Source organism: Streptomyces sp. SudanB182_2057 (assembly GCF_964272715.1).
Lineage (GTDB): Bacteria > Actinomycetota > Actinomycetes > Streptomycetales > Streptomycetaceae > Streptomyces > Streptomyces rubradiris.
Genome location: NZ_OZ186798.1, coordinates 345554 through 1268299, shown reverse-complemented (window position 1 = coordinate 1268299; position 922746 = coordinate 345554). Strand labels below are relative to the sequence as shown.

The following is a 922746-nucleotide window of genomic DNA, read 5'->3' as shown; positions in this document are numbered from 1 at the left end:
CGGGGCGTTCCTGCTCGCGCACACCGGCGACCGGCCCCGGCGCGGCGCGTCCGGCCTGGTCTCCTGCGTGGCCTGGCGGCTCGCCGGGGAAACCGGCTACTGCCTGGACGGCCAGGTCTACACGGCCGCCTCCGCCGTCCGCTGGCTCACCGGCCTCGGCGTGATCTCCTCCGCCGCCGACCTCGACCCCGTCGGCGGCGGCGTCCCCGACAGCGGCGGGGTCACCTTCGTCCCCGCCCTCGCCGGGCTCGCCGCCCCCTGGTGGCGCGGCGACCTGCGCGGCTCGCTCACCGGCCTCGGCCTCGACACCACCGCCGGGCACCTGGTGCGCGCCCTGTGCGAGGGCATCGCCGCCCAGGTCGCCGAGCTGGCCGAGGCCGCCGCCGGCGAACTGGGCGCCCCGCTGGACACGCTCCGCGTCGACGGCGGCCTCACCCGCTCCGCGCTGCTCATGCAGACCCAGGCCGACCTGCTGCAACGCCCGGTCGAGGTGTCCGCGCTGCCCGACGCCACCGCGCTCGGCGCCGCCGCCCTCGCCCGCCTCGGCGCGGACCCCGGGCTGAGCGTCGCGGACGCCCTGCCCGACGGGAGACCCGCCGCCGTGTACGAACCCCGCATCCCGGCCGATCAGGCCGCCGAACGCCGCGACCGGTTCCGCGCCGCCGTCGCCGCCCTCCTCGGCCCGTGACCGTCACCGCGACCGGACCGCTCCCGCGGACGCCGTACGACGTGGCGATCGTCGGCGCCGGGGTGGTCGGCTGCGCCATCGCCCGCGAACTCGCCCGCCACCCCCGGCTGCGCGTCGCCCTCGTCGAGGCCCAGGACGACGTCGGCCAGGGCACCTCCAAGGCCAACACCGCCATCCTGCACACCGGTTTCGACGCCACCCCGGGCACCCTGGAGGCCCGGCTGGTCCGCGAGGGCCACACCCTGCTCGGCGCCTACGCCGCCCGGACCGGCATCCCCGTCGAACGGGTCGGCGCCCTGCTGGTGGCCTGGGACGGGGAACAGCTCGCCGCCCTGCCCCGGCTGGCCCGCAAGGCCGAGGACAACGGCTGCCACGACACCGCCCTGCTCGGCCCCGGGGAGCTGTACACCCGCGAACCGCACCTCGGCCCCGGCGCGCTCGGCGCCCTGCACGTCCCCGGCGAGAGCGTCATCTGCCCCTGGACGACCACCCTTGCCTACGCCACCCAGGCGGTCCGCGCCGGCACCGACCTGCACCTGAACACCGCCGTACGGGACGTGGGCTGGGACGGCGGACACCGGCTGACCACCAGCCGGGGCACCCTGTACGCCCGCCACCTGGTCAACGCGGCCGGACTGCACGCCGACACCCTGGACCGCGCCCTCGGCCACGACGACTTCACCGTCACCCCGCGCCGCGGCCAGCTCCTGGTCTACGACACGTTCGCCCGCCCCCTGGTGCGGCACATCCTGCTGCCCGTGCCGACCGCCCTCGGCAAGGGCGTCCTGGTCGCGCCCACCGTCCACGGCAACGTCCTGCTCGGCCCCACCGCCGAGGACCTGCACGACAAGCACGCCACCGAATCCACCGCCGAAGGGCTCGCGGCCCTGCGGGAGAAGGGCCGGCGCGTCCTGCCCGCCCTGGTGGAGGAGGAGGTCACCGCCGTCTACGCCGGGCTGCGCGCGGCCACCGGACACGAGGACTACCGCATCACCGCGCACCCCGGGCAGGCGTACGTCACCGTCGGCGGCATCCGCTCCACCGGCCTGACCGCCTCGATGGCCATCGCCGCCCACGTCACCGGGCTGCTCGCCGGCACCGGCCTCGACCCCGGCCCGGTCCGCGAACCCGAACCGGTGACCCTGCCCGGCCTCGGCGCGAACTCCCCCCGCCCCTGCGAGCGGGCCGACCTGGTCGCCGCCGACCCCGAGTACGGCGTCCTGGTCTGTCACTGCGAACGGGTCTCCCGGGGCGAGATCCGCGACGCCCTCGCCAGTACGATCCCGCCGCGCGGCCTGGAGGGCCTGCGCCGCCGCACCCGCGCCCGGGCCGGCCGCTGCCAGGGCTTCTTCTGCGGGGCGGCGGTCCGCGAACTGTTCGAACGGGGAACGCGGTCATGACCGCCGTACGGCACGTGGACGTCCTCGTCGTCGGCGCCGGTCCCGCCGGGCTGACCGCCGCCGCACGGCTGGCCGCCGCCGGCGCCGGGCGGGTGGAGGTGCTGGAACGCGAGCCCGAACCCGGCGGAGTGCCCCGGCACAGCGCCCACGGCGGCTTCGGCACCCGGACCCGCCCGCTCACCGGCCCCCGCTACGCCCGGCTGCTCACCGAGACCGCCGAACGGGCCGGCGCCACCCTGCGCACCGGGGTGACGGCACTGGACTGGGCGCCCGCGGGACCCGCGCTCACCACCGTGGGCCCCGGCGGCCCGGAGACCGTCCGGGCCCGCGCGGTCGTCCTCGCCACCGGCGCCCGCGAACGCCCCCGCGCCGCCCGCCTGGTGCCCGGCACCCGCCCCGCCGGCGTCTACACCACCGGCGAACTCCAGCGGGCCGTCCACCTGTTCGGACAGCACATCGGCACCCGCGCGGTCGTCGTCGGCGCCGAGGACGTCTCCTACGCGGCGGCCGGCACCCTGCGCGCGGCCGGCACCGAGGTCGTCGCCCTGGTCACGGAAGACCCGCGGGCCCGGACCGGCGGCGCCCGCGCCCAGGCGGCCCGGCTGCGCCACGGCATCCCCTTGCTGACCTCCACCGCGGTCACCGAACTGCTCGGCCACGGACGGCTCTCCGGCGTCCGGGTCCGCCACCGCGACGGCCGTACGGCGGTCCTGCCCTGCGACACCGTGGTGTTCACCGGCGACTTCGTGCCCGAGCACGAACTGGCCCGGCGCGGCGGCCTCGTCCTCGACCCCGGAACCCGCGGCCCCGCGACCGACGGCACCTGGCACACCTCGCGCCCCGGTGTCTTCGCCGCCGGCGACCTGCTGCACGCCGTGGAGCCCGCCCGCACCGCGGCCCGAGAGGGCGGCCGGGCGGCCCGCGCGGTCCTGGACCACCTGGCGGGCGCCCCCTGGCCGGACCCCGGGGTGCCCGTCCTGGTGTCCGCGCCGCTGCGCTGGATCACCCCGAACCGCGTCACCCCCGGCGCCCGGCCCGACCGCCACCTGCTGCGCACCGGCGCCCCGCCGCCCGGCCCGGTCCTGTACGTCCACCAGGACGGCCGCCTCCTGCACCGCGCCCGGCCCGTCCCCCGAGCCGCCCCGACGCACCGCACCCTGACCCTCACCGCCCGCTGGCACGACCGCGTCGACCCCGGGGGCGGACCGGTACGGGTGAGCACCGGCTGAGCGGGGCGCGGCGGGCCGCCGGAGCCTCAGATGACCTTCAGCCGCACCAGCGCCCCCAGCGTCACCGCCCCCGGCAGCAGCGGCAGCCACACGGTGATGATCCGGTAGGCCAGGACCACCGCCGTGGCCACCGCGGCCGGGCCGCCCACCGCGACCAGGGCCACGATCAGCGCCGCCTCCACGGAACCCAGCCCGCCGGGCGTGGGCACCAGGGCCACCGCGACCGTCGCCGCGAGATAGGCGAGCGCCATGTGGGCGGGCGGCACCGGCAGCCCCAGCGCCCGGCCGACCGCGGTCAGCCCGGCCGCCTGGAGCGCGGGGAAGGCCAGCGAGCCGCCCCACAGCGCCAGCGCCCGGGCGGGCCGGGCGTGCACCGACCGCGCCGCGCCCAGGGCCTCCCGGACGAAGGAGCGGACCCGCGCGCGCAGCGGCCGTACCAGGGCCAGGCCGGCGGCCGCCAGGAGCAGCAGGCCCGCCGCGCCCAGCAGCGGCAGCGCCGCATCGTCCGGCAGCAGCGCCCCGGGCCGCAGCGCGCCCGGGAAGGCGATCAGCAGCGCCGCCAGCAGACCGAGCCGGCCCACGGACTCGGCCAGCAGATACAGGGCGAGCGCGGCCGAGGAACGGGCGAGCGGCACCCCGCACACGGTCATGAAACGCAGGTTCACGGCGCCCGCGCCGAGCCCCGTGGGCAGCAGGTGGTTGGCGGACGCCGCCGCGAACTGGGCGGCGAGCAGCCGGCCCTTCGGCAGCGGCTGCACCACCGCGCCCTGCCGGGTGACGGCCGCGGCCACCCAGGTCAGACAGGTGGCGCCGGCCGCGACGAGCAGCCACGGCCAGGACGCGGTGCGCAACTGGCCGAAGCCCTCGGCGAGCATGGCGCGGTGCCGTACGGCGGCCACGGCGACCAGCGCGAGCGGCACCAGGCACAGCGCCCGGCGGACGGGGACGCGGCGGAAGATCGTCACGGCACGCCAGGATGGCCGCGCCCGCCGAACCCCGGGTGAAGAACCGCCGACCTTGACCTCAACGAAGCTTGAGGTCCTACTGTCGTCGGCATGAGCATGGAGACCACCGCCTGGACGCAGCTGCACAGCGTGATGAACGCGCAGTCCCAGCGCCGCCCGTTCGCCCGCGCCACGCTGCGCCGGATCGCCGCCTTCGCCCGCCCGCACCGCGCCGGCATCGCCCGGTTCGTACTGATCGGGGTGGTGACCGCGCTGCTCGCCGTCGCCACCCCCGTGCTCGCCGGACGCGTCGTCGACGCGATCGTGGCGGGACACGACTCCGCCGGAGTCATCCGGCTCGCCCTGCTCATCGCGCTCGTCGCGGTCGCCGAGGCGGGGCTCGGCATCCTCGGCCGGCGCCTGTCGGCGACGCTCGGGGAGGGACTCATCCTCGACCTCAGAACGGCTGTGTTCGATCATGTGCAGCGCATGCCCGTCGCGTTCTTCACCCGTACCCGTACGGGAGCGCTGGTCAGCCGGCTCAACAACGACGTGATCGGCGCCCAGCGGGCCTTCGCCAACACCCTGTCCGGCGTCGTCAGCAACCTCGTCACGCTGCTGCTCACGCTCGCCGTCATGCTCACCCTGTCCTGGCAGATCACCCTGCTCGCGCTGGTGCTGCTGCCGGTGTTCGTGCTGCCCGCCCGCCGCATGGGCAGCCGGATGGCCCGGATGCAGCGGGAGGCGGCGGCCCTGAACGCGGCCATGGGCACCCGGATGACCGAGCGGTTCTCCGCCCCCGGCGCCACCCTGGTCAAGCTGTTCGGCCGCCCGGAGGAGGAATCCGCGGAGTTCGCCGCCCGCGCCGCCCGGGTCCGGGACATCGGCGTACGCACCGCCACCGCCCAGTCCGTCTTCATCACCTCCCTCACCCTGGTCTCCGCCCTCGCCCTGGCCCTCGTCTACGGCCTCGGCGGCTGGTTCGCCCTGCACGGCACCCTGGAGCCCGGCGCGGTCGTCTCCCTCGCCCTGCTGCTGACCCGGCTGTACGCCCCGCTGACCGCGCTCGCCGGGGCCCGGGTCGAGGTGATGAGCGCGCTCGTCAGCTTCGAGCGGGTCTTCGAGGTGCTGGACCTGAAGCCCCTCATCGAGGAGAAGCCGGACGCCCGCGAGGTCCCCGACGGCCCCGTCGCCGTCGAGTTCGACGACGTCCGCTTCGCCTACCCGGCCGCCGACCAGGTCTCCCTCGCCTCCCTGGAGGAGGTCGCCGCGCTCGACACCCGCGGCGGCACCGAGGTGCTGCACGGCATCTCCTTCCGCGCCGAACCCGGCCAGACCGTCGCCCTCGTCGGCTCCTCCGGCGCCGGCAAGTCCACCATCGCCCAGCTGCTGCCGCGCCTGTACGACGTCGACGCCGGCGCGGTCCGCATCGGCGGGCTCGACGTCCGCGACCTCACTTCCGCCTCCCTGCGCGCCACCCTCGGCATGGTCACCCAGGACGGCCACCTCTTCCACGACACCGTCCGCGCCAACCTGCTGCTCGCCCGCCCCGGCGCCACCGACGAGGAGCTGTGGGACGCCCTCGGCCGGGCCCGCCTCACCGAGGTCGTGCGCTCCCTGCCCGACGGCCTGGACACGGTCGTCGGCGAGCGCGGCTACCGGCTCTCCGGCGGCGAACGCCAGCGCATGACCATCGCCCGGCTGCTGCTGGCCCGCCAGCGCGTGGTCATCCTGGACGAGGCCACCGCCCACCTGGACAACACCTCCGAGGCGGCCGTCCAGGAGGCGCTCGCCGAGGCACTCCAGGACCGCACCGCCGTCGTCATCGCCCACCGCCTGTCCACCGTCCGCGCCGCCGACCAGATTCTGGTCGTGGAGTCCGGCCGGATCGTGGAACGCGGCACCCACGACGAGCTGCTGGCGGCCCGGGGACGCTACGCCGAGCTGCACCGGACCCAGTTCGCGACCCGCGCCGAACCGGCGGCGGCGCTGGCACCGCCGGCCGGCTGAGCGGCACCCGGCCCCGCGCCGGACGGGCGACGGGACGCGCGGGGCGGGGGCGACCGGATCGGCGGCGGAACGTCCGGGGCGGGAACCACCGGATACGCGGCGGGACGTGTGAGGCGGGGGCGACTGGATACGCGGTGGGAACGGCAGCATCGTCCGTCCGGAAGGTCATCCCCGCCCATGACCAGCGCACCCCACCACTCCGAGGTCACCCTCCGGGTCAACGGCAAACCCCACACCCTGCGCGTCGACCACCGGCGCGTCCTGCTCGACCTGCTGCGTGAGGACCTGGACCTCACCGGCTCCAAGAAGGGCTGCGACCACGGCCAGTGCGGCGCCTGCACCGTGCTGGCCGACGGCCGCCGCGTCAACAGCTGTCTGCTGCTCGCGGTCACCCTCGACGGCAGCGACATCACCACCGTCGAGGGCCTCGGCGGCGACGGCGAGGAACCGCACCCCCTCCAGCGGGCGTTCCTGGACCGCGACGCCTTCCAGTGCGGCTACTGCACCCCCGGCCAGCTCTGCTCCGCCGTGGGCCTCCTCGCCGAGGCCGCGGCCGGCCACCCCTCCCACGTCACCGACCCCGCCGCCCCCTCCGGCCGGCCCGTCCCGCTGGACCGGGCCGAGATCCGCGAACGGATGAGCGGCAACCTCTGCCGCTGCGGCGCCTACCCCCGCATCGTCGAGGCGATCGAGGACGTGATCGAGTGAACGGCTTCGAATATCTGCGCCCCACCACCCTCCAGGAGGCCGCCGAGGCCTACGCGGCCCACCCCGGCGCCCGCTACCTGGCCGGCGGCACCAACCTGGTCGACCTGGTCAAACTCGGCGTGGAACGGCCCACCGTCCTCATCGACGTGGGCGGGCTGCCGCTCGACACCATCGAGGAACTGCCCGACGGCTCGCTGCGCGCCGGCGCCACCGTCCGCAACAGCGACCTCGCCGCCGACCCGCGCGTGCGCGACCGCTGGCCCGCCCTGTCCCAGGCCCTCCTCGCGGGCGCCTCCGCCCAGCTGCGCAACGCCGCCACCACCGGCGGCAACCTCCTCCAGCGCACCCGCTGCCCCTACTTCCAGGACCTCGGCAAGCCCTGCAACAAGCGGGAACCGGGCAGCGGCTGCGGCGCCCGCGACGGCGTCCACCGCGACCACGCCGTCCTCGGCCACTCCGCGCGGTGCATCGCCACCCACCCCTCCGACATGGCCGTCGCCCTCGCCGCCCTGGACGCCCAGGTGGAGCTGTACGGCCCCGAGGGCACCCGGCGGCTGCCGGTGGCCGACTTCCACCGGCTGCCCGGCGAACACCCCGAACGGGACACCTGGATCCGCCCCGGCGAACTGATCACCGCCGTGCTGCTCCCGGCCGCCACCGCCGGTGTGCCCTCCGCCTACCGCAAGGCCCGCGACCGGGCGTCGTACGCCTTCGCCCTCGCCTCCGTCGCCGTCACGCTGCGCGTCGCGGACGGCATCGTCGACCAGGTGGGCATCGCCTTCGGCGGGCTCGCCCACCGTCCCTGGCGGGCCCGGCACACCGAACTCGCCCTGCTCGGCGCCCCCGCCACACCGGACGCCTTCGAAGGAGCCGTCGCCCTCGAACTCGCGCACGCCGAGCCCCTGCGGGACAACGCCTACAAGGTGTCCCTCGCCCGCAACCTCGCCCTGGACGTCCTGAACCGTCTCGCCCCGGCCACCGCGACGGCCTGAGCCGCCCCAGGAGGACCCCCATGACCGGTACGACCGGTACCACCGGCACCGCCCTGGGTGCCCCCGCCGAGCGCCGCGAAGGACGCCAGAAGGTCACCGGCGCCGCCCGCTACGCCGCCGAGTACACCCTGCCCGGCCGCGCCCACGCCTGGCCCGTGCCCGCCGCGATCGCCCACGGCCGGGTCACGTCCGTCGACACCTCCGAGGCCCTCGCCCTGCCCGGCGTCCTCGCCGTCCTCACCCCCGGCGACGCCCCCCGGCTCGCCGAACCCGAGGACCACACGCTCGCCCTGCTGCAGAACCCGCGGGTGCCGCACCGCGGCTGGTGCGTGGCCCTGGCGGTCGCCGACACCCTGGAGACGGCACGCGCCGCCGCCCGCGCGGTCCGCGTCCACTACGCCCCCGAACCCCACGACGTCACCCTCGTCCCCGGCCACCCGGACGCCTACGAACCCGAGGAGGTCGGCGGCGGCTACCCCGGCCGGCTCGAACAGGGCGACCCCGAGGCCGCCTACGCCGCCGCCGAGGTCCGCCTCGACGTCACCTACCGGGTGCCGCCGCTGCACAACCACCCCATGGAACCGCACGCCAGCACCGCCCACTGGGACGGGGACCGGCTCACCGTGTACACCTCCAGCCAGGGCGGCAGCACCGTACGGTCCGTCCTCGCCGGGCTGTTCGAGCTGCCCGAGGACCACGTCACCGCCGTCACCGAACACGTCGGCGGCGGCTTCGGCTCCAAGGGCACCCCACGCCCCGACGTCGTCCTCGCCGCCCTGGCCGCCCGCCACACCGGCCGCCCCGTCACCGTCGCCTACCCCCGCCGCCACCTGCCCACCACCGTCGGCCACCGCGCCCCCACCGTGCAGCGGCTGCGGCTCGGCGCACACCCCGACGGCCGGCTCACCGCCCTGCTGCACGAGGTCGCCACCCACACCTCCCGGGTGCGCGAGTTCGTGGAACACGCCGCGGTGCCCTCCCGCGTCATGTACGCCACCCCGGCCCTGCTCAGCACCCACCGGGCGACCGCGCTCGACGTCCCCAGCCCGTCCTGGATGCGCGCCCCCGGCGAGGCACCCGGCATGTACGCCCTGGAGTCGGCCGTCGACGAACTCGCCGACGCCCTCGGCATCGACCCCGTGGAGCTGCGGGTACGCAACGAACCCGACCGCGAGCCGGGCAGCGGCAAGCCGTTCAGCAGCCGGAGCCTCGTCGCGTGCCTGCGCGAGGGCGCCCGCCGCTTCGACTGGGCCGGACGCGACCCGCGCCCCCGGACACGCCGCGAAGGCCCGTGGCTGACCGGCACCGGAGTGGCCGCGGCCACCTACCCGGCCGCCGCCCAGCCGTCCGCCGCGGCGGCCCGCGCGCTGCCCGACGGCACCTTCACGATCCGGATCAACGCCACCGACATCGGCACCGGGGCCCGTACCGTCCTCGCCCAGATCGCCGCCGACAGGCTCGGCGCACCCCTGGACCGGATCCGCGTCGAGATCGGCCACAGCGACCTGCCGCCCGCCTGGCTGGCCGGCGGCTCCATGGGCACCGCCTCCTGGGGCTGGCCCGTCCACGACGCCTGCGCCGAACTGGCCTCCCGGCTGGCCGCGCACCCCGGGCCGCTGCCCCCCGAGGGCATCGAGACCCGCGCGGACACCACCGGGAAGGCCGACGCCGACAGCCCCTACGCCAAGCACGCGTTCGGCGCCCACTTCGCCGAGGTCGCCGTCGACACCGTCACCGGCGAGGTCCGGGTCCGCCGGCTGCTCGGCGTCTACGCCGCCGGCCGCATCCTCAACTCCCGCACCGCGCGCTCCCAGTTCACCGGCGGCATGGTCATGGGCCTCGGCATGGCCCTGACCGAACACAGCACCCTGGACCCGGCGTTCGGCGACTTCCCCGAGGCCGACCTCGCCTCCTACCACGTGCCCGTGCACGCCGACGTGCCCGCCATCGAGGCCCACTGGATCGAGGAGGACGACCCCCACCTCAACCCCATGGGCAGCAAGGGCATCGGCGAGATCGGCATCGTCGGCACCGCCGCCGCCGTCGGCAACGCCGTCCACCACGCCACCGGCATCCGCTTCCGCGAACTCCCCCTCACCCCCGACCGGATCCTGTCCGGCCTGCTGTCCGAGGGATGACGGTGACCGGGCCCACCTGGGAGTACGACGGCTACCGGCCCGGCGAGGAACGCCTGCGGGAGTCCCTGTGCACCCTGGGCAACGGCTACTTCGCCACCCGCGGCGCGCTGCCCGAGTGCACCGCCGACGACGTCCACTACCCCGGCACCTACGCGGCCGGCTGCTACAACCGGCTCACCTCCGAGGTCGCCGGACGCCGGGTCGAGAACGAGGACATGGTCAACCTCCCCAACTGGCTGCCCCTGCGCTTCCGCCCGGCCGGCGGCGACTGGCTCACCCCGGACACCACGCCCGTCACCGAGCACCACCAGGTCCTCCACCTCGACCCCGGGGTACTGGAGCGCCGCACCCGCTACCCGCTCGGCGCCGGCGCGAGCCTGCTCGTCCGGCAGGTCCGCCTGGTCCACCTGGCCGACCCCCATCTCGCCGCGCTGCGCACCGACTTCACCGCCGAGGGCGCCCCCCTCGACCTGGACGTGGAGGCCGCGCTCGACGGGCGCGTCACCAACTCCGGCGTCGCCCGCTACCGGGAACTGGACGGCCGGCACCTCACCCGGGTCGAAGCCGGCGCCGCCGCCCCCGGCACGGTCTGGCTGCGCTGCCACACCCGCACCTCCGACATCGGCTTCGGCCTGGCCGCCCGGCTCACCGCCGAGGCACCGGTCCACCACGCCACCGAGGACCGCCGCGCCGTGCACCGGCTGAGGCTGCGCCTGCCGCCCGGCCGGACCGTCACCGTGGACAAGACCGTCGCCCTGCACACCTCCCGCGACCCGGCCATCAGCGACCCGCTGCGCGCGGCCCTCGACCGGACCGCCGGCGCGCCCCCGTTCGAGACGCTGCTGGACGCCCACCGCACCGCCTGGCAGCAGCTGTGGCGGCGCACCGCGCTCGACGTGCCCGGCGAGGCGGGCAGCATCCTGCGCCTGCACCTGTTCCACGTGCTGCAGACCCTCTCCCCGCACACCGCCGACCTGGACGTGGGCGTGCCCGCGCGGGGACTGCACGGCGAGGCCTACCGGGGCCACGTCTTCTGGGACGAACTCTTCGTCCTGCCCTACCTGAACCTGCACCTGCCCGAGGTCTCCCGGGCCCTGCTGCGCTACCGTCACCGCCGGCTGGACGCCGCCTGCCACGCCGCCGCCGCGCTCGGCCGGCGCGGCGCGCTCTACCCCTGGCAGAGCGGCAGCGACGGCCGTGAGGAGACCCAGCAACTCCACCTCAACCCGCGCTCCGGCCGCTGGCTGCCGGACCACTCCCGGCTCCAGCACCACGTCGGCTCCGCCGTGGCCTACAACATCTGGCACTACTGCGAAGCGACCGGCGACACCGGCTTCCGGCACGGCGAGGGCGCCGAGATGCTCCTCCAGATCGCCCGCTTCTGGGCGGACTCGGCCGTCTGGGACGACCACCTCGGCCGCTACCGCATCCGCGGCGTGGTCGGCCCCGACGAGTACCACGACGCCTACCCGGGCGCCACCCGCCCCGGCCTGGACGACAACGCCTACACCAACGTCACCGCCGCCTGGGTGCTGGGCCGCGCCCTGGAACTCCTGGCCGGCCTGCCCGAACCGCGCCGCCGCGAACTGACCGAGTACTCGGGCCTCGCCGAGGACGAGCCCGCCCGCTGGGAGCAGGTCTCCCGCCGACTGCACATCCCCTTCCACGACGGTGTGATCAGCCAGTTCGACGGCTACGCCGACCTGGCCGAACTGGACTGGGACGACTACCGCAAGCGGTACGACGACATCCGGCGCCTGGACCGGATCCTGGAGGCCGAGGGCGACACCGTCAACCGCTACAAGGCGTCCAAGCAGGCCGACGTCCTGATGCTCGGCTACCTCTTCCCGCCCGGCGAACTGCGCGGCCTGTTCCAGCGCCTGGGGCACCGGCTGGACGAGCACACCTGGACCGCGACCGTCGACCACTACCTGCACCGCACCAGCCACGGCTCCACCCTCAGCGGCCTGGTCCACGGCTGGATCCTGGCCCGCGCCCGCCGCGCCGACGCCTGGCGGTTCGTGCAGGAGGCACTGCGCGGCGACATCGCCGACCTCCAGGGCGGCACCACCGGCGAGGGCGTCCACCTCGGCGCGATGGCCGGCACCCTCGACCTCGTCCAGCGCGGACTGACCGGCCTGGAGACCCGCGGCGGCCTGTGCCTGGACCCCGTCCCGCTGCCCGAGCTGTCCTCCTACGGCTTCTCCCTGCGCTACCACGGCCACTGGGGCGTACGGCTGCGGCTGCGCAGCGGCCTGCTGGAGATCGCCGTACCGGCCTCCGACCGCTCGCCCATCGGCATCCGGCTGCGCGACCGGGTGGTGCCGGTCGGCCCCGGGGAGACGGCCCGCCTGGTACTGCCCGACTGAGCCGCTCCGGGCGCGTCCGGCTCGACATTCCCGGACGGACCAGTAGATTTCCAGCCACCGTTTCGACAGGCCGCCCGGCAGCCGGGGGCACAGGACGAGCCAGACGGGGGCACAGGATGAGCCAGCACGACGGGGCCGTGCTCCGCGGCTTCCGCACGGGTGACGGACCGGGCGTGGTGGAGGCGTGGCGCCGCAGCGCGCCGGCCGACCCCCTCACCCCCGGCCGGTTCCGCTCCCTGGTCCTGCTGGACGCCAACTTCGACCCGGAAGGGCTCCGGGTAGCCGTGACCGGCGGCCGGATCGCCGGCGCCGCCTACGCGGTGCGCCGGCTGGTCCCGCAGGCCGGCACCGACCTGGAGCCGGAGCAGGGCTGGATCCCGTTCTTCTTCGTCGACCCCGCCGCCCGCGGCCGCGGCCTCGGCCGGCGGCTGCTGACCGACGCCCTCGACTGGCTGCGCGGCCACGGCCGCACCCGGGTCGACTTCGCGTCGTACACCCCGAACTACCTCCTGCCCGGCCTGGACACCGGCACCTACCCGGAAGCGGCCGGGCTCCTCGCCTCGCTCGGCTTCCGCACGCTGTACGAGGCGGCGGCCATGGACCGCGGCCTGGTCGGCTACCGCCTCCCGGACGAGGTCGCCCGCCGCCGGGACGAGCTGACGGCCCGCGGCTACCGGTTCGCCACCCCGGCCGACGACGACCTGGTGGACCTGATCGCGCTCGTCGGGGCCCACTTCCACGCCGACTGGGCCCGCGCGATCCGCGAGTGCTGCGCCGCGGGCGCCCCGCTGGACCGGATCGTCGTCGCCCGCGACCCCTCGGGTCGGCCGGCCGGCTGGGCGATGCACGGGGCGTACGAGGGGGCCGTCGAGCGGTTCGGCCCCTTCGGGGTGCGCGAGGACCTGCGCGGCACGGGCGTCGGCAAGGTCCTCCTCCACCTGGTCCTGGAGCGGATGCGGGCGCACGGCGCGCACGGCGCCTGGTTCCTGTGGACCGGCGAGGACTCCCCGGCGGGCCACCTGTACCGCGCGGCCGGCTTCACCACCACCCGGGTGTTCCGCGTACTGCGCCGCGAGGCCGCCCGGTGACGCCGAGCCGCCGCCACTTCGCGCTCGCCCTCCCCTCGGCGCTGCTCGCCGCCGGCTGCGCCGCCCCGCACCGGGGCACCGGGCGGCCCGGCGACCCCGTCGTCCTCACCCTGCTGTCCCACTACGCGAGCGGCACGCTCCGCCGGGCCCTCCAGGGCCCGGTCGACGAGTGGAACGCCACCCACGACCGGGTCAAGGTCCGCACCAAGGCCGTCGAGTTCACCGACCTGCTGACCACGTTCATGGTCCGGCAGGCGGCGGGCCAGGGCGCCGACATCCTCCACCCGTACTGCCTGTGGAACGGCCAGCTGGTGCGCGCCGGAGTGCTGCGGCCCGCGCCGCCCGAGCACGCCGAGCGGATCCGGCGCGACTACGGCGCCGCCGCCGTCGGCGCCGTGACGGTGGACGGCACGGTCTACGGCTATCCCACCGAGGCCCAGACGTATGCCCTCTACTACAACCGGCGGCTGCTGCGCGAGGCCGGCGCCGACGGCCCGCCGGCCACCTGGCCGGAGCTGGAGGAGGCCGCCTACCGCACCACCCGGCGCGACCGGTACGGCAACCCCCTCGTCCAGGGGTTCGGGCTGTCGGCGAACGACGACGCCACCACCGTCGGCCAGACCCTCGCCCTGCTGCACGCCGCCGGCGGACGCTTCGTCACCCCCGACGGCAGGTCCACCGCCATCGACTCGCCGGCCGGCCGCGCCGCGCTCGCCCTGGAGCACCGGCTCGTCACCCGCGGGGCGAGCGCCCCCGCCGTCAACGTCTACCAGGCCTTCCCGTCCGGGCGGGTGGCCATGGTGGTCGGCGCCGGCTGGTGGACCGGCAGCCTGAGGCCCCTGATGGGCGGCGACTACCGGGACGTCGGCGTCGCCCCCGTGCCCGTCCCCGCGCCGGGCGCCCGGCCCGCCACCCTCGCCACCGGCTTCATGCTCGGCGTCAACACGGCCAGCCGGCACCCGCGCGAGGCATGGGAGTTCCTGCGCTGGCTCAACGCCGACCGGGTGCCCGCGCGCAAGGGCGCCGCGGCCACCCGGATGAGCGCCCTCCAGGTGTCCGTCGGCACGCTCACCGCCCGCGCCGACGACATGCGCGCGCTCCTCGGCACGGGCGGCGACCCGAACCTGCGCCCGTTCCTGGACGCGCTGGACTACGCCGTACCGGAGCCGAACGGGCCGGGCGCGGCCCGGGCCAAGACGCTGCTGCGCAAGAACATCGAGGCGCTGTGGACCGGCCGGCAGTCGGTCGAGGAGACGCTGCGCACCACCCGCCGCCAGGTCGACCAGGAGGTGTCCCGGCCATGGTGAACGTCCTGACCCCGCGGACGCCCGAGCGGGCTCCGGACCCGCCACCCGGCACGCCCGCCGGTCACGGCCGCCGCCGGGGCCGGCACCGCGAGACGGCCGTCGCCTACCTCTTCCTGGCCCCGGCGCTGCTGTTCTTCGCGGTCTTCCTGCTCCTGCCGCTCGGCTTCGCGGTGCTGCTGTCGCTCTCCCGCTGGACCGGCTTCGACCTCGGCGCCATCGAACCGGTGGGCCCGGCCAACTTCGCCGCCCTCTTCGCCGGCGGGTCGACGTTCCTGGTGCCGGTCCTCACCAACACGCTGCTGTTCGCGGTGGGCACCGTGGCGCTGGCCCTGACCGGCTCGGTGACCGTCGCCACGTGCGTCGACCGGCTGCGCTTCCAGGGGCTGTGGCGCACCCTGTACTTCCTGCCGATCGTCACGACCGTCGTCGCCGTCGGCAACGTCTGGAAGTACATGTACGAGCCGGGCGGCCTGGCCAACGGCGTCCTCAACGCGCTCGGGCTCGGCTCGGTGGCGTTCCTCCAGGACCCGGACACCGCGCTGCCCTCGGTCGTGGTCGTGCAGGCATGGGCCTCGCTCGGTTCGGCGATCCTCGTGCTGACCGCCGGGCTGAAGTCCATCCCCGCCTCCTACCACGAGGCCGCCGCGCTGGACGGCGCCGGGCCCGGCACCGTCTTCTGGCGGATCACCCTGCCGCTGCTGCGGCCGTCCCTGCTGTTCGTGTGCGTCACCCAGTTCCTCACCGGCCTGCAGTCCTTCGCGCTGATCACCGTGATGACCAGGGGCGGCCCGGGCGACGCCACCGACGTGGCCGCGCTGGAGATGTACCGGCGGGCCTTCGAGCACGGCGACTGGGGCACGGCGAGCGCCGCCGCGTTCGTGCTGTTCGCCGTGGTCCTCGTGGTCACCCTGGCCCAGTTGTGGGTCTTCCGCCGGGCGGGGGAGGACGCGTGAGGCGGCGCTTCCCGTGGCTGTCGTACCTGGTCGTGGTGGCCGGCGCCCTGCTCACGGTGGTGCCCTTCCTGGACATGGTGATGACGTCCTTCAAGGGGCCCGGCGAGGCGGGCACGCTGCCGTACCGGTTCCTGCCGAAGGCGTTCGCGCTGTCCAACTACCGTGCCGCGATGGATCAGCTGAACCTGCCGGTGCTCTTCCGCAACAGCGTCGTCGTCACCACCGTGATCACCGCTTCGGTGCTGCTCACCTCGTCGCTCGCGGGCTACGCGCTGGCCAGACTCCGCTTCCCCGGGCGGGACCTCGTCTTCCGGCTGGTGCTGGCCACCATGATGTTCCCGCCGTTCCTCTTCCTCATCCCGCGCTTCCTGATCCTGGTGCACTGGCCGCTGGCGGGCGGCAACGACCTGCTCGGGCGCGGCGGCGCGGGCCTGACCGTCAGCATCGCGGCCCTCGCCGTGCCGTTCCTGGTCAACGGCTTCGGGATCTTCCTGACCCGCCAGTTCATGCTGTCCCTGCCCGACGAGGTGCTGGAGGCCGCCCGCATCGACGGGGCCGGCGAGTTCACGGTGTGGTGGCGGATCGTGGTGCCGCAGACCAAGCCGGTGCTGGTCACTCTCGGGCTGCTGACCTTCGTCGACGCCTGGAACGAGTACATCTGGGCGCTGCTCGTCTCGACCGCCAACCCGGACCTGATGACCCTGCCGGTCGGCGTCCAGCTGCTGCGGGACCACGTCGACCCGGCCCGTACGATGCCCGTCGTCATGGCCGGACTCGTGCTGAGCGTCCTGCCGGTGCTGGTGCTGTTCCTGCTGCTGCAGAAGCACTACATCCGCGGCGTCATGCTCAGCGGCCTCAAGTAACGATTCGCGTCCCCCGGGCATCACGGCCCGGACACACCACGGTGCGCGATCTCGACGCCGGTGAACGGCTGGACCACCATGGGGGAGCGGTCGAGGACGAGAGGAGCTGTGCGCACATGGGGGTGAGCGACGCGCCCTTGCGCGTCCTGGCCGTGGACGACGAACGACCCGCGCTCGACGAACTGCTGTACCTGCTGGGCGAGGATCCCCGGGTCGGCACGGCCGTGCCCGCGCGGGACGCCACCCAGGCGCTGCGCCGGCTGGACGACGCCCGCACCCGGGACCCGGACGGCCCGGAGGGCTTCGACGTCGTCTTCCTCGACATCGGCATGCCCGGCCTGAGCGGTCTCGAACTGGCCCGTACCCTCGGCGGGTTCACCGCGCCGCCGCTGATCGTCTTCGTCACCGCCTACGAGGACTTCGCCGTGCGCGCCTTCGACCTCAAGGCGGTCGACTACCTGCTCAAACCGCTGCGCAAGGAGCGCTTCGCCGAGGCCGTACGGCGCGTCGCCGAACTGGTCCGGGCCGGTCAGGGCCCCCGCCCGGCCGGACCCCCGGCTCCCGCGCCCACCGCACCCGGCACCGGCGGCCACGTGCCCGTGGAACTCGGCGGAGTGACCCGGTTCGTGCCCCTCGCCGACATCACCCACGTCGAGGCGCAGGGCGACTACGCGCGGCTGCACACCGGCGAGGGCAGCCATCTGGTGCGGATCCCGCTGTCCACCCTGGAGGAACAGTGGCGCGCGCACGGCTTCGTACGGATCCACCGCAGCCGGCTGGTCGCCCTCGGCCGGATCGAGGAACTCCGCGTGGAGGGCGGCAACCTGACGGTCCGCATCGGTGACCGGACGCTCGCCGTGAGCCGCCGCAACGCCCGCGACCTGCGCGACCTGCTGACCGGCCGGGCGACCGGCCGGGCCCGCTGAGGCCGGCCCGGACCCGGCTCACCCGACTCCGCGGCGGCCCCCGCGGCGGGCCGGGGCGCGGCCGGTGCCCGAGGGGACGCTCTTCAGCAGGTCACCGTCACGGAGCACGGTGATGCATCCGCAGGCCGACAGGCAGTACTCGATGTAGCCGGCGGACGTCCGGTGCCGTGACAGCAGGACCCACTCCGCGCCCTCCGTGGCCGGCGACAAGCAGACGGGACAGCGATCGATGCCGGAGTCATCCATATCGCCACCCTGAGGCAATGGCCTAAGTGCGTTCAACCATTACATGGCCGGTGGGCGCCTACCCCTGTGCCCGGCCGGACGGCAGCCGGCTCAGCCGGTCGGACACATCGTGCAACGGGCGGCGGCGCCTGGACGCGTCCGACCGGGCCGTGCCGATGTACAGCCAGCCCAGGCAGCGCTCCGCTTCCCCCAGCCCCAGCAACCGCCGCACGGCGGGCGCCTGTACGCCGGCCCCGGTTCTCCAGATGCTGCCGTAGCCCCGGGAGTGCAGCAGGAGCATCAGGGAGTGGGTCATGGCGCTGGTGGCGGCGAGCTGCTCCCACTCCGGCACCTTGTGTGCCCGGGCCGGGGCGAACACGAGCGAGGCCAGCAGAGGGGCGCGCCGGGTCTTGGCCGCCGCCTGTGAGCGGCGTTCCTCGGGCGCCGCCGCTGCGAAGCAGGCTCCGAGCTCCTCGCGGTCCGCGCCGCGCAGGAGTATCCAGCGCCACGGACGCAGCAGACCGTGGTCCGGAGCGGTGGCGGCCACCTTCAGCAAGTAGGCGAACTCCTCGTCCCCGGGAGCGGGATCGACGAGATGGTGCTCACTGCGCCGGGTCAGCAGTGCTGTGAAGACATCCATGGACTCGCTTCCTCTCGGTTCGAGCGGCTGGCGGCCCGTCGCCGGATCCTTCGGGAACGTCAGGACCGCAGCGTTCCTGATCCCGACTTCGTGGCGGATTCCGCCGGACCGCGGTCGGCGCGGCCCGGGGCGGACCTGACCGACCACGCTCCGGCGACGACGACCAGCGCGATGGCCGCGCACTGACGCACGGTGACGTGCTCACCGAGCACCACGAAACCCACACAGGCGCCGACGGCGGGGCTCATGGCCAGCAGAACGCCGAACGCCCGTACGTCGATGCGTCGCAGTGCCGTCATGTCCAGGGAGTACGGGATCAAGGAGGAGAGAACGGCCACCAGAAGGCCGATCAGCAGAAGGTGCGGATGCCGGGCGACGGTGGCTCCGTGGGTCACGGCTGCCACCGGGGTCAGCAGGCAGGCACCGACGGCCAGGGCGACGGCCAGGCCGCTCCAGTCGTCGAAGAGCAGTCCCACCCGCCGGTTGAGCACGACGTAGGCCGCACGGCACGCGGCGGCCAGAGCCCCCGTCAGCAGTCCGGCCAAGGGGAGATCGGCGCCGGGAGAGGCCAGCAGCACCACGCCCGTCAACGCCATCAGGGCGCCCGCCATGTCACGCCAGTGCCTCGACATGGCGACGGACACGACCACGGGGCCCAACAGCTCTATGGTCGAGGCGACGCCGATCGGCAGGTAGGTGATCGCCTGGAAGTAGGCGACGTTCATGGTGGCGAAGACCACCCCCAGCGCGATGGCCGCCCGCCACTGGCGGGGCGCCATCGCGCTGGGGCGGGGGCGGACGAGCACGCATACGATGACCGCGGAGAACAACAACCGCATGCCGGCAAGCGCTATGGCGCCCACTTCGTCGTATGCGCCCTTGGCGACGGCCGATCCGAGCTGCAGGCTGCTGATCTGCGCCAGCACCAGCAGCGGAGGGACCCATCGGCCGCGGTGGGCGTGTCGTGCGTTCACAGCGGCTCAGCGCTCTCCCGTCCTCGCCCGTCGGTCAGGCCGCCGCGGCCCGGCGGGTCATCTCCGAGGCGACACCGCGCCAGTACTCGGCGGTGAGCTCCACGAAGCGCGTGAAGCCCTGGGTCACCACCGCCAGATCGCTCTCGTCGCGGCAGACGGCGGCCGCGGACTTCACGGCCTGGACCTTGTGGTCCTTCTCGGCCTCTCCGATGTGCACGTAGAAGTACTCGCAGGCCTCGTGGAAGTCGTCGTCCGTCTCGTAGACGCTCTTGTAGTTGCGCACCCCCTCGTAGAGGCGCGTGAGCATCGAGTAGGCCAGGTGCTCCTGAGCCAGCAGGGCTCCCTGCACCACGCGCTGGTCCTCCGACTCGAACAGCGCGCGCTGTCCCGTGCTGAACGCCCGCGTGGTGTCCAGCGCGGGCGCCTCGCGGATCTCCCGGGCCGGGACCGGCGCCCCCTTCATCCGCGTCAGCAGGTCACTGAGGAAGCCCTCCAGCAGCACCAGGTGGGCCTTCGACGCATCGCCGTTGCCGTACTCGGAGTACAGGTTCTTCACGCACTCGACCCGTGCCTCCAGGTCGCTGGTGTTCAGCACCGACAGGGCCACCATGACGCTCGTGTTGACGGTACGAGCCAGGTACTGCTCGGCGAAGACGCGCACTTCCGGGTAAGTCAGGGGCCCACCCATCCAACGGGAGTAGAACTCGTTGTTCAGGGCCTCGCTCGAGCGAACGGAGGCAGCCAGTTTCTCCACTGACTGCTCGATGACCACGGGCATGCTTTCCTGGCTGAGAACGGACATGTGCTGCGTTGACACCTACTTCGGTCGGTTGTCTTCTGCACGTGCCATACCAGCGGCCATACCCGAAAAGAAATAGCCGCTGGCACGTGACAAAGCATGCTCTAATGATGCTATGCAATTCAACCCTTACGGCGGAGAAGCCGCCCGGCTCGCAGCGGATCTGGCCAACTGCACGGACCCCGTCGGGCCCCGGGAGCTGGAACCGATCCTCGCGGCGCACGGCGTCGAACACCGGACTCTCACACCGCGGCAGGCAGTCGATATAGGGGAGTGGAGCCGACGGCTCGCCCACTGTTTCGGCGACCAACCGCTGGAGCAACGATGCGAAAGGATCAACGAGTTATTGGCAAGCGCCGCCGGCACCCCCCACATTTCGCTCCACGACGGTACCCCGCACATGCACTACAGCGCTCCGGGATCGGATCCGGCCGCCCACATCAAGGCGATCACCGCCGCCGGTCTGTCCTATGTCGTCTGTTCCGCCGCGCCGTCCAGGCTCGGCCGTTGCGCACGCCGCGTCTGCCGACTGGCGTTCGTGGACACGTCCCGCAATGGCCGCCGTGCCTACTGCTCCGTGCGGTGCGCCAACAACGACGCGGTGGCCCGGCACCGGGCCAATGGTAACGCCGATACCGGCTCGGCCGGTACACACCGTCGAGGACTTTACGCGCGTTGATGACGCACTTTTATGGCGCGCGGTGAACGCGAAATGCGGCAGTCGGCCGAAAAAGACCCCTCCATCAGCGCGATGTGCGACGCGGTCGACCGGCGCCCGCGACCCGGCCGCCGCACCCGGTCACGGGCGCCGGCGGCCACGTCACGCCAGGCGGAGCGCGGTGTCCCGGGTGCCGGAGCCCGGACGGGCCCCGCCGCGCGCGTCGGCGTACGACAGCAACGTCGGAGCCACGCCGCCGGCGCCTTGCAGCAGCCCCGGTTCGTCGAGTTCGGGACCCTTTCCGTGCGAGGACAGCGGGTAGCGGCAGCCGAACGCAGTGGCGGGGCCGAAGCCGCCGGCGAGATCGGCCGCCAGGCGGTCGGCGCCCTGCCACGGCTCCGGACGACCGGTGTCCTCCGCCATCCGTACCGTCACCAGCAGAACCCCCGCCCGGCCGTGGCAGAACGTGGGATCCGGCATCGCGGCACGGCCGTGGGCCCGGCGGAAGACGGACCGCATCGCCTCGACGCCCGCCTCGGACAGCTCCCGGTCGCCCAGTGCCCGGCCCGCCAGGTACAGCGCGCGTGCCACCGGCGGCTCCGTAACACCAGTCCGACCGCGGTGCGACCGGCGCGGGGGCGCGGGACCCGGTCTCCTCCTCGAAGGAGACCCGGCCGGGCCGGTACACGCCTTCCTCGCCGACCACGCGTTTGCCCATCACCCAGTCGCCCATGGTGCGCATCGCGTCCAGCATGGCGGGCCGGACGTGTCCGTTCTCGTACGCCATGGCGAGCAACGACAGGGGGCCGCAGATGCCGTGCGACACACCGACGTTGAAGTCGCCGAGCGGATAGGCCGCCTTGTCCGCTTCCGGCACCCACTCCAGCCGTGGGTTGGTCCACCAGCCGGGTACCTGTCTCCCGTGGGCCCGCAGGGGGCGCGCCATCCGGATCAGCACGTCCAGTACGTCCCGCAGGGCGTCCAAGGACGCCGCGTCTCCCCGCGCGGCCCCGGGCACGGGGCAGGCCGAGCCCGCGCACGTCGTCGAGGACTTCCAGGACCGGCACGGTCCGGTCCGTGCCGGACCGTTCCATGAAGCGTTCGTGGTAGGCGCGCAAAGGAAGCGGAACGGGCTTCCGGCTTGGCGGCGTCGAACGTTCTCAAGGCCTTCCGCACCCCGCGCAGCTTCGCGACGACGGGATGGTCGAGTCCGTCGAGCCGGTCCAGGAGATGGGTGAGGGGGCAACCGCAGTCGGTCGGCGGCTCCACGTCGGTGAGCAGGAAACGGCCGCCCACGAGCTGCTCCAGGCACCGCTCGATCGCCTCGTCGTCGACCTGCGGGAACCGGTCGCGTACCGCTCGGGTCAGGGCGTACCAGCTCACCGGCTCCCGCGCCGCCCGTAAGACCGTACGGACGACGGAGGTGTGGCGGACCGAGGGCGCCAGCTTGTCGCCGGAAGCGCTGTGGAAGTCGACGAGCGTGAGCCTTCCGTCGCGCACCGTGTGCAAGTTGTTCGTCACCAGGCGGGCGAGTTCGACCGCCGCCATGAACGCGGGTACCGACGCCAGTTCTGTCACCTGCCGGCGCATTTCCGCGTCGCCGTACTCATCGGCCCGGGAGAGCGGTGCGCCGTCATCTCCCGGGCGCGCGGCGCTTTCCCGCGGAGTCGGCAGAGCGGAGGCGCGCAGTAAAACCGGTCCCGCACACTCGAACCGTGGACTACCGGTCTCCTGCACGATCCGCTCCCCTCCATGCGTCTTTCGTCCGCCGGGAATTCCCCGGCCTGACGGATCCGACGGGCCCGGCGGGCGGGGCACTGAGCCCCGCCCGCCGAGTCGTCACTCTTCGGTGAAACAGAACCCGCCGCAGGACACCCAGCAGAAGGTGGTGCAGGTGCCGGTCGCGCGCGACACCAGCTCCGTCTCCTCCAGCGTTTCGACCTCCAAGTCGAATTCATGACCGCTGCGAAGAACGCGAGAACGCTTCGAAAAAGACGACATGAAAAGACGCCTCCTGGCTCGGTCTACTCCATATCGCGACGGTGACAGAAAGCCCGCGATATGCGTACTGTCTCAGGAGGGAAGAAGAACCGCGCGACCGCTCTCGAGCGGAGGCGCGCAGAGCGGACAGCGGTTCGGTGCCGGGTACGCCGATTCGTTGACCATGGGGCCAGCCTGATGCAACGGTCTGTTGCACGACAACCCTTACAGCGGGGAGATCCCTCGACCGCACCACGACAAGGAGTGCCGCATGTCCCGCCAGGACTTACCGGGTTCGTCCGCCGTGGACACCGATGGCCGGCCCGAACTGAAACGGGCGATGGGCCCGGGCCTGTTGCTGCTGTTCGTCATCGGTGACATCCTCGGGACCGGGATCTACGCGCTGACCGGGCAGGTCGCGGGGGAGGTCGGGGGCGCGGCATGGCTGCCGTTCCTCATCGCCTTCGCCGTCGCGCTGGTCTCCGCCTGTTCCTACCTGGAGTTGGTCACCAAGTACCCGCAGGCTGCGGGCGCCGCGCTGTACGTGCACAAGGCGTTCGGCAAGCACTTCCTGTCCTTCCTGGTGTGCTTCACCGTGATGTGCTCCGGGATCACCTCGGCGTCCGCCGCCTCGCGGGCGTTCGCGGCGAACCTGGTGACGGGCTTTGGATTCGACGCGGGGAACGTTCTCGTGATGCTGATCGCCCTCGGTTTCATGGGCTTGGTGCTGCTCGTCAACCTCCGGGGTGTCGCCGAGAGCCTCAAGATCAACGTCGTGCTGACCGCGGTGGAGCTGTCCGGCCTGCTCCTCGTCGTCCTGATCAGCGGGTACTTCATCGCGGGCGGGAACGCTGACTTCTCCCGTGCCGTCGCCTTCGAAACCGCCTCGGACAAGGGCGTGTTCCTGGCGGTGAGCACCGCGACGTCGCTGGCCTTCTTCGCGATGGTCGGCTTCGAGGACTCGGTCAACATGGCGGAGGAGACCAAGAACCCGGAACGGGTCTTCCCCCGCGTGATGTTCACCGGTCTGGGCATCGTCGGACTGGTCTACGTCCTGGTGTCCGTCTGCGCCGTCGCCGTCGTCCCCGTCGGCCGGCTGGCCTCGAGCGAGACGCCGTTGGCGACGGTGGTGCAGACGGCCGCTCCCGACTTCCCCATCGCCGACCTGCTGCCGTTCATCTCCATGTTCGCGGTGGGCAACTCCGCCCTGATCAATATGCTGATGGCCAGCCGCCTGCTGTACGGCATGAGCAAACAGGGAGTGCTGCCGCCGTTCCTGTCCAGGGTGCACGCCGTACGGCGCACACCTCAGGCGGCGATCCTGTTCACCACCGCCATCGCCTTCGGCCTGATCGCCTTCGTCTCGCTGAACCCCGACAGCTCGGTCGTCGCCCTGCTGGGCGGGACGACGTCACTGCTCCTGCTCACGGTGTTCGCCAGCGTCAACCTCTCGGTCCTCGTCCTGCGCCGGGACAGGGCCGCCGGGTGGCACTTCAAGGCAGGCCGCCTGCTGCCCGTAGTGGGCATGGTCACCTGCGTCTACCTGGTCCTTCCCTGGTCCTCGGGACGCCCCGCCGACCAGTACCGCGTCGCCGGGGTCCTGCTGCTGGTCGGTGTGGCCCTCTGGGCGATCACCTGGCTCACCCGGCGCGGCGCCCCCGTCCCCGACGGGCGGGACGAGGCCGAGGCGCACTGAACGGTGGGGCGGCTCCGCGGTCACGTCCATGAGCCGGCCGTGGCTTCACCGGCGAACGCGCGGGCGGCGGGGGCCGCGCTGCGTGGCGCTCCGCCGGCCGCTCAGTCGGCGCCCGGCTGGACCAGCTTGAACGCGAGCCGGGCACCGGCCCGGTGCACCGACTGGCGCAGCCGCGCGCTCAGGGGCCGGGCCGGCGCCGCGGGCGGCCTGGCGGCCAGGCGGGGGAAGAGCGCCTCGGCGTTGGTGCGGCTGACGGCGGTCAGGGTGCCCGGGTCCACGTGGGTGTCCAGACCGGCGGTGAAGTACTGCCCGGCGGCGGTGGGCGCGAACGGCCAGTCGCTGCCGAACAGGACGTGCCCGGGCCGGGCGAAGCCCAGCAGGGTGGGCAGGGCCGCCGGGCTGGAGGAGAGCGCGGTGTCGAAGTAGAAGGACCGGAAGTCGTCCAGCACGTCCAGCGGGCAGCGCCCGGTGTCGTTCGCGATGGTGACGGCCATGCGGTGGGAGGCGTACGGCACGAAGCCGCCGCCGTGGCTCAGCACGAACCGGATGTTCGGGTGGTCGCGCACGATGCCGCCCCGCACCAGGAGGTAGGCGGCGCGGGTGGTGTCGAGCAGGAAGTCGGCGGCGAACGGCGGGATGTCCTTGATCGCGGGCGCCGGCAGCTCGGCCGGGTGGACGAACACCACCGCGCCGTGCTCGTCCAGGCACCGCCACAGCGCGTCCTGGCCGGGCGCGCCCAGGTAGACGCCCTGGGTGTTGGCGAGCAGGGTGACCCCGTCCGCCCCCAGCGAGAGCAGGGACCGGCGGGCCTCGTTCACGGCGGCTTCGGCGTCCGGCATGGGCAGGGTGGCGAACCAGCCGAAGCGGCCGGGGTGGTCGGCGGCCAGGGCGGCGGAGAAGTCGTTGAGCCGGCGGGCCAGGCCGGCGGCCTCGGCCGGGTCGGTGAGGAAGCCGGTGCCGGGCGTCGAGACGGACACCATCGCGGTGGCGGTGCCCAGCAGGTCCATCGCCTCCAGCGCGGCCCCGGGGTTCCAGTCGGGCAGGGCGCGGCCACCCGCCTCGGCGATGCCCGCCTGGGCGAGCAGGGCACCGTAGAAGGGCGGTGTGACGTGCTGATGGACGTCGATCCGGCGAAGTGCGGCGGGCATGCGGTGACCTGCTGACTCTCTCTCGGGGATGGATTTCCGGACGGCGCGGGCGGGCGGCGGTGGTCCGCCGGACGTCACCGGCACCGGGCCGAGACGGCCGGGGCGCGCCTCGACCGGCCCGGCCGGCGACGGCGCCGGGCGCGGCGGTCGAGACGCCGGGTGAGGTCCGCGGACCGGGGTCCGGGGTGCCGCCGTAACCGGTGGGGACGTCCGGCCGGCACCGGGACGCAGGCCCGGACCGCCCCTCCGCCCCGGAGCCGGAGGCGCCCGGGGCGTCCGCACCGCGACCGGCCGGCGCACGCGGGTCCGGTGGCCCCGCTCGGTCGCGGGGCGGACTCCGCGCGCCGCCGGCCGGCCGGGGTCATCGCGCGCTCTCCGCTGCCATGCGCAGGCCCGTCTCGTACACCAGCCGGGCGTGGAACTGGAACATCTCCACCAGGTCGATGCTGTCGCCGTTGAACTCCCGCTGGACGAACAGCCCGTCGGCCCCGGCGATGGCATAGGTGGTGAGGACGCGCACCGCGTCGTCGTCCAACTGCGGCAGCACGAACCGGACGACTTCCTCGATCCGCTGCCGGGCGATGTGCCGGACCTGGAAGAACACCGTCCGGCTGCGGGGCTCCTCGGGCCGCCGCTCCAGGGCGAGCATGAGGCCGAGACGCAGGAAGTCCGGCTCGTTCACCAGCGACTTGGCCACGTTCGCCGCCATGATCACGGCCCGGTCCAGGGGAGTTCCGGCTTCCTCGCCGGGCAGCTCGACGGCCGCGAGCCAGGTCTCGAAGCTGCGCTCGATGACCGCGGCGATCAGGTCGTCCTTGTCCCTGAAGTGCCAGTAGATCGAGCTGGCCGGCAATCCGCACCGGGCACTGACCGCCGCGATCGACGTGCCGTCGTACCCGCGTTCGCCCGCGATGGCCACCGCCGCGTCGAGGATGCGCTGCCGCGACTCCACGCCGTTGGCGCGTTTCTTGCCACTCGTCCGCGGCCCGGTCATGCAGAAGACCCTTCCGTCGCCCCGCTCTTGACCCTGTCGAGCGCCGATCTTACCGTAATGCCTGCTCCAATTGGAGCAGGCATTACAGCAAGTCGCGGACCGAAACCGGGCCGACGGCCCCGCACGGGACGGCCGCGTCAGTGCCGGATCAGTACTCGACCCAGCCGTGGCTCTCGCCGAACTTCACCAGGGCGGCGCGGATGCCGAGGATCTGCTCCGCGGTCAGCAGCGGACTCGCGTTCAGCAGCAGCTCCGTCACCTCCCGCCGGTACTCGGCGGCGCTGAGCACGTCGCACATCGGCTGGCCGGACTCGTCCAGCACCACCGGCCGCGACGCCGCGCCCGGCCGCCGCGGCACGCCGGGCTCGACGCCCTCGGCGAGCCGGATGTTCGACGCCTTCGGCCCCCGCTCGCCGTTCTCCACGTCGAATTCCACGACCAGGCCCGGGCGCACGTACTCCTCGGGGATCAGCAGATCGTTCACGTGCAGGAAGACATCCTCTCCGCCGCCTTCCGGCGCGACGAACCCGTAACCGCGCGAACTGTCGAAACGGACGACACGACCCGCGACCATGCGGAACCCCCAACTCCTCGACACCACACACCATCCGGGACCTGGCCCGGAAACCGTGTACGGATGGTAGCCGCGCACCGCCGCCGCCCGGCGGCCCTCCAGTCGGGCATGATCGGGGCCATGGAGCACGCACACCTGCCGACCACCGAGGCAGCGGTCACCGCGATACGCGCGCTGGCGGAGGAGTTCCGGCTGTCGCTGTCGGTCACCGACGACATCGGGGCGGACCGCACGTCACGCCGCACCTCGGCCCCGCTGTTCACCGCCACCGACCCCGACGGCTCGCTGCCGCACGAGGCGTTCGTGGAGCTCGCGGGCCCGCCGTCGGTGAGCGTCCGTCTCTTCCCCGAGGACGACGCGAAGATCACCGTCGAGGGCGTGGAGTTCCACGACGTCCCCCGCGACACCGTCCCCGCCTTCCTCCGCTCCGTCTACGGCGGACTGGCCTTCACCAAGGGCCGGCTGTTCCCGCCCGGCCAGTGGCTCGTCGTCCCGCTGCCCGGCGACGAGACGTACAAGGAACCGGTCCCGTTCTCCCTCCTGACCCCCTGGCTCGCCCGGGACCCCCGTCGCTAGCGAGTCCTCGCTTCCGGGCCGTTCCGTACCGGCGGCCCCGCCGCTGTGATGGGGTGGGACCCGAAGAGGGGGTACGGAGACATGGACGGTCAGCGGCGCGTTCTCATCGTGGCCTATGACAACGCGCAGATCCTCGACATCGCCTGTCCCAGCAGTGCCTTGGACATCGCCAACCGCTACGGCGCGGCGCCGCCGTACGCCATCGAGCTGGCCACCCTCGGCCGCCGGGCCGCCCGCAGCTCGGCGGGGATCCTGGTGGGCGCCGGGCAGGACCTGAAGACGGTGACGGGCCCGCTGGACACACTGATCGTCGTGGGCGGCGTCGGCTGCGAGGACGCGGCGGCGGACGAACCGCTCCTGCGCCAGGTGCGCCGGCTGGCCGCCCGCAGCCGGCGGGTGGCGTCCGTCTGCACCGGCGCCTATGTGCTGGCCGCGGCCGGCCTGCTGGACCACAGACGGGTGACGACGCACTGGGGCTGGGGCGAACGGCTCGCCGAACGGCACCCCGCCGTGGCCGTGGACGTGAGCCCCCTGTGCATCCGCGACGGCAACGTCTACACCTCGGCCGGCGTCACCAGCGCGCTCGACCTGACCCTGTCGCTGATCGAGGACGACCACGGGCCGACGCTGGCCCGCGCCGTCGCCCGGGAACTCGTCACCCCGCTGCACCGCGCCGCCGACCAGGCGCAGATATCGGTGTTCCTGGCCGCCCCGCCACCCCAGGACCGGCTGGTCCGGGACCTGATGGGCTATGTCTCCGGCCATCTGTCCGAGGACCTCGCGCCCGCCGCCCTGGCCCGCCGGGCGGGGATCAGCACCCGCCATCTGACCCGCCTGTTCACCGCCCACCTCGGTACCACCCCGGCCCGGGCGGTGCGCGTGGCCCGCATCGAGGCGGCGGCGCAACTCGCGCGGTCCAGCGGGCTTCCGCTCGCGGCCATCGCCCGCCGCTGCGGGTTCGGGTCGGCACAGACCCTGCGGCAGGCGTTCCTCGACCACTACGGGGTCACGGGGGACACGATGCGCAGGATGCCGGACATGCCGCCGCCCCTCGCCGTGCCCGGGCGGCAGACTCCGGGACATGACCGACAGCACGCGCACAGCGCACAGCACGCGGCACTCGACGACCCGTAGGAACGTCCTGCGCGGCACTGTGGCCACCGCCGCCCTCGCGGCCACGACGACGGCCCCGGCCGGACCGGCCCACGCCGCGCCGCCGGCCGGCGACGGCCCGCGGATCGGCATCCTCCTCTACGACGGCTTCAGCCTGCTGGACCCCACCGGCCCCGCGGAGGTCCTGTCCCGGCTGCCCGGCGCCACCGTGACCATGATCGCCGAGCGGCGCGGCGCGGTCCGCACGGACACCGGGGACGTGGCCCTGGTCGCCGAGCGCTCCCTCGACGAGGTGGACCGCCTCGATGTCCTGCTCGTCCCGGGGGCGGGCAACCGCGGCACCGTGGCGGCGATGAACAACCCGGCCCTGCTGGACTGGATCCGCCGGATCCACCGGCACACCCGGTGGACGACCTCGGTGTGCACCGGAAGCCTCGTCCTGGCCGCCGCGGGACTGCTGGACGGGCGGCGGGCGACGACCTACTGGGCCTCCGCCGAGTACCTGGAGTCCACGTTCGACGTCACCTACCTGCCCCGCCGCTACGTACACTCCGGGAAGATCATCACCGCGGCCGGGGTGTCGGCGGGCATCGACATGGCCCTGTACCTGGCGTCCCTGCTCGCCGGCACCGACACCGCGAAGGCGGCCCAGCTCGCCATCGAGTACGACCCGCGGCCCCCCTACGACGCGGGCGACGCCACCCGGGCCGACGCCCGCCTGAAGGAGCGGGCCCTGAGACTGCTGGAGGAATCGCAGGGGTAGACCGAGGACGAGACGCGAGCCGCCGCCCACCCCCGCGAACGGCAGGCGGCCCCGCTCACATCCGGGCGTACGGCTGGGGTGACAGCGTCTCGAAGGGGAGACGGGCGGTGGTGGCCGTCCCGGTGTCGGCGTTGGACGTGCGCAGGGCGGTCAGCTCCGGCTCCGTCAGTGCGCGCCGCACCAGGCGGAACTCGTCCAGCGAGCCCTTGAACCGGTCGTAGCCGTCCGGGCTGGTCCCCAGATGAAGGCCGAGCACGGCGAAGCCGTCGTCGTACGTCACCGAGCCGGCCGGGGCCGCGGCCTCGCCGGGCGGTCCGCCGTCCACCGACAGGCTCAGCTTTCCGCCCGCGCGCTGGAGTACCACGTGGTGCCAGGCGCCGTCGCCGAAGGCGTAGGCCGCGCTCGGATCGGTGGCATGGACGAGGGTGGTGGCCGTCTCCGTCTGCAGCAGGGCGGTGAGCCGGTCCTGGCCGGGCTGGGCCCGCAGCCACAGCTGCCGTTCCGCGCCGCCGATCCCGTAGGCCCAGAAGACGACCTGGTTGGCGCCGGACTGACCGGCCGTGTAGCGCACCCAGGTCGCCACGGTGAAGTCACGGGAACCGAGGGCCTCGTCCGCGCCGTACGGCAGCTCGACGGAGTCGTCCGTGCCGTCCAGGGCCAGTCCGGCGCCGAACCGGCCACCGCCCGCGGAGGCCACGGGCCGGGCCCCGCCGCGTACGAAGGCGTGGTTGCAGTGTGCCGAGGAGTCGGGAGTCGCCGGGCCCGCGGCCGGCCGGGCCACCAGGTGAGCCTCGGTGTGGCCGTTCTCCATGGTCCATGACAGGGCGGACCGGTCGGCCGGGTAGCCGCCCGTGGAACCGACGACGGACTGCGCGGCCCTCGTCAGCTCGTCCGTCGTCAACGCCCGCTTGTACAGCCGGACTTCGTCAAGGGAGCCGGTGAACGGGATGAAGTTGCCCGGCTTGGAGCCGACCCGCAGCCCCTCCGGTGTCGCCGTCGAGGTGAGGGCACCGGACAGCCCGGTCGCCTCGGCGGCCGTCGTTCCGTCCACGCTCAGCCGCAGCGTGCCACCGCTCCGGCTGACCGCGAGCAGGTGCCAGGCGCCGTCCCCGAAGGCGGCCGACGGGCCGGGGTCGCTCAGCGCCACCTGCCGCGCCCCCGCGGGTGTCTCCGCCCACGCGAGCAGCCGCCGCTCGGACGGCTGCGCGCGCACCCACAGCGAGGGTTCACCGGAGACCGAGCCGTAGGCCCACAGCAGCGCGGCGTTCGGGTCGGTCTCGGTCAGGGTGTGCCGGAACCACAGGGTGTAGGTGAAGTCGCCGGCGCCCACGTCGAGGGCCGGCAGATAGGGCACCTCGACCCCGGGCCGGGACGCCGAGACGGAGATCGCGCCTTTGCCGACCCGGCCGGCCACCTCACCGGGCGGCCCGCCGAGGAGGGTGCCGTCGGCGCAGTGCCCCGAGACGTCGTCCTCGATCCCGACCGAGGTCAGTGCCGGCACATCGGCCGTGTCGATCACCTGGAACGGAAGCCGCGCACCGAGCAGGCCCTCCGCGGCAGGGGCCGAGTTCGCCGTGCGCAACTCCGCGAGCTGGGCATCGGTCAGCGCGCCGCGGTACACCCGGAACTCGTCCAGGCCGCCGCCGAAGGGGTCACCGGCCGTGCTGTCGGGCTTGGCCCCGAGCCGGATCCCGTCGACCCCGTCGGCGCGGTCGGCGCTCACCGACCCGGCCACGCCGGTGGCCTGCGCCGAGGACGTGCCGTCCACCGAGAGCGTGATCCGGTCGCCGTCGCGCACCAGCGTCAGATGGTGCCAGGCGTCGTCGCCGAAGGCGGCCGGGGTGCCGGAGCCGGTCAGCGCGACGGAGGCGCCGCCGCCGGTGCCCTGCACCCACGCGTACAGCCGGTTCAGGCCGGGCTGGGCGCGCACCCACACCTGCGGCTTCGTCGCGCCGTACCCGTAGGCCCACATCAGCACCCGCTGCTGGGTGTCGCCGGGCTGCGCCCTGTACTTGAAGAACATCGAGTAGGTGAAGTCGCCGTCGCCCGGGTCGATTCCCGGCGCGTACGGCACGTCGGCGTACTCACCCGCGCCGTCGAGAGCCAGACCCTGCTCCCAGCGGCCCGCGCCGAGCGCGGAACCCCCCGCGAGATAGGCGTCGTTGGCGTCCGAGGTGGTGTCCGGGGTGGTGCGGCCCGCCGCCCGGGACGGCTGCGGGTGGACCGCGCCGGTGAAGGTGCCCGGCACGCCGGCCGCCGCCGGGGTGAAGCGGTTGAAGTAGATGTTGGCCGCGGAGAAGCCGTCACCGCCCTCGTAGACCAGGCCGATCTCGCCGTCGGTCAGCTCGACGAGGTCCGAGTAGCCGGCCCGCTTGGCGTTGACCTGCGCGGCGTCCTGCCAGGTGGTGCCGCGGTCCGTGGAGTAGCGGATCCGCATGTTCTGCCGGTCCGTCGGGTGCGAGGGCGCCGAGAGGACGAGCGTGTCTCCGGGAGTGGCCTGATAGGTCCGCTCCAGCGCCAGGACCGACGCCTGCGCCTCGGGCGCGGTCAGCGAGGGGACGACCTGCTGCACGGGCACGCTCGCGCCGGCGTCGGTGCTGACGGCATGCGTACGGTGCCCGGACGACGTGCCGTTGTTGTTGCGGGCGTTGATGTACACATGGCCGTTGTCGAGTTCGGCGACGGTGGGTTCGCCCGGCGCGATTCCGGGCCCGGAGGAGTCGGGCGTGGCGCTCGCGAACCACTCCTCGCCGTCGTCGCTGTAGAGTACACCGACGTACTCGCCGTCCCTGCCCGACCGGGGCTGGGACTCGTACGCCCCCACCACCAGCCGCCCCGCCTTGTCGCCGTGCCTGAGCTGGATGCCGTGCGCGGGGCCGGTGCCGAACCAGCCGTCCCGCGGGTTCACCAGTCGCGGCAGGGGCTTCGGGGCGCCGAAGGTCAGCCCGTCGTCCGTGCTGCGCTGGACGTAGGGCAGCCGTTTGCCGCCCGGCTCGGCCGGTTCCGCCGTGGAGAGCAGGTGGACGACGCCGGTGCGCAGGTCGGCGACGGGAGAGGGATTGCCGCGCGTGTAAGGAGTCTCCGGGTCGGTGTCGCTGCCGGTGAGCGCCACGCGGACGGGGCCCCAGGTGCGGCCGCCGTTGGTGGAGCGGCGGACGACGATGTCGATGGCGCCCCGGTCGGCGCAGGAGGGCGAGCGCCGGGCCTCCGCGAAGGCGAGCAGCGTGCCCGTCTTCGTGCGGACGATCGTGGGTATGCGGAAACATCCGTATCCGGCGGTCCCGGAGCGGAAGAGGATCTGTTCGGTGCCGATGAGGCCGTCGGCCGACGGCTGTGTGCCGCCGGCGACGGCGGGCGGCGCGAGCGCTCCGAGGAGGAGCAGGAGCAGGGGTATGAGGACGCGTATGCGTGAGCGGGACACGGCGGCGCGGACCTTTCTGGAGCGGTGCGGGCCCGTGGCGGGCCCCGGCCGTGAACAGACCGCCGCCCGGTCCGCCCCGTCCCCGTGCCGACGGGACGGAAGGAAAGCGGGGCGGAGCGGGCGGCTGCGGAGGAGGGGCGGCCGACGGGCCGCCGGAGCCTTCGCTACGGCTTCTGCGGCGTGATCACTCGGCCGGCGGGGCGGGCAGCTCGTAGCCCCGGAAGTCCGGCGCGTCGGCGGCGGCGCGCATCGCGCTGAGCGAAGAGGTCCCGTCGACCGCGAACATAAGAGTCCGGTTGTCGGCGGTGCGGAAGGTGAAGGCCCAGGCCACACGGTCGGAGACGGTGTAGGAGTAGGCGGTCGGCTCGGTGGCCGCCGCGTCGTCCTGGTGGGTCCTCGCCGTCCAGGTGCGCCACTCGGGGCTGCCCTGAGTGATCTCACCGGTGTTGTACACGAGGTTGTCGGTGCCCCGGACGACGATCTCGGTGAGACCGGTCAGCGGGGAGAGCACCGCGCTGGGGGACCCCTGCGCGGTCATGCCGGGGATGGTGTCCCACGTGCCGTAGGCGCCGCCTGCGACGGATTGGCCGGAGGTGATCACGTTGCCGTTGGTGTCGGTGGCGAAGAGGCGGATGCGGTAGCCGGGGTAGACGACGACGGACGGGGCGCCCGTGACCGCCGGGCTGCCGAGGGAGGTCCACGCGGAGAGGGTGCCGTCCTCCTTGAAGAGGGCGGTGCTCAGCGTTCCGGAGCCGTTCTGGGCGAAGAGCTGGATGCCGTCGCGCATGGTGACGGCGCGGAGGGAGCCGGTGAAGCCGGTGCCGGAGAGCCGCATCCAGCCCATGAAGTCGACGTTGGCGCGCTGCTGGACGCGGTACCAGGGCGTGCCGTTGGCGTCGAGGGCGAACTGCGTCATCAGCCCGCTCGGCGTCTTGCCGGTGACGGGGTGCTGGGCCATGGCGCCGCCCAGGTCTATCCAGTCGCTCCAGTCGACTGCGCCCTGGGCGGACTGGTTGCGCTGCCAGACCCTGCCGGAGATGTTGTGGGCGGTGACGACGACACGGCCGTCGGTGTGTGTGGAGAGCGACGGAGTTCCGGCGAAGGCCTCCTGGCCGGAGATCACCGACCACTGGGCGCCGTGGATGTCGACCGGATCGACGCGGGCATGCATCAGGCGTCCGACGTTGTCGGTGTAGACGAACTGCAGTTTGCCGTCGGGGCCCTGCATCACGGTGTTGGGGGTGTACGACTCCAATGGCACCGAGATCGCCGCAGGGGTATGGTTGTTGAGGATCCGGCAGGCGTCCGGGGCGCCCGCGACATTGGTGTAGTCGTCCCAGCCGGCGGTGCCGGCGGTGGTCTTGTAGACGGGGAAGTCGCGGATGTTCTCGTCGAACCGGTAGTAGTGGGCCTGGCCGGCGGCGTTGACGCCGAGCAGGGTGTCCCCGCCGATCGACGTGATGCCCTTGGTGTACAGGTTCCAGTCCGCGAGGCTCTCCACGACATGGCGCTCGATCCAGCGCTGGCTGGCGAAGTCGTAGCGGGAGCGGTAGAGCTTGCCGTCGGTGGCCGAGCGCCCGTAGAGCACGCCGGCGTCCGCCGCGACGATCAGGTTGTAGCGGTCCCAGTCCTGGTCGAGGATCTTGCCGCTGCCGGCGACCCAGGCGCCGTCCGCCACGTCGTACTTGTACGCGCGCAGTGCCCCGGCGTTGTCGAGCACCCATATCCAGCCACCGCGGTCGATGGTCACCTGGTTGCGGTCCTCGGCCTTGGTCAGCCAGCCGAAGTTGTCGCTGATCTTCTTGTGGTGGATGTCCCAGGTGGCGGTGGAGCTGATCCGGTGGCTGAGATAGAGCCCGTCGGACTTGATGCCGTAGAACTGCGCCGACGGCCCGGCCAGCATGCGGCCGTATCCGGACCAGCCCGTGTCGATCTGCGTGGGGGTGCTCAGGCTGCCGCCCGCGAGCGGTGTCGGCATGTCGTAACGGAACAGCTTGCCCGCGGAGTCGAGCGCGTAGGCGGGGCCCGTGGTGGTGCAGGACGCGGACTCGGCGGCGTGCGCGGTACCGGGCGCCGCGACGAGCAGCGGCATCGTGGCGGCGATCGCGGTCGCCAGGACGGACCAGCGTGTTGTTCGAGGCGATGAGTCGAGAGTCATGCCGACGGACATTAGGCAGCTTTTGGTAAACGCTGCGGTGGCGGATAGATGAACTTCATGATCTTGGAGCTTTCGATTCCATGAACATGAAGATTCCGTGGGGAAGTCCGGGAATCCGCCCCCTCCTGGACAACTCGCTTCACGGATGGCCGGATTCGCTCCGGGTTGTGATGGTCACGGAAAGATCACGCCCAGATGAATGGTCTGGGCAACGGGTCGACAAAGAGGCCGACGAGCCGTCAGGCTCCCCTCAATTCTTTGTATTTCCCGTGGGGGGACTGTGCCGGTGTATCGAATACGCGCGCGCAAATTCCTGCCGGCCAGGATGCTGCGCAGCCGGTGGGGCAGAGCCGTCGCGCTCGCCATGGTGGCGGTCATGGCCATGGGAGCGCTCGCCGTCGCCGACGGGGGGCTCCTGCTCTTCCCGGCGGACCCGGCCCCGGCCAAGGGCCCCGCCCAGCGGTGGGGCAGCGCCGAGGGGCTCGGTCACCTCGTGGGCGGCAGGACCAACGACGACGCGCCGCGGTCCCTGCGGGCCAAGTACCCCTTGAAGGGCTCATCCGCCGCCCGGCCCGTGGTGCGGAAGAACAAGGCCGAGGTGACCACGCCGCCGCCCGCACGGGTCAAGGGCTTCGACCGCGGGACGAGCAAGGAGATCGTCGAGCGGCGGGACGCCCACAGCCGGACGTTCGCCAACAGCGACGGCACCCGTACCACCGAGATCTCCACCAGCGCCCTCAACTACCGCGACCGGCAGGGCGACTGGCGAGGCATCGACAGTTCCCTCACCGAGACCGGCGACGGCGGTGGCTGGGCCAACACCGCCGACTCGGTGGCCGTCCGCTTCGCGGGCCGGGCCGACGCCGAGGTGCTGGCCTCCGTCACCCTGCCGTCCGGCGAGTCCTTCGGGTACGGGCTGAGCGGCGCCGCACCGGTGGCGGGACACGCGGACGGTACCCGCGCCGCCTACGCGCAGGTGCTTCCCGGGACCGACCTCTGGCTGGACGCACAGGCCGGCGGGGCCAAGGAGACCCTCGTCCTGAAGTCCGACACCGCCCCGAACAGCTTCGTCTTCCCGCTCCACCTGAAGGGCCTGACCGCCCAAGCCCGTGGCGAATCGATTCTTCTGACCGACGCCGAGGGCCGCACCCGCGCCGTCGTCCCGGCCGGCTTCATGGAGGACGCCGCCCGGTCCGTCTCCCACGCCGTCTCCTACGAACTCATCGAAGGGCAGGACGGCGGCCAGGCACTGAAGGTGACCGCCGACCGGGAGTGGCTCGCCGACCCGGCCCGGGCCTACCCCGTCCGCATCGACCCCTCCATCGACACCACGTCCGCCTCCACCGCCATGACGGCCGGCGGCTCCGTCACCGGCGCCAAGGAACTCCAGGTCGGCAAGGGACCGAACGGTGCCACGGCCGCTTACCTCGGCTTCCCCGGACTCGACGAGGAGCTCAAGTACCACCAGATCTTCGGGGTGCAGCTCCAGGTCGTGAACTACGACTCGGCCTCCTGCAAGCCCCGTTCCGTCTCCGTCCACCCCGTGACCGAGTCCTGGACCTCGGGCACCACCACCGCCTACCCCGGCCCCGCAGTCGGCGGCGCCCTCGCCTCGAAGTCCTTCGCCTACGGCCACATCGGCCTGGGCCAGTCGGCGTCCGCCTGCCCCACCGCCGGTGAGCTGTTCGACCTCGGCAAGGGCGGCCGGGACCTGGTGCAGCGCTGGGTCAACGGCACCCAGGCCAACCACGGCCTGTCCCTGCGCGCCTCGGCCACCGACCCGCTCGCGTTCAAGAAGTTCACCGGCCCCGGCACGGCCAACCCGCCCAAGCTGTACGTCACGCACTCCCCGTACAACGCGTCCTACAGCTTCCCCAAGCCCGTCCCCGACCCGCCGGTGCTGCAGAACCAGGCCGGCCGGGTCAAGGTGGCCGTCACCAACAAGGGCGCCGAGACCTGGACGCCCGCCACCTACTACCTCGCCTACCGCGCCTACGACAAGAAGGGCAAGCTGGTCACGCAGCAGCGTGCGGGCGGCCTCACCGGCAATGTGGCCCACGGCGCCAAGGCGACGGTCGACGCCACCATCAAGGCCCTGCCGCCGGGCGTCTACATGCTCGACTTCACGATGGTGCGCCAGGGCGGCAAGGTCTTCACCGACGAGCAGGTGCCGCCGGGCCGGCTGACCATCCAGGTCTTCGACATCGCGCCGGTGGTCAAGGAGCAGTTCCCGCCCAACGGCTACCAGGCCCAGACGCTGACCCCGCAGCTGTGGGCGGCCGGCGTCGACATCGACGCGCCCGCCGGGTCCTCGCTCCAGTACAAGTTCGAGATCTGCGAGGCGGACAAGGACGGCAAACCGATCGCCTGCACGACCTCCGCCTACCAGACCGGATCGGCCTACCCGGTGCCCTCCGGCCGGCTGAAGTGGGGCAAAACCTATCTGTGGCGCGGCTTCGTCAAGGACGCGTCCAACGAGGTCCCCACCCAGCAGGTGGCCCTGGTCGCCACCGTTCCGCAGCCCGAGATCACCTCGCGGCTCTCCCGGGCGCAGGGCAAGGAGTACGACCCGAACGTCGGCAACTACACCGCGAGCGCCACCGGCGCCTCCCTTGCCGGCGTCGGTCCCGACCTGACCCTCATCCGCACGTACAACAGCCTCGACCCGAGGCGCGACCTCGCCTTCGGCGCCGGCTGGACCACCCGCTTCGACATGCGGCTCACCCCGGACGACGACGGCAGCGGCAACGTCGTCATCCGCTACCCCGACGGCCAGGACGTCCGCTTCGGCAAGAACGCGGACGGCACCTACGCCCCGCCGCCCGGGCGTTTCGCCAAGCTGACCTTCGACTCCACGGCCGGCACCTACAAGCTCCAGGACAAGTCCGGCACGACGTACGACTTCAGCACGAGCGGTCTGCTCGCCAGGATCACCGACGCCTACTCCAACCCGGTCACCTACACCTACAGCGCCGGCAAGCTCGTCACCGCGACGAACACCCGCACCGCGCGCTCGCTGACCTTCACCTGGACCGGCGCGCACGTCACCAGGGTCCAGACCACCGCGGTCGACGGCGCCCCGCTCACCTGGACGTACAGCTACACCGGCGACCTGCTGGACAAGGTCTGCGACCCGCTGAACGGCTGCACCCAGTACACCTACGGCACCGGCAGCCACTACGCCACCACCGTGCTCGACTCCCGCCCCGAGTCCTACTGGCGCCTGGGCGAGGAGGAGGGCGCCGCGGCGAACAGCGCCAACGAGGCCAACCTCGGCAAGGACCGCGGCACCTATCAGAACGTCACCCTGAAGGCCGTCGGCGCGATCGGCGGCGACCCCGGCACCGCCGCGTCCTTCAACGGCAACACCTCACGCGTCGACCTGCCCGCCGGCACGCTGAAGAAGAGCCGTGACGCGGCGGTGGAGGTGTGGTTCAAGACCATCTCCAGCGGCATCGGCGGTCCGCTCGTCGGCTACCAGGACAAGGCCTGGGGCACCACCCCCGGCACCGGAGCCCCCCTGCTGTACGTCGGCACCGACGGCAAGCTCCGCGGCCAGTTCTGGACCGGCACGGCCGGGCCGGTCACCGACATCACCAAGAACGTCAACGACGGCCTGTGGCACCACGCCGTGCTGTCGCTGTCCGGCTCCACCCAGAGCCTCTACCTGGACGGCAAGCTCTCCGGGACCCTCACCGGCAAGCAGCCGCTGCAGAACAACCTCACCCACAACCAGATCGGCGCCGCCCACGCCACCACCCCCGCCTCCTGGCCGGGCTGGGGCTCCACCGCCGCCAAGTCCTTCGCGGGCACCATCGACGACGTCGCCGTCTACCACCACCCGCTGGGCACGGCGGCCGTCACCGCCCACTACCGCGAGGGCAGCCGCACCGCCGACGTCCTGACGAAGACGACGCTGCCGAGCGGCCGCACCGCCTCCGAGGTCCAGTACGACACCGCCCGCGACCGCGTCCGGGAGTACACCGACCGCAACGGCGGCACCTGGCGGATCGGGACGCCCGCGGTCTTCGGTAACAACAAGGACCTGCGCCGCACCGTCGAGGTGCGCGACCCGATGGACGCCCCGTACTTCTACGAGTACGACGGGCTGTCGTCGCGGCTGCTGCGCTACGGCGAGCCGATGGCGCTCGGCGCCCGGGAGCCCGTCACCGACGCCCCGTCCCCGTCACCGACCGACCCCGGCCAGGTCTGCACCCAGCCCGACCCGAACGACCCCGACTTCTGCACGACTCCGCCCGGCCAGGGCGGCGACGGACCGGACTTCATCCGCTACCCCGTCGACGGCGTCGCCATCCGCTCCTTCACCTACGACGACAACGGCTTCCAGACCGGGATCACCAGCGAGAACGGCGACAAGGTCACCCTCGGCTACGACGACCGGGGCAACGTCACCAGCCGGACGACCTGCCGCGCGGCCGGCGACTGCCAGACCTCGTACACCACCTACCCGACGACGACCGGCGACCTCGACCTGCGGGCCGACCAGCCCGCCGAGACCCGCGACGGCCGCTCCACCGGCCCCACCGACAACCGCTACCTCACCAAGTACACGTACAACACCAGCGGTGCGCTGCTCACCCAGACGGCGCCCGACGGCGGCACGGCCAGGAACACATACACGACCGGCGCCGAGGCGGCCATAGGCGGCGGCAACACGCCCACCGGCCTGCCGCTCACCACCGCCGATCCGCGAGGGAAGATCACCCGCTACCAGTACTACAAGAACGGCGACCTGGCCTGGGTCACCGAGCCGTCCGGCCGCGTCACCAAGTACACCTACGACGCGCTGGGCCGCAAGCTCACCGAGACCGTCGTCACGGACGCCCAGCCGGACGGCACGACGTCCGCCTTCACCTATGACAAGCTCTCCCGGGTCCGCACCCTGACCGACCCCCCGGCGACCAACGCCGTCACCTCGGGCAGGCACCAGCAGCGGACCACCACGGACTACGACGCCGACGGCAACGTGGTGCGCACCGAGATCAGCGACCTGCTGGGCGGTGACGCCACCCGCGTGATGACCTTCGGCCTCGACGACCACGGCCGCCCGGAACTGATCACCGACGCGGAGGGCAACGAGACCGCGTACACCTACGACGTCTTCGGCAACAAGACCTCGACGGTGGACGCGAACGGCAACCACTTCGACTACCTCTACACCGCGCGCAACATGCTGGCCGAGACCCGGCTGCGCGACTGGGACGACGACGGCGGTGACGACGACTACACCGTCCTGCAGTCGTACGCCTACGACATGGCCGGCCGGCTCGTCCGGCACACGGACTCGATGGGCCGCTCGCTGGTCTACCAGTACTACGGCGACGACCTGGTCAAGTCGATCACGCTCAAGGACTTCCACGACCCCGACGGCACCAAGCGCGACATCCTCGTGGAATCCGACACCTACGACGGCGCCGGCAACGTCCTGACCGAGACCACCGCCAACGGCACGCTCGTCACCGCCTACACCTACGACCTGGTCGGCCGGGTGAAGTCCGAGGTCATGGACCCCAGCGGGCTGGCCCGCCGCACGACGTACACCTACGACCTCGCCGGCAACGTGCTGACGACGGCCTCCAGCGGCTCCCCGTCCAACGTGCCCTGGCCGGTGAGCGTCAGCGGTGACTCGGTGCGCTACCAGTACGACGACGCGGGCAACGTCGTGCACGAGACGGTCGAGAACGGCACCGACTCGCGTACCACCGACTACTCCTACGACCAGCGCGGGCTCGCCACCTCCAAGACGGACCCGGCGGGCAACAGGACCGAGTACGGCTACGACGAACTGGGCCGGCCGGTCTCCGTCACCGCGCCCTCCGTCCTGACCGAGTCCGGCGGCGCCGCGCCCACCACCAACCGGCCCACCACCTTCACCGGTTACGACACCTTCGGCGCGGTCACCGAGTCGGTCGACGCCCTCGGGAATCTCAACCGCACCGCCTACGACCGGCTGGGCCGCCCGGTCACCCAGACCGCGCCCGCCTACACCGCGCCGGGCTCCACCGAGACCGTCGCCCCGACCGTCACCCACACCTACGACGCGCTCGGCAACGTCACCGAGAGCACCGACCCGCTCGGCCGTGTGACCCGGTTCCGCTACGACCGCCAGAACCGGCTCACCGTGAAGGACGTCCCCGTCGGCACGGGCGACGAGCGCGGCCAGTGGACGTACACCTACACCCGCACCGGCGAGATCCTGTCGGTCACCGACCCCGGCGGCGCCCGCGCCGAGACGACCTACGACGACCTGGACCGCCCGGTCACCACCACGCGGATCGAACGCAGGCCCCGGCCCGGCGCCTTCACCACCCGTAACGAGTACGACGACGCGGGCAACGTGGTGCGGCAGATCGCACCGAGCGGCGCCGACAGCCGGTTCACCTACGACCGCCTCGGCCAGCTGACCCGGATGGAGGAGCCCGGCGGCATCGTCACCCGGCTCGGCTACGACGCCGATGGCCGCGAGGTCCGCCGCACCGACGGCATGGGCCGCACCTCGGCGAAGATCTACGACCAGCTCGGGCAGCTCGTCCAGGACCAGGACCTGGACCCGGCGGGCAACCTGCTGCGCAAGGTCGGCTACAGCTACGACAAGGCGGGCAACCTGGTCGCGTCGACCAACCCGCTGAACCGGACGACGACTTACACCTACGACGCCCTCAACCGGCTGACCGGCCAGACCGAGCCGGTCTCCGACACCAAGTCCATCACCACGTCCTTCGGTTACGACGCCCTCGGCAACCGCACCCGCTACACGGACGGCCGCGGCAACTCCACGGTCTACACGTTCAATTCGCTCGGTCTCGCCGAATCGGTGATCGAACCGGCCACCGACCGCGACCCGGCACCGGGGGCCCGCACCTGGACCACCGCCTACGACGCCGTCGGCAAGCCCGTGAAGGCCACCGCCCCGGGCGGTGTGGTCCGCGAGCGCGCCTACGACAAGGCGGGGCAGCTCGTCCGCGAGACCGGCACGGGCGCCGAAGCGGCCACCGCCGAACGGCAGTTCCAGTACGACGCGGCGGGCCGGCTGACCAAGGCGTCCTCCCCGAAGGGCGACAACACCTACGAGTACGACGACCGGGGCGCGCTGCTGAAGGCGACCGGCCCGCTCGGCGACGCCACGTACGAGTACGACAGCGACGGCCGGCTCATCAGCCGCACCGACGCGGCCGGAACCGCGCTCTTCGGCTACGCCGGCCGGCAGCTGGCCTCGGCGACCGACCCGCTCACCGGTGTGCGGCAGACCTACACCTACGACGGCGCCGGCGCGCTCGAGAAGGTCGACTACGGCGCGGGCCAGTCCCGTGGGTTCACCTACGACGACCTGGGCCGCCTCGACACCGACACACTCAAGAACAGCGCCGGGCAGACGATGGCGTCGGCCGACTACGGCTATGACGACGACGACCGGCTGACGTCCAAGACCACGGCCGGCACCGCGAAGGCCGGGACCAGCACCTACGGCTACGACCAGGCAGGGCGCCTCACCTCCTGGACGGACGGCGGCACGACGACGGCGTACGGCTGGGACGACAGCGGCAACCGCGTGAAGAACGGCGACAGGACCGCCGCCTTCGACGAGCGCAACCGGCTGCTGTCCGACGGCGACTACACCTACGACTACACGGCACGCGGCACCCTCGCGTCGCGCACCAGCTCCGGACTGAAGGAGGACTTCACCTTCGACGCCTTCGACCGGCTGGTGAAGGCGGGCGAGTCCGGCACGGAGTACACCTACGACTCGCTGGACCGGATCGCGTCCCGCAACGGTGTGGACTTCTCCTACGCGGGCTTCGCACCCGACCCGGTCAAGGACCAGACCGCCACGTACGGCCGTGGCGCGGCGGACGAACTCCTCTCGGTCGCCGAGGGCGGCGGCCCGGCCCGGCTGACGCTGGAGGACAAGCACGGCGACGTCGTCGGCAGCATGTCCGCCGCGGACGGCGCGGCCGCCACCCTGGACGAGTCCACCGCCTTCGACCCGTTCGGCCAGGTGCTCGGCACGACCGGCACCGGCGGTACGGCCGGCAACATGGGGTACCAGGGTGACTGGACCGACCCGGACACCGACCAGGTCAACATGCAGTCCCGCTGGTACGACCCGGGCACCGGCACCTTCGACTCCCGGGACTCCTATCTCTACGCCTCCGGCGCCTCCATCCTGGCCAACCGCTACACCTACGGCGCCGGCGCCCCGCTGGACCACACGGACCCGGACGGCCACTGGCCGAGCTGCGACTGGTGCAGCAAGGCCGTGTCCTGGACGGGCAAGAAGATCCGCCAGGGCGCGAGCTGGACGGGCAAGAAGATCCGGCAGGGGAAGAATTACGTCGTCAAGACGGCCAAGTCCGTCTGGCACGGCGTGCAGTGGGCGTGGAACAACCCGCGAGCGGCGTTCAAGCGGGCCCTGAACTACGTCGGCAAGGCCGCCAGTTGGGTGTACCGCAAGTCGGGCCTGAAGACGGTCGTCGACGCCACGGTCAACACGGTCAAGTGGGTCGGGCAGAAGACCGGCGTCACCCAGTGGGCCCGTGAGAAGGCGAGACAGGCCATCAGGGTCGCCTACCAGGCCAAGGTCTACGTCACCCAGAAGGCCAGGCAGGCGGCCTCCTTCGCGGCCCGGCACAATCCGATCCCGGCGATCGTCGCGGCCACCAAGCCGCTGATCGCCGTCGGCAAGGCGATCGTCACGGCCGACCCGAACCTGCCGGCGATCATCGTCGGCGCGGCCGTCCAGGTGGTCGCCGACGCGGCCAAGGCCGCGGACGCCATCCGCGACGAGGTCGTCAGACAGGTCGGCAGCGTCGTGGAGACCGTCTCGGACGCGGTCGACTGGGGCGAGGTCTGGGACGACGTCAAGACGGTCGGCAACTTCGTCGGCGACGTCACCGGCTTCAACGACATCAAGGACTGTGTCACCACGGGCGACATGGAGTCCTGCGCCTGGGCGGCGGCGACCGTGGGCGGCATCGTCCTCGGCGGCGCCGGCGCGGCGGCGGTCCGGGCGGCGAAGGCCGGACGGATGACGACGAAGGCGGCGAAGTACGCGGACCAGATCGCGAAGGCGGCGGACAAGGGCAAGAAGGTCCTCGACGAGGCCGAGTCGATCGGCGAGTGCGTCTCCACCGCCCGGGACGTCGCCTCTCTCGCCAGCGGCAACAGCTTCGTACCCGGTACGGAAGTCGTGATGGCCGACGGCAGCCGGAAACCGATCGAGGAGGTGAAGGAGGGCGACGAGGTCCTCGCCACCGACCCGACGACCGGGAGGACCTCCAAGGAGAAGGTCACCGACACGATCGTGGGCGAGGGTGCGAAGAACCTCGTCAAGGTCACGATCGACACGGACGGCGACCGGGGCCGGGCGACGGACACCATCACGGCCACCGAGGGCCACCCCTTCTGGGTCCCGGACCTGAAGAAGTGGCTGAAGGCCGGAGACCTGCGCCCCGGCGAGTGGCTCCGCACCGGCTCGGGCACCCAGGTCAAAATAGAAGCGGTCACGGCCTGGACCCAGCAAGCAGCGGTCTACAACCTGACGGTCGACAGGGCCCACACGTACTATGTGCTGGCGGGGGCTACGCCGGTCCTGGTGCACAACTGTGACCTCGGGGACTACGCCGACAGTGTTCGCAACGAACCTGGGGTGAAGTTTGCCTCCGAGTACACATCGCCTTCAGGCGCGAAGTACTACGGCCGCAATAAGCACGGCCAGCAGGCAGAAGGGTCGTTGGCGGATGCACTGGAACGGACAGGTCACCATGGAGGGTGCGCGGAGGTGCACTGTCTAATTCAGGCGCAGGCGGCGGAGGGGCCCGAGGCCATCAGGGGTGGAACCATGCAAACGGTAAGGACACGGAATAACTCCATGCCGACATCTAATACGGATGGGCATGGTGAACCGGCTCACCCCTGCGGCCGTTGTGGCAGACTGCTGGAAGACCTGGAGATCAACTGATGTCCCTGATTCGCTTCGACTCGCTCAGCGAGAACTTGCTTGGGACGCTTGTTGCGTCCGGATGGAGCTCAGGCAGGAAGGTTGACACAGGTCAATGGGTGGAGCCGCTGGAGAGTGAAGGGTACCGGTCTCACCCATTGGCAGAGGAAATCCTCGCGGCGATGGGAGGGCTCTCAATCGAGCCGGTCAATCGAGTCGGCCCGAACTTCAGTAATGACGAGCCTTACACGTTCGATCCCATCGCCGCTGGATCAGGACAGCGTGATCTAGCAACAGAGGTGGAGAGTGTTCTCGGTGGTGATTATTTCCCCATCGGTGAATGGCTCAGTTATTCAAGCGTGTTCGTCGAAGCTGGGGGAAGGGTGGTCGCTGCTGGCATGGGTTGGATTTGGGAGCTTGGTTCCACCTTTGAAAACTCCCTGGAGTTGGCAGTCTGCGCGAATCGCCCACTGATCTGTCTGCACTCCGATACGGGACTCGATCCTTGGCCGAGACCTGATTCTCGTTAGTGAATTTCGGCCGCGTAGAGCTTCGTCTGACGGGGCTTCTGGCACGGTTGACGGCAGTAGTTGACGGCAACGGCGGCGGACACCTGGGTGTCCGCCGCCGTTGCCGTACGTATGTCGGGGCGGTCGAGGGCGCGGCCAAGGGGTCGATGACATCGCGCTGGAGGCGGAGTCGGACGTGGGCGTAGACGGTGGCGGTGACGCCGATGTGGCCGTGGAGTGTCTGAGGTTGTGGAAGCGGATGCGGCGGAGGCCGGCCTCGCGCAGGAGCGTGGTGAAGGCGCGGGTGAGGTTGGTCGGGTCGATCGCTCTGCCCTGCGCGGTGGCGAACACGTGGCCGCTATTCTGCCATTTGGTGCCTGCGGCTTCCCGTTCGCGCTGCTGCTGCTCGTGGTGGTGCTTCAGCGAGTGGAGGCAGCGGGTGGAAAGGGCGATGCGGCGTTCGGAGGCACGGGTCTTGGTGGGCAACGTGGTGAGTCCGCCGGTGCTGGTGCGCTGCAATGTGCGGCGGACGGCAGCGGTGCCCCGATCAAGGTCGAGATCTTCCCAGCGCGGGCCGAGGAGTTCGCCCTTACGGAGTCCGGTGTGAAGGGCTAGTTCGAACAGGGCATGGAGCCGGTGACCCTGGGCCGTGGTGAGGAGTCGGCGGGCTTCATCGGTGGTGAGGGGTTCGAAGCGTCGGAGCCGTAGGGTGCCGGTGCGGACGTTGCGGGCGACGTTGCGCGGGATTTTCTCTTCGCGGACGGCGTGCTCCAGGGCGGACTTGAGTACGGAGTGGATGTAGGTCAGGGTTAGTGGAGAGAGCCGCTTGGAGCAGCATGATCCGGTGGCGCAGCAACGGGGCTCATCACGCCGGGCATCGATGCCGCGATGCGCTGCATTGGCAGGTGGTGCGGAGCTGGTTGAGCCAGGTTTGGACGTCCTTGGCGGTGAGCTTGGTGAGCTTCTTCTTGCCCAGGCCGGGGATCAGGGCGGTCGACGCAGGCGGCGTAGCGCGTGTGGGTGTTCTCCCGGAGGTGGTAAACGGCGACGTTCTCCAGCCAGTACGTCAGGTACGCGGCCACGCCGCCCTGCGCGGAGGGCGAGGGGAGGCCGCGGTTGCTGGCGGCGATCTTCTCCGTGAGCTTGGCCAGGGCGTTTTTGCGGGTAGTGCCTTAGACGCGGACGCGGCGGCGGGTGTTGCCCTGTGCGAGGACGCATCCGGCGGCTTCCCATCGGCCATCCTTTCGCTGGTAGATGGTTCCGTTGCCGTTGGCGCGCACACGGCGGGAGGCGGGAGTGTCTCGGGGAGTGGTCATCAGGCGGCGGCTTCCTGTTCGAGGCGGGTGCGGATGCAGTCGGTGAAGGCGTGGGCGGGGATGCGGAGGGCGCGGCCGAGGGTGATCGAGGCGAGCTGGCGGGTTCGGAGCAGGTCGTAGACGGCGAAGCGGCCGAGCTGGAGGCGGGCCATGACCTGGGGCCCGGTCAGCAGCTCTTCCGGCGTACTCAGTCCCTGCCGGGTCAGGGCGGGTTCCTGTGCGTTCATCCGCAGCCCCCTTCGGCGATGAACCGGCGTTCCAGCTCTCTGCGGTGCCAGACGGCGGCTGCCAGGAGCGCGGCGCCGGGGCTATAGCCCGAGCCGAGGTAGGCCCAATGGCCGACGACGAGGGTGGTGTCCAGGTCGGGCTCGGGCAGGCCGGCGTGGGAGCGGGCCTGTTCGGTGCGCCAGGCGCGGCGTGCGGCGCGTAGCGCGCCGAGGGTGGTGGAATAGCGGCGGGACTTGGTGGAGAAGTGGCCGCGGAAGCCGAGCATGTGTGCCCTCTTCCAGAGCTTGAGGTGGGCGAATTCGGGTAGCCTGCCGAGTTCCCAGCAGGTGCGGATCATCTGCCGCACGTGCTGCGCGACGGCGAGCTGGGGCAGTAGGCGGGCCTGTCCGGTGCCGTCGCATGCGGTGCAGGGGAGCGGGGCGCCGTTGGGCAGGAGGGTGGCGCCGCGTCCCTGGCAGGGGCGGCAGAACAGGGCGCGGTCGAGGGTGCCGGAGGCGTCGACGGACTTGGTGGCGTACTTGGTCACGTAGCCGGGAGCAGGCCGGGCAGCGGGAGGCGCGGCGGTTGCCGCACGTGGTGAGCAGGCTGCCGGTGGGCTCGGCGGAGGAGGTGTAGGAGCGCAGTACCTCACCGGTCGTGGTGTCGACGGTGGCGGCGCGGCCGGTCAGGTGGACGGGTTTGGTGCAGCCGCTGAGGTGTTCAAGCTGCTGCCGTGCGCGGTCGAAGTCGCGGTGGTTGACGAGCTGGAGCAGGTCCCGCACGGCGGGGCTTGCCACGTGACGCAGGTCAAGGATGACCATCCGGGGCGTGTCCCTTCTGTTCGGGCAGGTGATCCCGAGCAGCAACCAGCCGGATCTGGAGGCGTGTTGGTGCTACTCGAGGCATGCCGGACCAGGCCCAGAGGCGGGCGTGGGTTCTGCGAGGGGATGTGGACGGTGGGGGCCGGTGCTCAGAGCTGAGCGAGTGCGGTGGTGGCCACCGGCAGGGCGATGCCCATGCGTGTGCCCAGGTGGGCGGCGGTGATCGGTGTTCCGTGCTCGGCGCGGTGGGTGTCCGCGATGCGCCGGGCCGCGTCCAGCAGGGCGGCCGGAAGGGCAGGGCCGGAAGCGGGTCGGCCCGTCGTGGTGACGGCGACCGGCGGAGCGGCAGCCGGAGCGGGCTCCAGCTCCTCGGTCATGGCGGCGGCGATCTGCGGGGCGGGAGTCGGGGGTGCCGACTCGGGCGATGGAGCGATGTCGGGCACCGGATCGGCGGCAAGAGCGGCGGCGGTGGCCTCCAGGCGCGGGTTGGGGCGGGTGAGGGCGTGGAACTGGGCGAGGAAGGCGGCGCCGAGGTGGCCCCAGCCGAGGAGCAGGAGCGGGGCGACGGTGTCCAGGCAGGCCCGTCCGTAGCGTCCGGCCAACAGCGGTTCGGCGGTGTGCAGCGCGAGGTGAGCAGGCCGCACAGGTGCAGCAGCCGGGCGTCGGCCTTCAGCTCCGCCTTGGAGACGCCGCGCAGAGCGAGGGAGCGCAGGGCGACCAGGAGCCCGACGACGGACAGGTCGACCATGGGGGCGATCAGCGGCGCGATCGGGTGGGGGACGCCTAGTAGTGCTTCGTTACGTTGAGTGATCACGGCTGATGGTGGGCAGCTTCCTGGAGTGAGGTTGGGGGAAGTGGAACGGCTCCGGGGCGAGTTGGCGGAGTTCGTTGCCGATGTGTTCGGGTCGTTTCCGCGGCGGGATCAGCGGCGGTGGGGCGAGTGCTATCTGCGAGGCTTGATGCTCGATGGCCGGCGCAAGTCCATCCAGCCGATGGCCGAGCGTCTGCCGGACGGGAACATGCAGGCCCTGCAGCAGTTCGTGAACCAGTCGCCGTGGGATCCCTTACCGGTGAGGCGGCGGATCGCCGAGCGGTTGTGCGAGGCCATCCGCCCTGAGGTGTGGGTGATCGACGACGTGTCGTTCCCCAAGTGCGGCACCGCGTCGGTGGGTGTGGCCCGCCAGTACTGCGGAGCGGTCGGCAAACGGGCGAACTGCCAGGTCGCGGTCAGTGTCCATGCCGCCACCGACACCGCCTCATGCCCGCTGCAGTGGCAGTTGTATCTGCCGCGTGAGTGGACGGACGAGCCGGACCGGTGCCGCAGGGCAGGAGTCCCCGACGACGTGGTGCACCGGGAGAAGTGGCGTCTGGCGCTCGGCCTTTTGGACACGCTCGCCCAGTGGCAGTTGAAGGCGCCGGTCGTGGTCGCCGACGCCGGCTACGGCGTCAGTACCCCGTTCCGGCTCGGCCTCCAGGCGCGAGGGCTGTCCTATGTCCTGGCCCTGAACGGGAAGGAAGTCGCTCACTTGGAGGATGCCGAGCCGCACCAGCCTGCTTATGGCGGGCTCGGACCACCCACCCTTCCCCGCTACCGCACCCCACCGCGAGCCGTCTGCGTCCTCGCCGCGCAGGCGGGTGCCAAGCAGTTCACCGAGGTGACCTGGAGGCAGGGCAGCAAAGGCGCGATGACCTCACGGTTCGCGGTGCTGACCGTGCGGCCCGCGGGCAAGCAGTCCCTGGCCGCAGCTCAGGAGGCCGGCGGCGGCCGCAACCAGTGGGACGGCGTCCTGCCCGTCCAGACACTCCTCATCGAATGGCCGGACGGCCAGGACACCCCGACGGACTACTGGATATCGAACCTGCCCGCCACCACACCAGTCGCTGACCTGGTGCGGTGGGCCAAGATGCGCTGGCGGATCGAGCACGATTACCGCGAGCTCAAGCACGGCCTCGGACTGGACCATTTCGAGGGCCGCACCTGGCGCGGCTGGCACCATCACGTCACCCTCGTCACCGCCGCACAAGCCTTCCTCACCCTCAGGCGGCACGACCCAAAAGCCCGCATACCGGCCTGACCCTCTACCAGGTCCTCGACGCTCTTCAGGACCTGCTGAGGTGCTGGACCGGTACCTGCGCCACCTGCGGACGACCCCTGCCCAGCCCTCGGAGAAGCCGCAGACAGCCCAGAACCTAACGAAGCACTACTAGGACTTGTCCGGGCGATCAAGTTCGCAGCCAGATGATCAGGGCTGCCGCTGTGGCGGTGCCGAGGAAGACGTACCCGCGTTTGTCGTAGCGGGTGGCGACTGCCCGGGACTGCTTCAGCCGGTTGATCGCCCGCTCGACCGTGTTGCGTTTCTTGTAGCGGTCTTCGTCGAAGCCGGGTGGCCGTCCGCCACGCGAGCCCTTTCGCAGGCGGGCGGCCTGGCTGTCGGTCTTCTCGGGGATCGTGTGGCGGATGCCCCGCCGTCGCAGGTACTCGCGGCAGGGTCCGTTGCTGTAAGCCTTGTCGGCCGCCAGGCTGTCGGGTTTCTTGCGCGGCCTGCCCGGTCCGGTCCGGGGGACGCGGATCTTTTCAAGGACCGGCTTGAACTGGGTGCAGTCCGCCCTCTGCCCGCCGGTGACCACCACAGACAACGGGCGGCAGCGACCGTCCGCGCTCAGGTGGAGCTTGCTGGTGAACCCGCCCCGCGAGCGCCCCAGGCCCTCACCTCCAGCACCACCTCCACCAGGCGGGCGAGCAGGCTCTGCCACGGCGTTTCGCCCTGGTGTTCCATCTCTTCGGCCCCCTTTGACGCCGGCGGCGGCTCGGTCCGGGCGCCGGCCGCGTGCTGATGAGCACGCACGATGGTGGAGTCCACCGCGATGTCCCAGTCGATCTCACCCGCCGCGTCGGCCGCGGCCTGGACCTGCTGGAGCAGACGCTCCCAGGTGCCGTCGGCCGACCACAGCCGGTGGCGTTCGTAGACGGTCTTCCACGGCCCGAACCGTTCGGGCAGGTCACGCCACTGCACCCCGGTCCGCACCCGATGCAGAATCCCGTCGATCACCTGCCGGTGGTCCCGCCACCTGCCACAACGCCTGTTACTGACCGGCAGGAACGGCCGCAGCCGTTCCCACTCGGCATCCGTCAGATCACCCCGCCCCATGTCCACATCAACGACCCGAGCGCAAAGTAGTCACATGATCGGCCGGACAAGTCCTAGTAGTGCTTCGTTACGTTGAGTGATCACGGCTGATGGTGGGCAGCTTCCTGGAGTGAGGTTGGGGGAAGTGGAACGGCTCCGGGGCGAGTTGGCGGAGTTCGTTGCCGATGTGTTCGGGTCGTTTCCGCGGCGGGATCAGCGGCGGTGGGGCGAGTGCTATCTGCGAGGCTTGATGCTCGATGGCCGGCGCAAGTCCATCCAGCCGATGGCCGAGCGTCTGCCGGACGGGAACATGCAGGCCCTGCAGCAGTTCGTGAACCAGTCGCCGTGGGATCCCTTACCGGTGAGGCGGCGGATCGCCGAGCGGTTGTGCGAGGCCATCCGCCCTGAGGTGTGGGTGATCGACGACGTGTCGTTCCCCAAGTGCGGCACCGCGTCGGTGGGTGTGGCCCGCCAGTACTGCGGAGCGGTCGGCAAACGGGCGAACTGCCAGGTCGCGGTCAGTGTCCATGCCGCCACCGACACCGCCTCATGCCCGCTGCAGTGGCAGTTGTATCTGCCGCGTGAGTGGACGGACGAGCCGGACCGGTGCCGCAGGGCAGGAGTCCCCGACGACGTGGTGCACCGGGAGAAGTGGCGTCTGGCGCTCGGCCTTTTGGACACGCTCGCCCAGTGGCAGTTGAAGGCGCCGGTCGTGGTCGCCGACGCCGGCTACGGCGTCAGTACCCCGTTCCGGCTCGGCCTCCAGGCGCGAGGGCTGTCCTATGTCCTGGCCCTGAACGGGAAGGAAGTCGCTCACTTGGAGGATGCCGAGCCGCACCAGCCTGCTTATGGCGGGCTCGGACCACCCACCCTTCCCCGCTACCGCACCCCACCGCGAGCCGTCTGCGTCCTCGCCGCGCAGGCGGGTGCCAAGCAGTTCACCGAGGTGACCTGGAGGCAGGGCAGCAAAGGCGCGATGACCTCACGGTTCGCGGTGCTGACCGTGCGGCCCGCGGGCAAGCAGTCCCTGGCCGCAGCTCAGGAGGCCGGCGGCGGCCGCAACCAGTGGGACGGCGTCCTGCCCGTCCAGACACTCCTCATCGAATGGCCGGACGGCCAGGACACCCCGACGGACTACTGGATATCGAACCTGCCCGCCACCACACCAGTCGCTGACCTGGTGCGGTGGGCCAAGATGCGCTGGCGGATCGAGCACGATTACCGCGAGCTCAAGCACGGCCTCGGACTGGACCATTTCGAGGGCCGCACCTGGCGCGGCTGGCACCATCACGTCACCCTCGTCACCGCCGCACAAGCCTTCCTCACCCTCAGGCGGCACGACCCAAAAGCCCGCATACCGGCCTGACCCTCTACCAGGTCCTCGACGCTCTTCAGGACCTGCTGAGGTGCTGGACCGGTACCTGCGCCACCTGCGGACGACCCCTGCCCAGCCCTCGGAGAAGCCGCAGACAGCCCAGAACCTAACGAAGCACTACTAGTCGCAGGGCGAGTGCCCAGACGTTGCCGAAGGAGAAGACGAAGGCCAGGGCCGTGATGACCGCCATGACCACGGTCACGGTGCGCCGGGTGAACCGTTCCTCCGCTATGTCCTCAACCTCCTTTCCGGTGTGGGCTTTCGGGGCTACTTGACGAGCGACGGCCGGGGTGCCGTGGTACGGCCGGTCGAGGAGAGGAGGGCGTCCAGGCACAGGTCCGGATCGGCGGTCAGGTGCGAGGTGGCTTCGGCGACGCGGGCGGCGTCGGCGCGTCGACGGCCTGACGCTGGAGGAGGAGTCGCGCGTGGGCGGAGACGCCGGCGGTGACGCCGATGCGGGCGTGGAGGAGACTAGGCTCGCTGTCGTCTTTTTGGGGCAGTGCACCGCCCGGATCATCCCTCGGACCTGCCGGGCGGCACGGGCTGCGGCTGTCGACAGGCGTGGTGCCACCGGGTCACCTATGGTGGGAGGCGGTGAGCCGATGGGGGCTCTCCCGATCGGGGGCACTCGGTGCGCAGTTGCGAGGGCGCCCCGCCCCGTGGGGCCGTGAGTACACCGGCCACCTCACCCGTCCCCGGCGCATTCCGCCGACCACTCCTCCCGACCGGCACCTCGGTGGAATCGATCGCGCCGTCCAGGACGGCTCGCGGGAGTGCGTAGGCGCATCGACGAACGGAGGGACCATGGCAGCAATCCGCCTGACCCTGACCCTGAAGGCCCTGTTGTGTACGGCCGTCGCCCTGTTGGTGGCCGCCGTCTGGACGCAGCCGGCGAGCGCGTGGACCTGGGCCAAAGGGGTGACCGTGTACAACGGGCCCGGCCTGTGCGTCCGCGGTGACGCGGGGATCGACCACAAGCGGCCCGGGGTGATGTCCAACAACCTCGCGTACTCCCAGACCTACGCGCTCACCCAAGGGTGCGGCACCGGTCTGTCCCGGCCCGACGGCTGGGCCGCCACGCGGGCCACCGTCTACCACTGGAACGGCTCCGCCTGGACGGTGTGCCGTGCCAGCAACTGGAAGTACGGCGCGACGGGCCAGACGGGGGGTCAGTTCCCCGGACCCTGGGGGCCTGGGCTGGTGTTCGACTGGGGCGGGTGGCAGTCCTGCGGTCAGGGCTACTACGGCACGCTCGCCGCGGCCTACGTCTGGGACGGCTCCGCATGGCGTGGCGGCGGCGTCTGGTCGGGCTACGAGTACGCCTCGCCCACCAGCTTCCACGGCGCCCGGGAGAAGGCGCCCGAGCTCGCTCCCTCCCAGCGCATCGCGCCGCCCACCGTCCACCCGAAGAAGCGCGAGCGGGCTCGCTGACACCAGGAGCACACCGCGTCTCCCACGTGCCCGGCGGATCCATGAGGACCGCCGGGCACTGCCGCTGCCCGCCCCGTTGGTTGACCAGGTGACTTTTGAAACGGTGACCATCCGCCCGTGACCCCCGTACGAGAAGAAATCACCGGTGACCGGTGGACACAATGGGGGAGGGGAGCGGAGCGAGGGAGACCTTCGATGATCACCGTGGAACACGTTCCCCAGGCGGAAACGGATTACCTGGCCCAGCTGGAGAAGGCCGCGAAACGCTTCGGCGCCCGGTCCCCGCAGCGGGAGGAGACTCTCCAGACCCTCGCGACCCGGGGCGTGCTGTACGCCGACGACCCCGGTCGGGTCCAGAAGCGGCTGGCGCGGCTGAACGCCGACTGGTCGCTCGCCAAGACGATCGAACAGATACCGACGCAACCCGCCACGACGACCGGCAGCACGTTGTCGCTGTCACCGGACGCGTTCGGCGCCGACCTCCTCGGCCTGGAACGCCTCATGGGACGCAACAACCTCACCGGAGTGGCCTTCCTGGAGGGAGGGTACCTGGCCGCCCGGTCGATCGGCCGGGTCTCCGTCCGCACACCGGAGGGCGGACATCACGGCACCGGTTTCCTGGTGTCGCCGTCCCTCCTCCTCACCAACAACCACGTACTGCGCGGCCCGGAGGAAGCGGGTCACGCCGTCGTCGCGTTCGATTTCCAGGCGGGCGTGGACGGGCGCCCCCTGGTCCCGGTGACCTTCCGCATCGACCCCCACGGTTTCTTCGCCACCGACCGCGAGCTGGACTTCACCGTCGTCGCGGTGGCCGAACGCGACCAGGAGGGCGCGCGGCTCGCCGACTTCGGCTGGCTGCCGCTGGACGGCGCCCAAGGGAAGGTCATCCTCGGGGAGTTCGTCAACATCGTCCAGCACCCCAACGGCGAACCCAAGCAACTCGCCCTGCGCGAGAACCAGATCGTCGACCTGCTGGACCGGTTCGTCCACTACGTGACCGACACCGCGCCGGGCTCCTCCGGGTCCCCCGTCTTCAACGACCAGTGGGAAGTCGTCGCGCTGCACCACTCGGCCGTACCGGAGACCGGTCCCGACGGCCTGCCCCTGGCCACCGACGGAACCCCCTGGCGGCCGGGGATGGGCGAGCACCGGCTCGCGTGGAAGGCCAACGAAGGAGTGCGCGTCAGCAGCGTGCTGCAAGCGCTGAGCCGGCTCACGCTGACCGGGAACGCGGCCCGGCTGCGCGACGAGCTGTTCCGGCCGCCGGACCGGCCGCGCCCCGAGGGCGTGACGCCGACGCCGGCGCAGCCGGGGCCGGGCGGACTCCCGCCGGACGGTTCCGCACCGTCCGCCTCCGGTACCACCGTCGGCATCACCGTGCCGCTCCGGATCACCGTGGGCGTCGACGCGCCGGCGCCCGGACAGCGCGGCCCCGACCGGCTCGCCGGTCCCCGGGTGACCGCGGTGACCGCCGACGGCACCGCTCCCGCCCGGCCGGGGCGGGCGGCGGGAAGCTCCGCCGTCGCCGACGCCGTCGCGCGGGACCTGGACGCGGCCCTGCTCAACCTCCGGCTCGGGGAGGCGCGCGCCTACTACGACCGCGACGACGACCTCGCCGCCCGGGACGCCTACTACGCGCACGTCGACGCCGACTCGTACGGGGAGCCGCTGCGCCAGGCGCTGACCGCCCTGCTGGAGGACACCCACGGGCCGCGCCCCTCCTACAGACCGGCGCGCATGCTCTACCCGTGGGTCGACCTCCACCCCGACCGCCTCCTGCGCAGCGTCTACTCGGGGAAGACCTTCACCGCGGAGGAACTCATCCGTGCCGACGCCGCCGCCGAGGCGTCCCGGCTGCGGAGCATGCAGGAGTTCCTGCTGCGGGAGAGCACGGCGAGCGCGGACGAGTTCGCCGCGGAACTGGACGCCCTGGAGGCGTCGTTGCCGTTCAACTGCGAGCACGTCGTCCCGCAGTCCTGGTTCGCCAAGCGCGAGCCCATGCGCGGTGACCTGCACCATCTGTTCGCGTGCGAGCCGGCGTGCAACAGCTTCCGCGGCAACTACCCCTACATGGACTTCCCCGGCTTCGAGGAGGCCGTGCGGGACGACTGCGGCATGCGCGAGAAGAGCGGGTTCGAACCGGAGCACAGCAAGGGAGCCGTCGCCAGAGCCACCCTGTACTTCCTGCTGCGGTACCCCGGCCTCGTCGGGGACAGGGCGCGGGAGTTCCCCGAGGAGCGGCTGTCCATCCTCCTGGACTGGCACGAGAACGAACCCGTGACCGAGTACGAGTCGCACCGCAACGCGGCCATCGCCGGGATACAGGGGAACCGCAACCCCCTGATAGACCACCCCGAGTGGGCCCGGAGCATCGACTTCTCCGGCGTCTGGCCCTGAAAGATCGGATGAAGGACCGGAAGAAGGACCGGAAGGCCCTCAGCGGCCTTCCGGTCCGGGTCGTCATCGGTCACGGCGGTCCCGGTCGTCACCGGTCCGGCGGCTCGGGCGGTGGCAGGCGGATCGCGCGGGCCCGTTCGACGGCGTCCACGCCCTCCACCGCCCGCAGCAGCGGAATCCGGTCCTCCGCGATGGTGCCGGCGGCCGTGCCGAGGAGCGGCTGCTCACTCGTCACGCTGAGTCCGACGGCCCGCGCCGCACCGATCGTCTCGGCGAACCGTCCGGGATCGTCGACGGACAGGATGACGTCCACCCGCGGGGATTCGGTCACGGAGTCTGTCCCAGACCCGCACCGACGCTCGCGGGGGGCTGCGCCAGCCGGTACGCGCCGGAGAGCAGGCGCTTCTTCAGGTCGGCCGCCGTGGCCTCCGGTGCCCCTTGCGCGAGCAGCGCGACGATACCCGCGATGTGCGGGGTGGCCATGCTGGTCCCGCTGATCGTGTTGTAGACCTGGGGCATCGGCCAGGCGGACCGCACATCGACCCCGGGGGCCGCGATGTTGATCTCGGCACCGACGAGACCTTGGCCCCGGCAGGAGAACGGCGCCACGTCCAGCGCCTTGCCCAGAGCCGCGACGGCCAGGATCGAGGGGCAGTTGGCCGGGTGGTTGACCGGCCCGCCGTCGTTGCCCGCCGCCGCGACGATCAGCGTGCCCGCGGTGATGACCCGCTTGGCGAGGCTCTCGAAGACCGGTGAGAACAACTGCCCCAGGCTGACCGGGGCGCCGAGTGACATGGAGATCACCTTCGCACCCTGGGAGAGCGCCCAGGCGATCCCCGCGAGGATCTGACCGTCGCTCCCGCTGCCCTGGTTGCTGAGCACCTTGCCCGCCAGGATCTGCGCCTCGGGGGCGACGCCGTAGCGCGGCCCGTGCTGCGGCTCCGCCGGCCCCGCCGCCGTGCCGACGCAGTGGGTGCCGTGGCCGTTGCCGTCCTGCACGGACTGCCCCGGCACGAAGGAGGCGGTTCCGGTGATGTGCGCGGCGAGATCGGGGTGTCCGGTGTCCACTCCGGTGTCGAGCACCGCCACCCTGACGCCCTGCCCCGTCAAGGCGGAGTGGTTGGCCCGTACCGCTTGCAGGCCCCACGTGTGCTCGGTCTCGTCCCAGGCCGGGCCCAGCGAGACGGCCATCGCCGCCGTGGTGTGCCGCTCCAGGACGTCCTCGTCGCTGCGGTACGTGGGGTAGTACCCCTTCACCTCCCGTATTCGGTCCGTGATCGTGGAGATGTAGACCAGCCGCTCGGGCTCCGCGGCGATGACCGCCGGTTCCTCCTGAGCCGCCGTCACCAGCGCCTCGCGCTGGTCCGGTGCCACGTCGACGACGGCGACGCCCAGCTCCGGGAAGAGCGCGTTCACATCCGGCGCCTCGAAGACGCGCACGGCGTTCTCCGCCTCGGCACCGCGCACCGGTTCCGCGCTCGTGATGCCGGCCTGGGAGCGCAGCGCCGCCATGCCGCGCTCCTCTTCCTCGCAGTCGAGAAGTACGAGGTACTTCCCCGTGTAGGCGTTCTCACGCTTGAGGACGCCCTGGTCGTAGAGTCCGAACTGCCCGTCGCCCCCACGGCGGTCGAATGATTCGTTCGTCATGGTGTCTCCGCTCCGACTCCCCCCGCGCATACGGTGACCGCCCCGCCGCACGCCCGAGACACCTTCGGCGAGCGGATGCCGCGCGTTCGGCCGTACGGTGAGTCGGCGCGTCCGAGCCTGGCTGTGTCGCCTTTCTTCCACCCTCGTGCCGGCCACGGCCGCACGCAACTCGTCCGGAGCGTTCCCGTGCCCAGCTCCGGGCAGGGCGGCCCGGTTGCGGGGCATTCCGGGCGTAGTAGCCTGAAATCGCCCGGCACTGCCCGACCTGGAGGTAGGCCATGCTTCTCCGACTTCTGCGGCGCCGCCTGCCGTGCGGACTCGTCCTTCTGGGCAACGGCAGCCTGATCCGGGGCTTCAGCGGCAGCATGTACGACGGTCACGGCTACCTGTCCTGACCTGGTCGACGCGGCGGCCCCGACCCTGGAGGACGACTGGTGGCGGAGGATACCGACGCGTTGCTGGCCGTGAGCCGGCTGCTCTCACCGCATTGCAGGGTCACCAGGCTGTCCGACGGAGTCCTGATCGCCGACTGGAAGCGGACCCGTTTCCTCGGGATGACGACGGCGGACCTGCGGGAATTCACCGACGCGGGCTCCGGGAAACGCGGCGAACTCGTCACCGGCCTGGTCCGTGCGGGCTGTGTGCGAAGCCGCGGGAAACGATGTCCGGACGCCTCGGTCGGGCGGTGGCTGCGCGGCGTCCACCTGCTGATCAAGGTCTTCGGGTTCGGACGGGTCCTGCGGCTCCTCCCCGTGGTCGCCCCCGCGTACGCCCGCGCGGACCCCGCCCCGGCCGAAGAGGTCGCCCGGCTGAAGCGGGCCGTGCGGTCGTACGGCCGCGGCAGCTGGCTCGTCGACGACGACTGCAAGACCGAGGCCGTGACCGCCTTCGTCCTGCTGCGCCGGCAGGGCCTGGAGGCGGTGCTCCACGTCGGCGTGCGCGAGCGCCCGTTCGCCCTGCACACCTGGACGGCCGCGGCCGGGGTGTGCATCCCCGACGCGGCCCCGCGCGGCCACGCGTTCGCCCCGGTGCTCACCATCGACGGCGGAGGGCGGTGACGTGCGGGCCCTCCTCCTTCAGTGGGCCGATGGCGCACCGAGGCTGTCGGTGTCCGAGGCCCTGGCCGGGCGGGGACTGGTGACGACGGTGGCCTCCCCGGCCGGCACCGCGGCGGTCGTCGGCTGGACCGGTTCCCTCCGGGACCGTACGGCGGGCGCGCGCCGCCTGCTCGACGCCTTCGCCCGGCCGGGGCCCCGGCCGCGGCTGCCGCCCGGCGACTACGCGGCCGTCCTGGTGTGCCGCGACCGCGTCCTGCTGATCAGGGACGGGCAGGCACGCGTCCCCCTGTTCTTCCGGGAGCACGGCGGCCGGGTGGACGCGGTCAGCACCTCGGCGCGCCGCCTGGGCGAGGGGGCGGAGCTGGAACGCCGCTACTTCTGCCGGTACCTGACCGGTGCCGCCGCGCAACCGCACTGGGGAACCACCCCGTTCCACGGGGTGCGCCGGGTCCTCGGCGGCGAGGTGGTGGAGCTCTCGCCCACCGGCCGGATACGCGGCCGCGCACCGCGAGGCGCCCGCCGGGCGGACGATCCGCCGGCACCGGAAGCGGACCCCCTCGACCTCGGCGCCGCCGCGCGGGACCTGCGCCGCGCGCTGGAACACGCCGTCGCGCGCCGGCTGGGCGGGGTCACGGCCTGCCACGTCTCCGGCGGCACCGACTCCACCAGCGTCGCCCTGCTCGCCGCCCGTCTGCTGGCCGCCGCACCGGACGACCCCGGAGACCTCGTCCTGCTCGCCGGGCGCTTCGCCGCCGGGGAACTGGCCGGCGAGCGGCCGTACGTGGACGAGGCGGTGGAAGGGGTCCGTCTGCACGCGCCCGGCGTCCGCCTGGTGGGCGTCGACGCCGACGACGTGTCCGACTTCGACGACTTCGAGCACCACGCCGGGGACGCCGACGAGCCGTATGCCCACGCCTTCCGGGCGCCGTTCTGGAGCAGGCTGCACGGCGCCGCGGCGGGACTCGGCTGTGACGTGCTCCTGACCGGCTGCGGGGCCGACCCGGTCGCGGACGCCAACCCGCTGCACCTGCACAGGCTGGCCCGCACGGGACGGCTGCGGCAGCTGACGCGGCAGGCGCGGGCCTGGGCCGCGGGCGGTGAGCGGGGCCTGCGGGACGTCGTGATCGCCAACGTCGTACGGCCGGCCCTGCCGCTGGCGACCGAACGGGCCGCCCTGGCCCTGAGCGGCCGGGCGACCGTACTCGGCGGCGTAGGCGGCTTCTCCCGCCCCCCATGGCTGCGGCGCGGCTTCGCGCGGGCGCACGGTTACCGTGAGGCCGGCGCCGCCGAGGCCCGTTTCGTGTACGGGCGCCGGCCGGAGGAGTCCCTCTACGACGCCGCCAACTACCTGGCCGCGCCCGACCCGCTGTCCTGGAGCCGCGCGCGGCAGGACGGTTTCCTCCTCTCGCACCCCTTCCTCGACCCGGAGGTCATCACCGCGATGCGCCGCCTGCCCGCCGGGGCGGCGTTTCGCCCGGGCCGTCCGAAAGCGGTACTGCGCGAGGCGATGGCGGATCTGCTCCCGGAGCGGATCCGCGGCCGGACCGCCAAGATCCCCTTCGACCAGTTGTACGCGCGCGGGCTGCGGACACACGGCGACGACCTCGTCGGCCTCTGCCGCTCCGCGCGGCATCCGCTGGTCACGGAGATGTTCGACGTGGAGACGCTCTGCCGGGCCGTGCGGGAGGCCCGCCTCGGCCTGGGCGACGCCCACGCCTGCGACCGGTTGAACAGCGCCCTCGCCCTCGTGGTGTGGCTGGAAGGACTCGGCCGGCGCGACCCCACGGACGACGCGACCGTGCCGGTCACCGCTTCTTGATGTCCCACAGCGTCTGCTCGTACGGCCCCGTCGCCGCCCTCCCGATCCCGTACCGCGCCACCAGCTCGCGGCTCTCCGCCGCGGACAGGACACGGGCCTCGTCGCCCTGGCGCGCGATGTTCTCCATCAGGTCCACGCCGTGCGTGCCGAAGCGCCAGTAGACGGTGACCCAGCGGGGATCGCGGGTGTGTTCGTCGAGCGCGTTGTTCTCGTACACCCTGCCGCGGTAGACGACGGCGTCGAGCCCCCCTTGCGTCACCCAGCCCGGCACGTCGACACCGGTCCAGGAGTAGCCCATCCGCTGCAGCGTGTCGAGGCCGAGCCGGTCCTTGCGCGCGAAGCTCGCGGTGGCGTAGAAGGTCAGCTGGTCGTACGGGGTGTCCATGGGCAGTTGTACGACGGTCTGGGTGACGATCTTCTCGCCCGGCTCGATCCACTGCCCGGTGGACAGCCACGGCTGTGCCGCCAGCAACTGGCCGCGCTGGTGGATCTCCCGCCGGGAGAGCGGGTGCAGCTCCTGGTCGGCCTTGCTCCACTGCTCGGCGTCGTCGCGCCACTGCTCGTGCAGCCGGTCCTTCGCGCTCAGCGGCACCTTCTCGCCCATGGTGTGGAACTCGGTGCCGAGCATGTAGAAACCCACGTCGGCGTGGTTCTCCAGCTTGATGTCGACCGGCACGGCGAACGCCTTCCGGTCCGGGCGGACCACGGCCTTCCCCACCGACATGGCGATGAGCGGCTTGGCCCCGCGCTGGGACGGCTGGAAGAGGTGCTCGTAGCCGAAGTTGGCCGCCGCGAGCGCCGCGGAGGCGATCACCGCCGCCGCCAGCCGCCGGGGGCCGGGGATGGAGATCCTCGACCGGTACACCAGGACGACCGCGCACACGGAACCGGCGGCGAGCAGGCTCCACAACGCCAGATAGAGAGTGCTGTCGCCGTCCTTCCACGTCTCGACCAGCAGCATGAGGTTGGCCACGAGCGCCGCGAACGCGCCGAGCAGCGCGACCGAGCCGGAGTAGGGGAAGCTGTTGTGGAACCAGTAGTCCACCACGGCCCCGGCGCCCAGAAACGTGATGACTCCGAGGAGGGCGAGGGCGGCGCCGGTGATGCGGCCCGGGTAGGTCAGCGCCTCGCTGACGTCCTGGAAGCCGAAGAAGCCCAGCAGCGCCGCCGTCGGGACGAGCACCGCCAGGATCAGGAGCATGACCAGCGGCGAGCGTCCGGTGCTGGTCGGCGTGCGGAGCGCCCTCAGCCATGAGCGGAGGCCGAACCCGTGCGGGGCCATCACACGATCACCTCCGCGGGCAGGCGGTTCGCGACCCGCCGACGGTGACCACGGCCGGGCACACACCCGAGCCGACCCGCGAGGGTCCGCCGGCCGGCCACCCGTCCGCGCCCACCGGACCCGCGGGGCGTCTCCTTCGGCCGTCGTCGGGGCACGCCGGTGACCTCTCGCCGTCTCGGGGCTGGAGCACCATTGTCCGCGGCGCCCGGTCCGCTCACCATCGGGCTGACTCCGGACGGATGAGCCGGTGGCGACGGGCCGCAGGCGGCATCACCGCGTCGTCGGTGGCGCCGCCTTCCCGCGCTCTGCCCGGGCTAAGCGATGTAGATGGTGTTGCCCGAGCTGACCAGCGTGCTCCCGCTGTAGGTGCGGGCCTGGAAGTTCAGGGGCACCCTCCACGGCAGGCCGATCTCCGCGCTGCACGAGTTGTAGCCGGGGTACTCGTGGTACACGGTCGCGGCCCCGCCCTCGTACACCCTGGCGGCCGGGTGGTTGCCGGAGGCCGTGTCGCAGATCTTGATGGTCCACGTGTCACTGTAGAAGCAGACCCGTGAGCCGGACGTCGAAGAGACGTACGCCTCCGATCCGTTGCACGTGTGGGCGGCGGCCGAGGCGGGCTGCGACACGGCGAGCGTCCCGCCGAGCACCAGCGCCGCGGCGCCGAGGGTCTGGACTGCGTGGCGTGCGATTCCTGCCATCCTGGCTCCTTGAGTGGCAGCCGGGCGAGTACGGCGCGGTCCGGGGACCGCCCGGGGTCTTCCGTGCCCCGGATGCTCGCGCGGCCTGTCCGAGCCATCCTGCGGCGCCGGCTTTGCGAGGAACCTTCGGCGTTCCTTGGACGGGCCCGGCCGGGCCGGTTTCGAAGCCGCGTGTCATCACGCGTCGAGCCGGCCGTGAGCGGGTCACGCGGGATCCGTGACGGTGGGGGAGCCGGGGCGGGGGACGGTGTTCGAGGGGGCGTACTGGGCGGCTTGCGCGTCGAACATCGCGGCGTAGCGTCCCCGGGCGGCCATGAGTTCGTCGTGGCTGCCGTGCTCGACGAGCCGCCCGTGGTGCAGGACATGGATGCGGTCGGCATGGCGGACGCCGGACATGCGGTGGGTGACCAGGACGACGGCCCGGTTCGGGGCGGCGAGCCGGCGGATGCTGTCGAAGGCCGCGATCTCCGCTTCCGGGTCGAGGGCGGAGGTGGGCTCGTCCACGATGAGCACGCCGTCGGCATCGCACGTGGAGTCGCGCCAGTGGGTCCGGGCGAGGCCGATCTTCTGCCACTCGCCGCCGGACAGTTCGCTCGCGCCCCGGAACATCCGGGCCAGCAGGCTGCGCAGACCGTCGGGAAGCCTGGCGACGACCGGTCCGGCACCCGCGTAGTCGACGGACGGCCGCAGGTCCTCGGGACCGGCCTCCCGGGCGGGCCGGCCGATCCGGATGTTCAACGCCGCCGTCACCGGCCAGCGCTGGAAGTCCTGGGTGAGCAGCGCCACGCGGTCGAAGACCCCGGAGCGGTCCAGGGAGGCGAGGTCGGCCTCGCCCCACAGCACCCTCCCGGTCTGCGGCAGCAACAGGCCCGACAACACCTTCATCAGGGTGCTCTTGCCGGAGCCGTTCTCGCCGACCACGGCGGTCACCGAGCCCATGGGCAGGGTGAGGGACACCTCGTCCAGGGCGGGGGTCTCCCGGTCCGGGTAGCGGTAGCTCACCGCGTCCAGGACGACCTGCCGCACCCGTGCCGGGACGGGATCGCCCCCGCCGGGAATGGTGCGCCGTGCCGCCTCCTCCAGGAACCGGGCGTGGTCGCGGACGTAGAGGGACTCCTCGTGCAACTGGTTCACGTTCATCACCAGCCCGCCCAGGCTCGCCGAGCCGGACCGGACGGCGACGACGGCGGTCCCGGCCACGGCCAGACCCATGTGCCCGCTCGTGATCAGCCAGAACATGGCCCCGTACGTCGCCGCCATGGCGAGGCCGGACAGCGCGGCGGCCACCCACTCGGTGACGGCCTTGCCGGCGGCCAGCCGCTCCTGTTCCGCCTCGGCGCTCTCCGCCATCCGCTCGTAGCGGCTGAGCAGGAACGGCCCGACGGCGTGGATGCGCACCTCCTGCGCCGCGGTGCGCTCCGTGAGCAGGTTGCCGATGAGACGGCCGGCCCGCACATGCTCGATCCAGCTCATCACCGACACATACCGCTCCTGCGCCACCCGCATCGCGCCCCAGCCGCGCGGTGCCGCGATCAGGATCAGCATCGGCAGCAGCACCGGGTGGAGGACGGTGAGCACACCGGCCGTGGAGATCAGCGAGATGGTCCCGTTCAAGGCGGCCACGCAGGCGCTGATCATGCGCCGGGCGGAACCGGTGCCGTACTGGGCGACATCGATCAGCCGCCGGAACTCCGGGTCCTCGATGGCCTCCAGCTCCACGGACGCGGCGGCGGCCAGGTACCGCGTGGTGGCGATCCTCTCCACCAGCGGTTCCAGCCGCCCCGCCCGCGAGGTGGACCAGGCGGCCAGGCCCGAGTTGACCACGGCGGCCGCGGCGGCGGCGAGCACTCCGGGCAGGATCGCGTGCAGCCGCTGGCCGGGGGTGCCGGAGCCGAGCAGGGCGTGCATCACGGAGTTCACCGCGAGCAGCCCGACCGCCGCGGCGAGCCCCTGCCCGACCTCGCTGACGGCGACCGTGAGCAGAGCGCGGCGGTCCGCCTGCCACGCCATCCGCAAGGTCGTCCCGACCAGCCCCGGCATGGAGCGCAGAGCCGACGTCATCGTCAGGTCGAGCCAGGCACGCTCGTGCTCCGACCAGCCCATGTCGTAGCGCAGAGGACCGCCGAAGAGCTCCCGCTCGGCGTCGGAGACCTCCGGCTCGGCCATCCGGACGCGTCCGAAGAACCTCCTCACAGCGCACCTCCCTGCCCGGACCGGCGCGGCACCCGGAGAACCGGCGTGCGCGGCCACCGCGCCGTATTTCGGGGAGTCGCGGGTGCTGGTGTACCGGCCGAGGTCGACATGGTCCCCCTTGACGGTTGGGTGACTGCTCACGCGGCTCAACGAGCCGACGGGGGCTTCGAACACACGTGTTTCGGTCGTGTGCGGAAACCTGGGGCGGAGCGCGCGTGAGCGAACTTCAGGGGGTGCCACGCAGGCCCGGCGCACCACCTGCCGCAAGGGTGTCGCGTCCGCCGGCCACGTGGCCGGTCGCACAGGCGGGGTGTCTGGATGCGACTCCGGTCGTACGGACGGCACGCTTCGGTTGCGACTCCGGACGTATGCGATGGCGACCGGCGGCCGATGCGGCGGCGCGTGCCTGCCTCAAGGATGGCCGGGTGACCGAGATCATCGCGGGACTGTACGTGTCCCCTCTCGAATTCCTCGCCGTGCTGGGGGCCGTCGCCCTGGTGACGGCGCGCTGGCTTCCCGCAACCGCCCGTCCACGCGTCACGATCGCGGCCGGGGCGGTGCTCGTGCTGTCGGCGAGCGTGCTGAGCGCGGTGGGGTTCCGCTGGCAGATGATGCCGGTGATGGCAGGCGCTGCCCTGGCGCTGCCGTTCGCGCTCTCCCCTCTGCTGCGACGCCGAACCGGCCGGCGGGCGCGGTGGTGGCTGGCGTTGCCCGGGACGGTGGCCTGCGCCGGCCTGATCGCCGCGGGTCCGGTGGCCGCCTGGGCCTTCCCGGTCCCGGTGTTCCCCGAGCCGTCGGGCCGTTTTCCGGTAGGCACCCGTGTGGTGGAGTGGACCGACCCGCACCGCCCCGAGAGCTTCACCGCCGATCCCCACGACCGGCGCACGGTCGTGGTCCAGCTCTGGTATCCCGCGCAGGAAAGTCCCGAAGGCGTGCGGCGGGCCCGGTACCTGGGACGTACGGAGCACGAGGCGCGGACCGTTTCGGACGCCCTCGCCGACGGGGCCGGCCTGCCCGGCTTCCTGGTCGACGGCGTCCCGCGTGCCCGCACTCATGCGGTCTTCAACGCTCCCGTGGCCGGTGGGGGCGGACGGTTCCCGGTCGTGCTGTTCTCTCCCGGCTCGGGCGGAGTGCGTACCCAGAACACCGCCTGGGCGGAGGAACTGGCCAGCCACGGCTATGCGGTCGCCGCCCTGGACCATCCGTACGACTCCGCCGCGGTCGTCCTAGCCGACGGCCGGACGATCCGGTCCAGGACGTCCTCCACAGGAGACCGGGGCAAGGACGACGACCTGGCCGTCGGCTGGACGGCTGTCCGGGCCGCCGACCTCAGCTTCGTCCTCACCCAACTCGACCGCCTGGAACGAGGAGAGATCACCGGGCCGCTGACCGGACGCCTGGACACCGGCCGGGTCGCGGTCACCGGACACTCCATGGGCGGTGCCGCAGCACTGCGGGCAGCCCGGCAGGACCACCGGTTCGACGCCATCATCGATCTGGACGGCTACCCGCACGGGCCCACCTCCCCAGCTCTGCGCCGGCCGGTGCTCGCGCTCACCGCGGCCATCACCCCGGAAACCGACCCGCGTTACCTCCCCCGCCTCACCGAGGCCCTCGAGGCCGGCACCGCGACGAGCTACCGGCTCACCGTCCCCGGCGCCGCACACCTCACCTTCATGGACGGCCCCCTGTACCTGCCGCCCGTGCCGTCGATAACCGGTTCCCTGGGCCGCGCCCGGGGCCCGCGCGTCGTCGCCGCGACCACTCTCGCCTTCCTGGAGGCCACCCTGCGGCACGAAGGCGACCCGACCGGCGTTCTGTCGGCCTACGGCGACCTCAGCGTCCTCCACCCGGAAGACAGTCGCTGATCAGCCGTCGCGACCGACGGCACGGCGGTTCCCTCCACGTGGCCAGGACGTCGTCGGACCGGCTTGCGGGTTCCACCGGGTATCCGCCGAGAACGCGGTCCCGGTGGGGCCCGCTTCACATGACGGCACGGCGACGGCGATGCCGGACAGGGCGGCGAAGTCCGTGCCACGGGCACGGATGGGGAAGTGCGGGCAGGGTGACCCGGACAGGCTTCCGGTCACCAGGGCAGTTCGTCAGCCGTTCATGTGCCGTCCTTCTCGGTCGGGGCGGCTTGTTCGGACTGGCTCGCGACTGTCAGTGCGCCTTGCCCATGACAACGTCAGGACCCGATCCGTGACCGTTTCGGCCGCTTTCCGGCACGCTCGTGCTCTTACTCGCCTTCTCGTCGCCGCCCCCCTCGTGGCCGCGGGTGCCCTGACCGGCGTACCGGCGGCGCACGCGGCCGTCACGGACGACGTCCGCATCAACGAGGTGGTGACTACCGGCGGCGTCGACGACTCGATCGAGCTGTACAACAAGGGCACCGCCACGGTCGACGTGTCGGGCTGGGTCCTGAAGGACAACGACGAGGACCACGCCTACAAGATCCCCTCCGGGACTCTCCTGGGGCCGGGCGTGTACAAGGCGTTCGACGTGAGCGGCGAGTTCGGCCTGGGCTCGGACGACGAGGCCGGCCTCTACCTCGCGGACGGCACGACCCAGGTGGACGGCTTCTCCTGGACCGTGCACTCCGGCCCCTCCTGGTCACGCTGCCCTGACGGTACCGGAGCCTTCGGGCAGGCGGCCACGGTGACCCTCGGCGGCCCGAACAACTGCGGCACCGGCGGCTCCACGACTCCGGCCGTGTGGCCGGGAAGCAGTGGTGTGGCCACCGCCGACGGTTCGGACGTGTTCGGCCAGGACCTCAGCGGCCTGTACCAGGAGGGCGGCGTGCTGTGGGGTGCGCAGAACAGCGGCAGGCTGTGGCGTCTGGTGCGTGACGGCTCCGGCGGCTGGAAGCCGGATGCCGCCGGCGGCTGGTCCTCCGGCAGGGCCCTGCGCTTCCCCGGCGGCTCCGGCACCCCCGACAGCGAGGGCGTCACCCTGACCGGTGCCGGTTCGGCCGCGGGCGCGTTCGTGGCCGGCGAGCGCAACGGGGACGCGTCGGGCACCAGCCGCCTGTCGGTGCTGAAGTACGACGTGAGCGGATCAGGCTCGTCGCTGACCGCGGTCAAGGAGTGGAACCTCACGTCCGACCTGCCCTCGACCGGCTCCAATCTCGGTCTCGAAGGGATCACCTGGATCCCGGACACAGCGCTGACCGGCGCCGGGTTCAAAGACGCATCGACCGGCGCGGTCTACGACCCGGCCCGCTACGGCAGCCACGGCGGCGGAGTGTTCTTCGTGGGCGTCGAAGGCACCGGCATGATCCACGGTTACGTGCTGGCCGACTCCGGCTCCTACACCCGTGTCGCGTCCTTCAGCAGCGGCATGTCCGGGGTGATGGAACTGCAGTGGGAGCCGCAGGCGTCGCGCCTGTGGGCGGTCTGCGACGACACCTGTGACGGTCAGCACCGCACGGCGAAGATCGGCACGACCGGCGTGTTCACCACCACCGGCGTCTTCAACCGCCCGTCGGGCATGCCCGATTACAACAACGAGGGCTTCTCCCTGGCCGGCGCGGACGAATGCGTGGCGGGTTCCAAGCCGGTCTACTGGGCGGACGACTCCAACGACGGCGGGCACGCCCTGCGCAGGGGCACCATCACCTGCTGAACGGACTCGAGCAGTGGGCGGCAGCCCTTGCTGCCTCGCCGCCTGGGCCGTCGCCCTGCTGGTGTGGAGGGCCGGCCGCGTCGAGGAGAGGCGGGCCGCGGGCCTCGCCCGGCCCGCCGCCGGACCCGCCGCCGAGCAGCCCGGGCGCCCGTGACGGACGGGCGTGTTGTCGTGGGGCCGTGTCTTCGTCGGCTTCACGGCGGACGCGCCGCTGTATAGGCTGCCTCGTGCAGCTGGTTCGCCCTGCCCGCCAGGCAGGCGCGTCGCAAGAGGGAACCCGGTGGGAATCCGGGACTGCCCCGCAGCGGTGAGCGGGAACGACCGCCGTCATACGCACTGGGCCCGGCAAGCGGGTCTGGGAAGCGACGGCCAGTAGGTGCCTCGTACACGTCGTACGGCACGAGGCGTGCTCGCGAGTCCGAAGACCTGCCACTGCCCGTGCGCGGCCGACGCGTACGGCATCTCGGTGACCTCGAGGGCGGGTCGGCGGCAGGGCGAGCACCCATGGTGTCTCGCCGCTTTCCGTCATCCCTTCGCGCCCTCGTCCCGTCCCGGGAACCCCATGACGAGTGCTCGCGAAGGAGAGTTCCGTGACAGCCGAGTCCGCAGCCGCGCCCGTACGGGCCACCGTGTACGGCTACCCCCGCCAGGGACCGAACCGGGAACTGAAGAAGGCGATCGAGGGCTACTGGAAGGGCCGGGTCACCGCCGACGCCCTCCGGCGCACGGCCGCCGACCTGCGCCGCTCCACCTGGCGGCAACTGGCCGACGCCGGTCTGGGCGAGGTGCCGACCGGTGACTTCTCGTACTACGACCACGTCCTGGACACCACCGTCATGGTCGGCGCGATCCCCGACCGCCACCGCGCCGCCGTCGAGGAGGACGCCCTGCGCGGCTACTTCGCCATGGCCCGCGGCACCCAGGAGGTGGCGCCGCTGGAGATGACCAAGTGGTTCGACACCAACTACCACTATTTGGTGCCCGAGTTGAGTCCGGACACTGTCTTCGCGGCCGACTCCGGCAAGCAGACCGCCGAACTGCGCGAGGCCCTCGCCCTCGGCCACACCCCGCGGCCCGTCCTGGTCGGCCCGGTCACCTACCTGCTGCTGGCCAAGCCCGCCCCCGGCGTCGCGGTGGACTTCCAGCCGCTCACCCTGCTGGACCGGCTGCTGCCCGTGTACGCCGAGGTGCTGGCCGACCTGCGGGCCGCCGGCGCGGAGTGGGTGCAGCTGGACGAGCCCGCCCTGGTCCAGGACCGCACCCCGGCCGAGCTGAACGCCGCCGCCCGCGCCTACCGCGACCTCGGCCGCCTCGCCGACCGCCCGAAGCTGCTGGTGGCCTCGTACTTCGACCGGCTCGGCGAGGCGCTGCCCGTGCTGGCGAAGGCCCCGGTGGACGGGCTCGCCCTGGACTTCACCGGCCCGGCCGCCGCCAACCTCGACGATCTCGCCGCAGCCGGCGGTCTGCCCGGCAAGCGGCTGGTCGCCGGTGTCGTGGACGGGCGCAACGTCTGGATCAACGACCTCAAGACATCGCTGACCACGCTGGCCACCCTGCTCGGCCTCGCCGACCGGGTCGACGTGGCCGCCTCCTGCTCCCTGCTGCACGTCCCGCTCGACGCCGCGGTCGAGCGGGACATCGAGCCGCAGATCCTGCGCTGGCTGGCGTTCGCCCGGCAGAAGACCGCGGAGATCGTCACGCTCGCCCGCGCCCTGGCGCAGGGCGCGGACACGATCGCGGCGGAGCTGGCCGCGAACCGCGCCGATCTGGCCTCCCGCGCGGCTTCACCCATCACGCACGACCCGGCGGTACGGGCCCGGGCGTCCGCCGTCACCGACGCCGACACCCGCCGCTCCCAGCCGTACGCGCGACGCTCGGCCGCCCAGCGTGCCTGCCTGCGCCTGCCGCTGCTGCCGACGACCACCATCGGCTCCTTCCCCCAGACCGGAGAACTGCGCGCCGCCCGCGCGGACGTACGGGCCGGAAGGACCGACGAGGAGACGTACGAGCGGCGCATCGAGGCCGAGATCCGCGAGGTGATCGCCTTCCAGGAGAAGGCCGGCCTCGACGTGCTCGTGCACGGGGAGCCCGAACGCGACGACATGGTCCAGTACTTCGCCGAACAGCTCACCGGCTGCCTCGCCACCCGGCACGGCTGGGTCCAGTCCTACGGCACCCGCTGCGTCCGCCCGCCGATCCTGGCCGGCGACATCTCACGGCCGGAGCCGATGACGGTGCGCTGGACGACGTACGCCCAGTCCCTCACCGGCCGGCCGGTCAAGGGCATGCTCACCGGCCCGGTCACCATGCTCGCGTGGTCCTTCGTCCGCGACGACCAGCCCCTCGCCGAGACCGCCCGCCAGGTCGCCCTCGCCCTGCGCGACGAGGTGAACGACCTGGAGGCGGCGGGCACTTCGGTCATCCAGGTGGACGAGCCCGCCCTGCGCGAGACGCTTCCGCTGCGCGCCGCCGACCGGCCCGCCTACCTGGCCTGGGCCACCGAGGCGTTCCGGCTGACCACGGCCGGGGTGCGACCGGACACGCAGATCCACACCCACATGTGCTACGCCGAGTTCGGGGACATCGTCCAGGCCATCGACGACCTCGACGCCGACGTCATCAGCCTGGAAGCGGCCCGCTCCCATATGCGGGTGGCCCGCGAACTGGCCCTGCACGGGTATCCGCGGGAGGCGGGACCGGGGGTGTACGACATCCACTCCCCGCGCATCCCGGCCGTCGCCGAGGCGGTGGCTCTCCTGCGCGCGGGTCTTGAGGCCCTTCCGGCCGGACGGCTGTGGGTGAACCCCGACTGCGGCCTGAAGACCCGCACGTGGCCCGAGGTGCGCGCCTCGCTCGAGAACCTGGTGGCGGCGGCCCGCGAGGTGCGCGGCGCCTTGCCCTCCGAGACGCCCTGAGACACCGGGTGACCGGGGCGGACACCTCGCGGGGTGTCCGCCCCGGGCAGCGGCCGGCGCGGGTGAACGGGCCGCGGACCTCCGGCTGTTGCCCGTCCGTGACACGGCGAAAGTCCTAGGTCCAACGCCTGATCCGCAAGGTACCTCTTCTGCTGTTAGCGTGCAGCTGCATATTGCTGGCAATAACGTCGGAGGATGTTGGACATGGCGGTTTACACGCTCCCGGAGCTTCCGTACGACTACGCGGCGCTCGCCCCGGTCATCAGCCCGGAGATCATCGAGCTGCACCACGACAAGCACCACGCGGCCTATGTGAAGGGCGCCAACGACACGCTGGAGCAGCTGGCCGAGGCGCGGGACAAGGAGACGTGGGGCTCGATCAACGGCCTGGAGAAGAACCTGGCCTTCCACCTCTCCGGGCACATCCTGCACTCGATCTACTGGCAGAACATGACCGGCCCGAAGGACGGCGGCGGCGAGCCGCTGGCCCAGGACGGCGTCGGCGAGCTGGCCGAGGCCATCAAGGAGTCCTTCGGTTCCTTCGCCGGCTTCAAGGCCCAGCTGTCCAAGGCCGCGGCCACCACCCAGGGCTCGGGCTGGGGCGTGCTCGCCTACGAGCCGCTGAGCGGGCGCCTGGTCGTGGAGCAGGTCTACGACCACCAGGGCAACGTCGGCCAGGGCTCCACCCCGGTCCTGGTCTTCGACGCCTGGGAGCACGCCTTCTACCTCCAGTACAAGAACCAGAAGGTCGACTTCATCGAGGCCATGTGGCAGGTGGTCAACTGGCAGGACGTGGCCAAGCGCTACGCCGCCGCCAAGGAGCGCGGCGACAGCCTGCTGCTCGCGCCGTGACGGCGTAGCGCACCCCGAGCGTCCTGCCTCGTGATCGTCTTCTCACCCTTCACCGGCAGGCGGCACGACGCGGGGCTCCCGCAGGCACGTCGCCTGCGGGAGCCCCGCCGCTGTCGCGCGGTGTGACGTGGACCGATGGACGAGCAGCCCTCAGTTGCACTTAATATGCAACAACGATCTCGATGCAACAGGGGGGCTCATGACGACCCGATGGATACGCGGCGCCGCCGTCGCCACGGCACTGGCCAGTGGGGCAGCCGCGTGCTCGACGCCCGGTGGCGATGAAGGAGGCGGCGGGTCCGCCGACTCGGTCGTGATCGGGGTGGCCTCGGAGCCGGACACCCTCAGCCCGCTGCTCGGCTACGGCAAGGACGGCAACTCGAAGATCTTCGACGGCCTCCTCGCCCGCGACGCCGGCCTGAAACTGAGACCCGCGCTGGCCAAGGCACTGCCCGAGGTCGGCGACGGCGGCCTCACCTACACCTACACCCTGCGCGACGGTGTCGAGTTCAGCGACGGCGAGCCGCTCACCTCCGCCGACGTGGTCTTCACCTACCGGACCATCCTCGACGCCAAGACCAACAACACCGCCCGCAGCGAACTGGACGCCATCAAGGAGGTACGGGCGGACGGCGACGACAAGGTCGTCTTCACGCTCAAGTACCCCTACGCGCCCTTCGCCGGCCGTACGGTCCTGCCGATCGTCCCCGAGCACATCGCAGGCAAGCAGGACCCCAACACCGGCGCCTTCAACACCAAGCCCATCGGCACCGGCCCGTACGTCCTGGCCGACTGGCGCAAGGGCGAGAAGCTCACCTTCAAGGCCAACCCCGCCTACTGGGGCGGCGCGCCGAAGGTGAAGACGGTCACCATGGCGATCGTCCAGGACGACGACGTACGCGCCACCCGCCTGCGCTCCGGCGACCTCGACGGCGCGATCCTCCCGCCCAACCTCGCCGCCACCTTCCGCGACGACGACAACAAGAAGACCTACGAAGCGAAGTCCTACGACATCCGCACCGTCACCCTCCCCACGGCCGGCAAGGTCACCGGCGACCGCGCGATCCGCCGGGCCCTGGACGCCGCCGTCGACCGCGAGGCCATGGTCGACAAGATCCTCGACGGCGCCGGCCGCCCGGCCTACGGGCCGCTCCCCGTCGACGACCCCTGGTTCGCCAAGGAGATCGAACGGAAGCGGGATCTCGCCAAGGCCAAGCGCATCCTGGACGAAGGGGGCTGGAAGCCGGGAGCGGACGGCATCCGCGCCAAGGGCGGCCAGAAGGCGGCCTTCACCCTGCTCTACCCCTCGGGCGACAAGGTCCGCCAGGACCACGCTCTCGCGTACGCCTCCGACGCCAAGAAGGCCGGCATCGACGTGCGGGTCGAGAGCGCCACCTGGGAGGTCATCGAGCCGCGGATGAAGAACACCGCGGTCCTCGCGGCCGGCGGCAGCACCGGCGACCCCGACTTCGGCCTCTACACCATGCTGCACTCCTCCCTCGCCGGGAACGGCTTCAACAACATGGGCCACTACGACAACCCGGCCGTCGACCACGCCCTCGACACCGGCCGCCGCGGCCAGGACGAGACCACGCGCGAAACGGCGTACCAGACCCTCCAGCGCGAACTCGTGAAGGACCCCGGCTACACCTTCCTCACCCACATCGACCACATCTACGTCCTCGCCGACCGCTGGCAGGGGCTGACCACGCAGCTGGAGCCGCACGAGCACGGCTTCGCCAGCGGCCCCTGGTGGAACCTCGAGGACTGGCAGCCCAAGAAGTGAGCCCGCTGCCCTGGGGAGCGATGGCCCGCCTGGCGGGGCGGCGGACGCTGTTCGCCGCCCCGGTCCTCCTCGTCGTCACCTTCGGCGTCTTCGCGATCGCCGCCGCCTCCCCCTTCGACCCGGTCAAGGCGTACGCCGGCACCGCCGCCCTCGGCGCCGACCAGGAGACGCTGGACCGGCTGCGGGCCAACCTCGGTGCGGACCAGCCCTTCGCCGAGCGCTGGTGGCGGTGGCTGACCTCCGCCCTCACCGGCGACTTCGGCCAGTCCAGCGTGATGCGCCAACCGGTGGCCCAGGTCATCGGCGAACGCCTGGTGTGGTCGGCCTTGTTGTGCGCGGTCGCGTTCGCCGTCGCCGTCCTGGCCGGCACGCTGCTCGGCGTCCTCGCGGCCCGCCGCCCCGGATCCTGGCTCGACCGCGCCGTCACCTCGCTCGCCTACGCCCTGGAGGCCGCACCGGTCTTCTGGATCGCCCTGCTCGCCATCTGGCTGTTCGCGCTCCAACTGGACGTACTGCCGGCGGGCGGCCTGACCGACACCGCCAGCGAACAGGTCGGCGCGGGCCAGGTCGCGAGCCACATCGTGCTGCCCGCCTGCGTGCTCGCCGTCTCACAACTTCCCTGGTTCACCCTCTACGTCCGCCAGGGTGTCGGCGACGCCCTGGCGGAGGACCCGGTACGCGGCGCCCGCGCGAGGGGCCTGGACGAACGCACCGTGCTGCTCGGCCACGCCCTGCGTTCGGGACTGCTGCCGGTGCTCACGCTGATCGGCTCCCGCGTCCCCGAACTCATCACCGGTGCCCTGCTGGTGGAGAGCGTCTTCAGCTGGCCGGGCATCGCGGCGGCCACGGTGCAGGCGGCCACCGCCGTCGACTTCCCGCTGCTGGCCGCCCTCACCACGCTGGCCACCGCCGCCGTCCTGGCCGGCAACCTGCTCGCGGACCTGCTCTACGGACTCTTCGACCCGAGGGTGAAGCTCAGTGAAATGTGACTCCCATGGCTGAGGCCGCAGTCGAGGGGAAGTGGCGGTCGTACGGCACCAACCGCCGCTCCACCCGCACCCTCCGGGTGCGCACCTCCGTCACGCTGGCCGCCCTGACGGTCCTCGCGGTGCTGCTCGTACCGCCGCTGGTCCAGCTCGACCAGCAGGCCGTGGACCTGGCCGCGAAGCTGCTACCGCCGTCCTGGGCCCACCCGTTCGGCACCGACGACGTCGGGCGCGACCTGCTGTTGCGCTGCGTCTACGGCCTGCGGGTGTCCCTGCTCGTCGGGGTGGTGGCGGCTCTGACGGCGACCGTGATCGGGACGGCCGTCGGGGCCACGGCCGCGGCGCTCGGCGGCTGGGCCGACCGCGGCATCATGCGGCTGGTCGACACGGCCTCCTCCGTACCCCACCTGCTGCTCGGCATCTTCATCGTCGCCCTGTTCCGCCCGGGCGTCTGGCCGGTGGTCGTCTCGGTCGCGCTCACGCACTGGCTGTCGACCGCCCGGATCGTCCGCGCCGAGGTCCTCTCGCTGCGCTCGCGCCCGTACATCGACGCCGCCGTCTCCGGAGGAGCGTCCCGGTGGCGGGTGGCGGTACGGCACCTGCTGCCCGCCGTGCTGCCCCAGGCCGCCCTCTCCGCGGTGCTGATGGTCCCGCACGCCATGTGGCACGAGTCGGCCCTGTCCTTCCTCGGACTCGGCCTGCCCACCCACACCGCGAGTCTCGGCACCCTCATCCAGACCGCCCGGGGCTCGCTCCTCGCCGGCCAGTGGTGGCCGACCCTCTTCCCCGGGCTGTTCATCATCGTCCCGACCCTCGCCATCGCCGGTCTCGCCGGGGCCTGGCGGGAACGGATCAACCCCCGCCGCCGATCGGAGCTGATGCTGTGACCGAGCGAGAACCCGTGCTGTCGGTGCGCGGCCTGTCGGTGCGCTTCCTCATGCCCGGCGGGCGCCGCGTCGCCGCCGTCACCGACGCGCACTTCGACGTGGCGGCGGGGGAGTGCCTGGCCCTGATCGGTGAGAGCGGCTGCGGCAAGTCCGTCCTCGCCTCCGCCCTCCTCGGCCTGCTCCCCGCCAACGCGCAGACCACCGGCGAGGCCCTCCTCGGCGACCTCGACCTGATCACGGCCGACGAGCGCACCCTCGCCCGCACGGTACGGGGCCGCAGGATCGGCCTGATCCCGCAGAGCCCGGCCGCGCACCTGACCCCCGTACGCACCATCCGCTCCCAACTGGAGGAGACACTCACCGCGTTGACGGGGATCCGGGGCCGTGCCGCCCTGCGCGACGCCGCCGAGGAGGCCGCCGGACGTGCCGCGTTCCCGCCCGGCCATCTCGACCGCCACCCGCACGAACTGTCCGGCGGCCTCGCCCAGCGCGCCGCCACCGCCCTCGCCCTGGTCGGCGGAGCCCCTCTCCTGCTGGCCGACGAACCGACCACCGGACTCGACCGCGACCTGGTGAACCACACGGCCGACGAACTGCGCCGCCACGTCGACGAGGCCGACCGGGCCCTGCTGATGATCACCCACGACCTGTCCGCGGCCGAACGCATCGCCGACCGGATCGCCGTCATGTACGCGGGCCGCATCGTCGAACTGTCCGACGCCACCACCTTCTTCGGCCCCACCGGGCCTCGCCACCCCTACAGCCGCGGCCTCCTCCAGGCCCTCCCCGAACGGGCCTTCACCCCCATCCCCGGCATGCCCCCCGAACTCGGTGACCTCCCCGACGGCTGCGCCTTCGCCGCCCGCTGCGACCGGGCCACCTCCACCTGCGCCGCCCAGCCGCGGATGACGGAAACGGCCGCCTGCCACCACCCGCACGTCCCGGAGGAAGCCCGTGCTTGAACTGCGCGCCATCACCGCCGGCTACGACCGACGCGCCCCCGTGGTACGGGACTTCTCCCTGACCCTCGCACCCGGTGAGGCCGTCGGCCTGCTCGGCCCCAGCGGCTGCGGCAAATCCACCCTCGCCCGCGTCACGGCCCTGCTGCACCGCCCCTACTCCGGAACCCTGCTCCTCGACGGCACCCCCGTACGCCACTGGCGCCACCGCGCCCCCCGCGAACAGCGCACCGCCTTCGGCGTCGTCTTCCAGCAACCCAGACTCTCCGCCGACCCCCGGCTGCGCCTCAGCGACCTGATCGCCGAGCCTCTCCGGGCCACTGGCCGTCGCGAGGAGATACCCGAACGCGTCCCCGAGCTGGCCACGACCGTCGGCCTCACCCCCGACCTGCTGACCAGACGCCCGCACGAGGTCAGCGACGGCCAGCTGCAACGCGCCTGCCTCGCCCGCGCCCTCGTCCTCCGCCCCCGCTGGCTGATCTGCGACGAGATGACCGCCATGCTCGACGCCTCCACCACCGCCGCGCTGGTCGCGGTCGTCGAGCACTACCGAACAACGACCGGCGCCGGCCTGCTCGCGGTCGGCCACGACCACACCCTCCTGAAACGCTGGTGCGACCACACCCTCGACTGGCAAGCTCTGACCTCGGACGCCTGAACCCCGGTTTCACCCGGGATGTGACAGGGCCGGGCCACCACGGATGCGGCAGCGACACAGGTCGGCGAAGTTTTACCAGTCGTTGCCGATGTCGAAATTCGCGTCGATCGGCATGCCGTCGTCGGCGAACACCACCACCAGGTAGCTCCCGATCGCAACGAGGCGGTCGTAGAGTTTCTCCGCCAGCTGCCAGGTTTCGACGGACTCGGACCGGGAGCGGGCGGTCAGCATCGCCGGAACCTTCTCGAACACCCAGCCCGGCTCTCCGTCGTCGACATACAAGGAAACGCTCATCGAGTCGTTCTCGAACCAATACCGGTGGCTCCCGGCATCCCCCGGCTCACCGGGGCTGTCCGCGAAGGACACCTCCAGGATTCGTGCGACGTCAGCCCACAGCCGGTCGCCGAACCGCTTGGCGTCCCAATCACCCACCGCCAGACCGACATTGAAGTCGAAATCCCTCTTGGCGCCACCGTGCGCCTCGAATCTTCCCATGTGATCATCCGCGTTCTTCTGTCGCTCTAGCCATTTGAAGACTTCGGCCCTCTTGTTGCTAAACCTTGGCGTTTCGACCTCGACCGAGCGGCGACCTGAGATGTGCCAGTGGGGTGTCGCGCAGGCTTGTGCCACCGTGGTGGCGAGGTCCAGGACGACGGGCCAGACCCTCCTCCGGCCACCTGATGGTACGTAGGGTAAGTCGCCAAGCGGTCGGCGTGAGTCCTGGAGAACCCGGGGAAACCCACCCGGACGTGCGACTCGTTGTAGGCTATGGAAACAGCCCTTGACCTGCACGAACGCAGGCAGGGAGCCTACTTCTGGGAGTGCCCCGATGTTGCGTACCATGTTCAAGTCCAAGATCTGACTATTTGGCGTCGCCGCAGGTCAGGGGCATCATGTGCCCCCCTCAGGTCAGCAAACGGTCAGCATGCGTCCGCATGGTGTCCGTGCTTGCTGACCATCGACCTGCAGTGCGGTGCCTGAGCACGATTTTTGGGCTGGAGCGGATGGTGCGTCACATGGCCCGACAGCTCGCCCGCGGCATGGGGTCCTTCTTCAAGGACTGCGGCTGCCCCAGGCCCGCCCGCTGCCCCCACCCCTACTCGATCCGATTCCGGGACGCCCTCGGCAAGCAGCGCGAGGAATCCGGATACGCCACGCAGGATGACGCGATCGAACGCCTCACGCAGCTGTATGCGGAAAAGAAGACCACAGCGCCGTCCGTGGCGGCGGCCCGCCGCGAACTGGGTCAGATGACGGTCGAGGAGTACGCCAAGCAGTGGCGGCCGAGGCAGCGCAGGATGACGGACTACTCCACGGGCGAGCACGTCGACAGTTCGATCAACGTCCACATCGTCCCCCGTCTGGGAGCGCGGAAGCTGAACTCGGTCACCCCGATGGTGGTCGAGCGCTTCCTGGACGAGATGGAGAACGACGGGGTCGGCCGGGGCAACCAGGTGAACATCTTCCGGGTCCTGAAGACGATCCTGCGGGACGCCTACGCCAAGGGGGCGATGGCGGACGACCCGGTGCAGAGAGTCCAGGAACCGGAATATGTGCGGGGAACGGTCGCCATTCCCTCTCTCGCCTACGTGAAAAGGGCACTGGTCGTCGCCGACGAGGACCTCGCACTGGAGATCGTCATGATGACGGGGTGCGGCCTGCGCAACGGCGAGGCGCGGGCGGTGAACGTCCACAACGTGGTGGCGCAGGACGTGTACCGGGTGCGGGAGCAGATCCATTCCAACACGCTGAGGCCGGCGAAGCTGAAGCACCGCAAGGCGGGGGAGTTCCGCGAGGTTCCCCTGCCCCGGTCTGTCCGTGAGGCGATCGAGCAGTACGCGGAGAAGCACGGCACCACGCAGGACGGCTACCTGCTGCGCGGCCCGGGCGGCTACTTCACCGAAGGCATGGAGCGACGCCGGGTGAAGAGGCTCTTCACGGATCTTCCGCCGGAGGAGGGCGTCGGGATGTACGGCTTCCGGCACTACTTCGCCTCGAACGCCCTCGGGAACGGGATCCCGATTACCGATGTGGCGGAGTGGATGGGGCACAAGTCGATCGAGGAGACGTACCGGACCTACCGGCACTTGATGCCGGGCAGCATCACCAAGGCTGCCCGGGTCCTGGACGCCGGCCTGTGGGAAGCCGCCTGATTTCCGGATTCGAGGGAACAGCTAGGAGGCGCTTTTCGAACCATCAATAAGTGAAGGCGAAATCAGTCCCAGAAGAAATTTCGGTTTACAGCTAGTACGCGGCTTTCGCTTCCTGAGCTCTCCAGCGGGCCATGCTGGGCTCTGCCGCAGGTCAGGTCAACACCTCGCGCCGCGTTCCACTGAGCGGAACGCAAGCGTCGCGCGCCTGCCGAACGAGTCACATGATGACTCCCTCGTCGCTCCGGCCTCACGGGAAATTCAGCGCGTTCCGCTGTCCGGCAGCGCATTTCCGCCTGACGAACCGCCTTGTTCCAGAGCCGCCCGTTTCAGCTGTTCCCGCGTCAGCCGCTCCCGCATCAGCTGTTCCCGCCCGAGCGCCGGGCGGACGAGGTCGACCCTTCCGCAACTCGACGGTGGCCGCGCCCGGTTTAGGGCACAGGCCGTGATGAAGCCTTCGCACCCCTTGAGGAGTTCGCATGGCAACACATATGAGCCGCCGCACCATCCTGGCCGCCGGCGCCGGAGCCGGCGTGCTGTCCCTACCCGGCGTGTCCGCGTACGCCGCCGGCCGTGCGCCCGCCGACGTGAGATTCACCCTGAACGCCGAGGTGCTCAACGGTGGCGAGCAAGTCACCTCGATCACCCTCGAGACCGCCCGGCTCGGCCCGATCGACCCGGCCGCTCTGACCGCCGGCACCTTCGGCGTGCACGCCAAGGCCACCCGCCCGTTCGCCGTCAGCCCCGCCGACACCAGGCTGGAGTACGACCTCGACCGCACGGTGACCGCGGTGCGGCTCGACGGCCACGGCAACATCGTGATCGAACTGGCCCATGGCGAGGGCTGGCCGGGGGCGAGCACGCTCGGCTATGTCTCGAGCGTGGGCACCGGCCGCAACGTGGTGCTCGACCTCGACTACACCGTCACGCAGCGGGCCCCGATCGTCCTGCGCAACCACCGGTCGGTCACCATCGACACCTTCGTGCAGAACCCCCGGCTCTCGGACCCCGAGGTGGACGCGTTCAGCTCCCACATATCCGGCTCGGGGATGAAGTACCGGCTGTACTCACCCGAGTCCCGCTACGCGCGGGGGAGCAAGCGCCCGCTGATCGTCTGGTTGCACGGCGGGGGTGAGGGCGCCGCGCTGCCCTACGGCTACTACGACAACGAGACCACGCTGCGGGCCAACCGCGGCGCCCTGGGGTTCACCACCCCCGAGGCGCAGGACATCTTCGACGGCGCCTACGTTGTCGCCCCGCAGAGCACGTCCTACTGGATGGAGGACGGACCCCGCTTCGCCCCGCTGATCCACGAGACAGTCCACGAGGTCGCGCGCCGGAAGGACATCGACTACGAGCGGATTTACGTCGCCGGCTGCAGCAACGGCGGCTACATGAGCATGAAGATGACCGCCGTCTATCCCGACCTGTTCGCCGCCTCCGTGCCGATCTGCGGCATCGTCGGTGTGCTCCCGCCCGTGACCACACCGATGATCCCCGACAGCGAGCTGGCGAAGATCACCACGCCGAGCTGGCTCGTCGCCTCCAAGGACGACCCGATCATCAACGCGCAGGCCAACACCGTCCACGCGCACGAGGTGATCCCCGGCTCGCTGATGACGCTGTACGACCACGTCATCTGGAACGACCACCAGTACCTCGGCCACTTCTCGTGGATCTACATCGCCCGCAACGACCCCTGCTCCAACGGAACGCACATCTGGCAGTGGATGGCCGCCCGGGAGCGGGACTGAGAGGTCGGGTCTTTCCCGGCCCGATCCCCTCGCACCACCGCCGACCGGCATCATCCATGCAGGTATTGATGAGCGAAGCAGATGAATGGGGTATGTTCCAGGCGTCATTGTCGCGGCGATCTTTGCTCTCCGCGGGTGTTGCCGGATCGGCGTTGCTGATCACTCCGGAACTGCTCGCGACGCCCGCCGCCGCGGCCACGGAACTCGCGCACCTGCCCTCGCAGCGCGAGATCTGGCGTGGCGTCGTGGCGATGAACCAGCTCGGCCCGCGCTCCGCGCGCTCGCGGACCGCGGCGCTTCGGTGACGCGCACGATCCGGGCGAGGTCACCGAGAATGTGCCGACGGCGACGACGATCGCCACTTTGCCCGGCGAGAGCGGCGACGTGATCCTGCTCTGGACCCACACCGATGGCATAAACGCCGTCGAGGAGAACGGTGCCGTGGCGATGCTCAACCTCATGCGCCACTTCGCGAAGGTACCGCCCGCTGAACGGAACCGCACGATCGTCTGCGTGCTGACCGAAGGCCATTTCGGCGGCTCGGCCATGGCGGACAACTGGTGGATCGACGCACGGCCCGACATCGCCGAAAAGGCGGTCGTCGCTCTCGCGATGGAACACCTCGGCTGCCGTGAATGGCTCAGCGATTCGGCGCGGAACATCGTGCGGCCGCGAACCGGCCCGACATCGCCTGGGCGTACACGCTGGGCCCGGAGGACGCGCCCAACGGCCTCGTCCCGGTGATGCTGGAGGCGCTGCGCGGATCGCGCGTCGCGCGCACGGCGGTCGTCGACCGTGCCGCCGCCTCGATCACCCCGGCCACCTGTCTGTGGAACAAGGGGAAGATACCGACCATCGGCTACATCAGTTTCAACACCTAATTCCTCGCCGAGGCGCGCAACGGCCATATCGACAAGCTCGACCCCGCTCAGCTGTATGACCAGGTGCGCACACTCGGCCGGGCGATCGAGGTGATCGACCGCACCCCGCGGGCCGAGCTGCGGCCGTGAGCCGCCACGTCCCGGCCCCGGCGGGGGAGCGGTTCAGGGCGCGATGACGAGGCGTCCGCGCAGGCCGCCCTCCGCCAGGCGCGCGTGGGCCGCGGCGGCGTCCGCGAGCGGGAACGTCGCGGACACGCGAGCCAACAGGACGCCCCGGTCGGCGAGTTGAGACAGCTCGCCGAGCTGGGCGCCGTCGGCGCGTACGTCCAGTGCGTCGACGCGGATGCCGCGCTCCGGGGCCGGCTCCTGCCCGGGCCAGACACCGATGTAGGTGCCGCCGTCGCTCACCGCGGCGAGGGCCGTGTCCCCGAGCAGCGCGGTGTCGATGACACCGTCGAAGGCGGCCGCGGGGAGGGGCTCGTCGCGGGGCAGGAAGTGGTCCGCGCCCCGGGTGGTCAGGAACTCCTCGTCGCGCGCGGAGGCGAGCGCGGTGACCTTCAGGCCGCGGTGGTGGGCCAGTTCCACGGTGTGCGCCCCGACGCCGCCCGCCGCGCCGGTGACCAGCAGGCTCTGCCCGGCCTCGAGGCCGGCCATGTCCAGGGCCTGCGCCGCGGAGAGCGCGTTGAGGGGGAGGGCCGCGGCGTGCGTGTCGTCCAGCGTTGCCGGGGCCGCCGCGATGGCGTTCGCGTCGAGGACGACGTACTCGGCGTGGGTGCCCAGCGGGGTGCGGTGGCCGGTGCACAGGCCGATGACCCGGTCACCCGCGGCCCAGCGCACCCCGCCGCCCGCGCTCTCGACGGTGCCGGCGACGTCCCAGCCCAGGCCGATGCGCTCGCCCTCACCGCCGAAGGCGCCGGCCCGCATGGCCGCGTCCACCGGGTTCAGCGCGCCCGCCGCCACCTTGATCCGGACCTGTCCCGGGCCCGGGGCGGGCACCGGAACCTCGGTGATCTCGACGGCCTCGGGGCCGCCGAAGCGGGACACGGTAGCGGCACGCATGATCATGCTGTTCCTCCTGCGATGGGGGTGTGCGGGTGCGCGGGACGGGACACCGGGCAGCCGTTTCTTACTTTTGGTGCGCAACCCGACTCTGCGACAGAATGGAAGTCCGTACAAAAGGCACACGCGTGTAAGAGACGCGGAGAGCAGGCGCACGATGGCATCCGGCGTTCAGGGGGATCAGCCGCTGGGCCGGACCGGGCCCTGTGCCCGCTGGCCGGCCGAGCAGGGGGAGACGATCCGGCAGATCGTCGACCGGGCCGGCGACAAATGGTCCGTCCTCGTGATCGGCACCCTGGAGAACGGCCCCCTGCGTTACACCGACCTTCAGCGCTCCATTCCCGGCATCTCCCAGCGCATGCTCACCCACACCCTGCGCCAGCTGCGCCGAGACGGGCTGGTCACGCGCACCGCCTACCCCGAGGTGCCGCCGCGCGTCGAGTACGCGCTGACCGGTCTCGGCGCGACGCTGCTCGTCGCGGTCACCGCCCTGATCGACTGGGCGGGCACCCACCACGACGAGATCACGCGCAACCGGGCTCAGTACGACGACGAGGCGCTCGGCGACTGAGCCGCGGGCTGCCGCAGACCGCCGCGGAGTCCGGTGAACGGACCGATGGCGTTGGTTCCGCACGGGGCCGGTGATCCACTGCCCCGCGCACCTGCTTCTCCCGCGTACCTCTCACGAATGGGATGACATGCTGGGTTTCCTCAGAGGCGGAATCGCGCAAAGACGCACACGACTGCGTCGGGGGCTGGTGGCGTTGGCCGCCGCGTGCCTTACCGCAACCGTGAGTCTGCCGGCCACCGCCGCGACAGCGAACAGTGACGGCCTCATCGTCTCGACCGATACAGGCAAGCTCCAGGGCAAGGACGCCAGGTCCGCCCACCAGTACCTCGGTGTCCCCTACGCGGCCGCACCCGTCGGCGCGCTGCGCTGGCAGCCGCCGCACCGGGCCGCCTCGTGGTCCGGCGTGCGGAAGGCCACCGAGAACGGCGCCGAGTGCGCGCAGGCGGGCGGCTACGGCGGCACGACCACGACTACCGGCAGCGAGGACTGTCTGTACCTCAACGTCTACACCCCGAAGGACGCGCAAGTCCGTCACAAGCGGCTGCCGGTGCTCTTCTGGATCCACGGCGGCTCGCTCAAGAACGGCTCGGGCAACGGCCACGACGGCTCGCAGATCGCCGAGAGCCAGAACGCCGTGGTCGTCTCCATCAACTACCGGCTCGGCGTGTTGGGCTTCCTCAACGTGCCCGGTCTGAGCTCCGGCGGCGCCGGTAACTACGGTCTGCTCGACCAGATCGCGGCCCTGGAGTGGACCCAGCGCAACATCGCCTCGTTCGGCGGCGACCCCGGCCGGGTCACCATCTCCGGCGAGTCCGCCGGCGCCATCTCGGTGTGTGCGCTGCTCGCCTCCCCCGAGGCCGGCGGCCTGTTCAGCAAGGCGATCATGCAAAGCGGCGTCTGCGAGAGCATCACGCCGACCGTGGCGACCACCCGGAGCACGGCCTACGCGAAGGCGGTCGGCTGCACCGACACCGCGGCGCTCGCCACCTGCCTGCGCGCGCGATCGGGCAGCGACCTCCTGGCGGCGTCGCGAAGCCTCGCCGACAGCGCGGGCACGCTCCTGCCGACCTCGGGAACACCGGAACTCCCGCGCTACCCGAAGACCGCACTCGGCTCCGGACGCTTCAACAACGTCCCCCTGCTGATCGGCTTCAACCATGACGAGGCGCGCCTGTTCGCCCTCGCCTACACCGGGGCGACCAAGGCCACGTACGAGCAGACCGTCCGCGACGAATACGACGCGCACGCCGACGCGGTGCTCGCCCGCTATCCCTACGACTCCTACCCGAGCCCCTACACCGGCACCTACGCGGTCGGCCACGTTTGGACCGACAGCGGCTACATGATCGGCCTCGGAGGTTGCCCGGCACAGCAGTTGGCCCAGGACTTCACCGGCAAGCAGGCGCGCACGTACTTCTACGAGTTCGACGATCAGGACGCCCCTTCGTCGCTGTCCGCCGCGCTGCCCGGCTTCGACGCCGGTGCCACGCACGCGGCGGAGATCCCCTACATCTGGGCCTACTCCGGCGGTGACGAGCCCCTGTCGGCGCAGTTCACGGCAGCGCAGCGGAAGCTCGCGAAGGAGATGACGACCTACTGGGGGTCCTTCATCCGCACCGGATCGCCGAACGCGCACGCCACCGACCAGGCCACCTGGCCGTCGTACCGCAGCGGCCGGCTGATGTCCCTGCGGCCCGGCGGCAGCACGGCGATCGCGACCGCCACCTACAAAGCCGACCATCAGTGCGGCTTCTGGAACAGCATCGCCTGAGCCCCTGGCCGTTGTCCGGCAGCGGGTCGGCGGACGCCGATCTCCCGGTACATCGGAGTCATGACGCGCCTGCCGAGGCGGCCGCGCCCCGCCACGGGGCGCGGCCGCCTGCATCAGTGCCTCGCTCGTGCCACGTCCGCGGCGAAGTCGCCCCCAGTCGTCCGCACACCGGAAGTCGCTCGCTTCCGAGGTCGGCCCGAACCCGTCATGGCGAGTCACCTGCGGGTAAGGGCACAGGGGCCGCGTCATGGTGACTTCGTTCTCAGGACGGTCCGCCACGTACTCGGTGGCGACCATCTCCTTCGGTGCATTCCCCTGTTCGGCCCAGCTCCTCACAGCGGCCGACGCGTCGAACGGATGGGGACCCGGGCCTCCCGACACATGCCCGCCGCCCGGAACCATGAACAGCCGGTAGAACTTCGGGACATCCCGGAGAGCCGAGCGGACATGGGGGCCGCCCTTGTCGAGCAGGACCCGGCTGTAGTACTCGACGGGCAGGGCTCGCTCCGGCGGGGACGTCGACGAGCGCCTGCGCTGTCCCGCTGCACCGGATGCCGCAGCGGCACGATCCCCGTCGCGCGTCCCGCGCCCTGCCGGGTCAGCCGCGGCCGGCCCACTCCAGGACGGTCTCGGCGAACTCCTGCGGCACCTGCTCCGGCGCCGCCGCGTGTCCGGCGGACAGCACTCGCGTCGGGCAGCCGAGCGCCGCCGCGAACTTCGGAAGGGACGGCCTGGAGAACCGGTCGTCGGGGGCGCACACCGCGAGCGTGCGCGCGGTGATCTTCGGCAGGCGGGGTTCCATGACGTAGCGGCGTACCGCCTGGTGGCCCTCCTCGACGCGGTCGAGGACAGTCAGTGCGTCGATGACGTACCGGCCCAGGGCCGCTTCCTCGCCCGGCTGGTAGAAGCCGCGCCGGTTGTCCCACAGCTGCTGCAGGTGCGTACCGTCGGGCTTGGGGTCGACATGGTCGACGCGGCCGTGGGATGCCCGCTTCTCGTCGTCGACGAACGACGTCGCCGAAAGCAGCAGGCTCGCCACGCGGTCCTGGAAGCGGGCCGCCACCTCGACGGCGACCACCCCGCCGGTGTGGTGCCCGACCAGGTGGAAGCGGTCCAGGCCGAGCGCCTCGATCAGGTCGGCGACGCCGTCCGCGAAGCGCTCGATGGTGTGCGGCCCCTCGGGCTTCGCCGACGCTCCGTAGCCGACGGTGTCCATGGCGATCGCCCGGTACCGGGTACCGACCAGGGGGAGCACGTCGAGGTACTCCGTCCAGGAGCGCGGCGTTTGGTGGAGCAGCAGCACGGGCTGGCCGTCGCCGGTCTCCACGTAGTGCAACTGGCCGAAGCGGCTGGGCACATAGCCCTTCCGCAGTGTGTTCGCGTCCGTCGTCTCGGTCATGCGGGGGTCGCTTTCGTCACAGGGCCGGCAGCACCGAGGCGCCGACGGATTCGATGAGGCCGGTGGGAGGGGCGTACGAGCCGACGTGCTGGAGGAAGACCCCGTCGACGCCGTCGGCGTGCAGGGCGCGCAGCCGCCGGGCGATGTCGTCGGCGGTGCCGAACAGGCAGAACCCCTCGGCGAAGCGCAGCGCCGCCGCGTCGTCGACCCAGGGGGTGACGGCCTTCACGGCGGCGTCCCAGTCCTCGGCGTGCGCCAGGTCCGGATAGACGCTGTCGATGACATCGGGGGGCAGCGGACACGTCGACGTGGATCCCCGCGAGGGGCGAGGAACGGGGTGCCGCCGTTGCGGGCGATCGCCGTGCAGATGGGCTTGATCCGGCGGGCGGCGACCACGATGTCGTCGGTCACCTCGCAGTACGCGGACACGGTGAGCGGCACCGTCCGCGCCGCGCGCCCTGCCGCGTCCGCACCCTCCCGCACCCCGGCGGTGGCACTTGCCAGGGTGCGGGGTGAATCGCCGCTGAACAGGATCACGCCGTCGGCCGCCTCGCCGGCGAGGCGGAGGTTGCGGGGCCCGCTCGGCGCCACGATCCGGTCGGCGCGGTCGCAGGGCGGGACTTGGATACCGACCTTCAACCGGGCCCCCGGATCGCTCACTTGGCGTTCCGCGCCGTGAGGTCGAGGGCGATGTCCGTGATCATGTCCTCCTGGCCGCCCACCATGCCGCGGCGGCCGACCTCGACGAGGATGGTGCGGGTGTCCAGGCCGTAGCGGGCGGCGGCGGCCTCCGCGTGGCGCAGGAAGCTGGAGTAGACGCCCGCGTAGCCCAGGCTCAACGTCTCGCGGTCCACGCGCACTTCGCGGTCCTGGAGGGGGCGGACGAGGTCGTCGGCGGCGTCCATCAGCGGAAACAGGTCGCAGTGGTGCTTCCAGCCCAGCAGGTCGGCGACCGCGACGAACGCTTCGAGGGGACAGTTGCCCGCGCCCGCGCCCTGGCCGGCGAGGGAGGCGTCGACGCGGGTGACGCCCTCCTCCACGGCGACGACGGTGTTGGCGACACCGAGCGCGAGGTTGTGGTGGGCGTGGATGCCCAACCCGGTGCCGGGGTCCAGGACGTCGCGGTAGGCGCGGAACCGGTCGCGGACGCCGTCCATCGTGAGACGGCCGCCGGAGTCGGTGACGTAGACGCAGTGCGCGCCGTAGGACTCCATCAGCTTGGCCTGGCGGGCCAGTTCGGCGGGCTCGGCCATGTGGGACATCATCAGGAACCCGGCGACGTCCATGCCCAGCTCCCGCGCGGCGGCGATGTGCTGGGCGGCGATGTCGGCCTCGGTGCAGTGCGTGGCGACGCGCACCGACCGGATGCCGAGCGCGTGGGCCTGCTTGAGGTCGTGGATGGTGCCGATGCCGGGAAGGAGGAGCGTGGTGGGGATCGCGGTGGTCGTGGCGTCGACGACGGCCTCGATCCACTCCCAGTCGGTGTGCGCGCCGACCCCGTAGTTGACGCTGGAGCCGGCCAGGCCGTCGCCGTGCGCGATCTCGATGGCGGCGACCCCGGCGGCGTCAAGGGCGGCGGCGATGGTGCGGGCCTGCTCGGTGGTGTAGCGGTGCCGGACGGCGTGCATGCCGTCCCGCAGGGTCACGTCCTGGACGTAGAGACTGGTCACTTGGCGGCCTCCGTCGCGTGGTGCGCGGCCATGCGCTCAGCGGTGCGCAGTGCGGCCGACGTCATGATGTCGAGGTTCCCGGCGTAAGCCGGCAGGTAGTGGGCGGCGCCCTCGACTTCGAGGAAGACCGACACCTTCAGCGCTTCACCCGTCCCGGCGGGCGCGAGGGTGTGCAGCGGGTCGCCGGGGTTCACCGTCTCGTACTGCACCTTCTGCTTGAGGCGGTATCCGGGCACGTACGCCTGGACGCGGCCGGCCATCTCCTCCACGGAAGCCGTGACGGTCTCCTCGGCGCAGGCGGAGACGACGCAGTGCACGGTGTCCCGCATGATCAGCGGCGGCTCGGCCGGGTTGAGGACGATGATCGCCTTGCCGCGCGCGGCGCCGCCGACCTGCTCGATGGCGGACGAGGTCGTCTCCGTGAACTCGTCGATGTTGGCGCGGGTGCCGGGACCGGCCGAGCGCGAGGAGATCGAGGCGACGATCTCGCCGTAATGGACCGGGGTGACCGCGTTGACGGCGGCGACGATCGGGATGGTGGCCTGGCCGCCGCAGGTGACCATGTTGACGTTCGGCGCGCCCAGGTGAGCGTCGCCGTTCACCGGCGGCACGACGTACGGGCCGATCGCGGCCGGGGTCAGGTCGATCAGGGTGCGGCCCAGGGGGCGCAGGACGTCCTCGTGGTGGCGGTGGGCGCCAGCGGAGGTCGCGTCGAAGACGTACTCCACGTCCGCGAACTCGTCCATCTTCACCAGACCCCCGACCCCCGCGTGGGTGGTGGCGACCTTGAGGCGGCGGGCGCGGGCGAGGCCGTCGGAGTCCGGGTCGATACCGGCCATCGCGGCGATCTCCAGCGACTCGGACAGCCGGAGAATCTTGATCATCAGGTCGGTGCCGATGTTGCCGGAACCGATCACGGCGACCTTCGTACGGCCACTCATGCGGTGTCTCCCGTCTGTGCGAACTGCACGCTGATACGGCCCAGTTGACTGATGCGCGCCTCGAAGCGGTCGCCGGGCGCGGCGACGGCCATCGGGCCGAGCGCCCCGGTGAGCACGACGTCCCCGGCCTTGAGCGGGTCACCCGCGGCAGCTAGCGTCGAGGCGAGCCAGGCGGCGGCGTTGAGCGGGGAGCCGAGGCAGTCGGCGCCGGTGCCCGTGGAGACCGGTTGCCCGGCGCCCTCGCGCGTCATCGTCATCCGTACGGCGCGCAGGTCAAGGCCGGTCAGGGGCACGGGCGTACCGCCGAGGACGTACAGACCGCTGGAGGCGTTGTCGGCGACGGTGTCGACGATGGTGATGTCCCAGTCCGCGTTGCGGCTGTCCACGATCTCCAGGGCGGGGAGCGCGAAGTCGGTCGCCCGGATCACGTCCGCCACCGTTGTCGCCCGGTGCGGCAGGTCTGCCTTGAGGATGAGGGCGACCTCCGCCTCGACCTTCGGCTGGATGAGCCGCCCGGCCGCGACGGTGCCGCCGTCGGGGACGGCCATGTCGGCGAACAGGGCGCCGAAATCAGGCTGATCCACGCCGAGTTGGGACTGCACGGCGGGGGACGTCAGCCCGATCTTCCGGCCGACGAGACGCCGCCCCGCGGCCAGGCCGCGCTCGACGTTGACCCGTTGTACGGCGTACGCGGTGTCGATGTCGCCCTCGGCGAGCAGGGACCGTACGGGCGGACAGGGCTCGCCCGAACGCTCCGCGGAGAGCAGCGCGTCGGCCGCCTTCGTCACCTCGGCGGCGCTCATCGGGCGCTCACCAGCGGGGTGTCGACGCCGACCGGGCCGAGCGGGGTCGCCCCGCCGGGGGAGCCGAGCGCGCTGTCGCGGCCGGGCAGGACCTCCACGAAGAAGTTCCGGTTGTCCTCACGGAAGTCGGGGTCCGCCTTGCGGTCCACCGTGATCGCCTGCTCGGGGCAGGCGACCTCGCAGGCGCCGCAGTCGATGCACTCCATGGGGTTGATGTAGAGCTTGCGCTCGCCCTCGTAGATGCAGTCGACCGGGCACTCCTCCATGCAGGACCGGTCCATGATGTCGACGCAGGACGCGCCGATGACGTACGCCATGGTGTGTTCAGTGCTCCTTCTCGGTGGAGTGCCCGGGGAACAGGGCGGCCTCCGGGTCGATGACGGTGGCCGCGTTGTTGACGGCGGTGGCGGCCTCGCCGAAGCCGACCGAGATGAGGCGGACCTTGCCGGGGTAGTCGGTGATGTCGCCCGCGGCGAAGACCCGGGGCAGGTTGGTCGCCATGTGGGTGTCGACGGTGATCTTCCGGGCGTTGAGGTCAAGGCCCCAGTGCTGAAGGGGGCCGAGGTCGGCGAGGAAGCCGAGCGCGGCGACCACGGTGCCGGCCGGGACGAGGCGGGTCTCCTTGCTGACGCGGTGCCGGATCTCCGCCTGCTCCACCCGGTCGCCGCCGATGAGCCGGATCACCTCGCAGTCGGTGACTGTCTCCACGCCGAGGTCGCGGACCTTCTCGACGGACGCCGCGTGGGCGCGGAAGCGGGCCGTGCGGTGCACGAGGGTGACGGAGCGGGCGATCGGGGCTAGGAGGGCCGCCCAGTCGAAGGCGCTGTCGCCGCCACCGACGACCACGACGTCGCGGTCCGCGTGCACGGACGGGTCCGGCACGAAGTACTCCAGGCCACGCCCGAGGAACTCGTCCCCGGCGGGCAGCGGGCGGGGCGTGAAGGTCCCGACGCCGCCCGTGATGACGACGGCCCTGGCCCGCACCGTCGCACCCTGGTCGCTGCGGACGACCGGCAGGCCGTCGGCGTCGTGGGTCAGCTCAGCGGCCCGGTGGCCGAGGAGATAGCGCGGGGAGTAGGGCTCTGCCTGGGCGACGAGGCCGTCCACCAGATCGCGGCCGCGCACGGACAGGAACCCGGCGATGTCGAAGATCGGCTTCTCGGGGTACATCGCGCTGATCTGTCCGCCGAGCTGCGGCAGGACGTCCATCACGGTCACGGTCAGGCCGCGGAACCCGGCGTAGTACGCGCCGTACAGGCCCGCCGGACCCGCGCCGATGATCAGGACGTCGGTGGTCAGGACGTCGGTGGCGCCGGTGAGTTGGCTCATGCGGTGAGCGTAGGAACGGGGTGCGGTTCTCCCTACGGAGTTGTTCCGGTGAGCAGGACACGACTGGTCAAGAGGGTGCGACGGGGGCGTCGCGGACCGGAACGCGGCGAGGGACCCGCCGTCCGGCGGGCCCCTTCGTGCTCGTGCGAGGTGGTGCGGTCTTCATGCTCGTGGGAGATGGCGCGGCTAGGCGAGCGATCTGCCGATGCCCAGCGCGGCGGTCCGCAGCGCCGTCGCGTACCCCGTCGCGTCCATCCGGTAGGTGGGCGCCGTGATGGACAGCGCCCCCACCAGCGTGGTGCCCCCGGCGAACACCGGAACGGCCAGGCTCGCGTACCCGAGCCGGATCTCCTCGGACTCCAGGACGATGCCCTCCTCCCGGATCCGGTCGAGCTGGGCGCGCAGGCGGCCCGGCGAGACCACCGTGTGCCGGGTGATCGGCTTGAGGCCGCCCCGGACCACGTCGACGAAGAGCGACGGCGGCGAGTACGCGAGGATCGCCTTGCCGGTACCCGTGCAGTAGAGCGGGAGCCGGCCCGCCACCCGGGACTCCGCGTTCAGCCCGCGGTGCGGGAAGATCTTGTCGAGGTAGACGACGTCCAGGCTGTCGTGGATGGCGAAGTGGATGGTCTCCCGGGTGATCAGGAGAAGGTCCTCCATGTACGGCTGTACCGCCTCGCGCAGGATGCGCTGCCGGTGTACCCGCTGGCCGAGTTCGAACAGGCGCAGGCCGAGCCGGTAGTCGCACCCCTCGCGCTCCAGCAGCCCCCAGGTGACCAGCTCTTGGGCAAGCCGGTGCACCGTGGCCTTGGCCGCTCCCGACCGCCGCACCAGCTCGGCGAGCGAGAGTGCGGCGTCGTCGGAGGTGAAGGCCTCCAGGATCGGACGGACCTTCCCCAGAACGGAGTTCATGGAGTCGGCGCCGCCCGCATCCTCGCTGTCGGGATGTCGCTCGGCGCGGCGTGCGGAGAGGACGAGGCCCTGCGGCGCCGGGGCGGCGAGGGCGTGGTGACCGGCCAGTGCTGCGTCGGCCGGCGCCTTCATGCCGACTGCCCCGCGTCCGCGGCGGCCGGGTCGATGACCGCGACGCCCATTCCGGTGAGCCACTCGGGCATCGGCTCGTACGCCAGACGCCGGGCCGGCGCGTTATCGAGGGCGGCGGCCATCAGCAGCCACGTGCGCAGCTCCTGCGCGCCGTTGCCCGCGGCCTTCTCCAGTTCCTCGGACGTGAACTCGGTGAGGCGGTGTGCCTCACCCCGCTCGAGGAGGCCGAGGAACTCGTTGTCGAACCCCGGGGTGAGGGACGCCTCGGCGGCCCGGATGATCTCGCGGCGGCGCTTGTCGTAGTCCTGCCAGTTCTCGCGCCCGTTCAGCCAGGCGCCGACCATGAACTCCTCGTCGTCGCCGTGCGGTTCGCGCCAGTCGGGCCAGGGCAGCCGGTGCGAAAGACCGCCCGAGCCGACCACCGCGACCCGCCGGTCGCCGGGGAAGGAGAGCACGGCCTCACGGATGGCGTACCCCAGTTCCTCGCACCGCTGCAGGGTCGGCAGCGGATGCGCGAAGACGTTCACGACGAGCGGCACGATCTCCACGTCGAGCCCGTCCAGCAGGTACTGGATGGCGTGGGACTGCCCGTGGTCGATCTGGAGCCGTGCGGAGAATGCAGGGTCGAACCGGCCGCTCTCCACCAGCGAGTCCGCGATGTGCTGCGCGAGCGGCACGTCCACCGGCTGCGGGCCCTTCGGGGTCCCGGACTCGCCGCTGGCGATACACTCCCCGACGCCCAGCGTGAACGGCGGGATCAGATCGAGCCAGAACCCGCGGAAGTGGTTAGAGCCGATCAGGACGACGGTGTCGGGGCGGACCCGGGCCAGTTCGGCGCGGGCCGCGCCGAGCGCGTCCCGGAACCGTTCGGCCCGGTCCTTGTGGATCGTCTCCTCCCAGTGCGTGTTCATCAGGGTGCTGTGGGAGGCCCCCACGCCGAGCACGATCTCGCTCATGCCGATGCTCCTTCCGGCTGCGCGGGTGCCTCGCACTCCGCGCGGGAACGGGTGACGGTGTCGACCGCCGTGCGGATCAGGTGGCGGGTCAGTCGCTGCATCTCCTGGACGGAGACGGTGTTCATGCCGCGGGCGAAGTCGATGCCGAAGGGCGCCTTGGTCACCTTCGGCATGCCGACGCGGACGGTCGGGATGCCGCGCCCGCGCAGGATGTTGGCGTCGGTCGCGCCACTGTTGCCGTTCACGATTTCGTGCGGCCGTCCTTCGAGCGCCTCCCATCCGGCGACCGCGCTGCGGAAGACCCAGCTCTCCCGGCTGGTGGTGGTTCCCGGGATGGCGAGGATCATCTCGACCGTGGCGTCGAGCCCCGGCAGCGTGCGCTTCAACTCCGCGATCGCCGCGGCGAATTCACGCTTCGCCTGCATGGGCTTGGTCTCCGGCGCGATCCGCAGGTCGACGCGGAGGGTGCAGGCCGCCGTGGTCACGGCCGCCATCCGCGGCCAGCCGCCGCGCACCGACGACACGACGCCCTGCGGTGCGACCGTGCCGCCGGTGTGCCGCTTGGCGTACTCGGCGAACCACTCCTCCAGGTGCCGCACGACGTCGCCGGCGCGGCTGATCGCGTTGTCGTACGGGAGCCGGTGCCGCGATCCCACGTACGTGTGGGTGCCATGCACCGTCACCTCGAACCAGACGAGGCCGACCTCGTCCCACGACACGGTCCACCCCGGCTTGGCGATGACCGCGTAGTCGGTCCACACGCCCTGCTCCAGGAGGAACGAACAGCCAGCGCCCTGACCGGTGTTGAGCCGGTCGCTGCCGGGACGGGCGTTGGTCGGCATGCCGCCGGCCCCGAACGCCGCCACCAGATCCCCGGTCAGCGGCACACCGGCAAGCGCGACCGCCTCGGCGGCCATCATCACGCAGGCCGCGTGCCCTTTGGGGTTGGAGGCGCCGAGGCCGGTCACCAGGTCGTCGTAGACGGTGGCCTCGGGCCGCATGTCCTCGCGCAGCTTCGGTCCGATCCACGGCACGTCCTCGCTCTCGTCCCCCACGGTGAGCGTGTCGATGGGCGCGTACAGCATGAGATCGGGGCCGGTGCCGTCGCCCTCCAGGCGGGCCCAGGCGTTGGCCTGCCGTGCGTCGATCGGCTGAGCGGCCGCGCGCAGGCCGACCGAGGCGAGGGTCTGGGCGATGTGTTCGGCGAGCGGCCGCTCGTCACCGGTCGGACTGGGGATGCCGACGAGCCCCACGATCAGCTCGCGCAACCGCTCGTCGGTGACGTGTCGCCACGCCTCCGACACCCAGGCGCGACGCTGCTCGTCGAGCCCCGAGAGCCCGTCGAGACCGTCGAGTTCGGCGGCGCCCGTCACTGGTTGATCCGGTGGACCTGGGTCATGGTCTTCTCCGCGAACAACTGCTTCGCGCGGGGCAGTGCCACCGCGACGGCGGCACCGAGCAGGATCTTGCAGAGGGTGCGGGCCATGATCAGGCCTCCTTTTCGATGATGCCGGTGGTGTTCGAGGTGTCCGAGGTGTCTGTGGCGGGTCCGGTGAAGCCGGCGGCGGCGAGCTTCTTGGCGTAGTCCTCCTCGACGAGGTTGCGCCAGGAGGTCAGCGACACGTCGGGGCGGTAGAGCTTCTCCGGCGGCGCGTCGGTGATGTCGACCATCCAGGCGTCCTGGCCGGAGAACTGGCCGTGGAACAGCCAGCGGATGGCGCCGAGGTACTTGCCGTAGAAGCGCAGGGTGTCCCAGCCCTGCTTGAAGTTGACCATCACGCCGACGTACATGTGGTGGTCGTCGTCGATCGGCACGTAGAACTCGTAGTGCATGAAGGTGGGGTAGGCGATCCGCAGCATGCCCGGCATCGTCAGGGACGCGAAGCCGGGGAAGTTCTGGGACTCGATCACCGGGTCGACCTTGTCGGACGCGCCGGTGTTGCCGAGGTTGAACGTCCCCTCCGGCGGCTGCTTCATCCACCACCGCTTGTTGGTCCAGCGGCCCACGCCCGGGAAGTCGGCCTCCCAGTAGACCTCGTCCTGCACGCGGTAGATCCAGCGGCCCTTCGGCACGATCCGCGTGATGTTCCACGTCGGCATCGGCTTGAGCAGACGCCAAAGAGCCGTGCGGTGCAGGTACTTGGCATGTCCCTCGTCGAAGCCGTTCTCACAGGCGAAGCGCCAGTTGCCGCCGCGCGGATCGAAACGGCCGCCCATCACGAAGGCGTTCGACACCAGCTCCTCGGGGAGCTGCTCGTCGATCGGGTGCGGCTCCTCGTCGGCGATCGGCATGTACACCCAGACCATGCCGATCCGCTCCTCGACGGCGTACGTGCGCACGCCCAGCTTGCCCGTGAGGCGGCAGCCGGGGCCGTCGGTGATGACCGCGGACAGATTGCCGGTGGGCAGGTCGAAGGTCCAGCCGTGGTAGGGGCAGCTGACGGTGCCGGGGAACTGCTGGTTGCCCTCGGACAGGGGGACGCCGCGGTGCGGGCAGCGGTTGTGCAGCGCGTACACCTTGCCGCTGTCGCGGATCAGCGTGATCTTCTCGCCGCAGAGCGTGAAAGGCTTGGGGTCGTTGGTGATGTGGCTCGCCCAGGTGACCGGGTACCAGTAGCCGCGGAAACCGGACGCCGCGTTGTCGTAGTGGGGCCAGGACGACCAGTCCTGCCGGCCAATCTTGTCGGGGGTCGCGCGGGGCGGCTGGTCGGCCTTGGCGGGTGCCTTCGCTGCGGTCTTCCGCGCGGCGGGGGGGCGTTCGCTCGTCGTCATCTCGTCATGGCCTCCTGCTCCGGTGGGGTGTGCGGCACGAGCATCCGGCGCGGTGCGACGCCTGCCTATGAACCTGTTCCGGTGAACGGACCGTGACCGACGGGGGACCGGTCAGCGAACCGTCTCCCTTGATCGCTCACGGAGGCGGCGGACAGCATCCGTCCATGAACCGGATGACGATTCCCGGCCTGGTCGTCGCGGCGGTGGCGGACCACGGCGACCGGGCCTTCCTGACCGTCGACGGAACCCGGCGCTCCTACGCGCAGACGCGTACGGACGCCGCCACGATGGCCGGCGCGCTGGCGGCCCGAGGCTGCCGCCCGGGCGACCGCGTGGCGGCGCTCCTGTCCAACCGCGTCGAACTGATCGACCTGGTCCTCGGCTGCGCCTGGCTCGGGGCGGTCGTGGTCCCGCTCAACACGGCGCTGCACGGGCGGCTGCTCCGGCACGCCCTGGACGAGGCGCAGCCTCAATTCCTGTACGTGGAGCAGGCGTTCGCCGACCGGGTCGCCGAAGCGGGGTTCTCGGGAGAGGTATGGGTGACGGGTTCGCCGCAGGCGCCCGGCCCCGGGATCGAGCAGGCGCTGGACCCCTACCCGTCCCGCCCCGGTGACACGGCCGCGATCCTGTTCACCTCCGGCACCACGGGCCCGTCCCGGGGCGTGCGCTGCCCGCACGCCCAGTTCGCCTGGTGGGGCCGGAACGTGGCAGGCCAGCTGCGCCTGACCGCCGCCGACACCCTCTACACGTGCCTCCCGCTGTTCCACACCAACGCCCTCAACACCCTGGCCCAGGCGATGACCGTCGGCGCCTCGATGGTGGTGGACCGCAGGTTCTCCGCGTCGCGGCACTGGCAGCGGGCCACCGAGACAGGAGCCACGTGCGTGTACGTGCTCGGCGCCATGGTGCCGATGCTGCTCGCCCAGCCGCCGGGCCCGGGCGACCGTGCGCATCGGGCCTGGCGCGGCCTCGGCCCGGGGACGCCCGGCCCGCTGTGGGAGGTGTTCCGCGAGCGGTTCGGTGTGGCGCTGGTCGACGGCTTCGGCTCCACGGAGACCAACGCGGTCATCGGCTCGGTGCCGGAGGACTGCCGCCCCGGATACATGGGCACGGTGCGCGACGGCTTCGAGGCGAGGGTCGTCGACACGGAGCTCTCCGACGTGCCGGACGGAACCCCCGGCGAACTCGTGGTCCGCACCGACCAGGAACACGCCTTCTCCAGCGGCTACTTGGGCGAGCAGGCTCTGGACCCGGGTTCCTGGCGGCGCACGGGCGACCGCGTGGTGCGCGAGCCCGACGGCTGGTTCCGCTTCGTCGACCGCGTCAAGGACTGCATCCGGCGACGCGGCGAGAACATCTCCTCGTACGAGGTCGAGACCGCCCTGCGCAGCCACCCCGGCATCGCGGAGGCCGCGGCCTTCCCGGTCCCGTCCGACCTCGCCGAGGACGAGGTGATGGTGGCGGTGGTCCCGCGCACCGGGTACGCGCTCGACCCGGCGGAGGTGGTGCGGCACTGCACGACGGAACTGCCCGCGTTCGCGGTCCCGCGGTATGTGGACGTGACCCGGGAGCTGCCGCTCACGGAGACCGGGAAGGTACGGAAGTCCGTGTTGCGGGAGCGGGGGGTGACCGGGGGGACGTGGGACCGGTGCGGCTAGGGGCTGTCAGTCGGCTCCACGTGCGCGTCACGCGTGGGGGTGCCCCGTCGCTTCGTAGGGAGCCAGGAACGGCCGCAGGGCCGACAGCATCTCCTCGGGTGATTCCTCGGCGGGGTAGTGGCCGCACCCGGGCTCGCCTTCAACCGCCTGGCAGGGGTCAACGAGGAGCTGGTCCGCGGACGGGAGGCGCTCTACTTCGGCCACCAGTTCGCCACGAAGGCGGGCAAGCCGCTGCCCGAGCGTGCCGTGCAGTACTACATCGACGTACTGGCCTCCGACCCGGAAGCACTGCGCTGCAGTTTCGAGTTCCACCGCGCGCTGGACGCGCCCATCGAGTGCCAGAGCCGGTCGTTCGTCTCGTGGCTGCCGAGGAGGGGAGCGGAGGGGGAGAGGCGGTCCTGGCGGAGTCGTCGGGGGAGGCTTCGGCGGAGTCCTCGGCCGGCTCCCCGTCCCTGGACGAACTCGCCACGTTCGTGGTGGCCGTCAACCAGTCGCTCGCCGTGCTGAGCCGCGCCGGGACCCCGGACTCCGAGCTGCGATCCGTGGCCCGCCTCGCGTGCTCCACCGTCGCGAACGCCCTCACGCCCAGCTGACTTCCGGCCCGCGGCACGTGCGGGCCCCAACGACGCGTGGCCGGGCGCGGATGCACGGGGCGCCGACCCGCCCCATGCACCCGCGCCCGGCCGCCGCCGCGCGCAGTCCCGCCTGCTCACCCGGGCAGCAGAACCGCCCGCCCCCGGACGCGTCCGCCGCGCAGCGCGTCGAGCGCCGCAGAAGCCTCGGCCAGGTCGAACTCCTCGACCGCCAGGGAGAGTTCGCCCTCGGAGAGCCTGCGTGCCAGGTCGCTGGAGACCTCGCGGGCCCGGCGCTCCTGGCGGATCATGTTCACCGGGAGCAGCGCCACCTCGTCGAGCAGCCAGCTCGGCAGGTCGAGCTCGACGTGCGGGCCGGCCACGTAGCCGATGACGACCGCGCGTCCGCCCCGGCGCACCCACCGGCTGCGGCCGACCAGGCCCGAGCCGCCCAGCGTGTCGACGAGCAGCGAGGCCGCGCGATCCTGGGCGAGACCCTCCGCGTCGTCCAGCGTCACGGCCTCCACGCCCTTCGGCACGTCGGCCAGCTGGTCCGCCCGGCCGACCACGCCGGTGACCCGGGCGCCCGCGGCCAGTGCCTGCTGGGCGACCATCGCGCCGACCGCACCCGCGGCGCCCACGACGACGACGTTCTCGTCCTGACCGATCCGGGCGACATCGTGCAGCGCCACGTACGCGGTTGTCGCGGGGACGAAGAAGCTCGCCGCCACCGCGGGGGGGAGCGGAGCGTCCAGCGGCGTGACGGCCTTGCGCTTCACGCTGACCCGCTCGGTCCACGTGCCGTCACGCAGCAGGCCGAGACCGCCGCCGCGCAGCACGACCTGGGTGCCGGGGACGAGGTCCGAGTCGGCGTCCGCCTCCAGGACCGTGCCCGCGCCCTCGACGCCACCGATGTACGGGAGCGAGGGCTTGAGATCGAAGTCGCCGGACGCCACGGTGACATCGAGGTGCGAGACACCGCCGGCCGTCACCTGGACGAGGACCTCGCCCGGTGCGCGGACGGGCTCGGGCACCTCGTCGAGGACCGGGGCGGCGCCCCAGTCGTGGAACCGGACCGCCCGCATCAGCCGGCGGCCTTGCCGATGAACTCGAGGCTGAGCGCGTTGTAGCGCTGGGCCTGCTCGTGCTGCGGCCAGTGCCCGCAGTTCTCGAAGAGTTCGAGGCGCGAGCCGGGGATGCCCTCGTGCAGGGCCGTCGCCTCGGGGGTGTCGCCGAACGGGTTCTGGCGTCCCCACACGACCAGCGTCGGCTGGGTGATCTGCGCCAGGTGCTCGGGGCGCAGCAGGTTGCGCCGGCGGCGCTCCATGTCCTGGAGGGAGAGGAGGTTGTCGACGCCGGCGACGAACTCGGGTGTGTGATAGATCGCGTGCCGGACCTCGACCAGTTCCTCGGTGGCGGAGGCGTCGTCGGCCATGAGGAGGCGCATCCGCTTGCGGGTGAGCTCGATGTCGTCGGAGGTGACGGCCTGCTTGGTGCTGGTCCGGATGCGGTCCATCACCTCGGGGTTGGCCACCGTGCCCCCGGAGCAGAGGAATTGGAGGCTGCGCACCCGGTCGGGGTGGTCGATGGCGGCGCGGGCGCCGACCCAGCCGCCCAGCGACTCGCCGACGATGTGGACGCTGTCGACCCCGACAGCATCCAGGTAGTCGAGCAGGTGGGCGACGTAGTCGGCGATCTCGTACGGCTTGTCGGGCTTGCCGGTGTAGCCGTGGCCGAGCATGTCGATGGCGTGCAGGTCGTAGGCGGCGTGCGCGGTGATGTTGCGCGCGAAAGCCTCCAGATGACCGCTGGTGCCGTGCAGGAAGACGACGGCCTGGCCGTTCGGGTCACCGGCGCGCAGGGTGCGGGTGGGGACACCGGCGGCGTCGACGTACTCGACGCGGAAGGGGGTGGGGCTGATCTCCGTCCAGATGGACATGGGGCGTTCTCCGTAGGGCAGTCGGGGAGGGGATGAGGACTCAGCTCAAGGAGTCTCAGCTTAGGGAGTTGAGGAAGCCGCTGACCACCGAGTGGTACGCCTCGGGGCGCTCCTCCTCAAGGTGGTGGGAGCTGTGGTCCATCACGTGGAGGTTCCCGTTCGGCACCATGCGGGCCAGCATCAGCGGGTAGTCCGGGGTGAGGAACGCGTCCTGCATGCCCCACATGAACAGCGTGGGGGCCTGGATCTGCCCCAGTTCCTCGGTGAGGTCCTGCCACTCGCCGCGCGGCGAGTCGGACATGGCCGCCAGCGCGCGCTCCTCCTCGTCGAGGCTCTGCTCGTAGCGCATGGTCAGCGTCTCCTCGGGAAGCTTCGAGCCGTCGTACCACTCCAGCTTCGTGATGAGGTCACGCAGCTTCTCGCGGGTCGGGCCCTCGCCGCCGTAGTAGATGTCGCGGGCCGTGCGACCGCGGTGCCCGTTCTCGGGGAGCGGGGCGAGCGGACCGTAGAAGACGGGCATGCTGCCGGTGATCACGAGGGACCGGACGCGCTCCGGGTACTTCGCGGCGAGGTTGAGGGCGATGGTGCCGCCCCACGAGCTGCAGATGAAGTCGGCGCGCTCGACGCCGAGCGTGTCGAGGAGGCCGACGGTCTTCGCCGCGTGGTGGTCCCACATCGGGCCCTCGATCGGGGACTTCTCCGACTTGCCGTACTGCTGGATGTCGACGAGCAGACAGCGCCGGTCGGCGGCGAAGAGGTGCGCTACGGGCCCGAAGTCGCTCCACGCGGTGCAGCCGGGGCCGCCACCGTGCAGGAACACGGTGTCGGGCCCCGAGCCGAGGTCGTGGTAGTGGTAGCGGATGCCCGCGCCGTCCGCGTAGTGGCTCTCCGGTGCAGGTGACATGTGCGTCCTTCCTCACGAAACCGGGGGGTGCGGTGTCGACCTCATCACCGCGCCGGGCGCGGGCCCAGCGTCGCGGTCCGTTCAGCGAACCGCTCCCGCTGGGCGGCGTGGGCCGCGCTCACTGCGCGGTGTATCCGCCGTCCACGTGCAGCAACGCACCGGTGGTGTAGGACGAGCCGGCGTCGAGCAGCGGGAGCACCGCGTGCGCGATGTCGTCGGGCGTGCCCCAGCGGCCCAGCGGCACCTTCGCGGTGAAGGCGGCCTGGGCTGCGGCGTCGGTGGCGGCGTCGTTCTCGTTCATGGGGGTGCGCACGGGGCCGGGCGCGACGCAGTTCACGGTGACGCCGGTGCCGGCGACCTCCAGGGCCGTCGACCTGGTCAGTGCGGCGACCGCGCCCTTGGTGGCGGCGTAGCCACCCCGTTCGGGGGCGCCCGTCGAGCCGAGCACGGAGCCGATCGTGACGATGCGGCCGTGACCGGCGTCGAGCATGCCGGGCAGGACGGCGCGGATCGCCAGCCAGGTTCCGATGACGTTGCTCTCGAAGGCGGCGCGGAAGTCGTCCGGCGTGAGGTCGAGCACCGAACCGCGGGCCAGCTGGCCGGCCGCTGTCACCAGGCCGGTGACGGGGCCCCACAGTTCGGTGGCCCGGCTCACGACGGCGGCCAGCGCGTCGGCGTCGGTGGTGTCGGCGACCAGCGCCAGCCCGCGGTCTCCCGCGATGCTCTGGAGCTGCTTCTCCGCGGCGCGGCAGCGGTCCTCGGACCGGCCGGTGACCACCACGGGGCGCCCGGCGCGGGCCACCGCCTCCGCGACGGCCAGGCCGATGCCGCTGGTGCCGCCGGTGACGAGCACGGGGCCGTTGTGCGTGGCTTCTTCGGTGTGCTGGGTCTGCTGTTGGGAACTCATTCGCCGAGCATGCGGAACGTAAGCGAACACGCCAACGCGGACGGTCCGGTCACCGGAACCGGACCACCCGCGTCGGCTCAGCCCTACCGTCCGGTGAACACCGGCGGCCGCTTCTCCAGGAACGCCTGGAGCCCCTCGGCCGCGTCGGCGGTCCCGGTCACTTCGTCCACGCCCTTGGCCTCGCGCTCCAGGGCCTGTTCGACGGGCAGCCCGTATCCCTCGTCGACGACGCGCTTGAGCAGGCCGATCGTGGCCGTCGGCTTCTCGGCCAGGCGCTGGGCCCGCTCGGCGACCACCGCGTCGAACTCGGCCTGCGCCACCACCACGTCGACGAGGCCGAGCTCCAGGGCTCGCTGCGGCGTCAGCCGTTCGGCCTCGATCATCAGGCGCTTCGCCAGGTGGGGGCCGACGAGCCGGGGGAGCCGCTGACTGCCGCCGGCTCCCGGGAACAGGCCGAGGCTCATCTCCGGGAACCCGAACGTGGCCGCCTCCGAGAGGATCCGCAGGTCGCAGGCGAGCGACAACTCCGCGCCGCCGCCCAGGGCATGGCCGTTCATCGCCGCGACGACCGGCTTGGACGCCTGCTCGATCAGCCGCTGGACCTCGATCCACCGGCGCATCTTCGCCTGGTTGCCCGCCGACAGGTCCCGCATGACGGCGATGTCGGCGCCGGCGATGAAGAACCGTCCCGTGCCGGTGATGACGATGCAGCGCACCTCCGGATCGGCGGCCAGCGGCGTGAGGACCGCGAGGAACTCCTCGATCATCGCCGGGTTCACGGCGTTCGCCTTGGGCCGGTCCACGCGGACCGTGGCCACGGCGCCGTCGTGCGTCACGTGCAGTACTTGGTCGACCTGGTTCGTCTTCGTCCCGCTCATTCGGTCACTCCCTCGGCGGTCAGCGCCGCCAGCTGTTCGTCGGTCAGGTCAAGGAGCTCGCGCAGCACCTCATTCGTGTGCTGGCCGAGGAGCGGTGCGGGCCGGTCGAGCCCGCCGGGCGTCGCGGCCAGCCGCGCGACGATTCCCTCGTGCGGGACCGGCCCGGTGAGCGGATGGTCGAGCACGGTGTAGAAGCCGCGGGCGGCGAGCTGCTCGTCGGCCTCGATGAGGTCCTGTCCGGTCGCCACGACCGCCGCCGCCACGCCCTCGGCCTGGAGCAGTTCGGCGAGCTTGTGGCCGTCCTGGGCGCGTGTCCAGGCGGCGAGGGCGGCGTCGATCTCGTCCTCGTGCGCCCGCCGCGTCGCCAAGTCGCCCTCGGGCGCCGGGAGTTCGACGAGGCGTGTCAGGGCGTGCCACTGCGCTTCGTCCGTCACCGACACCGCCAGCCACCGGTCGTCGCCGGTCACCGGGTACACACCGTGGGGCACGGCGTGCGGCGACCGGTTCGGATGCTCCGCCGTGCGGGGGTCGGGGGCGCCTGCGCCGAGGACGGGCTCCAGAGCCGCCGGGCCCATCGTCGAGGCCATCGCCTCCAGCTGGGACAGATCCACGTGACCGCCACGGCCCTGGGCCAGCAGGTCGAGCGTGGCGAGGACCGCGGAGTTGGCGGCGATCATGTCGCCGAGCCCGAAGGTCAGTCCCTGCGGCGGGCCGTCCGGGTCGCGGGTCTCGTAGGCCAGCCCGGACATCGCGGCGAGCGTGTCGGCGAAGGTCACGGCCTTGCGCCAGGGCCCGGTCTGGCCCACCCCCGCCATCGACACCAGGATGATGTCCGGGTTCAGCTCGCGCAGCGAAGCGTAGTCCATGCCCCACTTGGCCAGCACACCCGGGCTGAAGTTCTCCACGACGACGTCGCAGTGCGGGACCAGCTCGCGCAGCAGCCGCTGGCCCTCGTCGGTGCGCAGGTTGAGGGCGACGCTGCGCTTGTTGCGGTTGAAGTTGATGAAGTAGCCGCTGTCGTCGGGATCGGAGCCCGGCCGCAGATGCATAGAGGGCGCGAAGCGCGTGGGGTCCTTGCGGTGCCGGGACTCGACCTTGACGATGTCCGCGCCGTGCTCCCCGAACTGCTTGGTCACGTACGGGCCGGCGAGCACCCACGTCAGATCGAGGACCCGAAAGCCTTCCATGGCCCGGGACTTGGGCTGCTCCTGCTCCTGGCGCGCCCGACCGGTGTGGCGCCACGGAGAGTCGCCCTCCGCCTCCCGGATCGCGGGCAGGGTGACCGGGCGGGGGAGCGCCGCCCACGGGAAGCCGACGTCCTCGACGCCGCCGTCGGGCAGCCCTTCGCCGGTGACGGTGACCAGGGAGGCGCGGTCGCGCAGCTGCGGATGCTCGGTCAGCCGCTCGGGCGGTACGACCTCGGCCCACGGCAGGGCGCGCCGCCGTGCCTCCTCGGCGATCTCGGCGGTGGGCAGCCCCTTCGCGAACTGCCGGACGATCTCGTCGACATGGGGGCGCTCGCGCCACCGGAACGCGGCGTCCTGCCACCGCTCGTCGAGCAGCTCACCGGCCGCGCCGCGCTCCGCCATCCACGTCAGCAGATCCGTCCACATCCGGGGGCTGCCGGAGTAGCCGCCGGCCACATATCCGTCCGCCGTCTCGAAGATCTGGTGCGCGACGTGCTCGTACACCCCTGCGCTGCGTACGGGGAAACGTCCGGCGTGGACCCAGGCGATGGCGGCGGTCTCCAGCGTGGCGGCGACGGCCTCCTGCGCGGAGATGTCGACGAGCTGAGGAGTGCCCGACACGACGGCGAGCAGCGCGCCGATCGCCGCGTGGGCCCCGGCGATCTGGAACGCCTGCTCGCGCGGCGGCGGCTTGGGCTGTCCGTCGGGGCGCCCGCCGAGCCAGGTCATGCCGCCCGCCGATGCCAGGACCAGATCGTCGACGACCCAGTCGCGGCGCGGTCCGGTCAGACCGAACGGCGTCACCACCACGTGCACGGCGTGCGGCCAGCGGGACGAGCCGTCCGCACGCAGGCCGCGCAAGTCTGCGTACGGGCCGCTCTCCAGTACGACATCGGCGCCCGCCGCGAGCGCGTCGAGCTCCGCCGCGTCGCGCACCGTTGTCCAGCGCTTGCCCGCGTGCCAGTGCGCCCGGGCCGCGGGGCCGAGACCGGCACCCGACTCGGTCCGTACCACATCGGCGCCGATCCCCACGAGCAACCGGGCGCCCTGGAAGGCGAGTTCATCGGTCAGGTCGAGCACGCGCAGCGGCGTCTGGTCCGGATCTGTTCGCACCACGGCTCCTCCCCTCACATGTCCGCAGCCTTTGCGGCATCTCACGATCACGGTGGGAGGGGAGGCGGGCCACCGGTGTGTTCTGCTGGCCGGACCGGGACCGTCGCCGCGAGCGCTCAGCCCGTGACGATGCGCACGGCGGTCGGCTTCGGTTTCGGTGTGCGCACCGTGCGAGCCGGGTCGTACGACCTCTTGCGCGCCACACCCCGCGCGATGCGCTCCGCCGTGTCCTGCAACATCGCGAGGTGCCGCTCCACCGACACCTGCGTGACCGGTCCGGTGATCGACAGCGCCGCGTACTCCGACCCGGCCAGCACCACCGGTACGGCGAGGCTGGCGTCCCCGATCCTGACCCCCTCGAGCTCCAGCGCGTACCCCTCCCGCGCGGCCCTGGCCAGCCGCTGGGCCAGGACCTGCGGGTCCGTGACGGAGCGAGGGGTCATGGCGGGCAGCCCCTTGGCGACGAGCTCCGCGACCCGCTCGGGTCCGTCCGGAGCCAGGGCGAGCAGCACCCGACCGGTCGCCGTGCAGGAGGCGGGCAGCCGGCCGCCGACATAGGAGTGGGTGAGGACGTTGGCCTCACCTGCGATCTTCTCCAGGAACAGGACGTGGGTCCCGTCGAGGACCGAGAGGTGCACGGCCGTGCGGGTCCGCGTGAACAGGTCGGTCATCAGCGGCCGGGCCACGGTGCGCAGCACGGAGGAAGCGGGCACCCGCTGCCCGAGCTGGAAGAGCCGGATGCCGAGCTCGTACCGCTCGCCGTGCCGGTCGAGCAGCCCCCACTGCACCAGTTCCTGGGCGAGCCGGTACGCCGACGCCTTGGGCACGCCCGACCTGCGGCTCAGCTCGCTCAGCCGCAGCCGGTCCGCGCCCGACTCGAACGCGGCGAGCAGCAGCTGCGCCTTGCCCAGTACGGAATTGGGCAGCAGGACATCCTCTTGCACGTACGACCCCATTGGCGTCCCCTCACTTCGTCTCGTGGCGACACAGGCCATTCGAAGTGCAACAACGCCATGTTGCATAGAGGGGCGGGGACGTAAACATCAGGCAACAGGTGCGCCGATGTGCTCCTTCCGTGCCTGGTCGGCGGGGATTTCGAGGCCGCGCGGCACCTGTGCGAAGAAGACCAGCGCCACCAGCGTGACGAGCGCCATCCCCATGGTCAGCAGGGCGACCGGCAGGAAATGGCCCGTGGCGGCGAGCAGCGCCGCCGCCGCGAGCGGGGACAGCCCGCCGGCGATCGCCGACGACAGCTCGTGGCCGAGCGCCATCCCGGAGTACCGGGTGCTGGTGCTGAACAGCTCGGAGAAGTACGAGGGCTGGACCCCGATCATCGCCGCCATGGCGACGTGCCCGACGACGAACGCCACGCACACCCCGGCGGTCGTCCCCGTGTCCATGAGCAGGAAGAAGGGCGCGGCCCACACCAGCATGCCGATGGCCCCGCCGATGTAGACCGGCCGCCTGCCCACCTTGTCGGAGAGCCGGCCGAAGACGACCATCATCGCCGAGTCCACCAGCATCGCGACGATCCCGGCCCACAGCAGCACGTCCGAGGAGATCCCCACGTACGCCCCGTATACGAGGGAGAAGGACATGAAGATGTAGCTGGCGCCGCTGTCGGCGAAGCGCAGGGACATGGCGAACAGCAGCTGGCGCGGATGGCGGCGCAGCACTTCCCGCAGCGGCGAGCGCGCCGGGGCATCGGCCTCCGCGGAGTCCGCCTCGAAGCTCTCCGTCTCGCCGAGGTTGCGGCGGATGTAGAGGCCCACCATGAAGATGACCGCGCTGGCCAGGAACGGGAGCCGCCAGCCCCAGGCGAGGAAGCCGTCGCCGGACACCCGCTCGGCCAGCCACAGCGCCAGCGCGGAGAGCACGAAGCCCAGGCCCATGCCGCACGAGCTGAACGAGGCGAAGAAGCCGCGCCGCTCGGCCGGGACGTTCTCGGTGATGATGAGCACGCCGCCACCCCATTCGCCGCCGGCCGCCGCGCCCTGAAGAACCCGGAGCAGCACCAGGAGCAGCGGCGAGAGCAGACCGGCCGTGGAGTACGAGGGCAGCAGCCCCATACAGAAGGTGGCGGCGCCCATCAGGGAGAGCGTCCCCATGAGGGCGACCTTGCGCCCTCGCCGGTCACCGATGTGGCCGAAGAGCACGCCGCCGATGGGCCGGGCGGCGAACCCCACGGCGTGTCCGGCCAGCGCGGCGATCGTGCCGAGCAGCGGATTCTCGCCGGAGGGGAAGAAGACCTGGCCGAGAACCAGTGCGGCGGCGGTGGTGTAAAGGAAGAAGTCGTACCACTCCATCATGTTGCCGGCGACGGACGCGATGATCACGCGCCGCGCCGTCGAGGCGCCCTCGGTCGTGGTCGTGCGGGGCATAGGTGCTCCTTGCCATTAGAGCCTCGGATCGATGGAGCGTACGAACGGCCGCAAGGCGCCTCAATCGTGCCGGTCCGTCAGGCGAGACACCGCGCTGTCCGCGGACCTCCCGGAGTGCCAGGTTGCCGCCACCTCGACAGCACTCCGACTCGGAGGTCGTATCCGATGTTCCGCCACCTCAGGCCGGGCGTGCGCCCGGCCGCCGCTGTGTGCACCCTGTTCGCTCTCCTCCTCGCCACCGCCTGCGGGGCGGGCACCACCGACTCGGCGGGTTCCGCGGACGGCAAGAACCCGACCGTGCGGCTCGCGCTCGGCGTCGACGCCGCGTACGCGCCGATGTATCTCGCCATCGAGCGCGGCATGTTCATGAAGGAAGGCGTCGATGTCCAGCTGATGAAGGTGGAGGGCGGCCCGGCCGCCGCGCAGGCGGTCACGGCCGGCACCGCGCAGATGTCCGCCAACGCCGACTCCACCGCCCTCCCGCAGATGGTGAGCAACCCGCAGCTGCGGGCCCTCGGCGTCTTCCAGTCCTCGGGCCGCCTCCTCAAGGTCGTCCTGCGCAAGGGCATCACCTCGCCGAAACAGATCAAGACGATGGGCTCGATCCAGGGCATCGGCCTGTACGCCACGCACCAGTACCTGGAGCACAACGGCATCGACCCGGACTCCGTGAAGATCCAGCAAAGTTCACCGCAGGAGATCCCCACCATGCTCCAGCGCGGCGACATCGACGGCTACATCCTCTTCGACCCCTGGGTGACCAAGGGCGTCGAGGCGGGCGGCCACATCGCCGGAGCCACCGGCGACTTCGGTGTCACGTACCGGCAGTGGCTGCTCGCGGACCAGAAGTGGCTGAAGGACCACCAGGACGTCGCCGGGAAGGTGTTCAAGGTGGTCGCCGAGGCCGACCGGCTGGTGACGAAGGACCCGCACGCGGCCGCCCTCGCCTCCCATGAGCAGGCCCAGCTGCCGGTGGCCGGGACGGAGAAGGCCATCGGCGAGATCTCCTTCACGTCCCGCGCTCTGACCTCGGCCGATGTCACGTCCTCGCGCAAGATCGTGGACTTCCTGCTCGTGGAGAAGCTCGTCAAGAGCGCACCCGACTACGACACCGTGCTGCTGAGTGGCTGGTACGGCCAGCACGCCAAGTGACCGGCTCCGACGAGCCGCGTCGCGACCGTCCCACTGAGCGGACCGCCGCGCATGCGCCTGCCCTCCGAGCGGCAGTACCGTTCGCCAACTCGCGGCCCCGCACCCCGATTTCCCGCCGAGAAGCGCCCCCTTCCGAGGTGACCATGCAAACAGTGTCCCGCTCGACATCCCGCCCGATTCGTCGCATCGCCGGAACTCTTCTCTGCACCGCCGCACTGACCTTCGTGACCGCCTGCGGTGCCGGCACCACCGACTCCGGGGCCGACGCGGGCTCGGGCGGGGCGGGTGATCCCCACATCCGGATCGCCGTCGGAGTCGACGCCGGGTACGCGCCGTTCTTCGGGGCCGACGCCGAGGGGCTGTGGGCCAAGCACGGGGTCGACGTCGACCTCGTCCAGTTCGCCAAGGGCGGTGAAGGAGTCGACGCGCTCAACGCCGGGCAGGTCCAGATGGCGGGAAACTCCGACGTCACGACCATCGGCCTGCTCGCCCAGAACCCGAAGCTGCGCTCCCTCCTCGTGTACGAGCAGTCCGGTCGCTACCTCAAGGTCGTCCTGAGGTCCGGGGTGAAGTCCCCCGACAAGATCCGCAAGATGGCCGTCGTGCCGGGCCTGTCCGAGCTGGCGACCACGCGGTTCCTGGAGTCGAAGGGCATCAAGACCGACTCGGTCAAGTTCGTCACGGCCGACCCCGCCGAGATCCCGGCCCTCACCAACAAGGGCGACGTCGACGCGTACGTCCTGTGGGAGCCGTGGCCGTCCAAGGGCAAGGAGCTGGGCGAGCGGATCCTGGAGTCCACGGGCGACTACGGCTTCAGCTACCAGCACTGGCTCCTGTCGACGTCGCCCTGGCTCAAGGACCACAAGAGCACCGTCGTCAAGGTGGCCGAGGCCCTCGAGGAAGCGGCCAAGAAGACCGAGAGCGACCCGCAGGCCGCGGCGAAGGCCACCAAGGACGCCGCGAAGATCCCCACCGACCAGACGGTGAAGGCGGTGAAGGAGATCGACTTCGGCGTCCGCGACTTCACCGACGAGGACCTGAAGGGGTACCACGACACGGCCGACTTCTACGTGAGCACCGGCAAGGTCAAGGCGCGTCCCGACGTTGCCGGCACCGTTCAGCGCGGCTGGCTTCCCGAGAACACGAAGGGGTCCTGATGACCAAGGGGATGGAGAAGGAGACGGTGGCGCAGACCCGGGCCGCGGCAGCGGTCACGGTTGCGGCCCCCCGCGCCGCGGCGCAGGCGGCGGCCGGCCGCGGTGCGGCCCTGCGGGTCGAGGGCGCGGGCATCTCGTTCGGGGAGTTCCAGGCCGTCCAGGGCATCGACCTGGACATCGCGGCCGGGGAGTTCCTCTGTCTGCTCGGGCCGAGCGGCTGCGGCAAGTCCACCCTGCTGTCGGCGATGGCGGGATTCATCCAGGTCAGCGAGGGGTCCCTCACCGCGGACGGCGTCGCCGTCCGCGGCCCCGACCCCGAACTCGGCATGGTCTTCCAGAGCAGCGAGGCCCTCTTCGACTGGATGACGGTGCAGCAGAACGTCACCTTCGGGCCCCGTATGCGCGGCCGTTCCCGCGCCGAGCAGAACCGGGTGGCCGACGAGTTCCTCGGCCTGGTCGGGCTGCGCCACTGCGCGGACCGCTACCCCGGTCAGCTCAGCGGCGGCATGCGCCAGCGCGTCCAGATCGCCCGGGTCCTGGCCAACGAACCGGGCGTCGTCCTCATGGACGAGCCCTTCGGCGCGCTCGACGCCCAGACCCGGCAGGTGCTCCAGCAGGAGACGGCCCGCATCTGGAGCGCGTCCGGCTGCACCGTCGTCTTCGTCACGCACGACATCGACGAGGCGATCCTGCTCGCCGACCGGGTCGCCGTGATGACGGCCGGCCCCGCCGCGTCGATCAAGTCCCTGTACACGGTGGACCTGCCGCGCCCCCGCGACGAGTCCGACCCCGCAGCCCTGCGCCTGCGCAGCCGGCTGCGTGAGGACATCGGAGAAGAGGTGCGCAAGGCCATGCGCGACCAAGGACTCGACGACCGGCCCGACCGAGAGGCGAAGGGCGCATGACGATCACCACCACCGAGACCCCGGCCCCGACCCGCACCCGCGCCCGCCCGCGGCGCACCAGCGGGGCCGGCGCCCAGGGGCTTCGCACCCTCGGCCTGTACGTCGTCGCCATCCTCGTCGGCCTGGGCGTCTGGCAGCTCGTGGCCATGAAGTACGGCCCCTCCCTCGTGGCCTCCCCGAGCCAGACCCTGTCGGCCGCCCGAGAACTGGCGTCCGACGGCACCCTGGGCAACTCGGTCATCGCCTCCAGCCGCCGCATCCTGATCGGCTGGGGCCTCGGCGTCGTCGTGGGCGCCCCGGTCGGCCTGCTCATCGGGCAGATCAGGCTCGTGCGCCAGCTCCTGGAGCCGTACATCGAGTTCTTCCGCTTCATCCCGCCGGTCGCCTTCGTGACCCTGGCGGTGGTGTGGCTGGGCATCGGCGAGACGCCGAAGGTCGTCCTGATCTTCTACACGGCCGTCTTCATCGTCACGCTCAACACCAGCGCGGGCGTGATGTCCGTCAACGAGTCCAAGCTGCGGGCCGCCGCCAGCCTCGGAGCCAGCCGCCGCCAGATCCTTCAGCGCGTCGTGCTGCCCTCCACCGTCCCGTACATCCTCACCGGCGCCCGGCTCGCCATGGGCAACAGCTTCCTGACGATCGTCTCCGCCGAGATCGTCGCCGCCCAGGTGGGCCTCGGCTCCCTGATCTGGACCTCCCGCAACTACGGCCGCATCGACTGGGTCTTCGTCGGCATCATCACGCTCGGCATCCTGGGCCTGGTCTACGACCGGATCCTGCGCCTGATCGCGATGCGTGTACTGCACAAGTATGGAGCTAAGGTGTAAACGAGGTCGCAGGGATCAACGGGAGTCGGGGCACAGTCCAACGGGGGAAGAATGGAGACCACAGCACGTGAGCACCACCTCGTCCACATCGCGGGCCCTCTTTCTTGAGGAGTTCGGCACGCTGCCGCGTCTCGGCGAGCGGCCCGTGCCCGAGCCGCGCCCCGGACACACCCTCGTCCGGGTGGCGGCGGCCACCGCCGCCCATCTGGACCTGAACATCCTCGACGGACAGTTCGGCATCCTGCCCGAGCTGCCGTTCATCCCCGGCACCCAGGGCAGCGGCTATGTCGTCGCCTCGGACATCCACCCCGAGGGTGCCCTGGTCCGCCTGCGCGGCGAAGGTCTCGGCCTCAGCCGCGACGGAGCCTGGGCCGAGTACGCGCTCGTCCCGGACACCGCCGCGGAGGTCATGCCCGAGGACACCGACCCCGCCCTCGCCTGCATCTACTTCTCCCCGGTCGGCACGGCCTGGGCGACCGTCCACGCGATCGCCCAGGTCGAGCCGGGGGAGCGGGTCCTGGTCACCGGTGCCTCCGGCGCGGTCGGCGCCGTGGCCGTACAGCTTGCGGCGCGGGCCGGCGCGGAGGTCATCGGCGCCGTCGGCCGCCCGGCGAAGCTGCCGCACGTGCCCGACGCCGCCAAGGCCCTGCTCGCCTCCGACCTCTCCGAGGAGGCGATCGGCGGCAAGGTCGACGTCCTCATCGACACGGTCGGCGGCCAGATCCTCCGCAACGCCCTCACCCTGGTCCGCCCGCGCGGCCGCGCCGCGCTCCTCGGCTACACGGCCGGCCGCGAACTCACCCTGGACCTCGCGGACTTCTTCCTCGCGGACGTCACCCTCCTGCCCGTGAACATGATGAGCCGCGGCCCGGAGGTCGCCTCCGAGGTGCTGCGCCTGCTGCCGGACCTGTCCTCGGGTGCGCTGACGCTGCCGTACGAGCGGTACGGGATGGACGCGCTCGGCGAGGCCGTGGAGCGGCTGCGCTCGGGCACGGCGGTCGGCAAGATCGTGCTCGACATGGAGCACACCGGCAACTGAGCCGAACGCCCATCGCACGCAAACCCAAAGGGCCCCCTCCCGCCGGAGGGGACCCTTCGTGCGTGCCGGATCAGGACTGCGAAACGCCTGCCTGCGCGGCGAGCTTGTCCGCGTCGAGGGGGAGCCAGTCGTAGTCGATCGAGTTCCAGAAGGCGCACTGGCGGCGCGCCTCGTACACGCCGGTCTTCAGCGCCCGGCTCTCACCGCCCGGCAGCAGGGACATGAACCTCCCGGCCCGGTACGAGGGCCAGGCGGCGATTCCCGGGGTGGCGGGCTTCCCGTGCTTCACGAACGAGCCCCAGTAGCGCACCATCTCTCCGGACAGCTGCTGCTGTGCGGGAGTCAGCAGCGCCGAGGTCGCCGAGGGCATCAGGTACTGCTTCTCGCTGCCGTGCGATGCGCCCGCGTCGAAGCCGGTCGAGGACCCACCGGTGGGTGGGTGCGGATCGTTGAACTCGTAGAAAAACGTGCGCGGTTGACGCTTCGAGTACTGCGCCGTGAGGGACAGGTACTGGCAGCCCCCAAGACCGAAGAAGACGCTGCTGTCGCCCCACAGGGCGCCGAAGGCGTAGGCCCCGGTGTACGCGTCGCCGTAGGCGCTGAACGGATAGTGCGCGAGGACGGCGTCGGCCTCGTCCCCGAACTCGATGCGGACCGCCTTCTCGTACTGGTCCTTCGTCGCGTTCGCGAACGGCCTCGCCCAGCTGCGTACTTCGTCGCGCGTGTGGCCGATGAGGAGGGGGACGTTCGCGGTCCGGCCGGTGCGTACGGCATGGAGCGGCGCGACGGGCAGTTCGGGAGTCCCGGACGTGGGCAGCGGGCCGCTCACAAGACCGCCGATGAAGCCCTTTGCCGCGGACTGGAGTTCACCGGCCGGCTTGTTGCGCAGGCAGTCCAGATCGGGCGCGGTGGTGGAGCAGCCGGCGGCCGTCGCGTACTTCTCCCCGCGGGCGACGGCCTGCTTGACCGTATAGCTCGGGCATCCGCCGCTCTGGATGATCGCGCCCGAGAAGAGGCCACGGGCCGGGGGCGACGCGAGGAGTGCGCAGACGGAGTGACCGCCGGCCGACAGGCCGCCGATGGTGACCCGGCTCGCGTCGCCGCCGAACGCGCCGATGTTGCGCTGCGTCCAGCGCAGCGCCGCCTCCTGGTCGAGCAGGCCGTAGTTGCCCGCGCCCTGCATGCTCAGCCCGGGCAGGTCGAGGAAGCCGAACACGCCGAGGCGGTAGTTGATCGTGACGACCACGACGTTGTTGGTCCGGGCGATGAGCGAACCGTCCTCCGCGTTCCCGGAACCGGTGGAGAAGCCGCCGCCGTGGATCCAGAACATCACCGGCAGCGGCCGGTCGGTCCGGTGGGCCGGAGTGTAGACGTTCAGGTAGAGGCAGTCCTCGCTCATGACCGAGCTCGTGCTGCCGCCGTTCTGGAGGCAGCGAGGGCCGGTGGTCGTGGCCGGCCGGGTGCCCGTCCACGCGGCGGCCGGCGCGGGCGGCTGCCAGCGTCCGGTGCCGACGGGCGGAGCCGCGTACGGGATGCCGTAGAAGCGGTCGACGTCGTCGGCCGTGGCTCCGGCGACCAGGCCCTTGTCGGTGGCGACCGTCAAGGACCGTGCGCCGGCCGACGCCGGCACGGCCGATATGAGGGTGAGCAGGAAGAGCAAGCTCGCCAGACAGGCGAGTCTCTGTCGGACAGTGGATCCCACTGGGTCTCCTGAGAGGTAGGAGCGACGAAAGCAGCCATGCTGCGCCCTGCGTGGCGCGCGCACGACGTTTGCGGTCCGCTCCCCGGACCCCTTGGCGTCCAACTAGTTATGCGCGTCACGTAGTTGGGCGTTTCAGCGCTTGCGCACGGCTTCCAGCTGCGGGCGGTCCAGACCGGGATCGGTGAAGCCGCGCGCGACCGCGTGCAGCACGCGGGCCATCGCCTGGGCTGCGGGCGTGGCGGCCCGTTGAGCCGGTGCGGCCAGGAGAATGCGACGGACCGGCGGGGCGAAGTCCGAACCCCGCTCGCGGGCGAGGGAGAGCAGGCGTACGTCACTGCGCCGGTTGGTCAGGGCGAGGCGGGGCGCGAGCGCCAGGCCGATGCCGGCGGCGACCATGGCCTGTGCCTCCTGGTAGTCGTGGGAGGCGTACGCGATGCGTGGCGCGAAACCCGCCTGACGACAGGCGCGCCGGAGCACGCCCGCGACCGGGTGATTCCCGGCGCGGATGATCCATTCCTGCTCCGCCAGGTCGGACAGCCGTACGTGGTCGGAGTCGACCAGCGGAGAACCGGCCGGCACGACCAGGACCGTGGGATCCTCCAGGAGGGGGGAGGACCAGCTGGGCGTCACCGGCAAGTGCCGGCTCTTCCCGCAGGTGTACATGCCCACCGACCGCGACAGGATCGAGCGCATCCTCGTCGATGCCCACGGCGCGGCCGACCCCGTTCAACTCGACTGGGCCATCGACAACGGCAAGCATGAGACGCTGAACGCGCTAGGTGTGCTGTCTGGGACGTTGGTGACACGCGTGCTGGGTGCTTGAACAGGTGAGGGCGCTCAGGAGGCCCTCGTGTCCCGCCGTAACGCTGGGCGAGGCCGGGATGCGACCAGAGCGGACCGCCGTCGGCGCAGTTCGAGTTGTCGGTCGGTGAGCGGAAGATCCTTCAGTTCGAGAGGAAACCCCAGATCGAAGCTGTCGCTGAACTGGTGTGGAACGCTCTGGAAGCCATGCCACCGAGGTCGACGTCGAACTGCGCCGATCCAGCATGAAGGCAATCACCGACGTTGTGGTGACCGACAAGGGTCATGGCGTGACACCCGAGCGAGCCCGCACCGCCTTCCATGCCTACGGCACCACCTGGAAGCGCAGGGCACACACCGAGGGCGGACAGCGGATCCTGCACGGTCGCAACGGTGCAGGCCGCCTCTTCGCCTTTGCCTTGAGACCAACTGACCTGGGAGTCGGCGGCCGTGGTCGATCGATCGGTCACATCAGGGAGCTTGGCGTGGTTTGACCCACGAGGCTGCCAGGATCGAGTGCTCCACAGACGACGTTGGGGCAGCCCGTGGCGGGTCCACTCGACCGCCTGAAGCTATGGCACCGGAAGAAGCCCCAGGCTGCCGGATTCGTTGAACGGCTTCCAGGTCGAGGCAGAGGATGGCTCCGTGCTCAACGACGTGCCTACCTGGCGCATCGTCGGGTAAGTCAGCATTTGGTCAGCATGGGTCCGCGCAAACTCCGAGGAAGGTGCTCGAGCGGGTCCTCGGACGGCGATGGCATAACAGCCGGATTCTACGCGAAGCGCAGGTGGGGAACCTTCTTGCCTAAGAGGGATCGATGTTCCTCAGCACCTTCGACTGTAAGGAGTGTCGGTGTACAGTGAAAGATGCCCCTGACCTGCAGAAAGCCGGCGGGGAGCCGTCTTCTAGGAGTCCATAGTGCTGCGCACCATGTTCAAGTCCAAGATTCACCGCGCCACCGTCACCCAGGCCGACCTGCACTACGTGGGATCGGTGACCATCGACGCCGATCTTCTCGACGCCGCCGATCTGCTGCCCGGGGAACTGGTGCACATCGTGGACGTCACCAACGGCGCCCGGCTGGAGACGTACGTCATCGAGGGGGAGCGCGGCTCCGGGGTCGTCGGGATCAACGGCGCGGCGGCCCATCTTGTCCACCCCGGTGACCTGGTGATCATCATCAGCTACGCGCAGGTCACCGACGCGGAGGCCCGTGAGCTGCGGCCCAAGGTCGTCCATGTCGACGCTGGCAACCGGATCGTTTCCCTCGGCGCCGACCCGTCCGAGCCGGTGCCCGGTTCGGACCAGCGGCGCAGCCCGCAGGCCGTAGGAGCCTGACCGGCGGAGCGGTGAACCAGGGGCGCGCGGAGCCCTGATCGAGCCCGCGCACGCCCCTGGCCGCCGTCCCGGCGGGCCCACGGACGCATCGGGCTGAGCTGAGGCCGGCCGGTGGGCCGGGGGAACGGGTGGGAGGGTTTCGGTTGGCTCAACGGGTTGCTCGTGGGGGAGTTTCCCAGGCGGTGGTGATGTCGTGGGCCACATCGCGTAGGAGGTCGATGAGCAGGTCCGCGAGTGGGGTGAGGACGGCGTCGGCTCCGGTCACGGCGTAGAGCTGGCGGTAGGGCCTGGGGCGGGCCAGGGCGCGATGGGTGGTGCCGGGCGCGTGGGTCAGGGCCAGGCGGGAGACGAGGGCCACCGCGATGCCCGTGCCGACCAGGGCCTGGGCGACGTCGTAGGACTCGGTCTCGAACCGCACGGTGGGCGTGAACCCGGCCTCGCGGGCCGCGTCGTGGAACTGTTCGCGGGCGGCATGACCGGCCAGGATGGAGACCCACGACTCGTCGCGCAGCTGCTCCAGGCGGAGCTCGGTGTCCACGGGCTGCCCGGTGGCCAGTGGATGGTCATCGGGGAGCACCACGACCATCGGGTCCAGCAGGAGCGGGTGGGCCCGTACGTGCGGGGGCGGCGCGAGCGGCGTGCCCCAGGACGCGACTATGGCCACGTCCAGGCGCCCCGCGCCGATCTCGTCCGCCCCGCGTCCGGACACCACGTCCACGACCGAGACGTCGGCGTCCGGATGGCGGTGGCGCAGTGCCGTCAGGGCCGGTGGCAGCAGGTGCAGGGCGGCCGCCTGGAACGTGCCGATGCGCAGCCGCAGCGAGAGATGACCGAGCAGTGCGGCCAGTTCGGTCTCGGCCCGGTCCGCCGCCTCCTCCACGGTCCGGCCGTGGGAGGCCAGCAGCGCGCCGGCCGCGGTGAGCGTGGCCCCGCGAGGCCCCCGGACGACCAGCGGCACCTGCCAGTCCCGCTCGGCCTTCACCACCTGCTGGGTGACCGCGGCGGGCGTGAGGTGGAGTGCGCGAGCCGCCGCCGTCAAGGAGCCGTGCCGCTCGATCAACGCGAGAAGCCGCAGCTGACCCGGATCCACCACCATTCAGAAATCCTCCACCATTCAGAAAACCTGACGCTGCACCTTGCTCCTTTAACTTCTCTTACGAGCGCCGGGAGAGGAAGGGTGGGGGTACTCCCATCGGCCGCGGCCCCCGGAAGGGGTTCTCTCCCATGCCCACGCATGTGCCCGCCTTCCTCGTCACCACCCTGCTGCTGGCGATGCTGCCAGGCGCGAGCCAAGCTCTGATGATCCGGCAGGCTCTGGAGGGCGGTCGGCGCACGCTCCAGGGCACGCTCGCGGGCAACGCCAGCGGCTTCCTGCTGTGGTCCACGGCCGCCGCGGCCGGGCTGTCCGCCGTCCTGCTGGCCAGCCCCACCGCGTACGCCGCGCTCCGGATCGCGGGCGGCGTCGTGCTGATGATCCTCGGGGTGAAGACGCTGCGGACCGCGCTCACCGCCGCCGCCCCCCGCCCGCCCCGCGACGGCGAGGGCCGCAGCGGCTTCGTGGGCGGATACCTCACCGGCCTGAGCACCAACCTCGGCAACCCCAAGGCGGGTGTGTTCGCCGTCTCGGTGCTGCCCCAGTTCGTGACCCCCGACGGCCCGGTGTTCCTGTCGACCGTCGCCCTGGGAGCCCTGTGGGCGCTCGTCAGCGCCTCCTGGTACACGCTGCTCACCTGGGCCGTCGGCCGGGGGCGCGCCCTGGTGTCGCGGCCGGCCGTCCTGCGGGGGCTCAGCGTGACCACCGGCGTCGTCCTGCTGGGGCTCGGCGCCGCGGTGGCGGCGGGTGTCTGAGGGCCGGACGCGAGTACGCCGACCGACCGCACGGGAGACGAGGAAACCGATGACGTACGCCATGACACCGGACGGAATCCGCATCGCCTACCAGCTCCGGGGCGATGGGGCGCCGCTGGTCCTGCTGGCGGGCCAGGCCAACGACCACCACTGGTGGGACACCGTACGCGCCGACTTCCATCCCGCCCGCAGCACCCTCACGCTCGACTACCGAGGCACCGGCGCCAGCGACAAGCCCGACGCCCCCTACAGCACCGAACTGTTCGCCCGGGACGTCATCGCCGTACTCGACGAACTCGGCATCGACCGGGCCGACGTCTACGGCACGTCCATGGGCGGACGGGTGGCCCAGCAGCTCGCGGCCCGCCACCCCCAACGGGTGGGTGCCCTGGTCCTCGGCTGCACCTCGCCCGGCGGCCCGCACGGCGTCGAACGCGGCGCCGACGTCCGCCGAGCCCTGACGCGACCGCGGCCCGGAGCCGCGCCACAGGCCCTGCTGGAGCTGATGTACACCTCTGGATGGCTGGCCTCCCACCCGGTCCCGCACCACACCCTCGGAGACCCCGGCATGCCCGCCCACGCCCGGCGCCACCACCTCGCGGCCAGCGACCGGCATGACGCCTGGGACATCCTGCCGGACATCAGCGCACCCACCCTGGTCGTCCACGGGAGCGACGACCTGCTCAATCCCGCCGCCAACGCGCCCCTGCTCGCCGACCGCGTCCCCGGCGCCCGGCTGCACCTGATCCCCCGTGCCCGGCACGCCTACTTCGAGGAGTGCCGGGCCCACGCCAGTCCTCTCGTCCTGGACTTCCTCACCACCGCGCACAGGCGGTGAGAGGTGAAGGGAGCGCAGCCGGTGCGCTCAGGCCGTGAGGAAAGCGGTAGCCAGTGCGCTCAGGCCGTGCGGAGAGCGCGGCCGCGGGGCCGGGGCCGGCCGGTGCCGCCGTGGGGTGAGTGGTCGCGCGGGCATCGGGTAGGCGGGGGAGTAGTCCAGAGGCGACGTCCCGTGACAGCCCGGAGGACACGATGACCAACCCGCATCCCGACCCCGTCCCGCCCGGCCCGGCACCGGGCCCCGGCCCGACCCCGACTCCGCCGGATCCCTATCCCAGCCCGGTCCCGCCGCCCGAGCCGGCCCCGCAGCCGACCCCGCCCGCGCCGGGCCCCAGCCCCACTCCGCCCCCGCCGGGCCCCGACCCCGCACCGCCTCCGCCGGGCCCGGATCCCACACCGCCTCCGGCGCCGCCCCACCCGGGCCCGCCGGAGCCGTCACCGTCCCCCGTCCCCCCGGGCCCGGAACCGGTGCCGAACCCCGAACCGGGCCCTCCCCTCACCTGAGACCCCCGGTGGGGCGGGGCATGGGGAGCCGCCCGCCTACGCCGTGACCTCGCCGCGGTCCCCGCCCCACAGCGTGTGGAACGCCCCCTCGCGGTCCACCCTGCGGTAGGTGTGCGCGCCGAAGAAGTCCCGCTGGCCCTGGGTCAGGGCCGCGGGCAGGCGCGGGGAGCGCAGGCCGTCGTAGTACGCCAGGGCCGCCGCGAACCCGGGCGTCGCCACGCCCTGCCGTACCGCCGCGATCTGCACCTCGCGCCAGTCGTCCTGCGCGTCGGCGATCTCGCGGGCGAACGTCTCGTCCGAGAGCAGGCTCGGCAGGTCGGGCCGGGCGTCGTAGGCCGCGCGGATGCGGTCCAGGAACGCGGCGCGGATGATGCAGCCGCCCCGCCAGATGGAGGCCACCGCGCCGAGGTCGATGTCCCAGCCGTATTCCTCGCTGCCCGCCGCGATCTCGTGGAAGCCCTGGGTGTACGACACGATCTTGGACGCGTACAGCGCCTGTTCCACCCGGTCGGCGAAGGCGGCGGCCTCCGACTCGCTCAGCGCGGACGGCTTCGGTCCGGCCAGGTCCCGCGAGGCGGCCCGCAGCGCCGCGTGCCCGGACAGGGACCGGGCGAACACCGCCTCGGCGATGCCGGACACCGGAACGCCCAGGTCCAGCGCGATCTGCACGGTCCAGCGGCCGGTGCCCTTCTGCTCGGCCTGGTCCACCACCACGTCCACGAACGGCTTGCCGGTGGCCTCGTCCACGTGGGACAGCACCTCGGCGGTGATCTCGATCAGGTAGGAGTCCAGCCGGCCCGTGTTCCAGGTGCGGAAGATGTCCGCGATCTGCGCGGGGGAGTACCCGGCGACATCGCGCAGCAGCTGGTACGCCTCCCCGATCAGCTGCATGTCGGCGTACTCGATGCCGTTGTGGACCATCTTCACGAAGTGTCCGGCGCCGTCGGGGCCCACGTGCGTCACGCACGGCGCGCCGTCCGCGGCCTTCGCCGAGATCTTCTCCAGCATCGGGCCCAGCGACCGGTACGACTCCACCGACCCGCCGGGCATGATGCTCGGTCCGTGCAGCGCGCCCTCCTCGCCGCCGGAGATGCCCGCGCCGACGAAGTGGATGCCCCGCTCGCGCAGCTCCCGCTCCCGCCGCCGGGTGTCCGCGAAATGCGCGTTGCCCCCGTCGATGATCATGTCACCGGGCTCCAGCAGCGGGGCGAACTCCTGGATCACCGCGTCCGTCGGCTCGCCCGCCTTGACCATGACGACCAGCCGGCGCGGGCGCTCCAGCGCGGCCACGAATTCCTCGGCGGTCTCGGCCGCGACGAAGTCGCCCTCCTGCCCGAACTCCTCCACCAGCGCCTTCGTACGCGACACCGTACGGTTGTGCACGGCGACCGTGTAGCCGTTGCGCGCGAAGTTCCGTGCGAGGTTGCGTCCCATCACCGCGAGGCCCGTGACACCGATCTGCGCTGAAGTGCTCATGCCGCCTGCTCCCTGGTTGCCTTATGTCTACGGTTCCGTCAGTACGGGGCTCTGCTCATCCTGACGTGCTGTAACGGCGAACGCGTTTGCGACCCGCCACATTCCGGTACGCGTCGCGAACGTCCTGCCTCGGCCACCGGTCGCGACCCGGCTCAACAAGAGCGCGTTCCCGGCCACTTGGCCCGTGCGGCAGGCTGATTCCCTGCCTTGTCATGGCCAGTTCGCGGTGCTTACCTTTGCCCCTCCTGACGCATGCCGAGGGGAATTCGGACATGGCCGCACGCGGCCGGCACCGCCGGTACCAGCCGAACAGGATCAACCGCGCCTCGCTCACCGTCACGGCGAGCGGCGCCGGCCTCGCCATCCCGCTGGTCGCCGCCGGCACCGCGCACGCCGCCGACGCGGCCACCTGGAACAAGGTCGCCGCCTGCGAGTCCAGCGGCGACTGGAGCGTCAACACCGGCAACGGCTACTACGGCGGGCTGCAATTCACCCGGTCCACCTGGGAGGCGTACGGCGGCACCCGCTACGCGCCGCGCGCCGACCTGGCCGGCCGGGACGAGCAGATCGCCGTCGCCGAGAAGGTGCTGGACGGACAGGGCCCCGGCGCCTGGCCGGTGTGCGCGCCCCGCGCCGGACTGACCCGGGGCGGCGGCACGGCCGACGCCCACACCGGCTCCGCGACCACCCACTCGGCGCACACCGGCTCCGCGACCACCCATCCGGCGCACACCGACTCCGCGACCACCCACCCGGCGCGGACCGGAGCGCACCCGGCCTCCTCCGTCAGGGACGTCCGGCCGCAGACCACCCCGCAGTCCCGCGCGGGCCGGGCCGAGATGTACACCGTGGTGCGCGGTGACACCCTCTCCGGCATCGCCGGCGAGCAGCGCGTGCCCGGCGGCTGGCGGGCCCTGTACGCGGGCAACCGCGCCACGATCGGCTCCGATCCCGACCTGATCATGCCGGGCCAGCGGCTCGGCCTGAACGGCACCCGGGCCAGGAGCGCGTCCCCCAAGACTGCCGAGCCTCCCAAGACCCGGAAGCGCCAGGCCCCTTCGGAGCGTTCCGGCACTCACCGCACCCCGCCTCCGGCCCGCCACGCGCGCGTCGCCCCGGTGTCCGCGTCCGTCGGCACCGGTTACCACGTGGCCGGCTCGCACTGGTCGAAGGGCTACCACACCGGCATCGACTTCCCCGTGCCGACCGGGACTTCCGTGCGGGCGGTGGCGGCCGGCCGGGTGGTGGCGGCGGGCTGGGGCGGTTCGTACGGCTACCAGGTCGTGCTGCGGCACGCCGACGGCCGCTACACGCAGTACGCCCATCTGTCCGCCATCTCCGTGCGGGCCGGCCAGGACGTCACCGCGGGCCGGCGCATCGGCCGCTCCGGCTCCACGGGCAACGTCACGGGACCGCACCTGCACTTCGAGGTGCGGACGGGACCCGATTTCGGGTCGGACGTCGACCCGCTCGCCTACCTCCGGGCCGGCGGCGTCGCCATCTGACGCGGGCACGGTGCCGACAGCGGGACCGGCACCGGAAACGACAGCGCGACCGGCACATGGAAGCGTACGGACAGCGGGACGCACGGCGCCGGGGCCACGTCGTCGTTCGGCGGCCCGGTACCGGCCTCCGGTCCGGTTCCGCTTTCCGTCGTGTCCCTGATCCTCGTCGTGCCCTCGGCCTCCGCCCGGTTCCCGCCCCCCGTGCCGTTTCCGGCTTCCGCTCCGCTTCCTGTCCCCGTCCGGTTCCCGGTCCCCATTCCGCTTCCGGCTTCCGCTGCGCTCCCGGCCGGGCCCGGCTCGCGCGGCACCGGGCTCCCGGGCCGGCGCGCGTCGGTGTCCGCCGCCCCGCGCTGCCGCGGCACCACGGGACACGGCTCCCGGGCGACGAGATCCGGCTCGGCGGCGTCCCGCGGCGGGTGTACGGCGGTCCGCTCGGCCGGGGACACCGCGGCAGCGGCCGGGGACGCCGCCGGGGCAGGAGGGGAGGCCGGGGCGTTCGCCGGGGCGGTTCCCGGGGACTCCGGAGCCTCCGGGTGCTCCAGCCGTTCCGTCGTCAGCATGATCAGGCCGCCCGCCGCCACCACCCCGCAGCCCAGCGCGAGTACCGTGCCCGCGGTGCCGTGGCGGAAGGTCTCGCCGAACATGAGGACGCCGACCGCCGCGGCCAGCACCGGATTGACCACGGTCAGCGTGGCCAGCGGGGCGGCGAGCCCGCCGTGCCGGTAGGACAGCTGGGACAGCAGGACACCGGCGACCGAGAACGCGCCGATCACCCCGAGCGAGGGCAGCGCGCCCAGGCCGATGCCGTGCGTCCAGTCCACGGCCACGGTCTTGGTGAACACCGACGACATGCCGAAGGCGACACCGGAGGCGGTGGCGAGCAGCACGCTGCGCACCGCCGGATGCCGGTGCACGGCCAGCCCGGCGACGGCCAGGGCCGCCACCGCCGCGCCGGTGGCCGGCGCGACGGCCAGCCGCTGGGCGGAGGTCAGGGAGTGCGTGGCGGAGGAGCCGACCAGCGACAGCAGACCGGCGAGGCCGGCCGTGGCCATGAGCGCGCCGCGCCAGGCGGTCGCCCCCGCCCGGCGGCCCACGCACAGCGCCGCCATGGGCAGGGCGAAGACGATGGTCAGCGCGCCGAGCGGCTGGACCAGGCTGAGCGGCCCGTAGGCCAGCGCCACGACGTGCAGCACACCGCCGAGGCCGTTGAGCGCGAGCGCGCCCCACCAGCCCGGGCGGCGCACCGGTGCGCTGCCGGCGGAGGACACCGCCACCCGCTCCTGAGTGATCGCTCCGCCCGCGTAGGCGAGGGCGGAGACGACCGACAGGAGCACGGACAACGCCAGGGCGGTCATCGGCGTCTCCTCTGCGGGCGGTGGGTGTCCCGGGCCCGTATGCGATCGGCTTCCATGGTCGACACTCTGCCCTTTCGTGATCTTCCCGTCGTCGTCCCTGAGCGCAATGCCGTCTACTTCTTTCGCAGTACGCCGGGGCGCCGCGCCTCCCTTGGCGGTCTGACGCCGGGCGGGCACCCGCCGTGCCGCTTCGACGACACGCCTGGTAGGAGTGCTGTCGTGGATGTCGATCGCGATCTCGCCGCACTGCGCCCGCTCGGCGGCTTCTTCGAGCTGCGCACCCTTTCCGGCCCGTCCGGCGCTGCGGACCCGCGGCGGCTGCCGGCCCTCGCGGACGGCTACGCGCGGGTGCCGCCGGCCGACCGCGACCCGGTCGCCGCGCGGATCGCCGTGGTGGCGGAGCGGCTGCGCACCGCCGAGCCCCGGGTGGCCGCCTCCCTCGCCCAGCAGGGGCTGGCCGCCCGGCTGTGGTCGGCGGCCCTGGGCTGCGCCGTGCTGTACGGCCGGCTGCCCGACCTGGACCCGCGCCTGCTGCGCTGGGACGTGACCGCCACCGCCCCCGACGACCTGTGGCTCACCGAGGTGCGCGCCCTGCCCGGGGACGCGGCCATGCTGGCCGCCACCGTGCTGCACGGCCATCTGGAGCCGCTGACGGCGGTGCTGCGGGCTCGCTACGGCGTCGCGGCCGGGCTGCTGTGGGGCAACGCGGGCTCCGCGCTGGCCGCGACCGCCCGGGAACTGGGCCGCTGGGCCCGCGCCCACGGCCGTGCCGACGTGGCGGCCCGCACCCGTGTCCTCACCGGCGAACTGTTCGCCCATCCGCTGCTCGACGCCACCGGAGTGCGCACCGGCGCGTTCTTCCGGCGCCGCAGCTGCTGCTTGTACTACCGGGTGCCCGGCGGCGGACTCTGCGGCGACTGCTGCCACACCCGCCCGCCGGGCTGACCGCCCGGACGGGCCCCCGCACCCGGCGCTTCCTCCTCCACAGGAGCCTCCTCGACGCGACGCGTTTCACGCCAATCACCCGGAATGCCCGGGTTGGCGCCCCGCGGCCTTCAGGATGCAGGCAACGATGTCCAACCCGCGGAGGTCACCGATATGAGAGGGACCCGGCGCACGCGCTGGTGCATGGCCGGGGTGCTGGCAGCGTCGGCGCTGATCGCCACCCCCGCCGCACAGGCCGGGGAGCCGCCCGGCGGCCGCCTCACCGAGCTGGTCAACCCGTTCATCGGCAGCCGGAACGAGGGCAACACCTTCCCCGGCGCGGCCGTGCCCTTCGGCATGGTGCAGCTCTCCCCGGACACCGGGCACACCACCGGCTACGACTACGCGCAGAACCGTATCCGCGGCTTCTCCCTGGTCCACCTCTCGGGCGTCGGCTGCCGCATCGGCGGCGACCTCCCCGTGCTGCCCACCACCGGCGACGTCACCCAGACGGATTACGCCCGGTACGCGGCGGCCTTCTCGCACGACGACGAGGAGGCGAGCCCCGGCTACTACCGGGTCGGCCTAGCCTCCGGTATCCGCGCCGAGCTGACCGCCACCGCCCGCACCGGCGTGCAGCGCTACACCTTCCCGGCCACCGGGAAGGCCAACGTCCTGCTGAACGCGGCCCAGGCGCTGCACAAGACGGTGCGCGGCGCGGTGGAGATCCTGGACGACCGCACCGTGCGCACCGAGATCACCGGCCGCGGCTTCTGCCGGGACACCGGCCCCTACACCGTCCACACGATCACCCGCTTCAGCCGGCCCTTCACCGCCTACGGCACCTGGGACGGCCGCACCGTCACCCCCGGCGCCCGCACCGGAGCCGGCGGCGCCTACGTCCGCTTCGACACCACCGGCGACCGCGTGGTCGAGGCGACCACCGCGCTGTCCTACGTGGACGCGCGCGGCGCCGCGACCAACCTGCGCGCCGAGGGCGGCCACACCTTCGACACCGTGCGCCGCCGCGCCCGCGAGGAGTGGGAGCGGCGGCTGACCGCCGTCCGGGTGCGGGGCGGCACACCCGCGCTGCGCCGGACCTTCTACTCCTCGCTCTACCGGTCGTACCTCGCGCCCAACCTCGGCGGCGACGCCGACGGCCGCTACTTCGGCTGGGACCGCCGCGTCCACCGCGCCCGGGGGTTCGCCTACTACCAGAACTGGTCGCTGTGGGACACCTACCGCACCCAGGCCCAGCTGCTCGCCCTGCTCGCGCCGCGCGAGGCCCGGGACATGGCCCGGTCGGTGGTCGCGGTCGCCGAGGACGGCGGCTGGCTGCCCAAGTGGGGCTACGGCCCGGTCGAGACCAACATCATGACCGGCGACCCGGTCACCCCCTTCCTGACCACCGCCTACCACTCGGGCCTGCTGAAGGGCTTCGAGGAACGGGCCTACCGGGCGCTGCGCGAGAACGCCGACGGCGTGCCGCCCGCCGCCCACCCGGGCGTCGGCCGGGAGGCGAACGCCGAGTACATCGCGCGCGGCTTCGCGCCCTGGGTCAAGGACCGCCCGTACGCCAAGATGGGCGACTCCGACTACCACTACGGCGCCTCGGTCACCCTGGAGTACGCGCTCGCCGACGCGATGCTGGCGCAGATGGCCCGCGGTCTCGGGCACCACGAGGACGCCGCCCGCTACGCCGCCCGTTCGCGCGGCTACCGCGACATCTTCGACCCCGACACCGGCTTCTTCCGCGCCCGGGACGCCTCCGGCGCCTTCGCCGGCCCGCCCGACCCGGCCCGCGGCACCGGCTTCCACGAGGGCACGGCCTGGCAGTACCAGTGGCTCGTCCCGCAGGACGTGCCCGGCCTGGTCCGGCTGATCGGCGGCAGGAGCGCGGCCGACGCCCGCCTCGACGCCTTCTTCGCCTACGACCGGCTGCTCGCCGACCCGGAGCGGACCGCGCGCGAGGTGTGGGTGCACGGCGACCCGTACGCCTACTACAACGCCGCCGTCTACAACCCGATGAACGAGCCGGACCTCATCGCGCCCTACACCTACCTCTCCACCGGCCGGCCCTGGAAGACCACGGACGTGGTGCACGCGGCGCTGACCCTGTTCACCGACAGCCCCGAGGGCCTCACCGGCAACGACGACCTGGGCACCATGTCCGCCTGGCACGTGCTGTCGGCCATCGGGCTCTACCCGGTCCAGCCCGGCTACGGCACCTGGGGCCTGACCACCCCCGTGTTCGACCGGGTCGACCTGGCCCTGGACCGCCGTCACTGGCCGAGCGGCCGGCTGACCGTGACGGCGCCCGGCACCTCGGCCACCGACCGCTACGTCCAGGCCGTACGCGCCGATGGCACCCCGCACGGCCGCACCTATCTGACGACCGGCGCCCTGCGCTCTCTGCGCTCCCTCGCCTTCACGGTCGGCCCGCGCCCGTCGGCGTGGGGCACCGCACCCGACGCGGCGCCGCCCGTCCTGAAATGACCGCCGACGCGTGAGGCAAGCCCGTGACTTCCGACCTGCTCGCCCCCTTGGACCTGGCCTTCTGGAACATGGAGTCCGACCGGCACCCGATGCACCTCGGCGCGCTCGGGATCTTCGGCGCGCACTCGCCGACCGCCGGGGCGCACGCCGCCGACCTGCTCGCCGCCCGCGCCGCCGCCGTCCCCGGGCTGCGCCTGCGCATCCGCGACCTGTGGCAGCCGCTCGCCTTCGGCGGTGCCGCCCGCGAGACCGACCCGCGCTTCGACCCCCTCGACCACGTCCGGCTGCACGCCCCCGTCCACGACTTCCACGCCGCCGCCGGCCGGCTGATGGAGCGCCCGCTGGAGCGCGGCCGGCCACCGTGGGAGGCGCATGTGCTGCCCGGCGCCGACGGGGTCTCCTTCGCGGTGCTCTTCAAGTTCCACCACGCCCTCGCCGACGGGCTGCGCGCCCTGAAGCTCGCCGCCGGCATCCTGGACCCCGTCGGCCTGCCCGAGCGCGCGCCCCGCGTCATCGAGCCGCCGCGCGGCCCGCTGCCCGATGTGCGCCGGCTGCCCGAGCGAGTCCCCGGGCTGGTCCGGGGGGTGCTCACCGACATGGGCCGGGCGCTGGACATCGGCGCCTCGCTGGCCCGGTCCACCCTCGGCATGCGCCCGTGCGCCGCGCTCACCGCCGCGCCCAGCGGCACCCGCCGCGTCGCCGGGGTCGTCCTCGACATCGACGAGGTGCACCGGGTGCGCAAGAGCGCCGGCGGCACCGTCAACGATGTCCTCATCGCCGTCGTCGCCGGGGCCCTGCGCCGCTGGCTGGACGAGCGCGGCGACGGCAGCGAGGGCGTGGCACCCCGCGCCCTGATCCCGGTCTCCCGGCGCCGGCCGCACGCCTCCCAGCAGCAGGGCAACCGGCTCTCCGGTTATCTGACACGGCTCCCGGTGCACGAGAGCGACCCGCTCGGCCGGCTGCGCACCGTGCGCACCGCGATGGTCCGCAACAAGGACGCGGGGCCCGACCGGGGCGCCGGCGCGGTGGCCCTGCTCGCCGACCACGTCCCGGCCCTCGGCCACCGGCTCGGCGGGCCGCTGGTCGGCCAAGCGGCCCGGCTGTGGTTCGACATCCTGGTCACCAGCGTGCCGCTGCCCGGCCCCGGGCTACGGCTCGGCGGCCAGGAGCTGACCGAGGTGTACCCGCTGGCCCCGCTCGCCCCCGGCCAGGCCCTCGCGATCGCGATCTCCACGTACCGCGGGCGCGTGCACTACGGGCTGGTCGCCGACGCGCGGGCCGTCCCGGACCTGGACCGGCTCGCGCGGGCGGTGTCGGCGGAGGTGGCGGCCCTGCTGTCCGTCTGCGACCGCTGAGGACCGGACCCCGGCGGCCCCGCGTCCGGCACGTGCCGCTCTTCGCGCGGGCCGCCCCGGGGTCCGGCTGTCCCCGCTCACCGAGGACCCGGCCCCGGGGTCGCTCGGCGAGGACCGGTCCCGGGGCCGGCTCGCGTCCCTTGGCGGGAGCGGGAGCGGGGGCGGGAGGCGGCTCGGAGGTGCCGGCCGCGTCCTCCGCGCGCCCTGCGTCGGGCGCGCACGGACCCGGCGGCGGGACGGGACGCCGGTGATCCACGGGGAGCGGAACGGCGGCGGTTTGGCCCAGCGGCCCGGCGCTCCGTAAAATTCGCTGTTCGAAAGCGGGCGCGAGTCGGAGCGCCGCTCGGGTGACCAGGGGAACGGCAGCGCGATGACGGTGACAGAGGACGGCTCGGCGTCCATGGACGAGATGGTCTACGGGCCCGGTATCGACCCCGAGCGGCTCGCCGTCTGCCTGAGCGTGCTGGAGGAACTGGACCGGCTCGACGTCGACCACCCCGACGCGATCAAGGTGCGCCGGGCCACCTCGCACATCTACCGCACGGTCAAGCAGCGCCGCCGCCAGGAGCGTCGGGCTGCCAAGACCGCCCACGACCGCGCGGTCACCGAGGCCACCGCCACCGGCTCGGCCGAGCGCATCGACGACGAGACCGAGGGCATCCTGCCCTCCTCCAAGGTCGAGGAGGGCAGGATCGCGGGGATACTCCAGCGCCCGCGCTCCTGCTACACCTGCAAGACGCGGTACGTGGAAGTCGACTACTTCTACCACCAGCTCTGTCCCGACTGCGCCGGCGTCAACCGCGCCAAGCGGGACGCCCGCGCCGACCTCACCGGCAAGCGCGCCCTGCTCACCGGAGGCCGGGCCAAGATCGGCATGTACATCGCGCTGCGGCTGCTGCGCGACGGCGCGCACACGACCGTCACGACCCGCTTCCCGAAGGACGCCATCCGCCGCTTCAAGGCCATGGAGGACTCGGCGGACTGGCTGCACCGGCTGGAGGTCGTCGGCATCGACCTGCGCGACCCGGCCCAGGCCGTCGCGCTGGCCGACCGGGTCGCCGAGGCCGGCCCGCTGGACATCCTGATCAACAACGCCACGCAGACCGTGCGCCGCCTGCCCTCCGCCTACGCCGCCCTGGTCGACGGCGAGAGCGCCCCGCTGCCCGCCGGTGAGCTGCCCGCCCACCACGTCATCGGCGCCTTCAACTCCGGCGCGGTCGACGGCCTGGCCGCGCTGCCCGTCGGCACCAGCGGGCTGGACGCGCAGAAGGTGGCCGACCTCGCCCTGGTCGCGGGCAACGCCAGCGTCGCCCGGCACCTCGACGGCACCGCCATCGACGCGGGCGGTCTGCTCCCCGACGTCGTCGACACCAACACCTGGGTGCAGACCATCGACCAGATCTCCCCGGTGGAACTGCTGGAGACCCAGCTCTGCAACTACACCGCGCCGTTCATCCTGATCAGCAAGCTCCGCCCGGCCATGGCCGAGGCCGCGCGCAAGGCGGCGAGCGGACGGGCGTACATCGTGAACGTCTCGGCCATGGAGGGCGTCTTCAGCCGCGGCTACAAGGGTGCGGGCCACCCGAACACCAACGCCGCCAAGGCCGCGATGAACATGGTGACGCGGACCAGCGCGCAGGAGATGTTCGAGGCCGACCGGATCCTGATGACCTCGGTCGACACCGGCTGGATCACCGACGAGCGCCCCCACTACGAGAAGCTGCGCCTCGCCGAGGCCGGCTTCCACGCCCCGCTCGACCTGGTCGACGGCGCCGCCCGCGTCTACGACCCGGTCGTGCGCGGCGAGGCGGGCGAGGACCTGTACGGCGTCTTCCTGAAGGACTACGCACCCGGCAAGTGGTGAGCGGCGGGCGGGTGTTGGCCGGGATCACCCCGGCCCACCGCGCCCGAGCGCGACCGCGACCCGGCAGGCACCGCGCCCCGGCCGGCCGTGGCTCAGTCGACCGCGCCGAGCCGGCACCGGCCGGCCGCCACCAGCTCCAGCACGGTGCGCCAGTCCTCCAGCACGCCCGCGTCGAAAGCGGCCGTGCGGCCCTCCTCCTCGGCCTGGCGCAGCCGCTGCACGTCGTCGTCGGCCGGGTCCGCGTCCGCGCGGACCAACCGGGACACCCGCTCCCCGAGCAGGGAACGCACCGCCTCCGCGGCGCTGCCGGCCCGGGCCGCCTCGTCGCCCGGGCACAGCACCGGTCCGATGCCCCGCACCAGGCCCGCCACTTGGAGCTCCTTGTCGGCGGGGCGGCCGCGGCGCAGCAGCGCGGCGGTCCGCAGCGCGTGCCGGTGCCGACCGGCGTACAGCAGATCCATCAGCTCCTCGACGCTGCGCAGCTCCATGCGTCAGTCCTTCCGCGAGACAGCCGTTGCCGCGACAGCAGACCATGGCCGGTTTGCCGCGCGGCCAACGGCACTTGAACTGCGCCGGGTCGGTCAACCGTTCCCCAACTTATTTCGAAGAGGCGTTCGTTCATATCCGCCGTACGGGTGATTCCGGACGTCGCACGAGTGAGCATCTTATGGGAAAAGGCCCCATATTGGGGGCTATTGGGAGGCCGCGCGAAGCACAGTGGTTACACCTTGTTTGCATTCCCTATCGAGCGGATGCCCGCTCATTTGGTTAATCTGGGAGTCGACGGACAACAGTACGGGGTCTCACCCACACCCACCGTCCGTCCTGGGGCACGCCGGTCCACAACGGCCCGCTCCGGCAGCGGAGACCGGCGCCACCGCGTCCGTGAGCGGCCTTCCCAGCAGACCCGAGCGGGCGTCCGGCACCGTGGCACGGACCGTCCGGTATGCCCCGAGGGTGACCCGACACATAAGGAGTGCGCGGTGACACCGGAGAAGACGAATCGCGAACAGGGCCCCGAGGAACGCGCGGAGCGCGGGCGCCGCCGGCCCGGAGAACTCGGCAGCCTCGAGGTGTGGGCCCGCTCCGCCCCGATCCGCCTCGCCGGATACGAGGACGACCTGGCCGAGCCGCACATCCTGCCGAGCGTGGACTGACCCTCCCGCCCCGGCCCGCCGCGACCGCCGTCCGCGTGGGCGTGACAGACTCACGTTCCATGCTGATCAGAGAAGCCACGGCCGGGGACTGGCCGCGGATCTGGCCTTTCTGGCACCGGATCGTCGCCGCCGCCGAGACCTACGCCTGGGACCCCCGCACCGGCGAGGAAGCGGCCCGCGAGCTGTGGATGAGCCCGGCCAAGCGGGTCTACGTCGCCGAGGACACCGGCGGAGCCGTGGTCGGGTCGGCCTACCTCACCCCCAACTACGGTGGCCCCGCCGCCCGGGTCGCCAACGCCGGCTTCATGGTCGACCCCGAGCACGCCGGCCACGGCACCGGCCGTGCCCTCGCCACCCACGTACTGGCCGAGGCCCGGGCGCACGGCTACCGCGCGATGGTCTTCAACGCCGTGGTCGAGACCAACCCCGCCGTCGCCCTGTGGACGTCCCTCGGCTTCACGATCCTCGGCACGGTCCCGAAGGCGTTCGAGCACCCGCGGCACGGCAGGGTGGGGCTGCACATCATGTACCGGTCGCTGGAGTAGGCCCTGTCCTCACGCTCCCGCCGTCCGCCGCCAGGGGATCAGCTCCGCCAACTCCTCGGCCACGCCCAGCAGCAGGGACTCCGTGCCCGGCCGGCCCACCAGCTGTACGGCACAGGGCGCGCCCGAGGGCAGGGTGCCCACCGGCACGGACATCGCCGGCCAGCCGGTCAGGTTCCACGGCGGAGTGAACGGTGAATAGGCGGAGTTGGCGAGAATGTTGCGCAGCCAGCCGCGCTCGTGCCACGGTCCGGCCTGCGGGGAGCGGCGGGCCAGGGCCGGGGTGAGCAGCACGTCGTGCTCGGTGAAGAACGGCGTCAGCCGGTCGCGCAGCCGGTCCCGGGCGGCCCCGGTGCGCACCGCGCGGGTGAAGCGGCGGCCCACGGCCGCGTGCACCCGGGTCCGGCGGGCCAGCCGCGCCGGGTCCAGGCCCTCCGCGTCCACCGCCGTCCCGGCCGTCCAGTACCGGAGCGCGGTCACACCGAGGGAGGGCGGATACGGCGGTTCCGCCCGCCGCACCCGGTGCCCGGACCGGGCCAGCGCCCCGGCCGCCTGCCGCACCGCGTCCGTATACGGCCGGCTCACCGGCACCCCGGCGAGCGGGCTGCGCAGCGCGACGGCGATCCGCAACGGGCCGCGCTGCTCCCGCCGTACGAACTCCGCGTCGGCGAGGACGCCCAGCATCAGCCGCAGGTCCTCCACCGTCGTGGCCAGCGGCCCGTTCTCCGCCATGCCGAACCAGTCGCCGTGGCCGATCCCGGCCGGCACCACCGCGTGCCCCGGCTTCAGCGTGACCAGCCCGCAGTTCGCGGCCGGGATGCGCAACGAGCCCATCCCGTCGTTGCCGAGCGCCAGCGGCACCAGCCCGGCGGCCACCGCCGCCGCGCTGCCGCCGGAGGAGCCGCCCGCCGTTCGGGACGGATCCCAGGGGTTGCGGGCGATGCCGTACGGGCCCTCCGTGGTGCCGAAGACACACAGCTCGGGCACGTTCGTCAGGCCGACCACCACCGCCCCCGCCGCGCGCAGCCGGGCCACCGTCACATGGTCCTCGGCGGCCGGGGTGTCCGGGGTGGCGGCGGAGCCGTTGCGGCACGACTCGCCGCGCACCGCCAGGTTGTCCTTGACCGCCACCGGCACGCCCGCGAGCGGCAGTCCGGCCGGCTCCGCCCGGGCGGCCACCTCGTCGGCCTCGGCGAGCGCCGCCCGCGCCCGGACCTTCCGGAACGCCCCGATCCGGCCGTCCAGCCGCTCGATCCGCGTGAGGTGTTCGGCCACCACCTCCCGGGGGGTGACCCGCTTCTCGCGGACGGCGGCGGCGATCTCGGCGGCACTCCGGCCGGCCCAGCTGCTCAAGGACGCTCCTCGGGTGGTCGTCGGCTGCGCGCCCCATCGGTTACCCGTCGGTATGAAGGCGCGTAGAGAGAACTGTGCACCGCCGGGCCCGGTACGTCGAGAGGCCGACGGCCCGGACCCGGCGCGGTTCCGTGCCCGGGGCTCGGCGGGCTCCAGGGCCATGCGCGTGTCCCAGGCGCCGGTGCGGTCACGTGTCCGTGGCTCGGCGGGCTCCACGCCCACGCGCGTCCCAGGCGTCGGTTCGTCTCCGGGCCCGGGGCTCGGCCGGCTCTGGGGCCGCGCCCGCGACCCGGCCGACGGGCCGTCCCCGGGCCTGTGGCCGGGCGCCGGCGCGGTTCCGGTGCCCGGGGCTCGGCGGGCTCCAGGGCCATGCGCGTGTCCCAGGCGCCGGTGCGGTCACGTGTCCATGGCTCGGCGGGCTCCACGCCCACGCGCGTCCCAGGCGTCGGTTCGTCTCCGGGCCCGGGGCTCGGCCGGCTCCGGGGCCGCGCCCGCGACCCGGTCGGGGATTCGGCCCGCCGCTCGCGGCCCGGACGGCGGTTCACGCGCCGGTGTCCGGATCATCGGCGCCCGTAAGGCCGTTCCCGGTGCGGAGGCGGGGCCGCCGGGCCGTTCGTGCCGGGCCCGTGCTGTCCCGCTCGATCAGCCGGGGGACCGGTACCCGTACCGTCCGGGCCGGGCCGCCGTCCAGCAGGGCCAGCAGCTCCCGGGCCGCCGTCGACCCGAACTCCACGCTGTCCCGGGACAGCGCCGACAGCCACGGCGTGACCATGCGGCACAGGGCCGAGTCCTCCCAGGCCACCACCGACAGATCGGCCGGCACCGAGAAGCCCAGCTCCGCGGCGGCGGCGAGACCGGCGACCGCCATCACATCGGTGTCGTACACCAGGGCCGTCGGGGGAGCGGGTCCGCGCAGGACCCGGCGGGTGACGGCGGCGGCCTCGGCGCCGGAGTAGTCGGTCGTCACCGACTCCACCTCGGCGAGCCCCCGCCGCTCCGCCTCGGCGCGCAGCGTGCGGATGCGGCGCTGGGTGTGCGCGAGGCCCGGCAGACCGGCGATGTGCACGATCCGGCGATGGCCCAGAGCGGTCAACTCGCCCACCACCGAGGCCATCGCGCCCGCGTCGTCCGCCCAGACCGTGGACAGCCCCGGATGCCGCTCGTCCGGGGCGCCGCCGATCACCACGGCGGGCAGGGACAGTTCGTCCAGCAGACCGGGACGCGGATCGTCGGCGCGCGGATCGACCACCAGCACGCCGTCCACCCGGTGCTCGGCCCACCAGCGCCGGTACACCGCGCACTCGCCGGCCACGTCCTCCACCACCTGGAACAGCAGGCCCAAGTGGCGTTCGGCCAGCACCCCTTGGATCCCGGAGACGAGCTGGAGGAAGAAGGAGTCGACGCCCAGCGTGGCCGCCGGGCGGGCCAGCACGAAGCCGACCGTGGCCGCGCCCTCCCCGGACAGCGCGCGGGCCGCCGTACTCGGCCGCCAGCCCAGCTGCTCGGCGACCCGGCGCACCCGGGCCCGGGTGGCCTCCGAGACACCGGGGCGGTCGTTGAGCGCGAAGGACACGGCGCTCTCGGACACCCCGGCACGCCGGGCGATGTCCTTCATCGTGGGCCGGCGGGCGGGGGACCGTCTGGTCGGCACGTTTCCTCCCCTGCGGCAGAGAACCGCTAAAGCGCTTGAGTGTCAAGACCCTAAAGCGCATTAGTCAACTGCCGCAAGGTCCCGGCCAGGCGACGCCGACCTGGGCAAATGCCGGACGGAATGCCGTGGCGGCGACGAATCCATTGACTTTCCCGGAACGCCCTGTGCAAGGTCTTTCGCGCCACCCACAGCCCCGACACAGCAAGGGAGCCGTGTCCGTGCCCATCTCCCGCAGAGCCCTCACCGCCGTCGCCGTCGCCCTCGTCCTGCCGCTGAGCGCCTGCGGCCCGGGCGGCGGTGACGGCGGCACGAGCGACGCCTCCGGCAAGGTGGAGGGCGACATCACCTTCCAGACCTGGAACCTGCGCGCCAACTTCAAGGACTACTTCGAGGACCTGATCGCGGCCTTCGAGGAGAAGTACCCGGACACCCACGTCAAGTGGATCGACCAGCCCGCCGAGGGATACGCCGACAAGATCAGCGCGGACGCGGGCGGCGGCACCCTGCCCGACGTCGTCAACGTCTCCCCGGACCTCGTCGCCCCGCTCGCCCGGGCGGGCCTCGCGCTGGACCTCGACAAGGCCGCCGCCCGCTACCGGAAGGAGTACCTGCCCGGCGCCTGGGCCGGACACCGGATCCCCGGCACGACCGGCACCTACGCCTTCCCCTGGTACCTCAACACCGGCCCGCTCTTCTACAACAAAGCCCTCTTCGAAAAGGCCGGACTCGACCCGGAGAAGCCCCCGAGGACATACGACGAACTCTTCGCCGTCGCCCTGGAACTGGCCGAGAAGAGCGGCGGAAAGGTCGCCACCCTCGCCAACGTGCCCACCATCGAGGACTTCGGCCGCTACGGCGTCCCGCTCATGAACGAACAGGGCACCGCATTCACCTTCAACGACCCCAAGGGCGTCGAACTGCTCACCAAGTACAAGCGGTTGTACGACGCCAAGGCCCTCGACCCGCAGGCCCTGACCGCCACCGGCGAGTCGGCCGGAAAGAAATTCCTCACCGGCGCCGTCGCCATGAACCCCGGCAGCGCCCTGGACCTCGGCAACTTCAAGAAGAACGCCCCGAGCCTGTACCGGAACATCGGCATCACCGACCAGATCACCAGCACCGGGCACGTCAACATGTACGTGATGGGCGTGATGGTCAACTCCCGCACGCGGCACACCCCGGCCGCCGTCGCCTTCGCCCACTTCGTCACCGACGCCAGGAACCAGATGGTCTTCGCCAAGCGGGTCGCCGTCTTCCCGAGCACCGCCGGCTCGCTCGACGACCCGTACTTCACCAGGGAGGACGGCACCGACGAGACCCGGGTACGCGTCGCCGCCGCCAAGTCACTGAAAGGCGCGGTCAATTACACGCCCGTGCTGTTCAGCGAGCAGATGAAGACCGCGCTGCGCAACGAGGTCGCCAAGGCGCTCCAGGGCAAGGAGAGCCCCGAGGAAGCCCTCGACAACGCTGTCAAGGCCGCCGACCGGCTGCTCCGGGGCTGACCCGCCATGGCCGCGCCCCTGCGCGTACGGCGGCAACTGCCCACCAGCCCCTGGCTGTTCGCCGCACCGGGACTGCTGATCGCCGGCGCCTTCGTGCTGTACCCCTTCGTCTCCACCCTGGTGAACTCCTTCACCGACCGCCGCACCCTGCTCCCCGGCCGCTTCGTCGGGCTCGCCAACTTCCGCGAACTGCTCCACGACGACATGTTCTGGACGGGCCTGCGCAACAGCGTCCTCTACGTCCTCGTCGTCGTCCCCGCACTCGTCGTCCTGCCGCTGCTGCTCGCCCTGCTGGTGCGCCGGAACATCCCCGGGATCACCTTCTTCCGCTCCGCCTTCTACACCCCCGTCGTCGCCTCGATCGTCGTGGTGGGCCTGATCTGGGTGTGGCTGCTGGACGAACGCGGCCTGGTCAACTCGGTGCTGGAGACGGTGGGCATCGGCCGGATCGGGTTCCTCAGCGACCAGTGGCTGCTGCTGCTCAGTGCCATGGCGGTCACCGTGTGGAAGGGCCTCGGCTACTACATGGTCATCTACCTGGCCGCGCTGGCGAACGTGCCACGCGAACTGCACGAGGCCGCCGCCGTCGACGGGGCCGGACCGGTGCGCCGCTTCCTGTCCGTCACCGTGCCCGCCGTACGGTCCACCATGGTGCTGGTCGCCGCGCTCTCCTCGGTCGCCGCCTTCAAGGTGTTCTCCGAGGTGTACCTGATGGCGGGCCCGAGCGGCGGCCCGGCCGGCGAGGACACCACCCTGGTCATGCTCGTCCAGCGCACCGGCACCGGCCTGACCGGCCGGGTCGGCTACGCCTCCGCCCTCTCCGTCGTCGTGTTCGCCGTCACCGTCGTCCTGATGCTGCTCGTCCTGCGCGCCGACCGGAGGGAGGAAGCGTGAGCGTCCTGGAGAAGGCCCGCCCCGAGCGGCCCGCCGCCACGGCCCGGGAACCCCGCGTCACCGACCACGACGGCCGCCGCGCGCGGCCCGGCGAACTCCTCTGGCGGTACCTGCTGCTCCTCGCCGTCCTCGCCCTGACCACCGGCCCGTTCCTCTGGCAGCTCGCCACCTCCCTCAAGGGCCCCACCGAGGACATCTACAGCTCCCCGCCCCGCCTGCTGCCCGCCCACCCCACCCTGCACAACTACGCCCGGGTCGCCGACACCATCCCGGTCTGGGACTACGCCCTGAACTCCCTGAAGGTCGCCACCGCCAACGTCGTGACCAACTGCGTCGGTTCGGCCCTCGCCGGATACGCCCTGGCCCGGCTGCGCTACCGCGGCCGGCGCGCGACCACGCTCGTCTTCGTGCTGGCGATGCTCGTACCCGTCGAGGGCATCGTCATCGCCCAGTTCACCACCATGCGCGAACTCGGCCTGAACAACACGCTCATCGGCGTCGTCCTGCCCGGGGCCGTCGGCGCGATGAACGTCCTGCTGATGCGGGGCGCCTTCCGCGCCCTGCCCTACGAGATCGAGGAGGCCGCCTACGTCGACGGCGCCAACGTCTGGCAGCGGTTCCTGCGGGTCGCCCTGCCCTCGGTCAAGGGCACCCTCGCCGTCGTGGCGATCTTCGCCTTCATGGGCGCCTGGGACGACTTCCTGTGGCCGCTGATCGTGCTCAGCGACCCCTCCAAGTTCACCCTGACCATCGGCCTCAACTATCTGCACGGCACCTTCGCCAACGACGAACGCCTGGTCGCCGCCGGCACGGTCATCGCCGTGGCGCCGCTCATCGCCCTGTTCGCCTGCCTCCAGCGGTACTTCTTCCGAGGCGTCGGCGAGGGCGCCGTCAAGGGCTGAACCTCCCCCGAGCGCAAGGGACACCGCATGCCTCCCGCCGTACGCTTCGGCGTCAACTACACGCCCAGTCAAGGGTGGTTCCACCACTGGCTCGACTTCGACCTCGACTCCGTCCGCGCCGACCTCGACGCCATCGCCGCGCTCGGCCTGGACCACATCCGCGTCTTCCCGCTGTGGCCGTACTTCCAGCCCAACCGCACCCTGATCCGCCCCCGCGCCGTCGAGCAGCTCGTGGCCCTCGCCGACGCCGCCGCCGAACGCGGCCTCGACACCGCCGTGGACGGACTGCAGGGCCACCTGTCCAGCTTCGACTTCCTGCCCGCCTGGACCCGTACCTGGCACCGCCGCAACCTCTTCACCGACCCGGACGTCACCGCCGGACAGGCCGCCTACCTGCGCACCCTCGCCGCAGCCCTCGCCGACCGGCCGCACTTCCTCGGCATGACCGTCGGCAACGAGGTCAACCAGTTCGCCGCCGGCCCCCACCCCGACCCCGACCCGGTGACCGCCGACGAGGCCGGACGCTGGCTCACCCGGATGCTGGACGCCTGCGCCGAGGGCGCCCCCGGCCGCCCCCATCTGCACGCCTCCTACGACGCCACCTGGTACCAGGACGACCAGCCCTTCACCCCCGCCCACTCCGCCCGGCTCGGCGCCGTCACCGCCGTGCACTCCTGGGTGTTCAACGGAACCGCCCAGCGCCACGGCCGCACCTCCGTGCCCACCCGGCACCACGCCGCCTACCTGGTCGAACTCGCCAAGGCATGGGCGGACGACCCGCACCGGCCGGTCTGGCTCCAGGAGGTCGGCGCCCCCGCGCCGCTGGTGCCCGCCGAGCACGCCGCCGCCTTCGCCGAGGCCACGATCGGCAACGTCCTGGACTGCCCCGACCTGTGGGGCATCACCTGGTGGTGCTCCCACGACGTGTCGCGCACGCTCGCCGACTTTCCCGAACTCGAATACTCCCTGGGGCTGCTCACCGGCGAACAGCGGCCCAAGGACATCGCCCGCGTGCTGGCCGGCGCCGCCCGCGCAGGCCACCGCGCCCCGGTCGCGCGCCGTACGGCCCTCGTCGTCCCCGCCGCGCCGGACCGCCGCTCCCGCTGCGCGCCCGGCGGCGACGTCTTCGACGCCTACTTCCGGCTCGTCGCCGACGGCGCCCGCCCCACCACCGTGCTCGACACCCGCGCCGACGACCGGGACCACCTCGCCGCGCGCGGCATCACCGACGTCGTCACGCCCGGCCAGGTACTCCCCGTCCCCCAAGGAGGCACCCGCTCGTGAACCCCAGCAGACGCACCGTCCTGATCGCCGCCGGTGCCACGGCCCTCACCCCCGTACCGCCCGCCACGGCCGCCCCGCGCGCCCCCACCGCCACCGCGCCGTACGCCGCCTACTGGTACCCGGACTCGCTGCCCGCCGGCAGCCCCGGCCCCGGCATCACCTGGCGCAGCCTCAAGGACTGGCGCGCCGCGGACGACCCCGATCTCGCCTTCAACGCCGCGACCGTACCCCTCGCCACGCGCTTCACCCCGACCCCGGCGAACCCCACCGCCCGCACGGGGCAGGCCCGCGTCCAGGCGCTGGTCTCCTTCGGGCCGACGTCGGCCAACCCCTCCCAGGGATCGGCCACCGCCGACTACTACGCCCTCACCCACTGGGCGTACATCGACGAGCTGGTGTTCTGGGGCGGTTCGGCCGGCGAGGGCCTGATCCTCGCTCCGAACGCCCCGGTCGTCGACGCGGCCCACCGGCACGGCGTCCCCGTCCTCGGGAGCGTCTTCCTGCCGCCGGCGGCCTACGGCGGACAACTCCAGTGGACCCGGGACCTGGTGCAGCGGGATGCCACCGGCCACTACCCGCTCGCCGAGCGACTCGTCGCGGTGGCGGCGGCGTACGGCTTCGACGGCTGGTTCCTTAACGCCGAGACGGGCGGCGGGAACACCGCGCTGGGCACGGCCATGCTGGGTTTCGTCAAGGAGCTGAGGGCGCTGGCGGCGGCCAAGGGACAGCGGGTGACCTGGTACGACGCGCTGACCGTGAACGGCACGGTCAGCTGGCAGGGCGCGCTGACCAGCCAGAACCAGGCGTTCTTCCAGGCCGCCGACGGCATGTTCGTGGACTTCCGGTGGAGCGCGGCCTCGCTGGCGTCCTCCGGGACGAAGGCGGACCGGCTGGGGCGCGGCCGCTACGAACTGTGGGCCGGCGTCGACGTCGAGTCGAACGGGTCCGGCACGTATGTGAACTGGGACGCGATCGTGCCCGCCGGGAAGCCGCACGTCACCTCGATCGGGTTCTACCGGCCCGAGTGGACCCGGAACCACCTGCCCGCCGACCGCCGCGCCCCCGGTGACTTCCACGCGGCCGACGACCGGTTCTGGACCGGTCGGTCCGCGGACCCGTCGCGGCCCGACCCGGGCGATCCGTGGCGGGCGCCGGCGGTGTCCGTGGCGGACCGGTCGACGGTGACCGCGGTGCCGTTCGCGACCGTGTTCAACACGGGCCACGGCCTGCGGTGGTACGAGGAGGGGGCCGTCGTCTCGGAGAGCCCCTGGAACCATCTCGGCCTCCAGGACCGGCTGCCGTCACGGCGGTGGGTGGTCCGGACGGCGGGGACACGGCCGGCGGTCGCTTTCGACTTCGCCGACGCCTGGCGGGGCGGGAGCAGCGTGCTGGTGGCGGGTGAACTCGATCAACCAGTGGTGCTGGACCTGTACGCGACCCGGTTGCCGATCGCTGTGAACGCGGTTGTCGACCTGACGTTCCGGGGCGAGTCTGGGGATGTGAACGTGGAACTGGCGGTGGCAACGGCGCCACCGAGCGGACCGGGGGAGACACCGCCGTACAGGTATCTGCCTGTGAACTCGGTCAACACGCGGGCTGTGGGGCAGGCGACGGTCGGCGGGACGGGTGTGAACTCCGGTCAGACGCAAGGTGGTGTGAACTCGGCTCACCCAGAAGCGCGCGGAGACTCCGCCAGCGCCCACGCCCGTGTGAATTCGGTCAACAGCTGGCAGACCGTCACCATCTCGCTCACCGGCCTCTCCGGCACCGTGCACGCTCTCGGCATCCGGCTCACCCCCACCGACGGCGCCACCCCGGTGCGCTGGCGGCTCGGCGGCCTCGCCGTCCGCCCCGACGGCACCCCGCCGACCCCCGCCGCCCCTTCCGCCGCCCGCGTCACCGCAGCGAGCGGCGGCGACCTCCGGCTCGCCTGGAACCCCGCCCCCGGCCCCGTCCGCCACTACACCCTCCATCGCCTCCTGGCCGACGGCACCCGCCGCTTCCTCGGCGCCACCGGCCAGCGCGCCTGGTTCGCCGCCGGTCTGCGGCCCGAGCAGGGCGAGCCGGCCGCACGGTTCGAAGTGCGCGCCGTGGGGGAGCTCTACAACGCCTCGGCCCCCGTCACCGTCACCCACCCCTGGTAATCACCCGGAACCCGCAGGGAGCACCCCGCATGCATGACGACCGCACGCTGGTGGAAGCCCGCCTCAAGCGCGTGCTCGACGAACGTATCCGCCCCGCCGTGTACCCCGAGTCCGTGCCGCTCCGGGTCGCGGTGTGGCACGCGCCCGGCGAACCGGTGCCGGTCGCCGAGGGGCTGGCCGCCGAGCCCGAGCCGATCGCGGTGGGCGCCCGCTGGGGTGCTCCCTGGGGCACCAGCTGGTTCCGGGTGACCGGGACCGTCCCCGAGGCGTGGGCCGGCCGGACCGTGGAGGCCCTGCTCGACCTGGGCTTCGACGAGAACATGCCCGGCTTCCAGTGCGAGGGCCTGGTCTACCGGCCCGACGGCACCCCCGTTAAGGGCCTCAACCCGCGCAACCAGTGGGTGCGGATCGGCGCGCCCGTCGCGGGCGGCGAAGAGGTGCGCCTGCACATCGAGGCCGCCTCCAACCCGGTCATCCTCGACTACCACCCCTTCCGGCCCACCTGGCTCGGCGACAAGGACACCGCCGGCACCGAACCCCAGTACACCCTGGCCCGCATGGACCTCGCCGTGTTCGACGAGACCGTGTGGCAGCTGGTCATGGACCTGGAGGTGCTCGGCGAGCTGATGGCCGAGCTGCCCGTGGACTCCCCGCGCCGCTGGGACATCCTGCGCGCGGTCGAACGGGCCCTGGACGCCGTCGACCTCCAGGACGTGAACGCCACCGCCGGCCGGGCCCGGGAACGGCTCACCGGAGTGCTGTCGGCCCCCGCCGTCCCCTCCGCGCACCGGATCGGCGCCGTCGGGCACGCCCACATCGACTCCGCCTGGCTGTGGCCGCTGCGCGAGACCGTGCGCAAGGTGGCCCGGACGGTGTCCAACATGACCGCGCTGCTGGACGACGAGCCGGACTTCGTCTTCGCCATGTCCCAGGCCCAGCAGTGGGCGTGGGTGAAGGAGCACCGTCCCGAGGTGTGGGCGCGGGTGAAGAAGGCCGTCGCGGAGGGGCGGTTCGTGCCGGCCGGCGGGATGTGGGTGGAGTCGGACACCAACATGCCCGGCTCGGAGGCGATGGCCCGGCAGTTCACGCACGGCAAGCGGTTCTTCCTCGACGAGTTCGGCATCGAGAACGAGGAGGCGTGGCTGCCGGACACCTTCGGGTTCGCCGCGGGGCTGCCGCAGATCATCAAGGCGGCCGGCTCCAAGTGGCTGCTGACCCAGAAGATCTCCTGGTCGCAGACCAACAAGTTCCCGCACCACACCTTCCACTGGGAGGGCATCGACGGCACCCGGATCTTCACGCACTTCCCGCCGGCCGACACCTACAACTGCTCGATGAAGGGCAGCGAACTCGCCCACGCGGTGCGCAACTTCCGGGACAAGGGCAGAGCCCGGCACTCCCTCGCCCCCACCGGCTGGGGCGACGGAGGCGGCGGCACCACCCGGGAGATGGTCGCCAAGGCGGCCCGGCTGCGTGACCTGGAGGGCTCGGCCACCGTCCGCTGGCAGACCCCGCGCGCCTTCTTCGAGCAGGCCGAGGCCGAGTATCCCGAACCACCGGTATGGGTCGGGGAGTTGTACCTCGAACTGCACCGCGCCACCCTCACCAGCCAGGCCCGGACCAAGCAGGGCAACCGGCGCGCCGAACACCTGCTGCGCGAGGCCGAACTCTGGGCGGCCACCGCCGCCGTGCGCACCGGCTTCCCTTACCCGTACGAGGACTTGGACCGCATCTGGAAGACGGTGCTGCTGCACCAGTTCCACGACATCCTGCCCGGCTCGTCCATCGCCTGGGTGCACCGGGAGGCCCGGGCGACCTACGAGCGGCTGACCACGGAACTGACCGCGGTCATCGACGCGGCCCGGCGCGCCCTGGCGGGCGAGGGGACGACCCCGCTGCTGTTCAACTCCGCCCCGCACGCCCGGCACGGCGTCCCGGCGGGCGCCGCCGCCACCCCGGACGCGCCCGGCACCAGCACCCTCACACCCCACGAGGACGGCGGGTTCACGCTGGACAACGGCCTGCTGCGGATCACCGTGGACGCCCGGGGCCTGGTCGTCTCCGTCTACGACCCCGCCGCCGACCGCGAGACGATCGCCCCCGGCACCGCCGCCAACCTCCTCCAACTCCACCCGGACTTCCCGAACATGTGGGACGCCTGGGACGTCGACTCCTTCTACCGCAACACCGTCACCGACCTCACCGCCGCCGAGTCGGTCACGGCCGGCGAGGACGGCGCCTGCGTGCGGGTCGTCCGGTCCTTCGGCTCCTCCCGGGTCACCCAGCTGCTGTCCCTGCCGCCGGGAGAACGCCGGCTGGTCGTCGACACCGAGGTGGACTGGCACGAGACGGAGAAGTTCCTGAAGCTGGCCTTCCCGCTCGACCTGCACGCCGAACGGTACGCCTCCGAGACCCAGTTCGGGCACGCCTTCCGCCCCACCCACACCAACACCTCCTGGGAAGCGGCCAAGTTCGAGGCGTGCAACCACCGCTTCGTGCACCTGGAGGAGCCCGGCTGGGGCGTGGCGGTCGTCAACGACTCGACGTACGGCCACGATGTGACCCGCACGGTCCGCGCCGACGGTGACCGCGGTACGACCACCACGGTCCGGGTGTCCCTGCTGCGCGCCCCGCGCTTCCCCGACCCGGAGACCGACCAGGGCCTCCACCGCTTCCGGCACGCCCTGGTCGTCGGCGCCTCGGTCGGCGACGCGGTCCGCGAGGGCTGGCGGATCAACCTGCCGGAGCGGCACACGACCGGCGCCCGCGCGGTGGCCCCGCTGGTGACAGTGGACGACGACGCGGTGGTGGTGACGGCGGTGAAACTCGCCGACGACGGCAGCGGGGACGTGGTCGTCCGCTTCCACGAGGCCCACGGCGGCCGGGCCCGGGCGACCCTGACGACCGGCTTCCCGTTCACCGGGGGTGACCGTCACCGACCTGCTGGAACGCCCGCTGCCGGACGCGGAGCCGCCGTCCCGCGAGGACGAGCGGATCACCGTACGCCTGCGTCCGTTCGAACTGGTCACGCTCAGGTTCGGCCGACCCTGACCGGCGCGGCCGCTCTCGCCCGACCGTGATCCGAGGTCGCGGCTTCCTCGACTGGATCCCGAGCTCCTGGCGGGCTGTCATGGGTGCGGGTCCACCACGGTTGGACCGCGCCCATGACCGTCAGCGCGCGGACCGCCTCCCGCGTCGAACCACGGGACGTGCGTGAGGCGGGCAGCCGTCGGCCCGGTGCCAGCCGGCCCCCGGCGATCATCGCCTTGTGCGTGAGGCTGTCGTAGCGGCTCGGTGGTCTGATAAGTATGCGGCGTTACCCGGCACCCTCGCGCCCCCCGGACCCCCGTCCCTCGCACTCCGTCCCTCGCACCCCGTCACCCCGTACCCTGCACTCCCGCTCGGCTGGCCGTACTCGAACACCGCCCGGACCGAAAGGCCCCCCGTGTCCCCGACGCCCGCTCGCATCACCGCGGTCGACACCTACGACATCCGGTTCCCCACCTCCCGCGGTCTCGACGGCTCCGACGCGATGAACCCGGACCCCGACTACTCGGCCGCCTACCTCGTGCTGCGCACCGGCGCCGAGGACGGACCGGAGGGACACGGCTTCGCGTTCACCATCGGACGCGGCAACGAGGTCCAGGTCGCCGCGATCCACGCGCTGCGCCACCATGTCGTCGGCCGGTCCGTCGAGGAGCTGTGCGCCGACCCGGGCACGCTGTACCGGGACCTGACCGGCGACAGCCAACTGCGCTGGCTCGGCCCCGAGAAGGGCGTGCTGCACATGGCGATCGGCGCCGTCGTCAACGCCGTCTGGGACCTCGCCGCCAAGCGCGCGGGCAAGCCCCTGTGGCGGCTGCTCGCCGAGGCCGAGCCCGAGTGGCTGGTGCGCCAGATCGACTTCCGCTACCTGACGGACGCGCTCACCCCGCAGGAGGCGCTGACGCTGCTGCGCCGGGGCAGGGAGGGCGCCGGCCGGCGCACGGCCCGTCTGCTGGAGGCCGGTTACCCCGCCTACACCACCTCGCCCGGCTGGCTCGGCTACGACGACGACAAGCTCGCCCGGCTCGCCCGCCAGGCGGTGGCCGACGGCTTCCGGCAGATCAAGCTGAAGGTCGGCGCCGACCTCGCGGACGACATGCGCCGCTGCCGGGTGGCCCGCGCGGCCGTCGGACCGGGCATCCGCCTGGCCCTCGACGCCAACCAGCGCTGGAACGTGGACGAGGCGATCTCCTGGACCGAGGCGCTCGCCGGGTTCGACCCGTACTGGATCGAGGAGCCCACCAGCCCCGACGACATCCTCGGCCACGCGGCGATCCGCCGGGCCGTGGCACCGGTCAAGGTCGCCACCGGCGAACACGCTCACAACCGGATCGTCTTCAAACAACTCCTCCAGGCCGGCGCCCTCGACATCGTGCAGCTCGACGCGGCCCGCGTCGGCGGCGTCAACGAGAACCTCGCCATCCTGCTGCTCGCCGCCAAGTCCGGCGTCCTCGTCTGCCCGCACGCCGGCGGCGTCGGCCTGTGCGAACTCGTCCAGCACCTTGCGATGTTCGACTACGTGGCCGTCTCCGGCAGCACCGAGGACCGGGTCATCGAATACGTCGACCACCTGCACGAGCACTTCGTCGACCCGGTGGTGATCCGCGCGGGCCACTACACGGCACCCACCGCGCCCGGCTTCTCCGCGGCCCTGCGCCCGGAAGCCCTCGCGCACTACACCTTCCCCGGCGGCACCTACTGGTCCGCCGGTCCCGACGGCCGGGAGGGACAAGCATGAGCGACTTCACGGGCCTCAAGGCCCTGGTCACCGGAGGCGCGTCCGGCATCGGCCGGGCCACCGCCGATCTCCTCGCCGAGCGCGGCGCCCAGGTCGCCGTACTCGACCTGGACCCCACCCACGTACCCGAACCGTTGCGGGCGTGGCGCGCCGACGTCACCGACGACACCTCCGTGCGCGCCGCCGTACAGGAGGCCGCCGACGCGCTGGGCGGCCTGGACATCCTCGTCAACAACGCGGGCGTCGGCGCGCAGGGCACCGTCGAGGACAACACCGACGACGAGTGGCGGCACGTCTTCGACGTCAACGTCCTCGGCATGGTCCGCACCGCCCGCGCCTGCCTGCCGCACCTGCGCCGCTCCGCCCACGCCGCGATCGTCAACACCTGCTCCATCGCGGCCACCGCGGGCCTGCCGCAACGCGCCCTGTACAGCGCGACCAAGGGCGCCGTGTACTCCCTGACCCTCGCCATGGCCGCCGACCACGTCCGCGAGGGCATCCGCGTCAACTGCGTCAACCCCGGTACGGTGGACACCCCGTGGGTCGGACGGCTGCTGGGCGCGGTCCCCGACCCGGCCGCCGAACGCGCCGCGCTGGAGGCCCGCCAGCCCACCGGACGGCTCGTCTCCGCCGCCGAAGTGGCCGCCGCCATCGCCTACTTGGCCAGCCCGCTGGCCGGGGCCACCACCGGCACCGCGCTCCCCGTCGACGGCGGCATGCAGGGCCTCAGGCCGCGGCCGACGGCGCACCGGTGACCGTCCTCGGCCGCACCGGCGTCCAGGTCACCCCGCTCGGCCTCGGCGCCGCCGCCCTCGGCAACCTCTACACCCCGGTGAGCGAGGACAGGCGCACGCGGCGGTCCGGGCCGCCTGGGAGCGCGGCATCCGCTACTTCGACACCGCCCCGCACTACGGCCTCGGACTGTCCGAACGGCGCCTGGGCGCGGCCCTGCGTGCCTACGACCGTGCGAGCTACACCCTCTCCACCAAGGTCGGCCGCCGCCTGGAGCCGGCCGACGGCACCGGCGACGACCGCGCCCACGGCTACGCCGTGCCCGCGACCCACCGGCGGGTCTGGGACTTCAGCGCCGACGGCGTCCGCCGCACCCTGGAGGCGAGCCTGGACCGCCTCGGTGTGGACCGGGTCGACGTCGTCTACCTCCACGACCCCGACGACCACGCCGAACAGGCCTTCCGCGAGGGCTATCCGGCGCTGGAACGGCTGCGCGCGGAAGGCGTGGTGGGCGCGATCGGCGCCGGCATGAACCAGGCCGGGATGCTCACCCGGTTCGTCCGCGACACCGACGTGGACGTGGTGCTGTGCGCCGGCCGGTACACCCTGCTCGACCAGAGCGCGGCCGACGCGCTGCTCCCCGAGGCGCTGCGGCGCGGGGTGTCGGTGGTCGTCGGCGGTGCCTTCAACTCCGGCCTGCTGGCCGCGCCGGCGCCCGGGGCGACGTACGACTACACCCGCGCGCCGAGGGAGTTGCTGGACCGCGCCCTGCGGCTGAAGGCGGCGGCCGGGCGGCACGGCACCACCCTGCGCGCCGCGGCCCTGGCCTTCTGCGCCGCGCACCCGGCCGTGGCGAGCGTCCTGGCCGGCGCCCGCTCGGCGGCCGAAGTCCACGACTGCGCCGAGCAGTTCGGCACGCCGGTACCGGACGCCTTCTGGCAGGAGCTGCGCGACGACGGCCTGCTGCCCCCGGTGGGGGAGGAGCCACTGTGACCCGCGTCCACGAACCCTGAGCTGACCGCCGCCTTCGCGTCGGCTACGCCAGCCGCGTCGGCGGCAGATACTCCCGCACGTATGTCCGCTCCCAGCACGCCCCCGTCTCCCGCAGCTCCCGCCAGCCGGTGTACCGGTAGCGGAACAGCCGGGCCCGGACATAGCGGGGCGGGGTGTCCGGCGGGAACGGGGAGCGGCGCAGCAGCCTGAGGGTGTCCCGGTCGTTCTCCAGCAGGCGTTCCACCAGGCCGCCGAACCACTCACCGGCGTACGCGGGCGACAGCGCGGCGAACCACATCAGCCAGTCCAGGCGCAGATGGTAGGGGGCGAACTGGCGCGGCCAGCGCCGGGGATCACCGGGCTTGCCCTTGAAGTCGTACTCCCGCCATTCCGAGTCCGCGCGCGGCCGCTCGTCCAGCGTGCCCTCGACCACCACCTCGTAGCGGACCCGGCTGACGCTGCCGAACGCGCCGTAGGTGTTCACCAGGTGCAGCGGGTCGAAGGAGCGGTTCATCACCTGACGGCGGGAGATCATGTTCAGCACGGGGTGGTAGCTGAGGAACACCAGCAGCGCGCCGACCGCGAGCACCAGCACCTCGTACCACAGCGGCGCCGCGGGCACCGACGGCGCCGTCGTGGGCAGCCGCAGCGCGGACAGGGCCAGCACGATGGTGATCCAGTTCAGCCAGGAGAAGTTCCCGGAGAGCACCAGCCACAACTGGGTGACGATCATCAGGGCGGCGGCGGCCGAGGCGATGGGCTGCGGGGCGAACAGCAGGAACGGCACGACCAGCTGGGTGACGTGGTTGGCGGCCACCTCGACCCGGTGCAGCGGCCGGGGCAGATGGTGGAAGAACCAGCTCAGCGGGCCCGGCATCGGCTGGGTCTCGTGGTGGTAGTCCAGACAGGTCAGCTTCCGCCAGCAGGCGTCGCCGCGCAGCTTGATCAGCCCCGCGCCGAACTCCACCCGGAACAGGATCCAGCGCAGCAGGAACAGCACGACGACCGGCGGCGCCACCTCGTCGTTGCCGAGGAACGCGGCCAGGAAACCGGTTTCCAGCAGCAGCGACTCCCAGCCGAACGCGTACCACGTCTGGCCCACGTTCACGATCGACAGATACAGCGCCCACGGCACCAGCCACAGCACGATCCCCGCCCACAGCGGCAGCGCCGAGTCCGCCCCGGCCAGCAGCGCCGCCGACACCGCGCAGCCCGCCCAGGCGCACCCCGCGAAGAAGCGGTCGGAGTAGTGCAGCTGGAACAGGCTGGGGGCGCGCCGGAAGGGCACCCGGGCCGTGAACCGGGGGACGGGCAGCATGCCGCGCTCGCCCAGCAGGGCCCGGAACTGCAGGGCCGCCGTCAGGAACGCGACCAGGTACACGGCGGCCAGAGCCCGCTGGAGCACCAGCCGGCTCAGCCAGTAGTCGGGTGCGGTGAACCAGTCCACGGCTGTGCGCGCCCTTCCGTAAGGCGACGCCGTCGCCACTCCCGGCGCGGCGTTCCCCGAGTTGCCAGCCAAACCTGTGCGATGCCAACAATAGGGCGTAATCACCCATAGTGATGTGGAGTGTGCGGTGCGGATACCCACCCGAACCCTGGTCACGGCCTGCGCGCTGTCGGTGGCGCTGCTGGCCGCCGGCTGCGCGGGTGCGGGCGTGAAGCAGACCCGGGTGGGCGACCTCGTCTTCCTGCAGGCCGCCGGGGAGCGGGGGCCCGGGCCCTTCACCGATTCGGCGGCGACCGGCCCCACCCCCTCCGAGGCCCCCCGCATCGGCGCCAAGGTCTCCGCCGGCGAGCTGTCGGCGCCCCTGCGCGCGGCCCGCACCGTGTCCGGGGCGACGCCCGGCCTGTACCGGGGCACCCCGCGCGTCGCCCGCTGCGACGCGGAGCGGCACATCCGCCACCTGGCCGCGGACCCGGCCAGGGCCGACGCCTTCGCCGGGGTCGTCGGGGTGCGGCGGGCGGCGCTCCCCGCCTATCTGCGCGGCCTCACCCCGGTCGTGCTCGGCGCCGACACCCGCGTCACCAACCACGCCTACCAGAGCCACCGGGCGGACGACTACCAGGCCGTGCTCCAGGCGGGCACGGCCGTGCTGGTGGACGACCGGGGCCTGCCGCGGGTGCGGTGCGTCTGCGGCAACCCGCTCGCACCGCCCGCGCCGACCCGCGGCGGGGCCAGCGCGCGGGGCACACCGTGGCCCGGGTACCGGCCGAACAAGGTGATCGTGGTCAGCCCGGCGCCCCGGGCCGTCACCAGCCTCACCCTCGTCGACGCCGGGCACCGCACCTGGACCGAGCGCCGGGTCGGCAACGACGTCCGCCGGGACCGCGTCGTCCCCCCGCCCGCCCGGACCACCACCAGCCCGTCCCCGACGGCCCGCGCCACGCCGGCCCCGACGGCCCCGACCACTCCGGCGGACAGGGCACCGAGCCGTACGGCTCCGACCACCCGGACGCCCGGCGCGGCGCCCGGCGCGCCCAGGGTGTCCGGCGTGCCCGGAACCCCGGACCTGCCCCCGGCGGACGGCGTCTGAGCGTGGGCCCCTCGCGGCCGCGGCCCGGCCGGCAAGTCGAAGAATCGTCCGGATCCTGGCAAGGTGGCCCCATGGCCGATCGGGGTGCGAGCGCCCTGTCACTCCCGGGGGACCGGCCCGTCCGCCCGGACCCGGTCCTCGCGCTCAACGGCATGGGCAGCTTCGACTGGGACCTGGACGCCGGTCTGTTCCACCTGGACGCCCAGGCCCTGAAGGTGCTCGACCTGCCGCCCGAGGAGTACGACGGGCGCCTGGACACCCTGAACGCCCTCCGGGTGCCCCCGCCGGAGGCCGCCCGGCTCGACGCGACCGTCGCCCGGGCGATCAAGGACGGCAGCGACCACTACAGCGCCTACTTCCGCATCCGCTGCCGCGACGGCACCATGCGCTGGACCCACACCCGGGGCCGCCTGCGCCGCGACGACTCCGGCCGCCCGCACCGCGTGGTCGGCATCCTCCGCGACGCCACCGAGGAACTCGCCGACAGCACGGCACGCAGCCTCCGGTCCGCGCAGGACGCGGCGTTCCGGCAGCAGACCGGCGTCGTCCAGGTCATCTCCGCCGCCCTCGCCCACGCCCGCAGCGTCCAGGACGTCATCGACGTGCTCAAGGACACCCACGGCGTCCGCCACCTGGGCGCGACCAGCCTGGTGATGGGCCTGGTGGAGGCCGGCCGGATCCGGCTGGTGGCCGAGGGCCCCGCGGGCAGCTTCGTCCCCGGCACCCGGGTCACCCGGATCGACGAGCCGTACCCGATGAGCGAGGTCGTACGCACCCTCAGCCCCCGGTTCATCGAGTCACCGGAGGAGTTCGCCGCGCACTACCCCGTCCTGTGGCCGCACCTCACCGGCCTGCGCATCACCTCGGCCGCCTACCTCCCGCTGATCGCCCAGGCCCGCCCGATCGGCGCGATGGGCCTGCTCTACGACGACCGGCGCGGCTTCTCCGCCGAGGAACGCGCCGTCCTCGTCGCGCTCGGCAGCAGCATCGCGCAGAGCCTGATGCGCGCCATGCTCTTCGAGCAGGAGAAGGACCTCGCCCAGGGCCTCCAGCAGGCCATGCTGCCCCGCTCCATCCCCAGCGTGCGCGGCGCCGACATCGCGGTGCGCTACCGCTCGGCCGCCCTGGGCCGGGACATCGGCGGCGACTGGTACGACCTGATCCCGCTGCCCGGGGACACCCCCTCGGGGGGAGGCCGGGTCGGCGCGGTCATCGGGGACGTCCAGGGCCACGACACGCACGCCGCCGCCGTCATGGGCCAGCTGCGGATCGTGCTGCGCGCCTACGCCACCGAGGGCCACACCCCGGCCACCGTGATGGCCCGGGCCTCCGTCTTCCTGCACGAACTCGACACCGACCGGTTCGCCACCTGCCTGTACGCCGAGACCGACCTGGCCACCGGGGTCGTGCAGATGGTCCGCGCCGGGCACATCGACCCGCTGCTGCGCCACCGCGACGGCCGCTGCTCCCGCGTCTTCGTCGAGGGCGGGCTGCCGCTCGGCCTGTCCGCCGAGTTCGGGCGGCTGGAGTACCCCGTCGCCACCCTGGAGCTCGACCCCGGCAGCACGCTGCTGCTGTGCACCGACGGACTGGTGGAGCTGCCCGGCACCGATCTGGACGACGGCATGTCCGGCCTCATGGGGCTCGTGTGCGAGGGGCCCGCCGAGGTGGAGGCCCTCGCCGACCGGCTGATCCAGGCGGCCGAGGAGCGCGGCGGCGAGGACGACGTGGCGCTGCTCCTGCTGCGCCGCCGCGCCCCGCGGGCCGCCCGGCCCGGCCGCCGGCTCCGGCAGCACGTGGCGGCCGGCGATCCGGAGGCCCTCGCCCAGGCCCGGCACCTGGTCCGCGCCGCCGCCCGGGCCTGGGGCACCCGCGCACCGGCCGACGAGATCGAGCTGGTGGCCGGCGAGCTGATCACCAACGCCCTGCTGCACACCGAGGGCTCCGCGATCGTCACCGTCCGGGTGCTGGAGGACTCCGGGCGGCGGCTGCGCATCGAGGTCGAGGACTGCTCCAGCGCCCTGCCGCGGCGCCGCGACGCGGGCGAGAGCGGTGTGTTCGGCCGCGGCCTGCTCCTGGTGGAGCGGCTCGCCGACGCCTGGGGCGTCCAGGCGCGCGGCTCCGGCAAGGCGGTGTGGTGCGAGTTCCGGCTGCCGTAGCGTGACCTTCTCCCCGCGCGGCAGGGGCGTGGCGTTGTCGGTGCCGGATGGCACCCTGTACGTATGCCCGAATTGCCCGAGGTGGAAGCGCTGACGGACTTCCTGACCGAGCACCTGGTGGGCCGCCGGGTGGCGCGGCTGCTGCCGGTCGCCGTCAGCGTGCTGAAGACGTACGACCCTCCGCCCGGCGCCGTCGAGGGCGCCGGGGTGACGGCCGTGCGCCGGCACGGCAAGTTCCTGGACGTCGAGACGGACGGCGGACTGCACCTGGTCGTCCACTTGGCCAGGGCGGGCTGGCTCCAGTGGCGGGACCGGCTGCCGGACGGCCCGCCGAGGCCCGGCAAGGGCCCGCTGGCACTGCGCGTGGCGCTGGAGACCGGCGAGGGCTTCGACCTGACCGAGGCCGGTACCCAGAAACGCCTCGCCGTGTACGTGGTCCGCGACCCCGCCGAGGTGCCGGGCATCGCCCGCCTCGGCCCGGACCCGCTCGCCGAGGACTTCACCGAGGACCGCTTCGCCGCCCTGCTCCAGGGCGAACGGCGGCAGCTGAAGGGCGCCCTGCGCGACCAGTCGCTGATCGCGGGCGTCGGCAACGCCTACAGCGACGAGATTCTGCACGCCGCGCGGATGTCCCCGTTCAAGCTGGCGGCCTCCCTCACCCCGGAGGAGACCCACCGGCTGTACGCGGCGCTGCGCGGCACGCTCGGCGAGGCGGTCGAGCGGGCCCGGGGCCTGGCGGCGGGCCGGCTGAAGGCGGAGAAGAAGGGCGGTCTGCGCGTCCACGGCCGCACCGGTGAACCCTGCCCGGTGTGCGGCGACACCGTCCGCGAGGTCTCCTTCAGCGACTCCTCGCTCCAGTACTGCCCGACCTGCCAGACGGGCGGCAAGCCGCTGGCCGACCGCAGGCTGTCCCGGCTGCTGAAGTGAGGCCGTCACCGCCCCCGGACCGTGAGCAGCACCTTTCCCTCCGCCGTGCGGACCTCGTAACGGGCGATCCGGTCCGGGCGGAGCGCCGTGGCCCCGAGCGCGGTGGCCGCCCGCCCGCCCGCGCCGGTCCAGCCGGCGACGACCTGTTCGGTGCCGTCCCGGCCGACCGCGACCAGCCGGCAGGCGCGCGGCGGCCCGCCGCCGTTCCCCACCTCCACGCGCAGCTCGCCGCCCCACTCCTCGTCCGCCGCGGTGACCCGCGCCCACACCCCGGTACGCGGATCGATGGCCGAGACGACCCGGATGGCCCGTGGGTCCGCCGGCTCCGGGTGCCCGGCGAAGGCCACGACCCCCGGACCGGCCACGGCCAGCACCACCGAGGCGGCCAGCCCGTACCCGAGCCGGCGGCGGCGCACCCGGCGGAGGCGCGCCGGCTCGCCGAGCAACCGCTCCAGCAACCGGGGCCCGGGCTCGGCCAGGGGGTGCACGAACGGCGGAGTGGCCCGGCGGTAGAGCGCCAGCTGCCGGGTGGCCGGTCCGAACCCGGTCACGTGGGCCGCGCACCGGGGGCACGCCAGGAGGTGGTCCTCGAAGCGGAAGGACTCCGCCGCGTCCAGCACACCGAGCGCGTACGCGCCGGCGTCGCGATGCCGTTCCAGGGACCTCATGCCGAATCCTCGTGCCGATGGGTGCGGGCGGGGGTGCTCCGTGCCCCCACCCGTACGCGGCGGACCACCGGTTCGCTCAAGGCACGCGCACAATCGTGACCGAGGCGGTCGGAGCGGCCCGGCCCGTGGACCGGTGCGCGTCGCGGAAGACGCGGACGACGACTCAGAACAGGTGGATCGCGAGGTGCCCCAGCGGCAGCCCCAGCCGCCAGGCCGGTGTCCACACCTTCGGGCCGTCGTCCTCCCCGAACACCGGGCCGCCGCCCGGCACCGCGTCCAGGTCCGGCGCGAGCAGCTCGGTCTCCTCCAGCCAGCGCCAGGCGTCGTCGGCCAGCGCCAGATCCGGGCAGGGCGCGCCGGAGCCGGCCGCCCGCTCGGTCCGCTCGGCCATGCGCGCCCGCACCCAGTCCCGCCACGGCTGGTCGTAGGCGGTCAGCGCCAGCCAGTTCTCCAGCTGGGAGATCACCCGGATGCCGGACAGGTCCCCGTCGGTGTCGGACAGGAAGACGGTGAGCGCCAGCGCGTCCCGGCCGGCCCGGAACTCGAAGGACGTCGGCGGCATCAGATCGCCGGTGCGCAGCAACTCGTCGGCGATGTACTCGGCGTACAACCAGGCCATCGGCACGGCCAGTTCACCGCCGCCGGTACCGTCCGTGCTCTCGTGACCTCTGTGCAGCATCCCTTCCTGCCCTTCCTCCGGTGCGTACGCGTCGCCCGCACCTGCGGGCCCGGACCCCCGTCCGGAACGCGGATGAGGACAGCCCATGCCCGAACGGGGGCCACAGCAAGGCGCTTTGCCGAGGTTTGACCAGCCTTCCGGTTTCACCGCAGGTCGGCCGCGTAACCCGGAAGGACCCGGCGCAGGGCGCGCAGCGCGTAATACGCGCGGGACTTCACGGTACCCGGTGGAATGCCCAGGGCCTCGGCCGCTTCCGCCACACTGGCCCCACGGAAGTACACGAGCACGAGCACGTCACGGTGGGCGGGAGTGAGTGTCTTCACAGCCTCCCGGACATCGAGCATCGCCGCGGCCCGCTCGGCGTGATCGGCGGTCACCCGCGCGTTCTCGGGGACCTCGTCACCGGTCTCGGGCGGCCGGGCCCGCCGCGCCCGGCGGGCGTCGATCGCCAGGCGCCGGGCCACGGTCAGCAGCCAGGGCCGCACCGAGTCGAAGTCGTCGGCGTGCAGCGCCTCCGGATGCTGCCAGGCGCGCACCAGCGTCTCCTGGACGAGGTCCTCGGCGCGCTGGCGGTCCCCGTCGCACAGCCTGAGCAGCAGGGCGAACAGCGGACCGCCGTGCTCGCGCTGGAGCGCGGCCAGCTCGTGCTCGGCGGTCGTCGTCCCGTTCGTGAGTGAGGTTCCGGCCGTCATGGCCGTATGGCAGCGCAGGCCGCGCCCGGCGGACAGGGGGCGGAACCGGTCGTGCGACGGACGGTCGATCGCGTCGGTGAACGGTCGGCCGTGCGGTGCCCGGGCCACCGGACGGGCTAACGACGCCACCCGGGCTGTTTATCCGACGCATCAGCTTCATACCCATATGCCCGTCACGGCTTCGTCTGTCCACACGACGACTCTGGGGTGAGTTGATGATCGGACGCACCAAGCAGGTGGCGCTGGTCCTGACCGCCGTCCTCGCGGCCGGGGCGGCCTGCCGGAACCAGTACCAGAACCCCGGCACACCGGGACACGCGGCACCCCCGGCGTCCCCGGCGCCCGCCGCGGCCGGCCCCTTCACCCTGGTCGCCTCCGGGGACATCCTGGCGCACGCCACCGTCGTGGAACGGGCCGCCTACGACGCCGGGGGCGACGGCCACGACTTCCGCCCCATGCTCTCCGCCGTCCAACCGGTCGTCTCCGGAGCCGACCTGGCGCTGTGTCACCTCGCCACCGGCTACGGCCCCGAGGGCGACCCCACCGGCGGGCCCCCGCTCACCGCCCCGCCGCGGCTCGCCGAGGACCTCGCCGCCACCGGCTACGACGGCTGCTCCACCGCCTCCGCCCACGCCCTGGACGACGGCGCCGCCGGTGTCGCGCGCACCCTGGACGCCCTGGACCGGGCCGGGCTGCGGCACACCGGGACCGCCCGCAGCGAGACCGAGGCCCGCTCGGTCGTGCTCCACCGGGCCGGCGGCGCCCGGGTCGCCCACCTGTCGTACACCTCCGCCACCGGCTACCCGCCGCCCGACGGCCGGCCCTGGGCGGTCAACCTGCTCGACCCCGACCGGATCATCGCCGACGCCCGCGCCGCCCGGCGGGGCGGCGCCGACGTGGTCGTGGTCTCCGTGGACTGGGGCACCGAGGGCCAGGACGAACCCGACCGGCTCCAGCTCACCCTCGCCGGCCGCCTCACCGCCTCGGCCACCGACGGCCGCCCGGACATCGACCTGATCCTCGGCACCTCCGCCCACGTCCCCCAGGCGTACGAGAAGGTCAACGGGACGTGGGTGGTCTACGGGCTGGGCGACCAGATCGCCGGGCCGCTCCGCGACCGGCGAGGCGTCCAGGACCCGCGCGGCAACGAGTCCACGCTCGGCCGCTTCACCTTCGCCCCGCCCGACCGGCCGGGCGGGCCCTGGCGGGTGGTGCGGGCCGAGTTCGTCCCCCAGCTGTACGACCTCGACGCCGGCCGGGTGGTCGACCTGGGCCGGGCCATCGCCCAGGGCGCCGAGCTGGAGGGGGCCCGCGACCGGATCCGGGAGGTGGTCCTCAGCCGCGGGGCGGGCCAGGACGGCCTGGTCATGGCCGAGTGATCAGCCGCCGGTCCGCCCGGTGGCCAGGACCGAACGCCGGTAGGAGTAGCCGAAGTAGATGACACAGCCGAGCGCGAACCAGATCGCGAACCGCACCCAGGTCTGCCACTGCAGGAACGTGATCAGCCAGACGGAGAAGAGCATCCCCAGCGCGGGCACGACCGGCATCCCCGGCGTGCGGAAGGTACGCGGCAGGTCCGGCTGCCGGTAGCGCAGCACGATCACCGCCGCGCACACCACCACGAACGCCAGCAGGATACCGATGTTGGTCAGCTCGGCCGCCTCGGCGATCGGGACGAAGCCGGCGATGGCCGCGGACGCCACCCCCACGATCCAGGTCACCCGGGTCGGCACGTGCCGCGTCGGGTGCGTCTTGGCGAACCAGGTGGGCAGCAGACCGTCCCGGGACATCGCGTACCACACCCGGGTCACGCCCAGCATGAACGTGAACATCACCGTGAGGATGCCGATGATCGCCCCGACCGCGATCACGTCCGCCAGCGCGCCGAGGCCCACCGACTTGAACGCCGTGGAGAAGCCGCTCTCCTTGTCGATCTCCTTGTAGTTCTGCATGCCCGTCAGCACCAGGCAGGCCGCCACGTACAGCACCATCGAGATGACCAGCGAGTAGACGATCGCCTTCGGCATGTGCCGCTGGGCGTCCTTGGACTCCTCGGCCGCCGTCGACATCGCGTCGTAGCCGAACACCGCGAAGAACACCGTGGCCGCGCCGGTGAACGCCCCGCCGATCCCGTACGGGAAGAACGGCTGGTAGTTCCCGGTGTCGATGTGGAACACGCCCACCCCGATCACCAGCAGCACCACCAGCACCTTCAGGGCGACCACGAACGTCTCGAACCGGGCCGCGCTGCGGATGCCCAGGTTCAGCAGCCAGGCGATGAGCAGACACAGCACGGCCGCGAACAGGTCGACCCGGTGCCCGCCGCCGGTGCCGGGCGCGCCCAGCATCCACTGCGGCAGATCGGCGCCCATCTCCCTGACCAGGAAGCCGAAGTAGCCGGAGATGCCGATGGCCACCACCGACACGATCGCCGTGTACTCCAGCAGCAGGTCCCAGCCGATGAACCAGCCCGCGAACTCGCCGAGCACCGCGTACCCGTAGGTGTAGGCCGACCCCGCCTTCGGGATCATCCCGGCGAACTCGGCGTACGACAGCGCCGCGCAGGCGCTCGCCGCACCGGCGATGAGGAAGGACACCAGCACCGCGGGCCCGGCCGTGCCGTTGGCCACCGTGCCGGCCAGCGTGAACACGCCCGCGCCGATGATGCCGCCCACCCCGATCGCGGTGAGCTGCCACAGCCCCAGCGACCTCTCCAGCCGGGTGCCCTCGCCGACCTCCGTCTCCTCGATGTGCTCGATGGGTTTGCGGCGGAGAATTCCCTGGCCCGCGCGGAGCCTGCCCATGCGTCTCACCCTTTTGCCCACGGAAACGGCTGACGGCGGATCATGATGTCTCAGCACCGCCGCCCAGGGAAGGCGCCACGCACGGCCCGGGGCGCCATCCGGGTACCGGCCGGGCACGCCCCTCGCGCCCGCCGGTCCCGGCCGGAGCGCCGCCGCCGGCCGCCTACGGCACGACCGTCACCGGCCAGCGGCCCGCCTTCACCAGGCGGACCGCCACGGAACCGATGATCCGGTGGCCCGCCTGCTCCGAGGCGCCCACCACCACCGCGTCCGCCTTCAGTTCGTCCGCCGCCTTCACCAGCCCGCCGTAGGGGTCGCCGCGGAAGGTGTGGAACTCCCAGCGCACCTCGAATATGCCCTTGACCCGCTCGGCCGCCTCCCGGATCTGCGTGATCAGGTCCTCGGCGATCTCGTCGGTCGTGTCGGCCACCGGCGCCCCGAGCGCCGCGCCCGCCGCGAGCACCGGCTGCACGTACACCACGGCCAGCAGCGCGTGCTGGCGCCGGGCCAGCCCTCCCGCGTACGCGGCGGCGCGCAAGGAGGAGTCCGAGCCGTCCACGCCGACGACGATGACCTTCGGGCCGTCCGTGCCCCGCTCGAACGTGTGCGCGGGCTGTTCGTGCTGTTCCGTCACGCCCCGAGGCTAGCGGAACCCGCGGTTCCCGCGCAGGGCCGGGGCCCGCCGCCGGGCGCGGAGCCGCGGGCACGGCAGGCGGTCGCCGCGGACGCGGGCGAGGAGGCTGCTGCGGAAGCGTCCGTCCGCTCCGCTGTCCGGGTGCATTACCGCGCCGCACCGACGGCGGTGCGGTGCGGCGGAGTCCGGCCGGGCGACTGATGGGTCATGCAGAAGGATCAGTTGTTCACGCGGCGCCGGATGCTCCTCGCCGGCGTCGCCGCGCTCGGTTCGGCGGGCACCGCGGGAGCCGTCCTGGCGAGCGACGGCGAGGAGACCGTCCGGGCCGCCGCGGCCCCCGCCCCCGCGCCCGGTCCGCAGGCCCGCCCGGCCCTGGGACCCTCCGCCTTCCGGCTCCAGCCGCTCACCGGATACGGGCCGCCGCGCACCCCGCCCCGCAAGCTCAAGGTGCGCGACGAACCCATCCTGCGGATCTCCGGACGCGGCCGGCGCATGGTGCTGACCTTCGACGACGGCCCCCACCCGGACTACACCCCGCACATCCTCGACACCCTCGCCCGGCACCGGGTCCGGGCGATGTTCTTCGTCTGCGGGGAGTGCGTCGTGGACAACAGGGAACTGCTGGCCCGGATGGCCGAGGAGGGCCATGTAGTCGGCAACCACACGTGGACCCACCCGCTGCTGACGACCCTCGGCCGCAAGGAGATCCGCTCCGAGATGGAGCGCACCAGCGACATCATCGAGGACACCTACGGCGACCGGCCCCAGTGGTTCCGCGCGCCCTACGGTGCCTGGAACCGGGCCACGTTCCAGCTCGGCGCGGAGATGGGCATGGAGCCGATGGCCTGGACGGTGGACACCACCGACTGGATGGAGCCCGGCACCGCCACCATCGTCGACCAGGTGGAGAGCGGCGCCGCCCCCGGCGTCGTGGTGCTCTCCCACGACGCCGGGGGCGACCGTTCGCAGACCGTCCGCGCGATCCGCGAATGGCTGCCCCGTCTGCTCGACTCCGGCTATCACCTCACCGTGCCGCGCCGGCGGGTGTGAGGGCTCCCCCCGATCAGAGGACCGCGGCCAGGCGGGCGAAGACGACGACGTTGCCGTCGTAGCCGTTCTGCTTCGAGAAGCCGCCCCCGCAGGTGATGACCCGCAGTTCCGGGGTGCCCTTGGAGCCGTAGACCCGGTCGCCGGGGAAGGCGTTCTTCGCGAAGACCTCGACGCCGTAGACCTCGAACACGGCGGTCTTGCCGTCCTGGCGCAAAACCTCGACCTGGCTGCCCTTCCGCAGCGCCCCGAGGCCGTAGAACACGGCGGGGCCCTGCTGGTTGTCGACATGGCCGACGATGACCGCGGTGCCCTTCTCGCCGGGGGACACCGCGCCGGTGAACCAGCCGGCCTGGCCCGGGTTCTCCGGCGGCGGCGCGGCGACCCAGCCCTCCGGGTCCAGCCCGACCTGCACGACGGGGGCGTCCACCCGGATCGCCGGGATCCGCACCCGGCGCACGGGCGAGAACGGCAGCGCGGCGGGCGCGGGCGCGAGGGCGCCGAGGGTGGCGTGGGCGTCCGGGGCCGCCGCCGAGGCGGGCTGCGGCGGTCCGACGTCGAACTCCCCGGAGCCGTTGCGGATGAGGGCCAGACCGGTCAGCAGCACCAGCGCTATCACGCCCCACGGGGCGCGCCTCTTCCGCCGCTCCTCCTCTTCGGCAAGCAAGGCCAGCTTGGACGCAGACATTCGCCATCCCCTCTCGACGCGGTCGCGCCACGTCCATCGCGCATGGGAAAACGCTAAGTCCCGCGCGGGCGGCGGGCGACGGGGCGATCGGCGAACGGGTGGCCGGCCGCACGCCCGGTGAGCCATCCGAGTTGCCGTTCCCAGGAATTTTCTGACGGTCCGTGACCTGCGGCAATATCCGATTGTGTGGTGATACGCCGGTGTGTCGGCTCACCAGGACGGACCATTCTCGACATGCGGGCGTGTTCCGCGCGCCCGAGGGTCGTCCCGGGAGGTGCTTCTCGCCGATCCACCGGGGACGGGCCCCGGTGACCTCCCGCGGAGGAACACATGCGCAACCAACGCGCCCTGGCGGCGGCGTGCACCACGGTCGCCGTCCTCGGGCTCGCCGCCCCCGTGGCCGTCGCGGACGGCATGGGCAACGGGGGCGGGCCGAGCGGCACCGACACCACAGTCATCGTCCCCGGCACCGGCAACATCGGCACCTTCAGCGGAAACGGTGTCTTCCCCGGGAACGGCAACGTCAACGGCAATGGCCACTTCAACGGGAACGGCAACGGGAACGGCAACTTCAACGGCAACGGCAACGGAAACGGGAACTTCAACGGCAACGGCCGTGGCGGGGAGGGCAACGGCCGCGGGGGCGAGGGCAATGGCCGCGGAGGCGAGGGCAACGGGCGCGGGGGCGAGGAGAACGGCCACGGCGGCGAGGGCGGGGGCAACGGGCGTGGAGGCGAGGGCAACGGGCGCGGAGGGGAAGGAAACGGGCGGGGCGGAGAGGGCTTCGGCAACGGCCGTGGCGGGGGCGGCGGGGGCAACGGCCACGGCGGCGAGGGCGGGGGCAACGGCCGCGGGGGCGAGGGCTTCGGCGACCGGGGAGGCGACTTCGGGCACGGGAACGGCGGCGAGGGCCGTGACGACGGCTTCGGCAACTCGCGCGACATCTTCGTCACGCCCGATGTGCTCCCGGCCGGGGGACGCCTCACCATCATCGTGAACGGCTGCCGGGGCGGCACCGCGAGCTCGGACGCCTTCGGCACCATCCGGCTGGAATCGTTCCGCGACGACACCGCGCGGGGCGTCGCCTTCGTCGACCGCGACGCCCGCCGGGGCCGGTACAGCGTCACCGTCCGCTGCGACGGCCGGACCCTGACCCGCCGGGACGCCTTCACCGTGCTCGGCGGTGTCAACGGCGGCCTCGGCGGCAGCCGGACCAGCGGCGCGACGCCCACCGACATGGCCATCGGCGGCGGTCTGGTGGCCACGGCCCTGGTCGGCGGCGGTGCCTTCTGGCTGCGCCGCCGGCACGCGAAGGGGGCCTGAGCCCACGGTGCGCCACGGAGGTCAGCGGGACCGGCGCGACCGTCCCCGCGCCGGGTACCCACATGACGACAGGCCTCCGCCCCCGCTTCCGCGCGCGACGCGGAACCGGGGGCGGAGGCCCGTCGTGGCGGGAGGTCAGCCGCCGGCGCCCGGGAACATGGTGAGGAACGGCTCCGGGGTCACCGCGATGCCCCGGCTGTACGGCGCGTCGAAGTCCCAGATGAGGAACAGCATGAAGGCGATGGTCGCGGAGAACAGCCCGGCCAGGACCAGTTCCCGGCCGGTGCGCCGGATCTGGAGCGCGAACACCATGCCGATGGTGATCAGCCCGCCGGTGATCAGGCCCCACCACACGACCGGCGGCATGGTGACCCCGGTGGAGTCGGCGCGCGCGTTGCGCGCCTGGTCGGCGGCGGCCATCTGGTCCAGCAGCGGCTGGTAGGCCTGGGCCTCGAAGTCGTTCCCCGGCCGGTAGTCGGTGACGTCCGCCCGGACCCGGCCGAGCAGTTCGCCGCCGCGCTCGGTGACCTGCTGCTCGTCCGCCATCCGCCGCCACTCGGTGTGGACGACGTATCCGACGTAGGCGTCCACGTCCGCGCGGACCCGGTCCCGGACCTCCGGCGGGTACACGCGCACCCGCTCCGAGATCTCGTGCAGGGCCTGCGCCTCCGCCTGCACATGGTCCTGCGCGGCGCTGCGGGCCTCCCACACGCCCGCGATGGCCAGCCCCAGGACGATGGCGTAGATGACGCCGATCCACATCGTCATGTACTCGATGACGTCGGGGGTCTCGCTGGGATCCTCGTCCTCGGAGGCCGTCCGCTGCCGCACCAGTGTGATGACGACCACCACGGCACAGGCCCCCGCCATCGCGAGGACGAGAACAAGCCAATCCGACAACTGGTGCCTCCAGGAGTGAGGGGCCGCGCGTCAGCGCGGGCGCAGGGCGGCGACGGCCACGATCGCCGGGATGGTGATGAGCAGGACATAGGTGACGGGGGTGGTGTGCCGGCGCGCCGGACGGCGGACGGTGTGCGGGTGGTACACCGGGTAGCTCACGGGTGACGCGGAGGGCCGCGGGGTGGGCGTGGGGGCGGGCTTCGGCGGAGGTTCGGGGGCCGGAGTGGGTGTGGGGGTGCGGACGACGGGGGTGGGTGTCGGCCGGGGTGCCGGGGGCGCCGGGGCCGGCCGGGTGGGTGGCCGAGGCGTGGGGGTGGGTGCCGGAGTGGGTGTGGGTGTGGGGGTGGGCGTCGGTTCGGGTGGTGGTGGGGTCGGTGTCGGCTTCGGGGGCGGCGTGGGCTTCGGCGGGGGAGTGGGCGTGGGCGTCGGCTCGGGCGGACACGGGGGCGGGGGCGGCGGTTCGGGGCAGGGCGGGTCGGGCCAGTGAGGGCCGCCGGGTGGGCGGGGCCAGTGGTGGTGGCCGGGCAGGTCGGGCCGGTGGTGGTGGCCTGGCGGGTGGAGGCGGTGGTGACCGCCGGGCCGGTGAGGCCGGTCGGACCCGCCGGCGTGGGCCACTACCACTGTGCCGCCCGGGCCCGTCGAGACGTACAGGCAGGCGTCGGCCGACGCGGTACCGGCCGGCCAGCCCACCAGGGCCCAGGTCAGTGTCAGCAGGGCCAGCACCCGTGCGGTGGGTGCGCATCGGGTCACTTCGGGTCCATGCACGAGGCAGATCATGAGGTGCGGCGGGACGGCCTTACCCCACAGTGGCCCGAGGTTGCTCCGAAAGAGGGAGTTTGGCTTACCGGAGGTTTGACGGACGGAACGGCCGCATATGCCGACCGCACCGCCCGTCGGTGACCCCATGGAGGAAATTCCCGCCCGCCGGTGAACACGGCGGGCCCCTCTCCCCGTACCCATGGCCGTGCGGCGGCGCGGCAGGCGCCGCGGTATCCAGGTGACGATGGGGAGTTGACGATGAGGACCTCCTGGCGGACCGCCTCACTGGTGGCCACGGCCGCCGCGGTGCTGGCGCTGACGACGGCATGCGGTCAGGACGACGGCACCCCTCCCGCGTCGGCGGCGCGCGACGCCGGGGCGACGGTCGCGGCGGGCGACGACGCGGCCCCGGGCGGCGGCACCGCGATCGGCGCGGGCAACGGCTACGGCGCCGACGCCACCGAGGACTCCACGGCCCCGCCCACCCCCGCGGGCGAGCTCACCGTGGCGAGTGACCCCGGACTCGGCAAGGTGCTGACCGACGGCTCCGGCCTCACCCTCTACCGGTTCGACAAGGACACCGCCGACCCGCCGAGGTCCAACTGCTCCGGAGACTGCGCCACCACCTGGCCGCCGGTCCCCGCCGACGACGCCACCGCGGGCGCCGGCATCGACCGGGCGCTGCTCGGCGAGGTCACCCGCGCCGACGGCTCCAAGCAGCTCACCATCGGCGGCCGGCCCGCGTACCGCTACGCCAAGGACGTCAACGCCGGTGACGTGAACGGCCAGGGAGTGGTCGGCACTTGGTTCGCGCTCACCCCGACCGGCGAGAAGGCCGAGCCGTCCGCACGGCCCGGGCTGTCCGTTCGCAAGGACCCGGAACTCGGGGAGATCGTCGTGGACCGCGAGGGCAAGACCGTCTACCGCTTCCTGAAGGACAAGGCCTGGCCCGAGTCCGTCTCGAACTGCGCCGGGGCCTGCCTGGAGAAGTGGCCCGCCGTCGCCCCGGTCGCCGCCGACGACACCGAGGGCGTGCGGGTGAAGGGCCTCATGCCCTTCACCCGTGCCGACGGGACCAGGCAGATGACCGTCGACTGCTGGCCCGTCTACACCTTCTCCGGGGACAAGGCGCCGGGCGACACGAACGGTCAGGGCGTGGGCGGCACCTGGTACGCCGTCTCGCCCGACGGCAAGCCGGTGGGCGAGACGGGCACGTAGACCACCTCCCCGGGCCGATCACCCGCCCCGGCCCGGCGTACGGCCGACGATCCGCCCCCTCCGCACCGAGCGGAGGGGGCGGATCGTCGTGTGCGCGCCGGAATCCGTCAGGGGCGGCCGCGTCGTCACGGACCGGGGTCGTACGGGCACTTGCCGCAGGCAGTGACCGGGAACGGATGGTCAATTTCCGTTTCGGGTCGCTCCTTTGGCGGGCGATCAGTAGCCTCTGCTCGAACACCGGATCGCCTACACCTGTCCACGCTTTGGAGACATATATGGAGCGTCCTGCCTGGGCCCCACGCAGCATCGACATCTCGGTGCCGAGCGTCTCGCGGATCTACGACTACTACCTGGGCGGTTCGCACAACTTCGAGGTGGACCGGGAGGCGGCCCGCCGGGCCATGGAGTTCATGCCGGGCCTGCCGAAGGTCATGCAGGCCAACCGTGCGTTCATGCGCCGAGCGGTGCGGTTCGCGGCCGGCGAGGGCATCACCCAGTTCCTCGACATCGGCTCCGGCATCCCGACGTTCGGCAACGTCCACGAGGTGGCCCAGGCCGCCGTACCGGGCGCCCGGGTGGTCTACGTCGACCACGACCCGGTGGCCGTCGCGCACAGCGAGGCCGTGCTCGCGGACAACGACGACGCGGACGTGCTCGCCGCCGACCTCCTCAAGCCCCGGGAGATCCTGACCAGCCCCCGGCTGGAACGGCTCATCGACCTGAAGCGTCCGGTGGCGCTGCTGCTCGTTGCCATACTGCACTTCGTGGACGACGCGGACGACCCGTACGGTGCGGTGGCCGAGCTGCGCGAGGCGCTCGCGCCCGGCAGCCTGCTGATCCTCACCCATGCCTCGTACGAGGGAATCCCGCTGCCCGCCCAGCGGGCCGAGGGAGCGGTGGACGTATACAAGGACATTCGCAACCCGCTGATCATGCGCTCGCGCGACGAGGTCGCGCGGTTCTTCGAGGGGTACGACATGGTGGAACCCGGACTGGTGCAGATGCCGCACTGGCGCCCGGACTCGGCACCGGAGGACGAGGATCCGTATGCCTTTGCCGGATTCGCCGGCGTGGGGCGTTCGGCGTGAGCGCGGAACCGGACGGGCCGGAGGACAGACTGCGCCGCCTGACGACCATCTGGAGCCGTGCGGTCTACCCGGTGACCTCGACCTCGCTGACCCGCGCCGAGTTCGCTGAGGAACTCCTGCCGCTCGCGCGCCGGTTGAGCGAACTGCTGCACGCCCGCCTCTTCGACGCGGACGCCGCGAAGGCCGTCGGGGCCGCCCTGGTCGACGCGCACTGCACCGATCCCGAGGCGCTGGTCCGCACCCTGGACTGCGTCGACGCCTACCTGGTCCTGTACTGCGGCGAGGACGGCCCCCAGGACGAACTGCGGCTGCGTTCCTCGCGGTTGCAGCACGCGATGGCCGCCGGCTACGCCCAGGCGCTGCGCGAGCGCACCCGTGCCGAGCAGGAGGCCATCGCCCAGGCCGCGTTGCGGGCGCAGGGCGTGGTCGCCCAGGCGCTGCACGCCAGCGAGGCCCGCTTCCGCGCGGTCTTCGAGGGCGCCGCCATAGGGATCGGCATCGCCGACCTGCGCGGCAACGTCCTCCAGGTCAACGAGGCGCTACTGCGCATGTTCGGCCTCTCCGAGCAGACCCTGCGCGGCCGGCGCGTCCAGGACTGGGCGCACCCCGAGGACGCCCCGCACATCCGGCGGCTGTACGAGGAGCTGGTGCGCGGCGAACGCGAGCACTACCACGTGGAGAAGGCGTTCAACCGGCCCGACGGAACGGTCCTGTGGACCAACCTGACCGTCTCGCTGCTGCGGGACGCCGACGGCAGCCCGCAGTACCAGCTCGCCCTCATGGAGGACACCACCGAGCGCCGGCTGCTCAATCTGCGGCTGCGCTACGAGGCCACCCACGACGCCCTGACCGGCCTGCCCAACCGCACGCTGTTCTTCGAGCGGCTGGAGAAGGCCCTGAACGCGGGCGAGGGCCAGCGGTTCGGCCTGTGCTACCTGGACCTGGACGGCTTCAAGACCATCAACGACAGCCTCGGTCACGCGGCCGGCGACCGGTTGCTGGTGGAGGTCGCCGACCGGCTCCAGTCCTGCGCGACCGCGCCCGGCGAGATGGTCGCCCGGCTCGGCGGCGACGAGTTCGTGGCCCTGACCACCGGCCCCGGCACCGAGCGCGGGGTCGACGAACTCGCCGAGCGCATCATGAGCGCGCTCGTGACCCCGATCAGCATCGACGGCCGCGATCTGCTGGTCCGGGGCAGCCTGGGCATCGTGGAGGGGCCGGCCGGCGAGCGTACCGCCGCCGAGGTGCTGCGCAGCGCCGACATCACCATGTACCGGGCGAAGTCGGCGGGCGGCAACCGCGCGGAACTCGCCGACCCCGAGGCGGACGCCCGCGCCATCACCCGGCACGGCCTGACCACGGCCCTGCCGACCGCCCTGGAACGCGGCGAGTTCTTCATCGAGTACCAGCCCCTGGTGCACCTCGGGGACGGCAGCGTGCGCGGCGCCGAGGCCCTGGTGCGGTGGCTGCATCCGCAGCACGGGGTGCTCGGCCCGGACCGGTTCATCCCGCTCGCCGAGCACACCGGCCTGATCGTGCCGCTCGGCCGCTGGGTGCTGGAGGAGTCGATCCGACAGGCCCGCGCCTGGCGCGAACGCCACGGCGGGCAGGCCGGCCCGCTGCGGATCAACGTCAACCTCTCGCCCTGCCAGCTCGGTCACCCGGGGCTGGTGCAGGACACCGTGGAAATCCTCGAACGCGCGGGCGTCACCCCGGACGCGCTGTGCCTGGAGGTCACCGAGTCCGCGCTCATCGGCGCCGACGACGACCTCCTCAAGCCGCTGCGCCGGCTCGCCGAGATGGGTGTCGACATCGCCCTGGACGACTTCGGCACCGGCTACTCCAACCTCGCCAACCTGCGCCGGCTGCCGGTCAGCATCCTCAAGCTCGACCGCTCCTTCACCCAGGGCATGCAGCGGTTCCCCGCCGACCCCGTCGACCTGAAGATCGTGGAGGGCATCGTCTCCCTCGCCCACAGCCTCGACCTGGCGGTCACCGTCGAGGGCGTGGAGACCGGCGCGCAGGCCGAGCAACTGCGCATACTGGGCTGCGACACGGCCCAGGGCTGGTACTACGCCCGCCCGGGCCCGCCGGAGCGGCTCCACGACCTGACCCTGGTGGACGCGACGGGCTGACCGACGCCGGGAGTCCCGCGACCCGCCGGCCATGTCCCCGTTTCGCGCCCCGCCCGGGCCGGTGGGGCGCTCCTGGCGTCCCGGGCGCGATGACGGAGGCAGGCCGTATGACCGCGGCGGGCTCCCGCGTGCCTCGCGTGGGCGGCCGGGTCGGTCGGCTACGCGTGGGCGCCCGGCTCGCCGGAGGCCGTCGCGTCGGCCCCCGTGGGCGGGAGGGCTTCGGCGGGCGTGTTCGCGGGGGCAGGAGCGCCCGCCCCCGCGCCGCCCGCCCCCGCGCCGTCGCGGCCACGGTGGCGGCCGACCGTACCAGCGCCGCCGTGGCCAGGGAACGGGACTGCTGCGGCCAGGCGATCGCCAGGACCGAGGGCGGTGCGTCCGTGACAGGTCGGTAGGCGACCCCGGGGCGCGGGTAGCGGCCGGCGACGGAGGCCGGCAGCACGGCCACCGCGTCGCCCAGCGCGACGAGCGTGAGCAACTGGGCGAGGTCCCGGCCCGCGCCGCGGGTCTCCTCGAGGAACCGGTGCAGCCCGCCGGGCCGCAGGCCCAGGTCGGCGAGGGCGAGCCGGTCGCGGCCGGCCAGCGGGTGGGCCGAGCCGAGGGCGGCGACCCGGCCCTCTTCGAGCAGGGTCTCGCTGTCCAGGCCGGTCCGGTCGAACGGCTCGTGCAGCAGCGCCGCGTCCGCCTCCCCGCGCCGCAGCAGCCGGGGCTGCTCCTGCCACGCGCACAGCCGGACCGTCACCGGCAGGGCGCCGGACCGGGCGGCGTAGTGCTCCAGGAGGGGCTCCAGCAGCCCCGCGTCGCCGTCGGCCTTGACCGCCAGCACCAGTTTCCGGTCCGGCCCGGCCGCGCGCCGCGCCCGCCGCCCGGCCGCCTGGAGGGCGTCCAGCGCGAACCGCGCCTCCGGCAGCAGCACCTCACCCGCCTCGGTCAGCGCGACGCGGTGCGTGGTCCGGTCGAACAGGGGCACCCCCAGCTCGCCCTCCAGCCGGCGGATCGCCCGGGACAGCGGCGGCGGGGAGATGCCCAGCCGCTCGGCGGCGCGGGCGAAGTTGAGTTCCTCGGCCACGGCGACGAAGTAGTGCAACAGGCGGGAGTCCACCCCGCGCCCCCTCCGCTCGGTATTGCCCTGAGGGTAACAACCCTGAGCCGGCCGGACCTTCGGTTCCCGGGATCCGGCGGGCAGGCTCGGACACGTCTTCTTCCGCTCATCTTCTTCCGCTCGTCGAGCAGACCCCTTCCGGAGCCCTCATGATCCTCGTCACCACCCCCACCGGCCAGATCGGCGGCCAGGTCCTCGCCACCCTCCTCGACGCAGGGGACGCGGCGGGACCGGTGCGCGTCGTCGTCCGCGACCCCGCCCGCCTGCCCGCGCGGGTACGCGACCGGGTGGAGGCCGTCACCGGCTCGCACGCCGACCCCGACGTCATGGCCGAGGCGTGCGCGGGCGCCGACCGGGTGTTCTGGCTGGTGCCGCCGTCGCTCACCGCCGACAGCGTCGAGGGCCACTTCCGCGCCTTCACCCGGCCGCTCGTGGACGCGATCGCGAAGCAGGGAGTCGAGCGGGTCGTCGCCGTCTCCACCCTGGGCCGCGGGGTGGCCGGGCGCGCCGGGCAGATCTCGGCCTCGCTGGCCGCCGACGACGAGGTACGGGCCACCGGCGTGCACCACCGGGCGCTGTGCCCGCCGTACCTGATGGAGAACCTGCTCGCCCAGACCGCCGCCCTCCGCGACGGCGGTGAACTGGCCATGGCGGTGCCCGGCGACCGGGTGCTGCGCACCTGCGCCACCCGGGACATCGGCGCCACGGCGGCGCGGCTGCTGCTCGACGGCACCTGGACCGGCCAGGCCGACGTGCCGCTGGCGGGCCCCGACGACCTGACGCCCGAGGGCATGGCCCAGGTGGTGTCCGAGGTGCTGGACCGGCCGGTCCGCTTCCGCCGGGTCGGCGCCGGGGAGCAGAAGGCGGCGCTCCTGCGGCACGGCGCCGGCGAGGCCGCGGCCCAGGGCCTGGCCGACATGATGCGCGCCCTGGACGAGCAGGACTTCTACGGCGCCGGCGTGCCCGTCACCCCCGACACCGCGCCGACCGGTTTCCGTCAGTGGTGCGAAGAGGTGCTCAGGCCCGCCGTCCTCGGCTGAGCCCGCGGCTCACCGCTCCAGCAGCATCCGCTGCAACTCGCGCGCCGCCCGCGGCGGGGCCACGTCGCTGCGGTGGGCGAGCGCGATCGTACGGTGCAGTCCGGGCCGGTCCAGCGGGGTCACCCGCAGCCCGCGCCCGGCCCGGGTGGCGACCATGCGCGGCACCACCGCCACCCCCAGCCCGGCCCGGACGAATCCCAGCACCGCGTCCATCTCGCCGCCCTCCACCGCGAAGTCCGGCTCGAAGCCCTCCGCCCGGCACGCGGCCACGGTCAGCTCCCGCAGGTCGTACCCGTGCCGGAACATCACCAGCCGCTCGCCCTCCAGATCGGCGATGCGGATCACCCGCCCGCCCCGGCCGGGCGCCGGCGCCTCCGGCGAGGACACCACCACCAGGTCCTCGCGCAGCAGTTCCACCGTGGTCAGCGCGGGCGCCGGCGTCGGCAGCGGCAGGACGACCAGCGCCAGGTCGAGCGCACCGCGCGCCAGCTCGCGCACCAGGTCGTGCGAGCCGCCCTCCTCGATCAGCAGCCGGATGCCCGGGTAGCGGTCGTGGAAGGCGCGCAGCACATCCGGCAGCAGTCCGGTGCACAGACTCGGGGTCGCCCCCAGCCGCACCCGCCCCCGCCGCAGCTGCACCAGCTCCTGCACCTCGTGCCGGGCGGTGTCCGCGTCGGCCAGGATCCGCCGGGCCAGCGGCAGCAGCGCCTCGCCCGCGTCGGTGAGCGTGATGTTGCCCCGCGCGCGCAGGAACAGATCCGCGCCCAGCTCCCGCTCCAGCGCCTTGATCTGCTGGGACAGCGACGGCTGGGCCACGTGGACCCGTTCGGCGGCCCGGGTGAAGTGCCGCGTCTCGGCGACGGCCACGAAGTACTGGAGCTGCTGGAACTGCACCCGACCAGCATAGTCTCCGGCTATGGAAACAAGCTGCACCATGTCTTGGACCGATCGGGACCTTCGGCCCTAGCGTTCTGTGCCATGGCTCTGGCAACGCGGACGGACCGACGGCCGTCCATGGCGCGTACCGTGTGGGACAGCTCCGTCGGCAAGAAGACGGTCATGGCCGTCAGCGGCGTGATCATGCTGCTGTACCTGGTCGCCCACGTCATCGGCAACCTGAAGATCTTCTTCGGTCCGGACGAGTTCAACCACTACGGGCACTGGCTGCGCACCGTCGGCGAACCGTTCATGCACTACGAGTGGACGCTCTGGCTGGTCCGGGTCGTGCTCGTCGTCGCCGTGGTCGCCCACGCCACCTCCGCCTACCAGCTCAGCCGTCGCGACCTCAAGGCCCGCCCCACCAAGTACGTCCACAGCAAGCCGCGGGCGAGCTACGCGACGCGCACCATGCGCTGGGGCGGTGTCATCCTCGGGCTGTTCATCGTCTGGCACGTCCTCGACCTGACCACCGGCACCGTGCACTCCGGCGGCTTCCAGGAGGGCCACCCGTACCAGAACGTCGTGGACACCTTCTCCACCTGGTACGGCAATGTCATCTACATCGTCGCGATGCTCGCGCTCGGCCTGCACATCCGGCACGGCTTCTGGAGCGCCGCCCAGACCCTCGGCGTCGGCAGCCGCGCCCGCGACCGCGCCCTGAAGACCGTCGCCAACGTTCTCGCGCTGCTGCTCACGGCCGGCTTCATCGCCGTACCCGTGGGCGTCATGACCGGAGTGGTGAGCTGACCATGACGTACACCGACTACGCGACCGGCGCCCCGGTCACCGACACCAAGGCCCCGTCCGGCCCGGTCCACGAGCGCTGGGACACGCGCCGGTTCGAGGCCAAGCTGGTCAACCCGGCCAACCGGCGCAAGCACACGGTGATCGTGGTGGGCACCGGCCTCGCGGGCGGCTCCGCCGGCGCCACCCTCGCCGAACAGGGCTACCACGTCGTCCAGTTCTGCTACCAGGACTCCCCGCGCCGCGCCCACTCCATCGCCGCGCAGGGCGGCATCAACGCGGCGAAGAACTACCGCAACGACGGCGACTCCATCCACCGGCTGTTCTACGACACCGTCAAGGGCGGCGACTTCCGCGCCCGCGAGTCCAACGTGCACCGGCTCGCCCAGATCTCCGTGGAGATCATCGACCAGTGCGTGGCCCAGGGCGTGCCGTTCGCCCGCGAGTACGGCGGCCTGCTCGACACCCGCTCCTTCGGCGGCGTCCAGGTCTCCCGCACCTTCTACGCCCGCGGCCAGACGGGCCAGCAGCTCCTCCTCGGCGCCTACCAGGCGCTGTCCCGGCAGATCGCCGCCGGGAACGTGGAGATGCACCCGCGCACCGAGATGCTGGACCTGATCGTCATCGACGGCCGGGCACGCGGCATCGTCGCCCGGGACCTGATCACCGGAAAGATCGACACGTACTTCGCGGACGCCGTCGTCCTCGCCTCCGGCGGCTACGGCAACGTCTTCTACCTGTCGACCAACGCCATGAACTCCAACGCGACCGCGATCTGGCGGGCGCACCGGCGCGGCGCCTACTTCGCCAACCCCTGCTTCACCCAGATCCACCCGACCTGCATCCCGCGCACCGGCGACCACCAGTCCAAGCTGACCCTGATGAGCGAGTCGCTGCGCAACGACGGCCGGATCTGGGTGCCCAAGGCCAAGGGCGACACCCGCCCGCCGCACCAGATCCCCGAGGACGAGCGCGACTACTACCTCGAACGCATCTACCCGTCCTTCGGCAACCTGGTGCCCCGGGACATCGCCTCCCGCGCCGCGAAGAACGTCTGCGACGAGGGCAGGGGAGTGGGCCCCGGCGGCCAGGGCGTCTACCTGGACTTCGCCGACGCCATCAAGCGCATGGGCCGGAAGGCCGTCGAGGCCAAGTACGGCAACCTCTTCGACATGTACCAGCGGATCACCGACGAGGATCCGTACGAGGTGCCGATGCGCATCTACCCGGCCGTGCACTACACGATGGGCGGCCTGTGGGTCGACTACGACCTGCAGACCACCATCCCCGGCCTGTTCGCCATCGGCGAGGCCAACTTCTCCGACCACGGCGCCAACCGGCTCGGCGCCTCCGCCCTGATGCAGGGCCTGGCCGACGGCTACTTCGTGCTGCCGGCCACCATCAACGACTACCTCGCCCGCAACCCCCACCAGGACCCGGTCACAGGCGCGCACCCCGCCGTCCAGGAGGTGCTGGCCGAGACCGAGGACCGGATCAACCTGCTGCTGGCGGTGGACGGCGACCGCACCCCGGACTCCTTCCACCGCGAACTCGGCGAGCTGATGTGGGAGTTCTGCGGCATGGCGCGCTCCGACGCCGGGCTGCGCAAGGCCCTGGAACGCATCCCGCAGATCCGCGAGGAGTTCTGGCGCCGCATCAAGGTCCCCGGCACCGGCGAGGAGTTCAACCAGTCGCTGGAGAAGGCCAACCGGGTCGTCGACTACCTGGAGCTCGCCGAGCTGATGTGCCTCGACGCGCTGCACCGCACCGAGTCCTGCGGCGGCCACTTCCGCGAGGAGTCCCAGACCCCCGACGGCGAGGCGGCCCGCAAGGACGAGGAGTTCTCCTACGCCGCCGCCTGGGAGTTCACCGGCACCGGCGAGGCCCCCGTCCTGCACAAGGAAGACCTGGTCTTCGAGTACGTCCACCCCACCCAGCGGAGCTACGCATGAAGCTCACCCTGCGCGTCTGGCGGCAGAAGAACGCCGGCGCCGAAGGAGCGATGTCCACCTACGAGGTGGACGACATCTCGCCCGACATGTCCTTCCTGGAGATGCTGGACGTCCTCAACGAACAGCTCATCCTGTCCGGTGAGGAGCCCGTCGCCTTCGACCACGACTGCCGCGAGGGCATCTGCGGCGCGTGCAGCCTCGTCATCAACGGCGACGCGCACGGGCCGGAGCGCACCACCACCTGCCAGCTGCACATGCGGTCCTTCAAGGACGGCGACACCATCGACATCGAGCCGTGGCGGGCGTCCGCCTTCCCGGTGATCAAGGACCTGGTGGTGGACCGGTCGGCGTTCGACCGGATCATCCAGGCCGGCGGCTACATCACCGCCCCCACCGGAGCCGCGCCGGAGGCCCACGCCACCCCGGTGCCCAAGGCCGACGCCGACTTCGCGTTCGAGCACGCCGAGTGCATCGGCTGCGGGGCGTGCGTGGCCGCGTGCCCCAACGGCGCGGCGATGCTGTTCACTTCCGCCAAGGTCAACCACCTCAACGTGCTGCCCCAGGGCGCGCCCGAGCGGGAGACCCGGGTGCTGGACATGGTGGCCCAGATGGACGCCGAGGGCTTCGGCGGCTGCACGCTCACCGGGGAGTGCGCCACGGCCTGCCCCAAGGGCATTCCGCTGATGTCCATCACCAGCATGAACAAGGAGTGGCTGCGGGCCACCCGGAAGGCCGGCAAGAGGTAGCCGCAGACTGAAGACGTTCGCCGACCACAGGCGGGCGGGCGGGGCCGGGGAGGTGCTCCCCCGGCCCCGTCTGGTGTTCCGGCCCCGGTAGCCTGCCGCCGTGATCTCCGGGAACGAGCGGAGACCGGCTGCCCGGGGCGTTCACCAGCCCCACATCCGCGCTCCCGGCACCGGTCACGCGCACGCCAACCGGCCTCGGAAGAACAGGAGCGGAGGGCCGCGCACACCGGGCCCGCCGCCCCCTGCCGACCCGGCCCGTGCCCAGGAGTAAGCCATGACCGGCGTTCCCACTCTCGACCGTCCCCCGCAGCCCGCGGCCCCCGCCCGCTACACCGTCACCCTCGCCCGCGACGAGGACGACGTGCGTGCCGCGCAGCGGCTGCGGCACGACGTCTTCGCCGGGGAGATGGGGGCCCTGCTGGCCACCCCGGAACCGGGGCACGACATCGACGCCTTCGACGCCTACTGCGACCACCTCCTCGTCCGCGAGGAGACGACCGGGCAGATCGTCGGCACCTACCGGCTGCTGCCGCCGGAGCGGGCCGCCGTCGCCGGACGGCTCTACTCCGACGGCGAGTTCGACCTCACCGCGCTCGACGCGATCCGGCCGCGACTGGTCGAGGTCGGCCGCTCCTGCGTCCACCCCGACCACCGCGACGGCGCCGTCATCGGCCTGATCTGGGCCGGCATCGCCCGCTACATGACCGAGCGGGGCCACGAGTGGCTGGCCGGCTGCTGCTCCGTACCGCTCGCCGACGGCGGCGCCCTCGCCGCCGGCACCTGGCAGCGGGTGAGCGAACGGCACCTGGCGCCCGAGGAGTTCCGGGTCCGGCCGCTGCTGCCGTGGACGGCGCCCGCGACCGCCCCCGCCGCCCGCACCGAGCTGCCCGCCCTGCTGCGCGGCTACCTCCGGCTCGGCGCCTGGGTGTGCGGCGCGCCCGCGCACGACCCCGGCTTCGGCGTCGCCGACCTGTACGTCCTGCTGTCCATGCGCCGGGTCGACCCGCGCTACCTGCGCCACTTCCTCTCCCTCGTCCCGGCCTGATGAGCGGCTGGCTGCCCACCGCGCCCTGCACCCCGGCCGCCTGCGTGGAGTCCGTCCGGGCCACCGCGTCCGTCCCCCGGGCCGTGCTGCGGCTGACCGCGCTCGTGGCCCTGGTGCTGGCCGGGATCGCGCTGTCCCCGTTCGGCGGTCGGGTCCCCGCCGCGTGGGTCCGGCGGTGGTGCGGGCTGATCGTGCGGGCCGCCGGGGTCCGGGTCCGGGTCACCGGCACCGCCCCGCCGGACGGCGGGCTGCTGCTCGTCGCCAACCACGTCTCCTGGCTGGACATACCGCTGCTCGCCGCCGTACGCCCGGCCCGGATGCTCGCCAAGGCCGAGGTGCGGCGGTGGCCCCTGGCGGGCGCGCTCGCCGCGCGCGGCGGGGCCCTGTTCCTCGAACGGGACCGGCTGCGCGCCCTGCCCGGCACGGTGGCCCGGATCGCCGGCACCCTGCGCGCGGGCGGGGCCGTGACCGCCTTCCCGGAGGGCAGCACCTGGTGCGGACGCGCCCAGGGCCGGTTCCGCCGGGCCGTCTTCCAGGCCGCGCTCGACGCGGACGTACCGGTCCAGCCGGTCGGCCTGCGCTACCGGCGGCGGGACGGCGGCCCCGGCACCGCGGCGGCCTTCGTCGGCGAGGACACCCTGCTGGCCTCGCTGTGGCGGGTGGCCCGTACCCGCGGCCTGGTCGCCGAGGTGGAGCTGCGTCCGCTGATCCGGCCGGGCACCCACCCCGACCGCCGCACCCTGGCCCGCGCCGCCCAGCCGCCCGCCCCCGAGCCCGCCTGGACCCACGTGGCCCTGGTCGCCGGCGCCCAGGCGCGCCCGCTCGGCCACGACACCCGCGCGAGCCGCCCCGTCCTCAGGGCATGACCGGGGCCGGGACCGTGCCGGCCCGGGCGCTCACGGCAGGACCCGCGCCAGATAGGGCGCCGTCGCGCTGCCCCCGGCCCGGGACACCTCGTCCGGCCGGCCCTGCGCCACGACACGGCCGCCGCGGTCGCCGCCGCCCGGGCCGAGGTCGATCACCCAGTCGGCGCCCGCGACCACCGTCATGTCGTGCTCGACCACGACGACCGTGTGCCCGGCGTCGACCAGCCCGTGCAACCGGTCCGTCAGCACCTCCACATCGGCCGGGTGCAGCCCGGTCGTCGGCTCGTCCAGCAGATACAGGGTGTGGCCCCGGCGCCCCCGCTGGAGTTCGCTCGCCAGCTTGATCCGCTGCGCCTCCCCGCCGGACAGCTCGGTCGCGGGCTGCCCGAGCCGCAGATAGCCCAGGCCCACGTCCAGCAGGGTGCGCAGACTCCGGGCGGCGGCCGGGGTGTCCGCGAAGAACTCCGCGGCCGCCTCCACCGTCAGGTCCAGCACCTCGGCGATGGTCCGCCCCCGGTACCGCACCTGAAGCGTCCCGGGGTTGTAGCGGGCGCCCGCGCAGTCCGGGCAGGGCGCGTAGGTGCTCGGCAGGAACAGCAGCTCCACGCTGACGAACCCCTCTCCCTGGCAGGTCTCGCAGCGCCCCCCGGGCACGTTGAAGGAGAACCGGCCGACCCCGTACCCGCGCGCCCGCGCCTCCTCGGTGCCGGCGAACACCTTCCGTACGACGTCGAACAGGCCCGTGTAGGTGGCCAGGTTGGAGCGCGGGGTGCGCCCGATGGGCCGCTGGTCGACCCGGACCAGCCGTCCCACCCCCGGCAGTTCCTCCGTCAACTCCCCGACCAGCGTGGACTTCCCGGAACCGGAGACACCGGTGACCGCCGTGAACGCGCCGAGCGGGAACCGGGCCGTGACCGCGCGCAGATTGTGCCGGGTCACCGGCCCCACCGTCAGCCAGCCGCGCGGCTCGCGGACCTCGCGCGCCGGACCGGGCGACTCGTCGAAGAGGTAGGCGGCCGTCGCCGACCCGGCCACCGAGGCCAGTTCGGCCGGCGGCCCGCTGTACAGCACCCGGCCGCCGTGCTCGCCCGCGCCCGGACCCACGTCGACCACCCAGTCGGCGCCGCGCACCACGTCCAGGTGGTGTTCCACCACGAACACCGAGTTGCCGGCCGCCTTGAGCCGCTCCAGCACGGTGAGCAGCGCCTCGGTGTCCGCCGGGTGCAGCCCGGCGGACGGCTCGTCCAGCACGTACACCACGCCGAACAGCCCGGAGCGCAACTGGGTGGCCAGCCGCAGCCGTTGCAGCTCGCCGGGGGACAGCGTGGGGGCGGCCCGGTCCAGGCTGAGGTAGCCGAGGCCCAGCTCGACCACCGGCGCGATCCGGGACTTCAGGTCCGCCGTGAGGACGCGCGCCGTCTCGTCGCCGCCGTCGGGCAGCCCCGCGAGGTCGGTCAACGGCAGCGCGGCGAGTTCGGCGATGGTCCGGCCGCCGTAGGTCACCGCGAGCGCCTCCGGCCGCAGCCCGCTGCCGCCGCAGGCCGGGCAGGGGGTGCTGGTCAGGAACCGCTCCGCCTTCGCCCGCAGGGTGGCCGACCTGGTGTCGGAGAACGTCTTGAGCACATACCGGCGCGCGCTCGTGTAGGTGCCCTGGTACGGCCGTTGGATGCGGTCGGCGTCGCGCACCGGGTGGACGGTGACGACCGGCTGCTCGTCGGTGAACAGGATCCAGCGGCGCTCTTCGGCGGGCAGCTCGCGCCAGGGCCGGTCCACGTCGTGGCCGAGCGTGTCCAGGATGTCCCGCAGGTTCTTGCCCTGCCAGGCGCCCGGCCAGGCCGCGATCGCCCCCTCGCGGATGGACAGCGAGGGGTCCGGGACCAGCAACTCCTCGGTGGTGTCGTGGACTTCCCCGAGACCGTGGCAGCCCGGGCAGGCCCCGGCGGCCGTGTTCGGCGAGAACGCGTCCGAATCCAGCCGCTCCGCGCCCGGCGGGTAGCTGCCGGCCCGGGAGAACAGCATCCGCAGCGAGTTGGAGAGATGGGTGACCGTGCCCACCGAGGAGCGGGAGGTGGGGGCCGAACGGCGCTGCTGGAGCGAGACCGCGGGCGGCAGCCCGGTGATCTCGCCGACCTTCGGGGCCCCGACCTGGTGGATCAGCCGGCGCGCGTACGGCGCGACCGACTCGAAGTACCGCCGCTGCGCCTCGGCGTAGACGGTGCCGAACGCCAGCGAGGACTTGCCCGAGCCGGAGACCCCGGTGAACACGGCCAGCACGTCCCGGGGGATGTCCACGTCCACGCCCTTGAGGTTGTGCTCGCGGGCGCCGCGGACGCGGACGTAAGGGTCGTAAGGGGTGTGCATCGGGGGAACTCTATCCGCCCCCGTGCGCCGCTACCGCGGAGGGTTGCCCGGGTCCTGCGGCCGGGTGCCGAACTCGTCCCTCAGCTTGTCCTGCCCGGTGTCGACCTGCGACCGGTACTTGCCGCCGGTGCGCTGGTCGATGTAGTCGCCGCCCCTGTCGATGCCCTTGTCGGCCGTGCTCTCGTGGCCCTTGATCATCTGCTTGAGCTTGTCCAGCATGGACATGGCAGCCTCCTCGTCGCTGACAGGCTTGCCCTCCCAGGGTCACCGGCCCGCGCCGGAACCGCATCTCGGGGGCGGGGGCTCACCGGCCCGGCGCGAACAGCGCGGCCAGCCGCCGGAAGGAGTCCAGCAGCCCCGTACGGTCGTAGGCGCTGGTCGTCACGAGCACCTCGTCGGCGCCCGTCTCCTTCAGCACCGTCTCCAACTCGTGCGCGACCTGGTCCGGGGTGCCCGCGATGTGCCCGGCGAGCGCTGACTCGTAGAACTCCCGTTCCTTCGCGGTCATCGTCCGCGCCTCCACGGACTCGGCGGGGGCGAGCGGCGGGAAGGTGCCGTGGGTGCGGGAGTACGCCAGCGACCATGCCTCGGAGACCAGCAGCCGGCGCGCCTCGGCCTCGGTGCCGGCCACCGCGACCGTGCCGGAGATCACCACGTACGGCTCGGCCGCCCAGCGGGACGGGCGGAACAGGGAGCGGTACTGGTCGATGCCGCGCAGCATCTTCTGCCGGCCCCGCAGATCGCCGATGACCATGGGCAGGCCCGCGCGGGCCGCGATCCGCGCGCCCTCGCCCAGGGCCAGCACGAACGGCGGCACGGTCAGGCCCTCCGCGGGCCGGGCCCGCACCCCGGTCGGCGAGCCGCCCGTGAACCAGTCCAGCAGTTCCCCGAGCTGGGCCGCGAAGTCCTCGGCGTCGTCCTTGTCCCGGCCCAGCGCCTTGCGCACCCCGTCCGTGAAGCCGACCGAGCGGCCCAGCCCCATGTCGACACGCCCCGGGAACAGCGACTCCAGCACGCCGAACTGCTCGGCGACGACCAGCGGCCGGTGGTTGGGCAGCATGACCCCGCCGGTGCCCACCCGGATGCTGCGGGTGGCGGCGGCGACCGCGGCGGCGAGCACGGTCGGCGCGGACCCGGCGACCCCGGGCACGCCGTGGTGCTCGGACACCCAGAACCGGTGGTACCCGAGCGCCTCCGCCTCCCGGGCCAGCGCGACGGTGTCCCGCAGCGCCTCGCCGGGCGGACGGCCCTCGCGGGTGCGCGAGCGGTCGAGGACGGAGAACCGGGTGCGGCTGATCACTGTGCTGCTCACGCAGTGTTCAACGCCGGGACGCGCCCAGGATTCCCGGACGGCCGTGCGGGCGCGCGGCGAACGGCGGCTGGCTAGGGTGACGGTGTGACCGACCGCGACAGGCCGCCGATCGCCGTGTTCGACCTCGACAACACGCTGGCCGACACCGCCCACCGCCAGCACTTCCTGGAGCGCCGGCCGCGGGACTGGACCGCGTTCTTCGCCGCCGCGCCCGCGGATCCGCCGCTCGCCGAGGGCGTGGCGCTGGCCGTGGAGAGCGCCCGCGCCGGCGAGGTCGTCTATCTCACCGGCCGTCCCGAGCGGTACCGCCGGGACACCCTGGACTGGCTCGCGGCGCACGGACTGCCCGAGGGGCGGGTGTTCATGCGGCGCGACGCCGACCGCAGACCGGCCCGCCGCACCAAACTGGAGATCCTGCGCCGGCTCGCCCGGGACCACGAGGTCCGCATCCTCGTGGACGACGACGAGCTGGTGTGCGACGACGCCGAACGCGCCGGGTTCACCGTCGTACGGGCGCGCTGGGCGGAGAAGTCGGCCGCGGTCGAGGAGGCGCAGGAGCGGGAGGGCCGCACCTGACGCGCGCCGGGACGGCTCAGGAGTCCTCGATGCGGAAGCCGACCTTCAGACCCACCTGGTAGTGCTCGATCCGGCCGTTCTCGATCTGGCCGCGGACCTGGGTCACCTCGAACCAGTCCAGGTTGCGCAGCGTCCGGTCCGCGCGGGCGATGCCGTTGCGGATGGCCTGGTCCACGCCCTCGTGCGAGGTGCCGACGATCTCGGTGACCCGGTAGGTGTGGTTCGTCATGCGGGGGCTCCTTACGTGTCACGCCGTACTCCACCGTGCACTATCCGCGCCCGCTCCGCATGGCGTCGCGGGCGTACCGCCGGGTAGCGCTTGACCTTCGCATTGGTACATACCAAAATCCAGCTCACCCGTACGAGCCCATGCGCTCGTCCCCCCACGTCGGGCCCTCCACCCTGTCCCAGCACCCCGCGGCACCACCTGCCCGACAGAACAGGACCCTTCGTGAGACGTCGTCTGCTCGCCCTCGTCTGTGTCACCGGCTCCCTCGTCAGCGCCTGCGGGATGCTCCCCGGCGACCACCAGGAGCGGAAGACCGTCACCGTGTGGCTGATGAAGGACAGCGCCTCCAAGGAGTTCCTGCGGCGGTTCACCGAGGACTTCGAACGCACCCACGACGACCTGCGCCTCGACATCCGCATCCAGTCATGGACCGGCATCGTGGAGAAGGTCCGCGGCGCGCTCAAGGAGCCCTCCGGCGACGGACCGGACGTCATCGAGGTCGGCAACACCCAGGTGCCGCTGTACGCCGACGGCGGCCGGCTCGCGGACCTCACACTGGAGTCGATGCGGGACTGGGGCAAGGACACCTGGCTGCCCGGCCTCGCCCAGCCCGGCAAGGACGGCAACAAGCAGTACGGCATCCCCTGGTACGCGGCCAACCGGGTCGTCATCTACCGCAAGGACCTGTTCCGGCAGGCCGGCATCGCCCGCCCGCCGCAGACCCGCGACGAATGGCTCACCGCCACCGAGAAGCTCAACACCGGCGGCAACCAGGGAATTTACCTCGCGGGCCAGGACTGGTACACGCTCTCCGGGTTCATCTGGGACGAGGGCGGCGAACTCGCCGAGGAGAAGGACCACGAGTGGCGGGGCACCCTGGACAGCCCGGCCGCGCTGCGCGGCATGGACTTCTACCGCCGGCTCCAGGCGCTCGGCGCGGGCCCCGTGGACGCCGACGAGGAACACCCGCCCCAGGCCGGGGTGTTCGCCGGCGGCAAGGTCGCGCAGATCATCGCCGTACCCGGGCTCACCCAGTCGATCGTCCGGCAGAACCCGGACCTGAAGGACCAGCTCGGCTTCTTCCCCGTGCCCGGCCCCACCGCCGGCCGGCCCGGCGCCGTCTTCACCGGCGGTTCCGACCTGGTCGTCCCGCGCAACACCGACGACCAGTTCGCCGCGACCACCGTCGTCGGCGCGCTCACCGGCGACAAGTGGGACACCGAGCTGGCCCGCACCATGAACTACGTGCCCAACAAGACCACGCTGGCCGACGCGGTCGCCGGTGCGGAGGGGGTCGCCGCCATGGCCGCGGGCGCGGCGCACGGCCGGGCGACCCCCACCACCCCTCAGTGGGCCGACGTCGAGGCGGACAACCCGATCAAGGAGTACATGACCCGGGTGCTCCAGGGCGGGGACCCGGCGACCGAGGCCCGCCGCGCCTCCCGGAGGATCACCGAGGCGCTCGCCCCCGACGTGGGCTGAGCCGCCACACTCGGCTCACGGCCGCCCGCGCCGCGCTCACCGCACCACGCTCAGCGACAGCGCGAAGCGGCCCCGCGCGTCCGTCCACCAGTGCGTCAGCTCCAGTCCCGCGGCGGCGAGTTCGGCCGCGACCCCCTCCTTGCGGAACTTGGCCGACACCTCGGTGCGCAGCTCCTCGCCCGCCGCGAAGTCCACGGCGAGGTTCAGCGCGGGCACCTTCACGGTCTGGGCGGTACGGGAGCGCAGCCGCATCTCGATCCACTCCCGCGCGGCGTCCCACAGGGCCACGTGCTCGAACGCCTCCGGATCGAAGTCGGCACCCAGTTCGCGGTTGATCACGGCGAGCACATTGCGGTTGAACGCGGCCGTCACCCCGGCCGCGTCGTCGTACGCCCGGACCAGCACCCGCTCGTCCTTGACCAGGTCCGTGCCGAGCAGCAGCCCGTCGCCCGGGGCGAGCAGCGCGCGGACGGAGGCCAGGAACCGGGAGCGTTCACCGGGCAGCAGATTGCCGATCGTGCCGCCGAGGAAGGCAACGAGCCGGGGCCCGGGCGTCGCGGGCAGGGTCAGCGGTGCGGTGAAGTCGGCGATCAGCGCGTGCACGCCGAGACCGGGACGCTCCTCGACGAGCGCCCGCCCGGCCTGCGTGAGCGCGCTCTCGCTGACGTCGACCGGGACGTACGCGGCCAGCGCGGGCAGCGCGTCGATGAGGTGGCGGGTCTTCTCCGAGGAGCCCGAGCCCAGTTCGACCAGGGTGCGGGCACCGCTCGCGGCGGCGATCTCCCCGGACCGGGTGGCGAGGATCTCCCGTTCGGCGCGCGTCGGGTAGTACTCGGGCAGTTCGGTGATCCGCTCGAACAGCTCGCTGCCGCGGGCGTCGTAGAACCACTTGGGCGGCAGCCGCTTGGGGTCGGTGGTGAGGCCGCTGAGGACGTCGGCGCGCAGCGCGGCCTCCGTCGCGTCCTCGGGGAGGGTGCGGGTGACGTGCAGGGGGCTCAACGGCAGGGCTCCTTCGAGGGTACGGCCGCCGGATCCTCCAGCGGGGCGAACCGCACGCCGGCGCGGTTCGCGGTGAGCACGGTGCGGTCGGGGACCTCCCGCCAGAGCGGATCGTCGTCGTACGGCTCGGAGGCGACGACCGTGCTCCGGCCGGGCTCCGCGCGGTACCACAGCGAGTCGCCCCAGGCGGTCGCGGTGATCGTGTCCCCGTCGGTCAGCAGCAGGTTCAGCCGGGACGCCGGGGCCGCCCGGGCCAGTTCGCGCACCGGTTCGCCGAGCGCCCGCCGGGGCGGCTGTCCGGCCTTCAGCCGGTGCAGGACCAGCGCCCAGACGAACGCGGAGTCGGTGCGGGCCTGGAGCGACAGCAGCTCGACCGGGGGCAGCGTGGACACCAGCGGTGCCGCCGCGTCCGGCCAGCCCGCGATCAGCCCGTTGTGGCTGAACAGCCACCGCCCGGCCGCGAACGGCGCCGCCGCGGCCTCGGCGTCCGCCCCCGCCAGCGTCGCGTCCCGGACCGCGGCGAGGACGGCGCCCGAGCGCACCACCCGGGCCAGGTCGGCGAAGGACAGGTCGGCCCAGATCGGCCCGGCCCGCCGGTAACGGGCCGGCGCCGGATCCCCGGGCGCGTACCAGCCGACCCCGAACCCGTCGGCGTTGACCGTCCCGTACCGCTGCCGGCGCGGCGCCCACGACTGCCGGTACAGGCCGTGCGGGGGCTCCACGAGCAGCCGACCGAGCGGCTCCTCGGGCCCCAGATAAGCGAGGTGACGGCACATCAGACGACCTCCGAACGGGCGGTGCGGAACCCGGAGAAGATCTGCCGGCGCACGGGGTAGTCCCAGTTGCGGAACGTGCCCCGGCAGGCCACCGGGTCCACGGCGAACGAGCCGCCGCGCAGCACCTTGTGGTCGGAGCCGAAGAACACCTCGGAGTACTCCTTGTACGGGAACGCCCGGAACCCCGGGTACGGCAGGAAGTCGCTCGCCGTCCACTCCCACACGTCACCGATCAACTGCCTCACCCCCAGCGGCGACTGGCCGGCCGGATAGCTGCCGGCGGGGGCGGGCCGCAGATGCCGCTGGCCGAGGTTGGCGTGCTCGGGCGCGGGGTCGGCGTCGCCCCACGGATAGCGCCGGGAGCGGCCGGTGACCGGGTCGTGGCGGGCCGCCTTCTCCCACTCCGCCTCGGTGGGCAGCCGGCGCCCGGCCCAGCGGGCGTAGGCGTCCGCCTCGTACCAGCACACGTGCACCACCGGCTCGTCCGGCGGCACCGGTTCCGTGATCCCGAACCGGCGCCGCAGCCACCGGTCGCCGTCCCGCCGCCAGAACAGCGGCGCGGTGATGCCGTGCCGCCGGACGTGCGCCCAGCCCTCCGGCGTCCACCAGCGTTCGGTGCTGTAGCCGCCGTCCTCGATGAACGCCTGGTAGGCGGCGTTGGTCACCGGGACGGTGTCGATCCAGAACGGCGCGACTTCCCGTGGGTGCGCCGGGCGTTCGTTGTCCAGCGCCCAGGGCTCGCCGGAGGTGCCCATGGTGAACGGGCCGCCGGGCACGAGGACTTCGGACGGCCCGGTGAACGGCGGTGCCGGGTCGGGGTCGGGCGCGGTCAGCGCCTGCGGGCCCGTGCGGAGCTGATGGGTGATCAGCATGGTCTCGTCGTGCTGCTGTTCGTGCTGCGCGATCATGCCGAAGGCGAAGCCGGCCTCGGTCAGCCGGGTGCCGTGGAAGTCCGCCGACGCCAGCAGGTCCAGCGCCCGGCCGCGCACCTCGGCCGCGTACCGGCGGGCCTCGGCGGGCGGCAGCAACGGCAGCGAGGGGCGCTCGGCGCGCGGGTGCTCGAAGGCGTCGTACAGGCTGTCTATCTCCGGCCGCATCGCCTCCCGGCCGCCGACCGCCCGCAGCAGCCACAGCTCCTCCTGGTTGCCGATGTGCGCGAGGTCCCACACCAGCGGGGACATCAGCGGGGAGTGCTGGGCGGTGAGGTCGGGTCCGTCGACACAGGTGGTCAGCAGCGTGGTGCGGGCACGGGCGGTGGTGAGGCAGGCCAGCGCCCGCTGGCGCAGCGCCTCGGTGTCCGTCTCGGTGGTCGTGGTGCCGGTCTCCGGGGCGGTCATGTGCGGATGTCCTTCCTCCCGTGGGCGCGGGTGCCCCCGGGTGGTCCTTCGTCCAGCAGGTCGTCGGCCGGGCAGCGGCCCCGGGCGACATGGCGGTCGCGGAACCCGGCCACGGCGTCGACGACCCGCGTCGTGGCGCCGAGCCGGGGCAGCGCGTCCAGGGCCGCCGCGAAGCAGCCGTCGGCGGCCTCGCGCAGCTCCGGGTCGGCGAGGGCGTGCCGGGCCGCGTCCGCCCACAGCGCGTTGTGCGGGGCGGGCCGGTCCAGGGCCCGTTCGGCGAGTGGCTTCACGGTCCGGTAGGCGGTCTCGGCGGCCTGCGGGTCGTCGAACAGCGCGGCTGTCACCGCGAGCGGCACGAGCCAGCCGTCCGTGCCGGGCTGCGCGTCGATCATCCGCAGTTCCAGGTGGCCGCGCGGCCTGACCGGCGGGAACAGGGTGCTCAGGTGGTAGTCGAGGTCCGCCCGGGTGGGGGGCCGGGGCGACCGGGAACGGGTCCACTCCCGGAAGGTGAGTCCCTCGGGCACCTCCCAGGGACCGTCGTCCCGGCGGACGCACATCACCGGCGCGTCCAGCGCGTGCCGGGCCCAGGCGGCCCGCGGCTCGCCGTCCAGCGGGGGAGCGCCGGCCCGGCCGGGCCCTATCCCCATCCACATCAGCTGGCGGGTGGACCGCCAGCCGGTGCGCCGCAGGCCCACCAGCGGGGAGTTGGCGAACGCGGCCACCAGGACCGCGCCCAACTGGTGGGCCAGCCACCAGCGCCGGGTGTGTCCCAGGGGGCCCGGCTCCTCTTGTCCCGCGTCCACGCACACCTGGACGGAGGCGGAGGAGCACATCATGTGCCGGCCGGCCGGACCGGTGCGGTCCAGGCAGGTCTCCATGGCGTCGTAGCGGGGTGCGCGCAGGAACCTGCGGGGCGGGTGCCGGGGATCGTGACCGAGGCCGGTGAGACCGAGGCCGTGCCCGGCCAGAGCGGCCCGTACGGCGTCCAGGTCGGCGGATACGGTGTCGACGCACTCCATCAGGGAGGGGGCGGGCGGCGAGCTCAGCTCCAGCTGGCCGCCGGGTTCCACGGTGAGCGCCGAGGCCAGGGGCAGGGTCCGCACCGTGGCGTAGGCCGCTTCGAGTCGTTCGGGTGTGACCGGGAGCTGTGGCAGCTCCAGGGAGTGGACGAGCCACTCCAGCTCGACACCGAGGGCGCGAGGCGGTCCGGTCTTGAAGCAGATGCCCCGGATCAGGGCCTCCGCCTCGTCCTCGGTGACGGCGGCGCGGTGCTCCGTACAATCGCCGCCATCGCTCTGTATGTCGGACATGTCGGGATCCTCCTGAGGCTCCAGCATGCCATCGGCCCATGGCGCGGGCCGAGCGGGTACGCGTCCCAGCCAAGACCCTTCGGCGGGCGCGCACAAGAGTGCCGACCCGGACATTCCGGGCTCGTCCTCAATTCCGTTGCGCCGCGTACCAGCATCACCCAGGATGCGTGCATGAGCACGACGGGGGAGACCGCGCGGGGCGCGGTCGCGGCGTCCGCGGGGGTGGCGCCGTGAGCGCGCGCCTGCGCGGGATCGCCGCGGAGACGGAGCGGATCGTGGCCGCGGGCCGGTACCGGGCGCCGGACGGCCGGGAGGTGCCGATCGCGGAGGCGGTGGAGGCCGCGCGGGCGGGCACCCGGATCTTCGGCCCCGACCCGGTGCCTTTCGCGTCGGATCGTTCGGCGCCGGGGCCTGCGGAAGTGGGGCCTTGGGACGCGGGGCTTCCAGGAGCGGGGCCTGCGGGGGCGGCGCCGGAGGGCGGCACGCGGTTCGAGGTCACCGGGGAGAGCAGCCTGGAGGCGGCCCGCCGGCTGGCCGACGGCCCCGTGGCCGTACTGAACTTCGCCTCGGCCCGCAACCCGGGCGGCGGCTACCTCAACGGCGCGCAGGCCCAGGAGGAGGCCCTGTGCCGTGCCTCCGCGCTGCACGCCTGCCTGCTGAGGGCCCGCGGCTTCTACGACCACCACCGCGCCGACCGCGACCCGTTCTACACCGACCGGGTGATCCACTCGCCGGGTGTCCCCGTCTTCCGCGACGACCGGGGCCGGCTGCTCACCGAGCCGTATCGCGCGGGCTTCCTGACGGCCGCCGCCCCCAACGCGGGGGTGATCCGGCGTACGGCGCCGGAGCGGGCCGCCGCACTGCCGGGCGCGCTGGCGGTCCGGGCGGAACGCGTACTGGAGACGGCCGCGACCCATGGCTACCGCCGGCTGGTGCTCGGCGCGTGGGGCTGCGGTGTCTTCCAGAACGACCCGGCGCGGGTCGCGGGCGCCTTCCGAGCGGCCCTGGGCCCCGGCGGCCGGTTCGCGCGCACGTTCGACCATGTGGTGTTCGGCGTGCTGGACCGGACTCCGGGGGCGCTGGTGCGGGAGGCGTTCGTACGGGCGTTTCCCGAGGGGCGGGCAGCGTGAAGGGGCGGCGGTCCCGCCGTCACGTCCACCCGTAGCGCTCGTGCAGTCGCCGCCGGACCAGGTCGAAGCGCATCCGGTCCAGCGCGCAGGCCTCCCGGCGCATGCCGTGCTCGTGCAGCCGTAGCACCCGCTCGACGTCCACCCAGGAGTCGCGGCCGGAGCGGTCCCACGGGCCGCCGCCGATGGCCACCCACTCCCGGTCCCCGTCGTGCCGCTTGCTGGACAGCCGCAACGCGAGGAACGTGCCCGCCGCCTCCCGGGCCACGACCAGTACCGGGCGGTCCTTGCCCCGGCCGTCGTTCTCCTCGTACGGCACCCAGGTCCACACGATCTCCCCGGGATCGGGGTCGCCGTCGTGGGCCGGGGAGTACTCGGTGCGCACCCGGCCGACCTCGCGCGGGTCGGCCTCGGTGGTGGCGTACGGGCCGTGGCGGCCGGGGGCGCTCTCATCGGTGTGCGTACTCACGCGGGCACCCTAACGGTCCGCGCGACCGGCCCCGCCACCCCGGGTGCTACGCCGTCGCCGCATCGGGGCGCGAGCCGATCCGCATGCCGGGGCGCCGGTTGTGCACGGTCAGGTACGTCAGCCCGGCCGGGCCGGCGGTGATGCCGCGCGCGGAGCCGTGCGGCAGCCAGACCAGGGCGCCCTCGGCGAGCGGCTGCGCCGGGTCCGGGGAGCCGTCGCCGAGCAGGCCGTCCCCGGCGACGACCAGGACCAGCACGTCCAGTTGTGTCTCGGTGTGGGCCGGGACCCGGCCGCCCGGGGCCAGCCGGACCACGTTCGCGTCGAGTTGGCGCCCGCTCTCGGCCAGCTTCCACAGCACCCCGGCGGGCACCGGCGGCGCCTCGGCCAGCGCGCGGGTCCCGCACAGGACGCGCGGCCGGTCCGCCGGGCGGGCGGCCGGTCCGGTGTCGGTCGCGGACGGCGATGTCATCTGATGTTCCCCTCGGCTCTCGCGTTCCCCCGCTCGCACATCCCGGCCACTCTACAATTGATCCATGTACGATTCGTGAAAACCGGGCGAGGTGGAGAGGGGTGTCCGGACGTGAGCACGCGGGAGAGTCCGCGCCGCCGAGCGCTGCTGGACGTGCTGCGCGCGGCGCCCGTGCCGCTCGGGGTCGCGCAGGCCGCCGAGCGGATGGGGCTGCACCCCAACACCGTGCGGTTCCACCTGGACGCCTTGGTCGCCGACGGACGCGTGGAGCGCCGGACCGAGGAGCCCTCCGGGCCCGGCCGGCCCCGTACCGTCTACACCGCGCGCCCCGGCATGGACCGTGGCGGCCCGCGCGACTACCGGCTGCTGGCCCGCATGCTGCTCAGCCGGTGGACCGCCGCCGACCCCGCCGAGGCGCGCGCGGAGGCCCGGGAGACGGGCCGGACCTGGGGCCGCTATCTGGCGGACCCGCCCGCGCCGGACGAGACACCGACGCCCGGACGGTCGACGGCCCGGCTGCTCGCCCTGCTGGACGGCCTGGGCTTCGCACCGCGGGCCGAAGGCGCCGACGAGCCCGGCCGGCCGCCGGAACGGATCCGGCTGCGGCACTGCCCCTTCCTGGAACTCGCCGAGGAACAGGGCGGGTTGGTGTGCTCGCTCCACCTGGGGCTGATCCAGGGGGCGTTGGCGCGGATGGAGGCGCCGCTGACGGCCACGGCGCTGGAGCCGTTCGCCGAACCGGACTCCTGCGTCGCCCACTTGGCCGGCCCGTCGGCGGCCTGACCCTCCTGATCCCCGCGCGGAACCACCGCCCCGGCGGAGAAAGGCCCGTGACCCCATGAACGACACCTCCGCCGCCGTCGCCGGCGCGGTCACCTTCGTCTGGCTCGGGATGGTGCTGGCGATCTCCTTCCTGGAGGCGCCGCTGAAGTTCCGCGCCCCGGGTGTCACGATCCCCGTCGGGCTGGGCATCGGCCGGCTGGTGTTCCGGGCGCTGAACGCCGTGGAAATCGTCCTGGCGGCCGTCGTGGTCGGCACGGTCGCGGCGGGCGGCGCCCCGGCCGGGATCATCGCGCCGACCGCGGTGGCGGCGGTGCTCCTCGCCGTGCAGCTCGCCGTCGTCCGCCCCGTCCTCAACCGCAGGTCGGACCGGGTGCTCGCGGGCGAGGACCTGCCCCGCTCGCGCAGCCACCTGTGGTACGTGGCGCTGGAGGCCCTGAAGACCGCCACCCTGATCACCCTGGGCATCGCCCTGTCGGCGACCTGACCGGCGGGCGCACCCGCCCCGCCACCAGCCGCCGCCGGTCCGGAAAACGCGGGCCGGGCCGGCGCGGCACAGCCTCACGCGGCTCCGGAAGCCGCCCAGTCCTCGGTCCACCGGTGCCGGCCCAGTCCCACGGCGTCGAACTCGTCCCCGCCGAGCCCCCCGCGCGCGCCGAGCCGCCGCAGAGCCAGCGAGACCGGGCCGACCGGCCGCGAGAACCACCTCTTCACCGGCACGTCCAACGGCCCCAGCACCAAGCCCCCGCCCGCCCACACGGCGGCACGCTCCTCAGTCGCACCCCCGAAGGACTCGACCTCGACATACGCGAGGGACCCCGCGACGGACCACCCGGCGAGCATCCTCTCGAAGCCCGCCGACAGCCGCTGGAACCCCAGCACCCCCGCACCACCGGCGCCCGCGACGGCGTCCACCAGATCGTCCGTCATCGGCATCAACGACAGCCCCTGCCGAAGAGCCACCACCCGAGCCCCTGCGACGTCCCGTGCCACCCCGCGCAGCAGCCCGTCCGCAGCGATCACCGCCCGCAACTCGTAAGCCACTCAAGCCCCCTCCGGCCTCGTCGCACCGTGTCCGGCCTCGGTGCTGACGGCCGGAGGTTACCGACTTCGCCTGTAACCCCTGGACCGGCAAGCTCACCCCACGACCAGGACCAGGGGCACGCCCCGGCACGGGATCAGGCGGAGGCCGTCGTGGGTGCCGGGGCGGGCGGTGTCGAGCAGTGCGCCGAAGTCCGGGCCCCGGGTGAGGGAACCGGCCAGGTGGGCGGTGTCGGCGGAGGCGGCGACCCGGCCGTGGGCGTTCACCAGGTGCGCCGGGCCGGGCAGGCCGCGCAGCAGCGGGAGCACGGCCGCCTCGAAGTGCCGCAGATACACGTCGGCCGCCGCCACGCCCGCGAACCGCCCCCGTACCCACACCGGTTCGGACACGGTGAGGCTGTACTCGGCGGAGCAGAGGTAGTCCACGTACGGTCCGGTCACGGCCCGGCGCCCGGTGTCGCGGGGCAGCGCGAACCAGTCCCAGTGCGTGTAGTCGGAGTAGGCCGACCGGCCGGGGTCGAGATCGAGCAGGAGCGGCCGTACGACACCGTCCGCGCCGGACTGCCACCACTCCAGCCAGGCCGGCGCGTCGGCCAGCAGCCCGGGGGCCGCGACGAAACCGGCACCGGAGACGATCGCGTCCCGGGCCAGCCGCGGATGCAGCCCGGGGCGCAGGGCGGCGAGGTCGCGGCTGACCGGCCGCCGCCCCTCGGCGGCCACCCGGCGCAGCAGGGCCGCCGTGTCGGCGCGGGTGGCGGCGACCGTCTCGAACGCGGGCTCCAGCGCGCCGCCCACCTGCGCGGCGACCCGTCTCTCCGGTTCCGTGGCGACGGCGGCGAGCCGGGACCTGGTGCCCATGGTGTCCTCCAGCCGACGGGACCGTCACACGGCGCGGTCAGAGGGTGAGGCGTACGGCGACGAGCCGTGCCGTCGACTCCCTGACGCACCGCTCGGCCAGCGCGCCGGCCGTGTCGTCGGCCCCATCCTGCACCGCGGCGACGACCCGGCGGTGCCGGTCCGCGACTTCTTCACGATATGCGTCCTCGGCGAGGACCAGACAGGGTAGCGCGCCCACCTCGCCCTGCAGGGCGACCTGTTCGCGGGTGAGCCGCGCGGACTGCGCGGCGGCGGCGAGTTCGACGTGGAAGCGGCCGTACAGCCGGCCGCGCGCCGCCGCGTCCCCGGCCCGCGCCAACTCCCGTGCCGTACGGCGCGGCGGCTCCAGGCCCGCGGGATCGGCGCGCTCGGCGGCGAGCCGGGCGGCGGCGCCGGACAGCGCGGCCCAGTGGTCTCCGAGGTCGCGCAGTTCCGCGGTGCTCCAGTCGCGCAGCCGCTCCTTGAGCCGGTCGTCGGCGGGGACTTCGGGCAGCGCGACGAAGCTGCCGCCGCCCCGGCCCCGCCGGGTGGTGACCAGCCCCCGCTGCCGCAGGGCCATGAGCGCCTCGCGCAAGGTGACCGTGGAGACGCCCAGTTGCCCGGCCAGTGCGCTCTCGCCGGGGAGTTGCTCGCCGTCGGCGAGGAGGCCCAGCTCTATGGCGTCGCCTATGCGGCGGACGACCGCGTCGACGCGGGCCCGGGTGTCCACCGGGCTGAAGACGGCCCGGCGGGCGCCGCCGTCTGTCTCGGGCCGGTTCACGGCCACCTCCTCGCTCGTCGGCTGAAGATTTACCCTGACGCCCTCTTGAGACGTGACCTATGAGTTCATAGGTTTGAGGTCAACGCTGAGCGCGCCAGAAAGGTTCCCGTGTGGAGGAACTCGCGATCCGGTTGCAGGGACTTCGGAAGTCGTTCGGCGAGACGCCCGCCGTGGCCGGCGTCGACCTGGAGATACGCGACGGCGAGTTCTTCTCGATGCTCGGCCCGTCCGGCTCCGGGAAGACGACCCTCCTGAGGCTGATCGCCGGGTTCGAGACGCCCGACCGGGGCCGGATCGAACTCGCGGGACAGGAGGTCACCGGCCTCGCCCCGTACGAGAGGGACGTGCACACCGTCTTCCAGGACTACGCGCTCTTCCCGCACATGACGGTCGAGCAGAACGTCGCCTACGGGCTGCGGGTGCGCAAGGTGCCGAAGGCCGAACGGCTGGCCCGCGCCCGCGAGGCGCTCGCCGAGGTCCGCCTCGAAGGCTACGGACGGCGGCGGCCCGACCGGCTCTCCGGCGGACAGCGGCAGCGCGTCGCGCTGGCCCGCGCGCTCGTCGGCCGCCCCCGCGTGCTCCTGCTCGACGAACCGCTCGGCGCCCTCGACCTGACGCTGCGCCGGCAGATGCAGGTCGAACTCAAGGCGCTCCAGCGGGACGTGGGCATCACCTTCGTCCTCGTCACCCACGACCAGGAGGAGGCCCTCACCATGAGCGACCGGATCGCCGTCGTGGACCGGGGCCGGATCGCCCAGACCGGCACGCCCGCGGAGATCTACGAACGTCCGGCGACCGCGTTCGTCGCCTCCTTCGTCGGCGTCTCCAACCTCCTCGACGGCGAGACGGCCCACCGCATCACCGGCTCCCCGGGAACCTACAGCATCCGCCCGGAGAAGATCCGTGTCCTGAAGGAGTCCGCCGGACCGGACGAGCCGGAACACGCCACCGCCACCGGCACCGTGGCCGAGGTCGTCTACCTCGGGGACGCCACCCGCTTCGTGGTCGACCTGGACGGCGGCGGCCGGCTCACCGCGCTCCAGCAGAACCTGGAGAACTCCTCGGCGGACGTCGCCGCCTACCGCGGCACCCGGGTCCGCCTCCGCTGGCACCGCCGGCACGCCGTCCGGCTCCCTTCCTGATCCCCCCACCCCTGGAGAGCGCCGTGCGTCTCATCCGTACCCCGCGCGCCGCGGCCTTCTGCGCCGCCGCGCTGCTGCTCACCGCCGCCTGCGGCTCCTCCGGATCCGGCGGCTCGTCCGCCCCCGGCGTCCACCCGCCCGCCCTGAAGGCCCCGGCGGAGCTGGGCCGCACCGAAGGACAGGTCAACCTGATCGCGTGGGCCGGCTATGTGGAGGACGGCTCCAACGATCCGCGCGCCGACTGGGTCGGCGGCTTCGAGAAGCGGACGGGCTGCCAGGTCCGGTCCAAGGTCGCCGCCAGCTCGGACGAGATGGTCAAGCTGATGAAGACCGGCGCGTACGACGCCGTCTCCGCCTCCGGCGACGCCTCCCTGCGCCTGATCGCCTCCGGAGACGCGGCCCCCGTCAACACCGGCCTGGTCCCGAACTACAAGGACGTCTTCGACGGGCTGAAGAACGGCGCCTGGAACTCCGTGGACGGCCGGATGTACGGGATCCCGCACGGCCGGGGCGCCAACCTGCTGATGTACAACACCGCGAAGGTGACACCGGCGCCCACCTCCTGGTCGGCCGTCTTCGACGACGCCGCCCGGTACAAGGGGCACGTCACCGCCTACGACTCGCCGATCTACATCGCCGACGCGGCCCTGTATCTCAAGGCCCACCGGCCGGAGTTGGGGATCAGGAACCCGTACGCGCTCGACCGGAAGCAGTTCGACGCGGCCGTGGCGCTGCTGAAGCGGCAGAACGAGTACGTGGGCGAGTACTGGAGCGACTACCTGAAGGAGGTCTCGGCCTTCAAGAGCGGTGACTCGGTGGTCGGCACCACCTGGCAGGTGATCGCCAACCTCACCGCCTCCGAGGGCGCCGAGGTCAAGGCGCTCGTGCCTGAGGAGGGTTCGACCGGCTGGTCGGACACCTGGATGGTCTCCAGCAAGGCCAAGCACCCCAACTGCGCCTACAAATGGCTGGACTGGATCATCTCACCCAAGGTCAACGCCCAGGTCGCCGAGTACTTCGGCGAGGCACCGGCCAACTCCCGGGCCTGCGCCGAGACCACCGACAAGAACTTCTGCGCCACGTACCACGCGGCCGACGAGGGCTACTGGAAGAAGATCGCCTTCTGGAACACGCCCAGCGAACAGTGCCTGGACGGCCGCCGGGACGTGACCTGCGTACCGTACGCCGAGTGGGTCCGCGCCTGGACCGGGATCAAGGGCTGAGCCGTGCGGCCCGAAGCCGGGCGCTACCCGGCGCGGCGGCTCGCCGCGGTCCTGCGCCGCCGGCCCCGGCTGCGGCTGACCCTCCTGCTCACCGCCCCGCTGCTCTGGCTCACCGTCCTGTACCTCGGCTCGCTGGCGGTGCTGTTCGTCTCCGCGTTCTGGACGACGGACTCCTTCACCTCCCAGGTGGTGAAGGTCTGGTCGACGGACAACTTCCACGCCCTGCTGACCACACCCGTCTACCGCCAAGTGGTGCTGCGCAGCGTCGCCGTGGCCCTCGCGGTGACCGCGCTGTGCGCGCTGCTCGCCCTCCCGGTCGCCTTCTACACCGCCCGGGTGGCCCCGCCGCGCCGGCGACCGCTGCTGGTGGCGGCGATCCTCACGCCGCTGTGGGCGAGTTACCTCGTCAAGGTGTACGCCTGGCGGCTGATCCTGTCCCAGGGCGGGCTCGCCGACTGGATGCTCGCCCCGTTCGGACTGAGCGGTCCCGGCTACGGGCTGCCCGCCACGGTGCTCACCCTGACGTACCTGTGGCTGCCGTACATGATCCTGCCGCTGCACACCGCGCTCGCACAGGTCCCGGACGGGCTGCTCGACGCGTCCGCCGACCTCGGGGCGCGGCCCGGCCGCACCTTCCGCTCGATCGTGCTGCCCCTGGTGCTGCCGTCCGCCGCCGCGGGTTCCGTCTTCACGTTCTCGCTCAGCCTCGGCGACTACATCACCGTGCAGATCGTGGGCGGCAAGACCCAGCTCATCGGCAACCTCGTGTACTCCCACATCGACCTCGACCTGCCCATGGCCGCCGCGCTCGGCACCGTACCCGTGGCCGTGATCGTCCTGTACCTGCTGGCGATCCGCCGGACCGGCGCCCTCGACAACCTGTAGGAAGGAGCGCCATGCGTCTCGGCCGCACCGCGCGGATCGCCCTGCGGACCGCCGCCGGGCTCGGCTTCGCGGTGATCTACGTCCCGCTGGTGCTGGTCCTGCTCAACTCCCTGAACCCCGACCGCAGCGCGGGCTGGCCGCCGCCGGGACTGACCGGGCACTGGTGGTCGGTGGCCGCGCACAACCCCGGTGTCCGGCAGGCGCTGTGGGTCTCGGTGAAGGCGGGGCTCGGGGCCACCGCCATCGCCCTGGTGCTCGGCACGCTCCTGGCCTTCGCGGTGGCCCGGTACCGCTTCTTCGGCCGGGACACGGTGTCGTTCCTGGTGGTGCTGCCGATCGCGCTGCCCGGCATCGTCACGGGCATCGCGCTGAACTCGGCCTTCGGCACGGTGCTGGAGCCGCTCGGGGTGGGCCTCGGGCTGTTCACCGTGATCGTCGGGCACGCCACGTTCTGTGTGGTCGTGGTCTTCAACAACGTGGTGGCCCGGCTGCGCCGTACTGCCGGTTCGTACGAGGAGGCGGCCCAGGACCTCGGCGCGAGCGGCCTGCGGGCCTTCGTGGACGTCACGTTCCCGCTCACGCGCTCCGCGCTGCTGGCGGGCGCCCTGCTCGCCTTCGCGCTGTCCTTCGACGAGATCGTGGTCACCACGTTCACCGCGGGTCCGGGTGTCCAGACCCTCCCGCTGTGGATCTTCGACAACATGGCCCGGCCACGGCAGGCACCGGTGGTGAACGTCGTGGCCGCGGTACTGGTCCTGCTGTCGGTGATCCCGGTCTACCTCGCCCAGCGGCTGTCCGCGGACACGGCGACGTCGAGCCGCGTCTAGGCCCGGACGAACCAGGCCGGGGCCGGAACGGGCCGGCTACAAGGTGGGGGCCGAAGCCGCGCCGGCTTCGGCCCCCGGTGCGCGGACGGCTCAGGCGGCGGAGCCCACGTTGCCGTGCAGACGGGCCACGACCTCGGTCAGCTGGGCGGCGACCTCGGCGTCGTCGGACGGGTGGGTCTCGGCGAAGCGGGTGACGGAACCCGGGATGGACAGCTTGATGTCCTCTATCACCTTGCCGCCGGCGATGCCCACGGCCTTGCGGGTGTCGTCCTGCGCCCACACGCCGCCGTACTGGCCGAAGGCGGTGCCGACCACGGCGACGGGCTTGCCGCCGAAGGCGCCGGCGCCGTACGGACGGGACAGCCAGTCGATGGCGTTCTTCAGCACGGCCGGGATGGTGCCGTTGTACTCGGGGGAGAAGAACAGGAAGGCGTCGGCGGCCTGGGCGGCCTCGCGCAGCTTGACGGCGGCGGCCGGCACGCTGCCCTCCACGTCGATGTCCTCGTTGTAGAACGGGACCTCGGCCAGGCCCTCGAAGAGCTCGACCTCGGCGCCCTCCGGCGCGAGCTTGACGGCCGCCTCGGCGAGCTGGCGGTTGTGCGAACCGGCGCGGAGGCTGCCGACGAGCGCGAGGATGCGAACAGACATGGGAACTCCAAGGGGCTGAAACATCGCTGTGACGATCCGGACCGAAGTCCGTTTAAGTATCTATCACCTCAAACGGACCGCGGTCCAGTTCTGTTCCCGATGCTTTACGCTGTCGTCATGTCCAGCGCTCTGCCGCCCTTCCCCAAGCCTCAAGAGCCCTTCGACACCCCCTCCCTGCTGGAGGTCGGCGCGGCTCCCGGCGAGCCGGGCCTGCGCGCCGACGCGGCCCGCAACCGGGCGCGGCTCCTGGAGGCCGCCGCCCGGCTGATCGCGGAGCACGGGGTGGCCGGGGTCACCATGGAGGCGGTCGCCGCGGCGGCCGACGTGGGCAAGGGCACCGTCTTCCGCCGCTTCGGCGACCGCACCGGGCTGCTGATGGCCCTCCTCGACCACTCGGCCCGCCGGCTCCAGGCCGACTTCATGGGCGGGCCCCCGCCGCTGGGGCCCGGCGCGCCGCCCCTGGAGCGGCTGCGGGCGTTCGGCGTGGCGGTGCTGTACCGCACGGCCGAACAACTGGATCTGCAACTGGCCGCCCAGCCCGAGCCGACCCGCCGGTTCGTGCACCCGGCGGCCGGGGCGCTGCGCGCGCACCTCACGATGCTGCTCCGGCAGACCGTGCCCGACGGCGACTGCGACCTGCTCGCCCACACGCTGTTCGCCTCGCTGGACCCCGCGCTGATCCATCACCTCACCCGGCAGTGCGAGATGCCCATGGAGCGCCTGGAGGCCGCCTGGCTCGACCTGGTCGCCCGGGTGACGCGTACGGACCCGCGGGACTGACGACCCGGCCCCGGCCGTCCCGCGGAGCCCGCCGGGAGCGTCGCAGCACCGCTGTGCGCCCCCGCCGGGAACCGGGCCGACCGGACGCCGAACAGTCCCCCCGGCCGAGACCGGGCCGGTCGATCCCCTTGGCTGAAACGGTCCGCCGGTCAGTCCCCGTGGCCGGTGAACATCTCCACCAGCCCCCTCGGGGCGTCGGCGGCGAACAGCAGTTCCTGACCGCGCGCGGACTCCGCCGCCGACGCCTCGGCACGGGGGAACATCCGGGCCTCGTACGCGGCCAGCGCGGTCTCCGTGTCGTCGGGCGCCGCGGCCAGCGCCAGGCCCAGTTCGGCGCCGTCGAGCAGGGCCAGGTTCGCGCCCTCGCCCGCGAACGGGGACATCAGGTGGGCGGCGTCCCCGAGCAGGGTCACCCCGGGCACCCGGTCCCAGCGGTGCCCCACCGGCAGCGCGTGGATGCGGCGGGGCACCAGCGCCCCGTCCGCGTCGCCGACCAGCGCCCGCAGCCGCTCGTCCCAGCCGTCGAACTCCTTGAGCACGGCCGCCTTCGCCGCCTCGGTGTCGGTGAAGTCGATGCCGTCCAGCCAGTCCTCCGGCGCGACCACGGCCGTGTACACGTGCAGGCCGCCGTCGGGTTCGCGGTGCGCGAGGAAGCCGCGGCCGGAGCCGAGCGCGAAGAGCATGCCGCCGCCGACCACCTCCGCGCTCACCGGGTGACGCCGGTCCGCCTCCCGCAGATCCGCCTCCACGAACGACACGCCCGTGTACGCGGGCCGGGCGGCGGAGACCAGGGACCGGACCCGGGACCAGGCGCCGTCCGCGCCGACCAGCACGTCGGTGGTGAACTCGGAGCCGTCCGCGAGCGTCACCCGGTGCCGTCCGCCGTCCAGCGGGCGGGCGCCGACGACCTTGGCACCCCACCGGACGGAGCCCGCGGGCAGCGAACCGAGCAGCAGCTCGCGCAGGTCGCCCCGGTCTATCTCGGGGCGCCCGCCCGTGCCGTCGTCGGGCTGCGCGAGCAGGACGGTGCCGTCCTGCCCGAGGACGCGGGTGGCCTGGCCGCCCGGGTGGACACGGGCCAGGAACTCCTCGTACAGGCCGGCGGCCCGCAGCGCCTCCTGGCCGGTGTCGTCGTGGATGTCGAGCATGCCGCCCTGGGCGCGCGCGTCCGGCGACGCGTCCAGGTCGAACAGCGCGGCCTCGATGCCGTGCACGTGCAGCACGCGGGCGAGGGCGAGCCCGCCGAGGCCCGCGCCGACGACGGCGACGGGGTGGTGGGGGAGGGGCGCGGTGGTCATGGGGCCTCCTGGCCTTCGGTCGGTACGGCGGTCCGCTCGATGCCGGTGATCAGGGCCTGGAAGGCCCACGACAGGCGGGCCTCGGGCGTGCCGGACAGCAGCGCCCCGGCGTCGGCGGCGAGGTGCGGATGGGTGGCGGCGGGCGCCTCGCGCAGGGCCCGGGCCGCCGCCTCCCAGGCGGCCGGGGACTCCTCCCCGGCGTGCTCGGCGGCGGTCGCGGTGGCGTGCTGGAGCAGCAGGTCCACGCCCCACGCGGCCTGCGCCTGAGGGACCCCGCCCTCCCGCAGCAGGCCGAGCAGGGTCTCGATCAGGCGCAGGTAGTGCGGGCCGCTCGGCCGCGCGGTCAGCGCCGACCGGGCCAGGGACGGGTGTGCCAGGAGCATCGCGGTGTAGCGGGTGAGCACCCGCTCCAGCCGTTCCCGCCAGCCGCCCTCGGCCGGCGCCGGGCCGACCGTGCCGAGCAGCTCGTCCAGGACGGCCGCGTGCAGCTCGTCGGTGTTGCGGACGTACACGTACAGCGAGGCGGGGCCGGTGTCGAGTTCCTGAGCCAGCCGGCGCATCGTCACCTTGCGCAGCCCCTCGGCGCGCAGGATCGCGACGGCGGCGGCGACGATGCCCTCCCGGGTGAGGGCGGGCTTGGCGGGACGCTCCCGGCGGGAGCGGGGGGCAGCGGTCATGGCACCAGTGTAACGAACGCGTTCGTCACGAACGTGTTCGCGGAACAGCGGCACCGTGCGGCTTCGCCTCGGAAGGGGAGGAGAGGTATGCGCGATGAACGCATGCGGTGCGTGACCCCGGCGGCTGGCCCGGGGCGCACACCGTACCGGCGGCCTTTGTGGTGCGGCGCGAGCCCGGACGACCCGTGCCGCACCGGGGACCTACTGCTGGGCCTGCCCCTGCTGGGCGGCGGCGACGCTCTTGCGGACCTCGTCCATGTCCAGCGCGCGGGCCTGCTTGATCAGATCCTCGAGGGCCGGCGCGGGCAGGGCGCCAGGCTGTGCGTAGACCGCGACCTGGTCACGGACGATCATCAGCGTCGGGATCGACCGGATCTCGAAGGCCGCGGCCAGCTCCGGCTGCGCCTCGGTGTCCACCTTGCCGAACACCAGGTCCGGGTTCTCCTCCGCCGCCTTCTCGTAGACGGGTGCGAACGACCGGCACGGCCCGCACCAGGACGCCCAGAAGTCGATCAGAACGAACTCGTTCCCGGAGACCGTCTCGTCGAAGTTCTCCTTGGTCAGTTCCACGGTGCTGGTCATGGCGTGATTCCCTCTTCCTGGTGTGGGGTGTGCCGACGGCGCAAACACGGCCGCCGGGCCGCCTATTCCAGCCGTGCACACCGGTGTTCCGCGCGCGTACCCCATGTGGCCGCGGCACACACCACCCACCAGACTGACCCCATGACGGAAACGGAATCGAACACATACGACGTCGTGGTGATCGGGGCGGGGCCGGTGGGCGAGAACGTCGCCGACCGGACCCGGGCGGCCGGGCTGACCACCGCCGTCGTGGAGAGCGAACTGCTCGGCGGCGAGTGCTCGTACTGGGCCTGCATGCCCAGCAAGGCTCTGCTCAGGCCGGTCATCGCCCAGGCCGACGCCCGCCGCCTGCCCGGCCTCGCCCAGGACGTGCGGGGCCCGCTCGACACCCCGGCCGTGCTGGCCCGCCGGGACGAGTACACCTCCCACTGGCAGGACGACGGGCAGGCCGACTGGCTCGCGGGCACCGGCGCCGACCTGTACCGGGGCCACGGCCGGCTCGCCGGTCCGCGCACGGTCACCGTCACCGGTCCCGACGGCACCCTGACCACGCTCACCGCCCGGCACGCCGTCGCCGTCGCCACCGGCACCCGCGCCCAACTGCCCGACCTGCCCGGACTCGCCGACATCGGGCCCTGGACCAGCCGCGAGGCCACCAGTGCCAAGACGGCCCCCGGGCGGCTGATCGTCGTCGGCGGCGGGGTCGTCGCCACCGAGATGGCCACCGCCTGGCAGGCCCTCGGCTCCCGGGTCACCCTGCTGGTCCGCGGCAAGGGCCTGCTGAACCGGATGGAGCCGTTCGCCGGGGAACTGGTCGCCGAGGCCCTCACCGAGGCGGGCGCCGACATCCGCACCGGCACCTCCGTGGAGTCCGTCCGCCGCGAGAACGGCACCGTCGTGGCGGTCACCTCCGCCGGCGACCGGATCGAGGCCGACGAGATCCTCTTCGCCACCGGACGCGCCCCGCGCACCGACGACCTCGGCCTGGACACCGTCGGCCTGGAACCCGGCTCCTGGCTGGACACCGACGACAGCCTCCGCGTCACCGGCACCGACTGGCTGTACGCGGTCGGCGACGTCAACCATCGGGCCCTCCTCACCCACCAGGGCAAGTACCAGGCCCGCATCGCCGGCGCCGCGATCGCCGCCCGCGCCGCCGGTGACCTCCTCCTGGAGGAGCCCTGGGGCGCCCACGCGGCGACGGCAGACCACCACGCCGTACCGCAGGTCGTCTTCACCGACCCCGAGGCCGCCGCCGTCGGCCTCTCCCTCGCCGAGGCCGAGCAGGCCGGACACCGGGTGCGCGCCGTGGACGTCGAGTTCTCCTCCGTGGCGGGCGCCGGCCTGTACGGCGACGGCTACCGGGGCCGCGCCCGCATGGTCGTCGACCTGGAGGACGAGATCCTGCGCGGCGTCACCTTCGTCGGCCCCGGCGTCGGCGAACTGATCCACTCGGCCACCATCGCGATCACCGGCCGCGTCCCGGTCGGCCGCCTGTGGCACGCGGTCCCGTCCTACCCGACCCTGAGCGAGGTGTGGCTGCGACTGCTGGAGGCGTACCGGGACAACTGACCGCGCCGCTACGGCAGCCGGAACCCCAGGGCCTCGGCTGCCGGATGTGGGGTCGGGTGGGGCCACAGGGCCGCCACCGCCTCGTTCGTCGACAGCGAGCGCGGCTCCGCGCGGTCCAGGTACAGCGTGCCGTCGAGGTGGTCCGTCTCGTGCTGGACGATCCGGGCCGGCCAGCCGCTGAACACCTCGTCCAGCGGGCGGCCCCGCTCGTCCTCGCCGCGCAGCCGCACCTCGGCGTGCCGGGCCACCACCGCCTGCCAGCCCGGCACGCTCAGGCAGCCCTCGAAGAACGCGGCCCGGGCGGTGCCCACCGGCTCGTACACCGGGTTGACCAGCACCCGGAACGGCTGGGGGACCCGGCCCCGGGCCGCGGCCACCTCCGGCGGCACCGGCGCCGGGTCCTCGATGACCGCGATCCGGAGCGGGATGCCGACCTGCGGGGCGGCCAGGCCCACACCGGGCGCCGCGTGCATGGTGGCGCGCAGCGCCTCGACGAACCGGGACAGCAGCGCGGGGCCGAGCTGACCGTCGTACGGCTCGGTGCCGCGCCGCAGCACCGGCCGGCCGGCCGCGACGATGGGCAAGGGACCGCCGGCGGCGAGGAGTTCCTCGACCCGCTCGGCGAGCGGTGTGTCATCACGGGGTGCCATCGCGTCAGCATGCCACGTCCGTCCCGCACCCGGCGGCACCCCCCGGGCGTCGGCGCGCACCCGGCGCGGGCCGCGCGGCCAGGGCACTGTCAGTGGCGTGAAGTAGCGTGGGACGGGTCGGTGAGAGAGCGGTGGGAGACGGGGGAGGGGACCGGAGATGACAGGGCAGGACGGCCGGGCCCGGCGGCGCGGCCAGGGCGAGCTGGAAGGCCAGGTGCTCGGCGCGCTGCGTGAGGCGGACGGGCCGGTCAGCGCCGCCTGGGTGCAGCAGCGCCTCGGCGGCGACCTCGCCTACACCACGGTCGTCACCATCCTCACCCGGCTGCTCGCCAAGGACGTCGTCTCCCGCGAACGGCACGGCCGGTCCTTCGTGTGGACGCCGACGGCCGACGTCGCCCGGCTCGCCGCCCTGCGCATGCGCCGCCTGCTGGACGGCGAACGGGACCGCGAGGCGGTCCTGGCCAGCTTCGTCACCGCCCTGCCGCCCGGCGACGAACAGGTGCTGCGGGCCCTGCTCGACATCCCGGCCCCGGACGCCGGCCGCCCGGAGGACTGAGCGCCGATGGGGGTCTTCGTCTTCCTGCCGCTGGTGCTGCCGCTGTCCGCGTGGCCGGTCGCCCGGCTCGCCGAGAACCGGCTGCATCCGCGCACCGCCACCCGGCTGCTGACCGCGGTCGCCGTGGTCATGGCCGTGTGCAGCACGCTGTGCCTGGCCCTGCTCATGGTGGTCGGCACCGCGCAACTGCCCGGCAACCCGCTGCCCGACGGCTGGTCCGACCCCGAGGTGCGGGCCGCCGTCCCGCACGACGAGGTGGCCGGCCGGGCCGCGATACCGGCGCTCGCCGTGGTCGCCGCCGCCTGCGCCCGCACCCTGTGGCGGCACCGCCGGGTCACCCGCCGCGCCCGCCGGGCCCTGGCCGGAGTGCCGGGCCCCACGGTGGCCGTCCTGCCCGACAGCGCGCCGTACGCGTACGCGCTGCCCGGCGGGCGGGGCCGGATCGTGGTCAGCACCGCCCTGCTGGACGGACTCGCCCCGGCCGAGCGGCGCGCCCTGTTCGCGCACGAACGCGCCCACCTGACCGCCCGCCACCACCGTCACCTGCTCGCCGCGCACCTGGCCGCCCGCGCCAACCCGTTCCTGCGCCCGCTGCGCACCGCCGTCGTCTACACGGCCGAGCGGTGGGCGGACGAGGAGGCGGCCCGCGCGGTGGGCGACCGGCGCACGGTCGCGCGCGCCATCGGCAAGGCGGCCCTGCTGTCCCCGCGCACCCCGGCGCCCACCCTGGCCGCGCTCGCCGCGACCGGGCCCGTGCCGCGCCGGGTGGCCGCGCTGCTGGCGCCCGCACCGGCGGCCCGCACCTGGCCGTCGGCGTTCACCGCGGTCGGCCTGGCCGCCTGGGGCGCCGCCGCCGGGGCGCTGGCCTCCGCGATGTCGTCGGCGAACTCGGCCGTCACCCTGGTCCTGATCCTGCGCGCGGCCACCCCTTTGTGAACCGGAGGCATCCACGGCCCGCACGGCATGGACCGAGACCGAGGGCCGGGGCCTGCCCGGCGGCCGGGCAGGAGCCGCCGGGCGGTCACCCGGACGGCCGCGCCCGGGGCCTGAGCGGGGCGAGCCGCGCGGACGGGCGGCGCCCGGGGCGCCAGGTGGCGACCAGCGCCGCCGCCAGCAGCAGTTCGGCGATGTCACCGCCGTAGTACATGATCTCCGCCCCGCCCCGGACCTCCGGCGCGGGAGCGTGCACGGCCACCCCGAAGCCGCCGTACATCAGTTGCGCGGCGACCGCGTGCACGGCGATCGCGCAGCCCAGCCAGACCAGCCGGGCGGGCACGCCGGGCCGGGCCGGAGCGGGATCGGGACCGGCGACGGCGTGCGCGAACAGGCACCCCGACAGCAGGAAGTGCGCGTGCGTCAGCCAGTGCCCGGCCGGGTGGGCCATGGCGGTGTCGTACAGCGGGGTGAAGTACAGCACCGGGAGGCTGCCGGCCGACAGCAGCATGGCCACCGGCGGACGGGTCAGCAGACGCGCCGGGGCGCTGTGCAGCACCGCGGTCAGCCGGCGCGCGCGGGGCGCGGACACGGCGCGCAGCACCAGGGTGACCGGGGCGCCGAGCACCAGGGCGAGCGGGGCGTACATCCCGATCAGCAGGTGCTGGACCATATGACCGCGGAAGTCCCGGTGTGCGAAGGGCGCCACCGGCGGCAGCAGCGCCACCGCCAGCAGCACCACGCCGGCGCAGAACGCGACGGTGCGCCAGGGACTCCAGGCCCGCACCGGATTCCGCCGGCGCGCCCGGAGGACCAGCAGCAGATAGCCGCCCGCGCACACCAGCAGGGCTACGACCGGCAGGACGGCACCCGGCGCGCCACCGCCCGCCGGGTCGGAGGTGTGGTGGTGGCCCATCAGCCGAGGCGTCCCGCACGGACGGCGCCCGGAGCCGCCGGGTCGAAGGACCGGCCGCCCCGCTGGAGCAGCAGCCCGCCCGCCACCAGCAGCGCCCCGAGGACCAGGAAGGCCACGTCCCACCACACCTGGTACGACCCGCCGCGCACATGGTGGATGCCCAGGATCTGGTGGTCCAGCAGCCCTTCCACCAGGTTGAACAGGCCCCAGCCGGCCAGGACCCAGCCCCACAGCACCCGCGAGGTCCACACCCGCCGCCGGCCGGTGGTCACCCGCGCGTACAGCACGGCGAGCCCGGACAGGACGGCCAGCCAGCACACGGTGTGGAAGACGCCGTCCCACAGGGTGTTCATCTCCAGCCCGGAGACGCTCTTCGGGTCGTAGTACTTCACCCCGACGCGGTCGTGGTCGGTGCTGGTCAGCATGTGGTGCCACTGAAGGAGCTGGTGCAGCAGGATCCCGTCGACGAATCCGCCGAGCCCCACGCCCAGCAGGATGCCGGGCAGGCGCAGACTGGCGGGCGCGGTGTCACTCCTGGTGTCGCGTACGGTCGTTGCCATCGCTCCTCGTCTCGGTCGATTCCGGATAGATCGGTTCCGGCTGAGGTGCCCTCACGACAGCTATCAGTTCCCGGACGCCACCGCTGCCGCAGGCTCGGCCATCTGCGGGGCCCGGCGGGACGGCCGACTTCCGACGGCCCGGGGACGCCCGCCGGGCGCGCGCGTTCGTACCCGGTACCCGGCGAAAGATTGATAAGCCATAACTTGCGCGCTTTCACCCGCGTTTCACCGGGTGCGGGCAAGCGCCCGCGACCGTATCTGGAAGGACAGGGAACCGATGAAACGGGTTACCCGAAACAGTGTCATCGCCGTCGCCGCCGCCTCGGGCGCGATGGCAGTGGCCGGGCCGGCGCACGCCGACTCCGCCGCGGGCGGTCACGTGGCCGGCTCGCCCGGGGTGGTCTCCGGCAACGGCATCCAGTTGCCGGTACACGTACCGGTGAACGCGTGCGGGAACACCGTGAACGTGGTGGGGCTGCTCAACCCCGCCATGGGCAACCGCTGCGCCAACCAGGGTGACCGGACAGGGGGCAAGGAAGGCGCCGCGACCTCGGGCGGGGCCACCGCCGTGGGCAAGGAGCAGGGCTCGCCCGGGGTGATCTCCGGCAACGGCGTCCAGCTCCCGGTCGATCTGCCGGTGAACGTCAGCGGCAACACCGTGGACGTGGTGGGGATCGGCAACCCGGTCTTCGGGAACCAGTCCGTGAACACCTCCGGCACCCGTCCCCACACCCCCGAGCGGCCCACACCGCCCGTGCGGCACACCCCGCCGCCGCGCCACGAGCCGCACGAGCCGTCGCGCCCCGCGACCCCCGTCCGCCCGGCGCCGCACCCGTCGTCCAGCGTCGTACAACAGCGCACGCCCGGCACCCTGGCCCGCACCGGAACCGACGGCACCTGGACGGCCGCCGCCGCGGGCCTGGCGTCGCTGGCGGGCGGAACCGTGCTCTACCGGCGCTTCCGGCCGCGGTCCGAGCGCTGACTCCCGGCCGCCCCCTCCGGTGCCGGGAGGGGGCGGCCTCCCGCCCCGGCCACGCCGGATCCGCCCCGGCGGGGCCGGCCGCACGACCGTGTACGCCCGTACGACCGCGGCCGGGACGGGCCGGCTGCCTCAGCGGCGCAGGACGACCTCCCGGTCCATACGGGACAGCTTCCCGGGGTTGCGCACGGCGTACAGGCCGGTGACGCGGCCGTCGGCGACGCGCGGGGCGAGCACGGTGTCCACCTTGCCGTCGAGCCGGAGCACCAGTGCCGGCCAGCCGTTGACCAGGGCCGGCCGCAGTGCCGCCGCGCCGAACCTGCGCAGCCCGGCGGCCAGCGGGGCGACCCGCTCGGCGCCCACGACCGGCTCCGGCGCGGCCCGCGCGATTCCCCCGCCGTCGCCCAGGAAGACGACGTCCGGGGCCAGGACGTCGAGCAGCCCCCGCAGGTCGCCGGTGTCGACGGCCTGCCGGAACGCCTCCAGCACGGCGCGCGTCTCGGCGGCGGAGACCGTGCCGCGCGGCCGGCGGGCGGCGACATGGGCACGGGCCCGGTGGACGATCTGACGGACCGCGGCCGGGCTCTTGCCGACGGTCTCGGCTATCTCGCCGTACTCCACCGCGAACACCTCGCGGAGCACGAACACCGCCCGTTCGGTGGGGGTGAGCGTCTCCAGCACCAGCAGCATCGCCATCGAGACGCTGTCGGCCAGTTCGGCGTCCTCCGCCACGTCGGGCGCGGTCAGCAGCGGTTCGGGCAGCCAGGGGCCGATGTAGGACTCCTTGCGCCGGGCGAGCGTCCGCAGCCGGGCCAGCGCCTGGCGGGTGGTGATCCGGACCAGGTACGCCCGCGGGTTGCGCACGGTCCCCGGGTCGACGCCCGCCCAGCGCAGCCAGGTCTCCTGGAGGACGTCCTCGGCGTCGGCGGCCGAGCCGAGCAGCTGGTAAGCGACGGTGAACAGCAGGTCGCGGTGGGCGACGAACGCCCCGGTGGCCGAGTCCACGCGCGCCACCCGGGGTTCCGCCGTACCCGTACCCGCGCCCGTGTCGCGCCCGCTCATGTCCGCTCCCGCCTGTTCGCCCTCGGCCCCGTCACACCCACGTGACGCCGGCGGGCGCCGCCGTGTGACGACCACGGCCGGTGACGTGCCTCACAGGGGCCGGCTCCCCAGGGGCGAGCGGGGCCTCACCAGGTGACCGGCAGCCGCACCGGGAAGCGGCGGATGGTGCCGGTGTCCCACTCGATCTCCTCGGGGGCCACGGCGAGCCGCAGCGTGGGGAAGCGGGTCAGCAGGCCGCTGACCGCGCTGTCCAGCTCCGCCCGGGCGAGCGGGGCCGCCAGGCAGTGGTGTCCGCCCCAGCCGAACGTCATGTGCGGGCGCACCGGCCGCTCGAGGTCCAGCCGGTGCGGGTCGGGGAAGACGACTGGGTCCCGGTTGGCCGCCAGGTACGACACGTGGACGTAGTCGCCGGCGCTGATGAGGGTGCCCTCGATCTCCGCGTCCTCCAGGGCGATCCGGGGGATGCCCACGCCCTTGCGGAACGGGATGAACCGCAGCAGCTCCTCCAGCGCGCCGGGGAACCGGCCGGGGTCGCGGGCGAGCGCGGCATGCTGCTCGGGATGGGTCAGCAGCACATAGGCGATGTCGCTGATCTGGCAGGTCGCGGTGTCGTTGCCGCTGAGGATGAGCGTCACGGCCAGCACCGCCAGCTCGTCGTCGCTCAGCGGCTCCTCGCCCTCCGGCACCGGGGCCGTGGCCAGCGTGCTGAGCAGGTCCTCGCCCGGCGCCCGCCGCCGCTCCGGGACCAGCCCGGCGAAGTACGCCCGCAGGGACGCCTTGGCCTCGGCCGCGGTCTGCCGGGCGTCGGCGGAGGTGGCCAGCAGCCGCATCGTGCGGTCCCGCAGCTCGTCACGGTCGGCCTCGGGCACGGCGAGCAGCTCGCAGATCGTCAGATGCGGCAGCGGCACCGACAGATGGGTCACCAGGTCGGCGGGCGGGCCCGCCTCGGCCATCGCCGTGAGCAGGCCGTCCACCACCCGGTCCACCGCCGGCCGCATGGCCGCCACCCGGTCGCGGGTGAACGCCTGGGCCGCCACGTGCCGCAGCCGGGTGGCGTGCGGCGGGTCCGTCACGTTGATGGACTCCGGGGACACGATGGGCTCGGGCGTCATCCTCGGGTAGTCGCGCCCGACGATCGCCGCCCGGCTGAACCGGGGGTCGCACGTCACCTGACGCACGCCGGCGAAGCTGGTCACGAGCCATGCCTCGGCCTCGCCGTAGGGGAGCCGGATCCGGCTGACCGGGCCGCGCCGTGCCAGCGCGTCCAGCTCCGGGTCGAACTCCAGCGCCTCAGCGAAGTCGAAGGGGCATTCGAGCACTGTCGGTTCCTGGAACGCCATCACAGCCTCCTTTGTGCGCCGCCGGGCGCGCTCCTCGCATGCGGCCGGGCGCGTCCGCCGGTGGGGGCGCCGCCGACCGGAGTACGGCCGGCGGGCGTACGGCCGACCGGGCCTTCGTGGCTCGTGCGGCTCCGAGGCGTCGCCTCGTCCCTGAGAGAGTCACTTCCCCAATATGCGGGAGGTCGACGGGCTTCGCACGACAGACGAGGGCGGCGCGGGCGGGTCGCGGGGCGTCGGCCTCGCGGGCCGGCGCCGGTGCGCGGGTCCCGGCCCGGCGGGCTCAGGCGTCGACCCGGTTCCTCCGGCGCCGGAGAAGGGCGGAGCGGCCGGGCGCGGCGGTGCCGCCGCGGGCGGCGGCGCGGGCGGCGCCGTCGGGCATCGTGAAGGTGAAGACCGCCGTGGCCGCGGCGATCGCGGCGAGGGCGAGGAAGGCGTGCTGGTACGCGGCGACGGGCGGGGCCGCGGCGGCGCCCGACGGGGTGCCGAGGACCAGGGCCGTGGTCACCGCCGCCGGGGCGAGCGCGCCACCGGTCTGGCGCACCACGGTGTTCAGCATGGTGGCCTGGGCCAGGTCGGCCCGGTCGATCGTGGCCAGCGAGGCGACCGTCGTGGGGACGAAGAAGCAGCCGATGGCGGCGCCGAACAGGAACATGTAGGCCCGGACCGTCCACAGGCCGGTGCCGGCGTCGCAGCCGGCGAGCAGTACGAGGGTCGCGCTGACCCCGACCAGTCCGAGGCCGACGATCAGGCGCGGACCGACCCGGGCGTACAGCGCGCCGCTGATCTGCACGGTCAGCAGGACGCCGAACGCCTCGGGGAAGGTGGTCAGGCCCGACTCCAGCGCCGTACGGCCCTGCGCCTGCTGGAGGAAGAGGGGCCCCAGGTACAGGGCGCCCATGATGGGTATCAGGCCGACCAGGTTGATCAGGTTGGTGTCGCGGAAGAGCCGGTCGGTGAACAGGCGCAGCCGCAGCAGAGGGTGGGCGGTGCGCAGCTCGACGGCGACGGCGGCGGCGAGCAGCACGGCGCCCAGGACCAGGCAGACGACGACGGCGGGGGAGGACCAGCCGCGGTTGGGTCCCTCGCAGACGCCGAACATCATAGTGCCCAGGGCGCCCGCGCTCAGCAGCAGGCCGGGCAGGTCGAACCGGCCGGGCCGGCCGCCGCGGTCGCCGGCCAGGAACAGCGCGCCGAACAGCACCGCCGGGAGCCCCACGGGCAGGTTGACGTAGAACACCCACCGCCAGGACAGATGGTCCACCAGCAGCCCGCCCAGGACGGGGGCCGCGGCCGGGGCGATCTGCTGCGGGATGATCATGTAGCGGGAGACGCGCACTTGTTCGGCGGGGGTGAAGGTGCCGAACAGCAGCGCGGCGGAGGCGGGGAAGAGCACGCCGGCCGACAGCCCCTGCACCGCGCGGTAGGCGACGAGCTGACCGAGCCCGGCCGCCGCCCCGCACAGCAGCGAGGAGCCGAGGAAGCCGGCCAGGGCGGCCAGCAGCACGCGTTTGCCGCCGAACCGCTCGACCAGCCAGGCGGAGGCCGGGATGGCCATGGCCAGGCAGACCGGGTAGGCGATGACCACGCCGTCCAGCGCGGCGGTCGTCAGGTGGAACTGACGGGCGATCGAGGGCAGGGCCACGGTGGTGATCGCTCCGTCGACGATCGCGATGAAGGTCACGCTGACGCAGACGACGGGGACGACCAGCCGCTGACTGAGCGACGGCAGGGCGAACGGCACGGAGGGACGACGGCGCATATGCTGAGCATACGCACTATGTTGTTGATCAGTACATGGCTTTCGGCGTGCGCGGTGCGGGACGGTGCCTGACGGGCGGTCAGCGGTCCGGGCCGGCCGGGCCGACGGCCGGGCTCGATGGTCCCGGCCGTGCGGGACAGGAGAGACTGGGCACCATGGCAGTGCACGGCAGCAGTGACATCCTCATCGACGAGCTGTACGAGACGACCAACCGGCTACGGCAGTTCGTGGAGGTCCGGCTGCGGGAGAAGGGGGCCTCGGTGGCCCGGCTGCGTGCCCTGCGCATGCTGGCCAGGGCGCCGGAACCGCTGCGGATGCGGGACCTCGGCGAGATGGCCGGGATCGCCGCCCGCACCACCACCACGATCGTGGACAGCCTGGAACGCGACGGCCTGGTGGAGCGGGTACGCCACCCCACGGACCGGCGCGCTTTCCTGCTGCGCCTCACCGAGGACGGGCTGCGCTGCCACCGCGAGGCGGAGGAGACCGACCGCCTCGCCCTCGCCGAGGCCACGGCGACGCTGGACGCGGCCGACCGCGAGCACCTGCGGGCCCTGCTGGCCCGCATCCGGGAGAACACGGGGTGAGTGCCCTCCCGGATGAGCCGGTCCGCCGTCAGCCGGCCACCAGTGCCGGACGCAGCATCAGCGTGCGCAGCTGGTCGCGGGTCAGCGGCGGGCTGCTCAGCAGGGGACCGAGCCGGCCCGCACCGTCGTAGCCGGTGCTGTCCCGCACCAGCAGGGCCCGCCCGTCGGGCAGCAGCAGGCGGCCGGTGAGTTCCTCCCCCCACACCGGGGTGCCCTCGTCGTGCCGGGCCGGCTGCCGCCAGATCGTCAGCACCCGGCCGTCGGACAACTCCTCCCGTACGCAGTCGGCGCGGCGGTCGCCGGTGTCGGCGTCCGGTGCGCACAGGTCGGCCGCCTTGCCCCCGCCGAGGTCCTTCCCGGCGACCTCCTTCGCGCCGCGGACACCGATGTGCAGGAAGCCGACGCCGCCGTCCCGTCGCACGGCGTACTCCCCGTCCAGCGGGCCTTCCGTCCCGGTATCGGTGCCGGCCGCCGGGTCGGCGCCCTTGATCAGCACCGGCCAGGAGACCTCCTCCAGCTTCCCGACCCCGGACGGCAGCAGCGCGGCGAGCTTCTCCTGCCGGCCGGTGCCCGCGGTCAGCTGTGTGGGTGCGGTGGCCGTCACCGACCGCTCCGTCCCGCCGGAGGCCAGGCCGGGCCCGGCGATCACGGCGGCGGCGACCAGGGCCAGCCCCGTCCCCCCGACCACCGCCCGGCGCCGACGGCGGATCCGGGTCGCCGCGCCGAAGACCGCGGCCGGGTCGGCCGAGGGACCGGTGACCCCCTCGACGGCCCGCCCCAGCAGCTCCCGCACCTCGTGCGTGCCGTCGTTCATACGTGTTCCCCTTCCCTTTCCCTCTCGGTCTCCCGCTCCATGCGGGCGCGCAGCACGGCCAGGCCGCGAGCGGTGTGACTCTTCACGGTGTTCTCCCGCATGCCGAGCACCGCGGCCGTCGCCTCGACGCTCTGGTCCTCCCAGAACCGCAGGACCAGCACGGCGCGTTGCTTCGGCGTGAGCCCGGCCAGGGCGGCCCGGACGACCACCCCGGTCTCCGTGTCCGCCTCCGGTACGGCCCGGTCGGGCAGCTCCCCGTACGCGTGCTCGCGCCGCCAGAACCGTCGCCGCCCGGCGATGAAGGTGTGGTACAGCGTCTTGCGGGCATACGCCTCGATGTTGTCCAGCCGCTGCCACCGCCGCCAGCCGAGGACCACCTTGACCAGCGTCGTCTGGACGAGGTCCTCCGCGTCGTCGTGGTTGCCGCAGATCAGATACGCGCTCCTGAAGAGCGCCAGGCGTCTGTCCCGGACGAAATCGTGCAGCGCGTCCTCACCGCGCTTCATCCCGTCCCCCTTCCCGGCCCGCGGACGCGGACCGTCTCACCCTTCAAGTGCGCTGGGCCGGACGGTGGGTTGCGGCACGGGCAGGCGGACACGGGCGCGCCCCGGCCGCTCCTCCCGCCGCACGGGGCAGCGTGCCGGGTCGCGCCCCGCTCAGGGGTGTGCCGCCCTCGGGGTGGGCGTCGTGGTGACCGGACTCGGGGTCGCCGGGCTCGGCGCCGGGGACGGGGTTCCGGTCCGCGGGTGCGGTGAGCGGGCCGGAGGGGCCGGGGCCGGGTGCCCGTCGCGCGTCGTGGAGAGCACCAGCGTGAGGAACACCAGCGCGGCGACGGCGGCCAGGGCCATCCCGCCCACCACCATCCGGCGCGCCCGAACGCGCCGCGACCGTACCGGCGCGGCGGGCGGTGACAGGGGCCGCAGGTCGGCCGGGCCGACGGCGTGCGCCCGCGCGGCCAGGGCGGCCCGCAGCCGCTCCTCGACGGGCGCCGTCCCGCTCCTCGTACCGTACTCGTTCATCGCAGCCCCTCCAGACGCCGGCCCAGAGCGTCCAGCGCCCTGCTGGCCGTGGACTTGACGGCACCGCGCGACAGGCCGAGCGTCGCCGCGATCTCGGCCTCGGTCAGATGCGACCAGTACCGCAGCACCAGCACCTCCCGCTGCCGCCGGGTCAGCGTGCGCAGCGCCGCCAGCACCTCCCGGTGGTCCTCGTGCAGCAGCACGTCCTCCTCCGGGGCGGGCGCGTGCTCCTCGGGCGCGGGAATGTGCGCCCGTACGGTCCTGCGGCGGCGCAGCACCGAGCGGGCCCCGTTGACGACGCTGGTCCGCAGATACGCCTCCGGGTCGTCCAGCGCGGCGAGCCGGTGGCCGTGCCGCCGGAACAGCGCGGTGAACGCGTCCTGTACGACGTCCTCGGCCGTGGGCAGATCGTCCACCAGCAGCACCGCGAGGCGCACCAGGGACAGCCTGCGGTGGTGGTACAACTCCTCGATGCCCGGCGGGGTTCCGGCCGCGACGGCGCCGGCCGGGTCGCCGGTGCGGGGCGCGGCCGGTGTCGTACCCGCGTGGGTCCGGGCGAGGACGCGGGCGCGGAGCACGTGGGTGAGCCGCCGCGGCCAGGACGCGGAGGGCTTCGGGGCACCGGCGCGTTCCCAGGGCAGGGCCGTGGCCGGTGGTGTCGCTGTCGTCATGGGTCTCCCGGTGCCGGGTCCCGGTGCGGGGAGCCGCCGCGCGACGGCTCCCCGCACCGGACCTGCCTCAGTGCTGCTGCGGAACCGGAACCGGCGCCGGTGCGGCGTGGCGGTGGTGGTGCGGGACGGGCGCCGGGCGGGCCGCCTCCGGGGCCGGCGCCGGGGTCGCCGTGGCCGGGGCGGGGACGGGGGAGGGAACGGCCGTGGCCGGTGCCGGCGCGGGGGCCGCCGTACCCGTCGGCGGCGGTACCGGGGCGGGGGTTCCCGTACGGACCGGCGAAGGCACCGGGGACGGGACGGCGGTGTGGGTCGGCGGGACCGGGGCCGGGGACGGGGTCGCGGTGTGGGTCGGCGGGGCCGGGACCGGGGACGGGGTCGCGGTGTGGGTCGGCGGTACCGGAGCCGGGGTGGACGCCTGGTCGTCCGCCGGGGCCGGCGTCGGGGCGGTGGCCCGGTGGGTCTGGGCGGGGGCCGCGGACGAGCGGTCGGCCTTGGCGGGCGCGCTGTCCTGGGCCGCCTGCGCGGTCATGGCGCCGGCGACGGTCAGGGCGGCGCCTACGGCGGAGACCCCCAGGGCGGCGCGCAGCCGGTGCGTACGGTGCTGACGTGGGGCACGGTGTGCGGACATGTGTTCCTTCGGTCGCTCGGGTCGGACATCTGGTCGAAGTGGAGGCCTCCACCCCGACAGACGTCCGACCCCGGGCGAGGTTGCGGGTCCCGGCCGACGAATTTTCTCCGTCGCGTTCCCGCGCCGGGAGCCGCCGGAGTCCGGCGCGCTCAGCGCGCCGCCGGCCCCCGGACGTGACCCGCGTCCGGCGGACCGCCGTCAGGCCGCGTCGGCCGCCGGGCCGGCCGTCCACTCGGGGGCCAGCACCGCCCAGATCTCCTCGTCGTGCCGCTCGCCCCGGTGGAGGTGACTCTGCCGCAGGACCGCCTCCTTGCGCATGCCGAGCCGACGGGCGACGGCGATGCTGGGCGCGTTGCCGGCCGACACCCACCACTCCACCCGGTGCACGCCCCGCTCCCGGATCGCCCAGTCGATGAGGTGCCGCGCCGCCCGGGTCACCAGGCCCCGGCCCACCGCGTCCGGTTCCAGCCAGCAGCCCGCCTCCGCCGTGCCCTGCGGGACGTCCAGCCGGCGCAGGATCACCGCGCCCACCAGGGTGCCGTCGAGGCGGATCGCCCGGATCAGTCCCGCGTCGGCCGCCTCCTTGCGGGCGTACGCCTCCAGGAACGCGCGGCTGGACTGCGGGTCCGTGACCACGTCCGGCAGTCCGTTGAACCGGCCGATGAACTCCCGGCCCCGGTCCACATGGGCGAGGAACTCCTCGGCCTGCCAGGGCTGGAGCGGGCACAGCTCGGCGCCGTCGTCACCGAGAGAGAGCGCGATCATGGGACACCTTCGGGTCGCGGGAGGACAGGGGGCATGCGGTGGGCATGCGGTGGGCCAGCCTATGGCCGGCGCCCGGCCCGGCGTTCAGAAGGGCTGCGACCACGGCCAGTGCGGCGCCTGCACCGTGCTGGCCGACGGGGACTCCGGCCACCGCCCTTCACCTGTTGGCGGTCACGCGCCGAAGGAGGCCACGCCTTCCTCCGCGAAGGTCACCGCCGCCGGATGGCCGAAGAGCCCCGGCAGGCCGCCTGTGTGCAGGAAGACCGTCTTCTCGCCCGGGCGGATGTCACCGTCCCGGACGGCCGCGCGGAGTCCGGCCAGGGCCCGGCCCGTGTAGGTCGGGTCCAGGACCAGGCCCTCGGTCCGGGCGGCGAGCCGGAGTGCCTCCGTCACCGGGCCGGTCAGGTCCGCGTACCCGGCGCCCACCTGGTCCCGGCGCACCCGCAGCCCCTCCGGTGCGACCTCCGCGTCCGTGAGCGGCGCGGCGAACTCCGCCACCGCGGCGGCCGGTTCGGCCAGCGCGCCCACGTCGACACCGAGCACCGAGTCGCTGCCCAGGGCCGCGACCAGCCCCGCCATGGTGCCGCCCGAGCCGAGCGCGACCACCACCGTGCGCAGCCGGGGCACCTGCTCGCGCAGTTCCGCCCCGCAGTCCGCGTAGCCCCTGGCCGACAGGGTGCTGGAGCCGCCGAACGGGATCAGCGCCGGACGGGCGCCGACGGCCCGCAGCCGCGCGCGGACCTCGTCGGCCGCCGCGTCCAGCCCAGCCCGGTCCACCTCGCCGGCCCAGACGATCCGCGCCCCGAACAGCCCGTCCAGGGCGAGGTTGCCGGAGTGCGAGCCGCCGGGGGAGCCGCGCAGGACGAGGACCACGTCCAGCCCCAGCCGGGCGCCCGCGGCGGCGGTCAGCCGGGCGTGGTTGCTCTGCGGGGCACCGGTCGTCACCAGGGTGTCCGCGCCCTCGGCGACGGCCGCGCCGACCGTCCACTCCAGTTTGCGGACCTTGTTCCCGCCGCCGCCGAGCCCGGTCAGGTCGTCCCGCTTCACCCACAGGTCGTCCGGCTCCAGCCCGAGCGCGGCGGCCAGCCGGGGCGCCGGTTCGACGGGGGTGGGGAAGGTGCCCAGCGGCACGGGCGGGTGCTGGCTCATCGCGGTGTCCTCGGGTCGGCGTTCGGCGGACGGGGGCGCCGCCGCGCCCAGTCGATCACGGTGGGCGGCCCGCCGTCACCCACACCGGCGGGCGCGCCCCGGGACCGCCTCACACCGGCAGCAACCGGGCGATCAGCGCGCCGAGTTGCCGGGCCGTGCGGCACTCGTGCATCTCCACCAGGCCGGCGTACGCGGGCGCCGCCGAGTCGCCGGTGCCCCAGCGGTCGCGCGGCTCGGGGTTCAGCCAGTGGACGCGCCGGGCCCGCCGGGCGATGTCCCGTACGGCGGCGAGGTTCGGGTCGCTCATGTTCGTCCGGGCGTCACCGAGGACGAACACCGTCGTGCGCGGGCCGACCGCACCGCCGTACCGTTCGGCGAACTCGCCCAGCGCCATGCCGTAGTCGCTGCCGCCGTGCCAGCCGGTGAGCGTGGCCTCGGCGCGGATGCGGGCGCCGAGCCCGTCCGGGTCGGCGCGGCCGTGGCCGAGCAGTGCGGTGACCTCGTCCAGCCGGTTGACGAAGGCGAACACGCGCACCTTGGTGAACTCCTCGTGCAGCGCCTGGACGAGGAGCATGGTGAAGTCGGAGAACCCGGACACCGAGCCGGACACATCGCACAGCAGCACCAGTTCGGGGCGGACCGGGCGGCGCCGGCGCAGCACCGGCCGCATCGGCACCCCGCCCGTGGACAGCGAGGTGCGCAGGGTGCGGCGCAGGTCGATCGTGCCGCGCGCGGCCCGGCGGCGGCGCGCGGCCAGCCGGGTGGCCAGCTTGCGGGCCAGCGGCTGGACGGTCCGGCGCAGTTCGGCGAGCTGGTCCCGGCCGGCGTACAGGAAGTCGACCCGGTCGGCGGTCGGGCGGACGCCCCGCCGGGCGATCTCGTCGCGCCCGCGCCGCTCCGCCACCCGGCGCCGCGCCTCCGCCCCGACCATCCGCCGGAACTCCTCGATGCGGCGCCGGATCTCGTCGTCCAGCAGCCGGTCCGCGAAGTCCGCCCCGCCCGCGCCGCTCCCGCCCGTGCCGCTTCCGCCCGCACCCCGGATGCCGGCCCGTACCCGGGCCAACAGGGTCTGCGGGCGCAGCCGTTCCAGGGTCTGGTACGCGGACCAGCCGTCCGAGCCGGGTGAACTCCCGTACCCGCCCAGCCCGTCGACCGCCTCGGCCGCCAACCGGGCGAGCAGCGCCCGGTCGTCGGCGGCCAGCGCCCGGGCGAGCCGGTCGCGCAGGTCGTCGCGGTCCCCGGAGGCGCTCCGCGGGCCGCCGACACCGCGCGGGAAGTACAGGTCGAAGACCGAGTCGAACAGGGCCCGTTGGCCCGGACCGTGCAGCAGCGTCGCGGCCAGGCCCTCGCGCAGCAGCTCCCGGTCCGCGAGGCCCAGCGCCGCCACCGCCCGCGCCGCGTCCACGGTCTCCCCGGTGCCGATCCGCACCCCGTGCGCGCGCAGCGCCCCGACCAGGCCGGTGATCCGGTCGGCCACGGCGGTCACAGCGCGTCCAGGTCCAGCTTGGCCGCCGCCTTCTGGATGTCGTCCTGGTGCTTGAGGATCACCCCGAGGGTGTCCCGTACGACGCCCTCGTCCAGGGTGCCGGCGCCCAGGGCCAGCAGGGTGCGCGCCCAGTCGACGGTCTCGGCGACGGACGGCGCCTTGCGCAGGTCCATCGCGCGCAGCGCCCCGGCCACCCGCACCACCGACTCGGTCAGCGCGGCACCGAGGCCCGGCACCTTCAGCCGTACGATCCGCCGCTCCAGTTCCTCCTCCGGGAACCCGATGTGCAGGAACAGGCAGCGGCGGCGCAGCGCCTCGGACAGTTCCCGGCCGGCGTTGGAGGTGAGGACGACGAACGGGCGGCGGGTGGCGGTGACCGTGCCCAGTTCGGGGACCGTGATCTGGAAGTCGCTGAGCACCTCCAGCAGCAGTCCCTCCATCTCGACGTCGGCCTTGTCGGTCTCGTCGATGAGCAGCACCGTCGGCTCGTCACCGCGGATGGCGGTCAGCAGCGGGCGGGGGAGCAGGAACTCCTCGCTGAAGATGTCGGTACGGGTCTCGTCCCAGCTCTCGTCGCGGCCCGCGCTGATGCGCAGCAGCTGCTTGGCGTGGTTCCACTCGTACAGCGCCCGGGACTCGTCCACGCCCTCGTAGCACTGCAGACGCACCAGCCGGGCTCCGGCCACCTGGGCGACGGCCTTGGCCAGCTCGGTCTTGCCGACCCCGGCGGGGCCCTCCACCAGCAGCGGCTTGCCCAGCCGGGCGGCGAGGAACACGGTGGTGGCGACGGCGGGCGAGGCGAGGTAACCGGCCTCGGCGAGGCGGGCGGAGACGTCGTCGACGGACGTGAACAACGGGGGCCTCCGGCGGGTCGGGAGCAGCGCGGTCCTGGGAGCGGGTCCCGGGGAAACGTTCCGGCCTCCTATCTAAGCGCTTGTTCAGCTCACGCGCCACGGTCCTGCCCGACCGGCCGCGCCCGGCGAGGGCCACGGACCGCGCCGACCGGCCGCGCCCGGCGAGCGCGACCGTCTGCCCCGACCAGCCGCGCCCGGCGAGCGCCGCGACGAACCCCTTCCGGTACCGGGCCCGTACCCCGGCCCGCCCCGTAAGGGCCCACCCCCCATCCAGCCCACCCCAACGCGCCCCCGCCCGCCCCCGCCCGCTGCAATGGACCCGTGACACCGCTCCCCGACGACTGCCTGACGCGCAACGAGTGGATCTGCGGGGTCTATCTGAGCACCCGTCGGCAGCTCCTGCTCGACGCGGTCGTCCAGCACCTCCAGCTGACTTTCCTGTCGGTGCTGATCGGCCTGGTCGTCGCGGTGCCGCTCGCGGTGCTGGCGCGGCGCTGGGGCCGGGCGGCCGGCCCGGTCCTGGCCGTGACGACGATCCTGTACACCGTCCCTTCGCTGGCCATGTACTCCCTCCTGCTGCCCCTGTACGGCCTGTCCGCCGCCCTCGTCGTCGCCGGGCTGGCGCTGTACTCGCTCACCGTGCTCGTACGCAACGTCCTCGCGGGCCTGCGCGCCGTCCCGGAGGAGACCCGGCAGGCCGCGCGCGGCCTCGGCTACGGCCCCGTCCGCCTGCTCCTCGCCGTGGAGCTGCCGCTCGCCCTGCCCGCCGCGATGGCGGGCCTGCGCATTGCCACCGTCTCGGCGGTCTCCCTGGCCACGGTCGGCGCGATCGTCGGCTACGGCGGCCTCGGCAACCTCATCTACGCGGGCATGAACAGCTACTTCAAGGCGCAGGTGTTCACCGCGTCCGTGCTGTGCGTGCTGATCGCCGTCGCCGCGGACCTGCTCCTGCTGGGCGTGCAGCGGCTGATCACCCCCTGGACCAGGGCGGCCCGCGCATGAGCACCCTCGCCGCCGCCTGGGACTGGCTCGCCGACCCCGCGCACTGGCCGGGCGAGGACGGCATCCGGCACCGGCTGCTCCAGCACCTGCTGCTCACCGCCGTCTGCCTCCTGCTGAGCTGTGCGCTCGCCCTGCCCGTCGCGCTGGTCCTCGGCCACCTCGGCAAGGGCGGCGCGCTCGCCGTGAACCTCTCCAACGCCGGGCGGGCCGTGCCCACCTTCGCCGTCCTGGTCCTGCTGCTGCTCACCCCCGTCGGCCGCTGGGACGACGGCCCCACCGTGGTCGCCCTGGTGCTGTTCGCCGTACCGCCGCTGCTCACCAACGCCTACGTCGGCATGCGCGAGGTCGACCGCGGTGTCGTACAGGCCGCCCGGGGCATGGGGATGACCGGCCGCCAGCTGCTGTTCCACGTGGAACTGCCCCTTGCGCTCCCCCTCCTGCTGAACGGGGTCCGGATCGCCGCGGTCCAGCTCGTGGCCACCGCCACCATCGCCGCGCTCGCGGGCGGCGGCGGCCTCGGACGGATCATCACGGCCGGGTTCAACCTGGCCAGCACGCCCCAGGTGGTCGCGGGCGCGTTCCTCGTCGCCGCCTTCGCCCTCGCGGTGGAGGCCGTCTTCGAACTCGCCGAGCGGCTCGCGCCGGCCCGGGCGAGGGGCGGCCGGCCATGAGAAACCCCAGGCCACCTGCCCTGGCCCTGCTCGCCCTGTTCCTCCTCGTCGCCTGTGCCGCCGGTCCCGCCCTGGAGGACCGCGGCCAGGTCACCGCCGCGCCCGGTGACAGCCGCCACCTGACCATCGGCTCGGCCGGTTTCACCGAGAGCGACCTGCTCGCCCAGCTGTACGCCCGGCTGCTGGGCGACGCCGGGTACCGGACCTCCATCCTCACGGTCGCCAACCGGGAACTGTACGAACCGGCCCTGGAATCCGGCCGGATCGACGTCGTACCCGAGTACGCGGCCACCTTCGCCGACTGGCTGAACGCCAAGACGCACGGCCCCGACGCGGAACCCGTCGGCTCGCCCGACCTCGGCGCCACGATGAAGGCCCTGCGCGCCCTCGCCACGCCCCGGGGCCTGACCGTCCTCGCGCCGGGCCGGGCCGTCGACCAGAACGCCTTCGCGGTGAGTGCCGCCTACGCCCGCCGGCACCGCCTGAAGACCCTCAGCGACCTCGGCGCCAGGAAACTGCCGGTACGGCTCGCGGCGGGCGACGAGTGCGTACGGCGGCCGTACTGCGCCCCGGGCCTGCGGAAGGTCTACGGCATCGACATCACCGGGATCGACCCCAAGGGCGTCGGCACCACCCAGGCCAAACGGGCCGTACAGCAGGGCCGGGACCAGATGGTGCTGACCACCACCACCGACGCCACCCTCGACTCCTTCGGCCTGGTCCTGCTCGCCGACGACAAGCGGCTGCAGAACGCCGACCACGTCGTCCCGGTCGTCAACCGCGCCCGCGCCGGCGGCCCCCGGGTGGCGAAGGCCCTGGGGCGGCTGGGCGACGTGCTCACCACCGCCGACCTCGCCGCCATGAACCGGCAGGTCGACTCCGCGCGCCGGCTGCCCGCCGACGTGGCCCGCGCCTACCTGGAGGACAAGGGGCTGACCGGATAGGCCGCCTCAGGCGTCCGCCACCGAGTCGAACGGCACCTGCCCCCGCGTCACCCCGCGCGCGTCCGCGTCCACCGAACGGCGCAGCGCCTCGTGCAGCTTCGCCGGGGTCAGCACGCCGAGGAACCGCGCCCCGTCCAGCACGGCCACCCACCCGGCGTCGTGCTGGAGCATCACCCCGAACGCCTGCTTCAGCGGCGCCCCGACCGGCACCCAGGCGGTCATCCGGTGGGCCCGCTCCCCGACCGTGCCGCCCGCCGCCAGTTCCCCGATGCCGACCCAGCCGTGCAGATCACCGTCCGCGTCCAGGACCACCGCCCACCGGGCGCCCTCCCCGAGCAGCCGCTGCCGGGCCCGCGCGGCCGGCTCGTCCGGGCGGGCCACCGGCGGCTGCTCCAGGTCGTCCGGCTCGATCGCGGTGACCGACAGCCGCTTCAGTCCCCGGTCGGCGCCCACGAAGGAGGCGACGTACGGCGTGGCGGGCGCCCCGAGGACCGCGCCGGGCGTGTCGAACTGCTCGATGCGGCCCTGCCCGTACACGGCGATGCGGTCACCGAGCCGGACGGCCTCCTCGATGTCGTGCGTGACCAGCAGCACCGTCTTGCGCACCTCGGCCTGCATGCGCAGGAACTCGTCCTGCAACTGCTCGCGCACCACCGGGTCGACCGCGCCGAACGGCTCGTCCATCAGCAGCACCGGCGGATCGGCGGCCAGCGCGCGGGCCACCCCGACCCGCTGCCGCTGCCCGCCGGACAGCTGGTGGGGATAGCGCGGCCCGTACGTCTTCGGGTCCAGGCCCACCAGGTCCAGCAGCTCGGCCGCCCGGGCCCGGGCCCGCGCCCGCTTCCACCCGAGCAGCGCGGGCACGGTCGCGGTGTTGTCCAGGACGGTGCGGTGCGGGAAGAGGCCCACCTGCTGGATGACGTACCCGATGCGGCGGCGCAGCCGCACCGGGTCGACGGCGGCGATGTCCCGGCCGTCGACGAGGATCCGGCCGGAGGTGGGCTCGATGAGCCGGTTCACCATCATCATGGTCGTCGTCTTGCCGCACCCGGACGGCCCGACGAGCGTCACCAGTTCGCCCTCGGCGACCTCGAAGGAGAGGCCGTCCACGGCCGTCGTACCGTCCGGATACCGCTTGGTGACCTGCTCGAACCGGATCATTCCCCCACGCTACGGCAGCCGGCCCGCCCCCTCATCCCGCCGTGCCCCGACCGGCGGACCCCGCCTGCCGAGGGGTCATCCGAGCAGGATCACCTCCAGCGTGCGGGGGCCGTGCACGCCCTCCACCCGGTCCAGTTCGATGTCGCTGGTGGCCGACGGACCCGAGATCCAGGTCAAGGGGCGTACCGGGTCCAGGCGTTCGAGGGCCTGCGGGACGGAGGAGACGACCTGGTCCGGGACGCGGACGACACAGATGTGGTGGTCCGGGATCAGCGAGACGCGGCGCCGGCCCTGGTCCGGGGAGCCGTCCAGCACGAGGGTGCCGGTCTCCGCGATCGCCACGGCACAGCCGGTCACCACGCTGTCCACCCGGTCCAGCCGCGCGGGAGTGAGCGCCGCCCGGTCGGGGACCCGCACGGCATCGGCCGCGGCCAGCCACCCGGGCGGCAGGCCCGGCGGCACCAGCACCTCCTGGGAGCCGTGCTCGGCGAGCAGCCGCGCGACGAGCGCCGGCAGCTCCTCGGCGGCGGCGCGGTGCACGATCGCCCGGTAGTCCGCCAGGTTCTCCGCCAGCAGCTCCACCGTCTCCTCGGCGGTCCGCTCCCCGTGCGCACGCAGATAGTCACGGGGCACGGCCGCCTCGTACGGCCGCTCGTCCGGGGTGACGTCCGCCAGGGCCCGCCGCACCCGGCCCAGGATCCGCTCCCTGCTGTTCACCTGTCGCCGTCCTTTCCGCCGCGGGTGCGCTGCCACCAGTCCCGGAAGGGCTCCGGGGGCACGGCCGGCAGATCCCGCGCGCCGCTCCACGCCCGGCCCGGGCCCGGCAGGGTGCGCGGGTGCAGCCGGCGCGTCCGGGAGGCCAGCCGCTGGCCCGCGCGCAGGGCGCCGGGGTGGGCGAGCGCCCAGCGCGCAGCCCGCATCGCCGCCCGCTCGGCCGCGTGCCCCTTCGCCGGCTTCAGCAGCACCTTGTTGCCCCGGCGCACGGCCGGGCCGCCTTCCACCACCCGCTCCCGCAGGTGCACCAGCACTTCGGGGATGTCGATGGCGACCGGGCACACCTCGTAGCAGGCCCCGCACAGCGACGAGGCGTACGGCAGGGAGGCGTCGATCTCGCTGCCCGTGCCCCGCAGCTGGGGACTGAGGATGGCGCCGATGGGGCCCGGGTAGACCGAGCCGTAGGCGTGCCCGCCCGCCCGCTCGTACACCGGGCACACGTTCAGGCAGGCCGAGCAGCGGATGCAGCGCAGCGCCTGGCGGCCCACGGTGTCGGCGAGGGTGTCGGTGCGGCCGTTGTCGAGCAGCACCAGGTGGAAGGCGCGCGGGCCGTCCTCGTCCGTGGTGCCGGTCCACATGCTGGTGTACGGGTTCATGCGCTCGGCGGTCGAGGAGCGGGGCAGGGTCTGCAGGAAGACCTCCAGGTCCCGCCAGGTCGGCACGATCTTCTCGATGCCGACGACCGAGATCAGCGTCTCCGGCAGGGTCAGGCACATCCGGCCGTTGCCCTCGGACTCGACGACCACGAGCGTGCCGGTCTCGGCGACCATGAAGTTGGCGCCGGAGACGCCGACCTTCGCCCGCAGGAACTTCTCCCGCAGGTGCAGCCGGGCCGCCTCGGCCAGGTCGGCGGGCGTGTCCGTCAGGTCCTCGGGCGCCGGCCGGCCCCACGCGCGCATCTCGTGCGCGAAGATGTCCCGGATCTCGCCCCGGTTGCGGTGGATGGCGGGGACGAGGATGTGCGAGGGGCGGTCCTTGCCCAACTGCACGATCAGCTCGGCGAGATCGGTCTCGTAGGCGCGGATGCCCGCCGTCGCGAGGGCCTCGTTCAGCTCGATCTCCTGGGTGGCCATCGACTTGACCTTGACGACCTCCGACTCGCCGGTGGCCCGGACCAGTTCGGTGACGATCCGGTTGGCCTCCTCGGCGTCGGCCGCCCAGTGCACCGTACCGCCGGCCGCGGTGACCGACTCCTCCAGCTGTTCCAGGTACCGGTCGAGATGGCGCAGGGTGTGGTCCTTGATCCGGCGGCCCGCCTCGCGCAGCCCGGCCCAGTCGGACAACTCGCCGACGGCACGCTCCCGTTTGGCGCGGATGGTGTGGGTGGCGTGGCGCAGGTTGCCGCGCAGGGTGGGGTTGCGGACGGCCTCCCGCGCGGCCTCCGGAAACGCGGGCATGCCGACGAACGTGCCGCTCATACCGCCGATTCCTCCTCCGTGCTCGCCAGGATCTCCGCGAGGTGCACCGGCCGCATGCCGCTGCCCAGCCGGCTCATCGTGCCGCCGATGTGCATGAGGCAGGAGTTGTCGGCCGCGCACAGCACCTCGGCGCCGGTCGACTCCGCGTCGCGCACCTTGTCCACGCCCATCGCCGCCGACACCGCGGCGTTCTTCACCGCGAACGTGCCGCCGAACCCGCAGCACTCCGCGGCCCCCGGCAGCTCGGCCAGCTCCAGCCCCTTCACCGCCTCCAGCAGCCGGCGCGGCCGGTCCCCGAGGCCGAGTCCGCGCAGCCCGTGACAGGTCGGGTGGTAGGTGACCCTGTGCGGGTAGTAGGCGCCCACGTCCGTCACCCCGAGCACATCCACCAGGAACTCCGTCAGCTCGTACGTCTTCGGCACCACCGGCGCCAGCGCCCGGGCGAGCCCGTCCCCGCGCCCCTCGGCCCGGGCCCGCTCGCCCAGTCGCGGATACAGCTCCCGGACCATCGCCCCGCACGACCCGGACGGGGTCACGATCGCCTCGTAGTCGCGGAAGACATCGGAGAAATGCCGGGCCAGCGGCTCGGCCTCGTGCCGGTAGCCGGTGTTGTAGTGCGCCTGCCCGCAGCAGGTCTGGTCCATCGGGAAGTCGACGTCGACACCCAGTCTGGTCAGCAGCTTCACCACGGCCCGGCCGGTGTCCGGATACAGCGTGTCGTTGACACAGGTCAGGAACAGGGCGACACGCATCGCGCTCCTCGGTGTCGGTCTCGGACGGGTTGAACGGATCATCGGACGATCGCAGGGTAGTCGGCGGGGTCCGGCCGTGGGGAGAGCGCGGCTCACCGCGCGGCGAGCCGCGCCTCGGCCGCCCGCCACCGGCCGGTGTCCCCCCGGGGCGTGTACCGGGTGAGCGGCTGGGTACGGGTGAGCAGCCGGCGCAGCGCGGGCAGATCGCCGGGGAGTCCGTGCGCGCGGGCCTGCACCAGCACATTGCCCAGGGCCGCCGCCTCGGTCGCGCCCGCGACGACCGGCAGCCCGCAGGCGTCGGCCGTCAGCTGGCACAGCAGCGCGTTGCGGGTGCCGCCGCCGACGAGGTACACCACGTCCACCGGATGGTCGGCCAGCCGGGCCGCGTCCAGCACGGCCCGCCGGTGGGCGAGGGCCAGCGAGTCCAGGATGCACCGGGTCACCTCGGCCGGGGACACCGGCACCGGCTGCCCCGACGCCCGGCACGCCCCGGCGATCCGCTCCGGCATCCGGCCCGGCGCGAGGAACGCCGCGTCCCCGGCGTCCACCACCGAACGCAGCGTCGGCACGGCCGCCGCCTGCCGCAGCAGCAGCCCCAGGTCCGGCTCCCCCCAGGCCCGTACGCACTCCTGGAGCAGCCACAGCCCCATGATGTTGCGCAGATAGCGGACCGTGCCGTCCAGCCCCAGCTCGTTGGTGAAGTTCGCCGCCCGGCTCTCCTCGGTCAGCACCGGCGCGGTCAGCTCCAGGCCGGCCAGGGACCAGGTGCCGGTGCAGATGTAGGCGAACCGCTCCGCCGTCGCCGGGACCGCCACCACCGCCGACGCGGTGTCGTGCGAGCCGACCGCCGTCACCGGCACCGGGCCGCGCAGCCCGGTCTCCGCCAGCACCTCGGGCCGCAGCGACCCGGCCGGATCGCCCGGCTGCCGCAGCGGCGCGAACAGGGCGAGGTCGATGCCCAGCCGGCCGGCGACCCCGTGCGCCCAGGTCCGGGTCCGGGGGTCGACGAGCTGGGTGGTGGAGGCGTTGGTCAGCTCGGTGCCCTGCTCGCCGGTGAGCCAGTACGTCAGCAGGTCCGGGACGAGCAACACCCGTGCCGCGAGCGCGAACCGGGCGGTCGAGCGGTCCGCCGTGAGCTGGTACAGCGTGTTGAACGGCGCGTACTGGATGCCGGTCGCCGCGTACAGCTCCGCCGCCGGCACGGTCGCCCACACCTTCTCCGCGACCCCCTCGGTGCGCGCGTCGCGATAGTGGACCGGGTTGCCGAGCAGCGCCCCCGCGCCGTCCAGCAGGCCGTAGTCGACCGCCCAGCTGTCGATGCCGACCGAGGCGAGCCGGCCACCGCCGCGAACGCCCGCCGCCCGCAGCCCGTCCAGGACACCGCCGTAGAGCGCGAGAATGTCCCAGCGCAGCCCCTCCGGGAGCCGCAGGGGCCGGTTCGGGAACCGGTGTGCCTCGGTCAGCTCCACCGAGTCCGGGCCCACCCGGCCCACCATGACCCGCCCGCTGGACGCGCCCAGGTCGACGGCCGCGTACGCCTTCACGCCCGCGCTCATCGCAGGAACGCGGCCGCCACACCCGCGTCGACCGGGATGTGCAGCCCGGTGGTGTGCGTGAGGTCCCCGCCGGTCAGCGCGAACACCGCGTTCGCCACGTGCTCGGGCAGCACCTCGCGCTTGAGCAGGGTGCGCCGCGCGTAGAACTCGCCCAGCTTCTCCTCCGGCACCCCGTACACCGCGGCCCGCTGAGCCCCCCAGCCCCCGGCGAAGATGCCGGAGCCGCGCACCACACCGTCCGGGTTGACCCCGTTCACCCGGATGCCGTGCTCACCCAACTCGGCCGCCAGCAGCCGCACTTGGTGGGCCTGGTCGGCCTTGGTGGCGGAGTAGGCGATGTTGTTCGGCCCGGCGAAGACGCCGTTCTTCGACACGATGTACACGAGGTCGCCGCCCAGCCCCTGCGCCGTCATCACCCGGGCCGCCTCCCGGGACACCAGGAACGAGCCGCGGGCCATGATGTCGTGCTGGAGGTCCCAGTCCCGGGCGGTGGTCTCCAGCAGCGGCTTGGACACGGAGATCCCGGCGTTGTTGACGACCAGGTCGACCCCGCCGAAGGCGAGCACCGCCGACCGGAACGCGGCGGTGATCTGCTCCTCGGAGGTGACGTCCACGGTGACGGCGACGGCCTTGTCCGGCCCGCCCAGCTCCTCGGCGACCCGCGCCGCGCCCTCGGCGTTCAGGTCGGCGACGACGACACACGCCCCCTCCGCGACCAGCCGGTGCGCGACGGCCCTGCCGATCCCGCTGCCCGCCCCCGTCACCAGCGCGACACGCGTGGCGAGCGGCTTGGGCGCGGGCATCCGCCGGAGCTTGGCCTCCTCCAGCGCCCAGTACTCGATGCGGAACTTCTCCGCCTCCTCGATCGGCGCGTACGACGAGACCGCCTCGGCGCCCCGCATCACGTTGATCGCGTTGACGTAGAACTCGCCGGCCACCCGGGCGGTCTGCTTGTCCTTGCCGAAGCTGAACATGCCGACACCCGGGATCAGCACGATGGCCGGGTCGGCGCCGCGCATGGCGGGGGAGTCGGGCCGGGCGTGCCGCCGGTAGTAGGCGGCGTACTCCTCCCGGTAGGCCGCGTGCAGCTCCTTCAGCCGGGCGACGGCGTCCCCGAGCGGGGCGGCCGGCGGCAGGTCCAGCACGAGCGGCCGTACCTTGGTGCGCAGGAAGTGGTCCGGGCAGGAGGTGCCGAGGGCGGCCAGCCGGGGGTGCCCGGCGCGGGCCAGGAAGTCCAGGACCACGTCGGAGTCGTCGAAGTGCCCCACCTGCGGCCGGTCCTGTGACGCCAGGCCCCGGACGTACGGTGCGAGCGCGGCGGCCCGCTCCCGCCGCTCCGCCCCGGGCAGCGCCTCGTACCCGGCGACGACCGGCCCGAACGGCTCCGCCCTGCCCCGCTCGGCGAGGAACGCCTCGGCGGTGCGGATGATGTACAGCGAGTTGCGCTCGCACTCCTCGGACGTCTCGCCCCAGGCGGTGATGCCGTGCCCGCCGAGGACGCAGCCGACGGCCCGCGGGTTGTCCCGCTTGATCGCGGCGATGTCCAGCCCGAGTTGGAACCCGGGCCGCCGCCACGGCACCCACACCACGCGGTCCCCGAAGCACTCGGCGGTCAGCTTCTCCCCGTCGGCCGCGCAGGCGAGCGCGATACCGGAGTCCGGGTGCAGATGGTCCACGTGCGGGGCGTCGACCAGGGCGTGCATGGCGGTGTCGATGGAGGGTGCGGCCCCGCCCTTGCCGTGCAGGCAGTAGTCGAAGGCTTCGACCATCTCGTCCTCGCGCTCCACCCCGGGGTACACCCCGGTCAGGGCCCGCACCCGGTCCAGCCGCAGCACGGCCAGCCCGGCCTCGGTGAGCGTGCCGAGGTCGCCCCCGGACCCCTTGACCCACATCAGCTCCACATCACCCCCGGTCACGGGGTCGGTGGCGGTGCCCTTCGCGGAGGCGTTCCCGCCGGCGTAGTTGGTGTTGCGGGGGTCGGAGCCGAGGCGGTGGGAGCGGGAGAGAAGAGCGGCGACTGAGGGGTGGGTGGTCATGAGTACGGGTTCCTTTCCTAAGGAGGGGAGGGTTCGAAGGGGCGCGGGGAACTGTGCGACAAGCCACGACGGACCCGCACCCCGCGACGGCGCTCCAGGGGCAGACGCTCACGCTCCCCAGCCCGCCTGCTCCCCGCCGATCCGCTCGGCGACGATCTTCTCGGCCCACCCGGACCGGGCGTACGCGGCCATCGGATCGGGGTCCACCCCCATCTCCTCCCGGACCTCACGGAGCAACGGCCGCACATCCGTGTCGTAGGCGTCCATCAGCACGGCGTTGGCCCCCAGCACGTCCCCCGCGGCCTGCGCCTTCGCCAACGCGTCCCTGTCGACCAACAGCGCCTTGGCCGTGGCCTCCTGGACGTTCATCACGGAGCGGATGATCGCCGGGATCTTCGGCTCGATGTTGTGGCACTGGTCGAGCATGAACGCGACCTCGGAGGTGAACCCGCCGCCGCGCACCACCTCGTACATGATCCGGAACAACTGGAAGGGATCCGCCGCCCCCGCCATCAGGTCGTCGTCGGCGTAGAACCGCGAGTTGAAGTCGAACCCGCCGAGCTTGTCCGCCCGCAGCAGCGTGGCGACGATGAACTCGATGTTGGTGCCCGGCGCGTGGTGCCCGGTGTCCACCACCACCCGCGCCCGGTCGCCGAGTCCGAGGCAGTGGGCGTAGGCGGTTCCCCAGTCCGGCACGTCCGTGGTGTAGAACGCCGGCTCGAAGAGCTTGTACTCCAGCAGCATCCGCTGTTCGCCGCCGAGCCGCGCGTACACCTCGGCCAGGCCCTCGGCCAGCCGGTCCTGGCGGGCGCGCACATCGTCCTGCCCGGGGTAGTTGGTGCCGTCCGCGAACCACAGCTTCAGGTCGCGGGACCCGGTGGCGTCCATGATGTCGACGCAGCGCAGCAGGTGGTCCACGGCCTTGCGCCGTACCGCCGCGTCCGGATGACAGATGCTGCCCAGCTTGTAGGCGTCGTCCTGGAAGGTGTTGGAGTTGACCGTGCCCAGCCGCACCCCCCGCTCCTCGGCGTACTTCGCGAGCGCCGCGTAGTCCTCCACGGTGTCCCAGGGGATGTGCAGGGCGACCGACGGCGCGACCCCGGTGAACGCGTGCACCCGCGCCGCGTCCTGGAGCTTCTCCCACGGCGAGCGCGGCACCCCGGCCTGCGTGAACACCTTGAACCGGGTGCCCGAGTTCCCGTACGCCCACGACGGCGTCTCGACGGCCTGGGTCTTGAGCGCGGCCTTCACCGCGGCGAGGTCGGTCACTTCAGGGCTCCTGTGGATGTCGGGCGGACGACGGACCGAGCGTATGAAACGATTCAGAACGGCAAGCTAGGGGCCGCCACCAGGGGTGTCAAGCGCTCCGGCCGCGCCGACCGCCCCGACTGTGCCACATCCCTCGGTGCTCGAAAGTTTTTCGATCCGGGCCCATTGACGTGACGCGGTCACGGTGCCTACGGTCCCGGCAATCCACTTGAAACCTTTCATGGCATCGTGGGCGTCCCAGCGGCCCCGCGCCGGTGTCGTAGAGGAGCCCCCATGACCCACCCGCCCGGCCCGGGGCCGGTCCCGGTGCTCGCGCTGAAGGGCGTCTCCAAGTCCTTCGGCGCCGTACGCGCCCTGCGGGACGTCTCCCTGGAGCTGCTGCCCGGTGAGGCGCACGCCCTGGCCGGCGAGAACGGCGCGGGCAAGTCGACGCTGATCAAGACCCTCGCCGGGGTGCACCGCCCGGACGCCGGACACGTACTGCTGGACGGCGAACCCGTCGTCCTCCACGGCCCCGGCGACGCCCGTGCCGCCGGTATCGCCGTCATCCACCAGGAACCCACCCTGTTCCCGGACCTGTCGGTCGCCGAGAACATCTTCCTGGGCCGCGGACCCACCCGCGCCCTCGGCCGGATCGACCACAGGGCCACCCGCGAGGCGACGGCCGCGCTGATGCGGCGGCTCGGCGTCGGTCTCGCCCCCGAGCGGCCCGCCCGCGGACTGTCCATCGCCGACCAGCAGTTGGTGGAGATCGCCAAGGCGCTCTCCTTCGACGCCCGGGTCCTGATCATGGACGAGCCGACCGCCGCCCTCACCGGCAGCGAGGCCGCCCGGCTCTTCGGCATCGTGCGCGGCCTGCGCGAGCAGGGCGCCGCGGTGCTGTTCGTCTCCCACCGGCTTCAGGAGATCCTCGAGATCTGCCAGAAGGTGACCACCCTGCGCGACGGCGCCCGGATCGCCACCGAACCCCTCGCGGGAATGACCGAGGACGACCTGATCCGCCGCATGGTCGGCCGTGACCTGGCCGAGCTGTACCCGAAGCGGCACGTCCCCGTCGGCGACGTCGCCCTCAGCGTGCGCCGGCTGACCCGCGAGGGCGTCTTCACCGACGTCTCCTTCGACGTGCGGCGCGGCGAGATCGTCGGCCTCGCCGGGCTGGTGGGGGCCGGCCGCACCGAGGTCGCCCGGGCCGTGTTCGGCGTCGACCGCCGGGACGCGGGCGAGGTCGAGGTCGCCGGCCGGCCGCTTCCCAACGGCGCGCCGTCGGCCGCGATGGCCGCCGGACTGGCCCTCGTCCCCGAGGACCGGCGGGCCCAGGGCCTGGTGATGGACCTGTCCGTCGAACGGAACATCGGCCTGACCGGCCTGCGCACGACCGCCCGGGCCGGACTGGTGCACCGGCGCGCCGAACGCCGCCGGTCCCTGGACTGGGCGGTGCGGCTCCAGGTGAAGTACGCCCGGATCGCGGACGCCGTCTCCACCCTGTCCGGCGGCAACCAGCAGAAGGTCGTCCTCGCCAAGTGGCTCGCCACCGCCCCGAGGGTACTCGTCGTGGACGAGCCGACCCGGGGCATCGACGTCGGCACCAAGGCCGAAGTGCACCGGATCCTGGGGGAGTTGGCCGCCGACGGGGTGGCCGTCCTGATGATCTCCTCCGATCTGCCGGAGATCCTCGGCATGGCCGACCGGGTCCTGGTGATGCACGAGGGCCGGATCACCGCCGACCTCCCGCGCGCCGCCGCCACCGAGGAGACCGTGCTGGCCGCCGCCACCGGGAAGGCCGCCGCATGACGGTGACCACCACGGACGAGCCCTCCGCCGCCGGGACACCCCCCTCCGGCGGCGCCCGGCTCCTGGAGCGCGTCCTCAGGATGCGCGAACTCGCCGTCCTCGCCGTCTTCCTGGTGATGATCGCGGTCACCCAGGCGGGCAACAGCCGGTTCCTGTCCGAGCAGGGCGTGAAGGACCTGCTGCTGAACGCGGCCGTCCTGGTGCTGGTGGCCACCGGACAGTCGCTGGTCGTCCTCACCCGCAACGTCGACCTGTCCGTCGGCTCCACGCTCGGGATCAGCGCCTTCGCCGCCGGCACCTGGCTGCACGGGGGCGGGAACGCGGTCGTCGCGGTGCTCCTCGCGGTCCTGCTCGGCGTCGGCTGCGGGCTGCTCAACGGCCTGCTCGTCAGCCTCGGCCAGGTCCCGGCCCTCGTCGTCACCCTCGGCACCCTCTACATCGTGCGGGGCGCCGACTCCCTCTGGGTGGGCGCCCGCCAGATCACCGCCGCCGATCTGCCCGCCGGCTTCGCCGACTTCGGATCCGGCGGCATCCTCGCGGTGCCCTGGCTCGCGCTGATCGCGCTGGCGGTGCTCGTGGCGACGGCGTACTACCTCAAGCACTACACCGGCGGCCGGGAACTGTACGCGCTCGGCTCCGGCCCCGAGGCGGCCCGGCTGGCCGGCATCCCCGTGCGCCGCCGCATCCTGGCCGCCTACACGTGCTGCGGCGCCCTCGCCGGACTGGCCGGAGCGCTGTACCTGGCGCGGTTCGGCAACGTCGACTCCGGCACCGGCAGCGGCTACGAACTCACCGTGGTCAGCGCGGTGGTGGTCGGCGGCGTCGCCTTCACCGGCGGGTCCGGCAGCGTGTACGGCGCCGCGCTCGGCGCCCTGCTGCTCACCTCCGTCAACAGCGTGCTGCCCGCGCTCGGCGTCAGCTCCGTGTGGGTGCTCGCCATCGACGGCGTCCTGCTGCTGCTCGCCATCGCCGTGGACCGGGTCGTCGCGCTGCGGGTGGCCGCCGCCCTGAAGAAGGGTCCGGGCCCGAGGAGGACCGCCATGGCGAAGGGGAACGCCGGTGCGTGAGTCACGGAGGGCGACGCCGGCCCTCGAGCCGCGGAGGGCGACGCCGGTGCGTGGGCCACGAACGGGAACGCCGGTGCGCAGGTCACGAACGGGAACGCCGGTGCGCAGGTCACGGAAGGGAACGCCGGTGCGTAGGTCACGGAAGGGAGCGCCGGTGCCCGGGCCGCGCGAAGGAACGCGGATGCCCGAAGCCGCGAAGGAGGTCACCCGTGCCTGAGCCGCTCACCCGCGCGATCCGCTGGGACACGGTCGTCGGCGCGCTGCTGATCGTGCTGTCGCTGCTGTCGTTCGGCACCGTCGACGGCTTCGGCAACGCGCTCAACCTGTCGTTCCTGCTCGGCAACACGCTCCCCATCGCGCTGATCGCCCTGCCGATGACGCTCCTGGTGGTCTCCGGTGACGTCGACCTGTCCGTGGCGTCCACCGCGGGCCTGTCCGGCGCGGTGCTGGGCCGGCTGTGGAACGAGGGCCTGGCCATCGAGACGATCATCCCGCTGTGCCTGCTGCTGGGCGTGGTGTGCGGGCTGGTCAACGGCCTGCTGGTGACCCGGCTCGGGCTGCCCTCGCTCGCGGTCACCATCGGCACGCTCGCCGCGTACCGGGGGATCGCGCAGATCGTGCTGGGCTCCGACACGGTGACCGACTTCCCGCCGGAATACCTGGACTTCGCGGCCGGCCGCATCGGCGACTCCTTCCTGCCGCGCGCCTTCCCCCTCTTCCTGGCGCTGCTCGTCCTCGCCGCGGTGGTGCTGCACGCCACCCCGTTCGGCCGCTCGCTGTACGCGATCGGGGCCGGGGAGGAGGCGGCGCGGTTCGCCGGCATCCGGGTCGGGCGGACCAAGCTCGCGCTGTTCGTCGCCACCGGGTTCATGTCCGCGCTCACCGGGGTGTTCTGGGTCCTGCACTACGCCAGCGCCCGCTACGACAACGCCACCGGCCTCGAACTGTCCGTCGTGGCCGCCGTGTTGCTCGGCGGGATCGACTTCGCCGGGGGCCGGGGCACGATCGGCGGCGCCCTCGCCGGGGTCTTCCTGCTGGGCGCGCTGCAGAACGTGCTGAGCCTGCTGAACGTCTCGGCCCAGTCGCAGACCGTGGTGACCGGTGTGCTGCTCGTGGTGTCCGTGCTCGGGCCCCGGGCGGCCCGGCAGGTCGCCGTGGCGCGACGGTCTGCCTAGATCCTCCCTCCGGACGAAGGACACCTACGATGCCGCACCCCTCCCCGCGCCGCGCCCGCGTGCTGCTCGCCGCCGGCACCGGTCTCGCCCTCGCCCTCACCGCCTGCGGCGGCACCACCAAGGACGACGTCAAGGCGGACTACGCCGCCCCCGCCCCCGCCGGCCCGGCCGACCCGGACGCCGCGACCAAGAAGGATCTGACCGTCGGCTTCCTGCCCAAGCAGGTCAACAACCCCTACTTCAGTACCGCCGGCAAGGGCGGCGAGCGGGCCCTCGCCGAACTCGGCTCGCACTACAAGGAGGCGGGTCCGGGCAGCGCCACCGACACCTCCGGGCAGGTGAGTTACGTCAACACCCTCACCCAGCAGCGGGTGGACGCCATCGCCGTGTCCGCGCAGGACCCCGGCGCCCTGTGCACCGCGCTGCGGCAGGCCATGCGGGGCGGCATCAAGGTCGTCACCTACGACTCCGACACCACCCCCGGCTGCCGCAACGCCTTCGTGTCACCGGCCGGTGCCGAGGACCTGGGCCGTACCCAAGTGCGGCTGCTCGCCCGGCAGATCGGCTACAAGGGCGAGATCGCGATCCTGTCCGCCGCGCAGACCGCGACCAACCAGAACACCTGGATCGGCCATATGAAGGACGAGCTGAAGGACCCGAAGTACAAGGACATCCGGCTCGTCGGCATCGCCTACGGCAACGACGACGCCCAGCAGTCCTTCCAGCAGACCCAGGGCCTGCTCCAGGAACACCCGGACCTGAAGGGGATCATCTCCCCGACCACCGTCGGCATCAAGGCCGCCGCCCAGTACCTGTCCGGGTCCAAGTACAAGGGCAAGGTCCGGCTGACCGGCCTCGGCACCCCGGACGACCTGCGCCGGTACGTCAAGAACGGCACCGTCGAGGCCTTCGCGCTGTGGGACCCGGCCAGGCTCGGCGCGCTCGCGGCCCGCACCGCCGTCGCGCTGGCCTCCGGGCAGATCAGCGGCAGGCGGGGCGAGACCTTCCGGTCCGGCGGGACGACGTACACCCTCGGCGAGAACGGCGTGATCGACCTCGGCGAGCCGACCGTGTTCGACGCCCGCACCATCGACCGGTACCACTTCTGAGAGAACGGGGACTGTTCATGCGGCGCGTGTGCTTCCTGCTGAAGGTCAGGGCGGACCGGCTCGCGGAGTACCGGGCGCGGCACGCGGCCGTCTGGCCGGAGATGCTCGACGCCCTGAAGGCGACCGGCTGGCACAACTACTCGCTGTTCCTGCGCGAGGACGGCCTGCTCGTCGGCTACCTGGAGACCGAGGACTTCGCCGCCGCCCAGGCCGCCATGGCCGCCACCGAGGTCAACGCCCGCTGGCAGCGGGAGATGGCACCCTTCTTCGAATCCCTGGACGACGCCCGGCCCGACGAGGCCATGCGACCGCTCACCGAAGTGTTCCACCTCGACTGAACCCGGGAGCCACGCGGATGAGACCCCTGCCGACCGGGCCGGCCCGCACCCGACTGGACGCCCGCGCCCTGTACTTCGTCTCCTACGACGGCCTGGTCAACACCAACTCCTTCCAGAAACACGGCCTGCTGACCCACGGCGGTCACCAGTACGCCGTCTGGTACACGGCGAGCCGCGAGGCGGTCGTGGCCCGCCGCGCGCTCGGCACCGCCGCCTGGTCGGCCGTCGTCCTGCCCCACCGGCTGAAGGCCGACGACTCCCACAACGTCATCTGCATGGGCGTCTCCCCGGTGGACGGCCGCCTGCACCTGAACCTCGACTCCCACAGCGACGGCTTCCACTACGTCAAGTCCGTCGCCGGACTCCTGGACGACCCCTCCGGCACCGCCTGGGGCCCGTCCGCCTTCGGGCCCGTACAGACCACCCTGGACGGCCTGCCGCTCACCGAACGGTTCACCTACCCGCAGTTCCTCACCACCCCCGAGGGCCGGCTCCAGCTGTCCTACCGGGCCGGCGTCTCCGGCGACGGCCGCAACGCCCTCGCGGAGTACGACGGTTCCCGGTGGACCGCGCTGGGGGAGTGGTCCGGCGCCACCGGCACGTACACCAGCGCGCACGGCTCCAGCACCGCCCGCAGCATGTACCTGCACGGCCTCGACTACGACCGGCGCGGCCGGCTGCACGCCCTGTTCACCTGGCGGGAGCGGGACCCGGCCGTCCTCGCCGACGGCGGCGGACTGACCAACCACGACACCGGCTACGTCACGTCCGACGACCGCGGCCGGACCTGGCGCGACGACGCGGGCGAGGTGGTGGGCACCACCGGCGGGCCGGACCGGGTCCGCGTCACCGACGCCGGCCTGGTCGTCGACCCGCTGGGCCCAAACCACTGCCTGATGAACCAGGAGAGCCAGTGCACCGACTCGGCCGGCCGGCCGCACGGGGTCGTCAGCCACCTCCCCGTCCGCCTCGGCCCGCGGCCCGGCGGCTACGCCTCGGCCCGCACCGCCCACGCCCGCGCCCACCATCTGCGCAAGACGGCCGCCGGCACCTGGCGGAAGACCGAGATCCCCGTCCCGCTCCGCTCCAGCCAGCGCACCAGGCTGGTCCTGGACCGCCACGACAACGCCTACGCCGTGCTGCCCCGCGGCCGGATCGCCGCCGCGTCGGCGGCCAGTGGGCACACCGACTGGACGCTGCTGTTCGACGGCGCCGGGCTGAACGCGTTCGGCGAGGTGGTGGTGGACGAGACCCGGATCGCGGCGGACGGCGTCCTGTCGTTCATGTACCAGGAGAAGTCCGCCGGTACGACGCCCTCACCGCTGTACGTGGCCGACTTCGTCCTGCCGGCGTGACGGTAATGTGAGGCTCGTCCCGCCGCATCCCGTCCTCTGGAGGTCCGAAACCCGATGGCCCAGTCGGTGGGTATCAAGGATGTCGCCCGCGCCGCCGGAGTGTCGGTGGGCACGGTGTCCAACGTCATCAACCGCCCGGACACCGTGGCGAGCGAGACCCGGGCCCGGGTGCTGTCCGCGATCGACCGGCTCGGTTACGTCCGCAGCGAGTCCGCGCGCCAGCTACGGGCGGGCCGCAGCCGGATCATGGGGCTGCTCGTGCTCGACATGGGCAACCCGTTCTTCGTGGACGTCGCCCGCGGCGCCGAACGGGCCGCCCGGGCCGCCGGGTTGGGCGTGATGGTGTGCAACAGCGCCCAGGACGCGGCCGAGGAGGCCGAGTACCTCTCGCTCTTCGCCGAACAGCGGGTGCGGGGCGTGCTGCTCACCCCGGCCGACGCCACCGGCCGCAACATCGCCGCCTTCCGCCGGCACGGCATCCCGTTCGTGCTGGTCGACCGGGTCGCCGAGGGCACCACCGAGTGCTCGGTGTCGGTGGACGACGTCGCGGGCGGCGCGCTCGCGGTGCGCCACCTGGTGGACGCCGGGCACCGCTCCCTCGCCTACGTCAGCGGCCCGCCCGGCCTCAACCAGGTCCGCGACCGGCGCACCGGCGCGCTGTCCGCGCTGGCCGAGGCCGGGCTCGGGCCCGAGGCGCTGCGCGAACTGCCCACCGAACGCCTCGACGTGGCCGCGGGCCGGGACGCGGGCGCCCGGCTGCTCGGCCTCGCCGACCGCCCCACCGCCGTCTTCTGCGCCAACGACCTGCTCGCCCTCGGGTTGCTCCAGGCCATGTACGCGGCGGGCGTCACCGTCCCCGACGACCTGGCGATCGTCGGCTACGACGACATCGAGTTCGCCGCCGCGGCGGCCGTCCCGCTCACCTCCGTACGCCAGCCCGCCGTCACCCTGGGCGCCCTCGCCGCCGAACTGCTGCTGGAGGAGACCGAGCGGGGCGAGCGGGCCCACGAGCACCGCCGGGTGGTGCTCCAGCCGGAGCTGGTGGTGCGCCGCTCCAGCCTGGTCGCGCGCTGACCTCCGGTCCGGCGCCGCACCGCGGTCCCGGGGTGCGGCCCGCGCGCGCCGATGTGCTGAACTGGGAGGCGTCCGTACCGCCCGTCCCGGGAGACCCGTTGAGCCACAGCTACCGCCAGCCCGGCGTCGTCCTCACCGACCACCGCTTCACCGTGCCCCTCGACCACGCCGACCCCGGGGGCGAGACCATCGAGCTGTACGCCCGCGAGGCGGTGGCGAGCGGCAAGGCCGGGCAGGACCTGCCCTGGCTGGTGTACCTCACGGGTGGGCCCGGCTTCGGGGCGAATCGTTTCGTCGGACGTCAGTCCTGGCTCGACCGGGCCCTGGAGGAGTACCGCGTCCTGCTGCTCGACCAGCGCGGCACCGGCCGCTCCACCCCCGCCACGCGGCAGACGCTCCCGCTGCGCGGCGGCCCTGCCGCCCAGACCGACTACCTCACCCACTTCCGCGCCGACTCCATCGTCCGCGACTGCGAGGCCATCCGCCCCCGCCTCACCGGCGGCGCCCCGTGGACCGTGCTCGGCCAGAGCTACGGCGGCTTCTGCACGGTGTCGTACCTCTCCCTCGCCCCCGAGGGCGTGCACACCGCGCTGATCACCGGCGGCCTGCCCTCCCTGCACGCCCACGCCGACGACGTCTACCGGGCCGCCTACCCGCGCATCGAGCGCAAGGTCGCCGCCCACTACGACCGCTACCCCGAGGACGTGCGGCGGGCCCGCCGGATCGCCGACCACCTCCTCACCCACGACGTGGTCCTGCCGAACGGCTACCGCTTCACCGTGGAGGCCTTCCAGTCCCTCGGCCTGATGCTCGGCACGAGCGACGGCAGCCACCGGCTGCACCTCCTGCTGGAGGACGCCTTCGTGCGCACCCCCGCCGGCCACGAGCTGTCCGACGCCTTCCAGGAACAGGCGCAGGCCCTGCTGTCGTACGCCGGCCACCCGCTCTACGCCCTCGTCCACGAGTCGATCTACGGCCAGGACGCCCGCCCCACGGCCTGGGCCGCCGAACGCGTCCGCGCCGAGTTCCCGCGGTTCGACGCGGCCAAGGCCCTCGCCGGGGACGGCCCGGTGCTCTTCACCGGCGAGACCGTCCACCCCTGGATGTTCGAGACCGACCCCGCCCTGCGGCCCCTGCGCGAGACCGCCGAACTGCTCGCCGCCCGCACCGACTGGCGCCCGCTGTACGACCCGGCCCGCCTCGCCGCCAACGAGGTGCCCGTCGCCGCGGCCGTCTACCACGACGACATGTTCGTGGACGCCACCCACTCCCTTCAGACCGCCGCCGCCATCCGCGGCCTGCGCCCCTGGGTCACCAACGAGTACGAGCACGACGGCCTGCGCACGGCACCCCGGGTCCTGGACCGGCTGCTGTCCCTGGTCCGCGACGAGGCATGACGGACGGCCCGCCCCGGCTTGACCCTCCCCCTACGTCAGGCCGCAGCCTGTGACCGGACGAAAGGGCGGGCACATGGGCTACTCGGTGGGCCAGGTCGCGGCGTTCGCCGGGGTGACCGTGCGGACGCTGCACCACTACGACAGGACGGGGCTGCTCTCGCCCGGCGAGCGCAGCCCCGCCGGCTACCGCCGCTACGGCGACGCCGACCTGGCCCGGCTCCAGCAGATCCTCTTCTACCGGGAACTGGGCTTCCCGCTCGACGAGATCGCCGTCATCCTGCGCGACCCGCACGCCGACGCGCTCGGTCATCTGAGGGAACGCCAGCGCCGACTGCGCGAGGAGATCGCCCGGCTCGAACGCCTCGCGGAGGTGGCCGAACAGGCCATCGAAGTGCAGCGCACCGGGGTAGCGCTCAGCCCCGAGGAGCGCTTCGAGGTCTTCGGCGAGATCTCCTTCGACCTCAGCTACGCCACCGAGGCACAGCTGAAGTGGCGGGACTCGGCCGCCTACCGGGAGGCGATGGCACGGGCGGCCGGCCACGGCAAGGAGGACTGGCGGCGGCTGATGGCCGAGGCCGCCGCCTGGCGGACCGGCCTGCTCGCCGCCTTCGACGCCGGCGAACCCGCCGACGGCGAGCGGGCCATGGACCTCGCCGAGGAACACCGCCGCCATCTGACCCGATGGTTCACCCCCTGCCCGCCGGACACCCACCGGCGCGTCGCCGACGACCTGGCCGCCGACCCGCGCGCCTTCGCCCTCCTCGTCCCGCCGTCACAGCAACGGCCCGGCCTCGCCGCGTACGTGAGCAAGGCGATCCACGCCAACGCCGCCCGCCGCGAAGCCGCGGGGCCGGATCCCGAGGAGCAGCCATGAGAATCCTGATCGCCACGGCCGGATCGCGCGGGGACGTCGCCCCCTACACCGGCGTGGGCGCCGCGCTGGCCCGCGCCGGGCACCAGGTGACGCTGGCCGCCACCGACGGCTTCGCCGGCCTCGCCCGCGGTGCCGGGCTGGGATTCCGGCCGCTGACCGCCGACCCGCGCGCGCACGGCGGGGCCGGGAGCCGGCGGGACCTCATGCGCACGGCCGCCGCCTTCGTCACGGAACTCGGCCGGGGGTTCGCCGACGCGGTCACCGACGACACCGAGCTGCTCCTGCTGTCGGCCACCACCGCCCCGCTCGGCTGGCATCTCGCCGAGGCCACCGGCCTGCCCAGCCTCGGCCTGTATCTCCAGCCGACCGCGCCCACCGGTGACTTCCCGCCCGTGGTCACGGGCGCCCGGTCGCTGGGCCGGGCCGGCAACCGGGCGGCCGGCCGGTTCGCGCTGCGCATGACCGACCGGATCTACGCACCGGCGGTCGCCGAGCTGCGCCGCCGGCTCGGGCTGCCCCCGCTCACCGCCACCGCGATGCGCCGCCGCCGGGAACGGGCGCACTGGCCGGTGCTGCACGGCTTCAGCACGGCCCTCGTCCCCCGGCCCGCCGACTGGCGGCCCGGGCTGGAGGTCGCCGGCACCTTCTGGCCCCACGTGGACCCCGGCGAACGGCTGCCCGCCGCGCTGGAGGACTTCCTGCGGGCCGGACCCCGGCCGGTCCTCGTCGGCTTCGGCAGCATGGCCGCCGGGCAGGGCGAGCGGCTGAGCGAGATCGCCGTGGCGGCGCTGCGCCGGGCGGGGCTGCGCGGCATCCTGCAGTCGGGCGCGGCCGGGCTCGCCGCCGACGGGGACGACCTGCTCACCGTCGGTGAGGTGCCGCACGCCCTGCTGTTCCCGAGGCTGGCCGCCGTCGTCCACCACGCCGGGGCGGGCACCACCGCCGCCGCGCTGCGCGCCGCCGTCCCCTCGGTCGCCGTACCCGCCGCGGCTGACCAGCCGTTCTGGGCCGCCAGGCTCGCCGCGCTCGGCGCCGCCGCGGCCCCGGTCCCGCTGCGCGGCCTCACCGCGGAACGGCTCGCCGCGGCGCTCACCGAGGTGACGGGCCGGCGGACGTACGCGGCCGCCGCCGCACGGGCCGCCCGGCAGATGGCCCTTGAGGACGGCGCGGACCGGGTGCGGGCGGCCGTCGGGCGGGTGGCCGGGCGGTGCGACGGACCGGGAGCTTTCGCAGGTCAGTAGGCTGGTCCCCATGCCGGAGAAGACGACCGACCCCGCCGACCTGCGGGGCGACTGCGCACAGTGCTTCGGACTGTGCTGCGTCGCCCTGCCCTTCGCCCGCTCCGCCGACTTCGCGGTGAACAAGCCCGCGGGCACCCCCTGCTCGAACCTCCGGGACGACCACCGCTGCGGCATCCACGCCCGCCTGCGGCAGCGGGGCTTCACCGGCTGCACGGTCTACGACTGCTTCGGCGCCGGGCAGAAGGTGTCCCAGGTCACCTTCGGCGGACGGGACTGGCGCGGCGGACCGAAGGAGCACGCGCGCCGCGTGTTCGACGTGTTCCCGGTCGTCCGGCAGCTGCACGAGCTGCTGTGGTACCTGACGGAGGCGCTGGGACTGCCCGCCGCCGCGCCCGTCCACCCCGAGCTGCGCACGGCCCTGGAGCACACCGAGCGGCTCTCCCGGCAGGGCCCCGAGGAGCTGGCCGCGCTGGACGTGGCCGCGCACCGGCAGGAGGTCAACGTGCTCCTGCTGCGCACCAGCGAGCTGGTCCGGGCCGGGGCCACAGGCAAGGGCAAGGGGAAGGCGAAGGGCAAGGACCGGCGGGGCGCGGACCTGATCGGCGCCCGGCTCAGGGGCGCCGATCTGCGCGGGGCGAGCCTGCGCGGTGCCTACCTCATCGCCGCCGACCTCACCGGGGCCGACCTGCGCGAGGCGGACCTGATCGGCGCGGACCTGCGGGACGCCGATCTCACCGACGCGGACCTGACCGGGGCCTTCTTCCTCACCCAGCCGCAGGTGAACGCCGCGCGGGGCGGCGCCGGTACGCGGCTGCCGGCGTCAGTCACCCGCCCCGCGCACTGGACAGCGGCTCGCTGAACGGGGCGCCGCCGGTTCCTGCCGCCGGGCGGCGGCGGGTTCGCCCTGGTCCAACGGGGCCGTGGGCCGCGCCTCTTCGGGGTGCCGGCGTCGTCGTTCCAGGCGTAGCCGCAGCCCCTCCGGCATGAGGGTCAGGCGTTCGGTGACGGTCAGGCGGTAGCCGGGGTCGGTGCGCAGCTCGTAGCGGCGCAGCAGCAGGCCGAGGACCAGGACCGCCTCGTGCAGGGCGAACTGCCGGCCGATGCAGGCCCGGGCCCCGGTGCCGAACGGCTTGAAGGTGTGCGGCGGACGGGCGCGTACGGCGGCCGGGGTGAAGCGGTCCGGGTCGAACCGCTCGGGGTCCGGGCCCCACACCTCCGGCGCGCGGTGCAGCATCGGCGTCAGCACCAGGGCCCACGCGCCCCGGCGCATCGGATGCTCCCCGGCCAGGACCGTGTCCTGGCGGGCCTCGCGGGCGAAGGCGGGCGCGGTCGGCCACAGCCTGAGCGACTCGTCCAGCACCCGGCGTACGTAGCGCAGCCGGGCGACCTGGTCGTAGCGGGGCCGCGGGGTGTCGCCCCAGACGCGGTCCACCTCGGCCCGGGCCCGGGCGGCGATCTCCGGGTGCCGGGCGAGGTAGTACAGGGCGAAGGAGAGCGCGCCCGAGGTGGTCTCGTGGCCCGCCACCAGGAACGTGATGACCTGCTTGCGGACGTTCTGCGGGGACAGCCGCTCCCCGGTCTCCGGGTGCGCGGTGGCCAGCATGCGGTCCAGCAGGTCCCCCTCGCCGTCCCCGGACCGGCGCCGGGCCGCCACGAGTTCGTCCACCGTGCGGTTCAGGTAGGCCATGTCGGCCGCGTTGCGCCGGGCCGCGGTGCGCAGCAGCAGCGGGGCCAGCTGAACGGGGACGGTGTTGAGGCGCTGGGCGTAGCCGAGGGTGCCGACCATCGCGGTGACGAACGGGTGCGGCCGGTCGCGTTCGAAGGAGCCGAAGTCGTGCCCGAAGCCGGTCCGCGCGATGGTCTCCAGGGTCAGCCGGGTCATGTCGCCGGGCACGTCCACCGTGTGCCCGGCCGCCAGCCGCCGGTCCCAGTGGTCGGTGAGCCGGCCCGCCACGGACAGCATCATGCCGTGGTAGCCCTCCATGGCCTCCCGGCTGAACCCGGGCGCCAGGACGTCGTGCGCCAGTTGCCAGTTGGGCTCGTGGTTGTAGGCGGTGAACAGGCCGTCCCCGGCCACCGGCCGCAGGTTGGCGACGCCCAGCCCGACGTGTTTGGCGAACCGTGACTCGTCGGCGAGGTCGGCGACCAGCCGTGACCCCCACACCAGCACGAACTCGTTGCCGAAGGCCCGGCGCCGGAAGATCGGGCCCAGCTCCCGGGCGTGGCGCAGGGAGTCCTGGAGCGGGCGCTGCCGGTCCACGCCGAGCACATCGCCGAGCAGCGGCAGCCGGTGCCGCGGGTGCGGTATGCGATGCAGTTCCGGCCAGCCCCGCTCAGCGCTCCGGAAGCCCTTCGGCGGCCGGTTCCCCTTGGTCTTCGTCGTCTCCGCCATGCGTGATCCCCCTTGATCCAGCGGATGGTTGACGCCGCCCCCGCGTGTTGGACGTGGGTTCAATAACGCGTTTCAGTGTGGTGCCGTATTAGATTCGGCGTCAAGTAGAGTGACGGCATGCCCGCGAACGAGGGGGAGCGCGCCCGGCGCCGGCTCAGTACCGAAGAGCGCCGTGAGCAGTTGCTGTCGGTCGGCGCGAAGCTGTTCTCCGAAAGCGCCTACGACAACGTGTGGGTGGAGCGGGTCGCCGAGATCGCCGGGGTGTCGCGGGGGCTGCTGTATCACTACTTCCCCACCAAGCGGGAGTTCTTCGCCGCGGTCGTGGAGCGCGAGAGCGAGCGGATGCTGCGGATGACGGCGGCCGTGCCCGGGGTGCCGGTGCGCGAGCAGCTGACCGCCGGGCTCGACGCCTACCTCGGCTATGTCGAGGCCCACGCGCACGGCTTCCGCGCCTTCCATCGCGCCGCCGCGGCCGGTGACCCCGCCGTGCGCCGCGTCTACCGGCGGGCGCTGGCCGCGCAGGAGCGGCAGATCCTGGCCGCGTTCGCCGCCGACCCCGAGTTCGGGCCGGTCGTCGGGAGCGCTCCCGAGGTGTGCCTGGCGGTGCGCGGCTGGCTCGCCTTCACCACCGCCGTGTGTCTGGAATGGCTCGGCGGGGCGGGGGAGTTGGGTCGCGAGCGGGTGCGCGACCTGTGTGCCCGCGCGCTGCTGGGTGTCCTCGCGTAACCCGGAACGACTCCGTCCGCCGGTGCGGCGCGGTTGGCGCGCGCCTCGAACTCCGATAGGTTAGGCAAGGCTTACCTAAGGAGGTCTCGGATGGGTGACACGCAGGACTGGACGGCCGCCCCCGGCGCGGCGGAACGGGCACGCACGGTGCTGTCCGTCGCGTGGTCGTGCGCGGTGACCGCGGACGGCGTGCGCGAGGAGTACGCCGGAGCGCACACCGTGACCGAGGACGGCCGGGTGCGGCTGACCGTGCCCGACGACAGCGGCCTGTTCGCCGCGTCCCTGTGCGCCCCGCGCCAGGAACCCTCCGCCCTGCTGGAGTTCGCCGACGTCGCCCCCGTACCGGTGCGCAACCGCGTCCGGGCCCGGCTCTACCTCTCCGGCCGGCTGGAGCCGTCCGAGGGCGCCCTGCTCTTCCGCCCCACCCGCGTGGTACTCCGGCAGGCCTCCGGGCCCGTCGTCGTCGACCTCGACGAGTTCACCGCCGCCCGGCCCGACCCCCTCGCCGAGGCCGAGGCCCGCCTGCTCACCCATCTCGCCGACGCCCACCCGGACGCCGTCGAGCGGCTCAGCCGTCTGGTGCGGCCGGAGAGCCTGCACGCCGCGACCCGGGTGGTGCCGCTCGCCGTCGACCGGCACGGACTGACCCTGCGCATCGAACGCACCCGCGCCCACGGTGACGTACGGCTGCCCTTCCACGCGCCCGCCGACGACCTGCCCCAGCTCACCGAGCGGGTGCACGCCCTGCTGGCCCAGGCCGCCGCCGCGGGCTGCCCCCGGGCGCTACAGCGGCAGCGCGCAGACGGCGACGGGTGACGCGAACGGCTCGCCGGCCGGGCTCAGCCGCCCGCTGCCCGCGTCGACGTGGAAGACGGTGACCGTGCCGGAGCGCTGGTTCGCCGCGAACAGCAGCCGGCCGTCCGGGGAGAACGCGATCTGCCGCGGGAAGTCCCCGCCCACCGGCACCGTCCCCAGCAGCCGCAGCCGGGCCCCGGCGGACTCCACGGCGTACCGGGCGATGCTGTCGTGGCCCCGGTTGGCCAGGAACGCGAACCGGCCGTTCGCCGTCACCAGGAGCTGCGCCGGATAGTTGGTGCCACCGTCCGAGCCCGTCGGCTGCGGCGCGCCGACGCTCAGCCGCCCGGAGCGCGGGTCGTAGGCGCACACGGCCACCGTGTCGTCCACCTCGTTGGCCAGATAGGCGTACCGGCCGCCGGGATGGAAGGTCAGATGGCGCGGGCCCGCGCCGGGCCGGGTGTGCGCCCGGGCCGTCTCCGCGAGCGTGCCCCGCACCGGATCCAGGCGGTAGGTGTAGACGGTGTCGGTGCCCAGGTCCACGGCGAGCACGTGCCGTCCGTCGGGACTGGTGACGAACTGGTGCGCGTGCGGCCCCTGTTGACCGGGCCCGGGCGGCGGCGAGGTGTGCGTGACCCGGCCGGTGCGCTCGCCCAGGGCCCCGGAGGCGTCGATCGGGTGCACCGAGACGCTCCCCGAGCCGTAGTCGGCGCTCAGCAGCCAGCGGCCGGTGGGATGCACCGACAGGTGGCAGGGACCCGCGCCGCCGGTGCTCCGGGTGCCGAGGACCCGTCGGTCGGCCAGGCGTACGGCCGTCACCGCGCCGTCCTGCCGCTCGGCCACCGCGTACAGCGTCCGCCCGTCCGGGTGCACGGCCAGATACGACGGGTCGGCCACCCCGGTGAGTGTGCCCTCCCCGGTGATCCGGCCCGACCGGGGGTCGTACGACGCGATGCCGATGCCGGTGCCGCCGCCCGCCACCGAGGTGTAGGTGCCCACGTACAGCGGGCGCGGCCGCGACGCTCCCCGGGGCGGCGCGGCCGGTTCCGGCGCCCCGCGCGTCGCCGCCCCGTCCGCCGACGGGGCCACCCGGGCCGTGCACGCGGTGACCGTCGCCGTGCCGGCCACCGCCCCGACGAACCGGCGCCTGGTCCACCCGCCGCCGCGCTCCCGGCTGCGCGCGGAAGTCCCTGACTGCGTCTCCATGCCCCACCTCAGGTCGTCGGCCGGCCCGCTCCTGACAGGACACCTTGGCCCGCACCCGCCGCCAGGGGCAACCCGTGCCGCGCCCGGGCGGCCCCGGCGCACCTCACCGGGAACGGTTGCCGAAACCCGCGCGATTGCGCCACAGCTCCTCCTGGACGCCGAGCCAGTCGCGCAGCCGGGCCAGCCGGGGCAGCTTGGTCCGGTGCTCGCGGGAGACCCGGTCCAGCTCCTCCAGCAGCCGTCGGGTGCGGTGCTCGGTGTTCAGCTCGTCGATGATCCTGGTCGTCTCGGTCAGCACCGCGCCCAGCAGCTGCCAGTCCGTCCAGTTCTCGGCGATCTCCTCCCGGAGCTGCTCCGCCAGCCGGTCCCGGGTGCCGGCCGCCGTGTGCAGCTCGGCCGACAGCCGGGCCTCGGCCGACTCGGCGTCCTGGCTCAGGTCCGTGGTCACCAGCACCGCGAAGCTGACCACCGCGTCGGCGATCTCCGACAGCAGCTGCTCCACGGTCGCCCCCACCCGGGCCGGGAACAGGTCCTGCGAGCCGCGGGCCTTCGCCAGGTCGGTGAAGGAGCGGGCCAGCACCCGCAGCACCACCGTGCAGATCTCCAGCGTGTCCAGGCCGGTGCGCAGCACCACCCGGTGCAGCAGCCCCTCCTTCACCCGCGGATTGAGTCGCAGGCTGTCCTCCGCCTGCCGCAGCGCCGCGTCCACCCCCGTGATGTCGTGGTCCAGCCGGCGCGCCTCGTGCAGCCGCTCGGCCGCCCGCTGCCAGGGGACCCGGCCCGCGGCCTCCTCGCCCATCCGCAGCATCAGCTGCCGCACCCGCCGGGCCAGGCCCTCGATGGACCGGCCCGCCTCGTCCACCCACACGGGCGGTGGCAGCAGCAGGTTGCAGGCGGTGCCGACGGCCGCGCCGATCAGCGTCTCCACGATCCGGGCCCACGCGGTGTACCCGACCGTGGCGCCGAGCACCAGCATGGCGCTGATCGCCACCTCGGCCGTGTACTCGTCCACCCGTACCAGCCGGCCCACGGCCAGCGCGGCGACGATGAGCAGCGCCAGGCTCCACCAGGTCAGGCCCACCAGCACACTGAACGCGATGGCGACCAGCACACCGGCGACCACCGAGTTCACCCGGCGGATGCCGTTGGTCAGCGTGGCGTAGAACGTCACCTGGACGACCAGCAGCGCGGTCAGCGGCGCGGTGAGCGGGGCCGGCTCCGGGCTCAGCCGGAGCGCGATGACATAGGCGACCGACGCGGCCCCGGCCGACCGCAGCGTCTGGACGACCGCCGGCTCCCGGCGACGCCTCAGCACCCGCCGCAGTCCCGAGGTCCACTTCCGTACGTTGATCATCCTTTGGCCTGTTCCCGTTCCTCGGGCAGGTCGAACCTGGCCGTTCGCGGGCTGTTTCCGGCCACGCCCGCCACGGCGCGGGCCGGGCGGCTCTCAGGTGTACAGCTTGTCCAGGAAGGCGAAGAGATTGTCCCTGGTCCGGGCGATCTGTTCCTCCAGGGTCAGGCTCTCCTCGAACCGCACCCCGGACTCCGGCGCCTTCCTGCCCCGCACGTACAGCGAACACGCCAGGTCGGTGCACATGTACAGCCCGACCGAGTTCCCCTCCCGGCCGGCCGTGCCCGCCTTCCGCGCGGTCATCAGCGACACCCCGCCGCCGGGGTGCGTGGTCAGGCACACCGAGCACAGGCTGCGGTGCAGGAAGCCGCGCTGCGAGGCCGGATAGCGCAGGGTCACACCGGTGAGGCGGCCGTCGCGCTCGGTGACCAGATAGCTGCGGTCGGGCGCGCCGGGATCGCGCCAGCCGAGGAAGTCCAGATCCTCCCAAGGGCGGTCCCCGAGATCACGCGGCACGGCCAGACGCTTGGCCTCGCCCTTGGAGCAGTTGACGAAGGAGGCGCGGATGTCCTGCTCGGTGAGCGGCTTCATGGGGGGGTCCTTCCGGATACGACGGCACGCTGCCTATGGTTCCTAGGCGTGCAACTATTGTATTTAGCCCCCGAGGAGTGGGCCAACGGTTTTCCGGCAGGGCTAATCGGACTCCTCGGGCCGCGCCCTCGGGGGCCAGACCCCGGGCAGCAGCACGCCCAAGGCGTAGGCGCGGGCGACCAGTTCGGTACGGTTGGCGGCACCCCAGCGCGCCGACAGCCGCCGCAGGTGATAGGTGACGCCGTCCCTGCTGAGCCCCAGCTCACGGGCGGCGCGGGCGGTGGTGGCCCCGCCGGCCAGCAGCGCCAGCACCTGCCGCTCCACCTCCGTGGTGGGCGCCGGTCCGGGCCCGGGCGCGGCGCGCTCGCCCAGCACCCGCAACATCACCAGCAGCGCCGGAGTCTCCTGCGCGCTGTCGCTCACCGGATCCGCGGTCAGCTCCCCGTACCGCTCCGCCCCGCCGGGCGCCCGCCAGCACACCGACACCTGGTAGCGGGAGCGGTGCCGCAGCCGCAGCGCCTCGGCGATCCGCTCCACCTGGCCGGCCTCCTGCGGCCGGAACAGCTCCAGCACCTGCCGGCCGCGCAGCCGCCCCGGGGTGGTGCCGCACTCCGTGGCCATCGCCGGATTCGCCAGCACCACCTGGCCGTACACATCGCACACCGCCACCGGCACCGACACCCGGTCGAACACCAGCAGCGCGCGGTTGCGCCAGGTCACCGCGTCGGCCCGTCCCGCCTCCATCGCACCTCCCGGTCCGCCGGCCGCCCGCCCATCAAAGAGGAAAAGGCAGGTCAGCGGCAACTCGGGGGCGACGGGCACGGCCCTCAACCGGCCGCGCCCGCGGCTGACCGGACACCGGGTGGCGCTGCCCGGTCCCGCGCGGGCACGCAAGGGCCGCCGCGGACTTTCCCCTACACGATTGTGTAGTGCCGTGGCGCCGGTCCGGCCCGCCCGTCGACCACCCTGGAGCGCAGGAGTCCGTTTCCGCGAAAGGCAGTTGTCGCGCATGCCCCCCACCACACTGCACCCCGAGCCCGCCGCCACCCTGCCCGGCGTCCCCCTCGTCGACATCACCGCCACCGGCCCCGGCCGGACCCCCATCCAGCAGGTGATGGGGCTGATGCGGGAGCACGGCCCGGCGCTGGTGCGCCGGCTGCACGGCCGGGACGCGCTGTTCGTCGCCGACGCGGACCTGGTCGCCGACCTCGCCGACGAGGAGCGGTTCGCCAAGCACGTCGGACCCGCCCTGGAGAACGTCCGCGAATTCGCCGCCGACGGCCTGTTCACCGCGTACAACGACGAGCCGAACTGGGCCAAGGCGCACGACATCCTGATGCCCGCCTTCGCGCTCGGCTCGATGCGCACCTACCACCCGGTGATGCTGAAGGTGGCCCGCCGCCTCATCGACTCCTGGGACCGGGCGGCCCGGGACGGCCGGCCCGTCGACGTGCCCGACGACATGACCCGCATGACCCTCGACACCATCGGGCTGGCCGGATTCGACTACGACTTCGGCTCCTTCGAACGCGCCGAACCGCACCCCTTCGTGGAGTCGATGGTCCGCTGCCTGGAATGGAGCATGACCCGCCTGGCCCGCACCCCCGACGGGGACCACACGGCCGCCGACGCCGCCTTCCGGGCCGACGCCGACTACCTCGCCCGGGTCGTGGACGACGTCATCGCCGCCCGCACCGGCACCGACCAGAGCGGCGCCGAGGACCTGCTCGGGCTGATGCTCAGCGCCCCGCACCCCGCCGACGGCACCACCCTGGACCCGGCCAACATCCGCAACCAGGTCATCACCTTCCTGATCGCCGGCCACGAGACCACCTCCGGCGCCATGTCCTTCGCCCTGTACTACCTCGCCAAGCACCCCGCCGTGCTCCGGCTCGTCCAGCGCGAGGCCGACGCGCTGTGGGGCAGCGCCCCCGACCCCGAGCCGACGTACGACGACATCGGCCGGCTCACCTACACCCGCCAGGTCCTCAACGAGGCGCTGCGGCTGTGGCCGACGGCCGCCGCGTTCAGCCGGCACGCCCGCGAGGACACCCTGCTCGGCGGCCGCATCCCGCTGCGCGCCGGCCAGGCCGTCACCGTGCTCGCGCCGATGCTGCACCGCCAGGCCGTGTGGGGCGACAACCCGGAGCTGTTCGACCCCGAGCGGTTCACCCCCGAGGCCGAGGCGGCCCGCCCGGTGCACGCCTACAAGCCGTTCGGCACCGGCGAACGCGCCTGCATCGGACGGCAGTTCGCGCTGCACGAGGCGACGATGCTGCTCGCCCTGCTGGTCCACCGCTACCGGCTGCACGACCACACCGGCTACCGGCTCACCGTGAAGGAGACCCTCACCCTCAAGCCCGAGGGCTTCACCCTCACGCTCACCCCGCGCACCGCCGCCGACCGCGCGCACGCCCCGCTGCCCGGCACCGCCCCCGCGCCCGCCCAGGACACCCCGGCCCCGGACACCCTCCCGGCGCGGGTCCGCCCCGGCACCCGCGCCCTGTTCCTGCACGGCAGCAACTACGGCACCTGCCGCGACTTCGCCGCCCGGCTCGCCGACGAGGCCGCCGCCGTCGGCTGCGCCACCGAGGTCGCCGCGCTGGACGCCTACGCGGACGGCCTGCCCGCCGACCGGCCCGTGATCATCACCGCCGCCTCCTACAACGGCCGCCCCACCGACGACGCCACCGCTTTCACCGCCTGGCTCGACGGCACCCCCGACCTGACCGGCGTGACCTACGCAGTCCTCGGCGTCGGCGACCGCAACTGGGCCGCCACCTACCAGCAGGTCCCCACCCGGATCGACGCCCGCCTCGCCGAACTCGGCGCCACCCGGCTCACGGGGCGCGCCGCCGCCGACGCCTCCGGCGATCTCGCCGGCACCGTACGGGAGTTCACGGACCGCCTGCGCACCGCGCTGCTCGCGCGGTACGGCGACCCCGACGCTGGGCCCGGCACCCCGGAGGAGGAGCCCGCCCACGCCTACGAGGTACGCACCCTGACCGGCGGCCCGCTGGACGCCCTCGCCGCACGGCACGGACTGGTCCCGATGACCGTCACCGAGGCCCACGACCTCACCGCGCCCGGCCACCCCCGCACCAAGCGGTTCCTGCGCGTCGCCCTGCCCGACGGCGTCACCTACCGCACCGCCGACCACCTGACCGTGCTGCCCGCCAACGCCCCGGAGCTGGTGGACCGGGCGGTCGCCGCGTTCGGTCTGGACGCCGACGCCGTCCTGGACATCCGGGCCACCCGCCCGCGCCGCGACAGCCTTGCCGTCGACCGGCCGCTGACGGTACGCGAACTCCTCACCCACCACGTGGAACTGCAGGAACGCCCGACCGACCGGCAGCGGGCCCAGCTCGCCGCGGCCAACCCCTGCCCGCCCGAGCGCGCCGCCCTCGCCGCCCTGCCCGGCGACGACCCGCGCACCCTGGTGGAGCTGGCCGAGGACCACCCGGCGCTGCGCGGCGCCCTCGACTGGCCGGTACTGCTCGACCTGCTCACCCCGCTGCGCCCCCGCCACTACTCCATCTCCTCCGCGCCCGCGGCCGACGCCCGCCACGCCGACCTCATGGTCTCCGTGCTCGACGCCCCGGCACGCTCCGGCAAGGGCCGCTACCGGGGCACCGGCTCCGGCCACCTCGCCTCGCTGCGGCCCGGCGACACCGTGTACGCCCGGGTCCAGCCCTGCCGTGAGGCGTTCCGCGTCGACGGCTCGGCACCGGTGGTCATGGTCGCCGCCGGCACCGGACTCGCGCCGTTCCGGGGCGCCGTCGCCGACCGGCTGGCCGCCCTCCGCGCGGGCGCCGAACTCCCGCCCGCCCTGCTGTACTTCGGCTGCGACGCACCCGACGCCGACTATCTGCACGCCGACGAGCTGCGGGCCGCCGAGCGGGCCGGCGCCGTCGCGCTGCGCCCGGCCTTCAGCGCCGCCCCCGTGAACGGCGCCGCCTTCGTCCAGCACCGCATCGCCGCCGAGGCCGACGAGGTGTGGCGGCTGCTGAGCGCCGGGGCACGGGTGTACGTGTGCGGCGACGGCGCCCGCATGGCACCCGGCGTCCGCGAGGCGTTCCGTACCCTGTACCGGGAACACACCCCGGACGCCGACGCCGCGCAGGCCGAGCGGTGGCTCGACTCGCTGGTGGCGGACGGACGTTACGTGGAGGACGTGTACGCGGCCGGGTGAGCCGGGGCGTGGGGGAGGGGCACGGTGGGCGAATCCGGCGGGTGCCGGAAGGGGCGGGGGCCCGCCCGCCCGTCCCTCCGGGCCTGCTGGACGACATCACACGTTCCGCTTAGCTCACAGCGTGAACTAAGGCGTGGGGTAATGTCGCGCCCCGCTGCCCGAAGGAGTATGTTGCAGGTCGGGCACGGTTCGTGAAGGGAGCCATATGGCGGGGCGCAACGGTCGCACGGTACGCGACCTGAGACGAGGCAACCGCACGGCGGTGCTCCAGCGACTGTACTTCGACGGCCCGCTCAGCCGCTTCGAGCTGGGCCCGGCCACCGGACTCAGCTCCGGCTCGGTCAGCAACGTGGTCGCGGACCTGATCGCGGACGGCCTGGTCGAGGAGGCCGGCAGCGTCGACTCCGACGGCGGCCGGCCCCGCACCCTGCTGCGCGTCGCCCCGCACAGCGGACAGATGATCGGCGTCGACGTCGGGGAAACCCGCGTCCGCGTCGAGCTGTTCGACCTGGCCCTGACCGAACTGGCCCGGGTGGAACGACCGTTGACCCCGCAAGGCTATGACGTCGACGTCATCGCCGGTCACATCCGCGACGGCGTCGCCGAGGTCCTCACCGCCGAACGGGCCGCCCCCGACCGGCTGCTGGGCGTCGGCGTCGGCGTCCCGGGCATCGTCGAACACACCCCGGACCAGGGCGCCGTCGTCCACGGGCAGACCATCGGCTGGGACGCCGTCCCGCTGGAGCGGCTGCTGCGCTCCGCCTCCCCGCTCCCCGACGGGGTGCCGTACCTCATCGACAACGGCGCCAAGACCCTCGGCCAGGCCGAGATGTGGTTCGGCGCCGGGCGCGGCGCCCGCAACGCCGTGGTCGTGCTGTTCGGCTCCGGCGTCGGCGCCTGCCTGGTCACGCCCGAGGTGGAGCACGGGCGGGCCGTGGAGTGGGGGCACCTGACCGTACGGGTGCGCGGCCGGCGCTGCCGCTGCGGCGCCCCCGGCTGCCTGGAGGCGTACGCCGGTGCCGAGTCGCTGCTCGCCCGCTGGCGCGAGGAGGGCGGCCGGCCGCCCGAGGACACGGACGAGGAGACCGCGCTCACCGCGATGCTCGCCGCCGCGTACCCGCCCGAGGGCACCGCCCCGGACCCGGTCGCGCTGGCCGTCCTGGAGGAGACCGCCGAGTACCTCGGCGCCGGCCTGTCCGACCTGATCAACCTCTTCCAGCCCGAGCGCATCCTCATCGGCGGCTGGGCGGGCCTCCAGCTCGGCACCCGCTTCCTGCCCGCCGTCCGCCGGCACGCGGCGACGTACGCCCTGCGCCATCCGGGCGACCAGGTGACCATCGACCTCGGCCGGCTCGGCCCGGACGCGGTGACCGTCGGCGCCGCGATCCTCCCCCTGGCCGACTTCTTCGCCGCCGGCGGCCGCCGCCCGGAACCGGCCGGCGAGACTCCGCTCCCCACCTGGCACACGGCCCTCCGGGAGAGGGCGCCGCACTGACCCCGGCCGCGCCCCGCCGACCCGTCGGCGGGGCGCGGCCCGGTACGGATCCGGCAGGCGCCCCGCACGCGGATCTACGCCGGTGACTCCTCCGGGCCCGGGTGCTCCGGGTGCACCGTGCCCGTCCGGGGCGCGCCGCGCGGGCCGGTGCCGGCCTCGTCCGTGTCCGGCGCGGTCTCCTCGCCGTCCTCGCCCCGCCCGTCCTGGGCGGGCCGCCCCGGGGCGGTGACGTCCCACCGGTCCTCCCCGGCACCGACCTGCTGGTCGGGCATGTCCCTGGGCACCGGCCGCTCCTCGCCGCCGGACTCCGGTTCCCGCACTGCCATGACGTGTCTCCACTCCTCCTCGGGCCTCGGGGCCCGCTCAGCCGACCTTCCGTCCCCGCATCGGCTCGGTCTCCATCCCGCCGCCCTGCCGCAGGCCCTCCAGGAACTCCTGGATCACCTCGGTCGCCGTACGCCGGGGCCGCCAGCCCAGCTCGGTGTGGGCCCGCGCGCAGTCCATCAGCGGCAGCCGCAGTACGGCGTCGAACAGGTGCGGGGACGCGGGCAGCAGGTGCAGCCCCCAGGCGGCGGCGATCGCCGAGCGGGCCGCCGTACGCGGCAGCCGGACGGGCCGGGAGCCCAGCAGCTCGGCCAGGACGGCGGCGTCCAGCGGGGGATCGGCGGCCAGATTGAAGGGGCCCCGGGCGTTGTCCGAGCGCACCGCGAGCCGGTAGGCCTCGGCCGCGTCGTCGGTGTGCAGCGCCTGCACCCGCAGCCCCGGGATGTCCGGCAGGAACCGCAGCAGCTCCGGCCGGGCCAGCGGACCGGGCAGGAACCGCCCGCCGAAGATCCGCCGCTGCTCGCTCGCCGACTGCCACTTGAACAGGAACGCCGGGCGCATGCGTACCACCCGCACCTCGGGGTGGTCGCGCTCGAACACGTCCAGCGTGCGCTCCAGATAGGCCTTCTCCCGGCAGTACGCCGCGTCCGGCCAGCCGTGTGTCGGCCAGGACTCGTCCACCGCGCGGTCCTTCGGCCCGGGTGAGTACGCGCCGACGGAGGAGGCGTGCACCAGCACCGGCACCCGGGCCGCCGCGACCGCCTCGAACACCCGGATGCTTCCCAGCACATTGGTCCGCCAGGTCCGGGCCGGGTCGTGCGTCGGCTGGAACGCCCAGGCAAGGTGGATCACGGCGTCCGCGCCCTCGAACCGCTCGGCGAGGTCCGCCTGGTCCGAACCCAGGTCCACGGCGGACCACTCGGTCTTCGGCGGCGCCCACCGCGGCGTCCGCCGGGCCAGCCCGCGCACCTCGGCGACCTCGGGGTCCTCGGAGAGCAGGCGCACCACACTGGTCCCGACATTGCCGGTGGCGCCGGTCACGACCACCCTGCTGCCCGCTGAGCTGCTCACCTTCGGCTCCTCTCGTCGGCACGGCCGGGCTGTGACGAGCGCCCGGGTACCCGGACACCCGGCGCGCACACGCGGCACGACGGCGGCCCCACCGGCGCGGGGGAGCGCGGACACAAGGCCACCGGCATGTCTGTACGTCTTCGTCTGCGCCAGGCACTGCCGTGAGCGATGCGTGCGCGTGACAAGGCCGCCGTGAGCGCCCTGCGCGTGAACGGCGAACGACTGGAGGCCGCCGCGCGGTTGACCGCACCGGCCCACGCGGACCGGGCCGCCCGCCTCCGCGCGGAGGCCGGCGTCCTGCTCGGATTCCTCGTCGGCCCGGAACCCGCGTAGGACACGAGTCGGCGTGGGATCCGGCGGCCCGACCGGCCCCGTAGGCGTCAGCCCGCCCGTCGCTCCGGCGAACGACGGCGGAAGCACCTCCGGAAGGACGCGAACCGGGTGGCGTGGAGCAGCCGGGTGCGCGCGGAGCGCCGTGGCGGGGGCAACGGCAGCCGCGTCCGTCGGACGTGGACCTTCCAATCCTCGTACACGCCGGGCGCGAGCACGACGGCGAGCAGTATCGCGGGGATCACGACGGCGGACAGCACTGCGGCAACTCCTTCCGCACGGCAGGCGGCTCACATCCGGACGGGTTCCGCCACCTCCACCTGGGCCGGCCGCAGGAGCTGCTCGCCGACCCGGTAGCCGGGGCGGAGGACGACGGCACAGGTGGGCTGCCGGACGCCGGCGGTGAACGCGCAGGAGACCGCCTCGTGCACGGCCGGGTCGAACAGGTCGCCCGCCGTGCCGAACGACCGCAGCCCCAGGGCCGCGAGCTCGCTCTCCAGGACCTCCGTCACCCGCCGGAAGCCGCCCGTGACCTCGCCCTGCCCGCGGGCCTGGTCGATGGCGTCGAGGACGGGGAGGAGGCCGGTGAGCACATTGGCCACCGCTATCTCGCGGACCGCCAGACGGTCGCGGCCGACCCGCCCGCGGTAGGCGTCGTACTCGGCCCGCACGCGCCGCAGGTCCGCCGTGCACTCGCGCAGCCGCGCACGAAGCACCGCGGCCTCGTCCGTGCCGGCGGCGGTGCGGACCGGCTGCCGGGCAGGCTCGACATCGCCACGGCGGCGGGGCTCCAGGCTGTTTCCCGGCTCCCGCCGCCGGGTGTCCCCGACGACCGACAGCGCGGGCCTGCCACGGCGGCCGGTACCGCTCGGACCGGTCATCCGGCACCGTCCTGCCGCTTGTCCTCGTCGACGATCTCGGCGTCCACCACGTCCTCGTCCGGCCCGCCCGCGCCGGACGCGGCATCGCCCGTACCGCCCGCGCCACCGCCGGCCGCCTGCGCGCCCTGTGCCTGCTGCGCCTGGGCGTACATGGCGGTGCCCACCTTCTGGGCGGCGGCGGTGACCTTGTCCGTGGCCTGCCGCAGGACCGCGGTGTCCGCCGGCTCCGCCTTCAGCGCCTGCTTCAGCTCGCCGAGCGCCGTGTCGACCTCGCCCCTGATGTCGGCGGGGATCTTGTCGGCGTTGTCGCTCAGGAGCCTCTCGGTCTGGTAGGCGACCTGCTCGGCACGGTTGCGGGTCTCGGCGGTCTCGCGCCGGTTCCGGTCCTCCTCGGCGTGCTGTTCCGCCTCCCGCATCATGCGGTCGATGTCGTCCTTGGCGAGCGAGGAGCCGCCGGTGACGGTCATCTTCTGTTCCCTGCCGGTGCCGAGGTCCTTCGCCGTGACGTGCATGATGCCGTTGGCGTCGATGTCGAAGGAGACCTCGATCTGCGGGACGCCGCGCGGCGCCGGCGGCAGACCGGTCAGCTCGAACATGCCGAGCCTCTTGTTGTACGCCGCGATCTCGCGCTCGCCCTGGAAGACCTGGATCTGCACCGACGGCTGGTTGTCCTCGGCCGTGGTGAAGATCTCCGAGCGCTTGGTCGGGATCGTGGTGTTGCGCTCGATGAGCTTGGTCATGATGCCGCCCTTGGTCTCGATGCCGAGGGACAGCGGGGTGACGTCGAGCAGCAGGACGTCCTTGACCTCGCCCTTGAGGACACCGGCCTGCAGGGCCGCGCCGACCGCCACGACCTCGTCCGGGTTGACGCCCTTGTGCGGGTCCTTGCCGGTCATCTCCCGCACCAGACCGGTCACCGCCGGCATCCGCGTCGAGCCGCCGACCAGGATGACGTGGTCGATGCCGGACACCTTGATCCCGGCGTCCTTGACCGCGTTGTGGAACGGGCCCTTGCACCGCTCCAGGAGATCACTGGTCAGCTGCTCGAACTGGGCGCGGGTGAGCTTCTCGTCCAGGTGCAGCGGGCCCTCGGCGGACGCCGTGATGTAGGGCAGGTTGATGGTGGTCTCCGAGGACGACGACAGCTCGATCTTCGCCCGCTCCGCCGCCTCCCGCAGCCGCTGCACGGCCATCTTGTCCTTGGCCAGGTCGACGCCGTAGTGGCTCTTGAACTGCTGGACCAGGTGGTCGACGATCCGCTGGTCCCAGTCGTCGCCGCCCAGAAGGGTGTCGCCGTTGGTGGCCTTCACCTCGACCACGCCGTCGCCGATCTCCAGGAGGGACACGTCGAAGGTGCCGCCGCCGAGGTCGAAGACGAGGACCGTCTGGTCGTTCTCCTTGTCCAGCCCGTAGGCCAGGGCGGCGGACGTCGGCTCGTTGATGATCCGCAGCACCTTCAGCCCCGCGATCTCCCCGGCCTCCTTGGTCGCGGTGCGCTGCGAGTCGTTGAAGTACGCCGGTACGGTGATCACCGCGTCCGTGACGTCCTCGCCGAGGTACGCCTCCGCGTCCCGCTTCAGCTTCTGGAGCACCCGCGCGGAGATCTCCTGCGCCGTGTACCGCTTGCCGTCGACGCTCCCGGACTCCGGGAACCTCCACTGCGCGTCACCCATGTGCCGCTTGACCGAGCGCACGGTGCGCTCCACGTTGGTGACGGCCTGCCGTTTGGCGACCTCGCCGACGAGCACCTCGCCGTTCTTGGCGAAGGCCACGACCGACGGGGTGGTGCGGGCGCCCTCCGTGTTGGTGATGACGGTGGGCTCGCCGCCCTCCAGGACCGAGACCACCGAGTTCGTCGTGCCGAGGTCGATTCCAACCGCGCGTGCCATGGCCCTTTCCTCCCTCCGTGTCCCAGACCCCGGAGCGGACACACGTCACTGAGCCTGGATGAAGTCCCCACGCCAGCTTGTCAAGAAATCCAGGTTTCCACCTCTTCACAAGCTTCTGCGGAGGGTGGCAGGGGCCGTCGGCCTACCGCTGTCGCTCAGCCGGCGGCCCGGCCGCCGCGACCACGGTGAACCGGGCGCCGTCGGGGTCGCGCAGCACGGCCTCGTGCTCGCCCTCCTCCAGGACGCTCCCGCCGTGCCGCCGCGCGGCCCGCGCGCACCCCGGCACGTCGTCCACCAGGAAGGTGACCTGCCAGTGCGGCCGTACCGAGGGGTCGGGGGCCGTGTCCGACTCTCCCGACTCCAGGCGCGCGACGACGAGGCCCTGGCTGCGCAGCAGCACCTCGTCGGCCTCGTACTCGACCTCGCAGCTGCCGGGGCGGTCCGAGGCCCAGTCGAGGACGCCGCCGTAGAACATGGCGGCGTCGAAGGCGTCGCGGGTGTGCAGGGTGATGAAGGCCGGTGCCGCGCGCCGCCAGGGCTCCCAGCGGCCGAACGACTCCCCCTCCCAGATGCCGAAGGTCGCCCCGTGCCGGTCGGACAGGAGTGCCACGCGTCCCGGCGGCAGTCGCAGCGGGCCGACGCCCGCCGTGCCGCCCCGCTCCCGGGCCCGTGCTGCGGCTTTGTCGGCATCCGGGACGGCGAAGTACGGCGTCCAGGCCACCCCCGTCTGCCGCAGGGCGGGCAGCACGGCGATCCCGGCGACCGGCGCCGAGTCCGCCAGCGCGATACGGAAGTGATCGCCCGCTCCGGCCGGGCGCCACTGCCAGCCGAGCACGGCCCCGTAGAACCGCTGTGACGCCTCGAGATCGTGACTGGTGAGGCTGACCCAGCACGGTGCGCCGCTCCCGGAGCCCGCGGAGCCGGCGTCCGTGGCCCCGGAGGATTGAGTCTTGCCGTGATTCATGGCCATCGCGCCCGGCCTCCTGTGTCCCAACCGCCAGCGCTGTGAGACCGATGTCCGACGGGAATGCGAAACCTGAAACGTCAGCGTACCCACAGCGCCCCCGGGGAAACGGCTCCTGCCGCGTGTCGCTAGCGCCTGGTGAGGCGGGTGAGGGTGACGCCGTTGGGGAAGGCGGTGCGCTCGGCGACATCGAACGCGGTGGGGTCGAACGAGCCGTCGAAGACCGGGATCCCGGCGCCGGCCACCACCGGGTAGTTCTTGATCACCAGTTCGTCGATCTCGGGCAGCAGCGCCCCCGCGAGCTTCCCGCCGCCGCACAGCCAGATGTCCAGCCCGGTGCCCTCCTCCCGCTTGAGCGCGCGGACCAGGCCGACCGGGTCGCCCGGGACGACGGTGACGGCTGGGTCGACGTCCGGCGTGAGGGTGCCGGAGACCACGTACTGGCGCAGGTGCGCGTACGGGCTGGTGATCCCCGCGTCGAGCCCGGGGCGGTAGGCGCCGAGACCCATGACGACCGTGTCGAAGCGACGGTTGGGCGCGTCGCCCAGGCCGACGGCGGCGCGGTGGGCCGTCGGGACCGTCTCGGGATACAGGGCGCCGGTCCAGGCGGAATAGGCGGCGGCCTGCCGTTCGTCGCCGGCCGGGAAGAAGTCGTACTCGCCGCCGGGGCCGGCGATGCGGCCGTCGAGCGAGACGGCGACGTAGTACACGAGCTTGCGCAAGCTGGTAACTCCTCACGTAGTACTCTGTCTGAAGTGGTTTGAACGTAGTACTACAACTGGAGTGGTGTCAATCGTGAGACGGAACGACCAGCGGCGGGCCGCCCTCGTGGACGCGGCGATCGAGGTGCTGGCCAGGGAGGGCGCGCGGGGCCTGACGTTCCGGGCGGTGGACACGGAGGCCGCCGTGCCCGTCGGCACCGCGTCCAACTACTTCGCCGACCGCGACGACCTGCTCACCCAGGCCGGCGCCCGGGTCTACGAGCGGCTCCGGCCCGACGAGGCCACGCTCAGCCGTCAGCGGGCGGCCGGCCGCGACCGGGAGACCTACGCGGAACTGATGCGCGAACTCGTCGGCCGCGTGGCCGCATTCCGCACCGGCTACCTCGCGCTGCTCGAACTGCGCCTCGAGGCCACCCGCCGCCCCGGACTCCGCGAGGTCCTCACCGAGCGGGTCCGGGCCGACATGGACGCCAACGTCGCCTACCACGAGGCGTCCGGCCTCCCCGGCGACGCCACGGCGGTCAAGCTCCTGGTGCTGACGCTCAACTGGCTGATCGTCGAGCAGCTCACCCTGCCGGACGTCTTCACGGAGGCGGAGCGCGACCAACTGGTGGCGGCGGCGGTCGAACGCATCGTGACCGAGGGATAGGCGGCCGGGGCCGTCCGTACCCGCCGTCCCGGAACGCCGGGGCTCAGCGCCGTAGCGCCGCCCGTCCCGGCAGCGTCACCGCCAGCAGGCCGAGCCCCACCGCGCCCCCGGCGAAGGCCGCGTACACCAGCGGCGGCACGTACGGGTTCGCGCCGGTCAGGCCGCGCGTCATCGGGATCAGGGTGGCCGCGGCGATGGCCGTGCCCAGGACCACGCCGGCCCCCGCCACCAGCAGGCCCTCCCAGCGCAGCATGCGCATCACCTGGCGCCGGGTGGCGCCGACGAGCCGGAGCGCGCCGAGTTCCCGGCGGCGGTCGAGGACGGTCATCACCAGGGTGTTGACGGCGGCCACGGCGGCGAAACCGCCCAGGACCGCGGCCATCGTGTAGTTCGCCCAGGCGTTCAGCTCGCGGCCGGCGCTCTGCCCGAGCGCGTAACCGGACCCGTCGGCGACCGCGCCCAGCGGGGCGAGGTCCCGCGCGTCACCGCCGCGTACCAGCAGCGTGCCGGCGAAGCCCGAGGAGACGTGGGCGGCCAGCGACGCGCGGTCCATGGTGACGGCCGGCAGGCCGAGCCCGCGGCCGTAGACAGCGACGACCTCGGGGCGGGCCCGGGCGCCGTCCGGCAGATACAGCGGCAGCCTGTCGCCGACCGTGACCCCGGCCGACGCGGCCAGCGTGGTGTCGACCGCGATACGGTCCCGGCCGAGCCGGTCCAGGCTCCCGTCGCGCACATCGAGGTCCTGCACCTCGGCGAGCCGGGCGCCGGAGCCGGAGACACCCTGGGCCGCCGCGTCCTGCAACCAGCGGCCGTCGCCCGACCCCACGGGCACCAGCACCTCGGTGTCCAGCAGGCCCACGGCCGCCCGGACGCCGGGAGCGCGGGCGGCACGCTCGACGGCACCGGCGGACAGTCCGGCGGGGTGGGTGACCACGTGGTCCGCGGTGATGCCGGCGCGCAACTGCCCGGCGGCGACGTGGCTTTCGCTCGTGTGCAGGAAGGTCAGCGTCGAGGCGAAGGCCATGGCCAGCACGATCGGGGTGAGCGCGGAGGCCAGCCGGCGGGCATTCGTACGGGAGTTGGCGGCGGCGAGCGAGGCCGCAGCGCCCAGACCGCGCAGCAACAGCCCGGACAGGGCCGCGCACAGCCGTGCCACCAGCGGGCCGAGCAACGCGACCGCCAGCATGAACAGCATCACGACGCCGAGGGCGGCGTTGGCCGCGTCATCCCCGGCCGAGCGGGCGGCGAGCACGGTGAGGAACCCGCCGCCGACCAGCGCGCCCACACCGAGCGCGGTACGGATCACGCCCGGACGCCGCCGTTCCAGCGAGGCCTCGGCGAGCGCCTGCCCCGGCTTGATCCGCGCGGGCCGGCGCCCGGCCGCCCAGCCGGCGGCGAGCGCGGTCAGCAGCCCCGCGCCGACGGCGACGACGAGCGGGAGCCAGGAGACGTACAGGCGCACGGGTTCCGCGACGGCCCCGCGGTCCTTCAACTGCCCGAACCACCAGTGCGCGAGCCCCACCCCGGGCAGGCAGCCGGCGAGCCCGGCGACGGGCGCGACGAGCAGCCCCTCGGCGGCGACCGCGCGGCGGATCTGCCGCGGTGTGGCGCCGATGGCGCGCAGCAGCGCGAACTCCCGGGCGCGCTGGGTCACGGACAGGGCCACCGTGCCGGCGGCGGTGAAGACGGCGACCATGGCGGCGATCCCGCCGAAGGAACCACCGAGCCCGGTGAGCGTCTCCTTCGCGTGCCCGAGCCAGTGGTTCTCCACGGCGCCGCGGTCGTCACCGGTGTGCACCCTGGCACCGGACCCGGCGAGCGCCGCGCGCACACCGGCGGCGAGGGCATCGGTGTCCGTCCCGGCGTCGGCCAGTACGGCGATGGCGTCGGCCTTGCCGGGATGCCCGGCGAGCGCGGGGGACCGGGCGTCGGCGAACCAGCCCACGGGACCCCCGGCCGGATCGCCGGGTCCGGCCTGCGCCAGCCCGGAGACGCGGAAACCGGCGCGTCCGGCGGCGGTTTCCAGCACGACGGTGTCACCCACGCCGGCCCGCGCCGCCCGCGCGGCGGCGGCGTCCAGGACGACCTCCCCGGCACGGGGCGCGGTCCCGGAGCGGAGCGCGGCTCCGGTGAAGGCGTGCGACCCCCAACCGTGGCCCGTGAACGCGTGGTCGCCCTGGCGCACGGGGAACGTGAAGTCCGGTACGGCCGCCCGGACGCCGGGCACGCGGGCCGCCCGGCCGGCCAGCGCGGTGTCCACGCGGGCGGTGTCCGGCAGCGGGATCGCCTCCTCGGAGCGGCTGTCCCCGCTGCCCGTCACGAAGCGGGCGTACTGGTCGGCCGCCGCGACGACCGGCGCCTTCGCGTACCGCGCGGGCGGGACCGAGGCGCGCAGGCCGGTCTCCAGGAGGATGCCGCAGGCGGAGACGATGAGCGACGCCATCATCAGTGCCACGAAGGTGCCGGCGAACGAGGCGGGCTTGAAGCGTACGGCCGCGCGGGCGAGGCCGTTGGGGGCGAGGCTCTTCACGCGGCGGCCACCGCCGCGGCGCCCGTACGGGAGGTGAGGGCGGCCATGCGCGCCGCGATCTGGTCCGCCGTGCCGCGGTCGAGGCCGCCGGCGAAGACGCCGTCGGCGAGGAACAGCACGCGGTCGGCCCACGCGGCGGCGGCCGGATCGTGGGTGACCATGACGACGGTCGCCCCGAGGGTGTCGACCGCCTGCCGGAGCAGGCCGAGGACCTCGGTGGCGGTCCCGGTGTCCAGGGCGCCGGTGGGCTCGTCGGCGAACACCACGTCCGGGTCGGTGATCAGGGCGCGGGCGACGGCCACGCGCTGCTGCTGGCCGCCGGACAACTCGCCGGGCCGGCGCCCGGCCTTGTCGGCGAGACCGACCCGCGCGAGCATCGCCTCCGCCCGCCGGCGGTCCCGGCGCTGCCCGGCCAGCCGCATCGGGAGCAGCACGTTCTGCTCCACGGTGAGGGAGGGCAGCAGGTTGAAGGCCTGGAAGACGAATCCGAGACGGCTGCGCCGCAACTCGGTGAGCTGATTCTCGCGCATGCCCGTGATCTCCGTACCGCCCAGACGCACGGACCCGGCCGTCGGCCGGTCCAGACCGGCCGCGCACTGCAGGAAGGTGGACTTGCCGGACCCGGACGGGCCCATGACGGCGGTGAACGTGCCGCGCGGCAGGGCGAGATCGATGCCGGCGAGGGCGTGCACGGTACGGGTGCCGCGGCCGTACTCCCGCCGTACCCCGCGCAGTTCGACGGCGAGACCGGGTGTGCCCTGGGGCTCCAGCCGGTCGTCCGCCTTCCGCCGCTTGCCGCCGCGCAGTCTCATGGTCCGTCCTCTCACGATCTTTCCCAGCCGATGACTCGACGCTACGGAGCGCGGCCGTCGCGGGACATGGAGGCTCCCGGCGGATCGGGGGTGGGGATATCCCGAACGCGCCGATCAGGACAGCTCGACCTGCGGGACGGGCGTGGTCCGTGAGCGCGTGGGGGTCCGGGGCGTGCACGGTCTGTGAGTACGGGGGCGGCCAGGGGCGTGCACGGTCTGTGAGTACGGGGGCGGCCAGGGGCGTGCACAGTCTGCGAGCACGGGGGCGGCCCGGGCCTGCCCGGCCCGTGAGCACACGGGCGGCCCGGCGCGTGCTTGGTCCATAAGCGCACGGGTGGCTCGGGGCCTGCCTGGTTTGTGAGCACATGGGCGGCCCGGCGTTTGCTCGGTCCGTGAGTGCACGGGCGGCCCGGGACCTGCCCGGCCCGGTCTCAACGGTGGATGGGCGGCTGCGCTCGGCGTGCCCCTCCCGCCCGGCCAGGGACGGCCGCCCGGCTTCCACGCTGGAGCGGGCGAGGGCGCGGACAGACCACGCAGGACGCGACGCCGCTCATGGCGGGGTCGCGTCGCGGCCGGCCTCCCCGGCCCCGGCCCCGGCCACGCTCACAGAACCGCCCGGGCGGTAGGGGCCTGGCCGTCGCATGCCTGTCGGACCCGGTCGACGAGCATGCGTGTCAGGGTCTCGAGATGATCGCCGCCGAAGGTCTCCGTCCAGTCCACCGCCTCGATGCGGTAGGCGACGCCGACCACGACACTCCCGAACCTGACCACGGAGGTCACCGTCTTGCCGGAGGAGCTCCCGCCCCCGCCGAAGGCGTGGCTCTCGTCCCCGAGAGCCGGCAGCGCCACCGAGGGCGGGCTGTCCTTCCTCATCGACTGGTAGGCCGATTTCGCGGCGCTGACACTGGAGTGCGCGAACACGGCGAACTCGGTGATGTTGTTCGTCGCCGGATCCTGGTACTTGACCGTGCCACAGAACAACACGCCCGTCGGATCGGCCAGGCACCGCGATGTGTCGCCGTCGAGCACCTTCGGGCCGGATTCCTGGGCCCAGCCGCCGGGCACCGCGTCCAGCCCGGGAAGGACCGACTCCACCACGTCACGGCTCCGGAGCACCGGGCGGAGCCGACCGCCGGCGAGCGAGCCGTCCGCGGATGCGCCCGCGCCGCCTCCTTCTCGGACGGTGTCCTGCCCTGACGACGTGCCGCCTCCCCGGCCGGGCGAGTCGTCCCCTCCGACGACGCGCACGCCGCCGTACACGGCGAGCGCCACGATCGCCAGTATTAGCGCGCCCAAGGCCACGAGGGTGCCCGGACCGCCGCGGGTGGTCGAAATCGTCAGCGGGCCGAGGGCGATGTGGCTGCCGCGCAACCGGTTGCCGTCCCCGATGACCACGCTCCCGGGAGGCGCCGGCGGCTGCTGGGGAGGCGGCGGCGCCTCGCACAGGGAAAGCAGCCGTCCGGCGAACGCCGGGTCCGCGTCGAGAGCCTCCCGCAGCGCGGCGTGGAGCCGATCGGCCGCTGTCGAGTCGTCGGGGGCCCGGTCCAGACCCGTCAGCGCCGCCCGGCCCTGCTCCGAGTTCCCCAGTCGCTCCCTGACCAGGCCGGACACCATCTGCACCGTTTCCGTACCGATCGCGGTCCCCGCACCGGTGACCGCGGCCACGACAAGAGGTACCACCGCCGACGCCAAGCCCGCTGTATCCATGCCTGCTCCCCCGGTAAGTAGGGCAAGTATGGGGAGACTCCACCGGGAAATGAAGGGTCTGTTCGCCCCCACCAGGTGGAGCCGGCCCGCCCCACCTGTCGCAGGGAGTGTCAACGGGCAGCGCGATGCTGACGCCGACGACTCCGCTCACGATGATCATCGGGGTGCCGACGCGGAGCGCACCCCTGATGTCGAGTGGCTGAGCGCTGGGGTCTCCGCGTACCAGGCGTGGACGGACCATCGCGGAATCGTTCGCCGACCGGAGCTGGGACTGTGTCGTGCCCGCGGCAACGCGGGCGGCGCTCGCGCGCCGATCGCCGGGATCGGCGCGACCCCGCGCTTCCGTAGCCGGGAACGCGGGTCGCTGGGGTTGGGCTCGGCGGGGTGTTGGGGGCTGTCGGGTGTCAGACCCGCTGGTAGCGGAGCGAGGTGCGGCCGGCGCCGTCCGAGAAGATGTCGGCGCGGTAGGTCTGGCCGACGCTGTTGACCCGTCGTACCTGGAGCCGGATCACGGTCTCCCGGTTCACCGTGATGCGCTCGCTGATCGGTGCCGTCGCCTGCCTGGCGACGGGCCCGCTCAGCGGGGGCATGTTCATGTGCGTGACCAGGCGCTCGCTCCGGGGCACGAGGGTGCCGTTGGTGATGTTCCAGAGCCTGGCCTGGACGGACGCGAGGAGGCGTGCGTTGCCGTCGCCGGCGACGCGGCCGCGGACGTCCGCGTCGAGGAGGTAGGTGCCGGGCCGGGGCAGCGTGACCACGACCGTGGTGTTCACCCACCGTCCCGAGGGGGTCCCTTGTAGGTTCAGGCTGCCTGGCCGCATGTGCTGTACGCCCCCGTCGGGGCCCTGGGCGGAGGCGGTGGTGGTGCTCTGCAGGCTGATCGCGGCGCCGGCCAGACAGAGCAGGACGACCGCGATGACGGCGGAGAGGCGGTGTCGGACGGAGTGCATGTTTCCTCCCGGATGCAGGCCCGATGAGCGGGCGCTGGCGTCAGAGTAGGAAACGCGTATGGAGGGCGTAGTCCCTCGAATGGGTGAAGAGAGCGCTTATCGGATAAGACTTCATATCGGGCGCACAACCGGCGTGTTGGAGACACGGCCCGCCACCGTCCTGGGCACCCCGCGCCCGGGGCCGCACCCTCCGCGCCGGCCGTAATCCCGGCAGGAGCACGTCTTTGACGCCGGGCGTCTCGGAAACCGTCGTCCTCCGGGGCGGCCGCCCCGCACCGCTGTCGCCGCTCGCCCCGCGACGATGCCCCCGCCCAAGGGCCGCGGTCCCTCCCCTTACGCCTGGCCGGAGCGGTCGCCGACCGCGTGGCGGAGGGCGTCGCGGCAGGCGAGGACGGCGGGGTGCCGGCTGCCGCCCCGGCGTACGACGGTGGAGATGCGGCGCGTGCGCCGGCCGCGGGGGAGCGGGCGCAGGGGGACGGTCGGGGGCCGTCCGTTCCAGACGAGGTCGGGCAGGAAGGCCGCGGCGTGCTTCTGTTCGACCAGACGCTGGTGGAGCAGGAGGTCGGCGGTCTCGAACCGTACGTCTGGTTCGAAGCCGGCGTCGCGGCACAGGGTCACGGCCCAGTGCCGGGCCGCCGTGCCTTCCGGCTCCATCACCCAGGGGTGGCCGGCGAGCGAACGCAGTGCCGCCGTGGGGCCGTCGGCGTCCGAGGTGCCGGCCGGTGTCGGCAGGGCGAGGTGCAGAGGGTCGTCGAGCAGCTGCTCCTGTTCGAGTTCGGCGGGCCGCGGGTGGGGGTTGCCGGGGTATTCCTCGGCGAGGACGAGGTCGAAGTCCCGGGCCTGGAGGGCGGGCAGCGCCGCTTCCGGCTCCATGTGTGTGACGTGGACGCGCAGGTGCGGATGCCGGTCACGCAGCAGGCCGAGCGCGGCCGGAACCAGGGCCAGGGCGGCCGTCTGGAACGAGGCGACGCGCAGCGTGCCGGTCAGGTCGTTCAGGGAGGCGGCGATGTCCGCCTCCGCGCGTTCCAGGCGTTCGAGGACCGCCTCGGTGTGGGCGACGAGGATCTCGGCCTGCGCGGTCAGCCGCACCCGCCGCCCCACCGGCTCGAGGAGCCGGACACCGACCTCGGCCTCCAACTGGGAGAGCTGCTGCGAGACGGACGACGGGGCGTAGGAGAGGGCGGCGGCGACGGCCGCCAGGGTGCCCCGGTGCTTGAGCTCCCGCAGCAGACGCAGGCGGTGCAGGTCGAACATGGGAAGCGTGCCTCTCCTGGCCGTCGCGGACCGCGCGTGAACGTTCGGTTCTGCCGATGAATATAGGTCGGAAACATTCGCTGGACCGATCGTAGGAGTGCGTCGGACCCTGATCATGTGTCTGACAACGCTTCCCCTTCCCCCGCGCTGCCGTGGTTCGTACGACCCGAAGCCCGCGCCTGGCGATGTGAACCCGCGCCCGCGAAGGCGCGGGCCTTCCACTCCTCGCTGCCCGACTACGCCCCCACTCCACTGACCGAAATCCCTTCGCTGGCTGTCGAGTTGGGCGTCGGGCGGGTCTTCGTCAAGGACGAGTCGTGCCGACTGGGCCTGCCCGCGTTCAAGGCGCTGGGCGCTTCCTGGGCGATCCACCGGGTCCTCGCCGAGCGGGCCGCCGAAGGCGCGGGGCAGGGCCCCGTCACCCTGGTGACCGCCACCGACGGCAACCACGGCCGGGTGGTGGCCCGCATGGCACGCCGCCTCGGCCAGGACGCCCATGTCTTCGTCCCGCAGGGGGTGCATCCGCGGGCCGTGGCCGCCATCGTCGCCGAACGGGCGAAGGTCACCGAGGTCGCGGGGCCGTACGACGAGGCCGTACGCCTGGCGGCCGAGGAGGCCACCGCGCCGGACGCGGTCCTCGTCCAGGACACCGCCTGGCCGGGCTACGAGCGGATCCCCGGGTGGATCGTCGAGGGCTACTCCACACTCTGTGCCGAGGTGGACGAGCAGTTGGCGGCCGGGGGAGTCCCGGGCGGTCCCGACCTCGTCTCCGTACCGGTGGGGGTGGGGTCCCTGGCCCAGGCCGTGGTCACCCACTACCGCAGCTGCCCCGGCGGGCAGGCCCCGGCACTGCTGTCCGTGGAACCGGAGGCCGCGCCCTGTGTCCTGGCGAGCCTCACCGCCGGCGAACCCGTCGGCGTCACCACGAGGCCGACCATCATGGCCGGGCTGAACTGCGGCGTTCCGTCCGGCATCGCCTGGCCCCGTCTGCGCGACGGACTGGACGCCGCCGTCGCCGTCGCGGACCACGACAGCGCCCGCGCGGCCGGTGATCTGGCCGCCGCCGGTGTTTCCTCGGGCCCCTGCGGAGCCGCGGCGCTCGCCGGCCTGCGGGCGGTGCTCACCGGCGCGGGCGCCGGGGAACGCCGTACCGCGCTCGGACTCGGGCCGGCCTCGGTCGTCGTACTGCTGAGCACCGAGGGCACCGCGGCCAACCCGCACTCCGGGCCCGGTCACGCACCGCCCGGCACCGCCACACGCCATGGATCCACCACACACCATGGATCCGCCGCACGCCGCGGATCCGCAGTGCGCTCGGACGCGCCACGGGCGTCGCGCTGAGCGGCTTCGGTCTCGAACACCGTGGGGCTGCCGTCATTAAATATGACCTACTTGGGCGGAATCCTTTCTCCTTCGCCGCGACTGTTGGGAGAAATCGGCGAGGGTACATCACAGGAGACCGAATTCGCGGCAGACACGCAGGGGGGAAACATGACCAATCCGGAAGGGGACGGCCCGGGCCAGGACCTCGCCGTCGCCGATCGGCCGGTGGCCGCGGCGTGCAACGGCGGTGGCGAAGGGTATTGCGTGGGGCCGACGCTGAGCCGCGCCGAGCTCTTCACGCTCACCGGTGACGACGACAACAAGGATCACGACACCGGTATCTACATCACCGTCAAGACGAGTGACGAGAAGTCGCTGCTGGCCTCGATCAACAACGCGGACAGCTCCGGCAAGGACATGACCACGTACAACGACGACTCCCATCACATCGTCCCGCTCGTCGTCGAGGCGCCGGGCGCGGGGAAGTCGGACTGCTCGGGCTTCCGGGTCCGCATGTGGATCAAGACGAACGGCAACGACAACTGGACCATCGACGTCGCCCGCGTCACGCTCTACTTCAGCGACGGCACCACACTGGTCGCCGAGAAATTCGGCTTCAATCTGGACGGGGACGGCGCCACGGCCGAGTTCGCTTCGCTGTAGGCGGCGGTTGTCGCCAATTGTCGCCAATTGTCGCCGGTTGCCACGGGAGCCCCTCGCCGGTGAGTGCTTCCGGAATGCGTTCCGTGGTTGGCCGAGCGGAACGCATTCCGGAATGCGACACCGGTCAGACGCTGATGTGGGGGTCTACGGGGCTGAGGTAATGCACCGCCGTCCCGTCGCTGTGAGGGGCGAGCAGGTCCTGGAGTTCGTCCGCCGCGGTCTTGAGGAGGTGGCCGTCGCGGGTGGCGTGGAGCGTTTCCAGGACGAAGGCGACGCGCGTGGAGTCCTCGGTGACGCGGGTGCGGTGGGCGTCGCGGTGGTTCCAGTGGCGGGTCAGCACGCCGGTGGTGTCGGCGTAGATGATCTCGCCGGGCTTCGGGGTCTCGACCGTGTCGGGTTCGCCGAGCGGGGTGAACTCCTCGGCCCCTTCGGCGTGGCGGATGTCGACGTCACCGGTGACGTGGTCGAGGTCGAAGGCGCCGGCGGGCAGGCCGTGCCGGACGGAGACGGCGTTGTAGGAGTCGACGGCCGGGTTGATCCGCGGAAGGCTGCCCTTCTTGGCCATGCGCCGGCCGAGCGCGTCGACGCTGGGGCGGATGCGACGGGGGTTGGTGCCGAAGGAGCGGTAGGCGGCGTGCCACGCCTCGATGCGGGGGTCCGTCTCGTCGGCCGGCTGCCAGGTGCCGGCGGCGAGTTGCCGCTCCAGGTCCCCGACGGCCGTGACGGTGGCGGGCCAGGGCTCGTGGCCGCGCAGGCCGGTGGCGGTGACCAGGGCGATGAGCGTGTCGGGGAACGCGTCAGCGACGGCGGGGCTGATGCGGAAGGCGGTCATGGCGAGATCCTGTTTCGTGCGAGTGCGAGTGCGAGTGCGAGTGCGGGCGCGGGGTGGGGCGGCCAGGGCCCGGGTCAGGGGGACCACGTGCCTACGCGGTCCAGTCGGTGCAACTGCTGTCGGGCGGTGGGTATGTCGAGGCCCTGGCCGCGGCGGGTGAGGCGGTCGGCGACGGCGGTGCGGTGTTCGACGGGCTTGTGGTCGTCGTACTTGAACTTGGCCCGTACGTCGATGACGTCCAGGCGCAGGCCGCGGATGCCGGGGAGCATCCGGCCGTACGGGGGCCCGTCGGGGTCGATGGGGGCGTGGTCGCCGTCGGGCTGGAAGTGTGCCATCTGGCGGCGCAGCAGGTCGGCCTTGGTCCCGGGGTCGTCGACGATGTGGGCCCGGCAGGTGAACTGGACGGCGGCGTAGTAGCTGGTGGGGACGCCGTCCGTGGGTGCGATGTCCGGCTTGGCGCGCCAGGGGCCGGGGATGAAGGCGTAGTCGCCGATGACGGTGAAGGTGACGTTCGGGTCGTGCTCGATCGCCTTCCAGACCGGGTTGGGGCGGGCCAGGTGGATCAGTAGGCGGCCGTCGTCGGGAGCGAAGTGGGTGGGGACGACGACGGGCGGCCGGCCTGAGGGGCCGTTGACACAGAGCTGGCCGAAGTCGTGGCCGTCGGCGAGCCAGTTCTGCCATTCGGCGTCGTCCAGGGCGGCGTCCCAGGGCTGGATGAACATGCGCTTCTCCCTGCGGGAAGGGGGGCGGTCGAGGTGAGGGGTGAGCGGGTCAGGCGGGGAGCAGGGAGAGGGGGCCCTACGGTGGCCCGGGACCGTACGGCGACGGCAGCCGGGGCGGCACCGTCACGCGGCAGAGCGTCCACGAGATCCCTTACCATCAATGGAACGACTGAACCGTACAACGTACCGACCGCAGCGTGTCAACCGAACGACTGAGCGGTGCAGTGCGGTGCACCATTGAGGAAGTGATCGGATGGCAGAGACCGAGGCGGCCCTGCGGACGCTCGCGCGCAACGTCCGGGCGGCCCGTACCCGCGCGGGTCTGTCGCTGGACGAACTCGGCCGGCGGGCCCAGGTCAGCAAGGGCGCCCTGGTCGCGCTGGAGAAGGCCCAGGGGAATCCGAACTTCGCCACCCTGGTACGGCTGGCCGACACCCTCGGCGTCTCCGTCTCCGCCCTGCTTGAGGGCCGTGCCGAAGGCCGCGTACGCGTCGTGGCCGCCGGTGAGCTGACCCCGCTGTGGACCGGACCGCGGGGGAGTGAGGCCCGGCTGATGCTGACCACCCAGGGGCCGGCCCCCGTCGAGGTCTGGCGCTGGACACTGGAACCGGGCGAGGAGTACCCGAGCCACCCCCACCAGGCCGGTGTCGTGGAGACCGTCAGCGTCACGTCCGGCCGGATGACGCTGATCGTGGACGGTGTCGAGCACCCCGTGGAGGCCGGCCAGACCGCCGCCTTCGACGGGGACGTCCCCCACACCTACCGAGGTGCGGGCACCGGGACCTGTCACCTGATCATGACCGTCCACCTGCCGCCCGGCCCCGGTTCCCCGGCCTGACCCGCGCCCCCGACTCCCGTCGACGGGAGCCTGGAACGGCCGCCGTCATGGAAACGCCCCGGCCGTGACGGGGGAATCACGGCCGGGGCGGTCGGTGGTGGGCGCGGACGGCGGTCGCCTCGCGGCGAAAGGCTCCACAGGGCTTCAGCCGAACGATCGTCCCTGTGGGCGAATGGTGAGGCCCGGGGACACTGTCCCGTCCACACCCACGGCTTGTTCAACGGGCAACCACACTGGGGTGTTCCGTTCACCCACGTGACCTGCGTCACGGATCACGCCAGCGGACTCCCGGCCAGCCGTGCCAGCAGGTCGGCGGGGTCGGCGTACACCGCCTCCGCCCCGGCCTCCTCCAGGTCCGCGCGGGGAATCCCGCCGCACAGCACCCCCACACAGCGCACCCCGGCCTTGCTGCCCGCCCGCATGTCCCACACCGTGTCCCCGACGAACACCGCCCGGGAGGCCGGGACCCCGGCCAGCTCCAGGGCGTGTTCCACCGGCTCGGGGGCCGGCTTGCCCTCCTGGACGTCGTCGGAACTGGCCGTGGCCGTGATGGCGTCGTCCGCGTCGATCGCCCGGCGCAGCGCGCCGAGCTCGGCGCCGCTCGCCGACGTGGCCAGGACCACCGCCCAGCCGTCCCCGCGCAGCCGCCGCAGCAGCTCTTCGGCGCCCGGCAGGGCGGGCAGCCGGTCGAAGTACTGGCCGTACAGCGCCGTGTGCGCGGCGCTCAGCTCGCCGTCCCGGTCCCGGTCGCGGCCGTCGCCGAGCAGGTGGGCTATCAGGTCCGTGGAGCCCAGACCGATGGCCCGGTGCACGGCGTGCATGGGCACCTCGTGGCCCGCCTGGCGGAACGCCTCCCACCAGGTGACGACGTGGAGGTGGTTGGTGTCGACGAGGGTTCCGTCCACGTCGAAGACGGCGGCTCGTTCCATGCGGGGTTCCTTTCCTGGCGCTCGCTCCGGGAACGGACGGGTACCACGCGGAGGCGGGTCGGGAACCCGCTACCCGGGCCCGGAACCTGCCGTTTGGGCCGGGAACCCGTCGTGCGGGCCCGAAGGGGCGCCACGCCGGACGGCCGGACGGACTGGGGGCGCCATGTTGGACGGGCCGGGAAGGGCCCCCACGCCGGACGGGCCGGCGGTGGCGCCACGCCGGACGGGGCGGATGCCTGCCGCGCGGGCCTGTAGGGGTGCCGCACCGGACCGGGCGGATGCCTGCCGCGCGGGCCGGCGCGGGACGATGCCGAGAGCGAGCGAGAGGGGCGGGAACCCCGCGCCGACCAGGGCGGACACCATGCTGGCCGGGTCAGGAACCCGTCGCCCGGGTCGGCAGGCGGCCCTCGTGGGTCCAGGCCAGCAGGTCCTCGGCCGGCCAGGTGGTCACCACCCGCCCGGGCGGCACGCCGCACTCCTCGGCCCGGGCGCAGCCGAGGATCTGCCAGTCCAGCTGGCCGGGGGCGTGCGCGTCGGTGTCGATGGCGAACAGCGCCCCCGCCTCGACCGCCCGGCGCAGCAGCCGCCGCGGCGGATCCAGCCGCTCCGGGCGGCTGTTGATCTCCACCGCCGTCCCCGACTCGGCGCACGCGGCGAACACCTCGTCCGCGTCGAACCGCGACTCCGGGCGCCCCCGCCCGGTCACCAGGCGCCCGGTGCAGTGCCCGAGGACGTCGGCGTGCGGATCACGTACGGCGGTCACCATGCGGCGGGTCATGGACCGGGCGTCCATCCGCAGCTTGGAGTGCACCGAGACCACGACCACGTCGAGCCGCTCCAGCAGTTCGGGGTCCTGGTCCAGCGAGCCGTCCTCCAGGATGTCGCACTCGATGCCGGTGAGCAGCCGGAACGGCGCCCAGCGCGCGTTCAGCTCCGCCACCACCGCAAGTTGCTCCCGCAGCCGCTCGGCCGACAGGCCCCGGGCCACGGTGAGCCGGGGCGAGTGGTCGGTGAGCGCCGCCCACTCGTGCCCCAGTTCGGCGGCCGTCCGTCCCATCTCCTCGATCGGGCTGCCCCCGTCGGACCAGTCCGAGTGGGTATGGCAGTCCCCGCGGATCAGCGCCCGCAGTCCGGCCCCCGGCCCCTCGGGCGGCGCACCGGCCTCCTCCTCGAGACGGCGCAGGTAACCGGGCACCTCGCCGGCCAGCGCCTCCCGCACCACCTGCGCGGTCTTCGGCCCGACCCCCTTCAGCGACTCCAGCGTCCCGGCGGCGGCCCGCTCGGCCACCTCGTCCCCCGGCAGCGCGGCCAGCGCCCGGGCGGCGGTACGGAAGGCCCGTACCCGGTAGGTGGGCGCGAGCGCCCGTTCCAGCAGAAACGCGATCCGGTCGAGAGCGGCGACGGGTTCCATCCCACCAGGTTCACACCAGGGGGCGGGGGACCGCACGGGCACCCGCGCGCCCCACCGCGATCCCTCACCCCCGCAACGGCCCCGTTTGTCCGCCCCGCCCCCGGGTACTGCCATGCCCACACTCACCGAGAGGAGGCCGGTCATGCCCCGAGCGGCCATCGTCACCGGCGCGGACTCCGGCATCGGCCGCGCCACCGCCGTACGCCTGGCCGAGGCGGGCCTGGACGTCGGGATCACCTGGCACACCGACGACAAGGGCGCCGAGGAGACGGCCGAGCAGGTCCGCGCGCACGGCCGCCGCGCCGCCGTGACCCGGCTGGACCTGACCCGGCTGCCCGAGGCCGCCGACATCGTGGACGAGCTGTGCGCGGAGCTGGGCCGGGTCGACGTCCTGGTCAACAACGCCGGTACGGGCACCATGACGCCGTACCTGGACCTCACCCTGGAGGACGTGCGCCGGGTCCTGGACGTCGACCTCGTCGGCCCCTTCCTGCTGGGCCAGCGGGCCGCGCGCCGGATGATCGAGCAGGGCGACGGCGGCCGGATCGTGAACGTGACCTCGGTGCACGAGCACCAGCCCCGGGTCGGCGCGGCCCCGTACTGCGCGGCCAAGGGCGGGCTCGGCCTGCTCACCCAGGTGATGGCCCTGGAGCTGGCCGAGCACGGCATCACGGTGAACGCGGTCGCGCCCGGTGAGATCGCCACCCCGATGACCGGCCAGGAGGACACCGACGTGCACACCGTGCGCCGGCCCGGCGTACCGCTCGGCCGGCCCGGGGACGCCCGTGAGGTCGCCGCCGTGATCGCGTTCCTGGCGAGCCCCGACGCCTCGTACGTCACCGGCGCCTCCTGGAGCGTCGACGGCGGCATGCTGCGCATGGGCCCGCAGGCCGGATCCCATCTGACCAGTGACGACTGGCGCCGCCCGTGACCGATCGTCCCGGCCGCAGCCGCGGGCGGCCGGTCACGGGCGAGTGGCCGGCCGCCGTGGACCGCCCGTCGGTCGGCCGAGCGTTCTAGGCTCTATGCCATGACCGAACAAGCAGCTCCCCACATCTCCCACCCGCGGATCCTGGTCCTCGGCGTGTGCCCGGGCAAGCCGGGTGAGCCGCCGTTCCGGATCATGGAGATCGACGGTCGGGTGGTCGGTGAGACCAGGAACGTCACCGACGTCCTGGAGGCGGCGGCCTCCCACGGCATCACCATTCATGATCTCGACGATCCGGACGTGATCCGGTTCGTGGGCGGGGACAAGTACACCTGGCGGCCGCGCTGAGCGGACCGTTCAGCCGACCGTCCACTTCTGGTTGGCGCCGCCGGTGCAGGTCCAGATCTGCAGCCGCGTGCCGTTGGCCGAGTTGTTCCCGGTGACATCGAGGCACTTGTTCGCCTGCGGGTTGACGATGTCGCGGGCCGCCGGGAGGGCCCACTTCTGGGCGGGGCTGCCGTTGCAGTCCCACAGCTGGACGGGTGTGCCGTCGGCGGTGCCGCCGCCGCTGACGTCCAGGCACTTGCCGAGCGCCCGCAGCGTCCCGTCCGAGCCGACGGTCCACGCCTGCGCGTTCGTGCCGTTGCAGTCGTAGAGCTGGACCGGGGTGCCGTTCGCGGGGTTCGCGCCGGCCACGTCCACGCACTTGCCCGCCAGGCCCCGGATCGGCACCCCGGCGGCGCTGTCGCTCGTCGTCACCGACACCGAGTCCACCAGCAGCGTCTGCGGGAACTGGGTGGAGCCGTCCGGGTCGCCGGGCCAGTAGCCGCCGACCGCGAGGTTCAGGATCAGGAAGAACGGCTTGTTGAACACCCAGGTCCGGCCGCCCAGATCGGCGGGCGTGCGGCGCTGGTAGACGTTCCCGTCCACCGACCAGGTGATCGAGTCGGGCGCCCAGTCGACGGCGAAGGTGTGGAAGGCGTCCGCGAAGGCCTGGCCGTTCGGGAGGGTGTAGCCCGCGCCTATGCCGCCCGAGCCGGAGTAGCCGGGGCCGTGGAGGGTGCCGTGCACGGTCGACGGTTCGAAGCCGACGTTCTCCATCACGTCGATCTCGCCCGAGTCCGGCCAGTTGACCGGGGTGCCGAGCATCCAGAACGCCGGCCACATGCCCTGCCCGCGCGGGATCTTCATGCGGGCCTCGACATGCCCGTACTGGGCGGTCAACTTGCCCGCGGTGTTCAGCCGGGCGGAGGTGTACTGGCAACTGCCGTACCAGCACTGGTAGCCGGCCGGGTTCTCCTTGCGGGCCGTGATCACCAGATGGCCCTGGCCGTCCAGCGCCGCGTTCTTCGTGCCCGAGGTGTAGTACTGCCGCTCGTGGTTGTTGACGTTGTCGCCGGTCTCCAGCGTCCACTTGGAGCCGTCGACGGCCGCGCCCGCGGGCCCGTCGAAGGTGTCGGAGAAGGTGGTGACGGCCGCTGCCGCCGGGGCGGCGCTCTCGGCGCGCGCCGGACCGACGGCGGCGGAACCGATCAGTGCCGCGGACAGCGCGGCGAGGAGACATCTGCGGAGCAGGCGTGGGGAGGCCATGGCTCTCCGTTTCTCGTGGGGGCGGTCGTGGGGGATCCCGTGGGGATGCGTGTCTTGATTTAAGGGGTGAGATAAGGGGCCGTCAATACTCTGGTACGGACCAGGTGTCAGCGTCGGGCCCTTCCGGCCTCCCGGCTGTCCCGGCGGCAACTCCCCGGTCGGGCGCGCCGGTTGCCCGGTCGGGGCCGTCCGGGTTTCCGTTCACGCCTCCGGGGCACTCCGGGTGCGGACCCGCGCGCCGTCGCTCCCGCGCGGGTCCCGCGATGCTTGGATGCCCCCAGCGGCATTCCGGGCACATCGCCGCGAATCCCTGCGCGACGCACCGAGGGGGTGCCGCATGAACCGCCGTACGGCCCCGCGCGCGGTCCTCCTGGCCGCCGGCGAACTCCTGGCCTGGTGGGCGGCGCTGGCACTGCTGTGGCTGGTGCTGATCACGACCGTCGACACCCTGGAGCGGATCGTCGGGGCGAGCTGCGCCGCCGTGGGCGCGGTGCTGGCCCGGGCCGGCCGGCGGGCGGTGACCTGGCGGTGAACGGCTGGAACCTCGCGGCGGCCGTCCTGCTCGGGGCGGGCGGGGCCGCCGCGCTGTGGGGCGTGACCACCGGCCCGCCGGCCCGCCGGGTGATCGCCCAGAACATGACCACCTCCGCCGTCTGCCCGGCCCTGCTGCTCCTCGCCCAGGGCTACGGCCGCCCCTCCTACGTCGACCTCGCCCTGCTGCTCTCCCTGCTCGGCCCGGTCGGCACGCTGGTCTTCGCCCGGCTGCTCTCCGACGACCTGTCCGAAGGGTGCCCGGGCGCCTGGGGGCTGACCTGGACGGCGGCGGGAGCCGGCGCGGTCGTCGTGATCGCGCTGTGTGTGGCCGCCGGCCCCGGCCGCGCCCTGGCCAAACTGCTGCTGACCGGCGCCTTGTTGATCGGCGGCAACATCATCGCCTCCCGGGCGCTGGCCGGCGGATTCCGGGGGGTGCGGGGTGGCTGACGCGCTGATCGTCGTCGCCCTGCTGCTCGTCGCCGCCTCCGCCACCGCGGCCGTGGCCCAGCGCGACCCCGCCCGCCAGGCGCTGGTGCTGTCCTTCATGGGCGTGCTGCTGGCCGCGCTGTTCACCGTGCTCCAGGCGCCGGACGTCGGCCTGTCCCAGCTCGCCGTCGGCTCGGCCCTCACCCCGCTGCTGATCATGCTGTCGGTCCGCAAGGTCAGACGGCGGGGCCGCGCGAGGAAGGAGCCGAAGTGAACCGGCGGCGGGGCGCGAAGGAGGGGCCCAAGTGAACCGGCTGCGGCTGTGGTTGCTGGCCGTCGGCGGCGCCGGACTCGGCGTCCTGCTCGTCGCCGCCTGCCTCGAACTGCCCGACTTCGGCGGCGACCGCCACCCGTACGGCGACCGGGCCGTCCACGCCTCCCTCCTGCGGCACACCGCCAACACCGTGGCCTCCGTCAACTTCGACCAGCGCGCCTACGACACCCTCGGCGAGATGAGCATCCTGTTCGCCGCCGTCCTCGGCTGCGTGGTGCTGCTGCGCCAGGCCCGCGACGAGCGCCGCGCCCCGCCCGAACCCGCCGAGGTGGCCCGCCCGGTCCGCCGCTACGCCCTGCTCGTGCTCCCCGTCGCCCTGGTCACCGGCCTCTACGTCATCGCCCACGGCCAGCTCAGCCCCGGCGGCGGCTTCCAGGGCGGGGTCGTCGCCGCGACCGCCCTGCACCTGCTCTACCTCGGCGCCGACTACGGCGCACTGGAACGCGTCCGCCCGCTCGGCGTCTACCAGACCACCGACGCGCTCGCCGTCGGCGCCTACCTCGTCCTGGGCCTCGCCCCGATCCTGGCCGGCACCGCCTTCCTGGCCAACACGCTGCTGCCGTACGGCACGTTCGGCACGCTGTCCTCCGGCGGCACCGTCCCGCTGCTGAACGCGGCCATCGGCATGGAGGTGGCGAGCGCGGCCGTCGTGCTGCTCGCCCACTTCCTGGACCAGGCCGTCGAGATCGAGGAGGAGCACGGCAGTTGAACACCGCGGACGAACCCGAAAGGCGCACACCGTGATGCACGTCCTGCCGTACCTGGTGGCCGTACACCTCTTCCTGACCGGCTGCTACGGCCTGGCCACCAGCCGCGACCTCATCCACGCCGTGGGCTGTCTCGCGGTGTGCCAGTCCGCCACCTACGTCCTGCTGCTCGCGGTCGGCTACCGCGACGGCGGCACCGCCCCCGTCTTCTCCGACGTCCGGCCCGGCTCCCGCCCGGTGGTCGACCCGGTGGTGCAGGCCCTCACCCTCACCGACATCGTCGTGGGCGCCACCGTCACCGCGCTGCTGCTCGCCCTCGTGCTGCAGATCGCCAAGCGGCACGGCACGGTCGACCCCGACGAACTGCGGGAGCTGCGCGGCTGATGCGCCATCTGCTCCCGCTGCTCGTGGCCCTCCCGCTGCTCGGCGCCGCCCTGCTGGCGGCCACCGGCCGCCGGCTGCCCCGGATCGCCGTCGAGATCACCGGGTTCGTGGTCTCCGGAGGCACCGCCGCCCTCGCCCTCGTCCTGCTGCTGAACTCCGCCCCGCCGATGACCGAATGGGTCGGCGCCTGGCCGCCCGCCGGCCGGGAGAGCGTCGGCATCCTCGTCGTCGGGGACGGCCCGGCCCTCGGCATGGCCACGCTGGCCTCGCTGCTCACCCTCTCCGCGCTCGCCTACTCCTGGCGCTACTTCGACGCGCCCCCGCACGGCCTCACCGGCGCGTTCACCGCGCTGATGCTGGTCTTCCAGGGCGCCATGTGCGGATTCGCCCTCGCCGGCGACCTGTTCAACGCCTTCGTGTTCTTCGAGCTGATGAGCGTGGTGGCGTACGCCCTGACCGGCTACCGCATCGACGAGGCCAAGGCCGTCCAGGGCGCCCTCACCTTCGGCATCGTCAACTCCCTCGGCGCGTACGCCTTGTTGATGGGCATCGCCCTGCTGTACGCCCGTACCGGCGAGCTGGCCATGGCGAGGATCGGCCACGGCCTCGACGCGGCCGGGCCCGGCGGACCGGACGCACTGGTCCTGGCCTCCTTCGTGCTGGTGCTCACCGGACTGCTGGTCAAGGCGGCGGCCGTGCCCTTCCACTTCTGGCTGCCCGACGCGCACGCCGTCGCCCCCACCCCGGTCTGCATGCTGCTGTCCGGTGTCATGGTCGAACTCGGCGCCTACGGCGTGTGGCGGGTGTACGGCACTGTCTTCGCCGGACCCGGCGGCATCCCCGCCGCCGACCTGACCCGGGCGCTGGTGACCCTCGGCGCCCTCACCGCCGTGACCGGCGCCGTCATGTGCTGGTACCAGCGGCACATCAAACGGCTCCTCGCCTACTCCACCGTCGCCCACACCGGACTGTTCCTCGTCGGCCTCGGCGTGCTCACCCCCGAGGCGGACGGCGGCGTCGCCCTGTACCTCCTCGGGCACGCCGGGGTGAAGGCCGCGCTGTTCGCCTGCGCGGGCGCCCTGCTGGACCGGTTCGGCAGCGTCGACGAACACTCCCTGCACGGCCGGGGCCGGCCGCTGCGCGCGACCGGAGTGATGTGCGCCGTCGGCGCCCTGGGCCTGGCCGGGCTGCCGCCGTTCGGCACCGCGCTCGGCAAGGCGGTCACCGAGGAGGCGGTCGGCGGCCCGCTCACGGTGGTGTACGTGGCCGCCTCCGCGATCACCGCGGGCGCGGTGCTGCGGGTCACCGCCCGGGTCTTCCTCGGCCTCGGGCCGCGCCCCCGGGACGCGGAGTACGAGACCAGCGGCTCGGACGAGGAACCCGAGACCACCGGCCTGCTGAGCCGGATCCCGGACACCATGACGACCGTGCCCGCCGTGCTGCTCGCCGCCGCCCTCGCGGTGGGCGCGGTCCCCGGCTTCGGCACGCTGGTGGCCCGCTCCGTCGGCCGGGCCGGCCCGGGCGGCGCGCACGCCGCCGCGCACTGGACCGCGCACGGCGTGCTGCTGGGCGTGGCCTCCACCGTGCTGGCCGTGGCGCTGGCCGGCCTCGCCGTCACCCGCCCGGACTGGACCGCCGCGCCCGGCTGGGCCGCGCCCGCCAGGCGCCTGCAGTCCGGGCACGTCGGCGACTACGTGGCCTGGCTGCTGGTGGGCACCACCGTGCTGGGGGCGCTGGCCCTGCCGGGAGTCCTGGGGCCCTGAGCGCCCGCGGGCCCGTCCGCCGGGGACGCGCCGTGCCCCGCGCCCCGGCTCACGGCGACCCGGCCGGGGGCGATCCGGCCGGGCCGTCCAGCGCGGCGTCCAGGCCCGGCTGCGGCGGCAGCAGCCGGGCCAGACCGGTGACCCGGATGACCCGCAGCGTCAGCGGGTGCGTGCACACCAGGTGCAGCTGCCCGCCGCGCTCCAGCACCCGGGACCGCGCCCGGTACAGCAGCCGCAGCCCCGAGCAGTCGAAGAACTCCACCGGCCGCAGATCGAGCACGGCCCGCACACCGGCCCGGCCGGTGACCCGGTCGAGGAACGGGCCGATCTCCTCCGCGGCGACGAGGTCGATCTCGCCCCGGAACTCCAGCACCGTGTGCCCGCGGTAGGCGTACACGCCGAGCTGCCGGGTGAGGGGCACAGGTTCGGGTCGCACCTCGGCACCACCTCCCACCCGCACACCGACGTCGCTTGCCGACCGTCAAGTTACCGTTACCGGAAGGAATTTGAGCATGTTCGATTGACATATGTCTGCGACTTCGCGGCGTGTCGCGGGGGACCGCCCGGACCGACGCCGTGCGGGCGGCCCGCGCTCATGACCACACTGGACGGGACGACCGGTGAGAAGAGGAGGCCGTACGCCATGACTCCGCCCCCCGCCCGTTCCGACGAGCAGTGCACGAAGGACGTCCTCCACCGGCTGGAGAACGATGTGGACGCGTGGGTCGCCACCGCCGCTCCCGACGGTGCGGCGCCCCATCTCGTGCCGCTGTCCTTCGTGTGGGACGGCACCTCGCTGCTGATCGCCACCGCGGCCGACAGCCCCGCCGGCCGCGGCCTCGCGGCCACCGGCAGGGCCCGGCTCGGTGTCGGATCCGCCCGGGACGTCGTCCTGATCGAGGGCATCGCCCAGGCGGTGACCCCGGAGGACCTCCCCGAGGAGGACGCCGAGGTGTTCGCCGGCAAGACCGGCTTCGACCCGCGTCTGCTGGCCGACCGTTATCTGTACTTCCGGGTCGTCCCGCGGCGGGTCCAGGCCCGGCGGGAGGAGGACGGACCGCACGGCCGCGAGCTGATGCGCGACGGGCGGTGGCTGGCCGCGGGCTGAACCCGGGCGCGGCGGCCGGGCGCCGTCGGCCCCGGCCGCCCCATGCCGACGGCGACCGGCCCCTGCCGTCTCATGCCGGGGCGCCGGTCAGCCTCGGCCGTCTCACGCCTGCGCCGGTCGGTCCCGGCCGCCGCCTGTCGGTGCCGGTCAGTCCCGGCCGCCCTTGTCCGTCGTCGGCCACACGCCCGTCGAGCGGGCGATGGCCTTCGCGCCGGTGCGGTCCACGGCGCTGCGTACCACCGCGAAGATCGCCCCCTGGACCGCCGCCGCCAGCAGGATCTCGCCCCAGCCGCGGTCCGGGTCCAGGGCGTCGGGCGCGTCGTCCTCGTGCCGGAGCACCTTCCATGCCTTGCGGAACGCCATCCCGGCCACCGCGCCGCCCGCCCAGCTGAGCGCGAAGCCGAACGGCTGGTAGACGAGCGGAAGCTTCTTCTTGTGCTTGTCCTTCTTGGCCATGTGTCACTCCTTCCTCGTCGGGCGGCCCTCATGCGGGCTGTCCCCGGGGGGCCACCCGTTCGCCCGGCGGCACCGGCCCCGGCGGCGTTCCGTCACCGAACGGCCGGCCGCCCAGCTCCTCGCGGTGGTGCTCGGTCAGCCAGCCGCCGAGATCCGGGCCGAGCGGCACGATCCCGGTGGGGTTGATGCCGGTGTGCACCTGGTAGTAGTGCCGCTTGATGTGGTCGAAGTCGACCGTGTCCCCGAAACCCGGCGTCTGGAACAGGTCACGGGCGTACGCCCACAGCACCGGGTGCTCCGCCAGCTTCCAGCGGTTGCACTTGAAGTGGCCGTGGTAGACGGCGTCGAACCGGACGAGGGTGGTGAACAGCCGGATGTCCGCTTCCGTGAGGGTGTCACCGACCAGATAACGCTGCCCGGCCAGTCGTTCGCCGAGCGCCTCCAGCCGCCGGAAGACGGCCGCGCACGCCTCCTCGTACTCCCGCTGCCGGGTGGCGAACCCGGCCCGGTAGACCCCGTTGTTCACGTCCTCGTACACCTCGGCCATCACCTCGTCGATCTCCGCGCGCCGGGCGGCCGGGTACAGGTCCGGCGCGCCGGGGCGGTGCAGGGCGGTCCACTCGGTGGCCAGGTCCAGGGTGATGCGCTGGTAGTCGTTGGTGACCAGCCGCCCGCTGGGTACGTCCACGATCGCGGGCACGCTGACGCCACCCGGACAGCCGGTCTCCCGCCGGTCGTACGCCTCGCTCAGGAACCGGATGCCGAGCACCGGGTCCCGGCCGTCCGGGTCGAGGGTGAACCGCCAGCTGCGGTCGTCCTGGACCGGATCGGCGACCGCCAGCGACAGCGCGTCCTCCAGCCCCAGCAGCCGGCGTGAGATCACCGCGCGGCTCGCCCACGGACAGGCACGGGAGACCACCAGCCGGTAGCGGCCGGCCCGTACCGGCCAGCCGTCCCGGCCGTCGGCGGTGATCCGGTCGTCGAAGTGGCTCCGGGACCTGGTGAACGTCCGGTGTCCGTAGGCGCTGTTTCCGTCGCCGCCCATGTCTCCTCCTCGCCGGCCGGTTGCTCCTGGACCACGCGTTCCCCGTTTGGCGCGGACCGCACGGTGTGAGGCGCGCGGTCGGGGGCAGTCGGCGAGGGGTGAGCGGAACATCCTCGAACCGGGAGACGGCCGCGCGTGCGGACGGGAGCGACGGTCACCGGCCGGCCCGCGGCGCCCCTCCGGGCGCGCCACGGGCGCACGCCGGACGCGGCGGCCCACCGCACCACCGCGACGGAACCGGCGGCCCCGTCGGACACGCCGCCTCGGACACCGGCGGCCACGCCGACACCGGCGCCGGTACCGAACCCGGCGCCCCGGACACCGGCGCCCGTACCGACACCGGCGCCCCGGACACCGGCGGTCACACCGACTCCGGCAGCCTTCCCGAACCCGCCGTCGGCCCGGACACCGGTCGCGGCTCCGGCTCCCCGGGCGGTGCCAAGGGCGACCGGTCCACCCGGATCACCGTCCTCGTCGCGCTCGCGGCCAATCTGGTGATCGCCGTCGCCAAGGCGGTCGGCGGGGTGCTGGCCGGGTCGCCCGCGCTGCTGTCGGAGGCCGCGCACTCGGTCGCCGACAGCCTCAACGAGGTCTTCCTGCTGGCCGCCCTGAGCCGCAGCCGCCGTCCGGCCGACAGCCGGCACCCGTTCGGCTACGGCAAGGAACGCTTCTTCTGGTCCCTGCTGGCCGCCGTGGGCATCTTCGTCATGGGCGGCTGCTTCTCCTTCTTCCAGGGCTTCGAGGCCCTGCGCGACGGCACCGAGGAGAAGCTCGGCGGCTATGTGGCGGGCCTGATCGTGCTGGGCGTGGCGCTGGTCGCCGAGGCCGGCTCGCTGCTGCGGGCCCTGCACCAGGTGCGCCGGGAGGGCGGCGGGCTGCGCGACCCCGCGCTGCGCACGGTGGTCGCCGAGGACGGCACGGCGGTCCTCGGTGTGACCCTCGCCCTGGTGGGCATGGCCCTGCACATGGTGACCGGGCAGGCCGTCTGGGAGGCGTCCGCCTCGCTGGCCATCGGGGCGCTGCTGGTCTACGTCGCCTACCGGCTCGGCCGCGACGCCCGGGACCAGCTGATCGGGGAGGCCGCCGATCCGGAGCTGAGCGGCAGGATCGGGGCGCTGCTGCGGGCGCAGCCGGAGATCGACAGCGTGGAGGCGCTGTTCACCATGAAGCTGGGCCTTGACTCCACCCTGGTCGCCGCCCGCATCGACCTGGTGCCGGGCCTGGACAGCGAGCGCGTCGAGGAGGTCGCCGACCGCATCAAGCGGTCCCTCGCCCGGACGTTCCCGGACGCCGGTCAGATCTTTCTCGACGTCACCGACCGGTCCGCGGACGGGGCAGCGGAAAGCCCCGCCGCGACGGGGGAACGCGGCGGGGCCTGACGGACGAGTGCCCGGCGCCGGGCCGCTTCACACGCGCCCAGAACAGATTTTTCTGAAACGCAGCGGTCGGCGGCCGGAAATCAGCTCTCGCCGGGGGAGCCCTCGTCGAGGGGTTCCAGCACGAAGACGGGGATCTCCCGGGAGGTCTTCCGCTGGTAGTCGGCGTAGGGCGGGTACGCGGCCACGGCCCGCTCCCACCAGTCCGCCTTCTCCGCCCCGGTGATCTCACGGGCCCGCATGTCCCGCTTCACCGGGCCGTCCTGCAATTCGACGTGCGGGTCGGCCTTGACGTTGAAGTACCAGACCGGGTGCTTGGGCGCACCGCCGACGGAGGCGACCACCGCGTACCGGCCGTCGTGCTCCACCCGCATCAGCGGCGTCTTGCGGATCTTCCCGCTCTTCGCGCCCCGGGTGGTCAGCACGATCACCGGCAACCCGGTGTCCCGCAGCGTCGTCCCCTTCGTGCCGCCCGAACTCTCGTACAACTCGACCTGCTCGCGCACCCACCGTTCCGGGCTGGGTTCGTACTCGCCCTCAAGAGGCATGGGATCCGATTCCTTTCCTGCGTCCGGCGGTCATCCGCCACGGCCCTCAACAACCGTGGCCGCCGGAAACATCCGTACCGCGCGGGGCGGTTGCCCATGTCCGCCGGTCGCGTCGCCGGGAGACGCGCAGGTCCGGCCGGTCCGGTGGCCGGTTCTCGCCCCCTGGTCCGGGGTACTTCGGCCAGATGACGAAGGCCGCCGAAGTGGCCGAACTTCCCGTCGACCCATAGATGCCTGGGGCATCTAATGAAGATCGGCACGACGCACTCATTCGTCTGCGAGGTCTTTCCATGACGGAACTGACGGACATCACCGGCCCGGCTGCCCAGGCCGAACCCGTCGCATTCCCCCAGGACCGCACCTGTCCCTACCACCCGCCCACCGGATACGACCCGCTGCGCGACGGGCGACCCCTGTCCCGCGTCACCCTCTACGACGGCCGCGAGGTCTGGCTCGTCACCGCGCAGGCCACCGCCCGCGCCCTGCTCGCCGACCCCCGGCTGTCCACCGACCGCCGCCGCGACGGCTTCCCGGTGCCCACCCCCCGCTTCGAGGCGGGCCGCGACCGCAAGCTGGCCCTGCTCGGCCTGGACGACCCCGAGCACCACCAGCAGCGCCGGATGCTGATCCCGTCGTTCACCGTCAAACGTGCCACCGCGCAACGCCCCTGGATCCAGCGGATCGTCGACGAACTGCTCGACGCCATGATCGCCCGGGGGCCGGTCGCCGACCTCGTGTCCGCCTTCGCGCTGCCCGTGCCGTCCATGGTCATCTGCGAACTGCTCGGCGTGCCCTACGCCGACCACGAGTTCTTCGAGGAACAGTCCCGCCGGCTGCTGCGCGGTGCGACCGGCGCGGAGACGACGGAGGCCCGGGACCGGCTGGAGGCCTACCTCGGCGACCTGATCGACGCCAAGGCGAAGGAGGCCGAGCCCGGCGACGGCATTCTGGACGACCTGGTGCACAACCGGCTCCGCGCGGGCGAGCTGGACCGGGAGGACCTGACGTCGCTCGCCCTCATCCTGCTGGTCGCCGGGCACGAGACGACCGCCAACATGATCTCCCTGGGCACTTACACCCTGCTCCAGCACCCCGAGCGGCTGGCCGAGCTGCGCGCCGACCCCGCGGTGCTGCCCGCCGTCGTCGAGGAACTGCTGCGGATGCTGTCCATCGCCGAGGGGCTGCAACGGGTGGCGCTGGAGGACATCGAGATCGACGGGACCACCATCCGGGCCGGTGACGGCGTCCTCTTCTCCACCTCGGTCATCAACCGGGACACGGCCGTCTACGACGGCCCCGACGAACTGGACTTCCACCGCGCCGACCGGCACCACGTGGCGTTCGGCTTCGGCATCCACCAGTGCCTGGGCCAGAACCTGGCCCGGGCGGAACTGGAGATCGCCCTCGGCACCCTGTTCACCCGGCTGCCCGGGCTGCGTCTCGCCGCCCCGGCCGAGGAGATCCCCTTCAAACCGGGCGACACGATCCAGGGGATGCTGGAACTCCCCGTGACCTGGTAAGAGGCTTCGCTCATGAACATGGACATCGACATCGACCAGGACGTCTGTATCGGCGCCGGGCAGTGCGCGCTGGCGGCACCGGGCGTCTTCACCCAGGACGACGACGGCTACAGCACCCTGCTGCCCGGCCAGGAGAAAGGGGTCACCGACCCGATGGTCCGGGAGGCCGCCCGCGCCTGCCCGGTCAGCGCCATCACCGTACGGGAGCGCACCGCCTGACGGGTACGGCGGTACGGCGCGGCCCCGGCCCCGCCGTACCGCCGTGGCGGTGCCCCTACCGCACGGCGCGGACGTAGGCCGCGCTGGCCGGGGTGGACACGTCCCGGTCCCGGCGGACGATGCTCAGCCGGCCGCCCCAGCGGGCGCGGGCCGCCGCCAGCCCGCGGTCGGTGTACTCGATGTCCACCACCCGGTCGTCGAACGCCTCGGCGTACACCCCGCACTCGTCGTACTGGCCGCACTCCTCCGTCACCGCGAAGTCCAGTCCGGCCCGCTCGCGCCGCGCGGCCAGTTCGGCGGTGTTCTTCTGCGCGATGGCCAGGTGCCGGGCGTGCGCGTGCCGGGACAACAGGGCCATGAACGCGGTCGCGTCGGCCGTGGTCAGCAGCCCGTCGGAGCGGGTGTAGCTGTCGTAGTTGTCGGGTTCGACGGCGTCGAAGCCCTTGTCCGCGCAGCCGTCGATCCAGCCGTTCACCCGCTTCGCGACCCGCTCCCGCTTGGCCGGGGTGCCGATGTCCAGCAACGGCTCGTCCCAGTCCTCGTCGATGACGAGCCCGCCGCGCCCGTCGCGCAGCAGCAGATCGGCCGGCCAGGAGGACCGCTCGGCCGGCTGGGCCTGGAACGCGTTGACGTAGCAGATGTTGTACAGGCCCGGGGCGGGGGAGTCGGACCGGTCGCGGCTGACCACGCGCACGCCCTTGGGCGGCGGGTAGGCGCCGCCGATCTGGTAGTCGAAGCCGGCGCCCTTCGGGGGCAGCCGCACCGCGGCGGGTTCGCCGGACCCGTCCTCGTCCCCGTCGCCGGAGGCGCAGCCGGCCAGCGCCGACACCGCGACGACCAGGGTCACTGCCAAGGCGCCCAGGACCGTACGCGGCCTCCGGACGCGGGGATCACCCATGGGGGGCAAGTCCGCTCCATCCTGCCCACGCCGGGCGGCGCGGCACGTCCAGGATCAAATCGTCCGTACGCTCCCGTCGTCAAGTCGCTTCCCGGGCCACGTCGTAGGCTCGCCGGTGATCATCGTCTCGACGGCAGGAGCAGTAACGATGCAGTACGTGAAGCTCGGTTCGACGGGCCTGGACGTGTCGCGGATCTGTCTGGGTTGCATGACGTACGGGGTGCCGGACCGCGGCACGCACGCATGGACGCTCGACGAGGAGGCGTCCCGGCCGCTGATCCGGCAGGCGCTGGAGGCGGGCGTGAACTTCTTCGACACCGCGAACGTCTACTCCGACGGCACCAGCGAGGAGATCGTCGGCAAGGCCCTGCGGGACTTCGCCCGCCGTGACGACATCGTGCTGGCCACGAAGGTGCACGGCCGGATGCGGCCGGGTCCCAACGGCGCCGGGCTGTCCCGCAAGGCCATCATGACCGAGATCGACCACAGCCTGCGCCGCCTCGGCACCGACTACGTCGACCTCTACCAGATCCACCGCTACGACCACGCCACCCCCGTCGAGGAGACGATGGAGGCGCTGCACGACCTGGTCAAGGCGGGCAAGGTCCGCTACATCGGCGCGAGTTCGATGTACGCGTGGGAGTTCGCCAAGGCGCAGTACACCGCCGAGCGGCACGGCTGGACCAAGTTCGTCTCCATGCAGAACCACTACAACCTGCTCTACCGCGAGGAGGAGCGGGAGATGCTGCCCCTGTGCGCGGACCAGGGCGTCGGCGTGCTGCCGTGGAGCCCGCTCGCCCGGGGCCGGCTCACCCGCGACTGGGGCACCGTCACCGGGCGCAGCGCCACCGACGACTTCGGCAGCCGGCTGTACCTGGAGAGTGACCGCGCGATCGTCGAGGCGGTCACCCGGATCGCGGCCGACCGGGGCGTGCCGCGCGCCCAGGTGGCCCTCGCCTGGCTGCTGCACCAGGACACCGTGACGGCTCCGATCGTCGGTGCCGCCAAGCCGCGCCACCTCGAGGACGCGGTGGCCGCGGTCGAACTGGAGCTGACCGCCGAGGAGATCGAGGAGCTCCAGCGGCCGTACACCCCGCGCGCGGTCAGCGGCCACTGACCGCCGCGCGGGGCCGGGCCGGCGGGCGCGACGGCCCTGACCGGCACCGTGGCGCGAGTTCCGGGCGGAGTGACCGCGCGGCACCGACCGTTCGGGCGGCTGCCCGATATGAACTCGTCCTCCCGTGACGGACGTTCATATCGGGCCGCGGGGTCACGGCTGGTGGTGCGGTGGCGGTGGCGGGATCGTGGCCAGGCCGGGGGCCGGTTCCGGCCACACCAGCAGGACCGGGCAGGGCGCGTGGTCGACGGCGAACCGGACGGCGGGGCCGAGGCTCTTCGGCCCGAGCCGGGACCGGTCCCCGTCCCGCGCCAGCACCAGCAGCCCCGCCCCCTCGGCGGCGGCCACCACCTCCCGCTCGGCCCGGCCCGACCGCTCCTCGCGCGCACAGGGCCGGTCCAGCCGCCGGGCCGCCGCGTCCAGCAGCGCGGCCGCCGAGGTGCCGCCGAGCGCCTCCAGCCGGTCCCCCGGATCGCGCTCCCAGCCCTCGGCCGGGCGGTGCCCCGTCCGGTGTGCGCGCCCGAGCAGCCCGTCGAAGGCCCCGTGCGCCACCGCGGGCACCTCGGGCCCGCTCACATGGAGCAGCACCACCTCGGCGGACCGCGGCGCGTGCGCGCGCACCGCGTCCACACAGGCCGGCCAGGTGCCCTCCACCAGCCAGGCGATCACCCGCATCCGCCGAACCTCCCGCCGTCGTGTGCGCCACGAGGGCGAAACACGCCCACCGCTTACAGAACCAGCAACGATCCCCACAGTGCCACCACCGCGACCGCGAGGGACGACGGCACGGCGAGCAGGCCGAGCCGGGTGAACTCCCCGAGGTTCACGTCGTGCTCGTGCTGGTGCACGATCCGCCGCCACAGCAGCGTGGCCAGCGAACCGGCGTAGGTGAGGTTCGGGCCGATGTTCACCCCGAGCAGCACCGCGAGCACCGCCCCCGGGCCGGCCGGGGCCGCCAGCGGCAGCAGGACCAGCACCGCGGGCAGGTTGTTGATCAGGTTGGCCAGCAGCGCGGCCAGCCCGGCGGTGGCCAGCAGCGCGACGAGCCCGGTGCCGTCCGGCACGACATGCCCCAGCACGTCCGCGAGCCCGTTGTCGACCACCGCCCGCACCACGACGCCCAGTGCCAGGACGAACGCCAGGAAGGCCGGGGACGCCGCCCGCACGACCGTCAGCGGGGTCGCCCGGCGCCGCGCCAGCGCCCGCCCGGCCAGCACCAGCGCGCCCCCGGCCGCCACCCAGGCCGGCTCGACGCCGAACAGCGACGCCACCACGAACCCGGCCAGCGTGCAGGCCACGGTCACCAGCGCGAACAGCGGCAGTCGCGGCGGGGTGCCGGCGGCCCGGTCCGCCGGGGCCGCCGCGGCGAGGTCGCGGGCGAAGTACCGCCGGAACACCAGGTACTCGACGCCGATCGCGGCGAGCCACGGCAGGGCCATCAGCGCCGCGAACCGGGTGAAGCTCAGCCCGCTCGCCGCGAACGCCAGCAGGTTCGTCAGATTGGACACCGGCAGCAGCAGCGAGGCGGTGTTCGACAGGTGCGTGCAGGCGTACACATGCGGTTTGGGCCGTACGCCGGTGCGCGCGGCCGTGGCGAACACCACCGGGGTGAGCAGCACGATCGTCGCGTCCAGGCTGAGTACGGCGGTGATCGCCGACGCCAGCGCGAACACGGCGGACAGCAGCCGCACCGGACGGCCGGCCGCCCATCGGGCCATCCAGGCCCCGCACGCCTGGAACAGCCCTTCCACGTCGCAGAAGTGGGCGATGACCAGCACCGCCGCCAGGAATCCGACCACCGGGCCGAGCCGTTCGGCCTCGGCCCGGGCGTGGTCGAGGGAGAGGGCGCCGGTGGCCACCGCGACCCCGGCGGCGGGTACGGCCATGACCGCCTCCGGCCACCCGAAGGGCCGTACGACGGCCCAGGCCAGCACGGCGACCAGCAAAGCGGCGGACAGGGCCGCGGCGAGCGGGGTGTTCAGGGCGGTTCCTTCCGGAAATGATCACGGGGTTGCCCGCCCATGAAAACAGACCGGAGGCCGAAGGGCCGGTCAGGGGCTCGGCCGGGGGTGCGGTCAGGGGCCCGTGCCCGGGCTCAGCACTGTCAGCCGGACGGACGCGGCGGTGCCGGAGACCGGGACCGGGCCGCCGGACCAGGCCACCCGCAGCGCGTCCCGCTCGTCCGGCGGGGTGACCAGCAGCCCGGCCGGCGTGGCCGACCGCGCCCCGCTGACCTGCGGGTTGGAGAAGGTCAGCCCGGCCCAGGCGCTCTGCCCCGGCCGGACCGTGACGGTGACCGGGGTGCCCGGGGTCCGCCTGGGATCGGCGCCCAGCTGACCACCGGAGGCGTTGACGAAGGCCGCGCCCGGATAGCCGCGCAGGGTGCAGGTGCGGCCGGAGGCGTTGGTGAGCACCAGCGGGAAGTTCTCCTGGCCGGCGCCCGGGTCGTTGCGGCCCACCGAGGCCCGCAACTCGGAGGTGTGGCAGCGGGAGCCGCCCGCGGGCGCGGCCGTCGTGCCGCCCGAGGGCGCCGTCGTCCTCGGCGGGGCCGGCGAGGCGGTGCGGGCGGGGGCGGAGGAGGCGGCCGGGGCGGACGCCGAAGGGCTCGGGGTCTCCCGCGCGGGGGCGGCCGTACCGGCGGAACTGGCCGGCGGATCGCTGCGGACGTCCTCGCCGCTGCCGCTGCCGCTGCCGTTGCCGCAGCCGGCCAGCAGGCCCAGCACGGCGGCCGTGCTCACGAGCAGGGCCCCGCGCCGCGCGGACCGGGGGGTGTGCACCATGTCGCTCAACACTCCTGAAGGGTCGTGGCACGCGACCGGGGTGCGTGCCTGGGGCGCCGGGTGCGCCGTTTCTCCCCGTCCGATGCGCGGACCGCCGGAAAAGTTCGGGGCACGCGGGTTCTTTTCCCCGATTCGCCCCTCGCCAGGCGCCGTTCAGGCCACCCGCAGCGAACGCGGTACGCCGTCGGCGGCGTCGCCGTCACCCCGTTGACGTATCCGCACGTACACCTGCGGCCGGGCGGCACCGCCCGCCGGGGCCGGGACCGGGCCCTACCGGTCCTGCTCGAACAGCGGTAGTTCGGCCCAGATCGTCTTGCCCTCCGCCGTGTGCCGACTGCCCCAGCGCTGGGTGAGCTGGGCGACCAGCAGCAGGCCCCGGCCGCCCTCGTCGAACACCTTGGCCCGGCGCAGATGCGGGGCCGTGTGGCTGGCGTCGGAGACCTCGCAGGTCAGCGTGTTCGCGTCGTGGATCAGCCGGAGCCGGATGGGGTGGGAGCCGTACCGGATGGCGTTGGTGACCAGCTCGCTGACCACCAGCTCGGTCGTGAACGTCGCCTCGCTCAGCGCCCAGTCGGACAGCTGCTCCACGACCTGCTTCCGGATCGGCGCGACCAGCGCCGGGTCGGCGGGGATGTCCCAGGTCGCCACCTGCGAGGCGGGCAGGCCCCGGGTACGGGCGAGCAGCAGGGCCACGTCGTCGGGCGCGCCGCCGTAGGGGAGCAGGGTGTGCAGGACCCGGTCGCAGGTCTCGTCGAGGGAGCCGGCGTACGCCCCGAGCGCCGCGTGGAGCATCTCCCGGCTGGTCTCCGGGTCCCGCTCCCGGGACCACACGAGCCCGTCCGTGTACAGCGCGAGGACCGTGCCCTCGGGCAGCTCCACCTCGGCGGACTCGAACGGCAGCCCGCCCAGGCCCAGCGGGGGACCGGCGGGCAGGTCCAGTGCGCGGGGCGCGCCGCCCGGCTCCAGCACCACGGGCGGCGGGTGCCCGGCGCGGGCCAGGGCGCAGCGCCGGGACACCGGGTCGTAGACCGCGTACAGACAGGTGGCGCCGAGCTCGCCGGGGCTGCCCGCCTCACCGGCGCTCGCCGTCCCGGACTCGTCCGAGAGCCGCAGCACCAGGTCGTCCAGGTGGGTGAGCAGCTCGTCCGGGGCCAGGTCGATGTCCGCCAGGGTGCGCACGGCGGTGCGCAGCCGGCCCATGGTGGCCGAGGCCCGGATGCCGTGCCCGACCACGTCCCCGACGACCATCGCGACCCGCATCCCGGACAGCGGGATCACGTCGAACCAGTCCCCGCCCACCCCGGCGCGCGCGGCCGGCAGATACCGGGAGCAGGCCTCCAGCGCGGCCGTGCGCGGCAGCGAGCGGGGCAGCAGGCTGCGCTGGAGCGCGAGCGCCGTCTCCCGTTCGCGCGAGTAACGGCGGGCGTTGTCGATGCAGACGGCGGCCCGCGCGGTGATCTCCTCGGCCAGCAGCACGTCGTCCGGGGTGAACGCCTCCGGGCGCCGGTGCCGGCACAGCACCGCGACCCCGAGGGTCAGCCCGCGCGCCTGGATCGGCACCGACATCGCGCAGTGGACGCCGAACTCGCGCACCGGCGTGCCGCCCGCGCCGTGCCGGGCCGGCCCCCGGCCCGCGGCGCCGGGGGCCGCCGCCGGGACGGCGACGGTACGGCCCGTGGTCAGCGCGTCGGCCTGTGGGGATGCCTCCGGGTACTGCTCCGTCTGCCCCGGGCCGATGCCCGTCTCCGGTACGCCGGGCAGCACCGACCGCTGGGCGATCCGGCGCAGCCGCACCGGCGTGGTGATGCGGGCCGGGGCCTCGGCGCCGCCGTCCTGCGGATCGAGCAGGTCGATGGTGACGAAGTCGGCGAGCGCGGGCACGCACACGTCCGCCAGCTCCTGGGCGGTACGGGTGACGTCCAGCGTGGTCCCGATGCGCACGCTGGCCTCGTTGACCAGCTGGAGCCGCTGCCGGGCGCGGTGGTTGTCGGTGATGTCGTGCGCGGCCATGGACACGCCCCGCACCCGGCCCGCCCGGTCCCGCACCGGTGCCATCCGGGCCAGCCAGGCGTGCGCCCGGTCCTCGCCGCCGGTGCGCAGGAAGGTCTGCACGTCCAGCGGCCGGCCCGAGGTCAGCACCCTGAACAGGTCCCGTTCCAGCTCCTCGCTCTGCGGCTTGCCGCCGATCTCCGCGATCCGCAGCCCCCGTACCCGCTCCTCGGGCAGCCCGACGACGGCGGCCATCGCCTCGTTCATCCGGCGCAGCCGCAGCCGGTCGTCGTACACGGCGATCGCGCAGGGCGACTGGATCAGGCCCGCCTCGGCGAGCGGGTCGTCGGCGGCGGGGGGCTCGGTGCCGGCCAGCGGGGTGACCACGAGCCAGTCGCCCGGCCCGCCGTCGTGCGGCGGGCGGTGGTGGGCGAGCAGCCACACGGAGACGGTACGGCCGTCACGGTGGCGCAGGCCGAGCGTGCCCTCCCAGCGCGGGCCGGGGGGCGCGGCCGGGGCGGGGGCGCCGCCGGCCAGCAGCTTCGCGGCGGGGCGGCCCAGGACGGCGTCCGCCGGGTGGCCGAGCAGGCGGACGGCTCCCTCGTTCCACTCCACCAGCGTGCCGTCGTCGCCGATGACAGCCCGTGCCGTGCCCGCGTCGTCGAACGGATAGACCCGGCTCATCGTCGCCGCTCCCAAGCGCACACACTCTCAGTGATCAGGTGGCACCACTCGTGTTCCAGCGTAGTGCGTGACGTCCCACGGCGAGCGGCGGCGCCGGGGCCGGTCGGCCGACCGGCCGAACACGGCCGGGGGCCGGTGAGGGGCAAATCCGGACTGTTCCCGGCCGGAGGCGGCCGGGTACGTCCGCCCTCTTGACGATCGTGTGGAGCAGGCCGTCAGAATCTGTTTGGTCGCGATCAATTCTGAGTAGTTCTGAGTCCTGATGAGCCCTGAGCCATGACGGGATTCCCTCCCGCCATGACGAGTCCCGATGGGGGAGAGCCGCCTATGACGGTCACGCGCAGGTCGGTCCTGGTAGTGGCCACGGCAGCACCCGCGGCCGGTACGCTCCCGGCCCTCGCGGCGGCCCCGGCCGCCCTCGCCGCCGAGGCGTCCGGCGCCGGACGCCTCACCGTGCCGCTGCGGGACGGCTGGCGGTTCCTCCTGGCCGACCCGGTCGGCGCCACCGACCCGGCCGGTGACCCGGCCCGGACCGCCGACCCGGGCCACGACGACTCGGCCTGGCGCGAGGTCGCCGTCCCGCACGACTGGAGCATCGAGCAGACCCCCACCACCGAGCACAACACCACCGGCGGCACCGGCTTCCTCCCGGGCGGTCTCGGCTGGTACCGGCTCGCCTTCACCCTCCCGCGCGCGTACACCGGCCGGCGCATCTCGGTGGAGTTCGACGGCGTCTACATGGACGCCCACGTCTACTGCAACGGCACCGAGGCGGGCCGCCACCCCTACGGCTACACCGGTTTCGCCCTCGACCTCACCGATCTCGTGCACACCGACGGCAGCACGCCCAACGTGCTCGCGGTCCAGGTGCGCAACCAACTGCCCAGCAGCCGCTGGTACTCCGGCAGCGGCATCTACCGCGAGGCACGCCTGGTGATCACCGAGCCGGTGCACGTCGCCCGCTGGGGGACGTACGTCACCACCCCGGAGGTCTCGCCCGGCCGGGCGCTGGTCCGGGTGCGCACGACGGCGCGCAACGACTCGGGCGCCACCGCGGAGGTGGAGATCAGGTCCCGGATCACCGCCCCCGACGGCCGGACCGTGGCCCGTACGGACAGCACGGTCGCCGTCGCCGCCGCGGGGGAGGCCGCCGCGACCCACGAACTCACGGTCCCGGACCCCGTGTTGTGGGACTTCGCGACCCCGCGGCACCGCTACACCCTGCACACCGAGCTGCGCGTGGCCGGCCGCACCACCGACACCCACCGCACCCCCTTCGGCATCCGCACCTTCCGCTTCGACCCCGACGAGGGCTTCTCCCTCAACGGCACCCCCGTCAAGATCAAGGGCGTCGACCTCCACCATGACCAGGGCGCCCTCGGTGCCGCGATCAGTACCGACGCCGTCCGCAGGCAGCTGCGGATCATGAAGTCGATGGGCGTCAACGCCCTGCGCACCTCGCACAACCCGCCGGCGCCGGAGCTGATCCGGGTCTGCGAGGAACTGGGCATCGTGATGCTGGTGGAGGCCTTCGACTGCTGGCGCACCGGCAAGACGCGGTACGACTACGGCCGGTTCTTCGACGAGTGGTGCGAGAAGGACGCCACCGAGATGGTCTTGGCCGCCCGCAACTCACCGGCCGTGCTGCTGTGGTCCATCGGCAACGAGATCCCCGACTCCACCTCCACCGCGGGCCTGGCCATGGCGGACCGGATCATCGGCGCGATCAAGGCGGCCGACGACACCCGGCCGCTCGTCATCGGCTCCGACAAGTACCGGCGGCCGCCCGCCAAGGGCTCGGCGGCCGACCTGATGCTCGCCAAGCTCGACGGCCTCGGCCTCAACTACAACACGGCCAAGTCGGTGGACGCCCTGCACGCCGCCTACCCGCACCTGTTCCTCTTCGAGTCCGAGTCCTCCTCGGAGACCTCCACCCGGGGCACCTACCAGGAACCGGAGCACCTCAACACCGGCGAGAACCACACCCCCGGCAGGCGGGAGGTCTCCTCCTACGACAACAACCTCGCCTCCTGGACGATGAGCGGCGAGTACGGGCACAAGAAGGACCGGGACCGGAAGTGGTTCGCGGGCCAGTTCCTGTGGTCCGGCATCGACTACATCGGCGAACCGACCCCGTACGACGTGTTCCCGGTGAAGGCGTCCTTCTTCGGCGCCGTCGACACGGCCGGTTTCCCCAAGGACATGTACCACCTGTTCAAAAGCCAGTGGACGACCGAGCCGATGGTCCACCTGCTGCCGATGACCTGGAACCACGAGGAGGGCGACACCGTCGAGGTGTGGGCGTACGCCAACGTGCCCGAGGTCGAACTGTTCCTCGACGGAAGGTCCCTCGGCGTACGGGAGTTCGACGTCAAGAAGACCACCGACGGCCGCGCCTACCTGGAGACCACCGAGGCCACCGGCGACGACAAGACCTTCACCGACGGCCCCTACCCGGGCAGTTACACCAGCCCCAACGGCAGCGCCGGCAAACTCCACCTGACCTGGAAGGTGCCGTACCGGCCGGGCGAGCTCAGGGCGGTGGCCCGGCGGGACGGCAAGGTCGTCGCCAGCGACGTCCTGCGCACGGCCGGCGCCCCGCACGCCGTACGCCTCACCGCCGACCGCACCTCCCTCACCGCCGACGGCCGTTCGCTCGCCTTCGTCACCGCCGAGATCATTGACGCGCACGGGGTCGTCGTGCCCGACGCCGCACACCTCCTCGCCTTCGACGTCTCGGGCGGCTCCCTGGCCGGCGTCGACAACGGCCGCCAGGAGAGCGCCGAGCGCTACCAGGCGAGCACCCGCACCGCCTTCCACGGAAAGGCGCTCGCCATCGTCCGGTGCGGCGCCGAGCCCGGCACCCTCCAGGTCACCGCCCGGGCGGCCGGCCTGCGCCCGGGCTCCGTCCGTCTGCGCACCACCGAGGCCGGCCACGCCTCGACCACCGCACCCGCGGTGTTCCGCCCCGACCACCCCGCGCCGCCCGCCCACCCGTACGCGGACGCGAGCTACTCCGGCCGCCCGGACACCCCGCCCGCCGCGATGCTGGACGGCGATCCGGCCACCGGCTGGTCCAACGCCTTCGTCAAGCAGGCCACCGCGCTGCTGCCCGCGTTCGACGGGGCCCGGGCGGAGGACTGGGTCTCGGTGGACTTCGGGCGCCCGCGCACCTTCGACCGGGTGGCCGTCTCCTTCACGGCCGACGCGGGCCACACCCCGCCCGCCCGGGCCGAGGTGGCGGTGTGGAACGGGCGTGCCTACGTCCCGGTGACCGGGGCGCGGGTGGAGTGGGCCACCGCCTCCGACAGCCCCACGGTCATCACCTTCGACCCGGTCCGCGGCTCCCGGCTGCGCCTGACCCTCACCAGCGCCCGCCCGGGTCGCCCGGACGGTGCGGTGCGCATCAGCAGGCTGGACGTGTGAGGGGGCGGGATCGGAGCCTGCGGTACCGCGATGCAAGGGGTCCCACCTGGGCGTATTTACGCGTGAGTACCCGCGCGGTACCGTGAGGGCATGCCAGCTCTCAACGTGGAGTTCAGCGAACGGGAACTAGAGGACCTGCGCCAGATCGCCAAGGAGCGCGGTACGTCGATGAAGGCCCTCGTGCGCGAGGCCGCCGCCGCCGACATCGCCCGGCACCGCGCTCTCCAGGAGGGCGCGGAGGCGTTCCGCCGCTTCTTCGCCGGCCACGCCGAGGAGTTCGCGGCGGCCTTCCCCGACGACGAGCGCCCCGGCCGGGGCGAGGCCGCCTGACCGATGCCCTCCGTCATCCACATCGACGTTCCCTGGCTGCTCCAGCGGCACGAAGAGGTCCTGCCCGACCAGCCCGCCGTGGACGACTTCTCGGCGCTGGTCGCCGCCGTCGCCCGGCACCGGGTGGACCCGCCCCGGCTCGGCGTCGACTCCGACGCCGCCTGGCGGGCCGCCGCCCTGCTGCACACCCTCGCCGTGCTCAAGCCGCTGCCCGCGGCCAACGCACGCTTCGCCTGCGCCACCGCCGTCGCCTACATGTTCGTCAGCGGCGCCGGCATCGACCCGCCCTACGGCGCGCTCGTCGACCTCGCGCGGGATCTCATCTCCGGCAAGACCGACGTCTACGGCGCCGCCGACCGGCTCCGCTCCTGGCAGATCTGACCCCGCTCCGGCCGGTGGGGGAAGCACCGGAGCCGCCGGCCGGAGCGGGGCCTCTCGGGGAGGACGGGCCCCAGTCCACTACCGGAGCGTGCCCTTCGGGAGCGTGCGCGTCCGGCCGGTGCGTGCGCCCGCTTCACACGGGGCGCGCGGGGCCGTGCGGTCCGTGCGTCCCGCGCCCCCGGCCGGACGGGAACCGTCCACGCGATGATCACTTCATGAACACGCGGAGTCATGAAGGGTCTCCGGGCGGGCGGGATCGGAATGTTTCAGGACGATTAACGACGCGCTGATTTCCGGCCATCCAACCCGTCCCGGGACCGGGAAACCGCTCTGTTACGGGGTCCCGCCGTTCGAATTCCGTGACTTCACGCCACTGATTCAACACGAAAGGTTACTGAAACCCATGGGTTCGATGTGAGTTTCGGCGGTGGACTCGGCAGAGTGGCGCACGCCGCCTCCGGCACCCGACCGGGCCGGAGCCGGCAACCCGTCTGTTCGAGCGGAAGGATGCACACAATGCGGAACACCGCGCGCTGGGCAGCGGCCCTCGGCCTCACGGCCGCCGCCGTATGCGGACCCCTGACCGGGGCCGCCGTCGCCGCACCGGGCGCCGCCCCGTCGTCGCTCTACGCCCCCTCGGCCCTGGTGCTCACCACCGGCCACGGCAACGACGCGGCCACGGCCACTCCGGAGCGCGCCGTCACCCTGAGCTGCGCGCCGACGGCCTCCGGCACCCATCCCGCCCCGGCCGAGGCCTGCGCCGAGCTGCGCGGCCTCGATGGCGACCTCGACGCCCTCAGGCCCGCCGACGGCGTGATGTGCACCAAGGAGTACAACCCGGTCGTGGTGACGCTCCAGGGCGTCTGGCAGGGCCAGCGCCTCTCCTACGAGCACACGTTCGACAACGCGTGCATGAGGGATGCCGTGGGCGGCAGCCTCTTCGCGTTCTAGGACCGGGATCGCACGGAACCCCGTGAACGCCGGATCAGGCCCGCAACTGGGGAGTGCGGCCCCTGGGGACGGGGAACCGGCGATCTCGCAACCGGGGCAGGCGGGCGGAGTGGGGCCGCCCGCCGGCTCCGGGCAACACAGCCGCTCCCCGGCCGGTCCGTGGGGGGCCGTCCGGGGAGCGGCGAAAAACGTACGGTTTCAGCGCGACGGGTCCGCCCTGCGGCGGTGACTCGTATCGCACCAGGGGTAGCGGCGGCTGCGCCGACAGGTACACAGAGCGACGCGGAACCGGTCCGAGCGGACCGTGGTCCCGTCCTCCAGTTCGACTTCCACGGGCCCTTCCATCAGGAGGGGCCCGCGCCGTCGCACGGTGACCCGCCGGGCGGGTGCGGCGGGGGCGCCGGGTTCGTCCGGCGCGCTGTCAGCGGGGTCGTTCGGCACGGATGACCACCAGCTCTTCCTTGTCGTCGGCCGGCGCGAGCAGCCCGCGCCGGCGCAGCCAGTCCTCCCGGGAGCGCAGCACCGGGCCGAACGGGACCCGGCGGCGCCGGATCACCTCCGCCTTCAGGCCCGCCGCCCGCAGCAGCTCCAGGGTGCGGTCGGGGCCGCTCAGCGCCGAGTGCACGAGCAGCAGCAGCCCGCCGGGGCGCAGCAGCACCGGGGCGTCCCGGCAGATCCGGTCCAGCAGCAGCCGGCCGTCGCTCCCCGCGTCCCAGGCCCGGGCCCGGCCGCGCGGCCCGCGCCCGTCCTCCGGTGCCGGCACATAGGGCGGGTTCGCCAGGATCAGGTCGTAGGCGCGGCCCCGGACCGGGGCGAAGAGGTTGCCCCGCCGGATGCGCACCGGCAGCCGGCTCAGCCAGGCGTTCAGCCGGGCCGTCCACACCGCCTGCCGGGACACGTCCACCGCGGTCACCTCGGCGCCCTGCCGGGCCGCCTCCAGCGCCAGGGCCCCGCTCCCGGTGCCCACGTCCAGCACGCGTGCGCCCGGTGGCGGGGCCTCCTCGCGCAGGGCCTCCGCCAGCATCTCCGTGTCGTCCTGCGGGGCGTACACGCCCGGAAGCAGCAAAAGGTTCACGTAACCCGAATGCCCTTCGTTTCAGGATGTATGGGAAATCCGCCGCTCCGGTTCCCGCTGTCCCGTCGTCCCCAGAGGCATCCGCAGGCACGAGCGGCCCGCCCGCCAGTCGGTCAGCAGCCGCCGGGCGAGCCGGTCCTCCAGGTACTCGGTCGCGTCGATGCCGAAGGCGATGTCCGGCGCCAGCTCCGGCTCCTCGGCGAGCAGCCCGCCGATCACCTCGTGCCGGACCACCTGCTCGTGCACCGCGTCGGCCTCCACGTGCTCGTCGTAGAAGAACTCCGCGGCCGGGCCGGCCCCGGTGCGGCGCATCGCCTCGGCGAGCCGGCGGGAGGCGGGCGAGGAGGTGATCTCCACCTCGGCGAAATGGCCCACCAGCGCGCCGCGCAGCTCCCGGTGCAGGCCGAACAGGGACATCAGGTTGACCAGGGCCAGCATCTCGGCCGGGGCCGCGTCCAGATGGCGGCCGTAGGCGGTGTCCAGGCCCAGGTCCGTCATCAGGTCGGCGAACAGCCGCGCGTGCACCCGGTCGGCCCGGCCGCCGCCGAACTCGTCGAACTCCACCGCGGCCATCGCCGCCTTCGCCCGGCCCCACAGCCGCGGCAGCACCCAGGCGTGCGGGTCGGCCTCCTTCAGGTGGTACAGCGAGCGCAGCGCCGCGTACTCGCGCACCTGCCACAGCTCGCCCTCCTTGTGCAGGAAACCGGCGACCCCCGTGCCCTCGGCCGGCTCGACCAGCAGGGCGCCGAGCGCGTCGTCCAGGCTGTCGTGGACGGGGGTGTCGGCGCGCAGCGCGTCCAGGAAGCGGGCCTCCAGCGCGGCCCGCACCCGCAGCAGCTCCGGGTCCCACTCGCGTTCCGCGGGCACCCCGGCGAAACCGCGGTAGTGCAGCTCGTAGCACACGTACAGGGCGAGCTGGAGGTCGTCCCCGTACGGGTCCGCCGCCCCGGCGTCGGCGGGCCGGGGGAGCGGACCCGCACCGTGCAGGCACGCGGTCAGCGCGGCGGACAGGGGACCTCGGGGGCGGGGCAGCAGGGGTTCTCGCGGGTGGTGATTCATGGACCCCGGGTACCCGGCCCGGCGTCGATCAACGGCCCGGCCCGGCTCCGTACCCGGTCCGCCGGTCGGCGGCACGGCTCGCCGGCCGGTCCGTGGCCGACGGGCCACGGCCGAGGGTGCCGGCGGCCCGCCCCTGAGCGTCCCGGGGTGCCCCGCCCGGTCGGCTCACTCCCCGTCCGCCTGCTCCTGGGCCCCGGTGTTCGGGGTGATGGCGTCGCCGGCCTGGCCCGAGGCCTTGTCCTCGTCGCGCTTCTCGGCCTGTTCGACCTCCCGGAGCACCTCCTCCAGGGCCGACTCCTGCCGGTCCTCATGGTCGTCGTGGCCGTTCCCGCCCGGCATGACCTCTCCTTTCCGCCGATGGGGTGATCTCCCCTGCGAGTTACCCGACGGCGCCGTCCCAAGCGTCCTGCGGCCCGGCGCGACGGCCGCTTCCGGGGCGTGGGGAGCCGGGAGGCGGCCTGCTCCGGGCACCGGTCCGCGGCCCGAAGGGCCTCCGCGCGGGCGGCCGGGACGGTGCTCGCCGTGCGCGGTGTTTCAGGGTGTGGCGCCCTGGATACACCCCGAGGGTTCGGCCCCCACAGTTCGCGAGCCCGTACGCCGTCGCAGTGAGGTCGTCACATGTCCCATGCCCCGTCTCCCGCAGGACCGTCGAACGGCACCCGGCCGGCTCCGGCCCCGGCCCACGAGCAGCGCCCGGCCCCGCCGCCCGGCGGCCGGCCCGGCCGGGGCGGTGCCGCCCTGGTGACGGGCGCCTCCTCCGGCATCGGCGCGGCCGTGGCCCGCCGGCTGGCCGCCCAGGGCGGCTGGCGGCTGGCGCTGAACGGCCGCGACGTCACCCGACTGGAGCAGGTGGCCGCCCAGTCCGGCGCGGTCGCGCTGCCCGGGGACCTCTCCCGGCCCGGCGCCGACCGCAGACTCGCCGACCTCGCCGTGGACCGCCTCGGACGGCTCGACCTGCTGGTGGCGGGCGCCGGCGTCGGCTGGGCCGGCGACTTCACCGGCATGCCCGCCGCCCGCATCGACGAGATCGTGGGCGTCGACCTGCTGGCCACCGTCCGCCTGGTGCGCGCCCTGCTGCCCCCCATGGTCGCCGCCGGATCGGGCCGCGTCGTGCTCATCGGGTCCCTGGCCGGCAGCGTGGGCGTGCGCGGGGAGGCCGTCTACTCCGCGGCGAAGGCCGCCCTCGGCACCTTCGCCGACTCCCTGCGCTACGAACTGCGCGGCACCGGGGTCGGCGTCAGCCACGTCATCCCCGGCGTGGTCGACACCCCCTTCTTCGACCGGCGGGGCATCCCCTACACCCGGTCCTGGCCCCGGCCGGTGCCCGCCGAGCGGGTCGCGGACGCGGTCTGCGCCGCCGTACGGCACGGCAGGGACGAGGTGTACGTCCCCGGGTGGCTCCGGCTGCCCGTCCTGGTGCGCGGCGCCGCGCCCGGACTCTACCGGCGGCTCGCCGCCCGCTTCGGGTGAGCGGCCATGACCGCGGTCACGGTGCTGCTCGCCCTGCTCGCGGCCCTGGCCAACGCGTCCGCCTCGGTGCTCCAGCGCCGGGCCGCCGTACAGGAGACGGACCAGGGCGGCGGGCCCGGGATGTCCATCCTGCGCCGGATCCCCCAGCTGCTGCGGCGCCGCAGCTGGCTGGCCGGGGCCGGCATGCTCCTGCTGTCCAGCCTGCTCCAGGCCGGGGCGCTGGCCACGGGCAGCCTGTCCCTGGTGCAGCCCCTGCTCGCCGCCGAACTGCTGTTCACCCTGGCCGTCGGCAGCGTCGTCTTCCGGCGCCGCCCCGACGCCCGGACCTGGCTGGCGTTCGTCGCCCTGGCCGGCGGGCTGGCCCTGTTCCTGCTGGCCGCCGCGCCGACCGCCGGACGGGACATCGCCCGGCCCGGGGCCTGGCTGCTGGGCGGCGGCGGAGTGCTCGGCGCCGTCGTGCTGCTCTGGCTGGCCGCCCGCCCGGCCCCGGGCGCCTCCCGGGCCACCCTGCTCGGCCTGGCCTCGGCGCTGTGCTTCGCCACCACGGCCGCGCTGCTGAAGGAGGCCGTGGGCCGGCTGGCGGACGGGCCCGCGGCGATGTTCGGGCACTGGTCGCTGTACGCCACGGGGGCCGCCGGACTGGTCGCCTTCGTGCTCCTCCAGGGCGCGCTCGCCACCGGACCGCTGACGGCCTCCCAGCCCGCCCTCACCCTCGGCGACGCGCTCGGCAGCGTCATCCTCGGCTGGGTGCTGTTCGCCGAGACGATCCACCTGGGGCTGCGCATGCTGCCGGAGGCGGTCGGCGTCGCCCTGATCGGCGCCGGCAGCATCGGCCTCGCCCGCGCCCCGTCCGTCGGCGGGGAGTGGGACACCGGCGGCCCGGCGTCGTCCCCCGGCTCCACCACCGCTGTTCCCCGCACCCCGAGGAGGTAGGTCCACCGATGTTCCCCGTGTCCGGACGCTCCTGGCGGACGGCCGCCGCCCTGCTGCCGGCCGGCGCCGCCGCGGCCCACATCGTCCCGGCGGCGAGCTGGCTGCCGGGCCTGCGGCCGCTGCTCTTCCCCGGTCTCGCCGGCACCGGCCACGTCCGGCACATCGCGCTCACCTTCGACGACGGGCCCGATCCGGAGTCGACCCCGCGTTTCCTCGACGCGCTGGACCGGCTCGGGGCGCGGGCCACCTTCTTCGTGGTCGGCGAGCACGCGGTGCGCCATCCCGGGCTGGTCCGCGAGACCGTGCGGCGCGGGCACGAGCTGGGGGTGCACGGCTGGCGCCACGACCGGCCCTGGCGGCCCGCGTTCGCCCGCGACGCCGAGGAGGTGGCCCGGACCGTCCGCGTCGTCCACGACCTCACCGGGCGGCGCCCGTGCTGGTACCGCCCGCCCTACGGCATCCTCACCACCGGCCGCTGGCTGGCCGCCCGCCGGGCCGGGCTGCGTACGGTGCTGTGGTCGGCGTGGGGCAGGGACTGGACGGCCGACGCCACACCGGGGTCCGTGCGGGCCAGGGTCGCCGCGGACCTGCGCGGCGGCGGCACCGTGCTGCTGCACGACGCCGACCGGTACTCGGCCCCCGGCTGCTGGCACGCCACGCTCGGCGCCCTCCCGGCCATCGTGCGGGACTGCCGGGAGGCGGGCCTGACGGTGGGCCCTCTCCGCGAACACGACACGGCTCCGGCCCCGGCCGCACCCCGATCGGCCGTACCGGAGCACGTGGCCGGGGGGTGACCGTGGCGGTGGGGCGGCGCGGGCCCTGTCGTACGTCGTGGCGGCGCCCGCGACGTGCCGGGGCGCGGGGCCGGCGGGTCCTGCGGGGCGCCGTGTCACAGGTCCCGCAGGCTCTCCAGCATGTCCCCCCGGAACAGCGCGTGCCCCCGGGCCACCCGGGCGGCGCGTCCCGGGGAGTCCTCCCCGAGGCCGTCCAGGGCCTTCAGGAGCGCGGGGCCGTCGGGGGCGAGGGCGCACAGGCCGAGCTCCGCCATCCGGCGGACGCCCTCCGCGCCGTGGCCGGGCAGCGGGCGGTGGGCGACCACCGGCAGGCCCGCCGCGAGCGCCTGTACGGCCGTCTGGCCGGCCGCGTTGTCCACCAGGGCGTGCCCCGCCGCCAGCAGCCCCGGCATGTCGTCGACCCAGCCGAGGGCCAGCGCGGCCGGCTCCCGGGACATCCGGGCGTACAGCCGCTCGTTGCGGCCGCACAGCACCACCGGCAGCCAGCCGGCCCGGGCGAGCAGCCGGGCGGTGGCGGCCGGCCGCGACGCCGCGCCCCACGCGCCGGCGGACAGCAGCACCGGGGGCCGGCCGGGCGCCCGCGCGGCGAACCGCTCCCGCCACCGGGCCGCGCCGGGGGCCGGACCGCGGAAGGCGGGCGCGACCACCGGGCCGGTGGTGACCACCGGCGTGCCGAGCGCCCGGCGCACCCGCACCGCCACCGTGTCCGTCAGGCACAGATACCGGTCGTTGCCCGGGTGCAGCCACTGCCGGTGCACCGCGAAGTCCAGCAGGAACACGGCGCTGGGCACCCGCAGCGCGCCCCGGGCCCGCAGGTGCCCGGTGAGCTGCGCGGCCAGATGGAAGACGGACACCACCACGTCGGCGCGCAACCGGTCCACCAGATCCGTCAGCCGGTCCCCGGCGAGCCGGGCCAGCGGCACCCCGCTGGGCCTGGGGCCGCGCCCCTCGCGCAGGAACGCGTCGTAGATCCCGGCGTACGCCCAGGGCAGGTGGCGCACCGACGCCTGGTAGCCGCGGCGCAGCCCGGTGCCCAGGCCGTACGGCAGCAGCCGCAGCACGTCGACCACCTCGGCCCGCTCGCCCCGGGCCCCGGCCCGGCGCGCGAGTTCGGCGGCCACGGTGTCGTGGCCGGCTCCCATGCTCGCGCTGAGGATCAGGATCCGCCGCCGGCCGTCCGGCGGGTCGTGGTCGGTGCTCCGCACGGATTGACGTTTCTCCGTCGTGGCGGCGCCCAAACCGCCCGCCGGTGGGCCGGGTCACCCGTGCGCGGCACCCCGCCGTGCCGGTGTCCGCGCCGCGGCTGCGGGCCGCCCGGCACGTGCCGGGCTGGAGACATCGGTACGACGGCGGGGCGGCGGCGAGCACGGGAGGAGCGGTGAGGCGGTTGCGGCGCGGCCTGCACCGCGCGTGGCGGTGGCTGCGGATCCGGGCCCTGTTCGAGCACGGGCGGGAACTGGAGCTGATGCACCGGGCGATGGGGTTCGCCACCCTGGCCCTGGTGACGCTGGCGCCGCTGCTGATCGTGGTCGCCGCGGCCGACCCCCTGGTGCGCGGCGGCTTCGCCTCCTGGCTCACCGACGGCATGGGCCTGTCCGGCCGGTCCGCGCACGCGGTCACCGACGTCATCAGCCCGCCCCGCAAGGTCATCGGCACCACCAGCGTCCTCAGCGGCGTCCTGCTCGCCGTGTTCGGCGTGGCCTTCGGCGGCAGCGTGCAGAACGCCTACGAACGGATCTGGGGCCTGGCGTCCGGCCCGTGGCACCGGGTGTGGCGGCAGGCGACCTGGCTGGTGGTGCTGACCGCGTACCTCTACCAGGAGGCGGCGACGAAGACGACGCTGCACGGCGGGCAGCGGATCACCCTGTCCACGGTGAGCGGCGCGCTGTTCTTCTGGTGGGGGCAGCGCTTCCTGCTGGGCGGCCAGGTCCGCTGGCGGGCGCTGCTGCCGGGCGCGGTGGCCACCGTCATCGGCCTGATCGGCCTGCGGGCCTTCTCCTACCTGGTGTTCACCCCGCTGATCGTCACCAACGCCCTCAGCTACGGCGCCGTCGGCACCGTCCTCGTCGTGGAGTCCTGGCTGATCGGCGTCGGCTTCGTCATCTACGGCGGCGCCCTGTTCGGCCGCTGGTTCACCGAACACCACTGGATGCCCTCCCACCATCAGCCGGAGTGGACGGACGAGCGGGAGCCCGACGACCGGGCCTAGGCGAGCTGTCGGCGTACCAGTTCGTGCAGGCGGCCGGTGGTGTCCGCGAGGAGGGCGGACGGGGGGCCCTGCTGGACTATTCTGCCCTCCTCCATGACGATCACCCGGTCGGCGTCCAGGACGGTCGACAGCCGGTGGGCGATCACGATCCGGGTGGCGTTCAGCTTGCGGGTGCTGTCGATGACGACGCGCTGGGTGTCGTTGTCCAGGGCGCTGGTCGCCTCGTCGAGGAACAGGATCCGCGGGCGCCGGATCAGGGCCTGGGCGATCATCAGGCGCTGCCGCTGCCCGCCGGAGATCGCGCCGCCCGCCGCGACGATGGTGTGCAGCCCCATCGGCATCCGCTGGATGTCCTCCGCGAGGCCCGCCAGCTCGGCCGCCGCCATCACCTCCTCCGGCGTGTACGGTTCCGCGCCGCAGATGACGTCCATGATCGAGCCGGAGAACGGCTGCGCGTGCTGGAGGACGACCCCGCACTGGCGGCGCACCGCGGACTGGTCCAGCGCCGCCAGGTCCTGGCCGTCGTACAGGACGCTGCCGGAGACCGGCCGGTCGAAGCCGATGAGCAGCCGTAGCAGCGTGGACTTGCCGCAGCCGCTGGGGCCGACGACCGCCACGAACTCGCCCGGCCGTACGGCGAAGGACACGTCGTCCAGGACCAGCGGGCCGTCGTCGGCGTACCGGAAGGACAGCCGGCGGGCCTCCAGCGCGCCCGACAGCGGTCCCGGACGGGTGCTCGCCGCCCGGACCTCGGGCCGGGCCTGGAGCACCGGCTTGATCTCCTCGAACAGCGGCAGCGCCGCCACCGACGACACGAACGCGCCGGTCAGCTGGGTGACCGAGGTCAGCAGCATGGTCACCGACGTGTTGAAGGTCAGGAAGTCCGCCGCTGACATCGCGCCCTTGGCCGGGCCCGCCAGCAGCATGAACATCAGCAGGGTGCAGACGGGGAGGTAGACCGCGCCCAGGACGGTGGTCAGGTTCTTGATCCGGCCGACCTTCTGCTGGAGCTCCCGGCCGCGCGCGAACTCGCGGGCCCAGGCCGCGTAGGCGTAGTTCTCGGCCGCCGCCACCCGCAGCTTGGGCAGCCCGCGCAGGGTCTGGAACGCCTGGTTGTTGAGCTTGTTGCCGAGCACCACCAGCCGCCGCTGCCAGCGCACCTGCCACAGCCCGAGCCCCGCGAACACCGCCGCGACCACGAGCAGCATGCCGACCGCCGCGAGCGCCATCGGCACGCTGTACCACAGCAGCAGCCCCAGGTTCATCGCGCCGACCGTCACCGACTGGGCGACGACCGGGCCGACGCCCGCCAGCAGCCGGCGGATCGCGCTGATGCCCATCGCCGCACTGGCCAGCTCGCCGGTCGAACGCCGGGTGAAGAACCGGGTGGGCAGCCGCAGCAGCCTGTCCCACACGGCCGGCTGCAGCGCCGCCTCGATACGGCCCTCCAGACGCAGGATGGACAGGTTCTCCAGCAGCGTGAACGCCGCCGCGACCACCCCGCTCACCATCACCGCCAGGCACACCCGGACGATCAGGCCCTCCTCGGCCCGCGGCACGTACTCGCCGAGCACCTTGCCGGTCGCGATGGGCACCAGCGCGCCGATGGCCACCGTCACCAGCCCCGCGAGCAGCAGGTTCAGCAGGTCGCCGCGGGTGCCGCGGAGGCTGAACCGCAGCAGCCCGAGCGGGGAGAGCGGCTTGTCGGGCAGCGGCCGGTAGAACATCACCGCCCGCGGCTCGAACTCCCCGGCGTTGTCCTTCCCGACCCGGGTCTCGCGACCGGTGCCCGGATGCACGGCGACATAGCCGCCGCGCCGCCACAGCAGCGCCACCGGGGCCCCGGACAGCGCCCGGTGGCCGACCAGCGGGCCCGTGTTCTCCCGCCACCAGCGCCCCTCCAGGCGCACCGCGCGGGTACGCACCCGGGAGGCCAGCGCCACCCGCTCCACCGGGTCCAGCCGCTCGCTCGTGGTGCCGCTCCGCCCGGGCTCGGCGAGCGCGATCCCGGCCGCCCGGGCGACCAGCTCGCAGGCCGCGTAGGTGGCGTCCGCGTCGGCGGCCGTCGGCTGGCGGGACGAGCGCTTGCCGATCGCGGCCAGCAGCGTCCGGTCGGCCTGCGCGCGCACCGCCTCACCGGCCTTGATCCCGGCGGCCGTACGCGTCTCGTGGGCCTGCTCCAGCTGCTCGATCCACCGGTCCAGCGCGGTCAGCAGCCGGTACTGCTGGTCCACCATGCTCTGCCACAGCGCCGGGTCCATCAGCAGATCGGCCGCGGCCTCGGCGCCGTACAGCGAGCCGTACTGCACACTGCCCGGCGGCACCTGCATCCAGAACACGTCGTCGTCGGCGGGCGCGGCGGCGCGTTCGTCCGCCAGCGGCGCCTGGAACAGCACGGACAGGCCCCGGCCGACGCCCAGCGCGACCGCGTACTCCAGCGGGCTGGAGGCCGGCGGCACGTACTGCGGGGTGCCGTACTCGTCGTAGGACCAGGTCTGGGTGCCGGCCGGCTGGTACAGCTCGCGCAGGGCGACGCGGTGCACCACACAGTCCCGGACCGGGCGGGCCACCAGCGTGTGCCGGGGCCCGGTGACCGGGCCGAGCAGCAGCGTGCCCGCCTCCAGCCGGCCCAGGTGGTGCCAGTGGCCCTGCTCGGCGGCGTCCACCGCGAACAGGTCCAGCGCACCGGCCGCGACCAGCCACAGCACCTGCGGGCCCGCCAGGTCCAGCCGGCCGAGGCCGGCGCAGTCCAGCCGGGTGCCCAGCGAACCCAGCGCCCCGAGGACGAGGTCGCCTTCCCGCACGGATGTCATCTCACCGCTCCCTGACCAGCGCCGCGTACGCGCCGCCGCGCGCCACCAGTTCCTCGTGCCGCCCGCGCTCCACGACCGTGCCGTGCTCCAGGACGACGATCTCGTCGCTGTCGCGGACCGTGCTCAGCCGGTGCGCGATCACCACACAGGCGCAGCCGCGCCGGCGCAGGTTGTCCATCACCACCAGCTCGGTCTCCGCGTCCAGCGCGCTGGTCACCTCGTCCAGCACCAGGATGCTCGGCCGGCGCACCAGCGCCCGCGCGATCTCCAGGCGCTGGCGCTGCCCGCCGGAGAAGTTCCGGCCGTCCTGCTCGACCCGGCTGTGGATGCCGCCGGGCCGGCGCATCACCACGTCGTACAGCGCCGCGTCCGTCAGCGCCTCCACCACCGCCTCGTCGGGGATCGACGGGTCCCACAGGGCCACGTTGTCGCGGACCGAACCCTCGAACAGGAAGACGTCCTGGTCCACGAAGGACACGGAGGCGGCGAGCGCGCCGCGCGGGATGTCCTCCAGCCGGCGGCCGTCGATGCGGATCACCCCGTCCCACGGCGTGTACAGGCCCGAGATCAGCCGGGAGACCGTGGACTTGCCGCTGCCCGAGCCGCCGACCAGCGCCACCTGCTGCCCGGGGCCCACGGTCAGGTCGAAACCGGTCAGCAGCGGCTTGTCGAGCGGGCTGTAGCCGAAGGTGATGTTCTCCAGCTCCACATGGCCGTGCAGCCGCCGGGCGGAGTCGCCGCCGGGGCGGGCGTAGAGCGGGTCGGTCCGGAAGTTCTCCACGTCCTTCAGCCGGGCCACGTCGGCCGCGAAGTCCTGGATGCGGCCCGCCACGCCGTTGAGCCGGGTCAGCGGCGCGGTGAAGCGGGCGACCAGCGCCTGGAAGGCGACCAGCAGCCCGACCGAGATGTGCCCCTCCACCGCGCGCAGCCCGCCGATCCACAGGATGAGCGCGCTGTTGACGGTGGCGAGGGTCGGCGCGACCACGCCCAGCCAGGCGCTCGGCACACCGAGCCGCTGCTGCTCCTCCAGCGTGGTGGCGTGCTGCCCGGCCCACTTGCGGAAGTAGCCGTCCTCGCCGCCGGTCGCCTTCAGCGTCTCGATCAGCTGAAGACCGGTGTACGAGGTGGTGGTGAGCCGTGCGGTGTCCGCGCGCAGCTTCGCCGTACGGGTCGCGCGCAGCCGTACGACGAGCCGCATGGCCACCACGTTCAGCAGCGCCACCGCGATGCCGACGAAGGTCAGCTGCGGGTCGTAGGTGTACAGCAGGACCGCGTACAGCACGACCACGATCGCGTCCACGCCGGCCGCCGCGAGGTCACGGGCCAGGGTCTCGGCGACCTGGTCGTTGGACTGCAGGCGCTGCACCAGGTCGGCGGGGGAGCGCTGGGCGAAGAAGGTCACCGGCAGCCGCAGCAGATGGCGCAGGAACCGGGCGCTGGAGAGGGTGGAGGAGATGATCCGGCCGTGCAGCAGGTTGGCCTGCTGGAGCCAGGTCAGCACCAGCGTGAGCAGCACACAGGCGGCCATCGAGGTGAACAGCACGCCCAGCAGCGAGGTCTGCCCGCCGATGAGGAAGGTGTCGATGTAGGTGCGGCTGAGCGCGGGCACGGCCGCGCCGACCGCGACCAGCAGCAGGCTGGCCAGCACCGCCGCCGGGAGGGTGCCGGCGGTGCCGCGCAGCCGGGCCGGCATCGCGCCGAGCACCCCGGAGCGGCGCCCGCCCCGGGTGAAGCCCTCGCCGGGCTCCAGCACCAGCACGACCCCGGTGAAGCTGCCGTCGAACTCCTCGATGGGCACGAAACGGCGGCCCTTGGCGGGGTCGTTGACGTACACCCCGCGCCGGCCGAGGCGGCGGCCCATGCCGTCGTAGACGACGTAGTGGTTGAACTCCCAGAAGAGGATGGCCGGGGCCCGCACCTCGGCGAGGGCGGCCAGGTCCATCTGCATGCCCTTGGCGGTCAGCCCGTAACTACGGGCCGCCTTCAGCAGGCTGGAGGCGCGGGAGCCGTCGCGGGAGACACCGCAGGCGATGCGCAGCTCCTCCAGCGGGACGTGCCGGCCGTAGTGGGCGAGGACCATCGCGAGGGAGGCGGCGCCGCACTCGACGGCCTCCATCTGCAACACGGTGGGCGTACGGGCCCTGCCGGTACGGGACTTGGGGGCCGGCCGCTTGGCGGGGGCCGCCCGTCTGCGGCCACGGGTTTCCTGGGCGGTGGTCACGGGAGCAGCCAATCGACGGGACGCTGGTCGGCGAGGTGGACGGAGCCGGTGGCGAGGGTCATGGACTCCAGCCGGAACGGCGGTCCGCCGGCGCTGGACCAGCGGTAACCGCTCTTGGTGGCGGGCGACTCGGCGAGCTCCACCAGGACGGCGACCGGGCGGCCCTCGCGGCTGAACTGCTCGCCGAGCTGGCTGTCGCCGAGGTACGCGGCGATCGACCGGGCGGACTGCGCGCCGCGGTCCACCGACTTCACGGTGCCGCGCAGCACGCCGTACCGCTGTGCCGGGACCGAGGAGACGGTCAGGTCGACGGAGGCGTGCGCCGGGATGGCGGCGGCCTTCTCGGCGGGTACGTACACGGTCGCGTACAGCGGGTCGGCGGCGTGCGCGACCTTCTCGACGGCGGCGACGTCGGTGCCCGTCCGGATGATCTGCCCGAGGGACGCGGCGAGCGTGGTGACGCGGCCGGCGGCGACCGTCCGCACCACGGTCTCGCCGTGTTCCGTACGGACCTTGAGGACGGGCGCGTTCGCGGGGAGCCGTTCGCCCTGCCGGGCGAGGACGGCCGTCACCTGTCCGGCCACCGGGCTCTGGAGCAGATAACTGCCCTGTCCGTGGGTGAGGATGGCGGGCGCGCTCACCGTGGAGGCGACCGAGCCGGTCACCGCCCACACGGAGGCGGCGGCCATGACGACGACGGTGACACCGAGCGCGAGCCAGCCCTGCGGACGGGCCAGCCGCACCGGAAGGTCCAGCTCCTCCGGTGACTGGAGCTTGGCGAGGGCCTGTTGGCGGAACTGCACGGAACTTCCCTCACCTGTGGGGGAGACGCATGAGGTGACGCATGGGTGACGCGTCCGGTGCCCAACGTCCGAGAGTCCCGGAGCCGAGGAACGGCTCCGGGACTTCGGGTGACACCGGGGTGTGCGATCAGAGGCCGGCGACCAGGCCGTTGATCGGGGCGGTGTTCAGGCCGGTGACACCCTCGACGGTGCCGACGACCGTGTTGACCAGACCGGTCACGCCGGGGGCGATCTCGTTCACGGTGCCCAGGGTGCTGTTGAGGGTGTTCACGGACAGACCGCCGGAGACGTTGTCCAGCTCGGCGTCCGAGATCTCGACGGTCTCGACCTGGGGGGTGGAGTTCATGATGGAACTTCCCTTCATATGGATGACTTCACAAGGGGGGAGCGGCCCCCTCTGGGGACAGACGGACGGCCGCGACCGCGGGCGCCGGGCACCCGGTTCCGGGGGCCCGCCGGACCCCGGCGGTGCGATGGATCAAAGCACGCACGCGGGGCGCGCTTCCAATCAATCAGGGCTCTCACCTGGGGACTTGGCTCCCGACGGGGTTCATCCGTGCAGGCGCGCGCACGTCGTGTCGGCTACTCCTTCACATGCCGCACGGCATCGTCGCGACGGGCGCCTTGCGGACCGGAACGCGAATCCGGCACTCCTCGCCAAAGGCGTGCCGCGGGGTGCGCGGTTGTGCAGAAGCCCGGGGGCCGGTGAGGCGCCTGGGTAATGGATGTGCAGATTCCCTGAAGGGGGGATTCCACTTGATGTCGACAGCCGACCGTTACTGATCGGTAGCTGACAGTGATCGATCGTGGGCTGGCGGGTGGTGGCCGGTTCGCCGCCCCACCACGTCCGTACGGAACCGGAATTGAACACACCGCGCCGTCGGCGCGTACCTACGGCCATCCAGGCGCCGCGATACCCACCCCGGTCCGTACGGCCCGCGAACGGCGGGCTCCCCGTCCCAGGAGGTCGACAAGGTTGAGTCACCAGCGAAAACCCCGGCGCAAGGCAGTGATGGCGGTGGGCGGTGTCGCGGCACTCGGCGCGGCGGCGCTTGTGCTGCCCCACGCGAGCGCCTCGCAGGACGCGACAGGCGACGGCCGGGCGCCGCGCACCACCGGCACCGGCACCGGCACCGCGAGGACCCTGCGGGCCTCGGACGCACCGGACCTCGACGCCCGGTTGCGCAGGCTCCTCGGCGACGCCTTCGCCGGCTCCTACTACGACAGCGGCCGGCAACGGCTCGTCGTCAACGTGGCCGGCGGCGACGGCGACGTCATCGGCCGGGCGAAGAAGTCGGGCGCGGTGGTCCGGCGGGTGGCCAACAGCGCCGCCGAACTCGGGGCCGCCACCCGGACGCTGAAGGCCGAGGCGGCCGTCCCGGGCACCTCCTGGGCCGTCGACCCGCGCACCGGCAAGGTCCTCGTCACCGCCGACTCCACGGTGACGGGCGCCCGGTGGGACAGGATCCGGTCGGCCGTGCGCGGGCTCGGCCCCGGCACGGCGACCCTGAAGAGGTCCCCCGGCACCTTCAGGACGCTCGCCTCGGGCGGCGACGCCGTCTTCTCCCAGACCCGGGGCGGCAGCGTGCGCTGCTCCCTCGGCTTCAACGTCACCGCCGCCGACGGCGGCCCCGCCTTCCTCACGGCCGGTCACTGCGGGGTCGCCGCCGAGAAGTGGTCCGACACGGAGACCGGCGGGCCGACGGCCACCGTCGACCGGGCGACCTTCCCCGGCGAGGGCGACTTCTCCCTCGTCACGTACGACGACCCGGGCACCCGGGCGCCCAGCGAGGTCGACACCGGCGACGGCCGGACCGTGCCCATCGGCCGGGCCGCCGAGGCCACCGTCGGCCAGGCCGTGTTCCGGATGGGCTCCACCACCGGGCTGCACGACGGCCGGGTGACCGGGCTGGACGCCACCGTCAACTTCCCCAGCGAGACCGACCCCGGCGGTGTCGACACCGTCACCGGCCTGATCCGGACGGACGTGTGCGCCGAGCCGGGCGACAGCGGCGGGCCCCTGTTCACCCGGGACGGCGGCGCCCTCGGCCTCACCTCCGGCGGCAGCGGCGACTGCGCCGGTGGCGGCGAGACCTTCTTCCAGCCGGTCACCACCGCCCTCCGGGCCACCGGGGCGACCCTCGGCGGGGGAGCGGGCGGAGGGGAGGGCGGCCAGACGGGCGCGGACGATCAGTCCGGTGCCGGTGCCGGTGCCGGTGCCGGTGTCGGTGTCGGTGTCGGTTCCGGTTCCGCTGACGAGACCGGTCCGGGTGCCGGTGCCCACCGTCCCGGCGCGGCGGACGACGGAACGCCGGCCCCCACCGGTACCCGCTGAGCGGACCGGCGCCCCTGGAGACTCCCCGGCCGGCCCCCCTCGGTTCCAGCCGGCGGGGAGCGGTCCGGCCCTCCCGCGGGAGGGCCGGACCCGGACCGCCGGACCTCGTCCTGCGCTGCCGGTCTCCCCGGCGGGCGGCCGGGCGCCGGCCGGGCGGTCACCCGTCGTCGCGGGCCCGGAGCAGCAGGACCGCCACGTCGTCCACCCGTTCCCGCGCCGCCACGCCGTGCCGGACCACCGCGTCCGCCAGGCTCTCCAGCGGCTGGTCGCCGACGTCCGCGAGCAGTCCGCCGAGGTCCGCCAGCGCGTCCTCGATGTCGACGCCCCGGGACTCCACCAGCCCGTCGGTGTACAGGACGAGGACCGAACCCGGGGCCAGGGACACCTCGGTCGTGGGATACACCGCCGAGGCGTCGATGCCCAGCAGCGGACCCCCGGCCAGGTCCAGCACCTTCACCTTCCCGTCCGGCCGGCGCAGCAGCGGCGGCGGATGGCCCGCCCGCGCCATCACGGCCCGCCCGTGGGCCGGGTCCAGCCGCAGATACAGACAGCTGGCGAACAGCTCGGCGCCCAGATCGATCAGCAGCCGGTTGGTGCTGCTGATCACCTCGTGCGGCGCCTGTCCCACCGTGGTGTACGCCCGTACGCCGGTGCGGATCTGCCCCATCAGGCCCGCCGCGGTCACGTTGTGCCCCTGGACGTCGCCGATCACCGCCGCCGCCAGCGGCCGGGCCGGCACCAGGTCGTAGAAGTCGCCGCCGATCTCCATGCCGTGGGTGGCGGGCAGATAGCGGGCCGCCGCCTCGATGCCGGGCAGCGGCGCCAGCGAGTGCGGCAGCAGTGCCTGCTGGAGACCGTGCGCCAGGCTGTGCTTCGCGTCGTAGAGCCGGGCCCGCTCCAGGGCCTGCGCGATCAGCCCGCCGAGCGAGGTCAGCACCGCCCGCTCGTCGGCGGGGAACGCATGCGGCTCGGCGTACGCCAGCACACACGTGCCCACCGGCCGGCCGGACGCGATCAGCGGCAGATACGCCCAGGCCGCGAAGCCGTCCGGGGTCTCGTGCCGGCTCGGGTACAGCCGCTCCAGGTGCGCCCGGGAGTCGAAGAACGCCGGCACGCCGGTGCTGAGCGCCTGTGTGCCCGGGGTGCGCTCGGCCAGCGGCAGCCCGTCGAACCGCTCCACGATGTGCGGGTCCCGGTAGCCGCGGTGCCCGAGCACGTGCAGCCGCCCGCCCTGCGAACCGAGGATCGCCATCGCCTGGCTGCCGACGGCGGGGGCCACCTCGTCCCAGACCAGCTGCACCACGTCCCGTACCCCCACCGCCTCGGTCAGCGCGCCCGCCAGGCTCAGCACCTGGGAGATCGTCATCAGCCGGGACGGGCCCGGGCCGGCCTGCCGGGGCCCGTGCGGGGGCTCCGTCACCGAGTGGGCCCGGCCGACGCGCACGCTCAGCCCGGTCGTGCTCGGGTACAGCCGGAACCACAGCCAGTTCCCGGGCGGGCGCAGCGCCACGAACGACGCCGTCTGCTGGCTGATCAGCGCCGCCCGGTAGCGGTCCTCGTACATCGGGTCGTTCAGCCAGGGCACCGACGCCCACAGCGGCGTGCCCAGCAGCTCCCCGGCCGGGCGGCCGAGCAGTTCGGCGGCGGCCGGGTTCACGAAGCCGATCCGGCCGTGCAGATCCAGCGACATCAGCCCGTACGGCAGCCGGGACACCAGCCGGACCGCCTCGACCGAGCCCAGTGTCTCCGCCACCGTCGCGGCCCCGGCCACCGAGGACGCCCGCACGTCCTCCCCCTGGCCGGGCGCCCGGGACCACGGCGCCGACCGTTCCAGGCGCAGCGCCAGCCGCTCGCAGGCCGCCCACAGACCGTCGCGTTCGGCGTCGGCCAGCTCCGGCGGACGTCCGCCGGGCCAGGTCACGAACACCGCCCCGTACACCCGCCGCTCCGTCGCCACGGGCAGCGCGGCCAGCGCGAACGGATACGGCAGCACCACCGCGATGCGCGGGTAGCTCCGGGCCATCTCCTCCTCGCCGCCCACCCACACCAGGCGCCGTTCGCACACCGCGTCCACCACCGGCAGCGGGGCGCTCAGCCCCACCCGCTCCCACGGCGCCGCGAACGCCCGGGGCATGCCCGCGTGCACCGCCATCTCCAGGACCGGTTCGTCGGGGCGCAGCAGATACACCGCGCCGGAGTGCGCGTGGACCTCGTGCATCATCGACACCAGGGCGAGCGACAGCACCGGCTGGGCGGCCGTCTCCCCGCCGTCCGCCGACGCCGGTTCCGGCCCCGGCCCGTCGGACACGCCGACCACCTCCTCCGGCCGCGTGCCGTGTCCAGGCCACAAGACTCCCTCGGGGCGGCGCCCGGCGCACGGCGAACGGTCCGGCGCGGTCCGGCGTGAGGGGTGCGCGACGAAGGGGCCTCGGTGGTCCGGCGCGAGCGGTGCGTGGTGAACGCTCCCGGTGCGCCCGGTGCGCGGCGCGGTACTCCGTATCGCTCGGCCGGCCGCTGCCCCGCGCGGGGGAGTGGGGGGCGTGGGTGTGGCCGGTTGGTGTCCAGGGGGTCGGCCCGGCCGGGGCCTGGCTCGGCGTGGCGCGTGCGGGGGGCGGGGTGCACGGCGCTGGTCGGCGGGCGGGGCGCACGCATTGGTCTGTCCTGGCCGGGGGGGGGCACGGTTGGCGTCTTGGCGCGTAGGGCGCACGGTCGGGCGCGCGGGGCGCTTGTGGTGTACGGGATAGCTTCTGTACGCCCCTCGGTCACGCCACATGGCCGAAAACGTAGGTATGCGCGAGGGGCCGGTGGATTCCGGATACCGAAGCGGTCCGGCTTTGGGTGAGGGGGTGCGGGGCGGACCGGATGTGTGGGTGGCGGGGCCAAGTCGCCCACGGCGTGTCGCGTCGTCGGCCGGGCGGCGGGCCCAGCGCGGCCGGTGGCCGAATCGTCACCACAGATCAGGCGAGGTTCGGCCAACCCGTCGTACCGGGTGGTAGGGCATCGGACCGGGCACTCCGGGAGCGGGTGGCGGCTTCCCAGGCGTCCCTCGGGCATCTTTTTTCCCGCGCCCGGTTTGCCGGTGAGCCGCCGGGGCACACGCGGGGGCGACGATCAGGTCGCCGCCTCCACGGGCGCGAGGGGCTCCGACAAGTGGCCCGACGATGACGCAAAAGCACCTGCACAGTACTCTCCGTTCAACTTCAGGGGGTTGCTTGCGCGTGACGCACCGTGAAGACTGTGGCCGAGTTCCCTCGAAACGAAGGTGTCCCGGGGTGTGCACCATGCCCATCACGGGGTGGCATCCGCGCAATACGGGAGGGCGGGCGCCCAGAACGCGTCATCTCGCACCTCGTTTCGAACGGCCGGGGCTGGGGGCCCGCTGTCGTACAGGAGCCGGGAGGGTCCCGCGTGATCGCTGCGCGGGAGGTATCGCCGAGGGGATGGGTTATGTCGGGTTGGCGCGCCGCACGATCGGGCTCGCCGCGGGGCCGTGGCCGGCCGCGCGGTCGCCGCTTCCTGTGCCGCACGTGTTGAGGGCCATGGGCCCGCTCCGGCGTCGGACGGACGCCGGCTGACCGTCCCGCCGCGCACCGCCAAGGCCGCGCGGGCCGCGCGCTGCCTCCGGTCCGATGTCCGGAAAGCGTCGGCACAGCCGTGTCCGGAACCGCTCGCGCCCCGGGGCTCCGACAGCCTCGGTGTGTGACTCCCGCGTGCCCGCACGCGCCACCCGCTAGCGAGGAGACAAGGTGATCAGCAAGCAACCGACGGGCGAGCGCCTTCTGTCGGAGGAGTTACCCGACCGCTGGCGGGGCTTACGCGAGGCCGGGCCGGTGCGGTACGACGAGACACAGGGCGTCTGGCAGGTGCTGGACCACGCATCGGTCGCCACCGTGCTCGCCGACCCGGCGACCTACTCCTCGGACCTGTCCGCCCTCACCCCCACCCAGCCCGACTTCGAGACCTTCCGGCAGGGCAACTTCGTCGGGATGGACCCGCCGGCACACCGCAGACTGCGCGCCCTGGTCAGCCAGGCGTTCACCCCCCGGGTCGTCCAGGGACTCGGGCCCCGCATCGAGGCCGTCTGCGCCCGGCTGCTGGACGACGTGGCCGACCGCGACCGGTTCGACCTGGTCGACACGCTGGCCTACCCGCTGCCGATCATCGTCATCGCCGAGCTGCTCGGCGTCCCGGCCGGGGAACACCGGCTCTTCCAGGAGTGGGCGGGCGTGCTGTTCGGCGGCGACCAGCTCGGCGAGGCGCCCGACATGGCCGACCTGGAGCGGGCGCTGGAGGCCATCGCCCCCACGGTGCGCGAGATGAACGGCTACATGCTGGAGCACATCCGCGCCCGCCGCGCCGACCCCGGCGACGACCTCACCAGCAGACTCATCGCCGCCGAGGTGGACGGCGTGCGCCTGCGGGACGAGGAGATGGTCGGCTTCGTGGCGCTGCTGCTGGTCGCCGGACACATCACCACCACCGCACTGCTCGGCAACGCCGTCGTCGCCTTCGACCGCCACCCCGGCACGGACGCCGCGCTGCGCGCCGACCCCGCGCGCATCCCGGCCGCCGTCGAGGAGGTGCTGCGTTGGCTGCCGCCCTTCCCGGAGCTGGGCCGCCGGGTCACCCGGCCCGTGGTCCTCGGCGGCCGTGAACTCCCGGCCGACACCCTGCTGATGGCCCATCTGGGCGCCGCCAACCGGGACCCCGCCCGGTTTGCCGCGCCCGACGTCTTCGACGTGACCCGGAGCCCCAATCCCCATCTCACCTTCGGGCACGGCATCCACTTCTGTTTCGGCGCACCCCTGGCCCGGCTGGAGGCACGGATCGCCCTGCGTATGTTGCATGAACGATTCCGCATGCTGGCGATCCCCTCCTACGAGGACATCGTCCACCAGAACCCGGCCGTCATCGTCGGCGTACGACAGCTGCCCGTCGAGGTCGGCAGACCCTAGCCCCGGCGCGTGCAGCGCCCTCCGGACGGCCCCCGCACCGCTCGTCACGGGCCGGACCGGCACGCCCGCACCACAGACTTATCCAACGGAGTCCCCTTCTCATGCCGTACACCATCCCCGCCGCTCCGGCCGCCTCCCGGACACCGTCCCCCTCGCCCCGGGAGTCGCGGGAACCGCACCGGGAGTTGCAGGACCGTCTCGACTCCCTCGCCCGGACCCACCGGGTGCCCGGAGCCCAACTGGCCCTGGACACCGGCACGGACGTGATCGCCGTACACACCGGCACGGCCGACGTCACGACCGGCAGCTCCTTCACCGCGGACACCGCCGTCCCGCTGGGCTCGCTCACCAAGCCCTTCACCGCCGCGCTCGTCCTGCTCCTCGCCGACGACGGCGACCTCGACCTGGACGAACCCGCCGCCGGCCAGCTCCCCGAACTGGCCGGGATACCCGAGGTGACGATACGTCACCTCCTCGCCCACACCGGCGGGTTGCCCACCGGGCCCGATTCGGACACCGCCGCCACGACCACCGCCGCCCGCTATCTCGCCGCCGTCTGCACCGACCGCGACCTGCTGTTCGCGCCCGGCACCGACTTCTCCTACTCCAACGCCGGCTACGTCGCCGCCGGACGGCTGGTGGAGACGGTCACCGGCATGCCGTGGCCCGAGGCGGTCCGGGCGCTGCTCCTCGAACCCCTCGGCATCCGGCCCGCGTTCACCGGCGACACCGCGCCCGCCCGCCCCGTGGCCGCCGGACACGCCGTCAACACCGCGACCGGGCAGGCCCGTCCGGCCCGGCAGAACCTGGCACCGCTGGAGGCACCGGCCGGCGCGCTGCTCGCGAGCGCCCTGGACCTGGTCGCGTTCGGCAACGCGCTCACCGGCCGCTCGGACCTGCTGCCGCCCGCCGTCGCCAAGGAGATGCGCCGGCCCGAGAACGCCGCCCGCCCCGGCGCGCTGGCCGACGGCTGGGGTCCCGGACTGGCCCTGTACCGGCGGGACGACCGGATCTGGTGCGGCCACGACGGCAACGCCCAGGGCACGTCCTGCCATCTGCGGGCGGACCCGGAGAGCGGGGTCGTGGTCGCCTTCACCGGCAACTCCGGGTCCGCGACCGCGCTGTGGCGCGACCTCGCCGAGGAGGTGACCCGGCTCACCGGCATCCCGGTGCCGGCCGGCCCGCACACCGCGGACCCGGGGCACACCGCTGACCGAGGGCGGCCCGTCGACCTGCCCGGCTGCGCGGGCACGTACCGCAACGGCACCACGACCTACCGCGTCGCCCCCGGTCCCGACGGCGGGATGGCCCTCTCCGTCGACGGGGACCTGCCCCTGCCGCTGGTCTGTCACGCCGACCTGTCCTGCGATCTGCGCGATCCGGCCACCGGGCGGCTCGAACCCGGCGGACGATTCCACCGCGATCCGGCCACCGGCCGGATCGACCGGGTACAGATCTCCGGACGCACGGCACGCCGGACCGACGACGGCTGAGGCGGGGCGCCGCCGGTACCGGTCGGGTGCCGGTGTCGACCGGTGCCGGTGCCGGTGCCGGTGCCGTGCCGGTCCGCGTCCGGCTCCGGGGCTGTCGCTGTCCTGGTCGCGGTTTCGAGTCCTGGTTCCGGTTCCGGTTCGCTCCTCGCCCCGGTCGCGCTGGTGTGGCCGGTTTCGCGGGTACGGCCGGTGGGGAGGCGGTGGCCGCCGTGGCCCGGGGGTTCGGCTCCGGTCGTGGTCTTGGCCGTGGCCGTGGCCGTGGCCGTAGTCGTGGTCGTGGTCTTGGCCGCTGGTCCCGCGCGGTCCCGGTGCGACGGGGTCGTTCGTCGCCGGAGACCGGGCATCGCCTCAGGCCACCGCTCCTGGACAACGGTCACTGCTCCCGGACACCGGACACCGGACACCGTTCGCCGCTCCCGGACACCGGACACCGCCGCCCGCCCCGCACCACCGCCCCGTCACGCACCGCCGGTGACCCGCGCCCAGTCCCCCGCCCCGGGGTCCACCGGGGCCGCCCCGCGCCGTATCGCCCCGCTCTCCGAAGGACTTCACCCATGACGGACCTGCACGACAAGCCCGCTCCGGCGTCCTCCCTGTCACAGACCAGCCCCGCCGCCGGCCTGCCGGTGAGCGGCGCGGCACCGGCGCACCCGACGCTCGGCGAGCTGTTCACCGCCTGGGTGGCCCGCACCCCGGACGCACCTGCCCTCACCGACGGGCGGCGGACCTGGACCTACCGCGAACTGGCCGCCCGTGCCGATCGGTTGGCCGCGCACCTGGTACGGCGGGGAGCCGGGCCGGACCGGGTGGTGGCCCTGGTCCTGCCGCGCTCCATGGAGCTGATCGCGGCCGAGCTGGCCGTCGCGCGGGCGGGCGCCGCCTTCCTGCCGGTGGACCCGGCCTATCCCGCCGAGCGCCGGGCGCTGATGCTCGCCGACGCCGGGCCCGCCGTCACCCTCGACGATCCGCGCCGGATCGGCGAACTGCTGGAGACGGGCGAGCCGTCGGCCGCCGACGAGGACACCGACCGGGGGGCCGACGCCGACGCCGACCACGCGGCGTACGTCATCTACACCTCCGGCTCCACCGGCACCCCCAAGGGCGTCACGGTCACCCATCGCGGCCTGGGCGGCTTCACCTCGGCCGCCGCCGAACGGTACGCGGTGGGCCCCGGGGACCGGGTGCTCCAGTTCTCCTCGCCGAGCTTCGACGCCTCCGTGCTGGAACTGTGCGTGTCCGTCCTGTGCGGCGCCACGCTGGTGGTACCGCCGCACGGGCCGTGGCTCGGCGACGAACTCGCGGCGGTCCTGGACGAGTACCGCGTCACCCACGCCCTGATCCCGCCCGCCGCGCTGGCCACCCTGCCCGACCCCGCGCAGGGCACCGCGCGCCATCTGCGCACGCTGATCGTGGGCGCCGAGGCCTGCCCGGCGGGGCTCGTGGACCGCTGGGCGCCCGGCCGCCGCATGATCAACTCCTATGGTCCGACCGAGACCACCATCGTCGCCACCTGGACCGGGCCGCTCACCGCCGGCCGGGGCACCCCGACGATCGGCGGCGCCCTGCCGCACACGCGGGTGTACGTCCTGGACGCCGCGATGCGGCCCGTGCCGCCCGGCGTGGACGGGGAGCTGTTCGTCGGCGGGGACGCGGTGGCCCGGGGGTACCTGGGCCGGCCGGGCCTGACCGCCGCCCGCTTCGTCGCCGACCCCTTCGGCACGCCCGGCGCCCGGCTGTACCGCACCGGGGACCGGGCGCGCCGGACCGCCGACGGGGAACTGGAGTTTCTGGGCCGGCTGGACCGGCAGGTGAAGATCCGCGGCTTCCGCATCGAGCCCGGCGAGATCGAGGCGGCCCTGCGGCGCGCGGGCGGCGGGGCGGTCGGCGAGGCGGTGGTCGTGGTCCGCGAGGACACCCCGGGCCACCAGCGCCTCGTCGCCTACGTCACCCCGGCGGGTCGGCCGACACCCACCGCTCCGACCGACAGCGCGAAGCGGGCCGACCCGGCCGCCTTGACGGACTCGGCCGATCCGACGGACTCCGCCGATCCGACGGACTCCGTTGAGCCGGGTGGTGCCGCCGCCTCGGCCGGCGCTGCCGAGCCGGTCGGCTCGGCCACCCCGTCCGACTCCGCCGAGCCCCGCGATCCCGCCGGGCAGATCAACTCCGTCGCCCCGACCGACGGCGCGGAGTCGGCCGCCTCCGTCCAGTCGGCTGCCTCCGCCGCTCCGGTCAACTCCGCCGCGCCCCGTAACCCCGCCACCCAGCCCCACCTCGCCCAACCGGCGCTTCCCTCCGAGGCGTTGGACCCCGGATCGCTCCGTGCCGCCGTGGCCGGGCTGTTGCCCGCGCACATGGTGCCCGCCGTCGTCGTGGTGCTGGAGCGGATGCCGCTCACCCCGCAGCACAAGATCGACCGGCGGGCGCTGCCCGTGCCGGAACGGGCGGTCGTGGTCGGGCGGGTGGCGCCCCGGTCGGAGCGGGAGCGGGTGCTCGCCGGGATCTGGGCCGAGGTGCTGGGTGTCGACGAGGTCGGGGTGACCGACGACTTCTTCGACCTCGGCGGCGAGTCCCTCCTCGCCGCCCGGGTGCTCGCCCGGGTCCGGGACGAGCTGGGGGTCCGGCTGACCCTGCGGGACGTGTTCACCGCGCGGACCGTCGCCGCCCTCGCCCCGCTGCTCGCCGACCCGTCGGCCGCCGCGGCCCCGGAGCCGATCCCGCCGGCCCCGGCCGAGGGCGCCCTGCCGCTGTCCAGCGCGCAGCGGCGGCTGTGGTACCTGGACGACCTCTCCGGCGGCGGCACCGAGTACAACACCGGCGTGGCCCTGCGGCTGCGCGGCGCCCTGGACCCGGACGCGCTGCGCCGCTCCCTGCACCGGCTCGCGGCCCGCCACGCCTCCCTGCGCACCACCTTCGCCACCGCCGACGGCCAGGGCGTCCAGCGGGTCGCGCCGGAACCGGAGCTGCCACTGCGGACGGCCGACCTCTCCGGCGCGCCGGACGCGGAGGAGGCCGTCGAGGCGCTGCTCACCGAGGAGCTGGAGCTGCCCTTCGACCTGGCGGCCGGCCCGCTCACCCGGGCCCTGCTCGTCCGGCTGGGCGCCGAGGAGCACGTACTCCTCCTGGCCCAGCACCACATCGTCACCGACGGCTGGTCGGTCGGCGTCCTCACCCGCGAACTCGCCGCCCTGTACCAGGCCGAGACCACCGGCGAGCCCGCCGGGCTGCCCGAACCCGCCGTGCAGTACCCGGACTTCGCGCTGTGGGAGCGGCGGCAGCGGACCGGCGACGCGGACACCGCCGATCTCGCCTACTGGAAGCGGCACTTGGCGGGCCTTCAGCAGCTGGAGCTGCCCACGGACCGGCCGCGTCCCGCCGTGCGCACCACCGCCGGCGCGGCCCACCGGCACGCCCTGCCCGCCGAGTTGGTGACCCGGCTGCGGCACCTGGCCGCCGGTCGCGGCACCACGCTGTTCACCCTGTTCGCGGGCGCCGCCGCGCTGCTGTTCTCCCGCTACTCCGGACAGCGGGACATCGCGTTCGGCACCGTCACCACCGGACGCGGCCGACGGGACCTGGAGGACGTGCCCGGGTTCTTCGCCAACACGGTGGTGGTGCGCGGCGAGGTGGACGAGCGGGCCACCGTGGACCGGTTCGTGGAGAGCGTGCGGGCGGCCGTGCTGGACGCCTTCGCCCACGACGGCGTGCCCTTCGACCGGGTGGTGGAGGAACTCGCCCCGCCCCGCGACCCCAGCCGCACCCCGCTGGTCCAGGCGCTCGTCGTCCAGCAGAGCCCGCTGCCCGTGCCGCCGCTCGCCGGGGGACTGCGCCTGGCCGAGCACCCGCTGCCCCGCCCGGCCGCCCGCTTCGACCTGGTCCTGGAGTTCACCCCGGACCCGGACGGCGGCTCGGTGCTGACCGCCGAGTTCAACACGGACCTGTTCGACGCGGCGACCGTGGCCCGGATGACCGACCATCTGCACCGCCTGCTGGAGGGCATGGCGGACGGCCCGGGCCGCACCCTGGCCGAACTGCCCATGCTCTCCGCCGCGGAGCGGCACACGCTGGTGGACGGCTTCAACCCGCCCGCCGGACGGCCCCGGGAGACCGGGCCCGCCACGCTGCCCGGCCTGCTCCACGCCCAGGCGGCCCGCACCCCCGGCCGTACGGCGGTGATCTGCGGACCGGACCGGCTGGCGTACGCCGAGGTGGCCCGGCGCGCCAATCGGCTGGCCCGGCGGCTCGTCGCACGCGGCGCGGGCCCGGAGACCCTGGTCGCGCTGTGCCTGCCGCGCACCGCCGACCTCGTGCCCGTGCTGTGGGCGGTGCTCGCCTCGGGCGCCGCCTACCTCCCCGTCGACCCCGGCTACCCCGCCGAACGGGTCCGGTTCATGCTCGCCGACGCCCGGCCCGCCCTCGTCGTCGCCACCCGGGAGACCGCCGCCGCCCTGCCCCCGGACTGCGAGCCGCTGTTCCTGGAGGACGCCACCGACCCGGCGGTGCCCGACACGGACCTCACCGACGCCGACCGGCTCCGTCCGCTGCTGCCGGACCACCCCGCGTACGTCATCTACACCTCCGGCTCCACCGGCCGCCCCAAGGGAGTGGTGGTCACCCACCGCACGGTCGCCGCGCTGGCCCGGTGGACGGGAGAGCGGTTCGGCGCCGAGGGGCTGGACCACGTGATCGCCGCGACCTCCCTCAACTTCGACGTCTCCGTCTTCGAACTGCTCTGCCCGCTCACGGCCGGCGGCACCGTCGAGGTGGTCGCCGACCTGCCGGCCCTCGCCGACGGCACCGGACCACGCCGGGCCGGGCTGCTCAGCGGGGTGCCGTCCGTCGTCTCCCGGCTGATCGCGGGCGGCACAGCGCCCGTGACCGCCGACACCGTCGTCCTCGCAGGCGAGGCCCTGCCCGCCCAGACACTGCACGAACTGCGCGCCGCCCTGCCCGGCTGCCGCGTCGCCAACGTCTACGGCCCCACCGAGGCCACCGTGTACGCGACCGCCTGGTTCGCCGGGGACCGGCTGCCCGAGCAGGCCCCGCCCATCGGCGCCCCGGTGGCGCTCACCCGGGCCTATGTGCTGGACGGCGCCCTGCGGCCCCAACCCGTCGGCGTCACCGGCGAGTTGTACCTTGGGGGCGGCGGCCTGGCCCGCGGCTACCTGAACCGACCCGGACTGACCGCCACCCGGTTCGTCGCCGACCCGTTCGGCGCGCCGGGGCAGCGCATGTACCGCACCGGCGACCTGGTGCGCCGCCGCGCCGACGGCACGCTGGAGTACGTCGGCCGGACCGACCAGCAGGTCAAGGTGCGCGGCTTCCGCATCGAACTGGGCGAGGTGGAGGAGGCGCTGCGCGGCTGCGCCGGCGTGGCCGAGGCCGCGGCCGGCGCCGTCACCGACCACGACGGCCACCGGCGCCTGGTCGGCTACGTCGTCCCGGCCGCCGGACACCGGGCCGAACCCGAGGCCGTACGCCGGGAACTGGGCCGTACGCTGCCCGACTACATGGTCCCGTCGGCCGTCGTCGTGCTGGACGCCCTGCCGCTCAGCCCGAACGGCAAGGTCGACCGCGGCCGGCTCCCCGACCCCGGGCCCGCCGTGCGCGCGGTACGGCACGTCGCGCCCCGCACGCCCACCGAGCGCGCGCTCGCCACGATCTGGGCCGAGGTGCTGCGGGTGGAGCGGATCGGCGTCGACGACAACTTCTTCGAGCTCGGCGGCGACTCGATCCTGAGCATCCAGGTGGTGGCCCGCGCCCGGCAGGAGGGCCTGCCGCTGACCTCCCGGGACGTCTACCAGCACCAGACGGTGGCCGCCCTGGCCCGCCGCGCGGACGCCGCCGGCGGCCCGCGCGAGGCCGCCCCCGCACCGGAGGCGGCCACCGGCGCCGCCCCCCTCACCCCCATCCAGCACTGGCTGTTCGACTCCGCCGCCGCACGCGCCGGCCACTTCGCCCAGGCGCTGTCCGTCCGGCTGCCCGACGACCTGGACCCGGCGGCGCTCGAGGACGCGCTGAACGACCTGGTCGCCCACCACGACGCCCTGCGCTCCCGCTTCACCGCCGACGACGGCACGGACGCCCGGACCGCCTGGGCGGTGGCGGAGGCGGCGCCCCGCCTCCCCCTGGCCCGCCACACCGGGCCGGAGACCGACACCCCCCACTTCGGCCCCTTCGACCTCGCCCGGGGACCGCTGCTGCGGGCCGTGCTGCACGACACCGGCGCCGGCCGCCCCCCGGTGCTGCACCTCGCCGTCCACCACCTGGTGGTCGACGGCGTCTCCTGGCGGCTGCTGCTGGAGGACCTGGACCGCGCCTACCGGGCCCGCCGCACCGGCCGCGACGGCGCCGCCGCGCTGCCCGCCAAGTCCTCGCCGCTGCGCCAGTGGGCCCACCGGCTCGCCGCCCACGCGGCGGACGGCGGCTTCGACGACGAACGCGCGTACTGGGCCCGGGCCCTCCCCGAGGCCGGCCCCGCGCTGCCGACGGGGCCCGCCGGAACCTATGCCCAACAGCGCGCCCACACCGTACGGTTGGGCCCCGAGGTCACCTCGGCCCTGCTGCGTACCCTGCCCGACACCTACCGCACCCGGGCCAACGACGTCCTGCTCGGCGCCCTCGGCCGGGCCCTGTGCGGCTGGAGCGGCCAGGACCGGGTGCTGGTCGACGTCGAGGGACACGGCCGCGAGGACCTCTTCCCCGAGCTGGACATCAGCCGCACGGTCGGCTGGTTCACCACCCGGTACCCCGTCGCGCTCGCCGTCCCCGAGGACGCCGGCTGGGACACCGTGCTGAAGCGGGTCAAGGAGCAGCTGCGCGCCGTACCCCGGCACGGCCTGGGCTACGACGCCCTGCGCCGGCTCGCCGGTCCCGGGGCGGCGCCGCCCGCCCCCGGCGCGCGGATCAACTTCAACTACCTGGGCCGGATGGAGCTGCCGCGCGACCCCGACGGCCTCTACCGGGGCACCGTACGCCCGCTGGAACTGGACGCCGACCCGGCCGCCGCCCGCCCGCACGCCCTGGAGGTCGTCGGGCGACTCGTGGACGACGCCTTGGAGTTCACCTGGTTCTACGCCGACGGGCCGCAGCGCGAGGAGGAGGTCGCGGACCTCGCCGGGCGGTTCGCCGCCGCGCTCGCCGACCTGGCCCGGTACGCCGCCCGCCCGGGCGCGGCGGGCCGCACCCCGTCCGACTTCCCGCTGGCCCGGCTCGACCAGGCCGCCGTCGACCGGATCACCGCCCCGGACCCGGCGGCGGTGGCGGACGCCTACCCCCTCACCCCCACCCAGACGGGCATGCTCTTCCACGGCCTGTCCCAGGACGACCGCGGTGTCTACCTCCAGCAGCTGACGTTCGTCCTGGACGGTGTGCCCGACCCGGGCGCCCTCGCCGCCGCCTGGCAGCACGTGACCGACCGCACCGAGACGCTGCGCTCCCGGGTCGTCTGGCAGGACGTGCCCGAGCCGCTGCTGGTGGTGGCGCGCCGCGCGGAGCTGCCGGTCACCCACCTGGACTGGCGCGACCTGACCGAGGACGAGCGCCGCGCCCGCCTGGACGACGTACTCGCCCGGGACCGCGCCGAGGGCATCGACCTCGGGCGGGCCCCGCTCCAGCGCCTGCTCCTGGCCCGCCTGTCCGGGACCGCCGTGCGCGTGGTGTGGACCTTCCACCACCTGCTGCTGGACGGCTGGAGCATGTTCCAGGTCCTCTCGGACGTCTTCGCCCACCACGCCGGGGCCGCCCCCGACGCCCTCCCGCACCGCCCGCCGCACCGCGACTACGTGGCCTGGCTGCGGCGACGCGACCCCGCCCCGGCCGAACGGCACTGGCACCGCCGCCTGTCCGGGCTGACCGAGGCCACCCCGCTGCCCTACGACCGCGAGCCGCGCGAGGCCCACCGCGCCGAGTCCACCCACGCCGTGCGCCGCACGCTGCCCCCGGCCGCCACCCGGGAGCTCCAGGAACTGGCCCGGACCTCCGGCCTCACCCTCAACACCCTGGTCCAGGGCGCCTGGGCGCTGCTGCTGGCCCGGCAGGCGGGCCGGGACGAGGCGGTGTTCGGCACCACCGTCGCCGGACGGCCGCCCGAGCTGCCCGGCGCCGACACCATGACCGGCCTGTTCATCACCACCCTGCCCACCCGGGTCACCGTCCCCGGCCACAGCACCCTGCTCGACTGGCTGCGCGCCCTCCAGCACGACCAGAGCGAGGACCGCCGCTTCGACCACCTGCCGCTCACCCGGCTGAAGGCGTTCACCGGACTCCCCGAGCGGGCCGGGCTGTTCGACAGCATCGTGGTCTTCGAGAACTACCCCGTCGACGACGGCCTCGCCGCCGCCCACGGGCTGCGCCTCAGCGGCCTGGAAGGCGTCGAGACCACCAACTACCCGCTGAGCCTGACCGCCTACCCGGGCCCGGAGCTGACCCTGCGGCTCGGCTACGACCCCGGGCTGTTCGACGCCGCGACGGCCGAGCGCATGGCCGAGTACCTGACCGTCCTGCTCACCCACCTGCCCGCCGGCGCCCACCGCCCGCCCGCCCGGCTGCCGCTGCTCGCCCCGGACCGCCGCGCGCAGGTGCTGCGCGCCTGGAACGACACCGCCACCGACCTGCCCGACACCACCGTCGCCGCCCTCTTCGCCGCGCAGGTGCGCCGCACCCCCGGCGCCGTGGCCCTGGACACCGGGGACACCCGCCTCACCTACCGCGAACTCGACGTCCTCGCTGATGACTTGGCGACCCGTCTGGCCGGGCTCGGGGTACGGCCGGAACGCCCGGTCGGCGTGCTCATGGACCGCTCCGCGGGGCTGATCGTCGCCCAGCTCGCCCTCGTACGCACCGGTGGCGTGTACGTGCCGCTGGACGGCAGGGCCCCGGCCGAACGGCTGCGCCGGATGCTCGCCGAGGCGGGCGCCGACCTGCTGCTCACCGACGCCGGCCGGGAACGGACGGCCCGCGAACTGCTGCCCGCGGGCGGAGTGCTGCGGGTGGACGACACCCCCGGCGCACCCGCCGCGACGGCACCCGTCCCCCCGCCGGTGACCGCCGCCGGGGCCGCGCCCACGCACACCGTCCACCCCGACAACGTCCAGTACCTGATGTTCACTTCCGGCTCCACCGGCACCCCCAAGGGAGTCGCGGTGCGGCAGCGGGACGTCGTCGCGCTCGCCCTGGACCGGGCCTTCGCCGGGCACGACCGGGTCCTCGTGCACTCGCCGCACGCCTTCGACGCCGCCACCTACGAGGTGTGGGTGCCGCTGCTGCGCGGCGGCACGGCCGTCCTCGCCCCGCCCGCCGGCCTCGACGCCGCCCAGGTCCGCCGCGCCATCACCGAGCGGGGCGTGACCTGCCTGTGGCTGACCGCCGGCCTGTTCCGGCTGCTCGCCCAGGAGGACCCCGGCTGCCTGCGCGGCGCCCGCGAGGTGTGGACCGGCGGCGAGGCCGTGCCCGGCGCGGTGGTCCGCCGGGTCCTCGACGCCTGCCCCGGGCTGACCGTCGTGGACGGCTACGGCCCCACCGAGACCACCACCTTCGCCACCCGCCGCGTCTTCCGCTCCGGCGACCCGCTGCCCGCCGTCCTGCCCATCGGCCGCCCCCTGGACAACACCCGCGTCTACGTCCTGGACACCTCGCTCCAGCCCCAACCACCGGGCATTCCGGGAGAGTTGTACATCGCGGGCGCGGGACTGGCCCGGGGCTACGCGAGCCGCCCGGGCGCGACCGCCGCCCGCTACCTCGCCGACCCCTACGGCCCGCCCGGCACCCGGATGTACCGCACCGGCGACCTCGTGCGCTGGAGCGCCGACGGCGAACTGCACTTCGTCGGCCGCGCGGACGACCAGATCAAGATCCGCGGCTTCCGCGTCGAACCCGCCGAGATCGAGGCCCGCCTCACCGCCCACCCCGCCGTCGCCGAGGCCGTCGTCTCCCTGTACGAGGACGCCGGACGCAAACGGCTCGCCGCCCACCTCGTACCGGCCGCAGGCGCCGACGTGCCCCCCGCCGCCGGGCTGCGCGCCCACCTGGCGGCCGGACTGCCCGACTACATGCTGCCCGCCGCGTTCGTCACCGTGCCCGAGCTGCCGCTGACGGCCAACGGCAAGGTCGACCGGCGGCGGCTGCCCGCCCCCGATTGGGCGGCGGGCGCCGAACGGACCCACCGCGACCCGCGCACCGACACCGAACGGACCCTCGCCGCGATCTGGGCCGAACTGCTCGGCGTCGAACGCGTCGGCGTGGACGACAACTTCTTCATGCTGGGCGGCGACTCCATCCTCAGCATCCAGGTGGTCTCCCGGGCCCGCGCCGCCGGACTCACCCTCACCCCCCGCGACTTGTTCCGGCACCCCACGGTGGCCGAACTGGCCGCCGCGGGCGGCGGCGCCGCGCCCGCCGTCACCGGCACCGCACCGGTCGCCGGACCGGCCGGTCTCACCCCGATCCAGCACTGGTTCCTGGACGCCCGGCCCGCGCACCCCGCCTTCTTCAACCAGTCCGTCGTGGTCGAGACGCCCGGCCCGGTGGACGAGGACGCCCTGCGTCGCGCCCTCACCGCGCTGTGGACCCAGCACGACGCCCTGCGCGCCCGGTTCCGCCACGACCGCGACGGCGCCTGGCACCAGGACATCACCGCCCACGACGGCCCCGCCCCCGAACTCCTCGAAGTCCACGACCGGCGGGACGAGGAGGGCGTCACGGCGGCGACCCACGCGCGACTCGACCTGGAGACGGGCCCGTTGTTCGTCGCCCGCCTGTTCACCGCCGACGGCACCTGGCCCGCCCGGCTACTGCTCGTCGCCCACCACCTGGTGGTCGACGGCGTCTCCTGGCGGATTCTGCTGGAGGACCTGGAGACCGCCTACCGGCAGGCCGCCAGCGGCGAGCCCGTACGGCTGCCCGCCCGCACCACGTCCGCGGCCGAGTGGGTCCGCCGGCTGCGCGAGAGGGACCTCACCGGCCAGCTGCCCCACTGGGAGCGGACCGCCCGAGCGTGCGCCGAACCCCTGCCCGTGGACGCGGCCGGCGGCAACACCACGGCCGACCTCCGCGAGGTGACCGTACGGCTCGACCGCGAGCGCACCGACGCCCTGCTGCGCCGGGTGCCCGGCGTCTACCGCACCCGCGTGGACGACGTCCTGCTCACCGCGCTCGGCCGGGTCCTCGCCGACTGGACCGGACGCGCCACCGTAGCCGTCGGCCTGGAGGGACACGGCCGCGAGGACCGGTGGGCCGAGGACGTCGACCTGTCCCGCACGGTCGGCTGGTTCACCGCGCTCCACCCGGTCGCCCTGACCGTCCCGGCGGGGGACTGGGGCACCGCCCTGAAATCCGTGAAGGAACAACTGCGGGCCGTACCCGACCGGGGACTCGGCTACGGCGTGCTGCGCCACCTCGCCCGCGACCCGCGGCTGACCAACGCCCCCGAACCCGGCATCAGCTTCAACTACCTGGGCCGCTTCGACTGGTCCGCCGACGACGCCGCCCTGGTCCGTGCGGTGCCCGGCGGCCTGGGCGGCGCGCAGGCACCGGACACCGAGCGGCCGCACCTGCTGGACGTCGTGGCCCGCGTCGAGGACGACCGGCTGGAGATCACCTGGCACTACAGCGGCGGACGCCACCGCGAGGAGACCGTCACCGCCCTCGCCGAGGGCATGCTGGACGCGCTCGGCGGCATCGTCGCCCACTGCGCCCGCCCCGACGCGGGCGGCCGCACCCCGTCGGACTTCCCGCTGGCCCGGCTCGACCAGACCGCCGTGGACCGCGTCGCCGGCGACGGCCGGGACGTCCAGGACGTCTACCCGCTCACGCCGATGCAGGAGGGCATGCTCTTCCACAGCCTGCTCGACCCCGCCGGCCGCACCTACGTCAACCAGGTCCAGCTCGTGCTGGGCGGCGTCACCGACCCGCACGCGCTCGCCACGGCCTGGCAGCACACCGCCGACGCCAACCCCGTGCTGCGCACCGGCCTGGTCTGGCAGGAGACCCCCGAACCGCTCCAGGTCGTACGGCACCGGGCCACCGTGCCCGTCACCCACCACGACTGGTCCGCGTGGCCCGAGGAGCGCCGCGCCCGCGCACTGGACCGGCTGCTCGCCGAGGACCGCGAGCGGGGCGTCGACCTCGCCACCGCGCCCCTCATGCGGCTGACCCTGATCCGGCTGGCCCCGGACCGGGTCCGCCTGGTGTGGACCTTCCACCACGTCCTGCTCGACGGCTGGAGCGCCGCCCAGGTCTTCGAGGAGGTGTGCGAGCGCTACGCCGCCCTGACCTCCGGGCGCCGCCCGCACACCCCCGAGCGCAAACCCTTCGCCGACTACCTGCGCTGGCTCGCCGGGCGCGACACCGGCCAGGCCGAGCGGTACTGGCGCACCACCCTGGCGGGCTTCCAGGCCCCCACCGAACTGCCCCGCGACCGGCGGCCCGACGGGGCCCACCGCACCTCTTCCTCCGGAACCGTGCGCATGACCCTCGGCCCGGACCTCTCCGCCCGGCTGCGGGAGACCGCCCAGCGTCACGGGCTCACCCTCAACACCGTGCTCCAGGGCGCCTGGGCGCTGCTGCTGTCCCGGTACGGCGGCGGCACCGACGTGGTGTTCGGCACCACCGTCTCCGGCCGGCCCGCCGAACTGCCCGGCGTCACCTCGATGGTGGGCCTGTTCATCAACACCCTGCCCACCCGGGTCCGCGTCGACGGCTCCCGCCCGCTGCCCGAGTGGCTGCGCGAGATCCAGACCGCCCAGTCCGAGGCCCGCCGCCACGACTTCGTCTCGCTGGCCCAGATCCAGTCCTGGAGCGAACTGCCCGGCGGCACCAGCCTGTTCGACTCCCTCGTGGTCTTCGAGAACTACCCCTTCGACCCGGACGGGCCGGCCCGGAACGGCCTCACCATGGAACCGGAACGGGACCTGGAGCCGACCAACTACCCGCTCAGCGTGGTCGTCGCGCCCGGCGACACCCTCACCGTGAACCTGGACCACGACCCGGCCGCCTTCGACACCACCACGGTCACCGCGCTCGGCGAGAGCCTGCGCACCCTGCTCACCGGCATGGCCACCGGCCTCGACCGCCGCCTGGCCGACCTGCCGCTGCTGGACCCGGCCGAGGAGCGCGCGCTCGTGGCCCGGTTCGGCGGCCGGACGGCCGAGGCACCCCGGGGCACCCTGCCCGACGCGTTCCGCCGGCAGGCCGAGCGCACCCCCGGTGCCCCGGCCGTCCGCCACGGCGACCGCGTCCTCACCTACCGCGAACTCGACGCCCGCTCCAACCGGCTGGCCCGGCGGCTCATCGCCGCGGGCGCCGGACCCGAACGCTTCGTCGCGCTCTGCCTGCCCCGGACCGCCGACCTGGTCACCGCGCTCCTCGCCGTACTCAAGAGCGGCGCCGGCTACCTGCCCGTCGACCCCCAGTACCCGGCCGAGCGCGTCGCGTTCCTCTTCGACGACGTACGGCCCGACGCCGTGATCACCGCCGCCGAGACCGCCGACCGGCTCCCCGAGGGCCCCTTCACCCGGATCCCGCTCGATGACGCGGAAGCCGGGGCACCGGACACCCCGGTGGGCGACGACGAGCGGCACACCACCCTGCTGCCCGGCCACCCGGCCTACGTCATCCACACCTCCGGCTCCACCGGCCGCCCCAAGGGCGTCGTCGTCAGCCACGCCTCCGTGCTCGCCCTCACCGACTGGGCGAAGGCCGAGTTCGCCGGGCGGGGCCTGGACCACGTGGTGGCCTCCACCTCGCTCAACTTCGACGTGTCGGTCTTCGAGATCTTCGCGCCGCTGCTGTCCGGCGGCTGCGTGGAGATCGTCCGCGACCTGCTGGCTCTCGCCGAGCGCCCCGGCCCCTGGCGGGCCGGACTGCTCAGCGCGGTCCCCTCGGCCCTGGACCGGCTGCTCGCCGAGGACGCCGTACGGATCACCGCCGACACCGTCGTCCTCGCGGGGGAGGGGCTGCCCGCCCGGACCGTACGCCGGGTCCGCGACGCCATACCCGGCAGCGAGGTGCGCAACATCTACGGCCCCACCGAGGCCACCGTCTACGCCACCGCCTTCACCTGCGACCCGGCCGACCCCGACCGGGACCCGCCGATCGGCCGGCCGCTCGGCGGTGCCCGCGCCCACGTCCTGGACGAACGGATGCGCCCGGTGCCCGTCGGCGTGCCCGGCGAGCTGTTCCTCGCCGGGACCGGTGTCGCCCGCGGCTACCTCGGCCGCCCCGGCCTGACCGCCGCCCGCTTCCTGCCCGACCCGTTCGGCCCGCCGGGCAGCCGCATGTACCGCACCGGCGACCTGGTCCGCCGGACGGCCGACGGCGACCTCGTCTACCTCGGCCGCGGCGACGACCAGGTCAAGGTGCGCGGCTTCCGCATCGAACTCGGCGAGGTCGAGGCCGCGCTGGCCCGCCACCCGGCCGTGGCCGCGGCGGCGGCCCGGGTGATCGAACACGCCGGGCACCGCCGTCTCGTGGGCTACGTGGTGCCCCACCCGCACGTCTCGGCGGACGACGCCGGGGCGCCAGGTACGGCCACCGCGTCGGACTCTGCCGGTTCCGGGGCGTCGGGTGCGGCCACCGCGTCGGGTTCTGCCGGTTCCGGGGCGCCCGGCACGCCGGCGCCGGTGATCTCCGGCGGCTCGGAGCGGACCGGCGCGGGCAGCCTGCCGGAGGCCCGTGCGGGCGTTCCCGACCCCGCCGAGCTGCGTGCGTTCCTCGCCCGCAGTCTGCCCGACCACCTCGTCCCCGCCCTCGTCGTCCCGCTGGAGCGACTGCCGCTGGGGGCCACCGGCAAGCTCGACCGGCGGGCGCTGCCCGAGCCCGAGTGGGCCACGCCGGCCACCGGCACGGCCGGACGGCCGCCGCGCACCGAGGCCGAGCGGATCCTCGCCGCGATCTGGACCGAGGTGCTCGGCGTGCCCGAAGTCGGCGCGGACGACAACTACTTCACGCTCGGCGGCGACTCCGTCCTCGGTATCCGCATCGTGTCCGCCGCCCGCCGGGCCGGTCTCGCGCTGACCCCCCGGCACCTGTTCACCCACCAGACCCTCGCCGAACTGGCCGCCGCGGCCGAACGGCTGCCGGTCTCCGCCGTCGTCGCCGAGCAGGGTCCGGTGACCGGAGACACCCCGCTCACCCCCGTACAGCACTGGCTGCTGTCCACCCTCACCGGCGACCCGGCCCACTTCAGCCAGACGGTCGCCCACGAGCTGGCCGCCGACCCCGACGAGACGCTGCTGCGGGCCGCCCTGGCCGTCGTACTGGACCACCACGACGCGCTGCGGATGCGCTACGAGCGTCGGGCGGACGGGAGCTGGCGGCAGTACGGCACCCCGCCCGGCGACCGGGACCCGCATCTGGAGGTGCACCACGGGGCGGACCCGGCAGCGGTGGCCGAGACCCTCGGCACCGGGTTCGACCTGGCCGGCGGACCGCTGCTGCGGGCCGCGCTGTGCCTCCCGGCCGACGGAGCACGCCCGGCCGACGGAGCAGACCCGGCCGACGGAGCAGACACGGCCGACGGCGTACGCCCGGCCGACGGTGCGCGCCCGGTGCTGCTGCTGGCCGCCCACCACCTGGTCGTGGACGCCGTCTCCTGGCGGCTGATCCTGGAGGACCTGGACACCGCCTACCGCGCGCTGCGCGACGGCGGACGGCCCGCCCTCGCCCCGAAGAGCACCGCGTTCCGGGACTGGGCGCGACGGCTCGCCGCACACACCGAGGCGGGCGGCTTCGACGGCGAACTCCCATACTGGCAGGGGACGGACACCGGCACCACGCTGCCCGTCGACCACCCCGGCGGCCCGAACACCGTCGCCGACGAGGACACCGTGACCGTCGGGCTCGACGCCGAGGAGACCCGCCGGCTGCTCCAGGACGTGCCCGAGGCGTACCGCACCCGCGTCAACGACGTGCTGCTCACCGCGCTGGGCCGGGTCCTGGCCCGGTGGACCGGCCGGGACCGGGTGGCGGTGACCCTGGAGGGCCACGGCCGCGAGGAGCTGTTCGAGGACACCGACCTGGCCCGCACCACCGGCTGGTTCACCGCGATGTACCCGGTCGCCCTGGACGTGCCCCGGGACACCGGCCCCGGCACCGTACTGAAGTCCGTCAAGGAGAGCCTGCGGGCCGTACCGCACGGCGGACTCGGCTACGGCGCGCTGCGCCACCTGCGCCCCACCGCCGGCCGTGACCTGCCCGCCCTGCCGCCGGTCTGCTTCAACTACCTGGGCCGGCCGGACGCGGCCCCCGCCCCCGGCGGCCTGCTGCACGCGCCCCACGGCGGCCTCACCGGCGGCATGGACCGCTCCGCCGACCGGCCGCACCTCCTCGACATCCTCGGCCAAGTCACCGACGAGCGACTGGAGTTCTCCTGGTCGTACTCGCGCGGGCGGCACCGGCGGGAGACCGTCGCCCGGCTGGCGACCGAGCTGGCGGCGGAACTCCGCGCGCTCATCCGGCACTGCGCCGAACCCGGCGCGGGCGGCCGCACCCCGTCCGACTTCCCGCTCGCCCCGCTGGACCAGGCGGCCGTGGACCGGCTCGTCGGCGACGGGTCCGGCGTCACGGACGTCTACCCGCTCACCCCCACCCAGGCCGGCATGGTGATGCACGGCCTGGACGAGGCCGAACACGGCCTCTACGTCGAGCAGATCACCTTCGTGGCCGACGGCGCCCACGACCCCGCGACACTGGCCGCGGCCTGGCGGCACGTGGTCGACCGCACCCCCGTCCTGCGCACCTCCGTCGCCCTGCACGGCGTACCGGTGCCCCTCCAGATCGTCCACCGGCACGTGACCTTGCCGGTCACCGAGCACGACTGGAGCGTGCTGCCGGCCGAACGGCACGCGGCGGAGCTGGAGCGGCTGCTCGCCGACGAGCGGGCCCGGGGCCTCGCCCTGGACCGGGCCCCGCTGCTGCGGCTCGCCCTGGTCCGGCTCGGCCCGGACGCGGTCCGGGTGGTGTGGACCTTCCACCACGTCCTGCTGGACGGCTGGAGCGTCTTCCACGTCCTGTCCGACGTCATGGCCGCGCACGCCGCCCTGACCCGGGGCGAGCGGCCCGAACTGCCCGAGCGCCGGCCGTTCGCGGACTACGCCGCCTGGCTCGCCGCCCGCGGCACCGCCGCCGCCGAGGAGCACTGGCGCCACGCCCTGGCCGGGCTCGGCGCCCCGGCCCCGCTGCCGTACGACCGGCGGCCCGCCCCCGGCACCACCCCCCGCTCCGACACCTGGCTGTCCCGGCGGCTCGACCCCGGACGGACGCGCGGCCTGCACGAGTTCGCCCGCCGGCACCGCCTCACCCTCAACACCCTGGTACAGGGCGCGTGGGCGCTGCTGCTGGCGAGGTGGAGCGGCCGGCGGGAGGTCTGCTTCGGCACCACCGTCTCCGGGCGGCCCGCCCAACTGCCCGGCGCCGACACCATCACCGGCCTGTTCATCACCACGCTGCCCGCCCGCACCGAGGTCGACGGCGTCGCCCGCCCCGACACCTGGCTGCGTGCCCTCCAGGAGGCGCGGGCCGAGGACCGCCGCCACGACCACCTGCCCCTGAGCGAGCTGCACTCCTACACCGAACTCCCGCCGGGATCAGCTCTGTTCGACACCCTGGTGGTGTTCGAGAACTATCCGGTCGGGGACACGACCGCGGGCGCGCACGGGCTCGCGCTGCGCGACCTGGACGCCCGGGAGGCCACCAACTACCCGCTCACCGTGGTCGTCTCGCCCGGCGACCGGCTCACCGTCGAACTCGGCTACGACCCCCGGTGCTTCGAGAAGTCGACCGCCGAGTCGATGGCCGGACAGCTGCTGCACACCCTGCACGCCCTGGCCGCCCCGGACGACATCGCCCGCCTCGACGACCTCGATGTGCTCCCGCCCGAGCACCGCGAACGGCTGCTGCGCGGCCCGTCCCGGCCCGCACCCGTCCCGGTGCCCGCCGCCACCCTGCCCGCGCTCGTGGAAGCCGCCGTCGACCGGTGGCCCACCGCACCCGCGCTCGACGCCCCCGGCACGCTCCTCACCTTCGCCGAGGCCGAGGCCCGGGCCGACCGGCTGGCGCACCGGCTCATCGCCCGCGGCGCCGGGCCCGGCGACCTCGTCGCGCTGCTGCTGCCCCGCTCGGCGGACATGGTGCTGGCCCAGCTCGCGGTGGCCAAGTCCGGCGCCGCGTTCCTGCCGGTGGACCCCGCCTACCCCGAGGAGCGGATCGCCCTGATGCTGCGCGACGCCGCCCCCGCCCTCACCCTGGACGCCAAGGAGATCGCCGCCCTGCTCGCCGCACCCCCGGACGACACCCCCGGACACCGGCCCACCGACGCCGACCGGAGGCGCCCGCTCGACCCGGACGACCCGGCCTACGTCATCTACACCTCCGGCTCCACCGGCACCCCCAAGGGCGTCGTCGTCACCCACCGGGGCCTCGCCGCGTTCAGCGCCGCCGAGGCCGCCCACTACCAAGTCGCCGCCGGAGACCGGGTGCTGGCCTTCGCCACGCCCAGCTTCGACGCCTCCGTGCTGGAGCTGTGCATGTCCCTGCCGCACGGCGCCCGGCTCGTCGTCCCCCGGCCCGGCCCGCTGCTCGGCGCCGAACTCGCCGGCGTACTGCGCGCCGAACGCGTCACGCACACCCTGCTGCCGCCGGCCGCGCTCGCCACCCTGCCCGCCGACACCCCCGGCACCCTGCCGGACCTGAAGACCCTGATCGTCGGCGCCGACGCGTGCGGCGCGGAACTCGTCGCCCGCTGGGCCCCGCACCACCGCATGGTCAACTCCTACGGCCCCACCGAGGCCACCGTCGTCGCCACCTGGTCCGCCCCGCTGGAGCCGGACGGCAGCGCGCCGCCCATCGGCCGCCCGCTGCCCGCCACCGGCGCCTACGTCCTCGACGCCCGGCTGCGGCCGGTCCCCGACGGCGTACCTGGCGAACTGTGGCTGAGCGGACCGTCGTTGGCCCGCGGCTACCTCGGCCGCCCCGGCCTGACCGCCGCCCGCTTCCGTGCCGACCCGTTCGGGCCGCCCGGCACCCGCATGTACCGCACCGGCGACCTGGTGCGCCGGGACGGCGCGGGCGAACTGCACTACCTCGGCCGCGTCGACCACCAGCTGAAACTGCGCGGCCACCGCATCGAGGCGGGCGAGGTCGAGGCGGCCCTCGTACGCCATCCGGGCGTGCTGGACGCCGTGGTGACCGTACGCGAGGACGAACCGGGCCTGCCGCGCCTGGTCGCCCACCTGCTCACGGCACCCGGCGCCGAACCGCCCACCGCCACCGCGCTGCGCGAGCTGGCCGCCCGCTCGCTGCCGGGATACATGGTGCCGTCGGCGTTCGTGGTGCTGGACAGTTTCCCGCTGACCGAGAACGGCAAGACCGACCGGGCCGCGCTGCCCGCCCCGGCACCGGCCGAGCAGGAGCGGGAGCGGCCGGAGTACGTGGCGCCCCGCACGCCCACCGAGGAGGCGGTGGCCGCCCTCTGGGAGGAGGCCCTCCAGACGGCCGTGGGCGCCGAGGACGACTACTTCCTGCTCGGCGGCGACTCGCTGCGCGCCCTGCTCATCGCCTCCCGCGCCAACGACGCGTTCGGCGTCACGCTCACCCCCCGCGACGTCCTGGTCTCCCGCACGGTCGCCGCCCTGGCGGAACTCGTGGAGGAACAGGTGCTGAGCGAACTCGAAGCCGCCGCGTACGGCGGCGACGGACCGGACCCCGCCCACGGCGGACCCGACGACGAAGACGCCGCGTACGGCGGCCCCGACCACGACGAACGGTGAGGATCCGACGACCATGACGTCTTCGACCCCTTCCAACCCCTCCGGCTCCTCCGCAGGTGCCGCCCGTCCCTCCGGCCCGTCCCGGCGGGACCGCGCCGAGGCGCTGCCCGAGGAGATGCGGGAGGCGCTGCGGCGGCGCCTGGGCGGCCGGGCCGCCGACGGCGCCCCGGCCGCCCGGCGGGGCATCCCGCGCGCCGACCGGGACCGCCCGCTGCCGCTGTCGTCCGCCCAGCGGCGCCTGTGGTTCCTGGACCGGCTGCGGCCCGGCGACGCCCGCTACAACAGCGCGGTCGCGGTCCGCCTCACCGGCGCGGTGGACCACGAGGCGCTGCGCGCCGCCCTCGCCGCCGTCGTGGCCCGGCACGAGGCCCTGCGCACCACCTTCGAGGAGACCGACGGCCGCCCGGCGCAGCGCGTCCACCCGGCGGGCCCGGTGCCGCTCCCGGTACGGGACACCGGCGACCTGGAGGCGGACCTGCTGGCGGAGTACTCCCGTCCCTTCGACCTGCGGCACGGACCGCTGCTGCGCGCCCTGCTGCTGCGCGAGTCGGCGACCGCGCACGTCCTGCTGCTGACGGCACATCACATCGTGACGGACGGCTGGTCGATGGGCGTGGTGCTGGACGAACTGTGCGCCGCCTACGACGCCTTGGCGCGCGGCGTCACCCCCGAGCTGCCCCCGGTGCCGACGCAGTACCCGGACTTCGCGGTCTGGCAGCGCGCACAGCTCTCCGGCCCCCGCCTGGAACGCGAACTCGCCCACTGGAAGGAGAAGCTGGCCGGGACGGTGGCGCCCGAGCTGCCCCTGGACCGGCCGCGGCGCGGCGAGGAGGCGGGCGAGGGCGCCGTGCACACCTTCACCGTCCCGGCCCCCCTGACCGCGCGCCTGCGCGACCTCGCGGCCGAGCGGCACAGCACCCTGCACACCGCGCTGGTAGCCGCCGTGCAGGCGCTGCTGGCCCGCTGGTCCGGGCAGGACGACATCGCCGTGGGCTCCCTCACCCCCGGCCGACCCCGCACCGACCTCGAACGGACCGTCGGGTTCTTCGTGAACACCGTCGTGCTGCGGACCCCGGTGGACGCCTCCGGATCCTTCCGCGACCTGCTGACGAAGGCCGCCGACACGGTCAGCGACGCCTTCGCCCACGGCGACACGCCGTTCGAGCGGATCGTGGAGGCGGTGGGCGCGCCCCGCGAGGCGGGCCGCAACCCGCTGTTCGACGTGATGGTGCTGCTGCACCCCGCCCCGCCCGCCGCGACCGCCCCGCGCGGTCTCGCCACCACCCCCGTGGCCGTGCCCCGGCGGGCGGCCACCTTCGACCTGAGCATCGAGTTCGTGCCGGACGGCGCGGGCCTGACCGGACTGCTGGAGTACCGCACCGACCTGTTCGACGCCGGCACCGCCGAGCGGCTGGCCGGACAACTGCTGCGCCTGCTCCAGGGCGCGGCCGAGGCACCGGACCGCCCGCTGGACAGCCTGCCGCTGCTGTCCGGGGAGGAGCTGCGGCAGGTCCTGCACGACTGGAGCGCCGGCCCCCGGCAACCCCTGCCCGAGGCCACCCACCCGGAGATCTTCCAGCGTCGCGCGGCCCGCACCCCGGGTGCCCTCGCCCTCGTCGCGGGCGGCGAACGGCTGGACTACGGCACGCTCAACGCCCGCGCCAACCGGCTCGCCCACCACCTCATCGCGCTCGGCGCCGGACCGGAACGGCTCGTCGCGCTGCGGCTGCCGCGCACCGCCGACATGATCACCGCGATCCTCGCCGTGTGGAAGGCGGGCGCCGGCTACCTGCCGCTGGACCCGGCGCTGCCCGAGGAACGCGTCCGGTTCCTGCTGGACGACGTCCGCCCGGCCCTGGTCCTGGACGAGGCCGCGCTGCGCGCCGTACCCGCGACCGGCCCGGACACCGACCCCACCGACGCCGACCGGCGCGCCCCGCTGGACGCGGAGCACACCGCGTACGTCATCCACACCTCCGGCTCCACCGGCCGCCCCAAGGGCGTCGCCGTGCCCCACCGCGCGGCGGCCCACCTGCTGGCCGCACACCGGTCCGGCTTCGTCGTCGAGGCGGGCGGCGGCCCGCTGCGGGTCGCGCTCACCGCGTCCTTCTCCTTCGACACCTCCCTGGAAGGCGTGCTGCTGCTGGCCGACGGCCACCCGCTGCACCTGGTGGACGAGGACACCCGGATGGACCCGGCCGCCCTGGTCGGGTACGTGGTCGAGCACCGCATCGACTTCCTCGACCTCACCCCCTCCTACCTGCGGCAACTGCTGCCCGCCGGGCTGCTCACCGACCCCCGGCACCGTCCCCGCGTCCTCATGCTCGGCGGCGAGCCGGTCGGGCCCGCGCTGTGGCGGGAACTGGCCGCCCACCCGGACGTGACCGCGTACAACTTCTACGGCCCGACCGAGAGCACGGTCGACGCGCTGTCCTGCCGGATCGACGGCCGCGACCGCCCGCTGGTGGGCCGCCCGCTGCCCGGACTGCGGGCGTATGTGCTGGACGCCCGGCTCCGGCCGGTGCCGCCCGGCGTCGGCGGCGAGCTGTACCTGGCGGGCCCGCAGCTCGCCCGGGGCTACACCGGCCGGCCGGGGCTGACCGCGGCCCGCTTCCTCGCCGACCCGTACGGGGCGCCGGGCGAGCGCATGTACCGCACCGGTGACCTCGCCCGCTGGACCGCCGACGGCCGCCTCGACTACCTCGGGCGCGCCGACGACCAGGTCAAGGTGCGCGGCCACCGCATCGAGCCCGGCGAGATCGAGGCCGCCCTGCTCGCCCTGGACGGCATCGCCGCCGCCGCGGTCGTCGCCGTGCCCGACCCGCACGGCCACACCCGCCTGGCCGCCTATGTCGTCCCCGCGCCCGGCGCGCCCCGGCCCGCCCCCGCCGACCTGCGGGCGGCCCTGCGCCGGGTGCTGCCCGAGGCGCTGGTGCCCTCCTCCTTCACCCCGCTTCAGGCGCTGCCGCTGACCACCAGCGGCAAGCTGGACCGCCGCGCCCTCCCGGCCCCCGAACACAGCGTGGAGGAACGGAAGTTCACCGCACCACGCACCCCGGAGGAGGAACTCCTCGCCGGCATCTGGGCCGAGGTGCTCGGGGTGGACCGGGTGGGCGTCACCGACAACTTCTTCGAGCTGGGCGGCGACTCCATCCTCGGCATCCAGGCCGTCTCCCGGGCCCGCGCCGCCGGGCTCGACATCGGCTCACGGGACGTCTTCCGCCACCAGACGGTCGCCGACCTGGCCGCCGCCGCGCCCCGCCGCACCGCCGCCGTCCCCGCGCCCCGGCGCCCGCGGGAGGACGGGCCCGCCCCGCTCACCCCGGTCCAGGAATGGTTCTTCGCCACGCACGGGCCGCTGCGCCACTTCGGCATGTCGATGCTGCTCGACCTGCCCCACGACCTCGACGAACGGGCACTGGAACGGGCGCTGGACGCGGTGGTCGCCCGCCACCCCGCCCTGCGCACCCGCTTCACCCGCACCGAGGACACCTGGTACCAGCACCCCGGCACCGGCCCGGCCGACGGGCTGCTGACCCGCTGCGCCCCCGGCACCCCGCCCGCCGAGGCGGCCCGAGCCGCCCGCGCCGCGCTGGACCCGGCCACCGGCACCCTGCTGCGCGCCGCCCTGCTCACCGGCCCGGACCGCCCGCGACTCTTCGTCACCGCCCACCACTTGGCCGTCGACAGCGTCTCCTGGCGGATCCTGCTCGCCGACCTGGAGACCGCCTACCGGCAGGCCGCGGCGGGCCGGGATCCCCGACTGGAGCCCGAACACACCCCGTTCACCACCTGGGCGCGCGCCCTCGCGGAACGGGTCCGGTCCGGCGGCCTGGACGACGACCTGCCCTACTGGACACGGGAGACCGCCGAGCCGCCCGCCCCGCTCCCCGTCGACCTGCCCGGCACCCCGCTCGCCGGATCCGTGCGCACGCTCCGCACCCGGGTGGACCGGGCCACCACCGAGGCCCTGCTGCGCAAGGTGCCCGGCGTCTACCGCACCCAGGTCAACGACGTGCTGCTGAGCGCGCTGGGCCGGGTGCTGGCCGACTGGACCGGCACCGACCGGGTGACCGTCGCCCTGGAGGGCCACGGCCGCGAGGAGGACCTGGCCGCGGGCGCCGACCTGGCCCGCACGGTCGGCTGGTTCACCACCCAGTATCCGGTCACCCTCACCCCGGCGGGCCCCGACGACTGGGGGGCCACCCTCAAGGCCGTCAAGGAACGGCTGCGGGCCGTACCCCGGCGCGGCCTCGGCTACCAGGCCCTCGGCCACCTCGGCTCACCCCGGCCCGAGGCCCGGGCACTCGGTGAACTCCCGCTGCCGCAGGTGTGCTTCACCTACCACGGCCAGTGGGAGGCGCCCGCCGGAGGCGACTTCGCGCCCGCCGCCGACGTACCCGGCCCCGACATGGACCCCGGCGCGCCCCTGGACCACCTCCTGGACGTGTCCGCCCTGGTCGCCGACGGCGAGCTGGAGATCACCTGGCACTACAGCGATCAGGTGCACCACACCGGCACCGTACGCCGGCTGGCCGACGCCATGGTGGCCGCGCTCGCATCCATCGCCGAGCACTGCGCCCGGCCCGGCGCGGGCGGCCGTACCCCCTCCGACTTCCCGCTGGCCCGCCTGGACCAGGCCGCGGTGGACCGCCTGGTGGGCGACGGACGGGACGTGGAGGACCTGCTGCCGCTCACCCCGCTCCAGGAGGGCATGCTCTTCCACCGGCTGGTCGGCGGACCGGACGACGTGTACGTGGACCAGGCCGCCCTCCTGCTGGACGGCGTCACCGACCCCGACGCCCTCGCCCTGGCCTGGCAGCGGGTGACCGACCGCACCCCGGCCCTGCGCACCTCGGTGGTGTGGGAGGGCGTCCCCGTGCCGCTCCAGGTCGTCCACCGGCAAGTCGCCGTACCCATAGAGCAGGTGGACTGGCGGGAGCTGGACGAGCGGGAGCGGGACGCGCGGCTGGAGCGGCTGCGCGCCGACGACCTCGCGCGCGGCCTGGACCTCGGCACGGCACCGCTGACGCGGCTCACCCTGATCCGGCTGCCGGACGCCCGGCTGCACCTGCTGTGGACCTCCCACCACCTGATCCTGGACGGCTGGAGCCTCGCCCAGGTGCTCACCGACGTGTTCGAGGAGTACGCGGCCCTCACCGCCGGCACCGCGCCACGGCCCCCGGCGCGGCGGCCGTTCGGCGACTACGTGCGCTGGCTGGCCGGCCGGGACACCGAGGCCGCCCGCGCGCACTGGCGGACCGTCCTCGCCGGGTTCGCCACCCCCACCCCGCTGCCCGCCGACCGCGTCCGCCGCCCCGGCCACGAGACCCGCTCCGGCCGCGTGCACACCGCCGCCCTGTCCGACGAGGTCTCCGCACGCCTCGCCCGCACCGCCCGCGCGGCCGGACTCACCCTCGGCACCGTGGTCCAGGGCGCCTGGGCGCTGCTACTGTCCCGCTACGCCGCCGAGCCGGACGTGCTGTTCGGCACCACCGTCTCCGGCCGCCCCGACGACCTGCCCGGCGCCGAGTCCATGGTGGGCATGTTCATCAACACCCTGCCCACCCGCGTCCGCGTGGACGACGCGGGCACCGCGGCCGACTGGCTCCGGCGCCTCCAGGAAGAGCAGGCCGAGGCGCGGCGGTTCGCCGACGTGTCCCTCGCCGAACTGACCGCGCTGAGCGACGTACCCGCCGGCAGCCCGCTGTTCGACAGCATGGTCGCCTTCGAGAACTACCCCTTCGACCAGGCGCGTTCCGCCGCCACCGGCATCCGCCTGGCCGACGTCTCGGCCCGCGACGCCACCAACTACCCGCTGGTGCTGCGCGCCTGGCAGGGCGAGCGGTTCGGCTTCGACCTCGGCTACGACCCCGAGCTGTTCGACGCCCCGACCGTACGCGCCCTCGCCGGCCGGCTGTGCCTGCTGCTCACCGAGCTGGCCGACGACCCGGACCGGCCCGTGCGCGCCCTCGCCTGGACCACGGCCGAGGAGCGGCACCGGATGCTGACGGACTGGAACGGCACCGCCGAGGGCCGGCCCGCCGGCACCCTGGACGCCCTGTTCACCGCCCAGGCCGCCCGCACCCCCGACGCCGAGGCCGTCAGCTACGGCAGTGAACGGCTCGACTACGCCACCCTGGACGCGCGTTCGGGACGGCTCGCGCACCGGCTCGCCGAACTCGGCGCCGGGCCCGAGACGTTCGTCGCCCTCGCCCTGCCCCGCTCCACCGACCTCGTCGTGGCCGTCCTCGCCGTCCTCAAGACCGGCGCCGCCTACCTGCCCATCGACCCCGCCCTGCCCGCCGAGCGCGTCCGGCACCTGCTGGACGACGCCCGGCCGGTGGCGCTCGTCACCACCGGGCGGACCCTGGCGGACACCGGCGCGGCCCGGGTGGCGCTGGACGACCCGGAGGTGCGCGCCGACCTGGCCCGCCGCCCGGCCGCCGGCCCGCCCCGCCGCGCGCTGCCCGAGAGCCCGGCCTACGCCATCTACACCTCCGGCTCCACCGGCCGCCCCAAGGGCGTCGTCGTCCCGCACGCGAACGTCGTCCGGCTGTTCACCCGCACCCGGGACTGGTTCGGCTTCGGCCCCGACGACGTGTGGACGCTGTTCCACTCCTACGCCTTCGACTTCTCGGTGTGGGAGCTGTGGGGCCCGCTGCTGCACGGCGGCCGGCTGGTGATCGTCCCCGAGGACACCGCCCGCTCCCCGGAGGACTTCCTGCGCCTGCTCGCCGATGAACGGGTCACCGTCCTCAACCAGACCCCGTCCGCCTTCTACCCGCTGATCCGCGCCGACGCCGAACTGCCCGAGGTGAGCCGGGAGCTGGCGCTGCGCACGGTGGTGTTCGGCGGCGAGGCGCTGGACGTCACCCGGCTCACCGACTGGTACGCCCGCCACCCGGACACCGCGCCCCGCTTGGTGAACATGTACGGCATCACCGAGACCACCGTGCACGTCACCTACGCCCCGCTGGACGCCCGGGCGGCCCGCGCCGGCACCGCGAGCCCCATCGGCACCGGCATCCCCGACCTCAGGCTCTACGTCCTCGACGGCCGCCTGGAGCCGGTGCCGCCCGGCGCCGTCGGCGAACTCTACGTAGCCGGCGAGGGCCTGGCCCGCGGCTACCTGGGCCGCCCCGGACTCACCGCCACCCGCTTCCCCGCCGACCCGTTCGGCCGCCCCGGCACCCGCATGTACCGCACCGGCGACCGCGCCCGCTGGCGGGCCGACGGCACCCTGGAGTACCTGGGCCGCGCCGACCAGCAGGTGAAGATCCGCGGCTACCGCATCGAGCCCGGCGAGATCGAGGCCGCCCTGCACCGCCACCCGGGCGTCGGCGCGGCCACCGTCGGCGTGTACGAGGACGCCGCCGGCACCCGCCGGCTCGTCGCCCACGTCGTCGGCACCGGCACCGGCGACCGCGCCGTACCGCCCCCCTCCGCCACCGAACTCCGCGCCCACCTGGCGGGGTCGCTGCCCGCGCACATGGTGCCGGCCGCCTATGTGCCGCTGGCCGCGCTGCCGCTCACCGCCAACGGCAAGCTCGACCGGCGCGCCCTGCCCGCGCCCGGCCCCGACGGCTTCGCCGCCGACGCCGGCCGGACCCCGCCGCGCACCCCCGCCGAACGGCTGGTCGCCGCCGCCTGGACGGACGTCCTGGACACCGACGAGGTCGGCGCCGACGACGACTTCTTCGCCCTCGGCGGCGACTCCATCCTCGCCGTGCGCGTCACCTCCCGGCTGCGCGCCGCCTTCGGCACGGACGTCTCGCCCCGGCTGCTGTTCACCCACTCCACGCTGTCCGGCCTCGCCGCCGAACTGGGCGAGCCCCGCACCGGGAGCACCACCGCCGACGCCATCCCGGCCACCGGCCCGGACACCCCGGCCCCCCTGTCGTACGCCCAGCAACGCCTGTGGTTCCTCGACCGGTTCGAGCCGGGCGGCACCGCGTACACGACCCTGTCCGTGCTGCGCCTGCGCGGCGCCCTGGACACCGGCGCGCTCGGCACCGCGCTGGACGGCCTGGTCGCCCGGCACGAGGCGCTGCGCACCACCTTCGCCGAACACGACGGGCAGGCACGGCAGTCCGTGCACCCGCCACGGCCCGTGGACCTCCCGGTGGACGACCTCGCGGACAGCGCCGCGCTGGACGCCCTGCTGGACCGCGAGGCCGCCACCCCCTTCGACCTGGCCGCCGGGCCGCTGCTGCGGGCCCGCCTGGCCCGGCTCGCCGCCGACGAGCACGTCCTCGTGCTGGCCGTCCACCACATCGTCACCGACGGCTGGTCCGGCGGTGTGCTGGCCCGGGACCTCGGCGAGCTGTACACGGCGGCCCTGGAAGGCCGCCGCCCCGACCTGCCCGGCCTGTCCGTCCGCTACGCCGACTACGCCGCCTGGCAGCGTGCCCGGACCGAGCGGGCGGACGCCGACCTCGCCTACTGGCGCGAGGCCCTGGACGGCGTGGTCCCGCTGGAACTGCCCACCGACCGGCCGCGCCCCGCCGTCCGCACCCGTGAGGGCGCCCTGCTGACGTTCACCCTGCCCGCCGCCCTCACCGAGCGGCTGCGTGAGCGCGGCCGGGAAGCCGACGCCACCCTCTACATGACCCTGGTGACGGCATGTCAGGTGCTGCTCGCCCGCTGGGCGGGCCAGGAGGACGTCACCGTCGGCACCGTCACCGCCGGCCGGGAGCGGCCCGAACTGCACGACGTGGTCGGCATGTTCGTCAACACGCTCGTACTGCGCGCCCAGGTCCGCCCCGACCTGTCCTTCCGGGAGCTGCTGGCCGAGGTGCGCACCACCGTCCTGGAGGCGTCCGCCCACCAGGAAGTGCCCTTCGAACGCGTCGTGGACGCCGTCCAGCCCGAGCGGGACACCAGCCGTACGCCGCTGTTCCAGGTCATGGTCGCCCTGCACAACCTCGACGCCGAGCCGCCCCGGCTGCCCGGCCTGACGGTGGAACCGGTCACCCCGCCGGTCCGCACCGCCGGCTTCGACCTCGCCTTCGACTTCGTGGAGACCGACGACGGCCTCACCGGCCATCTGGAGTACAGCACCGGCCTGTTCGACGCCGACACCGCCGAACGCCTCGCCGCCCGGCTGCGCGTCCTGCTGGAGGCCGCCGCCGACGACCCCGGGCTGCGAGTGGGCCGGCTGCCGCTGATGACTGGTGACGAACGGCACCAGGTGCTCCGCCACGGCCGGGGCGCCCCGCTGCCCACGCCGGACACCACCTTCCCCGCCCTCTTCGAGGCCCAGGCCGCCCGCACCCCCCACCACACCGCTCTGGCCGCCCGCGACACCATCCTCGACTTCGCCGCGCTCAACCGGCGCGCCAACCGGCTCGCCCACCACCTCATCGCCCGGGGCGCGGGCCCCGAGGACGTGATCGCCGTACGCCTGCCGCGCACCACCGACCTGATGGTCGCCCTGCTCGCGGTCCTCAAGGCGGGCGCCACCCTGCTCTGCCTGGACCCCCAACTGCCCCGGCAGCGGCAGGACCTCCTGCTCGCCGACGCCCGCCCGCACACCCTGCTGACCGGCCTCGACGAGGTGCTCTGGGACCGGCTGCCCGACCGCGACCCGACCGACGCCGACCGCGTCCGGCCCCTGCTGCCCCGGCACACCGCCTACCTCGTCTACACCTCTGGCTCCACCGGCCGCCCCAAGGGCGTCGCCGTCGAACACCGGCAGCTGGTCAACCTCTGCCACGACCACCGCGAGGGCCTGCTCGCCCCGCACACCGCGGACGGACGCAGGCTGCGCGCCGCGCTCAGCGCCTCCTTCTCCTTCGACACCTCCTGGGAGGGGCCCCTGCTCCTCGCCCTCGGCCACGAGGTGCACCTCATAGACGAGGACGTCCGCCTCGATCCGCGCGCGTTCTGCGCCCAGGTCGCCGAACACCGCCTGGACCTGGTCAACGTCACCCCGACGTTCCTGCGCGAACTCACCGCCGCCGGACTGCTCGCCCCCGGCCGCCACCACCCGCGCCTGCTGCTCGTCGGCGGCGAGGCCGTCACCCCGGCGGACTGGCGCGAACTCGCCCGCGCCCAACGGGAGCTGGGCGTGGCCGTGTACAACATGTACGGGCCCACCGAATGCACCGTCGACGCCGTCTACGGCCGTACCGCGGACCGCCCCGACCGCCCGGTCATCGGCCGCCCCGGCGGCGGCCTGCGCGCCTACGTCCTCGACGGCGCCCTCGGCCCGGTGCCGCCCGGTGTGCCCGGCGAGCTGTACCTGGCCGGGGCGCAGGTCGCCCGCGGCTATCTGAACCGGCCCGGCCTCACCGCCGCCCGCTTCCTCGCCGACCCGTTCGGCGCGCCGGGGGAGCGGATGTACCGCACCGGGGACCGGGCCCGCTGGGGCCGGGACGGGCTGCTGGAGTTCCTCGGCCGGGCGGACGAACAGGTCAAGATCCGCGGATTCCGCATCGAGCCCGGCGAGGTGGAGGCCGCCCTGCTGGATCACCCCGACGTCGCCGACGCCGCGGTGGCCGCCCGGGAACACGCCGGCCGGCTCATGCTCGTCGGCTATGTGGTGCCCGCCGCCGGCCGCGTCCCGTCCGCCGACGCCCTGCGCCTCGCGCTGCGCCGCACCCTGCCCGACCACATGGTGCCCGCCGCGTTCGTCCCGCTCACCCGCGTCCCGCGCACCACCAGCGGCAAGACCGACCGGCGCGCCCTGCCCGCCCCGCCCGAGCGGCCCGACGGCGCCACCCCCTACGTCGCCCCCCGGCCCGGCACCGAGGAACGCCTGGCCGCGATCTGGGCCGAGGTGCTCGGCGTCGAACGCGTCGGCGCCCGCGACAACTTCTTCGCCCTCGGCGGCGACTCCATCCTGAGCATCCAGATCGTCTCCCGTGCCCGGCAGGCCGGACTCGCGCTCACCGCCAAGGACGTCTTCCGGCACCAGACCGTCGCCGAACTCGCCCTGAGCGCCAAGGAATCCGCGCCGCACACGGTCGTCGAGGAGACCGGCGAGGCGCCGCTCACCCCCATCCAGCACTGGTACCTGGACGGCCGCGACCCCGCCCGGCCGCTGCGGTTCACCATGACCCAGCGCCTGGAACTCGCCGCCGGCACCCGCTCCCCGGCGCTGGAGCGGGCCACCGACGCGGTCGTCCGCCGCCACGCCGCCCTGCGCACCCGGTTCCGCCACACCGCCGACGGCTGGCGCCAGGAGGCGCTGCCCGAGGCACCGGACGGCGTGTTCACCCGGCACGACGTGGCAGCGCTGGACGACCCGGCGCTGGAGCGCGAGGCCGACCGGCTCACCCGGCAGGCACAGGCGGCCCTCGACCCCACGGCCGGGCGGGTCGTCCGGGTCCTGTTCCTCGACCGGGGTCCGCGGCGGCCGAGCCAACTGGTGATCACCGCACACCACTTGGTGATCGACGGAGTGTCCTGGCGCATCCTGCTCGCCGACCTGGAGGCCGCCCACCGGGCGGCGGCGGCCGGCCGGCCCGCCGACCCGCCCGCCACCGGCACCCCCTACGGCCACTGGGCCGCCCGCCTTGAGCGGCACACCCGCTCCGGCGCCCTGGACGCCGACCTGCCGTACTGGACCCGCACCGGCGAGGCCCCCGCCGAGCTGCCCGCCGGACGCCCGGGACCGAACACCCACGGCACCGCCGCCACCCTCACCGTCACCCTGGACCAGCCCACCACCGACGCCCTGCTGCGCCGGGTCCCGCAGACCTACCGGACCCAGGTCAACGACGTCCTGCTCGGCGCCCTCGGCCGCACCCTGGCCCGCTGGTGCGGACGCGACACCGTGCTGCTGGGCGTCGAGGGCCACGGCCGGGAGGAACTGTTCGAGGACGTGGACCTGTCCCGGACCGTCGGCTGGTTCACCGCCGAGTACCCCCTGGCGCTGCGCGTCGCCCCGGACGCCGGCTGGCACGACACCCTCCGCTCGGTCAAGGAACAACTGCGCGCGGTCCCGCTGCACGGCCTGAGCCACGGCGCCCTGCGCCACCTGCTGCCCGGCAGCCCCCTCGCCGGCGCCCCGGCCCCGCGGGTCGGCTTCAACTACCACGGCCAGTGGGACGCCGACGGCACCGACGGCCTGTTCCGCGCCGCGCTGCCCCCGACGGGAGGCGACACCGACCCGGACGAACCCCGCCCCTACCTGCTGGACATCACCGGCGTCGTCCAGTACGGCCGCCTCGAACTCGGCTGGACCTACCCGGCGGCCGTCTACGACGAGGCCACCGTCCGCCGGCTCGCCGAGGACACCCTCACCGCCCTGCGCGAGATCGTGGCGCACTGCGCGGACCCCGCGGCCGGCGGCCGCACCCCCTCCGACTTCCCCCTCGCCGGCCTCGGCCAGGACCAGCTGGACCGGCTCGTCGGCACCGGCCGGCACACCGAGGACGTGCTGCCGCTCACCCCGCTCCAGTCCGGCATGCTCTTCCACGGCCTCGTCGACACCGCGCACGCCTACTTCGACCGCACCGCCGTACGGCTGTCCGGGGTGGCCGACCCGCGCGCGTTCGCCGCCGCCTGGCAGCAGGTCGCCGACCGCACCCCGGCGCTGCGCACCAGCGTCCACTGGCACGGCCTGCCCCACCCCGTCCAGGTCGTCCACCGCCACGCCGAACTGCCCGTCACCCACCTCGACTGGCGCACCCTGACACCCGCCGAGCGCGCCGAGGCCACCGAGCGGCTGCTCGCCGAGGACCGCGCGGCCGGCCTGGACCTCACCCGCGCGCCGCTCACCCGGCTCACCCTGGCCGCCCTGCCCGGCGACGAGGTGCTGCTGCTGTGGTCCACCCACCACATCGTCCTCGACGGCTGGAGCACCGGACAGCTGCTCACCGAGGTCTGCGCACGCTACGCGGCCCTCACCGGCGGCCCCGAGGAGGCGCCCCCGGCCCGGCGGCCCTTCGCGGACTTCCTGCACTGGCTGCGCGCGCAGGACGAGACGGCCGCCGAACGGCACTGGGCGGACGCGCTCGCCGGGTTCACCGCCCGCACCCCGCTGCCGTACGACCGCACGCCCGCCGAGGCCCACCGGACCCGCTCCGCCGCCGCCGTCCACCGCGAGCTGGACCCCGAGGTCTCCCGGCGGCTGCGGGACGGCGCCGCCCGCGCCGGACTCACCGTCAACACCGTGGTGGAGGGCGCCTGGGCGCTGCTGCTGGCCCGCACCGGCGGCCGGGACGACGTGGTGTTCGGCACCACCGTCTCCGGCCGCCCGGCCGAATTGCCCGGCGTGGAGGGCATGATCGGCATGTTCGTCAACACCGTGCCGACCCGGGTCCGGGTCCCCGCCGGGCCGGTGCTGCCCTGGCTGCGCGGCCTCCAGGAACGGCAGAGCGACGCCCGCCGCTTCGACTTCCTCGCCCTGCCCCGTATCCAGGCCGTCGGCGAAGTCCCGCCCGGCGAACCGCTGTTCGACAGCATGGTGGTGTTCGAGAACTACCCCGTGGACGAGGCGGCGACCGCCCGCACCGGCGTCCGGGTCGAGGAGGTGCGCGCCGACGACGCCACCACCTTCGCCTGGTGCCTGCGCGCCCACCTGGACGAACGGCTCGGCTTCGAGCTGGCCTACGACCCCGCCCTGTTCGACGCCGGCACCGCCGAGCGCGCCGCCGGCCGGCTGGCCGCACTGCTCACCACCCTCGCCGACGGCTTCGACACCGACCTGGCCGCCCTCGACCTGCTCACCCCGGCCGACCGCGAGCTGCTGGCCGCCTGGAACACCACCGCCCGCCCGGCCGACCCGCGCAGTCCCGTGGACCTGTTCGCCGAGCAGGCCCGCCGCACCCCGGACGCGGTCGCGGTCCACGACGGCGACCGCGAGCTGACCTACCGCGAACTGCACGAGTGGGCGAGCGCGTTGGCCGGACGGTTGCTGGCCGGCGGGCTGGCGCCCGAGGACCGGGTGGCCCTGCTGATGGACCGCTGCGCCGAACTCGTCGTCGCCCAGCTCGCGGTCCTGCTGGCCGGCGGCGCCTACGTCCCCGTCGACACCCGCGCCCCCGAGGAACGCCGCCGCACCCTGCTCGCCCAGGCGGGCGCGACCACCCACCTCACGACAGCGGACGTGACCGCCACCCGCCCCGGAACGGCGGGGCACCGCCTGCCGCCCGCCGACCCCGACCGGCTGGCCTACGTCATGTTCACCTCCGGCTCCACCGGGCTGCCCAAGGCCGTCGCGGTACGGCACCGGGACGTGGCGGCGCTGGGCACCGACAGCAGGTTCGGCGGCGGGGTGTGCGACCGGGTGCTGCTGCACTCGCCGGTGGCGTTCGACGCGGCCACCTTCGAGGTGTGGGCGCCCCTCCTCAACGGCGGCCGGGTGGTCGTGGCGCCCGGCGAGAGCGTGGACGCGGCCCTGCTGCGCCGGCTCGCCGACGGCGGCGGGCTCACCGCGCTGTGGCTGACCGCCGGACTGTTCCGGCTGCTCGCCCAGGACGCCCCCGACTGCTTCCGGGGCCTGACCCAGGTGTGGACCGGCGGTGACGTCGTCCCCGCCCCCGCCGTGCGCCGGGTGCTGGCCGCCTGCCCCGGACTGACCGTCGTGGACGGCTACGGCCCCACCGAGACCACCACCTTCGCGACCTCCTTCGCCCTCACCGACCCGGCGGACGTACCCGGCACCGTCCCCATCGGCCGGCCGCTGGACGACATGCGGGCACACCTCCTCGACGCCCGGCTGCGCCCCGTACCGCCGGGCTGCCCGGGCGAGCTGTACCTGGCCGGCGAGGGCGTCGCCCGCGGCTACCTGGGCCGGCCCGGCGACACCGCCGCCCGCTTCCTCGCCGACCCCTTCGGCCCGCCCGGCACCCGCATGTACCGCACGGGCGACCTGGCCCGGCGGCGCCCGGACGGCACCGTGGAGTTCCTGGGCCGGGCCGACGACCAGGTCAAGATCCGCGGCTTCCGGGTCGAGCCGGGCGAGGCCGAGGCCGCGCTCGCCGCCCACCCGGGCGTGACGGACGTCGCCGTCCTGGCCCGCGAGGACCGGCCGGGCGCCAAACGGCTCGTGGCCTACGTCGTCGGAGAGGCCGGCCGGGACGCCGAGGAGCTGCGGGCCTTCGCCGCCCGCACCCTGCCCGACTACCTCGTGCCCGCCGCCGTGGTCCCACTGGCCGCCCTCCCGCTCAGCCGCAACGGCAAGGTCGACCGGGCCGCCCTGCCCGCGCCCGAGGCCCTGCCGGGGCGCGCCCGGACCGAGCCCCGCACCGAGGCCGAGCGGCGCACGGCGGCCGTCTTCGCGGAGGTGCTGGGCAGCGAACCGCCCGGTGTGGAGGACGACTTCTTCCAGCTCGGCGGCGACTCGATCCTGAGCATCCGGCTCGCCTCCCGCCTCGCCGAGGACTTCGGCACCGACATCACCCCGCGCGCGGTGTTCACCCACCCCACCCCGGCCGCCCTGGCCCGCCTCCTCTCCACCCGGCGCGGATCCGGCCGCCCGGCGCCGGCCCGGGCCGACCGCGGCGCCGTCGCCCCGATGTCCCACGCCCAGCAACGCCTGTGGTTCCTCCAGGAGTTCGAGCCCGGCGGCACGGAGTACGTCACCGCGCTCGCCCTCCGGCTGCGCGGCACCCTGGACACCGGAGCGCTCCGCGCGGCCCTCGACGCCGTGGTGGCCCGGCACGAGTCCCTGCGCACCACCTTCGACAGCGTCGACGGGCGCGGCGTCCAGATCGTCCACCCGCCCCGGGAGGTGCCGCTGCCCGTCCGCGACCTCTCGCAAGTCGCCGACGCCATCAGGGAGCCGGAGGTGCGGCGGCTGCTCGCCGAGGACCGCGCCCGCCCCTTCGACCTGCGCGAGGGACCGCTGCTCAGGACCGGCCTGATCCGGCTCGGCGAGCAGGACCACGTCCTGTCCCTCGCCCTGCACCACATCGTCACCGACGGCTGGTCCACCGCCGTCCTGCTCGGCGACCTCGCCCACCACTACCGAGCCGAACTCGGCGCGGCCGAAGCGGAGCTGCCGCCGCTGCCGGTGCAGTACGCCGACTACGCGCACTGGCAGCACACCACCGGGGACGGCGACGCCGACGAGCACCTCGCCTACTGGAAGGAGCGGCTGGCCGGCACGACGCCGCTGGAACTGCCCACCGACCGGCCCCGCCCGCCGGTGCGCACCAGTTCGGGCGCGAGCACCCGGCTGACCGTGCCCGCCCCGGCCGTCGCCCGGCTCACCCGGCTCGCCCGGGACCACGGCACCACCCTGTTCACCACGCTGGTCGCCGCCGCCCAGGCCTATCTCGCCCGGCTCTCGGGCGCCGAGGACATCACCGTGGGCACCGTCACCTCCGGCCGCGACCGGCCCGAGACCCAGAACCTGGTCGGGTTCTTCGTCAACACCCTGGTGCTGCGCTCCCGTGCCGAGGCGGCACGGCCGTTCTCCGCGTTCCTCACCGACGTACGGCAGACCGTCCGCGACGCCTTCGCCCACCAGGACGTGCCGTTCGAACGGGTCGTGGACGCCGTCCAGCCCGAGCGGGACACCAGCCGCAGCCCGCTCTTCCAGGTCATGGTCGTCCTCCAGAACACCCCGGCCGCCGCCCTCGACCTGCCCGGCCTGGACGTCACCGACGTCGAACCGGAGTCGGAGCAGGCCGCGTTCGACCTCACCGTGGAGTTCGCCGAGACCGGCACCGGCGCCCTGCACGGCCTGCTCACCTACAACACCGACCTGTTCGACGCGGCCACCGCCGAACGGATGGCCGCCCAGCTCGGCACCCTGCTGCGCGCCGTCGCGGAGGACCCCGGCCGCCCGCTCGGCGCCCTGCCGCTGGCCTCCGACGACCAGCTGAACGCCCTGGCGGCGCACGGCCGGGGCACCTTCCGCCCGGTGCCCGAGGCCACCCTGCCCGCCCTGTTCGAACGGCAGGCGGCCCGTACCCCGGACGCCGTGGCGCTGATCGACGGCGACCGCGAACTGACCTACGCCGAGGTCGACCGGGCGGCCAACCGGCTGGCCCACCGGCTCCTCGCGGACGGCGTCGGACCGGAGCGCGTGGTGGCCCTGGCGCTGCCCCGCTCGGCGTCGACCGTGGTGGCCCAGCTCGCCGTCGCCAAGGCCGGCGGCGCCTTCCTCCCCGTGGACCCCGACTACCCCGCCCCCAGAAGGGAGTTCATGATCCGGGACGCGGGCGCCCACCTGGTCCTCGCCGACCCCGCCGAGGTGTGGACCGCCGCCGGACCGGACACGGCGCCCACCGACGCCGACCGCGCCACCGCGCTCACCCCCGCCCACCCCGTCTACGTCATCTACACCTCCGGCTCCACCGGCACCCCCAAGGGCGTCGTGGTCACCCACCGGGGCCTGGCCTCCTTCGCCGCGGCGGCCGCCGACCAGTACGCGGCGGGCCCCGGCGACCGGGTCCTGCAGTTCGCCTCCCCGAGCTTCGACGCCTCCGTGCTGGAACTATGCGTCTCCCTGCTCGGCGGGGCCGCGCTGGTCACCGGCGAGGAAGGGCCACTGGTCGGGGAGCGGCTCGCCGAGGTGCTCGCCGCACGGGAGATCACCCACACCCTGATCCCGCCGGCCGCGCTGGCCACCGTACCGCCCCAGGCCGCCGCCGCCCTGCCCCGGCTGCGCACCCTCATCGTGGGCGCCGAGGCATGCCCCGCCGACCTGGTCGACACCTGGGCCCCCGGCCGCCGGATGATCAACTCCTACGGCCCCACCGAGGCCACCGTGGTCGCCACCTGGACCGGCCCGCTGACCCCGGGCACCGGCACCCCCTCCATCGGCCGCCCCGCCGGCACCACCCGCGTCCAGGTGCTCGACGCCGCCCTGCGCCCCGTACCGCCCGGCGTGACCGGCGAGCTGTACGTCTCCGGGCCCGGCCTGGCCCGCGGCTATCTGGGCCGGCCGGGACTGACCGCCCAGCGGTTCCTGCCCGACCCGTCCGGGGCGCCGGGGGAGCGGATGTACCGCACCGGGGACCTCGTGCGGTGGACCGCCGACGGCCGGCTCCGGTTCGCCGGACGCGCCGACGACCAGGTCAAGCTGCGCGGCTACCGCATCGAACCCGGCGAGATCGAGAGCGCGCTGCGCCGCAGCCCCCTGGTCCGGGACGCGGCCGTCGTCGTCCGCGCGGACCGGCCCGGCGCACCGGCCCGGCTCGTCGCCTACGTCGTCCCGGCGGAACCGGACGGCACCGCCCTGCCCGTCGGCGAACTGAGGCTGCACCTGGCCGGGTCGCTGCCCCCGCACATGGTCCCCTCCGTCTTCGTCCCGCTGGAGCGGCTGCCGCTCACCCCGAACGGCAAGACCGACCGCCGCGCGCTGCCCGCGCCCGGCCCCGCCCAGGCCGCGGACGGACCGCGCACCGCGCCGCGCACCGACACCGAACGCCGGATCGCCCGGATCTGGGCCGATGTGCTGGGCATCGAAGAGGTCGGCGCCGACGACAACTTCTTCGCGCTCGGCGGGGACTCCATCCTGAGCATGCAGGTCGTCTCCCGGCTGCGCCGCGACGGACTGCACGTGGCCACCCGGGACCTGTTCACCCACCAGACCGTCGCCGACCTCGCCACCGTCGTCCGCGCCGCGCCCCGGCGGTCCGCCGACGGCCCGGTCACCGGCGAGGTGCCGCTCACCCCGATCCAGCACTGGTTCCTCACCACCCCGCGCGCCGCCCACCACCACTTCAACCAGTCGGCACTGCTGGAACTCGACGGCACCCCCGACCCGCGCGCCCTGGGCGCCGCACTCGACGCGCTGCTGGAACACCACGACGCCCTGCGCATGACGTTCACCCAGGAGCCCGACGGCTGGCGGCAGTTCAACCCGCCGCCCGCCACCGGTCAGGACATCCTGACCCGGCACGACCTGACGGGCCTGTCCGCCGACGACGCCGACGCCGCCATGGCCAAGGCCGCCGACGAACTCCACGCGAGCTTCGACCTGGCCCGCGGCCCGCACCTGCGGGCGGCCCTGTTCACCGGCGCGGCCGACCGGCCGGTCTTCCTCCTCCTCGTCGCCCACCACCTGGTCGTGGACGCCGTCTCCTGGCGCATCCTGCGCGACGACCTGGAGACCGCCTACCGGCAGGCCCGCCACGGCGGCCCGGTCACCCTGGGGGAGCGGAGCACCAGTTTCCGGGAGTGGTCCCGGCGGCTCGCCGCACACGTCGCCGAGGGCGGACTCGACCACGAACTGCCCTACTGGGAACAGGCGGTGGACACCGAGGAGTCCCCGATGCCGGCCACCGGCGCCGGACCGGCCGCCACGGTGGACGTGGAACTCGACGAGGAGGACACCACGGCCCTGCTGCGCTCCGCCCCCACCGCCTACCGCACCCGCGTCAACGACGTCCTGCTCGCCGCCCTCGCCCTGGCCCTGGCCCGCTGGACGGGACGCGACCGGGTCCGCCTGGACCTGGAGGGACACGGCCGCGAGGACCTGCTCGACGGCGTCGACCTGACCCGCACCGTCGGCTGGTTCACCACCGTCCACCCCGTGGCCCTCCAGGTGCCCGACCCCGGCGCCCTCGGCCCGGACCGGGACTGGCGGTCGCTGGTGAAGTCGGTGCGCCGCCAGCTGCGCGCCGTACCCGGGAACGGCATCGGCTTCGGCGCGCTGCGCACCTTCGGCCCGCCCGAGGTCCGCGAACGCCTCGGCGGCACCGCGCACAGCCAGGTGGTGTTCAACTACCTCGGCCAGTGGGACGCCCGGCCCGACACGGCGGACGGCGGCCTGGTCCGCGCCGAACACGGCTCCTTCGGACAGGACCACGACCCCCGGGACCCCGGCTCCCACCCACTGGAGGTGGTCGGCGCCGTCCAGCACGGCCGGCTCGCCTTCACCTGGCACCACCGGCCCGGCGTCCACGACACCGCGACCGTGCGCCGGGTGGCCGAGGAGTTCGCCACCGCCCTGCGCCACCTCGCCCGGCACGCCAGGGGAGGCCGGTGACGACCCCCCGCCCCCGCGCCCCTCACGGCCCCCGCTCACCACCCACCCGCCCGCGACCCCCCACATGCCCACCCGCACACCGGACGACGAAGGAAGACGACATGGACGAGAACACCCGCTACCAGGTCCTGCGCAACGACGAGGAGCAGTACTCCCTCTGGCCCGTCGACATCGAGGTGCCCGCCGGCTGGCAGCCCGTCGGCAAGGAGGGCACCGAGGCCGAGTGCTCCGCCTACGTCGACGAGGTCTGGACCGACATGCGGCCCAAGAGCCTGCGCGAGCGCATGGAGAACGCCGGCGCCTGACCGCCGCACCACCACGGACCCGCCGGGCCGGCCACACGCCGGCCCGGCGCGCCCTCCCCCCCCACACACACAAGCCGCAGCACCGGCGCCCCACCGCCCTCGGCCCGCCGCACCGCATCACTCCCGAGGAGCCCGCCATGACACCCGAGACCCCCGTCCTGCGCACCGAACGCCTGGACTTCCTCCCCTACCGGCCCGAACACGAGGACGTCTTCGTCGCCCTGCTGCGCGACGAGGAGGTGTGCCGCTGGATGGGGCAGGACCTCGTGCCCGAACCGCGGCTCCGCGAACTGTTCCGGGCCATCCTCACCGACGTCTACCCCGGGCGCCGGTTCGACGTGTGGGGCCTGTGGCTGGAGGGCCGCTACGTCGGCCACGCCGAGGTCAAGCCGACCGGCAACGTCGACGGCCACGAACTCGTCACCGCGCTCCTTCCCGCGTACTGGGGGCGCGGCCTGGGCGGCGAGGTGGTCCGCGGCCTGCTCCGGCACGCCGCCGACGACCTGGGGCTCACCGAGGCGTACGGCATGGTGGGCGCCGAGAACACCGCCAGCCTGGCCATGTGCCGCCGCCTGGGCTTCCGCCACGTCCGGGACGTCGTCGGCGACGACGGCTCGGTCACCAAGCTGCTCGTCATCCCGACCAGGGAGCCGGAGTGAGCGGGGCCGCCGTTTGTCCGGTTTTCTAGTTTCATCGCCCCGGTTCCCGTCTCGTATAGTGACGTCGACCTGTTCCCGGAATCCGGGAACAATGCAGCGGAGTATTCGTTCTGCGAATCCCAGGAAAAGGGGAATCCCGCGATGGGGCTCATCAAGGCCACCGGCACGTTCACGGGGACCAGCGTAAACCTTCCGGGTCTCACGGGTGTGAACACCAGCGAGATCAGATGGGGTCAGCCCGCCACTCCCGGTGGCGAATTGAGCGGCTATGACTTCGTGGAGTACGAAATGGAGGCGAATCTCGGCGGCCGGGAGATCCCGATAGGCGAATTCACCCACCACAACCACCCGATCTTCCTTTCCGGGCAGTCGCAGTTCTGGGTGTACCTCACGATCAAGGTGTATTTCGAGAACGGAGACTTCTACCACGACATCAACGTGCGTTTACGTCACGATGAGACACCCAACCAGGGTTCGCACCCGAATGACGTGGTCAAGTGGGAAGTGATCCACGAGCCCGAAAAGGTGTACATCGACGGAAACGAGTACGACGTGGAGATCACCGGCTTCAGAAAGCCGGGGGAGAAGCAGTCGAAGCCCAACTTCGACGTTCCCGAGGGCGCCAAGGACACCGCCTACCTCTACGCGAGGTTCCAGCGGGCGGCCCCGCAGGCGTCCTGATCCCCCGCGGTGACCGGTGGCCGACCCGCCACTCGGGTGCGGGTGCGGCCACTTCCGGCAGGTCGCTCTGGGCGGCAGTGCCGAAGCTGCCTAAGGTCGGTTGGCGTGTCGCACACCTTCGAAGAACTGGTCGCGAAGCAACGCGCGGCCGACGCCGCCCAGGCCCAGGTACAGGAACTGCGGGAGGCCTACGGCCCGCCGGCCGAGCAGCGGCTGACCGGCGTCCAGGCGGGCACCTACGAGACCGCCCTGCGCGCCTGGCGCGACCTCGCCCGCGATGTGCAGACGGCGGTGAGCGAGTACGCCCGGGACACGGGCCGGCCCCGGGCCGAGGTCGAGGCGGAGGTGGAACGCGCGGCGACCGGCGAACAGGACGGAGCCCCGTAGGGCCGCCGGACCAGGCATCCGCCGCCCGCCTCCGGGTACCCGGCGCCCATGAACACTGCCATGTACCAAGCGGCCACGGGCGCGCAGGCTTTCGGATACGTCCTGATCCTGATCGCCGGAGTGGCCCTCGTCGCGGGAATCATCTGGGCCTTCCGGCTGGGTGCCAAGGTGCGTGAGCGGGAGCCCGCGCCGCCGCGTCCGGAGGAGCAGCCCAAGATGCCGCCGGGCGGACCGGTGCACGAGACCCGCGAGGTCCGGGAGCCCGACGAGGTGCCCCGGGCCGCCGACGAGAGCGAGCGCCTCACCCCGCACCAGCTCGGCAACGTCGGCACCAAGCGCGCCGCCGACCAGAGCCGTCCGCGCTGGACGCCGGGGTCGAGCGGGTCCTTCGGCGGTGGCGGGGGCGGCCGGACCTGAGCGGCCGGGCCCTCCCGGGCAGGACCAGTCAGGCGTCCGGGCTGCCCGGGGACTCCCGGGCGGGCAGGCGGGCTGCCTGGTTCGTGCCCGGCCCGGAGGGGCCGCTGCCCACGTCCGCGCTGCGGGCGTCCCGGGCCACGGCGGCCGGACACGGATCACTCCGCCGGGCCCGAGGCGGCCCCGGCGACGGTTCCCGCCCCGCGCGGGACAGGAAAGGACGAGGAACGGCATGACCGCGCACGCGGACACGGAACCGGCCACACCCTACGCGGAGACCGGCTGGGCGCAGGCCCGCCGGCGTCGGGACCGGGGGGTGCGCACCTGCCTCCCCGCGGTCCTGGACCGCACCACCGGGCGGCGGCCGGGCCCGGACACCGAGGACACCATCGTGCGCGGCTCGGACTGACGGCCGCTGAGCGTGCCCCCGTAAGCGACCGCGGGAAGGGAAGCGGCCGGACGTCAGTCGCGGGTCTCGGCCAGCAGTTCCACGATCTCGGCGGTCGTGCCGGTCTCGCCGAGCCGGGGGAAGATCCGTCGCACGCTGTTGGCGTGCGCCTCGCCGTCGGCGTCGGCCATGGCGTCCGTGGCGAGGGTGACGTGGTAGCCGTGCGCGTAGGCGTCGCGCGCGGTGGACTCCACGCCGATGCTGGTCGCGATGCCGGTCAGCACGATCTGCGTGATGCCCCGGCGGCGCAGCTGGACGTCCAGGTCGGTGCCGTGGAAGGCGCTCCAGTTGTGCTTGGTGACAAGGATGTCGCCGGGGTGGCCGGACAGCTCGTCCACGATGACGTCCCAGCCCTCCGGGAAGGCGAGCCCGCGCGCCTGGCTCTCGGTGCGGCCGGGCACGGCGTCCGCCCCGTCGGCGGCGAAGGAGACCCGGACCAGGACCACGGGCAGTCCGTGCGAGCGGAAGGCGTCGGCGAGTTCCGCGGTGCGGGTGACGACCTCCGAGCCCGGGCAGGGCTGCGTGGGCATGGCCACGATGCCGTTCTGCAGGTCGATCGCGACGAGTGCGGTACGGGGGTCGAGCGTGGTGAGCGACATGGGTCGGTCAGGCCTTTCGGGTGTTTCTGGGGCTCGGGGGCTCGGGGGCTCGGGGGTGAGCCGGACGAGGGCGAGGTCGATGGGGGAGGAGGCAGGGCGTCGCGGCCGGAGCGGCGCGTGACCGCACGGCATCCCGGACCGCGCCGTACGCCGCGCGGTCACGGCGCGGACAGCCGCTCCAGCAGTTCCAGCGCCGCGAGGACGGTCCGCCGCTCCTCCTCGGTGTAGCGGTCCTCGAAGGCACGGGCCAGCCACTCCTCGCGCGCCTGCCGGTTGCCCTCGACGCGGGCCCGGCCGCTGTCGGTGAGGGTGACCAACTGGCGGCGGCCGTCGTCGGGGTCGGGGGCCCGGCGGATCAGCCCGTGCCGCTCCAGCGCGGCCAGCGTGACGGCCATGGACTGCGGGCGCACCCCCTCGGCGGCGGCGAGCGCGCTGGCCGTGGCCGCGCCGTGCTTGCCGACCAGGGTGAGCGCCGACTCCTGCGAGGGACTGAGGTCGGTGTCCTGCGCTACCTCGCGGATGCGGCGCCGCAGCCTGCTGAAGACCACGCGCAGATCACGCGCGGCGCGCGCGGCGGAGTCGGAGATGTCGGCCATGCGCGCCAGGCTATGACCGACAGTCGTAGCTGTCCAGTTCGGACTGTTCAGTTTTGGCTGTCTGTTTGCCGGGGTACTCGCCGGGCCTCGGACAGGCCAGCACGGCGGTGAACCCAAGGAGCGCTGATGACCCCTGCGGACAGGTCCGGCCTGGAGGCGGCCCTCCACGCCGAGGTGGACGGCGAAGTCCGCTTCGACGCGGGCAGCCGCGGCGCCTACGCCACGGACGGTTCCAACTACCGGCAGATCCCGATCGGCGTCGTCGTGCCCCGCACCGTGGAGGCGGGCGCCCGCGCGGTGTCGGTGTGCGCGCGCTTCGGCGCCCCCGTCCTCTCCCGGGGCGGCGGCACCAGCCTCGCCGGACAGTCGACCAACACCGCCGTGGTGATCGACTGGAGCAAGTACTGCACCGGCGTGCTGACCGTCGACCCCGAGCGGCGTACCTGCGTGGTGGAACCCGGCATCGTCCTGGACGAACTCAACCGCCGACTCGCCCGCCACAAGCTCCAGTTCGGACCCAAGCCGTCCACCCACAGCCACTGCGCGCTCGGCGGCATGATCGGCAACAACTCCTGCGGCGCCTCCGCCCAGGCCTACGGCAAGACCGTCGACAACGTCCGCCGGCTGGAGATCCTCACCTACGACGGGCAGCGCGCCTGGGTCGGCCCCACCCCGCCCGACGAGCGGGAGCGGATCATCGCCGGCGGCGGCCGGCTCGCCGAGGTCTACGCCGGCCTGGACCGCATCGCCACCGAGTACCTGGCCGACATCCGCCGCGGCTACCCGAAGATCCCGCGCCGCGTCTCCGGCTACAACCTGGACTCCCTGCTGCCCGAGAACGGCTTCGACGTGGCCAAGGCGCTCGTCGGCAGCGAGGGCACCCTGGTGACCGTCCTGCGCGCCGAACTCGACCTCGTACCCGTGCCTGCGTACCAGTCCCTGCTCGTCCTCGGCTACGACGACATCTGCGCCGCCGCCGACGACGTACCCCGCCTGCTGGAGCACTGCCACCCCACCCAACTGGAGGCCCTGGACGACCGGATGGCCCAGCTGATGCGCGAGGAGGGCCCTACCTGGACTCGCTCGCCGTGCTGCCCGAGGGCGACAGCTGGCTGATGGTGCAGTACAGCGGCGACAGCCAGGGGGACGTCGACGAACAGGCGCACGCGCTGCTGCACGCCCTCGGCCGCGAGGAGAAGGACCGGAACGTCGCCTTCTCCGACGACCCCGAACGCGAACAGAAGATGCTCAAGGCCCGCGAGGCCGGGCTCGGCGTGACCGCCCGCCCGCCGGACGACCGGGAGACCTGGGAGGGCTGGGAGGACTCCGCCGTACCGCCCGAACGGCTCGGTGACTATCTCCGCGACCTGAAGGGCCTGTTCGCCGAGTTCGACTACGGCCGCCCGTCCCTGTACGGCCACTTCGGACAGGGTTGCGTGCACACCCGCATCCCCTTCGACCTGCGCACCGCCGAAGGCGTGGCCGTCTTCCGGCGGTTCACCGAGCGCGCCGCCGACCTCGTCGCCTCCTACGGCGGCTCCCTGTCCGGCGAACACGGGGACGGCCAGGCCCGGGGCGAACTGCTCACCCGGATGTTCGGCGAGCGGCTCGTGACCGCGTTCGGCGAACTGAAGGCGCTCTTCGACCCCGGCAACCGGATGAACCCCGGCAAGGTCGTCCACCCCAACCCGGTCGACGGACAACTGCGGCTCGGCCCCGCCTGGCGGCCCGCCACCCCGGCCACCCACTTCGGCTACCCCGAGGACGAGCACTCCTTCAAGCGCGCGGTGATGCGCTGCGTCGGCATCGGCAACTGCCGCGGCCACACCGGCGGCGTCATGTGCCCCTCCTACCGGGCCACCATGGAGGAGGAGCACTCCACCCGCGGCCGGGCCCGGCTGCTGTTCGAGATGCTCGGCGGGCACCCGGACTCCGTGATCGAGGACGGCTGGCGCTCCACCGCCGTCCACGACGCGCTCGATCTCTGCCTGGCCTGCAAGGGCTGCAAGTCGGACTGCCCGACCGGAGTCGACATGGCCACCCTCAAGGCCGAGTTCCTCTCCCACCACTACGCGGGCCGGAAACGCCCCATGGCCCACTACTCCATGGGCTGGCTCCCGCTGTGGGCCCGGCTCAGCCGCACCGCGCCCCGGCTGGTGAACTCCGCGCTGCACGCGCCCGGTCTGGCCGGCCTCGGCAAGCGGCTCGCCGGTGTCGACCCGGCCCGCGAGGCACCGGTGTTCGCCGAGGAGTCCTTCGTCCAGTGGTGGCGGTCCCGCGACATGCCGGAACCGGACCCGGCCGACCCGCGCACGGTCGTGCTGTGGCCGGACACCTTCAGCACCTACTTCCACCCCGCCATCGCCCGGTCCGCCGTCCGCGTCCTGGAGGACGCCGGCTTCCGCGTCGCCGTCCCCACCGAACCGGTGTGCTGCGGACTGACCTGGATCTCCACCGGTCAACTCGCCACCGCCAAAAAGGTGTTGCGACGGACCCTCGGTGTGCTGCGGCCCTACCTGGAGGCCGGTACGCCCGTCATCGGCCTGGAACCCTCCTGCACGGCGGTCTTCCGCGCCGACGCCCCGGAGCTGATGCCCGACGACCAGGACGTACAACGGCTGGCCGGACAGACGCGCACCTTCGCCGAACACCTCGTCCAGCACGCCCCCGACGACTGGCAGCCGCCGCGACTGGCCCGGCGGGCCACCGTGCAGACCCACTGCCACCAGCACGCCGTCATGAAGTTCGACGCCGACCGCGAACTGATGCGCCGCGCCCACCTCGACACCGAGGTGCTCGACGAGGGCTGCTGCGGCCTGGCCGGCAACTTCGGCTTCGAACGCGGCCACCACGAGGTGTCGATGGCCGTCGGCGAACTGGGCGTCCTGCCCGCCGTACGGGCCGCCGCCCCGGACAGCCTGGTCATCGCCGACGGCTTCAGCTGCCGCACCCAGATCGAACAGGGCGCGACCGGCCGCCGCGCGCTGCACCTCGCCGAGGCCCTCGCGTTCGCCCTCGACGGCAACCTGCCCAGCGACCGGCCCGAACGGCTGGCCGTCCGCCCCGCCGAGCCGTCCCGTACGGCCGGCTGGGCGACCGCCGCCCTGGTGGCCGCCCTGGCCGCGGGCACCGCCGCCGCGGTGGGCGGGCTGCGCCGGCCCGGGAGGTGAGCATGAGCGACCAGCCGGCCGTCGACGCGTTCGACACCGCCGTCTACACCGTGCCCACCGACGCCCCCGAGGCGGACGGCACCCTCGCCTGGGACAAGACCACCCTCGTCCTGGTCACCGCCCGCTCCGGCACCACCACCGGGCTCGGCTACACCTACGCGCCCGCCGCCACCGCCCACCTCGTCCGCGAACTGCTCGCCGGCACCGTCACCGGCCTGTCCGCGTACGACGTGCCGCGCGCCAACGAGCGGATGTGCCGGGCCGTGCGCAACGCCGGACTGCCCGGCCTCGCCGCCCAGGCGGTCGCCGCCGCCGACATCGCCCTGTGGGACCTCAAGGCCCGCCTGCTCGGCCTGCCCCTCGTCCACCTGCTGGGCGCCGCCCGCACCGACGTGCCGGTCTACGGCAGCGGCGGCTTCACCACCTACGACGCCGACCGGCAGGAACGCCAGCTGCGCGGCTGGACCGAGGACCAGGGCATCCCCCGCGTCAAGATCAAGATCGGGGAGTCGTGGGGCGCCCGGCAGGACCGCGACCTGGAACGCGTCGCCCGCGCGCGGGCGACCGTCGGCGACACGGCCGAGCTGTACGTGGACGCCAACGGCGGCTACACCGGCGGCCAGGCGGTACGGGTCGCGGGGGCGCTCGCCGACCAGGGCGTCACCTGGTTCGAGGAGCCCGTCTCCTCCGACCACCTCACCGTCCTCGCCGGCATCCGCGACCGGACCCCGCTCGACGTCGCCGCCGGGGAATACGGTTACACCCTGCCGTACTTCGAGCACATGCTGGCCGCCGGTGCCGTCGACTGCCTCCAGGCCGACGTCACCCGGTGCGGCGGCATCACCGTCTGGCTGCGCGTTGCCGCGCTCGCCCAGGCGCGCGGGATCGACATCTCCGGACACTGCGCACCGCACGCCCACGCCCACGCTGCCGCCGCCGTGCCCAACCTCCGCCATCTGGAGTGGTTCCACGACCACGTCCGCATCGAGCACCTGCTGTTCGACGGCGTCCTCGACCCCGGCGGCGGCAGCGTCACCCCGGGCGCCGACGGAGCACCCGGGCTCGGCCTCGCGCTCGCCGAGGAGAGGGCGGCGCCCTACCGGACGGAGTGAGACGGAGGGCGCGACACCGCGCCGTACGCCATGCCGTACACCGTGTCGGACATCGTGCTGCAAGAGGAGAAAGATCATGCCCCCCACCGTCGTCATCACCGGCGCCAGCGCCGGCATCGGCCGCGCCACCGCCCGCCTGTACGCCCGGCGCGGCGCCGACGTCGTCCTGGTCGCGCGCGGCGAGGGCGGCCTCCAGGCGGCGGCCGACGAGGTCGCGGCGCTCGGCGGACGGCCCCTGGTCCACGTCGCCGACGCGGCCGACCCGGCGCAGCTGGAGGCGGCGGCCGAGGCCGCGGAGCAGGCGTTCGGACCGGTCGACGTATGGGTCAACTGCGCCTTCGCCACGGTGTTCGCGCCGTTCGAGGAGATCACCGCCGAGGAGTTCAAACGGGTCACCGAGGTCACCTACCTCGGCTTCGTCAACGGCACCCGCACCGCCCTGAAGCGCATGCTGCCCCGCGACCGGGGCACGATCGTGCAGGTCGGCTCCGCGCTCGGGGAACGGTCCATCCCGCTCCAGTCGGCGTACTGCGGCGCCAAGCACGCCATCAACGGCTTCACCTCCTCCGTGCGCACCGAACTGCTGCACCGCGGCAGCGGCGTGCGCATCACCGTCGCCCAGATGCCTGCCGTCAACACCCCGCAGTTCGAATGGGTCCGCTCCCGGCTGGCCAAGCACCCCATGCCGGTCCCGCCGATCTACCAGCCCGAGGTGGCCGCCCGGGGCGTGCTGTACGCGGCCGACCACCCGCGCCGCAAGCAGTACTACGTCGGCGCCTCCACCGTCGGCACCATCTGGGCCAACCGGCTCTTCCCGGCGCTGCTCGACCGCTATCTGGCCCGCACCGGCTTCGACTCCCAGCAGACCGACAGCGTCCCGCCGGCCCACCTGGACAACCTCTTCGAACCGGTCGACCGCACCCCGGCCGACGACCAGGGCGCGCACGGCGCCTTCGACGACAGCGCACACGGCCGCTCCTGGCAGGAGACCCTGCTCCGGCACCCCGCGGCCACCGCCCTCGGCGCCGGCGCCGCCCTCCTGGGCACCACACGCGGCCTGCGCCGCCTGACGGGACGAGCGGTCTAGATGACTGAGCCGGACGTTCTGAGTGAGCGTTTGGTTCGCTGGTGTCCGTTCGGCTTGGGTTAGGTGTCGCGCCAGTTGGGGTGCTTTCCTGGGTGACTCGGCGGCTCATGAGATCGGCGGCTGTTCCCATCGCGCGTCGGACAGGTCGCTGGGGTGGCGTGGGCGGGGAGAGTGTGTGGGCCGCCGGTGGAAGCTTCGAGGCAAGCCGGGGCACTGCTGAAAACATGCGCCGTTCAGACACTCCAACTGGGGCATTCAGCCCGACGTCCTTGCGGGCGATGCGGTGGCGGATGCCGCAGCCGCGGAGCCATCGGCGCAAGTAGTCGACCGCCTTGGGGCCCTGGGTGTTGCCGCCCGGGGGGCTCGACATGGCGAGCCGCGGTGACGAACCGAGTACCTGGTTGACCCTGAAGGCTGTCCCCCGCGAGGGCGGCCTTGCGGCAACTATGGCCGAAAGCGTTCTCCACGAACGGTCGCAAGCCGTTGATCCTCGGGTACGAGGAGGCCGAGCGAGCCTCTCGCACGCCTTCGAGACAAGGTGCGAACAAGGGCCATGGAGTTCGACAGCGCAGCGCCGGGGGACGCCACTGTCGTCCGTATCCTCGATGGATCGGGCCGCCCGTGGGGGGCAGGCTTCCTCATCGGACCACGAGACATTCTGACCTCGACCCACGTGGTCGCGAAAGTGCTCGGCGTCACGCCGGACGAGCCGGAACTACCCGAGAGCCGATTGGATGTCGATTTCCCTCTCGCCCGGCCCGGTCACCGGATCGAGGCCCGCGTGGTCGCCTGGACTCCACTCGGCGGTGACGGTTCCGGTGACGTCGCCGTTCTGCGGTTGTCCGCCGAACCACCGGCCAACGCACCGATAGCCCGCCTAGTGGACGACGGGGCGAGCCCCGACCGTCGGGTGCGCACTTTCGGCTTCCCGGCCGGCTATGACGACGGCGTGTGGAGCGTCGGCTGGCTGCGCGGCATGCAGGGCGCCGACTGGTTCCAGTACGACACCGACCCCGCCGCCCAGCACGCGATCCGACAAGGCTTCTCGGGCGCACCGGTGTGGGACACCGAGAGCGGTGGCGTGGTCGGCATGGTCGTGGCCGCGGACCAGGACGCGGGCATCCGCACGGCCTACGCCATCCCCACCCGCACACTGCGCGCGAGCTGGCCGATGCTCGGTGACGCCTCGCTGGCTGTCAGCCCGTTCCGCGCTCTCGAACCATTCCAGGAGCGGGACGCCGCGCTCTTCCACGGCCGGGAGGAGCCTGCCCGCCGGATCGTCGACCGCCTCGGCTACGCGCCCGCGACCTGTCTGGTCGGGCCGTCCGGAAGCGGTAAGAGCTCGCTGCTGTTCGCCGGCGTCCTACCGTTGTTGCGGGCGGCCGGCGGGCACGGACGGGAGACGGTGGTCCTGCGTCCCGGACGGCCGGGGCCGAACCCACTCGCCACCCTCGCGCTGGCGCTGCTGCCCCTTCTCGAACCCGACCTGGCCGAGACGGCCCGGCTGGAGGCCCGCCCGCGGCTGGAACGCCTGCTGCGGGAGGGAGAGATGCCGGCCGTAGTGGAACGTCTGCTCGCGCGGCAGGGCAAAGACCAGCTGCTGCTGGTCGTCGACCAACTCGAGGAGGCGCTGGTCGGTCCGGCGCAGACCGACCTCGCACCGTTCGCCGCCGCCTTGCGGTACTGCCTGGAGCCCGGCTCCAGGCTCCAGGTCCTGCTCGGCCTGCGCGCCGATTTCCTCACCACCGCGCTGGGGCACCCGGGGCTCGCCCCGCTGTTGTCCGGCGACCGTATGTTCACGCTCGTCGCAATGGACGACGAGGAACTGCGCGCCGCCGTGGAACGTCCCCTGGACCGGACCGGTGTGACCTACGAACCCGGGCTTGTCGACCGCATCCTGGCCGACATCGGCCGTGATCCCGGACGCCTGCCGTTGCTCCAGTTCACCCTCACCCGACTGTGGGAGCGGCAGGAGCGCGGCGTCATCGGGCACGCGGCGTACGAGTCCCTGGGACGGGTGGACGATGCCCTGGCCAATTACGCCGAGCGGGTGTGGATGGTCTGGCTGACCGAGGACGAACAGCGGGAGGCCAGGGCGCTGCTCACCCAGCTGGTGCATCCCGCCGAGGGCCGAGCCGCCCCCGCCCGCCGTACGGTACGCCGTTCGGAGCTGCCGTCGGCGAGATGGCGGATCGCCCAGCGGCTGATGTCCACCCGCCTGGTCGTGCCCGGCGAGGATCACCTGCCCGACGACGGGCCACCGGAGGAGACAGTCGAGCTGGCACACGAGACACTGCTCACTCAGTGGTCCAGGCTGCGGGACATCGTCGCCGACGACCACGAGTTCCGCTCCTGGCAGGAAGACCTGCGCCGGCGGGCCGCGCACTGGGAACGTTCCGGTCGCTCTCGGCACCGCCTGCTGCGCGGTGCGGATCTGCGCGACGCCCGTCGCTGGCAACGTCGACGTGCCGATGAACTCAGCGCCGTCGACGTACAGTTCATCGACGTGAGCGCTCGGAGCACACGCCGCCGCAGGCTCGCGGCGGCGTCCGCCGGGGTCGCCGCCGTCGTCGTCACCGCCTCCGCGCTCGCCGCCACGCTGGACCAGGGCGGCGCGAGCGGCCCCGGACAGGCGGAGGCGGCGTCACGCGAACTGTGGCAGAGGTCGGTCGCGGCATCACAAGGCAACGGCGACAAGTATGCCGCCCTGTTGCTCGCCCTGCGGGCGTACCGCACTCATGACTCAGCGCGGACGCGTGCCCTTCTGGGTGGGATGCACGACCGGTACCGCGACGCGGACCTGCTGATCCCCTTGTACAGCCCCGACTCCGACTGGGACTCCCGCGCTGCCTACGGCGTGAGCCGTCGGGGAGAAGTCGTCACCTCCCGGAGTGCCGACGGCAAGGGTGTGGTCTGGCAGCGCGACGGCTCTGGCTTCCAGCGATCGACCATCGGCGAGGACATCTCCGTTCGGGCGCTCAGCCCGGACGGATCCCTGGTGGTGTACGCCAAGGGAGAGGGAAAGCGCCAAGGTTTCCTGTACGACGTACGTACCCACAAAAAGACAAAGCTGGAGACACCCGCTGGTACTTCCCGCGCTTTCTTCAGCCCGGAATACGGCGATTACTTCTTCGGGCTCGGGATGAATACGCTCCTTTGGAGCAACCTTGGCCAGGTCTTGATCTGGGACACCGCCGACGGCAGTTTGTCACGACAACTGACCCTTCGGGGCGGCGCCGAGGTGATCGGCGTGAGCCAGGACAGGGTAGTGACGCTGTCCGAGGAGAAAACACCCGTCAAGGGGTACGCCTCGGTTCGGAGGAGGACGTACACCTTGTCCTTGTGGAACTTACGTGGATCGCCCCCGGACCGGCGGAAAACCCACAAGTTCGAGCAGGTCGAGGAGGATTACACTTCGGGTTTGCATCACGCCCTGAGCCCTGACCTGACCCGGCTCGCCATCTCCCGGTACAGGAGGACCGCCTCCGACCTGTGGAGCACCGACGTCACCGTGTACGACATGACGACCGGCAGGACCGAGTGGCGGGAAACGGTTACGCGCACCGACCAGCCGTACGCCGTTGCCGTCCCCGACCAGGGGCCGCCGACACTCCTTTACAGTAATAGCGTCGTCACCCTGTCAACGAGAGCCGTCATGTCCTCTCGGCCGGACGGTTGGGAGGTGGCTCCCTTCGCCCCGGAAGGCACTGCGGTGCAGAAAGACAGGCATATAGTCGCTTTGGTCGTCACCGGCACCGGGCGGACAGACCCACCCGCTCTTCACGAGGCCGAACCGCTCGATGCGTCATTGCCGCCTTCTCCCGACGCCACCGGGGGCGAGGAAGACCGTCTGCGCGCGAAGGAATGGGCCGAAGATCTGTGCCGCGTCCTCGGCGACGAGCAGCTGCCCAAGGAGACCGAAGCCGACCTGCCGACGGGCACGTACCGAGGAAAGCTGTGTCCTTGAGCCCGTCGTGCCGCGGATCTTGGATCGCCGCGACCTACCTCGCCGCCGTCTTCGTCCGGCCGGCCGGGCCGACCGGATGATCCAGGAAACTGCCTGGGCAGGAGGCCGTCTTCCGGGTCCTGCTTCCCGGTCCGTGGCGCAGTCGGACGGCGCGGTCGGAAAGGGCGGATACCGGCGGGCTTGTCAGGTACGGCACGTCAGTGCCCGGCGCGGGCCCGCTGCCTCTCGCGCAGGACTGTGATGGTGCGCTCGCACCAGTCACGGTTGCCCTGTTCGAAGGCGAGGCCGCGCAGGCACGTGAGATAGGGGCCGACGCGCTCGCCGTGGCGGAGGTACTCCTCCTCCGTACGGTCACCGCGCATGCCGCGCAGCAGCTTGCCGAAGAGGTCGGCCTTGGCCTGGGCGAAGGCGGCACGTTCGGCGAGTTGCGCGATCAGGGCGGCGGGGTCGACATGGTCGGCTGCCTGCACCTTGACGAGCAGGTCGTCGCGGATGAAGGACGGCTTCGCCGAGGCGGCCGTGAACTCTCCCAGCTCCGCCAGCCCGGCGTCGGTCACCCGGAACAGGCGCTTGTTGGGCCGGGATCGCTGGAGCACCTCGCGGCCCGTGACCAGCCCGTCCTTCTCCAGCCGGGCCAGCTCGGCGTAGAGCTGCTGCGGCTGGGCGTACCAGAAGTTCGCCACGCCGAGGTCGAACGCCTTGGCCAGTTGGTAGCCGCTGAGCTCCCCGTCGAGCAGTGCCGCCAGCACGGCGTGCCGTAGTGCCATCGGGCCGTCTCCTTGCCTGCCTCTGTCGCGGATGCCCAGGCCATGATAGTCATGAAAATGACTAGTCACATTCATGACTATGAGGGTGAGGAAGCCGTGACCACTGCCGACCGTTTCCGTACCGCCGTGAACAGCCGTGACCTCGGAGCGCTGGACGACCTGTTCGCCGAGAACATCCGCTTCTACAGCCCGGTCAAGTTCACCCCCTTCGAGGGCAAGCCGATGGTGCGGGGCCTCTTCAAGGTCCTGCTGCGCACGTTTGAGGACTTCCGCTACCTCGGCCACTACACCGGCACCGCGCGAACCAGCGCCGACGACACGTCCGCCGCCTCCGCGGTGCTGCTCTTCCGCGCCAGGGCGGGCGGCAAGGAGATCCACGGCGTCGACCTGCTGCACTTCGACGACGACGGCCGGATCAAGGAGTTCACCGTCATGGTCCGCCCCCAGTCCGCCGTCCGCGCCCTCGGCGAAGCGGTCCTCGCCGGGCTGGTCGCGGACGGTCTCGTACCGGCGCCCGCCGGGCAGTAGCCGTGCACCCCGGCCGCCCCTGGGACGGAGCGGTGCGGCGGCCGGGGAGCGGGCGGACGCCGGTGCGCGGCCCTACCCGGCGTACGTCTCGAACTCGGCGACCTGCGGGGTGCCGCTCGCGCCGGTGATCTGGAAGGTGACCTTGGAGAGCGTCGTCTGGGGAAGGGAGATGACGCCCGCGCCGCTGCCGGAGGTGAGCTGTGCCCCGGTGTCGCCGTTGAGGACGCGCCAGGAGACGACGCGGCCCGCGGCCCCCGTCGTCTCCCGGATGTGGATGGAGGAGACGGTGGTGGGCGAGCCCCACTTGATGGAGATCGAGCCGGTCGTGCCCACCGGCGACCAGTAGGTGTTCAGGTCACCGTCGCGCACGTTGCCGTAGCTCGTGCCGTCGGCCTTGCTGGAGCCGTCGGAACCCGCTCCGATGCTGAGGTTGGCCCCACCGGGCTGCGTCGGCGTGGACGTCGGGGTCAGTGTGGGTGTCGGCGTGGGTGTGGGGGTCGGTGTCGGTGTCGGCGTCTGGGGTGCGCAGTTGCCGTCGGAGACGCGCAGCCCCTTGCCGGCGCCCGCCGTCTGGCTCACGACGCCGGGCACGCAACCGGCGGCGTCTAGCGTGTAGGCGTACGGAATGGCGACGGTGGTGTTGGACTGCGGGTTCGGGCCGGCCGGGTGGTTGTCGGTGCCGGGGCTGGTCCAGGTCACGTTGTCGAAGGTGTTGCCGGCGACCTGCCAGGAGCCCAACTCGTCGGTGTAGAAGGTGCCCAGGACGTCCTTGGAGTCCTCGAAGTAGTTGTTGTCCACCTTGGCGCGGGCGCCGGCCCGGGAGTTGATCCCGGACTCGTTCAGGCGCACGTAGTGGTTGTTGTACATGTGGGCCGTGCCGCCGCGCAGCAGCGGAGCGCGGGAGTCGATGTTCTCGTACAGGTTGTGGTGGAACGTGATGTAGCTGTTCGACAAGTCGCTTTCGCTCGACCCGATGAGACCGCCCCGGCCCGAGTTGCGCAGGACGCTGTACGACAGGGTGACGTACTGGGTGCCGTCCTTCATGTCGAAGAGCCCGTCGAAGCCCTCGTCCTCCCCGCCGGAGGCCTCCAGTGTCGCGTGGTCGACCCAGACGTTGCGGACGTCGCTCTCCATGCCGATGGCGTCACCGCCGTTGGACGTGGGGGATCCGGATTTCTTGACGTTCTTCACCGTCACGTTCTGGAGGACGATGTTGCGGGACTCGCGGATGTGGATGCCCAGTTGGTCGAAGACGGCCCCGCTGCCGACCCCGACGATGGTCACGTTGCTGATCTGCTTCAGCTCGATGACGCCGTCGGCGGTGTTGCAACTGCTGCCGGACACCTTGCTGGTGTTGGCGTGGTTGATGGTGCCCTCGACCTGGATGGTGATCGGGGTGCTGCTGCTGGCCCGGGAGCACAGGGCCGCGTGGATCGCGGTACCGGTGGTGGCCCGCACGGTCTGCCCGCCCGCGCCGCCGGTGGTCCCGCCGTTCTGTGTCGCGTATCCCGTGGCGCCTCCGACGGCGGCCGACGCCTGCTCGGGCATCGCCACGACCATCCCGGTCGCGGCGGCCACGCCCAGCGTGGCCAGGGCCGCGTACAGTCGCATCGCGACTGGTCGTCTCATCGTCGTCTCCCACTCGGTCGTTCGCCGCCGGACGCGGCTCGGATTCAGGGTGGTGCTCCTCGTGCGGTGTGTGGGGGGTGCGTCGTGCTCGGCCAACGCGGGAAAGCGCTTTCCGCGCCGCGAGAATAGGGTGGCCTCCGGATGACGGCAAGGTTTCGGACAGTTACGGAACCTGTCCCTCCGAATGGGGGCGCCGCAGGGGAGGGCACGGAAGAAAACGCTCACTACCGGGTCTGGTGGCCGAGGCGGCCTGTTCGCCGACCCGGCACTCGGGCCGGTGCGGTGACGCGTACGGTGCCGCCGACCTCCCGGAGCAGGCACCGCCGCGGTACTACGCTGACGGTGTGCGCCTCCTGCTGATGTCGGACACCCACCTTCCCAAGCGGGCCAAGCGGCTCCCGGAGCAACTGCTCGACGAACTCCCGCACGCCGATGTCGTGTTCCACGCCGGGGACTGGGTCGACACCGCCACCCTGGACCTGCTGGAGAGCCGCAGCCGCCGGCTGATCGGTGTGTACGGCAACAACGACGGCCCCGAGCTGCGCGCCCGGCTGCCCGAGGTGGCCCGTGCGGAACTGGGCGGCCTGCGCTTCGGCGTGGTCCACGAGACCGGCCCGGCCCAGGGCCGCGAGGCCCGGTGCGCGGCCCGCTTCCCGGACCTGGACGTCCTGGTCTTCGGGCACAGCCACATCCCCTGGGACACCACCGCCCCCGGCGGCCTGCGCCTGCTCAACCCCGGCTCCCCGACCGACCGCCGCCGCCAGCCCCACTGCACCTACCTCACCGCGACGGCGGCCGACGGAGCGCTCACGGACGTGACCCTGCACCGACTGCCGAGGCGCTAGGTGCGCTGTCAAGGGGCGTTGACGGCACGCGTGCCGGGTGCCTGAACAGGTGAGGGTCTTCCGGGCCTCGGTGTGGATCACGACATCTACGACCGGTGCTCAGGAGGCTCCCGGCCCCACCGTCCTGCCCCGCTGACGCCGGTCGGCAGGCTGCGGCCGGCCCGGTGTCGCGGACGACGACCGGTCGCCACGGCGGGCCGCGCTACCTCTCACCGCGGCCCTCATACCTCGCCGACCCCGGCACGGCCCTTTTGCGCCGGGCCACCGCCGACTGAGCCGAGTCTCCGGTGCGCCCGTCGGCGGCCTGTCTGATCCGCATCCTCGCGGGATTCCGTACCGGCATCGCGGCAGGTGACCTCGTACTGGCCGGATCCTGGACTGGCGCGGTCGACCTGCTGCCGGACCAGGAGGTGCACGCCGCGTTCGGCGTCCTGGGCTCGGTGTCCCTCAGCACATAGGGCCGCAGGTCCCCCGCACCGGCCGACGGGCCCCCGGCACGCGGTCGGCGTGAGCGCGCCCGGTGTCACACCGCCCCGCTCCGCCCGGGATCGGGGGAGTGGTGGCGGGCCACGGCGTGGCCCGCGCCGCGGCCGGTGGCCCGGGCCGTGATCAGTCCGTCGCGCACCCGGACCGCGATTTCGGTGAGGTCGTCGGCCGAGGGGTGGCCGAGGGCCGCCGGGACCGTGCCGGCGTCGTCGAGCACGACGCGTACCCGGGGCAGCCGGTCGGCCGTGAACACCCGGCGCAGACAGCCGACGAGATCCACGATCCGGAGCCGGGCCAGTCGGCCGGTCTCGGCGGGGTCGCTCGTGACGACGACGATCGTGGCCTCGTCGTCCGGCCGTGCCGAGCGCATCGCGTCCTCGGCCGCGGTCAGGCGCCCCACCCCCAGTACGACGACCACCCCGTCGTCGCCGAGGCCGACCGGCCCGCCGGTGATCTCGTCGCGCAGACCGCTCGGCGGCGCCCACGGGGTCTCGGCCGGGCGCGCCGGGGCGACATAGGGCAGATGCGGTGGCTCCGGGGCGTCGCCGAGGGCGATACCGGCGAGATGCTCGGCCGCGCGCGCCAGATCGAAGGGGTCGCCGACGCCGGGGGCGTTCTCCGCGAGGCCGGCCGCGCCGTGGAGCAGGGTCAGGGCCAGCCCGGCGGGCCGCACGGTCCCGGCGCGCACGGCGGTACGCGGTTCCAGCGCCAGCGCGAGCAACAGCGCCTCGAACCGGACGAGTTCCGCGAGCGCGGTCCGCGCCGCCTCGGTGCCCAGCACCCCGGACAGCGAGCGCAACTGCAAATGGCCGCTGCCCGGGGTGTCACCGAGGAAGGGCAGCCGTTCGAGCCACACCCGGGCGAACGAGCCGAGTGCCTGTCCGACGGAGCCGGGGGACTCGGCCGGAGGCTCGGCGGCGTCCCGCGCCCGCTCGGCGGCGTCGACCAGTACCGCCAGGTAGAGCGCGCGCTTGCCGGTGAAGTTGGAGTAGACCGCCCCCCTGGTCAGTTCGGCCCGCTCGGCGATCCGGTCGATCTTCGCCTCGACGTAGCCGAACTCGGCGAACTCCTGCCGGGCCGCGACCAGCACCGCCGCACGGGTCCGTTCCTGCTGTTGTGCGCGGGTCAGTCTCGCCATTGTGTCCCCTTCGGCTCCTCGTGTGTCAGGATACAAGCCACATCCAGATGATGGTGGTATCCAGATGGTGCAAACATCGAAGATGGTCGTCGGTGGCAACGGGTTCGAGGCCGATGGACTGATCAAGACAGTCGGCCGGACGACGGCCGTCGACGGAGTGAGCCTCTCCGCTCCTGGCGGGCAGGTGCTGGGACTGTCGGGGCCCAACGGCGCCTGCAAGACGACCGTCACGGGCGGGTGATCGCCTCCGGCACACTCACCGACCTCAGGCGCCGGCTCGGCGGACACACGGTCGTCCTCCGCCCGGCCGCCGCCGACCCCGCCGCCGTCATCGCCCGGGTCACGGGCCGGGAGCCCGACCGCTCAGGCCGTCACCCATGTCATGGACGCCTGCCGTGCGTTGCGCGGCGGCGGGCGAGGCCGGTCACGTTCGTGCGGCGCCCCGCGAGCCGGCGACGACCCACGAATCTCCCGCAGCAGAACCACAAGCCCGGAAGGACCACCCATGACCTGGCCCGAAGCCCGCGCGACAAACACCGGCCTGCTCGTGCTGCACGCCCTGCGCTGCGCCGGCACCATCACCCTCGCCCGGCTCCACGCGATCACGGGGCTCGACGCATCCGATGCCGAGTCCGAGCTCATCGATCTGGGGGCCGACGGTCTGGTCACCCGTCTGTCCGGCGACATACCGGGGTGGAGCCTCACGGACGCCGGCCGCGCGGCGGATGCCGAGCGGATCACCCGGGAACTGGAGTCGGCCGGGGCCCGCGAGCGGGTGACGGCGGCGTACGAGCGGTTCCTCGTCCTCAACCCCGAGTTGCTCGACCTCTGTACGGCCTGGCAACTCCGCGCCGTCGACGGCGTCATGAGCGTCAACGACCACGGCGATCCCGACTACGACTCCCGGGTGCTCGCCCGCTTCGCCGACCTGGACCGACGCGCCGCCGTGGTCTGCGCCGAACTGTCCGCGGCCCTGCCCCGGTTCGGCCGCTACCGTATCCGCCTCACCGAAGCCCTCGAACGCGCCCACGCCGGCCAGTTGGAGTACGTGGCCGACAACACCGCGTCGTACCACATCGTCTGGGCGGAGCTGCACGAAGACCTGCTGGCCACCCTGGGGTTGCGGCGATGAGGTGGATCCGCGCGCTCTCCGCCCAGGCCGAGGGGACGGTGAAGTCCCTGGGCGGCAAGGCATTCGGCCTGGTCGTACTGCACCGTCTCGGCCTGCCGGTGCCGGCCGGGTTCGTCATCACCACGGAGGCCTGCCGCGCCTTCCTGCGGGACGGGCGCCTTCCCGAAGATCTCGAGGACGAACTCGCGACGGCCATGACCGACCTCGAACGCTCCACCGGGCGCACCTTCGGGGGGCCGCACAAGCCGCTGGCGGTGTCGGTCCGCTCCGGGGCCAGCGTGTCCATGCCCGGCATGATGAACACGATCCTCAACCTCGGCCTCACGACCGAAGCCACCGAGGGCCTCGCCGCCGAAACCGGCGACCGGGCGTTCGCACTCGACTCACGGCTGAGCTTCCTGACGAGCTTCGCCTCCGCGACCACGAACGCGGACGCCGCCCCGGCCGCCCCCGCGGGGCAACCGGGGCGGCGGGCCGAGGAAGCGTCGCTGACGAAGTCGATCCAAGCAGTCGAGGACCTCGTACGGCGTCGAAGCGGTCGCCCCGTCCCGGACGACGCCACCCACCAGCTCAAACAGGCGGTCGAAGCCGTCTTCTCGTCCTGGGACGCACCCCGCGCGCGCACCTACCGCGAGTTGAACAACATCCCGCACGACCTGGGCACAGCTGTGATCGTCCAACGGATGGTCTTCGGCAACCGCGACGGCGACAGCGGCACCGGAGTCGCCTTCAGCCGCGACCCCAACACCGGCGAGAACGTCCCCTTCGGTGAAGTCCTGTTCGGACACCAGGGAGAAGAGGTCGTCTCCGGGAGATCGACGACACGGCCCCTGCGCGAACTCGCCGAGCGACAGCCGGACGTGTGGACCGGGCTGCTCGACGCCCTGCGCCGGATCGAAGGGCACTACCGCGACGCCTGCTACGTCGAGTTCACCTTCCAGTCCGGGAAGCTGTGGCTCCTTCAGGCCCGGCCCGGCCGGTTCGTGGGCGGTGCCGCGGTCCGCCTGGCCACCGAACTCGTCGACGAGCGACTCATCGGACGGGAGGAGGCACTGCTCAGGGTCTCGCCGGTCCACCTCCGGCACGTGCGCACACCGCGCATCGCGTCCGCCGCGGCGGCCGACGTCCTCGCCCGGGGAATCGGCGCCTGCCCGGGTGTCGCCACCGGCAGGATCGCGACCACCGCGGACGGCGCGGTACGCATGGCCCGAACCGGTCCGGTCGTCCTGGTACGCCCGGAGACCTCCCCGAACGACATGCACGGCCTCGCCGCCGCCACCGGGATCGTCACCGCGCGCGGCGGTCCCGCCAGCCACGCCGCGGTCGTCGCACGCGCCATGGGAAAGCCCGCCGTCGTGGGTGTCGCCGGTCTCGTCGTCGACCCCGACGGCGCCGGCGTGACGGCCGCGGGCCGCACCATTCCGGAGGGCACGCTCGTCACCATCGACGGGACCAGCGGCGACGTGGCCCTCGGCAGGCCCCGCGTCGTCACCGACGCCGCCGACGCACACGTCCACCGGCTGCTCGCCTGGGCCGACGACGCCTCGGGCGACACTTCCGCCCGCGACGAGATCCAACGCCTCGACGCGGCCCACAGGGCCCTGCGCGACCGCTGAACCGACCCTTCCTGACAGGAGAATCCACCATGGCGACCCGGCATGTGTACCTGGTACGACATGGGGCGGCCGACCCCTTCGGCACCCTGACCGACGTCGGGCGGCGGCAGTCGGAGCTGGTCGGGAAGCGCCTGGCCGGCCTTCCGATCGACACGGTCTGGCACTCGCCGCTGCCCAGGGCGGTGCACTCCGCACGCATCATGGGCGCGGCCCTGCCGGGTGCCGTCGTGCGGGAGGCACCGGAGTTGATCGATCACATCCCGCACGTACCGGTCGACGTGCCGCCGTCGTGGGCGGCGTTCTTCGACGGCTACGGCGCCGAGGAAGCCGAGGACGCGCGCCGCCGCGCCGACGCCCTGACCGGCAGGTTCGCGTGCCCCGCCGCGACCGAGACACATGAGGTCCTGGTCACCCACGCCTACCAGGTGGCCTGGCTGGTCCGGGACGCCCTGGACGCGCCGCCGGTGCGATGGCTCGGCCTGAACTGCGGGAACGCGGCGCTCACCGTGATCGAGTACCGCGACGGCACGGCCCCGACGGTCCTGCTGTACAACGACATGGGCCACCTCCCGGCCGAGCTGCGCTGGACGGGATTCGGATCCGGCACCCGCCCCTGAGCGACAGTGCGCACGGACCGCGTCCGACGCGGGAAAACGCCGCTGCCGGGCGATACCGGAGGACGGCCGTGCGACCGTGTCCACGACCTGGTGCGCCGGCCGGACCCGTCCCGGCGGCGCCTGTGCGAGGATGCCGGGATGATCTCCAGCGCCGGTATACCCGACGTCGTACCCGCGGGCCGCATGGCCGGTCACGCGCAGCCCGTGCTCGGCCTGCCGGACGGCCTCCGGCTGCGGCCCTGGCGGTCCGAGGACGCCGAGGCGCTGCTCGCCGCCGGGCAGGACCCCGACATCCGGCGGTGGAACCTGTTCACCGTGACCGACGCCGCGCAGGCCCGCGCCCGGATCGCCCGTATGCACGAACGGTGGCGGGACGAGACCGGCGCGGTGTGGGCGCTGGCCCGGCCGGACGGCCCGGCGACCGGACTCGCCGGGCTCAACGACGTGGACCTGGCGGGCGGTGGCGCCGAACTCGTCTACTGGCTGCTGCCCCGAGCCCGCGGCGCCGGGCTCGCCCTCGCGGCGGTCCGCCGGCTCGCCCGGTGGGCCCTGGACGACCTGGGCCTGCACCGCCTGCGCCTGTGCCACTCCACGGCCAACCCCGCGTCCTGCCGGGTCGCGGAGCGCGCCGGTTTCCGCTACGAGGGCACCCAGCGCAGCGCCCTCCTGCACGCCGACGGCTGGCACGACCAGCACCTGCACGCGAGGGTGGCCGGGGACCCCGAGTAGCGGCCGCCGCAGGGGCGTCAGCCCGCCGCCCGCGGATGGATGGTCCCGCTCGTGCGGCTGAGGGGCGTGCCGGTGCCGCCCCAGCGCAGCGCCACGATCTCCGCCGCCACCGACACCGCCACCTCCTGCGGGGTGCGGGCGCCGAGGTCCAGCCCGATGGGGGAGCGCAGGCGGGCCAGTTCCGCGTCGGAGAGGCCGGACTCGACCAGGCGGCGCAGCCGGTCGTCGTGGGTGCGCCGACTGCCCATCGCCCCGATGTACGCGGCCGGGCGCCGCAGCGCCTCCCGCAGCACCGGCACGTCGAACTTGGGGTCGTGGGTCAGGACGCAGATCACCGTCCGCGCGTCGGTGGGCGTGCCGCGCAGATACCGGTGCGGCCAGTCCACGACCACCTCCACGCCCTCCGGGAACCGGCGGGGCGTGGCGAACACCGGACGGGCGTCGCACACGGTCACCCGGTAGCCGAGGAAGTCCCCGATCCGGGCCACGGCGGCGGCGTGGTCGATGGCGCCGAACACCAGCATGCGCGGCGGCGGCGCGAAGGACTGCACGAACACGGTCACGGTGTCCTCGCGCCGCTCCCCGTGCGGCCCGTAGTGCCTGAGGCCGGTCGCTCCCAGGGCGAGTTCGCCGCGCGCGTCGGCGGCGACGGCCGCGTCCAGCCCCCGGGTGCCGAGGCCGCCCGCGGCCGTCCGCGGCCACACGGCGAGGGTGGCCCCGCGCGGCGCCGGCCCGTCGACCACGGCGGCCACGGTGACCGGCTCACCGGCGGCGACGGACGCGGCGACCGCGCCGAACGACGGATCCCGGGCCGGGGTCACCTGCCGGACCAGCACGGTGATCTCACCGCCGCAGGTCAGCCCGACCGCGAACGCGTCCTCGTCGCTGTACCCGAACGTCTCCAGCCGGGCCGTACCGCTCTCGGCGGCCTCCTGCGCCAGCTCGAACACGGCGCCCTCCACACAGCCGCCGGACACGCTGCCGACGACCTCGCCGTCCGGGCCGACCGCCATGGCGGCGCCGGGGCCGCGCGGCGCGCTGCGGCTGACCTCGACCACCGTGGCCAGCCCGAACGGCAACCGGGCGGCGTACCACCGGTCCAGCGTCGTGAGGATCTCACGCATCGCCCGCTCCGTTCTCGTTGAACGTTCACCCGTCGAAGGTGCCTCGCGGCCGTGCCGTCGTACGGCACCGTCTCAAGGACATGACACCTGGTGCCCAGGCGCGATCCGGGCATCCCTCCGCACCGGCACGGACCGGCCGCCCCGAACGTGGCGAAGCTGGTCGGAGCGGGTCGCCACGGGCTGCTCGTGCGGCGCTCCGGAGACGGCACCGCGCCCACCGGACAGCACCCGCCGGCGTCCTTCCCGCCCGCCCTGAGCCGGGCGGCACCGGCAGCCGTCGGCTGCTGCTCACCGACGCGGACTCCGGTGCCCCGCACTTCGCCCAGTCGGCGGTGTGGCCTCCGGGGTGAGTGGGGCACCCCGGAGACCACGGCTTGAGGGTGTGTCAACTACCGCCGGGGCCGGTCCAGTCGGCCCGCACATGGCCCAGCCGGACGCGCTGCGGGTGGTCGTCGACGGCGATCGACGCCACCTTCCGCCCGGTGGCGAAGTCGATGGCCGTCACCTGGTCGGCGCCGCTCTCGGAGACGACGCAGTCCTTGCCGTCCCCGCTGACCGTCGCCCAGTACGGCTTGGCCGCCGGGACCAGCGGACCTTCCTGGAGCGAGGCGCGGTCCACCACGGCCGCGTAGTCGTCCATGGTGCCCGCCACGCACAGCTTGGTGCCCGCCGGATTCATCGAAATGCCGTGGTGGCGCGAGTCGTTGACCCAGGTGGTGCGGTCCTCGCTGGTCGCCGGGTTCTTCGGCAGCGTCTTCGTCCGGGTGATCCTGTCGGTGGCGACGTCGTACTCGAGGAAGCCGTTGAAGAACGACACCTGGAAGTAGAGCTTGGACTCGTCGGGGGAGAACACGGCCGGGCGGACCGCGTCGGAGAAGTCCTTCAACCCGAAGGCGTCCAGCCGCTGCCGCATGTCGATGACCTTGACCTGCCGGAACGTCGTGGCGTCCACGACCGTGAGGTGCCGGTCGCCCTTGGTCCAGTCCCAGCCGGGGCCGTCCAGGGCGGTGTTGACGTCGCCGATGGACATGTTCCAGAGGTACTTGCCGTCCTTGCTGAACACGTTCTCGTGCGGCTTGTCGCCGGTCTTGAACGACCCCAGCTGCCGGCCGGTGGCGATGTCCAGCACGTGCACGGTGTTGGCGGTGGACGCGGACACCGCCACCCGGGTGCCGTCCGGCGAGACCGCCATGTGGTCGGCGCGGTAACCGGCCACCGGGAAGCGCCAGTCGACCGTCCCGTCGGCCAGGTCGATGGAGACCACGTCCGCGAAGCTCGGCCGGGACACCACCACCGACCGGCCGTCCGGCGTGGAGTACATGTCGTCGGCGAACTGGTCGTGCCCCTCGCCGACGCTGTCGCGGATCGCCTGGAAGTAGATCCACTTGATCGGGTCCGCGTTGATCTCCGCCATCCGCGCGTCCTTGTCCGGGACGACGCTGATCCTTCCGATCCTCGCGTAGTCGCCGGAGGACCGGATGACATCGGCGGTGCCGTCCCAGTTGTTGCCGACGAACAGCACCTCGCGCAGGCCGTCGGGGGCGGCGGAACGCGCGGAGGCCGCGGTCGCCGGCCCGGCGACGACCAGGGCGAGGGCGACGGCCACGGAGCACAGGTGCCTGGTCCTGGAGGCAGCCATGACGGCTCTCTTTCCTCGGGGAAGACGGGGGAGCTGAGGGAAGTCACAGGGAGTCCGGGGCTCCGAACACGGCCGCGTTCGCAGTGAACTTACTGAAAAGTAAGGAGAGGGCGGCCTTCTCGACAAGATGCGTGCACGACACGATTGGACGACCACAGACGATCACGGACGGCCACGGACGTCCACGGACGATGGCGAACGATGGCGAGCCGGCTGGGCGGACGCCACGCTGGACGAGGTGGTGGGTGAACCCGGCGTCGGTCGGCGGGCCGGCGCCCCGACCCCGCTGAGACGGGACCCGCGCGGGTCGGCGGGGGGTGCGGTCCGGCTCGGCGCGCGTGATCGGGCCGGAGCTGGTCTGCTGGTGATGAAGGCTGTCGCCCCGATGCCCGGAGAGCGCCATGAGTACCTACCGCGTAGCCCAGGTGACCGAACCCGACGGCACCTTCGAACTCGCCGAGCGGGAGCTCCGGCCGCCGGGGCCCGGGCAGGTGCGGATCGCCGTGGAGGCGTGCGGGGTCTGCCACAGCGACGCGCTGTTCGTCGGCGCCGGACTGCCGGGCGTGACCTTCCCGGAGGTCCCCGGGCACGAGATCGCCGGGCGGATCGAGGAACTGGGCGAGGGCACCGGGGAGCGCGGCTGGAGCGTCGGCGACCGGGTGGTCGTCGGCTGGTTCGGCGGCGCGTGCGGCCACTGCCCGGCCTGCCGCCGGGGCGACTTCATCGTGTGCGCCGACCTGAAGGTCCCCGGCTGGGCCTACGACGGCGGCTTCGGCGAGCGGACGACCGTACCCGTCGACGCCCTGGCCAGGATCCCCGACGCGCTCTCGGCGGCCGACGCCGGGCCCCTGGCCTGCGCGGGCGTGACCGCGTACAACGGGCTGCGGCGCGGTCCGGCCGAGCCGGGCGACCTGGTCGCGGTGCTCGGCCTCGGGGGCCTCGGCCACCTCGGCGTGCGGTACGCGGTGGCGATGGGCTTCGAGACCGTGGCGATCGCCCGGGGCGCCGAGAAGGCCGACTTCGCCGAGCGGCTCGGCGCCCACCACTACATCGACAGCACGGCATCCACCCCGGTCGCCGAGGCGCTGGCCGCCCTCGGCGGGGCGAAGGCCGTCCTGGCCACCGCCGGCAACTCCGAGGCCATCACCGCGACCGTGGACGGCCTGGCCCCGCGCGGCGAACTGACCGTCATCGGCGCCACGCCCGAACCGCTGGGCATCAGCCCGGTACAGCTGATCATGAGCGGCCGGGCGGTCCGCGGACATCCCTCCGGCACCGCGCAGGACATCGAGGACACCATGGCCTTCAGCGCCCTGCACGGCATCCGCCCGATGACCGAGACGCTGCCGCTGGAACGGGCCGGGGAAGCGTACGACAAGATGCTGGCCGGCGCGGCACGCTTCCGCATGGTGCTGACCACCGGCTGACGCCCGGGGGCTCGCGCCCAGGTGTGGGCGGCTGGGCCGGGTCGGTGGGCGAGCCGGTCCGGGGCGGCGAGCAGCGGCATGGCACGGTGCCCGGCCGTGATCCGAAATCCCCCGGGGTGCCGATGTGCCATGGGGCACGGCCGGGTGCGGGGGCGCGGGCGGCAGGTCCGGCTCGATCGGTCAGCGGGTCGGGAGCGGCGAGCACGGGGGTGGCGCCATGCATGTCCGGGGGCGGGGATGCCCAGGTGCCGGTGTGCCGTCGAAGGCGGCCGGAGGCGAGGGCGGCAGGCCCGGGCTCAGCCGGCGAGCCGGGCCACGGCGGTCAGTACCGGCGCGGTGCCGTCCTCGCCGCGGATCCGGGCGCCCAGGGCCTCGGCGCGCCGTCGGTACGCCGGGTCCCGGGCGGCCCGTGCCAGTGCCGCGGCCAGCGCGTCCACGGTCAGCCGGCGCAGCGGTACGACGGCCGGGGCGACCCCCAGCGCGACCAGCCGGGCGGACCAGAAACCCGCGTCGAACTGCACCGGCACCGGCACCGCCGGCACACCGGCGCGCAGCCCCGCCGCCGTGGTGCCCGCGCCCGCGTGATGGACCACGGCGGCCATCCTCGGAAAGAGCGGCGCGTGCGGCACCTCGCCGATGGTCAGCATGTCGTCCCCGTCGGCCGCGAGCCCGCCCCAGCCGCGCTGGATCACCCCGCGCAGCCCGGCCCGCCGCAGTGCCGCCACCACCCGCGCACTCAGCCGCCCGGCGTCCGGCACGGTGGCGCTGCCCAGCCCGACGAAGACCGGCGGCGGCCCCGCGGCGATGAACTCCTCCACCTCGACGGGAAGCCGGCGCTCGACGTCGTACGGCCACCAGTAGCCGCCCACCTCGAGTCCCGCCCGCCAGTCGGCGGGCCGGGGCACCACCAGGGGGCTGAAACCGTGGTGCACCGGCCAGCGCCGCCGCTCCCGGGCCCGCCGGGCCGCGGTGGCGCCCAGCGGGGGCAGGCCGAGCCGCTCGCGCAGCGCCGGCACGGCACCGGAGAAGACGTGCTCCACGGCCAGGCTCACCCCCTGCCCGGCGAGCCGGTTCACCGGCCCGCCCCAGGCGCCGCCGCCGAGCACCGGCGGGGCGAACTCCCGGGTGGCGGCGAGGGGTTGCAGGTATACGCCCAGGCTCGGCAGCCGCAGCCCCTCGGCGATCGTGTGCCCGAGCGGGGCCAGCGAGGCGGACAGCAGCAGCACCTCGCTGTCCCGCGCGGCGTCCAGCAGGTCCTCGGTCATCCGTCCCACCAGGCGCCGCGCCAGATCCACCACGCGCGCCAGCTTTCCGGCCCCGCTGGCGCTGCGGTGCAGACCCCGGCCGCGCGGCGACCGGAGTTCGGCCAGCGGATCCACCGGCAGCGCGTGGAACCGTACCCCCGACCCTTCCACCAGCGGTTCGAAGCGGCCGTGGGTGACCAGCGTGACCTCGTGCCCGGCCAGCGCCAGCCGGTGTCCGAGCCCGGTGTAGGGCGCGGCGTCGCCCCGGGAACCCGCCGTCATGATCGCAACGCGCACAACGGCCAGTATGGCCGCTCCCGTGGCCACGGCGCCCGCCCGTCGGCGCGAATGTCCCATACGTACATGCCGAGGGCGAGACCGCCGCCGAACACCGCGAGGGTCGGCGGGCCCGGCCGATTCACCGGCAGCGAGCTGCCGAGTACGGCCCTGGGTTCCGGCTCCGGCCGGACACCCCGGGCCCTCGCACCCGTACCGCCGCCCCTACGCGCCGAGTTGCCGCCCGGCCGCCGTCACCGTCTGCTCCAGCAGCGTGGCGATCGTCATCGGACCCACCCCGCCCGGCACCGGCGTGATCAGCGAGGCACGCTCCACGGCCGAGTCGAAGTCGACGTCGCCGACGTTCCCCGGGTTGTAGCCCGCGTCGATCACGACCGCGCCCGGCTTGATGTCCTGCCCGCGGATCAGCCGCGGCCGGCCCACCGCGGCCACGACGATGTCGGCCTCGCGGACCGCCGCCGACAGATCCCGGGTGCGCGAGTGGCAGTACGTCACGGTCGCGTCCCGCGCCAGCAGCAGCATGCCCACCGGCTTGCCGAGGATCGCGCTGCGGCCCACCACCACGGCCCGCTTCCCGGCCGGGTCGACGCCGTACTCGTCCAGCAGCCGCACGATGCCGCCCGGCGTGCAGGAGACGAAGCCCGGCAGCCCGAAGCTCATCGTGGCGAACGAGGCGAAGGTGACACCGTCCACGTCCTTCTCCGGCGCGATCGCCTCGAACGCGGCCCGCTCGTCGACGTGGTCGCCCACCGGGTGCTGGAGCAGGATGCCGTGCACCCCCGGGTCGTCCGACAACTCCCGCAGGGTAGCGACGAGTCCGTCCGTCGTGGTGGTGGCCGGGAGGGCGACGTGCCGGGAGGTGATGCCGGCCTCGCGGCAGCGGTTCCGCTTCATGCGGACGTAGGTCACCGAGGCCGGGTCCTCGCCGACCAGCACGGTCGCGAGACACGGTGCGGTGCCGGTGCGCTCGGTGAGGGCGGCGGCCTGCCGCGCGGTGTCCTCCACGATGCGGCGGGCGAGCGCGGTGCCGTCCATCAGACGGGCGGCCTGGGTCTGGGTCATGCTGCACACTCCTGGGACCGGATCGAGTCTTCTCGCCCAGGCGCGCGGCTGACCTCACGGGCCGCTCCCCGGTGGTACTCCACCTCAGCGCCAGTCACGGCCCGCGTACAGCGTAACCGAGCGTGTGTACGACCTCGGGACCACCTTCCTTCCGCCGCCGGGCCGGGCTACTCGTCCCAGACCTGGATGATCAGCTGATCGGTGATCCTGCCGTCCCGCAGCGTGAGCATCGACTCGGCCAGGACCCGGGTGCCGTCCGCGTACTCGCAGGACTCGCTGTAGGCGGCGTGGTCGCCCTGGATGACGCACTGCTCCAGCTTGTGCGTCATGTCGCGGCGGTAGACGTCGTCCAGCAACTCGGCGATCTGTACCCGGCCGTGCAACTCCGTGGGGTGACTGGGCTGGTGGACACGGTCGACGATGCGGATCCGCGCGTCGTCCGCGTAGAGCGACAGAAGGGTGTTGCCGGTATCGCCCTCTATGCCCCGGCGCAGTGTCTCGCCGTCGAAAGCGGAGCCCGTCGCGCTGCCCATGGTGACCTCCTTCAGGCGCCCGCGGCCCGCCGTGAGCGGACCGCCACGGCCCCCCTGACGAGACTCCTCCGCCCCGGCGGCCCCGGCAAGCCCGGCCGCCGCGGTCCGCCTCACGAGTGAGCCCGCCGGGCCACCCGTGTCCGGCCGGAGGACCGGGCCGTTGCTGAGGGCATGATCTCAACACGTCGCATCGCCGCCGCCGTCGGTCTGGCCGCCGGGATCGCCGGCATCGCCGCACCCCAGGCGGACGCGGCGGGCACCGGCGCCCCCGTCGTCGGAAAGCTCGCCGCCCTCTCCACGCTGGACTCGCTCACCGCCGGTGACATCCCGGCCCCGTACCGCGACCGGGTGCCGAAGGTCAGCGAGCAGGTGGGGGAGCTGAAGCACCTGCGGGAACTGAACCAGCTGCGCCAGGTGGAGCAGGTCATCGCCCCCGTGGCGCCCCTGCTCGGCCTGGTGAACGCCGTCCCCGTCCGCCTGCGCTGACCCCCGCCCCGCGCCGCGGCCGACGGCGGCCGGAAAGATCCGCGATCATGTACGTGATCCTTCCCGCTGCCGACCGGTCGCGTCGTAGGGTCGTCGGCGAAGGCATTCGATGAAGGGACAGGCCATGGCGCAGGAAGTACGCGGCGTGATCGCACCGGGCAGGAACGAGCCCGTGCGGGTCGAGACGATCGTGGTGCCGGACCCGGGGCCCGGCGAAGCCGTCGTACGCGTCCAGGCCTGCGGGGTCTGCCACACCGATCTGCACTACAAGCAGGGCGGCATCTCCGACGACTTCCCCTTCCTGCTCGGCCACGAGGCCGCCGGCGTCGTGGAGTCGGTCGGCGAGGGCGTCACCGACGTCGCCCCCGGGGACTTCGTCATCCTCAACTGGCGCGCGGTGTGCGGACAGTGCCGGGCCTGCCTGCGCGGCCGGCCCTGGTACTGCTTCGACACCCACAACGCCCGGCAGAAGATGACCCTCGCCGCCACCGGCCAGGAGCTGTCCCCGGCCCTCGGCATCGGCGCCTTCGCCGAGAAGACGCTCGTCGCGGCCGGCCAGTGCACCAAGGTCGATCCGGCCGTCTCCCCGGCGGTCGCGGGCCTCCTCGGCTGCGGGGTGATGGCCGGCATCGGCGCCGCGATCAACACCGGTGGCGTCGGCCGCGGTGACTCGGTCGCCGTCATCGGCTGCGGCGGTGTCGGCGGCGCGGCCATCGCCGGGGCGAACCTGGCCGGCGCGGCCCGCGTCATCGCCGTGGACATCGACGACCGCAAGCTGGCCAAGGCCCGCACCCTGGGCGCCACCCACACCGTCAACTCCAAGGAGACCGACCCGGTCGAGGCGATCCGCGAGCTCACCGGCGGCTTCGGCGCCGACGTCGTCATCGAGGCCGTCGGCCGCCCCGAGACCTACCGGCAGGCCTTCTACGCCCGCGACCTGGCCGGCACCGTCGTCCTCGTCGGTGTCCCCACCCCCGACATGAAACTCGAACTGCCCCTGCTGGACGTCTTCGGCCGCGGCGGCGCCCTGAAGTCGAGCTGGTACGGCGACTGCCTGCCCAGCCGTGACTTCCCGATGCTGATCGACCTGCACCTGCAAGGCCGCCTGCCGCTCGACGCGTTCGTCACCGAGACCGTCGGACTCGACGAGGTGGAGCAGGCGTTCGAGCGGATGCACCACGGCGACGTGCTGCGCTCGGTGGTGGTGCTGTGATGACCGCGCGGATCGAACGCCTCGTCACCAGCGGCCAGTTCACCCTGGACGGCGGCACCTGGGACGTGGAGAACAACGTGTGGCTCGTCGGCGACGACCGCGAGGTGATCGTCATCGACGCCGCCCACGACGCCGAGGCCATCGCCCGCGCCGTCGGCGACCGCCGGCTGACCGCCATCGTGTGCACGCACGCCCACAACGACCACGTCAACGCGGCCCCGGCACTCGCCGACCTGACCGGCGCCACGATCTGGCTGCACCCCGACGACCTGCCGCTGTGGCAGCAGACCCACCCGGACCGCGCACCCGACCAACACCTCCTCGACGGCCAGGTCATCGAGGCCGCCGGCGCCGACCTCACCGTCCTGCACACCCCCGGACACGCCCCGGGCGCCGTCTGCCTGTACGACCCCGGTCTCGGCACCGTGTTCACCGGCGACACCCTCTTCCAGGGCGGCCCGGGCGCCACCGGGCGCTCCTTCTCCCACTTCCCGACCATCATCGACTCCGTCCGCGACCGCCTCCTCACCCTGCCGGCCGAGACCAAGGTCCTCACCGGGCACGGCGACGCCACCACCATCGGCGCGGAGGCCCCGCACCTTCAGGAGTGGATCGACCGCGGGCACTGATTCCGGGCGCCGCCGAAACACCGACAGAAGATGTCCGGTATTCCCGTGAGAGTGGCAGGGCACAGCACGCACGGCACACGGGAGGCAGGACATGACAGGACCGCTGGACGGCAAGGTGGCGCTGGTCGCCGGGGCGACACGGGGCGCGGGCCGGGGCATCGCCGTGGAACTCGGCGCGGCCGGCGCCACCGTGTACGTCACCGGCCGCAGCACCCGCGCCCGCCGCTCGGAGTACGACCGCCCCGAGACCATCGAGGACACCGCCGACCTCGTCACCGAGGCCGGCGGCCGGGGCATCGCCGTACCGGCCGACCATCTCGACCACTCGGCCGTACGGCACCTGGTGGACCGGATCGCCGCGGAACGGGGCCGCCTGGACGTCCTCGTCAACGACATCTGGGGCGGGGAGAACCTCTTCGAGTGGGACACCCCCCTGTGGGAGCACGACCTCGCGAGCGGGCTGCGGCTGCTCCGCCTCGCCGTCGAGACCCACGCCGTCACCAGCCACTACGCCCTGCCGCTGCTGCTGCGCCGGCCCGGCGGCCTGGTCGTGGAGGTCACCGACGGCACCGCCGAGTACAACCGCGACACCTACCGCGTCAACTTCTTCTACGACCTCGCCAAGGCGTCCGTCCTGCGCATGGCCTTCGCCCTCGGACACGAACTCGGGCCGCGCGGCGCGACGGCCGTGGCCCTGACACCGGGCTGGATGCGCTCGGAGATCATGCTCGACACGTACGGCGTGCGCGAGGAGAACTGGCGGGACGCCCTGGCACGCGAACCGCACTTCGCCATCTCCGAGACCCCGCGCTTCACCGGCCGCGCCGTGGCAGCCCTGGCCGCCGACCCGGACGTGGCCCGGTTCAACGGGCAGTCCCTCTCCAGCGGCGGCCTGGCGCGGGTCTACGGCTTCACCGACCTCGACGGCAGCCGCCCGGACGCCTGGCGGTACCTGACCGAGGTACAGGACGCCGGCAAACCGGCCGATGTCACCGGGTACCGGTGAACTCCCGCGCGGCACAGGTGAATCCGCGTCCACTCAGACGTACCGTCGGCCCGTGACGGACCCGAGTACGGTTGCCCGGGCCGGCCGTGCCACTCGTTCCTCGGGCGGGTCCGCGACGAGGGTGAAGCAGACGACGTCGAAGCGCACCGGGGCCGGCGGGCGCAGACCCGGCAGCCCTTCGACGCCCGCGCCGAGCCGCCGGGCCGGCGCCGCATCGCGCTCCACGATCACCAGCCCGCCCGGCAGCGACGGCACCCGCCGCAGCCGGTCCCGGCCCGGGTCCAGCACCGACATCGCCTTCGCGACGCCGGTGTGCGGGCTGCCCGAGAGCACGTCCAGCGGACCCGGCGCCGCCGCTCCCTGCCGGGAGACGTCCACGGCCAGCCGTTCGCCCGCCCCCTCGCGGCCGATGGCCGGCCCCACCGTGTTCGACATGGTCGCGCCCGTCACGAAGGCCCCGCTGTGCTCCGCGCCCAGTCCGAACAGCTCGCGCGGCCACGCCACCGTCTCCCGCTCCTGGGCCCAGGACCGACCCCGACAGGTTCCGGTCAGATGCGGACGTCAGCCGGTCCCCGGCGCCCGCCCCGGCATCGGGCCGGACGCGGCGACCGGCCGGACCCGCCACCTCCCGGGCGGCGACAGCACGGGCGGCCTGCGGCACCTCGGGAGGCCGGGCCGGATCACCGGCGAGCGTACGGTCCACGCGCCGCGCCCGAGGTCGCGCCGGACGCCCCGCGCCCGGCCCCCTTCACGACGAGCGGACCGGTGAAACCGGACACCCACCCGGCGGCCCCCGGGCCCCGACCCGGGCGGCGGGGCTGTCCGGGGTGTGCGATACGGTCTGGACTTCACCGTTTCGTCACAGCCTGACCGGAACCACAACCATGCCCTCCCCGGCCGCGTCTAGTAGTCCGAGACCGCGGGAATCGAGCTGGGGAGCACCCGGGAGGACCGGGCGAGCAGACCAGGAACCGGAAGGAGAGAGGCCGCCATGGGGGGCATACGCAGACGAGGCGTCGTAGGGCTGGGCGTGACGGGACTGGTGGCGCCGCTCGCGCTCGCCTTCACCGCGGCACCGGCCCAGGCCGCGAGCTGCTCCACGAGCACCGGGCCGTACCAGAAGAAGGTGGAGAAGTTCCTGGGCCGGCCGGTCGACGGCAGGCAGTCCGCCGCCGACTGCACGGCGATCCGGGCATTCCAGTCCAAGCACGGCATCACCCCCACCATCGGCTACGCCGGTCCGGTCACCTGGGGCGTGATGGACCTCATGAACAAGCAGAAGGCCGTCGGCAACAAGCCGAACAAGGACGGCAAGTGCCCGGTGAACAAGGGCCGGATCGCCTGTGTGAACCTCACGCTCCAGCTGAGCTGGATCCAGGACGGCAAGAAGCTGGTCTACGGCCCCGTGCCGGTGCGCACCGGCCGTGACCGCGCCGAGACCCGCACCGGCCTGAAGAAGGTCTACTGGCGGGACATCGACCACGTCTCCAACCTCTACGACGTGCCGATGCCCTACAGCCAGTTCTTCGACGGCGGCCAGGCCTTCCACTCGGTGGGCATCAGCGTGTGGAATCCGCCGGGCTCGCACGGCTGCGTCAACATGACGAAGAAGGACGCCAAGAAGTACTGGTCACTGCTGAGGAACGGCGACGACGTCTTCGTCTACGGCCGCAAGCCGGGCACCTGAGCCAGGACCGGTCCCGTCAGACCGCGGGGGCGTCCCCGAAGTCCGGGATCTCCAGCCGTACACCGCCCTGCCGTGCCGACTCGTGCGCGACGATGCCCGGCAGGGTGTAGCGGGCGGCCACCCACGCGTTCACCGGCGGCAGGGTGCGCCGGGTCACGGCGGTGACGAAGTCGTCCGCCAGGAAGTGGTGGCTGCCCTCGTGCCCGTTGGGCAGGTGGTCGAACTCACGGGGCAGCCGGGACCGGTCGTGCACCGGCGCCGAGCCCGAGGTGAAGGCCGCGCGCAGCTCGGGCGCGACAGCGGCGAGGGACAGGTCGTCGGGCGCGACGGCCCGCTTCGGTTCCAGCAGCTCGGTGATGTCCTCCACACCGCCGCGGTCCTGCCACAGGGCCACCGTGGCGAGCTGCTCCATGCTGGCCTCGGTCCCGAAGAACCGGAACCGGGACTCGCGCAGATACGCGGGGTAGCCGACCCGCCGGAACTCGTTCGTGCGGAACGATCCGCCGCCCGCCACCTCGAACAGCGCGGTGGCGTTGGACACGTCGTTGTCGAACATGCTGACCGAGCGGTCGAAGACACCGTCGGCGCCCTCGTCGCGGACGCCGATCGCCGACACGCTCACCGCGTGCGTCCGCCAGGCCCCGAGCACCCCGCCCACCGAGTGCGTCGGATACAGCAGCGGGGGATAGCTGGCCGTCGCCCGCCAGTTCTCGCCGCCGCTGTACCGGTAGGCGTCGTAGAAGCCCAGGTCCATGTCGTGGACGTAGTCGCCCTCGGCGTAGAACACCCGGCCGAAGGCGCCCTCGGCGATCCGGGTGCGGGCTAGCACGGTCGCCGGGTGGTAGTGGCTGGTCTCGCCCATCATGTACGTCAGCCCGGTGGACCGGACGGTGGCGACGATCGCGGCGACCTCCTCGGCGGTGATCGCCATCGGAACGGCCGAGAACACGTGCTTGCCCGCGTTCAGCGCCTGCATGACCAGCGGGCCGTGGGTCCAGCGCTGGGTGAAGACCGCGACCGCGTCGACGGCCGGCGACTCCAGCATCGCCGCGTACGACGGGAAGGTGCCCGCGAGGCCGTGCGCGGCGACGAGGCGCTCGGCACGCTCGGGCAGGAGGTCGGTGACATGTACGTCCCGTACGCCGGGATGAGCGTGGAAGAGCGCGGCGAACCGGCCGGAGAACTGCCCTGCGCCGACGATGCCGAGGGAGAAAGTCATATGGATCACTTTCGCGACGGGGGATTTTTCGCGTCAAGAGCGCGGCCGGTCACCCCCGGACGCGCGCGGGACCGCCGTTCTCCACGGATTCCCGCTGGGGCTTGACACATTGACGTGATGAGTAACACGGTCCGGAATGTCCGTATCGCTCGCACTTACTCACAGCGCCTTCACCTCGGTCGGCATATGCTTCACAGCATGTCCACCACTGTTGCAGCCGCCTCCGAGCGATCGGCCGCGGAGGTCAACGAGGAGATCCGGGCCCTGTGGCGCCGGTCGGGCGGGACACTGACCACCGAGCAGCGCGCGGAGTACCAGCGCCTCGTGATGGAGTGGGCCGCCGCGGCTCCGCGGTCGCACCGGGCCGCCTGACCGTCCCCGCGCCCACCGCACCGTACCGCCTGACCCACCCGCGCGCACCGCGCCGTACCACCCAGGGCACCCGTCACGACACGGGTGCCCTTTTTCCGTCCGCCTCCGCCTCCCGGTCAGTTCCAGGTCGCCGAGTAGCGCCGCCGGTACGCCCTGCGGTCCCGCTCGGCCCGCAGGTACCGGGTCGCCGCCAGCGCGAGCAGACTGCCCGCGATGACCAGCAGGCCCGGCCCGGCGTTCCGGACGTCCGTCAATAGGGACGGCAGGGCACGGGCCGTGCCCTGGGCCGCCGCGCCCGAGGAGGCCGTGGGGGAGGAGGCGCCCGCCCGGGCGCCGCCGCCCGTGTCACCCGCCGCCGCGACCAGCCGGACACCCAGCGCCGACAGCGCCCCGGTCACCGGCTGGAAGAACGTCGTCCCGCCCGTCGTGCAGTCGCCGTCGCCGCCCGAGGTGACACCGAGCGCGACGCCCTCCGCGAACAGCGGGCCGCCGCTGTCGCCCGGTTCGGCGCACACCGTGGTCTCGACGAGTCCGGTGACCGTCCCCTCCGGGTAGTTGACGGTCGCGTCGAGCGCGGTGACCCGGCCGTCGCGCAGCCCGCTGGTGCTGCCGCTGCGGAACACCCGCTGCCCCACCGCCGGATCGGCCGCCCCGGTGATCCGCACGCCCTTGCCGCCGCCGACCGCCACCACGTCGGCGCCCGCCCCCGCCGTGCCGCCGGAGTACCGCACGAGCGAGAAGTCACTGCCCGGGAAGGCGCTGTCGACCGTGGTGCCGAGCGGCCGGCCGCCCTGGCCGCCGCCGAACCAGGCGGCCCCGGCGGGCCCGCAGTGACCGGCCGTGAGGATGAAGTCGGACCGCCCGTCGGTGACGTTGAACCCCGCCGAGCAGCGCCCGCCGGCCGACAGGATCGGCCGGCCGCCGTTCAGCCGCGTGGTGAAGACGCCCTTCGTCCGTTCCATGTGCACGAAACCGCCGGCCCGGTGGGCGACTCGGCCCAGCCGGGACCAGTCACCGGCGGATACCGTGCGGTCGGCCCGTACCACGACCCGGTTGGCCCGGTAGTCCACCGCCCACGCCGTGCCCGGCACCCGCGGCGCCGAACGCAGCGCCGCCGTCGCCGACTTCAGCTCGTCCATGCTGTGCGCGACGGTCTTCGCCCCGGCCCCGGCCCGGCGCACCGCCCGGGCCGCGGCGCCGTCGGTCACCGCCACCACCGCACGCCCGTCGGCACCGATCCAACTGCCCGCCGTACGGGCGGTGCCGAGCCGCGCCACCAGCGCCGCACCGATGTCACCGGGCCGTCCCGGCACGGCGGCCGGGGCCTCGACCGCCCCGGCGGCCCGGGCCACCATCGCGCCTCCCAGGAGGAGTCCACAGGCCGCCGCCAGACGTGTCACCCGTCGGACGGCCCGTCGTCGTGCGTGCCGCATGCGAGGCTCCCGAAGCCGGATCCGCGACGCCCGTGCGGGCCCGCGGGGCCCCGCCCGGCCGGGGGCCCGCTCCTCCGTACGGCGCCCGCCGCGCGGGTGTTCAGCGGCGGCCGGGCTCAGTCCTTGCGGGCCACCCCGCCGAACATGGCGACCTCCGCCGGCTCCGGCCCGTCCGCGGGCTCCGGCCGCCACCGCGAGCAGGACACCACTCCCGGCTCCAGCAACTGAAGGCCGTCGAAGAACCGGGTGACATCGGCGGGCGTGCGCTGGGTGAGCTTCGGGGTGCCGTGCTCGTTCCAGAACCGCACCGCCTCGTCCACGTCCGGCATCGACGGGCTGGTGATGGTGTGCGACAGCACCAGGTGGCTGCCCGACGGCAGCCGGTCCGTCAACTGCCGTACCAGGCCGTACGGATCCTCGTCGTCGCCGATGAAGATGACCACGCCGAGCAGGATCAGCGCCACCGGCCGGCTGAAGTCCAGTGTCCGCGACGCGTGTTCGTAGATCGCGTCGACGTTGCGCAGGTCCTCGTCCAGATAGTCGGTACGGCCCTCGGGCGTGCTGGTCAGCAGGGCCCGCGCGTGCGCGAGGACCAGCGGGTCGTTGTCCACGTACACGATCCGCGACTCCGGCGCGATGCGCTGCGCCACCTCGTGCGTGTTGTCGGCCGTGGGCAGCCCGGTGCCGATGTCCAGGAACTGCCGGATGCCCAGCTCGCCGGCCAGGTGGCGCACCGCGCGGCCCAGGAAGAGCCGGTCGGCGAGCGCGTACTGCCCGATGCCCGGGTGCAGTTGGCGGATCCGGTCGCCGGCCTCCCGGTCGACCTCGTAGTTGTCCTTGCCGCCGAGCCAGTAGTTCCAGATCCGGGCGGTGTGCGGCTGGTCGGTGTTGATGCGGGCGCGCAGCGAGGCGGCCACGCCGTTGGCGGCTGCCGGGATGTCGGTCACGTGGGTCAGCTCCTGGATGACTGGGGCCTGCGACGGGGGGATGCACCGTGCGGGACGCAATCTAGCGCCCCGGCCGATCTTCGCCGTCTGGACCCCGGGCCCGGCGGGCGGGAGACTGCGCACATGGATCCCACACGGCTCGCCCGGCTCGGTGCCGGCCCCTACCTGCTGCTGACCACCTTCCGCCGGAACGGCACCCCCGTCGCCACCCCGGTCTGGGTGGTCCGGGACGGGGACACCCTCGGCGTATGGACCGCCGACGACAGCGGGAAGGTCAAGCGGATCCGGCGCCGCCGGGATGTCCTCGTCGGCCCCTGCGACCGGCGCGGCAACCCCACCGGCCCCCAGAAGCCCGCCACCGCCGAGATCACCGGCGCCGACACCACCGCCCGCTACCGGTACCTCATAGCCCGCAAGTACGGCGTCGTCGGCCGCCTCACCCTGCTGGGCAGCCGGCTGCGGCGCGGCCTGCGCGGCACGGTCGGCATCCGGGTGACCCTCGGCGACTGAGGGCCACCCGGACGACGGCCACATGGGCCGTTCCCGCAGGCCCTACGACGCGTCGAGCACCGATCCCGTCGCCTCCAGGCCGCCGGTGCGCGGCTTGCCGGTCTCCGGGTCGAGCTGCCGGAACCGCACCGACTCCGTGGACTCCCGCACCGAGTCCTTGACCGTGGGCACGGTGAGGTCCGCGCTCGTGCGGCCCGCCGGGATGTCCGCCCACAGCCAGAGCCAGGCCACCTTGGACAGCGGTCGCTCGGGGTCGGGGCTCTCCCCGGTCTGGTCCCGCAGCCAGGTCGCCGGGACGTCCTTGGTGGACAGCTCCGGAGCGGTGGCCGGCGCGACCCCGAACCAGGCGGCCATGTCCACGTCCACCGGCTCCGACAGCGTCACCCGCCACTTCAGCGACTGCCCCTCGGTCACCTTCGTGGCGACCGGCGTCAGGGTCATCGTGGGCGCCGGGTCGTCGTCGCGCACGGTGAGACCGCCCCGGTAGGAGCCGACGACCGCGCCGCGGACCGCCTTGACCAGCACATCGTGGGACACGTCGCCGCCGTAGCGGGTGTTGCCCCGCACCTCGACCGGCACATCCGCTTCATGGCCGCCCGGACGCACCGTCACCAGCCGGTCCGTCGCCCGCCCGGTGACCGGGTCGATGACGTACACCCGGACCTGGCCGCTGCCGCCCCGGCCCGACACCCGCACCGGAACCCAGTAGGTGCGCGTGCCCGAGTCCCCCTCGGCCACGGTCGTCCGGCCGACGTCCACGCGCGGCAGCGCTTCCGCGCGCACCGCGGGGGTACCGGCCCGCCAGCCCCACGCGTCCATCAGCCAGGCCCGCCCGGAGGCCGAACGGGACGTCAGCTCAAGGGACTTGACCGAGCCCAGCTTCAGTCCGGCACGGCCGGCCGCCGCCAGGGGCACCCGGACCTCCCGCGCCCAGTAGGAGGCGGTCCGGTCGCTGCCGGGCAGCCCGTCCAGGGTGACCCGGCCGAGATGCGCCTTCTTGCCGGAGGTGTCGGTCAGCGACACGTCCAGCCGAGTTCCCCGGGTGTTCGGCGGTACGAACACCCGCAGGGCCAGCGCCGTCGAACCCGACAGCGACACCGGCTTCTTGAGCGTCACCCGGGCGGGGCTGCCGGCGCGCGTCCAGCGCAGCGCGACCGCCTGCCGGCCGGTCTCCCGGTCGGTCTCCCACTGGGCGAAGTGCGGCGAGGCCCCCTTGGTGTTCGCGTCCAGGCAGCTGCGGGCCGGGCTCGGGTCCACCGCGGCGCACAGCCTGCCGCCGGTCACCGACACCCCGCCGTCCGGCAGGAACCCGCCGCCCCGGCGGGCGCCCACCGCGTGGCTCAGCACCCGCGCCGGGTCCGCCGACGGCGCCCGCTTCCCGGAGCCGTCCAGCAGCGGCCGCACCCGGTCGTCCCCGGCGAGGAACAGCCGTGCGGCGGCGGCGATGTACGTGCTGCCGGCCCGGTGCTGCCGGTCGGCGGACAGCCGGGTCGCGGCCCGCTTGCCGCACACCGGGTCCGGGTGGCCCGGCTCGTCGAAGAAGTCGTCCTCGGCCGGCGCCGCGGCCTGGCCCGGCGTCCACTCCGAGTTGAAGAAGTTGTGGTTGGCGCCGATCACGTACACGGCGCTGTGCAGCGCGCTCCCGTTGCCGACCGCGCGCGTGCCGTCGACGTACACCTCGCCCTGGAGGTCGGAGACGTCGCCGTCGCAGCCCGGCAGGATGGTCACCGAGGGCACGTCCGGCACCGGGTTCTGCCCGAAGACGGTCGGGCCGATGAGGACGGTGCCCCGGACGGTCCAGCGCACCCGCCCGTGGTAGCCGTCCTGGCCGGCGGGCGGCGGGGCCAGGCTGTCCAGCGCGGCCCGGTTGACGCCCTCGCCGCCCCGGGAGTGCCCGACCAGCAGTACCTTCGACAGATCGGTGCGGGGCGCCTCACGGACCGCCTGCGGCGCCGTCCGGGGGTGTGCGGCCCAGTCGGCCCACCGGGCCAGGTGCAGCCGCACCAGCGACGACCGGGCCTGCGCGCCGCCGTCCTCGGCCGCGAAGTCCTGCCCGTTGATGCCGTTGGCGGCGATGGACACGGTCACATAGCCCTGGGAGGCGAGCAGTTTCTGGTCGCGCAGATAGCCGCGGTGGCTCGGTATCGGCTTGGTGCCCGCCTTGCAGGGCCAGTCGCCGGTGACCTCGCCGCGGCCCTTGTAGCACGTGGCGTGCCGGCCGTGCAGGAACAGCGCGACGGGCCGCTTGCCGGATGCGCCGACCGGCGCGACGACCACCGCGCGCATCTCCACCGGCTCCGCAAGGCCGGGCAGCCGGACCGAGTTCAGCGCGTACTCGCCGGTCCTGGTGCGGTAGCCGCCGGGCTTGCCCGGATCCACGGCGTTCGCCGGCAGCGGGGCGGGCGGCTGGACCGCCGGCGCGGCGCCCCGGGCTCCCCGCGTGTCCAGCCGCCGTCCGCCGGACCAGACCTCCAGCCCGCCCGGCCGCGCGGCGGGCAGGATTCCGCGCAGTTCCGTCAACCGCCGTTCGCCGAGCGGCAGTCGGAAGGTGTGGCCGTCCGCCGCCGGCCGTGGGACGCCCAACAGGCGCCCACCGGCCCGGAATTCGACCCGCGCGTCACCCATCGGCACCGGCCGGTCGGACCGCCACACCAGCTGCGGCGCCGAGCCGCCGCCGGTCAGCCGCCATCCCGGCGGCAGCGGCGTGCCGTCCCTGGCCGCCAACACCCCATCAGCACCGCTTGGTTGGGAGTCGGCGAGCGCCACCCCCGGGGATGCCCCGGCCACCGCGAGCAACGCGGCGGCCATCACCCCTATGTGCCGGGCACGGACCACTGTTCCTCCTTGAACCCCGACCTCGGACGTCCGGGCGGCCCCGGACGTCCCTTCGCCCCCGGAGGATGGAAGGCGGAGGCTGTGGGTTGCCTGTGCGCGGCGGGTGATGGATCACATCACGGGTCCGCACGGCCGGGGTCCCGCGCCGGACGGCTCGGGTCCGGCGCCGGACACTCCGCCCGTACGGCGGTCAGGTCCAGGCCCGGTACGGTTCGTCCACCAGTTGGAAGACCGGTTCGCCGCGCACCGGGTCCTGCGCGGTGGACAGCCGGACCCGGTCGCCGCTGTGGATGCCGATCGGCGGGCCCATGACCCGGCCGCGGACGACGAACCCCTCCGCCATCTCCACCAGCGACACATTGCGCGCCGCGGGGGTGTTGCGGTGCACCACGGTGGAGTGGCGGACCGTGCCGACGCCCTCGCTGCGTTCGGTGCGCAGCTCACTGCCCTGGCACACCGGACACAGCAGCCGGTGGTACATCGCGGTGCCGCACCAGGTGCAGCGCTGGAAGAGGAGGGCGTCCCGGGCGTCGGCGGCGGGGTCGAGAACACCCGTCGCGGAACCGGCCGCCGGCCCCGAGGTGCTTGCTGAGTGGTGGTACACGCTGGTCACTCCCTGCGCTCGGCCGGAAACCCGCGTGCCCGGGGCGGACCGGGCACACGTGTACACGGTCGGCGTGCCACCGTGCACGCCGTCAGGGTATGGCACTGAGTGTCAGGCGTAAAGGCACTGCGTACCCCTAAAATCAGCCGATCCGAGCCCCTAGGGGTGGGCCAGGGGGGGCAGGTCAGGGGCGGTCGAGGACCGTCTCCAGTTCCTGCACCACCCGCCACAGCGGGGCGTCCCGGCGGGAGACCAGCACCACCACGTCCCCGGCCGGTTCCGGCCCGGCGCCGGCCGGGCCGCTCCAGACGGCCGGGGCGTCCGCCGGCCGCGCGTACGTCATCTGCACATACGCCAGCGCGTGGTCCACGGCCGCGCCCGCGTCGCCCGCGCCGTCGGACCGCAGCCAGGAGCGCAGGGCGTTGTTGTGCGCGGCGACCACCGCCGCCGCGATCACATCGGCGCGCAGCGTCCCGTCGGGCCGCCCGGCGAACCGCCCGCGCAGGTACTCGGCCAGCGCCCGCTCGTAGCGCCACACCACCGACAGCTCATAGGCGCGCAGCCCCGGTACCTGGCGGGTGAGGCGGTAGCGCTGCACGGAGAAGGCCGGGTTCTCGGCGTACATCCGCAGCACCAGCCGGGCCGCGTCGCACACCCGCCGCACCGGCTCGTGCTCGGGGCCGCTCGCCGCGAGGAAGGCGGTCATGTCGGCCAGGCAGCCCTCGTGGTCGGGGAAGACCACGTCCTCCTTGGAGGGAAAGTAACGGAAGAACGAACGCCGGCCGACCCCGGCCAGGGCCACGATGTCGTCGACGGTGGTCTGTTCGAATCCGCGCTCGAGGAAGAGCCGGAAGGCCGCCGCCACCAGGGCGTCCCGGATCGGCGGCTTCGCGGCCGGCACCGCGCTGCTGGAGCTCATGGACGGGAACGTAGCACCCGGACCGCTCTCCTGGCACTCAGTGCAGCCTGTGTGCCCGCTGAGGGTACTGAGTGTCGCGCTTCCCGTGTCCGGGGGTGAGACGAAGGAGGCCGCACCCTGCGGCGTAACCTTTCTCCCGCACCCGCCGGCCCCGCACCCGCACCCCCAGGAGACCTCCCATGCCCGCCGCACGACCCCGCCTGCTGTACGTCACCGACCTGGCGTACCAGGCCCGCGGGCGCCGCTACTGCGACGAGGACATCCACCTGACCGCACGGCTGCGCGCCCACTTCGACCTGGCGCTGTGTCATCCGCTGGACGCGGTGGCCCTGATGGACGGCTTCGACGCCGTCGTGGTCCGCAACAGCGGGCCCGTCCTCGGCCACCAGCGGGAGTACGACGCCTTCCGCGCCCGGGCGCTCGCCGCCGGCACCCGGGTCTACAACCCGCTCACCGGGAAGGCGGACATGGCCGGCAAGCAGTACCTGCTCGACCTGACCGCCGCCGGGTTCCCCGTGATCCCGACCGTCGACCGCGCCGCGGACCTGCATGTGCTGCCGGCCGCCGAACGGTACGTGGTCAAGCCGAAGCTGGGCGCCGACTCCCTCGGCCTGCGGATCGTGCCCGCCGCGGAACTGGACGCGCTCGCCACCGGTGACGTCCTCATCCAGCCCTGCGTCGACTTCGCCTACGAGGTGTCCTTCTACTTCGTGGACGACGACTTCCAGTACGCCCTGTACGCCCCCGACCCCGCGCGCCGCTGGGAGCTGGAGCCGTACCCGGCCACCGCCGCCGACCTGGAGTTCGCGCGCCGGTTCATCGACTGGAACGCCCTGGGCTGCGGCATCCAGCGCGTCGACGCCTGCCGCGCGCCCGACGGCGGTCTGCTGCTGGTCGAACTGGAGGACCTCAACCCCTACTTGTCCCTCGACGTGCTGCCGGAGCGGGACCGGGACGGCTTCGTCGCCGCGTTCACGGCGTCGCTGAGCCGGTTCGCGCGCGGGGAGGCCGGCCCAGCCCGACCGTGACCCGCTGCCCGGCTCCCGCCGTGCCGGACAGGTCCCCGAACGTCAGCGTCAACTCGGCCCCGGCGGCCGAGGAGAGGAGGGTGGCCGGCGCGGACATCACCGCGGTGACCGCCCGCCGCCAGGTCACCGTCAGGCCGGTGCGCATGCGCATCGGGTCGCTCACCACGATCACCGCCGTGCCGTCGGCCCGCTCGTGGACCACCACGCAGCACGGATCGCTCGCGGTGAGCGCTCCGGCCGTGCCGCCGGACCAGAAGTTCACCCCGGTGAACCCGGCCGACGGTACCGAAACGCCCTGCTGGCGGCGGGAGTTGACGAGCACATTCAGCCACCCGGAGTCCGCCGCCCGCGCCCGGGTGGCCTCCGCCGTCGCGCCCGGCAGCAGCACATAGGCGTACGTGGCGTCCGTCGGATCGGTGCCGTGGTCGACGTAGAGGGTCTGATAGGTACGGGTCAGGACGTCCGTGGAGCCGCCCTTGTCGATCAGGCTCCAACTGCCGTCGCGGGCCTCGCGCAGCGCCCGGACCGTCGTCCCGCCGGGGAACACGTAACCACCGTGCCCGCCGAGGTGCGCCCACTTCGCCCCGGTCAGCGTCCGGTGCCACGGGGCGCCGGCGGACTCCACCGTGCCGTCCGAGGTGAACGGGGCGTCGCCCGCGGCACCGAGGTTGCGGTTGTCCACCGTCGTCTGCACGGTGGTGCCGTCGGCGCAGGTGATGCCCGCGCCGAGACACACCACCGCGTCGTCCAGGAAGAACCACGACTTCTTGGCCCGCAGCGACGACTGGAAACCCTTCAGGTACTGGCCCACCGCCGCCCGCTGCCCGTCGGTCGCCCCGCCCACCCAGCGCACGTCCGGCCTGACCGCGCCCCAGTCGCCACCCGCCCCGTCCGCCAGCACCTTCCGGGAGACCGTCGTACCCGGCAGCCGGTAGGGGTCGACGGTCGGCCAGAAGGCGTCGCCGTACTGGTCGTTGGCGAACGTGGCGCCCCACCAGTACAGCATCCCGGAGCCGGTGTGCCAGCCGCGCAGGTTCTCCCCGTCGCCCGTCTCGTAGTGACTGATCCTGTGGTCGGCCATGCTCAGCGACGCCGCCCAGCCGGGCCGGCGGTGGGTGGCCCGGGCCATGCACGGGAACAGCCGGTGCTCCGTCGGCTCGGGCACCGCCGGCACCGACGCGTCGTCCCGGACGTCCTTCAGCCGGGCCAGGTGCGGCACGGTCAGCGTCGGGTCGGCGAGCGGCGGGCTGGAGCGGTCGCGCTCCATCCAGCCCTTCACCAGCCCCCGCCAGCGGGCGTTCTCGGCTGCGCCCGCACCCTGCCCGAGCAGCGCGATCGAGGCGAGGAGCGCGTGTCCGCGCGTGTGGTCGTCGTGCTGGAGACGGGCACCGGCCGCGCGCCCCCGGCTGATCGCCCGGCCCGAGACGCCGTCCATGGCCAGCCCGTTGTACACGAACGGCGCCCAGGCCCGCTCCACCGCGTCGAACACATGCCGGCGTCCGGGATCCGTCACCTCCCAGCCGGAGCCCGCCAGCAGCGCGAACAGCAGTCCCAGCCCGCCGAGCAGCACCGAGCCGTAGGAGCCGGCGTACGGCACCGACCGGTGCTGGATGAAGGAACCGTCGGCGTAGAGACCGTCGCCGGAGGTGACGTACCGGAAGACGGGGGAGAGGGCGTCCCGGGCGAGGGCCACCTTGCCGGCGTCCGCCCCGACCACCCCGCGCAGTGCCAGCACCCGGCACAGGTCCACCCGGTTGGCGCCGGTGCTGTTCCCCGTGTAGCCGGCCACGACCGAGTCGGGCACGAAGTGGTCCACCGCGGAGAGGAAGCCGGTGCGCCGCGTGTCCGGCAGCGCGTCGTACAGCAGCACGCACAGGTCCAGCAGCGCCTGTGGGACGCCGATCTGCCAGGTGTACCAGTTGCCGTACGGGACCTGGCCGGCGTGGTAGACGTCGTCGTGGAGGTGGCCGAGCCCGGTGAGGAGCGCGTCGCGCACCCGCACGGCGCCGGTCAGGCCGGTGCCCGGCTGGCAGTAGGCCTGCGCGAGCGTGCCCAGCCGGGTGTAACTGCTGTTCAGACGGGAGGAGGCGGTGTTCGACCCGTCGTCGGTGCCCGGCTCCGGGTCCGCGTACACCAGGTCGGGCCAGAGGGAGCCGGCGGCTGGGGCCATGGTGGCGAGGTACCGGTCGGCCGTGCCGCCCAGGGCGGCGAGCCGGGACCGGAAGGGTTCGGCGGCGGGGTCGAAGCCCTCGCCGAGGATCAGGGTGCGCCACCTCGCCCGGAGCGCCGAGAACTCGTCCGACGCGGTGAACGCCCAGGTGGTGCCGAGGCCCAGCACGGCGGCGGCACCGGAACCGGCGGCCAGGAAGGAACGGCGTGACCAGCGAGACGTCATGATGGCGCTTTTAACACGCGGGTGGCCCCCTCCGGGGGCGACACGCGTCGCCCGCCGCGCCCGCGCACCGGCTCCGGTTCCGGCTCCGGCGACGATTCGGGAACGGCACGCGGGGCACACCGCCAGCAGGAACCACACCCCACCGGCCGAGCGGGCCGGAGCGGGCGGCGACGGACGGGAGCGGAGCACATGGGCGACGAGAGCGGCACGGAGTACGCGGACGGCGCGCCGGCCGGCGGTGGGCGGGTGGCGGACGCGGGGGACCTCGACGGCTTCTTCGACCGGATGGACCCCGACATGTGCGTGGTCACCGCCGTGGCGGACGGCGAGCGGGCCGGGTGCCTGGTGGGCTTCGCCTCGCAGTGCTCCATCCGGCCGCCCCGGTTCGTCGTGTGGCTGTCCAAGGCCAACCACACCTACCGCGTCGCCCGCGCCGCGCGGCACCTCGCCGTCCACCTGCTGACCCGCGACCAGCAGGACCTCGCCGAACGCTTCGGCGGCCGGACCGGCGACGAGGCGGACAAGTTCGCGGGGCTCGCCTGGCGGGAGGGGCCGGCCGGCGCCGCCGTGCTGGACGCGGTGGCGGCCTGGTTCGTCGGCACCGTCGTACACCGCGTCGACGGCGGCGACCACGTCGGCCATGTGCTCGACCCCGTCCAGTGGGGCGAGGGCCGGCCGGGACAACTGCTGCGGCTCTCCGACGCCGCCACCATCGAGGCGGGCCACCCCGCCTGAACCGGCGGCTAGGCGTCCGCCTCCGCGGGCGCCGCCGCGTCATGCAGCTCTTCCAGCGGCATCCGGATGTCCAGCACGCACACGTCGTCCCGCCGTGCGTCCGCGAGCATCGCCGCGAGCAGCGCGTCCAGCGAGCCGGACTCGCCGCAGCCGTGCGCCCGCACCGCCTCGGCCAGCCGGGCGAAGCCCGCGCCGAGGCCCTCACCGGGGCGCTCCACCAGACCGTCGGTGTACAGCAGCAGCCGGTCACCGGGTTCCAGCCGCAGCTCCAGCGATTCGTAGACGGGGGCGCCCGTCGCGCCGAGCAGTATGCCCACGGGGCGGTCGAGGAAACGCACCTCGCCCCGGCGCACCAGCAGCGGCGGCGGGTGCCCGGCCTGGGCCCAGGCCAGCACGTGCCGGTCGGGGTCGTAGCGGGCCAGGACCATGGTGGCGGTGATCTGGCCGTCACGGGAGTTCAGCAGCAGCTGGTTGAGCCGCTCCAGCGCCCCGGTGAGCGAGGAGCCGGTGCTGACCATGCCCTTCGCGGTGAACCGGAGCTGGGCCATGGTGGCCACGGAGTCGATGCCGTGGCCCGCCACGTCGCCGACCACGAACAGCGCGTCGCAGTCGGGCAGTTCGACGGCGCTGAACCAGTCACCGCCCACGTGGATGCCGGCCTGCGCGGGCAGATAGGCGACCTCGACGCGCAGCCCGGCCAGCCGCACCGGCTTGCTGGGCAGCGGCAGCAGGGCGTGCTGGAGCCGGGCCGCCAGGGCGCGCTCGGCCTGCAGGGTGCCGCGCTGGAGCAGCATCGCGCGCTCGCTCTCCACCAGCGCCAGCTCCGCGCTGCGCTGCGCGGTCAGGTCCTGGACGAAGCCGTGTACCTCGACGGGGGTGCCGTCGGGCGCCGTGACCGCCTCCGCGACCATCCGCAGATGCCGCACGCCCGCGGCCGTCTCGGTCCGGAACGGCACGTCGAGGGGGTCCCCGCGCGAGACGAGGCCGGCGATCGCCCGGGCCAGCTGCCGGGTGTCCTCCGGCCGGGCCAGGTCGGGCAGCCGCTCCAGCGGCAGCGGCGGCTGGTCGGCGCGCCGGCCGAGCACGGTGTAGGTCTGCGCGGCCCAGGCGATCTCGCCGGTGAGCAGGTTCCAGTTCGCCCAGCCGAGGTTGCCCAGCCGCTGCACATCGGCCAGCCGCTGCTCCTGCCGGTCCTCCGGGTCGTAGCGCAGCCAGGTCACCACCAGGCCCTCGTCCAGCGGCGCCGCCCGCACCGTGTAGGTGGCGGTCACCGGCGCCGGGACGGCCGCGTCCTGGTAGGCGAACGGCTCGCTCTCGTACGGCACCCCTGTCTCCAGCGCCCGCAGACATCCCTGCCACAGGGGAGCGCCCGCGACCGCCGGGTAGTTGTCCAGGAGGTGCTTGCCGACGAGGTCCCGGCCGGTCCGGCCGAACACGTCGGTCGCCTCCGGGGTGGCGGCGGCGATCCGGTAGTCCGTCACCTCGCCGGAGGCCGCGCGCAGCGGGGTCAGCAGCACCGCTTGGCCCGGCAGCGCGTCGAACACCGTCTGCGCGGTCCGCGAGACGTCCCCGGCCCCGGTGTCGCGCGGGCCGTCGAAGGCGCGCAGCCGGCCCGCGCACAGCCGCGCCACGGCCCGCAGCAGCTCCCGCTCGCGCGGCGTGAACGGCGCGTCGCGCCGGCGCAGCACCCCGAGGGCGACGCGCGCGGTGCCGCCCTCGGGCACGGGCAGCCAGGCCCGGGTCGGCCACCGTTCCGGCGGCCCGATGAGCAGGTGGCGCGTGCGGTCCTCGGCGGGACGTTCCAGCCAGCGCGGCCGCCCGGACCGCAGCACCTCCAGCGCGGGCAGGCCGGGCAGCGGCGGGACGTGCCGCCACTGGGCGGCGAGGGCCGCCCCGACACCGGCGTGGCCGATCAGGGCGAGCCCGTCCTCGGGCAGCCGTTCGTACAGCAGCACCGCGTCGGCGGCCACCTCGGGCGCCAGCCGGTCCAGCAGACAGCCGGCCAGCTCGTGCGGCGAACCGACCCGGACCAGGGCCCGGCCGAGGACTTCCAGCACCTCCGCGGCATCCCCGGTACTCCCGGGCACGCTCTCCCCGGCACCGGCACCGGCACCGGCGGACGCGGGCGGGGGTGGGGGCGCCGGGCGGTCGGGCCGCTCATGGGGCGGCGGCAGCGCGCCGAGGGTGAGCCAGCACTGTTCGACGAGCGAGCGGTGGCCTTCCTCGGCCCGCCGGAGGAGTTCCTCGTGCGCTGCGTCCGGCGCGCAGCCGGTGACGGCCATCAGCACGCCCTTGGCCCGCTCCAGGACGGCCGTGGTGGCGGCCAGGTCCCGCAGCCGTTCCAGCTCGGCGCGCAGCCGGGTCACGACCTCGGCCGGTGCCGCCGGCTCCGGACCGGTGGCGGGGTCGCCCGGAAGCAGAGGCTCGCTCGTCACGCGATGAGCATCGCACACCCGGACCGGTCGGATCACTCGTCTGCCGGGCCCCGGTTCCGGCGACTGTCGTATGAGCCGTTCGCGAGGCCGGGGTCAGCGGGCGGCCAGGGCCGCGCTGACCGCGCGGACGCCGCGCGCGATGTGCTGGAGCTGGAGTACCTCGGCGGCGTACAGCTTGATCGTGTGTTCGATTACCGATTCGGGCAGTCCGAGCACCGGCAGCTCCGTCCGTGCCGTCTGCAGCGCGGTCCGGGCGACCCGGATCTCCTGCCCCACCTGGATCTGCGCGTGCCGGGCGAGCAGGACCGGGTGCCGGATGAGTGCCGGGTAGCCGGCGTAGCGCGCCGGGACCAGTTCGCGCAGCCACTTGACCGCCGAGCGCTCCCAGTCGTAGCTGCCCGGCGTCTTGACCTGGCAGGGCCAGTCTGGGCTGATGCGCGTGCTGGTCAGGGGCATGATCATCGCTTCCGGTGGGCGGCGTCCGGAGGGCAGTATTTATATATGCCAAGTGCTTTGCAAGCCGTATGAAAACATTCATGCGGCTTATGCGGTGGATCGTCCTCGTCCCGGAGGTCGATGACCGCGAGATCTTCACGACTGCCCGGCCCGGGCGGAAGGAACGGCCGTTCGCCCGCCGGTCAGTCCCTGAGGAAGAACTGATGCTGCTCCGACAACTGCTCGTACGTCTCCAGCCGGGCCTGGGTGCGCTCCGGATCGGCGTCCGTCATGGCCTGGAGCAGCGCCGCCGCCAGCACCCCGGGCGCCGCATAGGAGTCGAACACCAGCCGCGAACCGGTGCCGGTGGCGAAGGTGACGTCCGCCTCGTCGGCCAGCGGCCCCAGCGCCAGGTCCGTGACCAGGGCTACCTTCAGGCCGGCGGCCCGCGCCACCCGGACGGCTTGCAGCGTCTCCTGGGAGTGCCGGGGCATCGCGAAGGCCAGCACCCAGTCGCCGCCCGCCTCACGGGCCTGCGACAGCGCGTCGAAGGCCACGCTGCCGCCGCGGGTCACCAGCCGCACGTCCGGGTGGATTCGGCGGGCGGCGTAGCCGAAGTACTCGGCGAGGGATGCCGAGATGCGCAGCCCCAGCACGGTCAGCGGGGTGGAGCGGGACAGTTCGCGGCCGACCCGGATGACCCGGTCGGGGTCGGCGAGGTCGCGCCGCAGGTTCTCCAGGTTCGTGATCTCGGCGTCCACGGCCGCCTGGAGTTCATTGGCCCGGTCCTCCTCGCCGGGCCCGCCCGCGAGGCCGCTCAGCGCGATCGACTGGAGCCGTTCCCGCAGCGCGGGATAGCCGCTGAAGCCGACGGCGGCGGCGAAGCGGGTGACGGAGGGCTGGCTGACCCCGACCCGGTCGGCCAGTTCGGTGATCGACAGGAAGGCGGCCTCGGTGAGGTGCTCGATCAGGTACTGGGCGATCCGCCGCTGCCCCGGCGACAGGCGCGGCCCGTCGAACAGTTCCCGCAGCCGGGAGGTCGGGGCGGCCTCGGCGCCGGGGGCGATCCGGCCCGACGTGATCGCTGACGCCTGCGCGCGTGCCTGCTGCGGGGAGGGCATGGGGTCGGCCTCCTTTGTCTGCCCGATCACTCAACATAGCTCACCGGGCCTGGTGACCAGGGGCTGAGGCGGGGCAGCACGGGGGAGGGGGGAACCTCCGGCGGCGGCGCGCATCGACACTCCACCACCGCCGAGGCGCCTCGTGTTACGGACTCCAGCACGAAACGACACCACCACAGCGCCACCTGGCGCCAGGGTGACTCCAAGGTGCGGCAGGGCCGACGGATCCAAAGACGCCACCGCACGTCGGACAGGCTTCGATGGGCACGGCAACATGAATGAGCCACGAGCTGCAGTGGCGGGAAAGGCCAATGAAGTACGCCACGGCCGTCTGGGGCGACGGCGGGTCCGTGGACCACAGTGTCTACCTGGCCGAGTTGTCATGACTGCGCGCCCGCCTGCCCCTGGGTGCCCGGCCATTCGCCACCGACCCGGGCCACTACGACATCGCGGGTGCCTCCCGTTGCGTGAAGGGCCTCGAACTGGCCGGGGGCTCACCTCGCCACTGAGGTTCCCTCGCAGTGCGGGAGTGGCTTACTAGCTGGTCGGAGCGGGTTGACATGGTTTCAGCTTCACTGGTTTCGCCAATGCGTGGTTGGCGTAGTGCTTCTCCTCGTACTCGATCGGGCTGAGGCGGCCGAGCCGTTTCCGGATGCGGCGGGGGTTGTGGAAGCCGTCGATGTACTCGAAGACCGTGAGGTTCGCTTCGGCCCTGGTGGCGAAGACACGGCCGCGGATGCACCCGGTCTCGACGACCATCCACAGGTTCTCCGCAAGGGCATACCCCAGCGAGGTGAGGACCAGGTCCGCGTCCGCGCGGGCGGAGGTCTCTCCCAGGCCACGACGCCGTTCGCACGGATCGGTCTCCGCCCGGCGTAGGAGGTAGCAGGTGGAGAGGGGATGGAAAGGTCCCGGAGTACGGGCTCGACTCCCAGACGCGGGTGCTCCTGGACGAGCGCCGTCACCTGGGCCGGGTCGGGTCGAGCTGGGCGGCGAAAAAGGCCGAGGCCGTCCGCAGGACTTCATTCACGCGCTTGAGCTGGGCGTTCTCTTTGCGAAGGGTGGCAAGCTCCTCGCGCTCGGCGGTGCTGAGGATGTCGCCTCGCTCGCCGGCATCGACCTCGGCCTGACGGGTCCGGTTACGCAGGGCCTAGTGGTGCACGCCGAGTTCCTTGGCCATGGAGAACGGTCTCCTGACTGGCCGGATGCCGAAGACTGCACCGACGTTACGAGCGAAAGGCCGAGCACTTCCTGGCCTTCGTCGGCATCGCCGCGGCCCTCATCAGCTACCGCAAACTCACCAACTGAAGCGACGTCTAAGGCTTCGGCGGATGCTGTTCGGCGTGGAGTCCGGCGTCGACTCGATTCTCGCCCGCTTCAACAAGGAGACCAGCGCCGAGCAGAACGCCGTGGCGAGGTTTCATGTGCGCGAACGACTACATCGCGGGTGACATCGGCTGGAACATTCTGTTTGGCCCGGGACCGCCACGGTGCCCCCACGTATTGTCAGCGGGCACGGCAGCCACCCGGACCTCCAGTCCGGCGGATCCGGGCGGCCTCGTGGTCCCGGCGCTCGTGATTCATGGGCCACGGCCAAGCATGAGTACCTCCCTGGGTCAAACCCCATACGCTCCACGGCAATTTTCCCTCGACGGCTGACCTTAGAGTCACAGCTGACCTTATACGGACACAGTCACTTGGGAACACCATGGAAAACCTTTCTGGTGCCATCGTGTGTGCCATGACGGCACATGTAAGCTCCTTGGATAGCATGCCTTTGCCCTTGCCGGTGAAGCTGCGCTACGGAGTCGACGACCCTTATGCCGTCACTTTGTACATAGGTCCATCGTCAGGACCGCCCGTTACCTGGTCCTTCGCCCGCGAACTGCTCACCGAGGGTCTCAGGGGCCCTGTCGGCGTTGGCGATGTACTGGTCCTTCCCAGGTGCAGCCACCACCCGCACTCCATACGCATCGTTCTGAGCAACAGACACGGCGCGGCTCTTATACAGCTTGCTGCTTCGGAAGTGGCTGCATTTATTCGGCAGACGCTCAGTCTGGTGCCTGCCGGAGCTGAGACAGATTTCCTGGACATCGACGGCACCCTCACCGCACTCATGGAGGCGTGACCATCATCTCTGAGCCGTCCTGCCACTCCCCTACACCGACGTGCACGACCGCGATAATTCCAGTGCCTCAGGAATACACAGCGCCGAATACCCAGTTCGGGATCTTCAGCGTCGGGGACGTGACCACCGACCCGACGACAGAGCGAACCCCTTCGGAGGGCGAGCGGATCAAGGCGATGGTCGCCATCGCGCTGAAGGCGGAGGAGGTCGGGCTGGACGTCTTCGCCACCGGTGAGCACCACAACCCGCCGTTCGTGCCGTCGTCCCCGACCACGATGCTCGGCTACATAGCCGCCCGCACCGAGAAGCTGGTCCTGTCCACCTCCACCACCCTGATCACCACCAACGACCCGGTGAAGATCGCCGAGGACTTCGCGATGCTCCAGCACCTGGCCGACGGCCGGGTGGACCTGATGATGGGGCGCGGTAACACCGGGCCGGTGTACCCGTGGTTCGGCAAGGACATCCGGCAGGGCATCAACCTCGCCATCGAGAACTACGCCCTGCTGCGCCGGCTGTGGCGCGAGGACGTCGTGGACTGGGAGGGGAAGTTCCGCACTCCGCTGCAGGGCTTCACCTCCACGCCCCGCCCGCTGGACGGGGTCGCGCCGTTCGTCTGGCACGGCTCCATCCGCTCCCCGGAGATCGCCGAGCAGGCCGCGTACTACGGCGACGGCTTCTTCCACAACAACATCTTCTGGCCCGCCGACCACACCAAGCGGATGATCGAGCTGTACCGCAAGCGCTACGCCCACCACGGGCACGGCACCCCGGAGCAGGCGATCGTCGGCCTGGGCGGCCAGGTGTTCATGCGGAAGAACTCCCAGGACGCCGTACGGGAGTTCCGTCCGTACTTCGACAACGCCCCGGTCTACGGCCACGGGCCCTCGCTGGAGGACTTCACCGAGCAGACACCGCTCACCGTGGGCTCCCCGCAGCAGGTGATCGAGAAGACGCTCTCCTTCCGCGAGTACGCCGGCGACTACCAGCGGCAGCTGTTCCTGATGGACCACGCGGGGCTGCCGCTGAAGACCGTCCTGGAACAGCTCGACATGCTCGGCGAGGAGGTCGTGCCCGTGCTGCGCGAGGAGTTCGCCAAGGACCGTCCGGTGGACGTGCCGGACGCGCCCACCCACCAGTCGCTGACCGCCGCCGCGCGGAAGGAGGCCGTCGCATGAAGCTCGTCGTCATCTCGGCGGGACTGAGCGTCCCGTCCTCCACCCGGCTGCTGGCCGACCGGCTGGCCGCCGCCGTCCACGGGCACACGCCGGTGGACGTCCGGGTGGTCGAGGTGCGCGACCTCGCCGTCGAGATCGCGCACCGGTTCACCAACGGCTTCCCGGGCAAGGCCCTCGCCGCCGCGCAGGACGCGGTGGCGGAGGCCGACGGGCTGATCGTGGTCACGCCGGTGTTCAGCGCGTCGTACAGCGGGCTGTTCAAGTCCTTCTTCGACGCACTGAGCGTCACCGACGAGCAGGCCCTCGCGGGAAAACCGGTGCTCATCGGCGCGACCGGCGGGACAGCCCGGCACTCCTTGGCCCTCGACCACGCCCTGCGCCCCCTCTTCGCCTGAGCACCCGCTCCAGGAGCTCGGGCCCGGAGCTGGCGCCGATGGCTGCGAGGTCCTCGGCCGGGTCCTTGAGTGTAACGTCGTCCCAGTCGAGTCTCCGGAGAGGCGCGGCAGACCGTGCGTCTACTCCCATAGAACATTTTCGGCACCGAGGTCGCCATGGACCACTGCATGGGTGAGGTGCGGAAGGCCGTCGAGTGCAGTGAGTTCCCGCTCGACCCGTAGGCGTCCGCTGTCGGACATGAGCGGGAACAGCTCCGCGCGTACGCTCTCCGCGAAGCGCCGCCACTGGCCTTCTGGTGTCTGAGGAAGAACCGCTCGTACCGTCTGATCGAACGGATCTGCTCAGGAGACCGAGTCCGGCTCCAAGAGCGTACGGATCCGCAGTCCGAGGTGCAGAACCAGCCGGTCACCGCCGTTGTCCAAGTCCAGCCCGGTGACCTCCTGGACCTGCCGGAGGCGGTAGTAGAGGGAGGTGCGGTGGATACCCAATGCCTCCGCGGTGCGAGGGATGGAGCCGGCGTTCTCCAGGAAGCACCGCAGAGTCTCCTCAAGCCGCTGGCCCACCGGGCTCTCCAGCAGTGTGCGCACGGGCTTGGGCAGCAGCGAGGCGTTGAGCGCCTCATCGGGAAGCCGCAGTAGTACGGCGAGTTCGCCCAGCGTCTCGTAGCTGGCCGTGTTCTTCAGGTGGGGCATCCTGCGCGCGGCGCGGGCAGCGACGAGTGCCTCGTCGTATGAGCTCCGCGCTTCAGCCAGGCTGTCCTGGACACCGCCCACCCCGACCACGGGAGCGGTGGACGCGTCAAGGTACGTACACAGCGTCTCAAGGATGCTGGAAGCCTGGTCCGCGAGTTCGCTCTCGTCGACCGGCCGGGTATAGCACTGCAGGAGGACCGCGCTTTCCGGGGTGACGGCCATGATCCCGGTCGCTGAGCGCGAACGGCAGAAGCGCTCGAGCGAGCCGCGCAGCGCCATCTCCAATTGTCCTGGTGGCTCCGGAGACGGACTCAACTGCACGACGCTGACCACGACGTGCGAGGTGTCGGGAAGCAGCCCCTCGGTGAGAATCCGCTGGCGCGCGGAGGCGCGGGCGACCCGACTCTCACCGAACAGCGCCAGCAGTACCTCCTGGACGTCAGTGCTCTCGGCCCCGGCGGCCAGTTGGTCCGCGTACATCTGCGCCGCGATCGCGGGTACCGCCTGGCCGATCGTCGCCGTCTCCTCCGGTGTGAGGACCCCGTCGGGGGCGACGACCATCAGCAGTCCGACGAGGTGGCCTCGCTCGCGCAGCGGTACGCAGTAACGGGTGAGCAAGCCGATGTCGTCACGTCCGTCGATGAACCCGGGCTTCTGCCACTGGGTCACGCCCTGGTCGAGGACGTACCGGATGATCTCGTCGGCTGCCCGGCCCTGAAGCAAGCTGTGGATCCGTACCGGGTCGGCGTCTCCGAAGTGCTGGCTCGAACAGATGAGCCTGACGAGCGGATCGTCGACAACCACCGCGCGGCCCAACTGCGCCGCGAGTGCCTCCACCAGTCGTTGCAGCGCATCGCTGCCGACCCGAACCCGCTGCTGCTCAGCCATGAGAATCCTCTCGTGAGCTGCCTTTCTACAATCCGCGCAACCAAGAAGACAAATTTTCAACAAGATGAGGTCAGGGCCGTCAGGCAGTTGCCCAGGGGCAGGTGGGAGGCAGGGGGGAGCAGAAAGGGGCCTCTGCCACCGCCGAACTGTCAGGCGCAAAGCCGCCTTCTTTCGTCCGGACCACGGTCGGCGCGGGACGCGCGAAGCGCGCTCCAGCTCGTTCGTGACGTGATCAACAGCCTGGCCGTCGCGCGGTCCGGGGCGCGGCGCAACAGGGAGCCTGCTGGTTCCTGGGGCGGCCGCAGTCTGCTCGAGCACTGCCGCCAGTGCCCCAGGCACACCACGACCAGGTACCCGGTACACGCGGCCCCGGCGGTGCGTCGGCGCGCTTCGATGCCGTCTCGTCAACGGCTGGTCGGGTATCAGGAGCGGCTCTGCCCAGCCCTTGGAAGCCACAGCGCCGCGCGGCGTCGGCTGTGACGAATGCGACAGAGCGCGGCGTACGGGCCGGCGGAGCACGGCCGCGTCAGAAACCGGCCTCGCCGATCGCGGTCTGGGCGAGGTGCCCGCCGGTTGTGGGGTGAACGATTGCCCGGCCAGAGGTAGGCCCACGGGGGCTGGACCCGGTGGCGGGTGCGGGGACCGCGGCGATGAACTGCACGCCGCTGTGCGCAGAGCGCAGCCGACGTCGGCCGGGAGTTCATCGAACGCCTCCGCCATGGCCTCGGTGCCGGCGCCGCCTTCAGTGCCCAGCCGTAAGTCACCGAGGTCTTCCAGCTCTGCCGCTCCCGAGTGTGAACAGCTACGGAGACCGACGACACGCGAATCGAGCCGCATCGGATCGGCGGAAGACGCGAGCGGGGCTTCAAGCATGCGACGCCACGCTCGACCGGTGCCCGTGCCGCGGAAAGCGCGCGGTTGACGGTGTGCCGGGCCGGCAGGAGATCACGGACTGGCGGGCGCCTGAGGGGTGTCGTCACTCACGGGCCGGCTCTCGTGCAGGCGCGGTCGGAGAGAAGGGGATCGCCCTGGTGCTCGCGGATCCGGATGATCCGGTGGGCGCGGGCCGCAGTGAGAGCGTGCGCGCGGCCGGGCATCGGCAGCGAGCTCCACAACAGCCGCCCGGCCAGGTCGGTCACCACCCGCGCGTTCACCCCGTGCCGGCGATGTTCGTGCGGAGAAGCCCACCCGGCTGTCGCCGACCCGGTTGAACTCCGCCAGGATGCCGTCGGTCAGGACGTCTCCGCTTCCGCCCCGCGCAGGGCGCGCAGCAGGCCGGGTACGCGCCCGGCGAGCAGGTCGATGCGGCTGTCATGCAGGCATAAGTGCGGTGCCCACGGAGATGCCGAACCCGGCAGCAAGCCGGGTGAGGGGGGCGAGCCGACACAGGTGCACCAGGCCGACCGGAGCACGCTGGTCCGGTGGAAGCTAGCAGCGGCGGTCACCCTCGCGGGTGACGATGAGCATCGTGACCGACTCGGCCAAGGCATGAGGCAGTTCGAGTACGGCAGGACACGCGACCAACGCGGCTCCCATGCTTATGGGCCCTTTCTGCCCGGCCGCGCTTCTTTTTGAACGTGGTTATTGGTCGGGTGGTTATCTGCCCGGCCGGACCACTCAGCTGAAGGATCGGACGGCGTCAAGGATGACGCGGGTGACAGCTTTCGGCTGCGAAAGCACGACGGCATGTGAAGCCCCGTCGATCTCCACTGTGGTTGCGGTGGCACGCTCGGCGCCGAAACGCTCAGCCTCGGGATTGATCGCCAGATCCGCGCCGGCGATCAGAACCCATGACGGCTTGGACTTCCAAGCCGCGACGGCGGCCGTCTCTCCGAACGCACCCGTGCATAGCGGTCGCTGAGTCGAGGCCAAGACGTGAGCCAGGTCAGCGGCGATGTCGGCGGCGAAGACGCGGGGAAACGCCTTTTCCAGGATGGTGACCTCTGTGGCGACGCCGCCATCCAGGGTGGGATACGTCCACTGCTGGAGGTTGTTGACCAGTTCCGAGGCCGGGAACCGCCCCTGCAGGTCACCGATACTCTCCTCCTCATCCAGCATGTAGGCCGCGATGTAGACGAGACCGATCACGTTCTCCGTGGCTCCTGCCACAGTAATCAGCGCGCCACCATAGGAATGGCCGACGAGGACGACTGGACCGTCAATCTGAGAGGCGATGGAAGCAATGTATGCGGCGTCCGATGCCAACCCGCGCAGGGGATTCGACGGGGCGATGACGGAAATACCGTTCTTCTTCAGCTCGTGAATGACTCCAAGCCAACTGGCAGCATCGGTGAACGCACCGTGAACGAGTACAACAGTGGGAGTGGGCATGGTTGAGGCTCTCTCAAAGGCTAGGGGAAGTACAGACTGGTCGACTTGCTCGACACGGCCGGGTCAACAGCAATCTCATTTTGCTGAACGATGCATGGCATGGCATCTCCTGAGAGACAGGGAACAGCGACAGAATGGAATGAAGGTGTGCCTCACGCGTCGTTCAGTGAAGATTCCTGCCATTCTTTGGGAGTGATTCCATAGGTCTGCCGGAACACCCTGCTGAAGTGAGAGGGGCTTGTGAAACCCCAGTGCTGCGCCACGGCAGCCACCGTGCGGCGTCTGCGGCGAAGATCCATGCGGCAGGCGTCCAGTCGTCGCTGACGAATCCACGAACCGACCGTGGTGCCATCTGCCTGGAACAGTTTGTGCAGGTACCGCACCGAGATGTGATGTGCACGCGCGATGACCTCCGGAGACATATCGGCATTGGCCAGATTGTCCTGGATGTACTTCCGAATGCGCTGCAGCAACTCCGACTCCGGGGGCGCGGTGCGGCGCCGGTCGTCACACACATCATTGACCAGCAACGCCACGAGGTCGGCGGTGTTCAGCGCGAGCCGACTATTGACGGCTACGTGTTGCGAACTCGACGTTCTGGCCACAGAGGTAAGGAACTGTGAGACCAACGCCGGCAGGCCGCTGCTCCCGCTGATGCGGGTGGCCCGACCTTCGCGCAACGCCTTCGCGGAAGCATCGAGCAGGTACAAGGGCACACGGAAGAAGGCCATCTCCTGAGCCTGGTGGGCATCCGGCCGCAAAGCACCGGCGAGAATAAGATCGCCCGGCTCGAGTACGTACTCAGAATCCGCGTGCACATGCACCTCCCCACCGGAAACATTGATTCCTAGATACAGGTAGGAATCCCCTCTCCCGGCAGGCCACGGCAAGGTTATGAAGGGGCCGGAAAAGTTACCGGCACTCGTCACGGATGTGCCGTGATGGGCGATTTTTGGCATGGATGTAGTGATTGAGTTAATCATGTCCGCATTTCCGTCGTAACGGTGTACGTGATGTAAAGCGATCCGAGTGAACTGCTAGGTGCCCGAAGCGGGCAATCCGTTATTCATTCCTTGGAAAGAAACGCATCCACCGCCGAGTTGAACGCTTCCGGGTTCTCGAGGAACGGGAAGTGTGAGTTCGCCACGGTGCTCGGGAAGACGTACAGCTGCGCGTCTGGAATTTGCCGGGCGATGAACTGCTGGGAACGCGGATGGACGTGGCTGCCGTCACATCCGAGGACGAGTGTGGGGACGTCGATGCGCGGCAGCACATCGCGCCAGTCCTGGGCACAGTGATCGAACAGCAGCGGCACCGCGGCGTGAGCCGGCGTCGCCTTGATCTCCTCGGCGACGAACGAAAGAATCTCCGGGTCGGGTTCGCCGGAGAACATGCCGCGGACGAAGTCGTAGCGGGCCTGTTCCCCGTCCGGACCGGCGAGAGCAGCTCCGAGGGTGAGGAGCGTCGCCACATCGAAGATCGCGCCGGACGCCTGCTGCTCCTCGATCGTCATCCAAGGCACAGCGGCCACCGCAGCCGGCTGGTCGACCACGACGAAGCGACGGAGCCGACCGGTGCCGTACTGGTCGATGAAGCTCCACCACACCGAAGCCCCCATCGACCAGCCGAGAGCGTCGAAACGGTCGAGCTCCAGGTGATCGACGAGGTTCGCGACGTCCGCGGCGAGACGGGCGATGCGGTAGCCGTGGTGTGGCGCGTCGGAGACTCCGTGGCCCCTCAGATCGAGAGTGACGACGCGACGGCCGGGTGCCAGACCGGCCAGCTGGTGCCGGAACATCTCCTGGGTCTGTCCCCAGCCATGCAGCATGACGAGCGCAGGGCCGTCGCCTCCGGTGTCCCGGTACACCAGACGTACGCCGTCGCTCGTTGTCAGTTCGCCCACGACTGTTCCTCGGTTCTCGTGCCACACATCCATGTGTGCGGTCTCCGCAGTACTCGATCGGTCGGAGCTGATGACAGGATCAGCTCCGGTGTACTGCATTCTCCGTCGTCGCGGCAGGCGGGCACCACCACACTCCGTAGAGATCGATGGGCGAGATTCTCGTCAGTCTGTAGGGACAGGGTTCGCTGTCCGTTCTTAGCGTGCGCAACGCCGGGCACAGGGGGTAAGACCGGTCACCTCACACGTACTCCGGTCACCGGCCCACTGCGACGAGGCGCACACACACGTGAAGGCCGCGCGGTCCCAGGGGACCCCGCGGCCTTCACACAGATCACCGGCTTACGGCACATCAGGCGGTCGCGCGCGTCGCGTCGCGGATCGGGTCGGTGACTTCCTCGGGCCGGGTGACGGCGACGGCGTGCGAGGCGCCGTCGATCTCGACGACCGTTGCTTCGGCCCAGTTCACGCCGGAGCGTTCCGCTGCGGGGTTGATCGCCTCGGCGGCACCGGCCGCGAACGCCCACGAGGTAGCCGAGTCCCGGGCGTATGACCTCCATCGGCAGGACCACCCGCCTGAACAGCGCCACAGAAGCGGCGTCTTGGCACTCCCGTGGCCGTCCGGGCGGATGCGGCAACGGCGAGCTCGGTCGGCCTGGGTGCGCGAGAGGTGACCAGCCGGCCGGTTGGACTACGAGCCGGCTGCGAGCGAGATCGCGGCCGTCCGTCGCGCGGAGCGCGCCGCCGGAGGCGTGCACGGTCAGCACGGCGCTGGCGTAGTCCCACGGGATGGCTATGTCGTGGCCTGCGGGCAGGTGGGCGGCGGCCCGAGTGTGGCGGAGCGCGGTGAGGGTCGTCATGAGGCTGGCGGTGGACGCCGCCTCGGCGGGGCGGCCGGCAACTCCGCAGCAGCAGGGCGACGGGGACCCCGAAGGCGCCGTACACGCTCTTCGCGACCACGCCCTGCTCCGACGGGCGCGACCGGCATCGTCTGGTCTGGTCAGTACCGTGTTCTCATCGAACATGGGGAACAGGTCGACGCTTACGGTCGCGTCCTCTCGGCCCGTCAGGCACTCACGCGGTCGTGGTGGGCGGGCAGGTGCACGATGCCGTGGACGGGGAGTACTTCGCGGATGCGGCAGACGGTGACCGCGCAGTGCGGACTGCCGGCCTCTACCGAGTTACCCACGAACTGTTGTTGCTTCCCCCGCTCCAGACCGGCACCTGCCCCGCCTGTCGCACAAGGCCGGCATCGCCGCAGTGGCGCAGACCTGATGGTCACTCACCGGGGCCACCACGCCAACAGTCCCTCCGACGCCCCTTCGCAAATCCGGCACACGCCGGCCGGTCCTACGACGTCATTTCAGTTGCCGTGATCTTGCGGCAGTCCGGTGCGGTGATCAGCTTGCCGAACCGCCGCGGGCTCAACCCGGTGAACGGGGCTGTCCGGGACGGCTCCGACACCGTGGTCGCACCAGCCACCGCAAGATCATCTGCTCACGCTCAGCAGTTCAGGACATTGCTCAGCGGGGCACCTTGGCGTGCAGCTCCATATAGCCCACATACGCGAGCCAGGCCGCCAAGGTCTGGAAGGTGATGTTGTTGATGGCGTATGGCTCGTTGCTGCCGCCCAGCCGCCTGTATACCCAGCTGGAAAGGTTGTCCCAAGCCTGCTGCAGGGCGACGTTCTGGGCGGTCATGGGGTGGGACGTGTAATCGCGGATATTACCCCTGATGTTGTCGAAGATACGGCCGAAGCGCGCCGCCTCGGAGGTTGCTTGAATGAGGAGCACAAGCTGCCGTCCGAAAGCGTTCGAGTCTTGGGCGAGGCGGTCGGGTGCGCGCCGTATGGCCTCCAGGGCGTCGGCGATATTGTTGTGAGTGATGACCCGTGCGGCCCGTGCGTCGGTGCTTCCGCCCGGCAGGTTGGCGTAGTTGCCGTTCCACGGAAGCCGGGTGACCGATGAAACGCCCAGGACCTGCTGGAACTCGGTCGGCCAGACGTCCGGGAAGGCATAGTGCCTGCCCGGGTGGGTGACCCCGTTCGCGGAGTAGCCGGGCTGGTAGAAGCCTGCGAGGTACAGGTTGTCCGCCCAGAAGTACAGCGATCCCCAGTACTCCCCGTCCTCGACTACACGGGCTTCGAGCAGCCGGGTCGGCAGCAGGGTGGTCTCATCGAGAGTGCTGGCGACTTCGGGGTGGTTCGGGATGTCGTGGCCACTGGTCTGGTGGAGGCGGTCGATGAAGGCCCAGTACTCATCATGGGCATCAGCGCCACCATAGACCAGGGAGCCGATCTCCCAGTCGAACTTCGTGAGTGGCCCGCTCGGGTCGGCGTGTGCCGACGTCGATGCGGCTTGTACCAGACCGAGGGCTATGGCAAGTGCCAGGAAGAGGCTGGTGAGGCGGAGGCCCACCACACCCCGTGAATGCTGTCGATACACTGGCTTCATCTCCTGTTTGAAGCTGACATGGCAATGGCGACTCTGTCTGTTCGAGGGCATCAAAGTTGATCATTGCTGCATGATTCCTGTTCCCGTAGTGCACGAGTCAGGTTCCAGGGCTTAGTACTGCAACGGTGCTTGCCGTGACTGATGGCCAGCTCAGTCGTGGATGTGGTCATGGGTGGGGACCTTGCTGATGTCAGGCTGTGGGCCGGTGAACTGGAGACGGTGCATGAGCGGTTCGTGCACCGGTTCAACCGGGAAGAACCGCGCCAGTCGGCGCTTGCTTACATGCGAGGCCTGGTCGCACCGCTGGAGCGGAAGAACGGCTGGACGCTGGCGGAGGAGGCCGGGCACGCGGGTCCCGATCGCATCCACCGGTTGCTGAACCGGATCGAGTGGGATGCCAACGAGGTCCTGGACGACGTACGCGACTACGTCGTCGAACACCTCGCAGACCCAGAGGCCGTTCTGATCGTCGATGACACCGGGTTCCTGAAGAAGGGCGTCCGCTCGGCCGGGGTGCAAAGGCAGTACTCCGGTACCGCCGGACGCACCGAGAACTGCCAGATCGGAGTGTTCCTCGCCTACGCCACGAACCGCGGACGCACGCTGATCGACCGACGGCTCTACCTGCCCACCTCCTGGACGGAGGACCGGGAACGCTGCCGCCGGGCCGGCATCGGCGACGAGGTCGCCTTCGAGACGAAGGTGACCATGGCCAAGACGATGGTCCGCCGGGCCATCGCCGACAAGGTCCCGTTCCGGTGGGTGACGGCGGACGCCGCCTACGGCTTCAGCAAGGGCTGGCGGTTCACTGGCCTGCCGCGGCAGAAGTGGAAACGCCGCTCCTACGGTGAGGGAGCCCACGGCAGGCGGATCTACGACTGGGCCCGCGTCGAGGTTCGGCCCTGGCACCGCGAGGACCGCCGGCACTGGGTGATCGCCCGCCGCAGCGACAGCCGCCCGCAGGAGATCTCCTACTACATCGCCTACTGCCCCGCCGAGACCACACTGGACGAGCTGATCCGCATCGCGGGCAGCCGCTGGGCTGTTGAGGAATGCTTCCAGACCGCCAAGCAGGAATGAGGCCTGGACGACTACCAGGTCCGCCGCTACCCCGGCTGGCACCGCCACATGACCCTCGCCATGGCCGCCCACGCATGCCTCACCGTCCTGCGGGCCCGCCAGCTGGACGCGGACAAAGCAGAAACGGATCCTCCCAGCTCATCCACCTCAGCCTCGCCGAGATCAGACGCCTGGTCACCCGCCTCACCGACCGCCGGCCCACACCCGTCGGGCACATCCTGCACTGGTCGCCATGGCGCCGACGACGACACCACCAGGCCCGCGTCAGTCACTACAAACGACGCGGACACAGTCCCTGAAAACTGGCCAGCACTCAGCACAAACACCGTTGCAGTACTAAGCGCAGCGCCGCCGCCTTGCGGTCGCGAGGGCTGAGGCTGTCGGCCAGCGAGGCGATCGTGGCGAAGCCGGGGGTGAGGTAGTGCCGGTCGATGCAGATGCCGAATGCGTACTCGGCGGGTCCACCTTCCGGGCGTGTCTGGGGGAGTGCTTTGGCGATGAGTGGTGAGTCGTGGGCGCGCATGCTTTGTTGCTGGCCCGGTGGTGCCGTCTCCGCCGTGGGCCTCATGGCGGCAGGGCATCAAGCGGTGCTCTCTCGGTGCACGCGTTCCTCGCGCGTCTCGATCACGTGGAGGCTGTCGGGCTCGTCCGTCTCCCACTGATTCGTCGTACCGCCCGACACCGGACGCAGGACCCACACAGCGCCCTGCTTGATGTCGGTGACGATGGCGTGGCGTCCGGCGGTGTCCTCGACCAGATCACCGACCCCTGCCCGTGCCCGGGTCACGAGGCGGCTCCCGGAGCGAGGTCTTTCCACAGCCACCAGCCCGAGGAGGCTTCGAGCAGAACGCGCCGGCGTTCCTGTCGCCCGGCGGTCTGGCAGGGTGGCGGGGACGTCGCCTCGGCGAGGAAACCACCTCGGTCACGGATTAGCACACCGAGCGCGGCGAACTGCGCGGCAGCGTCCGCGAGGTGGGAGATCCCGGCGATGATGATGCCGCGGACCAGGCCGGAGGACAGTGTGCTCGTGACGGCCGCCCAAGCCGGGCGGCAGTCCAAGCCGGGCGGACGTCCAACGGCACACACGGGTTGTCGTCGGATCAGGCGCCGGCCACGTGCCAGTGCCGGGCGTCGGCGTAGCGGCGTGCGCGGCGTTCGGCCTCGCGGACAGCGGCCGACTCGAACGCGCAGGAGTAGATGGCGACCGGCACGTGTCCGATGCCGCCGGGTGAGGATTTCGGCATGCGATCAGCGTGCTGCCCGCCCTGTCCGCGGGACAGGCACGGTCCATGGCGGTGCCAGGAACTCGTGACTCGATGGCCTGACACGACCCGTGTTGCTGCGCTCTCGTCCTCCGGCAGAACTGCAACGGGACGTGATAGTCGGACTGGTGGCGGCCGTGGGAGCTGCTACGGCACGTGGTGGTGGCCGGTCAGCGGACGGCGAGGGGCACACCGGCCGCGCGGGCGAGCCCGCGGAGCCGCGCGACGGACACACCGGCGAGGCGGGAGATGATCACTCCGGGCAGCATCTGGTGCCGCACCCACGCCGGTGCCATGCCGCAGACTTTTTCCAAGGTGTCCGCAGCCTGGTCCCATCGGCGGCACTCCACGTGCGTCAAGGCGACGTCGAGACCGTACCGGGCCCGAGTGGCGAGGGGCACCGTGTCGTCCAGCCGGACCGTGTCCATGAGTCGCAGCGCACCGCCTGTGTCACCGAGGGCGACGGCGATGCTCATGGCCTGCGTGCCGGCGTACAGGGGCCCGAAGGGCTGGGCATGCCGGCCACGGGCATGTTCCACACCGAGGCGGGCGCCGACCGCGTGGGCCTGGGAGAGGTACTCCCGTGCGGCGTCCGGCGAGGAGCCACCCCGGGACGCGGCCACAGCCGCGTTCGTGACGAGCTGCCCGTACACCGACAACCGGTCCGGGTCGTGCTCGGACATAGGGCCGGTGTCCTCGTGCCGGGCTTGGCGGGAGCACCGGGTGTGCGCACCGGATGCTGTTTGCTCCCCCTTCGCCCGCCCCCGGCGGTATCAGCCGTACGACGGCAGGTGGGCACGGGCCGCAGCGCTCCTCTCGCCCTCACCGCCGCACAAGTGCGCGACCGGGTGCCAGAGTCCGTCACGGCGCGGCGGTGCAGCGGTGTCGGGTCACGGCGTGGCAGTACGGCGGCGTAGGTCCCCGCGAGGCAGCGCGTCCGGCGGTACCACCAGATCCGCCCGTTCCCGGGTCGACGCGACCAGGTCGGCGTTGCGCTGGTCGGGACCCCGTACCCAGGCCACCGCCGCCGCGTGCTCCTTGCCGAACTCCTCGTGCCGGGCGACCAGTCGGCGGATCCGCTCCGCCTCGTCGATCTCGCAGAACCACACCTCGTCCAGGCACGGCCGCACCCGCGCCCACGAACCCTCGGTCAGCAGCAGGTAGTTGCCCTCGGTCACGACCAGGCGGGCCTCGGGCGGCACCGGGATCGCGCCCGCCAGCGGCTGCTCCAGCACCCGCTCGAACCCCGGCGCGTACACCACCTCGCCGCTCTCCTCGCGCAGCCGCCGCAGCAGCGCCGCGTACCCGCCCGCGTCGAAGGTGTCCGGGGCGCCCTTGCGGTCCCGGCGGCCCAGCCGGTCCAGTTCGGCGTCGGCGAGGTGGAACCCGTCCATCGGCACCCGCGCGGCCCACCGCGGTCCGTCGCCGTTCAGGGCGTCCACCAACCGCTCGGCGAGGGTCGTCTTGCCCGCGCCGGGGCTGCCCGCGATGCCGAGCAGGGCGCGCCGGCCGTCCCGGGGCAGGGCGCGGGCACGGGCGAGGAGGTCGTCGAAGGTCCGCGGTGCGCGGCCGGTGGTCACAGGCACACCGGACAGTGTGTCACCACCCGTGGGGAGCACATGTGGTGTGCGCCACCCACTGGAGTGCCCCGGACGGGGAACAGTCCTCGGTATGACTCAGCTCGGTCTGCCCGACACCATCCAGGCCTGCCTCTTCGACCTCGACGGGGTCGTCACCAGGACGGCCGTCGTGCACGCGGCGGCCTGGAAGGAGACGTTCGACGCGTTCCTGCGCGGCTACGACGGCGAGCGGGGACGGCCGTTCGACGCCCACGCCGACTACGACGAGTACGTGGACGGCCGCCCCCGCGCCGACGGCGTCCGCGCCTTCCTCACCTCGCGCGGCATTCACCTGCCCGAGGGCGAGCCCGGCGACCCGCCCGACGCCGCCACCGTGCACGGCCTCGGCAACCGCAAGAACGAGCTGCTGCTGGAGAAGATCCGCACCGGCGGCGTCGAGGCGTACGAGGGCACCCTGCGCTATCTGGAGGCCGTGCGCGCCGCGGGCCTGCGCACCGCGATCGTCTCGTCCAGCGCCAACTGCCGGGACGTGCTGCGCTCGGTGGGCGCCGAGCACTTCTTCGACGTGCGGATCGACGGCGTGGTGGCGGCCGAGCGGCACCTGCCGGGCAAGCCCCGCCCCGACACCTTCCTCGCCGCGGCCCGGGACCTGGGCGTCGAGGCGCCCCACGCGGCGGTGTTCGAGGACGCGCTGGCCGGCATGGACGCGGGCCGCTCCGGCGGCTTCGGCTATGTGGTCGGCGTGGACCGGGTGGGGCAGACCGACGCCCTGTACGCGCACGGCGCCGACACCGTCGTCAAGGACCTGGCCGAACTGGGAGGCAAGCGGTGATCACCGGCCGCTCGTACGCCGTGGAACCCTGGACCGTCCGGGAGACCACCCTCGACCTCGGCGTGCTCGCCCAGAGCGAGTCCGTCTTCGCGCTGTCCAACGGGCACGTCGGCTGGCGCGGCAACCTCGACGAGGGCGAGCCGCACGGCCTGCCCGGCAGCTACCTCAACGGCGTCCACGAGGTGCACCCGCTGCCGTACGCGGAGGCCGGCTACGGCTACCCGGAGTCCGGGCAGACCGTCATCAACGTCACCAACGGCAAGATCATCCGGCTGCTGGTGGACGACGAGCCGTTCGACCTGCGCTACGGCCGGCTCGTCGCCCACGAACGCGTCCTGGACCTGCGCCGGGGCGTGCTGGAGCGCACCTGCGAATGGACCTCCCCGGCCGGCTCCACGGTCCGGGTCCGCTCCACCCGGCTGGTGTCGCTGGCCCAGCGGGCGGTGGCCGCCGTCGCCTACGAGGTGGAGGCCGTCGGCGACCGCAGCCGGGTGGTGATCCAGTCCGAGCTGGTCGCCAACGAGAGCCTGCCCGAACCCGACGGCGACCCGCGCGCGGCCCGCGCCCTGAAGTCACCGCTGGAACAGGAGGACGACTTCGCCTCCGGCAACCGGCTGCGGCTGGTGCACCGCACCCGGCGCAGCGGCCTCAGGGTCGCCGTGGCCGCCGACCACGTCGTCACCGGCCCCGAACGCACCACCACCCGCAGCGAGAGCGGCATCGACGTGGCCCGGCTGACCGTCACCTCCGTGCTGGAGCCCGGTCAGACACTGCGGGTGGAGAAGCTGGTCGCGCACGGCTGGTCCGGCGCCCGGTCGCTGCCCGCGATGGCCGACCAGGTCGATGCCGCGCTCGCCGCCGCCGCGCACGACGGCTGGGAAGGGCTGCTGGCCGGGCAGCGGGCCTGCCTGGACGACTTCTGGGCCGGCGCCGACGTCGAGGTGGAGGGCGACGAGGAAATCCAGCAGGCCGTCCGGTTCGCGCTGTTCCACGTGCTCCAGGCCGGGGCCCGCGCCGAGCAGCGGGCGATACCGGCGAAGGGACTGACCGGCTCCGGCTACGACGGGCACGCCTTCTGGGACACCGAGATGTTCGTGCTGCCCGTGCTCACCCACACCGCGCCCCAGGCCGTCGCCGAGGCGCTGCGCTGGCGGTACAACACCCTGGACGAGGCCCGCGAACGGGCGGCCCAACTCGGGCTCGCCGGGGCCGCGTTCCCCTGGCGGACCATCGCCGGGCCGGAGGGCTCCGCCTACTGGCCGGCCGGCACCGCCGCCTTCCACGTCAACGCCGGCATAGCCGACGCCGCCACCCGGTACGTCGAGGCCACCGGCGACACCGGCTTCGAACGGGAGACCGGCCTGGAACTGCTGGTGGAGACCGCCCGGCTGTGGCGGTCGCTCGGCCACCACGACACCCACGGCGTCTTCCACCTCGACGGCGTCACCGGCCCCGACGAGTACAGCGCGGTCGCCGACGACAACACCTACACCAACCTGATGGCCCGGCAGAACCTGCGCGCCGCCGCCGACACGGCTGAACGCCACCCCGACCGGGCCCGGCAGCTCGGCGTGGACGAGGAGGAGAGCGCGGCCTGGCGGGACGCCGCCGACGCCATGCACATCCCCTACAACGACGAACTCGGCGTCCACGAACAGCACGCCGGGTTCACCCGCTACCAGCGCTGGGACTTCGACGCCACCCGCCCCGACCAGTACCCGCTGCTGCTGCACTTCCCCTACTTCGACCTCTACCGCAAACAGGTCGTCAAACAGGCCGACCTGGTGCTGGCCATGTACACCTGCGGTGACTGGTTCGAGCAGGAGCACGACGAGGAGCAGATCGCCCGGAACTTCGCCTACTACGAGCCGCTGACCGTCCGCGACTCCTCCCTGTCCGCCTGCTGCCAGGCCGTCGTCGCCGCCCAGACCGGCCACCTGGACCTCGCCTACGCCTACACCGCCGAGGCCGCGCTGATGGACCTCGCGGACCTGGAGCACAACACCCGGGACGGGCTGCACATCGCCTCGCTCGCCGGCACCTGGATGGCACTGGTCGCCGGGTTCGGCGGCATGCGCCGCGACGGCGACCGGCTGCGGTTCGCGCCCCGCCTGCCCGAACGGCTGCGCCGCCTCGCCTTCCACGTCGCCTTCCGCGGCCGCCGGCTGCGCGTGGACATCGGTCCCGACAAGGTGACGTACGCGCTGCTGGACGGCGAGCCGCTGACCCTGCGTCACCACGGCGAGCCGCTGACGGTCGGTACCGACGAGCCGGCGGTCCGCCCCGTACCCCCGGTGGTACGCCGGCCCACCCCCGCCCAGCCGCGGCACCGGGCGCCGAACGCGGGCGGCGGGCGGTGAATCGGGCATCGCCGTAGGGGGTGCGGGTCCGGTGCCGGCCACGCCCTCCACCCCACGGAGCGTGAGGGCGTCGGCCGGATGGCCCTGCCCGTCGGGCACGGCCGGGTGATCCGGGCCGGTCCGGCCGTGTTCCCGCCGCTCGCCTCCCGGCGGTCGGGGGGCGGCGCGGGACAGTGGACCCTACGACCTGTGGGGACGCGAGGGGTGGTCATGGCCGGCAGCGCGCACGCGACACTCGACACGGCGAGCCGCGCGCGCTCCGCCCCCACCCGCACCACCTGGCCGCTCGCCGCCGTCGGCGCGGCCTTCACACTGGCCCAACTCCTCCTCGTACCGCCCGGCATGGGACTCGGCTGGGACGAGACGGTGTACGTCAGCCAGGTCGGCCACCACGCCCCCGCCGCCTTCTTCAGCGCTCCCCGCGCCCGGGGCGTCTCGCTGCTGGTCGCACCCGTGGCGGCCTGGTCGTCGTCCACCGCGCTGCTGCGGCTCTACCTCGCCCTGCTGTCCGGCCTCGCCCTGTTCTGGGCGCTGCGCGCCTGGCGCGGCCTGTTCCCCGTCCGCGTCCTCGCCCTGGCCGGCTGCCTGTTCGCCTCCCTGTGGGTGACCCTCTTCTACGGCCCCCAGGCCATGCCCAACCTCTGGGTCGCCCTCGGCGCCCTGGCCGCCGTCGGCTGCTTCCTGCGCGCCCGCACCGGCCGTACGGCCCTGTGGGGGCTGGCGGGCTGCGCGGCGCTGATGGCGTGGATGCGGCCGGTGGACGCGGTCTGGGCGGTCCTGCCGCTGGCCGCCGCGGGCCTGGCACGCCGTCGGTGGCGGGCCCTGCTCGCCCTGTCGGCGGGGCTCGCGGCCGGCGCCGCCGAGTGGGTCGTCGAGGCGTACACGAGCTACGGCGGCCTGGCCCGCCGGCTGTCCGACGGCTCGGCGATCCAGGGCGGTCTCGGCTGGCACCTCGCCGTCGTGGACCAACTGCGCGGCCTGGGCGGCCGGACGCTGTGCCGGCCGTGCTCCGGCGCCCTGCCGCACCCCCTGCTCACCCTGTGGTGGTTCGCCCTGCCCCTGCTCGCCGCGCTCGCCGTGACCGTCGCCCTGCGCGCCCGGCGTCCGGCGGCCACCCTGCTCCCGCTCGGCTGCGCGGCGACGGCCGCCTTCCCGTACCTGTTCCTGATCGGCTACGCGGCCCCCCGCTTCCTGCTGCCCGCCTACGCCCTGCTGGCCGTTCCGCTCGCCGACGCCCTCGCCCGCCTGCTGACCGCCCGGCGCCCGCCGGTGCGGGCGCTGGTGTGCGCCGGACTCGCCGCGCACCTCGCGGCGCAGCTCGCCGTGGCCGTGCGGACGACGGACAACACCGTCCGAGCGCGCGAGGCATGGGCCCGTACCGTGGCGGCACTGCATCACCGCGGCGTCCGCCCGCCCTGCCTGCTCACCGGCCACGAGGCGATCCCGGTCGCCTACGCCGCCGGCTGCGCCTCGGCCGCGACCGCCGGGCCCAACGCCAACACCACGCGGGACGCCATCACCCGGGCCGCCCGGCGGATGCCGGTCGCCGCCCTGGTACCGGCCGGAGCCGCGCCGCCCGGTTACGCCCGCGACTGGTCCTCCACGGCCGTCGGCACGGTCCGGCTGTACTACGTCGTCCCGGGCGCAGGCTCATGACCTCGCCGGCCGGTCTCACCGCCTCCCTCGGCCGCCGGCGCGCCTACTGGCACGCCGCCGGCTGCCTCGCCGTGCTGTGCGGCGCGCTGTACGTGGTCCGCCGGCACTGGCCCGCGGTGGAGAGCGGGGCCGGGCGGCTGGCGGTCGCCGACCACGGCTGGCTGCTGACCGGCGCGGTGGCTGCCATGGGCACGTGGGCGGCGTCCGCGCTCGCCCAGCAGGGCGCCGTCGTGACGCGGCTGCCCGGACCCCGGCTGCTCGCCGCCCAGTTCGCCGCCTCCGCCGCCAACCACCTGCTGCCCGCGGGGATCGGCGCGGGCGCGGTGAACCTGCGCTTCCTGATGCGCTGCGGACTGCCCGCCGGGCGCGCGGCCGGCGCGCTCGCCGTCAAGACCGCCACGAGCGCCGCCGTCCGCCTGGTGCTGATCGCGCTGCTCGCCCCGGCCTGCCCCGGGCTGCTGCGCCTGCCGCAGGTGCCCCCGGTGGCCGTCGCCGCCGCCACGGGCCTGGCCCTGCTGCTCATCCTGCCGCTGTTCACGCCCTGGTGGGCGCGGTGCCGACGGGCGCTCGCCGCCGTGCTGGCCGACATCCGGGCGCTGCACGCCCGTCCGGCCCGCGCGGCCGCCCTGTGGGGCGGCTCGCTGGCCTTCGCCGCGCTGCACGCCCTGGTCCTGATCGCCGTCACCCAGGCCGTTGGGCTGCCGCTCGCCCCGCTCCAGGTGGCGCTGCTCTACCTCGCCGCGAGCAGCGCCGCCGCCCTGCTGCCCACCCCGGGCGGGCTGGGCTCGCTGGACGCCGCGCTGGCCCTCGCCCTCGGCGCCGCCGGCACCCCCGGCGCGGGCGCCGCGTCCGCGGTGCTCGGCTACCGGCTGCTGACCGTCTGGCTGCCGCTGCTGCCCGGCCTGCTGGTGCTCGGGGTGCTGGTGCGACGCAAGGCGCTGTGACGCCCGGGAGTTTCCCGCGCGCAGAAGTCGTACCGGCCGGGCCTGACCCGCCGCGAGGCGCCCTCGCCGCGCTCCCTCGCCCGCGACATGATCCGGCAGCACGCCGCCCGCCCCACCGGACCGAGCGAGGCGGGGCGGCTTTCCCTGCCCATGGGACAGGTCTGCCACGGTCTTTACTGCACAGGGGTTGCAGGTACTGAGAAATGGCATAAGGGTGGGGCGGGTGCAGTACCGGGGGAAAGCCCCTCCCCGACGGCCGTCCCTGATCCCGCTCCGCCCCCTCCCCGCTCGGTCCGGGCCCACCCGCCCGCACCCGGCACCGCGTCCGCGGCTCCGACGCGGCAGGAGCGGATCAGGGGCGGCGACGTCGGGGCCGCCGCGCTCACGACCGGGGGATTAAGGCGCCGACCGGGGGAAACGCGGACCAGGACGGTCCGTGAACCCTCAGGAGGCGACCATGAGCGACCAGCAGTCCGAGCAGACCCCCATGGCGGACGACACCTACCAGCCGACCGGCGGCAACGAGGAACAGGAGGACGCCGGACCGCTGGACCTGCAGGACGCGGTCGGCGAACGCACCTACGACGACATGCTCGACGAGGGCTACTCCCCGCCCGAGCGTCCGCTGGGCGTCACCAAGCACGGCACCACCGCCGCCGAGCAGCACGAGGGCGAGACCCTGGACGAACGGCTCGGCCAGGAGGTCCCGGACGTCTCCGCGCCGCCCGGCGACGAGATCGGCGACCTGCCCGGCGGCGAGGGCGAACCCCTCGACCCCGAGGCCGGCACCGCCCGTGCGGGCCGCCTGGTCGCCCCCGACGAGGGCAGCCACACCGACACCACCAAGGAGGAGGTGGCCCGGGACGTCGGCATCGACGGGGGAGCGGCGGGCGCCGAGGAGGCGGCGGTCCACGTGGTGGAGGAGGAGCCCTGAACCCGCCCGGCGCGCTCGTCGCCGGCCGGCGACGGAAGGGACCGTACCGGCGGGCGGTGCGCCGGCACCGGTAGCCGTGGAACATGCCGTCGCCGTGTGCCGCGACGGTGCCGGGCCGGACAGCGCGGGCCGGGCGCCACTCGCGCCCGGCCCGTCGGCCTGTTCCTCCCGTCCTCTCGCGCCGGGACCCCGAACGCCCTACGGCAGCAGCTTCTCGATGGCCGCCTGGCCCTCCGACTCCAGCTTGCGGCGCGCCCAGTCGAGGGTCCTGGGCGTGACGTCCCGGCCCGCCGCCATCACCAGGTCCTCGGGGCTGACGTTCCCCGCGGGCGCGGAGTGGAGCAGGGCGTCCGGGGTGCGGACGTCGTCCGACGCGCGGGACTCTTCGGGTGTGGATGCCGACATGTTGCCTCCTCCTCGGTCCGGATGAGCGCATCCGTGCCGGTGCCTCCGAACGGGGCACCTTCTCACCATTGCCCGCCCCGGCGCACCCTGCATCCGGAAGGCGCCGGGGGCGGGTGCCGAGCGCGTTCCCGCGCCACGGCGAACCACTCCCTCCTAAGCTGGAAAACATCCCGTACGCGGAAAGACCCCCCGCGCCCGGGAGACACCCGCGAACGGAGAGAACGCCCGCAGCCGGCCGGCCTCCGCACGCGGACAGAACGCCCCGCACCGCTCACCGGGAGGCCGCCGATGGCCGCGACGCCGTTCGCCGAGGACGCCCCCAGCCCCCGCCCCCGCTACCTGCCCATCGCCGACCACGGCCTCATCGGCGACCTGCGCAGCGTGGCCCTGGTCGGCACCGACGGCACGATCGACTGGTACTGCTGCCCCTCCTTCGACTCCCCGAGCGTCTTCGCGGCCATCCTCGACGCCGAGCGCGGCGGACGCTACGAGCTGGCCGCCGCCGTCCCCGCGCGCACCAAACAGTTCTACTTCCCGGACACCAACGTGCTGATCACCCGGTTCTTCACCGACGAGGGCGTCGGCGAGGTGCAGGACTTCATGCCCGTCGGCTGCGAGGAGTCGCTCGAGGTGAGCCGGCACCGGCTGATCCGGCGCGTGGTGTGCGTCCGCGGCACCGTCCCCTTCCGGGCCCTGATCGCGCCGCGCTTCGACTACGGCGCCGCCCCGCACGCCCTGCGTACCGCGGACGGCATGGTCTTCTTCGAGTCCCCGGCCCTGTCCCTGGCGCTCACCTCGACCGTCGCCGTGGAGACCGACGGCCGGGACGCGCGGGCCGAGTTCAAGCTGACCGAGGGCGAGACGGCGGTCTTCGCCCTCGACCAGCTCGGCACGCGGGTGCCGCCCCGCGCCTGCGCCCACGCCGAGGCGGAACACGAGTTCAACGCCACCGTCGCCTACTGGCGCCGGTGGCTGCACCAGTCCCGCTACCGGGGCCGCTGGCGCGAGATGGTGCACCGCTCGGCCCTCACCCTGAAGCTGCTCACCTACGCCCCCACCGGAGCCATCGTCGCCGCGCCCACCACCAGCCTGCCCGAGCAGCTCGGCGGCGAGCGCAACTGGGACTACCGCTATGTGTGGGTCCGCGACGCCGCGTTCGCCGTGTACGCGCTGCTCAGGCTCGGCTTCAGCGGCGAGGCCGAGGCCTTCATGAAGTTCCTGACCACGCACATCAGCCCCGGCGACGGCGCCGCCTCGGGACCGCTGCAGATCATGTACGGCATCGACGGCCGCGCCGACCTGCCCGAACGCGAGCTGCCCCACCTGGAGGGACACCTCGGCTCCGCGCCGGTCCGGGTCGGCAACGCCGCCGCCGGCCAGCTCCAGCTGGACATCTACGGCGCGCTGATCGACTCGGTCTACCTCTACGACAAGTGGGCGCAGCCCATCTCCAGCGGGCAGTGGGACGACCTGTGCCACCTGGTCGACTGGCTGTGCGACCACTGGGACCAGCCCGACGAGGGCGTCTGGGAGACCCGCGGCGGACGCAAGAACTTCCTGTACTCGCGGCTGATGTGCTGGGTCGCCATCGAGCGGGCCATCCGGCTGGCCAACCACCGCGGGCTGCCCGCCGACCACCGCCGCTGGCGCCAGGCCCGCGACGCCGTCTACCGGCGGATCATGGACCGCGGCTGGTCGCCACGGCGCGGCGCGTTCGTCCAGTACGAGGGCGCCGACGTCCTCGACGCCTCGGTGCTGATGATGCCCCTCGCCAAGTTCATCGCCCCCACCGACCCCAAGTGGCTGTCCACCCTGGACGCCCTCACCGAGGACCTCGTCTCCGACTCCCTCGTCTACCGCTACGACCCGAAGGTCAGCCCCGACGGCCTCCGCGGCGACGAGGGCACCTTCTCCATCTGCTCGTTCTGGTACGTCGAGGCGCTGGTGCGGGCCGGCCGGCTCGACGAGGCGCGGCTGGCCTTCGAGAAGATGCTCACCTACGCCAACCACCTCGGCCTGTACGCCGAGGAGATCGGCCGCACCGGCGAGCAACAGGGCAACTTCCCGCAGGCGTTCACCCACCTGTCCCTGATCAGCGCCGCCTTCAACCTCGACCGCGCCCTCGGCTGAGCGCCCCCGCCCTGATCGGCCGGTGTGTCCGCAGATCGCCCGGGTACCCGGGGTCTCCCACAGCGGAATCGACCCAAGTCTCGACAGAAGGAGGAGACCCCGGATGACCAGCACCAGCGAGACCGGCGGCGTCACCGGCACCCGCGACAAGGACTACAACCTCATCTGGTACGTCGAGGCGTGCCTGAGCAACGCCCTGCGGCTGGAGCAGTACGTCCAGGACGCCGAGCGGGACGGGGACAAGGAAGTCGTGGAACTGTTCCGCAAGGCCCAGGCCGACAGCCGCAAGGGCGCGGAACTGGGCAAGCAGCTGCTCCGCTCCCGCCTCAACGGCGGCTGACCGCCGCTCCCGCCCAGGGCGGACGGAAACCGGAACGGCCCGGCGGCCGCGCCTCGCGCACCCGCCGGGCCGTCCGACCGCCAGCCGCGGCCGTGCTCACGGCAGCGGCTGTTCCGCCCAGATGACCTTGCCGTGCGGGGTGTAGCGGGTCCCCCAGCGCTCGGCGAGCTGGGCCACCAGGAACAGGCCCCGGCCGCCCTCGTCGGTGCTCGCCGCGTACCGCAGGTGCGGTGAGGTGGTGCTGCGGTCGGAGACCTCGCAGATCAGCGTGCGGTCCCGCAGCAGCCGTACCCCGATCGGGCCGCGCCCGTAGCGGATGGCGTTGGTCACCAGCTCGCTCAGGATCAGCTCCGTGGTGAACGCGAGCTCCTCCAGGCCCCAGTCGGCCAGCCGCCGGGTCACCGAGGACCGCACCTTGGCCACCGCCGCCGGATCGGACGGCACCTGCCACTGCGCGACCCGGTCACCGCCCAGCACCCGGGTGCGGGCCACGATCAGCGCCACGTCGTCGCTCGGCCGGGCCGGCAGCCGGTCCAGCACCGCTCGGCACGTCTCCTCCGGCGAGGCGTCCGGGCCGCGCCGCAGGGCGTCGCCCAGCAGGGCGAGCCCCTCGTCGATGTCCCGTTCCCGGTCCTCCACCAGACCGTCGGTGTACAGCACCAGCCGGCTGCCCTCCGCCAGCTCCAGCTCCGCCGTCTCGAACGGCAGCCCGCCCAGGCCCAGCGGGGGCCCCACGGGCACGTCCGGGAACTCCACCGCGCCGTCCGGTCGCACCAGCGCGGGCGGCGGATGGCCGGCCCGGGCCACGGTGCACCGCCGGGACACCGGATCGTAGATCGCGTACAGACAGGTCGCGCCCGTCACCACGGCACCGCCCGCCGCCCCGCCCGCCGCCCCGGTCTCGTCCTGGTCGAGCCGCCCCACCAGCTCGTCCAGCAGGCCGAGCAGTTCGTCCGGCGGCAGGTCGAGCGCCGAGAAGTTGTGCACGGCCGTCCGCAGCCGCCCCATCGTCGCCGCCGCGTGCAGCCCGTGCCCCACCACGTCCCCGACCACGAGCGCCACCCGGGCCCCCGACAGCGGCAGCACGTCGAACCAGTCGCCGCCGACCCCCGCCTGGGCCGGCAGATAGCGGTAGGCGATCTCCAGGGCGCCCTGCTCCGGCAGGGAACGCGGCAGCAGGCTGCGCTGGAGGGTGACGGCCATGCTGTGCTCGCGGGTGTACCGGCGGGCGTTGTCGATGGACACCGCCGCCCGCGTCACCAGCTCCTCCGCCAGGGACACCTCCTCGGCGTCGAACGGCTGCGGCTTCTCCGCCCGCCAGAAGTTCACCAGCCCCAGCACCAGGCTGCCCGCGCGCAGCGGCACGGTGATCAGCGAGTGGATGCCGTAGTCCAGCACCTGGTCGGTGCGCTCCAGGTCCTGCGCCCGCCAGCCGGGCGCCTCGCGCAGCCGCTCCACCACCACCGACTGCCCGGTGGTCAGCGCGCGGGCCTGCGGCGAGGTGGGCACGAACCGGATCCGCGCGCCGGCCGGATACAGCGGGGCGTCCTCGCGCACCCCCGCGCAGGCCGTGCGGCGCAGCGCCGTGCCCGGGCGGGGCTCCTCCCCGCCGAGCACCGCGTCGAACAGGTCCACGGTGGCGAAGTCCGCGAACCGGGGCACCGCCAGAGAGGCCAGCTCCTCGGCGGTGCGGGTCACGTCCAGGCTGGTACCGATGCCCACCCCGGCGTCGTACAGCATGTCCAGCCGCTCCCGGGCCACCTCCGCCCGGCCCGACAGGGCGCGCAGCTCCGTGGAGTCGCGCAGCGTGGTGACGCTGCCGGCCGGGCCGCCGCGCAGATCGGTGGGCCGCTGGTTGATCGCCAGCAGGCGGTCCTTGACCAGGTGCACCTCGTCCGTGGCGACCCGCCCCGAGGCCAGCAGGCCCGCCGTCTCGTCGTCCAGGCCCAGCTCCAGCACGTGCCGCCGCTCGGCGTCCGCGGGCAGGTCCAGCAGCCGCTGGGCCTCGTCGTTGGCGAGCAGCAGCCGGCCGTCACCGCCGACGATCAGGACACCCTCGCGGACCGCGTGCAGCACCGCGTCGTGGTGCTCGTACATCCGGGTCATCTCGTACGGCCCGAGGCCGTGCGTCTGACGCAGCAGCCGCCTGCTGACCAGGGCCGTGCCCGCGGTGGCCAGCGCCAGCGCGGCGGCGGCCGCCGCGAGCAGCAGCGGCAACTGCTGGTCGGCGGTGCCGCCCACGTGCGCGGTGGTGATCCCGGCGGACACCAGCCCCACCACCTTGCCCGCCGGGTCCCGCACCGGCACCACGACCTGCACCAGCGGGCCGATGGTGCCGGTGATGTGCTCGGTGACCGTGCGGCCGGCCAGCGCCGGGGCGATGGTGCCGACGAACTTCTTGCCGATGCGGTCGGTCTTGGGGTGGGTGTAGCGGACGCCCCGGGTGTCCATCACCACCACGAAGTCCACGCCGGTCGCGACGCGCACGGCCTCCGCGCGCGGCTGGAGCACGGCCGTGGGATCGGGGGAGCGCAGGGCCTCGGCCGTGCCCGGCGCGTTGGCGAAGGTCTGCGCCACGGCCAGGGAGCGGTTGCCGGCCTCCACATCGGTGTCGTGCCGTACCTGGAGCACCTGGGCGACCACCGCCGAGACGACCAGCAGCAGCACGATCACCACTTGCAGGAGGAACACCTGGCCGGCCACGCTGCGCCCGGTCACCGCCGACCGGAGCACCCCGGACCGGCTGCCGCCCGGGTCATGTGCCCGGCGCCGCGGGCTGTGCGGTGCGCGCGGGTGCCCGGACGTTCGGGGCGGCCGGGGAGCGGACCGGCCGGGCAGTCGCACCATGTGCCCATGTCTACACTGCCCGGCGCCGTGAGGCGAGAGCGTCACCCGAGGCGCCGACGGCCGACCGGAGGGCACCCGACCGGCCCCGGGAGCGCCCACGGGCCGTACGGGAGGCCGGGGCGTCGGCGGGGTGGGCTCACGGGCCGGGGGCGGGCGCCGGGTGGCGGCCGTGGTGTCCCGGCGCCGGGGGCGGCGGATGGCGGGCGGCCAGCAGGAGGGCCACGTCGTCCGGGCGGTCGGCGGCCAGCCGGGCGGCTTCGGTGAGCCGGTCGGCGACCGCGGCCAGGGAACGCGCGCCCGTCCCGCCACGCCGGCGCACGGCGGCACCGGCCTTGGCCAGCGCCAGCCGCAGCTCCGCGATGCCCTCGTCGATGTCGGCGCCGGGCCGCTCCACCAGACCGTCGGTGTACAGGGCCAGGATCGCGTCCGGCACCAGCACCAGCTCCGTCACCGGGTACCGGGCGTGCGGATCCACCCCGAGGACGACACCGCCCGGAACGTCCAGCACCCGGGTCCGGCCGTCCGGGCAGCGCAGCAGGGGCGGCAGATGACCAGCCCGGGCGATCCGGGTCCGGCCGGTGGCGGGGTCCAGCCGCAGACAGCAGCAACTGGCGAACTGGCCCGGGTCCAGGCCGATCAGCAGGTGATTGGTGCCGCTGAGCACCTCGTCCGGCGGCCGGTCGCCCAGCGCGAACGCCCGCACGGCGCTGCGCAACTGGCCCATGGTGGCCGCCGCCTGCACCCCGTGCCCCTGCACATCGCCGATGACCAGCGCCAGCCCGTCCCCGGACTCCACCACGTCGTACCAGTCCCCGCCCACGTCCATGCCCTGCGTCCCCGGCAGATAGCGGCCCGCGGTCTCCACCCCGGGGTGCGCCGACAGCCGGCGCGGCAGCAGCGCCTCCTGGAGCCCGCGGGCGAGGGCAGCCTCGCTGTCGTAGCGGCGGGCCCGCTCCATCGCGTGCGCGATCAGCCCCGCGAGCGCGGTGAGCACCGTACGCTCCTGCGCGCTGAACCCGCGCGGCCGGTCGAAGCCGAGGATGCAGGAACCCACCGGCCGCCCCGAGGCGATCAGCGGCAAGAAGGCGCGCGCCCCCACGGCCGCGTCGAGGGCGAGCCCCGGATAGGCCGCCCCGAGCTGCGCCATGGACTCGAAGAACAGCGGCCGGCCGGTGGTCAGGGTCTCCACCCCCGGGATCCGCGCGTCCAGGCCGACGCCCTCGAACGAGTCGAGGAACCCCCGCGGGAACCCGGTTTCCCAGGCCAGGTGGAGCCGCCGCTCCTGGAGCAGATAGATGGCCAGCCGCCGGCCGCCGAACGCGGGCAGCAGCTCCCGTACGACCACCGCCGACACCTGCCGGGCGGTCACCGCGTCGGTCAGCGCGATGGCCAGCGCGATCGGCCGGTACAGCGGTGCCATCGAGCGGTCGTCCGGCTCCACCCCCTCGTCCGGGTGCGCCCGGGGCGCCGGGCCGGCCGCCGGGTCCATCCGGCTGGCCGGGACGAGCGTGCAGGTCAGCAGGTCCGCCCCCGGATGCACCGACACGGCCAGCCAGTCATCCCCGCCGGGTCCGTCCCGGTCGCCGGCCGGCCGCCGCGCGTGGAAGCACACGGACTCCGGCGCGAGCAGGGCGCCGCGCAGGTGGTCGTCGTACGGCGGCCCGGACAGCCAGGGCAGCGCGTCCCACAGCGCACGCCCGAGCAGCCGCTCCCGGCACCGGCCCACGAGCCGGGCCGCCGCCGGGTTGGCGTACACGATCACCCCCAGTCGGTCCAGGCAGAGCACGCCCTGCGGCAGCGGGTCGGCCGCGCCCTCGGCGAAGGCGGCCGCACCGGCGTGGAACACCACCCCGGTGACGGCGGGCCCGGCGCCGGGGGTGTCCGCCGGCCACAGGTCCAGCAGTCGCGGTGTGCCGTCCCGGGCCCGCAGGCTCAGCGGCGCGCCCGGCGGCCTCCCGGCCGCGGTGTCGCGCAGCGCGGCCAGGATCCGGTGCGCGTCGGCCGGTGCCAGGGCGGCGGCGAGCGCGTCGGCCGTCCCCGCGAACGCGCCGGGGCCCCGGCCGAGCAGGGTGTGCAGCCGGTCGTCCGCGCGGACCAGGGAGGTCGCCGGGTCCCAGGTGAAGCGCCCCACGGCGGGGCGCGCGGGCCGGGCCGGTGGCGGCCGTACGCAGAGCGGGGACTCGTCCCAGCGGACCGCGCCCTCGTCCCCGCCGGCCAGGCCGAGCAGCTCGGCGCCCAGGCCCTCGGCCAGTCGCACCAGCAGCCCTTGGTCGAGGAGTTCGTCCCCGGTGTCCGTCACCGCCGGGCACAGCACCGTCAGCACCCCGAGCGGCCGTGTCCCGCCCGGCACCGGCACATGCGCCGACCCGAACGGGAAGGGCAGGCCGGCGGCGAACTGCGGGTACCGGCGCATGGTCTCCGTGGCGTTCGGCAGGATCACCGGGCCGCCCCGCCGGTAGGCGTCGGCGACCGGGAAGGGACGGTCGGCGTGCAGCCGCCACCAGGGCCGGAACAGCGGGCCGGGCAGTCCCGCCAGCACCGCCAGGCGCAGCACGTCCGGGGTGTCCGACCGCAGGTACACGCCCGCCGCCCGGCCGCCGGCCGTGCCGAGGACGGCCGCCGAGGCATCGGCCAGCAGCGCGGCCAGCCGGTCCCGCGCACGCACCGCCCGCTCGCCGCTTCCAGCCATCGGTCCCACCTCGTCCCGTGTGCCCGCGCTGGATGACACAGCAAGAATGCGCCACGAGGGGCGGGGGACGCACCTGGGCGGCCCCGTACGTTCTCCGGTCTCACCCCTCGGTACCGTCCTTCGGTACCGCCGGAGGTCGGCCGACGGAGGCCGTCAGCTCTCGGGCGTCCGGCGCGGCAGCGGCAGGCTGCGCAGGGCGAGGAGCAGGACGCCGATGTCGTCCAGGTAGACCGGGTCGGGCAGCAGGTCGGTGGGCAGCAGCAGATAGGCGACCGCGCCCCAGAACACCCAGCGCGGGCCCGTGGGCAGCCCCGCCCGGCGCAGCGTGCGCCGGGTCCGCACCAGCCGCACCAGCAGGGCCACGGCGGCGGCGAGCAGCGCCGCCGCCACGCAGGCCGCGATCAGCAGCAGGGTGGTGGTCGTGTCCATCAGGGCTCCTTGTCCTGGCCGTCCGGGAGGGTCAGGACGGCTTTCCGTCCCCCGGCGCCGCCGTATCGGACGGTGCGGCGGTCCCGGTCGGTGCGGCGGTGTCGTCGGCCGCGCCGGACGGGGCGTCCTGGACGGGTTCCGGCTGCTGGCGTCCCCACACGGGCAGTTTGAGCCGCTCGAACGTCCGCGTCAGCTGGTGCAGCGCACCCGGTGGCCGGGAGCCGGGCCGCTGCTGCGGCAGGGCGGGCGACGGCACGTCCCGGTAGGCGGACAGCGCCTCCAATGCCTGCTCGGCGGCCTGCTTGTACAGGTCCCGGGACTTCGTCATGGCCTCCAGCGCGTCGGCGTACATCGCGACCAGCCGCCGCTCGCGCTCCAGCTGCTCCTGGAGGGTCATCAGGGTCCAGTTCTCGCGCAGATCCGTCAGCGCGTCGGCGGCGTCCTGGGACAGGGGGCGCGGCTGGGCGACGAAGTGCCTTAGCGCCGCGACGAGTTCGGCCGGCTCCGAGCCGTCCAGGAAGACGTTGCGCACGCTGTGCTCCCGGCCGTCGTAGTCCTTCGGCGCCGGGTCCGGCGGCAGCAGGACGGCGCCGCCGCGCGGCACCTCGACGCCCAGGTCCTTCAGTGCCCAGTTGACCCCGCGGAACTGCTGCGGCGTGGCCCGGTGCTCGATCACGCGGTGCCGCAGACCGGGCGGTAGCAGTGCCGTCAGCGGCAGCCGGCCCCGCTCGTCCGGTGTCATCGCCTCGTGCACGACGACGTGGACGCACCACGCCTCCCGGGCCGCGTCCCGCAGCCGGCGGCGCATCTCCTTGTCGTCCTCGGGCAGCGGGTTGACGTGCCGGAAGCGCAGGCCGGGGACCGAGGGGTGGTGGTCCCAGGAGCCTTCGTCGTCGGCGGAGCCGCCGTCGGGCCAGAACAGGGTCGCGGGCGAGGGCCAGGCGTCGTCCCACGGCTGCTCCGCCTCCGCGACCAGCCGCCACTCCTGCCCCTGCGGCCGGCCCTGCGGAGGCAGGAGGGTCAGCCGGGCCCGCACGGTCACCGCGCCGCCGGCCCGCCAGCGGGCCTCGAAGACCCGGCGGCCGGTGTCCCCGGCCGCGGGCGGTTCGGCGAAGTCGTCGATGTCCCCGCTCTCCTTGTGCCGGCGCAGGGTGCGGCGGACGACGTCCTCGGGGGCGGGACCGGTGTGGCGGCCCCGCACCGCCCAGAGGGTCTGCGGGACGGTGGCGTGGTCGGTGGCGGAGTTCGACATGAGCCAATCTGCTGATGGGGGCGGGTGCGCCTCCCAGTATCACCGCTCGGCGGCGCGACGGGGGCGCGGGGGCCGAACCCCGCGCGTCGCCCGGGGGTACGCCCGGCGCACCGGCACGCGACCGCGAGCCCGCGCGGGGCACGGCGTACGCCCGGTCACCCGGGCCGCGACCTCGTCCGCCGCTGCCCCGTCACCCGGGGCCGCGACCTGATCCGCCCACTGAGCGGGGCCGCCGCGGGGGCTGCTCGGTGCGGGGGAGGTTTGGTGCGGGGGCCGCTCGGTATCGAACGCGCCCCGCACCGGCCCCGCGGGCAGTTTCCCCGGCGTGGCCGGGACCTCAGGCCCCGCTCTCCCGCAGCATGTCCTCCCGCTCCACGATCTTCACCCGCTCGCGGCCCTGCGGCTCGCCCAGGGCGCGCTCGGCGGCGTCCAGCTTGTACCAGCCGTCCCAGGTGGTGAAGCGGACGTTCCGCTCGGCGAGGAAGGCGTCCACGGCCTCCGGCTCGGGCGCGGACGGGGCGTGCAGCCGGCCGTTCGCGAAGTCGTCCAGCAGGTTGGCCACGGTCTCGTTGGCGTCGCCCTTGGTGTGGCCGATGAGGCCGACCGGGCCGCGCCGGATCCAGCCGGTGACGTAGGTGGACCGAAGGTGGGTGCCGCCGTCCTCGATGACCCGGCCGCCCTCGTCCGGCACGGTCCCGGAGTCCTCGTCCCAGGGCAGCTTGGGCAGCTTCTCGGAGAGGTAGCCGACCGCGCGGTAGACCGCCGTGACGTCCCAGTCCTTGAAGGCGCCGGTGCCCTTGACGTTGCCGGTGCCGTCCAGGGCGGTGCGCTCGGTGCGCAGGCCGACGACCTTGCCGTCCTCGCCGAGGATCTCCGCCGGGGACTCGAAGAAGTGCAGGTAGAGCTTGTGCGGGCGGTCGCCGACGTCCCGGATCGCCCAGTTCTCCAGCGTCTTGGCGACCATGTCGGCCTGCTTGTTGCCGCGCCGGGTCTCGATCGAGCCCTCGTCGTAGTCGATGTCCTCGGGGTCGACGATGACCTCGATGTTCGGGGAGTGGTCCAGCTCGCGCAGCTCCATCGGGCTGAACTTCGCCTGCGCCGGGCCACGGCGGCCGAAGACGTGGATCTCCACGGCCTTGTTGGCCTTCAGGCCGTCGTAGACGTTCGGCGGGATCTCGGTCGGCAGCAGCTCGTCGGCGGTCTTGGCCAGGATGCGGGCCACGTCCAGGGCCACGTTGCCGACGCCGAGCACGGCGACCTTCTCCGCCTGGAGCGGCCAGGTGCGCGGCACGTCCGGGTGGCCGTCGTACCAGGACACGAAGTCGGCGGCGCCGTAGGAGCCGTCCAGGTCGATGCCGGGTATGGACAGCGCGCGGTCGGCCATCGCGCCGGTGGAGAAGATCACCGCGTCGTAGAAGGCGCGGAGGTCGTCCAGGTTCAGGTCCGCCGGGTAGTCGACGTTGCCGAAGAGACGGATCTGCGGCTTGTCGAGCACCTGGTGCAGGGCGGTGATGATGCCCTTGATGCGCGGGTGGTCGGGCGCGACGCCGTACCGGATCAGGCCGAACGGGGCGGGCATCCGCTCGAAGAGGTCGATGGACACACCGGGGTCGGCGGCCACCTCGGATTTGAGCAGGGCGTCGGCGGCGTAGATCCCGGCGGGGCCGGCTCCGACGATGGCTACCCGCAGGGGGCGCGGCATGATCAGGTTCCCTTCGAACGCGAACGGCGACTTGATCAGGAAGCCTAAACTAAGGCAGACCTTACCTGGTACGGGGGTCTCCTCTATGACCTCATAAGCCGCCCTTATGACTTATCCAGGGTCGCCTTATGTGCGTTGCCGGAGGGCGCCTGCCCGTCCGGCGTGCGGGAGCGCGACCTCGATGCTCGGTCCGATCTCTTGTGGGAGCGCTCCCAAAGGATCAGGATGGGGGTCATGTCCTTCCCTGACGCGGCCCCCGTGATCCGGCCCTACCGTCCCGCCGACCGGGACGCCGTCGCCGACGTCTGCGTCCGTACCGCGCACCTCGGCGGCGACTCCCGGGCGATCTACCCCGACCCGGACCTCATGCCGTCCCTCTTCGCCGAGCCGTACTGCCACTTCGACCCGGACCTCGCCTTCGTGCTCGACGACGGCACGGGCCGGGCCGTGGGGTACATCCTCGGCACCGCGGACACCGAGCGCTTCGTCGCGGACTTCCGGCGCGCCTGGCTGCCCCGGCTGGCCGGCCGCTACCCCGAGCCCGCCGGGCCGCCGCGCACGCCCGCCGAGGAGATCGTCCGGCTGCTGCACCGCCCGGAGCGGATGCTGCTGCCCGAACTCGCCGCCTACCCCGCCCACCTGCACATCGACCTGCTGCCGCGCTGGCAGGGGCGAGGGTATGGCCGACGGCTGCTGCACACCTTCCTGGACGCCCTGCGCGGACAGGGCGTCCAGGCGGTCCACCTGGGCATGGTCACCGCCAACACCGCCGCCCGCGCGTTCTACGACCGGGTCGGCTTCCACCCGATCCCCGTACCGGACGCCGGGCCCCTCACCTATCTGGGCCGGAGCACGGCCAGGGACTGAGCACGGCCAGGGACCGAGCGGGGCCCGGTGGCGGCGGCCCTCAGGAGAGCGCGAGCGTGCTCTTGGCGAGCTCGTACGCGGGCAGCATCTCCTCGTGTTCCGAGGTGTCCATGCCGCCGAGGTGCAGGACGACCGGGCCGTCGGGCGTGCCGACCGCGAAGGCGCACTCCTTCTTGGTCTCCTCCAGGAGCTTGTTGGTCGACACGTACTCCACCTCCACGGCCGGGACACCGCCGCCGGTCTTGAAGGAGTGGTACTTCGCCTCACCCACGCCCTTCTGGGCGGTGACGAACGCGCGCAGCACGCCGCCCGCGTCGGCGTCGCCGGGCTTGCCCTTCCACACGCGCAGGAAGCCGATGTTGCCGGCCGGCTTGGCGTCTATCTCGCAGGCCGCGGTGACCGGCCCCTGCCGCAGCATGGCCGCGGCCAGCTCCCCGGCCAGGTCGCCGTCCCCGCCCTTCGAGACCTGGGCCAGCTCCTTCTCGGCGTCGATGGCCTCGGGCTTCCAGTCCTTGGCCACGCCGAAGCTGACGGGCAGTTCACAGGCCGAACCGGCCGGGCCGAGGGTGCCGCCGCGGGCCGCCGTGGTCTTCTTCCCCGTGTCCCCGGCCGCCGCCCCCTCGGCGCCCGCCGACGCGCTCGTGGACGCGCCCGCCGATGTCTTCCCGTCGTCGTCCGCCGCCCCCGCGCAGCCGCCCAGCAGCATCGCGACCGCCGCCGCGACGGCCACCCGACCGCCGACCGTCCCCACCCTGACCCGCACTGTCGTCTCCCGTTCGATTCGGAGCCGCAACTCTAGCCGAGGGCACCGACAACGCCGGGTGAGTACGGCTCACCGCCCCTCGGGCGGCTGCTCCGGGCGCCGGGCGTGCACGAACAGCTGCGGTTCGGGCGTGGCCCCGGGCAGGTCCGGGGTGAACCGGGAGCACTCCTCGGCCAGCACCGTCAGGCCGGCGCCGGCCACCAGGCCGGTGAACGCCTCCGCGCCGAAACTGGTCACCCGGATCGACTGCCCCATGAACTCGCCCTCGGCGTCCTCCACGTCGAGGGGGACGGTGGCCAGCGCGACCAGGCCGCCGGGCCGCACCACCCGCGCCAGCTTCGCCACGACGGCCGCCTGTTCGGCGCGTGACAGCTGGAGCAGCGAGAAGTACGCGCACACCGCGTCGAAGGAGGCTTGCGCGAACGGCGCGTCACGGATGTCGGCGAGCCGGAACTCCGCCCCGGGCACCTGCCGGGCGGCCAGCTCCACCATGACCGGCGAGACGTCGATGCCCAGCACCCGGTGCCCGGCCCCGGCCAGCGCGTGCGCGGTCGGCCGTCCCGTCCCGCTGCCCACGTCCAGCACCCTGCTGCCCGGCGCCAGCCGCTCCAGCAGCCAGTCCAGGGAGGCCCGGCGCGCCGCGGAATCGGCGAACGCCCGCTCGTAGTCCAGGCCCAGCGCGTCGAACACCACGGCGGCCGGCGACCGGCCGCTCTCCTCGGTCATGACGACTCCTCTCGCGACCCCGGCGGCGCGTCCCTCGCGCCGCCCGGCGCCGCCGGCCGTTTGCGCCCGCGGCGGACGCACGGCAGGGTGCCGGGTGTGCCTACCCTGCTGATCGTCCATCACACCCCGTCCCCGAACTGCCAGGCGCTGTTCGAAGCCGCCGTGTCGGGCGCCACCGCACCGGAGATCGAGGGCGTCCGCGTCGTACGCCGGGCGGCCCTGTCGGCCACCGCCTCCGACGTGCTGGAGGCCGACGGGTACCTGCTCGGCACGCCCGCCAACCTCGGCTACATGTCCGGCGCGCTCAAGCATTTCTTCGACCAGGTGTACTACCCCTGCCTGGACGGGACCAGGGGCCGGCCCTTCGGCTACTACGTCCACGGCGGCAACGACGTCACCGGTGCCGTGCGTGCCGTCGAGACCGTCACCACCGGCCTCGGCTGGCGCCGGGCGGCCGACCCGGTGACCGTCACCGGCGAGCCGGGCAAGGCCGACACCGAGGCGTGCTGGGAACTGGGCGCCACGGTCGCGGCGGGACTGATGCCCGACGCCTGAGCGGCGGCCCCGGCCCGCGCCGGGCGGCGGCCCGGGAAGCATCCGCTCCCTCGGCGCGGCCACCGGAGTGATCCTCGTGCGATTACCTCCGGTGACCGGCGTGGGCCCGAACTCGCCCCGAACCCCTCTGTTAGTCATATTTATGTGTTTATCGGATCATTGGTCGGGTGTGGACGGGCCGTCGGGACACGGCTTCCCGCGGTGCTGCCCCTGATCATGGCCGTGTCGGCCGGAGCGGTGGACCGCGCCGTCGCCGACGGCGCGGGCTCCCACGGGCTCGCCCTGGAGGTCACCGTCAACACCAGGCCCGGCACGGCGGCGACCCGGTTCGGCATCCGCGTCGGACACCCGCTCGTGAAGACGTACCGCCTGATCAACCGGACCGGGGCCGACCTCTACGACGTCCGGGTGAGCGACCCGGGCCTGCCCGACGCCGTCATCCGCTGCCCCGGCGGCGGCGATCACGTCCGCATGCTCCGCGGCCTCTCCTCGGCGACCTGCACCGCGCGGTCCACCGCGCGCCCGGGCACCTGGATCGCGGACGTCACGGCCGTCGGCCGGGTGCCCTCCCTCGGCTACCAGTCCCGGGCGTCGGCCCGCTCCGGATACGCGGGTGTCGGCGGGCGGCTGTCGCTGACCGAGACCGTGACGACCGGCGGCGAAGTCCCCGACGGCGCCCTCCTCCTCGGCCGGGCCACCGTCTTCTACGACGTGACCAACACCGGCAACCGCACGGTGTACGACCTGCGGCTCATCGACCCGGTCCTCCAGCCCCCCGCCATCGTCTGCGCGACGGGCGACCACACCGTCCCGAGCCTCGGACCGGGCCTCACGGCGCGGTGCGTGGCGACCGTCGAGCGGCCCCCGGGGGAGTACCTCAGCGAGGGACACGTCAAGGGCACCGACCGGCTCACCACGCTCCGGCCCGACGGCTGCCCGGAGAAGCCCCCGAAGCTCAAGGCGTGGGCCACCGGCGGGTTCACGCTGTACCCGCCCCCGCCCCTGCCGCCCCCGCCACCCCCACTGCCCCCGCCACCACCGGTACCGCCGACGCCCGTACCGCCTGCCCCGACCTTCGTCCCCGTACCTCCACCGGCCCCGGCTCCACCCGTCCCCGCCCCGCCGCCTCCGGCTCCGCTGCCACCGCCTCCTGCGCCGGCTCCGCCTCCCGGGCCGGTGCCGCCCGCCGGGCCCCCGGTGCTGCCCCTTCCGCCCGGTGCCGTCTTCCCGCCGCCCCCGCCGCTGCCGCTGCCGGGCGCGCCCGCTCCGGGGGTGGCCGCTCCGGGGGTGGTCGTGCCTGCCCCCGGGGTGGGCGCGCCCGGCGCGGTCGCGGGGGCGGCGGGTGCTGTGGCGGGTGCCGGTGCCGCCGCTGGTGCCGGGGGTGCGGGAGCGGGGGTCGGTGCTGCTGCCGGGGCCGGTGCCGGTGCGGGCGTGGCTGCTGGTGCCGGTGCAGCCGCCGGAGCGGCAGCCGCAGGTGCCGGCGCGGGAGTTGGGGCGGGAGCCGGTGCGGCGGCGGGTGCGGGTGTGGCCGCGGGTGCCGGCGTTGCGGCGGGAGCGGGTGCTGCGGCGGGCGCCGGGGTGGCTGCCGGTGCCGGTGTGGCTGCGGGCGTGGGCGCGGGCGCTGCGGCGGGTGTGGGTGCGGCCGCGGGTGCCGGTGCTGGGGGAGCGGGGGCGGGAGTCGGTGCGGCTGCGGGTGCTGCTGCCGGGGGCGCGGGTGCGGGGGTTGGTGCCGCCGCGGGTGTGGGCGCGGCCGCGGGTGCTGTGGCCGGTGCCGGTGCTGCCGCCGGGGCAGCGGCCGCTGGCGCCGGTGCCGCCGCCGGTGCCGGGGCAGTCGCCGGTGCGGCGGCGGGTGTGGCTGCGGGTGCCGGTGCGGCAGCCGGTGCGGTCGCGGGCGCTGGTGCTGCCGCCGGTGCCGGCGCTGCCGCAGGCGCTGCGGCTGGAGGGGCCGCGGCTGTCGGCGGTGCCGGTGCGGCGGCGGCCGGGGGAGCGGCGGCGGCCGGAGGAGCAGCGGCGGCGGCAGGCGGTGGTGGCGGGGCCGCTGCCGGTGGCGCGGGTGCGGCTGCCGGGGGAGGAACCGCGGGAGCGGCGGCGGGTGCCACGGCCGGTCAAGGCGGAGCCACCACCGGTCAGGGCCAGACCGCCGGAGGCCGGGCCACGGGCGGTCAGGCGACCGGAGGTCAAGCCACCGGAGGCCAAGCCACCGGAGGCCAAGCCACCGGAGGCCAAGCCACCGGGGGACAGGCCACCGGCGGCCGGACGACGGGCGGCCAGGCCACTGGCGGCCAGGCGACCGGAGGCGAAGCGGTCGGTGGCCAGGTGACCGGTGGCCAGGCGACCGGTGGTCAGGCCACGGGCGGTCAGGCGACCGGGGGTCAAGCCACCGGAGGCGAAGCGGTCGGGGGCCAAGCAACCGGCGGTCAGGCGACCGGGGGCCAGGCGACCGGGGGCCAAGCCACCGGAGGCGAAGCAGTCGGCGGCCAAGTCACCGGCGGCCGATCCACCGGTGGTCAAGCCACCGGCGGTCAGGCGACCGGAGGTCGGTCCACCACCCCCACCACCCCCTTCACCGCAACCCCCCGCACTCCCTCCCCCTCGCCCTCCGCCCCCTCCATCATGTCCCGGTTCATGCGGCCCGGAGGCAGGCCGACCGGGCTCGGCCTGCTCGCCGTGCTGTTCCTGCTGCTGATCCCCGCCGCCCTCGCCGCCGCGCTGCTCGGCTCGCGGCGCATCGGCAAGTAACGCCCAGCCCTCAGCCCTCAGCCCTCAGCAATCTCCAGCCCCCGCCCCCGGCCGGGACATCGAATCGAGACGACAGGAGACCGCGCCGATGATCGAGACCTTCGCCGTCGTTCTGGGGATCGCCGTGGTCGCCGCGGGCGCCGTGCTGCTCCAGCACCGCTTCTGGCCGCCCGCCCCGGACGAGGAACCCCGCGAGGACGTCGCCGAGTACATCGCCATGATGGTCAGCGTGCTATACGCCCTCGTGCTCGGTCTGTCGATGGTGGCCGTGTGGGAGACCCGGTCCGCGGCGGAGGACCATGTGCAGGCGGAGGCGAGCGCCGCGCACCAGATCCGGCTGCTCTCCGCCGGGCTGCCCGCGCCGGCGGGCGAACGGACCAGGGAAGCCGTCGACGCGTACGTGCACCACGTGGTGTCCGAGGAGTGGCCCGTCATGGCCGCCGGGGAGCCGCCGGACCGGCGCGGCTGGGACCTGCTGAACGACCTGCGGGCGGCGGGCCAGATCCCGGCCGGTGCCAGTCCCGCCCAGCAGGCCACTCTCCAGGAGACCCTGGCCCAGCTCAGCGTGCTGGACGACGCCCGGCGCGGCCGGGAGGCGGACGTCGGCGACACCCTGTCACCCGTCCTGTGGTTCGGGCTGATCGTCGGCGGCCTGCTGACCGTGGCCTTCATGTTCATGTTCGGCGTACGGCGCAGCGTCACCCATGTGGTGATGGTGATGGGCCTGACCGCGCTCATCACCTTCACCGTGCTGCTGGTCTACGGTCTGAACGAGCCCTTCAACGGCATGTTCGCCGTCGACTCGTCCTCGTTCTCCCGCTATTTCCCGGGCAGTTGACGGTGCGGCGCCCGGTGGCCGGCCGCTTCCTCGTGCAGCCGGGCGGCGATCCGCCGCTGGTCGGGCCAGCGCACGTCGTACGCCCAGCCCCACCGCTCGAACCGGGCGATCAGCCACGCGGTGAGGTCGGGCTGGCCGCGCAGCCCGCCGTGCCGGGCGCTGTTGGGGTCGGCGTGGTGGAGGTTGTGCCAGCCCTCGCCGAAGGTCAGCAGGGCCACCCAGGTTACGTCCCGGGACTGGTCGCGGGTGCGGTAGTGGCGCGGACCGAAGGCGTGGGCCACGGAGTTGACCGACCAGGTGACGTGGTGCACGACCGCGTACCGCACCAGGCTCGCCCAGAAGAGGGTGACCAGCGCGGACCGCGCGTCCTGGGTGACCGCCAGGACCAGGACCGGCGGCAGCGCGAGCGAGACCGCGATGGCCAGCGGATAGCAGCGGTCCAGGCGGCGCACGTCCGGGTCGGCGAGCAGGTCGGGGGCGTAGCGGGGGTAGTGGGAGCGGACCGGTGAGGAGGCGAACCAGCCGACCTGGGCGTGCCACAGCCCCTTCAGCAGCGCCCGCCGGGTGGTGCCGTACTTCCACGGCGAGTGCGGGTCGCCCGCCCGGTCCGCGTACTGGTGGTGGCGCCGGTGCTCGGCGACCCACATCGTCACCGGGCCCTCCATGGCGAGGCTGCCCGCGACCCCGAGGGCGATCCGCAGCGGGCGTCTCGCCTTGAACGACAGATGGGTGAAGTGCCGGTGGAAGCCGGCGGTGATGCCCATGATGGACAGCGCGTACATGCCGGCGCCGAGGACCGCGTCGTACCAGCGCGGCCCCCAGCCGCCGGCCAGGGCGACCGGCAGCACCAGCGCCAGCACGGCCAGCGGGCCTACCACGAGGGTGAGCAGATAGCCGGTGCGCAGCGGCAGACCGACCGGAACGGTATCGGGGAGCGGGGCGGGCGGGCCCTTCGGGTGTTCGGGGGTCACGGTCACGGTGTGTCTCCCGCGCGGCGGGACGGGGTGGTGCAGGGGGTCATGGGCGGCGATTATGCGCCGACCCGGCGGCCCCGGCGCACCAGGCTCGGCGCGCGGCGCGGCCCGCGCGGGCATCCTCTACCTGGATGGATGAAGGTGCGGGCGCGGTCCCGCTGGCCGACCATGGGAGCCGGGGCCGCGCCCGCGGGCGCGGCCCCGGCTCCGCCCCATGTCACCGAGCCGAGGGAGCGTCGGATGCGAGCGGACGGCACCGCACCCGGACGGCCCGCGCCGGACGGCCGGGACACCAGGGAACTGCTGCGCCGGTGCGCGCGGGAGGTGGTGGACGTCGCCGAGGGCGTCCGCGCGGTCTCCGCGCGCACCAGCACCGCGCTGTTCGCCCCGGCCCTGACCGCCTCCGCGCGCCGCCGCCCGCGCACCGGCCTGCCCGCCCAGTGGGCCCTGCTGCGCGCCCTGACCAACAAACACGGCCTCGGCGGCTCGGCGATCACCGCGCCGAAGGGCGTGGGCCACGCCCTCGGCACCGCCGGCGAGGTGCTGGGCCGGGAGAGCCTGGCCGCGCTGGTGGCGGTCACCTCGCTGCGGCTGCGGATCGCCGCCGTGCTGGTCGACCACCCGGAGTTCGTGCGCGACCCCGGCATGCGCCGGCTGACCGAGGCCGTCACCACCGACAAGGACCTGGCGGCCGTACGGTCCCTGCGCGCCCTGTTCCGCGACCAGGGGGCCCAGCGCGCGCTGTCCGGGCTGGCCCCGCTGATGGCCGAACTCCTCGCGATCCGCGCCCTGCTGGACGAGGACCCGTACAACGACGAGACCGGCTGGGCGCTGGCCACCGGCCGCGAACTGTCCGCCGACCCGCTGCACGGCGTCAGCGCCGCCCACCTCGCGGGCCTGGACCGGGGCGAGGGCGCCGCCGAGGCCGTCGGCCTCACCGACCAGGAACGGCAGGTCATCGCCACCAAGGGGTCGTTCCTCGGCTTCCTGCGCAACATCGAGATGCTCTCCACGAACGGGCGGATCCTGCTGCAGAACGTGCGCGGTCCGGACGGCGTGGTCCGCTACGTCCTCCAGGCGCCCGGCATGGCACCGGGCCGCCCCCGCACCGACTCCCCGCAGGACTTCGTCGGCGCCTGGCGCAACCTGTTCATGCCCGACTCGCCGTACACCCGCGCGATCCTGCTCGCCCTGCGGGACTACGGCATCCCCCGCGGCGCCGACCTCGCGCTGATCGGGCACAGCGAGGGCGGGATCGCCGTGATGAACCTCGCCCAGAGCGAGGAGTTCTGCCGCACCTACCGGGTCACCCACGTCGTCGCCGTCGGCTCCCCGGTCGACAACAAGAAGCCCGCCGATCCGCGCACCTGGGTCGCCAGCATCACCAACCAGCACGACATCGTGCCCGTCCTCGACGGCCGCGGCGCGGGCTCCGCGTTCGACCCGCACCCGAACTGGTACGAGGTCGACTACACCGGGCCCACCCACGAGTTCCCGCTGTGCCACATGCTCCACGAGTACATCGAGCACCTGCGCACGGTCGTCCCCGAGGCCCGGGAACGCGTCGACGAGGCCCTGACCCCCTATCGCGGCCCGGTCGTGCGCACCCAGGCATACCAGCTCAAGGACCGCGCCAACCCGCCCGAGGGCTACCCCTTCCTCACCCTGCCCACCACCTCGCTGCCCACCACGGCCGGCCCGGTCGACGTGCCCGTGCGCTACTACGACTCCTCCGCCGCCCACCTGTGCTTCCCCGTCGACGCGGACGCCGCCCGCGGACTGCTGCCCGGCGTCACCTGGATGACGCCGAGCCGGCTGGGCCGACGGGCGCTGGCGGTGCTGTCGCTGTACGAGCACCGCTGCACCACCATCGGCCCGTACACCGAGATCTCCCTCTCCGTGCTGGTGGACGACCTGTGGCGGCCCCGCCCCTACGACGTGGCCCTGGACCTGCTGCGCCGGGTCGACCTGCGCCGCACCGGCCGGTACGTGGTCTCCCTGGCCGTCACCAGTGAGGAGGCGCGGGCCGTCGCCCGGGAGGTCTGGGGCCAGCCCGCGGTCCGGGCGAGCGCCGAGGCCAGGCTGACCGGCCGGGACCTCGCCGTCCGCGCCCCGGAGCTCGGCCTCGCCGTCGACGGCCGCCTCGGGCCCGGCGCGCGCTGCCCCGAGGCCGACTGGATCCTCTACGGCCGCCGCGGCGAGAGCACCATCCGCACCCAGGTCCGGGCCCACGGCCGACTGCGGCTGCACAGCGGCGGCGGCATCCGGCTGCGGCTGGACACCGGGGCCGCCGAACCCCTGGCCGGCCACCTGCGCCGGCTCGGCATCGCCACGGCCCGTCCCCGACTGGTCCTCACCTGCCCCCAGTTCATGCTCCACCGCAGCGCCGGCGCCGTCCTGCCGCGCTGACGCCCCCACCCCCACGGGAGCCCGCCATGGTGACCGAGTCCCCCGACGTCACGTCGTACGATGCCGAACTCCTCGACCGCGCCGAGGCGTTGCGGTCGGACGCCGAGCTGATGGACGAGTACGCCCGGCGGCTGCGGGCCACCGCCGACACGCTCGCCGGCTGCCCGGCGGCCCCGGAGTGGAGCCGCCCCACGTTGGAGCGGCAGGCCGCCGCCTGCGCCACGGCGGCGGAGCAACTGCGCACCGCCGCCGAGGCGTTGCGCACGCACGCGGCGGCCGGTGACTGATCGCGGCCGGACGGCGGGCCCGCTCAGGCCGCCGCGGCCCGGGCGTCCGCCGCGCTCCGGCCGAGCGAGACGACGTAACGCCCCTTGTCCTCGGGCAGGTTGCGGTGCACCAGGTCGGAGAAGCTGCGGGTGTGCCGGATGATCTCCCAGCCCTCGGGGGAGAAGGTGGCGGGCCCGAACAGGCGGGGCGCCAGCAGCGGGTTGTTGAGCGCCTCGGAGAACGCGTCGACGGAGATGATCCGTTCGAGCAGCCGGCCGAAGATCGCCCCGGGCTCCGGCTCCTCCGCGAACAGCCCCACGTGCAGATCGATCGCGTCCACGTCGCCGTACACGTCCATGAGCGCCTGCCGGACCCGCGGGTCGCCGGAGATCTGCCCCGGCTCGGTGACCCGCGGGAAGCCGTAGTAGGCCCGGTAGTCGTTGTACGAGGCCAGCCGCAGCTCCCGGCCGACGGCGACGCTGCGCTCCTCGATGGGCAGCAGCAGCGGGTCGGTGTTGAACAGGCCGGACAGACCGGCCGGCTGCCGGGACAGGTCCTGGAACAGCGGGCCGAGGCCCCGGTCCAGGACTAGCCGCCCGTTGGCGATGGTGTGCGCGAGCGGCACCGGCCGGCCCGCGATGGTGTACGTCGACGGGATCAGGCTGTGCCAGCGGTAGACGAGGCTGAACTCGATCGTCGCCCGGTTCTCCCGGTGCCACACCCCTCGGTCGGTGCGCACCGGATCGAGCACGAAACCGAAGTGGTACGGCGTGATGTGGTTGATGTACTCCTCCAGCATCACCCGGATCATCAGCACGATCAGCGTGTTGCGGGTGGTCTGGAAGAGCCGTTCGTCGTCCCAGTCCGGGTGCGCGGCGGCGAGCAGGCCGGCGACCCGGTTGTGCTCGCGCAGGAACAGGACGTTCAGCGCCATCGGCCCGATGTGCGCGTGCGCCCGCTCCCCGCCCCACGCGAACAGCGTGTCCACGAACTCCTCGGGGACCTCGTCGAACCGCACCGGCCGGATCGCCCGGAACTCCTCCCTGATCCGCCCGCCCTCGCACAGCGCGGGCGGGAACTCGCCGCCGTCGACGATCCGGCTCTTCAGTCGGCCGCCCCGGAAGGCGCGCAGACAGGCGGTGACCTCCTGCCGGTCGCCGTAGAGCTGGCACATGTCCAGGGTGTGCGGCGAGTCGGTGCGCCGCGGGTCGCCGGTGGCCGCGTGCCCGCGCAGGAAGCCGTCGGTGAACCACTGCGCGAACGCCGGCAGCAGCGCGGTGGACCGGGTGCAACAGCGTCCCTCGCCCTCGCGCCGGAACAGCTCGGCCACCCGCTCCGGGGCGGGCAGGTCCCTCCGCGCCCCGGTCACCGGCGGCAGCTGCCGGCCCACCCAGGACCGGTCGGTCAGCGAGTCCCAGGAGGTGTACGGGGCTTTGGTGCTCAGCGGGTTGGGGCGCGGCGGCGCCTTGAGCACGGCCAGGTCGATCAGCCGGGAGTTGAGCCTGCGGTGCAGCCACCGGTTGCGCTGGGCTCTCTGCCAGGCCGGGCCGAAGTGGGTCAGCAGATGTGTCTCGAAGCGGTTGCGCAGCCCGTCCCGGGACCTGTCCCTGGCCCCGGTCCAGGGCGGCGTCCCCTCCTGGGGCGGTCGGGACGTGACGGTCATCGGTCCTCCGGTCGGTTCACGGATCGGTCGCTTCAGGGATCGGTCGACGCAGGGATCGGTCGACGCAGGGGGCGGCCGGTCCGCGGACCGGCCGGGCCCCGGGTCAGGGCGCGGGCACGGCGTCGCGGCCGGACCGCACGGTGTAGTGCTGCGGGAACGGGGTGCCCGCGTAGTCCAGGGCGCGTTCGGCTCCGGGCAGCGGGCGCACGCCGGGGCGCAGCAGCACCCGCCGCACCAGCTCGGGCACGATGACCCGGGCCGCGTACCGGCCGACGCAGTCGTGGGCGCCGTAGCCGAGGACGAGGTCGTGCGCGGGCGGCCGTCCGGGCCGGAACTCGTCCGGCGCGTCGAGCACCTCCTCGTCGAACATGGCCGACGCGAAGCAGGCCAGCACCACGCTGCCGGCCGGGACGAGCGTCTGCCGCCCGGTGCCCGCGGCCAGCAGGTGGTCGCGCACGCACAGCCGGGGCGTGACCGGCACGAACGGGTGGAAGCGCAGCGCCTCCCACACGTAGGCGTCGAAGCGGGACGGGTCGCTCTCGCCCGCCGCGCGCTCCGCCTCCGCCAGCACCTCGGGACGTACGGCCAGTTCCTTCAGCGCGGTGGCCGTGCACTGGGTGGCGTTCTGCTGATAGCCCGTCAGATAGCCGACCAGGTTGGCGTTGACCCGCTCGTCGTCGAAGCCGTACTCGGCGGGCAGCCGGGTGCTCAGCATCCGGCCCAGCACGTCGTCCGGGCCGTCGTCGCGGGGCGCGTCCCGGCGGCGGGCGATCACCTCGGCGACCCGGTCGCGCAGTTCCCGGCCGGCGGCCACGCCCGCCGCGTGGATCTCCGGGTCACGCCCGGGGTTGATGGCGAACGCCCACTGCATCCGGCGCGTGCAGGAGTGCAGCGTCTCCTCGTCGATGCCGGTGAAGCCCAGATAGGCGACCGCGACCCGGGCGGCGGCCAGCCGGGCGTAGTCCTGGACGAGGTCGAAGGTGTCCGCGCCCCGGCCGATCGCCTCGTCCAGCACCTCGTCGGCGATCCGCGCGGTGAGTTCCCGCACCCGGGGCGCGTCCTCGGCGGCGAGCATCAGCTGCCCGTACCCGCGCTCCCGCCAGTGCAGGTCAGCGCCGTCCCGGGCGAGGATGAACGGCCCGCCGAGCACGTCCTCCAGCGCCGGGCCGAACACCCCCACGGTGAACGTCTCGGGCGCCGACAGCACCTCCAGGACATCGGGGTGCCGGGTGACGAACACCCCGATGGGCGTGCCGAACACCGGCCGGCGGGCGCGCAGCTCGGCGAACAGCTCTGCCCTGCCGGTCGTCATGGCCCGCCGCAGCAGGGCCACCCGCTGCGGGACGTCGTCCTGGGGGATCGCGTCATAGGCGGCGAGGAAGTCCATGCCGGTCATTCAGCCACCGGCCCAGGGCCACCGCACGCCGGACGGGCATTCGGGGCAGAGGGGTGCGGGCGGGCGGCGTACGGGCGACGATGGGCGTCCGGGGGACGCGGCGGAGAGGAGCGCCCGATGCTGTCGGCGTGGGCCGGGGCGCTGGTCCCCGTATTCAGCGACACGAGCGTGACCGGCACCGGCCATCTGGCGCGGCCGCCCGGCACCGGCCGCCTCCTCGCCGCCAACCACACCTCGTTCTTCGACCCGGTCCTGCTCCTCGGCACCCTGCACCGGCTCGGCCTGCGCCCCGCCGTGCTGGCCACGGCCGGACTGTGGCGGGTGCCGCTGCTCGGCCGGGCCCTCACCCGCGAGGGCCACGTTCCTGTGCACCGGGGCAGCCGCCGCGCCCCGGACGCCCTCCGGCACGCCGCCGACGCGCTGGCCGCCGGGCGGGACGTGCTCATCTACCCCGAGGGCGGCCTGCCCGGCTACCGCGCCTCCCACGACCGTCCGCCCGGCCGTCTGAAGTCCGGGGCGGTCCGGCTCGCGCTGTCCACCGGCGCGCCGGTGATCCCGCTCGGACACGCCGGCGCCCGCCGGGTCGCCTCGGGCAGCCGCGCCAAGCAGCTCGCCGGCTGGGCCACCGCGCCGCTGCGCCGCCCCCGCGTCCACGTCCACATCGGCCCCGCCCTCCGCCTGGACACCTGTGACCACCCCGTGACCACCCTGGAAACCGCCCTCGCCGAGGCATGGTCGACCGCGGTCCGGGCTCTGACGGAGAGAGCGGACGATCCCGGCGGAACCGGCTGATCCGGGAGGGCCCGGGGAGGCGGGCACCGCCCCGTACCGGCCGGCCGCGCCCGGAAGGGCACCGCACCGCCCGCACCAGCACCCCGTCGGGTGAGCGGATCCGCTCGCTTCGTTCGCGCATCCGGGTGGTAGCGCGTCGCATCCCCGGCCGAACGAGCTGTCGTGGCGCGGGGCCGGGCCGTCCGGTCCGGATAATCACGGCTCATGCAACAGGTGCAGACAGGCGTGCCCCGGGCCCCGGTCGCCGTCACCGGACTGGGTCTGGTCACCCCGGCGGGCATCGGCCGGGACGCGGCCTGGGCGGGACTGTGCGCCGGGCAGTCCACCGCCGCCGCCGACCCCGCCCTGGCCGGGCTGCCCGTGGCCTTCTCCTGCCAGGTCCCCGGCCTGGACGCGACCGCCCTGCTCGGGCACCGGCTGGCCCGCCGGCTCGACCGGTTCACCACCTTCGCGCTGCTCGCCGCCCGCGAGGCCGTCACCGACGCCGGGCTCGCCCCGGCCGACTGGGACGGCGCCCGGGTCGGCGTGGTGATGGGCGTCGGCACCGGCTCCATGCAGGGCTGGCAGGCCGAGTTCGACCGGCTCGCCGACGCCGTCCCCGAGCGCGTCTCCCCGCTGGCGCTGCCGCGCAGCGTGCCCAACATGGCCGCCGCGGAGATCGCCCTGGACCTCGGCGCGCTCGGCCCCAACATGGTGGTCAGCACCGCCTGCGCCTCCGGCACCAGCGCGCTGGGCCTCGCCCGGGACTGGCTGCTGTCCGGCCGCTGCGACCTGGTCCTGGCCGGCGGCAGCGAGTCGGCCCGGCTGCGGATGACCGCCGCCTGCTTCGCCCAGATGCGCGCCCTGTCCCGCCGCGCGGACAGCCCCGACGCCGCCTCCCGCCCCTTCGACCGGGACCGGGACGGCTTCGTCCTCGGCGAGGGCGCCGCCGTCCTCGTCCTGGAACGCACCGCGGACGCCCGCACCCGGCGCGTACGCCCCCAGGCGCTGCTCGCCGGGTTCGGCGCCTCCTGCGACGCCCACCACTTCACCGCCCCGCACCCCGACGGCGACGGCGCCGCCCGCGCCCTCGGCGCCGCCCTCGCCGACGCCGGGCTGGCCCCGGAGGACATCGACCACGTCAACGCGCACGGAACCGCCACCCCCCAGGGGGACGCCGCCGAACACAAGGCGCTGCACCGCGTCTTCCGCCGCCCCCCGCCCGTCACCGCCCTCAAGGGCACGATCGGGCACGCCATCGGCGGCGCCGGAGCCATCGAGGCGGCCTGCACCGTGCTCGCCCTGCGCCACCAGCTGATCCCGCCCACCGCCAACCTGGACACGCTCGATCCGTCGATGGACCTGGACATCGTCACCAAGGTGCCCCGGCCGCACCGGATGGCGGCCGCCGTCAGCAACTCCTTCGGCTTCGGCGGCCAGAACGCCGTACTCGCCTTCACCGCCGCCGACTAGCCCGCCCGGGCGGAGAAAGGGCCGACATGTCCTCCGAGATCTCCGACGCCACCCCGCCGGCGGCGGCCGGCGGCCGGTCCCGGCCCACCGGCGAGCAGCTGATGATCGGCGTCTTCGTCGCCGTACCGTTCCTCGCCCTGCTCGCCGCCGTGCCGCTGGCCTGGCGGCACGGGCTGAGCCCCGTCGACCTCACGCTCGCCGTCGCCTTCTACCTGGTCAGCGGGCTCGGCATCACGGTCGGCTTCCACCGGCACTTCACCCACGGCTCGTTCAAGGCCCGCCGGCCGCTGCGCATCGCGCTCGCGCTGGCCGGCAGCCTCGCCGTGCAGGGCCCGCTCGTCACCTGGGTGGCCGACCACCGCAAGCACCACAGGTACTCCGACCGGGACGGCGACCCGCACTCGCCCTGGCGGTACGGCCACTCGCCGCGCGCCCTCGCCAAGGGCATGCTCTACGCGCATCTGGGCTGGCTGTTCGAAACCGAGCACGCCTCGGCCCGCGCCTACGCGCCCGACCTGGTCCGCGACCGCGCCCTGATGCTGATCTCCCGGCGCTTCGGCCTGCTGGTGCTCGCCTCCCTCGCCCTGCCCGCCCTGCTCGGCGGGGCGCTGACCCGGTCCTGGCCGGGCGCCCTCACCGCGCTGTTCTGGGCCGGGCCGGTCCGGATCTGCCTGGTCCACCACGTCACCTGGTCCATCAACTCCATCTGCCACGCGACCGGTGCCCGCCCGTTCCGCAGCCGGGACCGCTCGGGCAACGTGTGGTGGCTGGCCCCGCTGTCCTTCGGCGAGTCCTGGCACAACCTGCACCACGCCGACCCCACCAGCGCCCGGCACGGCGTGCTCACCGGGCAGCTCGACGCGAGCGCCCGGCTGATCCGCTGGTTCGAACGCCTCGGCTGGGCCTACGACGTGCGCTGGCCGGACCACCGCCGCCGCGCCGTCCCGCGCGCGCCGGACGCCGACGGCCCGGCCGGGGCGGACCGGGGCCGGGCAGGGGGGACCGGGGCGGACCGGGCCGGCGTCAGCGCACCCGTTCGGCCGCCGCGCGGGTGAGATGACGGCGTGGCCCGGAGCCGCCCCGGGCCCGGCCCGTGCCGGTCGCGGGCGCGTCGGTGAGCGGCCGGACGAAGAGGCTGACGCTGGCCTCCTCCGCGAAGCCGTTGCGGCGCATCAGCTCGGCGGAGGCGGTGTTGCGCCGCTCCACGTCCGTGACCACGCACACCGCGCCGGCCTCGGCCAGTCGCGCACAGCACTCCCGTACCAGCCGGGAGGCCGCACCGCGCCCCTGGTAGTCGGGGTCGACGGCGATCCACTCCAGGTAACCCCAGTCGGCGCGCTGCTCGAAGGACAGCGAACCGAGCACGAACCCGGCGACCCGGTCCCCGTCGAGCAGCACGAGACAGGCCGGGTCCGGCGCGTCCAGGTGTCCGGCGACGGCCGACAGCGACCAGCCGGTGTAGGGCATCGCCTCGGTGTCGTACACCCGGTGACCGAGGTCGAGCACGGCGGCCAGGTGCTCGAAACCCAGCGGGCGCAGCGTCAGCTCGCCGGCGGGGGAGCCGGGCGGGGACGCCGACGGGTCCTGTGACGGTGGTACGGCGGTGGGGTCGGTGGGCGTGTCGGCCATGAGCAGCACTCCCTTCGGGCGGCATTTCGCAGCATATGTCCGCTCCGTCGGTCGGGCACGGCCGGTTCCGCCCGGCCTCCCGGACTCGGGCCGGGCCGGATGCCGTGGGGGAGGCGTGGGTCAGGGGCGTGCGGTGAGCCCCGGAGGCGAGCCGGTCGGGGCCGCAGAGCCCAGGGAGTCGACCAGGACACTCGCCTCCGGGTGGTTCACAGGGCGGGGCACCGCGCCCGCTCCGCCCGGTACCGCCGGCTGCCGGCAGGGCCGGCGCCGGGTGCGACCCCCGCCGCGCGGGAGCGGTCCGCGGCGGCGGGTGGCCGGCGGCGGGGCGGGGGAGCCGTCGGGGGGAAGGACGGAGTCATCGCCGTACGCCTTTCGTCCGGCCTCGTGAGCGAAGTCGCGGTCGGCGGACCGGCCGTCCGGGCGGCGCACACTCGCGCCGCCTGCCGAAAGGCCCTGCCCGCGGCCTGTCTTCCCCTGGCCGGACGTGCCGCCTGCTCCGTGGGTCGGGCGGAGCAGCGGGACCACTCTGGCACCTGCCAACCAGGCACCGCAACCGGCAAGTTGAAATTTGCAAGTGGCAAAGTGCATGCTGCATCCGACGGAACGTGATCGAATGGGCGGGTGGCCGATCCGCCTGCGCGGACGGCCGAAGCCGACGAGGGGGGTGGGCGTGACCGTGGAGACCGAGTGGGGCGGCGCGCCCTCCGTGCTGCGCATGATCCTCGGCAGACGGCTGGAGGAGCTGCGCACCCGGGCCGGCCTCAGCTTCGCCGAGGCGGGCGCGGCCATCGGCGTCAGCCACTCCACGATCCGCCGCATGGAGGCCGCCAAGGTGGCCCGGCTGCGGCTCGCGGACGCCGAGAAACTCCTCCAGGTCTACGGCGTCACGGACCGGGAGGAGGTCGACACCTTCCTGCAGTCCGTGCGCGAGGCCAACAAGCGCGGCTGGTGGCACACGTACCGCGACGTCGTGCCCCACTGGCTGCCCGCCTACCTCAGCCTGGAGCAGGCGGCCCTGCAACTGCGCGGCTACGAGAACCAGTTCGTGCACGGCCTGCTGCAGACCGAGGACTACGCCCGCGCCCTGCTCACCGCGTCCTACCCGCACGCCCCCGCCGAGACCACCGAACGCCGGGTCGCGCTGCGCACGCGCCGCCAGAAGCTGCTGACCGGGGCCCGGCCGCCGCGGCTGTGGGTGGTGATGGACGAGACCGTGCTGCGCCGCCCGGTCGGCGGCCCGCGGGTGATGCGCGCGCAGATCGACCACCTCATCGAGCTGGGCCGGCTGCCCCACGTCACCGTGCAGGTCATGCCGTTCGCGGGCGGACCGCATCCCGCGCTGTGGGCCGGCGCCTTCCACCTCTTCCGGTTCCGCGCCCGCGAACTGCCCGACATCGCCTACCTCAGCGGCCTGGCCAGGGCCGAGTACCTGGACAAGCCCGACGAGGTGGTGGTCTACCGGGAGGCTCTGGACCGGCTGAGCGCCCAGGCGCCGTCCGCCCGGAAGACCGAGTCCCTGCTCGCCGAGTTGCGCGAGGAGTGGTGAGCCGCCGACCGTACCCGCCCGTCGCACCACCCCGCGCGTGCCGACGCGGGGGCCCGACCCCGACCCGAATGGGAGACACGGCGTTGCCCGACAACGGATGGCCGGCCGACCGGATCGACACCGAGAACGCCCACTCCGCCCGCATCTACGACTACATACTCGGCGGCAAGGACTACTACCCCGCCGACAAGGAGGCGGGCGAGGCGATGACGCGGGAGTGGCCCGCGCTCCCGGTGCACATGCGCGCCAACCGCGACTTCATGAACCGCGCGGTGCGCTGGCTGGCCGAGGACGCGGGCGTCCGGCAGTTCCTGGACATCGGCACCGGCATCCCGACCTCGCCCAACCTGCACGAGATCGCCCAGGCCGTGGCCCCCGGGTCCCGGGTCGTCTACGTCGACAACGACCCGATCGTGCTCACCCTCTCCCAGGGCCTGCTGGCCAGCGCGCCCGAGGGCCGGACCGCGTACGTGGAGGCCGACTTCCGCGACCCGGCGGCCATCCTGGACGCCCCCGAACTGCGCGAGACGCTGGACCTGAGCCGGCCCGTCGCCCTCACCGTCATCGCGATCGTGCACTTCATGCTGGACGCGGACGACGCGGTCGGCGTGGTGCGCCGGCTGCTGGAGCCGCTGCCCTCCGGCAGTTACCTCGCGATGTCCATCGGCACCGCCGAGTTCGCCCCCGACGAGGTGGGCCGGGTCGCCCGCGAGTACGCCGCACGGGACATGCCGATGCGGCTGCGCACCCTGGCCGAGGCCCACGAGTTCTTCGACGGCCTGGACCTGGTCGCGCCCGGCATCGTCCAGGTGCACAAGTGGCATCCCGACGGCGGCGCGCGAGGCGTCCGGGACGAGGACATCGCCATGTACGGCGCGGTGGCCCGCAAGCCGTGACAGACCCGGGGCCGGGGTCCGACCCACCTCCCGGACCCCGGCCCCGCCCCTCGTCGTACGACACGTACGACGGGCCGTACGGCGGGCCGGGCGGTCGCCGCAGCCGCGACGACCGGAAGACAGCCCCCTGGAACGAGCCCCGGCCGGACCGGAGGCGACCCGCCTCGGCCGGGATCGGAGCTGCCCGCCCTCGCCAGGGCCACAGGAAACGGCCCCGCGACCACGGAACCGGAGTGCCCGGGAAGCGGTCTTAGGGACCGCCGAAGGCCGGAATCGGCGCGGTCGCGAAGCATCCGGCGGAACGCACGTCGGGGTCGGCCGGATCGGCGTCCGGTCCGGCCCGGAGAGTCCGAAGACCGCCGGCCTTCAGCCGGCCGCCTGACCCGGGCGTGGGCCCCGCCCCGCCCCATTCGGGGCGGGGTCCGCGCTCCGCGCTCCCCGGGCGCCGGTCAGGCGTGGCCGTGCGGGTGGTACGGGCGCGGCAGCCGCATGCCCCGGTCGGCCATGATCCGCCGCACCCGGTCGGGATAGTCGGTGATGATCCCGTCGACGCCCAGGTCCATCAGCGCCTCCACGGTCGCCGGGTCGTCACAGGTCCACGGCACCACCTTCAGCCCCCGGGCGTGCGCCTCGGCGACCATGGCCGCGTCGGAGTAGAACCGGAAGCCCGGGTCGCCGACCTTGCCGGTCTGCGGGAAGCCGTAGTTGGGGGAGAGGGTGGTGACGCCGGGCAGTGTGGCCGCCGCCCGGACGAAGTCACCGCCGTAGTCGTCGGCGTCGATCCCGCCCAGCCACGGGGACGCGCCGGGCCGGCCGACCTGGAGGAAGTCGTAGTTCGTCAGCGCCACCAGCGGCCACCTCGGCGCGAGCCGGTGCATCGCCTTCAGCGCACCCCAGTCGAACGACTGGATGGTGACCTGCCGCTCGATGCCCGAGCGGTGGATCTCCTCGTACACCCGGCGCACGAACACCTCGCGCGGCGCGGTCTGTTCGGGCGCGCCCGCCTCCACCTTGGTCTCGATGTTCAGCTTCACGCCCCGGGCACGGTAGTTCCTGACCAGGCCGAGGACGTCCTTCAGCTCCACCATCCGGAACCCCTCGACGACCTCCTGCTCGGGGAAGCCGGGCAATTGCCGGTACCCGCAGTCCAGCGTCCTGAGCTGAGCGAGCGTCAGGTCCTTGATGTACTTGCCGGCATAGGGGTACATCGGGTCACCGGGCGTGAGCGGGCCGGTGTCCCGGCACTTGACGGCGCTGATCTGCCGGTCGTGGTTGACGACGACCTTCAGGTCCCGGGTGATCTGGGTGTCCAGCTCCAGCGTGGACACCCCGAGCCGCAGCGCCTTGCCGAAGCCCTCCAGCGACTCCTCGGTGGTCAGGCCGAGGCCGCCGCGGTGGGCCTGGAGGTCGAAGCGGGCCGGCGCGGGTCCGCCCGGCGCCGCGTGCGCGGCCACCGGGGACAGCGACGCGGACAGCACAGCCAGGCCGGCGGCCAGGGGCAGCGAAAGGCGACGCGCGAACGGGCTGCGCGCGAACGGGCGTCGCGGGGAGGGGCGTGGCGGGGACGTGCGTCGTGGGGGCAGGGGCCGTAGGGACGGGTGTCGTACGGACATCGGGAACCTCACTCGGGTCTGAGCGGGCGGGGGAGTCCGCCGCCGGGCGCGTGGCGGATTCTCGCAACGCCCCGCGGGCCCGGCCACCCTCCGGGCTGAACATCACGGCACGGACGGGTGAACGTCCCGGCCCGTTCGGTCCGGGGAGGCGCCCCGGACGCTCACCCGTGGTGGCGGCGGCGTTCGGCGGTGGTGCGGTGTACGGCGGTGGTGCGGTGTACGGCGATGAGCGCGGCGTCGTCGCCGAGCCGGCCCCCGGCGTGGGCGAGCAGATCGCGCCGCAGATGGTGCGTCAGCGCCTCCGGGCTGTCCCCGGTCCACCGCGCCACCCGGTCGGCGAGCGGATAGAACCGCCCCCGCTCGTCCCGGGCCTCCACCACCCCGTCGGTGTACAGCAGCAGCGTGTCGCCCGGCGCGAAGGAGAACACGTCCAGCGTGTGCCCGACGCCGTACTGCACCCCGAGCGGCGGCGAGGGGTGCAGGCTCGGGGCCGTGACGACGTGGCCGGGGCCCAGCAGCAGCGGCGGCGGATGGCCGCAGCTGGTCATCCGGGTCACCGCGTCGTGGTCCGGGATCTCCACGAGCAGCGCGGTGGCGAACCGTTCGCCCTCCTCCTCCGGGCGGTCCAGCTCGGCGGCGTAGCGGGTGATGCTCTGGTCCAGCGTGGCGGCGAGTTCCGTCAGCGGGACGCGCCGGTGCGCGCTCTCCCGGAAGGCGCCGAGCAGCAGCGCCGCCTCCCCGATGGCGGGCAGCCCCTTGCCGCGGACGTCCCCGATCAGCACGCGTACGCCGTCGTCGCAGCGGGCCGCCGCGTACAGGTCGCCGCCGATCTGCGCCTCGTCCTCGGCGGCCAGGTACAGGGAGGCGATGCGCACCGCGCCGATCCGCTCGGGCAGCGGCCACATCAGCACCTGCTGCGCGGCCTCGGCGACCGTGCGGACCCGGGCCAGCTGGGCCTGCCGGCGCATCCGCAGGGCGCTGTAGAGGACGGTGAGCACGACCAGGACGGTCAGGGTGATGATCTGGACGATGTGGTTCGTGGTGCCGAGCCCGCCGTGGGTGACGCCGAGGAAGACCTGGGCGGCCACCGCGAGGGCGCCGACCGCCGCGGTGGTGCGGGGGCCGGCGAAGGAGGGGGTGAGCGCGGGGGCGATCACCAGGGCCGGTCCGAGGTGCACGTCGTGGGGGGCGTGCAGGTCCACGACGGTGATCACCACGATGAGCGCGACGGGCAGTACCAGCAGCGCGCGGGCCGACTGCCACGGCTGCCGCGGTCGCGCGCGACCGAGCCGGGATGCCATGCCTCCCAGCGTGCGCCCGGGGTGCCTGAGACGCACGTCACACCGGCGGATTTGGAATCGGACATTCCGGGTGGCTCTTCGGTTCCCGAATAGTGGACGCCGATCGCTTTGCCTTCATGAAGCGGATCGGCTAGCGTCATTCCCCGTTCAAATACCGGCTGGTTTGCCGATTTGGCCTGGGAAATAAAGGTGCTTGACGGGTGATCTGAACCACCCTCAACCGAAATCGCAGCATTTAGCGTCCTGTGTCATGACACAGACGGCGATGAGGCCGGACGCCCACGACACGGCACCCGGCGACGGAGTACGGGGCAAGGGCCTCGGCGGAAATTCCATCGGCCTGCTGGGCAGCGCGGTCATCGGCCTGTCCACCGTGGCACCGGTCTACTGCCTCACCTCCACGCTCGGCTCCACCGCCGGCGAGGTCGGCCTGCACATGCCGGCCGTCTTCCTCGCCGGCTTCCTGCCGATGCTGCTGGTGGCCTTCGCCTACCGGGAGCTGAACAAGGCGGTGCCCGACTGCGGCACCTCCTTCACCTGGACCGTCAAGGCGTTCGGCCCGCACGTCGGCTGGATGTGCGGCTGGGGACTGGTCATCGCGACCGTGATCGTGCTGTCCAACCTCGCCGGCGTCGCCACCACCTACTTCTGGCTGCTGGCCGGAGAGGTCACCGGCAGCGACGCGGTGGCGGACCTCGACGGCGACAAGGCCGTGCACATCATCACGTGTCTGGCCCTGATCGCCGCCGCCACCGCGGTCAGCTACCGGGGCATGACCACCACGAAGGGCGTGCAGTACGCGCTGGTAGGACTCCAGCTCGTGGTGCTCGCCCTTTTCGTCGTCCTGGCCCTGGACAAGGCCCGCACCGGCGCCTTCCCCGGACACACCGACTTCTCCTGGTCCTGGCTCAACCCCTTCGCGGTGGACTCCTTCGCCTCCTTCAGCGCCGGACTGTCCCTGTCGATCTTCATGTACTGGGGCTGGGACACCTGCCTGACCGCCAACGAGGAGACCGTCGGCAGCGAGAAGACACCGGGCCGGGCCGCCCTGATCGCCATGGTCGTGCTGGTCGGCTCCTACCTCGTCACCGGAGTCGCCGCCCAGATGGCCGTCGGCTCCGGCACCCACGGCCTGGGCCTGGCCAACCCGGACACCTCCGACAACGTCTTCGCCGCCCTGGCCGGCCCGGTCATGGGCCGCCTCTGCGGCATCCTGCTCTTCGCCGCCGTCCTCGCCTCGGCCGTCGCCAGCCTCCAGACCACCTTCATCCCGGTCGCCCGCACGGTGCTCGCCATGTCGACGTACCAGGCCCTGCCCCCGTCCTACGCCCGCGTCCACGAGCGGTTCCGCACCCCCGGCCGGGCCACCGTCACCGCCGGCGTGGCCACCGGCGTCTTCTACGCGGTGATGTCGCTGCTCAGCGAGCACGTCCTGGTCGACACCATCTACGCCCTCGGCCTGATGATCTGCTTCTACTACGCGCTCACCGCGTTCGCCTGCGCCTGGTACTTCCGCCGCGACCTCACCCGCTCCGCCCGCGACGCCCTCTTCAAGGGCTTCTTCCCGGTCCTCGGCGGCATCCTGCTCACCGCCGTGTTCGGCAAGACGCTGTACGACATGTGGGACCCGGCCTACGGCAGCGGCTCCGCCGTCCTCGGCGTCGGCTCCGTCTTCGTCATCGGGGTCGGCCTGCTGCTCCTCGGCGCGGTGATCATGCTGGTGATGCGGCGCCGCGACCCGGCCTTCTTCCGCGGCCGGGTCCTCACCGCCGGCACCCCGGCGCTCGTCGTGGAGGACTGAACCACTCCTTCGGGTGCCGTGTCGGAGGCGGCGCCCCGGGTACCCGTACGACCCCCGGGCCGATCCGGCCGCTCGGGGTGCAAGGGTGCCGAATGGAGAGGTCATGACGCACGACGGGGAGGACACCGCGCCCCTGCGGCGAGCGGAGGTCACCGAACTCCGGCTCGCCACCGGCGGGCCGCGACCGACGCCCGCTTCCGGGCCTTCGGAGCCGCGGGAGACCCCGGTTCCGGGGCCGACGGGGTCGGGAGCCGCTCTCGCCTCCGAGTCGATGGACTCGACGGGGCCGAGGAGCCCGATGGAGTCGATGGAGCCGATGGAGCCAACGGGAACGGTGGGGCCAGGGTTCGCCTACGCTTCCGAGCCGACGGATCCGACGGGTTCGACAGGACCGGTGCGGCCGAAGCTCGCTTCCGCTTCCGATCCCACCGAACCGAGGGCCGCATCGGCCACGGATCCCACGGAACTGCCGTCCGCGCCGCCTCCGAGCCGCAACGGGCCCCGGCCCGCGCCGGCCTCGGATCCCGCGGCGCCGCAGCCCGGGGCGACCCCCGGCCGGTCGGAGCCGCGGCCCGAGCCCGTTCCGGAGGCGGCCGAGCCGCCGCCCGTGTCCGGCCCGGATCCGGCGGAGCTGCCGCAGGACCGCAGCCAGGCGATCCTGGAGGCCGCCAAGCAGATCGGCGCCCTCCTCAAACGCGCCGGCCATCCCTTCGCGCTCGCCGGAAGCGTGGCGGTCTACGCCCACGGCGGCAGCCGCTACCTCCAGCACGACGCCGACTTCGCCATCCGCCCGGAGGACGCCGAGGCGGTGGCCGCCACCCTGCGGGAGGCCGGACTCGGCGTACGGGTCCCGCCGGAGGACTGGCTGATCAAGACCACCTGCCACGGGCAGAACGTCGACATCATCTTCTCGCTGGCCCACCAGCCCGTCACCCGCGAGATGCTCGACCGGGCCCACACCCTGCCGGTGGACTCGGTGCTCATGCCCGTCCTCAGCCCGACCGACCTGATCCAGAGCCTGATCAGCGCCTTCTCCGAGCACTACTGCGACTTCGGCTCCGTCCTGCCGGTGGCCCGCGCCGTGCGCGAGAAGGTCGACTGGGAAGCGGTCCGCGCGGCCTGCGGTGCCGAGCCCATGCCCGCCGCCTTCCTCTTCCTCCTCGAACGGCTGAACGTGATCGACGCCCAGGAGGGCCGGCCATGACCGACACGAGCCCGCCGCCCCCGTCGGCGCCCGGGAACCTGGACTACCGCGTCGCCCACCTCGCCGAACACCTCGCCTCGGGAGAGCTGGGGGAACTCGGGGTACGACTCGAACTGCGCGGCGACGTCGTCCTGCTCACCGGCACCGTGCCGTCCACCCAGTGCCGGGACGACATCCTGCGCATGGCCCGCGAGGAACTGGCGGGGCATCCCGTCCACAGCGACCTGCTCATCGCCGGGACCTCCTCGCCCGACCACGGAGAGGACCTGACATGATCCGCGTCGCGGCCGTCGGGGACATTCACATGGGCCCCGAGAGCCAGGGCACGCTGCGCTCCGCCTTCGAGACCCTGCCCGGGTGCGCCGACGTGCTGCTGCTCGCCGGCGACCTCACCCGGCACGGCACCCCGGAGGAGGCCGCGGTCGTGGCCCGCGAGATCAAGGACCTCGGGGTGCCCGTCGTCGCCGTGCTCGGCAACCACGACCACCACGACGAACGGCCCGAGGAGGTCACCGAGATCCTCCGGGACGCCGGCGCCCACGTCCTCGAAGGAGAGGCCGCCGTCGTCACCGCCGACGGCGCCCGGATCGGGGTCGCCGGGACCAAGGGCTTCGGCGGCGGCTTCGTCGGCCGCTGCGCCGGGGAGTTCGGCGAACCCCTCATGAAGGAGTTCGTCCGCTACTCCCGCCGGTGCGCCGACGGCCTGCACGGCGCCCTGAAGGAGCTGGAGGAGCAGGACTGCGACGTACGGATCGCGCTGACCCACTTCTCCCCGGTGCCGGACACCCTGGCCGGGGAGCCGCTGGAGATCTACCCGTTCCTCGGCAGCTATCTGCTCGCCGAGGCGATCGACACGGCGGGCGCCGACCTCGCGGTGCACGGCCACGCCCACGCCGGCACCGAGCACGGCATGACCACCGGCGGGGTACGCGTGCGCAATGTGGCCCAGCCGGTGATCGGGCAGGCGTTCCACGTGTACCACCTGCCGGGTACGGGGGCCTGACGCGGGGCGGCCGCCGGGGCGCGGCGGCCCATGTGGGGCGCGGCTGCCCGCTCCGGCGGCCGGTCCGTCCCGGACCGGGCCCGTCAGGCCGCCGTGCCCAGGGCCTCGCGGCCGGTCACGTCGCCGTCCTTGGCGGCCAGCGGCACCGGCACCGGCCCGCCCCGGCGGCGCACCAGCAGGCCCGCGCCGATCGATCCGGCGATCAGCAGACCGCCCGCCACCAGGGCGCCGCGCGCCCCGGCCCACTCCATCAGCAGACCCAGCAGCGGCGGTCCGCCGAGGCTCCACACCGTGCCGATGCTGCTCCACACCCCGAGCACCCGGCCGCGCAGACGCGGCGGCGGGTCGGTCTGGAGCACGGCGGTACCCGCGGTGTCGGAGACGGACTCCACGACCGCCATCGGCAGCACCAGCACCAGCAGCACCGCGAGCGACGGCGACAGACCGGCCACCACCTGGAGCAGCGCGCCGGCCGCCGCGAGCAGGCCCACGGTCCGCACGGACGGCTTGCGCAGCCGGGCGCCGAGGACCGCGCCGATGATGCCGCCGACGGCCAGCACGGTGGACACGGTGCCGAACGCCCCGGCGCCGCCCGCGAGCGGCCCGGTGACCAGGACGGCGAGGGTCAGACCGTAGTTGCGGCCGAAGACGGAGCTGAGACCCGTGATGCCCGCGAGGGCGACCAGCCGGGGGCTGCGCACGAAGAAGGCCAGGCCCTCGCGCACCCCCATCTCCGTACGGGCCGGTGCCTCCCGCGACCCGGCCGCCGCCGGCTCGGCGGCCCCGGCGGCCGGCCGCAGGAACGGCACCACCGAGGCCACGAACAGGAACGACAGCCCGTTGGCGGCGTACGCGGAGGCCGTACCGAGGAAGCCGACGGCGACCCCGGCCAGGGCGGTTCCGACCAGCCGGCCCGCGCTGTGGACCAGTGCGCCCACCCCGATCGCCGACGGCACGTCCGCCACGGGCACGAGATCGTTGCCGAGCAGGGCACAGGCCGGCCCGTCGACGGTGGCGATGACGCCGGTGACGGCGGCCAGCACCAGCAGCGCCGTCATGTCGATCCGGTCCAGCGCCACGAGCAGCGCCGTGGTGAAGGCGACCGCGCCGAGCAGCGTCTGACTGACGGCGACCGTCACCTTGCGGGGCCAGCGGTCCACGGCCGCGCCGCCGAGCAGGCTCACCAGCAGCGCGGGGGCCGCCTGGACGGACATCGACAGACCGGTCGCGGCGGCCGAGCCCGTGATGTGCAGCACGAGCAGGTTCTGCACGGTGAGCTGCATCCACGTACCGGCGTTGGAGACGAAGTTGGCCACCGACCACCAGCGCATGCCGCGGTGGCGCAGGGAGCGCCACGGGGAACGGGAGGCCGGGGCGGGGGCGGGAGTGGACACGGCAGAGGCAGAGGGCACGGCGGGGTACTCGACAACCAGGGGTCGGGAGAGACCGGCGGGGTCCGTCGGGCCGGCTGCGTCGCTCGGCCGGGCCGCCTGGTCAGGGCGCCGACCATGGTGGCAGACGGGACGCCCCAGTCGTCGCCACACCGGGCGCGCAACGGGCCCGCGGAACCGGGAAAACGCCCTCCTAGCAGGCCCGTCACCAGCCGCGTGGGGTTCCTCACAGGCACATCCACACGTTGCCCGCCCATCAGGGCGCCCGCCTACAGATTGATGGCGCGCATCCCCGCCTCGTCGTACCGCTCGCCCGCCGGCTCGGGCAGCTCGGCGTCGATCCGGGCCAGGTCCCGCGCGGTCAGCTCGACAGCGGTCGCGGCGACGTTCTGCTCCAGGTAGGTGCGGCGCTTGGTGCCCGGGATCGGCACCAGGTCCTCGCCCTGGGCCAGCACCCAGGCGATGGCCAGCTGGGCCGGGGTCACGCCCTTCTCGGCGGCGATCTCCTTGACCTTCTCCGCGAGCCGCAGGTTCGCCGCCAGATTGGCGTCCGTGAAGCGCGGGCTCGTACGGCGGTAGTCGTTCTGGTCCAGCTCCTCGGGCGAGGCGAAGCGGCCCGCGAGGAAGCCCCGGCCGAGCGGCGAATACGGCACGAAACCGATGCCCAGTTCCCGGCACGCGGGCAGCACCTCGGCCTCCACGTCCCGCGACCACAGCGAGTACTCGCTCTGCACGGCGGTGACCGGGTGCACGGCGTGGGCGCGCCGGATGGTCTCCGCGCTCGCCTCGCTCAGCCCGATGTACCGCACCTTGCCCTCGGCGACCAGCTCGCCGAGCGCGCCGGCCGTCTCCTCGATGGGCACGTTCGGGTCGACGCGGTGCTGGTAGTACAGGTCGATGTGGTCGGTGCCCAGGCGGCGCAACGAGCCCTCCACCGAGCTGCGGACATGCTCGGCCGAGCCGTCCTGCGCGCCGATGGTGCTCATGTCGCCGGGCACGGCGCCGTCCATCCGGTAGCTGAACTTCGTGGCGATCACATACTCGTCCCGGCGTCCCTTGACCGCCTCGCCGACCAGCGACTCGTTGGTGAGCGGGCCGTACAGCTGCGCGGTGTCCAGGAAGTCGATCCCGAGGTCCAGGGCCCGCCGGATGGTCGCGATCCCCTCCGCGCGGTCGGCGGAGCCGTAGAAGACGGACATCCCCATGCATCCGAGCCCGACGGCCGACACCTGAAGATCCCGCAGACTGCGCTTGCGCATGGGAGTCCCTTTCGTACGGTGGGTTGTCATCTCACCGGCGACGCTACGAGCTGAAGCGCACTCGAAGTCAAGACGGACCCGGCATGCGGGTGGCGGGGGGCACGGCTCGCGGGTCAGCTCCCGGGGAAGTCGGGCAGCCGGTCCCTGATCTCCAGCGCCTGCTGCCTGATCCGCTCCGCCTGGTCTTCGAGTTCCCGTGCCTGGTCGGCCAGCTCCTGGGTGATGGGCTCACCGGCGCCGTTGGCGACGGAGGGGAGCAAACCGGGGGACCGGGCGAGGCCGACGGGCTCCCCGGGGCCGAGGAGTCCGCCGAGGAGGCCGCTGGAACCGTCGGGTCCGAGGAGGCCGCTGAGGAGACTGGCGACGTCGCTACCGGGAGGAGTACTCATGTGTCTCTCCGATGTCTCGCTGCCGTGCCGCCGTTCGGCGCGGCTTCTACTTGCCCCATGCGCCGTCCGGGCGAACGACATGCGTACGGCTGCCGGAATTCACTCCAGAGGTTGACCTTCGGAGAGTCGCCCTTCCCGAGTGACCGAGCCCGTCTCCGCGATCCGGCGGTCCTGGCCGTGCGCAACCGTGTCAAGCGGTGACCGCGCGCACGGCAGGGCCCCGGTGCCGTTCGGGACGGTTCCGGGGCCCTGCCGGTGTGCTTCACGCGGTGTCGGTCGTCACTCGCGCGCCCCGCACGGGGCGCAGCAGGACGGGGCCGGTTCGACGCAGATGGTGACGGAGTCGGTGTTGTCGGAGGTGTCCGGCTCGGTCTCGTTGCCGGTCACGGTGGCGGTGTTGGTGAGCGGTCCCGCCTCCGTGGCCTTGGCGCGCAGGACGAGGGTCGCGGTGGCGCCGTCGGGTACCTCGCCGACCGCCCATTCGCCGGTCGCCGGGTCGTACGTTCCGGACGCGCTGTCGGCGGACAGGAAGGCGAGGCCGTAGGGGAGTTCGTCGGTGACGACGACGCCGGTGGCCTGGTTCGGGCCGGAGTTGCGGACGGTGATGCGGTACGTCACGGTCTGGCCGACGGTCACCGTGGTCGCGTCGGCCGCCTTCGTCACGTTCAGGTCGGCCGCCGGAAGGACCTCGGTGATCTCCTCATTGGATGTGGCGGTCAGCGGCTCCGGGGTGTCGCCCAGCCGGTTCTCGTAGGCGGCGGTGGCGGCGTTGCTGATCCGCGTGCCGCCGGCGGACCGGTCGATGACCACCCGGTACTCCACCGTGGTGCCCGCCGGGAGCGTCTCGGTATTGGGCAGGCTGCCGCCCTGCCCGGCGGACGCGCCGGTGCCCAGGTGGAAGACGACCCTGTTCGTCTCCTCGTCGAAGTACGCCTCGTCATCACCCTGTTCGTCGGTCTTGGGGCCCGCGTTCGGGCCGTCGACGATGCGCAGGGACCCGGGGACGTACGTCGTGCCCTCCGGGATGTCGTCGCTCAGCACCAGGTTCTCCGCCGCGCCGCCGCCCTCGTTCTTCGCGGTGACGCGGTAGGTGATGACGTCACCCACCTCCAACGGCCCTGCCGGGATGGCGGACTTGGTCAGCTCCACGAACGGAGCGGTGCCGAAGAAGATGCCGTCGAGGAAGTTGCCGACGCTGCGGTTGCCGCCGGCCGCGGAGACGGACCGGAACGAGAAGCGCGTCGTGGTCTGTCCCGCCGGGACGGTGTAGGTGCCGGTGTAGTGACCCCAGGCGGTGGTGCCGTCGGTGAAGCGTTGCTGTTCCACCGGTGAGCCCGGCGCGCCGATGTCCAGGGCCATGGTGTCCTGCCCCAGCCGGCCACGGTGGTAGAGCCGCCAGTAGAGGGTGGACCCGGGCGTGGTCGGCAGGTCCTGGTAGAGCGTGGAGACCTCGTTGGCGTTCAGCTCGGCGAACTGGGAACCGTCGGCCGACGGCACGCCGTTGAAGCCCGACCGCCAGATCTCGATCATGTGGTCGGACGCGGTGGTGAGCCAGCCCGGGACCCGTGTGGGTGCCTGGGTCTGCGAGGCGTCCGGCAGGATCGCCATATCGGCGACGGGAGGCTGCTCGAAGCTGCCGTTGACGAGCACGACCCGGAGCGGAGCGGTGGGAGGTGTGGTCATGGGTCTTCCCCTTGCGTCGGCGTTGCTGGAGTGCGTCCCGACCGGCCGCGTACGCGCCGGCGGCGACGCCCGAATGCCCAGTCAGGGCAGCGCATCCGCGTGACCTCGGGAAGAGACGGCCGAACGGCTCTCGCCAACCTGGTGCAGTGGGTTTCAACCGCCGTCCATCGACGCCGCTTTCACCCGGACACCCGTCGCCGCCGGGACCGTGCCACTTCAGCCACCCACGTATACGTGACACCAAACGCCAGCTCAGCCGTGGCCGAAAACGCCCGCACACCTCCATGCCGCTCACCCTTTCCCAGGATGAATCGGGGGGCGTGAAGTTGACGCCCTCGGCGCACGGCACCACTGCCGTGCGCCGAGGGCGCTGAGCCGGTGCGCTAGGGGTTGAGTCGTACAGGCAGTTCGAAGAGGTCGTTCTGGGTGACCACCGGCTTGTTGCGCAGCTCGCTCGCCGGCACCGCCAGGTCCAGGCCCGGGAACCGGGCGTAGAGCGCGGGCAGGGCGATGCCCGCCTCCAGCCGGGACAGCGCGGCGCCGGGGCAGACGTGCGGGCCGTGACCGAAGGAGATGTGCCGGTTGCGCGTCTCACGGGTGATGTCGAAGCTGCCCGCGGTCGGGCCGTGCGCGTTCTCGTCGCGCCCGATCGCGCCGTACGACACGATCAGCGCGTCCCCGGCCGGGATCACCTGGTCGCCGACCGGCACGTCCTCGGTCGCGAACCGGATCAGGACGTGCGAGGTCGGCGTGGAGTAGCGCAGCGTCTCCTCGATCACCGCCGACCAGTCGGCCCGCCCGGACAGCACCAGGGCGCGCTGCTCGGGGTGGGTGGAGAGGTTGACGACGGCGTTGACGATCAGCGAGATCGTCGTCTCGTGGCCCGCCGCCACCATCAGCTGGAGCGTGGAGACGATCTCCTCGTCCGTGAGCCGGTCGCCGTCCTCCGCCGCGAGGATCAGCGCGCTGGTCAGATCGTCGCCCGGTTCGGCCCGCTTCGCCGCCACCGTCTCGGCCATGATCCCCGCCAGCTCGGCGAGGGTCGCGCCGACCTCCTCCGGCGGGGTCTGGGTGGAGAAGAACTTCTCGAACAGCACCTTCAGCCGGGGCAGCCGCGCCTCCTCGATCCCCATCAGGTCGGCGATCACGTACATGGGCAGCGGATAGGCGAAGGCCGACTTCAGGTCGACGGCCCGGCCGTCCGCGGGCAGCGCGTCCAGCAGGTCCTGGGTGAGCTTCGCTATCCGCTCCCGCATCCGCTCCACCCGGCGCGGGGTGAGCGCCTGCGCGACCAGCGTGCGCAGCCGGCGGTGTTCGGCGCCGTCGGCTGTGAGCATGGAGCGGCCCGGATTCGCCAGGCCGATCAGCGGCCAGTCCGCGGGGATCTCACCGCGCTGCCAGGCCCCCCACACCTCGATGTCCTTCACCAGCCGCGGATCGGTGAGCAGCGCCTTGGCCTCGGCATGACGGGTGACGGCCCATACCGGGACACCGCCGGGGAGTTCGACCGCGGCGAGCGGACCGGCCGCGCGCAGGGCCGCGCTCTCGGCGTCCAGATCGGTGACGAAGGGATCCAGGGCGATACGGGGTGCAGCGGTACCGGTCGTCATCTGACGTGCCTCCCAGGGCAGGGTCGTTAGTGCGCGGGTACGGCGCCGGTCCGGGGAGGACACCCCCCGGACCCCCGGCCGCACGACGCACCGGCCGGGGCGACGCGGGATCAGCGGGCTGGGACGGGGCTGAACCGGACGGGCAGTCTGGACAGCCCTCTCAGCCAGGGCGAGGGCCGCCGGGTGAGGGAGTCGGCGGGCACCGCCAGGTCGATGTCCGGCAGCCGGTCCAGCACCACCTCGATGCCGGTCCGCGCGATCACCTCGGCGACCTCCTGCGCGGGGAACGGGCAGCGGTGCTCGCCGTGGCCGAAGGAGAAGTGCGCGTTGTTGCCGCCGGTCAGCTCCGAGGCGTCGGTGCGCACCTGCGGATCGGAGTTGGCGCCCTGCAGACCGAGCAGCAGCAGGTCGCCGGCCCGGACGGCCCGGCCGCCGAGGCGGGTGTCGCGGGCGGCCCAGCGGCCCGCCACGTTCTGCGTGGGCGTGTCCTCCCACAGCACCTCGTTCATCGCCTCGGCGACGCTGTTGCGCCCGCCGAACAGGGAGGCGGCGAACCGGTCGTCGGTCAGCATCAGCCGGAGCGAGTTGCCGATCCAGTCCGCGGTCGGCTGGTGCCCGGCCGCCATCATCACCATCAGGTCCTGGACGATCTCCTCGTCGCTGAACCCGCTGTCGTCGGCGAGCATCCGGGAGACCACGTCGTCCGCGGGCTCCTTCCTCCGCTCCGCGACCAGCCGGGCCATGGAACCGGCCAGATGCGCCTGCCCGGCCAGCGCCCGCTCCCGGCCGTCGATCATGTCGTTCAGGGCGGTGACCAGCCCGGGGCCGTCCTCGTCGGAGAACCCGTACAGCCGGGCCAGGACCCGCACCGGCAGCAGCATGGCGTACTGCGCGATCAGATCGGCCTCGCCCGCGGCGCACAGCGCGTCGATCAGCTCGTCCGCGAACCGCTCGGCGTGCCCGCGCATCTCGAACGGGTCCACCGCCTCCAGCGCGTTGCTCACCATCGCCGCGCGCTGCCGGTGCCGTTCGCCGACGGTGTAGAGGATCGACGGCTGCTTGCGCCCGATCATCGGCAGCAGCGGCCAGTCCGCGGGGATGTTCTCCCACTGGTTCCACAGGTCCGAGTCCCGGCTGAACAGCACGGGATCGCCGGTGACCTGGTGCAGTTCCCGGTAGCCGAGCACCAGCCAGGCCGGGATGTCACCGTCGAGCAGCACCGGCACCACGGAGCCGTGGTCGCGCCGCATCTCCCGGTACAGGCGCGCGGGTTCGGTCTGGAACCGGGGTCCGCTGAGCGGGACGGCGTCGGGGGTGGTCACACGAACTCCTGTCGGGGCTGGCCCGCCCGCGCGGACGGGTCGGCGTACCGGTTCTTCACATGCTGCACCAGGGTGATCAGCACCTGCTTGCCCGACTCCCGGGAGCGGGCGTCGCAGTCGACCAGCGGCACATGCGGATCCAGGTCGAGGGCCTCGCGGACGTCCGCCCCGGCCCGCACCGGACCGCCGAAGTCGTTGCAGGCCACGATGAACGGCGTGCCGTGGTGCTCCAGCCGGTCGATGGCGTACCAGGAGTCGTCGATCCGCCGGGTGTCGACCAGGACGACCGCGCCGAGCGTGCCGGTGAACAGCCGGTCCCACAGGAACCAGAACCGCTCCTGGCCCGGCGCGCCGAACAGGTACAGCACATTGCGCGCGTCCAGGGTGATCCGGCCGAAGTCGAAGGCCACCGTGGTCGCGGACTTGCCGCGCACCTGCGCGATGTCGTCGATCGCCTCGCCGGCCTGGGTCATCGTCTCCTCGGTGTTGAGGGGACGGATCTCGCTGACCGAGCGGACCAGCGTGGTCTTGCCGACGCCGAAGCCGCCCACGACCACGATCTTGAAGCCTTGGTCGGCGGAGGCACCCAACGGGGCGCTCCCCCGCTCTCGGCTCCGCTCGAGCGGGGGGACCCCCATGTCAGAGGTTGCGAAGTCCAACGAGCACCTGCTCCAGGATGTCGGGATCGGTGATGGCCGGCCGGCGCGGGTGCCGGGCGCTGACCCGGCCCGCCGCCAGCAGATCGGAGAGCAGGACCTTGGTGATGCCCACGGGCAGCCGCAGCTCGGCCGCGATCTCCACCACCGAGGTGGGGGACTGGGCCAGCTTCAGGATCGCCACGTGCTCCGACTGCATGCCGGCCGTCGGCTCCGACTCGGCGACCACGAGGGTGACCAGGTCGAAGGGGTTGTCGGGGTCGGACCGGCTGCGTCCCTGGGTGAGGGTGTACAGCCGGTCGGGAGCGTCGTCGCGGCCCGGGCGGTGCCTGCCGGGTCCGCTCATGACGTACGGGGCAGAGCGGTCAGGTACGTGCCGAGCTGCTCCACCAGCTCGCTCATGTTGTGCCCGACGACACCGGCGTCCGCGTCCTCGGTGGTGATCACCGCCAGATGGGCACCGGAGCCCGCCTCCACGATGAACAGCACACCGCCGTAGAACTCGGTCATCGCCGAGCGCACCCCGCCGCTGCCGTCGCCGAACTCCACGGACGCGCCGTGCGACAGCGACTGGATGCCGGCGGCGATCGCCGCCAGCTGGTCGGCCTGGTCGACGCTCAGCTCCGGCGTCCGGCACAGCTTCAGCCCGTCCCGGGACAGCACGAGCGCGTGCCGGGCACCCGGGGTCCTCTCCAGCAGGCCCTCCAGGAGCCAGGTGAGCTTGTCGTCGGCGGTGGTCGGGCCGGTCATGAAGTGGTGTCGCCTTCCGGGTGCGTGTGCGAGTGGGGGTGCGTGTCGGTGGGGTCGTCCGGCGCCGGTGCGTGAGGCGCGTCGGGCGTGCGGGAGGCCGGGGGTGTCTCCTCCGGCGGGCCGGCCGCGGGCGCCGGGCTCGGCGCTGCCGACGGGCGGACGGCCTGGCGGAAGCTGCTGAAGCGGGCGGCGCGGGCCTTGCCCTCGTCCGCCGTCGGCGTACTGCGCGGTCCGCCGCCGGACGCGGAGCGGCCGCGCTCGGCCTCGGCGAGCGTCCGGCCCCGGCGCCGCTTGGGCAGCCCGGCCGGGCCCGGCTCCGGCGGCGCGGCCGGCTCGTGGATGGGGGCGGCCTCCAGCGCGGGCGGCGCCGGTACGGGCGGCACGCTCTGCGCGGGGGTCACGCTCTGCGCGGGCGGGGCCGCGGCGGGCGGCTCGGCCGGGGCGGAGCCGGTCAGGATGGCCTGCGGGATGAGCATCAGTACGCCCGTGCCGCCGCGCGCGGAGGGCCGGAACGACACCTTGAGCCCGTGCTTGCGGGAGAGGCGGCCGACCACGGCGAGCCCGAGCCGGGTGCCGGTCAGACCGCCCAGCCCGGAGACGTCCCCGGCGACGGCCCGCTCGGCGCGGCGCAGCTGCACATCGCCCATCACCAGCCCGCTGTCCTCCACCGACACGATGACCCCGGCCGGCACCTCCTCCACGTACACGTGGACCTCGGCCGTGGGCGGCGAGAAGTTCGCGGCGTTGTCGAGGAGTTCGGCGAGGGCGTGCATCACGCCCTCGGCGGCGTGCCCGGCGACGGCGGCCTCGCTCGTCGAGTGCACCCGCACCCGCCGGTACCCGGCGATCCGGCCCATCGCACCGCGCAGGATCGACTCCATGCTGATCGGCCGCGCCCACCGGCGCCCCGAACGCGCCCCGGTGAGCACGGCGATGGAGTCCGCGAGCCGGCCGGCCTGGGCGGTGCGGTGGTCGAGGTGGAGCAGATCGTGCAGCACGTCCTCGTCGGTGTGCCGCTCCTCCATCGCCCGCAGGTCGGCGAGCGTGGCGGTGGCCAGGGCCTGCATCCGGGCGGCGGTGTTGGAGGTCGCGGAGATCGCGGCCGCCCGCTCGCGCCGGGCCTGCTCCAGCTCGTCCGCCAGCCGGGCCGTCTCCTGCCGGAGCCGGTCCAGCTCACGGGCGCCCTCGGCGACCAGGCGGTCCCGTTCGGCGGTGAACGAGTCCGTCAGCTCCGCGCGCTGCCGGGCCAGTTCGTCCACGAGCCGCTGCCGCTCCTGGTGTGCCTCTTCGGTCGTACGGGCCTGCTGCTGGAGCAGCCGTCCGACGTCCTGGGTGACGCCCTCCAGTCGCTGCCGGGTGTCGCGCGCGGTGCGCCGCGCGTGCGCGGCCGTGGCCACCGCCACGCTGAGGACGACCGCCGCCACGGCCCCGCCGCCGGCGAGCGGGGTGCGTGCCGCGCCCGGTGCCACCGCCACGGCCGCGCAGACCGCGAGCGCCGACAGCACACCGGTGACGGCGAGGGCGGAGACGAACGTACGGAGGGAGGGTCGGTCGCCGGGGTGCGTGGGCGCGGTCATCGGTCCGGTCTGGTCCTCGTGCGACTAGGAGACATGGCACAGGTGGTGAATTCGCGGTCACTATACGAGAGTTCGTGATCAGAAAAGAACAGAACCCCTGGGATCCGGGTTTCCGGCGGTCATCCGGGCCGAGATGCCGGTAATGGGGGACGGATCAATGGGGGCGAAGGTTGCCTCTCGGTACCTGATTCACAAGGTGGTACTTGCCACCCCTTAAGGATCTTGACGGCCCTGTCCCGGATCGCTGGACTGTCACCAGTGATCGATGAAGGACCCACCCGGCGGCCCCGCACCACGTTCGCCCGGCTCGTCCGGTGCGCCGGGCGCACGCTGGGCACCGAGTGGCACGGCATCGTCGTCGACCCGGTACGGCGGCTCGCGCGGCGCGGACTGTCCGGGCTGCTGCTCGCGTTCGTCGCCGCGTCCGGTGTCGTCCTCTTCCACGACATCGCCCAGTACCCCGCCGGAGCGGTGTGGGTACGACGGCTCGGCGGCGTCCAGGCCGACCTGCCGCTGTGGCTGTCCCTGCTGCGCACCCCCGTGTCCCTGTACGTCCCGGCGCTCGACCTGCCGGTGTGGGCGGGCATCACCCAGCTGTTCCTCGCCTTCGCCCTCGCCGAACTGACCCTGGGCCGGGCCCGGACCCTGTTCATCGCCTACACCACCACCCTGGCCGGCACCCTCACCGCCCGGCTGATGATCGCCCTGGGTCCCGGCTGGTGGGGCCTCGGGCTGCCGCCCGAGGCCGGGCAGGTGCTCGACACCGGCCCCTCCGCGGCCGTGGTGGGCCTGTTCACCTATCTCGCGGTGGTCCGGCGCGCCCCCGTGGTGTTCACACTGACCGGCGGCTCGATGGTGTGGGAGTCCGTCGCCGCACCCAACCTGGCGGGCCGCGAACACCTGATCGCCGTGGCCGCGGCCGTCGTCCTCGGGTTCCTGCACGGCCGGGGCGAGCGGCTGCGCACGGCCGTACGCTCCCGGCTCGGGCGCCGGTCCGGTCCGGCCGGACCGCCGCTTTCGGACACCGGCGGCCCCGGCGCGCCCTTGTGGCCCCGGCCACCCCGCCGGTGTGATGGTTTTCGCACCTCGACCCGTACAGGCAGCCCCTAGGGTTTCCGGCGAGTGGCGGCAGGGCGGGCCGAGGCCAGGGTGTTCGTCGCCGACAGGCAGCTGAAGGGAATCCAGGATGTTCCGCAAGGTGCTGGTCGCCAACCGTGGAGAGATCGCGATCCGCGCGTTCCGGGCGGGCTACGAACTCGGCGCGCGTACCGTCGCCGTCTTCCCGCACGAGGACCGCAACTCGCTGCACCGACTCAAGGCCGACGAGGCGTACGAGATCGGGGAGCCGGGGCATCCGGTGCGGGCCTACCTCTCCGTCGAGGAGATCGTGGCCGCCGCCCGCCGGGCGGGCGCCGACGCCGTCTACCCGGGCTACGGCTTCCTGTCCGAGAACCCCGAACTCGCCCGCGCCTGCGCGGAGGCGGGCATCACCTTCGTCGGGCCCGGCGCGGACATCCTGGAGCTGACCGGCAACAAGGCGCGCGCGGTCGCCGCCGCCCGCGCCGCCGGCGTGCCGGTCCTCGGCTCCTGCCCGCCCTCCACCGACGTGGACGAACTGGTGCGCGCCGCCGAGGACATCGGCTTCCCCGTCTTCGTCAAGGCGGTCGCGGGCGGCGGCGGGCGCGGCATGCGCCGCGTCGAGGACCCGGACCGGCTGCGCGAGTCCATCGAGGCCGCCTCCCGCGAGGCCGCCTCCGCCTTCGGCGACCCGACGGTCTTCCTGGAGAAGGCCGTCGTAGAGCCCCGCCACATCGAGGTGCAGATCCTCGCCGACGGCGAGGGCGACGTCATCCACCTCTTCGAACGCGACTGCTCGGTCCAGCGCCGCCACCAGAAGGTCATCGAGCTGGCCCCCGCGCCCGACCTGGACCCGGATCTGCGCGACCGGATCTGCGCCGACGCCGTCCGCTTCGCCCGCGAGATCGGCTACCGCAACGCCGGCACGGTGGAGTTCCTGCTCGACCGCGACGGCAACCACGTCTTCATCGAGATGAACCCGCGCATCCAGGTCGAGCACACCGTGACCGAGGAGGTCACCGACGTCGACCTGGTCCAGGCCCAGCTGCGCATCGCCGCCGGCGAGACCCTCGCCGACCTGGGGCTCTCCCAGGACACCGTCACCCTGCGCGGCGCCGCCCTGCAGTGCCGGATCACCACTGAGGACCCCGCCAACGGCTTCCGCCCGGACACCGGCCGGATCAGCGCCTACCGCTCCCCGGGCGGCTCCGGCATCCGGCTCGACGGCGGCACCACCCACGCCGGTACGGAGATCAGCGCGCACTTCGACTCGATGCTGGTCAAACTCACCTGCCGGGGCCGCGACTTCCAGGCCGCCATCGGCCGGGCCCGGCGCGCGGTCGCCGAGTTCCGCATCCGCGGCGTGGCCACCAACATCCCCTTCCTCCAGGCGGTCCTGGACGACCCCGACTTCCAGGCGGGCCGGGTCACCACCTCCTTCATCGAGCGGCGCCCGCACCTGCTGACCGCCCGGCACTCCGCCGACCGCGGCACCAAGCTGCTCACCTACCTCGCCGACGTCACCGTCAACAAGCCGCACGGCGAACGGCCCGAGCTGCCCGACCCGCTCACCAAGCTGCCGCCGCTGCCCGCCGGCGAGCCGCCCGCCGGCTCCCGGCAGCTCCTCGTGGACCTCGGCCCCGAGGGCTTCGCCCGGCACCTGCGCGAGTCGCCGGCCCTCGGCGTCACGGACACCACCTTTCGCGACGCCCACCAGTCCCTGCTGGCCACCCGGGTCCGCACCAAGGACCTCCTCGCCGTCGCCCCGGTCGTCGCCCGCACCCTGCCCGGGCTGCTCTCCCTGGAGTGCTGGGGCGGCGCCACCTACGACGTGGCGCTGCGCTTCCTCGCCGAGGACCCCTGGGAGCGGCTGGCCGCCCTGCGCGAGGCCGTCCCCAACATCTGCCTCCAGATGCTGCTGCGCGGCCGCAACACCGTCGGCTACACGCCGTACCCGACCGAGGTCACCGACGCCTTCGTGCAGGAGGCCGCTGCCACCGGCATCGACATCTTCCGCATCTTCGACGCCCTCAACGACGTCGGCCAGATGCGCCCCGCCATCGACGCCGTACGGGAGACGGGCACCGCGATCGCCGAGGTGGCCCTCTGCTACACCGGCGACCTCAACGACCCGGCGGAGCGGCTCTACACCCTGGACTACTACCTGCGCCTGGCCGAACGGATCGTCGAGGCCGGCGCCCACGTCCTCGCGGTCAAGGACATGGCGGGCCTGCTGCGCGCCCCGGCCGCCGCCAAGCTGGTCTCCGCGCTGCGCCGCGAGTTCGGCCTGCCCGTGCACCTGCACACCCACGACACCGCGGGCGGCCAGCTCGCCACCTACCTCGCCGCGGTCCAGGCGGGCGCGGACGCGGTCGACGGCGCGGTGGCCTCCATGGCCGGGACCACCTCCCAGCCGTCGCTGTCCGCGATCGTCGCCGCCACCGACCACTCCGAGCGGCCCACCGGCCTCGACCTCCAGGCGGTCGGCGACCTGGAGCCGTACTGGGAGGGCGTCCGCCGGATCTACGCCCCGTTCGAGGCGGGCCTCGCCTCGCCGACCGGCCGGGTCTACCACCACGAGATCCCCGGCGGCCAGCTGTCCAACCTGCGCACCCAGGCCGTCGCCCTCGGCCTCGGGGACCGCTTCGAGGACATCGAGGCGATGTACGCCGCCGCCGACCGCATCCTCGGCCGCCTGGTCAAGGTCACCCCGTCCTCCAAGGTGGTCGGCGACCTCGCCCTGCACCTGGTGGGCGCCGGGGTCGCCCCGGAGGCATTCGAGGCGGACCCCGGCACGTACGACATCCCGGACTCGGTGATCGGCTTCCTGCGCGGCGAGCTGGGCACCCCGCCCGGCGGCTGGCCGGAGCCGTTCCGCACCAAGGCGCTCCAGGGCCGTGCCGCGCCCAAGCCCGCGCCCGAACTGTCCGCCGAGGACCGCGAGGGGCTGGCCAAGGACCGCAGGCCGACCCTCAACCGGCTGCTGTTCCCCGGCCCGGCCCGCGCGTTCGAGACCCACCGCCAGTCCTTCGGCGACACCGGCGTCCTGGACAGCAAGGCGTTCTTCTACGGCCTGCGCCCGGGCAAGGAGTACGCCGTCGACCTGGAGCCCGGTGTCCGGCTGCTGATCGAGCTCCAGGCGATCGGCGAGGCCGACGAGCGCGGCATGCGCACCGTGATGTCCACGCTCAACGGCCAGCTGCGGCCCATCCAGGTCCGGGACCGGGCCGCCGCCTCCGACGTCCCGGTGACGGAGAAGGCCGACCGGAACAACCCGGGCCACGTCGCCGCGCCCTTCGCCGGTGTGGTGACCCTGGCCGTCGCCGAGGGCGACGCGGTCGAGGCCGGTGCCACGGTCGCCACCATCGAGGCGATGAAGATGGAGGCCGCGATCACCGCCCCGAGGGCGGGCCGGGTCTCCCGGCCGGCCATCAACCGCGTGCAGCAGGTGGAGGGCGGCGACCTGCTGGTGGAGATCGTCTGACCCGCCCGCGCCCGCGCGACCGGACCGCCGCCCGCCGCCACACCGGACCGCCCGCCAGGGCACCCGGCGGGCCGTCTGCCGCCCCCGCGTCCGCGCCGCAGGCCCGCCGTGGCCGGGTCCGTCCCGGCCGCGACGGCCGCGACGGCTGCGACGGCCGCGTCGGGCGCGACGGCCGCGTCGGGCGCGGGGCCCGCCCCGGCCCGCTACAGGCGGCCGAAGTGGTACCGCAGCCGGGCCAGCAGCAGGTTCGGGTCGCGCTCGGTCCGGTAGGCGGCGCCGGGCACGTACACCGTACGGCCGCGTACGGCGACGGCGGTCGGGCCGGCCAGCCCGTCCGCCGCGGTGAGGACCACGGTGTGGCCGCCGTCGCGCCGGACCAGCACCACCTGGTCGCCGCCGTTCAGCGCGGCCAGGACGGTGCGGCCGGCGCCGGGGAAGGCGAAGTCGTCGATGCCGCCGAGCCCGCGCGCCCGGGTCTCCGGCGCCCCGGCGGAGCCGTCCTCGCCCACCGGGATGCGCAGCAGCGTCCCCCGGTCGGTGTTCGACACCCACACGGAACCGCGGTGCACCTTGATGCCGTTGGCGCCGAAGCCCCCGGCGCGCGACGGCCGCAGCTCCGTCCGCCGCGCCCAGGCGGTGGCCGGTCCGCCCGCCGCGGGGACGCGCCAGACCGTGCCGCGCACCGAGTCGGCGGCGTAGAGCACGCCCCGGCGCCCGTCGAGGGCCAGGCCGTTGGGGAACCCGTCGGGCGGCAGCGCGGCGATCTGCACCGGGGCGCCGCCGGGGGAGATCCGCCAGACGCCGGTCGCCCGGGTACCGGTGGCGTAGTTGACGTACAGGGTGCCGTCGTGGGCGCGGACGATCCCGGTGACGGCGGCGCCGCCCACGAGTGGGGTGTGCGGGTCGGCGACCGCGGGCAGCTCGGCACGGGTGGTGCGGGTCCCGTCGGGGTCCACCCGGACCACCGTACGGGCGAAGGCGAAGGTGAGGTCGGCGGAGCCGTCCGGTTCCAGCGCGATGTTCTCGGGTCGCTGCCCGGCGGCCGGGTCGAAGCGGGCGACGACACGCGCGTCGCCGACGGGCGGCTCGGTCTCGGTGGCGGGCGCGGCGGCGACCAGGCCGAGTGCGAGCGCGGCCGTGGCGGCACCGGTCAGGCGGGGGCGTCGGGGCATGTGACCTCTTTTCGGTCGGCGCGCGGGGCGCCGGCGTGCGGGGCCACACCAACATGACGGTGGACGGGACGCCGCCCGCGGGAGCCGGGGCCGCGGGTTCGCCCGCGCGGACCACCCGGGCGCGCCGTACGAGGCACACCCGGGCGGCATCCGGCCGCGGCGGCCCGGGGAGGCGCGGGTGCGTCGCCCCCGGGCCGGCGGTCAGTCCCAGAGGGGGTAGGTCATGACCCGCTGGTAGCCCTCCGGGCGGTCGCCCGGGTAGGTGAGGCTGATCCGGGTGTAGTGCCGCTCGCCCGGGTGGTCCTTCCAGGGCTGCGCGCCGTCGAGCCGGACGGTCACCGGGTAGGTGTGGAAGGTGCCGGCCGCGCAGTACGGCTCGCAGTCGTTGACGACGTTCACGCCCACGGCGGTCGCCCCGCCCGGGCTCCACTCGGACCAGCGCAGCCCGGCGAGGCGGCTGTTCCCGTCGCCGCAGGCCAGGATGAAGTCGATGGGGCGTACGGTGCGCTGCCACAGGCAGTCGACCAGGACGGGCCGGTCCGCCCGGGAGCGGTGCGGCGGCGCGGAGTCCGGCGGACCGGCCGAGGCCGTCGTCATGGCAGCCGTCAGCAGGGCTCCCGCCGCCAGGGTGACCGTCGTTCCCGCCACTGATGCGCGCATCGCCGCTCCCGCCCGTCGTGCTTGGTCCGAACGCGTGACCCCGACGCTACGACCGTCCCGCCGTTCGCACCAGTCGCGCAGGTCGGACCGTATGCCGGGAATGTCCGGGAGGGCGGGACCCCGGAGCGGGGCCCGCCCTCCGGGGGGTGCGGGCACGTCACCCCCTGTCGGCCGGGTGTGTCACCGCGTGTCCGCCAGGCGCAGGGAGAAGCCGCGGTCGAGCGGCAGGCGGGCCGTGGTGACCGTCGTGACCCGGGTGGCGGGGTCGTAGGACCAGGCGGAGCGCGGGAGCGGGCGGCCGTCCAGCAGGACCCGCGCGGGCGCGGTGCCGCCGTGCACCGTGAACCGGTACGCCCGGGCGTCCACCTTGCCGGCGTAGTCGCCCCGGCTCGCGCCGACGCCCACGGTCGTGCCCCGGCCGTCGGCGCGCACCGACACCTGCTGCGTGGCCGCGGCGCCCCGGGCGAAGTCCCGGGTCACGCCGTCGTCCTCGTACAGCGTGTAGTGGCTGGTGCGGTGCGCGGCCGGGTACAGGTCCCAGTCCAGCTCGTGCCGGTCGCGGGTCTGCCAACTGGTCGTCCCCTTCGGCCACATGGGGACGATCGCGCCCTCGCGCACGAACAGCGGCAGGGTGTCCAGCGGGGCGTGGTAGCCGTCGAGCGTGACCGGCCCCCGGTAGGTGCGCCCGGTCCAGTAGTCGGTCCAGGTGCCCTTCGGCAGATAGATGCCGTCGCGGGTGTCGGAGTCCTCGTAGACCGGCGCGACCAGGAAGTCGGGGCCGGACAGGAACTCGTACTTCGCCCGCTCGCCCAGGGCGGCCGGGTCGTCGGGGTACTCCAGCCACAGCGGGCGCACCGCCCCCACGCCGGTCTTCGCCGCCTCGGCGGACAGCGTGTACATGTACGGCAGCAGCCGCTCCTTGAGCTGGAGGTAGGTGCGGTTGACCGAGGTGTACGGCTCGCCGTCCCGCCAGGGCTGCTGGTCGGCGGGCTTGCCGGTGGTGAGGTCGGTCGCCCAGCCGTCCATCGTCATGATGGCCGGCAGGAACGCCTTCCACTGCAGGTCGCGGGTGTACATCTCGGCGTCGTGGCGGTAGATGCTGCCGACGTCACCGGTGTTGTAGGCGATGCCCGACATCGTCGCGCCGGCGTAGGTGGGGATCTGCCAGCGGATGTAGTCCCAGGACAGCTTCTGGTCGCCGCTCCACAGCACCCCGCAGCGCTGGGCGCCCGCCCAGGACACCGGCAGCCAGACGAAGCCGCGGGCGTCGCTGTTGTCCTCGATGCCCTTCTTGGCGGCGTCACAGGCGTCCAGCGCGAACTTGTAGCCGTTGCCGACCCAGGCCACGTCCAGCTTGGCCACCCGCTGGCCGGCCTTCACCTGCTCGGCGAGCTTGTCGATGCCGTCCTCGGTCCACAGGCCGAGCTGGGCGTGGTGGTCCTGAAGGCCCTTGGCGGTCTGCTCCAGATTCTCGTACCCGCAGCCGTACCCGTCGTTGACCAGCATCCAGCCGAGCGGCATCCGGTGCTCGGTGTAGCCGTCGGCGATCTTCAGCGCGTCCAGGGTGTGCCGCTCGCCCCGGTTGGCGTTGTGCAGGTAGCAGTCGGAGTCGCCCGGTTCCAGGCCGTACACCGGCGGCATGAAGGGGCGGCCCACCAACGCCGTGTACTCGCCGATGACTTGCTTGGCGTCGCCGAGGAAGTAGTAGGCGTCGAACCGGCGTTCCTGCTGACCGGTCGTCACCGGCGAGCCGAAGGTGTACACGCCCGGGGCGAAGGTGTTGCGGAAGACGCCGTAGCCCGCGCTGGAGAGGTAGAACGGCTGGGAGTTGTTGTAGCCGCCCTCGTCCCAGTCGAAGCTGTTGGCCACGTGCATCGTCCGGTCGCGGTGCGAGAAGCTGCCGTTCTGCTCGCCGCCGCCGAAGAACTGCTCGTCCGCGCCGCGCGTGAGGCTCTGCCGCATCCCGCCGGTCGACCAGCGCAGCGGCTTGTCCTCCTGCCAGATCCGGGTGCGGTTGTCGGGCCGGTACAGCCCGAACCGCAGCGGCTTCTTGTACACGCGCAGCACGGCCCGGGGGGAGCGGATGCCGTAGTAGCCGCCCGCGTCGAAGGACGAGGTGCCGCGCTGGAGCGCGGGCCGTTCCCGCACGATGGCGGTGCCGGCCGGATCGCTCAGCGCGCCGGACGGGTCGGCCTGGAGCCGTAACCGACCGTCTTTCAGGAAGTCGGCGCGCGCCGTCAGCCGGCCGGCGGCGATGGTGTAGCTGCCGTCGCGGCCGGAGAAGGAGGTGAGGTCGCCGGCGTCCGTGGTCGCGGGCAGATAGGCGGTGCCGGTGAAGGAGTTGTCGTGCACGTCGTACGGCACCACGAGCACGTGGTACGTCCCCGACGCGCGCGGGATCACCGTGGCCTCGGGGTCGGCGGTGCCCGCGCCGGAGGCCACCTGCTTGCCGTGGTCGTCGTAGACGTACAGGTCGAAGTCGTCCGAGGGGCGCTCCCAGCTGATGGACAGCGGGACGCCGCCCTCGGGGTTGTCGTTCCAGTAGCCGTCCGGCACCGACACGGTGAGGTCGAAGCGGTGGCAGACCGTGCCGTCGGGGTCGGCGGCCTCGGTGGGGCACTTCTCGGGGCCGGTGCCCGTGCCCTTGGCGTAGACCGGGCTGCGCCAGCCGACCTGGGCGTGGGCGGGGTCCAGTACGGCGCCGGTGGCGGCGGGGGCGGCCTCGGCGGGTGCCGGGCCGGACAGCACGGTCGCGGCCAGGGCGGTCGCCAGTCCCAGCGGAACCCAGGCCGGCCATGGCACACGATGTCGGAGTCTTCGCACGGCGGAACAGCTCCCCTCGCACCTTCGCGGATTGACTGTCCTGAACTGGAGCTGCTCGGAAGCGCTTGAAACAAGCGTCAATCGAGCAACTTCACGCACGAAGCCTCGGGGTAGACGCAGGTACATGTCAATACCGGGGTGGATGCCGGGTGGCGCAGTGCCGTACCGGGCCGCCGCCTGCTGCATTGGCGGGACGCGGATCACCGGGTCGGGGGAGTGGGCAGGCGGCCGACGGGCCGGACCCGCGGGCCGGTGTGACGATCACAGCAAGGTGACACAGCGATTCCGGCCGTCACCGCGGCCGGTGGGAGGACCACACGATGAACTCCGCTCTCAAGCGCCTGCTCGGCGCCGGCGCGGCGGTGGCCACGGGCGCCACCGCCCTGCTCGGCACCGGCGCCGGCACCGCCGAGGCCGCCGGCCGCGCCCACTGCGACCGCGCCGAGCGCCCCATATGGAGTGAGGGGCCCAGCCGTAACGTGACCGCCCGCCACTGCGACGTGCCGGACCAGGACCACCCCTGGTACACCGTCGAGTTCGACACCCTCGTACAGCCGCACCAGAAGGACGACTACGTGGACGGAGGCGTCGAGCGGACCGGCACCCTGCACGACAGAAGCATCAGGTGCATGGGCTACACCACCGACAAGGACACGGTGAACTGGTTCGGCTGCCTGCCCCGCCTGAAGCACACCTCCTGACCACGGGCTCCCGGGTCCGGCCGGTCAGGCCGGGGGACCCGCGACGCGCAGCACCGCCGTCGTGGCCGGCGCGCCGGCACCGGCGGTGGTGGTGATGGCACCGACGGCGGTGGGTCCAGTGCCGGTGGTGGGAGTGACGGGGCCGGCGGTGGAGGTGGCGTCCGTCCACCAGTCGGCGCCGTCCTCGGCGTACCTCAGCAGCACACCCTCGCGGATCGCCCAGGGGCAGACCACCGCCCGGGACAGGCCCATCAGCTTCAGCGCGGTGTGCCCCACCACCGCCCCCGCGAGGCTCTGCTCGGCGCGCGGCGCGGAGATCCCCGGCAGCCCGGCCCGCTCGGCGGCGGGCAGCGCGGCCAGCGCACGCACCGCCTCGCGCAGGTCCCGGCAGGCCAACTCCCGCTCCACGAACGGGCCGTAACGCCCCGGCGGCGCCCCGCACAGCCGGGCCAGCTGCTGGAACGTGCGGGAGGTGACGGCGACGGTACGCGGCCGCTCCCAGCGGATCCGCGCGGCCACGTCCCGCAGTTCATGGCGCACCCGGCGGCGCAGCTCCTTCAGCTCCTTCGGCCCGGGCGGATCCTGGAGAGTCAGATACTCCCTGGTCAGCCGGCCCGCGCCGAGCGGCAGGGATGCCACGAAGCCGGGCATCCGGCCCCGTCCGAAGGCCACCTCCAGCGAGCCGCCGCCGATGTCGAGCAGCGCCAGCGGGCCCGCCTTCCAGCCCAGCCAGCGGCGGGCCGCCAGGAAGGTCAGCTCGGCCTCCGTCTCCCCGGGCAGCGTGCACATGCGCACCCCGGTTCCGGCCGCCACCCGGTGCAGCACCTCGTGGCGGTTCGGGGCGGTGCGGACCACCGTGGTCGCGAAGGCCAGCGGGCCCGCCGCCTGCCATCTGCGGGCCGTGGCGCTCGCCGCGCCCACCGCCTCGACCAGCCGCCGCACCGCCTCGTCCGCGATCGTGCCGTCCGGGCCCAGGTGTTCGGACAGGCGCAACTTCCACTTGACCGTGTGCACCGGCAGCGGCACGCCCCCCTCGACGTCCGCGATCACCAGCCGCACCGTGTTCGACCCCGCGTCCACCACACTCACCCGCATGGCCGGGACGTACCCGTTCCACCGGTGCGATCACCCTTCGCACGAGGGGCGTTCCGGAGCACGGGCCCGCCGGGCCGCGCCTCGGGAGCGGCTCGCGCGGCAGTCCGACGCGGGCCGGGAGCGCGCAGCGCACGGGCCGGGGGCGAGCGGGCGCCCGTCCGGCGGCAGGGCGTGCGCACCGGCCGCACACCACGCCCGCCCCGGCCCGGACGGAGGTCCCGGACGGTGCGCGGACCGGCCCGTCGGCGCGCGAAAGTGCAAGAGGCGGGGGACGGGAGTCCATTGCCGCGGCGCGGCCGGAGCCGGATCGTTCCGTGCGACCGGCCCTTGAGGCAACTAGGAGCTACCGTGCGACTGTCGATCCGAGCGGGCGGCGCCGTGGCCGCCGCCGTCGCCCTGGTCCTGGGCAGCGGCACCGCGTCCCCCGCCGACACCCGCTACACCGTGACCGTGGGCACCCCGGTACCGTTCCCGCACCCCACCGACACCCCCGCCACCGCGTTCACCGACCGCGACGGCACCTTCCACTACCAGCAGTCCGCCGCGCTGTACGGCGCCGACGACCCCCGGGTCTGGGACTTCTACACCGGCGAGGACTTCGACACCGCCGTCTTCGACCGGACCCTCAGCGAGGCGGCCGACCCGGCCAACCCCGCCGACCGCAACGACGACACCACCTGGCGCTGCGACAACAGCCCCACCGGACGGGAGGCCACGTACGCGCCGGCCGGCTCCGGATACGCGCGGAAGAACTACTGCGACCTGTCCGGGGTGTGGATCGACCCCGACACCGGCGACTGGTACGGCCTGGTGCACAACGAGTTCACCCCGCGCCCCTTCGGCGACGGACTGCACTACGACGCCATCGACTACGCCGTCTCCACCGACCGGGGCCGCACCTGGACCATCGAGGACCACGTGCTCACCTCGCCGTACAGCACCAGGCGCGGGGACACCACGGCCTTCCCGCACGAGACGTACTCCTACGGCGACGGCGACCAGCGCCTGTTCGTCGACACCGCCTCCGGCTACTTCTACGTCTTCTACGGCTCGCGGATCGTCGACAAGAGCGGCGGCTGGAAAGCCTTCTACGCCCATGTGGCCCGCGCCCCGATCGCCGCGAAGATGGCCCCCGGCTCCTGGCGCAAGTGGTACGACGGCGCCTGGTCCCAGCCCGGCACCGGCGGCCGGGAGAGCAACATCGTCCCCGTCGACGCCGCGCACCCCACCGGCCACACCCCCGTCGAGTCCGAGTACGACCCGTCCTCCACCGGCACCGCGGCCGAGCAGATCGCGGCCGGGAAGATGCCCCCGACCTCACCGCTGTTCGTGATGAACATCGCCTACGACGCCCACCTCGGCCGGTACATCGGCACCCCGCAGGCCGTCGACCAGAGCGGCGGCGCACCCCAGCAGCTGTACGCCACCGACGACCTGGCCACCCAGAAGTGGCAGCTCATCGGCGACACCGGCGACTACACCACCGCCTCCTGGTACCGGTGGTTCCTGGATCCCGTGAGCCGCACCGGCTCCGCCGTGCTCGGCCGGACCTTCCGCGCGTACTGCTCCTTCGGCTGCTCCCACGGCTCCTCGGGCGAGTACGCCGACGTCACCGTGGACTCCGCCACGCCCCCCGCCCCGCCGGTGGACGCCGGCCGCCGCTACCGCATCGCCGCCGGCACCGGCCGGATCCTCGCCCAGGAGTCCGGCGGCCCGGCCGTCACCTCCCGCGCCCGGCCCACCGGCTCCGCCCGCGAGTCGTGGTCCTTCATCCCGACGGGAGACGGCGCCTTCACCGTCGCCAACGCGGCGACCGGCCGCCTGCTGGGCGTGGACTCCGCGCGGACGGCGGGCCGGGCCTGGGGAGCGCGGCCCACGGTGACCCCCGCCCCGGCCGGCGGACCGGCCGTCGGACAGCAGTGGTTCCTGATCGCGAACTCCTCCGCCCCCGGCACCCACCGCCTGGTCAACCGCTACAGCGGGCTCGTCCTCGGCCTGTCCGCGACCCCCGGCCGGCTCGCCGAGACCACTCCGCAGCGCACCTGGACGGCCCCCGCGGGATCCCTGGGCGACGGCCGCACCGCGGCCGAGCAGACCCTGTCGTTCACACCGTCCCGGGCCTGACGCACGGCGGCCCGGGAGCCCCGGCTCACGAAGGAGGTGCTGTCCGAAGGCTTGTGGTCGGCTTGGTTCATCCCTTAAATCAAAACCTGAACTAAGCCGTGGGGCCGGTGGGTCGGTCCCGCCACGTCTGGAGCCGCCGTATGAGATGGAGACCCCTGGGTGTCGCGCTGGCCGCAACGGCCGCGCTGACCGCCCTGCCCGCCACCCACCCCTCGGCCGGCGCGGCCGAGATCCCCCTGTCCCAGGGGAAGACGGCCACCGCGTCGTCCGTGGAGAACGCCGGCACCGCGGCCGGCAAGGCCGTCGACGGCGACACCGGCACCCGGTGGTCCTCGGCCGCCGGCGACGACGAGTGGCTCCAGGTCGACCTGGGCGCCACCGCCTCGGTCAGCCGGGTGGAACTCGACTGGGAGGCCGCCTACGGCAAGGACTACAAGGTCCAGATCTCCGGGGACGGCACGACCTGGACCGACCTGAGGTCCGTCACCGGCTCCGACGGAGGCGCCGACGTCCTCGACGTCTCCGGCCGGGGCCGCTACGTCCGCATGCTCGGCGTGCACCGGGCCACCCCGTACGGCTACTCCCTGTGGGAGTTCCGGGTGTTCGGCGGCACGGACACCGGCCAGGCGGGCTGCGACAGCGGCAACGCGGCCAAGGGCAGGCCCGCCACCGCCTCCTCCACCGAGAACGCCGGCACCCCCGCCTCCGCCGCCTTCGACGGCGACACCGCCACCCGCTGGTCCAGCCGGGCCGCCGACCCGCAGTGGCTCCAGGTCGACCTCGGCGCCGTCAAGGACATATGCAAGGTCGACCTGAACTGGGAGGCCGCCTACGCCAAGGACTTCCAGATCCAGGCCTCCGCCGACGGGCAGAACTGGAACACCCTCAAGTCCGTCACCGGTGCGACCGGCGGCACCGCGTCCTACGACGTCAGCGGCTCCGGCCGGTACGTACGGATCAACGGCACCGCGCGCGGCACCGGCTACGGCTACTCCCTGTGGGAGGTCGGCGTGCACACCGGCACCAGCGGTCTGCCGCCGGTCCAGGGCGGCGGCGACCTCGGCCCGAACGTCATCGTCGTCGACCCCTCCACGCCGAACCTCCAGCAGAAGTTCGACGACGTCTTCGCCCGGCAGGAGTCCGCCCAGTTCGGCACCGGCCGCTACCAGTTCCTGCTCAAGCCCGGCACGTACAACGGCATCAACGCCCAACTCGGCTTCTACACCTCGATCTCCGGCCTCGGGCTGAACCCCGACGACACGCAGATCAACGGCGATGTCACGGTCGACGCCGGCTGGTTCAACGGCAACGCCACGCAGAACTTCTGGCGTTCGGCGGAGAACCTCGCCCTCAGCCCGGTCAACGGCACCGACCGCTGGGCGGTCGCCCAGGCAGCGCCCTTCCGCCGCATCCACGTCAAGGGCGGCCTCAACCTCGCGCCCAACGGCTACGGCTGGGCCTCCGGCGGCTACATCGCCGACTCCAGGATCGACGGCACCGTGGGCCCGTACTCCCAGCAGCAGTGGTACACCCGGGACAGCTCCGTCGGCGGCTGGACCAACGGCGTGTGGAACATGACCTTCTCCGGCGTCCAGGGCGCCCCCGCCACCAACTTCGACAACGGCCCGTACACCACCCTGGACACCACCCCCGTCTCCCGCGAGAAGCCCTTCCTCTACCTGGACGGCTCCGCCTACAAGGTGTTCGTCCCGGCCAAGCGCACGAACGCCCGGGGCGTCTCCTGGCCCGCGAACGCCGGCACCTCGCTCCCGCTCGACCGGTTCTACGTGGTCAAGCCCGGCGCCACCGCCGCCACCATCAACGCGGCCCTCGCCCAGGGACTCAACCTCCTGTTCACCCCGGGCGTCTACCACCTCGACCAGACCATCGACGTCACCCGCCCCGACACCGTCGTCCTCGGCCTCGGGCTGGCCACCCTCATCCCGGACAACGGCATCGACGCGATGCACGTCGCCGACGTCGACGGCGTACGGCTCGCCGGATTCCTCATCGACGCGGGCCCGGTCAACTCCGACACCCTGCTGCGCATCGGCACCCCCGGCGCGACCGCCGACCACTCCGCGAACCCCACCACCATGCAGGACGTGTTCATCCGCATCGGCGGCGCCGGACCCGGACTCGCCACCAACTCCGTCGTGGTCGACAGCGACGACGTCGTCATCGACCACACCTGGATCTGGCGCGCCGACCACGGCAGCGGCGTCGGCTGGGACACCAACCGCGCCGACTACGGACTGCGCGTGAACGGCGACGACGTCCTGGCCACCGGCCTGTTCGTGGAGCACTTCAACAAGTACGACGTCCACTGGAGCGGGGAACGCGGCCGCACGATCTTCTTCCAGAACGAGAAGGCGTACGACGTCCCGAACGCCGCCGCCGTCACCCATGACGGCATCGTCGGCTACGCGGCCTACAAGGTCGCCGACTCCGTCACCACCCACGAGGCCTGGGGCCTGGGCAGCTACTGCAACTTCACGGCCGATCCGTCGATCGTCCAGACCCACGGCTTCCAGGTGCCCGTCGCCCCGGGCATCAAGATGCACGACCTGCTGGTGATCTCCCTCGGCGGCAAGGGCCAGTACGCCCACGTCGTCAACAACACCGGCGCCCCCACCTCGGGCAGCGACACCATCCCCTCCAAGGTGACGTCCTTCCCGTAGGACCCGTACGGCACCGCCCGCGGGACGCGCCAGGCCTCACCCCTCGGCCTGGCGCAACTCCTCCCACGCCCGGCCGCGCAGCCCCGCGTCGCCCAGTACGTCCGCCGCCGTGCAGGCCAGCGCCTCCACCACGGCGAGGAGCACCCGGCGCGCCCGCTGCGAGGCCGCGGCCTCGGCGAACTCCGGCGTGTGGTCCGAGCCCCCGGAGCCCATGATCGCGACGAAGGGATGGATGGCGGGCACCCGGCCGCTGACGTTGCCGATGTCGGAGGAGCCCAGATAGACGCCGGGAGCGGGCGCGGTGAGGGCGATCCCGGCCCGGTCCAGATGCCCGGCGAACCGCTCCGACAGCGCGGAGCTGTCCCGGAAGTGCTCATAGCGCACGCTCGCCCGCTCCACGGTCACCGTCGTGCCGGTCGCCCGGGCCACCCCCTCGGCGGCCGTGTGCAACTGCCCGGCCAGCTCGTCCAGGGCGGCCGTCGTCAGCGCCCGCAGCCCGAACCGCCCTTCCGCGTACTCCGGGACGATGTTCGTGGCCGTGCCGCCCCGCGTGATGATGCCCTGCACATGGGAGCCCTCCGGCAGCCGCCGGCCGAGCGAGGACAACACGTTGAACAGCTCGATCAGCGCCGCCAGCGCGTCGATGCCCTCGGTCGGATTGCCCGTCGGATGCGCGGCCCGGCCCCGGAAGGCGACCCGGTACTGCTCCTGCGCCGTGAGCGGGGCCCGCACCCAGTCGTACACCCCCGGATGGAACATCAGGGCCGCGTCCACCCCGTCGAAGACGCCCGCCTCCACCTCCAGGGCCTTGCCCCCGCCGCCCTCCTCGGCCGGCGTGCCCACCGCGAGGACCGTGCCCTCCCCGCCGTCCCGCACGGCGTCCAGCACCAGCGCCGCCCCGAGGCCGGCCGCCGCGATCAGATTGTGCCCGCAGGCGTGGCCCAGCCCGGGCAGCGCGTCGTACTCCAGCGGGAACGCCACCACCGGCCGCCCCCGCCCCGAGCGGGCCGTGAACGCCGTCGGCAGCCCCGCCACCTCGCGCCGCACCTCGAACCCCGCTCCCTCCAGCTCCCCGGAGAGCAGCGCCGCCGCCCGGTGCTCGTCGAACGCGGTCTCCGGGTCCGCGTGCAGCGCCGACGCCACGGACCACAGCGCGTCGGCGCGCCGCGCGACCTCCTCCCCGATCCGGCGGTACAGCGACACGGGACCTCCTCGGTGCGGCGGGTGTGCTCCGTGCCGGGCCGGGTTCCACCCGGACGGCGCCTGACACCGGGCCACCGGGTTTGGGGCGCCCCGCCCGTGCAACACGGTGGGTGCGCGACCGAACAGCTCAGGAGGCAGCCATGGACCACTCCCGCGTACCCGTGCTGGAGGCTCTGCAGGAGTTCCGGCGACGAGGGGACGTGGTGTTCGGGCCGCCCGGGCACAAACAGGGCCGGGGAACCGATCCGCGAGTGGCCGACGTCCTCGGGCTGGACGTGTTCCGCTCGGACGTGCTCACCCTCAACGGGCTGGACGACCGCCGCCAGTCCCAGGGCGTGCTGGAGCAGGCCCAGGAACTGATGGCCGACGCGGTCGGCGCCGACCACGCGTTCTTCTCCACCTGCGGCAGCTCCCTGTCCGTGAAGACCGCCATGCTCGCGGTCGCCGGACCGGGGGAGAAGCTGCTGCTGTCCCGCAACGCCCACAAGTCGGTCATCGCCGCCGTGATCATCAACGGCGTGGAGCCCATCTGGGTGCACCCCAAGTTCGACGGCGAACGGCACATGGCCCATCCGCCGGAGGCCGACGACGTCCGCGACCGGCTGCGCGAGCACCCCGACGCCAAGGGCATGCTGCTGATCACCCCCACCGACTGGGGCACCTGCGCCGACGTGCGCGCGGTCGCCGACGTCTGTCACGCCGCCGACGTCCCCCTCATCGTGGACGAGGCATGGGGCGCCCATCTGCCCTTCCACCGCGGCCTGCCCGTGTGGGGCATGGACGCGGGCGCCGACCTGGTCGTCACCAGCGTGCACAAGATGGGCGGCGCCATCGAGCAGAGCTCGGTCTTCCACCTCCAGGGCGACCGGGTCTCGCCCACCGTGCTCAAACAGCGCGAGGACCTGCTCGGCACCACCAGCGCCTCCTGCCTGGTCTACGCCGCCCTCGACGGCTGGCGGCGGCAGATGGTCGAGCAGGGGCACGACCTGCTGGACGCGGCCCTGCACCGCGCCGAACGCGTCCGGGCCCAGCTGCGGGAACTGCCCGGACTGCGGGTGATGGGCGGCGAGATCATCGACGAGGGGCTGGCCGCCGAGTTCGACCCGCTGAAGATCGTCGTCGACGTACGCGGCCTCGGCATCAGCGGCATGCAGGCCACCGAGTGGCTGCGCACCAACTGCCACATCGACATGGGCGGCTCGGACACCTGCCGGATCAGCGCCTCCATCACCCACTCCGACGACGAGCAGACCGAGAAGCTGCTGGTGGAGTCCGTGCGTTCGCTGGTGGAGCGGGCCGACGACATCGAGCGGCGCCCGGCCGTGCACCTGCCCGAGCCGCGCGCCCTGGAACTGGAGCAGGCGGTCCTGCCCCGGGACGCCTTCTTCGGCCCCGCCGAACAGGTGCCCGCCGAACGGGCCGTGGGCCGGATCGCCGCCGAGACGCTCAGCCCTTACCCGCCGGGCGTGCCGGTCGTGGCACCCGGCGAGGTCATCACCGCGGAGATCGTGGACTATCTGCGCAGCGGAATCGCCCACGGTTTCCTCGTGCCGGACGCGGCGGACTCCTCCCTGGACACCTTCCGCGTCCTCGCCCGCCCCTGACCGGCCGGGCTCCCCCCACCGTTCGAACTGCGCCGCGCCGGGGCAGCGCCTAGGGTGGCCGTGCGGGCGGCCGGGCACCGGCGGCCTGCCCCGGGTCAAGAAGCCGGCCCTGCTGACGGACACGTCCGCGGCAGGGGGCTGTGGCCCTGCCGACGGTCTCCGGGCCGGACCAGCGCGTCCGGCGGGCCCGCCGTCCCGGCAACTCGATACGAGACGGCCCGACTTCACCCCGACCGGGATCTCCTTGAGGTTCCCGGTTTCGGACGCCCCGGCCCGGGGACCTCGGTACGAGGCCACCACCGTTCCCCTCCGCCCGGGACCCGCCCGACGCGAGCCGTGGTGCCGGCCGCCCGCCCCGGCGGGCCACCGTGCGGCGGACACCCGCTCGTCCGAGCCGGGTCCGCCCCCCGTGACCAGCGAAGGAATTGCCACTGATGAGCGAGACGAACCCTCTGAAGCGAGCCGCGGACAAGGTGGCGGACGCCCTCCAAGGAGGACCCCAGGGTCCCGAGGACGGCATCCCGGGCAAGCCGGGCCCCAGGACGCCGCCGGTCGCCGAGCCGACCGACCCCCACGAGCCCTTCCCGCCCAAGCCGGACCAGACCGGCCCCGACACCGTCTCCCCGACCGGGCAGCCCACCGGCGCCGACCAGGCCCGGATGGCGCAGAGCGGAAGCTACCTGACCAACGCCCAGGGCACCCGGCTGTACGACACCGACCACTCCCTCAAGGCCGGGCCCCGCGGCCCGGTGCTCCTGCAGGACCACCACCTGCGGGAGAAGGTCATGCACTTCGACCACGAGCGCATCCCCGAGCGCGTGGTCCACGCCCGCGGCGCCGGGGCGCACGGCGTGTTCCGCAGCTACGGCACCGCGGCCAACGTGACGAAGGCGGCCTTCCTCGCCGAGGACGTCGAGACACCGGTGTTCGTCCGCTTCTCCACCGTGCTCGGCTCCCGGGGCTCCTCCGACACCGTCCGCGACACCCGCGGTTTCGCGACCAAGTTCTACACCAGCGAGGGCGTCTTCGACCTGGTCGGCAACAACATCCCGGTGTTCTTCATCCAGGACGCCATCAAGTTCCCCGACGTCATCCACGCCGGCAAACCGCACCCCGACCGGGAGATCCCGCAGGCACAGAGCGCCCACGACACCTTCTGGGACTTCGTCACCCTGCACACCGAGGCCGCCCACCACACCCTGTGGAACATGTCCGACCGGGGCATCCCGCGCTCCTACCGCACCATGGAGGGCTTCGGCGTCCACACCTTCCGCCTGGTCAACGCCGCCGGCGAGACCACGCTGGTGAAGTTCCACTGGAAGCCGAAGCTGGGCGTGCACTCCCTGGTGTGGGAGGAGGCGCAGATCATCAACGGCGTCGACCCCGACTTCCACCGCCGGGACCTCGCCGACGCCATCGAGGCGGGCGCCTACCCCCAGTGGGAGTTCGGCATCCAGACCTTCCCCGACACCCCCGACCAGACCTTCGAGGGCATCGACCTGCTGGACCCGACCAACATCGTCCCCGAGGAACTGGCCCCCGTGCAGCCGATCGGGCTGCTCACCCTCGACCGCAACCCGTCCAACTTCTTCGCGGAGACCGAGCAGGTCGCCTTCCACGTGGGCCACCTCGTCCCCGGCATCGACATCACCGACGACCCGCTGCTGGCCGGCCGGCTCTTCTCCTACCTGGACACCCAGATCACCCGCCTGGCCGGTCCCAACTTCCCGCAGATCCCGATCAACCGGCCGCACGCCCCGGTCAACGACATGCTCCGCGACGGCTTCCACCAGACGGCCGTCCACCGGGGCACGGCCCCCTACCGGCCCAACTCCCTCGACGGCGGCTGCCCGTTCACCGCCGGCGCGGACCTGGGGGCGTACGTGGAGACGCCCGTGCGCGTCCCCGAGGCGACCAAGGTCCGCGAGGCGCCCGAGTCCTTCAGCGACCACTTCAGCCAGCCGCGCCGGTTCTGGCTGAGCATGAGCCCGCCCGAGCGCGAGCACATCATCGGCGCCTACACCTTCGAGCTCGGCAAGTGCTACGAAGTGGCCATCCGGGAAAGGGCGTTGCAGGTCCTCGCCAACATCGACCCGGAGCTGTGCGCGGGCGTCGCGGCCGGCCTCGGCCTGCCCGCGCCCGAACCCACCGTGCCCCTCGCCGACGTCCAGCCCAGCCCCGCCCTCTCCCAGGTCGGGCACACCTGGCCCACCGACGGCCGGATCATCGGCATCCTCACCGGGCCCGACGGCGACCTCGACGGCGTACGGGCCGTCCGGCAGGCGGTCCTCGACGGCGGCATGGTCCCGCTGATCGTGGCACCGGTCGGCGGCACCCTCGGCGACGGCGCCGACGCCCTGACCGTCCAACGGACCTACGCCACCGCGCGGTCCGTGGAGTTCGACGCGGTGCTGGTGGCGGGCACCCCCGGGGTGGGCGCCGACGCCTTCGGGGCCCGGGACGCCAAGGCCGGCCAGCCCACCGCCGGAGTGGCCACCCCCGACCCGCGGGTGGGGCTGCTGCTGGGCGAGGCGTTCCGGCACGGCAAGGCCATCGGCGCGGCCAAGGGCGGCGAGGCGGCCCTGGAGGCGGCCGGCATCCCGCTGGACGCGCCCGGTGTGATCGCCGGGGACACCGCCACCGGAGTGCTGTCGGAGCTCACCCGGCTGCTCGGCGCACACCGGGTCTGGGAACGCTTCCCGTCCGCCGCCTGACCGGCCGGACGGGGGAACGGCCCGGCGGGGGCGCCCGGACGGCGTAGCAGCGGAGGCGAACGGCGCGCCCCCCGGGTGTGATGGAGGCGACCCGACGTCAACCAGTGAGGCAGAACATGCGTCTTCGCTCCTTGGCCACCACGACCGTCATCACCGCAGCCCTCGCCCTGGCCGGTACGGCCAGCGCCGTCGCCTCCGACGGCGGCGGCGCGTCCGCAGTCGGCGTCGCCGCCAACAGCCCCGGTGTCCTGTCCGGCAACGTCGTCCAGGTGCCGATCAACCTCCAGGCCAACGTCTGCGGCAACTCCATCAACATCATCGGGCTGCTGAACCCGGCCTTCGGCAACGCCTGCGCCAACAAGTGACCCCCGCCGTGCGCCGGCCCCCGCGACGGGGAGCCGGCGCACGGCCGTTCAGCCACAGGTGGTGCGGCACAGCAACAGGCAGATGTCGTCGTCGTGTTCGGAATCGTGCAGCATCGGCTTGAGCAGCGCGTCGGCCGCCGTGTCCAGCTCCGCCAGCTCCTTCGCGCCCAGCACCTGCACGGCCCGGGAGAGCCGGTCGATGCCCGCATCGATCCCGGCGGCCCGCCGCTCCACCAGACCATCCGTGTACAGCGCCAGGACGGAACCGGGCGGCAGCTCCACGGTGTGCTCCTCGTACTCGTACGGCAGCGGCACCCCGAGCATGATCCCCGGCTTCGCGTCCAGCACCCGTACCTCCCCCCGGGGGCCGCGGGCGACGGCCGGCGGATGCCCCGCGGCGGCCCACACCACCTCCCGCTCCCCGGGCGTGAACCGGGCGATGGCACAGGTCGCGTACAGCTCCGGCTGCTGGTGGCGGAGCATGCGGTGCAACAGGGTGAGGATCCGCGCCGGGCCGTTGCCCTCCACGGCGTAGGCGCGCAGCGCGGTGCGCAACTGGCCCATGATGACCGCCGCGCGCAGCCCGTGCCCGGTGACGTCACCTATCACCGCCAGCACACTGCCGTCCGGCTGGGAGAAGGCGTCGTACCAGTCGCCGCCGATGTTCAGACCGCGGGTCGCGGGCAGATACCGCGCGGCCAGGTCCAGACCCGGCACGGTGGGCAGCTTCGTCAGCTGCGCCCGTTGCAGCGCCTCGGCCACATCCCGGTGCTGCTCGTACTGCCGGGCGTTCTCCAGCGCGATGCCCGCCCGCCGGGCCAGCTCCACCAGCATCACGGTGGTGTCCGGGTCGAAGCGGTCGCCCGGCGCGGACAGCGTCAGCACCCCCTGCACGGTGCGCCCGCCCAGCGGCAGGCACAGCAGCGGCCGGTCGGGGGAGAGCGCCGAGGCCGGCTGGTCGTCCACGCCGGGCAGCCCCCCGGGATGCGGGCCCGCGTGCTGGGGACGGCCGGTGCGCGCCGCCGTCACCGTGGCCGCCGCCCGCTCGCCCGGCGGGGTCCGCTCGTCGTCCACCAGCCACACGTCCACGTGCCGCGCGTACTCCGGGACCAGCAGCTCGGGCAGCCGGCGCAGGATGTCCTCGTGGTCCAGCGAGGCGTGCAGCACCGCGCTGGCGTTGGCCAGGAAGGTCAGCATCCGACGGGCGCTCTCCGCCTCGGCGCGGGCCGCCCGCTCGGCGTCCAGCAGGTCGCGCTGGGCCAGCGCCGCCGCCTCCAGCTCGGCGTGCAGCGCCAGCACGCCCTGGTTGGTCTGGTGCAGCTCCTCCCGGTGCAGGCGCAGCAGCTCCTCCGTCTCGGCGAGGCCCGCCAGCACGGCGGCGGTGTCCTCGTCGGCGCCCAGCAGCGCCTCGGCGAGCGGGGCGTCCCGCGGCCCGGGCAGCGGGCCGGGGCAGACGAGCGTGTGCCGCCAGGGCTCCGGCCCGTCCAGGGCGATCGCCAGCCGGCCGTCCGGCTCGGCGGTCACGGCCAGTTCGGCACCGCCCGCGTCCAGGGCGCGCCGCAGCCGCACCCCGAGCGCGCTGAGGACACGGGCGCGGTCCAGTGCGGGCACCTGGGCGTCCGCGAGGAGCCGCGCCAGCCGGGCACGGGCGCGGGCCGCGTCGGCGGCGGAGGCGATGGTGCGGGTGTCGTGGGCGGCTGTCATGGGGCGGAGGTCCGGCGGTCGGGGGCCAGTACGGCCACGCTGGTGTCGTCACGAACGGGGCGGGCGGGGCTGCCCGCGTCGCGCAGGATCGCCGCGGCCACCACCGACGGGTCGTGGGCGAGCAGCCCGGCGTCGTCCGGCGGGGTCCACCGGCTGGGCAGCCCGTCGCTGTGCACGACGAGCAGGCTGTCCTGGCGCCACGGCAGCCGGCGCACCGGGACCTGCGCCGGGAAGTACGCCCCGACGATCCCCGGATGGGACAGCAGGGACGTCCAGGACTCCCCGCCGCGCATCCGGGCGCTCACATTGCCGACCCCGGCGAAGCTGAGCTCCGCCCGGTCGGTGTCCACCTGTGCCACCGCGACCGCCGCGCCCCGGGTGGGCCGCAGCGCCGAGTGCAGCCGGCGCAGGAGGTCCGCGGGCGGCAGGTGCCCGGCCCGGCGCAGCTCCGCGACCGCCGCGGTGGAGGCGTGCGCGGCCTTCGGCCCGTGCCCGAGACCGTCCGCGAGCAGCAGCGTCAGCAACTGCCCGGAGCGCACCCAGCCCCAGGCGTCACCGCACTGCGCGTCCTGGCCGAGGGAGACCGTGATCCCGCCTGCGGGCAGCCGCGCCGGGGGCGCCCCGCGCCCGCCGGGTCCGGGGTCGATCCGGGCCGCCGCGACCGTCCCCCGGCCGGGCCGGCTGTACAGGTGGAAGGCGTTGGCGCTGCGCCGGCAGCTGCCCAGTCCCGCGCCGAGCGAGCCGTCGGCGGTGGAGTAGCCGTCGCGCAGGGCGGCGGCCACGTCGGCGATGCCCGGCCCGTGGTCCAGCGAGTACACCTGGACCGACGCGCCCGTGCCGCCGTCCGGCGGCTCCACCAGGTTCACCACCATCAGGCCGCCGCCGGCGTGCTTGAGCAGATTGGTGGCCAGCTCGGTGGCGACCAGCTCCGCCGCCGCCGTACGCGCGGGGGCCAGGCCCGAGTCGTCGCACGCCTCCCGGGCCGCCATCCGGGCGTCCCGCACCCGGGTGGAGTCGTGTACCGGGATCTCCCACACCCGGCTCATCACACCCCCGGGCGGGTCGCGGGCACCTGGGCCACCCAGGCCACGGCCGTGACGGTCGTGCCCCGGCCGGGCTCGGTGTCGACACTGAACTCGTGCACCAGCCGCTTCGCTCCGCTCAGTCCCAGCCCGAGGCCGCCGCCGGTGGTGTACCCGTCGGTCATGGCCAGTTCCAGATCGCGGATGCCCGGACCGTCGTCGATGAAACTCATCCGCAGTCCGCGGCTGCGCCCGTTGTCCAGCGAGGTGATCTCCACCCGCCCGCCACCGCCGTGCACCAGCGTGTTACGGGCCAGCTCGCTCGCCGCCGTGACCAGCTTGGTCTGCTGCACGAGGCCGAAGCCGAGCTCCGCCGCGCACTGCCGCACGTGCTGCCGCACCCAGGCCAGGTCCGCGTCCGAGCCGATGGGCAGGCTCGTCGTGGACACCTGGCCGGACGGCTGCATCAGCTCCCCCTCTGGTTCAGCAGTTCCATGGCACGGTCGACGTCCAGGGCGGTGACCAGGCCGGGCAGCGTGAGCCCCAGCTCGACCAGGGTGATCGCCACGGCGGGCCGCATTCCGGCCAGGACCGTGCGCGCCGCCAGCAGCCCGGCCGTGGAGGCGATCTCCGCGAGCACCCGGCCGAGGAAGGAGTCGACCATGTCGACCCCGGAGATGTCGATCACCACTCCGGTCACCCGGTCCGTGGAGATGCGCTGGGTGATGTCCTGCTGCAACTGCTCGGCCATGCCGTCGTGCAGCTCGCCCTGCAGGGAGACCAGCAGTACGTCGCCGAGGGCGAGCACCGGCACCTGGGCCGGTTGGCCTGAAAGGGGCTGGTTCACCGGACCCTCTCATTCGCGTGTGCCCGGGACACCTCGATGCCCTGTTTGCCGAGCGCGTAGGCCAGCGCGTCGGCCAGCGAGGACCGGGTGAGCACCGAGCCCAGGTCGATGCCGAGCTGGACGATGGTCTGCGCGATGGCCGGGCGGATGCCGGAGACGATGCACTCGGCGCCCATCAGCCGGGCCGCGGCGACCGTCTTCATCAGGTGCTGGGCCACGAGCGAGTCGACGGTCGGCACGCCGGTGATGTCGAGGATGGCGTACCGGGCCCGCTGGTCCACGATCGCCTCCAGCAGCGACTCCATCACCACCTGGCTGCGCGCGCTGTCCAGGGTGCCGATCAGCGGTACGGCGACCGTGCCCTCCCACAGCTTGATGACGGGGGTGGCCACCTCCAGCAGCTGCTGCCGCTGCCGCTCGATGAGTTCCGCGTTCGCGTCCAGCGCCGTCTCCATCACCACCAGCCGCAGCGTGCCCAGCAGCAGGGTCAGCGCCAGCACGGCCTCCTGGGCCCGCGGGGCCGTGGCGTCGGCGAACTCCTCGCGCAGCAGATCCATCACGGGCACGCGCAGCCCGGCCACTTCGTCGGCGATCTGCGACGCGGTGGACCCGGTGCGGGCCCGGGTCTGCGTCATCCGCCCCAACTGGTCGCGCACCGGAGCGAAGCCGGGCGATCCCACGTCCTCCAGCCGTCCGCTGACGGCCACCTCGGACAGCGCTTCCACCACGGCCTTGCACGCCTCCACCGCCTCGTCGCGGGAAACGGTGAAGACCGAGCGGAACAAGGGCGTGTCGGCCCAGCGCTGCGCGATCTGCTCTTTGCGCTGTTCCAGGAAGGAACTCACCACCTGAGGTGCCGATACCGCCGTGTCCTGCTCGGGCACTGTCATCCTCTCCTCTCGCACAGCCAGGTGCGCCGGGGGGCCGGCTCGCCGAAGCCGATCATTGCCGACCGCCCACCGTAGCGACCGGCGTCCGGCCGGGCCAAACCCGCTCCCGGCTTCGTGACCAGGGCAACTGCTGCCGAGGCCGGGGACGGGCGGCCCGGCGGGGCGGGCGGGCGAGCGGGCGGGACCCCGGTGGGTGTCCGCTGATGGTCCGGGTACGACGGCTCGGCTCCCTCTGTGCGTGCGGCTGTCGCCGGCCCGGCGGTGCGCGTCCGCCGGGCCGGCGCCGGTCAGCCGCCTACCCCCTAAACCCGCGGACTCTCCTCGGTCCCGCCGACGTCACCCGCGCGTGCGACACAGGCCGGCACGGGCGGGGCGGACCGTGCGGGAACGGGCGGCCGGGGACAGGGGGAACAGACGGCCGAATGAAGCCGGAAGAATCGGCTGGAAAGCGAGGGCCGGTCAGTCGCGTGCCGCAGCCGGTGCCGGTGCCGGTGCCGGGGCCTTCCGGCGGGCCGGTACCGGGTCCGGCCGCACGGCCGGACGGCGGCGGCGCAGCAGCAGGCGCCGGGCCGGGCGCTCCACCGCCTCGTACAGCACCCAGGACAGGCCGAGCGAGACGGCGAACGCGGACGCGCTGACCGCCAGCCCCGCGCAGGCGCCGAAGCGCGGCTTCGTGCCCAGCACGGTCGTCGCGGCGCGCAGCACCAGCAGATGAACCATGTAGAAGGCGAACGACAGCTCCCCGAGCCGCACCATCCGCCCGCTCCGCCACAGGGACGGCAGCCCGCGCAGGTCGGCGACCGCCGCCGCCGGGATGAGCAGCGCGAACCCGGCGAGGGTGCACACCGTGGCCGAATAGCCGGGCGTGACCTGCGGGACCAGGAAGTAGCCGATGACGGCCAGCGCGAGCGACGCCTCCAGCCCCGGCCCGCGCCAGCGGCCCAGCAGCACCAGCCGCGCGGTGACCGCGCCGAGCACGAACTCGGGCAGCCGGGCGGCGGGGAACGAGTAGACCGAGTGCGTCCACCAGTGGTGGGCGTCCGTCCAGGCCAGCAGCACCACCGCGGCCGCCGACAGCCCGCCCAGCGCGGTCGTGCCGCGCGCCCCGAGCCGGCGCAGCAGCCCGATCAGCAGGGGGAACGCGGCGTAGAAGAACGCCTCGCAGGCCAGGGACCAGCTCACCGGGTTCAGCGTCTGCCACCACGGCTGCCACCAGGAGTGCACCAGCAGCGCGTTGGCCAGGGCCTGGTCCGGCGCCGGCGGCGGCCGGTGCGTCAGCGTCACCGCCATGACCAGGGCCATGACGAGGGTGACCAGGTGCACCGGGTAGACCCGGGCGACCCGCCGCCACCAGAAGGCCGCCGCGCGGTCACCGGGCCGCGCCGACCAGGTCAGCACGAATCCCGACAGGACGAAGAAGAACGACACTCCGGTGGCGCCGGCGCCGAAGCCCCAGGACACCAGGCGGCCACCGGCGCCGCCGAACCAGCCGAAGTTGTGCACGTGCAGTCCGAACACCAGCAGCGCCGCCATCCAGCGCAGTCCGGTGAGCGACGGCAGGGCGGGCGGGGCGGTCGGTGCGGGGGACCCGGCGGCCGCCCGGCCGGTCCGGGCGGGCGGCGTCCGGAACGCCCGGGTCGTCGCCGTGGTCATCACATCACCTGCCGCAGGAGGAACGCGTGGGGCATGAAGGGGTTCGTTGCCCGTCCGCCCCCGGTCCATCACGTAGCCCGGGAAACTTCACACTGCTGCCGGACGACGCGTCGCCAGGGACGCCACGGACGGCGGGACGGTGTGCACCCGCACGAGTGATGCCACCGTCCGGCGGCCCGCCCACGACGGTTCCTCCGGGTGGCCGCCCCCGGCCCGCCGTGGCACCCCGCTCGGCGGCCCGGCGCGCCGATCTCCTTGGCGGGCCCGCTCACCGGCCTGTTCGCGGTGATGCGTCCATGCGGTCGGTCCGGGTTCCGGTTCCCCCGTTCCGGTGGGCCGCCCGGCTCGCCGCGCCGCTGCCGCCGGTCGGGGACCCCATGATGCGGGCATGCGCGTGACCCCGCCCCGCCGCCCCCGCCCGACCGGTGTGGGCGGGGCCCCGAAGACGGCCGGAGGTCGCCCGGACGCGACCAGAATTGCATCCTTCGTTTTCTTGAACCCCTCGTGTTTATGACGATAGGTTCGGCCCATGTCCGCCTCCCCGAGACCGTCCACCGCCGACGAACTGCGCGGTGCCGGGCTGCGCGTGACGGCCGCCCGCGTCGCGCTGCTGGAGACCGTCCGGGACGGCGACCATCTCGGCGCCGAGGCGATCGCCTCCGGTGTCCGCGATCGCGTAGGCCACATCTCCCTGCAAGCGGTCTACGAGGCCCTGCACGCGCTGACCGCGGCGGGTCTGGTGCGCCGTATCGAGCCGGCCGGCCACCCGGCCCGGTACGAGGGACGCGTGGGCGACAACCACCACCACATCGTGTGCCGGTCCTGCGGGGCCGTCGCGGACGTCGACTGTGCCGTCGGCGACGCGCCCTGCCTGGCCGCCTCCGACGACCACGGCTTCGCCATCGACGAGGCCGAGGTCGTGTATTGGGGCCTGTGCCCCGGCTGTTCCACCGGCCGCAGTTCCTGAGCACCGAGTTCCGCACAGTTCGGAAGGATTGCCATGACTGAGAACCACGACGCGATCGTCACAGACGCCAAGTCGGAGGAGGGGAGCGGCGGTTGCCCCGTCGCGCACGACCGGGCCCTGCACCCGACCCAGGGCGGCGGCAACCGTCAGTGGTGGCCGGAGCGGCTCAATGTGAAGATCCTCGCCAAGAACCCCGACGTGGCCAACCCGCTCGACGAGGACTTCGACTACGCGGCGGCCTTCCAGGCCCTGGACCTCGCCGCCGTGAAGCGTGACATCGCCGAGGTGCTCACCACGTCGCAGGACTGGTGGCCCGCCGACTTCGGCAACTACGGCCCGCTGATGATCCGCATGGCCTGGCACAGCGCGGGCACCTACCGCATCAGCGACGGCCGCGGTGGCGCCGGCGCCGGCCAGCAGCGCTTCGCCCCGCTCAACAGCTGGCCGGACAACGGCAACCTGGACAAGGCCCGCCGCCTGCTGTGGCCGGTCAAGAAGAAGTACGGCCAGAGCATCTCCTGGGCCGACCTGCTGATCCTCACCGGCAACGTCGCCCTGGAGACGATGGGCCTGAAGACCTTCGGCTTCGGCGGCGGCCGCGAGGACGTCTGGGAGCCGGAGGAGGACGTCTACTGGGGTCCCGAGACCACCTGGCTGGACGACAAGCGCTACACCGGCGACCGCGAGCTGGAGAACCCGCTCGGCGCCGTCCAGATGGGCCTGATCTACGTCAACCCCGAGGGCCCGAACGGCAACCCGGACCCGGTCGCCGCGGCCCGCGACATCCGTGAGACGTTCCGCCGCATGGCGATGAACGACGAGGAGACCGTCGCGCTGATCGCCGGCGGCCACACCTTCGGCAAGACCCACGGCGCCGGCCCCGCCGACAACGTCGGCCCGGACCCGGAGGCCGCCGGCCTGGAGGAGCAGGGCCTCGGCTGGCGCAACACCTACGGCACCGGCAAGGGCGGGGACGCCATCACCTCCGGTCTGGAGGTCACCTGGACGGCCACGCCGACCCAGTGGAGCAACGGGTTCTTCAAGAACCTGTTCGAGTACGAGTACGAGCTGGAGCAGAGCCCGGCCGGCGCCCACCAGTGGGTGGCCAAGAACGCCCCGGAGATCATCCCCGACGCGCACGACCCGGAGAAGAAGCACCGCCCGCGGATGCTCACCACCGACCTGGCGCTGCGCTTCGACCCGATCTACGAGCCCATCTCCCGCCGGTTCCACGAGAACCCGGAGGAATTCGCGGACGCCTTCGCCCGCGCCTGGTACAAGCTCACCCACCGCGACATGGGCCCGAAGTCGCTGTACCTCGGCCCCGAGGTCCCCGAGGAGACGCTGCTCTGGCAGGACCCGCTGCCCGGGCGCGAGGGCGAGCTGATCGACGACGCCGACATCGCCGCCCTGAAGACCAAGCTGCTCGACTCGGGCCTGTCCGTGTCCCAGCTGGTCACCACCGCGTGGGCGTCCGCCTCCACGTTCCGCGCCAGCGACAAGCGCGGCGGTGCCAACGGCGCCCGCATCCGCCTCGCCCCGCAGCGCGGCTGGGAGGTCAACGAGCCCGACCAGCTCGCCCAGGTGCTGCGCACCCTCGAGGGCGTCCAGCAGGAGTTCAACGCCTCCTCCGGCGCCAAGAAGGTCTCCCTGGCCGACCTCATCGTCCTCGGCGGTGTGGCCGCCGTGGAGAAGGCCGCCAAGGAGGGCGGCTTCGAGATCGAGGTGCCCTTCACCCCGGGCCGGGTGGACGCCGGCGAGGAGCACACCGACGCCGAGTCCTTCGAGGCGCTGGAGCCGACCGCGGACGGCTTCCGCAACTACCACGGCAAGGGCAACCGCCTGCCCGCCGAGTACCTGCTGCTCGACCGGGCCAACCTGCTGAGCCTGAGCGCGCCCGAGCTGACCGTGCTCGTCGGCGGTCTGCGCGTCCTCGGCGCCACCTACCAGCAGTCGCAGCTCGGCGTGCTCACCAAGACGCCCGGCGTCCTCACCAACGACTTCTTCGTCAACCTGCTCGACATGGGCACGCAGTGGAAGGCGACCTCGGAGGACCAGACCACCTTCGAGGGCCGGGACGCGAGCACCGGCGAGGTGAAGTGGGCCGGCAGCCGGGCCGACCTGGTCTTCGGCTCCAACTCCGAGCTGCGCGCCCTCGCCGAGGTGTACGCGAGCGACGACGCCAAGGAGAAGTTCGTGAAGGACTTCGTCGCCGCGTGGAACAAGGTCATGAACGCGGACCGCTTCGACCTGGTCTGACCGGTCTGACCGGTCCGGCCGCTCCCGGGTGACCGGTCCGGCCGCTCCGGCCCGCTGAACGGCGCGTCCGGGCCCGCCCCCTCAGGGGCGGACCCGGACGTTCTGCTGTGTGCCGCAGTGCGCCCTGTGCCGGGCGGCGTCAGCGGCCGAGGGCCGCCGCGCCCGCCTGCGCGTACCGCTCGTCCAGGTCGCCCGACGGCGCGCCCGCGACGCCGATGCCCGCGATCGGGGCGCCCTTGGCGGTCACCGGCGCGCCGCCCGCGAGGAACAGCGTGCCCGGGATGTCCTTCAGGTTCGGCGCCTGCGCCAGCCGCTTGGCCAGCTCCGAGGTCGGCGCGTTCCAGGAGACGGCGGTGTACGCCTTGCGCTCGGCGGACTCGTAGGACTGCGGGCCCGCGCCGTCCCCGCGCAGGGTGACCACGGTGTTGCCGTTGCGGTCGACGACGGCCACGGATACCTGCCGGCCGTCCTTCTCGGCCGCGTCCAGCGCGGCGCGCGCCGCCTTGGTGGCCGCGTCCACGGACAGGTGCGTGCTCTGCGTCAGCTCGCCGCCGCGGGCCGCCACCGGTGCGGCGGCGGGCACGGCGTCGGCGGAGTCGGCGGCGTTCGCGGCGACCGTGCCGACGACACCGGCCCCGACGACGGCCAGGGCGGCACCGCCCACCAGGACGCGGGTGCGGCCGGACGTCTTCTTGCGACTGGGCATGCTGAGGAACCTCTCGGTAGAGCCTGTCAGGGAGGCGGAACCGCTTCCCGGAACCGATCCTGCCGCCGGACCGGGCCGCGCCCCGTCGGTGGACCGGTCGCCCCGGGGGTCATCCGATCGGATGACCCCCGGGCCTCCGCACCTGGGCACAATGGAAGGTGTTTGCCCAGTTCAGCGCGGAGTCCAGGGAGGTGTCAGGGGTGGCCGCACCCGAGCGCGACGACACCCGTGCCCTCACGGTCGTCATGCACACGGCGTTCTTCGTGCTGCTGTCCGCGTCCGTCGCCCGCTACCTGGCCCGGCACGCGGGGGGACCGCACACCCCCTGGGTGATAGCCCTGTCCGTGCTGCTGGCGGTGCTCTACGTCCTCGGCCCCGCCCTCGGCACCCGTCCCACGCCGCGCCGGCTGGCCTGGCTCGGCCTGGTCGTGACGGCCTGGGCGCTGCTCGTCGTCCTGGCCCCGAGCTTCGCCTGGTGCGCGGTCCCGCTCTTCTACACCGGTCTGCGCACGCTTCCGCCGCGCGCCGCCATCCTCCTGGTCGCCCTGTTGACCGCGCTCGCGGTGGCCGCCCAGCTCAGCCTGGCGGGCTGGCCCGACCCGAACGTGCTGCTGGCCCCGCCCGCGGTGGCCGCCGTGGCCACCACCGTCTTCGTCGTCATGCAGCGCCAGGCGGCGCGCCGCGACGCCCTGATCGCCGACCTGGTCCGCACCCGGCGCGAACTGGCCGCCACCGAGCGCCGCGAGGGCACCCTCGCCGAACGCGAACGGCTCGCCCGGGAGATCCACGACACCCTCGCCCAGGGCCTGTCCAGCCAGCGCATGCTGCTCCAGGCGGCCGACCGCCTGTGGGACAGCGCCCCCGGCACGGCCCGCGACCACGTCCGCACGGCGGCGGCCATCGCCGAGCGCAGCCTCGCCGAAGCCCGCCGCTTCGTGCACGACCTGACCCCGGCCGACCTCGCCGAGGGCGGGGGCCTGCTCCGGGCCCTGCACGCCGTCGCCGAGCGCGAGACGACACCGGACCTCACCGTCCGCGTGCACACCGAGGGCAGCCCGCCCGACCCGCTGCCCGCGCCCGTGGAGTCCGCCCTGCTGCGCATCGCCCAGGGCGCCCTCGCCAACGTCCGCGAACACGCGGCGGCCACCACCGCCATCCTCACCCTGACCTGCCTGGACGACCAGATCGTGCTGGACGTGACCGACGACGGCCGCGGCTTCGACCCGCGCACCCCCGCCGTCGCCGGGGCCGCGTCCGCCGCCGGGCGGCGCGGCCACGGCCTGCCCGCCATCCGTGCCCGCCTGCGCCAGCTGGGCGGCACCCTCACCATCGAGTCGGCACCGGGCGAGGGTACGGCCCTGTCGGCGGCGATCCCGTTGGAGCCGAGATGACCCACACCCCCGCGACGGACGCCCGGACCCCGGTGCGCATCCTCGTCTGCGACGACCACGCCGTCGTCCGCGCCGGACTGCTGGCGCTGCTGCACAGCGCGCCGGACATCGAGGTCGTCGGGGAGGCGGGCAGCGGCGAGGAGGCGCTCGCCCTGGCCCGCAAGACCGCCCCCGACGTCGTCCTGATGGACCTGCAACTGGGCGAGGGCATCGACGGCGTCGAGACCACCCGGCGGCTGCGCGCCGAACCGGCCGCCCCGCACGTCCTGGTCCTCACCACGTACGACACCGACGCCGATGTCACCCGTGCCGTCGAGGCCGGTGCCACCGGCTATCTGCTGAAGGCCGAGCGCGCGGAGGACCTGTTCACGGCCATCCACGCGGCGGCCCAGGGCCGCCCGGCGCTATCGCCGCCGGTCGCCGACCGCGTGATGTCCCGCCTGCGCAACCCGCGCCCCGCCCTCACGCCCCGGGAACGGGACATCCTCGCCCACCTCTCCCGGGGCCTGTCCAACCACGCCATCGCCCGCGCCCTCTACATCAGCGAGGCCACCGTCAAGACCCATCTGCGGCGCGTCTACGACAAGCTCGGCGTGGACACCCGGGCGGGCGCGGTGGCGGTGGCGAAGGAACAACGCCTGCTGTCCTGAGCGCGGGGACCGCCGCGGACGCGGTCCGTGACAGGTACGGCCGTCCGGCCTTCCCGGCCGGAGCCCCGGCTAGCTCCGCAGGGCCTCGAACGCGTCCCGGCCCGCCGCTCCGATCGCCAGGTCGACGTCCGGTGCCAGTCCCGCGCGGCGGGTCGCGCGGGTGAGCGCCGCCATGGCCACCCGGTCACCGGAGTCCGCCTCGACGACCCCGATCTCGTGCCGCAGGTGCAGGAACGTGCCGGTCTTGCCGCTCCACCGCAGCGTGTCCGCGCGCAGTTCGGCCGCCAGCCGCTGGGTGAAGACCTGGTGCCCCATCAGCCGGCGCAGCTCGGCCGTCGCGGCGGGCGCGGCGATCTCGTCGCGCCACACCCGCTGGAGCAGGCCGACCAGCGCCGCGGCCGTGCCCGCGTTGGCGTGCGCCGGGTCCAGGGTCTCGATGGTGTGCCGGCCCGTCCCCTCGTCCCGGACGGCCAGCTCCAGGGCGAGGGAGAAGTCGTTCCCGGCGGCGCCGGCCGCGCACTCGTACAGGTGGTTCATCCGGTGCCGCACCCGGATCCCGTCGCACCCCCAGGCGTGCAGCCGCGCGTCGGTCTCCGCCACCGGCACCAGGTCGAACAGGGCGTCCGCGGCGGCGTTGTCGCTCACCGACAGCATCAGCAGGAGCAGGTCGCCGACGGCCACCGTGGCCGGGTGCCGGAAGGCGGCGAGCCCGGTGGGGCCGACGCTGCTGGTACCGGGATCCACCGTCACCGGACGGGCCGGGTCCAGCTCCCCGGCCGCGATCCGGTCCAGTACGACCAGGGCGAGCGGGACCTTGGCCACCGACGCCAGCGGCACCGGCTCGTCCGTGTCGAAACCGAGCTGTTCCCCGGTGTCGAGGTTGCGGGCGAGGAAGGAGCCGCGGACGCCCAGCGCCGCCCAGTCCGCGGCGATGGCCTCGGCGACGGCCGACAGCCCCGCGTCGCCACCGGTGTACACCGGGTGGTGCGCCGCCGCGCTCATCCGCGTGCCGCCAGCCGGGCGGGGGCGTCCTCGCGCCCGGCCGCCGGCTCCGGCCCGCCCCGGTGGGCCACGGCGCCCACCGCCGAGGCGAGCAGCGCGGCCAGCCAGTGCGGTGCCGCCGCCGCGCCGTCCCGGCCCGGGGCGGCGCGCACGTCGTAGCCCCGGTGCAGGGCCTGGTCGGCCAGCGGTGTCCAGTGGGCGCCGTGCTGCCGGGCGAACGGTTCGGCGCACAGCAGCAGCGCGTGCCCGGCGAGGGTCTCGGCGAGCGCGGTGGCCGCCCGCCCGGCCGGCCGGATCCGCTCCTCGGGCAGCCCCGCGCGCGCGGCGGCCCGCGCCAAACGGTCTTCGAAATAAGGCACTTGATCCTCCGTCAGCAGCAACAGGGGCGGGGGAACGGCACGTCCGGCACCACGGCCGCGGCGGGGCCGCAACTCCTCCAGGTGCAGCGTGCGCCGCGCGGCCGCGCCGTCCGGCACCGGTGCGGACGCCAGGCCCAACGGCACCTGGAACGCGGCCTGTTCCGGCGCGGTGCGCACCAGCGCGTACCCGAGCGAACCGTCCGCCAGCCCCGACTCCCGCTCCAGCGGCGGCAGTTCCCGGATGCCGAGGGTGACCCCGTGCTCGTTGCCGGCGCGCAGGGCCCGGGCCAGCCCGGCCGGGGCACAGTCCGCGGGGACGCCGACGGCGCGCACCCGCGAGCGCCGGGCCGAGCGGGCCACCTGCCGCAGCCGCTGCGCCCGGTCCAGCACGTCCCGCGCGTAGGGGAGCAGCAGCACCCCCAGTTCCGTGGTCTCGATCTGCCGCCGGGACCGGTCGAACAGCGGGCCGCCGAAGTACTCCTCCAGCGTCTTGACGCGGCGGCTGAGCAGCGGCTGGGCGATGCCGAGCCGGTCGGCGGCCCGGGAGAAGCCCGCCTCCTCGGCCGTCGCCACGTACGCCTCCAAATGTGCCAGTAGATCCACCCGGCACTCATATCAATAAGGCATGGGAACTTCAAAGTTTCCTCTTGGACATGGGTGCCCCCGTCCTGTTTCGCTGTCCCCGTCGAAGATCGGCACCGACGACGTACGTCCCGGGAGGAGTACGCCCATGTCCAGCACGCCCATGTCCAGTGCCCCCACGCCCAGTACACCCTTGACCAGTACGGCCGCATCCGGCGGGTTCGCGCCCGCCGCCGACGGCCCCGCCCCGCTGCCGCGCCGCCGCCTGCTGCGGACCGGCCTCGGCCTCACCGGCGCCGCGATGGCCGCGACGGCGCTCGCCGCGCCCGCCGCGTCCGCCGCCCCCGCGCGTGACGGCCGGTCCGAGCCGACCGAACCGGCCGAACTGGCCGAGCTGGAGCGGCGCTACGGCGCCCGGCTCGGCGTGTACGCGCGCAACGTCCGTACCGGGCGGAGCGTGGCCCACCGGGCGGGGGAGCGGTTCGCGATGTGCTCGACGTTCAAGGCGTTCGCCGCGGCGGCGGTGCTGCGCGACCACGGCGACCGGGCTCCGCTGGACCGGGTGGTGCACTACCCGCCGCGGGACATCCTGCCCAACTCTCCGCGCACCGAGGAGAACCTGGCGACCGGCATGACCGTGGCGGGCCTGTGCGCGGCGGCGATCCAGTACAGCGACAACGCGGCCGGCAATCTGCTGCTCCGGGAACTGGGCGGCCCGGCCGGGCTCACCCGTTTCCTCCGCTCGCTCGGCGACACGGTGAGCCGCCTCGACCGGTGGGAGCCGGAGCTGAACACCGCGATCCCCGGGGACGTGCGGGACACCACGACCCCCGAGGCGATCGCCGGGAGCCTGGAGCGCCTCGCCCTGGGCCGGGCCCTGCGCAGGGCCGACCGGGAGCGGTTCACCGGCTGGCTGAAGGGCAACACCACCAGCGGGGAGCGGTTCCGCAAGGGGCTGCCGCCCGCCTGGGTCGTGGCGGACAAGACCGGCACCGGGGACTACGCCACCGCCAACGACATCGGGGTGGCCTGGACGGCCCGGGGGACCCCCCTGGTGCTGGCCGTGCTGTCGGACAAGAGTGCCCCGGACGCGCCGGTGGACCAGGCACTGATCGCCGAGGCGGCGGCCGTGGTCGCCCGCACCCTCGCCCCGGGCGAGTAGTCGGCCCCCTGCGATTCATCAGCCTGAATAGAAATCATGTACGCGACTGTTGACGCGTACATGTCGTCTCCCTACCGTCGGGAAGGTCCAGAGAGAAAGCGCTTTCCGGTCACGACTCACCATGCCACGACCGGACACCGTATTCACCCCTCTGGACCGCTCGCACCCGCACAGCCGAGTCGACCCGCAGGGAGAAGAACCGATGCACATGAGACCAGCCATCGCGTGCGCCGGGCTGCTGACCGGTGCGCTCGTCGCGCTGACCGGCACCACGGCCCAGGCCGTGACCACCCGGTACGAGGCCGAGAGCGCACCCGCGGTCTGCACCGGGACCATCGACTCCGACTGGACCGGCTACTCCGGCAGCGGATTCTGCAACGCCACCAACGCCTCAGGGGCCTACGCCCAGTTCACCGTGAACGCGGCGAGCGCCGGCACCGCTACCGTGCGCATCCGCTTCGCCAACGGCTCGGCCACCGCCCGGCCCGCGACCGTCGCCGTCAACGGCACCACGGCCACCACCGCCGGCTTCGAGACCACCGGCGCCTGGGACAGCTGGGCGACCAAGACGCTCACGGTCCCGGTCAAGGCGGGTGCCAACACCGTACGCCTCACCCCGACCGCCGCCGACGGCCTGCCCAACCTGGACTACCTCGAAGCCGATGTGGCCGGGGCGGCGACCGGCAGCGTGCTCTACGTGTCACCGACCGGCACCGACGGCGCGGCGGGCACCGAGTCGGCCCCGACCACGCTCACCTCGGCCATCAGCCGGATCACCCCCGGCGGCACGATCTACCTGCGCGGCGGGACCTACCGCCAGTCCGCCACGGTCACCATCCCGGCCGGCAGCGACGGCACCTCCGCCGCCCGCACCACCCTGTCCGCCTACCCGGGCGAGAAGCCGGTCCTGGACTTCTCGGCGCAGTCGGAGAGCTCGTCCAACCGGGGCATCCAGCTGTTCGCCAACCACTGGCGGCTGTACGGCCTCACAGTCCAGCACGCGGGTGACAACGGGATCTACGTCGGCGGCAGCGACAATGTCGTCGAGCGGGTGGTGACCGCCTACAACCGGGACACCGGTCTCCAGCTCGGCCGGATCTCCTCCAGCACCCCCAGCTCCCAGTGGCCGGCGAACAACCTGATCGTCAGCTCCGAGTCGCACGACAACGCCGACTCCGACGGCGAGGACGCCGACGGCTTCGCCGCCAAGCTGACCACCGGCACCGGGAACGTCTTCCGCTACGACGTCTCCCACCACAACATCGACGACGGCTGGGACCTGTACACCAAGCCGGACACCGGCGCCATCGGCCCGGTGACCATCGAGTACTCCCTCTCCTACGGCAACGGCACGCTGAGCGACGGCACCGTCAACACCAACGGCGACCGCAACGGCTACAAGCTCGGCGGCGACGACATCCCCGTCGACCACGTCGTGCGGCACAGCATCGCCTACAAGAACGGCCACCACGGGTTCACCTACAACAGCAACCCGGGCTCCATGGCGATCTCCGGCAACGTCGGCGTCGACAACGCCGAGCGCAACTTCTCGTTCGACACGGGCACGTCGGTGTTCCGCGACAACACCTCCTGCCGCTTCGCCGGCGGCGGCTCCAATGACAAGACGGTCGGCAGCGCCGACGGCACCAACCAGTTCTGGACCGGCTCCAACGGCTCCCGCTGCTCCTCGTACGCGGGCGCCCTCGGCTGGTCCTTCACCTCCGACGGCCGCCTCTCGGTGACCTTCGGCGGCAGTGTCGTCAACCCGTAACCGGAGTACGGAGGTTCAGGAAAGGCGGGACGCCGTCCGGTACGGCGTCCCGCTTCCAGCCGTTTCAGCAGTGGGACTTGGTCTGGGTGAGCAGGCCGAGCCGCCACGGCAGGCTGTTGTAGTCACCGCTCGCGCTCGGATCCATGCCCTGGTACAGGTACTGGAGCTTGCACGCGGGGATGGTCAGCGTCTGGTCGTAACCGGCGCGGATCATCTCGCCGTGACTGATGTCCTTCGTCCAGGCGCCCGACGGGAACGTCACGTTGTTCGCCCGGGCGAACGGATTGCTCTCGGAATCGGCCAGCGGGGACCAGGACCCGGCCAGGCTGGAGGAGGTCCAGGAGCGGAAGTAGCGCCGACCGTCGGAGCCGATCGCCTCAACCAGCATCAGATACTGGTCGCCGCCCTTCACCTTGTAGATGTTGCTCGCCTCGAACAGCGCGTACCTGTCGGAGTCCTGGGCGGCGATGACGGTGTTGGTGAACCCGTTCGGGAACTGGCCGACGGTGGTCTGCGAGCGGTAGAGGTGCCCGTTGTCGTCGGAGGAGAACAGGTAGCAGTTGGCGCTGTCGCAGATCACCCACATGTCGACCCAGTAGCCGTTGCCGATGTTCTGCTTGATGATGTCGGGCATGTCGGGGTAGAAGTCGCGCGGCGCGCTCCAGCCGTCGGGGTCGGAGATGTCCTTGTTGGTGGAGTAGGACGCGTTGCCCGTCTGGTAGACCAGGTACCACAGCTTCTGCGGCGCGTAGTAGAACACCTGGGGCGCCGCCCGGTAGCCGCTGCCGATGGCCGTGCGGTCCAGGTAGTGGTGGGTGGCCGAGCCCGCCTGTGACCAGTCCTTGAAGCTCAGGTAGACGAGGTTGTAGCCGGAGGCGCTGGCCACGCTCGCGAACACGTGGTACTTGCCCTTGTAGCGGACGACGGACGGGTCCTTGATCCCGGCGATGTCGTGCGTCGCGTCGGACTTGGGCGCGATCAGTTGCTTGCTGGAGGACCAGCTGAAGCTCGACGGCAGCCCCTTGTGCGGGGCGGGGGCCGGGGCCGCGACCGTGCCGCCGAGTGCGGACAGCACCGCGCCGTACGCGGCCTTCTTGTCGCCGGCTCCGTCGAACAGCAGCGGGCTCTCGCCGCTGCGCCAGGAGTCGCTGTCGCGGATGCCCCACACGGTGATGCCGGTACAGCGGGCGACGCTCTTGCACGCCTGGACCGTGTTCGCGTAAGCGGTGGCCGGTGCCTGCGCGATGTCCAGCTCGGTGATCTGCACGTCCACGCCGAGGGCGGCGAAGTTCGCCAGCGTGTTCCGGAAACTGGCCGGCGGGCCGGAAGCGCCGAAGTGGCTCTGGAAGCCGACGCAGTCGACGGGCACGCCACGGGACTTGAAGTCGCGCACCATGCGGTAGACGGCCTGGGTCTTGGCGTCCGACCAGTTCTCGATGTTGTAGTCGTTGTAGCAGAGCTTGGCCGCGGGGTCGCCCGCGCGGGCGGTGCGGAAGGCGTCCTCGATGTAGCCGTCACCCAGGACGTTCTGGAAGACGGAGGCCCGGCGCGCCCCGCTGCCGCCGTCGGCGAACGCCTCGTTCACCACGTCCCAGGCGTAGATCCTGCCCTTGAAGTGGGTCGCCTCGGTGGTGATGTGATGGCGCATCACGGCGCGCAGCGTGGTGGCGTCGGTGATCGAGCCGACCCAGCCCGGCAGTTGGGAGTGCCAGACCAGGGTGTGGCCCCGCACCCGCTGCCGGTGCGCGACGGCATGGTCGACGATCCGGTCGGCGGCGGTGAAGGTGAAGGAGCCCCGGGTGCGTTCGGTGGCGTCCCACTTCATCTCGTTCTCGGGGGTGACCGCGTTGAACTCCCGGTCCAGGATCGTGCTGTAGGTGCCGTCGTCGAGCCTTCCGGCGGCCACCGCGGCGCCGAAGTACCGCCCGGACTGGGCGGCCTGGGCGCCGAGGGTGTCTGCCTGCACGGGGGCGGGCCGGGCGTCGGCCGTTCCGGTCACCGCGAGGGTGGCGGCGGCGAACGCGCCCACCAGGGCGACCAGGCGCCTGCCTGACCACGGGGGACGTTTCATGATTCTCCTCGTACGGACGATCGTGCGGGTTGTCATGTCATGCGCCTGTCACTCCAAGGAGCGCCCATCGGTTCGATATCACGAACAATGATCGGAACTCCGGATGTCCGTGATGATAAGAGGGGTTACGGTGCCGTCAACACCCCTCGCATGATTCGGAGTTGACAACGAAATGTTTCGAAGGGGGATCAGCCCACCGGATCGCCCGAGGAGACGGGAAGCGTCTCCAGGTCCGGCGCGGCCAGCAACTCCGCGATCAGTTCCGCCGAGCCGCCGACGTAGGTGCTGACCAGGTCCACGTCACCGCCCAGCACCCAGGACCGGTCCCGCGGCCACCACAGGTCGGGCAGTTCGGCGAACTCGTCCAGCGTCACCGGGGAGACGACGTCGGCCAGCCGGCCGGCCAGCAGGACCTCCTCCCGGCCCGGCGTCCCGAACGTCGGGAACCGGTCCCAGTCCCAGCGGCCGTACCCGTGCCACAGCCCGAACCAGCACCGCTCGGGCGTGCCGGTGTGCCGGGCCAGCACGGGCAGCAGCGCCTCGGCGACCTCGGGCGGGGTCGGCCCCTCGGCGGGGGGCTCGTCCCACACGCCGGGCCGGCCGTGGTCGGTCGAGTCGAGGCAGTCCTGGTCCGCCCCGATGACCTCGTGCCAGCGGCTGCCCGGCGTCACCCGCGTCCCGTGGGCGGCGGCCACCGTCGACCAGCGAACCGGCCGCTCGTCGAGCCGGGCCGGGTGCAGGATCCGCGCGTAGGCCGCGAAGCCGGGCGCGGCGATGGCCGCCACCGTGCCGAACTCCCCCTGTCCTGGCCCGTGTTCGGTGAGCCAGTCGGCGGGGGAGAGGTCGGCGGTCCGTACCCGCAGCCGCCCGTACCACTCGGGGGCGGGGGCCTGGTCGACCAGGGGGAAGTCGTTCACCTTCCCAGTGTGCCGCAGGCGGGCCGGGGGCCTGAGCCCCGGCCCACCTCAGGGCACGTCGGCTACGCGGCGCCGCCGTACGGGCGCGTGATGATCTCCAAGGCGTGCCCGGCGGGGTCCTTGAAGTACACGCCCCGGCCGCCGTCGTGCCGGTTGATCTCGCCCGGCTGCTTGCCGTGCGGATCGGCCCAGTAGGTGATCCCGGCCGCCCGGATGCGGGCGAAGGCCGCGTCGAACTCCTCCTCGGAGATCAGGAAGGCGTAGTGCTGCATGACGATCGACTCCGCCGGGATCGCGGCGAAGTCCAGGGTCACCCCGTTGCCGGTGGCGACGGGGACGAACGGGCCCGACTCGGTGCCGATCTCCAGATCCAGGATGTGGGCCAGGAACTCGGCGGACTCCCGGTTGTCCCGGGCGTGGACGATGATGTGGTTCAACTCGACTGACATGAGTGGAATGCCTCCGAGGGCAATCTCACGGGCACCTCCATGCCTCACCCGGACGGTGACCGACACGCGATGCCGTACGGCGATCCTAGCCGACCGCCTCCCCCGGCCCCCGGTGCGTCACATGCCCGCCGGTCACCGTCAACACCACGGGAGCGTCTGTGAGTTCGCTGTCGGGTGCGTGTACGGGGTCGACGGCCAGTGCGGTCAGGTCGGCCCGGAAGCCGGGCGCGATGCGGCCGGCCACGGCGGACTCCCCGGCGGCCGCCGCGGCGTGAGAGGTGCAGCCCTCCAGCGCCTGCATCGCGGTCAGCCCCGGCCGGTGCGCCGCGGCGCCCTTGGGGCGGCGGGCCGTCGTCAGCACCGCCCGCACGTCGTAGTGCGCGATTGGCCAGTCCGAGCCGAGGGCGACCGTCGCCCCGGCCTCCCGCAGATCCCGCAGCCGCCAGGCGCGGGCGGCCCGGTCGCCGCCCAGCCGGCGCGACCACTCGTCGGTGCCGTCGTCGCGGGTGTAGCCGGTGTGCGGCGGTTGCAGAGAGGCGGCGACGCCCAACTCGGCGAAGCGGGGCAGCAGTTCGTCGGGCGCGGTCTCGATGTGCTCGATCCGGTGCGCACCGTGCCCGCCCGGCCCCAGCGAGGCCACCGTGTCCAGGACGTGCCGGACGGCGGCGTCCCCGATGGCGTGCGTGGCGGTCCGCACCCCGGCCGCGTGCAGGGTGCGGACGGCCTCGGCGTACGCGCGCGGGTCCGGCCAGAACGCGTCGGTGCCCTGCCCGTGGCAGTCGGGGTGCTCCAGCCAGGCCGTGCCGCCCTCGACGGTGCCGTCCATGAAGAACTTGACCCCGCCGACCACCCAGTGCCGGCCGCCCCGGCCCTGCGCCTCGATCAGCTCGCGCAGGGCGTCGGCGTCCGCGCCCGGCATGCACCAGGGCGCGAACCGCAGCCGCACCGGCAGCACCGTCTCCCGCGCCACCGACTCCACCAGCTCCAGGTCCCCGCCGTCCATCACATGGGCGCCGGTCAGCCCGGTCGCGGCCATGGCGGACAGCAACTCCAGCAGCCGCGCTCGCCGTTCACCGTACGAGGGCCGGGGAACGACGGCGCTGACCAGGTCCATCGCCGCGTGCTCGACCAGATGCCCGGTGGGCCGCCCCGAGGCGTCGCACACCACCTGGGCGCGCTGGTCGAAGACGCGCGGCCCGGTCACCCCGGCGGCGGCCAGCGCGGGCCCGTTGACGAGGGCGGAATGGCCGTCGTAGAGGCGCAGGAAGGCCGGGGTGCCGCCCAGCACGTCCGCCACCAGCTCGTGGTGGACCGGGCGGCCCTGGAACGCGTTGTGGTCCAGCCCGTAGCCGACCACCCAGCCCTCGGTCCGCTCGGCGCGGGCCAGCGCCGCGCGCAGCCCGGCCAGGTCCGTCACACCGGACAGGTCGGTGCCGGTCGCCATGTCGAGCCCCCACACCGGGTGGCTGTGCGCGTCGGTCAGGCCCGGCACCAGGTGCGCGCCGCGCAGATCGACGGTCTCGGTGCCGGGGCCGCGCCAGTCCCGTACGTCGTCCGCCGTGCCGACGGCGGTGATCAGCCCGTCGCGCAGGGCGACGGCCGTGGCGGTGGGGCAGGCGGGATCCAGGGTGCGGATCCGGGCGCCGGTGAGGACGAGATCGGCAGCGGGCATGCCGTGAACTCCTAGCGTGAAGAGGGTCATTCGGTGGGTTCGGTACCGAACGTGGCGTAGACGCCCGGGCGGTCGCGGCGCAGCCACCACGCGAGCGGCAGGCCGAGGAGGAAGACGGCGGGCGCGGCGACGACGAGCACGACGTTCACGGCGCGTGGCGCACCGGTGAACAGGTCGATGTGGGAGACCACCAGCACGATCGCGGTCGCCAGCAGGACGGTGGCGAGGGCGGGTGCCAGCACCGTGCGCACCCGGCCCTCGGTGTGCCGTACCCGCCGGAAGTAGCGGAACACGGCGAGCGCGGCCAGCAGCTGGAGCAGCAACAGGCCGATCATGCCCGGGGTGTTCACCCACAGCAGCAACTGCTGGTACGGGTCGGCGTCGGCGGCCCAGAAGGCGAGGACGACCACGCCGCCGAGGGCGGTCTGGGCCAGGCCCGCGAGGTAAGGGGAGCGGTGCCGGGGGTGGACGCGGCCCAGCCGGCGCGGCAGCACGCCCTCCTCGGCCAGCGCCAGCGCGTAGCGGTTGATGGCGTTGTGGAAGGCGAGCAGCGAGGCGATGACGCTGGTGACGATGAAGACGTGCATCAAGTCGGCGGCCCAGCCGCCCACATAGGTGGTGATCGCGGTGAAGAAGAGCCCGGCCGGGTCCTCCCCGGCGGCCCGGACGACCCGGTCGTCGCCGAACGCCTGGACGGCGATCCAGACGGTGAACGCGTAGAAAAGGCCGAGGAAGCCGACGGCCGCGTAGGTGGCGCGCGGGACCGTGCGCGCGGGGTCGCGGGCCTCGCGGCGGTAGATGACGGTCGACTCGAAGCCGGTGAACGCGGCGAACGCGAAGGCGAGGACGGCCGCCGTCCCGGGCACGAACACATGGGCCGGGGCGAGCGAGGACAGGGAGAGGCCGTGCGCGCCGCCCCGCACCAGCACTCCGCCCGCCAGCAGCACGAGTATCCCGGTCTCGGCGACCAGCAGGACCCCGAGGACCTTGGCGCCGAAGTCGATCGAGCGGTAGCCGCCGTAGCCGATCAGCACCAGGCCGGCCAGTGCCACCGGCAGCCAGGGCACGTCGGCGCCGAAGAGGGCGTGCGCGGTGTCGCGGGTGGTGGTGGCGAGGAGGCCGTAGACACCGATCTCCATGCCGTTGTAGCCGATCAGGGCGAGCAGGGCGGCGCCGATCCCGGCCGGTCGGCCGAGGCCCCGGGTGATGTACGCGTAGAACGCGCCGCCGCTGGTGACATGGCGGCTCATGGGGGTGAAGCCGACGGCGAAGACGGCGAGGGTCAGCCCGGCCAGCAGATAGCCGACGGGCGCGCCGACGCCGCCCAGCAGCAGGGCGAGCGGGGCGACCCCGGCCATGACGGTCAGCGGCGCGGCGGCGGAGACGACGAAGAAGGCGATGTCGGCGGTGCCGAGGGTGCCGGACCGGAGGCCGGGCGCGTCGGACGGCGCGTCCTCCTCCGGGAGTCCGGCGGTGGTCACGGACATGCGGGGGCCCTTCTGACGGGGGAGGGGGTCCCGGTGGTGGGGCAGCGGGGTTGACGGGGGACCGGCGGGCGCGGCCGGGGTGGGCCGTCCGAACCGGCGTCTTGCGGGCGCGCGACGGGGTGGCGGGCGCCCGGGAGACGTAAACCTAAAGACTTTCGGTTTCCGCAATGTAACCTGCCGTTGGGCATCCGGGAAGACCTCAGGGGGACGCTGACCATGGGACGGCCGCGCACACCGCTCCTCGACCGCGAACGCATCACCACCGCCGCGCTCGAACTCATCGACGAGACAGGTGACTTCACCGTGCCGCGGATCGCCCGCGGGCTCGGCGTGCAGACCGGCTCGGTGTATCACCACGTGGACGGCCGGGACGGCATCGTGGAGCTGCTGCGCGAGCGCGTCTGCGCCGCCATCGACCCGGCCACCCTGGACCTGACCCCGTGGGACGCGGCCATGGAGGCGTGGGCGCGGTCGTACCGGGCCGCGTTCGCCGCCCATCCCCGGGTGATCCCGCTGCTGATGACCTCGCCCGTTCGCGCGCCCCGGGTCCTCGCCCAGTACGAACGCGCGGTGGGCGTGCTGCTGGCGGCCGGATTCGAGCCGCCCGGGATCATGCCGCTGATCGTCGCCCTGGAGAACCTGGTGCTGGGCTCGGCCCTCGACCTGGCCGCCCCGGAGGCGATGTGGGAGCTGGCGGACGGCACCCCGACCCCGCGCCTGGCCGAGGCCCTCGCGGCGGCGGGCGACGGCCGCGCCGACCGCGCCTTCGAGGTGGGGCTGATGGCCTTCCTCAACCACGCGCGGGCCCTGCGCGAGGGGCGGTAGCCGCTCAGCGGCCCCCTCACCGGTGCGAGGGCGGCGCGGGACGGGGCCCGTCCCGCGGGTTCCCGCCCGCCGTGTCCGTTCAGCGGGCCGGGATCAGGTCCCCGGTCAGCGGTACCTCCGGCCGGCCGGTGTTGTTCACCACGGCCAGGCGGGGGCCGTCCGGTTCCGGGTGCCACTGGCCGCCGACCAGGGGCAGCAGCGCGATGTTCGGGGTGGGGCCGGCCGTCCAGTCCAGCGGGCCCGCGATGGTGTCGAGCCGGGTACGGGCGACGGCGTCGGCGACCGAGGCGCGGTCGGCCGGGTCGTCGGCCGTGGCCAGGGCGTGGTGCGCGATCTCCAGCAGGGCGTGCGCGAGCCCCAGCGGCTGGAGCCAGGACGCGCCGGTGTCCTCCTCGTAGGCGCGGGCCAGCTCGGCGCACGTGCCGCCGTCCAGGCTGGAGCGGTAGGGGTGGCCGGGGCTCCAGTAGACGAGCGTGGCCACCCGCGCGTCACCGAGTTCCGCGTGCACGTCGGGGGCGGGGGTGGTGTGGGTGTGCGGATAGGTCAGCCAGCGTGAGCAGGTGATCAGCCGGGGCCGCGGCCCCGCCTGCCGGGCCTGACGGTGGAAGAGGGCCAGGTCGGTGGCGGTGGAGGCGCTGGTGACCAGGTCGGCGCCGTGCTCGCGCAGGCGGGCGGCCTGGTCCCGCAGGTCGGTGGCCGGCTCGTGGTAGGCGCCGAGGTCGGTCAGCGTGTGGCCGCGCCCGGACAGCGCCGCCTCGAAGCCGTACCGCTCGTGCCGCAGCAGCCGCCCCTGGAGGTCGTCGTTCCACAGGCAGCCGACGGCGGCCCGGGGCGTGAGCTGCTCCCACATCCCGGCGAAGACCCGGGCGATGTCGTCCAGGCCCCAGGCGAAGTGGTACGTCCACCGGAACCGGTGCCCGGGACCGGCGCCCCGCGCGTGCACGTACGCCTGCCAGGGGAACGTCGTCGACACGCACGGCACCCCCCTCTCCTCGCAGGCGTCCGCGACGGCGGGCAGCACCCGGGTTCCGGCCATGGTCAGCACGACCTGGGCGCCGTCCTCGTCCGCCAGGTCCCGCACGGCCTGCCGGGCGGCCCCGGGCTCCGAGCGGCTGTCCCGGACGGCGACGGTCACCTCGCGGCGCCGGCCGCCGTTGCGGACGTGCGCGAGGTGCGGTGCCAGGGCGCGCCGTACGTAGGAGAGCGGCGCGCCGAGCGGGGCCAGCCGCCCCGTCAGAGGAGCGACGACGCCGATGCACAGGGGGGCTGGAGCCATGGTGCCTGTCCTTCGCGGGGTTGTCTGCCGTGCGGTACGGGATCACTGGGGACAACGAGGAAGCGGAACGTCGGCTTCGGTCCGACGGGGTGAAAGGTCCCAGGCGGGAAGGGCGGCGGCTGTACGAGTTTCCCAGTACCGGCAGTAACATGATCACCTTGTTCCGGGTGTACCAGTCAGTCAACTAGGTGCCGTCCCCGACGGCGCCCTGCCCGGAGAAGTCCATGTCATCTGTCAATGACGCGTTGGAAAACGCGCGCTCCACCTACGAGCAGCACATGAACACGTGCCGCCAGTGCCATGCCGACGCCGCGCCCTGCGCCGTGGCCAAGCATCTGCTGCGTCTGTACAACCTCGCCCGCCGGGACGCGATGCGGGCCGCCGGTCCGGACGCGCCGACCGCCTGACCGGCACAAAGCGCTTTTCACCCGCCGCGAGGCGGGAACCCGGCCGCCTGTCCCGTTCTCGAGAGACACAGGAGGCCACTGTGACGGACCAGCACGGTGACCGGCCCGATCCGGTCACCCAGCACGCCCGCCCCGACTTCCCCTCCCAGGACCAGCCCCACCCGGGCTGGACCGGCCCCATGGACCCGCCGCCCGACCACGGCGAGGAGTCCTACCGCGGCGCCGGCCGGCTCGACGGGCTCCGGACCGTGATCACGGGAGGGGACTCCGGCATCGGACGGGCGGTGGCGCTCGCCTTCGCCCGCGAGGGCGCCGACGTGCTGTTCACCTACCTCGCCGAGGAGGCGGACGAGGCGCGCGAGACCGCCCGCCTGGTGGAGGACGCGGGCCGCAAGGCGGTCGCCGTGTCTTGCGACATCAGGGACGAGGACAACTGCCGCGCCCTGATCGCGCGGGCGGTCGACGAGTTCGGCCGCATCGACGTCCTCGTCAACAACGCCGCCTACCAGATGGCCCAGCCGGACGGCATCGAGGCCATCAGCACCGAGCAGTTCGACCGGGTGCTGCGGACGAACCTGTACGGCATGTTCTGGCTGACCAAGTTCGCCCTGCCGCACATCCCGGCCGGCGGCTGTGTCCTCAACACCACGTCCGTGCAGGCATACCAGCCCAGCCCGCACCTGCTCGACTACGCGATGACCAAGGGCGCCATCGTCACGTTCACCCACGGGCTGGCCCAGATGGTCGCCGAGCGGGGCATCCGGGTCAACGCGGTCGCGCCGGGCCCGGTGTGGACCCCGCTGATCCCCGCGACCCTGCCCGACACCGCTGAGTTCGGCAAGCAGAGCCCGCTCGGCCGCCCGGCCCAGCCCGCCGAGCTGGCGCCGGCCTACGTCTACCTCGCCTCGCCGCAGGCGAGCTACATCACCGGCGAGATCCTCAACGCGACCGGCGGCACCCCGCTGCCCTGACCGCCGGGCGGCTCGGCCCGGGAAGCGCGGCTCGACCACTCACCCCGGCGAGGACGGCTCGGCCGCTCAGCCCGGGAACGGCGGTTCGGCCAGGAGCTCCCGCAGCCACTCGGCGCTCTCCCGGGCTCCCGGCGCGGTGCCGGGGGCAGCGGGGAACATCCGGCCCCAGGAGGCGGCCCGGCCCAGCGCGCTCAGCCGCCAGGCCAGCTCCGCCGCACGCCGTAGCCCGGCCGGCGTGTGGCCGCCGCCGGTCCACGGCTCCAGATAGGCGTCGAGCAGCCGGGGCAGCACCCCGGGCCCGTAGCGGTCGCGGGCCGACTCGGCGGGGACGCGCAGGCTGCAGAACGGGTGGGTGACGGCGGCGTCGCCCCAGTCGAAGAAGGTGAACCGGCCGGGCGCCTGCCGCAGCAGCTGGCCGTCGTGCAGATCGGCGTGGTCCAGCGTGTCCGGTATGCCGACGGCGGCCAGCTCGGCACACCAGTCGGCGAGCCGGGGCCGCAGGGCCTCGAGCCGGGCGCGTTCGCCGGGTTCGAGCGCGGTGTTCGCGTCGAGCAGCCGGTCGAACAGTCCGGGCAGGGCGGCGGTGCGCTCGGAGGGCACCCCGAGCCGTTCCATCTCGGCGGCGCGCGCCACCAAGTCGCGCTGCATCCCGGCGTACTGTCCGAGCAGCGACTCCCACTCGCGCGGCTCGACCGGCTCCCGGTCGAGCACGGCCCGGAACAGCTGCCCGCCGTCGGGGAGCAGCGACCAGCCGCGCCCGGCGTCGACGGCCAGCGGGCTGAGCACGTGGTCCGGCACCCAGCGGGCCAGGGCGGCGGTCAGCGGGCCCTCGAACGCGGCGCTGCGCGGATTGGCCTTGAACCAGACGGCCCCCTGTCCGGTGACGGGCACCCGGACGAGCACCGACCAGGGCCGCAGCCGCACCCGCAGCGGGCCGTCCACGCGCAGTCCCCGCTCGGCGAGGTGCCCGCCCACCCAGTCCAGCACCGCCGCCCGCCAGGACCCGGACTCCCATGGAGTCACGGCGTCCGGATACGTTCCCCGGTCCACCATCGCTGTGCGTTCCTCTTGCATCGCCCCATCCCAGCAGCGCGTACGAGGGCGTGGCCAGCGATTTTTCCCGGGCGGCGCGCGGGCGCGTCAGTCCTTCACCGCCCCGCCCAGGCCCGAGACCAGGCGCCGCTGGACCAGCACGAAGAAGACCAGCACCGGCACCGTCATCACCGTGGACGCCGCCATGACACCGCCCCAGTCCGGTTCGTCGGGCTTGTAGAAGACCAGCAGGGCCATCGGCAGCGTCGACTGCGAAGTGTCGCTGATGATGAAGGACTTGGCGAACAGGAAGTCGTTCCAGGTGGAGATGAAGGAGAACACGCTCGTGGCCACCAGGCCCGGCAGGACCAGCGGGAACAGGATCTGCCACAGGAACCGCGCGCGGCTCGCGCCGTCGAGGTACGCGGCCTCCTCCAGCGACTCCGGAACGGCCCGTACGAACCCGCGCAGCATCCAGATCGCGAACGGCAGCGAGAAGGCGATGTGCGGCAGGATCAGCGAACCCAGCGTGTTCAGCAGGCCGAAGTCCCGCATCAGGAAGAACAACGGGATGGTGAGCGCCTCCACCGGCACCATCTGGGCCACCAGGAACATGATGAGCAGGGTGGTCCGGAAGCGGAACCGGAAGCGCGTGACGGCGGTCGCGGCGAGGAACGCGATCAGCGCGGAGGCGAGGACGACGCTCCCCGCGACCAGGAGGCTGTTGACGAAGTACCGGCCGAACTCGTGCTGTTCGAACACGCGCCGGAAGGAGTCCAGGGTGGGGGAGGCCGTCCAGGGCCGTGGCTCGGTGGACTCGATCTCCCCGGCCGGCCGGAAGGCACCGAGCAGCATCCAGTACAGCGGGAAGGCGACTACCGCGGCGACCAGCAGCGCGGTCGCCTCGGCGGCCAGCCGCCAGGGGCGCCGTACCGGAAGGCGTACGCGACTCACAGTTCCTCCCCTTGGCGGCGCAGCAGCCGCAGATACCCGAGCGTGACGGCCAGCAGGAGCAGCAGCATCACGACGCCGATCGCCGAACCGAGGCTGTACTGCGAGGACGCGAACGCCTTCTGGTAGGCGTACACGTTCAGCACCAGGTTCTGCCCGGCGATGCCGCCACCGCCCGTCATCACGTAGATCTGGGTGAACACCTTGAAGTCCCAGATCACCGACTGGACGGTGACGATGCCGAGGATCGGCCGCAGCATCGGCGCGAGCACCGAGCGCCAGATCCGCCACTGCGAGGCACCGTCCAGCGCGGCGGCCTCCAGCACCTCGCCGGGTATGGCGCGGATCCCGGCGTAGACCGTGATCATCACGAACGGGAAGGAGCACCACACCACTTCGAGCAGCACCAGCAGGAACGCGCTGTAACGGCCGTACGTCCAGGAGAAGTCGCCGAGCCCGAGGAGGCGGTTCACCGGGCCGAAGTCGGGGTCGAAGAGGAACAGCCAGACGGTGGAGCCGGTGATCGTCGGTGTCGCCCAGGCGCCCAGCGCGGCCAGCAGCAGCGCGAGCCGGGGGAGCGCGCGGACCCGGGTGAGCAGGACGGCGAGCGCGCAGCCCACCGCCAGCGTGCCGACCACACAGGCCGCCGCGAAGCCGACCGTCGCGAACAGCACCTGCCAGAACTGGTCGTCGGCGAGCAGGTCGGTGTAGTTGGCCAGCCCCCGGAAGCGGGTCGGCTCGCCGCCGCTGACCTGGGCCTGGGTGTACTCCAGGAACGAGATCAGCCCGAGCTGGTAGACCGGGTAGACCAGCAGGGCGCCCAGGACGGCGAGGGCGGGGGCGAGATAGAGCCAGGGGGTCCAGCCGCCGCGCGGGCGCGGGCCCTTGCGGCGGGAGGGCGTCGTCGCGGGGGCCGGCCGGGCGGGGGCCGCCGGGGCGCCCCGCTTCACCGGGGGCGCCACGTCCGTCGTCCGCCTCATCCGGCGGACCCGAACGCGTCGTCCATCTTCTTCGCCGCGGCGGCCGAGGCGTCCGCCACGTCCTTCCGGCCGCTGACGATCTCCTGGAACATGGTCGGCAGCACCAGTGAGGAGTCGATCTGCGCCCAGGCGGGCGTGACCGGCACGAACTTGGTGCCGGCGGCGAGGGTGTCGACGAACGGCTTGGCGAACGGCTCCTTGGCGGCGGCCTGTTCCCGCACGTCCGTGAAGGTGGGCAGGAAGCCCATCGCGTCGAACAGCCTGCCCTGTGCCTGCTTCGAGGCGAGCCGCTTCATCAGGTCCACGGCGAGCGTGCGGTGCGAGGTGCTCTTCAGCACCCCGATGTTGTTGCCGCCCGCGAAGGCCGGCGCGATCGAGCCGGCCTTCGCCCCGGGCAGCGGGACCACCGCGTACTTCCCCTTGGCCTTCCCGGCGTCCACGGCGGCGTGGCTGAAGTTCCCGCCGATCGCCATGGCGGCCTTGCCCGCGGTGAACGCGGTCACCGTGTCGTTGCCGGTCCAGCTCGCGCACTTGGCGGCGGGGCAGTTGTCGTCGCCGAAGAGGGAGGTGTACGCCTCGATGCCCTTGCGGGCGGCGGGAGTGCCGAGGGCGGCGGCGTACCCGCCGCCCTTCTCGGTGGCCAGGTCACCGCCGTTGGCCCACAGGAACGGCAGCGCGCCGTAGGTGTAGGCGCCCCCGACGGCCAGGCCGTACAGATCGGGACGCTCGGCGCGGATCCGCTTCGCGGTGGAGATCAGCTCGGCCTGCGTCTGCGGTACCCGCAGCCCGAGTTGGCGGAAGACGTCCGTGCGGTAGTACAGGGCCCGGATGCCGACGAAGTACGGCGCCCCGTAGACCTTGCCGTCCACGGTGACCGAGCGCCGGGCGGTGGGGTCGGTGTCCCGGGCCTCGCTCCAGGCGTCGAACTCCCGGGTGACGTCGGCGAGTCCGCCGTCCTTCACATAGCCGGCGGTGTCGGTGTTGCCGTACTCGATGACGTCGGGCGCGGACTTGGGGTCGTTGAAGGCGGCCTTGACCCGCTGGGCGCGGGTCTCCACCGGGATGTACTCCACGGTGACCTCGGCGCCCCGGTGCGCCTTCTCGAAGTCGGCGAGGACCGCGTCGACGACGCGTTGCTTGGGCTGGTTGTCGACCTCCTGGAAGAGCCAGACGCGCAGGGTACCGGTCTTCTCGTCCTTGCCGGAGGAGGAGGTGCCGGAGGTCTGGGGCGCGCAGGCGGTGGCCAGGACGGCGGCGAGCGCGGTGAACCCGGCAAGACGGACGGACAGCTTCATTGACTGTGCTCCTCCGATGAGGCGTTGCAACGTGCGCAATGCTGGTTTCGCTGTGCACAACGCCTCGGAGGCTAAAGGCTGCGTTCACATGCCCACAAGAGGTCTCCACCACTCTGTGACCACCCGACGCACACCGTGCAACGCCCAAGCGGACAAAGCGCCCGGAAGGTGCGTCAGCGCACCGGGAAACCGAAGGAGTACCCCTGCTCCTTCAGCCACGGCAGCAGGGTGCGCAGCGCCGCCACGGTCTGTGAGCGGTCACCGCCCGCGTCGTGGAAGAGGATCGTCGGGCCGTTGGCCAGCTCGCGCTTGACCGTGGCGACGATCGCCTCGCTGCCCGGCCGCTCGAAGTCCTTGGAGTCGACGTTCCAGCCCAGGGGCCGCATCCCGTGCGAGGCCGCCAGCTTCCGGCTGTAGGGGGTGAAGGCGCCGCCCGGGGCCCGGTAGTACATCGGCCGTACCCCGCCCGACGCCTTGGTGATCTGCCGCTCCGCGTCGAGGATCTGCCGCGCCTGGTAGGACTCGGACGCGTGGTCCATGCCGGTGTCGTGCGCGACCGTGTGGTCGCACAGCCGGTGACCGGCGGCCACCACCTGCCGGACCAGATCGGGGTGGGCCTCAGCCTGCGGGCCGACCATGCAGAACGTCGCCTTCACGCCGTTGTCCCGCAGCAGCGCCAGCACCTGCGGGGTCCAGACCGGGTCCGGGCCGTCGTCGATGGTGATGTTGACCGCGTGCGCGCCCCCGTCGGAGGCGTGGACTATCGACGGGGACACGGGCGCGGCCTTCGGCGCGGCAGGCCGGGCGGACACACCCGGCGTGGCCGGCCCGCCGCCGCTCTGGCCGGCCTGCGCCGACCACACCGACGTGACGGCGGCCACCGCCGTCACCCCGACCGCCGCCGCGATCACCCGGCCGTACCAGCCCCGTCCGCCATGCCGTGCCATGTCCGCCCCGCCCCTTGATGTGTCCGTCGTGCCGTTCGGTCTCCGTGCACCTGGCAGGACGGGCGGAAAAGATCACGGGATCCGGCTGTTACGGATCACGGACAATTCCGAGGCGCTTTGGCGACAGTGGCCGCCGGCCGGGGCCGGAAATCGCCCGTCGACGCGTCGCGACTGTTGATGCGCGGGCGGACCACCGCGTCCAATGGCCGTCACCGGCGGCGGACCGGCCGCCGGTGACGGACGTACGCATGTGGGGGGTTGGGGAGACAGTGCGTCATTCCAGAACACGCGCCGGGCGACCGGTGACAGGGCCGGGAACCCGGCCGAACGGATGGTCCGGTGCGGCGGCGCTCGTGGGCGCCGCCGCACTCGTCGTCTCGGCGGCCGCCGCCGCACCGGCGGCACCCGCGACGGCCACGGCACCCGCGACGGCCTCGAACGGGAGGTCCGCGACGACCGGACCCGGGGCGGACCCGGCGCCGCCCGCGCTGCTGGACGGCATCCGGGAACAGGCCCCGGCGGCCCGTACGGCGGCGGACGCCGCCCGCGCCCACCTCGCCGCCCGCAAGGACCGTTACCGGATCGCCGACCCCGGACGCGACCTCAGGCCCGCCGGCACCCTCGCCTCCGGCGGCCGGGAGACCGTACGCCTCCAGCAGACCCACCACGGCGTCCCGGTGCTGGGCGGGCAGTACCTCGTCCGCATGGAGCGGCACGAGGGCCGCCGGATCGTCACCGGCACCTCCGGCCGGTACTTCACCGGGCTGCGCACCGGCACGACCGCCGGCATCGACGACACCCTGGCCGTGGAGCGGGCGGTCGACGCCGTACGACGCGACCTGGCCGCCCGGGACTTCACCGCGGGCCCGGACGGCGAGGACGCGGACACCGCGCTCACCGGAACCGCCCACGGCCTGGTCGTCGTGCCCCACGGCACCGGCGTCCTGACCCGGCACATCACCGTGCGCGGCACCGGCCCGGCCGGCGGCGATCCGGTGCTGCGCGAGGTGTACATCGACGCCCGGGCCGGCTACCCCGTCCTCCAGTACAGCGGGATCCGCACCTTCGCCGCGCCCGCCGCGGCCCCGGGGCACGCGGCCCCCGCCGCCCTCGCCGCCGAGCCCGAACCGGACGGCACCACCGGCAGCGGCGCCCGGCTGGACGGCACCACCGTCCCGCTCGCCGTCACCCGCGACGACACCCGCGACGCCTACGTGCTGCGCGACCGCACCCGCATCCAGAGCGACCCCGGGCAGGTGCTCGCCACCTGGGACGCGGGCGGCCACTGGGCGAGCGACCTGTCCGGCGCCTGGCCCGACGACCTGCGGGAAGTCGCCTCACCCACACCGGAGTTCGGCGCCGAGGCAACCCGGTCCGGCGCGGTCGACGCGCACTGGGCCGCCGGGCAGGTCTACGACTACTACCGCGCCGGGTTCGGCCGGGACAGCCTGGACGGGCACGGCATGACCGTCAACTCCGTGGTCGGCGCCACCGATTACGGGCAGCCGTACGTCAACGCCTTCTGGGACGGCCAGAAGATGGTCTACGGCTCCGGCGACGAGGAGTACCGGCCGCTGTCCGCCGCCCTGGACGTGGTCGGGCACGAGATGGCCCACGCGGTCGTCTCGGCCTCCGCCGACCTGGTGTACGCGGGCCAGTCCGGCGCCATGAACGAGGCCATCGCCGACTACTTCGGCAACGCCATCGAGACCGACGCCCGCGGGCTGCCCATGGACGACCCCGACTCCGGGCTCGTGGGCGAGACCCTGTGCCGCACCAAGGACCCGCGCGGCTGCGCCTTCCGCGACCTCAACGACGGGCGTACGACGGCCGGTTCCTTCCTCGGCGTCGGCTTCGGCACCGACAACGGCGGCGTGCACCTGAACTCCACCATCTTCGCCGGCGCGCTCTGGGACATCCGCGAGGAGATCGGCCCCGAGCTCGCCGACGCGGTCGTCTACAAGGCGCTCACCGAATACCTCACCCCGCTCGACGGCTTCACCCGGGGCCGGGACGCGGTCCTCGCCGCCGCCAAGCAGCTGGGAGCCGGCGGGCGCGCCCTGACGGCCGTCCGGAAGGCGTTCACCGCGCACGGCATCGTCCCGCACTGGGAGAAGGCCCTCGGCATCGACTCCGACGTGCTGCTCTCCGGCGTCAACACCTACGACTCCCACCTCGGCGCGGGCGGCGGCTGGTGGGCCGCCGCCCGGTCGGACGAGTCCGGCTCGGAACCGTACTCGGTGTGGGCGGGCCGCACCGACGGCAAGGGGCAGCTCAAGCTCATGAGCCCCAACGACGGCCGCTACCACGTCAATCCGGCCACCGACGGCACGACGGTGGTCTGGCAGGCCCACGGGCCCACCGGCGTGGACATCCTCGCCCGGCCGCTCGCGGGCGGACCGGTGCGCACCCTGTGGCACGGCCGCGGCACCGGCTCGGCCCTCGGGGTCGACGGCGACACCGTGACCTTCGCCTACTACAACCACGGCGGCCGGGCCGGCGTGGCCTACCTGAGTCTGAAGGACCCGGCGAACCTCGTCACCATCGGCGGCGGCACCTACCACCGGGCGACCTCCCCGGCCGTCAGCCACGGAAGGATCGTCTACCAGGACCGGCAGCGCGTCCGCGCCGTGTACGAGTCCAGTACCCGGCTGATCGACGTGGCCACCGGCGCCCAGACGGTGCTCCAGAAGGCGGGGCCGGAGGTCTCGCTGGGCCCGACGGCCATCACCGCCGAGCACGTCTACTGGCTGCTCGACGCCGTCGGCCAGAACGGCACCACCACCCTGCGCCGTGCCGCACTCGACGGCTCGGACGTCACCGACCTCAGCCCGGAGACCGGACCCGACGCCCTGAACATCTCGGAGGTGACGGCCGGTGCGGACGCGGTGACGATGGTCGCCCGCACGCCCTCGGCCGAGATCTCCAACGCGGCGCTGTCCAAGCTCTGGCAGTTCACCCCGGACCGCGCGGGTGACGGCACCCGCCGCGCCCGCGTCTCGTGCGACCGGGGCGAGCAGCTCTCCGCCGCGGCGGCCGGCGGCACCCGGGTGGTCTGGCTGGACGCGACCACCGGCACCGGCAACGTGGTGACCCGGGCCCGCCCCAGCGGCACCTGCGCCTGACCGTCCTCACTCCGGTGCCCCCGCCGAGGGGGCGGGGGCACCGGAGTGAGGCGACCGCGGCTACCAGAAGTGACGACGGCCGGCGACCGCGTGGCCCATGGACCCCATGATCCACAGGATGGCTCCCACCACCAGCAGGATGATGCCGATAGTCCACAGGATCGAAATGCCCGTGACGAAGCCGATGATGAGCAGGATGATGCCGAGGGCGATCATGGCGTGCCTCCAGCGGGTAGTGGTGCTCCTGCCCGCCGGGTGCCCCGAACGCGGCGGAAATCGCATCCCGCGCGGTAAAAAATTCGCGTAACGGGACGATCGGCGCCTGACTGGCGTGGCCGCAACCGGACCCAGATCGTCCATGTTTCAAAAGTTCGTTCCGCAATGTTGATTTCTTGTTGCGGCAGCCTCACATTACCTACCAGTAGAACTCCTCGGTAATCCCTCCCGGCGCGCCCGTGGCACCGGCATGCCCGTGCGTCCCGTGACCTTCCCGGAAGGGAGCATGTCATGCCCCTGCCAAGCATGCGTCGTGTGCTCGCCGCGGCGTCCGCGGCCCTCGGCACCCTGGCCCTCGGCCTCGGCGCGGCCCCCGCCCAGGCCGCCACGTCCCTGGACTACGCGGCCCTCGGCGACAGCTACAGCGCCGCGTCCGGTGTGCTGCCCGTCGACCTCAGCAGCCCGCTCTGCCTGCGGTCCACCGCGAACTACCCCCACGTCATCGCCGACCGCACCGGCGCCCGGCTGACGGACGTCACCTGCGGCGCCGCCCAGACCAAGCACTTCACCGTCTCCCAGTACCCCGGCGTCGCCCCGCAGGCCGACGCGGTCACCGCCGAGACCGATCTGGTGACGCTGACCATCGGCGGCAACGACAACGGCACCTTCATCAACGCCGTGACCGCCTGCGGCACCGCCGGCATCCTCAGCGGCGGCCAGGGCAGCCCGTGCAAGGACAAGTACGGCACGTCCTTCGACGACCAGATCGACGCCTCCACCTACCCGGCGCTGAAGGCCGCGCTCGGCGCCGTCCGGGCCAAGGCGCCGCACGCCAAGGTGGCCGTGCTCGGCTACCCGTGGATCACCCCCGCCAAGGCCGACCCGTCCTGCTTCGTCAAGCTGCCCCTCGCCGCGGGTGACGTGTCCTATCTGCACTCCCTCCAGACCCACCTCAACACCGTGGTGCGGCGCGCCGCGGAGGAGACCGGGGCCGTGTACGTGGACTTCGCCGAGGCATCCGCCGGACATGACGCCTGCCGGCCGGCCGGCACCCGGTGGATCGAGCCGCTGTTGTTCGGGCGGAGCGTCGTCCCCGTCCACCCCAATGCCCTGGGCGAGCGGCGCATGGCCGAGCACACCCTGAGCGTCCTCGGCCTCGGCTGACCCGGCGCCGCCCGGCGGCCCCCCGTCCGGGGCCGTGGGTCAGGCGTCCGCGAGCAGCGGGTCGTACGGGGTGGAGCGGGCCCGGCCCGACATGAAGGACAGGAAGTCCCGGACGAACGCGCCACGCGGATAGGCGTCCTCACCGCCGGTCAGGTCGCGGTGGAAGCCCCGGCGGAACAGCGCCCGGTACTCGGCCGCGTCGATGCGCTGGTCGCCGTTGGCGTCGGTGACGTCGAAGAGGACCTCGGCGACCCGGATCAGGGCGGGACCGGCCAGCGACGGCACGGCCTCGGTGTACTCCTGGCAGCTGACGCGGCCGTCGCCGTCGGTGTCCAGGGCCGTCTGCAACTCCCGCCACCAGTCGGCGAAGGCGTCGTACAGCCGGGTCTCCGCCGGCTCGTCCAGGTCGAGGCGGCCGGCGAGTTCCCGGGCCATCGCGGCGAGGTCCGGCCAGTCCACGTAGCCGTCCCCGGTCTGGTCCAGCACCGTGGCGAAGAACTCCTCCGCGCCGCGCCGAAGACCGGTGTCCGTGCCGGGGTCCGGCTCCGGCGGCAGCGGGGTGATCAGCCGGACCAGGGCCCCGGCCCGCCGCATCCGGTCCCGCAGCGCCCGCAGCGTCCGGGCCCGGGGGTCGTCGCTGTCGGGGGAGAGGGCGAGCAGGTCCAGCACGGTCTCGGTGCGCAGCCAGCCCTCGGGGAGGAACCGGGCGAGACCGGCGCCCAGATAGGCGCTCTGCATCAGCGTCTGCGCGCCGGGCAGTTCGGGCAGTCCCGCCCGGCGGCGGAACGGCTCCGGGAGGGACGCCACCGTGAGCACGCCGATGACCGGTCCGACGAGCGCGCGGCCGGCCGCCCAGAGGGTGGGCAGACCGTGCAGCAGCGGCGGTGCGGGCAGATGGTCGAAGAGCCGGTAGAGGATGATGCGCATCGCCTCCGTGTGCTCCAGCTCCTCCTCCACCACCCGCTCGTAGTACGGCCAGAACTCGTGGACCGTGGGCGGGAGATGCCGGGCGTCACCGTCCAAGGCGGCCAGATAGCCCCGGAATTCGCCGTACAGCTCCTCGATGGCGTCCTGTTCCAGCGGCTGTCCGCTGAACCGGCACATCGCGACGCTGCTCTCGAAGAGGGTGGCCACCACCCAGGCGCGCACCGCCGGGTCCATCGCGTCGTAGGGCCGCTCACGCGCGTCGGTGCCGCTGATCCGGGTGTGCAGCCGGTTGAGCCGTGCCGCCTCCCTCAGCCGCACCTCCTCGTCGGGGCCGGACATGCGCTGGAGGCTCGTGACGGTGTTGCGCAGCCGTCGCCACGGGTGGGTCACGAAGGACGAGTTGTCGGCGAGGGCCGCACCGATCTGCGGGTGCGCCGCCTCCAGTACGGTCGCCCGGATGATGGCCAGGGCCCAGCGCGGATCGTTGAAGAAGCCTCGGAACCGGCTGCCCAGGCCGAAGAGTCGGCCGTCGCCGGTGGTGTGCTGGGGCTCGTCGGCGCCCGTCTCGGTCACGGTCGTCGTTCTCCGTTCTCGTTCGGCCGTACGCCGCCGAAACGGCGCTCGCGCCGCTGATAGGTGTGCAGGCACTCCAGGAAGTGCGGTGCGCGGAAGTCGGGCCACAGGACCGGGGAGAAGATCAGCTCCGCGTACGCGACCTGCCAGAGCATGAAGTTGGAGATGCGCTGCTCTCCCGAGGTCCGGATGACGAGGTCCACGTCAGGGGTGTCGGGGAAGGGCAGATGGGCGGCGAAGCACCGTTCGTCCACGGCCTCGGCCGGCACGCCGCAGCGGATCAGCGACCGTGCCGCCGCCACGATGTCCCGGCGCCCGCCGTGATCGAACGCCACGGTCAGCGTCATGCCCCGGTTCCCGGCGGTCAGGGTGGTCAGATCGGCGAAGTCCCGGGCCAGCGGCGGCGGGATGCGCGGATCGGTCACCCCGAGGAACCGGCAGCGGATCCCGCGCGCGTGCAGCAACGGGGCGTGCTTGCGCACCACGCGGCGGACCAGCCGCATCAGGAAGTCGATCTCGGTGCCGGGCCGTTGCCAGTTCTCGGTGGAGAACGCGTACAGGCTCAGCCACTCCACCCCGGCCGACCGGGCCGCCTCGATGACGTCGATCACCGTCGTCTCGGCCGCCCGGTGTCCCGACGTACGGGGCAGGGACCGCCGTGCCGCCCAGCGGCCGTTGCCGTCCATCACGCAGGCCACGTGCCGCGGCACTCCCCGGCGTCCCCGCTCCGGGGCCGGGCCGGAGGCGGCACCGCCCACGACTTCCTCCACCGTCACTCCTGCCCCCTGCGGCACCGAGCGGACCCGTGCCGCTGCCCGGCCCCGTCGGACCGCGGGCCGGATCGTCCCCCGCAGACTGCCAGCCGCCCGCCACGGAAGGCGGGGCAACGGTCACGGTTCACCCTTCGCACCGCTGTCCGAGGCCCGCGCGCTCGCCGAGCACCGCTGTCCGAGGCCCGGCGCGCTCGTCGAGTCGCCCGGCACGACCCGGGCGGACCGGGGGTTGTCCTCCGGTCCCGTGCTGGGGGCGGCCCCCCGGCGGATCCGCCTGCCTGCCGGAATGAGAACGCGGCGGGCCTTGCCTAGCGTGCGTCACATGGTGATTTCCTTACCGCGCCGCGTGGTTCGCCGGCGCACCGGCCTGGTGGCCCTGGCCGTGACCTGTCTGCTGACCGCCGCCCCCGCCGCCGTGGCGCACCCGGCCCGGGACGCGCCCCGCGGGTGCGGCCCGCACCCGGAGCTGAGCCGGTCTGTCGGCCACCTGGTGGCGCACGACCGGATCGCCGGCGCCGCCGTCCTGGTCACCGACCCCGGCCCGGCCGCGCCCTGCGCCCGCTGGACGGTGACCGGCGGCACGGCCGACCTGCGCACCGGCCGCCCGATGAACACCACCGACCGGCTGCGCGCCGGCAGCGTCACCAAGACCTTCACCGCGACCGTCGTGCTGCGACTCGCCGCCGAGGGACGGCTCTCCCTGGACGCGCCCGTCGAGCGCTATCTGCCCGGCCTGATCCGCGCGGGCGGCCACGACGGCCGCCGGATCACCGTACGACAGCTGCTGCGGCACACCAGCGGACTGCCCGACTACCTCGACGCACCCGAGTGGCAGCACCTCGAGCGGATGCGCCACCGCCACTTCGAGCCCCGCGAGCTGGTCTCCCGCGCCCTGCGGCTGCCGCCGCCGGAGCAGCCCTGGCACTACGCGACCACCAACTACCTCGTCGCCGGGCTGATCATCCGCGAGATCACCGGCCACAGCCCGGAGACGGAGATCACCCGCCGGATCATCGCGCCGCTGGGCCTGCGCGACACCTACTGGCCCGGCGACGACCCCCGCATCCGGGGCCCGCACTCGCACAGCTACTTCACCGCCGCCGACGGCCGCCGGGTGGACGGCACCGCCTGGAACACGACCTTCGGCGGTGTCGGCGGCGCCCTGGTCTCCACCCCGGCCGACCTGACCCGGTTCGCCACCGCGCTCTTCACCGGCCGGCTGCTGCCCGCGCCCCAACTCGCCGAGATGCGGCGGACGGTGGCCGCCGACCCCGACCGGCTGTGGCCCGGCGCCCGCTACGGGCTCGGCCTGATCTCCTCACCGCTGTCCTGCGGCTCCACCTGGTGGGGCCACGCCGGCACGGTGCCCGGCGGCCACCGGGCACTGGTCGCCGCGGGCCCGAACGGCCGCACCGTCGCCGTCGCCCTGAACGAGGTGCCCGCCACGCTCCAGGCCGAACAGGACTTCCTCGACATCGTCGACAAGGCCCTCTGCGAGGGCACGCCCACCGAAAGGACCCCGGCATGACCGGCACCACCTCCCCGGGCCGCCGCCGCCCACGCCATCGCGCCGCGCGGGCCGCGGCCGCCGCCGCCCTGGCCGTGGCGGGCGCGCTGTCCCTGGGCGCCGCCCCCGCCCCGGCCTCCGCCGCCCCGGCCCGCCCCGCCGCCGACCCCCTCGCCCGCTACCACCACCAGGACCTGTACTGGAAGAGCTGCCTGCTCGGCCCCGACGACGCCACCGGCAGGGAACTCGAACAGGCCAGCGCCCAATGCGCCGACGTCACCGTCCCGTTGGACTACGACCGGCCCGACGGCCGCACCCTCACCGTCGCCATCTCCCGCATCCGGGGCACCGACACCGCGCACCGCGTCGGCGCCCTGCTGCTCAACAGCGGCGGCCCCGGCGGCCCGACCCTCGGCGACCCGCCCTTCGTGCGCCGCGCGATGCGTCAGGTAGCCGCCCGCTACGACGTGGTGGGCGTCGACCCCCGCTTCGTCGGCCGCAGCACCCCGCTGGACTGCCGCTGGCCCACCGGCAGCATGATCCGCGGCGCCGGCACCGACCGCGCCGGCTTCGACCGCGAGGTCCGCTTCGCCGCCGACCTGGCCCGCCGCTGCCGCACCCACGCCGGTGACCTGCTGCCGTACTCCAGCACCCGGAACACCGCGCGCGACATGGACGTGATACGGGCCGCGCTGGGCGAGCGGCGGATCTCCTACCTGGGCTACTCCTACGGCAGTTACCTCGGCCAGGTCTACGCCACGATGTTCCCGGGGCGCACCGACCGGGTCGTCCTGGACGGCGTGATCGACCCCGCCCGCTACGGCCCCCGGCTGCTGCGCGACGTCGAGGACGCCAACCGGCACGCCCTGCACGGCTGGGCCGACTGGGCCGCCGCCCACCACGCGGCCTACGGACTGGGACGCACCCGCGCCGCCGTGCTGGCGACCGTGGAAGCGACCCGGTCGGCCGCCGCCCGCACCCCCTTGCGCATAGGCGGCTACCGGGTGGACGACCACGACCTGCCCGTCATCGTCTTCAACGGCCTTTCGCAGGACAACGCCACGGCCTACGGCGACTTCGCCGCGGGCGTGCGGGACCTGCGGCGCGCCGCCGAGGGCCGGACCGTCACCCCGTCCCCGTGGCTGGCCTCGACGCTGGAGTTCGCGCTGACCGGGCAGGGGTCCGCCTACGGCAGCGCGCAGGCGTCCATCCTGTGCGGGGACGTGCCCGGGCCCCGCGACCCGGAGACGTACTGGCGCGACCTGCGCCGCGCCGGGACCGCGGACCGGCTCTTCGCGCCGGTCACCCGCAACATCAACACCTGCGCGTTCTGGGACCCGCCGCGCGAGCGCCCCACCACCATCCGCGCCGACCTGCCCGCCCTCCTCGTCAACGCCACCGGCGACCCCCGCACCATCTACACCGGCGCCCGGACGGTGCGCCGGAACTGGCCCGGTTCCCGCCTGGTCACCCTGCGCGACGCCGACCAGCACGCGGTCTACGGCGTCTACGGCAGCACATGCGTCGACGCCACGGTCAACGCCTACCTCGCCACCGGCCGCCTGCCCGCGACGGACGTCGGCTGCCCCCGGCCCACCTCGTGAAACAGCGGTTGGGTCCGGCCGGGTGATCATCTAGCCTTCCGCGCATGACGCGACGACGTGCGATTCTCAGCGGATCCACCTTCGAGGAGCAGATCGGTTACGCCCGTGCCGTGGTCGACGGGGACCGGGTCCATGTGTCCGGAACCACCGGGTTCGACTACACCACCATGACGATCTCCGACGACGTGGTGGAGCAGGCCGAGCAGTGTCTGCGCAACATCGGCGCCGCGCTGGCCGAGGCGGGGTGCGGCTTCGCCGACGTGGTCCGGGTGCGCTACCTGCTCCCGGACCGCGCCGACTTCGAGCCCTGCTGGCCGGTGCTGCGCCGCCGCTTCGGGGACGTCCGGCCGGCCGCCACCATGCTGGAGTGCGGCCTCGCCGACCCCCGCATGAAGATAGAGATCGAGGTCGATGCCCGCCTCCCGGCCGCGAGTTGAGCACGGCGGAGCGACCGGGTCCGGGACCGCCGCAGGCCCCGTCGGGCCCGCGCGACTCGGCCCACCAGGGTCACCTGGCGCCGTCCCGGGCGTAGGTATCCGGCCAACCTCCGGACGCCGGACCGCCCGGCCCGGGCCACACCCGGCGTCCGCTCCCGGCGACCTGCCGTCCGGCATCCGGGCACACGCACGGCCGCCCACCAGCGCGCGGGCGAGGGAGAGGGGCGGACGCCGGGCGCCGGTGCGGCGGGGGAAGCCGGAGCGCCGGTGATCGGCGAAAGTCTGAAAAGAACCTGCTGGGCGGGGTTTTGACCGCCCTCGTGATTAGTCCGTGAACGATCTCGGGAAGGTCCCGGGAGCCGTCGACACGTGATCTTCACCGGTCCGCCCGGGGGACGTCACGTGTCACTCGTCCACCCCCGAGGGGAGGTGCAGTGATGAAGCTTCTTTTCGCCATCCGCAACCGGGTCGCCGCCGCCAAGAGCCTCAAGGCCAACGCCTGGTACATCTGGTACTGATCCGCTCCGCGCACATGAGGGCGTCGCTGCCCGGTCGTACCGCCGCGCGGTCCGGCCGGGCGGCGACGCCTCCCCCTTCTCCTCGCCGCCGTCCCGGATCGGAGCAGCCATGCCGCCGTCATCCACCGCGCGGGCGCGCACCACGGTGTTCGCCCCGCGGCTCGCCGCCCTCCTCGGCGACCACCTGGGCCGGGACGTCTTCCGGCTCGAACCGGACACCGTCGGGGTCGCGGGGCCCGAGATCGCCGACCGCATCCTGGCCGCGCGCCGGGCCACCGAGACCGAGCGGCCCACCTTCAAACCCCTGCACGGCCGCTCCATCAGCCGCGCCGAGGCCTCCGCCGTCACCCGCACCTTCGGCAACGACGTGCGCGAGGCCCTGGCCGGGCCCCTGCCGAGGGACGTGGACCTCACCGGCCCCTGGCCGCTGACCGGGCACAACTTCCTGCGCGACCTCATCCTCGGCCAGGACCCGCGCCGGCTGCGCACACTGATGAGCCGCACCCTCGAACTCACCCCGAAACTCACCTGGTCGGTGATCACCGTCGGCGCCGCCCTGCCCGGCTGGCCCCGGCCGCACGCCCGGCTCACCGGCCTCGCGAACCGCGCCGCGCGGGCCCGCGGCTACCAGGAGCGGCGCTACGCCATGGGGATGTACCGCAGGGCCGCGGCCCCCGTGTGCTTCACCGTCTCCACCCTCGTCGCCAACGCCCTCTGGCTCGGCGCCCCGTTCGACGACGGCACGTCCAACCGGAACATCATCCTGGAGTCCCTGCGGCTGCTGCCGCCCTCGTGGAACATCCTGCGCAACGCCTCCCCCGAGTACCCGGCCGTCGACGCCCGGATAGGGGAGCGGGACGACGTCCTGCTGCTGCCGCTGCTCTCCCACCGCGACCCCGCCCTCTGGGACGACCCGGACGCCTTCCGCCCCGAGCGCTGGGACCGCCTCGACCCCGACACCACCCCCGGCTACCTGCCCTTCGGGCACGTCTCGGAGCGCTGCTGGGGCCGCCACATGGTCATGCCCCTGGCCGAACTGCTGCTGGACCTGGTCCGCGGTTCCGGACTGGTGGTCGACCCCGGCCAGCGGGTCGGCCGGGTCCCGCTGCTCGGGCTGCTGGGCGTGGAGGAGGTGCGGCTGACCCGGCCGCGCTGACGGCCGCCGCGCCGGTCGGCGCGGGTGACGCACCGGAAACCGAGGCCCGGCGCATCGAGAACCGGGCCCCGGGTCATTGGCCACGGCTTCAATGTCAGGTAACCTGACATAGCAAGCGTACGAACCGGAGGCTTCGCATGACCATCGAATACGCCACCCGCTACCGGTCCCGCTCCCTCATCCCCCCGGAGCCGGGCAAGCCCTACTTCATCGAGAAGGGCCTGGGCGACCGCGCACACCTGTTCGGCGACCTGATCACGATCTACGCGGGCGGCGAGCAGACCGAGAACACCTTCAACTTCTTCACCTGCGAGGGGCCCAAGGGCGAGGTGATACCCGCCCACTCGCACGCGGACACGTACGAGGTCTTCTACATCACCCAGGGCGCCGTACGGCTCTTCGTCGAGGACCTCGAGGGCGAGCAGCAGGAGAAGCTGCTCACGCCCGGCGATTTCGGCTTCGTACCGAAGAACTGCGTGCACGCCTACCGCATGGAACGCCACCACTCGCAGGTCGTCGGCGTGGCCGCCGGACCGGGCGGTACCTTCGAGCGGTTCTTCGAGTCCCTCGGCACCCCGGCGGAGGAACTGGGCCTGCCCGCCCGGCCGTTCGTGCCCGAGCCGGAGAAGTTCCGGACCGTGCCGGAACAGTACGACGTCCGGTTCCGCCCCGACCACCAGTGGCGCACCGGCAGTTGACGGCCGGGGCGCCGAGCGAGGAGCGCCCCGGTGCCTTGTGTGGAGCGCGCCGGGTACCGACTGGCGCTCCCTGACCGCCGCCGACGCCCGGACCCTGTTCCCCCGCCTCGCCCACTGAGGAAACCCATGCCATCCGAGGACCCCATGCAGGAAGAAGTCGTGTCCCAGGACGCCCCGTCCTTCCCCGCGCAGCTGCCGGCTCCCCCGGACCCCGCCCGGCTGCCGCTGCCGCCGCCCGCCCGGCCCGAGCCCGGCGTACGGCTGCTGCGCGGCGCCGTCTACGCCGTGCCCGACGGCAGCCGGCCGCTGGAGACCGACCTGTGGCTGCCCGAACCGGCGGACGGCCCGCTGCCCGTGGTCGTCTTCGTGCACGGCGGCGGCTGGCGCACCGGACTGCGCGACGACCCCGGGCCGCGGTTCCGGCACTGGCGGCCGGGTCCGTTCGCCCGGCTGGCCGGGTCCGGGGTGGCCGTGGTCTGCCCCGACTACCGGCTCAGCGGCGAGGCCCGGCACCCCGCCCAGCTCGACGACCTGCGCGCGCTGCTGGTCTGGCTGCGCGACCGGGCCGGCGAGCTGGGCCTGGACCCGGACCGGGTGGTCCTGTGGGGCGAGTCCGCGGGCGGTCACCTGGCCGCGCTGACCGCGCTCACCCGCGCGGCGGCCGGTACCGGCGGGCCGGCGGTGACCGTGCGCGGCTGCGTCACCTGGTACGCGCCCACCGACCTCACCCGCCTCGCCGAGGACCACCCGCCGGGCCGCTTCGACCCGTGGGACGCGGCCTCGCGCGAGGCGCTGCTGCTCGGGGCCGCCCCGGCCGCCGCCCCCGGCCCGGCCCGGGACGCCAGCCCCGCCCTGCGGGTGACGCCGGCGGCACCGCCGTTCCTGCTGCTGCACGGCACCGAGGACGAACTGGTCCCCTGCGCGCAGAGCGACCGCCTCGCGGCGGCGCTGCGGGCGGCGGGGGTGCCGGTCGAGCAGGTGCGGGTGCCCGGCGCGAACCACCTGTGGCTGGGGCTCGCGGAGGAGGAGGTCGAGCGGGTCTTCGCGCGGACGGCCGGGTTCGTCGCCCGGCACTGCGCCCGGGAAACCGAAGGACAGGAGGATAATCCGCTGGGTATCCGATCATCCGAGGAGCCATGAGTCATCGCGCCGCCAACCTGCCCCAGCTTCTGTCCGAGGCCCGCCGCTGGTTCGAGGACGCCCTGTTCGCCAGCATGGAGGCGGCCGGTGAGCAGCCGGTGACCACGGCGCAGGCGTCCGTCTTCGCGATGCTCGACGCCGAGGGCACCACCGTCTCCGAACTCGCCCGCCGGATGGGCGTCACCCGGCAGACGGCCCATCAGGCGGTGCACGGACTCATCGGCATGGGCCTGCTGGAGCAGGTGCCCGACCCCGGTTCCGCCCGGCGGCGGCTGATCCGGATGACCGCCGAGGGCCTGCGCGTGCACGAGCGCGCGCAGGCCACGATCGGGGTGATCGAGTCGGTGCTGGTGGAGCGCGTCGGGCAGGACGCGGCGCGCGCCCTGGAGGGCGCCCTGCGCTCCGACTGGGGCGCGCCCCCGCTGGTCGCGGCTCCCTGAGCGGTCCTACGAGGCCGGGTTCCGCTCGGCGGCGCGGGCCGGGACCACCTCGATGCGCTGCACGGCCCGGCTGAGCACCAGCACGCCCACGACGATCAGCAGCGCCCCGCACAGCTCGGGCACCAGCCACCACCCGGTGCGGACGTGTTCGCCGAAGAGGGTGATGCCGAGGGTCAGGCTCACCACCGCGTCGCCGATGGTCAGCGCGGGCTGCGCCGCGGCCAGCGGACCGGCCTGCAACGCGTTCTCCAGCAGCAGTACGGCGGCGACACCGGCGAGCGCGAAGCCGTACGTCTGCCAGGACCGCAGGAACGCGGTGAGGCCGTGGTCGGCGAAGGTGCCGCTCGCCGACTTCAGCAGGGCGGCGGTCAGGGCGTTGCCCGTCGCGGAGGCGGCCGCCAGCAGCGCGGCGCGCCGGGCCGGCGGCCGGCCCCGGCCGGCCAGTGCCACCAGCACGGCCATCACGCCGGCGCACAGCAGCAGGGCCGGCAGCCACCGCCCCAGTGGCGCCTGGTCGGTGGCCCCGTGCGGGGCCGCCGCGAGCAGCAGGACGGCGAGGCCCGCGACACAGCCGCCGACCCCCCACCAGCCCGCGCGCGGCAGCCGCCGGTGCATCAGCGGGGCGGCGATGAGCAGCGCGAACGGCAGTTCCAGGATGAACAGCGGCTGCACCAGGGCCAGCGGCCCGTTGACCAGGGCGAGGCTCTGGAACAGCGCGGCGCAGACCACGCCGGCCATGCCGATCACCCAGATGGGCCGGTGCACCAGCTCCGCGAGCAGCCGCAGCCCGCCGCGGGTGCTGGCCGAGGCCGCCTTGCGCTGGAACGCGGTGCCCACGGCGTTGCTCGCCGCGCCCGCGACGGCGAACGCCGCGGCGAGTTCGATCACGGCTCTCTCCCGCCTGCGGCAGACCTCCCGGAATCGGACGCCTTCAGCCTACGGAAGGCGGCGCGGGCACGCCGTGCGGGCCGGGCGTCCGGCACGCTCCGCGGGGCACGTGCCGGCGGGGGTGTGCTCAGGCGGCGAGGCGCTTGGCCAGGTCCCGGGCCTTGGTGGCGGCGTCCTCCAGGGCACGGTCACGGGACGCCTCGTACAGCGGGACCAGTTCGGCCATCGCCGGGTTCACGGTCGCCATGGTCAGCTCCGGGACGATGAAGTCCACCTCCAGGCCGAGGCCGGCGCCGAGCGCGGCGGTGAGGTAGTTCTGCACGTACTCGAATGCCTCGCGCGGGGTGCCCGGCGCGTAGGAGCCGCCCCGGCTGGCGACGACGGTCACCGGGGTGCCCTTGGCGGACTGGGTCTCACCCGCCGTGCGGCCCATCAGGATCACGTTGTCCAGCCACGCCTTGAGGGTGGAGGGGATCGTGTAGTTGTACATCGGCGCGCCGATCAGCACCGCGTCGGCCTGCTCCAGCTCCTCGATCAGCTTGACGCGCTCGGCGAACGCGGCGGCCTGCTCGGGGGTGTGGCCGGCCGGGTCGGTGAAGCCGGCGAGGTGGGTGTCGGCGGTGATGTGCGGAACGGGGCGCGCCGCCAGGTCGCGGTAGACGACCGTGCCCTGCGGGTGCTCCTCCTGCCAGTGCTTGCGGAAGGCCTCCGTCACGGCACGCGAGGCCGACGCCTCGGCCGGGAACACGGACGAATCTATGTGGAGCAGGGTGGCCATGGATGTCTCCAGAAAACGGCGGGAACAGCCGGACGCCGGAAGCGCGGGCTGAAGTTTCGTACTGGACTACTTTTAGCACATGAACTTACTTTTCTTCAGTAGCCTACGGTGGAGTAGTACGCTGACGTCATGGACGACAACCACGACAGCGCGGCCTGCAAGCGGGTGGACCAGGGCATCACCCGCGTCTTCCAGCTCCTCGGCAAGCGCTGGAGCGGGCCGATCGTGGCCGTCCTGGTGGGACAGCCCGCCTACTTCACCGACCTGCGGCGGGCCGTCCCCGGCATCAGCGAACGCATGCTCTCCGACCGGCTCGCCGAACTCGGCGCCGCCGGCCTCGTCCTGCGCGAGGTCGACGAGGGCCCCCCGCTGCGCGTCTCCTACCGGCTGACCGAGGCCGGCGCCGCCCTGGAACCCGCCCTCCGTGAACTGGCCCAGTGGGCGAAGGACCACCTCCCGGACGTCCCGGACTGCGCCGAGACCGCCCCGGACCGCCCCCGGCGCGCATCGGCCTGACGCCCCTGGGCCACCGCTGAGCGGAGGCCGGCCGGTGTCATCGGCACAGCGCGTCCGGATCGGCCCCGCTCAGTCGACCGGCCAGGTGTGCACCGGGGCGTTGAGGTGCATGTAGTCGATGTACACCTCGGTCATCCTGCGCAGCGCCTCGTGCCGGCCGGCGTGCGCGGTGGCGTCGACGTGGTGGAACATCTCCCTCTGCCACACCGCTCCGTTGCGCCCCGTCACACACCGCTGCTCGATCACCCCGAGCAGCGGCTCCCGCCAGGCCGCGTCCATGCCGGAGTGCTCCAGGCCCCGGTGCGCGAGCGGCAGCAGCCGGCGCAGCACCAGCTCCGGCGCCGGCACCTCACCCATCCCGGGCCAGTACAGCGGCGCGTCGATGCCCAGCCGGGCGGCGGTGTGCAGATTGTCCTCGGCGGCGGCGAAGGACATCCGCGACCACACCGGCCGGTCCTCCTCCACCAGCGCCCGGGTCAGGCCGTAGTAGAACGCCCCGTTGGCGAGGGTGTCGGCGACGGTCGGACCGGCGGGCAGCACCCGGTTCTCCACCCGGACGTGCGGCCGGTCGTGGGTGACGGCGTACACCGGCCGGTTCCAGCGGTAGATCGTGCCGTTGTGCAGGGTGAGTTCGGCCAGTTCGGGAACGTCGCCCCGGTCCAGTGTCTCCACCGGGTCCTGCGCGTCGCACAGCGGAAGGAGGGCCGGGAAGTAGCGCAGGTTCTCCTCGAACAGGTCGAAGACGCTGTTGATCCACCGCTCCCCGAACCACACCCGGGGCCGCACCCCCTGCACCTTGATCTCCTCCGGGCGGGTGTCGGTGGCCTGCTCGAACAGCGGGATACGGGTCTCGTGCCACAGCTCCTTGCCGAACAGGAACGGCGAGTTGGCCGCGAGCGCGACCTGCACCCCCGCGATCGCCTGCGCCGCGTTCCAGTAGCCGGCGAACTCCTCCGGCGAGACCTGGAGATGGAACTGCGTGCTGGTGCACGCGGCCTCCGGGGTGATCGTGTCGGCGTAGGTCCGCAGCCGGTCCGTCCCGTCGATCTCTATGCGCAGATCCTCGCCGCGGGCCGCGAAGACCTGGTCGTTGAGCAGCCGGTAGCGGGGGTTCTCCGACAACGCCTCCTCGCCGATCTCCTCCTGCCGCAGGGTGGGCAGGATCCCGATCATGATCAGCCGGGCGCCGGCCGACCGGGCCCGCTCGTCGGCGTGGTTCAGCGCGGCCCGGATCTGCGCCTCCCAGTCGTCCGGACCGCCCGCGGTCAGCCGCCGGGGCGGCACGTTGATCTCCAGGTTGAACCGGCCCAGTTCGGTGGACCACGCGGGGTCGGAGATCGCCGCCAGCACATCGGTGTTCCGCATCGCCGGCTCGCCGCCGTCGTCCACCAGGTTCAGCTCTATCTCCAGGCCGACCTGAGGACGCTCCGCCTCGAAACGCGCGTCGCGCAGCATCTGCGCGAACGCGTCCAGGCACGCCTGCATCTTGATCCGGTACCGGCGGCGGTCCTCGCGGGTGAAGACGAGCGCCGGAACGTCCCGTCCCATCGGCCCTCCCGGGTCCCCTCGTCGGACACCTTCTCCTCCAGCGTCGCACCGGGGGGACCCGGGCACCATGCAGGCCGGGGGAGGGGGCGGTGCCCGGCCGCCCGAACATGGCGAGGCGGACGTCCCGGGCGGGCCAGGACGTCCGCCTCGGTCGGTACGCCTCGCAGCGGTCAGGACCTCTTGCGGGCCACACCGCCGTAGAAACCTATCTCCCCGGACCGGGGCGGCGGCGGGGCGTCCGGGCGCCAGAACGGGACCTGGGCCAGGCCCGGCTCCACCAGCTCGAAACCGTCGAAGAACCGCTCCACCTCGGCCCGGCCGCGCAGGTTCAGGGACGCGGTGGCGTTGGTGTAGACGGCCTGGGCGTCGGTGCGGTCGGCGAAGTCGCCCGTGGCGTGCGACAGCACCAGGAAACTCCCGGCGGGCAGCGCGTCGCGCAGCGTGGCGACGACCTCGGCGGGCCGGTCCGCGTCGGCCAGGAAGTGCAGGATGGCGACGAGGAGCAGAGCCACCGGCTGATCGAAGTCGATGAGCCGGCGGACGTCGGGGTGGTCCAGCACGGCGCGCGGGTCGCGCAGGTCGCCGAGGACGATACGGGTCGTACCGGACCGGCTGAGCAGGGCGTTGCCGTGCGCGGCGACGATCGGGTCGTTGTCGACGTAGGCCACGCGGACGTCGGGCGCCACCGTCTGGGCGACCTCGTGCACGTTCGGCGACGTGGGCAGCCCGGTGCCGATGTCCAGGACCTGCCGGATCCCGCTGCCCACCACGTACCGGACGGCACGCTCCATGAAGGCGCGGTTCGCCCGGACGCCGATGCGGGCCTCGGGGGCCGCGGCGGCCAGGGCGTCGCCCGCCCGCTGGTCCACCTCGTAGTTGTCCTTGCCGCCCAGCAGGTAGTCGTAGATCCGCGCGGGGTGCGGCTTGCTGGTGTCGATGGTGACGGCCTCGTAGCCGTTCTCTGTCACGCTGTGCTCCTCTCGGCGGCCGGCCCGGCCTCGGTCCGCGACGGCCGGGCCCAGCCTCCCACAGGAACTTCCCGGAGGATCACGGGAGTTCCCGCAGGCCGCGGGGTGGGAGGGCGGCCGGGGGCGCCGCCCTAAGGTCACCCCGCCGCCCTCCGGCCACGCTCTGTCCTCCGGCCACGCTCTGTCCTTCGGTCGTCGGCCGACGGCGTCGGCGTCGGTGGGTGCCCGAGGGGCTCACCCGCCCGGCGCCCGTCAGGTGGCACAGGCACCACCGGGGGCGGAGAGTCGGACCAGGACCGGCGGTGCGGGGAACGGTGAATCCATTGCGCTCGGGCCGTTCCCCGCCCCGTCGGTCGCCGGGCCGCCGCCCGCCCCGCGAACAGCATGTGCTGAAGAAGCACACGACAGAAGCAGGGCTTGCAGAGAAGCGGCGCTCGCCGAAAACCATGTGCGCCGGTGCGGGCGCCCGCGTTACCGTGACCGCATGTCCACGCCCCGAATCTCCTAGCCGAGGACCCGCTTCCACGCCAGAAGTGTGTCCTCTCGCTTTTTCGGAGCGTTACCCCATGATCACCGCTCGTGATGTCGAGCTGCGCGCCGGTGCCCGCCTCCTGCTGACCGGCGTCTCCTTCACCGTCTCGCCCGGCGACCGGATCGGCCTCGTCGGCCGCAACGGCGCCGGAAAGACCACCCTGATGACCGTCCTCGCCGGACAGTCCCTGCCGACCGCCGGGGACATCGTCCGCACCGGACCGGTCGGCTTCCTGGCGCAGGACTCGCGCGCCGCCGACCCGGCCGTGACCGTCACCGACCGCATCCTGTCCGCCCGCGGCCTCGACACCGCCCTGCGCGCCCTGCGCGCGGCCGAGGCGGCGCTGACCGCCGCCACCGGCGCGCCGGAACTGGACCGGGCGATGCGCGCCTACGCCCGCGCCGAGGCCGCCTTCCAGGCCGGCGGGGGCTACGCCGCCGAGGCCGAGGCGGCCCGGATCGCGGCCGGACTCGGCCTGCCCGAACGCGTGCTGGGCGAGCCGGTCGGCGCCCTGTCCGGCGGGCAGAAACGCCGCGTGGAACTCGCCCGCATCCTGTTCGCCGGGACCGACCGCACCCTGCTGCTGGACGAGCCGACCAACCACCTCGACGCCGACTCGCTCGCCTGGCTGCGCGCCTTCCTCCGGGCCCACCAGGGCGGTCTGGTGGTGATCAGCCACGACACGGCCCTGCTCACCGACGTCGTCAACCGCGTCTTCCATCTGGACCCGGCCCGGGCGGCGATCGACATCCACAACACGGGGTGGCGGACGTACCTCACCCGGCGCGAGGCGGAGGAGCGGCGCCGCACCCGGGAGCGGGCGAACGCCGAACGCAAGGCCGCCGCGCTGCACGCGCGGGCCGACCGGATGAAGGCCCGCTCCGCCACCGCCACGACGGCCCGGAGCATGGCCCGGCGCGCGGACCGGATGCTGGCCGGGCTGGAGCCGCGGCGGCGCGCCGAGAAGACCGCGCGGATCCGGCTGCCCGAACCGGCTCCCTGCGGGCGGACGCCGCTCGGCGCCATCAGCCTCGCCAAGTCCTACGGCGGCCACCGCGTCCTCGCCGGCGTGGACCTCGCCGTGGACCGGGGCGGCCGGCTGGTGGTGCTCGGCCTGAACGGCGCCGGCAAGACCACCCTGCTGCGGATCCTGGCCGGCGCCGAGCGCCCCGACAGCGGGCGGGTGGTGCACGGGCACGGGCTGCGGCTGGGCTACTTCGCCCAGGAGCACGACACGCTCGACCCCCGGCGCACGGTCCTGGAGAACCTGGCCCTGGCCGCACCGCACCTGACCCCGGGCGAGGCCCGGCACGTCCTGGGCGCCTTCCTGTTCACCGGGGACGACGCCGACAAGCCCGCCGGAGTGCTGTCGGGCGGGGAGAAGACCCGGCTGGCACTGGCCGGCCTGGTCCACTCCGGGGCGAACGTGCTGCTGCTGGACGAGCCGACCAACCACCTCGACCCGGCCTCCCGTGCCGAGGTGCTGGACGCGGTCGGCTCGTACCCCGGCGCGATCGTGATGGTCACCCACGACGAGGGCGCCCTCGACGCCCTGCGCCCCGACCGGGTCCTGCTGCTGCCGGACGCGGACGAGGACCTGTGGAGCGAGGACTACCGCGCCCTGGTCGCCCTCGCCTGACCCGGGGCGTGTGCCGGGCGTTCGGAGGGAGGCAGGTCCGTACGGCGGTCGGAAAACGGTGGTCGGGAAACGGTGGTCGGGAAACGGCGGTCAGAAATGCGTGCCGCCGTCGACGCGGATCTCGGTCCCGGTGATGAACGCTCCGTCCCGCGAGCCGAGCATCGCCACGACGGAGGCCACCGTCTCCGGGCCGGCGAACCCCTGGCCGAGCGCCGGAGAGAGCTTGGCGAACAGGCTCATGTCGGCGTCGGCGGGCAGCCCGGGCCCCTTGCTCTGCCCGCTGGCGCCGCTGCCGTCGGTCATCCCGCTGGATATGGAACCGGGCTGCACGGCGGTGAAGCGGATGCCCCGGCTCGCGTACTCGGAGGCGAGCGCGTGCGTCATCGACTGGATGCCGCCCTTGCTCGCCGCGTACGCCGCCATGTAGGGGTGCGCGAAGACGGCCGAGGTGGAGCTGAAGTTGACGACCGCCGCGTCCTGGCCCGCCAGCAGGGCCGGGATCGCCTCGCGGATCACGAGGAACGTGCCGACGAGGTTCACCTGGAGGACGCGGGTGAACTCCTCGAGGCTCGTCTGGTGCGAGTGCGAGGAGCGCAGGATGCCGGCGGCGTTGACCAGCACGTCCAGGCCGCCGAGCGCGGCCGTCGCGGCGGCGACCCCGGCGCGTACGGAGTTCTCGTCGGAGACGTCGACGACGAGGGTGGTGAGCCGGTCCGCGTGCCCGGCCGCCTTCTCCGCGGTGTCCCGAAGGCCCTGCTCGCTCACGTCCGCCGCCACCACGCTGCCGCCCTCGGCGAGGACGCGCAGCACGGTGGCCTGGCCGATGCCGGAGCCGCCCCCGGTGATCAGCACGCGGCGGCCTTCGTAGCGGTTCATGTGTTCTCCTGCCCGGCCCGCCGGGGTGCGGCGGGCCCTGTGCGACGCCGGTTCTCTTGCCGTCCGACGCCCCGATGAACTTCACGTTACGCCTAGGTGGCACGTTTTGCCACCTAGGCATCTCATGCCATCAGGTGTCCGGGGGTCCTACTCTTCTGGGATGAGCACCAAGCCGCCCACCTCCCTCACCGACCGCCGCAAGGCCGCGACCCAGCTGGACATCGCCCACGCGGCGGCGGAGCTGTTCGCCGTGCGGGGGCCGCACGCGACCACCGCCGAGGACATCGCCCGGGATGCCGGCGTAGCGCTGCGCACCTTCTACCGCTACTTCCGCTCCAAGCAGGACGCGGTGAGTCCGCTGCTCGCGGCCGGGGCCGACCGGTGGCGGGCGCTGCTGGAGGCGGCCGAGCCCGGGGCCGGTCTGCTCCGGGTGCTGGGGGCGGCGGTGGAGGAGTCGCTGGCGGCGCCCGACGAGGAGGCCGCCGCGGCGCTGGAGCGGACCCGGGGGCTGCTGCGGGCCGCCGCGGACGATCCCGCGCTGCGCGCGGTGTGGTACAGGGTGAACCAGGAGTCGGAGGAACGGCTCGTCCCGGTCGTCGCCCGGCTGGCGGACGGTCGCCTGGAGCCCTTGCAGGTGCGCCTGGTCGCGGCGGCGGCCACGGACGCGATCCGCATCGCGCTGGAGACCTGGGCCGCCACGGAGGCGGGCGTCACGGGTGAGGGCTCACCGGCCGCGCTCGCACTCCGGTGCCTGCGGCAACTCCTGGGCGGAATGGAGGAGTTGCCGCCAGGCCGCGACCGTTAGTACGTCCCGGTCGGCCGGGCGGACCGGGCCCCGGTCCGGGGCCGTTGTCAGTGGGTGCCCCTACCGTGAACAGCAGTCGGGGGCCCGCCGGAACGGCCGCGGGTCCGTCTTGGGGAGGGGTCTGCCATGTCCACGGGGTCCGCGGTGTCGACGACGTACCTGGAGCTGTCGCAGGAGGGCGGCGGCGCCCACAAGTTCTACGAGGTGACCGTCGACGGCCGGGTGGTGACGGTGCGCTACGGCAGGATCGGCGCCGCCGGGCAGACGCAGACGACGACGTTCCCGACCGAGGAGAAGGCGCGGGCCGCCGCCGCGAAGAAGGCCGGCGAGAAGATCCGCAAGGGCTATGCTCCGGCCGTCCAAGGGCAGCGCGCCCCGCGTGCGGTGACCCGCCGTCAGGTCAGCTCGGCACCCTCCACGGCACGGGCCGTGGCACCGGTGCTGTGGCGGTTCCGCACCGGCTCGGCAGCGTTCGGCATCCACGTGGACGACGAGCGCTGCTGGGTGGGCAACCAGGCCGGCGACGTCTACACCCTGGACCACGAGGGCGCCGTGCTGGCCCGCTTCAGCCTGCCGGACGGCGTGAAGTGCCTGGTGGCCGACGACTTCTGGATCTACGCCGGCTGCGACGACGGCACGGTGTACGACCTGTCCTCCAAACTGCCCTTCGCCGCCTACGACATAGCCGCCGACGTCGACATCTTCTGGCTGGACATCCACGAGGGCGTCCTGGACGTCTCGGACCGCGACGGCAGGCTCACCGTCATCGACCACGAGGACGAGCACCAGTGGTCCCGCCGCAGCCGAGGCGAGCACGCCTGGATGGTCCGCGCCGACGACCGGGCCGTCTACCACGGCCACCAGAGCGGCGTCACCGCCTACGCGCCGGACGGCGGCGGCGAGTTGTGGCACACCCCCACCAACGGCGGCGTCCTGTTCGGCTGGCAGGAGCGGGAGGCGGTGTACGCGGGCACCGCGCACCGGGTGGTCCAGCGGCTGTCGAAGTCCACCGGCGCGATCGAGGCGACGTACGCCTGTGACAGCGCGGTGTACTCGTGCGCCACCTCGCCCGGCGGGCGGTTCGTCTTCGCCGGTGACGCGGCCTCCTCCGTCTACTGCTTCGACCGGCACGGCAGGCGGCTGTGGAAGCTGGGCACCGGCGGCGGCTCGGCGCTGTCGATGCAGTACCGCGACGAGCGGCTGTACCTGGTCACCACCGACGGCTCCCTGGTCTGCGTCGACGCGAGCGAGGCGGCGATCGCCGCGGCCCAGCAGGGCACGGTCCCGGTGGTGCGGGACGTCAAGCTCGCCGCCGCCACGCCGACGTACGCCCCGGCCACGGCCGCGACCGCGGTTTCCACGGTCGAGCGGGCACCCGCCGGAGCGATCGTGGTCGAATGCGTCCAGGAGGCCGGCCGGGTCCGGGTGCACGTCGTCTCCGACGGCTACGACCCCTCCTGGAACGTCCAGTTCCCCCGCGCGATACGCGAACCCGGCGCCCGCTACGTCGTTGACGCCCTCCACCCCGCGTCGGGCGGCTTCTACCGAGTCCGCGGCGACATCCACCGCCTCCTCTGACCCGGCTCCGCCGAACGCCGTTCCCCAGGCCGGCGGGAGGCCGGGCGGACACCTGAACCTCCCCGCCGGGCGCGGTACGAGCGGGGTGCCCGGCGGGCTGGTGACCGGCCGTCCGGCTCAGGGTCGGCCGCTCCTGGTCAGGGGCGGACGGCTCGCGCCCGCTCCAGCACCTCCCGTACGGCGGGCAGTGCCTCGGCGCGGTCCCGGGGGACCAGGCCGATGCGGGTACGGCGGTCCAGGAGGTCGGAGTCGTCCAGGGCGCCCTCGTGGCGGATCGCCCAGAGGAGTTCGGCGCGGGTGACGGGGTGGCCGGGGAGCACGGGCTCGGCCAGGCCGGGGTCCTCGGTGACGAGGGCGTGCACGGCCATGGCCTCGGTGCCGTAGCGGTGGACCAGGCGGCGCGGCGCGGGCAGTGCGCGCAGACGGCCGGGGGCGGCGGCGCCGATCAGCGGCAGGGCGGCGGTGGGGGAGGGGACCGCGCGCAGGCCCCTCGCCTCGGCGGCGGCGTCCACGGCGTCCTGCGCCATCCGCCGGTAGGTGGTCAGCTTGCCGCCGACCACGGTGGTGACACCGTCGGGCGAGGTGAGCACCGCGTGCCGGCGGGAGATGTCCGAGGTGCGGGCCGGGGCGTCGGCCCCGGCGCCGGGCGAGGTGTCGAGCAGGGGGCGCAGCCCGGCGAAGGCGCCGGCCACCTCCTCCCGGGCCACCGGGACGTCCAGGACCGAGCCGAGCACGTCCAGCAGGAAACCGATGTCGGTCTCGGGCACTTCGGGCACGTCCGGGACCCCGTCGTCCACCGGTTCGTCCGTCAGGCCGACGTAGACCCGGCCGTCCCCCTGCGGCAGCACCAGCACGAAGCGGTTGGTCTCTCCGGGGATCGGGACGTGCAGCCCGGCCGGCAGGGCGCCGAGCCGCTCGGAGCGCAGTACCAGATGGGTGCCGCGCGACGGGCGGATCCGGATGCCCTCGGCGAGGGCGCCCGCCCACACCCCGGCCGCGTTGATCACGGCCCGCGCCCTGATCTCGCCCTCCTCGCCGGTGAGTTCGTCCCGGATCCGGGCGCCCGTCCCGGTCAGCTCCAGCGCCCGTACCCGGGTCAGCACCCGGGCGCCGTGCGCGGCGGCCGTCCGGGCCAGGGCGGTCACCAGGCGGGCGTCGTCGGTCACCCGGCCGTCCCAGGACAGCAGCCCGCCGCGCAGCCCGGCCGCGCGGACCGAGGGCGCCAGATGCCGTGCCTCGGTCGCCGGCAGCCGGCGCGGCGCGGGCAGCACCCGCCGCGGCGTACGGGCGGCCACCCGCAGCATGTCCCCGGCCCGGAGCCCGGCCCACGCCAGCGCGGCCTGGGCCCGGGACACCAGCGGGGTCAGCGGCAGCACGAACGGCTGGGCGGCCACCAGGTGCGGCGCCGTACGGGTCATCAGCACCCCGCGCTCCACCGCGCTCTCGTGGGCGACGTCGAACTGCGCCGAGGCCAGATAGCGCAGCCCCCCGTGGATCAGCTTCGAGCTCCAGCGGGAGGTGCCGAAGGCCAGGTCGTGCGCGTCCACCGCGACGACGTCCAGCCCGCGGGCCGCCGCGTCCAGGGCCGCCCCGGCGCCCGTCGCGCCGAGCCCGACCACCAGGACGTCGGCCACCCGGCCGTCGGCGGCCTCGGCCAGTTCCCGGCCGCGCCGGTGTGCGCTCAGGGACGAGCCGGGCGCGGCCTCGGTGTGGCTCATGGCGTCAGGGTCCTCTCCAGAAGGGTGCGCAGCTCACCGAGGAACGCGGCGGAGTCCAGCTCCGGATCGTCCTCGTCGGTCATCGTGCGCAGGGACAGGGTGAAGGACTGCACGGTCAACAGCACGGCGCGGGCCTGCCGTTCGGTGTGCCCGGGCCGTACGGAGCCGTCCGCGTGGCCCTCGCGCAGCGCGTCGCCCAGCAGCGTCAGCAACGCCTCCTGGCTCGCGCCGCGCCGGTCGAGGACGTACGGCAGCAGCAGTTCCGGATCGACGTCGACGATCTTGCGGAAGAGCGGATGCGCCCGGAACGCCTCGACGCCGGCCACCAGCCCGTCCACGATCCGGGTGCGGGTCGCGACGCCGGGCGCGGGCCGCGGGATCGCCCGGGTGGCCACCTCGATCCACTCCCGGGTCATCAGGTCGCCCACCAGCGTCCGCAGGTCAGGCCAGCGCCGATAGAGCGTCATCCGGGAGACCCCGGCGCGGCGGGCGACGTCGGCGAGCGTGGTGCGCCGCACCCCGACGGCCAGCACACAGTCGCGTACCGCGTCGAGCACGGGATCGCCGTCCGAACTGTTGTGACGAATAGGCGTCATGTGTCACAGTGTAACGCCCCGCGGCGGGACGGAAGTGGAAGCCTTCCCGCACACGGCGCCCGAGCCGCACGAGGACCAGCTCACCGACCCTGTGAGGACGACCGTTCAATGGACATGCTGTGGAACGGCTGGGGCGACCCGGCCAAGGCGGCACCGCTGCCCGACACGGTGACCGGGCTGCTGCGCGACCTGCTCGGTGTCAAGCCGCGCGGCACGCCCGCCCCCGGCCTGTCGGACCTCCGCCCGCCCGCCGTCACGGCCCGGCCCGCCGCCCTGAAGGCCCTCGCAGAGGCCGTCGGCGGCGAGGAGCACGTCCGCACGGACCCCGAGAGCCGAATCCGGCACACCCGCGGCAAGTCCACCCCCGACCTGCTGCGCATCCGCGCCGGAGACGTCGCCGCCATCCCCCAGGCCGTCGTCCTGCCCGCCGGTCACGACGAGGTCCTCGCCGTGCTGCGCGCCTGCGCCGCGCACGGCCTGGCCGTCGTCCCCTTCGGCGGCGGCACCTCCGTGGTGGGCGGACTCGCCCCGGACCGCGGCACGTTCGTCGCCCTCGACCTGCGCCGCATGAACGGCCTGCTCGACCTGGACCCCGTCTCGCGCACCGCCGTCCTCCAGCCCGGCCTGCGCGCCCCCGAGGCCGAACGGCGGCTCAACGCACACGGCTACACCCTCGGCCACTTCCCGCAGTCCTTCGAGTGGGCCACCATCGGCGGTTTCGCCGCCGCCCGCTCCAGCGGACAGGCGTCCGCCGGATACGGCCGCTTCGACGAGATGGTGCTCGCCCTCACCCTCGCCACCCCCGAGGGCACCCTGGACACCGGCCGCGCCCCGCGCTCCGCCGCCGGACCCGACCTGCGCCAGCTGATCCTCGGCTCGGAGGGCGCCTTCGGCGTCATCACCTCCGTCACCGTACGCGTCCGCCCGCTGCCCGAGACCCGGGTGTACGAGGGCTGGCGGTTCGGCACCTTCCAGGAGGGCACCGCCGCGCTGCGCCGGCTCGCCCAGGACGGGCCCCGGCCGACCGTGCTGCGCCTGTCCGACGAGACCGAGACGCTCATCGGACTCGCCCAGCCCGACGCGATCGGCGCCGGGGCGGAACAGGGCGGCGCCGGATGCCTCGCGATCACCGGCTACGAAGGCACGGCGGAGGACACCGCGCACCGGCGCGCCCGAGCCGCGGACGTCCTGACGGCCTGCGGCGGCACCCTGATCGGCGCCGAACCCGGCGAACGCTGGGCGCACGGCCGCTACTCCGCGCCCTATCTGCGCGACGCCCTGCTCGACGCGGGCGCCTTCGCCGAGACCCTGGAGACCGCCGCGTTCTGGTCCCGGGTCCCCGCGCTGTACACGGCCGTCCGCACCGCCCTGACCGACACCCTCACCCAGGCCGGCACCCCGCCCCTGGTGATGTGCCACATCTCCCACGTGTACGAGAACGGCGCCTCGCTGTACTTCACCGTCGTCAGCGCCCAGGGCGAGGACCCGGTGGCCCACTGGACACCCGCCAAGCACGCCGCCAACGAAGCCGTGCTCGCCGCCGGCGGCACCATCTCCCACCACCACGGGGTGGGCACCGACCACCGCGACTGGTACGTCCGCGAGGCCGGCCCGCTCGGCGTCTCGGCGCTGCGCGCCGTCAAGCGCCGCCTGGACCCCGACGGCCTGCTCAACCCCGGCGTCCTGCTGCCCACCGACTGACCCCGCCCGATCCGACCGCTGCCTCGGAGGCCCACCGATGCGCCAGTTCACCGCCGTCGTCAACCCCACCGCGGGCGGCTCCACCGGGGCGGCGACCCTGCTCCGGCTGGCCCGGCTGCTCCGCGAGGCCGGGGCCGGGCTGGAGACGGAGTACAGCCACAGCCTCGCCCACGCCCAGGACATCGCCCGTACGGCCGGCGGGCGCGGCCGGATCGTGCTGGCCGTGGGCGGCGACGGCATCGCCGGCGGCATCGGCGGCGCGCTCAGCGGCACCGGCACCGTCCTGGGCCTCGTACCCGCCGGTCGCGGCAACGACTTCGCCCGCGCGCTGCGTCTGCCGGCCGAGCCCGAGGCACTGGCGGACATCCTGCTGCACGCCGAGCCCCGGCCCGTCGACACCATCGAGGTGGAGTCGGCCGTCCACCCGCGCACGGTGGTGCTGGGCAGCGTGTACGCCGGTGTCGACGCGGAGGCCAACCGGCACGCCAACAACGCCCGGCTGCTGCGCGGCGCCGCCTCCTACTACGCGGGCGGGCTGCGCGCCGTCACCTCCTGGCGGCCCGCCGACTACCGGATCACCGTCGACGGCGCGGAGCACACCCACCGCGGCTACACCGTCGTGGCCGCCAACTCCCCTTATTACGGTTCGGGCCGGCTCATCGCCCCCGGCGCTCGGGTGGACGACGGGCTGCTCGACATCGTGCTGATCCGCGAGGCCCCGCGCCGGCTGTTCTTCGCCCTGATGAACGAACTGCGCACCGGTGCCCACGTCCGCCGACCCGAGGTACGGGTGCTGCAAGGCCGGGAGCTGCGCATCGAGGCCGGCCGGTCCGTCCCCTACGGCGCCGACGGCGAGGTGGAGGCCACTCTGCCGGTCACCCTGCGGATCCGCCCCGCCGACCTGCCGGTCCTGTACTGACCCGCATCCGCCAACTTGCGCGTGTCTTCCGGGGGTTGGTGGGCATCACCCGCTTGTACCCGGGTAGGCGACAAGGTCTAGGTGCCTGGGGAGGGGCGGTGGACCGATGACAGCGGAGCGGGCCGAGGGTGTGGTGCGGGCGGTCGTCGTGCACGACGGGCGGCTGCTGCTGGTCGCGGAGAGAGGCGGCTGGGGGCTGCCCTCGGGCACCCCGCAGCCGGCTGAGACACCTCAGGCCACCGCCGCACGGGCCGTCTACGAGCTCACCGGCTACCTGGTCGACGGCACCGAGGCGCTGGAACCGGGGGATGCCGACGGCGGGACGGCCGTCCTGTGCCGGCTGCTGACCGAGTCGCCGTCCGACGGCGGCCGGCTCACCCCGGACCACCTGCGCTGGTCATCGGCGGAGGAGACCACCGGCATACCCCTGCCACCCCCCGTACGCCACTACCTCCAGGGCCACACACCCCCCATCTGAATCCCCGGCCCAACGTCCCTTCGGCCGCGGGTGCATGGCCCCTGGGCCGCGGCGGCCGGGCTCGTCGGAATCGTCTCCGGCGGCCGGTGCACTCCCGTGGTCACGGGTGCCCCGGCAGTCGGCCCCGGCAGTCATGAGTGGGGGGGCTCCGCGCCCCGGGCTCACGTCCCTCCGGCCGCGGGTGCCTGGCTCTCAGGCCGTGGTGGCCGGGCTCGTCGGAATCGTCCCTGGCGGCCGGTCCGCCCCCGCTGCCACGAGGCACCGGCAGCCGCCCCCCCCCGGCAGTCACGAGCGCGGGGCCCTCCGACCCTGCGGCCCAACGTCCCTTCGACGACGGCCCCATGGCTCTCCGACCACGCCCGTCCGGGCCGTCGGGCCGTCCCCGGCGGCCGGGCCGCCCCTGCGGTCACGGGCGCTTCCAGCGGCCGAGCCCACCGGCGGTCACGAGCGCCCGGCGGCCATGACTATCCCGGCGGTGACAACCACCCCGGCGGTGACACCTCCCCGCCCCCGGCAGGCGCGCGACGGCACGGCCGCCCGGCAGACCGGCCGGTGACGGCACGGCCGTGCCCGTCGTCCGGCGGCGGGCGGGAACGCCTTGCGGTCATGCCCGACCGCTGCACCCCCTCCCTCCGCTTGCGGTGCCGTCCGGCCGGGGTTTCAGTGATGTAGGGACCCCTCGTGGGTCCCTCGCGTTGCCGACAGCGCGGATTCCCTCGCGGACGCCGCTCGCGGAGATGCGCCGCGGACGGGCCGGCCCCCCACGCGCGCCAGGAGCTGTCATGTCGATGTCGTTCGGTGCACCGTTCGGTTCGTCGGACCCCTTCAGCGAGCTGCTGAACCGGTTCTTCGGTATGTCGCCGGCGTCATCGCCCCCGGCGGTGCAGCGCGTACCGATCGGGCGGCTGCTCACCGAGTCCGCGCAGGAACTGCTCAACCTGGCCGCGCAGCGGGCCGCCGACGACGGCACCCCCGACCTGGACACCGAACACCTGCTGTGGGCGGCCACCCGGGTCGAACCGTCGCGCCGGCTGCTCTCCCAGGCGGGCGTGGAGCCCGACGCGCTCGCCGCCGAGCTGGCCAAGGTGCTGCCCCGCGAGTCCGGCACGCCCTCCGCGCAACCGGGCCTGACGCCCGCGGCCAAGCGCACGCTGCGCGCCGCCTACGCCCGGTCGCAGGCCGTCGGCGTGTCCTACATCGGCCCCGAGCACATCCTCGGCGCCCTGATCGGCGACAGCGACACCGGTGCCGCCCGGCTGCTGCGGGCGGAGGGCCTGGATCAGGGGCGGCTGGCCGGCCTCACCGAACAGACGGCACCGCGCCCCGAGGCGGGCGCCGCCGAGCGCGGCCGGCCGGCCACCACCCTGGACGAGTTCGGCCGCGACCTGACCGAGGAGGCCAAGGCCGGCAAGCTGGACCCGGTCGTCGGGCGGGCCGAGGAGATCGAGCAGACGGTGGAGATCCTCTCGCGGCGCTCCAAGAACAACCCCGTGCTGATCGGCGAGCCGGGCGTCGGCAAGACCGCGATCGTGGAGGGGCTCGCCCAGCGCATCGTCGCAGGCGAGGTCCCGGACACCCTGAAGGACAAGCGGGTCGTCGTACTGGACCTGTCGGGCATGGTCGCGGGTGCCCAGTACCGGGGGCAGTTCGAGGAGCGGTTGAAGAAGGTCATCGAGGACGTCCAGGCGGCCGGCGGCGACATCATCCTGTTCATCGACGAACTGCACACGGTGGTCGGCGCCGGGGCCACCGGCGAGGGCGCCATGGACGCGGGCAACATGCTCAAGCCCGCCCTCGCCCGGGGTGAACTGCACGTCGTGGGCGCCACGACCATCGACGAGTACCGCAGGTACATCGAGAAGGACGCCGCACTGGAACGCCGCTTCCAGCCGGTGCTGGTCCCCGAACCCACCGTCGAGGAGACGGTGCAGATCCTCGAAGGACTGCGCGACGCCTACGAGGCGCACCACCAAGTCCGTTTCGAGGACGGCGCGCTGACCGCCGCGGCCGAACTCTCCGACCGGTACGTCAGCGACCGCTTCCTGCCCGACAAGGCCATCGACGTGATGGACCAGGCCGGCGCCCGGGTACGGCTGCGCGGCACCGGGCGCTCCACCGAGATCGTCAGCCGCGAGGACCACATCGCCAAGCTGCGCCGGGAACTCGACCAGGCCGTCTCCGCCGAGGACTTCGAGAAGGCGTCGGAGATCAAGCGGCAGATCGCCGAGGTGGAGGGCGAACTCGCCGGCATCGAGGAGCGCCGCGAGGGCGTCGTCTCCGTCACGGCCTCCGACATCGCCGACGTCGTCTCCCGCCGCACCGGCATCCCGGTCTCCCAGCTCACCGCCGGGGAGAAGGAGAGACTGCTGCGGCTCGAAGAGGAGATGCACGAGCGGATCGTCGGCCAGGACGAGGCCGTCACCGCCGTCTCCCAGGCCGTACGCCGCAACCGCGCCGGGATGGGCGACCCGAACCGCCCCGTGGGTTCGTTCCTCTTCCTCGGCCCGACCGGTGTCGGCAAGACCGAACTCGCCAAGACCCTCGCCACCCTGCTGTTCGGCAACGCCGACCGCATGATCCGTTTCGACATGAGCGAGTTCCAGGAGAAGCACACCGTCGCCCGGCTGGTCGGCGCGCCCCCCGGGTACGTCGGCTACGAGGAGGCGGGCCAGCTCACCGAGAAGATCCGCCGCCAGCCCTACAGCGTGGTCCTCTTCGACGAGGTGGAGAAGGCCCACCCCGACATCTTCAACACCCTGCTGCAGATCCTGGACGACGGGCGGCTGACCGACGCCCAGGGCCGCACCGTCGACTTCCGGCACTGCGTCGTCATCATGACGTCCAACATCGGCGCGCACCGCATCCTGGAGCACAAGGGCGATGTGTCCGACCTCAGGGACGAGTTGATGGACGACCTGCGCGTCCGGTTCCTGCCGGAGTTCCTCAACCGGATCGACGACATCATCATCTTCCACGGCCTCACCGAGGACGACCTGGGCCGGATCGTGGACCATCTGCTCGACCAGAGCAAGCACAAGGTGCGCGCCCAGGGCCTGGACCTGGAGGTCACCGAGAGCGCCAAGAAACTGCTCATCGCCCACGGCCACCAGCCGGAGTTCGGGGCCCGCCCGCTGCGCCGCACCATCCAGGCCGAGCTGGACAACCGCATCGCCACCCTCCTGCTCGGCGGCGAGGCCGAACCCGGGGACACCATCGTCGCCGACGTGCGGGACGACTCGCTGCACTGCTCGGTGCGCCGCGGCACCCCCCAGGCACCCGCCGGCTCCGCCCCCGCACCGGCCGGGTGACGGCCGGGGGCCCGTCAGGAGGGCGCGGGCTCGCCGATCGAGACCAGGACCGCCGTCGCCGGCCCGTCCGGGGTGTCGTAGCGCACGGTGTCCCCGGGCCGGCGGCCGAGCAGGGCCCGGCCGAGCGGGCTGTCGACGGTCACCAGCGTCTGGTCCAGCGCCTCGGCCACCTCGCCGATCCGCAGCGTCTCCGTCTCGCCGTCCGGGAAGCGGACGGTCACCGTGCTGCCCACGCCCACCACGTCGGTCGGGGCGGGACCGGCCGACGCGGCCTCGCGCAGCCGCTCGGTGATGTCCTCGATACGGCGGTCCAGGCGCCCCAGTTGGTCGGCACGCCGCAACTGGTCGGCCTGGTCGGCCTGGTCGCCGGCCGACGCGGAGGGCTCCCGGAGCGTTCCGGCGACCAGCCGGCGTTCGTCCCGCAGGTCGGCCAGCTCCTGCTCCAGCGCACGGCGGGCCTGTGCGCCGATCGGCTCCGGATCACCGGTCATGACGTCTGCTCCTCTGCGGGACGGGTAACCGGAAGGAATAGTCCGGCATTCCGCATCATAAGCGGAGCAATAACGCGCAGGGTGTACGAAGGGACATACCGGGATAGTGTGCTGCTGTTCCGGTCCCCGGGCCGACGCAGGCCCCTGGACGGCGCGGAGGGAGGTGCCTCATGTCCTCGAAGCGACGCCGCAAGAAGAAGTCGCGCCGCAACCACCCCGCCAACCACGGGCGGCGCCCGCAGTCCTGACGCCCCCGGCGGCCCCTCAGCCCTCCTCCAGGGCGTCACGGACGCTCGGGTAGCAGGCGATCAGCGGGGTGAGGCCGACGATCTCCAGGGTGCGCAGCACGGACCCGCGGACGCCCGCCAGCCGTAGCCAGCCCGTCGGCTGATGGGCCTGGTGCCCGGCGATGAGGACGTTGATGCCGCTGGAGTCCATGAACGGCACACCGCTGAGATCCGCGACCGTCCGGGCCCCCGGTGCGAGGCCCGCCGGGGTGAGGGCGTCCCGGAGCACCCCCGAGGTGTGGTGGTCGATCTCGCCGGTCACCGTGACGACGGTGACCCCGTCGACGGTGGACCGGAAGACGGACAGCCGCTCCGGTCCCGCCTGTTCGTTCATCTCCGCCGTGTCCGCCACGCGTTTCCTCGTCTCCGCTCGCCGATCCGGGGCCCGGGCCCGGGCAGACCCCGCCGGGGTCCGCCGCCGGCCTTTCCTACCGGCCTTTCCGGGCCGTGCCCCGCGCATTCCTCAGCGGGCGGCTGCCCCGGATCGCGCGGAAGATGCCGCCCGATCGTGCCGCGCTCCGGCGCGTATCAGCGCATCGGTTCCGCCCCGGTAGGACATCTCGACAAGTCGATACCGTATGTCGGAAGATGCATACCGAACTACGGAATTTTGGGAGCGTCGGTGAGGGGGCGGAACGTGCGGCGGTCGGACGGTGTCCGGTGGGGGCGTCGGAGGCGGGGCGAGGGCTTCGGACGATGGCTGCCGCGCGGTCCGGCCCAGGTGATGTTCCTCGCCGACGCGCGGACCGGCGCCGTCTTCTGCCTCGCCCTGGCCACGGTCGACTGGCGCTACGGCGGCTACGCCCTCGGCGGCGCCGCCCTGGGCACCGGCACGGCACGGCTGCTGCACGTCGCCCGGGACCGGGTGGAGCAGGGGCTGGAGGGATACAACTCCTGCCTCGTCGCCCTGTGGTGCGCGGTGTTCCTGGGCGCGGGCCGGCCGGCCACGGCGCTGCTCGCCGCCGCGGCCTGCGTGGTGACCGCGGTCGCCACCGCCGCCGTGGTCCGGCTGCTGGACGCGTGGCGACTGCCGCCGCTCACCCTGCCGTACTGCCTGCTGGCGAGCGCGGTCACCATCGCCGCGCCCGCCTTCCAGCGCGTCCGGCCGCACGGCGCCGGCCTCGCCGCCCTGCCCGGCCCGGCCACCGGCCCGACCGGGCTCCACTGGGCAGACCTGTGGCGGGCCTTCTTCCGCGACATCTCCCAGGTCTTCTTCCTGGACCAGTGGTACGCCGGGGCGCTGCTCCTCGTAGGACTGTTCCTGGCCGACCGGATGGTGGGCCTGCTGGCCTGCGCCGGCAGTGTCACGGGCATCCTGACCGCGTGGGCGCTCGGCGCGCCCGCGGCGGGCATCGCCGACGGCACGATGGGCTGCAACGCGGTGCTCGTCGCCGTCGCCCTGTGCGGCGTGTTCCTCGCGGCGACCCCGGCCACCCTGCTGTACGCGCTGCTCGGCGCCGCGACGGCGACCGCCGTGACCCCGGCCGTCGCCCATCTGCTCGCCCCCTCCGGAGGCCGGGCGTTCACCTGGCCGTTCGTGCTGACGACCCTCTGCTTCCTGGCCGCCGCCCGCTCCTTCCCCCGGCTGACCGGCCGGCCCCCCGCCCCGGACGAGGTACGCTCGCGGCTGCCCGGCGCGACGGCGCGAGCCGTGTAGACCGCCGGGCGCCCGGCCAGTCCCCGTGGACTCCCCGCAGCCCGGTGGGAGCAGGCGCCGGGGTGTGCCGCCCGAGCGGTGCGCCGCGTACGGCCCGCACCGCCCCGGACGTGGGTTTGCTACATTGCGCAACCACGCAATCAAGATCGCGCAGACCCGACCGTTCGGGGGAGTGGAAGATGACCGACCCGTGGGACGGACCGGCCGGCCGGGGCACCCGCGGCCGGGACGCCCGGGTGCCCCGCCCGCGCACGGCCGGGCCGGACCGGACGGGTTCCCCGGACGGCCGGGGCCCCGTGGGCGCACCCGCCGGCGGGCGGCCCCGCGCGGCGCGGACGGCCGGACGCGGCAGGCGGCTGCTGCGGACCGCAGCGATCACCCTGTCCCTCGTCGTCGTGATCACCGCCGGCGCGGGCCGGCTGTTCTACCGCCATCTGGACGGCAACCTGCACAGCGTCTCGCTGGACGGCAAGGGCGGCACCGAGAAGGCCGACGCCTTCGGCCGCACCCCCCTCAACATCCTCGTCATGGGCTCCGACGGGCGGACCAGCACCACGGACTGCCGGCTCGGCGGCGGCTGCTCGCGAACCGGGGTGCAGACCGGCGCCAACGCCGACGTGCAGATGGTGCTGCACATCTCCGCCGACCGCTCCGACGCCACCGTGCTGAGCATCCCCCGCGACACCATGACCCGGGTGCCGGCCTGCCGGGACGGCGCGACCGGCCGGTCCACGACCGGCTACTACGGCCAGGTCAACAGCGCCCTGCGGTACGGGCCCGCCTGCCAGGTGGCCACCGTCCACCGGCTCACCGGCATCCCCGTCGACCACTTCGTCAAGCTCGACTTCTCCGGCGTGGTCAAGATGTCCGACGCCATCGGCGGCGTCCCCGTGTGCGTCAGCGACGACGTCTACGACACCTACTCCCAGCTGAAGCTGTCCCGGGGCACCCACACCCTCAAGGGAGTCGCCGCCCTGGAGTTCGTGCGCTCCCGGCACGGCTTCGGCGACGGCAGCGACCTCGGCCGCACCGTCTCCCAGCACATCTTCCTCAGCGCGATGATCCGGCAGTTCAAGAGCGCGGGCACGCTCACCGACCCCACCGCGGTCTACCGGCTCGCCGACGCCGCCACCAAGGCGCTGACCGTGGACGACGGCCTGGGCAGCGTCCAGAAGCTGATCGGGCTCGCGGCCGACGTGAACAAGGTGCCCGCCCGGCGGATCACCTTCGCGACCATGCAGACCGCCCCCGACCCGGCCGACCCCGACCGGGTGGTCGCCGGTCCCGGGGCCGCTTCCCTCTTCGCCGCCATCGCCGGCGACCGGCCGCTGACCACCGGCTCCGCCGCGAAACCCAGGACCCCCGAGCGGACCGCCGCGAGCACCGAGCCCGCCGCGCGGATCGCGGTGACCGTACGGAACGGCACCGGCATCACCGGCCGCGCCCGGGCCCTCGCCGACGCCCTCACCGGCCAGGGCTTCCGCTCCGCGACCACCGCCAACGCGCCCGGCCCCGCGACCACCACCACCCTCGCCTACGGCCCCGGCCGAGAGGCCGCCGCCCGGACCGTCGCCCGCGCGCTCGGCCTGCCGTCCACCCGCCTGAAGCAGGGCGGCGGAACCGGCCTGACCCTGGTCGTCGGCGGCGACTGGCCCAGCGGGAACCGCTACCCGGGCACGGCCACCGCCTCCCCGGCTCCCGCCGGCACTGGGGACGCCGTGGGCGGCGCCCACGCCTCCACCGCCGACCAGGGCAAGACCTGCGCCAAGGTGAGCCCCTACAAGACGGTCACGCTCGACGGCGTCGCCATGACCCCGTCCCAGGCGTACGCCACGGCCAGTGCCAGGCCCGACTCCGACGACTGACCCGGTCGGCGGGGCGGCCGCCGTGCCCGACCCGGCGCCAGCGGGCCTCGCACCAGCAGAAGAGGCCGAACGCGGCAAGACCCAGCGCTACCAGCGCGAGCAGCCACGGCCCGGCCGGCAGGTCCCGGAACGCGCGCAGCGTGTCGTCGATGCCCTTGGCCTGCCCCGGCTGATGCCGCGCGGCCGCGACGACGGCGAACACGCCGGCCGCCGCGAACACCACCCCGCGGGCCGCGCCCCCGATCACCCCCAGGGCCTCGACCACCGGCCGGGCCCGCCCGGACAGCGCCCCGGCCCGCAGGTCCTTCAGGAACTTCCGGCGCACGGCCCGCACCGAGATCCACCCCCCGGCGACCACCACGCCGATCCCGGCCAGGCCGAGGATCCACTGCCCGCCGGGCCACTCCAGCACCCGGGCGGTCACATCGTCGGTCTGCCGGTCGGACGAGCCGCTGCCGCTGCCCCGGTCCCCGGCCGCGTAGGCGAGCACCGAGTAGGAGACGAAACCGTAGAACAGGCAGCGGAACAGGGCCGCCGCCCGCCGGGAGACCTTGGCCCCGTCGGGGCCCGACGCGCCGAACACCGCCTCCGACAGCTGCCACAGGGCCAGCCCGGCCAGTGCGATGCCCACGATCCACAGCAGTGCCACCCCGAACGGCCGCCCGGCCAGCTCACCGAGCGCGCCGCCCCGGTCGGCCTGCCGCTCACCGCCGGCACCCCCCAGGGCGATCCGCAGCGCGATCACCGCGACCAGTACGTAGAGCAGGCCACGGGCCGCGAAGCCGGCCCGGGCCGCCACGGCCATGGGTCTGCTGTCCGCGGCCCGGGCCGAAGAGCGTAGTACGTCCATACACCGCCGGTGCCCCCGCGTCCCGCCCCGACACCTGCCCGGCCGGGCCGCTCAGCGCGGCCCGGCGCCGGCCCGCCCGGCGGGACGCCGTCGCCGGCCCGGCAGGTCCGAGCCCAACAGCACCACACCGGCACCCGCGGTCAGCAGCCCCCCGGCGAGGAAGACGCCCCGAGGGCCGGCGTGCGGCAGGATCAGCGCTCCCAGCGCGGCGCCCGCCGCGATCCCGGCGTTGTAGCAGCCGGAGTTCGCCGCGAGCGCGAGGTCCGTACGGCCCGGGGCGCAGTGCAGCATCGCGTTCTGCGCGGCCATGAACACCGGACCGAGCGCCCCGCCGGTCAGCACCAGGAACAGCACCGCCGCCGCGGGCCGGTCACCGGCCGCCCACAGGCCGAGCATGCCCACCGCCTGCACGGTCACGGCGCCGGTGAGCGCCGGGCGCGGGAAGCGGTCCAGGACCACGGCGGTGCCGCTCACCCCGGCCAGGCACGCGGCACCGAAGACCGAGAGCAGCACACCGACCGTAGCCGGGGCGAAACCGCTCACCCGGTCCAGGAAGGCCACGATGTACGTGTATCCCGCGAACGCGCCGGTGGCGGAGAGGAACCCCGCCGCCAGCACGGCCTTGAACCGGCGGGGGTCGGGCCCGGCCGCGTACGCGGCGGGCTCCTCGTCCGGGCGGGAGGTCGGCAGCAGGGCGGCGATCGTCACCAGGCAGACCAGCCCCGGCACGGCCGGCAGCGCGAACGGCAGCCGCCAGTCGCTCAGCCGGCCCAGCCAGGTCGCGGCCGGAACGCCGAGCACCAGGGCGAGCGAGCCGGCCACGGACAGCGCCCCGACCACCCGCCCGCGCACCTCCGCCGGGAACAGGCCCACCGCCACGGGCCCCGTCACGGCCCAGAACAGTGCCTGCGCGAGGGCGGCCGGCAGCCGCGCGGCGAGCAGGACGCCGTAGGAGCCGGCCAGCGCCGACACCACGCTGGAGACCACCAGCGCGGCCAGCAGCCCGGCGAGCACATGGCGCCGGGGCACCGCCCGCAGGACATGGGCGAGCGGCACGGAGGCCACGGCCACCGTCAGGCCGTACACGGTGACCAGGAGACCGGCCACCGGTACGGACACCCGCAGGCTCGCGGCGACGGGTTCCAGCAGGCCGACCGGCAGGCTCTCCACCGTGTTGAGGGTGAAGGCGGCCAGCATCAGGGCCGCGAGCACGGCCGCCCGGCGCCAGGCGGCCGGCCGCGCCGCGACCTCCCGCGCCGCGGCCCGTCGCACCTCTCGCGTGGCACCGTCCATGGCAGTACCCCACCCGGCCGGCCCGCCCCGCCGCAACCGAATTCACCTGCCGCCGGGCGTCCCCAACGGCCTTCGGCCGCCCGGACGTTGACCCACCGTGCGGTACAGTACGTACTGTTTGGTTTGGTTTCCGGCCGGGGAGGATGTGTGGCTCAGCAGGACCGGGCTGTTCGGACCCGGCGTGCCGTGCTGCGGGCCGCGGCAGCGGTCTTCGCCGAGCGCGGATACGCGGCCGCCACCATCTCCGAGATCCTCAAGCGGGCCGGTGTCACCAAGGGTGCCCTGTACTTCCACTTCGACTCCAAGGCGGCCCTCGCCCAGGGGGTGTTACAGGAGCAGCTGACGCCCCAGTACCACCTGCCCCGCGAGCTGAAGTTACAGGAGTGGGTGGACGCGGGCATGACCTTGGCCCGGCGGCTGCCCCGGGAACCCTTCCTGCTCGCCGGCGTCCGGATCTCCGCCGACCACCCCGGCCGTGACGTGCTCGGCAGCGCCTGGCCGGCCTGGGCACGACTGACCTCGCACGCGCTCACCGAGGCCAAGAAACGGGGCGAGGTACTGCCGCACGTGGTGCCCGAGGAGACGGCCCAGGTGTTCCTCGGCGCCTGGGTGGGCGCGCAGTTCGTCTCGCAGACCCAGGCCGGCTGGTCGGACCTGGACGACCGCACGGCGGCTCTGTACAGCCACCTCCTCGCCGCGATCGCGGCCCCGCCCGTCCTCACCCGGCTGGACACCGCGCCGGACCGCGGCACCCGGGTGATCGCCGAGGCCCGGCAGCGGACCGGCGACCTGTCGGGCGTCGCCGCCGGCTGACCCGGCGGTGCGTCCCGCCCGTTCGCTCCGGGCCCCGGCGCGGCGCATCCGTCAGACGGATGCGGCGAGAAATCCCTCCACCAACTCGTGCAGGACATCGGGCCGTTCCATGTGCAGATCGTGCCCGGTGCCGGGGACGCTCACCGCCACGGCCGGCGGCCGCCCCGCGAGCATCGCGTCGATGTCCGGCCCGGGGATCAGGCTCGACCGGGCGAACACGGCCAGGGCGGGACAGCCGACCCGCCGCCACGCGGGCAGGGAGGAACGCCGGGCGGTCTCCGCCAGCGCGGCGACCATCACGTCCCGGTCGAACCGCGGGCGCCAGCCGTCCTCGTGACGCTCCAGCCCCGCCGCCCAGCCCTCGCCCACCGGGCCGCCGCCGAAGAAGGAGACCGCCGCCGCGCGGGAGGGGAACGGCACCGGCCACGAGTCCAGCCACCCGCCGACGGTCACCGGAGCGCGGGGATCGGGGGCGCGGGGCGCCGCCTCGACCAGGACGAGCGCGCGGACCAGCGCGGGGTGGGCGGCGGCGGTCAGCAGTGCCGTGTGACCGCCCAGCGACTGCCCCACCAGCACGGGCCGCTCCAGCCCCAGCCGCGCGGCGACCGCCACCACATCCGCCACGAAGGCCGCGCGCGAGACATCACCGGGGTGCCGCTCGCTCGCGCCGTGCCCGCGCTGGTCGACCGCGACCACCCGGTGACGCCCCGAGAGCCTCTCCGCCAGGGCGTCCCACTCACCGGAGTGGCCGGCCAGCCCGTGCAACAGCACCACGGCGGGCCCCGGACCACCCCCGTCACGGCAGACCAGCCGGACCCCGCCCCGCACCACCACCCGCTCCGCCCACTCCACAACCGGCCCCCTCACCACCGCCGTTCGCCGGTCCCGGCCGGGCGACCCCATGCCCCACCCGGTCCCTCACCGGACGCCGCACGGCTCACGGCTGTCCGCCGCGTTCCAGGGGGATGCGCTCGCCGGCCTCCACCGCCACCGGCAGCCGGTTCTCGGCGGGCGGGAGCGGGCAGGTCGCCAGGTCGGTGTAGGCGCACGGCAGGTTCCCGGCGCGGTTGAAGTCGAGCGTGACCGTGCCGTCGGGGCCGGGCGCGTCGATGTAGAGCGAGCGGTTCGCCGCGTACGTCGTCACGCCCGAGGTGGCGTCCGTGAACAGCGCCATGAGACCGCCGGGGCCGCGGCCGTCGAACGCGGTGAGCCGGTGCCGCGCGCCGCCCAGCTCGAACTCGACCTCGCCGGGGGAGTCGTAGACGTGCTCCAGGCCCTCGACGGCGGCGCCGACGGTGACCGGCCGCGGCTCGTCGTAGGGCAGGAAACGGCCGGTGACGACCCAGCGCGGGTCCGGGGCGTAGACGGGGGTGTGGCGGAACGCGACGCGCAGCGGATTGCCGGGGTGGCGGGGCCGCAGGATGTCGTGGCCGCCGCGCCGGGCGACCTCGAGCCGGGCCTCGCCCCATTCGGCGTACCGGCTCTCCCGCTCCGGGACGGTCCCGAACGCGTACCGGCCGCGCACCACCGTGCCGTTCACGGTCAGCTCCTCGCCCTCGGCCAGTTCGACCACCACCCCGTCCGCGGTCGCCGACCACGCGCCGGGGGCGTCCTCGAACCGGGCAGGTTCCGGACCCAGCCAGTGCAGACCGGTGATGGCGAGGAAGCCGTGCGGTCCGGCCAGCGTCTCCTCCTTGGCCCGGTGCCACTCCTCCCACTCCTTGACGAAGGCCAACCGGTCGATGTCCTGGACGGTCATGTCCACTCCCTCAGGTCGGTGTTGCCGGTCGAGTCCCGCGTCCGCTTCAACGACCGCGCCCCGGCGGTTCATCCCGGCCACGGCACCGCATGTCAGGGGCATATACCGGTGATTCGACCGTTCTGCCGCGCGACAGGGCCTGCCGATGAGGGGACATGGGGAGCCTGTCACTAGGATGTGATGCCAAGACAACCATGCGACCGGCCCGTTCCATGCGTGCCGGTCGGGGTCGCCGATGCCAGGGTCCGCTCCCCGGGCTGCGGTGATCTTCCTGCCCAGGAGGACCCTCCGCATGTTCCGACGAATAGGCAACGCCGTCGTCCGTCATCCCATTTGGACGATCGTGGCGTGGCTGATAGCCGCGGTGGCGATAGTCGCCACCGCCCCGAGCCTGCCCTCGAACAGTGACGAGAGCAGTTTCCTACCCAGTAGTTACGAGTCCATCAAAGCGGCGGATCTCCAGCAGAAGGCGTTCCCCAGCGCCTTCACCCCGTCCGCGATCGCGCTCTACCAGCGCACCGACGGCGGCAAGCTCACCGCCGCCGACCAGAAGGATGTCGCCCGGATCACCACCGAGCTGGGCAAGAAGCACATCGACCAGGTGCAGAAGGTCGTCCCCGGCCCGCCGTCCAAGGACGGCAAGTACTCCATGACCCTGGTGCAGATGGACAGCAAGAACGCCGGTCAGCCCAAACAGGCGGACGCGGCGAAGGAGTTGCGTGAACAGGCCAAGGAACTGGCCAAGGGCACACAACTCGACGTCAAGCTCGGCGGTTCTGCGGCGCAGGCACTCGACCAGCAGGACTCGTCCAAGCGCGGCGAGGCGCTGATCGGTATCGGCACCTTCGTCATCATCCTGGTGACCCTGCTGATCATCTTCCGGGCACCGATCCTCGCCGTACTGCCCCTGGTGCTGATCGGTCTGGTGTCCGCCGTCGCCAACGGCCTGATCGCCTACGCCACCAAGCTGTTCGGCCTCGAGGCCAACAGCTCGATCTCCTCGATCCTCATCGTCGTACTCTTCGGTGTCGGCACCGACTACTTCCTGTTCCTGATATTCCGCTACCGCGAGAGTCTGCGCGCCGGGGACGAACCCAAGCAGGCCATGATCAACGCGGTGGACCGGGTCGGCGAGGCCATCGCCTCGGCGGCCGGAGCGGTCATCATCGCCTTCCTCGCCCTGGTGCTGTCCACGCTGGGCTTCCTGAAGCAGATGGGCCCGGCGCTCGCCATCGCGGTCGGCGCCACCCTGGTCGCCGGCCTGACCCTGATCCCCGCCGTGGTCTCGCTGATCGGGCCGAAGGTCTTCTGGCCGTCGAAGTCCTGGCAGAAGGAGCCGCAGAACGCCCGCTTCGCCGCCCTCGGCCGCGGTGTCCAGCGCCGCCCGGCGCTGACCGCCATCGTCTCCGGCCTGGTCCTGCTGGTGCTGTCCCTCGGCTCCCTCGGCTACAAGGCCACCTTCGACCTGGCCTCGGGCTCCATGCCCAAGACCAAGGAGTCCATGGTCGTCCAGGACGAGATGCAGAAGGCGTACTCGGCGGGTGCGGCGGCCCCCACCGACGTCTATCTGTCCAGCACCGACGGCAAGCAGCTGGACGGGTCCCGGTTCAAGGAGTACGCGCGCAAGCTGGGTGAGGTGGACGGCGTCGCGAGCGCCCGCATGACCCAGCTCAACAAGGAAGGCACCACCGCCGACTTCACCGTCACACTGAAGTACGAGGCGTCGACGGACAAGGCGATCGACGCCGTCGGCCGGGTCCGCGACGTCGCGCACTCGGAGGCGCCCGACGGCACCGAGGCGTTCGTCGGCGGCATGTCCTCGATCTACAAGGACATCGACGAGGCGGTCAACCACGACTACCGGACGGTCTTCCCGGTCGCCGCGATCCTCATCATGATCATCCTGGGGCTGCTGCTGCGCAGTGTGGTCGCACCCTGGTACCTGATCGCGTCCGTGGGCCTCGGCTTCGGCGCCACCCTCGGCGCCACCGTGTGGATCTTCCAGGACTGGCAGGGCCACTCGGGTCTGATGTTCATGCTGCCGGTGATCATGTATCTCTTCGTGGTCGCGATCGGCACCGACTACAACATCCTCATGATCGCCCGGCTGCGTGAGGAGGCCCGCGAGGGCCGGGAACCGCGCGAGGCGGCCGGCATGGCCCTGCGGCACGCCGGGCCGACCGTGGCCGCGGCGGGCTTCATCCTGGCGGCGACCTTCGCCACGATGATGCTGGCGGGCAACTCGCTGCTGTCGGAGATGGGCTTCGCGGTCTCCTTCGGCATCGTGGTGGCCGCGTTCGTCATGGCGATGTTCTTCACCCCGAGCCTCACGGCCCTGATCGGCCACGCCGCCTGGTGGCCGGGCCACGGGGACCGGGCCGAGACGCCGGGCGCCGGGGCCGCCGGTTCCGGTACGGTCCGGCACGACGAGGACCGGGACACCACCGCCCACGATCCGGCGGGCCGCCGCGGCTAGCGGCAACCACGACGGAGAGACGAGTCCTGCCGGGCCACTTGGCCCGGCAGGGCTTTTTCATGCCGCTTCCCGGCCGATTGCCGGCAGCCGTTTCCCGGCGGTCGCGCTTCCCGGTGGTTGCGCTTCCCGGCCGGGGGTGCTTGCCGGGGTACGACGGTCCCGGTGGGCCGCGACGGTTCCGGTGGGCCGTGCCCTGACGTCCCGTACGAAGGGGCCCGGACCCGGGTGGCCTCGTACGCATCGGTGCCGGACGCCGTTCGCGGGGTAGCCGTCGGCCACGCGTCGTACCGTAGGCCGCCACCCGGCGTCGGCCGGTGCGGGACCGGCGCTCGGGGCCTACGGCGCGAGCGGGACGGAGTGACGCGGGCGGGTGCCCGTCACGCCTCCGGCGCGGCCGGGCGGACGGCGATCGCGTCGACCTCGAACAGCATGCCGGGCAGTGCGAGGGACGCCACGCCGCTCAGCGTCTGGGCCGGCAGCCGGTCCCCGAAGCGCGCGAGCAGGGCCTTGCCGAGGACCTCCAGCTTCGCGGCGTCGTGGTCGACGACGAACGTGCCGAGCCGGACGACGTGTTCGTACCCGAGCCCCTCCGCCTCCAGGGCCAGCCGCAACCGGTCGAAGGCCAGCTCGACCTGCGCGGCGAAGTCACCGGGCACCGGGGCGCCGGTGGCGTCGGAGGCGTACTGGCCCGCGATGAAGACGAGCGCGCCGGGCGCCGAGACGGCGTGGCTGTAGCCGAACGCGGTCGGGTCGTGCAGGGTGGCCGGGTTGGTGATCGTGCGCACGTCGCGGGCCATGGATGGTGCTTCCTTCCGTCGGGCACGGCCGCCCCGGAACGGGGTACGCCGCATGCGGTACGAGGGCGACAGCCGCCTCCCGCCTCTCCAACACCCGCCGGGCACCGCCCATTCCGCTTGCCCGAGGGGTGCGTGCCCCCTCCGTTCCGGTGGCCGGCCGGCGCGGCGTGAGCGCGCGCCGCATGCTCGCGTGAGCCCTGTACGCGCCCCCCGTCGCGCGAGAAGACTGCGCGTCGGCGGGCGGGTGGCCGCCGGCCGTCCGCCCGGTGCCCCGAGCCCGCCGACACCCCGCGTCCAGAGCCCAGAAAGGCAGGTCGGCCGCTGTGCTGTTGCGTCTGCCCACGTCCGTACCGGAAGCCCAGCAGTGCCTCGCCGACGGGGCCGTGCCGATCGGCGGGGCGACGCTCGTCTGGGCGACCTGGCAGCGCGACGGATTCCCCGAGACCGCGGTGTCGCTGCGGCAGGTGCCGGAGGCGAACGTCGTCGGGCCGGAGACCCTGGGCGGCGCCGTGCTGCTGCACCGGATCGACGCGACCGTGCCGGACGTCCTGCGGCTGGCCGCCGCCACCATCGGCACCGGCGCCGTGCGGCGGACCGCCACGGTCGGCGGCAACATCGTCGGCAGCACGCTGCGCTGTCTGCTGCCGCCCGCCCTCGCCCTGGACGCCCGGGCCACGGTCCTGGAACCCGACGGGGTGCGCGAGGCGGACCTGGCCGAGGTGGTCGCCAAACGTCCCGTACTGCTCGGTCTGCGCTGGCGCACGCCCCTCGCCTCGGCCTACCGCAAGCTGCCCGCCGAGCCGGGCGGGGAGCCGCCCCTCGTCGTGGCCTCGGCCCTGTACGCCGAGGACGGTGAGCGGCGCCGCCTGCGCGTCGCCGTACGGGACGGCTACGACGTGCTCACCGGCACCACCCGGTGCGACACCGGCACCGGCGCCGGGGACGCCCTCGGCGCCCTGCGTGACACGGCCCTCGGCGACCTGCCGGCCACCGCCTGGGAGACAGTCCGCCCGCAGGTCACCGGCCTGCTGGAGGACAGCGGGCAGAACTGAGGGCCACCTCCGGGAGGCCCGGCGCCGGCCGTCGGCGTGCCACAGTGGCGGTATGGCGGCACAGGCGGACCTGGCGGTACTGGTCGGACTCCAGGCCTCCGGGAAGTCCACGTTCTACGCGCGGTGCCTGTCCGGCCGGTACGAGCTGGTCGGCAAGGACCTGTTCCCGCGCGGGGCGAGGAACAAGCAGGCCCGGCAGATGCGGCTGGTCACCGAGCACCTGGCGGCGGGCCGGTCCGTGGCCGTGGACAACACCAACCCGTCGCCGCGGGAGTGGGCACCGCTCGTGGCGGCGGCCCGGGCGCACGGGGCCACCGTCACGGCCTACTGGTTCCCGCCCGACGTGCCCGGCTCCCTGCGCCGCAACGCCGTCCGCGAGGGCCGCGGCCGGGTCCCCGACGTCGGCGTCCTGGCCACCCTCAAGCGGCTGCGCAGACCCTCGGTGGCGGACGGGTTCGACGCGGTGTACGAGGTGCGGTTCGACGGCCGGGGCGGCTTCGGAGTACGTCCCTGAGCCGGCCGGGAGATCATCCGCCCCGGCCGTGCCGGGCCCGGCCGCCCAGAGCGCCCGGGCCCGGAAAGCACAAGATCGGCACGGGCTTCCGGTTCCGGCGGCCGACGGGTACTCCTGGAACCGGAAGGGGCCGGCCTCGGGCGGAGGCCGCCCCGCGAGGAAGGAGCCCAGCCGTGGACGGATGGTATGTGGACGACCGCTGCACGAACTGCGATGTGGCCCGGCAGTTCGCGCCCGAGCTGATCGACGAGGCCGACGGGAGGTCCCGGATCCTGCGCGCGCCCGCCGACGAGGCGGAGAACCGGCGCCTGCACGCGGCGGTCTTCGCCTGCCACACCCGCTCGATCCGGCCGGCGACCGGCCGCGTGGACCCGTCGCTGGACCCGTTCCCGCTGGCCCTGGACGACGGCGTGCTGATCTGCGGCCACAACTCGACCCACACCGCCGGCGCCAACTCGTACCTGCTGCTCCGGCCGTCCGGCACCCGGATGATGATCGACACCCCGCGCTGGAGCCGTGCGCTCGCCGAACGCTGGACGGCCGGCGGCCCCGTCACCGACGTGCTGCTCACCCATCGCGACCACGCCGCGCACGGCCGCCGCTACGCCGACCACTTCGGCGCCCGGCTGTGGATCCACGAAGGCGACCTGGACGCGGCGCCGGACGCGGACCAGGTGATCCGCGGACTGGAACCACGGGAGATCGCCGAAGGCGTCACCGTCCACCCCCTGCCCGGACACACGCGGGGCAGCGTCCTCTATCTCGCCGACGACCGGTACTGCTTCAGCGGCGACAGCTTCTACTGGTCGAGGACCACCGGGGACCTGGAGGTCGCCGACAGCGTGACCTGGTACTCCATCGAGGAACTGGCCGCGTCCCTGGCCCGGACGGCGCCTCGGCTGCGGTTCGAATGGGTCCTGCCGGGCCACGGAGACCGCCGCCGCCTGCCGGCCGACGAGATGTCCCACCGCCTGCGTGCCCTGACGACCCGCACCCGCAGGCTGCGGCCCCGCCCGGTCGACTTCGGGGCGCTGCGCTGGTGAGCGGTGCCGGTCAGCGCCATTCGGCCGGAAGAGCGTTCAGCTGCTCCAGGACGTCCCACTGCGCCGGCCTCGCCTCGGGCACGGTCCACGGTGCTCCGATGCCCACCCAGTAGCCGCGCAGGGTCCGGATCCACCGAAGCCTCAGGTGATCTCCGGGCGTGCCGAGGTCGCCGATCCCCGACTCGGTGCCGCAGCAAGGACAGACGGCCTCGGTCGGCTCGCCGTCGCTCCAGAAGGTCAGCCCTTCGAACCCGCAGATCCGGCACACGGTCTCGGTGCCCAGTGAAACGTGGTCCGGCCTGCTGCCGAACCGCTGCGCACGGTCGATGGGCGGCGGCGCCGGCGTGCGCCACTTGGGAGGGATGTTCCCGACTTGCCCGAGCAGGTCCCAGTCCCGGGGCCTGCTCCATGGCGCGTACCACTGGGCGCCGGTTCCGAGCCATAGGCCGCGCGAGTCATGGAGTCCTCTGACCCCTGTCCACGAGCCCGGCTCCGCACCGAAGTCGGCGATACCTGATTCGTTCCCGCAACTGTCGCAGATGGCGGCCGTGGGCCAGCCGTCCTCCCAGAACCGGTCCTCGTCGAACCCGCAGATCCGGCAGAAGTCCTCGACGGCCTCGCCGTAGACCTTGGTCTGTGGTCGCGTCCCCATCCTCACTCCTGTGCCTGGCCTCTGTCGGACTCCCATCCTGCCGTGCCCCGCCTGCCGCACGCCCTGGTCGGCTGGGCCCGCGGAGTTCGGGTCGGTCTGTCCGTTTCTGAGGTGCGGGCGTGCCGTTGCGTCGCCGCCGGAGGTAAGGCCGCGGTTACGCCGCGGTGTCGGGCAGGGTCCTGCTGACCGGTAGAGGACAGTCCGCTTTCGGTCATTGCACGGGCCATGCATCGTACATATGGTCTTGGGCGGCACCGGAAATTCGGTTCATGCCAAGAAGTCTCCTGTCAGCGGGCACTTGCTTCGGACGGACTCGGAGGACAAGCGGCGTGGTCAGCGTTCTGATAGATCAGAATGACCGTTTCCTGGATATTCTGGAGCGGCTGAGCTCGAAGTCGGTCGAGGATTACTACAATCCGTACAAACTGTTCGAGTGGCCGGACGAACTTCCCGAGAACATGTGGTGGATGAGCCCCGAGCTCACCACCACGCACGGAACGGCCGCCGCCGAAAAGCTGACGCAGGAACAGCTCTACGCGCTGTCCCGCTACGAAAGCATCAACTTCTACAGCCTCAACGTCCACGGAATCCGGGAACTTCTCATCGAAGTGACCAAGAGGATCCACACCTCGGGGTTCGAGACCCCGTCCGAGTTCTTCCACCACTTCATCGGTGAGGAGAACGAGCACATGTGGTTCTTCGCCGAGTTCTGCCTGCGCTACGGCAAGAAGATCTACCGCCAGCCCGTCGGCGCGAGCGTCGAGATCCCCCGCTCGGACGTGGAGAGCCTGCTGGTGTTCGCCCGCATCCTCATCTTCGAGGAGCTGGTCGACCACTTCAACTCCAAGATGGCCCAGGACACCCGCCTGCACGAGACGATCCGGGCCATCAACCGGATCCACCACCAGGACGAGTCCCGGCACATCGCCTTCGGCCGCGAACTGGTCTCGGCCCTCTTCACCGAGGTGAAGAAGAACTCGACCGAGCAGGAACTGGCCGACGTGGCGGCCTACATCAAGCGGTACATGACGTACAGCTTCGAGTCGCTCTTCAACCCGCAGGTCTACCGCGACGCGGGCGTGGAGAAGCCGCAGGAACTCCGCCGGGAACTGCTCCAGGCACCGACCCGGGCGGAGTTCGAGCGGAACGTCTTCCGCAAGACCACCAAGTTCCTGGAGAAGGCGGGAATCATCTGATGCCGGCCACCACGCGGTTCGACCTGGGCACCGGCGACGCGCTGGTCATCCTCTCGCCGGACGAGACCGACCTCCTGAGGGAACTGGACGCCGTCTTCTCCGGCTGGGGACGCGCGCAGGGCGCCCGCGAGATCCTCCCGCCGCCGGTCTACCCGGTCGGGGACCTGGAGAAGTTCGACGTCTACACGAACTTCCCCCACCTCGCCCTGGTGGGAACCGGACTCGACCTCGACACGGGCTCCGCGAAGCCCTCGGAGGGCCGGTTCGCCCCCGAGAGCCTGCTGGAGGCGCGCCTGGGGCTCCCGCACGCCACCTGCTACGGGGCCTACCTCTACCACGAGAACGCCCGCGTCCCCGACGAGACCCTGATCACCCTGGTCAACCGGTGCTTCCGCAACGAGGAGCACTACGGCGGCCTGCGCCGGCTGCTGAGCTTCCAGATGCGCGAGATCGTCGCGCTGGGCTCGTACGAGCACACCCAGGACACCCTCGCCCGGTTCACCGAACGGATCCTGGAGTTCTCCCGGGCCCTGTCCCTCGGCCTGGAGAAGGTGGCCGCGACGGACCCGTTCTTCGAGAACGACGGGGCGCGCGCCCTGCTGTCGAGGCTCAGCCCCGTGAAGTACGAATTCCAGGCGGGCGACCTGGCCATCGCCTCGGTCAACACGCACCGGAACTTCTTCGGGGAACGGTGCAACATCCGCCGCGGAGACAGCGACGAACACGCCTACACCAGCTGCGTCGCCTTCGGTCTCGAACGCTGGCTGGCGGTCCTGCTGGACAAGCACGACGGCGACGCGCGAAAGGCGCTGGAAGCCGTCCGGGCGGCGACCGATCGGGTCTCCTGACATGCTCCCGGGGCGAGTCGGGATCGATCTGGTCCCCTTCGCCCGGGTGAGCCGGCTCCTGACGCCGGAGGCGGAGCCCGTCCTCCCCCGCATGCTCTCGGAGGAGGAACTCGGGCTCTGCGTCACGGAGACCGGGCCGGACATTCCGGGAATCGCCGGACGGCTGGCCGCCAAGGAGGCCGTCTTCAAACTGTTCCACGCGGCCGGGCAGCCCATGCCGTGGCTCGGCATCGAAATCCTGAAGGAACACGGGGGGCGGCCCGTGGTGAGGCTGAGCGGCCGCGCCGCACGACTGGCACGGGACGCCCGTGTCGGGCACATCGAAGTGAGCATCGCGCACGACGATCCCTTCGCCGTGGCGGTCGCATTCTGCGACACGGCCACGGAAAGGGAAGCACACCAACTCGAATCGGCTTGAACGACTGAGGAGTTGAAATGGCTTCCGCAGGCATCGAGGAAATACGTTCGTGGATCCTGAGCCGGCACCCGGAGCGGGACGACGTCGCGCCGGACGAGAACCTCATCGAGAGCCGCCTGGTCGACTCGCTGTCCTTCGTCGAACTCGTCTACGCCATCGAGGGCGCCAGTGGCGTCGAGATCGACTTCGACAACATCGACATCAGCGATTTCCAGACCCTCTCCTCCATCGAGAAGGCATTTTTCGCGGCGGTCTGACTTCTTACGGAGGTAAGGGACGTGGAAGCTGTTTCGTATACGGCCCAGTGGACGGCGGCCGCTCGCGCCCTGGAGTCGGAGCGCACCGGGGACGCCATGTTCGAGGACCCGTTCGCCCGCGCACTCGCGGCGCCGCGCGGCTTCGAACTGCTCGACAAGTACGGCGGTGGCGGCCTGATCCCGTTCATCGCGATCCGCACCAGGTACTTCGACGACAGCGTCGACACCGTGCTGCGGGACGCCGGCATCAGGCAGGTGGTCCTCGTGGCCGCCGGAATGGACACCCGGGCGTTCCGCCTGACGTGGCCGGCGGGCACGACGGTGTACGAGATCGACCACCAGGCCCTGATGGAGGAGAAGCGCGCCCGCCTCGCCCGGCTGGGCGCCGAGGCCGCCGTCGAGCGCGTGGAGGTGAAGGCCGACCTCGCCCGGGACTGGCTGCCCGCGCTGAAGCAGGCCGGCTTCGACCCGGCCAAGCCGACGCTGTGGATCGCCGAGGGACTGATGTTCTTCCTCACCGAGGAACAGGTCGTCCACCTGCTGCGCACCCTGGGCTCGGCCTCCGCCCCCGGCAGCTGGCTGGCCGTGGACTTCGTCAGCAAGGCGCTGCTGCGCAGCCCGTTCTCCCAGTCGTTCCTGAAGGGGCTGAAGGAGGACGGCACACCGTGGTTGTTCGGGACCGACGAACCGGAGGACTTCCTGGCCGCCTCGGGCTGGAAGGTACGGGATCTGCGTGAGCCCGGCGACCCCGGCGCCGGCGAGGGCCGCTGGCCGTACGAGGTGCAGCCGCGCGACCGCCGCGGCGTGGCCCGCAGCTGGCTCGTCCGGGCCGAGTACGCGGGCAGCTGAGGAGGCCGGGTGAGCACCGCGACGACGCTGGAGAGGATCGAGTCGTTCCTCCCCGAACGCAGCGTCCGGATCGACGACGTGGCCGAGAGCCTCGGGCTCAGACGCGCCGAGGTGGGCGTCTTCCGCAAGATCTACGGGCTGGACCGGCTCCGCTTCGACCCGGACACCGGCCTGTTCGACCTGGTGCTCCCGGCGGCGCGGCGCGCGCTGGCGGCACTTCCCGAGGGGCGCAGGGTCGAGTACGTCATCTACGCGCACACCGTGCAGGCCGTCGCCCCGCCGGACGTCGACACCGCCGCGACGATCCGCGAGGGCCTGGGGCTGCACGACGCGGAGGCCTTCGCGCTGACCCACCAGGCGTGCGTCAGCAGCCTGGGCGCCATCGACCTGGCGGGCGAACTGCTGCGCGCCGAGGCCCCCGAGGGTGCGTACGCGCTGATGGTCACCGGCGAGCGGGCGTACTCGCCGAAGGTGCAGCTCATCCCCAACAGCGCCATCATGGCCGACGCGGCGGCCGCCTGCCTGGTGACCGTGGGCGGCCCCGGCGACGAGGTGCTGTCCTTCGTGACCCGCACGCTCGGCGAGTACGCCGCCGGCCTGGAGATGACGAAGGAGGAGACACAGGGGTTCGGGCAGGTCTACGGCACCGTGCTCGGCGAGGTGATCAACGAGGCCGTGGACGCGGCGGGACTCTCCTTCGACGACGTCGACCTGGTGGTCCCGCACAACGTGAACATGGTCTCCTGGCGCCAGACCATCAAGGAGATGGGAGCCGATCCGGAGCGGTTCTTCCTGGACAACGTCCCGCACTACAGCCACACCTACGCCTCCGACGTCTTCGTGAACTACACGACGCTGCGCGACCAGGACCGCCTGGCCGACGGCCGGTACTACGTGCTGGTCTCCGTCGGCCTCGGCGCCACCTTCGGCGCCATGGTGATCAGGCACAGGAAGCGGTGAACGCCATGTCCTTCGACGACGGTTACACCGCGGGCCTGAAAGAGGCGCTCACCGGTGACCGGGACGCCCGGTTCGTATGGCTGTGCAACTTCGAGGTGGAGAACCAGTGGGCGCGCTCCTACACCGGCCTCCCGGCGGCGCGGGGCTCGGCCACGGCCGCCACCGTGCAGCGCATGGAGGAACTGGGCGCCCTCCTGGCCGAGCCCACCGACTACCTGCTCCTGGACCGCCCGCTGGACGACGGCTACCGGAGCTACGCCGAGAAGACGGGCCTGGGAGCCCCCACCGAGCTGGTCACCGCCGCGCCCGCGGCGGCCGGCGGCACCGGCGCGGCCGTGCTGGACTCCCCGGAACTCCTGGAGCGGCTGCGCCGGATCGCCCGGGACGGCGCCTACCTGATGCCCATGGGCAACTCCGTGCAGGAGGAGCGCATCGGCGAGCTGACCGGGCTGCGCCCCGCGGTGCCCGACGCCGCCACCTACGAACGCGTCAACAGCAAGATCTACAGCCGGCGCGTGGCCGAGGAGCTGGGGCTGCGCACCATCCCCGGCCACTGCTGCGAGACGGTGGGGCAGCTGCGGCACGCCCTCGACCGGCAACTCGGCGACGACCGGCCGGTGATCGTCAAGGACGCCTACGGGGTCTCGGGCAAGGGCCTGCTGGTCCTGGACAGCCGCAGGAAGGCCGACCGGCTGCTGCGCATGGTCGAGCGCAGGGCCGCGAGCCGCGGTGACGACGCGCTGCACGTCGTCGTGGAGGCGTTCCTGCCCAAACGCTTCGACCTCAACTACCAGTTCACCGTCGACCGGCGCGGGCGGGTCCGCCTGGACTTCGTCAAGCAGGCCCTCACGTCCGGTGGTGTGCACCTCGGCCACGTCATGCCCGCCGACCTCACCCCGGCCCAGCAGGACGAACTGGCGACCGCCGCCGTGGCACTGGGCCGGCGCCTGTACGCGGACGGTTTCTTCGGCGTCGTCGGCGTGGACGCCCTGCTGGGGGCAGACGACCTGGTCTACCCGGTCCTGGAGATCAACGCCCGGCTGAACATGTCCAGTTACCAGGGACGGGTCACCGAGCGCTTCGGCCGCCCCGGGGGAGCCGCACTGGCCAGGCACTACCCGCTGCGGCTCGCCGGGCCTCTGCCGTTCGAGGCGGTCACCGACGCGCTCGGCCCCCTCGCCGAACCGCCGCACGACGGGGACGGACTCGTCATCACCTGCTTCGGGACGGTCAACGCCCAGGCCGGCGACGCGCTCGCCGGCGAACCGACCACGCCGGCGCCCCAGTTCAACGGCCGGCTCTACACCATGCTGTTCGCCGGGGACCGCGAGGGACTCGACGCGCTGGACCGCCGGGTCGAGGCCGCGCTCGACCGACTGAACACAGCCGGGAGGACGCCATGAGCAGTCGGGAACTCCACGTACAGGGCATACCGGTGTCACGGATCGCGGAGGAGTTCGGCACCCCGCTGTTCCTCTACGACGCCGACGTACTGCACTCCGTCTACACCTCGCTGAGGGAGCGGCTGCACCCCGCCGTCGACATCTTCTACTCCCTCAAGGCCAACCCGAACGTCAGCGTGTGCGGCTACCTCGCCTCGCTGGGCGCCGGGGCCGAGATCTCCTCGATGGTCGAGCTGATGACGGTGCGGCGGGCCGGCATCGCACCTGAGAACGTCATCTTCCTGGGACCGGGCAAGACCCGCGCCGAACTGGAGGCGTGCGTCACCGCCGGCATCCACGCGGTGGTGTGCGAGTCACTGGAGGAGGTCACGCTCCTGGAGGAGATCGCCGGCGAGCTGGGGCGCGACGACGTCACGGTGCTGCTGCGCATCAACCCCGACTTCCACACCAAGGGGTCCGGCCTGGCCATGGGCGGCAAGCCGCGGCAGTTCGGCATCGACGCCGACACGCTGCGCCGTTCCCGGGAGCTGATCTCCGCACTGCGCCGGGTGCGGGTGCGCGGCTTCCACGCGTACATGGGGACGCGCTTCCTGAACGCCGACGACCTCGTGCACAACACCCGCGAGATCCTCGCCCTGGCGGCCGAGCTGTCGGACCGGCTGGGCATCGTCCCCGAGACCGTGGACTTCGGCGGCGGATTCGGCGTCGCCTACTTCGACAACGAGAAGAGCCTCGACATCGAGACCACGGTCGCCGGCATCAACGAGGCCGTCGCCTCCTTCACGGCCAAGTACCCCCGCTGCCGCCTGATCAACGAGCTGGGGCGCTACCTCGTCGCGGCCTGCGGCACCTACGTGGTGCGCGCGCTGTACGTCAAGGAGTCCATGGGCGAGCAGTTCGTCATCGCCGACGGAGGCACCAACCACCACATGGCCGCCGTGGGCATCGGCAGCTTCGTCAAGCGCAACTTCCCGATCCGGTCGCTGAGCCGCCACGGCGACGAGGCCGCGGGCACCTACACGGTCACCGGGCCGCTGTGCACCCCCAACGACGTCATCGGCAAGAAGGTCCAGCTGCCGCGGGTCGAGCCCGGCGACCTGATCGGCGTCGAACTCTCCGGCGCCTACGGACCGACCGCCTCACCCGGGCTCTTCCTCAGCCACGGGTTCCCCGCGGAGGTCCTGGTGCACGACGGGCGAGCCCACCTCGTCCGCGAACGGGACCGCAAGGAGGACCTGCTCGACAAGCAGCGCATCGTGGACTTCACCCGCCACTGAAGGAACCCGGCACCCGAAGGAGAACATCGGCAATGGAACGTCACGACGTGGTCGTAGCCGTGGAGAAGGCGCTCAGCGAGGTTCTGGAGCAGCCCGTCACCGGCCTGACCGAGGACGTCCGGCTCTTCGACGACCTGCACCTGGACTCCACCTCGGTCCTGGAGATGCTGATGGCGCTGGAGGACGCCATCGACGTGTCCGTGGACCCGGAGAACCTCGACATGGACGACTTCAAATCGGTCGGCACCCTCACCGACTACGTGCTGTCCCAGCAGACCACCAGCGGAGTATGAGGCGGATCGCGCATGCCGGCCCTCCTTGCGGCCTGCGGGGTGGTGGCACCGCCCCGCAGGTCCCCCGAACCGACCCTGTCGAACCTCTCCTACTACCGTGACCTGGTCGAGCCCTTCGGCCTGGAAGTGGACGAGACGCTGCTGCGCTCCGCGCCCCACGTCAGCCACAGCGACCTGGTCGACCGGCTGATGGCCGCCTCCGGCCTCCGCGACAGCGAGCCCGACCTGGTGATCGTGGCCCACGCCCTGCCGGACATCACCCCGTTCACCGCCATGGCTCCCTACCTGGACAGGCTGCTGGGCGGCCGGGCCGTCAACTTCGGCATCCACCAGCAGGGACTGGCCGCGCCGTTCACCGCGCTGCGCGCCGTCTCCGCCTTCCAGCGGGCGGGCCGCTCCCGGCGGGCCGTGCTCGCAGTCCTGGAACAGACCACCCTGCCCACCCGGTTCCCCCTGGTCCACGACAACCACCTGGTCGACTCCGGGGTCCTGCTGGTCCTCGGCACCGAAGGCGGGCCGCGGATCGCCCGGGTGGAGTCCGTCGCGGCGGCCGAGCCCGCCGCCACCCGGCTCGGCGAGCTGACCGCGAAAGACCCCGAGGGCACGCTGCTGGTCACCGGCCCCTGGCTGGACCGCGACGCGGTCGGCCGGGACGTCCCCTCCTTCCACTGCAACCCGGGCACGTACTGCACCAGCGTCTGGCTGGCGCTGGCCCGGCACTGGACCGACTGGCGGGAGCGCTACGGCACGGTGCTGCTGTGCGACACCGACCCCGTCTCCGGCGGCACCCACATCGCGGTACTGCACTCGGATCCGGCCCGGGACGCGGCGCGGGAGGAGCGATGACGACGACGGACACCACGCTCCCCGCCCCGGTCACACGGTGGCTGGAGGCGTTCGCCGGGGAACTGGACGACTGCCACGAACAGGCCGCGCCGGGCGGCACGGTGCCCTCCCCGGCCGGCTGGACCATCGCCTCCGCACAGCGCCTGCCCGCGGGCACCGCAGTCCCCGGCACTTCGGGCACCCTCGCCGCCGTACGCGACGAACCGCCGGCCGACGACCGGGCGGCGGAGGTCTTCCGCGACGCGCTGGTGCGGCTGCACTGGCGGCTGCTGCGCGACGTCCTCGACGGCGCCGTCAGCCGCCTCGACGGGCGCACCTCGGAAGGCGCCCCGCTGCTCGGCCGGCAGCTCGTACGGGGCACGATCGCCGACGTGGCCCTGGCCCTGTCCGAGACCCGGGACCTCCTCGACCTGCCCCGGCCCACCGCCGAGCGCCGCCGCCGCATCCACCGGGAGCTGGTCGCCGCCGGCCGCACCGCGCTCGGGCTGTACGGCGCGAGCAGCTTCGCGGCCGAGGGGCCGGGCCGGCTCCTCCTCGCGGCCGAACTGCTCGGCAACACCTACCTGCACCCAGGAGAGCCCGAGGAGGGAGCCGGCCGTGACTGAGCCCCCGCTGCCCCGCCGGACGGAAGTGCTGCGCTCCCACGTCAGGGACGCGGCCGCGGAACTGCGGGACGCCGGCATGGAGATCGACCGCGACCCCACGGCCATCGACCGGTGGCTCCACCTCCCCGCGGCCGGCCTCATGCGCCTGTCCACCATCCCCGTGGAGTACCTGGACGCTCCGCTGCGCATCGGCGAGCACACCTACGACATGCGCTCCTGCCTGGAGCACACCGTCACCATCGAGGAACTGAGCTACGGCGACGCCGGCTTCATGCTCGCCTGCCCCGGCCCCCTGATGTCCGGGGTCGCGGTGGACGCGCTCGGCGACGACAAACAGCGGCACGCCTACTACGAGCGGCTCAGCCGCCCCGAGGCCACCTGGACGTTCTTCGGCCTCACCGAACCCGCGAAGGGGTCCGCGGCCACCGAGCTGGAGACCGCCCTCACCCCCGACGGGGACGGCTTCCGGCTCAGCGGAGCCAAGCGCTATGTGGGCAACGCCGCCTTCGCCGGGCTGGGCGTGGTGTTCTGCCGCCGGGCGCCCGGACCGCTGGGCATCGAGGCCGTGCTCGTCGACACCCGGGACCCCGGCTTCCGGGCCGAGCTGATCCCGACCGTCGGGATGCGCGGCGCGCGCATCTCCGCCATCACGCTCGACGGCGTACGGATCGAACGGGAGCAGGTCCTCGGCTACGACACGCTCAGGCCCAGCCGCCGCGGACTGGTGGGCGCCATCCGCACCCTCCAGCGCTTCCGCCCGGTCCTCGCCGGCACCGCCCTGGGCCTGACCCGCGCCGTCCTGGACCACGTCCGCCGCGAACGGCCGGCCCTCGCCGGAACGGCCCGCGACCGGCTGGAGGACCTGCGGGACCGGCTGGAGGCCACCCGGCGGCAGAACTACGACATCGCGTCCGCGATCGACGCGGGGAAGGTGCGCTCCGACCGCATCGCGGGCGTCAAGACACGCGCCGCCGAACTGGCCGAACGCGCCACACTCGCCGCCGCCGACCTCCTCGGCCCCGCCTCCCTCCTGGAGGACCCGTGGCTCGGCAAGCTGTACCGCGACGCGCGGGCCTTCGAGTTCATGGAGGGCACCGGCCACATCCAGCGGCTGGCGGTCTTCCAGGGCGTGGCCAAGCACACTTTCCTCGCATGACCCCGGCCCCCGCACCGGGGCCGGGGAGGGAGACAGGGAGCGAGCCATGTGGATCGGCATCGACGTCATGACCGAGGACGAACTCGGCGACCTGCTCGGCCGGCCCTGGTTCCGCCGTTATGTCTACGACGCCGACGAACTGGCCCTCGCGGACTCCTTCGGCGCCGAGCGCGCCCGGGAGTTCCTCACCGGCCGCTTCGCCGGCAAGGAGGCCGCGCTCAAGGTCATCGGCACCGGCGTCGGGGCGGGCGTGACCCCCCGTCAGGTGGCCATCCTGCGCGCGGAGGACGGGGCCCCCGTGGTACGGCTGTCGGGGACCGCCGCCCGCCGCGCGCGGGAACGGGGCATCGGCGCCCTCAACCTGTCCATCACGCACAAGAAGGGCTTCGTCGTCGCCGCGGCGATCGGGGTGCCCGCCGGGTGCGGGCACGACCGCGACCGCCCGGACGACTGACCCCGCCCCGTCTCCTCCCGCCCGCCGTGCCCGTATCCGCCGCCGGTGCGCCCCGCACACCGGCCCACCCCTCACAGGGAGCGATGTGTCCCGCCGTCTGTTCACCTCCGAGTCCGTGACCGAGGGCCATCCCGACAAGATCGCCGACCAGATCAGTGACACCATTCTCGACGCGCTGCTGGAGCAGGACCCCTCCTCCCGGGTCGCGGTGGAGACGCTGATCACCACCGGCCTGGTGCACGTGGCCGGGGAGGTCACCACCGCCGCGTACGCGGACATCCCCGCGCTGGTGCGGGGCAGGATCCTCGACATCGGCTACGACTCCTCCAAGAAGGGCTTCGACGGCGCCTCGTGCGGGGTGTCGGTGTCCATCGGCGCGCAGTCCGCCGACATCGCCCAGGGAGTGGACACCGCCTACGAGCGGCGGGTGGAGGGGGACGCCGACGAACTGGACCGGCAGGGCGCCGGTGACCAGGGGCTGATGTTCGGCTACGCCTGCGACGAGACCCCCGAGCTGATGCCGCTGCCGATCCATCTGGCCCACCGGCTGTCACGGCGGCTGAGCGAGGTGCGCAAGAACGGGACCATCCCCTATCTGCGCCCGGACGGCAAGACCCAGGTCACCATCGAGTACCAGGGCGACAAGGCCGTCCGGCTGGACACGGTGGTGGTCTCCTCCCAGCACGCCTCGGACATCGACCTGGACGCGCTGCTGACACCCGACATCCGCGAGTTCGTGGTGGAACGGGTGCTGGGCGAGCTGCCGGCCGACGGCATCAAGCTGGACACCGAGGGCTACCGGCTGCTGGTCAACCCGACGGGGCGGTTCGAGACCGGTGGTCCCATGGGGGACGCCGGCCTGACCGGCCGGAAGATCATCATCGACACCTACGGCGGGATGGCCCGGCACGGCGGCGGCGCGTTCTCGGGCAAGGACCCGTCCAAGGTGGACCGGTCGGCGGCGTACGCGATGCGGTGGGTGGCCAAGAACGTGGTGGCCGCCGGGCTGGCGACCCGGTGCGAGGTGCAGGTGGCGTACGCGATCGGCAAGGCCGAGCCGGTGGGCCTGTTCGTGGAGACCTTCGGCACCCACACCGTGGACACGGGACGGATCGAGCGGGCCATCGGCGAGGTCTTCGACCTGCGGCCCGCCGCCATCATCCGCGACCTGGACCTGCTGCGCCCGATCTACGCCCAGACCGCCGCCTACGGTCACTTCGGCCGGGAACTGCCCGGCTTCACCTGGGAACGCACCGACCGCACCGACGCCCTCCGCGCCGCCGCCGGCCTGGACTGACCCCCGACGGACCGTCCGAGGACCGCCGCGCGGACGGTCCGAACCGCCCCCCGGCGCGCATGCGCCCGGGCGGGCCGAAGGAGGAAGCACCGTGCGTATCGCCGTGACCGGATCCATCGCCACCGACCATCTGATGGTCTACCCGGGCCGGTTCGCCGACCAGCTCGTCGACGGCCACCTGGAACGGGTCTCGCTCTCCTTCCTGGCGGACACCCTGGAGATCAGACGCGGGGGAGTGGCCGCGAACATCGCCCTGGCGCTGGGGCGCCTGGGCCTGCGCCCGCTGCTCGCGGGGGCCGTGGGCACCGACTTCGCCGAGTACCGCCGGTGGCTGGAGGACAACGGCGTGGACACCCGGCTCGTCCACGTGAGCGACACCCTGCACACCGCCCGCTTCGTGTGCACGACGGACACCGACCAGAACCAGATCGCCACCTTCTACGCGGGAGCCATGGCGCAGGCCCGCGTGATCCGGCTGGAGCCGGCCGCCCGGCACCCCGGCGGGCTGGACCTGGTGGTGGTGGGACCCAACGACCCCGAGGCGATGCTCCGCCACACCGACGAGTGCCGCGCGCTCGGCGTCCCGTTCGCCGCCGACCCCTCCCAGCAACTCGCCCGCGTCGGCGCCGAGGAGGCCAGGCGGCTGATCGACGGCGCCCGCTACCTGTTCACCAACGAGTACGAGGCCGCCCTGCTCCGGCAGCGGACCGGCTGGACGCACGAGGAGATCCTGGACCGCGTGGGGACCTGGATCGTCACGGCAGGCGCCGACGGCGTGACCGTCGCCGGGAAGGGAGGGCAGCGGCTCGCGGTCCGGGCCGTGCCGACGGACCGCGCCCAGGATCCCACCGGTGTCGGCGACGCCTTCCGGGCCGGCTTCCTGGCCGGTGTGGCCTGGGACTGGCCGCCGGAGCGCTCGGCCCAGCTCGGCTGCGCGCTGGCCACCGTCGTCCTGGAGTCGGTCGGCACGCAGGAGTACAAGCTCTCCGCGGCCGACCTGGCGATCAGGATCGAGGAGGCCTACGGCAGGACCGCGGCGGCCCGGATCCGTACGCGCCTGTCGGAGGTGCTCTGACGGCCCGGGGCCCGGTGCGGGGTGACGCCCCGCACCGGGCCCCGTCCGGGACGCGCCACGGCCCGCGGGCCGCCGTCAGCCGCCGCCGAGGGTGCCGATCAGGCCGGCGCTCGCGGCCGCCGCGCCGGCCTGGAAGCGGCTCTCCGCCCCCAAATCCTCCATGATCGCCGCGATATGGCGCCGCAGGGTGCGCGAGGAGATGCCCACCCGGCGGGCGATGACATCGTCCTTGAGACCGCAGGCGAGCATCTTCAGGATGGCGTTGCGGACGTTGTTGAGCGAGGTGCCGTTGGAGGCGCTGCCGTCGAAGACGCAGGCCGGCTGCCAGGTGTTCCGGTAGATGCCGGACAGCACCTTCACGATCGTCGGTTCGTAGACGACGGTGACCGCGGAGGTTCCCCCGTCGGAGGAGTCGGTGGGCAGGAACGCCGTCTCCTGGTCGACGATGATGACGAAGTGCTGGACCTCGTCCGACGTGCGCACCTCCGCCCCCGAGTCCAGGTTCTGCTGGAGGGTCGCCCGGAAACTGGGGTGGGACCTGGCCGAGTGGGGGTAGAGCGTGCGCAGCCGCACCCCGCGCCGTACCGCTTCGTAGGACAGCCGGAGGGTGTCCTTCAGGATCTGCGTCTCGTAGCTGCACACGGGCCACATCGTGAGGATCTCCCCCGTGGACTGGCGGATCGCGTCCGTCAGCCTCGGGGAGATCTCGCGCTGGTTCTCCAGCGTCGCCACCAGCCGGCTCGTCCGCTGGGTGCGCTGGTGCCGCTTGAACGACTTGGAGAAACGTTCCAGCTGGTGGTGGATGGCGACCAGTTCGCGCCGTTTCTCGTGTATGGCGGACTCGAGGGGCAGGACGAGTTCCGTCTCGGCGGCGTCGGGGTCGGCCGCCAGGAAGGTGTCCTGCTCCTTGCAGTGCCTGACGAGTCTGAGGCGCAGCAGTTCGCGCATCGCCCGGTCGACGGCGGCGCCCGGTACCCCGAGCGCCGTGGCGATCTCCGTCGTGGTCGCCGCGTGGTACGACAGGACGTGGTCGTACACCCCGAGGAGCAGGTCCTCGCCGACGTCCTGGCCGCGCGCCGTCGGCTCGTGACGGGTTCTCTCGTTGTCCTCGGCCGACAGCTCGGATAATTCCGCGTACGCGAGCATGTTCTCCACTGCGCTCACCATCCCGAGTCAGACGGTCAAAGAGGTTCGTTGCGGAGGATCCCGGTGATCTCCTCGGCGACCTCCGCTACCTTTTCGTTCAGGAAGAAATGGCCACCGGAGAAGCGCTTGATCCGGAAACCCGCGGAGGTGTGCCGCGCCCATCCCTGTTCCCCGCCGCCGGTCAGATACGGATCCGCGTCGGCATACAGGAAGGATATGGGGCAGCCGACCGACGAATTTTCGGGGGCGAGGTAGGTCGAATTGGCGTGATAGTCGTTCTTCACGACCGTCAGAATCGGCTCCAGGAACTTCTCTTTCTCGAAGAACCTGGGCGGAATGCCGCCCAGCTCCTTGAGTTCGGCGATGATCTCCTGGTCGTCGCTCGGCGTGTGGCTGCCGAGCCCGTCCGAGGGCGAGCGGCGCCCGGACACGATGAGCTGCCGGGGGGCGGCACCGGCGGCCTCCAGGCGCCGGGTGACCTCGTAGGCCACGACCGAGCCGAAACTGTGGCCGAAGACGGCCACCGGCCTGTCGAGCCAGGGGCGGACCTCGTCGGCTATGCGGTCGGCGAGTGCGCCGACGTCCTTGACCGGCGGCTCGCCGCGGTTGCCCGGGCGGCCCGGGTACTGGACGGAGAGTGCCTCCACGTCTTCGGGCAGGGCCGCGGACAGCGCGTTGTAGGCACTGGCCGAAGCGCCGGCGTAGGGACAGCACACCAGGCGGATCCGGGGGTCTGCCCGGGGCACCGCACTCCGGATCCACTCGCTTCTCTTGTCGAGGGGTTGGACGGCCATGTCACCTTCCGTGTGTCCCCGGTCGGGGGGATCGTACCGGATCGGGCGCAGGAATTGCCTGAGAGTGGCGCACCGCTGGCGGGTTACATTTCATGACACCGTGCCGGTCACGCTACTGACGGCCGCGTCATATGTCAACGGTGTTTCCTGCGGGTATGGGCGATTAGCATGTGGCCGGGCGAAGTTTTTTTGTTGAAACAGAGGAATTCACTGGGAGGCTCTTTCCGATGGCCCACTCCATTCCAGGGAGAGCAACCTCTTTTGAGGAGTGCGGGGCCGCGGGCAAGCCGGTTCGGAATTATCCGTATTCATTCGGAGGCCGGAGGACGGAGGCCGGAGACCGGCGGGAGCGGCACCGGCCGGCCGCGGACGGCGGGCCCGGCCGCTCAGCCGTGCGGCGACGACGGGCGCCGCGGGCAGGGCGGGACCGGGGACGGCCGACATCGTCGACCACCGGCCCGGGCCGACGGCGGGGGCGCGCCGCCGCGCCCCGGTGACGGTCTCGGTGCGGCCCTCGGCGAGGGCGGCGCGGCGCGCCACGGCCACCGCGAGGCCGGTGCCGCCACGGCCGAGGGCGGGCCCGGCCACGGCACTTCGGTGGTCCGCACGGTTTCCGTCATGAGCGCACCCGCACCTCCCGCGATCCCGACCGCCGTAGCGGCTGTCGTCATCCTCCTTCGATGAGCATCGTCACTTTCGATGCTTATCAAACTCAGAAGTATGTGACGGACAGTCAGATCGATGCCGGCGGGTCCACCGGGGCCGCGGCCCGTGCGTGTGCGGTCGGCGCGGTACGGCGGTCAGGACAGCAGCCGCTCCGCCATCTGCCGCGCCCGCCGGAAGGGCTCCACGCTGCGCTCGCTCATCGCGGTGACCACGGCACCGTCCATGAGCAGCGTGAACTGTTCCGCCAGCTCCGGCGCCCCGGAGTGGCCGGCGTCCTCGATCAGCGCGCGCACGTAATCGGCCACCTTGCGCTTGTGCTCGACCGCGAGCAGGTGCACCGTGCTGCCGGGCTCCTTCGCCTTCTCCGCCATGGCGTTGATGAAGGCGCAGCCGCGGAACTCGCTGCTCTCCGCCCCCTCGGCCAGGGCGTCGAAGACGGCCAGGGGGGCGCCGCCGCGGGCCTCCACCCGCTCCCGCAGCCACTGCCTCCAGTGCTCGTCCCGGCGCTGCAGGACCGCGGACACCAGGTCGTCCTTGCCGTCGAAGTGCCGGTAGAGAGAGGCGCGGCCGACGCCGGAGTGGCTCAGGAGGCGCTCCAGGCCCACTCCGTTGATGCCCTCCTCGTAGAAGAGCTCATCGGCTGCCTGCAGGAGGCGGTCACGTGCGCGAGTCGGCATGTGGCCAGCGTAGTCGCCCTTGACGCTAAACGGTACCGACCGATACCGTCCGCCGAGATGGTACCGATCGGTACCGAAATCGAGGAGGGTTCATCGTGAGTAAGTCCGTCCCGGACCGGAAGAGCGGGACGCCTGAGGGGAAGACCGACGAGGGAGGGTCCGCCGCACCCTGGCGGGGAGTCCTCGTCCTGGCATTCGGTGCCTTCGCCATCGGTACGGACGAGTTCGTGCTCGCCGGTGTTCTGCCGGAGTTAAGCGACTCCCTGTCGGTGAGTATCACCACCGCCGGACAGGTGGTCACCGTGTTCGCGCTGACCTGCGCGGTGATGGCGCCGATCCTGGGCACGCTCACCGCCGCCTGGCCGCGCCACAAGGTGCTCAAGCTGTCCGTGCTGGTCTATCTGCTGGGCGTCGTGGCGACCGGTTTCGCACCGTCGTTCCCCGTGGTCCTGGCGGCCCAGGTGGTCGCCGCCGTCGGTGCCGGCCTCTACATCCCGGCGGCCAGCGTCACCGCCTCCGCGCTCATGGGACCCGAACGCCGCGGGCGGGCCATCGCCGCCGTCACCACCGGACTCACCGCCGCCACCGCGCTGGGCGCTCCGATCGGGACCGTGGTGGGCAGCGTCTTCGACTGGCGGGCCACCATGTGGTTCATCGCCCTCCTCACCGTGCTGAGCCTGTTCGGCGTGTTCACCCTCGTGCCGGCGGTGGTCGTAGGGGCGCCGGGCGGCCTGCGCCAGCGCCTCGCGCCGCTCGGCGACCGCCGCGCGGTCGCCGTGCTCGCCGCGACGCTCGTCGCCTTCACCGCGGCGTACATCGTCTACACCTACATGGCCGAGGTGTTCGACCCCGCCACCGGCGGCGACGGCCGGAAACTGGCCATCCTGATGTTCGCCTTCGGCCTGACGGGCATGGTCGGCAACTACTACGCCGGGACGCTGGCCGACCGCTTCGGGGCCCGTGTGGTGGTGGGCGGCTCGATCGTCCTGCTGGCGGTCAGCCTCCTCGTGGTGCCGCTCGCCACCGGCTCGTTCGCCGCGGCGGCCGTCGTCATCGTGGTGTACGGCATGGCGGCCTGGGGCATCACCGCGCCGCAGCAGTCGCGCCTGATCTCCCTCAACCCGGAGTCGGCCCCCCTCCTGATCTCCCTCAACGCCGCGTTCCTCTACCTCGCCATCGCCCTGTCCGGCGTCATCGGCGCGGTGGGCATCAACACCATCGGGGCCCGGAACATCAGCCTGATCGGCGCCGCGGTGGCCGTGCTCGCGCTGGGCTGCTCCGAACTGGGGCACCGGCTCGCCAAGAGCTCGCCGGAGCGCACGGCCAAGGTCGCCGCGTAGCCGACCGACGTGTCATTCAACCCGTAGTGAAGGGCGTTCCTATGTGCGGAATCGCTGGATGGGTGGACTTCGAACGCGACCTCGTCAGAGAGGTCGCCGCGGCACAGACCATGACCAGGACGATGGCCTGCCGCGGTCCCGACGACGAGGGGATCTGGAGCTCCGGGCACGTGACGCTCGGACACCGCCGGCTCGCGGTGATCGACATCGAGGGCGGCCGGCAGCCGATGCGCACCCCGGAGACCGGTCCGGACGGCGAGCCGCTCGCCGTCGTCAGCTACAGCGGCGAGGTGTACAACTTCAAGGAGATCCGCGAGGAACTGGTCCTCCTGGGACACCGCTTCCGCACCAGGAGCGACACCGAGGTCGTACTCCGCGCCTACCTCCAGTGGGGCAGCGATTTCGTCGACCGCTTCAACGGGATGTACGCCTTCGCCCTGTGGGACACCCGGACCGAGGAACTGCTCCTGGTCCGGGACCGTCTCGGGATCAAGCCGCTCTTCTACTACCCCACCCCCTCCGGAGTGCTCTTCGGCTCGGAGCCCAAGGCGATCCTGGCGAACCCGCTCAGCAGCGCGGTCATGGACCTCGACGGCCTGCGCGACGCGCTCGCGCTGGCCCGGGTGCCGGGACGGACCCCGCTGCGCAACCTGTACGAGGTGCGGCCGGGCCACGTCGTCCGCGTCGGCCGCGAGGGCTTGCGCCAGGAGGCGTACTGGAGACTCGAGACCCGCCCGCACACCGACGACGTCCCCGGCAGTGTCGCGAGGGTGCGGGAGATCCTGGAGGACGCGGTCGCCCGGCAGATGGTGTCCGACGTGCCGCTGTGCACGCTGCTGTCGGGCGGCCTGGACTCCAGCGCACTGACCGCGCTCGCCCAGCGTTCGCTGGACGCCGACGGCGGGGGACGGGTCCGTACGTTCTCCGTCGACTTCGCCGGCCTCGCCGAGAACTTCCAGCCCGAGCCGTTCCGGGAGGCGCCGGACGCGCCGTTCGTCACCGAACTCGTCCGGCACGTGGGCACCGACCACCGGGAGATCCTGCTCGACACCGCCCGGCTGGTCGAGCCCGGCGTGCGCGACGCCGTCCTGCGGGCCTGGGACCTCCCCTACGGGATCGGGGACCACGACCCCTCCCTGTACCTGTTGTTCAAGGCCGTCCGCGAGAACTCGACCGTGGCCCTGTCGGGGGAGTCCGCCGACGAGGTCTTCGGGGGCTACCTGTGGTTCCACGACCCGGTCGCCTCGCGGGCGGACACCTACCCCTGGCACGCGATCAACAAGGTGCCGGTGAGCGAGCAGGCCACGAGCTTCCTGGACCCCGCCCTGGTCAAGGAGTTGAACCTCGCCGAGTACATCGCCGACCAGTACCACAGCGCCGCGAACGAGGTCACCCACCTGCCCGGTGACAGCCCGGTCGAACGGCGGATGAGGCTGGCGAGCTACCTGAACATCACCCGCTTCCTGCAGATGATGCTGGACCGCAAGGACCGGATGAGCATGGCGACCGGCCTGGAGGTCAGGGTCCCGCTGTGCGACCACCGACTCGTCGAGTACGTCTACAACGCGCCCTGGTCGGTGAAGACGTTCGACGGGCGGGAGAAGAGCCTCCTGCGGCACGCGGCCAAGCATCTGCTGCCGGAGTCGATAGTCCAGCGCCGCAAGGCGCCCTACCCCTCGACCCAGGACCCCGGGTACGACGAGGCGATCAACCGGGAACTGAGCCGGATCGTCGCCGACCCCAACGCGCCGGCGCTGCCGCTGCTGAACCTCGAGGCGATCCGTACCCACCTCGCCAAACCGGTCGACACCCCGTACTCGATGATGCAGCGTTCCGTCTACACGGAGACTCCCGTGCGGCTGAACGCCTGGATGGCACTGCACGACGTCGACACGCGCGGCCTGGCGGTCTGAGGTCCGGCGACCGCCACGCCACGAGGGCGGGAGGGCGTCCGCCCGGACACCCTCCCGCCGCACGCCCGGCGGATCAGAACTCCCCGTCGCCGAACCCTTCGTCGCCGAACTCCTCCTCGCTCATGCCGGGCGCGGAGAACAGGCCCTGCATGATCTGCTTCATGTCCAGCACCTTGGCGCCGGCCGGCGCGGTGGGGCTGATGCCGTCGCTCATCCGCAGGACCAGGCCCAGCTTCTTGACCTTGGCGGTCTCGGCCAGCTTGGCGAGGTCCACGTTCACCTCGGACAGCTCACCGTTCTTCAGCGTGAAGTCCGCCGTCACCTTGGCGTTGGGGGCTTTCTTCAGATCCTTCTCCGTCGGCAGGTCCATGCCCGGCGGCAGGTCCTTCGCCAGCGGGCGGATCCCGCCGATCATCTTGGTCATCAGCGTGCGGAACGGGGCCGTGGCGGTGATGTGCTCGGTGTCACCGTCCCCCTCGGCCGTCTTCAGCTTGACCTCGCGGGCGACGACGTCGCGCAGGGTCTTCATGAGCTTCTGCTGCGTCTTGGCGTCCAGGGACGGGGCGGGCGAGGGGCTCTCCTCGTCCTCCCCGCCGCCGAGGCCGGCCTTCTCCAAGTCCTTGACGCTGAACTTCACCCACCTGCCCTGCAGCACGTCCTTGAGGGCCCCGGCCTCCGGCGGCAGTTCGTCGGCGGACGGGACAGGGCTGCCCGACAGCTCGCCGAGGGTGTCGATGTCGGCGCGGAGGTAGATGAAGTCACCGATCATCCGGTACTCGGCGAGGTCGCCGTCCGGGCTGCTGACCTTCATGGCCATGCCGACGAGGTCCTTCTCACCGGACTCGGCGAGCGGCTTCTTCGACTCCACGGTGAGCGTGATCTTCGCGTCGCTGAGCAGCTTCGCGGCCTCGTCGGGCATCTCGTCGCCGGGCTCCGGCTCGGACTTGGCGTCCAGCGCCTTGAGGGTCGCGGCGTCGGTGTCCAGGTCCAGCTCGAAGGAGAGCGTCTTCTTCTCGCCGAGCTTGTCGAAGGCCCGGTCGAGCTTCTGGCCGGCGGAGAGCTGCTCCACCGTTCCGCAGGCGGCGGAGCCCGCGAGGACGGCACCGACGACGGCGGTGGCTGTGAGGGTCTTGCGTATGGCGCTGATGATGGTCTCCTTGTAGACGCGACCACGGTGTGATCGATCAGAAGACTCACAGCCTCCGTACAAGGTTGCATCACATTTTTTAGCTGTTCTTGGTGATCAGATCGGACCGCCCGAGGAACCGGAAGGCGTTCCCTTCCGTCTGGTAGAGGAAGTACCCCTCGTCCCGCGACCGGTCGATGCTCCGGGGAACGCCGGCGGTGAACCGGAGGGGCTTGGCGAGTCCCTGGTAGGTGAGGTCCGACAGCCGCTCGGCGACCGCCCCGGCGGTGATCCCGGCCCGGCCGCCCAGCGACTCCAGGGCCCGGGCGACCAGCCCCACCGCGTCGTACGCCTCCGGGGCCCAGCGGCCGGGCGCGGCGCCGTAGGCCGCGCGGTAGGCGGCCCGGAAGGCGCCGGACACGCTGCCGGGATCGGTGAACGGCGCGCCGAACACCCATCCCTGTGCCGCCGCCCCGCCCTCCCGGAGGAAGTCCGGCCGCATGATGTGCCAGGTGCCGAGGCGCGGCCCCGTGAAGCCTGCCTCCGCGAGGGCACGGGCGCAGCGCGCGGCGCGGTCCGCCGACGTCCCGGTGAAGACGACCGCCTGGGCCCGGTCGGCGAGCGCGGCGCGGACGGCGGGGGAGAAGTCGCCGCTTCCGGCCGGCACGGGGTACACGCGGGTCGTGCCCTCGTTCGGCGGTCGCCGGGTGAGCGAGCCGGCCAGGTCGGAGCCCACGCGGCCCGCCGCCCGGTCGTCGATCACGGCGGTACGGTCGACCGGCCGTACGGAGGTCAGGTACGCGGCCAGCGGAACCGCCAGGAACTCCTCCGGGGCGCGGGTGACGCGCAGGGTCCGCAGGGTGTCGTCCTCCTCCAGCCGGGGATCGTCCAGGGAGACCAGGATCATGGCGGTACGCGCGGCCCGGTAGCGCGGCGCGGCGGCGCGTGCCGCGGCCGGTGTGTTCGGCCCGAGGACCGCGCGCACGGCGGCCTCGCCGAAGCGTTCGGCGGCCTGCCGGGCCCGGGTGGCGTCGCCCCGGTCGTCGAAGGTGTCGAGGGCGAGCCGGAAGGCGATGCCCCCGCGCACGTTGTGGTGCGCCACGGCGAGACGCGCGCCGCGCTCCTGGGCCACGCCGTCCGCCTGGTCCGCACCGCTCAGGTCGGCCTGGAAGCCCAGGGTGTGCACGGGCAGTTCCCCGCCGGCCTCTCGACCGAGCGTCAGATACGCGGCGGTCCCGCCGCCGAGCGCCAGCACCGATGCCGCCGCGAGCACCCGCCGCCGGGCCGGTGCGCGCTTCCCGGCCGGGGCCGTCGGCGCCGGGCCGGTGACGGTCTCCTCGGGCGCGGGCCGGACCGGGGCGCGCCGGGGCGCGGGTATGTCCAGCGCGCGGGCGGAACGTTCGGCGACCAGGCGCAGCACGGCGGGCGGCAGCCAGTCCCCGGTCCCGCCGACGGCGGGACCGATGTCCCGCCCCAGCCGCGTCCGGGGGTCCTGGAGCGCCGCCCGGACCCGCGCGGCCGTCGGACGGCGCGCGGGGTCCTTGGCCAGGCAGCTCTCGATCAGCGGACGCAGTCCGGCGGGCACGCCCGTGAGGTCGGGGTCCTCGTGCACCGTGCGGAACATCACCGCCGCCGCGTGCCCGGTGCCGAACGGGCGCCGGGCCGAGGCCGCGTACGCCAGCACGCACCCGAGGGAGAAGACGTCGCTCGGGGGGCCGACCTCCTCGGCGCGGGCGCGGGCGCGGGCCTGTTCCGGTGACAGGAAGCCCGGTGTGCCCACGACGGCGTCGGGCGCGGTCAGCGCCGTGGCCCCGGCGTCGAGGGCGATGCCGAAGTCGATGAGCCGGGGACCGTCGAGGCCCAACAGCACGTTGCCCGGCTTCACATCGCGGTGCACCAGACCCGCCGCGTGCACGGCGTTCAGTGCCTCGGCCAGCCGGGAGCCCAGCACCCGCACCGCGGCCACGGGCAGCGCTCCCTGCCCGTCGACCGCTTCCACCAGGGCCGGGCCCGGCACGAACTCCGTGGCCAGCCAGGGCGAACGGGCCTCCGGGTCGGCCGCCACGACCGGCACCAGCCACCGCCCGGCCAGCCCGCGCACGACCGTCACCTCGCGCCGGAACCGGGCCCGGAAGGCGGGGTCCGCCGCGTGCTCGGCGCGGATCACCTTCAGCGCGACCAGTGCCCCGCCCGCGCCGCGGGCGAGATAGACGACGCCCATGCCACCGGCGCCGAGCCGGGCCAGCAGCCGGTGCCCGCCGATGTCCTCCGGGTCGTCCGCCGCGAGCGGGCGCATCACAAGGTCGCCTCGCCCGCGTAGGCGTACCGGCCGCCCTTCACCTCGTAGCGGAACATGTCGTACCCCTTGAGCTGCTGGTTCTCGTCGAACGCGTACGTGCGCACCAGCCCCTCGTACGTGCCCTTCGCCAGCAGGCCGTACAGCCCGCTCCGGGAGGGCCGGCCGCCCGCCCGGGCCAGCCGGGCGATGACCATGCGGGCCACGTCGTAGGCCTCCGCCGCCCAGTACGGGGGAGCGGAGCCGTAGCGCCCGCGGTAGGCGTCGGCGAAGTCGCGCACCCGTGCGGCCGACGGGTCGATGTACGGCGCGAAGACCTGCCAGCCCTCGGCGGCCGGGCCCGCGGCGGTCAGGAACTCCTGGCCGGCGGCCGGGTAGCCGAGGACCCGCACGCCGGTGAAGCGCCGCTCGGCGAGCGCGCGGGCGACGGCCGCCGCGCGCGCCGGGGTACCCGTGTAGACGAACCCGTCCGGCTCGCGCGCGAGCATCCGCGCGACCACCGGGGCGAGATCCCCGGCCAGCCGGGGTACGACCCGTGGCTCGACCGGGATCTCGAGGGTGCCGAGGGCCTGGAACGCTGTGTGGCCGATCTGCCAGGACGGGATGCCGCCGTCGCGGTCGATCAGGATGCCCACCCGCCGGGCCCGCGCCGTGGCGAGCCGAAGGGCGATCAGCGCGGGCGACACCATGTACCCGGGCACGGCCTGGAGGAAGTGGCGCGGCTCCGACACGCCGTACACCGCCTGCGCGGAGGAGGCCGTCAGCTGGGGAACGAGCTGTGCGTCGTAGGCGTCCAGGCTGGCTCCGGTGGTCCGGTCGCCGGTCGAGCCTATGACGGCGAGCAGGCCGGGGTCGGCGGCCAGGGACCGGGCGGCCCGCACCGCGCGGGCCTCGTCGCCGCCGTCGTCGGCGACCGTGAGGGCCAGCGTGAACTGCTTGTCCTTCCGCGCGTTGAACTGCTCGACAGCCAGCCGCACACCGCGTTCCTGCGCCTGCCCCACGGCTTTCTGCGGCCCCGTCAGATCGGCCTGGACGCCCAGCAGCACGCGGCGCGCGGCGGGGGCGGGCACGTCGTCGCGGCGGCTCGCCCAGAAGGCGGCGCCGCCGCCCGCCGCGAGCAGGGCCGCGCCGCCGAGGAGCAGGAAGCGGCGGCGGCCGCCGGGGCCCGGCGCCGGGGCCGCGTCCCCGGGAACCTCCGCCGGCGGCTCGTCGGCCCCCGCGTCGAGGGCCGTCGCCTCGATGCCCGGCAGGGCGAGCAGCGCGGCGGACCGCTCCGCCACGAGCCGTACGACGTCGTCGGGCAGCCAGTCGGCGCCGGAGGGCGTGTCCCCGCCGAGCGCCTCGGCCACCTCACGGGCGGTGGGCCGGGCGGCCGGGTCCTTGGCGAGACAGCGCTCCAGCGGCGCGCGCAGACCGTCGGGGAGCCCTTCCAGGTCGGGCTCGTCGTGGACGGTGCGGTACAGCAGGGCGTCCGCGGCCCCGGTGCCGAAGGGCGGGCGCCCGGTGGCGGCGTAGGAGAGGAGGCAGCCGAGGGCGAAGACATCACTGGCGGGGGTGGCGGGACGGGCCCGTGCCTGTTCCGGCGCGAGGAAGCCGGGGGTGCCGACGACCATGCCGTCCGCGGTGAGGGCCGTCTCCTCGGCGGCGCGGGCGATGCCGAAGTCGATCAGGCGGGGGCCGTCCAGGGCGAGCAGGACGTTGCCGGGCTTGACGTCGCGGTGCACCAGCCCCGCGTCGTGCACGGCGGTCAGCGCCCGGGCCAGCGTCCGGCCGAGCGCACGCACCGCGTCCGGCGGCAGCGGCCCGCGGGCGGCGACCGCCTCGGCGAGCGAGGGGCCCGGTACGAAGGCGGTGGCCAGCCAGGGCGCGGGCGCGTCCGGGTCGGCGCCGGTCACCGCCACGGCCCAGGGGCTGTCCACCCGGCGGGCCGCGGCGACCTCGCGGCGGAACCGGGCGCGGAACTCGGGCTGGTCGGCGTACTCCGGCAGGATCACCTTGACGGCGGCCAGCTCCCCGGACCGCGCCCGGCCGAGGTACACGACCCCCATGCCGCCGGCGCCGAGCCGCGCGAGCAGCCGGTGACCGCCGAGGTGGGAGGGGTCGGAGGGCTTGAGCTTTCCGGTCATCGGCGACCGCCCTCCGGACCGGTGGAGCCGGTCGTCTTCGGGGCGTTGGACGCTGTCGCGGGAGGCGGCGGCGATCCGGTCGGGGTGCGTCGTTCGATCGCGCCGCGGAGGCTGGCGCGCATCGTGGCGTGCGGCTCGCGCAGCAGGTCCAGCAGGCCGCGCTTGGTCCAGCCCTTGGCGCCCCGGGCGGAGACCGCGACGGTGAACTGGCCGATGCGGGTCTGCTCCCAGACGTACGGGTGGGGGCCGCCGACATCGTCGCCGGTGTAGGTGCCGGACTCGGCCAGGACGTCGTCGGCGAAACCGTTGCCCGAGTCGCCGAGGGCGTTCGGCACGTCGGTCAGGTCCCGGAGCACCTCGCCGGGGCGCAGCAATTGGGAGGGACAGCGCATCATCTCCTCCAGCACCTCGGCGTTCTCCCAGTCGGCCCGCTCGGCGGAGCGGTGCACCGTGACGACGGCAGTCAGGCGCAGCGGCCCCCTGCCACCGCGCGCCGGGATCTCGTAGTGGCGGGTGAGACTGGCGAGGACGTCCTCCGGGAGCGCCCGCTGCTCCCAGACGCAGGAATCCCCGAGCACCGCCCACCGCCGCGGGTCGCTCTCGTACGGCTCACGGCGGACGGTGCCGGGGCCGAACGCGGAGGGCTCCGGCATGATGTCGCGGACCAGGGCGGCGGCCCGGGGCCGGGTGCGGGGGAGTCTGGCCGGGTCGGCGTCGACCGCGGCGGTCGGCGACGGGCCGGTGCCGGCGGCGCCGCCGTTCTCCGTCCCGGCCGCCGGCCGGCCGGGGCCGTCCCCGCCGGAGGTGCAGCCGGCCAGCAGTACGCCGCACATCGCGACGGCGCAGCCGAGGCGCGCCGCCGACCCTCCCAGCTCCACGAAGTCCCCCAGCGGGTCGCCCGGTTGTCATGCGTCGGACCTCATGCTAGGCGGCAACGACCAAGGGCGGGGCGGCAGTTGACGATCGCGTGGCCCGGCTGTGCCACGGCTGTCACACAGTCCGGACCGTGTCACCGCCCGCGCTCAACGGCTGTGACCGGAGTGCTCGCCGGACTCCGGGGCGGGCGTCGCCGGGGTGTCCGGCAGCTCTGCGGGCCGGCCCGCCCGGACGGTGAACGCGGCGGTGTGGACCCGGCCGGCGTGCTTGAAGTCCAGGAACAGCCGGTAGGTGCCGGTGCTGGGCGCCGTCGTGGTGAAGGAGATGTCCGGCCCCGGCCGCGTCCTGCCGTCCCCGGGCTCGCCGCCCGGGTGTACGTGCAGATAGCCGAGGTCTCCGGAGCGCAGTGCCACCAGGTGGCCGTAGGCGCCGAGGTAGGGCTGGAGGTCGCGTACCGGCTTGCCGTCGCGGGTCACGCCGAGCGTCAGCTCGCTGTCCCGGCCGGGGGAGAGCCGGCCGCGGAGGCTGACCTGATACCCGTCGACCTCGGCCGTGGTGGCGGGGGCCGGGAGGGGCGCGGGCGCGTAGGCGCCGGAGGCGGTGAGGTCGGCGCCGAGGGTCAGCCCCTCGCCGCCGTCCGGCGTGAAGTCGGCGAAGACCCGGTAGACCCCGGCCCTGGGCAGGGTCAGGGGCGCGGACCAGGTGCCGTCGGCGGCGCGCGTCGGGTGCAGGTGCTGGAAGTGGGTCAGGTCCCGGGAGGCGATGATCAGGTGCAGTTCCTTGGTGTGTTCCTCCTGGTAGGCGGTGAGCGGGCGCCCGGTGGCGTCCCGTACGACCGCGAACCGCAGGCCGGTCTTCCGGCCCGCCGTGACGACCGGGGTCATCAGGTCGAGGGTGTAGCCCCGCTCCGAGGTCTGCAGCCCGCCGGGCGCCGCCGCGGGGCCGGTGCCCGGCGCGGGCTTCCCGCCCGGTGTGGCGCCCGGGTGCCCGTCGTGTGCCGCGCTCTCGGTCCGGAGGGAGATCTCGCCCACCCCGCCGCCGACGCCGTAGGCGATGCCGAACGCGGCGGCGAGCGCGGCGGCGTAGGCGGTGATCCGCAGCCCGGTGTTCATGGTGACTCCTCGTCTGTTCGCTGCCCACAGGCGGCTCGATGACCTTCAACATACCCCAGGGGGGTACGTAGTCAAGTCGGCGGACGCCTTGCCCGTCGATACGGGCCGGGGGTATGTCTGGAGTCGTTTCGGCGTCAGTACGCGACGAGAGGACCCGAGGATGACCTCCAGGCCGCACACCCCCGGACGGCGAGGCCCGGAGAGCGGCGGACCGGCCGCGTGGGCCGTGCTCCGCAAGGGAGCCGGGCACCCCGTGACCCGCATGGCGGCGATCGCCCTCCTCCAGGCCCTGGCTGCCCACCTCGGGCACGCGGACCCCGGCCGGGCCTGCGGCTGCCGGGGGAACGGCGCGCACACGGCGATGTGACAGCACGTCACTCCACCGCTACCCTGCGCATGTGATCGGAACGTGGGGCGGCGGCGACGGGAGCGCGGGGCGCTCGCGCCGCGCCGCCCTGCTGATCGGGCTGGTCCTGGTGATCGCCGCCCATCTCACCGGCTCGGTGCACGCCTGCTCCTTCGCCGGAGTTGGCCCGAGTCCCGTGGCGGCACTGGAGGTTGTGCACCCGGCGGACACCGCCGACGGCACGGCTCCGACCGGCCCTCCCCGCCACCGGCACACCGCGGACGGCCATCTGGACCACACGGCGGACCGGCCGCGCGCCGCCCTGGACGACACCGGACCCGACGGCGGGCACCACCCGCCGGTGCTGCCGGCCGTGCCACGCGGACGCGCGGCGCACCCCGGATGGCGCAGACCCCCCGGGGCCTCCCGTGACCGCGTTGACGGCCCCTCGCTCGCGGCTCTTGGCGTGCTGCGGCAGTAGGCGGCGCCCGCACCCCCGGTCCCGTCAGGCGGGCCGGGGAGTGCCCGCGCGCCATGCCCGCCACTCGCACAGCGCCCGCCCTGCCGAGGCCGGGCGCGAAGGAGCCGTACCCGCATGCCCTTCTCCCCGCTCGCGCCGCGCCGCCCGCGCACATCCCGCCCGCCGGCCGCCCGGCACCCCGCCCAACTCGTCGGCGGCACACCGGTCCTGTGGGTGGACGAACCCTTCGCCCCGCCCGGCCGGGGCTTCCACGCCAAGCTGGAAGGCGCCAACCCGGGCGGCCTCAAGGACCGGCCCGCCCTGCACATGGTCCGCGAGGCCCGGCGCCGGGGCGACCTCGCGCCGGGCGCGCCGGTCATCGAGTCCTCCAGCGGCACCCTCGGTCTCGGCCTCGCCCTGGCCGGGCTGACCTACGGCCATCCCGTCACCGTCGTCACCGACCCCGGCCTGGAACCTCCCGTCGACCGCCTGCTCACCGCGCTCGGCGCACGGGTCGTCCGGGTCACCGCGCCGCACCCCGAGGGCGGCTGGCAGGAGGCCCGCCGCGCGCGCGTCGCCGAGCTGCTCGCCCGTACCCCGGGCGCGTACTGCCCGGACCAGTACCACAACCCCGACAACGCCGCCGCCTACCGGCCCCTCGCCGCCGAACTGATCGCCCAACTCGGCGGCGTGGACGTGCTGGTGGCGGCGGTCGGCACGGGCGGGCACTCCGCCGGGATCTCCGCCGCGCTGCGCGAGAGCCGCCCCGGGCTGACGCTCATCGGAGTGGACGCGGTCGGCTCGGCGATCTTCGGCCAGCCGGCCGGCCCACGGCTGATGCGCGGGCTCGGTTCCAGCATCCACCCCGACAACGTCGACTACGCGGCCTTCTCGGAGGTCCACTGGGTGGGCCCGGCCGAGGCCGTCCGGGCCTGCCGGTGCCTCGCCCGCCGGTACGGCGTCTCCGGAGGCTGGAGCGTCGGGGCGGTGGCGCTGGTGGCGGGCTGGGCGGCCCGGAACCACCCGGCCGGGACCCGGATCGCGGCCGTCTTCCCCGACGGCCCGCACCGCTACCTCCAGACCGTCTACGACGACGACTGGTGCCGCGACCACGGACTCCTCGGGTCGGCCCCGCCGACGGAACCCGACGAGATCGCCGAGCCCGGCGCGCGCGTGGTGACGCGGTGGACCCGGTGTGCCCGGGTCCGCGATCCGCTCGCCCGTGCCCTGACGAAGGCCGACGCTCCGGCGAAGGCCGGTGCCCGGTGAGGGGGCCGTGGGCCCGGACGGCCGGCTTCGGCCGGCCGGCCCGGCTGCTGATGGTGAACCAGTTCGGCATCAACCTCGGCTTCTACATGCTCATGCCCTACCTGGCCGACCATCTGGCCCACGGCCTCGGCCTGGCCGCCTGGGCCGTCGGGCTGGTGCTGGGCGTGCGCAACGTCTCCCAGCAGGGCATGTTCCTCCTCGGCGGCACCCTCGCCGACCGCTACGGCTGCAAGCCGATGATCCTCGCCGGATGCGCCCTGCGCGCGGTCGCGTTCGCCCTGCTGGCGGTGGCGGAATCGCTGCCTGTCCTGGTGGCGGCCTCGGCGCTGACCGGCCTGGCGGGCGCGCTGTTCAACCCGGCCGTGCGCGCCTATCTCGCGGCCGACGCCGGCGAGGAACGCAGAGTGGCGGCGTTCGCCGCCTTCAACGTCTTCTACCAGGCGGGCATCCTGATCGGCCCGCTCGCCGGACTGGCCCTGCTGGCCTGGGACTTCGGCGCCGTGTGCACGGTCGCGGCGGTCGTCTTCGGCGCCCTGGCCGTGCTCCAGGCCCGGGCCCTGCCCGCCCGGCCCCCGGCCGGCCGGAGCGCCGGGCCCGCCTGGCGGGCGGTCGCCGCCGACTGGCGCACCGTGGCCGCCAACCGGCCCTTCCTGCTGTTCGCCGCCGCCATGAGCGGTTCCTATGTGCTGGCCTTCCAGGTGTATCTCGCCCTGCCGCTGCACGCCCGGGACCTGTTCGGCGCCCGGACCGGCGTGGTGACGGGCGCGGTCTTCGCCGTCTCCGCCCTCGCCGCGCTGGCGGCGCAGACCAAGCTGACCGCGTGGGCGCAGCGCAGTCTGTCCGGTCCGCGGGCCGTCGTCCACGGCCTGACGGTCATGGGCGCCGCCTTCCTGCCCCTGCTGCCCGGGACGCACGGCACCGTGTCCGGGGTGGCCGCCCTGACGGTGTGCGCGGTGCTGCTGGCCTGCGGCGGCGCCCTGCTCTACCCGTTCGAGATGGACACCGTGGTCCGGCTCTCCGGCGACCGGCTCGTCGCCACCTACTACGGCGCCTACAACACCGCCTCCGGCGTCGCGGTCTCGCTCGGCAATCTGGCCGTCGGGGCGCTGTTCGACACCGGGCCGCGCTGGCTGCCGTGGGCGGTGCTGGCCGCGACCGGCCTCGGCTGCGCCGCCCTGGTCGCGCGGCTGCACCGGGCCGGGCACCTGGCCGCGCGGCCCGTTCCGGCGGCCGGACGACTTGCCGCTGGATAGGGGGAGGGGGTATACCTTTGCTTCATCAGCGCTCGCGATACCCCCACCCTCTATGGGTATCGGACGCGCTCTGTCGCATCACCACCCTCAGGAGGAAGCCCATGTCGTCCTGCTGCAGCCCCGACGGCAGCTGCCACTCCGGCTCGGCCACCACCCAGATCACCACCGATGCCACCAGGACGGTCTACGCCGTGACGGGTATGACCTGCGGCCACTGCGAGGCGGCGGTCACCAAGGCCGTCAGCGGTGTCGACGGCGTGCTGTCGGTCGAGGTGGACGTGAAGACGGGCCGGGTCACCGTGGTCGCCCAGCAGAACCCCGACGACGCCCTGATCGCCCGGGCCGTCGACGAGGCCGGCTACGCGCTGGCCGGCCGCGCCGCCTGAGGCCGGTCCTCAAGACGCTCCTCGCCGCGGTGCGGGGAGCGATCCGGCCGGGCTCGCCTCACCCCCGTCGGCGAGCCCGGCCGGATTGGTCACCCTTCGCTCAGGGGGACACCGCGTGCACGCGCGCGTGGGCGGACAGCCGGGCCTGAGTGCCGGTGTCCAGGGGCAGTTCGATCCGGCGGTCGATCCGGTCCTCCTCCCAGTGCCGGGTGTCGATCAGCCACCAGCGCTCGACGTCGACCCGGTACAGGCGGTGCGGCGCGGCCCCGAGCAGCTCCTCCGGCGGCAGCTGCCACCTGGCACGCTGCCCGTCGTCGGGGAACACCGTCTCGTAGAAGGGCGCGTGGTACGCCTCCAGTTCCTTGGGGCCGAGCTCCGTGCAGCGGCCGGTGAACTGGGCGCCGTCGACCGACGCGATGGCCACCCCGGCGGCCCCCTCGGTCACGAACAGCGAACCGCTCACCCGGGGGTCCGCGCGGAGGTCCCCGCTGTGCCGGGCGCCGGTGGACGAACCGAAGACGAAGCGCAACGGACCGGCGAACCAGGCGTATTCCAGGGTGGCCACCCACGGTGCTCCGTCCAGCGCGGTGGCCAGGTTCAGATAGCGGGCCCGGTTCAGCAGGTGCGCCGTCCGCTCGATCAGGCTCTCGTCGACCGTCATACGGGACCTCCCGGTGTCGTGGGGCGTGCTCACTCGTGCCGCAGGAAGACCGGCAGGGACGAGACGTCGTTGCCGATGAAGGTCCGCCCGGGCGGCACGTCCTCCGGGTCGACGGCCAGGGCCAGTCGCGGGAACCGGTCGAACAGGGCGGGCAGCGCTATACGGGCCTCCAGCCGGGCCAGGTGCGAGCCCGGGCAGAAGTGCGCGCCGAGACCGAAGGCGATGTGGTCCTTGTCCTCCCGGTCGATGTCGAACGTCTCCGGGTCGCGGTGCACCCCGGGGTCCCGGCCGTGGGCGCCGTAGCAGATCAGGATGGCGTCCCCGGCACGGATCACCACGCCCTCGCCGAGGTCGATGTCCTCCTTCGCCCAGCGCATCGGCAGGTGCATCACCGGACAGTGCACGCGCAGCGACTCCTCGACGGCGTCGTCCCAGCGCGCCGGGTCCGCCCGGAGGACGCTCAACTGGTCGGGCCGGGCCAGGAGTTCGCGGATGGTGTGGTCCAGGAGGTTGATGGTGGTCTGGCTGCCGCCGCCGATCATCAGCAGCAGCGTCGACACCAGTTCGTGCTCGTTCAGCGACTCCTCGCCCTCCTCGCGCGCGGCGAGCAGGAAGCTGGTGAGGTCGTCCGCCGGGGCGCTCCGCTTGGTGGTGATCAGCAAGTGCATCGCGGCCACCAGGTCGTTGTACAGCGCGACCGACTCCTCCTCGGACAGGCCGGTCCGGGCGACCTCCCGGAACACCCGCAGCACCTCGGGCCGCTGGTCGTCCGGGATGCCGAAGAGGTCGCAGATCACCTGGGTCGGCACGTTGTAGGAGAACTCCTGGTGCAAGTCCACCGGTTCGTCGCCGGGCCGCGTGGCCAGCTGGTCCAGCAGCATGGTGACGTCCGCCTCGATGTGCGCGCGCAGCCGCTCCACCCGGCGCGGGGTGAAGGCCGGGGTGATCAGCTTGCGCAGCCGCGCGTGCTCCCGCCCGTCCGCCGTGGCCATCGAGTCCAGGTCGACCCACGGGGACAGCCACGGCACGGAACCGGGCTGATAGGCCGGCACGGTCTTCTTCAGGTCCCGGGACACACCGGGGTGGGTCAGGAGCATCCGTACGACGTCCCCCCGGGACACCGACCAGGCCGCCACCCCTTCCGGCAGCCGCACGGGAACGGCGGGCCCCAGCGACCGCAGGTGTTCGACCTGCGCGTACATGCACCGGCCGCCCCTGTTGTCGAGCGTCTCGGTGGGAGTCGCGCTGAAGGGAATCACTGACATCGTGTGCCTCCTGACGAGGGGGCCGGACGCGGCGGCCGGCGCGGGTGTCGGACCGCTCCGGCCGCCTCGTCCGGCGGTGTTCACTGGAAATCGCTGTAGGTAAGGGTCTGTTGGTGCCGTTCCGTCGTTGCGGCCGGTTCGGTCGGGCGCCGCCGGTCAGTCGGAATCGGCCGCGGGGACCGACGGGGCGGGGCTCGCCTCGGCGGACCCGGCGTCGGGCACCGCCGAGCCGGTCGGCGGTACGTGACGCAGCGAGAGCGCCGCGACGACGGCCCCCGCCGCCGCGATCACCGCGGCCGTTCCGGCGGCGATGTTGAGCCCGCTGGTGAAGGCGTCCCGGGCCACGACCAGCAATTCGTCCCCGACCCGGCCGGGCAGTTCCCGGGCGGCGGCCACGGCGCCGTCGAGGTTCTCCCGGGCGGCGGAGGCCGCCGGGGCCGACAGACCGTCGGGCAGCTTGCCGTCGACGCCGTCGCGGTAGACGGCGGTGCCGATGCTGCCGATGACGGCGACACCCAGCGAGATGCCGAGGTCGTTGACGGTGGACGCGAGGCCGCCGGCCGCGCCCGCCTTCTCCGGCGGCACCGAGCCGACCACGAGGTCCGTGGTCAGCGCCATGGACGGGGAGACCGCCGGGTAGAGCACGATGAAGCCGACGATCACCCAGGGCAGCGCTGTGGTGCTGTCGACGAGGGTGAACAGGATGTAGCCGACGACCTGGACGGCCAGGCCGGTGGCGATGACGTATCCCGGCCGGACGCGCCGGGCGAGGACCGGGGAGCGCATCGCGACCACGATCAGGACCAGGGCGGCGGGGAGGATCGCGAACCCGGTCTTCAGCGGCGAGAGGGCCTTCACCAGCTGGAGGTACTGGGTGAACATCAGATACACGCCGCCCAGGCCCATGGCCGACAGGACGAACACGCTCAGCGCCCCGCTGACCGTCCGGTTCTTGAACAGCCGGACGTCCAGCAGCGGTTCGGCGGAGCGCAGCTGGCGGACGACGAACAGGACACCGAAGAGCAGGCCCACCACGACGGCCAGGGCCGGCACCAGCGGTGAGTCGCTGGTGGTGAACGACTTCACGCCGTAGATCAGCGGCAGCAGCGTCAGCAGCATGAGCAGCGCGCTGACCAGGTCCAGCCGGCCCGCGCTCGGGCCCTGCCGGCCCGGCAGCAGCAGGGGCGCGCCGATCACCACGACCGCCATCACCGGTACGGCGACGAAGAACGTCGCCCGCCACGAGAACGCCTCCAGCAGCAAACCACTGAGCAGCGGGCCGAGCGCGACACCGGCCGAGATGGCCGCCGCCCAGGTGCCGATGGCGACGCCCCGCTGCTTCGGGTCCTGGAACATCGTGAAGATCAGGCCGAGCGTGGTCGGCATCTGCATGGCCGCCGCCACGCCGAGCAGCGCGCGCCAGACGATCATCAGCTCGGCCGAGTCCGTGAAGGCCGCCGCCGCCGACACCACCCCGAACAGCAGTGCCCCGGTGATCAGGAGGTTCCGGTGGCCGAAGCGGTCGGCCACCGTGCCCATCAGCACCAGCAGGCTGGCCATCAGGAAGCCGTAGATGTCCAGGATCCACAGTGTCTGCGTGCTGCTGGGCCGCAGATCCGCCGCGAGATAGGGGATGGCCAGGAACAGGATGGTCAGCATCATGAACAGCAGGAGCGCGGGAAGGACCAGCAGGCCCAACGCGGCCCACTGCTTGCCCCCTGCTCGTAACTGCGGACTCCCTGCCGAAGACATCGGCACTCCTCTCCTCGTCGAGACCTGCGGCAAGACCGCGCCGCGCCGTGGCACGGCCACCGGGCACACAGGCATACCCCTACCGGGTATTGCAGTGAAAATACGGGTGGGGGGTATGGGTGTCAAGCCGGGCGGAGGGCCTGCGGACGGGTGTGCTCAGCCCGTGCCGAGGCCGCGTGCCAGGCAGTTCCAGAACGCGGCCTCCAGCGCGTGCACGGTCCACGCGCAGCGCACGGCGGCCACCGGGTCGTCCCCGCCGGCCAGCCCCTCCGCCAGGGTCGCCGTCGCCTGGTCCAGCAGGGCCTGCGGGGTGTCGGCGAAGTAGCGGAAGTGCTCCAGCGCGCGTTCCTCGAGGCCGTACCGCGCCACCAGGGCGTCGGCCACCCGGGCATAGGTCGCGGTGGACTCCGCCACGTTCGCCAGCAGCGCCAGCGCCGTGTCGCTCGCCGTGCCGAACAGCGCCGCACGCGCCAGATAGGCCGGGTAGGCCTGGGCGAGCGGCCGCGGTTCGTGGGCCCGCAGCTCCTTTGCCGTGAGGCCGAGCGCCGTCGCGAAGCCCCCGAGCAGTTCCAGGGCCTCGGCCTCGCCCTGCGCCATGGCCAGGAACAGGTCTCCGGCCGGGGCGCCGGGGAAGCGGGACGCGAGCAGCGCGAAGCTGCGGCGGTCGCTGCTCACCAGGTGGTACAGCTCCCCGGCGAGCCACCTGAGCCGTTCCCCGGGCATCCGGCCCTGTTCCAGCACGTCCAGGAAGCGGTTGGGTTCGGCGTCCTCGGCGATCCGCAGCCGCGCCGCCTCCAGGACGTCCGTCACGGTGTTCACCGGGTCCTCCTCGTGGTGTCGTGGGACGGCCGGGCGGCCTTCGGTGCTTCCGCCGACCGGATGACGCGCCGCAGATCGGGGCCCGTCGCCGGGCCCGGCCGCTGCTCGGCGATCCAGGGCCCGTCGACGGAGACGTCCACCACTCCTTCCTCCAGCCAGGCGTAGCGGCCGTCCAGGACATGTCCCGTCACCGCGCGGTCCGCGGCGTCGGTGTTGTCGCCGAGCCGGGCCAGCGACTCGGCCACCCGCAGCCGGGCCTGGCGGCAGAAGGCGTCGGCGAGTTCGGCCGGGGGGCCGTCGGCGCCGCCGAGCGTCCGGGCGTAGGCACAGCTCGCGCTCATCGCGTACAGCTCGGCACCGATGTCGACGATCCGCCCGAGGAACCGCTGCCGACCGTCGAGACCCTCGCCCCCGGACGTGGACTCGGCGGCGACCGCCGCGAGTTCACCGGCGATCCGCCGACCGGTCCGCGCGACGAACTCCAGGTGCTCGTCCAGGACCCCGCCGCATCGACCCGCCGAAGGCTCCGCGCCGACCGACACCCCGCCACGGGCGCCCTGCCCCGCCGCTGCCGTGTCTCCGGTTCGGGCGCTGGCTTCGGTTCGGGTGGTGTCTTCGGCTGGTGATGTGTCCCTGGCCGCCGCGGCCCGGTGTGCCTCGATCAAGTCGTGGGCCAGGAAAGCCCGGAGGGCCTCGCTGGAGCCGTCGAAGATGCGGCCGACCCGGACATCGCGCAGCAACTGCTCGACCGGGACGCCGCGTTCGCCGCGGGCGATGGCCGACTCGGCAGTCTCGTAGCCGCGGCCGCCCCGCAGCTGCACCAGTTCGTCCGCGACGACCCACGTCTGTTCCGACGCGAACAGCTTGGCCAGTTCCGCGTCCAGCCGGGTGTCGGTGTCACCGGCCGCCGCGCGCCGGGCGATGACCTCGACCAGCGCCTCCAGCGCGAAGGCGGTCGCGGCGATGAAGGACACCTTCCCGGCGATCGCGTCGTGCCGGGCGAGGGGCCGCCCGAACTGCACCCGGGCCGCGCTCCACTGCCGGGCGACCTTGAGGCTCCACTTGGCCGCGGCGGCGCTCACGGCCGGCAGCGACAGCCGCCCGGTGTCCTGCGCCGCGAGGGCGACCGCGAGTCCCTCGCCCTCCGCGCCGATCCGGTTGCCCGCCGGGACGGCCACCCGGTGCAGCCGGACGCAGCCGTTCTCCAGTCCGCGCAGCCCGAGGAAGGAGTTGCGCCGCTCCACCGTGACCCCGGGCGCGTCCGCCTCCACGACGAACGCCGTCATCCCTCCCGCGCCGCGCTCCCCGGCGGGTACGACGGCCATGACCACGAGCAGGTCCGCGATCACCCCGTTGGTGGTCCACGTCTTCACCCCGTCGAGCACATAGCGGTCCGCGGCCGGGTCGTACACGGCCGTGGTGTGCATGCGGAACGGGTCGTTGCCGATGTCGGCCTCGGTGAGGGCGAAGGCGGAGATCTCCCGCACGCACCGCGGCAGGAACGCGCGTTTCTGCTCGTCGGTCCCGAACAGCAGCAGCGGCTGGATCAGCCCGATCGCCTGGTGCGCCGCGAGCAGTTCGCTCAGCGCCGGATGCGTCGTACTGGTGAGCATCAGGGCGCGCAGGTAGCAGTGGGTGGACAGCCCCAGCCCTCCGTACCGGCGCGGGAGCCGGATGGCGAGCGCGCCGATGTCCTTCAGCCCCTCGACGACCTCGTCCGGGACACGGTCCGCGCGCTCGATCGCGGCGCTGTCGACTTCCTTCTCACAGAAGTCGCGCAGCCGCGCGAGGAAGCGCTCCTCCGCCGGGTCCGGCCGCCGCGGACCGCCCGCGGGACCGGCGAGCGGGTCCGTCTCCGGCCGGCCGAGGAACAGCCCGGTGGCGAACCCCGGCCGCGGTGCGCCGACCGGGGCGCCCTGCTCCGGCATCTCCCGCGCCGTCATGCCGCGGCAGCCGGGACGGCCTCGATGACCGACAGCGGTCCGGCCTGCCCCACCCCGACCGACCGCACGGTGAACCCGGTCTCCTCCAGCAGGGCCCGGAACTCCCCTTCGGTGCGTTCCTGGCCGCCGGTCGTGACCATCATGTTGACGTCGGTGAAGTACGCGACGGGGGCGGAGGTGTCGGCGGTCTCGGGCAGGACGGTGCCGACGATCAGCAAGGTGGCGGAGGCGGGTATGTGGGCCCGTACCGTGCGCAGGATCGCGCGCGCCTCGTCGTCGCCCCAGTCCTGGAACACGCTCTTGATGATGTACAGGTCACCGTCGTCCGGCACGGACTGGAAGAAGTCCCCGGAGCGGACCTCGCACCGGTCGGCGAGTCCGGCCTTGCCCAGGGTGGCGGGGGCCTCGGCGACACCGCTCGGGCTGTCGAAGACGATGCCCCGCAGCCCGGGCCGGGCCTGGAGGATCGCGGTGAGCAGGGTGCCGTCACCGCCGCCGAGGTCCACCACCGTGCCGGTGGCCGGGAAGTCGTAACCCGCGGCGAGCTGCGCGGCCGAGAGCCGGGACTCCTCGCTCATCGCCTCGTTGAACAGCGTGCTGGTCTCGCCGTGCCGGGCCAGCCAGTCGTAGATGCCCGTCTCATGGACGTGGTCGAAGGCGCGTTCGCCGGTGGTGACGGTGTGGCGCAGGCTCTGCCAGGACGTGAAGAAGATGGGGTGGCAGAACATCTTGGCGAACTTGTGCAGCGAGTCGGGGGAGTCGGAGCGCAGTTGGGAGCCGACGTCGGTCAGCGCGAAGCGGCCCGGCTCGGGCTCCTCGGCGATGCCGACGGCGACCAGCATGCGCAGCAGCCGCCGCAGCGAGGGCTCGTGCGTGGCGGTCGCGTCGGCCAGCTCCCGGCTGGTGCGCGAACCGGTGCCGATCAGGTCCGCGAGACCCAGTTCCGCTGCAACACCGATGCCGTGCGCCGTCATGTAGCCGCCGATCCGCTCGATCAGGGCGGCACGCAGATCCAGTGTGCCGGTGGCGAGGACGTCCTGGGGAGTCGTGCTCATGGTCGTACTCCTTGTCGTGGGTGTCGCTCGGGTGGGGTCGGCCGGTTCCTCCCAGGGGTACGGGAGGCCGGCGGGTGTGCGCGGGATCGTCAGGGGCGCCCGCCGGTGAGGCGGTGCCGGACCCAGACGTTCGGCTCGACGTACACGGCGTGGTCGTGGACGGTGTTCACGGTGAGCGGGGTCAGGGCGCCGGGCAGCTCCACCGGGCCGTCGGTGTCCAGGGGGAGGCCGGTCCACTCCCGCCACTGGGCCAGGCTCCCCGAGATCGTCATGGACGCCGGGCACACCCGCAGCACCTCGCCGCCCGCCCGCACGTGCACGCGCAGCCAGGGGTCCTCGGGCAGCCCGTCGGGCCGGCGCAGCGCTATGTACTCGGCCAGCGGCAGCCACGGGTGGCGGTGCTTGCCGCTGGGCCGGAGCGGCACGACCACGTCGTGGAACCCCTGGGCGCGGGCGTGGCCGAGCAGGGCGCGCAGCGTGTACCCGGAGAGGTTGCGCGCGTGGCGGTCCGGGACGACGGCGACCTCCAGCGCGCACAGCGTGGTGAGTTCGCGGCCGGCGACGGTGTCGGACAGGCACTGGCGCAGCGCCTCGTCCCAGCCGGTGTCGGGCAGCCCGTCCGGGTCGCCGTCCCAGGCGAAGGGCACGCCGGCCGCCCGGGCGACGACGCGGTCCTCCTCGTCGAGTACGACGAACTGGTGCCCGGCGTGACGGCGCAGCGCCCAGTCCACGAGGAGCGGATCGGGGCGGATGTAGGCGGGCCACGACGACTCCATGGTGAGCATCGCCTCCTCCAGATCGGGTCTCTCGGCGAGGCTGACCGCGCGCAGGCCGGTGCTGGTGGTGCTCATGGCGTCTCTCCCGTCGGTGAGTGCGGGCAGGGTGGTCGGCGTGGTCCTCAGTCGGCGAGTCGGCGGGCGGGCATCCGCTCGGTGGGCAGCGGCCGGGCCGTGTGCCGGCCGGCGAGCAGCGCGAGATAGCGCGCCCGGGGGATCGGCCGCGCGCCCAGGAGCCGGACGTGGTCGCCGTCGCGCTGGACGTCGACGGCCAGCCCGCCGGCCGCGGCGAAGCGCCGGGTCAGGTCGGCGACCGCCGTCTTGCCCGCGCCGCTGCGCAGGGTGAACTGGGAGTCGGCGCTGAAGACGCGGCCGATCCGGACGCCGAAGGTGCCGCCGATCAGTTCGTCGCCCTCCCACACCTCGACGCTGTGCGCGTGGCCGAGTTCGTGCAGCACGCACAGGCCCCGCAGCAGGTCGTCGGTGAGCCACTGCTCGGTGCGCCCGGCGCGGCACTGGCGGACCACCCGCTCGAAGCACACGTCCGCCGTCGTGGTCCAGTCCGGGGCGTTACGCAGATGCCGGCGCAGGCTGCGCTGGAGGCGGGCCTCGGCCACGTGGATGACGGGCCGCGGGTCGGGGGAACACCAGGCGATGGAGAAGGGCTCGTCGCGGCCGGGCAGCACCTTCACCGCGCCGGCCTCGACGTCGGCCTCGTACATCAGCTCGTTGACGATCCGCTGTTCGGCCGTCGCCGCCGGGAACGGGTACAGGCCCCGCCGGTAGGCGGCGAGCAGGGACTGGGGGCCGAGGTCGCCCCCGAAGGCCACGGGCCCGTCCGCCGGGCCGCCGAGGATGTCCAGCGACTCCCATGAGCCGCCGGTACGCGCCAGCGTTCGGATGAACACGTCCGCCTCACAGGAAGTCGATGGAGGTCAGGTACCGGATGTAGCGGTCGAGCATGGCCGCGTCCACGGGCGGGATCTCGATGCCGCTGCCGCGCAGCGCGTTGTCGACGTTGTCCCGGGTGAACACCGGGAACGTCGTCTCCAGGTACATCTCGGCCACGCTCATCTCGCCGGTGGAGCAGCGGTCGATGAACAGCGGGGCGAACGGGGTCATGGGGTGGTCGGGCCGCTCGATGGCCATCCTGACGATCCCGTCGACCCATTCCTCCCAGGGGATCTCGCGGATGGTGTGCCCGTGCGCCCGCAGCCGGTCGGCCAGCACGGAGACGTTCACCTTCCCTGGATTGGTCAGGTGGTAGATCTCGCCCGCCGGCAGCCTGTCGGCCGCGATGTGCAGCAGCGCGGCGGAGTAGCGGTCCACCGGCGTGTAGTCCAGGGGGAGTTCGGCGATGGGCGAGGTCCCGGTGTCCACGATGAACTTCTTCATCGCGCACATCTCGGTGGCCGTGTTCCAGGCGCCGGTCACGAGGTCGCCGGAGATGTCGGCGGCCCGGTAGACGGCGACCGGCAGACCCTGCCGGGCCGCGTTCAGCAGCAGTCCCTCGGCGACCCACTTGCTCTCGACGTACCCCACCGACAGCCGGTCCGGATGGTCGAGCGGTGTCTCCTCGGTGACGTGCCGGACCCCGGCGGTGCCGAAGCCGGAGACCACGGCCATGGTGGAGACGTAGTGCACGGGGATGTTCCGGTACCGTCCGGCCATCCGGATGATCTCCCGGGTGCCCTCGACGTTGGTCGGGCGCATGTGGGAGTAGGGGTAGATGAAGTTGACCAGCCCGCCCGGGTGGTGGATGACGTCGACGGTCCTGGCGAAGTGGTCGAACTCCGCCTCCGTCAGCCCGAGGAGCGGCTGGGCCAGGTCGCCCGGCACCACCGAGATCCGCCCGGACGCCACGTACTCGGCCAGATCCTCGCCGAGATAGCGCCGCGCGGTGCCCTGGAGGCGCTCGACGGCATGCCGGGCGTCGCGGGCCCGCACCAGGCAGTGCACGGTGGCGCCGGTGCTCCGCAGCAGGTCGCGCAGCAGGTAGACGCCCAGGAAGCCGGTGGCCCCGGTGAGCAGCACATGGGCCGGGTCCGCCCACGCGGTCTCGGTGGGCCGTGCCTGGACCGGCACGCCGACGGCGGTGTCCGCCCGCAGATCGGCCGGGGCCGCGCCGTCCGCGCTGAGCGTGCCGGCCCGGGCCGACTCCACCGCCGTGGCGAAACCGCGCAGGGTGGCGTCGTCGAGCAGCAGCCGGATCAGGGGGCGCACCTGGGTGATCAGGACGCCGAGCGAGGCCCGCACCTTCGCCATCAGCTCGGCCGCGAGGATCGAATTCCCGCCCAGGTCGAAGAAGTTGTCGCCCGGCTCCACCGACTCCACCCCGAGCACCTGGCACCACAGGCCGGCGACGGCGCGCTCCACCCGGCTCGCCGGGGACGCCCCGTCACCGGCCGCCGGCCGGTCCGCGGGCAGCTCGGACGGGTCGGGCAGCGCGGCGAAATCGGTCTTGCCGTGCGCGGTCGTCGGCATCGCGTCGAGCTGGACGAACCGGGCCGGGACCATATAGGCGGGCAGCCGGCGGGCGGTGAAGGCGCGCAGTTCCCCGGGGTCGAGGGCGCCCGGGGCGCGCCGGGCGGTGAAGTAGGCGACGAGCTGGTCCTCGCCCCGGTGGGTGAAGGACGTGACCGCGGCGTCGTCGACGAGGTCGTGCGCCGACAAGGTCGCCTCGATCTCGGCCGGTTCGATGCGGAAGCCGCGGATCTTGATCTGCCGGTCGGCCCGCCCCACGATCTCGAGATGGCCGTCGGCCGTCCAGCCGCCCAGGTCGCCGGTGCGGTACACGGTCCCCGTGCCGCCCGCCGCGCCCGGCAGGGTCACGAACCGCTTCCGGCTCTGCGCCTCGTCACCGAGGTAGCCCTGCGCGACGCCGGGACCGCCGAGGTAGATCTCGCCGTGCCGTCCGGGCGGGACCGGGGCCAGCCGCTCGTCCAGCACCTGTACGACGGTCCCCGGCAGCGGCCGTCCGACGGGCGCGGGGCCCTGGGCCGGCAGCGCCTCGGGGGTGATCTCCATCGTGCAGGAGGTGATCGTCGTCTCGGTCAGCCCATAGGCGTTGACGAGGCGGGAGCCGGGCATCAGCCGCAGGGCGGTCCGGCAGTCCTCGGCGTGCACGGCGCTGCCGCCGACGATGGTGAGCCGCACCGGCAGGTCCACGGGTTCCCGGGCCAGTTCGGCGAGGAAGGCACGCCAGTACGGCGGGGTCAGGTCCATGACCGTGACGCCGAGCGACCTCAGCCGGCCGGGCAGTTCGCTCGGTGCCCACGCGTACTCGGGCAGGACGAGGGTCGCGCCGTTGAGCAGGGTGTTGAGGATCTGCTCGATGGAGGTGTCGAAGGAGAGCGCGGCGAACTGCAGCACCCGGTCCTGCGGTGTGACGCCGTACCGCTCGTTGATGTGGTGGCACAGATGGGCGAGGGAGGCGTGGGACACCCGTACGGCCTTGGGGGAGCCGGTGGAGCCCGAGGTGTAGATGATGTAGGCGGTGTCCGTCGGCTCCACGGCGGCGGCCGTACCGGCGCCGTGGGAGTGCTCGGCCCCGGCGGCCCGCGGGTCCAGTGCCGTCACCGGCAGCCCGGTGAACCGGTCGGCGTGCTCGGGGCGGGTGACGGCGACCGCGCAGCCCGTCTCCTTGACGTAGGCGGCGATCCGGTCGTCCGGGACGCCCGGCTCCACCGGAAGATAGGCGGCCCCCGCCTTGAGTGTCGCGAGGAACGCCACGACGAGGTCGATCGAGCGCTCCAGGTGGACCAGGACCACCGATCCACGCCCCACTCCGCAGGAGTGTAACCGGTGGGCCAACCGGTCCGCGTCCGCGTCGAGTTCGGCGTAGCTGATCCGGTGGCCGTCGTGTTCCACCGCTGTCGCCTCGCCACGAGCCGCCGCCACCGCGGCGAAGCGCTCGTGTGCGTACGGCTTCCCGATGATGTCCATGAGTCCTCTCGTCCAGTGCGGGTATGAGAACGCTGACCGTCCGCCGACGTGCGTGAGCGCACGGCGGACTCGTGCCTGGGATTGCGCCGGCCCTGGGTGAACGGGTGGCAGGCGCGGGGTGCCGGTGTGCGGTGAATCCGTTGGCTGCGGGCGGGAATCAGAAGGAAGAAGTCACCGTGCCCGGCGGGCGCGCGGGTGCGGCTCGGCGGTCCCGCGCGAGGGGATCGGCCGGCTGGGGGACATCGGGTGGGCGAGTCGATCGGCCGCGGAGGTGTCAGTGTGCCCCGGCGCCGTCACAGACAGCGGTGTGCGGTCGCGCTCGGTTCCTGCGTCGTCGATGTCTCCATCGTTGCCGTCCCCCATCTTCAACCGAACGTCAGTTTCTGTGCCTTGGTACTCGACCTGGCGCCGACTGTGCTCTGTTGCGACCGTGCCGAGGAAACCCTACGGGGGTAGCCGTTGTCAACGGGGGAAGATTCTTTTTCCGGAGGGCGGAACGAGGGGCGGAGAGGGGGTGCGGGAGGAAAAGAGAAGAGTGAAGCCGCTCACACCCGCACCGGACGCGGAAGGTCGGGGAGCGGTTATCGAGCGGTAATCCGATGCGCCGCCGTGGGCGGGTCGGGTGCTTTTTCGTGCTCAAACACCTTGCTTCCCCTAGGGGGTATGGGTATAAGTGGGTGCGGAACGGAACTCCGATCCGCAGGCGGGAGCGGCATTTGCGCAACTTCTCCGGACCGGCTCGGGGCGGCCGCGTCCCGCTACGATTTCCGAAATACCAGGACGAGGCAGTCGTCGCCGTCGCCCGGGTATTGACAGTCCGTTAACCCGGCGATTATCCGCGACATTCCGGGCGTTGGCCGCGATATCCATGGGCCGGCCGGTTCTCCGGCCCCGCGTCCCTCGCGCCGCTCCCACCGCCATCCCACCGACGCCGACGGGCGGCCGTACGGTGAGCCCGGCCTCCGCCACGAAGACGTCCGACGTGGCCGGGGCGTGCTGTGCCGCCGCCGGTGTCGGCGTGACCGGGGCGGCCCGGCCGTGGCAGGTCCTCGCCCGCGACGCCGCGCCGGTGCGCGACGGGCTCCCCGCGGGGTATTCCGCAGGCGGTGTTCGCCATCTGGCGGACCACCACGAACCGGGGCCGGATGCCCGGCCCGTACACGTTCCCGACGGGACGACCCGGGTCCTGCCCGACGACGTCCGCGCCTTCGGACCGGGCGGCTGGGGGGGCGTACGCCTCGGATCCGCCGCCTCCCGGAACACCCTGGAGGACATCCTGTGCCGCATCCGGGCGTCCCTGACCTGACACACTCCCGGCCTCGCACACATACGACGGCGGCGGGCGGACCACATGGTCCGCCCGCCGCCGTACCGTGATTCAGGAGGCGGCGGCCCGGAACCGGCGCAGCCGCAGGCTGTTGCTGACGACGAACACCGACGAGAACGCCATCGCGGCGCCGGCGATCATGGGGTTGAGCAGTCCGGTCGCGGCGAGCGGCAGGGCCGCGACGTTGTAGGCGAACGCCCAGAACAGATTCCCCTTGATGGTGCCGAGGGTGCGCCGGGCGAGCCGGATGGCGTCCGCGGCGACCCGCAGGTCCCCCCGGACCAGGGTGAGGTCGCCCGCCTCGATGGCCGCGTCCGTGCCGGTGCCCATGGCCAGGCCCAGGTCGGCCTGGGCCAGCGCCGCCGCGTCGTTGACCCCGTCCCCGACCATCGCGACGGCGTGTCCCTCGCCCTGGAGGCGCTTGACGACGTCCACCTTGTCCTCGGGCATGACCTCCGCTATCACCTGGTCGATGCCCGCCTCGGCGGCCACGGACCGGGCGACGGTCTCGTTGTCCCCGGTGAGCAGGATCGGGGTCAGCCCGAGCGCCCGCAGCCGCCGAACGGCCTCGGCGCTGGTCTCCTTGATGGCGTCGGCGACCTCCAGCACGGCACGCGGCTCACCGTCCCAGGCCACCGTGATGACCGTGCGGCCCGCGGCCTCGGCGTCGGCGCCGGCCCGTGCCAGCCCGGCGGGCAGCTCCATCGACCGCTCGGCGAGCAGCTTCTGCCGGCCGACGAGGACGCGGTGCCCGTCGACCACGCCCTCCACACCGAGCCCCGGCAGGTTCCGGAAGTCCCGCGGGGCCGGCAGCGTGCCCACCCGGTCGGCGGCACCGGCGGCGACGGCCTGAGCGATGGGGTGTTCGGAGGCGTGCTCCAGCGCGCCCGCCAGCCGCAGCACCTCCCGCTCGTCCACGCCCTCGGCCGGGTGCACGGCCAGCAGGCTCATCCGGCCGGTGGTCACGGTGCCGGTCTTGTCCAGCACGATGGTGTCGACCTTCCGGGTGGTCTCCAGCACCTCCGGCCCCTTGATGAGGATGCCGAGCTGGGCACCGCGGCCGGTGCCGACCAGCAGGGCCGTCGGGGTGGCCAGGCCCAGGGCGCAGGGGCAGGCGATGATGAGCACCGCGACGGCCGCGGTGAACGCGGCCGTGGCACCCGCGCCGTTGCCGAGCCAGAAGCCGAGGGTGGCCACGGCCAGGCCGATCACGATGGGCACGAAGACGGCGGAGATCCGGTCGGCGAGCCGCTGCGCGGCGGCCTTGCCGTTCTGCGCGTCCTCCACCATCTGGGCCATCCGGGCCAGTTGGGTGTCGGAGCCGACCCGGGTGGCCCGGACGACGAGCCGGCCGCCGGCGTTCAGGGTCGCGCCGGTGACGGCGTCGCCCTCGCCGACCTCCACGGGCACGGACTCGCCGGTCAGCATGGAGGCGTCGATCGCCGAACTGCCCTCGACCACGGTGCCGTCGGTCGCGATCTTCTCGCCCGGCCGGACGATGAACCGGTCGCCCACGGCCAGGTCCTCGACCCGGATCCGCTCCTCGCGGCCCCCGCGCAGTACGGTGACCTCCTTGGCGCCCAGCTCCATCAGGGCCCGCAGGGCGGCGCCGGCCATGCGCTTGGAGCGCGCCTCGAAGTACCGGCCCGCCAGGAGGAAGGCCGTCACCCCGGCCGCGGTCTCCAGATAGAGGTTCCCGCCGCCGTCCGAGGGGGAGATGGTCAGCTCGAAGCCGTGGGTCATCCCCGGGGTGCCGGCCGAGCCGAAGAACAGCGCCCACAGGGACCACAGGAACGCGGCGGCGGTGCCGACCGAGATCAGGGTGTCCATGGTGACGGCGCCGTGCCGCAGGTTGGTGAAGGCCGCGCGGTGGAAGGGCCAGGCGGCGTAGGTGACCACCGGTGCCGTCAGGGTGAGGGAGAGCCATTGCCAGTAGTCGAACTGCCAGGCGGGCACCATGGCCAGGACGATGACCGGCACGGCCAGCGCCACCGCGGTGATCAGGCGCTCGCGCAGCGGGCGCAGCTCGTCGTCCGCCCGGCCGCCGCTCCCGCCCGTCTCGCCGCCCTCCGGTACGGCGGGCGCCGGCGGCGCCGCGGTGTAGCCGACGGCCTCGACGGTGGCGATCAGGTCCGCCACCTGGAGGACGGGGGAGTAGGTGATCTTGGCCTTCTCGGTGGCGTAGTTGACGGTGGCCTCGACTCCCTCCATGCGGTTGAGCTTCTTCTCGATACGGGCGGCACACGAGGCGCACGTCATCCCGCCGATGGTCAGCTCGACTTGGGCCAGGTCCGGGGTGGTTGTTGCCATCATGCTCCTCGGCAGGGGACTGCGGAGCCGGCGGGCCAGGGGGCGGCCCGCGGCCGGTTGCATACCCCTACGGGGTATCCGTGAAGCTATGTATACCCCCGCGTCCACACAGAATCAAGGCGGGGAAAGATCGCCGGCCGCATACAGGCGGGGGGTATGCCCGCCGTGGGGTCCGCCCGCGCGCTCACGCCCGCCCAAGGCGCCCCCGTGCTCCCGGACTTCGCATGTCGCGCCGGGTATGGCCGGTCGGTCGCGGGTGCTTTATACGGGGCGAGGGTATCTTTCAGGAGGGAGCTCGCCGCGGTGCGGGGCATCCCTCGGGAGAGGGAAGGGAAGCGGAGTCATGGCGGGGCAGAAGAAGCACAAGGACGACGTGATGATGCGGCTCCGGCGCATCGAGGGCCAGGTCCGCGGCCTGCAGCGCATGGTGGCGGAGGACACCTACTGCATCGACGTCCTCACCCAGGTGTCGGCGGTGACCCGCGCGCTGCAGTCGTTCGCGCTGCAGATGCTCGACGAACACATGGCCACCTGCGTGAGCAACGCGGTCGCCGAGGGCGGCGAGGAGCGCGAGCAGAAGCTGAAGGAGGCGTCCGACGCGATCGCACGCCTGGTGCGTTCCTGACGCCGGCCGGCTCCTCCTCCATGCGTCCAGCCTTCGTGCGGCGCGCAAGACGCCCCGGCCGCACGCCCGTTCCCTGAAGGGTGCGGCGCGCGGCCGCCGACCGTAACCCCGGAGGGCAAGGCGCGGCGTCGGCGTCAAGGCGCCCGAACGCCGCGCGTACGGCTTCTCCGTACGGGGCTTGTCCTGACCACTCCTCGCCCCTAGGGTCGTCCTCGTACGGTAGCAAGCGCTTTCCATGGTTGCCCGCGTCCTGCCGATCCCTCCGAGGAGCGCCGCATGCCCCTGCCCGCACCCCGCCGCCGCGTCGCCGTGATCGGCACCGGCGCCATCGTCACCGGCGGCCATCTGCCCGCGCTCGGAGCCCACGCCGAGCGGGTCGAACTGGTCGCCGCCGTCGACCTGGACGAGGGCAGACTGGACGCGTTCCGGCAGCTCGCGGGCGCGCGGGTCGCCGGGTTCACCTCGACGGAGGCCATGCTGGACGAGGCCCGGCCGGACCTGGTGCTGATCGGCACCCCGCCCGCGCTCCACCGGGAGCAGATCGTGGCCGCGCTCAAAGCGGGCGCCTGGGTGCTGTGCGAGAAGCCGCTCTGCCTCTCGCAGGCCGAACTGGACGACATCGCCGCCGCCGAGGAGGCGTCCGGCGCCTACGCGGCGGTCGTCTTCCAGCACCGCTACGGCTCGGGCGCCGTACACGCCCGCGACCTCATCGCGCGCGGCGAGCTGGGCGCCCCGCTGGTGGCGCACTGCCAGACCACCTGGCACCGGGACGCCGCGTACTACGCCGAGCCGTGGCGCGGCCGGTGGGCCACCGAGGGCGGCGGGCCCACCATGGGGCACGGCATCCACCAGTACGACCTGCTGCTGCACCTGCTCGGCGAGTGGGAGGAGATCCGGGCCATGGCGGCCCGCCTGGTCCACGACATCGAGAGCGAGGACGTCTCCACCGCCTTGGTCCGCTTCCGCAACGGCGCGCTCGCCACCGTCGTCAACAGCGTGCTGTCCCCCCAGGAGGTGAGCCGCGTCCGCGTCGACTGCGCCGACGCCACCGTGGAGCTGACCCACCTGTACGGACACGGCAACGACGACTGGGTCTACACCCCGGCCCCGCACGTTGCCCCCGAGCGCGTCGACGCCTGGCGCGCCCCCGCGCACAACGTGCCCAGCTCGCACACCGCACAACTCGGCGCCTTCCTCGACGCGTACGACCGGGGGGTACGGCCGCCAGGCAGCGGCCGGGACGCGCGCGCCGCCGTGGAGTTCGCCGCCGCCCTGTACAAGGCGGCGTTCACCGGGCGGCCCGTGCGCGCCGGCGAGATCGGCCCCGGCGATCCCTACTACACGGCCATGCACGGCGGCCACCCCGACTGGGCACCCGAGGGGCGCGCGTGAGCATCCGCGTCAGCCACGTCCACGGCGAGCACCTCGCGGTCCGGGCGCCGAACGGCACCGAGATCCTCCGCTACGTCTACCGCCCCGACCCGGACCCCTTCGAGTCCCCCAAGCCCTATGCCCATCCGGTCCGCACCCTGTCCGGGCGCACGGTCACCGGGTACCGCCCGCACGACCACCGCTGGCACAAGGGCGTACAGATGACGGCCAGTCACCTCTCCGGCCAGAACTTCTGGGGCGGCAACAGCTATGTGCCGGGCCGGGGTTACCTGGCGCTGCCCGACCGGGTCGGCTCCATGCGCCACGACGGCTTCACCGCCCTCACCGCCGAGGCCGAACGGCTCACCTTCACCGAGGAGTTGACCTGGGTCGCGAACGGCGGGCAGGAGTGGGCCCGCGAGGAGCGCGGCATCGGGGTGCACTCGCTCGACGAGGAGGCCGGCGCCTGGGTGCTGGACTGGTCGATCCGGCTCACCAACATCCGTACGGAAGCCCTGGTGTTCGGCTCGCCGACCACCGCGGGCCGTGAACTGGCCGGGTACACCGGGCTCCAGTGGCGCGGGCCGCGCGACTTCACCGGCGGCCGGGTCCTCGCCCCCGGCTCCGGAGACGCCGACGCGAGCGAGCTGATGGGCAGTCAGGGCCCCTGGCTCGCCTTCACCGGAGAGCACGACGAGACCGACGGGCACTCCACGCTGGTCTTCGCGCACGCGCCGGAGAACCTCGACGAGGCGTCGGCGATCCACGAGTCCCACTGGTTCGTCCGGGCCGAACCCGTCCCGACGGTCGCGGTCTCCTGGGCGTTCTTCGAGGAGTTCGCGCTGGAGCCGGGGGAGTCCTTCGGCTACCGCTACCGGCTGCTGATCGCCGACGGCGCCTGGGACCGGCACCGGATCAGCGCCCACCTGGCGGCCCTGCCGTGGTGACCAGGCCGGCCCACGGCCGCTCCGCCCGCTGCCCGGGGCGGTCGGCCTGTCCCGCCTCAGCGCCTACGACTGGGAGGCCGCCGACGGCGTGTGCGGCGGCAGCCCGCACCCGCACCTGGTGTGCACCGAGGCGTACGTCGTCACCGGTGGCCGGGGAGCGGTGCGGACCCTCAGTCCCGACGGCTACCGGGACATCCCCCTGAGGGCGGGCGCGGTCGCCTGGCTCACCCCGGGCACCGTGCACCGCATGGTGCGGGGCGGCGGGCCGCGCGTCACCGTGCTGATGCGGAACAGCGGCCTGCCCGAGGCCGGGGAGGCGGTGTTCACCTTCCCTCCCGAGGTGCTCGCCGACCCCGAGCGCTACGCGGCGGCGGCCACGCTGCCGCCGGGCACCGGCCCCCGGACGGAAGCGGCGGCCCGGCGGCGCGGGGACCTCGCGGTCGAGGGCTTCCTCGCGCTGCCCGAGGCCCTCGCCGCCGGGGACGCGGCGCCCTACCGGGGCTTCCAGCGCGCCGCCGCCCGCCTGGTCCGCGCCGAGGTGCCCCGCTGGCGCGAGCTGTGGCGCGCGGGCGCCCTGGCCGCCGCCGAGCGCACCGGCGCCCGGCTCGACGCGCTGGAGAGCGGCGAGCCCGCCTGCCTCGGCGATGTCACCGCGTACCGGGCCGCGCCCACCCGGCTCGCCGCTTTCGGCATGTGCGGGCGCCGCGACGAGTACGCGCCGCCCGGCACGACCTTGCCGTACGACGACCCCGGGGAACCCCGGCACAGCGGTCATGAACGGGAGCCGGCCGACTCGTGAGGCGCGGTCCCGCCCGCGAGGGCGGGGATCAGGAGAGGTTCTTCTCCAGCGCGGCGAGGTAGCTGTGCATGAAGTGGTCGCGCACACCGTCGCAGGCGGGCGCCAGCGGATCGGCGGTCAGCCCGGCCGCGTGGTCGAACAGCCCGCCGACCACCGGCATGGCGTCGCGGACCCTGCCGCGGGAGTCGATGTAGCGCAGCGCGTCGACGTGCGAGTAAGGGGGTGCGGGCGGCATCTGGGGGACGACGTCGTTGTTGTTCACGAACCGGAACATCCGGTCCTTGTAACCCTTGTTGTAGGCCCTGGCCAGGGTGGCGTCGCAGGTGCGGGGCTGGCCGTAGGTGTAGACGCCGTCGGCGGCCAGGCGCGGGTCCTCCAGGTACATGCGGGCGCCGGCGAGCATGGCGAGGGCCCCGCCCAGGCTGTGTCCGGTGAACCAGACGGTCTGGCCGTCGGTGCGCAGTTCGGCGTGGGTGTTCTTCACGTCCGGCCAGATCGACTCCAGCGCCTCGCCGAATCCGTCGTGGACGTGTCCGGTGTCCGCCGGTCCCCGCCGGGGCGGGGTCGTGGCGTCGGAGAGCCAGTCCTTGATCTGCTGCGGTTCGGTGCCGCGGAACGCGGTCACGATCATGCCGTCGCCGGCCATGGTGTAGGCCTGGGTGTCCTGGAGCGGGAACGGCGGGGTGAAGCGGGTCTCGTGGTGCCGGACGGTGTCGAACCCCCACTGCCTCGCCTGCGCCTCGATGGTGGCCTTGTCCTTGTACGCGAGGTCCGAGGCCAGCGCTAGCCAGTAGGCGCGTTCGAGGCTGTAGCCCGTCGAACGCCGATCGATCTCCACGGGAACAGGCACGGCAGGATCCTCCTTGTCGGACCGGGCACGGGGACCGGCGGGCCGTTCACGCTCCAGGCCCGCCCCTGCCATCTATGCCTCCACCGCCGTCCGCGCCGGACCCGGCACGCCTGCCTCCACCCTTACGGCCCAGCGTACGGTCGGCGACACCCCTTGACGGGTCGTTGGTCCGTACCTATCGTCTCGGCAACTCGGCCGTTCAGGAAGCCGTATGACGTTCACATACGAGGACGGATCAGATGCAGGACAAGGACATACCCGCCCCACGCCGCCGTAAGTCCCCCCGTTCCGCTCTCGCGCTCGGCGCGGTGACGACCCTGCTCGCCACCGGGCTGCTCGCCTGGCCCGGCACCCAGCGGGCGCAGGCCGCACCCGCCGCCTTCGCGCACCCCGGTGTCACCGTCTCCCAAGCCCAACTCGACTTCGCCCGGGGCAAGGTGCTGGCCGGCGTCCAGCCCTGGAAGGGCGCCTACGACCAGATGGCGGCGAGCAAGTACGCGAGCCTCAGCCGCACCCCGAAGCCCCGTGCCGTCGTCGAGTGCGGTTCGTACTCCAACCCGAACTACGGCTGCACCGACGAGCGCGAGGACGCGATCGCGGCCTACACCGACGCGCTCGCCTGGTACATCACCCGTGACGAGCGCTATGCGAAGAAGGCCATCGAGCTGATGGACGCCTGGTCCGCGGTGCTCCGGGACCACACCAACAGCAACGCGCCGCTCCAGACGGGCTGGGCGGGCTCCTCCTGGCCGAAGGCCGCCGAGATCATCAAGTACACCTACCCCGGCACGTGGGGCAACTCGGGCCGGTTCGCGACCATGTTGCGCGACGTCTATCTGCCCGAGGTCATCAACGGATCGAACTCCAACGGCAATTGGGAGCTGTCGATGATGGAGGCGGCCGTGGGCATCTCCGTCTTCCTGGAGGACAGGACGGCGTACGACACCGCCATGGCCAGGTTCCGCACCCGCACCGCCGCGTATGTGTACCTCGCCTCCGACGGCGACCTGCCGAAGACCGTCCCGAGCCAGAACCTGAACACCCGTGACAAGATCGTCTCGTACTGGCAGGGCCAGTCGACCTTCGTCACCGGGCTCACCCAGGAGACCTGCCGCGACTTCACCCACACCGGATACGGCGTCTCCGCCATCTCGCACGTGGCCGAGACCAGCCGGATCCAGGGCCAGGACCTGTACGGCACCGATGTCGGCGAGCGGCTGCGGCAGGCGCTGGGCTTCCAGTCCAAGTACGAACTCGGCGCGGCCGTCCCGAGCTGGCTGTGCGGCGGCAGCGTCAACCGCGGGCTCGGCCCGGTCACCGAGGTCGGCTACAACGCCCTGCACAACCGCCTGGGCATCGCCATGACCAACACCGGGACCCTGACCGGACAGAACCGCCCGGCGGGCAGCAACAACCTCTTCGTCGCCTGGGAGACCCTGACCCACGGCGACAACCCGAACTGACGTCCGGGTGGGGGCCGACCGGCGGTCCCCTCCGGGAGTCGCCCGGGAAGCGGGGGAACGCGGTGCCGGGCCGCGGAGCCATGTCCGCGGCCCGGCCCGGTCACGCACACGTGACCTGCTGTTCCCTGAGGCGCCTCCCGCTGACCGGGGAAGCCCGCCGGGTCTCACCGGCGGCCCCGCGCCGGCGTACCGGCTCTCACAGAGCCGGGCCGCCCGTGTCGCCCGGCTTGATCCGGCCGCGCCAGGCGCCGGACTCGGCGCCGCGTTCCTCGATGTACTCCTTGAACCGCTTCATGTCGCCCTTGACCCGGCGGTCGATGGTGCCGATCAGGTCCCCGACCTTCTCCACCGGCCCGCTGGTCTCGACGTCCATCACCAGCTCCACCCTGGTGTGGGTGTCGTCCACCCGCTCGAAGCGGACGCTGCCCTTCTGGCTGGTGTCGCCGCCGACCGTGCGCCACGTGATCCGCTCGTCCGGCAGCTGGTCGACGATCTCGGTGTCGAACTCCCGCCGTACCCCGCCGATCTTCGTGGTCCAGTGATTGTGCCGGTCGTCCAGCTGGGTGACCTCCTCGACGCCTTCCATGAAGTTCGGGAAGCTCTCGAACTGCGTCCACTGGTTGTAGGCGGTGTGCACCGGAACGCCGACTTCCACCGCTTCCTTGACCGTGCTCATCTCCAGGTCTCCGTTCTCACTGGTGGGGTGTCCCGGGCGGGCCGTCCGTGCGGCGCGCCCGGGCCGGGAGAGCCGGGTACCCGGGGAGCCGACGGTCATGGCCACCGGTTTCGATCATCCCCGCCGGCCCGTCGGCACCCCCGCGACCGCGCCCGGCCCCCGCCGCCCCCGCCCAGGCCGGAAGGGTGCGGATCCGGCCACCGCCACCGTCTTCGGGCCACGGCCCTGACGTGGTGTTTTACAGTGTTTGCCACCAGTTCAGGGCAACAGGACCTGTGAGGTATTCGCGAACATGCCGACCGAGACGTTTGAGTTTCAGGTAGAGGCCCGTCAGCTGCTCCAGCTGATGATCCACTCGGTGTACTCGAACAAAGATGTCTTCCTGCGGGAACTCGTCTCCAACGCCTCCGACGCGCTGGACAAGCTGCGTCTGGAGAAGCTCTGGGACGACTCGCTCGACGCCGACGTGTCCGATCCGCACATCGAGATCGACATCGACAAGGACGCCCGCACCCTGACCGTGCGCGACAACGGCATCGGAATGTCGTACGACGAGGTCGGGGGGCTCATCGGCACGATCGCCAACTCGGGCACCGCGAAGTTCCTCCAGGAACTGCGCGAGGCCCAGGACAAGGCCGGCGAGGACGGGCTGATCGGCCAGTTCGGCGTCGGCTTCTACTCCGGCTTCATGGTGGCGGACGAGGTCACCCTGCTGACCCGGCGGGCCGGCGAGAGCCAGGGCACCCGGTGGTCCTCGCGCGGCGAGGGCACGTACACGCTGGAGAAGGTCGACGACGCGCCGCAGGGCACCTCGGTCACGCTGCACCTCAAGCCCGCCGACCCGGAGAACCAGCTCCACGACTACACCTCCCCGTGGAAGATCCGGGAGATCATCAAGCGGTACTCGGACTTCATCACCTGGCCGATCCGGATGGTGCCCGAGAAGTCCGGTGACGACGACTCGACGCCCGAGCCCGAGACGCTCAACTCGATGAAGGCGCTGTGGGCGCGGCCCCGCGACGAGGTGTCCGACGACGAGTACCACGAGCTGTACAAGCACATCGGCCACGACTGGCGCGACCCGCTGGAGACGATCCGGCTCCAGGCGGAGGGCACCTTCGAGTACCAGGCCCTGCTGTTCCTCCCGGCACACGCGCCCCACGACCTGTTCACCCGCGACTTCAAGCGCGGCGTGCAGCTCTACGTCAAGCGCGTGTTCATCATGGACGACTGCGAGGCGCTGCTGCCGCCGTACCTGCGCTTCGTCAAGGGCGTCGTGGACGCCGCCGACCTGTCGCTGAACGTGTCCCGCGAGATCCTCCAGCAGGACCGCCACATCGAGATGATGCGGCGCCGGCTGACCAAGAAGGTCCTGTCCACGGTCAAGGAGATGATGACCAAGGACCAGGAGCGCTACGGCACCTTCTGGCGGGAGTTCGGCACGGTCCTGAAGGAGGGGCTGGTCACCGACGCGGAGAACCGTGACGCCATCCTCGCCGTCGCCTCCTTCGCCAGCACCCACCACGACACCGAGCCGACCACGCTGAAGCAGTACGTGGAGCGGATGAAGGACGGCCAGGAGGACATCTACTACCTGACCGGCGACTCCCGGCAGAGCATCGAGAACTCCCCGCACATGGAGGCATTCCGGGAGCGAGGCATCGAGGTGCTGCTGCTCACCGACCCGGTGGACGAGGTGTGGGCCGACGCCGTCGGCGAGTACGAGGGCAAGAAGCTGCGCTCCGTCGCCAAGGGGCAGATCGACCTCGACGCCGAGGACGAGGACGGCGCCGACGAGGACCGGGAGAAGCAGACCGAGGAGTACGCCGGGCTGCTCGGCTGGATGAAGGAGCGGCTGGACGAGGACATCAAGGACGTACGGCTGTCCTCCCGCCTCACCGTCTCCCCGGCCTGTGTCGTCTCCGACGCGCACGACCTCACCCCGGCGCTGGAGAACATGTACCGCGCGATGGGCCAGGAGGTGCCCCGCGCCAAGCGGATCCTGGAGCTGAACCCGGACCACCAGCTGGTGAAGGGCCTCAACCAGGCGTACAAGGAGCGCGAGGACCGCACGGAGCTGGCCGAGACCGCCGAGCTGCTGTACAGCCTGGCGGTGCTCGCCGAGGGCGGCCAGCCCAAGGAGCCGGCCCGCTTCGTCAAGCTGATGGCGGACCGCCTGGAACGCGCGCTGTGACCCACCCGCGCGGGGCGCCGACGGCACGGCACGCCGTGCGCGGCCCCCGCGCTCCCGCCGGTGGGCTCAGAAGGCTCCGAGGTCGGCGGCCACCCAGTGCTCGGGCCGCATGGTGACGATGAAGTGCTCGCCGAGCCGGCTCCGGTCGTACTCCACGAAGGCGGCGACCTTGTCCTCGGGGAGGTACCGCGCCGCCATCTCCCGGGACAGCTCGGGACTGTCCGGGGCCGTCGCGACGACCGGGCCCTCTACGGACACGTAGCGCACGGTCGGTTCGGTGCGCTGCACCATCAGGCTGAAGCGCCCCGCCGCGCGGATCGCCCGTCCCTTGCGGGAGTCGGACCCGGTACGCACCCACAGGTCGCCGCCCGGCGTGTACTGGTACCAGACGGGAACCGTCAGCGGGGCGCGGTCCGGGTGTTCGACGACCGACAGCGCGCCGATGTGCGGCTCCGCCAGGAACAGCTCGCGTTCTCGCTTGGAGAGTGCCATCGGCCGACCCTAACGCCGCCGCGGCGGCACGGACAACAGACCGACGAGGCCCGGTCGGGGGCGGGTCAGCCGGCGCCGCGCTCCAGAACCCGGCGGGCCGCCTCGGCCTCCGCCGCCGGCGGGGACAGCTCGTCCAGGGTGTCCAGTTCGTCGTCCGCTTCCAGCTCCCGCGTCCAGGCCGCCGCGAGCCGCTCCTGCTCCTCGCGCGGCCGTGCGCCGACGTCCTCCCGGTGGCCGGGATCCAGTGCCGCCAGGAATCGTTCGACCGGGTCCGTCGGCATGCCGTGCTCCTTGTCGCCGCGAGGGGTGCCGCTCCCGGCCAGCATGGCCAACGGTGCGCGCGCCCGCCGCCCGACACGGGCCCGGACCACCCTGATGGCCCTGCCGTCGGCCCCGGTATCCGATGGCGCTCGTCAGGTCTGCCGGGCGTGCACGGGGGCGTTGGCGACCTCGTCCGGGCACTTCCGGCGCGGTTTCCGCCGCCGGTCGCGCCGCCAGTCGAACACCGCGAGGGCCAGGGAGGCCGCCATGCCGGCCAGTGCGGCGCCCAGCGCGGTGACGAGAGCGCCGCGGTAGTCGCCGCTGCGGCCCAGCACCAGGTAGAACAGGCCGGGCAGCGCGGCGGTGCCCAGCGCCGCGCCCAGCCGCTGCCCGGTCTGGAGCGCGCCGCCCGCCGCGCCCGCCATGCGCACGGGCACGTCCCGCAGGGTCATGGTGATGTTGGGGGAGACCACGAAGCCGCCGCCGACGCCGCCGAGGAAGAGCACCGGCGCGGCGACCCAGGGCGCGAGGTCCAGGGGCGCGAACCGCAGCAGCAGCGCGGTGCCGCCCAGGCCGGCGATCACCCCCGCCAGGCCGCAGACGGTGAGCAGGCGGCCGTACCGCTCCACCAGCCGGCCGGAGACCACGGCCGCGCTCGCCGAGCCGAGCGCGAAGGGAGTGACGGCGAGCCCGGACCGGAGCGGGGAGAAGTCCAGCCCCCGCTGGTAGAAGAGGGCGAACACCAGCCACACACCGCTGAACCCGACGAAGTACAGCGTGCCGATGCCGGCGCCGATGGCATAGCCGCGCACGGTGGTGAACAGGCGCGGGTCCAGCAGCGGCTGCGCGTTCCGGGCGACGAGACGGCGCTGCCACCAGGAGAAGACGGTGAGGAGCGCGGCACCAACGAGGAACAGCCACCACAGGCGCTCGATGCCGCCGGACTCCGCCAGCACCAGCGGACACATCAGCGCGAGCACGCCGAGCCCGAGGAGCAGCACGCCGGGCAGGTCCACCCGGCCCCGCCCGGAGCGCCGGGTGCGCGGCAGCAGACGGCGGCCGAGCAGGACGGCGAGGACGCCGATGGGCACGTTGACGTAGAAGATCCACCGCCAGCCCTGCTCTCCGGAGGCCAGGGCGAGGATGGCGCCGCCGGTGATCGGACCGGCGGCGGAGGATATGCCCACGGTGGCGCCGAAGAAGCCGAAGGCCCGGCCGCGCTCGGCGCCGCGGAACATCTGCTGGATGAGCGCGGAGTTCTGCGGAGCCATGAAGCCGGCCGCCAGCCCCTGCGCGAGCCGGGCCGCCACCAGCAGCGTGATGTCGGGGGCCGCGCCGCAGGCCGCGCTGAAGACCACGAAGCCGCCGAGGGCCAGCAGGAAGATGCGGCGCCGGTCCAGGGCGTCACCGAGCCGGCCGGCGGTGACCAGGGCGAGGGCGAAGGTCAGGGCGTAGCCGGAGACCACCCACTGCACCTGCGCCGGGGAGGCGTGCAGGTCGTGCTGGATGGTGGGCAGGGCCACCGCCACGATCGTGACGTCGAGCAGGCTCATGAACCCGGCCACCAACGTGACCCACAGGGCGCGCCACCGCTGCGGATCCGGCTCGTACCCGTCCCCGCGGGTGTCCGGTTCCCGGCCGCCCGCGGCCGACGTCGACGCTGTCACGCGGACTCCTCTCCACCGAGGCCACCGGGCGGATCCACCGGGGCCACCGGTCGGACCAAGTTCCCCCGCCCCTACCGGGCACACCTACCCGGCCGGTGCCCCCGGCCCGCCACCGCGTCCGGCCGTCGGCCGCCGACGAGGCACCGGGCGGACATCTCGCCTAAACTGACTGCATGGACACAAAGAGTGACGAAATACTTCCGCACCGCGACCGTCCGCCGCTCGCCCGCGGCACCGCCCTGATCTGCGTGGCCGCCGCGGCCGGAGCGCTGCTCGCGGGCTGCGGCACCGACAGCGGCGGCGAGGCCGCGCGCGGCGGCGCCGCCGAGGCCGCCCAGGTCGCCGCGACCTCGCCCACGCCGACGGCGGACGGCGACCTCACCGAGGACCAGCGGGAGCGCAAGGCGCTCGTCCCCAAGGCCAAGACCGGCTACGAGCAGGCGCTCAGCGCGGCGGTGGGGGCCGTACCGGACTCCAAGCCGGTCTCCGTCGAACTCAAGGGTTCGCCCGACAGCCCCCGGTGGGAGGCCGAGGTCGCCACGGACGACGGCGCCGCCCACACCGTCTCCGTCGACGCGGTCGGCGGGAAGGCCGGCAAGGCGCGGGCCAAGGACGACGACGGCGACGACAAGCGCGAACTGGCGGACCTGCTGAAGAAGGCCACCGTCACCCCGCAGCAGGCCGCGCAGACCGCCACGGACAAGACCAAGGGCACCGTCACCGCCGTCGAGCTCGACGACGCCGACGGCGGTGCCCCGAGGTGGTCCGTCGACGTCGTCACCGACGACTGGAACAAGACGACCTTCGACATCGACGCGACCAACCGCAAGATCCTCCGGGAGCACGTCGACCGCGACTGACGGCCGCACCCGGCCCAGGAAAGCGAACCCCCGCGGCTCCGCACCGCCTCCGACGCGGTGCGGAGCCGTCTCCGACGCTCGCGCCCGTTTTCCCGCCCGGCACGGGGGAACTCGAGCGTGCCGAGGAGTGGAGCGGAGGACGCCATGAGCGGACACACCGGCGAGCCCGCCGACCGGTACGGGCGGGCCCGTGACGAGAAGGAGCCCGGAGCGCATTCGGGCGCCGAGAGCCAGGCCCGTGAGCGCACCGTCCCGGGCACGGCCAGTGCCAAGGAGGGCTACCAGCCCGACAGCGGCACCACGGCCGGCGAGCCGCTGCGTGGCGTGGAGGCCGAGGACCGGCGGCGGGAGGACGACCGGCCGCGGGGCGGCGAGGAGGACCGGTCCGACGGCTGACGCGGGCTACGCGTCGTCCCCGGCCGGGCGCCGTACCATCAGGCTGCTCACCTCGAAGGTCATCTCGGTCGTGTCCGGGTCGGGCGGCGGGTGGTAGCGCCCCGCGCACACCGAGAGGTTGACGATGAGGAAGGCGTGCCAGCGGCGTCCCACCCCGCGCCGGTCCGCGAAGACCCGCTCGCCGTTCAGCCACCAGTCCACCGAGTGGCGCCCGAAATCGGTGCGCAGGTCGATCCAGGCGCCCGGCCGGACCGCGTCGTGGCGCACGTACCGCTGGGACCGGCGCACATGGTTGGTGAACTCCAGCAGGTCCGGGTGGTCGGGGTGGTATTCGAAGACGTCGACCTCCTGGTTGCCGTCCCGCCAGGTCCAGATGGCCGGCCAGGCGCCGGTCTCCGTGGGCAGCCGGACCCGGGCCTGGAGTATGTCTCCCGCGAGGAGGACGAACTCCTCCTCGCTGTCCTCGGTGGTCAGCAGTCCGGTGTCCCACCTGCCGTCCGGCCGTCGGCGGGCCCGGAACACGCCCGAGCGGCTGTGGTCGGCGTCGTCCACCAGATGGTCCAGCTTGTCGTCGTCCGGATTGACCGGGCCGTTCCCCGGATAGGCCGAGGAACGGCCCGCCGTCCACTGCGTGGTGGAGGCGAAGTCCGCCGTGAACACCACGTCGGACCGGTGCGGATGCCGGGGGGCCGGCGGGGAGGCGCCCATCGTCGGTTCGCTCATGTCCGATGTCTCACCGGCGGCGCTCCGGACATGCATATGGGCTGATCAACGCCTCGTATTTCCTTCGTGTGGGTGAAGAAGACGCACCGGGAGCGTCAGGGCAGGCTGGCGCCCTGGGCCCGGAGTTCCCGCTGGACCGCGCTCACCGGAACGTCCCGCGGCCGCCGCCCCCGGGTCGCCGCGAGGGCCGCGCACACGCCCGCCGCCTGCCCGGTGGCCATGGAGATCGGCATCACGCGGTAGGAGGAGTGGGCCACGTGGTCCCCGGAGATGCAGCGGCCCGCGACCAGCACCCGGTCCAGGCCCCGGGGCAGCAGACAGCGCAGCGGGATGTCGTAGGACTCGCCGCGCGGCAGCCGTTGGAGCCTGGTGCCGCGTCCGCTCGGGTTGTGGATGTCGACGGGGTAGGCGCCGCGCGCCACGGCGTCGTCGAACTTGCGGGCCGACAGTACGTCCTCGCCGGTCAGCAGGTACTCGCCGGTGATCCGCCGGGTCTCCCGGACCCCGACCTGGACGCCGCTCTGCACCACGTAGGAGTCGGCGAAGCCCGGCACGCGGCCGCGCAGGAACCGGGAGATCTGCGCCATCTGCCGGTGCGCGGCGAGTTCCGCGCGGGTCAGGTCCCACACGCTGGTGCCGAGCACCTCGGTGACCCGCGTGGAGTTGACCGCCACCTCGCCCGCGTTCGGGGTGGCGAAGAAGAGGATGTCCTCGCGCGGCAGGTCCAGCTCACCGGCGTCCGTGGCCGCGCGGACCAGGTCCCACAGCCCGTGCACGCCCTTCCACTGGTCCGGCCGGGCCCGGGTGTAGGCGGCGAACTCCTCGTGGTCGAAGCGGACCATGCGGAACATCAGCGTCATCGGCTGCGTCCAGCCGTCCTCCGGCCGGCCGGTGTCGTACCCGGCCCCCGCCGCCGCGGCGATGTCGCCGTCCCCGGTGCAGTCGACGATCACGTCCGCGTCCAGCACGAGCGGCCCCGACTTGGTCTCGAACACCGCCCGGGCCCGGTCGGGCAGGCTGACGACGCCGGAGGCGAAGGCGTGCAGCAGCATCCGGACCTCGTGGTTCGCCAGCAGCTCGTAGGCCGCCAGCTTGAACAGCTCCGCGTCGAACGGCACGGTGTAGCCGGTCTCCAGCGACGGCCGGATCGCGGCCCCGGTGCGCACCAACTGCTCCAGCAGCACCCACAGCACCCCGCCGACGACCGGCTCGCCCTCGCCGTGGTCGGGCGGCAGCAATCGCGTGGTGTCGCCGGGCACGGCCTGTTTGACCTCGTTGTGGAAGCTCATCAGCGGCATGACCAGGGCGGCGGTGGCGTTGCCGCCGAGGAAGCCGTAGCGCTCCACGAGGACCACCTCGGCGCCCGCGTTGGCCGCCCCGACGGCCGCGCCGAGACCGGCCGGACCGCCGCCGACCACCAGCACCTGGGTGGACCCCGCGTGCAGGGCCCGGCGCGGCGGCAGCTCCACCGTGGTGGGGACCCGGGGCGGCATCAGATGGGACACGTTCACTCCCTCGGGGATGGCAGCCGTCGGTGTCAGCGGGCAGTAGAAGCGGGCACCGGCGTGCCGGCGTGGCCGACGCCGGGCGCGGCACCGTCCAGATAGGCCAGGAGGCGCTCCCCGGTCCGGGCCGCCCGCAGCCGCATCGCGGCCGTGCGCACCGCCGCGTCCGCCGCGCGGGCGTGCCGCTCGTCCCACAGCCGGTCCACCTCCGCCAGCAGCAGCCCGGCCGTCTCCCGGACCACACCGCGCAGCGCGGGCGCGCCGATCCGCTGGGCGAAGTCGAAGACCTTCCCGGCGTACGGCAGCGGCAGCAGGGGGATGCCGGCGAGCGCGGCGAAGACCAGGAAGTGCAGCCGCATGCCGACGGCCAAGTCCAGCTGCGCGACGATGTCCAGGACCTCCTGGGGCCCGTGGTCGCGGCGCAGCACGGTGCAGTGGTCGGCCGCCGCCATCCGGGACGCCACCGCATGGGCGTGCCGGATGTCGCCGCGCTCCATGGAGATGAAGACGATGTGCGCGTCCAGCCGCTGCACCAGGAAGTCGCCCATGCTGGCGAGCAGTTGGTGGTACTCCTCCTCGTCCAGGTGTTCCGCGGCGTGCCCGGGCTCCCGGACGCTCATCCCCACCAGCCGCACCCGGCGGGGCACCGCCTCCGCCCGCAGCAGGGCCCGGCCGCGGTCGCCGGGCGCCAGCAGCAGCGCCGGGTCGGCGGTGACGCAGACGGGCCGGGTGACCCCGGCCTCCTCCAGGACGAGCTTCGACTCCTCGTCGCGGACCGTCACCTCGACCGCGTCCGACAGCACCGCGCGCACATACGCGCAGTCCGTCTCGTCGGTGAGCGGACCGGCGCCCACCGCGTAGGTGAAGACGGGGACGCCGAGGCTCTGCGCGGTGCCGGCCAGCCGGAGATACCGGCGCGCCTCGGTGTCGTAGAGGATCCCGCCCCCGCCGACCACCAGGACGTTCAGTCGGCGCAGCGGCTCGGAGATGCCCTCCCGGCAGACCCCCTCCCAGCCGACGACCTCGACGTCCGGATGGACCGAGCGGGTGTGCGCCGGATTGCGGGAGAAGACCACGAACCGGGTGTCCGGACGGCCGGCCCGGACCTGGCCCAGCAGGGCGGTGAGAATCGCCTCGTCGCCGACGTTGCGGCCCCCGTAGGAGCCCAGTACGCCTACGGTCACGCCGTCCGCGCCATCCATGACCGCTCCCTTACGGCTCACAGCAGAAGCTGTACCAGCTTGCCGCCTTCCGGTGGGAACACGCGACCCGGGCCGCGTCCGGCCCCGGGCCTCAGCGGGCGACGCGGTGCCTGCGCCCGCCCCGGCGGAAACGCACGGCCGCGTAGACCAGGGCCAGGACGAGGACCACGGCGCCGATGACCAGGAGATAGAACAGACCTTCGACGACGAAACCGATGATCCCCAGGACGACGGCCACGAGGATCAGCAACAGGAACAGGCTCATCGGATCTCCCGGATCTCCGGCGGGTTCGGTGGATCAGCGGCGGGCCAGGCGTCGCTCGCCGCCGGCTCCCGGTGCGTAGGGCAGCTCGTAGTGGGCGAAGACCCCCGGCTCGTCGGCGGCGGTCAGTTCGCCGTCGGTCTCGATGGACGGGGCCTTCTTCACCCGGTCCTTGCTCTGGGCGACCTTCAGGTAGCCCGGGCCGACCGTCGCGCCCGTGAGGGGGACGAACGCCAGCCGGCGGCGGGTGGGCAGACCCACGGTCACCGTGGCGAAGAAGGGCTGGTCCGTCGCGGTGTCCACGTAGACCGACTCCAGAACGCCGATCTTGTGACCGCCCGTGTCGACCACGTCGTGACCCCGCCACTCGCGGATATCGGATGCCTCGAACATCGGTACCTCCCGTCCACGGGGTACCCATTCGCGGGCCGGCGATGTGACACCGGTGGGGTCGATGCCCTCGGACGGCGTACCGGCCCGGGGCCGGATGCCGGGCCGGTACGCCGGGTGATCAGTTCACGGGCACGAGGTCAGGAACTCGATCAGCGCCGCGTTCACCTCGTCCGGCCGTTCCTGCTGGGTCCAGTGGCCGCAGCCGGCCAGCCTCAGCGGCTCCCGCCACAGGTTCGGCATCAGCGAGGGCAGCCGCTCGATGAGTTCCGGGGTGCCGGGGAAGGCGGGGACCACGTCACGGTCGCCGTAGACGTACAGGGCCGGCGGGGTGACGACGGCGCCGTGCCAGGGGGCGGTCAGCTCCCAGTTCCGGTCGAGGTTGCGGTACCAGTTCAGGGCCCCGGTGAAGCCCTGGGAGAAGCTCTCCGTGAGCGCGTCGAGGTCCTCCTCGGTGAACCACTCCGGCAGCACTTCCGGGTCGGCCATGTCCGCGAGCCAGCCGCGCTCGGGGTCGACCAGCGGCTGCTTCTGCCCGGCGCCGGGAGCGTCCCCGGAACCCCAGTAGAAGAACTTGCGCAGCGCGGTGCGGGTGTCCTCGGCGAACTCGGCGTCCGCGACCCCGGGACGGTTGAAGTAGTTCCAGTAGAAGCGGCCGCCGAACATCTGGTCCATGGCGGGCAGCGGAGGCCGCGACCCCCGGAAGGGCGGCGGCACGCTCAGACCGGCCACCCCGCGCACCAGGTCCGGCCGCAGCAGCGCGGTGTGCCAGGCGACCGGCGCGCCCCAGTCGTGCCCGACGACGTACGCCTTCTCCTCGCCCAGCTCCCGGATCAGCCCGACGACATCGCCGACCAGATGCAGGATGGTGTACGCGTCGACGGCCTCGGGGTGGTCGCTGCGGCCGTATCCGCGCTGGTCGGGAGCCACCACGCGGAAGCCCGCGGCGGCCAGCGGGCCGAACTGGCGGTGCCAGGAGTGCCACGACTCCGGGAAGCCGTGCAGCAGCACGACCAAGGGGCCCTCGCCCTCCTCGGCGATGTGCAGCCGGATTCCGTTCACGTCGACCATGCGATGTTCAACCATGGCCCCGAGACTACTCGCGTGATCATCGGGCGGACGGTGACCCGCGCGACCGCCCACGGAGGGCCGGGGCCCGCGCCGTTGCTCCGGTACGCCGACGGGGGGGGGTGGCCGAGGAGCGGGGGACCGGGGCGTGAGGCGTCGGGCCCGGACGCGCGTCGGGCCCGGACGCCCCGTCGCCGGCGCCCGGGCCCCCGCTGGTCCCGCGGATCAGCGGCTCACTGCCGCTGCCACAGCGCCGGGGCGTTCGGCGGCTCCCACCCCGCCTGCGCCTGGTGGCCCTGGAGGCAGCGGTAGGAGGCCCCGCCGTACGTCACCGTGTCGCCCGCCTGGTAGACGGTGCCGGCCGCCCAGGTGCCGCCCGGCTCACCGGGGTCCTCCGGGTCCTCCGGGCCGCTCCCGGTCGTCTTGAGGGTGAGGCCGTAGGACTGCAGGATCGGGTTGATCGGCTGGAAGTACGTCGTACCGCCGCTGGAGCAGTTGCCCGAGCCGCCCGAGGTGACCCCCTGCGCCTGGCTGCCGGAGATGAACGAGCCGCCGGAGTCGCCCGGTTCGGCGCACACCGACGTACGGGTGACACCGCTGACGGTGCCCTCCTGGTACGTCACGCTGGTGTTGAGCTGCTGCACCGTGCCGCAGTGCCAGCCCGTCGTGGAACCGGAGCGGCACACCGAGGAGCCCACCGGGGCCTGCGTGGAGCCCGCGACCTGGACGCTGGAACCGGTCACGTACGGCGTCGCCGTCCAGTTGGAGTTGGTCGCCACCCACGCCATGTCGTTGCCCGGGAAGACCGACGCCTGGAAGGTGCCCTGCGCGACCCGGTTGGAGCCGGTGGTGGTGCTGCCGGCCCGTCCGCAGTGCCCGGCCGTGGCGAAGCCCTGCTGGGTGCCCCGGGTCACCGGGAACCCGATCGAGCAGCGGCTGCCGCTGCCGATGTAGTACGCGTCGCCGCCCCGCAGGTCGTACAGCGGACGGGGGTGTTCGGCGGACTTCACGATCCGGGTGAGGGAGGCGTCGACGTGGGCGGCGGCCAGCAGGGAGCGCGCCGCCTCCGGCCGTATCGCCTCCACCACCAGCGTGTTGGTGGGCACGTCGACGTACCAGACCGGGGCGTCGGTGGTGGCGCGGTGCGCCGCGGCGCGGTCCACCCGGGCCTTGGCGGCGTCCAGCGCGGCCAGCGAGTGCTCCACGACGACCGCGCGGGCGCCGTGCGCCCGGATCGCCGGCACGTCGGCCGGGTCGGTCGTGGCCACGGCCAGCGTGTCCGACTCCGCGCCGCGCACCCACGCGCCGGCGAAGCCCGTGCCGAGCGCGGCCCCGAGCCGGCCGGCGGTCGTGCCCGCCTCGGCCTCGTTGGCCAGCCGGCGCTCCGCCTGTCCGCGGTCCAGTCCCAGGTCCCGCTGGAGTGCGCCGAGGAGAGCGGGCGGTGCCGCGTCGGTACGGAGCGTCTGGGCCGCCGTCGGCTGGGCGGGGGAGGCGGACGACTGGGCGCTCGCGGTGCCGCTGAGCCCGGCCACGAGCAGGGCACCCGCTGCCGCGGCGGCGGCACACGCGGCTCTGAGGTGTCGTTGGAGCATGGGGAGGTCTCCTCGGATTCGGTGGGAGTGCCGAAACCGTAGGGAGATCCCGCCCCGCCCCATAAGACATCAGCCGACCCCCTGCCCCCGCGTTATACCCGGCGACGTGAAGGGGCGCGGCCGGCCCGGGAGATGAGGCGCGCTCAGGACGCGAGGCCGGTGCGGTGCTGCCGGGCCGCGGCGTCCCGGTCCTCGCGCCGCGCCAGCCAGTGCGCGTAGCTGTCGCTGCGGGCGGCCACACCGGCGTGCGCCGCGCGGGCCTGCGCCAGCACCGTGGCCACCGTGTCCGGGCGTTGCCCGGCCCGGTGCCAGCCCAGCAGATGCCGCCACACCAGCGGGGTCCCGGCCAGCGGCCGGGTGGTGATCCCGGGCGTCGGCGGGAAGGTGGCCCGGCACAGGCCCACCGCGCGGCCCACCTGCACCAGATGGACGCAGGACGCGGTGTCCGTCTCGTACATGCGGCGGGGCGTGAAACCGGCCCGCGCGCAGGCCGCGGTGAAACAGTCGCCGAAACAGCCGTCGCCCGGGACGCACGCCCACTCCTCGCCGGCGAGCGCGGCCAGGTCGGCCTCCCGGCCGCGGGCGAGCGGATGGCCGTCGGGGAGCATCACGAACACCGGGTCGACGGCGACCTCCTCCCAGGTCAGGTGTGGTGCGTCCGGTGGGGGAGCGGAGCCGCAGGCGCCGGCCAGCGCGAAGTCCAGGCGCCCCTCGGCCAGCAGCTCCGCCAGTTCCCGCTCCGACCAGGACGCGCAGGTGGTCACGGTGGTGCCGGGGGCGGCGTCGGCGAGCCGGTCCACCAGCGCGCCCAGTAGCGGACCGTGGGTGCCGCCGAGCCGCAGCCGCTCCCCGTCCCGCCGGGTGCGCGCGAACCGGGCCGCCTCCCGCTGGAGTTCGCTGACCGCGGGCAGCACGATCCGGGTGCGCTCCAGGACCAGTTCGCCGAGGGCGGTGGCCCGTACGCCGTACCGTCCGCGTTCGAAGAGCGTGCCGCCCAAGGCCCGCTCGATGCGCCTGAGCTGCGCGCTGAGCGCCGGCTGGGCGAGTCCGAGGGCCGTCGCCGCCTTGGTCAGACTGCCCGCTTCCGCGATGGCCCGAATGGTCTTCAAATGCCGCAACTCCAGCTCCATGAGGGGAGCTTGCGGGGTGGGAAGGCCCAGGGCAAGAGGCTGGTACAGACCAGAGGGGCGGGTTTCGCTGTTTCCCGGTGTCCGGGTCCGTGGCATGGTCACAGCGACGCGATTGGTCTGTACCTGCTGGGCGTCCCGTGCGGTGCCCGAAAGGTCCTGGAGAAAGGGGAGCATGGCCGATGCGCAGCACCACCGTGTTACCGGGAACCCCCGGCTCGCCGCCCGCGGCCGGGGACGTGCCCCTGCACCGGCTGGAGGTGGCCGGGCCGGGCGCGCCGCCCTTCGCCGCCGGTTCCTTTGAGGCCGTGGGGCCGCTGTCCCGGTGGGACCGGCCGCACCGGCACACCTTCTACGAGATCGTCCACGTCAGCGCCGGTTCCGGTACCCACGTCGTCGACCTCGCGCGCTGGCCGCTGCGCCCCCCGCACCTGGCGGTGATCCTGCCCGGCCAGGTGCACCACTGGGAGGGCGGCCGGGGACCGGAGGGAACGCTCGCGCTGTTCACCGACGACTTCCTGGTCGACCATCCCCACGACCGCGAGGTGTTGCGGGAACTCGGTGAGCGGTGCTGGTTCGCCCTCGATCCCGAACAGGACCGGTCCGTACGGCGGCTGATGGCCGAGCTCGTCGCGGAGCACCGGGAGCGGGCCCCCGGACACGAGAGCGTCCTGCGCTCCCTGCTGCACGTGCTCGTCGTGCGCGCCTCCCGGCTGCCGGGCACCGCCGGCGCGGGCCGGGACCCGCGTGCCCAGGGCCGGCCGGCCGCCGTCGCCGACGAGTTCGCCCGGCTGATCACCCGCCCGGAGGCGGCGACCTGGTCCGTCCGGGAGTGCGCCGACCGGCTCGGGGTGACCCCCCACTACCTCACCCAGGCGGTCCGGGCCGCCACCGGCCGCCCACCCGGGCGGCTGCTCATCGAGGCCCGGGCCTATCAGGCACAACGGCTGCTGGCCCACACCCAGTTGTCGGTACGGCAGGTCGCCGCCCGCACCGGATTCGCCGACCCCGCCTACTTCAGCCGCTTCTTCCGGCGGGAGACCGGCAGCAGCCCCGGCGACTTCCGAAAACACCACAGCCGCCCTCATCAGTCCCTCGAAGCCCCGTCGACGCACGCCTAGGTTCGTTGCCGACCGGCCCCAGGGCGCCCGCCCCCGCAGGACGACCACACAGGTCCAGCCCCACTGGGCCAGCCCACAGGTCCAGCCCCATAGGCCCGTACGGGTCCAGTCCCACCGGCTCGTACGGGTCCGGCCCCACCGGCTCGTACGGGTCCGGCCCCACAGCAGGGCCGCGCAGGTCCGCCCCCGCGGACGGAGGCACGGGTCCGCCCCCACAGGAGGAGGAGACATGGACGGAGCAGGTACGCACGACACCGACCGGAACGGCATCGGCGACACCGTCGGCAACGGCGCGGACGCGCCGGACGCACCGGGGGGCGCCCGGCTCGTCGGCCGCAAGACCGTGCTGCGCGCGGCACTCGCGGCCACCGCCGCGATCCCCCTGGCCTTCGCCGGCGGCCCCGCCCTCGCCCGCACCCTGGCCGCGAGCGGCGAGGAACCCCAGCTCACGCCGCCGTGCGACGACGGCGACGACCCCACCCCGGAGCAGACCGAGGGCCCCTACTTCAAGCCCAACTCACCGCAGCGGACGAGCCTCCTGGAGCCCGGACTGCCCGGCACCCGGCTCACCGTGAGCGGTTATGTGTTCGGCCGGGCCTGCCGTCCCCTGTCCGGCGTCCTGCTGGACTTCTGGCAGGCCGACAACAACGGCGCCTACGACAACACCGGATTCCGGTTCCGGGGCCACCAGTTCACCGACTCGCGCGGCGCCTTCGCGCTCACCACGATCGTGCCGGGCCTGTACCCGGGGCGCACCCGGCACATCCACGTCAAGCTGCAGGCCCCCAACCGGCCCGTGCTCACCACGCAGTTGTACTTCCCGAACGAGCCGCGCAACAACACGGACACGATCTTCGACCCGCGGCTGCTGATGACCGTGCGCGACGGCAGCGGCGGCCGGGAGGCGGCGTTCGACTTCGTCCTCGACGTGGCGCAGGACCCCGGCCCCGGCCCCACGCCGCCCGGTGGCACCTGGGCCGTCGGCACCGCGTACCGGACGGGGGACCAGGTCACCTACGGTGGCCGCGGCTACGCCTGCCTCCAGCCGCACACCGCCCAGCCGGGCTGGGAACCCCCGGCCGTACCGGCCCTGTGGCGCGCGGTCTGAGAACATGGCGTGCGACGGTCCTGAAACGGCGGGCACCGGCCTTCCGGCCACGGCCGGTGCCGCCCCGCAGAGCCCACCGGGGCCGGGTTCCCCCGGGGTGGGGCCGCCCGCTCCGGGTGGGGCCGGGGCGGGCGGCCGCAGGAGTCGGCGCGCCGGGACCGGGTACCTGCCGCACCTGCTCGGCGTAGGAGGGGACGGCGAGCGGGTTCTCGTACGAGGCGCACCGCCCGGGGCGTCGACGGACAGGCGCAGGACGTCCGTCGTCGTCCCAGGGCGGCCGGCGCGCGTGAACCGTGACGGCGTGCCCGCGACGGCTCAGGATTCCGCCGACGGGGTGTCGGCGTGCGCCGTCCGGGAGGACGCGGGACCGACGGCGGAGGCATCGCTCGTGGCCCGGCGCGGCGCACGCAGGACGGTCACGGCGATCACCAGCGCGCCCAGGACGAAGACCGCGCCGGCCTGGAAGGCGAGTCGGTAGCCGCCGGTCAGCGCCTCGTCGCGGGCCGCGCCGTCGTGCGGCAGGGCGCCGGTGTGCGAGGCGGCGAGGGTGCTCAGCACGGCGAGACCGAGGGAGGCACCCACCTGCTGCACGGTGTTGAACATCCCGGAGGCCAGGCCCGAGTCCTGCGGGGTCGCGCCTGACATGGCCAGTCCGGCCAGCGCCGGCATCGCCAGGCCGAACCCGATCCCGAGCGGCACGGTCGCCGGGAACACATCGGTGAGATAGGCGCCGTCCGCCGTGACGCGCCCGAGAAAGCCCAGGCCGCCGCCGATCAGCACGAGGCCGGCTGGAAGGACGGTCCGGGCCCCGAACCTGCCGATGAGGCGGGGAGCGAGGAACAGCGACATGACGCCGATCAGCAGCGAGACGGGCAGGACAGCGACACCGGTCTCCACCTCGTCGAACCCCAGCACCTTCTGCAGGTACAGCACGGCCAGGAACTGGAAGCCGAACATGCCCGAGATCATGAGGGCATGGGTGCCCAGCGCGCCGGAGACAGCGCGGTAGCGGAACATCCGGGGCGGCAGCAGCGGGTTCTCGGCCCTGGCCTGCCGTACGACGAACGCGGCGAGCAGGACGAGGGCGGCCAGTCCGGAGCCGAGTGTGCGAGCGGATCCGAAACCGTGGTCGGCCGCGGCGACGACGGCGTAGACGGCCGGCATGAGCGCGGACGTGATCAGTATGCCCCCGAGCACGTCGGTGCCCTTGCCCCGTCCCGTGCCCCGCTCGGCGGCCAGCACCCGCTGTGCCAGAGCGGCGGCGGCGATCCCGATGGGCACGTTGACGAAGAAGATCCAGTGCCAGCCGGCGGCCCGGGTCAGTACGCCACCCAGCAGCAGGCCGAGGGTGCCGCCCGCGGACTGGACGAAGCTGTAGACACCGATCGCCCTGGCGCGTTCGCCCGGCCCCGGGAACATGGTGACGACCATGGCGAGGGTGACCGACGATGTCACCGCGCCGCCGACGCCCTGGACGAACCGGGCGACGAGCAGCATGCTCGCGTTCTGCGCCAGGCCGCACAGCAGGGACGCCACGGTGAAGACGACCAGGCCGGTGACGAAGACCCGCTTGCGGCCGAAGAGGTCGCTGAACCTGCCCGCGAGCAGCAACAGGCCCCCGAACGGGATCAGATAGGCGTTCACGACCCAGCCCAGGGACGAGGAGGAGAAGCCCAGGCTCTCCTGGATCGCCGGCAGCGCCACGTTCACGACGGTGCCGTCGAGGATCACCATCAACTGGCCGGCGCAGAGGATCGCCAGCGCGAACCAGCGGGACATCGGGAGTGCCGGTGCGGGCACGGCCTGAGCGGACATGCGGGTGCCTTCCATGGGAGCCGTTTTGTTACGGGCTCCATCCTGGGTAACCGTCCCCGACCGGGGAAGAAGGCACTTTTTTGTCTCGCAGTCACAGCCATGTCCCGCTGTTACAGCGATGTGACGGGCCAGTCGGCCGGGAACCGGCCGCGTCGGTGGCGCGGGTGCGGCCGGGGCGCGGTGTTCAGGGGCAGGTGACCACCTGGCCGGCCCAGGACAGGCCGCCGCCGAAGGCGAGCAGCAGGACTGGAGCGCCGCTGGGGAGTTCGCCGCGCTCGGTGAGCTTGGACAGGGCCAGCGGGACGGACGCGGCGGAGGTGTTGCCGGACTCCACGACGTCCTGGGCGATCACCGTGCTCTCCGGCAGGTCGAGTTGCCGTACGACCGCGTCGATGATCCGCAGATTGGCCTGGTGGGTGACCACGCCCGCCAGATCGGCCGGCGTCAGGCCGGCCCGCGCGCAGGCATCGCGGACGATGGCGGGCAACTCGCCGGTGGCCCAGCGGAACACGGTCTGTCCCTCCTGGGCGAAGCGCGGGTGCCAGTCGTCGACGAGCCGGACCGCGTCACCGCGGGTGGGGTCCGAGCCCCAGCACACCGGGCCGATTCCCTCCTCCGCGGAGGCGCTCAGCACGGCGGCGCCCGCCCCGTCGCCGAGCAGGACGCAGGTGCGGCGGTCGGTCCAGTCGGTGACGTCGGACATCTTCTCGGCGCCGATGACCAGGGCGTGCCGGGCGGCGCCCGCGCGCAGCGAGTGGTCGGCGCAGGCCAGCGCGGTGCAGAAGCCGGCGCAGCCGTTGTTGAGGTCGAAGGCCACCGGCGCGGGCAGACCGAGGCGCCCGGCGACCTGGGCGGCGATGGAGGGACAGCGGTCGACGGCCGAGCAGGTCGCCACGGTGATCAGGCCGATGTCGGCGGGCTCCAGCCCCGACGCGGCCAGCGCCTTGCTCGCGGCGGCCGCCGCCATGTCGGTGACCGACTCCTCGGGGGCGGCGATGCGGCGGGTGGCGATGCCGGTGCGGCGCCGGATCCACTCGTCGCTGGTGTCGACCATGGTGGCCAGGTCGTCGTTGGTCAGGACGCGCGTCGGCTGGTAGTGGCCCAGGGCGGCGATACGGCTTCCCGGCACGGCGTGATCTCCTCGGCTCGGCATCAGATGCCCCGGAATATAGCAACCGATCGGTCGGAAGCTGAAGCGGTCACTCCTCGCCTACGATGGTGGGCATGAGCCCTCGCAATTCCGTGGCCGAAGCCCGCAGGACGCGGCAGCGCATCGTGGAGCGCGGTATCGCCCTGGCCTCGCGGGACGGCCTCGAAGGGCTCACGATCGGGCGGCTGGCCGCCGATCTGCGGATGAGCAAGGCCGGTGTGCTCGGGCACTTCGGCACCAAGGAGGCCCTTCAGCTGGCCACTCTGGAGGGCGCGGCGACGGCGTTCTCCCGCCTGGTGTGGGAGCCCGCGGCGGACGTGGAACCGGGCCTGCCCCGGCTGCGGGCCGTCTGCGAGGCGTGGATCGCCTACCTGGACCTGGACGCCGGGCGCGCCGTCTTCCCCGGCGGGTGCTTCTTCACCACGGCTTCCGTCGAGTTCGACGCCCGCGGCGGACCCGTCCGCGAGGCCGTCGCCCGGATGTCCCGGGTGTGGCGGCGCCGGCTGGCCGCCGAGGCGCGTACGGCGGTGGCGGCGGGCGACCTGCCGGCGGACACCGACCCGGACCAGGTCGTGTTCGAGCTGATCGGCCTCTTCATGGCCCTGAACCAGGAGATCCAGCTCTTCGCGGCACCCAACGCCACCGACCGCGTCCGGCGCGCACTGGACCGCCTGCTGGGCCCGCACCCGGAGCGGTCGGCCACCTAGCCGCGACGACTTGGGGCGCGCTGTCTCGCGGATCGACGTGCCGTGACACAGGTCGCCGTGCCGTGTCACGGATCGCCGTGCCGTGTCACGGATCGGCGTGTCGTGTCACGGACCGCGGGTGTCGTGTCACGGACCGCGGGTGTCGTGCCACGGACCGCGGGTGTTGTGCCGCGGCCCGTGGTGTTTCCTCGTGCTCAGCCCGCCTTGTTCACCTGCGCGAGAGCCTTGCTGAGGCCGTAGGCCCACAGCTGGTTGACCCGGGAGCGCTCGGTGGCGTTCGGGTAGCGGTTGGTGCAGGAGGGGCCGGGGCCGCCGCCCGACATCAGCTCGCTGCACGGCCCGCTGTAGTGGTCGGGCAGGCCCAGCACATGGCCGGTCTCGTGGGCGGTGACGCGGATGGAGTCGTACTGCCGGTTCTGCGCGTAGTCCAGGAAGATGTAGCCGCGGCCGTGACCGTCGGTGGAGGCGTAGGACCCGCGCGAGTCGTTGCCCTCGTAGTAGGTGAAGTCGCCGCCGCTGGTGGTCGCCTGGAGCTTGACGTTCGACACGGAGCTGTTCCAGATCGAGGCGGAGCTCGATATCTGGCTGCGGAAGCTCGGGGCCTGCGAGGCGTTGTAGTAGACGGTCACCGCCTGCAGGGAGGGCTGCTCGGCCTGCCGCTTGGCGACCGACTTCAGCACGGCGTCGAAGAACGCCTTGGTGCCGGCGTCCTCGGCGCTGCCCACGTAGCCGGCGGCCACGGTGCGGGCGGGTGCCGCGGCGGTGTCCTGCGCGCTGACCGGGCTCGCGGTGCCGAGCGCGGCCGTGGCCAGCCCGAGACCGAGGGCCAGGCCCAGAAGTCTCCTGGTGCTCTTCGATCCGGTGCTGTTCCGGAACGACGTCATGTGGGGGCTCCTTGTCGTCCTGTGGGGTTGAACGATCGGTTGCCAGTGAGTCTCCGGCAGCCCAACACGACGGGGGATGATGGCACTTAGGGATAGCACCGGACTATCGCCGACCGACTCGTCCGCTTTCCTTGTAACTTGAACATCTGGTGTCGTGTTCCGTGCCGCCCTACGCTCCCTCCATGGACTTGGAGGTGAGACATCTGCGTGTGCTCTGCGCCATCGCCGACACCGGCAGTCTGCACAAAGCGGCCCGGGAACTCGGCCTGGCACAGCCTTCGTTGAGCACCCAGCTACGGCGGATCGAGCGCGCGCTCGGCGCTCAGCTCTTCGTGCGCGCCCGCACCGGCTGCCGGCCCACCCCGCTGGGGCTGGCGGTGCTCAGCCGGGCCAGGCCGCTGGTGGCGGAGTTCGCGGCCATCGTCACCGAGACCAGGGCGGCGGCGGCCCGTGCCGCCGGCGGGTTCCAGCCGCGCCTCGGGGCCACGGCGAGCAGGGCCATCCCGGGCTGGCTGCGGCTGCTGCGGGCCCGCCGCCCGGGCATCGAGCCGGCGCTGCAGATGAGCGTGTCCGCCAACGCGCTGCTGGGCATGGTCGCGGCCGGCCGGCTCGACATGGCCTTCGTGCACGAGGTCGAGGGCAGTCCGCTGCGCGTGCCGCCCGGACTGTGCCTGCGGGTGCTGGTCGAGCGGGAACCGCAGTTCGTCACGCTCGCCGCGGACCATCCGGCGGCGTCGCGGCCGCAGGTGCGCCTCGCCGACCTGGCCGGTGACCGCTGGATGGTCGACTCCACGGTGGACGGCGAGTGGGACGCCCTGTGCCGGGTGCTGCGCGCGGCGGGTCTCGACTCCGAGATGCTGCACGGCGACTACCTCACCGCGTACTCGCTGGCCGCCACCGGCGAGGTGGTCACGGTCAGCCAGCCGACCGCCCCGCCGCGTCCCGATCTCGCGATCCGTCCCCTGGAGGGCGACCCGATCGGGGTACGGCTGCTGCTGGCGGCCCGTACCGAACGCGAACTGGACGCCGTGTACCCGGAGTTGGAGGAGGCCTACTGGACGGTGGCGTGGGAGGCACCGGCGTACCGCGAATGGCTCGGGCGCGCGCACGCGGCGGCCGACGGATCGGCAACTCCCGGTGTGCCGGACTGCCCGCCCACGCACCACCCGCCCACGCACCACCCGTCCACGTACCGCCCGCCCACGCATCGTCCGGCCCCGGACACACCACCGGCACGCCGGCCCCGCCCACTGGCGGCCGATGCGCAGGCGGGAGTGTGACGCGGGGTCTACGTCAGGGGTCGGCCCGCGCGGCAGTGTGGTCGTGTCCGTACGGGCTCGCGGGCCGTGGACGCCTCGCGCAGGTACGGGCTGATGTGCCGCGGGTCCTGCGTGCAGGGGACGACGGCGTGGAGCACCTCCACGGTGCGCTCGATGATGTCGGTCCGGTCGTCGGCCATCCAGGACAGCAGCTGGGCGCCGAAGAACGCCGAGACCAGGACGCGGGCCAGCGGCTCGGGAGGCGTCGAGTGCTCCAGGTCGCCCGCGGCAAGCGCGCCCCGCAGCCAGGTGGCTATCAGCGCGGTGTAGTCCTCGAAGGGCAGGGGGAGTTCGGCGTCGATCAGGCTCCGCTCGAGCTGGAGGCGCGCCCCGGCCTTCATCAGCGGCTCGTCGCGCAGTGCGGCGGCGGTGCGCAACAGCAGTTCCGTCACCGAGGCCACCGGCGGCAGGGCCAGTCGGGCGACGGCGTCGGAGAGGGCGGGCAGCCGTCCGGCGAACTCCGCGCTGACGGCGACGGCCAGACTTTCCTTGCTGGTGTAGTGGAAGTAGACGGCCCCTTTCGTCATTCCCGAAAGGCCGGCCACGTCATGCATGGTTACGGCCTGGTAACCCCGTTCGGCGAACGCACGGCCGGCGGCCAGCAGGATATTGTGCCGCGACCTGATGGCGCGTTCCTGTTTGAGTTCCTTGGAGCGTGTGGCGGTGGTGGGGCCCGTGGGGGGATTGCGGGGAAGTTTCACGAAGGCCTCCCTTGTCTGACGTGATCAATGACGCGGCAGGTCCACGCGCGCGGGGTCCCGGCGCGGAAACGGAAGGGTGCCGATCGTCGGTGCGGGCCATTCGGCGTGGCATCGGCGCACGCGGTAAGCGGTTTCGCCGGGCGCGAGGGGAGAGCGGGCCCCTTGGTTGGACGCGGGCGCGGGGAGCGCGGGCGTAGAGGTGAGCGGCGGCGGAACAGCCATGTGTGTGAACCGTGTACTCCCATGTGGCGGAAAACCGTTCCATGCATACCGGACCGGTCCTGCGGACGTCATGTCGGCGCCGCGAACGATGTCTTACTTATCGAAGTGCGCAGGGGAACGCGAGAACCCGCCCGACCGCGTGCGGAACGGCGTCGTCCGGCCCGGCGCGGTCCGGCCGCCGGGAGCGCGCGCGACGGGTCTCGCCGGCCGCCGCCCCTGGGGCCGCCCGCGGGTGGCCGCCTTCCGGAAGCCGCGCGGGCGACCACGTAGCGCACCGTGCCGCGCGGCTCCCGGCGACCCACGGCTCCCGTGGCCTGTGGCCTGCGACCTGCGGCCTGCGGCTCGTGGTCTGCGGCCCCCGCTGTGCCGCTATGCCTGATGGCAGTGCTCGGGCGCGTCCTGGTTCCGGCCGTGCAGGGCCGGCTGACCGTCGTTCAACGCTTGCCACCACGCCGTGCACAGAAGTTCGCTGAAGCGGTCCATCCGGCACTCGGGCGTCGAGTAGTAGACGCCGAACATCAGAGCCAGCAGCAACTTCCCCATGCGCTCCGGATCCTGATGCTCCATCAGCTCACCTTGCCGACGGGCCTGTGCCATGAGGGTAGCGACCGTGCCGCTCAGGTCCTGGGCTACCCGCGGCAGCCGGCCGTGGGCGCGGGCGGCCTCGCTGCACAAGTGGAATCCGGCGCGGAAACGCAGATCCGTCTGGAGTCGTTCGGCCAGCCTGACGGCGAGGAGGCGCAGTTTGTCCATCGGTGCGGCAGGGCCCTGTTCGATCTGCGTCAGCAGTTCCTGCCATGCCTGCTCGAAGGGTCCGGTCAGTGCCTTGGCCAGGAGCCCCTTCGACGCGAAGTGCGCGTACAAGGCGCCCTTTGTCATATGGGCTTCCTGCGCCACACGTTGCAGATTCGCGCCCATGTACCCATGCCGGGCGAACTCTCCCGCCGCCGCGTCGAGCAGTAACTCATGAGTCCTGCGTGCCCTGTCTTGCTTGATCACGGTGCCCCTTCGTGCTCCGGAATGGATCGACAAATCACCCCCAAGAAATCCTTTCTTAACGCTGCGGGGCCCACAAGCGGAGTGAGATGAGCTGTCCGAAACCGACACCGCTTGCTGTCTTCCCTATAGGAAGGTGGCCGGGTCGTGCGGAGAGGTGCGGCCGGCTGGCCGGATCACTCCTGTCCCGCACGGCTCAACGGACACGGTGTGCGCGCCCGGTCGGGTGGCGGTACCCGTCACCCGGCCCGGCCGGACGGCGCGGGCCGGCGGCCGCCGGTGTGTTCCCGCAGGTGGCGGGGAGAGGTTGGAAAGTCGTCAACCGCTCCCCAGAAATTGACGTTTGAGAAGGTATTTTGTCTCGGGGTTGATTGCGCATATGCACCGAGCACCGCACCGCACATCGGTGCGGCCGATGCCAGGGGGGAAGGTTTCAACATGCCGGCAGGCACCTTAGGCGCAACTTCGGTCGACACTCATGAGCTCCGGACCTTCGCCGAGGAGGTCTTCGAACCACTCCAGCGCGCGGACCAGCGTCGCTGGGCTCATGCGTATCTCGGCGCCCTGCTGAGTGTGCCGGGCAAGAAGACGCTGCAACGGCTGGCCAAGGCGGTCTCACCCGCTCCCGCCGCCGCCCACGGACTGCAGCAGTTCATCAACGCCAGTCCCTGGGACTGGGGTCCGGTCCGGCGCAGTCTGGCACGGGCCGTGGCCGCCCAGGGACTGCCACGGGCCTGGACCGTGGCCGAACTGACGATTCCCAAGCGCGGTGTGCACTCCGTGGGCGTGCACCGCCGCTTCGACACCGACCTGGGCCGGACGGTCAACTGCCAGCTCGCGATGGGGCTCTTCCTGGCCGCCGAGGTCGGCTGTGTGCCCGTGAGCTGGAGTCTGCTGCTGGAGGAGTCCTGGTGCGCGGACGAGGAGCGCCGGGTACGGGCCCGCATACCGGCGTCCGTCACCGCTCGCCCGGCCTGGAGACACATCCTGGACTTCGCGACAGATGTGTCCGCCACCCCCTCGCTGCCGGGCATCCCGTGGGCGCTCGACCTGCGCCGCACCGCCGACGCGGGCGCCGTGATGGAGGGCCTGGCGCGGCGCGGGCTGGACTTCGTCTGCGAGGTGAACGCGGCGGAGCCCGTGCTGCCCGCGTACGGCGTGGCCCCGGCGGCGGGCCTGGGCGAACTGATGGCGCGCAGCCATCTGCGCCAGCCGCAGGTGGTGGTGCGCCAGGCCGTCACCGGCCGGCTCGAACGGCTGGCCGTCCACTGCGGGGAGGTGCGGCTGCCCGGAAGGACGGGAGAACCGTCCGGCGGGCCACGCGTCTACCGCGCCCTGGCCCGCCCGGGAGGCATCGGCAGACCGGGCGCACGGTACTGGATCACCAGCCTGGCCGACTGGCGGGCCGAGGAGGTGCTCGCCCTGGCCCGGCACGCCGCCGCCGGTGAGGCGGCCGTCCGGGACCTCGGCGACTTCGGCGTACAGGACTTCGAGGGCCGGTCCTACCCTGGCTGGCACCATCACATGACCATGGCCTCCGCCGCGCACGCCTTCACCCGGCTGGCCGCGCGGGGCCGCGCCATGGCCCTCACCGCACCCGACAGCGTCTGCGCCTGACCGGCGCTCGGGCGGTCGCCGATCCGTCCTGCGACTTCCGCAAGTCGAGGTTGCCCCAGCCGAGGGCCAGCCCCAAGAATCACCGTGAATCCGCGTGATACGGCCCCGCGTTCCCGGATCACATCCCCACCTTCGAACTCACCGTCCACCCACTTGCGTACCCATTGGTACGTAAGTTGTAGTACTTACGAATGGAGACTGCCGTGAGCTCAGCCGGCGCCGCAGGCGACATACTCCGCCCGCCACCTTCGGAGCAGACCCAGGACTGGCTGGCGCGCGTGGAGAAGATCGCGCCCGTCATCGAGGAGAACCGCGAGCGAGCCGAGCGGGACCGGGTCACGCCCCGCCCCGTCTTCGAGGCGCTGCGCGACGCGGGCATCCCGCGCATGTGGGTCTCCAAGGAGTTCGGCGGCGAGCAGCTGCCCATCGCGACCGGCTCGGCCGTCATCCAGGCGCTCGCCCGGCTCGATGCCTCCATCGCCTGGCAGATGGGCGTCCAGGGCGCCATCGGACGGCTGTCGGACTACCTGCCGGACAGCACCTCGCGCACCCTGTTCCGGGACAGCGACGGCCTGGTGGTCGGCGGCGTCAACCCCTCCGGCCGGGCCGAGGCGGTGGACGGCGGCTATCTGCTGACCGGCGAGTGGGCCTTCGCCAGCGGCTCGGCCCACGCGGACTGGCTCGTGTGCGCCGCCCCCGTCGCCGACGGCGGCGAGGTCCGCCGGACCCCCGCCGGGCCGGCCGTGCGCATGCTGTTCATCCCGCGCGCCGAGGCGGAGATCCGCGACACCTGGTACACCGTCGGCCTGCGCGGCACCGGCAGCAACCACTACCGCGTCGACCAGGTGTACGTACCGGAGGAGTTCACCGTGGACGGAGCGGCCATGCACCGCCCGCCCGCCGACCGCCCCTCCCGGGCCTACCCGATCAGCTACTACGACTTCGGTCCCTTCACCTCCGCCTCCACCGCCCTCGGTGTGGCCCAGGACGCCCTCGCCGACTTCAAGGCACTGGCCGCCCGCAAGACCGCGACCGGCGCGTCCAGCAGCCTGGCCACCAGCCACACGGTCCAGGAGAAGCTGGCCCGCGCCCAGGCGGAGGTGCACACCGCGGAGACCCTGCTCGCCCACGCCGCCGCGCAGGTGACCGCACACGGGACCGACGGCGGCGAGGCGCTCACCGCCCTGGTGCGACTGACCGCCGCGACCGTCGCCGAGAAGACCGTGGCCGCGGTGGACTCGCTGTTCACCCTGGCCGGGGCCACCTCCGTGTACGCCGCCAGCCGGCTGGAGCGCTGCTTCCGCGACATCCACTCGGCCACGAAGCACATCACGCTCTCCTCGACGCACTTCGAGACCGTCGGCCAGTTCCTGCTCGGCGGAGAGCTCGTGATGCGGCGCTGACCGCGCCACCCCGCACCACCCCCCACCGGCCCGGCTCCGGCGCCCCACCGCCCGGCGGGCCCCCAGGGCCCCGCACGCCCGACCGACACCACGCCCCACCACATGACGAGGACCCACTCATGCAGACGATGAAGGCCGTGCAACTCCTCGCCCCGCGCAAGACGGTGCTGGCCGACCTGCCCATCCCCGCCACCCCGGCGGACGGACTGCTGATGAAGACGCGCTGTGTGTCGATCTGCTCGACCGACATCTCCTTCTTCGAAGGCCACCTCTTCCCCTCCGAGTACCCGGTGATCCTCGGGCACGAGTACCTCGGCGAGATCGTCGACATAGGCCCGGACTTCGACCGCAGCGGCACCGACATCCGGATCGGCGACCGGATCGTGTACTGGGGCCAGACGGACTTCGGCGGCTTCGCCGAGTACCGCACCGTCCGGCCGATCTTCTCCGGCCAGGTCAAGGAGGACGTCTTCGCCGCCGACCGCGACTTCTACGACGACCGCCGTGCCGCGGCCGTGAAGATCCCCGAGGACATGAGCGACCTGGAGGCATCCTTCATCGAGCCGGTCACCGGCGCGCTGCGCTCGGTGCTGTCCAACCCGCCGCGCATCGGCGACCGGGTGCTCATCATGGGCACCGGACCCATCGGCGTCATCGCCGGCAGCATCATCCGGCGCCTGCTGGCCCCCAACTCCGTGGTCTCGGTGGACAACAACCCGGCCCGCAACGCCTTCGCCGAGGAGCAGTTCTCGCAGCGGGCGTACCTGCCCGACGAGCTGATCGAGACCGTCGAGGACGGCACCTTCGACTACGTCTTCGACGCCCTGCCCACCGTCAAGGTCGACGACGAGAACAAGGACCCGCGCCGCGTCGCCATGCGCAAGCTCAAGGCCGGCGGACGCTACATCCTCTACGGCGCCTCCCAGGAGATGCAGAAGTTCGACACCTGGCTGATGCTCGCCAAGGGCATCACCATCCGCTCCGCACCCTTCGACGTGACCAGCTTCCCGATGCACAAGAGCGCGAACGTCATCGCCTCCGCCATGCAGATGCTGCGGTCCGGCGTCGTGGACGGCAAGGCGCTGCTGTCGACCGTGCACCGGTTCGACGACTACGACGGCCTGGTGGACATCTTCGAGAACTACCGCTCCACCACCGACCTCAAGACCATCGTCGACTTCCGGCGATGAAACCGCTGCCCATCGACGCGGCGGCGGAGACGCCCGCTCCACGGGACACCGCGCCGCCCGCGGCCGGTGCCGGGCTCGTCGTGGTGGCCAACCGGCTGCCCGTGAGCCTGGAGGAAGACGGCACCGACGGCGGTCGCCGGCGCTGGCGGCGCAGCCCCGGCGGCCTGGTGAACGCGCTGGAACCGTTCCTGCGTACCCAGCGGGGCGCCTGGGTCGGCTGGCCCGGCACCGCGGAGGCGAGCGGCACCCCGGCCCATGCCTGGCGGCACGACGGACTGCTCCTGTACCCGGTCGCGTTGACCGCCGAGGAGGTCGACGGCTTCTACGAGGGCTTCTCCAACGCGACCCTGTGGCCGCTGTACCACGACGTGATCATGCCGCCCCGCTACCGCCGTAGCTGGTGGGACGCCTACGTCCACGTCAACCGCAAGTTCGCCCAGGCCACCGCCGACATCAGCGGACGCGGGGCCACCGTCTGGGTGCAGGACTACCAGTTGCAACTGGTGCCGGCGATGCTCCGGGAGATGCGCCCGGACCTGCGGATCGGCTTCTTCCTGCACATCCCGTTTCCCCCCGTCGAGCTGTTCATGCAGGTGCCCTGGCGCACCCAGCTGATCCAGGGGCTGCTGGGCGCGGACCTGATCGGCTTCCACCGGCCGGGCGGGGCCCGCAACTTCCAGTGGCTCGCCCGGCGGCTGGCCGGAGTGCGCGAGGAGCGCGCCGTGTCGGACGTCGGGGACGAGCCCGGACTCCTCGGCGTCGCGGAGTCCCCCGCCGGGCGGCGGACCGTGAAGGTGGGCGCGTTCCCCATCTCCATCGACGCCGCCGACCTCGACCGGCTGGCCCGGCGCGCCGACGTCCAGCAGCGGGCGGAGCGGATCCGCGCGCAACTGGGCCATCCCCGCCGGATCGTCCTGGGCGTCGACCGGCTCGACTACACCAAGGGCATCGACATCCGGCTGCGCGCGCTGCACGAACTGCTGGCCGAGGGCCGGGTCACCGCCGAGACGACCACGATGGTGCAGATCGCCACGCCCAGCCGGGAACGTGTCGAGCACTACCTGCGCATGCGGGAGGACATCGAACGCACCGTCGGCCGGATCAACGGCGAGTTCGGCCGGGTCGGCCGTCCGGCCGTGCACTACCTGCACACCTCGGTGGGCCGCGAGGAACTCGCCGCCCTGTACCGCGCGGCCGACGTCATGCTCGTCACCCCGCTGCGGGACGGGATGAACCTGGTCGCCAAGGAGTACGTCGCCTGCCGGCCCGATCTGCAAGGCGCCCTGGTGCTGAGCGAGTTCGCCGGTGCCGCGGCCGAACTCACCAGCGCCTTCCAGGTCAATCCCTACCATTTGGAGGAGGTGAAGTCGGGCCTGGAGAAGGCCCTGACCATCAGCCGGGCCGAGGCCGGCCGCCGGATGAGCGCGCTGCGCGCCCAGGTACTCACCCACGACGTGGGGCACTGGGCACAGTCCTTCCTGAGCACGCTCGAAGACCGGACGCCGGCCGACGAGCCGGTCCGGCAGACCGCCTGACAGCAGGGCGCCACCCCGGCGCGGCGGCCGTGCCGCACCCCATGCCGCCGGGCGGCGAGTGCACTGGGCGCGTGCCGTGGCGACGCGGCGACGGGGCCGCGCCACCACGGCCGGCGAGGCACCGGCCGTGCGGGCCGTGGGGGCGGACGATCCCGCCCCGTCCCGGCCCGCCCCTCGCCGGGCGGCAGAGCCGCCGAACACACCCGACGTGTACACCCGGTGTGCGCACCCGTCGTACACACCCGACGCGCACGCCCGGCGGCTCGGCCCTCGGACGGCCCACGGACGCCTGCGGACGGGGCCGGCGGGAGGGCCCGGTGGCAGCCCGCCCACCCCATCTACGCCCGCTCAGCCAGACACACGAACGGATGACCGTATGCCAGTCGACCGCCTCGCCTTCACCCGGACCATGTCCCGCGTACCCGCCCCCGTCACGGTGGCCACCACGGCCGACGCGTCCGGGCGGCGGTGGGGCTTCACCGGAAGTTCCTTCTCCTCGCTGTCCCTTGACCCGCCGCTCGTGCTCATCTGCCTGGACAAGGGCGCGAGCACACACGGCGCCTTCACCTCGGCCCGGCACTTCCTCATCAACGTACTCGCCCACGACCAGAGCGATGTCGCCCTGCGCTTCGCGACCTCGGGCGTGGACCGGTTCGCGGCCGACGACATGACACCCTGCGAACTCGGCCTGCCCGGGCTGCCGGAGGCGGCGGCGCGCATCGCCTGCACCACCCACGAGATCCTGGACGGAGGCGATCACAGCATCCTCGTCGGCCGGGTCGAGGCGACCCACGCGGGGGAGAGGGCGCCCCTCGTCTACAGCGACCGCACGTTCGGCCGGCCTGTCCCCAACGACCAGCTGGCCGCGGCCGGATGACCCGTGCCACGGCCCCGCTCCGGCTCGCGGTGCTGGGCACGGACCATGTGCACCTCCCGGACTACCTGGAGGTGGTCGCCCGCGACCCGCTGGCCGCGCTGGCCGCCGTCTACAGCGACCGCCCGGCACCGGTGGCGGGCATCCGGCCCGCACGGGACGCGGCCGAGGCACTGGCCGGGGCCGACGCGGCCGTGATCGTCTCCACCACGGCGCAGCACGGCACCCTGCTGCGCCAGGCCGTGCGGGCCCGCGTCCCCACGCTGATCGAGAAGCCCCTGGCGGCCTCCGCCGAGGAGACCGGCCGGCTCGCGGTGCTGCTCGCGGCGGCCGAACGGCCGGTCACCACCGCGATGTTCCTGCGCTGCGCGCCCGAACTGAGAGAGGTGCGCGCCAAGCTGGCCGACCGTGCCCTGGGCGAACTGGCGGGCGTGCACCTCCGCTTCACCCATCCGGGGCTGCTGGACGACGTGTTCACCGGCCCCGCCGCCTGGATGCTGGCCGAACGGCACGGCGCCGCGGGCGCCTTCGCCGACCTCGCGGTGCACCTGGTCGACCTGCTGGAGTGGCTGGACCCCTCGGCGGGCCTGCGGGTGTGCGGCGCCTCCTACCTCAGCCGCTCCGGCGCCGACCTGAACGTGGGCGGGGCCGCCGTGCTGTCGTGGGACGGCGTGCCGGTGACCCTCCAGGCGGGCTGGACGTCCCGGCCCGGCGGCATGCTCCTGCACATCGAGGGGACGCACGCCAGCGTGACCGTCGAGCCGCGGCTGCGGGCCGGAGCCGCGCTGGAGGCATTCCTCGGCCAGGTGAGAGGAGACCTGCGGTGGGAACCGCCCACCGCCCGGGAGATCGTACGCACCGCCCGGGTCCTGGACGCCGTCGACCGGGCGGCGCGCACGGAGCCGGAGTGAGCACCACGGCCCTACCTCTCAAAGTCGTCGTGAGACGCCCCGCGACCACTGGAGAGTGTTCGTCAATACTCGTACTGTCGAAGTGAGTCGAGCCTCACGCCATCGACGAGCAACGGAGGACTTACATGACTTCGCCCCTCACCCCGACCCCTCTGATGGACCTGACCCTCGGCGTCTACGCGTTCAAGGCGCTCGGACTGGCCACGGAGCTGGAGCTGTTCACCGAGCTCGCCGGGGGCGGCAGCACGACCCTCGCCGGTTTCGCCGAGCGGCACGGGATCGACGAGCGCCCCGCGGAGCTGCTGCTCACCGCGCTCGTCTCGCTCGACCTGCTCCGGCTGGACGACGACGGCACCTACCACAACACCCCGCTGTCCGAGGAGTTCCTCGTCAAGGGCAAGCCGCGGTACTTCGGCGGCTGGGTCACGCTGGTCGACAAGCACGAGTACCCCGCGTACGTGAAGATGCTCGACTCGCTGCGCGGCAACCGCCCCTACACCTGGGACGTGGAGAACCAGGGCTCGCTGTTCCAGCCGGACGACCCGGTGGTCAAGGAGCACTTCTGGGACGCGATGCACTCGCTGTCCGCGTACACCGCCGGTCAGCTCGCCGAGCACTTCGACTTCACCTCGGTCAAGCGGCTGCTCGATGTGGGCGGCGGCGGCGCGGCGTACGACATCGAGCTGTGCAACCGCTACCCGCACCTGAAGGCCACCGTCTTCGACCTGCCGTTCGTGTGCGACCTGACCAGGCCCCGGGTGGAGAAGGCCGGCCTGGCGGACCGCATCTCCTTCGCCAGCGGTGACTTCTTCAAGGTCGGCGGCGTGCCGACCGGCTACGACGCGATCCTGCTCTCCAACATCCTGCACGACTGGGGCGTCGAGGACGCGCGCAAGATCCTGCGGTCCTGTGCCGAGGCGCTGTCCTCCGGCGGCGTCCTGCTGATCACGGAGTCGTTCGTCTCCGACGACAAGCGCGGCCCGGCGCCCGCGGCGCTGATGAGCCTGAACATGCTCATCGAGACGTGGGGCCGCAACTACACCGCGGCCGAGTACTCCGCCTGGATGGAGGAGTTCGGCCTGAAGCCGGAGGGCGTCACCCCGTTCGAGGGCCAGGGGGCCAACGGCGTGCTGGTCGCCCGCAAGCCCTGACGCCCGCTCCCCACCGCCGCGCCGCTCGTCCCGGCCCGCGCGGCGACGGCCCCCAGGACCGGCCAGGTCCTGGGGGCCGTCTGCTTGGGCCGCGGTGCCCCGCCCTGACGCACCGACGGGCCGGCGGCCGGCCCCCGGAGCGCGGGGACCGGCCGCCGGCCCGCTCGGGCGGCCGGTTCGCCGGCTAGCCGGCCGCGGGCTCGCGCCGGCGGGCCGCGACGGCCGGGTGCAGCGGCGGCTCGGCGACACCAGCGGGCCGCTGGTTCGCGAACTCCTTGCGCAGCACCTGAACCACCTCGCCCAGCATGTCGAGTTGCTCCAGCACGGTCTTCAACGGCAGCCCGGCGTGGTCCATGTTGTACATCTGCCGCTGGTAGTCGCCGAAGTACTCACGGAACCGCAGGGTCTTCTCGATCACCTGCTGCGGACTGCCCACGGACAGCGGGGTGATCTCCATGAAGTCCTCCAGGGACGGACCGTGCCCGTACACCGGCGCGTTGTCGAAGTACGGCCGGAACTCCCTGATGGCGTCCTGCGAGTTCTTGCGCATGAAGGCCTGCCCGCCGAGCCCGACGACGGCCTGCTCGGGCCGGCCGTGCCCGCTCTCCGCGTAGTGGTGCCGGTAGAGCGCGATGAGGTCCTGGAAGTGCTCCTTGGGCCACAGGATGTTGCTGGCGAAGAACCCGTCGCCGTAATGGCCGGCCTGCACCGCGATCTCCGGGCTGCGGATCGAGCCGTGCCAGACGAACGGGGGCACGCCGTCCAGCGGCCGGGGCGTGGCGGTGAAGTGGCTCAGCGGAGTACGGAACTTGCCGTGCCAGTTCACCTCCTCCTCCCGCCACAGCCGGTGCAGCAGCGCGTAGTTCTCCAGCGCGAGGGGGATGCCCAGCCGGATGTCCTTGCCGAACCACGGGTAGACCGGGGCGGTGTTGCCCCGGCCGAGCACCAGGTCCACGCGCCCGTCGGCCAGGTGCTGTAAGAACGCGTAGTCCTCGGCGATCTTCACGGGGTCGTTCGTGGTGATCAGGGTGACCGCGGTGGACAGGATGATCCGCTCGGTGCGCGCGGCCAGGTAACCGAGCAGCGTCGTCGGGGACGAGGGCACATGGGGCGGGTTGTGGTGCTCGCCGGTGGCGAAGACGTCGAGACCCACCTCCTCCGCCTTGAGCGCGATCCGGACCATCGACTTGATCCGCTCGTGCTCGGTCGGGACACGGCCCGTGGTCGGATCGGGAGTGACGTCTCCGACGCTGTAGATGCCGAATTGCATGGGGCAGCTCCTCACAGGGGTCGCAGTGACGACAGGTCGCGATGCCGCGCACCCGCTGTGGGGGAGGCGTGGGCCGTGCCGGTCCCGGATGCGCAGGTCAGGTTTCGGATCGGTCCCGGCCGCCGACGGACATCAGGCGCCTGGCCTTCTCCAGCGCCTCGTCGTCCCCGGCCCCCGCCAGGATGGCGTCCAGGAGCCCCGGGTAGCGCGCGTCGAGGTCGTCGCGGCGCAGGGACAGCAGGTTCTCCCGGCCGGAGGGGTGCTGCCAGATGACCCCGCTCTCGCGCAGTACGCGCCAGTGATGCGTCATCGTGGACTTGGCGGTGATCCCCAGCAGTCCCAGGACGCTGCCGCAATTGTGTTCCCCGCCCGCGTCGAGGACACGGACGACGGCGAGTCGTACAGGGCTGCCCAGCGCGGACAGCACGCTTTCGATCCTGATCTGGTCGCGGTCTGGATGGCGGCTCATATTCCCACAGTACCGCGATATTCAAACTTTCCATCACCTGGGCGCTTACGGATCGTTGGCGCCTTTCCCGGGTGCCGGGCCGCCGGTCCGGCATCGCCGCCGGCTCCCCTCGGGGGCTGATCGACCGCATGGATCTCCTCTCGGCGCGCCCGCCCGACCGGGGCGGTCGGCGGGCCGCGATGGTTCGACTGTACTAAGGTTGCCGAACGGAGCAACGTACGTAAGAATACGAACAGTAGTAATGATGCGGCGCCGTCCGGGCTGCCGGGCGCGTCGCCCGGGCTTCCGAGCCATGAGAGAGCGCACGCTCCACAGCTCCAAGAACCACGCCATCAGATCCATCCAGAAGGGGCCCTTCTGTCATGTCCTCTGCATCAGCGCTGAACCAAGGAAGCTCGGGCGGCGCCCCACGCCACTTGGGCTGGATCCTGACGCTGCTGGCCCTCGCGCAGCTGCTCTACGGCCTCGACCTGAACATCGTCTTCGTGGCACTGCCCGAGATCGGTCAGGAGCTGGGCTTCCCCGGCCAGACCCAGCAGCTGGTGGTCAGCGCCTACGTCGTCTTCGCGGGCGGCTTCCTGCTGTTCGGCGGGCGCGCGGCGGACCTGCTCGGCCGGCGCAGGATGTTCGTCCTCGCCCTCTCGCTGTACGCCGTCTCGTCGCTGGCCGGCGGTCTCGCGACCGGCCCCGAGATCATCGTCGTGGCCCGCGCCGTCCAGGGCATCGCCGGTGCCCTGCTGCTGCCGTCCACCCTGTCGCTGATCAACACCCTCTTCGAGGAGGGCCCCAAGCGGAACCGGGCCCTCGCGGTCTGGGGCGGCGCCGGGGCCAGCGGCCTGACCATCGGTGCCCTCCTCGGCGGTGTGCTGACGGAGAACTTCGGCTGGCCGTCGGTCTTCTTCGTCAACGTTCCCTTCGGCGGCCTGGTCGCCCTGTGCGCCCTGTTCGTCATCCCGCGTGACCCGGCCCGCACCGAGCGCCGCAAGTTCGACTTCCCCGGCTCCCTCACCGTCACCGGCGGTGCCACGCTGCTGGTGTTCGCCCTGGTCCAGGGTCCCGAGCGAGGCTGGGGCGACGGCCTGGTGGTCGGCGCGTTCGTTCTCGCCGTCGTGCTGCTCGCGCTCTTCGCCGTGGTCGAGTCGCGCAGCTCCGACCCCCTGATGCCGTTCCGCCTGTTCAAGAACCGCAACCTCACCGTGGGGATGCTCGTCACCTTCCTCTACATGGCGACCTTCGGTGTCCTGCCGTACTTCCTCACCGTCCTGATGCAGAGCGTGCACGGCTACAGCGCCCTCCAGACCGGACTCGGCTTCCTGATCCCGTCGCTCGCGATCGCCACGGGCACCCAGCTCGGCGAGCGGTTCGCCAGCAGGATCGGCACCCGCACCACGTTGATCATCGGCTTCGTCGTCGGTGTCGTCGGCACGGCCGGCCTCGCCTTCGGCTTCGACTCCGACGCGAGCTACGCCATGCTGGTGCCCGGCCTGATCGTGTCCGGCGTCGGCCAGGGCATCGTCTGGACCGCGATGTGGATCGCCGCCGCCACCGGCACCGCGCCGCAGGAGCAGGGCGTGGCGAACGGCATCGCCTCGACCGCGCTGAACATCGGCAACGCCATCGGCCTGGCGATCTTCACCGTCATCGCCGAGATCGGCACGGACGGCAAGGCGGGCCAGGCGCTGAAGGCGGCCCAGGCGGACGGCGAGTTCCTGGTCGTCATGCTCACCGCGGCCGGCATGGTCGTCGGTCTGCTCGTCACGTTCGCCCTGAAGCGGCAGCCGGCGCCCCCCGCCGTGCCGGCGCCCGGCAGCGAGGAAGAAGGGGCCCTCGCGGCCCGCTGAACCCCCGGACGGCGGGCGCCAGGGGAGCTGTCGTCCCCGCTCGGCTCCCCGCCCGCCGTCCGGTACCCCCTTCGAGCCGGAAGGCGACGGTTTCCTCCCCCGAACCGGGCGGCGGCCCGGCGCGCCCGGGCCACGGCAGGCACCCGACCTGCGGTCGCCCGGCCCGCGCCGGGCCGCCGCCGGACTTCCCAAAGTCTCCCCGGGCTGGGTCCGCCACGTTCTGCCCGTACGAGATTTTCCGTACGGTCATAGGTGTCGAGGAATCCCTGAACCCTGTCCTTTGGAGAGTCATGTCCCGTCGTCTGTTCACTTCCGAATCGGTGACCGAGGGCCACCCGGACAAGATCGCGGACCAGATCAGTGACACGATCCTGGACGCGTTGCTGCGCGAGGACCCCGCCTCCCGGGTCGCCGTCGAGACCCTGATCACCACCGGTCAGGTGCACGTCGCCGGCGAAGTGACGACGGGGGCCTACGCGCCCATCGCCCAGCTGGTGCGCCAGAAGATCCTCGACATCGGCTACGACTCCTCGGCCAAGGGCTTCGACGGCGCCTCCTGCGGTGTCTCCGTGTCCATCGGCGCCCAGTCGCCCGACATCGCCCAAGGCGTCGACACCGCCTACGAGGCACGGGTCGGGGGCGACGACGACGAACTCGACCGGCAGGGCGCCGGCGACCAGGGCATCATGTTCGGCTACGCCACCAACGAGACACCCAACCTGATGCCGCTGCCCATCGAGCTGGCCCACCGGCTCGCCCGGCGGCTGACGGACGTCCGCAAGAGCGGCACCGTGCCCTACCTGCGCCCCGACGGCAAGACGCAGGTGACCATCGAATACCAGGGCTCCAAACCGGTACGCCTGGACACCGTGGTCGTCTCCACCCAGCACGCCGCCGACATCGACCTGGACACCCTGCTCACCCCCGACATCCGCGAACACGTCGTCGAGCACACGCTGGAACGGCTCGCCGAGGACGGCATCAAACTCGACACCGACGGCTACCGGCTGCTGGTGAACCCGACCGGCCGGTTCGAGATCGGCGGCCCCATGGGCGACGCGGGCCTGACCGGCCGCAAGATCATCATCGACACCTACGGCGGCTACGCCCGCCACGGCGGCGGCGCCTTCTCCGGCAAGGACCCCTCCAAGGTCGACCGCTCCGCCGCCTACGCGATGCGCTGGGTCGCCAAGAACGTCGTCGCCGCCGGCCTGGCGGACCGCTGCGAGGTCCAGGTCGCCTACGCCATCGGCAAGGCGGCGCCGGTCGGCCTGTTCGTCGAGACCTTCGGCACCGCCACGGTGGCCCAGGAGAAGATCGAGCAGGCGATCAACGAGGTCTTCGACCTGCGCCCGGCCGCGATCATCCGGGACCTCGACCTGCTGCGCCCGGTCTACGCCCAGACGGCCGCCTACGGCCACTTCGGCCGCGAACTGCCCGAGTTCACCTGGGAACGCACCGACCGCGCCCAGCGGCTCAAGGACATCGCGAGCGCCTGAGGAGACACCGCAGGCCGAGAAGTTCGCACCCAGAGGAGCAATCGATGCGCATCGCTGTCACGGGGTCCATCGCCACCGACCACCTGATGACCTTCCCGGGCCGCTTCGCCGACCAGCTCATCCCGGACCAACTCGCCCACGTCTCCCTCTCCTTCCTCGCCGACGCCCTGCGGATCCGCACCGGAGGGGTCGCCGCCAACATCGCCTTCGGACTCGGCAGGCTCGGCCTGAACCCCGTACTGGTCGGTGCGGCGGGCATCGACTTCGCCGACTACGACGCGCGTCTGCGCGCGGCCGGCGTGGACACCTCCGCCGTGCGGATCAGCGGGGAACACCACACCGCGCGCTTCGTCTGCACCACCGACACCGACCAGAACCAGATCGCCACCTTCTACCCGGGCGCCATGAGCGAGGCCCGGCACATCGACCTGGACGCCGTACGCCAGTCCGTCGGCGGACTCGACCTCGTCCTGGTCGGCGCCGACGACCCGCAGGCGATGCTGCGGCACACCAGAACGGCACACGACCTCGACCTCGACGTGGCCGCCGACCCCTCCCAGCAACTCGCCCGCCTCGACACCGAGGAGACCAAGCGGCTGGTGCACGGCGCCCGTTGGCTGTTCACCAACGAGTACGAGGCCGCCCTGCTCCAGGAGCGCACCGGCTGGAGCGAACGCGAGGTGCAGAACCGGGTCGGTACCTGGATCATCACCCGCGGTGCCGACGGGGTCACCTTGCTGTCCGGACACATCGAACGGGTGGACGTGCCCGCGGTGCCCACCGAACGCATCGCCGACCCGACCGGCGTCGGGGACGCCTTCCGCGCCGGCTTCCTGGCTGGCCTCGCCTGGGAACTGCCCCACCGGCGCGCGGCCGAACTCGGCTGCGCCCTCGCCGCCGTCGTCCTCGAATCGGTCGGCACACAGGAGTACAAGCTCGCGGCGGGGGACCTGGCCGCCCGCATCGACCAGACCTACGGCCGGGCCGCCGCCGCCCAACTGGAGCCGCTGCTGGCGGGCGTGGCATGAGCCGGCTGCTGCCGGACGGCGAGCCGTCCTTCTCCTTCGAGTTCTTCCCGCCCAAGACCGACGCCGGCATGCGGCGGCTGTGGCGGACGGTGCGCCGGATCGAGGCGCTGTCCCCGACGTTCGTGTCCGTCACCTACGGCGCCGGCGGGTCGTCCCGGCAGCGCACCGTGGAGGTCACCAAGCGGATCGCGGGCGAGACCACGCTGCGGCCGGTCGCCCACCTGACGGCGGTCGGGCACTCGGTGGCCGAACTGCGCCGGATCATCGGCCAGTACGCGGACGTCGGCATCCGGGACGTCCTGGCCCTGCGCGGCGACCCGCCCGGCGACCCCCGCGGGCCCTGGACCGCGCACCCCGAAGGCTTCACCCACGCACACGAACTGGTCAGCCTGGTCCGCGAGCTGGGCGACTTCAGCGTGGGAGTCGCCGCGTTCCCGGAGCGTCATCCGCGCTCACCGGACTGGGAGAGCGACATCCGGCACTTCGTCGCCAAGTGCCGGGCCGGCGCGGACTACGCCATCACCCAGATGTTCTTCCACGTGGAGGACTATCTGCGGCTGCGGGACCGGGTGGCCGCCGCGGGGTGCGAGACGCCGATCATCCCGGAGATCATGCCCGCCACGGACGTGCGGCAGATCCGCCGGTTCGCCGAACTGTCCGACGCGGCCTTCCCCGAAGACCTCGCCCATCGTCTCGAAGCCGCCCGGGAGGACCCGGACGCCTCCCGCCGCATCGGCGTCGAGTACGCGACGCGGATGGCCTGCCGACTGCTCGCGGAGGGCGCTCCCGGCCTGCACTACATCACGCTCAACCAGTCCGACGCGGCCATCGAGATCCACCGCGATGTCATGGCGGAGCGCGGCGCGACACCGGCTCTGCGCGGCTGACTCGCCGAGCCTCCGGCCACGGCCGCCGTTCAGACGGCGTCCGCCGTCCGCTCCTCCACCGCGTCGTAGACGGCGCGGGCCCGGGCGATGGCGGAGCGGTGGCGTTCGGCCCAGTCCACCAGCCCGGTCAGCGAGGTGTACAGCTCGCGGGCCATGGGCGTGAGGTCGTACTCCACCCTGGGCGGGACGGTCGGGTACACGGTGCGGACGAGGAGCCCGTCCCGTTCCAGCCGGCGCAGGTTGAGGGTGAGCATGCGCCGGCTGATGCCATTGACGGCGCGCTCGATCTCGGTGAAGCGGAGGGGGCCGTGGGCGGCGGCGATCAGGATGCCGATGCTCCACTTGCCGGCCACGTGGTCGAGCACCTCGGTGACCGGGCAGGCCTCGACCTGCATGGCCTCGGCAAGACGGGGCGTACTCCGTGACATTGACGTGCCTCCTTCCACGGAGGGCCAACGTTACCGAAGCCGGGCGTCGCCCCACATCGTGCGTCCGGGGGAGGAGACGGTCGTCGATGTGTTCGGTCGTCTCCCTTGACACCCTCCCGCCGCCGCCCCAACACTCCAGCGGTGGGAGAGCGCTCTCCCACCGCCTCCGTACGACCTCTCCTTCCCCGCGTCGAGGAGCCCCCCATGTCACGGAGATCGCAGTTCCTCCCGGGTGCGCTGGTCACCTCCGCCGTGGCGCTGGCCGTGCTCGGCGTCACCACGGCCGCCGCGTCGCCCGCCCCGCACGGCGCCGCCGGCACCGGCCACGCCCTGGCGGTGCCGACGGACGCCTCACCCGAGGACCCCGACGGCGACGGCTACATCCCCGCCGTCCCGCCGGTCACCGGCGTCACCCCGTCCACCGGCAACCCGCCGCACCGCTACTTCCACGAGTTCCAGGCCAACTGCGCGGTCAGCCACACCAAGGCGGACGATCCGATCGCCCGCCCGCGGCAGCCGGGCACGTCCCACGACCACACGTTCATGGGCAGCACCACCACCGACGCGTACAGTACGACCGCCTCGCTGAGCGCTGGCGGCACCACCTGCAAGGCCCCCGGGGACCTGTCCGGCTACTGGATGCCGACCCTGTACGACGGGGACCGGCCCGTCCTGCCCGTCGGCCCGCAGACCATCTACTACAAGGCCGGCGTCACCGACTACACCAGCGTGCGGCCCTTCCCCAAGGGCCTCAGGTTCGTTGTCGGCGACCCGATGCAGAGCGCCGACGCCTTCCGCCACCACCCCGGGTTCGTCGAGGGCTGGGAGTGCGGTGACAGCTACTTCAACACCGAGTTCCCTGCCACCTGCCCGAACCGCGCCGACGTCCAGCTCAACATCCGTTTCCAGGCGCCCAGTTGCTGGGACGGCACGTACCTGGACACCCCCGACCACCGCGGCCACATGGCCTACCCCGTGGTCAGACCCGGCACGAACGACGACGTCTGCCCAGCCGGCCATCCGGTGGCCCTGCCGATGATCGAGTTCAAGATGGCGTTCCCCGTCAACGGCGACCTGTCCCGGGTACGGCTGTCCAGCGGCACCGGCCACAGCTTCCACTACGACTTCTTCAACGCCTGGGACGAGCGGACGCTCAAGGCACTGGTGGACCACTGCGTGGCCGGCGGACTCCAGTGCGACGCCCGCGGCTACGACCAGACCCACCCCGAGGCCGGTGCCGCCCTGAACGCCGACTACCGCCTGCCCTGACGTACCCCCACACCCACCGCACGCCACCCCCACGCCGCCGACACCCCCGGAGACACGACCCCGCCATGAGACCCCCACCCCGCACCCGCGCCCGCCGTCTCGCCGCGCCCCTCACCGCGGGAGCGCTGGCCGCCTGCACCCTCACCGCCCTGCCGGCCGCCCAGGCGCACGCGGCCGGCAGCGTCGTCAAGGTCACCGGCACGCAGGGCGCCTGGCAGCTCACCGTGGACGGGCAGCCGTACCGGATCAAGGGCCTCACGTGGGGCCCGTCCCCGGCCGACGCCGACCGCTACCTGGCCGATCTGAGGTCCATGGGCGTCAACACCATCCGCACCTGGGGCACCGACGCCGGCAGCAAGCCGCTGTTCGACTCCGCCGCCGCGCACGGCATCAAGGTCATCGCCGGCTTCTGGCTCCAGCCCGGCGGCGGACCCGGCAGCGGCGGCTGCGTCGACTACGTGACCGACACCGCCTACAAGAACCGCATGCTCGACGAGTTCCCCGCGTGGGTGCGCACCTACAAGGACAACCCCGGCGTACTGATGTGGGACGTCGGCAACGAATCGGTCCTCGGCCTGCAGAACTGCTACAGCGGAACCGAACTGGAACGCCAGCGCGACGCCTACACCACCTTCGTCAACGACATCACCAAGAAGATCCACGCCATCGACCCCAGCCACCCGGTCACCTCCACCGACGCCTGGGCCGGCGCCTGGCCCTACTTCAAGAGGAACGCCCCCGACCTCGACCTGTACGCCGTCAACGCCTATGACGCCGTTTGCGGCCTCAAGTCCGCCTGGGAACAGGGCGGTTACACCAAGCCCTACATCGTCACCGAGACCGGACCGGCCGGCGAGTGGGAGGTGCCCGACGACGCCAACGGAGTGCCGCTGGAACCCTCCGACCGGGCCAAGGCCGACGGATACACCCGCGCCTGGGGCTGCGTCACCGGACACCAGGGCGTCGCGCTCGGCGCCACGATGTTCCACTACGGCACCGAGTACGACTTCGGCGGCATCTGGTTCAACCTGCTGCCCGCGGGCGAGAGACGGCTCTCGTACTACGCGGTCAAACGCGCCTACGGCGGGGACACCACGCACGACAACACCCCGCCCGTGATCACGGACCTGACCGTCGAGGGCGACGCGGGCGCGGTCCCGGCCGGCCGCGACCTCATCCTGTCGGTCCGCGCCGCAGATCCCGACGGCGACCCGGTCGGCTACGAGGTCCTGGACAGCAGCGCGTACATCGATCAGAACAGGAACCTCACCTCGCTGCCCTTCACCGACCTCGGCGGCGGCCGGCTGAAGGTGACCGCGCCCGACCGGACCGGCGTGTGGAAGCTCTATGTGAAGGCGAAGGACGGCCACGGCAACGTCGGCGTCGAGACCCGGTCCGTCCGGGTCGTCCCGCCCCCGGTGAACGGCACCGACCTCGCCCGGGGCAAGCCCGCCACGGCCTCCTCCTTCCAGCCGGGCTACGGCGACTGCCCCTGCCCCGCCGCCAACGCCGTCGACGGAGACCCGGGCACCCGCTGGGCGAGCGACTGGAGCGACCCCCAGTGGATCCGCGTCGACCTCGGCACCCGCACCGCCTTCCGCCATGTGCGACTGCTGTGGGAGGCCTCCTACGCCAAGGCGTACAGCGTGCAGACCTCCGACGACGGCCAGACCTGGCAGACCGTGCGGACCGTGACGGACGGAAACGGCGGCATCGACGACCTCGACGTCAGCGGCACCGGCCGGTACGTCCGCATCAACGGCACCACGCGCGGCACGGGTTGGGGCTACTCGCTGTACGAGCTCGGCGTCTACGGCTGACCGCCCTCGGCGCACGACGGGCCGGGCCGGAACCCGGGAGAGCGCTCTACCGGCCCCGCCCGACAGGCCGTTAGGGTGCGGGACATGAGCAGACGGGCCCCGACCCTGGAGGACGTCGCCCGGGAGGCCGGCGTCTCCCGGGCCACCGTCTCCCGGGTCGTCAACGGCGTACGCAATGTCGACCCGGCGATCCAGGAACTGGTCCGCCGGGCCATCCGGCGCACCGGGTACGCACCCAACCGGGCCGCACGCTCCCTGGTGACCCGGCGGGCCGAGGCCGTGGCCCTGGTGGTCTCCGGCGCCGGCGACCCCTCCGAGGAGGCCCAAGCCGCCTTCGCCGCCGGCGTGTTCGCCGACCCCTTCTTCGGGCGGGTGGTCGCGGGCATCGTCGGCTACCTCCGCCCGCGCTCGGTCCACCCGGTGCTGATGTTCGCCGAGTCCGCCGCCGCCCGCGCGGAGGTGCTCGCCTATCTCGGACAGGGCCGGGCCGACGGCGCTCTGGTGGTCTCCAGCCACGCCGACGACCCGCTGCCCGCGCTGCTCGCCGAAGCGTCGCTGCCCGCCGTCCTGTTCGCCCGTCCCGCCCGCCCCGTCCCGCTCAGCCACGTCGATCTGGCCCACCGGGACGGCGGCCGGCTCGCCGCCGAACACCTGCTTGCCCGGGGCTGCCGCCGGCCGGCCACCATCTCCGGTCCGCTCGCGGTCCCCGCCGGCCGGGAGCGGCTGGCCGGCTTCCGGGACGCCCTCGCCCGGCGGGGCCATGCCCGCGTCCCCGTCGCCGAGGGCGGCTTCACCCACGCCAGCGGCCGCGCCGCCATGGTCGGGCTCCTCGCAGAACACCCGGACGTGGACGGGGTGTTCGCGGCCAACGACCTCATGGCCCGCGGCGCCTGCCAGGTGCTGCGGGAACACGGCCGACGGGTGCCGGAGGACGTCGCGGTCGTCGGCTTCGACGACTCCGCGGCCGCCGTCGACGGGCACCCCCGTCTGACCACCGTGCGCCAGCCCGTGGAGGACATGGCCGCCGAGATGGCCCGCCTGCTGGACGAACACATCCACGGCACCCGCACCGAGCCCGCGTCGGTCGTGTTCGACCCGGAACTGGTCGTACGGGAATCGGCCTGACACCACCCGCCGACGCGCGCGGCCCCGCACCGGGAGCCGGTCAGGTCACGCGTGCGTCGCCAGGATCATGTACGGCGTGGTCCGGGTCTCCGCCGGGTCCGCCGAGGACCCCGGGCCGTCGGCGGGGAGCGTGGGCAACTCGACGGCGGGGGAGGGGAAACCGGCCTCGGTCAGGAAGCGCCGGTAGCGGTCGAGGGAGCGGTAGTGCGTGGTGCTCCCCATCATCGTGCCGTCGCGCAGCCGCAGCAGCGTGGGCACGGTGTCGCCGTCGCCGTAGACCGCCCCCGGCTCGCCGTGGCGCAGCGTGGAGAAGGCCACGCCGGTCGCCGCCGGATTGAGGTCGGCCAGCAGATACGGCGCACCGGGGCGCAGCACCCGGCGGATCTCGGCGGTGAGGGCGGCCAGCCGCCCGTCGTCCGGGTCGGTGCAGTACACCAGGCAGCACACGGCCGCGTCGACGCTGTCGTCGGCGAGCCAGTCGAGGGTACGGCCGTCGAACGACCGGTAGGAGACACGGGGGTGGGGGCGGTCCGCGCGGGCGATGGCGAGCATGTCGGCCGAGGGGTCGAGACCCTGGACCTCCCACTCCCCGGCGGTCACGAGCCGTGCCGCGACCGCGCCGGTGCCGCACCCGATGTCCAGGGCCAGCCGGCCGGGCCCGGCCCGTTCCGCGAGCCCGCGCAGCACGGCGGGGAAGATCAGCCGTTCGGCGAGCCGCATGTCGCGGTCCCGGTAGGCCTCGGCCACGGTCGTGGTGTCCCAGCCAAGCGGCTCTTCATCGGCGGTCAAGGGCGGTGCCTCCTGCGGTCGAACGGCCCGGACGGGTGAGCGGCACGTGCGGTGGCAGCCTGGCACACGACGCCGCCACGGGTCCCTACGGTGGCCTGAAATCCCCCGACAGCGCGTCCGGCGGGCGGTTGTTGACGGCGGCCGCGGCTCGTGCCGTACGGCGGCCGATGAGTTTTCACGGGCTCCCCGGTCAAAGATCATGAACTGTACGACGCGGCTGTCATCATGATCGTCCGCGACCGCCGATGACGAGATACCGAGGAACCCCAGATGCGCACCCTGATCAGCACCGCCTTCGTCTCGCTCGACGGTGTGGTGGAGGCCCCGGGCGGCGAGCCCGGCTACCGGAACTCCGGATGGACCTTCAAGGACGTCGAGTTCCTGCCCGAGGCCTTCGAGATAAAGGGCCGGGAGCAGCGGGAGGCCGGCGCGATGCTGCTGGGCCGGGCCAGCTACCAGGCGTTCAGCCCGGTGTGGCCCGGCATGGCGGAGTTCGCGGAGTACAAGGAGATGCCGAAGTACGTCGTGTCCACCACCCTCACCGAGGCCGACCTGGTGCCGGACTGGGGCGGCACGACGATCCTGCGCTCGCTCGACGAGGTCGCCGCGCTGAAGGCCACCGAGGGCGGCCCGATCATCGTCCACGGCAGTGCCGCCCTGAACCGGAGCCTTTCCGACGCCGGTCTCATCGACCGTTACCACCTGCTCGTCTTCCCGCTCCTGCTCGGCGCGGGCAAGCGGCTGTTCAGCGCCACGGACAAGGACGCCCAGAAGCTGGAGCTGGTCGAGCACGAGGCCTACGCCAACGGCGTCCAGAAGAACGTCTTCGACGTCGTACGCTGACCCGCGCCCCCGCGCCCCCGCGAGCCCCGGCCCGGCGCGGCCCGCCCGGGCCCCCGGCGGGTCACCCGGACGGCCGCGTGGCGGGGGAGCGGGCCGCCATGCCGGTGGACGGCGTGGCGCCGGGGCGCCGCGCCCGTCCTGTGGTGCCTCCGGCGTACCACTCGCGGGTGCATGCGGGCAAAAGTGTCGATACCGTCGGTTTCACGGACCAGCAGGCCCCAGAGGCCGCCTGGCGGTCGGCGATGGCCCGTTCGACGGCGGACGGCACGGCCCGGCTGCCGGGCCAGTCAGGGAGACAGGCATGAGCCGAGCCAAGCGCAGGCCCAGCAGCACCTTCCACGGACGGACGGCACCCGGGCAGGACGGCGGCTCCGGCCCCTCCGCGAGGACCGCGCCGACCGGACCCCGGCGCGCGGTGCCGCCCGGCGGGGCCGACGGGACCGACGGGGGGCCGATACCCGACGGGGAGCCCATACCCGCGGAGCGGCCCGGCCTCCCCCGGGATACGAGCACGGTACCGGAGCGACCTGACCCTGCCGGCCCCTCCCGTGTCTCCGGTGCCGGGCGGATCGGGCCGGTCCCCGGCCGCTGGAGCCGGCGGGTGCCCGGCGGTGGGGCGCCCGGGGCGGGCCGGCGGCCGATACGGCTGCGTCTGGCGGAGGCCGACCCCTGGTCGGTGATGGTGATGAGCTTCCTCCTGCTGGCCGGGCTCGGTGTGCTCGTGGTCGCCATGGCGGGCGTCTCCTGGATCATGGTGAACGCCGTGGCGCCGGATGTCCTGCCCGCGTTCAGCACCTTCCTGGCCGTCGCGGTCGGAGTCGTCACCGTGGAAGTCGTCCTCGGCACCGGCCTGGTGACGCTGGGTGCCTTCCTCTACAACCTGTCGGCGCAGTACAGCGGCGGCGTCGAGATAGCCGTGACCGAGGCCCTGACCGCGCCGCCCCAGGCCAACGTACGGGCCGTGCTGCTCATGGCCAGGGCCCGCCGCCTGGTGCGGACACACGTCCCGGCTCGGACCCAGCGGGACCGGGACACGGACTGACTGTCCTACGGGCAGGCCCCCGTGGCTGTCCGGTCGTCGTGGTGGCGGCCGGCCCGGCGCGGGCGCGTTCAGGCGCGGAGCAGGCGCAGGACCTCCCTCAGATTGTGCTCGGCGATGTCCGCCATCGCCGCCCGGCCGGGGAAGTCCCCGTCGAGCAGGCGCAGCGGTCCCGCCGTCAGGGAGAGCCGCTGGGCCAGCAGGTACAGCGCGAGCCGGTCCTCGTCCAGGCCGTCCACCGCCAGCGGTCCGTACGCCTCACGCAGACGGATGCGCAGGAAGACGTGCTCCCACTCGACGTCGAAGTACATCGTGCCCTCGATGTCGATCAGCACGGGGTTCCCGTCGGCGTCCACCAGGACGTGATCGGGGCCCAGTTCGCCGTGCACGACGGCGTACTCCGCGCGGGGCCGCACCGCGCCCGCCAGGCGCAGCAGCCGCTCGGCCAGCCGGTCGCGGGCCGCCGCGATCCGCGGGTCGCGCGACGCCGCCTCGGCGAGGTCCCGCAGCGCGCGGGCCAGGACGACCTCCTCGCACGACGACCCCCGCGACATGCCGCCCTGGTCGACCACGGCCACCTTGCCGTACGCCGGTGCGCGGTACCGGCGCATCGCCTCCAGCGCCTCGGCGAGCCGGCCCACGACCGGGGCCGCCGCGCGCGGGTCCCGGGCGAGCAGCCGCTCCAGCTTCTCGCCCGGCAGGTCCTCGACGACGGCCAGGCCGGCCGAACCGCCGCCGACGGCGCGGTCGACGAGGCGGATCGCCGGAACACGGACGCCCAGCGCGGTCAGCCGTGCGTGCGCGGCCTCGAACAGGTCGAGCCCGGGCCCCGGCGACAACGGGTCGGTGGGGTCGTCGTCGCCCTCGGCCGCCGGCCAGTGCTTCTCGGCGTCGTCCCACAGGTAGGCGATGGCGGTCGTCGCGTCGTCCATCACCAGACGGTAGACGCCCTTCTTGCTGCCGCCCGCGACCCGCTCGACCCCCGCCAGCCGCCGTCCGCCGCCCAGCGCGGCCCGTGCCGCCTCCGCCAACCGCTTCCGCGCGTCCGCCGTTAATGCCACGTCCCGACCGCCTCTCCTCCACCACGATCCGCGCACCTTACGCGGCCGCGGCCACCGGCGGCCAGAGCTTCCCCGGGCGGCCCGGGGCCAGTGGGTAGAGTCGGCGCATGCATCCGGTCGACCGCTCCAGCGCCCGTCTGGCCCTCCGGGAACTGAGCACCGAGGACGTGAACGCGGTGCTGGCCATCTACGGCAGCCCGGAGGCGACGGAACACCTGTCGTTCGAGCCGCGCAGCCGGGAGCAGGTCGATCGGATCGTGGCGCGCTCCATCGCCGGCGCCGGTGAGACGCCGCGCGGGGAATACGCGCTCGCCGTCATCGAGCGGGCGACGTTCGAGCTCGTCGGCTTCGGACGGCTGGCCCTCGATCCCCATCAACAGCGGGGGGCCACCATGGGCTTCGCGCTGCGCCCACGGTCCTGGGGTGCCGGTTACGGCCTCGAGATGGTGCGGCTGCTGCTCGGCCTCGGCTTCGACGACCTGGGCCTGCACCGCATTTGGGGCGCGCGGTCCCCGTGGAACGAGGCATCCGCCCGGACCATGGCGGCCGCCCGCATGGTCGAAGAGGGTGTCATCCGGGAGCACGTCCTGAAGGGCGGCGTGTGGCGGGACTCCGTGGTGCACGCCATCCTCGACCGCGAATGGCACGCGGCGACGGAGGGCCGCGCCGCCGGAGGCTGATGTCCGGGTCCCCGCCCGCAGGGCGCCAGTACGGCGGTAGGGTGAAGATCCGTGACAGAACACACAGCTGCGCACCGCCTCCAGCCGCTCCCGTCGCGTCCGCTCCGCATAGCCGCCGCCCAGGCGCAGGCCGAGGCCGGTGATGTCGAGGCCAACGCGGCCACCGTGGCGGCCATGGTCCAGGACGCCGCCCGGGCCGGGGCCCGGCTCGTGGTCTTCCCGGAGAAGTTCCTCAGCGGTTACGAGCCCGACCTCATCCGGGCCGACCCTCGGCGATGCGCCGTGCGGCCCGGCGACCCGCGACTGGAGCCCATCGCCGCCGCCTGCCGGGAGACCGGCACGGTCGCCGTCGTCGGCGCCGCGTTCCACGATCAGGGTGACCTGTATGTGTCGGCACTGGTCATCGACACGAACGGGGAACTCGTCGCCCGCTACGACAAACAGCACCTGTTCAAGTCGGAACGCGAGCTCTATCGCGCGGGTGCGGCCGGCTGCACCCTCGAACTGGATGGCTGGCGCCTGGGGCTGGGCATCTGCTACGACTCCGGCTTCCCCGAGCACGCGCGCGCGGCGGCGCTGGACGGCTGCCACGCCTACGTCGTCGGCGCCCTGTTCAGCGTCGGCAACGGGTATCACGAGTCACGCACCTGGTTCCCGGCACGGGCCCTGGACAACACCTGCTACGCCGTGCTCGCCAATCACATCGGCACTACGGGAGGCTGGAACACCTGTGGATCCAGCGCCATTTGGGGCCCGGACGGACGGCCGCTCGCCGAGGCCGCCGTGGACCGGCCCGAACTGGTCACCGCCGAACTCGACCCGAAGGCCCTGCGTGCCACCCGCGACGCGGAACCCATGCTGAGCGACCTGCGCGACACGACCACGCACACCCGGGCTTGGCACCGGCTCGACTGATCAGCCCTCACCCGGGACGGCACCGAGGAGGCGCGCCCAGGACACGGCCCCGGAACCCCGCCGCCAACCGCGATCCCCGGTAGGCCGGTACCGCCGGCCCCGGCTCGGCGCGTGTTGAGTTCACCTATAGGCGAATGCCTAGCGTCGGCGCCATGACAGAAGAAGCGCTCGACAACAGGCTCCGGATCGCGGTGGTGATCGGGAGTGTGCGCAGGCCCAGAATGGCCGAACCCCTCGCCGCGTGGCTGGAGCGCGAGCTCGGTGCGGCGCACTGGCTCGACCTCGACATGATCGACCTCGCCTCGGTCTCCCTGCCGATGCACGGGCTGCGGGTGGGCGGGGCGGCGGCGTCCCCGGTCTCCGGCCGGCTCGCGGGCGCCGACGGGTTCGTGTTCCTCGTACCGGAGTACAACCACAGCTTCCCGGCGCCGGTGAAGAACGTGATCGACTGGCACGTGGCCGAGTGGGCGTACAAACCGGTCGCGTTCGTCGGATACGGCGGTTCTGGCGGCATCAGGGCGATCGAGCAGTTGCGGGCCGTCTTCCCGGAACTGCGCGCCACCACGGTCCGGGAGTCGGTGCTGCTGTCGATGCCGTGGGAGCACCTGGACGCCGACGGACGCTTCGTTCCGCCGCCGGGTGCGGAGCGGGCACTGCACACGACGATGCGTGAGTTGCGGGTATGGGCGGAGGCGTTGCGCTCCCTCCGGGCCGGGGCTCCGGCCGGTCGGAAATGAACGGGCTGACCATGGCGGCAGCGCCCGCGGCGAACAAGGCGAACAGGCTGACGAGGGCGGAAGTGCGCGCCGCGCTCGTGCTGGCGTCCGGCGGACTGATGGCGGTGCTGGACGCGACGATCGTCGCGGTCGCGCTGCCCCGGCTGATGGCGACGTTCGGCACGTCGTTGGCCGCCGCCCAGTGGATCATCACCGCGTACACGCTCGCCATGGTCGCGACGATGCCGCTGGCAGCCAATCTCGCCGCACGCTGGGGCGCCCGTCGGGTGTACCTGGCGGCGCTGCTCGGATTCGCGGTCGCCTCCGTCGCCGCCGGGGCGTCCGGCGGCCTGGGCTGGCTGATCGCCGCCCGAGCGGGACAGGGTCTCGCCGGTGGTCTGATGGCGCCCCTCGGGATGACGATCGGGCTCGGCGCTGTCGCGCCCGCGCGCCGCGGCCGGATGATGGCGATCACCGGGCTGCCGATGCTGATCGGACCGATCCTGGGCCCGGTACTCGGCGCGGTGCTGCTGGGCACCGGGTCATGGCGGCCGCTGTTCCTCGTCACCGTGCCGTCGGCACTGCTGGGCGCGGTCGGCACGCTCGCGTGGCTGCCGGCCGACGCGGCACGCGGACGGCGGAGCCGGCTCGACCTGCTCGGGGCGGCGCTGCTGGTTCCGGGCCTCGTCGCGGTGGCCTACGGCATCGGCGCGCAGGACGGCCCGGCTTGGGTTCGGATCCTCACGGCCGTCCTCGGTACGGCGTCGGTCACGGTGTTCGCGGTGCGGGCGCTGAGGCACCCGGAACCGCTGCTGCGGATCGGCCTGCTGCGCGATCCGACGTTCGGCCGGGGCGCCGCGGTCCTCGCCCTGTACGCGGCCCCCTACTTCGGCACCGTGGTGCTGATGCCCGCCTACGTGCAGATCCTGCGGGCGGACAGCGCGTCGGTCACGGCGGCGCTGATGGTCCCCGGAACGATCGGCATGGGAATCAGCGTGCAGTTCGCCGCCCGCTGCCTCGAACGGTTCGGTCCCCGGCTCGTCGTCGGCAGCGGTCTGGGCCTCGCGATCGGATCCGGCCTGGCCCAGGTGATCGTCGGCCGGCCGGACACCCCTTACGCGCTGCTCGGGCTGCTCGGGTTCTTCCAGGGGGCGGGGACCGGCGCGGTCATGATGCCGACGATCTCCAGTGCCAGCCGCGATCTCCACGGTCCCGACCTGGCGTCGGCCTCCGCGCTGCTGTCGCTGGTGAGCACCATCGCGAACGGCCTGGGCACCGCGGCGGTCAGCGCGCTCTTCACGGTGCTGACGGCCACGATGACCGGCGGCGCCTCGCTGTCGGCGGTGACCGACGGGGGAGCGGCGGCCAGAACCGCGTACGCGGCCACCGTCGTCGATGCCCAGCGGCTGACCCAAGCGGCGGCCCTCGTCGTGATGTCGCTCGCCTTGGTCGTGCGGCTGCGCTCCCCGCGCCGCACCCCCGCGATACTGGACCGGCAGGAATCACCAGCGAACCCGGGACGTGCCTCATGACCGACACCCTGTCCTCCGGCCGCGCAGCGGGCCCTGCCGCACTGACGGTCGGGCAGGTGGCCGACGCCGCGGGGGTGACTGCCAACGCCGTCCGCTTCTACGAGGGTTACGGTGTGGTCAGCGCCCACCGGAACGGCGGCAACGCCCGTCGCTTCACCGTCGACGCGATCTGCCGGATCAGGCTCGCCCGTGCCGCGCAACGCGTGGGGATCACCCTGAAGGAGAGCGCCGACATTCTCTCCGGCATCCCGCCCTTGTGCCCCGACCCGGACCGATGGGCCGCCGCGGGGGAGGAACTCGTCCGGATGGGCCGGGAGCGCATCAGCCGGCTTCAGGAGACCGTGAACGAACTGTCCACGCTCGGATTCCTGCTGGCGGACCAGTCGGCGGCCCGGCGCCCGCACTGATGTACGCGATGTACCCGTGCGTCAACGGCCGCCCCCACGCAGGCCGTTGACGCATTGGTCCAGACCTTCTACGTTGAAAACGCTCGGTCGAGCAACGCGCACGCACGGTTCACCCCACCCCTGTACCACCCCCACCACCACAGGGAGAGCCATGTCCCACCGGCGCAGACCACCGCTCGTACCCTCTCGCCGCGCCCCGTCCGGAGGCGGCCCCGGACCCGGTGCCCCGCGGCACGGAGCCCGGTTCCGGCGGTGGACCGCCGCCCTGGGCGCCATGCTGCTCCTGCCGCTCGCGCTGCTCGCCGGACTCGCCGCGCCCGCCCACGCGGCCGGAGCGCTGACGGCGACGTTCACCAGCCAGGACAACGGCTCCTGGTGGAAGGGCAGTTACACGGTCCGCAACAGCGGCGCGGCCGCCGTCAACGGCTGGACCCTGGAGTTCGACCTGCCGGCCGGGGTCTCGGTCACCGGTCACTACAACGGCGACGCCACCGTCTCCGGCCGGCACGTGACCGTCAAGAACGCCTTCTACAACGCCGGCGTCCCGGCCGGCGGCAGCACCGAACCGTACAGCTACTGGTTCATCGCCAACGGGCCGATCGCCGCCCCGGCGGGCTGCACCGTCAACGGCGACAAGTGCGACGGCACCCCCGACGTCCCGCCGACCGCGCCCGGCACACCGGAGGCGACCGCCGTCACGGCCCACTCGGTCGCGCTGACCTGGGCCCCGGCGCAGGGCGGCGACCACCCCGTGGTCTCCTACGAGGTGCTCGGCGGTCCGGACACCGTGGCCACCACGGGCACCTCGGCCACCGTCACCGGCCTCACCCCGGCCACGAGTCACACGTTCACCGTGCGCGCCAAGGACAGGCGCGGCAACGTCGGACCGGCGAGCGCCCCGGTCACCGTCAAGACCGTCGACCCGGCGACCGACCCGGCACCGCCGACCGCGCCCGGCCGTCTGCGCGCCACCGGCAAGACCTCCTCCAGCGTCGGCCTGGCCTGGGACAAGTCCACCGACAACGTGGCCGTGGCCGCCTACGACGTGTACCGCGGCGGCACGCTGGCGAAGTCCGTCGGCGCGGACGCCACGACGGCCACGGTCGACGGGCTCTCCCCGGCCACCGCCTACACCTTCACCGTCAAGGCACGCGACACCGCCGACAACTCCTCACCGGCGTCCGACACGCTGACCGTCACCACCGACGACGTGGCCGGGCCGGGCAAGCAGCTCAAGGTGGGCTACTTCGCACAGTGGGGCATCTACGGCCGCCAGTACTTCGTGAAGAACCTGGACACCTCGGGCGCCGCGGCCAAGCTCGACGTCGTCAACTACGCCTTCGAGAACCTCGACCCGGTGAACCTCACCTGCCAGGCGGGGGTCACCAAGGGCGTCTCCGCCAACCCCCAGGACCCCGACGAGGGCACCGGCGCGGGCGACGCGGACGCCGACTACGCGCGTCCCATGTCGGCCGCCCAGTCGGTGGACGGCGTCGCCGACGACGGCTGGGCCAAACTCCGGGGCAACCTCAACCAGTTGAAGAAGCTCAAGGCCAAGTACCCGAAGCTGAAGGTGGTGGTGTCGCTCGGCGGCTGGACGTACTCGAAGTTCTTCTCGGACGCGGCCGCCACCCAGGCCTCCCGGGAGAAGTTCGTCAAGTCCTGCGTCGACGTGTGGATCAAGGGCGATCTGCCCGTCTACAACGGCGCGGGCGGCCCGGGCACGGCCGCCGGGATCTTCGACGGCATCGACATCGACTGGGAGTGGCCCGGCTCCGAAGGACATCCGGGCAACCACTACGGCACCCAGGACAAGGCCAACCTCACCGCGCTGCTCGCCGAGTTCCGCAAGCAACTCGACGCGCTCGGCGGCGAGCACCGGCTGCTGACCGCGTTCACCCCGGCCGACCCCGCGAAGATCTCCGCGGGCTGGGACCTGACCCGGATCTTCGACTCGCTCGACTACGCCAATGTCCAGGGATACGACTTCCACGGCGCCGGCAGCGACAACTCCTGGGAGCCCGGGCGCGCCGGCCACGCCTCCAACCTGTACGCCGACGCCCAGGACCCGTACCCCTTCCACTTCAGCGTCGAGGACGCGGTCAAGGTCTATCTGGACGCCGGGGTCAGTCCCCGCAAGCTGACGGTGGGCTTCCCGTTCTACGGGCGCGGCTGGCAGGGCGTGACCGACGGCGGGGCCGCCGGTGAGTGGCAGGACGCGGGCGGTGCCGCGCCCGGCCAGTTCGACACCGAGGCCGGGGTGCGCGGCTACCACAACCTGATCACCAGCTTCCCCGCGATGACCGTACGCCACGACGAGCAGTCCGTCTCGACGTACGGCTACACCGGTCCGGGCGGCCAGTGGTGGTCGTTCGACGACGCCTGGTCGATCGGGAAGAAGACGGCCTGGATCAAGTCCAAGGGCCTGCTGGGCGGGTTCGTCTGGGAGATGTCCGGCGACACACCGGACGGCCGGCTGATGACCGCGCTGGACGACGGACTGAGGTAGCCGGACCGCGGCAGCCCCGCGCCGCGTACGGCTCCCGGGCGGGCGGGCGGCGGACCGCCCGCCCGGGCCCCACACGTCCGCGGGCGCCTACTGCCGCTGGAAGGAGCGGATCTGGTAGGTGCCCATGAGGTTCCCTCCGTGGCCGGCGGCGGTCGATCCGACGCGGCTGTTGAAGTTGGTCTGCGTGTAGTACTGCACGCGGTGGCCGGTCCCGTTCCACACGGACAGCACGTTCCTGCCGTTGCGGATGAAGGAACACAGGTCGGCGGTGTTCGCGACCCTCTCCTGCGACCACTGGCAGCGGGTGCCGCCGCCGTCCCAGCCGCTGTAGATGCAGAAGCGTCCCGGGTCGCAGCGGAAAGCCGCGGCGGAGCTCGGGCCGACCGGGGCCGGGGCGGTGGCGGACGCGGCCGGGGCCGTGCCGAGCGCGGCGACGACGGCGAGGGAGGCGATGGCGAGCGAAGTGACACGGTACATGGGGGTGGTTTCCTTTCCGCGGGTTCTGCCGTCGGTGTCACCGGACGACGGCTGTCAGTGTCACGGCCCGCTCAGGACGGCCGACAGAGCGTGTGCGAGGGCGCGTGAGGCGTCCTGGGCGGTCGCCCGCCGAGCGGGGCGAGCCGGGTCCTCCGGCGGAGCCAGGGGAGCGTGCGGGTGCCCGGTGCGCCGGTCCCGGGGCCGGTGGCAAGGCGGTGGCCCAGGGAGCCGCCCGGTCACAGGACGGCGGCCAGGAGCTCCTTCGTATAGGGCGCACTCGGTGTGTCGAAGACCGTGTCCCGGGGGCCCGCTTCCACCAGCGCGCCGTCCTTCAGCACCGCGATCCGGTCGCAGAAGTGCCGTACCACCGCGAGGTCGTGGGAGATGAAGAGCAGCGACAGGCCCAGCTCCTCGCGCAGGTCCATGAGGAGGTTGAGGACCTGCGCCTGGACGGAGACGTCCAGCGCGGAGACCGGTTCGTCGGCGATGACCAGGCGCGGCCGCACGGCCAGCGCGCGGGCGATGCCGATGCGCTGGCGCTGGCCGCCGGAGAACTCGTGCGGGTGGCGGGAGAGGTGCGACGCGGACAGGCCCACCTGCTCCAGGAGTTCCGCCGCCCTGTCCCTGCGCCGTGCCGCGTCCAGGTCCGTGTGGATACGCAGCGGTGTCGTGACGATCTGCTCCACCGTGTGGCGCGGGTTCAGCGACGCGTACGGGTCCTGGTGGACCAACTGCACGTCCCGGCTCAGCTCGCGGCGCAGGCGCGTGTCGGTCGCCGCCCCGGAGATGTCCCGGCCGTCGAAGCGGACCTCGCCGCTGGTGGGGCGGCGCAGGCCGGCCAGGACCCGCGCGATCGTGGACTTGCCCGAGCCGGATTCGCCGACCAGGCCCAGGGTCTCGCCGCGGCTCACGTGCAGGCTCACGCCGTCGACCGCGGTGTGCGGGCGGGAGCGGCGCCGGCCCGGGTACTCCACGCGCACATCGCGCAGCTCGGCCAGCACACCGGCGGGGGCCGGCGCCGTACGCGGCCGGGCCGGCACACGGGGCTCGGGCTCCGGATCCCCGACCGTGGGCAGCCGGCTGCCGGGCGGGGTGCGCAAGGTGGGGGCGGCCCGGACCAGGGCCCGGGTGTAGGGGTGCGCGGCGGAGGTCAGCAGGCGCGTCGTGGGACCCTCCTCCAGGGCCTCGCCGGCGCGCAGCACCAGCATGCGGTGGCACGTCGCCGCCACCACGCCCACGTCGTGGGTGATGAGGACCATGGCCGTACCGGTCTCCGCCTGGAGTTCGCGGATCAGGTCGAGGACCTGCCGCTGGACCCTGGCGTCGAGCGCCGTGGTCGGCTCGTCGGCGATCAGCACGTCCGGATCGTTGACCAACGCCATGGCGATGACCACCCGTTGGCGCATGCCGCCGGAGAGGTGGTGGGGGTGGTCCGAGGCCCGGGCGGCCGGGATGCCCACCCGCTCCAGCATCGCCGTCGCCCGCTGAAGTGCCGCCTTGCGGCCCGCCTTCGGGTGGTGGACGCGGTAGGCCTCGGCGATCTGCGCGCCGATGGTGTGGTAGGGCGACAGCGCGTCGAGGGCGTCCTGGAAGACCATCGCGGCCTTGGCACCCCGGACCCGCCTCAGGACCGATTCCGGCGCACCCACCAACTCCGGTCCGTCACCGCCCAGTCGGATGCTCCCCTCGACACGGGTGCGCGCGGGGTCGTGCAGGCCCAGGGCGGCCAGACCGATCGTCGACTTGCCCGAGCCGGACTCGCCGACGAGCCCCAGGACCTCGCCCGGCGCCACGTCGAAGGAGATGTCCCGGACCGCCGGCACCGGGCCGCGTGCCGTACCGAAGGTGACCGTCAGGTCACGGACGCGCAAAGCGGGTTGTCTGCTCATGCGAGCCTCACTCGGGGATCGAGCCAGGCCACCGCCACATCGGCGACGGCCACGAAAACGACGACGAAGAACGCGGCCAGGAGCACGGTGCCGACCACCGTGGGCAGGTCGTTGCCGTGCACCGCGTCCACGGCCAGCTTGCCGACGCCGCCGAGACCGAACACGGACTCCGTGATGAACGCGCCCCCGAACAGCGCCCCGACCTCCAGGCCGAGCAACTGCACCAGCGGGCCGGCCGCGCCGCGCGCGGTGTACTTCAGATGGGCGCGCAGGGTGCCCAGCCCCTTCGCGCGGGCCGTGCGCACGTAGCCGTGGTGCATGGTCTCCAGCAGTTGCGAGCGGGTGAGGCGGGCGAAGACGGCCGCGTTGACGAAGCCGAGGACCAGCCACGGCAGGAGCAGGCCCAGGGCCCACTGGGCGGGGTGGGCGGCGAAGGGGACGTAGCGGGGGAGCGGGAACAGGCCCGTGGAATAGACGAGCAGGAACTGGAGCACGTAGCCGAGGAAGTAGATCTGGACGCTCGCGCCCAGCAGGCTGAAGCCGGACAGCAGGCGGTCCGTCGCCCGGCCCCGGCGCAGTGCCGCCGCCAGGCCCGAGCCGACGCCGAGGACGAGGATCACCGTCAGGGCGCCGGCCGCGAGGGAGACGGTCACCGGCAGGCGGTCGGCGATGGCGGCGAGCACGGGCTGGTGGAGGGTGTAGGAGTAGCCGAGGCAGGGTGCCGGGCAGGGGATCGGGGTGCCGTCGACGTCCGCGATGGTGCGGCCGGTCACGATGCCGCCGACGTAGTCGAGGAACTGCGACAGGAGTGGCTGGTCGAGTCCCATGCTCGCGCGGACCGCCTCGACCTGCGCGGTGTCGCACTTGGGGCCGCAGGCGATCAGCGCCGGATCGGAGGGGGCGGCGTAGAAGAGCGCGAAGGCCAGGGCGGTGATCGCGAGGAGCACCGCCACGGCCTGCGCGGCCCTCCTGAGGAGGTATCGGGTCATGGTCGCGGGGATCAGGCGTTCTTGAGGTACAGGTCGACCGCGGCCGTGGCGCCGTAGATCGGGTGGATGGCGGCGCCGCCGACGTCCTTGCCGCGGAACTGGGAGACGCTGGTGTAGAGGAAGGGCACCACGGGGACGTCCTTCATGATGGTCTGCTCCAGGTCGATGAGTTCCGCGGCCTTCTTCCGCGCGTCACCGATCTTCGCGATGCGGGCCAGCTCCGCGTCCACCCGCGGGTTGGCGTAGCGGATGGAGTTGGACAGCGGGTCGAGGTGGCTCTCGAAGCTGTCGGGGAGCAGGGTCGAGGGAGTGGGCCAGTCCACGGAGTTGGTGGACAGCCACAGGTCGTACGGGGCTTCGTTGCGGAACACCTGGGCGTTGAACGCGGCCGGCTGAAGGCCCTTGACCACCAGCTCGATGCCGATCTTGGCGAAGGCGTCGGCGAGGATCTGCGCGACCTGGTCGTCCTGCGGGCTGTAGACGGGGTACGCGTACGTCAGCTTGGTGACCTTCGTCTTCGCCCTGGCCAGGTGTTCCCTGGCCTTGGCGATGTCCCCGGTGGGGGCGACGGGGTAGAGGTCGTACTTCTTCCAGCCCACGACGGCCGGTGACGACAGGGTGGTCGCGAAGTCGCCGGCGTACTGGCCGCCGAGGACCTGGCGGGCCTGCTGTCGGGGGAAGACGTAGTGGATGGCCTTGCGGACCTCGGGGTCGGTGACCCGGTCGTTCTTGATGTACAGGTCCGAGGTGTAGGCGCCCTGGCTGCCGGAGACGACCAACGTCCGCTTGGCGGGGTCGCGTTCGACCGTCGAGATCAGTGCCGGCGGCAGCGTGTTCTTGGTGGTCACGGTGGTCGGGCCCGAGCCCTGGCCGTTGAGCACCTCCTGGGCGGTGTTGAGGGCGGCCTTGCCGAAGGTGAACTCGAAGCGGTCCGGGTAGGCGTGCCGGATCGGGTCGGTGGCCGGCTTCCAGTGCGGATTGCGCTCCAGGGTGAGGCTCTTGTTCTGCTTGTGCTCGACGATCCGGTACGGGCCGGTGGCGAAGGGCTTCACGTCGTAGCCGGTGCCCGTGTCCTTGTCCTCGCGGACCGGCGAGGAGGAGGACTGGGCGGCCATGTAGGGCACGTCGGACTGCGGCTCGGGGAAGTGGAAGACGATGGTCTTGTCGTCGGGCGTCTCGATGGCCTTCAGGTCGCCGTCCTTCTTGGGCCCGCCGTACTTCTTCACCGCCTCGGTGCGGTCCTTGGAGCCGGTGAGCCACTCGGGCCAGTAGGTGGGGCCGGCCTCGAAGCCGGGGGCGAAGGTGCGCTCGATGCCGTACTTGACCTGCTGTGCGGTGACGGGTTTGCCGTCTTCCCAGGTGATGCCGTCCTTCAGGCGGTACGTCCAGGTCCGGCCGCCGTCGGAGGACGTGCCGGTGTCGGTGGCGAGGTCACCGACCAGTCTGGGCCTGCCGTCGATCACCTGGTACTGCGTCAGCTGCCTGCCCCACAGCAGCGAGGTGCTGTACGCCTCGCCGGCGTAGATCTTCTGCGGGTCCAGGTGGGTGTAGTCGGCCGTGTTGGCGACGGTGAGGGTGCCGCCCTCGCGGGCGCCGGGGATCTTCGGGGCGGGGCCCTTGCTGTCCTCGGCGGTGCCGAGGGTCGCGGTCAGCCGCCGGCCGCTCTTGGCGGCGGTGCTGTTCTCGTGTGTGTCCGTGCCCGCCCCCGCGGAGCAGGAGCACAGCAGCAGGGCGGCGGCGGTGGCGAGAGCCGGTACGGCCGCGGTGCGCGGGGTGACGGTGGGCATGACGAACTCCGATGCGTGGTACGGGTGTTGCTGATGACAGGTGAGAGAGAGGCGCCGGGGCTCAGCGGACGGTGTGCGGGTCGAGCGCGTCCCGCACGGCGTCGCCGAGGAGGTTGAAGGCGAGGACGAAGACGAGGAGCGAGACGCCGGGGAACACCATGTAGGTGGGGTCGTCGTAGAAGACCTCCGAGCCCCGGGAGATCATGCGGCCCCAGTCGGGGACGGGCTCGTTGATGCCGACGCCCAGGAAGGACAGCGCGGCCTCGGTGGTGACGATCGCGGGCACGGCGAGGGTGATGTGCACCAGCACCGGCGCCCAGACGTTCGGCAGCAGTTCCCGGAAGACGATGTGCCGTCGGCTCGCGCCGAGGGCCCGTGCCGCCTCGATGAACTCCCGCTCGCGCAGGGACCGTACGACCGTGCGCAGCACCATCGCGAGCGGCACCCAGCCGAAGGCGGAGAACACGAGGATGAGGACGGTGAACTGCATCCAGGCGGGTTCGCTCTCGTCCGGTCCCACGAAGCGGGTCTGGACGACCGGGCCCAGGGTGAGCAGGAACAGCAGGGCCGGGAAGGCGAGCAGGACGTTGCAGACGAAGGTGAACGCCCGGTCGACCAGGCCGCTGAGGTAGCCCGCGGTCACGCCGACCACCACGCCGACGACGGCGATGACGGCGGCCGAGGCGAAGGCGATCAGCAGGGAGGTGCGGATGCCGTGGAGGAGTTGGGCGAGGACGTCGCGGCCGAGTCCGGGCTCGATGCCGAACCAGTGCTCGGAGGAGATCCCGCCGTTGGGCAGCACGGGCAGGCCCTCCGGACTGAGCAGGCCGGCCTCGTTCTGCCCGTAGTGCTCGGTGGGGTTCTTGCCGTAGAGGGCGGTGATCAGCGGCGCGGTGACGGCGAGGAGCACGAAGAACGCGACGACCGCGAGCGAGACGAGGCCGACTCGGTCCCGCCGGAACACATGTGTCATCGATACCGCTGCCATGCTGTCGTACTCCCGACTTGCCTCGGCCGCTCCGGTGGTGGGGGAGAGCCCTGGATCACACCGGAGGCGAGGTTCTCGCTCCGGACAGCGGACATTAGATCGGAAGATCAAGATGGCTGCAATGCCTGTGATTGCAAGGTTGCATCGCTAAATGACGTTAGATTGCAAGAATGTTTCGTGTTCATGCAGACGTCATGGAAATACTCCCTATTTGCCGCGAATCGCCCTGTCGCGGGAGACGAGGGTCACACCAGGCGGGTTTCGCGCCGGGGACCTACCGTGGTCGCAGTGGCGCCGACGCCCCGGACGGCCGTAGCGGAGGAGAACGCGATGGAGGAGCACTTCGTGTGGGTGACGACCCGCCGCATCCAGCCGGGCAGCCTGGAGGACTTCGAACGGTCCTGGCGGCCCGCGGACCGGCCGCAGGGAATGCGCCGTGCCTTCGCCTACTGGTCCGAAGACGGGCAGGAGGTCACCGGGGTGTCGTTCTGGGACTCCGAGGAGGCGTGCGACTCCTGGCGGACGTCCGAGCCCGAGAAACAGCGGCGCGCCGCCATGGCCCCGTACGTCGTGGAGGAGCGAGAAGGCTTCTACCGGGGCCGCGAACTCGCCATCCCCGGCGGCACACCCGACTGAGCGGACCGCCGCGAGCGGGCCGGCCTCGGACCGGCAACTCGCGGACGAGCGCCGCCACTTGTCCGGTCTAGATCGGCAACCCTCTCTCGTCCGCTTGGCTCCGCCCACGCCAGCCGTTCATTCGGCGGTGGAAGTGCTCAGCGCGGCCAGCGTCGTCAGTTGCCCTGCCACGGTGTCGGCGATCAGCCGGGAGTCACCGGGGCGGAGGTGGCTGACGACGGTGAGCATGTAGGTCTCCGCGGTCTGGACGAGGTCGAGGTTGACGGTGCCGGGCGGAGGGAGGGGAGGCAGGGCGGTGATGCCGGTCAGACGGCGGCCGTACAGGTGACTCGGGCCGCCCCGCCACTTGAACGCCGTGCACACCGCTGTGCTCACATCGGGCTGGAGCATGCGCCTGGTCAGCGCCGTGGTCAGCCAGGGTGCCGTTCGGGAGATGCCTTCCAGGACGGGCAGGGCCGCACGGTGGGCCTGGCATCGCCGGTCCACGGCCGACAGCAGATGCTGGCAGGCCCGCAGGCGGTCGGCCGGGGCATCGGTGTCCACGGGCAGCGGGACGCGGATGGCGGTGCTGAGGTTGCCGAGCGTTTGCGCCTCGGACGGGCCGCGCAGGTCCACGGGCACTCTCGCGTACAGGGGCGCGGCGCCGCAGGACCGGGTCGAGAGGGTGTCGTAGCAGGTGGGGAGGGCACCGGCCAGGGCGCTGAGGAGGAGCTCGTTCAACGTCGCGCCCCGTCCGGACGCGGGCTGGCACCGCGCCGAGCGCATCACGGCGGCATCGAGCCGGGCGACGGTGACCGAGGGGCGGCATTCGCCGGGTGCCGGCGGCAGGGGCTGCCCCCGGCCGCTGCTGGCCTGCCACTCCCCGAGCAGGTCGGTGACCGGGACGCGGGGCCGCGGCAGCAGCGGGGCGGCCTTCGGGGCGCGGACGCGGATGTCGGCCTCGTCCATGAGGAGGCGGAGGAGGATGGCGAGGGAGCCGCCGTCGAGGAGCGCGTGGTGGGCCAGCAGCACCAGGGACGGCTCGCCGGTCGGTGCGGGTTCGGGCATCAGCAGCTGCCAGGGGGGCCGGTCGGCGGGCAGCCGCCGCACTGCCGCCGCGGCCAGGAGCGAGGGCAGGTCCTGTGCGCAGGCGGTGACGTGTGCGGCCGGATCGAACGGCCCCGCGAACGCCCAGCGGTGGCCGGACAGCACCGCCGCCCGGGAAGGCGGCCGCAGGATCTGGTGCATCCGCTCCAGCCCACCCCACCGCTCACCGACACGGGAGCGGAGTTCGGCCAGGCCGAACGGCTTGCCCGTGTACAGCGTGGCCGTGCCCATCGTTCCGGGCAGCCCCGGGCGCAGGAAGCTCGCCTCTTTCCCTGACAGCCGCATGCGGATCCCTCTGTGCTCGTGACGGGTACGGTCGTCGTCGGTGCGGTCGGCGGGTCAGACCGGGGTGTCGAAGACGAGGCAGGCGTTGTGGCCTCCGAAGGCGAAGCTGGTGCTGAGGGCCGGTCCGGCGGGCAGCTCGCGGGGCCGGGCGGTCACGAGGTCCACGTCGCACCGCGGATCGACGCGCACGGTGTTCGCGGTCGGTGGCACGAGCTCCTCGTGCAGTGACAGGCAGGTGATCACGGCTTCCAGGGCTCCCGCCGCCCCGAGGGAGTGCCCGGTGACCGCCTTGCTGGCGGTCACCGGGACGGCGGCGGGCCCGAACAGGGCGGTCAGGGCGCGTGCTTCGGCCACGTCGTTCAACGCGGTGCCGGTGCCGTGCGCGTTGACGTGCGTGACGGCGTCGGCGGGGGTGCCGGCGTCGGCGAGCGCCTGTTCCATGCACGCTCGCGCGCCGGTGCCTTCGGGGTGCGGCGCCGTGAGGTGATGGGCGTCGGAGGTGCTGCCGTATCCGGTGAGGGTGGCGTAGATCCGGGCGCCGCGGTCGCGGGCGTGATCCAGCCGCTCCAGCACCAGGAAGGCCGCGGCCTCGGCGAGCAGGAATCCCTGCCGGCCTGTGTCGAAGGGCCTCAAGGCACTGGCGGGGTCGTCACATTCGCTGATCATGGCACCGGATCGTCCGAAGGCGAGCGCGGTCGTCGCGGTCATCGGGCTTTCGTGGCCGCCCGCGATGACGACGTCGGCGCGCCCGGCCCGGATCATCAGCATCGCCTCGCCCACCGCGTGGCTGCCGGAGGCGCAGGCCGTGGAGAGAGTCAGTGTGGGGCCGGTGGCGCCGTGCTTGGCGCTGATCCAGTGGGCGCCGGCGTTGGACATCATCCGGGGCACGTACGGCACGTCGGGCCCTCCGATCCCGGCCTCCTGGGCGATCACTCCGCCGTAGGCGGTGCCGGTCACGACCGCCCTGCGGCCTGCGGGGGCCTGGATGCCTCCGGCGTCCGCGACGGCGTCCGCGGCGGCGCACACCGCCAGCTGCACGGACCGGTCCGTTCGCCGCGCCTCTTTGTAGGTGAGGTAGCCCTCCGGCGTGAACTCGGGCATCGGGCACGCGGGGCGTACGACGGTGCCTTCGGCATCGAAGGCGTGCATCCGGGCCGGGCAGCGGGAGGCGAGCAGGTTCTCCCACAGCGCGCCGACACTCGCCCCCGCCCCGCAGCGGACACCGAGGCCCGTGACCGCGACGGCACGCTGGTGGGTCATCCGGCGACCACTCCCGAGGCACGGGTGGCGCGCAGCCGCTCGATGAGCTCGGCCAGGTCGCCGACCGTGTGCACCGAGGCGGGATCGACGCCTTTGAACGACACGTCGAAGTGGCCCTCCACGGCAGCCTGGAGTTCGGTGATGTCCAGGCTGTCGGCTCCGAGGTCGGCCACGAGCCGAGCGTGCGGCACGACGTCCCGCACCGGCACGGACAGGCAGTCCGCGCACAAGGCGCGCAGTTCGTCCCAGTGGTCGAAGTGGGCTGTGTTCACGGTGTCTTCCTTTGTTCCGGTGCCGTCGTCAGCGGCCTGGTCGGTACGCGGTGGCGTGGCCGGCGTGGTGGCCCGGCTCCGCCGTCCGCGCCAAGGTGTCGATCTCCTGGGCGACGCCGTCGGCGAGCCGGTCGGCGCTGCCGGGAAGCAGGTGGCACACGGCGGTCAGCGCGCACGCGCCCGGAGTCTGCATCAGCAGAAAGCCGGCACCGCCCGGCCGGGACAACGGGGGCAGGCCCGCCATGTGCCCCAGCTCCCGGCCCTGGAAGGTGGTCGAGCGGGCACGCCACTTCACGGTGGTCGTCACCGTCGCCATGTAGGACGGTCGGCCTCCTCTGCCGGTCAGCCGCGCGCCCGCCCACGGCGCCGTCCGCCGAACGCTCTCCGCCAGGGGGAACAGCACGGCGGCGTGAACGCGGGCTCGTTCGGGCACCGCTCGGAGCGCTTCCTGGCAGGCCCGCAGGCGGGCCACCGGGTCGGCGAGGCCGAGGGGCAGCGCGACCCGGACGGCGGTGACGACATTGCCCAACTCGTCCTGGTTCTCCCGCGTACGCAGGTCGCACGGCACGCACGCGTACACCGGGCGCACGGACGGCCAGTCCTTCGGAGGGCCGAAACGGCTGCGCAGCGCTCCGGCCACCGCGCTGGTCAGCAGCTCGTTCGGGGTGGCGCCGCGAGTGCCCTCAGGGTGCCGGCCCGCGGCACGCAGCGTCGGGACCGGCAGTAGACGGACGGCGACCGAGGGCTCCGCCTGGTCAGGCGAGGGCAGGGGGAGGATCTGCCCGGGCGAGGTCAGCGCCTTGAGCTCCCGGGCCACCGCGGCCAGCGGGACACGAGGCCGGGGCACGAGGCCGGTGGTCCGCACGGGGCCGGCGCCGTCCATCAGCACGCGCAGCGCGACGGTGAGGGAGTGCCCGTCCATCAGCACATGCTGGGCCACCAGCGCCAGCGCGAAGCCGCCTGCCGAGCCGCCGGGAACGAGGAACAGCCGCCAGAGCGGCACCCCGCCGGGCAGCGGCCGGTTGACGAGGCGGGCCCACAGCTCGTGCAACTCACAGTGCGCGTCGAGAACATGCTCTTCAGGGCGGAACGGTCCGGGGACGGCCCAGTGCGCGCGGCGCCCGTCCGCGTCGGCGCCGGGCGTGAAGTGAAGCACCTGGTTCAACCGGGGCAGGGCCGTCCAGCGTTCGGCGACCCGCCGCCGGACTTCCTCCAGCGAAGGCGGTTCCCCGGTGAAGACCGCCGCCAATCCCGTGACGCCGGAGCATCCGTTGCGCAGGAGCATCTCGTCGGCGAAGGACAGTCTCATGAGGTGCACCGCCTGTCTGTCTTCCGTCGGTACCCGGCCCGGATGCGGGGCGCCGCAGCGGCGGAACTCATGGCCTGCCACGTCGATCAGGCACGTCCATGGCACGGCGACCGGCCCGGTGCCCGAGACCGGTGACGGGCCGGTCACCAGGACGGGCACCGGACGCGGGCACGCCGTGCGCGAGCGATGCCAGTTCTCGCCCGAACGCGTCGGCCAGGTCGCGGGCGTGGCCCTCGGGGGTGTGGCCCGTCACGGTCAGCGTGAAGACGCGCGCGTAGTCCGTGAGCGTCAGGCGGACCGTGCCGCGGGTCTGCAACGGTGCCAGGGGGATCACCCGCTCCAGCGCCGCACCGTCCAGGGACCAGGGCCCGCGCGGCCAGGTGATGACGGTGCAGGCCACAGGGGCCCAGTTCGGCAAGGCGGCCGGAGCGCCGACCAGGCGAAGCGCCCAGGGCCCGATGCGGGAGGCGGTGTTGATCAGGTCGAGCGTGGCCTGCGCCTGTTGCAGGGGACCGAGGCCGGCCAGCAGCTCACGGCAGGCTCGCAGCCGTTCCCGGGGGTCGTCGACCGCCACGGGCAGGGGAAGTCGCACCACCGAGAGGAGGTTGCCGAGCTCTTCGCCCTGTTCGGGTGTGCGCAGGTCCACGGAGAACATGCCGTAGAGCGGGCGAGCCGCGCCGGGCCAGCGCTCTGGGGGGCCGTGGACGGCACGCAGGGCGCCTGCGGACGCCGCGAGCAGCAGTTCGTTGAAGGTCGCGCCCAGCCCCGGCAGAGCCCGGCGGGCCGCTCGTACGGTGTCGGTGTCCAGGCCGCTCCAGGCGAAGTCCCTCTCCGGGCGGGCCGGCCCGCGCAGACGTGGCAGGGCGCGCCCGCACCGCAGGATGTCGAGCGGCCGGCCGGCACCCCGAGGCGCGGGTGCGGCCCGCACACCGCGGCGCGTGGTGCCGCGGCGTTCGCTGCCGCTGTCGAGGAGCCCGCTCAGCAGCCGCTCCAGGGACCGACCGTCCATGAGGGCGTGGTGGGCGGTGAGGATGAGGGCGAAGCGCTCCTGCGCCCTCTCCTGGCCGGGGCGGACCAGCAGCAGCCGCCAGGGGGGCCGCCCGCCGGGCACCGGCTGGGTGACCAGGCGGGCGAGCAGTCCCGTGAACGCCTCCTGCCCCATACCGTCACCGGGCACCGCCGCGCGGACCTCGGTGACATGAGCGCCGAGGTCGACGTCCTCACTGGGGTGCCAGCGGTGACGGCGCAGCCAGGAGGGCTGCCCGGGCCGCAGCAGGACCCGGCGCAACTGCGGAACGCCGCCCCAGCGGTCGGCCACGCGAGCGCGCAGATCAGCGAGGGACGGCGGTGTCCCCGTGAACAGCAGGGCCATTCCGATGGGGGGCGAGGGACGCGCACCGATTCCGGCGAGGAGTTCATCGACGGGCGACAGGAACACACTCTTGCTCATCGTGCGCACCGCGTTTCCGCCTCCGGGGCGCTCGGCGCGTTCTGGCCGCCGCTCGGTGTCACGGCGCCGTCACCTCCGCACCGGAGGCGTACGCGCCGTCGATGGCGGCGGCGACCTGACTCAGCGTCGTGTCCAAGGTGACCTGATCGTGGCTGAACGGCAGGCCGGTCCGCCTTTCCAGGGCGACGGCGAACTCGACCTGCGACAAGGAATCCAGGTCCACGTCCTCCATCGTGGTCTCGGGCATCAGGTCCCCTTCAAGGCACCCGAATTCGCCGACCAGAACTTCCACGACGATGCTGTATCCCGTGCCCACTAAAAACTCCCCGTGACGTCGCTCGAATCGGCGGCTGCCATCGGCGTGCAACTCCCCTATTGTGCGCGGGGAAAAACCGCGCGCCTGGCCAACAGCGGGTCTTTCACTCGTAAGAGGCTTCCGGCGCGGCACAGCCCAAGGGGCCGGGTACCGGGCACCCGGCTCACCACTCCACAAGCAGCCGTAAGAGCCCGCGGGTGAGCAGGCCCTCCTTCCAGGCGACGGGCTGCGGCGGCCCGGTGGCCAGACGCAAGGACGGGAAGTGCCGCAGCAGTTGTGCCAGGACGATCCGCAGCTGGAGCCTGGCGAGCGGCGCGCCGAGACACCGGTGCGGGCCGTGGCCGAACGTCAGGTGGGCGGCAGCACGGCTCTGTGACGTGCCGTCCCGGGGCTCGGCGAAAACGCTCTCGTCCCGGTTGCCGTGCAGCAACGACACCACAACGGCCTCGCCCGCGGCGACCGTGACCCCGCCCAGCCGCACCGGTCGCGTTGCCACCCGGGTCAGACTCACCGGGGTGGAGGGCGTGAGCCGCAGTAGCTCCTCCACCGCCGCGGGCAGCAGCTCGGGCCGGCGGCGCAGCTGCCCGTACGCCAGCGGGTCGGACACCAAGGCCAGCGCCGCCAGAGCGATCTGGCCTGCGGTCGTCTCGTATCCGGCCGTGAGCAACGTCAAGCCCGTGGTGATCAGTTCGGCGGAGGACAGCCTGTCCTCGTCGTGTGCCTGGATCATCGCGGTGAGCAGGTCGTCGCCCGGTTCCTGGCGCCGGCGCTCGATGAGGCCCGCCATATAGCTCACCAGCCGGACGCGGCGCAGCGCCTTTTCCCGGCGTGTGCCGTGCGTGCAGTCGAACACCACTTCCACGTGGTCCCGGAAGCGGTCACTGTCCTGCGCGGGGACGCCCAGCAGCGAGCACAGCACGCCGCGTGCCAGCGGCAGGGCCAGACCTCCGCTCAGGTCCCCGGGTGGCCCGGCGGCGATCAGCCGGCCGATGTGCTCGTCGGCCGACCGCTCGATGGACGGGCCCAGGAGCGCTGCCCGGCGGCCGGTGAACGCACCCGCCACCACGTGCCGCAGCCGCGCGTGGTCGGGGCCGTCCATGCTCACCATCGACTGCGGGGCGGGCTGGACGTCGACCAGCTTCGGCGCCGGGGCCTTGGCGGCCGCGACCCGGCTGAATCTGCCGTCCGTCAGCACCAGGCGCCCGAGGGCGTGGTCGCGTACGAGCCACACCTTGTCGCCGGTCGGTGCCGTCACCCGAGCAACGGCTCCCGGGGCTTCCGCCAGGAACGCCGGCAGCGGTCCCAGCTCGTTCACCTCGATGCGCGGGGACGCGGACGCCGATTCCACCGATTCCATGGCCGGGAACTGTATACCCGCCGGCGGTGACGATAAAGACGTTCGAGAGAGCGCGACTGTGGTCGTGCGCACAGGTGTCGGTGCCGACTGGATACGGGTTGTGCTCTTCCAGGCGCGCCGTACATGAAAGCGTGTAATTCCATTACCGGATTTCCGAGAAGACAGGAAACCTTCCGCGTGCGACGACCGTCCGCGCGCCGGCCGGGACTTGTGTGCGGGAGACCGGGGCCGGGCCTCCCGCACACCCCGTCAGCGGCGGACGGACGCCGGTCCGGCCGGTGTGTCACCGCGCAGCGTGATGCGGTGCATGACGCGGTGCCGGTCGCCGTAGTCCCGGTTCGCGTAGTGGGCCGTGCCGCGGTTGTCCCACAGCGCGACGTCACCCGGCCGCCAGCGGTGCCGTACGACGTGCTCGGGCTTGGTGAGGTGGGCGTAGAGGATGTCGAGGATGCCCCGGCTCTCGTGCTCCGAGACCCCCACGATGTGCGAGGTGAAGCCGGGGTTCACGAACAGTCCCTTGCGTCCGCTCTCCGGGTGGACCCGCACCACCGGGTGCTCCACCGGCGTCAGTTCGGTGAACACCTCGCCCTCCCACACGTTGCCGCGACCGCCCCGGCGCCGGGCGAGGTAGTACCCGAACTCGCGGCTGCCGTCGTGGACGGCCGTCAGCGTGTCGACGAAGTCCCGCAGACCCGGCGACAGCGACTCGTAGGCCAACTGGCTGTCGGCCCAGCTGGTGTCGCCGCCGTTGGGCGGCAGCACCACGGCCCGCAGGACCGAGATCGCCGGCGGACGCCGCACGAACGTCACGTCCGTGTGCCAGACGTCGGCGAACCCGTTGTCCTGGCTGTCCAGCGCGTACACCTCGGGAGGCACGTCACCGGAGTCGTGGACCGGGTGCCCGGCGGTGACCTCGCCCAGCCTGCGGCCGAACTCGATCTGCGCGGCGTCGTCCAACGAGTGCTGGCCGCGCACGAAGAGCACCTTGTACGCGACCAACGCCTCGCGCAGCGCCAGGACTTCGTCGTCGTCCAGGCGACCGAGGTCGATGCCGTGGATCTCGGCGCCGAAGTGCGGGCCGAGCGCGGTGACCGGCAGCCGCGACGGGGCGGGCCGCTCGCTGAGAAGGCTCATCTGTGTGTCCTTTCCGGATCGGGGGTACGGGGATCAGGCCGCGGCGGTCTTGACGGCGTGGGACACCCGCGCGCGCAGCTCGGCGAACTCGCCCGAGTTCCTGAGGTCCTCGGCGTCGACGCCGTCGCGGGGCAGCGGGATCGGGAGGTCCAGGGCCACGGTGCCCGGGCTCCTGGTCAGCACGATGATGCGCGAGCCGAGGAACACCGCCTCGTCCGCCGAGTGCGTCACGAACACCGTGGTCCGGCCCGTCCGCGCGGTCACTTGACGGACGTCGTCCTGGAGGCGTTCCCGGGTCAGCGCGTCGAGCGCCGCGAAGGGCTCGTCCAGCAGCAGGAGCGGGTTCTCGGCGGCGAGGGCCCGGGCGATGGCGACGCGTTGCTGCTGGCCGCCGGAGATCTCCCAGACCCGGCGCCCCTCGACCCCCGTCAGGCCCACGCGGTCCAGCAACTCGCGCCGCCGCTCGGGGCGTTGAGCGCGCTCGACGCCCGCGTACCGCAGCGCCAGGTCGATGTTGCCGCGCACGGTCCGCCACGGGAACAGCCGCGGTGTCTGGAAGACCACACCGGCCGTCACCCCCGGCCGGGGTTCGGCGCCATGGACGTGCACCGAGCCGTGCGTGGGCCGTTCGAACCCGGCGACGAGCCGCAGCAGCGTGCTCTTGCCGCACCCGGAGGCGCCCACCAGCACCAGGAACTCTCCGGCGGGAACGGTCAGATCGACCGGGCCCACGGCGGTGAAGGACTCGCCGCCCCGCCCGTAACGGTGGACCACCTCGTCGAGACGGACGGCGTCCGCGTGCCCGGCGCCGGCCTCCCGCGGGGATGCGGAGACATCACTTGAGGACATCGGGCAGCCCCTTGAGGTAGAACGCCTCGCGGACGGCGTCCTCGGCCGGAGCGGCGTCGATCTGCCTCTGCTCGGCGAGGAAACGCGCGGTGTCGGTGACGTACGTGAGCAGCTTGCCGGGTGTGCCGTCGGTGCCCAGCCAGTCGGGGGAGGCCACCTGCTCCGGGGTGAGGAAGACTCCCTGCCTGAGCTGGGCCCTCGCGGCCGAGGCGCTGATGCCCAGCTCGGCCGCGACGGCCGCCACCGACCCGTCGGGGTCGGACGTGAGCAGGCGCAGCGCCCGGGCCTCCGCCCTCCGCCAGGCGTCGATCGCCCCCGGGTCCCTGGCGATGAGGTCGTCCGACACCACCGCCAGGTCGAGCGTCGGTTTGCCCGCCGCACCGATCTCCTTGCTGCTGGTGAGCTGGGTACCGGTGGTACGCAGCTCGTCCAGGGTGGGCAGCCACACATAGGCGGCGTCGATGTCGCCCCGCTGCCAGGCGGCGAGGATGGCCTGCGGCTGCAGGTCCACGAGTCTGACGTCGGAGGGCTTCAGCCCGGCCGTCCGCAGCGCCGCCAGCAGGCTGTAGTGCGAGGTGGAGGCGAAGGGGGTGGCGACGGTCCTGCCCTTGAGGCCGGCGACATCGGTGATGCCGCTGTCCTTGCGCGCGACGAGGGCCTCGTTCTGCCCGGCGACGTCCAGGATCCACGCGACCTTGTACGGGATGGGTGAACCGCCCGAGATGCCGCGGGCGAACGGGCTGGACCCCAGCGCGGCGATGTCGAGCGACTTGCCGAGGAAGGCCTGGTTCACGGCCGCCCCGGAGTCGAACTTGATCCAGGTGACGCGGTGCTCGGGCAGCTCCTTCTCCAGCAGCTTCCTGTTCTTCACGAGCAAGTCACCGCTGGGGAAGGGGAAGTAGCCGATGCGCAGCCGCCGGGCGCCGCCCGCTGTCGCCGCCTCACCGGAGGAGCAGCCGGTGACGGCCGCGGAGACGGCGGCGAGGGCACCGGCCAGCAGGAGCCGACGGGAAGCGCCTTGGGACACAGGGGACATGACAGGGCCGTTTCTGTGCTGGGATCGGGGGACGGGACGGGGTGCCTTGGTGAATGCCGGGTGGCCGGTGCCGCGACGGGCTCGACGCCGTCGCGACCGGGAGCGGGAAGACGACGAGAACGAAGGAGACGAAGAAGACGGGGACTTGGGGAGGGCTGGTGCTAGGCGCGGCCGCGCCACGGCACGAGGGCGCGTTCCAGCCGCAGCAGCAGGCCGTCGATGATCAGGCCGGAGACGCCGATGGTGATGATGCCGACCAGTACGACGGGTGTGTTGTTGTAGTTGGCGGCGTCCTTGACCATGCCGCCGATGCCGGGCAGCCCGTTGACCAACTCGGCGGCCACCAGCGAGGAGTAGGCCACGCCCACGGCGAGCCGCACCCCGGTGAGCGTCTCCGGCAGCGCCGAGGGGACGACGACGTCCGTGACCACGTTCCACCGCGACGCACCGAGGGCACGGGCGGCCTCGGTCAGACTCCTCGGCACGGCTGCGACGGCCGTGGTGGTCGACACCGCCACCGGTGGGAAGGCGGCCACCGCCAGCAGCGTGATCTTCGGCTCCTCGTTGATGCCCAGCCAGATGACGAGCAGGGAGAAGTACGCCAGCGGCGGCAGCGTCCGCAGGAAGGTGATCCAGGGCTCGAACAGCGCGCGCACCCAGCCGACGGTGCCCATGAGCAGCCCGAACAGCACCCCGGCGGCGATGCCCAGACCGGCGCCGATCGCGATGCGACGCAGACTGATGCCCAGGTGCTCGACGAGGTAGGTGCCGTTGTACCCGCGTACTCCGTCGTGGGTCGTGGACACGTCGGCGAACGCGTCCCACACCTTGGCCGGCGGCGGGACCAGCGTCTCGCTCCAGGTGCCGCTCGCCGCCAGCAGCTGCCACAGCAGGAGGAAGACGAGGAGGGAGGCGGACGGCAGCAGCACCGGGCGAGTACGCGCCCACAGGTGCCGTACCCGGAGGGAGGGGGCGGGCGGCGGGCCGGCGTGGGGCCCGGCGGCGGGCGGCTTGGCCAGAGGGGGAGTCGTGGACACGGGCGTCCTCCATGGGACGCCGGGGAGGAACGGCCTCAAGGAGGGAGGGCGGCGGCCGGCCCCGGCGTGAGCGATGCTGAACGATGCGGACGGAGCACCCCGGCAGGGCGCGACACAGACCCTCGTCCGGGTGACGTCACCGGACGACGAGGGGCGCGGGAACAGACCGGATCAGCGACAACACGAGCCCGGACGCCGGCACAGGTCGATGACCAGGCGTCGCACCAAGGGCTCGGAGATCATGGTCCATTTGTACAACAGGCGCCTCCCCCGACCAAGAGCCCATCCATTCTGTGGAACACGGCGACGGCCGGTCGCGGTCACCGGGCGAGCGGCGCGGAGGACGGCAACCAGCCGATGCCGCCTACGCCGTTGACGCTCCGCGTGGCCCGGTATTAGCTGTCTCCGGCCTGTACGCCCGGGGCCACGGGACGTGTCGGCGAGGAGGAAGTATGCGGTACCTGACGCGAGTTGCCGCCGGGGCTGCCATATGGGGCGTCTGCGCGACGGCGCTGTCCGTGACCTCGGCGGCGGCCGTGGGTGAGGGGCGCCGGCCGCACACCGGTCTCGTGAGCACCGCCGCCGACGGGACCGGTGGGGACTCCGACTCGGTGAGTCCCCGACTCAGCGCGAATGGACGGCACATCGCCTTCGAGTCGTGGTCGGCGAACCTGGTGCCGGGCGACACCAACGGCATCAACGACATCTTCGTCAAGGACCGGCGGACGGGAGCGATCGAGCGGATCGACGTCGCGAGCGACGGCACCCAGGCCGACGTACCCCCGACCGCGTTCTCGCTCAGCGGGAACGGACGGTACGTCGCGTTCGACTCGCTCGACGGCGACCTCGTTCCCGGGGACACCCCCGACAGCGAGGACGTCTTCATCCGCGACCGCCGGACGGGGCGCACGGAAATCCTCATCGGGCCCGGCCCCGAGGGAAGCTTCACCTACGCCCCGTCCCTCAGCGCCGACGGACGCTACGTGGCCTTCACCTCCAGCCGCTCCGACCTGGTGCCGGGGGACACCAACGGCGAGACGGACGCCTTCGTCCACGACCGGTGGAAGCACACCACCCGGCGCGTGAGCGTCGCCACGGACGGCACCGAGGGCGGCGACCGGTCCAGGAGCGAGGCCATCAGCGCGGACGGGACCCGGATCGCCTTCACGAGCGAACGCCGCTTCGGCACCGGCGCCGAGGAGCCCGCGCCGGACCAGAGACGCCCGCGGTCCCGCTACTTCTACGTCCATGACACCCGGACCGGCCGGACCACACCGGCGGTGGTCGACCTCGACGGCGAGGAGACCCCCCTCAACGGCGACGTCGGCCTCAGCCCGGACGGACGCCACGCGCTCTTCTCCTCCCCGTACGCGAACCTGGTACCGGGCGACACCAACGGCGCGCGGGACCACTTCGCCAGGGACCTGACCACCGGTGCCACCCGGCGCCTCTCCCTGGCACACGACGGCTCCGAGCCGAACGACGACTCCGGGACCAGCCGCCCCCACCTCAGCGCCGACAACCGATACGCGGTGTTCACCTCCACCGCCTCCAACCTGGTGCCGGGCGACACCAACGGCACGGCCGACGCCTTCCGCCGGGACCTGCGCACCGGCGCCGTACAGCGGGTCGATGTCGCCGACGACGGGACACAGTCCAACGGAAGGACGGGCTTCCTCGCCATCGACGCCTCCGGGCGCACCGTGTCCTTCGACAGCGCCGCCGACAACCTGGTGCCCGGCGACACCAACGGCCACACGGACGTCTTCGTACGCGGCCCGCGCTGAGAGGCGGCACTCACGCGTCGTCGGACGCACGGGACCCGGCCGAGGGCGACGGCGCCCCGGTCCCGCCGGACCGCCGCCTCGCCCGTCAGCGGACCACGGGTGCCGCTCCGGGGCCGGCAGGCAGAGACACCCGGCCGCCGTGCGGGCAGGGCACGATCCGGTCCGCGAGGCCGAGCCGGCCGGCCTCGGCCAGGAAGGCGGACAGCGGCGAGCGCATCACCGTGTAGTCCTCGTAGTGCACCGGCAGCACGGCGCGGGGGCGAAGACGCCGGACCAGTTCGGCGCCCTGCGCGCCGTTCATGGTGACCAGGAAGCCGCCCGGCAGACGAGTGCCGCCCAGGTGGAGCACGGCCAGGTCGGCGGCCGGGAAGCGGTGGCCGATCTCCTCCAGGCCGTCGTAGAGGAGCGTGTCGCCGGAGACGTACAGCCGCAGCCGTGCCGGACCGCCCACGGCACCGAACTCGATCATGCTGCCCATCACGGGCGGCAGCAGCCCCCGCAGCACCGGGTGCCCGGCGTGCCGTCCGGGCAGCGCGGTGACCGTGGCCCGTACCCCTCCCCGGTCGAGGGCGAGCGCCTGCCAGGTCCGCAGTCCCGCCGTCCGCCGGAAACCGTGCAGCACTTTCAGCCGGCGTGCGGCATGGGGAGTGCTGAGGACCGGAACCGTACGGTCCAGGGACCGCCGGGCCCTGCGGTCCCAGTGATCGCCGTGCAGGTGGGAGAGCACGACGCCGTCGAGACGGGGCAGGTCCTCCGGGGCGAGGGCGGGCTCCGTCAGGCGCCGGCTCAGCAGTCCGTAGCCGAGATGGGCGTACTCGCCGCGGTGCAGGAAGTTCGGGTCGGTGAGCAGGGTCAGGGGGCCGTACCGCAGCAGTACCGTGGCATTGCCGATGAACCGTAGATCGAGCGCGTCGTCGGTGGACCCGTCCGTGCCGGCCATGGAGTCATCCGCTCCTTCCGCCCGGGCCGCCGGCGAACACGCCCCGGCCGCCCCGCTCGCTCAGTGTCCGTATGCCCGGTGGCGGGGCAGCGGTCCCGCGCCGGCCCGCCGGCCCGGCCGCTGCGCCGCGTGCCGCTGCCCGGGGCCGGGGCCGGAGCGGGCCGCCAGGGCATCGGCGACGGCGCCGGTCGCGAAGGCGTAGACCGCCTTGTGCACCAGGTCCACCGCCAGCTCCGCGCGCGGCCAGGTCTGCGGCGGGGCGCCGACCCCGGTGGCGTTCTCCAGGATCTGGTCGTTGGTCAGCCTCACCACGGCGAACTGCGCCGACGCCACCGGCCCGCGCAGCCCGGCATGCGCCATCACCGACCGCACCACGCCCAGCAGCGCCCCTTGCCCGTAGTGCATCGCCCAGTTCACCGAGCGTGGCGGTGACGGCCGCCCGGGCATGCCCGTCAGCCGCTCCAGCGTGCGCGCCGGAACGTACGAGTTCGGCCGGCCGGTCAGGCGCTGCTCGGCCTTCTCGCCCAGGGTCATCACCGCGACCCCGGCCGCACCCGCTAGGAGCCCCTGCCACATGGCGCGTTTCATCATGCCGGACGCGTACCCCCGCACCGGGCGTCCTACCGCGCCCGCGACGGGGCCGGCACCCCTGCGGGCTCCGCCCGGCTCGCGGCGGCCGGTGGCCCATGCTTCCCGACGAAGCGCCCCACCCCCGGCGAACTGCGACGTTCACGGCGATACGGCTCCGCCGCCCACCCCGGGCCGGGACGGCACTCGTAGGAAGCTACAAGGCGGCGGTCCCGCTGTGCCCGCGATTCATGTTTTCGGCGCCTGGCTGATTCCTCCGGCCCGCTGTGTACTGCTCTGACAAGCCCGAACGGCGAAGAAGGGGGAAGGCCTTGTCGAAGACGCTGCCCGGCGGGCACCGCGCGCCTCGCGCCGCGGTCGCGTCCACCGCCAACCCGCCACGATCCACGACGAGCGCGGCGTCGCCGGCCACGCCCGCGGGCCTCGGCCCCGCCCGCGCCCGGTCTCCCCGGAGCACCCCCGCCGCGTCCGGCCGGACCCCTGTTCGTGCGGGTGCCGCCGCCTCCCCGAAGGTACCCGCACTCCACCCCACGGCATTCGACAAGGAGCAACCGTGACCGTGAACACCGCGACCATCGTGCAGAACGAGCAGGAATGGATGCAGCAGGCCATCGCCGTCGCCACCGACAGCGCGAACAGCGGCGGCGGCCCCTTCGGCGCCCTGATCGTCAAGGACGGCGTGGTCGTCGCGACCGCGCACAACCAGGTCACCGCGACGAACGACCCGTCCGCGCACGCCGAGGTCAACGCGATCCGCGCCGCCTGCCGGGAACTGGGCACCTTCATCCTCGAAGGCTGCACCCTGATCACCTCGTGCGAGCCGTGCCCGATGTGCCTGTCCACCGCCCTGTGGGCGCGCCTGGACCGGCTCGTCTACTGCGCCGACCGCAACGACGCCGCGGTGGCCGGCTTCGACGACCGCAAGTTCTACGACCTGTTCGAGAAGCGGCCCACCGAAGCGTGGCCCCTGGAGGTCGCCCACGTGGACCTGCCGGAGCGCACCGCGCCGTTCGACGCGTGGATCGCGAAGTCGGACCGCGTCGACTACTGACCGACGGAAACGGAACCCCGCGCCGGGTGAATAACGGGGGCCGAAACCTCTTGAATTCCGTGGCCTCAGCCACTATTTTGCGGTACACATCGAACCATAACCGCCGAAAGGAGGCGACCAGCGGATGTACACCAGCTCTGATCTCGGTCGCCTCGCTCGCCGCACGGTCTGGGTTCCGGGTCGCATCGCACACGGCTGCTGAACACGCCGTTCCGGTGTGCCCGTTCGTGGCACGCCCCGAGTCTTCCTCCACGACATCCCGGCACGTCGTCATCGCGTGTCGTTTTGCGCCCGCTGCTCTCACGTGGCGCGTCTGAGCACAGAAAGCTGCCTGAAATTGGCGAACATGATGAATCGATCGATCGCGCACCGGATTGAAGGCCCGTCATGGTAGCGGCGCGTATCACGGTCAATGGAAAAGAGACACCGATTTCGCCGGCCGCGCCCCACACCACGGTGCTGGATTTCCTGCGCGAGCGCGGCCTCACCGGCACCAAGGAAGGCTGCGCCGAGGGTGAGTGCGGCGCCTGTTCGATCCTGGTGGCCCGTCCCGGGGTGAACAAGGCCACCGACTGGGTGGCGGTCAACGCCTGCCTGGTCCCGGTCGCGGCGCTCGACGGCCAGGAGGTCGTCACCGCCGAAGGTCTCGCCACCGCCGGCGAACCCGGCAAGCCGTCCACCCTGCACCCCGTGCAGGAGGAGATGGCGGTCCGCGGCGGCTCCCAGTGCGGCTACTGCACCCCGGGATTCATCTGCAGCATGGCCGCCGAGTACTACCGGCCCGATCGCTGCGCGCACGCGGACCCGGCCGGCCACGCCGACGCCGAGCACGGCCCGAACGGCTTCGACCTGCACGCGCTGAGCGGAAACCTGTGCCGCTGCACCGGCTACCGCCCGATCCGCGACGCCGCGTTCGCCGTCGGCACGCCCGCCGAGGAGGACCCGCTGGCGCGGCGCCGCGAGCAGGACCCGCCCGCGCCGGTCGCCACCGAGTACACCCAGGACGACAGCGCGTTCGTGCGCAAGAACACCCTGGCGGAGACGCTCCGGCTGCTGCGCGAGCGGCCCGACGCCGTGGTGGTCGCCGGCTCCACCGACTGGGGTGTGGAGGTGAACATCCGCTCCCGCCGCGCGGAGTGCGTGGTCGCCATCGACCGGCTGCCCGAACTGCGCGAGCTGCGCGTGGCACCCGATGTCATCGAGATCGGGGCGGCACTGACCCTCACCGAGATCGAACGCCGCCTCGACGGCGAGATCCCGCTGCTGGCCGAGCTGTTCCCGCAGTTCGCCTCCCGGCTCATCCGCAACGGCGCGACCCTCGGCGGCAACCTCGGTACCGGCTCGCCCATCGGTGACAGCCCGCCGGTGCTGCTCGCGCTGGAGGCGTCGCTGGTGCTCGCCGACGCCGACGGCGAGCGCGAGGTTCCGCTGGCGGAGTACTTCACCGGCTACCGGCAGAGCGTGCGCCGGCCCGGCGAACTGATCCGCGCGGTGCGCATCCCGCTGCCGCTGTCCCCGGTCACGGCCTTCCACAAGATCGCCAAGCGGCGCTTCGACGACATCTCCAGCGTGGCGGTCGCCTTCGCGCTCGACATCGAGGACGGGATCGTCCGCAAGGCACGCATCGGACTGGGCGGCGTGGCCGCCACCCCGATCCGCGCCCTCGCCACCGAGGCGGCCCTCACCGGCAAGCCGTGGGCGGCGGAGACCGTCGACGCCGCGGCCCAGGTGCTGCGGGCCGAGGGCACGCCGATGAGCGACCACCGTGCCAGCGCCGACTACCGCTCCGCGATGCTCGGCCAGAGCCTGCTCAAGCTGTACGCTGGAACCACCGAGGCGGTGTCGTCATGAGCCATCTGTCCGAACGCCCCGAGAACCCCGTAGTCGGCGTCCCGATGCCGCACGAGAGCGCCGCCCTGCACGTCACCGGCACCGCGCTCTACACCGACGACCTGGTCTGGCGCACCAAGGACGTGCTGCACGCCTACCCGGTCCAGGTCATGAAGGCCCACGGCAGGATCACCGCACTGCGCACCGAGCCCGCGCTCGCCGTGCCCGGCGTGGTGCGCGTGCTGACCGGTGCCGACGTGCCCGGTGTCAACGACGCGGGAATGAAGCACGACGAGCCGCTCTTCCCCGACGAGGTCATGTTCCACGGCCACGCGGTCGCCTGGGTGCTCGGCGAGACCCTGGAGGCGGCCCGGCTCGGCGCGGCGGCCGTCGAGGTGGAGCTGGAGGAGCTGCCCTCCCTGGTCACCCTCCAGGACGCGATGGCGGCCGGCAGCTACCACGGCGCCCAGCCCCTGATGGAGACCGGTGACATCGACGCCGGCTTCGCCGACTCCGCGCACGTGTTCACCGGTGAGTTCCAGTTCGCCGGTCAGGAACACTTCTACCTGGAGACGCACGCGGCGCTGGCCCAGATCGACGAGAACGGGCAGGTGTTTATCCAGAGCAGCACCCAGCACCCCTCGGAGACCCAGGAGATCGTCTCCCACGTGCTCGGCGTGCCCGCCCACGAGGTGACCGTGCAGTGCCTGCGGATGGGCGGCGGCTTCGGCGGCAAGGAGATGCAGCCCCACGGGTTCGCGGCCGTCGCCGCGCTCGGCGCCAAGCTGACCGGCCGGCCGGTCAGGTTCCGGCTCAACCGGACGCAGGACCTGACCATGTCCGGCAAGCGGCACGGCTTCCACGCCAAGTGGAAGATCGGGTTCGACGCGGAGGGCCGCATCCAGGCCCTGGACGCCACCCTGGTAGCGGACGGCGGCTGGAGCCTGGACCTGTCCGAGCCGGTGCTGGCCCGCGCGCTGTGCCACATCGACAACACCTACTGGATCCCCAACGCGCGCGTCGCCGGCCGCATCGCCAAGACCAACACGGTCTCCAACACCGCCTTCCGAGGCTTCGGCGGACCGCAGGGCATGCTGGTGATCGAGGACATCCTCGGCCGCTGCGCGCCACGGCTCGGCCTGGACCCCACGGATCTGCGCGAGCGCAACTTCTACCGGCCGGGCCAGGGCCAGACGACGCCGTACGGACAGCCGGTCACGCAGGCCGAACGGATCGCCACCGTCTGGCAGCAGGTCAAGGACGACGCGGGCATCGCCGACCGCAAGCGGGAGATCGCCGCCTTCAACGCCGCGCACCCGCACACCAAGCGGGCGCTCGCGCTCACCGGCATCAAGTTCGGCATCTCCTTCAACCTCACCGCCTTCAACCAGGGCGGCGCGCTGGTGCTGATCTACAAGGACGGCTCGGTCCTGATCAACCACGGCGGCACCGAGATGGGCCAGGGCCTGCACACCAAGATGATGCAGGTGGCCGCGACCACCCTGGGCATCCCGCTGCACAAGGTGCGGCTGGCCCCGACGCGTACCGACAAGGTGCCCAACACCTCGGCCACCGCCGCCAGTTCCGGGGCCGACCTCAACGGCGGGGCGATCAAGAACGCCTGCGAGCAGCTGCGCGAGCGACTGCTGCGGGTGGCCGCCAGCCAGCTCGGCGGCAACGCCTCGGACGTGCGCATCGTCGGAGGTGTCGCACGCCTGCTGGGCAGCGACAAGGAGCTGGCCTGGGACGACCTGGTGCGCACGGCGTACTTCCAGCGGGTCCAGCTGTCGGCGGCCGGTTTCTACCGGACCGAGGGGCTGCACTGGGACGCCAAGACGTTCCGCGGCTCGCCGTTCAAGTACTTCGCCCATGGCGCCGCCGCGACCGAGGTGGAGGTGGACGGCTTCACCGGCGCCTACCGCATCCGGCGGGTGGACATCGTGCACGACGTGGGCGACAGCCTGTCCCCGCTGATCGACATCGGCCAGGTCGAGGGCGGCTTCGTGCAGGGCGCGGGCTGGCTGACGCTGGAGGACCTGCGCTGGGACACCGGGGACGGGCCGCACCGCGGCCGGCTGCTGACCCAGGCCGCCAGCACCTACAAACTGCCGAGCTTCTCGGAGATGCCCGAGGAGTTCAACGTCACGCTGCTGGAGAACGCCACCGAGGAGGGCGCGGTCTACGGCTCCAAGGCGGTGGGCGAGCCGCCGCTGATGCTGGCGTTCTCGGTGCGGGAGGCGCTGCGGCAGGCCGCCGCCGCGTTCGGCCCGGGCGGGACGAGTGTCGAGCTGGCCTCGCCCGCGACACCCGAGGCGGTGTACTGGGCGATCCAGGCGGCTCGGCAGGGTGGTGCATCCCGGAACGGGCAGGTCCGCGACGGGTTCGCCGTCAACGGGCACGCCGGGAACGGGCACGCCGGGAACGGGCAGGTCGCCGACGGCAGGGACCGGACCGGCGCGGAAGCGCTGCACGGTGCCTGACATGACGTGGGTCGCCGCGGTCGCGCGGTTGCGGGCACGCCGGGAACCCGGCGTGCTGGTGACCGTCGCGACCGTGCGCGGCCACGCCCCGCGCGACGCCGGTGCGAAGCTCGTGGTGGGGCGCGGCGAGACATGGGGCTCGATCGGCGGCGGCAATGTCGAGGCCGTCGCGATCGACCGGGCCCGCGAGATGATCGCCGCGTCCGAGCCGAAGCCGGAGCTGATCGATTTCGCCCTGAACGACAAGGTGACCAACCAGCACGGCGTGCAGTGCTGCGGCGGCACGGTCTCGGTGCTGCTCGAACCCCTGCGGGTGGTGCGGGCGGTGGCCATCTTCGGCGTCGGGCACGTCGGCCTGGAACTGGCGCGGATCCTGGCCCGCCAGGACCTCGACCTCCATCTGATCGACAGCCGTTCCGACGTCCTCGCCGAGGACCGGCTCGGCGTGCTGGCGGACGCGGTGGCGCAGGTGCACGTGCATCACACGCCGCTGCTGCCCGAGGAGGTGCTGGAAGAGCTGCCGCGCGGCACCCACGTCCTGATCATGACCCATGACCACGCCGAGGACGCCGCGCTCTGCGACGCCGCCCTGCGCACCAGCCACCTCGGCTCCATCGGGCTGATCGGGTCGGCCGCCAAGTGGGCGCGGTTCCGCAAACGCCTGGCCACCGAGGGCGGCCACGAGGACGCCGCCATCGACCGGATCAAGACCCCGATCGGGCTGTCCGGCATCACCGGCAAGGAGCCGGCGACCATCGCCGTGAGCGTCGCCGCCGATCTGCTGCGCACCTTCGAGTCCGAGGGTGACGACTGACTCCCCCACGGGATGGACGGGGTGCCCCGCGCTCGTGCCGGAGCATGGCGCGGGGCGCCCTTGTCACAGGTCGGCGGCGTCCACCACGTCACCCAGGTCGACGAACTTGAAGCCGGTCGCCGTACGGGTGCCGCCCTCGCCGTCGGGGACCTCCGGGGTGTCGTGGCCGTCCTGGACGACCAGCAGACCGTTCGGGTAGCGGCTGCCCAGCGGGGCGTTCAGGACGGCGGCGCCGTCGCACTCCTCCGACCCGTCGAGCGTCGCGGAGGCCGCGCCGACACGGAAGCCGCCCTCGTACTCGTTGTGCTCGCTCACCTCGCGGTCGAACAGGGCGAAGGTGTCGTCGCCCTGGCTGGAGGCGAAGAGGTAGCCGTCCCCGTCGGCTTCCTGGAACAGGGTCAGCCCCTCGACGTCCGCGGTCAGGTGCTCGCCGCCGAAACCGGGGTCGGTGCCGGCCGCGCACTCCTCGGTGGCCTCGTCGTAGACGCCGGGGACGCCGTACTCGCGGACCTTGTCCACCAGGACCGGCCGGTCGGTCAGGTCGGCGCGCAGCCGCCAGATGCCGACGTCCTCCTGGCCGGCGTACAGGGTGCCGGTGTCCGGGTCCACCACCATGCCCTCGACCTGGGGGAGTTCACCGGGCTCGGCGCAGGGCGACCAGGTGGTGCCGTCGGGCAGCCGGAACGACGCCGGGAGGTCGAGGGTGCGGACCTTGCGGTAACCGACGGTGCCGCGCGCGGTCGGGGTCAGTTCCAGCAGGGCGAGCCGGGTCCGCTCCCGCTGGCTGACCAGGGCGTAGGAGCGGCCGGTGGTCTTGTCGCGCCAGGTGGCGAGGCCGTACGCGGTGCGCTGGTCGTTGATCTCGGCCTGGTCGGCGGAGAAGACCGGGGCCGCGGCCGGGTCGGTGATGTCGGTCAGCGGCGCGCTCGGCCTGGCCGGGTCGATGCGGTAGATCCGCAGCCGGTCGTTGCCCCGGTCGCTGACCACGGCCACGTCGGTCCGGCCGGCGGGGGTGCTCAGGCCGGTGACGAGGTCGACGTTGTTGAAGCGGCCCGGGGCGTCGTCCTCGGCCGCCGGACGCGGCGCGGGCAACGACTGCACCAGCCGGGCGTCCAGGCCGTACACGCGCAGGCCGCCCTTCTTCGCCGTCGCTATGACGAGGCTGCGGTCCGGGTCGGCCGCGTTGCGCCAGATCGCGGGGTCGTCCGCGTCGGAGTCGCCGCCCGCCTCGTCGTCGTAGAGGGCGGGGGTCTCGCCGGCCGGGGTGACCGTCGGCAGGCCCGCGTCGTCGGCCCCGGCGGGGGCGGCGGTCAGGAGGGCGAGCAGGGCGGCGCCCAGGGCGAGGGTGGCGGCCTTGCGCGGAGTGCGATGCGTTCTCACAAGCGCTTCCTTGGTCGGTGTCGTGGACACGCCGATCTTGGAGGGAGAACTTTGCCTTCAGGGAACCGTGAGCTGGACACCTGGTCACGGACAGGACGACCGCACGCCAACTGTCGTTCATCACGCAACAGGACGCCTGCCCCAAGCGCTTTCCGCCGGGCAGACGTCCTGTTCGCGGTCCGGGCGGCCGGCCCACCGGTCACGGGCCCGTGACCGGTGCGGGGCTGGGCTCAGCGGCGACCCCGCAGCTTCCGCACCAGTTCCCGTGCCTGGGCACGGCGGCGCGGATCGGCGGCGGTCCTGCGCGCCTGTTCGATCGTTCGCCGGCCCTGCGGGCTCCTCGCGAACTGCTTGATGCGTTCGACAACTCCGGCCATGACGCTCCTCCCGTCGTCGTGCTCCGCTTCTTCCGAGGCACTCGTCGAGTGACCGAATACCCGGTGACCGGCGGTCCACCCCCTTCCGGCCGGGGATCGGCCAGGCGAAGGGCGTTTCGCGGCAGTCGTCCGAGGCCGGCCGCGGACTGGCGCGCGGCGCGGAGCCGGTCGGTGGATTCGGTCGGCCACTACGCGGCGAGGCCCGGCCACTGGTGCCGGCCGCGTGCTCACGGCGGGGGAGGCAGTCGAGCGGGCATCTCGGCGGTGACCGAGAACTCGCCGACGTAGTACGGGCGTTGAGGCGCCTTCGGCAGGGCGCGCCTGTTCTCCCGGCGCTCGCTCGGCGGCGGCTCGCTGCCTGCCGGCGGAAGCGGCGCCCCGGCCCCCGCCTCGCCCGGTGCGCGCCGCAAGGCGCGCACCGGCGGGCCGGAGGTGTGGCCTAGCAGGTCCCGAGGTCTTCCCAGACACCCCACTGGCCGGTGCTGCCGGGCTTGTCGCCCGTCACCCACCACTTGGCACGCCAGGTGTGGCCGCCGTAGGTGACGGTGTCGCCGCCGTTGTAGACGTGCGCGGCGTCCCAGGCCGGCGCGGTGCAGGTGTCTTCACCGCCACCGCCGCCGCTGCCACCGTCGCCGCCGCCGATGTTGACGTCGACGCAGGAGTAGAAGGCGTTGGCGGTGTCCGCGACGTTCCAGACGGCGAGCACCTTCTGCCGACCGGTGAAGCCGCCGAAGTCCACCTGCTGGCTGACGTCCGCGGCCGGCTGCTGGTTGCGGCCGTCGAACTCGGCGATCTTCTGGCCACCGATGAAGTACTGCCAGTTGGCGGTGGCGTGCCGGGCGGTGTTGTGCCACGTGAACGTCGCCGTCGTGCCGACCGGCGTGGCCTTCCAGCCCTTGCTGTCGTTGTCGAGCTCGGCGTACTCCGCGTGTCCGCCACTACAGCTCTGCAGGCCCTTCGGCCCTTCGACGCTCTGCGGTTCGTACTTGATCTGGCCGCAGTCGACGGCGCCCTCCGCGCACTGCTGCTGCCTGCTCGTGGGCAAGGTGACCCAGCCGTGGGCGCTGGCCGTGCTCGCCGGGAGGCTGACGGCGATCACCGGGGCGACCAGCGCGCCGATCGCGAGAGCCGCTCGTCTTTTCGTGTTCATGCCGTGCCACTTCCTTCGGTGTGTGTCGGAACCGTTGTCGGCGCAGCCCGGCCGTGCCGGACGAGTCGAGGCGCCGGCCGAAGAGGTCTGGACCTGTTGCGTGTTAGGTCTAGACCATAGTCGTAGACCGGATTCGGTCAAGAGGCTGGACAAGGTGAAACGCGCGTCCTGGGGGCCAGGTGGCCGGATCGCCTGTTGACCCGGGCGGGCGGGCCGGGGTTGGCTCGGCTCGGGCCGTAGGGCGGCAGGGGGTGCCGTCCGGTCGAGCCGCCCGCGTTCCGGCGGCGGTGACCGGCTCGGGCGGGCAGGGGAGGACACATGAGGTTCCGGGGACCGGCCGTCTTACCGGTGGTGGTGCTGGCCTGCGCGGCGGGCGTGGTTCCGGCGGCGGCCGTACCGCAGGCGCGCGACGCGGTGCGGCATCCGGCGCCGGTGGTGGTGAGTACGGCGGCGGACGGCACCCCGGCCGACGGGGACTCGGCAGGCGCCGTGCTCAGCGGGAACGGCCGCTTCGTGGCCTTCCTCTCGGACGCCGACAACCTGGTGCCGGGCGACACCAACGGCCTCGCCGACGTCTTCGTGAAGGACCTGCGTACGGGTGCCGTGGACCGGGTCAACGTCGCCAGTGACGGCGGCCAGGCCGACGCCACCGCCTCGCACGTCTCGGTGAGCGCGGACGGCCGCTACGTCGCGTTCGACTCCGGCGCCGGCAACCTCGCGCCCGGGGACATGCCCGGCGCCTGGGACGTCTTCGTGCACGACCGGATCACCGGGCGTACCGAGGTCCTGGTGGCCAACCCGGGCGGGGTCCCCGGGAACAGCTACGACCCGGTGATCAGCGCGAACGGCCGCTACGTGGCGTACGCCTCCTACCGCGACGACCTGGTGCCGCAGGACACCAACAGCGGGATCGACGTGTTCGTGCACGACCGGGCGGGGGGGACCACGAGGCTGGTCAGCGTCTTCACCGACCACCTCGAGGGAACCAGCACCTCCCTGGCGCCCTCGATCAGCGCGGACGGCACCAGGATCGCGTTCCGCCGGATGTGGTACCCGCCGCGCGGGTCGGCCGCGCGGCAGCCGCGGGCGCCGAGGCCCTGGTGGTTCTACGTCCACGACACCCGCACCGGGAAGACCGTGCCCGCGGCCGTCGACCGCGACGGCGGCACCCTCGGCATGCCGGCGTCGCCCGCTACGGGCCTCAGCCCGGACGGGCGCTACACGGTGTTCTCCTCTTCGTCGGCCGACGTGGTGGACGGCGACACCAACGACGCCGCCGATGTGTTCGTCCGTGACCTGGCCGCCGGGACCACCCGGCGCGTGAGCACCGCCGCCGACGGCACGCAGGCGCGCGACAGTTCGGGGCGCGGCCTGCTCGGCGCGGGCGGGCGGCGGGCGTTCTTCGTCTCCGCCGCGGACAACCTCGTGCCCGGCGACACCAACGGCGCCTCCGACGTGTTCGCGAAGGACCTGCGCACGGGAGGGGTGCGGCGGCTGGACGTGGCCGCGGACGGCACCGAGAGCGCCACCGGGACGTACGAGGTGACCGCGGACGCCGTCGGCCGCACCGTCGCCTTCCCGCACGACGACGGCCTGGCACCGGGCGACACCAACGGCCACCGGGACATCATCGCCGTGCGCCTGCGCTGACGGCGGCCCGCGCGCCGGACGGGGCGGACCGGGTGGACGAGGCGCAGACCGGGCTCAGAGCAGGCCGGGGCTTTCGATGGTCGCCTCCGCCAGCGACTTGCGGGTGAGGTCCGGGACCTCGCAGTCGGCCGCCGCGTAGCCGATGGGGAAGAGGATGTAGGGCCGTTCGTTGCCGGGCCGCTCGCAGATCTCGGTGAGGAAGCCCATCGGGTTGGGTGTGTGCGTCAGGGTGCTCAGCCCCATCGCCTGCAGGGCGGCGATGAAGAAGCCGCAGGCGATGCCCACACTCTCGTTCACGTAGTAGTTCTTGCGCAGCGAACCGTCCGGCAACGCGGTGCTCTTCTCGGCGAAGCAGACGACGATCCACGGCACGACGTCGAGGTAGCTCTTGTCCGAGTCCGTCTCCAGGCGCGCGAGCGCGGCGCGCCACTCCGGCGGGATCCGTCCGCCCTCGTAATTGACCCGTTCCTCCTCCTCGGCGGCGACCCGGATCCGGTGCTTGGTCGCGGCGTCACCGATCACGGCGAACTTCCAGGGCTGGAGGTGCGCCCCGGACGGGGCGGTGTTCGCCGCGGCGATGGCGAGGTCGACGCACGCCCGGGGCACCGGCTCGTCGCTGAAGAACCGCACGCTGCGCCGGCGTTCGAGGAACGACACGAAGTCCTTCCCCCGCCGGACCATCTCGGCCTCGTCGTACCGGTCGGGCCGGTAAGGGGTGAACGGGTGGGTGTGCTGCCTCACGACTGCTCCTCGTGGACGGGGAGCCACAGCGTGGGCCACCGGCAGACGAATACGCAACAGACCCTTCGATCCCTTGCTAATCTGACAAAAAATAGGGTGTGAAGGTGTCTCCGAGGTCGCAGATCGGCAGGTGCGGTGGCACGACAGGGACTCGACAGGCTCGACGGCCGGATGCTGCGCCTGCTGCGGGAGCGCCCGCGTGCGGGCCTGCTGGAGATCGCCCGCCAACTCGGCGTCGCGCGCGGCACGTTGCAGGCCCGGCTCGACCGGCTGACCGGCTCCGGCGTGGTGACCGGCTACGGACCGGACGTGGACGTCGCCGCCCTAGGCCACGTGGTCGAGGCGTTCACCACGTTCGAAGTGGACCAGTCGGCCCGTGAGGCGATCGTCGCGCGTCTCCGCGCCGTGCCGCAGATCCTCGAGGCCCACATCGTGACGGGTCCCGGTGACATCTGGTGCCGCATCGCGGGTACGAGCAATCAGCACGTACAACAGGTGATCGACCATGTCCTCGAGGTGCCCGGCGTCCGCCGCAGCACGACGGTGATCGCGCTGAGCGCGGTCATCCCTTACCGGGTCCAGCCCTTGGTCGACGAGCTGGCCGGTCTGCCGAAGAGGCCGGACGCGCGTCAGCCATGACCGGAACCGGCCCCGCGGCCAGGCGGCGGCTTCGTGTCAGGGCAGGGCGAGGACGCAGAACTCGTGGCCCTCCGGGTCGGTGAGACACGTCCATGGGACATCGCCCTGACCGAGGTCCAGGTCGGTGGCGCCGAGAGCCCGCAGCCGCGTCACCTCCGCCGCCGCGTCGTCACCGGGGTACGGCAGCAGGTCGAGATGGACGCGGTCCGGCACGGTCTTCACATCGGGCGTGCGGAGAAACACGAGTTGGGGTCCATAGCCCTTGGCGGACCGCAACACCGCCTGTTCTTCGGTCACTTCGTGCGGGATCCAGTCCGTCGCCGCACCCCAGAACCGGGCCATCGCCCGCGGGTCCGCGCAGTCGACCACCACCCTGGCGACCGGCCCGGTGTCCCGGTACGTCTCCCGGGGCTCCAGTACACACAACTCGTTCCCCTCCGGGTCGGCGAGGACCGTCCACGGCACTGTGCCCTGGCCCACCTGGGCGGGCTTCGCGCCGAGCGCCCGCAAGCGCGCGACCAGCTCCGCCTGATGGGCGGCGGAGGTGGTGGCGAGATCGAGGTGCACGCGGTTCTTCGTCGCTGTCCTGGGTTCCGGGACGGGAACGACATCGACGCAGACGGTCTCCGGGTGTGGCCAGACGAGGCCACCGGCGGGCCCCACATAGGTGGTGACGCCGGGGTGGTAAGCGGTCCAGCCGAGCGCCTCCGCCCAGAACCGGCCGACCGCCGTGCTGTCGAGAGCTTTTATGTTCACCTGAACCGGCCGCAGCGCCATGCCGACGATCCTATGTGCGGCCCGCACCGGGCCGGGGGCGTTTCCTCCGGGCAGTGGGCTGCCACGCTCGCCAACGCGTTCGGGTCCGGCGGCCACGACGTCAGTCTCGTCTTCACCCGGTGACGAGGGATACGCGACCGCCACGACGGCGGGGTGATCCCGCACGGCCGGCTCTCCGCGGCAGCGCTCGGCCCCGCCCTGCGCGCACCGTTGCAGAGCAACACTCCGGCAACGGATCCCGCGCCACGCTCCTGACCGGCCAGGACGGCGGCACGGGGGACGGCAACGTCCGTGCAACAGGCGCTGCGCGTCGCCCCGCTTCCGGGTTGTGGGCCGCAACGCCCCCGGCTTCGGCCATCCTGGTTCCACCGTCCGCGATCGGCCGGATGGGGGGCATGTCCCGTCGTACGGCGGCGGGTCGCACGAATGGAGCGCGCGGTGGACCGTCCTCTGTTGTCACCGAGATCAGCCTTGGTACTTCTGCTCGCCCTGCTCACCGGCGTGACGGCGAGCGGGCTGACGGCCGTCGCCGGGGAAGGAACGGCCCGCGGCCTGCTCGCGGGCCTCGCCGCCACGGGACTGGCCGTGCCGTTCTTCAACCGCCTCATCACCGCCGAGGACGACGCCCCACGGCCCCCGGCCCCCGTCGGCGCCGGCCCGGCCGAGAGGGACAGCGATGGGTGAACTGCGTCCGCTCGGCGAGGACTTGAACGACGACTCCCGGGCATTGGCCGAGGCGCTGCGCGAGCTGTTCGAGAGCCTCGATGTGTCCGTCCGCCGGTACGCGGCCCGGCGCCGGCTCGACCCGGGCACGGTCTCGCGGTACCTCAACGGCACCCGGTTACCGCCGTGGCAGGTGATCAGCGATCTCTTCACCGACGTCGCCGAGCATCGCGGGACCGCGGTCACCACCGAGGCCATCGAGTTGGTGCGGGGCCTGTACGGCTCGGCCGTGGACGCCGCCTCGTCGCCCAAGCACGCGGTGGAGATCCTGGAGCGGCAACTGGCCGACGCCGACCATGTGTCCCGGCGGTCCAGCGTCCGCGGGGACGTCCTCGGCGACGCGCTGCTGGACCGCACCCTGCGCATCGCCGACCTGGAGACGCGGCTCAACCAGCTCGAAGTCGACCGCATCGCCGAGCAGCGGCGGGCGGACGAGTTCGCCAAGGCCCACCCGGACGTCTACGGCCTCATCCAGGAGCGCGACGCGCTCCAGCTGGAGGTCGAGCGGCTCGGCGCGGCCCTGAAGGAGGCACAGGCCCAGCGCGCCGCGGCGGAGGACCGCTGCGATCTCCTCGAACGCCAGCTGGACGCCGTCGAGCAGGCCACGACGGCCGTGCTGCCGACGGGACGGCAGGGCATGCCCAAGATCCTCGTCGTGGACGACCAGCCGGACAACCTGCTGGCGATGACCGCCGTACTGGCGACGCTGGAGCAGGAACTCGTCACCGTCTCCTCCGGCCGGGAGGCCCTCAAGGCCCTGCTCGACCACGACGACTTCGCCGTCATCATCATGGACGTGCAGATGCCGGAGATGGACGGTTACGAGACCTGCGCCCACATCAAACGCCGCCCGAGGACCCGGGACGTGCCCATCATCTTCCTGACGGCGATGGGCACGGGGTCCGAGCACTCCGCCCGTGGGTACGCGGCCGGCGCCGTCGACTACATCAGCAAGCCCTTCGACCCGTGGGCCCTGCGCGCCAAGGTCGCCGTGTTCACCTCGATCTACCTGGAGCGGCACGGGCAGTAGACGGCTTGCCGACGCGGTGGGTACCGGTGACTCACCCGGACGAAGCGGGGGCGGATTCCGGACTCGGCGGAGGGAGAGGCGTACGCGCGCGGCGGTGAGCCCTTACGGTGAAGGTGAAGGTGCCGACGGGTTCCCGGGGTCCTTGTCGATCACGACATCGGCCGGGGCCCGACGCGCTGACGGAACCGGGTCCGCGCCCGCCTGCTTCAAGGGGGTTCGAAGTGCGACGAGCCATCGTGATGGGCGGGAGTTTCGCCGGGCTGCTCGCGGCTCGCGTGCTGGCCGACCATGCCGAGGAAGTGGTCGTCGTCGACCCCGACGGCGCGGACGGCTCGGGTCAGGGGGCGCCGCACAGACGGCAGTTGCACGCGCTGTTGTCGATGGGCCACGCGCAGCTCGACCGCTGGCTGCCCGGCATCACCGAGGAACTCGTGGCCGGCGGCGCCCAGGTGGGAAGAGGCCCGCAAGTGCGGTACTACGTCGACGGAGTGCTGAAGGCATGCGTTCCGGACAACACCCTGCTGGGCGCCACCCGGCCGTTCCTCGAGGAGCACGTGCGCCGGCGGGTGCTGGCCCTGCCCCAGGTCACCGTGATGACCGCGCGGGCCCGGGACCTGATCTTCGACGGCACACGCGTCCGCGGCGTCCGCGTACTGCCCGCCGAGGACACCGCGCGGCCCCACGACCTCGCCGACCTGAGCGGTGACCTGGTCGTCGACGCCATGGGCCGCTCCAGCCGGCTGGGCATGTGGCTGGCCGGGCACGGGTGGGACAGCCCGCCCATGGAGCGGATGAAGGTGGACCTCGGGTACGCCACCGCCACGTTCCACCGCGGGGACGAACTTCCCGATACGGTGGTCGCCCACGCGACGCCGGGCCCCGCCAACGGCTACGAACAGCGCCTCAGCGAACCCGGCGCCCTCGTGGCGGTCGAGCGGAACCGGTGGTCCGTGGTGCTGGTCGGATACGGCGACTACCGGCCCGGTCGGGACCCCGAGGAATTCCTGCGGCGCATGCGCCGGTGCGTCGCCCCACTGCGTGAGGTGGCCGACCGCTGCCGCTGGGACGGGGACATCGAGACGTTCCACTTCCCCGAGAGCCGACGGCGCGACTTCACCCGGCTTGGGCGCTTCCCCGGGGGACTCGTCGCCGTCGGCGACGCCGTCGCCTCCGTCAACCCCGTATACGGCCAAGGGCTCACCCTCGCCACGCTCGCCGCCTCGTCGCTGTCGGCGCACCTGCGCTCGGGGGCCTCCCCACAGGCGCCGGCCTGGGACTACTTCCGGCGGCTCGGCGTCGTCGTGGACGCGGCATGGAAGGTCTCCGCGGCCGCCGATCTCGCCCAGCCGCATGTGACGGGCCCGTACCCGCCGGGCTACCGGCTGCTCCGCTGGGTCGGTGACAAGGTCGTGGAGGCCTCCGTGATCGACCGGGCCGTCAACGAGGAGTTCATGGCCGTGGTGAACATGCGCAAACACCCGCGCGCTCTCACGAGCCCGCGCCTTCTCCTGCGGACGGCGCGGGTCCTGACGGGGATCCACTGACCGTCGCGGCGTGCGGGGGCGGGCCCGCCATCAGGGCCTTTCCGGTCCGCGAGGCTGCCGGTCAGTCCAGCAGGGCGGCCGTGAACGCCTCGCGGTGGTCCGCCAGCCACGTCCGCACGCGGTCCCAGCGTTCCCATCCGCCCCGCTCGGCCAACGCCCGGAGATAGACGGGGTCACCGTCGGCCACCCGGCGGGCGACGAAGGCCCGGCAGACTTCCGTGGCCTGCTCGACGACGCCGGGCAACGCGGCGCGGTCCCGCGCCGGGAGCCCGTAGCCGTCGGCGAGGATCCGCAGCCGTGCGGGCGCGTCCAGCCCGGAGGGGTAGAGGCCGGCCGCGGACACGGGGTCGAGCATGGGCACCCAGTAGCGAGCGGTCATGGCGAGGTCCCACAGGGGACGGCCCGGGGCCGCCAAGTCGAAATCGATCAGGGCGACGGCACGGCCGTCGCGGAAGACGACGTTGTCCGGACACACATCGTTGTGGCACAGCGTCGTTCCCCCCTCCGGATCGGCCAGGTCCCGGGGCCACTCGGCACGGGTGTCGACCGCGACGGCAGCGCCGGCCTCGTGCAGGCGCCGCAGCAGACTCCCCACCGACGCGAGGGCGGCCGTCGTCATCGCCCAGTCCGGGTAGGGCGGCAACGCCACGTCTCCCGGGATGAACGTCAACTGCTCGCGCCCGCCCGCGGTGAGGCCGACAGGGGCCGGCGCCGCGTCGAAGCCGTGCTCCTTCAGCGCGCGCAGCCAGGCATGCAGCGTGCGCGCGTTGCGCGGTGCCGGGCGCTCGACCAGCCCACCGCGGCGGAAGACCGCCCCCGCGTTCGCCATCCCGCCGACCAGCGCCTCGCCCTCAGCCGTCATGACGATCACGCTACCTCCGGACCGCCTTCGCGCGTACCCGGGCGCGAACAAGCGGCCCCTGCGCCTCCGGCCTTCCGGAACGACGACACGGGTGCCGCGTCGCACGCGCCGCCCCGCCCACCTCGGCCGTGTCCACGTGTGTGTCAGTCGAAGAGGGCGACGACCCCGTTCACCCAGACCGCGAGGAACGCGAGGGCCCCCACCAGACAGCCGACGCCCACCAGCACATCGCTCAGGGACCGCGGCCGGGCGGGCTCCCCGTACTCCTCCTCCAGGCCGTCCCGGTAGGAGTCCGGGTCGTCCCAGTCGACCGCGCGCCCCAGCTCCCCGGCGCACGCGGTCCGCACCGCGACCAGCTGACGCTCCGCGAAGGCGTCGGCGGCCATCGCCTCGGGGCCGCGCCAGGCAAGGGCCTTCATCCGCCGCGCGGCAGACCCGTAGCGCGCCTCGAAGGCGGCGGTCTCCTCGGCGTCCCGGTCCTCTTCCAGGTACATCCAGCGCCCGGCCTCGGCGGCGTCGCCGTAGAGCCGGTACACCTCGGCCAGACGCCGGCGGAGCGTCAGGTCGTACGGGAAGGACGACACGAGACCGCGCAGACGCTGGCGCGCGAGGGGAACCCGGCCGGCGGCCAGGTCCGCGTCGACTCGGGCAAGGGTCTCACTCAGGGGCATGAACGTATGATCGACCACCGTGCCGAGTCACCGCGACCGGGTTTCGCCGCTCAGCGCCCGCTCGCTCCCGGCGGCGACGGCCGGACCTCACCGGGACGGCTCAACCACACCTGCGGGACGGCCTCTTGAGCCTCCTCCGGCCCACTTGTGACACCCTTGTGACCGGAACTGTGACCTCTGCGACACGCACGGGGCGCGCACCTTGATGAGATGGCCGGATGCGCAGACCTGCTGACCTCCGCTGCCCTTCCGCCGCGCCCCTTCCCCTGCTGTCGGCCCTGGCCGCGGCCGCCGTCCTGCTCACGGCGTGCGGGACGGAGCACGCGGGCCCCGGGAGCACCGACGCCCGCGCGTCGGCGTCCCGGAATGTCACGCGGATCGATGACCCGGGCAAGGACGGCGTACGGATCACCTCGCTGACCCTCCCGTCTGCCTCCCCTTCCCCCTCGCCCACCCGCAGCTACCTCGTCTCCGCCGACAGGCTCCCCACCGAAGCGGATTCGGGGATCTCCGCGGCGTACGAGGTCACCAACCACGGCACCGAGGCCTGGACCTACACGGTCGTCGTCACCTTCACGAGCGCCGACGGCGGGGCCATGGCCAACCAGACCGAGACCGTGCGCGACGTCGGCCCGGGACAGACCGTACGGGGCACGGTCCGGGCCGGGCAACTGCCGCCGACCACGCCGCGGGTGACGGGGGCCAAGGTGGCCGAAGTGACCAAGGTCCCCGCGGCCGAGGCGCCGGCCGAACCTGGCACGTGTCCCGCCTCCGGCATCCGGGTCAGCGCCGACAAGGGCGATGCGGCCATGGGGCTGCGCGTCGTGGGCCTGCACCTCGACAACTGCGGCGAACGCGCCTACACCGTCGAGGGCTACCCGCTGCTGGAACTCCTGGACGACGAGCTCCAGCCCGTCGACGGCGTCGAGATCCTCCACGGCAGCGGTGAGATCAGCACCGGCGCCGGGCCCGACGAACCGCCCCGGCCCGTCAGGCTGAACCCCGGCGAGTCGGCGACCGCCGGCCTGGTCTGGCGCAACACCACCCAGTTCGGCACACCGGTGAACGCCCCCTATGTGCGGATCCGGGCGAAGGAGGGCGCCGACCCGGTGACGGTGACCCCGCACCTGGACCTCGGCACCACCGGAAAGCTCGGCGTCCGACCGTGGCAAAAGGCGGAACGCTAGATCCGCCCCGCCCGCCGAGTGGGTCAGGAGAACGGCAGCGGGTCGGGCAGCAGCCAGGTGGCCGCCGCCGCTCCGCTCACGCACGCCGTCGCCCAGCCCGCCCAGGCCCGTCCGGAGAGGATCCGGGCCGCGTGCGCGGCCTCGGAGGCGAGGACCACACCGCAGATGAGAGTCAGGGACAGGTCGTCCCAGACGATGTCCGGCCGGCCGACGACCAGCCAGCCCGCCACGCATCCCGCGAGCCCGGCGGCCATGTGGCGCCACGGCGCGGACTCGACGGGCTCGGACGAGGTACGTACGCGGTGCCTCAGAATCAGCACGATGTCCGCCAGGACCGCCGCTATCGCAATCAACCAGTGCTCCAGGAAAGATCAATCAGCAGCGGGATAAAAGCACACATCACGCGACTTTGGCCATGTGACGGGTCGACGGACATGTCTGGAGGCGGTCTGTCGGTGGCCATGGGCGGTCTGTCGGTGCTTTGTCGGTGGGCGGGCGGAGGTTGGTGACCGGCGGAGGACTCCCAGCGGGTCCGGCCGCCGGCATCGCGTCGCCCCGGCCCGTCCGCGGCGGTGCTCGCGGAGTGACCGCCGGGTGTCCGCCCGGCGGTCCGGACCCGGAAGGAACCCCCCATGGCTGTTGACGTCACGATCATCGGTGCCGGGCTCGGCGGTCTCGTGCTGGCGCGTGTCCTGCGCATGCATGGGATACCGGCCACGGTCTACGAGGCGGACCCTTCCCCGACCGCGCGGTCGCAGGGAGGGTTGCTCGACATCCACGACTACAACGGGCAGCTCGCCCTGAAGACGGCCGGACTGATGGACGAGTTCGCCGGCCTCGTCCTGGAGGGCCGTCAGGCGATGCGGTTCCTGGCCCCGGACGGAACCGTCCTGTTCGACAAGGCAGACGACGGTACGGGTGGACGCCCCGAGGTGCAGCGCGGCGACCTGCGGCAGATGCTGCTCGACTCGCTCCCGCCCGGAACCGTCCGGTGGGGGCACAAGGCCGGCCGCGTCCGGTCCCTCGGCGGGGGCCGGCACGAGGTGGTGTTCGCCGACGGCGGCACCGTCGTCACGAGCCTGCTGGTCGGCGCGGACGGCGCGTGGTCGCGGGTGCGGCCCCTGCTGTCCGCGGCCACCCCCCGGTACACCGGCAAGTCGGTCGTCGAGACCTACCTGTTCGACGCCGGCACCCGCCACCCGGCCGCCGCGCGAGCGGTCGGCGGCGGGGCGATGCTCGCGCACACCCCGGACCGGGACATCTTCGCCCACCGGGAGAAGGACGACACCCTGCACGCCTACGTGGGGCTGACCGAGCCGGAGGACTGGTTCGCCGCCGTCGACTTCACCGACGCCGCCGCGGCCGCCACGCGGATCGCCCGGGAATTCGACGGCTGGGCACCGGAACTCACCGCACTGATCACCGACAGCGACACCGCACCCGTCCTGCGCCGCCTCTACGCCCTGCCGGCCGAGCACCGGTGGGACAGGGTGCCGGGCGTGACCCTCATCGGCGACGCCGCCCACCTGGCGGCCCCGAACGGCGAAGGCGCCAACCTGGCCATGCTCGACGGTGCCGAACTCGGCGAAGCCCTCGCCGCGCACCCCGACGACACCGAGGCCGCGCTGAGCGCGTACGAGCAGGCCATGTTCCCCCGCAGCGCCGAGGCCGCCGCCTGGGAAGGCGGCGGCGCCCACGGAAACGACTCCGACGGCCCCCTGCCCCACGACCTGATCGCCGCGTTCTCCCGGCACGAGGAGATCCGCCAGGACAGCGCGCGGAGTTGAGGCCGGGGAGCCGGCTACAGCCCCTTGACGGGCGGGATGTCGAACTGCGCCTCGACGGCCCGGAACACCACCTCCCAGCCCTTGGCCTCGGTGTTCGTGTGGACGACTATCGTCCGCTCGCCGTCGGTGGTGCCGACGGCCACGAGGTGGGACCCCGGCATGCTGCCGGCCATGCCGCGCAGCCGCAGCCCGCCGGTCACCGCCGGGTCCAGCTCGAACACGCCCAGACCGTAGACGGAATGGGGCAACCAGTGGCCGCCCTCGGTGGAGACCGTGGTCCACATCTCGTGGTGCTGCTCGGCCGGCAGCAGGCGGCCGGTGGCGAGCGCGCGGAACGCCTCGATCATCTCTCCGGTCGTGGAGACGACGTTGCCCGCGGACCAGCCCCAGGAGGTGTTGAACTCGGTGATGTCGAGGGGAGGAAGACCGGGCTCCTCCAGCATCGACTGCCAGTTCTCCGAGGTCACGTCCGCGGGGTCGACGCCGTCCCGCAAGAACAGACCCGTGTACGCCCTCGGGTGCGGCTCCGGGTAACCGGTGTCCCCAGCGGGGCGCACATAGGTGTGCGCCAGGCCGAGGGGGCGGGTGACGGTGCGCGCGACCTCCTCCGCGTAGCTGTTGCCGGTGACCCTCTCGATGATCAGGCCGGCGAGGTAGAAACCACCGTTGGAGTAGGCGAAGGCCGCTCCGGGTTCGTGCAGCGGGGGCTGGGAGACCGCGAGCCGCAGCAGCTCGTCCGCGGTCCAGATGTCGTGGCGGTGCTCGTTGAACGCGGAGCGGGTGGCGTAGCGGCGCGTCAGCTCCGGGGCGAGTCCGGTGGTGAACAGCCCACTGGTGTTGCTGAGCAGATGCCTGAGGGTGATCCTGCTGCCGTCGTAGCCGTTGACGTCCAGCACACCGGGCAGCCACTTCTCCACCGGATCCTCGATGCTCAGCCTGCCCTCGGCCTCCAGCCGCAGTATCGCCGCCGCCGTGAAGGCCTTGCCGGCGCTGCCCACGTGCAGGTGTTCGCCCTTCTGGCGCGGCCGGCCGGACTCCAGGTCGGCCACCCCGGCGGAGCCGAACCAGCTGCCGTGCGTGTCGCGGACCTCGGCGACGATGCCGGGCACGCCCAGCTCGGCCACCACCCCGTCCAGCATCCGCTGGACCTTCTCGCGCCCGCCGCTCACGGAATTCGTCATGTCGTCCTCCTCGTCACGGGCGCCACCGGGTCCCTGCCGGTCCCGCTGCCCGCCCGTCTCTCGGTACGCGGACGACGATGCCGACCGGTGGTGACAAGGCTCTGATCAGCTGCTGACAGACCGGGCGGCCCGCTGTCAGGAGCCGTCGGCCACCCGGCGCAGCCGGTCGAGCGCCTCCTGCCGCGGCATGGCCGCGCCCCGGTCGTACGCGGTGGCGTACCCCGCGCGGCCCAGCCGTCGCACGAGTGCGGCGACGAGGTCGCGCAGCTCCGGGTCACCGGCGTCGAAGGCCCCGCGGATGACCTCGCTCATGCCGAGCGCGCCGGCCGCGCCGTCCGGATCACCCTCGGCCAGCAACACCCCCGCCAACTGCTGCGCGGCCGGAGCGGGATCCCGGTGGGCGAAAGCCCCCCGCACGGCCCTGGGCAGCAGCTCACGCGCCCGTACGGCATCGCCCGCCGCCAGCAGGTTCGCCACCCGGACCGGCGCGACCCAGTCCTGCACGATCTCGTCGGACAGGCCGGCTTCCCGGCCGAGCGCCTCCATCCGGTCCAGCTGCCGGCCGGCCGGTTCCGGCTCCCCGGCGCGCCGGTGCCACTCGGCCCGGCAGGCCAGTGCCGCGAGCCGCACGAAGTCGTCACCGCGGTCCCGGGCCTGCCGCTCGGCCGTGTCGATGTCGTGCCGGGCACCGGCCAGGTCACCGCCGCGTATCCGTTCGGCGGCGAGTCCGAGCCGGGCCTGGATATCGTCCCGGGGTACGAGGGCGAGCCCGCGCTGATACGCGGCGACCGCCTCGTGATGCCTGCCCTCCACCGAGCGGACCCGTGCCACGCCGGCCAGCGCCATCGCCGTGCACAACCGGTCGCCCGCCGCCTCGAACTCGCGCAGGGCGCCGGCCGTCGCATCCGCCAGACCCGCCCAGTCGCCACGGTCGTACCGCGCGAAGGCCTCCACCAGGAACGTACAGGCCACGGCCCACCGGTCCCGGCGCCCGCGCACCTCCTGGATCAGGCGGTGCACCACATCCTCCAGACCGACCAGAGAACCCATCGGAAGCGTCATCAGGAGCAGCATCGGATAGCGCTCCAAGGCCCCGGTGCGCGCACAGTCCTCGATCACGGCGCGCACCCGTTCGGCGCCGGGGGCGGGCCCGCCCCCGGCCACGAGGCGAAGGCCGGTGAAGGCGGCCCGTGCGACCTCGGGCAGCGCGTCGCCCAGCCCGCAGACCTCGGCCACCAGGGCTTCGGCACGCGCGTCGTAGCGCAGCGCGTTCCAGTACCAGTACAGCGGGGCGAGCAGCCGGGCCGCGGCGTCCGCGTCCCCTCCGTCGACGGCCGCCCGCAGCGCGAACACCAGGTTGTCGTACTCGGCGGTGAGGAGCGCGAACGACGCCTGCTGCCGGGCCGAACGCAGCAGCGGCTCGTGCTCCTCGGCCACGTCCGCGAAGTGACGGACCAGACGGTCCCGGACCGCTTCCCGCTCGCCCGCCTGGAGCAGCCGCCGCGCCGCGTACGCCCGGACGGTCTCCAGCATCCGGTAACCGTCGCCGACCCGTTCCACGAACGACTTGTCGACCAGCGAACCGAGGACATAGGCGACGTCCCCGGCGGGCAGCGTCCCGCCCGCGCACACCGCCTCGACGGTGCCGGCCCCGGTCGGGGCGGGGAAGACGGCCATGCGCCGGGCCAGCGTCCGCTCCTGGCCGGTCAGCAGCTCCCAGCTCCACTCGATCACCGCGTGCAGCGTGCGCTGACGGGGCTGGGCCGTCCTGTTGCCCGAGGCCAGCAGCCGGAACCGGTCGTCGAGCCGGTGTGCGATCTCCCCGGCGGTCATCGACCGCAGCCGGGCCGCCGCCAGTTCCAGGGCGAGCGGCAGCCCGTCCAGCCGCCGTACCACCTCGACGACCGCTGCCAGGGTGGGCCCGTCGAGGGTGAATCCGGGCCGTACGGCCGTCGCCCGGTCCACGAAGAGCCGCACGGCGGCCGACGCGGCGGCCTCGGCCGGGTCCGCCCCCGGGCGGGGGAGGGGCAGCGGACCGATGCGGCACAGCGCCTCGCCCAGGATCTGAAGGGGCTCCCTGCTGGTGGCCAGGACGGTCAGGCGCGGGCGCCGCTCGAGCAGGTACTGCGCCAACTCGGCGACGGCGTCCACGACATGCTCGCAGTTGTCCAGCACGAGCACGGCCTCGCCGCCCCCGAGCAGATCGACCACCTGTTCCCGCGGCTCCGCGCGGCCGTCGGCGGGCGGTCGTGCCGCGTTCGGGGTGCTGAGCGCGCCCAGGACCGCGTCGGTCACGCTGTCCGGACCGTGCGCTCCGGCCAGCGGCACGAGCCACAGCCGGCCTTGTTGACGGGTGCGGTGCCTGGCGGCGGCCTCCACGGCCAGCCGGGTCTTGCCGACCCCGCCGGGGCCGATGACCGTGACCAGCCGGTTGGCGTCCAATAGCCTGCCCAGCGAGGCCAGTTCACCGTCCCGGCCGACGAACGTGGTGAGCGGCGCGGGCAGTCGGCCGGGGGCCGGCCCGGAGCGTACGGCGGACGGCCCGGGTTCGCCGCGCAGCACCGCCAGATGGGCCTCGCGCAGTTCCGCCGAGGGATCGACCCCCAACTCGTCGGCGAGCCTGCCCCGTACGTCCTCGAAGACGGCCAGCGCCTCGGACTGCCGGCCCGCCGCCTTGAGGGCCCGCATGCGCAGCGCGGCCAGCCGTTCCCGCAACGGGTGGTCCGCCGACGCCGCCTCCAGACCGGCCAGGGCCCCGGCGTGGTCGCCGAGCCGCAGCCGTGCGTCGCAGTGGTCCTCCAGTGCCGCGAGCCGCACTTCCTCCAGCCGGGCCACGGCGGGACCGGCGAACGGGGCCTGCCGTACGTCGGCCAGCGCGGGCCCGCGCCACAGCGCGAGCGCCTCGCCGAGCAGGGAGGCCGCCTCCTCGGGATCCCCCGCGGCGAGTTCCCGGCCACCCCGTGCCGCCAACGCCTCGAAGCGGGCGGCGTCCACCCGCTCCTTCGGCACCGCGAGCCGGTAACCGGCCTCCGCCGACTCCAGCACGTCACTGGCGGGCAGCGCCTTGCGCAGCCGGTACACCAGCGCGTGCAGCGAGTTGAGCGCGTCCGCGGGAGGCCGCGTGCCCCACAGGCCGTCGATGAGCACGCCGGGCGTCAGGACGTCACCCGCCGCCAACGCCAGCCGGCCCAGCAGCATGCGCGGTCTCGGTCCCCCGACTCCGACCGGCCTGCCGTCCCCGTCGAGGGCCTGGACCGGCCCGAGCAGCGCTATCCGCATTCCCACCGGGCCAGTATCGGCAACTCACGGGCGTCGGGGAGTCGTTGGGGGGCCTCCTGGAGCCGGATCGCCGCACGATGACCGGTTCCTCGCGCTACGGCGACGGCGCCTCAGCCGGTGTCGCGGACGGCGCGGGCGAGGGTGCGCAGACCCTCGTCCGCCTCGTCGGCGGAGACGGTCAGGGGCGGCAGGAGTTTGACCACCTCGCTCCGGGAGCCCGACGTCTCCAGCAGGAGGCCCAGCTCGAAGGCCCGACGGCAGACCTCGACCGCGCGCTCCGCCCGGGCGAACTCCAGGCCCCAGACCAGGCCCCGGCCGCGGCAGCGCACCCCGCCCGCACCGGTCTCGTCGCAGAGGGCCAGCAGGGCCTGCTCGACCTGCTCGCCGCGGGCCCGGGTGTGCTTCTCCATCTGGTCGTCGGTCCAGTACATGTGCAGGGCGGCGGTGGCGGTGACGAAGGCGGGGTTGTTGCCGCGGAAGGTGCCGTTGTGCTCGCCGGGCTCCCACACGTCCAGCTCGGGCCGGAACAGGGTGAGCGCCATGGGCAGGCCGTAGCCGCTGATCGACTTCGAGACGGTGACGATGTCCGGGGTGATGCCGGCCTCCTCGAAGGAGAAGAAGGCGCCGGTACGGCCGCAGCCCATCTGGATGTCGTCGACGATGAGCAGCATGTCCTGCCGCTCGCACAGTTCCTTCAGCGCGCGCAGCCACTCGGGCCGGGCGACGTTGATGCCGCCCTCGCCCTGCACGGTCTCCACGATGACGGCGGCGGGCTTGTCCAGTCCGGAGCCCTGGTCCTCGAGCAGCCGCTCGAACCACAGGAAGTCCGGGACGGTGCCGTCGAAGTAGTTGTCGAAGGGCATCGGCGTGCCGTGCACCAGCGGGATGCCGGCGCCGGCCCGTTTGAAGGCGTTGCCGGTGACGGCGAGCGAGCCCAGTGACATGCCGTGGAAGGCGTTGGTGAACGACACGACCGCCTCGCGGCCCTTCACCTTCCGCGCCAGCTTCAGCGCGGACTCCACCGCGTTGGTGCCCGTCGGCCCCGGGAACATCACCTTGTACGGCAGGCCCCGCGGACCCAGGACGAGGCGCTGGAAGGTCTCCAGGAACGCGCGCTTGGCGGTGGTGGCCATGTCGAGCCCGTGGGTGACGCCGTCCCGTTCCAGGTAGTCGAGCAGCGCCCGTTTCAGCACGGGGTTGTTGTGACCGTAGTTGAGGGAACCGGCACCGGCGAAGAAGTCCAGGTAGCGGTGGCCGTCCTCGTCCACGAGGTGTGCGCCGTGCGCGCGGTCGAAGACCGCCGGCCAGCCGCGGCAGTAGCTGCGTACCTCGGATTCCAGGCTCTCGAAGATGCTCAGGTCGGGCGGCATGATGGTCATGCGTGCTCCCGGGGGTCGTCAAACGGCTGTGGTCGACGCGGAAGGTGCAGGGGGAGCGCTTCGCCCGGTTCGGGCTGGGCGCGGACAGGGGACGGCCGGTCTCTCAGCGCGCGCGGTCCGACTCGGTGGACCGCGCGGAGACCCGCGCGGGCTCGGGGCCACTCGCCTCGGGGCCGTCCGGCGGTTGCGGGCCCGGCCGTACGAAGCCGGGCCGTGCGGCCAGCAGACCGCAGACGAGTTCGGGCACCACCAGCAGGAGCAGCAGCCAGACCGACGCCTGCCAGCCGCCGGTGACGCTGTGCAGCACACCGAAGGTGAGCGGGCCGGAGGCGGCGAGGAGGTACCCGCCGGACTGGGCCATGCCCGAGAGCCGCGCCGTCACCGCGGCGTCGGGGGAGCGGAGGCTGAGGAGCGTGAGGGCGATCGGGAACGCGCTGCCCGTGGCGACTCCGAACACGGCGGTCCAGACCCAGCCGGCCTGCGGGGCCAGGAGCAGGCCGCCGAGCCCGACCGCCATCAGGGCGACGACCCCGAGGACCAGCGGCCGCTGGTCGCGCATGCGGGCCGCGACCACCGGGACGACGAAACCGAGGGGAATGCCGATGACGATGATGACCGAGTTCATCATCCCGGCGGTGGCGGGCGAGAACCCGTGGTCGTGCATGATCTCGGGCAGCCAGGCCGTCAGCGTGTAGAACATCAACGACGTCATGCCCATGAACACCATCACGGCCCACGCCAGCGGTGAGCGCAGCAGCGAGCCCTTGTCCGCGGCGGCCGGGGTCACCGCGTCCGGGGGTGTGTCCGCCGCAGACCCCGGACGGCCGGCCGGGGCGGACGGGGAGGCGTCGGCGGCCGGCCGGTCAAGCCGGCGCGTGCGCGCGCGGAGCGCCAGCGGGCCCCACACCAGCGCCGCGATCAGCGCGGGCACCGCCCACGCGGCCAGCGCGGGCCGCCAGCCGCCGATGTGGTCCAGGGGGACGGCGAGTCCCGCCCCGGCGGCGCCGCCGACCGACAGCAGCATCATCGACAGGCCGGTGAGCGTCCCCACGCGGTGCGGGAATCCGCGTTTGATGACCGCCGGCACCAGCACGTTGCCCGTCGCCATCCCGGCCGCGGCCAGCACCGTCCCGGAGAACAGCGCGGTCTGGGCGGACACCGCGCGCAGCAGGAGCCCCGCCGTGATCACCACGAGCGCCACGGTGATCGCCGCCTCGGTGCCGATCCGGCGGGCGAGCAGCGGGGCGAGGGCGGAGAAGACGCCCAGGCACAGCTCCGGCAGCGTGGTGAGCACGCTGACCTCGACACCGGAGAGCCCGAACGTGTCCTGGAGTTCGCCCAGGAGCGGGGGGACGCCGGTGATGGCCGCCCGCAGGTTGAGGGTCAGCAGGACCAGGCCGACGAGGGTCCAGATCGCTGCGGAGCGAGTGGTACGGGAAGAGGGGGTCATGTCGCCTTCGTCCTGCGCGGCAGCGTGTCGAACATCGGGTGCGGACAGCGGGAGACGCCCTGCCACGGTCCCGGCCCGGCCGGCGGGACCGACAGGGCCGGCGGGACCGGAGTGGCGGGGGCCGTCCCGTGGCCGGGGGTCAGACGGGGAACTCCCGGTTGCCGAGGTGCTGCGGACGCGGCCTGGCCGCCGCGAACGGGGCCTCCAGCGTGTTCTCCACGCTGTTGTAGACGATGAAGATGTTCGAGCGCGGGAACGGCGTGATGTTGCCGCTGGAAGCGTGCAGCAGGTTGGAGTCGAACATCACCGCGGTCCCGGCGGGGCCCGTCACCTGCTCGATGCCGTGCTGCTCGGCCATCCGCGTCAGATGCTCCTGACCGGGGGAGCCGACGGGCAGGCGCTCCACGCGCAGCGACTCCTTGTGGTAGTCGGGCGGCGTTTCCCCGACCGTGGGGACGAACGTCCGGTGTGTGCCCGGCATGACCATGAGCGGGCCGTTGCACGGGAGGTTCTCGCTCAGCGCGATGGACACGCTGAACGCGCGCGGCCGGGGCATGCCGTCCTCCGAGTGCCAGGTCTCGAAGTCGGAGTGCCAGTCGAACGGGGCGCCGCCGAAACCGGGCTTGTAGTTGACCCGGCTCTGGTGGATGTACACGTCCGAGCCGAGGACCTGCCGGGCGATGTCCGTGAGCCGGGGCGAGTACAGAAGGTCGGCGAAGAGTTCGCTGACCTTCTCCACCTCGAACACCGAGCGCACCCGGTCGGATCCCGGTTCCAGGATGACGCGTTCGCTCGCGCGCAGCGCCGGGTCGGAGCCGAGCCGCCGCAACTCGGCGCGGTACGCCTCAACTTCGCGCGGGGACAGCAGGTTGTCGAGGACCAGGTAGCCGCTGGTCTCGTAGCGGGCCAGTTGCTCCTCGCCGAGCGGGCCCGGCGCGTCACCCCACACCACGGGGTCGACGCGCGGCTGGGGCACGGCCTCCCCGGTGACCCGGGTCGGGTACAGGTCGGGACGGACGGTGGTGTTCATACGGCGCTCTCCTTCGGAGCCGATCGTGCCTTGCGAGTGCCCGGTTGGGCGGCCGGGTTGCCGTCTCAGGCCGTATCCGCCCCCTCCGCTTCGGTGAGCAGCGGGTACGTGCCGTTCTCGTCGTGGTCCTCCCGGCCGGTCATGGGCGGGTTGAAGACGCAGATGTAGCGGGAGTCGGTCCGGGGGCGCAGGGTGTGCCGTTCGTGGCCGTCGAGGAGGTACATCGTCCCGGGGGTGAGCCAGTGCTTCTCCCCGGTCTCCTCGTTGGTCAGCTCCGACTCCCCTTCCACGCACAGCACCGCTTCGATGTGGTGGGCGTACCACATGTACGTCTCGGTGCCGGCGTAGACGGTGGTCTCGTGCAGGGAGAAGCCGGCCCGCTCCCGGGCGAGGACGATCCTCTTGCTCTCCCAGGTGCCGGACTTGGACTTGACGTGCCGGTCGGTTCCCTCGATGTCGCTGAATGAACGGACGATCACGACGGGTGATGCCCCCTTGGGTCGTGGATGGGCGAAGCGAAGCGGCCTCGCTCAGCGGTGCGGGCGACTGTCCTCGGACTCGCCCGTCTGTGTGCGGGGTGGGGAGGGCGGGGCCGGTACCACTGCGCGGGCCTTGCACTCGGCGGCCCCGCAGGGGGGAAATACGGCCACGGGTGATTCCGGCCGGACCACTGGCCCGTATCGCCGGCGCACCGCGGAATTCCGGCGTCCGCCTGGTCAGCCCATTAGACCAACAGGGGCGCCGGGTATCAACCATGGGCCCGCGATCCGCCGTTGCCGCACCCGGCCGCATATTTCCGGCCAACTGACCGGCATGGACGGTCAGTTGATCTTGGCGGGGACGCTGTGTACCCCGGCCCGCCGACACCACGCCAGGGGAGAACACCTGCTTCACAGAACCTTCGAATCGCCACACACGTCCCTGCTGATTCCACCCCGTCACGCCTCGGCGCACCCACGCAGAGGCACGCGTACCGGTAGCGCCCCGGGCACGGCCGGTTCCGATCGGTGACGAGTCCGCACCCCCTCCAGGGATGCCACGCTGACACGGCTACGACGAGAAGTTGTCCGGACGCAGCAGGCGGACGGCGTATCGGAGACCATCCGCGTGCACCGTGATGCGGACATACCGGCTGGGGGCCGATATGGAAGCTCAGCTCGACCACAGCGATCGATCGGGAGGCCTGGTACTCACCGAGCCAGTGCCTCATCTAGTCCCCGTAGACCAGCTTCAGCCGGCCGATTCCCCCCGCCTCGCGGGAGAGGACGAGCAGCATGCGCGGAGGCTGGCCGAGAGCGAGACCGAATGGCCGCCGATCCTGGTCCACCGGGCCACCATGCACGTGATCGACGGAATGCACAGACTCCGCGCGGCCAAGGAAAAAGGGTGGCACTCCATCAAGGCGGAGTTCTTCGACGGCACCGCCGAGGCGGCCTTCGTCGAAGCCGTACGGGCCAACATCCGGCACGGCCTCCCCCTGTCCCTGGACGACCGGCGGTCGGCGGCCGAACGCATCATCGCCACCCGGCGGGACATGTCCGACCGGGCGATCGCCGAATGCACGGGACTGTCCACCAAGACGGTCGGCGGCATCCGCCGGCGGCTGAACGGCGGCTCCTCGCGCCAGGAGGTGCGGCTCGGCCGGGACGGCCGCCGCCGGCCGCTCAGCGCCGCCGAGGGAAGACGGCGGGCGGCCGAGGCGCTGACGGCACGCCCGGACGCGCCGCTGCGGCAGATCGCGAAGGCGGCGGGGGTCTCCGTGGGCACCGCACACGACGTCAGGGAACGCCTGCGGCGCGGGGAGGACCCCGTCGCGCCCAGGGACCGCGGACAGCCCCGACAACCCGTCGGGCTCCCCGTCGGTCTCCGGGAACCGGAGGCACCGGCCGGGGAGTCCGCGCTCACCGCCGGGGAGCGGGAGCGGAAGTCACGGAACATGAGCGCCAGGCTCCAGTCGTTACGGCGGGACCCCTCGCTCAGGTTCTCGGAATCGGGCAGAGAACTGCTGCGGTGGCTCTTCCTGCAGTACCAGGCCAAGGCGAAGTACCCGCACGTCGTCGAGAACATTCCGCCGCACCTGGCGGCGACCGTCGCCGAACTGGCCATCCAGTGCTCGGAAATGTGGCGAAGCCTCGCCCAGGAACTCGAAGACCGCGCGGGACGTGCGGACTAGCCGGCACGGCAGTGTTCAACCGATGACAATCCACACTTGAACAGGGTGTCGGCCGGAGGCGGCAGCGCGAAACGGAGCCCCTCGTCGCCGGGTTGTTCAACCCGGACGACCGAGGGGCTCCGCTGGTTTTCCTTGGATGGGGTCTGAAAACTGGTTCCCGGACGCGTTTCGGACACCGCGGGCCCTTTTCCTCTGGAGGACATGTGCCTTTCTCGTTCGCGCCGACGACGGCCACGCCGCTCGCGGCTCACGAATTGCTGGTCTTTCTGCTCCAAGTGGCACTGCTGTTGTTGTCGGCGCTTTTCTTCGGCAGGCTCGCCGCCCGCGCCGGCCTGCCCGCGGTCGTCGGGGAACTCCTCGTGGGAGTCGTCCTCGGCCCTTCCGTGCTCCAGCGCCTGGCCCCCGGCCTGTCGGGCTGGCTGTTTCCCGGCGGCCGGGAGCAGGCGCACCTGCTGGACGCCGTCGCCCAGCTCGGCGTGCTCCTGCTGGTCGGGGTCACCGGCATGCACCTGGATCTGGGGCTGGTCCGCCGGCGCGGCAGGACGGCCGCACTGGTCAGCGCCGGCGGCCTGGTCGTCCCGCTCGCCCTCGGTGTCGGTACGGCGTTCCTGCTGCCCGCCGCACTGGTCCCGGACGGTACCGAACGGGGCGTCTTCGCCCTGTTCCTCGGCGTCGCGATGTGCGTGAGCGCGATCCCCGTCATCGCCAAGACGCTGATGGAGATGCGGCTGCTCCACCGCACCGTCGGCCAGCTCACCCTGACCGCCGGAGTGATCGACGACGTGTTCGGCTGGTTCATGCTCTCCGTCGTCTCGTCGATCGCCGTCACCGGCATCAGCGGCGCACCGGTGGTGGAGGCGCTCGCCTCGGTGGCGCTCGTCGCGGTCGTGGCACTGACCGCCGGACGGTGGGCGGTACGGCACGCCTTCCGGCTGGTGGGCACGAGCCCGGAACCGGGAGTGCCGGCCGCCACGGCGGCCGGGGTGATCCTCCTGGCGGCGGCCGCCACCCACGCGCTGCACCTGGAACCGGTTCTCGGCGCGTTCCTCGGCGGTGTCCTCATCGGGCGGGAGGGAAAGGTGGAGCCGGCCCGGCTGGCCCCGCTGCGCACCATCGCCCTGTCCGTGCTGGCGCCCGTCTTCTTCGCCACCGCCGGTCTGCGCATGGACCTCGGCGCGCTGGCCGACCCTGGCGTCGCCCTGGCCGGACTGGGCGTCCTCGCGGTCGCCGTCCTCGGCAAGTTCCTCGGGGTCTGGGCCGGCGCGAGCCTGAGCGGCCTCGGCCGGTGGGAGGCGCTGGCCCTGGGAGCCGGCCTCAACGCGCGGGGCGTCATCGAGATCGTGGTGGGAATGGTCGGGCTGCGGCTCGGCATTCTCAGCGTGGCGGCGTACACCATCGTGGTGCTCGTCGCCGTGGTGACATCCCTTCTGGCCCCGCCGATCCTGCGCATGGCGATGTCGCGGGTCGAGCGAACGGCCGAGGAGGAAATCCGGGAGGCCGAGCAAAGGGAGTGGAGCACGCTGTCCTGACCCGGCGCCTCCCGGACCTGTTTGACACATCGGAATGCGGTCCGGCACATTCGTGACCTGGATACGACGCGGCACGGAACGCGTCATCGCGTCGCCCGAGCGAAAAGACTCGTGGCACAACTCCGAGAGTTGATTGCCGGCTCGGGTGCGGCGCCTCGAATTCGGGTGCGGCCCTTCGGACGAAAGAGAAATGTGCCGCCCACAGCCCCTGGAAAACGCGGCCACCCCACTTCGGAAGGTATGGCGACCATGAACGACCGGATTCTCACTCTCATCCAGGACGTCATCGAGGAGGTCAACGAACGCAGGGACGAGAAGATCCCCGTCACGGAACTGTCCTCCCTAGCCCTCTACGGGGACAACGGAGTCTTCGACTCCATGCAGCTGGTCAACTTCCTGACGCAGGTGGAGGAGGCCGTCGAGGACGCGTACGGCGAGGAGATCTCGCTGACCTCGGAGAAAGCCGTCTCCCAGAGGGTGAGCCCGTTCGGCAGGGTCAGCCGCCTCGCCGAGTTCGTCGAGGCCGAGCTGGCCGAGGCCGGTGTCGCCGTCTCCCAGCCGGCGTGACCGGCACGGGCCGCCTGATGATCGCCCTAGTCACCGGAACCAGGACCGGCGTGGGAAAGGCCCTGGCCGAACACTTCCTCGACCGCGGGGACACGGTGATCGGCTGCAGCCGCAAGCCGTCGGGCATCCGGCACCCCGCCTACCGTCATCACGAGATCGACCTGACCGACGCCGCACAGGCACGGTCCATGTTCCGCGCCGTCCGCCGCGAGTTCGGGCACCTGGACGCGCTGGTCAACAATGCCGGCACCTCGGTGATGAACCACTTCATGATGACGCCGGAGAAGACGGCCCGCGCCGTCTTCGACCTCAACTTCTTCGCGGTGCTGAACTGTTGCCGGGAGGCCGCCAAACTCCTGCAGAAGAGCCCCGAGGGATCCGCGGCGATCCTCAACGTCTCGACGGTCGCCGTGCCGTGGGCGCTGGACGGCCAGCTCGTCTACTCGGCGAGCAAGAGCGCCGTGGAACAGCTGACCCGCGTCATGAGCAAGGAACTGGCCGCGTTCGGCATACGGGTCAACGGGATCGGTCTGCCGCCGGTGCGCACCGTCCTCACCCGCACCCTCGCACCGGAGACCCTCGACGCCGTCGTGGAGCGGCAGACGATCGGGCGGATGTGCGAGATGGACGACATCGTCGGCCCCGTCGACTTCCTGACCACGGGCCACTCCGCCTTCGTCACCGGAGAGACGCTGTACCTGGGAGGAGTCCAATGAGGGACACCCTGACCGACAGGATGGAGCGGTGGGGCGACCGCACCGCCGTCGTCCACCACTCGTCCAGCCACACCTACACCGAACTCGCCGGGGAGATCCGGCGGATCGAGACGCTGCTGGACGAGGCGGGAGTGAAGCCGTACGACGCCGTCGTCCTGCGAGGAGACTTCTCCTTCTCCCAGATCGCCGCGCTCTTCGCGCTCTACCGCCGCAAGGCCGTGGTGGTGCCCGTCGTGACGTTCACCGAGACGACCCTGGAGGCCGTCCGCGCCGCCTGCCGCCCCCGGCACGTCGTGGACGTGCGGGACGACGTCACCGTCGCCCCGTTCGACTCGCCACCGGGCGAGGCATCGGAACTCTACGGAGCCCTGATGGCGTCCGGCTCGGCCGGGCTCGTCCTCCTCTCCAGCGGCTCGACCGGGGCGCCCAAGGCGGTCCTGCACGACTTCGACGCCCTGGTGGAGGAGAAGATCGGCACGGGCGAGCGCGTCGGCAGGAAACCCCCGCACATCCTGCTGTTCCTGCTGGCCGACCACATCGGAGGGATCAACTCGCTGCTCGGCGTCGTACGCGGCGCGGCGACCGCCGTGGTGCCGGCCAAGCGCACGCCCGAGGAGATCTGCCGGCTGGTCGAGCGGTACGGCATCCGCCTGCTGCCGACCAGCCCGACCTTCCTCAACCTCATCCTCATCGGCGACTTCCACGAGAAGTTCGACCTCTCCAGCCTGCGGCTGATCACCTACGGGACCGAGCCCATGCCGGAGGAACTGCTCAAGCGCGTCCACGCGGCCTTTCCGCGGGCCCGGCTGCTGCAGACGTTCGGGACCAGCGAGACCGGCATCTCCACCACGCAGAGCGAGTCGTCGTCCAGCACGTACTTCCGGATCTCGGACGAGGGAGTCGAGTACCGGGTGGTGGACGGGGAACTCCAACTGCGCACCCGCACCCAGTTCATGGGCTACCTCAACTACTCCGACGAGGCCGTCACCGCCGACGGCTGGTTCCGCACCGGGGACCTCGTGGAGGAGAACGCGGACGGCTACATCAAGGTGAAGGGCCGCGCCAAGGAGATCATCAACGTCGGCGGCGAGAAGGTCCTGCCGCTGGAACTCGAATCGATCCTCATGGGCAGCCCCCGCATCGCCTACTGCGCCGTCTACGGCAAACCCAACTCCATCACGGGCCAGGCCGTGCACGTCGACGTCAAACCCGACGGCGCGATGAGCAAGGCCGAAGTCCGCCGGCACGTCCGCGAGTTCCTCGACGGCAAGGTCGAACCGTTCAAGATGCCCGCCAAGGTGACCGTGATCGACGAGATACCGGTATCGGCCCGGTTCAAGAAGAAGAGGAGCCGGCCATGACCGACGTGGTCGTCATAGGAGCGGGCAAGTTCGCACGGGAAGTGGCCCGTTACGCCGAGGACTCCGGATACGGCGTCGCACGCTACCTCGCCGTCGAGGGGGAGGAGGTGCACGCGCCGGACGGAACCTGGACCAAGCTCGCCGCACATCCGCCGGACGAGGGCACGAAGGTAGTCCTCGCCGTGTCCGGCATGAAGCAGCGGCGCGAGCTCATCGAGGAGTACATCACCCCCCGCGGATGGCAGGCGGTCAACGTCGTCCACCCCTCCTCACGGGTCGACCCCGAGGCGATCGAAGGCCAGGGCAACATCATCGGACCGGACAACTACGTCGGCGTCGGCACCGCCCTCGGAAGCTACAACGTCGTCAACTACCGGTGTACGTTCGGGCACCACTCCCGGATCGGCTCGGGCAACTTCTTCGCCCCCAACTTCCACGCCGGCAACAGCGTGGAGATCGGGAACGGGAACTTCTTCGGCCTGGCCTGCACCGTCGCCCCCGAGGTCCGCATCGGCGACGCCTGCCGGTTCCAGGCGGGCCTCACGCTCTTCGAGAACGCCGCGAGCGGATTCTCCTACCTCGTCCCGAGCCGCATCAAAGCCATCAAGTCCACCGAGTCGTGAAGGAAGCACACATGAACGGTTCGAGCGTCGCCATCATCGGGGCCGGCCCCGCCGGCTGCACCGCCGCCCTCACCCTGCACCGGCTCGGTCACACACCGGTCGTCTACGAGCGCGACAGCTTCCCCCGCTACCGGGTCGGCGAGTCCTTCCTGCCCGGTTCGCTGTCCATCTTCCACCGGCTCGGCCTGCAGGACCGGATCGACGCCGCCGGGTTCGTCAAGAAGCCCTCGGCGACGTTCCTTTGGGGACGCGACGAGGCCCCGTGGACCTTCTCCTTCACCACACCGCGGACCTCCCCGTGGGTGTTCGACCACGCCATCCAGGTACAGCGCAAGGAGTTCGACAAGCTGCTCCTCGACGAGGTCAGGGAACGCGGCATCGAGGTGCACGAGAACACACCGGTGTCCCACGTCGACATCTCGGACCCCGGCAGGGTGTCGCTCACCGCCGGCCGCGGAGAGACCGCCAAGCGCCTGGAGTTCGACTTCGTGATAGACGCCGGCGGCTCCAACGGACCGCTGGCCCGGAAGCTCGATGTGCGCCGCTACGACGAGTTCTACAAGAGCTTCGCCATCTGGTCGTACTTCCGCCGCCCCGACCCCTTCGAGGGCGACCTCAAGGGGACGACGTACTCCATCACCTTCGAGGACGGCTGGGTGTGGATGATCCCGCTCAAGGACGACCTCTTCAGCGTCGGACTGGTCGTCGACCGCTCCAAGGCGAGCGAGGTGAAGCAGGCCGGCCCCGAGCGCTTCTACCGGGAGACCCTCGCCAAGGCCGACCGCGCCAAGGAGATCCTGGGCGACGCCGAGATGGTCGAGGAGGTGCGGGTCGTCCACGACTGGTCGTACGACTCCGAGGTGTACTCCGGCGGACGCTACTTCCTCTCCGGCGACTCCGCCTGCTTCACCGACCCGCTGTTCTCCCAGGGCGTGCACCTGGCCACGCAGTCGGCGGTCTCCGCCGCCGCCGCGATCGACCGGATCGCCCGGAGCGGGGCGGAGAGCGACGAGGTCCACGCCTGGTACAACCGCGCCTACCGGGAAACCTACGAGCAGTACCACGAGTTCCTCGCCTCCTTCTACACGCTGGCCTCCTTCACCGAGCCGGAGTCCGAGTTCTGGTCGAAGCGGCGCATCAGCGAATCCGACGACGGGCGCCTGAACCGCAAGCGCTGGTTCACCCGGCTGGCCGCCTCCAGCGGGGACGGCACCCTGTCGGTGGCCGACTTCCGCGACCGGGCGACCACCATGATGAGCATCGGGCGCCACCAACGCATGGAACTGAGCGACGAGTTCACCGACGACGAGCTCAACCCCGCCCGGGTGCGCTGGATCAGCCAGCTGACCAAGCGGCTCAACCGCATCAAGCGCCTGGAGTGGAACGGCGAAGAGGTCACCCTCAAGCCGTACTACAAGGTGGATCCCGAGACGTTCCGCCTGGAGCCCAAGCAGGTCCTCGCCAACGAGGACGGCCTCGACATGATCAAGTGGCCTCTGGAGGAACGGCACCGGCAGATCTTCAGCCGTCTCCTCAAGGAGGAGGTCGGCTACAAGGAGCTGATCCGTGAACTGAGCGACGCCGACCAGCAGGAGATCAGCTCACAGATCGTCATCCGCCTCATGGAGGCGGGCCTGCTGACCGGCTACGACAAGAACGGCGAGCGGGTCGCCATACAGGACCGCCTCCGCTTCGACGGCGTGGGAACCGAGTACGAGGTCTGACGCCGGAGCGCCGGAGCGCCGGAGCGCCGGACGCCGGTGCGGGCCGCCGCGGACTCGGCCGCCGGGCCAACAGGTCCGGCCGTCGGTTCCGCGGCGGCGCTCCGGGAACGACCCGGCGATGACCTGTGAACGGTCCGCAGCCCGCCCGTATCTCGCGGAGAACTGTCCGCGACCATCGCCCGAAGGAGGCGCGAAGCCCTTGGCCGCCGACGCCCTGCCCGCCACAGGTGAGTGCCACCTCTGGTCGGTGCCCGTCCGGAAGCGCCCCGAGTGGGAGGCCCTGCTGGCCCCCGACGAGGCGATCCGCGCCGCGGCGATGCCCGAGGGCGGCCGGCGGGACCTGCTCGTCACCTCGCGCGCGGCGCAGCGCCTGGTCGCCCACCGGTACACCGGCAGGCCGGCCCGAGACCTGCGCATAGAGCGCACCTGCCCCCGCTGCGGCGCCGGCCACGGTCGCCCCCGGATCGTCCACGGCGGGTTCGACTACTCGGTCACCCACACCCGCCACCGGGTCCTCATCGCGGTCGTGGCCCAGGGCGTCGTGGGCATCGACCTCGACACCTCCCCGTACCCCGGTGTGCCGCGGCGTCTCATCGCCCGCACGGCGACACCCGGCGAACGCGCGGCCCTGTCCCGGCTGCCCGCGCGGGAGGTGCCGGAGGCGTTCACGCGGCTCTGGTCGAGGAAGGAGGCCGTCGTCAAACTCACGGGACACGGCCTGGCCGCCCGGCTGGACCGGATCGAGGTGCGGGGTGATCTCGCCCGGCCCGAGGGGAGCCCCGCCGAGGACTGGCCCGCGTTCCCGATCCATCTGCGGGACGTCCGGGTGGAGGGCGCCCGGATCGCGGCGCTCGCCAGCACGCGTCGGATCACCGCCGTCGCACCGCGGTCGCTGGCCGCCCCGGCCACCACCAGGAACGCTCGATTCGCCTGACGCGAAGGGAAGAACGATGACAGGCTCACCGTCGGAGAAGACCACCGCCGACGTCCGCTACCGCACGCCCGTTCCGGAAGACGCCGTAGCCGTCTGGCGGATGGTGCTCGACGAGCCGATGCTGGACGACAACAGCTCGTACCACTACCGGCTGTGGTTCCGGGACTTCGCCGAGACGTCCATGGTGGCCACGCTCGGCGACGACATCGTGGGCTTCCTGACCGGCTACCGCCGGCCCGACGCGCCGGACACGTTCTTCATCTGGCAGGCGGCGGTGCGACCCGGCAACGGCATTTCGGGCCTCGGCATCGACCTCCTCGTGCACGCGATCGACCTCCAGCTGGCCACGGGGGCGAAGTACGTGGAGACAAGCGTCTCCCGGCAGAACAAGGCGATCCTGATGCTGCTGCACATGGTCGCCACGAGGTACGACGCCGACACCCACACCGAACTGCTGTTCCACGCGCAGGACCTCCCGGACGGCGACCACGACGAAATCCTCCACCGCCTCGGCCCACTGTCCTCCCATACCTGAGCCCACCCACCCGCCACCACCCACCCGCACCGTTCCGAAGCTCACCCCGTTCAGAGGCGTCCCTCCTCAGCTGTGCCGGTTGCCGCGGTCGGGGAGTCGGGTTCAGCTTGTCGATCTGCCGTTGTGGGGACAACCGTTGTGAGCGGACGGGGGCTACGGGGGAATGGCGATGCTGGACGAAGGGCTTTATCTGGCGGCATCGGTGCTGACGGCGGGCGCGATCGGGTACCGGATCGTCGTCGCCGTGAGGATCGCGGTGAGGCTGAGGGCGGAAGTGGCGGTTCGCGAGGACCTGTCCGTGGAGGAGTTGGCCTTCCTCGCGGGTGGGCCGCGCCGGACGTCGGCGACGGTCCTGTTCCGGATGGTGCGGCAGGGCCGTCTGGCCTTGGCGGAGGACGGCACGGTCACCGTCCCCGAAGGCGTGCGCGCGGTCGGTGTCGAGGCGGCGCTCGTCGAGGCGGCGGGCATCTCCCGCAGCGAACGGGCGGGCAAGCTGGTCGCCCGGACCGCCGCGAGCCGAGCGGTGCGGGCCGTCGGCGACCGCCTCCTGGCGGAGGGCCTGCTGATCCGTCCCACCCTGCGGCGCGCGCAGTATCGCGCCCGGCGTCTGCTGTGGTGGTCGGCGGCTCTCGCGCTCGTACCGTTGGTGTGGGACCTCACCGCCGGTAGCGCTGAACGTTGGTGGGCCGGTGTGGCCCTGTCGGCCGGCGCGGCCGTCACGGCCGTGCTCGTCAAGCCGTCCCGGGCCTGGGTGCCGTACCGCGTCCGGTCGACGCTCGGCATCCTGAGCGGCGAACGCGAGCGCCCGGCCGCGTGGCGCCGGGCAGACGTCCTCGCCGTCCTCGCCGTCACGCCTGTGGGCGCGGTGGCCCTCGGCGGACTGTCCGCCGCGCAAGAGCCGGAATTCAGGGAGTTGGTCACACCCGAGACCTGGAGGGCCGGGGACCCGGCCTTCGGCGACACCTCCGCCCCCGGGCACGGCACGTCGGCGCACTGGGGTTATTGCGGGTACGCCGGAGTGTGCGGTGGTGGCGACGCCGGGGGAGGCGGCGGCGGGTGCGGAAGCGCGGGGGAGTGAGGATGCCGACGCGCAAGTCGCCTTGACCGGACCGTGCCGGTCGGCGCCGCCCCGGTGGCCGCTGCCGGTTCGCGAAGGGGCAGGGGGTGACGGGGCCCGGCAGAAGCGGAAGGCGCACGCGAGCACCGCCGCGCATGCCGCGAAGGTCCTGAGGCGTCGGGAAGTTGTCATACCTGCACGCTAGGACGGCGGGCCGTTCGGCACAGTCCGGGAGAACCCGGAAACCGGGTGGGGTGATCCCCGAGAAGTGCCGGACCGGCGGACCTGGGGAGGGTGGCCTGTCGGACGGTCAGGATGTGAGGCCGCGTACGGCGGCGGCCAGGAGGGCCGCGCCGACGAGGACGGCCGGCAGCGGCAGCCGGCACCGGCGGAGGAGCGGCACGGCCGTCAGGGCCGCCAGGAGGGCGGGGTCCACCGTCCGCCACCTGTCGCCGGCGACGCCGGTCGCGACGAGCCCTGCCAGCAGGGCGGGGGCCATGAGGGCGATCACCGCCCGGGTACGAGGCGACAGTTCGCGCTCGCCGAGCACCGTCGGCCCGGCGGCCTTGAGGGCGAAGCCGAGGACGGCGACGGCCGCGATGGCCGGCCAGGGGGTCACTGTGCGGGCTCCGTTCCGGGCTGATCGTCGGCCTGTTGTCGACGCGGACCGCCCCGGTCCTCCTTCGGCAGGGGGCGTACCAGGGCCACCAGGGATGCGCAGGCGGCACCGATCAGCGCCGGCCCGGCGGGGAGGAGGAAGGAAAGTCCCGCGGCGATGACTCCACCCAGCAGCGCGGTCGTCCAGTACGCGCGATCGGCGCCCGGCGCGTCGAGAAGGAGGAACAGGAACATGGCGGGTGCCACCACGTCCAGGCCGAGCGAGGCCAGCAGATGGGGGCTGGGCGCCAGCACCACACCGAGCGCCGTGCCCGCGACCCACAGGACCCACTGGACAGCGCTGGCCGCGAAGAGTACCCGCCGATCGAAGCGCCCGCCCCCCAGGTGCGCGGCGGCCCACGAGCCGTCCACCAGCGCCTGGGCCTCCGCGGCCCGGCGCAACCGGCCTCCGCGCAGCGCACCGGAGGCCGCCACGCCCATCGGCAGGAAACGCGCGTTGACGAGGGCGGCGGCGACGACGGCCGAGGCCACCCCGCCTCCCGCGCCGAGCGCCGAGACGAGGGCGAACTGCGCCGAAGCGGAGAAGACGGCCATCGAGCAGAGGACGGCGCCGGCCGCGGCCCACCCCTGCGACTGGGTGATCGTCCCGAAACTCACCGCCAGCAGGAACGAAGCCGTCCCCAGCGCGAGCCCGACGCGCAGTCCCGCGCGCAGGCGTTGTCGGGGTAACGGGCCCTCGTGCGGGGGCAATTCCGTGAACATGACCCACAACCTAACAGGCATAAGTGTCTATGACCATTAGATGCGAGGTTCGTTAGGGTGGTGAAGGTGAACAGAGCCCAGGACACGACCGGCCAGGGACCCGCGGCGCGCTCCACCCATGCCGAGGTGGCCCTCATCGGCGGGCATCCCGTCCTCGACTTCGCCAACACCGTCGCGTGGCGCACGGACCCGCACCGCCGTGTCGCCCGCGTGGAGGGTGTCGAGGCGTGGCTCCGCTGGGCCGGCCGAGTCGGGCTGTTCACCGCCGGGGAACCCACAACGCCGCCGCGCGCGGCCGCGCCCGACGAGCGGCACGACCGGTCCCGCGCCGCGTACGGTCTCGCCGGGCTGGAGACGTTGCGGAGTGCCCTGTGGGAGGTGCTGGACGCGGTGGCCGACCGCGGCCCGCTGCCGGCCGGCCCCTGGGAGATCCTGCGTCGGTCGATCGTGACGGCCCGTCAGGAGGCCGTGCTGCCTCCCGAGTTGCCGCTGTGCTGGCAGGTTCGGGCGACCGGGTTCGAAGACCTCGCCCATGCCCTGGCCCTGCAGGCCGACGAACTCCTCGCCGGTCCGCTCGTGGGGCGGATCAGGCGCTGCGAGGGCCCGGGGTGCGGATGGTTCTTCCTCGACCGCAGCCGCAGCGGCACGCGCCGCTGGTGCAGCTCCGGTGACTGCGGCAACCGGGACCGCGCCCGCCGCCACTACCACCGTTCCCGCCCCTGAGCGGCGGTGAGGGGCACGGACCGGGTGGTGATCGGCACGGAGCCGGCCGTCACGGTGACCTTGCCGTTGTAGCCGTCGGTCCAGTCGGAGGTGCGGTCGTGGGCGACGGTGCACGCCGTGTCCGGAGGGTTCGAATGCCTCGACACCCCCCGCACCACCGCACACTCGGTCGCGGGTGTCAACACCGGTGCGGAGGCCACCAGTTGCGGCACTAGAATCACCGAGCCGAGTAGCAAGGGGGGCAGCATGGCGGTCGCCATGGTCGACGCCGTCAGGCTCGCGAAAGCGAACCGACGAAGATACGAGCGCTTGGTCGAGTGCCAGGAGGAACTCGGTCAACGGGCCGCCGCGGAGAACGCCGCCCAGCGGAAGGCGAGGCAGGCGCTCTACGACGAGGCCCTCGTCCCCTTCCGTGACGTCTTCCAGCGCCTCAAGCGCGTCGACCTGGCCGAGTTGGCCGAGATCGAGCTGCCGACCGCCGGCGGCCAGGCGGGCGTCGAGTTCCGCCGGCTGCGCGAAGGTGCCGTGACGGCCGCCGTCGGCGCGCTGGCGGGCAGCGCGCTCGCCGGTTCCGGCGCCGGGATAGGCGCCTACCTCGCGGTCGGGGCCTTCGCCACCGCGTCCACCGGTACGGCGATCTCGGGTCTTTCCGGGGCGGCGGCCACCAGCGCCACGCTCGCCTGGCTGGGCGGGGGATCTCTCGCCGCGGGCGGTGGCGGGGTGGCGGCCGGGACGACGGTGCTGACCGCGATCGTCGCGGCTCCGGCCGTCCTCTCACTGGCCGCCGTCGTGGAGTGGCAGGGCCGCAGAGCCAGACGCGGCCAACGCGAGATGGCACAGGACCTGGAGCGGGCCGAGACGGAGATGAGGGAGGCGGAGGACGCGGCCTGCGCCCTGTACGAGCGCAGCAAGGAGACGCGGCGCGTCCTGCGGGACCTCCGGTTCGTCCTGGTGCGGCGGCTGCCGTCGTTCACCGCGCTGGTGGAGGAGTGCGACGACTACGCCCGGTACGACTCCCGTCGGCGCGCCGAGGTGGCCGCGATGGTGGACCTCGCCGGCCTCGCCGTCATGGTCATGAGCTGCCCCCTCACCGACGCGGAGGGACGGATGACCGAGGAATCGGGGCGGGTCGTCGCCGACGCCCGAGCCCGGCTGCGCGCCATGGACACCGAGTCGTGAGTCCCGTACCCGGCGGCTCCGGGCGCCCGGTGCTCCCCCATGGCGCCGACCACGCCGTCTGGGCCGTCGCCGACGCGGCCACCCGGCGGCTGGCGGCGGCGACCGTCGAGACACTGCGGACGCGGGAGACCGTGCGGCAACTGGCACGGCGCTACGCCAATGTCACCAACGCCCAACGCGCGGGCCACCTCTTCGAGGTGATGCACGAACTGTCCTTCAACCGGCGTGCCATCCTGGCCGGTTCCCCGGTCCGGGCCCGGGTCACCGAGTGGATGGCGGGCGGATCGCAGACCGCCGCGGCCGACCTTCACCTCGTCGACCGCGGGACCGTCGTGGGCGAGGCGCAGGCCAAGCTCATGGACAAGGCCACGACAACCGCCCACCAGATGGCCCGGCAGGACTACGCGGGTATGACGAGGCTGGTGGCGGCCGACCGGATCGCGGCCGTCGACGACCTCCTGGACCGCCGGCTGGCGATGAATCCCGACGGTGTGCGGTACGCGGACTACTCGGACGCCCGCGCCCACCTGTCGGACCGCCTCGAGCACGCCGGGGTCAGCAGCACACCGGTCGGCCGCGCGGACGTCCACCGCGCCGCGCAGAACCCCGTGGGCTGGGCCCGCGGGCGAACCGCCCGGGCGATCGGCGGCGAGGCACTCGCCGCCGGGGCCGCCGGAGCCGCTCTCGGCGGCCTGATCGGTGGTGTCACCAGTGCCGCGGCCCAGGCCGCACGCGTACGGGCCGGTGAGACCTCCGCGGCCTGCGCCGCGTTCACGGCCTCGGCCGCCGCCGCACGTGCCGCGGTCAGGTCGGGGACCCTGACCGCGTTGGGCTCCCTGGTCCGCGGCGCCGCGAGGGCCGGCCGCCTCCCGGCCGTCTTCGGCGGTGGCGAACTCCCCTTCGCCACCGCCCGGGCGGCGTACGCCGTCGCCGAAGCGGGGCTGGACCTGGCCCGCGGCCGGATCGACACGGGCGAGTTCGCGGCGCTGAGCTGCGAGGCGACGCTGACCACCGCCCTCACCTGGGCCTGCGGCGCGGCGGCGCAGACGGTCGTGCCCGTGCCCGTGGTCGGGGCACTGCTTGGCGGGCTCGTCGGTCAGGCCACCGCCGCGCTGGTCGTCCAGGGCCTGCAAGCCGCCCTGGTCGCGGCCCGCGCGGATGGCGCCGAGGACGCTGCCACCGGCCTCCTGGAACGCGAACTCCTCACCGCGGCCGCGACCTCCGGCCTGCTCGGCAGCGTCATCGCCCGCCTTGACGACCAGCGGATCACCCATGCGACCGCCGTGATCCTCCCCCAACTGTCCGCCGTACAGCAGGAGATGGCGACGAGCGACCCGGCCGGCGCGCTGTCGGCCCTCGCCGGACTGACCGGTACGGTCGGTGGCCGGCCCGTCTTCACGACCCAGGCGGAGTTCGACCGGTGGATGGCGGACGAGGACACCGTGCTGAGACTCGACCCCAACTGGTGAACGGGGCCGTCGGATCCGGCGAGCGCGACGCGCCGGCCACGGTCTCCGCTCCCAGCCGGCCATCGGGGGCGGAGACGCGGTGACTCCGGTTCACCAAGCGTCGATGACCGGCGCGCCGGGCTTCTGCCGCCGCCAGGTCTCGTCGAGGCGCATGAGCCCGTTCGCCGCGGCGACTCCGCGCAACGACGCGACCTTGCCGCCGACGACCTCGAACACCACGACACCCGCCACCCGGCCGTCGACGACCGCCAGGACGGCGGGGGAGCCGTTGACCAGCGCGATGTGTATCGCGACGGAGCCGCCGGCCAGCCGCCGCTTCGCCGGAGTGGGCTTGAACCCGGCCCGTACATAGGAGGCGATGCGTTCGGGTGTCGTGTACCGCAGCAGCCGCCTGGCCAGTCCGGCACCGTCCGACACCATGGTCGCGTCGGCGGTGAGCAACTCCACCAGCCGATCGGTACGCCCCGACACGGCGGCGGTGAGGAACTCCTCCACGATCCGGCGCGCGGACACGGGATCCACCTCGCCGCCGCGGCGCCCGGCGGCGAGGTGACGCCGGGCCCGGTGGACGTGCTGCTGGCTCGCGGACTCCGTGATGTCGAGGATCCCGGCGATCTCGGCATGGGAGTACGAGAATGCCTCGCGCAGGACATAAGCGGCCCGCTCGGCCGGCGAGAGGCGCTCCATGAGGAGCAGTACGGCCAAGGACACCGATTCGCGCTGCTCGAAGGTGTCGGCCGGGCCGAGCATCGGATCACCCTCGAGGAGCGGCTCGGGCAGCCAGTCACCGGCGGCACGCTCGTGACGCGCCTGCGCGGAGCGGAGCCGGTCGAGGCAGAGATTGGTGACGACCTTGGTCAGCCACGCCTCCGGCACCTCGATGCGCTCCCGGTCCGCCGCCTGCCAGCGCAGGAACGCGTCCTGCACGGCGTCTTCGGCGTCGGCGGCCGAGCCGAGCAGACGGTACGCGAGCGAGGCCAGCCGGCCCCGGCCGGCCTCGAACCGATCGATAGCTGCGGTGTCCATGGCGAGAGCCTAGGCCGCGACCCGCACACCGGTCCGGTCAGGTGCCGTGACCAGAGGGCGCTTGCGCCGCGGCAGGCCGAAGCCCGGGTGGGCGATGTTCCAGCCCGCCCCCGCGAGCACACCCGCCTTGAACAACGCGGCGGTCCGGCCGCCCAGGTACCAGGACTTCGACCGGGCGTCCGCGTCCACCGTCTGGAAGATCGCGTCCCGCCGCCCGAGGCTGATGTGGTTGCCGTAGTACTTCAGCGCGACGGTCGGGACCTCGTCGCCCGTCAGGCGCGCGATGATCGCGGCGGTGGCCTGCATGGCGGTGAAGCCGGCCGAAGCGCACGACATCGGCAGCGGCCGGCCGTTGTCGCCGATCGCGTGGACGCAGTCACCGACGGCGTAGACATCCGGGTGCGAAACCGACCGCATGGTGCGGTCGACCACGATCTGCCCGGTCCCGGTGACCTCCAGACCGCTGGCGTCCGCGAGGGGGTGTACGGCGAATCCGGCCGACCACACGGTGACATCGGCCGGAAGGGACGTACCGTCGGCGGCGATCGCCCGGCCCGGCTCGACGGCTTCGACGGCGGTGTGCTCATGGACGGTGACACCGAGCCGGTCGAAGGCCCGGCGCAGGTGCCGGCGGGCCTTCGGGGCGAGCCAGTCGCCCGGCTCGCCGCGGGCGGCGAGCGCGACCGAGAGGTCGGGCCGGGACTCGGCGAACTCGGTGGCGGCCTCGATGCCGGTCAGCCCCTCGCCGACGACCAGCACGGTGCCGCCCTCGCCCAGCCCGGCAAGGCGCTCCCGCAGCCGCAGCGCCGAGGACAGGCCGGTCACGTCGAAGGCGTACTCGGCCACGCCGGGCACGCCGTGGTGCGCCACGGAACTCCCCAGCGCGTAAAGAAGTGTGTCGTACGCGAGTTCACCGTCCGCGCCGTGCGCGTCGGTGACGGCGACCGTCCTGCGCTCGGGGTCGACGCCGGTGACGCGCGCCACACGCAGCCGCACCCCGGTACCCGCGAACACGTCGGAGAGCTTGCGGAACCTCAGATCCCGGCCCCCGGCGAGCTGATGGAGCCGCATCCGCTCGACGAAGTCGGGCACGGCGTTGACGACGGTGATCTCGGCGTCGGCGGGGGACAGCCGACGGGCCAGGCTCCCGGCGGCGAAGGCCCCTGCGTATCCGGCGCCGAGTACGACGATGCGGTGCTTCACGGCAATGCTCCTGTCTCGTTCGCGTGCCCCTTGAACGAGACGGCGCCGCGATTCCTGACAGAAGCCGGCTGTGACGTGTGTCACTGAGCCTCGGTGAGGCCGGAAGGACGGGCGGTCGCCCCGGAGTACGGCCGCCCGGCCCGCGGACCGTCCCCCGACCGCCGCGCGCCCCCGCCCCCTTCCGGAAGCGGGGGCCGTGCCGGTCAGGGCGCCTGCCACACCGTGCCGCGGGCCTCGTACTCCAGCATCGTCTCGACACCGGTCGCGGCGTCCGAGCCGAGTTCGCGTTTGACCAGCCACAGCCCCAGATCCAGTCCCGAGGTGATGCCGCCGGCGGTGACGAGGTCGCCGTCGTCGACCACACGCGCGTTCTTGACGAGGCCACCGTGTTCCGCGAGGTACGCCTTCGCGCCGTGGTGTGTGGTGCAGGGGCGCCCCCGGGTCAGACCGGCCGCGGACAGCAGTACCGCCCCGGTGCACAGCGAGCTGATCGTCAGCCCGTCGCGGGGAGCCGCGGCGAGCGCTCGCGGGAGGGTGCCGTCGTCGATCTCGGCCCAGACGCCCGGGCCGTCCCGGCGGGTGTAGCCGCCGCCCGGGACCACGATCAGGTCCGTCTCCCGCGGCGCCCAACGGTGCTTGACCTGGATGCCCGTACCGTACGCGCACCGGATCAGCCGCGGTCGTCCGGTGGTGACGTACCGGACCTCGACGCCGTTCGCGCTGTGCATGGCGGCGGCTGAGAAGACCTCGTAAGGGGCGATGCAGTCCAGTTCCTCGACCCCGTCGAACATCACGATGTCGACCCGCAGCGGCCCGGACCGCCGCGTCGCGGCAGCCGCTGCCCGAGTGCCCGAGGCGGTGGCCGTCAGCGTCCCGGCCCCCAAAGTCGCCGCGCCCGCCGCTGACGTCCGGCGAAGAAACTCTCTGCGTTCCATCGGTGTGCCTCCTGTGTGAGCCGTGGTGGGCTTCGGGAAACGGCATGCGGTCCGTGAACTGCCCGCGGGGTAGTGGTCGTTCGAGACGGCCGGTGAGTTCCCGCGCGGGGGACGGCAACCCGCTTGCTCACGGCTGGGGCGGCGGAAGGGGCCGGCCCACCCCCGCGTGACCCGTGAGGCCCGTGCTGCGAGGATGAGGCGCCATGAGGGCTGGGTGGTGTTCCCGCACGCTCAGGGCCGCCGTGTTCGCGGCCGTCTGCGTGCTGCTCGCCTCCCTGGGCCACGTCATGATGTCGGGGACCGCGGTGCCCTGGTGGGCCATGGCCGCGGGAGCGGCGATGACCGGCGGCACGGCCTGGCTGCTGGCCGGACGGGAGCGCGGGCCGACCGCCGTCGGCTCCCTCGCGGTCGCCGCACAGGCCGTGCTCCACGCCTCGTTCGCGCTCGCCCAGACAGTCGTACACCCTCAGCAGGCCCCGGGCGCCGGGTCACTCGGCCGGCAGTGGCTGGGCCACCTGCTGCACGGCTCACCGCCGGGCCCCGCACCACGGCACGGCGCCATGCCGACGTCCACGGCCTCCATGGAGCACACGATGGGGGGCATGCACTCCATGGGGCCGATGGCCCACATGGATGCCCCGCACCCTTCCGGCCACGGCATGTCCGGCATGTCCTCGGCCGGCATGCTCACCGCCCACCTGCTGGCCGCGCTGCTGTGCGGCCTGTGGCTGGCACACGGCGAGCGGGCCGCGTTCCGTATCCTGCGGGCCCTCGCCGGATGGCTCGTCGCTCCGCTGCGGCTGATCCTCCGGCTGCCCGTGCCGCCCTACCGGCCACGCCTCCGCGCCCGCCGGGGCCGTTCGGACGGCACGCTGCGAAGGCTCCTCCTCACCCGTGCGGTCACGTCCCGAGGGCCGCCCACGGGGTGCGCTGTCGCCTGACGACAGCCGGATTCCCGAGGCCGTACACACACCGGATCTCCGAGGCCGTACACGCACCGGATTCCCGAGACCGTACAGAAGGACGACCAGCCGTCGGCTCCTCGCCTCGGGCATCGGCCGCGCGCGTTCACGCCCGGCCGTTCACCCCTCTCACCGGCACCGCAGCGAGGCTCCACGCCACCCTGTGCGCGCCCGCCGCGAAGCCGGTGTGCCCGGATCCTTCAGAAGGAGAGACCAGCAAGGTGCTCACTCCTGCCCCGACCCCCTCACGCGAAGCCTCGGACCGAGGCCCGCGGGACGACGCGATCACGGCCTGGGCACTCGCCGCCCGCGGCGGAGACCCCGATGCCGTCGACCTGTTCGTCCGCGCCCTGCACCGGGACGTCCACCGCTATGTGACGTTCCTCGGCGCCGACCCCCACACCGCCGACGACCTGACCCAGGACACCTTCCTACGGGCCCTGGGCAGCCTGCACCGCTTCGAAGGCCGCTCCTCGGCCCGCACCTGGCTGCTGGCCATCGCCCGCCGCGCGCTGATCGACAGCATCCGCCACAGCTCCACCCGCCCCCGCCTGACCGGCACCGGCGACTGGCAGACGGCCGCGGAACGCGCCCAGCCCCGCGGACTGCCCGGCTTCGACGACGGCATCGCCCTCGCCGACCTGCTGGACACGCTCCCCGACGACCGCCGCGAGGCATTCGTCCTCACCCAACTGCTCGGACTTCCCTACGCCGAAGCGGCCGACGTGAGCGGCTGCCCGGTGGGCACGGTGCGCTCACGGGTCGCGCGCGCCCGCACCTCACTGATCGCGTGGCTCCGGGACGCCGAGCACGGCACGCCGGCGCCCGCAGCCGCCTGACCGCCCGCACCCCGCCGCCGCCCGGTTCACGGCCCGGGCGGCGGCAGCCACGTCCCCGCGTGCGCGGACGCCGCCGACCGACATCGAGCACCGGGGGTCCGGGGCGCGGGGCCGTACTCAGCTCTTGACGGCCTCCGCGATCCGCAGGGCGGCTTGGGCCGGTGTGAGGTGCGTGGTGTCGACGACCTCGGCTTCGGCGTGCAGCCATTCGCGGGCCGCCTCGGCGTAGGGGGCGAGGTGGCGCAGACGGAACGGGGAGTCGGGACCGAGAACCATGTCGCCCGCGATGCGCGCGCGGAGGGTGTCCTGATCGGCGTGGAGGACGAAGTGCCGTACCGGAATGGCGTGCCGGGCAAGGCCCGAGCTGATCTCGCGCCAGTACTGCTCGACCAGGACGGTCATGGGCACCACCAAGGTGCCGCCGGTGTAGTCGAGGACGCGGCGGGCGGTCTCGACCACGAGCGGCCGCCACGGCGGCCAGTGCTGGAAGTTGTCCGTGGCGGGCAGCCCCGGCGTGATGTCCATGAGTGTCTCGCCGACCTTCTCGGCATCGAACACCCGTGAATCAGGGATCAGTTGCCGCACGAGCGCACTGGTCGTGGTCTTGCCGACGCCATGAGTACCGTTGAGCCATACGATCACGGGACCCGACGCTAGCGCAGCGAGGACCCGGGGAACCGCGGGAACGTGACACCGGGGCGCGCCCGGACCAGACTTCCGGGCAACCCCGGACAGGAGGCACGAAGATGCGCATTCCCGGCCCCCACCACGAGGAGGACGGCGGACTGCGCGCCGTCGCGGCCGCCGGCGGACTGCACCGCTACCCCTTGCGCCTGCACGACACGTACGGACCCGTCGTACGCTTCCAGCTGCCGGGCGTGGGCGAGGCCGTGTCGGTCGCCGACCCCGTGCTCCTGGAGGCCACGGCGCACATCGACAAGCGGCCCGAGGCACTGTTCACCTTCCTGGACCCGCTGTGCGAGGCGGGCAACCTGCAAGTGCTCCCCGCCGACGAACACACGCCCTGGCGGCGCCTGCTGCTCTCCGTGCTCGCCGGACGCCCGGCCCACGAGCGGCACTTCGCACGCTTCACCGGCCTGGCGACGGAACTCGCGGACCGCTGGGCCGCGCACGCCGGAAGCGAACCGGTGGAGCTGCAAAAAGAATTGACCGCCCTCTCGCTCCGCATGATCTGCGCGTTCGCGCTCGGCGGCGCGGACGCCGACACGGACGCGGACCGGGTCGTCACCGCGTTCGAAGAGGTACTCACCGAGCACCTCGGCCGGCTGTACCAGGCGCCGCGGGCCGATCCGCGCTCGGCACGGCGAGCCGACGCGGCGCTCGCCTATCTGCGCGCGACGGTCGACCGCGTGGTGGCGGCGCACCGCACGGACGGCCGTACCGACCGCAGCGACCTGATCGGGGCGCTCGTCGAAGCCGGACAGAGCCCGGCGCGCATCCGGGACACCGTCATGGTGACACTCCTCGCCGCCCACCACACCACCGGCGTCGCCGTCTCCTGGACACTCCACCTGCTGGGCCGCCACCCCGACGTGGCCGACCGTGTCTCCGCCGAACTGGACCGGGTCCTCGGCGACCGCGCCGCACCCGGCTACGGCGACCTGCGCCGGCTCCCGTATCTCGACATGGTCCTCAAAGAGTCGATGCGTCTGTTCCCGCCCGGCCCGTACGGCGCGCGCGAGACGACGGAAGACCTCACCCTGGGCCCGTACGAGGTCCCCGCCGGGACAACCGTGTTCTACCCCTTCTGGGCGGTGCACCTGAACCCTGAGTACTGGCCCGATCCCCACCGGTTCGACCCCGAACGTTTCACCCCGGAGAAAGCCGCCGAGCGGCCCCGCCTCGCCTACATCCCCTTCGGTATCGGCCCGCGCGGCTGCGAGGGGGCCGCCCTGGCCACGGTCGAGGCCCAGCTGATCCTGGCCGTCCTCCTCAAACGCCTGCGCTTCAGCCCCGCACCGGGGCACGAAGTGACCCCGACGGAACGCTTCGTGCTGTGGGCACGCGACGGCATCTGGATGACAGCGCATCCACGGGCCTGAGTCGGATGACTGATGGCCGCGCCTCGTCCCGTGTTCGTACGCGGAAAGAGCCCTGCCCGCACGCCGGATGTACGCGATGCGTTCGATCCCGGGGGATAGAGTGGGGCCAGGAGGTGCTCCATGTCCGAGTTGTTCGACGCGGTCGACGCGCTGCTGGCGTCCCGCGCCTCGTTGCCGCCGCCCGAGGAGCGCAGGCGCCTGCGCAAGGCCCACGGTCTGACGATCGACGAGGTCGCCACCGCGCTGCGCGTGCGCCGGGCCACGGTGAGCGGCTGGGAGGCGGGCAAGACCGAACCCCGTCCGCCGGAGCGCGACGCCTACGCACGTCTCCTCGACGGACTCGCCAAGCTCTACCCGGCCCCCGCCCCGGCCGACATCAGCACCGGCACCGGCACGGCGGAGGCGGACACGGCGGTGCCCGAGGCGTTCACCGGCCCGGGAACCCGGGGACCGGAGACGCGGACCTTGCCCCCAGGCCAGCCGTCCCAGGCCGCGGCCACGACCACCGCCGACGCCACGAGGACCGCAGGGGCCAGTACTACCGCTGTGGCCACGACGACCGCCGACGCCACGACGACCGCTGCGAACCCTCAAGCCCGCCCCGCCGCCTCCGTCCCCGCCCCGGCCGTCGCGCCGCGCCCCGCGCGCACCAGCAGGCCGTCGCCGGCGGCGCGCCGCCCGGGCGGCGCGGGTGCGAAGAAGGCCGGCCCCGTCGGTGACCCGGCGGGCGGCACCGATGAGCGGTTCGAGAACGGGCCGCTCGCGGTGGTTGACGCCGATCCTGACGGACAGGTCCTGGCGTACTGCACCGGCGGCCTGGTGCTGGACGTGCCCGCCAAGTCCCTCCCGGCTCTGGTGGAGTGGACGCTCACCGAGGGCAGGCTCGGGCAGCCGAGGCTGTCCGGGCCGGGCAAGGACGCCGATCCGCTGCTCGTGCTCACCGAGACCGCGCTGGAACGCTACGGCCTGCCCGTCGCCCTCACCGACGAGGAGCGGCTCGCCGGCCGTGTCCCCGAAGGCCACAAGGTCGTCAAGCAGTTGACCCGTGCCGGCTGGCAGCTCACCCAGCGCGGGCTCGGGCCGTGGGCAAGGATCTACCGCCCCGCACAGGGCTCGGACCGCCGATGCGTGCAGCTGTGCGTGCCGTCCTGGCAGGCACTCGACTCCCGGCACTGGGGGAACGCCGCACAGCTCCCGCCGGCCGAACTCGCCCGCGTACTGGGCGTGTACGCGTCCCGGGTGATGACCCCGCGCGGCTCCACCGCCGTGACCGGCCTGGAGCTGATGACCGCGCTGCACCCGCCGACCCGCGCCTCGCAGCCGGACGCGACGGGCAAGCGGCACTCCGAGCACAACCCCGGCAGCCTGGGCAAGGACCCGGTGGACCCGGCGCCGTGCGAGGTCCCCGACGGCCACCCGCTCCTGGCGGACCTGCCGCGCTTCCACGTCCGCGGCCCCGGCGAGAAGCTGTTCGAGGAGGCGTACGACTGGGCCCGGCCGATGACCGATGCCGAATGCACGGTCCGGTACCTGGTCGGCATCGACGTCAACATGGCCTTCGCGGCGGGCGCCAACGGGCTGGTCGTCGGTCTCGGTGCCCCCACGCACGTCAAGCGGCCGGTGTTCGATCCGAAGCTGCCGGGAAGCTGGCTGGTGGACCTCTCCCACGTCGACCTGTCCCGGGTTAAGGTCGGCAAGGACAAGTGGGCGGACCTGGACGGCTCGTTGCTGCCCAGCCCGTTCACGCCGACGGGCGAGCGACCCGAGGGCCCGGCCTGGTACGCCACGCCGACGGTCGCGTACGCGGTGGAGCTGGGCTACGAGGTGCGGCCGGCCGAGGCGTACGTCCGTCACGACAACGGCCGCTACCTGGACGGCTGGTACAACCGGCTCCGCGATGCCTACCTGGCCACGATGGCCGATCTCGGCGTGCGCACGGACATGGCGCCGGCCGACTTCCTGGCGGCGATGGACGGCTACCGGGAGCGTGACCCGGAGATGGCGATCGTCGTCTCGGCGATCAAGGCCACGGTGAAGGGTGGTATCGGCAAGCTGCGCGAGCGTCCGCGCGGGGAGGGCTGGCGGCCGGGCCGGCCGTGGCGGGCGCTGTCCCGGCCCACGTGGCGGCCGGACATCCGCGCGGCCGTCATCTCTCGCACCCGGGTCAACCTGCACCGCAAGATCGTCAAGCACGCGGCGTTCACCGGCCAGTACCCCGTGGCGATCCTGTCCGACTGCGTCGTCTACGCGGCCGACGGCACCAGCCCGTTGGACTTCCTGCCCTACCGCGACGGCACGCCGCTGCCCGGTGGCTTCAAGCTCGGCGTCAATCCGGGACTGGTCAAGCACGAGGGCACCCAGACCGTCCTGTGGGGCGAGGAGGTCCGCGAGCGGTTCGACGCCCCCGCGCTCAACCTCGCCCGGTACATCAAGGACGGCACCGTCACCGGCGCCGACAACGGGGAGTAGGCGATGACCTTGTTCGGGGACGGTCTGGAGGCCGCGGTGCAGAAGGCGTTCACCCGCCCGGCGCCCAAGAGCGCGCCCGCGCAGATGCGGTACCTGGTCAAGCAGCTCAAGGGCACCAGGGCGGTCGCCCGGTTGCTGGGCATCTCCCAGCGCACCGTCGAGCGGTATGTGAAGAACCAGATCAAGAAGCCCCGCCCCGATCTCGCCGCGCGCATGGACCGCGAGGTGAAGAAGCGGTGGCAGCCGCAGGTCCGGGCCAGGGCGCGGCAGCGGGCGGCCACCACCGGCGGGATCGTCATCGACACCCGCGCCCGGATCGGCTACACCGCGCCGATCGGCTCCACCGACGACGACCGCGTCCGGCACCTGACCGTGGCGCTGCCGCCGCGGCACGCGGCCCGCCTGTTCGGCGCCCAGGAGGCCGGCGCCGGCGACCGGGAGCTCCGGCGGATCACCGCCGAAGCGCTCAAGGAGGTCTACTTCCAGGACGACGGCCGCCGCGCCGGACAGCTGGAGGAGGTCCGCTTCACCGACGTCGAGCGCGTGGAGTTCGAGCTCTAGCGGCCGCCCCCGCCGTCGAGGCGGAAGATGTGGAAGTCCATGTTGGCGCCGTGGGGGGAGGGTGGCGGCGGGGGTGATGGTGCGCAGGTGCCGGTGGCCGGCGAAGGAGCGGGCGAGGGAGTCGTGCGCGATGTGGTCGTTGGTCTTGATCGCGACCAGGCAGGGCAGACCCGCGCGGGCACGGCGGATGGCGTCGAGGATGTCCGGAACGGGCGGTGAGGTGCGGGTCAGGGCGAGGCCGGCGGGGGTGAAAGCGGGCCCCCAGGGCGGTTCGACGAAGTAGGTGTCCCGGGGACCGCGGGCGGGGTGCTTGCCGAGCAGGTCACGGTAGTCGCTCAGGTACAGCCGCGTGCGGGCGCCGACGCGGGTGAGATTGTGGGCGGTGGCGTCGTGCACGGCCGGGTCGAGCTCGGCGGCGTGCACCGTGACGCCGAGGCGGGTGGCCAGGTGGTGGCTGAAGTTCCCCGACCCGCAGAACAGGTCCGGCACCAGCGGCTCCCCGTCGCCGCCTTCGCCGTCGGCGACGGTGGCGTGCAGCACGGTCAGTGCCTCGGCGACGGCAGCGGCGTACTCGTCGACACAGCACTCGATCGTGGTGCGTCCCAGCAGGCGGATTCCGGCCGCCTCCATGCCGGTGGCGGGGATGCCGTAGAGCGAGAGGCCCTCGGGGAGATGAGGCGTCGTCCTGCTTCGCACAACTGCTCCCGTCAGGACGGTGGTGCGCAGTTCACCAAGAAGGAGGTCACGGAAGGCGAAGTAGGCCGCGTGGCTGTCGGAAGTGTGGGTCATGGAAGGCAACCGTTCCCGGCTTGTTCGGTCACCACATCCAGACGGAGATTACAAACAATTACCACGCCTCCACACCCTCCACCACACAAGCCGCCTGTCCGACGCCATAGACGAAACCCTCCTCCACGACCCGCCCTTGATCGGCTGGTTGCGCAACACCACCCGCGACACCCGCCTCGGTGCCACCCCCATCCCCGCCGGCTCCCGTCTGCTGCTGCTCCTCGCCTCCGCGCCCCGCGACGGACACCACAGCCTGCGGGATGCCGACGTCTTCGGTCCCGACCGTCCCGTACAGCCGCCTTCCCTCGCCTTCGGCGCCGGCATCCACTACTGCCCCGGCGCCCCTTACGCCCGCCACCTCACCCACCACGCCCTCACCGCCCTCGCCGACGCCTGCCCCACCCTCGCCCTGACCAGGCCCCACCCCACCCCCGACACCTGGCCGACCAACACCGCCCTGCGCGCGCCCCACACCCTCACCGCCACCTGGTAGCCCATCGGCCCCGGCCCTTACGGCGCCGTACCGCCCCCGGTACTGACCGCGTGCCCGCCTCCGTGGTGTAATGCCCCGTAGGGATCTTTACCTCTTACCAAGTCGGGGGGCGGCTGTGCCTTTCAAGACCACCGAGGAGGCTTTACGCGCGTGGGTGGAGGGATGGGCCGTCTCGCGCGGTGCCGCCCAACCCGCGCCCAAGCCCTGGGGGTTCGCCGTGGAGGTGGGCCTGCCCAGGGAGGTGGCCCGGCATGTCGTCACCGCCGCCGACGAGCCGACCGTCCGCAAGCTGGCCGAGAACACCGCGGCCTGCGGCATACCTCTCAAGGTGTGCGTGCCGGCGCAGACCCTCAAGGCGTGGCTGCCGCCGGGCTGGGTCCTCCTGGCCGGCGACGCGGTCCTCATGGCCGCCCGGCTGGACGCCGTCGACGCCCCGCCCCGCCTTCCCGACGGCTACCGGCTGCACCACTGGGACCGGGCCGGCGTCACCCGGGCGGTGGTGCGCGCCGCCGACGGATCCTTCGCCGCGCGCGGGCAGATCGCGGTCACCGGCCCGACCGCCGTGGTCGACCAGGTGGAGACGCACCCGGCTCATCAGCGCCGGGGCCTCGGACGCGTGGTGATGGGAACGCTCGCCGAGGCCGCGACCCGTCAGGGTGCGCGGGCGGCCGTGCTGGGTGCGACCGAGGAAGGCCGGACACTGTACGAGGCCGTGGGCTGGCAGGTGGTGGCTCCGCTGAGCGCCGCGGCCCGGGAAGCGGGAGACTTCCGGTCGAGGCCGGGACCGGCGCGGTAGTCCTCAACCATCGTGCGCACGGAGCCGGGGCCGCGGATCGCACGGCGGCCGGCTCGTTGATCAGGGGCCCCTCGCCCGGGGCGCCCGTCTCGGCGACGGCGTACGGTCCGGCCCGGTCGGATTCCCGGGCGCTGTTCGGCCTGTACGCGGAGGCAGCGGCGTCGCCCACCGGGAGACGACCGCCGGGCCGCGCCCGCCCGGTGGAGTCTTCCCGGCTTCGTGGCCGGGTTGCGACAGGAGGACCGGCCGCGAACGATGGAGTCAGGCGTGACCGCCCCCGGGCAGGCATGCGCCACAGCCGCGGCCGGTGAGGCTCGCGTGGACAGGGCACCCGCGTGCTCGTGAGCATGGAGTGGACATGACTGATCTTCCTCCGCCGATCACTCCCTATCTCGAACCGGCCGCGAAGGAATTGTGTGAGGCGACGGACCCGCATCCGCGGATCTACGAGGTTCCCCCGGAGAAGGGCCGTGACATCCTGCTCGGCCTCCAGAGCGACCTCGGCGTGCCGCGCCCGGAGGTCGACGAGGAGTGGGTCGACGTGGAGGCGGGCGAGTGGGGCACGGTCCGTACCCGCATCATCCGGCCCAAGGGATCGTCGGGACCGCTGCCGGTGGTCTTCTACATCCACGGCGCCGGGTGGGTCTTCGGCGACGACAAGACGCACGACCGGCTCTTCCGCGAACTCACGGTCGGCGCCGGGGCGGCGGGCGTCTTCCCGGTCTACGACCGCGCGCCCGAGGCGAAGTACCCCACCCAGGTCGAACAGAACTACGCCGTGGGGCAATGGGTTTCGAAGCACGGGGCGGAGCACGGCCTGGACACCTCGCGGATCGCCGTCACCGGCGAGTCGGTGGGCGGCTGCATGTCGGCGGTGTTCGCGCTGATGAACAAGGAGCGCGGCGGGATCGACCTCAAGGCGCAGGTCCTGCTCTACCCCGTGACGAACGCCGACTTCGACACCCCGTCCTACCTCCAGTTCGCCGAGGGCTACTACCTCACCCGCGACGGCATGAAGTGGTTCTGGGACCAGTACACGGAGCCGAGCCGGCGCACGGAGGTGTACGCCGCCCCGCTCCAGGCCTCCCTGGACCAGCTCGAGGGCCTGCCCACCACCCTGGTCATCACCGACGAGGCCGACGTCCTGCGCGACGAGGGCGAGCAGTACGCCAACAAGCTGCGCGAGGCGGGCGTGGACGTGACCTCCGTCCGCGTGGCGGGGATGGTCCACGACTTCCTCCTCCTGGACAGCCTGCGCGACACCCGCGCCGCCAACGTGGCCCGCAAGCTCGCCGTGGACGCACTGCGCACGGCCCTTCACGACGGCTAGGACACCCCAGGCCGTCAACAGCCCCTGTCGTCGCGGAAGTTCGGCAAGGGTGACAGCGAGCGGTTCCCGGACGCCCTTCGTCCTGGCGCAGCACCGCGCCCCTCCGGGGAAGAACCGGAGGGGCGCGGCAAAGAGGGGTCGGCCGGCGGGTCAGCGGTAGGCGCAGATCGCGTACACCGAGATGCCGACGGTGCTGTACCTGGTCTGACGGCCGAGGCCGATCCAGCCGTCTCCGCCCTCCGTGGGGAACGAGCCGACGAGGATCGCGTCGTTGCCCTGCGCCTCCGCGCCGCCGCCGATGACGACCTTCCCGGACGGGCAGCGCACCGTGCGCCGCTGGAAGTTCGGCACGTCCGCGTTCGGCAGCCGCACGATCTGATACCCGTCGACCGCCGCCGCGGCCGCCGACTTGGGCTTGGCCGGCGCCTGACTGTCCGCCGCCTGCGCCCAGCCGATCCCCGACACGAGGGCCAGCACCACCGCACCGGCTCCGAGTGCTTTCTTCGCGCGCATCCCGCTCCTCAGCGCTCGCGGGACCCTGACAGCCAGGGCCCCTCGCGAGCGCCAGCCTGCCCCGTCACCCGCCGAGAAAGGCCACGTACAGGACCAAACACCCGGAAGGGGGGAACCGGGAGCGCGGCCGCGGATCGGCCGCCCGGTACGGCTCTTCGCGCCCGGCGCCCCGGGTCCACGACCGGTTTGCCGTGTATTCGCGTACTCGCGCAGGCCCGCCGTGCCCCGGACGTCAGGAGGGTTCGGCGCGTACGACGACCGCGTAGGAGCCGACGCCGAGGAGGCGGTCCCCGGGGATGTCGCCGAGGGCGGTGTACAGCGTCAGGACGCGTCCGGTCGTGTTGTCGAAGGCGATGTCCTTGACCGTTCCGTGCGCGGCGCCGTGTTCCGTCAGGACCCGGCGGCCGAGGGCCTCTTGGTGAGGGGGGAGGCTGCCCTGCCCGGGATCGACGGCGGCACGGGAGCGCACGATGACGGCGTCCCGTCCCATCCCCTCCACCGCGTGCCACGCGATGGCCGTGACGTGCTTCGGGGCTCCGGACAGGCGCAGACAGGCGATGCCGCTCGTGTGCGCGTCGATGGTCAGGCTCTCCACCCGCCCGAGCGGTTCGGCCTCGTCGGCGGTGATCACCGGCAGGCCCTGGACCTGCGTGAACATCATCATGCCGGTCCTCCTGCTCCGGTCGCGGGGCTGTCCGGGTACTGCTGTGCGGTGTGTGCGCGGAACGCCTCGACCTGTGCGCTGAAGCTGGGCAGGTCGTCGGCGATGAAGTGACGGGCGTGCGCGGGGACCACCAGGGCCCGCCCGGAGACGGCCAGCGTCTCTCCGCGCGGGATGAACGCCTTGCGCCGGTGGCGGTCCATGTTCTCGTCGGTGGCGATCTCGAAACCGACCACACGTCCGCTGACGCCGGTCTCGATCACGACATCCACAACCGTGCCGATCTCCGTGCCCTGGTCGGTGAGCACGGGCGCGCCGATGACCTCGCCGTGGCCGGCGCCGTCCGCTCCCACGGCCAGCTCCCGCTGCTCCAGCGCGGTCTCGCCGGTGATCATCACGGCGGACGGGCCGATGGCGTGCACTGCCGAGAAGGGCAGGCTCTCCTTGAGGGGACCGGCCAGCAGACCGCGCCCGCTCAGCGTGAAGCCGGTGATGCGGCCCGCGCGGGCGTCGAAGACGGTGTCCCTGATCTGGGCGACGGCCTCGCCGCCCAGCGTCACCACCACCCGCTTGGTCAGTTCGGAGGCGAGTACGAGGGGAATCACCGCGAACCCTCCCGGCCGGCCCCGCGGTCCGAACGCACCGCGATCACCGTCCCGCTGCGACGCCTGGCCTGGACCGCCACGGCCGCCGCGACGAGCAACCCCGCCACCGCGATCAACAAGATCACCCAGCCCCACCACACCATCACCGGCCTCCTCGGTTCCTTCTTCGTCCAGCCGTCGTCCTGTCCGGCGGTCCCTGGGCTATCCGGTTGCCCGCCGTACGGTTCCGCAAGCCTTCCGTACGACGGGTGGCCGGAACCGGCGGACCCGATCCACCGGGGGAGTCGGCCCGGGAGTCCGAAAGTGATCGTCAACTTCTCGGAGTCGTAAGGGAACTGAAAGGGGAAGCGACTATTCCAGTATCCCGGGGAAACCGGGGTGCCACGACGGCCGCCGACGGGACGGGACGGCGGCGGCCGATCGACAAAAAAGTGGCAGCGATATCCGGAAGGGCTCTTCATGTCTGTGAGTCGCACGTTAGTCGCGTCCGTGATCTGCGCGACGACCGCCCTCGGTATAGCGGGTTGCTCCGATGACGGATCGTCGGACCAGCCGTTCGAGGGGCAGAGCGCGGACCAGGTGGCCGCCAAGGCGGTGACCGCCACCCGGAACGCCACCTCGCTGCACATGGCTGGGAAGCTGTCCGCGCAAGGCAAGCCCCTGACGGTCGACTTCCGCGTCGACACCCAGAAGAACTGCCAGGGCAGGCTGGCGACGGACAGCGGTTCGGCCGACGTCATCCACACCGGCCAGACGACCTACATCAAGGGCGACGAGAGGTTCTGGGCCGGAGCCGCACAGGACTCGGCAGGCGGCGAGAAGCAGGCCCGGGAGCTGAGCGGCCGCTGGGTGAAGGTGCCGGTCGGTGATTCCCGTACGACGGGACTGTGTGACAAACAGGGATTCCTGGCCGACCTGGACAGCGACAAGTCCGAACGCAAGGGAATGACGAAGGGCGACGTCATCACCGTGGACGGCCGGAAGGCGATCGAGCTGAGGAAGAAGAAGGGGAGCGGCGAAAGCATCACCATGTACGTCGCGACCGAGGGAAAGCCGTACATTCTCAAGCTGGACCAGTCGGGCGGAAAGAGCCCGGGCACCGTCGTCTTCTCGGACTACGGCAAGCCGGTCAAGGCGACACCGCCGCCGGCCGGAAAGGTCATCGACGGCACCAAGGCGGACAAGACGGTTTCCTGAGCACCGGCCACCGCCCGCTCGAAGTGGGTGAGTTGATCACCCTGAGACCTTGAGGGCTCCGGCCGCCGTCGCCAGGCAGCTTGTCGATGCCTCCACTTCCCAACTGGCATGCCCTGAGGGCCCGTTGACTATCATGTGAGCCACGCCACGCATTTGACGCGGAGCGCGTCGAGCCGGGTGCGCGGCGGCTACGGGCGGAACGGGGGACACATGCCGAGAGCCGACAGGCGGCGCCGCGCCCTGGTGTGGGGCGGGGCCGGCGGGGCGGTGGCCGCGGTCGCGGGCGCCGCGCTGCTGTGGGACCCCGGGCAGGCGCTGGCCTGGGCCGCCGGTGTCGTGGCGGCCGCCGCGGCCGCCTACCTCGGCCAGCAGGCCCCCCAGCAACTCCAGGAGGCCCTGGCTCGGCGCCGGGCCGCACGGGAACTGACGGACGCCGACCCGCTGGCCGTGACCGTGCAGGTCAGGGACCACGACTACGTCACGCTCGACCTCGGGGACGGCGTCGTCGACGTTCCGGCCGCCGGGCACACCGTCCGGATCATCGTGACCACGACGGCGCCCTCGGCCGTGGTACTCACGGGACTGCGGGCGGAGGTGCTGTCCCGCGAGGAGGCATCCGGCGATCTCGCCCGGCACGCGGCCGAGCTGCCGGTGCGGCGGTTCGAGGTCCTCCTAGACTCCGACCCGCCGCAGGTCCGCGCCCTCGCGGGGAGCGACTTCCCCTACCGGATCGTCACCGACGAGTCCGAGGCCCTCAACCTCCTCGTCAGCACCGACCGCGGCCTCGTGCGATGGGTGCTGTGGCTCGACTGGACCTCCGCGGGCCGCCAGGGCAGCACCCGTATCGACCTCCAGGGCCACGCGTTCCGCACCGCGGCCCGCCTGCCGAGCGGCACCTGATGAGGTCGTACCGGCGCCGTGGCGGCGCGGCCCTCCTGCGAACGGTACTTCCCGCGGTGGCCGGCGGCGCCGTCCTCGCCGCCACGGACGTGCGCGCCTGGGTGCCTTACGCCGCGGTGGCCGCCGTAGCGGCTCTCTCCGGGCTGACGGCCCTCACCCGGCACGGCCGGAACCGGCGCGGCTCGGCGACGGACCCGATGGGCCACACAGCGGAGTTCCCCGAAACGACCGCCGATGACGGACGGAACTCCACCGCACGCACACCGCGGACGGAGAGCCGGGCGGATGGCGCGCCCGTCGCGCCGGGGCGGTCGGTCTACGAGATGACGCGGCCCGTCCGCCCCGCCCCCGTACGGGGATTGGCGGACGACGCGCCGTTCACCGTACGGGCCGCCGTCCACAGCCAGGTCGCGCACCTCGCCTCTCCCGGGCTGCTGGGCCACCCGGACGCGGTGCACATCCCGCTGACCGGGCACAATCTCCTCCTCACCCTCACGGCGACGGGCGCGGAAGAGGTCGTACTGCGGTCGCTGCGGGCCGAGGTGACGGACCGTCTGCCGCTGCGCGCGGACGGTGTCTCGCTGGCCCGGACGCGGATGCCCGACCTGGTCATGAGCGCCGACCTGCTGGAGTCCGTCCAGCGCGCGGTCCGCGCCTATCGGCGCCTGCGCGGTCCCGACGTCGCGGTCCTCCTGGATGCCTCACCCGCGCCCGTACTGGCGGAAACCGCAGCGGGCTCCGCCCTGCCCCTGACCGCCGCGCCGGGTACGAGCGCCATCCTCACCTGCGCGCCCGTGACGGACGACGGGCGGTGGGTGCGATGGCGGCTGACGGCGGAGATCATGTGCGCGGGACGCGTCTGGCGGCCCTGGTGGGACCTCACGGTCACCGCCACCACGGGCCTGACGCGCTTCGGACCCGACGCCGCACCGACGCCCGCGCCCGTGCACGCGCTCCACCCCGACCACTACGACCCCGGGGACCCGGAGGGACGGCGCGCCGCCTCGGAGACGGACGGCACGTTCGAGGTGGTGGCCCACACCTCGCGGGACGGCCGGGGAGTGCTGGTGATGCCGTCGCGTCCCGACCCGGATCCCGAGCCGCCCGGTGCCGCCGAGGCCATCCGGCGTGCCGCCGCCCTGACCCGCGCCGCCGACGCCTACCGGTCGGCGGCGGAGGCGGGCAGCGGACAGGCCGCCTACCTGCTGGCCGGGCTCGTACGGGACCGGGGGGACCTGGACGGGGCGGCGCGCTGGTACGAGCGGGCCGCCGCCCGCCGTGTCCCGGCCGCGTACAACAACCTCGGTGTGCTGGCCATGCTGCGCGGCGATCTCGACGCGGCCGAACGCTGGTACCGCCGGGGGATGGACGCGGGCGACTGGGCGGCGGCCGTGGGCCTCGGCGTCGTACGGGAGAAGCGGGGGGACGAGGCGCAGGCCGAGGAGCTGTGGCGGCTCGCCGGCAAGCGGGACGTCCCGAACGCGGACCAGAACCTTGCGGTCCTCTACCAGCGGCAGGGCCGGCACCGGGAGGCCGGCGAACTGTTCACGCGGGCCGCCGGGGCGGGTGACGTCCAGGCGGCCGTGCATGTCGGCCTCCGCTGCCATGAAGCCGGCGACCGTGCCGGAGCGGAGCGCTGGTGGCGCACGGCGGCCGATGCGGGCAGCGCGGAGGGCGCCTTCTACCTGGGGCTGCTGCTGGTACGCGACGGGCGGGCCGGAGAAGGGGAACGGCTGTGGGAACGCGCCGCCGAGCGCCTCGGCACGCCTGGCCGGGCCGTCGCGAGGACACCTTCCGGGCCGGAGGCGGGGACCACCTACCGGGTCGGCGGGGCGGCGGAGTCCGGCGAGGTGTACGCCGCCCACCACCTCGGGCTGCTGCACCGGGAGCGGGGCGACCACGACGCCGCGCTCGGCTGGTGGACCCTCGCCGCCGGGGCCGGCCACGTGGACTCCGTGTTCGGGCTGTGCGAGCTGTACCTGAACGAACGCGGCGACCTCGCGGAGTGCCTGCGCTGGGCGTACGTCGCGCTGGAGATCGAGGGCGTCCCGGTCGGCCGGGTGGAGGCTCTGGCCGGGGGGATGCGCCAGGTCGCGGAGCAACTGGCCGGTGCCGGGGGCGCGTACGAGCCCGATCCGGGGGCCGCCGTGGAGGTGTGCTCCCTGGCGGCCGAGGCATACCGGCGTCTCACCGCGCACGACAGTGCGTACCGTCCGGCGTGGGAGGAGGCCGTCCGGCGCCTCGTCGCACTGGCCGAGGCATCCGGCTCGCCACGAGCGCGACAGCGGGCCGCGAGTGCGGCGGCACGGTTGCGGGCGGCGGGCTGACAGGGCGCTCCCGTCCCGGATGAGACGGCGGCGCTGTACGGGCATGCCGAAGGTGCGCTCGACCGCCCGCAACGCCGGGAGACGACCTCCATGCGGTGAAGCGGCCGCCGAGCGCCCCTCGCCCACCTGGTGCGAAGCCGCCGCCCGGCTCAGCCGAGCGCCTTGACCGCCTGGTAGTAGGTCCATGCCGTGCTGGTGCACGCGGTCTTCGTGGCGCCGGAGTAGCCGGCGCAGACGCGCTTGAGGTCCTCGTAGAGGGCGCTGTCGAGCCGCGACTTGTTGGCGCTGAAGGTGCCGGCGGCCTTGTAGTTGCGGTAGCCGAAGTCATGGCGGGCGCAGGACGTGGCGAAGGGGAAGCCGAACGGGTTGTCCGGCGAGGAGGAACAGTAATCGGTCGACCAGTCGAACCCGTACGCGGACCAGGCGGCCTGATTGGCCCGGGCGGCCACCCAGACGTTGTAGCTCGACGCACTGGTCTGGGTCCAGCTCGCCAGGACCTGGGACTTGTCGGCAGGAGCGGCGTCGGCGGCGGTGGCTCCGCCGACGGTGGTGATCACGGCGAGAGCCGACGCGGCCAGGCCGACGGACAGTCTTCGGCGCATTTCACACCTCCATGAGACTGCGGCTCACCATGAGCCGCAGGTACATGACAATTATTTGAAGCCTCAACACTACGTAGGGACAACGGGGTTGCCTTGAACCGCTGAATCTTGGCTGAATACACATGATCGTCCACCATCCGCCGGAGACGCCGGACCGTGAACAACGTCTTGGCGACTACCGCACCGCCGACACCAAGTCGGTTGCCCGGCAGTATCGTTGGCGGATGAGCGCACACCCTGTCCACCGCCCGGCCGACCTCGATGTGGTACGCGAGTCCTACGACCGGGTGGCCGACAACTACGCCGACATGGTGGTGAACACGGGAGTCGGCGACATCCGGCGCCATCCGTGGCTCAAGGCGTCGATCGATGCCTTCGCCGACACCGTGAGCGGACGCGGCCCCGTCCTCGATGTCGGCTGCGGACCCGGAACGGTGACCGCCTACCTTGCCGAACGCGGACTCGATGTGTCGGGGGTGGACCTCTCTCCGCGCATGATCGAGAACGCGCGCCGCCTTCATCCGCGATGCCGCTTCAGCGTCGCCTCCGTCACCGACCTCGACCTCGACGCAGCCTCCCTGGGTGGCGTGCTCGGGTGGTGGTCGCTGTTCAACCTTCCCCGTGATGTGCTTCCTCAGGTACTCGCCCTGTTCGCGCGCGCGTTGAAGCCGGGCGGGCACTTCATCACCGCGACGCACGTCGGTGACGAGGACGCGGTGCGTACCGAGGCTTACGGGGGCGTACCCGTTCGTTGGACGACACACCTGTGGCGACCAGAGGAACTCGTCGACCTGATCGAGCGGGCCGGCCTGCGCCCGGTCGCCGAACTCCGGCTCCCCGCCGAGGAGTACAGCGGGCCGGGTGTGGTCGTCATGGCCAAGAGCCCCGATTGACGCTCGGTCCCGGGAGGCGCACAGGCACTTGGGCTATGGAGGCCGCCGTCCGTAGCGAGCGGTCCGGGCCGCCGAAGAGTGCCCGTTGTGGTCAGCCGTGTTCGGGCTCCACCGGGAGCCACAGTTCGGCGTCGGCCTCGGTCTTCTCCGGTGACAGGCGGGTACGCAGGATCTCGGGGCCGGGGCGGCCGCGGTACGGGTTCGACGGGAACCACTCGGTGAACACGTCCCGCCACAGCTCCTGGATGGCCTGTGGCACCGGACCGGAGGCCGTGAAGACGGCCCAGGTGCCGGCTGGCACCTTCAGCGTGGCCGTACCCGCGGGCGCGGCGGCGGAGGTGATCACGCCGTGGTAGTAGTCGAGTTCGGTGTTCTCGGCCCGGCCGGGGTCCAGGCCGTCGCAGACCGCCAGGATGCCGCGCGGCTCCTGGTCCGACAGTTCCTCCAGGAGGGTCAGGGTCTGCGGGGCGATTCCCCGGACGAAATCCGCGATAGCCCGGTTCGGCCCGGCATGCACCAGCGGTATCCGGGTCTTGAGCCCGACGACGCTGAAGTCCGCCTTGTCCACGACGCGGTACCGCATACTGCTTCGGCCCTCGACGGTGAGGCGGAAGGCCATCCTGGCCTGGGAGTCGAGCGCGGCGCCGGTACGGCGGGCCTCGCCCGGCCCGATGCCGTGCATGGCGCGGAACGCCCGCGCGAACGCCTCCCCGGAGCCGTAGCCGTAGCGCACCGCGATCGTCAGCAACGTCTCCCGAGCCGCGAGGACTTCGGCTGCCGCCAGGGTGAGCCGACGGCGCCGGATGTACTCCGACAGCGGTATGCCCGCGAGCGCGGAGAAGATCCGGCGCAGGTGGTACTCCGAGGTGCCGGCGACGCGTGCCAGCTCCTGTCCCTCGATCTCGCGGTCGAGATGGCGTTCGATGTACTCCAGAGCCTGATTGAGCCGCTCCAGCACGCCCGGTCTCCTTCCTTCAAGGGGTGGACTACTCGGCGTCGAGGTCGGTGCCGTCCCCGTCCGGGCCCGGGGTGGCGTGCCCCAGGCCCCGGCGGATCGCGATCTCCACGGGAGAGTACGCGCCGTCGGCCCGCTCCAGTTCGTACGGCGCGGCCGGCATCAGCGGCGGCTGGGCCATGAAGCGCGGCCGCACCCCATGGTGCGGTTGCGCCGCGTGCACCAGGAACGGATGACACAGGAAGACGTCACCCGGGGACCCGGTGGCGAGGGCGAGCGGCCGGTGTTCGGACACCGCCACCAGTTCGGGGGCGAGAGCCAGCCCGCTCGCCCCCTCTTCCCCGTACTTCTCCAGCACCTTCGGCACGTCGAGGTGTGAGCCGACCCGGATCCGGGTCGGGGCGTCCTCCGCACCGACCTCGCTGAACAGGAACAGCATCAGCAGCGCCCGGCCCCGGGAACGGAGATCGGTGAAGTACCAGCTCTCGCCCTCCGGCAGATAGCCGCCCTCGATGTGCCAGCCCGCGTCGTCGGGCTCCTCCTCGTGCGGGAAGCGCAGCGGGAACGTGCCCAGTGAGTAGCGCGGCTCCCAGCGTCCCGCGCCGACGAGCAGGTCATACGCGCGGTGCAGGGCGGGGGAGTTGGGCGCGGCGGCGAACGGCCCCTGCGCCATGCCGGCCACCCAGTGCACGGGCCGCGTCCATGTCGCCGGGTCGTCCGGGTCGCAGCCCGTCTCCCGCCACAGCAGCCGCGCGCAGTCCGCGGCCACGCGCGGCGCGACGGCACCCTCGAGCTTGACGAAGCCGTCGCGGAGGAAGCGGGAGATCAGGGTCGTGTCATCCATGCCCCCATCGTGCGGCTGCACCGGCCCCGACCACCCGACAATTCCCGCACCACCTTTGTCGGATGCGGCCGTCACTCACGCCGAGGTGCCGCGGAGCACCACTCCGGCCACTGGCGGTCCAGCACACCCGCGAGTACTCCGCCCGCGTGATCCGGCGTCGATGTCACCGAGGCCGGGCTCGTCACGCCACCAGGGCCGTGCGGAGGAACTCGAGGATCTCGGCCTGGGCGGATTCGGCCTGTGGTTCCACGCCGGGCAAGGTGAGGAACGCGTGCTTGGCGCCCGGGTATTCGGAGAGCCGTACGGTGGTGCCGGCCGCGCGCAGCCGTTCGGCGTAGCGACGGCCGTGGTCGGCGACCGCGTCCTGGGTGGGCACCACGACGAGCGCCGGGGCGAGCCCGCTCAGGTCGTGTGTGTACAGCGGTGAGACCGCCCTGGCGTCGGTTCCCGGCGGGACGGCGAGCCGCTGGAGGAACCGCAGGAGCGGCAGGGCCCGGGTCGGGGTGTACGCGTACTCGGCGATCGAGGGATGGTCGAACATCGTCTCGGTCACGTCGACTACGGGGTTGACCAGCACCTGCGCCGCGAGCGCCAGGCCGGCCTCTCTGGCCCGGACGGCCGTCAGCGCGCTGATCAGCCCGCCGCAGCTCTCGCCGAAGACGGCCGTGCGCGCCGGGTCCGCGCCCCACCGCGCGGCATGCCGCACCGTGTGCTGGAGCACGTCCCAGCCATCGTCGGCCGCGTCGACGAGCGGGCTGTCCGGGGCGAGAAGGCGGTGCTCGACCGAGACGACGAGCGCGGGCAGCCGAACGGCGAGGTGGCTGTTGGTCCAGTCGCACTGCACCGCCGTGCCCACGAAGCCGCCTCCATGGACATGGACCACGAGGGGCAGGCCGGTGCGGGGCGCGGTGTCGTCATCCTCGGTCGGAGCCGGCCGGTAGACCCGGACCGGTAAGTCGCGGCCGGGCAGCGCGATCTTCTCCCAGGTGATCGCGGCGCCGGGATCCGGCTCACCGAGGATCGCCCGCGCCGAAGCGGAGGCCCGGAAGCGGTTCTCCGCGTCGCGGTAGGCGCGTAGTCCCTCGGCCGTGAGCGTGGAGAAGTCCGGCTCCGGCGGCCGTACGGCGGTAGGGATCTCGCTCATGTCGCCTTCTTCCCACCCGGCGCGGTGCCGGATGTGTCGTTGCGGTCGGACAGTGCGTCGTCCTCATTATGCACGCGGTGCGTGCAACGCCAAGTGCACAGGTTAAGCTGTGAGTTGACGAAAGGGGCGGGATGACTGGCAGAAGGCGATGGTCGACCGAGGAGATCCTGGACACGGCGGCGAAACTGCTGCGCACGGGCGACGCCGAGTCGTTCAGCGTCCGCAAGCTCGCCGCGGCGCTCGGGACCGACTCCTCCAGCCTCTACCGGCACTTCCGCAACAAGACGGAACTGCTGCGCGCGGTCGCCGACCGGATCCTGCTGGCCGCCATGGACGGCTATCGTCCCGAGGGCGACTGGAAGCAGCGCATCACCGCCTTGGGTGTGCGCCTGCGTGAGGCATTCGGTGAGCAACCCCAACTCGCCGCCGTCTGGGCGCGCTACGGGTCCGGCGGGACGGGGTCCCGGTTGGTCATGGAGGAGCTGCTGCAGGCCCTGCGTACCTCCGGTCTGGCCGACGAGGAGGTTCCGGCGCGCTACCACCGCATCGTCGTCCTCCTCGTCGCGCTGATCTCCTCCGAGGCCGGCGTCAGCACCATCAGCCCTGAGGAGTACGAACAGGGCATGGAGCAGTTCCGCGTGGCCGTGCTCGGCGCCGATCCCGAACGTTTCCCCACACTGGCCCACTTCGCCCGAGACGTCCGTCCCCTCGGCGCCGACCGCCGCGCGGCTTTCGAAGAGCTCCTCGCCGCCCAACTCGCCCACATCGAGGCCGGGATCCCCGGTTCCGGGTGAACCGCCCGAGGTCCTCGCCGAGCCTCTACTGCTTCTCCGGCCTCATGCCGAAGACGTGGATCACGGCGTACCCGCGTTCGGTCCCTGCTGTGTCCGTACGGCGCTGTCGGCCTTGGCCGGGTGTGTCGGTCTCATGCGGGGGTCGTCGTGCGGAAGCGGGCGCGGTAGACGGTCGGTGAGATGCCCAGTGCGTTCTGGAAGGCCCGTCGCATCGCCTCGGCGGAGCCGAAACCGGCGCGGGCCGCGACGGTGTCCACGGGCTCGGTGCCCGACTCCAGCAGAGCCTGTGCCGCTTCGAGGCGAATCGCCTCCGTATAGCGTCCGACCGTCGTCCCGACGTGCGTCCGGAACAGCCGGTTGAGGTGGCGTACGCTCACCCCCGCGCCGCGCGCCAGCGCGGTCAGGTCGTGGTCCGCGCCGGGATCCGCGCCGATGAGGTCCATGACCCGCCGGACGACGGGATGCGTGGACTCCCGCAGGGTCAGGCGCGCGCTGAACTGGGACTGCCCGCCCGGTCGCGCCATGAAGACCACGAGTTCCCGTGCGACCTCCCGCGCCACTTCGGGACCGTGATCCTGCTCCACCAGGGCGAGGGAGAGGTCGATGCCCGCCGTCACTCCGGCGGAGGTGATCACATGACCGTCGCGGACGAACAGGGCGTCGCTCTCCACGGTGACATCGGGGTAGCGGAGCGCCAGTTCGGGGGCCAGGCGCCAGTGCGTGGCGGCCCGCCGCCCGTGGAGCAGACCGGCCTCGGCCAGCATGAACGCACCGGCGCACACCGAGGCCACGCGGCGGGCACGGCCGGCCAGATCCTTGGTCATGGCCACCAGCGCCGGGTCGCCGACGGCCTCGCGCCACTCCCGCCGCCCCGGCACCAGCAACGTGCCCAGTTGTTCCGGAAGTTCCCGCCGGTCGGTGTCGGCGTCCAGCCGGACGGGGGCGGAGGTGGCCACCGGGCCGGGAGCGGCGGACACGATCCGCACGTCGTACCGGGCCCCGTAGGCGTTCGCCGTCGTGAAGACCTCGGCGGGTCCGGCCACGTCCAGCAACTGGACGCCGGGAAAGGCCAGGATCACCACGACCTGCCGTGGCCGCCGGTCGCTCACTCCGGCCACGGCGAATCGAGGACCGCCCGCACGAAGTCGCCCCGCTCGAACCCCGGCACATAGTGCTCCAGGACATCGGCTTTGATGTTGCCGAAGGTCGTCTCCGGCTTGGGGCGGATGCCCTGGGTGAAGGCTTCCAGGATCCGCCGCTTGAAGTCGGGGCGGGGGTGCAGGGCGAGTACGGCGGCGCGGTCGGCGGGGGCGATGTCGCCGTAGCCGATGCCCAGTACGTCGTACTCGACACCGGCGGTGACCAGCGCGACCTCCGGTTCCATGAACTCCGGGACGCCGGGCGTGGTGTGCAGGGCGATCGCCGTCCACACGCGGCGGACGCCGTCCTCGGGCACCTCGTGCTCCCGCAGGAACCGGCGGGCCGCCTCCGCCCCGTCGACCTCGAAGCGCCGACCGCTGTCGTGGAAGCGCCGGCCGATGCCCAGGTCGTGGAACATGGCGCCGATGTACAGGAGTTCCGGGTCGAAGTCGAGGCCGCGCCGACGGCCCTGGAGAGCGCCGAACAGGTACACCCGGCGCGAGTGGTGATAGATCAGCTCGCTCGTCTCGTCCCGCACCAGCTCGGTCGCCTCCCGGGCAAGCCTCGTGTCCGGCACACCGACTCCGGCGACCAGCGTTTCGTGCGTCATCTTCCCACCCCATGTCTGCCAGGCGTACGCGCGGGTTCCCGCAGTGACCTCAGTCTTGTCCGCGCGGCCGGGCGGCACCATGTCCCTATGGACAGGCATCCCACGGATCCGGACACCGGTGCGGTGCCGGGCCCGGGTCCGGGGCACTCGGTCGAGCGGCGACGGGGTCGTGCGGGGAGCACGCGCCGACGGGGTCGTGCGGGAGCGGGAGGCACGCGGCGACGGGGACGCCACGCCGGATCGCCTACCTCACCGCGGTCAGCGTCGCGTAGACCACTACGTTGCCCAGGTAGCCGGTGCCCCTGGCGTAGCCGCCGCCGCAGGTGATCAGCCGGAGCTCGGGCCGGCCGGAACCGCCGTAGACCTTCTCGCTGGGGAACCGCTTCTTGTCGTAGAGCTCGACGGCGCGGACGGCGAACACCGCCATCCTCTGGTCCGCCCTGCTGATCTCGATGGTGGCGCCCTCGGTCAGGGTGCCGAGGTCGTAGAAGACACCGGGTTCGCCGGCGGGTGTGTCCACGTGCCCGGTGACGACGGCGGTGCCCGCGGAGCCGGGAGCGATGCCGTCCCCGTACCAGCCGGTCAGGCCGGGTTCGCCAGGGGGTGGGGGCCGTAGCGCGCCTGCCGCGTCGAGGCCCACTCGGGTCATCGGGGCGTTCACGCCGATGGCGGCGATCCGGAGCCGGACCGGATCCGCGGGCGGCAGCGGACGGACCGCCGGGGGAGCGGGGTCCGCGGAGGCCGAGAAGGCATGACCCGACGGAGGCCGCGGCGGCTCCTCGTCATGCGTCCCGCTGATCAGCAGCACCGCGCCTGCCGCCATCGCCCAGCCCAGGGGCACCACAGCGGGGAGGATCGGGCCCCTGGGAGGGCGGGTCTGGTGTCCGGGTGCCATCGCGGTGGGGCCTTCTCTGGACGGCGGGTGCGGTGTCGTCAGGTTCTGTCGGCGTTCGGGCGGCGGTACAACCAGATGGCACCGGCGGCGGCCGTGAAGAGCAGTCCACCGCCCAGGGCGAGCCCCGTGCCGGAGTCGTCGGCCGGCCCGAAACCGGCGTCCACCGAGCCTTCGGGAGAGGGGCCGGTGATCTGGTACGTCCCCGTGACCTTGGTCAGCGGAGGGCACTTCAGGGTGACGGTGTCACTGCCCGGCTCGGTGCCTTCCGGGATCTGGAACTCACCGGTGAGCACGCCCTCCTCGTCGCCTGCGAAGAGGTGGAAGTCCCCTCCTGCCTCCGATGTGCCCTTGCCGTAGTCCGAGTCAGGGTCGCAGGCGCTCGTACTGACCGTGACCGTGGAACCCGGTGAGGCATTCCAGGGATTGATACGGATGTCCGAGCCGTCAGCGGCGGCAGCGGCCGGGACCTGTAGTCCCAGGGCACCGAGCGCCAGGACGACACTTGCACCCATGTGTGTGTAACGCATGCGAATCCTCCAACGGACAGGGCCTCGCCTGTCTGCGCGGTACCTCTCGTGTGTTCCGCTCACGAGGCAACCGACAGTCCGTCAGTCCCGCAACCCGACGCATCACGACATATGTCACTCGTTCAGGTGCGAGAGGAGTTCCGCTTGATCGCTTGCGCAGGTCACCGCCGCGAAGACCGGCGTCGGGCGTCACCCGCCACCCCGTCCCCATAACGGTGAAGCCGACCGTCTGTCCCGCCCGGTGCGGGTGCGCCTCGGACGGCCGCGCCGGGAGCGGCGTGACCTTCCCGCGCGCGGGCGTCGTCACCCACGTGGACGCGTAGCGGGCGAGGGGGCGGGTGGTCCTACCGGAGGACGACGTCCCGGCCCGGGCCGCCGTCGACGGTGTCCTTCCCGGGTCCGCCGCTGACCAGGTCGTCGCCGCCCTCGCCGGACAGCGTGTCGTCGCCGGGGCCGCCGAGGACGATGTCATGGCCGTCCCCGCCCATGGCGTGATCGTCGCCCGGGCCGGCGTAGACGGTGTCCGCACCCTCGTACGCCTCGATCATGTCGTTGCCCCGGCCACCCCACAGCCGCTGGTCGCCGTCGTCGCCCATCAGGTGGTCCATGCCGTCGCCGCCGTCCAGGACCGCGCGTCCCATGACCATGTCGTCCCCCGCGTCACCCCGGACCGTGTGCGCGGAGTGGGCGTGCAGTTCGTCGTCGCCGGGCCCGCCGCGGACGGTGGCGACCCCGGGGTCGCTGGTGGCGATCGTGTCGTCCTGGTCGCCGAGGAAGATGTCGATCCTGTCCGGGCGGGGGCTGCCGGTGGGCAGTTCGCAGACGACGAAGGTGTGGTCCCCGGGGTCGAGGTACGCACAGTGGTCGCCGGGTGCGAGCGGGACCGCGTCGCGGAAGCCGACCTGCCGGACACCGGCACCGGTATCCATGGGGAACACATGGAGGTCGTTGGCCTGTTCCGGGGCGGCGGTGAACACGATCGACTGGGTCGTCCAGTCGGCGCCGACCCGGGCCTCCGTCCGGGCGGGGGCGGCGGCAGCCGGGGCGGCGGCGATGCCGGTGGCGAGGCCGGCGGTGAGCAGGGTCGCGGCGACCGTGCGGGTGGTGGTGCGTTGTCCGTTGTTCACGGGACCTCTTCTCGATGTGGAGCGGGTGGTTCGGCCCCCGGCGGGGGAGAGCGGGTGGGGTCCGGCGGGGACTGGGCGGCGGGTGGCCGTGACGGCGCGGCACCCCTCGTGACGGCCCTCGCGGCCGCGCTGCCGGACCCGCCACGCCTCTGGATCACCGCGCTGCCGGACCCGCCACGCCTCTGGATCACCGCGCTGCCGGACCCGTCATGCTCCTGGACCGCCGCGCTGCCGGAGCCGCCGCTCCGTGGTCCCGGTCGGCCCAGGCCCGGTTGTTCAGAACCCGGTCCAACCGGCGGCCCGCTGCCCGCGGTTCCCCCGCTCCGCTCGGGGTTCCCGGATCCCTGCGGGAGGGCTTTCCGGTCCCTGCGGCTGATCTACGGAGCGAGCTGTTGGACCCCTGCCGGGGAGCCCTCGGTCCCCCGGCAGGGGCGGGGCCCCGGTTCTTCCCCCGGGGCCCCGCCCCCGCTGCCCCCCGGCACGAGTTCCCGAGGGGCACCGGCATCACACCCGTCAGCTCACGTTCACGTCCACGCAGGCGTAGAAGGCGTTGGCGGTGTCGGCGATGTTCCACACGGCCAGCACCTTCTGCTTGCCGGTCAGGCTGCCGAAGTTCACCTGGTGGGTGACGGTCTCGCCCGGCCGGGCGCCACCGTCGTTGAACTCGGCGATCTTCCGGCCACCCGCGTAGTACTGCCAGGTGCTGGTGGCGTGCCGTGCCGTCAGCCGCCAGTTGAAGCTGGTCGTCCGGCTGACCGGGGTGACCTTCCAGCCCTTGCTGTCGTTGTCGAGCTCGGCGAAGGCGGCGTTCCCTCCGCTGCAGCTCATCAGGCCCTTGGGGCCCTCAACGCTCTGCGGCTCGTACTTGATGGAACCGCAGGGGACCAGGCCGGCGGCACACTGGGCCTGCCGGCTCGGGGGAGTGGAAATGTAGCCGTGCGCGCTCGCGCTGCCGGCCGGCAGGCTCACGGCCAGGAGCGGGGCGATCCCCGCGCCGATGGCGGCGGCCAGCATCTTCTTGCTCTTCATGACGACTCCTGTGGGGGTTCGTGCCCGCCCATGCGAAGACACAGGCGAACATGAGCATGTCAAGCAACGGCACCGTGGCCGTGGGGACGACCATGTGCAGTGACGGAAGCGTACCCTGCTTGGTCTAGACCAAACTAGCCCTCGGAAGCGATAGTTGAGCCCGATCGCCGGTGGCGCGGACCTCACCGATGGCGTGCCCGTGCGCGCAGTCCGTCCATGACCAGGTCGAGAAGCCGCGTGGCGCGCGGCCGCCATTCGTCGCCCGGGTCGAGCTGCCACAGGCCGGCTATGGCGAGGAGGAAGTCGTCCGCGGTGACGCCGGGGCGAATGGTGCCGGCTTCCTCGTTGGCGCGGAGCAGCAGTTCCGCCGCGCGGGCCACGGGCATCGGGGACGGCTTCGCGGGGCCGCCCGGCGCGCCCGTCACCTGCCGGATCGCGTCGGCCAGTCCGGCCTTGGTCATGGCGAACTCGGACAGCCGGTCCATCCAGGCGCGCAGGGCCTCGTCGGGCGCGCGGCTGTCCAGCAGGTGCCGGGCGCTGTCGGCGACCTGCTGCATCTCGTGGCGGTAGATCTCGAGGACCAGGGATTCACGGTTGGGGAAGTTGCGGTAGAAGGTGCCCTGCCCCACTCCGGCCTTCTTGGCGATCCCGCTCAGCGGGGCGTCCGCGCAGCGCGACAGCTCGGCGACCGCCACTTCCAGGATGCGCTCGCGGTTGCGCTGGGCGTCGGAGCGCCGGCATGAGTCCCTCTGGTGAGGCACGCGTCCTCCTCAAGGCGTGGCCAAACCTCGCCCTTGCTAAGCGGACAGCTGTCCGTTAGGTTTTCAGACAAGCGGACAGCTGTCCGGTCGCGTCCACCATAGCGGCGGAGACGGCCCCGTGGCAGTCGCCGGCCGCACTGACCGGCCTCCAGCACCCCATACCTTCGCTTCGCCCCGCCCGGGCGCAGGCCCCGTACGACGCGTTCCACCCGCTGCCCGTATCCCGGCTGCCGGCTCACCCGTCTGTCCTGAATCGCGAAAGAAGCAGCGCATGGCCTTATCGACGTCCAGCGTCATCACTTTGAAGATCAACGGCGAGAAGCACACGCTGCCCGTCGACCACCGCACCACCCTGCTCGACGCACTGCGCGAGCGGCTCGATCTCACCGGCACCAAGAAGGGCTGCGACCAGGGGCAGTGCGGCGCCTGCACGGTCCTGCTGGACGGGCGCCGGGCCGTGGCGTGCCTGCAACTGGCCGTCGCGGCCGAGGGCCGGGAGATCACCACCATCGAAGGCGTCGCCGACGGCGAGCGGTTGCACCCCGTGCAGCAGGCCTTCCTCGATCTCGACGGCTTCCAGTGCGGTTACTGCACACCGGGGCAGATCTGTTCGGCGATCGGCGTGATCCAGGAGCACGCGGCGGGCTGGCCGAGCGCCGCCACCGAGGACGTCCGTCCGCAAGCGGGGCCGCCTCCCCTGACCGCCGACGAGATCAGGGAGCGGATGAGCGGGAACCTGTGCCGTTGCGGCGCCTACGTGGCGATCGTCGAGGCGGTGGCCCGCGCGGCGGAGGCCCACGCCGACGAAGGCCACGAGGACGCCGCGAGCGGAGCGAAGGAGGCCCTGATATGAGGGAGTTCGGCTATCAGCGGGCGCACGACGTCGCCGGTGCCGTGGCACTGCTCGACGCCGACCCGGACACCCGCTTCCTCGGCGGCGGCACCAACCTCGTGGACCTGATGAAAACGGGTGTCGAGCGTCCCGCCCGGCTCGTCGACATCCGCGAACTGCCGCTCGACCGGATCGAGGCGACGGCCGAGGGCGGACTGCGCATCGGCGCCACCGTCACCAACGGCGACCTCGCCGCCCACCCCGAGGTCCGGCGCCGCTACCCCGCGCTCGCCCAGGCCGTACTGGCCGGCGCGTCGGGACAGCTGCGCAACATGGCCACGGTCGGCGGAAACCTGCTCCAGCGCACCCGCTGCGGCTACTTCACCGACGTCAGCCAGCCGTGCAACAAGCGTGTCCCCGGCAGCGGTTGCCCCGCCGTCGCGGGCGAACACCGCAACCACGCGATCCTGGGCGCCTCCGACCACTGTGTGGCCGTACACGCCTCGGACATGGCCGTGGCCCTGACCGCCTTCGACGCCGTGGTCCACTACCAAACCGCGGACGGCCCCGGGCAGTCGCCGCTCGCCGGCTTCTACCTGCCCGTCGGGGACACCCCGCACCGGGAGACCGCCCTGCCGGCGGGCGCGCTGATCACCGGCGTCACGCTGCCGCCGGCCCCGGTCGCTGCCAACTCCCGCTACCGCAAGGTGCGCGAGCGCGCCTCCTACGCCTTCGCCATCGGCTCCCTCGCCGCCGCGCTCGACATCCGGGACGGCGTCGTCAGGGACGCGCGCCTGGCCTTCGGGGCCGTCGCCTCCCGCCCGTGGCGGGCCTCGGCCGCCGAGCGGGTGCTGACCGGCGCGCCGGCCGTCCCCGAGACCTACGCCGCCGCGGCGGACGCCGAACTGGCGGCGGCCCGCCCGCTGCCCCGCAACGGCTACAAGGTGGACCTGATCCGCAACCTCACGGTGACCGTCCTGACCGAACTCGCGGAGGAAGCCGCCCGATGAGCACCGTCACCACCACGACGTCCGCGCACACGCCGTCCGTCGGCACCGGCCACACCCGCGTCGAGGGACGGGACAAGGTCACCGGAGCCGCCCGCTACGCGGCCGAGGTGCCCTTCGCCGGCCTCGCCCACGGCTGGCTGGTGCTGTCCACCATCGCCCGCGGCCGGATCCGCTCCCTCGACACCGAACCCGTCCTCGCCATGCCGGGCGTCCTCGCCGTGCTGGACCACCGCAACGCCCCGCACCTGAACACCGATTACACCGGTCTGCTGGGCAAGCCGGATCCGACCTGCGCCGTCTTCCAGCACGACCGGATACCGCACCTGGGCTGGCCGGTGGCGCTGGTCGTCGCGGAGACGTCCGAGCAGGCGAGGGAAGCCGCCGAAGCCCTCGTCGTGCACTACGAACAACAGCCGCACGACGTCGAGTTGACGGGTGATCACCCCGACGCCCGCCCGGTGGACGGACACATGCCGGCGGTGACGGAGAAGGGCGATCTGGACGCCCAGCTGACCACCTCCGCCTTCGTCGTGGACGCCGAATACACCACTCCCGAAGAGCACCACAACCCCATGGAGCCCCATGCGGCCACCGCCCGCTGGGACGACGGACGGCTGGAGGTCACCGACTCCAACCAGGGCGTCACCTGGGTCGCCGGCGAACTCCAGAACCTCTTCTCGCTCGACCCGGCCTCCGTGCGCGTACGCTCCGAACACGTCGGCGGCGGCTTCGGCAGCAAAGGGGTGCGGGCCCACCAGGTGGCCGCCGTGATGGCCGCGACCCTCCTGCAACGGCCCGTGCGCGTCATTCTGACCCGGCGTCAGATGTTCGCGCTGGCCGGCCACCGCAGTCCCACCGTCCAGCGCGTCCGGCTCGGCGCCGACGCCGACGGGCGGCTGCGCGCACTGGAGCACCGCTCCGTCAGCCGCACTTCCACCGTGCACGAGTTCGTCGAACCGAGCGCCGGGGTGGCGCGGGTGATGTACGACGCCGACGCCCACCACACCGCCAATCACGCCGTGCCGCTCGACGTGCCGACCCCGACGTGGATGCGCGCCCCGGGAGAGGCTCCCGGATCGTTCGCACTGGAGTCGGCCCTCGACGAACTCGCCGAGAAGTGCGGGATCGACCCGATCGAACTGCGCCTGCGCAACGAACCCGAAACCGGCCCGGTGTCGGGCCTGCCGTTCGCGGGACGCAACCTGGCCGCCTGCTTCCGGGAGGGCGCCCGCAGGTTCGCCTGGGCGGACCGGGACAGCCGCCCCGGAGTGCGCCGGGAGGGGCGCTGGCTGCTCGGCACCGGCACGGCGGCGGCCTCCTTCCCGGCGGGCTCCGCACCGTCCACCGCGAGCGCCACCGCGCATCCCGACGGCACCTTCACCGTCCGGATCTCCGCGGCCGACATCGGCACCGGGGCCCGTACCGCACTCGCCCTGATCGCCGCCGACGCGCTCCAGGTGTCCCCGGAGCGGATCCGGGTGCGCATCGGCGACAGCGACTTCGGCCCCGCGATGATCGCCGGCGGCTCCATGGGCACCCGCTCCTGGTCCTGGGCCGTCAAGGCGGCGGCCGGTGAACTGCGCGAACGACTGGCCCTCGGCACCGACATCCCCGCACAGGGCCTCACCGTGCGATCGGACACCACCGAGGCCGTCGAAGCCCTCGGCCCCGCCGAACGGCATTCCTACGGCGCCCAGTTCGCCGAGGTCGCCGTGGACGTCACCACCGGCGAGGTACGGGTGCGGCGCATGCTCGGCGTCTTCGCGGCCGGCCGGATCGTCAACCCGCTCACCGCACGCAACCAGCTCCTGGGCGGCATGGTCTGGGGCATCTCCATGGCCCTGCACGAGGAGGCGGCCCGGGACCGTGCCTCCGGTGGTGTCGTCGGCGCCGACCTCGCGGGCTACCACGTGGCCACCCACGCCGACGTGCCCCGCATCGAGGTCGGCTGGATCGAGGACACGGACCCGGACGATCCGGTCGGGATCAAGGGCATCGGCGAGGTCGGCATCGTCGGTGCCGCCGCGGCCGTCGCCAACGCGGTCTGGCACGCCACCGGCGTACGCCACCGCAGCCTCCCGATCCGGCCGGACCGCGTCCTCGCGGGCGCCGCGGGGGCGCCGGATGCTTGACCTGGCAGGGGAACTGCACCGGTGGACCGAGGAGGGCCGGGAGTTCGCCGTCGCCACCGTGGTGGCCGTGGGCGGCAGCGCACCGCGCGGGGTCGGCGCCGCCCTCGCCGTCGACCGCGAGGGCACCGTCATCGGCTCGGTCTCCGGCGGCTGCGTCGAGGGCGCGGTGTACGACCTGTGCGGTGCGGCGCTGCGGACCGGGGAGAGCGTCCTCGAACGGTTCGGCTACAGCGACGACGACGCCTTCGCCGTGGGGCTGACCTGCGGCGGAACGATCGAGGTGCTGATCACGCCGGTGGCGGCGCAGGCCCCGGCGCGGACGGTCCTCGGCCCGGTTCTGGCCGCCGCCGCCCGAGGCGAACCGGCGGCCCTCGCCCGGGTCGTCCGCGGCCCCGCCGAACTCCTCGGGCGGGTCCTGTCGGTCCGCTCCGACGGCAGGACCGAGGGCGGCCTCGGCGGCCACCCGGACCTGGACCGGACGGCGGCGGCCGAGGCCCGGGCCATGCTGGAGGCGGGCCGCACCGGCACAGTGGAGCTCTCGGCGGACGGCTCGCACTGCCCCGGCGGTCTGACGCTGCTGGTCGAGTCGAACGTGCCGCCCCCGCGCATGATCGTCTTCGGCGCCGTCGACTTCGCGGCCGCGCTGGCCCGGGCCGGGAAGTTCCTCGGCTACCACGTGACCGTCTGCGACGCCCGCCCCGTCTTCGCCACCCGCGCCCGCTTCCCGGACGCCGACGAGGTCGTGGTCGACTGGCCGCACCGCTACCTGCGGCGCACCGGGACCGACGCCCGTACGGTCCTGTGCGTGCTCACCCACGACGCCAAGTTCGACGTGCCCCTGCTGAAGGCGGCCCTGCGGATGCCGGCCGCGTTCGTGGGCGCGATGGGATCACGCCGTACCCACGAGGACCGCGACCGGCGGCTGCGGGCCGAAGGCGTGACCGAACGCGAACTGGCCCGGCTGCGCTCACCGATCGGCCTCGACCTCGGCGCCCGCACCCCTGAGGAGACCGCCCTGTCGATCGTCGCGGAGATCGTCGCCACCCGGCGCGGCGGCACGGGCGTGCCCCTGACCGGTTCCGGCACGCCGATCCATCACGAGACGGGACGGGGGAGGAGGCAGGCGGTCGCCTGACGGCCTCGGGACGACGAGCGGCGGGGTGCCCCCTTCTTCGGCACGAGGGGCACCCCGCCGTCGGACGCCGACGGGCGCTCAGACCGCCGAGAGGGAGCCCAGCGCCAGGCACAGCCTCTCGATGTCCTCGTCGGTGTTGTAGTAGTGCACCGACGCACGCACCACGGCGGGCAGGCCGCGCGCCCCCAGGTCGTAGCGGGCCGAGGCGATCGCCGACACGCTGGTGTTGATGCCTGCCGCGCCGAGCTGTTGCCGCACCTCGGCCGCGGGCACGCCGTCCACGGTGAACGTGACGATGCCGCACAGACGCCGGCCACGGTCCTGGACACTCACTCCGGGAATCCGCGCGAGCCGGTGCCGCAGCCGTGCGGCCAGAGCCGTGACCCGCTCCTCGATCGCTTCCAGGCCCCAGCCGAGGGCGTAGTCCACGGCGACACCGAGGCCGATCTTCGCCGCGTGATTGGTCTCCCAGGCCTCGAACCGCCGGGCGTCGGACCGGATCTCGTAGGTCTCCGGGCCGGTCCACGTCGCGGCGTGCAAGTCGAGGAAGGGGGGCTCCAGCTCCTCGATGAGCCGGTCCGAGACGTAGAGGAAGCCGGTGCCGCGCGGTCCGCGCAAGAACTTGCGCCCGGTCGCCGACAGCATGTCGCAGCCGATCTCCCCCACGTCGACGGGCAGTTGTCCCACGGACTGGCAGGCGTCCAGCAGGTACGGCACGCCGGCGGCACGGGTCAGCCGGCCGATCTCGGCGGCGGGGTTCACCAAGCCGCTCTGGGTGGGCACATGGGTGACGGCGACGAGCTTGACGTCGTCGTCCAGGCGCCGTTGGAGGTCCGCGACCGACAACTGGCCGTGTTCGTCGTCCTCGACCACCTCGACGCGGACGCCGGTGCGGCGGGCCACCTGGAGAAAGGCGATGACATTGCTGGCGTACTCGGCGCGGGAGGTCAGGATGCGGTCGCCGGGCCGGAAACGCAGCGCGTAGAAGACCATGTCCCAGGCCCGGGTGGCGCTTTCGACCACGGCGACCTCGTGCGGCCGGCAGCCGATCAGGCGGGCGATCGACGAGTACACGGCATCGATGCGCGCGGCCTGCGCCACCGCGGCCTCGTAACCGCCGAGCCGCGCCTCCAGCCGCAGATGGTCGATGACGGCTTCCAGGACCGGGGCCGGGGCGAGTGCCGCGCCGGCGTTGTTGAGGTGTACGACGTTCGCGCACCCGGGAGTCTCTCGGCGGGCACGGGCCACGTCCACTGGTTCCGGCACGGCACTCCTTCACGTTCGCCCTGGCGGGCACATGGCAGACCTGCGACGCTCCTGGGATTCTTCCCCTTCCCGGGGATCCGCCGCACCAATGCCTTGCCGACCGCGCGGGAGAGCGCGTCACCACCGCGGCACGAGGCGCCTCGGTGACCTGAAGCCGCGGCCTTCGACGCCGTCGGTGTCCAGGGCGGGACAGTCCGGCCACACCGGTGGTGCGGTCCGGGACAGCCCGGCGAGGATCTCACCGGCCTCCAGGGCGGCCAAGTGCCGGCCCAGGCAGATGTGCGGGCCGGTGCCCATGGCCAGGTGCGGCAGCGGCCTCCGGTGCGGGTCCAGACGGTCCGCGTCGGCCCACCGGGTCTCGTCCCGGTTGGCGGACGCCAGGTTCGCGCAGACCAGATCACCCTCGCGCAGCCGCGCACCGCACAGCTCCGTGTCGGTGGCGCACCGGCGCAGCACCCAGGTCAGCGGGCACTCCCAGCGCCAGCACTCCTGGATCACGGCCGTGGCCCCGGACTCGTCTGCGCGGGCGGTCTCCAGGAGCGCCGGGTCGGAGAGGACCGCGTACAGCAGCGTGGCGAGGGAACGGAACGGGGGTTCGGTGCCGGTGGACAGCAAGAGGCGTACCGTGGGCAGGAGTTCGGGTCCGGTGCCGATCAACGGGTCCTCGTGGCGCAGCAGTCGGCCGACGAGGCCGCGCGCGGGCCACGCCGAGGGTGTGCCGAGCCACTCCGTCATGGCTGTGGTGATCTTTCCGTCGGCGTCGTCGAGCAGCCCGACCGCCCAGGTGTACAAGGTGCCGATCCGCGTTCCCGGCGGAAAGCCGATGATGCCCGCTATGGCCGTCAGCGCCACCGGGAAGGCCAGCTCGCCGACCAGGTCCCCACCGCCTCGGTCCGCCAGGGCGCGCAGGCGGGCGTCGACGTCTTCGCGGACGCGGGCCCGCTGCTCGGACACGGCCTGCCGGTGGAAGCCTCCGTGCAGCGCGTTCCGCCAGGCCCGGTGCTCGGCGCCGTCCATCTCCAGGAACGACCGGCCGACCACCCGGCCCATGCTGTCGGCGTAGGCGGAGGACGAGAAGTCCCGCTCGTCGCGCAGCACCCGGTCGACCGCCTGGTGGGACACCACGTGCCAGGCCGGAGTCCCGGATGTGCCGGGCACGTCGGCGCCGGTCAGCACCTCTTCCAGCGTGGACCGGTGGACCGGGCCCCTGCGGCGCAGAGCGGCGAACTCCGCGTGCGGGTCACCGGCCGGTGACCCGCTCCGGTCCGTGTCGAAGGCGTTCACCAGGGCGTAGGCCGCGGCCAGGTCCTCGGCGACGCCGTCGGGGCCCGCGTCGAGGAACGGCGGAACGGCCGTCATGACGCCCCACCCCCGGCCTGGTCTCCTGGCGCGGGAGCACCGCCCGCGTCGGCTCCGAGGCGCAGTACCGCGGTGCACAGGCGCGTCTCCGCGGGGCGCCGGAGCCGGTTCCCGACGGTGGGGGACTGCTGGGGCTCAGCCCCGTGCAGCTCGAAGCCCAGCCGTCGCAGGAACGCGACGCCCGGCGCCCAGTCCGGCGGGCAGGTGGCCGTGACGCGCCCCGTGCCCCGGGCCTCGGCCGCCCGCAGCAGGCGCCGCGCCGCCCGCGTGCCGAGCCCCGCGCCGCGTACCCGCGGGTCGATGAGGAACAGCCCCACCGAGCAGGTGGCCGGGTCGGGATGGCCCCGTACGGCGTCGACCAGGCCCACCGGGGTGTCCTCGTGCCACAGCACCAAAAGGTGCTTCTGGTCGAAGTCCGCGCCTTCGGGCAGGGAGTAGTACAGACTCTGCACGTCCGCGGGCAGGGCGGCCGAGCCGGTCGCGGCCACGAAGTAGTCCTCGCAGGCCGCCAGCAGACGGGCGACGCCAGCCTCGTCCTCCGGCCGCAGCGGCCGGATGGCCGGCTCGCCCGGGGCGGAGGTCTCGAAAGTCTCCATGTCTCACACCACCTGGCCCTGTCGCGCGTGCACCGGCCGGGGCGGCCGGGCCGCCGCCGGACCACGGTAGAGGAACCCGAACCGCGCCAGAGCCGCGGTGACGTCCGGGCCCGACGCGACGTCCTCGCCGCTCGACCAACGGTGCCACGCGTCGACGGCCGCACCGCGCAACCGGACCGTCACCCCGGTCACCGGATTGGTGAGGCTGTGGATGCCGTCACGGCTCCTGACGGCGACGCCGATCTCCGGGCGCAGCCGGCCCGGACCCCGCCCGGCCCGTCGGCGCGAGGGCACCAGGAACCCGTGGCGTACCAGCAGCGTGGCCGTGGTGGCCGGGTCGGTGCCCAGGTAGTGGCACTCGTGGTCGGCCAGCCAGGTCTCCAGCTCGCGCCAGGTGACGCCGTCCAGCTCCCGCCAGTCCGCGTCCCTCGCGTTGAGCTGGAGGAAACGGTCGTACCGCGGGTGGTACAGCGCGTTCGCCGGGCCGGTGTCGGTCTCGGTGGCCGGCCAGGGAACCCGGGAGCACGCCACCTCCGGGTCCAGGGCGAGCCGGGCCCCGGCATCCGGTGGCGGCCAGTCGAAGAGCGGAACGGCGGGAGCCTCGGGCAGGGGAACCCCGGCACTCGCCCGCAGGAAGGTGAACTCCTCTATCTCCCGGGCCAGCGGATCACGGGCGGCCCGGAACCAGACGTTCGTGTCACCGGCGGACCCCGCGGCGGTCTCGGCGACCCGCAGACCGTCCTCGTGGCTCATGCCGGAGCCGACCGTGTAGTTCCGCCACAGGCTCAGGTCGTCCTCCGGCGCCGGTGGTTCGATGCGGACACCGAAGGCATCGGGCCGGGTGCCGACCGGCGAGTGCACGTCGAGTACGAACGGCGAGCCGCCCCAGGTCGTGTGCGCGACGCCGTAGGTCTCCACGGACAGGCGCCGCACCGCTTCGGCGAAGGCCACCGTCCGCGCCGCCTCCTCCTCCGTCTCCCCGGGGAAGCCGTGGATGACGAACAGGTGCAGGGGCACACCCGCCTTGAGCATGGCCTCGATGTTCGCGCAGGCGTCCTCGACCCTCGTGCCCTTGCGCATCAGGTCCAGGACGCGCTGACTGGCCGATTCCAGGCCGAAGTTCATGCGGCGGCAGCCGGAGGCGTGGAGCAGACCGGCGAGTTCCTCGTCCAGCCCGCGCGCGAACCGGGTCTCGCCGTACCAGTGGATGCCGGCCGAGGTCCGCACGAGTGCCTCGGCCACACCGCGCAGGGTGCGCAGGCTCATGATCTCGTCCACGAACATGAAGAACCGGGACCCGACGTCCCTACGCAGCCGGTGGATCTCATCCACCACCGCGTCCGGCGGGCGCTGCCGGAAGGAGTTGCTGGCGAAGGGGATGGAGCAGAAGGCACAGTCCCAGGGGCAGCTGCGGGAGGCGAAGACGGGCAGGACGGGGCCGGGCGCCAGGTACTTGTGCAGCGGCAGGTCGGCGTAGGCGGGCACGGCCGACGCCGTGATGTCGGCACTGTGCCGGGGCGTGCGCCGCAGGACGCCGTGGTCGTCCCAGACCGCGCCCGGGATCCTCTCCCGGAAGTCGCTCCCGCCCCTCCGGGGTTCCTCCAGCGCGTCCACGACGGAGGCGAGCGCGCCTTCCCCCTCGCCCGTCACCACCGTGTCGACGTAGTCGAACAGCGGATGGCGGCGCCGCCAGCGGTCCACCAGCCGGGTCGCATAGTTCCCGCCGAGGACCACGTGCACGTCGGGCCGCATGTCCCGGAGCATCCGCAGGAAGGTGACCCCCGCGATCAACTGGGTGTCGGCGGACATGCTCACCCCGACGACACCCACGGCCGGGTCGAGGAAGAGATCCCGGTCGAGCATGCGGTCGAATGCCCAGCGGTAAGGGTTGCCGGCCGGGTCCTCCGTCGCCGCCAGCACCTGTGCCGTCGAATCCGCGGAATACGCCGACGTGTTGGACACCAGGTCGAATTCGCAGTCGGGAAACGCCCCCGAGACCAGCCACAGCGCATCGCGCAGGGTGCGCCGGGCCGAGTGGAACACCTCGGGTTCGCACAGTGTCGCCAGCGACTTCAGACGAGCCTTCGCCTCTTCCACACCGGCGATCGCGGCCGGCGCCACCAGCAACGCCCGCTGCCGGGCCCACTCGTCGCGCAGACCGGCCGCCCGGCGTCGCTCCGCCTTGTCCCGCAGCTGTGTCAGGGCGGCTTCCGACAGCATCCAGTCGACGCACTCGATGCTCAGGTCGTAGGCGGCGGCCTCGTGGCCCCGTGCGCGCAAGTCACCCAGCAGCAGCGGCACCGCCAGGTGCGGTGCGTACGCGTTCCACAGGGGCGGGTTCACCAGGACGGTCTTCTTGCCCATCTTCTTCCCCATCGGTCTCGGGGCCGGCCGGCACCCGGGCACTCCCGGATGCCGGCCGACGAGGCGCGGCCACACGGTGTGGTTACCGGCTCTCCGCCTCCGACTCCGGCGCCGACGCGGACTCGTCCGCGCGCTTGGCCTTCATGGACGGCAGCAGGGCGTACTGCGCACCGGTGCGGACTTCAGGCTGCACCACCTCCACGGCGGGGCCTTCACCGCTGGCGCTGGCCGCCGCCATCAGCTGCTCCAGGTCCGTCTTCTTCCTGGTCATGTCTGTCACCTCCTTTCCGTCAGGGCCGGGCCGGCCGGTTGGTGGTGACCAGCCCACCTCGCACAAGCTGGTCCATGGCCGACTCGAACGCCTCCTTGAGTTCCGGTTCGCTGATCCGGCCCTTGTTGAGTTGCTCGAACATGGCGTAGATCCGCGATCCGGACGATCCGTCGCACAGCTCGGTCACCACCCACGCAACGGGGTTGAGGTAGTGGATGGCCGGCTTGTGCGGGGTGTAGGCGAGCATGCAGTTCCACTCCGGGATCGGGCGGAACCTGGCCGAGGAGCTCTGCTCATAGCAGTCGGCTCGACGCCGGTACGGCAGGACGGACGCGTCGTTCGTCAAGGTCGTCGGGGAGCTGTGAGACATCGGTCCCTCCGTTGGTCTCGGAGCAGAATGGGTCGGGCGCGTCCCAGCGGCCCGTGAAGGCGAAGGCCGTGGACCTGCACCCGCCGGAGGAACCCTGGGTCTCCTCGCAGGCGTCGCAGCCCTCGTCGACATGCCCGGAGCGGTTGCTGACGTAGAGCGGGTGCTCCCAGGTGTCGAGGAAGCTCACCTCACGGACGTTGCCGTAGTCGGCGTAGTCCCGCAGGTAGGCGCAGCCGACGGAGCGGCCGGTGGCGTCGACCCCGGCGTTCTGCCAGCAGCAGTTGCCGTCCTTGGGGTGCCAGGAGGTCATCAGGTGGACCGAGTCGGGAACCCGCAGCGCGTCCAGTGCCGCCATCTGCTCGGGCAGGCGCAGCGCCAGGTCCTTCCAGTGGGTGCGCGCCCGGCCCAGGGGGTAGAGCCGCAGGACGCCGACGCGGGGCACTCCGAGCTCCTCGGCCAGGTCCAGCACCTGCTGCAACTCGCCGACGTTGCGCCGGGTCATGATGATCAGGAGCACCACGGGCAGACCCGCGGCCTGGGCGTTCCGCACGCCCTGGAGAGTCTTGTCGAAGCTGCCCGGGACCCTGACGTGCCAGTCGTGGGTGGCGGCCGTCGCCCCCATGACGTCCACGTACAGCTCGCCGACGCCGATCTCCTTCAGCCGCCGGGCGACCTCGGGCGTGAGCAGGGTGGCGTTGGTCCGCAGGCGGGTCATCACATGGGGAGTGAGCTCGCTCAGGACTTCGAGGACGTCCGGACGGTTCAGCGGCTCGCCGCCTTCGACGAACACCTCGATGAGTCCGGCGTCGGCCATCTCGCGGATCAGGGCGGCGTATTCGGCGCGGGTGAGTTCCCCGGCGCGCGGCTGGGCGGCGCAGTCCCCGTAACACTGGCGGCATTCGAGGTTGCACGACTGGGTGACTTGCAGCCAGCTCTTGAGGGGCTGATGCAGCACGAGTTCCATAAGTCTCCGTCCTGGTCGGCACGGTGGCGGGAGCGCGGCGCGTCGGATACGGCGGCGTCGTGGAGAGGGTGTGGCGAGGGCGGGGTCGGTGGGATCGGAGCCGGTGTGTGGCGAGGATCGGGTGGGGACGGAGTCGGCGTGTGGCGAAGGCGGGGTGGGGATGGAGCCGGCGTGTGGCGAGGATGGCGCGGATCGGAGCCGGTCCGGTGGCAGGGATGACGGAGCGGAGCCGGTCCGGCGGCAGGGATGACGGAGCGGACCCGGTCCGGTGGCGAGGAGGGGGCGGGAACGAAGTCGGCCTGGTGGCGGGGTGGTTCCCGGTGCGGTGCCGCTTCGGCGGGGTTACGACGGCACCGGCGCGCCGACGGCGGCGCGCGGGGCCGTTCTCTCCTGGTGGACTCCGGTCAGCCAGTTCAGGAAGTCGACGCCGGCCGGGCCGAGACACAGGTGTGCCGACCGGGCGACCTTGTCGAGCAGGCTGGACGCCCGGGACTCCGCTGTCCGCGCGGACCGTTCGAGTTCGGGATCGGGGCAGGCCCGGGCGCGCCGCTCGAACCACGCGGCCAGGTGGACGTAGACATGGGCGGCGGCGAGAGCCCGGTCGACCGGCCAGCGGGACACGGGGGAGTCGCGGTGCCACTCCGGTGCCACGGTGGGGGCCGTGCGCGTGTCGTAGTCGGGGACGAAGACGGACCGCGTCATCTGCAGGTCGTAGAAGCGCAGGTGCACGAACTCGTGCAGCATCGCCTCGGCGAGCCGTTCGGGGGTGCGCACGCAGCGCAGCGCGACGAAGGCGGCGCCGGGGATCTCCCGGGTGGAGGCGCTGTCGAACGCGTCGGGGCCGTCGACGGCGACGAGGTAACGGGCGTGCCGGAACAGCCCGGCGCACAGTTCGGGCGCGGTCTCCCGCATCAGGGCGGCGGCGTCGCGCGCGACCGCCGCCTGTCCGGGGCCGAAGCGGGCGAGGCGGTCGGCGCCCTCGCCGGCGCTCAGGTGGCGGCGGAAGAGGGCGGTGAAGTCCCGGTGGGTCCGGGCGGGCAGGTCCGGGGTGGTGAGCAGGTCCACCTGTTCCCCGGCCGCCTCCGCCACGTCCCGGACCCCGGCCCGCTCCGCTTCGGCGGCGAGCGTCGTACCGCCCGGAGCGCGGAGCAACGCAGCCAGCCGGGCCAACTCGTCGCGGCAGTCCGGGGTGTGACGGATCTTCCGTACCGCTTGGTCGAGTCGGTGTCGTACGGTGGGTTCGAGGGCGGTGCCGGGTGCGATCCGGCGTCCGTCCGGTCCGGGGGGCCAGAGGTCCGGGGCGACGCACTCGATGAGGAAGTCATAGGTCTCGTACAACCGGTCGAGGATATTGGCGGCATCGGCGAAGACGGGATGGTTCGCCAACTCCGCGATCCTGGGCTCTCGCATATGTGTGTCCCTGCTCAGATGCAGACATCGCGGAGCTGAATCACGGCCCTGCGGGTTGGTCCGTCGCGCGGGAGTGATGTGGCGAATAGCGATCGGGCGCCTATGCGGCGTCGCTTGGTGGCATCGAACGTGCCACGGGCCGCAATCCCGTGTCAACCACTGTGCGGACTTCCGCGCACCACGGCCGAGGTGTCGGGAAAGAGTCCGTAAAGTCGCCCGGTTCCAAGTGCTGTTGCTTCGGCCCCGGGTACCGAGGTGTGGTGCGGTGTGTCCTCGGTGGACACCGGCGACCGCCGACTCCCCGCCTGTGCGCCGACAAGGAAAATACCTACCTATGGAATTCGGTACGCGCCCCGGCCGTCGTGCGGCTCCCGATCGTGCGGCGCCGCTCAGTCGGCTGGTGACCGCGAACGCGCTCAGTGCGGTCGGTGACGGCGCGCGGTTCGCGGCGCTGCCCCTGCTGGCGGCGGCGGTCACGCGGGACGTGTTCTGGGTGTCCGTGGTCGCCGCCGCGGGGCGGGCGGCCTGGCTGCCGGCACCGCTCATCGGCACCCTCGTCGACCGCATGGCGGCGCGCCGGTGCATGGTGGGCGCCGACCTGGCACGCTGTGCGCTGCTGGCGGCGCTGACCGCCATGACGGTCGTCGGGTGGGTGCCCGTCATGGCGCTGGTGGTGCTGGCCTTCCTCTGCGGCATCGCCGAGGTGTTCTTCGACAGCGCGGCCCAGGCGGTCGTACAGAGGCTGGCCGCGGACCGGCAGTTGGAGCGGACGAACGCCCGGATCATCGGGGCGCAGATCACGGGAACCGGTTTCCTCGGGCCGCCGCTCGGGGTGGCGCTGTGGACGGTCGGGCAGCCCTGGGCGTTCGCGGTGGACGCGGCGACGTTCCTCGGTTCGGCGCTCCTGCTCAGGGGCTTGCCCCGGTGCGGTCCGCAGGAGCGGCCGGAGGGCGACGGACGGACGGAACGCGGCGTCGCCGGTCTGCTGCGCGGAACGTGGGCCGGTCTGCGGCTGCTCGGCGGGGACCGGGTGCTGCGCCGCCTGATGGCGGTGGTCGCGGTGCTCGGCGTGGGCCAGCAGGCGGTCTACGCGGTGCTCGTCGTGTACGTGGCGGGAGAACTCGGCCTGCCGTCCTGGGGCTACGGTCTGATGCTGGTGGCGGCGGCCCTCGGCAGCCTGGCGGGGGCCAGGTCGGCGGCGTGGACGGCGCACCGGCTGGGCACCGCCCGGAGCCTGGTCGTGTCGGTGACCGTGTCCGCGCTCACCTACCTGGTTGTCGCGGTGCTGCCGTGGTGGCCGCTGGTGGCGCTGATGCTCGCCGGGAACAGCGCCGCCGTGATCCTGTGGAACGTCTGCACGGTCACGCTGCGGCAGCGGCTCACCCCGCCCGGGATGCTGGGCCGGGTCACCAGCGGCTACCGCCTCGCCGCCTGGGGCACCATGCCCGTCGGCGCCGCGCTGGGCGGCGCCCTCGCCGGGCGCGTAGGCCCCGCGGCCCCCTGGGCCACGGCGGGCCTGCTGCTCCTGGGATGCCTTCCACTGCTGCGCGGCATGCCGTCGGCGCCGCCGCGACAGGCGGACGACCCCGGCACGGACCCGGCCGGGGACGAGCGCGCCGGGGGATAGCGTTGTTCCACGCCGTCGTTTTCACAGCAGCCGGCGAGACGGCGACAGCCAGGGACTGCTCCGGGAAATCACCGCGTTCCGCTCAGTACGAGGGGACGGAATAGACCGCCCGGAATCCCCCGGCACCGACAACGTCGAAGGCGGACCAGGAGCCGACCACGTGGCTCCCGCTTGCCGAAGCTACCGCTGCCCGGTACGCCACCGACTGGGTCGCCGACAAGATGCGCTGGAGCCTGAGCGACGACTCCGGTGAGGAAGCCGTGCCGGCGAAGACTCTCGGCCGCTGCCCCAACGTGCCCGTCACCGTCGCCCTCGCCCGGTAGGGCGTGCCCGCTGCGGCCGCAGGCGCCGTTCGGTCGCCCTCCGCGCAGCGCCTCGCTCTCGCGGGCGAGGCAGGCCTCGATGACATCGCGTGCGACGCCGGGTGTGACGCCGTTGGAGAGGTGCTGGACGCGGTCGCGCAGACCGCGCAGGCTCGTCAGGACGGCCGCGCTGCCGGTGGGCAGGCCGCAGGCGACCAGCGCCCTGCCCAGGGACGCCACGTCGGCCGGTGCCAGCCCAGACCGCGCACCAGGACAACCACCGGCGCAGCCGTTCCAGTACGTCCCATGCCGTGACGACGGCCGCCGTCGGCACGGAGTCGGCCATGACCTTGGTGAAGCGGAACCCGTCCCGCCACACCGGCCCGGACCTCTGCTCCGCCGGGTGCGGCGCGTCGGGCCGAGGTGGAGCGCGATTGGTCCGAGAGAACCGGGTCGCCCCGGCTGGGGTTGGCCGTACGCGGGCCCGCCCGGACCGGGCTGCTGGGGACGGCCCTGCCCGGGCCCGCCCGGAGCGTGCCCCGGCGGGGGGTGCCTCTATGGGGTTCGTCAAGGAATCGAGCTGCGTTTGGGCGGGCTGGTGGGCAGCATGGCGGCATGCCGGATCTGCTGTGGGATGACGTCAGGAACTTCTTCGACCCTGACCTGATGGGTGCTCTGCCTGATGTGTCCGTGATGGACACCTCGGTCGATGACTGGCAGGCGGTGTTCGATCTGGCCGGGTCGAGCGGGTGGACGTGGGAGTACTGGGAAGGCTGTGTTCGCATGCCTTTGCCCTCGGCGCAGGAGGTGCTGTCACGGCCCACGGACGCGGACACGGCCCTGCTGAAGGTATGGCCTGTGGCGGATGTGGAGGTGAACTTCTGGCCGATGTCGGCCGGTGAGATCGACTTCGATGTCGATCTCCGGGAGTTGCAAGGCCAGGAAGGAGTGAATGTCTTGTGCGGCCTCCTCGGCATGATCGGGCGCCGGCTGGGCAGGCCCGTGCTGATGACTGGAGAAGGAGACCGGGGGAAGCCGGTGCTCGGGTTCGACCCCAGGGCCGATCGCGTGGTTCTGCTGGCAGATGCCCTCGGAGTTCAACTGACCGCCGCTGCAGGCCGGGATTCGTAGAAGGCGCCGTCGCGGAGCATGGCGAACAGGACGCTGATGCGGTGGCGGGCGAGACGGAGAAGAGCCTGCGTGAACATCGCCCGTTTGAGTTGCCGGTTTCCGCCTCTGGGCGCGTGTTCGCCGTGGATCGAGGTTCCCGAGGACTTCGTCGTCGGGGCGAGTCCGGCGTAGGAGGCCGGATGTGCGGCGGTGGGAAAGCTGGTTCCGTCGCCGACGGTGACCAGCAAGGTGGCGGCGGTCCTGACCGCGACCCCCGGAATCGAGGTCAGGACCGGGGAAAGAGGGTGAGCCTCCAGCAACTGCCGGATCTGTGTCTCAAGGGCTCGTCGCTGTTCATGGACGGCGGCGAGCGAACGAGCAAAGGATGGGATGACGATGTCGAGGGTGCCCGTGCTTGGAACGATGACGGTCTGCTCGCCCAGGGCATCGAAGACCTCGTCGATCAGCCGCTCGGCCATACGTGGAGCTTTGGGTCTGATGAGCTCGACGAGCTTGCGGCGTCCGGCTTTCGGCAGCGCGGCCGGGGAGCCGTAGCGTTCCAGCAGCCAGGTCACCGCGCAGTGGTCCAGGCGTGGGCCAAGGACGCGTTCCAGGCTGGGGTGGAACTGGGTGAGCAGGCCGCGTATCCGGTTCGAGGTGCGGGTCGCCTCGGCCGCGAGGTCCTGGTCGAAGCCGACGAGCACGGTCAACTCGGCGGTGATCTCGTCGGTCAGATGAAGCGAGCGCAGGGTGTGCGGCATGGTCCGTGCGGCATCCGCGATCACCGCGGCGTCCTTCGCATCGGTCTTCGCCTCGCCGGGATACAAGTCGGCGATCCGCCGCATTGCGAGTCCGGGCAGGTAGGCGACCTTGCAGCGAGCGTGCCGGGCGACCGTAAGGGGCAGGGCTCCGATCGAGGCGGGCTGGTCCACGATCACCAGCACGGTGTTGAACTTTGCGGCCAGCTTGTCGAAGACGGCCCGCAGCTTCGGCTCGCTGTTGGGTAGCTGTTTGTCGAAGACCTTCTTCCCGGACGGGGTCAGCCCATGGCCGTGGTGGGCACTCTTGCCGACGTCCAAGCCGAGGAAGACGCCCACGTCGTCGATGTCGTACAACCCATCCTCCTGTACCGGGTTTGTGCGGTGCTGGTCAGGGCGTTGGCGTCGTATGCGCGTATCCACGTTATGCAGTCCTGCCGCCCGCGGGATGCCAGGCTTTGCGCCAGAGCAGGCGGTGGTCAGACCTCCTGCAAGAGGGCAGCTGTCCTCCGGGCCCGGCATGACTGTTTCCCCCTGTCGAACGCATGACCTGGGGGGTGGCGTCACCGGGTCCGAGAGGCGCCGTTGGAGACGCTGATGAGATTGAGGTGGCCCGCCAGTACGCTGCCGAGCACCCCGACACACTGCTCGTCGTCACCGCCGACCACGGCCACATGAGCAGGGATGGGTCACTCGGCAGCCGACCGGGGCGACCGCACCGATTCGAGGATGCCGAGGACGGTGTTGGGTCCAGCGGACGCAGGTCGGGACATCCTGGAGCAGGCCGTCGAGTCCTTGCTGCCGGGTGGCGGGGGGTGGCACCGGCCGCTCCGGGCGGCGGCTCAGCAGTCAGCCCCCGTGTACGGCTCTACTTTTCAAGTCGTTGGCGATCGAGGCGCGCAGAGGCGCCAGTTCGGCGTCGATCGCTTCTGCCTCACCGATGCTCACCACCACCGCAGCCTCGGGATAGGAAAGCTCACCGAGGAACTTCATGCGTAGGTGGGTCGGAGGACAACCGTCGTCGAACGCGTCTCCGCGCAGTTCGGAGAGGCGTAGTCGCCGCTCGAACTCCGTGTCCGGCACCGAGGCCAGGTGAACGCGCAGTACCTCCCAAAGGTCGTCCTCGCACCAGGCGGCGCGTTCGAGCGCGAAGAGAGCTGTCTCACGCAACAGCATGGCACGAAACAGCCCTTGTACCGAAGCGGCAGAGGCGATACGGGCCGCGTTTTCGTCCGCCCGGTATTCCGCCTGTCCACCAAAACGGACCCGCAGCCGGCTCAACAGCCGGTGATACCCAAGCGCGGCGCTAGACAGAAAGTCCTGGAGCGGCTGGGCAAGTGCGACTCCCATGCCGACCATGCTGCTCTGGCGATTGCCACCCGCGTCGAACACATGCCTATCTGTCACCTTCTGCCGCTCGTCATCCAGCGCGCGAACGGGTCTGATCACATCCGCCCACGTTGTCAGGGCGTCCAGTGCGGTCTGGATCCAGGCAGCACTCAAAGACTTGCCGGTCGAGAGGCGGCCGAGGTCGTGGCCGAGCAGGGCGAGCCGCTGATCCATGGTGAGGGCCTCCCAAAGCGGCAGACCCAGGATGAGCACGCGACGCCGACGCAGCCCTGCTTTCGTGTAACCGGAGCCGTACCGCTCATCTACGGCGATCACATCCACAGGCCGGGTGCCGAGCTCGGCGGCGGCGCGCTCCGCGAGCGCGTACAACCTGGGCGCCGTGGAACGGTCCAGAGTGTGCCGAGGCATCCTCCCGAGACGCGGACGCAGCACCAGGACGATCACCAATTCCATGACAGCCACGATTCGCTCCGGCCAGTTGCCCGCGACCAACAGCCACACGCCGGTGCCCGCGAGTGTGAGAGTGACCAAGTTGACTGCGCCCGCGAGTACGACAGCGCCGAGCCAGGCAAAACTCGGCCGTTTACCCCCGGTTCCGCCAGCCAGAGCGCGGTTGAACATCCGATCGTGGTGCGCCAGGACACGAGTCCGGTGATGCCCGGTACCAACGTCCCCGAGCGGGTCGAGGTTCCAGTCGCAGGCCGGACACCAGATGCTGAACCGGTTGTCCGAGACCCGCAACGCCGCCTGGCACTGCGGGCAGGTCAAGTCAACGCTCTCATCCACGGTGAATGATCATTACTTCGCAGAGGTCCGCCGTAACAGGGCCGAACTAGCCGTTTCCCCAGCCCCACACGACTGCAGAGCCCTGCCGGACTTGAACTCATGCTGTCGTCTCAAGCTGGAACGAGGCTGGTGTGTGGTAGCGGTTGTATGAGGTCCTGCTCGCCGAGTTGAACGCCGTCTCGCGGCTGGACTGGTCCCGCTGTGTAGTCGACTCCTCCCACGTCAGGGCTTTGAGAGGGGGCAGCTCGCAGGCCCGTCGCCGGTCGATCGGGGCCGGGCCGGCTCCAAGCACCACTTGACCACCGGCGGGTTCGGCACCCCGCTCGCGGTCCTGCTGGCCGACGGCAACCGCAACGACGTCACTTGTGCCAGCCGTTGTAAGTGCGAGCTTGACCTAGTCTGAAGCAGTTGCTGAGGTACCGATCCGATTTCCCGGAGGATGAGACCGCACCCATGGGCGTATCCCTGCGCGAACTTGAGGACAGTGACCTACCGATCTTCTGGGAGCAGTTGACGGATCCCGAGTTACAGCAGATGGCAGCTGTGACCAGGAAGTATCACTACGACCGAGGCCACTTCGACCGGCACTGGACGAAGGTGCGCTCGGACCCGTCCGTGATCCTGCGAACCGTTCTCGCCGACGGCGCTGTAGCAGGACACGCCGCTGTCTTCGGTCCGCCGCCGGAGCGTGAGGTCACGTATGTCATCGGGCGAGCACATTGGGGTCAGGGCATCGGCACTGCGGCACTGACTGAACTGATCAAGCTGGAGCCCGTGCGACCGCTGCACGCTGACGCCGCCGCAGACAATGCCGGCTCCATCCGTGTGCTGGAGAAGTGCGGCTTCGTCATCACAGGGAAAAGCCGGTGCTTCGCCCGGGCTCGTGACGAGGAGATCGACCTGGTGCGCTTGACATTGAGATGAGCATCCGGCCGCTGCCAGAACCACATGGTCTGAAAGACACGGTCCAGAACTCCCCGCTCGCCTCGTCACGGTCGTACGGGGCCACCGCGCGGGGACGGGACCGTATGGGCACGGCGGCGCGGACGCGGCCGGGGAAAGAGTCACTCGTCCGGGTTCGACGGTCCCAGGAACGACCAAGGCGGTGTCACCGGCTGCCGGTAGCGTAACCACTGTGATGGTGGGCACCGAAGAAACCCGGCTGATCGTACTGCGCGGCAACAGCGCCTCGGGGAAGTCGTGCGTCGCGGACGGCCTCCGGGAGAACTTCGGCCGCGGCTTGGCCTTGGTCGGCCAGGACAACCTCCGCCGCGTCGTGCTGCGCGAGCATGACCGGCCCGGAGCGGCGAACATCGGCCTGATCGACCTGACGGCCCGCTACGCCCTGGACGTCGGCTATCACGTCGTTCTCGAAGGCATTCTCTCCGCCGACCGTTACGGCGACATGCTCACCCGGTTGCGCGCCGACCACCGCGGCCCGACCCACAACTACTACCTCGACGTGCCGTTCGACGAAACTCTCGCCCGGCACGCCAGCAAGCCGCTCGCCGACGAGGTCGACGAACAGCGACTGCGTGAATGGTACCGGCCGCTCGATCTCCTGCCCGGCGGCGTCGAGACGGTCATCGGCGCCGACAGCACCCTGCGTGAAACCATCGACCGCATCATGCTCGACACGGGCCTGGCTCACCTGCCCGCGCTGGACCGCTGACCGTGGCCGGGCTGCGGCCCAGCCGGGTGTGTGCCGCTATGTGTGACGAGTGACAGGGCACTGCGGGCCGACAATCCCGAAACCATGGACCCGACTGGCAGAGCTCCCTGCCGGGGCCGGGGACGGCCGGGATTGTCAGTGGTGCCTCCTAGCATGGCGACCATGATGGAGACGCAGGCGGGGGCGGCGGGGCGGCTGCTGCGCGAGATGCTCGGGAACGGTCCGGGCGCGGAAGGAACGGGCCCGCGCAGCGGTGCGGCGCTGGGTGTGGTGGAACGGGCGCGGCCCGCGCGGTCGGTGGCGGCCAAGGTCGACGCCGCGGGAGGAGTCGACGGCGAGACGGCCGCCCTTCTACGGCAACTGACGCAGCGTCACCTCGGCGGGGACGCGGCCCGCTGGTGCCGCCTGCACGACGCGCTGACCACGCACCCCGGTGCTCTGCCCGACCTGCTCGCCGCGCCGCCACTGCCACCGGTGCCGGACGACGACACGCTCCGCCCGCCCGCACCCCGCAGTGTCCACCGCACACTCGGCCTCCTCCTCGGGCACACAGAGCCCCGGCACGCCGCGGCCGCGCTCGCCGCCCTGCCCGAGCGGGTGACGACGGAACTGCTCGCCGGCGGGGCGCTGCCCGCGCCCACCCTCGTCACCGCCGTCGTCGACCACGGAGACATGCGCACCCGGGCAGCCCTGGCCCGCCATCCCCGCCTCGACACCCGGGTCCTGGCCCGGCTGGTCGCGGTCGGTGACGCCCAGGTCGCCGCAGCCGTCTACCGCAACCCGCGTACCACCCAGTCCCTGCGCCGTACCATCGCGGAGCGGCTCGACACCGTTCCGCTCGACAACGCGCTGCGCGCCGAGCTGACGGCGCCGCACGGCCAGGTCCCCCGCACTTGGCTCGCCCCGCTGCTCGGCTCGGGGGACCCACAGCTCGTGGTGCCGGCACTGCGGTGCGGAGTACGACAGGTCGCCCAGCGGTACGCCCTGCTGAGGGTCTGGGAGCGGACCGGCCCGGACGCCGTACGCGCCCTGCTCCACGACCCCGCCGCGACCGCCTGGCTGAGCCCGGCCACCCTGGACGCGGTCACCGAGGCCCTGGCCGCCCCGGACGGCGACGGACCGCGCCGACTGCGCGCGCAGGGCGAGCCGTACGAGGACCCCACCCGGCTGCCCGCGCTGCTCGCCACCGCCCGGGGCACCAGCACCCTGCGCGACCTGCTGTCCGAGCCGTACACCCATGACCTCGACGCCCTCGCCGCGGCCCATGCCGCGACCCCGTTCATGCCCAGGGCCTGCGAGGAACTGGCCCGCCACGAGGCGGCGAGCGACGCACAGCGTCAGGCGTTCCGGTTGTCCGTCCTCAACGAGCCGTGGCGGGCCGGAGGCCGCCGCGCGGGGAACACCTCCCTGCCCGCACGGCGCCTCGCGGAGGAGGAACTGGACGACAGCGCCGCCGTCTGGGCGGAGGGCATGGCGACGGCGGGGCTCCTCGACCCGGTCGAGCTGATCGGCACCGCGCGCCCTGCCCGCCACGCCCTCACCGCACTGGTCAGCCTCGCCGAACGGGACCTGCTGGGCACGGCGGCGGCCGCCGAACTGCGGGCGTCGACCCAGGCGCATCTGGGGGACCGGGAGCGGGCCTGGGCCGCGCTCGACGCCCTGCTGCCCGAACACGCGGGAACGGTCGCTGAGCTGATCGCCGAGGCGGGCAAGACCCCGGACGAGGTGACCACCGAGCCCCAACCGCCGGTTGTGCCCCGACCACAGGCTGAGTTCCCATCACCGGCTGAGCCCCGACCACAGGCCGAGTCCCCCTCACCGGTCGAGCTCCGACCACAAGCCGAGTCCCCATCCCCGGTCCGCCCCCAGCCCCCCGTCCCGGAACCCTCACCCCGGCGGACACTCCACCGGCGCGACCATGCGCACGCCCTGGCCGCGCTCGACCTGCTCTACTCCCTCGCCCCGGACGGTGCGCCCCGGCCGAAGGACCCCGAGGTGCTGCGCGCGCTGACGGCGTACGAGCCGGCGACCGCGCCCGGCCTCGCCACCCCTCGCTGGTTCGCCCTCGCCTGCGCCCACCACGGCATCCCCCCGTCCGAGGCCGGCTCAGCGTACGCGGCGCCCAGCCTCGCGCAGGTGCGTGCGCGACTCCCCGAGACGTACGGATCGGGTGCGCGGCACATCGAGCACGCCTACGTACAGGGCGTCTTGCCCGCCGACGAGTTGCTCACCCTGCTGCCTGCCCGGCGCCTGCTCCTGCTGCCGCACGACTGGCGGCGGCTCGCGTTCGCCGACGCGTGGCGGGCCGCGCTCGCCCGTCGGCTGCGCGCCGAACTCGGCACCGACCCCGACGCCTGGCTCCGCCTGGCCGCGACCGTGACGGCGTCCGAAGCCGCCTCCGAGGGGCTGACCTGGGCGCAGTTGCTCCAGCGGGCGCGGTCCGGTGCGGGCCCGGCGGCGAGCGAGGGCACGACCATCGGCAGGGCCGGACCGGCCACCCCCGACGAGGCGATCGAACTGCTGGAGCACGGCGACCATCTGTGGGCCTGGCCGGAGGGCACCCTGCTGTGCCTCGCCGACGCCGAGGTGGTCGACGCCGTCCTGCCCCGGCTCGGACCGGACGGACCCTGGCTGCTCGCCGCGTACCTGCTGCGCCACGACCGCACACCACGCACCGTCCTCGACCGGCTGCTCGCGGACCGCGACCCCGACGCGCTGCGCGTCCTGGCCGCCCAGTCCCGCTGGATGAAGCGCGACGGCGCGGTGGAGCGCCTCGTCGACCTCGACGACCCCGAGGTCGACCTCGCCCTGCTGCGGCACTGGAATCCCCGGCCCCTCGTCCACCGGATCGTGACCCGGTCACGGCCCGGTGCCGGGCGGCTTTCCCTGGGCGCACGCGTGCTCGCCGACTGGCGGGCCGGAAACTCCGCGCGCCCGGCCGGCGGACTGATGTGGCTGTGCTCCGCCGAACCCGACCTCGTGGAGGCACTGCTCGAAGCAGAGGGCTCACGGCTCGGCCTCGGACATCAACTGCTCGGCTGTCTGCGGCTGTTGCGGCACGGTGGCGCCGACCGGCTGGCGGGGCTCGCGGGGCGGGACGTGCTGGGGCGCTCCGCCACCACCCTCTGTGCGAAGGCCCTGGCGTCCCCCGACCCCGCCGCCGTCCTCCGCGCCCGGCTCGACCGCGAACTGGCCCCGGAGAAACTCGTCCGGAAGCTGCGGCGCGCCCGGCACGCCCCGCACGCACGGGACCTCATCGAGTCGCTCCCGCCGGGCGAGCCGGTGGACTGGGCCGCGCTCGAAGCCGCCCACGCCCAAGAGCCGCTGCTGTACTGGCAGGACATCGTCCGCCTGGACGGTGTCCCCGAGGACGTACGGCTGCGACACGCGGCGCTGCTGCCGGAGCCGGGCCCCGACGGCCTGCCCGGCGGCGCACGGCTCACCCGGGAGCGCGCCCGGTACGGACTCGGCGGACATTTCCACTGCGCGCCGACCACCCAACTGGACGGACTGCTCACGGCCGGACTGCTCGACGGCACGGACCTGATACGGCTCGCGGCCCCGGCCGCGCGGATACTCGCCTACCTGGGCGCCGCCGCCCGCCGCACGGACGCCCCGCGCGAGGCCGCCGAGGCCCGCGCCCTCCTCGCGGACCTCGTGCGCTGCGGACTCGGCACGGACCCGGCAGCCTGGCACCGGGTCGCCCGGCGGCTGACCGGCCTCGACCCCGAGTGGGATCCGGCCTCGACGGTGGAGGCGCTGCTCGCCGCCTAGGACTTGTCCGGCCGATCATGTGACTACTTTGCGCTCGGGTCGTTGATGTGGACATGGGGCGGGGTGATCTGACGGATGCCGAGTGGGAACGGCTGCGGCCGTTCCTGCCGGTCAGTAACAGGCGTTGTGGCAGGTGGCGGGACCACCGGCAGGTGATCGACGGGATTCTGCACCGGGTGCGGACCGGGGTGCAGTGGCGTGACCTGCCCGAACGGTTCGGGCCGTGGAAGACCGTCTACGAACGCCACCGGCTGTGGTCGGCCGACGGCACCTGGGAGCGTCTGCTCCAGCAGGTCCAGGCCGCGGCCGACGCGGCGGGTGAGATCGACTGGGACATCGCGGTGGACTCCACCATCGTGCGTGCTCATCAGCACGCGGCCGGAGCCCGGACCGAGCCGCCGCCGGCGTCAAAGGGGGCCGAAGAGATGGAACACCAGGGCGAAACGCCGTGGCAGAGCCTGCTCGCCCGCCTGGTGGAGGTGGTGCTGGAGGTGAGGGCCTGGGGCGCTCGCGGGGCGGGTTCACCAGCAAGCTCCACCTGAGCGCGGACGGTCGCTGCCGCCCGTTGTCTGTGGTGGTCACCGGCGGGCAGAGGGCGGACTGCACCCAGTTCAAGCCGGTCCTTGAAAAGATCCGCGTCCCCCGGACCGGACCGGGCAGGCCGCGCAAGAAACCCGACAGCCTGGCGGCCGACAAGGCTTACAGCAACGGACCCTGCCGCGAGTACCTGCGACGGCGGGGCATCCGCCACACGATCCCCGAGAAGACCGACAGCCAGGCCGCCCGCCTGCGAAAGGGCTCGCGTGGCGGACGGCCACCCGGCTTCGACGAAGACCGCTACAAGAAACGCAACACGGTCGAGCGGGCGATCAACCGGCTGAAGCAGTCCCGGGCAGTCGCCACCCGCTACGACAAACGCGGGTACGTCTTCCTCGGCACCGCCACAGCGGCAGCCCTGATCATCTGGCTGCGAACTTGATCGCCCGGACAAGTCCTAGCCCGGCCGGGCCGGCGGGGACCACCCCGGCCCGTGAAAGCCGGCCGGGGCACCTGCTCGTGTTGGTCCTCGGTCTCACGGGCGGGGCTTCTCGCCCCTGGCCAGCATCGCGACGAACTTCTCGATCCGGCGGGCCCGGGTCTCGGTCTTCCTGGCGTCTTGGATCCGGTACAGGATCGCGTAGCGGCTGCGCCGGTCCAGGGTCTCGAAGAACGCGGCGGCGGCTGGCTCGGCGGCCAGCGCGGCGGCGAGGTCGTCCGGCACGGTCGCGGTCCTCGCACTGTCGTAGGCCGCCTCCCACCGGCCGTCCGCCTTGGCCCGGTCGATCTCCGCCTGCCCGGCGGGACGCATCCGGCCCTGCTCGATCAGCGCCGCGACCTTGTCCCGGTTGACCTTGGACCACCTGCTGTTCGCCCTCCGGGGGGTGAACCGCTGTAGCCACCACTCGTCATCGAACTTGGCCTTCTGACCGTCGATCCAGCCGTGGCAGAGCGCCACATCGAGGGCCTGCGCGTAGTCCAGCGCGACGATTCCCGGGCCCTTCTTGCGCAGCTTGAGCCAGATACCGGGGCAGGACGCGTGGTTCTCGGCGAGCCAGGCATCGAACGCCTCGGCCGAGCCGAACGAAAGGATCTCCAAGTCCTGAGTCACCTCAGCAGTGAACCATTCCCGAGCAGTCCGCGACTTGGCAGCCCGCGGTTTCCGGCGGGCCTGCCACGCAAGGCGGTTGAGCACTCCGCCACGCGTTCCCCGGGGCGGCTCAGACGGTCGGCGCCGTCTCGGGTGCCGTGGGTGCGGCTGTGCCGGTGTGCTGTGGGGCGTCCGTGCGGCGCAGGGCGATCAGGGCCAGCAGACAGGACAGCAGCGCCGCCGCGCCGCAGATCGTGAAGCCCAGCGCGTACCCGTGGCCGAGCGCCCGCAGGGCCAGCGGCGCGGCACCGCCCGACGGCGCGGTGGCCGGGACGGAGTTGACGGCCAGCGGGCCGCCTTCCGCGGCGACCTCGGCGGCGGCCGCCTTGACCTGCGGACTCAGCGCGGAGCGGTGCAGGTCGGAGCCGAACAGCGAGCCCGCGCGGCTGAGGGCGACGGCGCCGATGACCGCCGGCCCCAGGGTGAACCCGAAGTCGCGCAGCAGGCTGGTGGAGGCGCTCGCCATGCCGGCGTAGCGCACCGGCACCGTGTTCACGGCGGTCGCGGTGATCGAGGAGACGGTCAGCGCGAACCCGGCACCGACCAGTCCCAGAGGCAGCACCAGGGAGGCCAGCGCCCGGTCCTCCACCGGCAGGGTCGCGGCGAGGAAGTCGCCCGCGGCCATCAGCGCCAGGCCCACGGTGAGGATCCAGCGCCCGCTGACCCGCTCCAGCAGCCGCGAGGTGAGCGGCGCCAGGACCAGGGTCAGACCGTTGAGCAGCAGGAAGGCCACGGAGGTGCGCAGCGGGCTCTGGTGCTGCACGGGCCCCAGCCGGATGCTGGTGGCGTAGGCGGTGCCCAGGAAGCTGAACATGCCGACGACCGCGACGACCGAGGCGACGGCGAACGCCCGGTTGGCGAACAGGTCCAGGCGCAGCAGCGGGGAACGGGCGCGCCGCTCGGCGACGACGAACAGCACGACGAACACCGCGGCGACCACGAACGCGACGACGACCGGGGTCGAGCCCCAGCCGTCGCTGGGACCCTGGATGACCGCGTACAACAGCGCGAACAGGCCTATGCCAACCGTGAGTTGGCCGCCGAGGTCCAGTGAGCGGCCCTCGGGGGCCCGGGAGTCGGCGGCGCCCAGCAGGCTGACCATGGTGCTGGCCACGGCGATCACCACGACCACCACGAACGCCGCGCGCCAGGAGCCGTGGCTGCCGGTGACGCCGCCGATGACGGGGGCGATGAACCCGCCGGTGGACAGGGCGGCCGCCCACACGGTGATGGCGCGCGCCCGGTCCCGGTGGCCGTGCGTGCCCGCCGCGATCATGGCGAGCGAGGTCGGGAAGAGCGCCGCCGCACCGAGGCCGGAGATCACCTGCCCCACCCACAGCAGGTGGACGCCGCCGCTCACGGCGGAGACGGCCTCGCCCACGACGACCAGGACGGAGCCGCCCACGAGCAGCCGCTTGCGTCCGAACAGGTCGCCCAGGACGCCGAAGGTGAGTTCCAGCACGGTCACCGGCAGCAGGAACGCGTCGGAGATCCAGGTCAGTTGGGAGCCGACCGGATGCAGGTCCTCCTGGAAGAGGCCGTTGAGGGTGGCGGGCACGGCGAGGGCGATCTGGGCGAGGCAGACCGCGAGACAGCCGGCGACGAGGGTGCCGAGCGGCAGCCGGCCCGGCGCGGGGCCGGCGGGGTGCGCGGAGGAGCGGGGATCGGTCAGCGACATGACGGGTCCAGGGGTGGAGGGCCGACGGCGGGAGGGGGATCGCGGGATCAGGAGTGGCGGCGGCCGACGACGAGGCGCGTGGGCCGGTAGGGGGCGAACGCCGCTCCGTCGAGGCCGAGGGCCCGCGCGGCGTGCTGGAGGGCCGCCGGTGTGGTGCCGCCGTCCCAGCGGCCCGTGGCCACCCGGTGCTCCAGGGCGTGCACGCCCGCGACGACCTCGGCCGCGGTGAAGTCGCAGTGGCCCTGGCGGGCGACGTAGGCCTGGCGCAGCAGGGCGCCGTCACCGGCGGCCCGTACCCGGGCGGCGAACGCGTTCTCCTGCTGCACGGGGACCAGTTGGTCGGCGGTGGTGTGCAGGTCCAGCAGCGGCACGGCCAGGCCCTGCCCGGCGGTGGAGGTGCGCTCGAGGCGGCGCACCGCCTCCGGGTCGGCCTGCACCCGGGCGCCGCGGGTCAGGGCGGCGAGGTCGGCGCGCAGGTCCAGTCCCGCCGTCCGGTACAGCGCCTCGACCTCGTCGGCGTGCTCCGAGGAGCGCAGCAGGCCGGCGTAGTCCACGCCCGCGTTCCAGGAGGCGTTGCCGCCCGCCGACTGCTCCACGGAGTACCGCGCGGGCACGATGAACGACAGCACGCCCTGGGCGAACCAGACGTACTGCTGGGCCTCCTGCCCTTCGGCGTCGCCGGGCGCGGGCGGGTTGTGCCCCGGGGCCCAGTCGGGCAGGTTGAGGTACGCGGCGGCGAGCGCGATCCGCGCCCGGCCCGCGGGCGTGGCCTGGGCTCGCTCCACGGCGGCGGTGAGTCGGGCCGCGGTCGCGGCGGCCGCGTCCTGGTCGGCGAAGTCCACCAGCCGCAGGTGCTCGTCCGGGGCGAGCAGGGAGGCGATCGTGTACTCGGCGTCCAGCTGGTAGTTCCCCAGGTCGACTCCGCCGGCGACCAGGCCGCACAGGCCCAGGGCGCCGTCGATGCGGCCGCCCGCGTCCCGCGCGAGCCGGGCGTTGACCAGGCCGCCCATGGACTGCCCGACGGACAGGGTGCGGGCGGGGCGGCCCACGGCGTCGGCGAACGCCTCCTGGGTGGCGAGCTGGTCGCGTTCGGCGCTCTCCAGCGCCCACCAGGGGCCGTTCGGGTCGTAGGAGGAGCCGGCCAGCGCGTAGCCCTCGGCCAGGAGGGCCCGGCCGGCGGCGGGGGAGGGGGCGTCCTGGGCGGTGGTGGGGCCGTAGCCGTGGCTGAACAGCAGCAGGGTGCCGTTCCAGTGGGCGGGCACGTCGGCGATCCAGCTCGCGCCGTCCGGGAGGTGCCCGCTCAGGTGGCGCGTGGTGGCGGTGGCCGGTGCGGTGGTCCGCGGGGTGTCGCTCCGCGCGGTGGCGGGAGTCGCCGTGCTGACAGCGAGGGCGGCGGCCAGCGCGGCCGCGCCGAGCGCGAACTTCGGCATGTGCGGGCTCATCTCTGTACGGGGGGTGGGGACTGTACGGCGGATGGGCGTGTCGGTGCGGAAGGCGTTGCCCGACGGAAGTGGCGTTTCGGTACGGGAAAGACGTACGAGGGGCGTGCGGACGAGGGGCGTACGAGCGAGGGAACCACCGCCGAAGGCGCCTCGGGGTGCTGTTCGGCGGGCTGTGCCGGCCGTGCTGGTGTCCGTGAGCCGCCGACGGGCAGGCGGACGGCGTGGCGGAAGGCTCCGCGAAGCCCCGGTCCCAGCGGCGGGTGCGCCGAATATAGGGCCGATCGTGGACGGCGGTCAATGAAGTGACGAACGTTTGTGGCGCCGACTGTACGGCTGCCCACGCCGCGTCGGCGCGGCGCCCCGCGCCCCCCGAAGGGGGTTGTACCCGTGGGGTGGTGACCCGTGGAGCGGTCACCCGTGGGGCGTCGCGCCCGCCCCCGCCATCGCCCCCGCTCAGCCCCGCCCGGCCGCCGGCTCCGCCGGGATGGTGTCCAGTACCGCGTCGGCCAACTGCTTGGCCGGGGCGTCGTACTGGGCGGACAGGGCGCGGAAGACGTGCTCGGCGCGGATGGCGGGCCAGTCCTCGGGCAGGTGCTCCGCGGGCAGGCGCGGATCGGAGCGGACGACCTGCAGCCAGTCGGTGTGCAGCAGGAGCTGCCGGGCCAGGTCGTCCGGCGCGGACGGCAGCGGATCCGGGCGGTCCCACTGGCCGAGGAAGGCGCGGTAGCGCTCGGCGATGCCGGCCGTGTCGAAGGCCCGGTGCAGCAACTGGGCGGCCTCGGTCGGCTCGGCCGCGTGCCCGCGCAGCACGTTGAGGTGGTCCTCCAGGCCGAGCCCGGCGACGACGGCGGGGACGTCCAGGTGGCCCGGCGCGATCCACAGGCCGTTCTGCAGCGGGCCGAAGCCGGCCCACACCAGGCGTGAGCGCAGGTCGTGGCGCTGGCTGCGCCAGGCCTCGGGCAGTGAGAAGCCGACCAGGGTCCAGGTGCCGTCCCAGTCGCGGTTGACGGCGCCCGCGCCCCAGACGCGGTCGTGACCGTCGCGCAGCACCTCGGTGGAGCGCGCGGTGAGTCCGAAGTACATCTTGCGGCCCCGGCGGTGACGGGCCAGCAGGTCGCGCTTGACCATCCGGGTCAGCGTGGAGCGCACCGCGTCCTCGGAGACCCCGACGCGCGCGAACACGTCGATGACGCTGCCCGAGTAGACCGCGCTGCCGTGCTCCAGGACGTACAGGCCCAGGAAGCTCAGCATCAGCGTCTGCGGCCGCGCGGACGCCGCGGCCCCTTCCTCCTGGCCCGTCGAGGGCGTGGTCTGTGTCCCGGTCACGCGGCTCAGTGTAGGGCGGCGAGAAAGTTCGGCACACCATTGACGGCAGTAATCGAAACGCCTAACGTCGCCCTCGTCGGCACACCCGCGAGGCAAGGACTGCGCACACATGGATCTCTCGAACAAGGTCGCCGTCGTCACCGGAAGCGGACGCGGCCTCGGTTTCGCCTACGCCTCCGCCCTGGCCCGCGCCGGCGCGGCGGTGGTCGTCAACGACGTGGCGGCCGAGGCCGCGGCGCACGCGGTGAAGGAGATCACCGCGGCCGGTGGCCGGGCCGTGGCCGAGGTGGGCCCGGTGGGGGACGGCGAGGTCGCCGAGGCGCTGGTGGCCCGGGCCGTGGACGCCTTCGGGCGGCTGGACGTCATGGTCACCAACGCCGGCATCCTGCGCGACCGCGTGCTGTGGAAGATGTCCGACGACGACTTCGACGACGTGGTCCGCGTCCACCTGCGCGGCACCTTCACCTGCGTACGGGCCGCCGCCGTGCGGATGCGCGAACAGGGGGAGGGCGGCCGGATCATCACCGCCTGCTCCCCGGCCGGGCAGCGCGGCAACTTCGGCCAGACCAACTACGCCGCCGCCAAGGCCGGCATCGCCGCGATGACCCGCACCTGGGCCATGGAGCTGGCCCGCGCCGGCATCACCGTCAACGCCCTGGTCCCGGTCGCCGCCACCGGCATGACCCGCACCATCCCCGCCTTCGCCCGGTACGTCGAGGCGTGGGAGGAACGCGGCGAACCGCTGCCGGACCGGCTGCGCAAGGCCGAGGGCTTCGGCACCCCGGAGGACGTCGCCGGCCTCGTGGTCTACCTCGCCTCCGACGCCGCGGCCTCGGTGACCGGCCAGTGTGTCGGGATCGGCGGCGACAAGCTGGCCCTGTGGTCGCACCCGCAGGAGGTCGCCACCGCCTACCGGGACGGCGGCTGGAGCGCCGACGACATCGCCGCGGCCTGGCCCGTCTCGGTCGGCCGCGAACCGCAGACGTACGGCATCCCCGCCCCCCAAGCCCCCAGCGCCTGAACTCCCTGCCCTCCCACGGAAGGTGAGCCGAGGAATGACATCCCCCGACCCCGGCCGGCTCGTCGCCATCGACGTCCACACGCACGCCGAGATCTCCAAGGACGGCCACGGCGCGCTCAGCCCCGAGCTGTTCGGCGCCTCCGCGGAGTACTTCAAGGCCCACGGGCACCGCACGCCGACCATCGACGAGATGGCCGCGTACTACCGCGAACGCCGCATGGCCGCGGTGGTCTTCACGGTCGACGCCGAGCACGCCACCGGGCATCCCCGGATCTCCAACGAAGAGGTCGCTGAGAGCTGCGCCGCCCACGCCGACGTCCTCATCCCGTTCGCCTCCGTCGACCCCCACAAGGGCCGGGCGGGGGTCCGCGAGGCCCGCCGCCTGGTCGAGGAACACGGCGTGCGGGGCTTCAAGTTCCACCCGAGCATCCAGGCCTTCGCCCCCGACGACCGCCTCGCCTACCCGCTGTACGAGGCCATCGAGGAACTCGGCGTGCCCGCGCTGTTCCACACCGGACAGACCGGCATCGGCGCGGGCGTCCCCGGCGGAGGCGGCATCCGCCTGAAGTACTCCGACCCCATGCTGGTGGACGACGTCGCCGTGGACTTCCCCGAACTGCGGATCATCCTCGCCCACCCGTCCTTCCCCTGGCAGGACGAGGCGCTTGCGGTGGCCACCCACAAGCCGTACGTGTACATCGACCTGTCCGGATGGTCCCCGAAGTACTTCCCGCCGCAGCTCGTGCGCTACGCCAACACCCTGCTCAAGGACAAGGTCCTCTTCGGCTCCGACTACCCGGTCATCACCCCCGACCGGTGGCTCGCCGACTTCGAGAAGCTCGACATCAAACCCGAGGTCCGCCCCAAGATCCTGAAGGACAACGCCGCCCGCCTGCTCGGCCTGACCACCGACTGAAACGGAGGCCGCCGTGCGCAACCAAGGCATCGGCTCCTGGCCCGCACGCCGAGCCCGCAAGACCCCCGACCGGACCGCCGTGGTCCACGAGGACCGCGAGATCACCTACCGGCACCTGCACGAGCGGGTGCTGCGCCTGGCCCACGCCCTGCGCGCCCTCGGCGTGGCCCGCGGCGACCGGGTCGCCTACCTGGGCCCCAACCACCCGGCCTTCCTCGAGACGCTGTTCGCCGCCGGCGCCCTCGGCGCGGTGTTCGTCCCGCTCAACACCCGCCTGACCGCACCCGAACTGGCCTACCACCTCACCGACTCCGGTGCCGCCGTCCTCGTCAACGCCCCCGAACAGGCCGGGACGGCCGCCCGGGCCGCCGCCGACGCCGGCGTCCCCCACCGCATCGCCCTCGCGGGACCCGGCCCCGACGCCCTCGGCTACGACGACCTGCTCGCCCTCGGCGGCACCGGCCCGCTGGACGAGCCGGTGGCCCCCGACGACCCGTGCATGATCATGTACACCTCGGGGACCACCGGTCATCCCAAGGGCGCCGTCCTCTCGCACGCCAACATCGTCTGGAACAGCGTCAACGTCCTGGTCGACCTCGACCTGGCCGCCGACGAGGTCACCCTGGTGACCGCCCCGCTGTTCCACACCGCGGCGCTGAACATGACCTGCCTGCCCACCCTGCTCAAGGGCGGCCGGGTCGTCCTGCTCGGCGCCTTCGACCCCGACCGCGTCCTGCGCCTGATCGAGGACCACCGGGTGACCTGCATGTTCGGCGTGCCGACCATGTACGACGCGCTCGCCGCCCGGCCGCGCTGGGCCGAGGCCGACCTGACCAGCCTGCGCAGCCTCAACTGCGGCGGCGCACCGGTCCCCGAACGCACCATCGCCGCCTACCTCGCCCGCGGGCTGGCCTTCGCCCAGGGCTACGGCATGACCGAGGCGTCCCCCGGCGTCCTCTTCCTGGACCGGGAGCAGACCTCCGCCAAGGCGGGCTCGGCGGGGGTGCCGCACTTCTTCACGGACACCCGCGTGGTCCTGCCCGACGGCCGCGACGCCGCGCCGGGGGAGCGGGGGGAGATCCTGGTGTCCGGGCCCAACGTCATGACGGGCTACTGGAACCGGCCCGCCGAGACCGCCGCCGCCGTCACCGGCGACGGCTGGCTGCGCACCGGCGACGTCGCCCGCACCGACGAGGACGGCTTCGCCTACATCGTCGACCGGGTCAAGGACATGTTCATCTCCGGCGGGGAGAACGTCTACCCGGCGGAGGTCGAGAACGCCGTCCTCGGCCACCCCGCCGTCGAGGAGTGCGCCGTCATCGGTGTCCCCGACGCGCACTGGGGCGAGGTCGGCCGCGCCGTCGTCGTCCTCAAACCCGGAGCCGGCGCGGACGAGGCGGACATCCTCGGCCACCTGCGCGGCCGCCTGGCCAAGTACAAGATCCCCAAGTCCGTCGTCTTCGCCGAGGCCCTGCCCCGCACCGCCTCCGGCAAGCTCGTCAAACCCGCGGTGCGCGCGGCCTACGCCCCGGCCACCACCGACGACGACAGCCCGCCCGCACCGCACTGACCCCCGCACGCCCCTACCCCGCGCACCGCGCCGCAAGGACCGGAAGGACCCCCATGCCCACCACCGCCCACGGCCTCGACGAGCTGAAGTCCCTGGCCGGCACCGACCTCGGCCGCACCGGCTGGCGGGAGATCACCCAGGACCGGGTGAACACCTTCGCCGACGCCACCGACGACCACCAGTGGATCCACACCGACCCGGAGCGCGCCAAGGCCGGCCCCTTCGGCGGGCCCATCGCGCACGGCTACCTCACCCTGTCCCTGATCATCCCGCTCTTCAACGAGCTGCTGGAGATCGACGGCGTCTCCATGAGCGTGAACTACGGCCTGGAGAAGGTCCGTTTCCCCAGCCCGGTGCCCGTCGGCGCCAGGATCCGCCTGCACGGCGCCGTCGACTCCGTGGAGGACGTCAAGGGCGACGGCGTGCAGATGCGGCTCACCTTCACCGTCGAGGCCGAGGGCAACGCCAAGCCCGCGTGCGTCGCCCAGGCCGTCTACCGGCACTACGCCTGAGACCCCGGGCAAGCCCGCCCGTCGGCCCCGCCCCACGGATGTCTGGCCAGGTCACCCGGCGGTCAGCGTCGTCCACTTCTGGTTGGTGCCGCCGGTGCAGTCCCACAGCTGGAGCTGCGTGCCGTCGGCCGTGGAGAAGCCCGGGTCGTCGAGGCAGCGGCCGGAGGCGGGGTTGCGGTAGCCGCCGTTGTAGGGCTGCCAGACCTGGTTGGCGCCGCCGTGGCAGGACCAGATCTGCACCTTGGTGCCGTTGGCCGTGCTCCCGCCGGCCGCGTCGAGGCACTTGCCCAGGGAGCGCAGGGTGCCGTCGGTGTAGGCGGACCAGAGCTGATCGGCGCCGTTGCCGCAGCTCCAGATCTGGACGGCGGTCCCGTCGGCGCCGACGGCGCCGTTGACGTCCAGGCACTTGCCGGCGATGCCGGACCGCACGAGGGAGGGGGCCGGGGCGGGGTTCCTCAGCCACCCGGCGCTGTCCGCGGACTGGATGCCGCGGTGGAAGGCGTCGGCCATCTTCTGGTAGCCGGCGTCGTTGGGGTGCAGGGAGTCGGCCAGGTCGGCCGTGGTCAGGCCGCTCATGTCCACGTAGGCGACGTGCTTGCCCGCGGCCCGCGCGTCACCGACGATGCGGGAGACTGCCTGGTTGTACGCGCCCCGGAGCCGTTCCTCCGAGGGGCTGGTGGAGACGACCAGGGAGGCGACGAGGACGGTGGCGTCGGGGACGTCGGCGGTGACCTGACCGACCAGCGACCGCAGCCGGGCGATGGCGGTGTCGGCCTCGGAGGCCCCTTGGAGGTCGTTGGTTCCGATGTGCAGTGTCACGACGTTGGGCCGGTACCGGGTCAGCGCGGCGTCGGCCAGTGCGGCGATCTGGTCGACGCGGTATCCGGAATGGCCCTCGTTGTCGGGGTCCGGCATCGAACCGTTGCGCCCCGTGCCCACGAAGTCCAGTGGATGCCCGTCCGCCGCGAGCTTGTTCCACAACGGCCCCCGGTAGCCGTTGCCCGTGCTGCTTCCCACGCCCCAGGTGATGGAGTCGCCCAACGGCATGAGACGCAAGGGGGTGTTCGGGGCGGCGGAGGCGGGGGTCACACCGGCCGACATGAACCCGAGCGCGGCGGCGACGAATGTGACCAGGGCGAGAATCCAGGACTTTCTCATGCACACGTCCTCTTCCGGGAGTGATGGCTGAGGCGACGGGATCGCTCGCCGTCCAGGGAGCAGTAAGTTCGTGATGTCGAACGCGAGTTGGCCTGTCGAGCAACACGGATGATAGGCGGCCGGTGGGACGCGTCAATCCTCCTCGCAGAATTCGTCGATTGCTTCGAAACATTCGCATCTGCGGGTGTCGGGACTTCCGTGGACTCATAGGCCGAAGTCGCAGTTCCGCGCTCATGTCGGGCTCGTATCGGCTGAGTCGGCAAAGCCAGGAGGCCGACGGTGTTGACACTCCCGGATGTCTCTCTAGTATCCGGGAGGCCCGACTTTCCGAATGTCGTTCGAAATTGCGAACTACTTGGCATTCAAGGAGCCCTTGATGCTCAGACGAACAGGCGGACGACTGCTCCGTCTCCTGGCGACCGCCGCGTTGACGGTCACCGCGTCCCTGACGGCCGCCTCTCACTCCACCGCCTCCGCCGCGCCCGGCAGCCCGGCGCTCACCCCGCCGTTGGGCTGGAACAGCTGGAACAGCTTCGGGTGCGGCATCACCGAGGCCCAGGTCCGCCAGGCCGCCGACGCGATGGTGTCCTCGGGCATGCGGGACGCCGGCTACCGGTATGTGGTGGTCGACGACTGCTGGTTCGACCCACAGCGTGACGCGCAGGGCAACCTGCGGGCGCATCCCACCAAGTTCCCGAGCGGGATGAAGGCGCTCGGGGACTACATCCACGGCAAGGGCTTGAAGTTCGGCATCTACCAGGCGCCGAACGAGCGCACCTGCGCGCAGGCGACCGGCGGCTACACCGGGTCGACCGGCAGCAAGGGCCACGAGGCCCAGGACGCCGCCGCGTTCGCCTCGTGGGGCGTCGACTACCTCAAGTACGACTGGTGTTCCTCCAGCGGTACCCGTGACGAACAGGTCGCGCGGTTCACGCTCATGCGCGACGCGCTGCGCGCCACCGGCCGTCCGATCGTCTACAGCATCAACCCCAACAGCCTGCACGCCATCACCGGCGCCACCTACAACTGGGGCGAGGTCGCCGACCTGTGGCGGACGACCGAGGACCTGCTCGACATCTGGCAGAACGGCAACACCAACAGCTATCCGATGGGCGTCGGCAACGTCCTCGACGTCACCGCGCCGCTGGCGGCCCAGTCGGGTCCGGGGCACTTCAACGACCCCGACATGCTGGTCGTCGGCCGTCCCGGCCTGTCGCTGACCGAGTCCCGCTCCCACTTCGCCCTGTGGGCCCTGCTGGGCGCCCCGCTGATGGCCGGCAACGACATCCGCACCATGTCCGCCGACGTGAGCGCCGTCCTGCGCAATCCGCGTCTGCTGGCGGTCAACCAGGATCCGCTGGGCGCGGGAGGACGCAGGGTGCGCGACGACGGCGCCACCGAGGTGTTCGCCAAGCCGCTGTCGGACGGTTCGGTCGCGGTGGGCCTGTTCAACCGGGGATCGGGGGCCGCGACGGTCACCGCTTCGGCCGCCCAAGTCGGGCTGACCGGCGGGCCGTTCACCCTCACCGACCTGTGGACCGGCGGTACGTCGAGCACGTCCGGGCAGATCTCGGCGAACGTCCCCGCGCACGGCGTGGCCGTGTACCGGGTGAGCGGTGGCAGCCCGCTGGCCGCCACCACCTCGCGTCTGCGCGGCGGGGCGTCCGGCCGCTGCGCGGACGTGGACAACGCCTCCACCGCCGCCGGGGCCACGGTCCTGCTCTGGGACTGCCACACGGCAGCGAACCAGTTGTGGACCAGCTGGGCGGGCGGCGAGATCCGGGTCTACGGCGACAAGTGCCTGGACGCCTACGACCAGGGCACCACCAACGGCACCCGTGTCATCACCTGGCCCTGCAACGGACAGGACAACCAGAAGTGGACCCTCGGCTCGGACGGGACGATCCGCAACGTCCACGCCGGGCTGTGCCTCGACACCGACCGCTCCGGCACCGCCAACGGCACCCCGCTGGTCCTGTGGACCTGCGACGGCCGGGCCGCCCAGAAGTGGTCCCGCCCATGAGGGACATCGCGCACCGCACGCCAGCCCGGCCGTCCGCCGACGTCACGAGGGACATCGCGCACCGGACGACAGCCCGGCCGTCCGCCGACGCCACGAGGAGGCCACGATGACGATCCCGGTCCGGCGGCCTTCCGCCGGCGGTACGAGGCTCGGCCGGGCACTCGCCTGGACCCTGGGCCTCCTGCTGGCCTTCGCCGTCGTCCCCGCCGCGGTGGGGCCCACGCCGGCCAGGGCCGACAACCCGATCGTGCAGCACGTCTACACCGCGGACCCGGCCCCGCTGGTCCATGACGGGCGGGTCTACCTCTACACCGGGCACGACGAGGACGGCTCCACCTACTTCACCATGAAGGACTGGCGGGTGTGGTCCTCCGCCGACATGGTCAACTGGACCGACCACGGCTCACCGCTCAGCTTGGCCACCTTCAGCTGGGCGTCCGCCGACGCCTGGGCGGGCCAGGCCGTGCAGCGAGGCGGCCGGTTCTACTGGTACGTGCCGGTGAAGAACCGGGCCACCGGCCGGATGGCCATCGGCGTGGCGGTGGCGGACAGCCCCACCGGCCCGTTCCGGGACGCCCTCGGCCATCCGCTGGTGGAGAACGGCGAGATCGACCCGACCGTCTTCATCGACGACGACGGCCAGGCCTACCTGTACTGGGGCAACCCGAATCTCTGGTACGTCAAGCTGAACGCCGACATGACCTCCTACGCGGGCAGCCCCACCAAGATCCCGCTCACCACCGCGGGATTCGGCACCCGCACCGGCGACCCCAACCGTCCCACGCTGTACGAGGAGGGACCCTGGGTCTACAAGCGGAACGGCCTGTACTACCTGGTGTTCGCGGCCAAGTGCTGCTCGGAGTTCATCGCCTACTCCACGGCGCCCGGTCCGACCGGACCCTGGACCTACCGCGGGACGGTCATGCCCACCCAGGGCGGCAGCTTCACCAACCACCCCGGAATCGTGGACTTCAAGGGCAACTCGTACTTCTTCTACCACAACGGCGCGCTGCCGGGCGGCGGCGGCTTCACCCGCTCGGTCGCGGTGGAGCGGTTCTCCTACAACGCCGACGGCACGATCCCGACGATCGGCATGACAAACGCCGGCGCGCCGCAGGTCGGCGCACTCGACCCGTACGTACGCCAGGAGGCCGAGACGATCGCCTGGGGATCCGGGATCGAGACCGAACCGGCCGGCGGCGGCGGAATGGATGTCGGCTGGATCGACAACGGCGACTACATCAAGGTCAAGGGCGTGGCCTTCGGGCCGGGCGCCTCCTCCTTCACCGCGCGCGTCGCCTCGGGCAGCGGCGGCGGCACCGTCGAGCTGCGGCTGGGCTCCCCGAACGGGACCCTCGTGGGCCGGTGCGGTGTGCCTTCCACCGGTGGCTGGCAGACCTGGACCTCGGTGACCTGCCCGGTCAGCGGCGCCACGGGAACCCAGGACCTCTACCTGCGCTTCACCGGCGGCAGCGGCTACCTGTTCAACGTCGACTGGTGGCGATTCGCGCCTGCCACCTCCTGACCCGGCACAAGGCGATGCCCGAACAGAAGGGAAGTTGCGTGACGACAAGGACGAGATCTCTCTTATGGCCCGGCCTGCTCGCGGTGCTGCTGGTCATCGGCTTGGGCGGTACGGCACAGGGCCGCGCCGCCGCCGCACCCGCCGGAACCGCTGCGGCACCCGTCGGCGCCGCTGCCGCGCCCGTCAGTGCCGCCGCCGCGAGTCCCGGCTGTGGCAAAGCCCCGACCCTGACGAGCGGCACGTACACGATCCAGAGCGGCGGCAAGAACCGGAGCTTCATCCTGCGGGTCCCCGACGGCTACGACCGTAACCGCCCGTACCGGCTGGTCTTCGGCTTCCACTGGCTCGGCGGCACCTCCACCGACGTCGCCACCGGCCGCACGGTGGACCCGGGCACCTGGGCCTACTACGGACTCCAGCGACTGGCGGACAACAGCGCCGTCTTCGTCGCGCCCCAAGGCCTCAACAACGGCTGGGCCAACAATGGCGGGGAGGACATCACCTTCGTCGACGACATGATCAGGCGGATCGAGGCGGACTTGTGTGTCGACCAGACACAGCGCTTCGCCCTGGGGTTCAGCTACGGCGCCGCCATGTCGTACTCGCTCGCGTGCTCCCGCGCGACGGTCTTCCGCGCGGTCGCTATCCAGAGCGGCGGGGTGCTCAGCGGCTGCGGCGACGGCACCCGGCCCATCGCCTACCTCGGAGTACACGGTCTCAGGGACAACGTCCTCGGCATCTCCGGCGGCCGGGCGATGCGGGACAGGTTCGTCAGGAACAACGGCTGCACCGCCCAGAACCCGCCCGAACCGGCCCAGGGCAGCCTGACCCACCGGGTCACCGCCTACTCGGGCTGCTCGGCCGGCCACCCGGTCGTGTGGGCCGCGTTCGACGAAGGGCACATCGCCGCTCCGCAGGACGGGGCCCCGGGCGACAGCGGCTCCAGGACCTGGCTGCCGCAGGAGATCTGGAAGTTCTTCACACAGTTCCAGACGTCCACCCCGCCCCCGGGGACGGCGACCTGCCAGGTCACCAGCACCGTGAACGCGTGGAACACCGGCCTGACCGCGAACCTCACCCTCACCAACACCGGCACGACCGCGATCGACGGCTGGTCCCTGGACTTCACACTGCCCCAGGGCCAGAGCATCACCTCCGGCTGGAACGCGGACTACTCGCCCGCCTCCGGCCGGGTGACGGCCAGGAACGTCGCCCACAACGCCTCCATCGCTCCCGGAGCTTCGGTCGGCATCGGCTTCCAGGCCACCCACGGCGGCGACACCGCGGGGCCGGGCTCCTACGCCCTCAACGGCACCGCCTGCGGGTGACGCGGAGGCGACCGGGCGCCGACCGGTGAACCCCGGCCCATCACACCCCCGGCCCGCTCCCTCGGGCCGGGGGACTCCATCCGGTCTCGGCCCCCGAGCACCCGTCGTCCTCGTCCTCGCCGGCCGCGACGGACACGGATTGTGAGGATGCCGTGGTGACCGAATGGCGACCTGTCGCCTCCTGCCCGGTCTCTCTACCCTCCCGTATCCATGACGACAGGACACCAGGGAACGACCCGCAGACGGTTCCTCGCGGGCGCCGGGGGCACGGCGGGCGCCCTCGCCCTCTCGCCGGTTGCCGCCCGGGCCGCCGCCCCCACCGGCAAGCACGTCGCCGTCCTGGGCGGCGGCGTCGCCGGACTCAGCGCCGCCCACGAACTCGCCGAACGCGGCTACACCGTCACCGTCTACGAGTACTACGACGTGCTCGGCGGCAAGGCACGCTCGATGGACGTACCCGGAACCGGCACGGACGGCCGCAGACCCCTGCCCGGAGAACACGGCTTCCGCTTCTTCCCGGGCTTCTACCGGAACCTGCCGGACACCATGCGCCGCATCCCCTTCCCCGGCAACGCGGGCGGCGTCCACGACAACCTCCGCGACGGCACCGAGGCACTGTTCGCCCGCGCGGGCGGCCGCCCGGACCTCCACTTCCCGCTGCGACGGGTCACCACCCCGCCCGCACCCGGCGACATCACCCCGTCGTGGATCCGCGACCAGCTCCTCTCCGTCCTCGACCTCGGCACCCGGCTGCCCGCGCACGAGGCCGCCTACTTCGCCGGCCGGGTCCTCGTCCACCTCACCAGCTGCGACGCGCGCCGCGAGGACCAGTGGGAGAAGACCACCTGGTGGCACTTCATCCGCGCCGAGCGGATGAGCGAGGAGTACCGCACGCTCCTCGGCATCGGACAGACCCGCAACCTCGTCGCCACCCGCGCCGAGGTCGCCTCCACCCGCACCGTCGGCCGCGTCATCATCGAGGCGCTGCTGCTGTGGGGCCTGCTGGGCCGCGGCATGGACGGCGACGCGGACATCGACCGGGTGCTCAACGCCCCGACCAGCGAGGCGTGGATCGACCCCTGGACCGCTCACCTGCGCTCACTGGGCGTCCGGTTCGTCCTCGGCACCGAGGTGCGGGAGGTGCTGTACGACGGTGGGCGCGTCACCGGCGTACGGGTCTCGGCCCGGGACGGCGGCGACGAACGCACCGTCACCGCCGACCACTACGTCTGCGCCATGCCCGTCGAGCACGCCCGGCGGACCTGGGGCGCCGCGTTGCGCGCGGCCGACCCGCAGCTCGCCCGGTGCGACGCGCTGCGGACGGACTGGATGACCGGCGTGCAGTTCTATCTGCGCACGCCGACACCTGTCGTCCACGGGCACATCAACTGCCTCGACTCCCCGTGGTCGGTGACCGGGATCGGGCAGGCGCAGTTCTGGGACGTACGGGACTTCGCGGCGGACTACGGCGACGGGCGTGCCCGCGACTGCCTGTCGGCGATCGTCTCGGAGTGGGACAAGCCCGGGATCCTGTACGGCAAGACGGCCCGTGAGTGCACGCGCGAGGAGATCGTCGAGGAGTGCTGGGCCCAGCTGAAGGACGCCCTGAACGACTCCGGCAAGACGACCCTCAGGGACGCCGACCGGATCGCCTGGTTCATGGATCCGGCCGTCACGGGGCTCGGCGGCCCCGATCCGCAGAACCGGGAGCCGCTCCTGATCCACCCCGTGGGCACGCTCTACAACCGTCCGTCGGCGAAGACCGCCGTGCCGAACCTCTTCCTCGCCGGGGACTACGTCCGCACCGACGTCGACCTGGCGACGATGGAAGGCGCCAACGAGTCGGCGCGCCGGGCCGTCAACGCGCTGCTCGACCAGGACGGCTCAACCGCCGGACGCTGCCGGATCTGGGAGCTGTACCGCCCCCCGGAGCTGGAGCCCCTCAAGCGCGTCGACGAGGTGCGCTACCGGCTCGGCCTGCCCAACACCTTCGACCTGGGCTGATCGGCGAGGCCGCCGCGGTCCCGCACGGCGCGGACACCGCCGCGGCCACGGTTCGGCCATCTGTCACACCATCAGGCCGACTATGCGCGACATCCGCCACGGCCGCCCCAAACGCTCGTAGAGTCGGGCCAGTTGACGGGAAGGATGCACGATGTCCCATGATCTGACCGAACTGGCGCGGGTCGGCCGTGTCCTGGAGGAGGCGCACGCCCTGCTGGAGACCGACCGCGAACGCCTGGAACAACAGCACGGTCCGACACCGTACGACGCCATCGCGGGCAGTCCCGCGCAGACACTGCACGGCATCACGGACCTTTCCCGGTCCATGTCCACGGCACTCGAACAACTCGCGCTGGCCGCCGGCTACCTCGCCCTCGGCCTGGACGCGAGAGGCACCCGGGCGCTCGCGCTGGCACGGCGGGAACCGCTGTCCTTCCCGTCCGGCGCGGACCGCATGGCACGTCCGCTCGGCGAGGCCACCGTACAGGCGATGGAACTGATCCGGGACCTCGGCTTCTTCCCCGAGGAGACCGCGATCGCGATCGACGTGGCCCTCGCGGCTCCGCAGGCGACCTACCCGCCGGCCGACTGGAGCACCTACCACCGCCAGGAACGCACCTGGTCCGAAGGCGACTGACCCACCGCTCCGGGAGCCCGGGCGCGTCCGGGTCAGCGGCGGATGAGGCCGAGGTCGGTGGCGACGGCGACGGCGGCGGTGCGGGAGTCGACGTCGAGCTTGGCGTAGACGCGGGCCAGGTGGGACTTGACCGTGCCTTCGGTCAGGTGGAGACGGTCGCCGACGGCCTGGTTGGACAGGCCGTCGGCGACCAGCGCGAGGACCTCGGTCTCGCGCCGGGTCAGGGCGGTGCCGGGGGTGCGCAGCCGGTGCATCAGCCGGTCGGCGACGGTGGGTGCCAGCGTGGTGCGTCCGGCGGCCGCGGTGCGCACGGCGGCGGCCAGGTCCTCGGGCGGGGCGTCCTTGAGGAGGTAGCCGGTGGCGCCGGCCTCGATGGCGGGCAGGGTGTCGGCGTCGGAGTCGTAGGTGGTGACGATCAGGACCCGCGGGGCTCCGGGCCGGGCGGTGATCCGGGCGGTGGCTTCGGCGCCGCCCATGCCCTTGCCGAAACGCAGGTCCATCAGCACGACGTCGATGTCCCCCTCGGCGGCGCGGGCGACGGCGTCCTCGGCGGTGGCGGCCTCGGCCATGACGACGAGGCCGGGTTCCGTCTCCAGTACGGCGCGCAGTCCGGCCCGTACCACGGGGTGGTCGTCGGCCAGCAGCAGGCGGATGGGGGTGGCGTCGGTCACGGGCGTGCCTCGGGCTGGGTCTCGGCCGGCGGGGAGAGGGGCAACCGGGCGGCCAGGGCGGTGCCGTGGCCGGGGGCGGACCTGAGGGTGAGGGTGCCGCCGAGGGCGTGCGCGCGGGCGCGCATGGCGGCCAGTCCGAAGCCGCCGGCTTCCGGGTCGGGGGCGGGAAGCCGGTCGGGGTCGAAGCCGCGCCCGTCGTCGACGATGTCGAGGACGACGTGGTCGCCGACGTAGCCGAGGGTGACGTCGGCGGTGGTGGCCTCGGCGTGGCGGACGGTGTTGGCGAGTGCGGACTGGGCGATGCGCAGCAGGGCGACCTCCTGGGCGGTGGTGAGCGGGGCGGGGTCGCCGGTGAGCCGGAAACGCGCGGTGAGCCGGTGCCGTGCGGAGGTGGTGGAGCACAGACGCTCCAGGGCGCCGGCCAGGGTGGTGCCCTCCAGCGTGGGCGGAGTGAGGGCGGCGACGAAGCGGCGGGCCTCGGCGAGGTTGTCGACGGCGGCCTGCCGTGCCTGGCCGACGTAGCGGGCCGCGTTCCGCGGTGCCTGGGGCAGCGCGCGTTCGGCGGCACGGAGCAGCAGCTGGATGCTGGACAGGCCCTGGGCGAGGGTGTCGTGGATCTCGCGGGCCAGCCGGTCGCGTTCGGCGAGCACACCGGCGGTGTGCTGGGCGGCGGCCAGATCGGCGCGGGTCGCGGTGAGTTCCTCGATCAGCCCGCGGCGGTGTTCGCTCTCCCGGTACAGGGCCTCGTACCCCCACACCACGGCGACCGCAACGGCGGCGCCGAGGGCCGGGCCGATGGCCATGGCGGGACCGAAGGCGTCCTGGTGGGCGGCGAAGCCCGCGACGGCCGCGACGGCGGTGGCGGCCACGGCCGCCAATCCGGCGCGCCGGGGCAGCAGGTGCAGCTGGAGGAAGTACAGCGGGAAGGCCAGCCACACGGCGTCGGGGGACAGGGCGAGCAGCATCAGCCAGCAGGCGCCCACGACGCCCAGCCACAGCGCGGCGGCCCGCCGCGAGCGGCGTACGCGCGGCAGGACGGGCCCGGCCGCGTACACCAGGCCGCACACGGCCGACGCGGCGACGATCACTCCGGCGTGGGGCCGGGCGCCGGTCACGGCGCGGCCGGCGGCCAGGGCGAGCAGGCCGACGACCAGCAGGTGCAGGCACCAGGCCAGGGCCCGGGTGGTCGGGGTCGGGGCGGGAGCAGCGATGTTCACAGTGCGTCCCAGGTTACGGAGACGGGCGGCCCGAAGCCTCTGTCGAAAGTTGGAACCCGGGTGCCGTCTTCCGGCTCGCCAAGTGCCGTCCTGTGCCGGACGCGCGCCCGGGGGGCCGACGGCGATGGTGGGGTCGTACCGCTGTCACCGCCGGAAAGGACGGGCCAGGGCCGTGTTCGTCGCCTGGAGAGACCTGAAGTTCGCCAAGGGGCGCTTCGCCCTGATGGGAAGCGTCATCGTGCTGATCACCCTGCTGGTAGGGCTGCTGTCCGGGCTCACGGCCGGACTGGGACGGCAGAACGTCTCCGCGATCACGGGACTGCCCGCCGACAGGATCGCCTTCCAGGCTCCCGGTGGCGGACAGGACCTGTCGTATGCCGACTCCACCGTCACCGAACGGCAGTGGCGGCAGTGGGCCGAGGCCCCCGGCGTCGAAAGCGCCGAACCGCTGGGCATCACCCTCACCAAGGCCACCGCGGCGGACCAGAGCACCGGGGTCTCGGCCTTCGGCGTCGAGCCCGGCTCCCGCCTCGCACCGCACGGCGACAAGATCACCAGCGGTACGGTGGTGCTGTCCGGCGCGGCCGCCGACGACCTCGGCGTGCGGGCCGGCGACTCCCTGGCCCTGGCAGGCCGGCGGCTGGAAGTGGCCGCCGTCAAGGGCGACGCCCACTTCAGCCACACCCCGGTGATCTGGACCAGCCTGGACACCTGGCGGAAGACCGCACCGCCCACGGGCGCCGGCCAGGGTCCGAGCGCCACCGTCATCGCCCTGACCACCACCTCCCGGGCCGACACGGCGGCCGTCGACCGGCAGGCCGGCACCCGAACGGTCTCCACCGGCGACTCACTGTCCGCGATCGGCTCCTACACCTCCGAAAACGGCTCCCTGCAGCTGATGCGCGGCTTCCTGTTCGCCATCTCCGCCCTCGTCATCGGCGCCTTCTTCACCGTCTGGACCATCCAGCGCGGCGGCGACATCGCCGTCCTCAAGGCACTGGGCGCCTCCACAACGGGCCTCCTCAAGGACGCCCTCGGCCAGGCCCTCGTCCTGCTCGCCGGCGGCACCCTCATCGGCACCGGCATCGCCGCCGCCCTCGGCGCCCTGATGTCCGGCTCCGCCGTGCCGTTCCTCCTCACACCCGCCACCGTCCTGCTCCCGGCCGCCGTGATGATCCTCCTCGGCGTCCTCGGAGCCGCCCTGTCCCTCCGCCGCATCACCTCCGTCGACCCGCTGAGCGCCCTGGGGAGCGTCCGATGAGCCTGAACCTGACCGACGTCACTCTCACCTACCCCGACGGCGACACCCGCCTGACCGCCCTCGACCACGTCGACCTCGATGTCCCCAGGGGCACCCTGACCGTCGTGGCCGGCCCCTCCGGCTCCGGCAAGTCCAGCCTCCTCGCCGTAGCCGCCACCCTGATCACCCCCGACAGCGGCACCGTCACCATCGACGGACAGACCACCACCGGCCTGACCCGCGGCGAACTCACCGCACTGCGCCGCCACAAGATCGGCATCGTCTTCCAGCAGCCCAACCTGCTGCCCTCCCTCACCGCCGCCGAGCAACTCCAGGTCATGGCCCGGATCGACGGCCGCAAAGCCCGCACCGCCCGTACCCGCGCGATGGAACTCCTCGACGCCGTCGGCCTGGCCGGCCAAGCCGCGCGGCGGCCCCACCAGCTCTCCGGCGGCCAGCGCCAGCGCGTCAACATCGCCCGCGCGCTCATGAACGACCCCACCGTCCTCCTGGTCGACGAACCCACCAGCGCGCTCGACCACGAACGAGGCGCCGCCGTCATCGACCTGATCACCCGCCTCACCCACGAGCAGGCCACCGCCACCGTCCTGGTCACCCACGACCGCGCCCACCTCGCCGCCGCCGACCAGCTCGCCGAAGTCCACGACGGCCGCCTTCGCCTGCGGGCGTCGATCCGCTGAACCGACGGACGGCCGGGGAGTCCGCGAGGAACGGACATTGTTTTCGGCTGGGCAGGCTGATGCAATCGGTGGGTGACGACGTCTCCGCCAATATCGCCTGAAATGCGAAGTCCAGCCCTCTTGGGCCGCTCCATGGCCGGCCTTCTGCTCTGTACCGTGAGCGGCTTCGTCGGGTTCAATCTGCTGCTCTCGACCGTCCCGGAGTACGCCTCGCGGACCAGCGGCCGTACGGCCGCGGCCGGCATCGTGACCGGCGTGCTGATGGCTGCCACGGTCGCCGTGCAGCCCGCCGTTCCCCGTCTGCTGGCCCGCCTCGGCTACCGCACCGCGTTGATCACCAGCATGGTCCTGCTCGGCGCCCCGGCGCTGGTACTCGGCCTCTCGGACCAGTTCGCGACGACGGTGATCTGCTCCGTGCTGCGCGGGCTGGGCTTCGGCGTGTTCGTCGTGACCGGCAGCGCCGCGGTGGCCGAACTGTCGCCGCCCGGACGGCGCAGCCAAGGGGTGGGCTGGTACGGCGTGGCGACGGGCGTCGGCGGCATGGTGGGAACACCGTTCGGCGTGTTACTGGCGCACGAGTTCGGTTACGGCCCGCTGTTCGCCGTGGGCGCCGCGGCGCCGGCCGTCGGCGTACTGGGCGCGCTCGCGGTCACGGCACCGCGTCCCGCTCCCGTGGTACGCCCCAGGGTCCTCGCCGGAGCGACCCGGCCGACGATTCTGCGGCCCCTACTCCTGCTCACCACGGGGACGATGGCGTCCGGCGCGGTGGTGACGTTTCTCCCGCTGGCCGCGCCGCGGCAACCGGCCTGGTTGACGCCCGTCGCCCTGCTGCTGGTCCAATCGGGGCTGACCGGCAGCCGCTACCTGTCGGGACGGCTGGGCGACCGCTTCGGCGACCAGCGGTTGCTGCTGCCGTCGGCTCTCATGACCGCGGTGGGTGTTCTCGGCGGCATGCTGACCGACACTCCCGCCGCGCTCCTGCCGTTGATGGCGGTCTTCGGCATGGGCGTCGGCGCGACACAGAACGCCACGCTGTCCCTGATGCTGCACCGGGCGGGACGCGCGGAACTCAGCGTCGCCAGCGCGCGATGGAACCTCGCCTTCGACGTCGGACTCGGCCTCGGCGGCTTCTGCATCGGCCTGATCGCCCAGTACACGAGTCCCGCCACCGGCTTCGCCGCGGTGTCCGCAACACTCGTACTGGCGAGCGCCCTGGCCGTGACGGAGGCGAGGGGAACGAGACCCCCCGCGAGAACTGGGCCGCAGGCCCGAGGCGGGCGTCTTCGAGAAGCCGTACGCGCCCCTGCCCGCCGAGCCACACGCGACCGACGCCCTTGACCGGACTCGGGTCTGCGTGCATGTCTTCCACCTCCACCCGAAGAAAGGGGAGATGGGGACGAGGCCACCGGCCCGTCACCGGTGGACCGGGAGAAGACGAGCCCTCGTTGAGCGAGCACGAGGGGCGACCGGCCGAGGCCGACCGCCCCAAGCCCGCAGGCTGCTCCGACTGGCCGCTCTCCGCGACGCCTCACCTGGTCGTCGCGGAGAGCGGCACCGGTCGGGGAGTGGGCACTGCCTGGCTGCACAGTGGCCTCGGCGCCGGTGCCCGCCTGGTCACTGTTGACGTCAAGTCACCGAGCGCAGTTGGTCCAGTTCATCGCTGATCGCATCCCGCAGCACGTCATGCTGCGGGCCGAGCCTGAACTGCTTGTCACTCCACAGTTCACGCGGATAGAGCCACACTGGCTTGCCCACCACATCGGCCGGCTCCCACGCGTACCGCGGCCAGACATGCGCATGCAAGAACGGGTCCGTGTTTCCCAAGATCTCCAGATTGACCCGGCGGAAGGCCGGGTCCAGCCGCCGACAGGCACGCTCGACCGCTTCACCAAGCTGGTCCATGTCCGACAGGAACGACAGCCGCTTCACTCTCGGCAGGTCCGACAGCCGTTGCACATCCGGCTCGTCCACGAGCAGGACCGAGTAGCCAGGCAGGAATTGAACGTCCCCGATCACCGCGAACCCCGCGGTCAGCCGTCGCAGCACGGTCGGGTTCTCGCCGCTCAGCGCAGTCCTGATCCGGTCCTTCCGCCAGTCGCCAGTCATAGCCGAGATCCACCTTCTTGTGACCAAGGGCCATTTTTCCATCCCAGCGCTGGGCAAGTGCGCGGGCCGAGCAGCGCGGCAGCCTCGGGCTCCATGTATGTGGTCGCGGTCTGCTGGTCCAACGCGGCGAAGATCTCGTCGAGCAGCCGCTCGGTCGCGCTCGGCGCCTTCAGTAGCGGCATGACCAGCCGCCGGCCGAAGGCGCCTACCGCACCGCCATCGCCATTCGTGCCCCCGGCCTGGGGGAGACGTACCGCCACCTCACGCTCAGCGCCGCGACCCCCCGGCGGCTGGAGGTGGGTCCGGACGCGCTGGTGCGGGCGGTGGAAGAGGTGCACGAGGCGCGGGTGCTGTGGCTCGCGCGGGGGGGCGCCGTACAGCGCCGGAGGGAGAGGCGGACCGGGTGGCGGCACCGGCTCGTGCCGCGGGCCCCGTACAGAGGAAGGGCGGCCAGAGCCAGGATGGCGTGACGTGGGTCACATGGCCGTACCCGCCTCCGTGTGAAGTCGTGCTTCGGCACAGGGGGTTGGGTGGTCCCAAGGGGTCGCCTCCTTGGCCCCCAAAGCAGTACTTTGAGAGTCTCAAAGTACAAGTGTTAACGTGTTCGATGTGAAGACATCTGTGCGCCCCGGTGAAGCCATGAGCCTCCTACTCGTGGCGCGCCTGCATGTCGACCTGTGCCGCTGTATGTCCGCGGTCTGTTGCCGCGCGGTGTGACCGGCATCAAGCGGCGGCACCGCCTGTAGCGCGGGTGCGCCGCACCCACCCTGTCCTTCCGTATTCCCCGATACGCCCTCACTGGAGTGTGTCCGTGTCCGCGTCCGCGAGCACCGAAAACCCCGCCAAGCCCGCCCGGCGCATACCCGCGGTCCCCTTCTGGGCCCAGATCGTCGCCGGTCTCGTCCTCGGCGTCGTCCTCGGCTGGATCACCCGCAGCTATGACGTGCAGTGGCTGCACACCACGCTCGACAAGGTCGGCCACATCTTCGTCCAGCTGCTGAAGCTGGCCGTCGCCCCGCTGGTCTTCTTCGCGATCCTGGTGTCCATCACCAACCTGCGCAAGGTGAACAACGCCGCCCGGCTGGCCTCCCGCACCCTGCTCTGGTTCATGATCACATCGCTGATCGCGGTCGCCATCGGCCTCGTGATCGGCCTGATCACCGACCCGGGCGCGGGCACCGGCCTCACCCCGAAGGACGGCGAGAAGCCCCAGCACGCCGGTTCCTGGCTGGACTTCCTCACCGGCATCATCCCGAAGGACGTCATCACGCCCTTCACCGAGCTGAACGTCCTGCAGATCGTCTTCATGGCCGCCGTCGCCGGCATAGCCGCCCTGAAGCTCGGTGAGAAGGCGCAGCCGATCCTCACCCTCAGCGAGTCGGTCCTGGAACTGCTCCAGAAGGCCCTGTGGTGGGTCATCCGCCTCGCCCCGCTCGGCACCGTCGGCCTCATCGGCTACGCCATCGCCGACTACGGCTGGGACCTCATCGGGAAGTACGCCACCTTCACCGCCGACGTCTACATCGGCTGCGCCCTGGTCCTCTTCGGCGTCTACCCGCTGCTGCTGGCGACCGTCGCCAAGCTCAACCCGGTCCAGTTCTTCAAGGGCGCCTGGCCCGCCATCCAGCTGGCCTTCGTCTCCCGCTCGTCCGTCGGCACCATGCCGGTCACGGTCAAGGTCACCGAGCGCCTCGGCGTGCCGAAGGAGTACACCTCCTTCGCCGTCCCGTTCGGCGCCACGACGAAGATGGACGGCTGCGCCGCGATCTACCCGGCCCTCGCCGCGATCTTCATCGCCCAGATCTTCGACGTGCAGCTGAGCATCGGCGACTACCTGCTGATCGCCTTCGTCTCCGTGGTCGGCTCCGCGGCCACCGCCGGTCTGACCGGCGCCACGGTCATGCTGACGCTGACCCTGTCCACGCTGGGCCTGCCGCTGGAGGGCGTGGGCCTGCTGATGGCGATCGACCCGGTGCTGGACATGATGCGCACGGCCACCAACGTCGCCGGCCAGGCCCTGGTCCCGGTCGTCGTCGCGGCCCGCGAGAAGATCCTCGACGTCGACGCGTACAACTCCGCCTCGGCGTCTCCGGTGGACGACGAGTACGGCGTGCGCGACGCCGAGCAGAAGGCGACCCTGCCGGTCACCGCCTGACGCTCCCTCACACGATGGCGCCCCCGTCCCGGCCGACCGGCCGACGGGGGCGCTTCGTACGCGCGGCCACTGACCACCGCTCCGGAACAACCGGTTCGGACTTGCTCACGGCGAGGACGTCCTCGACCGCCCACGCCCCCGGCAGGTCGACCGCTTCCGCGCGGTGGGCCCGACGGCGGACGAACCACCGGTCCACCAGCGCCCCGGGAATCCGCGGCTGGTCATACTGGCTCGACAAGTTCAGGCAGGATGGCGGGAAACGCGGGGCGAGGAGGCAATGGTGTTCGGTAGACGCACGCGTATCTGGGCGGGCGCCCTGGTCGTGGCCTGCGTGATCCTCATGGGCCCCAGCGCACCGACCGGTGCCCTCTTCGCCCGGCCACTGCCCGCCGGAGCCGTCAAGGGCGTCGTACCGGACCGGGTCATGACGTGGAACCTCTGCAACCCGTGCGGCAAGAGCAACCTCGACCGGGCACGGGAGATCGCCACGTACGCGCCCCAGGTCATCGGCGTGCAGGAAGCCTGCGTGCGTGACCTGGAACGGATACGGATCCACCTGCGGAGGTACTACGGGCTGGTCTACCACGTCGAGTACGGGACGGTGCTCCAGGACTGGGGCCGCTGCGGGGGAGTGCCGTGGAACCCCGGGGGCTACGGCCAGGCGGTCCTCTCGGCGGCGCCGATGACGGACCCCGTCAGCGTGGAATACCCCGACGGCGGTTCCGAGGACCGTGGGTACATGGCGGTCACCACCACGGTGGACGGGCGGCTCGTCCGCGTCTTCAACACACACCTCGCCCAACGACGCCAGGAAACGGTCCGGGCGGGCCAGACCAAGGTGCTCGCCGCAGCCGTCGCCCGGTACGACCGCGTGATCGTCCTCGGCGACTTCAACGCCGTACCGGACGCCCCCGAACTCGCCCCCATGTGGAAACTGGCCACGGACGCGGACCCACGGTGCCGTCCCACGTACACCGGCGGCGGTTGCACTCCCACCACCGACTGGCACAGCAAGTTCGATTACGTGTTCCTGCGGGGCATCACGCCGCTCCGCCACCGCGTGCACCCCACCCCGTACTCGGACCACGACCTGCTGCACACCGACCTGGACATCGGCCAGCAAGCGGGGGCCGCCGCCAAGGGAGGGCCTGGCGCCGACCGTTGAGCGGGCCGGGCCAGGCCGCTTGCCGTCTCCCGTTCCGGAAATCGCCTACGACCCCTGAAGGCGACGCGACCACCCCCGGTACCGTCCCCTGTTCGGCACCGGAAGGCGGCCGCGCCATGGGCCGCACACCACTTGCCTCGGTACGCCCCGCGGCTCACCGGCCCCCCGCCGTCGGTGAGTACGACCGTTGCCCGGGTGCCACGCGCCTGGACGGCGTCCGAGCGGGCGGCCCGCGGCCCCGGTCGGCCGGTCTCAGGACCACTTCTCCGCACGGACGAAAGAGCCCTGGCGGCCGTCGAGACGCACCTTGAGCCAGTGACGGGTGTTGCTGACCTTCCCCTTGGCGATGATGTGCCCGTTGGCGTTGCACTTCTTGTAGCCGCTGCTCGCGATCTGCTTCCAGTGGCCGCCCTTGTTCTCGAAGAGGCGCACCCGCATGGAGGCGCGGGAGTTGTAGCACCGCAGCACGGCACGGGTCGGCTTGCTCGGCGAGCGGTACTTCCCCGACGTCCACTTGCCGCTGCGCTGCGCGGGGACCCAGGTGTTGCCCCAGATCGTGTGCCACCCGGCCCGAGCCGTGACCTCCTTGGCGGGGGCGGCCGGCGCGGTGTCCGCCACGGCCACGCCGGAGGCGAGCGCCAGGCCGGAGCCGAGCGTCAGGGCGGCCGTCGAGAGTGCGAGAGTCTTGCGGAATTCCATGTTCGTGGTTCCTTCCCCGATGAATGGGACAACGTGCCCGGTTGGACGGACGACGTGCGTCCGGTTCTGCGGATGCTCTTGTGCATCTCCGGACGAGCGACGGCTCCGGGCGTTCCGCCCCGTCCGCCGCGCTTCCCACCCACAGGGTCGCCGCCCGGTGCGCGCGGCCGCCATCGGCACCGGCCCTCATGGGACGCCATGGGACGCCTGCCGCCCTGACCTGCTGGGACGCGGGATGGGACGGGGACCCGGTGGGACGCCGCGCCCGCTTGGAACATGGCCGAAACCACCGGCGCCAGGGCCTGGCCCGTGCGAGCGCCACTCGGTATATCAAGCGGGGGGCGGCCGGGCCGGGGGGCCTCGCGGGAGCCCGATGCCTACGGGGGTGTCACATGGCGCGTTGGAAAGAACTGCCGGACATGCAGGACCAGCGGGTCCGGCAGCTTTTCGTACAGCTGCGCAGACTGAAGGACCGCAGCGGCATGAGCCTGACGTCGCTCGCCGCCAAGACCGGCTACAGCCGCTCGTCCTGGGAGCGTTATCTCAACGGCAAGGCCCTGCCGCCCCGCCAGGCGGTGGAGGATCTCGCGCGGGCCACCGGCGCCGACCCGACCCGTCTGCTCGCCCTGCACGAAGTGGCCGAAGAGGTGTGGCAGCAACGCGCCCCGGTGCCGGCCGGCACCGGGCGGGAGGCGGCGGCCGACGACCGGGCCGGCGAGCCGGACCAGCGGCCGGACGACCCCGAGGGGGGAGCGACGGCAACGGCTGACGAACGGCCACCGGGCGTACGCAAACCGGTCGTTCTCGTCGCCGTCGTCCTCGCCGCGCTCCTCGGGACGGGCATCGGCATCCTGATCGGCCTGCCCCTGGGCGGCGGCGGAGACGCCGGCCCGCCTGCCGCGCGGAGCACGCCGAGCGCACGGCCGAGCGGCAGCACCACCGCGAGCGCGGGGCCGGGCCGATACGTCTTCAGGCCGGGCCGGACCTACCCGTGCGAGGTCAACCGGACCCGGGCGGTCGGCGGCGGGCTGAGCGCCGGCTACAGCACGACACGCACCGCCGTCCTCGCCGGCCCCGGCTGGGACGTGGTGGAGGCCCAATGCCTGCTGCGGTACCGCAAGATGGACCCCGGTGTCGTCGACGGTGTCTACGGGCAGCAGACCATCGCCGCCGTGATGCGTCTGCAGCAACAGGCCGGACTGCCGGCGGACGGCGTGGTGGGCCCGCACACGTGGCAGGTGCTGCGCGGATGACCGGCAGGCGTTCGACGGGGTTCTGCACCGGGTGGGGGCCGGTGCGCGGTGGCGCGGCCTTGCCCGACACCTTGCTGGTGCCCAGGGCCCTGTAAACGCGCGCACCCCCGCCGGGTGGGCGGGGGTGCGGGCGCGTTGTGGGGTGCTGTCGGCTGGGCTCAGTACCAGCCGTTGGCCTGCCAGAAGTCCCAGGCCTTGACGGGGCTGCCGTAGCGGGAGTTCATGTAGTCGAGGCCCCACTTGATCTGGGTGGCCGGGTTGGTCTTCCAGTCGGAGCCGGCGGAGGCCATCTTGGAGGCCGGGAGGGCCTGGACGAGGCCGTAGGCGCCGGAGGAGCTGTTGGTGGCGTGGGGGTTCCAGCCGCTCTCGTGGGAGACGATCTTGCTGAAGGCGTTGAACTGCGCGGCGTCCGGGATCATCTTGTGCGCGATCGCCTGGGCGGAGGAGGCCTGGGCCGGGGCGGCGTGAGCCGGAGCGGCGGTGAGCGCCATGCCGGCGGTGGCGGCGGCCACGGCGGCGGTGGTGAGGACCTTCTTCGGGGAAGCGATGCGGCGGATGACGGAGACGGTCACGAAGTACCTCTTGCGTTCGGGGACAGGGGATCGCCCGCATGCGGTGGACCACTTGGAGTGGCCCGCATACGTCGGCGCGGCGGCCCGCTGCGGGGCTCGTGGCGCCTGGCGACGTCATCCAGATAAGCAGGCCCGCCGGGGGCCCGCAATGACCCCCTTTACTAGTGGTGGCCGGATTAGTGAGGGACGCGAAGTATGTGGCGTGCGTCTCAATCCGCAGGTCAGGCGGGGTGCAAGGCAGGGTGAATCGGGCAAAAGGTGCTACGGCTCGGGGTCGTAGGTGACGTGCGTCATGTGGGGTCCTTCACCGGCCCGCACGCGTCCCGTACTCGAATCTGCGCGCCGGGTCACTGTCCGGGACCGTCGAATGTGGCCGCGGTCTCGCGCGCGGGCAGCTCCGAGGTTCTGGGCCGGGACGCTGTCGCCCGGTCGACGGTGAGTGGGCGACGCTACCCATTTGGTATACCGATTTCTGTCGATCAACACCCGCCCTTCGGTGAGGATGTTCTGGGGAGACAACGCGCACCAATCACACTGGCCACTGTTGCGTCGAAGGATTTTGGTATACAAAACGAGGGGTGACTGCTCGCCACCCGGACACCGGAGATGTCATGTGTCTTGAGCCCGCCCCTCCGCCCCCGAACCGGCTCACGCGGCGCGGCGTGCTCGCCGGAGCCGCGGCTCTCGCGGGAACCGCGGCGGCCCTCTCCGCGGCGGGCCCTGCCGCCGCACGCCCGACGGACCGGGCGGACCAGGCGGCACCGTACGGCGACCTGGTGATCGAGGGCGGCACGCTGCTCGACCCGGCCACGGGCGAGGTGACCGAGGACGCGGTCGTAGTGATCCGCACGGGCAAGGTGGACCGGGCGGGCCCACGCCGCAAGGGAGGCGTCCCCGCAGGCCTGCCCCGCCTGGACGCCCGGGGGCAGTGGGTGCTCCCCGGGCTGGTCGACGCGCACATCCACCTCGGCACCGTCGGCGAGGCGCGGGAGGCGGTGACCAAGGGAGCCACCAGCGCACGGAGCGGGTCCACGACCTTCTATCAGGACATCGCGGTCCGGGAACTCGCCCGCCGGCTGCCCGTCCAGGCGCCCCGGCTGAGAGCCGCCGGCGTTTTCGTCACGCCCGACATGGGTGACTCGGTGCTCGCCGACCCCGACCTGGCGCCTCTCGCCGCTCTCAAGGGCGGAGTGCGTTCCGCCGAGGCTCTCCGGCGCGTGGTCGACGTGAACGTGGCCCGGGGCGCCGATGTGATCAAGACGCGGGTGAACGAGCGCGCCGGCCTGCCCGACCAGGACCCGCTGACCCAGGTGTACTCCTACGAGCAGCTGGCCGAGGTCGTGACGGCGGCCCGGCGCGCCGGCAAGGGCGTGCTCTGCCACAGCTACAGCGAACAGGGCTGCCACGACGCGGTGCGCGCCGGTATCCGGTCGCTCGAGCACGGTGTCTTCGTCGGTGAGCGCACCCTGCACGAGATGCGGAGCAGGGGAACGTACTTCACGCCCACCCTGACCGCCATCGCGGGGCTCGCCGAGTCGCCCGACCCGGTGCTGGCCGAGCGGGGCCGCGCCTATCTGCCCGTCCTCAAGGACGCCGTCCGCGCCGCCCACGAGATGGGTGTGCCCCTGGCCGCGGGCACGGATTCGTCCGGCGGCGAGGTGACCCCCATCGGACACGAGGTCGCACTCATGCATGCCGCCGGGCTGTCACCGCTGGACGCCATCCGCACGGCCACCACCAACGCGGCGCGGCTGCTCGGGCTCTCCGGCACCGTCGGCCGGCTGGCACCGGGGTGTGCGGGTGACGTCCTCGTCGTCGCCTCCGACCCCCTGAGCGATGTCTCGGCGCTGTCCCGGCCCGCCCGCGTCGTCCGTGCCGGCCGGATCTGCTGAGCGTCACGGCCACACCCGGGCGCCCCAAAGGCCCCCTACGTCCTCTCGCCTCCCCGAAGGAGTACCCCCGTGACACCCACGCCCTCATCGCCGTCCCGGCGCGCCGTACTCGCCACCGCCACCGCCGTCGGCGCGGCGCTGTCCACGGGCGCGGCATCGGCCGCGGCCGAGGCGCGGAAGCCTCCTCGCAAGGCGGTGATCTTCCGGAACGTGCGGCCCTTCGGCGCCCGCAGGCCCGTGGACCTCACCGTCGTCGACGGCCGGATCAGCGACCGTCCCGCCCCCGGGAACGCGGACGTGATCGACGGCGGCGGCCGCATCGCCCTGCCGTCCCTGGTCGACGCGCACATCCATCCCGACAAGACGTCATGGGGCGGCTCCTGGGTGTCGCGCAAACCCGCGACCACCATCGCTGACTACGTCGCGCAGGACGTCGAGCTGTTCCACGGTCAGAGCCGGAGCGTGGGGGAGCGGGCATACGGGCTCATGGCGCACGCCGTGACGCGGGGCACCCGCGCGATGCGGGCCCACGCCGACGTGGCCCCCGCCTACGGACTGGCCGGCGTGGAAGGCATCGCCGAGGCGCGCGCACGGCTCGCGCACGCGCTGGACGTACAGATCGTCGCCTTCCCGCAGCACGGTGTCATCCGTACCCCCGGAACCGCCGCCCTGCTCGAAGAGGCAGTGCGAAGCGGCGCCGTGGACTTCATCGGCGGTATCGACCCGATCAGTTTCGACGGAGCCCTGAAAGAACAGCTCGACGTCGTCTTCGGGTTGGCGGACCGGTACGGCGTCGGCGTCGACATCCATCTCCACGACACCGACGACAAGGGCGTGACGGTGCTGCGCGACATCATCGACCGCACCCGGGCCCTGTCCCTGCGGGGCAAGGTCACCGTCAGCCACGTCTTCTGCCTGCCCAGACTGCCCGACGCGGAACTCGGCACGCTCGCCCAGCAATTGGGCGACCTCGACATCTCCCTGACCACCGTGGCGCCGAGCCGGGACCTCGTTCTGCCCATCGCCCGGCTGCGCGAGCACGGTGTCAAGGTGGGACTGGGCTCGGACGGAGTGCGCGACGCCTGGAGCCCCTTCGGCAACGCGGACATGATGCACCGCGCGCACATCCTCGGCTGGGTGACGGACATACGTCTCGACGAGGAACTGTCCTCCTGCTACGAGGCCGCCAGCCACGGGGGATCCGACGTCATGGGCCTGCCCCGGGCCGGCCTCACGCCCGGCAGCCCGGCCGACTTCGTCCTCGTGCGGGGCGAGTGCGTGCCGCAGGTCGTGGTCGACATGCCGCAGCGGGACATGGTGGTGCACGGCGGGACCGTCGTGGCCCGCGACGGTCGACTCGTCTGAGCAGGCGCCGTACCGCCGGCGCGAAGGGACGCCGTCAGGCCCGTGCGAGGAGTGCCGTCCGACCGGGCCGGGCGGCACCTTCGCATGCCTCGGACCGGACCGCTTCCAAGCCGGTGAAAAGCCTGGTGAACGGCCCGGCAGGACCCTTGACTCCACCGATCGGCGAAACCTACCTTCTGCGAACCGGAAATCGCCTTCCGTCTTGGGAAACTCCCCGTTCCCCGCCCACCGATCCCAGGAGCCCCCATGACTGCCCTGGACGACCAGTCGCCCGTGGAGACCCGCGCCGCCCTCAGCCCCGGCCTCTACACCTACGACCTCGCCCCGACGAAGCGCGAAGGGCGCCGCTGGGGCGCCTACAACGTCTTCACCCTCTGGGCCAACGACGTGCACAGCCTCGGCAACTATGCCTTCGCCATCGGTCTCTTCGCCCTCGGTCTGAGCGTATGGGGCATCCTCGCGGCCTTCGCCGTCGCCTCCGTCCTGCTCTTCCTCCTGCTGACCCTGTCCGGGTTCATGGGCCACAAGACGGGTGTCCCCTTCCCGGTCATGAGCCGCATCGCGTTCGGCGTCAACGGCGCCAAGATCCCGGCCGGCGTCCGCGGCGCCGTCGCCATCGCCTGGTTCGGCATCCAGACCTACCTCGCCTCCGTGGTCCTGAGCACCCTTCTGGTCGCCATGTTCCCGGAGTTGAGCGGTCTGGACACCAACTCCGTGCTCGGCCAGTCGACGCTCGGCTGGATCACCTTCCTCACGCTGTGGGCCCTGCAAGTGCTCATCGTCAGCTACGGCATGCAGATGATCCGCCGCTACATGGCGTTCGCCGCGCCCACGACGCTCATCACCATGTGCGCCCTGGCGCTGTGGATGTTCGTCCGCGCCGACGGCTCGATCTCCTTGTCCATCGACGCACCGCTCACCGGCGGCGCGATGTGGCTGCACATTCTGCAGGCCGCCGCCCTGTGGGTGGTGATCTACGGGACGTTCGTCCTGAACTTCTGCGACTTCACGCGGTCCGCCCGGAGCCGTACCTCCATCGTCCGCGGAAACGTCGTCGGCATCCCGGTGAACATGCTCTTCTTCGCCGTCATCGTGGCTGTCCTCAGCGGCGCCCAGTTCAAACTGGACGGCCGTGTCATCACCAGCCCCACGGACATCGTCAGGACGATCCCCAACATGTTCCTGCTGGTGACGGCATCCCTCGCGCTCATCGCCCTGACGGTGGCGGTCAACCTGCTGGCCAACTTCGTCGCACCCGTCTACGCGCTCGTCAACCTCTTCCCGCGCCGGCTGGACTTCCGGCGGGCCGCCGTCGTCAGCGCCGTCCTGGGCCTGGTGATCACGCCCTGGAACCTCTACAACAACCCGATCGTCGTCAACTACTTCCTGGGCGGGCTCGGTGCCCTGCTCGGCCCGCTGTTCGGTGTGATCATGGCGGACTACTGGCTGCTGCGCAGGGCCCGCGTGAACGTGCCCGACCTGTACACCGAGGACGCACAGGGCGAGTACCACTACCGCCACGGCTACAACCCGCGCGCCGTCCTCGCCTTCCTCCCCAGCGCCGCGATCGCCGTCGTCGTCGCCCTGGCGCCGGCGTTCCGGGACGCGGCCGGATTCTCCTGGTTCGTCGGAGCCGTACTCGCCGCCGGGCTCTACACGGTCATCGCCGACCGCGCCACCCCGACCCGTGACATCGACGGCGAAGCCATCGCCGTCGACGCCGAATAGACCGGACAACAGACGGAAAGGGCACCCATGCGCATCCTCGTCGTCAACGTCAACACCACGCAGTCCATCACCGACTCCATCGGCGAACAGGCGGCCCGCGTGGCCTCCGCGGAAACCGAGATCGTCCCGCTGACCCCCTCGTTCGGCGCCGAGTCCGTGGAGGGCAACTATGAGAGCTACCTCGCGGCGATCGCCGTGATGGAAGCCGTCCGCGCCCACCCCGAGCCCTTCGACGCGGTCATCCAGGCCGGATACGGCGAACACGGCCGCGAAGGACTGCAGGAACTGCTTGACGTCCCCGTGGTCGACATCACCGAGGCCGCCGCGAGCACGGCCCAGTTCCTCGGCCGGCGCTACTCCGTCGTCACGACCCTCGACCGCACCGTCCCTCTGATCGAGGAACGCCTCCACATCGCCGGGCTCAGCGCCCGCTGCGCCTCCGTGCGTGCGAGCGGACTGCCCGTGCTCGACCTGGAGCGCGACGACGAGACCACCGTCGACGCCATCGCCGAGCAGGCCCTGCGGGCCGTCCGGGAGGACGGAGCCGAGGTGATCTGCCTCGGCTGCGGAGGCATGGCCGGCCTGGCGGAGGCCGTCGTCGAGCGCACCGGCGTGCCCGCCGTCGACGGGGTGACCGCCGCCGTGACGATCGCCGAGTCGCTGGTCCGCCTCGGCCTGTCCACATCGAAGGTGCGTACCTACGCGCCGCCGCGGCCCAAGCGGATCGTCAACTGGCCGCCCCCGGCGGGCTGACAGGCCGAGAGCCGTCCGCGGCCGGACCGCCTCCCCGCCCGGGCGCCCCGTCGCCGCGTGTGCCGCCGAAGACACCGTTCGCTAAGGTCGCTGTGCGCGGATCCCGTGGCACACGGTGCACCGTGAAGGACCCCGGTGCACCGCGGGGTGCCCAGGAGAGAAGAAGGACGGGGATGACTGAGCAAGGCAACTTCGCACCCGAGTCGGAGCGGGTGACGCGGCAGTTGCGTGACGAGATCCTCGACGGAGTACGACGACCCGGCAGCCGGCTGGTCGAACGGGAACTGGCCGAGGCGCTGGGCGTCAGCCGCCTCCCCGTACGGGAAGCCCTGAAGGTGCTCGTGGCCGAGGGCCTGGTGACGCCGCGACCGCGGTCCTGGGCGGTCGTACGGGAGTTCACCCCCAGTGACGCGGCCGACCTCGACGAGGTGCGGTCGGCTCTGGAGAGCTTGTCGTTCCGGTTGGCCGCGCAGCGGCACACGCGCGCCGGACTGGAGAAGCTGCGGGCCGACGTGGACGCCGAACTCGAAGCCGCTCGCGCCGGTGACGCGGTGCGCGCGCGGCGCGCGGCGGCGGACTTCCACCAGACGGTCACCTCGCTGGCCGGCAACGAATTGCTGACCGAACTCGAACGTGTCCTGCGCAGCAGGTTGCGCTGGCTGCTCGGGCAGCACGACGACCTGCTGGCCGTCGCCCGGGAACACGAGGCGCTCTACGACGCCATCGCGGAACGCGACGTGCCCCGGGTCGAGGCCCTGGTGGCGCAGCACCTGGCCAGCAGCCGCAAGGCGGCCATGGGCCACTGGAAACAGAACCGGACCTGATCGGCCCCGCCGCCTCCCTCGCCCACGGGCCCCGGCCATCAGTCACGGCAAGTGTCGCCGACGGAACGGGCGGCCTTGTTGAACCAGGCGGCGACGTCCGCCGCGGTCGACTCCACCTCCGTGGCGCCGGCTCCGCGCACCACGGCACGGCCCGCGCGAGTGGTGGTGTTCCGCGGTGCCGTCATCAGCGAACCCACCGCGAGCTTCAATTCCGCATCGACCACACCCGGCCTGGCCCGGATGTCGTCGACCGACGGCATCGAGAGCACTCGTCCCGGCGGAGCGCTCAGCGTGACCCATCCGAACAGGTCCTCGCCGAGCGCCGCACCGGCTCGCCCGGGGGCGGGAAGGGCCAGCACCGCCGCCGCCCACTCCCGGTGCAGGTCGACCCCGGTGGTCAGCAGAACGGACCGGTCGATGCGTCCGCCCGCGATACGTCCGGCACACTCGCCGAAGACGAGTGTGCCGTCCGTCTGCTCGAAGGCCTCCAGGTGGTACACCCCGTCGGTGAAACCCAGGACGTCGGCCACTGTCTGGACCAACCGCCGCGCCCGCGCGTACCGCGTTCCCTCCTGAGCGGCGCGCAGCGCGACAGAGCCGTTGAGCGCTCCGTCCAGGGCAGTGATCTGGTTCTGGAAGTACCGGGACACGCAGAGCTCGACGACCTGCCCGCTCCTGACCGTACCGTCGATGTGCAGTTCGTCGCCGGGCACGAACTCCTCGCACAGCCAGGGGCCCGCGCCGTGGCCCTTCTTCCAGGTGGCGACGTCGTCGGCGGAGCGCAGCGCCGCGGTGTCCGCGGCCCCCGCCCCGGACGGCGGCTTGACCACGACGGGCAGCCCGCCCACCGAGGTCACGGCCTCCGCCAGTTCCTCCGGATGGACGAAGACCGCGGACCGCGCCAACGGCACGCCCGCGCGGCGCAGCGCCGTCTTCTGGGCCTGCTTGTCCCGCAGCAGCACCGCCGTGGACAAGGGCAGCGAACGAGCCGCGCAGGACGCGCCGATCGCCGCGGCCGCCACCAGGCCGTGCTCCAGGGCGCTGGTGACCACGTCGAACTCGTCCAGGCTGATCCCGTCTCGTGCGAGACCCAGCAGGACCTGCTCGGCGTCCATCGGGTCCGCCACCACCACGATGCGGTCGACCGGACCGCGCCGGCGCAGCGAGACCGCGTGTCTGGGCGTCGCGACACAGGTGATCCGTGCCCCCCGCTCGCCCAGAGCCGCCACCGATTCGTCCGGTTTCGCACCGAGCAGCAGGACCCGGCCGCCGCCATCGACTTCACGCATCATGTTCTCCTCCGAGGTAACCACCGGCATCATCACGGGGACCACCGCGTCGCCCGCCCGTCGACGGGGCGCCGGTCCCCTTCGCCCTCTGCTCCGCCGCGTCCTTCACCCGGGCTCCGATCCGGCCCGCTCGAACGGGTCGATCCGCTGCGCGAAGGCACCGTGCTCCACGACCGCCAGCCCCTGGCTGTACGGAACACCCTGGCGCTCCAGTTGCTCCGCGACCGCCGGTGACGGCCCGGCGAACCGCAGCAGGTCGGCATCCGGGACCACCACGACCCGCGGGTCGCGCATGTCCTCGGCGGCGACCTGCCGCAGCGCGTCGACGCGGCGCTGGACGTGCGGCCAGTAGCCGGCCATCTTGGCGCCGCCCAGCACGTGGCAGTCGCCCAGCAAGGGGAGCATCGCGAGGTTGCTGTAGTTGTCGAACACGGTCGCCTGACGTGCCGGGCACTCCACGAGCACGCCGTCGGGCGTCACCCGCCGCCCCTGCGCGTGGCCGGTGAGCAGGCGGCACCAGGCGAGCAGCGACTCACTGGACTCGTCGGTCACGGCAGCGGGGTCCGCTGAGTGTTCCCGTACGAAGGAGACGAGCAGAGAGAGCGGAAGGTAGGTCGCCACCGGTCCGGACACCATGCCGGCCGCCCGTTCGACCACCGAGCCGACCAGCATGTACGAGACGGCCAGGTCCGCTCCCCACCGGGCGACCCGGGACGCGTGGAGGTCCGTCGGGGTCGCTCCGTCGAGCGTGACGTCCATCGGCGGCTGACTGGCGACGGTCACGTGCTTGCGCTTCTTGTTCCGGGAGAACTGACGATGACAGCGCACCTTCCCGTCCTCGTCCAGGTACCACCAGGCGTAGGGTCGCCAGCCGAGGTCGGAGAAGTTGATGTGGGGAAGGACGACGCGGACGTGGTGGGGCGGGTCCGCCTCCCGGCGCTGGAGGGCGCCCGCGTACCAGCAGACCCGCGTGCGCGGGTCGAACACGTTGGGGCTCGCGTGCGGCAGCGACACCAGGACGGTCCCGCTCGCGGCCCACCGTGTCAGCGAGGCGTCGTCGAGACCCAGCAGGTTCAGGACCTCGTCGGCGGCCGCGGCCGGCGCGTCCGGACGTACCAGGTCCCGGCGCCTGCGCCGTACGTAGTCGATGAACGTCTTCTCAGGTGGCACCGACCAGCTCCTCCATCTCCCTGTTCCGTCCCACGCCCCACCAGCTGAGCCCGGCCGCGCCCAGGACGACGGCGAGCACGAGCCAGGCGGCGGTGAGTCCGAAGCCCTCCACGAGCCAGCCGGCCACCAGTGCGGCGACGCACTTGGCCACGCCCGCGACGGCGTTGCGCACCACGGTGAACCGTCCCACCTGGTCCTCGGGCGGCGCCTGGTTGGTCAGCACCTGCATCACCATCACATGGGTGGTGAGGACGGCGCTGAGCACGAGGAACAGCAGCACGACGGCGGCCGGCCAGCGGGTCACGGCGATGCCGGCGGTCAACGCCGCGCCGACGAGGAAGGCGGCCCGCAGGACGACGTGCGACGTCAGTCGTCCGCCGGCCAACGCCGTTCCCGCGAGGAATCCACCGCTCATGCCGGCCACGCTGAGCACCGCGTAGAAGTCGCCGGATCCGGGCGACACCGCCTGGGCCAGGGGGACGGAGACGGTGGAGAGGAACGGGAGCGCGCCGCTGCTGGGGAACGAGTACAGCAGGATCATGAGCAGTACCCGTGAGCGGGCCGACGAACTCCCCACTGGCTTCTTTCCGGTCGGTGCCGCTGCTCGCCCGGTGTCCTGGGCCGCCGGTGCGGCCGCGGTGGCCGTCGTCTCCTCCTCGTGCGGCCCCGAGGGGGCGGCGCGTCGCACCGCCAGCAGTCCGGCCAGGTAGAGGAGGGCCGCGGTGGCGAAGCACCAGCCGACCGCTCCGAGTCCGAGCAGCACACCGGCGGCCCCGCCGCCGATCGCCCCGCCGACCTGGGCCAGCGAGGTGGAGCGCTGACGCAGCCGTACGGCCTCCGACGCCGCGTAGCCCTGGCGGATGACCCGGCCCGCGTGCGCCTTGTTCATCGTCTTGACGAAGCTCAGACTGCACTGCACGACCGCGAACGCGCCCAGGGCCGGCCCGGGGGGCGAGCCGGCCATCCATACCAGGGCGAGCAGCGAGGACCCGGCGAACAGCACCCAGTTGGTCCGCGACAGCCGGTGGGCCGCGTCTCCCGAGTCGGCCCTCTTGCGGACGATCAGCCCCAGGACGACACCTGGCAGGTAAGCCGCGGCGTTCATCGCCCCGGTCACCGCCGCGTTGTGGCTCAGGCGATAGGAGGCCCACATGATGGTGACCGCTTGGAGGGTCTCGGCGACGCTGCTGGTGCAGAAGAAGGTGAGCAGCCACCTGGCGCTGCGTGCGGGCCGGGGAGTCGCCACCTGTGTCATGGGGCCGTGCCGATCCCCGCCGTCACCGGTCCTGCGCCGCTCGGGGCCGTGATGGCGGTCCGCAGCCGGGCGGCCCCCTCCGCGGTCAGTCCCTCGTAGTAGGCGCGGTACTCGAAGTCGCAGGAGTTCGTCGGGTCGGCCCCGCGGGTCATGTTCCCCTCGCCGATCAGGACGACGCCGGGCAGCCGGCCTGCCTGGGCCGCCGGCAGTGGCAGGCTGCCGTCCGCGTTGGGGCGGGCCCAGAGCATCCCGCTGGTCTCGGCCGCCGGATGCCCGGGCGCGAAACCGAGGTGGTCGAGGCCGAGTTGCGCGGCCACGAAGGCGGCCCAGATGTCCGCTCCGGTCGTGACGCGCAGCAGTTCTCCCCAGCCGGCGCCGGCCGGACGGGCACCGACCTCCCCGAAGGACAGGTGCGCACCGTCGTACAGGAACTCCACGTGGAAGACGCCGTCGCCGGCGTCGAGCGCCTCGATCACGCGGCCGGTGAGATCGGTCAGCCGGGGCCGCAGCGGGTCGTCACGGCGCAGGAACGACGTGCCCCAGGTCCCGGTGGTCTGCAGGGCCGGCCGGTCGTACTCGGAGATCACCAGCCAGGAGACCCGGCCGTCGTGGAAGACACCGTCGCAGTGGAACTCGCGCTCGACCGCGACGGCCTCCTCGACCAGCCACAGACCGTCCTGGCCCGCGAGCCAGGCGCGGGCCCGGTCGACCGGCATCCGACGCACGTCCCGTGACGCCGAAGAGGCGATCGGCTTCACGACCACGTCGGTGGTGCCGGGCGTGAGCTCCGGTCCGTCCGCCAGGAAGCGTCCGGACAGCCAGGCACGGGGGGAGGGCACCACGGAGCCGAGCCGGCCGCGCATCCGCCACTTGTTCGTGACCAGCAGGCTCTGCTGGTAGTCGAGTCCCGGCAGGCCGTACTGGCTGCGCAGGAACCCGGCGGCGAGCATGGTGCTCTCGCTCGTCGCCACCACCGCGGCGAACGGCCGGCGGGACATCAGCTCGTCGGCGGCGCGCAGCAGGTCGGGGCCCGGCAGCCGGTCGTGCCGTTCCGCCCCGGAGGGGAGACGGACGAACTCGTGGGTGTCCGAGAACATGCTCATGGCCCGGCGGGCCCATTCCTTGTCGCGTCCCAGCACGAGGACGCGGGTCCTGGATTCCGACACGTCAGGCGCTCCGGTTGAAGTCGGCTATCGCACGCAGTTCCTGTACCAGTTCCTTGTGCGTGGCGGCTTTGACGATGGCGTGTCCGCAGCGGCCGTAGATGCCCACCCGGTCGTTCTCCGGCGCGGGGTAGTCCACCTCGACCACATCGAAACGGTCACGGAAGGACTCCTCCGACAGATCCCGGTCCGGGTTGCGGACGAGATAGATCCAGCCGAACAGGTCGGTGGGCTCGCTCCCCTGTTCCGGCACTTCGGGCGCCCGGCCGAGCGCCACGTCGAGGGTGGCGCCGTACAGGTCGATCCCGTGGGTCATGCGCAGCACCTCGGGTGTCAGCGCGCCGGCCGGGCGTGCTCCCACCTCGCCCAGCACCAGTTCACCGTCGGGCCGCACGAACGCCTCGAGGTGGAAGACGGTGTCGGGGGCGTCCAGCTCGTGGAGCACGTCGGACGCGAACCGGCTGGCCCGTTCGCTCAGTTCGCTCTCGGCGGGCCCGAGCGGTGCGTCGGCGACCGCACCCCCCTGGGTCCAGCCCATCAGCGGCGCGAGGTAGCTCGACACCGCGGCCCACACCAGGCGGCCGTCCCGCCACACTCCGTCGACGTGTATCTCGTGGCCCTCCACGAACGATTCGGCCACCGTCCGTACCTCGGACACGAACGCGTGACGGCGCAGGTAGTCGTCGAGTTCTTCCTGGCTGCGGACGGGTTCGGTGGCCTGGGAGCCGAAACCGTCCGCCGGCTTGACCACGAAGGTCGCGCCGAGGCGCTCCGCCAGTGCCGCGTAGTCGGGGTCGGAGGGCTCCAGGTACACGCATGCGGCCGTGGGAATGCGCGGGGACACCGCGCGTTTCTGGATCCGCTTGTCACGGAACCTCAGGCACCGTGCCAGGTCGGTGTCACCGGGCAGTCCGAACACCGAACGCAGCACGGTCGCCGCGAACATGGGGTGTTCGTGGCCGGTGACGACCGCGCTGACGTCGGTGCCCGGATATTCCGTCACGGCACGCAGCACTTCCTCGCCGTCGGCGAGGTCGGCGACCCTCGTGTAGGACAGGCCGCTCAGCCCCGGCTTCAGCTTGTCGACGACGAAGTGGAGGTCCAGGTCCCGTCGCCGAGCCGCCTCGACGAAACCCGCTCGATATCCCAGACAGACAACTGTCACTCTCGTGCACCGATCTCTTTCACATAGAGGTGATGGGCTGGGGGAAAAGGCTGCGTCGGCCGGTATCCCAAGGAGGTGAAGAACTCGATGTTGGCGCCGAGACTGTCGCGCAGGGCGATCACCATCCGGCGTCCTCCCAGAGCCAGAGCCCGGTCCTCGACGGCGGCGACCAACTGCGTCCCTATGCCGCGCCGGCGCCACGGGACGGGGACGGCCAGGGCGTCCAGGGTGTGCCCCGCCGGATCCGGCGTCTGGTGCACCACGCCCACCAGCTCGTCCTCCCTGTGGGCCACCAGCCAGGAGGAGACACAAGCGCGGACGGCTTCGGCGGACCATGTGAGCGCGGTGGGGCGGAACCCCGCCGCGAAAGGCCGGTAGACCTCCTGGACAAGGTCCGCCACGGACGTCGCGTCCGCGGCCCGCGCCTGCCGGATCCGGACGGGGATCACCGCGGACGGACGGCGTAGAACGCCTCGCTGACGTAGGGAAGCCGCAGGCGTCCGCCGTCCTCGTACCGCCCGCACAGCTCGCGCAACCGGGCGTAGAAGACCGGCCCGACGGCCGCGACGGCCCGTTGGGCCTGGGTGGAGGAGGAACTCATGGTGACGAACGCGTCGACGGTCAGCGTCTGCACCCAGTCCGATGCCCGGCGCTCCACCTCCGCGAACGCCACGCCCAGTTCGTCCGCGATGTCGAAGCTGCGGTACGAGCGGCTGTAGCCGGGGGAGAGTTCCTCCAGCAGGTCCTCGTACGCGGCGGCGAAACCGCCGGCCGCGTGGTCGCGGTTGTTCTGGATGACCAGGCACAACCCGGCGGGAGCCAGACACCGCGTGGCCTCGCGCACATAGGTGGCCCGGTCCATCCACTGGTAGGACTGGGCGGCCACCACGAGGTCGACGGAGGAGGGCGGGCACGAGGCGAGGTAGCCCTCGGCGGTGCCCTCGTGCCACACGACATGCGGGAACTTCTCCCGCCCGACCCGGATCATGTCCGTCGACACGTCCACCGCGTGCACCGTCGCGTCATCGGGCAGGTGCGGCAGCAGTCCCTCCAGGGCGATGCCGGTCCCGGCTCCGGCGTCGACGACCGTCAGCCGGCCGGTCTTCGGCAGGTACCCGACGGCGTGCTGGAACAGTCCGGTGGGGTAACGCGGCCGTGCCTGATCGTAGTTGTTGGCCAGTCCGTCGAACTTGGCTTCGGAAGTGGACAAGTGGCTCACCCTCCGGTAACTCGGGTCTTGACACGGGGCAGGAGCCCGCCGTGGCTGATCATCTCCAGGAGGAAGGGCGGCGGTTCGGGGAAGGTGGCCAGGGTCGTCCCCTCGCACCGGATCTCCCCGCGCCCCAGGTCGAGGGATATGACCATCCCCTCGGCGAGGCGATCGGTGTCGGCTTCGATGGCCGGCAGCGCCAGGTTCCAGCAGTTGCGGAAGAGGATCCGCCCGAAGCGAGGAGCGATCACCAGGCCGATCCCGTTGGCCAGGAGGGTGGAGACCGCCTGCTCCCGGGAGCTGCCGATGCCGAAGACCGAGTCGCTGACGATCGCGTCCCCCGGCTCGACGGTGTCGACGAACCCGGGGAGATACGCCTCGAACAGGTGCGGCGCGAGGAGCTTCGGGTCGGTGTGCATGTGCTTGTACCGGGCGGGGATGATGTCGTCGGTCGAGACCGTACCCGCGACCCGGCGTACCCGGTACGTCGACGTGTGCGTCACGGCAGGTCCTCCACCCGGGGAATGGCACCGGACAGCGCGGTGGCGGCGGCCACGACGGGCGAGGACAGATAGATGTTGGCCTCGGGATTGCCCATCCGGCCGCGGAAGTTGCGGTTCATGGTCGACAGCACGTTCTCGCCCCGGGCGGGCAGCGGGCCCTGGGTTCCCACGCAGGTGCCGCAGCCGGCGGGGGTGACCACGGCTCCCGCGGTCAGCAGGGTGTCGATGTAGCCGGCGCGCATCGCCTCACGGTAGACCGCGTTGGAGCCCGGGGTCACGACGAACTGGATTCCCGGTCCCACCCGCCGGCCCCGCACGACCGCCGCCGCCTCGGCGATGTCCTCCAGCCGGCTGTTGGTGCAGCTGCCCAGGAAGACGTACGAGATCGGGGTGCCCGCCGCCTCGTCCAGCGGCACGGTCCGGGCCGGGAGGTGGGGGAGCGCCACCGTCGGCTGCAGGCCGCCGATGTCGAAGTCGACCCGGGGAAGTCCCGGCGCCGTCCCCGTGGGGATCGCCCCCCGCTCGTCGGGGACGAAGACACACTTCGCACCGAGTTCGACGCCCAGGCTGGCCAGGCTGGCGGACGCGTCGTCGGAGAGCGAACGCGCCCACGCTCCGGTGAACTCCACCGACCGGTACAGGAAGGGCTCCTGGCCCTTGTCCCGCAACAGGGAGAGCAGGACGTCACGCGGCCGTGTGGCCCGTGCCGGGGTGCCGGTGAACCTCACCTCGACGGTGTCGGGGACCCTCAGCCAGGTGGTCCCCGTCACCATCGCGGCCACGATGTCCGAGGCGCCCATCCCGAGCCCCAGCGCCCCGAAGGCACCGCCCACACACGTGTGCGAGTCGGAACCCAGGACCAGGGCGCCGGGGGAGAACCAGCCGACCTCTGCGGCGAGCACATGGCTGATCCCCTGGCCCCGTGCCCGTACGTCCACTCCGAGACGTGCCGCGAACCTGTCCGCGTCCTTCATCCGGTCGGCCATGTCGATGTCGGCCACGAGCACGGAGTGGTCGAAGACGAAGCTCACCCGCTCCGGGTCGAAGACCTCTGTGAATCCGTGCTGTTCGTACAACCTGGCGATGGTGGGCGCGTTGCCGTCCTGTACATAGACCCGGTCGGGCCGGACGGTCACCAGCCGGCCCGGCGTGACCGGGCCCTCACCGCCGGCCAAGTGGCCGGCGATGATCTGTTCGGCCAGCGGGACGCCGCCTTCGAGCTTCTTCGTCACACCCAGTCCTCAGTGCTGTGTGGCGCGGGCCTTGCCGGCCATCTCGCGAAGCCGGTGCGGAGGAACCGTTCCGCCGGTGGCGATGGCCTCGGCGCGCACCTCCCGCAGCAACTCGTCCAGCGTGTCCGAGTCCAGTCCGGCGCCCTCCTCGCCCAGTGCGTGGGCGATCACGCCGCGTCCGGAGTGCTTGCCCACGAGCAGCTTGCGCTCGCCGCCGACCCGCTCCGGGGGAAAGGGTTCGAACGTCGAGGTGTCCCGGAGCATGCCGGTGGTGTGGATGCCCGATTCGTGCGCGAAGACATTGGGCCCCACGATCGGCTGCCACGGCGAGGAGGGGAAGCCGCAGGCGTGGGAGACCAGGCGGGACAGCGCGGTGAGCTGCAGGGTGTCGATGCCGAGGTCGACGTCGTACCACTGGCGCAGGCTCATCACCACCTGGGCGAGGTCGGCCATGCCGGCCCGCTCGCCGATGCCGTTGACCGTCACGTGGAAGTAGCGCACGCCGGCCTCGATGGCGGCCAGCGTGTTGGCCACGGCCAGCCCGAAGTCGTTGTGGCAGTGGGCCTGCAGGTCGATGTCACACACGCCGGTGATGGCGCGGACCCGGTCGGCGTACTGGCTGGGCGACAGGATGCCGATGGTGTCGGACAGCCGCAGCCGGTCCGCACCCGCCTCGGCGACGGCGACGGCGTACTCCTTGAGGAACTCGGGCTCGGTCCGCCCTATGTCCTCCGCGCTGATGCTGACGAAGCAGCCCTGGTCCTTGGCCATCTTCACCATGTCCTGCGCGGTGCTCAGCAGCCACGTGCGGTCCTTGCGCACCGAGTTCTTCAGGTGGTTGTCGGAGGTGGGCAGACCGATGTGCACAGCCCTGAAGCCCAGGTCGATGCTCTTCTGCACGTCGCTTCGCACACCGCGGTTCCAGCCGATGAGGGTGACCTCGTCGCGGCGCTCCAGCATCTCCTTGAGCGCCTTGACCTCCTCACCGCCCATGGTGGGGATGCCCGGCTCGATCCAGCGCACGCCGGCGTCCACGAGGGCGTTGAAGATCTTCACCTTCTTCTCCGCCGAGAGTGCCACCCCGGGAGTCTGCTCGCCGTCGCGCAGGGTGGTGTCCTCGAGAATCAGGTCATCGCGCATGATGGTGTTCCCCTTCCGATGTGGTGACGTTCCGGGTGACGTACCGGTTCTCGGGACGACGCAGTCCCAACTTCTCGCGCAGCGTCCCGGGTCGGTACCGCCGCTTGAAGACTCCCCTGTGCTGGAGCCGGGGCAGGATGTTCTCGGAGAAGTCGCCGAGGCTTTCCGGCAGCATCGGCGGCATGATGTTGAACCCGTCGGCGGCGCCGCTTTCGAACCACCGGACGATCTCGTCGGTGACCGCGTCATAGCTGCCGATGAGAGTCATGTGCCCGCGTGAGGTGGTCATCCTCTCGTACAACTGACGGACGTTCAGCCCCTCGTCGTAGGCGAGTCGCTCGATGAGCGCGCGACGGCTCGTGTTCGCGTTGCTGGGCGGCAGGCGCGGCAGCGGTCCCTCGATGTCGCATGAGGACAGGTCGAAGCCGCCGACGAGGTCCGACAGCATGCTCAAACCGAATTCCGGCCGGATGAGCGACTGGAGTTCCTCGACCTTGTCCTGGGCCTCCTTCTCGGTCGTTCCCGCGTAAACGGTGAGGCCGGGAAGAATGATGACGCCCGGGTTCAGCCTGGCACAGCGGGACGCACGCCGGTCGAGGTCCTTCGCGAACACGAGGGCGGATTCCAGGTCCGGCTGGGCCGTGAACACCATCTCGGCCGTCCTGGCGGCCAGTTCACGGCCGGCCTCCGAGGAACCGGCCTGCACGATGACCGGATGACCCTGCGGCGGCCGCGAGACGTTGAGTTCGGCGTCCAGGGAGAAGACACTGCCGCGGTGACGCAACTCGTGGCGCTTGGCGGGGTCGTAGAACTGCCCCTTCGCCTTGTCGGCGGGGAACGCGTCGTCCTCCCAGGTGTCCCAGAGCCCCCGCACGATGTCGATGAACTCGTTCGCCCGTCGGTACCGCTCCGCGTGCGCGGGGTGGGAGGGCAGCCCCAGGTTCCTGGCCGCCGCCGGCTTCGATGTGGTCACCAGGTTCCAGGCGGCGCGCCCTTTCGAGATGATGTCGAGACTGGCGTACTCGCGCGCCAGGTTGTAGGGCTCCTTGTAGGTCGTCGAGGACGTTGCCACCAGGCCAATGTCCTGACTGACCATGGCCAGTGCGCCCATCAGCGTGAGGGGTTCGAAGAAGGTCACCCGTCCGCCGAAGCCGGCCCGGTCGTCGTTGAACACCGCCGGGGCGTCGGACAGGAACAGCGTGTCGAACAGGTGCTGTTCGGCGAGTCGGGTCACCTCTACGTAGTGGTCGAGGTTGCGCGTGGCCGTGGTGTCACTTGCGGGATGCCGCCAGGAGGCGGCGTGGTGGCCGGTGCCGTAGGAGACGTAGGCACCCATGACCATGTGTTCCCTGCGTTGCGAGGGCATGTGGTCGGCTCCGGGTGATCAGCTACGGGGTGCCCGCACGATGGGCCTTTTGTCTTCGGGCATCGACAGGAGCTTCGAGGTCTCGATGCAGATCTCCCCGGCTTCCAGGGCCCGGCCGTGGTCGAGGATGCGGTGGCTGACCTCCTCCATCGCTCTGGTCGCCGCGCGGAGCATCTGGTTGGCGTAGATGATCAGGTTGAAGCCCGCCGCGTGCAGATCCTCCTCGGTGACGGAGGGGTAGGCGGTGGGGATCGCCACCAGGAGGGTGTCCGGGTGACGCTTCCGCAGTTCGCGGGCCAGGTCGAGTACGGGTCCCTCATCCGCGCTGCGGCTGTGCAGTACCAGACCGTCCGCACCGGCGGCCACATACGCACCGGCGCGGTCCAGGATCTCCTGTCGCGGCAGGCCGGTGATGAGCCCCTCCAGACGTGCGATGATCATGAAGTCGGAGGTGGACTGCGCGGCCTTTCCGCGGGAGATCTTCTCGCAGAATTCGTCGACCGACGCCATGGTGTGCAGTCCGTCACCGGGCAGCAGGGAGTTTCGCTTCTCTCCGCTCTTGTCCTCGATCACCACGGCCGAGACGCCACGGCGCTCCATGGCCTTGACCATGTATTCGAAGTGGAGGACCTGTCCTCCGGTGTCCCCGTCCATGACCAGGGGCAGGGTGCTGACGGAGAATATCTGGTCGATCCAGGACAGCCGAAGCTCCAGGTCGAGCAGTTCGATGTCCGGCAGGCCACGTAGTGCGGAGTCGGTCAGCGAACTCGACCAGAAGCCGTGGAACGCCCTTTTGTCCGGCCCTTTGCCTTGGGCGTGTTCTGCGATGACGGCGGCCAGTGGACTGTGCACTTCGATGATGCGCGCGGTCTTTCCTCGGGCGAGGGATTCCCGCAGGGATGCCAGACGGGTCTCGTTTCCCACGGTGGAAATGCTCATTGGTTCCCCTGTCGACGAAAGCGCTCCCTCGCCGGCCGGCAGGTGTCCGGCCCCTCGCCCTCGGGGAGCCGACTACCTTGCCCGGCTCCCTGACCGCTCTTCGGCACGGCCCAGGGGCCGCTGGTCCGCCGAAGGTGACGATGTCAGCGAGAGAAGCATGGTACGAGCGTGAAAATCGATGGCCGACGGCCACGATCTGCCAGGCGATACCGCTGGACTACAGGCTTACCCGCAGGGAGGACCTGCTCGCTCCCTGTGTCACGTGGAGAAAGTGGAACTGCACACAGGGCGCGATCCCCTCTGCTTGCCCCCCTTGGGGAGGTGTCTCTCCCGGTCACGGAGAGGCAGATAAAGGAAATGGTCCGTTCCGTCACTGCGTCAACACCCGTCCCCGCCACCGTAGCTGCCGGGGGTCTGTTTCAGGCCACCTTCCGGACCCTCCAGCGTCGTGCGAGATCAACCTTCCGGACGTCGGGCGGACATGCGTCGTCCACTGATAGTCACCACAGCGAGTGTCGGCGAGTGACCTGGCTCACGTTGGCCCCAGAGTGCGGCCATGGATCTCGGCGGGCAGACGCTTGGTAGGTACATCTATCGCTCACCCAATGTGACCACGCCCGCAGTTGACCGGTTGTCGTTCACCGAGTACCCCCCGATTCGCGGGCGCGGACACCGCGAGCGAGGGGACGCGACGCACGCGTGGGCGCCGCACACCGGTGGGGAGGGCCGGGTGCGGCGCGGGACCTGCTGCGATCGGATGCCGCAGGGCCCGGCATGATCGGCAAAGACTTTCAACAGGATTCTTTACGATTCTTTACGGCCAGGTGGAGGCGGTGACGCCGCGTCGAGCAGGTGTTTGTGGTGCAGGCCCAGGCGTGGTCGGTCCGGACCCGGTGGTCGTCCAGGGCGGCGCACCGCCGGACACCAAGCCGTAGGCAACGGCGACCGCCAGGAGACGGTCAGGGTGTGTCGCCGGAGCGGTAGCCCCTCCCCGTCATGCCGGTTGGGGGCGGGTGTCAGGTCACACGGCCGGCACCGCGCGCGGCGCCGGGGCGGGCACGGGCGCCGGGGCGGCGGCGGAAGACCGGCTCAGTGCGCCACCGGCGCACCCGGCAGCGACGGCGTCTCCGGTACGCCCAGCCGCCGCGCGTCCCGTTCCGGCCGCAGGAACAGCGTCGCCAGGGCGCCCGCGACCGCCAGCAGGGCGGCGGTGAGCAGCCAGCCGTCGCGGTAACCCGCCGCCGCGGTCGGGGCCGCGTCCACGACGGCGCCCAGCACCAGCGGGGCCAGCACTCCGCCGAGCGCGAAGACACACACCAGCGCGCCGAGCACGAGCCCCCGCTGCGCGGGCGGAGTGATCCGGGCACAGGCCGTCTGGCCGACCGTCATCATGACGAGCGCCGGCGCCATCGGCCCGAGCATCATCGGCAGCCGCAACCAGCCGGCATCGGCCGTCGCGAACACCGTCACCGACGCCGCCGACAGCAGGAGCAACAGCCCGGCCCCCGATCCCTCGGGCAGCCGGGGCGGCCGGGCCCGGAGGGCCGCCCGCTGGGCCAGCAGTCCGTGCACCAGCAGTACCGCCCCGTTGGCGACCGCCGCCGCACCCACCGCCAGGCCCGTCCGGTGGGCGTCCCAGCCGAGGACCGTCTCCAGATAGTCCGGCAGCCAGGTCAGCTTGGAACTCATCAGCCAGTACGCGGCGAACGAGCCCACGCTCGCGGTCAGGAAGGTGCCGCTCAGCAGGATCCGCCGCAGCGGCACCCCGGGGACCGGCTCCCGATCCCGTGCCGCCGGTGTACTCGCCGCCGGTGCCCCCGTCACCGTCCCCGCCTCCGAGACTCCGCCCGCCGTCGCGCCCACCGGTGGCGCGAGCGGCCCCTCCGCGCCGTACCGCCGCCAGAGCACCGCCCACACCAGACCGGTCAGGCCGACCGCACCGAACGCCCAGCGCCAGCCCCCGACCGAGATCACCGCGGACAGGACAGGTGCCGCCACCGCGACGCCCGCCGCCGCGCCAGCCATCAGGACGGCCGTCGGCAGGGTGCGTTCGCGCTGCCCGAACCAGCCGTGCAGATGGTGCACGGCGACCGGCGCCGCCGGACCCTCGGCCGCGCCGAGCAGCACCCGGGTGGCCACCAGGGTGCCGAAACCCGTGGCGGCCCACACCATCGGCAGCTGCGCCGCCGACCACAGCACGGCCATCACGAGCAACAGCACCGAGGTGCGCACCCGGCGCGTCAGCGCGGACACCACCAGCGCCGACACCGAGAACAGCGCGAAGAACGCCGCCTGCGCCGTGCCGAACTCCTGCCGGGAGATGCCGAACTCGCGCATGATCTCCGGCCCGGCGAGCCCGAGGACCGACTTGTCCGCGAAGTTGACCAGCATGAAGCCGAGCAGCAGCCAGGTCGTGCCCCACGGGCCGGCCTTCGCCGTCGCGCCGGTCATCAGCGGCAGCCGTCCTCGTCCGCCGCGCCGCCGCCCACGCCCGGCCCGGCCACGCCCACGCTGATCGCCCCTTCCGCGCGGGCCCGGCCCTCGGCCGAGCGGGTCAGCTCCGTCGTCACGTCCGTGCCCTCGGCTACGGCCGCCGACTCGGCCGCCGCCCAGTGGAAGATGCCGCGCGCCATCGTCGATGTCTCCCGCGCGGCCCGCGTCGCGTACACCTCGGCCCGGATCCTGGCCACCGCCGTGTCCTCGGGCGCCGCCAGGGCCGCCGTCTCCACCAGGTGAGAGGCGAGCCGCAGTTCGCCTGCGGCCAGCAGCCGCTCGGCGCGCCGGGCCAGGGCGAGGGCGCCGCCGGCCGCGTCCGCCAGCTCCGCCGCCACCGCAGCCTCCGGGGCCGGCTTGAGGTGGGCCGGGTTCTGGTCGTACCAGCCGCCCCACAGTCGCCACAGGTTCCGTACGACGAACTCCGGCTCGTCGTAGGCCGGGTGGAGGTACGGCTTGGCCAGCAGCTCCTCGGGCACGCGGACGCCGTGGATGACGGCGTCGAGCCGCAGTCCCCGGTTCATCAGCTCCCGGGTCTGTGTGCACAGCGTCTCCAGGAAGGTCGCCGTGTCGTCCAGGGCCTGGGCGACACGGTCCGCGCCGATGACGGGGATGCCGTGGCCGGGGAGCAGCACCTCGGCACCCAGCTCGCCCATCGCGCGCAGGGCACGCGCCCACTCCTCCGGGTAGCGCTGCACCTTCTGCGGGTTGCCGGCGTTGGGCGAGTTCCAGATGAAGAGATCACCCGTGCAGAGGGTCTTCAGCTCCGGCACCCACACATAGGTGTGGTCGTCCGTCTCTCCGCGTGCGTGGAACAGCTCGAACGTCAACGCACCGTGACGGACGGTCAGCCGGTCCCGGTACGTGGTGTCGGGGTACCGGTAGGCCGTCGGCCACTTCAGGCCCGGAACGCCGAACTGGCGGCGGTTGATCCAGGAGTTGTAGCCGGCGGTGTCGGTGTAGCGGTCGAAGCGGGCGGCGACCGCCTCGTGGGCGATGACCTCGGGCCGGACCGGCTCCGCGTCGAAGGGAGCGACGCCGAAGACGTGATCGACATGGCCGTGGGTGTAGACCACGGCACGGACCGGGTCGGGACTGAACGCCCGTACCGCCGTGTGCAGCCGTTCCGCCGTGCGGATGTCACCGGAGTCGACCAGGACGAGCCCGGCACCGGTGTCGAACGCGGCCACGTTCGCGAAGGCGGGGAAGAAGCCGGTCCGGTCCCCGATCGGGATCAGTTCGTCGGAGGTGAAGGCGCCGGTCAGATGGGGCAACAGCGTCTCCTCGCCCCGCCAGACGCGGTCCGCGTACGCCAGATAGTCCTTCGGCTCGTATGCCGGGGGCGCCGGGCGCGTCGTGGGGTTGTGCTCGGTCATACCGATGGCTCCTTCGCTGCGGTGCGGTGTGCGGGGACGGCACCGAGTCTCGGCCGCCCACGTCAGGTGCGACACCCCGTCGCGTCACAACTCCCGGGCCCGGGTACGGTGATCCGTCACAACGGCGGCGACGAGCACAGGGAGCGAGCGTGCGGGAGATCTCCGAGGCGGCCCGGGCGCTCGCGCTGCGCTGCGAGCCCGAGGTCAACGCCCTCGCCCGGCGGATGTCCCGGGAGACCTTCGAGCAACTGCCGGGATACGCGGCGCTGCCCGACGAGATGAAGGACCTGGAGATCGCGGCGACCGTACGCCACGGGGTACGGCTCTTCCTGCGCGGCGTCGTGGAGCGATCCCGCCCGGCGGACCCGGGGGACGCGGCGGGTGCGGCCGGGACGGGCGGCATGCGGCTCTTCCGCGAACGGGCCGCCCAGCGCGCCGAGGAGGGCATGCCACTCCACCTGCTGCTGCGCAGCCATGCCCTGGGCATGTACGTGCTCTGGCAGGGGCTGCGGGAGTCGGCCGCGCCCGGCGAGGAGGCCGCCCTCGTCGAACTCGCCGACCTGCTGCTCGGTTCCCACCACGGGATCGTCGGCGCGGTCGCCGAAACCTACCTCGACGAGCGCTCCGCCATCGACGCCGAACGGCGTGCCCACCGCCGCTCACTGGTCCGCGGACTGCTCGAGGGCACCCTGCCGCCGGGACACGTACTGCTCGAACAGCTCGGCCTCGAAGGCCCCTGTCTCGTCCTCGCCGTCGGCACCACTACCGGTCCCGGCCCCGCCGCAGGGGCGCCGTCGGGAGAGGAGGGCGCCGTCGCCGCGCGCCGCCGGCTGCGCCGCGTCCAGACCGCGCTCGACCACGCCTTCGGGGTGGAGGTGCCCTCCCTCCTCGACGCCGGACGTGACGGCGGCCGGGCGATCGTGCCCGGGGCCGCCGAAGCCCCCGATGACCTGGTGACACGGCTGTCGAAGGCGGCGGGCGGCCCGGTCCGGATCGCCGTCGTGCCGGCCGCGGCGCCCGCCGACGTGCCGGAGGCGGCGCGCACCGCCGGGGAGATACTGCGCGTCGCCCGGGCCTGCGGACTGCCGCCGGGTCAGCACCGGCTGGACGACGTGCTCCTCGAATACCATCTGTCCCGGCCCGGCGAGAGCGGCCGCCGCATCGCTGCGCTCCTCGACCCGATCGCCGACCGCCCGGAACTGCTGGAGACCCTGCGCGTCCATCTCGGCCACGGCCAGGACCGGCGGGCGACCGCCCACGCGCTCGGCCTGCACCCCAACACCGTCGACAACCGGCTCGCCCGCATCGCCGAACGCACCGGCATCGACCTCGCCTCGCCCAAGGGCACGGCGACCGCCATCGCCGCGCTGCTGCTGCGGGAGACCGCCACCTGACGCCGCCTCATCAGCGCCCCTTTGAGCCGATCCGGCCCGGCGGAAGCCGACCGGTCCGGCAGGGGCCGGCCGGACTCGAAGGCTCTGTTCGGTGGACGATGTCCGGCAGCGTCAGCACCGCCAGGCACTGGAGTGCTTACACCCGGGCCAGGCGTGTCGCGTCGCCCGGCTTTCCGCACGCCGCCGCTTGCGCGGCTCCTGTTTCTTCGCCGCCTTGGACTTCGGTTTCCGGGGGCGCTTCCAGACCGGCTGCCCTTCCAAGTGGTGGCAGGATGTGGTCAGCGAGGTTCGTTCATGCGGCCGCTGATCTGTTCGTGGAGTTCGTGCGGCAGGTGAATGGCCCAGCGGTCGGCGGCCTCGGAGGCCAGCTCGCGGCTCCAGCGCCAGCTGTTGCGTGCCGCCGTGCGCACGTCCTGGTCGCGGGCGACAGCTGTGGTGGCGACGTAACGATGACGGTCGGTGTCGGGCAGGTCCTGTTCGAGCGCGCGGCTGGGGGTGAGCCAGTGGGCTGTGCTGTTGCGCAACAGGCGGCACAGCTGCAGTTGCTGGGGCGCGATGACGGTGTGCAGCAAGGCATGGGCGCGGGCGATCTCGCCGCGGGCCAGTACATGGGCGAGCATGAGGGTCCAGTTGGTCAGCTCGTTGGTGAGCTGCTGGGCGGTGGTCACCGGCTCGGGCGGCTGGAAGGTGGCCAGCTGCCGGGCGGCCTCGGTGAGTCGGCCGGTGCGGTCGAGCAGGACGGCGTCGTCGGGGCGGGGTAGGTGCACCATGCCTTGCCAGGCGGGGACTTCGTCGATGCCGGTACCGGCGGGAGTGAGGTGGAACTCGCCGCGCATCAGGTCGTCGAAGACGACGGCGAGGATGCCGTACATGTTGGTGTAGGAGAGCTGGAGCGGTGCGAGCTGTGACAGGAAGCCGGGGCCGTCGAAGTCGGCGAGGCGGTCGTCCTGGATGTAGAGGTATGCCTCGATGTCGGAATGGGCGTCGGCCTCGCCCACGGTCCACGAGCCGTAGAGCAGTACGCCCTCCAGCCGGGTGTCGGCGTGGGCGAGCTGTCGCAGGCGTGCGATGCGGTCGTCCAGGGCGGAACGGGCAGAGTGAACGGACATGGTGTGGTCGTATCTCCTGAGATGGGCGTGCGGACACGCTGACGGAACCCGGCACCTGCCGGGCGGATGTCTGTGGACCGTCGCGGCCCGCTCAGGAGAAGTTGCCCACGATCGAGATCATAGGGGACGGCTCAGCCGGGTGGAGGATTCGATGCCCTTGCGGGCGATGCGGTGCCGGATGCCCCGCTTTCGGCGCTTCCGGCCCGCCCACACGCGTCCGGCCCGGCTGCGCGTGGCAGCCGGGCCGGAAGCGTGTCGGCGCCGGTCAGCTCGTCCCCATACCGGTTCCTCCTCTCAGTCGCCGTCACCCGGACGGAACGGGGTCACGGCGGGGACGGACGCCTTTCCCGTGTTGGACACCGCACCACCGGCCCAGCGCACTGGGAGCGAGGCTGTCTCGTCGGGCGGGGTGACGTGCAGTCCTGCCGGGATCACCGTGGTGACCCCGGTGAGCGCGGGATTGGTGTAGGTCAGCGCCGACCAGGCACTGGCACCAGGTGCGAGCGTCACTGTCCGCGGTTTCTCGCCGGTGGCTCGTTCCGGGGCGGGAGTGACGGTCTCGCCCGCCGCGTCGACGAATGCCACCCCGGGGAAGCCGTGCACCGTGCAGGTGCGACGGGAGCTGTTGGTCACGACCAGCGCGAAGGAGAACTGCCCCGCGCCCGGCCGGTTGGTGCCGACGGACGCACTGAGCTCGGACGTATGGCAGCGCCCGGGTACGCCGGGGGACGCCGAGCTCGCCGTGCCGGGTGAGGCGGTCGCCGTCGGTGGTACGGCCGGCCCGGCGGTACCACCGGCTGCCGGGCCCTCGGCCGACTCCCCTGGCGAGGGTGTCGTGACCGGGGACGGGTCGCCTCCGACGGAGTCGTCGGCGTCCTGGCCGGAGCACCCGGCCAGGACGGCACACCAGGCCAGCGCGGCCGGCAGCAGCAAGCGGCGTCTCATGGCGGCCACCTCACCGACGCCGCAGCAGGTACTTGTGCTGCCCGGACAGCACCAACTCGCCGCGCTGGTTGTGGATGGTGGCCGACGTCGTCACGACGCCGTCGTCGCCCTGGGCGTCCAAAGCGGTGACGGTCAGGGCCGGGTACAGGGTGTCACCGGAGTGTACTTCGCCGAGGAAGGTGCAGGACAGTTCCAGGAAACGGATGAAGACCTCGCCGATGACGTGGGGGAACAGGGTGGCTCCCGGCGCGGTGAAGGCGAGCACCTGCAGGCCGTGCACCACGGGGGCGGCGTGGCCGTGCCGTCGGGCCCACTCGGCGTCATAGTGCACGGGGTGGTTGTCCGCGGACACTGTCTGGAAGGCGGCGGCGTGAGCGTCGGTCAGCGTGCGGCTGGGCGCGCGGAATACCTCGCCGACGCTCAGGTCGTCGAAGGTCCGGGCCGGTACGACCAGGAACGCCTCGGGATCGAAGCCGGTCGTCGTCGGAGCCGCTGAGGAGGGCTGGGTCATGGGTTTGTCCTCTCGTACGAGGGGTGGTCCTGCCGCCGCGCGGGGCGGCAGGGTCGCGGCTAGTTGCCCGGAGCGATGCGGGCCGTCAGGAGGTTGGGGTCCTCGTTGGTGAAGTAGGCACCGCTGGCGATGTAGGCGGTACGGCCTCGCACGGCGAGTGAGGTGGGGTTCCGCAGGCCGTCGGTACCGGTCAGGACGACTCGGTGACTGCCGTCGGGCTCGACCCGTGCCACCTCGTTGTCGGCGTTGATCGCCGCGAGGAGGGTCTCGCCCTGCCCGATGAAGGCGAAGTCGTCGATGTTCGCCAAGCCGGTAGCGCGAATCCGCACCGGGCCGGCAGTGCCACGGGGGGTGAGCGGTATGCGCAGTACGGTGCCCTGGTCGAGGTTGGAGACCCATACGGCGCCGTCGTGCACCTTGACGCCGTTGGCCCCCAGGAACCCGGTGGCGTCCAGCTCAGGCGCATCGGCCCAGCGCGTGGCCCTGCCCCCGGAGAGCGGTATCCGCCACACCGCGCCGAGAACCGAGTCGGCGGCGTAGAGCGCGCCCGTCCGCTCGTCCAGGGCCAGCCCGTTGGGCAGACCGTCGGCCGGGAGTGCGGCGATGCGCCGAGGGGCGCTTCCGGGGCGCAGGCGCCACAGACCGGTGAGGTCGGCGCTGCCGGTCGCATACAGGAAGTACAGGGTGCCGTCGTGAGCGCGGACGATGCCGCCGAGGAACGGCGAGGACAGGGCAGGGGTGACCGCGCCGGCCGGGGGCTCGGGCAGGGTGGCCAGGACGTGGACGGTGCCGTCGGGGGTGATGCGCGCGACCTGACGGCTGTAGGCGAAGGTGACCACCGCCGCGCCGCCGGGTTCGAGGGTGATGTTCTCCGGGCGCTGCCCCTCGGCGATGTCCAGGTGCGCCAGGAAGCGGACGGCGTTGTGCGAGGAGGCGGGGGCCGGGGCCGCGGGACCTGCCGCGGTCACCGTGAGGGCTGCGGTCAGGGCCGAGGCCAGGAGGCCGGCGGCGATTCTCGGGAGGGCTGTGGGCATGTGCGTGCTTGTCTCTTTCTCGAGGATGTCTGTCGGTGGTCGATCGCAAGGTGGGGCACCACGTGGGCGACGGCAGGTGGCCGGCGGGATCGCCGTGTCGGCCGGAGGACACCGTCGGGATCGGGGCGGGCGGGTTCCGGGCCGTGCCCGAGGTGGCGAGGGGGAACTCGAAATGCGCGCCGATTCGCCGGATGCGCCGGTCGTACGTCGAGCAGTGGGCACGTGGAACGCCCACAGACCAGGGGCCGCCGACGCGCCTCGGTTGTCTCCGCGCGCCCTGGTTCTTCGCTCTGAGCGTCGCACCCGGGTGATCCGCTGCCCGACCGGCCGGACACGCCGTGACAGGCGAAGTTCCGTGCGTTCCCCGGCAACGCCACCGGGGCGACGCCCCTTACGCTGCGGACTCCCACCTGTTGAGCTGACGCAGTCGGCGCGCAGGGCGTCCGGTGTGCCGGACGCCCGGGCGTCGGGGACCCGGTCGGCCGCGGACGCCTCTTGCCCGCTTCCCGAGGCCGGTCGGTCACGACCGCAGGGAGCCCGTCGTCGGGCGCGACGCCGTCGTCGCGCGCGGGAACGAGTGAGCGGTCCGGGTCAGCACACGGAGCGCACGGCGCTCAGGATCAGATCGGTGACGGGCCCGGGGTCGCTCACCGACACCGCGTGCGGGGCCCGGACGGCGACGGTGCGGGCTCGGGCGCGCGCGGCCATCCACCGCTCCGCGGCCGGCGGGATGTTGCGGTCCTCGGTCGCCACGAGGTACCAGCTGGGGATCGTCTTCCACGCGGCGGCGGTGGCGGGCTCCTGGAGCGCGGCGAGGGTGATCGGCCGCTGTCCCGCGGCCATGACCTGGGCGGTCCGGAGGGGGACACCGGCCGCGAACTGGCGTCGGAACAGGTCCTTCCTGATGATCAGTTCCTCGCCCTGTCCGCCGCCGGGCAGCGGGTAGTTCTGGGTGACGGTGGCCTGTCCCAGGGTGCTTCCGGGGAATTTGCCGGTGAGCTGGAGCGCGCTCTCCCCGACCTCGGGCACGAAGGCGGCGATGTACACCAGGGCCTTGACGTGCGGGGCGTCGGACACGGCCTGGCTGATGACCGCTCCGCCGTAGGAGTGCCCCGCCAGCACGACCGGTCCGGTGACACTGTCCAGGACACTGCGGATGTAGGCGGCGTCGCTGGCCAGTCCGCGCAGGGGCAGGGCCGGCGCCAGCACCCGGTGGCCGTGCCGCTGGAGGCGCTGGACGACGCCGCTCCAGCTGGAGGCGTCGGCGAACGCGCCATGGATCAGCACCACGGTGGGGGTGTCCGGGCGCCCGTGCGGTCTGCCCGGGCGGCGGTGGGACGTCTGGGCCGGTGCGGCGTACGCGACGCCCGAAGTGCCCAGCGCGGCGGCGCCGGCCAGGAGGGACGTGGTCACGGTGCGGCGTGAGATCGGTGAGTTCATCGGTCACTCTCTGCGAAGCGGGGTGGAGGAAGGAGAAGGAGGCCGCGCCCGGACGGCCGGGCGGGCGGGCGTGCGGGCGCGGCCGGCAGCCGGGGCCTCAGGCGGAGGTGGCCCGGACGGCTTCCTCGATCAGTTCGACGACGCGCTGGGGGTGGGAGAGCATCACCAGGTGGGACGAGTCGACCTCGACCGTGGTCATGCCGGCCCGCTGGTAGCCGTAGCGTTCCACGTCCGGGTTGATCGTGTGGTCGGAGGAGGCCACCAGGCCCCAGGAGGGCTTGGTCTTCCAGGCGGCGGCCGGGGCCGGATCGGCGAACGCCTGGGCGGCCAGGGGGCGCTGGGAGACGGCGAGGATCTCGGCGAGCCGGGTGTCGACGTCGGCGGCGAAGATGGCCGGGAACTTGTCGGGCCGGACCGACACGTCGGTGCCGTTCTCGGTCGAGCCCTCGATGGGGAAGGGCGTGTAGACGAGGGCGGCGGCGAGGTCGGAGTCCGGGAAGCGTCCCTGGAGCTCACCGAGGCTCTCGCCCTTCTCCAGCGCGTAACCCGCCAGGTAGACCAGCGCCTGGACGTTCTCCTCGGTGCCGGCGACGGTGATGACCGCGCCGCCGTAGGAGTGGCCCACCAGGACGACGGGGCCGGGGATCTGCCGGACGATCGAGGCGATGTAGGCGGCGTCGCCGATCAGGCTGCGGTTGGGGACGGCCGGTGCGACGACGTCCAGGCCGCGGGCGATGAGCCGGGGGATCACCTGTGCGTAGCTGGAGGCGTCGGCGAACGCGCCGTGGACGAGGACGACGGTCGGCTTGGGGGAACGGGACATGGGAGTGCTCTCTTCCGGGGTGATGGTCGGTGTGCCGGACGGCCTGAGCGGACGGCGCGGACTGGATGAGCGGGTTGCCGCTGGTTTCGTCAGGAACCTTAGAACCGGCGCGCTGAAGGCATTTGTCCGTCAGCGCCCCGCTTGTGGACTGTCCGTGCCCGCGAGGGGGACACGGGTCAGCCGCTCCAGTCGGCGAGGAAGTCCAGGAGTTCGCGGTTGACGACGTCCGGTCGTTCCTCCTGGCACAGGTGCCCGCATGGGGCGATGGGCACGCCACGGACGTCGCGGGCCATCGACTTCCACACGTCGAGGACGTCATAGGCCTGTCCGACGGCGCTGAAGTCCTCGCCCCACAGGGTCAGCACGGGGCAGTCGATGAGCCGGTCGGCGTCCTCCTCGTCCTGGGCGACGTCCTGCGGTGCCGCGCGGTAGTCCATGCAGGACCCTCGTACGGCGCCGGGCTGCTGGTAGGCGCGGACGTAGACCGCGATCTCGTCGGGGGTGAGCATGTCGGGGTTGTACGACCAGCTGCGGTAGAAGTGGGTAAGCCAGGTCTCCTCACGGCCGGCGATCAGCGCCTCGGGCAGGTCGGGGACGCCGAGGAAGGTGAAGAACCAGTAGCCCTGCCGGGCGAGGCGCACGTCGTAGGTCTCGGCGATGATCCGGGTGGGAATGTTGTCCATGGCCACGAAACGGTCGATGCGCTCCGGGTGGTCCTTGGCGAACCGGGTGCCGACCCGGGCTCCCCGGTCGTGGCCGACCAGTGCGATCCGCTCGTGTCCGAGGTGATCCGCCAGCGCGACGATGTCGTTGGCCATGGTGCGCTTGTCGTAGCCGGAGGCGGGTTTGTCGGTGTCGCCGTAGCCGCGCAGGTCCGGTGCGATGACGGTGAACCGCTCCGCCAGCACGGGTATCTGCTTGCGCCAGCCGTACCAGGTCTCGGGGAAGCCGTGCAGCAGGTAGACCGGCGGGCCGTGGCCCGCGCTCGCCCAGTGCTGCTTGATGCCGTTGAGTACGGCGGTGTGGTGCGTGACACCTGTCGGATCTGACATGCCGGTGGCCCTTCGGGTCGACGGGGGTGCGGAGCGTGGGTTGCCGTGCGGGACGGGGACGGCGCCTGGCCGTCGTCCCCGTCCCGCACGCGGAACATCGCGGAGGTTCGCCCGGGCCAGGTCGAGCACGCGCCCGGCGCCGCACGTGAGGGCGGGTGCGGCTCGCCGACAGCGCGAACCCGGTGACCTGTTCGGTGGTGATCTTCGGCGGGGTCGCGAGGGCGTGGGGATCGGTGACCACGTCGACCAGGGCCGGCCCGTCGTGGGCGAATGCCTCACGCAGCCTCGCAGTTCATCGTCCGCGGGCCGGATCGTCGGGCGGTCCGGCGGCGTGGCGAGTGCCGCGCCGCCGGCCGGGGCGGCCTGCGCGGCGACGTCCCCGGAATGGCTCTCCTGGAAGTATCCGGTGCCGATCTCGCCGCTCGGGATCTGTGCGGCGGGCGAGGACCGGTGCCATCGAGCGGTGCGCGTCGAACAGGCCGTTGATCAGATGCGGGTTGCCCGGCCCGCACGAGCCCGCGCACGCGGCGAGCCTGCCCGTCAACTGGGCTTCGGCACCGGCGGCGAAGGCCGCGACCTCCTCGTGCCGCACCTGGACCCATTCGAGGGAGTCATACCGTCGGACCGCGTCGACGAGGTCCGCATACTGCTCGGCGACGGTCTGTCCGGCCATGGTTCTCCTCGGATGGTCGCTCACGGGGTCGCGGCCAGGCTAGGAAGATGCCGGGCGGACCGGTTGTTCCTCCGTGCACCACTCGGCGCTCCTGAGCGCACTACTCATGTCCAGGCCCGGTGACGACCGCGCGTGACGCGTCACGCCCCGCGCGTCTCCTCACCCGGTGAAACCGCCCGGGGCACGAGCCTGCGCGTCCCGTTCGGCCGCAGGCGAACCCGCCGCCGTGGCGGAACGGGAAGAAAGACGGGTACACGGCGCCGCCCCTGGCATCCCGGGAGCACCGTGAACGGCCACCAGAGCAGGCCCGACGACCGGTACCTCCGTCAGGGGCCACCGGGAGGGCCGGTCCGTTCGCTGACAGGCAACACCCGGTGCGCTGACGGTAACCTCGCCCGCCTTCCCGTTCCTTACGCTCGGCTGACCTGCTCGCACGGGAAAGGACGGCGATGAAGCGCAAGACGATGGCCTGGGTGCTGCCCACATTACTGGTGGCATTGAGCGTCGTGGGCTCCGGGGCACCGACCTCGGCCCACAGCGAGCGGGCCGCCGCCGTGGTCCCCACCACGGCGGTCGGCCCCCAGTACGACACCACGCACGTCTACGTCACCCCGGGCGACGTGGACACCTTCGTCGCGAGCTGGGAGGCGACCTTCGGTGGCACGCACACCGCGAAGGTCGTCACGACCGTCACCCCCACGCCCAGCAGCACCGAGTCCCAGCTGGTCCATTCGCCCGTCGGCACCCTGTCCGTCTTCGACTTCAAGACGCCCGTTCCGTATCCGTTCGGCACCGAGCGGACGGGCTGGCTCGTGAGCGACCTCGACCGGGGCGTCCGGCAGGCCCGCCAGAGCGGGGCACGCGTCGTCGTGGCACCCTTCGACGATCCCATCGGACGGGACGCGGTCGTCCAGTTCCCCGGGGGCGTCAACGCCCAGCTCTACTGGCACACCAAGGCCCCGTCGTACGCGCCGTTGAAGACCGTGCCGGACAACCGCGTCTACCTGACGCCCGACTCGGTGGGCGAGTTCCTCGGCGCCTACCTCCGGTTCACCGGTGGCCGGATCGTCTCGGACCAGTGGGCGGCGGACGCCGGTGACATCGGTCTGCCCGGCCGGGCCTACCGGCGCATCGCGATCCGCTCCCCGTTCGGCAACACCGTCGTCAGCGTCACCGACGGCCACCTTCCCTACCCGTTCGGCCGCGAGACCACCGGCTACGCGGTGCACGACCTCTCAGCCACGCTGCGCAAGGCCGAGGCAGCGGGCGCGAAGGTGCTGTGGGGGCCGTACACCGCCGAGGGCCGTTCCACCGCGACGGTTCGGTTCCCGGGCGGATACATCGCCGAACTGCACACGACCCACTGACATCCGCCCGACCTCACCCGCGCGGCCGGGGCCCGTCCGGCGGTGGTCGTCTCGGACCGGCCGATGGCCAAGAGCCCGGACCGCACGCGGCAGTTGTGCCCCGCGCACGGCCTTCGTCTCGATCCTGCGGGCGCCGGGTCCGCGGGCGGCCTGGCCGGGAGCACTGGCGGGCTGCCGGGCGTGCTCCCACGCTGTGCGCGCCAGGCCCGGAACATCTGCCCGGCGGTTCACCCTCAGGCGGCTCGACCCGAGAGTCCGCACACCGCCAGACCCTCTACCAGGTCCCCGACACCCACCCTTCATGCGGCCAGCCCCTCACCACCAGCAGAAGCGGACGCACAACCCAACGAAGCACTACTGGTCGGTGCTCACGGCTTCGATGATGGACAGCACGGTTGATGTCGGCACGATGCGTCGCAGGCGCAGTCCCGCTTCCTTGAGGAGTTGGACGAAGTCCTCTTCGGTGCGTTCGCGTCCCACGAGGGAGCTCATCATCATCAGGTCGAGGGTTTTGGACTGGTGGGGCTGGTTGCCGGGTGGCACGACGGCGTCGATGACGAGGATGCGGCCGCCGGGTGCCATGGCCTGCCGGCAGTTGCGCAGGATGAGGGCGGACTGCTCGTCGTCCCAGTCGTGGAGGATGCGTTTGATGAGGTAGACGTCCCCGGTCGGGACCGAGGAGAAGAAGTCACCCTCGGCCGTGGACCATCGGCCGGAGATGTCGTCGTGGTCGCGCAGCCGGTGGTCGGCCAGGACGTGGGCCTGGTCGTAAAGGATCCCGTGCAGGCCGGGCTGTCGGCGGAGGACCTCCAGGAGCAGGCCGCCGTGGCCGCCGCCGACGTCGACGACGGTGCCGGTGGGCGGGAAGTCGTAGGCCTCGGCGATGGGGTCGTTCTCGTGGTCCGACATGGCGGCCATGCCGTCGTGGAAGACGGCGGCGGTTTCCGCGTCGCGTGCGAAGTAGTCGAAGAACGTCGTGTCGAAGATGTCGGCGAAGGCGGAACCGCCCTCGGTCAGGCAGCGGTGCATCTCCCCGGCAGGACGCCACATGGTGGCGTCGGTCAGCATCAGGATCGCGGCGCGGGCGGAATGAGGGGCGTCGGAGCGCAGCGCCTGACCGGTGGTGGTCAGCCGGAAACGTCCCGCGGTCGTCTCCTCGACCACGCCGCGAGTGGCGAGCAGCCGCAGGACCCGCCCGAGGTTGCGGGCGTCGGTCCCCGTCGCCTCGGCGAGCCGCTCGACGCTCTCGTCGTCGTCCGTCATGTGGTCGGCCACTCGCACGGCGGCGGCAGCGCGCAGCGCCGCGGGGAACAGGAAGCCCAGGCTTTCGTCGATCAGGCGGGCGGCGGATTGCCGTTCCGTGTTCATTGCTGCGTCACCTCTTCTTGGCGAACCCCGGTACCGCGACGTCCGGGCCGCGGGGAGGGGGTAGCAGGGCGGGGGTCCAGGATGGCTGGGGACGGCGGTTGCCGACGTGCGTGCGACGGTTGGGGTGACCGGTGTTGACGGTGGGTGGGACCGGTGGGGCCGCTGGTCCCAGTGCATCCCTTCGGGCACGGTGCGGACAGAGGGCTTCCGGCCGTCTTCACCCGGACGTGGGCAGGCCGTTGCGGGATGTCTTGCCGGTCCCCCTTGCGAGGAGCAGCTCGGACAGACGGGTGCGATCGGCGAACGTTCGGTCGCGGGATGGGGAACCCGGCTCCGGGAACAAGGCGGAGTCGCGGTGCGGCGCTGTAGTTCGCCTCGGCTCCGCGCGGTATCTCGTACCGCCCGGTGCGCACGACCCGCAGGACACGGCGTCCCATGAACCACAACGGCTGGTAGAGGCACAGTACTTCCGGCGCTCATCTCGGTAGGTGGGGGAGTGCGCGGGGCGGAAAAAGGAGAGGCGGATCATCGGCGGGACGGTTACGATGCCCGCGATGATGAACTTCTCCTCGTACGGATTGGGGGCATCGTCCGCGCAAGGTGGTGGCTGATGGCACATCACTTCGCGAACGACCCCCCGTCCCGCCTGTCGATGTGGCAACGCGTGCGTGAGTACGCCGTGCCACCGTCCATGATCGAGACCGCGACCGCACGGCGTGCTGTCGGCGACTGGGCGGGGGCCTGCGCCGCCGCCCGGATCGACGTCGATCTCGATCTGCGCGCCGTGCGCGACCGCCACGGCACCGACCTCGTCCACCGCCTCCGAGCGGATCTGCGGCGGCTCACGCCGGACCTGCTCCGCTGGCACATGCCCCGGATCGCCCCCGACGGGCGGCTCAGACCCGGCCTCACCGTGTCGCTGGCCCGGTACGGTGCGGATGGCGCCCCGCCGCTGGAACTGGTGGTGCGCACCCCGCCGGCCTGGGCGGACGCCGGGCAGCGGATGTCCCTGACCCTGTGGGAGGGGCCTGCGCACGGCGCACCACGGCACCACCCGCATCCGCACCCCGACCGGCGTTTCCGGCTCGACCTGCACCGGCACCTCTGGGACGCCGGACGGAGCCGGGAACTGACGCGGCGATGCGGGGCGTACGAAGCGACCTCCGCGGAGCCCGCGGACCTATCCGACCCGCACGGTGGGCGCGGCCGGTCCGACCCGGCCGACCCATCCGCCGGTACCAGTGCCTTGTGGGCGGTGGGGCGTTGGGCCGCCGAGGCGGAGCTGCTGTTGCGGGCCGAAGGGCGTCCCCGAGGGGCGTTCGCCGTGCGGCTCGACGCCCGCAGCCGCGCCGTCCTCGAACTCGTCGCCCCGGACGACAGCCACGCCCCGGTGTGCCGACCGCTGCGGGAGGTGTTGCCTCCGGCGGAGGCAGCGGCGCTTCCGCTGCTGCCGGAGGCGGCGGCCCGGGTCCTGCCGGACCTGGAACTGCTGCGGGCCGGGCTGATCGCGCCCGGGCGGCTGCATCCGCTCGTCGCCGCGGCGCTTCCGGCGTCCGGTCGCGCGGCGGTGTCCGGCCCGGCCGCCGCGCCCGGTGATCCGCACCGGGTGGCATGCCGGGGCGAGGTCCACCGGATCGCGCTTCGGGACGGGGTGCTGACGGCGGTCGACCACGACCCGGCCGAACTGCGCCGTGAGGGACTGCTGGTCGCGCTCGGCGGCCCGGCATTGCCCTGCCTGCGAGCGATCGACGCGGTGCACCGCAGCCCCGAAGCACTGCCCGCGGTCCGGGAGCGGCTCCGCCACGGTGACGTCGCCGGGGCGCTCGCCGTGGTCGAGGGTCTGCTCGGCCCCGCCGCGGTGCTGCGCGACGGGCCGCTCCGGGAGGAACTGGAGTCGGCCGCGCAGCGCCGTGTCGACCACGGGCTCTTCCGCTCGGGACTGGTCGCCGTCCACCCCGCCGCCGGGGCGGCGGGTGGCGGACACGCGGAGGCGGGCCACCGTCCCCGGCTCGACCGCCGCACGCCTCACGAGGTGCGCCGCAAGCGCGCCGGCCGGGACCGTCCGCGTACCGGCATGACCCGCTGACCACCGGCACACCGACGGAAAACCCTCACCCGTACCGCGCGTTCGGTGCCGTACGGCTCCTTCCCATGACCTCCGGAACGGCTTTCCCGTTCCCTCACCCCAGGTGATGTCCATGACCCGCAGTACCCCGCTGTCCGCGCCCGCCCCCGCTGCCACCGACGCGTCCGGAACCGGCGCCCGGCTCGCCCTCGCCGACGACCTCCTCGCCCTCCTGCGGACGACCACCACCGAGCCACGCCCCGACGAACAACTCGACGCGCTCGCCCTGGCCGTCGCCGCCGACCTGCCCGTGCTGCTCTGGGGCGAGCCGGGCATCGGCAAGACCGCGGCCCTGACCCAGCTCGCCGCCTCCCTCGACCTGCCGCTGACGACCGTGATCGCCAGCGTCCACGAGCCGTCCGACTTCTCCGGGCTGCCCGTCATAGGCGACGACCCGGCGGCGCGGGGAGTGCCGATGGCACCGCCGCGGTGGGCGGTGGAACTGGTGCGCGCGGGGCGCGGTCTGCTGTTCCTGGACGAGTTGTCCACCGCCACTCCGGCCGTCCAGGCCGCCCTGCTCCGGGTGGTCCTGGAGCGGAGGGTCGGGGAACTGAGACTGCCGCCCGGCGTGCGGATCGTGGCCGCCGCCAATCCGTGGGCGTCGGCCGCGGACGGATGGGAACTGAGCCCGCCGCTGGCCAACCGCTTCGTCCACCTCCACTGGGTGCACGACCGGGACGTGGTGGTGCGCGGGCTGGGCGGGGTCTGGCCCCGCGCGGAGCTGCCACGGCTGGTGCCCGAGCGGCTGCCGGAGGCGGTGGCCTTCGCCCGGCGCGCGGTGCGCGGCTTTCTCGAGGTCAGGCCGACGCTGATCCACCGGCTGCCGAGCACCGAGACTCGGCGCGGCGGCGCCTGGCCCTCGCCCCGCAGCTGGGAGGCCGCGCTGACCCTGCTGGCCTTCGGCACGGCGGCCGCCGCCTCCCGCGAGGTGCTGGCGCTGCTGGTGCGGGGCGCGGTGGGAGACGGCCCCGGGCTGGAGCTCCTCGCCCACCTGGACCGCATGGACCTGCCGAACCCGGAGACACTGCTCGCCGATCCGTCCTCCGCCGTACTCCCCGAGCGGGGGGATCTGCGCCAGGCGGCGCTGGAGGCACTGGTCGCCGCCGTCGGGGCCCGCCCGGAGCGGCAGCGGTGGGAGGCGGCCTGGGCGGTGCTCGCCCGCGCCATGGAGACCGGCGCTCCGGACCTGCTCGTCGCCCCGGCCAGGACACTGGCCTCCCTGCGCCGCGACGACTGGGAGGTGCCGCGGGCAGTGGAGCGGCTGGCCCCGGTGGTCGGTCTCGCCCGGCGCGCGGACCGGTCGGTGGCGCGGGCCACGACGGCCGACACCGGACACGTGACGGGGGCGCGCCGATGACGGGGGCCTCGGGGGACTCCGTGTCCGCGCGCCCGCTGTCCCGCCCGCTGCCACGCCCCCTGTCCCGGCCCCCGAAGCCGCGTCCGGTGCGGGCCGCTCCGGAGGAGGCGTCGGCCGTACCCGGCGGACCGGGGGGCTCCGCCGGCCCGGAGATCCCGCTGGACATGGAGAAACTGCTGGCCGCGAGGTTGCACGCGGTGAAGGTCCGTCCCTATCTGGCCGACGCGCTCTTCGCGCTGCACATCGTGGTGGACCGGTCGGTCCCGACGATGGCGGTGGACGCGTACTGGCGCTGTTATGTCTCGCCCGGCTTCGTGGCGCGCACCCCGGTGGAGGAGCTGGCGGGCGTCTGGGTGCACGAGGTCTCCCATCTGCTGCGCGACCACCACGAGCGGGGCGAGCGGTACGCACGGGAGCACGATCTGCACGGGCCGGGCGAGCGGCTGCGGCAGAACATCGCCGCGGACTTCGAGATCAACGACGACATCTACGGCGACGGCCTGCCCCTGCCCACCGGAGCGGTCCTGCCGTCGCTGCTGCGGCTGCCCGCCGGGCTGCTGATGGAGGAGTACCTGCGGACGGCGACGATGACCTCCCTCGCCGCGGACCTGGCCTGGCTGGACTGCGGCAGCGGCGCCGACGGCCGGCAGCCGCCGTGGGAGCTGGGGCCTGACGGGGCCCACGGGCTGACCAGGCGGCAGCGCGACGCGGTCCGCTTCCGGGTGGCCGAGGGCATCAAGGGCGAGCCGGGCAACGCGCCGGACGGCTGGCGCCGTTGGGCCGACGAGGCGTTCCATCCGCCGCAGCCGTGGCGGCAGTTGCTCGGGGCGGCGGTCCGCTCGGCGGCCGGCGCGCCGGGGGCGGGGGAGAACCACACCTACCGGCGCCCGTCCCGGCGCTCCGCCTCCGTCCCCGGGGTGGTGCTGCCGAGCCTGCGCCGTACGCCGCCCCGGGTCTGCGTCGTCATCGACACCTCCGGGTCGGTGAGCGACGCCGAACTGGGCAGCGCGCTGCTGGAAGTGGCGGCGATCGCGCGTGCGGTGGGAGGGCGACGCGACCTGGTCTCGGTGATCTCCTGCGACGCGGCGGCCGGGATCGCCGTACCCCTCTGCCGTGCCGAGAACATCGAACTGATCGGCGGCGGGGGCACCGACCTGCGCTCCGGCTTCGCCCGGGCGCTCCGCTCCCGGCCGCGCCCGGACGTGATCGTCGCCCTGACGGACGGCCAGACACCCTGGCCCTCGGAGCAGCCGGCCTGCCGGACCGTCGTCGGACTGTTCCCCCGCCCCGCCCGCGCCGTGGACGAGACGGATCCTGATTACGTGCCGGAGACTCCGCCGGCGTGGGCCCGGGTCGTCACCATCGGCTGAGGCCCCGCCCCCGCCCCGTCCGCGTCCCCACGCGAGGCGGTGCGCTCGCCGCACTCCTCACCCGTGCCGCGGGGCCGGCCGCCCCCGCGAGGAGTCCGGCGCGCACCACGACCGGGAGCCGTCGCCGTTCGGCATACCGAGGACACCGCCGGACGGCACGACCACGCCGACCGGCTCGCGCGGCCGGCCGGGCCCGCGGCACGGCCGAGGAGCGCGATGCCCAGGTCAGAGGGTCATCGCGCGAGCGCGGGCGCGGTCTTCTTCCGGGCCCGGTAGGCGGCGGCCTTGATCTTGTTGCCGCAGGACTCCATGCCGCACCACTGGCGCCGCATGCCCCGCGAGCGGTCGATGTAGACCCGCGTGCACTCGGGGTTGCCGCACTCCTTCATCAGCGGGACGTCCGGGCCGCTGAGCAGCTCGACGGCCTGCCGCGCGACGGTCGCCAGGGCCTGCGCCGGAGTCGCCTCGCTGTGCCGGCCCGCCAGGGTGAGCTGCGGCGTCACCGGCGTCTTGCGCGCCGCGCCATTGACCACGGCGAGCGCCTCGCGGTCGAACTGCTCGCCGAGTCGGCGATTGGTGACGAGGCGGTACACGGCCTCGCGTACGGTGGTCGCCTCCCGGACGTCCGACTCGTCGGCGGGCGTGATCGTGTCCACGAGTCCGGACTCCAGGTACCAGGCGTTGAGCCGGTCCGGCGTCACGAACATCTCGAACCGGGTCGAGCGCCGGGCACGCAGGGTGGCCGCGAAGTCGAGGGCCGGGTGTCCGCATACGAAAACGTGGTCAAGGTTCACATCACCATCTTGACAGGTGACTGAAGTGTGGCGCAAGAACCCGTCACCGTTCTGGGCGGTGCCGCCCCATGGGGAGCACCACCCCGCAGCGCCCGGCGCCCGGCGGCTCAGGCCCCCGAACGCACCACGGCCGGATTCTCTCGCCGCCCGCCTCCCGCGTCCAGCCGGCCTCCCGGCTCCAGCCGGAGCTCCCGGCCCCGCCACCGCCGCCGCAGCCAGCGGTCGTGGCTGGCGACGGCGATGGCGCCGGGGCCCGAGCCCAGGGCCTCCTCCAGTTCGTCGCACAGCCGAGGGGAGAGGTGGTTGGTCGGCTCGTCGAGCAGCAAGAGCTGGGGCGGGCGGGCCACCAGCAGCGCCAGCGCGAGCCGCCGCCGCTGCCCGACGGACAGCCGTCCGACGGGCTTGTCCAGGTCGGCCTCGTGCAGCAGCCCGAGCGAGGTCAGCGGCACCCGCTCGGCCCGTGCCGGGCCCAGCGACAGCTCGTAGGTGTCGCGAACCGTGCGTTCGGGCCGGTCGAACACGGTGTCCTGGGTGAGCAGCCCCACCGTCAGCCCGCGCCGCCTGCGCACCTCGCCCTCGGCCGCCAGCCGTCCGGCGAGTACGGCGAGCAGCGTGGACTTGCCGGCCCCGTTGCCGCCGGTGACCAGCAGCCGGTCGGTCGCCTGGATCTCCAGCGCGTCCAGCGCCAGCCGGCCGGGCACCCGGACGTTCCGCAGGGCCACCAGCGGCTGCGGGCCCTCCTCGGCCCGCGCGGTCAGCTCCCCGGCCGCGAACCGCAGCGGGCGCGGTGGCTCGGCGACCCGGGCGCGCTCCAGCTCCTCCAGCCGCCGGGTGGCGTCGCGCACCCGGCGGGAGATCTGGTTCTGCACCCGGCCCGCCCGGTGGCCGTAGCCCATCTTCTCGTTGTCGGTGCGGCCCCGGTCCGGGGCGACCCGGTGCGCGGTCACCCCGGCCGCCTGCCGCAGCTCCGCCAGTTCCCGCTGTTCCTCGGCGTACCGCCGCTCCCAGCGCTCCCGTTCGGCGCGCTTCTCGCCCAGGTAGGCGGTGTAGTCGCCGCCGTAGCGGACCGGGCCGTCCACCGCCGGGTCGAGATCGATGATGTCCGTGCAGACCGCGTCGAGGAAGGCCCGGTCGTGGCTGGCGACCACGACCGTTCCGGGCAGGGCGCGGATCCGCTCCTCCAGGAAGGCGGCGGCGCCGTCGTCGAGGTGGTTGGTCGGCTCGTCGAGCAGCAGCGCGGAGGGGCGTCGTACGAGCAGCGCGGCCAGGGCGAGCCGGCCGCGCTGCCCGCCGGACAGCGAGCCCAGCGGGCGGTCGTGGCCGACCGTGCCGAGGCCCAGTCCGTCGAGCACCAGGGCCGCGCGGCGGTCGGCGTCCCAGGACTCCCGGTCCTGGGCCTGCTCCAGCCGCCTGCCGTAGGCGTCGAGGAGTTCCTGGTGCCCGGGGTCGTCCTGCGGGACGCGGGCGAGTTCCTGGCCGAGCCGTTCCAGTTCGGCGAGGTCCTCGCGGGCCTCGCGCAGCGCCTCGTCCAGCACCGTGGCGACGGTGGCGTCGGCGTCGTAGGGCATCTCCTGGTGGAGGAAGCCCGGTTCGGCGGGGCGCGAGACGCTTCCCGCGTCGGGTTCGTCGACGCCGGCGAGCACCCGGAGCAGGGTGGACTTGCCGACGCCGTTCTCCCCGATCAGGCCGATGCGGTGGCCGGGGGAGGCGGTCAGGGAGATGCCGTCGAGGACGCGCCGGCCGTCCAGGACGCGGACGAGGTCGTGGGCGAGCAGAGCGGGCTGGGGCATGGGGAACCGTCCAGTCGTGTTCGGTGGTCGGCCCGCCGGGCGCGGAGCCTCGGACGCGGGCCACGTCACACGCCGGGGTTCACTCCACGGGGGCTCCCGTCTCCGTCAGCACGCCGTCGGCCAGCCGCAGCCAGCGGTTCACGCCGATCTCGGCGAGGAACCGCTCGTCGTGGCTGACCACCAGGAAGGCGCCCTGGTAGGAGTTGAGCGCGCTCTCCAGCTGGCCCGCGCTGACCAGGTCCAGGTTGTTGGTCGGTTCGTCGAGCAGGAGCAGGTGGGGAGCGGGCTCGGCGCACAGGACGCAGGCCAGGGTGGCGCGCAGCCGTTCGCCGCCGGAGAGGACACCGACGGGCAGGTGGGCGCGGGCGCCGCGGAAGAGGAAGCGGGCGAGCAGGTTCATCCGCTCCGCCTCGGGCCGCTCGGGGGCGAACGCGGCGAAGTTCTCCGCCACGGTGCGGTCCAGGTCGAGCAGGTCCAGGCGCTGCGAGAGATAGGCGATCCGGCCGTCGTTGCGCTTGATCTCCCCGCTGTCGGGGGCGAGGTCCCCGGTGATCAGCCGCAGCAGGGTGGTCTTGCCGGAGCCGTTGGGCCCGGTGAGCGCGATGCGCTCGGGGCCGCGGACGGTCAGGTCGACGCCGCCGTCGGCGAAGACGGCGCGGCCGGCGTGGTGGACCTGCATGTCCTCGCCGAGGAAGAGGTTGCGGCCGGCCGGCACGTTGGTGTCGGGCAGTTCCAGGGTGAGGCGCTGCTCGTCGCGCAGCGCGCGTCCGGCCTCGTCGAGGCGGGCCCTGGCCTCGCTGACACGGGAGGCGTGCAACTGGCCGGACTTGCCGGCTGCTTCCTGCGCGCCGCGCTTCATGTTGCCGGCGAAGATCTTGGGCAGGCCGGCGTTCTTGAGGTTCTTGGAGGCATTGCTCATCCGGCGCTCGGCGCGTTCGCGGGCCTGCTGCATCTCCCGCTTCTCGCGCTTGAGTTCCTGCTCGGCGTTGCGGACGTTCTTCTCCGCGACCTCCTGCTCGGCGCGGACCGCCTCCTCGTACTCGGTGAAGTTGCCGCCGTAGAAGCGCAGTTCGCCGCTGCCGAGTTCGGCGATGCGTTCCATGCGGTCGAGCAGGGCGCGGTCGTGGCTGACCAGCAGCAGGCAGCCGGTGAAGTCCGAGAGGACGTCGTAGAGCTTGTGGCGGGCCTCGGCGTCGAGGTTGTTGGTCGGCTCGTCCAGCAGGAGGACGTCCGGGCGCTTGAGCAGCTGGGCGGCCAGCCCGAGGGAGACGACCTGGCCGCCGCTGAGGGTGCTCAGACTGCGGTCCAGGGCGAGGCCGGCGAGGCCCAGCCGGTCCAGCTGTGCGCGGGTGCGCTCCTCGATGTCCCAGTCGTCGCCGATGGTGGCGAAGTGCTCCTCGCTGACGTCGCCGGACTCGACGGCGTCCAGGGCGCGGATCACCGCGGCGACGCCGAGCACCTCGGCGACGGTGAGGTCACCGGTCAGGGGGAGGCTCTGCGGGAGGTAGCCCAGCGTGCCGCCGACCGACACCGAGCCGCCGGCCGGCTTGAGTTCACCGGCGATCAGCTTGAGCAGGGTGCTCTTGCCGGAACCGTTGGGGGCGACCAGTCCGGTACGGCCGGTGGTCACGGTGAAGGACAGGTCGTGGAAGACGGGGGTGTCGTCGGGCCAGGCGAAGGAGAGGCCGGAGCAGACGATGGCGGCGTGAGACATGAAGGGACCTCGAAGGCACGGAGGGCAGAAAAGAGACCTCTGCCCTGGGCAGATACGGGGAAAGGGGTACGACGAGACGGGCCACGTCGGCGACGGCGCTCCTGTGCGCCGGCCGGTGGCCGTCAGATCCGGATCTCACCCGGAGATGTCGTCTTCACCCACCACGTCTGCGACTCCTCGTTCACACGGTCCAGGTCGCCGACAAGCGTAGCAGGTTCCGCTCCCGCATTCGGCCGGTGTCCGCCACTCACACGTGTACGGGCGCTCGATGCCCTGTGCGCCCTCTTGTTGACACGTCGAGTACCCCATGTCATGGTCGTCACCAATTGAACCGGTGACGGTGCTCGATCCGGGCACTGCTCACACGTGTGAGCGAAGGAGCGCACTGACGATGGCAGGAAAGCCGAACCGGAGGGCCGAGGGCACGCCAGCCGGGCGGCGGGCGATGCTCGGCATGCTCGGCGCGGGCGCCGCGGGGCTCGCCACCGCGCCGTATCTCCAGCGCGGCTGGGAGGGATTCCTGGCCTCCGCCTCCCAGGTGGACGTCACGGGTCTGACCGGCCTGCTGCCCAACCCGGGCGGCTTCCGGTACTACAGCGTCGTCGGCTCGGTGCCGCACAAGGACGCGACCGACTACGAACTGCGGATCGACGGCCTGGTGGACCGGCCGAAGACCTACACCCTCGGCGACCTGCGCGCGATGCCGCAGACCCGGATCGTCCACGACGTGCTGTGCACGGACGGATGGCGGGTGGACCGGACGCCCTTCGCGGGGATCAGGCTCGCGGACCTCCTCGACGCCGCGGGCGTCCGCTCCTCGGGTACCGCGGTCCGCTTCACCTGCTTCGACGGCGCCTACACCGAGAGCCTCACCCTGGAGCAGGCCCGCCGCCCGGACGTCCTGGTCGCGCTGACCATGCAGGACAAGCCCATCACCCACGCCCACGGCGGACCGGTCCGCCTCTACGTGGCACCCATGTACTTCTACAAGTCGGCCAAGTGGCTGTCCGGCATCTCGGTCACCGACAAGGTCGTTCCCGGCTACTGGGAGGAGCGCGGCTATGCCGTCGACGGCTGGCTCGACGGCGAGGACCGGCACGCCGAAGCGGCCTGACGCCGCGGGCCGGGTCCGCCGCTTCACCACCGCGGAGCGCCTGGTCCACCGGGCCACCGGCTGCCTGATGCTCCTGTGCCTGGTCTCCGCCGCCTGCCTGTACTTCGGGCCGCTGGCCCTGCTCGTCGGCCGGCGCCATCTGATGGTCACCGTCCACGAGTGGTCCGGCATCTCCCTGCCGCTGCCCTTCCTGCTCGGGCTGCTCTCCGCCGAGTTCCGCGCGGACCTGCGCAGGCTGAACCGTTTCGCGGTCTACGACCGTCAGTGGCTGCGGGCCGTCCGCAGGCGCCGCACGGCGGCCGGGGCGCGCCCGGCCGGGAAGTTCAACGCGGGCCAGAAGCTCTACGCGGGCTGGATCGCCGGCGCCGTGCTGACGATGATGTCCACCGGCCTGCTGATGTGGTTCACCGGACTGCTTCCCCTGATCTCCCGCACCAGCGCCATCTTCGTCCACGACCTCCTGGCCTGGGCGATCACCTTCGTCCTGATCGGGCACACGCGCCGGGCCCTCGGGGATCCCGAGGCGCGACTCGGCATGCGCACCGGCTACGTCAGCCGTTCCTGGGCGGAGTCCCACCACCCCAGGTGGCTCAAGGAGGAAGGGCTGGATGCCGCGACCGACGAGCCGGGCAGGCCCGGAGGCACGGCCTGACGCGTCCCCTGCGGCTGAATTTCCCTTCGTCACCGTTTCAACCGGTGATAGCGTCCTGCTTGGATCTTCTGCTCATGTGCCGCGCACACGTGTGTGCTGTCGCCGCCTGGCACATGCCTTTTTCTCGGATGGGAAAACTTATGAGACGACTTCTGACCGTTCTCGCGGCCGGTGTGCCGCTGGCCGCGGCGGTGTACCTGCCGACCGCGTCCGCCGAACCCCGGACCCCCGCGTCCACCCCGCCCGGCTGCACGACGACCCCGGTGAAGGCCCCGCCCGGCACCCGCGTCGAGTCCGTGACCGCGGTCCGCCGGGAGGGCGGCACCGTCCACGGCGGCGGCATCCTGGGCGGCACCGTCACCGGCGTACCCGCCTACTGCGAGGTGACGGTCACCCTCACCCACCCGGGCGACGGCGACCACGCCGGAATCCGGACCTGGCTCCCCGTCACCGGCTGGAACGGTCGCCTCCAGGCGCTCGGCGGCACTGCCTTCGCGGCCGGGGACAACGGCACCGGCCTGGCCACCGCCGTCAAGAACGGCTACGCCGCGACCACCACCGACGCGGGCGTGGGCGATGTCCTCGACGTCGGCTGGGCCCTGAACGGCCAGGGCCGGGTCAACACCGCGCTGCTGGAGAACTTCGCCTCCCGCTCCCAGCACGAGGCGGCGGTCGTCGGCAAGGAGGTCGTCGACGCGGTCTACGGCAGGGCAGCCGCGTACTCCTACTTCACCGGCTGCTCCACCGGCGGACGCCAGGGTTACATGGAGGCCCAGCGTTATCCCGACGACTACGACGGCATTCTCGCCGACGCGCCCGCCGTCAACTGGGACCGCTACATACTCGCCACCCTGTGGCCGCAGGTCGTCATGAACAACGAGAAGACCTATGTGACCGGCTGCGAGCTGAACGCCTTCACCGCGGCCGCCGTCAAGGCGTGCGACACGCTCGACGGCGCGAGGGACGGCCTCGTCAACGACGCCTCCCGCTGCGACTTCGACCCGCGCCGGCTGATCGGCACCAAGGTGCTGTGCGAAGGCAGGGAGCTGACCGTCACCGCCGCCGACGCGGCCGTCGTCCGCAAGATCTGGGACGGCCCGCGGACCGCCGCCGGCAGGAAGCTGTGGTCCGGTGTCCCGGTCGTGGCCGACCTGAAGGGCCTCGCGGGCACCGCGCCCGACGCCGACGGCAACCTCAAGGGCGTACCGTTCCAGGTGCCCGCCCACTGGGCGGCGAGCTGGGTGGAGAAGGATCCGTCCTTCGACGTCTCGACCCTCACCTACCGCCGGTTCACCGAGCTGTTCCACCAGGCCGTGGCCGAGTTCGGCCCCGTCATGGACACCGACGACCCGGACCTCTCGGCCTTCCGTGAGTCCGGCGGCAAGCTCCTGACCTGGCAGGGCCAGGCCGACGAGTACATCCCGCCGCAGGGCACCGTGGACTACCACCGGCGCGTCGTACGGTACCTGGGCGGCGCCAAGAAGGTCGACGACTTCTACCGTCTCTTCCTCGCCCCGGGCACCGACCACTGCGGCCTCGACGGCCAGGACGGCTCGGCCGACGGCCTCGCCGCCCTGACCGCCTGGGTCGAGCACGGCAAGGCGCCCAGGACCCTGCCCGCCACGCTCGTCAACGCCGAGGGCAAGCGGCTCGAACGCGACCTGTGCGCCTACCCCGCGGTGTCCCGCTACCAGGGCCACGGCGACCCCTCCCTGGCCACCAGCTTCCGCTGCGTCCTCCCCTCCCGGCGCTGACCGGGCCGGCGGCCTGACGCCGTACCGTTTCCGCACCCTCCCGTACCCTCCCGCACCGTCCCGTTCCGCACCGTCCCGGCTCGCCCCCGTGGCGCGGGCCGGGACGGTGTTGTCGTACGACGGTCGTCGTCAGCCCACGCGGTAGCGCACCGGGAGGGACAGCACGCCGCGCACGATCCCGGAGCCGATCCACCGCAACGCGTCCGCCGGGACGGCGAGTTCCAGTTCCGGGATCCGGGCGAGCAGGGTGCGCAGGGCGATCGTCGCCTCCAGACGGGCCAGCGGGGCACCGAGGCAGTAGTGGATGCCGTGCCCGAAGGCCAGATGGCGGGCGCCCGGCCGGGTCACGTCCAGCACGGCCGGGTCGCCGCCGCCCGGCTGCGGGGCGTCGTGCCCGGCGGAGCCGAGAGCCACGACGACCATGGCGCCCCGGGGGATCGCCACTCCGCCCAGTTCGAGGTCGCGCGCGGCGTAGCGGCTCGTGGAGCGTTCGACGGGAGGGTCGTGACGCAGGAACTCCTCCACCGCGCCCGGCATCAGCTCGGGCCGCGCGCGCAGCAGTTCCGCCTGGCCGGGGTGGCGCAGCAGGGCGAGCACCGCGTTGCCCAGCAGGTTCACCGTGGTCTCGTGGCCCGCGACGACCAGCATCAGGGCCGTGCCCACCAGTTCCTCCTCGGAGAGCCGGCCGTCCTCCTCGTCGCGCACGGCGACCAGGGCGGACAGCAGATCGTCCTCGGGGCGGCGGCGTTTGTCCGCGACCAGTTCGGCCAGCAGCGCGTGCAGCGCGGCCAGGGCCGGGCGGTGCTCGGGCGAGGCCACCTGGAGCGCCTGTCCCGCCCAGCGGCGGAACTCCTGGTGGTGGCGGTGCGGGATGCCGAGGAGTTCGGCGATGACCGTGGCGGGCAGCGGGGCGTTGAAGGCCTCGACGAGGTCGAGTTCGCCCGACGGCGGCATCGCGTCGATCAGGCCGTGGGCGATCTGCTCGATGCGCGGCCCCATCTCCGCCGTACGACGGGGGGTGAAGGCGGCGGAGGCGAGCCGGCGCAGCCGGGTGTGCTCGGGCGGGTCCGCCTCCATCATCTGCGCGCCGAGGCCGACCGAGGGCCGGTGGAGGACGTATCCGGCGGCGGCCAGGGCCTCGGCGGCGGGGCCGGCGTCCTTGAGCAGGTCGGGATGGGTCAGCGCCTCGCGGGCCAGGTCGTGGCCGACGACCACCCAGCCCTTCAGGCCGAGGTGGAACTCGGCCGGGTGGATGGGGCCGAGCCGCCGCAGCCGGGCGAAGCGGGCGGGGGAGTCCGCCTTGAAGGCGTGGTCGATGACCACCCTGCCGTCCTGGTACGGGCACTGCTCGTGGGAACTCATGGGGTTCTCCCGTTCTGACGGTCCGGCGAGTCGGGTCGTCGTGGGGAGAACGAGCCGGACCTCGCACGGGTTCGCGCGGGCCCGCGCACGGACATGCCTCAGGGGCACGCGCGGCGCGGCGCGTGCCCCTGAGGTGCGGGGTGGGGTTCAGTCGTCGCTGTTGAAGATGGTCAGTACCTGGAGCACTTCCAGGTAGATCCACACCAGGGTGGTGGTGAGCCCGAAGGCGGCCAGCCACGCCTCCTCGCGAGGGGCGCCGTAGGCGACGGCGTCCTCGATCCGCCGGAAGTCCAGGGCGAGGAAGGCCGCGCCGAGCAGGATGCCGAGCACGCCGAAGAGGATGCCGAGTCCGCCGCTGTGGAAGCCCAGGCCGTGGCCCGCGCCTAAGGCGGAGAACAGCAGGTCGGCGGCCAGCAGCAGGAGGAAGCCGGTCGCGGTCGCGGTGACGAACCCGGCGAACCGCCGCGTGACGCGGATCCAGCGCATCCGGTAGGCGATCAGGACGCCCGCGGACACCGCGAAGGTGCCGAGCACGCCCTGCGTGACGACACCCGGTGTGAGGTACGTCGAGGTGGCGCTGGAGACGACGCCGAGGAAGACTCCCTCGAACGCCGCGTAGCCGAGGATCAGCGCCGGGGACGGCGTGCGCCGGAAGCCCTGGACCAGCGACAGGACGAAGGCGACGAGCGCGGCGCCCACGGCGAGACCGTAGGAGCGGCCGATGTTCGCCTCGTCGACGGGCAGCAGGAGCCAGGACAGCACCGCGGTGAGCACCGCGGTGCCGAGCGTCGTCGCGGTGCGGACGACGACGTCGTCCATCGTGATCGCGGACGGGGCCGCGGCCGTCCGCGCGTCCGGGCCGGCCGCGGGGGCGTAGGGGTTGGCCGAGTGACCGCCGACCGCGGCGCCCACCGGATGCCGCGGGTAGCCGGCGGGGGTGTTGTCACGGCCCGCGCCCCAGCGGGAGAAGACCGGGTTGCTGCTCTTCACGTCGTTCCTCCTCGTGTGCCGCGAGTGCGGCCTGAGCGAAGCGTCGCCATCGGGTGCCCGGGGCACACGTGTGCCGGTGACCGCTGACCGGGCCGACGAGACAACCCTTGCGCGTCACCACTCTGACAGGTGACGTACGAGGGGGCAAGTCGTTCTCGGCCCGGATACGGTCGTCTCTACTCGCCCGGCACCCCCGGCCCGCCCGTCAGTCCCAGCAGGAACCCGTCCCAGTCCAGACCGTCCAGCTCCGTCCCGGCCGGGGCGATCCGGTAGGTGGCGTCGAGCCACTCCGCCAGTTCCGCGGTGGGCAGCTCGAACAGCGCCTCCAGCTCCTGTGTTTCGAGGAGCAGCCAGGACGAGGGCCGCTCACCGGGCAGGGTCGGCCACATCCGCACGTCGCTGAAGCCGCTCATCTCCGTCAGTCCGCGGTGCAGGAGCTCACGGCCGATCCGCCAGACCACACCGGGTCCGCGTTCCGCCAGGAACTCGACGGTGATCACCGCGGGCATGTCCGGGTCGAACCGGAACTCCGCCTGAACGGCCTGACGGGAGAACTCGTCGAGCATCTGGTCGATGTCCAGGAGCAGCGCCGGAACGTGCCGGGACGCCGACCGCGCCCGCAGCGGTGACTGATCAGGGTGCATGACAGGAGTTCCCCTCAGTGGTACGAAGTCTGCGCCTCCCACTGTCCGCCGCGCGCCCGGGCCGCACATCGGTCACTTGACGGTCGAGCGGCGGTACTTGGCGCGGCAGTCGGCGAAACCCCATCGGACGTGTCCCGGGGCCTGACGTAAGTCAACGCCCTCCCGGGTGTCTTCGCACGGCACCTCTCAGGTGACGGGCGGCAGGTCGGGGCCCGTGGTGCCCAGTCGTTCGGCCGCCACCACGGGGGGCACCGGCCAGGTCACGCCCTTCGGCGGCCAGTTCTGCCCGGTCGCCTCCAGGAACTCGGCCGGCGGCTCGTACAGCGGCGGCTGGCTCCCGTCGGGGATCATCGAGGCCCAGCCGACGCCGTCGGTACGCTCGGCGAACTCCTGCTTCATCGCGTCCAGCCGCTCCGGCTGCTCGATCAGGTCGATGGCGCCGGCCGCGAGATAGCGGGCGGCGGACAGCAGCGCCTGGTGGCCGATGTTGGTGGCCGCCGTCGCGGTCGCGCCCCAGTTGTGGTTCGGGATGCCGGGCGGGTAGGCCGCGGACAGCAGGACGGCGGTCGGCGCCTGCCAGCTGACGTCGGCGGTGTCGGTGGCCAGGCCGCCGGTATAGGCGGCGGCCGGGGGAGCGAGCGGGGTCAGCGAGGTCGGCATGCCGGTCTCCGGCCGGCCCAGTGACTTCTGGATGCTCCTGGCCAGGGCATGGTCGGCGTCGGTGAACCGGGGCGCGCCGATCTCCCGCATGTTGTCGTTCAGCAGCTCCGCTCCGGCCTTGTTGGCCAGCAGGTTCCACGTCGCCGAGTGGAACTTGTGCACCAGGCGGGTCTGGCTGGCCTGCGCGGCGGCCCTGGCGCACTCCACGATCTTGTCGTAGAGCACCCGGGCGCGTGCCGGGCTGCCCTCGCGGACGAAGAACCAGATGGAGCACATGTCCGGAGTCACGTTCGGGGCGCCGCCGCCGTTGATGACGGCGTAGTGGAACCGGCCGGACGGGGCGACGTTCTTCTCCCGCAGGTACTCCGACATCGTCGCCATCAGCAGGGCACCGTCCAGGCCGCTCTTGTTGCCGAGCGGGGTGCCGCCGTGACCGGAGGCGCCGAGGAAGGTGAACGTGGCCGAAATCAGCGCGCTGGTGGTGTTCCAGAACGGCACCGTGATGCTGAACGGGTGCCAGTCGAGGAAGGCGTCGAGACCGTCGTAGACGCCCTCCTTGACCGCGTAGGCCTTGCCGACGAGCTGTTCCTCGCCGGCGCTGCCGAACAGCTTGACCGTGGCCTTCAGCCCGTGGGCGCGGATCGCCCGCGCCACGGCTATGGCGGCCGCGGTGCCGCCCGCGCCGAGGCAGTTGTGGGCGTCGCCGTGGCCCGCGCCGTACGTGGGGCCGTAGGCGTCGTAGTGGTGGACCAGCGGATCGTGCACGCCCACGCCCTTCTTCTGCGACAGGCCGGGCAGGGCGTCGTACTCGGCGTTGAAACCGATGACGGGGCCCTCGGTGCCGTACGTGGCGACGAAGGCGGTCGGGAAGCCGGCCGAGCCCCAGGTGACGGTGAAGCCGTTGTCCTGGAGCAGTCTGGCGTGGGCGAGGGAGGACTTCCACTCGCGCAGCGACAGCTCCGCGTACTGCCACACGTGGTCGCTCAGCCCGGTGACGGCGCCCTCGTTGGCGGTGATCCACTCGAGTGCGGTCCGCTTGGCCGCGGTGTTCTTCGCCAGCCCCGTGGGGGCGCGGTAGGTGGCGGGGTCGACCCCGGTCCGCTCGTCGTGGCCGAGGGTCGCGGCGAGCACCGGGTCGGCCTGGAGGATGGCCGCGGTGGTCGCGGTGGCGCTCAGTCCGAACATCTTCAGCAGGCGTCGACGGCCGGGGTGGAAGTCGTTCACGTCGGTTCGTCCTCGAAGTCGTGAGGGAAGGGCCGGTCGGCCGGCTCCATGACATGTGTTCCTGGCGTGCCACCGAGGAGCATAGGTGTCTCCGTGGGAAGCCGGCGCCCTGTGGCCGGAAACGCACACCGTGTCTCTCACCTGGCAGGTCGGCGCGGGGAGGCGGAAACACGTGTTTTCCGGCCGATCACCCTGACGACGTGGCCGCCGGGGGCATGAGGCGATCGACCGCGCACGGCCGGGCTTCCGTCGAAATGCTCCCGGGGCATGTGCCGGCCGGCCTTGTGCGGCTAGGCTCGACGCATTGACGGCAACAGCCCGAGGACCCACATGCAGGTGCATCCGAACCCCCCGCTGGATCCGGGAAACGCGCCCTGGCACGCCGCCGCCATTGTGGCGGCCGCGGCCGACATCAGCGGTGCGCGCCTGGACTACAGCCCAGAGAGCATCGCTCTGGTGCAGGACATCGTCGACGGCTTCCGGGCCGAAGGTGTGACCAGCGAGGACATGAAGGAGTCCCTCGTGGCCTTCGGCTGCTACGTCGGAGAGATCATGACCCGCCACCTCGGCGGAGCCTGGCGGCCCGCCCCGGACACGCACCCCACGAACGCGCCGCTCATCGTGGAACTGCCCGACGCCCGCCAATGCCACCCGATCGACTGGGTGTTCAGCCGCCTGCGGTGCGGAGCCGACGTCAGCATCCGCGAGCTCTACGCGGCGGCGGAGCGAAGATGAGTACGTGTGTCGTGGTCCGGCACATGTGCCGGACGCGGATCGGCCCACGGGCACGGCCGCGACGTACCGGGGGAGCGGGGGAACACACGCGATGAGCGCGCACGTCGGCTCGGACGTCACCGGGCCGGGCCTCGGCGGGCCGGAGGCCGCCGGACTCATCGGTCGGCATCGGGAACGGGACCGGGTGGCCGCACTGCTGGCGGCCCTGCCCCGGAACGGCGGGCACGCCCTCCGCCTGAGCGGCACCCCCGGCACGGGCAAGACCGCCGTCCTGCGCTTCGCGGCGGCGCGCGCCGCCGAGCAGGGGGTACGAGTGCTGTCGACGGTGTGGGCACCCGCCGAGCGGGAATGGCCGCTCGCCGCGCTGCACCACCTCCTGCGGCCCGCTCTGCCCCGGGTCACCGGCCTGCCGGACCACGAACGCGCCATGCTGGACACCGCGTTCGGCGGCGGCCCGGCGACGCCCGCCCCCGCCGACCTGGCCGCGGCCGTGCTGCGCCTGCTGGGCACGATGCCGGAACCGGTCCTGCTGTGCGTGGACGACCTCGACCGGCTCGACCCCGCGAGCCGGGACACCCTGCGCGCGCTCGCCGGACGGTGCGGCGGGACCCGGGTGGGCCTGATCGTCGCCGAGCGCACCGGGTCCGGTGCCCGGCCCGGCCCGCACCCGCCGACGGTGACGCTCGGAGGTCTGCCGGATCCCGAGGCCCGCGCACTCGTCGCCCGCGCCGGACGCGTCACCGGGTACGCCGAGGAGCGGCTCGTCCTCGACGCGGCCCGGGGCAACCCGCTCGCCCTGACCGAACTCTCCCTGGGCGGCGGACCGCTCGGGGACACGGCGTGCTTCGGCATGCCGCCCGCGACGCCCCGGCTGGCCGAGGCGTACGCGGAGGACCGGCAGGCCCTGTCGGCGCCCGCCCGCACCGTACTGCTCACCGCGGCCCTGAGCGCCTCCCCGGTCGCCCGGGACGTCCTGGCCGCCGGCGCCCTGCTCCTGGGCAGCGCCGACGCGGCGCGCGACGGGCTGGCCGAGGTGATGGCCCGCGGGCTGGTCGTGGAGTCGTCCGGACCCGCCGATGCCGACGGGACCACCGGGGCGGCAGGTGCCGGAGGTGCCGGTTCCGTCGGCGCCGGCGGGGTCGGCAGGGCACGGGCCGGCCACCTCCGGTTCCCCGATCCCCTGGTGCGTGCGGCCGTCCTGGGGCTGGAGTCCGCCGCCCGGCGCATGGCCGCGCACGCCGCGCTCGGGCGGAGTATCGGCAGTCCCGCGCACGCCGCCTGGCACGCCGCGTGGTGCGCCGCGGGGCCCGACGAGGAACTCGCGCGGCGACTGGAGTCACTGGCGGCCGGCCCCTGTCCCGGTGGTGCGGTGCTCGCGGCGCTCGCCGCGCTGGAAGCCGCGGCCCACCTCTCCCCGGACCCGGAACGCGGGGCCGCCCGGCTGCTGCGCGCCGCCGAACTCGCCGGCGAGCGTGGCCTGGTGGACCAGGCGCTGCGGTACGTGCGCGGGATCGACCCGACCGGGCTGGGGACGCTCGGCCGTGCCCTGCTGCTGCGGGTGCACGACCTGCTGCCGGCCAGCGGCGCGGTCGGCCGGGAGTACGTTGCCGACCTGTGCGAGGCGGCTCGCGCGGTCGCCGCGCAAGATCCCGCCCTCGCGCGGAAACTGCTGCTCGCGGCGGCCCGCCGGGGCCGGTGGCAGCGGTGCGGACCCGCCGACCGCCAGCTGCTCCTGCGGACGGCCGAGGGGTTGCGGGCCGGGCCCCGGGACGCCTGGTACCTCACCGTGACGGCGCTGACCGACCCGCTGCGGGTGCCCGGACCGGCGGCCCCGCACCCCGCCCCGGGAACGTCCGACGCCGACCACCGGAGCCTGCTGGCCCAGGCGGCCGCCCTCACCCTCGACTTCGAACGGGCGGCGCCCCTCCTCGCAGAGACCGAGGCGGCCCTGCGTGCCGAGGGCCGGTACGGACAACTGCCGCTGGTACTCGTACCGCGCACGATGTGCCGGATCTGGCTCGGCGCCGAGTGGCACACCGCCGGGGCACCGGCCGAGGAGGCGCGGATGATCGCCGACCGGACGGGACAGCCCGACCGGGCGGCGACGGCCACCGGCATGCTGGGCATCGTCGAGGCGCTGCGGGGCGACCACGACCGGTCCCTGGAGCACGCCGCCGAGGTCGAGGAGTCCTCCCTGCGCCTCGGCCACGACCGGCAACTGAGCCTGGCGGTGCTGGCCCGCGCCCTCACCGCCTCGGGCACGGGCCGCTACGCCGAGGCATACGAGCGGCTGCGCTCCCTGTTCGCCGACCCGGCGACGCCGTACGGCTTCGAGCAGTTCTGGGGACTCGTCTTCCTGGCGGAGGCGGCGCCGCCCGCCGGGGAGCAGGCCGACGCCAGGACCGTCGTCGACCACGTCGCGTCCCTGACGGGGAAGGGGTGCGCCCCCCTGCTGCGGCGGATCCTGACGTACGCCGACGCGGTCCTGGCCCCCGAGGGAGAGGCGGAGGCCCGCTACCGTCGCGCGCTGCGGCCCGGCATCGAGGCATGGCCGCTGCTGCACGGCATGACCGAGTTCGGCTACGGGGCCTGGCTCAGGCGCCGACGGCGCGTCACCGAGTCCCGCACGCCGCTGGCCACGGCCGAGTCCGTCTTCCGGACCCTGGGCGCCTCGTCCCGCGCGGAACAGACGGCCCTGGAACTGCGGGCGACGGGGCGCGTCGCGGCGGGCGGCTCCGCCGGGACCCCCACCGGCGACGCGCCCGGCGGTGACCTCACCCGCGTGCTGTCGCCCCAGCAGCTCACCATCGCCCGGCTGGCCGCCCACGGCCTGACCAACCGGGCCATCGGGGAACAACTGCGCCTGTCCCCCCGTACGGTCGCCTCGCACCTGTACCAGATCTTCCCCAAGCTGGGCGTCTCCTCCCGCGCACAGCTCGCCGCGCTGCTGGGCCCCGCCTGAGGCGCGGGTCCGGCCGACGGCGTCAGGCCGTGTGCGGGTCCCTCAGCACCTCGGCGAGCTGCGCCCGCGAGGTCACACCCAGCCGGGGGAAGACACGGTAGAGATACGCCCCGATGGTCCGGGGCGACAGGCCCAGCCGCTCGCCGATGTCCCGGTTGGACAGCCCCTGCCCGGCGAGTTCGGCGATCCGCAGTTCCTGGGGCGAGAGCAGGTCGCGGGCCGCGTCCGGGCGGGGCGTGCCGGGCGCGCCGCCCTCGGCCCGTTCGCCGGAGGCCCGCAGCTCCGCGGTGATCCGGGCGGCGCGCGCGGCGGCGCCCAGCAGGGCGAAGCCGGCCGCCGCCCGACGCAGCGCGGCACGGGCCTCGGTGACCTGCCGACGCCGCCGCAGCCGTCGGCCCCTGGCCAGCAGCAGCGCCGCCGCCAGGCCGGGCGAGCGGGACAGCTCCTCGGCGAAGGCACGCTCGGGCAGCGCCTGGGTGTCCTCGTCGTCCGCGAGCACGGCGCGCGCCACGGCGAACCGGGCGGCGACCACCCGGGGGCACCGCGATCCCAGTTCCGCTTCGAGCCCGTCCAGTGCCGCGAGCGCCTCGCCGGAGGCGTTCGCGGCCCCGGCGGCCTCCGCGAAGGGCACCAGGGCGAACAGGGCCGTCGGGCGGGTGCGCGGGTCCGCGAGGAGGGAAGCCAGCGCCGGCCAGGCGGCAGCGGACTCGCCCGCCTCCACCAGGGCACAGGCCGTGCCGACCGCGAGCACCGCGTCGACCGAACGCACCGAGCGGCGGGCCGCCGCCAGCTCATGGGCGCTGCCCGGGCGGACCGCGCCGCCGGTGCGCAGCGCTCCCGCCAGGTCCTCCAGCAGGCGGGCGGCCGCCGTGTGATGCGCGTGGCCGTACGCCTCGGCCAGCTCCGCGCACCGCCGGAACGCGTCGCCGCCCTGGCCCCGGTCGCCCAGGGCCAGGTGCGCCAGTCCCTGCCGGAGCAGTACCGGGGGCAGCCGGTCCGGCCGGTCGTGGAGGCGGTGGTCCCGCTCCGCCCGGCGGCAGAGGTCCAGCGCCGTCGGCGGATCACCCGCCATCAGGGCGGCCTCGCCCAGTCGTTCGAGGTCGCGCACCGGCAGGCCGGGCAGGCACCGGACGGCGGCGACGCCCGCGAGGACGGTCGCGGCCCGGCGGACCGGGTCGGCCGTGGCCATGGCGTGCAGCAGCCGGGGGTCGGCCGAGCGGTCCGGCAGCCCGTCGAGGAAGGCCAGCAGCGCGCCGGACCGCTGGTCGTCGCCCGCGATTCCGGCCGCCGTGATCCGCACCAGCTCCAGCGCGTCCTCCTGCTCGGCGGCACCCGTCGGTACGGGCCACACCGAGGGGTCGGCGACCGGCCGGCGTCCGTCCCCGGTCTCCGCGAGCGCCGTGGCGCAGAGCGTGCCGAGGGGGCTCAGGCGCTCGCGCAGGGCACGCCGCGCCAGCGTCCGGGCGGTGCGTTCCAGGCCGAGGCCGTGAGCGAGCCGGGCGGCCCGGAGAGCGCAGCGGCCCCGGTCGGCGGACTCCGGGTACAGGTCGGCCGCCCGGCGCAGCAACCGGACGGCCATCGGCGGCCCGTCCTGCTCCAGCGCGTGGCCGTGTACCGCTTCCAGGCGGGCGGCCAGCACCGGGTCGTACCCCTCCGCCGCCTCCGAACGGTGCCACAGCGCGCGGACCGAAGCGGGGGGCAGCACGGCCGCCAGCGCCGCGTGCGCGGCGCGGAGGCCACGCCGGTCGGTGCCGTGGACCACCGCCCCCGCCGCCGCGGGATGGCCGAAGCGGAGCCGCGGGCCGTCCGACACCACGAGGCCCGCCTGCTCCGCGGGCTCCAGCGCCGCGAAGGACGGTTCCGCCCCCGTGATCCGCGCCGCGGCCGCCAGCAGCACGGGCAGGTCCCCCGCCGGGTGCAGCGCCGCGACCAGCAGGAGGTGACGCGTCGCGCGGGGCAGCAACGGGACGCCGGGGGCCAGGGCGGCGGCCAGCCGGTCGGAGGAGGCGGGCGTCCAGGGCACCGGCTCCTCGGACCGGGCCGGGAGTTCCAGCAGCGCCAGAGGGTTGCCGGCCGCGTCCGCCAGCAGTTCGCGCACGGCCTGCGCGTCCAGGTCCGGGCGGCGCGCCGCCAGCAGTTCGGCGGACCGTAGCGGGGAGAGCGGGCCGAGTGGCAGCTCGGGAAGACCGGTGAGCGGGGACGTAGGGGTGCGGTGCGGGCGGGAGGCCAGCAGTACGGCCATCGGACGGCCCTCGGCGCGCCGGGCGACGAACGCCAGCGCGTCTCTGCTGGGTTCGTCCAGCGCGTCCCAGTCGTCCACGGCGATCAGGAGGGGCTGCCCCGTGTCGCTGACCGACTCCAGGAGGCCGAGGACGGCGAAGGACAGCCAGGACCGCCCGCCACGCCCGGGCCCGCCGTCGGCCAGCACCTGCCGTACGGCGTCGGACCGTCCGGCGATGGACGGCCTGCGGGGGCCCGCCAGGACCGGCCAGACGAGGCGGCGCAGGCCGGACGGGTCGGACGGGTCGGGCGGGTCGCCGTCCCGGGTGCCGGCGCAGCGCAGCACCCGCATGCCGGTGGCTGCCGCCGCCTGGACGGTGGCCTCCAGCAGCGCCGACTTGCCCGTACCGGCGGGCCCGCACAGCACCCGGGCCGCTCCACCGGCCGCGCCCTCGCGCAGGAACTCCCGCAGCGCCCGCAGCTCCGGATCCCGGCCGACGAGTACCGACCCGCTCCCTGGCGTCCCGCCCACCGGGGTGACGAGCGTCAGGGCGCGCCGCCTCTCCGGCGCCGGGGCGAGAGAGGAGAGCCTGGTCCGCGCGTTCATCGAGCCCCTTCCGAGCCAACGATCCACCCGTACGGGGGAGCGGTCCCGTACCTGCCTCCATCTCACGGCAGCGGGGAACGCGGAACCAGGCGGTTCACATGCAGCTTGCGCGGCGCCGAGCGTGCTGTTCGCCGCGTCGCGGAGGGCATCGCAGGGGTGCCGGTGCGCGGGCCCGCAGGCGTGGGCCCATAGCCCTGGGAGGCTCGCGGTCGGTGGCTACCGGGCGGGGCGGCTCAGGTCTGCCCGGACGGCGCGGGACCGGTGTGCGCCGGGCCGGCGTCCGGCGCTTCGGCCTTGGCCCGCATCCGTGCCGCGCGCGGGCTGTTGATCGCGCTCAGCAGGCCGGCCGCGCGCAGCCAGCTCTCCCGGGCCCCCGCCCGGTCCCCCGACTCCTGCTGCGCGGTCGCGAGATGGTCGAGCACCTCGGCCTGGTTGTACCCGTCGAAGGCCTCCCCGTACAGACGCAGGGACTCCCGGTAGTCGGCCATCGCGGCATCGAGCTCGCCGAGGTGCTGTCGGGCGTAGCCCATGGTGTCCCGGGCGGCGGCCTCGATACGGAGGTTGCCGTGCCGCCGCAGCAAGGGGACCGCCTCCTCGCACAGGGCGATCGTCTCCTCGTACCGGCCGAGCAGGGCGAGGTACCAGCCGACGGCGTTCATCTCGCGAGCCGCGGCCCCGGTGTCGCCCTCCGCGCGGAAGATCTCCAGCGCCTCGCGGGCGTGGTGCAGGGCCTCGGCGTGGCGTTTCTGACGGCCGCGCACCCAGCCGATGCTGCGTTCGGCGGCCGCGCGTTCCGCGGGAGCCAGCCGGGGCAGCAGCTCGCGCAGCAGGCCGACCTGCTGGTCGGCCTCGTCCAGTCGGCCCGTCTCCGCCAGCGCGCGGGCGAGTGCGGCGCGGTTGCGGGCGACGGCCGCCGGCTCGTCCAGCAGCAGGGCGGCCTCCAGACCGATGCGCTTGGTCTCGATCTCCTCCGTCCAGCGGCCCATGACCGAGTAGTAACTCACCCAGTCCGACGTGAGGGTCACGCGGAACCGCAGCAGCCGGGGATCGTCCAGGGCACGCAGCGCCGCCGCGACCGTCGACTCCTCCTGCCGGAACCAGTCCAGCGCCTCCTCCGGGGTGCCGAGAGCGACGCGCACGACACCCTCGGCCGGCGGGTCGGACGAATGGAAGGCGGGCCGCCCCAGGAGCCGGCCGGCCACATGGGCGTTGCAGCGCAGGTAGTCCAGCAGGCGTGACTCGGCGGCGAAGCGGTCGTCCCGCTGCTCCTCGACGAGTTCGGCGCCGTAGGCCCGCACCAGGTCGTGCAGCACGTACCGCCCCTCGGCGTCCCGGGACAGCAGGTTCGCCGACACCAGCTCCCGAAGGTGCCGCCGGGCCCCGGCCGTCGAGGTGCCCGCGAGCGATGCGGCGGCCTCCACCGACGCGGCCGGTCCCGGATGCAGCGCCAGATGCCGGAAGAACCGCCCGGCCGCCGGTGTCAGGGCCCGGTACGACCACGAGAACACGGCCCGGACGTCGACCCGCCGGTCACCGCTGGACAGGGCGTCCAACCGGGGCCGGGACTCCCGCAGTTCGCGCACCGCCAACCGCAGCGGAACGTGCGGCGACGCGCTCACCTGGGCACCCACGATGGCCACGGCCAGCGGCAGGAACCCGCACAGCTCCACCAGTTCCGACGCCGCCTCCGGCTCCGCCCGGCACCGCTCCTCGCCGATCCTCGCGGCCAGCGCGGCCAGCGCCTCCGCACGCGTCCACACGTCCAGACCGACCAGCGTGGCGCCCTCGGCGACGGCCAGGCCGGACAGTTGGCTGCGTGAGGTGACGATGGTCAGACACCCCGCCGACCCCGGCAGCAGCGGTCGTACCTGCTCCTCGTCGCGCGCGTTGTCCAGTACGACGATCAGCCGCCGGGACGCCGTGCGCTCCCGGAACAGGGCCGCCCGCTCCTCGGTGCCGTGCGGGACCGAGGAACTGGGCACACCGAGCGCGCCGAGGAACCCCGCGAGGGCCTCCGCGGGATCCAGGGGACGTCCCGACTCCTCGTAGCCGCGCAGGTTCACGTACAGCTGGCCGTCCGGGAACCGGTCCGCCACCTGGTGGGCCCAGTGCACCGCCAGTGTCGTCTTGCCGACCCCGGCCATGCCGCCGATCGCGGAGATGACGACATGCGCTCCGGGCCCGGCGACGTGCGAGCCGATCCGGTGGACGGCCGCGAGGGCCTCCGCGCGGCCGCGAAACGTCGCGAGATCCGGCGGCAGTTGCCGTGGGATCCGCTCCGGGCGGCGCGTTGAGGCATCCACGAATCCGCGGCGCTCGTCCTCGTCCAGACCCAGCGCGTCCATCAGCTCGCCGAGCGTGGCCTGGCGGGGCAGGCTCCGGCCCCGTTCCATGTCGCTGATCGCCCGGACGCTCACCCCGGACACCTCGGCCAGGCTCTCCAGGGTCAGCAGCGCACGCCGCCGCGCCTCCCGCAGCAGCCGGCCGAACTCCGACGTGCCCATCCCCACCCCCAGTTCCGGCATGGTCATTAAAGCAAGGCGGGGAGCGCCGGGCCGACGCCGCCGCCGGTCAGGCCGCGGTGCCCAGGGCGGGGGTGAAGAAGTCGGCGAGCTTCTCGACGGCGGGGCCGATGTACTCCTCCTTGTCGTACAGGTCGACGTGCCCGGCGCCCGGGATCCGGAACAACTCCTTCGGTCCGGTGGCCCGTTGGTGCGCCTCCACAGCCATCCAGGCGGTGACGGCGCGCTCGCCGACGATCTGGAGCATCGGGCGGGGGCCGATCAGCGGGACCGCGAAGAAGGCGTCGTAGAGGGCCAGCCTGTCGATGCTCTCCCAGGCCAGGAACTTGGCGGACCTCTCGTGCCCGCCGCGCGAGGTGCAGTAGTACTCGAAGCCCGCGACGCCGTGCTCACCGCCGAGCGCGCGCGCCTGCTCCGCCGTCTCCGGGAACATCGTCAGCACGCCGGGGTCCTCGCCGCGGGCGGCGGCGGTACGGGCCCGGGCGGCGGCGGCCAGCAGGGCCTGGAAGACGGCCGGGTCCTGGTCGCCCTCGGCGCCGAGGCGGAACTGGCGGGAGGGGTCGGCGGTGCACACGGTCGCCACGGCCCCGACCCGGTGGTCGGTGCCGGTCGCGGCCAGCGAGTAGCCGCCGGAGGCGCAGATGCCGAGCAGACCGATCCGCTCCGCGTCGACCTCCTCACGGGTGGTCAGGTAGGACACCGCGGCCTTGAAGTCCTCCACGCGCTGCGCCGGGTCCTCCAGTCCGCGGGGCAGACCGCCGGACTCGCCCTGGTGGGCGGCGTCGAAGGCCAGGGTGACGAAGCCGCGCTCGGCCATCAGCCGCGCGTACGTGCCGGACGTCTGCTCCTTCACGCCCGTACCGGGGTGGCCGACGACCAGCGCCGGGCGCGGCCCCGGCGCCGGAGTGCCGGGGGTGTAGAGGTGGGCGGCGATGCGGATGCCGGCGCTGTCGTAGGCGACGGTGGTCCTGGGCATGGGGCGCACTCCTGCGAAGAGGTCGACGGGGTGGTGGTGACCGTGCCGGGCGGTGAGCCCACGGGGGCGGCTGCCCGCCGGGCACACCTCCACCGTCCGCCAGCCCCCGCCCGGGCGGAAGAGACATGTTTCTGCCGGGGAAAGAACCTTCCCCCTTTACGGCTGCACGGCCAGGTGTGGCGCTCGTCACGGCGGGACTCCACGGCTCGACAAGAGGCCAGTGGACTCTTAATGTCGAAGTATAAAGGTCCACTGGCCTCTTAGCCGCTCGGCGCGGCGGACGCCCTCGACAGAAACCGAGGCACACCATGAGCAAGACCTGGCTGATCACCGGAAGCTCCCGCGGATTGGGCCGTACCCTCGCCGAGTCCGTCCTGCGGGTCGGCCACAACGTGGTCGCCACCGCCCGCCGCACCGAATCCCTCCGCGACCTCGTCGAGACGTACGGCGAGCGCGTGCGCCTGGTCACCCTGGACGTCACCGACGCCGCGGCGGCCCGGGACGCGGTACGGGCCGCCGTCGAGGCGTTCGGCCGCCTGGACGTGGTCGTGAACAACGCGGGCTACGCCGACATGGCCGCCATCGAGGACATGTCCGAGCAGGCCTTCCGCGACCAGATCGACACCAACCTCTTCGGCGTCGTCAACGTCACCCGCGCCGCCCTGCCGGTCCTGCGCGAGCAGGGCTCGGGGCACATCATCCAGATCTCCTCCGTCGGCGGACGCGTCGGCGTCCCGGGCCTGGGTGCCTACCAGGCGGCCAAGTGGGCGGTCGGCGGCTTCTCCGAGGTCCTCGCCCAGGAAGTCGCACCGCTCGGCATCAAGGTCACCGTCGCCGAACCCGGCGGCATGCGCACCGACTGGGCGGGCTCCTCCATGGAGACCCCGCCGGTCAGCGCGCCCTACGAGGCGGTCGTCGGCGGCGCCATAGCGGCCATCCGCAGCGCCGACGGCAAGCAGCCCGGCGACCCCGAGCGCATCTCCCGGATCCTGCTGGACATCACCGAGGCCGAGGAACCGCCGCTGCGCCTGCTGCTGGGCAAAGACGCCGTCGCCGTCGCCCAGGCCATGGCCGAGCGGCTCGCCGCCCAGGACGCCCGGTGGCGCGAGGTCAGCGAATCCGCCGCCGCCTGACCCGGCCTCCCGGGTCCCGCCGGTGCCCGCACCGGCGGGGCTTAGGGTTGCCGCAGGCGGCGCAGGGCGCGCGCCGCGGGCACGTTCCCTGAGGAAAGCGACGATGACAGACCACCGGCCGACGGAATTCCAGCGGGCGCGCAGCGCCGAGCAGCGCGAGGTCCGCAAGCGGGCCATCCTGGACGCCGCCACCCAGCTCGCGGCGGAAATGCCCGTCAGCGACATCAGCCTGCGGGAACTCAGCCGACGGGTCGGCCTGTCGAAGACCAATGTGGTGCGCTACTTCGAGACCAGGGAAGCGGTCTTCTTCGAACTGCTCAACCGGAACCTCGCGCGGTGGATCGAGGAACTGCCCGCCGAACTGGCGCCCGCCGTCGCGTCCGACGCGTCGGGGGGACCGGCGTCCGGACCGGTGCCGTCCCAGGCGCTGACGGACGCCCTGGCCCGTTCCCTGGCCCGGCGGACCCTGTTGTGCGACCTGTTCAGCTCGCTGGGCCCCGAACTCGAACGGAACATCTCCGCCGAGTCGGTGCGCGACTTCAAACTCGTCCACATCCGGCTGCTGGGCGACCTGGCGGACCTGCTACGGCACCACCTCCCCGGGCTGACCCCCGCGGCCGCCGTCGAACTGGTCTCACTGACCGTGGTCTGCACGGCCGGGCTCTGGCCCTTCGCCCATCCCTCACCGGCCGTCGCCGAGGCCCAGCGGGACCCCGGACTCGCCCACACCAGGGTCGACTTCGCCGAGCGGCTGGGCCGTACCCTGCACGTCGCCGTCACCGGGCTGCTGACCCTCGGGTGACGCGCACCCCATCAGGTGCCGGTCGCGGCGCGCGGCGGCTCGGCACACACGCTGTGCACATGTTTGCGTCCCGCACTTCACACGTGTTTTCCGGTGTCCGATGAACCTTTTCCTCCCGCGGTCTCGTTCCCCTCATGAGACGTGCCCGCACCATGGAGGCGAAGGTGAAGAAGGAAGACCTGTTCTCCCCGCAGGGGCATACGGCCCGTCACGAACCGCCGGAGCGTCCGCCACGCGGCCCCGAGCGGGACGCGGGTTCCCTGTTACGTTCCCCGCTCGGGCCCTATGTGCTGAACCGGCTGCCGGCCGACCTGGCCGCCGTCGCCCAGGGCCGCAGCACGTATGAACAGCTCGCGGCGGAGCAGTGCCGCGTGCTGCGCGAGGCCGGCGCGGAGGACGGACCGCTCGCCACCGATCCGTCCTCCGCGCGCCTGGTCCAGCTCGACCTGCTGTTCATGCTCAACGGATACCTCCCGGCGGGCCCGACGGCCTTCCCCCGCCCGCTGCTGGCGGCCCTGGCGGCGCAGTGCGACCGGTATCCCTCGCTCGACCCGCACATGAGCTACGAACTCCTCATCGACGTCAACTGCGCCGAGTGGGAGGGCACCGGGCACATCAGGGTCTTCTCCGAGGGCGAACTCGGGCGCCTGGAACGCGACTTCTACCTCGGGCACCATCTGGCGGAACCGGCGGCGCGCGGCGCCTTCGACCGCCTGGGCTCACTGGTGCTGGAGCCGGACGCCGTGGACCCGGCCGCCGCGCTGGAGGAGGCGCTGCGGGGCCTCGACGACTTCCGGCGGTACATGGCGCAGTACGGCAGGCTGCCCAGGGAGGCGTTCCAGGCGTTCCGCCGCTATCACATGAGCCATCCGAGCGGTGCCCGCGGCGCGAGCGGCGCGTTCATGCCGAGCGTGCAACTGCTGGAACTGGCGCTGTTGGCACCGACCCCGTTGTACGAGCTGTACCTCGACCAGTCCCTGGCGTACTTCCCGGCGTGGTCGCGGCCCGTCGTCTCCGAGTGGCGCGAACGGTCCCGCGCCGGCGACAACGTCGTACAGGCGGTGCTCGACGGCCGTCTGAAACCCGACCGCCGCGCCGCCGTCGCGCTGCTCGGCGTGATCGACACGTTCGTGGACTTCCGCATGGTGCACCTGGGCGTCACCAGGAAGGCGATACCGGAGGCGTTCGACCCCTCCGCGAGGCCCACCCGGCGCGGCATCCTCGCCCAGGACGGCGAACGGGACTTCCTCGGCGGCGCCGGGCCGGGTGGCGGCCGGGGCGACGAGCTGGGCACATCCGGCTTCAGCGTGCACAACGTCCTGACGAACGCCGTGCACCGGCTGTTGCGGGCACGCCGCCGCGTCGCCGAGGCCCTCGGCCCGGTCACGGACTGACCGCGCACCGCCACCGGGACGGCCCCACGCACGGACAACGCACCGTCCCGCCCCGCCTGGTGCCTCCCCAGGCACCCACCCGCGAAAGGAACACCGTATGCCCGGCTTCCAGGTGGCAGTCGTGGACGCCTTCGGCACGTCGCACCGCTATGTGGACGCCTTCGCCGCGGTCGGCGGCTCGGTGATCCACGTCCGCAGCACGCCGGACCTGCTGCCGGGAGTCGCTCCCGTGGACCCGGCGAGGTTCAGCCACACGCTGTTCGACGAGGGGGACCTCGACGACCTGACCGGGAGACTGGAGAGGTTGCGGCCTGTCGCCGTGCTGCCCGGCCGGGAGTCGGGGGTGGAGCTGGCCGACGCCCTGTCGGAGCGGCTGGGGCTGCCGTCCAACGGCACGGCGCTCAGTGCGACCCGGCGCGACAAGTACCTCCAGATCGAGCGCGTCCGGGCGGCGGGCGTGCCCGCGATGCGGCAACTGCGCACCGGCGACGAGGCGGAGCTGCGCGCCTGGCACGCGGACCTGGGCAGGAGTGCCGTGGTGAAGCCGCTGCGCGGCGCCCTGGGCCACGGCGTGCGGTTCTGCGACGCGCCCGACGAGTCGGCCGCCGCGCTCGCGGCCCTCCGGAACGAGACGTCGGCGCTCGGCGAGCGGATCACCGAAGTGGTCGCCCAGGAGTATCTCGTCGGCGCCGAGTACATCGTCAACACGGTGAGCTGCGAGGGTGTGCACACCGTCACCGACGTCTGGAGCACGGACCGCGTCACGGCCAACGGCGTCCGGGACCTGGTCGTCGCGCAGATCCTGCTGGACGGTGACGACCCGTGCACCGGCGAACTGGTGCCCTACGCCTTCCGGGTGCTGGACGCCCTCGGTGTCCGCCACGGCCCCGCCCACCTGGAGATCAAGCTGACGCCGGACGGGCCCCGGCTGGTGGAGGCCGGTGCCCGGCCGTCCGGGCTGCCGTACCACGTCGCGGACGCCATCGGCGAGGGCCAGCTGGAGTGGGCCGTCGACGCCTATGTCAGACCGCGCAGATTCCTCGCCCGGTCCGGCACCCCGTACCGGCGCAGGACCGCCGCCGCATGGGCGGCCCTGGTGTCACCCGCGTCCGGTCGTCTGGTGCGCTACCGCGCCCTCGACGAGGTGCGGAAGCTGGAGAGCGTGCGCGAACTGACGCTGCTGGTCCGGCCGGGCGAGGAGATCGCGGCCACCACGTGGGACCTCGAGTATCCCGTCGTCCTGAGCCTGCGGCACCCCGTGGAGGCGGTACTGCGACGCGACCTGAACACCGTGCGGTACCTGGACGGTGCCGCCATGTACGAGATCGACACCCCTTAGCGGGCGGCACACGTCCGCCCTACACGAGTGAGGACACACCTATGACGTTCGACCGACGCCAGCTGCTCCGTGCGAGCGGCGCCGCCGCGGCCGGGGCCCTCGGTGCCGCGGCCCTGCCGACCCCCGCCACCGCGGCCGGGCCGGCCCGTCTCCCCGCTGACTCCGATCCGACCGCGGGGGTGACCCGTACCCTGCTCCAGGAGCATCCTTCGCCCGCCGAGGGCTGGGAAGCCGTGCAGACGCTCGTGCAGATCCCCCGGCACAAGGAGTCGGGCCGGCACAGCCACCCGGGCATCGAGGTGGGCTACATCATCCGGGGTGACGTCCTGATGGAGTTCGACGACCGGCCGCCGCTGCGGCTGCGCACGGGCGACCCGTTCTTCATCCCCGACGGCGTGATCCACAACGCCCGCAACGTCGGCACGGTCACGACGATGATGCTCTCCACCTACGTGGTCGACGCGACCAAGCCCCTGGTGACCACCTACTAGAGCGGGTCCGGCAGGGCCCCGCCGCCGCTCGGCGCGCGGGCGACCGAGCCGGGCGCGACTGTGGCCCGCCGGACCGGACCGGCGGGCCACAGTGTCGGTCACGCGGCAGAAACCGTCAGCAGGCGCCGGGCCGCACTGAGCTGATCTTGTCGTTCCAGTAGGGGTTCGGGACCCTCATGTCGACGATCGAGGTGTGCGCTTCCACCGTGAACCGGTCGCCCGAATAGTTGTTGTCGACGTACAGGCAGAAGGCCGAGCCGGTGAAGTTCTGCACCGACGAGGTCTTGTCCTGCATGCTCCCGCTGGGAAGCGCCGCGACCTTGCCGAGGTCGCTCTCCGATTCCCAGGAGGCGAAGCAGATGTGGGTGCCGTTGTAGTTGATGTTGTCCCAGAGCACGAGGGCACCGTCGCAGCTCGCGGCCGGCGCCGCCGAGGCGGGGGAGACGCCGAGAGTCAGGGCCGCGACAGCGCCGCAGGCGAGAGCCGTGAGGGAACGAACGAGCATGGCCGTCCTTCCGGTCAGAGGTGTGACACGACGGCCCGCCGGAATCAGGAGGGTCTGCCGTGTCACTGGGTCAGTCAGTACACGGCCGGGGCGGGTCCCCGGGTTCACACGAACGTCGGGCGCCCGGAAGACCGGGATCCGGAGGCCGTTCAGGCCGCCTCGGGCCGTACGACGGCACGCAGCTTGCGCAGGGCGTTGTGCTGACGGCTCTTGACGGTGCCGACCGGTACTCCGAGGATGCCGGCGGTCTCCTGGATGGTGCGGTCGCACAGGTAGATGTGCACCAGTACCGCGCGGTGTTCGGCGGACAGCTTGCGCAGGAGCGGCCGGACCACGAGACGGTCGTGCACTGCCCCGGTGCCGTCGGCACCCGGCATCGGATCGTTGTGGGCGTCCCCGACAACCTCCCTGCGGGCGTGGGGCTTGCGCACCCAGTCGATGACCAGGTGCCGGGTCACGGTGAAGAGCCAGCCCCGCACGGATCCCTCCATCCCGAGCAGGCGGTCCATGCTCCGCCAGGCGCGGATGACGGCCTCCTGCGCGATGTCCTCGGCGAGTCCGCGATCACCCAGCATCTTCTCGGCGTACGAGACGAGACCCTCGCGGTGCTCCCTCATGATGACGCCGAGCAGGTCGGATCGGGATACGGCGGTGAGGGGGGTAGCCATGGCGTGATGAACCATCCTGGTTCTGTGTAGTGAGGCGAGTCGGAGGCCGGGTGCCGGGCGCGTCCGCCGCGACCGCATATGTCACGTGCGACATGCCGCGTGTGAACCCGCGGTGTGCCGGGCGGCAGGGCGGGCGTGTGCGGTTCGGCCACACACCCGCCGGGCACCCTGTTCATGCGTGCGTTGGAGGCAGGGCCGGAAAACCAGCCCGGGGAACCGTCTGGTCGACACTTGTCCGCAGTGGGAGCCTCGGCGTGGGTACCATGCGCAACGTCGTCCATATCGAGGGAGTGAACGGTTGTGACGAGCGAGTCGGCCGCCACGCTCCGGTCGCGGTACGTGGTACAGGCCGCATCGGACCTGGAGGAGAACCGCCGCCTACAGCAGGAGCTGACAGAGCGGATCAAGGTGTTGCAACAGCAGGAGGCCCTCCTGAAGGACATCCTGAGCCTCGCCGAGCGGTACGAAGGGTTCGCGGACCCCTCCCGTCTGCCCGAGCAGATGCAGGACGAGCCCGTCGTCGCGAAGTCGAAGCCCGCCCCCCGGGCCGCCTCGCGGCGCTCGTCACCGGCGGGTTCCGCCCGGGCGGGCAGGGCGGCGAAGGCCGGCGCGAAGGGGAAGCCGCGTCAGCCCCTGCTCGGCGACCTGCTCGCCGAGCTGCTCGGTCAGTACAAGGAGCCGCGCCGGGCGAAGGATCTGCGGGACGAGCTCCTGGAGAAGTACCCCGACCGCGACCCGACGCCTCAGGTCGTGCGGAACACCCTTGAGTCCCTGGTGGCCAAGGGCCGCATCCGGCGTCACAAGCAGGAGCGTTCCGTCATGTACACCCTGGTCCGGCCGGGCAAGGGCGCGACGGGCGACGGCGACTGACACTCATCCGCTCGTCCCGTCGGCTGAGCCTCGTCGCCGCCTTGACACACGCCGGGACCACGACATGTGCCGACGGCGACGTCCCGGCCCGGTCTGGGACCCGGATCACAGGAAGTCCGAGGCCGTCGGGCCGAACCCGGACAGCGCCACGCTCGCCGACCAGCTCCACACCTGCGTGGCGTCCGGCCCTTCAGGCCCTTGAGGGGCTCCCGAGGCCCCGGCCCGCCGCTCGCCGGAGCCGGCAGCGGTCCGGCCGTGGATGCCATCCGATCTGCCACGGACGGAGGTCACCGCTTCAGGCAGTGATGGTGCTGATGTGGGGACGGAGCGGCGATGTCCGGTCTTCCGCCCGGATGGGTGTGCCATGGAGGCCAACGTCCTGCCCTCGCTCTTCGGTGGACGGTGCGGGTGTGCGGGAGGGGAGGGAGCGGGTCCCGTGCCGGGGGAAGGAACACGGGACCCGCCGTCAGAGGGTCAGGCGGCAGCCGTGGCGTTGAGGACGACGGGGATGTTGTCGCGCGTGGCCTTCGAGTAGGGGCAGATCTGGTGCGCGGTCCGCGTCAGTTCCTCGGCCGTGGCCTGGTCGACGCCGCCGAGGACCGGGCTGAGGGCCGCGGAGAGCGAGAACTCACCGTCGTCGCCGTGGGTGAGGGTGATCTCGGCGGTGATGCGGGTACTGGTCAGCCGTATCCCGCGGGTCGTGGCGGCGCGGCGCAGGGCGCCGAGGAAGCACGCGGCCCAGCCGGCGGCCAGGAGTTGCTCGGGGTTGGTCGCGGTGCCGGCGCCGCCCAGTTCCTTGGGGAGGGCGAGGCCCGTCTCCAGAAGGCCGTCGGAAGAGCGGGCGTGGCCGCCATTGCGGCCCTCTCCGTCGACGTCGACGACGGCTGTGTAGCTGACTGCCATGACTGGGGCTCCCCATCTGGTTCGCATAGGTCTTCGCCCACCTCCCTTTCGGGACACTTCAGGCGTCACCGGTTGAGGTGGTGACGACATCATGGCAATCCTTTGCGTCACCCGTCAAGGCGGTGACGCGTCGAGCGGTTCTCGGGGCCTCCACCGGTGCTCATTCCGGGCAAGTCGGGCCGTGCAGCAGGTCCGTGGCGGTGGCGTCCCAGTCGACCCCGGCGAGCTCCTGACCCGCCGGTACGAGTGCGTAGGTGTGCTCCAGCCACGCCGCCAGCGGCGGTACGGGCAGTTCGAACAGCGCCGCCATGTCCCCCGAGGCCAGTTGGAGCCGCGCCGTGGCCCCGCCCTCCAGGCTCGACGGCCACATCTGGACGTCGCCGAGGCCGCTCATCGTGTACAGCCCCTGCCGCAGGAGGTCCCGCCCGATCCGCCACAGGACCCGCGGGCCGTCCTCGACGCGGAGCTCCACCGAGACGGTCAGGGGCAGTGCCGGGTCGTACCGGAACTCGGCCCTGACCGCCTGCCGGGCCGAGACGCCCAGCACGCGCTTGATGTCCAAGGACAGCCGCCGACGACCGTGCGGTGCTGTCCGGCGGTCCTGTACACCTGGCTGGTTGCCGCTCATGACGGGTGGATCCTCCCCTGCTGCGGAAGCTGGCCCGGCCCACTCTCGTCCGCGTGGGATCCCCGTGCATAAGTAACTTGACCGTCGAACACGACCTGCCGTGTCGGTCCTCGCCCTGACCGGAGTCCGCCGGGGCGGGCCGCCGTCCGCTTCGGCACGCCATCTCCGGGGCCCCTGGGGC

772 protein-coding genes, 20 pseudogenes and 2 riboswitches (1 of these 794 running past the window's edge) are annotated in these 922746 nt (G+C 73.1%); of the genes and pseudogenes, 391 read left to right on the top strand and 401 right to left on the bottom strand.

All coding sequences use genetic code 11. The features are described 5' to 3' along the window. The 3 genes in view from ACSURM_RS05180 to ACSURM_RS05170 are tightly spaced (each overlapping or abutting the next) and all read left to right on the top strand, a layout consistent with a single transcriptional unit that may run on beyond the window. Positions 1–688: the 3' portion of an FGGY family carbohydrate kinase gene (locus ACSURM_RS05180; RefSeq protein WP_436953763.1), read on the top strand. 743 nt of this gene lie to the left of the window's left edge; 688 of the gene's 1431 nt are visible here — the last part of the coding sequence; its start codon lies off the left edge, out of view; its stop codon occupies positions 686–688. Further along, positions 685–2088, top strand: a complete 1404-nt coding sequence (locus tag ACSURM_RS05175; RefSeq protein WP_436953762.1) for an FAD-dependent oxidoreductase — start codon at positions 685–687, stop codon at positions 2086–2088. Before ACSURM_RS05180 ends, ACSURM_RS05175 begins: the two co-directional genes overlap by 4 nt. Continuing rightward, entirely contained in the window at positions 2085–3317 is a 1233-nt protein-coding gene (locus ACSURM_RS05170) for an NAD(P)/FAD-dependent oxidoreductase (RefSeq protein ID WP_436953761.1), read from the top strand. Before ACSURM_RS05175 ends, ACSURM_RS05170 begins: the two co-directional genes overlap by 4 nt. 26 nt (positions 3318–3343) lie before the next feature. Here ACSURM_RS05170 and ACSURM_RS05165 read toward each other — a convergent pair whose 3' ends face one another. Further along, on the bottom strand, positions 3344–4282 hold the full coding sequence (locus tag ACSURM_RS05165) for a lysylphosphatidylglycerol synthase transmembrane domain-containing protein (RefSeq protein WP_436953760.1): 939 nt from the start codon (positions 4280–4282) through the stop codon (positions 3344–3346). A 96-nt stretch (positions 4283–4378) separates the two neighbouring features. On the opposite strand from ACSURM_RS05165, the gene ACSURM_RS05160 reads away from it, so the two are divergent. The 10 genes from ACSURM_RS05160 to ACSURM_RS05115 all read left to right on the top strand — a co-directional run bounded on the left by ACSURM_RS05160 (position 4379) and on the right by ACSURM_RS05115 (position 17615). Continuing rightward, positions 4379–6271, top strand: a complete 1893-nt coding sequence (locus ACSURM_RS05160) for an ABC transporter ATP-binding protein (RefSeq protein ID WP_436960932.1) — start codon at positions 4379–4381, stop codon at positions 6269–6271. Positions 6272–6448: 177 nt separating this feature from the next. Further along, positions 6449–6979 carry a 2Fe-2S iron-sulfur cluster-binding protein gene (locus ACSURM_RS05155; RefSeq protein ID WP_436953759.1) on the top strand — a complete coding sequence of 177 codons (531 nt, stop codon included), beginning with the start codon at positions 6449–6451 and terminating at the stop codon, positions 6977–6979. After that, complete coding sequence (locus ACSURM_RS05150) at positions 6976–7971, top strand: FAD binding domain-containing protein (protein WP_436953758.1); 996 nt, start codon at positions 6976–6978, stop codon at positions 7969–7971. The genes ACSURM_RS05155 and ACSURM_RS05150 overlap by 4 nt, the downstream gene beginning before the upstream one ends. Before the next feature lie 20 nt (positions 7972–7991). Further along, positions 7992–10109, top strand: coding sequence for a xanthine dehydrogenase family protein molybdopterin-binding subunit (locus ACSURM_RS05145; protein WP_436953757.1), 2118 nt, complete (start codon positions 7992–7994; stop codon positions 10107–10109). Continuing rightward, positions 10106–12478 (top strand): glycoside hydrolase family 65 protein, encoded by a 2373-nt coding sequence (locus ACSURM_RS05140; protein ID WP_436953756.1) that lies wholly within the window; start codon positions 10106–10108, stop codon positions 12476–12478. Before ACSURM_RS05145 ends, ACSURM_RS05140 begins: the two co-directional genes overlap by 4 nt. Positions 12479–12594: 116 nt before the next feature. Then, the gene (locus tag ACSURM_RS05135) at positions 12595–13566 is read left to right on the top strand and encodes an N-acetyltransferase family protein (RefSeq protein WP_436953755.1); all 972 of its coding nucleotides are present in this window, start codon (positions 12595–12597) and stop codon (positions 13564–13566) included. Beyond that, positions 13563–14873: an ABC transporter substrate-binding protein gene (locus tag ACSURM_RS05130; protein ID WP_436953754.1), complete on the top strand. Its 1311-nt coding sequence runs from the start codon at positions 13563–13565 to the stop codon at positions 14871–14873. The genes ACSURM_RS05135 and ACSURM_RS05130 overlap by 4 nt, the downstream gene beginning before the upstream one ends. Beyond that, positions 14867–15826 (top strand): carbohydrate ABC transporter permease, encoded by a 960-nt coding sequence (locus ACSURM_RS05125; protein WP_436953753.1) that lies wholly within the window; start codon positions 14867–14869, stop codon positions 15824–15826. The genes ACSURM_RS05130 and ACSURM_RS05125 overlap by 7 nt, the downstream gene beginning before the upstream one ends. Beyond that, positions 15823–16689 carry a carbohydrate ABC transporter permease gene (locus ACSURM_RS05120; RefSeq protein ID WP_436953752.1) on the top strand — a complete coding sequence of 289 codons (867 nt, stop codon included), beginning with the start codon at positions 15823–15825 and terminating at the stop codon, positions 16687–16689. The genes ACSURM_RS05125 and ACSURM_RS05120 overlap by 4 nt, the downstream gene beginning before the upstream one ends. Before the next feature lie 116 nt (positions 16690–16805). Further along, the gene (locus tag ACSURM_RS05115) at positions 16806–17615 is read left to right on the top strand and encodes a LytR/AlgR family response regulator transcription factor (RefSeq protein ID WP_436953751.1); all 810 of its coding nucleotides are present in this window, start codon (positions 16806–16808) and stop codon (positions 17613–17615) included. A gap of 18 nt (positions 17616–17633) precedes the next feature. On the opposite strand, the gene ACSURM_RS05110 is transcribed toward ACSURM_RS05115, so the two are convergent. The 4 genes from ACSURM_RS05110 to ACSURM_RS05095 are packed head-to-tail and all read right to left on the bottom strand — an operon-like array spanning position 17634 to position 20142. Then, positions 17634–17861, bottom strand: a complete 228-nt coding sequence (locus tag ACSURM_RS05110) for a hypothetical protein (protein ID WP_436953750.1) — start codon at positions 17859–17861, stop codon at positions 17634–17636. Between the two features lie 58 nt (positions 17862–17919). Then, positions 17920–18480, bottom strand: coding sequence for a nitroreductase family protein (locus tag ACSURM_RS05105; RefSeq protein WP_436953749.1), 561 nt, complete (start codon positions 18478–18480; stop codon positions 17920–17922). A 59-nt stretch (positions 18481–18539) separates the two neighbouring features. Next, positions 18540–19454 carry an EamA family transporter gene (locus ACSURM_RS05100; protein ID WP_436953748.1) on the bottom strand — a complete coding sequence of 305 codons (915 nt, stop codon included), beginning with the start codon at positions 19452–19454 and terminating at the stop codon, positions 18540–18542. 34 nt (positions 19455–19488) lie between these two features. Beyond that, complete coding sequence (locus ACSURM_RS05095; protein WP_436953747.1) at positions 19489–20142, bottom strand: iron-containing redox enzyme family protein; 654 nt, start codon at positions 20140–20142, stop codon at positions 19489–19491. A gap of 226 nt (positions 20143–20368) precedes the next feature. Here ACSURM_RS05095 and ACSURM_RS05090 point away from each other — a divergent pair, with 226 nt between their 5' ends. Continuing rightward, the gene (locus ACSURM_RS05090; protein ID WP_436953746.1) at positions 20369–20932 is read left to right on the top strand and encodes a CGNR zinc finger domain-containing protein; all 564 of its coding nucleotides are present in this window, start codon (positions 20369–20371) and stop codon (positions 20930–20932) included. A 141-nt stretch (positions 20933–21073) separates the two neighbouring features. On the opposite strand, the pseudogene ACSURM_RS05085 reads toward ACSURM_RS05090, so the two are convergent. Together ACSURM_RS05085 and ACSURM_RS05080 are read right to left on the bottom strand one after the other, a co-directional pair. Then, a pseudogene (locus tag ACSURM_RS05085) lies at positions 21074–21857 on the bottom strand (lanthionine synthetase C family protein). A 235-nt stretch (positions 21858–22092) separates the two neighbouring features. Continuing rightward, a pseudogene (locus tag ACSURM_RS05080) lies at positions 22093–22459 on the bottom strand (lantibiotic dehydratase); the annotation flags it as partial. Between the two features lie 703 nt (positions 22460–23162). On the opposite strand from ACSURM_RS05080, the gene ACSURM_RS05075 reads away from it, so the two are divergent. Continuing rightward, on the top strand, positions 23163–24587 hold the full coding sequence (locus tag ACSURM_RS05075; protein WP_436953745.1) for an APC family permease: 1425 nt from the start codon (positions 23163–23165) through the stop codon (positions 24585–24587). A 101-nt stretch (positions 24588–24688) separates the two neighbouring features. Here ACSURM_RS05075 and ACSURM_RS05070 read toward each other — a convergent pair whose 3' ends face one another. The 3 genes from ACSURM_RS05070 to ACSURM_RS05060 all read right to left on the bottom strand — a co-directional run bounded on the left by ACSURM_RS05070 (position 24689) and on the right by ACSURM_RS05060 (position 27303). Next, positions 24689–25735 carry an amidohydrolase family protein gene (locus ACSURM_RS05070; RefSeq protein ID WP_436953744.1) on the bottom strand — a complete coding sequence of 349 codons (1047 nt, stop codon included), beginning with the start codon at positions 25733–25735 and terminating at the stop codon, positions 24689–24691. A 361-nt stretch (positions 25736–26096) separates the two neighbouring features. Further along, a complete protein-coding gene (locus ACSURM_RS05065) occupies positions 26097–26729 on the bottom strand; it encodes a TetR/AcrR family transcriptional regulator (protein ID WP_436953743.1) in 633 nt (210 codons plus the stop codon). A gap of 148 nt (positions 26730–26877) precedes the next feature. Continuing rightward, positions 26878–27303: a cold-shock protein gene (locus ACSURM_RS05060; protein ID WP_436953742.1), complete on the bottom strand. Its 426-nt coding sequence runs from the start codon at positions 27301–27303 to the stop codon at positions 26878–26880. A gap of 120 nt (positions 27304–27423) precedes the next feature. On the opposite strand from ACSURM_RS05060, the gene ACSURM_RS05055 reads away from it, so the two are divergent. From ACSURM_RS05055 to ACSURM_RS05045, 3 genes are all read left to right on the top strand, one after another. Then, entirely contained in the window at positions 27424–27879 is a 456-nt protein-coding gene (locus tag ACSURM_RS05055) for a hypothetical protein (RefSeq protein WP_436953741.1), read from the top strand. A gap of 81 nt (positions 27880–27960) precedes the next feature. Continuing rightward, the gene (locus ACSURM_RS05050; protein ID WP_436953740.1) at positions 27961–29013 is read left to right on the top strand and encodes a GlxA family transcriptional regulator; all 1053 of its coding nucleotides are present in this window, start codon (positions 27961–27963) and stop codon (positions 29011–29013) included. After that, complete coding sequence (locus tag ACSURM_RS05045) at positions 28961–29755, top strand: DJ-1/PfpI family protein (protein ID WP_436953739.1); 795 nt, start codon at positions 28961–28963, stop codon at positions 29753–29755. The genes ACSURM_RS05050 and ACSURM_RS05045 overlap by 53 nt, the downstream gene beginning before the upstream one ends. A gap of 55 nt (positions 29756–29810) precedes the next feature. Here the strand turns inward: ACSURM_RS05045 and ACSURM_RS05040 are convergent, their stop codons facing one another. Both ACSURM_RS05040 and ACSURM_RS05035 read right to left on the bottom strand, forming a co-directional pair. Continuing rightward, on the bottom strand, positions 29811–33176 hold the full coding sequence (locus ACSURM_RS05040) for a LamG-like jellyroll fold domain-containing protein (protein WP_436953738.1): 3366 nt from the start codon (positions 33174–33176) through the stop codon (positions 29811–29813). A 184-nt stretch (positions 33177–33360) separates the two neighbouring features. Then, the gene (locus ACSURM_RS05035; RefSeq protein WP_436953737.1) at positions 33361–35334 is read right to left on the bottom strand and encodes a tachylectin-related carbohydrate-binding protein; all 1974 of its coding nucleotides are present in this window, start codon (positions 35332–35334) and stop codon (positions 33361–33363) included. A gap of 325 nt (positions 35335–35659) precedes the next feature. Between ACSURM_RS05035 and ACSURM_RS05030 the strand changes: the two genes are divergently transcribed. Further along, on the top strand, positions 35660–45313 hold the full coding sequence (locus ACSURM_RS05030) for a polymorphic toxin-type HINT domain-containing protein (protein WP_436953736.1): 9654 nt from the start codon (positions 35660–35662) through the stop codon (positions 45311–45313). Further along, positions 45313–45822: an SUKH-3 domain-containing protein gene (locus tag ACSURM_RS05025; RefSeq protein WP_436953735.1), complete on the top strand. Its 510-nt coding sequence runs from the start codon at positions 45313–45315 to the stop codon at positions 45820–45822. The genes ACSURM_RS05030 and ACSURM_RS05025 overlap by 1 nt, the downstream gene beginning before the upstream one ends. 136 nt (positions 45823–45958) lie before the next feature. On the opposite strand, the pseudogene ACSURM_RS05020 reads toward ACSURM_RS05025, so the two are convergent. The 4 genes and pseudogenes from ACSURM_RS05020 to ACSURM_RS05005 all read right to left on the bottom strand — a co-directional run. Then, positions 45959–47117: pseudogene (locus ACSURM_RS05020) on the bottom strand (site-specific integrase); the annotation flags it as partial. Further along, positions 47117–47344 (bottom strand): helix-turn-helix domain-containing protein, encoded by a 228-nt coding sequence (locus tag ACSURM_RS05015; protein WP_436953734.1) that lies wholly within the window; start codon positions 47342–47344, stop codon positions 47117–47119. The pseudogene ACSURM_RS05020 and the gene ACSURM_RS05015, both read right to left, overlap by 1 nt. Beyond that, a pseudogene (locus ACSURM_RS05010) lies at positions 47341–48145 on the bottom strand (replication initiator). The gene ACSURM_RS05015 and the pseudogene ACSURM_RS05010 overlap by 4 nt, the downstream one beginning before the upstream one ends. Positions 48146–48294: 149 nt before the next feature. Then, positions 48295–48789: a hypothetical protein gene (locus ACSURM_RS05005; protein ID WP_436953733.1), complete on the bottom strand. Its 495-nt coding sequence runs from the start codon at positions 48787–48789 to the stop codon at positions 48295–48297. Positions 48790–48984: 195 nt separating this feature from the next. On the opposite strand from ACSURM_RS05005, the gene ACSURM_RS05000 reads away from it, so the two are divergent. Then, the gene (locus tag ACSURM_RS05000) at positions 48985–50220 is read left to right on the top strand and encodes an IS701 family transposase (protein WP_436953732.1); all 1236 of its coding nucleotides are present in this window, start codon (positions 48985–48987) and stop codon (positions 50218–50220) included. A gap of 148 nt (positions 50221–50368) precedes the next feature. Here the strand turns inward: ACSURM_RS05000 and ACSURM_RS04995 are convergent. Next, a protein-coding gene (locus ACSURM_RS04995) for an IS5 family transposase (protein WP_436952712.1) occupies positions 50369–51294 on the bottom strand; the annotation gives its coding sequence in 2 pieces (ribosomal slippage) (positions 50369–50914 and positions 50917–51294; 924 coding nt in all). A gap of 109 nt (positions 51295–51403) precedes the next feature. Here ACSURM_RS04995 and ACSURM_RS04990 point away from each other — a divergent pair. Next, positions 51404–52639: an IS701 family transposase gene (locus ACSURM_RS04990; RefSeq protein ID WP_436953732.1), complete on the top strand. Its 1236-nt coding sequence runs from the start codon at positions 51404–51406 to the stop codon at positions 52637–52639. A gap of 124 nt (positions 52640–52763) precedes the next feature. Here the strand turns inward: ACSURM_RS04990 and ACSURM_RS04985 are convergent. After that, positions 52764–52982 (bottom strand): annotated as a pseudogene (locus ACSURM_RS04985) (DUF2637 domain-containing protein); the annotation flags it as partial. A 470-nt stretch (positions 52983–53452) separates the two neighbouring features. On the opposite strand from ACSURM_RS04985, the gene ACSURM_RS04980 reads away from it, so the two are divergent. Continuing rightward, complete coding sequence (locus ACSURM_RS04980) at positions 53453–54079, top strand: hypothetical protein (RefSeq protein ID WP_436953731.1); 627 nt, start codon at positions 53453–53455, stop codon at positions 54077–54079. A gap of 195 nt (positions 54080–54274) precedes the next feature. Beyond that, on the top strand, positions 54275–56476 hold the full coding sequence (locus ACSURM_RS04975) for an endonuclease (RefSeq protein WP_436953730.1): 2202 nt from the start codon (positions 54275–54277) through the stop codon (positions 56474–56476). Between the two features lie 88 nt (positions 56477–56564). Here ACSURM_RS04975 and ACSURM_RS04970 read toward each other — a convergent pair whose 3' ends face one another. Both ACSURM_RS04970 and ACSURM_RS04965 read right to left on the bottom strand, forming a co-directional pair. Further along, on the bottom strand, positions 56565–56807 hold the full coding sequence (locus ACSURM_RS04970) for a hypothetical protein (RefSeq protein ID WP_436953729.1): 243 nt from the start codon (positions 56805–56807) through the stop codon (positions 56565–56567). Then, on the bottom strand, positions 56804–58123 hold the full coding sequence (locus tag ACSURM_RS04965; protein WP_436953728.1) for a S8 family serine peptidase: 1320 nt from the start codon (positions 58121–58123) through the stop codon (positions 56804–56806). The genes ACSURM_RS04970 and ACSURM_RS04965 overlap by 4 nt, the downstream gene beginning before the upstream one ends. 434 nt (positions 58124–58557) lie before the next feature. Between ACSURM_RS04965 and ACSURM_RS04960 the strand changes: the two genes are divergently transcribed. Together ACSURM_RS04960 and ACSURM_RS04955 are read left to right on the top strand one after the other, a co-directional pair. Beyond that, the gene (locus tag ACSURM_RS04960; protein WP_436953727.1) at positions 58558–59181 is read left to right on the top strand and encodes a lasso peptide biosynthesis B2 protein; all 624 of its coding nucleotides are present in this window, start codon (positions 58558–58560) and stop codon (positions 59179–59181) included. 49 nt (positions 59182–59230) lie between these two features. Next, a complete protein-coding gene (locus ACSURM_RS04955; RefSeq protein WP_436953726.1) occupies positions 59231–61000 on the top strand; it encodes an asparagine synthase-related protein in 1770 nt (589 codons plus the stop codon). Here the strand turns inward: ACSURM_RS04955 and ACSURM_RS04950 are convergent. The 3 genes from ACSURM_RS04950 to ACSURM_RS04940 form a co-directional block, all read right to left on the bottom strand. Then, a complete protein-coding gene (locus ACSURM_RS04950; protein WP_436953725.1) occupies positions 60987–62282 on the bottom strand; it encodes a hypothetical protein in 1296 nt (431 codons plus the stop codon). The genes ACSURM_RS04955 and ACSURM_RS04950 overlap by 14 nt on opposite strands. Positions 62283–62596: 314 nt before the next feature. Further along, positions 62597–62980, bottom strand: coding sequence for a hypothetical protein (locus ACSURM_RS04945; protein ID WP_436953724.1), 384 nt, complete (start codon positions 62978–62980; stop codon positions 62597–62599). Between the two features lie 204 nt (positions 62981–63184). Continuing rightward, complete coding sequence (locus ACSURM_RS04940; protein ID WP_436953723.1) at positions 63185–65173, bottom strand: ABC transporter ATP-binding protein; 1989 nt, start codon at positions 65171–65173, stop codon at positions 63185–63187. A gap of 425 nt (positions 65174–65598) precedes the next feature. On the opposite strand from ACSURM_RS04940, the gene ACSURM_RS04935 reads away from it, so the two are divergent. The 10 genes from ACSURM_RS04935 to ACSURM_RS04890 all read left to right on the top strand — a co-directional run bounded on the left by ACSURM_RS04935 (position 65599) and on the right by ACSURM_RS04890 (position 77840). Further along, entirely contained in the window at positions 65599–67041 is a 1443-nt protein-coding gene (locus tag ACSURM_RS04935; protein ID WP_436953722.1) for an alpha/beta hydrolase family protein, read from the top strand. A gap of 334 nt (positions 67042–67375) precedes the next feature. Beyond that, on the top strand, positions 67376–68797 hold the full coding sequence (locus tag ACSURM_RS04930; RefSeq protein ID WP_436953721.1) for a lamin tail domain-containing protein: 1422 nt from the start codon (positions 67376–67378) through the stop codon (positions 68795–68797). Positions 68798–68810: 13 nt separating this feature from the next. Next, positions 68811–68951, top strand: coding sequence for a hypothetical protein (locus ACSURM_RS04925; protein WP_436953720.1), 141 nt, complete (start codon positions 68811–68813; stop codon positions 68949–68951). 62 nt (positions 68952–69013) lie between these two features. Then, positions 69014–69245, top strand: a riboswitch (cobalamin riboswitch). Positions 69246–69387: 142 nt separating this feature from the next. Further along, positions 69388–71712 carry a 5-methyltetrahydropteroyltriglutamate--homocysteine S-methyltransferase gene (gene metE / locus ACSURM_RS04920; protein WP_436953719.1) on the top strand — a complete coding sequence of 775 codons (2325 nt, stop codon included), beginning with the start codon at positions 69388–69390 and terminating at the stop codon, positions 71710–71712. Positions 71713–71916: 204 nt separating this feature from the next. After that, a complete protein-coding gene (locus tag ACSURM_RS04915) occupies positions 71917–72564 on the top strand; it encodes a superoxide dismutase (protein WP_436953718.1) in 648 nt (215 codons plus the stop codon). A 199-nt stretch (positions 72565–72763) separates the two neighbouring features. After that, on the top strand, positions 72764–74350 hold the full coding sequence (locus tag ACSURM_RS04910) for an ABC transporter substrate-binding protein (protein ID WP_436953717.1): 1587 nt from the start codon (positions 72764–72766) through the stop codon (positions 74348–74350). Positions 74351–74370: 20 nt separating this feature from the next. Next, a complete protein-coding gene (locus tag ACSURM_RS04905; protein ID WP_436953716.1) occupies positions 74371–75339 on the top strand; it encodes an ABC transporter permease in 969 nt (322 codons plus the stop codon). Positions 75340–75344: 5 nt separating this feature from the next. Beyond that, positions 75345–76223 carry an ABC transporter permease gene (locus ACSURM_RS04900; protein WP_436953715.1) on the top strand — a complete coding sequence of 293 codons (879 nt, stop codon included), beginning with the start codon at positions 75345–75347 and terminating at the stop codon, positions 76221–76223. After that, positions 76220–77185, top strand: coding sequence for an ABC transporter ATP-binding protein (locus tag ACSURM_RS04895; protein ID WP_436953714.1), 966 nt, complete (start codon positions 76220–76222; stop codon positions 77183–77185). Before ACSURM_RS04900 ends, ACSURM_RS04895 begins: the two co-directional genes overlap by 4 nt. Next, positions 77178–77840, top strand: a complete 663-nt coding sequence (locus ACSURM_RS04890) for an ABC transporter ATP-binding protein (RefSeq protein WP_436953713.1) — start codon at positions 77178–77180, stop codon at positions 77838–77840. Before ACSURM_RS04895 ends, ACSURM_RS04890 begins: the two co-directional genes overlap by 8 nt. A 72-nt stretch (positions 77841–77912) precedes the next feature. Here the strand turns inward: ACSURM_RS04890 and ACSURM_RS04885 are convergent, their stop codons facing one another. Continuing rightward, complete coding sequence (locus ACSURM_RS04885) at positions 77913–78695, bottom strand: hypothetical protein (protein WP_436953712.1); 783 nt, start codon at positions 78693–78695, stop codon at positions 77913–77915. A 161-nt stretch (positions 78696–78856) separates the two neighbouring features. On the opposite strand from ACSURM_RS04885, the gene ACSURM_RS04880 reads away from it, so the two are divergent. The 5 genes from ACSURM_RS04880 to ACSURM_RS04860 all read left to right on the top strand — a co-directional run bounded on the left by ACSURM_RS04880 (position 78857) and on the right by ACSURM_RS04860 (position 82625). After that, positions 78857–79993, top strand: coding sequence for a tyrosine-type recombinase/integrase (locus ACSURM_RS04880; protein ID WP_436953711.1), 1137 nt, complete (start codon positions 78857–78859; stop codon positions 79991–79993). 476 nt (positions 79994–80469) lie between these two features. After that, a complete protein-coding gene (locus ACSURM_RS04875; protein WP_436953710.1) occupies positions 80470–81744 on the top strand; it encodes a prolyl oligopeptidase family serine peptidase in 1275 nt (424 codons plus the stop codon). Between the two features lie 68 nt (positions 81745–81812). Beyond that, positions 81813–82049, top strand: coding sequence for a hypothetical protein (locus tag ACSURM_RS04870; RefSeq protein ID WP_436953709.1), 237 nt, complete (start codon positions 81813–81815; stop codon positions 82047–82049). A 31-nt stretch (positions 82050–82080) separates the two neighbouring features. After that, complete coding sequence (locus tag ACSURM_RS04865; protein ID WP_436953708.1) at positions 82081–82488, top strand: hypothetical protein; 408 nt, start codon at positions 82081–82083, stop codon at positions 82486–82488. Then, entirely contained in the window at positions 82488–82625 is a 138-nt protein-coding gene (locus ACSURM_RS04860; protein ID WP_436953707.1) for a hypothetical protein, read from the top strand. The genes ACSURM_RS04865 and ACSURM_RS04860 overlap by 1 nt, the downstream gene beginning before the upstream one ends. Positions 82626–82787: 162 nt before the next feature. Here ACSURM_RS04860 and ACSURM_RS04855 read toward each other — a convergent pair whose 3' ends face one another. Further along, a complete protein-coding gene (locus ACSURM_RS04855; protein ID WP_436960930.1) occupies positions 82788–83684 on the bottom strand; it encodes an NADP-dependent oxidoreductase in 897 nt (298 codons plus the stop codon). Between the two features lie 157 nt (positions 83685–83841). Between ACSURM_RS04855 and ACSURM_RS04850 the strand changes: the two genes are divergently transcribed. Then, the gene (locus ACSURM_RS04850; RefSeq protein ID WP_436953706.1) at positions 83842–84255 is read left to right on the top strand and encodes a winged helix-turn-helix transcriptional regulator; all 414 of its coding nucleotides are present in this window, start codon (positions 83842–83844) and stop codon (positions 84253–84255) included. Between the two features lie 220 nt (positions 84256–84475). Next, on the top strand, positions 84476–86026 hold the full coding sequence (locus ACSURM_RS04845) for a carboxylesterase/lipase family protein (protein WP_436953705.1): 1551 nt from the start codon (positions 84476–84478) through the stop codon (positions 86024–86026). A gap of 174 nt (positions 86027–86200) precedes the next feature. On the opposite strand, the pseudogene ACSURM_RS04840 reads toward ACSURM_RS04845, so the two are convergent. From ACSURM_RS04840 to ACSURM_RS04780, 13 genes and pseudogenes are all read right to left on the bottom strand, one after another. Then, a pseudogene (locus ACSURM_RS04840) lies at positions 86201–86524 on the bottom strand (tannase/feruloyl esterase family alpha/beta hydrolase); the annotation flags it as partial. 100 nt (positions 86525–86624) lie between these two features. After that, entirely contained in the window at positions 86625–87425 is an 801-nt protein-coding gene (locus tag ACSURM_RS04835; protein WP_436953704.1) for an alpha/beta fold hydrolase, read from the bottom strand. 16 nt (positions 87426–87441) lie between these two features. Next, on the bottom strand, positions 87442–87654 hold the full coding sequence (locus ACSURM_RS04830) for a hypothetical protein (RefSeq protein ID WP_436953703.1): 213 nt from the start codon (positions 87652–87654) through the stop codon (positions 87442–87444). Continuing rightward, positions 87651–88085 (bottom strand): LLM class flavin-dependent oxidoreductase, encoded by a 435-nt coding sequence (locus ACSURM_RS04825; RefSeq protein WP_436953702.1) that lies wholly within the window; start codon positions 88083–88085, stop codon positions 87651–87653. The genes ACSURM_RS04830 and ACSURM_RS04825 overlap by 4 nt, the downstream gene beginning before the upstream one ends. Further along, positions 88082–89095 (bottom strand): 4-hydroxy-2-oxovalerate aldolase, encoded by a 1014-nt coding sequence (gene dmpG / locus ACSURM_RS04820; RefSeq protein ID WP_436953701.1) that lies wholly within the window; start codon positions 89093–89095, stop codon positions 88082–88084. Before dmpG ends, ACSURM_RS04825 begins: the two co-directional genes overlap by 4 nt. Next, positions 89092–90036: an acetaldehyde dehydrogenase (acetylating) gene (locus ACSURM_RS04815; RefSeq protein WP_436953700.1), complete on the bottom strand. Its 945-nt coding sequence runs from the start codon at positions 90034–90036 to the stop codon at positions 89092–89094. The genes dmpG and ACSURM_RS04815 overlap by 4 nt, the downstream gene beginning before the upstream one ends. Further along, positions 90033–90839, bottom strand: a complete 807-nt coding sequence (locus ACSURM_RS04810) for a 2-keto-4-pentenoate hydratase (protein WP_436953699.1) — start codon at positions 90837–90839, stop codon at positions 90033–90035. The genes ACSURM_RS04815 and ACSURM_RS04810 overlap by 4 nt, the downstream gene beginning before the upstream one ends. Continuing rightward, positions 90836–91156 carry a ferredoxin gene (gene fdxA / locus ACSURM_RS04805; RefSeq protein WP_207818556.1) on the bottom strand — a complete coding sequence of 107 codons (321 nt, stop codon included), beginning with the start codon at positions 91154–91156 and terminating at the stop codon, positions 90836–90838. The genes ACSURM_RS04810 and fdxA overlap by 4 nt, the downstream gene beginning before the upstream one ends. 7 nt (positions 91157–91163) lie before the next feature. Then, the gene (locus ACSURM_RS04800; protein ID WP_436953698.1) at positions 91164–92168 is read right to left on the bottom strand and encodes an NAD(P)/FAD-dependent oxidoreductase; all 1005 of its coding nucleotides are present in this window, start codon (positions 92166–92168) and stop codon (positions 91164–91166) included. 186 nt (positions 92169–92354) lie between these two features. Further along, positions 92355–93212, bottom strand: a complete 858-nt coding sequence (locus ACSURM_RS04795; RefSeq protein ID WP_436953697.1) for an IclR family transcriptional regulator — start codon at positions 93210–93212, stop codon at positions 92355–92357. After that, positions 93209–94168: a catechol 1,2-dioxygenase gene (locus tag ACSURM_RS04790; protein ID WP_436953696.1), complete on the bottom strand. Its 960-nt coding sequence runs from the start codon at positions 94166–94168 to the stop codon at positions 93209–93211. Before ACSURM_RS04790 ends, ACSURM_RS04795 begins: the two co-directional genes overlap by 4 nt. Further along, positions 94165–95541 carry a M20 family metallopeptidase gene (locus tag ACSURM_RS04785; protein WP_436953695.1) on the bottom strand — a complete coding sequence of 459 codons (1377 nt, stop codon included), beginning with the start codon at positions 95539–95541 and terminating at the stop codon, positions 94165–94167. The genes ACSURM_RS04790 and ACSURM_RS04785 overlap by 4 nt, the downstream gene beginning before the upstream one ends. Positions 95542–95656: 115 nt before the next feature. Further along, positions 95657–96940, bottom strand: coding sequence for an aromatic ring-hydroxylating oxygenase subunit alpha (locus tag ACSURM_RS04780; protein WP_436953694.1), 1284 nt, complete (start codon positions 96938–96940; stop codon positions 95657–95659). A gap of 164 nt (positions 96941–97104) precedes the next feature. Here ACSURM_RS04780 and ACSURM_RS04775 point away from each other — a divergent pair, with 164 nt between their 5' ends. Both ACSURM_RS04775 and ACSURM_RS04770 read left to right on the top strand, forming a co-directional pair. After that, positions 97105–98598 carry an AMP-binding protein gene (locus ACSURM_RS04775; protein WP_436953693.1) on the top strand — a complete coding sequence of 498 codons (1494 nt, stop codon included), beginning with the start codon at positions 97105–97107 and terminating at the stop codon, positions 98596–98598. Between the two features lie 359 nt (positions 98599–98957). Further along, a complete protein-coding gene (locus ACSURM_RS04770) occupies positions 98958–99191 on the top strand; it encodes a hypothetical protein (RefSeq protein WP_436953692.1) in 234 nt (77 codons plus the stop codon). Positions 99192–99307: 116 nt separating this feature from the next. On the opposite strand, the gene ACSURM_RS04765 is transcribed toward ACSURM_RS04770, so the two are convergent. From ACSURM_RS04765 to ACSURM_RS04730, 8 genes are all read right to left on the bottom strand, one after another. After that, positions 99308–100255: a quinone oxidoreductase family protein gene (locus ACSURM_RS04765; RefSeq protein ID WP_436953691.1), complete on the bottom strand. Its 948-nt coding sequence runs from the start codon at positions 100253–100255 to the stop codon at positions 99308–99310. Continuing rightward, positions 100255–101109 (bottom strand): alpha/beta fold hydrolase, encoded by an 855-nt coding sequence (locus ACSURM_RS04760; protein WP_436953690.1) that lies wholly within the window; start codon positions 101107–101109, stop codon positions 100255–100257. Before ACSURM_RS04760 ends, ACSURM_RS04765 begins: the two co-directional genes overlap by 1 nt. A 55-nt stretch (positions 101110–101164) precedes the next feature. Beyond that, positions 101165–102013, bottom strand: a complete 849-nt coding sequence (locus tag ACSURM_RS04755; protein WP_436953689.1) for an alpha/beta fold hydrolase — start codon at positions 102011–102013, stop codon at positions 101165–101167. Positions 102014–102131: 118 nt separating this feature from the next. Beyond that, a complete protein-coding gene (locus ACSURM_RS04750) occupies positions 102132–102920 on the bottom strand; it encodes an SDR family NAD(P)-dependent oxidoreductase (RefSeq protein ID WP_436953688.1) in 789 nt (262 codons plus the stop codon). 83 nt (positions 102921–103003) lie between these two features. Then, entirely contained in the window at positions 103004–103798 is a 795-nt protein-coding gene (locus ACSURM_RS04745; protein WP_436953687.1) for an enoyl-CoA hydratase/isomerase family protein, read from the bottom strand. Beyond that, positions 103795–106098 carry a CoA transferase gene (locus ACSURM_RS04740; RefSeq protein WP_436953686.1) on the bottom strand — a complete coding sequence of 768 codons (2304 nt, stop codon included), beginning with the start codon at positions 106096–106098 and terminating at the stop codon, positions 103795–103797. Before ACSURM_RS04740 ends, ACSURM_RS04745 begins: the two co-directional genes overlap by 4 nt. Positions 106099–106214: 116 nt before the next feature. Further along, complete coding sequence (locus tag ACSURM_RS04735; RefSeq protein WP_436953685.1) at positions 106215–107042, bottom strand: IclR family transcriptional regulator; 828 nt, start codon at positions 107040–107042, stop codon at positions 106215–106217. A gap of 99 nt (positions 107043–107141) precedes the next feature. After that, complete coding sequence (locus ACSURM_RS04730; RefSeq protein ID WP_436953684.1) at positions 107142–108479, bottom strand: MFS transporter; 1338 nt, start codon at positions 108477–108479, stop codon at positions 107142–107144. A 165-nt stretch (positions 108480–108644) separates the two neighbouring features. On the opposite strand from ACSURM_RS04730, the gene ACSURM_RS04725 reads away from it, so the two are divergent. The 5 genes from ACSURM_RS04725 (at position 108645) to ACSURM_RS04705 (ending at position 113559) form a co-directional block, all read left to right on the top strand. After that, the gene (locus tag ACSURM_RS04725) at positions 108645–109631 is read left to right on the top strand and encodes an ABC transporter substrate-binding protein (protein WP_436953683.1); all 987 of its coding nucleotides are present in this window, start codon (positions 108645–108647) and stop codon (positions 109629–109631) included. Positions 109632–109774: 143 nt separating this feature from the next. Continuing rightward, complete coding sequence (locus ACSURM_RS04720; protein ID WP_436953682.1) at positions 109775–110788, top strand: ABC transporter substrate-binding protein; 1014 nt, start codon at positions 109775–109777, stop codon at positions 110786–110788. Continuing rightward, positions 110788–111693: an ABC transporter ATP-binding protein gene (locus ACSURM_RS04715; protein ID WP_436953681.1), complete on the top strand. Its 906-nt coding sequence runs from the start codon at positions 110788–110790 to the stop codon at positions 111691–111693. The genes ACSURM_RS04720 and ACSURM_RS04715 overlap by 1 nt, the downstream gene beginning before the upstream one ends. Beyond that, positions 111690–112520 carry an ABC transporter permease gene (locus tag ACSURM_RS04710; protein WP_436953680.1) on the top strand — a complete coding sequence of 277 codons (831 nt, stop codon included), beginning with the start codon at positions 111690–111692 and terminating at the stop codon, positions 112518–112520. The genes ACSURM_RS04715 and ACSURM_RS04710 overlap by 4 nt, the downstream gene beginning before the upstream one ends. A gap of 67 nt (positions 112521–112587) precedes the next feature. Then, positions 112588–113559 (top strand): quinone oxidoreductase family protein, encoded by a 972-nt coding sequence (locus tag ACSURM_RS04705; protein WP_436953679.1) that lies wholly within the window; start codon positions 112588–112590, stop codon positions 113557–113559. Between the two features lie 70 nt (positions 113560–113629). On the opposite strand, the gene ACSURM_RS04700 is transcribed toward ACSURM_RS04705, so the two are convergent. Beyond that, on the bottom strand, positions 113630–115261 hold the full coding sequence (locus tag ACSURM_RS04700; protein WP_436953678.1) for a carboxylesterase/lipase family protein: 1632 nt from the start codon (positions 115259–115261) through the stop codon (positions 113630–113632). A 132-nt stretch (positions 115262–115393) separates the two neighbouring features. Continuing rightward, positions 115394–115891: a LysR substrate-binding domain-containing protein gene (locus ACSURM_RS04695; RefSeq protein ID WP_436960928.1), complete on the bottom strand. Its 498-nt coding sequence runs from the start codon at positions 115889–115891 to the stop codon at positions 115394–115396. A 31-nt stretch (positions 115892–115922) separates the two neighbouring features. Between ACSURM_RS04695 and ACSURM_RS04690 the strand changes: the two genes are divergently transcribed. From ACSURM_RS04690 to panD, 3 genes are all read left to right on the top strand, one after another. Continuing rightward, positions 115923–116084: a hypothetical protein gene (locus ACSURM_RS04690; RefSeq protein ID WP_436953677.1), complete on the top strand. Its 162-nt coding sequence runs from the start codon at positions 115923–115925 to the stop codon at positions 116082–116084. Positions 116085–116250: 166 nt separating this feature from the next. After that, complete coding sequence (locus ACSURM_RS04685) at positions 116251–116556, top strand: ATP-binding protein (RefSeq protein ID WP_436953676.1); 306 nt, start codon at positions 116251–116253, stop codon at positions 116554–116556. Positions 116557–116980: 424 nt separating this feature from the next. Beyond that, positions 116981–117400 carry an aspartate 1-decarboxylase gene (panD, locus tag ACSURM_RS04680; protein WP_436953675.1) on the top strand — a complete coding sequence of 140 codons (420 nt, stop codon included), beginning with the start codon at positions 116981–116983 and terminating at the stop codon, positions 117398–117400. Between the two features lie 148 nt (positions 117401–117548). Here panD and ACSURM_RS04675 read toward each other — a convergent pair whose 3' ends face one another. After that, positions 117549–118496 (bottom strand): LysR substrate-binding domain-containing protein, encoded by a 948-nt coding sequence (locus ACSURM_RS04675; RefSeq protein ID WP_436953674.1) that lies wholly within the window; start codon positions 118494–118496, stop codon positions 117549–117551. A gap of 128 nt (positions 118497–118624) precedes the next feature. On the opposite strand from ACSURM_RS04675, the gene ACSURM_RS04670 reads away from it, so the two are divergent. Both ACSURM_RS04670 and ACSURM_RS04665 read left to right on the top strand, forming a co-directional pair. Next, positions 118625–119248 (top strand): LysE family translocator, encoded by a 624-nt coding sequence (locus ACSURM_RS04670; protein WP_436953673.1) that lies wholly within the window; start codon positions 118625–118627, stop codon positions 119246–119248. A gap of 49 nt (positions 119249–119297) precedes the next feature. Further along, positions 119298–120086, top strand: a complete 789-nt coding sequence (locus tag ACSURM_RS04665) for an alpha/beta fold hydrolase (protein WP_436953672.1) — start codon at positions 119298–119300, stop codon at positions 120084–120086. A 539-nt stretch (positions 120087–120625) separates the two neighbouring features. Here ACSURM_RS04665 and gndA read toward each other — a convergent pair. Further along, the gene (gene gndA / locus ACSURM_RS04660) at positions 120626–122065 is read right to left on the bottom strand and encodes an NADP-dependent phosphogluconate dehydrogenase (protein ID WP_436953671.1); all 1440 of its coding nucleotides are present in this window, start codon (positions 122063–122065) and stop codon (positions 120626–120628) included. Between the two features lie 272 nt (positions 122066–122337). Here gndA and ACSURM_RS04655 point away from each other — a divergent pair, with 272 nt between their 5' ends. Then, positions 122338–123570, top strand: coding sequence for a transglycosylase family protein (locus ACSURM_RS04655; RefSeq protein ID WP_436953670.1), 1233 nt, complete (start codon positions 122338–122340; stop codon positions 123568–123570). Here ACSURM_RS04655 and ACSURM_RS04650 read toward each other — a convergent pair. Further along, positions 123540–124925: a DMT family transporter gene (locus ACSURM_RS04650; protein WP_436953669.1), complete on the bottom strand. Its 1386-nt coding sequence runs from the start codon at positions 124923–124925 to the stop codon at positions 123540–123542. The genes ACSURM_RS04655 and ACSURM_RS04650 overlap by 31 nt on opposite strands. A 219-nt stretch (positions 124926–125144) precedes the next feature. Between ACSURM_RS04650 and ACSURM_RS04645 the strand changes: the two genes are divergently transcribed. The 4 genes from ACSURM_RS04645 to ACSURM_RS04630 all read left to right on the top strand — a co-directional run bounded on the left by ACSURM_RS04645 (position 125145) and on the right by ACSURM_RS04630 (position 131564). After that, complete coding sequence (locus ACSURM_RS04645; protein WP_436953668.1) at positions 125145–125870, top strand: (2Fe-2S)-binding protein; 726 nt, start codon at positions 125145–125147, stop codon at positions 125868–125870. A gap of 153 nt (positions 125871–126023) precedes the next feature. After that, on the top strand, positions 126024–128345 hold the full coding sequence (locus ACSURM_RS04640) for a GH92 family glycosyl hydrolase (protein WP_436953667.1): 2322 nt from the start codon (positions 126024–126026) through the stop codon (positions 128343–128345). A 23-nt stretch (positions 128346–128368) separates the two neighbouring features. Beyond that, positions 128369–129700, top strand: a complete 1332-nt coding sequence (locus tag ACSURM_RS04635) for a wax ester/triacylglycerol synthase family O-acyltransferase (RefSeq protein WP_436953666.1) — start codon at positions 128369–128371, stop codon at positions 129698–129700. A 370-nt stretch (positions 129701–130070) separates the two neighbouring features. Beyond that, on the top strand, positions 130071–131564 hold the full coding sequence (locus tag ACSURM_RS04630) for an SDR family NAD(P)-dependent oxidoreductase (RefSeq protein WP_436953665.1): 1494 nt from the start codon (positions 130071–130073) through the stop codon (positions 131562–131564). A 92-nt stretch (positions 131565–131656) separates the two neighbouring features. On the opposite strand, the gene ACSURM_RS04625 is transcribed toward ACSURM_RS04630, so the two are convergent. After that, complete coding sequence (locus ACSURM_RS04625; protein ID WP_436953664.1) at positions 131657–132052, bottom strand: hypothetical protein; 396 nt, start codon at positions 132050–132052, stop codon at positions 131657–131659. Between the two features lie 495 nt (positions 132053–132547). Here ACSURM_RS04625 and ACSURM_RS04620 point away from each other — a divergent pair, with 495 nt between their 5' ends. Together ACSURM_RS04620 and ACSURM_RS04615 are read left to right on the top strand one after the other, a co-directional pair. After that, positions 132548–132721: a hypothetical protein gene (locus ACSURM_RS04620; RefSeq protein ID WP_189754627.1), complete on the top strand. Its 174-nt coding sequence runs from the start codon at positions 132548–132550 to the stop codon at positions 132719–132721. A 59-nt stretch (positions 132722–132780) separates the two neighbouring features. Then, entirely contained in the window at positions 132781–133266 is a 486-nt protein-coding gene (locus ACSURM_RS04615; RefSeq protein ID WP_436953663.1) for an N-acetyltransferase family protein, read from the top strand. A gap of 9 nt (positions 133267–133275) precedes the next feature. Here ACSURM_RS04615 and ACSURM_RS04610 read toward each other — a convergent pair whose 3' ends face one another. Together ACSURM_RS04610 and ACSURM_RS04605 are read right to left on the bottom strand one after the other, a co-directional pair. Next, positions 133276–134616: an amidase gene (locus ACSURM_RS04610; RefSeq protein WP_436953662.1), complete on the bottom strand. Its 1341-nt coding sequence runs from the start codon at positions 134614–134616 to the stop codon at positions 133276–133278. Positions 134617–135157: 541 nt separating this feature from the next. Then, on the bottom strand, positions 135158–136267 hold the full coding sequence (locus tag ACSURM_RS04605; RefSeq protein ID WP_436953661.1) for a LacI family DNA-binding transcriptional regulator: 1110 nt from the start codon (positions 136265–136267) through the stop codon (positions 135158–135160). 218 nt (positions 136268–136485) lie between these two features. On the opposite strand from ACSURM_RS04605, the gene ACSURM_RS04600 reads away from it, so the two are divergent. The 9 genes and pseudogenes from ACSURM_RS04600 to ACSURM_RS04560 all read left to right on the top strand — a co-directional run bounded on the left by ACSURM_RS04600 (position 136486) and on the right by ACSURM_RS04560 (position 149501). Then, on the top strand, positions 136486–137769 hold the full coding sequence (locus ACSURM_RS04600) for an ABC transporter substrate-binding protein (protein ID WP_436953660.1): 1284 nt from the start codon (positions 136486–136488) through the stop codon (positions 137767–137769). A 6-nt stretch (positions 137770–137775) separates the two neighbouring features. Next, positions 137776–138663 carry a carbohydrate ABC transporter permease gene (locus ACSURM_RS04595; RefSeq protein ID WP_436953659.1) on the top strand — a complete coding sequence of 296 codons (888 nt, stop codon included), beginning with the start codon at positions 137776–137778 and terminating at the stop codon, positions 138661–138663. Then, complete coding sequence (locus ACSURM_RS04590; RefSeq protein WP_436953658.1) at positions 138660–139565, top strand: carbohydrate ABC transporter permease; 906 nt, start codon at positions 138660–138662, stop codon at positions 139563–139565. The genes ACSURM_RS04595 and ACSURM_RS04590 overlap by 4 nt, the downstream gene beginning before the upstream one ends. Before the next feature lie 27 nt (positions 139566–139592). After that, the gene (locus tag ACSURM_RS04585) at positions 139593–140849 is read left to right on the top strand and encodes a glycoside hydrolase 5 family protein (protein ID WP_436953657.1); all 1257 of its coding nucleotides are present in this window, start codon (positions 139593–139595) and stop codon (positions 140847–140849) included. Further along, a complete protein-coding gene (locus ACSURM_RS04580) occupies positions 140846–142993 on the top strand; it encodes an endo-beta-N-acetylglucosaminidase (RefSeq protein ID WP_436953656.1) in 2148 nt (715 codons plus the stop codon). The genes ACSURM_RS04585 and ACSURM_RS04580 overlap by 4 nt, the downstream gene beginning before the upstream one ends. Before the next feature lie 29 nt (positions 142994–143022). Continuing rightward, positions 143023–146044 (top strand): annotated as a pseudogene (locus ACSURM_RS04575) (alpha-mannosidase). A 394-nt stretch (positions 146045–146438) separates the two neighbouring features. After that, a complete protein-coding gene (locus ACSURM_RS04570; protein ID WP_436953655.1) occupies positions 146439–147776 on the top strand; it encodes an enolase C-terminal domain-like protein in 1338 nt (445 codons plus the stop codon). Beyond that, a complete protein-coding gene (locus ACSURM_RS04565) occupies positions 147773–148531 on the top strand; it encodes an SDR family NAD(P)-dependent oxidoreductase (RefSeq protein WP_436953654.1) in 759 nt (252 codons plus the stop codon). The genes ACSURM_RS04570 and ACSURM_RS04565 overlap by 4 nt, the downstream gene beginning before the upstream one ends. Further along, positions 148528–149501, top strand: a pseudogene (locus ACSURM_RS04560) (aldo/keto reductase). The gene ACSURM_RS04565 and the pseudogene ACSURM_RS04560 overlap by 4 nt, the downstream one beginning before the upstream one ends. A 43-nt stretch (positions 149502–149544) precedes the next feature. Here the strand turns inward: ACSURM_RS04560 and ACSURM_RS04555 are convergent. After that, on the bottom strand, positions 149545–150948 hold the full coding sequence (locus ACSURM_RS04555; RefSeq protein ID WP_436953653.1) for a lipase maturation factor family protein: 1404 nt from the start codon (positions 150946–150948) through the stop codon (positions 149545–149547). Positions 150949–151075: 127 nt separating this feature from the next. Here ACSURM_RS04555 and ACSURM_RS04550 point away from each other — a divergent pair, with 127 nt between their 5' ends. From ACSURM_RS04550 to ACSURM_RS04540, 3 genes are all read left to right on the top strand, one after another. After that, on the top strand, positions 151076–152035 hold the full coding sequence (locus tag ACSURM_RS04550; RefSeq protein ID WP_436953652.1) for a DUF6777 domain-containing protein: 960 nt from the start codon (positions 151076–151078) through the stop codon (positions 152033–152035). 71 nt (positions 152036–152106) lie between these two features. Next, positions 152107–154194 carry a SpoIIE family protein phosphatase gene (locus ACSURM_RS04545; RefSeq protein ID WP_436953651.1) on the top strand — a complete coding sequence of 696 codons (2088 nt, stop codon included), beginning with the start codon at positions 152107–152109 and terminating at the stop codon, positions 154192–154194. 63 nt (positions 154195–154257) lie between these two features. Further along, complete coding sequence (locus ACSURM_RS04540; RefSeq protein ID WP_436953650.1) at positions 154258–155121, top strand: Fpg/Nei family DNA glycosylase; 864 nt, start codon at positions 154258–154260, stop codon at positions 155119–155121. Between the two features lie 5 nt (positions 155122–155126). Here the strand turns inward: ACSURM_RS04540 and ACSURM_RS04535 are convergent, their stop codons facing one another. The 3 genes from ACSURM_RS04535 to ACSURM_RS04525 all read right to left on the bottom strand — a co-directional run bounded on the left by ACSURM_RS04535 (position 155127) and on the right by ACSURM_RS04525 (position 157160). Beyond that, a complete protein-coding gene (locus tag ACSURM_RS04535) occupies positions 155127–155789 on the bottom strand; it encodes a zf-HC2 domain-containing protein (RefSeq protein ID WP_436953649.1) in 663 nt (220 codons plus the stop codon). Between the two features lie 163 nt (positions 155790–155952). Next, positions 155953–156468 (bottom strand): hypothetical protein, encoded by a 516-nt coding sequence (locus tag ACSURM_RS04530; RefSeq protein ID WP_436953648.1) that lies wholly within the window; start codon positions 156466–156468, stop codon positions 155953–155955. Positions 156469–156611: 143 nt separating this feature from the next. Continuing rightward, positions 156612–157160 (bottom strand): sigma-70 family RNA polymerase sigma factor, encoded by a 549-nt coding sequence (locus tag ACSURM_RS04525; RefSeq protein ID WP_436953647.1) that lies wholly within the window; start codon positions 157158–157160, stop codon positions 156612–156614. A gap of 215 nt (positions 157161–157375) precedes the next feature. Between ACSURM_RS04525 and ACSURM_RS04520 the strand changes: the two genes are divergently transcribed. After that, entirely contained in the window at positions 157376–158539 is a 1164-nt protein-coding gene (locus ACSURM_RS04520; RefSeq protein ID WP_436953646.1) for a CapA family protein, read from the top strand. Here the strand turns inward: ACSURM_RS04520 and ACSURM_RS04515 are convergent, their stop codons facing one another. Together ACSURM_RS04515 and ACSURM_RS04510 are read right to left on the bottom strand one after the other, a co-directional pair. After that, positions 158540–159964 carry an amino acid permease gene (locus ACSURM_RS04515; protein ID WP_436953645.1) on the bottom strand — a complete coding sequence of 475 codons (1425 nt, stop codon included), beginning with the start codon at positions 159962–159964 and terminating at the stop codon, positions 158540–158542. A 163-nt stretch (positions 159965–160127) separates the two neighbouring features. Then, complete coding sequence (locus ACSURM_RS04510) at positions 160128–160598, bottom strand: universal stress protein (RefSeq protein ID WP_030786473.1); 471 nt, start codon at positions 160596–160598, stop codon at positions 160128–160130. A 207-nt stretch (positions 160599–160805) separates the two neighbouring features. Here ACSURM_RS04510 and ACSURM_RS04505 point away from each other — a divergent pair, with 207 nt between their 5' ends. After that, on the top strand, positions 160806–161648 hold the full coding sequence (locus ACSURM_RS04505; protein ID WP_436953644.1) for a polysaccharide deacetylase family protein: 843 nt from the start codon (positions 160806–160808) through the stop codon (positions 161646–161648). 13 nt (positions 161649–161661) lie between these two features. Here the strand turns inward: ACSURM_RS04505 and ACSURM_RS04500 are convergent, their stop codons facing one another. Continuing rightward, on the bottom strand, positions 161662–162333 hold the full coding sequence (locus tag ACSURM_RS04500) for a class F sortase (RefSeq protein ID WP_436953643.1): 672 nt from the start codon (positions 162331–162333) through the stop codon (positions 161662–161664). 330 nt (positions 162334–162663) lie between these two features. On the opposite strand from ACSURM_RS04500, the gene ACSURM_RS04495 reads away from it, so the two are divergent. After that, positions 162664–163656, top strand: a complete 993-nt coding sequence (locus tag ACSURM_RS04495) for a hypothetical protein (protein WP_436953642.1) — start codon at positions 162664–162666, stop codon at positions 163654–163656. Positions 163657–163791: 135 nt separating this feature from the next. Here the strand turns inward: ACSURM_RS04495 and ACSURM_RS04490 are convergent, their stop codons facing one another. Both ACSURM_RS04490 and ACSURM_RS04485 read right to left on the bottom strand, forming a co-directional pair. Continuing rightward, complete coding sequence (locus ACSURM_RS04490) at positions 163792–164556, bottom strand: hypothetical protein (protein WP_391337754.1); 765 nt, start codon at positions 164554–164556, stop codon at positions 163792–163794. A 30-nt stretch (positions 164557–164586) separates the two neighbouring features. Then, positions 164587–164715 (bottom strand): hypothetical protein, encoded by a 129-nt coding sequence (locus tag ACSURM_RS04485; protein ID WP_318200072.1) that lies wholly within the window; start codon positions 164713–164715, stop codon positions 164587–164589. A gap of 858 nt (positions 164716–165573) precedes the next feature. Between ACSURM_RS04485 and ACSURM_RS04480 the strand changes: the two genes are divergently transcribed. The 3 genes from ACSURM_RS04480 (at position 165574) to ACSURM_RS04470 (ending at position 169756) form a co-directional block, all read left to right on the top strand. After that, entirely contained in the window at positions 165574–166533 is a 960-nt protein-coding gene (locus tag ACSURM_RS04480; RefSeq protein WP_436953641.1) for an SCO0930 family lipoprotein, read from the top strand. Positions 166534–166808: 275 nt separating this feature from the next. After that, positions 166809–167621, top strand: a complete 813-nt coding sequence (locus ACSURM_RS04475) for an SAM-dependent methyltransferase (RefSeq protein ID WP_436953640.1) — start codon at positions 166809–166811, stop codon at positions 167619–167621. After that, positions 167618–169756 carry a putative bifunctional diguanylate cyclase/phosphodiesterase gene (locus ACSURM_RS04470; RefSeq protein WP_436953639.1) on the top strand — a complete coding sequence of 713 codons (2139 nt, stop codon included), beginning with the start codon at positions 167618–167620 and terminating at the stop codon, positions 169754–169756. The genes ACSURM_RS04475 and ACSURM_RS04470 overlap by 4 nt, the downstream gene beginning before the upstream one ends. Positions 169757–170018: 262 nt before the next feature. Here ACSURM_RS04470 and ACSURM_RS04465 read toward each other — a convergent pair. After that, positions 170019–170855: pseudogene (locus tag ACSURM_RS04465) on the bottom strand (LysR family transcriptional regulator); the annotation flags it as partial. 149 nt (positions 170856–171004) lie between these two features. Between ACSURM_RS04465 and ACSURM_RS04460 the strand changes: the two are divergent. Continuing rightward, positions 171005–171895 (top strand): NAD(P)H-binding protein, encoded by an 891-nt coding sequence (locus tag ACSURM_RS04460; protein ID WP_436953638.1) that lies wholly within the window; start codon positions 171005–171007, stop codon positions 171893–171895. A gap of 9 nt (positions 171896–171904) precedes the next feature. Here the strand turns inward: ACSURM_RS04460 and ACSURM_RS04455 are convergent, their stop codons facing one another. Continuing rightward, on the bottom strand, positions 171905–172789 hold the full coding sequence (locus ACSURM_RS04455) for a LysR family transcriptional regulator (protein WP_359042308.1): 885 nt from the start codon (positions 172787–172789) through the stop codon (positions 171905–171907). 120 nt (positions 172790–172909) lie between these two features. On the opposite strand from ACSURM_RS04455, the gene ACSURM_RS04450 reads away from it, so the two are divergent. The 5 genes from ACSURM_RS04450 (at position 172910) to ACSURM_RS04430 (ending at position 178187) form a co-directional block, all read left to right on the top strand. Next, a complete protein-coding gene (locus tag ACSURM_RS04450) occupies positions 172910–173581 on the top strand; it encodes a succinate dehydrogenase (protein WP_436960926.1) in 672 nt (223 codons plus the stop codon). Positions 173582–173583: 2 nt separating this feature from the next. Then, positions 173584–175530 (top strand): fumarate reductase/succinate dehydrogenase flavoprotein subunit, encoded by a 1947-nt coding sequence (locus tag ACSURM_RS04445; protein ID WP_436953637.1) that lies wholly within the window; start codon positions 173584–173586, stop codon positions 175528–175530. After that, positions 175527–176276 (top strand): succinate dehydrogenase/fumarate reductase iron-sulfur subunit, encoded by a 750-nt coding sequence (locus ACSURM_RS04440; RefSeq protein WP_030780434.1) that lies wholly within the window; start codon positions 175527–175529, stop codon positions 176274–176276. Before ACSURM_RS04445 ends, ACSURM_RS04440 begins: the two co-directional genes overlap by 4 nt. A gap of 274 nt (positions 176277–176550) precedes the next feature. After that, complete coding sequence (locus tag ACSURM_RS04435; RefSeq protein ID WP_436953636.1) at positions 176551–177321, top strand: GNAT family N-acetyltransferase; 771 nt, start codon at positions 176551–176553, stop codon at positions 177319–177321. Beyond that, positions 177321–178187, top strand: coding sequence for a lysophospholipid acyltransferase family protein (locus ACSURM_RS04430; RefSeq protein ID WP_436953635.1), 867 nt, complete (start codon positions 177321–177323; stop codon positions 178185–178187). Before ACSURM_RS04435 ends, ACSURM_RS04430 begins: the two co-directional genes overlap by 1 nt. Before the next feature lie 30 nt (positions 178188–178217). On the opposite strand, the gene ACSURM_RS04425 is transcribed toward ACSURM_RS04430, so the two are convergent. The 3 genes from ACSURM_RS04425 to ACSURM_RS04415 all read right to left on the bottom strand — a co-directional run bounded on the left by ACSURM_RS04425 (position 178218) and on the right by ACSURM_RS04415 (position 181860). After that, positions 178218–180548 carry an ATP-binding cassette domain-containing protein gene (locus ACSURM_RS04425; RefSeq protein ID WP_436953634.1) on the bottom strand — a complete coding sequence of 777 codons (2331 nt, stop codon included), beginning with the start codon at positions 180546–180548 and terminating at the stop codon, positions 178218–178220. 30 nt (positions 180549–180578) lie between these two features. Continuing rightward, entirely contained in the window at positions 180579–180773 is a 195-nt protein-coding gene (locus ACSURM_RS04420; RefSeq protein WP_359042302.1) for an antitoxin, read from the bottom strand. 79 nt (positions 180774–180852) lie between these two features. Then, positions 180853–181860, bottom strand: coding sequence for an LLM class flavin-dependent oxidoreductase (locus tag ACSURM_RS04415; RefSeq protein ID WP_436953633.1), 1008 nt, complete (start codon positions 181858–181860; stop codon positions 180853–180855). Between the two features lie 84 nt (positions 181861–181944). Between ACSURM_RS04415 and ACSURM_RS04410 the strand changes: the two genes are divergently transcribed. After that, positions 181945–182436 (top strand): LNS2 domain-containing protein, encoded by a 492-nt coding sequence (locus tag ACSURM_RS04410; RefSeq protein ID WP_436953632.1) that lies wholly within the window; start codon positions 181945–181947, stop codon positions 182434–182436. 16 nt (positions 182437–182452) lie between these two features. On the opposite strand, the gene ACSURM_RS04405 is transcribed toward ACSURM_RS04410, so the two are convergent. After that, complete coding sequence (locus ACSURM_RS04405) at positions 182453–182665, bottom strand: dodecin (protein WP_391337768.1); 213 nt, start codon at positions 182663–182665, stop codon at positions 182453–182455. A gap of 222 nt (positions 182666–182887) precedes the next feature. Between ACSURM_RS04405 and ACSURM_RS04400 the strand changes: the two genes are divergently transcribed. After that, the gene (locus ACSURM_RS04400) at positions 182888–184147 is read left to right on the top strand and encodes an extracellular solute-binding protein (protein ID WP_436953631.1); all 1260 of its coding nucleotides are present in this window, start codon (positions 182888–182890) and stop codon (positions 184145–184147) included. A 36-nt stretch (positions 184148–184183) separates the two neighbouring features. Here ACSURM_RS04400 and egtD read toward each other — a convergent pair whose 3' ends face one another. The 4 genes from egtD to egtA are packed head-to-tail and all read right to left on the bottom strand — an operon-like array spanning position 184184 to position 188569. After that, positions 184184–185146, bottom strand: a complete 963-nt coding sequence (egtD, locus tag ACSURM_RS04395; RefSeq protein ID WP_436953630.1) for an L-histidine N(alpha)-methyltransferase — start codon at positions 185144–185146, stop codon at positions 184184–184186. Continuing rightward, entirely contained in the window at positions 185143–185922 is a 780-nt protein-coding gene (gene egtC / locus ACSURM_RS04390) for an ergothioneine biosynthesis protein EgtC (protein WP_436953629.1), read from the bottom strand. The genes egtD and egtC overlap by 4 nt, the downstream gene beginning before the upstream one ends. Continuing rightward, entirely contained in the window at positions 185922–187259 is a 1338-nt protein-coding gene (gene egtB, locus ACSURM_RS04385; protein ID WP_436953628.1) for an ergothioneine biosynthesis protein EgtB, read from the bottom strand. Before egtB ends, egtC begins: the two co-directional genes overlap by 1 nt. Further along, positions 187256–188569, bottom strand: coding sequence for an ergothioneine biosynthesis glutamate--cysteine ligase EgtA (gene egtA, locus ACSURM_RS04380; RefSeq protein WP_436953627.1), 1314 nt, complete (start codon positions 188567–188569; stop codon positions 187256–187258). The genes egtB and egtA overlap by 4 nt, the downstream gene beginning before the upstream one ends. A 230-nt stretch (positions 188570–188799) precedes the next feature. Between egtA and ACSURM_RS04375 the strand changes: the two genes are divergently transcribed. Then, the gene (locus ACSURM_RS04375; protein ID WP_436953626.1) at positions 188800–189699 is read left to right on the top strand and encodes a TIGR02452 family protein; all 900 of its coding nucleotides are present in this window, start codon (positions 188800–188802) and stop codon (positions 189697–189699) included. 19 nt (positions 189700–189718) lie between these two features. On the opposite strand, the gene ACSURM_RS04370 is transcribed toward ACSURM_RS04375, so the two are convergent. Then, the gene (locus tag ACSURM_RS04370) at positions 189719–190165 is read right to left on the bottom strand and encodes a type II toxin-antitoxin system PemK/MazF family toxin (protein WP_436953625.1); all 447 of its coding nucleotides are present in this window, start codon (positions 190163–190165) and stop codon (positions 189719–189721) included. A gap of 46 nt (positions 190166–190211) precedes the next feature. Then, a complete protein-coding gene (locus ACSURM_RS04365) occupies positions 190212–190634 on the bottom strand; it encodes a hypothetical protein (RefSeq protein WP_436953624.1) in 423 nt (140 codons plus the stop codon). Positions 190635–190745: 111 nt separating this feature from the next. On the opposite strand from ACSURM_RS04365, the gene ACSURM_RS04360 reads away from it, so the two are divergent. Both ACSURM_RS04360 and ACSURM_RS04355 read left to right on the top strand, forming a co-directional pair. Continuing rightward, positions 190746–191417: a helix-turn-helix transcriptional regulator gene (locus tag ACSURM_RS04360; RefSeq protein WP_436953623.1), complete on the top strand. Its 672-nt coding sequence runs from the start codon at positions 190746–190748 to the stop codon at positions 191415–191417. A gap of 55 nt (positions 191418–191472) precedes the next feature. Then, the gene (locus ACSURM_RS04355) at positions 191473–191901 is read left to right on the top strand and encodes a hypothetical protein (protein WP_436953622.1); all 429 of its coding nucleotides are present in this window, start codon (positions 191473–191475) and stop codon (positions 191899–191901) included. Positions 191902–191975: 74 nt separating this feature from the next. Here the strand turns inward: ACSURM_RS04355 and ACSURM_RS04350 are convergent, their stop codons facing one another. From ACSURM_RS04350 to ACSURM_RS04340, 3 genes are all read right to left on the bottom strand, one after another. Then, a complete protein-coding gene (locus ACSURM_RS04350) occupies positions 191976–192458 on the bottom strand; it encodes a hypothetical protein (RefSeq protein ID WP_436953621.1) in 483 nt (160 codons plus the stop codon). Positions 192459–192551: 93 nt separating this feature from the next. Next, the gene (locus tag ACSURM_RS04345) at positions 192552–193313 is read right to left on the bottom strand and encodes a PDC sensor domain-containing protein (protein WP_436953620.1); all 762 of its coding nucleotides are present in this window, start codon (positions 193311–193313) and stop codon (positions 192552–192554) included. 37 nt (positions 193314–193350) lie between these two features. Then, positions 193351–194091 (bottom strand): FadR/GntR family transcriptional regulator, encoded by a 741-nt coding sequence (locus ACSURM_RS04340; RefSeq protein ID WP_436953619.1) that lies wholly within the window; start codon positions 194089–194091, stop codon positions 193351–193353. Positions 194092–194201: 110 nt separating this feature from the next. Between ACSURM_RS04340 and ACSURM_RS04335 the strand changes: the two genes are divergently transcribed. Genes ACSURM_RS04335 through ACSURM_RS04320 form a run of 4 tightly spaced genes read left to right on the top strand, consistent with a single transcriptional unit; the run spans position 194202 to position 198168 of the window. Further along, positions 194202–195233, top strand: a complete 1032-nt coding sequence (locus tag ACSURM_RS04335) for an ABC transporter ATP-binding protein (RefSeq protein ID WP_436953618.1) — start codon at positions 194202–194204, stop codon at positions 195231–195233. A 23-nt stretch (positions 195234–195256) separates the two neighbouring features. Beyond that, complete coding sequence (locus tag ACSURM_RS04330; protein WP_436953617.1) at positions 195257–196456, top strand: ABC transporter substrate-binding protein; 1200 nt, start codon at positions 195257–195259, stop codon at positions 196454–196456. Between the two features lie 3 nt (positions 196457–196459). Beyond that, positions 196460–197341, top strand: coding sequence for an ABC transporter permease (locus tag ACSURM_RS04325; RefSeq protein ID WP_436953616.1), 882 nt, complete (start codon positions 196460–196462; stop codon positions 197339–197341). Positions 197342–197352: 11 nt separating this feature from the next. Then, a complete protein-coding gene (locus tag ACSURM_RS04320) occupies positions 197353–198168 on the top strand; it encodes an ABC transporter permease (RefSeq protein ID WP_436953615.1) in 816 nt (271 codons plus the stop codon). Positions 198169–198258: 90 nt separating this feature from the next. Here ACSURM_RS04320 and ACSURM_RS04315 read toward each other — a convergent pair whose 3' ends face one another. Continuing rightward, positions 198259–198816, bottom strand: coding sequence for an NAD(P)H-dependent oxidoreductase (locus ACSURM_RS04315; protein ID WP_436953614.1), 558 nt, complete (start codon positions 198814–198816; stop codon positions 198259–198261). 99 nt (positions 198817–198915) lie between these two features. Between ACSURM_RS04315 and ACSURM_RS04310 the strand changes: the two genes are divergently transcribed. Then, complete coding sequence (locus ACSURM_RS04310; RefSeq protein ID WP_359042262.1) at positions 198916–199596, top strand: TetR/AcrR family transcriptional regulator; 681 nt, start codon at positions 198916–198918, stop codon at positions 199594–199596. 149 nt (positions 199597–199745) lie between these two features. Here the strand turns inward: ACSURM_RS04310 and ACSURM_RS04305 are convergent, their stop codons facing one another. The 3 genes from ACSURM_RS04305 to trxA all read right to left on the bottom strand — a co-directional run bounded on the left by ACSURM_RS04305 (position 199746) and on the right by trxA (position 202153). Further along, positions 199746–200894, bottom strand: a complete 1149-nt coding sequence (locus ACSURM_RS04305) for an FAD-dependent oxidoreductase (RefSeq protein WP_436953613.1) — start codon at positions 200892–200894, stop codon at positions 199746–199748. Further along, positions 200891–201571: a TetR/AcrR family transcriptional regulator gene (locus ACSURM_RS04300; protein WP_436953612.1), complete on the bottom strand. Its 681-nt coding sequence runs from the start codon at positions 201569–201571 to the stop codon at positions 200891–200893. Before ACSURM_RS04300 ends, ACSURM_RS04305 begins: the two co-directional genes overlap by 4 nt. Before the next feature lie 201 nt (positions 201572–201772). Continuing rightward, on the bottom strand, positions 201773–202153 hold the full coding sequence (trxA, locus tag ACSURM_RS04295; RefSeq protein ID WP_436953611.1) for a thioredoxin: 381 nt from the start codon (positions 202151–202153) through the stop codon (positions 201773–201775). Between the two features lie 141 nt (positions 202154–202294). Here trxA and ACSURM_RS04290 point away from each other — a divergent pair, with 141 nt between their 5' ends. Beyond that, positions 202295–203725, top strand: coding sequence for a dihydrolipoyl dehydrogenase family protein (locus ACSURM_RS04290; protein ID WP_436953610.1), 1431 nt, complete (start codon positions 202295–202297; stop codon positions 203723–203725). 8 nt (positions 203726–203733) lie between these two features. Here the strand turns inward: ACSURM_RS04290 and ACSURM_RS04285 are convergent, their stop codons facing one another. After that, a complete protein-coding gene (locus ACSURM_RS04285; protein ID WP_436953609.1) occupies positions 203734–204375 on the bottom strand; it encodes a peptide deformylase in 642 nt (213 codons plus the stop codon). A 157-nt stretch (positions 204376–204532) separates the two neighbouring features. Here ACSURM_RS04285 and ACSURM_RS04280 point away from each other — a divergent pair, with 157 nt between their 5' ends. Both ACSURM_RS04280 and ACSURM_RS04275 read left to right on the top strand, forming a co-directional pair. Next, positions 204533–204931, top strand: coding sequence for a BlaI/MecI/CopY family transcriptional regulator (locus ACSURM_RS04280; protein WP_359042255.1), 399 nt, complete (start codon positions 204533–204535; stop codon positions 204929–204931). Positions 204932–204937: 6 nt separating this feature from the next. Next, positions 204938–205867, top strand: coding sequence for a M56 family metallopeptidase (locus tag ACSURM_RS04275; protein ID WP_436953608.1), 930 nt, complete (start codon positions 204938–204940; stop codon positions 205865–205867). Between the two features lie 85 nt (positions 205868–205952). On the opposite strand, the gene ACSURM_RS04270 is transcribed toward ACSURM_RS04275, so the two are convergent. Both ACSURM_RS04270 and ACSURM_RS04265 read right to left on the bottom strand, forming a co-directional pair. Beyond that, positions 205953–206780 carry a cytochrome c oxidase assembly protein gene (locus ACSURM_RS04270; RefSeq protein ID WP_436953607.1) on the bottom strand — a complete coding sequence of 276 codons (828 nt, stop codon included), beginning with the start codon at positions 206778–206780 and terminating at the stop codon, positions 205953–205955. Beyond that, the gene (locus tag ACSURM_RS04265) at positions 206780–207340 is read right to left on the bottom strand and encodes a DUF2243 domain-containing protein (RefSeq protein ID WP_436953606.1); all 561 of its coding nucleotides are present in this window, start codon (positions 207338–207340) and stop codon (positions 206780–206782) included. Before ACSURM_RS04265 ends, ACSURM_RS04270 begins: the two co-directional genes overlap by 1 nt. 277 nt (positions 207341–207617) lie before the next feature. On the opposite strand from ACSURM_RS04265, the gene ACSURM_RS04260 reads away from it, so the two are divergent. Continuing rightward, positions 207618–208322, top strand: a complete 705-nt coding sequence (locus tag ACSURM_RS04260) for a chaplin (protein WP_436953605.1) — start codon at positions 207618–207620, stop codon at positions 208320–208322. Between the two features lie 129 nt (positions 208323–208451). Here the strand turns inward: ACSURM_RS04260 and ACSURM_RS04255 are convergent, their stop codons facing one another. The 3 genes from ACSURM_RS04255 to ACSURM_RS04245 form a co-directional block, all read right to left on the bottom strand. Then, positions 208452–209381 carry an RNA polymerase sigma-70 factor gene (locus ACSURM_RS04255; protein WP_436953604.1) on the bottom strand — a complete coding sequence of 310 codons (930 nt, stop codon included), beginning with the start codon at positions 209379–209381 and terminating at the stop codon, positions 208452–208454. 125 nt (positions 209382–209506) lie between these two features. Further along, complete coding sequence (locus ACSURM_RS04250; protein WP_436953603.1) at positions 209507–210721, bottom strand: cytochrome P450; 1215 nt, start codon at positions 210719–210721, stop codon at positions 209507–209509. A 280-nt stretch (positions 210722–211001) separates the two neighbouring features. Beyond that, complete coding sequence (locus ACSURM_RS04245) at positions 211002–212402, bottom strand: DHA2 family efflux MFS transporter permease subunit (protein WP_436960924.1); 1401 nt, start codon at positions 212400–212402, stop codon at positions 211002–211004. A 233-nt stretch (positions 212403–212635) separates the two neighbouring features. Between ACSURM_RS04245 and ACSURM_RS04240 the strand changes: the two genes are divergently transcribed. Next, entirely contained in the window at positions 212636–213067 is a 432-nt protein-coding gene (locus ACSURM_RS04240; RefSeq protein WP_359042247.1) for a MarR family winged helix-turn-helix transcriptional regulator, read from the top strand. Positions 213068–213095: 28 nt separating this feature from the next. Here the strand turns inward: ACSURM_RS04240 and ACSURM_RS04235 are convergent, their stop codons facing one another. From ACSURM_RS04235 to ACSURM_RS04195, 9 genes are all read right to left on the bottom strand, one after another. Continuing rightward, positions 213096–213881 carry a hypothetical protein gene (locus ACSURM_RS04235; protein WP_436953601.1) on the bottom strand — a complete coding sequence of 262 codons (786 nt, stop codon included), beginning with the start codon at positions 213879–213881 and terminating at the stop codon, positions 213096–213098. After that, the gene (locus ACSURM_RS04230; RefSeq protein ID WP_436953600.1) at positions 213878–214387 is read right to left on the bottom strand and encodes a SigE family RNA polymerase sigma factor; all 510 of its coding nucleotides are present in this window, start codon (positions 214385–214387) and stop codon (positions 213878–213880) included. The genes ACSURM_RS04235 and ACSURM_RS04230 overlap by 4 nt, the downstream gene beginning before the upstream one ends. Before the next feature lie 150 nt (positions 214388–214537). After that, entirely contained in the window at positions 214538–214900 is a 363-nt protein-coding gene (locus tag ACSURM_RS04225) for a hypothetical protein (protein ID WP_436953599.1), read from the bottom strand. Then, on the bottom strand, positions 214897–215571 hold the full coding sequence (locus ACSURM_RS04220) for an RNA polymerase sigma factor (protein ID WP_436953597.1): 675 nt from the start codon (positions 215569–215571) through the stop codon (positions 214897–214899). The genes ACSURM_RS04225 and ACSURM_RS04220 overlap by 4 nt, the downstream gene beginning before the upstream one ends. A 67-nt stretch (positions 215572–215638) precedes the next feature. Then, positions 215639–216199: a hypothetical protein gene (locus tag ACSURM_RS04215; protein ID WP_436953595.1), complete on the bottom strand. Its 561-nt coding sequence runs from the start codon at positions 216197–216199 to the stop codon at positions 215639–215641. 198 nt (positions 216200–216397) lie between these two features. Next, positions 216398–216964, bottom strand: coding sequence for a GNAT family N-acetyltransferase (locus tag ACSURM_RS04210; protein ID WP_436953593.1), 567 nt, complete (start codon positions 216962–216964; stop codon positions 216398–216400). Between the two features lie 171 nt (positions 216965–217135). Then, on the bottom strand, positions 217136–218113 hold the full coding sequence (locus ACSURM_RS04205) for a D-cysteine desulfhydrase family protein (protein WP_436953592.1): 978 nt from the start codon (positions 218111–218113) through the stop codon (positions 217136–217138). 109 nt (positions 218114–218222) lie between these two features. Further along, positions 218223–219599, bottom strand: coding sequence for a vWA domain-containing protein (locus ACSURM_RS04200; protein ID WP_436953590.1), 1377 nt, complete (start codon positions 219597–219599; stop codon positions 218223–218225). After that, positions 219596–220453 (bottom strand): AAA family ATPase, encoded by an 858-nt coding sequence (locus ACSURM_RS04195; protein ID WP_436953588.1) that lies wholly within the window; start codon positions 220451–220453, stop codon positions 219596–219598. The genes ACSURM_RS04200 and ACSURM_RS04195 overlap by 4 nt, the downstream gene beginning before the upstream one ends. Before the next feature lie 321 nt (positions 220454–220774). Here ACSURM_RS04195 and ACSURM_RS04190 point away from each other — a divergent pair, with 321 nt between their 5' ends. The 3 genes from ACSURM_RS04190 to ACSURM_RS04180 are packed head-to-tail and all read left to right on the top strand — an operon-like array spanning position 220775 to position 223070. Then, positions 220775–221455, top strand: coding sequence for an ABC transporter permease (locus ACSURM_RS04190; protein ID WP_436953586.1), 681 nt, complete (start codon positions 220775–220777; stop codon positions 221453–221455). Then, a complete protein-coding gene (locus ACSURM_RS04185) occupies positions 221452–222126 on the top strand; it encodes an ABC transporter permease (RefSeq protein WP_436953583.1) in 675 nt (224 codons plus the stop codon). Before ACSURM_RS04190 ends, ACSURM_RS04185 begins: the two co-directional genes overlap by 4 nt. Next, positions 222123–223070, top strand: coding sequence for an ABC transporter substrate-binding protein (locus tag ACSURM_RS04180; protein ID WP_436953581.1), 948 nt, complete (start codon positions 222123–222125; stop codon positions 223068–223070). Before ACSURM_RS04185 ends, ACSURM_RS04180 begins: the two co-directional genes overlap by 4 nt. Positions 223071–223076: 6 nt before the next feature. Here ACSURM_RS04180 and ACSURM_RS04175 read toward each other — a convergent pair whose 3' ends face one another. The 7 genes from ACSURM_RS04175 to rhaI form a co-directional block, all read right to left on the bottom strand. Further along, a complete protein-coding gene (locus tag ACSURM_RS04175) occupies positions 223077–224231 on the bottom strand; it encodes an ATP-binding cassette domain-containing protein (protein ID WP_436953579.1) in 1155 nt (384 codons plus the stop codon). A gap of 75 nt (positions 224232–224306) precedes the next feature. Then, a complete protein-coding gene (locus ACSURM_RS04170; RefSeq protein WP_436953577.1) occupies positions 224307–224948 on the bottom strand; it encodes a LutC/YkgG family protein in 642 nt (213 codons plus the stop codon). After that, positions 224945–226423 (bottom strand): LutB/LldF family L-lactate oxidation iron-sulfur protein, encoded by a 1479-nt coding sequence (locus tag ACSURM_RS04165; RefSeq protein WP_436953575.1) that lies wholly within the window; start codon positions 226421–226423, stop codon positions 224945–224947. Before ACSURM_RS04165 ends, ACSURM_RS04170 begins: the two co-directional genes overlap by 4 nt. Then, positions 226420–227175, bottom strand: coding sequence for a (Fe-S)-binding protein (locus ACSURM_RS04160; RefSeq protein ID WP_436953573.1), 756 nt, complete (start codon positions 227173–227175; stop codon positions 226420–226422). Before ACSURM_RS04160 ends, ACSURM_RS04165 begins: the two co-directional genes overlap by 4 nt. 92 nt (positions 227176–227267) lie before the next feature. Beyond that, entirely contained in the window at positions 227268–228731 is a 1464-nt protein-coding gene (locus ACSURM_RS04155; protein ID WP_436953571.1) for a rhamnulokinase, read from the bottom strand. After that, positions 228728–230767, bottom strand: a complete 2040-nt coding sequence (locus tag ACSURM_RS04150; protein WP_436953569.1) for a bifunctional aldolase/short-chain dehydrogenase — start codon at positions 230765–230767, stop codon at positions 228728–228730. The genes ACSURM_RS04155 and ACSURM_RS04150 overlap by 4 nt, the downstream gene beginning before the upstream one ends. 108 nt (positions 230768–230875) lie before the next feature. Further along, positions 230876–232036 carry an L-rhamnose isomerase gene (gene rhaI, locus ACSURM_RS04145; protein ID WP_436953567.1) on the bottom strand — a complete coding sequence of 387 codons (1161 nt, stop codon included), beginning with the start codon at positions 232034–232036 and terminating at the stop codon, positions 230876–230878. A 273-nt stretch (positions 232037–232309) separates the two neighbouring features. On the opposite strand from rhaI, the gene ACSURM_RS04140 reads away from it, so the two are divergent. From ACSURM_RS04140 to ACSURM_RS04090, 11 genes are all read left to right on the top strand, one after another. Then, positions 232310–233827: a sugar ABC transporter ATP-binding protein gene (locus ACSURM_RS04140; protein WP_436953565.1), complete on the top strand. Its 1518-nt coding sequence runs from the start codon at positions 232310–232312 to the stop codon at positions 233825–233827. Beyond that, positions 233824–234894 (top strand): ABC transporter permease, encoded by a 1071-nt coding sequence (locus ACSURM_RS04135; protein ID WP_436953563.1) that lies wholly within the window; start codon positions 233824–233826, stop codon positions 234892–234894. The genes ACSURM_RS04140 and ACSURM_RS04135 overlap by 4 nt, the downstream gene beginning before the upstream one ends. A gap of 209 nt (positions 234895–235103) precedes the next feature. After that, positions 235104–236069 carry an ABC transporter permease gene (locus tag ACSURM_RS04130; protein ID WP_436953561.1) on the top strand — a complete coding sequence of 322 codons (966 nt, stop codon included), beginning with the start codon at positions 235104–235106 and terminating at the stop codon, positions 236067–236069. Between the two features lie 29 nt (positions 236070–236098). After that, on the top strand, positions 236099–237178 hold the full coding sequence (rhaS, locus tag ACSURM_RS04125) for a rhamnose ABC transporter substrate-binding protein (protein WP_436953559.1): 1080 nt from the start codon (positions 236099–236101) through the stop codon (positions 237176–237178). A gap of 17 nt (positions 237179–237195) precedes the next feature. Continuing rightward, positions 237196–237516 carry an L-rhamnose mutarotase gene (locus tag ACSURM_RS04120; protein ID WP_436953557.1) on the top strand — a complete coding sequence of 107 codons (321 nt, stop codon included), beginning with the start codon at positions 237196–237198 and terminating at the stop codon, positions 237514–237516. Positions 237517–237533: 17 nt separating this feature from the next. Continuing rightward, positions 237534–238871 (top strand): BNR repeat-containing protein, encoded by a 1338-nt coding sequence (locus ACSURM_RS04115; RefSeq protein WP_436953555.1) that lies wholly within the window; start codon positions 237534–237536, stop codon positions 238869–238871. 54 nt (positions 238872–238925) lie between these two features. Further along, a complete protein-coding gene (locus ACSURM_RS04110) occupies positions 238926–239945 on the top strand; it encodes a LacI family DNA-binding transcriptional regulator (RefSeq protein WP_436953553.1) in 1020 nt (339 codons plus the stop codon). A gap of 98 nt (positions 239946–240043) precedes the next feature. Continuing rightward, complete coding sequence (locus tag ACSURM_RS04105) at positions 240044–241342, top strand: alpha/beta fold hydrolase (protein WP_436953551.1); 1299 nt, start codon at positions 240044–240046, stop codon at positions 241340–241342. A gap of 73 nt (positions 241343–241415) precedes the next feature. After that, positions 241416–242216 (top strand): MerR family transcriptional regulator, encoded by an 801-nt coding sequence (locus tag ACSURM_RS04100; protein WP_436960922.1) that lies wholly within the window; start codon positions 241416–241418, stop codon positions 242214–242216. Then, positions 242213–243457, top strand: coding sequence for a glycosyltransferase (locus tag ACSURM_RS04095; RefSeq protein WP_436953549.1), 1245 nt, complete (start codon positions 242213–242215; stop codon positions 243455–243457). Before ACSURM_RS04100 ends, ACSURM_RS04095 begins: the two co-directional genes overlap by 4 nt. A gap of 10 nt (positions 243458–243467) precedes the next feature. Next, complete coding sequence (locus ACSURM_RS04090) at positions 243468–244316, top strand: pentapeptide repeat-containing protein (protein WP_436953547.1); 849 nt, start codon at positions 243468–243470, stop codon at positions 244314–244316. Here the strand turns inward: ACSURM_RS04090 and ACSURM_RS04085 are convergent. Beyond that, on the bottom strand, positions 244278–245849 hold the full coding sequence (locus ACSURM_RS04085) for a cytochrome P450 (protein ID WP_436953545.1): 1572 nt from the start codon (positions 245847–245849) through the stop codon (positions 244278–244280). The two genes, ACSURM_RS04090 and ACSURM_RS04085, sit on opposite strands and share 39 nt — an antisense overlap. 117 nt (positions 245850–245966) lie before the next feature. Between ACSURM_RS04085 and ACSURM_RS04080 the strand changes: the two genes are divergently transcribed. Further along, positions 245967–246575, top strand: a complete 609-nt coding sequence (locus ACSURM_RS04080) for a TetR/AcrR family transcriptional regulator (protein WP_436953544.1) — start codon at positions 245967–245969, stop codon at positions 246573–246575. Positions 246576–246665: 90 nt separating this feature from the next. Beyond that, complete coding sequence (locus tag ACSURM_RS04075; protein ID WP_436953542.1) at positions 246666–247391, top strand: DUF2470 domain-containing protein; 726 nt, start codon at positions 246666–246668, stop codon at positions 247389–247391. On the opposite strand, the gene ACSURM_RS04070 is transcribed toward ACSURM_RS04075, so the two are convergent. From ACSURM_RS04070 to ACSURM_RS04055, 4 genes are all read right to left on the bottom strand, one after another. After that, a complete protein-coding gene (locus tag ACSURM_RS04070; RefSeq protein ID WP_436953540.1) occupies positions 247359–248576 on the bottom strand; it encodes a lactonase family protein in 1218 nt (405 codons plus the stop codon). The genes ACSURM_RS04075 and ACSURM_RS04070 overlap by 33 nt on opposite strands. A gap of 103 nt (positions 248577–248679) precedes the next feature. After that, positions 248680–249930, bottom strand: a complete 1251-nt coding sequence (locus ACSURM_RS04065) for an FUSC family protein (protein WP_436953538.1) — start codon at positions 249928–249930, stop codon at positions 248680–248682. Positions 249931–250023: 93 nt separating this feature from the next. After that, positions 250024–250518, bottom strand: coding sequence for an FBP domain-containing protein (locus ACSURM_RS04060; protein WP_436953536.1), 495 nt, complete (start codon positions 250516–250518; stop codon positions 250024–250026). 102 nt (positions 250519–250620) lie between these two features. Continuing rightward, a complete protein-coding gene (locus ACSURM_RS04055) occupies positions 250621–251262 on the bottom strand; it encodes a PAS domain-containing protein (protein WP_436953534.1) in 642 nt (213 codons plus the stop codon). 265 nt (positions 251263–251527) lie between these two features. Between ACSURM_RS04055 and ACSURM_RS04050 the strand changes: the two genes are divergently transcribed. Together ACSURM_RS04050 and ACSURM_RS04045 are read left to right on the top strand one after the other, a co-directional pair. Beyond that, positions 251528–254710 carry a bifunctional cytochrome P450/NADPH--P450 reductase gene (locus tag ACSURM_RS04050; RefSeq protein WP_436953532.1) on the top strand — a complete coding sequence of 1061 codons (3183 nt, stop codon included), beginning with the start codon at positions 251528–251530 and terminating at the stop codon, positions 254708–254710. Between the two features lie 205 nt (positions 254711–254915). After that, complete coding sequence (locus tag ACSURM_RS04045) at positions 254916–256205, top strand: ROK family protein (RefSeq protein WP_436953530.1); 1290 nt, start codon at positions 254916–254918, stop codon at positions 256203–256205. A gap of 74 nt (positions 256206–256279) precedes the next feature. Here the strand turns inward: ACSURM_RS04045 and ACSURM_RS04040 are convergent, their stop codons facing one another. Both ACSURM_RS04040 and ACSURM_RS04035 read right to left on the bottom strand, forming a co-directional pair. After that, entirely contained in the window at positions 256280–256531 is a 252-nt protein-coding gene (locus ACSURM_RS04040; protein ID WP_436953528.1) for a hypothetical protein, read from the bottom strand. Between the two features lie 37 nt (positions 256532–256568). Beyond that, entirely contained in the window at positions 256569–257600 is a 1032-nt protein-coding gene (locus ACSURM_RS04035) for an SDR family oxidoreductase (RefSeq protein WP_436953526.1), read from the bottom strand. A gap of 168 nt (positions 257601–257768) precedes the next feature. Between ACSURM_RS04035 and ACSURM_RS04030 the strand changes: the two genes are divergently transcribed. Then, positions 257769–257933, top strand: a complete 165-nt coding sequence (locus ACSURM_RS04030) for a hypothetical protein (RefSeq protein ID WP_436961275.1) — start codon at positions 257769–257771, stop codon at positions 257931–257933. Positions 257934–257980: 47 nt separating this feature from the next. On the opposite strand, the gene ACSURM_RS04025 is transcribed toward ACSURM_RS04030, so the two are convergent. The 5 genes from ACSURM_RS04025 to ACSURM_RS04005 form a co-directional block, all read right to left on the bottom strand. After that, a complete protein-coding gene (locus ACSURM_RS04025) occupies positions 257981–258190 on the bottom strand; it encodes a hypothetical protein (RefSeq protein ID WP_436953524.1) in 210 nt (69 codons plus the stop codon). Positions 258191–258220: 30 nt separating this feature from the next. Then, positions 258221–258811 (bottom strand): nucleotide exchange factor GrpE, encoded by a 591-nt coding sequence (gene grpE / locus ACSURM_RS04020; protein ID WP_436953522.1) that lies wholly within the window; start codon positions 258809–258811, stop codon positions 258221–258223. Continuing rightward, entirely contained in the window at positions 258808–260700 is a 1893-nt protein-coding gene (gene dnaK / locus ACSURM_RS04015) for a molecular chaperone DnaK (RefSeq protein ID WP_436953520.1), read from the bottom strand. Before dnaK ends, grpE begins: the two co-directional genes overlap by 4 nt. 142 nt (positions 260701–260842) lie before the next feature. Next, complete coding sequence (locus tag ACSURM_RS04010) at positions 260843–261664, bottom strand: VOC family protein (protein ID WP_436960920.1); 822 nt, start codon at positions 261662–261664, stop codon at positions 260843–260845. A 128-nt stretch (positions 261665–261792) separates the two neighbouring features. Next, a complete protein-coding gene (locus tag ACSURM_RS04005; protein ID WP_436953518.1) occupies positions 261793–262386 on the bottom strand; it encodes a dihydrofolate reductase family protein in 594 nt (197 codons plus the stop codon). Between the two features lie 70 nt (positions 262387–262456). On the opposite strand from ACSURM_RS04005, the gene ACSURM_RS04000 reads away from it, so the two are divergent. After that, on the top strand, positions 262457–263035 hold the full coding sequence (locus ACSURM_RS04000; RefSeq protein ID WP_436960918.1) for a TetR/AcrR family transcriptional regulator: 579 nt from the start codon (positions 262457–262459) through the stop codon (positions 263033–263035). 43 nt (positions 263036–263078) lie between these two features. Here the strand turns inward: ACSURM_RS04000 and ACSURM_RS03995 are convergent, their stop codons facing one another. From ACSURM_RS03995 to ACSURM_RS03975, 5 genes are all read right to left on the bottom strand, one after another. Then, positions 263079–265565, bottom strand: coding sequence for an ABC transporter permease (locus ACSURM_RS03995; RefSeq protein WP_436953516.1), 2487 nt, complete (start codon positions 265563–265565; stop codon positions 263079–263081). Continuing rightward, positions 265562–266377, bottom strand: coding sequence for an ABC transporter ATP-binding protein (locus tag ACSURM_RS03990; protein WP_436953514.1), 816 nt, complete (start codon positions 266375–266377; stop codon positions 265562–265564). The genes ACSURM_RS03995 and ACSURM_RS03990 overlap by 4 nt, the downstream gene beginning before the upstream one ends. Positions 266378–266980: 603 nt before the next feature. Further along, positions 266981–268084, bottom strand: a complete 1104-nt coding sequence (locus tag ACSURM_RS03985) for a hypothetical protein (protein WP_436953512.1) — start codon at positions 268082–268084, stop codon at positions 266981–266983. Between the two features lie 404 nt (positions 268085–268488). Beyond that, on the bottom strand, positions 268489–269034 hold the full coding sequence (locus ACSURM_RS03980; RefSeq protein WP_436953510.1) for a hypothetical protein: 546 nt from the start codon (positions 269032–269034) through the stop codon (positions 268489–268491). Between the two features lie 333 nt (positions 269035–269367). Next, positions 269368–270288: a LysR family transcriptional regulator gene (locus tag ACSURM_RS03975; RefSeq protein WP_436953508.1), complete on the bottom strand. Its 921-nt coding sequence runs from the start codon at positions 270286–270288 to the stop codon at positions 269368–269370. Between the two features lie 117 nt (positions 270289–270405). Here ACSURM_RS03975 and ACSURM_RS03970 point away from each other — a divergent pair, with 117 nt between their 5' ends. Both ACSURM_RS03970 and ACSURM_RS03965 read left to right on the top strand, forming a co-directional pair. Next, positions 270406–271629, top strand: coding sequence for a diaminopropionate ammonia-lyase (locus ACSURM_RS03970; protein WP_436953506.1), 1224 nt, complete (start codon positions 270406–270408; stop codon positions 271627–271629). 150 nt (positions 271630–271779) lie between these two features. Then, positions 271780–272274 (top strand): hypothetical protein, encoded by a 495-nt coding sequence (locus tag ACSURM_RS03965; protein ID WP_436953504.1) that lies wholly within the window; start codon positions 271780–271782, stop codon positions 272272–272274. Between the two features lie 124 nt (positions 272275–272398). On the opposite strand, the gene ACSURM_RS03960 is transcribed toward ACSURM_RS03965, so the two are convergent. Together ACSURM_RS03960 and ACSURM_RS03955 are read right to left on the bottom strand one after the other, a co-directional pair. Next, entirely contained in the window at positions 272399–273106 is a 708-nt protein-coding gene (locus ACSURM_RS03960) for a B3/B4 domain-containing protein (protein ID WP_436953502.1), read from the bottom strand. A 74-nt stretch (positions 273107–273180) separates the two neighbouring features. After that, on the bottom strand, positions 273181–273828 hold the full coding sequence (locus ACSURM_RS03955; RefSeq protein ID WP_436953500.1) for an FMN-binding negative transcriptional regulator: 648 nt from the start codon (positions 273826–273828) through the stop codon (positions 273181–273183). Positions 273829–274081: 253 nt separating this feature from the next. Between ACSURM_RS03955 and ACSURM_RS03950 the strand changes: the two genes are divergently transcribed. Beyond that, on the top strand, positions 274082–274666 hold the full coding sequence (locus ACSURM_RS03950; protein ID WP_436953498.1) for a helix-turn-helix domain-containing protein: 585 nt from the start codon (positions 274082–274084) through the stop codon (positions 274664–274666). 272 nt (positions 274667–274938) lie between these two features. Here the strand turns inward: ACSURM_RS03950 and ACSURM_RS03945 are convergent, their stop codons facing one another. Continuing rightward, the gene (locus ACSURM_RS03945; protein ID WP_436953496.1) at positions 274939–275595 is read right to left on the bottom strand and encodes an HAD family hydrolase; all 657 of its coding nucleotides are present in this window, start codon (positions 275593–275595) and stop codon (positions 274939–274941) included. 373 nt (positions 275596–275968) lie between these two features. After that, a complete protein-coding gene (locus tag ACSURM_RS03940; RefSeq protein WP_436953494.1) occupies positions 275969–277006 on the bottom strand; it encodes a PHP domain-containing protein in 1038 nt (345 codons plus the stop codon). A gap of 142 nt (positions 277007–277148) precedes the next feature. On the opposite strand from ACSURM_RS03940, the gene ACSURM_RS03935 reads away from it, so the two are divergent. Further along, on the top strand, positions 277149–277937 hold the full coding sequence (locus ACSURM_RS03935) for an SDR family oxidoreductase (RefSeq protein WP_359042190.1): 789 nt from the start codon (positions 277149–277151) through the stop codon (positions 277935–277937). 99 nt (positions 277938–278036) lie between these two features. After that, positions 278037–278282 carry a hypothetical protein gene (locus tag ACSURM_RS03930; RefSeq protein WP_436953492.1) on the top strand — a complete coding sequence of 82 codons (246 nt, stop codon included), beginning with the start codon at positions 278037–278039 and terminating at the stop codon, positions 278280–278282. Between the two features lie 9 nt (positions 278283–278291). Here the strand turns inward: ACSURM_RS03930 and ACSURM_RS03925 are convergent, their stop codons facing one another. After that, entirely contained in the window at positions 278292–279524 is a 1233-nt protein-coding gene (locus ACSURM_RS03925) for a ricin-type beta-trefoil lectin domain protein (RefSeq protein WP_436953490.1), read from the bottom strand. Between the two features lie 337 nt (positions 279525–279861). Here ACSURM_RS03925 and ACSURM_RS03920 point away from each other — a divergent pair, with 337 nt between their 5' ends. The 6 genes from ACSURM_RS03920 to ACSURM_RS03895 are packed head-to-tail and all read left to right on the top strand — an operon-like array spanning position 279862 to position 283672. Further along, entirely contained in the window at positions 279862–280056 is a 195-nt protein-coding gene (locus ACSURM_RS03920; protein ID WP_189989006.1) for a hypothetical protein, read from the top strand. Next, positions 280053–280505 carry an MrpF/PhaF family protein gene (locus ACSURM_RS03915; protein WP_436953488.1) on the top strand — a complete coding sequence of 151 codons (453 nt, stop codon included), beginning with the start codon at positions 280053–280055 and terminating at the stop codon, positions 280503–280505. Before ACSURM_RS03920 ends, ACSURM_RS03915 begins: the two co-directional genes overlap by 4 nt. Continuing rightward, entirely contained in the window at positions 280498–280758 is a 261-nt protein-coding gene (locus ACSURM_RS03910) for a Na(+)/H(+) antiporter subunit B (RefSeq protein WP_289970309.1), read from the top strand. The genes ACSURM_RS03915 and ACSURM_RS03910 overlap by 8 nt, the downstream gene beginning before the upstream one ends. Positions 280759–280789: 31 nt before the next feature. Next, positions 280790–281527 (top strand): MnhB domain-containing protein, encoded by a 738-nt coding sequence (locus tag ACSURM_RS03905; protein ID WP_436953485.1) that lies wholly within the window; start codon positions 280790–280792, stop codon positions 281525–281527. Between the two features lie 34 nt (positions 281528–281561). After that, positions 281562–281909: a sodium:proton antiporter gene (locus ACSURM_RS03900; RefSeq protein WP_436960916.1), complete on the top strand. Its 348-nt coding sequence runs from the start codon at positions 281562–281564 to the stop codon at positions 281907–281909. Further along, the gene (locus tag ACSURM_RS03895; RefSeq protein ID WP_436953483.1) at positions 281909–283672 is read left to right on the top strand and encodes a complex I subunit 5 family protein; all 1764 of its coding nucleotides are present in this window, start codon (positions 281909–281911) and stop codon (positions 283670–283672) included. Before ACSURM_RS03900 ends, ACSURM_RS03895 begins: the two co-directional genes overlap by 1 nt. 49 nt (positions 283673–283721) lie before the next feature. On the opposite strand, the gene ACSURM_RS03890 is transcribed toward ACSURM_RS03895, so the two are convergent. After that, complete coding sequence (locus ACSURM_RS03890; RefSeq protein WP_436953481.1) at positions 283722–284108, bottom strand: anti-sigma factor antagonist; 387 nt, start codon at positions 284106–284108, stop codon at positions 283722–283724. Positions 284109–284315: 207 nt separating this feature from the next. Here ACSURM_RS03890 and ACSURM_RS03885 point away from each other — a divergent pair, with 207 nt between their 5' ends. Beyond that, positions 284316–284780, top strand: coding sequence for a pyridoxamine 5'-phosphate oxidase family protein (locus ACSURM_RS03885; protein WP_436953480.1), 465 nt, complete (start codon positions 284316–284318; stop codon positions 284778–284780). Positions 284781–284927: 147 nt separating this feature from the next. Here the strand turns inward: ACSURM_RS03885 and ACSURM_RS03880 are convergent, their stop codons facing one another. Continuing rightward, positions 284928–285236: a DUF4235 domain-containing protein gene (locus ACSURM_RS03880; protein WP_436953478.1), complete on the bottom strand. Its 309-nt coding sequence runs from the start codon at positions 285234–285236 to the stop codon at positions 284928–284930. Positions 285237–285264: 28 nt separating this feature from the next. Next, on the bottom strand, positions 285265–286281 hold the full coding sequence (locus tag ACSURM_RS03875; protein WP_436953476.1) for a glutathione S-transferase family protein: 1017 nt from the start codon (positions 286279–286281) through the stop codon (positions 285265–285267). A gap of 461 nt (positions 286282–286742) precedes the next feature. Here ACSURM_RS03875 and ACSURM_RS03870 point away from each other — a divergent pair, with 461 nt between their 5' ends. Beyond that, positions 286743–287660 (top strand): cation diffusion facilitator family transporter, encoded by a 918-nt coding sequence (locus ACSURM_RS03870; RefSeq protein WP_436960914.1) that lies wholly within the window; start codon positions 286743–286745, stop codon positions 287658–287660. An 80-nt stretch (positions 287661–287740) separates the two neighbouring features. Here ACSURM_RS03870 and ACSURM_RS03865 read toward each other — a convergent pair whose 3' ends face one another. Next, on the bottom strand, positions 287741–288205 hold the full coding sequence (locus tag ACSURM_RS03865) for a nitroreductase family deazaflavin-dependent oxidoreductase (protein ID WP_436953474.1): 465 nt from the start codon (positions 288203–288205) through the stop codon (positions 287741–287743). Between the two features lie 290 nt (positions 288206–288495). On the opposite strand from ACSURM_RS03865, the gene ACSURM_RS03860 reads away from it, so the two are divergent. Together ACSURM_RS03860 and ACSURM_RS03855 are read left to right on the top strand one after the other, a co-directional pair. Next, on the top strand, positions 288496–289725 hold the full coding sequence (locus tag ACSURM_RS03860) for a cytochrome P450 (RefSeq protein ID WP_436953472.1): 1230 nt from the start codon (positions 288496–288498) through the stop codon (positions 289723–289725). An 18-nt stretch (positions 289726–289743) separates the two neighbouring features. After that, on the top strand, positions 289744–289944 hold the full coding sequence (locus ACSURM_RS03855) for a ferredoxin (RefSeq protein WP_359042393.1): 201 nt from the start codon (positions 289744–289746) through the stop codon (positions 289942–289944). A 55-nt stretch (positions 289945–289999) separates the two neighbouring features. On the opposite strand, the gene ACSURM_RS03850 is transcribed toward ACSURM_RS03855, so the two are convergent. Continuing rightward, entirely contained in the window at positions 290000–290842 is an 843-nt protein-coding gene (locus ACSURM_RS03850) for an endo alpha-1,4 polygalactosaminidase (protein ID WP_436953470.1), read from the bottom strand. A 148-nt stretch (positions 290843–290990) separates the two neighbouring features. Here ACSURM_RS03850 and ACSURM_RS03845 point away from each other — a divergent pair, with 148 nt between their 5' ends. Then, positions 290991–291959 carry an aldo/keto reductase gene (locus ACSURM_RS03845; protein ID WP_436953468.1) on the top strand — a complete coding sequence of 323 codons (969 nt, stop codon included), beginning with the start codon at positions 290991–290993 and terminating at the stop codon, positions 291957–291959. Between the two features lie 153 nt (positions 291960–292112). Here ACSURM_RS03845 and ACSURM_RS03840 read toward each other — a convergent pair whose 3' ends face one another. The 4 genes from ACSURM_RS03840 to ACSURM_RS03825 form a co-directional block, all read right to left on the bottom strand. Further along, positions 292113–292634, bottom strand: a complete 522-nt coding sequence (locus ACSURM_RS03840; RefSeq protein WP_436953466.1) for a universal stress protein — start codon at positions 292632–292634, stop codon at positions 292113–292115. Between the two features lie 53 nt (positions 292635–292687). Continuing rightward, on the bottom strand, positions 292688–293941 hold the full coding sequence (locus ACSURM_RS03835; protein WP_436960912.1) for an SLC13 family permease: 1254 nt from the start codon (positions 293939–293941) through the stop codon (positions 292688–292690). Positions 293942–294034: 93 nt separating this feature from the next. Next, the gene (locus ACSURM_RS03830; RefSeq protein WP_436953464.1) at positions 294035–294739 is read right to left on the bottom strand and encodes a DUF4232 domain-containing protein; all 705 of its coding nucleotides are present in this window, start codon (positions 294737–294739) and stop codon (positions 294035–294037) included. A 270-nt stretch (positions 294740–295009) separates the two neighbouring features. Continuing rightward, positions 295010–297412, bottom strand: a complete 2403-nt coding sequence (locus ACSURM_RS03825) for a SpoIIE family protein phosphatase (protein WP_436953462.1) — start codon at positions 297410–297412, stop codon at positions 295010–295012. A gap of 327 nt (positions 297413–297739) precedes the next feature. On the opposite strand from ACSURM_RS03825, the gene ACSURM_RS03820 reads away from it, so the two are divergent. The 4 genes from ACSURM_RS03820 (at position 297740) to ACSURM_RS03805 (ending at position 302500) form a co-directional block, all read left to right on the top strand. Next, positions 297740–300838 carry a glycoside hydrolase family 2 TIM barrel-domain containing protein gene (locus tag ACSURM_RS03820; RefSeq protein WP_436953460.1) on the top strand — a complete coding sequence of 1033 codons (3099 nt, stop codon included), beginning with the start codon at positions 297740–297742 and terminating at the stop codon, positions 300836–300838. A 90-nt stretch (positions 300839–300928) separates the two neighbouring features. Continuing rightward, complete coding sequence (locus ACSURM_RS03815) at positions 300929–301168, top strand: hypothetical protein (RefSeq protein ID WP_030607465.1); 240 nt, start codon at positions 300929–300931, stop codon at positions 301166–301168. A 3-nt stretch (positions 301169–301171) separates the two neighbouring features. Then, complete coding sequence (locus ACSURM_RS03810; protein ID WP_030607468.1) at positions 301172–301549, top strand: hypothetical protein; 378 nt, start codon at positions 301172–301174, stop codon at positions 301547–301549. Positions 301550–302065: 516 nt separating this feature from the next. Then, on the top strand, positions 302066–302500 hold the full coding sequence (locus tag ACSURM_RS03805; protein ID WP_359042166.1) for a subtilase-type protease inhibitor: 435 nt from the start codon (positions 302066–302068) through the stop codon (positions 302498–302500). 198 nt (positions 302501–302698) lie between these two features. On the opposite strand, the gene ACSURM_RS03800 is transcribed toward ACSURM_RS03805, so the two are convergent. The 4 genes from ACSURM_RS03800 to ACSURM_RS03785 all read right to left on the bottom strand — a co-directional run bounded on the left by ACSURM_RS03800 (position 302699) and on the right by ACSURM_RS03785 (position 304973). Continuing rightward, positions 302699–302941: a CDGSH iron-sulfur domain-containing protein gene (locus ACSURM_RS03800; protein ID WP_436953457.1), complete on the bottom strand. Its 243-nt coding sequence runs from the start codon at positions 302939–302941 to the stop codon at positions 302699–302701. Then, positions 302922–303551 (bottom strand): HemK2/MTQ2 family protein methyltransferase, encoded by a 630-nt coding sequence (locus ACSURM_RS03795; RefSeq protein ID WP_436960910.1) that lies wholly within the window; start codon positions 303549–303551, stop codon positions 302922–302924. The genes ACSURM_RS03800 and ACSURM_RS03795 overlap by 20 nt, the downstream gene beginning before the upstream one ends. A gap of 45 nt (positions 303552–303596) precedes the next feature. Beyond that, on the bottom strand, positions 303597–304634 hold the full coding sequence (locus ACSURM_RS03790; RefSeq protein WP_436953455.1) for an iron-containing redox enzyme family protein: 1038 nt from the start codon (positions 304632–304634) through the stop codon (positions 303597–303599). A gap of 165 nt (positions 304635–304799) precedes the next feature. Then, a complete protein-coding gene (locus ACSURM_RS03785; RefSeq protein ID WP_167345730.1) occupies positions 304800–304973 on the bottom strand; it encodes a hypothetical protein in 174 nt (57 codons plus the stop codon). A gap of 279 nt (positions 304974–305252) precedes the next feature. Between ACSURM_RS03785 and ACSURM_RS03780 the strand changes: the two genes are divergently transcribed. The 3 genes from ACSURM_RS03780 to ACSURM_RS03770 are packed head-to-tail and all read left to right on the top strand — an operon-like array spanning position 305253 to position 307831. Further along, entirely contained in the window at positions 305253–306104 is an 852-nt protein-coding gene (locus ACSURM_RS03780; protein WP_436953453.1) for an SDR family NAD(P)-dependent oxidoreductase, read from the top strand. 6 nt (positions 306105–306110) lie between these two features. Beyond that, positions 306111–307037, top strand: coding sequence for a DMT family transporter (locus ACSURM_RS03775; protein WP_436953451.1), 927 nt, complete (start codon positions 306111–306113; stop codon positions 307035–307037). A gap of 8 nt (positions 307038–307045) precedes the next feature. Further along, the gene (locus ACSURM_RS03770) at positions 307046–307831 is read left to right on the top strand and encodes a polysaccharide deacetylase family protein (RefSeq protein ID WP_436953449.1); all 786 of its coding nucleotides are present in this window, start codon (positions 307046–307048) and stop codon (positions 307829–307831) included. A 95-nt stretch (positions 307832–307926) separates the two neighbouring features. On the opposite strand, the gene ACSURM_RS03765 is transcribed toward ACSURM_RS03770, so the two are convergent. Then, positions 307927–308973, bottom strand: coding sequence for an MGDG synthase family glycosyltransferase (locus ACSURM_RS03765; protein ID WP_436960908.1), 1047 nt, complete (start codon positions 308971–308973; stop codon positions 307927–307929). Between the two features lie 236 nt (positions 308974–309209). On the opposite strand from ACSURM_RS03765, the gene ACSURM_RS03760 reads away from it, so the two are divergent. Next, complete coding sequence (locus ACSURM_RS03760; RefSeq protein WP_436953447.1) at positions 309210–310040, top strand: ribonuclease BN; 831 nt, start codon at positions 309210–309212, stop codon at positions 310038–310040. Here the strand turns inward: ACSURM_RS03760 and ACSURM_RS03755 are convergent. The 4 genes from ACSURM_RS03755 to ACSURM_RS03740 form a co-directional block, all read right to left on the bottom strand. Then, a complete protein-coding gene (locus tag ACSURM_RS03755) occupies positions 310037–312853 on the bottom strand; it encodes an NHLP bacteriocin export ABC transporter permease/ATPase subunit (RefSeq protein ID WP_436953445.1) in 2817 nt (938 codons plus the stop codon). The two genes, ACSURM_RS03760 and ACSURM_RS03755, sit on opposite strands and share 4 nt — an antisense overlap. Before the next feature lies 1 nt (position 312854). Further along, a complete protein-coding gene (locus ACSURM_RS03750) occupies positions 312855–315074 on the bottom strand; it encodes an NHLP family bacteriocin export ABC transporter peptidase/permease/ATPase subunit (RefSeq protein ID WP_436953443.1) in 2220 nt (739 codons plus the stop codon). Further along, entirely contained in the window at positions 315071–315877 is an 807-nt protein-coding gene (locus tag ACSURM_RS03745) for an HlyD family efflux transporter periplasmic adaptor subunit (protein ID WP_436953441.1), read from the bottom strand. Before ACSURM_RS03745 ends, ACSURM_RS03750 begins: the two co-directional genes overlap by 4 nt. Before the next feature lie 127 nt (positions 315878–316004). Continuing rightward, positions 316005–316223 (bottom strand): hypothetical protein, encoded by a 219-nt coding sequence (locus tag ACSURM_RS03740; protein ID WP_030607508.1) that lies wholly within the window; start codon positions 316221–316223, stop codon positions 316005–316007. Positions 316224–316853: 630 nt separating this feature from the next. On the opposite strand from ACSURM_RS03740, the gene ACSURM_RS03735 reads away from it, so the two are divergent. Next, a complete protein-coding gene (locus tag ACSURM_RS03735) occupies positions 316854–318212 on the top strand; it encodes a S1 family peptidase (protein WP_436953439.1) in 1359 nt (452 codons plus the stop codon). Positions 318213–318369: 157 nt separating this feature from the next. Here ACSURM_RS03735 and ACSURM_RS03730 read toward each other — a convergent pair whose 3' ends face one another. Further along, positions 318370–320520 (bottom strand): SpoIIE family protein phosphatase, encoded by a 2151-nt coding sequence (locus tag ACSURM_RS03730; protein WP_436953438.1) that lies wholly within the window; start codon positions 320518–320520, stop codon positions 318370–318372. Positions 320521–321958: 1438 nt separating this feature from the next. Here ACSURM_RS03730 and ACSURM_RS03725 point away from each other — a divergent pair. From ACSURM_RS03725 to ACSURM_RS03680, 10 genes are all read left to right on the top strand, one after another. Beyond that, complete coding sequence (locus ACSURM_RS03725; RefSeq protein WP_436953436.1) at positions 321959–323167, top strand: cytochrome P450; 1209 nt, start codon at positions 321959–321961, stop codon at positions 323165–323167. A 101-nt stretch (positions 323168–323268) separates the two neighbouring features. Then, positions 323269–324660 carry a serine hydrolase domain-containing protein gene (locus tag ACSURM_RS03720; protein ID WP_436953434.1) on the top strand — a complete coding sequence of 464 codons (1392 nt, stop codon included), beginning with the start codon at positions 323269–323271 and terminating at the stop codon, positions 324658–324660. Between the two features lie 554 nt (positions 324661–325214). Beyond that, complete coding sequence (locus ACSURM_RS03715) at positions 325215–344423, top strand: non-ribosomal peptide synthase/polyketide synthase (RefSeq protein ID WP_436953432.1); 19209 nt, start codon at positions 325215–325217, stop codon at positions 344421–344423. 13 nt (positions 344424–344436) lie between these two features. Further along, positions 344437–364320, top strand: a complete 19884-nt coding sequence (locus ACSURM_RS03710; RefSeq protein ID WP_436953430.1) for a non-ribosomal peptide synthase/polyketide synthase — start codon at positions 344437–344439, stop codon at positions 364318–364320. Between the two features lie 101 nt (positions 364321–364421). Then, positions 364422–364625: an MbtH family protein gene (locus tag ACSURM_RS03705; protein WP_014676677.1), complete on the top strand. Its 204-nt coding sequence runs from the start codon at positions 364422–364424 to the stop codon at positions 364623–364625. Positions 364626–364762: 137 nt separating this feature from the next. Further along, entirely contained in the window at positions 364763–365284 is a 522-nt protein-coding gene (locus tag ACSURM_RS03700) for a GNAT family N-acetyltransferase (RefSeq protein ID WP_436953428.1), read from the top strand. 141 nt (positions 365285–365425) lie between these two features. Next, a complete protein-coding gene (locus tag ACSURM_RS03695; RefSeq protein WP_436953426.1) occupies positions 365426–365965 on the top strand; it encodes a choice-of-anchor K domain-containing protein in 540 nt (179 codons plus the stop codon). Positions 365966–366070: 105 nt separating this feature from the next. Continuing rightward, on the top strand, positions 366071–366352 hold the full coding sequence (locus ACSURM_RS03690; RefSeq protein ID WP_436953424.1) for a hypothetical protein: 282 nt from the start codon (positions 366071–366073) through the stop codon (positions 366350–366352). A 48-nt stretch (positions 366353–366400) separates the two neighbouring features. After that, positions 366401–366769 carry a DUF6479 family protein gene (locus ACSURM_RS03685; RefSeq protein ID WP_436953422.1) on the top strand — a complete coding sequence of 123 codons (369 nt, stop codon included), beginning with the start codon at positions 366401–366403 and terminating at the stop codon, positions 366767–366769. Between the two features lie 229 nt (positions 366770–366998). Further along, entirely contained in the window at positions 366999–367175 is a 177-nt protein-coding gene (locus ACSURM_RS03680; protein ID WP_436953420.1) for a hypothetical protein, read from the top strand. Positions 367176–367228: 53 nt separating this feature from the next. On the opposite strand, the gene ACSURM_RS03675 is transcribed toward ACSURM_RS03680, so the two are convergent. Continuing rightward, on the bottom strand, positions 367229–367813 hold the full coding sequence (locus ACSURM_RS03675) for a hydrolase (RefSeq protein WP_436953418.1): 585 nt from the start codon (positions 367811–367813) through the stop codon (positions 367229–367231). A gap of 158 nt (positions 367814–367971) precedes the next feature. Next, positions 367972–368409 carry a MarR family winged helix-turn-helix transcriptional regulator gene (locus ACSURM_RS03670; RefSeq protein WP_436953416.1) on the bottom strand — a complete coding sequence of 146 codons (438 nt, stop codon included), beginning with the start codon at positions 368407–368409 and terminating at the stop codon, positions 367972–367974. 126 nt (positions 368410–368535) lie between these two features. Here ACSURM_RS03670 and ACSURM_RS03665 point away from each other — a divergent pair. From ACSURM_RS03665 to ACSURM_RS03650, 4 genes and pseudogenes are all read left to right on the top strand, one after another. Further along, a pseudogene (locus tag ACSURM_RS03665) lies at positions 368536–371579 on the top strand (FAD-binding and (Fe-S)-binding domain-containing protein). 2 nt (positions 371580–371581) lie between these two features. Continuing rightward, positions 371582–372691, top strand: a complete 1110-nt coding sequence (locus ACSURM_RS03660) for an enolase C-terminal domain-like protein (RefSeq protein ID WP_436953414.1) — start codon at positions 371582–371584, stop codon at positions 372689–372691. A 76-nt stretch (positions 372692–372767) separates the two neighbouring features. Then, the gene (locus ACSURM_RS03655; protein ID WP_436953412.1) at positions 372768–373778 is read left to right on the top strand and encodes an SDR family oxidoreductase; all 1011 of its coding nucleotides are present in this window, start codon (positions 372768–372770) and stop codon (positions 373776–373778) included. Between the two features lie 553 nt (positions 373779–374331). Further along, the gene (locus tag ACSURM_RS03650) at positions 374332–377745 is read left to right on the top strand and encodes an nSTAND1 domain-containing NTPase (RefSeq protein WP_436953410.1); all 3414 of its coding nucleotides are present in this window, start codon (positions 374332–374334) and stop codon (positions 377743–377745) included. Positions 377746–377942: 197 nt separating this feature from the next. Here the strand turns inward: ACSURM_RS03650 and ACSURM_RS03645 are convergent, their stop codons facing one another. Beyond that, positions 377943–378512 (bottom strand): PadR family transcriptional regulator, encoded by a 570-nt coding sequence (locus tag ACSURM_RS03645; protein ID WP_436953408.1) that lies wholly within the window; start codon positions 378510–378512, stop codon positions 377943–377945. Positions 378513–378608: 96 nt separating this feature from the next. On the opposite strand from ACSURM_RS03645, the gene ACSURM_RS03640 reads away from it, so the two are divergent. Continuing rightward, positions 378609–379040: a nuclear transport factor 2 family protein gene (locus tag ACSURM_RS03640; RefSeq protein ID WP_436953406.1), complete on the top strand. Its 432-nt coding sequence runs from the start codon at positions 378609–378611 to the stop codon at positions 379038–379040. A gap of 72 nt (positions 379041–379112) precedes the next feature. Here ACSURM_RS03640 and ACSURM_RS03635 read toward each other — a convergent pair whose 3' ends face one another. Next, on the bottom strand, positions 379113–380669 hold the full coding sequence (locus ACSURM_RS03635; protein WP_436953404.1) for a pectate lyase family protein: 1557 nt from the start codon (positions 380667–380669) through the stop codon (positions 379113–379115). 344 nt (positions 380670–381013) lie between these two features. Between ACSURM_RS03635 and ACSURM_RS03630 the strand changes: the two genes are divergently transcribed. After that, positions 381014–381514: a metallophosphoesterase family protein gene (locus ACSURM_RS03630; protein ID WP_436953402.1), complete on the top strand. Its 501-nt coding sequence runs from the start codon at positions 381014–381016 to the stop codon at positions 381512–381514. A 287-nt stretch (positions 381515–381801) separates the two neighbouring features. Continuing rightward, positions 381802–381972, top strand: a complete 171-nt coding sequence (locus ACSURM_RS03625; RefSeq protein WP_436953400.1) for a hypothetical protein — start codon at positions 381802–381804, stop codon at positions 381970–381972. Positions 381973–382037: 65 nt separating this feature from the next. Here the strand turns inward: ACSURM_RS03625 and ACSURM_RS03620 are convergent, their stop codons facing one another. After that, a complete protein-coding gene (locus ACSURM_RS03620; protein ID WP_436953398.1) occupies positions 382038–383138 on the bottom strand; it encodes a TetR family transcriptional regulator in 1101 nt (366 codons plus the stop codon). Between the two features lie 64 nt (positions 383139–383202). Here ACSURM_RS03620 and ACSURM_RS03615 point away from each other — a divergent pair, with 64 nt between their 5' ends. The 5 genes from ACSURM_RS03615 (at position 383203) to ACSURM_RS03595 (ending at position 387232) form a co-directional block, all read left to right on the top strand. Then, the gene (locus ACSURM_RS03615) at positions 383203–383379 is read left to right on the top strand and encodes a hypothetical protein (protein ID WP_436953396.1); all 177 of its coding nucleotides are present in this window, start codon (positions 383203–383205) and stop codon (positions 383377–383379) included. Positions 383380–383643: 264 nt separating this feature from the next. Next, entirely contained in the window at positions 383644–384270 is a 627-nt protein-coding gene (locus ACSURM_RS03610; RefSeq protein WP_436953394.1) for a transcriptional regulator, read from the top strand. Next, positions 384267–385886: a pyruvate, phosphate dikinase gene (locus tag ACSURM_RS03605; protein ID WP_436953392.1), complete on the top strand. Its 1620-nt coding sequence runs from the start codon at positions 384267–384269 to the stop codon at positions 385884–385886. Before ACSURM_RS03610 ends, ACSURM_RS03605 begins: the two co-directional genes overlap by 4 nt. Before the next feature lie 29 nt (positions 385887–385915). Next, entirely contained in the window at positions 385916–386503 is a 588-nt protein-coding gene (locus tag ACSURM_RS03600) for a histidine phosphatase family protein (protein WP_436953390.1), read from the top strand. A gap of 138 nt (positions 386504–386641) precedes the next feature. Next, complete coding sequence (locus ACSURM_RS03595) at positions 386642–387232, top strand: GNAT family N-acetyltransferase (protein ID WP_436953388.1); 591 nt, start codon at positions 386642–386644, stop codon at positions 387230–387232. A gap of 17 nt (positions 387233–387249) precedes the next feature. Here ACSURM_RS03595 and ACSURM_RS03590 read toward each other — a convergent pair whose 3' ends face one another. Then, positions 387250–388356: an XdhC family protein gene (locus ACSURM_RS03590; RefSeq protein ID WP_436953387.1), complete on the bottom strand. Its 1107-nt coding sequence runs from the start codon at positions 388354–388356 to the stop codon at positions 387250–387252. Between the two features lie 141 nt (positions 388357–388497). On the opposite strand from ACSURM_RS03590, the pseudogene ACSURM_RS03585 reads away from it, so the two are divergent. After that, a pseudogene (locus ACSURM_RS03585) lies at positions 388498–388679 on the top strand (hypothetical protein); the annotation flags it as partial. Between the two features lie 62 nt (positions 388680–388741). On the opposite strand, the gene ACSURM_RS03580 reads toward ACSURM_RS03585, so the two are convergent. Beyond that, the gene (locus ACSURM_RS03580; protein ID WP_436953385.1) at positions 388742–389995 is read right to left on the bottom strand and encodes a YncE family protein; all 1254 of its coding nucleotides are present in this window, start codon (positions 389993–389995) and stop codon (positions 388742–388744) included. 401 nt (positions 389996–390396) lie between these two features. On the opposite strand from ACSURM_RS03580, the gene ACSURM_RS03575 reads away from it, so the two are divergent. Next, entirely contained in the window at positions 390397–391422 is a 1026-nt protein-coding gene (locus ACSURM_RS03575; protein WP_436953383.1) for an alcohol dehydrogenase catalytic domain-containing protein, read from the top strand. 296 nt (positions 391423–391718) lie between these two features. Here the strand turns inward: ACSURM_RS03575 and ACSURM_RS03570 are convergent, their stop codons facing one another. The 3 genes from ACSURM_RS03570 to ACSURM_RS03560 all read right to left on the bottom strand — a co-directional run bounded on the left by ACSURM_RS03570 (position 391719) and on the right by ACSURM_RS03560 (position 394558). Next, positions 391719–392948 (bottom strand): glycosyltransferase, encoded by a 1230-nt coding sequence (locus ACSURM_RS03570; protein WP_436960906.1) that lies wholly within the window; start codon positions 392946–392948, stop codon positions 391719–391721. Between the two features lie 219 nt (positions 392949–393167). Then, positions 393168–394025, bottom strand: a complete 858-nt coding sequence (locus tag ACSURM_RS03565; RefSeq protein WP_436953381.1) for a bifunctional 5,10-methylenetetrahydrofolate dehydrogenase/5,10-methenyltetrahydrofolate cyclohydrolase — start codon at positions 394023–394025, stop codon at positions 393168–393170. A 27-nt stretch (positions 394026–394052) separates the two neighbouring features. Next, a riboswitch (ZMP/ZTP riboswitch) is annotated at positions 394053–394133 on the bottom strand. A gap of 59 nt (positions 394134–394192) precedes the next feature. After that, positions 394193–394558 (bottom strand): nuclear transport factor 2 family protein, encoded by a 366-nt coding sequence (locus ACSURM_RS03560; RefSeq protein ID WP_436953379.1) that lies wholly within the window; start codon positions 394556–394558, stop codon positions 394193–394195. Between the two features lie 171 nt (positions 394559–394729). On the opposite strand from ACSURM_RS03560, the gene ACSURM_RS03555 reads away from it, so the two are divergent. The 4 genes from ACSURM_RS03555 (at position 394730) to ACSURM_RS03540 (ending at position 397892) form a co-directional block, all read left to right on the top strand. Further along, a complete protein-coding gene (locus tag ACSURM_RS03555) occupies positions 394730–395044 on the top strand; it encodes a hypothetical protein (protein ID WP_436953377.1) in 315 nt (104 codons plus the stop codon). 124 nt (positions 395045–395168) lie between these two features. Continuing rightward, positions 395169–396257 carry an S-(hydroxymethyl)mycothiol dehydrogenase gene (locus ACSURM_RS03550; protein ID WP_436953375.1) on the top strand — a complete coding sequence of 363 codons (1089 nt, stop codon included), beginning with the start codon at positions 395169–395171 and terminating at the stop codon, positions 396255–396257. Then, a complete protein-coding gene (locus tag ACSURM_RS03545; protein WP_436953373.1) occupies positions 396257–396886 on the top strand; it encodes an MBL fold metallo-hydrolase in 630 nt (209 codons plus the stop codon). The genes ACSURM_RS03550 and ACSURM_RS03545 overlap by 1 nt, the downstream gene beginning before the upstream one ends. A gap of 91 nt (positions 396887–396977) precedes the next feature. After that, positions 396978–397892 (top strand): SDR family oxidoreductase, encoded by a 915-nt coding sequence (locus ACSURM_RS03540; RefSeq protein WP_436953371.1) that lies wholly within the window; start codon positions 396978–396980, stop codon positions 397890–397892. Positions 397893–397925: 33 nt separating this feature from the next. On the opposite strand, the gene ACSURM_RS03535 is transcribed toward ACSURM_RS03540, so the two are convergent. Continuing rightward, on the bottom strand, positions 397926–398396 hold the full coding sequence (locus ACSURM_RS03535; RefSeq protein WP_436953369.1) for a hypothetical protein: 471 nt from the start codon (positions 398394–398396) through the stop codon (positions 397926–397928). Between the two features lie 487 nt (positions 398397–398883). On the opposite strand from ACSURM_RS03535, the gene ACSURM_RS03530 reads away from it, so the two are divergent. Continuing rightward, a complete protein-coding gene (locus ACSURM_RS03530) occupies positions 398884–399579 on the top strand; it encodes a L,D-transpeptidase family protein (protein WP_436953367.1) in 696 nt (231 codons plus the stop codon). 16 nt (positions 399580–399595) lie between these two features. Here ACSURM_RS03530 and ACSURM_RS03525 read toward each other — a convergent pair whose 3' ends face one another. Next, positions 399596–400798, bottom strand: coding sequence for a Gfo/Idh/MocA family protein (locus ACSURM_RS03525; RefSeq protein ID WP_436953365.1), 1203 nt, complete (start codon positions 400796–400798; stop codon positions 399596–399598). A gap of 186 nt (positions 400799–400984) precedes the next feature. Here ACSURM_RS03525 and ACSURM_RS03520 point away from each other — a divergent pair, with 186 nt between their 5' ends. Continuing rightward, positions 400985–401170, top strand: a complete 186-nt coding sequence (locus ACSURM_RS03520; RefSeq protein ID WP_030607632.1) for a hypothetical protein — start codon at positions 400985–400987, stop codon at positions 401168–401170. A 116-nt stretch (positions 401171–401286) separates the two neighbouring features. Here ACSURM_RS03520 and ACSURM_RS03515 read toward each other — a convergent pair whose 3' ends face one another. Together ACSURM_RS03515 and ACSURM_RS03510 are read right to left on the bottom strand one after the other, a co-directional pair. Beyond that, positions 401287–402603 carry a S1 family peptidase gene (locus tag ACSURM_RS03515; RefSeq protein ID WP_436953363.1) on the bottom strand — a complete coding sequence of 439 codons (1317 nt, stop codon included), beginning with the start codon at positions 402601–402603 and terminating at the stop codon, positions 401287–401289. Positions 402604–402719: 116 nt separating this feature from the next. Beyond that, positions 402720–403550, bottom strand: a complete 831-nt coding sequence (locus tag ACSURM_RS03510; RefSeq protein WP_436953361.1) for an SAM-dependent methyltransferase — start codon at positions 403548–403550, stop codon at positions 402720–402722. A gap of 123 nt (positions 403551–403673) precedes the next feature. Here ACSURM_RS03510 and ACSURM_RS03505 point away from each other — a divergent pair, with 123 nt between their 5' ends. Then, the gene (locus ACSURM_RS03505; RefSeq protein ID WP_436953359.1) at positions 403674–404060 is read left to right on the top strand and encodes a PPOX class F420-dependent oxidoreductase; all 387 of its coding nucleotides are present in this window, start codon (positions 403674–403676) and stop codon (positions 404058–404060) included. A gap of 42 nt (positions 404061–404102) precedes the next feature. Here the strand turns inward: ACSURM_RS03505 and ACSURM_RS03500 are convergent, their stop codons facing one another. From ACSURM_RS03500 to ACSURM_RS03490, 3 genes are all read right to left on the bottom strand, one after another. Beyond that, positions 404103–406868 carry a hypothetical protein gene (locus tag ACSURM_RS03500; RefSeq protein WP_436960904.1) on the bottom strand — a complete coding sequence of 922 codons (2766 nt, stop codon included), beginning with the start codon at positions 406866–406868 and terminating at the stop codon, positions 404103–404105. A 217-nt stretch (positions 406869–407085) separates the two neighbouring features. Then, on the bottom strand, positions 407086–407499 hold the full coding sequence (locus ACSURM_RS03495; protein ID WP_436953357.1) for a Zn-ribbon domain-containing OB-fold protein: 414 nt from the start codon (positions 407497–407499) through the stop codon (positions 407086–407088). A 184-nt stretch (positions 407500–407683) separates the two neighbouring features. After that, on the bottom strand, positions 407684–408418 hold the full coding sequence (locus tag ACSURM_RS03490; protein WP_436953355.1) for a TetR family transcriptional regulator: 735 nt from the start codon (positions 408416–408418) through the stop codon (positions 407684–407686). Between the two features lie 179 nt (positions 408419–408597). On the opposite strand from ACSURM_RS03490, the gene ACSURM_RS03485 reads away from it, so the two are divergent. Then, positions 408598–409446, top strand: coding sequence for a hypothetical protein (locus tag ACSURM_RS03485; RefSeq protein WP_436953353.1), 849 nt, complete (start codon positions 408598–408600; stop codon positions 409444–409446). Here the strand turns inward: ACSURM_RS03485 and ACSURM_RS03480 are convergent. Next, the gene (locus ACSURM_RS03480; protein WP_436953351.1) at positions 409391–411841 is read right to left on the bottom strand and encodes a polysaccharide lyase 8 family protein; all 2451 of its coding nucleotides are present in this window, start codon (positions 411839–411841) and stop codon (positions 409391–409393) included. The genes ACSURM_RS03485 and ACSURM_RS03480 overlap by 56 nt on opposite strands. A 189-nt stretch (positions 411842–412030) precedes the next feature. Between ACSURM_RS03480 and ACSURM_RS03475 the strand changes: the two genes are divergently transcribed. Then, complete coding sequence (locus tag ACSURM_RS03475; RefSeq protein WP_436953349.1) at positions 412031–412576, top strand: flavin reductase family protein; 546 nt, start codon at positions 412031–412033, stop codon at positions 412574–412576. Between the two features lie 8 nt (positions 412577–412584). On the opposite strand, the gene ACSURM_RS03470 is transcribed toward ACSURM_RS03475, so the two are convergent. The 4 genes from ACSURM_RS03470 to ACSURM_RS03455 all read right to left on the bottom strand — a co-directional run bounded on the left by ACSURM_RS03470 (position 412585) and on the right by ACSURM_RS03455 (position 417326). Next, complete coding sequence (locus ACSURM_RS03470; protein ID WP_436953347.1) at positions 412585–415011, bottom strand: SpoIIE family protein phosphatase; 2427 nt, start codon at positions 415009–415011, stop codon at positions 412585–412587. A gap of 93 nt (positions 415012–415104) precedes the next feature. Further along, positions 415105–415473 (bottom strand): hypothetical protein, encoded by a 369-nt coding sequence (locus ACSURM_RS03465; RefSeq protein WP_436953345.1) that lies wholly within the window; start codon positions 415471–415473, stop codon positions 415105–415107. Between the two features lie 176 nt (positions 415474–415649). Beyond that, positions 415650–416567 carry a MurR/RpiR family transcriptional regulator gene (locus ACSURM_RS03460; protein WP_436953343.1) on the bottom strand — a complete coding sequence of 306 codons (918 nt, stop codon included), beginning with the start codon at positions 416565–416567 and terminating at the stop codon, positions 415650–415652. A gap of 537 nt (positions 416568–417104) precedes the next feature. Beyond that, on the bottom strand, positions 417105–417326 hold the full coding sequence (locus ACSURM_RS03455) for an IS3 family transposase (protein WP_436953341.1): 222 nt from the start codon (positions 417324–417326) through the stop codon (positions 417105–417107). 438 nt (positions 417327–417764) lie between these two features. Here ACSURM_RS03455 and ACSURM_RS03450 point away from each other — a divergent pair. From ACSURM_RS03450 to ACSURM_RS03435, 4 genes and pseudogenes are all read left to right on the top strand, one after another. After that, a pseudogene (locus ACSURM_RS03450) lies at positions 417765–417875 on the top strand (IS5/IS1182 family transposase); the annotation flags it as partial. Positions 417876–418275: 400 nt separating this feature from the next. After that, positions 418276–418695 carry an SsgA family sporulation/cell division regulator gene (locus tag ACSURM_RS03445; RefSeq protein ID WP_436953339.1) on the top strand — a complete coding sequence of 140 codons (420 nt, stop codon included), beginning with the start codon at positions 418276–418278 and terminating at the stop codon, positions 418693–418695. A gap of 62 nt (positions 418696–418757) precedes the next feature. Beyond that, entirely contained in the window at positions 418758–419873 is a 1116-nt protein-coding gene (locus ACSURM_RS03440; protein WP_436953338.1) for an LLM class flavin-dependent oxidoreductase, read from the top strand. Next, positions 419870–420265: pseudogene (locus ACSURM_RS03435) on the top strand (CE1759 family FMN reductase); the annotation flags it as partial. The gene ACSURM_RS03440 and the pseudogene ACSURM_RS03435, both read left to right, overlap by 4 nt. On the opposite strand, the pseudogene ACSURM_RS03430 reads toward ACSURM_RS03435, so the two are convergent. The 10 genes and pseudogenes from ACSURM_RS03430 to ACSURM_RS03385 all read right to left on the bottom strand — a co-directional run. Beyond that, a pseudogene (locus ACSURM_RS03430) lies at positions 420216–420598 on the bottom strand (phosphotransferase); the annotation flags it as partial. The pseudogenes ACSURM_RS03435 and ACSURM_RS03430 overlap by 50 nt on opposite strands. A gap of 12 nt (positions 420599–420610) precedes the next feature. Continuing rightward, positions 420611–421849, bottom strand: a complete 1239-nt coding sequence (locus ACSURM_RS03425) for a PucR family transcriptional regulator (protein ID WP_436953337.1) — start codon at positions 421847–421849, stop codon at positions 420611–420613. A gap of 779 nt (positions 421850–422628) precedes the next feature. After that, positions 422629–423373 (bottom strand): annotated as a pseudogene (locus ACSURM_RS03420) (transposase family protein); the annotation flags it as partial. A gap of 93 nt (positions 423374–423466) precedes the next feature. Then, a complete protein-coding gene (locus tag ACSURM_RS03415; protein WP_436953335.1) occupies positions 423467–424180 on the bottom strand; it encodes an alpha/beta fold hydrolase in 714 nt (237 codons plus the stop codon). A 152-nt stretch (positions 424181–424332) separates the two neighbouring features. Beyond that, complete coding sequence (locus ACSURM_RS03410; protein ID WP_436953333.1) at positions 424333–425139, bottom strand: helix-turn-helix domain-containing protein; 807 nt, start codon at positions 425137–425139, stop codon at positions 424333–424335. A gap of 107 nt (positions 425140–425246) precedes the next feature. After that, positions 425247–426083, bottom strand: coding sequence for an alpha/beta fold hydrolase (locus ACSURM_RS03405; RefSeq protein ID WP_436953332.1), 837 nt, complete (start codon positions 426081–426083; stop codon positions 425247–425249). Positions 426084–426432: 349 nt separating this feature from the next. Next, a pseudogene (locus ACSURM_RS03400) lies at positions 426433–426609 on the bottom strand (alpha/beta hydrolase); the annotation flags it as partial. A gap of 537 nt (positions 426610–427146) precedes the next feature. Beyond that, a complete protein-coding gene (locus tag ACSURM_RS03395) occupies positions 427147–427269 on the bottom strand; it encodes a hypothetical protein (protein ID WP_436953330.1) in 123 nt (40 codons plus the stop codon). 194 nt (positions 427270–427463) lie between these two features. Beyond that, positions 427464–427562: pseudogene (locus tag ACSURM_RS03390) on the bottom strand (IS5/IS1182 family transposase); the annotation flags it as partial. Between the two features lie 41 nt (positions 427563–427603). Next, positions 427604–428584, bottom strand: coding sequence for a ribosome-inactivating family protein (locus tag ACSURM_RS03385; protein WP_436953328.1), 981 nt, complete (start codon positions 428582–428584; stop codon positions 427604–427606). A gap of 117 nt (positions 428585–428701) precedes the next feature. On the opposite strand from ACSURM_RS03385, the pseudogene ACSURM_RS03380 reads away from it, so the two are divergent. Further along, a pseudogene (locus tag ACSURM_RS03380) lies at positions 428702–429988 on the top strand (IS701 family transposase). On the opposite strand, the gene ACSURM_RS03375 reads toward ACSURM_RS03380, so the two are convergent. From ACSURM_RS03375 to ACSURM_RS03355, 5 genes are all read right to left on the bottom strand, one after another. Then, positions 429927–430136 carry a hypothetical protein gene (locus tag ACSURM_RS03375; protein ID WP_436961274.1) on the bottom strand — a complete coding sequence of 70 codons (210 nt, stop codon included), beginning with the start codon at positions 430134–430136 and terminating at the stop codon, positions 429927–429929. The pseudogene ACSURM_RS03380 and the gene ACSURM_RS03375 sit on opposite strands and share 62 nt — an antisense overlap. A 57-nt stretch (positions 430137–430193) precedes the next feature. Continuing rightward, positions 430194–430400 carry a hypothetical protein gene (locus tag ACSURM_RS03370; RefSeq protein WP_436953326.1) on the bottom strand — a complete coding sequence of 69 codons (207 nt, stop codon included), beginning with the start codon at positions 430398–430400 and terminating at the stop codon, positions 430194–430196. 313 nt (positions 430401–430713) lie between these two features. After that, positions 430714–430857, bottom strand: a complete 144-nt coding sequence (locus ACSURM_RS03365) for a hypothetical protein (protein ID WP_436953324.1) — start codon at positions 430855–430857, stop codon at positions 430714–430716. Positions 430858–431045: 188 nt separating this feature from the next. Then, positions 431046–431558 (bottom strand): hypothetical protein, encoded by a 513-nt coding sequence (locus ACSURM_RS03360; RefSeq protein ID WP_436953322.1) that lies wholly within the window; start codon positions 431556–431558, stop codon positions 431046–431048. Positions 431559–431765: 207 nt separating this feature from the next. Next, on the bottom strand, positions 431766–432461 hold the full coding sequence (locus ACSURM_RS03355) for a nucleoside/nucleotide kinase family protein (protein ID WP_436953320.1): 696 nt from the start codon (positions 432459–432461) through the stop codon (positions 431766–431768). Between the two features lie 85 nt (positions 432462–432546). On the opposite strand from ACSURM_RS03355, the gene ACSURM_RS03350 reads away from it, so the two are divergent. From ACSURM_RS03350 to ACSURM_RS03330, 5 genes are all read left to right on the top strand, one after another. Beyond that, complete coding sequence (locus ACSURM_RS03350; RefSeq protein ID WP_436953318.1) at positions 432547–433287, top strand: HAD family hydrolase; 741 nt, start codon at positions 432547–432549, stop codon at positions 433285–433287. After that, the gene (locus ACSURM_RS03345; RefSeq protein ID WP_436953316.1) at positions 433284–435647 is read left to right on the top strand and encodes a glycoside hydrolase family 65 protein; all 2364 of its coding nucleotides are present in this window, start codon (positions 433284–433286) and stop codon (positions 435645–435647) included. Before ACSURM_RS03350 ends, ACSURM_RS03345 begins: the two co-directional genes overlap by 4 nt. A 210-nt stretch (positions 435648–435857) precedes the next feature. Next, positions 435858–437303 (top strand): hypothetical protein, encoded by a 1446-nt coding sequence (locus tag ACSURM_RS03340; RefSeq protein WP_436953314.1) that lies wholly within the window; start codon positions 435858–435860, stop codon positions 437301–437303. Further along, positions 437300–438247, top strand: coding sequence for a lysylphosphatidylglycerol synthase domain-containing protein (locus ACSURM_RS03335; protein WP_436953312.1), 948 nt, complete (start codon positions 437300–437302; stop codon positions 438245–438247). Before ACSURM_RS03340 ends, ACSURM_RS03335 begins: the two co-directional genes overlap by 4 nt. Before the next feature lie 457 nt (positions 438248–438704). Beyond that, on the top strand, positions 438705–439181 hold the full coding sequence (locus ACSURM_RS03330) for a DUF5709 domain-containing protein (protein WP_189753750.1): 477 nt from the start codon (positions 438705–438707) through the stop codon (positions 439179–439181). 198 nt (positions 439182–439379) lie between these two features. On the opposite strand, the gene ACSURM_RS03325 is transcribed toward ACSURM_RS03330, so the two are convergent. After that, the gene (locus tag ACSURM_RS03325; protein ID WP_436953310.1) at positions 439380–439586 is read right to left on the bottom strand and encodes a hypothetical protein; all 207 of its coding nucleotides are present in this window, start codon (positions 439584–439586) and stop codon (positions 439380–439382) included. A 288-nt stretch (positions 439587–439874) separates the two neighbouring features. Here ACSURM_RS03325 and ACSURM_RS03320 point away from each other — a divergent pair, with 288 nt between their 5' ends. Both ACSURM_RS03320 and ACSURM_RS03315 read left to right on the top strand, forming a co-directional pair. Then, a complete protein-coding gene (locus ACSURM_RS03320) occupies positions 439875–441716 on the top strand; it encodes a glycoside hydrolase family 15 protein (protein ID WP_436953308.1) in 1842 nt (613 codons plus the stop codon). 103 nt (positions 441717–441819) lie between these two features. Continuing rightward, positions 441820–442056 carry a hypothetical protein gene (locus ACSURM_RS03315; protein WP_359043480.1) on the top strand — a complete coding sequence of 79 codons (237 nt, stop codon included), beginning with the start codon at positions 441820–441822 and terminating at the stop codon, positions 442054–442056. 96 nt (positions 442057–442152) lie between these two features. Here ACSURM_RS03315 and ACSURM_RS03310 read toward each other — a convergent pair whose 3' ends face one another. From ACSURM_RS03310 to ACSURM_RS03290, 5 genes are all read right to left on the bottom strand, one after another. After that, a complete protein-coding gene (locus ACSURM_RS03310) occupies positions 442153–444903 on the bottom strand; it encodes a SpoIIE family protein phosphatase (protein ID WP_436953306.1) in 2751 nt (916 codons plus the stop codon). Between the two features lie 136 nt (positions 444904–445039). Further along, the gene (locus ACSURM_RS03305; RefSeq protein WP_436953304.1) at positions 445040–447592 is read right to left on the bottom strand and encodes a SpoIIE family protein phosphatase; all 2553 of its coding nucleotides are present in this window, start codon (positions 447590–447592) and stop codon (positions 445040–445042) included. 153 nt (positions 447593–447745) lie between these two features. Further along, entirely contained in the window at positions 447746–448021 is a 276-nt protein-coding gene (locus ACSURM_RS03300) for a DUF1232 domain-containing protein (protein ID WP_289971315.1), read from the bottom strand. Positions 448022–448052: 31 nt separating this feature from the next. Continuing rightward, the gene (locus ACSURM_RS03295; RefSeq protein WP_436953302.1) at positions 448053–449273 is read right to left on the bottom strand and encodes a hypothetical protein; all 1221 of its coding nucleotides are present in this window, start codon (positions 449271–449273) and stop codon (positions 448053–448055) included. Positions 449274–449610: 337 nt separating this feature from the next. Beyond that, complete coding sequence (locus tag ACSURM_RS03290; protein WP_436953300.1) at positions 449611–450975, bottom strand: FAD-dependent oxidoreductase; 1365 nt, start codon at positions 450973–450975, stop codon at positions 449611–449613. Positions 450976–451209: 234 nt separating this feature from the next. On the opposite strand from ACSURM_RS03290, the gene ACSURM_RS03285 reads away from it, so the two are divergent. Continuing rightward, the gene (locus ACSURM_RS03285) at positions 451210–451842 is read left to right on the top strand and encodes a GNAT family N-acetyltransferase (RefSeq protein ID WP_436953298.1); all 633 of its coding nucleotides are present in this window, start codon (positions 451210–451212) and stop codon (positions 451840–451842) included. 40 nt (positions 451843–451882) lie between these two features. Here the strand turns inward: ACSURM_RS03285 and ACSURM_RS03280 are convergent, their stop codons facing one another. Continuing rightward, positions 451883–452605, bottom strand: a complete 723-nt coding sequence (locus tag ACSURM_RS03280) for a lipoprotein (protein ID WP_436953296.1) — start codon at positions 452603–452605, stop codon at positions 451883–451885. A gap of 69 nt (positions 452606–452674) precedes the next feature. Continuing rightward, positions 452675–453331: a class I SAM-dependent methyltransferase gene (locus tag ACSURM_RS03275; RefSeq protein WP_436953294.1), complete on the bottom strand. Its 657-nt coding sequence runs from the start codon at positions 453329–453331 to the stop codon at positions 452675–452677. 96 nt (positions 453332–453427) lie between these two features. On the opposite strand from ACSURM_RS03275, the gene ACSURM_RS03270 reads away from it, so the two are divergent. From ACSURM_RS03270 to ACSURM_RS03260, 3 genes are all read left to right on the top strand, one after another. Further along, positions 453428–453886 (top strand): flavodoxin family protein, encoded by a 459-nt coding sequence (locus tag ACSURM_RS03270; protein ID WP_436953292.1) that lies wholly within the window; start codon positions 453428–453430, stop codon positions 453884–453886. Positions 453887–455228: 1342 nt separating this feature from the next. Then, positions 455229–456206, top strand: a complete 978-nt coding sequence (locus ACSURM_RS03265; protein WP_436953290.1) for a hypothetical protein — start codon at positions 455229–455231, stop codon at positions 456204–456206. A gap of 507 nt (positions 456207–456713) precedes the next feature. Further along, positions 456714–457463 carry a DUF4239 domain-containing protein gene (locus tag ACSURM_RS03260; protein WP_436953288.1) on the top strand — a complete coding sequence of 250 codons (750 nt, stop codon included), beginning with the start codon at positions 456714–456716 and terminating at the stop codon, positions 457461–457463. Here the strand turns inward: ACSURM_RS03260 and ACSURM_RS03255 are convergent. Next, positions 457445–458440 carry an acyl-CoA desaturase gene (locus ACSURM_RS03255; protein ID WP_436953286.1) on the bottom strand — a complete coding sequence of 332 codons (996 nt, stop codon included), beginning with the start codon at positions 458438–458440 and terminating at the stop codon, positions 457445–457447. The genes ACSURM_RS03260 and ACSURM_RS03255 overlap by 19 nt on opposite strands. Positions 458441–458677: 237 nt before the next feature. On the opposite strand from ACSURM_RS03255, the gene ACSURM_RS03250 reads away from it, so the two are divergent. Both ACSURM_RS03250 and ACSURM_RS03245 read left to right on the top strand, forming a co-directional pair. Further along, positions 458678–460846 carry an acetoacetate decarboxylase family protein gene (locus ACSURM_RS03250; RefSeq protein WP_436953284.1) on the top strand — a complete coding sequence of 723 codons (2169 nt, stop codon included), beginning with the start codon at positions 458678–458680 and terminating at the stop codon, positions 460844–460846. A gap of 26 nt (positions 460847–460872) precedes the next feature. Then, positions 460873–461133: a hypothetical protein gene (locus ACSURM_RS03245; RefSeq protein WP_189988823.1), complete on the top strand. Its 261-nt coding sequence runs from the start codon at positions 460873–460875 to the stop codon at positions 461131–461133. A 23-nt stretch (positions 461134–461156) separates the two neighbouring features. Here ACSURM_RS03245 and ACSURM_RS03240 read toward each other — a convergent pair whose 3' ends face one another. Together ACSURM_RS03240 and ACSURM_RS03235 are read right to left on the bottom strand one after the other, a co-directional pair. Next, positions 461157–462776, bottom strand: a complete 1620-nt coding sequence (locus tag ACSURM_RS03240) for a peroxidase family protein (protein WP_436953281.1) — start codon at positions 462774–462776, stop codon at positions 461157–461159. 103 nt (positions 462777–462879) lie between these two features. Further along, the gene (locus ACSURM_RS03235; RefSeq protein WP_436953279.1) at positions 462880–464172 is read right to left on the bottom strand and encodes a cytochrome P450; all 1293 of its coding nucleotides are present in this window, start codon (positions 464170–464172) and stop codon (positions 462880–462882) included. 117 nt (positions 464173–464289) lie between these two features. Between ACSURM_RS03235 and ACSURM_RS03230 the strand changes: the two genes are divergently transcribed. The 3 genes from ACSURM_RS03230 (at position 464290) to ACSURM_RS03220 (ending at position 467471) form a co-directional block, all read left to right on the top strand. Then, positions 464290–464964, top strand: a complete 675-nt coding sequence (locus ACSURM_RS03230) for a lysophospholipid acyltransferase family protein (RefSeq protein ID WP_436953277.1) — start codon at positions 464290–464292, stop codon at positions 464962–464964. A 204-nt stretch (positions 464965–465168) separates the two neighbouring features. Next, positions 465169–466416, top strand: a complete 1248-nt coding sequence (locus ACSURM_RS03225) for a beta-ketoacyl-[acyl-carrier-protein] synthase family protein (RefSeq protein WP_436953275.1) — start codon at positions 465169–465171, stop codon at positions 466414–466416. 26 nt (positions 466417–466442) lie between these two features. Then, a complete protein-coding gene (locus ACSURM_RS03220) occupies positions 466443–467471 on the top strand; it encodes an acyl-CoA desaturase (RefSeq protein ID WP_436953273.1) in 1029 nt (342 codons plus the stop codon). Here the strand turns inward: ACSURM_RS03220 and ACSURM_RS03215 are convergent. Beyond that, positions 467440–468045 (bottom strand): N-acetyltransferase family protein, encoded by a 606-nt coding sequence (locus tag ACSURM_RS03215; RefSeq protein WP_436953271.1) that lies wholly within the window; start codon positions 468043–468045, stop codon positions 467440–467442. The two genes, ACSURM_RS03220 and ACSURM_RS03215, sit on opposite strands and share 32 nt — an antisense overlap. A gap of 670 nt (positions 468046–468715) precedes the next feature. On the opposite strand from ACSURM_RS03215, the gene ACSURM_RS03210 reads away from it, so the two are divergent. After that, a complete protein-coding gene (locus tag ACSURM_RS03210) occupies positions 468716–469591 on the top strand; it encodes a helix-turn-helix domain-containing protein (RefSeq protein WP_391338037.1) in 876 nt (291 codons plus the stop codon). Positions 469592–469674: 83 nt separating this feature from the next. Next, the gene (locus tag ACSURM_RS03205) at positions 469675–470487 is read left to right on the top strand and encodes an SAM-dependent methyltransferase (protein ID WP_436953269.1); all 813 of its coding nucleotides are present in this window, start codon (positions 469675–469677) and stop codon (positions 470485–470487) included. Positions 470488–470936: 449 nt separating this feature from the next. Here ACSURM_RS03205 and ACSURM_RS03200 read toward each other — a convergent pair whose 3' ends face one another. Together ACSURM_RS03200 and ACSURM_RS03195 are read right to left on the bottom strand one after the other, a co-directional pair. Continuing rightward, positions 470937–472100 (bottom strand): glycerophosphodiester phosphodiesterase family protein, encoded by a 1164-nt coding sequence (locus tag ACSURM_RS03200; RefSeq protein ID WP_436953267.1) that lies wholly within the window; start codon positions 472098–472100, stop codon positions 470937–470939. A gap of 161 nt (positions 472101–472261) precedes the next feature. Next, complete coding sequence (locus ACSURM_RS03195) at positions 472262–473401, bottom strand: PP2C family protein-serine/threonine phosphatase (protein WP_436953265.1); 1140 nt, start codon at positions 473399–473401, stop codon at positions 472262–472264. 250 nt (positions 473402–473651) lie between these two features. Between ACSURM_RS03195 and ACSURM_RS03190 the strand changes: the two genes are divergently transcribed. The 4 genes from ACSURM_RS03190 to ACSURM_RS03175 all read left to right on the top strand — a co-directional run bounded on the left by ACSURM_RS03190 (position 473652) and on the right by ACSURM_RS03175 (position 477409). Further along, complete coding sequence (locus ACSURM_RS03190) at positions 473652–475202, top strand: APC family permease (RefSeq protein ID WP_436953263.1); 1551 nt, start codon at positions 473652–473654, stop codon at positions 475200–475202. Positions 475203–475668: 466 nt separating this feature from the next. Beyond that, entirely contained in the window at positions 475669–476406 is a 738-nt protein-coding gene (locus ACSURM_RS03185; RefSeq protein ID WP_436960903.1) for a hypothetical protein, read from the top strand. Continuing rightward, positions 476403–476681, top strand: a complete 279-nt coding sequence (locus tag ACSURM_RS03180; RefSeq protein ID WP_436953261.1) for a BON domain-containing protein — start codon at positions 476403–476405, stop codon at positions 476679–476681. The genes ACSURM_RS03185 and ACSURM_RS03180 overlap by 4 nt, the downstream gene beginning before the upstream one ends. Then, entirely contained in the window at positions 476678–477409 is a 732-nt protein-coding gene (locus ACSURM_RS03175; RefSeq protein WP_436953259.1) for a metallophosphoesterase family protein, read from the top strand. Before ACSURM_RS03180 ends, ACSURM_RS03175 begins: the two co-directional genes overlap by 4 nt. A gap of 83 nt (positions 477410–477492) precedes the next feature. On the opposite strand, the gene ACSURM_RS03170 is transcribed toward ACSURM_RS03175, so the two are convergent. The 10 genes from ACSURM_RS03170 to ACSURM_RS03125 all read right to left on the bottom strand — a co-directional run bounded on the left by ACSURM_RS03170 (position 477493) and on the right by ACSURM_RS03125 (position 488046). Then, positions 477493–478803: an MFS transporter gene (locus ACSURM_RS03170; RefSeq protein WP_436953257.1), complete on the bottom strand. Its 1311-nt coding sequence runs from the start codon at positions 478801–478803 to the stop codon at positions 477493–477495. Between the two features lie 266 nt (positions 478804–479069). Next, positions 479070–480059, bottom strand: a complete 990-nt coding sequence (locus ACSURM_RS03165; RefSeq protein WP_436953255.1) for an aldo/keto reductase — start codon at positions 480057–480059, stop codon at positions 479070–479072. 113 nt (positions 480060–480172) lie between these two features. Next, the gene (locus tag ACSURM_RS03160; RefSeq protein WP_436953253.1) at positions 480173–480448 is read right to left on the bottom strand and encodes a hypothetical protein; all 276 of its coding nucleotides are present in this window, start codon (positions 480446–480448) and stop codon (positions 480173–480175) included. Between the two features lie 279 nt (positions 480449–480727). Next, a complete protein-coding gene (locus ACSURM_RS03155; protein ID WP_436953252.1) occupies positions 480728–482131 on the bottom strand; it encodes a DUF7507 domain-containing protein in 1404 nt (467 codons plus the stop codon). A 383-nt stretch (positions 482132–482514) separates the two neighbouring features. After that, entirely contained in the window at positions 482515–483741 is a 1227-nt protein-coding gene (locus ACSURM_RS03150; protein ID WP_436953250.1) for a cytochrome P450 family protein, read from the bottom strand. Between the two features lie 110 nt (positions 483742–483851). Beyond that, a complete protein-coding gene (locus tag ACSURM_RS03145) occupies positions 483852–485063 on the bottom strand; it encodes a cytochrome P450 (protein ID WP_436953248.1) in 1212 nt (403 codons plus the stop codon). Further along, positions 485060–485722 (bottom strand): GTP-binding protein, encoded by a 663-nt coding sequence (locus tag ACSURM_RS03140; protein WP_436953246.1) that lies wholly within the window; start codon positions 485720–485722, stop codon positions 485060–485062. The genes ACSURM_RS03145 and ACSURM_RS03140 overlap by 4 nt, the downstream gene beginning before the upstream one ends. Continuing rightward, positions 485703–486065, bottom strand: a complete 363-nt coding sequence (locus ACSURM_RS03135) for a DUF742 domain-containing protein (RefSeq protein WP_436953244.1) — start codon at positions 486063–486065, stop codon at positions 485703–485705. Before ACSURM_RS03135 ends, ACSURM_RS03140 begins: the two co-directional genes overlap by 20 nt. Continuing rightward, positions 486062–486469 (bottom strand): roadblock/LC7 domain-containing protein, encoded by a 408-nt coding sequence (locus tag ACSURM_RS03130; RefSeq protein WP_359043545.1) that lies wholly within the window; start codon positions 486467–486469, stop codon positions 486062–486064. Before ACSURM_RS03130 ends, ACSURM_RS03135 begins: the two co-directional genes overlap by 4 nt. Beyond that, positions 486466–488046 (bottom strand): ATP-binding protein, encoded by a 1581-nt coding sequence (locus ACSURM_RS03125; RefSeq protein ID WP_436953242.1) that lies wholly within the window; start codon positions 488044–488046, stop codon positions 486466–486468. The genes ACSURM_RS03130 and ACSURM_RS03125 overlap by 4 nt, the downstream gene beginning before the upstream one ends. Before the next feature lie 258 nt (positions 488047–488304). Here ACSURM_RS03125 and ACSURM_RS03120 point away from each other — a divergent pair, with 258 nt between their 5' ends. Together ACSURM_RS03120 and ACSURM_RS03115 are read left to right on the top strand one after the other, a co-directional pair. Beyond that, positions 488305–489156, top strand: coding sequence for a hypothetical protein (locus tag ACSURM_RS03120; RefSeq protein WP_436953240.1), 852 nt, complete (start codon positions 488305–488307; stop codon positions 489154–489156). 76 nt (positions 489157–489232) lie between these two features. Beyond that, entirely contained in the window at positions 489233–492607 is a 3375-nt protein-coding gene (locus ACSURM_RS03115) for a pyruvate carboxylase (RefSeq protein ID WP_436953238.1), read from the top strand. A gap of 203 nt (positions 492608–492810) precedes the next feature. Here ACSURM_RS03115 and ACSURM_RS03110 read toward each other — a convergent pair whose 3' ends face one another. The 3 genes from ACSURM_RS03110 to ACSURM_RS03100 all read right to left on the bottom strand — a co-directional run bounded on the left by ACSURM_RS03110 (position 492811) and on the right by ACSURM_RS03100 (position 496791). Then, the gene (locus tag ACSURM_RS03110; RefSeq protein WP_436953236.1) at positions 492811–493779 is read right to left on the bottom strand and encodes a hypothetical protein; all 969 of its coding nucleotides are present in this window, start codon (positions 493777–493779) and stop codon (positions 492811–492813) included. A gap of 201 nt (positions 493780–493980) precedes the next feature. Further along, complete coding sequence (locus ACSURM_RS03105; RefSeq protein WP_436953234.1) at positions 493981–494439, bottom strand: hypothetical protein; 459 nt, start codon at positions 494437–494439, stop codon at positions 493981–493983. A gap of 180 nt (positions 494440–494619) precedes the next feature. Continuing rightward, positions 494620–496791, bottom strand: coding sequence for a TIM-barrel domain-containing protein (locus ACSURM_RS03100; RefSeq protein WP_436960901.1), 2172 nt, complete (start codon positions 496789–496791; stop codon positions 494620–494622). A gap of 791 nt (positions 496792–497582) precedes the next feature. Between ACSURM_RS03100 and ACSURM_RS03095 the strand changes: the two genes are divergently transcribed. Next, entirely contained in the window at positions 497583–497963 is a 381-nt protein-coding gene (locus tag ACSURM_RS03095) for a hypothetical protein (RefSeq protein ID WP_436953232.1), read from the top strand. A 24-nt stretch (positions 497964–497987) separates the two neighbouring features. Here ACSURM_RS03095 and ACSURM_RS03090 read toward each other — a convergent pair whose 3' ends face one another. Then, positions 497988–499058: a Ppx/GppA phosphatase family protein gene (locus tag ACSURM_RS03090; RefSeq protein WP_436953230.1), complete on the bottom strand. Its 1071-nt coding sequence runs from the start codon at positions 499056–499058 to the stop codon at positions 497988–497990. A 348-nt stretch (positions 499059–499406) separates the two neighbouring features. Between ACSURM_RS03090 and ACSURM_RS03085 the strand changes: the two genes are divergently transcribed. After that, on the top strand, positions 499407–501182 hold the full coding sequence (locus tag ACSURM_RS03085) for an RICIN domain-containing protein (protein WP_436953228.1): 1776 nt from the start codon (positions 499407–499409) through the stop codon (positions 501180–501182). 140 nt (positions 501183–501322) lie between these two features. Then, a complete protein-coding gene (locus ACSURM_RS03080; protein WP_436953226.1) occupies positions 501323–503863 on the top strand; it encodes a discoidin domain-containing protein in 2541 nt (846 codons plus the stop codon). 36 nt (positions 503864–503899) lie between these two features. On the opposite strand, the gene ACSURM_RS03075 is transcribed toward ACSURM_RS03080, so the two are convergent. Further along, complete coding sequence (locus ACSURM_RS03075) at positions 503900–505066, bottom strand: amidohydrolase (protein WP_436953224.1); 1167 nt, start codon at positions 505064–505066, stop codon at positions 503900–503902. 140 nt (positions 505067–505206) lie between these two features. Between ACSURM_RS03075 and ACSURM_RS03070 the strand changes: the two genes are divergently transcribed. The 3 genes from ACSURM_RS03070 to ACSURM_RS03060 all read left to right on the top strand — a co-directional run bounded on the left by ACSURM_RS03070 (position 505207) and on the right by ACSURM_RS03060 (position 509749). Continuing rightward, on the top strand, positions 505207–506670 hold the full coding sequence (locus ACSURM_RS03070) for an aminotransferase class I/II-fold pyridoxal phosphate-dependent enzyme (protein ID WP_436953222.1): 1464 nt from the start codon (positions 505207–505209) through the stop codon (positions 506668–506670). 434 nt (positions 506671–507104) lie between these two features. Then, on the top strand, positions 507105–509384 hold the full coding sequence (locus ACSURM_RS03065) for a catalase (protein WP_436953220.1): 2280 nt from the start codon (positions 507105–507107) through the stop codon (positions 509382–509384). A gap of 116 nt (positions 509385–509500) precedes the next feature. Beyond that, positions 509501–509749 (top strand): chaplin, encoded by a 249-nt coding sequence (locus ACSURM_RS03060; protein ID WP_436953218.1) that lies wholly within the window; start codon positions 509501–509503, stop codon positions 509747–509749. A 48-nt stretch (positions 509750–509797) separates the two neighbouring features. Here ACSURM_RS03060 and ACSURM_RS03055 read toward each other — a convergent pair whose 3' ends face one another. From ACSURM_RS03055 to ACSURM_RS03030, 6 genes are all read right to left on the bottom strand, one after another. Next, a complete protein-coding gene (locus ACSURM_RS03055; RefSeq protein ID WP_436953216.1) occupies positions 509798–511453 on the bottom strand; it encodes a PP2C family protein-serine/threonine phosphatase in 1656 nt (551 codons plus the stop codon). Beyond that, on the bottom strand, positions 511450–512499 hold the full coding sequence (locus ACSURM_RS03050; protein ID WP_436953214.1) for a SpoIIE family protein phosphatase: 1050 nt from the start codon (positions 512497–512499) through the stop codon (positions 511450–511452). Before ACSURM_RS03050 ends, ACSURM_RS03055 begins: the two co-directional genes overlap by 4 nt. Beyond that, on the bottom strand, positions 512499–512942 hold the full coding sequence (locus tag ACSURM_RS03045; RefSeq protein ID WP_436953212.1) for an anti-sigma regulatory factor: 444 nt from the start codon (positions 512940–512942) through the stop codon (positions 512499–512501). Before ACSURM_RS03045 ends, ACSURM_RS03050 begins: the two co-directional genes overlap by 1 nt. Beyond that, positions 512942–513322: an STAS domain-containing protein gene (locus ACSURM_RS03040; protein WP_436953210.1), complete on the bottom strand. Its 381-nt coding sequence runs from the start codon at positions 513320–513322 to the stop codon at positions 512942–512944. Before ACSURM_RS03040 ends, ACSURM_RS03045 begins: the two co-directional genes overlap by 1 nt. Then, positions 513319–514212, bottom strand: a complete 894-nt coding sequence (locus tag ACSURM_RS03035) for an STAS domain-containing protein (protein ID WP_436953208.1) — start codon at positions 514210–514212, stop codon at positions 513319–513321. The genes ACSURM_RS03040 and ACSURM_RS03035 overlap by 4 nt, the downstream gene beginning before the upstream one ends. A 459-nt stretch (positions 514213–514671) precedes the next feature. Further along, entirely contained in the window at positions 514672–515865 is a 1194-nt protein-coding gene (locus ACSURM_RS03030; protein ID WP_436953206.1) for an acyltransferase family protein, read from the bottom strand. A 529-nt stretch (positions 515866–516394) separates the two neighbouring features. Between ACSURM_RS03030 and ACSURM_RS03025 the strand changes: the two genes are divergently transcribed. Together ACSURM_RS03025 and katG are read left to right on the top strand one after the other, a co-directional pair. Beyond that, positions 516395–516832, top strand: a complete 438-nt coding sequence (locus ACSURM_RS03025; RefSeq protein ID WP_436953204.1) for a Fur family transcriptional regulator — start codon at positions 516395–516397, stop codon at positions 516830–516832. A gap of 33 nt (positions 516833–516865) precedes the next feature. Continuing rightward, complete coding sequence (katG, locus tag ACSURM_RS03020) at positions 516866–519091, top strand: catalase/peroxidase HPI (protein WP_436953202.1); 2226 nt, start codon at positions 516866–516868, stop codon at positions 519089–519091. 139 nt (positions 519092–519230) lie between these two features. Here katG and ACSURM_RS03015 read toward each other — a convergent pair whose 3' ends face one another. Beyond that, entirely contained in the window at positions 519231–519797 is a 567-nt protein-coding gene (locus tag ACSURM_RS03015; RefSeq protein WP_436953200.1) for a GlcG/HbpS family heme-binding protein, read from the bottom strand. 245 nt (positions 519798–520042) lie between these two features. On the opposite strand from ACSURM_RS03015, the gene ACSURM_RS03010 reads away from it, so the two are divergent. Further along, positions 520043–521188 (top strand): sensor histidine kinase, encoded by a 1146-nt coding sequence (locus ACSURM_RS03010; RefSeq protein WP_436960899.1) that lies wholly within the window; start codon positions 520043–520045, stop codon positions 521186–521188. Continuing rightward, positions 521185–521838, top strand: a complete 654-nt coding sequence (locus ACSURM_RS03005) for a response regulator (protein WP_181797612.1) — start codon at positions 521185–521187, stop codon at positions 521836–521838. Before ACSURM_RS03010 ends, ACSURM_RS03005 begins: the two co-directional genes overlap by 4 nt. Positions 521839–521907: 69 nt before the next feature. On the opposite strand, the gene ACSURM_RS03000 is transcribed toward ACSURM_RS03005, so the two are convergent. Next, positions 521908–522840: a serine hydrolase gene (locus ACSURM_RS03000; protein WP_436953198.1), complete on the bottom strand. Its 933-nt coding sequence runs from the start codon at positions 522838–522840 to the stop codon at positions 521908–521910. Beyond that, positions 522837–523802 carry a LysR family transcriptional regulator gene (locus ACSURM_RS02995; protein ID WP_436953196.1) on the bottom strand — a complete coding sequence of 322 codons (966 nt, stop codon included), beginning with the start codon at positions 523800–523802 and terminating at the stop codon, positions 522837–522839. Before ACSURM_RS02995 ends, ACSURM_RS03000 begins: the two co-directional genes overlap by 4 nt. Positions 523803–524082: 280 nt before the next feature. Between ACSURM_RS02995 and bla the strand changes: the two genes are divergently transcribed. Both bla and ACSURM_RS02985 read left to right on the top strand, forming a co-directional pair. Continuing rightward, the gene (gene bla / locus ACSURM_RS02990; protein WP_436960897.1) at positions 524083–524943 is read left to right on the top strand and encodes a class A beta-lactamase; all 861 of its coding nucleotides are present in this window, start codon (positions 524083–524085) and stop codon (positions 524941–524943) included. 208 nt (positions 524944–525151) lie between these two features. Next, positions 525152–526714, top strand: a complete 1563-nt coding sequence (locus tag ACSURM_RS02985) for a carbohydrate-binding protein (RefSeq protein ID WP_436953194.1) — start codon at positions 525152–525154, stop codon at positions 526712–526714. 64 nt (positions 526715–526778) lie between these two features. Here ACSURM_RS02985 and ACSURM_RS02980 read toward each other — a convergent pair whose 3' ends face one another. The 5 genes from ACSURM_RS02980 to ACSURM_RS02960 all read right to left on the bottom strand — a co-directional run bounded on the left by ACSURM_RS02980 (position 526779) and on the right by ACSURM_RS02960 (position 533310). After that, the gene (locus ACSURM_RS02980; protein ID WP_436953192.1) at positions 526779–528785 is read right to left on the bottom strand and encodes a non-reducing end alpha-L-arabinofuranosidase family hydrolase; all 2007 of its coding nucleotides are present in this window, start codon (positions 528783–528785) and stop codon (positions 526779–526781) included. 188 nt (positions 528786–528973) lie between these two features. Next, complete coding sequence (locus tag ACSURM_RS02975) at positions 528974–529702, bottom strand: hypothetical protein (RefSeq protein ID WP_436953190.1); 729 nt, start codon at positions 529700–529702, stop codon at positions 528974–528976. A gap of 62 nt (positions 529703–529764) precedes the next feature. Continuing rightward, entirely contained in the window at positions 529765–530151 is a 387-nt protein-coding gene (locus ACSURM_RS02970; protein WP_436953188.1) for a VOC family protein, read from the bottom strand. 85 nt (positions 530152–530236) lie between these two features. Next, the gene (locus tag ACSURM_RS02965; RefSeq protein WP_436953186.1) at positions 530237–531823 is read right to left on the bottom strand and encodes an amidohydrolase; all 1587 of its coding nucleotides are present in this window, start codon (positions 531821–531823) and stop codon (positions 530237–530239) included. A 26-nt stretch (positions 531824–531849) separates the two neighbouring features. Continuing rightward, positions 531850–533310: an APC family permease gene (locus ACSURM_RS02960; protein WP_436953184.1), complete on the bottom strand. Its 1461-nt coding sequence runs from the start codon at positions 533308–533310 to the stop codon at positions 531850–531852. A 216-nt stretch (positions 533311–533526) separates the two neighbouring features. On the opposite strand from ACSURM_RS02960, the gene ACSURM_RS02955 reads away from it, so the two are divergent. After that, positions 533527–534135, top strand: a complete 609-nt coding sequence (locus ACSURM_RS02955; protein WP_436953182.1) for a TetR/AcrR family transcriptional regulator — start codon at positions 533527–533529, stop codon at positions 534133–534135. 79 nt (positions 534136–534214) lie between these two features. Here the strand turns inward: ACSURM_RS02955 and ACSURM_RS02950 are convergent, their stop codons facing one another. Next, entirely contained in the window at positions 534215–535411 is a 1197-nt protein-coding gene (locus ACSURM_RS02950) for an ABC transporter substrate-binding protein (RefSeq protein WP_436953180.1), read from the bottom strand. A 224-nt stretch (positions 535412–535635) separates the two neighbouring features. Here ACSURM_RS02950 and ACSURM_RS02945 point away from each other — a divergent pair, with 224 nt between their 5' ends. Further along, on the top strand, positions 535636–535818 hold the full coding sequence (locus ACSURM_RS02945; protein WP_289967146.1) for a hypothetical protein: 183 nt from the start codon (positions 535636–535638) through the stop codon (positions 535816–535818). Between the two features lie 80 nt (positions 535819–535898). Continuing rightward, positions 535899–536789 (top strand): SDR family oxidoreductase, encoded by an 891-nt coding sequence (locus tag ACSURM_RS02940; RefSeq protein WP_436953177.1) that lies wholly within the window; start codon positions 535899–535901, stop codon positions 536787–536789. A 66-nt stretch (positions 536790–536855) separates the two neighbouring features. Here ACSURM_RS02940 and ACSURM_RS02935 read toward each other — a convergent pair whose 3' ends face one another. The 5 genes from ACSURM_RS02935 to ACSURM_RS02915 all read right to left on the bottom strand — a co-directional run bounded on the left by ACSURM_RS02935 (position 536856) and on the right by ACSURM_RS02915 (position 541994). Continuing rightward, the gene (locus ACSURM_RS02935; RefSeq protein WP_436953175.1) at positions 536856–537863 is read right to left on the bottom strand and encodes a phosphotransferase; all 1008 of its coding nucleotides are present in this window, start codon (positions 537861–537863) and stop codon (positions 536856–536858) included. Between the two features lie 66 nt (positions 537864–537929). Continuing rightward, the gene (locus ACSURM_RS02930; protein ID WP_359043617.1) at positions 537930–538775 is read right to left on the bottom strand and encodes a carbohydrate ABC transporter permease; all 846 of its coding nucleotides are present in this window, start codon (positions 538773–538775) and stop codon (positions 537930–537932) included. Continuing rightward, positions 538772–539752, bottom strand: coding sequence for a carbohydrate ABC transporter permease (locus tag ACSURM_RS02925; RefSeq protein ID WP_436953172.1), 981 nt, complete (start codon positions 539750–539752; stop codon positions 538772–538774). The genes ACSURM_RS02930 and ACSURM_RS02925 overlap by 4 nt, the downstream gene beginning before the upstream one ends. Beyond that, the gene (locus ACSURM_RS02920; protein WP_436953170.1) at positions 539749–541047 is read right to left on the bottom strand and encodes an extracellular solute-binding protein; all 1299 of its coding nucleotides are present in this window, start codon (positions 541045–541047) and stop codon (positions 539749–539751) included. Before ACSURM_RS02920 ends, ACSURM_RS02925 begins: the two co-directional genes overlap by 4 nt. A gap of 173 nt (positions 541048–541220) precedes the next feature. Then, positions 541221–541994 (bottom strand): polysaccharide deacetylase family protein, encoded by a 774-nt coding sequence (locus ACSURM_RS02915; RefSeq protein ID WP_436953168.1) that lies wholly within the window; start codon positions 541992–541994, stop codon positions 541221–541223. 353 nt (positions 541995–542347) lie between these two features. Between ACSURM_RS02915 and ACSURM_RS02910 the strand changes: the two genes are divergently transcribed. Further along, positions 542348–545119: a M4 family metallopeptidase gene (locus tag ACSURM_RS02910; protein WP_436953166.1), complete on the top strand. Its 2772-nt coding sequence runs from the start codon at positions 542348–542350 to the stop codon at positions 545117–545119. 60 nt (positions 545120–545179) lie between these two features. Here the strand turns inward: ACSURM_RS02910 and ACSURM_RS02905 are convergent, their stop codons facing one another. Further along, entirely contained in the window at positions 545180–545335 is a 156-nt protein-coding gene (locus ACSURM_RS02905; protein WP_189999120.1) for a DUF6131 family protein, read from the bottom strand. 291 nt (positions 545336–545626) lie between these two features. Between ACSURM_RS02905 and ACSURM_RS02900 the strand changes: the two genes are divergently transcribed. Further along, positions 545627–546499, top strand: coding sequence for an SGNH/GDSL hydrolase family protein (locus tag ACSURM_RS02900; RefSeq protein ID WP_436953163.1), 873 nt, complete (start codon positions 545627–545629; stop codon positions 546497–546499). Positions 546500–546538: 39 nt separating this feature from the next. Here the strand turns inward: ACSURM_RS02900 and ACSURM_RS02895 are convergent, their stop codons facing one another. After that, positions 546539–547999, bottom strand: coding sequence for an oxygenase MpaB family protein (locus ACSURM_RS02895; RefSeq protein ID WP_436953161.1), 1461 nt, complete (start codon positions 547997–547999; stop codon positions 546539–546541). Beyond that, entirely contained in the window at positions 547996–548685 is a 690-nt protein-coding gene (uppS, locus tag ACSURM_RS02890) for a polyprenyl diphosphate synthase (RefSeq protein ID WP_436960895.1), read from the bottom strand. Before uppS ends, ACSURM_RS02895 begins: the two co-directional genes overlap by 4 nt. A gap of 409 nt (positions 548686–549094) precedes the next feature. On the opposite strand from uppS, the gene ACSURM_RS02885 reads away from it, so the two are divergent. The 8 genes from ACSURM_RS02885 to ACSURM_RS02850 all read left to right on the top strand — a co-directional run bounded on the left by ACSURM_RS02885 (position 549095) and on the right by ACSURM_RS02850 (position 556272). Further along, positions 549095–550300, top strand: coding sequence for a serine hydrolase domain-containing protein (locus ACSURM_RS02885; RefSeq protein WP_436953159.1), 1206 nt, complete (start codon positions 549095–549097; stop codon positions 550298–550300). Further along, positions 550297–551883 carry an alpha/beta fold hydrolase gene (locus tag ACSURM_RS02880; RefSeq protein ID WP_436953157.1) on the top strand — a complete coding sequence of 529 codons (1587 nt, stop codon included), beginning with the start codon at positions 550297–550299 and terminating at the stop codon, positions 551881–551883. The genes ACSURM_RS02885 and ACSURM_RS02880 overlap by 4 nt, the downstream gene beginning before the upstream one ends. A 44-nt stretch (positions 551884–551927) precedes the next feature. After that, positions 551928–552320, top strand: coding sequence for a RidA family protein (locus ACSURM_RS02875; RefSeq protein ID WP_436953155.1), 393 nt, complete (start codon positions 551928–551930; stop codon positions 552318–552320). A 437-nt stretch (positions 552321–552757) separates the two neighbouring features. Continuing rightward, a complete protein-coding gene (locus ACSURM_RS02870; protein WP_225823807.1) occupies positions 552758–552838 on the top strand; it encodes a tryptorubin family RiPP precursor in 81 nt (26 codons plus the stop codon). Positions 552839–552947: 109 nt separating this feature from the next. Further along, positions 552948–553994 (top strand): cytochrome P450, encoded by a 1047-nt coding sequence (locus ACSURM_RS02865; protein ID WP_436953153.1) that lies wholly within the window; start codon positions 552948–552950, stop codon positions 553992–553994. A 137-nt stretch (positions 553995–554131) separates the two neighbouring features. Then, positions 554132–554692: a quercetin 2,3-dioxygenase gene (locus tag ACSURM_RS02860; protein ID WP_359043637.1), complete on the top strand. Its 561-nt coding sequence runs from the start codon at positions 554132–554134 to the stop codon at positions 554690–554692. Between the two features lie 126 nt (positions 554693–554818). Continuing rightward, the gene (locus ACSURM_RS02855) at positions 554819–555832 is read left to right on the top strand and encodes an alpha/beta hydrolase fold domain-containing protein (RefSeq protein WP_436953151.1); all 1014 of its coding nucleotides are present in this window, start codon (positions 554819–554821) and stop codon (positions 555830–555832) included. Continuing rightward, positions 555829–556272: a MarR family winged helix-turn-helix transcriptional regulator gene (locus ACSURM_RS02850; RefSeq protein WP_436953149.1), complete on the top strand. Its 444-nt coding sequence runs from the start codon at positions 555829–555831 to the stop codon at positions 556270–556272. The genes ACSURM_RS02855 and ACSURM_RS02850 overlap by 4 nt, the downstream gene beginning before the upstream one ends. A 6-nt stretch (positions 556273–556278) precedes the next feature. Here ACSURM_RS02850 and ACSURM_RS02845 read toward each other — a convergent pair whose 3' ends face one another. Together ACSURM_RS02845 and ACSURM_RS02840 are read right to left on the bottom strand one after the other, a co-directional pair. After that, on the bottom strand, positions 556279–557160 hold the full coding sequence (locus ACSURM_RS02845) for a DMT family transporter (RefSeq protein WP_436953147.1): 882 nt from the start codon (positions 557158–557160) through the stop codon (positions 556279–556281). Between the two features lie 127 nt (positions 557161–557287). Beyond that, on the bottom strand, positions 557288–557938 hold the full coding sequence (locus ACSURM_RS02840) for an FMN-dependent NADH-azoreductase (protein ID WP_436953145.1): 651 nt from the start codon (positions 557936–557938) through the stop codon (positions 557288–557290). Positions 557939–558067: 129 nt separating this feature from the next. On the opposite strand from ACSURM_RS02840, the gene ACSURM_RS02835 reads away from it, so the two are divergent. After that, entirely contained in the window at positions 558068–558454 is a 387-nt protein-coding gene (locus tag ACSURM_RS02835; protein ID WP_436953143.1) for a winged helix-turn-helix transcriptional regulator, read from the top strand. 69 nt (positions 558455–558523) lie between these two features. Here the strand turns inward: ACSURM_RS02835 and ACSURM_RS02830 are convergent, their stop codons facing one another. Beyond that, positions 558524–560002 carry a glutamate--cysteine ligase gene (locus ACSURM_RS02830; RefSeq protein WP_436953141.1) on the bottom strand — a complete coding sequence of 493 codons (1479 nt, stop codon included), beginning with the start codon at positions 560000–560002 and terminating at the stop codon, positions 558524–558526. A 170-nt stretch (positions 560003–560172) separates the two neighbouring features. Next, positions 560173–560970, bottom strand: a complete 798-nt coding sequence (locus ACSURM_RS02825; RefSeq protein WP_436953139.1) for an SAM-dependent methyltransferase — start codon at positions 560968–560970, stop codon at positions 560173–560175. A 566-nt stretch (positions 560971–561536) separates the two neighbouring features. Here ACSURM_RS02825 and ACSURM_RS02820 point away from each other — a divergent pair. After that, positions 561537–563141 (top strand): ABC-F family ATP-binding cassette domain-containing protein, encoded by a 1605-nt coding sequence (locus ACSURM_RS02820; RefSeq protein ID WP_436953137.1) that lies wholly within the window; start codon positions 561537–561539, stop codon positions 563139–563141. 90 nt (positions 563142–563231) lie between these two features. Here the strand turns inward: ACSURM_RS02820 and ACSURM_RS02815 are convergent, their stop codons facing one another. Next, the gene (locus tag ACSURM_RS02815; protein ID WP_436953135.1) at positions 563232–564017 is read right to left on the bottom strand and encodes an SDR family NAD(P)-dependent oxidoreductase; all 786 of its coding nucleotides are present in this window, start codon (positions 564015–564017) and stop codon (positions 563232–563234) included. Between the two features lie 160 nt (positions 564018–564177). Between ACSURM_RS02815 and ACSURM_RS02810 the strand changes: the two genes are divergently transcribed. Together ACSURM_RS02810 and ACSURM_RS02805 are read left to right on the top strand one after the other, a co-directional pair. Next, positions 564178–564822, top strand: coding sequence for a TetR family transcriptional regulator (locus ACSURM_RS02810; RefSeq protein WP_436953133.1), 645 nt, complete (start codon positions 564178–564180; stop codon positions 564820–564822). A gap of 126 nt (positions 564823–564948) precedes the next feature. Continuing rightward, positions 564949–566400 (top strand): WGR domain-containing protein, encoded by a 1452-nt coding sequence (locus ACSURM_RS02805; protein WP_436953131.1) that lies wholly within the window; start codon positions 564949–564951, stop codon positions 566398–566400. 137 nt (positions 566401–566537) lie between these two features. Here the strand turns inward: ACSURM_RS02805 and ACSURM_RS02800 are convergent, their stop codons facing one another. Both ACSURM_RS02800 and ACSURM_RS02795 read right to left on the bottom strand, forming a co-directional pair. Further along, positions 566538–568118, bottom strand: a complete 1581-nt coding sequence (locus tag ACSURM_RS02800; RefSeq protein ID WP_436953129.1) for a glycerol-3-phosphate dehydrogenase/oxidase — start codon at positions 568116–568118, stop codon at positions 566538–566540. Continuing rightward, entirely contained in the window at positions 568115–568714 is a 600-nt protein-coding gene (locus tag ACSURM_RS02795) for a TetR/AcrR family transcriptional regulator (RefSeq protein ID WP_436953127.1), read from the bottom strand. The genes ACSURM_RS02800 and ACSURM_RS02795 overlap by 4 nt, the downstream gene beginning before the upstream one ends. Before the next feature lie 108 nt (positions 568715–568822). Between ACSURM_RS02795 and ACSURM_RS02790 the strand changes: the two genes are divergently transcribed. The 4 genes from ACSURM_RS02790 to ACSURM_RS02775 all read left to right on the top strand — a co-directional run bounded on the left by ACSURM_RS02790 (position 568823) and on the right by ACSURM_RS02775 (position 575120). After that, on the top strand, positions 568823–570415 hold the full coding sequence (locus ACSURM_RS02790) for an FAD-binding oxidoreductase (RefSeq protein ID WP_436953125.1): 1593 nt from the start codon (positions 568823–568825) through the stop codon (positions 570413–570415). 37 nt (positions 570416–570452) lie between these two features. Further along, complete coding sequence (locus tag ACSURM_RS02785) at positions 570453–571334, top strand: diacylglycerol kinase family protein (protein ID WP_436953123.1); 882 nt, start codon at positions 570453–570455, stop codon at positions 571332–571334. A gap of 106 nt (positions 571335–571440) precedes the next feature. Continuing rightward, positions 571441–571812 (top strand): NUDIX hydrolase, encoded by a 372-nt coding sequence (locus tag ACSURM_RS02780; protein WP_436953121.1) that lies wholly within the window; start codon positions 571441–571443, stop codon positions 571810–571812. Between the two features lie 782 nt (positions 571813–572594). Next, the gene (locus ACSURM_RS02775) at positions 572595–575120 is read left to right on the top strand and encodes an ATP-dependent Clp protease ATP-binding subunit (protein ID WP_436953119.1); all 2526 of its coding nucleotides are present in this window, start codon (positions 572595–572597) and stop codon (positions 575118–575120) included. Positions 575121–575134: 14 nt separating this feature from the next. On the opposite strand, the gene ACSURM_RS02770 is transcribed toward ACSURM_RS02775, so the two are convergent. Together ACSURM_RS02770 and ACSURM_RS02765 are read right to left on the bottom strand one after the other, a co-directional pair. Beyond that, on the bottom strand, positions 575135–575611 hold the full coding sequence (locus ACSURM_RS02770; RefSeq protein ID WP_436953117.1) for a GreA/GreB family elongation factor: 477 nt from the start codon (positions 575609–575611) through the stop codon (positions 575135–575137). A gap of 264 nt (positions 575612–575875) precedes the next feature. Further along, complete coding sequence (locus ACSURM_RS02765; RefSeq protein ID WP_436960893.1) at positions 575876–576232, bottom strand: STAS domain-containing protein; 357 nt, start codon at positions 576230–576232, stop codon at positions 575876–575878. 390 nt (positions 576233–576622) lie between these two features. On the opposite strand from ACSURM_RS02765, the gene ACSURM_RS02760 reads away from it, so the two are divergent. Together ACSURM_RS02760 and ACSURM_RS02755 are read left to right on the top strand one after the other, a co-directional pair. Further along, positions 576623–577555 carry an urea transporter gene (locus ACSURM_RS02760; RefSeq protein ID WP_436953115.1) on the top strand — a complete coding sequence of 311 codons (933 nt, stop codon included), beginning with the start codon at positions 576623–576625 and terminating at the stop codon, positions 577553–577555. A gap of 179 nt (positions 577556–577734) precedes the next feature. Further along, positions 577735–579420: an LCP family protein gene (locus tag ACSURM_RS02755; protein WP_436953114.1), complete on the top strand. Its 1686-nt coding sequence runs from the start codon at positions 577735–577737 to the stop codon at positions 579418–579420. On the opposite strand, the gene ACSURM_RS02750 is transcribed toward ACSURM_RS02755, so the two are convergent. Together ACSURM_RS02750 and ACSURM_RS02745 are read right to left on the bottom strand one after the other, a co-directional pair. After that, complete coding sequence (locus ACSURM_RS02750) at positions 579344–580225, bottom strand: DUF1206 domain-containing protein (RefSeq protein WP_436953112.1); 882 nt, start codon at positions 580223–580225, stop codon at positions 579344–579346. The genes ACSURM_RS02755 and ACSURM_RS02750 overlap by 77 nt on opposite strands. 96 nt (positions 580226–580321) lie before the next feature. Then, a complete protein-coding gene (locus tag ACSURM_RS02745; RefSeq protein WP_436953110.1) occupies positions 580322–581563 on the bottom strand; it encodes an MFS transporter in 1242 nt (413 codons plus the stop codon). Positions 581564–581710: 147 nt separating this feature from the next. On the opposite strand from ACSURM_RS02745, the gene ACSURM_RS02740 reads away from it, so the two are divergent. Next, on the top strand, positions 581711–582376 hold the full coding sequence (locus ACSURM_RS02740) for a ScbR family autoregulator-binding transcription factor (protein ID WP_436953108.1): 666 nt from the start codon (positions 581711–581713) through the stop codon (positions 582374–582376). A gap of 51 nt (positions 582377–582427) precedes the next feature. Here the strand turns inward: ACSURM_RS02740 and ACSURM_RS02735 are convergent, their stop codons facing one another. Further along, positions 582428–583228, bottom strand: coding sequence for an alpha/beta fold hydrolase (locus tag ACSURM_RS02735; RefSeq protein WP_436953106.1), 801 nt, complete (start codon positions 583226–583228; stop codon positions 582428–582430). 85 nt (positions 583229–583313) lie between these two features. Beyond that, positions 583314–584135 (bottom strand): DUF1684 domain-containing protein, encoded by an 822-nt coding sequence (locus ACSURM_RS02730; protein WP_436953104.1) that lies wholly within the window; start codon positions 584133–584135, stop codon positions 583314–583316. Between the two features lie 292 nt (positions 584136–584427). Here ACSURM_RS02730 and ACSURM_RS02725 point away from each other — a divergent pair, with 292 nt between their 5' ends. Beyond that, positions 584428–586611 (top strand): MMPL family transporter, encoded by a 2184-nt coding sequence (locus ACSURM_RS02725; protein ID WP_436953102.1) that lies wholly within the window; start codon positions 584428–584430, stop codon positions 586609–586611. Positions 586612–586988: 377 nt separating this feature from the next. On the opposite strand, the gene ACSURM_RS02720 is transcribed toward ACSURM_RS02725, so the two are convergent. Beyond that, the gene (locus ACSURM_RS02720; RefSeq protein WP_436953100.1) at positions 586989–587408 is read right to left on the bottom strand and encodes a RidA family protein; all 420 of its coding nucleotides are present in this window, start codon (positions 587406–587408) and stop codon (positions 586989–586991) included. Positions 587409–587731: 323 nt separating this feature from the next. Here ACSURM_RS02720 and ACSURM_RS02715 point away from each other — a divergent pair, with 323 nt between their 5' ends. The 3 genes from ACSURM_RS02715 to ACSURM_RS02705 all read left to right on the top strand — a co-directional run bounded on the left by ACSURM_RS02715 (position 587732) and on the right by ACSURM_RS02705 (position 590017). Continuing rightward, positions 587732–588460 (top strand): FAD binding domain-containing protein, encoded by a 729-nt coding sequence (locus ACSURM_RS02715; protein WP_436953098.1) that lies wholly within the window; start codon positions 587732–587734, stop codon positions 588458–588460. Between the two features lie 52 nt (positions 588461–588512). Continuing rightward, on the top strand, positions 588513–588974 hold the full coding sequence (locus tag ACSURM_RS02710) for an AAA family ATPase (RefSeq protein ID WP_436953096.1): 462 nt from the start codon (positions 588513–588515) through the stop codon (positions 588972–588974). 173 nt (positions 588975–589147) lie between these two features. After that, complete coding sequence (locus ACSURM_RS02705) at positions 589148–590017, top strand: MBL fold metallo-hydrolase (RefSeq protein WP_436953094.1); 870 nt, start codon at positions 589148–589150, stop codon at positions 590015–590017. Between the two features lie 10 nt (positions 590018–590027). On the opposite strand, the gene ACSURM_RS02700 is transcribed toward ACSURM_RS02705, so the two are convergent. After that, positions 590028–590669 (bottom strand): hypothetical protein, encoded by a 642-nt coding sequence (locus ACSURM_RS02700; protein ID WP_436953092.1) that lies wholly within the window; start codon positions 590667–590669, stop codon positions 590028–590030. A 329-nt stretch (positions 590670–590998) separates the two neighbouring features. On the opposite strand from ACSURM_RS02700, the gene ACSURM_RS02695 reads away from it, so the two are divergent. The 15 genes from ACSURM_RS02695 (at position 590999) to ACSURM_RS02625 (ending at position 603603) form a co-directional block, all read left to right on the top strand. Beyond that, on the top strand, positions 590999–591865 hold the full coding sequence (locus ACSURM_RS02695; protein WP_436953090.1) for a diiron oxygenase: 867 nt from the start codon (positions 590999–591001) through the stop codon (positions 591863–591865). After that, positions 591865–592713, top strand: a complete 849-nt coding sequence (locus tag ACSURM_RS02690; RefSeq protein WP_436953088.1) for a hypothetical protein — start codon at positions 591865–591867, stop codon at positions 592711–592713. The genes ACSURM_RS02695 and ACSURM_RS02690 overlap by 1 nt, the downstream gene beginning before the upstream one ends. Before the next feature lies 1 nt (position 592714). Continuing rightward, positions 592715–593131 (top strand): holo-ACP synthase, encoded by a 417-nt coding sequence (locus ACSURM_RS02685; RefSeq protein WP_436953086.1) that lies wholly within the window; start codon positions 592715–592717, stop codon positions 593129–593131. A 17-nt stretch (positions 593132–593148) separates the two neighbouring features. Beyond that, on the top strand, positions 593149–593388 hold the full coding sequence (locus ACSURM_RS02680) for a phosphopantetheine-binding protein (RefSeq protein ID WP_359043700.1): 240 nt from the start codon (positions 593149–593151) through the stop codon (positions 593386–593388). 21 nt (positions 593389–593409) lie between these two features. After that, the gene (locus ACSURM_RS02675; protein WP_436953084.1) at positions 593410–594237 is read left to right on the top strand and encodes an SAM-dependent methyltransferase; all 828 of its coding nucleotides are present in this window, start codon (positions 593410–593412) and stop codon (positions 594235–594237) included. A 9-nt stretch (positions 594238–594246) separates the two neighbouring features. Further along, positions 594247–595197 (top strand): 3-oxoacyl-[acyl-carrier-protein] synthase III C-terminal domain-containing protein, encoded by a 951-nt coding sequence (locus tag ACSURM_RS02670; RefSeq protein ID WP_436953082.1) that lies wholly within the window; start codon positions 594247–594249, stop codon positions 595195–595197. 5 nt (positions 595198–595202) lie between these two features. Next, positions 595203–596600: an ATP-grasp domain-containing protein gene (locus ACSURM_RS02665; RefSeq protein ID WP_436953080.1), complete on the top strand. Its 1398-nt coding sequence runs from the start codon at positions 595203–595205 to the stop codon at positions 596598–596600. Next, positions 596597–597877 (top strand): type III PLP-dependent enzyme, encoded by a 1281-nt coding sequence (locus ACSURM_RS02660; protein WP_436953078.1) that lies wholly within the window; start codon positions 596597–596599, stop codon positions 597875–597877. The genes ACSURM_RS02665 and ACSURM_RS02660 overlap by 4 nt, the downstream gene beginning before the upstream one ends. Positions 597878–597909: 32 nt before the next feature. Next, positions 597910–598170 (top strand): acyl carrier protein, encoded by a 261-nt coding sequence (locus ACSURM_RS02655; RefSeq protein ID WP_289967203.1) that lies wholly within the window; start codon positions 597910–597912, stop codon positions 598168–598170. 12 nt (positions 598171–598182) lie between these two features. After that, the gene (locus tag ACSURM_RS02650; protein ID WP_436953076.1) at positions 598183–599016 is read left to right on the top strand and encodes a hypothetical protein; all 834 of its coding nucleotides are present in this window, start codon (positions 598183–598185) and stop codon (positions 599014–599016) included. Beyond that, positions 599013–599621, top strand: coding sequence for a hypothetical protein (locus ACSURM_RS02645; RefSeq protein ID WP_436953074.1), 609 nt, complete (start codon positions 599013–599015; stop codon positions 599619–599621). The genes ACSURM_RS02650 and ACSURM_RS02645 overlap by 4 nt, the downstream gene beginning before the upstream one ends. Beyond that, positions 599614–600777, top strand: coding sequence for an acyl-CoA dehydrogenase family protein (locus ACSURM_RS02640; protein ID WP_436953072.1), 1164 nt, complete (start codon positions 599614–599616; stop codon positions 600775–600777). Before ACSURM_RS02645 ends, ACSURM_RS02640 begins: the two co-directional genes overlap by 8 nt. A gap of 46 nt (positions 600778–600823) precedes the next feature. Next, positions 600824–601231: a holo-ACP synthase gene (locus tag ACSURM_RS02635; protein ID WP_436953070.1), complete on the top strand. Its 408-nt coding sequence runs from the start codon at positions 600824–600826 to the stop codon at positions 601229–601231. An 85-nt stretch (positions 601232–601316) separates the two neighbouring features. After that, a complete protein-coding gene (gene metK / locus ACSURM_RS02630; RefSeq protein WP_436953068.1) occupies positions 601317–602528 on the top strand; it encodes a methionine adenosyltransferase in 1212 nt (403 codons plus the stop codon). 91 nt (positions 602529–602619) lie between these two features. Further along, positions 602620–603603 carry a carbohydrate kinase family protein gene (locus tag ACSURM_RS02625; RefSeq protein ID WP_436953066.1) on the top strand — a complete coding sequence of 328 codons (984 nt, stop codon included), beginning with the start codon at positions 602620–602622 and terminating at the stop codon, positions 603601–603603. A 75-nt stretch (positions 603604–603678) separates the two neighbouring features. Here the strand turns inward: ACSURM_RS02625 and ACSURM_RS02620 are convergent, their stop codons facing one another. The 3 genes from ACSURM_RS02620 to ACSURM_RS02610 form a co-directional block, all read right to left on the bottom strand. Next, on the bottom strand, positions 603679–604767 hold the full coding sequence (locus ACSURM_RS02620) for a LuxR C-terminal-related transcriptional regulator (protein WP_436953064.1): 1089 nt from the start codon (positions 604765–604767) through the stop codon (positions 603679–603681). 17 nt (positions 604768–604784) lie between these two features. Further along, complete coding sequence (locus tag ACSURM_RS02615) at positions 604785–605543, bottom strand: thioesterase II family protein (RefSeq protein ID WP_436953062.1); 759 nt, start codon at positions 605541–605543, stop codon at positions 604785–604787. Positions 605544–606343: 800 nt separating this feature from the next. Beyond that, positions 606344–606886, bottom strand: coding sequence for a TetR/AcrR family transcriptional regulator (locus tag ACSURM_RS02610; RefSeq protein WP_436953060.1), 543 nt, complete (start codon positions 606884–606886; stop codon positions 606344–606346). A 95-nt stretch (positions 606887–606981) separates the two neighbouring features. On the opposite strand from ACSURM_RS02610, the gene ACSURM_RS02605 reads away from it, so the two are divergent. Together ACSURM_RS02605 and asnB are read left to right on the top strand one after the other, a co-directional pair. Continuing rightward, complete coding sequence (locus ACSURM_RS02605; RefSeq protein WP_436953058.1) at positions 606982–608226, top strand: MFS transporter; 1245 nt, start codon at positions 606982–606984, stop codon at positions 608224–608226. Between the two features lie 41 nt (positions 608227–608267). Then, the gene (asnB, locus tag ACSURM_RS02600) at positions 608268–610139 is read left to right on the top strand and encodes an asparagine synthase (glutamine-hydrolyzing) (RefSeq protein WP_436953056.1); all 1872 of its coding nucleotides are present in this window, start codon (positions 608268–608270) and stop codon (positions 610137–610139) included. Between the two features lie 73 nt (positions 610140–610212). On the opposite strand, the gene ACSURM_RS02595 is transcribed toward asnB, so the two are convergent. The 5 genes from ACSURM_RS02595 to ACSURM_RS02575 form a co-directional block, all read right to left on the bottom strand. After that, entirely contained in the window at positions 610213–611208 is a 996-nt protein-coding gene (locus ACSURM_RS02595) for a hypothetical protein (protein ID WP_436960891.1), read from the bottom strand. A gap of 157 nt (positions 611209–611365) precedes the next feature. Beyond that, positions 611366–613561 (bottom strand): bifunctional serine/threonine-protein kinase/ABC transporter substrate-binding protein, encoded by a 2196-nt coding sequence (locus ACSURM_RS02590; RefSeq protein WP_436953054.1) that lies wholly within the window; start codon positions 613559–613561, stop codon positions 611366–611368. Continuing rightward, positions 613561–615687, bottom strand: a complete 2127-nt coding sequence (locus tag ACSURM_RS02585; RefSeq protein WP_436953052.1) for a bifunctional serine/threonine-protein kinase/ABC transporter substrate-binding protein — start codon at positions 615685–615687, stop codon at positions 613561–613563. The genes ACSURM_RS02590 and ACSURM_RS02585 overlap by 1 nt, the downstream gene beginning before the upstream one ends. Further along, positions 615684–616565, bottom strand: coding sequence for a hypothetical protein (locus ACSURM_RS02580; RefSeq protein ID WP_436953050.1), 882 nt, complete (start codon positions 616563–616565; stop codon positions 615684–615686). Before ACSURM_RS02580 ends, ACSURM_RS02585 begins: the two co-directional genes overlap by 4 nt. A gap of 144 nt (positions 616566–616709) precedes the next feature. Further along, a complete protein-coding gene (locus tag ACSURM_RS02575) occupies positions 616710–617675 on the bottom strand; it encodes a hypothetical protein (RefSeq protein WP_436953048.1) in 966 nt (321 codons plus the stop codon). A 160-nt stretch (positions 617676–617835) separates the two neighbouring features. On the opposite strand from ACSURM_RS02575, the gene ACSURM_RS02570 reads away from it, so the two are divergent. The 5 genes from ACSURM_RS02570 (at position 617836) to ACSURM_RS02550 (ending at position 621389) form a co-directional block, all read left to right on the top strand. After that, positions 617836–618042, top strand: a complete 207-nt coding sequence (locus ACSURM_RS02570; RefSeq protein WP_436953046.1) for a hypothetical protein — start codon at positions 617836–617838, stop codon at positions 618040–618042. A gap of 31 nt (positions 618043–618073) precedes the next feature. Further along, a complete protein-coding gene (locus tag ACSURM_RS02565; protein ID WP_436953044.1) occupies positions 618074–618502 on the top strand; it encodes a hypothetical protein in 429 nt (142 codons plus the stop codon). A 114-nt stretch (positions 618503–618616) separates the two neighbouring features. After that, positions 618617–619750 (top strand): PLP-dependent cysteine synthase family protein, encoded by a 1134-nt coding sequence (locus ACSURM_RS02560; protein WP_436953042.1) that lies wholly within the window; start codon positions 618617–618619, stop codon positions 619748–619750. Continuing rightward, a complete protein-coding gene (locus ACSURM_RS02555; protein ID WP_436953040.1) occupies positions 619747–621003 on the top strand; it encodes an MDR family MFS transporter in 1257 nt (418 codons plus the stop codon). The genes ACSURM_RS02560 and ACSURM_RS02555 overlap by 4 nt, the downstream gene beginning before the upstream one ends. A 101-nt stretch (positions 621004–621104) precedes the next feature. Next, positions 621105–621389 carry a heavy-metal-associated domain-containing protein gene (locus ACSURM_RS02550; RefSeq protein WP_436953038.1) on the top strand — a complete coding sequence of 95 codons (285 nt, stop codon included), beginning with the start codon at positions 621105–621107 and terminating at the stop codon, positions 621387–621389. A gap of 100 nt (positions 621390–621489) precedes the next feature. Here ACSURM_RS02550 and ACSURM_RS02545 read toward each other — a convergent pair whose 3' ends face one another. From ACSURM_RS02545 to ACSURM_RS02505, 9 genes are all read right to left on the bottom strand, one after another. Beyond that, complete coding sequence (locus tag ACSURM_RS02545) at positions 621490–622050, bottom strand: pyridoxamine 5'-phosphate oxidase family protein (RefSeq protein ID WP_436953036.1); 561 nt, start codon at positions 622048–622050, stop codon at positions 621490–621492. A 29-nt stretch (positions 622051–622079) separates the two neighbouring features. Further along, on the bottom strand, positions 622080–623315 hold the full coding sequence (locus tag ACSURM_RS02540) for a cytochrome P450 family protein (protein WP_436953034.1): 1236 nt from the start codon (positions 623313–623315) through the stop codon (positions 622080–622082). Positions 623316–623471: 156 nt separating this feature from the next. Beyond that, complete coding sequence (locus tag ACSURM_RS02535; RefSeq protein ID WP_436953032.1) at positions 623472–625067, bottom strand: MFS transporter; 1596 nt, start codon at positions 625065–625067, stop codon at positions 623472–623474. Positions 625068–625223: 156 nt separating this feature from the next. Further along, positions 625224–625886: a hypothetical protein gene (locus ACSURM_RS02530; protein WP_436953030.1), complete on the bottom strand. Its 663-nt coding sequence runs from the start codon at positions 625884–625886 to the stop codon at positions 625224–625226. Further along, positions 625883–627829, bottom strand: a complete 1947-nt coding sequence (locus ACSURM_RS02525; protein WP_436953028.1) for an acyl-CoA dehydrogenase family protein — start codon at positions 627827–627829, stop codon at positions 625883–625885. The genes ACSURM_RS02530 and ACSURM_RS02525 overlap by 4 nt, the downstream gene beginning before the upstream one ends. Next, positions 627826–628884 (bottom strand): methyltransferase, encoded by a 1059-nt coding sequence (locus tag ACSURM_RS02520; protein WP_436953026.1) that lies wholly within the window; start codon positions 628882–628884, stop codon positions 627826–627828. The genes ACSURM_RS02525 and ACSURM_RS02520 overlap by 4 nt, the downstream gene beginning before the upstream one ends. A gap of 89 nt (positions 628885–628973) precedes the next feature. Continuing rightward, positions 628974–629735, bottom strand: coding sequence for an N-acetyltransferase (locus ACSURM_RS02515; RefSeq protein WP_436953024.1), 762 nt, complete (start codon positions 629733–629735; stop codon positions 628974–628976). 47 nt (positions 629736–629782) lie between these two features. Then, positions 629783–630568 carry a leucyl/phenylalanyl-tRNA--protein transferase gene (locus ACSURM_RS02510; RefSeq protein ID WP_436953022.1) on the bottom strand — a complete coding sequence of 262 codons (786 nt, stop codon included), beginning with the start codon at positions 630566–630568 and terminating at the stop codon, positions 629783–629785. 7 nt (positions 630569–630575) lie between these two features. Continuing rightward, a complete protein-coding gene (locus ACSURM_RS02505) occupies positions 630576–633605 on the bottom strand; it encodes an amino acid adenylation domain-containing protein (protein ID WP_436953020.1) in 3030 nt (1009 codons plus the stop codon). A 949-nt stretch (positions 633606–634554) separates the two neighbouring features. Here ACSURM_RS02505 and ACSURM_RS02500 point away from each other — a divergent pair. Then, positions 634555–634911: a hypothetical protein gene (locus ACSURM_RS02500; RefSeq protein WP_436953018.1), complete on the top strand. Its 357-nt coding sequence runs from the start codon at positions 634555–634557 to the stop codon at positions 634909–634911. A 72-nt stretch (positions 634912–634983) separates the two neighbouring features. Here ACSURM_RS02500 and ACSURM_RS02495 read toward each other — a convergent pair whose 3' ends face one another. Beyond that, a complete protein-coding gene (locus ACSURM_RS02495) occupies positions 634984–637242 on the bottom strand; it encodes a heavy metal translocating P-type ATPase (RefSeq protein ID WP_436953016.1) in 2259 nt (752 codons plus the stop codon). Positions 637243–637585: 343 nt separating this feature from the next. Here ACSURM_RS02495 and ACSURM_RS02490 point away from each other — a divergent pair, with 343 nt between their 5' ends. The 4 genes from ACSURM_RS02490 to ACSURM_RS02475 all read left to right on the top strand — a co-directional run bounded on the left by ACSURM_RS02490 (position 637586) and on the right by ACSURM_RS02475 (position 640984). Further along, entirely contained in the window at positions 637586–637867 is a 282-nt protein-coding gene (locus ACSURM_RS02490; protein WP_344351944.1) for a metal-sensitive transcriptional regulator, read from the top strand. A 276-nt stretch (positions 637868–638143) separates the two neighbouring features. After that, entirely contained in the window at positions 638144–639259 is a 1116-nt protein-coding gene (locus ACSURM_RS02485; RefSeq protein WP_436953013.1) for a Gfo/Idh/MocA family protein, read from the top strand. Then, positions 639256–640185, top strand: a complete 930-nt coding sequence (locus ACSURM_RS02480; RefSeq protein ID WP_436953011.1) for a PmoA family protein — start codon at positions 639256–639258, stop codon at positions 640183–640185. The genes ACSURM_RS02485 and ACSURM_RS02480 overlap by 4 nt, the downstream gene beginning before the upstream one ends. 28 nt (positions 640186–640213) lie before the next feature. Then, positions 640214–640984, top strand: a complete 771-nt coding sequence (locus ACSURM_RS02475) for a cupin (RefSeq protein WP_436960890.1) — start codon at positions 640214–640216, stop codon at positions 640982–640984. Between the two features lie 28 nt (positions 640985–641012). Here ACSURM_RS02475 and ACSURM_RS02470 read toward each other — a convergent pair whose 3' ends face one another. Next, positions 641013–641834 carry a lipase family protein gene (locus tag ACSURM_RS02470; protein WP_436953009.1) on the bottom strand — a complete coding sequence of 274 codons (822 nt, stop codon included), beginning with the start codon at positions 641832–641834 and terminating at the stop codon, positions 641013–641015. A 239-nt stretch (positions 641835–642073) separates the two neighbouring features. Here ACSURM_RS02470 and ACSURM_RS02465 point away from each other — a divergent pair, with 239 nt between their 5' ends. Further along, positions 642074–643297, top strand: coding sequence for an alginate lyase family protein (locus ACSURM_RS02465; protein WP_436953007.1), 1224 nt, complete (start codon positions 642074–642076; stop codon positions 643295–643297). A gap of 196 nt (positions 643298–643493) precedes the next feature. Here ACSURM_RS02465 and ACSURM_RS02460 read toward each other — a convergent pair whose 3' ends face one another. Further along, positions 643494–643973 carry an SRPBCC family protein gene (locus ACSURM_RS02460; RefSeq protein ID WP_436953005.1) on the bottom strand — a complete coding sequence of 160 codons (480 nt, stop codon included), beginning with the start codon at positions 643971–643973 and terminating at the stop codon, positions 643494–643496. A 292-nt stretch (positions 643974–644265) separates the two neighbouring features. On the opposite strand from ACSURM_RS02460, the gene htpG reads away from it, so the two are divergent. Next, on the top strand, positions 644266–646167 hold the full coding sequence (gene htpG / locus ACSURM_RS02455) for a molecular chaperone HtpG (RefSeq protein WP_436953003.1): 1902 nt from the start codon (positions 644266–644268) through the stop codon (positions 646165–646167). A gap of 66 nt (positions 646168–646233) precedes the next feature. Here htpG and ACSURM_RS02450 read toward each other — a convergent pair whose 3' ends face one another. The 3 genes from ACSURM_RS02450 to ACSURM_RS02440 all read right to left on the bottom strand — a co-directional run bounded on the left by ACSURM_RS02450 (position 646234) and on the right by ACSURM_RS02440 (position 648587). Beyond that, positions 646234–646659 (bottom strand): pyridoxamine 5'-phosphate oxidase family protein, encoded by a 426-nt coding sequence (locus ACSURM_RS02450; RefSeq protein ID WP_436953001.1) that lies wholly within the window; start codon positions 646657–646659, stop codon positions 646234–646236. Between the two features lie 65 nt (positions 646660–646724). Then, a complete protein-coding gene (locus ACSURM_RS02445; RefSeq protein ID WP_359043783.1) occupies positions 646725–646940 on the bottom strand; it encodes a hypothetical protein in 216 nt (71 codons plus the stop codon). Between the two features lie 132 nt (positions 646941–647072). Further along, positions 647073–648587: an MFS transporter gene (locus tag ACSURM_RS02440; protein WP_436952999.1), complete on the bottom strand. Its 1515-nt coding sequence runs from the start codon at positions 648585–648587 to the stop codon at positions 647073–647075. 173 nt (positions 648588–648760) lie between these two features. Between ACSURM_RS02440 and ACSURM_RS02435 the strand changes: the two genes are divergently transcribed. Beyond that, positions 648761–649447: a PepSY domain-containing protein gene (locus tag ACSURM_RS02435; protein WP_436952997.1), complete on the top strand. Its 687-nt coding sequence runs from the start codon at positions 648761–648763 to the stop codon at positions 649445–649447. A gap of 144 nt (positions 649448–649591) precedes the next feature. Continuing rightward, the gene (locus ACSURM_RS02430) at positions 649592–649843 is read left to right on the top strand and encodes a hypothetical protein (protein ID WP_436952995.1); all 252 of its coding nucleotides are present in this window, start codon (positions 649592–649594) and stop codon (positions 649841–649843) included. Between the two features lie 6 nt (positions 649844–649849). On the opposite strand, the gene ACSURM_RS02425 is transcribed toward ACSURM_RS02430, so the two are convergent. From ACSURM_RS02425 to ACSURM_RS02390, 8 genes are all read right to left on the bottom strand, one after another. Continuing rightward, on the bottom strand, positions 649850–650566 hold the full coding sequence (locus ACSURM_RS02425) for a beta-glucanase (protein WP_436952993.1): 717 nt from the start codon (positions 650564–650566) through the stop codon (positions 649850–649852). 95 nt (positions 650567–650661) lie between these two features. Next, complete coding sequence (locus ACSURM_RS02420) at positions 650662–652071, bottom strand: FAD-dependent oxidoreductase (protein ID WP_436952992.1); 1410 nt, start codon at positions 652069–652071, stop codon at positions 650662–650664. 32 nt (positions 652072–652103) lie between these two features. Continuing rightward, complete coding sequence (locus ACSURM_RS02415; protein ID WP_436952990.1) at positions 652104–653273, bottom strand: polysaccharide pyruvyl transferase family protein; 1170 nt, start codon at positions 653271–653273, stop codon at positions 652104–652106. A 91-nt stretch (positions 653274–653364) separates the two neighbouring features. Beyond that, on the bottom strand, positions 653365–653538 hold the full coding sequence (locus ACSURM_RS02410; RefSeq protein WP_436952989.1) for a hypothetical protein: 174 nt from the start codon (positions 653536–653538) through the stop codon (positions 653365–653367). 33 nt (positions 653539–653571) lie between these two features. After that, positions 653572–653928, bottom strand: a complete 357-nt coding sequence (locus ACSURM_RS02405; protein ID WP_030610994.1) for a PRC-barrel domain-containing protein — start codon at positions 653926–653928, stop codon at positions 653572–653574. A 123-nt stretch (positions 653929–654051) separates the two neighbouring features. Continuing rightward, positions 654052–655011 (bottom strand): alpha/beta fold hydrolase, encoded by a 960-nt coding sequence (locus ACSURM_RS02400; RefSeq protein WP_436952987.1) that lies wholly within the window; start codon positions 655009–655011, stop codon positions 654052–654054. 215 nt (positions 655012–655226) lie between these two features. Next, on the bottom strand, positions 655227–656585 hold the full coding sequence (locus ACSURM_RS02395) for a trypsin-like serine protease (protein ID WP_436952985.1): 1359 nt from the start codon (positions 656583–656585) through the stop codon (positions 655227–655229). Between the two features lie 143 nt (positions 656586–656728). Then, entirely contained in the window at positions 656729–657715 is a 987-nt protein-coding gene (locus tag ACSURM_RS02390; RefSeq protein ID WP_436952983.1) for a LysR substrate-binding domain-containing protein, read from the bottom strand. A gap of 179 nt (positions 657716–657894) precedes the next feature. On the opposite strand from ACSURM_RS02390, the gene ACSURM_RS02385 reads away from it, so the two are divergent. Both ACSURM_RS02385 and ACSURM_RS02380 read left to right on the top strand, forming a co-directional pair. Continuing rightward, complete coding sequence (locus tag ACSURM_RS02385) at positions 657895–658833, top strand: helix-turn-helix domain-containing protein (RefSeq protein WP_436952981.1); 939 nt, start codon at positions 657895–657897, stop codon at positions 658831–658833. Positions 658834–659062: 229 nt separating this feature from the next. After that, complete coding sequence (locus tag ACSURM_RS02380; protein WP_436952979.1) at positions 659063–659941, top strand: carbohydrate-binding protein; 879 nt, start codon at positions 659063–659065, stop codon at positions 659939–659941. Between the two features lie 315 nt (positions 659942–660256). On the opposite strand, the gene ACSURM_RS02375 is transcribed toward ACSURM_RS02380, so the two are convergent. Next, positions 660257–661720 carry an MFS transporter gene (locus tag ACSURM_RS02375; protein ID WP_436960888.1) on the bottom strand — a complete coding sequence of 488 codons (1464 nt, stop codon included), beginning with the start codon at positions 661718–661720 and terminating at the stop codon, positions 660257–660259. A 220-nt stretch (positions 661721–661940) separates the two neighbouring features. Beyond that, a complete protein-coding gene (locus ACSURM_RS02370) occupies positions 661941–662885 on the bottom strand; it encodes a beta-ketoacyl-ACP synthase III (protein WP_436952977.1) in 945 nt (314 codons plus the stop codon). A gap of 95 nt (positions 662886–662980) precedes the next feature. On the opposite strand from ACSURM_RS02370, the gene ACSURM_RS02365 reads away from it, so the two are divergent. Beyond that, entirely contained in the window at positions 662981–663613 is a 633-nt protein-coding gene (locus ACSURM_RS02365) for a TetR/AcrR family transcriptional regulator (protein ID WP_436952975.1), read from the top strand. A gap of 194 nt (positions 663614–663807) precedes the next feature. Here ACSURM_RS02365 and snpA read toward each other — a convergent pair whose 3' ends face one another. Beyond that, a complete protein-coding gene (gene snpA / locus ACSURM_RS02360; RefSeq protein ID WP_436952973.1) occupies positions 663808–664497 on the bottom strand; it encodes a snapalysin in 690 nt (229 codons plus the stop codon). A gap of 182 nt (positions 664498–664679) precedes the next feature. On the opposite strand from snpA, the gene ACSURM_RS02355 reads away from it, so the two are divergent. Next, complete coding sequence (locus ACSURM_RS02355; RefSeq protein ID WP_436952971.1) at positions 664680–665777, top strand: LysR family transcriptional regulator; 1098 nt, start codon at positions 664680–664682, stop codon at positions 665775–665777. Between the two features lie 8 nt (positions 665778–665785). Here ACSURM_RS02355 and ACSURM_RS02350 read toward each other — a convergent pair whose 3' ends face one another. Together ACSURM_RS02350 and ACSURM_RS02345 are read right to left on the bottom strand one after the other, a co-directional pair. Continuing rightward, positions 665786–666442: a ScbR family autoregulator-binding transcription factor gene (locus tag ACSURM_RS02350; RefSeq protein WP_436960886.1), complete on the bottom strand. Its 657-nt coding sequence runs from the start codon at positions 666440–666442 to the stop codon at positions 665786–665788. 666 nt (positions 666443–667108) lie between these two features. Beyond that, positions 667109–667738, bottom strand: coding sequence for a TetR family transcriptional regulator (locus ACSURM_RS02345; protein WP_436952970.1), 630 nt, complete (start codon positions 667736–667738; stop codon positions 667109–667111). Between the two features lie 435 nt (positions 667739–668173). Between ACSURM_RS02345 and ACSURM_RS02340 the strand changes: the two genes are divergently transcribed. The 7 genes from ACSURM_RS02340 (at position 668174) to ACSURM_RS02310 (ending at position 676416) form a co-directional block, all read left to right on the top strand. Next, positions 668174–669352 (top strand): IS701 family transposase, encoded by a 1179-nt coding sequence (locus tag ACSURM_RS02340; RefSeq protein ID WP_436952968.1) that lies wholly within the window; start codon positions 668174–668176, stop codon positions 669350–669352. Positions 669353–669555: 203 nt separating this feature from the next. Beyond that, a complete protein-coding gene (locus ACSURM_RS02335; RefSeq protein ID WP_436952966.1) occupies positions 669556–670755 on the top strand; it encodes an acyl-CoA dehydrogenase family protein in 1200 nt (399 codons plus the stop codon). A 119-nt stretch (positions 670756–670874) separates the two neighbouring features. Then, positions 670875–671945, top strand: a complete 1071-nt coding sequence (locus tag ACSURM_RS02330; RefSeq protein ID WP_436952964.1) for a zinc-dependent alcohol dehydrogenase — start codon at positions 670875–670877, stop codon at positions 671943–671945. After that, complete coding sequence (locus tag ACSURM_RS02325; RefSeq protein ID WP_436952962.1) at positions 671942–673480, top strand: alpha,alpha-trehalose-phosphate synthase (UDP-forming); 1539 nt, start codon at positions 671942–671944, stop codon at positions 673478–673480. Before ACSURM_RS02330 ends, ACSURM_RS02325 begins: the two co-directional genes overlap by 4 nt. Positions 673481–673856: 376 nt before the next feature. Next, complete coding sequence (locus ACSURM_RS02320; protein WP_436952960.1) at positions 673857–674357, top strand: flavin reductase family protein; 501 nt, start codon at positions 673857–673859, stop codon at positions 674355–674357. After that, complete coding sequence (locus ACSURM_RS02315) at positions 674354–675265, top strand: Gfo/Idh/MocA family protein (RefSeq protein WP_436952958.1); 912 nt, start codon at positions 674354–674356, stop codon at positions 675263–675265. Before ACSURM_RS02320 ends, ACSURM_RS02315 begins: the two co-directional genes overlap by 4 nt. 125 nt (positions 675266–675390) lie before the next feature. Next, positions 675391–676416: a methyltransferase gene (locus ACSURM_RS02310; RefSeq protein ID WP_436952956.1), complete on the top strand. Its 1026-nt coding sequence runs from the start codon at positions 675391–675393 to the stop codon at positions 676414–676416. A 184-nt stretch (positions 676417–676600) separates the two neighbouring features. On the opposite strand, the gene ACSURM_RS02305 is transcribed toward ACSURM_RS02310, so the two are convergent. Further along, a complete protein-coding gene (locus ACSURM_RS02305; protein ID WP_436952954.1) occupies positions 676601–677686 on the bottom strand; it encodes an LLM class flavin-dependent oxidoreductase in 1086 nt (361 codons plus the stop codon). 97 nt (positions 677687–677783) lie between these two features. Further along, entirely contained in the window at positions 677784–678155 is a 372-nt protein-coding gene (locus ACSURM_RS02300; RefSeq protein WP_436952952.1) for an ArsR/SmtB family transcription factor, read from the bottom strand. Positions 678156–678517: 362 nt separating this feature from the next. Here ACSURM_RS02300 and ACSURM_RS02295 point away from each other — a divergent pair, with 362 nt between their 5' ends. The 4 genes from ACSURM_RS02295 to metF all read left to right on the top strand — a co-directional run bounded on the left by ACSURM_RS02295 (position 678518) and on the right by metF (position 683410). Continuing rightward, positions 678518–679996 carry an MFS transporter gene (locus tag ACSURM_RS02295; protein ID WP_436952951.1) on the top strand — a complete coding sequence of 493 codons (1479 nt, stop codon included), beginning with the start codon at positions 678518–678520 and terminating at the stop codon, positions 679994–679996. 290 nt (positions 679997–680286) lie between these two features. Next, entirely contained in the window at positions 680287–681495 is a 1209-nt protein-coding gene (metK, locus tag ACSURM_RS02290) for a methionine adenosyltransferase (RefSeq protein WP_436952949.1), read from the top strand. Positions 681496–681539: 44 nt separating this feature from the next. Beyond that, positions 681540–682523, top strand: coding sequence for a carbohydrate kinase family protein (locus ACSURM_RS02285; RefSeq protein WP_436952947.1), 984 nt, complete (start codon positions 681540–681542; stop codon positions 682521–682523). Then, complete coding sequence (gene metF / locus ACSURM_RS02280) at positions 682520–683410, top strand: methylenetetrahydrofolate reductase [NAD(P)H] (RefSeq protein WP_436952945.1); 891 nt, start codon at positions 682520–682522, stop codon at positions 683408–683410. Before ACSURM_RS02285 ends, metF begins: the two co-directional genes overlap by 4 nt. A 29-nt stretch (positions 683411–683439) precedes the next feature. Here metF and ACSURM_RS02275 read toward each other — a convergent pair whose 3' ends face one another. Further along, complete coding sequence (locus ACSURM_RS02275) at positions 683440–683838, bottom strand: winged helix-turn-helix transcriptional regulator (RefSeq protein WP_436952943.1); 399 nt, start codon at positions 683836–683838, stop codon at positions 683440–683442. Positions 683839–684042: 204 nt separating this feature from the next. Here ACSURM_RS02275 and ACSURM_RS02270 point away from each other — a divergent pair, with 204 nt between their 5' ends. The 3 genes from ACSURM_RS02270 (at position 684043) to ACSURM_RS02260 (ending at position 688052) form a co-directional block, all read left to right on the top strand. Beyond that, positions 684043–685107: a DUF1996 domain-containing protein gene (locus ACSURM_RS02270; RefSeq protein WP_436952941.1), complete on the top strand. Its 1065-nt coding sequence runs from the start codon at positions 684043–684045 to the stop codon at positions 685105–685107. A gap of 65 nt (positions 685108–685172) precedes the next feature. Then, positions 685173–686927: a discoidin domain-containing protein gene (locus ACSURM_RS02265; RefSeq protein WP_436952939.1), complete on the top strand. Its 1755-nt coding sequence runs from the start codon at positions 685173–685175 to the stop codon at positions 686925–686927. Positions 686928–687011: 84 nt separating this feature from the next. Further along, positions 687012–688052 carry a LacI family DNA-binding transcriptional regulator gene (locus ACSURM_RS02260; RefSeq protein WP_436952937.1) on the top strand — a complete coding sequence of 347 codons (1041 nt, stop codon included), beginning with the start codon at positions 687012–687014 and terminating at the stop codon, positions 688050–688052. Positions 688053–688097: 45 nt separating this feature from the next. Here the strand turns inward: ACSURM_RS02260 and ACSURM_RS02255 are convergent, their stop codons facing one another. Continuing rightward, complete coding sequence (locus ACSURM_RS02255; protein WP_436952935.1) at positions 688098–688841, bottom strand: class I SAM-dependent methyltransferase; 744 nt, start codon at positions 688839–688841, stop codon at positions 688098–688100. Between the two features lie 270 nt (positions 688842–689111). Between ACSURM_RS02255 and ACSURM_RS02250 the strand changes: the two genes are divergently transcribed. Together ACSURM_RS02250 and ACSURM_RS02245 are read left to right on the top strand one after the other, a co-directional pair. Then, the gene (locus ACSURM_RS02250; protein ID WP_436952933.1) at positions 689112–689684 is read left to right on the top strand and encodes a dihydrofolate reductase family protein; all 573 of its coding nucleotides are present in this window, start codon (positions 689112–689114) and stop codon (positions 689682–689684) included. Positions 689685–690285: 601 nt separating this feature from the next. After that, positions 690286–690726, top strand: coding sequence for a DUF3566 domain-containing protein (locus tag ACSURM_RS02245; RefSeq protein ID WP_436952931.1), 441 nt, complete (start codon positions 690286–690288; stop codon positions 690724–690726). Between the two features lie 68 nt (positions 690727–690794). Here ACSURM_RS02245 and ACSURM_RS02240 read toward each other — a convergent pair whose 3' ends face one another. Beyond that, positions 690795–691784, bottom strand: coding sequence for a phosphotransferase family protein (locus tag ACSURM_RS02240; RefSeq protein WP_436952929.1), 990 nt, complete (start codon positions 691782–691784; stop codon positions 690795–690797). Positions 691785–691891: 107 nt separating this feature from the next. Between ACSURM_RS02240 and ACSURM_RS02235 the strand changes: the two genes are divergently transcribed. The 6 genes from ACSURM_RS02235 to ACSURM_RS02210 all read left to right on the top strand — a co-directional run bounded on the left by ACSURM_RS02235 (position 691892) and on the right by ACSURM_RS02210 (position 698543). Further along, a complete protein-coding gene (locus ACSURM_RS02235; RefSeq protein ID WP_436952927.1) occupies positions 691892–692464 on the top strand; it encodes a GNAT family N-acetyltransferase in 573 nt (190 codons plus the stop codon). Positions 692465–692515: 51 nt separating this feature from the next. Further along, positions 692516–693379 carry a carbon-nitrogen hydrolase family protein gene (locus tag ACSURM_RS02230; RefSeq protein ID WP_436952925.1) on the top strand — a complete coding sequence of 288 codons (864 nt, stop codon included), beginning with the start codon at positions 692516–692518 and terminating at the stop codon, positions 693377–693379. A gap of 152 nt (positions 693380–693531) precedes the next feature. Beyond that, positions 693532–694116 (top strand): NADPH-dependent FMN reductase, encoded by a 585-nt coding sequence (locus ACSURM_RS02225; RefSeq protein WP_436952923.1) that lies wholly within the window; start codon positions 693532–693534, stop codon positions 694114–694116. Positions 694117–694127: 11 nt separating this feature from the next. Then, entirely contained in the window at positions 694128–695627 is a 1500-nt protein-coding gene (locus ACSURM_RS02220; protein ID WP_436952921.1) for a DHA2 family efflux MFS transporter permease subunit, read from the top strand. Beyond that, on the top strand, positions 695624–696034 hold the full coding sequence (locus ACSURM_RS02215; RefSeq protein WP_436952919.1) for a MerR family transcriptional regulator: 411 nt from the start codon (positions 695624–695626) through the stop codon (positions 696032–696034). Before ACSURM_RS02220 ends, ACSURM_RS02215 begins: the two co-directional genes overlap by 4 nt. A gap of 274 nt (positions 696035–696308) precedes the next feature. Further along, entirely contained in the window at positions 696309–698543 is a 2235-nt protein-coding gene (locus tag ACSURM_RS02210) for a glycosyl hydrolase family 18 protein (RefSeq protein WP_436952917.1), read from the top strand. Positions 698544–698630: 87 nt separating this feature from the next. Here ACSURM_RS02210 and ACSURM_RS02205 read toward each other — a convergent pair whose 3' ends face one another. From ACSURM_RS02205 to ACSURM_RS02185, 5 genes are all read right to left on the bottom strand, one after another. Continuing rightward, positions 698631–699020: a peptidase inhibitor family I36 protein gene (locus tag ACSURM_RS02205; RefSeq protein ID WP_436952915.1), complete on the bottom strand. Its 390-nt coding sequence runs from the start codon at positions 699018–699020 to the stop codon at positions 698631–698633. Positions 699021–699256: 236 nt separating this feature from the next. Further along, complete coding sequence (locus tag ACSURM_RS02200; protein ID WP_436952913.1) at positions 699257–700909, bottom strand: dipeptide ABC transporter ATP-binding protein; 1653 nt, start codon at positions 700907–700909, stop codon at positions 699257–699259. Continuing rightward, positions 700906–701898, bottom strand: coding sequence for an ABC transporter permease (locus ACSURM_RS02195; RefSeq protein WP_436952911.1), 993 nt, complete (start codon positions 701896–701898; stop codon positions 700906–700908). The genes ACSURM_RS02200 and ACSURM_RS02195 overlap by 4 nt, the downstream gene beginning before the upstream one ends. An 11-nt stretch (positions 701899–701909) precedes the next feature. After that, positions 701910–703685 carry an ABC transporter substrate-binding protein gene (locus tag ACSURM_RS02190; protein WP_436952909.1) on the bottom strand — a complete coding sequence of 592 codons (1776 nt, stop codon included), beginning with the start codon at positions 703683–703685 and terminating at the stop codon, positions 701910–701912. Between the two features lie 61 nt (positions 703686–703746). Then, positions 703747–704673 (bottom strand): ABC transporter permease, encoded by a 927-nt coding sequence (locus ACSURM_RS02185; RefSeq protein ID WP_436952907.1) that lies wholly within the window; start codon positions 704671–704673, stop codon positions 703747–703749. 330 nt (positions 704674–705003) lie between these two features. On the opposite strand from ACSURM_RS02185, the gene ACSURM_RS02180 reads away from it, so the two are divergent. Then, the gene (locus ACSURM_RS02180) at positions 705004–705309 is read left to right on the top strand and encodes a hypothetical protein (protein ID WP_436952905.1); all 306 of its coding nucleotides are present in this window, start codon (positions 705004–705006) and stop codon (positions 705307–705309) included. A 117-nt stretch (positions 705310–705426) separates the two neighbouring features. Here ACSURM_RS02180 and ACSURM_RS02175 read toward each other — a convergent pair whose 3' ends face one another. The 11 genes from ACSURM_RS02175 to ACSURM_RS02125 form a co-directional block, all read right to left on the bottom strand. Then, positions 705427–706680, bottom strand: coding sequence for a wax ester/triacylglycerol synthase domain-containing protein (locus tag ACSURM_RS02175; RefSeq protein WP_436952903.1), 1254 nt, complete (start codon positions 706678–706680; stop codon positions 705427–705429). Positions 706681–706734: 54 nt separating this feature from the next. After that, a complete protein-coding gene (locus tag ACSURM_RS02170) occupies positions 706735–707940 on the bottom strand; it encodes a beta-ketoacyl-[acyl-carrier-protein] synthase family protein (protein WP_436952901.1) in 1206 nt (401 codons plus the stop codon). Continuing rightward, entirely contained in the window at positions 707937–708212 is a 276-nt protein-coding gene (locus tag ACSURM_RS02165) for an acyl carrier protein (protein WP_436952899.1), read from the bottom strand. The genes ACSURM_RS02170 and ACSURM_RS02165 overlap by 4 nt, the downstream gene beginning before the upstream one ends. Positions 708213–708240: 28 nt before the next feature. Further along, a complete protein-coding gene (locus ACSURM_RS02160) occupies positions 708241–709521 on the bottom strand; it encodes a wax ester/triacylglycerol synthase domain-containing protein (RefSeq protein WP_436952897.1) in 1281 nt (426 codons plus the stop codon). Between the two features lie 67 nt (positions 709522–709588). After that, positions 709589–710971: a wax ester/triacylglycerol synthase domain-containing protein gene (locus tag ACSURM_RS02155; protein ID WP_436952895.1), complete on the bottom strand. Its 1383-nt coding sequence runs from the start codon at positions 710969–710971 to the stop codon at positions 709589–709591. 58 nt (positions 710972–711029) lie between these two features. After that, positions 711030–711287, bottom strand: a complete 258-nt coding sequence (locus tag ACSURM_RS02150; protein WP_436952893.1) for an acyl carrier protein — start codon at positions 711285–711287, stop codon at positions 711030–711032. Positions 711288–711450: 163 nt separating this feature from the next. Then, positions 711451–712644, bottom strand: a complete 1194-nt coding sequence (locus ACSURM_RS02145; RefSeq protein ID WP_436952891.1) for a cytochrome P450 — start codon at positions 712642–712644, stop codon at positions 711451–711453. Positions 712645–712893: 249 nt separating this feature from the next. After that, positions 712894–713778, bottom strand: a complete 885-nt coding sequence (locus ACSURM_RS02140; RefSeq protein ID WP_436952889.1) for a TauD/TfdA dioxygenase family protein — start codon at positions 713776–713778, stop codon at positions 712894–712896. A 33-nt stretch (positions 713779–713811) separates the two neighbouring features. After that, positions 713812–714627: an ABC transporter ATP-binding protein gene (locus ACSURM_RS02135; protein WP_436952887.1), complete on the bottom strand. Its 816-nt coding sequence runs from the start codon at positions 714625–714627 to the stop codon at positions 713812–713814. Next, a complete protein-coding gene (locus ACSURM_RS02130) occupies positions 714614–715663 on the bottom strand; it encodes a taurine ABC transporter substrate-binding protein (protein ID WP_436952884.1) in 1050 nt (349 codons plus the stop codon). Before ACSURM_RS02130 ends, ACSURM_RS02135 begins: the two co-directional genes overlap by 14 nt. Before the next feature lie 161 nt (positions 715664–715824). Then, complete coding sequence (locus tag ACSURM_RS02125) at positions 715825–716700, bottom strand: ABC transporter permease (protein WP_436952881.1); 876 nt, start codon at positions 716698–716700, stop codon at positions 715825–715827. A gap of 452 nt (positions 716701–717152) precedes the next feature. On the opposite strand from ACSURM_RS02125, the gene ACSURM_RS02120 reads away from it, so the two are divergent. Then, the gene (locus ACSURM_RS02120; RefSeq protein ID WP_436952879.1) at positions 717153–718487 is read left to right on the top strand and encodes a hypothetical protein; all 1335 of its coding nucleotides are present in this window, start codon (positions 717153–717155) and stop codon (positions 718485–718487) included. An 85-nt stretch (positions 718488–718572) separates the two neighbouring features. Here the strand turns inward: ACSURM_RS02120 and ACSURM_RS02115 are convergent, their stop codons facing one another. Further along, positions 718573–719427, bottom strand: a complete 855-nt coding sequence (locus ACSURM_RS02115) for an MBL fold metallo-hydrolase (protein ID WP_436952877.1) — start codon at positions 719425–719427, stop codon at positions 718573–718575. Positions 719428–719487: 60 nt separating this feature from the next. Continuing rightward, complete coding sequence (locus ACSURM_RS02110; protein ID WP_436952875.1) at positions 719488–720018, bottom strand: hypothetical protein; 531 nt, start codon at positions 720016–720018, stop codon at positions 719488–719490. Between the two features lie 550 nt (positions 720019–720568). On the opposite strand from ACSURM_RS02110, the gene ACSURM_RS02105 reads away from it, so the two are divergent. From ACSURM_RS02105 to xdhC, 4 genes are all read left to right on the top strand, one after another. Beyond that, positions 720569–721066 (top strand): nucleoside deaminase, encoded by a 498-nt coding sequence (locus ACSURM_RS02105; RefSeq protein WP_359043899.1) that lies wholly within the window; start codon positions 720569–720571, stop codon positions 721064–721066. Positions 721067–721453: 387 nt separating this feature from the next. Continuing rightward, entirely contained in the window at positions 721454–722917 is a 1464-nt protein-coding gene (locus ACSURM_RS02100; protein WP_436952873.1) for a xanthine dehydrogenase small subunit, read from the top strand. Beyond that, positions 722914–725376 (top strand): xanthine dehydrogenase molybdopterin binding subunit, encoded by a 2463-nt coding sequence (gene xdhB / locus ACSURM_RS02095; RefSeq protein WP_436952871.1) that lies wholly within the window; start codon positions 722914–722916, stop codon positions 725374–725376. The genes ACSURM_RS02100 and xdhB overlap by 4 nt, the downstream gene beginning before the upstream one ends. A 1-nt stretch (position 725377) precedes the next feature. Then, positions 725378–726190 carry a xanthine dehydrogenase accessory protein XdhC gene (gene xdhC, locus ACSURM_RS02090; protein WP_436952869.1) on the top strand — a complete coding sequence of 271 codons (813 nt, stop codon included), beginning with the start codon at positions 725378–725380 and terminating at the stop codon, positions 726188–726190. A 63-nt stretch (positions 726191–726253) separates the two neighbouring features. Here xdhC and ACSURM_RS02085 read toward each other — a convergent pair whose 3' ends face one another. From ACSURM_RS02085 to ACSURM_RS02075, 3 genes are all read right to left on the bottom strand, one after another. Then, on the bottom strand, positions 726254–727570 hold the full coding sequence (locus tag ACSURM_RS02085; RefSeq protein ID WP_436952867.1) for a phytase: 1317 nt from the start codon (positions 727568–727570) through the stop codon (positions 726254–726256). Between the two features lie 230 nt (positions 727571–727800). Next, on the bottom strand, positions 727801–727947 hold the full coding sequence (locus tag ACSURM_RS02080; protein ID WP_289969038.1) for a hypothetical protein: 147 nt from the start codon (positions 727945–727947) through the stop codon (positions 727801–727803). 439 nt (positions 727948–728386) lie between these two features. Beyond that, positions 728387–729097 carry a lytic polysaccharide monooxygenase gene (locus ACSURM_RS02075; protein WP_436952865.1) on the bottom strand — a complete coding sequence of 237 codons (711 nt, stop codon included), beginning with the start codon at positions 729095–729097 and terminating at the stop codon, positions 728387–728389. A 318-nt stretch (positions 729098–729415) separates the two neighbouring features. On the opposite strand from ACSURM_RS02075, the gene ACSURM_RS02070 reads away from it, so the two are divergent. Continuing rightward, the gene (locus tag ACSURM_RS02070) at positions 729416–730747 is read left to right on the top strand and encodes a TolB family protein (RefSeq protein WP_436952863.1); all 1332 of its coding nucleotides are present in this window, start codon (positions 729416–729418) and stop codon (positions 730745–730747) included. 54 nt (positions 730748–730801) lie between these two features. On the opposite strand, the gene ACSURM_RS02065 is transcribed toward ACSURM_RS02070, so the two are convergent. Continuing rightward, positions 730802–731488, bottom strand: a complete 687-nt coding sequence (locus ACSURM_RS02065) for a nitroreductase family protein (protein WP_436952862.1) — start codon at positions 731486–731488, stop codon at positions 730802–730804. A gap of 135 nt (positions 731489–731623) precedes the next feature. Here ACSURM_RS02065 and ACSURM_RS02060 point away from each other — a divergent pair, with 135 nt between their 5' ends. Continuing rightward, positions 731624–732127 carry an Lrp/AsnC family transcriptional regulator gene (locus ACSURM_RS02060; protein ID WP_436952860.1) on the top strand — a complete coding sequence of 168 codons (504 nt, stop codon included), beginning with the start codon at positions 731624–731626 and terminating at the stop codon, positions 732125–732127. Between the two features lie 36 nt (positions 732128–732163). Here ACSURM_RS02060 and ACSURM_RS02055 read toward each other — a convergent pair whose 3' ends face one another. Further along, a complete protein-coding gene (locus ACSURM_RS02055) occupies positions 732164–732904 on the bottom strand; it encodes a VOC family protein (protein WP_436952858.1) in 741 nt (246 codons plus the stop codon). A gap of 453 nt (positions 732905–733357) precedes the next feature. Here ACSURM_RS02055 and ACSURM_RS02050 point away from each other — a divergent pair, with 453 nt between their 5' ends. The 3 genes from ACSURM_RS02050 (at position 733358) to ACSURM_RS02040 (ending at position 736201) form a co-directional block, all read left to right on the top strand. After that, a complete protein-coding gene (locus tag ACSURM_RS02050; RefSeq protein WP_436952856.1) occupies positions 733358–733588 on the top strand; it encodes a hypothetical protein in 231 nt (76 codons plus the stop codon). Further along, complete coding sequence (locus ACSURM_RS02045) at positions 733581–734657, top strand: response regulator (protein ID WP_436952854.1); 1077 nt, start codon at positions 733581–733583, stop codon at positions 734655–734657. Before ACSURM_RS02050 ends, ACSURM_RS02045 begins: the two co-directional genes overlap by 8 nt. A 221-nt stretch (positions 734658–734878) precedes the next feature. Then, positions 734879–736201 carry an NAD(P)/FAD-dependent oxidoreductase gene (locus tag ACSURM_RS02040; protein ID WP_436952852.1) on the top strand — a complete coding sequence of 441 codons (1323 nt, stop codon included), beginning with the start codon at positions 734879–734881 and terminating at the stop codon, positions 736199–736201. A 61-nt stretch (positions 736202–736262) separates the two neighbouring features. On the opposite strand, the gene ACSURM_RS02035 is transcribed toward ACSURM_RS02040, so the two are convergent. Together ACSURM_RS02035 and ACSURM_RS02030 are read right to left on the bottom strand one after the other, a co-directional pair. Then, positions 736263–737063, bottom strand: coding sequence for a phosphotransferase (locus ACSURM_RS02035; protein WP_436952850.1), 801 nt, complete (start codon positions 737061–737063; stop codon positions 736263–736265). Between the two features lie 143 nt (positions 737064–737206). Next, entirely contained in the window at positions 737207–737734 is a 528-nt protein-coding gene (locus tag ACSURM_RS02030) for a DUF6584 family protein (protein ID WP_436952848.1), read from the bottom strand. A 218-nt stretch (positions 737735–737952) separates the two neighbouring features. On the opposite strand from ACSURM_RS02030, the gene ACSURM_RS02025 reads away from it, so the two are divergent. Then, complete coding sequence (locus ACSURM_RS02025) at positions 737953–738921, top strand: DUF4232 domain-containing protein (protein WP_436952846.1); 969 nt, start codon at positions 737953–737955, stop codon at positions 738919–738921. A 23-nt stretch (positions 738922–738944) separates the two neighbouring features. Here the strand turns inward: ACSURM_RS02025 and ACSURM_RS02020 are convergent, their stop codons facing one another. Beyond that, a complete protein-coding gene (locus ACSURM_RS02020) occupies positions 738945–739274 on the bottom strand; it encodes a hypothetical protein (protein WP_436952845.1) in 330 nt (109 codons plus the stop codon). A gap of 279 nt (positions 739275–739553) precedes the next feature. On the opposite strand from ACSURM_RS02020, the gene ACSURM_RS02015 reads away from it, so the two are divergent. Next, on the top strand, positions 739554–740708 hold the full coding sequence (locus ACSURM_RS02015; protein WP_436952843.1) for an FAD-dependent oxidoreductase: 1155 nt from the start codon (positions 739554–739556) through the stop codon (positions 740706–740708). Positions 740709–740722: 14 nt separating this feature from the next. On the opposite strand, the gene ACSURM_RS02010 is transcribed toward ACSURM_RS02015, so the two are convergent. The 6 genes from ACSURM_RS02010 to ACSURM_RS01985 all read right to left on the bottom strand — a co-directional run bounded on the left by ACSURM_RS02010 (position 740723) and on the right by ACSURM_RS01985 (position 749506). Further along, complete coding sequence (locus tag ACSURM_RS02010; protein ID WP_436952841.1) at positions 740723–741889, bottom strand: serine hydrolase domain-containing protein; 1167 nt, start codon at positions 741887–741889, stop codon at positions 740723–740725. Between the two features lie 135 nt (positions 741890–742024). Continuing rightward, entirely contained in the window at positions 742025–745168 is a 3144-nt protein-coding gene (locus ACSURM_RS02005; RefSeq protein WP_436960884.1) for a BTAD domain-containing putative transcriptional regulator, read from the bottom strand. A 110-nt stretch (positions 745169–745278) separates the two neighbouring features. Next, entirely contained in the window at positions 745279–746547 is a 1269-nt protein-coding gene (gene ectB, locus ACSURM_RS02000) for a diaminobutyrate--2-oxoglutarate transaminase (RefSeq protein WP_436952839.1), read from the bottom strand. Between the two features lie 103 nt (positions 746548–746650). Then, positions 746651–747997, bottom strand: coding sequence for a CynX/NimT family MFS transporter (locus tag ACSURM_RS01995; protein WP_436952837.1), 1347 nt, complete (start codon positions 747995–747997; stop codon positions 746651–746653). 139 nt (positions 747998–748136) lie between these two features. Next, positions 748137–749027 (bottom strand): ectoine hydroxylase, encoded by an 891-nt coding sequence (gene thpD / locus ACSURM_RS01990; RefSeq protein ID WP_436952835.1) that lies wholly within the window; start codon positions 749025–749027, stop codon positions 748137–748139. A gap of 65 nt (positions 749028–749092) precedes the next feature. Beyond that, the gene (locus ACSURM_RS01985) at positions 749093–749506 is read right to left on the bottom strand and encodes an ectoine synthase (protein WP_436952833.1); all 414 of its coding nucleotides are present in this window, start codon (positions 749504–749506) and stop codon (positions 749093–749095) included. A 722-nt stretch (positions 749507–750228) separates the two neighbouring features. On the opposite strand from ACSURM_RS01985, the gene ACSURM_RS01980 reads away from it, so the two are divergent. From ACSURM_RS01980 to ACSURM_RS01935, 10 genes are all read left to right on the top strand, one after another. Then, complete coding sequence (locus ACSURM_RS01980; RefSeq protein WP_436952831.1) at positions 750229–751200, top strand: ParB N-terminal domain-containing protein; 972 nt, start codon at positions 750229–750231, stop codon at positions 751198–751200. A 203-nt stretch (positions 751201–751403) separates the two neighbouring features. Further along, positions 751404–752729, top strand: a complete 1326-nt coding sequence (locus ACSURM_RS01975; protein WP_436952829.1) for a cation:proton antiporter — start codon at positions 751404–751406, stop codon at positions 752727–752729. Positions 752730–752978: 249 nt separating this feature from the next. Continuing rightward, positions 752979–753296 (top strand): hypothetical protein, encoded by a 318-nt coding sequence (locus tag ACSURM_RS01970; protein WP_359051588.1) that lies wholly within the window; start codon positions 752979–752981, stop codon positions 753294–753296. A gap of 17 nt (positions 753297–753313) precedes the next feature. After that, positions 753314–754012 carry an SDR family NAD(P)-dependent oxidoreductase gene (locus ACSURM_RS01965; RefSeq protein ID WP_359051604.1) on the top strand — a complete coding sequence of 233 codons (699 nt, stop codon included), beginning with the start codon at positions 753314–753316 and terminating at the stop codon, positions 754010–754012. Beyond that, positions 754009–755373 (top strand): class I adenylate-forming enzyme family protein, encoded by a 1365-nt coding sequence (locus ACSURM_RS01960; protein WP_436952827.1) that lies wholly within the window; start codon positions 754009–754011, stop codon positions 755371–755373. The genes ACSURM_RS01965 and ACSURM_RS01960 overlap by 4 nt, the downstream gene beginning before the upstream one ends. Further along, a complete protein-coding gene (locus ACSURM_RS01955) occupies positions 755370–755996 on the top strand; it encodes a hypothetical protein (protein ID WP_436952825.1) in 627 nt (208 codons plus the stop codon). Before ACSURM_RS01960 ends, ACSURM_RS01955 begins: the two co-directional genes overlap by 4 nt. An 11-nt stretch (positions 755997–756007) precedes the next feature. Further along, positions 756008–757720, top strand: coding sequence for a chloramphenicol-biosynthetic FADH2-dependent halogenase CmlS (gene cmlS / locus ACSURM_RS01950; protein WP_436952823.1), 1713 nt, complete (start codon positions 756008–756010; stop codon positions 757718–757720). A gap of 199 nt (positions 757721–757919) precedes the next feature. Beyond that, the gene (locus ACSURM_RS01945; protein WP_436952821.1) at positions 757920–758654 is read left to right on the top strand and encodes a 4'-phosphopantetheinyl transferase family protein; all 735 of its coding nucleotides are present in this window, start codon (positions 757920–757922) and stop codon (positions 758652–758654) included. Between the two features lie 16 nt (positions 758655–758670). Beyond that, on the top strand, positions 758671–759189 hold the full coding sequence (locus ACSURM_RS01940) for a GNAT family N-acetyltransferase (protein WP_436952819.1): 519 nt from the start codon (positions 758671–758673) through the stop codon (positions 759187–759189). Positions 759190–759358: 169 nt separating this feature from the next. Further along, the gene (locus ACSURM_RS01935) at positions 759359–760267 is read left to right on the top strand and encodes a TIGR04222 domain-containing membrane protein (RefSeq protein WP_436952817.1); all 909 of its coding nucleotides are present in this window, start codon (positions 759359–759361) and stop codon (positions 760265–760267) included. 289 nt (positions 760268–760556) lie between these two features. Here the strand turns inward: ACSURM_RS01935 and ACSURM_RS01930 are convergent, their stop codons facing one another. Both ACSURM_RS01930 and ACSURM_RS01925 read right to left on the bottom strand, forming a co-directional pair. Further along, positions 760557–760865, bottom strand: a complete 309-nt coding sequence (locus tag ACSURM_RS01930; RefSeq protein WP_436952815.1) for an AzlD domain-containing protein — start codon at positions 760863–760865, stop codon at positions 760557–760559. After that, positions 760862–761626 carry an AzlC family ABC transporter permease gene (locus ACSURM_RS01925; RefSeq protein ID WP_436952813.1) on the bottom strand — a complete coding sequence of 255 codons (765 nt, stop codon included), beginning with the start codon at positions 761624–761626 and terminating at the stop codon, positions 760862–760864. Before ACSURM_RS01925 ends, ACSURM_RS01930 begins: the two co-directional genes overlap by 4 nt. Before the next feature lie 66 nt (positions 761627–761692). Between ACSURM_RS01925 and ACSURM_RS01920 the strand changes: the two genes are divergently transcribed. Continuing rightward, positions 761693–762349, top strand: coding sequence for a CGNR zinc finger domain-containing protein (locus tag ACSURM_RS01920; protein WP_436952811.1), 657 nt, complete (start codon positions 761693–761695; stop codon positions 762347–762349). On the opposite strand, the gene ACSURM_RS01915 is transcribed toward ACSURM_RS01920, so the two are convergent. Next, entirely contained in the window at positions 762328–762495 is a 168-nt protein-coding gene (locus ACSURM_RS01915) for a hypothetical protein (protein WP_436952809.1), read from the bottom strand. The genes ACSURM_RS01920 and ACSURM_RS01915 overlap by 22 nt on opposite strands. Before the next feature lie 163 nt (positions 762496–762658). Between ACSURM_RS01915 and ACSURM_RS01910 the strand changes: the two genes are divergently transcribed. Next, a complete protein-coding gene (locus tag ACSURM_RS01910; protein ID WP_436952807.1) occupies positions 762659–763528 on the top strand; it encodes a hypothetical protein in 870 nt (289 codons plus the stop codon). Next, complete coding sequence (locus ACSURM_RS01905; protein ID WP_436952805.1) at positions 763525–764997, top strand: hypothetical protein; 1473 nt, start codon at positions 763525–763527, stop codon at positions 764995–764997. Before ACSURM_RS01910 ends, ACSURM_RS01905 begins: the two co-directional genes overlap by 4 nt. Positions 764998–765087: 90 nt before the next feature. Here the strand turns inward: ACSURM_RS01905 and ACSURM_RS01900 are convergent, their stop codons facing one another. The 3 genes from ACSURM_RS01900 to ACSURM_RS01890 all read right to left on the bottom strand — a co-directional run bounded on the left by ACSURM_RS01900 (position 765088) and on the right by ACSURM_RS01890 (position 768161). After that, positions 765088–766023 carry a sigma-70 family RNA polymerase sigma factor gene (locus ACSURM_RS01900; protein ID WP_436952803.1) on the bottom strand — a complete coding sequence of 312 codons (936 nt, stop codon included), beginning with the start codon at positions 766021–766023 and terminating at the stop codon, positions 765088–765090. Between the two features lie 9 nt (positions 766024–766032). Further along, positions 766033–767226: an NAD(P)/FAD-dependent oxidoreductase gene (locus tag ACSURM_RS01895; protein WP_436952801.1), complete on the bottom strand. Its 1194-nt coding sequence runs from the start codon at positions 767224–767226 to the stop codon at positions 766033–766035. A gap of 203 nt (positions 767227–767429) precedes the next feature. After that, the gene (locus ACSURM_RS01890; RefSeq protein WP_436952799.1) at positions 767430–768161 is read right to left on the bottom strand and encodes a DJ-1/PfpI family protein; all 732 of its coding nucleotides are present in this window, start codon (positions 768159–768161) and stop codon (positions 767430–767432) included. A 203-nt stretch (positions 768162–768364) separates the two neighbouring features. On the opposite strand from ACSURM_RS01890, the gene ACSURM_RS01885 reads away from it, so the two are divergent. Together ACSURM_RS01885 and ACSURM_RS01880 are read left to right on the top strand one after the other, a co-directional pair. Then, complete coding sequence (locus ACSURM_RS01885; RefSeq protein ID WP_436952797.1) at positions 768365–769102, top strand: hypothetical protein; 738 nt, start codon at positions 768365–768367, stop codon at positions 769100–769102. A 242-nt stretch (positions 769103–769344) separates the two neighbouring features. Next, positions 769345–769962: a sigma-70 family RNA polymerase sigma factor gene (locus tag ACSURM_RS01880; protein WP_436952795.1), complete on the top strand. Its 618-nt coding sequence runs from the start codon at positions 769345–769347 to the stop codon at positions 769960–769962. Between the two features lie 117 nt (positions 769963–770079). On the opposite strand, the gene ACSURM_RS01875 is transcribed toward ACSURM_RS01880, so the two are convergent. Continuing rightward, complete coding sequence (locus ACSURM_RS01875) at positions 770080–770604, bottom strand: AAA family ATPase (RefSeq protein ID WP_436952793.1); 525 nt, start codon at positions 770602–770604, stop codon at positions 770080–770082. Positions 770605–770708: 104 nt separating this feature from the next. Here ACSURM_RS01875 and ACSURM_RS01870 point away from each other — a divergent pair, with 104 nt between their 5' ends. The 6 genes from ACSURM_RS01870 to ACSURM_RS01845 all read left to right on the top strand — a co-directional run bounded on the left by ACSURM_RS01870 (position 770709) and on the right by ACSURM_RS01845 (position 778463). Beyond that, positions 770709–772025: a cytochrome P450 gene (locus ACSURM_RS01870; protein WP_436952791.1), complete on the top strand. Its 1317-nt coding sequence runs from the start codon at positions 770709–770711 to the stop codon at positions 772023–772025. Positions 772026–772145: 120 nt separating this feature from the next. Beyond that, the gene (gene tap, locus ACSURM_RS01865; protein ID WP_436952789.1) at positions 772146–774494 is read left to right on the top strand and encodes a telomere-associated protein Tap; all 2349 of its coding nucleotides are present in this window, start codon (positions 772146–772148) and stop codon (positions 774492–774494) included. Between the two features lie 3 nt (positions 774495–774497). Beyond that, positions 774498–775055 (top strand): telomere-protecting terminal protein Tpg, encoded by a 558-nt coding sequence (tpg, locus tag ACSURM_RS01860; protein ID WP_436952787.1) that lies wholly within the window; start codon positions 774498–774500, stop codon positions 775053–775055. Between the two features lie 787 nt (positions 775056–775842). Beyond that, positions 775843–776337: a cytochrome P450 gene (locus ACSURM_RS01855; protein ID WP_436952785.1), complete on the top strand. Its 495-nt coding sequence runs from the start codon at positions 775843–775845 to the stop codon at positions 776335–776337. A 115-nt stretch (positions 776338–776452) separates the two neighbouring features. Continuing rightward, positions 776453–777133, top strand: a complete 681-nt coding sequence (locus ACSURM_RS01850; RefSeq protein ID WP_436952783.1) for a GNAT family N-acetyltransferase — start codon at positions 776453–776455, stop codon at positions 777131–777133. A gap of 358 nt (positions 777134–777491) precedes the next feature. Then, on the top strand, positions 777492–778463 hold the full coding sequence (locus tag ACSURM_RS01845; protein ID WP_436952781.1) for an alpha/beta hydrolase: 972 nt from the start codon (positions 777492–777494) through the stop codon (positions 778461–778463). Between the two features lie 150 nt (positions 778464–778613). Here ACSURM_RS01845 and ACSURM_RS01840 read toward each other — a convergent pair whose 3' ends face one another. The 3 genes from ACSURM_RS01840 to ACSURM_RS01830 form a co-directional block, all read right to left on the bottom strand. Then, positions 778614–778976, bottom strand: coding sequence for a hypothetical protein (locus ACSURM_RS01840; protein WP_436952779.1), 363 nt, complete (start codon positions 778974–778976; stop codon positions 778614–778616). A gap of 232 nt (positions 778977–779208) precedes the next feature. Beyond that, the gene (locus tag ACSURM_RS01835; protein ID WP_436952777.1) at positions 779209–779640 is read right to left on the bottom strand and encodes a PRC-barrel domain-containing protein; all 432 of its coding nucleotides are present in this window, start codon (positions 779638–779640) and stop codon (positions 779209–779211) included. Then, positions 779637–780242, bottom strand: coding sequence for a PRC-barrel domain-containing protein (locus ACSURM_RS01830; RefSeq protein WP_436952775.1), 606 nt, complete (start codon positions 780240–780242; stop codon positions 779637–779639). Before ACSURM_RS01830 ends, ACSURM_RS01835 begins: the two co-directional genes overlap by 4 nt. 465 nt (positions 780243–780707) lie before the next feature. Here ACSURM_RS01830 and ACSURM_RS01825 point away from each other — a divergent pair, with 465 nt between their 5' ends. The 3 genes from ACSURM_RS01825 (at position 780708) to ACSURM_RS01815 (ending at position 784666) form a co-directional block, all read left to right on the top strand. Beyond that, entirely contained in the window at positions 780708–781439 is a 732-nt protein-coding gene (locus ACSURM_RS01825) for a hypothetical protein (RefSeq protein ID WP_436952773.1), read from the top strand. A gap of 210 nt (positions 781440–781649) precedes the next feature. Further along, on the top strand, positions 781650–782339 hold the full coding sequence (locus tag ACSURM_RS01820; protein ID WP_436952771.1) for a hypothetical protein: 690 nt from the start codon (positions 781650–781652) through the stop codon (positions 782337–782339). Between the two features lie 56 nt (positions 782340–782395). After that, positions 782396–784666 carry a tetratricopeptide repeat protein gene (locus ACSURM_RS01815; protein ID WP_436952769.1) on the top strand — a complete coding sequence of 757 codons (2271 nt, stop codon included), beginning with the start codon at positions 782396–782398 and terminating at the stop codon, positions 784664–784666. 149 nt (positions 784667–784815) lie between these two features. Here the strand turns inward: ACSURM_RS01815 and ACSURM_RS01810 are convergent, their stop codons facing one another. Beyond that, a complete protein-coding gene (locus ACSURM_RS01810) occupies positions 784816–785268 on the bottom strand; it encodes a phospholipase (RefSeq protein WP_436952767.1) in 453 nt (150 codons plus the stop codon). Between the two features lie 224 nt (positions 785269–785492). Between ACSURM_RS01810 and ACSURM_RS01805 the strand changes: the two genes are divergently transcribed. Then, positions 785493–786161: a methyltransferase domain-containing protein gene (locus tag ACSURM_RS01805; protein WP_436960883.1), complete on the top strand. Its 669-nt coding sequence runs from the start codon at positions 785493–785495 to the stop codon at positions 786159–786161. 91 nt (positions 786162–786252) lie between these two features. Here ACSURM_RS01805 and ACSURM_RS01800 read toward each other — a convergent pair whose 3' ends face one another. The 3 genes from ACSURM_RS01800 to ACSURM_RS01790 form a co-directional block, all read right to left on the bottom strand. Further along, on the bottom strand, positions 786253–787119 hold the full coding sequence (locus tag ACSURM_RS01800) for an AraC family transcriptional regulator (protein WP_436952765.1): 867 nt from the start codon (positions 787117–787119) through the stop codon (positions 786253–786255). 28 nt (positions 787120–787147) lie between these two features. Further along, positions 787148–787960, bottom strand: a complete 813-nt coding sequence (locus tag ACSURM_RS01795) for a phytanoyl-CoA dioxygenase family protein (RefSeq protein WP_436952763.1) — start codon at positions 787958–787960, stop codon at positions 787148–787150. 181 nt (positions 787961–788141) lie between these two features. Then, positions 788142–789104, bottom strand: a complete 963-nt coding sequence (locus ACSURM_RS01790) for an alpha/beta hydrolase (protein WP_436952761.1) — start codon at positions 789102–789104, stop codon at positions 788142–788144. A 131-nt stretch (positions 789105–789235) separates the two neighbouring features. On the opposite strand from ACSURM_RS01790, the gene ACSURM_RS01785 reads away from it, so the two are divergent. Continuing rightward, positions 789236–789898 (top strand): TetR/AcrR family transcriptional regulator, encoded by a 663-nt coding sequence (locus ACSURM_RS01785; RefSeq protein WP_436952759.1) that lies wholly within the window; start codon positions 789236–789238, stop codon positions 789896–789898. Positions 789899–790029: 131 nt separating this feature from the next. Here the strand turns inward: ACSURM_RS01785 and ACSURM_RS01780 are convergent, their stop codons facing one another. The 7 genes from ACSURM_RS01780 to ACSURM_RS01750 all read right to left on the bottom strand — a co-directional run bounded on the left by ACSURM_RS01780 (position 790030) and on the right by ACSURM_RS01750 (position 795987). Continuing rightward, entirely contained in the window at positions 790030–790980 is a 951-nt protein-coding gene (locus ACSURM_RS01780; protein ID WP_436960881.1) for a GlxA family transcriptional regulator, read from the bottom strand. Between the two features lie 23 nt (positions 790981–791003). Beyond that, positions 791004–791648, bottom strand: a complete 645-nt coding sequence (locus ACSURM_RS01775) for an HD domain-containing protein (protein WP_436952757.1) — start codon at positions 791646–791648, stop codon at positions 791004–791006. A gap of 244 nt (positions 791649–791892) precedes the next feature. After that, the gene (locus tag ACSURM_RS01770; RefSeq protein ID WP_436952755.1) at positions 791893–792492 is read right to left on the bottom strand and encodes a class F sortase; all 600 of its coding nucleotides are present in this window, start codon (positions 792490–792492) and stop codon (positions 791893–791895) included. Between the two features lie 89 nt (positions 792493–792581). After that, on the bottom strand, positions 792582–793070 hold the full coding sequence (locus tag ACSURM_RS01765) for a sortase (protein ID WP_436952753.1): 489 nt from the start codon (positions 793068–793070) through the stop codon (positions 792582–792584). Positions 793071–793414: 344 nt separating this feature from the next. Beyond that, positions 793415–794197, bottom strand: a complete 783-nt coding sequence (locus ACSURM_RS01760) for a calcium-binding protein (protein ID WP_436952751.1) — start codon at positions 794195–794197, stop codon at positions 793415–793417. A gap of 513 nt (positions 794198–794710) precedes the next feature. Continuing rightward, entirely contained in the window at positions 794711–795226 is a 516-nt protein-coding gene (locus ACSURM_RS01755; RefSeq protein ID WP_189997031.1) for a lytic polysaccharide monooxygenase auxiliary activity family 9 protein, read from the bottom strand. Between the two features lie 182 nt (positions 795227–795408). After that, complete coding sequence (locus ACSURM_RS01750) at positions 795409–795987, bottom strand: TetR/AcrR family transcriptional regulator (RefSeq protein WP_436952749.1); 579 nt, start codon at positions 795985–795987, stop codon at positions 795409–795411. Positions 795988–796258: 271 nt separating this feature from the next. Here ACSURM_RS01750 and ACSURM_RS01745 point away from each other — a divergent pair, with 271 nt between their 5' ends. The 4 genes from ACSURM_RS01745 to ACSURM_RS01730 are packed head-to-tail and all read left to right on the top strand — an operon-like array spanning position 796259 to position 801096. Then, a complete protein-coding gene (locus tag ACSURM_RS01745) occupies positions 796259–796840 on the top strand; it encodes a (2Fe-2S)-binding protein (protein ID WP_436952747.1) in 582 nt (193 codons plus the stop codon). Then, positions 796837–797829, top strand: a complete 993-nt coding sequence (locus ACSURM_RS01740; RefSeq protein WP_436952745.1) for an FAD binding domain-containing protein — start codon at positions 796837–796839, stop codon at positions 797827–797829. Before ACSURM_RS01745 ends, ACSURM_RS01740 begins: the two co-directional genes overlap by 4 nt. Further along, entirely contained in the window at positions 797826–799961 is a 2136-nt protein-coding gene (locus ACSURM_RS01735) for a xanthine dehydrogenase family protein molybdopterin-binding subunit (RefSeq protein ID WP_436952743.1), read from the top strand. Before ACSURM_RS01740 ends, ACSURM_RS01735 begins: the two co-directional genes overlap by 4 nt. After that, positions 799954–801096, top strand: coding sequence for an XdhC family protein (locus tag ACSURM_RS01730; protein WP_436952741.1), 1143 nt, complete (start codon positions 799954–799956; stop codon positions 801094–801096). Before ACSURM_RS01735 ends, ACSURM_RS01730 begins: the two co-directional genes overlap by 8 nt. A 78-nt stretch (positions 801097–801174) precedes the next feature. Here ACSURM_RS01730 and ACSURM_RS01725 read toward each other — a convergent pair whose 3' ends face one another. From ACSURM_RS01725 to ACSURM_RS01690, 8 genes are all read right to left on the bottom strand, one after another. Beyond that, a complete protein-coding gene (locus ACSURM_RS01725; RefSeq protein ID WP_436952739.1) occupies positions 801175–802362 on the bottom strand; it encodes an aminotransferase class V-fold PLP-dependent enzyme in 1188 nt (395 codons plus the stop codon). Between the two features lie 117 nt (positions 802363–802479). Continuing rightward, entirely contained in the window at positions 802480–803721 is a 1242-nt protein-coding gene (locus tag ACSURM_RS01720; RefSeq protein ID WP_436952737.1) for a cytochrome P450, read from the bottom strand. Then, entirely contained in the window at positions 803718–804317 is a 600-nt protein-coding gene (locus tag ACSURM_RS01715; protein WP_436952735.1) for an N-acetyltransferase family protein, read from the bottom strand. Before ACSURM_RS01715 ends, ACSURM_RS01720 begins: the two co-directional genes overlap by 4 nt. Positions 804318–804320: 3 nt before the next feature. Next, a complete protein-coding gene (locus ACSURM_RS01710; protein ID WP_436952733.1) occupies positions 804321–806681 on the bottom strand; it encodes a B12-binding domain-containing radical SAM protein in 2361 nt (786 codons plus the stop codon). Positions 806682–806763: 82 nt separating this feature from the next. Next, a complete protein-coding gene (locus ACSURM_RS01705) occupies positions 806764–806952 on the bottom strand; it encodes a hypothetical protein (protein WP_392109398.1) in 189 nt (62 codons plus the stop codon). 19 nt (positions 806953–806971) lie between these two features. Further along, positions 806972–807199: a hypothetical protein gene (locus ACSURM_RS01700; protein ID WP_436952730.1), complete on the bottom strand. Its 228-nt coding sequence runs from the start codon at positions 807197–807199 to the stop codon at positions 806972–806974. 46 nt (positions 807200–807245) lie between these two features. Further along, complete coding sequence (locus tag ACSURM_RS01695) at positions 807246–808286, bottom strand: radical SAM protein (RefSeq protein WP_436952728.1); 1041 nt, start codon at positions 808284–808286, stop codon at positions 807246–807248. Positions 808287–808628: 342 nt separating this feature from the next. Next, positions 808629–809696: an aKG-HExxH-type peptide beta-hydroxylase gene (locus ACSURM_RS01690; RefSeq protein ID WP_436952726.1), complete on the bottom strand. Its 1068-nt coding sequence runs from the start codon at positions 809694–809696 to the stop codon at positions 808629–808631. Between the two features lie 76 nt (positions 809697–809772). Here ACSURM_RS01690 and ACSURM_RS01685 point away from each other — a divergent pair, with 76 nt between their 5' ends. Further along, a complete protein-coding gene (locus ACSURM_RS01685; RefSeq protein WP_436952724.1) occupies positions 809773–811323 on the top strand; it encodes an MFS transporter in 1551 nt (516 codons plus the stop codon). A 917-nt stretch (positions 811324–812240) separates the two neighbouring features. After that, the gene (locus ACSURM_RS01680; RefSeq protein WP_436952722.1) at positions 812241–812756 is read left to right on the top strand and encodes a hypothetical protein; all 516 of its coding nucleotides are present in this window, start codon (positions 812241–812243) and stop codon (positions 812754–812756) included. Here ACSURM_RS01680 and ACSURM_RS01675 read toward each other — a convergent pair. Both ACSURM_RS01675 and ACSURM_RS01670 read right to left on the bottom strand, forming a co-directional pair. Further along, the gene (locus tag ACSURM_RS01675; protein WP_436952720.1) at positions 812723–813850 is read right to left on the bottom strand and encodes an IS110 family transposase; all 1128 of its coding nucleotides are present in this window, start codon (positions 813848–813850) and stop codon (positions 812723–812725) included. The two genes, ACSURM_RS01680 and ACSURM_RS01675, sit on opposite strands and share 34 nt — an antisense overlap. Positions 813851–814342: 492 nt before the next feature. After that, on the bottom strand, positions 814343–815629 hold the full coding sequence (locus tag ACSURM_RS01670) for a M48 family metallopeptidase (protein WP_436952718.1): 1287 nt from the start codon (positions 815627–815629) through the stop codon (positions 814343–814345). 116 nt (positions 815630–815745) lie between these two features. Between ACSURM_RS01670 and ACSURM_RS01665 the strand changes: the two are divergent. The 5 genes and pseudogenes from ACSURM_RS01665 to ACSURM_RS01645 form a co-directional block, all read left to right on the top strand. Then, positions 815746–815993 (top strand): annotated as a pseudogene (locus tag ACSURM_RS01665) (IS5/IS1182 family transposase); the annotation flags it as partial. 89 nt (positions 815994–816082) lie between these two features. Further along, positions 816083–816553, top strand: coding sequence for a GNAT family N-acetyltransferase (locus tag ACSURM_RS01660; protein ID WP_436952716.1), 471 nt, complete (start codon positions 816083–816085; stop codon positions 816551–816553). A 214-nt stretch (positions 816554–816767) separates the two neighbouring features. Further along, on the top strand, positions 816768–817301 hold the full coding sequence (locus ACSURM_RS01655; protein WP_436960879.1) for a kinase: 534 nt from the start codon (positions 816768–816770) through the stop codon (positions 817299–817301). Between the two features lie 162 nt (positions 817302–817463). Next, a complete protein-coding gene (locus tag ACSURM_RS01650; RefSeq protein ID WP_436952714.1) occupies positions 817464–821075 on the top strand; it encodes a hypothetical protein in 3612 nt (1203 codons plus the stop codon). Positions 821076–821128: 53 nt separating this feature from the next. Further along, positions 821129–822054 (top strand): IS5 family transposase gene (locus ACSURM_RS01645; protein WP_436952712.1). Its coding sequence is split into 2 segments (ribosomal slippage): positions 821129–821506 and positions 821509–822054, totalling 924 coding nucleotides; the frame shifts between segments, so codons are not numbered across the junction. Positions 822055–822147: 93 nt separating this feature from the next. Here the strand turns inward: ACSURM_RS01645 and ACSURM_RS01640 are convergent. From ACSURM_RS01640 to ACSURM_RS01625, 4 genes are all read right to left on the bottom strand, one after another. Beyond that, positions 822148–822723 (bottom strand): YdeI/OmpD-associated family protein, encoded by a 576-nt coding sequence (locus tag ACSURM_RS01640; protein ID WP_436952710.1) that lies wholly within the window; start codon positions 822721–822723, stop codon positions 822148–822150. 109 nt (positions 822724–822832) lie between these two features. Then, positions 822833–824440, bottom strand: coding sequence for an MFS transporter (locus ACSURM_RS01635; RefSeq protein WP_436952708.1), 1608 nt, complete (start codon positions 824438–824440; stop codon positions 822833–822835). Positions 824441–824487: 47 nt separating this feature from the next. Next, a complete protein-coding gene (locus ACSURM_RS01630; RefSeq protein WP_436952706.1) occupies positions 824488–825870 on the bottom strand; it encodes an alpha/beta hydrolase in 1383 nt (460 codons plus the stop codon). Between the two features lie 465 nt (positions 825871–826335). Beyond that, positions 826336–827208: a PaaX family transcriptional regulator gene (locus ACSURM_RS01625; RefSeq protein ID WP_436952704.1), complete on the bottom strand. Its 873-nt coding sequence runs from the start codon at positions 827206–827208 to the stop codon at positions 826336–826338. Between the two features lie 109 nt (positions 827209–827317). Here ACSURM_RS01625 and ACSURM_RS01620 point away from each other — a divergent pair, with 109 nt between their 5' ends. From ACSURM_RS01620 to ACSURM_RS01605, 4 genes are read left to right on the top strand one after another with little or no spacing between them, the layout of a single operon-like run. Further along, positions 827318–828229, top strand: a complete 912-nt coding sequence (locus ACSURM_RS01620; RefSeq protein WP_436952703.1) for an SDR family oxidoreductase — start codon at positions 827318–827320, stop codon at positions 828227–828229. Between the two features lie 34 nt (positions 828230–828263). Next, positions 828264–829145 (top strand): amidohydrolase family protein, encoded by an 882-nt coding sequence (locus ACSURM_RS01615; RefSeq protein ID WP_436952701.1) that lies wholly within the window; start codon positions 828264–828266, stop codon positions 829143–829145. 13 nt (positions 829146–829158) lie between these two features. Further along, on the top strand, positions 829159–830715 hold the full coding sequence (locus ACSURM_RS01610; protein ID WP_436952699.1) for an acyl-CoA synthetase: 1557 nt from the start codon (positions 829159–829161) through the stop codon (positions 830713–830715). Between the two features lie 53 nt (positions 830716–830768). After that, positions 830769–831227: a MaoC family dehydratase gene (locus tag ACSURM_RS01605; RefSeq protein ID WP_436952697.1), complete on the top strand. Its 459-nt coding sequence runs from the start codon at positions 830769–830771 to the stop codon at positions 831225–831227. Between the two features lie 51 nt (positions 831228–831278). Here ACSURM_RS01605 and ACSURM_RS01600 read toward each other — a convergent pair whose 3' ends face one another. After that, positions 831279–832385, bottom strand: a complete 1107-nt coding sequence (locus tag ACSURM_RS01600) for a ricin-type beta-trefoil lectin domain protein (RefSeq protein WP_436952695.1) — start codon at positions 832383–832385, stop codon at positions 831279–831281. Positions 832386–832761: 376 nt separating this feature from the next. Between ACSURM_RS01600 and ACSURM_RS01595 the strand changes: the two genes are divergently transcribed. The 5 genes from ACSURM_RS01595 to ACSURM_RS01575 all read left to right on the top strand — a co-directional run bounded on the left by ACSURM_RS01595 (position 832762) and on the right by ACSURM_RS01575 (position 839902). Next, positions 832762–834408 (top strand): glycoside hydrolase family 27 protein, encoded by a 1647-nt coding sequence (locus ACSURM_RS01595; protein ID WP_436952693.1) that lies wholly within the window; start codon positions 832762–832764, stop codon positions 834406–834408. Positions 834409–834514: 106 nt separating this feature from the next. Further along, a complete protein-coding gene (locus tag ACSURM_RS01590) occupies positions 834515–835933 on the top strand; it encodes a glycoside hydrolase family 43 protein (protein WP_436952691.1) in 1419 nt (472 codons plus the stop codon). A gap of 38 nt (positions 835934–835971) precedes the next feature. Then, a complete protein-coding gene (locus ACSURM_RS01585; protein ID WP_436952689.1) occupies positions 835972–837261 on the top strand; it encodes a cellulose binding domain-containing protein in 1290 nt (429 codons plus the stop codon). Between the two features lie 210 nt (positions 837262–837471). Continuing rightward, on the top strand, positions 837472–839265 hold the full coding sequence (locus tag ACSURM_RS01580) for a hydroxysqualene dehydroxylase (protein WP_436952688.1): 1794 nt from the start codon (positions 837472–837474) through the stop codon (positions 839263–839265). A gap of 151 nt (positions 839266–839416) precedes the next feature. Then, a complete protein-coding gene (locus tag ACSURM_RS01575) occupies positions 839417–839902 on the top strand; it encodes a hypothetical protein (RefSeq protein WP_436952686.1) in 486 nt (161 codons plus the stop codon). A 32-nt stretch (positions 839903–839934) separates the two neighbouring features. Here ACSURM_RS01575 and ACSURM_RS01570 read toward each other — a convergent pair whose 3' ends face one another. Next, a complete protein-coding gene (locus tag ACSURM_RS01570) occupies positions 839935–840573 on the bottom strand; it encodes a response regulator (protein WP_436952684.1) in 639 nt (212 codons plus the stop codon). Continuing rightward, a complete protein-coding gene (locus tag ACSURM_RS01565; protein ID WP_436952682.1) occupies positions 840570–841790 on the bottom strand; it encodes a sensor histidine kinase in 1221 nt (406 codons plus the stop codon). The genes ACSURM_RS01570 and ACSURM_RS01565 overlap by 4 nt, the downstream gene beginning before the upstream one ends. A gap of 172 nt (positions 841791–841962) precedes the next feature. Here ACSURM_RS01565 and ACSURM_RS01560 point away from each other — a divergent pair, with 172 nt between their 5' ends. From ACSURM_RS01560 to ACSURM_RS01550, 3 genes are all read left to right on the top strand, one after another. Beyond that, on the top strand, positions 841963–843051 hold the full coding sequence (locus tag ACSURM_RS01560) for an ABC transporter permease (RefSeq protein WP_436952680.1): 1089 nt from the start codon (positions 841963–841965) through the stop codon (positions 843049–843051). Beyond that, positions 843048–843731: an ABC transporter ATP-binding protein gene (locus ACSURM_RS01555; RefSeq protein ID WP_436952678.1), complete on the top strand. Its 684-nt coding sequence runs from the start codon at positions 843048–843050 to the stop codon at positions 843729–843731. The genes ACSURM_RS01560 and ACSURM_RS01555 overlap by 4 nt, the downstream gene beginning before the upstream one ends. Positions 843732–843833: 102 nt before the next feature. Next, positions 843834–845069 carry an MFS transporter gene (locus ACSURM_RS01550; protein ID WP_436952676.1) on the top strand — a complete coding sequence of 412 codons (1236 nt, stop codon included), beginning with the start codon at positions 843834–843836 and terminating at the stop codon, positions 845067–845069. A gap of 288 nt (positions 845070–845357) precedes the next feature. Here the strand turns inward: ACSURM_RS01550 and ACSURM_RS01545 are convergent, their stop codons facing one another. After that, the gene (locus tag ACSURM_RS01545; RefSeq protein WP_436952674.1) at positions 845358–845837 is read right to left on the bottom strand and encodes a diadenosine tetraphosphate hydrolase; all 480 of its coding nucleotides are present in this window, start codon (positions 845835–845837) and stop codon (positions 845358–845360) included. 811 nt (positions 845838–846648) lie between these two features. On the opposite strand from ACSURM_RS01545, the gene ACSURM_RS01540 reads away from it, so the two are divergent. Beyond that, entirely contained in the window at positions 846649–847992 is a 1344-nt protein-coding gene (locus ACSURM_RS01540; protein WP_436952672.1) for a dicarboxylate/amino acid:cation symporter, read from the top strand. A 7-nt stretch (positions 847993–847999) separates the two neighbouring features. Here ACSURM_RS01540 and ACSURM_RS01535 read toward each other — a convergent pair whose 3' ends face one another. Continuing rightward, positions 848000–848230 carry a hypothetical protein gene (locus ACSURM_RS01535; protein WP_436952670.1) on the bottom strand — a complete coding sequence of 77 codons (231 nt, stop codon included), beginning with the start codon at positions 848228–848230 and terminating at the stop codon, positions 848000–848002. A 39-nt stretch (positions 848231–848269) separates the two neighbouring features. Here ACSURM_RS01535 and ACSURM_RS01530 point away from each other — a divergent pair, with 39 nt between their 5' ends. Beyond that, entirely contained in the window at positions 848270–849157 is an 888-nt protein-coding gene (locus ACSURM_RS01530; RefSeq protein WP_436952669.1) for an endonuclease/exonuclease/phosphatase family protein, read from the top strand. A gap of 252 nt (positions 849158–849409) precedes the next feature. Here ACSURM_RS01530 and ACSURM_RS01525 read toward each other — a convergent pair whose 3' ends face one another. Next, a complete protein-coding gene (locus ACSURM_RS01525; protein ID WP_436952668.1) occupies positions 849410–849856 on the bottom strand; it encodes a hypothetical protein in 447 nt (148 codons plus the stop codon). Positions 849857–850248: 392 nt separating this feature from the next. On the opposite strand from ACSURM_RS01525, the gene ACSURM_RS01520 reads away from it, so the two are divergent. Next, complete coding sequence (locus tag ACSURM_RS01520) at positions 850249–851109, top strand: helix-turn-helix domain-containing protein (protein ID WP_436952667.1); 861 nt, start codon at positions 850249–850251, stop codon at positions 851107–851109. A gap of 158 nt (positions 851110–851267) precedes the next feature. On the opposite strand, the gene ACSURM_RS01515 is transcribed toward ACSURM_RS01520, so the two are convergent. Then, entirely contained in the window at positions 851268–851681 is a 414-nt protein-coding gene (locus tag ACSURM_RS01515; protein WP_436952665.1) for a lytic transglycosylase domain-containing protein, read from the bottom strand. 611 nt (positions 851682–852292) lie between these two features. Here ACSURM_RS01515 and ACSURM_RS01510 point away from each other — a divergent pair. From ACSURM_RS01510 to ACSURM_RS01490, 5 genes are all read left to right on the top strand, one after another. Beyond that, complete coding sequence (locus ACSURM_RS01510) at positions 852293–853573, top strand: amidohydrolase family protein (protein ID WP_436952663.1); 1281 nt, start codon at positions 852293–852295, stop codon at positions 853571–853573. Positions 853574–853642: 69 nt separating this feature from the next. Then, the gene (locus ACSURM_RS01505) at positions 853643–854938 is read left to right on the top strand and encodes an amidohydrolase family protein (RefSeq protein ID WP_436952661.1); all 1296 of its coding nucleotides are present in this window, start codon (positions 853643–853645) and stop codon (positions 854936–854938) included. A 246-nt stretch (positions 854939–855184) separates the two neighbouring features. Continuing rightward, on the top strand, positions 855185–856666 hold the full coding sequence (locus ACSURM_RS01500; protein WP_436952659.1) for an NCS1 family nucleobase:cation symporter-1: 1482 nt from the start codon (positions 855185–855187) through the stop codon (positions 856664–856666). 27 nt (positions 856667–856693) lie between these two features. After that, entirely contained in the window at positions 856694–857419 is a 726-nt protein-coding gene (locus tag ACSURM_RS01495; protein ID WP_436952657.1) for an aspartate/glutamate racemase family protein, read from the top strand. Positions 857420–857592: 173 nt separating this feature from the next. Further along, the gene (locus ACSURM_RS01490) at positions 857593–858243 is read left to right on the top strand and encodes a GntR family transcriptional regulator (RefSeq protein ID WP_436952655.1); all 651 of its coding nucleotides are present in this window, start codon (positions 857593–857595) and stop codon (positions 858241–858243) included. 38 nt (positions 858244–858281) lie between these two features. On the opposite strand, the gene ACSURM_RS01485 is transcribed toward ACSURM_RS01490, so the two are convergent. The 14 genes from ACSURM_RS01485 to ACSURM_RS01420 form a co-directional block, all read right to left on the bottom strand. Next, entirely contained in the window at positions 858282–859532 is a 1251-nt protein-coding gene (locus tag ACSURM_RS01485) for an ATP-grasp domain-containing protein (protein WP_436952653.1), read from the bottom strand. 105 nt (positions 859533–859637) lie between these two features. Further along, positions 859638–860702, bottom strand: a complete 1065-nt coding sequence (locus ACSURM_RS01480) for a hypothetical protein (protein ID WP_436952651.1) — start codon at positions 860700–860702, stop codon at positions 859638–859640. Then, the gene (locus tag ACSURM_RS01475; RefSeq protein ID WP_436952649.1) at positions 860692–861957 is read right to left on the bottom strand and encodes an MFS transporter; all 1266 of its coding nucleotides are present in this window, start codon (positions 861955–861957) and stop codon (positions 860692–860694) included. Before ACSURM_RS01475 ends, ACSURM_RS01480 begins: the two co-directional genes overlap by 11 nt. After that, positions 861954–863123 (bottom strand): ATP-grasp domain-containing protein, encoded by a 1170-nt coding sequence (locus ACSURM_RS01470; RefSeq protein ID WP_436952647.1) that lies wholly within the window; start codon positions 863121–863123, stop codon positions 861954–861956. The genes ACSURM_RS01475 and ACSURM_RS01470 overlap by 4 nt, the downstream gene beginning before the upstream one ends. A 1-nt stretch (position 863124) precedes the next feature. Then, complete coding sequence (locus ACSURM_RS01465) at positions 863125–864285, bottom strand: ATP-grasp domain-containing protein (protein WP_436952645.1); 1161 nt, start codon at positions 864283–864285, stop codon at positions 863125–863127. Next, positions 864282–864686 carry a GNAT family N-acetyltransferase gene (locus ACSURM_RS01460; protein WP_436952643.1) on the bottom strand — a complete coding sequence of 135 codons (405 nt, stop codon included), beginning with the start codon at positions 864684–864686 and terminating at the stop codon, positions 864282–864284. The genes ACSURM_RS01465 and ACSURM_RS01460 overlap by 4 nt, the downstream gene beginning before the upstream one ends. Before the next feature lie 44 nt (positions 864687–864730). Continuing rightward, positions 864731–865504 carry a class I SAM-dependent methyltransferase gene (locus ACSURM_RS01455; protein WP_436952641.1) on the bottom strand — a complete coding sequence of 258 codons (774 nt, stop codon included), beginning with the start codon at positions 865502–865504 and terminating at the stop codon, positions 864731–864733. Next, a complete protein-coding gene (locus tag ACSURM_RS01450) occupies positions 865501–865998 on the bottom strand; it encodes a hypothetical protein (RefSeq protein ID WP_436952639.1) in 498 nt (165 codons plus the stop codon). The genes ACSURM_RS01455 and ACSURM_RS01450 overlap by 4 nt, the downstream gene beginning before the upstream one ends. Further along, a complete protein-coding gene (locus ACSURM_RS01445; RefSeq protein ID WP_436952637.1) occupies positions 865995–867230 on the bottom strand; it encodes a 3-isopropylmalate dehydratase large subunit in 1236 nt (411 codons plus the stop codon). The genes ACSURM_RS01450 and ACSURM_RS01445 overlap by 4 nt, the downstream gene beginning before the upstream one ends. A gap of 9 nt (positions 867231–867239) precedes the next feature. After that, a complete protein-coding gene (locus tag ACSURM_RS01440) occupies positions 867240–868370 on the bottom strand; it encodes a homocitrate synthase/isopropylmalate synthase family protein (RefSeq protein WP_436952635.1) in 1131 nt (376 codons plus the stop codon). Further along, positions 868360–869736, bottom strand: coding sequence for an LLM class flavin-dependent oxidoreductase (locus ACSURM_RS01435; protein ID WP_436952633.1), 1377 nt, complete (start codon positions 869734–869736; stop codon positions 868360–868362). The genes ACSURM_RS01440 and ACSURM_RS01435 overlap by 11 nt, the downstream gene beginning before the upstream one ends. A gap of 18 nt (positions 869737–869754) precedes the next feature. Next, entirely contained in the window at positions 869755–870675 is a 921-nt protein-coding gene (locus tag ACSURM_RS01430; RefSeq protein ID WP_436952631.1) for an isocitrate lyase/phosphoenolpyruvate mutase family protein, read from the bottom strand. Positions 870676–871764: 1089 nt separating this feature from the next. Continuing rightward, entirely contained in the window at positions 871765–873126 is a 1362-nt protein-coding gene (locus tag ACSURM_RS01425) for an MFS transporter (RefSeq protein WP_436952629.1), read from the bottom strand. Next, entirely contained in the window at positions 873126–874544 is a 1419-nt protein-coding gene (locus ACSURM_RS01420; RefSeq protein ID WP_436952627.1) for an alkyl sulfatase dimerization domain-containing protein, read from the bottom strand. Before ACSURM_RS01420 ends, ACSURM_RS01425 begins: the two co-directional genes overlap by 1 nt. A 149-nt stretch (positions 874545–874693) precedes the next feature. Here ACSURM_RS01420 and ACSURM_RS01415 point away from each other — a divergent pair, with 149 nt between their 5' ends. After that, a complete protein-coding gene (locus tag ACSURM_RS01415; protein ID WP_436952625.1) occupies positions 874694–875938 on the top strand; it encodes a PucR family transcriptional regulator in 1245 nt (414 codons plus the stop codon). Between the two features lie 278 nt (positions 875939–876216). Here ACSURM_RS01415 and ACSURM_RS01410 read toward each other — a convergent pair whose 3' ends face one another. The 8 genes and pseudogenes from ACSURM_RS01410 to ACSURM_RS01375 all read right to left on the bottom strand — a co-directional run. After that, positions 876217–877047 (bottom strand): nucleotidyltransferase domain-containing protein, encoded by an 831-nt coding sequence (locus ACSURM_RS01410; protein ID WP_436952623.1) that lies wholly within the window; start codon positions 877045–877047, stop codon positions 876217–876219. A gap of 294 nt (positions 877048–877341) precedes the next feature. Beyond that, complete coding sequence (locus ACSURM_RS01405; RefSeq protein ID WP_436952621.1) at positions 877342–877992, bottom strand: DUF4232 domain-containing protein; 651 nt, start codon at positions 877990–877992, stop codon at positions 877342–877344. A 10-nt stretch (positions 877993–878002) separates the two neighbouring features. After that, on the bottom strand, positions 878003–878503 hold the full coding sequence (locus tag ACSURM_RS01400; RefSeq protein ID WP_436952619.1) for a MaoC family dehydratase: 501 nt from the start codon (positions 878501–878503) through the stop codon (positions 878003–878005). Positions 878504–878562: 59 nt separating this feature from the next. After that, entirely contained in the window at positions 878563–879537 is a 975-nt protein-coding gene (locus tag ACSURM_RS01395) for an SMP-30/gluconolactonase/LRE family protein (RefSeq protein ID WP_436952617.1), read from the bottom strand. 591 nt (positions 879538–880128) lie between these two features. After that, the gene (locus ACSURM_RS01390) at positions 880129–880977 is read right to left on the bottom strand and encodes an alpha/beta fold hydrolase (RefSeq protein ID WP_436952615.1); all 849 of its coding nucleotides are present in this window, start codon (positions 880975–880977) and stop codon (positions 880129–880131) included. 97 nt (positions 880978–881074) lie between these two features. Further along, complete coding sequence (locus tag ACSURM_RS01385; RefSeq protein WP_436952613.1) at positions 881075–881800, bottom strand: alpha/beta fold hydrolase; 726 nt, start codon at positions 881798–881800, stop codon at positions 881075–881077. Positions 881801–881976: 176 nt separating this feature from the next. Next, on the bottom strand, positions 881977–882852 hold the full coding sequence (locus ACSURM_RS01380; protein WP_436960877.1) for an alpha/beta fold hydrolase: 876 nt from the start codon (positions 882850–882852) through the stop codon (positions 881977–881979). 276 nt (positions 882853–883128) lie between these two features. Continuing rightward, positions 883129–883525: pseudogene (locus ACSURM_RS01375) on the bottom strand (thiamine pyrophosphate-binding protein); the annotation flags it as partial. A 449-nt stretch (positions 883526–883974) separates the two neighbouring features. On the opposite strand from ACSURM_RS01375, the gene ACSURM_RS01370 reads away from it, so the two are divergent. Beyond that, a complete protein-coding gene (locus ACSURM_RS01370; protein ID WP_436952611.1) occupies positions 883975–884892 on the top strand; it encodes a glyoxalase in 918 nt (305 codons plus the stop codon). A 354-nt stretch (positions 884893–885246) separates the two neighbouring features. Here the strand turns inward: ACSURM_RS01370 and ACSURM_RS01365 are convergent, their stop codons facing one another. Further along, positions 885247–886260 (bottom strand): methyltransferase, encoded by a 1014-nt coding sequence (locus ACSURM_RS01365; RefSeq protein ID WP_436952609.1) that lies wholly within the window; start codon positions 886258–886260, stop codon positions 885247–885249. Between the two features lie 610 nt (positions 886261–886870). Here ACSURM_RS01365 and ACSURM_RS01360 point away from each other — a divergent pair. The 3 genes from ACSURM_RS01360 (at position 886871) to ACSURM_RS01350 (ending at position 891112) form a co-directional block, all read left to right on the top strand. After that, entirely contained in the window at positions 886871–888346 is a 1476-nt protein-coding gene (locus tag ACSURM_RS01360) for a hypothetical protein (RefSeq protein ID WP_436952607.1), read from the top strand. A 112-nt stretch (positions 888347–888458) separates the two neighbouring features. Beyond that, positions 888459–889742 (top strand): AAA family ATPase, encoded by a 1284-nt coding sequence (locus ACSURM_RS01355; protein ID WP_436952605.1) that lies wholly within the window; start codon positions 888459–888461, stop codon positions 889740–889742. A 164-nt stretch (positions 889743–889906) separates the two neighbouring features. Then, a complete protein-coding gene (locus ACSURM_RS01350) occupies positions 889907–891112 on the top strand; it encodes a vWA domain-containing protein (protein ID WP_436960875.1) in 1206 nt (401 codons plus the stop codon). A 233-nt stretch (positions 891113–891345) separates the two neighbouring features. On the opposite strand, the gene ACSURM_RS01345 is transcribed toward ACSURM_RS01350, so the two are convergent. The 3 genes from ACSURM_RS01345 to abc-f form a co-directional block, all read right to left on the bottom strand. Beyond that, positions 891346–891906, bottom strand: coding sequence for a CGNR zinc finger domain-containing protein (locus tag ACSURM_RS01345; RefSeq protein ID WP_436952603.1), 561 nt, complete (start codon positions 891904–891906; stop codon positions 891346–891348). A 107-nt stretch (positions 891907–892013) separates the two neighbouring features. Continuing rightward, on the bottom strand, positions 892014–893696 hold the full coding sequence (locus tag ACSURM_RS01340) for an ABC-F family ATP-binding cassette domain-containing protein (RefSeq protein WP_436952601.1): 1683 nt from the start codon (positions 893694–893696) through the stop codon (positions 892014–892016). 79 nt (positions 893697–893775) lie between these two features. Beyond that, positions 893776–895410, bottom strand: coding sequence for a ribosomal protection-like ABC-F family protein (gene abc-f, locus ACSURM_RS01335; RefSeq protein ID WP_436952599.1), 1635 nt, complete (start codon positions 895408–895410; stop codon positions 893776–893778). 445 nt (positions 895411–895855) lie between these two features. On the opposite strand from abc-f, the gene ACSURM_RS01330 reads away from it, so the two are divergent. The 3 genes from ACSURM_RS01330 to ACSURM_RS01320 all read left to right on the top strand — a co-directional run bounded on the left by ACSURM_RS01330 (position 895856) and on the right by ACSURM_RS01320 (position 898930). Next, positions 895856–896524 (top strand): molybdopterin-dependent oxidoreductase, encoded by a 669-nt coding sequence (locus tag ACSURM_RS01330; protein ID WP_436960873.1) that lies wholly within the window; start codon positions 895856–895858, stop codon positions 896522–896524. Beyond that, positions 896472–897176 (top strand): cytochrome b/b6 domain-containing protein, encoded by a 705-nt coding sequence (locus ACSURM_RS01325; protein WP_436952597.1) that lies wholly within the window; start codon positions 896472–896474, stop codon positions 897174–897176. Before ACSURM_RS01330 ends, ACSURM_RS01325 begins: the two co-directional genes overlap by 53 nt. Positions 897177–897316: 140 nt before the next feature. Then, positions 897317–898930, top strand: coding sequence for a DUF6351 family protein (locus ACSURM_RS01320; protein WP_436952595.1), 1614 nt, complete (start codon positions 897317–897319; stop codon positions 898928–898930). Positions 898931–899059: 129 nt separating this feature from the next. Here ACSURM_RS01320 and ACSURM_RS01315 read toward each other — a convergent pair whose 3' ends face one another. The 4 genes from ACSURM_RS01315 to ACSURM_RS01300 form a co-directional block, all read right to left on the bottom strand. Further along, positions 899060–900292, bottom strand: a complete 1233-nt coding sequence (locus ACSURM_RS01315) for a cytochrome P450 family protein (protein ID WP_436952593.1) — start codon at positions 900290–900292, stop codon at positions 899060–899062. 147 nt (positions 900293–900439) lie between these two features. Beyond that, complete coding sequence (locus ACSURM_RS01310; protein WP_436952591.1) at positions 900440–901282, bottom strand: Bax inhibitor-1/YccA family protein; 843 nt, start codon at positions 901280–901282, stop codon at positions 900440–900442. A 176-nt stretch (positions 901283–901458) separates the two neighbouring features. Next, positions 901459–901926, bottom strand: a complete 468-nt coding sequence (locus ACSURM_RS01305; protein ID WP_436952589.1) for an SsgA family sporulation/cell division regulator — start codon at positions 901924–901926, stop codon at positions 901459–901461. 186 nt (positions 901927–902112) lie between these two features. Beyond that, positions 902113–903810 carry an amidohydrolase gene (locus ACSURM_RS01300; protein ID WP_436952587.1) on the bottom strand — a complete coding sequence of 566 codons (1698 nt, stop codon included), beginning with the start codon at positions 903808–903810 and terminating at the stop codon, positions 902113–902115. A gap of 330 nt (positions 903811–904140) precedes the next feature. On the opposite strand from ACSURM_RS01300, the gene ACSURM_RS01295 reads away from it, so the two are divergent. Continuing rightward, the gene (locus ACSURM_RS01295; RefSeq protein WP_436952585.1) at positions 904141–904545 is read left to right on the top strand and encodes a hypothetical protein; all 405 of its coding nucleotides are present in this window, start codon (positions 904141–904143) and stop codon (positions 904543–904545) included. Between the two features lie 91 nt (positions 904546–904636). Beyond that, complete coding sequence (locus tag ACSURM_RS01290; protein WP_436952583.1) at positions 904637–907507, top strand: AAA family ATPase; 2871 nt, start codon at positions 904637–904639, stop codon at positions 907505–907507. A gap of 22 nt (positions 907508–907529) precedes the next feature. Here the strand turns inward: ACSURM_RS01290 and ACSURM_RS01285 are convergent, their stop codons facing one another. From ACSURM_RS01285 to ACSURM_RS01275, 3 genes are all read right to left on the bottom strand, one after another. Then, a complete protein-coding gene (locus ACSURM_RS01285; protein ID WP_436952581.1) occupies positions 907530–910334 on the bottom strand; it encodes an AAA family ATPase in 2805 nt (934 codons plus the stop codon). 233 nt (positions 910335–910567) lie between these two features. Further along, the gene (locus ACSURM_RS01280) at positions 910568–912865 is read right to left on the bottom strand and encodes an ATP-binding protein (protein WP_436952579.1); all 2298 of its coding nucleotides are present in this window, start codon (positions 912863–912865) and stop codon (positions 910568–910570) included. A gap of 40 nt (positions 912866–912905) precedes the next feature. After that, a complete protein-coding gene (locus tag ACSURM_RS01275; protein WP_436952577.1) occupies positions 912906–913832 on the bottom strand; it encodes an alpha/beta hydrolase in 927 nt (308 codons plus the stop codon). Positions 913833–914140: 308 nt separating this feature from the next. Here ACSURM_RS01275 and ACSURM_RS01270 point away from each other — a divergent pair, with 308 nt between their 5' ends. The 5 genes from ACSURM_RS01270 (at position 914141) to ACSURM_RS01250 (ending at position 918991) form a co-directional block, all read left to right on the top strand. Further along, a complete protein-coding gene (locus tag ACSURM_RS01270; RefSeq protein ID WP_436952575.1) occupies positions 914141–914965 on the top strand; it encodes an oxidoreductase in 825 nt (274 codons plus the stop codon). Between the two features lie 103 nt (positions 914966–915068). Next, on the top strand, positions 915069–915767 hold the full coding sequence (locus ACSURM_RS01265) for a TetR family transcriptional regulator (RefSeq protein ID WP_436952573.1): 699 nt from the start codon (positions 915069–915071) through the stop codon (positions 915765–915767). Between the two features lie 134 nt (positions 915768–915901). Beyond that, entirely contained in the window at positions 915902–917161 is a 1260-nt protein-coding gene (locus ACSURM_RS01260; protein ID WP_436952571.1) for a hypothetical protein, read from the top strand. 97 nt (positions 917162–917258) lie between these two features. Continuing rightward, positions 917259–918500 carry an ATP-grasp domain-containing protein gene (locus tag ACSURM_RS01255; protein WP_436952569.1) on the top strand — a complete coding sequence of 414 codons (1242 nt, stop codon included), beginning with the start codon at positions 917259–917261 and terminating at the stop codon, positions 918498–918500. Positions 918501–918541: 41 nt separating this feature from the next. Then, positions 918542–918991: a cupin domain-containing protein gene (locus ACSURM_RS01250; protein WP_436952567.1), complete on the top strand. Its 450-nt coding sequence runs from the start codon at positions 918542–918544 to the stop codon at positions 918989–918991. 115 nt (positions 918992–919106) lie between these two features. Here the strand turns inward: ACSURM_RS01250 and ACSURM_RS01245 are convergent, their stop codons facing one another. Next, positions 919107–919496, bottom strand: coding sequence for a peptidase inhibitor family I36 protein (locus ACSURM_RS01245; RefSeq protein WP_436952566.1), 390 nt, complete (start codon positions 919494–919496; stop codon positions 919107–919109). A 149-nt stretch (positions 919497–919645) separates the two neighbouring features. Beyond that, a complete protein-coding gene (locus ACSURM_RS01240) occupies positions 919646–920164 on the bottom strand; it encodes a sigma-70 family RNA polymerase sigma factor (RefSeq protein ID WP_436952564.1) in 519 nt (172 codons plus the stop codon). A gap of 300 nt (positions 920165–920464) precedes the next feature. Here ACSURM_RS01240 and ACSURM_RS01235 point away from each other — a divergent pair, with 300 nt between their 5' ends. Beyond that, positions 920465–921034, top strand: coding sequence for a hypothetical protein (locus ACSURM_RS01235; RefSeq protein ID WP_436952562.1), 570 nt, complete (start codon positions 920465–920467; stop codon positions 921032–921034). A gap of 474 nt (positions 921035–921508) precedes the next feature. Here the strand turns inward: ACSURM_RS01235 and ACSURM_RS01230 are convergent, their stop codons facing one another. Both ACSURM_RS01230 and ACSURM_RS01225 read right to left on the bottom strand, forming a co-directional pair. Next, a complete protein-coding gene (locus ACSURM_RS01230) occupies positions 921509–921937 on the bottom strand; it encodes an Ohr family peroxiredoxin (RefSeq protein ID WP_436952560.1) in 429 nt (142 codons plus the stop codon). Positions 921938–922097: 160 nt separating this feature from the next. Continuing rightward, positions 922098–922565 carry an SsgA family sporulation/cell division regulator gene (locus tag ACSURM_RS01225; RefSeq protein ID WP_436952558.1) on the bottom strand — a complete coding sequence of 156 codons (468 nt, stop codon included), beginning with the start codon at positions 922563–922565 and terminating at the stop codon, positions 922098–922100. Positions 922566–922746 lie beyond the last annotated feature (181 nt).

Coding starts and splice junctions, on each gene's coding strand:
- ACSURM_RS02330 (WP_436952964.1), top strand. CDS start 670,875: ATGCAGACGATGAAGGCCGTGCAACTCCTCGCCCCGCGCAAGACGGTG.
- ACSURM_RS02205 (WP_436952915.1), bottom strand. CDS start 699,020: ATGTACCGTGTCACTTCGCTCGCCATCGCCTCCCTCGCCGTCGTCGCC.
- ACSURM_RS02855 (WP_436953151.1), top strand. CDS start 554,819: ATGCCATCCGAGGACCCCATGCAGGAAGAAGTCGTGTCCCAGGACGCC.
- ACSURM_RS03740 (WP_030607508.1), bottom strand. CDS start 316,223: ATGAACTCCACCCCCCAGGTCGAGACCGTCGAGATCTCGGACGCCGAG.
- ACSURM_RS02055 (WP_436952858.1), bottom strand. CDS start 732,904: ATGGCGCTGCGGCCGGTTCAGGTGAACATAAAAGCTCTCGACAGCACG.
- ACSURM_RS02300 (WP_436952952.1), bottom strand. CDS start 678,155: ATGAGCCGCCATCCAGACCGCGACCAGATCAGGATCGAAAGCGTGCTG.
- ACSURM_RS03645 (WP_436953408.1), bottom strand. CDS start 378,512: ATGGCACTACGGCACGCCGTGCTGGCGGCACTGCTCGACGGGGAGCTC.
- ACSURM_RS03350 (WP_436953318.1), top strand. CDS start 432,547: ATGACTCAGCTCGGTCTGCCCGACACCATCCAGGCCTGCCTCTTCGAC.
- ACSURM_RS03550 (WP_436953375.1), top strand. CDS start 395,169: ATGGCGCAGGAAGTACGCGGCGTGATCGCACCGGGCAGGAACGAGCCC.
- ACSURM_RS03490 (WP_436953355.1), bottom strand. CDS start 408,418: ATGAGCTCCAGCAGCGCGGTGCCGGCCGCGAAGCCGCCGATCCGGGAC.
- ACSURM_RS03315 (WP_359043480.1), top strand. CDS start 441,820: ATGACCAGCACCAGCGAGACCGGCGGCGTCACCGGCACCCGCGACAAG.
- ACSURM_RS02615 (WP_436953062.1), bottom strand. CDS start 605,543: ATGGCCGTCCAACCCCTCGACAAGAGAAGCGAGTGGATCCGGAGTGCG.
- ACSURM_RS02820 (WP_436953137.1), top strand. CDS start 561,537: ATGATCACCGCTCGTGATGTCGAGCTGCGCGCCGGTGCCCGCCTCCTG.
- ACSURM_RS04495 (WP_436953642.1), top strand. CDS start 162,664: ATGCGCAACCAACGCGCCCTGGCGGCGGCGTGCACCACGGTCGCCGTC.
- gndA (WP_436953671.1), bottom strand. CDS start 122,065: ATGAGCACTTCAGCGCAGATCGGTGTCACGGGCCTCGCGGTGATGGGA.
- ACSURM_RS02950 (WP_436953180.1), bottom strand. CDS start 535,411: ATGGCTCCAGCCCCCCTGTGCATCGGCGTCGTCGCTCCTCTGACGGGG.
- ACSURM_RS03190 (WP_436953263.1), top strand. CDS start 473,652: ATGACACAGACGGCGATGAGGCCGGACGCCCACGACACGGCACCCGGC.
- ACSURM_RS05145 (WP_436953757.1), top strand. CDS start 7,992: ATGACCGGTACGACCGGTACCACCGGCACCGCCCTGGGTGCCCCCGCC.
- ACSURM_RS01280 (WP_436952579.1), bottom strand. CDS start 912,865: ATGACCATGCCGGAACTGGGGGTGGGGATGGGCACGTCGGAGTTCGGC.
- ACSURM_RS03320 (WP_436953308.1), top strand. CDS start 439,875: ATGGCCGCGACGCCGTTCGCCGAGGACGCCCCCAGCCCCCGCCCCCGC.
- ACSURM_RS02005 (WP_436960884.1), bottom strand. CDS start 745,168: ATGCGGATAGCGCTGCTCGGGCCGGTCCAGGCCCTCGACGGGGACGGC.
- ACSURM_RS02550 (WP_436953038.1), top strand. CDS start 621,105: ATGTCGTCCTGCTGCAGCCCCGACGGCAGCTGCCACTCCGGCTCGGCC.
- ACSURM_RS01960 (WP_436952827.1), top strand. CDS start 754,009: ATGAGGGACACCCTGACCGACAGGATGGAGCGGTGGGGCGACCGCACC.
- ACSURM_RS05050 (WP_436953740.1), top strand. CDS start 27,961: ATGGACGGTCAGCGGCGCGTTCTCATCGTGGCCTATGACAACGCGCAG.
- ACSURM_RS04625 (WP_436953664.1), bottom strand. CDS start 132,052: ATGGAGCTGCGCAGCGTCGAGGAGCTGATGGATCTGCTGTACGCCGGT.
- ACSURM_RS05155 (WP_436953759.1), top strand. CDS start 6,449: ATGACCAGCGCACCCCACCACTCCGAGGTCACCCTCCGGGTCAACGGC.
- ACSURM_RS04585 (WP_436953657.1), top strand. CDS start 139,593: ATGCCTCCCGCCGTACGCTTCGGCGTCAACTACACGCCCAGTCAAGGG.
- metK (WP_436952949.1), top strand. CDS start 680,287: ATGTCCCGTCGTCTGTTCACTTCCGAATCGGTGACCGAGGGCCACCCG.
- ACSURM_RS01485 (WP_436952653.1), bottom strand. CDS start 859,532: ATGCGTGAAGTCGATGGCGGCGGCCGGGTCCTGCTGCTCGGTGCGAAA.
- ACSURM_RS03110 (WP_436953236.1), bottom strand. CDS start 493,779: ATGCCCCGACGCCCCCGCCTGACCGGTGCCGCCACGGCCGCGCTCGCA.
- ACSURM_RS05160 (WP_436960932.1), top strand. CDS start 4,379: ATGGAGACCACCGCCTGGACGCAGCTGCACAGCGTGATGAACGCGCAG.
- ACSURM_RS03805 (WP_359042166.1), top strand. CDS start 302,066: ATGCGGAACACCGCGCGCTGGGCAGCGGCCCTCGGCCTCACGGCCGCC.
- ACSURM_RS03695 (WP_436953426.1), top strand. CDS start 365,426: ATGGGGCTCATCAAGGCCACCGGCACGTTCACGGGGACCAGCGTAAAC.
- ACSURM_RS01550 (WP_436952676.1), top strand. CDS start 843,834: ATGCGAAGTCCAGCCCTCTTGGGCCGCTCCATGGCCGGCCTTCTGCTC.
- ACSURM_RS03985 (WP_436953512.1), bottom strand. CDS start 268,084: ATGGATACAGCGGGCTTGGCGTCGGCGGTGGTACCTCTTGTCGTGGCC.
- ACSURM_RS03530 (WP_436953367.1), top strand. CDS start 398,884: ATGGGGGGCATACGCAGACGAGGCGTCGTAGGGCTGGGCGTGACGGGA.
- abc-f (WP_436952599.1), bottom strand. CDS start 895,410: ATGTCTCACGCCGCCATCGTCTGCTCCGGCCTCTCCTTCGCCTGGCCC.
- ACSURM_RS02460 (WP_436953005.1), bottom strand. CDS start 643,973: ATGAGCACGGTCAAGGAAGCGGTGGAAGTCGGCGTTCCGGTGCACACC.
- ACSURM_RS01355 (WP_436952605.1), top strand. CDS start 888,459: ATGACCCGCAGTACCCCGCTGTCCGCGCCCGCCCCCGCTGCCACCGAC.
- ACSURM_RS05035 (WP_436953737.1), bottom strand. CDS start 35,334: ATGACTCTCGACTCATCGCCTCGAACAACACGCTGGTCCGTCCTGGCG.
- ACSURM_RS01370 (WP_436952611.1), top strand. CDS start 883,975: ATGAAGCGCAAGACGATGGCCTGGGTGCTGCCCACATTACTGGTGGCA.
- ACSURM_RS03375 (WP_436961274.1), bottom strand. CDS start 430,136: ATGCGCGCCCACGACTCACCACTCATCGCCAAAGCACTCCCCCAGACA.
- grpE (WP_436953522.1), bottom strand. CDS start 258,811: ATGACCGGTCCGAGCGGTACCGGCCGCCGTGGCAGGCCCGCGCTGTCG.
- ACSURM_RS04135 (WP_436953563.1), top strand. CDS start 233,824: ATGACGGTGACCACCACGGACGAGCCCTCCGCCGCCGGGACACCCCCC.
- ACSURM_RS04045 (WP_436953530.1), top strand. CDS start 254,916: ATGGCGGGGCGCAACGGTCGCACGGTACGCGACCTGAGACGAGGCAAC.
- ACSURM_RS02655 (WP_289967203.1), top strand. CDS start 597,910: ATGGAACGTCACGACGTGGTCGTAGCCGTGGAGAAGGCGCTCAGCGAG.
- ACSURM_RS02795 (WP_436953127.1), bottom strand. CDS start 568,714: ATGACGCCTATTCGTCACAACAGTTCGGACGGCGATCCCGTGCTCGAC.
- ACSURM_RS02395 (WP_436952985.1), bottom strand. CDS start 656,585: ATGCTCCAACGACACCTCAGAGCCGCGTGTGCCGCCGCCGCGGCAGCG.
- ACSURM_RS02450 (WP_436953001.1), bottom strand. CDS start 646,659: ATGGCACTCTCCAAGCGAGAACGCGAGCTGTTCCTGGCGGAGCCGCAC.
- ACSURM_RS04675 (WP_436953674.1), bottom strand. CDS start 118,496: ATGGTGGTGGATCCGGGTCAGCTGCGGCTTCTCGCGTTGATCGAGCGG.
- ACSURM_RS05090 (WP_436953746.1), top strand. CDS start 20,369: ATGCAATTCAACCCTTACGGCGGAGAAGCCGCCCGGCTCGCAGCGGAT.
- ACSURM_RS02780 (WP_436953121.1), top strand. CDS start 571,441: ATGACAGCGGAGCGGGCCGAGGGTGTGGTGCGGGCGGTCGTCGTGCAC.
- ACSURM_RS03180 (WP_436953261.1), top strand. CDS start 476,403: ATGACCGACACGAGCCCGCCGCCCCCGTCGGCGCCCGGGAACCTGGAC.
- tap (WP_436952789.1), top strand. CDS start 772,146: ATGTCCGAGTTGTTCGACGCGGTCGACGCGCTGCTGGCGTCCCGCGCC.
- ACSURM_RS02405 (WP_030610994.1), bottom strand. CDS start 653,928: ATGTTCGAGGCATCCGATATCCGCGAGTGGCGGGGTCACGACGTGGTC.
- ACSURM_RS04540 (WP_436953650.1), top strand. CDS start 154,258: ATGCCCGAATTGCCCGAGGTGGAAGCGCTGACGGACTTCCTGACCGAG.
- ACSURM_RS03485 (WP_436953353.1), top strand. CDS start 408,598: ATGCCCGCCGCACGACCCCGCCTGCTGTACGTCACCGACCTGGCGTAC.
- ACSURM_RS01285 (WP_436952581.1), bottom strand. CDS start 910,334: ATGAACGCGCGGACCAGGCTCTCCTCTCTCGCCCCGGCGCCGGAGAGG.
- ACSURM_RS01400 (WP_436952619.1), bottom strand. CDS start 878,503: ATGACCCAGCCCTCCTCAGCGGCTCCGACGACGACCGGCTTCGATCCC.
- ACSURM_RS03240 (WP_436953281.1), bottom strand. CDS start 462,776: ATGACCGTCACGTCCCGACCGCCCCAGGAGGGGACGCCGCCCTGGACC.
- ACSURM_RS04265 (WP_436953606.1), bottom strand. CDS start 207,340: ATGGCAACGACCGTACGCGACACCAGGAGTGACACCGCGCCCGCCAGT.
- ACSURM_RS03975 (WP_436953508.1), bottom strand. CDS start 270,288: ATGTTCGACCTGCACCGCCTGCGTCTGCTGCGGGAGCTCAAGCACCGG.
- ACSURM_RS02875 (WP_436953155.1), top strand. CDS start 551,928: ATGACGCGACGACGTGCGATTCTCAGCGGATCCACCTTCGAGGAGCAG.
- ACSURM_RS02590 (WP_436953054.1), bottom strand. CDS start 613,561: ATGCGCCCGCTCGCGGCGGACGACCCGGAGGACATCGGCGGGCACCGG.
- ACSURM_RS01835 (WP_436952777.1), bottom strand. CDS start 779,640: ATGATGATGTTCACGCAGGTCCAGGGCCTGCCGGTGATCACCGCCGAC.
- ACSURM_RS03505 (WP_436953359.1), top strand. CDS start 403,674: ATGGATCCCACACGGCTCGCCCGGCTCGGTGCCGGCCCCTACCTGCTG.
- ACSURM_RS02720 (WP_436953100.1), bottom strand. CDS start 587,408: ATGGCCCGCGACGTGCGCACGATCACCAACCCGGCCACCCTGCACGAC.
- ACSURM_RS04085 (WP_436953545.1), bottom strand. CDS start 245,849: ATGGCGGAGACGACGAAGACCAAGGGGAACCGGCCGCCGAAGGGCTTC.
- ACSURM_RS04260 (WP_436953605.1), top strand. CDS start 207,618: ATGAAACGGGTTACCCGAAACAGTGTCATCGCCGTCGCCGCCGCCTCG.
- ACSURM_RS01260 (WP_436952571.1), top strand. CDS start 915,902: ATGAGACGTGCCCGCACCATGGAGGCGAAGGTGAAGAAGGAAGACCTG.
- ACSURM_RS04800 (WP_436953698.1), bottom strand. CDS start 92,168: ATGAGCCAACTCACCGGCGCCACCGACGTCCTGACCACCGACGTCCTG.
- ACSURM_RS02515 (WP_436953024.1), bottom strand. CDS start 629,735: ATGAGCACCACCAGCACCGGCCTGCGCGCGGTCAGCCTCGCCGAGAGA.
- ACSURM_RS03260 (WP_436953288.1), top strand. CDS start 456,714: ATGATCGAGACCTTCGCCGTCGTTCTGGGGATCGCCGTGGTCGCCGCG.
- ACSURM_RS05065 (WP_436953743.1), bottom strand. CDS start 26,729: ATGACCGGGCCGCGGACGAGTGGCAAGAAACGCGCCAACGGCGTGGAG.
- ACSURM_RS04310 (WP_359042262.1), top strand. CDS start 198,916: ATGCTTTACGCTGTCGTCATGTCCAGCGCTCTGCCGCCCTTCCCCAAG.
- ACSURM_RS02790 (WP_436953125.1), top strand. CDS start 568,823: ATGGACATGCTGTGGAACGGCTGGGGCGACCCGGCCAAGGCGGCACCG.
- ACSURM_RS03670 (WP_436953416.1), bottom strand. CDS start 368,409: ATGGCCGACATCTCCGACTCCGCCGCGCGCGCCGCGCGTGATCTGCGC.
- ACSURM_RS03650 (WP_436953410.1), top strand. CDS start 374,332: ATGGAGTTCGACAGCGCAGCGCCGGGGGACGCCACTGTCGTCCGTATC.
- ACSURM_RS01435 (WP_436952633.1), bottom strand. CDS start 869,736: ATGCCCTCGCAACGCAGGGAACACATGGTCATGGGTGCCTACGTCTCC.
- ACSURM_RS01265 (WP_436952573.1), top strand. CDS start 915,069: ATGACAGACCACCGGCCGACGGAATTCCAGCGGGCGCGCAGCGCCGAG.
- thpD (WP_436952835.1), bottom strand. CDS start 749,027: ATGAACACCACCGTCCGTCCCGACCTGTACCCGACCCGGGTCACCGGG.
- ACSURM_RS04055 (WP_436953534.1), bottom strand. CDS start 251,262: ATGGAGGCGGGACGGGCCGACGCGGTGACCTGGCGCAACCGCGCGCTG.
- ACSURM_RS04745 (WP_436953687.1), bottom strand. CDS start 103,798: ATGAGCGGGACGAAGACGAACCAGGTCGACCAAGTACTGCACGTGACG.
- ACSURM_RS01500 (WP_436952659.1), top strand. CDS start 855,185: ATGACTGCCCTGGACGACCAGTCGCCCGTGGAGACCCGCGCCGCCCTC.
- ACSURM_RS03275 (WP_436953294.1), bottom strand. CDS start 453,331: ATGACCGAGGAGAGCGGCCGGTCGCCGGCCGCCGTGGTGTTCGACGCG.
- ACSURM_RS02860 (WP_359043637.1), top strand. CDS start 554,132: ATGACCATCGAATACGCCACCCGCTACCGGTCCCGCTCCCTCATCCCC.
- ACSURM_RS02260 (WP_436952937.1), top strand. CDS start 687,012: ATGAGCAGACGGGCCCCGACCCTGGAGGACGTCGCCCGGGAGGCCGGC.
- ACSURM_RS05125 (WP_436953753.1), top strand. CDS start 14,867: ATGGTGAACGTCCTGACCCCGCGGACGCCCGAGCGGGCTCCGGACCCG.
- ACSURM_RS01655 (WP_436960879.1), top strand. CDS start 816,768: ATGGTGGGCACCGAAGAAACCCGGCTGATCGTACTGCGCGGCAACAGC.
- ACSURM_RS02210 (WP_436952917.1), top strand. CDS start 696,309: ATGCTGCTCCTGCCGCTCGCGCTGCTCGCCGGACTCGCCGCGCCCGCC.
- ACSURM_RS03475 (WP_436953349.1), top strand. CDS start 412,031: ATGGGCGACGAGAGCGGCACGGAGTACGCGGACGGCGCGCCGGCCGGC.
- ACSURM_RS03600 (WP_436953390.1), top strand. CDS start 385,916: ATGGCGACCCGGCATGTGTACCTGGTACGACATGGGGCGGCCGACCCC.
- ACSURM_RS04875 (WP_436953710.1), top strand. CDS start 80,470: ATGGCAACACATATGAGCCGCCGCACCATCCTGGCCGCCGGCGCCGGA.
- ACSURM_RS04905 (WP_436953716.1), top strand. CDS start 74,371: ATGGCCCGCCTGGCGGGGCGGCGGACGCTGTTCGCCGCCCCGGTCCTC.
- ACSURM_RS04790 (WP_436953696.1), bottom strand. CDS start 94,168: ATGAGCGAGATCGTGCTCGGCGTGGGGGCCTCCCACAGCACCCTGATG.
- ACSURM_RS04095 (WP_436953549.1), top strand. CDS start 242,213: ATGAGAATCCTGATCGCCACGGCCGGATCGCGCGGGGACGTCGCCCCC.
- ACSURM_RS01690 (WP_436952726.1), bottom strand. CDS start 809,696: ATGCGAGAGCCCAGGATCGCGGAGTTGGCGAACCATCCCGTCTTCGCC.
- ACSURM_RS01890 (WP_436952799.1), bottom strand. CDS start 768,161: ATGGAACGCAGAGAGTTTCTTCGCCGGACGTCAGCGGCGGGCGCGGCG.
- ACSURM_RS02810 (WP_436953133.1), top strand. CDS start 564,178: ATGAGCACCAAGCCGCCCACCTCCCTCACCGACCGCCGCAAGGCCGCG.
- ACSURM_RS03230 (WP_436953277.1), top strand. CDS start 464,290: ATGCTGTCGGCGTGGGCCGGGGCGCTGGTCCCCGTATTCAGCGACACG.
- ACSURM_RS03515 (WP_436953363.1), bottom strand. CDS start 402,603: ATGCGGCACGCACGACGACGGGCCGTCCGACGGGTGACACGTCTGGCG.
- ACSURM_RS03015 (WP_436953200.1), bottom strand. CDS start 519,797: ATGCCCAGTCGCAAGAAGACGTCCGGCCGCACCCGCGTCCTGGTGGGC.
- ACSURM_RS03175 (WP_436953259.1), top strand. CDS start 476,678: ATGATCCGCGTCGCGGCCGTCGGGGACATTCACATGGGCCCCGAGAGC.
- ACSURM_RS02190 (WP_436952909.1), bottom strand. CDS start 703,685: ATGCCCACCGTCACCCCGCGCACCGCGGCCGTACCGGCTCTCGCCACC.
- ACSURM_RS04290 (WP_436953610.1), top strand. CDS start 202,295: ATGACGGAAACGGAATCGAACACATACGACGTCGTGGTGATCGGGGCG.
- ACSURM_RS03335 (WP_436953312.1), top strand. CDS start 437,300: ATGACCTCGCCGGCCGGTCTCACCGCCTCCCTCGGCCGCCGGCGCGCC.
- ACSURM_RS02885 (WP_436953159.1), top strand. CDS start 549,095: ATGGTGATTTCCTTACCGCGCCGCGTGGTTCGCCGGCGCACCGGCCTG.
- ACSURM_RS04220 (WP_436953597.1), bottom strand. CDS start 215,571: ATGACGACAGCGACACCACCGGCCACGGCCCTGCCCTGGGAACGCGCC.
- ACSURM_RS01315 (WP_436952593.1), bottom strand. CDS start 900,292: ATGAGTTCCCACGAGCAGTGCCCGTACCAGGACGGCAGGGTGGTCATC.
- fdxA (WP_207818556.1), bottom strand. CDS start 91,156: ATGGCGTACGTCATCGGCGCGTCCTGCGTCGACATCATGGACCGGTCC.
- ACSURM_RS03445 (WP_436953339.1), top strand. CDS start 418,276: ATGGAAAACCTTTCTGGTGCCATCGTGTGTGCCATGACGGCACATGTA.
- ACSURM_RS02775 (WP_436953119.1), top strand. CDS start 572,595: ATGTCGATGTCGTTCGGTGCACCGTTCGGTTCGTCGGACCCCTTCAGC.
- ACSURM_RS03920 (WP_189989006.1), top strand. CDS start 279,862: ATGAACCGCCGTACGGCCCCGCGCGCGGTCCTCCTGGCCGCCGGCGAA.
- ACSURM_RS02485 (WP_436953013.1), top strand. CDS start 638,144: ATGCCCCTGCCCGCACCCCGCCGCCGCGTCGCCGTGATCGGCACCGGC.
- ACSURM_RS04450 (WP_436960926.1), top strand. CDS start 172,910: ATGGCGCGTACCGTGTGGGACAGCTCCGTCGGCAAGAAGACGGTCATG.
- ACSURM_RS01410 (WP_436952623.1), bottom strand. CDS start 877,047: ATGTCCGTTCACTCTGCCCGTTCCGCCCTGGACGACCGCATCGCACGC.
- ACSURM_RS01745 (WP_436952747.1), top strand. CDS start 796,259: ATGGCCTTATCGACGTCCAGCGTCATCACTTTGAAGATCAACGGCGAG.
- ACSURM_RS03935 (WP_359042190.1), top strand. CDS start 277,149: ATGCCCCGAGCGGCCATCGTCACCGGCGCGGACTCCGGCATCGGCCGC.
- ACSURM_RS03565 (WP_436953381.1), bottom strand. CDS start 394,025: ATGACCCAGACCCAGGCCGCCCGTCTGATGGACGGCACCGCGCTCGCC.
- ACSURM_RS01230 (WP_436952560.1), bottom strand. CDS start 921,937: ATGGCAGTCAGCTACACAGCCGTCGTCGACGTCGACGGAGAGGGCCGC.
- ACSURM_RS03220 (WP_436953273.1), top strand. CDS start 466,443: ATGTCCTCCGAGATCTCCGACGCCACCCCGCCGGCGGCGGCCGGCGGC.
- ACSURM_RS02835 (WP_436953143.1), top strand. CDS start 558,068: ATGGACGACAACCACGACAGCGCGGCCTGCAAGCGGGTGGACCAGGGC.
- ACSURM_RS03875 (WP_436953476.1), bottom strand. CDS start 286,281: ATGGGCGGCGACGGAAACAGCGCCTACGGACACCGGACGTTCACCAGG.
- ACSURM_RS05135 (WP_436953755.1), top strand. CDS start 12,595: ATGAGCCAGCACGACGGGGCCGTGCTCCGCGGCTTCCGCACGGGTGAC.
- ACSURM_RS04100 (WP_436960922.1), top strand. CDS start 241,416: ATGGGCTACTCGGTGGGCCAGGTCGCGGCGTTCGCCGGGGTGACCGTG.
- ACSURM_RS03820 (WP_436953460.1), top strand. CDS start 297,740: ATGACGGTCACGCGCAGGTCGGTCCTGGTAGTGGCCACGGCAGCACCC.
- ACSURM_RS04040 (WP_436953528.1), bottom strand. CDS start 256,531: ATGGCAGTGCGGGAACCGGAGTCCGGCGGCGAGGAGCGGCCGGTGCCC.
- ACSURM_RS01730 (WP_436952741.1), top strand. CDS start 799,954: ATGCTTGACCTGGCAGGGGAACTGCACCGGTGGACCGAGGAGGGCCGG.
- ACSURM_RS04615 (WP_436953663.1), top strand. CDS start 132,781: ATGCTGATCAGAGAAGCCACGGCCGGGGACTGGCCGCGGATCTGGCCT.
- ectB (WP_436952839.1), bottom strand. CDS start 746,547: ATGACCATCATGCCGCCCGACCTGAGCATCTTCGAGAGCCTGGAATCC.
- ACSURM_RS04565 (WP_436953654.1), top strand. CDS start 147,773: ATGAGCGACTTCACGGGCCTCAAGGCCCTGGTCACCGGAGGCGCGTCC.
- ACSURM_RS05105 (WP_436953749.1), bottom strand. CDS start 18,480: ATGGATGTCTTCACAGCACTGCTGACCCGGCGCAGTGAGCACCATCTC.
- ACSURM_RS03195 (WP_436953265.1), bottom strand. CDS start 473,401: ATGGCATCCCGGCTCGGTCGCGCGCGACCGCGGCAGCCGTGGCAGTCG.
- ACSURM_RS04690 (WP_436953677.1), top strand. CDS start 115,923: ATGCCCACCGACCGCGACAGGATCGAGCGCATCCTCGTCGATGCCCAC.
- ACSURM_RS01600 (WP_436952695.1), bottom strand. CDS start 832,385: ATGAGAAAGTCCTGGATTCTCGCCCTGGTCACATTCGTCGCCGCCGCG.
- ACSURM_RS02355 (WP_436952971.1), top strand. CDS start 664,680: ATGGACTTGGAGGTGAGACATCTGCGTGTGCTCTGCGCCATCGCCGAC.
- ACSURM_RS03635 (WP_436953404.1), bottom strand. CDS start 380,669: ATGAGACGACCAGTCGCGATGCGACTGTACGCGGCCCTGGCCACGCTG.
- bla (WP_436960897.1), top strand. CDS start 524,083: ATGGCCGCGACGGCGCTCGCCGCGCCCGCCGCGTCCGCCGCCCCCGCG.
- egtA (WP_436953627.1), bottom strand. CDS start 188,569: ATGTCCGACATACAGAGCGATGGCGGCGATTGTACGGAGCACCGCGCC.
- ACSURM_RS01955 (WP_436952825.1), top strand. CDS start 755,370: ATGACCGACGTGGTCGTCATAGGAGCGGGCAAGTTCGCACGGGAAGTG.
- ACSURM_RS01295 (WP_436952585.1), top strand. CDS start 904,141: ATGCAGGTGCATCCGAACCCCCCGCTGGATCCGGGAAACGCGCCCTGG.
- dnaK (WP_436953520.1), bottom strand. CDS start 260,700: ATGGCACGCGCGGTTGGAATCGACCTCGGCACGACGAACTCGGTGGTC.
- ACSURM_RS02425 (WP_436952993.1), bottom strand. CDS start 650,566: ATGAGCGAACCGACGATGGGCGCCTCCCCGCCGGCCCCCCGGCATCCG.
- ACSURM_RS01715 (WP_436952735.1), bottom strand. CDS start 804,317: ATGGAGACTTTCGAGACCTCCGCCCCGGGCGAGCCGGCCATCCGGCCG.
- ACSURM_RS03775 (WP_436953451.1), top strand. CDS start 306,111: ATGACCGCGGTCACGGTGCTGCTCGCCCTGCTCGCGGCCCTGGCCAAC.
- ACSURM_RS04765 (WP_436953691.1), bottom strand. CDS start 100,255: ATGCGGGCGGTCCGGTTCCACGACTGGGGCGCCGCCCCGGTCCTCGAC.
- ACSURM_RS02750 (WP_436953112.1), bottom strand. CDS start 580,225: ATGGCCGTGGCGGCCCGGGCCGGCTTCGCGGCCCGTGGCCTGCTCTAC.
- ACSURM_RS03500 (WP_436960904.1), bottom strand. CDS start 406,868: ATGGCCGCCGCGTTGCTCGCGGTGGCCGGGGCATCCCCGGGGGTGGCG.
- ACSURM_RS02435 (WP_436952997.1), top strand. CDS start 648,761: ATGGACACAAAGAGTGACGAAATACTTCCGCACCGCGACCGTCCGCCG.
- ACSURM_RS04460 (WP_436953638.1), top strand. CDS start 171,005: ATGATCCTCGTCACCACCCCCACCGGCCAGATCGGCGGCCAGGTCCTC.
- ACSURM_RS02880 (WP_436953157.1), top strand. CDS start 550,297: ATGACCGGCACCACCTCCCCGGGCCGCCGCCGCCCACGCCATCGCGCC.
- ACSURM_RS01720 (WP_436952737.1), bottom strand. CDS start 803,721: ATGACGGCCGTTCCGCCGTTCCTCGACGCGGGCCCCGACGGCGTCGCC.
- ACSURM_RS04320 (WP_436953615.1), top strand. CDS start 197,353: ATGCGTCTCGGCCGCACCGCGCGGATCGCCCTGCGGACCGCCGCCGGG.
- ACSURM_RS02030 (WP_436952848.1), bottom strand. CDS start 737,734: ATGCCCCTGAGTGAGACCCTTGCCCGAGTCGACGCGGACCTGGCCGCC.
- ACSURM_RS04810 (WP_436953699.1), bottom strand. CDS start 90,839: ATGAGCGCCGCCGAGGTGACGAAGGCGGCCGACGCGCTGCTCTCCGCG.
- ACSURM_RS02770 (WP_436953117.1), bottom strand. CDS start 575,611: ATGACCGGTGATCCGGAGCCGATCGGCGCACAGGCCCGCCGTGCGCTG.
- ACSURM_RS02130 (WP_436952884.1), bottom strand. CDS start 715,663: ATGTCCCCTGTGTCCCAAGGCGCTTCCCGTCGGCTCCTGCTGGCCGGT.
- ACSURM_RS04430 (WP_436953635.1), top strand. CDS start 177,321: ATGAGCGGCTGGCTGCCCACCGCGCCCTGCACCCCGGCCGCCTGCGTG.
- ACSURM_RS04730 (WP_436953684.1), bottom strand. CDS start 108,479: ATGCCCCGCACGACCACGACCGAGGGCGCCTCGACGGCGCGGCGCGTG.
- ACSURM_RS01805 (WP_436960883.1), top strand. CDS start 785,493: ATGAGCGCACACCCTGTCCACCGCCCGGCCGACCTCGATGTGGTACGC.
- ACSURM_RS01325 (WP_436952597.1), top strand. CDS start 896,472: ATGCCGTCGACGGCTGGCTCGACGGCGAGGACCGGCACGCCGAAGCGG.
- ACSURM_RS02935 (WP_436953175.1), bottom strand. CDS start 537,863: ATGCAAGAGGAACGCACAGCGATGGTGGACCGGGGAACGTATCCGGAC.
- ACSURM_RS02765 (WP_436960893.1), bottom strand. CDS start 576,232: ATGAACGAACAGGCGGGACCGGAGCGGCTGTCCGTCTTCCGGTCCACC.
- ACSURM_RS03960 (WP_436953502.1), bottom strand. CDS start 273,106: ATGACCGCCTTCCGCATCAGCCCCGCCGTCGCTGACGCGTTCCCCGAC.
- ACSURM_RS01620 (WP_436952703.1), top strand. CDS start 827,318: ATGGATCTCTCGAACAAGGTCGCCGTCGTCACCGGAAGCGGACGCGGC.
- ACSURM_RS04880 (WP_436953711.1), top strand. CDS start 78,857: ATGGCCCGACAGCTCGCCCGCGGCATGGGGTCCTTCTTCAAGGACTGC.
- ACSURM_RS02080 (WP_289969038.1), bottom strand. CDS start 727,947: ATGGCCGGAGTTGTCGAACGCATCAAGCAGTTCGCGAGGAGCCCGCAG.
- ACSURM_RS01840 (WP_436952779.1), bottom strand. CDS start 778,976: ATGCGCGCGAAGAAAGCACTCGGAGCCGGTGCGGTGGTGCTGGCCCTC.
- ACSURM_RS02100 (WP_436952873.1), top strand. CDS start 721,454: ATGGTAGCGGCGCGTATCACGGTCAATGGAAAAGAGACACCGATTTCG.
- ACSURM_RS02505 (WP_436953020.1), bottom strand. CDS start 633,605: ATGGACATCATCGGGAAGCCGTACGCACACGAGCGCTTCGCCGCGGTG.
- ACSURM_RS03225 (WP_436953275.1), top strand. CDS start 465,169: ATGCAACAGGTGCAGACAGGCGTGCCCCGGGCCCCGGTCGCCGTCACC.
- ACSURM_RS02785 (WP_436953123.1), top strand. CDS start 570,453: ATGCGCCAGTTCACCGCCGTCGTCAACCCCACCGCGGGCGGCTCCACC.
- ACSURM_RS04965 (WP_436953728.1), bottom strand. CDS start 58,123: ATGACGAACGAATCATTCGACCGCCGTGGGGGCGACGGGCAGTTCGGA.
- ACSURM_RS03680 (WP_436953420.1), top strand. CDS start 366,999: ATGACCGCGCACGCGGACACGGAACCGGCCACACCCTACGCGGAGACC.
- ACSURM_RS02690 (WP_436953088.1), top strand. CDS start 591,865: ATGCCGGCCACCACGCGGTTCGACCTGGGCACCGGCGACGCGCTGGTC.
- ACSURM_RS01995 (WP_436952837.1), bottom strand. CDS start 747,997: ATGACCCCCTCTTCCCGTACCACTCGCTCCGCAGCGATCTGGACCCTC.
- ACSURM_RS04670 (WP_436953673.1), top strand. CDS start 118,625: ATGCCCACGCATGTGCCCGCCTTCCTCGTCACCACCCTGCTGCTGGCG.
- ACSURM_RS03415 (WP_436953335.1), bottom strand. CDS start 424,180: ATGCCCACTCCCACTGTTGTACTCGTTCACGGTGCGTTCACCGATGCT.
- ACSURM_RS02145 (WP_436952891.1), bottom strand. CDS start 712,644: ATGGAATCGGTGGAATCGGCGTCCGCGTCCCCGCGCATCGAGGTGAAC.
- ACSURM_RS03055 (WP_436953216.1), bottom strand. CDS start 511,453: ATGACAGCCGCCCACGACACCCGCACCATCGCCTCCGCCGCCGACGCG.
- ACSURM_RS02915 (WP_436953168.1), bottom strand. CDS start 541,994: ATGGCACGGCATGGCGGACGGGGCTGGTACGGCCGGGTGATCGCGGCG.
- ACSURM_RS03060 (WP_436953218.1), top strand. CDS start 509,501: ATGCGTCTTCGCTCCTTGGCCACCACGACCGTCATCACCGCAGCCCTC.
- ACSURM_RS02375 (WP_436960888.1), bottom strand. CDS start 661,720: ATGTCCCGCTGGTTCGCGCTGGCGATCCTCTGCGCCGGCCAGTTGATG.
- ACSURM_RS04630 (WP_436953665.1), top strand. CDS start 130,071: ATGACGGTGACAGAGGACGGCTCGGCGTCCATGGACGAGATGGTCTAC.
- ACSURM_RS02120 (WP_436952879.1), top strand. CDS start 717,153: ATGCGGTACCTGACGCGAGTTGCCGCCGGGGCTGCCATATGGGGCGTC.
- ACSURM_RS04235 (WP_436953601.1), bottom strand. CDS start 213,881: ATGAACGACGGCACGCACGAGGTGCGGGAGCTGCTGGGGCGGGCCGTC.
- ACSURM_RS01700 (WP_436952730.1), bottom strand. CDS start 807,199: ATGCTCGCCTACACCCCGCACAAGCCGGCCATCCACTACCTCAACCCC.
- ACSURM_RS04445 (WP_436953637.1), top strand. CDS start 173,584: ATGACGTACACCGACTACGCGACCGGCGCCCCGGTCACCGACACCAAG.
- ACSURM_RS04225 (WP_436953599.1), bottom strand. CDS start 214,900: ATGAACGAGTACGGTACGAGGAGCGGGACGGCGCCCGTCGAGGAGCGG.
- ACSURM_RS01490 (WP_436952655.1), top strand. CDS start 857,593: ATGACTGAGCAAGGCAACTTCGCACCCGAGTCGGAGCGGGTGACGCGG.
- ACSURM_RS03555 (WP_436953377.1), top strand. CDS start 394,730: ATGATCTCAACACGTCGCATCGCCGCCGCCGTCGGTCTGGCCGCCGGG.
- ACSURM_RS02220 (WP_436952921.1), top strand. CDS start 694,128: ATGGCGGCAGCGCCCGCGGCGAACAAGGCGAACAGGCTGACGAGGGCG.
- ACSURM_RS05110 (WP_436953750.1), bottom strand. CDS start 17,861: ATGGATGACTCCGGCATCGATCGCTGTCCCGTCTGCTTGTCGCCGGCC.
- ACSURM_RS02635 (WP_436953070.1), top strand. CDS start 600,824: ATGTGGATCGGCATCGACGTCATGACCGAGGACGAACTCGGCGACCTG.
- ACSURM_RS02410 (WP_436952989.1), bottom strand. CDS start 653,538: ATGAGCCTGTTCCTGTTGCTGATCCTCGTGGCCGTCGTCCTGGGGATC.
- ACSURM_RS05055 (WP_436953741.1), top strand. CDS start 27,424: ATGGAGCACGCACACCTGCCGACCACCGAGGCAGCGGTCACCGCGATA.
- ACSURM_RS02265 (WP_436952939.1), top strand. CDS start 685,173: ATGAGACCCCCACCCCGCACCCGCGCCCGCCGTCTCGCCGCGCCCCTC.
- ACSURM_RS02870 (WP_225823807.1), top strand. CDS start 552,758: ATGAAGCTTCTTTTCGCCATCCGCAACCGGGTCGCCGCCGCCAAGAGC.
- ACSURM_RS03030 (WP_436953206.1), bottom strand. CDS start 515,865: ATGACCACGGCGACGACCCGGGCGTTCCGGACGCCGCCCGCCCGGACC.
- ACSURM_RS01520 (WP_436952667.1), top strand. CDS start 850,249: ATGGCGCGTTGGAAAGAACTGCCGGACATGCAGGACCAGCGGGTCCGG.
- ACSURM_RS01785 (WP_436952759.1), top strand. CDS start 789,236: ATGACTGGCAGAAGGCGATGGTCGACCGAGGAGATCCTGGACACGGCG.
- ACSURM_RS02380 (WP_436952979.1), top strand. CDS start 659,063: ATGGACGGAGCAGGTACGCACGACACCGACCGGAACGGCATCGGCGAC.
- ACSURM_RS02840 (WP_436953145.1), bottom strand. CDS start 557,938: ATGGCCACCCTGCTCCACATAGATTCGTCCGTGTTCCCGGCCGAGGCG.
- ACSURM_RS01810 (WP_436952767.1), bottom strand. CDS start 785,268: ATGCGCCGAAGACTGTCCGTCGGCCTGGCCGCGTCGGCTCTCGCCGTG.
- ACSURM_RS01765 (WP_436952753.1), bottom strand. CDS start 793,070: ATGCGTTACACACACATGGGTGCAAGTGTCGTCCTGGCGCTCGGTGCC.
- ACSURM_RS03615 (WP_436953396.1), top strand. CDS start 383,203: ATGGTGCAAACATCGAAGATGGTCGTCGGTGGCAACGGGTTCGAGGCC.
- ACSURM_RS04060 (WP_436953536.1), bottom strand. CDS start 250,518: ATGAAGCCGCTCACCGAGCAGGACATCCGCGCCTCCTTCGTCAACTGC.
- ACSURM_RS03980 (WP_436953510.1), bottom strand. CDS start 269,034: ATGCACTCCGTCCGACACCGCCTCTCCGCCGTCATCGCGGTCGTCCTG.
- ACSURM_RS03895 (WP_436953483.1), top strand. CDS start 281,909: ATGCGCCATCTGCTCCCGCTGCTCGTGGCCCTCCCGCTGCTCGGCGCC.
- ACSURM_RS02025 (WP_436952846.1), top strand. CDS start 737,953: ATGCGCAGACCTGCTGACCTCCGCTGCCCTTCCGCCGCGCCCCTTCCC.
- ACSURM_RS04780 (WP_436953694.1), bottom strand. CDS start 96,940: ATGACGACGAGCGAACGCCCCCCCGCCGCGCGGAAGACCGCAGCGAAG.
- ACSURM_RS03945 (WP_436953496.1), bottom strand. CDS start 275,595: ATGGAACGAGCCGCCGTCTTCGACGTGGACGGAACCCTCGTCGACACC.
- ACSURM_RS03790 (WP_436953455.1), bottom strand. CDS start 304,634: ATGAATCACCACCCGCGAGAACCCCTGCTGCCCCGCCCCCGAGGTCCC.
- ACSURM_RS04185 (WP_436953583.1), top strand. CDS start 221,452: ATGAGCACCCTCGCCGCCGCCTGGGACTGGCTCGCCGACCCCGCGCAC.
- ACSURM_RS03070 (WP_436953222.1), top strand. CDS start 505,207: ATGGACCACTCCCGCGTACCCGTGCTGGAGGCTCTGCAGGAGTTCCGG.
- ACSURM_RS04280 (WP_359042255.1), top strand. CDS start 204,533: ATGACAGGGCAGGACGGCCGGGCCCGGCGGCGCGGCCAGGGCGAGCTG.
- ACSURM_RS01555 (WP_436952678.1), top strand. CDS start 843,048: ATGAGCCTGAACCTGACCGACGTCACTCTCACCTACCCCGACGGCGAC.
- ACSURM_RS03525 (WP_436953365.1), bottom strand. CDS start 400,798: ATGACTTTCTCCCTCGGCATCGTCGGCGCAGGGCAGTTCTCCGGCCGG.
- ACSURM_RS04160 (WP_436953573.1), bottom strand. CDS start 227,175: ATGCGTGTCGCCCTGTTCCTGACCTGTGTCAACGACACGCTGTATCCG.
- ACSURM_RS03540 (WP_436953371.1), top strand. CDS start 396,978: ATGACAGGACCGCTGGACGGCAAGGTGGCGCTGGTCGCCGGGGCGACA.
- ACSURM_RS04115 (WP_436953555.1), top strand. CDS start 237,534: ATGAGACCCCTGCCGACCGGGCCGGCCCGCACCCGACTGGACGCCCGC.
- ACSURM_RS02390 (WP_436952983.1), bottom strand. CDS start 657,715: ATGGAGCTGGAGTTGCGGCATTTGAAGACCATTCGGGCCATCGCGGAA.
- ACSURM_RS03115 (WP_436953238.1), top strand. CDS start 489,233: ATGTTCCGCAAGGTGCTGGTCGCCAACCGTGGAGAGATCGCGATCCGC.
- ACSURM_RS02685 (WP_436953086.1), top strand. CDS start 592,715: ATGCTCCCGGGGCGAGTCGGGATCGATCTGGTCCCCTTCGCCCGGGTG.
- ACSURM_RS04425 (WP_436953634.1), bottom strand. CDS start 180,548: ATGCACACCCCTTACGACCCTTACGTCCGCGTCCGCGGCGCCCGCGAG.
- ACSURM_RS03850 (WP_436953470.1), bottom strand. CDS start 290,842: ATGGGTGATCCCCGCGTCCGGAGGCCGCGTACGGTCCTGGGCGCCTTG.
- ACSURM_RS03660 (WP_436953414.1), top strand. CDS start 371,582: ATGAGCGACCAGCCGGCCGTCGACGCGTTCGACACCGCCGTCTACACC.
- ACSURM_RS02920 (WP_436953170.1), bottom strand. CDS start 541,047: ATGAAGCTGTCCGTCCGTCTTGCCGGGTTCACCGCGCTCGCCGCCGTC.
- ACSURM_RS01365 (WP_436952609.1), bottom strand. CDS start 886,260: ATGAACACGGAACGGCAATCCGCCGCCCGCCTGATCGACGAAAGCCTG.
- ACSURM_RS01630 (WP_436952706.1), bottom strand. CDS start 825,870: ATGCCGAAGTTCGCGCTCGGCGCGGCCGCGCTGGCCGCCGCCCTCGCT.
- ACSURM_RS04250 (WP_436953603.1), bottom strand. CDS start 210,721: ATGGCGTTCCAGGAACCGACAGTGCTCGAATGCCCCTTCGACTTCGCT.
- ACSURM_RS04165 (WP_436953575.1), bottom strand. CDS start 226,423: ATGAGCGGCACGTTCGTCGGCATGCCCGCGTTTCCGGAGGCCGCGCGG.
- ACSURM_RS01305 (WP_436952589.1), bottom strand. CDS start 901,926: ATGCACCCTGATCAGTCACCGCTGCGGGCGCGGTCGGCGTCCCGGCAC.
- ACSURM_RS03065 (WP_436953220.1), top strand. CDS start 507,105: ATGAGCGAGACGAACCCTCTGAAGCGAGCCGCGGACAAGGTGGCGGAC.
- ACSURM_RS03045 (WP_436953212.1), bottom strand. CDS start 512,942: ATGCAGCCGTCCGGCCAGGTGTCCACGACGAGCCTGCCCATCGGCTCG.
- ACSURM_RS03125 (WP_436953242.1), bottom strand. CDS start 488,046: ATGACCGCGCCCACGCACCCCGGCGACCGACCCTCCCTCCGTACGTTC.
- ACSURM_RS02945 (WP_289967146.1), top strand. CDS start 535,636: ATGTCATCTGTCAATGACGCGTTGGAAAACGCGCGCTCCACCTACGAG.
- ACSURM_RS04650 (WP_436953669.1), bottom strand. CDS start 124,925: ATGACCGCCCTGGCGTTGTCCGTGCTCCTGTCGGTCGTCTCCGCCCTC.
- ACSURM_RS03860 (WP_436953472.1), top strand. CDS start 288,496: ATGACGGAACTGACGGACATCACCGGCCCGGCTGCCCAGGCCGAACCC.
- ACSURM_RS04850 (WP_436953706.1), top strand. CDS start 83,842: ATGGCATCCGGCGTTCAGGGGGATCAGCCGCTGGGCCGGACCGGGCCC.
- ACSURM_RS02755 (WP_436953114.1), top strand. CDS start 577,735: ATGACCGACCCGTGGGACGGACCGGCCGGCCGGGGCACCCGCGGCCGG.
- ACSURM_RS02035 (WP_436952850.1), bottom strand. CDS start 737,063: ATGACGGCTGAGGGCGAGGCGCTGGTCGGCGGGATGGCGAACGCGGGG.
- ACSURM_RS03290 (WP_436953300.1), bottom strand. CDS start 450,975: ATGCCGCGCCCCCTGCGGGTAGCCATCGTCGGAGCCGGCCCCGCCGGG.
- ACSURM_RS04440 (WP_030780434.1), top strand. CDS start 175,527: ATGAAGCTCACCCTGCGCGTCTGGCGGCAGAAGAACGCCGGCGCCGAA.
- ACSURM_RS03360 (WP_436953322.1), bottom strand. CDS start 431,558: ATGTCCGAGCACGACCCGGACCGGTTGTCGGTGTACGGGCAGCTCGTC.
- ACSURM_RS01350 (WP_436960875.1), top strand. CDS start 889,907: ATGGAGAAACTGCTGGCCGCGAGGTTGCACGCGGTGAAGGTCCGTCCC.
- ACSURM_RS03580 (WP_436953385.1), bottom strand. CDS start 389,995: ATGGCTGCCTCCAGGACCAGGCACCTGTGCTCCGTGGCCGTCGCCCTC.
- ACSURM_RS01900 (WP_436952803.1), bottom strand. CDS start 766,023: ATGGACACCGCAGCTATCGATCGGTTCGAGGCCGGCCGGGGCCGGCTG.
- ACSURM_RS03090 (WP_436953230.1), bottom strand. CDS start 499,058: ATGCGGGTGAGTGTGGTGGACGCGGGGTCGAACACGGTGCGGCTGGTG.
- ACSURM_RS04750 (WP_436953688.1), bottom strand. CDS start 102,920: ATGAGTTCCCAACAGCAGACCCAGCACACCGAAGAAGCCACGCACAAC.
- ACSURM_RS04950 (WP_436953725.1), bottom strand. CDS start 62,282: ATGGCCCCGCACGGGTTCGGCCTCCGCTCATGGCTGAGGGCGCTCCGC.
- ACSURM_RS03785 (WP_167345730.1), bottom strand. CDS start 304,973: ATGCCGGGCGGGAACGGCCACGACGACCATGAGGACCGGCAGGAGTCG.
- ACSURM_RS04655 (WP_436953670.1), top strand. CDS start 122,338: ATGGCCGCACGCGGCCGGCACCGCCGGTACCAGCCGAACAGGATCAAC.
- ACSURM_RS02700 (WP_436953092.1), bottom strand. CDS start 590,669: ATGGGGACGCGACCACAGACCAAGGTCTACGGCGAGGCCGTCGAGGAC.
- ACSURM_RS03035 (WP_436953208.1), bottom strand. CDS start 514,212: ATGACAGTGCCCGAGCAGGACACGGCGGTATCGGCACCTCAGGTGGTG.
- ACSURM_RS03480 (WP_436953351.1), bottom strand. CDS start 411,841: ATGACGTCTCGCTGGTCACGCCGTTCCTTCCTGGCCGCCGGTTCCGGT.
- ACSURM_RS05075 (WP_436953745.1), top strand. CDS start 23,163: ATGTCCCGCCAGGACTTACCGGGTTCGTCCGCCGTGGACACCGATGGC.
- ACSURM_RS02285 (WP_436952947.1), top strand. CDS start 681,540: ATGCGCATCGCTGTCACGGGGTCCATCGCCACCGACCACCTGATGACC.
- ACSURM_RS03235 (WP_436953279.1), bottom strand. CDS start 464,172: ATGACCGGCATGGACTTCCTCGCCGCCTATGACGCGATCCCCCAGGAC.
- ACSURM_RS02575 (WP_436953048.1), bottom strand. CDS start 617,675: ATGAACACCGGGCTGCGGATCACCGCCTACGCCGCCGCGCTCGCCGCC.
- ACSURM_RS02610 (WP_436953060.1), bottom strand. CDS start 606,886: ATGCCGACTCGCGCACGTGACCGCCTCCTGCAGGCAGCCGATGAGCTC.
- ACSURM_RS03560 (WP_436953379.1), bottom strand. CDS start 394,558: ATGGGCAGCGCGACGGGCTCCGCTTTCGACGGCGAGACACTGCGCCGG.
- ACSURM_RS03705 (WP_014676677.1), top strand. CDS start 364,422: ATGGACGAGAACACCCGCTACCAGGTCCTGCGCAACGACGAGGAGCAG.
- ACSURM_RS01525 (WP_436952668.1), bottom strand. CDS start 849,856: ATGGAATTCCGCAAGACTCTCGCACTCTCGACGGCCGCCCTGACGCTC.
- ACSURM_RS05060 (WP_436953742.1), bottom strand. CDS start 27,303: ATGGTCGCGGGTCGTGTCGTCCGTTTCGACAGTTCGCGCGGTTACGGG.
- ACSURM_RS01650 (WP_436952714.1), top strand. CDS start 817,464: ATGATGGAGACGCAGGCGGGGGCGGCGGGGCGGCTGCTGCGCGAGATG.
- ACSURM_RS04475 (WP_436953640.1), top strand. CDS start 166,809: ATGGAGCGTCCTGCCTGGGCCCCACGCAGCATCGACATCTCGGTGCCG.
- ACSURM_RS04305 (WP_436953613.1), bottom strand. CDS start 200,894: ATGACCACCGCGCCCCTCCCCCACCACCCCGTCGCCGTCGTCGGCGCG.
- ACSURM_RS03715 (WP_436953432.1), top strand. CDS start 325,215: ATGACGGACCTGCACGACAAGCCCGCTCCGGCGTCCTCCCTGTCACAG.
- ACSURM_RS01775 (WP_436952757.1), bottom strand. CDS start 791,648: ATGACGCACGAAACGCTGGTCGCCGGAGTCGGTGTGCCGGACACGAGG.
- ACSURM_RS05030 (WP_436953736.1), top strand. CDS start 35,660: ATGCTGCGCAGCCGGTGGGGCAGAGCCGTCGCGCTCGCCATGGTGGCG.
- ACSURM_RS04230 (WP_436953600.1), bottom strand. CDS start 214,387: ATGAAGCGCGGTGAGGACGCGCTGCACGATTTCGTCCGGGACAGACGC.
- ACSURM_RS04710 (WP_436953680.1), top strand. CDS start 111,690: ATGACGATCACCACCACCGAGACCCCGGCCCCGACCCGCACCCGCGCC.
- ACSURM_RS03305 (WP_436953304.1), bottom strand. CDS start 447,592: ATGGCTGGAAGCGGCGAGCGGGCGGTGCGTGCGCGGGACCGGCTGGCC.
- ACSURM_RS02140 (WP_436952889.1), bottom strand. CDS start 713,778: ATGAGCCTTCTCAGCGAGCGGCCCGCCCCGTCGCGGCTGCCGGTCACC.
- ACSURM_RS02325 (WP_436952962.1), top strand. CDS start 671,942: ATGAAACCGCTGCCCATCGACGCGGCGGCGGAGACGCCCGCTCCACGG.
- snpA (WP_436952973.1), bottom strand. CDS start 664,497: ATGACGTCGTTCCGGAACAGCACCGGATCGAAGAGCACCAGGAGACTT.
- ACSURM_RS04435 (WP_436953636.1), top strand. CDS start 176,551: ATGACCGGCGTTCCCACTCTCGACCGTCCCCCGCAGCCCGCGGCCCCC.
- ACSURM_RS01360 (WP_436952607.1), top strand. CDS start 886,871: ATGGCACATCACTTCGCGAACGACCCCCCGTCCCGCCTGTCGATGTGG.
- ACSURM_RS03465 (WP_436953345.1), bottom strand. CDS start 415,473: ATGATCATGCCCCTGACCAGCACGCGCATCAGCCCAGACTGGCCCTGC.
- ACSURM_RS03955 (WP_436953500.1), bottom strand. CDS start 273,828: ATGTTCATCCAGCCCTGGGACGCCGCCCTGGACGACGCCGAATGGCAG.
- ACSURM_RS03780 (WP_436953453.1), top strand. CDS start 305,253: ATGTCCCATGCCCCGTCTCCCGCAGGACCGTCGAACGGCACCCGGCCG.
- ACSURM_RS03610 (WP_436953394.1), top strand. CDS start 383,644: ATGACCTGGCCCGAAGCCCGCGCGACAAACACCGGCCTGCTCGTGCTG.
- ACSURM_RS01440 (WP_436952635.1), bottom strand. CDS start 868,370: ATGCGCGATGACCTGATTCTCGAGGACACCACCCTGCGCGACGGCGAG.
- ACSURM_RS02960 (WP_436953184.1), bottom strand. CDS start 533,310: ATGTCCGTGACCACCGCCGGACTCCCGGAGGAGGACGCGCCGTCCGAC.
- ACSURM_RS04275 (WP_436953608.1), top strand. CDS start 204,938: ATGGGGGTCTTCGTCTTCCTGCCGCTGGTGCTGCCGCTGTCCGCGTGG.
- ACSURM_RS04155 (WP_436953571.1), bottom strand. CDS start 228,731: ATGAGCGCGGGCGTGAAGGCGTACGCGGCCGTCGACCTGGGCGCGTCC.
- ACSURM_RS04725 (WP_436953683.1), top strand. CDS start 108,645: ATGTTCCGCCACCTCAGGCCGGGCGTGCGCCCGGCCGCCGCTGTGTGC.
- ACSURM_RS04870 (WP_436953709.1), top strand. CDS start 81,813: ATGAGCGAAGCAGATGAATGGGGTATGTTCCAGGCGTCATTGTCGCGG.
- ACSURM_RS02760 (WP_436953115.1), top strand. CDS start 576,623: ATGTTCCTCGCCGACGCGCGGACCGGCGCCGTCTTCTGCCTCGCCCTG.
- ACSURM_RS05140 (WP_436953756.1), top strand. CDS start 10,106: ATGACGGTGACCGGGCCCACCTGGGAGTACGACGGCTACCGGCCCGGC.
- ACSURM_RS02365 (WP_436952975.1), top strand. CDS start 662,981: ATGAGCCCTCGCAATTCCGTGGCCGAAGCCCGCAGGACGCGGCAGCGC.
- ACSURM_RS03285 (WP_436953298.1), top strand. CDS start 451,210: ATGTCCTTCCCTGACGCGGCCCCCGTGATCCGGCCCTACCGTCCCGCC.
- ACSURM_RS02730 (WP_436953104.1), bottom strand. CDS start 584,135: ATGACCGTCCAGGACATCGACCGGTTGGCCTTCGTCAAGGAGTGGGAG.
- ACSURM_RS01870 (WP_436952791.1), top strand. CDS start 770,709: ATGCGCATTCCCGGCCCCCACCACGAGGAGGACGGCGGACTGCGCGCC.
- ACSURM_RS03245 (WP_189988823.1), top strand. CDS start 460,873: ATGGTGACCGAGTCCCCCGACGTCACGTCGTACGATGCCGAACTCCTC.
- ACSURM_RS02905 (WP_189999120.1), bottom strand. CDS start 545,335: ATGATCGCCCTCGGCATCATCCTGCTCATCATCGGCTTCGTCACGGGC.
- ACSURM_RS02650 (WP_436953076.1), top strand. CDS start 598,183: ATGCCGGCCCTCCTTGCGGCCTGCGGGGTGGTGGCACCGCCCCGCAGG.
- ACSURM_RS02115 (WP_436952877.1), bottom strand. CDS start 719,427: ATGGCCGGCACGGACGGGTCCACCGACGACGCGCTCGATCTACGGTTC.
- ACSURM_RS02535 (WP_436953032.1), bottom strand. CDS start 625,067: ATGTCTTCGGCAGGGAGTCCGCAGTTACGAGCAGGGGGCAAGCAGTGG.
- ACSURM_RS02275 (WP_436952943.1), bottom strand. CDS start 683,838: ATGTCACGGAGTACGCCCCGTCTTGCCGAGGCCATGCAGGTCGAGGCC.
- ACSURM_RS03010 (WP_436960899.1), top strand. CDS start 520,043: ATGCACACGGCGTTCTTCGTGCTGCTGTCCGCGTCCGTCGCCCGCTAC.
- ACSURM_RS02215 (WP_436952919.1), top strand. CDS start 695,624: ATGACCGACACCCTGTCCTCCGGCCGCGCAGCGGGCCCTGCCGCACTG.
- ACSURM_RS05070 (WP_436953744.1), bottom strand. CDS start 25,735: ATGCCCGCCGCACTTCGCCGGATCGACGTCCATCAGCACGTCACACCG.
- ACSURM_RS03720 (WP_436953434.1), top strand. CDS start 323,269: ATGCCGTACACCATCCCCGCCGCTCCGGCCGCCTCCCGGACACCGTCC.
- ACSURM_RS02445 (WP_359043783.1), bottom strand. CDS start 646,940: ATGCCGACGGACCCGGTCGAACGATTCCTGGCGGCACTGGATCCCGGC.
- ACSURM_RS02305 (WP_436952954.1), bottom strand. CDS start 677,686: ATGCAATTCGGCATCTACAGCGTCGGAGACGTCACTCCCGATCCGACC.
- ACSURM_RS01420 (WP_436952627.1), bottom strand. CDS start 874,544: ATGACCGAGCACAACCCCACGACGCGCCCGGCGCCCCCGGCATACGAG.
- ACSURM_RS01320 (WP_436952595.1), top strand. CDS start 897,317: ATGAGACGACTTCTGACCGTTCTCGCGGCCGGTGTGCCGCTGGCCGCG.
- tpg (WP_436952787.1), top strand. CDS start 774,498: ATGACCTTGTTCGGGGACGGTCTGGAGGCCGCGGTGCAGAAGGCGTTC.
- ACSURM_RS04080 (WP_436953544.1), top strand. CDS start 245,967: ATGCCCGCGAACGAGGGGGAGCGCGCCCGGCGCCGGCTCAGTACCGAA.
- ACSURM_RS03050 (WP_436953214.1), bottom strand. CDS start 512,499: ATGAGCCGGGTGTGGGAGATCCCGGTACACGACTCCACCCGGGTGCGG.
- ACSURM_RS01680 (WP_436952722.1), top strand. CDS start 812,241: ATGCCGGATCTGCTGTGGGATGACGTCAGGAACTTCTTCGACCCTGAC.
- ACSURM_RS03250 (WP_436953284.1), top strand. CDS start 458,678: ATGCGAGCGGACGGCACCGCACCCGGACGGCCCGCGCCGGACGGCCGG.
- ACSURM_RS03810 (WP_030607468.1), top strand. CDS start 301,172: ATGCCCTCCGTCATCCACATCGACGTTCCCTGGCTGCTCCAGCGGCAC.
- ACSURM_RS03685 (WP_436953422.1), top strand. CDS start 366,401: ATGAACACTGCCATGTACCAAGCGGCCACGGGCGCGCAGGCTTTCGGA.
- ACSURM_RS05015 (WP_436953734.1), bottom strand. CDS start 47,344: ATGAACGCACAGGAACCCGCCCTGACCCGGCAGGGACTGAGTACGCCG.
- ACSURM_RS04915 (WP_436953718.1), top strand. CDS start 71,917: ATGGCGGTTTACACGCTCCCGGAGCTTCCGTACGACTACGCGGCGCTC.
- ACSURM_RS05025 (WP_436953735.1), top strand. CDS start 45,313: ATGTCCCTGATTCGCTTCGACTCGCTCAGCGAGAACTTGCTTGGGACG.
- ACSURM_RS02495 (WP_436953016.1), bottom strand. CDS start 637,242: ATGGCAACAACCACCCCGGACCTGGCCCAAGTCGAGCTGACCATCGGC.
- ACSURM_RS01390 (WP_436952615.1), bottom strand. CDS start 880,977: ATGAACTCACCGATCTCACGCCGCACCGTGACCACGTCCCTCCTGGCC.
- ACSURM_RS03950 (WP_436953498.1), top strand. CDS start 274,082: ATGGCAGAGACCGAGGCGGCCCTGCGGACGCTCGCGCGCAACGTCCGG.
- ACSURM_RS03385 (WP_436953328.1), bottom strand. CDS start 428,584: ATGCCCTCGAACAGACAGAGTCGCCATTGCCATGTCAGCTTCAAACAG.
- ACSURM_RS04975 (WP_436953730.1), top strand. CDS start 54,275: ATGATCACCGTGGAACACGTTCCCCAGGCGGAAACGGATTACCTGGCC.
- ACSURM_RS02645 (WP_436953074.1), top strand. CDS start 599,013: ATGACGACGACGGACACCACGCTCCCCGCCCCGGTCACACGGTGGCTG.
- ACSURM_RS02850 (WP_436953149.1), top strand. CDS start 555,829: ATGAGTCATCGCGCCGCCAACCTGCCCCAGCTTCTGTCCGAGGCCCGC.
- ACSURM_RS04090 (WP_436953547.1), top strand. CDS start 243,468: ATGCCGGAGAAGACGACCGACCCCGCCGACCTGCGGGGCGACTGCGCA.
- ACSURM_RS01795 (WP_436952763.1), bottom strand. CDS start 787,960: ATGGATGACACGACCCTGATCTCCCGCTTCCTCCGCGACGGCTTCGTC.
- ACSURM_RS03765 (WP_436960908.1), bottom strand. CDS start 308,973: ATGGGAGCCGGCCACGACACCGTGGCCGCCGAACTCGCGCGCCGGGCC.
- ACSURM_RS02660 (WP_436953078.1), top strand. CDS start 596,597: ATGAGCAGTCGGGAACTCCACGTACAGGGCATACCGGTGTCACGGATC.
- ACSURM_RS01275 (WP_436952577.1), bottom strand. CDS start 913,832: ATGCCCAGGACCACCGTCGCCTACGACAGCGCCGGCATCCGCATCGCC.
- ACSURM_RS02965 (WP_436953186.1), bottom strand. CDS start 531,823: ATGCCCGCTGCCGATCTCGTCCTCACCGGCGCCCGGATCCGCACCCTG.
- ACSURM_RS01820 (WP_436952771.1), top strand. CDS start 781,650: ATGCCGAGAGCCGACAGGCGGCGCCGCGCCCTGGTGTGGGGCGGGGCC.
- ACSURM_RS01735 (WP_436952743.1), top strand. CDS start 797,826: ATGAGCACCGTCACCACCACGACGTCCGCGCACACGCCGTCCGTCGGC.
- ACSURM_RS02235 (WP_436952927.1), top strand. CDS start 691,892: ATGCATCCGGTCGACCGCTCCAGCGCCCGTCTGGCCCTCCGGGAACTG.
- ACSURM_RS01240 (WP_436952564.1), bottom strand. CDS start 920,164: ATGGCTACCCCCCTCACCGCCGTATCCCGATCCGACCTGCTCGGCGTC.
- ACSURM_RS01530 (WP_436952669.1), top strand. CDS start 848,270: ATGGTGTTCGGTAGACGCACGCGTATCTGGGCGGGCGCCCTGGTCGTG.
- katG (WP_436953202.1), top strand. CDS start 516,866: ATGACTGAGAACCACGACGCGATCGTCACAGACGCCAAGTCGGAGGAG.
- ACSURM_RS01590 (WP_436952691.1), top strand. CDS start 834,515: ATGACGATCCCGGTCCGGCGGCCTTCCGCCGGCGGTACGAGGCTCGGC.
- ACSURM_RS02385 (WP_436952981.1), top strand. CDS start 657,895: ATGCGCAGCACCACCGTGTTACCGGGAACCCCCGGCTCGCCGCCCGCG.
- ACSURM_RS04315 (WP_436953614.1), bottom strand. CDS start 198,816: ATGTCTGTTCGCATCCTCGCGCTCGTCGGCAGCCTCCGCGCCGGTTCG.
- ACSURM_RS03160 (WP_436953253.1), bottom strand. CDS start 480,448: ATGAGTACTCCTCCCGGTAGCGACGTCGCCAGTCTCCTCAGCGGCCTC.
- ACSURM_RS03295 (WP_436953302.1), bottom strand. CDS start 449,273: ATGTCGAACTCCGCCACCGACCACGCCACCGTCCCGCAGACCCTCTGG.
- ACSURM_RS03150 (WP_436953250.1), bottom strand. CDS start 483,741: ATGACGACCGGTACCGCTGCACCCCGTATCGCCCTGGATCCCTTCGTC.
- ACSURM_RS03135 (WP_436953244.1), bottom strand. CDS start 486,065: ATGAGCGGACCCGGCAGGCACCGCCCGGGCCGCGACGACGCTCCCGAC.
- ACSURM_RS03330 (WP_189753750.1), top strand. CDS start 438,705: ATGAGCGACCAGCAGTCCGAGCAGACCCCCATGGCGGACGACACCTAC.
- ACSURM_RS02985 (WP_436953194.1), top strand. CDS start 525,152: ATGAGACCAGCCATCGCGTGCGCCGGGCTGCTGACCGGTGCGCTCGTC.
- ACSURM_RS01615 (WP_436952701.1), top strand. CDS start 828,264: ATGACATCCCCCGACCCCGGCCGGCTCGTCGCCATCGACGTCCACACG.
- ACSURM_RS03855 (WP_359042393.1), top strand. CDS start 289,744: ATGGACATCGACATCGACCAGGACGTCTGTATCGGCGCCGGGCAGTGC.
- ACSURM_RS02295 (WP_436952951.1), top strand. CDS start 678,518: ATGTCCTCTGCATCAGCGCTGAACCAAGGAAGCTCGGGCGGCGCCCCA.
- ACSURM_RS01250 (WP_436952567.1), top strand. CDS start 918,542: ATGACGTTCGACCGACGCCAGCTGCTCCGTGCGAGCGGCGCCGCCGCG.
- ACSURM_RS03300 (WP_289971315.1), bottom strand. CDS start 448,021: ATGGACACGACCACCACCCTGCTGCTGATCGCGGCCTGCGTGGCGGCG.
- ACSURM_RS03310 (WP_436953306.1), bottom strand. CDS start 444,903: ATGGTGCGACTGCCCGGCCGGTCCGCTCCCCGGCCGCCCCGAACGTCC.
- ACSURM_RS03710 (WP_436953430.1), top strand. CDS start 344,437: ATGACGTCTTCGACCCCTTCCAACCCCTCCGGCTCCTCCGCAGGTGCC.
- ACSURM_RS03940 (WP_436953494.1), bottom strand. CDS start 277,006: ATGGAACCCGTCGCCGCTCTCGACCGGATCGCGTTTCTGCTGGAACGG.
- ACSURM_RS04520 (WP_436953646.1), top strand. CDS start 157,376: ATGATCGGACGCACCAAGCAGGTGGCGCTGGTCCTGACCGCCGTCCTC.
- ACSURM_RS04420 (WP_359042302.1), bottom strand. CDS start 180,773: ATGTCCATGCTGGACAAGCTCAAGCAGATGATCAAGGGCCACGAGAGC.
- ACSURM_RS02170 (WP_436952901.1), bottom strand. CDS start 707,940: ATGACCCACCAGCGTGCCGTCGCGGTCACGGGCCTCGGTGTCCGCTGC.
- ACSURM_RS04110 (WP_436953553.1), top strand. CDS start 238,926: ATGGCCCAGTCGGTGGGTATCAAGGATGTCGCCCGCGCCGCCGGAGTG.
- ACSURM_RS01395 (WP_436952617.1), bottom strand. CDS start 879,537: ATGCCCACAGCCCTCCCGAGAATCGCCGCCGGCCTCCTGGCCTCGGCC.
- rhaS (WP_436953559.1), top strand. CDS start 236,099: ATGCCGCACCCCTCCCCGCGCCGCGCCCGCGTGCTGCTCGCCGCCGGC.
- ACSURM_RS02570 (WP_436953046.1), top strand. CDS start 617,836: ATGACCTCCAGGCCGCACACCCCCGGACGGCGAGGCCCGGAGAGCGGC.
- ACSURM_RS01695 (WP_436952728.1), bottom strand. CDS start 808,286: ATGGAACTCGTGCTGCATCAGCCCCTCAAGAGCTGGCTGCAAGTCACC.
- ACSURM_RS03815 (WP_030607465.1), top strand. CDS start 300,929: ATGCCAGCTCTCAACGTGGAGTTCAGCGAACGGGAACTAGAGGACCTG.
- ACSURM_RS04065 (WP_436953538.1), bottom strand. CDS start 249,930: ATGATCAACGTACGGAAGTGGACCTCGGGACTGCGGCGGGTGCTGAGG.
- ACSURM_RS03105 (WP_436953234.1), bottom strand. CDS start 494,439: ATGCGCGCATCAGTGGCGGGAACGACGGTCACCCTGGCGGCGGGAGCC.
- ACSURM_RS03545 (WP_436953373.1), top strand. CDS start 396,257: ATGACCGCGCGGATCGAACGCCTCGTCACCAGCGGCCAGTTCACCCTG.
- ACSURM_RS03095 (WP_436953232.1), top strand. CDS start 497,583: ATGAACTCCGCTCTCAAGCGCCTGCTCGGCGCCGGCGCGGCGGTGGCC.
- ACSURM_RS02525 (WP_436953028.1), bottom strand. CDS start 627,829: ATGACGGCGCGGGAGATGCCGGAGCAGGGCGCCCCGGTCGGCGCACCG.
- ACSURM_RS02585 (WP_436953052.1), bottom strand. CDS start 615,687: ATGACCGGAAAGCTCAAGCCCTCCGACCCCTCCCACCTCGGCGGTCAC.
- ACSURM_RS02400 (WP_436952987.1), bottom strand. CDS start 655,011: ATGGTTGAACATCGCATGGTCGACGTGAACGGAATCCGGCTGCACATC.
- ACSURM_RS02490 (WP_344351944.1), top strand. CDS start 637,586: ATGGCGGGGCAGAAGAAGCACAAGGACGACGTGATGATGCGGCTCCGG.
- ACSURM_RS04775 (WP_436953693.1), top strand. CDS start 97,105: ATGAACCGGATGACGATTCCCGGCCTGGTCGTCGCGGCGGTGGCGGAC.
- ACSURM_RS04945 (WP_436953724.1), bottom strand. CDS start 62,980: ATGGCAGGAATCGCACGCCACGCAGTCCAGACCCTCGGCGCCGCGGCG.
- ACSURM_RS03595 (WP_436953388.1), top strand. CDS start 386,642: ATGATCTCCAGCGCCGGTATACCCGACGTCGTACCCGCGGGCCGCATG.
- ACSURM_RS02710 (WP_436953096.1), top strand. CDS start 588,513: ATGGCGGCACAGGCGGACCTGGCGGTACTGGTCGGACTCCAGGCCTCC.
- ACSURM_RS04215 (WP_436953595.1), bottom strand. CDS start 216,199: ATGTCCGCACACCGTGCCCCACGTCAGCACCGTACGCACCGGCTGCGC.
- ACSURM_RS02800 (WP_436953129.1), bottom strand. CDS start 568,118: ATGAGCCACACCGAGGCCGCGCCCGGCTCGTCCCTGAGCGCACACCGG.
- ACSURM_RS03930 (WP_436953492.1), top strand. CDS start 278,037: ATGACCGAACAAGCAGCTCCCCACATCTCCCACCCGCGGATCCTGGTC.
- ACSURM_RS02225 (WP_436952923.1), top strand. CDS start 693,532: ATGACAGAAGAAGCGCTCGACAACAGGCTCCGGATCGCGGTGGTGATC.
- ACSURM_RS02430 (WP_436952995.1), top strand. CDS start 649,592: ATGAGCGGACACACCGGCGAGCCCGCCGACCGGTACGGGCGGGCCCGT.
- ACSURM_RS01270 (WP_436952575.1), top strand. CDS start 914,141: ATGAGCAAGACCTGGCTGATCACCGGAAGCTCCCGCGGATTGGGCCGT.
- ACSURM_RS03425 (WP_436953337.1), bottom strand. CDS start 421,849: ATGGCTGAGCAGCAGCGGGTTCGGGTCGGCAGCGATGCGCTGCAACGA.
- ACSURM_RS04030 (WP_436961275.1), top strand. CDS start 257,769: ATGCGTGCGCGTGACAAGGCCGCCGTGAGCGCCCTGCGCGTGAACGGC.
- ACSURM_RS02560 (WP_436953042.1), top strand. CDS start 618,617: ATGCCCTTCTCCCCGCTCGCGCCGCGCCGCCCGCGCACATCCCGCCCG.
- ACSURM_RS02725 (WP_436953102.1), top strand. CDS start 584,428: ATGTTCCGACGAATAGGCAACGCCGTCGTCCGTCATCCCATTTGGACG.
- ACSURM_RS04910 (WP_436953717.1), top strand. CDS start 72,764: ATGACGACCCGATGGATACGCGGCGCCGCCGTCGCCACGGCACTGGCC.
- ACSURM_RS04255 (WP_436953604.1), bottom strand. CDS start 209,381: ATGAGCGGGCGCGACACGGGCGCGGGTACGGGTACGGCGGAACCCCGG.
- ACSURM_RS05170 (WP_436953761.1), top strand. CDS start 2,085: ATGACCGCCGTACGGCACGTGGACGTCCTCGTCGTCGGCGCCGGTCCC.
- ACSURM_RS03655 (WP_436953412.1), top strand. CDS start 372,768: ATGCCCCCCACCGTCGTCATCACCGGCGCCAGCGCCGGCATCGGCCGC.
- ACSURM_RS02200 (WP_436952913.1), bottom strand. CDS start 700,909: ATGAGCAGACAACCCGCTTTGCGCGTCCGTGACCTGACGGTCACCTTC.
- ACSURM_RS04480 (WP_436953641.1), top strand. CDS start 165,574: ATGAGGACCTCCTGGCGGACCGCCTCACTGGTGGCCACGGCCGCCGCG.
- ACSURM_RS01605 (WP_436952697.1), top strand. CDS start 830,769: ATGCCCACCACCGCCCACGGCCTCGACGAGCTGAAGTCCCTGGCCGGC.
- ACSURM_RS01885 (WP_436952797.1), top strand. CDS start 768,365: ATGAGGGCTGGGTGGTGTTCCCGCACGCTCAGGGCCGCCGTGTTCGCG.
- ACSURM_RS01740 (WP_436952745.1), top strand. CDS start 796,837: ATGAGGGAGTTCGGCTATCAGCGGGCGCACGACGTCGCCGGTGCCGTG.
- ACSURM_RS02415 (WP_436952990.1), bottom strand. CDS start 653,273: ATGGATGGCGCGGACGGCGTGACCGTAGGCGTACTGGGCTCCTACGGG.
- ACSURM_RS01290 (WP_436952583.1), top strand. CDS start 904,637: ATGAGCGCGCACGTCGGCTCGGACGTCACCGGGCCGGGCCTCGGCGGG.
- ACSURM_RS01495 (WP_436952657.1), top strand. CDS start 856,694: ATGCGCATCCTCGTCGTCAACGTCAACACCACGCAGTCCATCACCGAC.
- ACSURM_RS01475 (WP_436952649.1), bottom strand. CDS start 861,957: ATGACACAGGTGGCGACTCCCCGGCCCGCACGCAGCGCCAGGTGGCTG.
- ACSURM_RS03620 (WP_436953398.1), bottom strand. CDS start 383,138: ATGGCGAGACTGACCCGCGCACAACAGCAGGAACGGACCCGTGCGGCG.
- ACSURM_RS03885 (WP_436953480.1), top strand. CDS start 284,316: ATGACTCCGCCCCCCGCCCGTTCCGACGAGCAGTGCACGAAGGACGTC.
- ACSURM_RS01580 (WP_436952688.1), top strand. CDS start 837,472: ATGACGACAGGACACCAGGGAACGACCCGCAGACGGTTCCTCGCGGGC.
- ACSURM_RS02955 (WP_436953182.1), top strand. CDS start 533,527: ATGGGACGGCCGCGCACACCGCTCCTCGACCGCGAACGCATCACCACC.
- ACSURM_RS01380 (WP_436960877.1), bottom strand. CDS start 882,852: ATGTCAGATCCGACAGGTGTCACGCACCACACCGCCGTACTCAACGGC.
- ACSURM_RS01405 (WP_436952621.1), bottom strand. CDS start 877,992: ATGAGACGCCGCTTGCTGCTGCCGGCCGCGCTGGCCTGGTGTGCCGTC.
- ACSURM_RS04210 (WP_436953593.1), bottom strand. CDS start 216,964: ATGATCGCGCTCTCTCTCGGTGACGACGGCGCCGAGCTGTGCCCGCTC.
- ACSURM_RS02075 (WP_436952865.1), bottom strand. CDS start 729,097: ATGAACACGAAAAGACGAGCGGCTCTCGCGATCGGCGCGCTGGTCGCC.
- ACSURM_RS05115 (WP_436953751.1), top strand. CDS start 16,806: ATGGGGGTGAGCGACGCGCCCTTGCGCGTCCTGGCCGTGGACGACGAA.
- xdhC (WP_436952869.1), top strand. CDS start 725,378: ATGACGTGGGTCGCCGCGGTCGCGCGGTTGCGGGCACGCCGGGAACCC.
- ACSURM_RS04300 (WP_436953612.1), bottom strand. CDS start 201,571: ATGACCGCTGCCCCCCGCTCCCGCCGGGAGCGTCCCGCCAAGCCCGCC.
- ACSURM_RS04505 (WP_436953644.1), top strand. CDS start 160,806: ATGCAGAAGGATCAGTTGTTCACGCGGCGCCGGATGCTCCTCGCCGGC.
- egtC (WP_436953629.1), bottom strand. CDS start 185,922: ATGTGCCGTCACCTCGCTTATCTGGGGCCCGAGGAGCCGCTCGGTCGG.
- ACSURM_RS04900 (WP_436953715.1), top strand. CDS start 75,345: ATGGCTGAGGCCGCAGTCGAGGGGAAGTGGCGGTCGTACGGCACCAAC.
- ACSURM_RS02135 (WP_436952887.1), bottom strand. CDS start 714,627: ATGTCCTCAAGTGATGTCTCCGCATCCCCGCGGGAGGCCGGCGCCGGG.
- ACSURM_RS04835 (WP_436953704.1), bottom strand. CDS start 87,425: ATGACCGAGACGACGGACGCGAACACACTGCGGAAGGGCTATGTGCCC.
- ACSURM_RS01685 (WP_436952724.1), top strand. CDS start 809,773: ATGTGGCGAATAGCGATCGGGCGCCTATGCGGCGTCGCTTGGTGGCAT.
- ACSURM_RS02315 (WP_436952958.1), top strand. CDS start 674,354: ATGACCCGTGCCACGGCCCCGCTCCGGCTCGCGGTGCTGGGCACGGAC.
- ACSURM_RS04345 (WP_436953620.1), bottom strand. CDS start 193,313: ATGGGCACCAGGTCCCGGCTCGCCGCCGTCGCCACGGAACCGGAGAGA.
- ACSURM_RS04525 (WP_436953647.1), bottom strand. CDS start 157,160: ATGACGGCCGGAACCTCACTCACGAACGGGACGACGACCGCCGAGCAC.
- ACSURM_RS02745 (WP_436953110.1), bottom strand. CDS start 581,563: ATGGACGGTGCCACGCGAGAGGTGCGACGGGCCGCGGCGCGGGAGGTC.
- ACSURM_RS01430 (WP_436952631.1), bottom strand. CDS start 870,675: ATGAGCATTTCCACCGTGGGAAACGAGACCCGTCTGGCATCCCTGCGG.
- ACSURM_RS01340 (WP_436952601.1), bottom strand. CDS start 893,696: ATGCCCCAGCCCGCTCTGCTCGCCCACGACCTCGTCCGCGTCCTGGAC.
- ACSURM_RS02540 (WP_436953034.1), bottom strand. CDS start 623,315: ATGTCAGTGATTCCCTTCAGCGCGACTCCCACCGAGACGCTCGACAAC.
- ACSURM_RS01965 (WP_359051604.1), top strand. CDS start 753,314: ATGATCGCCCTAGTCACCGGAACCAGGACCGGCGTGGGAAAGGCCCTG.
- cmlS (WP_436952823.1), top strand. CDS start 756,008: ATGAACGGTTCGAGCGTCGCCATCATCGGGGCCGGCCCCGCCGGCTGC.
- ACSURM_RS02185 (WP_436952907.1), bottom strand. CDS start 704,673: ATGGCAGCGGTATCGATGACACATGTGTTCCGGCGGGACCGAGTCGGC.
- ACSURM_RS05045 (WP_436953739.1), top strand. CDS start 28,961: ATGACCGACAGCACGCGCACAGCGCACAGCACGCGGCACTCGACGACC.
- ACSURM_RS02270 (WP_436952941.1), top strand. CDS start 684,043: ATGTCACGGAGATCGCAGTTCCTCCCGGGTGCGCTGGTCACCTCCGCC.
- ACSURM_RS04980 (WP_436953731.1), top strand. CDS start 53,453: ATGGCAGCAATCCGCCTGACCCTGACCCTGAAGGCCCTGTTGTGTACG.
- ACSURM_RS04595 (WP_436953659.1), top strand. CDS start 137,776: ATGGCCGCGCCCCTGCGCGTACGGCGGCAACTGCCCACCAGCCCCTGG.
- ACSURM_RS03990 (WP_436953514.1), bottom strand. CDS start 266,377: ATGAGACTGCGCGGCGGCAAGCGGCGGAAGGCGGACGACCGGCTGGAG.
- ACSURM_RS01940 (WP_436952819.1), top strand. CDS start 758,671: ATGACAGGCTCACCGTCGGAGAAGACCACCGCCGACGTCCGCTACCGC.
- ACSURM_RS03460 (WP_436953343.1), bottom strand. CDS start 416,567: ATGCCCTCCCCGCAGCAGGCACGCGCGCAGGCGTCAGCGATCACGTCG.
- ACSURM_RS03830 (WP_436953464.1), bottom strand. CDS start 294,739: ATGGTGCACACCCCCCGGTCCGCGCGGCGCGGGGCCCTGCTCGTGAGC.
- ACSURM_RS04050 (WP_436953532.1), top strand. CDS start 251,528: ATGCCCCCCACCACACTGCACCCCGAGCCCGCCGCCACCCTGCCCGGC.
- ACSURM_RS03570 (WP_436960906.1), bottom strand. CDS start 392,948: ATGACGGCGGGTTCCCGGGGCGACGCCGCGCCCTACACCGGGCTCGGA.
- ACSURM_RS01660 (WP_436952716.1), top strand. CDS start 816,083: ATGGGCGTATCCCTGCGCGAACTTGAGGACAGTGACCTACCGATCTTC.
- ACSURM_RS04150 (WP_436953569.1), bottom strand. CDS start 230,767: ATGACCACCCACCCCTCAGTCGCCGCTCTTCTCTCCCGCTCCCACCGC.
- ACSURM_RS03005 (WP_181797612.1), top strand. CDS start 521,185: ATGACCCACACCCCCGCGACGGACGCCCGGACCCCGGTGCGCATCCTC.
- ACSURM_RS03755 (WP_436953445.1), bottom strand. CDS start 312,853: ATGACATCCGTGCGGGAAGGCGACCTCGTCCTCGGGGCGCTGGGTTCG.
- ACSURM_RS01705 (WP_392109398.1), bottom strand. CDS start 806,952: ATGACCAGGAAGAAGACGGACCTGGAGCAGCTGATGGCGGCGGCCAGC.
- ACSURM_RS02250 (WP_436952933.1), top strand. CDS start 689,112: ATGCGCACCCTGATCAGCACCGCCTTCGTCTCGCTCGACGGTGTGGTG.
- ACSURM_RS02175 (WP_436952903.1), bottom strand. CDS start 706,680: ATGCGGCTGTCAGGGAAAGAGGCGAGCTTCCTGCGCCCGGGGCTGCCC.
- ACSURM_RS01925 (WP_436952813.1), bottom strand. CDS start 761,626: ATGTTCACGGAATTGCCCCCGCACGAGGGCCCGTTACCCCGACAACGC.
- ACSURM_RS04075 (WP_436953542.1), top strand. CDS start 246,666: ATGGGTGACACGCAGGACTGGACGGCCGCCCCCGGCGCGGCGGAACGG.
- ACSURM_RS04240 (WP_359042247.1), top strand. CDS start 212,636: ATGGCAGTGCACGGCAGCAGTGACATCCTCATCGACGAGCTGTACGAG.
- ACSURM_RS02160 (WP_436952897.1), bottom strand. CDS start 709,521: ATGAGACTGTCCTTCGCCGACGAGATGCTCCTGCGCAACGGATGCTCC.
- ACSURM_RS03590 (WP_436953387.1), bottom strand. CDS start 388,356: ATGCGTGAGATCCTCACGACGCTGGACCGGTGGTACGCCGCCCGGTTG.
- ACSURM_RS04530 (WP_436953648.1), bottom strand. CDS start 156,468: ATGCTGCACAGAGGTCACGAGAGCACGGACGGTACCGGCGGCGGTGAA.
- ACSURM_RS02465 (WP_436953007.1), top strand. CDS start 642,074: ATGCAGGACAAGGACATACCCGCCCCACGCCGCCGTAAGTCCCCCCGT.
- ACSURM_RS04355 (WP_436953622.1), top strand. CDS start 191,473: ATGAACGACACCTCCGCCGCCGTCGCCGGCGCGGTCACCTTCGTCTGG.
- ACSURM_RS03605 (WP_436953392.1), top strand. CDS start 384,267: ATGAGGTGGATCCGCGCGCTCTCCGCCCAGGCCGAGGGGACGGTGAAG.
- ACSURM_RS03700 (WP_436953428.1), top strand. CDS start 364,763: ATGACACCCGAGACCCCCGTCCTGCGCACCGAACGCCTGGACTTCCTC.
- ACSURM_RS02310 (WP_436952956.1), top strand. CDS start 675,391: ATGACTTCGCCCCTCACCCCGACCCCTCTGATGGACCTGACCCTCGGC.
- ACSURM_RS04365 (WP_436953624.1), bottom strand. CDS start 190,634: ATGACATCGCCGTCCGCGACCGACACCGGACCGGCCGCCCGCCCGGCG.
- ACSURM_RS02015 (WP_436952843.1), top strand. CDS start 739,554: ATGGCTGTTGACGTCACGATCATCGGTGCCGGGCTCGGCGGTCTCGTG.
- ACSURM_RS01245 (WP_436952566.1), bottom strand. CDS start 919,496: ATGCTCGTTCGTTCCCTCACGGCTCTCGCCTGCGGCGCTGTCGCGGCC.
- ACSURM_RS04535 (WP_436953649.1), bottom strand. CDS start 155,789: ATGAGGTCCCTGGAACGGCATCGCGACGCCGGCGCGTACGCGCTCGGT.
- ACSURM_RS02805 (WP_436953131.1), top strand. CDS start 564,949: ATGTCCACGGGGTCCGCGGTGTCGACGACGTACCTGGAGCTGTCGCAG.
- ACSURM_RS04855 (WP_436960930.1), bottom strand. CDS start 83,684: ATGCGTGCCGCTACCGTGTCCCGCTTCGGCGGCCCCGAGGCCGTCGAG.
- ACSURM_RS02070 (WP_436952863.1), top strand. CDS start 729,416: ATGAGGTTCCGGGGACCGGCCGTCTTACCGGTGGTGGTGCTGGCCTGC.
- ACSURM_RS03455 (WP_436953341.1), bottom strand. CDS start 417,326: ATGGTCGTCGAGACCGGGTGCATCCGCGGCCGTGTCTTCGCCACCAGG.
- ACSURM_RS04795 (WP_436953697.1), bottom strand. CDS start 93,212: ATGAAGGCGCCGGCCGACGCAGCACTGGCCGGTCACCACGCCCTCGCC.
- ACSURM_RS01225 (WP_436952558.1), bottom strand. CDS start 922,565: ATGAGCGGCAACCAGCCAGGTGTACAGGACCGCCGGACAGCACCGCAC.
- ACSURM_RS02925 (WP_436953172.1), bottom strand. CDS start 539,752: ATGAGGCGGACGACGGACGTGGCGCCCCCGGTGAAGCGGGGCGCCCCG.
- ACSURM_RS03025 (WP_436953204.1), top strand. CDS start 516,395: ATGTCCGCCTCCCCGAGACCGTCCACCGCCGACGAACTGCGCGGTGCC.
- ACSURM_RS01635 (WP_436952708.1), bottom strand. CDS start 824,440: ATGTCGCTGACCGATCCCCGCTCCTCCGCGCACCCCGCCGGCCCCGCG.
- ACSURM_RS03840 (WP_436953466.1), bottom strand. CDS start 292,634: ATGCGGGTGATCGCCTGGCTGGTGGAGGGCACCTGGCCGGCCTGTGTG.
- xdhB (WP_436952871.1), top strand. CDS start 722,914: ATGAGCCATCTGTCCGAACGCCCCGAGAACCCCGTAGTCGGCGTCCCG.
- ACSURM_RS01755 (WP_189997031.1), bottom strand. CDS start 795,226: ATGAAGAGCAAGAAGATGCTGGCCGCCGCCATCGGCGCGGGGATCGCC.
- ACSURM_RS02520 (WP_436953026.1), bottom strand. CDS start 628,884: ATGAGCACGACTCCCCAGGACGTCCTCGCCACCGGCACACTGGATCTG.
- ACSURM_RS03165 (WP_436953255.1), bottom strand. CDS start 480,059: ATGCGCAAGCGCAGTCTGCGGGATCTTCAGGTGTCGGCCGTCGGGCTC.
- ACSURM_RS03965 (WP_436953504.1), top strand. CDS start 271,780: ATGACCAATCCGGAAGGGGACGGCCCGGGCCAGGACCTCGCCGTCGCC.
- ACSURM_RS04640 (WP_436953667.1), top strand. CDS start 126,024: ATGAGAGGGACCCGGCGCACGCGCTGGTGCATGGCCGGGGTGCTGGCA.
- ACSURM_RS02045 (WP_436952854.1), top strand. CDS start 733,581: ATGGGTGAACTGCGTCCGCTCGGCGAGGACTTGAACGACGACTCCCGG.
- ACSURM_RS02110 (WP_436952875.1), bottom strand. CDS start 720,018: ATGATGAAACGCGCCATGTGGCAGGGGCTCCTAGCGGGTGCGGCCGGG.
- trxA (WP_436953611.1), bottom strand. CDS start 202,153: ATGACCAGCACCGTGGAACTGACCAAGGAGAACTTCGACGAGACGGTC.
- ACSURM_RS02865 (WP_436953153.1), top strand. CDS start 552,948: ATGCCGCCGTCATCCACCGCGCGGGCGCGCACCACGGTGTTCGCCCCG.
- ACSURM_RS01575 (WP_436952686.1), top strand. CDS start 839,417: ATGTCCCATGATCTGACCGAACTGGCGCGGGTCGGCCGTGTCCTGGAG.
- ACSURM_RS02195 (WP_436952911.1), bottom strand. CDS start 701,898: ATGACCCGATACCTCCTCAGGAGGGCCGCGCAGGCCGTGGCGGTGCTC.
- ACSURM_RS01935 (WP_436952817.1), top strand. CDS start 759,359: ATGCTGGACGAAGGGCTTTATCTGGCGGCATCGGTGCTGACGGCGGGC.
- ACSURM_RS01330 (WP_436960873.1), top strand. CDS start 895,856: ATGCTCGGCATGCTCGGCGCGGGCGCCGCGGGGCTCGCCACCGCGCCG.
- metF (WP_436952945.1), top strand. CDS start 682,520: ATGAGCCGGCTGCTGCCGGACGGCGAGCCGTCCTTCTCCTTCGAGTTC.
- ACSURM_RS02545 (WP_436953036.1), bottom strand. CDS start 622,050: ATGACGGTCGACGAGAGCCTGATCGAGCGGACGGCGCACCTGCTGAAC.
- ACSURM_RS04545 (WP_436953651.1), top strand. CDS start 152,107: ATGGCCGATCGGGGTGCGAGCGCCCTGTCACTCCCGGGGGACCGGCCC.
- ACSURM_RS02010 (WP_436952841.1), bottom strand. CDS start 741,889: ATGACGAATTCCGTGAGCGGCGGGCGCGAGAAGGTCCAGCGGATGCTG.
- ACSURM_RS02180 (WP_436952905.1), top strand. CDS start 705,004: ATGGAGGAGCACTTCGTGTGGGTGACGACCCGCCGCATCCAGCCGGGC.
- ACSURM_RS04760 (WP_436953690.1), bottom strand. CDS start 101,109: ATGTCCATCTGGACGGAGATCAGCCCCACCCCCTTCCGCGTCGAGTAC.
- ACSURM_RS01595 (WP_436952693.1), top strand. CDS start 832,762: ATGCTCAGACGAACAGGCGGACGACTGCTCCGTCTCCTGGCGACCGCC.
- ACSURM_RS02340 (WP_436952968.1), top strand. CDS start 668,174: ATGCCGGCAGGCACCTTAGGCGCAACTTCGGTCGACACTCATGAGCTC.
- ACSURM_RS04755 (WP_436953689.1), bottom strand. CDS start 102,013: ATGTCACCTGCACCGGAGAGCCACTACGCGGACGGCGCGGGCATCCGC.
- ACSURM_RS03520 (WP_030607632.1), top strand. CDS start 400,985: ATGCTTCACAGCATGTCCACCACTGTTGCAGCCGCCTCCGAGCGATCG.
- ACSURM_RS04140 (WP_436953565.1), top strand. CDS start 232,310: ATGACCCACCCGCCCGGCCCGGGGCCGGTCCCGGTGCTCGCGCTGAAG.
- ACSURM_RS04720 (WP_436953682.1), top strand. CDS start 109,775: ATGCAAACAGTGTCCCGCTCGACATCCCGCCCGATTCGTCGCATCGCC.
- ACSURM_RS04815 (WP_436953700.1), bottom strand. CDS start 90,036: ATGAGTGGCCGTACGAAGGTCGCCGTGATCGGTTCCGGCAACATCGGC.
- ACSURM_RS01790 (WP_436952761.1), bottom strand. CDS start 789,104: ATGAGCGAGATCCCTACCGCCGTACGGCCGCCGGAGCCGGACTTCTCC.
- ACSURM_RS02815 (WP_436953135.1), bottom strand. CDS start 564,017: ATGAACCGCTACGAAGGCCGCCGCGTGCTGATCACCGGGGGCGGCTCC.
- ACSURM_RS03155 (WP_436953252.1), bottom strand. CDS start 482,131: ATGACCACACCTCCCACCGCTCCGCTCCGGGTCGTGCTCGTCAACGGC.
- ACSURM_RS03845 (WP_436953468.1), top strand. CDS start 290,991: ATGCAGTACGTGAAGCTCGGTTCGACGGGCCTGGACGTGTCGCGGATC.
- ACSURM_RS03675 (WP_436953418.1), bottom strand. CDS start 367,813: ATGTCGCTCACCACGCTCGACCCCCGTACCGCACTCGTCGCGATCGAC.
- ACSURM_RS04665 (WP_436953672.1), top strand. CDS start 119,298: ATGACGTACGCCATGACACCGGACGGAATCCGCATCGCCTACCAGCTC.
- ACSURM_RS02320 (WP_436952960.1), top strand. CDS start 673,857: ATGCCAGTCGACCGCCTCGCCTTCACCCGGACCATGTCCCGCGTACCC.
- ACSURM_RS02155 (WP_436952895.1), bottom strand. CDS start 710,971: ATGAGCAAGAGTGTGTTCCTGTCGCCCGTCGATGAACTCCTCGCCGGA.
- ACSURM_RS04405 (WP_391337768.1), bottom strand. CDS start 182,665: ATGACGAACCACACCTACCGGGTCACCGAGATCGTCGGCACCTCGCAC.
- ACSURM_RS04515 (WP_436953645.1), bottom strand. CDS start 159,964: ATGGGCAGGCTCCGCGCGGGCCAGGGAATTCTCCGCCGCAAACCCATC.
- ACSURM_RS04120 (WP_436953557.1), top strand. CDS start 237,196: ATGCGGCGCGTGTGCTTCCTGCTGAAGGTCAGGGCGGACCGGCTCGCG.
- ACSURM_RS03770 (WP_436953449.1), top strand. CDS start 307,046: ATGTTCCCCGTGTCCGGACGCTCCTGGCGGACGGCCGCCGCCCTGCTG.
- ACSURM_RS03410 (WP_436953333.1), bottom strand. CDS start 425,139: ATGCCAAAAATCGCCCATCACGGCACATCCGTGACGAGTGCCGGTAAC.
- ACSURM_RS03215 (WP_436953271.1), bottom strand. CDS start 468,045: ATGGCCGACACGCCCACCGACCCCACCGCCGTACCACCGTCACAGGAC.
- ACSURM_RS03900 (WP_436960916.1), top strand. CDS start 281,562: ATGCACGTCCTGCCGTACCTGGTGGCCGTACACCTCTTCCTGACCGGC.
- ACSURM_RS03000 (WP_436953198.1), bottom strand. CDS start 522,840: ATGAGCGCGGCGGCGCACCACCCGGTGTACACCGGTGGCGACGCGGGG.
- ACSURM_RS01425 (WP_436952629.1), bottom strand. CDS start 873,126: ATGACCGGCGCGACGGCGAAGGCCGGCCCGTGGGGCACGACCTGGCTG.
- ACSURM_RS04860 (WP_436953707.1), top strand. CDS start 82,488: ATGCTGGAGGCGCTGCGCGGATCGCGCGTCGCGCGCACGGCGGTCGTC.
- ACSURM_RS01855 (WP_436952785.1), top strand. CDS start 775,843: ATGGAAGGCAACCGTTCCCGGCTTGTTCGGTCACCACATCCAGACGGA.
- ACSURM_RS02980 (WP_436953192.1), bottom strand. CDS start 528,785: ATGAAACGTCCCCCGTGGTCAGGCAGGCGCCTGGTCGCCCTGGTGGGC.
- ACSURM_RS03365 (WP_436953324.1), bottom strand. CDS start 430,857: ATGCCGAAATCCTCACCCGGCGGCATCGGACACGTGCCGGTCGCCATC.
- ACSURM_RS04070 (WP_436953540.1), bottom strand. CDS start 248,576: ATGGAGACGCAGTCAGGGACTTCCGCGCGCAGCCGGGAGCGCGGCGGC.
- ACSURM_RS04010 (WP_436960920.1), bottom strand. CDS start 261,664: ATGAATCACGGCAAGACTCAATCCTCCGGGGCCACGGACGCCGGCTCC.
- ACSURM_RS04285 (WP_436953609.1), bottom strand. CDS start 204,375: ATGGCACCCCGTGATGACACACCGCTCGCCGAGCGGGTCGAGGAACTC.
- ACSURM_RS03880 (WP_436953478.1), bottom strand. CDS start 285,236: ATGGCCAAGAAGGACAAGCACAAGAAGAAGCTTCCGCTCGTCTACCAG.
- ACSURM_RS03080 (WP_436953226.1), top strand. CDS start 501,323: ATGAGATGGAGACCCCTGGGTGTCGCGCTGGCCGCAACGGCCGCGCTG.
- ACSURM_RS03340 (WP_436953314.1), top strand. CDS start 435,858: ATGGCCGGCAGCGCGCACGCGACACTCGACACGGCGAGCCGCGCGCGC.
- ACSURM_RS01385 (WP_436952613.1), bottom strand. CDS start 881,800: ATGTCCCGTTCCCCCAAGCCGACCGTCGTCCTCGTCCACGGCGCGTTC.
- uppS (WP_436960895.1), bottom strand. CDS start 548,685: ATGGACGGCAACGGCCGCTGGGCGGCACGGCGGTCCCTGCCCCGTACG.
- ACSURM_RS03130 (WP_359043545.1), bottom strand. CDS start 486,469: ATGACCGGCCCGACCACCGCCGACGACAAGCTCACCTGGCTCCTGGAG.
- ACSURM_RS04500 (WP_436953643.1), bottom strand. CDS start 162,333: ATGTCTGCGTCCAAGCTGGCCTTGCTTGCCGAAGAGGAGGAGCGGCGG.
- ACSURM_RS02680 (WP_359043700.1), top strand. CDS start 593,149: ATGGCTTCCGCAGGCATCGAGGAAATACGTTCGTGGATCCTGAGCCGG.
- ACSURM_RS01970 (WP_359051588.1), top strand. CDS start 752,979: ATGAACGACCGGATTCTCACTCTCATCCAGGACGTCATCGAGGAGGTC.
- ACSURM_RS01545 (WP_436952674.1), bottom strand. CDS start 845,837: ATGACTGGCGACTGGCGGAAGGACCGGATCAGGACTGCGCTGAGCGGC.
- ACSURM_RS03825 (WP_436953462.1), bottom strand. CDS start 297,412: ATGAGCCGGGTCTATCCGTTCGACGACGCGGGCACGGCACGGGCTGTC.
- ACSURM_RS01255 (WP_436952569.1), top strand. CDS start 917,259: ATGCCCGGCTTCCAGGTGGCAGTCGTGGACGCCTTCGGCACGTCGCAC.
- ACSURM_RS03575 (WP_436953383.1), top strand. CDS start 390,397: ATGAGTACCTACCGCGTAGCCCAGGTGACCGAACCCGACGGCACCTTC.
- ACSURM_RS04205 (WP_436953592.1), bottom strand. CDS start 218,113: ATGAGCCAGCACCCGCCCGTGCCGCTGGGCACCTTCCCCACCCCCGTC.
- ACSURM_RS03925 (WP_436953490.1), bottom strand. CDS start 279,524: ATGGCCTCCCCACGCCTGCTCCGCAGATGTCTCCTCGCCGCGCTGTCC.
- ACSURM_RS01710 (WP_436952733.1), bottom strand. CDS start 806,681: ATGGGCAAGAAGACCGTCCTGGTGAACCCGCCCCTGTGGAACGCGTAC.
- ACSURM_RS02830 (WP_436953141.1), bottom strand. CDS start 560,002: ATGGGACGGGACGTTCCGGCGCTCGTCTTCACCCGCGAGGACCGCCGC.
- htpG (WP_436953003.1), top strand. CDS start 644,266: ATGCCGACCGAGACGTTTGAGTTTCAGGTAGAGGCCCGTCAGCTGCTC.
- ACSURM_RS03325 (WP_436953310.1), bottom strand. CDS start 439,586: ATGTCGGCATCCACACCCGAAGAGTCCCGCGCGTCGGACGACGTCCGC.
- ACSURM_RS04175 (WP_436953579.1), bottom strand. CDS start 224,231: ATGATCCGGTTCGAGCAGGTCACCAAGCGGTATCCGGACGGTACGACG.
- ACSURM_RS03865 (WP_436953474.1), bottom strand. CDS start 288,205: ATGCCTCTTGAGGGCGAGTACGAACCCAGCCCGGAACGGTGGGTGCGC.
- ACSURM_RS04270 (WP_436953607.1), bottom strand. CDS start 206,780: ATGGGCCACCACCACACCTCCGACCCGGCGGGCGGTGGCGCGCCGGGT.
- ACSURM_RS04180 (WP_436953581.1), top strand. CDS start 222,123: ATGAGAAACCCCAGGCCACCTGCCCTGGCCCTGCTCGCCCTGTTCCTC.
- ACSURM_RS02900 (WP_436953163.1), top strand. CDS start 545,627: ATGCCCCTGCCAAGCATGCGTCGTGTGCTCGCCGCGGCGTCCGCGGCC.
- egtB (WP_436953628.1), bottom strand. CDS start 187,259: ATGACCGCCCCGGAGACCGGCACCACGACCACCGAGACGGACACCGAG.
- ACSURM_RS01510 (WP_436952663.1), top strand. CDS start 852,293: ATGTGTCTTGAGCCCGCCCCTCCGCCCCCGAACCGGCTCACGCGGCGC.
- ACSURM_RS05095 (WP_436953747.1), bottom strand. CDS start 20,142: ATGGGTGGGCCCCTGACTTACCCGGAAGTGCGCGTCTTCGCCGAGCAG.
- ACSURM_RS02665 (WP_436953080.1), top strand. CDS start 595,203: ATGTCCTTCGACGACGGTTACACCGCGGGCCTGAAAGAGGCGCTCACC.
- ACSURM_RS04715 (WP_436953681.1), top strand. CDS start 110,788: ATGACCAAGGGGATGGAGAAGGAGACGGTGGCGCAGACCCGGGCCGCG.
- ACSURM_RS03200 (WP_436953267.1), bottom strand. CDS start 472,100: ATGTCCGTACGACACCCGTCCCTACGGCCCCTGCCCCCACGACGCACG.
- ACSURM_RS02970 (WP_436953188.1), bottom strand. CDS start 530,151: ATGTCAGTCGAGTTGAACCACATCATCGTCCACGCCCGGGACAACCGG.
- asnB (WP_436953056.1), top strand. CDS start 608,268: ATGTGCGGAATCGCTGGATGGGTGGACTTCGAACGCGACCTCGTCAGA.
- ACSURM_RS01845 (WP_436952781.1), top strand. CDS start 777,492: ATGACTGATCTTCCTCCGCCGATCACTCCCTATCTCGAACCGGCCGCG.